Below are 709,880 nucleotides of genomic sequence, written 5' to 3'. Positions count from 1 at the left end.
CCCGCGCCATCGACGCCCGCCCCGGCGACGACTTCCACGCCGAATTCACCGGACTCGGTTCGGTCCGTTTGCGTTTCGCCTAGGCCCGCGCTACCTCTCCGCCGCTGAGTCGACGCGGTAATCCAGTACTTCGCCGGTTCGCCGGCCCAAATATCGAGGAGGCTTACCGTGGCCAACGGGAACGTCACCGCCGCGATCGTCGGATCCGGCAATATCAGCACCGATCTGCTCTACAAACTGTTGAGGTCGGAATCCATCGAACCCCGGTGGATGATCGGGATCGACCCGGCCAGTGAAGGGCTGAAGCGGGCTCGTGGGCTCGGCTTGGAGACCTCGGCCGAGGGTGTCGACTGGTTGCTCGCTCAACCGGAGAAGCCCGACCTTGTTTTCGAAGCGACCTCGGCCTATGTGCACCGTGCCGCCGCACCGCGATACGCCGAATTGGGTATTCGGGCAGTCGATTTGACCCCGGCAGCGGTCGGCCCGGCGGTTGTTCCACCGGTCAATCTCGCATCGTTGGTCGACGCGCCGAACGTCAATATGATCACCTGTGGTGGACAGGCCACGATTCCGATCGTGGCCGCTGTCTCGCGAGTCGTTCCGGTGCCCTACGCCGAAATCGTGGCCTCGGTGTCGTCGGTGTCGGCCGGACCCGGTACCCGCGCCAATATCGACGAATTCACCAAGACCACCAGCCGGGGTGTGGAAACCATCGGCGGGGCCGAACGCGGCAAGGCGATCATCATCCTCAATCCGGCCGAACCGCCGATGATCATGCGCGACACCATCTTCTGCGCCATCCCCGAAGACGCCGACCACACCGCGATCACCGACTCGATCCACCGCATGGTCGCCGACATCCAGCAATACGTGCCCGGCTACCGGCTTCTGAACGACCCCCAATTCGACGAACCCTCCGTGGTTTCCGGCGGCCTGGCGAAGGTTTCGGTGTTCGTGGAAGTCGAAGGCGCGGGCGACTTCCTGCCGCCGTATGCGGGCAATCTCGACATCATGACCGCCGCCGCCACCAAGGTCGGCGAAGTCATGGCCGATCAGATCCACGCCGCCCGCGTGTGAGCGCGCATCCCTCCGCCCCGGTCTCGTTAGGACTCCCCATGCCGTACTCCGCTGATCTCGACATCCGTATCACCGACACTTGCCTGCGCGACGGGTCGCACCACAAACGTCACCAATTCACCACCACCGAGGTCCGCGATATCGTCGCCGCCCTCGACGGCGCCGGTGTTCCCGTCATCGAAGTCACCCATGGCGACGGACTCGGCGGTTCCTCGTTCAACTACGGATTCTCCAAAACCCCTGAACAGGAACTGGTGCGAATCGCCGCCGACACCGCCGAGCAGGCCAAGATCGCGGTCCTGATGCTGCCCGGGGTGGGGGTCAAAGAAGACATCAAGGTCTCCCAGGACAACGGCGCCTCCATCTGCCGCATCGCCACGCACTGCACCGAAGCCGACGTCTCCATCCAGCATTTCGGCTACGCCCGCGACCTCGGTCTGGAAACCGTCGGGTTCCTCATGATGTCGCATACCCAGACCCCTGAGGCGCTGGCGAAGCAAGCCCGCATCATGGCCGATGCCGGCTGCGAATGCGTCTACATCGTCGACTCCGCGGGCGCTCTGGTCCTCGATCAGGTCTCCGACCGCGTGGCCGCCCTGGTCGCCGAACTCGGCAACGACGCCCGGGTCGGCTTCCACGGTCACGAAAACCTCGACCTCGCCGTCGCCAACAGCATCTACGCCATTCGCGCCGGTGCCACTCAAATCGACGGCAGCGCACGCCGCTTCGGTGCGGGCGCGGGCAACACACCCGTCGAAGCCCTGGTCGGCGTCTGCGACAAACTCGGGATCGAAACCGGCATCGACTTCTTCGCCATCGCCGACGCCGCCGAAGATGTCGTGCGCCCGGCCATGCCGCAGGAATGCCTCCTGGACCGCCAATCGCTCATGATGGGCTACGCGGGCGTCTACTCCAGCTTCCTCAAACACGCCGAACGCCAAGCCGAACGCTACAACGTCTCCGCCGCCGAAATGCTCGTCCGCGCAGGCGAACGCAAACTCGTCGGCGGCCAGGAAGACCAGCTCATCGACATCGCCCTCGAACTGCAACGCCGAGCCACGGTCTAGCCGCGGTCACTACCCGACGGCACTCGAGGTGAGATAGTCCGCGCCGCCGACATAGACCGTCCGCCCGTCGGCGTCGCGGGACTCGGCCGCGGTCACGATCGCCGCGGCGAAATCCTCGACAGTCGGCAACGGGCCCGCCGCACGGCGTGACGCGACACTGCTCGCGTCACGCCGTTCCAGCAGCCGGACGATGATCGTGCCGTCGATCATGTCGCCGGACACCACGGTGAAACCAACTCCCCGCGAACGGAATTCGGGCATCAGCGCGCGCAGAGCATCCTCACCCGCGCGCTTGCTCCGCGCGATCGGTGCGTAACCCGCAGGCACATCGGACTTCTCGTGAATGAAGTGCGCCTGATGGCTGGTGACGAACACGATGCGTCCACCCGACGGCATCAAGGGCAGCATCGCCTTCGCGAGATCCACCTGCGCGTCCCGATTGAGGCGCAGCGCGTAGCCGGGGTGCTCGGCCAGGCGATTCGACCTATGCGGCGACGGTGATCACGATCTTCGCCCTGGCGTGTTCGGATTCCATGTAGCTGATGGCCGCGGGCGTCTCGGCCAGTGGGTAGGTCCGGTCGATGGCCGGGCGGACCTGACCCGACTCGATCAGCTCGCGGAGTTCTGTCAGCGACTCCGGACTCTGCTGAGCCAGCGGGCCGCGGATCGACGGTTTCACGAACGGCCGAGCCAGCTGGCCGAGCGCGAGCAAGCCGACCGGACCGAACACGCTGCCACCGTCGAAGTTGCCGCCGCCGGACAGGACCAGGGTGCCGGTGGGTTCGACCAGGCGGAGGAGTTCGCGTAGGCCCCGTGTGCCCGCCAGGTCGAGAACGGTGTCGTAGCGGCCGGTTAGGGTCTCGCGGGTGTAGTCGAACACATGCGCGGCGCCGAGTGACCGTGCCGCCTCGACATTGCGGGTACTGCACACCCCGGTGACCTCGGCACCCCTGGCCCGGGCGATCTGGACCGCGAAGGTGCCGACCCCTCCGGAGGCACCGATGATCAACACGCGGTTTCCGGCGTCGACGTGACGCAGGCAGGTCAGGGCGGTGTTGGCGGCCAGCGGTACGGCCGCGGCCTCCTCGAAGCTCAGGTTCTTCGGCTTCCGGTCGAGGAGAGCGCGCGGTACCGCGAGGTACTCCGCGAACGCTCCGCTGACCGCCTCTCCGAACACCTCGTCGCCCACCGCCACATCGGTGACCCCGTCGCCCACCGCCTCGACCGTCCCCGCGAAGTCCCCGCCCTGCACCGGATTCGCCGGGCCCTTGCGACGGAACACCGACCGATCCATCCACCGCGCGATCTTCGGATCTCCGCGCATCACATGCCAATCCCGCGCGTTCACCGACGCCGCACGAACCCGAACCAGCACCTCCCCCGCCCCCGCTTCCGGGCGCCCGACATCGGCCACCGCCAACATCGCCGACGACCCGTAAACCTGCTGCACGATTGCCTTCACCTCGACAACGCTAGGCGTCGCGACCACCCGCACACATCGGGGAACTCCCCGAGGTATTCCGGATTCAGGACCCCGTCCGATCGCCCGAATGCTTCTGATACAGAACCAGCTATCGTGCTTCTGAATGAGAAGCGCAACCGGCGGTGACGAGACCGCAGAACCCTCCGCGAAGATCGTGGCCGCGATCGACCTGCTCGGCCAGCGGTGGATGCTGCGCGTGATCTGGGAACTCGAGCCCGGTCCCCTCGGCTTCCTCGACCTGCGCCGCCGGATGGGCAATTGCTCGTCGAGCATGCTGTCCGACCGCCTCCAGCAATTGCAGTCCGCGGGCCTGACCCGCAAGAACGGACCGCGCGGCGCCTACGAGCTGACCACCGAGGGCGCCCTCCTGGCCGAGTCCCTCCAGCAGGTCTGGGACTGGGCCGAACAATGGACACCCACCGGCGACGGCAACGGCCGAATCCCCTGGCGTCCCACCCGCTAGTTCATGGACGCCGCGACGCCCTGGGACGGATCAGCGCCGTCAGGGGCGCTTTCTTGGCGGCTCGGTGAGTGAGCACTTACCATCGGGGGCATGGTTCGTCTTCCGCTCAGTCCCGCCCAGGTCGAAGCCGGGCGCCGGCTGGGTCGGCGACTGCGGACGGCTCGGGGCGATCGCGAACTGAACGAGGTGGCCGGGCGGGCGGGGATCTCTCCCGAGACCCTGCGCAAGATCGAATCCGGGCGCATGCCCTCCCCCGCGTTCGGCACCATCGTCGGGCTCGCCGAAGCACTCACGATCCCGCTCGCCGAGCTGGCCGAGGTCTACCGCGCCGAACAGGTCGCCGAATCCGCCTGAGCCGTTCCGGTTCGTGCTCGTCGATGGCGAGGCTGGAACGACCTACCGGCGATGCATCGATTCTTCGTTGTCGTATCCCAGGGTGACGTCGTGGGTGATCTCGCCACGAGTGACCGCCACCTGACTCGCGACCGGTGGGTATCCGCGCGCGACGACCGTGTACTCCCCCTCGGGCAGGTCGGGCACGAGGTAGCGGCCTTTCTCGTCGGTGCGGGTGGTGGCGGCGGGGTCGCCGCTGGAATCGAGGACGGTGATCTCGACATCCGCGACCGGGCGGTCGCCGTCGACCCAGGCCGAGCCGGTCAGGATGGCCATCGGTTCCAGATCGATATCGCGGTGCAGTGAGCCGGTTTCCGGGACGGTCAGGGCGAGTGCTGTCGGGCGCATGTGGTCGGCCACCGCGACCAGGGTGTACGTGCCGCTGACGACATCACGGCAGACGTAGGTACCGTCCTCGCCGGTGATCGCCGCCCCGACCACCTCCCCTTCGGGATCGGTCAGGGTCACGGTCGCACCCCACAGTGGTTCGCCGCGCCGCGCCGAGCGCACCACCCCGGTGAGCTCACCCGCCCCGGTGAGCATCAGATCGACGTGCTGGGCCCGCTCCCCGATCGACACGCTCACCGCCTCGGGCTGATGACCGGCGGCGGCCGCGATGAGGACATAGTTGCCCGGTCGTGGCGCCTCGATCATGTAGGCGCCGTCGGCGTCGCCGTTGCCGCGCGCCACCTGGTGACCGTGCTGATCGATCAGGGTGAGCGTCGCCGACGGGACCGGGCGGGCATCGTCGCGGCGCAGCAGACCCGCGATCACCCGGCCCGTCGCGCCCGGCCGCAGTTTGCCCGCCATCTCGTGCGCGTCGTAGAGGCTCACATCCCGCAACTGGGCACCTTCGTCGGCCTCGTCGGGCACGGGATCCTCTTGCAGCGGAATCTCTTTCATGAACACCAGGACCAGGCAGGCCACGATCGCCAGATCGGCGGCCAGCAGGAACACGGTGTGCATCGAGTCGGTGAAACCCTCGAGGATCGGGATCCGCAGGTGGTCGGGCAGGGCCGCGATGCCACTGGTGTCGCTCTGCAGGGCCTCGAGCCGGGCGGCGTCGAAACCGGGCGGAAGGGTGCCGCCGAACGCGCTCAGGATGGAACCGGGCAGGCGATCGAACAGCACGGTGAGGAACACCGCGACGCCGAGGGTGCCGCCGAGTTGCCGGAAGAACGTGGCCGCCGCCGTCGACACACCCATCTCGGTGCGCCCGACCGCGTTCTGTGCGGCGATCACCAGCGTCTGCATGCAACCACCGAGCCCGAAACCCATGATCGCGCTGTAGGCCAGCGGCTGCCACAGCGGACCGTCGTAGGTGATGCGGGCGAACAATCCGCAGCCGATGGCCAGGATCAGCGCCCCGAGCACCGGCAGCACCTTGTAGCGCCCGCTGGCCTTGGTGATCAGGCCCGACAGCTGGGCGCCGACCATGATGCCGAGCACCAGTGGCAGCATCAGCAGGCCCGCCTCGGTGGGCGAGAACCCCCGCACCACCTGCAGGTATTGCGGAACCATCGTGATGGCCCCGAACATGGCGACACCGATGAGGAATCCGCCGAGAATGGCGACGCTGAAGGTGGAACTGCGGAACAACCGCAGCGGGATCAGCGCCGCGTCCTTCATCAGGAACTCGACGATCACGAACACCAGCAGCCCGCCAACGCAGATGCCGTAGCAGAGCAGCGATTTCGGGGACGTCCAGCCCCACAGCCTGCCCTGCTCGGCGACGATCAGCAGCGGCACCACCCCGACGACCAGCGCCAGCGCACCGAACCAGTCGATCCGGCTGCGCTGCCGGGTGTGGCCGACATCGAGCACCCGCCACACCACCAGGAACGCGAGCAGACCCACCGGCACGTTGACCAGGAACACCCAGCGCCAGCCTTCGATACCGCCGAGGCTCTCGTAGTCGGACAGGAACCCGCCGACCACCGGCCCGAGCACCGTCGCGATGCCGAAGACCATGAGGAAATAGCCCTGGTAGCGGACCCGTTCCCGGGCGGGCACGATGTCACCGACGATGGTGAACGCCAACGACATCAGCCCGCCTGCCCCGAGGCCCTGGAAGGCGCGGCACCCGGCCAGCTGATACATGGTCTGGGCGAAGCAGCAGGCCGCCGAACCGAAGACGAACAGTGCGATCGCCAGCAGATAGAACGGTTTGCGCCCGTAGATGTCGGCGAGTTTGCCGTAGAGGGGCGTGGTGACGGTCGCGGTGATGAGGTATGCCGTTGTCGCCCAGGCCTGTTCGTCGAAGCCGTCGAGACTGTTCGCGATCCGCACGATCGCGACGCTGACGATGTTCTGATCGAGTGCGGCCAGGAACACCCCGAGTAGCAGGCCGGACAGAATGGTGAGTGTCTGGCGGTGCGTGAGGCGTGGTTCGGCGACGACGCTATCGGTCATGGAAAAGCCCTGGTTCTGATCGGCTGGCTGGTGGGTGTCGATCATTCGGCCCACACAAGGGCCGACAACCCCGCTGCGAGGAAAACTTTGCGCCGCGGGTGGAACTCTTCATGCGCTGGTGGCCAGAGCTTACCCACGTCGGATTCGCGGCCGTCACCGAGGGATCAAGTTACCGTTCATTTCGCGCCGAAACGGTAGGCGGCGGCTATCAGCTCCGCCAGTCGTGGATCGTGAGCTTCGTCGAGAGAATGCACCACTACCAGGTGATTCCAGCGCGCACGGCCCACCTGTGTCACCCGGTAGACCGGTGCGTGCGCCATTTCCCGGTCGAGCGCGAGCATGATCTGCACGGTGCCTTCCGGATTCTTTCCGGTGACGTTGTAGAGCCACACCCACGCGAACTTCCGCGCGACGGCGAAAACGATCTGCGAGGCCACCGACACCTCGACCGGACCATTGCTCGCGATCAATTCGCGCAGTACTGCGAAGATCTCACGCGAGTGCGGTTTGCCCGAAAAGTACGCCTCGACGGCGGGGTCGACGGAATCGCTCATCGCGGTACGGCCGGGGTCGCGGTGGTGAGACGGTCGGCCAGGGTGGACAGGGTCTGCGAACAGCCGGCCGGAATGCGCACGGCGGCCAGGTCGTCGGCGCGGGTTGCGCCGCGATTCACGATCACCACCGGCACACCGTTCTTCGCGGCGCGGCGGACGAATCGCAGCCCGGACATCACGGTGAGTGACGATCCAGCTACCAGCAGCGCCTCGGCGTCGTCGACCAGGGCGAAGGCCGCCGCCACCCGCTCGGCGGGGACGGTTTCGCCGAAGTAGACGATGTCGGGCTTGAGCATGCCGCCGCACCGGGCGCAGTCGAGCATCCGGAAGCGGTCGGTGTCGGTGACCACCGCGTCCGCGTCGGGCGCGACCTCGATACCGCCGCCGTGCGAAACCTGGTCGGCGAAATCGGGATTGGCCGCCTCCAGCTGTTCGGCCAGCGACATGCGGGAGATCACCGCCGCGCAGCGCAGGCAGCACACGCGGGCATACGTGCCGTGCAGGTCGATGACCCGGCGAGCACCTGCTTTCGTGTGCAGCAGGTCGACGTTTTGCGTGATCACAGCCGACACCACGCCCGCGTGTTCCAGCCGGGCCAGCGCGCGGTGGCCCGGGTTCGGGCGGGCGGCGTCCATCCGCCGCCAGCCGATGTGGTTGCGGGCCCAGTACCGCTGCCGGAAGGCGGCGTCGCCGACGAACTGCTGGTAGGTCATCGGATTGCGGGGTGGTGAATCGGGGCCGCGGTAGTCGGGGATGCCGCTGTCGGTGCTCAAACCCGCCCCGGACACCACCACGACGCGGCGTCCGGCCAGCAGCTCGGCCGCACGCTCCACCAGGTCCCGGGTGGGCTCGCCCATGAGGTCATGGTACGAGTGGGCGGGCGCGGGGCGGCACGCCGGTGGAGTTGCGTGGCGAGCGGGTGCGGCGACATGATGACTCATCTGCCCGGCGATGTCAGAGGAAACTGGTGTCCGACAACGACGAACACGGCCGAAGCGCGCTCAACGGCGCGGTCGACGGGACCATTGTCGCCGTCCGCCGCATGTTCTATGTCCTCGGTGACGAGGTCGACCGCTCCGAGGGCCCGATCGAGTTCACCTTCCACAACGGTGCCACCCTGCTGCTCGATTCCGGGGTGGACGGCTCGGAACTGCGGATCCGGTCGGCGCCGTGGCGTGACCCGTTCGAACCGCTCGTCGACCCGGTCAATATCGAATACGTCGCCGAATCGGGCAAATACACCGCCTTCGATGTCACCGACGAGGAACCCTACAGCGCCTTCACCGGCCGCCGCGTCGACGCCGTCTCGGTCGTACCCCTGCCCGACGGCCGACCGCGCGCCGCGACCCTGTACCTCGGCGAGGCCGTGGTGAAAGCGGAAACGGTGGCCGACGAAGTGATCGTCACCCTGGTGCCCGCATGACGGGCTTCGCCCACCGCGTGCGCCGATTGTTCGGCACCGGAACGGATTCCGCACCGACCGTGTTCGAGACGACTCCGTTGCGACCGGAGTTCGCCGGTGAGCACCTGCCGGGGAACCGGGTATGGGACGGCACTCACGTCACCTATCTCGACGAGCAAGCGCGCCTGCGGTTCCGGCTCCACGCCCGCGACGGCCTGCTCCACACCGCCGACGGCGCCCTGTTCGACACCACGACGGCCAGCACCCTGTGGTCACCGGACGGCGGCCGGGCGATCTTCGTCATGGACGCCGCGGGCACGCTGTACTCCTCGCCCCAGCACCTGCTCGGCAGGTTCCACCATTCGAGTTTCCTGGCCGGTGGCCCGGTGGCCGCCGCCGGGGAGATCGCGGCGCGGCAGGGCCGGGTGCTGCTGGTGTCGGATCACAGCACCCACTACCGGCCCCCGCGACGCTTCACCCGGCAGGTTCCGCTCGCCTTGCGTGCCCAGGGCATCGAAGCCGGCGACCTGCCCCTCGAAATGCGTTCGCAGGAACCGTGATCGGCGGGCTCAGTGCCCCGACGCCAGCTCCGCCATCACCCTGTCGGTGAGCTTGTCGATGACGGCGCCGCGAATCTGGTGGCTCTCGTTGGCCAGTGCCGTGGTGGTGCACATCCCGAACGCGCCGTCGGCGTCGTAGAGCACGGCCGCGCCCGCCGCGATCCCGTCGTCGCTGAGGTGACCTTCCGCCTCGATGCCCATCTCGACACCGATCGGCATGCGCGAGAACGTGATCGACACATCGGTATTGATGAAACCGATGCCGTCGGTGCCCCAGTTGGTGACCAGACTCGTCTGCTCACCCGTCATCGCGGCGTAGCAGAACGGGGAGGACTCCTCACCGGCGACGACCGGGATGTTGCGCACCCATTTGCGTTTACGGGTGTCGTTCTGGTGCTCGGTCATCCGGATCGACCAGCCGTCGGCATGGCCGTCGCTGCCGAACAGGTGCAACCCCTCCTCGATCGCCGCGCGCGCGTCCGGCGGCGGCAGCGGCCGCTCCCGGTCGGGCCGCCACACCGCACCGGGCGGCTGCGCCGAGCGTTTCAGCAGCAACGCGCTGCCCCTGGCCACCACCGCGTCGTCCGAGCGCAGGCTGACGGCGACCGCGCGCACGCGCTTGCCGTCACGCACCAGCTCGCTCTCGACGGTCACGGGCACGGCGGGCACCGCGCGGTGCAGGTCGACGGTGAACCGGGCGGGCACGAACTCCTCGGTGCAGTACCGCGCCTCCACCTCCCGCGCCATCAACCCGCACACCGGCGGCCCCGACAGCGTCTTGGGGCCCCACAGGCTCAGCGAGAACCTGGTCGGCTCGAACACCGCGCCCGTGCGGGTGAAGTACGCCGGTGAGGTGGTCATGGCGACCCTTTCCGGCCAGGGTGTTTCCCGGGCTCACCCGCCAAGATTAGAACGCGTTGCAGTTTTACGGCAACCCACTCGCGTTCGCCGTCGATCACGAGACCTGGGTGAGTTCCCCGACCCGAGTTCAGGGTCGGCACCGGATGTCTCCGATACGACGTCGGCCTAGCGTCGACAGCACACCCACGAGGAGAACACCATGCGAAAACTCACTGTCGCGCTCACGGCCGCGACCGTCTACGCCGTGCTGGCGACCCTGGTGGTGTGCACCACGATCGCCGAAACGATCTTCCTGTACCCGAACTACTTCCACGACATTCCGGCATCGCTGGAGGTGGGCGAGGCATTCACCGCCGTGGTCTCGGTCGGCGATGTGATGCGCCCGCTGGGGATGTTCCTGACCCTGAGCGCTGTGCTCGCCGTGGCTGCCGGTGTGTGGTCGGGGCGCGCCCGCGGCTGGCTGCTCGCGTCGCTGGTGCCGTTCGTCTCGGGGATGTTCCTGCTGTCGATGCTGTACCTGTGGCCGCGTTGGCCGATCCTGTTCGAGGATCGCGCCATGTACACAGTCGACGAATTGCACCGCACGGTCGCCGAGATCGAGGTCGCACATGCGGTGCGCATCGCCTGCGGCCTGCTCACCGCGGTCTTGGCCGTCGTCGCGGCACTGCGGATCTACCGCGACCGGGTTCTGCTGCAGGCCGCGCAGGCGGACTACTCCAGTTCGCCCTCGGTCTCGAGGTAGACCTGGCGCAGCTTGTCCAGGGTTTCCGGTTCGGGGTGCTCCCAGAGCTTGCGCTCGGCCGCCTCCAGCAGTCGTTCGGCGATGCCGTGCAGCGCCCACGGGTTGGACTGCTCCATGAACTTGCGGTTCACATCGTCGAAAACGTAGCTCTCGGAAAGCTTTTCGTACATCCAGTCGGCGACGACATTGGTGGTGGCGTCGTAACCGAACAGGTAGTCGACGGTCGCGGCCATCTCGAAGGCACCCTTGTAGCCGTGGCGGCGCATCGCCTCGAGCCAGCGCGGGTTCACCACGCGCGCACGGAACACGCGGGTGGTTTCCTCGGACAGGGTGCGGGTGCGCACCGCGTCGGGGCGGGTGGAGTCGCCGATGTAGGCCTCGGGGTTCTTCCCGGTGAGCGCGCGCACCGTGGCGACCATGCCGCCGTGGTACTGGAAGTAGTCGTCGGAGTCGGCGATGTCGTGCTCGCGGGTGTCGGTGTTCTTGGCCGCCACCGCGATTCGCTTGTACGCGGTGCGCATGTCGTCGGCGGCGGGAGCGCCGTCGAGATCGCGGCCGTAGGCGTAGCCACCCCAGGTGGTGTACACCTGCGCGAGGTCGTCGTCGGTGCGCCAGCTCTTGGAGTCGATGAGCTGCAGAAGGCCCGCGCCGTAGGTGCCCGGCTTGGAACCGAAGATGCGGGTGGTGGCGCGCCGGGCGTCGCCGTGCTCGGCCAGGTCCGCATCGGCGTGGGCGCGAACGTAATTCGCCTCCGCCGGTTCGTCGAGGGCGGCGACGAGGCGGACGGCGTCGTCGAGCAGGGCGAGCACGTGCGGGAAGGCGTCGCGGAAGAAACCGGAGATACGCACGGTGACGTCGATGCGCGGGCGGGCGAGTTCGTCCAGGGAGATCACCTCGAGGGAGGTGACGCGGCGGCTCGCCTCGTCCCACACCGGGCGCACGCCGAGCAGGGCGAAGACTTCGGCGATATCGTCGCCGGAGGTGCGCATGGCCGAGGTCCCCCACACCGACAGACCGACCGACTTCGGGTATTCGCCGTGATCGGACAGGTAGCGGGCGAGCAGCGATTCGGCCATGGCCTGGCCGGTTTCCCACGCCAGGCGCGACGGGACGGCCTTCGGATCGACGGAGTAGAAGTTGCGGCCGGTCGGGAGCACATTGATGAGGCCGCGCAGGGGTGAACCGCTGGGGCCGGCGGGGATGAAACCGCCGTCGAGGGCGTGCAGGACCCGTTCGATCTCGATGTTGGTCTGGCGCAGACGTGGCACCACCTCGGTTGCGGCGAATCGCAGCACAGTCTTCACGGCATCCAGGCGGTGGCTGACTGCGATGCCACCGGACGTGGTACCGCCGATCGAAGGGGCCGTCCCACCAGTCGCGGAGGTGGTGCCGCGCACGGCGTCCGCGCGATCCGTAGCCCCACCGACGGTGTCGATCGCAGCACCGGACTCAGCGGAATCTTCCACTCCCCCAGCGAGAATCGCGGTGGCGTAATCGTCGACCAGGGCGTCGACCGCGTCCACCGACCAGTTCTCGGCCTGCAACGCGCCGAGCAGTTCGCGCGCGCGGGCCTCCACCACGTCGACGCGGGTGCGCGCCTCGTCACCGGCTTCGCTGAGCCCCAACGCTTCTCGCAGGCCCGGCACGTTCTGTTCGCCGCCCCACAGCTGGCGGGCGCGCAGCATGGCCAGCACCAGGTCGAGTTCCATCTCGCCCTCGGGGGCCTGACCCAGGATGTGCAGGCCGTCGCGGATCTGCACGTCTTTGATCTCGCAGAGCCAGCCGTCGACGTGCAGGAGCATGTCGTCGAAGACGTCCTCGTCGGGGCGTTCGGCCAGGCCGAGGTCGTGGTCCATCTTGGCCGCGCGCATCAGGGTCCAGATCTGCTGGCGGATGGCGGGCAGTTTGGCCGGGTCGAGAGCGGAGATGTTGGCGTGCTCGTCGAGCAGTTGTTCCAGGCGCGAGATGTCGCCGTAGGTTTCGGCGCGCGCCATCGGCGGGATCAGGTGGTCGACGAGGGTGGCGTGGGCGCGGCGCTTGGCCTGGGTGCCCTCACCGGGGTCGTTCACCAGGAACGGGTAGATCAGCGGCAGATCGCCGAGGGCGGCGTCGGTGCCACAGGACGCGGACATGCCGAGGGTCTTGCCCGGCAGCCATTCCAGGTTGCCGTGCTTGCCGAGGTGCACCATCGCGTCGGCACCGAAACCGTCGGCCGACGACAGCCACCGGTAGGCCGCCAGGTAGTGGTGGCTGGGCGGCAGATCGGGATCGTGGTAGATGGCGACCGGGTTCTCCCCGAAACCGCGCGGCGGCTGCACCATCAGCACCACATTGCCGAAACGCAGTGCGGCGATGACGATCTCGCCCTTCGGGTCGGCCGACCGGTCCACGTACAGTTCGCCCGGCGGCGGCCCCCACGCCTCCACCACGGCTTCGCGCAGGTCGTCGGGCAGCGACTCGAACCAGCGGGTGTAGACGGTGGCGCCGATGCGGATCGGATTGCCCTCGAGCTGTTCGGCGCTGAGCCAGTCGGGATCCTGGCCGCCCGCCGCGATCAGGGCGTGGATCAGGGCGTCACCGTCGCCCTCGGCGAGGCCGGGGATCTCGTCGATATCACCGAGGTCGTAACCGGCGGAACGCATTTCGGTGAGCAGCCGGATGGCGCTCGCCGGGGTGTCCAGGCCGACAGCGTTGCCGATGCGGGCGTGCTTGGTCGGGTAGGCCGACAGCATGAGCGCGATCCGCTTGTCGCCGTTGGGAATATGACGCAGGCGGGCGTGGCGTACCGCGATCCCGGCGACGCGGGCGGCGCGTTCGGGATCGGGGACATAGGTGGACAGACCGTCCTCGTCGAACTCCTTGAACGAGAACGGGACCGTGATGATGCGCCCGTCGAACTCCGGCACCGCGACCTGGGTGGCGACATCGAGCGGGGACAGGCCGTCGTCGTTGGCCTCCCACTGCGCGCGCGGGCTGGTCAGGCACAGCCCCTGCAGGATCGGCACGTCGAGGGCGGCCAGCGCGGCCACGTCCCAGGCCTCGTCGTCGCCACCGGCCGACGCGGTGGCGGGCTTGCTGCCGCCCGCGGCGAGCACGGTGACCACCAGGGCGTCGGCCCGGCCGAGGAGGGTGAGCAGTTCCGGCTCGGCGGTCCGCAGCGACGCCGCGTACACGGGCAGGGCGCGGGCGCCCTTGGCTTCGATGGCCGTGCACAGGGCATCCACGTAGCCGGTGTTGCCCGCCAGGTGCTGGGCGCGGTAGTAGACGACGGCGACCGTGGGGGCGTGCGGTTCGAGGATGCGCGCCGAGCGTTCGAGTTCACCCCACGTGGGCAACTGGACCGGCGGCTCGAATCCGTGACCGGTGAGCAACACCGTGTCGGACAGGAAGTTGTAGAGCTGACGCAGGTTGCCGGCACCACCCGCGGCGAGATAGTTGTGGGCGTCGGCGGCGACACCGACCGGCACGGTGGAGCATTCCATCAGTTCCGCGTCGGGTGCGATCTCGCCGCCGAGGGCGACCATCGGAATACCACTGGCCCGCACCGCGTCCAGGCCCTCTTCCCAGGCACGTTTGCCGCCGAGGATGCGCACGATCACCAGGTCGACGCCGTCGAGCAGCTGCCCGAGATCCTCGACCAGCAGCCGGGCGGGGTTGCCCCACCGGTACTCGGCGCCGCTCGCGCGGGCGCTCAGCAGGTCGGTGTCGGAGGTGGACAGCAGCAGGATCACAGGGTGAGACCTTCCTCGGGTTGACGCGCCCATCGGGTTGCGGTGCTCGCCGGAGAGGGTCTGGCTGTTCACAGTGGCGCGACCGCACCGGATTTCCACCGGTTTCCTCGACGCCCGCCGAGCAAGTCGATGGTACTGGCCCGGACGCGCCCGCAACTTTCCAGCCCGCGTCCGGGGTCGCTCAGGCGGCTTCGGCGCGGTCCGCGAGTTTGAGCCAGACCACTCCCGCGATCACCACGGCGAGCCAGAACGCTTTGAGCGGGGTGAGCGTTTCCTCGAAGAACACCGGGCCGAGGAGTGCGGCGCCGACCGCGCCGATACCCGCCCAGACGGCATAGCCGATTCCTACGTCGATCGTTTTCAGCGCGACGCTGAGGGCGAAGAGGGTGAGGAGGAAGAAGACGATCGCCACCAGCGACCAGGTGAGCACGGTGAAACCGTGGCTGCCGCCGACGGCGAGGGCATATCCGACTTCGAAGGCGCCGGCGAGCAGCAGGACGAGCCAGGCGGTGGCGGGAGTGCGGTTGTCGGTGATCATTGTTCGGCCTTTCGGTGAGAAGTGGTTGAGAACGAGGTTGCTCAGGCGCCGCTGCTGAGCTGCAGGCCGACGACACCGCCGATGACGATCACGATGCCGACCGCCTTTCGCCAGTCGACTCGTTGGCCGAACAGCACCGCTCCGAGAGCGACGATTCCGACACCGGCCAGGGAGGTCCAGATCGCGTAGCCGGCGCCGACGTCGAAGGTGAGCAGCGCCAGGCTCAGGAAGTAGGTCGCGATCGCGCCGCTGACCAAGGTGGCGACAGTCCATCGAATATCGGTGAAGCCCTTCGCTTTTCCGGCAGCCAGAGCGACGGTGACCTCGAAGACGACGGCGATGGCGAGGTAGAGCCAGTTCACGGTTGTGCCCTTCTATGGTTGTACATACATATATATGCCGAGCGGAAGACCCTTACGGCATGTCAGGTCAGTTCAGGAGTCCTGGCGCCCCGTTCGACGCGCGAGCAGCGCATCGAACATCGGCGACAGCTCTTCGGCGTCGTCGAGCAGACGTTCCAGCTGGAGTTGGAAGGGTTCGCGCGCGTCCCTGACGAGCGCCTCCCCCTCCTCGGTGATCACGGCGTACACACCGCGCCCGTCCTCCGAACACAAGTCCCGCCGCGTGAACCCTCGCGCCTCGAGCCGCCCCAGCAATCGGGTCACCGAACTCTGATTCAACCCGATCCGATGGGCCAGCTCGCTGACCCGGATCTCCTTGTCCGGTGCGGCGGCAAGCTGCCGGAGCGCGTGGTACTCGGTGAGCCCGATGCCGTGGTGCAGCGTCAGCCATTTACCGAGGCCCGAGTCGACGGTCGCGACGAGAGCGGAAGCACGAAACCAGTCGTCGACCGGGTCGCCGACCGAGGGTGTTCCCCGTTCCGTAAGTCCATGCTTGTGCATGCACTTAACTTAGCAGTGAACCTGCCGGGCCACAACCCGGCAGGTCGAGCGATCAGGGGGCCGGTTCGCACGGCATGGCGAGGGTGCGGAGGTCACCGTCATCGGCGGAGCGGATGTGGGCAGGGAGGTCGGGGGCGGACAGGTCGAACATGATGTCGGGACCGATGGCACCCGCGATCGCCGGGTAGAGGGTGGTTACGGCGAAGTGGATGGTGATCGGTGGGCCGGAGACCGTCGCACGCAGCTCGGTGGGCGGGTTCGGCATGCCGTCCTGGGTCGACGCGTCCGGGCTCGGCACCGAGATCGTGGCCGTGTCCGGGGAATCGAAGCGCAGAGTCACGATCGGTGAGTCCGCGCGTTCCAGCGTTTCCAGCAGGTGCGCGCGGTCGAGGACGGCTCTGGTCGGGGTCGAGGGCAGGGCTGCCAGCATGCGGCGGTAGTCGGGGAACTCCTCGGGCGAGCGGCGGCAGCGCTGACTCGCCGCTGAATCCTCGGTGGCCGTGCGGAATTCGATGGAATCGGAGGTGGGACGCAGGATCACCGTGTGCTGGCGGCGCAGCCAGGAGGCGGCGGCACGCAGTTCGGCGGCATCGATGGTCGCGGACCACTCCGCCGTCGCCGAGGACATCGGGCGCAGCGTTCGCGAGGCCAGCCGGTAGCGGTCGGTGGCGGTAAGGGTCAGTTCGTCGGGGCGGGCTTCGAACAGGATGGTGTCGAGCACGGGCAGGGCCGGATCGGTGAGGGTTGCCGTGCAGACCTGGTCGATGGCTGCCGCGAGCGCCGGTCCGCCGACCCGCACGGCCCGGTCGGGTTCGGTGCCGGGCACCGCGCCGAGATCACGTCGGTCCGGCAACGGTCGGGGGTCCACGCCGAGCGCCCGGTGCGCGGCGGCAGCCGCGGCGTCGAACTCCCTTCGGCGGCAGTGCATTTCGGCGAGGTGGGCGTCGAGGAGGGCGGCGGCCCTGGCTGCGTCGGGTTCGGCGAGCACCGCCGCGACAGTCGGCAACGGCATGTCGACGGCGCGCAGATGGCGGATCAGGCAGGCGGGACCGGCCTGATCGGAGGTGTAGTAGCGGTAGCCGGTGTCCTCGTCCACCAGGGCGGGAACGAGGACTCCGGCGTCGGCGTAGAAGCGCAGGGCGCTGGCGTTCAGTCCGCAGACGCGGGCGAACGCTCCGATGGTGATCAGTTCGGTGTCAGGCACCGGCTCATGATCGGGGTTGCAGCGACTCGAAGGTCAAGACGAACCATCACGGGTGCCCGCGGCGACCATCTCGGGCGAACCGGTGCCCAGGTGGCGGTAGACGTTGGCGATGACCAGCTGACCGAGGGCGTTGTTGCCGTAGCCGCCGATCACCGCGCCGATCCCGGCAGGGATGAGGGTGCCGAAGAGCAGCAGTCCGCGTTTGACCAGGTAGTTGACGATGAACCGTTTGGCAGGCCCGTCGGGCATGCTCGACAGACCCGGGATGTGGTCGGTGACGACGCCGAGCCACTGCCCCTTCGTATGACCTGCTGTCTGTTCGAGGACCTTCGTGCCCGACTCGCCGAGCACCACCTTCGACACCAATCGCTGCTGGCGCGGATCTTCGGGCGCGATGCCGTACGCCGCGGCGGCGCCCACCGAGAACACCGAGGACGCCTCCACGAAGACGGCGGTGTCCACACCGGTGGCGGCCAGGCCGATCAGCGTGCCGATACCGGGTACGGCGGCGGTGAGCCCCACCGTCACGCCGCTGGCGGTGACGACGACGAGGTACTGGCGCGACAGCCGCTGCACGAGTTCCACCGGTGAATCGTCGGGGTGCCTGCTGCCCAACCAGTCGACATAACGCTGCACCACGGGTGCTTGCGCGTGGGCGACCTTGTCGAGCGCGGGAACTACACGCTTGTCCACGAATTCACGCAGCATGCGGTTGACCTCTCCTGTCGGCACTGCTCCGGCGGCGATCCGCCACTCACACTAGGCGGATACCGTTTCCTTCCGGTGCGCAAACACGAGCACGGCGCGGATCACCGATGAGTTCGGCCACGTTGTGGCGTCTGTTCCTCTGAACGAGCAACCGAACGAGAACGGATGTCGCCCATGTCGAATACCCCGCAGAGCACCGGCCGCCGAGTCGTCGCCGAAGTCACCGTGTCCATGGACGGATACAGCGGCACCGGTCCCGACGACGATATGAGCTGGTGCATGGACTACATCACCAGCCCGCAGACCGAGATCACCTACGAGGGCATCTGGCGCGGCGCCGACACCGTCGTCCTCGGACGCACCAACTGGGAAGGGTTCACCGCGGTCTGGCCGGGCATCACCGCCGACCCCGCCAGCTCCGCCCGCACCCGTGAGCTGGGCGAATGGCTCGCGAAGGTCGAGAAGGTCGTCTTCACCACCACCCTCGACCAGTCCGACCTGGACAAGGCCGCGTGGTCCAACGCCAGAATCGGTCGCGACCCGGAAGCCGACGTGCGCGCGCTCAAAGCGGCCCCCGGACGCGACATCCTGATCACCAACAGCGCCAGCATCATTCAGTGTCTACTGCGCGCCGACCTGGTCGACGACCTCTACCTCACCATCGTCCCCACCACCCTCGGCGGCGGCCTGCGCCTGCTCCCCGACAACTACGCGTCGACCTGGCGCCTCGCCGCCGCGACCACCCTCCCCGACTCGGGCGCCGTGTCGGTGCACTACACCCGGCCCTGACGCCGGATCGCTCCCGGCGGTGGTCGTAGGCTGGGGAATCATGACCAGGAGCGCTCCCGATTCTTGCCCAGGGGTTCTGCGGCTGCACGATGCCGCGGACGGGCCGTTGGCGCGGATCCGGGTGCCCGGCGGCCGACTGGAATCCGGGCAGGTGCAGGTACTCGCGGAGGCCGCGCACGACCTGGGCAACGGGAGCCTCGAGCTGACCTCCCGCGGCAATGTGCAGTTGCGCCGGGTACGGGACGCGAACGAACTGGCCGCCCGGCTGGCCACAGCGGGCCTGCTGCCGAGCCGCACGCACGAGCGAGTCCGCAATATCGTCGCCTCACCGCTGTCCGGGCGGGTGGGTGGATTTGCCGATGTACACGGGCTGGCCACCGACCTGGATGTGGGCTTGCAGTCCGATGCCGCGCTGGCGGACCTGCCCGGCCGGGTTCTGTTCACCCTTGACGACGGTCGCGGTGACGTGAGCACTCTGCGCGGCGATATCGGGATCCAGGCCGTCGGCGACGAGTTCGCGTTGCTGCTCGCCGGGACCGACACCGGCATCCGCGTCACTCCCGACGAGGCCGTCACAGCCATGCTCGACGCCGCCCGCGGATTCCTCGACCTGCGTGCGGAATCGGGGCAGTGGCGGTTGCACGAGATCCCCGGCGGTGTCGAGAAGGTCACCGAGACCCTGGACCGCTCCCCCGCCGGTGCGCGCTTGGAACTCGGTGCAACACATGACATTCCGATCGGCTGGCTCGAACAGGACAACGGCCTGATCGCCCTCGGCGCGGGTGTTCCGCTCGGCACACTGCCCGCGCGGGTCGCCGAATTCCTGGCCGCCGTCGAACGCCCCGTGTTCCTCACGCCGTGGCGCAGTGTGGTGCTACCCGACCTGGAGGAGGGCCCCGCGGAAACGGTGGTGCGGGTGCTGGCGCCGATGGGCTTGATCTTCGACGCCGGCTCCCCGTGGTTACAGGTGAGCGCCTGCGCGGGCCGCCCCGGCTGCGCCAAGTCCCACAGCGACGTCCGCACCGACCTCACCGAAGCCATCGAAACCGGGCGCGTGCTCGGCGACGAACCACCCGACCCGACCGAGGGGCGTCCCGCGACAGTCGAGCCTGGCCGCGATGCCGAGCGCACCCTTCCCGCCGACGCGGCGGACCGTGCCGAGTCCGGCCTCGATGCCGCCGACGTGGTGGCGACCGGCCGTCAACACTGGTCCGGCTGCGAACGCCGCTGTGGCCGCCCGACCGGGCCTGTCACCGATGTCGTCGCCACCGAAGGCGGGTACCGGATCAACAGACCGGACTAGGTGAGGTCGGCGTTGCCCTCGATCACTTTCAGCAGGTAGTGGAACTTGCTGATCCGCCAGCCCGCGGGGGTGCGGCGGGCGGCGAGGGCGTAGCTGCCGATGAAGGTGCGGGTCTTGCCGTTGACGGCGGCGTTGTTCACGTGGACGGCGATGGAGTCGGCGTGGGCGGTGGCCTCGTCGCCGTCGAGGTCGATCAGGTAGTTGCCTGCCTGGTGGTGGATGGCGTCGAGGGTGTCCAGGTTCGCCGAGCTTGGAACGCCACTCGCGGGCGTGCATCCCACGCGAAAACCGCTCGACTCCGCGATCGGGCCAGCCCTACGCTGACCCCTCTGAACGAGGGGGTTCTCATGTCCACATTGCAGGTGACAGCCGAGCGGCTGGTCGTCCATCCACACCCGAACGCCGACCGGCTGGAGCTGGCCCAGGTCGGGCTGTATCGGGCCGTCGTTGCCAAGGGGCAGTTCGTCACCGGCGACCATGCCGTCTACATCCCGGAGCAAGCGATCGTGCCGGACCTGCTGATCGCCGAGCTGGGTCTCACCGGCAAACTGGCCGGGGCACAGCGCAATCGGGTGAAGGCGGTGCGGTTGCGTGGGGAGGTGTCCCAGGGCATCGTCTGCACGCCGAGCGCTCTGTCCGGCACGGATCTCGCGGCGGCGGCCGAGGCGCGCACCGACTTCGCGGCCGAGCTCGGTGTGACGAAATGGGTGCCGCCGGTTCCGGTTTCGATGTCGGGACAAGTGGAACCCGCTCCCGATCTGCTGCGCTGGGTCGATGTGGAGAACATCAAGCGGTTCCCCGACATCTTCACCGAAGGCGAGCCGGTGGTGGCGACGGAGAAGATCCACGGCACCGCCTTTCTGCTCACCCATCTGCGCGCCGAGGACCGGATCTTTGTGTCGTCCAAGGGAATCGGTGGCCGGTCGCAGGCACTGATCCGCACCGAGGGCAACCTGTACTGGCGGGCGGTGCACAGCCATCGGCTCGACGAGGCGGCCCGCGTGCTCGCCGACGCCCTCGACGCCGACCGGGTCGGGCTCTTCGGTGAGGTGTTCGGGGCGGGCGTGCAGGACCTGCACTACGGTGCGTCGGCCGCGCACGACGACACGCTCGGTTTCGCCCTGTTCGACGTCGCGGTCGCGGAGGCGGGTGCGCCGGTGCGCTGGCTCGACCACCACGAGATCGGCTCCCTACTGGGCGAACTCGGTCTCGGCGTCCCGCGCGTACCGGTCCTCTACGAAGGCCCCTACGACGCGGAGTTGTTGCTGAAGCTGGCCGAGGGCACCGAGACCGTCAGCGGGTCGGGCGGCAATATCCGCGAGGGGCTCGTGGTGCGTGCCGCGCGCGAGCGGCACTCGCCCGTGCTCGGCAGCCGTGCCATCGGCAAGATCGTCTCCGACGCGTACCTGCTGCGCGACGGCGGCACCGAGTTCGAATGATCGGGTCGGCCGGGGAGACCAGCGCTCCCCGGCCGGTTCAGGGCCGGAGTGTGTGCAGTTCGAGGACGCAGCACTTCACGCCGCCACCACCTTTGCGCAGCTCGGACATGTCGACCGGAACCGGTTCGAAACCCCGCTCGCGCAGAGCCGCGATCAGCCCGGTCGCGCCCGGGTCGAGGAAGACGTGGCGACCGTCGCTCACCCCGTTGAGGCCGAAGGACAGGGCATCGGCCTCGGTCGCCAGGATCGCATCCGGGTAATGGACGGCCAGCTCCTCGCGGGCCTGCGGGCTGAAGGCCCCTGGGTAGTAGGCGATGGTGGTCTCGTCGAGGCACATCAGCGCGGTGTCGAGGTGATAGAAGCGAGGGTCGATCAGCTCGAGCGAGAGCACGGGCAGACCGAAGAACCGTTGCACCTCGGCGTGGGCCGCCGCGGTGCAGCGGAATCCCACTCCGGCCAGGATCCGCTCGCCCGCGAACGTGAAATCGCCCTCCCCCTCGTTGGTTTCGGCCGCCACCGCCAACTCGCGCAACTCCCGCGCCGCGAACCAGCGGTGGAACGCCGGGCCCTCCGGCTGCCGCTCGGGATGGGCGAAGCGGGCCGACAACGCACGACCACCGATCACGATCGCACTGTTGGCCGCGAACACCATGTCGGGCAGGCCCGGCTCACCCGGCACGGTCTCCACCGAATGCCCGTGCTGTTCGAGCAGCGCGCGCAGGATCTCCCACTGCGACAGCGCCCGCGCCCGGTCCACCGGCGCCGCCGGATCCATCCACGGATTGATCGCGTAGGTGACCTCGAAGTGGTCCGGCCGGCACATCACGAAGCGGCGCGGGGTGGCCACCCGCGCCGGAGTCGAGGAGGGAAGGGGAAGGACGGCGGTCATCAGGACTCCCGGTGGCTGCGCGGCGCGAATCGACGTCTCGACGGTAAATGTCGTCACGTTGCGTGGGGAACACCGATTCATTGCGTGTATCGATGGGAAAATGGTGATCCATTGCGTGAGAGGATCCCCATGGACGACATCGACCGCCGTATTCTCGCCGCCCTGCTGAAGAACGCGCGCGCTACCTTCGGCGAGATCGGCTCGACCGTCGGATTGTCGGCGCCCGCGGTGAAGCGGCGGGTGGACAAGATGGTGGCGGGTGGGCAGATCACCGGGTTCACCGCGCTGGTCAATCCGGTCGCCCTCGGCTGGACCACCGAGGCGTACGTGGAGGTGTACTACCGCGACAACATCTCCCCCGCCGAACTGCGCCGGACATTGGAACCGATCCCGCAGGTCGTCGGAGTGTGCACCATCGCGGGCGAGGCCGACGCCCTGGTGCACGTGATGGCCACCGACATGGCCGAGATCGAGGTGACCGTGGAGCGGATCAGGGAGAACGCGCGTGTCGGGCGCACCAGGAGTTCGCTGGTGATGTCGCGCATCCTCGAGCGCCCACGCACCTGAGCCGACCGCGCCGAACACCACGTCGCGGCCAGGTTCTAGGGTTGTGCGCATGTCCGACGTGCGCACCAGCTACCTCACCGACGGGGCCGAGATCTATCGGCGCTCGTTCGCGACCATCCGCGCCGAAGCCGACCTCGCCGGTTTCCCCGCCGATGTCGAGCGCGTGGTGGTGCGGATGATCCACGGGTGCGGACAGGTCGACCTCGCGGGCGACATCGCCTACACCCCCGGTGTGGTCGCGGCCGCGCGCGCCGCGTTGCGGGCGGGTAAACCGATCATCTGCGACGCCAACATGGTCGCCTCGGGCGTCACCCGCAAGCGGCTGCCCGCCGACAACCCGGTGCTGTGCAACCTCACCGATCCGCGCGTGCCCGAGCTGGCCGCGAGCATGGGCAACACCCGTTCGGTCGCCGCGCTCGACCTGCTGCGCGCCGAACTCGACGGCGCGGTGGTCGCCATCGGCAACGCCCCGACCGCGCTGTTCCACCTGCTCGACATGCTCGACGCAGGCGCACCGCGACCCGCCGCGATCATCGGCATCCCCGTCGGTTTCATCGGCGCGGCCGAATCCAAGCAGGCGCTGATCGACTTCGGTGGCGTCGAATATCTGACCGTGCGCGGCAGGCGGGGCGGCAGCGCCATCACCGCGTCGGCGCTGAACGCGATTGCGAGCGAACAGGAATGAGCGGCACACTCTGGGGCATCGGCCTCGGCCCCGGCGATCCCGAACTGGTGACGGTGAAAGCGGCCCGGCTCATCGGCGCCGCCGACGTGGTGGCCTTCCACAGCGCCAGGCACGGTCGAAGCATCTCCCGAGGTATCGCCGAGCCGTACATGCGGCCCGGCCAGATCGAGGAGCACCTCGTCTACCCGGTGACCACCGAGACCACCGACCACCCCGGCGGGTACCAGGGCGCGATCGACGAGTTCTACGAGCAGGCCGCCGCCCGGCTGGCCGCCCACCTCGCCGCCGGACGCGATGTCGCCCTGCTCGCGGCCGGTGACCCGCTGTTCTACAGCTCGTACATGCACATGCACCGCCGCCTCGCCGACCGGTTCCACGCCGAGATCGTCCCCGGTATCACCTCGGTGAGTGCGGCCTCGGCGGCGCTCGGCACCCCCCTGGTGGAAGGCGAGCAGGTGCTCACGGTGCTGCCCGGCACCATGCCCGTCGACGAACTCACCGAGCGGCTGCGCGAGACCGACGCCGCGGCGATCATGAAGCTGGGACGCACCTTTCCCGGTGTGCGCCGGGCGCTCGCCGACGCCGGTCGCCTCGACGACGCCTACTACGTCGAGCGCGCGAGCAGCACCCGTCAGCGGGTGCTCGCGGCCGCCGATGTCGACGAGGCCGAGGTGCCGTACTTCTCGATCACGCTGGTTCCCGGGCCCACCCCGACCACCGGGGTCGCGTCCCTCCTCGGCGGACAGCACCGCGGCGCGCCGACAGCCGGGTCGGAGCGGACCGAAACGAGTTCGCACGACGAATCTGCGAGCGCCACAGGCGAAGTCGTGGTCGTCGGCCTCGGGCCCGGTGCGACCGACTGGACCACGCCGGAGGTCACCGCCGCTCTGGACGAGGCGACCGATCTCGTCGGCTACACGACCTACATCAACCGTGTCCCCGAGCGGGCCGGCCAGCGCAGGCACGCCAGCGACAACAAGGTCGAGTCGGAGCGCGCCGCGATGGCACTCGATCTGGCCAAGCGGGGTGCGCGGGTCGCCGTGGTGTCCTCCGGTGATCCGGGGGTGTTCGCGATGGCCTCGGCGGTGCTCGAGGTGTCGGCCGAACCGCAGTTCAAGGATGTGCCGGTGCGGGTGCTGCCGGGGCTCACGGCGGCCAACGCGGTGGCGAGCCGGGTCGGGGCACCGCTGGGCCACGACTACGCGATGATCTCGCTCTCCGATCGGCTCAAGCCGTGGGAGGTCGTGGCGCAACGGCTTTCGGCTGTCGCGGCGGCGGATATGGCGATCGCGATCTACAACCCGGCCTCCACGCAGCGACGTTGGCAGGTGGGCGCGATGCGCGAGATCCTGCTGACCCATCGTGATCCGGAGACGCCGGTGGTGCTCGGTCGCGATGTCGGCGGGCCGACGGAATCGGTGCGGGTGGTGACCCTCGCCGACCTGAACCCCGACGAGGTCGACATGCGCACCCTGCTCATCATCGGCGCCTCCACCACGACGGCCTTCGACACGCCTGAGGGGACCCGCGTCTTCACGGCGCGCCGCTACGAGAACGCCTAGACCCACGACACGCCGCGACACGGGCAACCTTGGCGCGACCCCCACACTGGCCTAACATTCCACATAGGAATGTAGTTCGAAGGGAGTTGACCGTTGACCGACACCGCGACCCGCCGCCGCCCGCTGAACTCCACCGCGGCTTCACTGCTGGGGTTCCTGCACGAGGGTCCGATGTCGGGCTGGGACCTGGCGACTCTCGCCCAGCAACGCATCGGCGACTTCTGGACCATCACCCAGAGCCAGGTCTACCGCGAACTCGCCACGATGGACACCGCGGGCCTGGTGACCAAGGGCGAACGAGGTGCGCGAGAGCGCATTCCCTACCGGATCACCGAGGCCGGACGGGAGGCATTCGCCGAGTGGATCGCCCGCGACCCCGGTGCCGAGACGATCCGGGTGCCGTTGTTGCTCACACTGTCGTTCGGCGAGCACCTCGATCCCACGCACCGCGACCGGATCATCACCGCCAACCGCAACATCCACCAGGACCGGCTCGACCGCTATCTCGACGAGGACGCGACCGCTCTGGCGCCCTACCAGCGCGCCACTCTCGAATTCGGGATCTGCTACGAGCGCGCGGTCCTGCAGTGGTTCGACCAGCTGCCCGCCGTCTTTGCCGGGCAACCGCCGCGCTGAACTCAGGAAACGCTGTGCGCGGTCGCGAGCCGCAACCAGTCGAGGGCGGCGCCGACCTCGTCGACGGCGTTCGCGCCCGCGGGCAGGGGTGGGCGTTCGATCATGACGACCGGCACGCCGGCCGTGCGCGCCGCGGCGATCTTCGCCTCGGTCTGCGCGCCGCCACTGTTCTTGGTGACCAGGACGTCGATGCGATGACGCGACATCAGCACCAGTTCCTCGTCGAAGGTGAACGGCCCACGCGCGAGCAGCAATTCGTAGCGCGGGGGCAGTGGGCCGGTCGGCGCGTCGATCGCTCGGATGACGAAACGCTGCCTGCGACAGCCCGCGAAGGCGCCGACACCTTGGCGGCCGATGGTGAGCAGCACGTTCTCGCCCCGGTCGGCCAGGGCGGAGGCGGCCCCGGCGAGATCGGGTACCCGCGTCCACAGGTCGCCCCGGCGCGGCACCCATTCGGGGCGGCGCAGGTGCAGCGCGGGCAGGCCGAGGTCGGCGGCCGCGGTCGCCGCATGGGTACTGACCTGGGCCGCGAAGGGGTGGGTGGCATCCACGACGGCATCGATACGGTTCTCGCGTAGCCAGGTTCGGAGGCCCTCGACACCACCGAATCCGCCGATGCGCACCGGACCGACCGGCAATCGCGGGTTGGCGACACGTCCCGCCAGCGAGGAGACGATATCGACTCCACGCTCACCGGACGCCAGGTTCGCCAGCTCACGAGCCTCGCCCGTACCGCCGAGGATCAGAACTCTCAGGACTGCCCGCTGACGTCGTCCCGGTCAGGGGTGGTCGACCTGGTGCACCGCATACAACTCCGTCCATCGAAATCGAGGCTCCGGGTTTTGCCCGGGCCGCGCCCGACCATACCCCCGTTGAGGAAGTGTTACACCTTCGGTGCATAACTTTCTGGGTGAGCTTGCAGATGCACTCACCGTTCGGCCGTGATCTGGTCGTGATCTGACCGTGATCGGCACGGTGGCGACATGGACGGTTGACCAGCATGTTCGCCGTCCGCGCCTGGGTCGACGGTGCGGGCGCACCGGCGGGCACGGCAACGGTTTCGAGTCCGACAGCGGCACTGGGCGATTGCCCAGCATCTCGATGCCATCGGACACATAAGCCGTGTGTGAGCGATGTTCGGCCGGTGGTGCGCGAGACCACGTGAGGACTGAACAGTCACATCGGGTGGTCCGGCGAAAAAGAGCAAATTCGGGGCGCACACCCCGTCACATCGTTATGCGAGAGACGGGTGACCCGTCAGGAATTTGCGCGCGGTTTGACGACGATCCACTGCGCGACGGGAAGCTGCGGCCGCCACGTGGTGAATCCGCCGAGCGGTTCGCCTCGGTAGATCTGGAATTTGCGCAGGGTGCCACCGTGGCGCGCGTACCAGGCCAGCAGCAGCGTTTCCGATTCGGCGGTCACCGCATTGGCCACCAGACGGCCGCCGGGCCGCAGGCGTTGCCAGCAGGCGTCGAAAACACCGTCCTGGGTGAGTCCGCCACCGAGGAATATCGCGTCGGGCGCCGGGGAGTCGGTGCGGGTGTCGGGGAACGCGCCGCGCACCGCGATGCCGGGCACACCGAGCGCGTGCGCGTTGGTGGTGATCTGATCGCGACGGGCGGGCAGGCGTTCATAGGTGACCGCGCGGCACGCCGGGTGGGTACGGCACCATTCGATCGCGATGGTGCCCGAACCGCCGCCGACATCCCACAGCAGTTCGCCGGGGGCCGGGGCGAGGGCGCTGACGGTGAGTGCGCGGACCTCGGCCTTGGTGAGCTGGCCGTCGCCGGTGAACAAATCGTCGCGCAGGCCGGGCATTCTCGTGCGGCGCGGGTGATGCGGGTCGGCCACGCAGTCGACGGCACAGAGGTTGAGCGGGTCACCCGGGGGGTGCTGCCAGTCGTCGGCCGTGCCGGTACGCAGGCATTCGTTCTCGCCGCCGAGCTGTTCGAGCACGGTGAGCGTGGAGGCACCGAAACCGTTGTCGCGCAGCAGTTTCGCCAGCGCGGCCGGGCTCGATTCGTTCTCGCTCAGGACGAGAATCCGACGGCGGTCGGCCAGTTCCGGCAGCACCGTGGTGAGCGGTCGGGCGACCACACTCACCACCGAGGTCTCGGCCAGCGGCCAGCCGAGCCGGGCGCACGCCAGTGACGCCGACGACGGTTGCGGGTACACGTCGAGCGCGCCGGGTCCGACGATGCGGGCCAGGGTGGCACCGATGCCGTAGAACATGGGATCGCCGCTGGCGAGCACGGTGAGCCGCCGACCGCTGTGGTGCGCGAGCAGTTCCGGGAGAACGGGCAGCAGGGGTGTCGGCCACGGGATTCGCTCGAACTTCCCGTCCGGTACCAGCGCCAGCTGTCGCGGCGACCCGAACACCACTTCGCTGTCCTCGACTGCCGCTTTGGCCCGCTCCCCCAGGCCACCCCACCCGTCCGCGCCGATACCCACCACGCGGATCGGGACACCCGACCACGCCGCACTAGTCATCGGGGTACCCCACCCGTCTGCGAGCGGACTGTCGTTGTCGCACGCAGAGCAGTGTCGATGCGCTCACGCCGGGCCGTCGGGACGGCAGCCACCGCGACATACGGCGCCGAACCGGGGCGCGCACGCCGCCGCATCGAAGCCGAGGTCATCGCAGCATCCGGCGCCGAAGCGACACGCGCGCAGCGGACCATCGGGGCGGCAATCACCGTGGCATCCGGCGCCAGATGGACTGCGGCAGAAGGCGCATGACGAAGAAGGCCAGCGCTAGGCGGCCGGGGACGGCGACCCGGGTGGCGCCCTTGTTCAAGGCGCGGACGACGGCATCGGCGACCTGGTCGGGGGTGCTGGCCATGGGCGCGGGGTCCATGCCCTCGGTCATGCGGCCGATGACGAAACCCGATCGCACCAAGAGCAACTGGACGCCCGTGCCGTGCAGGGCGTCACCGAGGCCGCTGGCGAACCCGTCCAGGCCCGCTTTCGCCGAACCGTAGACGTAGTTCGCCCGCCGGACCCGTACGCCCGCGATGGAGCTGAAGACGACGATCTGGCCACTGCCCTGTGCGCGCAGCAGATTCGCGAGGGTGGTGAGAACGCTGACCTGGGCGACGTAGTCGGTGTGCACGACGGCGACGGCGTGGTCGGGGTCGTGTTCGGCGCGGGCCTGGTCGCCGAGAACGCCGAATGCCAGGACGGCAGTGCCGATGCCACCGTGTTCGGCGGCGATCTTCTCGAGCAGCGTGGCGTGCGTCGCGGTGTCGTCGGCATCGAATTCGACCGTGTGCACCGCGGTCGCCCCGGCCGCGCGCACCTGCTCGACCTCGGCGGCCAGCGCGTCGGAGCGGCGGGCGGCGAGGATCACCACCCGGCCCGGCGCCAGCCTGCGCGCGACTTCCAGCCCGATCTCACTGCGCCCACCCAAGACCAGAACCGGCCCCTGGTTCGCCTGCTGCTTACCCATACGCCCAGTCTGTCATCCCGGATCACCGCCGCCACCGGGCCGCCCCGCGATCATGAAGCGCGAGCGGCCAAGCCACACCGGGACGCCGGCGTTCGAACACGCGGTGTGACACCGGCAGTTGCCGAACAGCCAGGTGTCGCACGACAGCCACGCGGCCGCGACACCCGACAACTGACCGAACAACAGGGTCCCGCGTGACAGCCACGCGGCGGCGACACCGACAGCCGACCCGAACAGCCGGGTCCCGCGTGACACTCCGCTCGAGCGGCATGCCCGCGAACGCCCCTGCAACCCGCTCGGCACTGCCTGAGCTCGGCCGGTCGGCTGCCGCTGTGGGTGTAGCGCCCGCCGATCGGGCGCGCGTGGTGACGGACTAGCGTCGAACACATGCCCACCGCGACCACACAGCTCTCCCCCGCCGCCCTCGCGTTCGTCGCCGAGCGGCACCTGGCCACCCTCACCACCCTGCGGGCGGACGGCACACCGCACGTCGTCGCCGTCGGGTTCACCTGGGACGCGGACAGCGGCATCGCGCGGGTGATCACCGATGGCGCGTCGGTGAAGGCCCGTAATGCCGCGCGGGGTGGGTACGCGGCCGTCAGCCAGGTCGACGGGGCGCGGTGGCTCACCCTCGAAGGGCCGGCCACCGTGCTGACCGACGCCGACGACGTCGCCGAGGCCGTTCGCCGCTACACCGAGCGCTACCGCGTGCCGCGCGAGAACCCGACGCGCGTGGTCGTCGCGATCCAGGTGCACCGGGTGCTGTCGTCGAGCACGCTCAAATAGCTTGTGGCCGTTTACAACACGGTCAGGCCGTGCGGGCGCTGGTTCATGGACGCCACGCCGTCCTCGGTGACGACCACGATGTCCTCGATGCGCGCACCCCACTGCCCGGGGAAGTAGATGCCCGGCTCGATACTGAACGCCATGCCCGGCTCGAGCACCAGGTCGTTGCCCCCCACGATGTAGGGCTCTTCGTGCACCGAGAGACCGATGCCGTGTCCGGTGCGGTGCACGAACGCATCGCCCAGACCCGCGTCGGCCAGCACGGTGCGGGCGGCGGCGTCGATGGATTCGGCCGTGACACCGGGGCGCACGGCGGCCACCGCCGCCGCCTGCGCCGCCTCGAGCAACGCCATCCGCTCGGCGATCTGCTTCCTCGGCTCGCCGAGCACATAGGTGCGGGTGGAATCGGAGTAGTAGCCGGGCGTCACCGGTCCGCCGATATCGATCACCACCACGTCGCCCTGCTCGATGACACGGTCGGAGAAGAGGTGGTGCGGGATGGCCCCGTTCGGGCCGCTGCCGACGATGACGAACTCCGCCTCCGTGTGCCCCTCCTCGACGATCGCCGCCTCGATGTCGGCATACACCTCGGCCTCGGTGCGGCCCGCCCGCAGGAACTCGCCCATCCGGGCGTGCACGCGGTCGATCGCGGCGCCCGCACGGCGTAAGGCGTCGATCTCGGCCTCGTCCTTGATCATCCGCGACTGGCGCAGCACGGGAGTGGCCGAGGAGGGCAGCCCCGTGGTCTGCTCGGCCAGCGGAATCAGGTGCAGGGCGGGCATGGCGTCGGCGACGGCGATGCGCGAACCGGCGTGCAGAGTGGAACGGACCAGCTGGTACGGGTCGACGCCGTCGACCCAGTCGAGAATCCGCAGACCCAGCTCCCCGGCCGCCGAGCCGTCGAGCGCGGCGAGTTCGAGCTTCGGCACGATGATCGACGGTGTCGCGCCGTCGGCGGTGATCACCAGGCAGGTGAGCCGTTCGAACGATTCGGCATCGGAACCGACGAGGTATCGCAGGTCGGGGCCGGGGGTGATGAGCAGGGCGTCCAGATGCGCCGCCCGCATCAATTCCACCGCCCGCTCGAGCCGCTGACCGTAGACATCCGCCGCGAACCTGGCATTCGTGTGCGCGCTCATAGTCTCCGACGTTACCCGCCGCGCCGCGTGACGCGCAGATTCGCCCGCACGACGTGCGATCTCGGGCGAACCCACCACAACGGCCGCCGAGCGCGACGGCCGACGCGGCACCGATCTCGCTCACCTGTCGGAGCCACGAGGCACAATCACCGGGTGACCGTTGCCGAGAGCACCCGTGGACCCCTGTTGATCCTCGACGGCGCCAGCCTCTGGTTCCGCGCCTACTACGCGATCCCCGACAAGCTGCGCGGCGCCGACGGCCGCTCGGTGAACGCGGTGCGCGGCTTCACCGACATGGTCGCCTCGCTGATCACCAAACACCGGCCGAGCAGGCTCGTCGTCGGGCTGGATCTGGACTGGCGCCCGCCGTTCCGAGTGGCGCTCGTGCCGTCGTACAAGGCGCACCGCCTCGACACCAGCAGCACAGCGGCGCCCGGCGCCGAGGAGGTTCCCGACACCCTCACCCCGCAGGTGCCGATGATCCTGGACGTGCTCGCGGCGGCCGGGATCGCCACCGGCGGCGCCGAGGGGCTCGAAGCCGACGACGTCCTCGGCACCCTCGCCCACCGCGAGCGCACCGATTCCGTGGTGGTGGTCAGCGGCGACCGCGACCTGCTGCAACTGGTCCGCGACGACCCGGCACCGCCGGTGCGGGTGCTCTACGCGGGCCGCGGCCTGGCCAAGGCCGAGCTGTACGGGCCCGCCGAGGTGTCCGCCAAATACGGTGTGCCCGTGGTCAACGCGGGGCCCGCCTACGCCGATATGGCCACCTTGCGTGGCGACGCCTCCGACGGGTTGCCGGGGGTGGCGGGCATCGGCGACAAATCCGCCGCCCAGCTCATCTCCCGGTTCGGCTCCCTCGACGCCCTGATGGCCGCCGTCGACGATCCCGCTTCCGATCTCGCCAAGGGCGTGCGGGCCAAACTCGTTGCCGCACAGGACTACCTGAAGGCGGCCGCACCGGTGGTCCGGGTGGTCTGCGATGCCGATGTCGAGCTGTCGGGGCCCGACACCCTGCCCGCGGTTCCCGCCGACCCGGAGCGACTGCGCGAACTCGCCGCCGCCTACAACGCCGAGAGCCCGATCACCCGGCTGATCACGGCGCTGGCCGCCGCGCACACCGCGTGAACGACGCCGGGCCGCCCGCACGCAGTGCGGGCGGCCCGGAAACCACCTGGCGGTAGGCTGAAAACCGCGGTACGACAGCCTAGTTGGGGCGGCCGACCTCGTAGGTACCGTCTTCCTTCGTGATCTTCACGGTGACCTTCTTGTCCTCACCGCTGACCTTCAGGTCACAGGTGAAGGTCGCGTCGACCTCGACCTTCTGACCCGACGGGCACGACACATCGGAGACATCCGCGATGCCGTAGGAGCCGGTGAGCACCGAGGAGACACCGTCCTGCACCGCCGACTGGTCGAGCTCGTCGGCCGAGAACACGACGAGCAGCAGGCCGACCACGGCGGCGATCACCAGCACGCCGGCCACGACGAGGCCGATGATCAGGCCCTTGCCCTTACCCTTGCCCCCGGGACCCTGCTGCGGCTGCTGACCCCATTGCTGCTGCGGCTGCTGGCCCCACTGCTGGGCGCCTGCGGGCTGCTGCGCGTTCCAGTCCTGCGGCGGCGGCTGGGTCTGTCCCCACTGCTGCTGCGGACCCGTCGGCTGCTGCGGCTGCGGCTGACCCCACTGCTGCGGCTGCTGGGGTTGCTGCGGCTGACCCCACTGCTGCTGCGGTTGCTGCGGCTGCTGGGGCTGGCCCCACTGCTGCTGCGGTTGCTGTCCGGCGTTGGGGTCACCCCACTGCTGGGTCGGCTGGGCGCCCTGGGGCGGCTGCTGCGGCGGCTGTGCCGCACCACCCCAGTGCTGGGTGGGACCGGCGCCACCGGCCCCCTGCTGACCCCCCCAGTGCTGGGTGGGATCGTTGCTCCCCTCCCCTGGGCCGTTCGGTCCGTACGGGCCGCTCATCCACTCGCCTCCACTCGCATAGTTGTACACACGGTAGCCCCCCGCGCCAGGCCGGCTACGCCAGGAAATCAAATCACAGACGAAACATCTACGCGGCGTCCACCGCGACGACACCCCGTCGGACGGCACGCACGGCTTTGGCCGCGGTGCTCGCGATCTCGGTGTCGTCGGCGGTGTTGTGGATCTGGTCGAGCAGGTCGATCACCTGCCTGCACCAGCGCACGAAGTCGCCCGCCGACATCACGCTGCTCTGATCACCGCTGGCCAGCAACGCCTCGGCCAACGCGTCACCGCGCGCCCACTTGTACACCCCGTTCACGAATCCCAGGTCGGGTTCGCGGGTGGGCGGCAGCTTGTGTCTGGCCTCGTCGGCACGCAACTGCCCCCACACCTCGATGGTCGCGGCGACCGCGCGCCGGATGGGGTCGGTCGGGCCGTGCGCGGTGAGCAAGCCGGATTCCTGCCGCGATTCGTACACCAGCGCGGACACCACTCCGGCGAGCTCGGCCGGACCGAGTCCGCGCCACAGCCCCTGCCGCAGGCATTCCGCGACGACCAGGTCGCTTTCGGCGTAGATGCGGGCCAGCCGCCTGCCGTCGGGCGTCACTTCACCGTGCTCGACGAAACCGCGTTCCTCGAGCAGGCCGACGATGCGGTCGAAGGTGCGCGCGAGAGAATTCGTCGTCGCGGCAACCTTCTGGCGCATCGACTCGGTCTCGCGGGCCAGCCGCGCGTAGCGCTCGCCGATGCGGCTGAGCTGTTCGCGGTCGGGCCTGCTGTGCGCGGGGTGGGCGCGCAGGCTGCGGCGCAGAGTGGCCAGCTGACGGTCCTCGCCCGCGCGGGCGTGATCGTTGCGCCTGCGCCTGCCACGGCCGGGCGCCGAGATGCCGGTTCCGCGCAGCGCCGAGGCGAGGTCGCGGCGGATACGGGCGGTGCGGTGGTCGACCCGGCGCGGCAACCGCATGTGCCCGAGGGGTTCGGCGGGGACGGGGAAGTCGGCGGCGGAAACCCTTCCGGCCCAATGGTCTTCGGTCAACACCAGGGGTCGTGGGTCGCCTGGGGTCTGATCGGGTTCGAGGATCACCGCGAGCCCCGCACGCTTGCCCGACGGGATCGCGACCACATCGCCGCGCCGCAGTTCGATCAGCGCGCGCACGGCGGCGCCGCGCCGGTCGGCCCGGCCCTGCTGCTGGATGTCACGCTCGCGCTGCTTGATCCGGTCCCGCAGCGACAGGTACTCCATGAAGTCACCGTCGACGCCACCGAGCTGGCTCTCCAGCTTGCGCAACGCGCCCTGGTTCTTCTCGATACCGCGCACCAGCCCGACCACCGAACGGTCGGCCTGGAACTGGGCGAAGGACCGTTCCAGCAGGTTGCGGGCGTCTTCGGCGCCCATCCGGTCGATCAGGTTGATCGACATGTTGTAGCCGGGCCGGAAGGAACTGCGCAGCGGGTAGGTGCGGGTGGAGGCCAGACCGGCGACCGCGCTGGTGTCGACCTCGGGCTGCCACAGCACCACCGCGTGGCCTTCGACATCGATACCGCGCCTGCCCGCGCGACCGGTGAGCTGGGTGTATTCGCCGGGGGTGAGTTCGGCGTGCGTCTCGCCGTTGAACTTCACCAGGCGCTCGAGCACCACCGTGCGGGCGGGCATGTTGATGCCGAGGGCAAGGGTCTCGGTGGCGAACACGGCCCGCACGAGGCCCTTGACGAACAGTTCCTCCACCGTGTGCCGGAAGGCGGGCAGCATGCCCGCGTGGTGGGCGGCGAGCCCGCGCTGCAGTGCCTCGCGCCATTCCCAGTACCCGAGCACCTCGAGATCGGCCTTGGGCAGGTCGCCGGTGTGTTTCTCGATGATCTCGTCGACGACCTCGGCGTCGCCCGGCCTGCTCAGATCGAGCCGGGCACGCAGGCATTGGGCCAGCGCGCCGTCGCAGCCTGCCCGGCTGAAGATGAAGGTGATGGCGGGCAGCAGCCCTTCCTCGTCGAGGCGGGCCAGCACCTCCGGGCGCGGCAACGGCCGGAAATTGCCCCGGGCGCCGCGGCCGCGCGGACCGCCGTACCCGTGCATGCGGTCACTGGCCTCGCGCTGGCGGATGAACCGGACCAGGTCCTCGTCGACGACGACCTTCTGATCGCTGGATTTCGTGTCGAACAGGTCGAACATCCGCTTGCCGACCATCACGTGCTGCCACAGTGGCACCGGGCGCGTCTCGTCGACGACCACCGCGGTGTCGCCGCGCACGGTCTCCATCCACGCGCCGAACTCCTCGGCGTTCGACACCGTCGCCGACAGGCTGACCAGCCGCACATCGGGCGACAGATGCAGGATCACTTCCTCCCACACCGCGCCGCGGAACCGGTCGGCCAGGTAGTGCACCTCGTCCATGACGACGTACGACAGTCCGCGCAACGCGTCGGAGGAGGCGTAGAGCATGTTGCGCAGCACCTCGGTGGTCATCACGACCACGGGCGCGTCGGGGTTGATGGACTGGTCGCCGGTGAGCAGGCCGACGCTGTCGCGACCGTAGCGGGCGGTGAGGTCGGCGAACTTCTGGTTCGACAGCGCCTTGATCGGCGTGGTGTAGAAGCACTTGCCGCCGGAGGCGAGAGCCAGATGCACGGCGAACTCGCCGACGATGGTCTTACCCGCACCGGTGGGTGCGCAGACCAGCACGCTGTGCCCCTCTTCCAAAGCCTCGCACGCGGTGCGCTGGAAGGGGTCGAGGTCGAACGAGATTTCGCTGGCGAACTGCGCCAACTCGCTGGTCCGCGCGGGAGAATCGGTCACATCTCAGAGCGTATCGGAGTAGTCCGACACCGGTCGCTCTGTTTTCCGTGCGTCCTCGACGGGTCCGCTCGGTGCGACCGGATCGGGCGTGCCGAGCGGCGACGCCTCGTCGTCGGACAGCCCGGCCAGGCCGTCGGCGGCCGCACGCCTGGCCCGGCGCGCGTCGTTGAACCGGGCGAACTGCACCGCCAGCTCGAACAGCACGGTCAGTGCCAGCGCGAGCGCGAGCATCGAGAACGGGTCCTGCGGGGTGACGATCGCGGCGAAGACGAACAGGCCGAACACGATGCCGCGTCGCCATGCCTTGAGCTTCACGTACGGCAGCACGCCGACGAGGTTGAGCCCGATGACGATCAGCGGCGTCTCGAAGCTGACACCGAAGATGATGAGCAGCTGGATGATGAACCCGAAGTACTGCGTACCGCTGAGCGCGGTGATCTGCACGTTGTCACCGATGGTGAGCAGGAACGACAGGGCGTGCGACACGACGACGTAGGCGAGCACGGCGCCGGTGACGAACAGCACCGATCCGGCCCCGACGAACCCGAAGGCGTACCGGCGTTCCTTGGCGTAGAGGCCGGGGGTGATGAACGCCCACAGCTGATACAGCCAGAACGGCGCGGCAAGCACCACACCGGCGGTGAAACCGACCTTCAGGCGGAGCATGAACTGTTCGAACGGCCCGGTCGCGAGCAGTCGGCAGGCACCGTCGGGCGTCAGGGTGGCGCGGGCGGAGGCGGGCAGCTCACAGTAGGGGCCGCGCAGGATCTCGCCGAGGCTGTCGAGCCCGAACAGCGGGGTGGCGTACCAGAAGAAACCGAGCAGGGTGGTGACCGCGATGGCGGCGAGGGCGAGCAGCAACCGGGTGCGCAGCTCCTGCAGGTGCTCGACCAACGACATGGTGCCGTCGGGATTCGTCCTGCGCTTGCTGCGCCGTGGATCGAACGGGATGCGCATGGTTGGTGTGGCCTCTAACCCTCGGTTCGGCGGATGCTCGGCAAACAGCACGGCGCCCCGGAGCGGCCGCTACCGCCCCGGGGTGAATGCGTGGGTCAGAGCGTCTTGTGCTGCGGCTGCGGCTGCGCGACCGGGGTGGCCTGGACCTGCGGAGCCGAGGCGGGCAGCTGCTGCTGCGGCGCCGCGTCGGTGGGCGCGGTGGTCGTGGCCGAGGACTCGGCCTGCATCTGCCCGACCTCGCTCTTGAAGATCCGCAGCGACCGGCCGAGACCGCGCGCCGCGTCCGGCAGCCGCTTCGCACCGAAGAGCAGGACGAACAGCAGCGCGATGATCAGCAGGTGCGACCAGCTGAACGTTCCCATTATGAGTTACCTCCAAAGACTGTGGTGATTACCGATGCTACCTGTGCGCGGAGTTTCGTGGACCCGCGCCCGTGGAGGTGTTCGCCACCCGTTCAACGGGCGACGGCGCGTGCGGCGGCGGTCAGTTCGGCGAACAGGCGGCTGCCGCTGAAGCGTCGTTCGTCGCCGGATTCGGCGGCCCGGATCAGTTCCACGAGCCTGCGGTTGACCGGTGTCGGCCGTCCGACCATCTCCCCGAGGCGCACGATTTCCCCACACAGCCAAGCGATTTCGGTGCGTTTGCCACGGGCCAGGTCGTCGGCCATCGATGACCGCGCTACCGGGTCGATGGCGAGGACCCGGCCGAACACCCGCCGGAACAGGGAGTCGGGAACGCGCAGCAGATGCACCATCAGTTCCGGTGGCACCGGGGTGAGCTGAGCGGGCCGAATTCGCGCAGTGTTCATCACCGCGAGGGCTTCGGACTGGGTGAGGGCGAGGCACCGCCGGTAGTCGCGGTCGGCCAGTTCCTCGCGCAGCGGCCTGCCCGACAGCGCGTTGATCGGGTTGTTGAGGTTGAGCAGGAGTTTGGCCCACTGGACGGGCCGCAGGTCGCGGTGGCGGCGCAGCGGCAGGCCCGCCTCGCGGAAACGGTCGGCGAACCGGTCGACGACCGGGTCGTCCTGGACGGCGACGACACCGTCGCTGGCCCGGTGGAACCGACCCTCGCCCCGGTGCACCACGTTGAACATCACCATGCCCGCCAGGACCACACTGGTCGGCAGGATCTCGCGGATGACGGTGTCGTTGCCGATGCCGTTCTGCAGGCTCACCACCGGGGTGCCCGGGCGTAATCGCCCCGCGACGGCGCGCGCGGCGGCGGCCGTGTCGGCGGATTTCACGGTGACCAGGACGAGGTCGGCGCGTTCGGGTTCGTCGGGGGCGAGCGCCAGCCCGAACCGGTCGGGGCCGACTTCGGTGGCGCCGCCGTCGAGGTCGGTCAGGCGCAGACCGTGTTCGGCGATGTCGTCGAGGACCCGCTGACGTCCGACGAAGATGACTTCCATACCCGCCGCGGCCAGCTGACCACCGACGAAAACCCCGACGCTACCCGCGCCGAGGACGAGGACTCGCTGACTCACGCGGGTTCGGTCTCCCCCAGCAGTCCGGCCGCCGCGTAGGCGGCCAGGGCGGCATCGGCGCGCTCACGCACCGCCGAGACCAGTTCGGGCGGTCCGAGCACACTCACGCCGGTGCCGAATCCGAGCAGCAGCCGTGCCATCCAGTCGGCCGAGGCGAACCGCATGCCCGCTTCGATGCTGCCGTCGGGGCGCGACCGGATGCGGTGCATCGGGTACTGGTCGAGCACCCAGGCGTAGTCCGCGCGGATGCGTAAGCGGGCGAGCGGAACGTCGGGGTCGTCCTGGAACAGGTCGAGCGCGGCGGCGTCGGCGGCGGCGTGGCTCGGTGGGCGGGCCGGTTCGTCGAGTTCGGTGGCGTCCTCGATGCGGTCGAACCGGAACAGCCGGACGCCTTCGGCCTGACGGCACCAAGCCTGCAGGTAGCTGTTGTTGTCGACGAGCACGACCCTGATCGGGTCGACGACGCGTTCGGAGACCTCGTCGCGGCTGGCCGAGTAGTAGACCAGGCGCAGCGCGTGCGCGTCGGCGAGGGCGGCGCGCACGGTGGCCACCACCGGGCGTTCGACGGGCACCTGCGCGGGCGGGCGACTGACATCGCCGCCCGCGATGGCGGATTCGATCTTGGCGATCGCGGCGTGCGCGGCGGTCGGGTCGACCATGCCCGGCATCTCGACGATCGAGCGCAGTGCCACCAGCAGTGCGGTGGCCTCGGTGGAGGTCAGGCGCAGCGGGCGTTCGATGCCGGCCGAGAAGGTGACCTCGATGCTCTCCTCGGAGAACGACAGGTCGATGAGGTCGCCGGGGCCGTAGCCGGGCAGCCCGCACATCCACAGCTGGTTGAGGTCGCTCATCAGCTGCTTGGTGGTGACGCCCAGTTCGGCCGCGGCCTCGGCGGCGCTGATGCCGGGGTGCGCGAGCAGGTAGGGCACCATGTTCAGCAGGCGTGAAAGTCGTAGGGACAGGCGCGAACTCACGATGTCACCTCCGTGTGGTCCAGTACCGACCGTAGCCGGTTCATCACATCGGCGCGCAATTCCGGTGGATCGAGCACCAGTACATCGGGCCCGAGGCCGGTGATGAGCCGGGCCACCCAGTCGCGTGAGCGCACCGGAACCTCGAGCACCGAGCCCGGGCGGCCGCCGAGGTCACGGGTGTCGACCTCGGTGCCGATGCGGCGCAGTTCGCGGCCGCGACCCTTGGCGACCCACACGGTGGCCGTCCCGGTGACAGGCGCGTCGCCGGTGACCCGGTCGACGATGGCGCGCAGGTCGGCGTCGGCCGGTTTGTGTACCGCGTTGACCGGCCCGTACGCCTTCACCTCGCCCCCGATCCGCGAGAGCCGGAACGTGCGCACGGCGTCGCGTTCCCGGTCGTGGCCGACCAGGTACCAGCGACCGTGGCGGGTGACGACACCCCACGGTTCGACATCGCGGGTGACGAACGGGTCGGTGACGGCGCTGTGGTGCCCGAACCGCACCGCCTGTCCCGCGTCGATGGCGGCGAGCAGTTCGCGCAGCACCGGTTCGGAGCCTCGGGTGCGGGCGGGCACCGCGGGCACCGAGACACCCACGTTGTCGGTCTCCACGGTGACGCCGGCCGCCCGCAACTTCAGCAATGCGCCTTCGGCGGCACCGGCCAGTTCCGGCGACGCCCACATCTGCACGGCGACCGCGACGGCGGCGGCTTCCTCGCTGGACAGGTCGATATCGGGCAGTTCGTAGGCGTCGCGATTGATCCGGTAGCCCTCCAGCGTCGAGAAGCGACCCACCGGACCTACTTCCAGCGGGATGCCGAGGTCGCGGAGTTCGTTCTTGTCGCGCTCGAACATCCGGCTGAACGCCTCGTCGGTCGCGGACTCCTCGTAACCTGCCACGCTGTCACGGATACGTTCCGCGCTCAGGAACTGCCGGGTCGACAACAGCGCGATGACCAGATTCATCAGCCGCTCGACCTTGGATATCGCCACCCGTTAGAGGGTAATGGTCGAGGGCGTCGGCTCGCGCGTCGGCGCACGATTGCCGTCGACCGGCCTCAGGCGCCGTCGATCACCAAGCAGAACGGGTGCCCCGCCGGATCGATGAGGACACGCCAGCGATCCGGTTCCGGTTGCACCTCGGCTTTGGTGGCGCCGAGCGTCAGCAGCCGGGCTTCACCTTCGTCGAGGTCAGGGACCGCGAAATCGAGGTGGCATTGCTGGGGTGTCTGCTGTCCCGGCCACTGCGGTGGGCGGTAGTCGGCGACGCGCTCGAAGCCGAGTGACACTCCGTCCGGGCCGGTCAGCTCGATGTACTCGGGATCGGAGTCGGGGCTGCGCTCGAAGCCGGTGGCCCGCGCGTAGAACTCGGCGAGCGCATCCGGGTCGGGACAGTCGATCGTGACGGCGGCCAGCTTCATCCCTACCTCCTGCATCGATGGCGAGAAGTACCTGTCCTCCGAGCGTGGCACGACAAACAGCTTCTCGCCACCGGCCCGGATCTCACCCGGAAACGCAAGGGCCGCCGGGCGATCACGCCGAATCTACGTGGCGTCGCTCATTCTCCGGAGCCGAAGCGCTGCCGCAGCTCCCGCTTGAGCACTTTGTGCGTGGGCCCCAGCGGGAGTTCGGTGACGAACTCGACGCGACGTGGGTACTTGTACTTGGCGACCCGGGATCTGGCGAAGTCGATCACCTCCTGCTCGCTCACCTCGCCGTCGGGCACGACCACGGCGACGATCTCCTCGCCGTAGTGCTCGTCGGGCACCCCGATGACCGCCACCTGAGCGATGCGTGGATGCCGCATCAGTGCTGCCTCGACCTCCGTCGGGTACACATTGAAACCGCCGCGCAGGATCATCTCCTTGATGCGGTCGACGATGCGGATCCGGCCGGTCTCGTCGCGGGTGCCGAGGTCGCCGGTGCGGAACCAGCCGTCGATCACGGCGGCGGCGGTCGCCTCGGGCTTGCCGGTGTAGCCGCTGAACACATTGTGTCCGCGGACCACCACTTCCCCGACCTCGCCGGCCGGCAGCAGCTCGATGCGGTCGGCGATGTCCGGGTCGGCGATCTCCACGTCGACACCCCATACCGGGTGCCCGACGGTGCCTGCCTCGGTGCCGTACACCGGCTGGTTCACCGCAGCCGTGGGCGAGGTCTCCGACAGGCCGTACCCTTCGAGCACGGGTGCCTGGAAGACCCGTTCGAACTCTTCGAGCACGGACACCGGCAGTGCGGCACCACCGCTGACACAGAGCTTCAGCGCCGGCAGCCCGGTCGCAGTCGCGGCGGCCTCGATCAGCGACAGGTACATGGTCGGCACCCCGTGGAAGAGGTTGACCCGTTCGGCCGTCATCAATGCGATCGCCTGCGCGGCGTCGAATCTCGGCATCAGCACCAGGGTTCCGCCGACGCGCCAGTGCGAGTTCATCGACACGGTCTGCCCGAACACATGGAACAGCGGCAAGGCGCCGAGGGCGATGTCGTCGCGGTGGATCTCGTTGGCGTCGAAGGTGTTCACCGTCGCGCACATCACCATGTTGAGATGGCTCAGCTCGGCGCCCTTGGGGGTGCCGGTGGTGCCGCTGGTGTAGAACACCACGGCCGTGTCGAGTGGCCCACGCGCGACGAAGTTCGGGATCGGCTCGCCGACAAGGTCTTCCGGTACCACCACCTCGATTCCGGCGGCCCGCGCGGCCTCGCCACCGGTCTGCGCGACCATCGGGTGGCAGATCAGCAGGCGGGCGCCGCTGTCGCGCAGGACGTATTCCATCTCCGGTGCGGTGAGCAGCAGATGTACCGGCACCACCGTCGCACCCGCGGCCAACACGGCGAAGTACGCACGCGGGAAGTCGGCGGTGTTCGGGCACAGCAGCGCCACCCGGTCACCGGGTTTCACACCACGCGCGATCAGCGCGGCGGCCTGCGCGCGGGCTTGTCGCCACAGCTCGGCGAAGGTGATGCGGTGTTCGCCCTCGATCAGGGCGAGGTGCTCGGGGCGGCGGCGGGCGGGTTCGGCGAGGATGCTCGCCAGGGAGAGGGTGGCGTTCACGGGTGCTCCTGGGTTCGACGGCGTCGGCGAGGTGTTGTCCGAACCCGCTCGTGCGGGCGGACGTTGTTGCGGTGACGGGCGAGAAGTAATTCCGACCGGGTCGGGATCGTCATGGATTGCGGGTGGGGCTGGGTTGGACCGTCGGGTTACACGGCGGTGTCCGATATCGAGACCGCTCAGGCCGGTGCCACGCGGGGTCGGGCAGCTGTGCGTGGCGGCCGGGACGTTTCGCCCGGGTGCGGGCGTGTCGCGGGCGCGATCGGATGGCGACACGCTCGGCGGTTGTGCGGGCCGGTCACCGGTGCAGGTGGACGGCCAGACCTTGGCCCACGCCGACGCACAGGGTGGCGATCGCGTGGTGCGCGTCGCGTTCGGCCAGTTCGATCGCCGCGGTGAGCGCCAGCCGGGTGCCGCTTGCCCCGAGCGGATGGCCGAGGGCGATCGCCCCGCCGTTCGGGTTGATGTGCTCGGCGTCGTCGGGCAGACCGAGCGCCCGCACCACCGCGAGCGCCTGGGCGGCGAAGGCCTCGTTGAGCTCGATCACGTCGACGTCACCGATGCCGAGACCCGTTCGGGCGAGTAGCTTGCCGACCGCCGGAACCGGACCGATGCCCATCGTGCGCGGCGGCACGCCCGCCGCCGCGACCGCACCTACGCGGGCGAGCGGGGTGAGACCGTAGCGGTGTACGGCGGCTTCGGAGGCGAGCAGGACCGCCGCGGCACCGTCGTTGATGCCCGAGGAGTTGCCCGCGGTGATGGAGCCGCCCGCCACCACGGGCGGCAGGGCAGCGAGCTTCTCGGCGCTGGTCTCGCGCGGATGCTCGTCACGCTCGACGACGACCGGTTCCCCCCGCCGCTGCGCTACCGCGACCGGCGCGATCTCGCGTGCGAGGCGCCCGCGCGCGCTCGCCGTCGCCGCCCGCTGCTGCGAGCGCAGGGCGAAGGCGTCCTGATCGGCGCGGGAAACACCGTGCTCGTCGGCGACGTGCTGGGCCGTCTCGGGCATGGTGTCGGTGCCGTACTGCTCGTGCAGACGCGGATTCACCAGCCGCCAGCCGAGGGTGGTATCGGCCAGCTGGGTCGAGCGATCCCACGCGGCGGCGCTTTTGGGCAGCACATAGGGTGCCCGCGTCATGGACTCGACCCCGCCGGCGATCACGAGGTCGGCATCTCCGGCCCGGATCGCGCGTGCCGCGTACCCCACCGCGTCCAGCCCCGAGGCGCACAAACGGTTCACGGTGACGCCCGGCACGCGGACCGGCAGACCGGCCAGCAGCGCCGCCATCCGCGCGACGTTGCGGTTGTCCTCACCCGCCTGATTGGCGCAGCCGAACACCACATCGTCGACGGCTGCCCAGTCCACAGCCGGTAACCGTCGCACCAGAGCAGAAATCACGTGGGCGGCCAGGTCGTCGGGCCGCACCTCGGCCAGTGCGCCGCCGTAGCGGCCGAAGGGAGTTCGCACACCGTCGACCAGGTACGCGGTGGCCATCACAGACCCATGTTCTTGGCGATGATCATCTTCATCACCTCGCTGGTGCCGCCGTAGATCCGGTTCACCCGGTTGTCGGCGTACAAGCGCGCCACCGGGTATTCGGTGATGTAGCCGTAGCCGCCGTGCAGTTGCAGGCAGCGGTCGATCACGCGCGAGGCTACCTCGGTGCAGAACAGTTTGGCCGACGCGGCGTCGGCGGGGGTGAGCTCGCCGCTGTCGAGCGCGTCGAGGGCCCGGTCCACCACCGCTTCGGCCGCGTCGACCTCGGCCTGGCAGGCGGCCAGCTCGAACTTGGTGTTCTGGAACTGCGCCACCGGCTGACCGAAAACCTTGCGGTCCCTGGTGTATTCGAGGGCGAACCGGATCGCCGCCTTCGCCTGCGCGTAGGCACCGAGCGCGATCGACAGCCGTTCCTGGGGTAGGTTCTGCCCCAGATAATCGAAACCCTGGTGCGGCTCACCCAGCAGATCCGACACCGGCACCCGCACATCGGTGAAGGACAGTTCCGCCGTGTCGGACACTTTCAACCCGAGCTTGTCCAGTTTGCGCCCGACCGCGTACCCCGGCGAGGCCGTGTCCACCGCGAACAGCGAGATCCCGTGTCTGCGATCGGTATCCGAGGGCGGCGCGGTGCGCGCGCAGACGATCACGCGGTCGGCGTGTACCCCGCCGGTAATGAACGTCTTCGCGCCGTTGAGCACGTAATACGTACCGTCCTCGGACAACTGGGCGGTCGTGCGCATTCCGGCGAGGTCGGAGCCGGTGCCCGGTTCGGTCATGGCGATGGCGAACATGATCTCGCCCGACACGAAACCCGGCAACCAGCGTTGCTTCTGTTCCTCGGTGGCAAGGTTCTTCAGGTAGGGCAGGCACAGCCCCACGTGCACACCCGAGCCACCGAAAGACACACCCGCACGGGCCGTTTCCTCGAGCAGAACGGCCTGGAACTTGAACGATTCGATACCGGCGCCACCGTATTCCTCGGGCACTTCGATCCCGAACACACCCAGCTCGGCCAGCTCGCGGTAGAACTCGCGCGGCACGATGCCGGCCTCGTACCACTGGTCGTACACGGGCACGACCCGCGATTCGACGAACGCGCGCACCGTTTTACGGAACGCTTCGTGCTCGTCGGTGAAAACTGTTCGCTGCATGATGATCTCCGCGATTCAGAGACGGCGTCCGCCGTCGACGTACAGGGTTTGCCCGGTGACGAATCCGGCGTCGTCGGAGGCCAGGAACGCGACCACGTTCGCGATGTCGGCGGGGGTGCCGACGCGCCGCAACGGGGTGATCTCGGCGGTCTTCGCCTGCAAGTCCGCGGCGCTCACACCCATCCGTTCGGCGGTGGCCGCGGTCATCTCGGTGGCGATGAAGCCCGGCGCCACCGCGTTGACCCGGATGCCGAACGGGCCGAGTTCCATCGCCAGCGTCCGGGTGAGTCCCTGGATACCCGCCTTGGCGGCGGCGTAGTTGGACTGGCCGCGGTTGCCGAGCGCCGACACACTCGAGGTGTTGACGATGGCCCCACCTCCGTTGTCCACCATGTGTTTCTGCGCGGACCGGCTGCACAGGAACGCGCCGCGCAGGTGCACGGCCATGACGGTGTCCCAGTCGTCGACCGACATCTTGAACAGCAGGTTGTCGCGCAGCACGCCGGCGTTGTTCACCAGCACATCGAGGGACCCGAGGTCGGCGACGGTGCGGGCCACCGCGTCGGCGACCTGGGTCTCGTCGGACACATCGCAGCCGATGCCGATCGCGGTGCCACCCGCGGCGTTGATCTTTCCGGCGGCCAGGATCGCGGCGTCGGGGTCGAGGTCGACCACGGCCACCGCGCAGCCGTCCTCGGCCAGGCGCGCCGCGGTCGCCGCGCCGATACCGCGCGCGGCCCCCGTCACGAAGGCAGTTCTCGAGCGCATGAGTCGTACTCCTGTGTCAGACAATGGCGTTCACGCCGGTGAGGGCGCGGCCGATGAGCAGTTTCTGGATCTGGGTCGTGCCCTCGTAGAGGGTGAGCACGCGGGCGTCGCGCAGATACTTGGCGACGGGGTATTCGTCGATGTAGCCGTACCCGCCGAACACCTGGATGGCGTTGTTCGCGGCTTTCACCGCGGCTTCGGAGGCGAACAGCTTCGCCATCGAGGCGGCGGTACCGAACGGCTCACGCCGGTCGACGAGGTCGGCCGCGCGCCAGGCGAGCAAACGCGCGGCCTCGGTTTCCACCGCGATGTCGGCCAGCAGCTCCTGCACGAGCTGGTAGCCCGCGATCGGTTTGCCGAACTGCTCGCGTTCACCGGCGTATCGCACCGACGCCTCCAGGCAGGCCCGCGCCACACCCACGCACCCGGCGGCGACGCCGATGCGGCCCTTGTCCAGCGCGCCCATCGCGATACGGAAACCCTGGCCGAGTTCTCCCAACCGATTCGCGTCGGAGACACGCACGCCGTCGAGGACGAGTTCGGCGGTGGCCTGGCCACGCAGCCCGAGTTTGCCCTTGATCTCGGTCCGGCCGAAACCCGGCGCGTCGGTGGGCACGAGGAACGCGGTGATCCCCTTCGGCCCCGGACCGCCGGTGCGGGCGAACACCAGGGCGATGTCGGCCCAGGTGCCGTTGGTGATGAAGATCTTGGTACCGGAAATGACCCAGTCGTCGCCCTCACGGGTCGCACGGGTGACCAGGCCCGCCGCGTCGGAGCCGGTGCCCGGCTCGGTCAGCGCGAAACAGCCGAGACGCTCGCCCTCGCACAGCGACGGCAGGAACCGGCGCTTCTGCTCCTCGGTGCCGTAGGCCGCGATCGACTTGCCGACCAGGCCGAGCGAGACCGATACGATGCCGCGCACCGCGCTGTCACCGCGACCCAGCTCCTCGAGCAGCACGCAGTAGGCGAGCATGTCACCGGCGGACCCACCGAATTCCTCGTCGATCCCGATACCGAGGAACCCCATCGCGCCGAGTTTGCCCACGATCGCCGGGTCCACCGATTCCTCCCGGTCCCACCGCGTCGCATGCGGCACGACCTCCTTGTCCACCCAGCTGCGGGCGAGATCGCGCAGATCACTGTGCGCCGACGAGAGTTGGAAATCCACGGGACACTCCTGAACCAAACAGCGTTAGGTTTACTCGGGCACCGTATCCTAACGGCGTTCGGTTAATCAAGAGGTGTTCTCCGCCCGCGGTGATACGGTTCGAGTCCCGAGGAGTTCCCGCAGGAGAGGAAGGCGCATTGGCCAGGCCGCGCGTACCGCTGTTGAGCCGCGAGCGCATCCGCGAGGCCGCGCTGGCCCTGATCGACCGCGACGGCTTGGCCGAGGTCTCCATGCGCAAGCTGGCCGCCGAACTCGGTGTGCAGGCCGCCTCGCTCTACGGCCACTACCCCAACAAGGACGAGTTGCTCGACGACATCGCCGCCCGCATCATGAGCCGCGTCGACACCTCGGCCTTCGACAGCGCGACCTGGGACGAGGCGCTCGCCGCCTGGGCCCGCAGCTACCGAGCCGCCCTGGCGACCCACCCCAACTTCGTGCCGTACCTCGCCGCGGGCCCTGGCCGCCGCACCGAGAATTTGCGCGCCGCCGACGCCGTCCACGGCGGTCTCGTCGGGGCAGGCTGGCCACCCCGCTACGCCACCATGATCGGCGCCGCGACCCGCTACCTGGTGATGGGCTCGACGGTCGGCTCGTTCGCCGGCGGTTTCGCCGACGATGTCCAGGTCTACCGCGACCGCTACCCCCACCTGAACCAGGCGCACCTGCTTCGCGCGATCGCCGACGAAATCGACGACGACAGCTTCGAATTGGCACTGACAGCGTTCATCGCGGGGCTACAGACCACCTATGCGGCGGTTGTCGCCGACTGATCCACGGCACTGCCCGACAGCGGCATAGCGGCGCCGACAACCTCAGCTCCTCCGCACAGCACAAAACCGGTGGCGCCTACGCGTTCGCTCCCATGCGCCACCGGTTTTGTCGGTCCCCCCGTCTGTGGGGGTTCGCCTACATCGAGGCGATCAGGCGATCGACTCGCTCGTCGACCGACCGGAACGGGTCCTTGCACAGCACGGTGCGCTGCGCCTGATCGTTGAGCTTCAGGTGCACCCAGTCGACAGTGAAGTCGCGACCGGCCTCCTGAGCCGCGGTGATGAAGTCACCCCGCAACTTGGCGCGGGTGGTCTGCGGCGGCGTCTCGACCGCGGCGTCCACCGCCTCGTCCTCGGTGATCCGCTTCGCCAGCCCCTTACGCTGCAGCAGGTCGAACACCCCGCGTCCACGCTTGATGTCGTGGTAGGCGAGGTCCAGCTGGGCGATCTTGGGATCGGACAGCTCCATGCTGTACCGGTCCTGGTAGCGCTGGAACAACTTGCGCTTGATCACCCAGTCGATCTCGGTGTCGACTTTGGCGAAGTCCTGCGCCTCGACCGCGTCGAGAGTGCGGCCCCACAGGTCGACGACCGCATCGATCTGCGGGTCGCGGTCCCGGTTGCGCAGGTGGTCGACGGCCCGCGCGTAGTACTCACGCTGGATCTCGAGCGCACTGGCCTGCCGTCCGCCCGCCAGCCGCACGGGTCGGCGGCCGGTGAGGTCGTGGCTCACCTCGCGAATGGCGCGGATCGGGTTGTCGAGGGCGAAGTCGCGGAACGACACCCCGGCCTCGATCATCTCCAGCACCAGCGAGGCGGTGCCCACCTTGAGCATCGTCGTCGGTTCGGCCATGTTCGAGTCACCGACGATCACGTGCAGGCGCCGGTACTTCTCGGCGTCGGCGTGCGGTTCGTCGCGGGTGTTGATGATCGGGCGCGACCGGGTGGTCGCCGAGGACACACCCTCCCAGATGTGCTCGGCGCGCTGCGACAGGCAGAAGGTGGCCGCCTTCGGCGTCTGCAGCACCTTGCCGGCACCGCAGATGAGCTGACGCGTCACCAGGAACGGCAACAGCACATCCGATATCCGGGAGAACTCGCCGGCACGCACCACGAGGAAGTTCTCATGGCAACCGTAGGAGTTGCCCGCGGAGTCGGTGTTGTTCTTGAACAGGTAGATGTCGCCGCCGATGCCTTCTTCGGCCAACCGCTGTTCGGCGTCGATGAGCAGCTCTTCGAGCACCCGCTCACCGGCCCGGTCGTGGGTGACCAGCTGCACCAGGCTGTCGCATTCGGCCGTGGCGTACTCGGGATGCGATCCGACGTCGAGGTACAACCTGGCACCGTTGCGAAGGAAGACATTAGAGCTACGGCCCCAGGACACCACCCGGCGGAACAGGTACCGGGCCACCTCGTCGGGGGACAGCCGACGGTGACCGTGGAAGGTGCACGTCACACCGAACTCGGTCTCGATCCCCATGATTCGTCGCTGCACACTATCGACACTACAGCCATGACCAGTACCCGCGCGGCGCTCTGAGATCCCATTCGCATACGTGTTCACAACGATTCGGACAGCGAACGACCGTGTGCCCACGACGAGGTCGGGCCCGTGAACCGAGGTGGTTCACGGGCCCGATCACGATCTTCACCCAGGCGTCAGCCGTCCGAACCGTCCTCGGGTTCGGGCAGCTTCGCCTCGGTCACCTTCTTGCCGGTGGTCCCGGCCAGTGCCTGCTCGAGCGGGGCGCCCTGCAGGCGCCGGAACGCCCGGCGCGGACGTGCCTGTTCGAGGGTGGCAACTTCGAGGGACGACACGCTGAGCGCACGCTTGTCCTTGTCGGCCTCGGGCTGGCCCGCCTGCAGTGCACCGATGGCCACCTTCAGTGCCTCGTCAAGGGTGAGGCCCGGCTTGTAGGCGGCTTTGAGCGCGGTGACGATCGGCTCGGTGGTGCCACCCATGACGACGAACTCACGCTCGTCGACGATGGAACCGTCGAAGGTGATCCGGTAGAGCACCGAGGTCGGCGCCTGCTCCGGATAGCCGACCTCGGCCACACACAGCTCTACCTCGTACGGCTTGAGCTGATCGGTGAAGATCGATCCGAGGCTCTGGGCATACAGGTTGGCCAGCGAACGACCGCTCACATCGCGCCGGTCGTACTGGTAGCCCTTCAGATCGGCCTGGAGGATGCCGCCCCGGCGCAGCGCCTCGAACTCGTTGTACTTGCCGACCGCGGCGAAACCGATGCGGTCGTAGAGCTCGCTGATCTTGTGCAGGGTCGCCGACGGATTCTCGGCGACGAATAGCACTCCCTTGTCGTACACCAGCACGACCACGCTGCGTCCGCGACCGATGCCCTTGCGGGCGAGCTCGGTCTTGTCCCGCATGATCTGCTCGGCGGACGCGTAGTAAGGCAGCGTCATGCGCTGGCACCCCCGTTCACTGCGGCCTGCCGGTCGGCGGCGATCGCCGCAGCGACCTCACCGAGCCGTTCCTCGCTGACATCCACCGCACCCTCGGCGTCGATGGTCACCACCGTCGGGTAGATCCCGCGCAGGGCGTCGGGTCCCCCGGTGGCGGTGTCATCGTCGGCGGCGTCGACCAGCGACTCCACCGCGATCCGCAGGGCCTGATCCGCGTCGAGACCGCGCCGGTAGAGCTTCTTGAGCGAGGACTTGGCGAAATTCGAGCCGGAGCCGACGGCGGTGTAGCCGAACCGTTCCTCACTGCGCGAACCGACCACGTCGTAGGACACAATCCGCCCGGCCTTGTCGGGGTCGGTGACCTGGTCGTCGTAGCCGACCAGCAGCGGGATCACCGCCAGTCCCTGCATGGCCGCGGGCAGGTTCTCGCGCACCATCCTCGACAACTTGTTGGCCTTGCCGTCGAAGGTGAGCGAGACGCCTTCGATCTTCTCGTAGTGCTCGAGTTCCACCGCGAACAGGCGGACCATCTCTACCGCGAGCCCGGCCGTACCGGCGATGCCTGCGGCCGAGAACGTGTCGGTGATGTACACCTTCTCCATGTCGCGCGAGGCCACCAGGTTGCCCTGGGTGGCCCGGCGATCGCCCGCGATCAGCACACCACCGCGGTAGTTCACCGCGACGATGGTGGTGCCGTGCGGCGCGAAATCCGCGCCGCTGGCCTCGCCGCCACCGAACCTGTTGGCGGGCAACAGGTCCGGCGCGTGCAGACGAAGATGTTCGGTGAACGAGGACAGCGTCCGACCTGCGTGCAGACGCAACGGGTCACCCTGGGTCACTGGCCGCCCTTCTGCACATATGCCCGCACGAAGTCCTCGGCGTTCTCCTCGAGCACATCATCGATCTCGTCGAGCAGGTCGTCGGTTTCCTCCGCGAGCTTCTCGCGCCGCTCCTGTCCTGCCGCACCGTCGCCCTCGGGGCCCTCGTCCTCGTCGCCACCCCCGGCGCGCTTGGTCTGCTCTTGTGCCATGGCAGCCGACCTCCTCTTCCACTCAATGATCGTGCTCGTTCCTCAACCCTACCGAGCAGATCCGACAACATGGTCGATTAGCGATCGTATTGTCGCCCGGTCGTGCTGCGGATCGCCTCAGTGGGTGAGCTGTTCGACGAGATCTGCCGCCGACTCCGCCGCCTCGAGCAGCTTGCCTACGTGGGCTTTCGTACCGCGCCGCGGCTCCAGCGTCGGGATGCGGACCAGCGAATCGCCACCGAGATCGAAGATCACCGAATCCCAACTGGCGGCGGCGATATCGGCACCGAACCGGCGCAGGCACTCGCCGCGGAAGTAGGCGCGGGTGTTGGTCGGCGGGTTGGTCATGGCGTCGAGCACGTCCTGCTCGCTGACCAGGCGCTTCATCGATCCGCGCGCCACCAGGCGGTTGTAGAGGCCCTTGTCCAGGCGCACATCGGAGTACTGCAGGTCCATCAGGTGCAGTTTCGGGGCGGCCCAGCCAAGGCCCTCACGGCTGCGCATGCCTTCGAGCAGGCGCAGTTTGGCCGGCCAGTCGAGCAGATTGGCGCATTCCATCGGGTCGCGCTCGAGCAGGTCGAGCACCATGGCCCAGTTCTCGACGATGTCGCGCACGCGCGGGTCGTCGTTGCCTTCGCGGTCGATGAACTTGGCGACCCGCTCGTGGTAGAGGCGTTGCAGCGCAAGGCCGGTCAGCTCGCGGCCGTCGGCGAGGGCCACGGTGGCGCGCAGCGTGGGATCGTGGCTGATCTGGTGCACGGCGGTGACGGGACGGGCCAGCTGGAATTCCGAGAGGTCCTCGCCCGCCTCGATCAGGTCGAGCACCAGCGCGGTGGTGCCGACCTTGAGGTAGGTAGACATCTCGGCGAGGTTGGCGTCACCGATGATGACGTGCAGCCGCCGGTACTTGTCCGCGTCGGCGTGCGGTTCGTCGCGGGTGTTGATGATGCCGCGCTTGAGGGTGGTCTCGAGACCGACCTCGACCTCGATGTAGTCGGCGCGCTGGGACAGCTGGAAGCCCGCGTGGTCACCGGACTGGCCGATGCCGACCCGGCCGGACCCGCAGATCACCTGGCGCGAGACGAAGAACGGGGTGAGACCGGCGATGATGTGGCTGAACGGCGTATCGCGGTTCATCAGGTAGTTCTCGTGGGTGCCGTAGGAGGCGCCCTTGCCGTCGACGTTGTTCTTGTACAGCTGCAGGCGCGGTGCGCCCGGCACGCTCGAGGCGTGGCGCGCGGCGGCCTCCATCACCCGTTCGCCCGCTTTGTCCCAGATGACGGCGTCGAGCGGGTCGACGACCTCGGGCGCGGAGTACTCCGGGTGGGCGTGGTCGACGTAGAGCCGGGCCCCGTTGGTGAGGATCATGTTGGCCGCGCCGACCTCGTCGGCGTCGATGACCGGGGCGGGCCCGCTCATCCGGCTGAGGTCGAAACCGCGTGCGTCACGCAGCGGGGATTCCACCTCGTAGTCCCAGCGGGTGCGCTTGGCGCGCGGCACCCCTTCGGCGGCCGCGTAGGCGAGGACGGCCTGGGTGGAGGTGAGGATCGGGTTGGCCGTCGGCTCCGTGGGGGTCGAGATGCCGTACTCGACCTCGATTCCGATGATGCGCTGCATGCTGTCGAGCCTAGGCGACGTGCCACCCCCGCACCGTCATCTCGGCCCCACGGGGTCGCCTCGGGCACCGGCGCGGCTCGTCGATCAGGGTCGAGGTCCCCCGGACGGGGGACCTCCGGTGGTCCTCGCGGGCGATCCGAGCCGAGCCGTCGCTCGCGATACTCGGATCATGAGCGAGATCGTGACACGGACCGAGACCGCGGTGCAGGCCGCGCCACGGCGGTTGCCCGCGCTGGATGTGTTGCGTGGCATCGCGATTCTGGGCACGCTGGGCACCAATGTCTGGATCTTCACCGATCCCGAGGGCCTCGTCGGTTATCTCGACGGGCTCGGTGCGGCCGCCGAGGGTGGGTGGATGTGGACCGAGCGGGTGCTGCAGCAACTAGCGCAGGGCAAGTTCCTCGGTCTGCTCACGGTGATGTTCGGGATCGGGCTGGCGATCCAGCAGGATTCCGCGCGGCGGGCGGGCAGGCGCTGGCCGGGGAAGTATCCGATCCGGGCGGCGTTGCTGTTCCTGGACGGTTTGCTGAACTTCCTGCTCGTCGCCGAATTCGACGTGCTGATGGGGTACGCGGTCACCGGTCTCGTCGTGGCCTACCTCCTGGCGACAAGTGAACGCGCGCAACGCCGCTGGGTGATCGTGGCGAGCGCCGTGCACGTGAGCATACTCACGCTGCTCGCGGCCGCACTTGCCGTCGAACCGGACGACACGCGCGCCACCCCCTCGACGCTCGACCCGAACCCCTACGCGGACGGCTCGTTCGGAGAGCTGGTCGCCTTCCGGATCGACAACGCCCTCACCTTCCGCATCGAAACGATCTTCGTCTTCCCGATGTCGATCGCGCTGTTCCTGCTCGGCGCCCACCTGTACCGGGCGGGCGTGTTCCGGGCCGAGGGCGCGCGAATTCGCCGATGGCTCATGGTGATCGGTTTCGGCGTCGCCGCGCCGGTGGACTTCGCGGTCGGCGTGTTCGGCGGTGGTGACCTGGTCCTGTTCACCCGGTACGGCACCGCGCCGTTCGTCGCGCTCGGCATCCTCGCCGCCGTCGCCACCTACTACCTGCGCGATCCGCGCGTGGGTTTCACCGGGGCACGCCTGAGCGAGGTCGGCCGCACCGCGCTGAGCTGCTACATCCTGCAGAATCTGATCGCCGGAGTCCTGTGCTACGGATGGGGCTTCGGGCTGGCGGCCCGGGTGTCCGACGGTGCGCGCGTACCGTTCACGATCGGGATCTATCTGCTGGTGGTCGCACTCATCGCCTGTTTCGCCCACCTGTGGTTGCGGCGGTTCGAGCGCGGGCCGGTGGAATGGCTGTGGCAGCGCACCTACACCACGCTGGCCCGCGGCTGACGCTCAGCGCAGCCGGTCCTCGGGCGGCGGGGCCGCCTCGGGGGCGACGAGCAGGTCCGCGACGAGCGAATCCCGTTGCAGCGGAACACCGAGGCTGCGCGCGTTGCCCTCCAGCAGCGACAGCACCGATTCGGTGAGGATGCCCTGAATCTGCTCGGCGCCGAGCACCGGTTCCGGTTCGGCCCGCCAGCCGGCGATCACCGCGTCGACCAGGCCGACCACGGCCAGCGCCATCGGCCGGGCACGTGCCGGATCGATGCCGAAGCGGGCCAGGGTCGCGGAGAACATGTCGGCCAGCTGACCGCCCATCTCCCGGCCCGCGGGCGACAGCGTGGGGGCGCCCTCCACCTGCGGTGCGGCGTCGCTGAGGAAGCGGTGCAGGTTCGGATGGCGTTCGATCCAGCCGAGGTAGGTGCGGATCACCGCGCGCACCACCTCTTTGAGGGTGCCGTCGGGGCGCAGGGTCGGCAGCAGTTCGGCGAGCAGCAGATCGAGGATGCGCCTGCGGGCCAGGGCGTCGAGTTCGGAGCGTCCGCCGACGTGGCGGTAGACCACCGGTCTCGGCAGTCCGAGATGTTCGGCGATCAGCTGCACCGAGATCTCGTTGCCGTGTTCCTCGATGACCTCGATGGCGGCATCGATCATCTCCGTGCGGCGCCGGGCCTTGTGGCCCTGCCAGCGGGTGGCGCGCCCGTCGCCTGCGGTCTGCTCGGCCTGCGCGGATGATGCGATCACAGTGCCAACGATACGCGGCACAAAACTGACCGTGACATCGCGTTCCAGCAACTGGTGACCACGGTCCGGTTCCTCGCCAGCGTAGCGCGATCACGTGCCGCTCGGAGCACGGGCCTCGATCCATCGGCACAGTGTGGGCGCGCCGGTATGCTCGGCGGCGTGCAGGCACGGGCGATGATTCTGGCGTACGCGGTTCTCGCGTGCGTGTTGCCCGCCTTCGTGCTCATGACGGCCCCCGGCGGCGAGACCGCGCGCATGCTCGCCTTCGGCGCGCTGGCGGCCGCCATGGTGTGCGCGCTGGTCGCCGTCACCAGCGGCAGGCACGTGCCCGTCCGAGTCGCGTGTGCCGGTCCGCCCCGTTCGGCGCAGCGCAGGCTGCGTGGTGCGTTCCTGCCGCAGAGCAATCCGGACGGCGCCGGTCGCCCACGTCCTCGAGCACCGGGGATCGATCACCGCTGACAGGCCGCGCGCCTGTCGGATTCCGTGATCCCACTCCCCTGCCGTGCCGTCGCGCACGCCCTTCGGACAGGTCGTTCCGCCATGCTCGATTTCGTGTACTTCCCCGTGTCCGCACTCCTGTGGTGCTGGCATCAGCTCTCGGCCCTCGCCTTCGGCCCGGCCACCGGCATCACCTGGCTGATCGCCGTCTTCGCACTCGTTGTCACCGTGCGCGCGCTGCTGGTCAGGACAGCGCTGCGCCAAGCCAGGTCGCAGGCGGTTCTGCGCACACTGCAACCACGCATCGACAGCATCCGCCGCACCCACAAGGACGATCCGCTCGCTCAGACGACCGAGATCCGCCGGCTGCACCGCGAGCACGGCGTGCGCCTGTTCGCGGGTTTCGGGCCGATGATCGGGCAGGCCTTCGTCTTCCTCGGCCTGTTCCATGTGCTTCGCTCGTTCGACCGGACCGGGGCGTTCGCCGTCGGCCCGTTCACCGCGACGAGCACACCGTTGTCGCCGGAGGTCAACGCGGCCACCGCGAACTACTTCTTCGGTGCCGACGAGGTCCGGGCCTTTCTCGATGCCCGCCTGTTCGGTGCGCCGTTGTCGGCGACACTGTTCGGGACCGGCGCGTCGGCGGCTGTGTTCGTGGTGGCACTGGTGGTGATCGCCGCGCTCGCCACCCACTGCACCGCTCGCCTCACGCCCCTGGCAGCCGACAACCCGACGGCCTCGGTGATGCGGACGTTGTCGCTGTGGGTGTTCCCGGCGGGTGCGCTGGTGAGCGGGGCGATCCTGCCGATCGTGGTCCTGGTGTACTTCGCGACGAATGCCCTGTGGACCCTCTGCCAGCAATATCTCCTCCGCCGGGCCTTCATACCCGAGGTTGCAGCGCCCGACGCGGCACCGCGACAGCGAAAGGCCGGTTAGTCTCGGGCCGTGTCGCCGCATCCGGAGTCCGAACTGCTCGCCGTGTACGACGCCGACGGCCGCGTGACGGGTACGGCCGAGCGGGGCGTCGTCTATCGCGACGGGCTCTGGCATGCCAGTGCGGGCGTCCTCGTCCGATCCGTGGACGGGACGCGCGTCTATGTGCATCGGCGCACCGACAGCAAACTCGTCTTCGCGGGGATGCACGACTGTCTGGCGGGCGGTGTGGTCGACGCGGGTGAGGACCCGGCCGACACGGCGGTCCGCGAATTGCGCGAGGAACTCGGCATCACCGTCACGCCGGGCACGCGCCTACCGCTGCGCGCCACGGCGTCCTGGGACGGTGTGTGGGCGGGCAGGCACCTGCGTTGTCATCTGTTCGGTTTCGAGTACCGCCACGACGGTCCGATCCACCACCAGCCGTCCGAGATCGCCGACGGCTGGTGGTGGACCGAGGCCGAACTGCGGGCCGCGCTGAGCGACCCGACGTGGCCCTTCGTCCCCGATACGCGGGCCGTCCTCGACGACCTGCTCACCGGGGACGAAGGCTTCCGAGACTGAGGGTCAGGGGTGGACGACGACCGACCAGGTCTGCATGCTGAAGGGCAGGTCACAGGCGGTCTGCGAGTGGAATCCGTGGAACGCGGGCTGGCCGTAGCGTTCGTAGCTGCTGAACCAGTTCCACCACGCCCAGCACGTGACACGTACCTGGTGCCAGACCGGGTCCCCGCACTGCGAGAAGGCGCCGGTGGCCGCCACGGGATTCGCCGAACAGCGCCCCGGTGGGGTGGCTTGCGCCGGCGCGGCGAGCATGGTCGACGCGCCGATGAGCCCGGCGGCGGTGGTCGCGACAGCGATCTTGCGAAGCGATTTCATGTCAACCTCCACGCGCGTGGTCGGGCTGCTCGGTGATCCGCAGGCTTGGCCACGCTCGGTCCGAATAGATGTGCAGCGGACACGGTGTCGCGCTGATGTGAGCTACATCATCGGATCCGGTCGACACGTTACGCCCGTGCCCGAATAGTTATCGCCAGGCAATCGCGGGTGTTCAGTCGAGCGCGCGCAGGGATTCCTCGTCGCGGGCGACGACAGCGCCGCCGTCGGCGGTGAGCACGATCGGGCGCTGGATGAGTTTCGGGTGCTCGGCCAGCGCGCTGAGCCACCGATCCCGGTCGGCGGCGGTGCGGCCCCAGCTCGCCATGTCGAGGTCCTTGGCGATCTGCTCGCCGGTGCGGGTGATGTCCCACGGCTCCTTGCCGAGGCGGGCGAGCACGGCGCGCAGCTCCTCGACGGTCGGCGGGTCGTCGAGGTAACGCCGCACGGTGTACTCCACGCCGTTCGCGTCGAGGTGCGCGGTGGCGTTCCGGCTCTTGGTGCACCGCGGGTTGTGCCAGATCTCGGTCTGTCCAGATGTCATGACCGCAGCCTAATCGCGGCCGGTGGGCGGCCCACCCGGCCTGTACGGCAGAATGGAACCTTCCTCCCCTCGAAAGGCAGCAGTGGTGACGCTCGGCATGGTCCTCGGCGACGCCGACCCGCGCATTTCGACGCGGTAGCGACCGCGGTTTCCCCTGTCGTCTCCCGTCGAAGTGCTCGTCGCGTCTCACAGCACATCGATCACCGGGAGATCCCCGTGTCCACCATCGCCTGGACCGAAGACAACAACCGCTTCCACGCCGACTGGCATTCGGAGAACGGCACGCCCGCCCCGAACACCGTCACCGTCGCCGACGACACCCTCTCGGCCGATCACGCCTTCCGCCGCATCCGCGCGGGTGAGTCGCTGCTGTGGCGCGGCGACTACCACAACGGACGCCAGCTGCTGCAGGCGCTCGGTCGCCGTGCCGACCGCAGGCCGGCCAAGCAGGCGCCGACCGATCTCGGCGCCCTCTACCAGCGCGAGCGAGCTCGCAAGCGCACGCGCGCAGGCATTCTCGGCAAGGTACTCATCTGCCTCGACGCGGCCAACGAACTGGATCTGCGCCGCGCGCCCGACGTTCGGGCCGCCTGCACCGCTGCCTACGGTCGCGCCGACGGCGCCCGAATCGTCACCTTCGCCGAGCTGCTCGGCGTTCTGGGCGCGCAGCGCTGGCACGAACAGGGCATCGAGGTGCCCGCGCTCGGTGCCCGCATCCACCCGGGGTACGGGGTTTTCGCGCCGACCCGCAGCGAATACGTCGACCTGGTCGCCGACGCCCCCCTCGACCCCGAAGTCCGCACCGCCTTCGATCTCGGCACCGGCACCGGCGTGCTCGCGGTCCTGCTGGCCCAGCGCGGTGTCTCCGAGATCGTCGCCACCGACATCAATCCCCGCGCGCTGCGGTGCGCGGCCGACAATGCCCAGCGCCTCGGCTGGTCGGATCGGATCGCCGTCACCGGCCCCGCCCTGTACCCGCCCGGGCGCGCCGACCTGGTGGTGTCCAATCCGCCCTGGCTGCCCGGCGACCCCACCTCCGACCTGGAACGTGGTGTCTACGACCAGGATCAGTCGATGCTGCGGGAATTCGCGCACGGACTGCGCGCCCATCTCACCCCGCACGGCGAGGGCTGGCTGGTGCTGTCCGACCTCGCCGAATTGCTCGGCCTGCGCCCGCCCGAGGAGATCGCCCGCCTGCTCGACGACGCGGGCCTGCACGTGATGGGCAAACTCACCACCCGCCCACGCCACCCCCGTGCGAGCGATCGAGAAGACCCGCTGGCCGCCGCCCGCACCGCCGAGACGACCACGCTGTGGCGCCTGCGGGCGCGCTGATCGGCGCATGCGGCGATACTGGGAGCCATGAGCGTCCCCTCCGAAAACCCTTACGGAACACCGACAACCACCGGCCCGGAGCCACTGCGGCCGTACCAGAACCGGGTCAACACCTTCGTGCGCGGACTGCTGAAGGTGCCGGTGCTGTCGCGCATCGTCGGTAAGCGCCTGGCGACCCTGCACGTCACCGGACGCAAATCCGGCAAGGTCTACGACATTCCCGTGGCCTACACGGTCCACGAGGGCACCCTGCTCATCGGGACCGCGCTGCGCCCCTGGGTGAAGAACCTGCGCGGCGGCGCCGAGGTGCGGCTCACTCGCGGCGGGGCGCCCGAGACCTTCACCGCCACCGTGCGTTCCGACGAAGCCGCCGTGCTCGACCTGTACACCGTGATCGCCAGGGACAACAAGCAGAACGCGAAGTTCAACGGGATCGGCTACACCGCCGACGGCGAGCCGTCCAAAGCCGACATCTATCAGACGTGGCAGCAGGGTGGTGTGGTCGTGCAGCTGACTCCGCGCTGATTCGTACCCCAAAGCCTGGCCCCCGGCGGGCGCGGCTGGCAGGATGCGCGGTACATCGTCCGGCAGCACCCCATTTCGAGGAGACACCGCCCAGGTGAGCAGTCATTCGCAGGTTCGATCCATCGGCACTCTCCGGCGCGCGATGCTCGGCGTCGGCGTTGCCGCGGCCGCACTCGTCGCCCTCGCGCCCGCCGCGCAGACCGCGCCGCAGCAGCAGGTACTGCCCGGTTGCAGCCCGGCCGCACCGGGCCAGCCCAACGGCAAGCAGTGGCCTGCCGAGCCCGCGCTCACCATCGACCCGGCCGCCGCCTACACGGCGACTCTCGAAACCACCTGCGGCACGGTCGAACTGGAACTCGACGCCGCCGCGGCGCCGCGCACGGTGAACTCGTTCGCCTTCCTCGCCGGCGAGGGCTACTTCGACCACACCCGGTGTCATCGGCTCACCACCGAGGGCATCTTCGTCCTGCAGTGCGGCGACCCGACGGCCACCGGCCTCGGCGGACCCGGTTACAAGTTCGGCGACGAGAACCTCGCGGGCGCGGTGTACCCGGCAGGCACCGTCGCCATGGCCAACGCGGGACCGGGCACCAACGGCAGCCAGTTCTTCCTGGTCTACCGCGACAGCACGCTGCCACCCAACTACACCCCGTTCGGACGGGTGGTCTCCGGCATGGACGCGCTGACCACGATCGCGAACGGCGGCGTGGCGGGCGGCGGCTCGGACGGCACCCCGCTGGCCGAGGTCGTCCTCGACCAGGTGAGCACCGCCGCGAACTGAGCCACAACGCACGAGGGCCGCGTCTCCGACAACGGAGACGCGGCCCTTCGGCGCAACCGGGCTGGATCAGCCCGCGCTGATCGAGCTGAACAGGTTGGCGATCGTCTGCAGGATCACTTCGGTCAGGAAATCGGCGGCCGAACCGGTCATGGCAACACTCCCTCGTAACTGGTCTCCCTCACTGGGAGAGACAAGTGAAGCGTGCCCTATTCACTTATCCGCGCGCAGCGTTTCGGTGAAAAAAATCCGAACAAAACACTGAGGAGGCCGTGCTCCCGCAGCGGGAACACGGCCCGACCTCAGCCGATGGTCACAGGTACTGACCGGTGTTGGACTCGGTGTCGATCGCCCGGCTGGCCGAGGCGTTCTTGCCCGTGACGAGCGTGCGGATGTAGACGATCCGCTCGCCCTTCTTGCCCGAGATCCGCGCCCAGTCGTCGGGGTTGGTGGTGTTGGGCAGGTCCTCGTTCTCGGCGAATTCGTCGACGATCGAGTCGAACAGGTGCTGGATACGCAGACCGGGGTTGCCGGTGTCGAGCACCGACTTGATCGCGTACTTCTTGGCCCGGTCGACGATGTTCTGGATCATCGCGCCGGAGTTGAAGTCCTTGAAGTACAGGACCTCCTTGTCACCGTTGGCGTAGGTGACCTCCAGGAACCGGTTGTCGTCGCTCTCGGCGTACATCCGGTCGACGACCTTCTCGATCATCGCCTCGACGCAGGCCTGCTTGTCGCCGTCGAACTCGCGCAGATCGTCCTCGTGCAGCGGCAGCGTCTCGGTGAGGTACTTGGAGAAGATGTCCTGCGCCGATTCCGCGTCGGGCCGCTCGATCTTGATCTTCACGTCCAGGCGGCCGGGCCGCAGGATCGCGGGGTCGATCATGTCCTCGCGGTTGGACGCGCCGATCACGATGACGTTCTCGAGGCCCTCCACACCGTCGATCTCCGAAAGCAGCTGCGGCACAACGGTGGTCTCCACATCGGAGGACACACCCGAACCACGGGTCCGGAAGATCGAGTCCATCTCGTCGAAGAACACGATCACCGGGGTGCCCTCGGAGGCCTTCTCGCGCGCCCGCTGGAAGATGATGCGGATGTGGCGCTCGGTCTCACCGACGAACTTGTTGAGCAGCTCGGGGCCCTTGATGTTGAGGAAGAAGGACTTGGCCTCCTTGGCGTCCTCACCTCGGGCTTCGGCGATCTTCTTGGCCAGCGAGTTGGCGACGGCCTTGGCGATCAGCGTCTTACCGCAGCCGGGCGGACCGTAGAGCAGCACGCCCTTGGGCGGGCGCAGCGCGTACTCGCGGAACAGGTCCTTGTGCAGGAACGGCAGTTCCACCGCGTCGCGGATCTGCTCGATCTGCCGGCCGAGCCCACCGATGTCGGTGTAGTCGACGTCGGGAACCTCTTCCAGCACAAGGTCTTCCACCTCGGCCTTGGGCACCCGCTCGAAGGCGAAGCCCGCCTTGGTGTCCACGAGCAGCGAATCACCCGGGCGCAGTTTGCGAATGGGCGAATCGGGGTCGTCGATGTCGTCGTACTCGGCGATCTTCGACAGCGGGCCCGACAGCCAGACCACGCGCTCCTCGTCGGCGTGGCCCACCACGAGGGCGCGGCGGCCGTCGTCGAGAATCTCACGCAGGGTGCCGATTTCGCCGATCGCGTCGAACTTGCCCGCCTCGACGACGGTGAGTGCCTCGTTCAGGCGGACCGTCTGGCCGTACTCGAGGGTCTCGGCCTCGATATTGGGTGAGCAGGTGAGGCGCATCTTGCGACCGGAAGTGAACACGTCGACCGTTTGATCGTCGTAGGTGTGGATGACGATGCCGTAGCCGCTCGGCGGCTGACCGAGGCGATCGACTTCCTCACGCAGGGCGATCAACTGCTGGCGCGCTTCCTTGAGCGTGTCCATCAGTTTGCCGTTGCGGATGGTCAACGAATCGATTCGTGCTTCCAATTCGCGTGCGCGATCCGGCGAGTCGGCGAGTTGCCTGCGGAGAGCAGCCGCCTCGGCGCGTACCGCCTCGAGCTCTCGCCAGGCCGCCGAATCCGAATTCTCGTTGGGGCTCATGATGCTGCTCCTCCCAGTCCCGGTCTATCAACGCTACCGGGCGCGGTCCGTTCTCGCTTTCCGACATGGTTTCGTCGTGATCACATCTTGTACGGTCGGTACGACATCAAACCACCGAATACCTCCTGTTAGGCTCCCCTAAGCCCGTACGGGGCACAGGGCGGGCTACTCGCCCATCGAGCCGAAAGGTTGTTGCCGAACATGCTCCTTCCTACCCGCACGATCCGTGTCACCGTCGCCGCCGCCGCAGTCCTCGCCGTCGGCCTCACCGCTTGCGGTTCCGACGATTCCTCGACGAACGCCACCAGCAGCAGTACCAGCATCTCGGCCGCTCCGTCCAGCGTTTCGGCAACTCCGGCACCCACCGGAGACAACGCGGGAGCACCGTCCGCCGATTCCCTGAAGGCCACTCTCGTCCAGTTCGCCGACCCGGGATTGTCCAGCGACGAGAAGGCGAAGCTGATCGTCAACGGTGAGGCGCGCAAGGCCAACATCGACCAGATGAACGGCATGCTGGCCGGCTACACCCTGACCTTCGCGGTCGACAACGTCGCGACCAGCGGTGACAAGGCCACCGCCGACGTCACCATCACCTCGCCGCACGGCACCGCGCCCGCGTTCCCGGTGACCTGGGAGCGCGTCGACGGCACCTGGAAGCTCTCCGACGCCAGCGGCTGCCTGCTCCTCGGCTTCGCGCAGGCGCCCTGCACGCCCGCCTGACGTTTCGCTCCGGCCCGGGGACCCGATGTACCGCCCCGGGCCGATAGGCCACGTAGCAGCCCGCTCAGTCCCGTAGGCGGCGCACGTAGAGCGTCTGCCCGGCGCGCGCGACGAGCGTCCCGTCCCGGTCGAAGATCTGCGCGGTGTGCTGGGTGAGCGACTTCGCCCCGTCGGCGGTGGTCTCCCTGATCGCCGCCACCTCCTCGGTCGACAGGGTGATGTCGGTGGCGACCGTGCCGCGGCCCGGTGTGAGGAATTCGATCGACCCGGTGGTGTTCCAGATCCGGTACCCGCGCCCGAGCTGGCCATAGGCGAGGATCGCGAAGAACGGGTCGGTCATCGAGTACAGCGTGCCGCCGAAGGCCGCCCGGTTGGGGCTGTTGCGGTTCCACCACCGGACCGTGTAGGTGATGTGCGCCGAAGTCCAGTCGGGGGCAATGCTTTTCACGCGCACGCCGCCGAACAGGTACGGCGGGAACACGTTGAACGCGGCGCGGTAGAACCGGGTCGAGGTGCCCGGGTACAAGGTTCCCGCCGACGGGTCACGCACCGGCTTTTCGGACTGATCGGTCATACGTTGTCCCCCTCGTGTGCCGCCGGGCGGCGATCCGCCTCCGGCGCGCGGAAATCGGTTCGGCGGATCGTATCCGAGTAATTCCACGCACGGGGTGGGTAGTTCCGCGCTGTGGTCGCGGGCCGGTTTCTGCCATGGTTGCGGCATGAGTGTTGTGCCGAGTGTGGCTGTGGTGGCGGCGAATACGCCCGCCGATCGCGATCGGTTCCTCGATCTGCTGCGGATCTCGTCGCTGGTGGTCGTGGTGGTCGGTCACTGCCTGATGCTGACGGTGTCGGCGTCGGGCGGCGACGTCCGCTTCGGCAATGTGCTCGCCGATCTGCCTGCCCTCCAGCCGCTGACCTGGCTGCTGCAGGTGCTCCCACTGTTCTTCTTCGCGGGCGTCGCGGCGGGCGCGCGCGGCATTGCCCCCGGAACTTCCTGGGGCGCTTGGCTTTTCCGGCGCACGCAGCGGCTGATCCGGCCGGTCGGCTACTTCCTGGCCGCCTCCACGGCGCTGGTATTCGTGGCCGGGCTGGTACTGGCGCCGGGTTGGCAGCGGCCACTGGCGATCACCAGTGTGCAGCTGCTGTGGTTCCTCGGCATGTATCTGGCGGTGCTGGCCTGTACACCGCTGCTGGCCACCTGGGTGACCGGCACCGGCAGGATGTTCGCGACGATCGCGGCGATCGTGCTGGCCACCGCGCTCGTCGACGCGGTGCGGCTCGGCGGTGGACCCGCCGAAGCCGGCTTCCTGAATTTCGTCGTGTGGCTGATCCCGGCGGTGCTGGGCATCGGCTATCTGCGCGGCCTGCTGTCCCGTCGGGTCGCCGCGTTGCTGGCCGGTGTGGTCCTGCTCGTCGACGTGGCGCTGGTCGTCGCCGGGCCGTACGACACCAGCATGGTGACGGTTCCCGGGCAGCGGTTGTCGAACCTGGCGCCGCCGTCGCTGCTGCTCGCGGGGCACGCGATGGTGCTGTGCTGCGCGGCGATCGCCGTGGCACCGTGGCTGCGGCGGGTGGCGGCGCGACCGCGCGTGTGGTGGCTGACGGTGATCGGCAATACCGGGGCGATGACGCTGTACCTGTGGCACATGCCCGCCCTGCTCACCGTGCTGGTGCTCAGCCACCTGCTGGGATTCGACCGCGGCGGCCCATCGGAGGCCGGGTTCTGGCTGCTCACCGTCGGTCAGCTCACCGCGACAGCCACTCTCACCGCAGTGCTGTTCGTCGCGCTGCGTGGGCTCGAGAACACACCGCTGCGCTGGTGGGACGGTCCGGTCGCGCCGGTGCGCGGCCTGCGCTCCGCCGCGGTCGTGCTCACCGTCGGTGCGGCCGGCCTCGCCATCCTGCAGGCGACTCGCGGAGGCCTCACCCCGGTGGGTCTGCCCTGGTTCGCGGTCGCCGCCACAGCACTGTTCGGTACGCGGCTGCTCACCAGGGCATGAACGGCCCACGGCTCCGGGGCGGCAACGGCGGTGTGCCCCCGCTCGGCGCGCCGACCCGCGATGCCGTGCCGATCTTCCGTCAGCTGTTCATCGGCTCGCCGTAGCACCCGGTGCGGGGGCAGACCGTGATCGAACTCAGCCCTTCGACGGACGACGCTGGGGTTTCGGCGTCACCGTGCCTTCGGCGAGGCGGCGCGCACTCACCAGGAACGCGGTGTGCCCCTGCATCCGGTGTTCGGGACGCACCGCGAGCCCGACCACATGCCACCCGCGAACCATCGACTCCCAGGAGCGCGGCTCGGTCCAGCACTCCTGCTCACGCATCGCCTCGACGACCTTGGACAGCTGGGTGACGGTGGCGACATAGACGATGAGTACGCCACCGGGCACCAGCGCCTTCGACACCGCGGGCAGCGCTTCCCAGGGCGCGAGCATGTCGAGCACCACCCGGTCGACCTGCTCGCCGTCGTAGTTCGCCACGTCGGCGACGGTCAGCGACCAGTTCGGCGGCCGCTCACCGAAGAACGTCTCCACATTGCGCACGGCGTGCTCGGCGTGGTCGTCGCGGATCTCATAGGAGATCACCTGCCCCTCGGAGCCGACCGCGCGCAGCAGCGAGCAGGTCAGCGCACCGGAACCGGCGCCCGCCTCGAGCACCCGCGCACCGGGGAACACGTCGCCCTCGTGCACGATCTGGGCGGCGTCCTTGGGGTAGATGACGGTGGCGCCGCGCGGCATCGACAGCACATAGTCGGTGAGCAGCGGGCGCAGGGCCAGGTACGGGGTGCCGTTGATCGACTTCACCACGGAGCCCTCGTCGGCGCCGATGAGGTCGTCGTGCTTGATGCCGCCGCGGTGGGTGTGGAACTCCTTGCCCTCCTCGAGCACCACCGTGTAGAGGCGCCCCTTGGCATCGGTCAGCTGCACCCGGTCCCCGATCGCGAATGGACCGGTCCGTCTGGCCGTCATGTATCTCCCGTTCTTCGAATGGAAGTCTCAAGCCTGCCAGGTGCGACGTCGCGCGCGACCGACGGGTCAGCTATTTCGCGGCAGTGAGCACGCGGTGCTGTTCGGCGGTGAGGGCGTGCGCTTCGGCTTGCGACTTCGCGGGCACCTGGGCGGCATAGCGACCGGCCGTCACCAGACACAGCCAGCTGCGGTCGTCCGTCTCTGCCCAACACGCCGACCCTGGTGCATCCGGCGCGGCGGGCGCCGCCTTCCACCCGGGGTCCGACCCGTACTCCGCGGTCTGGTCGGCGAGCAGGCTTGCGGCACCGGCGGCGTCGACGGTGCGGTAGACGATGGTTCCCTCGACGCCGACCTCGCTCACCCCGGCCTTGTCGAATGCGGCGCGCGCAGCCTGCTGGTCATCGGCGTAGTGCGCCGCGCCCAGCCTGCCGAACGCGCCTCTGCTCGCGCCTCCTTCGCCGACGGCGAGGTCGTGGATGCCCGTCGCGTCGTAGGGTACGGCCGCCAGCTCGTCGACCCGGGTCGCCTTGAACGAATCCAGCTGGGGTAGTTGATGTTCCAGTGCCGTGCGGACGATATTCTCGACCTCGGCCAAGCCGCCCTTGCGCACCTTGGTGAACACCACGTACTCGCGATGGGGGGTGAAAGCCATGGCTTCGAGCCGGTCCCGATTCTCCATGGTGACCACCCGACTGTCCGGCGCGGTAGGCAAGTCGGTGGCCACCCAGTCGTCCGTTTGCAGCATGCCGCGCTGGGTGGTCGCCGCGGTGGCGAGGTCGTCGGCCGCCGCCGTCGCCGACGCGGCGTCGGGGAAACGCATCACGCCGTGGGTGAGCCACTCGGTGTCGGCGATCGCCGCCGCGTCGGTGAAACGCGACGCGACGAAGCCGGTGATCAGTCCGTTGGCGGTCGCCGCCGCGCTCACGGCGGTGTTGTGCCCGGTCATGATGGTGAGCATGGCGTCGGTGAGGATGCCGAGCTGGCCGCTGCGCACGAACACCGGGTCGATCTCGGAGCCGGGAGTCAAGGCGTCGGCCATCCGGGCGCCCTCGGCGAGCTTGCCTGTGCGCAGATCCTGCCCGGTGGTGGTGCTGGTCACCGGTGCACTGGTCGACGCCGGTGTGGCGGTGGCCACGGGTGGCAGTTCTTCCTGGCACGCGCTGAGCATGATCATCGCGGCCACGGCCGCCCCCACCCGGATCGTTCGCATTCGGCGATCTTGACAGACGCCGCCCCGATGGACGAATCGTGAACCTGTCGGTAGGTGCCGTTACCGTGGCGAACATGTCAGTGCCCCTGTCCGCGTCGATCGCCGACGAGACTTCCGCCGAACCGGTCACCCGGTCACGTCCGGCGTTGTCTCCTTCGCGCGCAGCCGATTTCAAGCAGTGCCCGTTGAAGTACCGGTTGCGGGCGATCGATCGGGTGCCGGAACCGCCCACGCGCGCGGCCGTACGCGGCACGGTGGTGCACGCGGTGCTCGAGGACCTGTTCGGGTTACCCGCGGCCGAGCGTGGGCCCGACCGGGCGGCCGAGCTGGTTCCCGGCGCGTGGGAGCGGGTGCGGGCGGGTCGGGAGGGGCTCGACGAGCTGGTGGCGGCGGGTGGTCCGGAGGCGCTGTTCGAGGAGGTGCGCCGCCTGGTCGCCGGGTACTACGAGCTCGAGGACCCCACCCGTTTCGATCCGGACGGTCTGGAGGAGCGGGTCGAGGTGGACCTCGACGGTGAGATCCCGTTGCGTGGCTTCGTCGACCGCATAGACGTGGCGCCCAACGGTCTGCTGCGCGTGGTCGACTACAAGACCGGCCGCGCGCCCGGCCCCCAGCACGAGGCCCGCGCCCTGTTCCAGCTCAAGTTCTACGCCCTGGTCATCCTGCGTACCCGCGGCATCCTCCCCGCACAGCTGCGCCTGATCTACCTAGCAGACAAGGTGCTGCTCACCTACACCCCCGACCGCGAAGAACTCGACCGCTTCGCCCGCATCCTCACCGCCCTGTGGCAAGCCATCCTCGACGCGGGCCGCACAGGCGACTTCCCACCCCAACGCAATTCGATGTGCCGCTACTGCGACTTCCACGCCCTGTGCCCCGAATTCGGCGGCACCCCACCCCCCTACCCCGGCTGGCCCACCCGAGACGCCACCACCACCGACATCGACCTCGGCCTTCCCCTGGTCCGCACCCTCGAAGACGTCTGAGCCTGCTCGTCGCCTTCCCGATCGTCATCGCGCCACCGGAATCCTCGGTCCCGCCTTCATTTCATGGCCGACCGCCCAGTAGGTTGGGTTATGTTGCGGTTCGGTTGATTTCAGGGGTGAGGATGGGTTTCCCGAAGGGTGTGCGTCCGGCCGCGCTGGTGCTGACCGGAGTGCTCGCGGCGCTCTTGGTCAACACATTCCTCGTCGACCGCGACTCCCACGGCGCCACACCGTTCGCAGGTGGTCGCGTTTTGGCACTGCCGGGCCCCGACCTCAATGTGCGCGAGTACGGTCCGATGTCGGGCGAGCGTGCTGTTGTCCTGCTGCACGGCTACCTGTCGTCGATCGAATGGTGGGAGCAGGTGGCGCCCGCTCTCGCGGCGTCGGGCCACCGTGTCGTCGCCATCGATCTGGTCGGCCACGGCGGGTCCGAAGCGACCACCGAAGACGACGACTACAGCGCCACCGGGCAGGCGGCAGCCGTCGAGAACGCACTGGACGTACTCGGAATCCGGCGCGCCGCACTGGTCGCGCACTCCATGGGCGGCCACATCGCCACGCTCGTCGCCGAACAGAAGCCGGAACTGATCGAACGGGTCGCCGTGATCGACACCCAGGGCGGCGCGGGCCTCAAAGACATGCCTGCGATGAAGACCCTGGGTTGCCAGCCGGTCCTCGGCGCACTCATAGATCGCTTCCGCGGCATCGACGCGATAGCGAAAAGTTCGCTGCAGGCCGGGTTCGCCAAGGATTTTCCGCCACCGGCTCTCGCGCATCGGTCACTCGAGCGGGCCACTCACCGGACGGTGTGCCGATCGACCGCGGCGACCACGATGAACGACGAGCGCGCCGTGGCGGAGCGGCTCGCCGCACTCGGTAAGCCGGTGCTGGTGATCTGGGGTGAGCACGACACTCTGGCCCCCTCGGCCGCGAACATCGCGAAATTCACCGAGGCCGGGCTGACACCGCGGGTCGTCGCAGGATCCGGACACAGTCCGCAGGTGGAACGACCCGAGGCCGTTGTGGAACTGGTCGGACCGTTCGTCGCCTAGCGCAGGCGACGTTCCTCTTCTTCTTCCAGCCGACGGCGTTCTTCCTCGCGCTCGACCTGTTCCTTTTCGATCTTCTCTTCGTGTTCGTTCTTGTTCGACATGTGTTCGCCCCGATCCGCTGTTGTCCGGACAAAACCCCAGGTTCAGCCTACGCGCCAGGATGTTGCCGGCACCGAAGCCGCTGGTCGACTGTCGAAGTCCTGTTCAGTGCTCACCTGCGGATTCGGTTGCAGCTGAACGGGACTGGCGATCATCGGCGTGTCTCGTACTCGTCTTCAGCACGGGGTTGCGGGATGGCCGATTCAGCGTTGGCCGAGCGTAGTGTCCTGACCGCCGACGAACTGCGGTCGCAGGAAAGCCGCGCGGCGGCGGCCGCCTGATCATGGCGCATCCATGCCGTTGACGGTCGGCTGGGTGATGCGCGACCCGGGCACGGGCAACCGAGCCCAGCAGATGCTGGATCAACCTGGATCCCGCTCCCTGTCACGACCTGGTGACCTCGATCTCGCCCTGATCGCTGACGATCTCAACGCGCGCTACGGAATGCAGGTCATCCCATATTTCGCAATCGAACTGGTTACCGACGACGACCTGAACAGAACCGGGACAGGTCACCCTACCCACTGGCTGATCCCTCACACCCTGCAACCGGTTTGCCACCTGCTGCTCCAGCGCTGCCTGGTCCAGCACCCGCGGTGGTTCGGCAGGGTCGAGATCAGCACCCGCCACCTTTACCGTCACCACCACCGCACACACGGCGACCACGACCGACGAGACGGCCGTAACGATCCGGGCAACACTCTGTTGATCAGCCACCCGATATTCCTATCCGCCGCCCATCCCGCTGACAAGGGCTGAGACGCTGCACGTGGATCCCCGGGGTCGCAGCACTCGACCTGCGTCACATCACTCGAGAAACGACACCAGTCCTAGGCGGTCTCACTGAACAGCGCTTCGAGCGCTACTGAAAACGACTTCGAACAACGACACCGCTCAGTTCCAGCGCACGCGCAGGGCACCTGGGCCTCGCAGTGCGGTGCCCACCTGGCTGGTCACGGTGGCGTCCTCGGCCGCCGTCGCGTCGGCCAGCCGCAAGCCGGGCAGGCGGGTGAGCAGAGCGGTGAGGGCGGTGCGGAGCTCGGCCAGCGCCAGCCAACTGCCCAGGCAACTGTGTGGGCCCTGCCCGAAGGAGAGCATGGTGGTGGCGCGGCGGGTGATGTCGAACTCGTGTGGCGCCGGGTATTTCGCCGGGTCGCGGTGAGCCGCGTTGACGGCGAACAACATCGGGGTCAGCGCGGGAATGTCGAGACCCTGCCAGTGGGTGTCCCTCGGGCAAGCTCGCGGCAGCAGCCCGACCGGTGGTTCCCAGCGCAATCCCTCCCAGATCGCCCACTCGGCCTGTTCCTCCGGGTCGGCTGTCACCAGGGCGAGCTGGTCCGGGTGAGTCAGCAAGGCGGACAACGTATTTCCCAGCGCCAGCATGGTGGTGTCGGCGCCCGCCGGGAACAGCAGCCGCAGGAACGCGAGTATCTGATCGTCGGACAGGGTGGTTCCCTCGACGCTCTCGGTGACCAGCTTCGAGATCAGGTCCTCACCGGGCTGCTCGCGCCGTGCGGCGATGATCGGCAGCACATGGTCGGCGAACTCGCGCGAAGCCTGGTGTGCGGCAGCGGGATCCAGTGGGAAGTAGAACAGGTCGTGCGCCCAGCGCAACACCGTCGCCTCGTCGCCGACGGGCAGGCCGAGCAATCTGCTGATCACGAGAACCGGGTAGCGCGTGGTGAATTCGGCCACCAGGTCGGCGGCGCCGAGATGAGCGAAGCGGTCGATCACCTCGTGCGCGATCGGCGCGAGGAGCGGTTCGATCCAGCCGCTCACCAGACTGCGGCGGAACGGTGGGGCGACGATGGCCCGGTTCACCCGGTGTTCGTCGCCGGTCATGCACTGCAAGGTGCGGCCGAGCACCGGCTCGGTGGTGAGCGAGTACACCGCCTGGGCCGGGAAGGTCTCCTCGTCCTTGAAGGCCGCCGACACCAGGTCATGGGTGAGCAGCAGCACCGCACGCGTCCCCGCGAAAGGGACGATCGCGTACGGTCGGCGGGCGCGCAGGTCGGCCAGCACACGGTGCAGGTCGGGCGTGTCCTGGAAGGCGAAGTCGATATCGGTGATGTCGAGGTGGTCCAGGAGCGACGAGTTCGGCATAACATTCCTCCGGACACGAATATTCGTGTCGTCGAGTCGGATTTTCGGCACGCGGACGGTAGACGACCGCGTCGGGAAGAACAAGAGGGAATGCGTGAGCACATCACCACCGACCGATCGGGTCGTCTCCGTCGTCGAACTGCTCGCCACCGAGGCGCCGCTCACCGCCGCGAGCGTCGCCGACCGGCTCGCACTGAGCCGGTCGACGGTCGCCGCCATCCTCACCACATTGGAGTCGCGTGGCTGGGCGCGGCGTTCTCGCGACCTGACCTACCGACTCGGGCCCACGTTCCCCACCGCACACCGGGCAGCCGCACCCGCGGGCGCGGACGCCGCGTTGCGGGAGCTGGCCCGCCGGGTCGGGTGTGGCGCCGCGCTGGCGGTGGTCTCGTCGACCTCGATGACTTTCGTCGGCCTGGCCGCCCATCACGGCCGGGTGCCCGCCGGGATCGAGGTCGGTGCCCGCGTGCCGCTGCGCGCTCCCGCGGGCGCGAGTGTCATCGCGTTCTGCGCGCCGGAACGGCAGCGCGCGTGGCTGGCCACCGCCGACCCCGGCCGACGCGACGAACTGACCACCGCACTGGCCGAGATCCGCTCCGCCGGCCTCGCGGTCTGGGGCATCGACCCCGCCGACCTCGCCACCCTCGATGTCCTCGCCGAAGTAGCGGGCCACCTGGCACATTCACCGGCTTCCGGACCACTACGCCGTCGTGTCCTCGGCCTGCTCGGCGACCTCAGCGGCTACCCCCACACCGCCGCCGACCTCGCCGCGGCGGCGCCGTTACCCATCGCCTACCTCGCGGCTCCGGTGTTCGACCGCGACGAGGTTCCGCGCTGGGAGCTGCAGATCGGGCCACTGCATCCGGCCGTCTCCCCTGGCGACCGCGAGTTGTACCGCACAGAACTCCTCGCCTGCGCCCAGAAGCTCGGCGCCGCGACCTGACCGCTCAGAGCACCTGGGCGCCCCTCCTCAGCCGCAGACGGGCTCGGCGCTGCCGGTGGGTGCAGCCCCTCCGGTACCCGCCGGGCGAGCGTTCGACCACGTCACGCCGCGAAGTCACGGAACAGCAGCACCGAAAGGCCGAGTCCGGCAGCGAGGTTCACCAGCACCGCCGAACCGAAGACGGCGATCGGCCGCCACCCCGCCTCGCGCAATCCGCGCAGTGAGAATTCCAGGCCGATGGACACGAAGGCCAGGATCAGGAACCAGGTCCGCAGGTCGTTCACGATCGCGATGTGCGCGGCACCGGTCTTCTTGTCGACCGATTGCAGGTACAGGGTGCCGATGATCGACGCGGCGACGAATCCGAGCACGAATTTCGGGAACCTGGCCCAGAATTCACCGAGGCTCGGGCGCGCGGCACCCGGCGTGCGGTCGACCCGGAACGCGAACCACGCGGTGAGCGCGATCGCGACGAGTCCGATCAGCGCGTTCTGCGTCGTCTTCACGATCGTCGCGATCTGCAACGATTCCTCGCCCGCGAGCGCACCGGCGGCGGCCACTGCGGCTGTGGTGTCGATATTGCCACCGATCCACGCACCCGCGACCGCATCCGAAAGCCCGAGAAGGTCGGCGAGCCAGGGCAGCAGGAAGATCGACGGCAGCGCGAAGATGATCACCAGCGAGGCCGCGTACGCGATCTGTTCACGCCGCGCCTGCACCGCTCCGGCCGCCGCGATGGCCGCGCTCACCCCGCAGATCGACACCGCCGACGACAGCAGGGCGCGCAGTTTGTCGTCGAGCCCGAGCACCCCACCGAACCACCAGGTGAATCCGAAAACAATGGTGATCAAGGCCAGTGCCTGCACGATCGCGGGCGCCGCCGCCGTCACCAGAATCTTCAGATTGACGGAGGCACCGAGCAGCACCACGCCCGTCTTGATGAAGAACTCCGTCCGGAATCCGGCCGAAAGCCGATCCCGCAGACCGAGTTTGCCGAGCACCAGGTTGCCGATCAGGCCGATCGCAATCGCGTACACCGGGTACTCGATGCTCTTCGCGACCCGCTTCAACGGCGTATCGGCCGCCCACTGCGGCACCTGCGTGTCGAAGAATCGCGTCAGCGCGCCGAGCACGAGTACCAGGAGTACCCCGGCGGCGATATCCGCACCCGTCGTTCGCGTATTGCCTTGCACCGCAGCCGTTTCGGATGTCGTCCTCACCTCGGCCATCACGGCACCAGCCAATCGGGAACAGCCCCCACCAGCACGAGACCGATCAGCACGAGACCGACAACGGTCGCCGCCCAATCCTCGTTCCACCTGAAAGCACTACCCGGCCTCGGCTCGGTCTCTGCTTGCGACACTGTGACTCCTTGCGTTCCTCATCGAGAACCGGAAACTAACCGCGCCACCCGCCCGCACACACCGATTACACTCACCCTGAACCGATCTCGACCGATCGACCGCCGGGCTCACGACCTCGGCATTCACCCCCGTCGCACACGGAATCGCGCGAATTGTCCGACAAACCCCTGGATTACGGGACTCCCTACGACGGCCGCCATTCGCGTACACTGCCGTTCGAGAGTGAAGGACGGGGCACGGGGGAGGTTGCGTCGGATGACCGATGGCGACGGCAGGGAACGCCTCCACGCCGAAATAGCCGCCTTCTACGCGGGATTCGGGCAGCCGGAAGAGTTGCACGCCGCGTTTCGACAGGCGGCCCTGCTGGTTCCGCTCACCGCCGAGAACCGGGTCTTCTTCCTTCCGTTCGGTGGTGTCGACTGGTTGTGCACGTTCACCAGCGTCGAGGAATACGCCCGGTTCATCGCCGCGCGCGATCGCCTCGGCGACGCCACCGACCTCGACCAGGACTACCGCTACCACTGGATTTTCGGGCGACGCCTGCGCGACTACCTGGACACGCGCGACGAACCAGCCGGAATCGCGATCGACATCCTCGGATCCGCGCCGATGGCGTTTCCACCTGATCTCACCGAACACGCGACAGACGGGCAGGGCATGCGATGACCACGGTGAAAGTCGACCCGGCGGTGCTGCAGCAGGCCGCGACGGGCATCGAAGGCACCATCGGCGAGCTGTCGGCGATGGGGATCGGCGAAACCGGCAATATGGGCCGGGGATTCGCGCTGCTCACGATGTCGACGCTCGAGGCAGGCAAACACACCGTGCAGAAGACCTTCGAGGAGTTCACCGAGCGATGGTCGTGGGGCGTGCGCGCCCTGGTGCAAGCAGGCAACTCGATCGCCCGCACGCTCGGATTGGCGGCGGGCCGCTACGACGAAATGGAAACCAAGTCCGAGGACACATTGAAGACGATGTGGACGCATATGGCGGGCAATCCACATCTGTCGGGCGAGGAGATCACCAAGCGTTCCTGGGGTGAGACGTTCGCCGACAATTCGTTCAATCACATTCGCAACGCCGATTACAGCGTGAAGTCCTTTCAGGATGCCGGCCAGCACATTCAGGCCAATATGAAGGTCATCGAGGCGGTCGGACCGCAGGCGTACGCGAATATCAGTCCGGTGACCGGCAGCCTACTCACCGGTGAAACTCCCGGTTGGAATACCGGTGCGGCCGAGCGAGCCGCGGAGATCATGAAGAAGGAGCAGGGGGGCCAGTAACCCGTGGGGATCGGCGAAATCTTCGACAAAGTCGGCAGCGCGATCGAAGACGGCGTCGAGAATGTCGTCGAGGGTGCCGGCCAGATCATCGACGACGGCCTGGACGTGGTCGGTGACGCCGCCAAACATGTCGGGCTGGAGAAGATCGGCAATGCGCTCGACGACCTCGGCGACAACATCGCCTCCGCGACCGGCGGCGACGTCGAAGAGGAAGAGCTCGGGCAGACCGAGGACCCTAAAGAGCTGATCCTTGGTGAGCCGTCCGAAATCGGTTCCGCCGCCGAGACATTGACAAAGATGGCCGAGGCGATCGAGTCGACCGGTCAGGCGCTGCAGAAGATCGATGCCGCCGAATGGACCGGTAAGGGCGCCGACGCGTTCAACGCCGTCTACGACAAACAGCCGAAACTGTGGTTCGACGGCGCCGACGCGATGGCAGCCGCGGCGGAGGCGCTGAAAGCCTGGCAGAACGAGGTGAAAGCCGCCCAGGACAAGGCCCAGACCGCCATCGATCGCTGGAAAGCGGCCGATGCCGAAGAACGTCGCCAGAAGACCTGGTGGAACGGCCTGACCGGCGAGCAGCAGCAGGCCAATCCGCTCATCGACACCTGGACGGCCATTCGCAACGAGGCGCGCGAGATCCTGCGCGGCGCACGGGTACAGCGCGACAACGGCGCGTCGATCGCGGTCGGCGCGATCGAGACAGCTACCGAGCGGGCGCCGAAGGAACCGCCGTTCAGTGAGCGGTGGATCGCCAATATCTCCGATCTCAAAGGGGTGTTCGACCACGCCGCCCTCAATTTCACCGCCGGATTCCTCACCGCCGTCACCGGAATGGTGCAATTCGTCCGCCAGGTGAATCCAACCGATATCTACAACATCACCCATCCCGCCGAATACGCCAAAGGGTTGTCCGATCTGGGGACGGGACTCGTTGTCGCCGCCGCCGATCCGGGTGCGGCGGTCGACGCCATCCTGAAGGAGGCAAGGGCCAACCCGTTCGAATTCGCCGGTTCGCTCGCCCCCGACCTGATCCTCACCGCCGCGACCGGTGGTGGTGGCGGTGCGAAGGTGGCGGTTTCGGCGGCCAAGCGGGCCGCCGACGCGGCCAGGCGGGTGTCCGGCCGGGACACCGGTTCGCCCGACCCGACTCCGGCGCGCCAGACGGACCCGAATCCGGCGCGGCAGACCGACCCGCAGGGGCAGCAGGATCCGCGGCGGAGCGCAGGCCTGCCGAATTCCACGGACAATCAGCCGCCGGGCAACGCTCGCCCGGTGGAGGCGGCACCACAGCGCGAAGCACCGGCGCCGCGGACCGAGGACACCGGCGCCGGGAACACGACGCCCGAGCGCACCGAGCCACGTCAGGCCGCGCCCGCCACGCGCACCGAACCGGACAACGACCCGAATCCGGCCGCGGCCGAGCCCGCACCCACCCGTGAGCCCGAGCCCACCCGCCAAGAGCCCGCGCCCACCCCGGAACGCAGCCCCGATCCCGACCCGCCACCGACGCGCACCGAACCACGTCCGGAAGCTGCAGGCACCGACCCGCACACACCCCAGCGCACGGACCCGGGCGAGTCACCGACACAGCGCACCGACGACACACCCGTCCAACGCACAGACCCCGCGCCGACGCACCAGAACGACACACCCACACAACGCACCGAGCCCGCGTCGACCAACCACACCGACACACCCACACAACGCACCGAGCCCGCGTCGACGCACCAGAACGACGCACCGACCCAGCGCACCGATCCCGCCGACGCGCCGACGCAACGAACAGACCCGGCGCCGATCCACCGGACCGACGACCCGCCCCAGCGCAGCGACTCGTCGCCGAATCAGCAGGCGAACGATGTACCGCAGCAGCGAGGTGACTCGACGCCGGGACAGTCGGGTCCTTCTGATTCCCCGCACACCCGCACCGACGGCGGTCCGGATTCGCCCACCACGCGCACGGATTCGGGCAACTACGGCGATTCGTCGCCCGAGACCCGGCCGACCAGCGACACGTCACCGTCCTCGACGAGCCCGGACACCCGACCGACCGCTGCTACCGGCGACACCCCGTCCACGTCGAATCCCGCGACACCGTCCGCGATGTGGCAACCGGGCCACACTGCCCACCCCGACAGCGGCACAGCACCCCGATCGACTCCCGATGGCGCGACGCCTCGCACCCAGCCCGGAACCTCCCCGGCGGCGGGACCACACACCCCGCAATCACCGGCTCGCCCTGATCCGACATCGCCCCGGCCGCACCGTGATTCCACACCCGAATCACGTCCCACCCCGGAGATATCGCGTGCGGGTGCGGCACCCGACTCACCCGGTCGCCCACTCGGCGCGGCCCGCTCCGGCGAGCACTCACCCCGGACAACCGACTCCCCCACCCGGGCCACACCTCACCACGCAACGCCGCGCACCGACGCAGACCCCACTCCACGTCCGGACCACGACCGAAGCCCCGTCGCCGAAACACCTCAGCGGGTCTCCAACCCCCAGCCCTGACACACACGCGCCGCGCACTCCTGACCCCGATGCGCCGACAGACCGCACACCAGATCGCGACAACGAATCCCCCACCGACCACACCCACGAGCGCGACCCCGACACCGAGCGCTCCACCGATCGCGACCCCGACAACACCACGAACCGCCGCGACCCCGATGCGCCCGCGGACCGCACACCAGAACGCGACAACAACTCCCCAACAGACCGCGATCCGAACGCTCCCACCGGCCGCACTCCCGACCGAGACCCCGACACCGATCGCGCAAAGGAACGCGACCCCGACAACACCGACAACACCCCAGATCGGGACCCCGACAACCACACCGACCGCGACGCGGACAACCCCACCCCCACAGACCGTGCCGACGCCGACCGCGATGCCCACGACCACGCACGCACGTCCGGCGCGGAACACGACCGGACCCCGGATCAGAAGACCTGCTCCAAAGACCCGGTCGATATCAGCACCGGCGAATTCCTGCTGCCCGAAATCGATCTGGAGCTGCCGGGTGTCCTGCCGCTCGTGCTGCGCCGTTCGCATCATTCGAATTTTCGTTTCGGCCGCTGGTTCGGGCCGTCGTGGTCGGGAACGTTGGACGCGCGGGTCATCGTCTCCGACGGCGGTGTCACTTTCGTGGGTGAGGACGGCATCATGCTCGCCTTCCCGCATGCCGCGGTGGACGAGCCGGTGCACCCGCTCACCGGTGGTCGCGCCTGGTCGCTGACCCGCACCGACACCGGCGGCTACCGGGCGTGGGACCGTCAGCGCGAGCTGATCTGGCATTTCGCGCCGGAGCCGGGGCTCGACGGTCTCGATGCCGAGCTCGGGAACTATGCCGTCTCGGCGATCACCGACCGGCATCACAACCGGGTGCGGTTCCACTACGACACCGAGGGTGTTCCGGTCGAGGTGTCGCACTCCGGTGGGTACCGGGTTCGGGTCGACACGGCGGGCGGACGGGTCACCGGTCTAACTCTCGTCGCCGAGGATCACCACGAGCCCATCCGCGAATTCGGTTATATATCAGGCGACTTGACAGCTGTCACCAACGCGGTCGGCGCGACCACGCACTACACTTACGACGCGAACCACCGGATGACGTCATGGACCGATTCCAACGGCAATCGGATGGTCAACACCTTCGACGAGTCCGGTCGGGTCGTCCATCAGCGCGGCACTGCGGGCATGCTGAACTGCGATTACGAGTACATCGACTTCCCCGGTGGCACAGGCCGATTGACCGCCGTCACCGATTCGCTCGGCGCGGTGACGTCGCACGGTTTCGACCGTGAGCTGCAACTGCGTGATCTCGTGACCCCCGACGGCGCCCACTTCCACACCGACTACAACGCCGACCGCAAGCCCCTGACCGTCACCGGTCCCGACCCTGCGACCACCACCACCTACCGCTACAACGGCGCGGGTGATCCGGTGGAAATCATTCGCCCGGACGGTGTTTCGCTCGAATACGACTACGCCTGGCGTGACAGGCCGTCCACGATCACCACGGCCGACGGTGCGGTCCATCGCCGTGAATGGTCCGACAACGGTGACCTGCTCGCCGCGACCGACCCCACCGGTTCCCGCACCGAGTTCACCTATCATCCCTCGGGTGCACCGGCCGACGTGGTGGTCGACGGGGTGCGCACGACGGTGCGGGTCGATGCCGCCGGGTTGCCGGTCGCCCTGGTCGACGCCTTCGGCGCGACCACCCGTATCGAACGCGGCGCCGCGGGACGCGTGGTGCGCACGGTCGATCCGGCCGGTGCGGTCACCCGCTACGAATGGTCACCGGCCGGAAACCTGATCGGCAGAACCGATCCCGACGGTCGCCGCGAATCGTGGGACTACGACGGCGAAGGCAATATCGTCGCCCGCACCGATCCCGCCGGTGGTGTCACCGCCTATACCTACGGCGCGTTCGATCTGCTGGCTTCACGCACCGATGCCGACGGGTCGGTCACGCGGTACGAGTGGGACACCGAACGTCGCCTGATCGCCGTCCACAATCCCCTCGGCCAGTCCTGGACCTACGAATACGACACCGCGGGTCGGCTCATCGCCGAAACTGATTACACCGCAACGACTACCACGTACACGTGGGACGCGGCCGGTCGTCTCGCCACCGTCACCGCCGCCACCGGGATCACCCGGCGCCACCGCTACGACATCCTCGGCAGGCGCACCGAGATCGTCACCGACGACGGCGACTGGATCCGCCACACCTACGACGCGGCGGGTCGCATCCTCACCGCAGCCACGGGCAACGGTGAGACACCTTGCCACACCATCGAATACACGTACAGCCCGGCCGGTCTGCTCGAATCCGAGCAGGTCGATGCCCGGCCGCCGCTGCGTTTCACCTACGACCGGCACGGCCGCCGCGTCGCCCGCACCAGCCCCACCGGGGCGGAAACCACCTGGCATCACGACCTGGCCGGGCGCGTCGACCGCATCGGAATCGGCGCGCACGACATCACCCTCGAGTACAACGTGGCCGGGCATCTCACCGGTTGGCGCCTCGGCGAGGTGGCTGTCACCCGTGAGGTCACGGGGCTCGGCCGTCTCGTCGGCCAGGAGGTGACGGCATTCCCCGCCCGCCTGGTCTCCCTCGACCTCGGTGGGTCGACGCGACCCGCTCCACAGAGTGTTCGTCGTGACGAATTCCGTTACCGCGCAGACGGATACGTCACCGCCCAGCGCACGACCCGATCACGGGCTGCTGCTCTGCGCCGCGACTACACGCTCGACGCGGGCGGCCGGGTCACCGCGGTCGCCCACAACGACCACCTGACCGAGCACTACAGCTACGACCCGCTCGGCAACATCACTACCGGCCCCCGCGAGTACCGCGGCAACCTGCTGATCCACGACGGACACAGCTCCTACGACTACGACCGTGCGGGCCGCCTGATCCGCAAGACCTCCGGCGAACGAACCTGGCACTACCGCTACAACAGCTTCGACCAGCTCACCGACGTCTACACCCCCGACCTGCAGTGGTGGCGCTACACCTACGACGCCCTCGGTCGCCGCACCACCAAACAACACCTCGCCGTCGACGGCACCGTCCTCGCCCGCACCGACTTCACCTGGGACGACACCCGGCTGATCGAAAGCTACACGGGCACAACAACAACCCGCTGGGAATACCGTCCGGGCACCCCAGTCCCGCTCACCCAAACCATCGACCACCCGACCTCACCCGAGTGCTGCGCCGTCATCACCGACCTCACCGGAACCCCCACCGAACTCGTCGACCCCACCACCGGCCGCCCCACCGCCACCGCGACCACCTCCCTCTGGGGCCACACCACCTGGCACGGCACCACCAGCACCCCCCTCCGCTTCCCCGGCCAATTCCACGACTCCGAATCCGACCTCCACTACAACCACCACCGCGTCTACGACCCCCACACCGCCCGCTACCTCACCCGAGACCCCCTGGGCCTCACCCCCGCCCCCAACCCCCACACCTACCCCCACAACCCCCTCACCTGGCGCGACCCCCTCGGCCTCATCCCGACAGAGTGCAAGGACGATGACGATGAGCCCGACGAGGGAACTCTCCGTGATCCCCATACCGTTGCACCACCACGCAATCCGACTCCGACTCAGCCGACCGTGGAGGCAGGTCGACCCCCTGCCAGCCCGGAAGATCTCGCCGATCCCAACACGTCCCAAAACACCGGACCGGCGGGTAAAGCCGAACCGGACAATCGCCCCGACACCACCGAACCCGACACGACTGCCTCCGACTCCACCGTGGCAGCCGACCGGCAACAGGCTCTCCAGGACGTTCTCGCGGACATCGCACGCGACGGGATCGAGGTGCGTTCCGACCAGGAAGCGGACGAATATCTCAACTTCTGCGCGAGGATGCAGGGAATCGCACCGGAAGACATGCACGCGGTTACGCTCGGCGATCTCATCATGATCCGGCCGGAACACGCGACCGACGTCAGGATTTTGCGCGAGGAATGGATACACACCCGCCAGAACGCCGCAGGCGAGGTGTCTGCCGGGGCAGACGGTGGGGGCTCCATCGTCGACAATGAAATCGAAGCACGAGAGATGATCATCGCGAACCGGGACAAGTGGGCGATCACCGATGAAGAGGTAGAAGAGATGAAGCGGGAGATAGCGCAGATGCGAGAGACAGGCAGGTACTGATCGATGTCCAGCGATGCTGACCGATATGAGGTCCCCGAGTTCATCCGCAACAAACATCCCGAAATGCCCTCTGTCCTGCTCGCCTTGAAACAGCACAGTCGAAATGAGGAGATCACCGCGACCTGCTTCAAGTGCGGAGAACCGCTCACCGTGACCGACTTGGCCGACGTAGGCGTTCTTGTGGTTCAGTGCGCCACCGGTTGCACGGTGTACCGGCAACGCACCTCGCCACACGTGACTCGGGATGTCACACCGCGACATCCCGAAACAAAACGACCGACTTACGGAACCGGAAAGCCCGAGTAGGTCGGAGAGTCAGGACAGCAGGAAGATCCGGCCCTCACCTGTGCGGACAGATGAGGGCCGCCAACGAGCGACTCAGAATGCTCTGCAGGAGCGGATGTCGGTGGCGAGGATGGCCTTGGCACCCAGTTCGGCCAGACGGTCCATCAGCTCGTTGCCCTGCTTACGGGGGACCAACGCGCGGACGGCGACCCAGTCGGGATCGCGCATGGGCGAGACGGTCGGTGATTCCAGACCGGGGGTGATGGCGGCGGCTTGGTCGAGCAGCGACTTGGGGCAGTCGTAGTCGAGCATCAGGTACTGCTGGGCGAACACCACGCCCTGGATGCGGTTGATGAGCTGGTTGCGGGCGCGGTCGTCGCGGTCGGCACCCGTGCGCTCGATGAGCACGCCCTCCGAGTCGCACAGGGACTCGCCGAAAGCGACGAGGTTGTGCTGACGCAGGGTGCGCCCGGAACCGACCACGTCGGCGATGGCGTCGGCCACGCCGAGCTGGATGGAGATCTCGACGGCGCCGTCGAGGCGGATCACCTCGGCCTCGATGCCGAAGCGGGCCAGGTCGGCGCGCACCAGGTTCGGGTAGGAGGTGGCGATGCGCTTGCCGGCGAGGTCTTCGACCTTCCAGTCCTCCCCGGCGGGGGCGGCGTAGCGGAAGGTGGAGCGGCCGAAGCCGAGGGAGAGGCGTTCGGTGACCGGGGAACCGGAGTCCATGGCCAGGTCGCGGCCGGTGATGCCGAGGTCGAGCTCGCCGGAGCCGACGTAGATGGCGATGTCCTTGGGCCGGAGGAAGAAGAATTCGACCTGGTTGGCGAGGTCGAGGACGGTGAGGTCACGGGAGTCGGTGCGTTTGCGGTAGCCGGCCTCGCTGAGGATGGAGACGGCGGATTCCGACAGCGAGCCCTTGTTGGGAACTGCGACGCGCAACATGGAAGGTGGTCCTTTCGGGGATGACGGGAGGAGTGTCGAACCGGACGGATCAGCCGTCACAGATGTCGGTACACGTCCTCGAGCGTCAGCCCGCGACCAACCATCATCACCTGCACCCAGTACAGCAACTGGGAGATCTCCTCGGCGAGGGCTTCGTCGCTCTCGTGCTCGGCGGCCAGCCAGATCTCACCGGCCTCCTCGAGCACCTTCTTCCCCTGGAAATGCACGCCCGCGTCCAGCGCGGCCACGGTGCCCGACCCCTCGGGACGGGTCTTGGCACGCTCGGTCAGCTCGGCGAACAGGGACTCGAAGTTCTTCACGGTGACCGATTGTTTCACACCGTGCACAGCGGTTTTCCCGCGCACCACGGCCGGGGTGGGCCGGGGTGCGCGGGACACCGATCATGCCGCGAGCAACTCCCGCAGCTCACCAACCGCCGTACGCAGGTGGTCGGCGAAGGCATACATCTGATCGGCCACCGACTTCGGCGTGGCCAGGTAGATGTTCCAGCGGTCCGGCAGCAGCACATAGGCGATGCCGATACAGCGCGGGCTGGTCGACCCGAAACCGAAGTAGCGGATGTACTGCGAGGGCGCCGAGCTGGTCGACAGGTAGTCGTCGCGCATGACCGTCCAGCCGGGGCTGTCGAACAACGCGATCCGCTCACCGTCCACACCGAGCTCGGCACCGCGGCGGCGCTGGATCCACTCGAGCTCCCACAGGTGCTGCTCGGGCGCCTGGCCGGCCTGGCATTCCTTGGCGCGGTTCACGTGCGCGGCCGCGGCGGCCCGCGCGGCGGCGAGCTTCGTCTCCTGGTCGGCCTCGGGATCGACCATGGCGTCGACGAAGGCCACCATCTCCGGTGTCACCACCCGCATGGCCTCGGTGCGGCCGTTGCGGAACTGGCGGGTCGCGATGGACTCGTAGGTCGCCCCGGTGATGCCCTTGCTGCGCCGGTGCGCGAGCTGATAACTCAACTGCGCGAACGCGTCCGGCGAGATCCCCAGCTTCTTGGCGTCGGCGGTGCCGAAGTCGTCGAACGACACCAGCGAGGTGGCGGTGTCGGCGGCGAACTTCGCGAAATCCGCTCCGGCGGCGGCGATATCGGCCCGTGCCGCCGAATCGAGCTCGAACTCGACCGGCTCCACGGCGGGCAGTCCCTGTGCCTTGGCACCGCTGGTGGCGGCGTGGTCGTCGGCGCCGCGCTCGAGCAGCGCGTCGACGAACGACAGCACCGTTGTGCCGTCGAGCCCGCAGTGCTCGATATTGATGCCTGCCTGGCCGTCGGCGAAGACGATGAACGACACCGACTTGTCGAAGTAGCGGTTGCCGCTGTCGCCGTGCAGGAGCTGATCGCAGGCGTGCAGTTCGTCGCGGGGCGCGAAGTCCTCGAGGCACACCGAGAACAGTGCGGTCTCGATGGCGTCGAACGCCTCCACATTGGCGGGCACGGTGCGCAGGGCGGCCCGGCTGCGGGCCCATTCGGCGCGTGCCTTGGTGGTGAGATGACCGACCGAGGTGTCGGTGGCGGCCGGCTTGGTGCCCGCCTTGATCACCGCGCGCAGCCCGTCGACGAGGTCGGAGAACGCGTACGGCGCACCGTCGGCCCCGACCACGTCCATCCGGAAGATGTTGCCGCGGTAGAAGACCGCGATGTGGCGGGCATCCGATGGCCCGGGCCATTCGTCGCTGTAGGGCTTGCGAACGGAGTCCTGCACCTCGCCCGGAATCCGGGTCTCGGAGAACAGGTACTTGTTCTGCCACATCGACAACTGCTGTCCACGCTGGGTGACCGGCGGGATCTTCTCCGCGTCCAGGGCCAGCTTGTAGTCGACAGCGGCGCCGATGAGCGCGGCGGCCCGCTCGGCCTGCCCCGCCACCGTCGACGACGCCAGCGGCGTGTCGTCGCGGAACAGGAACACGAAGTTGGCGTTGAGCGCGATCCGGTCGCGGCGGCCGAGGTAACGCGAGGGCCAGAACTCGTCGAGCCAGCTGCCGACACCGGGTGTGGCGTCGTATTCGGCCAGCGCGGCGTGCAGGGTGCGCCCGGCCCCACCGGGGCGCAGCAGCTCGGCTACCGCGCCCTCGGTGGTGGCGTATTCCTCGGCGCCGAGCAGCGGAGCGCACCACTGCAGGAACCGCGCGCAACTGTCTTCCAGTGTCGGCAGCGGAACCCGGGGCAGGGTGTCTTCGGCGGCGAACGTGGGTTGGTTCAATCCAGATCCTCAGGTCTCGATGGGATGCGGGCGGGACAGGAACAGGTTGGCGTAGAGCCAGCCTTCGGCTTCGTGATCGGTGGTGTCGATTCCCTTGGCCGCCAACGCATCGAGTACCTGCTGACGTTCCTGCGCCGAGGCGAAGCGACGCTGCTGGAACATACCGGGCCGCTGCTCACTGCGATAGCCGAGCGCGGCGAGTTCGGCGGCGATGGGATCGAAGTCGAACATCCGCAACACGAAGTGCGCCATCCACGGTCGCTTGTGTGGATCGGCTTGCGCGACCCTGGACAGGGTTTTCTCGGTGATGTAGCCGACGCATCCGGTGGAGATCACCAGATCGGCGGAGGCGAGCACACGTCGCTGTGCCTCGGTGGGCTCGGTGGCCTCGAGGTCGGCGTGCACGTAGTCGTGCAGGAGTCCGGCGGCGTGGGCGTAGGTCAGCGCCGGGCGTGCGGCGTCCATCCCGATGAAGCGTACGTCGGGCATCAGGTCGGTGCGTAACCGCTCCCGGTCCGCGGCGATGAGGCCGACGCGGTCGGTGTCGGCGTGGTCGCGGTAGTGCGTGGCCAGCTCGTCGACGGTGGTGTCGGTCCGCAGCAGCGCCGCGTTCACTCCGTAGGAGCAGCCCAGGTCGAGCACCGTCGGGATGCGGTCCGGACGCGCGGCGCGCAGCTGGCGCAACTGCTCGGCGAAATGCGGCTTCGCCAGTTCCGGGATCCGGTAGTCCAGCTCGTTCATGCGCGCGAAATACGCACGCGGGTCCGGACTCTCGTAGATGTCGTCGAAGGATGCTTTACCGGTGGTGTGCAACGGAACGGACATGGGTTCCTCTCAGTCGAGCAGTCGGTCACCTCGGACGGCGGCGGCCGCGGCGGCCACGTGATCGGGTAGCACACGGCCGAACAGCTGCCTGGTGCGTTCGACAGTGCCGATCACCCCTGGCCGGTCCGTGTAGGCGAAGATCGCCGAATGTCGTTGTCCGGCACCGGTCACCTCGGTGACGCGGTGCAGGGAGAAGCGGCCCTTGAACAGTTGCAGGTCGCCCGGGCGCAGTTCGAGCGCCCGGATGAAGCGCCTGCCCTCGCCGGTGAGCACGGCCCGCACGTCGTCGAGATTCTCGGCGTGCGGGTCGCGGATGTTGGGGCAGTACTCGAAGACACCGCCGGAGTCGGGGCGGCGGGTGAGCATGCTGACGGTGAATTCGTTGGTGTCGAAATGCCAGGGGTGTGACATGCCCGGCTCGACCACGTTCAGGCACAGGCCGGCCAGCGGGTCGGCGAATTCGTGCAGCTCGTCGAGTTCGAAGCAGTCGGCGACGAAGCGCTGGAACACCGGGTCGGTGTAGAGGCGCTGGATCAGCGCGTCGGTGGGGATGTGGTCGCGGGCGACGAAGGCGTTGCCCCGGTCGAGCACGATGCGCGCCGGGTGATCGGCGGGCAGGTCGGCGTCGAGCGGGATGTTGTAGGCGTTGACCCGCTCCACCTTGTAGTGGGCGTGCGGGGCGATGGCCTCGCCCTCGGCGCGCAGGGTGTCGAGCAGCTGCGGGCGGATGAATTCCCGCAGCACGGTACAGCCGTCCTCGGCGAGTTCGGCACGGGCCGCGTCGATCGCGGCCTGTCTACCCGGATCACCCGGATCGGTGAGTGGATACCGTGCGATGTCGACGATTTCGTCAAGCCCCCGCGTGCCTGTCATGGAAACAGTTTGCGCGAAAATTCTGTGACACGCCCGGGATTCGGTCGAATCGGCCAATCCCGAACAGATCACAGGGAGGTGAATTCATCTGTGCCACAACAGTTTTCGCAAATTCCATCCCGATGACGGAATTATCACGGTAGGCTATTACGCCCTATCACGCGGTGGCAGTGGCCCGTTCGTCCCGTGCGGCGAAGGCGGCACGCAGGTCTGCCACCGACAATCCGTTCAGTGATTCCCTGAATACCCGCCCGGCGACCTCGGGAACCTCGATTTCGCAGGGAATCACGATCACCGCGCAGCCGGCCCCCTGCGCGGCCAGCGCACCGGTCGGCGAGTCCTCCAGCGCCACACAGTCGGCCGGATCGACACCGAGCAGTTCGGCGGCGCGCAGGTAGACGTCGGGCGCGGGCTTGCCGTGGGCCACCTCGTCACCGCAGACCGACAGGTCGAAGAAGTGCCTGCCGAGGGTGTCGAGACCGTACTCGGTGAGCGAGCGTTTGGTGTTGGTCACCAGCGCGCAGCGCAGACCCGCGGCGCGCACCATGTTCAGCGCGTCGAGCGCGCCGGGGCGCCACGGGATGGGGCCGAGCATCAGTTCGGTGACGCGCTGTTCGAGGAACTCCCCCGCCGCCGCGATCACCCGCGGGGTCGCCGTGACGCCGATGCCGTCGAAGAGCATGCGCAGCGCATTGGGTCCGGAGGCGCCGATGAGGGAGTGACGCAACTCGTCGCTCATCTCGTGGCCGTGTTCGCGGGCCAGCTCGCGCACCGCGATGTCCCACAGCTTCTCCGAATCGAGCAGCGTGCCATCCATGTCCCACAGCACCGCGGCCGGTCGCGCGCTCACGTGTTCACTCGCCTCGTTCTCGTCGTCTCGCCGGCACCAGCGCTCGCGGGGCCCGGTCAAGCCTAACGGGTTCGGTTCATACCCCTGATCCGGCGATCTGGAGGTTGCCCGCGTCGCCGGTGACCTGGATCCAGCGGTTCTCCGAGCTCACCGACCCGTTGGTGAGGTGATAGGTGAGCGAGACGACCGCACGATCGGGGCCGCTGGGGGTGATCGATCCGACAGTCACCGAGCGCACCGTCGACCAGAACGACGAGTACTGGCCGAAGCCGCCGGTCTGGGCCTGGTAGCCGGGGGCAAGGCGCGACCAGGCACCGCTGGTGTTGCCGGGCAGCATCCCGTAGTAGCTCGCGATGAACTGGTTGACGCGTTCGGGCGTCGGTGGGCCGAACGGTGTCGTGGTGATGGTGGTCGTGGTGGGGCGCGGGGTGGAGGTCGCGCTGCTCGTGGCCGGGCTTGAGGTGGGTGCGGTGGTGGCCCCGGACGGCGGCGGCGCCGAGACGGTGATCGTCTCCTGCTCGGGCACGATCACCACGGTGCTCACCTTGCCGTCGACCATGGTGGTCACCGTGACGGGCGAGGGCGGGTCCTGCGCCTGCTGCCCGGCGTCTCCGCCACGGTCACGGGTGACGACAAGGACGACCAGCATCACCGTGAATGCGGCGACGGCGGCGGCGAGCAACAGCACGGCGCGGTTGTTCGACGAATCGGTCCGCGGCGGCGCGGCGGGAAAGGCGGGTGGCCTGCCCGACGAATGCCCGCCGGTATCACCGACACCACCGATGAATTCGGTCGCGGCGGCGGAGTCGATGTCGTTCGCCGAGGCCGCGGCGTCCTGGACCCGCGGTTCGGCCGGGGGCGGTGGTCCGACCACGCCCGCGGCGGGGCCCGACGAGCCGCCGGTGATCGCGGAGCGGGCCGCCTTCGCGAGAGCCAAACCGCTGCCGAGCAATCCGGCGGCCTTCACTCCCCCGTTCTCGGGTGCGGGCGATACGGTAGGCGTCTCACCGAGCGCGAGCACCTTGGTCGCGGTCGCGGGCAGGGCCGGAACACGGCCTGCCGCAACGTCTTCCAGCGCACGCCTGGCCTGTGCCATGGTCGGGCGTTCGGCGTCGTCGGCGGTGAGCAACCACATCAGCACCGGTCCGAGTGGGCCCGCCTTCTTCGGCTCGGGCACCACCCCGCGCGCGACGGCGTGCAGGACAGCGAGGGGATTGTCGCCCTCGCCGAACGGCGGCGCGCCCTCGACGGCGGCGTAGAGCGTGGACCCGAGGGCGAACACGTCGGCGGCCGGTTTCGGGTTGTCGCCACGGGCGATCTCGGGCGCGAGATAGGCGGGGGTGCCCGCGAGGAAGCCCGTCGCGGTGACGGTGACATCGCCGGTGGCGTGCGAGATGCCGAAGTCGGTGAGCTTGACGGTGCCGTCGTCACCGACGAGCAGGTTGGCCGGTTTCACATCGCGGTGCATGATCCCGGCGTCGTGCGCGGCGGACAACGCCGCCGCGGCCTGCGCACCGATCCCGGCCACCTCGATCGGCGACAGCGTCGCCCCGCCGGAGATCTTCACCGCGAGGCTCGGCGCGTTCATGTATTCCATGACCAGCCAGGGCTGGCCGTCCTCTTCGGCGACATCGAAGACGGTGATGGCGTTGGGGTGGTGCAGGCGGGCGGCGATGCGACCCTCACGCATGGCCCGCAATTTCGCTTCCAGCGCTTGGGTTCCGGTGAGGCCCGGCGCGAGCAGCACCTGCTTGACCGCGACGGTGCGCCGCAACCGGACGTCGGTGGCGCGCCACACCACACCCATCGCACCCGTGCCGATCGGGTCGGTGAGTCGATAGCGTCCCGCGATCAACCGATCCGATGTCATAACGTGTGCCCCTCCTGCTTACCGCCGAGTCGTCCAGCCCTCCGCGCCACAGCGGGATGAAACTTCCGAAAATCCTACGTGCCTCAGTGCTTCGATTCCGTTGCCGACCATCGACCACCATGGTCGACCCGCCGGGTTCGTGATCAGATTCACAACGGGCACAGTACGAATCGGGCCGGTCCGAGGTGGACCGGCCCGATCACCGAACACCGATGTCAGGCGTTGAAGTACTTCGCCTCGGGATGCAGCAGGACGAAGGCGTCGGTGGACTGCTCGGGATGCAGCTGCAGTTCTTCCGACAGCGTCACCCCGACCCGGCCCGCGTCGAGCAGGTCGACGAGCTTGGCGCGGTCCTCGAGGTCCGGGCAGGCGCCGTAGCCGAAGGAGTACCGCGCGCCCCGGTAGCCGAGCTTGAAGTAGTCCTGCACATCGGCCGGGTCGCTGTCGGCGACCGACTGCCCGTCGATGCTCAGTTCCTCGCGCACCCGGCGGTGCCAGTACTCGGCCAGCGCCTCGGTGAGCTGCACGCCGATGCCGTGCACCTCGAGGTAGTCGCGGTAGCTGTCGCCCGCGAACAGGGCGTTGGCGAAGTCGGCGATGGGCTGACCCATGGTGACCAGCTGGAAGGGCAGCACGTCGACCTGACCGGCCTCGCGAGCCTTGTCCCGCGAGCGGATGAAGTCGGCGATGCACAGGAACCGGTCGCGCTGCTGACGCGGGAAGGTGAACCGATACCGTTCGGGCGCATCGGGTTCCGGCTCGGTCAGCACGATGACCTCGTCGCCCTCCGACACCGCCGGGAAGTACCCGTACACCAGGGCGGCGTGCTGCAACACGCCCTCGGTGGCCAGCCGGTCGAGCCAGTACCGCAGCCGGGGACGGCCCTCGGTCTCGACCAGTTCCTCGTAGCTCGGCCCGTCACCAGCACGCTGCCCGCGCAGACCCCACTGCCCGAGGAACAGCGCCCGCTCGTCGAGCAGACCCGAATACTCCGCCAGCGGAAGGCCTTTCACCACACGCGTGCCCCAGAACGGCGGGGTCGGCACCGGCTGATCGGCGGCCACGTCGGAACGCTCGGGCACCACGATGGGCGCCTCGGCGGCCTTGCGCTCGGCGGCGATCCGCTTGGACCGCTCGTGGCGGGCCTTGCGCTCGGCGGCCTTCTTCTTCGCCTCGATCGCCTCCGGGCTGTCGGGGTCGAGTCCACCGCCGCGCTTGACGGTCATGATCTCGTCCATCAACCGCAGACCTTCGAAAGCGTCACGCGCGTAGTGCACCTCACCGTCGTAGACCTCGGTGAGGTCGTTCTCGACGTAGGAGCGGGTGAGCGCGGCACCACCGAGGAGTACCGGGAACTGCTCGGCCACGCCCTTGGCGTTGAGCTCGGCCAGGTTCTCCTTCATCACCACGGTGGACTTCACCAGCAGGCCGGACATGCCGATCACATCGGCCTTCTTGTCCTGGGCGGCGTCGAGAATGGTGGCGATGGGCTGCTTGATGCCCAGGTTCACCACCTCGTAGCCGTTGTTGGACAGGATGATGTCGACCAGGTTCTTGCCGATGTCGTGCACATCGCCCTTCACCGTGGCCAGCACGATGCGGCCCTTGCCCGAGTCGTCGGTGGCCTCCATGTGCGGTTCCAGGTGCGCCACCGCGGTTTTCATCACCTCGGCCGACTGCAGCACGAAGGGCAGCTGCATCTGACCCGAACCGAACAGCTCACCGACGGTCTTCATGCCCGACAGCAGCGTCTCGTTGATGATCTGCAACGGCGGCACCGACTTCATCGCCTCGTCCAGATCCTCGCCGAGACCGTTGCGTTCACCGTCGACGATGCGGCGTTCCAGGCGCTCGAACAGCGGCAGCGCGGCCAGCTCCTCGGCGCGCGAGGCCTTCGAGGACGCGGTCGAGACGCCTTCGAACATGGCCATGAGCTTCTGCAGCGGGTCGTAGTCCTCGCCGCGGCGGTCGTAGATCAGGTCGAGGGCGGTCTCGCGCTGCTCGTCGGGGATCCGGCTCATCGGCAGGATCTTCGAGGCGTGCACGATGGCCGAGTCGAGCCCCGCCTCCACGCACTCGTGCATGAACACCGAGTTCAGCACCTGCCGGGCGGCCGGGTTCAGGCCGAAGGAGATGTTGGACAGACCGAGGGTGGTCTGCACCTGTGGGTGGCGGCGCTTGAGTTCGCGGATCGCGTTGATGGTCTCGAGACCGTCCTTGCGCGATTCCTCCTGACCGGTGCCGAGGGTGAAGGTCAGCGTGTCGATGATGATGTCGGACTCGGCCAGCCCCCAGTTGCCGGTGATGTCCTCGATCAGCCGCTCGGCGATGGCGACCTTGTGCTCGGCGGTGCGGGCCTGGCCCTCCTCGTCGATGGTCAGCGCGACCACGGCGGCACCGTGCTCGGCGACCAGCGCCATGATCTGCTGGAACCGCGACTCGGGACCGGCACCGTCCTCGTAGTTCACCGAGTTCACCGCGCACCGGCCGCCCAGGTGCTCGAGCCCGGCCTGCAGGACCGCGACCTCGGTGGAGTCGAGCATGATCGGCAGGGTGGACGAGGTGGCCAGGCGCGAAGCCAGCTCGTTCATGTCGGCGGCGCCGTCGCGGCCCACGTAGTCGACGCACAGGTCGAGCATGTGGGCGCCGTCGCGGGTCTGGTCCTTGGCGATCTCGAGGCAGCGCTGCCAGTCGGCGGCCAGCATCGCGTCGCGGAAAGCCTTGGAGCCGTTGGCATTCGTACGCTCACCGATCATCAGGATCGAGGCGTCCTGCTCGAACGGCACGGCGGTGTACATGCTCGACACGGCGGGCTCGTGCTCGGGGTGACGGCGATCGTCGATCGGCGGCAGCGTCTTTTCGACCTCGCGCACCGCCTCGGCGACCTGACGGATGTGCTCGGGCGTGGTGCCACAGCAACCGCCAACCATCGACAGCCCGAACTCGGAGACGAAACCGCTCATCGCGACGGCCAGCTCCTCGGCGGTGAGCGGGTACTCCGCGCCCTTGGCACCGAGCACCGGCAGACCCGCGTTCGGCATCACCGACACCGGAATGGTGGCGTGGCGCGACAGGTGCCGCAGGTGCTCGCTCATCTCGTCGGGCCCGGTGGCGCAGTTCAGGCCGATCATGTCGATACCGAGCGGTTCCAGCGCGGTGAGCGCCGCACCGATCTCGCTGCCGACGAGCATGGTGCCGGTGGTCTCCACGGTGACGTGGGTGATGATCGGGATCCGGCGACCGGCGGCGAGCATCGCCCGGCGGCTGCCGGTGATCGCGGCCTTGACCTGCAGCAGGTCCTGGCAGGTTTCGATGAGGATGGCGTCGGCGCCGCCGTCGAGCATGCCGAGCGCGGCCTCGGTGTAGGCGTCGCGCAGCGCGGCGAACGGGGCGTGGCCCAGCGTCGGCAGCTTGGTACCCGGGCCCATCGACCCGAGGACGTAGCGCGGGGTGCCGTCGGCCGAGGGGCCCATCTCGTCGGCGACCTCGCGGGCGATACGGGTGCCGCGCTCGGACAGGTCGCGGATCCGGTCGGCGATGTCGTAGTCGGCGAGGTTGGGCAGGTTGCACCCGAAGGTGTTGGTCTCCACCGCGTCCGCGCCCGCCGCGAAGTACGCGCGGTGGATGTCGGCGAGGACATCCGGGCGGGTGTCGTTGAGGATCTCGTTGCATCCCTCGAGGCCGCGGAAGTCGTCGAGTGTGAGGTCCGCGGCCTGCAACATCGTGCCCATCGCACCGTCGCCGATGACGACACGGCGTCGCAGCGTGTCGAGGAGCGTGGTATCGAAAGTGGTGGGCAAGGACGCAGGCATGGTTCAAGACTAGTGGGCGCCTCCGACACACGAGACCACTGTCGGTGATCCAGTGGCCCGGACCACACAACACGCAACCCTGCCGGTCGCCACAAAACAATTGGCACAAGACACTAGGCTGACCTGGTGGATGCCAGTGAGACCCCCGAGACGGAACTGCCGACGTTGCGCAATCCCGTGCTGGTCGCGGCCTTCGAGGGCTGGAACGACGCCGGAGATGCCGCCAGTGGCGCGGTCGAACATCTGGAGTTGCTCTGGGACTCCGAGCCGCTGGCCGAACTCGACTCCGAGGACTATTACGACTACCAGGTGAACCGGCCGACCGTGCGTCAGGTCGACGGGGTGACCAGGGAGATCCAGTGGCCCTCGACCATGCTGTCGGTGTGCTCGCCGCCCGGCAGCGATCGCGACGTGGTGCTGCTGCGCGGGATCGAACCCAATATGCGCTGGCGCAGCTTCTGCAACGACCTGCTCGAGTTCATCGAACAGCTGGGTGTGGAGACGGTGGTGATCCTCGGCGCGTTGCTGGCCGACACGCCGCACACCCGGCCGGTGCCGGTCACCGGTTCGGCCTACAGCCCGGAGGCCGCCGAGCGATTCAATCTGGAACAGACGCGCTACGAGGGTCCGACCGGAATCACCGGTGTGCTGCAGGACCAGTGTGTGAAGGCGGGCGTGCCCGCCGTGTCGTTCTGGGCCGCCGTGCCGCACTACGTGTCGCAACCGCCGAATCCGAAGGCGACGATCGCGCTGCTGCACCGGGTGGAGGAGGTCCTCGACATCGAGGTGCCGCTCGGCGAGCTGCCTGCTCAAGCCGAGGAGTGGGAGGCCGCGGTGAACGAGATGACCGTCGGCGACGAGGAGATCAGCGAATACGTGCGCTCGCTCGAGGAACGGGGCGATGCGGCACTCGATCTCAACGAGACGATGTCGAAGATCGATGGTGACGCGATCGCCGCGGAGTTCGAGAAGTACCTGCGCAGGCGCGGGCCGGGAAGCTTCGGGCTGTAGACCCGATGCACCGGCCCGCTCGGGCCGCCGCCGTCAGGATGGTGGTTCGGTGTCGGAGGCCGTCATCTCAGCGCTCCAGGGTGAGGACTTGGGCGGCGGCTTCGTGCGCCAGTTTGGCGATCAGCATGTCGCGCGGAATCGTCTGCCCGGCAAGATGATCGAGCGACGGGACCACCACGTGGTGCGCGTCGGCCCGCTTCAATTCCTGGGTGAGCTCGGCGAAGGCCGCACCGTCACCCGCGGTCGATTCATGGAACGTCGCGGCGAAACACATCCCCGCCGTAGCCGCGAGGCTGCGTAGCGCATCCTCCAATTGATCGCCCTGGCCCTCGGCCAGATCGTCACGCAAGTATCCATAGATCAACGCTTCCACCCGAACCTCCGTTGGATTGGGATCGCTGTTCTGTTGTCGGATCCCCCCGCGCGGCGCCAGCCGCCGCGCGGGGGTACTGCGTTGCCTCGCAAGCTCTCCTGCGGGGCGGGTGATCGGTCCGGCCGAGCACCTACTTACAGCATGCGCATTCGTGCTCCGTTGTAGCAGATGTCAAACCGATGACATCTACGTGCCCTATCCGGGACGCCGAACGTTAACTGGTGGAATACTACGGCCGTGACCGCAACTGATGATCGACCCGTCTGGGCTGTCCGGATGCGCTCGGAACGTGACGCGAGGGGATGGTCGCAAGCCGACGCCGTCCGCGCGATGCGTGCCAAGTCCTCACACAACCTGCCGACGGACAGTACTCTGCTGCGCAATTGGCGCCGCTGGGAGTCCGGTGAATCACGACCCGACGAGTTCTACGCGCCGATCATCGCGGCCGCGTTCGACACCGTCCCCGCCGCGTTCTTCCCCAAAGCCCGTCCGAACCGCGATGACGAGCTGTTATCCGCAACCGGTATGGACACACTCGAATTCATCGGCAGGCTACGCATGTCCGATGTCAACAGCGCCACCCTCGACGCGGTGCGGATCACCGCCGAACGGTTGTGCTGCGAGTACGCCTATGCCGACCCGCACGAGCTGCACGCCGAGGGAACCGCGTGGTTGCGCCGGATCACCTCGCTGCTCGACGGCCGACTCACCCTGAGCCAGCATCGGGAAATCCTCGTACTGGCCGGCTGGGTGGCGTTGCTGGTGGGTTGCGTCGACTACGACCTCGGCCACCGGGCGGGCGCGGAAGCCACTCGGCGGGCGGCGGATTCGCTCGGCCGCGAGGCGGGCAACCCCGAGATCGTCGGCTGGGCGGCGGAGATGTCGGCGTGGTTCGCGTTGACCCAGGGCAACTTTCGTGGCGCCATCGACGTCTCCGAGAAGGCGATGGCGGGGACCACGTCGATGGGTGTCGGGGTGCAGCTGGCCGCGCAACGCGCCAAGGGCTGGGCGCGCCTGGGCGATCGCCGGGCGGTGCAGACCGCGCTCGACGAGGGCCGGGCGATTCTGGCGCGGATGGGTCATCCGGCCGATCTGGACAACCACTTCGTCGTCGACGCAACGAAATTCGACTTCTACGCCATGGACTGCTGCCGGGTGGCCGGGCAGGACCGGCTGGCCGAACGTTATGCCCAGCAGGTGATCAAGGATTCGACGCGGCCCGACGGCAGTGTGCGCAATCCGATGCGCGTGTCCGAAGCCCGGCTCACGCTCGCGGTGGTCGCGGTGCGCGACCGCGATCTGGAGCGCGCGGTGGAGGAAGGTGTCGCGGCGTTCACGGCGGGCCGCAAGTCGCTGCCGTCACTGGCCTGGATCGCGGGCGAGGCGGCGCGCGAGATCATCGAACGCTTCCCCGGTGATCCGCGTACCCAGTCGTTCCTCGAGCAGTTGCGCTCGCTCAACGTCGGGTGAGCGCGGCGGCGATGCCACGCCGATCCGGGGCGGGTCGGTCGGAGCAGTGCTCGGTCACCACTAATCTGTCTACGGTGACCGACCACCGCGCCGACGGCCTGCCCAGCGCCGTCCCTGCCCTGTGGGACGAGCGGCTGCGGTTGTTCTCGTTCGCCACCGCCGAGAAACGCGCCGACTACCTGCGGGTTCTGCGCGCCTTCGACAGTGCGCGCGCGGCGTACGTGGTGTTGCTGCACGCCGACGATGTCGCCGAGTGGATCGCCAAGGCCGAGGCGGGCACGCAGGGGCCCGCTCCGGCGGGGGTGCCGCTGTCGGCGGCCGAGATCGGTCCGCTGCTCGAGCAGCTGCACCGCTGGGGTGTGCTCGAGCGCAGCTACGACGGCACCCGGGCGGCCACCTTGGCCGAGTACCGCAACCGGCACTACGTGTACCAGTTCGCACAGGCCGGTTTCCAGGCGTATCAGGCGGTGGCCGGGGTGCTGTCCGCGCGGATGGAGGACGCGTCGCTGTCGCGGTTGGTGCTTCCCGAGCTCCTCGCGGACCTGCGCACTCTGGCGACCGCCAATCGCGAGGGCGACGCCGAGCGGGTCTACACCACCCTGCGCAGGCTGGACGCCGCACTCACCGACATGGCGGCGCGCGCCGCGCACTTCTATCTGTCGCTGGGCGACCTGGTGCGGACCACCGAGATCACCCCCGAGTCGTTTCTGGCGCACAAGGACGCGCTGCTCGCGCACATGCGGGAGTTCAGCATGGATCTGGCTCGGTTCGCGCCGCGCCTGGCCGCCGCGATCGGCGAGGTGGAGGACACCGGCGTCGAGGCGTTGATCGGTCGGGCGGCCGGGTGTGACGAGCGGGTGCTGCTGAGTTCGGTCGAGCGGGAGGCGGATTGGCGGGCCCGCTGGGACGGGTTGCGCACCTGGTTCGTCGCGGGCACCGAGCCGGGTGAATCGTGTGAGGCCGACCGGCTGCGAGAGGCGACGATGAGCGCCATCGCGGCCGTGCTGTCGCTGTTGCGCCGGGTCACCGAGACCCGCCGGGGCGGGATCAGCCGGGAATCGGCGCTGCGCCACCTGGCGGCGTGGTTCGTCGCCACCCCCACCTCGGACAGTGCGCACGCCCTGTACGACGCGGTGTTCGGCCTCGGCAAACCACGGCACCTGTCGCTGGAACACCCCGACGCCGACCTGGTGCCGGCCGACCGATCCTGGTGGGACGCACCACCTTTGGAGATCTCCCGCACCCTCGCCGAAACCGGCCGAGCCCCCGCCGCCGGCGCGCCCGCCCGGATCTCACGCAACGACGCCGGGGTACGCCGCCTGCGTGAGGCACAACTGGCCGCCCAACGCGAACGAGCGGCGGCCGCCGCCTCCCTGGCCACCGGCAACGTGCACGAACGAGTACTCGACCAGCGCGAGACCGAGGTGCTGCTGCGCCTGCTCGACGCGGCCTCCACAGCCTGGGTGCCGGTGAGTGGACGGGTCGAGGGCACAACGGGTTCCGACAACGGCGTCACCCTGACGGTTCGCCCGTGCGACGGGTCGACGGTGATCCGCACGGCGGCGGGATTGCTCCACTTGAACAACCGCCGCCTCGAAGTACAGGGTTCGACACGGCGGGGTGGGAAGCGATGACCGCGAGCATCGGCGCCCGGCCTGGTTCACCCGGTGGGGCGGACCGCGGGATGCCCTGGAAGCCTCGGCGGCTACCGGCGCCGTGCTGCGGCGTTGTTCCGGTGTCGCGGCACACCGCGCTGAGCGACGGCGGCATGACGACGGCGCACATCGGTGTGCTGAGCCTAGGCCGATACTCGATCGCGCATCCGGAGATCGACGGCTCGTGCTGTGGTGCGGTGCGGCAGGGGGTGGCTGCGTGAAGCGGCAGCGGATCGATGCGCTCGCGCTCGACAGCTACCAGCGGGCGGTCCGGGTGATGCTGGCGAATCACCTTGTCACGCGGGTGTATCCGGACCGGATCGCGTTGCCGCTGATCCGGCGGTGGGCGACCGAGCTGCGCGAGGACATGGCCGAGTTGTTCGGGTATCGGGTGGAGATCACCGAGACGACGGCGCGGCTGTATCCGGTGCACGATCGGCTCGAGGATGCCCGGCCCGCGCGCAGTGTGAACGATCGGGTGTTCGACCGGCGGCGCTACGCCTATCTGTCGCTGGCACTCGCCGCGCTGGGGCGGGCCGGGGATCAGATCACCCTGTCGGAACTGGCAGAGCATGTCGCCGATTACGCGAGCCGCATCGATGGGCTCGAATTGTCCACCGAGCGGGCGGCCGATCGTGACGCCTTCGTCGACGCCGTCGGCTGGCTCGGTGCGCGCGGCGCGTTGACCCTGGCCGACGGTGACGCGAGCGGGTGGGCCAGCGACCCCGACGCGGGTGAAGCGCTCTACGACATCGACCGCCCGGTGGTTTTCGCGCTGTTCCGGCCACCGCGGGCATTGCAGCACCTGCACAGCGTGCGCGGTCTGCTGGCCGAGGACACCGAGGTGGCGGCCGACATCGCTCGCCGGGTGCGGCGCGCGCTGGTGGAGCGACCGGTCGTGTACCTCGCGGATCTGACGCCCGCCGAACGGGCACTGCTCGGTCAGCAGCGCCTGATCGGTGAGGTGGAGTACTGCACCGGGCTGCGGGCCGAACGGCGGGCCGAGGGTGTAGCGCTCATCGACACGTCGGGTCGCCTGTCGGACACGCGGTTCCCGGGTACCGGCACGCTCGCGCAGGTGGGGCTGCTGATGATCGGTGAGATCGCCGACGCGGTGCTGGATCTGGACAACCCGCTGCCGCACCGGCCACTGCCCGACCTCGATCCGGCCGAGGAACTCCTCGCCCAGCTCGACACCGCGATCCCCGAGGCGGGGGTGTTCGTCCCGCTGGCCGACGAAACACCCGACCCGGCAACAGATTCCGACGACGAGGTCGCCGAGGAACCCGACACCTATCCGTTCCTCGACGATGCGTGGGTGCGCACCACCGTCACCGCGCTCACCGATCGCTACGGTGCCACCTTCGCCGCGCAATGGCAGGCCGACGCCGCCGGCCTCACCGCCGAGGTACTTGCCTTGCTCACCAGGTTGCGGCTGATCCGGCCCGTCGAAGACGGTCTGCTCGTGCTGCCCGCGCTGGCCAGATACCGGGGTGCGGTCGTCACGGTACGGGTGCGCAAGACCGAGGAATTGTTCGTCACCGCCGCTGATGTCGGCACCGGAGTGGGAGGGAGCTGAGCAGATGACGCTCATTCACGGCGGAGTGCGATTCGTCCCGACCCGCGCGGGCATCGTCAACCTGTGGGACTACCGCGACCAGGAATTCTGTTTCGCCGACGGACGCCTCGTACTGCGCGGACCCAACGGTTCCGGCAAGACCAAGGCTCTCGAGGTGCTGTTCCCGTTCGTGCTCGACGGGCGGATCGAGCCGCGCAGGCTCAATCCGTTCGCCGGTGAGGAACGGACCATGAAGTCGAACCTGCTCTACCGCAAGCAGGAATCGGCGTACTCGTATGTGTGGATGGAATTCGCGCGCGGCAGCTGGGAGGATCCCGAGGTCGTCACGGTCGGTATCGGGATGCGCGCCACCCGGTCCTCGGACAAGGTGACGCGCTGGTATTTCGTCGCCGACGGCCGCGTGGGTGTCGATTTCTCGCTCATCGGTCCCGACGACCGCCCGCTCACCCGCAAACAGCTCGCCGAACAGATCGGCAGCGACGCCATCGTCGACCGGCCGGTCGAATACCGGGCCGCGATCGATGCCCGCATGTTCGGGCTCGGTATGCAGCGCTACGACCAGCTCATCAACCTGATCCTCACGCTGCGTCGCCCGCAGCTCGCCAAGAACCTCGACCCGCGGGGGTTGTCCCAGGCCCTCACCGACGGTCTGCGTCCCCTCGACGAACAGCTCATCCTCGACGCGGCGCGTTCGTTCAGCGACATGGAGGAAGTGGGCCGCACTCTCGACGGGCTCGTCCAGGCCGACACCGCCACCCGACGGTTCGTCGATGTGTATCGCAAATACCTTGCGGTGCAAGCGAAGTCGGACGTCGATCAGGTGCGCACCCGGCTCGACGCCGTCACCAATGCCTCGACCGCCCTGTTCGCCGCGACCGCCTTACGCACCCGCCGCGACGCCGACCGTGCCGCCGCCGAGGCCCGTGCCGAGGAGGCCGACCGCGCCTACGAACAGGCCATCGCCGACCGCGAGAACCTGCAGCGCTCCAGCGCCTACGAGGGCAAACAGCAACTCGACGACCTCGCCGACGCCGTACGCCGACTCGAAACCTCCGCTGCCGCCCACCGCGACAAGGCCGCCGAAGCAGCGCAGACGTTGCAGCGGCGCGCCGAGGAAGCCGAGAAGGCGGCCGAAGCGGTACGCACGGCCGCCGCCGCGCTGGTGCGCGGCGAAGAGGCCCTCCGCTCGGCCGCCGAGGAAGCGGGCATCGAGTGGACCACGCCCGGCACCGACGGCCGGGGCGACCAGTTCACCGCCGCCGTCCGCGGCCACGCCGAGGAACGCGACGCCGACGTGCGCGCGGTCCGCAAGGCGGTGAGCAAGTGGGAATCCGCCGCCGCCGACCGAACCCGCGCCGAACGCCTCACCGAACGCGCGACAGAACTGCGCGACGCGGCAGCCGCCGAAGTCGCGCATGCAGAAGCCGCGGTTGCGTTGGCGCGCAAAGATTCTGCGGCGAACCTGCGCGCCTGGTGGAAGACCAACTCAGCCCTCCTTGCGGGCATCGCGGAATCCTCGGTGAACGCCCAAGCCGCCGAAGCAGTCATCGACGGGGGCGACCCTGCCCACGGCGTCATCGGGGCGCGATCCGATCGGACGGGGGCTGATGACGGTGGACTGTTCGAGGCGCTGGAGACCGCCTTCGCTGGTGCCGGAGTGGAGGACATCCCCTCTGCCGCAGAGGTTTTGGCGGAGCGGATCGAGCCGCTACGCGAGCGGATCCGCACCCGTCGGCAGGAGTCGCGGGCGCGGGCTGATGCTGCGGCCGCGCGCCGCGACGCACTGACGGCCGAACGCAAGCAGATCGCTGCCGAACACGATGACGCCCCTCCGTCGTCGTCGGCCAGAACCGGTATGCGCGAGGGACTTCCGGGCGCTCCGCTGTGGAAGCTGGTGCGGTTCGGGGATGGGGTGTCCGCGCAGGAGGCGGCGGGGATCGAGGCCGCGCTTCAGGCCGGAGGTCTGCTCGACAGCTGGATCTGTGGGCCGACCCTGCCCGCCGAGGTCGAGTCGGACCACTTCCTGCTCCCACTGCCCGTCGACCAGCGCCCGACCGGTCGCACCCTCGCCGATGTTCTTGTGGTGGAGGAGAATACGGCGGAGGTCGAGGTTCCGAGGGACACGGTCGCTGCCGTGCTCGCCTCCATCGCCCTCGACGAACTCCGCCCTGGCTCGGACAGCTCCGCCCCTACGGCAGCCGACGACCACTCAGGGTACGAAGCCGCCGAGACGCACCCGGCGCCGACCACGTCGGCCCGAGCAGACTCCGCACCAGGCGCGGGAGGCGGAGCGATATCGACGACAGTCGCGGCGACGGGTGCGGATCGCGCCGGTGTTGCGGACGGCGAAGGCATGGGACGGACCATCCCAGGCGCCACGCTGAGTGCGCTGACCGCCGAGGCTGGCCCCGTGGTGATCGGAACAGCGGGCCACTTTCGGCTGGGTGTCCTGGTCGGCAGGCATCACAAGACCGAGGCCGAGTTCATCGGTGCGACCGCGCGGGCGCGCAGGCGAGCGTTGCGGCTCGCCGAGATCGAGGCGGCGATCGAGGCGGCCGGCGCGGAATACGAGGCGGCTCGGGCCGAAGAGTCTTCGGCGGCAGCGCAATTGGCTGAGCTCACCGCTGCGGCGAAGTCGTTGCCACGACCTTCGGCGGTGACCGCCGCACTTCGGGCGGTCGCGGAGACCGCCGGACTGATGCGGTCACGGGTGGAGGCGGCGGCGCAGGCCGAGCGGGAGCTCGATCAGGCGGTGGCCGAGGTGGCCGCCCAGGACAAGAAGGTGCGGGCGGCGGCGCAGGCGCATCGCACGCCGCGTGAGGCACGGGAACTCGACGCACTGGCCGCCGCGATCCGGCATTTCGAGAACACCGGCACCGGGCTGTTGCGGTTACGTGCCGAGCACGAGCGGGAACGGGAGCGCGAACGGGAGGGCGCCGATCGGCACGACGAGGCCCGTGCCCTTGCCGAGGCGTTCGCCGAGGAGGCCGAGGCGGCCCGCGCCGGATATACCGAGCAGCAGCGCAAGCTCGAAACGCTGCGAGAAGCGTTGGGCGCCAGTGCTGCCGACATCGACCGTGAGCTGGATGCGGCGCGCGCGGCCATCGAAGCCGCGAAAGCCGAGCAGCGGGCCGCGCGCAAGGCGGCCAATGCGGCGATCGAGGCGGTGGGTGATGCGGAAGCGGCATATCGCACGGCGCACGAGGCACTCGCCACGGCGCTCACCGAGGTGCTCGCCGAAGTGCGGTCGCTGGCTCCGTACGCGCGGCCCGACCTGCTGAGCCTGCTCGGCGCGTCGGTCGAACACCGGTGGCCGGGCAGTGAGGCCGCCTGGTCGACACCCGAGCAGCTGCAGTACCGCATCGTCGCCGCGGGCCCGGAAACCGATCCGGTGGTCTTGCCGGACGAGGTCGCGGCCCTGTTCGCCGACCTGGATGCCGCCACCGCACAGGTTCGCGCCACCGAGGCCGGGCGCAAGTCCACCCGATCAGCGGTGACCAGCGCACTACAGGAGTTCGACGCCGCGCTCACCGCCTCCGGCCGCGACTATCGTCTGCACTGGGATGCCGCCGACGGGCTCACCGTGGTGGCCGTGCACGACGAGAACGGCCAGACCGCGCTCGCCGATTTCGCGGCGCGCATCGACGCCGCACGCCGCGACCAGGAACTGTTGCTCACCGACGCCGAACGCCGCATCCTCGAGGACGCGCTACTCACCGGCTTGGCCCAGCAGATCCACGAACGGACAACGGACGCACGCGAACTGATCTCCCGGATGGGCGCGGAGATGAAGCAGCGGCGGATGTCGTCGGGCAACACCATCGGCGTGCACTGGGTGCTGGCCGACGGCCTGTCGGAGGCCGCGCGCGCCATGTGCAAGCTGCTCGACCGCGACACCTCGGCGCTGAGCCCCGACGATCTGGGTGCGGTGCGCGCGCATTTCGCCGCCGAGATCCGGGCCGCCCGCGCCGCCCACCCGGAACGCTCCTACCCCGAAATCCTCGCCGCCACCCTCGATTACCGGTCCTGGCGGGTGTTCTCGTTCACGCTGATATCCGGCGACGGGTCCGAGGACAAGCTCACCGTCGCCCGCCACAGCGCGCTCTCCGGTGGTGAGCAGTCGGTGTCGCTGCACCTGCCGTTGTTCGCCGCCGCCCACGTGATGCTCGATTCCGCCGACCCACAGGCACCACGCCTGCTGGCGCTGGACGAAGCCTTCGCCGGCGTCGACGACAACGGCCGCAGCGAATTGCTCGGCCTCAGCGTGCAATTCGACCTCGACCTGTTCATGACCGGCTACGACCTGTGGATCACCTACCCACACGTCCCCGGCTGCGCCCACTACGACCTGGCCCACTCCACGGCCGAGAACACCGTGAGCGCAACCCTGCTGGTGTGGGACAGCGGCGAACTCCTCGCCGAACACGACGGCGGCGACCTCACCACCGCCCTCGGCTCCCCCAACCGCCGCCGCCTCCCCAACACCATCGAAGGCGGCCTCACGTTGGAAGGGATGCCAGGAGAACCGGCGTCGGTCGGCTGAGGGCACATCGGAAGGCAGCTGAACACCTGAGCTGACTGGGCGGCGTCGTGCCCGTCCGGCGGGAACCGAGCGCAACGGGCGCGTGCGCAATCGCGATCCGGCTGATTACGATTGGCTGATTCGTGAGGAGATTCGAACGCATGACCGCCACAACGACCACGCTGGATGAGCTCATCGTACGGCGCACACTTCGAGTCCCCGCCCTGGAAAACAGCCGAGGAGACGGTGCACCCGCGACACGTCAGTTCGACGCGGCCCTGATGTCGGTGGGTTTCACACTGTCGCCGGAACTGTTCGACCGCCTGTGCGGCCACCGAGCAGGCGCTGTCATCGACACCGCGGTGATGGTCCTCGGCGCCGTCAGGCACCTCGTCGGTGACCACGTCGAGCACAACGTGTACTTCCGGGACTTCCCGAACAACGTGCCGGACACGACGGAGTTCTGGGCCGAATGCCTCGCGGAAGCGCTCGCTGATCCCGATGCGGCAGGCGAGGTGCTAGACGGGCTGTTTTTCAACACCCTGAACCTCCCGAGCCTCCCCGCGTACGGGAGCTACCAGCACGACTACGCCGATATGCGGGCAGCGCACAGAAGATTCGTCGAGCGCGCCACCGACCGCATGACCGTGCTGCACGCCGGCGATCCGCTCGACGACGAAATCCGGGCACTGTATCGGCGGCTCGCCGAGTCGGCCATCCCCCTCGGCGAGGACGATCGCGACGCCTTGCGGTTGCTCGCCGAAAGGTGCGCCGACGACACCGATCCGCCGAGTCCGATCCCGATCAGGGAGAACCGGGCGCTCGTCAACGAGGCACTGCTGAAGGTCGGCCGCGACATCCTCGTGGACACCCCGACGGACGTGCTGCGTCTGGCGTGCGCCCTGTCCGGTGGCGACGTCACGTTGCAGGAACCGACCCGGTTCCAGTCGCTCCCTCGCCGGTACCGGCGTGCACTGCTCGCCGCACTCGACCGGGTGATCGACGCCGACCCGGCCGCACTGGGCAACATCCGACCGCGTCGGGAAGCGTGGAAACGTCTCGCCGAGCGGCTCCACCCGAACGAACACCCCGAATGGTCCTCAGCAGCCACGGTTTTCGCGATAGCGCGCGGCGACCGGCACGCACCGTCGATCGCCGGGCGGGTCGACGCCGCAATCGAGGCGGGGAACGTGGTTCTCGCGACGTCGATCCTGGCGAACACACCCGGCCTGTTGTTCCGCTCCTTGGATCGCCTGCTGCGGCTGGCGACGTCTCGTGCGGAAACCGACGCGATCGTCGATACCGTGTCCGCCACCGTCGACGACGTCTCCGGGCGAGTGATCCTGTCGACACGGGAGCACCTGCGGAATCGTCGGCGTACGGCCACCGGGCCGCGCACCTTCACCAACCGAAAGGGACGTGCGTGGGTCACTGCGGACGACCGCGTACCGCTCGACGCGAGATCGGTCGATGAGGTGCTCGCGGTACTCGACGCGGAGATCTCGCGTCGGCTGCCCCACATCGAACACCTCGCCGTCGACGCGGACCTGCTCGATGTTGCTCTGCCGCTCTCCGACAAGATGATGCCGCCGGGTTTCGGGCTGTTGCCCCGTGGTTCGTCGACCCCGGTGGAGGGAACCTCGCTGCGGTTTTTCACGTACTGGAAGCAAGCCGAGCGGCGAACCGACTACGACTTGTCCGCGCTGATGATCGACGACGCCAGCCAGGTGGACTGGTTGTCGTACACGTCGTTGCGGGCCGTGGGTGGGGTGCATTCCGGTGACATCACCTCGGCACCGGACGGCGCGTCGGAATTCATCGACCTCGACTTGTCGAAGGTGCGGGCGCGATACATCGTCCCGCAGGTCAACATCTACTCCGGGGAAGGGTTCGATGACGTCGAGGAATCGTTCTTCGGGTATATGCTGCGTGACCGCGACCAGGACGGTAGCCCGTTCGAACCTCGGACGGTGCGGATGAAGTCCGACCTCCGTGGCCCGAACCGGGTAGCACTGCCGCTGGTGTTCGTGCGTGGCGACACCGGCTGGTCGGTGCACTGGCTGCACCTGTTCCTCCGTGGGTGGCCGTCGTTCAACCGGGTGGAGAGCAACCAGGTTTCGACGATGCAGATGGTCGAAGGGATCCTCGGGCGCGACTGGGTGACGGTGCGGGACCTGGTGCGTTGGATGGCGCCCGACCAGGTGTCGATCATCGGGCGAGGGGCGACCGTCCCCGAGGGTGTGACAGTGCGGTTGAGTATCGAAGATCTGGCGGGTGTGAAGGATCTGATTCCCGCCTGACGCGCTGTGTATATTGTGCTCGAGGCTATGTCGTGGCTTCCTTCCCAACCTTCCCTCTTAGTCGCGACGCTTTCCTCGTGCACGCATCCGAGGCCGCCACCCACCCGGTGGCGGCCTCCTGCGTCATGGCGCGGCGTGGTGGGTGGCGAGGGCCGCGGCACGGTCGTGCAGTGTGGTGCGCAGCCATGGGGGCGTGAGGATTTCGGCGTGGGTGCCGAGTTGCCAGAGCGCCCATTCGGCGTGCCGGGGATCCTGGAAGGTGAGCTCTAGGTGCAGCCATCCGTCGGGATCGACCGATTCGGAGCGGACGGTCACCGCAGTGTCGACCAGTTCCGCCCGCCGAGTACCGTTCACCCTGACCTCGACCGCGATCTGGTCACTCCCGGCACGGAACCGGGTGCTGCGTTCCTTCCAAGCCTGATCCAGGTCGATGTGCTCCGGCCGCTGCGCGGGTTCGGGCAGTTCCTCCGCGTCGAGAATGCGCGACAGGCGGTAGGTGCGGTCCTCCCCCGACCTGGTGGCAAGCAGATAGCTCTGGTCGGCGACGGTGACCAGGCCGATCGGGTCCACGGTTCGCCACTGCGCGGACTGGTCGACGGCGGCGTAGTTGATGCGCAACCGGTGACCGGTCAGCACCGCGCGGCGGACCTCGGCCACTACGGCGTCGGGCAGGTCCTCGGGCACGACGCGACGCGACAGGAGGTCGGTCTCGGGGTCGACGAGCAGTCGACGGGCGGCGCCGGTCGCGGTGTCGCGATAGCTCTCGGGCAGTGCGTCGACGACCTTGCGCATGGCCGACGCCAGCGCGCCACCGAGGCCGAAAGCTTGTGCCCCACGCCGTGATCCGGCGACCAGTAGCGCCAGCGCCTCGTCGTGATTCAACCCGGTGAGCTCGGTCTGGAAACCGGGAAGCAGAGCGAAACCGCCGTGCCTGCCGCGTTCGGCGTACACCGGCACACCTGCCGAGGAGAGCGCCTCGATATCGCGCAGCACGGTGCGAGTGGAGACCTCCAGCTCGCGGGCCAGCACGTCCGCGGTCAGCCTGCCGTGTCTGCGCAGCAGCAGCACGAGGGAGACAAGCCGGTCGGCGCGCACTCGCGAAAGATTACCCGGAATACACGACAGAGGATGTCGTGTATTGCTGACAGGCTCATCTGCGTCACAACGACCCATCACACGAGAGGTGCCTCGCATGGCGCACACCATCGTCAACCCCGACGGCCTGCACAACCCGGTTCCGTTCGGCTACAGCCACACCGCCGCCGTCCCGGCGGGTTCCGGGCTGGTCTTCGTCTCCGGCCAGTACGGTTCCGACGCCGACGGCGCGGTCGTCTCCGGCGACTTCGCCGACCAGGTGAAGCGGACCTTCGACAATATCGCCACCGCTCTGGCGGCCCACGACCTGGATCTCAGCCACGTCGTCGCGCTGCGCACCTACGTGGTGAACCACGATGTCACGAAACTCGGTCCGATCGCCGGAGCCGTCGCCGAGCACTGGGGCACCACCCCACCCACCCAGACACTCCTCGGTGTCGCGGCGCTGGCCACCCCCGATGTGCTGTTCGAGGTGGAAGCGGTCGCGGCCCGGCCCTGACACGGTCCTCAACCCAGCGCGTGCCCGATGCGCTCCGTCATCGCCCGCAGTCGCGCGGACAGTTCGGGCGAGTCGCGTACCCGGAACGCGACCCCGAGCGAAACCAACTGCCGGGCAAGCCAATCGGGGTCGTCATCGCGGACACCGGTGAGGCGGCAGGTGGTGGCACCGGTGGAGTGCAGTGTGGCGGGGTCCTCGCCGAGTCGGCCGGTGACCCGGGCGAGCGGGGCGTCGATGGTGACGTCGGCCCGGTACGGGGCGGTGGCCCAATCGGTTCGGCGGCCTGCCACATAGTCGGCGGCGTCGGCCGCGGGTAGCTCGCGCGCGGTGATCCGGGCACCGGTCGGGTGCGGGTGGGCGATCCGGTCGGCGCGGTAGGTGCGCCAGGCGTCTCGGTCGAGGTCGTAGGCGACCAGGTACCAGCGCCGACCGGACGCGACGACGCCGACCGGTTCAGCATGGCGGCGTGACTCGGCGCCGTCGGCGTCGAAATAGCCGAAACGCAGTCGTTCCCGGTTGGTGACGGCCGCGGCGAGGGTGGTGAGGACCTCCGGCTCCACGGCGGGCCCCTCACCTACCCGGACCGCGACCGCTGTACCGACCACCCGCACCCGGCGGCGGAGCTTCGCGGGCAGGACCTGCTCGAGTTTCGTCAACGCCCGCACCGACGCCTCCTCGATCCCACCGACCGCCTGCCCGGTGGCGACTCGCAGCCCGACGGCGACCGCGACCGCTTCGTCCTCGTCGAGCACCAGCGGCGGCAGCGCCGACCCGGCGGTGAGGCGGTAGCCACCGCTCGCACCCAGCGCGGCGAGCACCGGGTAGCCGAGCTCTCGCAACCGGTCGATATCGCGGCGCACGGTCCGGTCGGTGACGCCGAGGCGGTCGGCGAGTTCGCTGCCCGGCCATTCGCGTGGCATCTGCAGCAGCGAGAGCAATCGGAGCAGTCGGGCGGCGGTGTCGGTCATGCTGTCGATTCTCGCGCATATCTAGGACCGAACCTGTCCTAGATGCCTCGTAGCGTCGGGTTCACACCGATCACGAGGAGTTCCGAATGACTGTCCGCCCCTTCCACATCGACATCCCGCAGGCCGATCTCGACGACCTGCGCGACCGGCTGGCCCGAGCCCGATGGACCCCCGAACTGCCGGGCGACGGCTGGGAACGTGGCGTGCCTGCCGCGTACCTGCGCGAGCTCGCCACCTACTGGGCCGACGAATTCGATTGGCGGGCACAGGAAACCGCACTCAACGCCTTCCCTCAGTTCCAGACGGCCATCGACGACCTCGACGTGCACTTCGTCCACGTCCGCTCCCCCGAGCCCGATGCGGTGCCACTGCTGCTCACCCACGGGTGGCCGAACACCTTCGCCGAATTCACCCGGGTCATCGGCCCGCTGACCGATCCCCGCGCCCATGGTCTCGATCCCGCCCTGGCCTTCGACGTCGTCGTCCCGTCGGTCCCCGGCTTCGCCTTCTCCCAGGCTCCCCGCGAGGCCGGGATGACCACCGCACGAGTGGCGAGGATGTGGACGCAGCTCATGGACCGGCTCGGCTACCAGCGCTACGGCACGCAGGGCGGTGACCTGGGCGCCTACATCGCACCGGAGATGGCGCTCGCGGCCCCCGAGCACGTGATCGGGGTCCATCTCGACGGTGGAATCGGCATGCCGACCGAAGCCGACGTCCCCGCGATGTCGGACGAGGACCGCGCCGAGTGGGATCAGATGCAGCTGTGGATGACCGGCGGCGTCGACCACCACACCCTGCTGCGCGCCGCACCGCAGACCTTCGCGCTGGGCTGGAACGATTCACCCGTCGCGCTGCTGGCGTGGATGACGCAGAAGTTCCAGGAGTTCACGCCGATGGCCGACCTCGCCGAGGACGTGATAGACCGCGACCATCTGCTCACCACGGTGTCGCTGTACTGGTTCACCCAGACCACCGGCACGTCCTCGTGGCCCATGTACAACGGGTTGCGTGACGGCGGTTTCGGCTGGCCGACCGGCCAGAACCTGGTGCCGACGGGCGTCTACGGTGGCGGCTCACCGCTCATGCGCAAGCTCGCCGAACGTGACAACAAGATCACCCACTGGCCGTCGGGCAACCCCGGCAACCACTTCGTGGCGATGGAGGAACCGGCGGCGCATGTCGCCGACATCCGGACGTTCTTCGCCGCCCTGCACTGACAGACAAGACCGCGCCGGTCGACCTACCGCATGCTCGCGTCGGGCACGGTCGGCGGGCACGGCGCCCCCGGTACCGTCACCAACTCGAAGTGCCACCACTCGTTGTCGAAAGTCCGGCACAACCCCCAGCGGTTGCCGTTGGCCTCGAGCCACTGGGCGCCGATCTGCGGGCCGACGTCGACGGCGTGGCCGGAGACGTGGGTCGATTCGGCGGGCGGGAGGACCCAGCGGCGGGCCTCCTCCGGGGTGCCGTGGGTGGCCAGGCCGTCCTGCCACAGCGCTTCCTGCTGTTCGGGGGTGCGGTAGCCGGAGGTGACCGACAGCGGCACGCCCTCGGCGTGGGCCTGCTGTTCGGCCAGGGTGTAGGCCAGGGCGAGCGGTGGGTCGAGGCCCTCGGTGCCCGCGGCGGACTGGACCTGTTCGCGCTGATCGGGGTCGGCCGTTGCGGTGCCGGTGGCCGTCATCGCGGCGACCGCGCACACGCCGACCAGGATGCGGAGAACAGAGTGCATGCCGGAATCCTATCGGCCCCGGTTCGGCGCGGTTCGCCTCACCCGGATCGGCGCCACCGGTCGATCTCGCGGCCGACCTCGGTGACGGGCGGCTCGTGGTAGAGCCATTCGCGGGCCAGCAGGTGCCAGTTCGCGGTGGCCCGCAACTGGCCGAGGGTGGCGAAGGTGAACAGGTCGGCCCGGCGGGAGAACACGTGCTCGGGCGGCAGCAGTTGCCGGTGCATGCCGTGGAATTGCGACGAACGCGGGTCGACCGCGAGCAGCAGTGCGCCGGTGGCCAATTCGGGAGTGATGGTGACGTCCTCGTCCAGCAGGTGCCAGCCCGTGGCGGCCCACACGTAGGCCAGGCTCTCCTCGACCGACACCCCGGCGCTCGGGTCGATGATCCCCCGGTCGACCCACGCTGTGTACAGGTCCTCACCGCGCCCCTCGGCGGCCGCACGCAGCACGTCGCGCTCGAAATCGACATGCGCCGGGTCCATCTGCTTGTACAGGCCGAAGTCGACGAAGGCGAGCTTCCCGTCGGCGGCCAGCAGCATGTTGCCGGGATGCGGGTCGCCGCAGAACTCGTTGTCGACGAACAGGCTGGAGATGTAGAACCGGTAGATCAGTTCGCCCAGGTGGTCGCGGTCGGCGTCGGGCAACGTGCGCATGTGCGAAAAGGGTTGTGACTCGACATATTCGGTGACGAGCACATTGTGCGAGCAGTGTTCGACGATCGCGTCGGGCACGGTGATGAACGGGTGTCCGCGATACCGCCGCGCCACCCGGTGCTGGGTACTGGCCTCGCGTTCGTAGTCCAATTCGCTGCGCAGATTGTCGGCGATCTCTTCGAGCACACCCGTGTCGGCCATGCTCGGCAGCACGGATCTGCCCATCTTGCTGAGGAATTCGAGGTTGCCGATATCGGCGTGGACGGCGCGCTCCACCCCGGGGTACTTCACCTTCACCGCGACCACGCGCCCGTCGCGCAGGGTGGCCCGGTGCACCTGACCGATCGACGCGGCCGCGATGGCGGTCTCGTCGAAGTCGGCGAAGACGCCGCCGAGCGGTCCGAGATCGTCCTCGATCACCGCACGCATGGTGGGGAACGCGACCGCGGGCGCCTTGTCCTGCAGCGCGGCCAACTGGGCGCGGAAATGTTCGCGATGTGATTCGGGAACGAAGTCGAGGTCGAGCACCGAGGCCATCTGCCCCAGCTTCATCGCCGACCCCTTCATGCTGCCGAGGACCGTGACGATCTGCTGCGCGGTCGTCATCGCCGAGCGCTCGGCCAGCACCTGCCTGGCCTCCTCGGTGCGACCGATCATCGACAGTCGTCTGCCGACCCCGCGCACCGCTTGGCCCGCGGCGAACTGTCCGAGCTTGGCGCCGCGCGCCACCCGGCCCCCAGGAATTCCAGCGGGCATAGCCACCCCGTTCACCGTATGTCGCCGGTCACGTTACACCGCGACGGCTGGACGCACGACCAGAAGACCCCGGCGCCCGCGAAGACGCAGCCGCCGGGGTCCTCGGGAGCGGGTCTCTACACGCGTTCCTTGGAGCGGGTACGCACGCGCAGGGCGATCGGCTTGGAGGTCTCGGCGAAGAAGTCGTTGCCCTTGTCGTCGACGACGATGAAGGCCGGGAAGTCCTCGACGTCGATCTTCCAGACCGCCTCCATGCCGAGCTCGGGGTACTCGAGCACCTCGACGTTCTTGATGCAGTCGAGGGCCAGGCGCGCGGCCGGGCCGCCGATGGAACCGAGGTAGAAACCGCCGTGTTCCTTGCACGCCTTGGTGACCTGGGCGGACCGGTTGCCCTTGGCCAGCATGATCATCGAACCGCCCGCGGCCTGGAACTGGTCGACGTAGGAGTCCATGCGCCCGGCGGTGGTCGGACCGAACGAGCCGGAGGCGTAACCCTCGGGGGTCTTGGCCGGGCCCGCGTAGTAGACGGCCATGTCGCGCAGGTACTGCGGCATCGGCTCGCCCGCGTCGAGGCGTTCCTTGATCTTGGCGTGCGCGATATCGCGGGCAACGACCAGCGGGCCGGTGAGCGAAAGCCGGGTCTTCACCGGGTATTTCGACAGCTCGGCGCGGATCTCGTCCATCGGGCGGTTCAGGTCGATCTGCACCACGTCGCCGCCGAGGATGTCCTCGGTCTGCTCCGGGAGGTACTGCGCCGGTTCGGTTTCCAGCTGCTCGAGGAAGATGCCGTCCTTGGTGATCTTGGCGAGGGCCTGGCGGTCGGCCGAGCAGGACACCGCGATGGCGACCGGGCAGGAGGCGCCGTGGCGGGGCAGGCGCACCACGCGCACGTCGTGGCAGAAGTACTTGCCACCGAACTGGGCGCCGATACCGAACTCACGGGTGAGCTGGAAGACCTCTTCCTCCAGCTCGAGATCGCGGAAGGCGTGACCGGTGATGGAACCCTCGGTCGGCAGGTTGTCCAGGTAGTGCGCCGAGGCGTATTTCGCTGTCTTCAAAGCGAATTCGGCGCTGGTGCCGCCGATGACCACGGCCAGGTGGTACGGCGGGCAGGCCGCGGTGCCGAGGGAGCGGATCTTCTCGTCGAGGAACTCGAGCATGCGCTCGGGGTTCAGGACGGCCTTGGTCTCCTGGTACAGGAACGACTTGTTGGCCGAACCGCCACCCTTGGCCATGAACAGGAACTTGTAGACCGGGTTGTCGGCGTCACCCTCGGTGGAGTACAGCTCGATCTGGGCGGGCAGGTTGGAACCGGTGTTCTTCTCCTCCCACATGGTGATCGGCGCGAGCTGGGAGTAGCGCAGGTTGAGCCGGGAGTAGGCATCGAACACGCCGCGGCTGATCCACTCGGCATCGTCGACACCGGTGAGCACACCCTCACTCTTCTTGCCCATCACGATCGCGGTGCCGGTGTCCTGGCACATCGGCAGCACGCCGCCCGCGGAGATGTTGAGGTTCTTGAGCAGGTCGAGCGCCACGAAACGGTCGTTACCCGAAGACTCCGGGTCGTCGATGATCTTGCGCAGCTGCCGCAGGTGCGCGGGGCGCAGGTAGTGGCTGATGTCGTGGATCGCCGTCTCGGTGAGCAGGCGCAGGGCTTCGGGCTCTACCTGCAGGAAGGTGCGGCCGTTGTGCTCGAAGGTGCTGACCCCCTCGGTGGTCAGCAGACGGTACGGCGTGTCGTCCGCGCCGATCGGCAGCAGATCGGAATAGCGGAACTCCGGCGCGGTCACGGATCGCACTCCTTCAGGCAGGTGGGCAGAGCATCGCAGAGCCTATCCACCACCGGCCGCCGACCTGCGGATTAGGCAACCCTTACTCAACATAAAGCATTGTCGAGGTTGCACGTTCAACACAAACGGTGCTACCCATTCTCCCGGGCGGTGGTGGGCGTGCGCCGTTCAATCCGAAGCTTGCACCGGCGAATCTGGAGCTCGATCGTGACCGATCCACAGTGGCTCGATGATGTCGAAATGCGCGCCTGGCTGGGCTATGTCCGTACCCGCGACCTGATCGCCGCGGCGATCGGGCGTGACGCCGGCCGGGCGGCCAATCTCAGTTATGTCGAATATTCCGTGCTGGTGTACCTAGCGGACGCACCGGGCCAGCGTTTGACCTTCGCTGACCTGGCGGGTGCGCTCGAGTGGTCGCAGAGCCGACTCTCACACCAGATCACCCGCATGCAGAAGCGCGGACTGGTGGTGCGCGAGACGATGCCGCACGATCAGCGCCGCACCGTCGCGCGGCTGACGAGCGCGGGCGGTCAGTTGCTCACCACGGCGGCTCCCGCCCATGTGCGCAGCGTGCGACGGCACATGATCGATGTGCTCGACCGCTCGCAACTGGCCGCACTCGCCGAGATCTACGACGTGCTGATCGACCACCACCGCAGCGCGGCAAGGGAACTCGGCACACGCGTAGCGGCGAAGGAGGCGACACCGGCCGCGGACATGGCGTGAGTCAGGACCCCGAACTTCCGCCGCCACCGCTCGAGTCGGGGCGCTGCCCGAGCCCGCCGCGCAGGACCGTTCCGCCCGCGACCGGTGCCCCACGGTCGTAGACGTCGCCGGTGCTCGGCCGCAGGAAACTGCCCGCCGCCAGGGCGATCGTGGCGCCGACCGCCGGGTAGACCAGCGTGTCGGTGTGCTTGTACCAGAACCGTTTGTAGCTCGCGTCGGAGGTGTCGCACCGGTCGTCGGCCACCCGCTTGTTCGTCGCCGTCTCCACGCAGACCCCCACCGAGGCCGGGCGGGCGGCGGTGCTGGTGGTGGGCCGCGCCGACGAGGTGGTGGCGGGCGCGGAGGTGGTGGTGCGCGGGGTGGTCACCGGCGGGCGGGTGGTGGTCGTCGGGCGCTGGGCCGAACCCGGCGCACTGCACCCGGCCGACACCAGCGCCACCGCGACCAAGGCGGGCAGGGTGAAAGTCACACTGCGCGACCGCATTACCCGAACGTCCATGATCTCCCCCTCCGGCGACCGACAGGTCAACGCTCGACCATAGCGACCGGTCCCCGCCCGGACAACCCGTCCGACCCTCGGCGAAATACCGCTTACCGCAATACTTTCTCGGCGGTGTTCGCGGTGCGGGCCGTGTCGGGGATGCCGAGGGCGCGTTCGAAACCTTCCGGGACCACGATGTCGTCGCGGGTCAGGTCGGTGACCGACGTCTTGCGCAGGCCGAGCAGGGCGGAGTCGATGCCGCCGCGCAGGATGTCGAGGACGTTCTCCACACCGGCCTGGCCGTTGGCGGCCAGACCCCACAGGTAGGCGCGGCCGATGAGGACCGCGCGGGCACCGAGGGCGACGGCCTTGACGACATCGCTGCCGCGCCGGATACCGCCGTCGAGCAGGACCTCGATCTGGTCGCCCACGGCATCGGCCAGCACCGGCAGGGCGCGGATGGCGGCGGGGGTGCCGTCGAGGTTGTTGCCGCCGTGGTTGGACACCGAGATGCCCGCGACGCCGGCGTCGACCGCGCGCAGCGCGTCGTCTACTCGCATCACGCCCTTGAGCAGCACCGGGCCGTCCCACTGCGCGCAGATCCAGGCCACGTCGTCCCAGTCGGGGGCTGGTGTCTGCATCCATTCGCCGTAGGCGCCGAAGAAGCCGGGCGCGGCGCCGCCGCCGACGGACATATTGGGTGCGGTGAGGTCGGGGATGGAACCCGAGCGCAGGTAGGTGGCCAGCCAGCGCGGACGGGCGAGGGTCTGCGGGGCGAATTTCATCATGGTGCGCAGGTTCAGCGATTCGGGGATCTGCGGGCTGCCCCAGTCGCGACCGTGCGAGAAGGACCAGTCGAGGGTGAGGATCAGCCCGACCGCACCGGCGGTCTTCGCGCGTTCCATCCGTTCGAGGATCTGGTCCTTGCTGCCGCACCAGTACAGCTGGAAGAAGGTGGCGGGGTTGGCCGCGATCACCTCTTCGACCGGCTTGCTCGCGAACGAGCTCAGGCCCATCGCGATGCCGCGGGCGGCCGCGGCCCGTGCCACGGCGACCTCACCGTCGGGGTGCACCGCCTGCACACCGGTCGGCGAGATCAGCACCGGCATCGAAACCTGTTGCCCCAGCACGGTTGTCGACTGGTCGCGGTCGCCGATGGGGCCCGCGCAGTGCGGTGCGAAACCGAGTTCGGTGAACGCGGTCTGGTTGTCCTCGATGGTCTGGCCCCGTTCGGAACCGGCGATCAGCGCGCCGTACACCGACTTCGGCAGCCGCTTGCGGGCGCGACGCTGCGCCTCGGCGACGGTCTCGAACCAGGGGTTCATCGACGTGGTCCTTCCTCGTTGTCACCCGGCCACCAGCGGCCCAGGTCGTGCAGGAGCGCGGCGGTCGCCGCACTCAGCAGTTCGGTGCCCGCCGCGGCATTCGCCCCGGTCGGGTCGCCGAGAATTCCGTTGTGGCTCACCGCGGCCACCCCGCCCGTGCGCAGCAGCGGCAGCACCTCGACGAGCGGGCGGGTGTCGCCCGGTTCGGCCAGCTCGGTGCGCACCCGGTCGGGCGCGAGGGCGAGCTGGAGGGAGGTTTCGGCGTGGCCCGCGTGCGCGTCGCCGCCGTAGCCGGGGCAGAACAGGCGCACGTCGCGCGATTCCGAGCGCAGCAGGGTGACGGCCCGGCGCAGCGCATCGACATTGCCGCCGTGGGCGTTGACCAGCACGATCCGCTCGAAAGTCGCGGTGGCCGAACGACACAGCTCCACCACGAGCAGCTCCAGCGCGGCCTGCCCGATCGACAGCGTGCCGGCGAATCCGGCGTGCTCGCCGCTGGCGCCGTAGGGCACGGCGGGCGCGACGAGCACGTCGTCGCGAGCGGCCGCTGCCCGCGCGCACAGCGCCGAGGCGATGTCGAGATCGGTCGACAGCGGCAGGTGCGGTCCGTGCTGCTCGATGGCGCCGAGCGGAACCAGCAGGATCGACGCGCGACAGGCGTCGACCTCCGGCGATGTGAGCTGGGCCACGAACATGACCGAACATTAACGTCAGTCACTGACATAATCAAGACCTGGCTCCCCCCGGCGGCCCACTCCCTACGCTGTATCCATGTCAGCCCCGACCCAGCGCGGCCGCCCACCGCGCACCACCCGCCGCGCCCTGGAACTCATCGCGATGCGCCTGTTCACCGAGCACGGCTTCGAGGAGGTGACCGTCGGGCAGATCGCGGCCGAGGCGGGCGTCAGCGAACGCACCTTCTTCCGCTACTTCCCGAGCAAGGGCGAGGTGCTGTGGCACCAGTTCGACGACGAGGTGGCCGACCTGCGCGCGGCCTTCGCCGCCGTCGCCGACGACGAGCCGATGATGACGGCGGTGCGGCGGATCGTGGTGGCGGCCAACAGGTATCGCGCCGAGGACATCCCCGAACTGCGCACCAGGATGCGCCTGATCTCGGGGATCCCCGCACTGTCGGCGGGCGCGGGCGCGCACTACGACGCCTGGGAGCGCGCGGTCGGCGAATTCGCCGCGCGCAGGCTCGGTACCAGCGCCGACGACCTGATCCCCCTGGCCGTCGGCCGCACCACCCTGGCGGCCGCCCGCGCGGCCTTCGACGCCTGGCTCGAACGCGGTGACGCCGATCTCACCGTGTACCTGGATCGGGCCCTGGCGGCGCTGGCTCGCGGCTTCACCCCGGATAGCCGGTTACCGGCAGGTTTGGGCAGCACCATGGATGGGGTATGAGTAGGCTTCGGTCAACGTGTGCTGCGCGCACCTGGTGAAAACGTCGAAAGGGGCAGGAGCTTCCATGTCCGAGGTGTCAACGAGTCTTTCCGCGGATGCGCCACCGGCGCGCCCGGTGGACAACAACCTGCTCCCCCAGTTGGTCGAGCACCTCCGGCAGAACCGCACCGGCCTGCGTGAGGAATGGGCGCGGCGCATCACCGAGGCCGAACTGCTCACCGCGATGACCCCGGAGGAGATCTTCTCCGAGGCCACCTCCATGTACGACAACTACGTCGAGGTGCTGGTCACCGGTAGCGTCGAGGCCCTGCAGGCCTACGCCCGCGACCTGTCCGAGCGCATCATTCCCCGAGGCGTCGAGACCGACGAGGTCCTCGGAATCGTGCTGCTGCTGCGCGACGTGCTCGCCCGCTCGCTGTTCTCGAAGTACCAGTCCAACTTCGAGATGCTCAACCAGGTGCTCGACGCCTACGAGCCCGCCGCCAACCGCATCGCCAACACCGTGGGTGTGTCGTTCGTGCAGGAGCGCGAGCGCGTCATCAGCCGCCAGCAGGAAGCCATCCGCGAGCTGTCCACCCCGGTGCTGCAGGTGCGCGAGCAGTTGCTCATCCTGCCCATCATCGGCGTGCTCGACTCCCAGCGCGCCCGTCAGCTCACCGAGCAGTTGCTGCGCGCCATCCGGGCCAATCGCGCCAAGGTGGTCGTCATCGACATCACCGGTGTGCCCGCCATCGACTCCGTGGTCGCCAACCACCTCGTGCAGACCGTCGACGCCTCGGGCCTGATGGGCGCCAGCGTCATCATCACCGGTCTGTCCTCCGAGATCGCGCTCACCCTGGTGACCATCGGCCTCGACCTGTCCAAGATGAACGCGGTCGGCGACCTGCAGGGTGGTATCGAAGAGGCCGAGCGGCTGCTCGGGTACGAGGTCACCCGGGTCACCGAGCGGCTGAGCGAGCGGGACGGGCGCTAGCAGTCCGCCATGCCGGTACCCATCCTGAAACAGGGCACATTCCTGATCGCCTCGGTCCAGTCGGCACTGACCGACGCCGACACCGAGCGGCTGCAGGACGATCTCATGACGCAGGTCAGCCGCTATCGCGCGACCGGCATCATCGTCGATGTCACGGCCATCGACGTGATGGATTCCTTCGCCGCCCGGTCGCTGCGCACCATCGCCCACATGACCCAGTTGCGCGGCGCGGAAACGGTGATCGTCGGTTTACAGCCCGAGGTCGCGTTCGCGATGGTGCAGCTCGGGCTCACCTTCGAGGACATGCAGACGGCCCTCGACCTCGAAGAAGGTCTCGCCTGGCTGAACCGTCACCCGCGCAGCCGACGAGATGGTCGTGACAGTGGCCGCTGAGCAGGTCGCGATCGCAGTCAAGGTGTCCGAGGACATCGTGACCGCACGCCAGGCCGGGCACGAGCTGGCGGCTCACCTCGGCTTCACCCTCACCGACCGCACCATGATCTCCACCGCCATCTCCGAAATCGCCCGCAACATCACCAGTTACGCGGGCAGTGGCGAGATCCGCCTGCTCGTCGACATCCGCGACGGCCGCCAGAGCCTCGTGGTCCAAGCCGAGGACCAGGGTCCCGGCATCCGTGACATTCCGCGCGCGCTCGAGGACGGGTACTCCACCGGTCGCGGCCTCGGCCTCGGCCTGCCGGGCGCTCGCAGGCTGATGGACGGCATCACCATCGATTCCGCCCCCGGCCGGGGGACGTTGATCGAAATGTGGAAGTGGGTACCCGACGGTGCATGAAGACGGGATCACCGGCCGCGCGGAATGGTCGACGGCCGGCCGGGCACTACCCGGCCAGGACGTCTCCGGTGACCGTGGCGTCGTCCTCGACACCGGCGACGGCGGTGTGCTGTTCGGCGTGCTCGACGGTCTCGGCCACGGCGCCGCGGCAGCGGACGCGGCCGATCGCGCGACCCTCGTGCTGTCGGAGAACCGCGGCGAACCACTGGATGTGCTGATGGTGCTGTGTCATCGGGCGATGGCCGAAACCCGCGGCGCCGCAATGTCGTTGGCGCTGATCGGGCCGGGCGACACCCTGCAATGGATCGGCGTGGGCAACGTGGAGTCGCGGCTGCTCACGCTCGGTCCGGCGGGCCCGGAGCTGCGGGCGACCATGCTGCTCACCGGCGGCATCGTCGGCTACCGCCTGCCCGCGCATCTCCAGCCGCAGACCCTGCCGATCAAACAGGGCGACCTGCTGCTGATGGCCACCGACGGTCTCGTCACCGCCGACGCCGACAAGATCGACCTGGCCAGGCCCGCGGCCGCCATCGCGGGCGACCTGCTCGCCCGCGACGCCAAGGACACCGACGACGCGCTGGTCCTGGCGGCCCGATTCCGGGGAGCAGGATCATGAGAGGGTGCCGATGAGTGCTGTCCTGGCCGCGTTCCTCGACGACTATTCGGCTGCCCTGCGCCGCCATGTCGCCGCGCCGGGCCAGACAGGCCTGAGCGAGGGCTACGACCTCGGCAGGCGCGCCCTCGTCGAGGGCATCAGTTTGCTCGATCTCACCGAACACCACTTCCGCACCGTCGCCGAACTCGCCGGCAGCGAGGCGTATTCGCGCGGGGCGGAGGTGGCGCTGGAATTCCTGCTGCAGACGATGGCCGCGCTCGACATCGCCACCCGCGGCTACCTCGACGGCACCAAGCGCTACGAGCAACAGCGTTCGCGCGCCGAGGATCTCGCGGGTCGCGACGCGTTCCGCACCGCGCTGGTCGAGTCGCTGCAGGACGGGTTCTTCGTCGCCGACGAGCACGGGACCATCGTCGAGGTGAACTCCGCGTTCGGGGTGCTCACCGGGTACGGGCCCGAGGAGGTGCCGTTCGCGCTGCCGCATCCGTGGGCCCTCACCGATCGCAAGGGCTATCCCCAGATCGGTACGGAGGCTTCCCGTTTCGTGATGCCGGTGTGTCACCGCGACGGCCGCGAACGCTGGCTGGCGGTGAGCGCGAGTTCGCTGGTGAAGCAGGAGAACAACGAGCGGATCTTCGTCGGCACGGTGCGCGACGTCACCGCCGAGCACGACGCGCAGGCCCGCGACCAGGCGGCCTCGCGACTGGCGACCGCGGTCGGCGCGGCCACCAGCATGGTGGAGGTCCTCGCCGTCGGGCTCGACGAATTGCGGCGGACGATGGGCGCGCGCACGGCACTCGTGGCGGTGTGGCCGAGCCGCACCGGTCGACCGGACCTCTACTCCTGCGGCGAGTCCCCCACCGCGGCACAGGCCCCGCCGGAACCCGAATTCGTCTCCGCCAACGCCAGATTCGTCGCGACGCCGGTGCAGCAGCCGAGTTCGCGCGGTGAGGCCCCGGTGGTGCTCGACGAGCAGACCAACGAACTGCTCGACCGGGCGCGCAGGCAGTCCCCGCGCGGTCTGTCGGCCATCACCGGCGACGAGGGCGGCGTGGACGCCGTCGTGGCGCCGCTCGGTGAGACCGGCGACGCGGCGCTGTGGGTGCGCTTCGGCGCCCCGCGCGCCGTGAGTGCCGCCGATTGGGCGCTGTATTCGCTGCTGGTCGGCCATCTCAGTGTCGCGTTGCAGCGTGCACGCAACTTCGATCAGGCCCGTGCCACCTCGCTCACCCTGCAGCGTGCCATGCTCGGACCGATCGAACTGCCGCCGCGATTCTCAGTGCACTACGAACCCGCCCTGCCGCCGCTCGAGATCGGTGGCGACTGGTACGACGTGGTCCCGCTGCGCGACGGCACCATCGGCGTGGTCGTCGGCGACTGCGTCGGCCGAGGACTGTCCGCGGCGGTGGTGATGGGCCAATTGCGCACTGCCGCACGGGCGCTGCTGCTGCGCGGTGCCGGACCCGCCCAGCTGCTAGCCGAGCTCGACGCGGTCGCCGCGCGGATTCCCGGCGCCATGTGCACCACCGTGTGCGCCGCCGTGCTCGACCCCGAGCGCGGCGTGGTTCGCTACTCCAACGCCGGCCACATGCCGCCGATCCTGGCCGCACCCGGTGGGCCGGGCCGGATCCTGGAAGGCGGGCGGGCAGTGCCACTGGCCACCTTCGACACTCCGCGCCGCCCCGAGGCGACCACCGCCTTGCCCGCGGGCTCCTCGCTGGTGCTGTTCACCGACGGACTGGTGGAACAGCGCGGCTACGACATCGAGGAGGGCTTCGTGAAGATCGCGGACGTCCTCAGCGAGACCGGCGGCGCGCTCCCCCGCGATGTGGCCGACGCCGTGCTGTCGCGGCTGTGCCCGCCCGCGGGCTACGACGACGACGTGGCGATGGTCGTCTACCGTCAGCCGCCGGAACCGCTGCACGTCGACATACCCGCCGCCGCAGTCGAATTGACCGGGCTGCGGCGCACCCTCTACCGCTGGTTCGCCACGGCCGCCGTGCCGCACGACCTGGCCGCCGACCTCGTCGCCGCCGCCAACGAGGCGTGTAGCAACAGCGTCGAACACGCCTACCGCGACACCGAACCCGGCCGGGTGGTGCTCACCGCCACCTGTGAGGGCGACCGGGTGGTCATCGAGGTCACCGACACCGGCCGCTGGGTGCCCACCCCCACCGACCCCGGCTATCGAGGCCGTGGGGTGGAGATGATGCGGGTACTCACCGAGGATCTCGAATTCACCCACGACGAAAAGGGCACCCGGGTGCGTATGTGGGTGACGCTGCCGTCGATCACCTTCCCGACCGCGAATCCACTGCGCGCCTCGACGCGCCCGCCGGGAATGTCGTCGCTGAGCTCGTCCTGACAACTGTCAGCAAATGCGGAAGGGCACAGAGAAATTCCGTGCTGACACGTCTACCCGTTGCTTGTCGGAGCCAAACTCCATTGCTACGGTGATACCGCAGTCCCACACCGAGCCAGGTGTGCATCCGGATATCCAGCGATCATCTCGCGAATTCGTTGAGCTGCACAACCCTGATGACACCGACGCTGTCGGTGCCATCGCCGTGCAATTTTGCGAGACGATCCCCATCTCGAAGGAGAAACTGATGTCTGCAGCAGTCGGCGACCTGATCGACAGTATTTTGAAGATCATCGGGTCGATCCTCTGAACAACGATCCGTGAGTAAACCGTCGATTCCGGAGCCGACGACAGCTCCGGAATCGACGGGTTCAGTTCGTGGTCGTCTGATACGCCTCGAGGTCGAAAACGCGCATCTGCCTGCGGTAACGGAAACTGTAGTCCGGCCACAGCACCGCGTTGTTGCCCGTGCTGTCGAGGAACCAGCTGCGGCACCCACCGGTGGCCCACACCGTTTTCGCCATCTTGCGCTGGATTCCCCGGTTGTATTCTTCCTCGGCGTCCTTGCGCACTTCGACGGTGCGCAGACCGCGCTGCTCCATGGTTTCCAGTGCCGAGATCAGGTACCGGAACTGGGATTCCATGATGTAGATCAGCGAGGTGTAATTCAAGCCGGAATTGGCACCGAGCATGAAGAACAGGTTGGGAAAGTTCGCGACCGTTGTGCCCTTGTAGTTGCGATACCCTTCCGCCTCACCGATTTCCGACAGCGTGCGCCCGTCGCGGCCGACGTACAGGTTGTAGGTCGGGGAATCCGATACCCGGAAACCCGTGCACAACACGATCGCATCGACTTCGCGTTCGGTGCCGTCTTCGGTGACGATCGAATTCGCCCGGACCTCCGCGATCGAATCCGTTACCAGATCCACATTGTCGCGGTCGAGCGCCGGATAGAAACGGTTGGACACCAGCATCCGTTTACAGCCGAGACGATGCGTCGGCACTACCTTCCGGCGCACCTGCGGATCCCGGATCTCGAGGAACATCTTGACCCGGCCGACCAACTCCAGCAGCACCGCCGCACGCGGATACTTGGCCTGGAAGACGACGAAGATCTCGCGCAGCAGGTAGATCATCGCCCGGACCAGCCGCTGGAAGCCGGGAATCCGCCGGAACGCGAACCGCTCGACCGCCGTATAGCGACGGCCCAGATGCGGCATCACCCAGGTGGCGGTGCGCTGATACACATCCAGGCTCGCCACCTCCGGCGCGATCGACGGAATGATCTGCACCGCGGACGATCCCGTGCCGATCACCGCCACCCGCTTGCCCACGAGGGTGGACTCGTGATTCCACCGCGCCGAATGGAAGATCTCCCCCTCGAAGCTCGACATCCCTTTGATATCGGGAAGATTCGGCTCCGCGAGCACACCGGCCGCCGACACGACCACGTCGGCGGTGAATTGCCCACGGCTGGTGTGGATCTCCCATCGGCCATCGGTGTCGTTCCAGCGCGCCGCCGTCATCTCGCAATCGAAGAGGTGCTTGTCGCGCACCCCGAAACGCTCCGACACGTCCCGGATGTAGCGTTCGATCTCGGCCTGCGGGGAGAACGACCTCGTCCAATTCGGGTTCAGCGCGAACGAATACGAATACAACTGCGAGGGCACATCACACCCGGCACCCGGGTAGGTGTTCACCCGCCACGTGCCACCGACATCGGGTCCACGTTCGAGCACGAGGAAATCGGTGTGCCCCTGCTGACTCAACCGGACCGCCGCGCCGACACCCGACAGCCCGCTTCCGACGATGATGATCCTGACGTGCCGTATATCCGGATCGGCCACGGTCACCGAGCTTCGTAGATGCGTTTGTGGCCCGACATCGCGGCCAGCCGGAACGGGCGCCGGGTTTCCTCGGCCATGGCGTGGTAGGCGCCGTCGGTGGGCAGCACCGCTTCGTGCAGGGCACGGTAGTGGTCGTAGTCGAGCATCTCGCGCGAGCTGATCGCGGCCTGGTTGGCCTCGGTGCGCAGGTGCGCGCGGTAGCCGGGTTGTACTGTGCCGCTGAAGAACTCGGCCACACTGCCGGAGCCGTAGCTGATCATGGCAAGGGCCTTGCCGGTGAGGTCGTCCGCGTGGTCGAGCAGCGAGGCCAGGCCGAGGTACAGCGAGGCGGTGTAGCTGTTGCCGACGGTGCGGTTGTAGGTGGTGGTGGCGCCGATGGCGGCCTCGAGGTCGGCTGCCTCGGCGGTGTGGCCCTGGCTCTCGAGCAGGTGCCGGTGCGCCTTGTAGGCCATCTTGGTGAAGGGCTGGTGGTAGCAGAACGCGGCGAACTCGCCGAGTTCGCGACCGCCCTGGCGGCGGTAGTCGCTCCACGCCTCCTGGGCGGCCTTCTGGTAGGCGTTCACCGAGGTCTTGCCGTCGACGATGGCTTCGGAGCGGTAGTTCGGGCGCCAGAAGTCCATGATGTCGGCGCTGTAGAGCCCCGAGATCGGGTCGAGCGCGAGGATGGCCGGGTTCGCGGTGACCAGCATCGCGACCGCCGCGGCGCCCTGGGTCGGCTCGCCCGGGGTGTCGAGTTCGTACTTGGCGATGTCGGCGGCGATCACCAGCACCCGCTGCGACGGGTCACGCGCGATCAGGCCCGCGGCGAACGCCAGCCCGGCGGTGCCGCCGTAGCAGGCCTGCTTGAGCTCGACCACCCGCGCCGCGTTGGGCAGCCCGATCAGCGAATGCAGGTACAGGGCAGCGGCTTTGGACTGGTCGACACCGGTCTCGGTGGCCAGCAGCACGGTGCGGATGTTGTCGGTGCCGTGCCGTTCCAGGATCGGCTGGGCGGCCGCGGCGGCGATGGTGACGATGTCCTCGTCGGCGGCGGCCACGCTCATGCGTTCCTGGCCGATGCCGAGGTAGAACTTGTCGCGATCCACCCCGAGTCGCTCGGCGAGGACGGCGTGATCGAGGGCGTAGTGGGTGGTGGCGAACGAAAGGTCGTGGATACCGACCGGCGTTGTGGTCATCGTTGTGTCCCGTTGCTCGTGGTTGACCGCTCGAATTGGGTATGGGCACGCATCAATTCACCGCGATTGGTCTGCGCGGCCATCAGCGACAGCTCACCGCACAGCACGGTGGCCGCACCGATCACGGCGAGGCGGCGCGCGTTCTCGCCGGGCTCGCGTTCGGCCCGGCAGCCGAGGCGCACCAGGTTGTCCTCGACGAAACTGGCGTGCTTGCCGTTACCGACCGTACCGACGATCAGGTTGGGCAGGGTGCACGAGAAATACAGATCACCGTCGCGGTCCTCGGCGTGGGTGACGCCCTGGGAGCCCTCGACGATATTGGCGGCGTCCTGACCGGTGGCCAGGTAGTAGGCCAGCAGCATGTTCGCGTAATGCGCGTTGGCGGAACGGATTCCGCCCGCGAGCAGGGTGCCGATCAGGTTCTTGCGGATATTGAGCTCGACGACCTTGGCGGCGGTGGTGTGCAGCCGCGCCTCGACCACCTCGCGCGGGATCAGCAGCTCGGTGACGACGTTCTTGCCGCGACCGAGGATGCCGTTGACGGCGGTGGCCTTCTTGTCGGTGCAGTAGTTGCCCGAGATGGAGCCGTAGCGCACACCGGGCATGGTCGACAGGATGTGGTCCATCAGGTGGTCGCTGGCCAGGGTGGCCATGTTGTGGCCGGAGGCGTCGCCGGTGGTGAACTCGAACCGCAGGAACAGCAGGTTGCCTGCGATCTGGTGGTTCAGGTCGATGAGCCGGGCGAAGCGGCTGCTGCCCGAGACGACCTCCTGCAGCTCGGGCATGCGGGCCTCGAGCTGCTGCACGGTGGTGTAGGCGGTGTAGGCGTCGTCGGCTTCGAGCAGGATCGACCGGGTCATCCGCTCGTCGATGAGGGTGGCGACGATGCCCTTCTCGGTGAGGGTGCTGATCCGCGCACCGCGCCCGACCGAGGGCCACAGCGGGGTCTCGTAGGTGGCCAGTGGCACATCGACGGAGTCGTCGACGACATTGCCGGTGATCCGCAGCGGACCGACCCACTGCATCGGGACAGCCGCGTACGACATGTCATTCATGGATGACTCCTTCTCGGAGGTTCGATTCGCGCCACCAGGGACTCCGGTGGGCGAGACAGGCCACATCGATGCCGCGCAGCGCGCAGAAGCCGGCCAGGTCGCCGGTGACGAGCACATCGCGACCGGTGAGCTCGGCGGGCGTGGTCGCGCCGAGGACGGTCATGATGTTGCGCAGCTGATCGAGCCAGGTGGTGATCTTGGCGACGAGGGCCTCGGTGCCGTGGTCGACGAGCGTTTCCAGGAACGCTCCCGCCACGCCGGTCGCCTTGGCGCCCAGTGCCAGGGCGCGGGCCATGTCGAGAGGTGAGCGGATGCCACCGGAGGCGGAGATGTCGATGCCGGTGATGCCGGTGCAGTCGAGCAGGCACGCGGCCGTCGACTGACCCCACTGTTCGATGAAGGCGAAGTCGGCGCCCGCCCGCCGGTCGTTCTCGATGCGCGCGAAATTGGTTCCGCCGCGTCCGCCGACGTCGGCCACGGCCACCCCGGCCTCGCGCAGCCACGTGACGGTCTGCCTGCTGAGGCCGAACCCGACCTCCTTGACGATCACCGGCACCGGCACGCCCGCGACGATCTCCTCGATGCGGCGCGGCCACCCGGCGAAGGCGCGGTCGCCCTCGGGCATCACGACTTCCTGCACCGAGTTCACATGGATCTGCAGCGCGTCGGCCTCGAGCAGGTCGATCGCGCTGTGCACCTGGTCGAGAGTGGCGTTGGCGTTCACATTGGCCAGGACGAACCCGTGCGGGTTCTCCTCGCGCAGCACCCGGAAGGTGCCCGCGACGGCGGGGTCACGGAAGTAGGCGCTCATCGACCCCGAGGCGATGGGGACTCCGGTCTCGCGGGCCGCGACGGCAAGCTGCCGGTTGATCTCGCCGGTATTGGTGCTGCCACCGGTCATCGCGTTCACGTACAGCGGTGAGTTCCAGTGCTTTCCGGCGAAATCGACGCCGAGCCGCACGTCGGCCGAGTCGATGCCGGCCAGGGCGTGGTGCACGAAGGCGACGGAGTCGAAATCGTTGCCACCGCTGTGGTTGCGGCGATGGTTCACCGCGTGGCGAACGTGGTCGTCCTTGCGGTCGGCGATCATGCGCGAACTCCTTCGGACGGGTGGATCCGCAAGGGCAGCTTGCGGATTCCGGCGGCTTCCCAGCCGTCGGTCAGTGCGGCGACAGCGGCGGCGCGGCCGTGCTCGAGCAGGGCGATACCGCAGTCGCCGCCACCGGCACCCGAGGGTTTCGCGGCGGCGCCGACCTCGGCCGCCACGTGACACAACGCGGCGAGGCGTTCGGTCATGACGCCGAGCCGCTCGGCCGCGTCGAGACCGAGGAGAAGCTCACGCGCGCAGTCGATTTCGGTGCGGATGGCGGTGGGGTCGTCGGCGTCGACGGCGGCGGCGAGGCGTTCGACGCAGGCATTGCTGTGGACCAGGAAATCGGCGCGTTCCAGGGGTGCGCCGAGCCCGGCGACCAGCGCGGGAGTGGAGGCGGGGGTACCGGTCCAGCCGACGTGCAGGTCGAGGGTGGTCGGAGTGGGCAAGGGGCGCACCGAAAGACCCGGCCACGGCAGGCGAAGGGCCGCGTCGACGCCCTCGGTCTCGGCGGACCGGGCGACCCGCGCGCGATCCGGTGAGCTGTAGGCGATCCAACCGCCCCAGGTGCTCGCGGCGACGTCACCGCCGGAGGCGCGGGGGTTGACCTCGACGGTGGCGAGCATGGCGAGCCGGTAGCGGTCCATCAGGCTCAGGCCGAGGTCGTAGAACTCGCCGAGCGCGGCCACCGCCGCGACGGTCACGGCGGCACTGGAACCGAGCCCGAACTTGCGGCCGTCGGCGTCGCCCAGATCGGCGGTGACATCCAAACGATAAGGGCGCGGGGTGATTCCGCGTTCGAGCACCAGTCGGTCGAGCACCGATGCGGCGGCGAACAGATAGGAGAAGGTGGCCGGAACCGACCCGGTCGCCGACACGAAGGAACCGGGGTGGCCTGCCGACGCGGGCGCCCGGGTCACGACCGCTTCCGCCGCGAGGGCGGCCGTCGCCGAGTTCGTGGGGGCCGATTCCGCCGAGGCGGCGACACCAGCCTGGTCGCCCGTCACGCGGCTACACCGGAGGGAGCTCCCGCCCTCCAGGTCCGTGGCGAGGACGGTGTCGCCGTCGGTCGCCGTGACCGTTGCGGTGGCGTAGCGGTCGACCGCGACCAGCACGGCCCGGTGACCCGGTTCGACGACGGCGTACTCCCCCGCGACGAACAGTTTGCCCGGGGCACGACAGGCGATCATGAGACCCCGACCTGCGCGGTGTCCGGGAGCAGCGTGGCTCCGGGACCGATGTGCGCGGTGCGGGTGGTGACGAAATCGCCGAGGCTCTCCACGGTCGCCGCCACTCGGGCGGCGTCGGCGCGGGTGCACAGCACCTTCACATTGGGGCCCGCGTCGATGGTCGCGTAGGCGAGCACACCGTCGGCGCGCAGGGCCTGCACGGCGTCGAGCACCGCGAGCGAGTGCGGCGAGAGGTAGCGGATGCCGGGGCGGGCGGTGAGCATGGTGGCGTGCATGCCGAGCGCGTTGCGTTCGGCGATCTCACCGATGGCGGCCAGGTCACCGCGGGCGACGGCGCGGCGCATCTCGTCGAAGTCGAGCATCGACGACTCGGCCCACGGCCGGTAGAACGGGGAGGTCTGGGTGGTGGCGCGCATGGCGTCGCGGCTCGACACCGTTTTGGCGGTCTGGTTCACGACCGCGACGACCAGGGCGGGGTCGAGTTCGTCGCCGCCGATCGGCTCGGCATAGGAACTCAGATCGCCCGCCTCGCCGTCGCCCTCGCCCGCGTGCCACACCACGAAACCGCCGAAGATCGAGCGCGACGCCGACCCGGACCCGCGCCGGGCCAGCCGCGACAGGGCACGCCCGTCCAGGTCCAGACCGTAGGCGGTGGCCGCGGCTGTGGCCAGCGCGGCGAAACCACTCGCCGAGGAGGCCAGCCCGGCCCCGGTCGGGCCGTCGTTGACCGTGACCACGGTGGCGCGTTCGGCACGGCCCGCCTTGGCCCGCACGAGGTCGAGGAAGCGTTCGATGCGGGTGTGCGCGGACCCGGTGGCGGCGGTGCCGTTGAACTCGATCTCGTCGGCCGGGCCGTCGGTGACGCGCACGGTGGTGGTGGTCGCGAAGATGTCGAGCGTCATCGACAGGCTGCTCGTGACGGGCAGGAACATCGTTTCGTCGCGCTTGCCCCAGTACTTCACGAGGGCGATGTTCGGGTAGGCGAGCGCGGTGGCCTCGCCGGTGGCGGAGGTCGAAGTCATTGGTGGGTACCGGGTTCCGAAGTCGTGGCGGACAGGGGCGTGGCGCCGGCGTGCATGGCGCGAGTCGGCACCGTCCAGGTTCGCACGGCACCCGCATGGCGCAGCGCGGCACTCACCCCGGGCGCCGAGGCGGGCTCGGTGAGGGCGAGCACACAGCCGCCGAGACCGGCGCCGGTGAGCTTGGCGCCGTGGGCGCCCGCACCGAGCGCGGCGGTGACGAGGGCGTCGATGTGCGGCGTGCTCACCCCCAGCTCGGCGAGCAGTTCCTGGAAATCGAGCATGGTCTTGCCGAGCGATTCGGCGGCACCGGCCGACAGCTCGTCGCCCGCGGCCGCGATCAGGCCCGAGGCGCGCTCGAGCAACGACCTGGCCCGCACGGGGTCTTCGTCGAGCCTGCGCCGCACGCCTGCCACCGCGTGCTGGGTGGAGCCGGGCACGCCGGTGTCGGCGATGACGAGCGCGGCGTCGAGCCCGATCGGCATCGGCTCGGCCCGGCCCTGGTGGAACCGGATCGGACCGTTCGCCAGGACGGCACTGGCGTCGATGCCGCTGGCCCGCCCGTGCGCGACCTGCTCGCCACATTGCACGAGGTCGTACAGTTCGCCGGGTTCGACGACGAGCCCGTGCAGATCGGCGACCGCGCGCACCGCGGCCCCCGCGCACGCGGCGCTGGAACCGAGCCCACGAGCCAGCGGAATCCCGCACTCCACAACGACTTCGACGGTAGTATCGGTGATTCCCCACCGCCGCAACGCTTCCTCGGCCGCGACCCGTGGACCCGACAGGGCGGTGTCGGTTCCACCGACGGTGAAGCGGAAGTGCCCGTCGGCCGGAACCTGCGACCCGGTGCCGGGTTCGGCCGGGCGCGCCAGGGCGCGGACCGGCAGGGCGGGCAGGGGGAACGCGATCGCGGGCGTGCCGTGCACGACCGTGTGTTCGCCCAGCAGGATCGCTTTGGCGTGGGCGCGCCCGATCCCTACGACCATGCCCGTTTTCGTGGTCACATCGATTCCTCTCCCAACTCGGGCAGGTTCACCGCCCGACATCCTTCCTACCGGAACGACGCCGGGCGGTCGGCCTCGCGCTTACCGAGTCGATCGGCCGAGAATACTGCGCACGGACGGGAAGAACGCGGGCACCTGTGCGGCATAGGCGCGATACGACGCACCGAAGCGGGCGATCAGGTCACGCTCCTCCAGGTAGGTGCCGAGCAGGATGTACCCGGTCAGACCCAGCGCCCACACCAGGTGGCCGACCGTGAACTCCCTGGCGAACCAGAACGACACGAGCAGCCCGGTCATCAGCGGATGCCGCACCAGCCGGTACACACCGTTGACCTGCAACCGGTCGACGGTGGCATCCGGCACCTGGATCACGTACTGCCGGTAGGCCTGGCTGATACCGAGTAGATGGAAATGGTTCAGCAGCAGAGTCGCCGCGTAGACCAGCACGAACCCGATCCAGAACCCGATATCGAGCGCGATACCCACCGCACCTTCAGCAGACCAGAGTACGTGTGGTATGGGCTGCCAGGCCAGCATGATGACCCACATCACCAGGCACACGCCGATGATGTAGACCGTCCGCTCGAGCGCTTCGGGCACCCAGCGGGTGATGAAGGCCTTGAACGCCGGCCGGGCCATGCCCGAGTGCTGCAGGGCGAACAAGGCCAGCAGCACCAGATCGATCGCGACGGCGGGCACCGCGGACAGGTGCGGTCCCTTGTCGACGGTCTTGGGCAGGAACCAGCCGCCCGCGAACAACAGCATCAGCGGCACCGTGATGCCCGCGAAGGCGTACACGGCGAAGGAGAACAGGAACGGGACGAGCCGACCGGGCGTGCTCAGCACGCCCCGCGCCTGCTGGGGAGTCATCAGATCCATGCGAACCACGGCAGGTAGCGGTTGCGGACGGTGCCCGATTCCAGGCGCTGCTCGAGGCGCGCCTTCCACTTGGTGCCGTAGCGCTCGTTGAGGAAGCCACCGGGCACGACCAGGCGCCAGCCCGACTGCGCGACCATCCAGTACGGCACGATGACGCCGGGGTTGACATCACGCATGTAGTCGAGCTTGTCGGGGATCTGGCTCCAGTGGATACCGGGGTAGCGGTGGTGGACGCTGTGGTAACCCTGGTTGAAGATGAGGAAGTTGAGGATGTTGCCCGCGTTGTTGAGCGAGGTGCTCGGTTCGTCCTCGAACCGGCGCGCCGGCGCGTGGCTCAGCCAGGCGAAGTAGCCGGCGTTGACCTGGGTGATGAGGAACGGCACCCAGTAGAACAGCACGAACCGCTCGGTACCCGCGGCGTACCAGACCGCGGCCATGACCACGAAGTACACCGCCAGGTCGAAGATGAACTGGTGGCGGGTGCGACGACGGCGCGGGGCCGGGTTCGCGGCGAACACCGTGCGCACGGTGTGGATCTTGACGATGGTTCCGTAGCGGATCCAGTACCAGATGGCACCGAGACCCTTTTCCATGCCGGTGGTGGCGGTGACGTCACCCGGGCCGTCGTTGAACCGGTGATGGTTGAGGACGTGCACCTCGCGCATCTCGGCGGCGGTCAGGTTGCCCGGCAGGCAGCACAGGATGTCGACCACCCGGTTGGGCAGCTTCGACACGAACAGCGGGCGATGGGTGTGCATGTGCATCACGCCGATGGTGAGCGAGAGGTTGAGCAGCGACAGCACGATGACGAGCGGGATCGCGATGTACCAGTTGCCCGCGGCGGGGACGAACAGGGCGGCCGCGGTCATCCCCATCCACAGTGCGATGTGCACGAGCGGACCGACATTGGAGGCGTGCTCGAGTTTGAGGACCCGCCGGCTGAACGGCGGTTTCTCGGTGGGCGCGACGGGCGTTGGGGTGCTCATGGGCGAGCTCCTTCGCTAGTAGTGACGATGCTCATGAACGAATTGCGTCGGTGGCGAGCGCTGCCTGTTGCAGGCGCTCGGCGAGGTCGCGCAGGGCGTCGGGCCGGTTGCCCGGCACCCGCTCCATGGCCCCGAAGGCCAGGTGGTCGGCGATCATCATGGTGCGCACCGTCGAGCCGGCCGGTTCGCCGGTCATCGGTTCCTCGGGCAGGGCCCGCACGAGGGCGAAGGTGGTGTCGACGATCAGCGGGACCAGCGAGGTCGCGGCCGAGTTCTCACCACCGGCGCGCAGCACATCGGTCTTGGGGACGTGGCGCTCGGCCGCGAAGTCCGGCGCGGCGTCGAGCATGGTGTGGATGGCGCCGTCGGCCCCCGCGCGCACCCGCTCGAGCATGCGGGTCCAGTACTTCGACGAACCCGCGGCCAGCACGGACGCCGTGAGCGGACGCCGGTACGGCTTGGGCGCACCGACCGCACCGCACAGGAACGCCGAGGTGGTGATGGTCATGTAGGCCATGGCCGCGCGGGCACCGAATCCCGGCGTGCCGGGGCCGAGCCGGGCGAGCAGCGCGAATCCGCCGAGGGTCGGGGCGAGCTGACGCAGCATCACCATGCGGGTGAGTTCCTCGCGGTCGGCGGCGCCGTAGAGCTCGAGTTCGCCGTCGCGCAGGTCGTTGGCCGACTGGGCGATCACCGCGATACAGCCGGTGAGCTCGCGCAGGTCGTCCTCGGGCAGTACGCCGTCGGCGACCAGGGTGCACGCGTAGTGGGTGACGCGGCCGAGCACGCCCTCGCTGTAGGTGACGCGCGGCAGCGGCTTGTCGAGGTTGCGGGCCATCACCGCGGCCATGTCGGTGAGCACGCTCGCCACCCGTTCGCGCGCCTGCGGCGACAATCCGGTCACCAGCGCGCGGATGTCGGCGATGCGCTCGGCGAGCAACAGGTCCAGCGCCTCGCTGTCGCGCACGACGCCGGTAGTCGGCGGCAGCGCCGGTGGGGCGGAATCGCTTGTGCCGTTGAGGTATTCGGCTGCGGCCAGCACAGCCGAACCCGCGTGGTCGCGGTCTGCGAGATCTTCGTAGGCGTCGAGCACCCGGCACGCGAGCAGGGCCGCGGCGGCTTCGGCACGCTGGTGGGCGGGCAGGAAACTCACCGCGATACCGAGGTTGCGTCCGGCCGGAACGAGGGCGAGCCGGGCCAGTTCCTCGGGCGTGCGCGCGGCGCGCATGGCGGCCAGGTCGGGGGCGCGGCGCAGCACTCGCAGGCCGCGGGCCAGCTGGAGGAGTCGGACATCGCTCATCGGGAGATCACCTGCCGCAGAAGTTCGCGCAGGTCGTCCCGCGCCGGAGAGGGGCCGAACACGTCGAGCGCGTCGGCCGCGGTTTCGGTGGCGGTCACCGCGACCACGCGGGCGGCCTTGGTCGCGCCGCTGTCGACGAGGTCGGTGCGCAGGGTCTCGCTCGGTGTGGCCGGGTCGAGCCACAGGTCGCGGGCGCCCTCGCGCAGGTCGAGCCACTCGATGACCGGCCAGGTCGGCACGCGACGTTCGAGATCGCCGCCTGCGTCCTTGCCGAGGCCGGGGCCGCCCTCGATATCGCGGACGTCGTCCATGATCTGGAAGGCCATGGCGAGCTGGTCGGCGTACACCATCAGCGCGTGCAGCCGGTCCAGGTCGACGCCGCCCGCGGTGCCGCCGTAGGCGCACGACAGCCGGAACAGGGTGCCGGTCTTGGCGATGGCGACCAGTTCGTAGTGCCTGCGCAGCGCGGGCACGTCGACGGCGGGTGGCAAGGTCTCGATGAGCTGGCCGAACGACAGCTCCGAGAGCCGGTCGGCGAAGGTGATACCGGGTGCGTCGGTGATGCGTTCGGCCATCGCCGGGTTGTCGGCGAGCACGCGGGCCACGACCTTCATCGCGGCGCCCGCCATGTGGAAACCGGCGCGGGCGGCTTGGCGGACACCGAAGGCCGCGGGGACCGACGGCGCGTCGCGGCGCAGCAGGGAGCCGTCGCAGATGTCGTCGTGGATCAGCGAGGATTCGTGCAGCATCTCCATCGCGCAGGCCAGGTCGACCGCGTCGGCGGGCGACACCGCGTCGCCCGGCGCCTCGGGGAGCAGGGTGGCGCAGGCCAGCACGAGCCTGGCCCGCACCCGCTTGCCGGGCGCGGCGAGCACATGGCGGTAGATGTCGTCGAAATCGTCACCGGTGAGCAGGATTTCGGACAGGCGCGCGGTGACGAGCGGGAGCTGCTCGACCGGCCCGGCCGGTCGCGGCAGGACCCTCACCTGGTCACCGGGGTGCTCCACGTGCACCGCCTGGGGAACCTCGGGGCGATGGGCTGAGGCTAGCGCGGAGTTGTCCATAGCGCTGAACTCCTTTGGTGTGGTCACGATGGCGGCAGGGCTCATTGCGCCTGGTGGACAGGGGTTTTCGAGGAATCGCCGCGGAGGAGTCGGAGGGGTGTCGCCACCGGCGGGCGTCGGGGCCGTGTTGTCCCGATCACTGGCTACCGACGGGTAGTTTTGTAGACGGTTGTCCCAATTGTCAAGCACTAGTGAAGGTTTCGCCCTGACGTGCACGAATAGCACTGGAGCACAATGTTTTTGAGCAGAACTAACTGATGACAGCGTTACAGCCGACGTCTTGATGTCATCACCGTAGTGACATGAAACACGCTGCGGCACAAGCGTTTACGCACGTGCGGCAAGCAGGCCGGAGGGGTGCGGTCAGCGCGCGACTGTTCGTCGCGGGTACGGTTTCACGGAGGGGTGCCACGACACTGTGGGCTTGCGCATCTGCGCTGAGAGGTCAGCGGGAGACATCCAGAGGCCGGCGACTTCGACGGCCGAGAAGTGTTACGTTCGCGACTCTACAATCGGTGACGCGGTCGCGCGAATCGAAAACCACAGCCGCACGGCCCCGAAATGGGCTGTGCGGCAGCGAAACACCGGTTCAGGGGGATTCCGTGCGATGACACGCCACGGGCGAGGACGCCGTGGCGTGGCGTGGCGGTTGTCAGCGGGGGCGTGTCAGCGGGGGCGCGAACCGAAGGGACGGTGACCGCGCTGCCAAGCCAGCCGGAACGACCATGCGGCGGCCAGGATCGACCCGACGACCACCACCGCGATCGCGGACAGGACGAGTCCCCCGGACCAGCCGACACCGGCGTAGTGCGCGATCATCGCCGAGGCGGCGATCGGGCCCGCGGTGAGCAGTACCGGGATCAAGAGGATCAAACCGAGAGTTACCAGAGTCGAGGGCGCCATCGTCGCCCCGGAGCGTCGCGTGATCGTAGCCATTTCCGCCCTCTCCATGGATGGAACTCAGCGAACGTCGAACTCAGCGATCCATAAACAAAGCTACAGCCCGGTGAACGCCATTCGCCCGATTGTCACGAAATGGTGATAACTCGGTTTGCGAAATATTTGCTCATGGGTCATGTTAATTCAGCGACTCCGATGAATGCCGTCACCGAGGCGCGCGAGTCGCGCTCAGCCCGGCTCGGTACCGAAAGTGCCTTCGAGACGATTGCGTGACCCGGGATGAATCAGCCGGGCCGCACTCACCAAGCCGCCGGAGGACCAGGTGCGCCGCCGGATCAGCAGACACGGCTCGTCACCGGCGATGCCGAGCAGCGCGCACTCGTCCTTGCTCGCCCGCACGGCTTCGACGATGTGTTCGCCACGCAGCAGCGGGGCGACCTCGCTCAGATAGGTGTTGGGGGTGACGGTGGTGAAATCCTGGGCGAGGTAGTCGGGCGCCTGGGCCGGGTTGACGTAGCGATCCTCGAGCTGGATCGGCACCTCGTCCTCGCGGTGCACCAGCAGCGAGTGGAACACCGTGCCGCTCAGGTCGTTTCCGAGGATCGGATGGCCTTCGTCGATCTGCTCGGCGCGCACGAAGACGACCTCGGTGCGGTGCCGGTGCCCACGCCGCGCGATCTCGTCGGCGATGTTCCTGACCTCGAACAGCGGCGAGGTGGCCTTGCCCGCGGCGACGAACGTGCCGACGCCCATCACCCGGGTGAGGGCACCGTCGGCGGTGAGATCGCGCAGGGCGCGGTTGATCGTCATTCTCGACAGCCCGAGCGCGGCGACCAGCTGATTCTCCGAGGGGATCTGCTCCCCCGCACTCCATCGGCCACCCTTGATCTGCGCCATGATCAGCTGCTTGACCCGCTCGTACGCCGCGAACTCCGTACCGAGCTCGCCGTAGAGCGCGGCCAGCTCCGCATCGGCCACTTCGATCGCCACCACCGGTATTTCCCTCCGCTCGACCAAGAGAATACGTCGCGGCCGATTTCGGCAGCTACTTGTATAGACAGGACTATACCACTAATCTGGTGTTCAGTGACCCCGGACACACCCGTCTTTCGAGGAGTGAACACATGACCGACGACACCGCGCCCGCCGCAGGTCCGCGCCCCGTCCGCGCCCCGCGCGGTCCCCAGCTGCACACCAAGGGGTGGCAGCAGGAGGGCGCCCTGCGGATGCTGATGAACAATCTCGACCCCGAGGTCGCCGAACGCCCCGACGATCTGGTCGTCTACGGCGGTACCGGGCGCGCGGCCCGCAGCTGGGCGGCCTACGACGCCATCGTGCGGACCCTGGAAACCCTCGAGTCCGACGAAACACTGCTCGTGCAATCGGGGAAACCGGTCGGCGTATTCCGCACCAACGAATGGTCGCCGCGGGTGTTGCTGGCCAATTCCAATCTGGTCGGCGACTGGGCCAACTGGGAGAAGTTCCGCGAACTCGAACAGGCGGGCCTGATGATGTACGGGCAGATGACCGCCGGTTCGTGGATCTATATCGGCAGCCAGGGCATTCTGCAGGGCACCTACGAGACTTTCGGTGCGGTGGCGCGTAAACGTTTCGGCGGGTCGCTGGCCGGCACGATCACGCTCACCGCGGGCGTCGGCGGAATGGGCGGGGCCCAGCCACTCGCGGTGACGATGAACGACGGTGTGGCCCTGTGTGTCGATGTCGACCCGGCCCGCATCGATCGCCGCATCGCGCACGGCTACCTCGACACCAAGGCCGACTCGCTCCAGCAAGCGCTGGATCTGGCCGTCGCCGCGCGCGACGAGCGCAGGCCGCTGTCGATCGGTCTGGTCGGCAATGCCGCCGAGGTGTTCCCGGCGCTGCTGGCCATGGACGCGCCGATCGATGTGGTGACCGACCAGACCTCCGCGCACGACCCGCTGTCCTACCTGCCGATCGGGGTCGCGCTCGAGGACTGGCACACCATGGCCGAGAAGGATCCCGTGTGGTTCACCACCGAGGCGCAGGCATCGATGGCCAAGCATGTCGAGGCCATGGTCGGGTTCATGGACAAGGGTGCCGAGGTGTTCGACTACGGCAACTCGATCCGTGACGAGGCCCGCAAGGGCGGCTACGACCGGGCCTTCGCGTTCCCCGGTTTCGTGCCCGCCTATATCCGGCCGCTGTTCGAGGAGGGCCTCGGCCCGTTCCGCTGGGCGGCACTCTCGGGTGACCCGGCCGATATCGCCGCCACCGACCGCGCGATTCTCGAGCTGTTCCCCGACAACGAGCATCTGAAGCGCTGGATCACCATGGCCGGTGAGAAGGTGAAATTCGAGGGTCTGCCCGCGCGTATCTGCTGGCTCGGCTACGGCGAACGGCACCGCGCCGGACTGCGTTTCAACGAGATGGTGGCCTCGGGCGAGCTGTCGGCGCCGCTGGCCATCGGACGCGATCACCTCGATTCCGGTTCGGTCGCCTCGCCCTACCGCGAGACCGAATCCATGGCCGACGGCTCGGACGCCGTCGCCGACTGGCCGCTGCTCAACGCCCTGCTCAATACGGCATCGGGCGCCTCGTGGGTGTCGATCCACCACGGCGGCGGTGTCGGCATGGGCCGGTCCATCCACGCGGGCCAGGTGTGTATCGCCGACGGCACGCCCCTGGCGGCGCAGAAGCTGGAGCGGGTGCTCACCAACGATCCCGGTATGGGCGTGATCCGTCACGTGGACGCGGGCTACGAGCACGCGGCCGAGGTCGCCCGGGAACGCGGTGTGCGAATCCCGATGCAGGAGAGCTGATATCGCATAGTTCGGCGCCGGGTGTGAAACGCACCCGGCGCCGAATCGTGTCACGGGTATCTACGCGGCGGATGCCCGGGATCACCTGCGTGAGTCGCGGCCCCTACAGCCCCCATGGCGCGCCGGCGGCTGTCACCACGCGGAGCCCGGAAATCCACGACGAAACGGCCCCAGGTGGCGGGAACCACCTGGGGCCGAGTCGGTTACAGCGGCGCGGTCGGCGCCGCCGGGTCAACCCAGCGGGCCGACAACGGATTCCGCGGCCTCCAGCAGTGCGCCGGACGCGGCCAGATTCACCGCCGCCTCGATTTCGGGCGCGAGGTGACGGTCGGGGCCGGGACCTGGGACGAGGGTCCGCAGGGCGTCGCGCACCGCTGCCGTGGCGGGCGACGGTGTGAGCGGCGCACGCAGGTCGAGGGCGCGGGCCGCGGTGAGCGCCTCGATGGCCAGCACACGGGTGAGGCCGTCGATGGCGCGGCGCAGTTTGCGGGCGGCCGACCAGCCCATGGACACATGGTCCTCCTGCATGGCCGAGGACGGGATCGAGTCCACCGATGCGGGCGCGGCGAGGCGCTTGAGCTCGGAGACGAGCGCCGCCTGGGTGTACTGGGCGATCATGTGGCCGCTGTCGACACCGGGGTCGTCGGCGAGGAACGGCGGCAGCCCGTGGTTGCGCGCCTTGTCGAGGAAACGATCGGTGCGGCGCTCGCTGATGCTGGCCACGTCGGCGACGACGATGGCGAGGAAGTCCAGCACGTACGCCACCGGGGCGCCGTGGAAGTTGCCGTTGGACTCCACGCGGCCGTCCAGGGTGACCACCGGATTGTCGACGGCGCTTGCCAGCTCGTACCCCGCTACCCGCTCGGCGTGGGCCAGGGTGTCGCGGGCGCCACCGGCCACCTGCGGTGCGCAGCGCAGCGAGTAGGCGTCCTGCACCACGGTGCAGTCGGGGGTGGCATGACTGGCCACGATCGCCGAGTCGGCCAGCAGCCGGGTCATGTTCGCGGCGGCGACCGCCTGGCCCGGCTGCGGGCGCAGCGCCTGCAGGTCGGCGGCGAACACCTTGTCGGTACCGAGCAGGCCTTCGACGCTCATGGCGGCGGTGACATCGGCCAGCCGCAGCAGCGCGCGCAGATCGTGACAGGCGAGCAGCAGTATCCCGAGCATGCCGTCGGTGCCGTTGATGAGGGCGAGCCCCTCCTTCTCCGCCAGCTCCACCGGCGCGATCCCGGCGGCGGCGAGCGCCTGGGCGGCGGGCATCGCGGTGCCGCTCGCGTCGCGGACCGTGCCCTCCCCGATGACGGCGAGGGCCACGTGAGCCAGCGGTGCGAGATCGCCGGAGCAGCCGAGACTGCCGTATTCGTGGACCACCGGGGTGATGCCCGCCGACAGGAGCGCGGCGTAGGTCTCGGCGACCACCGGTCGCACGCCGGTGCGGCCGGTAGCCAGCGTCGAGAGGCGGAGCAGCATGAGGGAGCGCACCACCTCCCGCTCCACCTCGGCCCCCGATCCGGCGGCATGCGAGCGGATGAGGCTGCGCTGCAATTGCTTACGCGACTCCTGCGGGATGTGGCGCACGGCGAGCGCGCCGAACCCGGTCGACACTCCGTACACCGGTCGCGGGTCGGCGGCCAGCGCCTCGATGCGCTCCCGGCTTTCTCCCATGGCGGCCAGCGCCTCTTCGGCCAGCCGCACCGCGGCACCCTCCCGTGCCACCCGCACCACGTCGGCGGGTGACACCGGACCGGTGCCGACGACGACCGGTTCCAGCGTGACCGACCGGTTCGAGTCGATACCCACGATATTTCTCCATTCCGAATAAGCGTGCAGGACAAGCAACTTCAGGCGACGTCGGCCGACACGGCGACCGGTTCGGGTTCGGCGGTCGCGGGCCGGACCCACAGGCGATAGGCGATACCGAGCAGCGCCAGCCACACCACACCCACCGCCAGGGCCACCCGGCTGTCGGCGTCGAAGGCGATGACCCCGATCACGAACACCAGGAACGCGATGGTGATCAGCTGGCCGTAGGGCCACAGCGGCACCGGGAACTTCAGTGCGGCGACCTGTTCGGGGCTCATGCCGCGCCGCGAGCGCAGGTGTGCGAGCAGGATCATCAGCCAGACGAAGATGGTGGCGAAGGTGGCGATCGAGGCGATCACCAGGAACACCTTGTCGGGGATCAGGTAGTTCAGCAGTACGCCCACCAGCAGGGTGACGGTCATGATGACCACCGTCATCCACGGCACCCCGTTGCGCGAGACCCGCTTCATCGCCGCGGGCGCCTGGCCGCGCTGGGCCATGCCGTACATCATCCGGCCCGCACCGAAGATGTCGCTGTTGACCGCCGACAGCGCGGCCGTTATCACCACGACATTGAGCACCGCCGCGGCGGGCCCGAGACCCAGGCTCTGGAAGATCTGCACGAACGGGCTGCCCTCGTCGCCGATGGTGCGCCAGGAGTCGATCGCCATGATCACCGCGAGGGTGAGCACGTAGAAGACGATGATGCGCACGGGCACGGTGTTGATCGCGCGCGGGATGGTGCGCTGCGGGTTCTCGGCCTCGCCCGCGGTGATTCCGATGATCTCGGTACCGCCGAAGGCGAACATCACGATGGCGAAGCAGGCGATGAAACCGCCGATTCCGGTGGCGAAGAAGCCGCCGTCGGCCCACAGGTTCTGCACGCCCGCGCTGGTGTCGTGGAGGCCGAAGCCGAAGATCAGCACGGCGATACCGCCGGCGATCATCGCCACGATGGCCACGATCTTGACCAGGCTGAACCAGAACTCCACCTCACCGAAGACCTTCACGCTGAGCAGGTTGATCGCGCCGATGAAGAAGATGACCGAGAGCACCCAGATCCAGCGTGGCACGTCCGGATACCAGAACCCCATGTACACACCGAACGCGGTGACGTCGGCCAGGCAGACGATGAGCATTTCGAAGGTGTAGGTCCAGCCGGTGAAGAAGCCCGCGAGCGGGCCGAGGTGCTGGCTGGCGTATTCACCGAACGAGCCCGCGACCGGGTTGCTCACCGCCATCTCCCCCAGCGCCCGCAGCACGAGGAACACGGCGGCGCCGCCGATCAGGTACGCCAGCAGCACCGAGGGGCCTGCCCGGTGGATCGCCTCGGCGGACCCGTAGAACAGGCCGGTGCCGATGGCCGAACCGAGCGCGATGAAACGGATATGGCGGGCGGTGAGGCCGCGGGTGAGCGCGGCGGCGGGCTTGTTCAAACCATTCTCCCGGGATCGGAAAGGGCGCAGGGTCGCCGGTGATGCCCGGTCTCTTCGCCTGTGGGGCCGGTCACAACGACCCCTACATGTATATGCCTGTCTATACAGCCGTGTCAATGGCCAGTTACCGTCTGGCACCGTAGCGCTTGACTATCCTGTATATACAGGCATATACATAGCGGGCGTGATCCATCGCACAGCCCGCCGCCAGGAGGACAACCCGTGCCAACCACCGTGCTGCGCGATATCGGCACCCTCGTCACCAACGACCCGGCTCTCGGCGACGGCCCGCTCGGGTTGCGCCGCGACGCGGCCGTCGTCTTCGACGACGCGCAGGTGGTGTGGGTGGGTGACAGCGCCGACGCACCCGCCGCCGATCAGGCGGTCGACCTCGACGGTCGCGCGGTGCTGCCCGGTTTCGTCGAGTCGCATTCGCATCTGGTCTTCGCCGGTGACCGTGCCGAGGAGTTCGCGGCGCGCATGTCCGGCCGTCCCTACGGCGCGGGCGGCATCCGCACGACGATCGCGGCGACGCGCGCGGCGACCGACGAGCAACTCGACGCGACCGTGCGGCGGCTGCTCGCCGAGTCGCTGCGGGCAGGCAGCACCACGGTCGAGATCAAGAGCGGTTACGGCCAGACCGTGGACGACGAATGGCGCAGCGTGCGCATCGCGGGCCGCCACACCGACGAGGTGACCTTGCTTGCCGCGCACGTTCCGCCGCCCGAATACGCCGGGCGCGCGGACGATTACGTGGCCATGGTGTGTACGGAGATGATTCCGCGCTGCGCGCCCGAGGCCCGGTGGATCGACGTGTTCTGCGAGCAGGGCGCCTTCGACCGGGACCAGTCGCATGCCGTCCTCAGTGCGGGCATCGCGCACGGGCTGGTGCCGCGCGTGCACGGCAATCAGCTGCACCAGGGGCCGGGCGTGCAGCTCGCCGTCGAACTGGGGGCCGCGTCGGTCGATCACGTCGCCCATGTCGGCGACGCCGATATCGACGCGCTCGCGAACAGCGACACCGTGGCGACGCTGCTGCCCAGCGCCGACTTCTGCACGCGCAACAGCTATCCCGATGCGCGGGCGCTGCTCGACGCCGGGGTCACCGTTGCCCTCGGCGCCGACTGCAACCCGGGCACGAGCTACACCACCAGCCTGCCGTTCTGTATCGCCCTGGCCGTGCGTGAGCTGCACATGACACCGGACGAGGCGGTCTGGGCGGCAACCGCGGGTGGGGCGAAAGCGTTGCGGCGCGGCGATATCGGCGCCCTCTCCCCCGGCATGCGGGCCGACGCCGTCGCGTTGGACGCGCCGTCACATCTGCATCTGGCCTACCGTCCCGGCGTTCCGCTCGTGCGCCAGGTGTGGCGCGGCGGCGTGCTCGCATCGAATTGAGGTGTCCCCCATGACTTCCTGGACCGGCCGCGTCGACGGCACGTCACCCGAGCATCTGCGCTGGCATCAGGCCGTCGCACCCTATGAACCCGGCGTCGACCCCGGCGACTGCGTGTTCGTCGGCTTCGCCAGTGACGAAGGCGTGCGCCGCAACAAGGGTCGGCCGGGCGCCGTCGACGGGCCCGATGCCCTGCGCCGCGCGCTCTCGCCGATGGCGCTGCCTGCCCCGCTGCGCGCGTTCGACGCGGGCACGATCGCGGTCACCGATCAGCGGCTCGAGGACGGCCAGCGCAGGCTCGGCGACACCGTGACCGCGCTGCTGGACGCGGGTGCCTTCCCGATCGTCCTCGGGGGCGGCCACGAGGTCGCGTTCGGCACCTACCTCGGCCTCGCGGGCGCCGAACGCGCCAGAGGCGCCACCATCGGAATCCTGAACCTCGACGCACATTTCGATCTGCGCCCCGATCCGGTACCGAGCTCGGGAACCCCGTTCCGGCAGATCCTCGAATCCGGCGCCGACGTGCGGTACGCGGTGCTCGGGATCAGCCAGCCGGCCAACACGACGATCCTGTTCGACACCGCCGATCGGTTCGGCGTGCGCTATCTGCTCGACGACGACTGCACCGCCGAGCGTGCGCGAGCCTTCGTCGCGGACTTCCTCGCCGGCATCGACCTGCTGTACCTCACCATCGACCTCGACGTCCTGCCCGCCGCGGTCGCGCCGGGTGTCAGTGCGCCCGCCGCGTTCGGTGTCGCGCTGCCCATCGTGCAGGCCGTCTGCGACCAGACCGCCGCGAGCGGCAAACTCGTGGTCGCCGACGTCGCCGAACTCAACCCGGCGCTCGATATCGACAACCGCACCGCCCGCACCGCCGCCCGGCTCCTGCACCGCCTCGTCACCCGGCGCGTCCCTCAGAAGTAGCGCACACCGACATAGAACCAGGCGATGACGCAGCTGAACACAGTGACGACCGCACCGTATTTCGTGAACTGCCAGAAGCTGATTCGCTGGCCTGCCCGGGCGGCGATACCGAGCGCGACGACATTCGCGCTCGCCGCGACCGCCGTGCCGTTGCCACCGAAGTCGGCGCCGAGCGCGAACGCCCACCACAGCGAGCGCGCGGTCTCGGGGTCGGGGGCATCCGCCACGATGCCCTCCACGACCGGTGCCATGGTCGCGGTATACGGGATGTTGTCCACGAACGCACCGAGCAGCGCGGACCCGAAGACGAGTGCGGTGGCGGCGAGGAAATAGTCGTCACCCACCCAGGTGCTCGCCGCAGCGCCGACCGCGGCGATCACCCCGGTGTGCACCAGGCCGGCGACCATCACGAACAGGCCCATGAAGAACACCAGCGTCGGCCATTCCACCTCGTGCAGGATGTCCCCGATGTCGAGCCCGGACACCAGCACCATCACGCCCGCACCCACGAGTGCGATCACCGACGGCGCCACGTGCACCACGCTGTGCAGGCAGAACCCCGCCACCACCGCGGCCAGCACGATCAGCGATCGCACGAGCAGTCTCGGGTCACGGATCGCGCGCCGCTCCCGCAGGGCGAGCACGGCCTCGACCGAGTCCGGGTCGGTACGCAGCGCCGAACGGAACAACACCCGCGTGAACAGCACGAACAGCGCGAAGACCAGCACCACGATCGGGGCCATGTGCACCAGGAAGTCGTTGAAGCTCAGCCCCGCCCGGCTGGCGATGATGATGTTGGGTGGGTCGCCGATCAGCGTCGCCGCGCCACCGATGTTCGCGGCGAGCACCTCCGCGATCAGGAACGGCTGGGCGCTGATACCGAGCCTGCGGCACACCACGAGCGTCACCGGGGCGACCAGCATGATGATGGTGACATTGTCGAGGAACGGTGAGGCCACGGCGGTGATCAGCATGAGCATCACCATCAGCCGGTAGGGATTGCCGCGCGAGCGCTTGGCCGACCAGATCGCCAGGTAGTCGAACAGGCCCGTCTGCTTGACGACGCCGACGATGATCATCATGCCGAGCAGCAGGAAGATGACGTTCCAGTCGATGCCCGCGTGCGGCGAGAAGAACACCTGCTCGCCGGGGATCAGCCCGAGCACCGCCATCAGGCCGGCGGCGATCAGCACGGTCTTCACCTTGTCGACACGCTCCGTGGCGATGAAGAAGAACGCCACCACGAAGATGGTGGTCACGGCGAGGACGGCGGCCATCGTCGGCGCCGATCAGTCGCCGGGGCCGGCGAGGGCGAGACTGGTCAGCAACCGTTCGAGGGTGATCGCCCCGCACAGGGTGCGAGCCCGGTCGACGACCGCGATGAGCGGACTGTGCTTGCGCGCCATCAGGATCGCGATCTCGAGCAGAGTGGCGTCCGGGGTCACGGTGGCCGGTCGTGGGGCGCCGTCGGCCAGGCAGTCGCCGACGGTGAGGCTGCCTGGTTCCTGCCAGAACAGGTCGGCGTGCACCTCGTCGATCGTGCGGACCAGGGTCGTGTCGTCCTGATACGACGCCGGGATCGCCAGGCGCAGCACCTGGGTGCCGGGCAGCACGGCCACCGGTCGGTCCTCGGCGTCGACCACGACCAGGCCGGGCAAACGGTTGACGACCATCACCCGCACCGCGCGGGCCACCGGGTCGGTGATGCGGACGGTCGGCAGGTTCATCGCGATATCGCGTGCGCGCATGACTCGGCTCCGGGGTGATTCGACGGTGCTCACGGCTCGGCCCGCTGTCCGGCGAGCCGATCGACCCGCTGCTCGAGCCTGGTCAACCGATCGGCGAGGGGACTGGTGTGCATCAGCTCGGCCACGTGGTCGGCTTCCTCGGGTTCGAGCGCGAGATCGACGCACGGCTCGTCACTGCCGGGGGCGTACACGAGCAGCCTGCGCCCGCCGGACGACTCGGTGAGCAGCGCGAAGTCGATGCCGCGACCGGTGCGGAAATGGTGCAGCACCCCGGTTCCGGGGATCGTCGTCCTGTCGGTATCCATCCCGGGCGGTCCTTCCCCTGACACGGTCGAGTACGTGCGGATTCGAGTCTGGTGCGCCCGCGGGCAGGCGACCATCGGCGCGGGCACCCATTTCCGGTCCCGATCCGGCGGTCGTGCGCAGGCACGGATGGGTGTCGCACCCGATGGACAGCGGCCGGGCGCGTCAGCATGCTGGAAGCTATGAAGCGTCTCGCGAGGGTGCGAGCAGGACGGGAGCAGCGCACGCCGGTGACGGCGCTGTTCTGGCGGATCTGCCTGCTCAACGGTGTGGTGTTCACGCTCGGCACGCTGATCCTCGCGCTCTCCCCCGCCACCGTGTCGGCCCGGCTGCGCTTGACCGAGGTGCCGGTGCTGGTGATCGGCCTCGCGGTGATCCTCACCGCCAACGCGCTGGCGTTGCGCACCAGCCTGGCGCCCCTCGACGAACTGGTCACGGCCATGCGCCGCGTCGACCCGCCACGACGCGCGGTGCGTTTCGACCGGCGCGCCAGTGGGGACTTCCACCGGCTGATCGAGACCTTCAACGCGATGCTCGACCGGCTCGAGGCCGAGCGATCGGCGGCCGGAGCCACGGCACTCGCCGCACAGGAAGGTGAACGTCAGCGGATCGCGCGCGAACTGCACGACGAGATCGGCCAGAGCCTGACCGTGGCGTTGTTGCGGCTGAAACGGGTCGTGGACCGCGCGCCGGAGGAATTGCGGGACGAGGTGACCGACGCGCAGGAAACGGTGCGCGGATGTCTCGACGAGGTGCGCGGTATCGCGTCACGATTGCGGCCCGACGTGCTCGACGACCTCGGGCTGCACAGTGCCGTCACCGCGCTGTGCCACGAATTCACCCGCAGCGCGGGCATTTCCGTGCACCGCGAGGTCGACCCGTCGATCAGCAGGCTCGACCCCGCGGTCGAACTCGTCTGCTACCGCATCGCCCAGGAAAGCCTGACCAACGTGCTGCGCCACTCGGGTGCCGACCAGGTGAGCCTGCGACTCGCCGGCCACGACGACTCGGTGGTGCTCCGCGTGCACGACAACGGGTGTGGTGGGGTGCTCACCGAGGGCGCCGGAATCCGGGGGATGCGCGAACGCGCCATGCTCGTCGACGCGACGCTCACCATCACCACATCCGAGGACACCGGCACCACCGTGGAACTGGTCGTCCCGGTTCACCGCGAGGCACACATCGGAGAACCGGTATGAGCGCCCCCACCCGGATCCTGCTCGCCGACGACCACGCCCTGGTACGCAGCGGACTACGGCTGATCCTCGACAACGAACCCGACCTCACCGTGGTCGCCGAGGCGGCCAACGGCTACGACGCGGTGACCGCCCTCGCCGGTGAAACCGTCGACCTGGTGATCCTCGATATCGCGATGCCGAGGATGACCGGCATCCAGGCGGCGCGCGAGATCACCCGCGCGCATCCGGGTGTCCGCATGCTGATGCTGTCGATGTACGACAACGAGCAGTACTTCTTCGAGTCGCTCAAGGCGGGCGCCTCCGGGTACGTGCTCAAATCGGTCGCCGATCGCGACCTCATCGAGGCCTGCCGGGCGACGATGCGTGGCGAGTCGTTCCTGTACCCGGGTGCGGTCACCGCCCTGGTCCGCGACTATCTGCACCTGGCCCGCCAGGGCGGACGGCTGCCCGAGACCATTCTGACCGCCCGCGAAGAGGAGGTGCTCAAGCTGATCGCGGAAGGGTATTCGGCGCGGGAGGTGGCGGCCGAACTGGTCATCAGTGTGAAGACCGTCGACCGCCACCGCGCCAATATCCTGCAGAAACTCGGCCTGCGTGACCGGCTCGACCTGACCCGCTACGCGATCCGCTCAGGTCTGATCGAGCCGTGAGTCATTCCGCGTTCGGGTCGATGCGCACCTTCGACTTGCGCCCGACGGTCGCCCGGACCACCGGTTCGACCACGCGCGCCGCGATCGGTCCCATCACGGCCATCAGCAGCACGTACGTGGTGGCCAGGGCGGCGAAGCTGTCGGGTACCGCGCCCGCGGCGACGGCGAGGCCCGCGATGACGATGGAGAACTCACCGCGCGCGACCAGGGCAGCGCCCGCGCGAGCCCGGCCCAGTTGGGAGGCGCCCGCGCGCTTGGCCGCCCACCAACCGGTGTACAGCTTCGTCACGGTGGTGACCACGACCAGCAGGACCGCCCAGCCGAGGACCGGTGGGATGGTCGCCGGGTCGGTGCTCAAGCCGAACAGGACGAAGAACATGGCGGCGAACAGGTCGCGCAGGGGTTCGAGGATCTTGGTCGCCTCGTGCGCGGTCGCCCCCGAGATCGCGATGCCGAGCAGGAACGCGCCGACCGCGGCCGACACCTGCACCGCCGAGGCGACACCGGCCACCAGCAGCGCCGAACCGAGCAGTTTGAGCAGGAAGATCTCGCGGTCCTCGCTGGCCACGATCGCCGACACGTACCGGCCGTACTTCAGCGCGACGATGAGCACCAGCGTCACCGCGACCAGCGCGATACCGACGGTGGTGAGCCCGGCCAGGAAGCCGACACCCGCCAGTACGGCGGTGAGCACCGGCAGGTAGATCGCCATCGCCAGGTCCTCGAACACCAGGATCGACAGCACCACCGGCGTCTCGCGGTTACCGAGCCTGCCCAGATCGTTGAGCACCTTGGCGACGATGCCCGAGGAGGAGATGTAGGTGACGCCCGCCATCGCGATGGCACCGGTCGGTCCGAGCCCGAGCCACAGCGCGACGATCACGCCCGGCGTGGCATTGAGGACCAGGTCGAGCAGACCGGCGATCCACGACTTGCGCATGCCGGTGACCAGTTCACCCGCGGTGTACTCCAGACCGAGCAGCAACAGCAGCAGCACCACACCGATCTCACTGGCGATGTGGATGAACTCCTCCACCTCGTGTAGCTCGATCAGGCCGCCGGTGCCGAAGAGCAGGCCCCCGAGCAGATAGAGCGGAATGGGTGACAGGCCGATGCGGCCCGCGATGCGCCCGAGCACACCCAATCCGAAGAACACAGCCCCCAGCTGGATCAGCGCCAGCGTTGTTCCACTGATCTGCACGGGCTCAGCCGTCGGACAGGATCGAAGCGGCAGCGTCGAGCCCGGCGGTCGTACCGACGATGACGACCATGTCGCCCCCGAGGAAACCGAACTCCGGTCCGGGCGAGGGGTGGACCTGACCGGCGCGCAGCACCGCGACGATGGAGGCCAGTGTCCGGGTCCGCATCTCCGTCTCGCCGAGGCGGCGGCCCGCGTAGGGCGAATCGGGCAGCACCGGCAGCGACCGGGTGCTCACACCGTCGAGATCGCGGTGTTCCTCCTGCAGTTGCGCGACGAGTCGCGGGGCACCGAGCAGGCTGGCGAGCGTGCGCGCTTCGCCGTCGGAGAGCGGGACCTGCACGGTGGTGTCGGGGTCGTCGATCTTGGTGAAGATCAGATCGGTGCCACCGTCGCGGTGGTCGACGACGCCGATGCGCCGAGCCACCTTGGTCAGCGAGAACTCTTTCCTGACACCGATTCCGGGCAGGGATGTGACTTCAACATTCATGGGATCACCTAACCTCAGCTAGGCGATACCTTACCTTCTCTTTACTATCGTCACGGCTCGTCAGCCCGCGTCGAGCAATTTTCCGGCAGCCTCGAGGCCCTTGCCGGTGCCGACGACCACCACCAGGTCCCCGGCGACGAAGACGAAATCGGTTCCCGGCGAAGGGGTCACCTCCCCCGCGCGGACCACCGCGACCACCGAGGCCTTGGTGCGGGTGCGCATGGCGGTGTCGCGCAGCGGGCGCCCGTCGAACGGGCTGCCGCGATCGATGGCGAACTGCCTGGTCGACAGATCGTCGACACCGAGCGAGTCGGCCTTCTTCTGCACCACCTGCGGCGCACCGAGCAACCCCGCCAGGACACCGATCTCGGTGCCGGACAACGGGATCGAGGTCTTGGTCTCGGCGTCACCGGCCCGGGACACGACCAGATCGACAGTGCCGTCACGGTGTTCGATCACGCCGATCCGGCGGCGGGCCTCCGCCAGCGGAAAGTCCTTGCACACGCCGATTCCCGGTAACGGCGTCACATCGATGTTCACGCCCACACAGTACGACGACCGCGCCCGTCGGTGCGGCCACCCCCGCGCGGTGGCCGCACCGATGCCCATCCGCCGTCGATCGTGACGCACCGCACGCCGCCGTTTCCGCCGGATCGATGGCAGTCACGACCGGGGCGCGGGCACCCGGTGGCGCACCGGTGCGGCGACCACGATCGGGGCAACGGCTTGCGTATTCGGGCGAAGTTGTGTGTTGTTGATCGGTGACCAACACACCCGGAGACGCTTATCCACTCACGGACACGATGACCACCACGACGGCGGTACACGACGGCGTCACGGTCCTGACGGTGACCGGTGAGGTCGACCTGGCGACCGCACCCGCCCTCGACGCCGCCATCGAGGCCATCCTCGCCGACAAGCCCGCGACCCTGGTGATCGACCTGACCGCGGTCGGGTTCCTCGCCTCGGCGGGCATGGCCACGCTGGTCGCCGCGCATCAACGCGCGGGCGACGACACCGCCATCGCGGTGGTCGCCGACGGGCCGGCAACCAGCCGTCAGCTGAAGATGACCAGCCTCGACCAGGTGTTCGCCATGCACACCACCCTCGCCGACGCCCTGGCGTCGCTGCGGTCGTGACCGCGTAGTCCACCGACGCCGACGCGCCGCATCCCGGAGTCATCCGTGATGCGGCGCGTCGCGTTGTGATGGGTCAGCAGAGGCCGCGCAGCTGCTCGATCAGCTTGATCCGGCCCGCCGCGTTCTCGGCGATCGGGGTGACGTTGAGCGTGGTGACACCGGCCTCGGCGAACGCGGCGACGCGGTCCTTGACGAAACCCTCGGGCCCGATCAGCGACACATCGCGCACCAGGTCGTCGGGCACCGCGGCCGCGGCGGCCTGCTTGTCGCCGGCCAGGTACAGCTCCTGGATGCGGTCGGCGGCCTCGCCGTAGCCGTACTTGGTGGCCAGGGTGTGGTAGAAGTTCTTGCCCTTGGCGCCCATGCCGCCGATGTAGAGCGCCAGGTGCGGCTTCACGAACTCCAGCAGCGGCGTGACGTTCTCGCCGATCGCCAGCGCGGGACCGGCGTACACCTCGAGGTCGCCCAGCGACGGATCGCGCTTGGCCTTGCCCGCGGCCAGCGCGTCACCCCAGACATCGTTCGCCTTCTCCGGCAGGAAGAAGATCGGCTGCCAGCCCTCGGCGAGTTCGGCGGCCAGCTCCACGTTCTTGGGGCCGAGTGCGGCCAGCAGCACCGGAATGTTCTCGCGCACCGGGTGATTGATGAGCTTGAGCTCTTTGCCCAGGCCGGTGCCCCGGTCGGCGGGCAGCGGGATCTGGTAGTACTTGCCCTGGTAGTTGAGCTTCTCGCGGCGCCACACCTTGCGGCAGATCTCGATCAGCTCGCGGGTGCGCCCGATCGGGGCGTCGTAGGGCACACCGTGGAAGCCCTCGATCACCTGCGGGCCGGACGCGCCGATGCCGAGGATGAACCGGCCGTCGGAGACGAAGTCCAGGCCCGCCGCCGTCATCGCGGTGAGGCTGGGGGTACGGGTGTAGAGCTGCAGGATGCCCGAGGCCAGCTGCACCCGCTCGGTGCGCGCGGCCAGGAAGCCCAGCGCGCTCACCGCGTCGAACGAGTACGCCTCCGGCACGAAGACGACGTCGAGGCCTGCCCGTTCCAGGTCGGCGACCTCGGCCGCCACCTCCTTGAAACCGCCCGAGTAGTTGATGCTCAATCCGATCCGCATGACACCCAACATAGACCCGGCCCACCCGGGCACCCCGACCGGTCGGTCCGTGCCTACATTCGCTGGTCGGGCAGGGTGCGCGGTAGCGTTGAGAGTGAAGCACTCCCCGTCGAAAGGCCACTACGTCGTGTCGCAGCCCACCGTGTCACCGCAGCAGACCGCACCCTCCTTCGGTGACGTGACCCTGGAGCACTATCTGTCGGAGCTGGCCGCCAAGGTGCCCGCCCCCGGCGGCGGCGCGGTGGCCGCACTGCACGTCGCCCAGGCCGCGGCACTGGTCGCGATGGTCGCGCGCTACACCACCCGGGCCAAGGACGCCGAGAACCGGCCGGTGATCGACCGGATCATCGAGGCCGCCGACGCCGCCCGCGCCCGCTCGCTGGCGCTGGCCGATGCCGACGCGGCCGCGTTCACCGCCGTCGGCGCCGCCTACAAGCTGCCCAAGGACACCGACGACCAGGTCGCCGAGCGCACCGCCGCGATCAACGCCGCCCTCGTCGAGGCCGCCCGGGTGCCCGCCGCCGTGGTCGACGAGGCCGACGAAATCCTTTCTCTCGCAGGGGAACTACTGCCGATCGGCAACCCGAACGTGGTCACCGACATCGGTGCCGCCGCCGACGCCGCCCGCGCCGCCGCGCAGAGTTCGCAGCTCAATATCGAGATCAATGTGGCCTCGCTGCCCGCCGCACTCGGTGACGATTTCGCAGCGGCACTGGTGCGGGTGGAGACCATCGCCGCACGCGCCGACGCGCTGCACGCCCAGGTCCTGCACGTCGTGCGCGGCTGAGCACAAGCCGACACTCCGATCGACCCGTAGGCCGTTACCACTTCGAGAGGTCCAGTTGATCATGGACGCCTAGACTCGGGAGACGCCTACGAGTGACCGAAGGGGTGGCGTTTATGAGAAACGCACTTCGTTTTCTGTTCGTCGCGATCATGGCGGCACTACTGGCCGCGTCCTGGTCGGGAGCCGCGTCCGCGGATCTGATCGGGGACCAGCGCACCCAGTACGGTGGCGGAACCTATGCCGAAGCGGACCTGTCGAACCACACGTTCACGGTGACCGCCAACGGCGAGACACGCGTGATGCCCGCGTCCATGGGCAAACCCGGTTTCGAGACGCCCACCGGCACCTTCAGTGTGCTGGAGAAGGACCGGGCGGTGGTGTTCGATTCACGCACCATCGGTATCCCGCTCGACGACCCGGAGGGCTACATCATCGACGGTGAGTACGCCGTGCGCCTGACCTGGGGTGGCGTGATGGTGCACTCGGCGCCGTGGTCGGTGGACTCGCAGGGTAACGCCAACGTGAGCCACGGCTGCATCAATCTCTCGCCCGAGAACGCCGCCTGGTACTACGAGAACGTCGGCATCGGCGACCAGGTCTATATCCACTGGTGACGCGCTCATCGCCCGCGCATTCGGCGAACACGGCGTCAGGGCAGTATCGTGCCCGTAATGAAATCGTTGCGGGACATTCCCTGACGGCGGATGCCTGATGAAGGTGGGGCGATGGATCGACCGGAAGCGCGCAGACCGATCGGGGCTCGACAGCAGGACCCGGGATCGGCTGGTGTTCCGCTCCGAGGTGCCTTGCCACGGCGCCGCAGCCGCGAGGCAGGCACCTCGGGAACCGGTGCCCGGCACCGGATAGAGGGCGGGCCGACCACGCCCGCGGGTATTCCGGTCGTCTCGCTGTCGGCTCCGGCACCCGTGCGCGACGCCTTCGCCACCGATAGGCTCCCGATCGTGGGTGGGCCGATGGATCCCGGTGCGGGCCAAGTCGATACGCCGTTCATCTTGCCGAACAACGGGCCCGATACCGACAAGCTGCCCATCGTCGGCGCCGACTTCCCCGCGCCCGAACCGGCTGACGCGCAGGGCGAATGGGAGTCGTCCACCTCGGCACGATCGGCATCGACGTGGCCCGCGTCGTCGTGGTTCGACTCGGCTCGACCGGAAACCGCTCGGCCGGAAGCAACCCGGCCGGAATCAACGTGGTCTGAATCGGCGGCGCCCGTGCCGGCCCGGCAGGAAGCGGCGGCGACACCGACCGAATCGCCCGCTGCCCCAGCTGGTGCTGGTGACGGCTGGTCGGATCGGTATACGGCGGAGTGGGAGCCGCGTCCGGCACCCGACTACAACGGTGACGACGAGGTTTTCGCGCGGATGATCGACCGGTCCAAGCGGCGGCGCACACCTCGGTGGGTGGCTCCGCTCGCCGCGTCGGTGGCCGGGGCGGTCCTGATCGGCGTCGGATACTTCCAATTCGGTGGTCCCGCACCGGCTTCCACGTCGGCGAGCACCACGCTGTCCACCGTCGCCGCCCCCGCGCCCGGCGTCGGCAACTGCCCGTCCGAACAGGTAGGCAGCCTCGTGCGTGGCAACGGTCCCGGCGGAACCGACAGCGGAGTCTCGGCCATCATGGCCTTCCAGCACGCCTACTACGTGGCACGGTCCGGCGATCAGGCGCGCACGCTGGTGGCCGGTGACGCCGCGCTGCCCACGGGCGCGCAGATCCAGTCGGGCATCGACACCATTCCGGTCGGTACCACCCACTGCCTCGACATCACGCCGGGCGCGTTCGCCGGACAGTACTTCGTGACGATCACCGAGTACCGGCCCGACGAGGTGCCGATCGTCTACAACCCGCAGCTGGTCGGCACGACCAAGGTGGGCGCCAAAACGCTGATCACCTCGATCGGGCCGGTCCGCTGACTCCGGAAAATGTTCAGGCCCTTGCCTTCTCGGCAGCGACCACCACGTGCCGCATGAGCAGCGCGGTGGTCACCGGGCCGACGCCACCGGGCACGGGGCTCAGGGCGGCGGCCTTGCCGTCGACTGAGGCGGCGTCGACGTCACCGACGATGCCACCGTCGGCGGCCTCGTTGGTGCCCACGTCGATCACCACGGCGCCCTCACGGATGTGCTTGCCGGTGACCAGACCGATCCGTCCCGCGGCCGCGACCACGATGTCGGCGGCCGTGGTGACGGCGGCCAGGTCGGTGGTGCGCGAGTGCGCGACCGTGACGGTGGCGTTCTCGGCGAGCAGCAGCTGCGCCAGCGGCTTGCCGACGATATTGGAGCGGCCGACCACGGTGACGAGCTTGCCCTGCAACGCGATCGAGTGATGCTTCAGCAGCTCCACGACCGCCTCGGAGGTGGCGGGGACGAACCCGTCGAGGCCGGAGGCGAGCAGGCCGAGTGACAGCGGGCTCACACCGTCGACGTCCTTGCTCGCGGCGATCGCGGAGCTCACGTCGTCGAGGCTGACGCCCGCGGGCAGCGGGGTCTGCAGCATGATCGCGTCGGTGGCCGGGTCGGCGCTGCGGGCATCGAGTTCCGCGCGGATCTGCTCGGCGGTCGCGTCGGCGCCCAGATCGATCTTCTCGCAGGCGATGCCGAGCCGTTCGGCGGCCTTGCGCAGGGAGTTCACGTACCAGGCACTGGCCGGGTCGTCGTTGGCGACGACCAGCGCCAACGTGGGCGCGGTGCCCGCGTCGGTGAGCGCGGCGGCGCGCTGTTTCGAGTCGGCGTTGATGGCGGCGGCGAGTTCCTTGCCGGTCAGCGAAGCGGTATCCACGGTTGCTCAGCCTATCGGCCACCGGGTGCACCCCGAAGCGCCGGGCCGCGACGCGCCTGCCGACGGCGGGTTACCCGGACCGGACCGTCACGGGTCGTAGGGTGTCCGGCAGCTCTGCCATCAGCTCTGCCCGCATGTACGCCACCCGGAAGGTCGCGACTGTCGTGAAGATCTCGAGGCAATGGAAACAGCTCGCCGCGGCGTTCGCCGCGGTCGCGGCGGTCACGAGTGCCACGGTCGGCCCCGCCGCCGCCGAAGCGGACGTGACCGCCCTCTACAACTCGGCGCAGCGGCATTTCACCGACGGCGATCTCGATGCCGGGCGCGCCGATCTGCGCGCCCTCATCAGCGCCGACCCCGGTGATGCCGAAGCTCTTGCCCTGCATGCCATCTGGTCGCATCACGCCGGTGACGCGGCGGCGGTGAACGAGGCGATGCAGCGGTTGGGCAGTCTCGATCCGGCGATGGCGGCGGGGACGCAGCGGGTGCTGCACGCGGTGACCGCCGCGGTGTCGACGCTGCCCAATCCGCTCCCCTCCCTCATCGGACCACAGACCGGCATCGTGGTACTCGGGTACGGTCTGCTGCCCGACGGTGCGCTGCGCCCGGAACTGGAGAACCGGCTCACGGCCGCCTGGTTGCAGGCCGTCGCGGCGCCGTTCTCGCCGGTCGTCGTCACCGGCGGCAACCCGCAGAACGGGATCTCCGAGGCCGAGGCGATGCGGCGGTGGTTGATCGGGCGCGGGTTGCCCGCCGATCGGATCCATGTCGAGGACCGGGCCGGGTCGACGGTGCAGAACGCGCTGTTCAGCACGAAGCTGCTGCGCGATCTCGGCGCGAACAGTGCGGTGGTGGTGACCTCTCCCAACCATATCCGGCGTGCCGTTGCGGATTTCATTGTCGCGGGGACGAATGTGGTGGGGGCTATGACGTCGTTGGAGCAGTTGGTCTCGCAGCTGCCGCCGCCTGATCGTGGTGCTCAGCGGGGGATCTATCTCGACGCGACGCGGACGTTCGAGCTCGACAGTTCGCGCTGACAGGCTGATTTGGGCGTACGGAACCACCTCGGGGTTTTGTGGTAGGTGGCGGACTCGAGCAGTGCCGTGTGACCGGGAATGCTGACATGGCGGATTGGGGGGATTCGCAGCTGGTTGTTGGGGCGGGCACAATCGGCGGATGGGTATTGCCGGGTCTGCCGATGTGGTTGCTGCTTTGCGGCGGGCGGGATGTGTGTTCGCCGAGGACGAGGGCGCGTTGCTGATCGAGGCGGCGGGTGCGGATTCAGCGCGGCTCGATGAGCTTGTGGCGCAGCGGGTTTCGGGGGTGCCGCTCGAATATCTGTTGGGGTGGGTGGAGTTTCGTGGGGTGCGGGTCGGGGTGCGGGCGGGGGTGTTCGTGCCGCGTCAGCGGACGGCGTTTCTGGTCGAGCAGGCGCTACGGGATGTAACGGCGGAGTCGGTTCGTATCGTCGATTTGTGTTGTGGCTGTGGGGCACTCGGGCTCACGGCCGCCACGGAACTGACCGGGCGCGGATGTTCGGTCGAGTTGGTCGCCGCGGATATCGATCCGGCGGCGGTGGCGTGTGCGCGCGAGAATCTGGCTGCGCTGGACGCACCCGTCTACGAGGGTGACCTCTTCGACGCGCTCCCCACCGAATTGCGCGGACACGTCGACGTACTCCTCGCGAACACCCCGTACGTGCCGAGCGCCCACATCGCCGATCTGCCGCCCGAAGCGCGCGAGCACGAACCACTCGTCGCCCTGGACGGTGGCGACGACGGCCTCGCCGTATTCCGCCGGGTCGCCGAGGGAGCGGCGGAGTGGCTGGCGCCCGGCGGCTCCGTCTACGTGGAAACCGGGACGGGGCAGGTGGATTCGGCGCTGACCGTGCTACGCGAGCACGGACTGGCACCCCGGGTCGAGCATTCCGAGGAGTACTACGCCACCGTGGTGATCGGCACCCGTCGGGACTGAGCAGACACAACGATGCCCCCGCCGGCCATCAGGCCGACGAGGGCATCGCGACGGCTACTTACGCCCGGTGAACTGATCCATCGAGTGGTACACACCGACCGCGTTGAGGTACAGGTCGCGGATCTTGATCGGCAGCAGGCCGGTGAGCGCGCGATTCATCCGCGAGGTCCACGGCAGCACCACCAGCGCGCCGCCGTTCTTCATCTCCCGCCACGAGGTGTCGACGACGTCGTTCTGCTCGAGCATGGGGGTGAACAGGATGCCCTTGGCGCCGTCGAACATGCCGGTGTTGATGTAGGTGGGACAGACCGTGGTCACCTTCACGTGGTCGTGGCCGGCCTGCTCGAGCTCGAGCCGCACCGAATCCGACCAGCCGAGCGCCGCCCACTTCGACGCCGCGTACACCGCCATGCGCGGGTTGGCGACCAGACCGGCCGAGGACGCGATGTTGAGGATGCGCGCCTGACCGGCACCGGCCACCATGCCGGGCAGGAACTCGAGGGTGACGTACATCGGGGCCAGCGAGTTGATCGCCATGGTCTTGTCGATGTCGGCGCGGTTCTCGGTTTCCCAGAAGTAGGTGTTGCCGCGCACGATCCCGGCATTGTTGACCAGGATGTCGATGCCGCCGATCTCCTTGCGCACCGCCTCGGCGTTCTCGCGGATGGAGTCCTGCGACGACACGTCGACCACGTACTGATGCACCTTGCCGCCCTGAGCGGACAGCTGTGCGGCGGTCTCGCGCAAGGCGATCTCGTTGATGTCCCACAGCACCACCGCGTCGGCGCCCTCACGCACCGCGTGCTCGGCGAACAGCTTGCCGAGACCCATGGCGGCGCCGGTGACCAGCACCCGCTTGCCCGCGACCGATTCCATCTTCATCTGCTACCTACCCCTGCTCGTTCGTGCGCGCTACTTCTGGCGCAGCGTCTTCATGGCACCGAGAACCAGCGTCATCGTCTTGGCCCACAGCTGCTCGGACATACCGGGCAGCGGCCCGATCGGCAGCACACGCTGCACCGCGACGGTCTGGGTGTCGACGTACTTCAGCAGGCCCTCGGGGCCGTGACGACGGCCCTGACCCGAGATCCCGAGACCACCCGAGGGTGCGTCGATGCTGCCCCACGCGGCGGCGAAGCCGTCGTTGACGTTCACCGATCCGGCGTTGATCCGTGCCGCGACCTCGCGTGCCCGGTCCACGTCGCGGCTCCACACGCTGGCGTTGAGGCCGTAGGCGGTGTCGTTGGCCGCCTCGATGGCGTCTTCGTCGGAGTTCACCTTGTAGACCGAGACGACCGGGCCGAAGGTCTCCTCGCGGTAGACCGTCATGCCGGGAGCCACGTCCACCAGCACGGTCGGCTCGTAGAAGTAGGGGCCGAGGTCGGGGCGGGGACGGCCACCGGCGAGCACCTTGGCGCCCTTGGCGACCGCGTCGTCCACGTGGGCGGTGACGGTGTCGAGCTGGCGCTGGAAGGTCAGCGAACCCATGTCGCGGCTGTAGTCGAGTTCACCGCCGAGCGACATGTTCTTGACGTTGCCGACGAATTCGGCGACGAACTGGTCGTAGACCGAGGCGTCGACGTAGATGCGTTCCATCGATTCACACAGCTGGCCGGCCGAGGAGAAGCACGCGCGCACAGCCACTTTCGCGGCCTTGGACACGTCGGCGTCGGCGAGCACGAGCAGCGGGTTCTTGCCGCCGAGCTCGAGCGAGTAGCCGATCAGGCGTTCACCCGCCTGCTGGGCGATGGTGCGGCCGGTGGCGCTGGACCCGGTGTAGTCGACGTAGTCGGCGCGGGCGATCACGTCGCCGCCGATCTCGCGGCCGCGACCGAGCACCGCCTGCCACAGCCCACGGGGCAGGCCCGCGCGCTCGGCGGCGTCGATGGCCCACAGGGCCGACAGCGCGGTCTGGTTGTCGGGGCGCGCGATCACCGCGTTGCCGGCGATCAGGGCGGGCAGGGCGTCGGAGGCCGACAAGGCGAGGGGGTAGTTCCACGGCGAGATCACCGCGACGACGCCCTTGGGGCGGTTGTGCACATCGACGGCGGTGAGCACCGGGAGCACACCGCGCGGCTTGCGGTCGGCCAGCAGTTTGGGGGCGACGGCGGCGTAGTAGCGAGAGTTCAGCGCGACATCGGCGACCTCGTCGAAGGCGTGCGGGCGCGACTTGCCTGTCTCGGTCTGCACGATGTCGAGCACCGTCTCCTGCTCGGCGAGCACGATGTCGTGGAAGCGGCGGACGATCTCGACGCGCTGCTTGACCGGCACCTTGGCCCAGTCGCGCTGCGCGTGCCGGGCGACGGCGAACGCACGGTCGATATCGGCGATCGAGGACTGGGGCAGGTCACCGATCTTGTGGCCGGTAGCGGGAGCGAAGACCTCGACCGACGGTGCGCCACCGGCGACGGCCCGGTCGAACAGAGGCTTGACCAGCGTTTTCGGCAGCGCGGTCGGTTCGGCGGTCAATTCAGGGGCGGTCGTCATTGTCGGCCCTTCTCCTCACCAGGTGGTCGCGCGGTGCAGGCGCGGATATTCGGCTATTTGCTGAACACTGGTGTTAGATTAATGCGTGGGCCCGGGTTCGTGTCAAGCTTTCGGCAGCGAGTTCGCCGACGGAGTGGAGGTGCGATGACCGAGGAGGCGACGTCGGTGCGTCGCGGTAGGCCACCGCAGACCCAGGAGCAGGCCGAGGAAGTGCGTGCCCGGATCGTCGAGGCGACCGCGGCGGTGTTCGCGCGCAACGGTTCGCGCGGGTTGAGCGTCGCTCAGATCATCGAGCAGGCGGGTCTGGCGCGGCCGACCTTCTACCGGTACTTCAGCAATGCCGCCGAGCCGCTGCGCGCGGTGCTCGACGCGAGCAACGACGGGCTGGTCGGTGGGATCAGCGCGGCGCTGGCCGGGACCGACGAGCCGGTGCAGTTGGGCATCCGGCTCATCGACGCCTATGTGGACTGGGCGCGCGGGCACGGTGCGATGCTGCGACCGTTGTTCGCCGAGTTGCACGATCCGGGTTCGCCGGTGTCGGCCTATCGCGAACGCGCGCTCGACGACATCCGGGATCTGGTGCGCAAGACGTTCGGCGAGCTCGGCCGTACGGTGCCCGCCCCGCTCGATCTGGACGCGGCGCTGCACGTGTGCGAGTACGTGGTCTACCGGCTCACGGCCGATGCCGAGCCGGGCAGCGATCCTGACCCGATCCTGGTGTCGGAGGCGAGGGTGACCATGATCCGCATCCTGCTGGTCACCCTCGGCACCCGCGACGACCTCGCCTACGCGATGGAACTGCCCGGCCTGTTCCCGGATTCCTGAGTACGCTGCGGGCGGCTCGCCGCGACGAGCGCGACCGACAGCAAAGCCGCACCGAGCCAGCCCATCGGCGACAGGCGTTCGGCGAGCACCAGCACCGCCAGCAGAGTGCCGGTGAGTGGCTCGAGCAGGGCGAGCAGTGCACCTGTTCCCGCGCCGACACCGGTGAGACCGCGGAAGTACAGCGTGTACGCGATCGCGGTGGGGAACAGTCCGAGCGCGAGAATCGTCACCACCGAGCCGGGGGCGAGTTCGACGGCTCGGGTGGTGAGAACGGCCGGGACGGCGAGCACAATCGCGCCGATGGTGAATCCGACTCCGGTGGCGGTCACCGGGTCCAGGCCCGGCACCTCGGCCGCCGAGACCAGTGTGAGCAGCGCGAATGCCGACGCCGCGGCGACGGCGAGCGCCGCACCGATCAGCACCCCGGAACCGCCCGCACCCGGAGTTCCGACGAGCAGGACGAGGCCGAGGAGTGCGAGGGCGATGCCTGCCGCGCGGCCTGTATCGAGGCGTTGCCGGCCGGTGAGGTATTCGAGCCCGGCGACGATCACCGGGGACATGCCGATGGTGAGCAGCGTCGCCAGGCTCACCGACGACAGCGCCACGGCACCGAAATAGCAGCCCTGGAAAATCGGTGCGAGCAGGGCGATCGCGGCGATGCGGCGCCAGGCTGGTCCACCGCGCGGTATCGCGCGCCGAGTGAGCACGCACAGCCCGAGCAGCAGCAGGCCGCCGACCGCCAGCCGCACAGTGGCGACCGCAACCGGCGACAGTCCCGTCCCGCGCTGGACCACAGTGCCGAGCAGTCCGCCGGTCCCCCACAGGACGCCCGCGAGAACGAGTTCGGTGATCCCTGCCCGGCGGGGTGCGATGGGCCGGGACGCTCGCCCGGCAAGAAGAGAAGACATGAAAGCTCCTGCGACAGAAGGAATGAGTGGTCGCGAGAAGCGAGGTGCGGACATGCGGAACCGCTGTGCCGTCGACCCGACGGCGGGGGCCTGCCGACCCGCGCGGCGGCGCGCGGGGGCACCTCGCTCAGGAGGTGGGCGGCGGGGTGCAGCGGAAACGCGGGTTCACCCGGCCGAGGGTACTCCACACACAATCTCCACATTTGGCGACGGAACCCTCCACACCCGGTCGCTAGGGTCGCAGCATGGAACTCAGTGGGGGTACGGCGCGGCGGGTCCTCGTCGTCGACGACGAGGTGACGATCGCCGAGTCGGTGGCGGCGCGTTTGCGCGCCGAGGGATTCACCGTGGATCTGGCGCACGACGGTCCGGCGGCCGTGGCCGCCGCGGCGGCGGGGGAACCGGATCTGGTGGTGCTCGATGTGATGCTGCCCGGCTTCGACGGACTCGAGGTGTGCCGACGGATCCAGGCCGAGCGTTCGGTTCCGGTGCTGATGCTCACCGCCCGCACCGACGAGACCGACCAGCTGATCGGGCTCGGCGTCGGCGCCGACGACTATCTGACCAAGCCGTTCTCCATGCGGGTGCTTGCCGCCCGGGTGCACGCGCTGCTGCGGCGGGTGGAGCGGGCCGCCGACCGCGGTGACAGCAGCATCGTCGTCGGTGATCTGCGGATCGACCTCGCCGAGCGCCGGGTGTGGCGGGGCGAGACCGAAGCACGGCTCACCCCGCTGGAATTCGATCTGCTCACCCGGTTGGCGCAGCGGCCGCGTGCGGTGCTGGCCAGGGAGCGGTTGCTGGAGGACATCTGGGACTGGTCGGACGCGGCGGGCACCCGGGCGGTGGATTCACACGTGAAAGCCTTGCGGCGCAAGCTCGGTGCCGACCTCATCCGCACCGTGCACGGTGTCGGCTACGCCCTGGACGCACGATGAGCGTGCCGACCGCGCTGGACCGGATCGCCGACCGGTTGCCCCGCCCGCTCGACCCGCTGCGCTCGATCAAGCTGAAACTCGCTGTGCTGATGGTGTGTTCGGGTGCGGTGGCGTTCGCCTACTTCTGGTTCCGGATCGGCTGGTTGCCGACATTCACCACCCTCACCGCCATGTTCATCGCGTTGGTCACCTCGCAGATCCTCGCGCACGGCATCACCCGGCCGCTGCGCGAGATGACGGCGGCGGCCCGGCGAATGGCGCAGGGCGACTACAGTTTCCGGGTGCGGGCGTCGTCGCGGGACGAGGTGGGCCAGCTGGCGACCGCGTTCAATCAGATGGCCGCCGATCTGGCCGCCGCCGATCGGCAGCGCCGCGATCTCATCGCGAATGTGTCGCACGAATTGCGCACACCGGTCACCGCGCTGCACGCCGTCCTGGAGAACATCGTCGACGGGGTGAGCGACCCCGACCCGGCCACCCTGCGCACCGCGCTGGCACAGACCGAACGGCTCGGGTTGCTCGTCGCCGAACTACTCGACCTGTCGAGCATCGAGGCAGGGGCCAGTCCCCTGGATCGCGAAACCCTTCCGCTGACAACACTTCTGACGGAGGCCATTGCCGAGGCCGAGGTGATGACGGCCGCGCTCGGTCGCGGGGTGCGGTTCACCACGACGGTCGAGCCGGCCGACGCGGTGGTCCTCGGCGATCGCGCCCGGCTGCACCAGGTGCTGTTCAACCTCCTCGACAACGCCGCCCGGCACGGGCCCGCCGGCGGTGAGGTACACGTGACGGCCCGCGCAGGTGTCGACACGGTGGTCCTCGAGATCCAGGACGACGGCCCCGGCATCCCGGAAGCCGACCGCGCCACCGTCTTCGACCGCTTCACCCGGGGCGGGCGCACCGACGGCGGCGGTACCGGGCTCGGCCTCGCCATCGCCCGCTGGGTCGTCGACCTACACGGCGGCACGATCGCGGTGGCCGACCCCGGCTCGAGCATCCGGGTAGTCCTGCCCACTTCCTGACACCCGCACATCACCCCCCGACCACTGGTCCCGGGGGTGGACGAGCACACCTATTTTCGAGGGGAAACATGACGAAATCGACCACGGAACCTTCCGGCGAGGACAACGAACTTTCGACTCCCACACCGAATCCGGCAGACGCTGCCGGGTCAGGTGCGGATCGCGGAGACTCTCCCGCGCCCGCCACACCCGAGGGCCGAGCCCAGCCCAGCCCAGAGGCCGGCCCCGTCACTATCGCCGTGCCAGACACCGCCCGATCCGAGGCGAAACCCGATGCCGCCCCACCCGGCGCGAAGGAGCAGAGCGGGCTCGGAGCGACGCACCATGGCGCCGATTCCGGCGATTCGACCGCGGATTCTGTTGTCCCCGCGATCATCGCACAGGCCGCCGCCACCACGGCGCTGCTCTCTCAGAAGGGCAATAAGCCGTCCGATACCGCGCAGTCCCGTGATTCGGACACTGCAACTGCCGATTTCGGCGCTGACACCACCGCCCAGGCGCGCGAACCTGTCCAGTCCGATTCGACCGCCGCACCCGATAGGGCCGCGCCCAACGGACCACCAGGCACCGTGGTCGAGCAGACGACATCCCCCGCAGGCCGGTCGGCATCGGGCAGTTCCACTCCCCCGTCCTGGACATCCGGCTGGCAGGCAGCCGCCGTGGAACCGATGTCACCCATTCGGCATACGGCAGCGCCACCACGTCCCCCGACCCCACCGCGCTGGCGCCGCGTCGCCCGCCCCTCCGGCGTCCTTCCGGCCGCAGCGCTCGTCGGCGTCATCGGCGCCACGGTGATCCCCACCGACCGCCCCGGCATCGGCTGGCTCCTCACCGGCACCGCCATCACCGCCACCCTCTGCGCCGTCGACCAGCGGGCGCGCAGAAGTTCGACGCAAACGCCGGAGCGAATTCCTGGTGCGTCCGAGGGCGATTCAGCGAGCCTTCGCGAGAGGCCGATGGCAGCCGCCGACACGACGGCGGCACCGAGTGTGCCCGGCACCCGAGTCGCCCACGATTCCCCGACCGAGCAGACGAAGGCCATCACGCCCTCGATGCCGGCCGCAGCGACGCCCGGCGCACGCTCGGATACCGCTACGAGCGCAGCCGCGAAATCAGATGCCGACACCAACACCGCCGCGAGCGCGAGCACCGAGACTCCTGCGGGTGCCGGTGCGAATGCGGGCACGAGCCCGGGTGACGGCGGCCCAATTGCGAGTGCGGAATTCGGTGCGAGTCCGCGCGAAAGTGTCAGTCCGAGCGTGAAGCCCACACCGGAACCGGCAGCCGCTACGAGTCGGGCAGCTGGTGGGAGTTCGGTTGTGGGGGTGGTGCAGCGGGTGGCGTTGCGGTGGGGGCGTGGTTGGTGGGTCGGGGTGGCGTTGGTTCTGTTGGGGGTCGGGGCTGTTCGGGCGGCGGGGTGGTTGTTCGCGTGGTGTGTGATCGGGGCCTGTGTGGCTGGGTCGTTCGCGGTGTTGGGGCGGCGGAGTACGCGGGGTGTGTGGTTCGACATGATCGCGGTGCCGGTCGAGTCGTTCGTCGCTGTGCCGTGGGCGTTTTCGGGGGTGCGGCAGGCCGGGACGAGCGAGTTGTCGCGGGTACGGCGGTACGGGGCTTCGGTGGCCGCGACGGCAGCGCTGCTCGTGGTGTTCGTGCCGCTGCTCGGTGGGGCCGACGCGACGTTCGCGACGCTGTTGAGCGGGCTGGTGCCCGAGGTGGACTCGGCCGCCGCCTGGGAGTGGCTGTTCATGTTCGCCGTGCTGGGGATGGGCGCGTTGGGTGCGCTGTATCTGCTGGCCGGACCACTGCCCGCCGCGGGCGATGCCGGACGGCCGAGCCGGCTGTGGACGCGCAGTGAGTGGGCGTTGCCGGTCGCGGTGCTTGCGGTGTTGTTCGGGGTGTTCCTCGGCGGCCAGTTCGTCGCCCTCTTCGGCGGCGACGATTACGTGCAGCGCACCGCGGGACTCACCTACGCCGAATACGCGCGCAGCGGGTTCTGGCAGCTGTCGGCGGTGAGCATCCTCGCCCTGGCCGTGATCGCCGCTGTCCTGCACTTCTCGGCCAAGGACACCGCCGCCGACCGACTGTGGGTGCGCGTACTGCTCGGTGTGGTGAGCCTGCTGACGCTGATCATCGTCGTCTCCGCGCTCGGCCGCATGTGGACCTATCAGCAGGCCTACGGGTTCACGGTGCTGCGTCTGCTGGTGTCGATGTGCGAGCTGTGGGTCGGGTTGCTGTACGTGCTGATGCTGGTCGCGATCGCGCGGTTGCGCTGGAGCTGGGTGCCGCGCGCGGCCGTCGGCACCGCCCTCGCCACGCTCCTCGCGCTCGCGGCGATCAACCCCGAATATCTTGTCGCCGAACGTAATATCGCCCGCTGGGAACAGAACGGGCGGCTCGACGCCGACTACCTGACGTCCCTGTCCCCCGATATCCTCCCGGCACTGGAGGGTCTGCCCGACCCCCTGCGCGCCCAGATCGAGCCGAGCATCCGCAGAGGCCTCGACGACGACCCCTGGTGGGCCTGGAACCTGTCCCGCAGCTCCGCCCGCTGACCTGGACACTCGATCACCACGCTCTGACGGCGGGTTTCGGCCCGAAATCCCGGCATCAGAGCGTGGTGATCTGGATCGGACGTCAGGTGGCGAGGGTGGTGCGGGTAAGACCGCTGGCGCGCAGGACGCGGCGGGCGATGGCGGCGCGGATAGCGTCCTCGGTACCGATGATGCGCACGTGGGTGCGAGCGCGGGTGATCGCGGTGTAGAGGAGTTCCCTGGTGAGGAGCGTGGATTCGGGTTCGGGCAGGACCACCGAGACGGTGCCGTACTGGCTGCCCTGGCTGCGGTGGATGGTCATCGCGAAAACCGTGACGACCGAGGGGAATTGGGTGGGATGCACGAGGTAGGGCTCGCTGCCGCGTTGCAGGGCGGCCCGCAGGGAACCGTCGGGTCGGCGGATGATGACACCGGTGTCGCCGTTGTAGATGCGCGCCTCGTGGTCGTTGGCGGTGACGAGCAGCGGTTGACCCGGATACCACACCGCTTGCGGCCCTTCGGGTCCCGCGCCACCGGCAGCCGCCCATTCGGCCGCCATCCGGTCCCACCGCTCCACACCGAACGGGCCCTGCCGATGCGCGCAGAGCAGACGATGTGATTCCAGCGCGCCGAGCGCACCGACCGCGTCACCGGCTTCCGCCGCCTCCGTGACAGCGAGCGCGGCGGTGGTCACATCGGCGCGCACCGCACGGATATCGTCAGGGCCACACAGTGATACGTCGTCGCCCCCGGCGCGCAGAATCGCCAACGCCGCATCGGCGTCGCCCGCTCGAACGGCGACAGCCAGATCCGCGATCCGCCCACCGAAGCGCCGCCCACGGGTCAGCCGGACGATGCCGCCCTGCAGACGCCGCATCTCCAGCGCACTGAGCGAATCGACATCCTGCCCAGCCGGATTCGCAGAAACGCTTCCCCCATCACCGGCAGGGGTTCTTGCCACCGCATCGGTCACAACGGCAGAGTCATCGGCGGAGGCGGTCTCCTCCCCCGCGCGAGCGGCAGCGGATGCTGACCCGGTGTCGGACGTGAGGAGTTCGCGCAGGGCCGGGTTCGGGACGCCGACGACCGGGCCCGCGACGAGGTCGGCCAGGACGGCACCCGCGTCGACGGAGGCGAGCTGGTCGGGGTCACCGACGAGGATGAGGCGGGTGTCGGGGCGCAGGGCCGAGAACAGGTGGCTCATCATCGTGAGCGAGACCATGGAGGTTTCGTCGACGACCACCACGTCGTAGGGCAGGCGGTTGTGGGCGTGGTGACGGAAACGGGTGGTGCGGCCGCGTTGCCAGCCGAGCAGGCGGTGCAGGGTGGACGCGGTGAGCTCGGGGAGGCCGAGTTCGGCGGCTTGGTCACGCACGGCTTCCTGCAGGCGGGCGGCCGCTTTCCCGGTGGGGGCGGCCAGGGCGATACGCAGGGCGGGCAGTTTGGGAGTGGCCCGGCGGTGTGCCGAGAGCAGGGCGAGGATACGGGCGATCGTGTGGGTCTTGCCGGTCCCGGGACCGCCGGCGACGACGGTGGTCCAGTGGGTGGCGGCCAGCGCGGCGGCGAGGCGTTGCCGATCGGGGCCTTCGCCGAGAGGGTCGGCGAACAGGCGGTCGAGTTCGGTACGCACGAGGGCGGTGTCGACGACGGGGTGGTCGGCGCTGCGTTCGACGAGTGCCCGGCGCAGCGTCTGTTCCTGCTGGTAGTAGCGGTCGAGGTAGAGCAGCGCCCCACCGTCGGCATCGGCCTCGACCACCCGCAGCGGACGCAACGGTCCGGCCTGACCACCCTGCACGAGCGGACTGGCCCGCAGCGCCGTGAGCACCCGGTCCGTCTCCGGCCACGGCAGCGTCGCGGGGTCGATTCCGGTCACGCCATCACGACTTTCGTCGGCGTCGACACCGATCTCACGCATCCGCGCCAGCTCGAGACACACCGATCCCGACCGCACCGCGCGCACGGCGAGCGCCGCCGCGAACAACACGTCCTCACTGTCCTCACGCCCGAGCCGCCCCAACCGCACAGCCACATGCACGTCGGCAGCCGACAGCACACCTGCCTCGTTGAAGACCCGCAGCAGCCCGGTCCCCCGCTGCGCCACCTGAATCGATGTCACCTTCTCGCCCTCCCACCGATCCGCTGCCCATCGGCAGGACGCTCGTCTTCGTCGCAGGTGCAGTCATCCCCCGACGGCCGCACAACCGGGTCGGGCCGAAGGTGCGGGTGCACTCCCCGATACGCGCCCGGGTCCGTCGGTGCGGATCCTCGGGCGCCGGTCGACCGGGTGCACACGGCGGAGATAACTGCGCCGATCATCGACGGCCCTCCCCGGCGAGCAGGTCCGACAGTGCCACAACGAGTTCGGCGGGTGGGTACCAGTCGAAGACGCCGTGGCCGGGTGGGGTGTCGGCGCCGATCATGCCTCGGACGAACAGGTAGCGGGCGCCGCCGAGGTGGCGGGTCGGGTCGTAGTTCGGGAGGCGCCAGCGCAGATAGCGGTGCAGCGCGACGGCATACAGCAACGCCTGCAACGGGTAGTGGGAGCGGATCATTTCCGCGAGCATGTGTTCGCGACGGTAGTGCTCGACAGTGAGGTCGCCGGTGCCGAGCCGGTTGGTTTTGTAGTCGACGATCACGTACTGGAATTCACCGTCGCCGGGGACCCGCAGCACGGCGTCGATACTGCCGGTCAAATAACCGCGCAGCACCGTCTCGGGCAAGGCTGCGAGGTGATCGGCATAGCCTGCCAGGTCGTCGTCCGGCGGAAGGTGGGTGCGCAGCAGGGCGGCGATATCGCGCAGGGTGGCGGCCCGGCCGCGCGGGTCGTCACCGCCGCCGAGCGGTAGTTCGAATTCGAGCTCGTTGAGCCGGTCCCCGGTCGGGATCCGGGCCAGCGAGCCGAAATCGGTCGGCGTGCGCAGGACTTGGAACAACGCCTCCGACAGCAGTTCGACATCGAGTTCGGCCATGGTGTGCTCGACCGCTTCGGCACACCGCATGCGCACCTCGGCGGCGAGGTCGGTGACGGAGGTGTCGACCGTTTCGAGCACGCCGTGCACGAGGGTGCCGAATTCGGCACCGTAGGGCAGGGCGTTCATCAGCGAGGGCGCCGCCGCGACCACCGTCGGCACGTCGAGCGGCGGGGTGTCCGGTTCGTCGTCGGGACCGGGCCCGTCCTCGGGTTCGCTGTCGTTGACCGAGGCCAGATCGTGCGCGCCCGCGGTGAGGGCCGAGTAGGAGGTGCGTCGCCACAGCTGGTCGAGGGGCCGGTCGAATTCGGCGGCTGCCAACTCACCGGTGGGTAGTTCGGTGCGTACCCGTCGCGGGGCCACGTTCTCGGGGCGGTCGACCGCCGTCACCGAGATCACGTCGGCGGCCGGGGCTGCCCATTCCGAAAGGCGTTGCAGGGCAGCCGCGTCGGCGGGGATCTCGGCACGTCGGGGTACCTGCGACGCGCCGGGACGGCGGCCGAGGATCATCCGGTGCAGCGGCGCGGCACCCGTGGTGACGGCGGGCGCCCACCAGGTGACCACCTGGCACATCGCCCTGGTCGCCGCCACGTACAGCAGCCGCAGCTCCTCGCCGGATTCCTCGGCCTCACAGCGCAATTGGCGTTCGCCGTAACCGGGGGCGTCCTTGCCGCCGATGTCGAGCACCCGGGTGCCGTTGTCGTCGTGGAACAGCAAGGTCGCCGGGTAGGGGTTCTTGGCACTGTCCCACGCGAAAGGCAGGTACACGATGGGGAATTCGAGTCCCTTGCTGGCGTGCACCGTGGCGATCTGCACGGCGGCGGCGTCGCGGTCGAGGCGGCGGCTGCGCCCGCTCACCGAACCCGCCTCCGGGTCGCGGACCCGGTCGGCCAGCCAGCGGGTGAGGGCGGTCAGACCGAGCCCTTCGGTGTGGGCCACTTCGTCGAGGAGACCGGCCAGGTGGCGCAGGTCGGTGAGTTCGCGCTCGCCGTTGTCGACGGCGAGCAGTCGGGGCGCGAGTTCGGTTTCGGTCGCCAGTTTGTCGAAGACGGCGGCGAATCCGGCGCGGGCGAAGAGCCGGGCCGCCTCACGCAGCTGTGTGGAGATCCGGCCGACGAGATCGGCCCCACCGGCATCGATCTCGGCGAGCGTGACGCCGAGGATCGGTGTGCAGGCCGCCAACCGCACCCGGTCACCGCGATGGGGTTGCTCGAGTGCGCGCAGCACCCACAACCAGTCGGTGGCGGCAGGGGTCGCGAAAACACTTGTGCCACCGGCGAGTACCGAGGCCACACCGACCCGGTCCAGCGCGGTGCGCACCACGTCGATCTGGGTGCGGGTGCGCACCAGGACCGCGATGTCGCCGGGCCCGATCGGTCTGCGCACCCGGCCGTCGCCGACCTCGGTGAGCGAATAATCCGCGCCGCGTTCGGGTTTGGCCTCGATGCTTGTGCCGGATTCGAGCAGCGTGACGATGTCGGCGGCGAGATCCTCGGCTACCTTCGCGCGCTGCCTGCCGACCGACGGGAATCCCGACTTGTTCCGCGGCCCAGCACCGGTGCGCGGCAGTACCCGCAGCCGCAACGGGGTGACGACTTCCGGGTCACCGTGCAGCCGGGTGTCGGCGCGGGTCGCGGCGACCGGGTACACGCTGATCTCCGGATGACCGAGTTCCGCGCCGCCACAGAGGTGATCGATCGCGCGCAGCAGTCCGGCGTCGCTGCGCCAGTTGCGGGTGAGTTCGCTGCGCTGGCGGGCGTGCGCCACCGCGTCGAGGTAGCTGAGCACCTCCGCGCCGCGGAAGGCGTAGATGGCCTGTTTCGGGTCGCCGACCAGCACCATGGTGGCGTGTTCGTGGAAGGCTCGGCGCAGGATGTCCCACTGCAGCGGGTCGGTGTCCTGGAATTCGTCGACGAGCGCGACCCGGTAGCGCTCGCGGATGCGGGCACAGGCCGCGGGACCGTGCACCGGGTCGGCGAGCACGTCGTGCAGCAGCACGAGCAGATCGTCGAAGTCACGCAGTCCCGCACGGCGTTTGCGGCGGTCGGTTTCGGCGCGCACCGCGGTCGCGAACGCCACCCGTTCGCCCGCGGCGCCCTCGGTGCGTGGCGCGAGTTCGGCGTGCCGGTCGTGGACGGCGGCCAGCGCGAGGATGTGCGCGTCGCGCAGGGTGAAGGGGGCGCGGTCGCGGGCGTAGCGGGCCAGGTACAGGTCGTCGGTGACGGTGGCGACGAGGTCGTCGACCGATTCGACCAGCCGCGCGCCGGGGTCGTGTTCGCCCGCCAGGCCGAGTTCGTCGAGCATGCGCTGACAGAACGAGTGGGTGGTGGCGATGGTGCCCGCGTCGAAATCGGCGAGAGCGGAGAGCAGCCGACGGCGGCGCAGCCGCACCGTCGCCGGATCGGCGGCGGCGAGGGCGCGCACGAGTTCGTCAGGATGCGCCTGTGCGGCAGCGGGTTCGGCCAGTGCGGTGGCCACGGTGACGAACCGGTCCCTGGTGCGTTCGCGCAGTTCCTGGGTGGCGGCGCGACTGAACGTCACCAGCAGCAGTTCGGTGATCGAGATCCCCTGCTCGGCCACGTACCGCACCGCCAGCCCGACGATCGCATGGGTTTTGCCGGTGCCCGCGCTCGCCTCGAGCACGGTGGTGCCCTGCGGCAACGGACCAGCCGCATCGAATGCCTCGGTCGGCGGGGCCGACATCATCCCGGTCACCGCTTCGGCCCCTCGTACCAACCGGCTCGTGCCCAGCCCGCCTCGGTCGCCCACAGCGCCCCCACGGGCAGCGATGTCTTCATGGTTGCCCCTGACTTTCGGCGGCGAGCAACGGGCCCCACCAGCGGCGGGCGATGGCACCGAAGCGGGTGCTCTCCGGCTCGCCGGGGCGGGCGGGTTCCGCGATCAGCTGCTCGAAACGTGGTGCACGGCCCCAGATGTAGCGCAGGTAGCGGTCGGTGTGGTCACCGAATTTGTCCGGGCCGTTGGGGCCGCCGTCGAAGGCGTGTTCGGCGGCGAACAGGGCGTCGGCCACGCTGTCGCCACGGAAGCGACGCTCGGCGTAGGCGGCGGTAGCGGTGGGTGCGACGGGCAGCGGTTCGCACAGGCCCTCGTCACGCAGACGGACCAGATCGCGCAGGATCGACAGTGCCGCAGGTGGTTCGGGTGCGGTGATGATCGACCGGGCGACCGGGCGGCTGCGGAACTGGCCGCGGCCGGTACTGATCGCCCGCCACGACCGGTCCTCGGTAGCGGCCAGCGCGAGCAGCGAAACCCACGCTGCCAGACGATGTTTGGGGGCCAGGCGGGAATACGTGGTGCGGACGAGGGTTTCGCCACGAACTTCGGGGACGGTACCGGCGAGGGTTCGGCCGTTGCCCAGGTCGACGGCGATGTCCACCGCTCGCGGGCTCGCCTCGTAGTCCGGCAGCGCGGTGCGCACGATGGTGTCGACCGTGCCCTCCACCTCGTCGAGCACGCGGGTGCCGAAACCGAAGGGCGGCAACGTCCCCCGTCGCCATTCGGCCGCGCGCAGGCCCGCCGGGTCGGCGCCGGTGAGGCGGGCGGTGAGCATCCGCTCCCCCAGGTCCCATTTGGCCAGGCCGTCGAGTTCGATGGGCAATTGGTCGGCGATGTCCTCGGATTCCTCGGGGACCCGCAACCCGAGCCGCTGCCACAGGAACGCGCGCACCGGGTGTTCGGCGAACGCGATCAGTTCGGCCAGTGCCACGTCCGCGGGCGGGGCGGGCGGGAGTGGTTCGGCGAGCAGCGGTGGGCGCGGGCGGGACGGACGCGCGGCAGCCCGGGCGCCCGCGAGGGCGACGGTGTCGAAGCTGCGTGGGCGCTCCGGTGCGAAATTGCGCCGGTCGAAGGCCTGGAGCGGATGCCGGATGTGCACGTCGGACATCGCGGCCGAGCCCACGTGGGTGGCGAGCACGTCGAGCAGTTCGGCCACCGGGACAGCGGGCGGGCGGGGTGCGCCGGTGACCGGGTCGGCGCCGGTGTGCAGCACCAGCAGCTGTTCGGTGGCGGCCATGATCGCGTCGAGCAGCAGTTGCCGGTCCTCGCTGCGGGCGTCGCGTTCACCGATCAGCGGGTCGCGGGCCAGCAGGTCGTCGCCGTCGGCGCTGCCGGTACGCGGGAAGATGTCGTCGTCGAGGCCGAGCAGCACCACCACCCGGTGCGGTACCGATCGCATGGGGACCAGCGAGCACACCGTGAGCTCACCGGTGCGGAAGTTGGCGCGCCCGGGTGCGCCCGCGAGCCGGGAGGTCAGCAGCACCGCGACATCGGCCAGCCGCAGCGGCGCGTCACCCGCGTGCTCGGTGGCGGCGACGATCTCGCGGCGCGCTTCGGCCCGGATCCAGGCGTAGGAGTCCGGCACATCGGTGAGCAGCTCGAGCGCGCGCAGCAGCACCGCCGTCCACTGCGCGGCGGGCCGGGGACCGCGCAGGTCGCGCAGGCAGACCGCGACCCGGTCGACGAACTCGGCGAAGCGCCCCGCGAGGTCGACGTCGTTGGAGTCGACATCGTCGAGGGGCAGGGCAAGGTCGAGCCAGTCGTCACCGGACTCGTCGGCGGTGACGCCGAGCAGGATGCGGTCCACGGCGGCGTTGAGGGTGTTCTGGGCGAAATCGGCCAGGCCGAACGCCTCCCGCTGGCGCTGCCCGATACCCCAGCGCGCACCGGACTCGGCGGCCCAGCCACGCAGCCGTTCGATGTCGTCGTCGTCGAAACCGCAACGGCGGCGCACGCTTTCGGCGGCGGCCAGGTCGAGGACCTGCGTCACGGTGACGCGCCCGTCGGCCAGTTCGAGCAGATCGATCACCACCGCCAACATCGGGTTGGTCACCGCCCGGCCCCGGTCCGCCAACCGCACCCGCAACTGATGGGCCGGATGCTCACCAGCGACCGGCTGATCCCCGGTGCCCGACCCGCGCTGCCCGAAGGCCGCCCGCACCAGCGGGGCATAGGCCTCCACGTCGGGGCACATGATGAGCACATCGCGCGGTTCCAGCGTCGGATCGGCGGTGAACGTGCGCAGCAACAGATCCCGCAGCACCTCCACCTGCCGGGCCGCACCGTGACAGGCGTGCACCTCGATACTGCCGTCCGGCACCACCCCCGCCTCCGGGGCACGGTCGTCGCGGATCGCGCACTGCACCCGGCCGAGCAGCGTCGTCGAATCGAGTCGCGCCGGGAGATGACTATCGCTGTCCAGCAACGGTTTCAGACGCTGCTCCAGCTCCCGGACGTCACGGCCGAGACCGGCGAGCAAGGGGTGCGAAACGTGATCCGCGGTCCGATCGGCAGACCGAGGCGACGATGCGTCGCCGGTGCCACCGTGCCCGGCAGCATCGGCGAGTGCCATCCACAGCACCGGACTCGGATGTGCCAGCCACAGGTGCACATCGCGATGGGCGGCGAGGGCGGTGAAGACGGCGAGCTGGTCGGCGGGCAACCGGGTGAGGCCGAACAGCGACAGGCGCTCGGGCAGGTCGACGGACGCGGGGTCGGTGCGCAGCCGGGCGCAGGCGTCGGCGAGGCGTTCGGCGGGGCTCGGGGAGCCGATGGCCGTGCGCAGCGCGCGCCACAGCTTCGGCTGCCACGCCAGGTCGTCGGGCACCGGGCCGCCCGCACCGTCGCCGTCGACGCCAGCGACCCAGTCGAGCAGCACGCGCGGGCGCTGGGCGGCGTAGGAGTCGAACAGGGCGGCCAGGTGGGCGGCGGTCGAATAGCGCCTGCCGAGCCGGTGATCGCCGCCGGGCAACCCGAGATGGCGGGCCAGCACCGCCGCCCACGGTTCGGCGGCCACCTCGTCGATCACCCGCAGCACCGACCACACCACCCGCTGCCCGGACCACGGGTCGTCCTCGGCGGTGATCCCGTTCGCGGCGGCCAGCACGTCGGCGACCAGCGCGGCAGGTGACGGGAAGGAGATATTGGCGGCTACCCCGTCGCCTGCGCCACCCACACCGAGCACACCGGACAACCGTTGCGCCAGCCAGCGCTCGACACCTTTCGCGGGAACGGCGACCACCTCGGTGGCGAAAGGATCACCGGGCGCAACCGCGAGCACCTGCCCGAGACCGTCGGCCAGCGCGTCGGCGCGTTCGGCGCGATGGAGGTGCAACGGCATCCGTCGTTTATACGCCCAGCGACCGACCCGCAATCATGCGACCCCGCCCGCACCCCCGGCAAGAGCTAGTGAAATAGACCACACTGCAACGCGTTACCGGCCACGCCTGCGCCGGGACGAAACCGGGGCGTGGGACTCTGCTGGCTCGGGTGGGACGGTTCGGCCGCAGTACGAAAGGCGGGTTCGGTTCATGATCGCGCAGGTGATTGCCCTGGTTCCCGACGGCGGATTCGTCGTCCGCCGCGCAGGCGCCCGCTGGGAACTCATCAATTCCCGGCGATACGGCCCCGACCAGGTGCTGCACACCTGGCCCCTCGATCGCCACTGCGAGGCGTTCGAGCACTGCCACCGGCTCAACGGCTGCCCCATCGCCACCCCGCACGCCGCGCATCACTGATCGCAATCCCGCTGTGCCACAAGGCCGATTTGTGACGATTCGGCAGCGAAGGGTGCGCCCGGGCCGCCGATGTGCCAGTGTGGTGCCTCGTGCGTGACCGTTCCCCCGCCACCCGCGTCGTTTCCCGGGTCGCAGCAACAGCTTGTCTCCTCGCCGTCGCGGCCGCCCTCACCCCGGGCGTCCCCGTACTCACCGCCACCGCGCAGGCCGCGCCGGTCCTCACCCAGGCGTGCCTGTCCGGGTTCGACTGCGACATGAGTTCGCGGATCGCGCGCGTGAACAGCTACCTGGCCGGCCGTCCCGGCGTCGTCGGCTACGTGCTGCGCGACCGCGTCACCGGCGGCATCTACGCCAACGAACACGCCGAGAACCAGGTGTGGACCGCCTCGACGATCAAGCTGGCCATCGCCGCCGACCTGCTCAACCGGGCCCGCGTCGGCGCCATCGCGCTGTCGCCGGAGGACCGGGGCAATATCGAGGCGATGCTCGCCACGTCCAACGACCAGGCGACGGATGTGCTGTGGCACAAGTACATCGGCTTCGACCGGATGGCCTACAACAACGCCTTCCGCGCGTACGGCATGGTCAGCCTGATCCCGCAGCCGACCAACACCGCGCTGTTCCCGGACTGGTCGTTCCAGAAGTGCACCGCCGCCGACCTGGACCGGCTGATGAACACCATCCTCGACACCATGCACCCCGACGATCTGGCCTACCTGCTCGACCGGATGCGCTCGGTCGACTCCAACCAGCACTGGGGTGTGTGGGGCGCCGGTGCGGCGATGCGTCCCGGCCTGAAGAACGGCTGGTCGGCCGAGGCCGACGGCTGGGTGGTCAACTCGGTCGGCGTCGCGGGTGAGGGCGAGCGCTATACCCTGGCCATCATGAACGCGCTCGGCGCCGACGGCGGCTACACCGAGGGCGCCGAGACCGACACCAAGGTCGCCCAGCTGCTCCTTGCGGGTCGCTGAGGCGGCACGTCCCGTAAGGTCGGTTCTGTAATCACCCCAGTCAGCCGAGGAGTCAGGACGATGAGCACTCAGTCTGTCGGGAACCAGCGGCACCGCGTGGTGGTGATCGGATCCGGGTTCGGCGGGTTGTTCGGCACCCGGCACCTGCGCAGGGCCGATGTCGATGTCACGCTGATCTCCAAGACCTCGACCCACCTGTTCCAGCCGCTGCTGTACCAGGTGGCGACGGGCATCCTGTCCACGGGCGAGATCGCCCCGGCCACCCGGCTCGTGCTGCGCAAACAGAAGAACGCGCAGGTGCTGATGGGCGACGTGATCGACGTCGACCTGAAGAACCAGACGGTCACCTCGCGCCTGCTCAACCGCGACACGGTGACCCCCTACGACAGCCTCATCGTCGCCACCGGCGCGCAGCAGTCCTACTTCGGTAACGACCACTTCGCCACCTACGCGCCCGGCATGAAGACCATCGACGACGCCCTGGAATTGCGTGCCCGCATCCTCGGCGCCTTCGAGCAGGCCGAGCTGGCCGAAACCCAGGAGGAACGCGACCGGCTGCTGACCTTCATCGTCGTCGGCGCGGGCCCCACGGGTGTCGAGCTGGCCGGGCAGATCGCCGAACTCGCCGACCGCACCCTCGACGGCACCTTCCGCACCATCGACCCGCGCGACGCGCGCGTCATCCTGCTCGAGGGCGCGGGCGCGGTGCTCGGCCCGATGGGTCCGAAGCTGGGTGCCAAGGCCGCCAAGCGGCTCGAGAAGATGGGCGTGGAGATCCAGCTCAACGCCATGGTGACCGATGTCGACGCGCACGGCGTTGTCGTCAAGGACAAGGACGGCAGCACCCGCCGCATCGAGGCGATGTGCAAGGTGTGGTCGGCGGGCGTGCAGGCCAGCCCGCTGGGCAAGATGATCGCCGAGCGTTCCGACGGCACCGAGGTGGACCGGGCCGGTCGCGTCATCGTCGAGCCCGACCTGACGGTCAAGGGTCATCCGAACGTCTTCGTGGTCGGCGACCTGATGTCGGTGCCGGGTGTGCCGGGTCAGGCCCAGGGCGCGATCCAGGGTTCCACCTATGCGGCCAAGGCCATCAAGGCCGGGCTGAAGGGGCAGACCCCGGCCGAACGCAAACCGTTCAAGTACTTCAACAAGGGCTCGATGGCGACCATCTCGCGTTTCGACGCGGTCTGCCAGATCGGCAAGCTCGAGTTCAGCGGGTTCCTCGCCTGGCTCGCGTGGCTGGCCCTGCACCTGTACTACCTGGTCGGCTACCGCAGCCGGATCGTCACCGTGATCGGCTGGTTCGTGTCCTTCCTCGGCCGCAACCGCGGTCAGATGGCGGCGACCGAGCAGTGGGTGTTCGCGCGCCTGGCGATCGAGGAGGTCAACTCCGACGTCTCCGAGGCCGACGAACTCGCCGCCCACCTCGGCGCCCCGCCGTCGGGGCGCAAACAGATCGACGAGCGCAAGTCCGGGTAGTACACCTGCCCGAAAAGCCGGATGGTTCACTCGGACCATCCGGCTTTTGTCGTCTCCGGTTACCTTCCGGCACACCGATATTGCGGGCTGCCGACGTTTCGGACCCATCCGCCCACGGCACCGGTCCGAATGTCGGAGGTCATATGTGTGACCAAATCCCCCGGATGAAAGGTGATCTATGGCGACGGGGAAACACAGGGCGCCGAGCCCACAGCGACAGAAGGTCGGTTCGGTCGTCGCGGCGGGAGCGGTACCCCTGGTCATGGCCCTGATCGGCACGGGCACCGCGAATGCCGATCCCGCGCAAGCGGCGGTGACGCAGCCCGAACAGCAGCCGATCGCACCGGAGTACGACGCGGTCGCGCCCAATGCCGCCCCATACGTGACCGCGCCGAAACCCGCGAACACGCGCAGCTCGCTGCCGTGGGCACGCACGGGCCCGGAGACCGATTACCTGTCTCCGGTGGGCCCGCTGCATCTGCCGACCGCGGTGGCGCCGGTTCCGCCGATCCTGCCGCCGCCGGGCCAGTTCCGCTTCGGTGACCAGCAGGTTCCGGTGCCCGACTTCGTTCCGGTCGAGACGTCGATCCAGATCAACGACGCCTCGGCCAACACCGAGGCGAATCTGGCGACTTTCCTCGACTCGGTCGGGCTCGAGCGCAGCCGCTCGGACCGGATCGCCGAGTCGACCATCGGTACGGCGGCACGGGGCGCGGCGGTCGGTTCCACCGTGGCGATCCCGGCCGCGATGATGGCGAGCACGGTGGGTGCCGTGGCCGGGTTGGTCGCGGGCGTGGTGTTCCTGCCGGTGGGTTTGGTCGCGGGCCCGATCCTTGGCGGGATGGCCGGGTACATGGCCGTGTCGGTGCCCGCCACGATCGTCGGGGCCGGAGTCGGCGCCGCGGTGGGTGCCGCCAACGGGTTCCTCGCGCCGCCGCGCGGCATGACACCCGACACGGTCGACGCGCAAGGCGCCGACGCCACGGAGGAAGCGGAGCTGTCCATCGCTTGATCGTCGGACGCACCGGGTGGTGGGAGTCGGGAAGGCCCGGCTCCTACCACCTTTCGGCTATCCGACAGCTACCGGAGCGCGCAGGCGCGCGCCCGTACTCGTCGCGAGCGAGCCACCAGCGGCCAAGGGCAGCCGGACGGTGTCGAGTCCGTCGGACCAGGCGGGACGTTCGTCCGGGTAGATCAGTTCGCTGTCGAGTGCTCGCGGTCCGCGCAGCCGATCGTCGGTCGACGCGCCTGCCCCGAGTTCGAGCCGGTGGCGCACCAGCGGCACCTCCCCGACATCGGCGATCAGGTCACCACGCCAGCCGCCACCGTCCTCGCCGCTGCGACCCAGCTGCACCCGTTCCCGCAATCGCACGCGCGCCCCGGCGCCGAGCGCGACCGTGGTGACCGCGTGATGATGTGCCCCGCCCGCCACGATCGTCGGCTCCGGATCGAAATCCAGTTCCGCCTCCGCTCCGACCTCGAAGTGCCAGCGCGCCGACGACCGTGGGTTCGCGACGCTTGGCAGGGCGATCGTCGCCGCGACCGAGCGGACCACCAGCCGCGCGCCGGGCAGCACGACCACCCGGATGTCGAGTTCGTCCCCGCCGAGCGGGGTGGCGGCGGTGCCGATCAGGTGCACGGTGTCGGCGCCGGTGTGGCGCCCGGCCAGGCCGCCGATCGCCTCGATCCGCGGCAGGCGGCCCGGTGCGGCGACGATGCTCAGTTCAGTGCGCAACGCCCGCGGCCGCGTCCTGCTCGGCGACCACGCGCAACTGTTCACGCACCCAGGCGAGCACGGGGGTGGCGGCGGGGTCCTCGGTGAGCGAGATCAGGGCGGTCGGCCTGCCCTCGCGCACCTTGGCGGCGTCACGCTCCATCACGCCGAGGTCGGCGCCGACCAGCGGGGCGAGGTCGGTCTTGTTCACCACGAGCAGGTCGGAGAAGGTGACACCGGGGCCACCCTTGCGCGGCACCTTGTCGCCGCCAGCCACGTCGATCACGAAGATCTGCACGTCGATCAGGCCGGAAGAGAAGGTGGCGGTGAGGTTGTCGCCACCGGACTCGACGAGGATCAGGTCCAGCGGCGGGTTGGCCGCGACCAGGTCGTCGATGGCGTCGAGGTTGGCGGTGATGTCGTCGCGGATGGCGGTGTGCGGGCAGCCGCCGGTCTGCACGGCGGTGATCCGCTCGTCGGGCAGCACCGCGTGGCGACGCAGGAAGTCGGCGTCCTCGGTGGTGTAGATGTCGTTGGTCAGCACCGCGAGCGAGAGCTCGTCGCGCAGCTGCCTGCACAGCGCCGCGACCAGCGCGGTCTTGCCCGAGCCGACCGGGCCGCCGATGCCGACGCGCAGCGCCTCACCGGGAACCCGATCGCGCTTGGGCCGGTCGTGGCTGTGATCGTGCGGTTCACCATCGATCAGGTGCGGCGGCATGGGAACTCCTTCATCTCGGGATCAGGACGCGAACAGTGGCATGTCGCGGTGGAGGTGACGTTCGGCCAGCGCGTCCTGCAACGGGTCCGACAGTGCGGCCAACCCCGTGGCGGCCTCGGCGGCGACCCGGTCGCACAGGGGTGCCAGGCGCAGTGTGCTCGCCGCGATGGCGGCGGGGTCGAGGGCGAGGAGGCGCTGGGCGGCGGTCGCGGCACCGGTGAGGGTGGTGTAGACGACGACGCCCGCCAGTTCCTGGGGGTCGGCACCGCAGGCCAGCCCGACCATGCCGAACACTGTCGACAGGTGCGGGCGGGGGCCGACCGCCGCCCAATTCGAATAGGCGCTCTCGCCGGGCCGCCCCCCGAAGCTGTCTCCGCTCCCCAGCGTGCCGGTATCGAGCAGATCGGTCGGATCGCTGTGGTGCGCCGACCGCGAGTCGTCGCCGACCATCGCCGTGCGGCCGGACGAGCGTGCTTCGACCGGATTCGGCCAGAGCTGTTTGGCGAGTCTGAGAAGGCCGCGCCCCTGGGCGCGAGACGCGGCGCGCGCGGCGGGAGATGGCGTGCGAGCATCGGTTTCGAGGTCGGCACGGTCGGGGGCGAGCGTGCCCGCGCACACCGCGGCGGCCAGTGACGCCGTCACCAGTCCGGTGGTGGCGATGCGCCGGCGCAGGTAGAGCTCGACACTCGCGGCGTCGCGCAACAGCCCCGAGGCCACAGCCTCTTCCACACCACCGGAATGCACGTGACCGCCGATGGGCAGGCGCGAATCGGCGAGGGCGAGCAATGTCGCCAGGCCCGTCGCACCCTCGTTTCGCATCCGACGATCCTATGCAAAGCCGTCTCCAGGACGCGCGGCGAGCCGACTCCGACCGAGCGCCGGGTGGTAATCCTCACAGCGAGCGCGGTGGATTCCGGTGGCAGCGCTCCCATGGTGCGCCGCCACCGCACGCGTCAGCCAGACGATCGCGCCGACCGCCAGGCGAGCGCGGCCATCGCCAGCAGCAGCAACGCGCCGCACGTGGTGGCGACATGCATGCCGCTGACGAACGATTCGCGAGCGGCGTGGGCCAGGCCCGCATTGCCATCGGAGTGCGCGAGGGTCTCCCCCAGCGTTTCGTCGAAGTCGCCACCGGAGCGGAACACCAGCGCCGCCAGCGAACCGAGCAGCGCGAGCCCGAGCGCGTTGCCGAGTTCGAAGCTGGTCTCCGAGATTCCGACCGCCGAACCCGCACGCTCGGCAGGCACCGCCGACACCGCCACATCCGACACCAGGGTGAAGGAGATGCCGTATCCGACACCGGCGATCACCGAACCGGCCACATACCAGGCCAACCCGCCGTCGACACCGACGCCGAGCAGCATCAGATTGCCCACCGCCGACGCGACGAGCGCCAGGGTGAACGCGGCCCGCACCCCGATCCGCAACCCGAGATTCGCCCCGCTCATCGAGCAGACGAACACGGCCACCGCCATCGGAATGCCGAGCAGCGCGGCCTGCAACGGGTCACGCCCGGTGACCGACTGCAGATACACGCTGGTCAGGTAGCTCATCGCGGCCAGCGACATCATGCCCGCCATGCTGGCGCCGATGGCGACCCGGAACAGCGGCCGGGTGAACAGCGACAGATCGAGCAGCGGTTCGCTGAGATGACGTTGCCTGTGCACGAACAGCACGAGCATCACCGCACCGATGGCCGCGATCACCAGCGAGACGAGATCGAACCCGTCGGCGGCGATGTGCTTGATGCCGTAGACCACCGGCAGGATGCCGCCGATCGACAGCGCCACGCTCGGCAGATCGATCGGGCCGAGGGTCGTGGAGCGGTGCTCGGGCAGCAGGAACGGCCCGAACAGCAGCAGGATCGCGAGCACCGGGATATTGATGAGGAACACCGAACCCCACCAGAAGTGGTGCAGCAGCAGACCGCCGATGATCGGGCCGACGGCCGAACCGCCCGCGAAGAACGCCGTCCAGATGCCGATGGCGGTGGCGCGCCTACGGGCGTCGGGGAAGAGCGTGGAGATCAGCGCCAGGCTCGACGGCAGCAGGGTCGCACCGCCGATACCCATCAGCACGCGCGCGGCGATGAGGATCGGGGCGCTCGGCGCGAACGCCGCGAGCACCGATGCCACACCGAACACGGCCGCGCCGGCGAGCAGGATATTGCGCCTGCCGATCCGGTCACCGAGATTGCCCATCGTGATGAGCAGGCCGGCCAGCATGAACCCGTAGATGTCGAGAATCCACAGCTGCTGGGAGGCGGTGGGGTCGAGGTCGCTCGTCAGGGTCGGCATGGCGAGGAACAGCACCGAGATGTCCATCGACACCAGCAGCACCGGCAGCAGCAGCACGCCCAATCCGAGCCATGCGCGGCGTCCACCGGCGACTGCGGTGGGCACCGCCGGTTCCAGCTTCGTCATTCCGAGTTCCTTCCCAGGGTATGCGTACGGCGTACGCGAGGCACCGGTACAGTGTACGCATTAAGACCGGATGACGAAAGTGAGTCATGGGATGACTGAGGCCAAGCTCACCAGGGCGGCGATCGTCGACGCCGCGATCGCACTCGCCGACGCCGACGGCCTCGACGCGGTGTCGATGCGGCGCATCGCCGATCGGCTCACGGTGGGGACCATGTCGCTGTATCGGCACGTGGACAGCAAGGACGAACTGATCGCGGCCATGACCGACGAGATCGCCGCCCGGCACCCCTATCCCGACCCCACCGGGCAGAACTGGACCTGGCGCGATCGGGTGCGCATCGCCGCGGAGATCGATTGGCAGCTCTACCAGCAGCATCCGTGGGTGCTGCTGACCTTCGCGGTCCCCCGCTACAGCTTCGGCCCCCAGGGGCTGGCGAGCCTGGCGTGGCTGGTGGCGGGCCTGCGCGAGCTGGAGGTGTCGGCGCGCGAGGCCACGACCATGGCGTTCACGGTGTGGAACTACATCTCGGGCGCGAGCCTGCCCGTGGTCGGTGGCGCCCTGCTCGCCGACAAGCGCACCGCGACCGACGACCCCAACGGTCTGCGCGATCTGCTGGAAGGCACACCACAGTTCCCGGTGCCGCCCGCCTTGGCGGACCTGGAGGGCGCGGGCGTGAGCGAGCTGACCTCGCAGGATCTGCTCTACCTCGGCCTCGACGCACTCTGCGACGGTTTCGCCGCGCGCGCCGACCGGTCCGGCTAGGTCATCGAACAGCCTGCGCCGCAGCCGCTTTCGGTTTACTCCAGGCGGGCACTGTCAGATAGGTGGCGGCGCGCAACACCCATTCCACCGGACCGTAGGGATGGTGACGCAACCACCAGGCACTGAGCGCGAGCTGGGCGGCGAAGGTGACCAGCGCGACGAGCACGACCACCGGCGGCGCGACGGTATCGGCGAGGGCGAAACCGTATCCGGTGTAGACCACCATCAGCACCACCGACTGACCGATGTAGTTGGTGGCCGCCATCCGCCCGGCGGGCCCGAGCGCGGCGAGATACCGGCCGGTGCGCGGCGAGCCCGCCAGCCGCAGGACCAGCGCGACATAGGCGAAGGTCATGGCGGGCGCGATGAGGTACTGGAGTCCGTGGACCAGGACCGGCGGATGCCACCAGTCCATCAGCTGGGCGAAGGTCATGGCCGAGATCGGGAGCCCGAGCCCGAAGCCGATCCACAGCACCCGGGGCGACCAGCGCGCGATGGTCGCGGCGTCCTCGAACAGATTGCGTTTACCCGCCACCATGCCGAGCAGGAACATCGCCAGGCTCGGCACACCCTGGGCTATCCAGATGAGGATCGCGAACACCGGGGCGACGGAGGTTTGGGCGGCGAAGGTGTCGGCGAAGCTGCCGGTGTAGTCCGCCGACATCTTCGGCAGGTCGAAGAACAGGCCGAGGCCGAGCGTGCCCGTGTCGCTTCCGGGTAGGAAGGCGAAGACCGACCACAGCGAATACAGCACGATCGCGGTGATGACGGCGGTGCGGGCGGAGAGTTTGCGCAGGGCGATCAGCAGCAGGCACAGCGCCGCGTACAGGGTGAGGATGTCGCCGACCCACAGGAAGTACACGTGCAGCAGGCCGATTCCCATCAGTGCCGCACACCGCCGCAGCAGCCGCCGCACCGGTGGTGCCCCGGCCCGCTGGGCCGCCGCGATCTGCAGGGTGAACGAGTATCCGAACAGGAACGCGAACAGCAGGTAGAAACGCCCGGTGAACAGCGCGTCGACGCCCGCGCGGACCAGCTGATCGGCGGTGCCGTCGAACAGTGAACGCGGGTCCTCGCGGGTGCCGACGGCCGACCACAGCGTGGTCGCGATGATCACATTGGTGATCAGAATGCCGAACAGGGCGAATCCGCGCAGGATGTCGACCTCGCCGATGCGGCGGCCGGAAGATGCCGCGGGGGAAGGGGTTCCGGCTGTCATGGACCGAGAGTAGGCCGGAGTGTCTCGCCGGTCGTCCCCCGAAAGACCGATTCGGTGGGGCTACCGCGGGGGGCATCGGTCACCCTTGCGGCGTATTGACACGGGCCAATTGTGCGCGGACGCGATGGCGAGAATGTCTCATCCGGGCTGATCGAGGCGTCCTGAGCTGAGGTGGTCCGAGGTGGGCTGCCGTCGGCCTCTGCGCCGAGTGCGCGAGACGCGCGACCGGGCCGTGCGGAGCCGGGGGAAGTGCGGCGCGGTGGAAGAATGGGCGCATCGTGCACGACTCGCAACCAGCTTCGGAGGCGGACATGCAGGCAGTGGTGATCGAACGATTCGGGGAGCCGAAGGACGTACTCGCGGCACAGACCGTGCCCGTGCCCGAACCGGGACCAGGTGAGGTGCGGCTGTCGATGACGCTCTCACCCATCCACAACCACGACCTCGCCATCGTGCGCGGGGTATACGGCTACAAACCACCGCTGCCCGCGATTCCGGGCACCGAGGCCGTCGGCGTCGTCGACGCGGTGGGCCCGGGTGCCGATCGGGTGCAGGTCGGGCAGCGGGTCGCGGTGGCCGGGGCGCGGGCCGCGTGGGCCGATTACTTCGTCGCGCGCGCCGACCAGGTGGTTCCCATGCCGCCGACGGTGCCCGACGAGACCGCCTGTCAGTTGCTGGCCATGCCGTTGAGCGCGCTGATGCTGCTCGACGACCTCGCCGTGCAGCCGGGTCAGTGGATCGTGGTGAACGCCGCCAACGGCGCCGTCGGCCGGCAGGTCAACCTGTTCGCGAAGCAGCGCGGAGTGCGGGTGCTGAGCCTGGTGCGCGGACCCGGTTCGGTGCGGGCACTCGAGGACCTCGGCTACGGCCCGGTCCTCGACACCGAGAGCGACGGGTGGACCGACCGGGTGACCGAGGTGACCGGCGGCGAACCGATCGTGCGGGCCGTCGACCAGGTCAGCGGTCCGGCCGCGGCCACGTTGATGTCGCTGCTCGCCCCGCGCGGTGAGCTCATCTCCTTCGGCGCGCTGTCGGGCAAGCCGATGGTCATCGACACCGGTGCGTTGATCTTCAAACAGGCTGTGGTGAAGGGTTTCTGGGGTCAGCAGCGCAGCGCCGAGATCGACCGCGCCGATTACGTGCGGCTCATCACCGAACTGGTCGGACTCGCCGCCGACGGCACGCTGCGCCTGGAACTCGACGGTGAGTTCCCTCTCGACAAGGCCGCAGACGCGGCCGTCGCCTCGGAAACGCCGGGACGCAACGGCAAGATCGCGGTACACGGCTCGGCTCGCTGACACGGATCGGCGAAACCGCGTTCCCCAGGCGCGGTTTTCGCCCATCCGAACATCACCTGCCACAAGGGAATTCGGTCATTCCGGTGCTCACTTTCGGCGCGTCGCCGCGGCCGCCCCGGTACCGTGACGAAATGGCCGACACCACTACCGCCGCCGCCCCTGTCGAGACCATCGGCGCCGACTTCTTCGACGACCCGCACGCCCACTACCGCCGCTGGCGCACCACCGGACCGGTGCACCGGGTGCTGTTCCCCGACAATGTGATCCGCTGGATCGTCATCGGTTATCCCGAGGCGCGCGCCGCCCTGGCTGATCCCCGCCTCCGCAAGGACACGGTACGTGCCGACGAGATCCTGCGCGCCAAACGTGACAGCACCCCCACCGACGCCAACACCATGGTGCTGCTGCAACACATGCTCAGCACCGACCCGCCCGAGCACACCCGGTTGCGCAAACTGGTGAACAAGGCGTTCACCACCCGGCAGGTGGCGGCTCTGCGTCCCCGCATCGAGGAGATCACCGAGAATCTCCTGGAAGCGATGGCCGGACACGACGAGGTCGACCTCATGCAGGCCTTCGCCAATCCCCTTCCGGTGACGGTGATCTGCGAACTGCTCGGTGTTCCCTTCGACGACCGGGACGACTTCCAGGCGTGGACCCGGTCGCTGGTCGGCGTGGTCGGCGAGGAGGAGGGGCGGCCCGCCGCCGCGGCCGCGATGGCGGCTTACCTGTCGAGTCTGGTGCGCGCCAAGCAGTCCCGGCCCGCCGAGGATCTGCTGTCACAGCTGGTGCTCGCCGACGAGGACGGCGACCGGCTCACCGACCGCGAACTGGTGTCGATGGCGTTCCTGCTGTTGGTCGCCGGCCACGAGACCACCGTGAACCTGATCGGCAACGGCGTGCACGCCCTGCTGCGCGAGCCCACCCAGTGGGCGGCACTGTGCGCCGACCCGGCGGGTGTGCCCGAGGCCATCGAGGAGTTCCTGCGTTTCGACGGGCCGGTCGACATGGCGACGCTGCGGTTCACCGCCGAGCCCGTCACCCTCGGCGGAGTCGAGATTCCGGCGGGTGAGATCGTGAACGTCGCCCTGGCGGCCGCCAACCGCGACCCCGCCCGGTTCGCCGACCCCGATTCGCTCACCGTCGACGGGCCTACCTCGAGCCATCTCGCCTTCGGACACGGCATCCACTTCTGCGTCGGCGCACCGCTCGCCCGTCTCGAAGCCGAGATAGCCTTCACCGCCTTGCTCCGGCGCTTTCCCGACCTGCGCCTGGCAGACCCCGCCGCCACCATGCACTGGCAGACGAGCACGCTCATCCGCGGCCTCCTCGACCTCCCCGTCCGGCTGCGCTGAGTCCTTCTCGCTGCGCGAGTCCCTCGTCGCTGCGCTGAGCCCTCGTAGCTGCGCCGAAGCCTCAACCATGTCCCCGGCGTAGCATCGGGCCCAGACGTCATCCGGGAGACGGGGCCGATCATGCCGAAGAAATTCGCCGCCACGGCGCTGATCCTCTGCGCCGCGGCAGCACCGCTGTTCGCTGCACCGGCCGCCTCGGCCGAGATCACCGGGCCGAACCGCCCGACGATCGAGACAGGGTCGGGCGAGCTGGCCGACGCGACGGCCGGGCTCGTCCTGTGCCTCATCCAGCTGCCGCCCTCGGCGTCCGGCGACTCCGGGCAGGGCTGCCCGACCTGACCTACTGCCGGTAGGTGGCCAGGAACCGGCCGATGCGTTCGATAATGGCCTCGAGTTCGTCGGCGTGCGGCAGGGTGACGATGCGGAAATGGTCGGGACGCGGCCAGTTGAAGCCGGTGCCCTGCACGATGTGCAGCTTCTCCTGCAGCAGCAGGTCGAGGACGAACTTCTCGTCGTCGTGGATGGGGTACATGTCCAGGTCGATGCGCGGGAAGGCGTAGAGCGCGCCTTTGGGTTTCACGCACGAGACACCCGGGATGGAGTTGAGCGCTTCCCACGCCCGGTCGCGCTGTTCGCGCAGCCGGCCACCGGGCAGAACCAGATCGTTGATGCTCTGATACCCGCCGAGCGCGGCCTGGATCGCTTGCTGCGCAGGGACATTCGCGCACAAGCGCAGACCGGCCAGCATCGTCAGACCCTCGAGGTAGCTCGCCGCGTGCTGAACGGGGCCCGACACCACGAGCCAGCCGGAACGCAGACCGGCGGCGCGGTAGTTCTTCGACAGGCCGGAGAAGGTCAGGCACAGCAGATCGGGGGCGAGCGAGGCGACCGCAGTGTGCTCGAGGTCGTCGTAGTAGATCTTGTCGTAGATCTCGTCGGCGAACACGACGAGGTTGTGCCTGCGGGCGATCTCGAGGATCTCGCGCAACACCTCCGGCGGGTACACCGCCCCGGTCGGATTGTTGGGGTTGATGAGGACGATGGCGCGGGTGCGGTCGGTGATCTTGGCGGTGATGTCGGCCAGGTCGGGATACCAGTCGGCGCCCTCGTCGCACAGATAGTGCACCGGGGTGCCGCCGTTGAGCGCGGTCGCGGCCGTCCACAGCGGGAAGTCGGGGGCGGGCACGAGGACCTCGTCGCCGTTCTCGAGCAGCGCCGTCATCGCCATCATGATCAGTTCGGAGACACCGTTGCCGAGGAACACCTGTTCCACGTCGACATCGGGCACGCCGAGCGTCTGGTAGTACTGCACCACCGCGCGCCGGGCCGAGAGCAGCCCCTTCGACGAGGTGTAGCCGGTGGAGGCGGGCAGGGTTCGCACCATGTCCTGCAAGAGGTCCGGCGGCGCGTCGAACCCGAAGATCAGCGGATTGCCGGTGTTGAGCTTCACGACGTGATGCCCCTCGGCCTCGAGCCGGGCGGCTTCCTCGGCCACCGGACCGCGAATCTCGTACGACACTCCCGACAGCTTGCTCGACTGCTTGAACTGCATGGACTTCCCTCCGCGATGTGGTTGCCGCACACACTACTTGGTTTTTCCAAGATCTCACTTGGATTTTCCAAGTATCAGGTTAGAGTGGGAGCCGTGTCACGCCGAAGCTACGACCACTACTGCGCCGTGAGCCGCGCGCTCGACCTCGTCGGGGACCGGTGGAGCCTGCTCGTTGTCCGCGAATTGTGTTCCGGCCCACGCCGTTACAGCGATCTGTTCGCCGACCTGCCCGGGATCAGCACCGATATGCTCGCGACCCGGCTCAAAGGGCTGGAACGCGACGGGGTGCTCACCCACCACCGCAACGGGATGCGCTCGAGCTATGAGCTCACCGAGCTGGGCCGGGGGTTGCGGCCGGTGCTCGACGCACTGGCCGGGTGGGGTGCGCCGCTACTCGGCGAGCGCAACCCCACCGACGCGGTGCGCGCGCATTGGCTGGCGCTGCCGCTGGGTCGTGCGCTCGCCGAGGTGGTGGGCGAGGGCACGGTCACCGTGCATATCGGCGACACCGTGCTGCACTACGTGCGCACCGCCGAGGGCATCACCCACCACGACGGACCCGCGCCCGCGTCGGACCACGAACTGCGGCTCGACCTGGCCGAAGCCATCGACATCGCGACCGGTGCGCAGCCGCTGACGTCCGGGGCGCTGTCCCCCGCGCGCTGACCTGCGCGACCGTCGCGGTATCAGCGGACAGTTGCCTCCGGATCGGCGCCGTCTCGAGGCGGTACCGCTAGGCCTCCGGGCCGTTGACCACCGCGTAGGCGAAACCGTCCCATCCTTTGGCGCCGACGGTCTGGATCACCGTGGCATCGAGGCTGGGTTCGGCAGCGAGCAGGTCGATCAGGTCGCGGCTGGCGCGCACGTTCGGGTCGTCGGAGTGTTCGTCGGCGACGGCGCCGCCGCGCACCACATTGTCGACGATGATCACCGAGCCGGGTCGGGTCAGCCGCAGCGCCCACTGCACGTAGTTCGAGTTGTTCACCTTGTCGGCGTCGATGAACACCAGGTCGAACGGTTCACCGCTGTCCTCGGCGACCCCGGGCAGGGTGTCCAGCGCCGCGCCGACCCGGATGTCGACCCGGTCCCCCACCCCGGCGCGGTCCAGGTTCTCGCGCGCCACCTTGGCGTGGCGCGGCTCGAATTCCAGGGTCACCACGGTGCCGCCCTCGCCGACGGCCCGCGCGAGCCATTCGGTGCTGTACCCACCGAGGGTGCCGATCTCGAGCACCCGGCGTGCCCGCGCGGTCCGGGCCACCAGGTTCAGCAGCTTCCCCTGCGGCGGCGACACATCGATCGCGGGCAGGCCCGCGCTCGCGTTCGCCTCGAGTGCGGGCACCCCTTCCTCCCCGACGAGGGTGCTGACGAGATAACTGTCGACATCGGCCCACTCAGTGCTTGTCATATGCGCAGTCTGCCACCAACTCCCGTCGCACATCGGCAGCTATTTCGCCGATTCCACCCCGGCGACGCCGCGCACCAACTGCACCGCGCTCTGCGCCATGGTCTTCGTCGACACCAGTGCCTGGGCGAGTTCGATCAGCATCTGGGACACCGACATGGTGGCCAGCGAGATGTCGGCCAGTGCGCGGGCGATGAGCGCCGGAGTCGCGGTGCCCGCCGAAGCGATGAGGATCGCGGTCGCCTCGAGCAGCATGCCCGCCAGGCTGCTGAGGATCTCCACGACAATGCTTCGCACCGTTTCGACAATCGACTTCATCGCCTTGTTGCAGTCGGCGAGAATCTGGGACACCGCGGCCTTCTCGGCGATCGTGCTTGCCATCTCGGTCGCCTTGGCGCGGTAGGCCTCGGCGGCGCAACCGGTCCACTCCCCGATGCCGGTGTCGACGGCGGCGGCCAGCTGCCCGGCTGTGGTGGTGAGGTGGTCGGCGATCTTCTTCCACGAGTCCGAATACGCCTGGACCATATCGGGATTGCCGGTGATGGAGTCGAGCGATTTGCGCATCGGTTCCACGTGTTCGAGCATCCAGCTCATCAGTTGCGAACCGAGGAAATTGAACGGGTCGAACTTCGCCAGGGCGGACGTGCCCTTGACGGCCTTGCCGATGGTCTGTGCGGCGGAGGACCAGTCACCGGCGGTCGACCCGGCCTTGGTGATGGCGTCGATCTTGTCGGTGGTGGACCCGCCGTTGGCGAACGCGTTGTAGAGACCGTATCCGGCCTCGAAGCTGTCGCCCTGCAGGGTGCCCTTCAGGATGCCCGGGTTGGCCTCCGGCCCGCCGCTCTTGTCCTCGATCCCCGGCACACCCATGTTGGTGAACAGGAAATTGGTTTCCTGGTAGTAGGTATCGCGGTAGTTGGTTCCGTCGGCCAGCAGGTCGTTGTCGGGTGCTGGCGCGTCGTCGAAGGTGTCGACGGTGCCCGGCAGCACCGAGTTCTCGTTGAGGAAGGTGCCGAGGGCGGTCGGTTGGTCGGCCATGCTCAGACGGTCCCCTCGATCTCGGCGGTGGTGGCTTTCAGCTGTCCGGCCCGGGTGGTGTCACACGTTTCGAAGGTGTCGGCGGCGGTGCGCAACTTGCCCGGCATCGCCGCCACCAGGGCATCGAGTTCGGTGAGCCCGTCGACGATCTCGTCGTGCAGCGTGTTGAGGGTGGTCACCGCGTACGGCTTCACCAGCAGGCCGTAGCCGTCGTCGGCGTGGGCCAGGTAGCTCGCCGCCTCCAGGGCGGAGGCCACCCCGCTCGCGACGCCGTCCACCGATCCGGCGTGCGTTCTGATCGCATTCGGGTCGACATTCACCACACCGGTCACGCTGACTCCCTCCTGAAGGCGAACCCGATCGAGTCCGCGCACCTTGTCTCGAACTGTTTGGACGCGGCACCACCCCGTTCGGTTCCCCGAATATTCGCCGCAGCCGAGATCGCGCTACTGCAGCCAGGATTTGCGCTGGTAGAAGAGATCTTCCTCGTCGGGTTCCACGGGCGCGACGACTCGGTCGCGGTCCGGTTTGCGGGCGGCGGGCACCTCGGGTTCGACGGGCGGCCACGCGGCGACCGGCGGCGGAGGCGGCGTGGTGGCGACGGGCGCCTGCTCGGAATCGAGCGGATCGGGGAACCGTTCGGTGTACTGGCCGACGATCGCGGCCCCGACCTCGTCGGCGCCCACCACGTCGTGCACCAGCCCGGAGACGCGGTCACGCAGCCGGGCCTGGGCGCGCCGTGTGCAGGCCATCAGTTCGGCGGCGACGGCCGAGGGGTCCATGCCACGCACGCCGGCCGTCAGGGTGACCGCAGTGGTGCACCCGTTCGCATCGACGGTCACGGCGATGCGCCCGTCGGCCGAGGTGTCGGTGACACTCACTTCGGCCATCTTGGTGTGCAGTTCCTGATACCGCTGCGACTTGCGCTCGAGATCCTGCGCCCAGCGCGCCAGATCGTCGGCGGCATCGGTCAGATCGTCCACGACAACGGCCCCCTCCCGCCGGTTCGCCCGGCACGTGACGCGAGGCGACCGATACCCGCCCCGCTCGGATCGCGCCGAGACTACCCCAGGCCGCCGACAGCCGGCGGCGGGCCCTCAGAACAGGAAATAGCGCTGGGCCATGGGGAGTTCGGTGGCGGGGGCCTCGGTCCAGACCTCGCCGTCGACGCGGACGGTGAAGGTGTCGGGGTCGACTTCGATGCGTGGCATGGCGTCGTTGTGGGGCATGTCGGTCTTGGTGACGCGGCGGACGTTCTTGACGGGCACCAGTTTTCGGCGGACGTCGAGGCGGTCGGCGAGACGGTCGTCGATGGCCTGCTCGGAGACGAAGTGCAGGGAGGTGGCGGCCGCGGCGGGGGCGGCGGCACCGAACATCGGGCGCGGCAGGACCGGTTGGGGGGTGGGGATGGAGGCGTTGGCGTCACCCATCGCGGCCCAGGCGATCATGCCGCCCTTGAGGACCGCGTGCGGTCGGACGCCGAAGAACGCCGGTTCCCACAGCACCAGATCGGCCAGTTTGCCGACTTCCACCGAACCGATCTCGTCGTCGAGTCCGTGCGAAACAGCCGGGCAGATGGTGTATTTCGCGATGTAGCGCTGGACGCGGGCATTGTCGGCGGCGCCGTCGCCCGGCAGCGCACCGCGACGGCCTTTCATCACGTGCGCCGTCTGCCAGGTGCGCAGCACCACCTCACCGATGCGGCCCATGGCCTGGGAATCCGAGCCGATCATGGAGATGGCACCCAGGTCGTGCAGCAGGTCTTCGGCGGCGATCGTCGAAGGCCGGATGCGGGATTCGGCGAAAGCCAGGTCCTCGGGGATCGACGGGCTCAGGTGGTGGCACACCATCAGCATGTCGAGGTGTTCGTCGAGGGTGTTGACGGTGTGCGGGCGGGTGGGGTTGGTCGAACTGGGCAGCACGTTGAGATGCGAAGCGACCGTGATGATGTCGGGTGCGTGACCGCCGCCCGCACCTTCGGTGTGATAGGCGTGGATGCCACGGCCTGCGATGGCGGCGAGGGTGTCCTCGACGAAGCCGGCCTCGTTCAGGGTGTCGGAGTGCAGCGCCACCTGCACGCCCGCCGCGTCGGCGACGGTGAGGCAGGCGTCGATGGCGGCCGGGGTGGAACCCCAGTCCTCGTGCAGCTTGAAACCCGATGCGCCGCCACGCAATTGCTCCCACATGGACTCCTGGCTCACCGTGTTGCCCTTGCCGAGCAGCACGATGTTCATCGGCCAGTGGTCGAGCGATTCCAGCATCCGGGCCAGGTGCCAGGAACCGGGTGTGACGGTGGTGGCCTTGGAACCCTCGGCCGGGCCGGTGCCGCCGCCGATGAGGGTGGTGATGCCGCCGCCGAGGGCCTCCTCCATCAGCTGCGGGCAGATGAAGTGCACGTGGCAGTCGATGGCGCCCGCGGTGAGGATGCGACCGTTGCCCGCGATGATCTCCGTCGCCGGGCCGACGACGAGGTCGGGGTGCACGCCCGACATGGTGTCGGGGTTGCCCGCCTTGCCGATTCCGCAGATCCGGCCGTCGCGGATACCGACGTCGGCCTTGACGATGCCCCAGTGGTCGATGATCACCACCCCGGTGATGACGGTGTCGGGCGCGCCGTCGGCGCGGGTGGCGCGCGACTGCCCCATCGACTCGCGCAGCACCTTGCCGCCGCCGAAGACCGCTTCCTCGCCCGCCAGTCCCGGTCCGCCGCAACGGTCTTCGGTGATCTCGACGATCAGGTCGGTGTCGGCCAGGCGGATCCGGTCGCCGGTGGTCGGGCCGAACAGTTCGGCGTAGCGGGCGCGGCTGAGTTCGGTCATCGGCTCTCTCCCGGAAGCTGCGGCGAAACGGCGTGCGGTGTTCGGTCGCGCTCAGCCATCGAGACGACCGGGTGCGTCGGCGTTGATGCCGTAGACCTCGCGGGTGCCACCGAGCGGAACGAGCGAAACACGTTGCGGCAGGCCGGGTTCGAAGCGAACAGCCGTGCCCGCCGGAATATCGAGGCGGTGCCCGCGGGCGGCGGATCGGTCGAAGTCGAGCGCGGCGTTGGCTTGCGGGAAGTGGACGTGACTGCCCACCTGCACGGGACGGTCACCGGTATTGACCACGTCCAGTTCCACGCGCGTCGCGCCCGCGTTCAGTTCGATCGCGCCCTCGGCACACAGGTATTCACCGGGAATCATGGTCTCATCCGATCGGGTGGTGCACGGTGACGAGTTTGGTCCCGTCCGGGAAGGTCGCCTCGACCTGAACGTCGTGGATCATCTCCGGCACGCCGACCATCACGTCGTCCCTGGTGAGCACCTGGCGCCCCGAGGACATCAGTTCCGCGACGGTTCGCCCGTCCCGCGCGCCCTCGAGCACATGGTCGGTGATGAGCGCGACCGCCTCGGGATGGTTGAGCTTGAGCCCCCTGGCCTGCCTGCGCCGCGCCAGCTCGGCCGCGTAACTCAGCAGCAGCCGTTCCTGCTCGTGCGGCGACAAACGCATCGGGGTTCTCCTCGGCGGGTCGTGGTCGGTGAGCGACATTCTGGCACGTGCGTGTCCCCACGGGTCGCCCGCCGATGCCGTGACCTGGGACGAATCCGGCTCGATTAACGAGAAGTTAACGAACCGGCACCTGGACCGGCGATACCTAGTCGGACTGGTCCATCGAATTGAACCCGCCAGTCAACTTTTCGCCCGAATTCGGCTTAGACTTCCGGGGGCGACCTCAGCGACAACCCTTTCCGCGGCGCCCTGACCGCCGGCCGCCCTGGACACGCACAAAGGACCCGATGTGACCGGATCACGCGACCCCCTGCTCGTCACCATCGAAGCCGAGCGCGCGATTTTCAAGACCTTCTACAAGTTCTTCCGGATCGCCGACACCCAGGAGAGCGAACGCTTCTCCGAATGCTTCACCCCCGACGCCCTGATCGAGTACCGGATCATGCCCGGCCCGCCCGTGCTCTTCCACGGCCGCGACTCGTTCACCGACTACATGAGCCGGGTGCCGAAGTCCCACCGCGCTCCGGTGGCCCACGTGATCGGGCAGGCCACCATCGAATGGACCGACGACCGCCCCCTGCTCACCGCGTATGCCACCGTCTGGCATTGGTTTTCGAACCCGGACGCAGGCAGGCCCGCGGACTGGACCGTCATCGGCCTCGTCCGTGACGAGTTCGAGCAGCACGAGGGCGAATGGCTGATCTCGCACCGCGACGTGCGCCATGTGGCGGGAAAGGTCGCCGCGGGCCGGACGCCCGGCTCGCCCGCGGCGGCCGGCGACTCCCCGCGGAACTGAGGTCAGGCCGCCAGATTCTGCAGACGGACCTGGCCGCGCGCGACCATGCGGCCCTCGGCGTCGGTGATCACCACGACCCACAGCTGCTGGCTGCGGCCGCGGTGGATCGGGGTGGCCTCGCCGGTGAGGGTGCCCTCGCGCACGGCGCGCAGGAAGTCGGTGTTGTTGTTGACGCCGACCACCTGACCGCGCTCACCGAACCAGACACTGCCGCCGACGCTGGCGAGGGTTTCGATCACCGTGCAATAGACGCCGCCGTTCTGGATGCCCGCGGGCTGGTGCAACTGGGGGCGCACCTCCCATTCGCCGCGCACGCGGTCGGCGGAGACCTCGGTGAAGCGCATGCCGATGAGGTCGGTGAAGGTGCCTTCGCTCATCTTGGTCATCAGCTCGGGCGTGATATCAGCCCACGACAGGGGGTTTTCGCTCATACCGTCCGGTTTACACCATCAGAAATCCGGCGGCGCCACCGGGAAAACGAAGCGGCGGACCCCGTTACGAGAACGGAGCCCGCCGCGGCAGGAACGAGGGGGTCGACCGCAGCCCTCGGGACCACCGGCTCATCCATACGCCACGATGAGCATAGGTCAGGCTTACCTAAGTGGTCAAGTGACTGCCGGAATGCGACGCGCCGGTAGCGATATCCAGGGCTTGCTCAACACAATCGCAATACTCCATGATCGTTCACACCTCTATGTTCCGAGGCTTGTGTCGATGGTGAAAGCTCATGTTCTGGGCGTACGACGACCAGGGGTGGGCGCGGCGAGAGAGGCAAGATTTCGTGAGTAGTAGTCGTATTCCCCGGTGGGCCGCGTGCGCGGCGATGTGTGCGGCGGTGGTCGGTACCGCGCTCGCCGCACCCGTGCAGGCCGAACCACTGTGGCCAGGTGGGCCCGATATCCCCGGCGTGCCCGCCATCGTTCCCGCGCCCGAACCGGAACCGGTGGTGGCGCCGTGCAGCGAGAAGGCCCGCGCGTGCCTGCAGCTGTCCACCAACAACGCGTGGCTGATGGACAACGGCACGGTGACCTACGGTCCCACCCCGATGTCGCACGGCCGCCCCGGCTACGAAACCCCGCCGGGCACGTTCAAGGTGGCGTTCAAGAAGCCGTTCCACTGGAGCACCCTGCACAACGCCCCCATGGAATACGCGATCTTCTTCAACGGCGACATCGCCTACCACATCGGACCCACCGAGGAGCAGTCCCACGGCTGCATCCGCCTGACCCCCGACGGCGCCAAGGCGCACTACGAATGGCTCGAGCCCGGCGACATCGTCGAAGTGGTTCCCTGATCGTCCCCCGAGGGGAGGCCACCCTGGTGGCCTCCCCTCGTTCGTCCCTGCCGGTTCAGCCTCCCGATTGCGTGACCGAGACGGTCAGCGCATCGAAGAGCCACAGGTGCGCGGCGCCGGAGGTGACCGGCTCACCCGTCAGGGCCGTGGTGAGATGCCAGTAGCGCCGGACGCGCTGGTCGGCGGCGCCGAGGGCCAATCGCTTACGGAATTCCGGGGTGTCTCGCTCGGCGCGAGCGGTGGCATGGGCGTGAACGTAGTGATCGAGTTCGGCACCGGGCCGAGGTTGTTCGCCGATCGCGACAAGCGGGGCCGCCGAGAGACACGCCTGGGCGACGGACAGCAGCAGGCCTTTTTCGTCGTGCACTCCAGGAACGGCGCTGTGCCGGACGATGTCGAACATCGCCGCGTCGAGCCGTGGATCACGCACCGCCGCCACGAGTTCGGCGTAGGTCAGTAGAAACTCCGGGTCGGCATCGACCGGCGGGCCCGGCAGATTCATATCGATGAAGTCGTGCAGCACGGGTGCGGGCAGCGGGGCGAGCTGGTGCCGCCAGAAGCCGACGAGCACGTCGTGCGCGGCAGCCGGATCGGCAACGGCCGCAACCAGGTTCACCCCGTCCCCGACCTCACCGGCAGTCACCGCGGTCAGCAACGCCTCGCGTCGCCGCAGTGCGGCGAGTTCACCGGCAACAGCTTCTCGTTCGGCGGCGATCACCTCCGCCAGGGCGCGGGTACCCGCGAGGACGTCGGCGATGGCGGTTAAGCCGATTCCCAGCGCACGCAGGCGGCGCAGCAGGCTCAGGCGGTCGATCGCGTCCGGGCCGAATGTCCGATGGCCGGTCGACGTGCGCTCGGCAGCCAGCAACCCTTCGTCGCAGTAGTAGCGGATGGTGCGCACGGCGACACCCGTTCTCGCGGCGAGTTCACCGATCGTCAGACGTGTGTTGTGGGTCACAGTCGCTGGCACCTCCACCTCGGTGGAGCTCCTACGGTACCGACGACATCGACCGAAGGAGACATGATGACAATCGAACAACCGAGCGCGGATACCGTCTGGCGGCGCGTGGCCGAGGAGCGCACCACACTGGTCGAGCTGCTGGCCGGGCTCGACGAATCCGACTGGGACACAGCGTCGTTGTGCGCGGGATGGCGCATTCGCGACGTGGTTGCCCATCTGGTGCTCGCGACCCGGTTCACGCTCGGGACGATCGTGGTGGAGCTGGTGCGGGCGCGAGGAAACATCGATCGGCTCATCCATGACGGTGCCGTTCGGTACGCCGACCGCACGACCACTGCGGGACTGCTCGCCCAGTTGCGGGAAACGATCGGGTCGCGCGCGACGCCGATCGGCACGACGCCGCTCGACCGGTTGATGGACCTGCTCGTACACGGGCAGGACATCGCCGCGCCGCTCGGCATCGAGCGGGTCGCGCCGACGGAGCCCGCACAGTGGTCGCTGGAGCGGGCATGGGCGATGGGCGCGCCGTTCCACGCGCCCGAGCGGCTCGCCGGGTACCAGCTGTGCGCGACCGACACGGGGTGGACGGTGGGATCGGGGACGGCAGTCACGGGCACTGCTGTGGAGTTGCTGATGCTCGTCACCGGCCGCGCCGAATGCCCGGCCACCGGCGGACAGGTGCTGCTACCCACCCCCGGTGCCGGACAGGGGGATTGACGCGGCTCGCCGACGGAAGGGCGACGCGTGACAAGCCTTGTGCGTCGCCACAGGTCACGGCATCAGCGGTAGTGACGTTCGCCAATCCGGCGAGATACTTTCCGTCGGAAAGAATTCGGGACGAATTGTCCGGATCCGCCAAAAATCGGATGACGGGAAATGGGCAGCGGCTACGTTACCGGCATCACGACGGGCGACCGCCGCTGATGCAGATCCGAAATGCCGCAAGGAGAACTGATATGGGTTCACTCACCGAATTGATGATGGCAGGAATTGCGGGACTGGGTTCCGCCGCCGAAGGGGACGGCTTGCTCGCCGTGTTCCTCGGCTCCGTCGAAGCCTTCTTCCCGTAATCGATCACCTATTCCTGAAAGGAGAACACCATGGGATCTCTCTACGAACTGCTGCAGACCGGCGCGGCCAGCCTCAGCGAAGGCGCGCTGCCCTTCGTCCAGGCACTGATCACGGCCAGCGGCGGCACGCCGTCACCGGGTAAGTAGCGATCAGGCGAGCGGGTCGGGAGCGGGCCGACGAGCCCCCTCCGGCCCGTTCACAACACCAGCGCGAGTTACCTTGCAATAGCTGAACGGTATAATTACTCAACGGCCGGAGAACGCCGCCGGGAACGATCGCGCCGAGGCACAACCCTGAAATCAGGGGCTTGCGCGTCCACCTGGCAACACCCGTTCGACGCACCCGCACCGCAGTGCACCCGGGTCCGACACGGCATCCAGCACCACACACCCCGCCCGGCGACGCTCACAGACGCCACACCGAAGCTCAGCGCACCACCGCAGTTCACAGCAGAAAAAAGCCCCCTTGACACCCTTTCCGCGTACATCAGTGTTCACCGCCAAACGGCCGATAACTGTGCCAGACAGTGGCAGTAACCACAGGTCACACCTAGTGCTGGCGCACCCCGTCGGCAATCCCCAAGTTGATTCCGCACGGAAGAAAAATATGAACAGTTCGAGCGGAGTGAAACATCGGGTTGCCACACCTGGAGTAGCGGGTTACGTTACCGGCGTCACATCGAAGCCTGGTGTGGCCACAACGCAAGGAGAGATACATGGGCTCGTTGAGTGAGCTTCTGACCGCGGCCATCGCGGGACTCGGTTCGGCTGCCGAAGGCGACGGTCTGCTGGCCGTCTTCCTCGGTTCGGTGGAAGCCTTCTTCCCGTAATCCGGCCGTCCGGTCACCCGGCTCGCCCGTGACGCGAGCCTGATTCACCCATCACCACCAGGAGAAACACATGGGATCCCTCTACGAACTGCTGGAGACCGGCGCCGGCAGCCTCAGCAATGCGGCGTTGCCCTTCGTGCAGGCGCTCATCTCGGCCAGCGGCGGCACGCCGTCGCCCGGCAAGTAGCCCTCAGCTTTGTCACGGGGGCCGGCCCACCGGCCGGCCCCCGGTCGCTCTTCGAGAAGTCAGCAGGCTCGTACCACCGATGAACACACCCGCATTCCGCACCCTCCTCGCCGCGGCCTGTGCCGCCGCCCTGGCCACCGCTCCCGTGCTCGCCGACGGCCCGCGGGCGACCGCCGCGCCCGGCGCCCACCTGGTGAGCCGCGGTCAGACCGGCCAGACCGCCGAGATCAGCGTCTATTCGCCGTCGATGGATCGCACCATCGCGCTGCGCGTGCTCCGCCCCGCCGACACCGCGACTCCCGCCCCGACGTTGTACCTGCTCAACGGTGCGGGCGGCGGCGAGGATTCGGCCAACTGGGCAGGTCAGACGAATGCGGCCGAGTTCTTCGCCGGTAAGCACGTCAATGTCGTGATGCCGATGGAAGGCGCGTTCAGCTACTACACCGACTGGCAGCAGCCCGATCCAGGACTGGCGAAGAACCTGAAGAACAACGGCGTCAACAAGTGGACGACCTTCCTCACCCAGGAGTTGCCGCCCGTGATCGACGCGGCCTTCGGCACCACGGGCGTGAACTCGCTCGCGGGCATCTCGATGGCGGGCAGTTCGGTGCTCGACCTGGCCATCCAGGCCCCGCAGCTCTACCGGAGCGTCGCCTCCTACAGCGGCTGCGCGATGACGAGCGACCCGGTCGGCCGTGAGTTCGTCTCGCTGGTGGTCCGCCTCGGTGGCGGCAAGGTGGAGAACATGTGGGGGCAGGCAGGCGATGCCGCCTGGCGCGAGCACGACCCGTATGTGCAAGCGCATCGGCTGCCCGATATCCCGATCTATATCGCCGCCGGAAGTGGATTGCCGGGCGTGCACGACACCCTCGCGAATCCGCGGGTACATGTCGAAGGAAAAAACCCCGCGTCCATTCTGCAGAATCAAATGCTCGTCGGTGGCGGAATCGAAGCGGCGACCATGTATTGCACCGCGCAAATGGCCCAGCGGACACGCGAACTCGGTCGTACGAATATCACCTACAATATGCGCGCGACCGGAACTCATTCATGGGGTTATTGGGAAGACGATCTGCACGCTTCCTGGCCGATGATGGCGACGGCGCTCGGCGTGTGAACATCCTGCGGGTACGCCCCGGGCGGTTGGCACCGTGCGACGCGGTCTTCGTCTACGACGAGACCGACCGGCACCTCTCCCACATCGTCGCGGTCTACTTCTTCGCCGACGACGGCACCGCGCCCCTGACCACGCGTGAGGTTCGCGAGTGGGCGCGGGCTCGCCTCGGCCACTCCCCCTTGTTCCACCGCCGCCTGCGCCGCACCCCCTTCGATCTCGATCTGCCGTACTGGGTGCCCGCTCCGGTGGCGAATACGGCCGATCACGTCTTCCTCGACGCGCCGGGTACCTGGCCTGCCGCACAGACGCGAATCGCCGAACTCGCCGCGGCGAGAATGGATCTCGTCAAGCCGCCATGGGAGTTCCATGTCCTGGACCGGGTACGTGAGGTGCCGGGGATCGGGACGGCGACGGTGGTGGTGCTCAAACTCCACCACAGCGTCTGCGACGGGGTCGCGACCCGCGAGCTCGAGGCGAAACTGTTCGGCGACGCGCCCGCCCCCGAGGTCGAACTCGGGGGCGACGACCTGATCGGCGCGGCCGTGCGGACCGCCGCCACTGTGCTCACCGCTCCCGCACGATTCGCCCTCGGCATGGTCCGAACCCGGGCGCCCGGCGACGCCGGCGCGGTGACCCAGCAACCCGTGACCCGCTTCAACCGCGATATCCACGCACCGCTGACCATGCATGTCGTCACCCTGCCGATGGCCGAGGTCCGCGCCGTACAGGCCGCGTGCCCGGTCCGGGTCACCGTCAACGACCTGATGCTGACCACCGTGTCGGGCGCGCTCGCGGCGTATCTGGCCGAGCACGACGAGACACCCGAGGCCTCCCTCGCGGCCATGGTCCCGATGTCGATGCGCGGTGTGGCGCAGTGGGATTCGGTGAATCAGCTCACCCAGATGTTCGTCGATCTGCACACCGACATCGACGACCCGGTGCGGCGACTGCTCGCGATCGGGGAATCGGCGAAGCGGGCCAAGGCCACCGCCGCCGACCCGGCCACCCTGCGCACCGAGTCGCGTGTGGAGACCGCGCCCGCACTGCTGCTGCGAGCCGCGGGCTGGGCGCGCGCCCTGCGCCGGTTCGACGAGGCGACCTCGGTCCCGTTGAGCAACACCACGATCAGCAATGTGCCGCCGGTCCGCGACGACCTGCGGTTCGCCGGACGGCCACTGGTGCGCGTGCTCGGTGCGCTGCCGATCCACGACGGCGACGGCCTGCGCCATCTCATCACCTCGCAGGGCGCGGAACTGGCCATCACCGTCACCACCAACGCGGCGATGATGCCGGATCCCGACCACTACGGCGACTTGCTGCTGAGCTCGTTCCGCGGGCTCGCCGACGCCGTGACCGCCCGGGGTGCCGTCGGCTAGTCCGGCGGTTCCTGCGCGCCCTCGTCGGTCTCGGCGACATCGGGGGCGACTTCGCGGGTGGCCATGCCACCGTCCTTGCCCTCGTCCCTGGGGCCAGGTCGTCCACCTTTCGGTTCGACGGTGTCGTCGTCGCGGTCGCGTGGTGTGGTCATGAACTTCCTCCTCTGCGGGTCCTCGGCTGGCTCTACCCGTTTTTCCGCATCCACACCACCGCGGGCACGAACGGCGTTCACCACGGCCAGCACCGCGCCGAGACCGACGAGAATCAGCCCGCGCGCCCACACCTCACCGTCGATGCGGGTGAACAGGAACAGGCACGACGCCAGGCCGAGCAGGGGCACGACGGTCGGAATACGGAAGTGTCCCGGTTCGCCCGGTTCGCGGCGCAACACCAGCACCGCCGCGTCGACGGAACCGAAGACGAACAGCAGCAACAGCACCAATGTCGCTGCCAGCGAATCGACTTCGCCGGTCAGTGCCAGCAGCAACGACACCGACGATGTCGCCAGGATCGCCACCCAGGGTGTGCGCCTGCCGGGCAGGATCCGGGCGAGCGTGGACGGCAGGAGACCGTCGCGGGCCATGCCGTACGCCAGCCGCGAGGACATGATGCCGGTGAGCAGGGCCCCGTTGGCGACCGCGACCAGCGCGATCACGCTGAACAACCAGTCGGGCACCTCCCCGGCCACCCGCACCACCTCCAGCAGGGGTCCGCTCGACTCCGCCAGCTTCTCGGTGGGCACCGCGGCACTGGCGACCACACCGATCAGCGCGTACACCACCCCGGCGGTGAGCAGCGCGCCGAACAGCGCCGTGGGGTAGGACCGGCGTGGATCCTTGACCTCCTCGGCCAGATTCACCGAGGTCTCGAAGCCGACGAACGAGTAGAACGCCAGCACCGACCCCGCGAGCACCGCCCCGACCGCACCCTGTTCGGCGGTACCGACCTGGGTGAGGCGGCTCAGGTCGGCGTCACCGCGCAGCATCACCCACAGACCGAGCCCGATGATGAGCAGCAACCCGCCGACCTCGACCAACGTGGCGGCCACGTTGGCGCCCAACGACTCCCGGATGCCGCGAATGTTGAGTGCCGCGAGCAGCGCGAGAAACACCACGACCACCACGACCACCGGCACCGAGACCAGCGCCTGCAGATAGTCCCCCGCGAACGCCCTGGCCAGCGCACCCACCGACACCACACCGGCGGCGAGCATGCAGAAACCGACGAACGACCCGGCCGCGGGCCCGAACGCCCGGGTGACATAGTGCGCCGACCCACCCGCCCTCGGGAACTTCGTCGCGAGTTCCGCATACGAACCCGCGGTGAGCGTGGCCAGCACCAGCGCGATGACGAGCGGCAACCACACGGCGCCACCGGACTCGCGGGCCACCGAACCGACCAGCACGTACACGCCGGCGCCCAGAATGTCGCCGAGGATGAAGAAGTACAGCAGCGGCGTGGTGACAGCCCGCTTCAGGACAACGGTCATGCGGAACCTATACCCGCGACCGCGCCGGTGAAGCGCGCGACGCGCTCAGCGTTGCAGCACGCTGCTGCGCCGCACGGGCAAACCACGCTCCTCGAAGGCGGTGAGCAGCAACTGGCCACGACGCGCCGCGGCGGCGGGATCGGTGCGTGCCAGATCGGGCACGTAGGTGGCCGCACCGACGACGGATTCACCGACCAGCGGCCAGAACCGGCGTGCGGGCAGACCCGAGCAGCGGGTGAGCACCGACTGCAACGGGATCAGCGACGACGCGCTGCGCTGCACCAGCCACACCGCCATCGCCGCCTCGCAGGGCAGTGCGACGGTGCCGGGTTCGGCGGCCTGCGGGTCACCGTCGACGACGCGAATCGTGGTGTCGGACAGGCCCGCCCAGTCGATACCGCCGTCGTTGTCGTGGTGGATCCACAGGTTGTCGCGCCCCGGATCCCAGGCCTGCGCCGACATGACGAACAGCGCGGTGACCCGGCCGACGACGGCGTGGATGAGCGCGGTCGCCACCACCTCGGCGGCGATCTCGTCGTTGATCATCTCCGCGGCGTGCCTGCGGTACATCAGTTCGACGCGGCCCTCGGACAACCCGTTCGGGACATGCCACCATCGCCGTTTCCCCTGTCCGGCCATCGCCGCCACGGCATAGACCCGCGGATGCTCCGGTTGCAGGGCTTGCAACCGCGCACAGGCGCGATCGAACGCGAGGGTGGTGCGGGTCGTGGTGGTGGTGACGGGCTCGGGCATCGAACCTCCTCGAACGGTTGGTTCCCGTGACGATGATGTCTCGGAACATAGGTTAGGCTTACCAGACTTCACAAGTCGTGTCCGGTTTCGAGGCAGGAGAAGTTCGTCGCCGTGATCCACCCTGGCACCGTCAGACGCCGTCGTCTGACCGGGCTTGCCCTGCTCGCTGTACTGCTCACCGTGGCAGTGGTCGCCAGCATCGCCGTCGGCACCCGCTCGCTCGCACCGTCCACGGTGTTCGACGCCGTCACACACGCTCTCGGCTGCGACGGCGGCCCGTTCCGATGCCCGGCCCGCTCCACCGCCGAGGAAATCGTGCGTGAGCTGCGTCTCCCGCGCACCGCGTTGGCCCTCATCGCCGGAATGGCGCTGGGGGTCGCGGGCGCGCTCATCCAGGGGTATACCCGGAATCCGCTAGCTGATGCCGGATTGTTAGGACTGAATGCGGGCGCCGGCTTCCTGGCGGCGCTCAGCATCTATCTGTTCGGGCTCACCGCGCCGGGTCAGTACATCTGGTTCGCCTTCGCCGGGTCGGCGATCGCGGGACTGATCGTGTTCGGCGTCTCCTCGATCGGCGGTGGCAAGGCCAGTCCGTTGAGCCTGGTGCTCGCCGGTGCGGCGGTCACCGCGTTCCTGCAGGCGATGACCAACGCCGTCGTCGTACTCGACAACGCGGCGCTCGACACCTACCGGTTCTGGGTGGTCGGCACGGTCAACGGCCGCGAGGCCGACGTGTTCTGGCAAGTCCTGCCATTCCTCGTGATCGGACTGGGCATGGCGCTGGCCGCCGCCCCCGCCCTGAACCTGCTCGGTCTCGGCGACGATGTCGCCCGCGGGCTCGGCGTCGACATCGGCCGGGCGCGCGCGTTCGGACTGGTCGCGGTGGTGCTGCTCAGCGGTGCGGCCACCGCGGCGGTCGGGCCGATCGCGTTCCTCGGGCTGGTGGTCCCGCATATCGCTCGCATCGTCACCGGACCCGACAACCGGTGGCTGATTCCCTACTCGGCCCTGATGGGTGGACTGTTGCTGCTGGCGGCCGACATCACCGGCCGCGTCGTCGCCCGGCCGGGTGAACTGCAGGTCGGCGTGATGCTGGCGGCGCTGGGCGCACCGTTCTTCATCGCCCTCGTGCGCCGCAAGAAGCTGGTGACGCTGTGAGCGCCGGCATCGACGCGACCGCCGATCTGCGCAAGGTGCGTCCGGCCTTGCGGGTGGGTCCGCTGTCGCTGGTGCTGCGCCCGGTGATGTTCGGTTTCGTCGTCGCGTTGGCCGTGACCGTGTTCGTGCTGTTCTGCGTCGATATCGCCGTCGGCGACACCTATGTCCCGCTGAGCCGGGTGCTCGATGTCCTCGGCGGGGGTGGCTCCCGATCGCAGCGGTTTATCGTGCTCGAATCGCGACTCCCCCGGGCACTCACCGCCGTGGTGGTCGGTGCCGCCCTCGGTCTTGCGGGTGCGCTGATGCAGTCGATCCTGCACAACCCGCTGGCGGGGCCGGACGTGCTCGGTATCACCACCGGTGCGAGTGTGGGCGCGGTCGCCGTACTGGTCGGAAGTGGCGGGGCGACAACGGGACTCGTCGCGACGGTCGGTGCTCCCCTGGCGGCGCTGGCCGGCGGTCTGCTCACCGCCGTCGTCATCTACCTGCTCGCGTGGGGCCGCGGTGGTGGCGGCGAACGCGGTGTCACCGGTTTCCGGCTCGTGCTCATCGGTATCGGCGTGAACGCGGTACTCATGTCGGCGATCAGCTGGCTGCTCACCCGCGCCAGCCTCACCGACGCCGCCCGCGCCCAGGTCTGGCTCAACGGCTCACTCGACGCGGCCGACATGTCCAGTGTCGTGCCCGCCGCGATCGCGCTCACCGTGGTCACCGTCGTGGCGCTCGTCTCGGCGCGCACCCTGGCCGCGCTGCGCCTCGGCGAGGAGTCGACCCGGGTGCTCGGTGTGCGGATCCAGTCCCAGCAGGCGCTGCTGATCGGTGCGTCCGTGGTCGCCGCCTCGGTGGCGACCGCGGCCGTCGGGCCCGTCGGGTTCGTCGCGCTGGCCGCACCGCAGATCGCCCGCATGGCGTTGCGCACGCCCGGCGAACCGCTGATCGCCTCGGCGCTCACCGGCGCCGCGCTGGTGGCGGGGGCCGATATCATCTCGCGCGCACTGCTGCCCGTCGACCTGCCGGTCGGTATCGTCACCGCCGCGCTCGGCGGGCCGTTCCTGCTCTACCTGCTCGTCCGCATGAACCGGAAGGCCACGCTCTCATGACCAGCCCCGCCCATCGCCTCGCCGCCGACACCGTTTCCCTCGGCTACGGCGAGCGGGTGATCGTCGACGGGCTCAGTCTCGACATCGCCCCCGGCGTGGTCACCACGGTGATCGGGCCGAACGGATGTGGCAAGTCGACGCTGCTCAAGTCGCTCGGCCGGTTGCTTCGTCCGCGCGAAGGTCAGGTGGTGCTCGACGGCAAGGCGATCTCGACGATGAAGACCAAGGACGTCGCGCGGGTGATCGGCATGTTGCCGCAGACCCCCGTCGCGCCGGAAGGGCTCACCGTCGCCGATCTCGTCGCGCGCGGCCGTCACCCGCATCAGTCCTGGCTGCGGCAGTGGTCGGCCGACGACGAGACCGAGGTCGCCGCCGCCCTGGCCCAGACCGGCATCGCCGACCTGGCCGACCGCACGCTCGACGAACTGTCCGGCGGACAGCGGCAACGCGCCTGGATCTCGATGGCGCTGGCCCAGGGCACCGACATCCTGCTGCTCGACGAACCGACCACCTACCTCGACCTCGCGCACTCGCTGGAAGTGCTCGACCTGGTCGACCGCTTGCACGCCGAATTCGGGCGCACCGTGGTGATGGTGCTGCACGATCTCAACCTCGCCATCCGCTACAGCGACGAACTGGTGGTGATGGCGGCGGGCCGCATCGTCGCCCAGGGAAAACCGGCCGACATCATCACAGCGGAACTGCTCGCCGAGGTGTTCGGACTCGACGCGAAGGTGCTCACCGATCCGGTCTCGGGGCGGCCGATGGTCGTGCCGATCGGCACGCGTCACGTGCACGGCGCGGCCGGGTATGACGAATGACACACCAGCAAACACCCCGTTACGACAATCTGTAGTACGCATCTTTGTCGTTGAGTCCGTAAAATCGGAGGGATGGCAGGTCTCGGCGAACTCGAAAAAGCGGTGATGGACCAGTTGTGGTCCGCCGACGAACCGCTCACGGTGCGGCAGGTACACGAAGCACTGGCGGCTCGTCGCGAGCTCGCGTACACCACGGTGATGACCGTGCTGCAGCGGCTGGCGAAAAAGGATTTGGTTGTGCAGCGTCGCGACGATCGCGCGCATCGGTACGCCCCGGTTCACAGCCGCGACGAACTGGTCGCGAGCCTGATGGTCGACGCGTTGCAGCAGGCCGACGCGGCGGGCAGCCGCGCCGCGGCGCTGGTGCACTTCGTGGAACAGGTCGGCAAGGACGAGGCCGATGCCCTGCGCGAGGCACTGGCCAAGCTCGAATCCGACGAAAACAGCGGCTAGACTCCCTGGCGGCTCTCACAACGACGTGAGTGCCCCTGGCCCCACAACGCAGTGAGCAGAGTCGATGAACGCAACCGCGGCAGTCTTCGCAGGTCTCGCCTTGCTACTCGCAGGGCCAGTTCCCGCGCTGCTCAGCCGTGCTACCTGGCCGCACCGCAGTCCGCGGGCAGCGGTCGTGTTGTGGCAGGCCATCGCGCTGGCCGCCGTGCTCAGCGCCTTCGGTTCCGGGCTGGCCATCGCCAGCATGCTGCTCGTTCCCGGCCCCGACGGTAGGCCCACCACCTCCCCCACCAAGGAGATCGACGCGCTCGGGCTGCCGCTGTGGCTCGTGTACGTCAACGTGTTCGCGCTGACGCTGATGATCGGCGCGCGCCTGATGTTCTCCATCGTGCGCGTCGGCGTGCACACCCGGCGCCGCCGGTCCCGGCACCGCATGCTGGTCGATCTGCTCGATCAGAGCGGTCCCGTGCGCCGCGCCGCCGACATCCGGGTGCTCGCCGCGACCGAACCCATCGCCTACTGCCTGCCGGGGCTCCGCCAGCGCGTTGTGCTCAGCGAAGGCACTCTGACCAGCCTCGACGACGCCGAGGTCACCGCGATCGTGAGCCATGAGCGCTCGCATCTGCGAGCCCGCCACGACCTGGTGCTCGAGGCGTTCACCGCCGTCCACGAGGCGTTCCCCCGGGTGGTCCGCAGCAAGGCGGCGCTCGGTTCGGTGAAACTGCTCATCGAACTGCTCGCCGACGACTCCGCGGTGAAGGTCACCGGCCCCAAACCGCTCGCCCGCGCCCTGGTGGCGTGCGCGAAATCGACCGCACCGCAGGGTGCGCTCGCCGCAGGCGGTCCGAGCACCCTCATCCGCATCCAGCGCCTCGCGGGCGCCAACGGCGACGTGAGAATCGCCACCGCCGCCTACCTCGGATCCGCCGCGATTCTGGTGGTTCCCACCCTCGCCGTCGCGGTGCCGTGGCTGCAGGAACTGAGCCGGTTGTTCCACGGCTGACCTGGCGATCACCCACCCCGAACCGGGCGCGACGCACGCACCCCGGACCCTGCTGATCACTCCTGGCCGGACCGGCGCTCGCCGTTACCGCTGACCAGGTTGTTTACCCACGCGAACGCAATCACGCCTATCCTGGGAGATCGGTCCTTCCTGCTGGGCCGCACCCCGTACGCCGTTCGCGTGTTTCGGGTAATCGGCGCCGGTGATCTTCCAGCGCGATTCGCAGCCCAACGAAAGGCCATTTTGTCCACCTCTGCTGTCTCCGACGCGACCGAACCGACCTTCGCCGAACTAGGCCTGCCCGTGGCGCTGGTTCAGGCACTGCGCAACTCCGGCATCGACAAGCCCTTCCCCATCCAGGCCGCCACCATCGGCGACGCGCTCGCCGGGCGTGACGTGCTGGGTCGCGGCCCCACCGGCTCGGGCAAGACCCTCGCCTTCGGCCTGCCGATCCTCACCCGCCTGGCCGAGGGCCCGCCGTCCAAGCCGGGCCGCCCGCGTGGTCTGGTGCTCGTGCCGACCCGTGAGCTGGCCACCCAGATCGAGAAGGCGCTCGAAGAGGCCGCCCGCTCGCTGGGTCTGCGCGTCGCCTCCGTCGTCGGTGGTGCCCCGATCAAGCGTCAGGCCGACCGGCTCGCGCGCGGTGTCGACCTGCTGATCGCCACCCCCGGCCGTCTCGACGACCTCATCAAGCAGCGCAACGCCGACCTGTCCGACGTGGCGATCACCGCCCTCGACGAGGCCGACCACATGGCCGACATGGGCTTTTTGCCCCAGGTCACCCGCCTGCTCGACCGCACCCCGAAGCAGGGTCAGCGCCTGCTGTTCTCGGCCACCCTCGACGGTGACGTGGACAAGCTCGTGAAGCGCTACCTGAGCAACCCGGTCACCCACTCCACCGCGCCCGCCGAGGCGTCGGTGAGCACCATGACCCACCACCTGTTCTTCGTGCGCGACAAGAACATCAAGCGCACCGTCGCCACCGAGATCGCCGCCCGCGACGGCCTCACCATCATGTTCGTGCGCACCAAGCACGGCGCCGACCGCCTGGCCAAGCAGCTGCGCGGCGCCGGTGTCGACGCAGGCTCGCTGCACGGCGGCAAGGCACAGAACAACCGTGTGCGCACGCTGGCGGCCTTCGCCGACGGGTCGGTACCGGTGCTGGTCACCACCGACGTGGCCGCGCGCGGCATCCACATCGACGGTGTGTCGCTGGTCGTGCACTTCGACCCGCCCGCCGAGCACAAGGCCTACCTGCACCGCGCCGGTCGCACCGCGCGCGCCGGGGAGGACGGCGTGGTCGTCACCCTCGTCACCGACGAGGAGCGCAAGGACGTGGCCGCGATGACCCGCAAGGCGGGCGTGCGGACCGACGGCATCGAGGTCCGCCCCGGCGACCGGAAGCTGGTGGACATCACCGGTGCCCGCAAGCCGAGCGGCATCGCGCTCGCCACCCCCGCCGCACCCGCACAGCCGACGCGGACCTCGAACGGTGCGGGTCGTCCGCGCCGCGCAAGGCCCGGTGGCGCAACGGCTTCCGAGGGCGGGCACAGCCGGGGTTCGGGCGCGCCGCGCCGGGACCGTCCCACCGGCGAGTCCCGTTCCCGCAAGCCCGCGGGCGCCGGCGGACACGCCCGGAGCGGCGACACGCCGACGAATTCGCGGCGGCGCGCCGGTCGTCCGGCGGCTCCGGCGGGCAACCGCAACCGTTCCGCAAACTGATCAACCCTGAATCGCCGCGTGGCCGAACCGATTACGGTTCGGCCACGCGCCGTTTCCGGCCCCACCTTCCGAGCGCGCCACGCGCATCCGCCCGCCGGACCGCTCACACGGCTATCATCGGCACAGTGCGATTTCTTCCTGGCCCACCGCCGCCGTACGACCTGACCTACGACGATCTGTTCCTCGTCCCGAACCGGACGGATGTCGCGTCCCGCTTCGATGTGGACCTGGCCAGCGTCGACGGCTCGGGTACCACCATCCCCCTCGTCGTCGCGAACATGACCGCGGTGGCCGGTAAGCGGATGGCCGAGACCGTCGCCCGGCGCGGCGGACTGGTCGTCCTGCCGCAAGATCTCCCGATCCCGGCGGCCGCCGAGACCATCGCGTTCGTCAAGAGCCGCTCGCTCACCGCCGACACCCCGGTCACCCTCGACCCCGACGCTGCGGTGTCCGACGCGCTGGCGCTGATGCACAAGCGCGCGCACGGCGCCGTGGTCGTCGTCGAGGACGGCAAACCCGTCGGCGTGGTCACCGAGGCCGCCTGCGCCGACGTCGACCGGTTCGCGCGGCTGCGCGAGATCGCCCAGACCGATTTCGTGCAGGCCCCCGTCGACGCCTCGCCCCGCGACATCTTCGACCGGCTCGCCGGATCACACACCCAGCTCGCCGTGCTCACCCACCCCGACGGCACCCTGGCGGGCGTGATGACCCGCACCGGCGCCATCCGCGCGGGCATCTACACCCCGGCCGTCGACGCCGAGGGCAAACTGCGCGTCGCCGCCGCCGTCGGCATCAACGGTGACGTGGCCGCCAAGGCGAAGGCACTGGCCGACGCGGGCGCCGACGTCCTCGTCCTCGACACCGCCCACGGTCACCAGACCAAGATGCTCGAATCCCTGCGCACCGTCGCCGATCTCGGCCTCGGGCTGCCGCTGGTCGCGGGCAACGTGGTCTCCGCCGAGGGCACCCGCGACCTGGCCGAGGCCGGCGCGACCATCATCAAGGTCGGTGTCGGGCCCGGCGCGATGTGCACCACCCGCATGATGACCGGCGTCGGCCGCCCCCAGTTCTCCGCGGTGGCCGAATGTGCCGCCGCCGCACAGGAACTCGGCGTGCACGTGTGGGCCGACGGCGGGGTCCGGCACCCCCGCGACGTGGCTCTCGCGCTGGCCGCCGGCGCGTCGAACGTGATGATCGGCTCCTGGTTCGCCGGCACCTACGAATCCCCCGGCGACCTGCGCGTCGACCGCGACGGCAACGCCTACAAGGAAAGCTTCGGCATGGCGTCCAAGCGTGCCGTCGCCGCCCGCACCGCCGCCGACAGCGGGTTCGACCGAGCCCGCAAGGCACTGTTCGAGGAGGGCATCTCCAGTTCGCGGATGCGCCTGGACCCCGAACGGCCGGGCGTGGAGGACCTGATCGACCACATCTGCTCGGGTGTGCGCAGCTCCTGCACCTACGCGGGCGCCCGCACCCTGCCCGAGTTCCACGAGCGCGCGGTGCTCGGTGTGCAGTCCGCCGCCGGGTTCGCCGAGGGCAGGCCGCTGCCGAGCGGCTGGTGACCGACCGGCCGACCGGACGCCCAGGAGCGCCGGTCGGCCGCGCCGCTGACACATCAACCGAGGCGACGGATTACTATGGAGTTGCCGATCTCGGCACAGCTTCTTTTCCCACCTCGAAAGGATCCAGTTGTCACCCGCGTCCAAGGGCGCCACACAGGAGGGCTCCTCTACGGAGCCGGGTGACAAACCCGGCGTCCTCCTTTCCGCAGCGTCCGTCCGATCCACTGGTCTCGTCCCCGCACCGCATGGGTGGTGCTGAGGATGTCCACCGTGCTGACAGTGCTCAGCCTGCTCGGTTTCGCCGCATTGACCCTCGGTACCGCCCTGTTCGTGGCCGCCGAGTTCTCCCTCACCGCTCTGGAACGCAGCGCCGTCGAATCGGCCGCGCGCTCCGGTGACACCCGGTCACGACTGGTCAAACAGGCGCACAACACCCTGTCGTTCCAGCTCTCGGGCGCCCAGCTCGGCATCACCATCACCACCCTGATCACCGGCTTCATCGCCGAGCCCGTGCTGGCACGGCTGCTGGCGCCGCTGCTCGACGGCATCGGCCTGAGCGAGGCCGCCGCGACCGGTGTCGCGCTCGCGCTGGCACTGATCCTGGCGACCTCGCTGTCGATGATCTACGGCGAGCTGGTACCCAAGAACATCGCCATCGCCAAGCCGATGGCGACGGCCCGGCTCACCGCGGGCCCGATGATCGGGTTCTCCGTGTTCTTCAAATGGCTGATCCGATTCCTGAACAACGCGGCCAACTGGCTGGTCCGCAGGCTCGGCATCGAACCGGCCGAGGAACTGCGTTCGGCCAGGTCACCGCAGGAACTCGGGTCGCTGGTCCGCACCTCGGCCCAGCGCGGCGCGATGGATCAGCGCACCGCGCAGCTGATGGACCGCTCGCTGGAGTTCGGTGAACGCAGCGCCGAGGACCTGATGACCCCCCGGGTGAAGGTGGAGTCGCTCGACCGCGACGACACCATCGCCGACCTCATCGCCGCCTCGGCGCGCACCGGATACTCCCGGTTCCCGGTGATCGACGGCGACCTCGACAACACCCTCGGCGTCGTCCACGTCAAACACGCCTTCACCCATCCGGCGCACCTGCGCAAGCAGATCCCGCTCGGGAAACTCGCCGTCGCGGTACCGATCGTGCCCGCCAGTCTCGACGGCGACGAGGTGCTCGAACGGGTCCGCGCCGACGGCATGCAGGTGGCGCTCGTCGTCGACGAGTACGGCGGCACCGCGGGCATGGTCACCATGGAGGACCTGATCGAGGAGATCCTCGGCGACGTGCGCGACGAGCACGACGAGGAGGAACGCGACGTGCGCCGGGTGAGCGACGGCTGGGACTGCTCCGGTCTGCTGCGCATCGACGAGGTGTCCCGCGCGACCGGTTACGACGCGCCCGAGGGCGAATACGAAACCCTCGGCGGACTCGTCCTCACCCAGCTGGGCCGCATTCCGATGGGCGGCGACGAGGTCGTCCTGCCCGAATCGCGTGGCGGTGCGGGCGGCTGGGTGGCCAGAGTGGAACGGATGGACGGACGACGGATCGACCGGGTGCGCCTGGTGCCCGTCGACGACGCGAACCTCGCGGCACGGGAGCACAACCATGGGTGATCTGTTCGGAATCGTCCTCACCGTGGTGCTGCTCGCGGGCAACGCCTTCTTCGTCGCGGCCGAGTTCGCGCTCATCTCGGCCCGTCGCGATCGCCTGGAAGCCCTTGTCGCACAGGGGAAGAAGAAGGCCGCGACGGTGATCGAGGCAGGCGAGAACCTGTCGATGATGCTGGCCGCCGCCCAGCTCGGCATCACCATCTGCTCGATCCTGCTCGGCCGGGTCGGCGAACCGGCCATCGCGCACCTGATCGAGCGGCCGTTCGAACTGCTCGGGTTGCCCGAGCAGCTGCTGCACCCGGTCGGGTTCGCGCTGGCGCTGACCCTGGTGGTGATCCTGCACATTCTGCTCGGCGAGATGGTCCCGAAGAACATCGCGCTGGCCGGCCCGGAACGCTCGGCGCTGCTGCTGGTACCGATCCACCTGATGTGGTTGCGAATCGCGCGCCCCCTCATCGCGCTCTACAACTACGCCGCGAACCTCACCCTGCGGATGCTGCGCATCGAACCCAAGGACGAACTCGACGCGACGGTGTCCACGGTGGAGCTGGCCGAGATGATCGGCGAGTCGCGCTCGGAGGGTCTGCTCGACGAGGAGGAACACCGCAGGCTCACCCAGGCCCTCGGCACCTCCGAGCGGATCGTGGGCGATGTGATGGTGCCGCTGGCCGAGGCGCGTTCGGTGCCGTTGCGCGGCGACGGAACCACCCTCGGTGATGTGGAAGCCGCCGTGGCCGAGACCGGGTTCTCCCGGTACCCGGTGCGCGCGGCCGACGGTTCGCTCGTCGGCTACCTGCACATCAAGGACGTGCTCGACGAGGTCGCCGACGACAACGCGGGCCCCGACACCAAGATCCCCCGCACCGACATCCGCCCGCTGCCGACGGTCACCACGACCACCGCGCTCTACGAGGCGCTGGCCCGGTTGCGCCGCACCAGCAGTCATCTGGGCCGGGTGGTGGATGCCCGCGGAAACACCGTCGGCGTGGTCGCGCTCGAGGATCTCGTGGAGGAGTTCGTCGGTACCGTGCGCGACGGGACTCATCGCAAACCCGAGTGAGTTCGCTGCGCGGGGTGGTTCCCGCCACCCCGCGCAGCCGGCCCCGCCATGCGGCTCGAACCACGAGCCCGCGCCCGAGTCGTTAGGGTCGGGCAGTATGCGACCCCTCAGGCATCTGACCCTCATCGTCGCTGGGGCCGTGTTGCTTTCGGTCCTCGCAGCCCTGGCCTTCGCCGCCGACGCGCACCCGGAATGCGCCGCCATCCCGGGCGACGTCGGCCCCTGCGACTATTGGGGCCGCGTCGCCGAATACGGGCCGTTCATCATCCTGTGGGGCACACTGATCCTCGCGGGACTCGGATCGGCGATATGGCTGGTGCTCATGGCCGTTCTCGGCTTCGCCGCACTGCTGCGTCCGAATTCCGGTGACCGCTGAACCCGCGTGCCGATCAGGCGAATCATCGGGCGCCGGATGTCTTCGGCGAGGAATGACTACGGCCGGATACAGCAGGAAACGATGCGCCAGAACGCCGCACCGGACATCGCGCGGATATCCCAATCGCCGATTTGATCGTGTGCGGTGGAAACAATGCGGTCGATGTCGAAATCGTTCCTGGTCGCCGCACCGGTCGATTCGACCTGGTCGATCACGAATTGTCTTGCCGCTCCGCGCATATCGAACGGCTCGGGGCGAAAGCTCCGATCCAGAATCGATGACAAATCGAGTGTTGGACGGGTTGGCGCCAGGTCTGCCCGGTCGGGGTCGGCGAGCCCGCGAGGTCGCCCTTGGTCAGGCGGGATCGCCGGGTGGTTGGACCGGGGGTGGGACGGCGGCCTTCGCCGCGGTGTCGCATTCCGCCGAATCCGGCGTGGTCGTGGCGTCGATCTGTTCGCCGAGATAGCGCAGGACCACCGCGATCATCGCGACCACCGGGACCGCGAGGAAGGCGCCGGTGATGCCGTAGAGGGAGCCGCCCGCGGTCACCGCGAGCAGCACGATCACGGGGTGCAACTCCATGCTGCGGCTCTGCAGGACCGGTTGCAGCACATTGCCTTCCAGCTGCTGCACCGCGATCACCACACCGAGCACGATCAGCGCGGTGGTGAAACCGTTGCCGACCAACGCGACCAGGACGGCGAGCGCGCCCGCCACGAACGCGCCGACCATCGGGATGAAACCGCCGACGAAGGTGATCACCGACAGCACCAGCGCCAACGGCACGTCGAGGATGAACAGGGCCGCGCCGATGAGGACGGCATCGACGAAGCTGACGATCGCCTGCGTGCGGATGAACCCGCCGAGGGTTCCCCAGACCCGTTCGAGCACCGCCTCGAGGTGACGGCCGCTGCGGTTGCCGCACACGACATGCATCCAGGGCAGCAGGCGCGGACCGTCCTTCAGGAAGAAGAACACCAGAACCAGCACCAGGAAGATCGTGATCAGGACCGACGTCGCGGTGGATACGCCGGTGAAGACACCGTTGGCGATCTGGGTGCCGCTGGACTGCAGTCGCGACACGATCGCGTCGACGGCCGAGTCGAGCTGCTCGTCGCGAATGTTCAGCGGCGGACCTTGAACCCAGTCACGCACCTTGTTCACACCGGCGGTCGCCTTGTCCGCCAGTTGCGGTGCCTGATCGGCGACCGACGGCACGATCAGTGCGATCACTCCCGCCACCAGCGCGAGGAAACCCACCAGGGTGATCGTGGCGGCCAGCGCGGGCCGCATCCGGTGGGCGGTGAGCCATCGCGTCGCGGGCCACAGGATCGTGGTCACCACGACCGCGAGCGCGACCGGCAACAGCACCACCCACAGTCGTCCCGCGATCGTGCCGAGCACCCACGCGCCCGCCGCGATCGCGACGACACACAGTGCCCATTTGGCCAGCCACAGCAGTCCGCCACCGATCACCTCGCCTCGGTCGCGGCCCTGCTGTCCATCCGTTCGCGCCTCAGCGCTCGCATTCCCCATCGCGCCCACGCCGCTAGTCTGGCATGCGCCCCGGCGCCGCCGCATGATGAACATTCCTCGTCGGCGCGCCTCGACGGTGGTGAGATCCGTTTTCGCGCGGTGCGCATTCGCGGAGTTCGGCGAGGATAATCGAAGTGGGACGAAGTTGCGGCACCACCACCAGGAGCGAGCAATGATCCACAGTCATCGGGCGTTTTCCCATTTGGTCCGCGCCACGGGCGAAGAGAATTTCGGCGACGATCAGTTACGGCACGCGGCCTGGGTCGCGCGGTGCGTGGGCCGCCTGCGCACCTGCCCGCTGCGTCCCGAGGACTACGACGAATTCGCCGACCGTTTCGAGGCGAAACCCCTGGCCGCCGGGTCGTCGCTGTTCGCCGCCGGCGCGGCGTCGGAGGGGGTGTGGTTCGTCCGGCAGGGCCTGGTCGAGCTGTCGGTCGGCTCGGCGCAGGAGCGAACGGTCATCGATGTCCTGCGCCCCGGCGACCTCGACGGCGACCTCTCCCTGCTACTCGAAACCCCACCGCCCTACACCGCCCGTGCCCACACCGATGCGCACTGCCTGTTCCTGCCTGCCGCCGCTTTCGACGCGCTCCTTGCCGAGCACCCCGCCATCTCCCGACGCTGGCTCACGAGCGTGGCGAAGCGCCTCGCCGCCGGTCAGGGCCGCCTCATCAACATGCTCGGCCGCCCGCTGCCGACCCAACTGGCCCAGCTCCTGCTCGACGAGGCCGTCGACAACACCGTCGAGCTGCCCCACCGCACCCTCGCCGCCATGCTCGGCACCTCTGTCTCCACCTTGAACAAAGCCCTCAAAGAATTCGACCGGGACAACCTGATCACCCTCCACGACCCGACGATAGCCCTAGCCTCCCCCGAGCGTCTCCACCATCTCGAGTCGTCACACTGACCCGGGGCGGTCCGGCCGCCTACCGCCGAACGACCCGGCGGGCGACACTCGCGCCCGCCGGGGCCGGAATTCGGCTCAGATCTCCGCCAACTGGTGGTCGGTGACGTGAGCGGTCAGGTAACGCAGGTGATCACTGGAGTCGCCGAGGGTGTGTTCGATGGCGGTGAGACGGGCGGTGTAGTGGCCGACCGGGTACTCGGCGGTCATGCCGATGCCACCGTGCATCTGGATGGCTTCCTGGCCGATGTGCCTGCCGGAGCGGCCGATTCGCAGTTTCGCGCGGGCGGCGACCAGCGGGTCGGCGATGCCGTCGGCCAGTGACATCGAGGCGTACAGGCTCATGCTCCTGGCCAGTTCCAGCGAGACGTACATGTCGGCGGCGCGGTGGGTGAGCGTCTGGAAGGTGCGCAGTGCGACCCCGAACTGTTTGCGGGTGCCCAGATACTCGGTGGTCAGGCGCAGGGCTTCGGACATGGCGCCCACCGCTTCGGCGCCGAGCGCGGCCTGGGCGGTGACGATCATTTCGCCGATCACATCGGCGGCGTCGACCGGGTTGCCGAGGGGTTCGGCGGCGGCGCGGTCGAAGGTGAGGTCGGCACCGCGGCGGCCGTCGTGGGTGCGGAAGGCGGTGACCGTGACGCCCGGATCGGTCGGTTCGACCAGGAACAGACCGGTGCCACCGTCGGGTAGCGCCGCGCTGACGATGAACTGATCGGCCGAATCCGCGGCGGCGACCGGATGCTTGCGCCCGGTCACCCGCCAGCCGTCACCCTCCCGGGTCGCCCGGGTGGTCACCGCGGCGGACGGTGGCCGCATGCCCGGCTCGACATGGGCGAAGACCGGCCTGCGCTCGCCTGCCGCGATCTCGGGCAGCAGCTGTTTGCGCTGTTGCGCGGAGCCTGCCCGGGTGATGACGGCGCCGGGGATCAGCGCGCAGTCGAGCACCGGTTCCGGCGCGAGCGCACGCCCGAGTTCTTCCAGCACGAGCATGGTCTCGATCGGGCCCGCGTCGAGTCCGCCGTCGTCGGCGGGGATGGTGAGGCCGAGCAGACCGATCTCGGCGAAGGTCGACCACACCTGCGGATCCCAGCCGGGTTCGGTGGCGACGACCGTGGCGCGTCGTTCGTGGGTGTAGTGCCGGGTGAGGACGCTACGGACGGTGTCGCGCAGCATGTCCTGTTCGGTGGTGAATTCGAAATCCATTGCGCTGTCTCACAGTCCGAGGATCGTCGAGGCGATGATGCTGCGCTGCACCTCGCTGGATCCTCCGTAGATCGAAGTCTTGCGGTAGTTGAGGTAGGTGGCGGTGCTGCGCCGCGCCCAGTCGGGTTCATCGGTCTCGCGGGCGAGCGAGTCCGGGCCCGCGATGTCGACGAGCAGTTCGGTGACCGCCTGCTGGAGTTCGGTGCCGCGCAGTTTGAGAATCGAGGACACCGGGTTCGGTGCGCCGTCGGCGGAACCGGCGACGACCCGCGCCTGCACGAGTTCGAGTGCGATGAGCTCGTTTTCGAGTTCGGCGATGCGGGCGGCGAACATCGGGTCGTCGAGCAGGGTGCCGGATCCGAGCCGGGTCTGCTTGGCGTGTTCCTTGGCCAGCCACAGCCGCACCTTGGTCTGCCCGACGGCGGCGATGCCGGTGCGTTCGTTGCCGAGCAGGAACTTGGCGTAGGTCCAGCCCTGGTTCTCCTGGCCGACGAGCTGGTCGGCGGGCACCCGCACGTCCTCGAGGAATACTTCGTTCACCTCGAAGCCGCCGTCGATCAGTTCGATCGGGCGGACGGTGACGCCCGGTGTGTCCAGCGGGAACAGCAGCATCGAGATGCCTGCTTGCTTCTTGGGCGCGTTCGGATCGGTGCGGGCCAGGCAGAACATCCAGTCCGCGCTCTGTGCGGCGGTGGTCCAGGTCTTCTGGCCGTTGATCACGTAGTCGTCGCCGTCGCGGACGGCGATCGTGCGCAGCGAGGCGAGGTCGGATCCGGCCTCGGGTTCGGAGAAGCCCTGGCACCACCAGATGTCCAGATTCGCGGTCGCGGGCAGGAAGCGCTGCTTCATCTCCTGGGCGCCGAACTGGGCGATGACCGGCCCGATCATGTTGGTGTTGAAGGTGAGCGGTTCGGGGACCGAGGCGAGCTGCATCTCGTCGTGCCAGATATGACGCTGGACGGGGGTCCAGTCGCGGCCGCCCCATTCGACCGGCCAGTGCGGCACCGCGAGCCCGTGCGCGTTGAGGATGCGCTGGGTGGTGACGATGTCGTCCTTGCTGACCTCGGCCATGTGCCGGGTGCGATTGCGGATGTCTTCGGGAATTTCGTGCCGGAAGAAGGCACGCAGCTCGTCGCGGAAGGCGAGCTCGTCCTCGGTGAGTGCCAATTGCATGGTCGAGAATGTTACACAGAGAGCGATATGTTTCAAATACCCTCGGCGGCCTATGCTGTCCCCTGTGACGCGAACCGAAGGGACACGGGCGCCGGGCCGACCGGCTGCGGCCACCCGCGACGATGTGCTGCGAGTCGCGGTCGACACCTTCCTCGCGGGCAAACGCGTCGACGTCAATGCCGTCGCCGCCCAGCTCGGCCTCGGGCGCACCAGCATCTACCGCTGGTTCGGCTCCCGCGACGGCCTGCTCGGAGCCGCGATCGCCCACCAGCTCGAGCGCATGGTCGCCCACACCGCCCGCACGTGCCGGGCGACCGGCGGAGAACGCCTCAACGAGGTCCTGGACCGCTGCATCCACTGGCTGGTCGAGGACGATTCGCTGCGCACCTATTTCGACAACGAGTCGACCAGTGCCCTGCGTCTGATCACCCGCAGCGACGGCATCGTCCACCAGACCGCGGTGGCGGTCGTGGCGGGCCTGATCGAACGCGCCGAGGCCGAGGGCTACCAGCCGCCCATCGTCCGCGACACCTTGGCCTACGCCCTGGTGCGGCTGTGGGAAGCGTTCCTGTACAACGACGCCGTCGCCGGTTTCCGCGGCGATGTCGATCGGCTCCAACAGGTGCAGGTAGCGCTCCTACGAGCCTGACCCGCGCCGGGTCGTCGGCGCCTCCGGCTGATGCGGGACAATGACAAAGGTGAGCACGCACAACGACCTGGACTCCGCTCTCGACCTGCGGGTACTGCCCGAGGTCGAGTGGCGGGCCGCCGCGTCCGCACACCGGGAGCGACTCGATCGGCTTGTCGGCCCGTATCTGGAGCGGCGGGCGGCGGGGACCACGCATCCGGTCATCGATTTCTTGTTCACCTACTACGGGAACAAGCCCGCGCAGCTGCGGCGGTGGCATCCAGGGTTCGGGATCGGTTTGCGGGGAGCGCGGGACTACGTGGGTGCCCGCGGCTATCACCGGGTGGGCGACAACGTCTTCACGGCCGACCCGACGTATCTGGTGAAGCGGCGGGAAACGGTGGAGTTCGTCGGGCGCTTGCTGACCGCTACCGCGACGCGTCCCGCGCAGCTGTCGTGCTTCGGGTTGCACGAGTGGGCGATGGTGTACCGCACCGACGAGGTGCGCCATCAGCAGGTGCCGTTGCGGTTGGGGCATGCGGGGACCGATGCGGTGGTGGAGTCGATGTCGTTGCGGTGCACGCACTTCGACGCGTTCCGGTTCTTCACCCCGGACGCGGTGGGGCGCAATGCCGAGCCGCTGACCCGCGCCGACCAGGTGCGACGGGAACAACCCGGCTGCCTCCACGCGAATATGGACCTCTACAAATGGGGTTTCAAACTGGCCCCGCTGATCCCCTCGGACCTGCTGCTGGATTGTTTCGAACTCGCCTGCACCGCACGGGAACTCGACATGCGCGCCAGCCCATACGATCTGCGCGAATTCGGCTACGAACCGGTGCGTGTCGAAACACCCAACGGCCGTGCGGAATACGTGCGCGCCCAAGCCGCCGTCGCCGAATCCGCCGACGCGCTCCGCACACGATTACGCGATGCCTGCACCGAATTGTCGGCGACCCTCGAGCTGCTCGCCGCCTAACCGCCGCGCCGCAGCACGACAGCGCTCGCGCACAGCGCGACCGCCACCGCGACCCACGGCGCACTGCCCCCGGGCACCAGATCGATCAGCACACCGGTGGCCACGGAGCCGATCAGCACACCCACCCCGCCGATGGACGCGAGCAACCCGTAGTACGACCCGAGCCGCCGCTCACCGGCGATGCGCCCCACCATGTCCCGCGACACCGGCAGCACGATCATCTGCCCGAGCGCCAGCAGCAGCACGAACACCGCCGCCGGAATCAGCCCCGCCACGCCGTGCCAGCGGGCGGGCGCGCACACCGCCATCACCAGGAACGCGGTCGCCATCACCAGCAGCCCGGCCGGCAGGGCGGCGGCCGAACGCGCCCGCCGGGTCACCGGCAACTGCGCGACCACCACGAACAGCGACGAGAGCGCGAAGAACCAGCCGAGCGGCGCCTGCGAACCCCACACCCGTTCCACCTCGAGCGGCAGCAGCAGATACAGCTGGTTGTAGGCGACCAACTGCGTGCTCATCGCCACCGCGAACACGAGAAACCGCTTGTTGGCGAGCACTTCCCGCCAGCCCTCGCGCCAAGTGCTGTGCGCACCGGGTGTGCGGGGCAACCACCGCAGATGCGCGAGCAGGATCACCACGAAGACCCCGGCCGCGACCAGGCACGCCACCGCGAAGTCGGCGGCGAGCAGCAAGGCGCCGAGCAGCGGGCCGGTGAACGCCCCCACCTGCCCGAATGCGGAGAACAACGCGAACGCCTCGGTGCGTGCCCGCCCCGCGCTCCCGGCCGCGGTGGCGAGCGCGCTTTCGACGGCGGGCGAGAACAACGCGCCCGCGAACCCGATCAGCACGGTCGCCACCACGATGCCCGGCACCGAGGTGACCGCCGCCAGGCCGACGAACCCTGTTATGCGGCAAAGGCAGCCGGCGACGACCACGGGTCGCACACCCCACCGGTCGGCCAGCGAACCACCGACGAAAAACATCCCCTGCTGCGAGAAGGTGCGCAAGCCGAGCACCGCCCCGACGAACGCCGCGCGCAGCCCGAGATCCTCGGTCAGGTACACCGACAGGTACGGCAGCACCATGAAGAAGCCGACGTTGAACGCCAGCTGGGTGAGGACGAGCAACCGCACCGCCGGAGTCGCGGCGACCAGATCACGCGACAGCGACCACCGGTCGAGCAGTGGCCGACCCGAACCCGGCACCGCGGATCAGGGTGCGGGAACCGGGACCGGCCCCGGTTCGAACAGGATGGACAACCGGCCCTTCGCCGCGTCGGTGATCACCTCGGCGCGCACGTTGTACACCTCGGCGATCAGATCGGCGGTCAGGACGTCGACCGGCGGACCACCCGCCACGACCCGGCCCTCCTTCAACACGACCACCGCATCGCAGAACATGGCGGCCAGGTTCAGATCGTGCAGGGCGATCACGCTGGTCACCGGCAGCCGGGTGACCAGGGCGAGCAATTCGAGCTGATGGTGGATGTCGAGGTGATTGGTCGGCTCGTCGAGCAGCAGTTCACGCGGTTCCTGCGCCAGCGCCCGCGCGATCTGCACACGCTGCTTCTCACCACCGGAGAGCCGGTGCCACAAGCGGTCCGCCTTCGCCGTGAGCCCGGTGTGTTCGAGCGCGGCGGCCACCGCGGCTTCGTCAGCGGCGGTGTTGCCGCCGAAGGTGCCGCGATGCGGGATGCGGCCGAGGCGAACCACGTCGGCGACGGTGATGTCGACGTCGGTGTCGGCGTGCTGACTCACCACGGCGACCGCCCGCGCGATCTGCCTGCGTTTGACGGTGGTGAGGTCGTCACCGTCGAGGCTCACCACGCCCGAGGTCGGCCGCACCACCCCGTTGAGAAGCCGCAACAGCGAGGACTTTCCCGACCCGTTGGGCCCGAGCAGGCCGACGGTCTCCCCCGGCGACGGCGTGAGACTCACCCCGTCGACGACGAGCGACCCGCCCCGATCCCACGTGACGTTCCGCGCGTGCAGCGTCATCGCACACTCCTTCGCCGCGACAGAATGACGATGAACGCGGGCACACCGATCAGGGCCGTCCCCACCCCGACGGGCAGCGGGGTCGGCGCGAACGCCACCCGTGAGATCGCGTCCACCCACACCATGAACACCGCCCCGAGCAGCGCGGTCGCCGGAACCAACCGGCTGTGGCGGGGACCGACGAGGAACCGCGCCGCGTGCGGAAGGACCAGCCCGACGAAGCCGATCGCGCCCGCGACGCTGACCAGGGTCGCGGTGATGAGCGCGGTCACGATGAGCAACAGCATGCGCACCTTGGCGACGGCGATGCCGAGCGAGGCGGCCACATCGTCACCGAAGGAGAAGGCGTCGAGCACGTAGGCGAAATACAGGCACACCGCCGCACCCGCCAGCACGACGATCGCGCACAGTGTCACATCGTCCCAGCGCACCCCTTCCAGCGAGCCGAGCAGCCAGAACATCACGCCGCGTGTCTCGTCGGAGTCGGCGAAGGCGAAGATGACGAACGAGGTGAGCGCCGAGAACAATTGGGTGCTCGCGACGCCCGCCAGGATCACCCGGTCGTTGCTGCCGCCGGACATGCGGGCCAGCAGCAGCACCAGCCCGAACGCGACGAGCGAACCGAGGAACGCCCCGCCCGACAACCCGAGCGCCGCCCCGCCCACCCCGAGCACACCGACGATCACCGCGCCGGTCGACGCACCGGAGGAGATACCGAGGACGAACGGGTCGGCCAGCGGGTTGCGCAGCAGCGACTGCATGATCACACCGCAGATGCCGAGCCCGGCACCGCACGCGGCGGCGACCAGGGCACGCGGCAGGCGTTCCTCCCACACGATCGCGTTCTTCGACACCCGCACGGGGACATCGGTGAGCCCGAGGTGGTTCAGCAGCACGTCGCGCACGTTCACCGGCGAGATGTCGGCCGGGCCGAGGGTGACGGCGATCAGGATCGACACCGCGAGCGCGGCGAACCCACCGACAACGATCAGCGTCCAGAGCACCAGGGGACGCTCGCGAACCGGACCGAGGGTGGTGCGTGCCTGCTCGCGCACGGTACTCAGTTGGGCACCTTCAGTTCGCGCAGGCCCGCGGCCACCTTCTCCAGGCCGTCGACGGCGCGGATGGACGGATTCATCTCGGCGCCGTGCAGCGTGATGTAGCGCTCGGCGCGGACGGCCTCGAGGTCGCGGGTGACGGGATCGGATTCGAGGAAGGCGGTCTTGTCGGCCAGTCGGTCACCGGGGAAACGGTTGCGGAGCAGGTCACCGAGGACGAGTACATCGGGGTTGCGGTCGACCAGGGTCTCCCAGCCGACGGCGGGCCAGTCGTCGGTGAGGTCGGCGAACACATTGGTCGCGCCGACCGTGGTGGCGAGCAGGTTCGCCGAGCCGAGACCGCCCGCGACATAGGGGCTCTTGGTGTCGGCGAACCAGAACGCCATCGACACGTTCGTCTTCGTGATCCCCGATACGGCCGCGTCCGCCCGGCTGCGCAGCTCGGCGATGAGCCGGTCGCCGCGGTCCGTCACGTCGAAGACCGTCGCCAGCTCACGAATCTCCTGGTACAGCGAGTCCATGGTCAGCGGGTTGGTTCGCTTGCCGCCGCCGTTGATGCTCACCCCGTTGTCGCAATCGGTGGGCGACAGGTAGGTGTCGATGCCGGTTTCGGCGAACCGGGCGCGATCGGCGACGCCGCCCTGCTTGAAGTGCCGACCGAACGACGCGGTGACGAAGTCCGGGTCGGTGTCGAGGACGACCTCGTAGGTGGGGGCGTTGTCGGCCAGGCGCGGCACCGACTTGTTCGCCTCGGCCAGATTGTCGCGCACCGGATCGGTCCAGGACGCGGTGCCGACGACCCGGTCGCCGAGTCCGAGCGACAGCAGGATCTCGGTGGATCCCTGATCCAGCGACACCACCCGCTGCGGCGGCGCGTCGAGGGTGACGCTGGTCCCGCAGTTGTCCAGCGTGAGCGGATAGCTGGTGCGGCCTTCGCCGCCTGCCGGCGCGCCGGGACCCGCGACCTGCTCGGATTCGCCGCAGGCGACGAGCACGCTCGCCACCGCGGCGGTGACACAAACCAGACCGATCCGACCCACAGACAATTTCACGAAAGGCAGCCTAACCTAAAGTAACTGGTCAGTCGCTGGCGTCCTTCTTTTTCAGATCGATGACGATCTCGTCGGTGGCGGGCTCGGTGACCAGAGCGAAGTCGCCCTCGTGCAACTCGGTTCCCTTGTCGACGGCGATCTCGATGAGCTCCGCGCCCCGGTCGGCCCGCACGATCAGCGGGTCGTCGCGCAGGTCCTTGTAGAGCGAGAAACACATCGCGATCATCACCACGAGGAACGGCAGCGAGACGACCGTCGTCAGCGCCTGCAGGCCGGTCAGCGCGCCACCGAGATTGTCGGAATCGGCGATGACCAGCATGATCGCCGCGACCGCACCCGTCGCCGCACCCCAGAAGATGACGATCCACCGCGACGGTTCGATGCTGCCGCGTTCGGACAGCGTGCCCATCACGATGGAGGCGGCGTCGGCACCGGAGACGAAGAAGATCGCCACCAGGATCATCACCACCACGGTGGTGATCGAGGTGAGCGGGTACTGGTCGAGCAGGTGGAACAGGGCGAAGTTCGAGTCCACCGAACCGTCGGCTTCGGTGAGCGCGCGGTCCTTGGTCTGCTCGGCGATGCCCGCGCCACCGAAGACGGCGAACCACAGCAGGCTCACCACGCTCGGCACCAGCAACACACCGGTGACGAACTGGCGGATGGTCCGGCCGCGGCTGATGCGGGCGATGAACATGCCGACGAACGGGGTCCACGAGATCCACCACGCCCAGTAGAAGATGGTCCAACTCGACAGCCAGGCCTTCATCGCCTCGTCACCGGCGCCCGTGCGTGAGGCCATGGTCGGCAGCATCTCGATGTAGTCGCCGAGGGCGATCGGCAGCAGGTTCAGCACGAACAGCGTCGGCCCGGCGATGAACACGAACGCCGCGATGGCAAGGGCCAGCACCATATTGATGTTGGACAGCCACTGGATACCGCGTTCGATACCCGAGACGGCCGAGAACACGAACGCCACGGTCAGGCCCGAGATGACGGCGACGAGACCGATCTTTCCGACACCGTCGACCCAGCCGTTGAACTCCATGCCCGCACCGATCTGCAGGGCACCGAGGCCGAGGGACGCGGCCGAGCCGAACAGCGTCGCGAAGATCGCCATCATGTCGATCGCGCGGCCACCGAGACCGTCGGCATGGCGGCCGAGCAGCGGCCGGAACACCGAGGAGATCAACTGCGAGCGGCCTTTCCGGAACGTGCCGTAGGCGATCGCGAGGCCGGCGACGGCGTAGATCGCCCACGGGTGCAACGTCCAGTGGAACAGCGTGGTCGCCATCGCGACCTCGGCGGCGGCCGGTGAGCCCGGCTCGGCGGTGTGCGGCGGCGGATTCACGAAGTGCGACAACGGTTCGGCCACGCCCCAGAACATCAACCCGATGCCCATGCCCGCGCTGAACATCATGGCGATCCAGGAGACCGTGCGGAACTCGGGTTTCTCGTCGTCGGCGCCGAGCGGGATACGACCGTAGCGGCTCGCCGCCAGCCAGATCACGAACACCACGAACGCGGTGGCGACCAGCACGAACAACCAGCCGGTGTTGGTGATGACCCACTTCTGGGCGGAACTCGCCGCGGCGGCGAGGCTTTCGTCGTCGAGTGCACCCCAGGCGACGAAGGCCAGCGCACCGATCGCGGTGGCGGCGAAGACGAATCGATCGAGTCCCGGTTTGCGCGATGCTCCCGGGGGTACCGCTCCCGGTGTCGCGTCGGCGTCACCGGATCTGTCGACAGCGTTGTAAGACATGAAGTCCGTAATCCTTTCCGGCCGCACGCACCCGGCCCGCCCAGACGAACCGGCCGGTTGCAGCAACCGTACAGCGCATCGATGCGGACCTCGGGTAAGGCACGACCCAGCCTTGACTTGGTTCCCCGAAACCACCTCCGGCAATCTTTCGGTTGCTTTACGATTCGCACAGACGACTGTCTGAGTCAGTAGTCGTCGGGGCGGATCGAGGAGGCAACGATGCACCTGTGGACTCGGGTCGTGCGCGCGACGGCACCGGCGGCGGTGGCCGCGCTCATCGCGATCGGACTGCCGTCGGGCGCGGCCGCCGATCAGCCCTTCGATCAGCTGGTGCACGAATTCTTCGACATCGGGCGGACATCGGTGCCACGCGCGGAGTGCGGGCCGGGGTCCGCGCCGGAGACGGGGCTGCAGGGCGACGTGCCCGCCGCCGACCGGGACAGTGGTCGCAGCGCGCGGGGCTACCACTGCAATATGTCGATGGCAGGCGGATACACCGGGCGCGGAGCCGGAATCACCTCCACCAGTTTCGAACACTGCGTCTATGTCGGGTCGTTCTTTCCCGGCACCCTGCTCGGTGAGCACCCGGGTGTGCAGGTGCTCGACGTGTCCGATCCGGCGAATCCACGGCACACCGCGACTCTGGCCGAGCCCGCGATGCTGGCCGGTACCTGGGAGACATTGAAGGTCAACACGACTCGTAAACTGCTCGTCGGCACCGGGGTTCCGCTCGCCATCGGCGCGGGCTTCCTGTCGGTGTACGACATCTCCGATTGCGCGCATCCCCGGCTGCTGAATCCGGGACCGGCGACGAATCCCGCGATGCCGCTGCCGATCACGACGCACGAGGGCGGCTTCTCCCCCGACGGCCGCACCTACTGGGCCTCGGGTATCGCGCCCGGCTTGCTCAGCGCGATAGACCTGACCGATCCGGCGAATCCGCACGTGATCTGGCAGGGCCTCACCGGGATCGAGGCGCACGGCTTCGGGGTGAGTCCTGACGGGAACCGGCTCTACATCTCCGCGCTCGGCGGGTTCACCGTGCTCGACGTGAGCGCGGTGCAACGTCGCGATCCGAACCCGCAGGTCCCCCACCTCGGGCGCACCTTCTGGACCGACGGCTGGGCCACCCAGCACAGCGTGCCGGTGACCTATGACGGTGTGCCGCACCTGTTCACCGTCGACGAAGGGGGTTCCGGCGGGGTGAAACTCATCGATGTCTCCGACGACACCGCGCCGCGCATCGTGAACAAGATCAAACTCGAGATCAATCTCGGCGAGCACGTCGACGCCCAGATCGGTTCGGCCATGGGCAATTCGCTGTTCTCCTACGATCCGCACTACTGCACGGCGGATCGACCGGCGAATCCGACCGCGCTCGCCTGTGGCTGGGCGTCCTCGGGCATCCGGGTGTTCGACGTGCGCGACCCCGCCGCGATCCGTGAGATCGCCTACTTCAACCCGCCCGCCCGCACCGGACGCAACCTCGAGATCTGGAACTCCCCGCACGCGCTGGCCTCGATCATCGGTATCCCCGCGATGAGTGCGCCCGCCGCACTGCGGGCCATGGCGGACGGATTGTTCGACCCGGCGCAGGTGTTGTCGGCGCGGGCGGGGCGGGTCGCGTTCGGTGATCTGTCGGCGGACTGGTGCATGTCACCGCCCGAGTGGCGGGGGAATCAGCTGTACGTCACCTGTTCCGACAACGGATTCATGGTGCTGAATCTGGACGAGTCGGTGTATCGGGCGCCCGCCGACCAGGTTTCGACGCTCGGGTCATGAGCATGCCCGCTGCTCGCCCGAGGGCTCTCGGGGTGGCGGCCGCACTGGCGGCGGCCGTGTTCTTCTTCGTCCTCGGTGCGGCGTCGCGCCCGCTGCTCGCGCCTGAAAGAACCACGCCCGCACCGGTGCTGAACACGACCGAGCTGGGTTTCGTGCAGGACATGACGGCTCATCACCAGCAGGCCGTGATCCTCGTGCAACGGCTCGACCCCGCCGCCGACGCGGGGGTTCGCGCGCTCGCCGAGCAGATCGCCGACACCCAGCGGGTCGAGATCGGCACCCTGCTCGGCTGGACACAGCTCGCCGGAGCCGCGCCGACCGCGACCACACCGATGAGCTGGCTGACGGCGCACCACCATTCGACCGGTGCCGCGACCATGCCGGGGCTGGCGACACAGGCCGACCTCGACGCCCTCACCACGGCACGGGGTACCGAGGCCGAGATCATGTTCCTTCGGCTGATGTATCACCACCACGCGGGCGGAATCACGATGGCCCGCGCCGCCGATGCCCTGCTCACCGACGGACCGGTCAAGCAAGCGGCCAGGTCCATGGCGCAATCGCAGAGCCGCGAAATGGGCTCGCTCGGTGTGCTTCTCGAGTTGCGCGGTGCGCGGCCGTGACCTATCGGCCCGGGAGGTCGCGGCGGGTGAACATGTCGTTCAGCGCGTCCTGACCGAGCTGGTTCTCGGCGTAGGTGAAGGTGCCGTGGTCGGCCAGCTCGCGGGCGGCGTCGAACAGGTGGCGGTAGAGCATGCGGGCGATGCTGCCGCCGACGGTGACCCGTCGGACACCGAGATCGGCGAGTTCGGCCATGGTGAGGCTGGCGGTAAGTCCCATGACGACATTGAGGGGGCCGTCGAGCTCGCGGACGAGGGTGGCGATGGTTTCGGTGTCGGCGGCACCGGGAACGAAGACGCAGTCGGCGCCCGCCGCGAGATAGGCGTTGCCCCGGCGGATCGCCTCGTCCAGCCCGCCACCGACGAGCAGCACGTCGGTGCGGCCGACGAGCACGAACGGCGCACCGCTGGCCGCGACCGCCGCGCGGGCGGCACGCACCCGGTCGACGGCGTGCACCTCCTCGAACAGCGGGGCCGCGCGCTCACCGGTGAAGTCCTCGATATTGCCGCCCGCCGCGCCGGCCGCGATGGCCTCCGCGATGGTGGTGGCCACGGCCTGCGCGTCCGGCCCGTACCCCTCCTCGAGATCGGCGCTCACGGGTATCCCCACCGCACCGGTGATCTCCCCGATCCGGCGCATCATCGTGCCCTTGTCGACCCGCCCGTCCTCTTCGGAGGCGTGGAAGTCGTGGTCGGGCCTGCCGTAGGAGAACGCGATCCCCGCACTTGTCGTGGCGATCGCCGGAAACCCGGCGGCTTCCAATACCCGCGCACTCCCCGCATCCCACGCATTGGGTAACAGAAAACACCCCGACCGATGCAGCTCGACAAACGCCTGTGCCCGCTTTCGCTGTGCCGTATCCACCCCTCCATTCAGCCACGCGAATCCGGTCCGCGCACCGAGACCACGCCGAACCGCATCGCACCGGCGGGGACCGGCGGGGGTGAGGACAACGTTATCGGGCGGCAACTGGGGAGAAAATCGCAGGCAATGGGGGGTGCGGACGATGGGCGGAGTATCGGCGGGCGGAAGGTTGGACGTGGTGGTGAGCGCGCGGGCGGAGATCGTCGCGGTGACGCGGTGCGGGCTGGAACAGGTGCGTGCGCGGATCGCGGCGGGTCTGGAGCCGGTGGGGGTGCGTGAGCTACCGGTGACCGAGGCGCTCGGCGGAACGCTGGCGGTGGCATTGCGTGCGGCCACGCCGCTGCCGCTGGTGGATACGGCGGCCATGGACGGTTACGCGGTCGCGGGGCCGGGTCCGTGGTGGCGGGTGCACGAGCACGTCGGGTACGCCGGGCGTCCCTGTTCGGTGGTGCTCGCACCCGGTGAGGCGGTGCGGATCGCGACCGGCGCCGCCACCCCGTTGGGCACCACGGCCACTCTGCGCGACGAACACATCGTCACCACCGTGGTGTCGGGCAAACCGGTGGTATTGCGCGCGCCCGATGCCCCGGTACGCGACGACACCCGGCGACAAGGCGAGAACTGGTCAACCGGAACCCAATTGGCGCCCGCGGGCACACGGGTGTCGGCCGCGCTGGTCTCGGCCGCGCTCAGTGCCGAGGCCGAAACCGTCACGGTACGTGGGCCGTTGCGCGCGGATGTGGTGATGACCGGTGACGAGATCCGTGCGGTCGGCCCGCTCGGTCCCGGCGAGACCCGCGATTCGCTCGGCCCGGTGCTGCCGGAGTTCCTGCGCTGCTGCGATATCGCGAGCACCGGGCTGTGGCATCTGGCCGACGAACGCGACCTGCTGCGTTCCTGGCTCGCCCTGAAATCGCACGCCGACCTGGTGGTGATGGTCGGGGCGACCGGCCGGGGCGCCGCCGACCACCTGCGCACCCTGCTCGCCGACCTCGGTGCCCGCATCGTCGTGGACCGGGTCGCGATCCGCCCCGGCGGCTCGACCCTCGTCGCCCAGCTTCCCGACGGCCGTGTCCTACTCGGCCTGCCCGGCAACCCGCTCGCCGCCGTCGCCGCCCTGCTGGCCGTCGGCCCCGCTGTCATCGACGCGCTCACCCTGCGGACCCCCGGCCCGACCATGTGGGGCAGGCTCTCCGACGCGGGCGTGATGGCGGGCGACGCCACCCGCATCGTCCCCGTCCAGCAACAGACCGGCGGCGTCTGGCGCAGCACCGGCCCCGCCCACACCCCCCACCTGGCCGGCCTCATCGGCTGCCAAGCCCTGGCAGTCCTCCCGCCCGGCACCGGCCGAGGCACCCTTGTCGAACTGCTTCCTCTCCCCCGCTGACACAGCGGGATTCACTGTGTGTGGTGCACCTCGGCGGTATTGGCGATCGCCGCCGACGGCACCTCGATCACCGGAACCGGTTTGTTGCTCGGATTACCACTGTTCTCCCCGCGATAACTGAAGCTGAGCTGCCCACCGGCACCCGGCACCTCGTCGAGGCTGTTGAGATTGAGCATCTGGTTGAGCACATCGAGGTGGGTCGGCATCGCGTAGTCCGACTGCGCGCGAGCCGACAGTCGTGCCGCCTTGGCCGCGATGAGTACGGCGTCGTGGGTGCCGATGGCGCTGCCGTCGTTCAGGTTCGCCGAGGCGAAGCCCAACTGCTGGAACTGCTCGTGGAATTCGCGGAAGAACGGTGGGGTGGACGGCGAATTCTGCAGCCAGCCCTGCGGATCGGTCTCCGTGGCATAGACGACACGCACATTCTTGGCCCGCAGTTGTGACTCCTGCGCGCGCAGGTCGAGCACCCCGAAATCGGCACCGGCCGCGACAATGGTCACCGCCGACGCCGGGCACACGCGATTGAACATCGACTCGAGAAAACCACCGAAATCGACGACGCGACCGGCGAAGGCCACCACTTTCGGCCGCACCGCGCACACGTTCTGCACGATGTTGGAGAACAGATTCGGGCTCGCCTCCGTCTGCCCGGACTGCCCGACGAAGCCCTGCGGCGGGAAAGCGAGCCGGTCGGCGAACGCGGTGGTGAAATCGTCGCGCAGCGACCGGGTGAACAGATCGGTGCCCGTGGTGGCCGACGGGTCGGGATTGAGCTCGGAGTTCAGGTCGTACACCAACATCGCCGAATCCAGGTCGGGATGGTGACCGAGGTATTTCTTCAGCGCCATGGCGTATTCGAGGTTCGGCGGTGCGGCGCGCACGAATCCCCGGATGGTGCCGTAGTTGAGTTGATCAGCCGTGGCGATCGAGCTCACGATCGGAATACTGTGCTCGGCAAGGCGTTCGGCCGCCTTCTCGGTCTGCACCGTCGACACGCGCAGGCCGGTCACCGCGACCAGCGGCTCCGCGCCACCGACCATCGTCGCGAGCTGTTCGACGACCGGCTCCCACTGCAACTGGTGGCTGCCCCAGTTGGCCAGCACCAGCTTCACCAGCGGCCGCTGATCGCCGACGGCCTTCGTGTGATTGATCCGGTACTGCGCGGTGTAGGCACCCTCGAGTGCGTTGCGCACCATGTCCGGTGTGACCGCCGAGGTCTTGTCGACGGTCAGCGAATCGAGCAGGGCGACGGTGACGGTGTGCCCCGACCCGCTCACCCGGCGGTTCTCCTCGGCGATCTTGTGCTGAATCCCCGACAACGATTCGTCGAAGACGTAACTGCCTTCGGTGACACCGACACATTCGCCGTCGACCTTCTCGACGCCGGAACTCTCTGCGCCGCAACTGTTGTCGGGCCACAGCTGCGGCACGGCGTACCCCAGTGCGAGGACTGCGACCAGTGCGGCACTCACCAGGAGCAGGTGCTCGCGCACCCACAGCCATATTCTCGTCGGCCACGGAGGCGGGGGTGGTGGCTGGTCCATTCGGGCCTCAACTCCAGAACTCGGCGTGTTTGCGATGCTGTTCGGCCTGGCTCAACAAGGGTTCGGGATCCCCGCGCACGGTGCCGACCACGGTGTCGCAATGCACCGCGATCTGCCGGTGCAGGGTGGCCCGGATGTCGGACAGCAGCGGATCACGCGACACCCACAGCTCGACCACCAGCTTGGTCAGGGCATCAGGATCCGAACAGCCGACCAGCGCGGCGTCGACCTGGGCCATCGCGGAGAAAACCGGATCGCAGGGACGCCGCGGCGCGGCCGCCACCTTGTGCAACAACGCGAGACCGGTCGCCGTATCACCGGATTCGACCAGCCCGGCCCGCACCCCGGCGCACACCGCATCGATGTCGCCTACGGCCATCGCGTAGGGCAGCACCTCTTCGGCACCGTCCTGGCAGTGATCACGCAACCACGCGAAGACCGTCGGCCAGTCCGTCGCGCCTGCCGGGCGGGCGGCGAGTTCGCGCAGCAGGAGCCGCCGCAGGACAACAGGTCCCGCACCGCCCGCTTCCGGCCACAGCAGAGCGGTGACAGTGGGCAGGTAGGCGAGTCCGCTGGTGAGCATGCCGCTACCGGTGGCGAGGAAGGCGGCGTGCCGGTAGGTGCGGGCGGCCGCGCAGGTCACCAGATCCGCGTAGGCCTCTTCGGGGAAGTCGCCAAGCAGGCTCGCGCGCACGGTGTCCTCCAAGCGGCCACGGGCACCCCCGTAGCCCGGCTCGGGACCTGCCAGCACGAGGGCCAGGGATTGTCCTGACAGCAGCGGGCGCTCTTGTAGCGCCGCCACGACAGTCGCGGACGCCCCGCGGTGGCCCGCGCACAGTTCGTACACCATGGTCGAGAGTTGGCGGTTGCCGATCGGCGCGATGCCACGGGCCCGCGGGGGCTGTAGGCCGGAGACCATCCGATGCGTGCCGTCGGCGCCCAGGTCGGGCAGTAGATAGCGACACCACAGGTACGCGACGTCGAATTCGTCATAGTCGAGCGCGTGGTCGCTCAGACCACCGGAGAACTCGAGCAGCCGCTCGGTGTGGGCGTCGATCAGACCACCCCTGCTGGTGACGACCACGGTCACCGGGTCAGCCACCCGATCGACGTCCGGTACGCGATCCGCGTCGCCACCGATGTAGGCAGGTCGTTCGCGGCGCGCTTCGACGAGCCCGTGCACGAACTCCCGACCCAACGCGGTGTCGGCGTTATCCACCAGCACAACGCAATTCAGCGTCATCGCACCCGCACGCGGTGACTGCCGGAACTCGTGGCGCAGGTCGGCGAGGAACACCTCCCACACCAGCGCGTTCACCGACTGCGTATCACCGCGCTCGGCCGACCGGTTCAGCTCGACGAGCACGTCGTAGGGGTCGACGGCCATCGCGCGATCGCGATGGCCGTACCAGGCCGGTGAGAGGGTCCGCCAACGCCGCATCGCCGCCAGCAGGATTTCCGTCAGTATCGGGATCGAAGAATTCAGCGGGAAAGGAAGTGGCGCCCCCGCGAGGCTGTCGGCGATGCCATGCAACAGGTCTTCCGTCGACCGGATATCCACCTTCTCCCGCAGCATCGCGCGGATCACGTCGCGTGCCTCGGGTTGGGTCGCCGGAAGATCCGCGGCCAGGGCCAGACCCGCGATCGTGAGCAGCGGAAATCCGAAGCCACCGTAGGTCCGGCTGATCCGGGCCAGTTGCGCGGCGACCGCGAGCAGGACAGCAGGCACCGTTTCGTGCTCGCAGTGCTGGAAATCCACTCGTGCACACGGAATCTGGTGCACGGCGACGGCCTTTTCGAGCTCTCTGAGAGCGCTCGTCTTACCGGCGCCGTGCGCACCTTCGACAACCAGCACCGGGTGCGCCAGATTGCCGGGCGGTTTGCGGCTCAGGTCGCGGCGCATCAGGCGACGCACGATGTCGTTCAGCATGGCGATCGCCTGCATCCGGCACTCCACAGGCAGCACACCCGGGAACCACCCCCACTCGAGATGCGATTCACCCTGGCAAACGGCGCATCAACTGTCAACCGTGTCAACACTTTTGAGCGAAGATGCCAGGCCCGCGTGTGGGCTACCCGTGCTGCGGCGGCTGCCACGGACGACCGTACGGGTCCTCCGGCTGCGTCGGGGCCGGGCCGACGGGCGGCGGTTCGGGGAGGTTGCGTTCCGGCTTGGGCGCAAGGTTTTTCGGCAGTGTCGGTTCGAAACCCTCGACCGGCTGACGGGCGGTGGCCTCGGCGGCGCGGACCGCTTGCTCGATCTTCGGGTCCGAGGCGGTCTCGAACCAGTCGGCCACGTCGGAGTCGTCCTCGATCTTCACCGGCGGTGTGTCCTCGGTGTTCGGTTCGTACCGGAACACCCCGTCCTCGCCCTTGGTGGCGAAGTTCTGGGCGAACCCCTCGAGTGCCTTGCCGAAATCGCTGGGGACCAGCCACACCTTGTTGGCGTCGCCCTTCGCGACCATCGGCAGCGTCTGCATGTACTGGTAGGCAAGCAGTTCCGGTGTCGGCTTGCCGTTCTTGATGGCGGCGAACACCTTCTCGATGGCCTTGGCCTGACCTTGCGCCTGCAGGTAGGACGCGGCCCGCTCACCCTGGGCGCGCAGGATGCGGCTCTGCCGCTCACCCTCGGCCGACAGGATCGCCGACTGCTTGGCGCCCTCGGCGGACAGGATCTGGGCCTGCTTGGCGCCCTCGGCGGTCTTGATCTGCGACTCGCGGGTGCCCTCGGCGGTGAGGATCATGGCCCGCTTCTCGCGGTCGGCCTTCATCTGCTTTTCCATCGACTCCTGGATCGACGGCGGCGGATCGATGGACTTGAGTTCCACCCGGGCCACCCGAAGGCCCCAGCGGCCGGTGGCTTCGTCGAGCACACCGCGCAGCTGGTTGTTGATCTGGTCGCGCGAGGTCAGCGTCTCCTCGAGCGTCATGCCACCGACCACGTTGCGCAAGGTGGTGACGGTGAGCTGCTCGACGGCGGCGATGTAGTTGCTGATCTCGTACACCGCGGCCTGCGGGCTGGTGACCTGGAAATACACCACCGAGTCGATCTGCAGGGTGAGGTTGTCCTGGGTGATCACCGGCTGCGGCGGGAACGACACGACCCGTTCACGCAGGTCGACTTTGGCGCGCACCCGGTCGGCGAAGGGGACGAGGAACGTGAGCTGACCCGACACCGTGCGCGAGTACCGGCCGAGCCGTTCGATCACCGCCGCCTCGGCCTGCGGAACGAGCGCAATAGATTTGAAAACCACCACCACGACCAGCAGGACGAGGACGGCGGCCACGATCAAGGCAACCATGGACTCTAAGGACCCTTCCAGACGACGGCAGTGGCGCCGTCGATCTTCATCACATAGACGGTCACACCGGCTTCGTAGACTTCGCTCGGATCGAGCGGACGCGCCGTCCACACTTCGCCACCGAGTTTGACCCGGCCCGAATACTCGGCGACGTCCTCGAGAACGAGCGCCGACTTCCCGGTCAGCGCATCGACATTCGTCGGTGTGGGCGGCGGAGTACCGAACCTGCGGCGCAGCACCGGCCGGACCCCGAGGAACAGCACACCGGCCATCGCGCCGAAGACGAGCGCGTCACCCCACAGCGGTAGGCCCGCGGCGGCGCTGACGCCCGCGGTGGCCAACGCCGCCACGCCGAGCATGAGCAGCGTGAGATCCCCGGTGAGCATTTCGGCCGCCGCCAGCACGAGGCCCGCGATCAGCCAGACTATTGCGGCCACCACCCAAGCCTAGCCCCGATCAGGCCGTCGCGGGCGGGGTCGCCCGCCCCCAGAGCCGATCTTGTGGTCCAACGGTTTTCGCGCGCCGCTCCCGCGGACCGCCCCCTGGCGGCTCTAAGCTCGGGCGGGTGAGTGCGCGTGACATGTACGGCGGCGATATCTACGCAGGCCACAACCGGACGAAGAAGACGCCGGTACCGCAGGTGGCGGCCGAACGGGATCTGGTGGTCGAGGACGCGGCGAGTGGATTCTGCGGTGCCGTAGTCGGTTTCGACCGCAGCTACGACGGCGAGTTCGTGAAACTCGAGGACGGTCGCGGGGCGGTGCGTCTGTTCGCGCTGCGCGAGGCGGCGTTCCTGATCGACGGCAAACCGGTGACGCTGGTCCGCCCGAAGGCCACCGCACCCAAGCCGCCGACCCGCTCCGCGTCCGGCTCGACGCGGGTAGAGGGGTTGCGCGCGCGGGTGGCTCGTGGCAGCCGCATCTGGGTGGAGGGCGTGCACGACGCCGCGCTCGTCGAGCGGGTGTGGGGCCACGACCTGCGGGTCGAGGGCGTGGTCGTCGAACATCTCGAGGGGCTCGACAATCTCGGCGCCCGGCTCACCGAGTTCGGGCCCGGTCCAGGCGCGCGAGTGGGGGTGCTCGTCGACCACCTGGTGACCGGTTCCAAGGAGTCCCAGCTCACCACCGGGCTCGGCCCACACGTCCTGGTCACCGGGCACCCCTTCATCGATGTGTGGCAGGCGGTGCGCCCGGCCGCCGTCGGGATCGAGGCCTGGCCGACGGTGCCGCGCGGTGAGGACTGGAAGACCGGCATCTGCCGCAGGCTCGGCTGGGGGACCCCGCAGGAGGGGTGGCGCCGGGTGTACAACGCGGTCGACTCGTTCCGCGATCTCGAGGCACCGCTGATCGGCGCGGTGGAACGGCTCATCGACTTCGTCACCGAGCCCGAGTAGCTCGACCGCAGGTCAGACCCGGCACACGGATCCGGGCGAACCTTTATGCTCGATGATTATGTGCTCTCCCAGTGCCACGCTGACGGTCTGGGCCGGCTCCTGGCTGGCCGGTACCAGCGCGCCCGACGACGTGCTGGAGTCGCTGCACGCCTGGGCGCCACGCCACACCATCGCCGCAGGCGACCCGGCCACCGGTGGCCGCACCGACCTACCGTGGACCTCCCGCGGCGACCTTCCCGGCACCGGCGCCATGCCGCTGCTCAAGGTGATCCGTGAGGCGATGGCCCCTGCGGGCGCACACCTGCGCCTGGTCCTGCCCGCACCCGGCGACGTGCGCGGCCTACCGGTGGGCAGCGCCTTCGCGGCGGACGCGATCGATGCGGAGGAAGGCATCCTGATCGGCGTCCCCGGCCAGGAAGGCACCGGCCTGATCCCGCACTGGGACGACGACGACACCCTGCAGTGGACCGTCTACAGCGTGATCGTCCCGCCCGTCGGCGACCCGGACATGACTCTCGGCGCCGCCGAGTACACGATGCGTGAAGCCGTCCGCGACGCCGCCGACGCGCTCATGCAGCTGCACACCACCTCGATCGGCCCGTCCGACGCCGACCCGCGCGAGCAGATCGAAGCCCAGCTCGCGGCCTACGCCAAGCACGCGTACCCCGACTCGATTCCGTTGCGCGCCAAGCGCATTCTCGACACGGCCGACCACGTCGCGGCGATTCTCACTGTCGCCGAACATGAACCGGCATCGTCACCGACCTCGGCCACCGCCATCGGCGCCCACGAATCACTGCTGCGTCCGCTGTGGAACACGATTCGCCAGGCGCGATTGGTCGCCATCCACGCCGCAGCTCGCCCACCGGCCTGATGCGGTGGGCGGCACCCGATGCGTGCCCGATCACGGGGTCGTCGACGAGCAGAATCCTGTTGTCGGTGCCGAAAGCACTGTGCTGTAGGCGATTCCCGGCGGTGTCAGGTCAGCGGTACGGCTGCTGATACTGGGGCTGATTCGGGTACGTAGCCTGCTGGGGCGGGTAGGGCATCGGCTGCTGGGGCGGGTACTGACCCTGCGGATACTGCGGCGGGTACGGCGCCTGCGGTGGCGCGTATCCGCCCTGCGGATGACCGTAGTTCGGCGTCTGCTGCGGGTAGGGCTGCTGGTGCCCGGGTGGGAGCTGTTGCGGCGGCGGCTGTTGCGGCGGGAAGAATGGCGCGGTGCGGTTCTGGCTACTCCGGTAGGCACGGAATATCAGGAGCGCCACGATGAGCACGATCACGAGTAGGACCAGCCACAACCAGCCGGGAATGAGCGCGCCGCCGCCCCTGCTGCCGCCACCACGACCACCCCGGCCCGGCTTGGCAAGGATTATCTCGGCGATATCGGCACTGATCATCGGATCTCCCCGTCACGAATGTTCGACCCTCCCGGCCGATGAACACCGGCGATGCTAACGCACCTGCCGCGCGAACGGGGAACCGCCGCTTCAGAATCCGTTGAGCGCGGTCTTCAGATCCGGGTAGTCGATGACGGCCAGGGTTTCGCGACGGACTTCGGGGCAGCTGCGCTGAGTGACGGTATCGACGATGTAGCGGTCGTAGGCGATGGCGGCGTTGGCGGTGGTGTCGCGCTGCGTCCACAGCGTCATCGCGCCGCTGAAGGCCACGTGCGCGACCTCGGGGCCCAACGCTTTCCAGGTGCCCTGCTGGGCGTCGAGGATGCTGCACAGGCTGTCGACGGTCGGCTGGGAAATGGTGGGTTCGATCGGTTCGGGGCCGGTCTCGTACCCGGAGTCACCGCCGCAGCCGGCGAGCGTGATTCCGGCGACGGGCAGCAGAAGCAGTGTGGCCGCGTGACGGCGTCTTGTCGAGCGCATCGGATGCCTCCGATCTGTCGATCACAACAACCGCCCAGCCTACCCGCGTTCGACGGGCAGACGGTGAATGGTTATGCGGTTGTGCTCACGGCCGCGCGGGCCGCTTCGGCATCTCGCAGCAGCCGACCGCGCACAGCGCACCGTTGACGGTGCAGCCGTAACCGGGGACTTCGCCCAGCTCACGGACGTCGCCCGCGCTCAGCCGTTCCTGAATCAGCTCGACGATCATCCGGGCGAAACGCGGGTCGGTGCCCGGCGTGGCCGCCCTGGCGTAAGCCATCCCGAGTTCGCCGGCGCGGGTCGCGGCCTCGTTGTCGAGGTCCCAGATCACCTCGAGATGATCGGAGACGAAACCGACCGGGCACACGACGGCGGCGTCGATTCCCTTGCCGTGCAACACATCCAGGTGATCGACGATGTCGGGTTCGAGCCACGGCACCTGTGGCGGGCCGGACCGCGACTGCCACACCACGTCGTACTCGGCGAAACCGGCTGCGGCGGCACACAATCGGGCGGCTTCGGCCACCTGCCTGCTGTAGAGGCGGCCACCGTCGGCGGGCGGTCCCGCGACATTGTCGGCGGCGACCGGGATGGAGTGCGCGGTGAACACCAGCCGCGCGTCCTCGCGGTGGTCGGCCGGAAGCTGTTGTACCGCAGCGGTGATCGCGTCGGCGAAAGCGGCGATCAGCAGCGGATGATCGAAATACTGGCGCAGCTTCACCAGTTCGGGCGCGCCCGCACCCACGGCGGCGCGGGCTCGGGCGATGTCCTCGTCGTACTGGCGGCAGCCCGAGTACCCACCCCACGCGGACGTGGGGAACACCAGGGCCGAGCGCACACCGTCGGCCGTCATCGTGGCGACGGTGTCCTCGACCATCGGATGCCAGTTCCGGTTGCCGAAATACACCGGCAGGTCGAGTCCGGCATCGGCCAGGTCGGCTTCCAGCGCGGTGATGATCTGCCGGTTGAGGGCGTTGATCGGCGAGACCCCGCCGAAATGCAGGTAGTGCTCGGCGACCTCGGCCAGCCGTTCCGGCGGCACCCCGCGGCCCCGGGTGACGTTCTCCAGGAACGGGAGCACGTCCTCGGGACCCTCGGGGCCGCCGAACGACAGCAGCAGCAGCGCGTCGGCCATCAGTTGGAGGTGAAGTTCTCCGGGAACCACATGTTGTGGCTCGCGCCGCCGTCGACGTAGATGATCGAGCCGGTGGTGGCGGGCAGCCAATCCGAGAGCAGCGCCACGATCGACTTGCCGACGGCGCGCGCGTCGGCGCCGTCCCAGCCGATCGGCGACGCGCCGTCCCAGTACTCGTCGAGCTGACGCAGTTGCTTGGCGTCGTCGGTGGCGGTACCGGCGATGGCCTTGGCGGCCAGGGTCTTCACCGGACCGGCGGCGATCAGGTTGGAGCGAATCTTCTTGGCGTAACCCACTTCCCGGGCCACGTACCGGTTCACCGACTCGAGCGCGGCCTTGGACACGCCCATCCAGTTGTAGTACGGCATCGCCACGCGCGGATCGAAGTCCATGCCGACGATCGAGCCGCCCTCGTTCATCACCGGCAGCACGGCGCGGGCCAGCGAGGCGTAGCTCCAGGCGGAGATCTCGAAGGACTTGGCCACATCTGGGCCGGGGCCCTCGAGGAACGGCACCGCGTCGGGACCCATCAGGGTCTTGGGCGCGAACGCGATCGAATGCAGCACACCGTCGACGCCCTCGGGCGCCAGTTCACGGATGGCATCGGCCAGCGCGCCGAGGTTCTCCTCGTTGGTGACGTCCAGCGGAATGGCCGGGGGCACCTCCTGCGGGAGCCGCTTGGCGATGCGGTCGATGAGACGCAGCCGCTCGGGGATGCCGGTGATGATCACCTTCGCGCCCTGCTCCTGCGCGACCGCCGCCGCGCTGAACGCGATCGAGGAATCGGTGATGATGCCGGTGATCAGGATGGTCTTGCCTTCGAGCAGTCCGCCCATGGGTTTTCGGTTCTCCTGCGATTCGGGGATGCGGCGGGCTGATCGCCCGCCACGGGGAGTCGGTCAGCGGGTCAGTGGCCCATGCCCATGCCGCCGTCGACCGGGATGACGGCGCCGGAGACGTAGCGGGAGTCCTCGGAGGCGAGGAAGCTGACGACAGCGGCGATGTCTTCGGGCTGACCGAGGCGCTGCAGCGGGATGAACTTCTTCGCCATCTCCTTCATGTCCTCGGGAAGATCCGCGGTCATGTCGGTCTCGATGAAACCGGGGGCGACGACATTGGCGGTGATGGAACGCGAACCCAGCTCGCGGGTCACCGAACGCGCGAGGCCGATGACACCGGCCTTCGAGGACGCGTAGTTGATCTGACCGGCCTGACCGCTCATACCCACAACCGAACCGAGGAAGATCATCCGGCCCCAGCGGCCACGCAGCATGGCACGGTTGGCACGCTTGGCACAGCGGAACGCACCGGTGAGGTTCGCGTCGATGACCTTGGTGAACTGCTCCTCGGTCATGCGCATGAGCAGCGTGTCGTCGGTGATGCCCGCATTGGCGACCAGCACCTCCACCGGACCCTGGTGCTCCTCGACCTCGGTGAACGCCCGGTCGACCGACTCGCTGTCGGTGACATCGCATTTCACCCCGAACAGTCCCTCCGGCACGCCCGACCCGCGATGGGTGACGGCGACCTTGTGCCCGTCGGCGAGCAGGCGCTGGGCCACCGCGAGACCGATTCCGCGATTACCGCCGGTGACCAGCACCGACCGGGATGTGACGTTCGACATAGGGTCCAACCTATCTGTTCTGGTTCGTGGGCCCGGCGTCAGGGTCGCACCGTTGCGACTGCTCACAACGCCGAGTACGGCAAGCTAGGGCAGGCGTTGACGATAGAGCAAGCTGACGAGCACGCCCGCCGCGACGAACAACATGCCGCCGAGCAGCCACGGCCTGCTGGCATCGCCCCGGGTGGTCTCGTAGCCGATCTGCTCTTCGAGAGTGTCGTAGACGGCGGTGAGCTCGGCGAGTGAGGAGGCGGTGTAGAAGTCGCCGCCGGACAGCTCGGCGATCTCGCGCAGCGAGTCGTTGTCCACGGGAACCTTCACCCGCTGCGAGCCGCCGCCGTCGGAATCGGGGATCTCGACGGTGCCCCACTCGGTGCCGAAGGAGATGGTCGACACCGGGATGCCCTTGTTCTTGGCTAGGCGGGCGGCGGTGAAACCGTGGCGCGGGTTGTCGATGTCCTTGTCGTCGGGCACCGTCTGCTTGCCGTCCGACATGAGCACCACGCGCGCGGGCGGCGGCGTTTCCGCACCACCGAGCACCGCGGCGAGGGTGTCGATGGACTGCAGGGCCGTCAGGATGCCCTCACCGGTGGCGGTGCGCTCGGCCAGCTTGATGTTGTCGATCGAGTGCTTGACCGCCTCACGATTGGTCGTGGGCGACACCATCACCGACGCGGTACCGGCGAACGTGACGAAACCGAGGTTGATACCCGGGGTCAGCCCCTCGACGAAGTCCTTACCCGCTTCCTGAGCCACCTGCAGCCGGTTGGGCGGCACATCGGTGGCCTCCATCGACAGCGACACGTCCATCACCAGCACCACCGTCGCGCGGTTGCGCGGCACCTTCTGCACGGCGGTCGGCCCGGCGGCGGCGATGGTGAGCAGGATCAGCCCGACCAGGATCAGCGCGATCGGCACGTGCCGCATCGGGCTCGGCCGCGACGGCGCGACCCGCTCGAGCACGGTCATATTGCCGAACTGCAGCATCCGCTTGTGGCGGGCGCGCTGCACGAGCACGTAACCGAGGACGAGCAGCGCGACGACGAGGAGGAAACCGAGCCAGGCGGCGGCGGTGAAATGCGAAATACTCACTGGCGAGGCACCCGCCCGCTCGGGGCGCCGAGGTTATGGCGCCGGGTGGACACGAACCGGACCACGTCGGCGATCCAGTCCCGGTCGGTCTGCAGAGTCAGCACCGGCGCACCACAACTGCGCAGCGCCTGATGCACCTGTTCGCGCTGCGCGTTGGCCGCGGCGGCGAAATCGGCGCGCAGCGTGGGGGTGACGCTGAATTCGCGGGTGTGCCCGGTCTCGGGGTCGTGCAGCACGACATCGCCGCCGTCGGGCAGGGCGATGTCGAGCGGGTCGAGCACCTCCACCGCGAGCAGGTCGTGGCGGGCCGAGATGGCGCGCAGCGAACGCTGCCAGTCCACGTCGCCGAGGAAGTCGCTGATCACCACGGCGAGACCACGTTTGCGCTGCGGGCGGCGCAACGATTCGATGCCCGCCTTCAGGTCACCGCGCACACCGTCGCGGGCGTGCGGGGTGGTCGCGATGCCGCGCAGCATGGTCTGGGCGTGCAGGCGCCCGGCGCGCGCGGGAATCCGGACCAGATCCTGACCGGTCGCCACGACGGCGCCGATGCGGTTGCCGCCGCCGGAGGTGAGGTGGGTGATGGCCGCGGCCGCCGCGATCGCCAGGTCGCGTTTCTGCACGCGCCCGGTGCCGAAGTCCAGACTCGACGACAGGTCGACCACGAGCCAGGTCTCGAGCTCGCGGTCGGCGATCATCTGGCGCACGTGCGGATGGGTGGTGCGGGCGGTGACCGACCAATCCATCTGGCGCACATCGTCGCCCGGCTGGTACAGCCGCGCCTCCCCCGGCTCCGAACCCGGGCCGGGGATGAGGCCCTGGTGGTCGCCGTGCAGCACACCGTCGAGGCGGCGGCGCACCGTCAGCTCGAGCGTTTTCAGCGCGGCCGACAGTTTCGGATCGGTCAGCTCCCCCGCCCGGAACGACGGCGGTACGTGAGACGGCTCGGGCACGCGGGCAACGGGTTCCGGCGCACTCACTGGGGCGCGACGTGGCCGGCGGGCTGGGACTGCTGCCCGTTCACCGGCTGCGGCGCAGGCTGGGACTGGGGAGCGGGCGGCTGGGGCACCGGCGGCTGCGAGTTCTGCGGGCCGCCGACGGCCTGCGGCGCGACCTGCGGCAGACCGACGGTCTGCAGTACCCGCTTGATGACGTCCTCGGGCGAAACCTCGTCGGCCAGTGCGTCGTAGGACAGCACCAGGCGGTGGCGCAGCACGTCCGGGATCACCTCGACCACGTCCTGGGGCACCACGTAGTCGCGGCCACGGATCAGCGCGACCGAGCGGGCGGCGGCGATGATGCCGAGGCTGGCACGCGGGGAGGCGCCGTAGGAGATCCAGCTCGCCACGTCGGGCATGCCGAACTCGGCCGGGGTGCGGGTGGCGCTGATGACGCGGACCACGTAGTCGACGAGCGCGTGGTGCACGAAGACGTTGGCGGCCACCTTCTGCAGGCGGATGATGTCCTCGGGCTCGAGGATCTGCTTGGGTTCCGGCGCGCTCACACCCATCCGGTAGATGATCTCGCGCTCCTCCTCCACGGAGGGGTAGTCCACGACGACCTTGAACAGGAAGCGGTCGCGCTGCGCCTCGGGCAGCGGGTACACGCCTTCGCTCTCGATCGGGTTCTGGGTCGCCATGACCAGGAACGGATCGGGCATCGGGTAGGTCTTGCCGCCGATCGACAGCTTGCGCTCGGCCATCACCTCGAGCAGGGCCGACTGCACCTTGGCGGGCGCCCGGTTGATCTCGTCGGCGAGCACGAAGTTGGCGACCACCGGGCCGAGCTCGGTGTCGAACTCCTCGCGGCCCTGCCGGTAGATACGGGTACCGATGAGGTCGGTCGGCACGAGGTCGGGGGTGAACTGCACCCGCGAGAACGAACCACCGACGACCTTGGCGAACGTTTCCACGGCAAGGGTCTTCGCGACGCCGGGCACACCCTCGAGCAGGACGTGGCCACGAGCGAGCACACCGACGAGCAACCGCTCGACGAGCCGATCCTGGCCGACGATGACCCGCTTGACCTCGTAGATCGCCTTCTCGAGAGTCTGGACGTCACGCTCCAGGGTGCTCGGCGTTGCCGTACCGGCGTCCTTCGCCAGCTTCGGCCCGCTCACACCTTCCGTCGAAGTCACCAACATCCCCGCTTTCGCTTTGGTCCTGTGCGTGCGGCCCCAACTATTCCATTGAATCGCCCGGTGCGCCGCAACCGGCCATGACTCGGCGGCAATTCGGCCCTCTCGGTGCGACAGCCCGAACGGGCGTGAGCGCGGAGTGCGGGGACACTACCTGCATCATTGCCGAAAACCGCCGGCTGCGCGACGGGTCCGGCGACATCGCCGAATTCGTCGACCGATGTCGTTGTTGCCGCACGACAAGTGTGTGCGTGTGCTTCCTCGCTGCACGGACAGTGGCGCCACGCCTGCTCGAACCACAGCCGGGCAACGGTGTGGACAGCCTGGCCGTTCGGACGATTTCGCCGACGACTCGCCCGAACCCGGGCAGCTTGTTACCCTCCCCCGCGAAACACATTGCGCCCGAATAATTCTCGGGCCGGGGGGAACGATTGGTGATGTATCCGGGGAATCAGCAGTTCGATCAGGGGCAGTTCGATCGGGGGCAGCCATATGGTGGCCCGCCGATCCATTACCCGCCGCAGCCGGTCTTCGATTTCGCGAAGCCACGCCCGCGCGGACGGGTGATCGGGCTGGTCGTCGGTTCGGTGGTGACGGTGTTCGCCTTGGTCGTCGGCGCGGCGGTATGGCTGGCGTGGCCGGAGCCGGCGGGCAGCAGCGCGCCGTTCTACCAGGCGTTGTCGTCGCTGTCGGGCAAACCGGCACTGCGGTACCGGACAACCGTGCCGAGCAGTGCCCACACCTGGGACGTCACCGTCACCGCGACCGGTGACACCACCGGAACGGTTTCGGTCGACGGGCAGTCCTCCGAGATCGTGCGCGCGGGCGGGCAGCTCTACCTCGGACCGGCCTCGGGCAAGGGCAATGATCTCGGGCGGGCACCGATCAGCGCCGCGAATCAGGACAAGTGGCAGACCGCGCCCGATGCCATCACGACCGAGGCCGCCGCGTTCTCCACCCCCGCGCTGCTGGCAGGCTGGCTGGCGGTCCAGCTGGACAACGCGGACGTCCGCGGCGGCGTCGAGGTCGACGGCGAGCCCGCGCTGCGCGCGGAAACCGAGGCGGGCATCCTCGACATCTCGGCGTCGGAACCGTATCGGGTGCTGCGGTGGACCCCGGCGAACGATTCGTTCGAGTCCGACGCGGCCGAATTGGTCCTCACCGAAGTCGCGGACTCGCTCGATCAGGTGCGGGCCGCGTTGCGCAACGCCATCGGCCGGCTCGGGGGCGCGGTGAACAGCGACTTCACCTTCCGTCCCGGTCAGGGCGCGTTGACCTGCAACACCGCGGGATGCACCGTGCGGCAACCGTTCACCGGCCGGATCACCCGCTCGGACCGGGCCCGGGTCACCGGAACCGCCACCGTCACCCTCACCGCGACGGTCTCGGTCGAGGGCCGCCACGGGGGCCGCTGTAGTGCGAGTGGCTCGTTCCCCTTCGACACCACCGGATTCGACGGCGAACTGACGTGCTCGGCACCCGAGGCCGGTGCGGTATTCGCCGCGGTCAACGCCGAGAAGCAGGCCGCCGCGGAGCGTCAGGCCCAGGCCGAACGCCGGAACGTGAGCTACGAGACACGCTTCGAGGCCGACACCGAGGTGATTGCCGAGGCCGTCGGTCAGGCGCAGGTGCAGGGCCTGCTCGACGCGATCGAGGAAGGCCTGCGCGAGCCCGACTGCGGCGCCGCGGGGTCACCGTGTTCGGCGGCCGAGGGGCAGCGGCCGGTACCCGAGGCGGTGCGGCAGGCGGTGGAGCAGCTGCGCAACGGCGGACTGCCGCAGCGGCTCGACGCCGACGGCACGCCGATCGTGTACGAAGGCAACCCGGACACGTCCTTCGCGGACCTGCTGGAATGGGAGAACTCGACGATCCACGAGGTACCGGGAATGGCCACCACCTACCGGCTCCTGCGCAACCCCGACGGCGACATCGGCTGGACCGACACCCACAACGGCCGGATCATGCCGTACCGGTGACCACCGGGGTCATTCGGTGACGATGCGCACCGCGTACGGCATGATGCCGCCTTCGCGCACGGGCGAAATCTTCACCACGTCACCGGATTCGGGGGCTTCGATCATCGTCCCGTCGCCGAGGTAGAGCGCGACGTGCTGGCTGCCGCCGGGGCCCCAGAACAGCATGTCGCCGCGTTCGCGTTCCGCGACGGGGACCCGGGTGCCCGCGTTGTACTGGTAGCCGCTGTAGTGCGGCAGCGAGACACCGATGCCCGCGAAGGCGTAGAGCATCAGGCCCGAGCAGTCGAAGCCGACCTTGTTGTAGTCGCCGTGCGAGTCGCCGACGCCGCCGTCGCGGATGCCGAGGGTCGGTCCTTCCTCGTCGCCACCGCCCCAGGCGTAGCTCACGCCGAGTTGGGACATGGCGCGGTCGATCACGGTCTCGATCGCGGCCGAGCCGGTGACCTGCGGTGTCGTCGATCGTGGTTTGGATTTTCGCGGTGCGGTCGGTGTCGATTCCAGGTCGGTGTGCGCGCGCTGGTCCTCGCCGAGGCGGGCGGCGCGGTCGCGGGCGGCCTGGTCGGCGGCGGCACGGGCGGCGGCCGCGTTGGCGGCGGCGAGCAGGGCGGAGAGCTGTGCCTTCTGCTGATCGTTCCAGTCGAGGAAGATCTCGCGCTGACTCTGCAGGCCCGCCACCGTCGAGCGGGCGGTGTCGAGGGCGATCTGGGCGGCGGCGCGGTCGCGCTGGAGGGTGTCGCGGGCGGCGGCCTGGTTGTCGAACTCGGCCTTGGCGACGTCGACGGCGGCCTGGGCGGCGTGCTTCTTCTGTTCGGCCGCACTCGCGGCGGCGTCGGCGTCGGCCTTGGCCTGGCGGGCGGCGGCGTTCTGGTTGGCCTGGGCGATCTGGGCGCGGCGCAGGTCGTCGAGCACCTGGCGCTGATTCTTCGACACCATGCTCAGCACCTGCGCGCGGTCCATCGCCGCGTCCGGCGTGGCGGACGCGAAATAGGTGACCACGGAACTGGAGGACGGACGCACATAGGCCTGGGTGGCGAGCTGATCGAAATCGCCTCGCGCGGCAACAACTTTCGCGCCGACGTCGGCGAGCTGGGTCTGGCTGTCGGCCACGGCGGCAGCGGCCGAGTCGGCGGCGTCACGCGCAGTCTGCAGATCGACGAGCGCCTGGTTGACGGCCTCGCGTTTGCCCGCGAGGGCGTCGTCGAGAGCACGCAATTGCTGATCGGCGGCGGCGACCCGGTTGATGAGGGCGCCGATCTCGCCGACGCGCGCGTCGACCTCGGCGCCCGCGCCCGCGATCTCGCTGTCGGACGGGTTCGGCGGTGGCGGCGGCACGGCCGTCGTCGGCCCCGCGGTCACGACGACAGCGAGCACGGCCAGCAATCCGATCGCTACCCGTAACCGCCCTGGTTGATCCTGCCCGCTCGCACCGCGCACGGCACCTCCGAGTGACTCGACTCGACATACGCCACTGGCGCATCAGCCGACTCAGTGACCCCAAGGGTCGACCAATGCCCCCTGTACCACTGCTTTCCCGATCGCGATCATCGCTACCGTACGACACATATTTCACAAAGGAAACAACTGCCACGGCATGACGGGACATCAATTCGGCGATTGCCCGGCATTAGCCTGAGGTGCGCCATGTTTCGGCGCGCAGAAACAGACCGAAGGTCTGGAAATGTGACTGGAGAGAAACCAGTTAACGGAGAGAACCCGCATCGTCGCCCGCGACGACGACCGCGTCGTCCTCCGGGCCACGCCGGGCCTTCACGAAGTAGAGCCCCGCGATCACCAGGACGGTCAGCGCGAGCATCACGCCGGTGATGGCGCCCCACGACACGCCCTCGGGCTGCTCGAGGCGGCCGACGAACGCCGACACGGCCTCCTCGGGGTGGTTGCCCCGGTACTTGGCCACGTCCTCGGCCCACTCGAGCCGGACGCGGCTGATGTCGTCGCTGTAGGTGCCGATCCAGTCGTCACTGAGCACCGCGACCGTGCCCTCGGTGTTCTTGCCCAGCTCGGTGGCCAGGTCACGTAGGCTCGAATCGTGGCCGGGATTACCGGGAACGACGACAACACTGAGCGGAATGCCGTCCGCGCGCGCCTCGGCGACGATCGCGGCCAGTTCCTGCTGATCCTTGCCCTTGGGCGCGGCCACGTGATTGTCGGCGAGGTCGGCGCGGAGACCGCCCAGATCCGTGTTCGGCGGCAGTTCGACGGCCATCGGCGCAAAGGTGTGCAAGACGGTCATTTTCCATCCGGTCTGTCGAGCCCCGGTCGCGATGCGACGGGCATCCAACACTGCCAAGGTGAGCGTCACTGCGTCTGTCCCCGACTCGCTCGACAGGCACAGTACGCGACGGCGCACGGGAACCGGTCGCCACGGCACGCCGTGTGCTGACGCGGCGCCCCGATTATTTCATAGGACAAGCGTACTGTTAGGCTCGTACGGCGAGGAAACCGGCATCTCACGGCGCCGGATCCCCCTCCGAAGACGCGAGCCGCCGGCACAGCCCCGCCGGCGGCACACCCTCACCAATGAGTGGAGCTGACGTGACGAAGAGTATCGATACCTTCGGCGCCAAAGGCACGCTCGAGGTCGGAAGCAACTCCTACGAGATCTTCCGTCTCTCGGCTGTTCCCGGCACCGAGAAGCTGCCCTACGCCCTGAAGGTGCTGGCGGAGAACCTGCTGCGCACCGAAGACGGCGCCAACATCACCGCCGATCACATCCGCGCGATCGCGAACTGGGACCCCTCGGCGCAGCCGAGCGTGGAGATCCAGTTCACCCCCGCGCGCGTGATCATGCAGGACTTCACCGGCGTGCCCTGCATCGTCGACCTGGCCACCATGCGTGAGGCCGTCACCACCCTCGGTGGCGACCCGAGCAAGGTCAACCCGCTCTCCCCCGCCGACATGGTCATCGACCACTCGGTGATCCTCGACGTCTTCGGCCGCGCCGACGCCCTCGAGCGCAACGTGGAACTCGAGTACGAGCGCAACGGCGAGCGTTACCAGTTCCTGCGCTGGGGCCAGGGCGCCTTCGACGACTTCAAGGTCGTCCCCCCGGGCATGGGCATCGTGCACCAGGTCAACATCGAGTACCTGGCGCCCACCGTCATGGTCCGCAACGGCCAGGCCTACCCCGACACCTGTGTGGGCACCGACTCGCACACCACCATGGTCAACGGCCTGGGTGTGCTCGGCTGGGGCGTCGGCGGCATCGAGGCCGAGGCCGCGATGCTCGGCCAGCCGGTCTCCATGCTCATCCCGCGCGTCGTCGGCTTCAAGCTCAGCGGTGAGATCAAGCCGGGCGTCACCGCCACCGACGTGGTGCTCACCGTCACCGACATGCTGCGCAAGCACGGTGTGGTCGGCAAGTTCGTCGAGTTCTACGGTGCGGGCGTGTCCGAGGTGCCCCTGGCCAACCGCGCCACCCTCGGCAACATGAGCCCCGAGTTCGGTTCCACCGCGGCGATCTTCCCGATCGACGAGGAGACCATCAACTACCTGCGCCTGACCGGCCGCACCGACGAGCAGCTCGCGCTCGTCGAGGCCTACGCCAAGGAACAGGGCATGTGGCACGACGCCGACAAGGAGCCGGCGTACTCGGAGTACCTGGAGCTGGACCTGAGCACCGTCGTGCCGTCCATCGCCGGTCCGAAGCGTCCGCAGGACCGCATCCTGCTCAGCGAGTCGAAGTCGGCGTTCCGCTCCGACATCGTCGACTACGTCGGCGACTACACCGCGCTCGACGAGGGTGTCGACGAGACCTTCCCGGCCTCCGATCCGGTCTCGGTCTCGGCCGACCACGCCGGTGACGCCTACACCCCCGCGCACTCGGCCGCCAACGGCGCCAAGGGCCGTCCGTCCAAGCCGGTGACGGTGCGCTCGGCCGAGCGTGGCGACTTCGTGCTCGACCACGGCGCCGTCGTCGTCGCGGGCATCACCTCCTGCACCAACACCTCCAACCCGTCGGTCATGCTCGGTGCCGCGCTGCTCGCCCGCAACGCGGTCGAGAAGGGCCTGTCGACCAAGCCGTGGGTGAAGACCAACATGGCGCCGGGTTCGCAGGTCGTCTCCGACTACTACGAGAAGGCCGGCCTGTGGCCCTACCTCGAGAAGCTCGGCTTCTACGTGGGTGGCTACGGCTGCACCACCTGCATCGGTAACACCGGCCCGCTGCCCGAGGAGATCTCGGCCGCGATCAACGACAACGACCTCTCGGTCACCGCCGTGCTGTCGGGTAACCGCAACTTCGAGGGTCGCATCTCCCCCGACGTGAAGATGAACTACCTGGCCTCCCCGCCGCTGGTCATCGCCTACGCGCTCGCGGGCACCATGGACTTCGACTTCGAGATCGACTCCCTCGGCAAGGATTCCGACGGCAACGACGTCTTCCTGCGCGACATCTGGCCCTCGGCCCAGGAGATCGACGACACCATCAAGTCCTCGATCAACCAGGACATGTTCCGCAACTCCTACGCCACCGTCTTCGACGGCGACGAGCGCTGGCAGAACCTGGCCACCCCGGAGGGCGACACCTTCGCGTGGGACGAGAACTCGACCTACGTCCGCAAGGCGCCGTACTTCGACGGCATGAAGATGGATCCCGACCCGGTCACCGACATCAAGGGCGCCCGCGTCCTCGCGCTGCTGGGCGACTCGGTCACCACCGACCACATCTCCCCGGCCGGTCCGATCAAGCCGGGCACCCCGGCCGCGCAGTACCTGGACTCGCACGGTGTGGCCCGCAAGGACTACAACTCGCTCGGCTCGCGGCGCGGTAACCACGAGGTCATGATCCGTGGCACCTTCGCCAACATCCGGCTGCGCAACCAGCTGCTCGACGACGTCTCGGGTGGTTACACCCGCGACTTCACCCAGGAAGGTGGCCCGCAGGCGTTCATCTACGACGCCTCGCAGAACTACCAGGCCGCGGGCATCCCGCTGGTCGTGCTCGGTGGCAAGGAATACGGTTCGGGCTCCTCGCGTGACTGGGCCGCCAAGGGCACCAGCCTGCTTGGCGTGAAGGCCGTCATCACCGAGTCATTCGAGCGCATCCACCGCTCGAACCTCATCGGTATGGGCGTTGTGCCGCTGCAGTTCCCGCAGGGCGAGTCGGCTCAGTCGCTCGGCCTGACCGGCACCGAGACCTTCGACATCGAGGGCATCACCGCCCTCAACGAGGGTGTCACCCCCAAGACCGTCAAGGTCACCGCCACCGCCGAAGACGGCAAGGTCACCACCTTCGACGCGGTCGTCCGCATCGACACCCCCGGTGAGGCCGACTACTACCGCAACGGCGGCATCCTGCAGTACGTGCTGCGCAACATGATCCGCGGCTAGTTGCCCGATCGGTGGCGCGGTGTCGAACGATGCCGCGCCACAAGGGCATCCGCTCGGATGCTCTTCGTGCTGTGAGTCCCCCGCCTCGGTGTTCCGGGGCGGGGGTCCGCATATGGCGTCACTGGAGGAATCATGCCCAAGGTCAGCGACGACCACCTCGCCGCCCGCCGCAGCCAGATCCTCGACGGTGCCCGGCGCTGCTTCGCCGAATTCGGCTACGAAGGCGCCACGGTGCGCCGTCTGGAAGAGGCCATCGGCATGTCCCGCGGCGCCATCTTCCACCATTTCCGGGACAAGGACGCCCTGTTCTTCGCCCTGGCCAAGGACGATGCCGAACGCATGGCCGAGGTCGCGGCCAACCAGGGCATCGTGCAGGTGATGCGCGATATGCTCGCCCGCCCCGAAGAATTCAACTGGCTGGGCACCCGCCTCGAGATCGCCCGCCGCGTGCGCACCGATCCCGATTTCCGCGCGGGCTGGACCCAGCGCTCGGCCGAACTCACCGCCGCCACCCTCGCCCGCTTGGAGCGCCGCAAGGCCGCGGGCGCGCTGCGCGACGACGTCCCCACCGACGTCCTGCTCGGCTATCTCGACCTGGTCCTCGACGGCCTGATCGCGCGCATCGCCTCCGGCCACACCGACGAAAACCTTTCCGCTGTACTGGATCTCGTCGAAGCATCCGTGCGGCGCAAGGAGGCCTGAGCTAGGCTCGACCCGGCCATGGAGTAGCTCAGTAGGTAGAGCGCCGACTTCCGCAGGACGGATGCCGCGGGTTCGATTCCCGCCTCCATGGCCACCCGAGCGCTCAGCGGGAAGACCGCGTACCTCCATCCCCCGGAGCGGGATCGGGTCCGCTCTCCCACTCTCCCAACAACTTTCGCGCGATCCTGTCGAGCGCAACCCGATCGTCGCGGTCCAGCACCGACAGCATGGCCGTCTCGTTCTCGGTGTGCGCGACGACGACCCGGTCGACCAGTTCTCGACCCTCCTCGGTGAGCGCCACCCGCACGGCCCGCCGATCCACCCGATCCGCGATGCGCCGCACCAGCCCCGCCGCCTCCAGCCGGTCGATCCGCCCGGTCATGCCCGCACGCGACAGCATCAGGGTGTCCGCGAGCACCGAGGGGTTGAGTTCGAACGGCGCACCCGAACGGCGAAGTGCGGCAAGCACATCGAACTCCCCGCGCTGCAACCCGTGCGCGGTGAACACGGATTCGATACGGGCCGTGGCGACGTTCAGCAGTCGGCCGAGCCTGCCGAACACCGCCATCGCCGCCAGGTCGAGGTCGGGGCGTTCGCGGTGCCACTGTGCGGCGATCACGTCTACGGCGTCGGCGGTCGATTCATCCATGGACAGGATTCTATTCGACGGGATATAGTTCGGTAGCGAATTATCAATCGACGAACGGAACCGTCATGAACACACGCGACATCGCCCTCTGCCTGCCCGAGGACGCCGAGACGCTGGGCACCGACCGCGTCCGCGTGCGGCTGCTCACCGATTCCGAGGCAAGCGACGGCACGGTGAGCACCGTGGAAGTGACCCTCGACCAGGGCGCCGACGGGGCCGCGCCGCACTATCACACCCGCTCCGACGAGCTGTTCTATGTCGCCGACGGCGAACTGCAGGCGATGGCGGGCGACCGCATCCTCACCGTCGGTGCGGGCGGATCGCTCGTCGTCCCCCGCCGGATGCCGCACGCCTTCGGCGCCACACCCGACAGCGGGGCCCGCATCCTCATCGCGCTGATGCCGGGCGTGCAGCGATTCGAGTACTTCCGCCTGCTCGACCGGCTCGCGAAGGGCACGGCGGATCACACCGAATTCCTCGCCGCCCAAGCGGAATTCGACAACTACTTCATCGACGCGCCCGCGTGGACAGCCGAACGAAACGCCCAGCGCCGCTGACCTATACGTGGGTGACGCGAATGTGGCCGAGGTTGCACCGGAATCGGGAACATTCCGCGCGAAAGCGCCGGTTGTACGCTGTATGACGTTCTCGGTACCGGTCCTCGTCCGCGGCTACGAGCTCGACACCCAAGGCCACCTGAACCACGCCGTCTACCACCAGTACGGCGAGCACGCGCGCTGGGAACTGCTGCGCGCGGCGGGCATCCCGCAGGACAAGTTCATCGCCAGCGGCATCGGCGCGGTGGTGCTCGAGTCGACGATCAAGTACAAGCGCGAACTGCGCGGCGGCGACGAGGTCACCGTGACCTGCGCCTTCGACTGGCGCGACGGCGAGAAGGTGTTCCGCTTCCACCACCAGATCATCAAACTCGACGGCACGGTCGCCGCCGAGATCACCGTCACCGCGGGCGCGATGGACCTGACCACCCGCCGACTCGTCCCCGACCCCGCGGGCCACTTCCGCTCCCTCGCCGAGAACCCCGAAATCCTCGGGCTGTGACATAGCGGCTGGCGCCGCGGGTTCTCGGCCCGGGGGCCTCGATCTTCCCTCCCGGCGGGCACTCCTTCGTCGCACCCTCTGGTCGATCCAGATCGAGGCGGCCGAGAACCAGACTGCGTGATCGACTGCGGACGGCGCGGTAGGCATCGACCGGCAACTTCGCCGGGGTGCCTGTCGCGCCGTTGCTGTTTTCGTTTGCTGATCGATTGCCCGCGTCGGGGACCTGCGCGCACTACGGTTGCCCGAAATTCTCGTCCTGCTAGGCGATCACGCGCCGCTCGGCGGTTTGCCCGGCGCTCCGTAAATCTCGCGAACACCCTCGGTGAAAGGTTCGCTCACGTTATGATCCGAAGCGCCTAGAGGGGTTCTGGCAAATCGCGAGCAGACGAGAAGATCGGAGTGAGTGCCCATGACCGACGCCATCCACCTCCCCGCTACCGCGTCGTCCCGAAGCCGGGGCCCCGCCTTGCGCGGACAGCTGGTGGCCGAGTCCGAGCGCGATGTCTCGGTCCGCGTCGACGGCGGGACCTGGACCTTCGATCGCCGCGATATCCTGCGGCTCACCGAGGAACGCGCGGCGGAGGGGCGGCAGGTGCAGGTCGACATCCGGCCCGGCGCCACCGCGGATTTCACCCGCCGGATGCGCGTGGAACTCGTCGAACGACCCATCACGCTGGCCCCGGCACCGTCGGAGGCTCTCGGCGACGAGCAACTCGCCGAAGCCACCCGCAGCTGGGCGGCGAAACTGCGGATCGCCGAGCGTGGCGGTACCTCCGGGGCGACGTTCACCTTCCACGACGGCATCAACTGCGACAGTCTCGACTGAAACGGCCGATACAGTCATGGAACGCGCGACCGACGCGGTGCTCATCGTCTCCGAAACCGACGACCTGCACGCCGACGCACTGGCCGTCACGTTGCGCGAGCACCACCGTCTCGATCCCATCCGGCTCGACCTGCGCGACTTCCCTTCCGAGACCGGCAGTTTCCGTCTCGACAAGGCCGGAACGAATCGGGCGTTGTCGCATGTGCACGGCCTGGACGACGTGCGCGCGGTGTGGTGGCGCAGGCCGCACCCGTGCCGCGTCCCGCACGGCGTGCGCGCCGCCGACGACGAATTCCGTCAGGCCGAATGCGACGGTTTCCTGCAGGGGATGCTGTGGTCGATCCCGGCCTACTGGGTGAACGACCCGGCCGCCGAACGCACCGCGAGCCGCAAGATCGTGCAGCTCGAAACGGCACACCGGGCCGGTTTCGCCGTCCCGGAAACACTCGTCACCAACGACCCGGACGAAGCCCGCAGTTTCGTCGAATCCCGTTCGGTGCCCGTGGTTTACAAACGCACCGGCACGGGCCGTGGCGAGTTCTCCGAGACACGCATCATCACCCGGCCCGAGCTGGGCCGGCTCACCTCGATCCGTTCGACGCCGACGACCTTCCAGGACTACGTGGACGCCACCTGCGATCTGCGGGTGGTGTGGGTCGACGGCGTCGAATGGGCGGTGCGCATCGATTCACAGGCGGGTGTCGGCCGGGTCGATTCGCGGCTCGACACCTCGGTGGCGTTCGCCCCCGACCGGCTGCCCGCCTCGGTGAGCAAGTCGCTGGCCACCCTGATGGGCGCGCTCGGCCTGAGTTTCGGCGTGGTCGACCTGCGCTTGGGCGTCGACGGCGAGTACTACTTCCTCGAGGTGAATCCGCAGGGCCAGTTCGCCTACCTGGAGATCAAGACGGGGCTACCCCTGTTCACCAGCCTGGCGAATCTGCTGGTGCAGGGTGACGGGGCGGTACCCGGCTGGTGATCAATCGGCCGGATTCTTCCTACGGTTGGCGCCGCCGCGGCCGCGCAGCTCGACATGCGATTCGACCAGCACATTGTGAATGAAGCCGTACGAGCGGCCGGTCGCCCTGGCCAGGGAGCGGATGCTGGCACCCGCCTCGTACTGCTTCTTCAGCTGGGACTGCAACCTGTCACGGGACTTGCCCGTGACCCGGGTGCCCTTCCCCAGCGCGGTCTTGCCTGTCGATGTTGCCTTGGCCGATCGAGCGGCCTGTCTCGCACTGTCGCTCATGGCTTCCTCCGAGTCGCCGAGCAGCTCATTCCAGGCTAGACACTCCGCACCCGGTGATCAACGAAAAACAGTGACGAACCTCACGAAAACCCCGCGAGTTCTCTCGCGACACACCGATCTCTGTGCCGAAGGCCGGTTCTGCTCAGGCGAGATCGATGAGTTCGGCGTACTCGGCCGACCAGTGGTCCTCGGTGCCGTCGGGCAGCAGGATCACCCGCTCCGGGTTCAGCGCCTCGGCCGCGCCCGGGTCGTGGGTCACCAGCACCACCGCGCCCGCGTAGGTGCGCAGCGCGTCGAGGACCTGTTCACGCGAGACCGGGTCGAGGTTGTTGGTCGGCTCGTCGAGCAGCAGCACATTGGCCGCCGAGGAGACGAGACCGGCCAGCGCAAGACGGGTCTTCTCACCACCGGACAGGGTGCCCGCCGGCTGCTCGAGCTGCGGGCCGCTGAACATGAAGGCGCCGAGCAGACTTCGCAGTTCCTGTTCGCCCGCGTCCGGGGAGGCGTGGCGGATGTTCTCCCACACCGTCGCCTGGTCGTCGAGGGTGTCGTGTTCCTGGGCGAAGTAGCCGACCTTGAGACCACGGCCCTGTTCGACACCTCCGGCGGTCGGCGTCTCCACCCCGGCGAGCAGTTTCAGCATGGTCGTCTTACCGGCACCGTTGAGGCCCAGCACCACGACGCGAGATCCCTTGTCCACGGCGAAGTTCACGCCGGTGAAGATCTCGAGCGAACCGTAGAGCTTGGTCAGGTCCTTGACCATGAGCGGAGTCTTGCTGCACGGCGCGGGTTCGGGGAACCGGATGCGGGCCACCTTGTCGGCCACGCGCACGTCGTCGAGTTCGGAGATCAACCGCTCGGCGCGACGCACCATCTGGTGTGCCGCAGCGGCTTTGGTGGCCTTGGCGCCGAGCTTGGCGGCCTGCTGACGCAGCGCGCTCGCCTTCTTCTCCGCGTTGGCGCGCTCGCGGACGCGGCGCTGCTCGTCGGTGGCGCGGGCGTCGAGGTACTTCTTCCAGCCCATGTTGTACACGTCGGGCTCACCGCGCACGGCGTCGAGGAACCACACCTTGTTCACCACGGCGTCGAGCAGGTCCACGTCGTGGCTGATGACGATCAGGCCGCCGTCGTGGTTCTGCAGGAATCCGCGCAGCCAGGTGATGGAGTCGGCGTCGAGGTGGTTGGTCGGCTCGTCGAGCAGCAGGATGCGGTCGGAGCGGCCGCCGCTGCCGTCGGAGGCGGAGAACAGGATGCGGGCCAGCTCGATGCGGCGGCGCTGACCACCGGAGAGGGTGCGCAGCTGCTGGTCGAGGATCCGGTCGGGCAGGCCGAGGCTGTTGCAGATGCGCGCGGCCTCGCTCTCGGCGACGTAGCCGCCGAGGGAGGAGAACTGGTCTTCCAGGCGCCCGTACTTGCGGATGGCCTTCTCGCGTTCGGCGTCGTCGGCGACCTCGGCCATCCGCAGCTGCTGCTTTTCCATGTCGCGGATCAGCGCGTCGAGACCGCGGGCCGACAGCACCCGGTCGCGGGCGATCACGTCGAGATCGCCCTCCTTGGGATCCTGCGGCAGGTAACCGATCTCGCTGGAGCGCGTGATCTTCCCGGCGTAGGGCTCGCCCTCACCCGCGAGGATGCGCAGGGTGGTGGTCTTGCCCGCGCCGTTGCGCCCGACCAGTCCGATCCGGTCGCCGGACTGCACCCGCAGCGCCGGCCCGGGGGCCGAGAGCAGGGTGCGGACTCCGGCCCGGACCTCCAGGTCGGTCGCCGTGATCACAGAGCTTCTCCTCGATGTCGAAAGCAGATGGTCGCCGAACCGTCTCCATGGTGCACCGACGGTTCCGGCAAGAACCACTTATTTTACCGCCCCGCCGTCGGCACCTCGAACCTGGCGCCGACGGATGTGAGCGTGGTTACTCTCGTCGCATGACTACCGATCTAGTTGGCCGTACCGCTCTCGTCACCGGCGCCAGCCGGGGCATCGGCTTGGCGACGGCCGCCGAACTGCTGCGCGCGGGCGCGAATGTGCTGATCACCGCCCGCAAACCCGAACCGCTGGAAGTCGCCGCGCAGGAGTTGCGCGCCCTCGGGCACAAGGGTCAGGTGAGCACCGTCGCGGGCAACTCCGGTGACGCCGACGCGCGAGCCGAGGCCGTGTCCCGGGCGGTCACCGAGTTCGGTTCGCTCGACATCCTGATCAACAACACCGGGATCAACCCGGTGTTCGGTCCGCTGATGGACGCCGATCTCGGTGCGGTGAGCAAGATCTTCGACGTGAACGTCGTGGCCGCGCTCGGCTATGTCCAGCAGGCCTACAAGGCGTGGATGGCTGAGCACGGCGGTGCGGTGGTGAACGTGGCGAGCGTGGCCGGTATCCGCTCCTCGGGGGTGATCTCGGCCTACGGCGCCTCCAAGGCGGCGCTGATCCGGCTCACCGAGGAGCTGGCGTGGCAGCTCGGCCCGAACATCCGGGTGAACGCGGTCGCGCCCGGTGTGGTGAAGACCAAGTTCGCCGACGCCCTGTTCTCCGCCGACGAGGAACGGGCGGCGAGCGTGTATCCGATGAAGCGCCTGGGCTCCCCCGAGGACGTGGCGCGCCTGATCACCTTCCTGGTGTCGGACGAGGCGTCCTGGATCACCGGCGACTGTGTCCGCGTCGACGGCGGGTTGCTGGCCACCGGCGGCATCTGAACCGAGGGCGGGGCGCACGGGCCCCGCCCTGCTCAGTCCTCGCGGGCGCCCGCCAGCGCCTCGTCGCCCTTGGTCGCGACGCGCCTGCTCTGCTCGGTATGCGCCGACGACTCCTCCCCCTTCGCGGCGGCACGTTCGGCCTCGACGCGGGCGAGCGGGTCGTCGACTTTGGCGGCAGCGCGTTCGGCCTCGGCCCGGGCGAGCGGGTCGATCACCTCGACGGTCGGCTTTCCGGTGACGCCCAGCGGATCACGCACCGGCAGATTCGCGCGTGCGCCACCCTCGTCGAGACCCCACCGGTCGTGCAGCCTGCGCAGGAAATCCGGTGCGTACCAGTTGGCCTCGCCGAGCACCTTCATCGCCGCCGGCAGCAGGAATCCGCGGACCAGGGTGGCGTCCACGATCACCGCCAGCGGCAAACCGATGCCGAACGCCTTCATGAACGTGATGTCGGAGGCCAGGAAGCCGAGGAAGACCAGCGAGATCAGGATGGCGGCCGCGGTGACGATGCGCCCGATCCGTTCCAGGCCGAGCGCGACGGCCGCCTCGTTCTTGCCGGTGCGGTCGTACTCCTCACGGATGCGCGAGAGCAGGAACACCTGGTAGTCCATCGCCAGGCCGAACGCGGCGGCGAACAGCATCACCGGAACGGTGGCCGAGAGGTCACCGGTGACGGTGAAGCCGAGCACCCCCGACAGATGCCCGTCCTGGAAGATCCAGACCAGCGCACCGAAGGTGGCGGTGAGACTGAGCGCGCTGAGGACCACCGCGAGCACCGGGAGCACCACACTGCCGGTGAGCAGGAACAGCACGATCAGCATCAGGATCACCACGAAAGCGAGCGCCCACGGCAGGGCGTCTTCGATGGCGTTCACCGAGTCGACATTGGCCGCCGCGACCCCGCCGATCAGGATCTCGCTCGGAACCTCCTGGGCGCGAAGCTGTTCCACCAGAGTGCCGAGTTCGTGGCTGTCACCGGTGGACGGGACGATCGACAGGTAGGCGGCCCGCTCGGCCCGGAAGCGGGCATTGAGCGCGGTCGGTTCGGCCAGCCGCCCGCCCTGGGCATAGCTGCCGGTCGCGGTGTCGACGCGGCGCACATTGTCCAGATCCGACATCGTGCGGGCGATGGCGTCCAATCCCTCGGCGCTGTAGGCACTATCGGGCAGGACCGCGACCAGGGTGTCCTGGTCGCTGTCGCCGAAGTCGCGCTGCACGGTCTCGGCGACCTGCCGCGAATTCATCGACGGGGGCAGCACCCGTTCGTCCGGGAAGCCGAGTTTCACCCCGAGGAACGGGGTGCCCAGCAGCAACAGCACCGCGGCGACGGCGAGCCCGATCGGGATCGGTTTGCCCATGACGGCGGTGGCCAGTTTGTGCCAGGCGCCCTCACCCGGTGCGGGCCGTGGCGCACGCAGGAACCACCAGCCGAGCTGACCGCGGTCGATATTGGTGCCGAGCAGCAGCAGGATCGCGGGCAGCACGGTCAGCGAGACCAGGGCGGCCAGGCCCGCGACGATCACGCCCGCGTACCCCATCGACCGGATGGCCAGCAGCGGGAAGAACACCAGACCGGCCAGCGCCACCGCGACGGTGAGCGCCGAGAACGCGACGGTGCGGCCCGCCGTGCGCAGGGTGGCGCGCACGGCGTCGGCCGGGGCGCGGCCCTCGGTGAGTTCGTCGCGGTAGCGGTTGACGATCAGCAGGCTGTAGTCGATGGCCAGGCCGAGCCCGAGCAGGGTCGCCACATTGGTCGCGGTCACCGCGAGCGGGGTGAACACCGCGAGCAACCACAGCGTGCCCATCGTCATCAGCACGGTGACCACGGCGACCAGCAGCGGCAGGCTCGCCGCGACCAGCCCACCGAACACGAACAGCAGCGCCAGCAGCGTGAGCGGGAACGCGATGGCCTCGCCCTTGACGATGTCGGTCTTGCTCTGTTCGACGGTCTCGTGCATGAGCATCGCGAAACCGCCCACGCGGACCCGCAGTTCGCCCTGGGTGCCCGCGAGGTCGTCGGCGACGGCGGCGACCCGTTCGTCGATCTCACGTTCGCTGCCGAGGACCGTGGCCACGATCAGGCCCTGTTTGTTGTCGAGGCTGCGCAGCGCGGGCTGGTGGGTCGTCCAGTAGGACAACACGTCGGTGATACCGGCGCGTTCCTGCAGGTTGGCGACGAGCGCTGTCGCGGCGGCGGTGGACTCGGGGTCGTCGACCGAGTCCTCGGTTTCCACCAGCAGGACCAGATTCGGTGGGCCCTGGCCGAATTCGTCACGTAGCACGTCGAGCGCCCGGCTGGACTCGCTGCCGCTGTCGGTGTAACCGCCGCCCTCCACCCGGTCGAACAGCGTCGCGCCGAGTGCTCCGAGCACCAGCGCGAGCACCGCGAAAACACCGAGCACCCAGCGGCCACGCCGCTTGGTGAATTCGAACACCGGTATACCCCTGTCTCGTCGAGCAACACTGCGGCACGCATCTCGACGTGCGGTATTCGGTGTCACCCGGTCGGCCCGCCTCGTCGGCCCGATCCTGCTGGCGGGTCGGCGCGTTCGCCCGGCGATGTTAGCAACCCCGCGACGTTCGCGCCGTCGCTCCGATATCCCCGTTACCGCTGTCGCTCAGCCGAGTCCGAGCGAGGAGGTCGCCAGGGTGCGCCGGACCCGAGGCGGAAGGCCTGCGAACAGGGTGGCCATCGCGGCGAGGGTGCCGGTCAGGTCGTCGTGGCCGGAGAGGTACGAGCGCTGCCTGGCCGCTGGGAGATCGAAGAACGCCTCGAAGAAGACCGGTACGTCGCGGGGCGGGAGGGCCAGCAGCGACCGTAGTCCGGCCCGGCGCAGGGCCGCGACAGCGCGTGCGCGTGCGGGCCACAACCGGTTGCCCTCGACGACGGTGTCGGCGGCGGCGAGCGAGGCGGCGACGCTGTATCCGGTGGCGGGGTGGATCAGACCGCCCGCGGCTCCGAACCGGCCGCCGCCGGGCTTGCCGCCTTCCACCGGGAACCGGACCCGCTCAACCGGTTCCGTGCCGTCGAGTTCGATGCCGCGTTGCCGGAGCCGGTGTTCCAGTCGGGTGCGCAGCAGTTCGGGTGTCAGTGCCGGGCGCCCGGCAAGGCATGTCTCCTCGAACAGCATCCGGCCCTTGGCCACCGGCACCGTGTAGAGAAACGACCGGGGTTCGTCGGGTCCGGCGCCGTTGTCGAGCCGCCAGTCCATGAACACGCAGGGCTCGTCCGCTTCGACGACCACCCCGTAGGCGGTCTGTTCGGCCCGCTCCGGTGCGCGCCCGACTCCCCGCGCGTCGATCACCCGGCCGTGGAAGACTTGCCCACCCGCCGTCCGTACCGAGCCCACTCGCGCGTCCACCTGGGTGACCCGGTCCGCGATCACCCGGACCCCGTCCACCGCCAAGGCGTTCTGCAACCGCGGCGTATCGAACACCCGGTACTCCCGCTCGATCCGGTGCTCCCCCATCGCCCACACCGTCGGTTCCACTCCGTCCCCGGCGAAAACCTCGTCCCCCACCCACTCCGGAAGCTCGTCCGCCCACGCCGCGTACGTCGCCGTCCACGTCCGCTCCGGACGAGGATCGATCGCCACCACCGACAAACCCCGCACGGCCGCCCGGTGGGCCACGGCCCTGCCCGCGGGCCCCAACCCACAAACGATCAACTCAGCGCGCACGCCCACAATTTGACCAGACCCGTCATGGAATCAAGCGCTCGCGCATTACGAGGGGGCACCGGTTGTGCATCGCCCGCTCGCCCCGGGAGCACGAATCGATCATGATGGGGTCTATGAGGTCGATCTGGAAGGGCTCGATCGCTTTCGGGCTGGTCAACGTCCCGGTCAAGGTCTATACCGCGACCGAGGACCATGACATCCGGTTTCATCAGGTCCACGCCAAGGACGGGGGCCGGATCAAATACGACCGGGTCTGCCAGGTGTGCGGCAAATCGGTGCAGTATTCCGATATCGACAAGGCGTATGTGTCACCCGACGGCGAGCAGGTCGTGCTCACCGACGAGGACTTCGCCAAATTGCCCGCCGCGGAGAAACACGAGATCCCGGTGCTGGAATTCGTGCCGTCGGATCAGATCGACCCCGTGCTGTTCGACAAGAGTTATTACCTGGAACCCGATTCGGCGACGCCGAAGGCGTATCAGCTGCTTGCCGCGACACTCGAACGGATCGACAAAACGGCACTCGTGCATTTCACGTTGCGGCAGAAGACCCGGTTGGCGGCGCTGCGCGTGCGTGAGGGCGTGCTGGTGCTGCAGACATTGCTGTGGCCCGACGAGGTACGCGCGGTCGACTTCCCTTCGCTCGAGGACGCGCCGACTCCGCGCCCGCAGGAATTGAAGATGGCCGAAACGCTGGTCGAGTCGATGTCGGGTGATTTCGATCCGGGCGAATACACCGACGAATACCAGATCGAATTGCAGAAATTGCTGGACGAGGCGATCGCCAGCGGCACCGGCAAGGTCGAATCCACTGCCGCCGAACCGGCCGAGCAGCCCGATGCCGAGGTGGTCGATCTGGTGGCCGCCTTGCAGCGCAGCCTCGAGGCGAGCGGGCGGCGGGAAGGCGAGTCGGCCGCCCCGAAGAAGAAGCCGGCGAAGAAGGCCGCGGCCAAGAAAGCGGCACCGCGCAAGGCTGCGAGCAAATCCACGGCGAGCAAGTCCACGGCCCGCAAGGGGGCCTAGGGCACACTGGCCCCATGGACCGAGCGATCGCCGTCGTACCGATGGGTCTGGGGCACCTGCGTCAGGTCCTCGACCTCGGGCATCAGGTTTTCGACACGACGACCAAGCCGTATACGTCCTGGTCGCTGACGGCCGTCGCCGAGCATCTGGACAGCCCCGACAACGCCTGCTGGGTGGCCCTGGACTCCGATCGGGTGGTCGGGTTCGTGCTCGGCTCGATGGAGTTCGAGCACCGTGACGACTGGGCCTACCTCGAGTGGATCGCGGTGGCGCCGGATATGCAGGGGCACGGCATCGCCCGGCGATTGGTCGACGTGTGTTCGGAGGCGTTGTTCGCGCGCGGTGCCCAGCACATCGTCACCGACGTGGAGGAGCGCAACGGTGCCTCGGCGGCGCTGATGCGGCGCAGCGGTTTCGTGCCCGCCGCGACGGTCACTCTGCTGGTTCGCACCAATCCCGAGACGCCGGGCGACGACCCGTTGCCGCCGATCGCCAAACACGACCTCGTCCGGCGCGGCCGTCTGTCGCTCGACCACCCGCGACGATGAGAAGGGGCGCGAACCCTTCGGTTCGCGCCCCTTGTCGAGGAATGCGTCAGACGTTCGCCGTGCAGGCGGACAGGATGACCCGCGCCGGACGCGGCGACGCAGAGCCCAGGTCGGGGAACGGCGGGGCGCTCAGACCGAGCACATCCACCGCCGAACGCTCGGCGGCGGCCAGCGAGTGGTCCCATGACCAGCCGAACCGGTAATCGGCGCCCTGGGCCACCGCACCGCAGGCATTGCGGAACGAGACGACCACCTGGCAGTCCCACACACCGCATTCGGCGAGCGCGGCGTGCTGGGCGTCGGCCCAGCTGCCGTAGTTCACCGCGGACGCGACCACGGCCTCGTCCGACGACAGCGCGAGCGCGCCGTAGAGGTCACCGGCGGCGGCCTGGAAACCGCCATCACGTGACACGGCGGTGTAACCGGGCGCTTCGGCGATCGCCACACCGCTGGCACCGGCGGCGGCCGGACCCGCGGCGACCACCGTGAACGCGGCCACCGCGGATACGGCGGCCACACCGAGGGCGTACTTGCCCACAACAGACATCAGAATTCTCCCCATCGAAAGTTCGGTCCCACACCGGGACCACCCCCAATCATGAACGCCCACAGCCCCACCGAGAAATACCTTTCCCGAATAGCTCTACCCAGCGAGTTCCTCGCGCGCCCGCATCAACGCGAACCCCAGCAGATTCAGCCCCCGCCATCGCGCCGGATCACCCGCCCGCTCGTCCGTCGCCGACAGCCCGATCCCCCACACCCGGTCCATCGGACTCGCCTCCACGAGCACCCGCCCCGCCGTGCCCGCCAAATACGACCGCAACCCCGCATCCGATCCGAACTTGGCCACACTGCCCGCCACGACAATGTCGAATCGCGCTTCCTCCCAGATACTTTGGTCGAACCCGCGGACGAGCCTGCCCATCTTCTTCGCCTCTGCGGGATGGGCCACCTCGAGTACTCGCCCGGCCGCCTCGAAATCGCCGAACAGCAGCGCTTTTCGCCACATCATGTAGTGCTCGGCGGTGGCGAACCGCTCCCCGTCGACCGAGAAGGGCGCGGGCCACCACTGACTCAGGCAGCCCGAACCGAGCGTCCCGTCCACACGCGGCCGATGCCCCCAGAACAGCAGGTATTTCGGCACAGCTCCCCGCTCGACAGCCGCACACAATTCCTCGACAGATCGCACGGTCGACCCTGTCTCTAGTTTTGGTCATATGAACTATATAGGCGCCCGAGCTACGTGCCAAGGGCTTTTCGTGGTGACACCGAGCGCACCGAGCAGGAGGCCCACGCCTCGCAAGGCCCGCAAATTAGACGGGCGTCCAACTATTGGTGAGGGTTTGGCTCGAGGCAATTCGAACCGTTGTCGGGCAGGGGTGGGCGCGGCTTGGATGACCGAGTTCATCAATGGCGAGCAATTCGGGAGTACAAGTGAAATTCCGTCGGGTACTGGCGATCCCGGTCCTCATGGCAACCGCTGCTCTGACCCTCACGGCGTGCGGCTCGGGCGACGCGGAATCGGGCACCGTTGTCCGGATCGGCACCACCGACAAGGACAAGGCCTGGGATGTGTTCGAAGAGAAGGCCAAGGAGCAGGGCATCACGCTGAAGATCACCAACTTCTCCGACTACCAGCAGCCCAACGCGGCGCTGTCGCAGAAGCAGATCGACGTCAATCTCTTTCAGCACCTGCAGTTCCTCGGCCAGTACAACGTGGCGAGCTCGGACACGCTGACCCCGATCGGTTCGACCTACATCGTGCCGCTCGGCCTGTACTCCAAGAAGCACAAGGCGGTGGCCGACATCCCGCAGGGCGGGGAGATCGCGATCCCCAACGATCCGACCAACCAGGCCCGTGCCCTGTTCGTACTGCAGGCCGCCGGGTTGCTGAAACTCAGCGGCACCTCGGCCCAGCCCACACCGGCCGACATCGACAAGGGCGCGTCCAAGGTGAAGGTGACCCCGGTCGATGCCGCGCAGACCGCGCTCTCGCTGGCCTCGGTGGACGGTTCGGTGATCAACAACACCTTCCTCGAGCGTTCCGGCATCGACCCGCATTCGGCGCTGTACAAGGACGATCCGAAGAATCCGGCCGCCGAGCCCTACATCAACGTGATCGTCACCCGCGCCGAGGACAAGACCAACCCGACCTATCTGAAGCTGGTGGAGATCTGGAAGGACCCGGCAGTGGCCGCCGCGCATGCCGAGGTCACCAAGAACACCGCGGTCGCCGTGACGCGCCCGGGCGCCGAGCTCGAACAGATCCTCGACCGGGTGCAGCAGGGCATCCGGGCGAACAGGTGAGTTCCGCCGCTGCTGTCGAATTCCGTTCGGTCACCAAGGTGTTCGGCAGCGGCGCGGACGAGCACGTCGCGCTCGACGGTATCGATCTGCGCATCGAGCACGGTGAGATCTTCGGGGTGATCGGTTATTCCGGGGCGGGCAAGTCCACCCTGGTGCGCTTGATCAATGCCCTGGAGAAGCCCACGTCGGGCACCGTCACGATCTCGGGCACCCCCATCACCGGGGTGCCGGAGTCGGCCGTGCGCACGCTGCGCCGCGATATCGGCATGGTGTTCCAGCAGTTCAACCTCTTCCGATCCCGCACGGCGGCGGGCAATGTGGAGTACCCGCTGAAGGTGGCGGGCTGGAAGCGCGCCGAACGCAAGGCGCGGGTGGCCGAACTGCTCGAATTCGTCGGTCTCACCGACAAGGCCCGTGCCTATCCCGATCAGCTCTCGGGTGGGCAGAAGCAGCGCGTGGGAATCGCCAGGGCACTGGCCACCTCCCCGTCGCTGCTGCTCGCCGACGAGGCGACCTCCGCGCTCGACCCGGAAACCACCGGTGAGGTGCTGCGGCTGCTGAAGAAGGTCAATGCCGAACTCGGGGTGACCATCGTGGTGATCACCCACGAGATGGATGTGATCCGCGCGGTCGCCGACCGGGTCGCGGTGCTCGCCGAGGGCCGGATCGTCGAATTGGCGCCCACCTTCGACGTTTTCGCGGCACCGCGGGCCGAGTCGACCCGATCGTTCGTCGGCACCGTGCTGCACAACCGGCCCGATGCCCGCGAACTGGACCGGCTGCGGGAGCTGCACGGCGGCAGGCTGGTCACCGTCGACGTCGACGACCACAGCGGCATCGGTGCGGCGCTGGCCGCCGCGGCCGCCGCCGACGTGCGCTTCGAGATCGTCTACGGCGGTGTGAGCACGCTGCAGGACAAGACCTTCGGCAGCATCACCCTGGCCTTGCACGGACCCGACGACGCGGTGGACCGCGTCGTCGCCGATCTGGAACGGAAGGGCTGAGATGGACACCGACTGGGAGAAACTGCGCCCCACCCTGTTCGAGTCCATCGGGACGACCGTCTACCTGGTCGGCGTGACGTTCGTCGTCGCGGGCCTGATCGGCCTGGTACTCGGCACCGCCCTCTACACCACCCGCAAGGGCGGCCTGCTCGCCAGCACACCGATCTATCTCGTGCTCAATGTGATCGTGAACGTGGTGCGCCCGATTCCGTTCATCATCCTGCTGGCCGCGCTCGGCCCGGTCACCCTCGAGGTGGTCGGCACGACCATCGGCTCCGAAGCGGCGCTGTTCGTGATGATCGTCGCCGCCTCGTTCGGCATCGCCCGGATCGTCGAACAGAACCTGGTCACCGTCGACCCCGGGGTGATCGAAGCGGCCCGCGCGGCGGGTGCGGGTCCGCTGCGCATCATCCTCACGCTGCTGATCCCGGAGGCGCTCGGCCCGCTGATCCTGGGCTACACCTTCGTGGTGATCTCGATCGTCGACATCTCCGCCATGGCGGGCACCGTCGGTGGCGGCGGTCTGGGCGACTTCGCCATCGTCTACGGCTACCAGCAGTTCCGATGGGAGGTCACCCTCGTCGCCGTCCTGATCATCATCGCCGGCGTCCAGGCCGTCCAGTTCCTCGGCAACTGGCTGGCCCGGAAGGTGTTGCGCCGCTGAATCACCCGGTGCCCGGAGCTAGGCCGAGCGCACGCCGCCGAGTCCCGGTGCGGGACAGACCTCGACATCCGCCCGGGCCCGGCGCGGGCCGCTGGTACCCACCGGGCCACCCAGGCCGGTCGAGGCCACCTGCTCGGCGGGCACTCGCGGACCGGTGTGGAAACTGCGGGCGATCATCGCCGACCGCAACTGCCACAGCCCCGAGGCCTGCGCCGGGTCGAGCCCGGTGAGCTGGGCGACGCGCCGCAGCCGGTAGTCGACGGTGTTGGTGTGGATATGCAGCAGGCGGGCCGTACGCTGCCGGTTCATGTTGTTGGCGATGTGCACGCGCAGCGTTTCGTACAGCTCGGGGTGCTTGTCCAGCGGAGCGAGCAGTTCACCGAGCCGGGCGCGGCCGGGACCGGGCCGGGTGAGCTGGTATTCCAGCGCCAGATCGCCGAAGCGGTACAGGCCGGGTTCGCAATCGAGCCGCTCCACCATGTCGAGCAGTTCGTGAGCGCGCTGCGCCGCGTCGGGGATCTCGGCCGCGGGCGAAGTCACCAGCGCCGCCGTCACATCCACGCGGGCGGCCCGCGACAGGGCCTCGACGAGGCCGTCGAGCTGATCGTCGGCGAGCAGGTCGGCCGGAATGAGCAGCGTGCCACCGTCGACCGACAGCAGCGACAGCGCCTGCTCCCCGCACCGATGCGCCAGCGCGGCCTGCACCCGGCGCAGCTTGCGCCGCGCGACCACCGAGGAGTTCAGCCGGGCATCGTGCTCGTCGGGATGCTCCCCGATCGAAAGGGCGAGTACCGCATACGATTCGGCCACCGAGATCCCGCACTCGCGGGCCATCGTGATGGTCGGCTGCCCGGCGAGCAGGGCGGAGGTGAGCGTGTGCACGGCGGTGTGGTGCTCACCGGCGATCTCGCGGTGCTCGCGGATGTAGGCGCGAGTCACGGTGGTGCACAGGACATCCGAGATGGCGATCAGCCGGCGGAACTCGTCGGGCAGGCTCATCCCGGCGCAGGCCGCGTCGAAACCGATCCGGAAACCCTCGTGCAGCGCGTGCAGGATCGTGTCGATGGGCACGCCCTCGCGCGCCCACCCCGACGCCGCGACCGCGAGCCGGTGCAGCTTGGCCTCCTCGTCGCGCCCGTCGAGCAACCCGGCGCAGATCTCGAGGCACATCCTCGTCACCGAGGTCACCTCGCCGGAGATCGCGTCACCGGGCAACGTCCGGCAGGTCGCCACGTTGTTCACGAAATGGGTGACCAGCGTGGATGTCAGCCCCCTGTCCACTGGGATCGTCATCGTCGACTCCTCCTCGTTCACACCGTTCGGTGCTGCTTCCCCGGTACCTGTCCCAACGTGATGGCCGACACCGAGGTCTTCTTCGTGACATGACTGTAGGGTGAGTAACCGCTCACCTTCTACTCCTCTTTCCCGCGAGGTGCACCGATGCCCCCACAAGCCGATAAGCAGCGCAAACGTCCGAAACAGGATCGGGCACGGGAGACGCGGGCACGCATTCTGGAGGTATCCGCTCACCTTTTCGGCACCCGGGGCATCGGTAACACCTCGACCAACCGGATCGCCAGCGAGGCGGGCATCAGCATCGGCACGCTCTACCGGTATTTCAACGACCGCGACGAGATCGTGAAAGAGCTGACCGACAGCCTGTTTCTGCAGGTGGAGGACCGATACAGCAAGTTCCTCACCGTTGCCGCGGACAAAACACCGCGCGATTCGGTGGCCGAGGTGATCCGCACCGCCGTGCAGATTCTCGTCGCCAACGGGCCCCTGGTCCGGGCACTGGTCGCCGATCTGCACTTCTACGGCAGCGGTATCCCCGAGTTCGAGCCGCGGCTGCGCATGATCATCAAGCTGTATCTGATCCACCTGCTCGGCCCGACCAAGACCATCGATATCGACACGATGGCGTTCGTAGTGCTCAACGCCGGTTTCGCCACGGCGCTGCGGTCGGTGGAAATGGAAGACGAGGGTCTGGACCGCGATGTGGTGATCGACCAGACCGCCGACATGATCGGCGCCTGGATCGCCTCGGCGCTCGAGGCCGAACCGGCCCGATAACGCGACGGGCCCGGATCCCACGAGAGGATCCGGGCCCGGTGTTCGGTATCGATCAGCGCGCGTTGGTGGTGCAGATCGCGTCGACGACGTGAGCGCCGCTCAGGTTGGCCGAACCGGTGTTGGCCAGCATGGCGGTCGGGGTCAGCTCGGTCAGGCTCTCGTAGGCCGTGCGCTCGGCATCGGCCCGGGTCGGGCCGGACGCCCACGCGAGGCCGTCGTTGCTCTGGACCAGAACGCCGCAGCCGTTGGCCCAGGTCATGACCTCGTTGCAGTCGGCCAGGTGGCAGTCGGCGATCGCCGCGGCGATGGCGGCCTCGGCGCTGCCCTCGTTCACGCTGATGCCGTAGATGGCCTCGTTGTCGCTCAACGCGACCGACGCCCACTGGTCACCCGCCGCGCTCGCCGAACCGGCACCCAGCACCGACCCGGCCGCAAGGCCGAGTGCCACAACGGCGAAGCCGGCCTTACTCATGAAACTCATTCGAATGTTCTCCTCTGGAAACTGTTCCGGAAGTCCGGAACCTTCCAGATCATCATCGAAAGTTCGGCAATAGCCAACTCCACGGGTAAAGCTACCGACGCGAAAGAGCCCGGATCCACTCGGAGATCCGGGCTCGATTGCTACGGCGTTCAGCTCGCGTTGGTGGTGCAGACTGTTTCGATCACGGTGCCGCCCGCCATCTGCGACGAGCCGAGGTTGACGAGCAGGTTCTGCGGGGTGCCCTCGGTGAGCGCGAGGTAGGCCTCCCGCTCGGCCTCGGCGCGGTTCGAGCCCTTGCCCCAGGCGATGTACTGCTCGTTCTCCACCAGGGCCAGGCAGCCGTTCACCCAGGACACCTCGATGGCGCAGCCGTCCGCGCCGCACTGATCCAGTGCGGCGGCCTCGGCCTCGGCGCGGGTGGGGTAGTCGACCGAACGGCCGTAGTTCGACCAGTCGGCGTCCACAGCCATGGCGCCCCACTGGTCACCCGCCGCACTCGCCGAACCGGCACCGAACACCGACCCGGCCGCAAGGCCGAGTGCCACAACGGCGAAGCCGGCCTTACTCGTGAAACTCATTCGAATGTTCTCCTCTGGAAACTGTTCCGGAAGTCCGGAACTTTCCAGATCATCATGCAATTCGCGCGAAAGGCCAACCGAAACGCGAAATCTCACATCACCGACGTCGGCACATCACCGACGGAATCACGGCAGGCCCGGATCCTGCGAGAGGATCCGGGCCCGCGTCGTGCTGTCGATCAGCGCGCGTTCGCGGTGCAGACCACGCGGGCGACCTTGGCGCCACTCAGGTCCGAGGACCCGAAGTTCGCGAGCTGGGCGGTCGGGGTGAGCTCGGAGAGCCGTTCGAACGCAGCGCGCGTGGCCTCGGCCGCGGTGCGCCCCGAGGCCGCCGCGACGCCGTCGTCGCTGACGACCAGTGTGCCGCAGCCGTTCGCCCACGAGATCATGACCTTGCAGTCGGCGGCGCCGTTGGTGCCGCAGCTCGCGATCGCCTGCTCGCGCGCCTCTTGCTCGCTCGGCCAGCTGCTGCTGGACCCGTAGGTCCAATCGGTCGTGCTGAAAGCGATCGCGCCGAACATGCTCTGCGCGTTCGCGGCACCGGCGCCGAACACCGAACCGGCCGCAAGACCGAGCGCCGCGACGGCGAAGCCGGCCTTACCCATGAAACTCATTCGAAAGTTCTCCTCTGACAAACAGTTCCGCGATCGCGGAACCGACAAGTGGACCATCCTCGGACCACCGCCCGCCAACCGGAGTGACGCACTTCACGTTTCGACACGGACACGGAAACGCCGCAGGCCCGGCACCCACGCGGGGTCCGGGCCTGCGGCGAAACGTGTTGTCTAGACCGTGAATCCGAGGGCGCGCAGCTGTTCGCGACCGTCGTCGGTGATCTTGTCGGGACCCCACGGGGGCATCCAGACCCAGTTGATCTTCAGGTCCTCGACCAGGCCGCTGCGCACCAGGGCGTTGCGGGACTGGTCCTCGATGACGTCGGTCAGCGGGCAGGCCGCCGAGGTGAGCGTCATGTCGAGGGTGCAGATGTTGGCGTCGTCGACGGACATGCCGTACACGAGGCCGAGGTCGACGACATTGATCCCGAGTTCGGGGTCGACCACATCGCGCATGGCCTCTTCCAGATCGGCGATGTGCTGGATCTGCTCGGGCGTCAACTCCGCTTCGGGAGTGGGCGCGGCAGTTTCGGTCGTGGCTTCGTCAGCCTTGGTCTCACTCATCACGCATCCCCATTTCCCATGGCAGGCTTGGCATCTTCGGCCGAGGCGATCTGCACGACAGCGTCCTTGAACGCCATCCACCCCAGCAGTGCGCACTTCACGCGCGCGGGGTACTTGGCGACACCGGCGAGGGCGATACCGTCGCCGATCATGTCCTCGTCACCCTCGACGGTGCCCCGGCTCGAGATCATCTCGCTGTAGGAGTCGACCACCTTCAGCGCCTGCTGCACCGGCAGTCCGATCACCTGATCGGTGAGGATCGAGGTGGCGGCCTGGCTGATCGAGCAGCCCTGACCGTCGTAGGAGACATCGGCGACCTCGCCCGCGTCGTCGATGTGCACGCGCAAGGTCACCTCGTCACCGCAGGTCGGGTTCACGTGGTGCACCTGGGCACCGAACGGTTCCCGCAGCCCGCGGTGGTGCGGGTGCTTGTAGTGGTCCAGGATCACTTCCTGGTACATCTGCTCCATGCGCATGTTCTATGCAACTCCGAAGAAGGTCTGAGCCTTCCGCACGGCCGTGACCAGTGCGTCGACCTCGTCGAGCGTGTTGTAGGCGGCGAAGGACGCCCGCGCGGTCGCGGCCACACCGAAGCGTCGGTGCAGCGGCCACGCGCAGTGGTGCCCGACCCGGATGGCGACACCCTGGTCGTCGAGGATCTGCCCCACGTCGTGGGCGTGTACCCCGTCGACGACGAACGACACCGCGCCACCGCGATCCACGTTCTCGGTGGGCCCGATGATGCGCACACCCTCGATGGCGCCCAGACCCTCGAGCGCGGCACCGGTGAGCGCGTGTTCGTGCGCGGCGATCGCGTCCATGCCGAGATCCTCGAGATACCGCACCGCGGCGGCCAGACCGACGACCTGCGAAGTCATCGGGGTGCCCGCCTCGAAGCGCTGCGGCGGCGGCGCGTAGGTGGTCTTCTCCATGGTGACGGTCTCGATCATCGACCCGCCAGTGATGTACGGCGGGGTCTCCTCGAGCAGCGCCCGACGGCCGTACAGGCCGCCCACACCCATCGGGCCGAACATCTTGTGACCGGAGAACGCGGCGAAATCGACGCCGAGCTCACGGAAGTCGACCCCGAGGTGCGGCACCGACTGGCAGGCGTCGAGCACGACCAGCGCGCCGACTTCCTTTGCCCGCCGGACCAATTCGGCAACCGGAGCCACCGCACCGGTGACGTTGGACTGGTGGGTGAACGCGAGAACCTTTGTCGCGGGCGACAGTTCGAGCGAATCCAGGTCGATGCGTCCGTCGTCGGTGACCCCGTACCACTTGAGCGTGGCACCGGTGCGACGCGCGAGTTCCTGCCACGGCACGAGATTCGCGTGGTGTTCGAGCTCGGTGATCACGATCTCGTCGCCGGGTCCGACCTTGTACGGGAACCGGTCGTCACCGAAGGCATTGGCCACCAGGTTCAGCGACTCGGTCGCGTTCTTGGTGAACACGATCTCGCCCGCGTCGGCACCGACGAAGCGCGCGATGACCTCCCGCGCGTCCTCATAGGAGTCGGTGGCCTCCTCGGCGAGCTGGTGCGCACCGCGGTGCACCGCCGAGTTGCGGGTGAGCAGGAAGTCGCGCTCGGCGTCGAGCACCTGCAGCGGGCGCTGCGAGGTGGCACCGGAATCCAGGTACACCAACGGTTTCCCGTCCCGCACCGTGCGGTGCAGGATGGGGAAGTCGGCCCGGATGCGGGCCACGTCGAGGGCCGACCCCGGGACGGACACAGCGGTCATGGTTGTCAGGCTCCAGTGGTCGCGGAGGTGAAGCGCACGTACCCGTTCGCGTCGAGTTCCTCGGCCAGCTCGGAGCCACCCTCGGCCACGATGCGGCCGTTGACGAACACGTGCACGAAGTCGGGCTTGATGTAGCGCAGGATGCGGGTGTAGTGCGTGATCAGCAGGACGCCACCGTCCTCGCGCTCCTTGTAGCGGTTCACGCCGTCGGAGACGATGCGCAGCGCGTCGACGTCGAGGCCGGAGTCGGTCTCGTCGAGGATCGCGATCTTCGGCTTGAGCAGGCCGAGCTGCAGAACCTCGTGGCGCTTCTTCTCGCCACCGGAGAAGCCCTCGTTCACCGAGCGGTCGGCGAAGGCCGAGTCGATGTCGAGCTCCTTCATCGACTCCTTCACCTCCTTGACCCAGGTGCGCAGCTTCGGCGCCTCACCGCGCACGGCGGTGGCGGCGGTGCGCAGGAAGTTCGACATCGAGACACCGGGGACCTCGACCGGGTACTGCATGGCCAGGAACAGGCCGGCGCGGGCGCGCTCGTCGACCGACATGTCCAGGACGTTCTCGCCGTCGAGGGTGATGGTGCCCTGGGTGACGGTGTACTTGGGGTGTCCGGCGATCACGTAGGACAGCGTGGACTTGCCCGAGCCGTTGGGGCCCATGATGGCGTGCGTCTCGCCCGACTTCACGGTCAGGTTCACGCCGTTGAGGATCTGCTTGGACTCACCCTCCGGCGTGGTGATCTCCGCGTGCAGGTCCTTGATTTCCAAGGTGGTCATCGAATTCGAATCCTTCGTTGCAGTAAGTGGGTGTCAGATACCGACAGTGGCGAGTTCGGCCTCGATGGCCGCCTCGAGCCGCTCCCGGACCTCGGGGACCGTGACCTTCTGGATGATCTCGAAGAAGAAACCACGCACGACCAGGCGGCGGGCGACGTCCTCGGGAATGCCACGAGCGCGCAGGTAGAACAGCTGCTCGTCGTCGAAGCGGCCGGTTGCGCTGGCGTGTCCGGCACCGGCGATCTCACCGGTCTCGATCTCCAGGTTCGGCACGGAATCGGCGCGGGCGCCGTCGGTGAGCACCAGGTTGCGGTTCGCCTCGTAGGTGTCGGTGCCCTCGGCCGCGGCACGGATCAGCACATCGCCGATCCAGACCGTGCGGGCGTCGCCCTTCGGCGAGGACGGGTCACCCTGCAGCGCACCCTTGTACAGCACGTTGGACTTGCAGTTGGGCTCGGCGTGATCGACCAGCAGCCGCTGCTCGAAGTGCTGGCCCGCGTCGGCGAAGTACAGGCCGAACAGTTCGGCCTCGCCGCCGGGACCGGCGTAGCGCACGGTGCCCGACAGGCGGACCAGGTCGCCGCCGAGGGTCGCCGACACGTGCCGCAGGTTCGCGTCGCGACCCAGCTTCAGGTGATGCGCGGTGACGTGCACGGCGTCGTCGGCCCATTCCTGGACGGCGACGACGGTGAGCTTGGCGCTGTCACCAAGCACGAATTCGACGTTCTCGGCGTAGGTTCCGCTGCCGCGCTGATCGAGCACGATCGTGGCGACGGCGAAGTTGTCCAGTCGGATCTGCAGGTGACCGTAGGCGGTCTTGCCCTCACCCGGACCGGTGACGGTCACGGTGACGGGGTCGGAAACCTCGGTCTCCTTGCCGACGGTGATGACCGTGGCCGTCTCGAAGCCCGAATAGGCCTGGGCGGCAACACGATCGGCGGGGGTACCGGCCTGGCCGAGCCGGGCGTCGGTGCGGTCGACCGTTTCCACGGTGACACCGGCGACTTCGCTCACCTCGACGGTGGCCTGACCGTCACGCACGGCCGTGCCGTCGTGCAGGCCGCGCAGCCGGCGCAGCGGGGTGAACCGCCACGCCTCGTCACGACCCGACGGGATCTCGAACTGGTCGACATCGAACGAGGTGAACACCTCGCCCTTGTTGACCGCGGCGCCCGCGCCCGGGTTCTGGGTCGGCGTCTCGAGCGTCGACATCAGCCCACGGCCCCTTCCATCTGCAGCTCGATGAGCCGGTTCAGTTCCAGTGCGTATTCCATCGGCAGTTCCTTGGCGATGGGCTCCACGAAGCCGCGCACCACCATGGCCATCGCCTCGTCCTCGGTCAGACCGCGGCTCATCAGGTAGAACAGCTGATCCTCGGACACCTTGGAGACCGTGGCCTCATGGCCCATGGTCACGTCGTCCTCGCGGATGTCGACGTAGGGGTAGGTGTCGGAGCGGCTGATCGTGTCGACCAGCAGCGCGTCACACTTCACCGTCGACTTGGAGCCGTTGGCACCCTTGTTGACCTGGACCAGACCGCGGTACGACGCGCGACCGCCGCCACGCGCCACCGACTTCGACACGATGGTCGAGGAGGTGTGCGGGGCCAGGTGCAGCATCTTGGCGCCGGTGTCCTGGTGCTGGCCGGGGCCGGCGAACGCGACGGAGAGGACCTCGCCGTGCGCGTGCTCGCCGGTCATCCAGACCGCCGGGTACTTCATGGTGACCTTGGAGCCGATGTTGCCGTCGACCCACTCCATGGTGGCGCCCGCCTCGGCCTTGGCCCGCTTGGTGACCAGGTTGTAGACGTTGTTGGACCAGTTCTGGATGGTCGTGTAGCGGCAGCGGCCGCCCTTCTTCACGATGATCTCGACGACCGCGGAGTGCAGCGAGTCGGACTTGTAGATCGGCGCGGTGCAGCCCTCGACGTAGTGGACGTAGGCGTCCTCGTCGACGATGATCAGCGTCCGCTCGAACTGGCCCATGTTCTCGGTGTTGATCCGGAAGTAGGCCTGCAGCGGGATGTCGACGTGCACGCCCGGCGGCACGTAGATGAACGAGCCACCCGACCACACGGCGGTGTTGAGCGCGGAGAACTTGTTGTCACCGGCGGGGATCACCGAGCCGAAGTACTCCTGGAAGATCTCCGGGTGCTCCTTGAGCGCGGTGTCGGTGTCGAGGAAGATGACGCCCTGCTTCTCCAGGTCCTCGCGGATGGAGTGGTAGACGACCTCGGACTCGTACTGCGCGGCGACACCGGAGACCAGACGCTGCTTCTCCGCCTCGGGGATGCCGAGCTTGTCGTAGGTGTTCTTGATGTCCTCGGGCAGGTCTTCCCAGCTCTCGGCCTGCTTCTCCGAGGAGCGAACGAAGTACTTGATGTTGTCGAAGTCGATGCCGTCGAGGTTGGAACCCCAGTTCGGCATGGGCTTGCGATCGAAGATGCGCAGGGCCTTGAGACGGATGTCGAGCATCCACTCCGGCTCGCTCTTCTTGGCCGAGATGTCGCGAACGACAGCCTCCGACAGGCCGCGTTGCGCACTGGCACCGGCCACATCCGAATCGGCCCAGCCGTAACCGTAGTTACCCAGCGAGGCGATGGTCTCGTCCTGGGTCAGCGGTTGCACCTGGTCGGTGGTCGTCGTCATTCGGCACTCCTTCCGGAGTCGTTCGTTCGTCCCGCCGCGGGCTGTGCGGCGGATGGGATTTTCGGCACCGCGACCAGCGGCACGTGGGTGGTGCAGGCGCAATCGCCGTTGGCGATCGTCGCAAGTCGCTGCACGTGGGTGCCGAGCAGGTCGCGGAAAGCGTCCAGTTCGGCGGCGCACAGCTGCGGGAACTCCTCGGCCACGTGGGCCACCGGGCAATGATGCTGGCAGATCTGCACACCGGCACCCACCTGGCGGGTGGTCGCGGCGAAACCGGCGTCGGCGAACGCCTCGGCGATCTCCTCGACCTTGGCCTCGATCACGGGGGCGCTGTGCTCGGCGACCGGCTCGATGCCGTCGACGATCGTGCGTACCCGTTTGCGGGCGAACTCGCTGATCGCCTCGTCGCCACCGATCTCACCGAGCTGACGAATCGCGGCGCCTGCCAGGTCGTCGTAGGCGTGGCCGAGGTTGCCACGTCCGGCCGCGGTGAGCTGGTATTGCTTGGCGGGCCTGCCGCGCCCCTTCTGCTGCCACGGCGCCGACCGGCTCGCACGCGCCTGACCTGCGTCGATCAGCGCGTCGAGGTGCCTGCGCACCCCCGCGGGCGCGAGCCCGAGTTCGGCACTGATGGCGGTGGCGGTGATCGGACCCTGCTCGAGCAGCAACTGGACGATGGCCGCCCGGGTCTGCCCCTCGTGCGCGGGCACAGCAGACGACCGGGTGCCGGTCGTCTTACGACCGGTCCCTTCCACGCCTGTCCGCAAACCCACGGTTTTCACAACACCAGTGTGGCGGAATTACTTCCCTAAATCTAATAAGGGTCACCTTTCCAAGGGCACCCTGACCTGCGACGAAGACGTCACACCACCGCACGGCCTTCGCAAAACCCCAGGTGCGACCCCTACCCGCCGACCCGTTCACCGACCGCGAGGTGACTCATCGCACACCCGGCAGATCTCCGCACGCCCCGGCGAGCAATCCCGAGACCAGCGCATACCCGACCTGGGCCCTCGAACACCACGCCCTGGTGGCGGGAGGCTCTCGCGAGACGTCACCACCAGAGCGTGGTGATCGGTTGTCCAGCTCAGCGGGGAGAGAGGGGGTGGGTGGCCGGGCCTTCGATGACGGCGCCGTCGGGTTCGAAGCGGGAGCCGTGCAGGGGGCAGTCCCAGGTGCGTTCGGCGTCGTTCCAGTGGAGGATGCCGCCCAGGTGGGGGCAGATCGCGGAGATCTCGGTGGTGACGCCGTCGACGGTGGAGACGGCGGTGGGGTGGAGCCCGTGGCGTTCGACGCGGCCGCAGCCTTCCGGGGGGATGCTGTGCTCGTCGGCGCCGAGCAGGTGCAGCCAGCCGGTGGACAGGTAGCGGGCGACGGTCGCGTTGGCGCGGGCACCCGCCGGGAGGGAGGCGACTTCGCCGAGCCGCCAGGCGGAGAGGGTGTCGGCCCATTTCGGAGCGTCGCCGGTGATGCGGCCCGCGAGGGCGAGCGCGGCGGCGGCGCCGTTGGTGAAACCCCACTTGGCGAACCCGGTGGCGACGAGGACTTCCTCGCGACCGGGAACGAGCGGGCCGACGTAGGGAAGTTCGCCCACGGGGTGGTAATCCTGCGCCGACCAGCGGTGCAGCAGTTCCGCGCCCGGGAACCACCGGCCGGTCCAGTCGAGCAGGTCTTGCACGTGGGCCTCCGCGGAATCCTCGCGGCCCACCTCGTGACCGCTGCCGCCGACCAGGAGCACGTCGTCGGCCGGGTAGCGGCGCAGCGACCGGATCGGTTGTCCCGCACTGATATACATCTCCTCCGGCACCGGACCTGGCACCTTGAACGCGGCCAGATAGGAGCGCTGGGCGGTGACGCGGGCGAAGTAGCCGCCCCGGTCGAAGATCGGTGTTCCGGTCGCGACGACGACGTTGTTCGCATCCACCTCGCCGTGTTCGGTACCGATCACCACCCGGCCGTCGTGGTGGCGAAGCCGTTGTGCGCGTGTCGATTCGAAGATCGACCCGCCCTGGGTTTCGACTTCGGCGGCGAGGGCGGCCAGGAAGGCCATCGGGTTGAGCTGGGCCTGCTCGCGTAGCCGCACGGCACCGTGGAGCGGGAACTGAACGTCGACGTCGTCGACCAGGTCGGTGGGCAGTCCGGCCGACCGCGTCGCCTCGAATTCCGCCCGGACAGCGGACATCTCGGATTCGTTCTGGGCATAGGTGTAGGCGGCCACGCGCTCGACGGCGAGGTCGCGTCCGGCGCAGAAATCCAGCAGCCAGTCGAACCCGTCGAGATTGGCGGCGACGTAGCGCGAGAGGGTCGCGATGCCGTGCCTGCGGGCGATGGTCTGGGCCCGGGTGCCCTGCAGGAGCGAGACTTTCGCCGTCGACGCGGCCGTGGTGCCCGCGCCGACCCGTTTCGCCTCGATCACCGCCACCTCGCGGCCACGCTGGGCCAGTAGCAGCGCGGTCGTCAACCCGACGATGCCCGCGCCGAGGACGACGGTGTCGAAGTGCGAACCGGGGGTCAGCCGTAACCGAGCGGGGACTTCGGCGTTGTTCAACCACAGAGACGTCATGGGGAGCGCATAGCCCGGCCGGGCCGGTCGAAACCGGACACGCCCACCGCGACCGCCGCACCCCTCGGCCGACCCGTGCGCCTCGCCGAGGTACAGATCGTCTGCCGTCGCCGGGGACCGTGGGCGAGCCGCCGACCGACGACGTTCTCGCAGCCCGCTCGTGTCGGTGACTCATGGCACGATGACCATGTGTCCCACCCGCCCGCACAGACGTGCGTCCGCCACCCCGACCGGCCGACCGGCCTCGCGTGTACTCGCTGCGGCCGCCCCGCTTGCCCCGAATGCCTACAGCCGGCCGCCGTCGGCCAGCACTGTGTTGACTGCGTTCGGCAGGGTCAGCGCGACGTGCGGCAGGTGCGCACCGTCGCGGGCGCCCGGGCAGGCGCGTCGCCGGTACCGATGGTGACCTACGGGCTGATCGCGATCAATGTCCTGGTCTACCTGGTGACCGCCGCGCAGGCGGGCAACCCGATGCAGAACCATCGGGGTTCGTCGGTGTTCGGCGAGTTCGTGCTGGTCCCGCTGCTGGTCGCCGACGGTGAGTGGTGGCGGGTACTCGGTTCGGGGTTCCTGCACTACGGCGCGATCCATCTGCTGGTCAACATGTTCGCGCTCTACGTCGTCGGCCGCGACCTCGAGCAGGTGCTCGGCCGGGTCACCTACGGCTGCCTGTATCTGGTCTCACTGCTCGGCGGTTCGGCGGCGGTGATGGCGCTGTCGGATCCGTACACCATGACCGCGGGCGCGTCGGGCGCGGTGTACGGCCTGTTCGGCGCCGTGACGGTGACGCTGATCCGCTTGCGGCAGAGCCCGACTCCGATGCTGGTGGTGATCGGCGTCAACGTGCTCATCAGCTTCTCGCTGCCGGGGATCTCGCTGTGGGGTCACCTCGGCGGGCTGGCGGCGGGCACGCTCAGCGCGCTGGGCATCCTGTTCGTTCCCGGCTGGCTGTCGGCGCGGGACCTTCGGTCGGCGCAGCGCATCGGCTGGGTGGCGATGGGCCTGGTCGCGGTGATCTGTCTGGCCGTCGTTGTCGCGGCCGCGCTCTGGGTACGCACCGACCCGGTGTTCGTCGGTCCCGCCTGATTCGCGCAGGTCGGGGCGGCGACGCCGACCGGTGCCACAACGATCACGGCCGGGCGCACTAGGCTTCGACCCCGTGGCGGTACTGGAGGGCGCGGCGCGCAAGACACTGGCGTTCGGGCGGCGAGCCCTCGGGTTCGACGTGCCCGCGCCCGATCACACCGTCGCGGCCCTGCACCGCGACGAGACCGAGGTCCCCGGCCTCGACAAACGCGAACGCGCCCAGCTGGACCGCATCCGGTTGATGGGCGCCACCGGTGCCGTGCTGATGGCCATCGCCGCGCTCGGCATCGGCGCGCAGCCCGTGCACCAGAATCCGGTCTCCGGTGTACGGGTGCTCGGCATCTTCGCCCGCGCGCACACCGGGTCGCTGGCGATGTGCATGTTCGGCACCGTGCTGGTGATCGGGGCCTGGTTGCTGTTGGGCCGCTTCGCGATCGGCGGCCTGGCCGGATCGCCGCTGCACCGGCTCACCCGATCCCAGCTCGACCGGACACTGCTGCTGTGGATCATCCCGCTGTCGGTGGCACCGCCGATGTTCAGCAACGACGTCTACTCCTACCTGGCCCAGAGCGAGATCGCCGCGCGCGGCATCGACCCGTACGCCGAAGGGCCCGTCGCCGGGCTCGGGATCGACAACGTCCTCACCAACAATGTGCCGACCATCTGGCGTGACACACCGGCGCCCTACGGCCCGCTCTTCCTGTGGATCGGGCGCGGTATCGCCGAGCTGACCGGCGACAACATCATCGCGGGCGTGTGGGTGCACCGGTTGCTCGCGCTCGCGGGCGTCGCCTTGATCGTGTGGGCGCTGCCCCGGCTCTCGGTGCGCTGCGGGGTGGCGCCGGTGAGCGCGCTGTGGCTCGGCGCGGCCAACCCGCTCGTGCTGTTCCATCTGGTCGGCGGCGTGCACAACGACGCGCTGATGATCGGTCTGATGCTGGCGGGCATGGAGCTCACGCTGCGCGCCATCTACGGCGACGGCGGACGGCGCGACAGCCTCAACGGCGCCATGCCACCACTGGACGCCCGCGGCTACGCCCTGCTGATCGGCGGCGCGGTGGTGATCACGCTGTCGTCGTCGATCAAATTCACCTCCATCATCGCGCTCGGCTTCGTCGGGATGGCGCTGGCCCGGCGCTGGGGCGGCAGTCTGCTCGCCGTCGTCAAGGCCGCCGCCCTGCTGGGTGTGATCGCCGGGGCGACAACGCTTTTCGTGAGCTGGGCCAGTGGGCTCGGCTTCGGGTGGGTGTTCACCCTCAGCGTCGCCAACGCGGTGCGCAGCTGGATGTCGCTGCCGACGGTGATCGGTGTCATCACCGGTTTCGGCGGGGTGCTGCTCGGGCTCGGCGACCACACCACGGCACTGCTGTCGATCACCCGGCCCATCGCGGGGCTCGTCGCGGGCTATGTGACGGTGCGGATGCTGGTGGCGACCGGCACCGGCCGCCTGCACCCGGTGGGCGCGCTCGGTGTGTCGCTCGGTGCGATCGTGCTGCTGTTCCCGGTGGTCCAGCCCTGGTACCTGCTGTGGGCGATCGTCCCGCTCGCCGCCTGGGCCACGCAACCGGTGTTCCGCGTGCCCGCCGTGGCGTTCTCGGCGGTGGTGTCGATGCTCGTCATGCCGCGTGGTGCCGAATTCCAGGTGTTCCAGATCATCGGCGCCGCCCTGGCGGCCGCGGTGTGCTTCGCGCTGTTCTACGTCCTCACCCGGCACACCCTGCCGTGGCGGGCCCAGGCGGGGGTGTCGGCTCCGTCACAGGAGGCCACGGCTTACCGTGTCACATCGTGACGAGAAGCCCGGGACCCGCCGTTAGCGTCGACGGCGTGGTCAAGCGCTACGGCGACACCACCGCGGTCGACGGCCTGCGTTTCGACGTGGAGCAGGCGCAGGTTTTCGCGCTGCTCGGCCCCAACGGCGCCGGTAAGACCACCACCGTCGAGATGTGCGAGGGCTTCGTGCGCCCCGACGCTGGCACGGTCCGCGTGCTCGGTCTCGACCCGATCGCCGACTCCGAACAGCTGCGGCCACGCATCGGGGTGATGTTGCAGGGCGGCGGCGCCTACCCCGGCGCCCGCGCGGGCGAGATGCTCGACCTGGTCGCCGCCTATTCCGCCGACCCCATCGACCCCGACTGGCTGCTGCGCACCCTCGGCCTGCAGGACAACCGCCGCACCCCGTACCGGCGCCTCTCGGGCGGTCAGCAGCAGCGCCTCGCCCTCGCCTGCGCCCTGGTCGGCAGGCCGGAGATCGTGTTCCTCGACGAACCGACGGCCGGTCTGGACGCCCAGGCCCGGCTGATCGTGTGGGAACTGATCGATGCCCTGCGCCGCGACGGGGTGAGCGTCGTGCTCACCACGCACATGATGGACGAGGCCGAACAGCTCGCCGACCAGCTCGTCATCATCGACCACGGTGAGATCGTCGCCCAGGGCACCCCCGCCGAGGTCACCGCGCACGGCGCCGCCGGTCAGCTGCGGTTCTGCGCCCCACCGAAACTCGATATCGAGCTACTGAAATCGGCTCTGCCCGAAGGGTTCTCGCCGCACGAGACCACGCCGGGCACCTATCTGGTCGAGGGTGAGATCACCCCGCAGGTACTGGCGACGGTGACCGCCTGGTGCGCGCGGATGGACGTGCTCGCCACCGACATCCGCATCGATCAGCGACGCCTCGAGGACGTCTTCCTCGAACTCACCGGACGGGACCTGCGCGGATGACCGAGACCGTGAGCCGGTTCCAGCCCGGCACCTTCACCCCCGACCCGCGCCCCGCCTCGCGCGCCGCGATGCTCGTCGCGCAGACCACGCTCGAGCTGAAACTGTTGCTGCGCAACGGCGAACAGCTGCTGCTCACCATGTTCATCCCGATCACCCTGCTGATCGGGCTCACCCTGCTGCCGTTCGGCGATCTGGGTACCGACCGCGTGAACCGGGTCGTGCCGATGGTGATGATGACGGCGGTGATGTCGACCGCGTTCACCGGTCAGGCCATCGCGGTGGGCTTCGACCGCCGCTACGGCGCCCTCAAACGGCTCGGCGCCACCCCGCTCCCGCGCTGGGGTGTGATCGCGGGCAAGTGTGCCGCCGTGCTGATCGTGGTGGTGCTGCAGGCGGTGCTGCTCGGGGCGATCGGGATGGCGCTCGGGTGGCGTCCTGGTGCGGGCGGGTTGGCCCTCGGCGCGCTGGTGATCGCGCTCGGCACGGCGACCTTCGCGGCGATGGGGTTGCTGCTCGGCGGCACGCTCAAGGCCGAGATCGTGCTCGCTCTGGCCAATATCCTGTGGTTCGTCATGCTCGGTATCGCCAGTCTCGTCCTGGTCGACACGGTGCCCGCCGCGCTGACGGTGATCGCGCGCCTGGTTCCCTCCGGCGCGCTGGCCTACGCCCTGGAAGCGGCTCTGGCCGGGTCGATCGACTGGTTCGGCGTCGCGGTACTCGCGGTGTGGGGCGTGGTGTGCGGGTCACTGGCCACCCGGTTGTTCCGCTTCAGCTGACGTGACCAACGACGCACTGTAGTAGCCCGGGTATCGAGCGGGAATCGCCTGCCAGTACCATCGTGACGTGCTGTATCGCGCCTTCCTCGGCCTCGTCGACCGGCTGCCACTCCCCTCGCTGCGGACCCAGCGGCTCATCGCCCTCGCGGTGATTCTGAGCCAGGCCGGGATCTCGGTGACCGGCGCGATCGTGCGCGTCACCGCGTCCGGTCTTGGCTGCCCCACCTGGCCGCAGTGCTTCCCCGGCAGCTTCACCCCCGTCGGGGTGTCGGAGGTGCCGGTGCTGCACCAGACCGTCGAATTCGGCAACCGGCTGCTCACCTTCGTGGTGACACTGTGCGCGGCGCTGATCGTGCTGGCCGTCGTCCGGGCCCGCCGTCGCAAGGAAGTCCTCGTCTACGCCTGGCTGATGCCCGGCGGCACCGTCGTGCAGGCGATCATCGGCGGCATCACCGTGCGCACCGGCCTGCTGTGGTGGACCGTGGCCGTGCACCTGCTCGCCTCGATGGTGATGGTGTGGCTGGCGGTGGTGCTGTACGCGAAGATCGGGCAGCCCGACGACGGTATCGACACCGTGCAGGTGCCCGCTCCCCTGCGCTGGCTCACCGCGCTGAGCGGCGTGGCGCTGGCGGGCGTGCTGATCGCGGGCACGCTGGTCACCGCCGCCGGACCGCACGCCGGCGACAAGAGCATCGACCGGCCGGTGGCCCGCCTCGAGGTCGAGATCGTCACCCTGGTGCACCTGCACTCGCAGTTGCTCATCGGGTATCTGGCTCTGCTCATCGGCCTGGCCTTCGGCCTCTACGCCGTCGGCATCACCCCCGCGATCCGCAAGCGGCTGTTCGTGCTGCTCGGGATCGTCCTGTCCCAGGCGCTGGTCGGTGTCGTCCAGTACTTCACCGACGTCCCCGCCGCCCTGGTCGCCATCCACGTCGGTGGCGCCGCGGCCTGCACCGCCGCCACCGCTGCCCTGTGGGCATCCCTGCGCACCAGAGAGACTGTCGAGGCCCCCGCTGTGTCCGCCGCGGCGGCGCACTGACCACCGACTTCCGGGTACGGAAAGCACGCGGTCGCCGCAGCCTCACATCGTGAGTGCTGCGGCGACCGGCTGAAAGCTCGGATCGCGGCGGTCCGGGATCAGGCTCCGGGGAAGACGTTCGCGTTGCGGGCCTTGGGGAACTTGGTCGAGCGAGCGACCCAGCCCGCCATCTTCGCCCAGTGCCCCTTGGCCGGGGTGACCTTGGAGACCAGCTCGCGGTCCCACTCTTCGGTCTCGGTGAGCCCGTCGACGCGCTCGACGACGGCCTTGGCGGTCGCCAGATCGGCCACCACACGGTCGCCGAGGACGCCGTCCTCGCCGACGAGGGTGATGCGCACCCCCTGCTCGCCCAGGTACTGCAGCACGGCCGTGCCCGAACCGCCGTGCTCGGCGACGAACTTCGCGATGGACTTCTCGACCTCGGCGGGCACCTTCACGGCCTCGGGCGCGGCGGTTGTACTCATGGGCGAGAGTTTACCGGTCGGTAGTTTCGCGTCCACCCCCGAGTGACACCGAACACGGGGTGTACAAAGGGGACTCATGCGCGCGATTCAGGTTTCCGAGCACGGTGGTCCCGAGGTTCTGCGGTCGGTGGAGGTGGACGACCCGCGGATCGGCCCCAAACAACTGCTGGTCGACATCGAGGGTGTGGGTGTCAACTACATCGACATCTACTTCCGCACCGGGTTGTATCCGCAGGCCACCCCCTATATCCCAGGCTCGGAGGGCACCGGTGTGGTCGCCGAGGTCGGCGCCGAGGTCACCGAGTTCGCCGTCGGCGACCGGGTGGCGTGGGCGGCCGCACCGGGCAGTTACGCCGAGAAGGTGGCCGTCGACGAGGCGGTGGCCGTGAAGGTGCCCGAGGGCGTGGAACCGGCCGTCGCGGCGGCGGCCCTGCTGCAGGGCATGACCGCGCACTACCTGGTCGAATCGGTCTTCACCCCCGAACCCGGTGACCCGGTCCTCGTCCACGCGGGCGCGGGCGGGGTCGGGCTGCTGCTCACTCAGCTGGCCGCCGCCAAGGGCGCGCGCGTCATCACCACGGTCTCGACGGATGCCAAGGAGAAGCTCTCCCGCGAAGCGGGTGCCGCCGAGGTCCTGCGCTACGACGACGACCTCGCCGCCCGGGTCCGCGAACTCACCGACGGCCAGGGCGTGGCGGCCGTCTACGACGGCGTCGGCGCGAGCACCTTCGAAGCGAGCCTCGCCTCGCTCCGGGTGCGCGGCACCCTCGCCCTGTTCGGCGCTGCCAGCGGTCCGGTACCGCCGTTCGATCCGCAGCGCCTCAATCCGGCCGGTTCGCTGTGGCTGACGCGCCCGTCGCTGGGTGCCTACACCCGCGATCGTGCGGAATTCCTCTGGCGCGCAACCGATATCTTCGACGCCATCGCGGCGGGCACACTGAAACTGCGCATCGGCGCCACCTACCCGCTCGCCGACGCCGCCGACGCCCACCGCGACCTCGCGGCGCGCAAGACCACCGGTTCGAGTGCGCGCGAGAGCTACAGACCGACGATGCTGCCCAGCGTGGTCCAGCCGAGCACCGAGTCCACGGCCAGACCGCAGAACACCACGGCCAGATAGTTGTTGGACTGCAGGAACAGTCGCAGCGGCTTCACCGATTCACCCCGGCGCACACCCGCGTACAGCTGGTGCGCCATGAGCAGGAACCAGGCACCCGCGACCAGCGCGACGGCCGCGTAGATGACACCGGTCGCCGGGACGAGGGCGAGGGTGGCCAGCACGGTCAGCCAGGTGTAGATGACGATCTGCTTGGTGACGACCTGCTCGGTGGCGACCACCGGCAGCATCGGCACGCCCGCCGCCCGGTAGTCCTCCTTGTAGCGCATGGCCAGCGCCCAGGTGTGCGGCGGCGTCCAGAAGAAGATGACCGCGAACAGCACGATCGCCGGCCAGCCGATGTTCCCGGTGACCGCCGACCAGCCGACCAAGGCGGGCATACAGCCGGCCGCGCCGCCCCACACCACGTTCTGCGAGGTCCGGCGCTTGAGGCCCTTGGTGTAGACGAAAACGTAGAACAGGATGGTCGCGACCACGAGCACGCCGCTGAGCAGGTTGGCCTGCCACCACAGCCAGGCGAAGGAGATCGCGCCGAGCGCCAGGCCGAAGACCAGCGCGTGCGAGGTGGGCACCGCGTCGCGGGCCAATGGGCGGCGCGCGGTCCGCTTCATCACCTTGTCGATGTCGGCGTCGGCGACACAGTTGAGGGTGTTGGCGCTGGCCGCGCCCATCCAGCCACCGAACAGGGTGACCAGGATCAGCCGGATGTCGACATTGCCCCGGTCGGCCAGGAGCATGGTCGGGATGGTCGCGACGAGCAGGAGCTCGATGACTCGCGGTTTGGTGAGCGCGATGTAGGCCAGCGGCTTACGCACGACCCGGGCGAACACGCTGTCGCCCGCCAGACGATCGGCGAGAGCCGTCGAGGAATCGTGCGCACCGCTACTACCCGGCTGGTTACCGATCCGCACTGTTTCTCCTCGCACGCTGTGCTTCGCATCCGGCATTGGAACGAGCAGCGCGCGGCTGCGGCGCGGCCACTACTACAGACGATGGTAGACGGTCACATAGGCGGCTGGCGCCGCGGGTCGCGGCGCTTGACTCCGCCTCTTCCCTCCCTGCGGGCACTCCTTCGTCGCACCCTCCGGTCAGTCCAGAGGCGGAGGCGCGCCGCGACCGTGCGCAGTTGCGGCCGGTGTCTGCGGGTGAACCGGTACCGACACGCAGGTGAACGACGTGCCGCGCGCCGCGCCGATTCCCGGGGACGACCCCCGGCGTGATCGCGGGATGGGCAACTAGACTCACACTCAGGGTTCGCGCCGATCAGGTGGAACAGCACCTCTAGGGTATTCCTGTACATCGGTACGCACCCCCGGCCGCGTGCGGTCCAGTACGACACCATCGCCGCTGCCATCTACTCGCCGTCGACGAAACCTAGGTCAGGAGAACCACGGTCGTGTCAGTCACAGACGACATTCGCGCCCTCACTCAGCGGAACTATCCCAGCGACTGGACGGACCTGGACACCAAGGCCGTCGATACCGCCCGTGTTCTCGCCGCCGATGCGGTGCAGAAGGCGGGCAACGGTCACCCGGGCACCGCGATGAGCCTCGCCCCCGTCGCCTACAGCCTTTTCCAGCGCGTCATGCGCCACAACCCGGCCGACCCGAGCTGGTCCGGCCGCGACCGCTTCGTGCTCTCGTGTGGGCATTCCAGCCTCACCCTCTACATCCAGCTGTACCTGGCCGGTTTCGGCCTCGAGCTGTCCGACCTCGAGCAGCTGCGCCAGTGGGATTCGCTGACCCCGGGTCACCCCGAGTTCCGGCACACCGACGGTGTCGAGATCACCACCGGCCCGCTCGGCCAGGGTCTGGCCTCGGCGGTCGGCATGGCGATGGCGGCCCGGCGCGAGCGCGGCCTGTTCGACCCCGACGCCCCGGAAGGCGCCAGCCCGTTCGATCACCACATCTTCGTCATCGCCTCCGACGGTGACATGCAGGAAGGTGTCACGGCCGAGGCGTCCTCGATCGCGGGTACCCAGCAGCTGGGCAACCTCGTGCTGATCTACGACGACAACGAGATCTCCATCGAGGACAACACCGACATCGCCTTCACCGAGGACGTGGCCGCGCGCTACGAGGCCTACGGCTGGCACGTGCAGACCGTCATGGGCGGCGAGGACGTGGTGGCGATCGAGGCGGCCATCGAGGCGGCCAAGGCGGTGACCGACAAGCCGTCGATCATCATCCTGCGCACCATCATCGGCTTCCCGGCCCCCTCCAAGATGAACACCGGTGGCGTGCACGGCGCGGCGCTCGGCCCCGACGAGGTCGCCGCGGTGAAGAAGGCGCTCGGCTTCGACCCGGACAAGTCCTTCGACGTCGACCCGGCCGTCATCGAGCACACCCGCAAGGCGCTCGAGCGCGGCGCGGCGGCTCAGCAGGCCTGGCAGGCCGACTACGACGCCTGGGCCGCGGCGAACCCGTCGAACAAGGAACTGTTCGACCGCCTGCTCACCCGCTCGCTGCCCAAGGGCTGGACCGAGCACCTGCCCACCTTCGAGCCCGACCCGAAGGGCATGGCCACCCGTAAGGCCTCCGGCAAGGTGCTGGCCTCGCTCGCCGACGTGCTGCCCGAGCTGTGGGGCGGTTCGGCCGACCTGGCCGAGTCCAACAACACCACCATGCCCGGTCAGCCCAGCTTCGGTCCCGAAGCCATCTCCACGGGCATGTGGAAGGCGCAGCCCTACGGCCGCACCCTGCACTTCGGTATCCGTGAGCACGCCATGGGCTCGATCCTCAACGGCATCGCCCTGCACGGCCCGACCCGTCCCTACGGCGGCACCTTCCTGGTGTTCTCCGACTACATGCGCCCGGCGGTCCGCCTGGCCGCGCTGATGCGGGTGCCCGCGATCTACGTGTGGACCCACGACTCCATCGGCCTCGGCGAGGACGGCCCGACGCATCAGCCGATCGAGCACCTGGCCGCGCTGCGCGCCATCCCCGGCCTCAACGTGGTCCGCCCCGGCGACGCGAACGAGACCGCCTACGCCTGGCGGACCATCCTCGAGCGCGACTCCGACGAGCACGCCTCGCACTTCCACACCTACGACGCTCCCCACCAGGACGGCCCGTCCGCGCTGGCGCTCACCCGCCAGGACGTGCCGACCCTCGAGGGCACCAGCTACGAGGGCGTGCGCCGGGGCGGCTACGTGCTGGCCGAGGCGTCGACCGGCACTCCGGAGCTGATCCTCGTCGGCACCGGTTCGGAGCTGCAGCTGGCCGTCGAGGCACGCACTACCCTGGAGGCACAGGGCATTCCGACCCGCGTGGTCTCGATGCCGTGTGTGGAATGGTTCGACGCACAGGACCAGGCCTACCGCGACGAGGTGTTCCCGCCTGCGGTCCGCGCCAGGGTCGTCGTCGAGGCCGGGATCGCGATGCCGTGGTACCGGTTCGTCGGTGACGCCGGTGAGATCGTGTCGATCGAGCACTTCGGCGCGTCCGCGAACTTCAAGAAGCTCTACAGCGAATTCGGTATCACCGCCGATGCCGTCGTCGCCGCCGCGCAGCGCACGCTCGACAAGGTGAAGGGGTAAAACCATGGCACAGAACGAGAATCTCGCCGCACTCGCGGCAGCGGGGGTCTCGGTGTGGCTCGACGATCTGTCCCGTGACCGCATCAAGTCCGGCAACCTCGCCGACCTGATCGCGACCAGGGGCGTCGTCGGTGTCACCACGAACCCGTCCATCTTCCAGGCCGCGCTGAGCGTCGGTCACGCCTACGACGCGCAGGTGAAAGATCTTGCGGCCCAAGGCGCCGACGCCGACGCGGCGATCCGCACCATCACCACCGACGATGTGCGCGCCGCCTGCGACGTGCTCGCCCCGGTGTTCGAGTCGACGGGCGGTGTCGACGGCCGGGTCTCGATCGAGGTCGACCCGCGCTTCGCCTTCGACGCCGACAAGACGGTCGCCCAGGCGATCGAGCTGTGGAAGATCGTCGACCGCAAGAATCTGTTCATCAAGATCCCGGCCACCGAGGCGGGCCTGCCCGCCATCACCTCGGTGATCGCCGAGGGCATCAGCGTGAACGTGACGCTGATCTTCTCCGTGCCGCGCTACCGCGCGGTGATGGGCGCCTACCTCGACGGTCTGCGGCAGGCCAAGGTCGCGGGCCACGATCTGGCCAAGATCCACTCGGTCGCGTCGTTCTTCGTCTCCCGCGTGGACACCGAGATCGACAAGCGGCTCGAGGCGATCGGCACCCCCGAAGCGCTCGCGCTGCGCGGCAAGGCGGGCGTGGCCAACGCCCGGCTGGCCTACGCCGAGTACCAGGACGTGTTCGACGGTGGGGCGCACACCTCCACCTACAACCACCTGGCCTCCCAGGGAGCCAACCGGCAGCGGCCGCTGTGGGCCTCCACCGGTGTGAAGAACCCGGACTACCCCGACACCCTGTACGTCACCGAGCTGGTCGGCCCGAACACGGTCAACACGCTGCCGGAGAAGACGCTGCAGGCTTTCGCCGACCACGGCGAGGTGCGGGGCGACACGCTCAGCGGCAAGGCCGTCGAAGCCGCGCAGGTGTTCAGCGACCTCGAGGCCGCGGGCATCGACCTGGCCGACGTGTTCGAGGTGCTCGAGCGCGAGGGTGTCGACAAGTTCGAGGCCTCCTGGGGTGAGCTGATCGACGCCACCACCGAGGAACTGCGCACCGCGGCGGCAGGGGGCAACTGATCTGATGGCCGGCACAGCAACGACGGACAAGGCGGGGCTGTGGCACAACCCGCTGCGCGACGAACGCGACAAACGGGTGCCTTTCATCGCGGGGCCCTGCTGCATGGTGATCTTCGGTGTCACCGGAGATCTGTCCCGTAAGAAGCTGATGCCGGCCATCTACGACCTGGCGAACCAGGGGCTGTTGCCCCCTGGTTTCGCCCTGGTCGGTTTCGCCCGGCGCAATTACGCCGACGAGGATTTCGCCGCGGTGGTGCTCAGCGCGGTGAAACAGCACGCGCGCACCCCGTTCCGCCAGGAGGTCTGGGACCACCTGGCCGAAGGGTTGCGTTTCGTGCAGGGCAGTTTCGACGACGACACCGCCTTCGCCACCCTCGCCACCACCCTGAAAGACCTCGACGCCACCCGTGGCACCGGCGGCAATTACGCCTTCTACCTGTCGATTCCACCGAATATGTTCCCGGTGGTCCTCGACCAGCTCTCCGAACACGAACTGGCCAAGGCCGCCCCGCGTCCCGAGGGCTACACCCCGTGGCGGCGGGTGGTGATCGAGAAGCCCTTCGGGCACGACCTGGCCAGCGCCCAGGAGCTGAACGCCCTGGTCAACCGGGTGTTCCCGGAGGAGCAGGTGTTCCGCATCGACCACTATCTCGGTAAGGAGACGGTGCAGAACATCCTGGCGTTGCGCTTCGCCAACGAACTCTACGAGCCGATCTGGAACGCCAATTTCGTCGACAGCGTGCAGATCACCATGGCCGAGGACATCGGATTGGGCGGGCGCGCGGGCTATTACGACGGCATCGGCGCCGCGCGCGACGTCATCCAGAACCACCTGCTGCAACTGCTGGCGCTGACCGCCATGGAGGAACCGACCTCCTTCGAACCGATGCAGCTCACCACCGAGAAGATCAAGGCCCTCTCCGCGACCAAACTCGTGGAACCACTGGACGAGACCACCGCGCGCGGCCAGTACACCGAGGGCTGGCAGGGCAGCGAACACGTGGTCGGCCTGCACCAGGAGGAGGGGTTCGACCCGCAGTCGCGCACCGAGACCTACGCCGCGATCACCCTGCACGTGGAGAACCGGCGCTGGGCCGGGGTGCCGTTCTACCTGCGCACCGGAAAACGCCTGGGCCGCAGGGTGACCGAGATCGCGGTGGTGTTCAAACGCGCGCCGCACCTGCCCTTCGACCAGACCATGACCGAGGAGCTCGGCCAGAACGCCCTGGTCATCCGGGTGCAGCCGGACGAGGGCATCACCCTGCGTTTCGGTTCCAAGGTGCCCGGCTCGGGAATGGAGGTGCGCGATGTGAACATGGACTTCAGCTACGGCGAGGCGTTCACCGAGTCCTCCCCCGAGGCCTACGAACGCCTGATCCTGGACGTGCTGCTCGGCGTGCCGTCCCTGTTCCCCGTCAACGCGGAGGTCGAATTGTCCTGGCGCATCCTCGATCCGGTGATCGCGCACTGGGCCGCCGAGGGCAAACCCGAACCCTACGAAGCCGGCACCTGGGGCCCCACCTCGGCCGATGAGATGCTCGCGCGCAGCGGGCGCGAATGGCGGCGCCCGTGATCGTCGACATGCCCGACACCAACACCGTCGAGGTCGCCAAGCGGATGGTGCAGCTGCGCGAGTCCAACGGTGTCATCACCCAGGGCCGGGTGCTCACCCTCGTCGTGTGCACCCTGGATTCGTCCGAGGCCGAGGACGCCATCGACGCCGCCAACGATGCCAGCCGCGAACACCCCTGTCGCGTGATCGTGCTCGCCCGTGGCGACCGCGACGCCGAGACCCGGCTCGACGCCCAGATCCGGGTGGGCGGTGACGCCGGGGCGGCCGAGGTGATCGTGCTGCGGTTGCAGGGTCCGCTGGTGAACCACGAGAGCAGTGTGGTGACGCCGTTCCTGCTGCCCGACACCCCGGTGGTGGCGTGGTGGCCGCGTGGGGCTCCGGACTTTCCGTCCCAGGACTCGGTGGGCAAGCTGGCCAAGCGGCGCATCACCGACGCCACGTTCGCGCCCGACCCGCAGGCCGCGCTCGGCAAACGCTGCGCCTCCTACGCGCCCGGCGACACCGACCTGTCGTGGAGCCGCATCACCTACTGGCGGGCGCTGCTCGCCGCCGCGCTGGACGAGCCGCCGTTCGAACCGGTGCTGTCGGTGAGCGTGTCCGGGCTGGCCAGTGAGCCCGCGCTGGATACGCTGGCGGGGTGGTTGGCCGCGCGGCTGGACTGCCCGGTCGTCCGCCGGACCGGTGAGCTGCGGGTGGAGATCCGCCGGGCCACCGATTCGATCGCCATCGCTCGACCGCAATTGGGCAGGACGGCAACGCTGACCCGCACCGGTGCCCCCGACCAGCGAATCGCGCTGGCGCGCCGGGAAACTCGCGATTGTCTCGCCGAGGAACTGCGCCGGCTCGACGCCGACGAGATCTACGCCGAGGCGCTCGCCGGAATCGAAAAGGTGACCTATGAGTGACCGTATCGAACTGCACGACGAGCTCGGCGAGGAATTCCCCGCCAACACCGTCGAGGTGCACGACGACAAGGAACTGCTCGCCGACGCCGCCGCCGAACGTTTCGTCGCCGTGATCGTCGCCGCCCAGGCCGAACGCGGCAACGCCTCGGTGTCGCTCACCGGTGGCAGCGACGGCATCCGCCTGCTCGAGAAGGTGCGCCAGGCGCCCGGCGACATCGACTGGTCGAACCTGTACGTGTACTGGGGCGACGAGCGTTTCGTCCCGTCGGGCGACCCGGACCGCAACGAACTGCAGGCGCGCGAGGCGCTGCTCGACTTCGTCCCGCTCGATCCGGCGAAGGTGTTCCCGATCGCCGCCTCCGACGGCCCGTACGGTTCGCCCGAGGAAGCCGCGGCCGCCTACGCCCAGCTGCTGCACACCGAACTCGACGAGCGCGGCGACATCGACCTGACGGTGCTCGGCATGGGCCCCGAAGGACACATCGACTCGATCTTCCCGCACTCCCCCGCCGTCCGCGAGCAGACGGATTACGTTGTGGCGGTCCATGATTGCCCCAAGCCCCCACCCACCCGCGTCTCCCTCACCCTGCCCGCCGTGCACCGCTCCCGCCACGTGATGCTGGTGGTCAGCGGTGAAGGCAAGGCCGCCGCGGTAGCCGCCGCCGTCAACGGTGCCTCCCCCGACGACGTCCCCTCCGCGGGCGCGGTCGGCATCGAATCCACCACCTGGGTCATCGACGAAGCCGCCGCGACGGACCTGCTGGTCGATATCGACGACGAAGAAGAGTGACGTGCGGCTGACGGTGCCGACCGGTCCGACATGATCGGCGCCGTCAGCCTTGTTCGACGGCTCGGACCTCCACCGCGTACGAGCTGTCCATCAGGTCGGTCATCGCGTGCTGGAAGTCGCGGCGCTTCTGCTCACTCCAGCCTGTCGTCAGCTGAGCGAAGACGGCCTCCTGCCAGCGATGTGCCTGCTCCAGCAGGGACCAGCCCGCAGGAGTGAGCGATGCTTCGCGTCGTCGACCATCGCCGGCGGACGTAGTCATATCCAGATAGCCGGCTGATGCGGCGCTCTTGATCAACCGGGAAGCGCCGCTCTGATCGATCCCGATCTCGTCCCCGATCGCCGTGACCGTCGCCCGGGTTCCCCGCTGCCCGAGCGCATGGACCGCCTCGCACACGACCACGATGCGCCCCTGATCACCCTCGATGTCCGCCGAAACCGGCCGACGTGCCCAGTGCCGGACGAAGTGGAACAGAACCTGCCCCGGTCCCTGTCCGCTCACTCGGATGCCGCCATCTCACGGCAGATGTGCGCCAGTTCGAGGGCGGCGTCGAGGTCCGGCATAACTTCATACGGCCCGGTCGCGATTCAGCGGTAGCCGAGTCGGCCGTGGACCGGTGGTCGCGGCGTTAGCATCGGGGCTCTCGGCATGGCGATCGGCGTCGGCTCGGCTGCGGGCGAGGAGTGGGCAATGGGCGAGGTGGGCAGAGGGTCCGTGGATCTGGATGCGGCGTTCCGGGCTGCTGTAGTGGGTCTCGAGGCAGGGTCGATCGATGGCAGGGCGGGGATCGATGCGGCGTTCGGGTTGGAGTTGTTCGAATCCCAAGTGGCGAGTAGGCATCTCGACCTGGCTGCCAGGCGGCTGGGGGCCGCCAAGCAGGGGTTCTACAGCATCGGGTCGTCGGGGCACGAGGGGAATGCGGCGGTGGCGGCGGCCTTGCGGGTAGATGATCCCGCCTTGCTGCACTATCGGTCCGGGGCGTTCTTCGTACAGCGGTGCAAGCGGGTGCCCGGCCTGGATCCGATCCGGGACGTGCTGCTCGGGGTGGTCGCGGCGGCGAGCGATCCGATCTCCGGCGGGCGGCACAAGGTGTTCGGTAGTACTGCCGCGTCGATCATTCCCCAGACCTCGACCATCGCCTCGCATCTACCCCGCGCCGTCGGCCTCGCGTTCGCGATCGAAAGGGCTGCCCGCCAAGGCATTCCGTGCCCGTGGCCCCGAGATTCGGTGGTGGTGTGCAGTTTCGGTGACGCCTCGGCCAACCACTCCACCGCGGCCGGTGCCATCAATGCCGCCGTCCACGCCTCTCACCAGGGCGTGCCGATGCCCATCGTGTTCGTCTGCGAGGACAACGGGATCGGGATCAGCGTGCCGACACCGGCCGACTGGATCGAGCGCGCCTACGGTCCACGCCCCGGCCTGACCTATCTCGCCGCCGACGGATGCGACCTGCCCGATGTCCTCGGTGCCGCCGAGGACGCGGTGTATCTGGCCCGCACCTGGCGGGTCCCGGTCTTCCTGCACATGCGCACGGTCCGCCTCGGCGGCCATGCGGGTTCGGATGTGGAATCGGGCTACCGTGGCCCGGCCGATATCGCCGCCGACCTGGCCCGCGACCCCCTCCTCGGCACCGCCCGCCACCTGCTCGCCACCGGCGTCACCGACACGTCCGACCTGCTCGCCCGCTACGAACGCATCGCCGACCGGGTGCGCGAGGTCAGCGCCGAGGTGGTGCGCGAGGCGAGGCTGGATTCCGCGTCGGCCGTCATCGCTCCCCTCGCCCCCTCCCACCCGTCGGCGGTCCGCGCAGACGTTCTCCGCTCCGCGACCACCACCGACTCCCCCAGCAAGGACCTGTCTGTCAGCCCCAGGACGACCCTCGCCCAGGCGATCAACCACACCCTCGGCGAACTCCTCACCCGCGACCCCGACGTGCTGGTCTTCGGTGAGGACGTGGGCCGCAAGGGCGGGGTGTACGGGGTGACGAAGGGCCTGCGGAAGCGATTCGGGCCGCGGCGGGTGTTCGACACCTTGCTCGACGAGCAGGCCGTGCTCGGTACCGCGCTCGGCACCGCATCGGCCGGGTTCGTGCCGATTCCGGAGATCCAGTACCTGGCGTATGTGCACAATGCCGGCGACCAGATCCGGGGCGAAGCGGCGACGCTGCAGTTCTTCTCCGCCGGGCGGTACCGCAACCCGATGGTGGTCCGCATCGCGGGCCTGGCCTACCAGAAGGGTTTCGGCGGACACTTCCACAACGACAATTCCCTTGCGGCACTTCGGGACATCCCCGGTGTGGTGGTGGCCGTCCCGGCCCGCGCCGACGATGCCGCCGCCCTGTTGCGCACGTGTGTTTCGGCGGCGCGGGTGGACGGCCGGGTCTGCGTGTTCGTCGAACCGATCGCCCTGTATCACACCCGCGACCTGTATCCCGGCGACGACGGATGGCTCGCGTCGCCCACCACCGAACACGTCCCGATCGGCAGCGCCCGCGTCTACGGCGACGGCACCGATCTCACCATCGTCACCTTCGGCAACGGTGTTCCGATGAGTCTGCGCGTCGCCGATCGCCTCGCCGACAGAGGCGTGCGTGCCCGCGTCCTCGATCTACGGTGGCTGAACCCGTTGCCGCGCGCGGATCTGCTCGAGCAGGCCGTCGCGACGGGCCGGGTGCTGGTGGCCGACGAGACCCGCCACAGCGGCGGTGTGTCCGAATCGGTCTTCGCCGCGCTCCTCGACGCCGGATATCGTGGCGCCCTCGCCCGCGTCACCAGCAGCGACAGTTTCGTGCCGCTCGGCCCCGCCGCGGACACCGTGCTGCTGAGCGAAACGGACATCGAGAAGGCGGCGCTGGCCCTCCTGCCCTGAATTCGGTCCGCTTTGCGAGGAATTCGCCGAATCCTGTCGAGAAGTACGCGATCGGCGCGGTTTGGTGACCGCGCGCCGGGTACACGCCGCACACACTCGTCTACTCGGAGGATTTCGTCATGAGGACAGGGCTTACACGTTTCGGCATCGCGACGGTGGCGGCAGCGGCGGTCGCCGCGGGTGCGGGGCAGGCCGCGGCGGCACCGGCGACGGTGTCGATCGACGGCAGTATGCAGGTACTCGGGTTGAACATCCTGCACGTCGACGCGCAAGGGCAGGGTGACGGTCCCGCCACCGGTACCTACGTCGCCACCGGGCAGTTCGGGAACATGCCGTTGCCGGTGAAGGTCACCGGGCCGGTCACCTGCCTGCGGGTTCAGGGCAACAAGGTGTCGCTGGTGTATCCGATCACCACCGCCGAACCGGTGATGGTGTTCGCCCCGGATTCGATGGCCATCCAGATCACGGTGGCCAAGGGCGAGAACGGTGGGCCCAACATGATCGGCTACGGCGTGCCGATGCCGACCAGTTCCTTCACCGATTGTCTGCCCGGGCCGACGCCGCTGATGTTCAACGGAACGATCGACATCAGCTGAGCCGACCCCTCTCGCCGGGGCGTGCGTCCGCCGCCTCGGCTCTGCGCCGGGGACACACCCGCCGCCGAAAACGGGCCGCGGGCACGCGATGTGCCGTAGGTTTGCCGGGAACATTTCAGCGGTGCGGTGTCAACCCATGGAGGCGTGTTCACGGTGCGGTCGGATGTCGGGGTCACCTGCCCACTGTCCCAAGCGCAATGGAGCTGGTGGCTCGCCCAGCAATTGCACCCCGATGTCCCCGCCACCGTGGCGATGTATCTGGATCTGGCGGGCGATGCCGACCTCGATCTGCTCGCCCGCTGCACCCGGCAGGCCGCCGCCGAATTCGAATCCCCCCGGGTGCGGCTCACTCTGGTGGACGGCATCCCGCACCAATTCGTCGACTCCGCGACCCCACTGGCCTTCGACATCGTCGATCTGAGCACCGCTCCCGGCGCCGTCGCGGTGGCCCTCGACCACATGGAACGCGACCACAGCGCCCCGCTCGACCCGCTCGCCCCCGATCTGACTGTCGCCTCGATCTTCATCATCACCCCGACCCGCCACCTGCTGTACCTGCGCAGCCACCACATCGTCCTCGACGGTATGGGCGCCGCCGCCCTCCTCGCCCGAACGGGCGACCTCTACCGCACCGCCCTCCGCGAGACGAGCGCCCTCGACGAATCGCAGCACGCCGCCCCACAGCCGAGCAGGGCAGCCAAGGCGGACCAAAGACCGTTGACAGTCGCGCAATTGCTGGAAGAGGACCGCGTCTACAAAGCATCTTCCCGCGCCGACGCCGACCGCAGCTACTGGCGTCAGCAGTTGACCCAGGTCGGTGAGCCGGTGAGCTTGGCACGCCGGGCGGCGGCACCCGCGCCCCGTCCGCATCAGGTGAACACCACCCTCGATGCCGGAACCGTGCGGCAGCTCGCGGACGCCAAGGCCCGGCACGGCGCGACGTTCCCGGAACTGGTCATCGCCGCTTTCGCCGGCTATCTGGCGCGGATGACCGGGAGCGCGGAGGTGACCCTGACCATCCCGGTCACCGCGCGACCGACCGCCGCGCTGCGTCGTTCGGCGGGTTCGATGTCGAATGTGGTTCCGCTGCGGCTGTCCGGATTGGACGACATCACCGTCGGCGCTGTCATCGCACAGGTGCGGGCGGCGGTGATCGGGGCGTTGCGTCATCAACGGCACCGGCACGAGGACATCCGCGGCGACCACCCCACCCTGCGGGAGGGGTTCGGTCCGGTGGTCAACACCCTCGCCTTCACCGAGCCCTTACACCTGGGCCCGCTGTCGGGTCAGGTGCGTTTGCTCGCCCTGGGTCCGGTCACGGATCTACATGTCAACGGTTACCAGATCGGCCCGGACGAGGTCTCCATCGACTTCCAGGCCAACCCCGCCCGCTACTCCCACGACGCCGTCCTCACCCACCACCGCACGTTCCTCACCTACTTCACCCACTTCCTCACCGCCCACCCCCACGACCCCATCACCATGCACGCCCAGACCGCCGATTCTAGGCGGTCACCGAACCAGTTGTCTCCCAGCTCAATACGCTCGAACGCGTCTACGCGAGCTCTGTCCGAGCTCCTGTGCTCAGCCCTCTCGACACCCGACTGCCTGCCACCACAGGTCACACCGCCACCGCAGGCCGTCGCTTCGCCACCGACTCAGCCGACCCGGCAGGACACGGCGGGCGACAACGCGACCTCCGAGGCGGCGTATTCCTCAGTGGCACTGCAAGACCGGGACCGTACCCTCACCTACTCGGAGCTGGACGAGATCTCGTCGCGGTGGGCTCGGGCACTCCTCGCACGCGGCGCCGGGCCCGGGACATTCGTCGTCGTCGCGATTCCGCGTTCGCTGGAATCGGTGGTGGCGTTGTGGGCGGTGGCGAAGACGGGGGCCTGCTTCGTCCCCGTCGATCCGGATGAACCCGCGAACCGGTTGTCCACCATCATCGCGCGCTGTGGGGCGCCGCTCGGAGTGACGGTTTCGTGGGTGAGCGTCAGCTGCGATGCGATCACCTGGCTCGCCATCGACGATCCGGCCGAGGCGAACCGCTATCCGGGTACCCCGGTCGATGACCACGATCGCCCTCGCCCGCTGCTGCCGGGCGATCCGGCGTACGTGATCCACACCTCGGGCACCACCGGCACGCCCAAGGGTGTCGTCGTCGCCCACCACGCACTGGGCGACCTCACCGACTACTTGCTGAAACACTATGGGCTGCATCGTGATTCGGTTCTTCTGCACTCCCACAGCGCGACCTACGACGCACACCTGCTCGAACTGCTCGCCGGTTTCGCGGCGGGCGCCCGGGTGGTGGTCGCCCCACCGACGGTCGTGGCCGGTCAGGAAATGGCCGAGCTGATCCGCAGTACCGGCTGCACCGTTTTCCAGACCGCGCCCGCCGTGCTCGCCACACTGTCACCCCAGCAGCTTCCGACCGTCGAGGTCGTCGCGATCGGCGGCGAAGCGTGCCCGTCGGCGCTGATGGCCGAGTGGGCACCCCAGGTGCGGTTGTTCAACGGGTACGGGCCGACCGAGACCACCATCATGGTGACCGAGACGGATGCCATGCGCCCCGACGGGGCGGTGACGGTCGGCCATCCCCTGCCGGGCGTGTCCGCGTGGGTCCTCGATACGCGCCTGCGTCAGGCCCCGGTCACCGCGCGGGGTGAGCTCTACGTGGGCGGCGCGTGCGTCGCCGACGGATATCTGAACGACCCGGCCGCCACCGCCTCACGTTTCGTCGCCGACCCGTTCGGTGACGGCTCCCGCCTGTACCGAACCGGCGATCTGGTCGGCGCCCGCCCCGACGGGGAGTTCGAATTCTTCGGCAGGCTCGACGCCCAGCTCGAGGTCAACGGCAGGCGTATCGAACCCGCGGAGATCGAGGCGGCGCTGCTCACCGAACCAGAGATCGCCTACGCCGTGGTCACCGTCGCCGATGCGGGCACACCGGGCGCGCGTCTGATCGGCTACGTGGTTCCCCTACCGGGAAGGCACATCGACACCGCCGCCGTCCTGGCCCGGTTGCGTGCCGCACTGCCGCAAGCCCTCGTCCCGACCACCCTGATCGAACTCGACCGACTTCCCTTGGGCGGCAACGGGAAAGTCGTCCGATCCGCCCTCCCCGCACCGACGATCACCGCGAACCCCACCCGCCCACCGGCCACCGAGCTCCAACGCCTGATCGCCGACCGCATCACCGCGACGCTCGGCACCCCCGCCGGCCTCGACGACGACTTCTTCGAACTCGGCGGCAATTCCCTTCTCGGCGTGCTGGTTTCGTCCGACATCGCCGCCGCGACCGGTGTCCCCGTCACCGTGCGCTGGCTCTACACCAGCCCGACCGTGCAGGCGCTGGCCGAACGCATCGCCGGCTTCGACGGCCACAGCGGCGACGACGACGCACTCGGCACAGTTCTCGTCCTGCGCCGCAAGGGTTCTCGCCCACCCCTGTTCTGCGTGCACTCGGCGGTTCCGCTGGCCTGGTGCTATGCGGGCCTGACCGGTTACCTCCCCGACCGCCCCGTCTACGGCCTGCAAGCCACCGAACTCACGGGCACCCCGACAATCGACGACCTCGTCGAGCACTACCTCGCGACCGTCCTCGCACTACAACCCCACGGCCCGTACCACCTGCTCGGGTGGTCGCTCGGCGGCCAGATCGCCCACGCCCTCGCCGTCCGCCTACGCGACACCGGCGCCCGGGTCGGCGTGCTGACCATGCTCGACAGCGTCGTCTACACCCCGGAGGAACCACCCACGCCGCGCATGCGCGACCTGCTGACCCACCTGCTCGGCGACGAACCCGAAGACGCCGACGCCGCCCCGGATGTCACCGCCGCCGAGGCGGCCGCGACCCTGGCGAGCACGAAAACCTCGTTCGGCACCGGGCTTTCGGCCAGCCAGCTCGAACGCCTGCACCGGGGTTACATCGCGGGCGTGCGGTTGTCGCACACCTACCGACCCGCCCGCTTCGACGGTGATCTGCTGTATTTCTCGGCGACGCGCGGCATCACGGCGATGTTCGACGGCGACATGTGGCAACCGTTCGTCACCGGCGAGGTGATCGAGCATCCGGTCGAGGCCACCCACGCCCAGCTCACCAACACCTCGGTCTTCGCCCACATCGGTCCATTGCTCGCTCGTCACCTCGACCGGGTGGAAGAACCTTCCGAACCGGCGCTCGCGACTACCGCAGCCGAGGAACCGTGGTGATCACCACCCCGAAAACCGGTACCACACACCGTCATACGGCCGGTAGGTCTCGTCGTACTCCCCCGTCGGCTCGGGTGCCCCGCCGGGCAGATAGGCATAGCCGACACTGCCGATGAAGCCGCCCGGTGTTCGGAAGAGGCATCCGCCGTCTTCCTGGTGCACCTCGGTGACGGTGAACAATCCGATGCGCTGGTCGGTGGTGGACGGCTCACATGTCTGCGCGGCTCGTTCGAAGTCGGGTTTGGACAGCGACCAACCGAATCGCTGCGCGGTGCCTGTCCCGCCCAGCACCGCGGTGAGCACCACGATCAACGGTGCGACCACGGTGAGCCAGGTCCCACGGAACGCCACCAGCCCGACGATCCCGAAGGATAGCCACAGCACACCGACCGCACCGAGTACCACGAAGGCGACCAGCAGGCGTTCGATCGGCCCATCGACCGTGTTCTGCCAGAGCAGGGCACCACAGCTCAGTGCGGTCGCGACCGCGATGCAGCACATGACAACGGTCCACCAGGTCGGCACCGACCGACGTGACCGCACGACTCCCCCAGAGTTCATGTCCGTCACCGTACGTGACGGATCACCCCTGCGGAATCAGGAGAACTTGATCTCCAGGCCGATACCGAGAATGGCGATCAGCCAGACGATGCCGACGAAGATGGTGACACGGTCGAGGTTCTTCTCGACGACGGTGGAACCCGACAGGCTCGACTGCACGCCGCCACCGAAGAGGCTGGACAGGCCGCCGCCCTTGGCGCGGTGCAACAGCACCAGCAGCACCAACAGCACGCTGGTGATCACAAGGAGGATATCGAGGAACAGCGACATGGCGACCATCCTAGGTGCTGGGCGGGCGCCCGGTCTAACCAGGCTCGACCGCGACCAGATGCGACACGGTCTCGGGCCCCGCCGCGTAGTGCGCCACGGCCTGTTCGATCTCCCGATCACGCGCGGTGAGCCGCACCTGATGCTGATGCATGTGCTCGGCCCACGAGCGGACGACGAACGCCTCGACGAACCGGTCGACGGTCCCGACATCGCGATACAGCCGCCACTCCATCGCACCCGTGCGTTGCCGTGACCGTCCGACCAGCGCCATCGCGTCGGTGAAGGCCGCTACGTCCTCCGGCGGCACGTCGTAACCGCGCAGCACGAGTACGGGCCCGTCGGCCGGGTCGGGTTCGACGACGAGTTGCGGTTCGGGCCAGTACGCGGCCGGTGAGAGGTCGATCTCCTCGACGTTGTGCCGGATCGGCCACCACACCGTGCTCACCGCGCACCCCCCGAGCAGCACCGCCGCGATGAGCAACGCGGTGACGGCGCCGTAGGCCCCGGCGACCAGACCCCACAGCAGCGAGCCGATGGCCTGCCCGCCCATGAACACCAGCATGTACACCGACAGCCCGCGCGCCCGCACCCAGGCGGGCAGCAGCAGCTGCATGGTCGAGTTCAGTGTCGACATGGCGAGCAGCCAGGCCAGCCCGGCGCCGACGAGCAGCACGAGCACCAGCACGACACTGTGCACCAGCGCGGTCGCCACCGCACCGATCCCGAACAGCACCGCGGCCAGCGCCAACCGCTGGGTCGGCGTGAACAGCACCCGCAACCGCGACAACCCGAGCGCGCCGCACACCGCACCGAGCCCTAGCGCACCGAGCAGCAGGCCGTACCCGTCGGAGGCCAGCCCGAGCCGGTCGTGCGCGATCACCGGAAGCAGCGACCACACCGCGCTGGCGGGCGCGATGAACAGAATGGAGCGGAACAACACCCGCCGGATGGCGGGCGCGGCCCGGATGAACCGGGTGCCCGCCTGCAACGCGGCCAGCGGGCGTTCGCTCGGCAGCGAGCGAACCCGGACCGGCCATTTCGACACCAGCAACACCGCCACGATGCCGACGAACGAGAGCGTGTTGAACCCGAACACCACCGTCGGCCCGGCCACCGAAACCAGCACACCCGCCACGGCGGGCCCGACCGCGCGACCGATGTTCACGCTCATACTGCCCAGCGCCGCCACCGAGGTGATCTGGTCGCGTGGCACGAGTTCGGGCTGGATCGCCTGCCACGCGGGTGCGGTGAGCGCCTGCCCGCAGCCGAGCAGGAACAACAGCGTGAGCAGCACCGCGGGCGTGGTGTGGCCGGTCGCGGTGAAGACGGTCAGCGTCAGCGAGGCCACCGCCATGCCTGCCTGCGCACCGATCAGCAACCGGCGCCGATCGAGTAGATCGGCCAGCACCCCGGACGGAATGGACAGCAACATCACCGGCAGCGTGATCGCGGTCTGCACGAACGACACGAGCACCGCGGCATTGGGTTGATCGACGAGAATCCACTGTGCGCCGACGGTCTGCATCCAGGTGCCCAGATTCGACACGAGCTGCGCGATCCACAACGCCCGGAACACCGGCGACCGCAGCGGAGCCCAGGTCGACACCCGCTCACCCGCCACACCCGTCACATTCCCGAGCATATCCCCGGTCCCCCAGCGGGACGCACGCTCACCACGCTGTGGTGGCGGCATCGGCCGACAGCCGAACGCCACCAGCGCGCGGTGATCTTGATCGGCTGTCGCCGGGCGGACGTACGATGGGCCGATGCCGGGATTCCCGCTCCGCCTCGCCGCTCTGTGTGTGCTCGCCGTCGCGGCAGGCGCCTGCTCGTCCGGTGACTCGGGTGACGCGCCACCGAAGCCGACGCCGATGGGACACACCTACCTGTCGACGCGGGTGGAGGGCGGGGCGATCCCCGGCGGCGGTCCGATGACGCTCACCTTCGACAACGGGCGGATCACCGCGAACTCCGGGTGCAATACCAGCAGCGGCACCGTCGATTTGAGCGACAACGTGCTGCGCACCTCCCGGCTCGCCGGCACCCTGATGGGCTGTCCCGGCGAACGCGGCCAGGCCGACGCCTGGCAGAACTCGTTCCTCGAGGCGAGCCCCACCTGGCGGCTCGACGGCGACGATCTGACCCTCACCGGCAAGGACGTCACCGTCCACCTCACCGACAAGAAGATCGTCACCCCGGACAAACCGCTGACCGGCACCAACTGGATCGCGACCACCCTGCTCACCCCGGACGCCAAGGTCCGCTCGGCCGCGCTCGACGAGGCCCGACCCACCCTCGTGATCACCGCCGACGGCCAGGTCAGCGGCACCACCGGATGCAATCGCCTGACCGGCACCGCGCAGCTCGGCCCCGGCGACGAGGTGAACTTCGAGGTGGCCACCACGAAGATGATGTGCCCACCGGAGGTGATGGAGGTCGAACGGCACGTCCTCGACGTCCTCGACGGTCACACCGAGGCCACCATCGACGCCGACACTCTCACCCTGCGCAACGCCGACGGCACGGGCCTGGAACTGCGCGCCCAGCAGTAGACGAAAGGGCCGGAACCCGTTTCCACGGATTCCGGCCCTTCGGCACAGCAGAACAGGTCAGGGCAGCGGACCACCGGCGGCGATCGCGGACAGGGTGGCGAACTCGTCACCCTTGAGCGAGGCACCGCCGACGAGCGCGCCGTCGATATCCGGCTGACCGATCAGTTCGCCGATGTTCTTGGCGTTCACCGATCCGCCGTAGAGCACACGGACACCGGCGGCGACCTCCGGGGAGGCCAGCTTCTCCAGCTCGCCGCGGATCGCACCGCACACTTCCTGGGCGTCGGCCGCCGAGGCCACCTTGCCGGTGCCGATGGCCCACACCGGTTCGTAGGCGATGACGACCTTCGAGATCTCCTCGGCCGTCAGGCCTTTCAGCGAACCACGCAGCTGCTCGAGGTTGAACTCGACGTGTGTGCCCGCCTCGCGAACACCGAGCCCCTCGCCGATGCAGACGATCGGGGTGAGGTCGTTCTTCAGCGCCTGCTTGGCCTTGGCCAGCACCGTGGCGTCGTCCTCGGTGTGGTACTGGCGCCGCTCCGAATGCCCGACCACCACGAAGGTGCAGCCCAGCTTGGCCAGCATGGACCCGCTGATCTCACCGGTGTAGGCACCCGAATCGTGCACCGACACGTCCTGCGCACCATAGGTGAGCAGCAGCTTGTCGCCGTCGACGATCGACTGCACGCTGCGGATGTCGGTGAACGGCGGGATGACCGCCACGTCGACCTTCGCGAAGTACTTCTCCGGCAGCGCGAACGCCACCTTCTGCACCAGCGCGATGGCCTCGAGGTGGTTGAGGTTCATCTTCCAGTTGCCCGCGATGAGCGGCTTACGTGCTGCCATCGCTCAGCCCTCCAGCACCGAAATACCGGGCAGCTCTTTGCCTTCCAGGTATTCCAGGGACGCGCCACCACCGGTGGAGATGTGCGAGAAGCCGTCGTCGGGCAGGCCGAGGGTGCGCACGGCCGCGGCCGAGTCACCGCCGCCGACGACCGTGAACGCACCCTTGCCGGTGGCGGTCACGATGGCCTCGGCGACACCACGGGTGCCCGCGGCGAACTTCTCGAACTCGAACACGCCCATCGGGCCGTTCCAGAACACCGTCTTCGCCTCGGTGAGCAGCGCGGCGAACCGCGACACCGACTCCGGGCCGATGTCAAGGCCCATCCAGCCGTCGGGGATCTCGGTCGACGCGACGGTCTTGCTGTCGGCGTCGGCGGCGAACTTGTCGGCCGCCACGATGTCGACCGGCAGGTGCAGCACGTCGCCGAAGCGCTCGAGCAGGCTCTTGCAGGTGTCGATCATCTCTTCCTGCAGCAGCGAGCTGCCGACCGAAACACCCTGTGCGGCAAGGAAGGTGAAGCACATGCCGCCGCCGATCACCAGGGTGTCGACCTTGGGGGCCAGCGCCTCGATCACCGCGAGCTTGTCGGAGACCTTGGAACCACCGAGCACCACCGCGTACGGGCGGGCAGGGTCCTGGGTGAGCTTCTGCAGCACCTCGACCTCGGCGGCGACCAGCGTGCCCGCGTAGTGCGGGAGCACCTGGGCCACGTCGTAGACCGAGGCCTGCTTGCGGTGCACCACACCGAAACCGTCGGACACGAACGCGCCGTCGTCGCCGACGAGTTCCACGTAGGCGGCGGCCAGCTTGGCCCGCTCGGCGTCGTCCTTGCTGGTCTCGCGCGCGTCGAAACGCACGTTCTCGAGCAGCAGCACGTCACCGTCGGTGAGGCCCTCCGAGCGCGAGAGTGCGTCGTAGCCGACCACGTCACCGGCCAGCTGGACATTGCGGCCCAGCAGCTCGGCCAGCTTCGCGGCCACCGGGGCCAGCGAGAACTTCGGGTCCGGCTCACCCTTCGGGCGGCCCAGGTGCGCCATGACGACGACCTTGGCGCCCGCTTCGACCAGCGCCTGGATCGTCGGCACCGAGGCGATGATGCGACCCGGGTCGGTGATCGCGCCGTTGTCGTCGAGGGGGACGTTCAGGTCGGAGCGCACGAGCACGCCCCGACCCTCGACACCCTCGGCCAGGAGATCCTGGAGTGTCTTGACCGTCATCGCGTTCAGAGCGACTTGCCGACGAGACCGATGAGGTCGGCGAGGCGGTTGGAGTAGCCCCACTCGTTGTCGTACCAGGACACGACCTTGACCTCGTTGCCGATGACCTTGGTCAGCGGAGCGTCGTAGATCGAGGAGTGCGGGTCGGTAACGATGTCGCTCGACACGATCGGGTCCACGTTGTACTTGAGGATGCCCTTCAGCGGGCCCTCGGCGGCGGCCTTCATCGCGGCGTTGATCTCGTCGATGGTGGCGGACTTGGCCAGCGTGGCGGTCAGGTCGGTGACCGAGCCGGTCGGGACCGGAACGCGCAGCGCGTAACCGTCGAGCTTGCCCTGCAGCTCGGGCAGCACCAGGCCGATGGCCTTGGCCGCACCCGTGCCGGTGGGCACGATGTTCAGGGCCGCGGCGCGGGCGCGACGCAGGTCCTTGTGCGGCGCGTCCTGCAGGTTCTGGTCCTGGGTGTACGCGTGGATGGTGGTCATCAGGCCCTGGACGATGCCGAACTCGTCGTTGAGCACCTTGGCGATGGGGCCGAGGCAGTTCGTGGTGCACGAGGCGTTGGAGATGATGTTCTGGCTGCCGTCGTACTTGTCGTCGTTGACGCCCATCACGATGGTGATGTCCTCGCCGGAGGCCGGCGCGGAGATGATGACCTTCTTCGCACCCGCGGACAGGTGACCCTTGGCCTTGGCGGCGTCGGTGAAGATACCGGTCGACTCGACGACGATGTCCACGCCCAGGTCGCCCCACGGCAGCGCCGACGGGCCTTCCTTGATGGCGAGCGCCTTGATGCGCTGCTCGCCGACGACGATGGTGTCACCGTCGACGGACACGTCCTGCGGCAGGCGACCCAGGATCGAGTCGTACTTCAGGAGCGTCGCAAGAGTGTTGATGTCGGTGAGGTCGTTGACCGCGACGATCTCGATATCGGTCTTGCCGACAGCCTTCAGCGCCTCCACCGCACGGAAGAAGTTACGTCCGATACGACCGAAGCCGTTGATACCTACCCGGACAGTCACGTTATCGCTCCTCAGCTTTCAAGCGGATTCATTCCGACGATGACCACAGTAGTAGCCGACCCAACCCCACCGACAGCCACCTGCGGTTTGTGAGTCGCGCGCCCCTGAGCACCTGGAATGCACAGAGTAAAGGGCATAGCGATCGCACATGACCGCTATGCCCTAAACGTCGGATACGCCACAACCGGGTGGCGCGAATCCTCAGGCGTCGTCGAGAAGTTCGGCCGTCACCGCCGACTCGGTATCGGGGATGCCGAGGTCCTTGGCGCGCCGGTCGGCCATCGACAGCAGGCGCCGGATGCGGCCCGCGACAGCGTCTTTCGTCATCGGCGGCTCGGCGAGCTGACCCAGTTCCTCGAGCGAGGCCTGCCGGTGCTGCACGCGCAGCTTGCCCGCGGCGGCCAAGTGGTCGGGCACGTCGTCGGCGAGGATCTCGAGCGCGCGCTCCACCCGGGCCGCCGCCGCGACGGCCGCGCGGGCCGAACGGCGCAGGTTGGCGTCGTCGAAGTTGGCCAGCCGGTTGGCCGTCGCACGCACCTCACGGCGCATGCGGCGCTCCTCCCAGGTGAGCCTCGTGTCCTGGGCGCCCATGCGGGTGAGCAGCGCGCCGATCGCCTCGCCGTCACGCACCACCACCCGGTCGGTGCCGCGCACCTCACGGGCCTTGGCGGTGATCCCGAGCCGACGGGCCGCGCCGACCAGCGCGAGCGCCGCCTCCGGGCCAGGGCAGCTCACCTCGAGCGCGGAGGAGCGCCCCGGCTCGGTGAGCGAGCCGTGGGCGAGAAAAGCACCGCGCCACGCGGCTTCGGCGTCACCGATGCTGCCGCCGACCACCTGGGCGGGCAATCCGCGCACCGGCCTGCCGCGCACGTCGAGCAGCCCGGTCTGGCGGGCCAGCGCCTCGCCCTCCTTGGACACCCGGACCACATAGCGGGAGGTCTTGCGTAAGCCACCCGCGCCGAGCACGTGCACATCGGAGCCGTAGCCGTACAACTCGAAGATCTCGCGGCGCAGCCTGCGGGCGATGGACCCCATGTCCACCTCGGCTTCCACGATCACCCGGCCCCCGACGATGTGCAGACCGCCCGCGAATCGCAGCAATGCCGACAATTCCGCCTTGCGTGAGCTGACCTGCGACACCACGAGCCTGCTCAGCTCGTCCTTCACCTCGGCTGTCATCGCCACGAGACGCGCTCCTTTCCCACCGACCCCGAACGCTCATCTGCAACACTGTGCACATCCGCGGCACTGTGCTGTCTCTCGACTCGAAGCCCAGCCAGTTGCGACCGCGGCGACCGAATCAGCTGATCCAGTGCGGCGGCTAGTTTTCCGGGATGATGCCGATCCGTTCCCGGCTCGGCCACATCGCAGAACGTTACCCGTGCGCGCAACTGTTCGGCGGCTCTTGACACATGTTCCCGCTGCCGCCCCTCGGGCACCGACGCCGAGTCGACGAGCACATCGTCGACCGCGAAACCCGGTGCGTGCTGGGACAATACATGGAGATGGCGCTCGGCGGAAAAGCCGGCCGTCTCCCCCGGCTCCGCGGCCAGATTCAGCACGAGTACCTTACGCGCCCTGGTGCGGACCAGCGCGTCGCGCAGACCGGGGACGAGCACGTGCGGGATCACACTGGTGAACCACGAACCCGGCCCGAGCACAACGACATCCGCGTGTTCGATCGCCGACACGGCCGCCGGGCCGGCGGGTGGATCCGAGGGAATCAGCCGCACCCGGCGGACCTTACCCGGTGTGGTCGCCACCGCGACCTGACCGCGTACACACCGGCCGACTCGCGGATCCGCTTCCAGCCCCGATACTTCCGCCTCGATGTCGAGCGGGATCGGCGACATCGGCAGCACCCGGCCCGTGATGCGCAGCAGCCTGCCCACCTCGTCGAGCGCCGCGACCGGGTCGCCGAGGATGTCGGTGAGCCCGGCGAGCAGCAGGTTGCCGAGCGAGTGCCCGGCGAGCGCGCCGGATCCGCCGAAGCGGTGCTGCACGGTGGTCGTCCAGATGCCGTCGGCGTCCTCGGCCAGCGCGGCGAGCGCCATCCGCAGGTCACCGGGCGGGAGCATGCCGAGTTCGGCACGCAGGCGTCCGGATGACCCGCCGTCGTCGGCGACCGTGACCACGGCGGTGATCCGCCTGGTCAGCCTGCGCACCGCGGTGAGTGTCGCGTACAAGCCGTGACCACCGCCCAGCGCGACGACGGCTGGGTCGGCTTCCCATCCACTCATTCGCGCCCCAGGTCCCGATGCACCACGCGCACGACGTCGACCGCCGCGGGGCCGGTGTCGGCACCGATGCGTTCGCCGAGCGCCTCGGCGATCGCGACGCTGCGGTGTTTCCCGCCGGTGCACCCCACTGCCACCGTCATGTATCGCTTCCCCTCTTGCCGGTATCCGGTCGTGGTCAGGTCGACCAGGTGGTGGCAGGTGCGCAGGTAGTCCTGCGCGCCCGGCTGCGACAACACATAGTCGCTGACCACCGACTCCTGGCCCGTGTGTTCCCGCAACTCGGGAATCCAATGCGGATTCGGCAGGAAACGCACATCCAACACCGTGTCGGCGTCGAGTGGAACACCGTACTTGAAACCGAAGGACTGCACAGTGAGCTGCAGCGCGGCGGGCACGCCCGCGCCGTACACCTCTTCCAGCTTGCGGTGCAGCTGGTGGATCGACAGCTCGGTGGTGTCGATGACGACATCGGCGGCGGCCTTCACCGCCGACAGGCGCACCCGTTCGGCGGTGATGCCCGCCGAGAGGGTGCCGTCGGGGCTGTCGCTCTGCAGCGGATGCCTGCGCCTGGCGAAGCCGAAACGCCGGATCAGCACGTCGTCGGAGGCCTCGAGGAACAGCACCCGCGTGCGGATGCCCGCCGCGCGCAACTGTTCGGTCACCCCGGAGAGGTCACCGGTGAAGAACCGGCTCCGCACGTCCATGACCAGCGCGAGCCGCCGGATCGGCGGGTCGGCGGCGGCACCGAGTTCGACCATGCGGCCGATCAGTTCCGGTGGCAGATTGTCGGTGACGTACCAGCCGAGATCCTCCAGGACGCGCGCGGCAGTGCCGCGGCCCGCGCCGGACAAGCCGGTAACGATGACCACTTCTACTGGCTGCTGTGTGTCGGTGACTGTCCCGGCGTTGTCCGGTGCCGCCCCCGCCTTGTTGTTCGATTCGACGCTTGTCATGTCCTACCGGATCCGTTTCTGGGTGCCTTTCGATCATCCCGCACCGGTTCGGGTATCGGGCGCAGACACAACGTACGGCACTCGCAATGTTGCGTCTCGCTGATCGCTACGTGCTGTTGAGTGCCTCGAGTACCGCTTTGGCCGTGGAAACGCCGATACCGGGCACCGCGGTGATCTCGTCGACCGTCGCGTCCTTGATCCGCGCGACCGAACCGAAATGGGTGACCAGCGCGGCGCGGCGTGTCTCGCCGAGCCCGCGCACCGAGTCGAGCGCCGATGCCGTCATCCGGCGGGAGCGCTTGCTGCGGTGGAAGTTGATGGCGAAGCGGTGCGCCTCGTCGCGCACACGCTGCAGCAGGAAGAGCGCCTCGCTCGTCCTCGGCATGATGACCGGATCCGGTTCGCCGGGAACCCACACCTCTTCCAGGCGTTTGGCCAGGCCGATCACCGCCACATCGGTGATGCCGAGTTCGTCGAGCACCTCCGCGGCGGCGGCGACCTGCGGTGCGCCGCCGTCGACGACGTAGAGGTTGGGTGGGTAGGCGAAGCGGCGCGGTTTGCCGGTCGTCGGGTCGATGCCGGGGCGTGAGCCGGGCTCGTCGGTGTCGTCGGCGGCGAGTTCCGCCGGCAGGTCGACGGGCTGCTGGCGTTCGCGCGCCAGCCGGGCGAAGCGGCGACGGGTGACCTCGGCGATGCTGGCGACGTCGTCGGAGCGGCCGCCGCCCGCGGCCTCCTTGATCGCGAAGTGGCGGTACTCGGATTTGCGGGCCAGGCCGTCCTCGAACACCACCAGCGAGGCGACCACGTCGGTGCCCTGCACATGGCTGATATCGACGCATTCGATGCGCAGCGGGGCACTGTCGAGTTCGAGTGCGTCCTGAATATCTTGCAGCGCTTGCGATCTCGACGTGAGGTCGCCCGCACGCTTGAGCTTGTGCTGGGCCAGCGCCTCACCCGCGTTGCGCTGCACGGTTTCGGCGAGGGCCTTCTTGTCACCGCGCTGCGGGATGCGCAGCGACACCGCCGAACCGCGCAGTTTGCTCAACCACGCCTGGATCTCGGGGGCGTCGGCGGGCAGTACGGGCACGAGCACCTCGCGCGGGACGACGTTCGCCGCCTCGGGTTCCACGCTCTGGTCGGCCATGGCGGCCTGCTCGCCGTAGAACTGGGTGAGGAACTGTTCGACGAGGGCGGCCAGTTCGGTGCCGGATTCGGCGATGTCGAGCGCGTCGCCGGATTTGTCGACCACCCAGCCGCGTTGACCGCGTACGCGCCCGTCGCGCACGTGGAAGATCTGAACGGCGGCCTCGAGTTCGTCGGTGGCGAAGGCGATCACATCGGCGTCGGTGCCGGTGCCGAGCACCACCGCCTGCTTCTCGAGTGCCCGGCGCAGGGCCTGCACGTCGTCGCGCAGGCGGGCGGCGGTCTCGAAGTCGAGGTCGTCGGCGGCCTCGTGCATGCGGCGTTCGATGGCGCGGACCATCTTGTCGGTCTTGCCGGACAGGAAGTCGCAGAAGTCGTCGACGATGTGGCGGTGCTCGTCGGCGCTGACCCGGCCGACGCACGGCGCCGAGCACTTGTCGATGTAGCCGAGCAGGCAGGGGCGCCCGATCTGATTGTGCCGCTTGAAGACTCCGTTGGAACAGGTGCGCGCGGGAAACACCCGCAGCAGCAGGTCGAGGGTTTCGCGGATGGCCCAGGCGTGGGCGTAGGGGCCGAAGTAGCGCACGCCCTTCTTGCGGGCACCCCGGTAGACGAAAAGCCGCGGATATTCCTCGTTGAGGGTCACCGCGAGCACCGGGTAGGACTTGTCGTCGCGGTAGCGCACATTGAAGCGCGGATCGAATTCCTTGATCCAGTTGTATTCGAGCTGTAGCGCCTCGACCTCGGTGGACACCACGGTCCACTCCACGCTCGCGGCCGTTGTCACCATCTGCCTGGTGCGCGGATGCAGTGACGCCACGTCGGCGAAGTAGGAGTTCAACCGGCTGCGCAGGCTCTTGGCCTTACCGACATAGATCACCCGCCCGTAGGCGTCCCGGAATTTGTACACACCGGGTTCGACGGGGATCGTGCCCGGCGCCGGCCGGTATGTCGCGGGATCTGCCACGTATCCAGGGTAGCGAGGCCTACCGACATTCCCGCCGCCCGTGCTGGGTGGGACGGCGGCGGGCGAACCGTCGGGTCCGGCGCCGGTGGCCGGTGTGTAGCGTTGATGTTCGGCTTGCCGCCGGAAAGGACCCCCGATGACCGACGCCCCCGCCCTGCACCCCTACGACGACCTGGACGACGAGGCGACCCCGTCGTGGCTGATGCCCGCCACGGTGCGCGGCGCGCGCTTGATCGCCCTGGTCTCCGCGGCGGTCGGCGTGGTGCTGATCGTGATCGGCGCCGCACTGGGCAAGCAGAGCCCACTCGGCGTGGTGGTCGGCTACCTTCCGACCTTCGCTCTAGTTCCGTTGGTCGTGCTCTTCGGCCGGGCGGGCGACCGCGTGCGCGTCGCCGCGGTGACCCTGGCGGCCGTCGGCGCACTCACCTCCTGCACCGGCATCCTCACCGGCCTCCCGCCGGGCGCGGTGGGCATCGTCGCCTCGGGCGCCGTCGCCGCCCTGCTGATGCGCCCGTCGGCCAAGACCTGGTTCACCCGCCAACGCTGACAGCAGGCCGCTGACCGGCAGCGCCGTAACGAACCTGCTCGGTCGGGAACCCGCCGAGGGGTGGTTCGCACGACCGCGATGAACCTCTACTGGGTGGCAATCCCGTGGAATGCCAGCGCATCGATGAGCGCGCGTGGACGATCTGCGATCGGGAGCGGGTCGACGAGGGCGAACCGGGCGCCGAGGGCGGTGGCCCCGCCGTCGGCCTCGGCGCTGTCACCGACCATCAGGACACGGTTCGGGTCGACACCGAGGCGGTCGATCGCGTCCTGGAAGATCCGTGCGTCGGGTTTGATGGCGCCGACCTCGTAGGACAGGGTCATCGCGCCGACCAGCGCGTCCCAGCCCCGGGTCGCGAACGCGGGCCGGATGTCGAAGGCGATATTGCTCACCACACCCACGGGGATGCCCTGGGCGGCAAGGGCTTTCAGCACGGTTCCGGTGTCGGGGTACGGCGTCCAGGCCAGCGGGTCGATGAGCCGCCCGTACAGGTCGGCGGCCTGCGCCTCGGGCACGCCCGAACCGCGCAGCACCTCGAGATAGGCCTGGCGGTGCAGGGCGGGATCGAGGTCGCGGTTGTCCCAGGCGTGCTGGCCGGGCGGGTCGAAGGTCATGAACTGTTCGACCGGTGCCGTCATGCGCCGCAGGACCTCGGCCTTGGCCGCCACGTCGAACGGGGTGCCGTCGTCGCCGACGAGGACATCGGCCCAGCTCGGGTCGTCCTCCAACCGGAACACCGTGCCGGAGAAATCGAACAGCACCGCATCGATCGCCATGTCAGCCAGGGTAACGCTGCCGCGCCCGGCCGGAAATCCCTGTGCGCGACGACGGTTCGGGGTTACGCTGCCACGATGACGCCAAGGCGACGGACGTGGATCGGGGCCACGACGGCCGCAGTGCTCACGGTGGGGCTGCTGGCCGGTTGTTCGACAGACGACACCGAGGCGGCGGAGTGCACCAGCCCGCCCAACGGCACCCCGATCACGGCGGCGCCCGCGACCGCGACGGGCCCGACCACCCAGAATCTGAGCACCAACCCCGAGATCGCCTCGGGGTACCGCAGCGACATGTCACCGGTCCGCACCAGCACCTACGCGGTGTCCACGGCGAACCCCATCGCCACCGAGGCCGCCTGCCGGGTGCTGCGTGCGGGCGGCACCGCCACCGATGCCCTGGTCACCGCCCAGGCGGTGCTCGGCCTGGTGGAACCGCAGGCCTCCGGCATCGGCGGCGGCGCGTTCCTCGTGCACTACGACGCGAAGTCCCGCACGGTGGAGGCCTACGACGGCCGCGAGACCGCACCCGCCGCCGCCACCGAGAACTACCTGCGCTGGGTGAGCGACACCGACCGCACCGAACCGGCGCCGAACACCCGCGCCAGTGGCCGTTCGATCGGGGTGCCCGGTGTGGTGCGGATGCTCGAGCTCGCGCACCGCGAGCACGGCATGACCGCCTGGAAGGAACTGTTCGATCCCGCGATCGACCTGGCCGACAGCGGTTTCGAGATCAGCCCGCGGCTGGCGGGCCAGATCGCCGAATCGGCCAAGGATCTCGCGACCGACGAGGGCGCGCGCGCCTACTTCCTTGAACCGGACGGCTCGCCGAAACGCACCGGCACCGTGCTCACCAACCCGGCCTACTCGAAAACCCTGTCGGCCCTGGCCACCGACGGTGCCGAGGCACTCTACAGCGGCCCCATCGCCCAGGACATCGTCGAGGCGGCCGGCAGCACGGCGGGCGGGCGCACACCGAGCCTGCTCACCACCACCGACCTGGCGAACTACGAACCGAAGAAGCGCACCGCGCTGTGCACCGGGTACCGCAAGTACGAACTGTGCGGCATGCCCGCGCCGTCCTCGGGCGGCAGCACCGTGGCGGCAACGATGGGCATCCTCGCCAATTTCGATCTGGCCGCGCTCGGCCCGCAGGACGTGAACCGCAACGGCGGCAAGCCCGATGCCCGCGCCGTGCACCTGATCTCGGAGGCCGAACGCCTCGCCTACGCCGACCGCAACAAGTACGTCGCCGACCCGGATTTCATTCCGCTGCCGGGTAATTCGGCGCTGTCGCTGGTCCACCCGCAGTACCTGAAGGAACGCTCCACGCTCATCAATCCGGACCGCAGCATGGGTACTGCCCAGCCGGGCAATCTCGGCCCGGTGCCGCTGGGCAACGGCCCGCAGCCGCCCGAGCACGGCACCAGTCACATCTCGGTGGTCGACAAGTACGGCAACGCGGCCGCGATGACGACCACGGTCGAATCGGCCTTCGGTTCGTTCCATTTCGTCGACGGGTTCCTGCTGAACAACCAGCTCACCGACTTCGCCGCCGACCCGCTCGACCCCGACGGCACCCCCGTCGCCAACCGCCTGCAGCCGGGTAAGCGGCCGCGCAGTTCGATGAGCCCGACCCTGGTGTTCGATCGCGACGACCAGGGCAACCGTGGCGAGCTCGCCCTGGTCACCGGCTCCCCCGGCGGCTCGGTGATCATCCAGTTCGTGGTCAAAACCCTTGTCGGAGCGCTCGATTGGGGCCTGGATCCGCAGCAGGCGGTGTCCGGGGTGTCCTTCGGGGCGGGCAATTCGCCGAGCACGGGTATCGGCGGCGAGCATCCGGCGATCGACGCCACGGCCAACGGTGACAACGACCCTCTCGTGCGCAAGCTGCGCGAGATGGGTCACCAGGTGACGGTGGCACCGCAGTCGAGCGGCCTCAGCGCATTGCAGCGCGACGGGAAGGACGGCTGGATCGGTGGGGCCGACCCCCGCCGCGAAGGTGCGGTACTCGGCGACACCCGCTGACCACCGCGACCGCGCTGTGGTGGCGGCATCGGGCGAGAGCCGAACGCCGCCGCAGCGTGGTGATCAGGTGTGCAGCTCAGCCCCCGCGAGCTCCGGTGGTGCGAACTCAGGCGGTGTAGCGGGCGCCGAGTTCGCGCAGCCGCTCGATGGCGTCGGCGGCGTAGGTCTTGTCGTTGGACCGGATGGCCAGCATCGGCACGTAGTCGTCGTCGACGAGTTCGAGCCGCGCCCACGCCTTGCGGTCGGGGAAGGCGGCGCCGCGGATGACGTCCCACGGGTATTCGCGGTAGCCGAGGATATTGCGCACGGCCACCCCGCGCGCGCCGGCACGCACCCGTGGCCGGGTGAGCAGCAGTACCGCTCCCGCGCCGAGGACGCCGATCAAGATCATCGCGACCTGGTCGGCGACCCGGAAGTTCACCCCGGTCGACCCGGTGCGCAGCAGCAACCCGCCCGCGGTGAAGAACGCGAGCACGAGCACCGCGGCCACGACGGCGGTGCGGGTCGCGCGCCGAGGACGCACCTCGAGCTCCCACTCCGCGTGCTGTTCCACCGGCACGGTCACGCCGATCGCAGCGCGCGCAGGGTGAGCGCGGCGTCCAGCGCGGCGGCGCAGGCCTGCTCGCCCTTGTCCTCGGCCGAACCGGGCAGGCCCGCACGGTCGCGCGCCTGCTCCTCGGTGTTGGTGGTGAGTACGCCGTTGGTGACCGGGGTCGACTCGTCCAGCGACACCCGGGTGAGCCCGGCGGTCACCGCATCACACACGTACTCGAAATGCGGTGTGCCACCACGGATCACGACACCGAGCGCGACAACAGCGTCATGACTGCGCGCCAATTCCTGCGCGACGACGGGCAATTCCATCGCCCCGGCGCAGCGCACGACGGTGACGTGCTCGACCCCGGCCTCCTTCGCGACGCGCTCCGCGTTCGCGACCAGGGTGTCGCAGATCTCGGTGTGCCAGCGCGACGCCACAATGGCGAGCTTGAGGTCGGTGGCCTTGGCCAGCGCGAATTCCGGTACGCCGGTGCCGCTCATCGTCTGATGCTGCCTTTCGGGAGAGTTACTGCGCGGTTTCGCCGAGATCCAGGTCGTCGAGACCGACCAGGTCGTGGCCCATGCGATCGCGTTTGGTCCGCAGATAGTGCAGGTTCTCGGCGTTGGCGCGCAACGGCATCGGCACCCGCTCGGTGATCCGCAGCCCGTACCCGTCGAGACCCACCCGCTTGGCCGGGTTGTTCGTGAGCAGCCGCATCGACCGGATCCCGAGATCCACCAGGATCTGCGCGCCCGTGCCGTAGTCGCGGGCATCGGCGGGCAGGCCGAGGTCGAGGTTGGCGTCGACGGTGTCGCGCCCGGTGTCCTGCAACTGGTAGGCCTGCAGCTTGTGCATCAGGCCGATGCCACGACCCTCGTGCCCACGCATGTACAGCACCACGCCGCGACCCTCTTTGTCGACCATTTCCAGCGCCGCGTCGAGCTGCGGGCCGCAATCGCAGCGCAGCGAACCGAACACGTCACCGGTCAGGCACTCCGAGTGCACCCGGACCAGCACGTCCTCGCCGTCGCCGATGTCACCGCGCACCAGCGCCACGTGCTCGGCCTCGTCGAAGATGCTCTGGTAGCCGACGGCCTTGAAATCGCCGTGCGCCGTCGGGATGCGCGCCTCGGCGACCCGGACGACATGCTTCTCGTGCTTGCGCCGCCAGGCGATCATGTCGGCGATCGAGATCATCGCCAGGTCGTGCTCGTCGGCGAACACCCGCAGCTCGTCGGTGCGGGCCATGTGCCCGTCGTCCTTCTGGCTGACGATCTCGCAGATCACGCCCGCCGGCCGCAACCCGGCCATCCGGGCCAGATCCACCGCGGCCTCGGTATGACCGGGCCTGCGCAGCACCCCGCCGTCCTTGGCGCGCAACGGCACCACATGACCCGGACGGGTGAAATCGTCGGCCTTGGCCTCGGCGCTGGCCAGCAGCCGCATGGTGACGGCCCGGTCGGCGCCGGAGATACCGGTGGTGATGCCCTCGCGCGCGTCGACCGACACGGTGTAGGCGGTGCCGTGCTTGTCCTGATTCATCGCGTACGCGGGCGGCAGACCGAGGCGGTCGCAGTCGTCGGCGGTCAACGGCACACAGATGTAGCCGGAGGTGTAGCGGATCATGAACGCGACCAGCTCCGGGGTGGCCTTCTCGGCCGCGAAGATGAGATCGCCCTCGTTCTCACGGTCCTCGTCGTCGATGACGACAACAGCCTTGCCGGCCGCGATATCGGCGATCGCGCGCTCGATGCTGTCCAACCTGGTCACGTCTGCTTGCTCCGTAATATTGGCGGCTGGCGCCGCGGGTTTCTCGGCCCTGGGGGCCTCGATCTTCCCTCCCGGCGGGCACTCCTTCGTCGCACCCTCTGGTCAGTCCAGATCGAGGCGGCCGAGAAACGGCTCCGGGATGGCAATCACTACTACAGTACGGCGTGCGTGGGGGTCTCTCCGAGCCGCCCGACGCGGGTGTGTCAGCCTCGCTGTGCCAGGCGCTCCACGTACTTCGCGATGACGTCGACCTCGAGGTTCACGGTCGTGCCGACCGGCGCGGTGCCGAGTACGGTCAGTGCGAGGGTGGTGGGGATCAGCGAGACCTCGAACCAGTCGCGGTTGCCGTCGGCGGCGGGTTCGTCGTCGATGCCGAGGTTCGACACGGTGAGCGAGACGCCGTCGACGGTGATCGAGCCCTTCTGGACGACATAGCGGGCGATGGCGTCGGGCAGGGAGATGCGGACCACCTCCCAGTTCTCGGACGGGGTGCGGGCCAGCACGGTGCCGGTGCCGTCGACGTGGCCCTGGACGAGATGTCCGCCGAGGCGGCTGTTGATCGCGGCGGCGCGTTCGAGGTTCACCCGGGAGCCGGGCACGAGGGCGCCGATGCTCGACCGGTCGAGAGTCTCGGCCATCACGTCGACGGTGAAGCTGTCGCCGTCGAGCACATCGACGACGGTGAGACACACGCCGTTCACCGCGATCGAATCGCCGTGTCCGGCATCGGAAGTCACCAGCTTGCCGCGGATCGTCAACCGGGCGGCGTCGGCCAGCTGCTCGGTGGCCACGACCTCGCCGAGTTCCTCGACGATCCCTGTGAACATGTCTGACTCCCTTGTCGCGTCATCCGTACCCGTTGGGCCCAACAGCGGGTAGACGACCGCTATTCCCGCTCGACGCACAGCCTAGTGGCGGCACAGGTGAGGGTGGAATCCGACCGCGCGCTGAGCGGGAGGCCGCAAAACCCGCACGGCGCCGGAAAATCGTAGGAAAAAAATCCGGACATATAGAATTCCCGCCGAAATAGAATGCGACGGCAATCCTTCGTTTGATTTTCTCCGTGTGCCGGTGCAATAAATTTTCCGGCCACGACCACGCCGCTTTGTACCCCGGGCCACGAAAGAAGAAACACGGAGATCCACGGACTTGCCACGCCCTCGCCACTGACGCAATATTGTTACGTCAACGATTCCCGACGTTCAACGATGCGATACCGGGAGACAACACTGTGAGCTACCCACTGCTCGATTCCACGCTGGAAAGTCGCTGCGTCCATTACCGGCGGGAGCTACACCTGCCCGCAACGGTCGACCCCGACTCCCGGCGCATCCTCCTGCAGATCGGCACCCACTACGGTGCCGTGACCATGCCGGGTGACCTGGGTGAGCGGGTACAGGCGCAGTTGCGTGCCGACGGTATCGCCGGACCGGTCGTCGACCATCCGCGCGCCCATTGCTGGACCTTCCTCACCGGCCCCTGCCACCTCGACACCCTCACGCCGACAGCCGAAGCCGAACTGTTCCGCCTCTACGCGAGCGTCGCGTGCGCGGGCAGCCACATCGTGCTGCCCTCCCCCGACGACGAACGCACCGGCTACCGCACCTGGGTGCGCGCACCGGAGGCGGCCGACAACCGGCCACCGCTCGAGGCCGTGATCGAGACAGCGCGGGCGCTGGGCAGCCACGCCCTGCACCCGCACTGACCGAACCGGGTCACGGCAACCAGGCGGCGGTTGCCAGACTGCGCAGATTCTGGACGGCCGCACCGGGGTCGGCGGTGTTGTAGACCGCCGACCCGGCCACGAAACAATCGATGCCCGCCGCGGCGGCCTGCTCGATGGTGTCGGTATTGATGCCACCGTCGATTTCGACGAGCAGCTGCAATTCGCCCGCGTCCACGAGATTGCGCACGATCCGCGCCTTCTCCAGCACCTCGGGAATGAACGACTGACCGCCGAAACCCGGTTCCACGCTCATCACGAGCAGGGTGTCGAATTCGCGCAGAATCTCGAGATACGGCTCGATCGGGGTGTTCGGCTTCACCGACAGACCAGCTTTGGCACCCGCGGCGCGGATATCGCGAGCCACGGCGATCGGGTCGTCGGTGGCCTCGGCGTGGAAGGTGACGTTGTAGGCGCCCGCCTCGGCGTAGCCGGGCGCCCAGCGGCCCGGGTCCTCGATCATCAGGTGGCAGTCGAACGGGATGTCGGTGGCCTTGAGCAGGCTCTGCACCACCGGCAGGCCGAGTGTGAGGTTCGGCACGAAGTGGGCGTCCATCACGTCCACATGCAGCCAGTCGGAACCTTCGACAGCGGCGGCCTCGGCGGCCAGGTTCGCGAAGTCCGCGGACAGGATGGACGGGGCGATCATCGGCTCGGCCGGGCGGTGGAACGTCGGTGTGGACACAGCGCGCAAGTGTAGCGACCGCGTGGTGATCGGCGCCCGGTTGTGGGTAGCCTACAGAGCGTGACCAACATTTCGGCGGAACAAGAGCTGTTCAGCGATCCGGTGCAGATTCGCGTGGCAGCGTCGGTGACCCAGCTGCCGATCCTGCGTGGATTGGCCGAAACACTGGTCCTGCTCAGCGATTTCACCCTCGACGAGGTGGCCGACGTGCGCCTGGCGGTCGACGAGGTGTGCTCCACACTCATCGCGATCGCCGCGCCCGGCTCGCAGCTCACCTGCGAGTTCGTCGTCGGTGACACCGAACTGGTCGTGCGGGTGGAGGGTGTCGCGGCCGCGGAGGGTTTGCCCGACCAGCGCAGCTTCGGCTGGCATGTGCTGCGCACGCTGAGCGACGAGGTGAACGCCGACCAGCAAGGATTCGACGCCGCCAGGTCCGGGTATCCGACGAGTGTCCGTATCCGTCGGGTCCGGGGGAAGGCGTAGTGCACGGCGAAACCAACGAAGAGCACAAGCCCGATCCGGAAATTCTCGAACAGCCCGCCGAAGCCGTGCTCGACGAGCCGGTCATCGAGGAGCAGGTCGTCGAGGAGCAGTTGACCGAGCCCGCGCCCGCGGCCCCCTCCGGGTACGACGACGTGAGCGCGCTGTTCGAACGGCTCGCGGCGACCGAACCCGGCAGTGCCGCGCACGCCGTGGCCCGCGACGCGCTGATCAACCGCTGCATCCCGCTGGCCGACCACATCGCCCGCAAGTTCAGCGGCCGCGGTGAGCCGTTCGACGATCTGTCGCAGGTGGCGCGGGTCGGCCTGGTGCACGCGGTCGACCGGTTCGATCTGAGCCGTGGCTCGAACTTCCTGTCGTTCGCGGTGCCGACGATCATGGGTGAGGTGCGGCGGTACTTCCGCGACAACACCTGGGCCATGCGGGTGCCGCGGCGGGTGAAGGAAACCCATCTGCGTATCGGTGCGGCCGTGGACCAACTGTCGCAGCGGCTGGGTCGCTCGCCGACGGCCAAGGAGATCGCGGCCGAACTCGATGTCGACCCCGACGAGGTGACCCAGGCGGTCATCGCGGGCAACGCCTACCAGCCCACCTCGATCGATGCCGCCTCGGTCGGTCGTGACAGCGACGCCTCGCTGCTCGACACCCTCGGCGAGGAGGAGTCGCAGTTCGACCGGGTCGAGGAGTACATCGCGGTTCGCCCGCTGCTGGCGGGTTTGCCCGAGCGGGAGCGGCGGATCCTCACGATGCGCTTCTTCGAGTCGATGACCCAGACCCAGATCGCGAACCAGCTCGGCATCTCGCAGATGCACGTCTCGCGCATCCTCGCGAAAACCCTTGCGCGCCTGCGTGATCTGTCCGAACGGGACTGAATCCGCCACGGGGACAACGGTGTCCCCTACGCGCGTTCGCGCCGCAGTTTCGCGGGCGCGCGCAACCACCACGCGCTGTCGATCAGCTCGGCGAGCTGTTGCCGGTCGACCACTTCCAGATCGATGAGCACATACGGGTGCCCGTCGTAGTGCGGCGTCGTATAGAACGCCGGATCCCCCGAGGCGAGTAGCGCCTCCTTCTCCGACGGCTCACACAAGAGCACCAGCCCGCCCTCGGCCTCCGACCGCAGCCGCGCGAAACTCTTCCCGCCGACCGACAGCCCCGGACTTCGCCACCACGTCCCCTCCGCCACCCCCGGCAGCGCGGTCGCGATCTCCACCACCTGTTCCCACGTCATCGCCATAGGAGAATTCTCCCCCGCGAGACACGCCACGCCTTGGACGAATGTCACCGCTCGCTGCCGAGACGCGGTGGGTCCGAATCGGGCATACGCCACCCGTCACACAGCCACGGCCTGCCGCGATCTCCTTCGGCGACACATCTGAGACGTAAGGTTGCGAAACGCGGTGGGCGCGTCCACTCCTTCGCGCCGTCACCCGAGCGAGCATCAACGCCCAAATTGTGCGACCTGGACTCGAACAGCGGCGGCGCCGGCACGTGGGCGAGCCACCCGGCCGATGCTGTGGCGGTGCGGTGGACTCGGATCGCACCGCCTCAGCGCGTGATCGGGCCTACTTCTTGCGCAGGGCCGACAGGAACATCGCGTCGGTGCCGTGGCGGTGGGGCCAGAGTTGGGCCGAGGGGCCTTCGCCGAGGTCGGTGACGCCGGGGAGCAGCTCGCGGGTGTCGAGTTGTTCGGCGCCGGTGCGGCGGACGAAATCGGCGACCACCGCGACGGTTTCGGACAGGTGCGGGGAGCAGGTGGAGTACACGACCACGCCGCCGGGGCGCAGGAGATCCCATGCGGCGGTGAGGAGTTCGCGCTGCAGGGTGACCAGTTCCGGGACGTCGGCGGGGGTGCGGCGCCAGCGTGCCTCGGGGCGGCGGCGCAGTGCGCCGAGGCCCGTGCAGGGGGCGTCGACCAGGATGCGGTCGTAGCCGGGTTCCAAACCTGTATCACGCCCGTCCTTCACGTGCACCGTGACGGGCAGGTCGCGGGTGGACTTGCGGACCAGTTCGGCGCGGTGCTCCGACGGCTCCACCGCGTCGACGGTGAACAGGTCGATCGCGGCGAGCGCACCGAGCAGCGCCGCCTTACCGCCGGGACCAGCGCACAGGTCGAGCCAGCGACCCTGGTCGGGGCCCTCGAGCGGTGCCCGGCTCAGGACCAGCGCGACGAGCTGAGAACCTTCGTCCTGCACCGCGGCGATTCCCTCGCGCACCGGTTCGAGCTGACCGGGATCGCCGCCGTCGAGGTACACCGCGTACGGCGACCAGCGACCTTCCTCGCCGCCGGTGACCAGCGCCAATTCCTCGGACGTGATCTCACCGGGACGCGCGACCAGGTGCACCACCGGACGTTCGTCGTCGGCGGCCAGCAGGTCGGACAGTTCGCCCGCCTGCGCACCGAGCGCGTCGGCGAAGGACTGGGCGATCCAGGTGGGGTGGGCGAATTCGAAGGCGAGCTTGCCGACCGGATCGGCCGGGGCCAGCTCCGCGATCCACTGCTCGGCGGTCTTCTCCCCCGCCCGGCGCAGCACCGCGTTCACGAAACCGGCACGGCCCTGGCCGAATTCGGCACGGGCCAGATCCACGGAGGTGTCGACGGCGGCATGCGCGCTGGTCCGCGTGCGCAGCAGCTGGTAGACGCCGAGGCGGAGGATGTCGAGGATCGGCCCGTCGATCTCACCGACCGGACGACCCGCGCACGCCGCGATCACAGCATCGAGCTGCCCCTGCGACCGGCACGCACCATAGGTGAGTTCGGTCGCGAACGCGGCATCACGCCCGCTGATCTTGCGCTCCCGCAACAACTTCGGCAGTACGAGGTTGGCGTAGGCGTCACGTTCGCGCACCGCCCGCAACACGTCGAGGGCCACCTCCCGCGCCACGTCCACCGGCTCACCCCGCCGCTTGCGTGGACTCGGCACACTCGGATCCGGCCGATCGGCCCGCTGCCGCTCACTCCGCTGCCCGACCGGCTTACCGCCGCCCTGCCCCTGCCGTGCGCCACCGGTACGGTCGCTTCGCTTCCCACCCTGCGGTGCCCGCGAATCCCCTTCGCGCCCACTATCGGAACGGCTCGCATCGGCGAAACGCCCTGCTCCTGCGACTCCGCGTGAAATGCCCTGGCGGTCGGATCTTCCCACCGAACCACGCCGTTCCGCACCGCCGTCTCCCCGCCGCCCGGATCGGTCGGCGGCGTCGGGGTCCCGGCCGCGATCGGCGGTCGAGCGACGGGTGTCGTCGGCGCGAGCCGGGCCGCGGCGGTCGTAGTCCCACCCTCGGGTGTCGCTGTCGCCACGACGCGGGCGACGGTCGTCCTCGGCGCGCGGGGCCTTGTTGTCACGGCCCTTGGCGGCGCGGGCGGCCCAGCCGCCGTCGACGTTCTTGCCGGTGATCTTGCGATCGTCGCGGGGTGCGGCGCCGCTGCGCTGGTCGGCCTCGCGCCGACGCCTGCGGTCGGAGGCGCTCATGCCTGCACCTCGCTGACGTTCGGCTCCGGCATGATCGCCTGGGCGGCTGTGCTCATCGTTCGCTCGCTGCGCTCGCTCATCCGATCACCGTGCCCGGTGCGAGACGGGCGCCGCGCGCCCAGTCGAGGGCGTTCATCATCTTCTTGCCGGGTGGTTGGACCTGGCCGAGGCGGACCGCGGTGGTCGACGTGCCGACGAAGACGCCGGATTTGCGCACCTCGATCTCGCTTTCGGGCAAGGTTTCCTCCACCAGCTCCACCGGGCCGAGTTTGAGGCGCAGCCCGTTCACCTCGGTCCACGCGCCGGGCGCCGGGGTGACGGCACGAATGTGGCGGTGGATCGCCAGGGCGGGCTCGTCGAACCGGATGCGGCTCGCTTCCACGGTCACCTTCGGCGCGTAGGACACGCCGTCGTTGGATTGCGGAATCGCTTGCAGCGTCCCGTCTTCGACACCGTCCATGGTCTTCTCGAGCAGCACCGCGCCTGCCTCGGCGAGCCGCGCGAGCAGTTCACCCGAGGTGTCGGTGTGGCCGATCTTCTCGGTCATCACGCCGTAGACGGGCCCGGTGTCGAGCCCCGCCTCGATCTGGAAGGTGCTGGCACCGGTGATCTCGTCACCGGCGAGGATGGCGGCCTGCACGGGCGCCGCGCCGCGCCACGCGGGCAGCAGCGAGAAGTGCAGGTTGATCCAGCCGTGCGCGGGAATGTCGAGGATCTGCTGGGGCAACAGGGCACCGTAGGCCACCACCGGACAGCAGTCCGGGGCGAGCGCGGTGAGCGCCTCGACGAACTCCGGTTCCGACGGCTTGCCCGGGGTGAGCACCGGGATGCCGTGTTCGTCGGCCAGCCGACCGACCGGTGAGCGCATGATCTTGCGCCCGCGACCGGCGACCGCGTCGGGCCGGGTGACCACCGCGACCACCTCGTGGCGTTCGCTGTCGAGCAGCCGCCGCAGCGAGGGAACGGCCGGTTCGGGGGTGCCCGCGAAGACGAGACGCATCAGCGGCCACCGCCGACACCGCTGGATTCGCGCACGGTGACACCGGCACGGAACCAGTCGGATTCGCGGATGGTCCGCATCGCTTCCTTGCGGTCGGCCGGCTCGAGCCGGTTCACGAACAGCACACCGTCGAGGTGGTCGTGCTCGTGCTGCACGCACCGCGCGAGCAGCCCGTCGGCGTCGAATTCGACCGGCGCACCGGTCTTGTCGACGCCGGTCACGCGCACCCGCAGCGCCCGGCGCACGTCGTAGCGCACGCCGGGGATCGACAGGCAGCCCTCCGGCCCGACCTGCTCGTCCTCGCCGATCGCGGTCCACTCCGGGTTCACCACGTGCCCGGCGGCGTCGCCGGTGTCGTAGACGAACACCCGCAGCCCCACACCGATCTGCGGCGCCGCCATCCCGACGCCGCCGTCGTCGTGCATGGTCTCGGTGAGATCGGTGACGAGCTGCGCGAGCTCGGCGCCGAACTCGGTGACCTCGTCGGCACGCGAGCGCAGGATGGGATCGCCGAACAGGCGAACGGGCTGAATGGTCACGGCGGCTCCCGGCTGGACGATGTGCGGTCGTCCCATTCTAGAGACCCGCCGGGGTGGTTCCGACCGGCGCGGCCGTCAGGAGTTGCCCGCGATGATGACCTGCGGGATGCCCGTCCCCAGCGGCACCGGCGTGCAGACCGGCGCGGGCCGGGCCGGGTCGAGCACCCGCAGCAGCAGTTGCTGCACGAACGGGTCGTAGACGAGGTTGAAATGCCCGGTCAGGTCGTCGGGGCACAGGTCCTGGAGGACGAGGTTCTCCGCGCCCGGCCCGCGCAGCGCGATGTTCTCGAACGGCTGGATCATCTCGTCGACCCGGCTGCCGACAGTGACGTAACGGACACCGGGCACAGTGTCGCCGCCTGCGTTCAGTTCTACCATGATCGGCTCGCCCTGCGCCTGCTGGACGGCGGCGGTCGAGGTCACCTTCGCGTACACATCCATCATGCCGGGCACCGCCTGCCCTACCGGTACGAGGCCGTACATGACGCCCCCGTAGCTCGGGGAGGCGAGCCCGACCCAGGTGTTCACCACGTCGGCGCCGCCGAGCTTGTTGACGTAGTACCGGCTGACATTGGCCCCCTGCGAGAAACCGACGAGGTCGACCTCGGCCGCCCCGGTCGCGGCGCGCACCTGCTCGACGAAGGCGGCGAGCTGGGCGAAGCTGACGCGCATGTCCTCGGTGCCGTAGGTGTCGGCGCCGGGCGCACCACCGTAGTTCAGCGCGAACACGCAGAAGCCGGCCGCCACGAGTTGCGGGCCGATACCCGACCAGTCGGAGTAGGCACTCGAGTCGGTACCGTGGACGAGCACGACCGGGCGCGGGTGCTCGGCACTCGGCTCACAGCCGAAGTTGTTGACGCCCAGGGGAACCGCGTCGGGATGGTCACTGATGTAGCGGGCGGCGGCCAGGTGGTCGGACTGTGCCGGACCCGGCTGGCTCGGGACGATTGCCGGGCGGTAGCCCGGCGGTTCAGCGGTGGCGACCGGGGCGAGTGCCACCCCGATCACCGCCGCGCAGGCGAGCGCCGTCCGCGACGCCGCCCTTCCCCATTGTGATGATCCCCAACCCCACAGACCTCGCGGTTGTTCCATACCCCAATGATTTACTCCATTGCCTGGGCAAAAGCACCTCGAAAAGGGGGTTCACACCGCCCTCATTTATCGGGGGTTGCGTCACCGGTGGCGGGGACATCGTCCTCGGCGAGGATCCGGTACAGCGCCCGGCGGGTCTCGGTGAGCACCTCGGCCGCTCGCGCGGCTTGTTCCGGGGTACCGACCTGGGCGACCTGACCGACCGCACCCATCACCTGGCCGACGAGGCCACGCAGATCGAGCGCTTGGGCGCCGACGTCCTGCCGGACCTCCGCCCAGGGATCGCCGAGCTCGTCGCGCTCGGTCTCGACATAGGCCTTGCCCGCCTCGGTGAGTTGCGCGGTCTTGCGCCCGGCCACCTTCTCGATGAGGACCAGTCCCTCGTCCTCGAGCTGGGCCAATGCCGGGTAGATGGAACCCGGGCTCGGACGCCAGATGTCGTCGCTGCGCTCGCGGATCTGCTGGATGAGTTCGTAGCCGTGCATGGGTCGTTCGGCGAGCAGCAACAGGACGGCGGCACGGACGTCACCGCGCCTGCCCCGGCCGCCGCGACCGCGTCCCCGGCCGAAGCCCGGGCCGAAACCGGGACCGAATCCCGGGCCGAAGCCGGGTCCGAATTCCGGGCCGTGACCGTGGCGACCACCGCGCCGGAAGTGCCTGCGGTCGGGCCCGAATTCCGGATGCCCCTGACCGCGTCCTCGCTCGAAGTGTCCGAATTCTCTTTGTCGATCGTCGTGCATAACAGCCTCCTCGGCGTGTTCTCTTCTAGTTGACGTTATCGACGATATATCGGCAATGCATCTAGCGCAAGGGTGTTCTTGCTGTGCGCCGCCTCACGGCAGCACCGGATCACCCCTCCCCGCGAGTGCGGTGGGGTTGCGGAAAGGTGAGCGGACTACTCGGCGGCCACCGCGACCGGCTTGCTCTCCGTGGTCGAAGGCGAGCGCCGGCGGTCGTTGCTGATGGCGGTGATCGTGGCGGTGCCGAGTTTGCCCCGGCGGTCGTAGAGGACGGCACTGCTCACCGCGACGCCTGCCTGCGAGGTGTGATCGAGGGCTTGCAGACCGAGCTCCACCCCCTCGGGCAGGCGCGAGAGACTGAGGGTCATGTCGGCGTTGATGTAGCCGACACCGTGCGAACCCCAGTGGCAGACGAGATTGGTGAGGTCACCGCTGGCGGCGGCGCGCTGGAAGGGCGAGAAGGGCTGGCCCGCGACGAGGGTCGGCAGGTTGTTCCAGGTGACCTTGCGTTCCGCGTCGCGGGCGGTGCGGAAATCGGTGAGCCAGTCGCCCGCACCGGATTTGAACAGCGGTGCGGCGCCGCCCGGCTCGTCGATGCGCTGCTCGGGGACGGGTAGTTCCAGATCGGGCTGCCAGACGGTGCCGGGCGGGTCGTCGGTGGCCGCGAGGAAGGTGACGGTGGCGCGCGAGCGCGTCTGCCCCTGCTGCACGAGCCGGACATCGGCGACCTTGATGCGGTTGCCGTCGCGCACCACTTCGCTGTGCAGCGAGATCGGGTCGGTCGTCACCTGCTGGAACAGGTCGACAGTGAACCTGGCCGGCACGAAACCTTCGCCAGGACTGTGCTTCTCGGCCTCCACGGCGAGCAGGCCGCACACCGCGACGCCGTGCAGCTGATTGGGCGACCAACGGCTGATCGCCACTTCCGTCGGCACGAACTCACCGTCGGACATCCTGAAGAACTCCACCACGGTCCTCTCCGCAGGCCCGCCGCACGTCATCGGGCAGGGTCATCCGGTCATACCACAGCGCCGTCGCCGCCCCCGACCTCGGTGGCCACGAACCGGACAGAAACGACCGGTCCGCGCCCGGGTCTGATCAGTCCCGACCGGCGACCTCATCGATCCACCGCTTGAGCCGGTCGCCCTCGGTAGCCATCAGGTCAGGATCGCGAAATGTGTTGGTGATCAAGGAGATTCCTTGATAGGCCGCGACGAAGGCCACCGCGAGTTCCGCCGCGTCGGGCCTGCCGAGTTCGGTGAATTGATCGCGCGCCCAGTCGATCAGGAGGCTCATGAGCCGCGCCGGTTCACCCCCGAAACCGTCGGGTCGCTTGTCGAGTTCGGCGGCGAGCGAGCCGGTCGGGCAGCCGAAACGGGCGGCGAGGTCACGCTGGTCCACCCACGAGTCGACCATCGCCTTCAACCGCTCGGCCGGTCCGGGCAACGGCGCGAGCTTCGCGACCACCTCGGCCAGCGTGCTCGCATGAGTCTCGATGACGGCGTGGACGAACTGGTCCTTGGTCTTGAAGTAGTAGTAGACGTTGCCGACCGGGACGTCGGCCGCGGTGGCGATATCGGCGATGGTGGTCTTCTCGATGCCCTGCTCGTAGAACACTCGCGCGGCCGCCTCGACGAGACGTTCTCGCTTCCCCGCTCTCGGGGCAACTCGCGTTTGTGAGTCAGTCATGCAACTAACTATAGACACGGTGGCGATCCCGGTGCTACGTTCGTTTTAGTCAGCTAACTAACTCAGGAGTGAGAATGATCGTTGTCACCGGTGCGACCGGCAATATCGGACGTCAGCTTGTCGAGGTACTGCACTCGGCGGGAGAAGCGGTTCGTGCCGTGTCGCGCGGAACCACGCCCGTCGACCTGCCCGCAGGCGTCGAGCATGTCGTCGCCGATCTCGGCGACCTCGACAGCCTCTCCCCCGCTCTCGCCGGTGCGGACGCGCTGTTCCTGCTCATCACGGGCGCGCAGCTGATGGGGGGACCCGAGCCGGAACAGGCGCTGAAAACGGCGTCGGCGGCCGGTGTGCGCCGGGTGGTTTTCGTGTCCTCCCAAGGCGCGGTCACCCGCCCCGATTCCGCCGGGTACGCGCGAACGATCGCCTTCGAGCAGGCCCTCGCGGCCTCGGACCTCGAATGGACCGCGCTGCGACCGGGCGCGTTCAACTCCAACACCTTCGCCTGGCGCGAATCCGTCCGCACCGCCCGCACGGTCGCGGCTCCCTTCGGCGATGTCGGCCTGCCCTCGGTCGATCCCGCCGATATCGCCGCCGTCGCCGCCGCGGCCCTGCGCGAGGACGGCCACCACGGCCGCGCCTACACGCTCACCGGCCCGGCCGTGGCGACTCCGCGCGAACAGGCAATCGCCCTCGCCGAGGCGATCGAAGAACCGATCACCTTCGTCGAACTCACACCCGCCCAGGCGAAGCAGAACATGCTGCACTTCATGCCGGAACCGGTCGCCGACCACACCCTGACCATCCTCGGCACACCGACTCCCGAGGAGCAGCAGGTCAGCAATGATATCGAGCGGGTACTCGGGCGCCCGGCCACGTCGTACGCACAGTGGGCGCGGCGCCACAGCGCGATGTTCCGCTGAACCCGCCGCGGCTCATACCGGGCACGCGCAAGGTTCGGGCCCGATCAGCGCCTCGGCCCTCGCCGCGATGGCACGCGCCCGTGGCGCCCAGGGGCGACGCGTCGACTCATTGCGCTTCCGCCAGTCCGGCGACGCACCCGACTTCTCGGCACAGATCGCGGTCGAGTGCAGGGCCAACCATTGTCGGGCGATCCCCACGGGGTGACTGCGGGTCTGATTCAGTTGATGTCCTCGGGTCCGACGTGGAAGGGCCCGGAATCGGCCCGCCCGCATCAGTCGACATCCACCAGGCCGACGCGGATGGCGCTCGAATCGGTCCGGGCGAGGTCAGCCGATGTCGACCGGGTCGATCTGGACACGGAGTGGGGCGTCGGAGCGGTGGGAGCTGCGGACGCCCTGGGCGGCGGTGAGCGCGCGCGACAGGGGGGTTCCGGCGGAGCGGGGCACGCGCAGGAGCATGCGTTCCACGTCGGCGGGTTCGTCGGCGCCGGAGAACGGTTTGCGGGCCGTGGGTGGGAGGGGGACGGGGCCGAGGATCTCCACCTGGTCGGGTAGTTGGGCGGCCTCGAGTAGTTCGGCGATCGACTCGGTGGTTCCGTCGACGGCGGCCATGCGGACGGCCGGGGGGAAGCCCACCTCGGCGCGGGCCTCGAGTTCGGCGGCGGCGTGGTTGACCGGGTCCCAGCGGACCAGGGCCTGCACGGTGGGCAGGGACGGTTCGGCCATCACGATCACCTGGCCTCGGGGGCGGACCATGGCGGCGGCGCCCATCCAGCGGCGCAGGGTGTCCTCGGCGGCACGCAGGTCGGCGCGACCGAGCAGGGCCCAGCCGTCGAGGAGCAGGGCCACGCCGTATCCGCCGCGGACCACGGGCTCGGCGCCGACGGTCGCGACCACGACCTGGGCGCCCGGCTCCACCGTGTCGAGCATGTCGCCGCCCCCGGATGTCCGGATCGGCACACCGGGGAAGGCCCGGCCCAGCTCCTCCGCGGTGCGGGCCGCGCCGATCACCATCGCCCGCAGCGCGCGCGCTCCGCAGGCCTGGCAGCGGAACGCCGCCTCCGTGATGCCGCACCATTTGCAGTGCGGACTGGCTGCTTCACCATTGCTCGAATGCGGTAATGCCAAGGGGCCGTTGCAATGCCGGCACCGGGCGGGGGTTCGGCATTTGGCACACGCCAACGACGGCACATATCCGCGTCGGGGCACCTGAACCAGTACCGCCGCGTTCTCCTTGATCGCGGCACGGGCGGCGGTGAAGGCCACGCCGGGGATACGCACGGCCCGGGCCAGCGCGTCACGTTCCAGCGCGAAATCGCTGTCGCCGGGGGCGCTGATGCGTGGCATCACTGCGCGCAGGGTCGCGCGCTCGGCGAGAAGGTCGTGGGCCCAACCGGTTTCGACAACCGCCTGGATCTCGGCGGTGCGTGCGAAACCGGCGGCCACGAAGGCGGCGCCGGTCTCGTGGGCGCGCAGCATCGCGACCTCACGGGCGTGCGGATACGGTGCGCGCGGTTCGGCGTAGGTGTCGTCACCGTCGTCCCAGATGGCGATCAGGCCGAGGTCACGCACCGGCGCGAACACCGCCGCTCGCGTGCCGACCACGATCCGTGCCTGCCCCCGCAACACCGACAGCCATCGCCGGTACCGCGCCGCAGGGCCCAACCCTGCGGACAACCCGACAGCCGAATCGCCTACCAGCCGAACACATTCCGCGAGCAGCCGATCCAGATCCCGCTGATCCGGCACCATCAACACCACCCCGCGCCCAGCCGCGACCACCGTCGCCGCCAACTCGGCCAACCGAGCCGCCCAGTCCTCCCCCGGCATCGCCTGCCACGCCGCCCGCGGCCCCTTCCCCTGCCGCAACGCCGCCACGAACGCCCCACCGTGCAGATACCGCGCCCAGGCCGACACATCGACATCCACTGCCGATTCCGCTGTGGCTGAATCGGATTCGGCCACGTTCGCCGTAGCTCCAGTCGTCCCGCCGCCGAAACCTGCCTCTACACCGGTGAAACCGGCCCCACCAGCGGGGCCCCCAGCCACCACAGAACCAGCTTCGATGCCGGCGGAAGCCTCTGTGTCAGCAGTAGAAGAGTCCGCGTCCTCAGTGCGCGTCTTTCCCACGCGGGCGGCGGACTTCTTCGGGGTGGTGGTCGAACCGCTCGCTTCGGTGCGGGCGTGGCGGGGTGGGATGGCCAGGCGAAGGACGTCGGCGCGGGTGCCCGCGTAGCGGGCGGCGACGGTGGTGGCCAGGCGCAGGATTTCCGGGGTGAGGACGCGTTCCGGGGAGACCACGCGCTCGAGCTTCACCATTTTGCCGGTGTGCTCGGTGGACGAAAGGCGTTGCAGGAGATAGCCGTCGACGAGGCGGCCGGCGAAGCGGACGCGCACGCGGACGCCGGGCTGGGCGATCTCGTCCAATTCGGGCGGGACGAGATAGTCGAAGTCGCGGTCCAGGTGCGCGGGCGACAGCAGCGGGAGCACCCGGGCGATCGGGTGTCCCGCTGCTGTCGATGGTTCGTCCGCGGTCACGCGGGCCGTGGGTACTACAGGCCGACGGCCGCGCGCAGCTTGTCGGCGCGGTCCGTGTGCTCCCAGGGCAGGTCGACATCGGTGCGGCCGAAGTGACCGTAGGCCGCGGTCGGCGCGTAGATCGGGCGCAGCAGGTCGAGATCGCGGATGATCGCGCCCGGACGCAGGTCGAACACCTCGGAGATGGCGGTGGAGATGCGGGTGGGGTCGACCTTCTCGGTGCCGAAGGTCTCGACGAACAGACCGACCGGCGCCGCCTTGCCGATGGCGTAGGCGACCTGCACCTCGACCCGCTCGGCCAGACCGGCGGCCACCACGTTCTTGGCCACCCAGCGCATGGCGTAGGCGGCCGAACGGTCGACCTTCGACGGGTCCTTGCCGGAGAACGCGCCACCACCGTGGCGGGCCATGCCGCCGTAGGTGTCGACGATGATCTTGCGACCGGTCAGACCGGCGTCGCCCATCGGGCCACCGAGCACGAACTTGCCGGTCGGGTTGACCAGCAGGCGGATGTCGGAGGTGTCGAGCGACGGGATCTCCAGATCGGCGATGACCGCCTCGACGACCTTCTCGCGGATATCGGGGGCCAGCAGGTTGTCCAGGTCGATATCGGCGGCGTGCTGGGTGGAGATGACGACCGTGTCGAGGCGGACCGGTCGGTCACCGTCGTATTCGATGGTGACCTGGGTCTTGCCGTCGGGACGCAGGTAGGGCAGCACGCCGGACTTGCGGACCTCGGTGAGCTTGCGCGAGAGCCGGTGCGCGAGCGCGATCGGCAGCGGCATCAGCTCGGGGGTGTCGGTGGTGGCGTAGCCGAACATCAGGCCCTGGTCGCCCGCGCCCTGGCGTTCGATCTCGTCGTCGGACCCGCCGACGCGCGCCTCGTGCGAGGTGTCGACACCCTGGGCGATATCGGGCGACTGGGCGCCGATCGCGATGTTGACACCGCAGGAGTTGCCGTCGAAACCCTTTGCGGAGGAGTCGTATCCGATCTCGAGGACCTTCTCGCGCACGATCCGCGGGATATCGGCGTAGGCCGACGTGGTCACCTCGCCCGCGACATGGACCTGGCCGGTGGTGACCAGGGTTTCCACCGCGACGCGGCTGCCCGGATCCTCGGCGAGCAATGCGTCGAGGATGGAATCGCTGATCGCGTCACAGATCTTGTCCGGATGGCCCTCGGTCACAGACTCACTGGTGAATAGCCGACTACCTGTCGTACGCACAGTTATTCCCTCTCCCTCAACGGGTTACTTCTCTTCAGACTATTCCAAACCACCGACAAGGTGGCGGGTTAGGACAAGCCACACCACGAACACACCCGTGCGCGGTACACTGCGCGAGATCGTTGCGGCGCAACGGTTTTCGCGCACGAAACGGCGGTTTTACCCGGTCAGCGCAGCAGCGGGACGAGCGCGTCGAGCACCCTGCTCGCCAGCAGCGCCTTGGAACCGTGATCGAGTGCCACCTCGGTGCCGTCGGCCCCGAGCAGCCATCCGTCGTTGGTGTCGACCTCGAACGCCTTGCCCTCACCCACCGCGTTGACCACGAGCAGGTCGCAGCCCTTGCGGGCCAGTTTCGCGCGGGCGTGGGTGAGCACGTCGCCGTTGTCGTCCCCGGTCTCGGCGGCGAAACCGACGATCGCGGTGCCGTCGAGCCTGCCCTCGGTGCGGGCGTCGACCAGACCGGCGAGGATGTCGGCGTTCTTGGTCAACGGGATCACGTCGGGTTCGTCGGCGCCCTTCTTGATCTTCGCTGCCGCCACGTGGGTCGGACGGAAATCGGCGACCGCGGCGGCCATGACGACCGCATCGGCGCCGACGGCATGCTTGTCGACGGCCGTCTTGAGCTGTTCGGCGGTGGTGATGTGGACCAGCTCGACCGCGGCGGGCGGGGCGAGCTCGATGGTGTTGCCCGCGATCAGCGTCACCTGGGCGCCACGCTGGGCGGCGACCCTGGCTAGGGCGTAACCCTGCTTACCGGAGCTGCGGTTGCCGAGGAAACGCACCGGGTCGAGAGGTTCCCTCGTCCCACCTGCGGTGATCACCACGCGGCGACCGGTCAGGTCGCGGGGCAGTGCGTCGGCGCGCTCGAGCAGCAGCGAGGCCAGACCGAAGATCTCCTCCGGTTCCGGCAACCGTCCCGGCCCCGTGTCGGTACCGGTGAGCCGGCCCGACGCGGGTTCCATGACGTTGGCGCCGTGCGCGCGCAGCGTCGCGACATTGGCCACCGTCGCCGGATGCTCCCACATCTCGGTGTGCATCGCGGGCGCGAACAACACCGGACATCGGGCCGTCAGCAAGGTGGCGGTGAGCAGATCGTCGGCGCGCCCCTGGGCGGCGCGGGCCATCAGATCCGCGGTGGCGGGGGCGATGACGACGAGATCGGCCTCCTGGCCGATCCGCACATGCGGCACCTCGGGCACGTCGGTGAACACGTCCGTGTGCACCGGCTGACCGGACAGCGCCTCGAAGGTCGCCTTGCCGACGAACTGCAGCGCGGCCTCGGTGGGGATGACCCGCACCTGGTGCCCGGTCTCGGTGAAACGGCGAACGAGGGCACACGCCTTGTAAGCGGCGATGCCCCCGCCGACCCCGACGACGATCCGCATGGTCTTTACGCCTCCCGGCTGGGGATTGTCACTCGCCCTCGGTGTGTTCGAGCAGGTCGGAGTGGATTTCGCGCATGGCGACCGACAGCGGCTTCTCCTGCAGACCCGGCTCGACGAGCGGGCCGACGTACTCGAGGATGCCGTCACCGAGCTGGTTGTAGTAGTCGTTGATCTGCCGGGCACGCTTGGCCGCGTAGATCACGAGGGCGTACTTGGACGAGGTGCGCTCGAGCAGCTCATCGATCGGCGGGTTGGTCAGGCCGATGGGAGTGTCGTACGCGGGTGCAGCGGTGATGTCCGTGCTCACTAGGGGAGGCTCCTGCGGTTTAGTGGGTCAAGAACTCGAATTTGTGCTAACGAACAAGGATACCAACTGCTCGCAGGCGGTCGTCACCTCGGCGTTCACAATGACCGTGTCGAACTCGTCACGTGCGGCCAATTCGACCCGGGCGGTCTCGAGCCTGCGCTCGATCACCTCGGGGGTCTCGGTACCGCGTGAACGCAGCCGCGAGACCAGTTCTTCCCAGCTCGGCGGGGCGAGAAACACCAGCAGTGCTTCCGGCATCGCCTGCCGGACCGACCGCGCACCGGCCAGGTCGACTTCGAGCAGTACCGATCGTCCGGCGTCCAGTGCCGCACGCACCGGCGCCGCGGGGGTGCCCGATCGCTGCAACCCCCCATGGATGTCCGCCCATTCGAGCAGTTCGTCCGCCTCGATCATGGCGTCGAAATCGGCTCGGGAAACGAAGCGGTAGTCGCGTCCGTCGACCTCGCCGGGGCGCGGGGCCCTGGTGGTGGCCGAGACGCTGAAAACCAGCTCGGGCAGACGTTCCCGCACGCACCGCACGACCGTGGACTTGCCGACGGCCGAGGGGCCGACCAGTACAACCAGTCGGCCCTTCCGCGTGTGTTGTTCGACCACCTGGATCAGGAGTCGAAGTCGAAGCGAGCCAGCAGCGCCTTGCGCTGACGGTCGCCCAGGCCACGGAGACGCCGGGTGGGGGCGATCTCCAGCTCGGTCATGATCTCGGCGGCCTTGACCTTGCCCACCTTCGGCAGAGCCTCGAGCAGCGCCGACACCTTCATCTTGCCGAGGATCTCGTCGGATTCGGCGTCGGTGAGGACCTGCTTCAGGTTGGTGCCGCCTCGCTTCAGGCGCTCCTTGAGCTCTGCCCGAGCGCGGCGAGCGGCAGCCGCCTTCTCCAGAGCAGCGGCGCGCTGCTCGTCAGTCAGCTGGGGAAGGGCCACGGGTTCCTCCGTCTCATCGTTCATTGCTAGATCTACCGCCGGTTACCCGGACGGTCTGTGCGACCGTACCCACGGTGCCCGCCGATTGCGAACCCGACCCCCAGGTCAGGGGCGGATTACGGATGCCGTATGGCGCGCGCGGGCATGATGCGGCGAGGTCGGATTCCCGCCATCCGATCGTACCGCCGAATTTCGGAAACACGTCTGGACCTGCGGTTATACCGTTTTGGGCGATGTTAGCCACCGGGTAGCGTGAGCACGGTCGGCCGGCCCGGCAAACCCGGTGCGGCGCGACCAGCGACTTTCCCGAATTTATGCGCGTGTCGCACGTTTTCGTACCGCGTGTCGTCACTTGCGGGCGCGAAACCGGTCCAGTACGGCCCCCACGGCGGTCGCGGTCACGTCGTCGATCCAGCCCGGAATCGGGGCGGCTCGGGCGATGTAATCGCGAACCAATCCGTACGGAATCGCCTTCACCGCCGCCTCGGCGATCGCCCGGGACTCGTCGTCGACGACCCCGAATTCGGTCGATACGGCGGCCAGCAGCGCGGCCTGCATCTCGTCGTTGACGCCCGCGATCGCGGTCCGCAGCTCCTCGGGCCCCACATCGAGCAATTCTTCCCGATGGAACATCTTCATCGCCCTGGCCTCGGTGGGGTGCTCACGGCAGTAGCGAGGCAGGAAGACGGCCGCCGACAGCAGCGGCTGCGGCCCGCGCAGCGCGGCGACGAAACCCTCGTGGAAGCGCCGGATCGAACGCAGCCACAACCGGGCGAGGAGTTCGTCACGTGAGGCGAAACGCACGTAGATGGAGCCGGAGTGCACGCTCGCGGCCTGGCCGATGGCGGCGATCGACGGCCGGGCGACCGCCGGGTCGGCGAGCAGGTCACGGGCGGCGTCGAGCACCTGATCGTCGGTGAAGAGACGGGGTCTTGCCACCGCGTCAGCCTAGTGGCACAGTTTATGAATATGAATTCAAAAACTCGTTTTCCGCTCGCCGGAGCGTCGTTGATCTTCATCGCGGGGGTGCACACGGTCATGGGCATCGCACTGCTGGCGGCGGGCGATCAGGACACGGAGCTGTCGTTCTGGTTCACCCTGTTCGGCGTGGTCGGCGTCGGCCTCGGTTTGGCCATGATCGACCTGGAACGGGCGCGTGGGTTCGTGCCCGCACCGGTGCTCGGCACGCTGGCGCTGGTGACGGCGTGCGGGCTGATCTACCAACCGCTGTCGGGGTTCGTCACCTTGCTCGTCCCGGTCGGGGTCGGCGCGTTCGGTTGGTGGCGGGCCAGGAACGCCCTCGTCGCCGCCTGAACGCGTCGATCCACCCGGACCATCGGGAACTCGAAAACAATTGCGCCAGAGGCCATTTCGGCACCCTTACGGGGGTACGACGACGGAGCCGGAGCGGCTCGCACGCCACTCCGGCTCCGTCACAGCAGATATCAGGCCTGCAGGAAGGCGAACTCCTCCTGCAGCTGAGCGGTCTTGTCGCACAGCGCCGTCACCGACGGGCCCGCGTTGAGCACCTCACGCGACACATTCGGGACCACCGCCGACAGGTTCGCCTCGGCGACGAGCGCGCGGATCGAGTCCGCTCCCCCGCCCTGGGCGCCCACTCCCGGCATGAGGATGGGCCCGTTGAGCTTCGACAGGTCGGGCGCCTCGGTGAGCGTGGCGCCGACGACCACCCCGACGGAGCCGAATCCGTCGCCCGTGTTGCGTGCGGCGGCCTCGTCGACCATCGTCTGCGCGATCGTCCGCCCGTCGGCCGCGGTGATCCGCTGCAGTTGCGCCCCTTCGGGATTGGATGTCGCCGCCAGGACGAACACGCCACGGCTGTTGGCCTCGGCCAGGCTCAGTGCCGGGTCGAGCGACCCGAAACCGAGGTACGGCGAGACCGTCACGGCGTCGGAACCGAGCGGCCCGTCACCGAGCCAGGCGTGCGCGTAGGCGTCCATGGTGGAGCCGATGTCGCCGCGCTTGGCGTCGGCGAGCACCAGGGTGCCCGAGGCACGCAGCACCGAGATGGTGCGTTCCAGGACCGCGATGCCGCCGGAGCCGTAGGTCTCGAAGAACGCGACCTGCGGCTTCACCAGGGCGACGCGACCGTCGAAGGCCTCGACACAGATCTCGGCGAACGCCTCCAGCCCGTCGACGTCTTCGGTGAGCCCCCACGCCCGTAGCAGGGCGGGGTGGGGGTCGATGCCGACGCACACCGGACCGAACTGCCGCATGGCGTGCTGCAACCGGTGACCGAATGTCATGTCAGCCACGCAGTTTCGAGTGCAGTTCCTGCAGCGAACGCACCCCGAGACCACCGTTGATGCCGGCCTCGATGCCCTGCACCGCGGCCGCCGCGCCCTGCACGGTGGTGATGCAGGGGATGTTCGCGCCCACCGCGGCGGTGCGGATCTCGTAGCCGTCCACGCGGGGGCCCGAGTTGCCGTAGGGAGTGTTGAACACGATGTCGATCTCGCCGTCGCGGATCTGCTCCACGATGGAGGCCTCCGGCATTCCGGTGGCCGGATCGGTGGTCGCCGGGTCGGAGTGCTTGCGCACCTGTTCGCACGGAATGCCGTTGCGGCGCAGGGTTTCCGCGGTGCCCGCCGTGGCGAGGATACGGAAGCCGAAGTCGTGCAGGCGCTTGATCGGGAACACCATGGCGCGCTTGTCGCGGTTGGCGACCGATACGAACACCGTGCCCTCGGTGGGCAGCGAGCCGTAGGCGGCGGCCTGGCTCTTGGCGAAGGCGGTGCCGAAGTCGGCGTCGATGCCCATGACCTCGCCGGTGGACTTCATCTCCGGGGAGAGCAGCGAGTCCACGCCGGAGCCGTCGGCGCGACGGAACCGGTGGAAGGGCAGCACGGCTTCCTTCACCGCGACCGGCGCGTCGAGCGGCACGTGGCCACCGTCGCCCTCGGGCGGCAGCATGCCTTCCTTGCGCAGCTCGGCGATCGTGGCGCCGAGCATCACCCGGGCGCACGCCTTGGCCAGCGGCACCGCGGTGGCCTTGGACACGAACGGGACCGTCCGGCTGGCGCGCGGGTTGGCCTCGAGGACGTAGAGCACGTCGTCCTTGAGGGCGTACTGCACGTTGAGCAGGCCCTTCACGCCGATGCCCTTGGCCAGCGCGATGGTGGAGCGGCGCACGGCCTCGATGTCGCTGCGGCCCAAGGTGATCGGGGGCAGCGCGCAGGCGGAGTCACCGGAGTGGATGCCCGCTTCCTCGATGTGTTCCATCACGCCGCCGAGGTAGACCTCCTCGCCGTCGCACAGGGCGTCGACGTCGATCTCGATGGCGTCTTCCAGGAACCGGTCGACGAGCACCGGATGGTCCGGGTTGAGTTCGGTGGCGCGGGAGATGTAACCCTCGAGCGACTTCTCGTCGTAGACGATCTCCATGCCGCGCCCGCCGAGCACATAGGACGGGCGCACCAGCACCGGGTAGCCGATCTCGGCGGCGATCTTCTTGGCCTGCTCGACCGTGGTGGCGGTGCCGTACTTGGGGGCGGGCAGGCCGGCCGCGACGAGCACGTCACCGAACTCGCCGCGGTCCTCGGCCAGGTCGATCGCGGCCGCGGACGTGCCGACCACCGGGACACCGGCGTCGGTGAGCCGCTGCGCCAGACCGAGGGGGGTCTGGCCGCCGAGCTGCACGATGACACCGGCGACGGTGCCCGATTCCGACTCCGCGTGGTACACCTCGAGCACGTCTTCGAAGGTCAGCGGCTCGAAGTAGAGGCGGTCGGCGGTGTCGTAGTCGGTGGAGACGGTCTCGGGGTTGCAGTTGACCATCACGGTCTCGTAGCCCGCGGCCGAGAGTGTCTGCGCCGCATGGACACACGAGTAGTCGAACTCGATGCCCTGGCCGATGCGGTTCGGGCCGGAGCCGAGGATGATGACCTTGTCGCGCTCACGCTGCGGCGCGACCTCGGACTCCGCGCCGGGATCCAGCTCGTAGGAGCTGTAGTGGTACGGGGTCTTGGCCTCGAACTCGGCGGCGCAGGTGTCGACGGTCTTGTACACCGGGCGCACGCCGAGGCGGTGACGCAGCGAGCGCACGCCCGCCTCACCGGCGAGCTCGGGCCGCAGGGCGGCGAGCTGGCGGTCCGACAGGCCGTAGTGCTTGGCCTGACGCAGCAGGTCCTCGTCGAGAACGGGCGCGTCGAGCACCTCCTGGCGCAGCTCGACCAGGGCGGCGACCTCGGCGACGAACCAGGGGTCCACACCGGAGGCGGCGGCGACTTCCTCGATCGAGGCGCCGTAGCGCAGGGCCCGTTCCACCTGGTAGATGCGACCTTCGGTCGGCACACGCAGGTCGGCGAGGATGGCGTCGATCGCCTCGCGCACCGAGGCCGGATCGCTGGGATCCTTGGGCGCCCACTGCCCGTCCTCGGCGGTCCAGAAGCTGGCCGCCTTGGTCTCGAGCGAGCGCAGCACCTTGCCGAGCGCCTCGGAGAAGTTGCGGCCCATCGACATCGCCTCGCCCACCGACTTCATGGTGGTGGTCAGCGTGGCGTCGGCGCCGGGGAACTTCTCGAACGCGAACCTCGGCGCCTTCACGACGACGTAGTCCAGGGTCGGCTCGAAGCAGGCCGGGGTCTCGCCGGTGATGTCGTTGACGATCTCGTCGAGGGTGTAGCCGATGGCCAGCTTGGCGGCGATCTTGGCGATCGGGAAGCCGGTGGCCTTCGATGCCAGCGCCGAGGACCGCGAGACGCGCGGGTTCATCTCGATGACGATCAGGCGACCGTCCTTCGGGTCGACCGCGAACTGGATGTTGCAGCCGCCGGTGTCGACGCCGACCTCGCGCAGGATGGCGATGCCCAGATCGCGCATCTTCTGGTACTCGCGGTCGGTGAGCGTCATCGCGGGGGCGACGGTCATCGAGTCGCCCGTGTGCACGCCCATCGGGTCGACGTTCTCGATGGAGCAGACGATGACCACGTTGTCGCGGCCGTCGCGCATGAGCTCGAGCTCGAATTCCTTCCAGCCGAGGATGGACTCCTCGATCAGGACGTTCGCGGTGGGCGAGGCCGACAGGCCGCCGCCGGCGATGCGGTCGAGGTCTTCCTCGTTGTAGGCCATGCCCGAGCCGAGGCCACCCATGGTGAAGGAGGGGCGAACGACCACCGGGTAGCCGAGTTCGGCGACGGTGGCGCGCACCTCGTCCATCGTGTAACAGACGGCGCTGCGGGCACTCTCACCGCCGACCTTGGCGACGATGTCCTTGAACTTCTGCCGGTCCTCGCCGCGCTGGATGGCGTCGAAGTCGGCGCCGATCAGCTCGACGTTGTACTTGGCCAGCACCCCGTTCTCGTGCAGCGCGACCGCGGTGTTGAGCGCGGTCTGCCCGCCGAGGGTGGCCAGGATCGCGTCGGGGCGTTCCTTCTCGATGACCTTCTCGACGAACTCCGGGGTGATCGGCTCCACGTAGGTGGAGTCGGCGAACTCGGGGTCGGTCATGATGGTCGCCGGGTTGGAGTTCACCAGCGACACGCGCAGTCCCTCGGACCGCAGCACCCGGCACGCCTGCGTACCGGAGTAGTCGAATTCGCACGCCTGGCCGATCACGATCGGGCCAGAGCCGATCACCAGGATGTGCTTCAGATCCTCGCGGCGAGGCATCAGGCTCCTTCCATGAGACCGGCGAAACGGTCGAACAGATATGCGGCGTCGTGCGGGCCTGCGGCGGCCTCGGGGTGGTACTGCACCGAGAAGGCGCGACCGTCGATCAGTCGCACGCCCTCGACGGTGCCGTCGTTGGCGCAGACGTGGGAGACCTCGGCCTTGCCGAAGGGCGTGTCGAACTGCTCGCCCTTCTCGCCCTCGAGGGCGAAGCCGTGGTTCTGCGCGGTGATGGAGATGCGGCCGGTGCCCTCTTCTACGACCGGGATGTTGATGCCCCGGTGGCCGAACTTCATCTTGTAGGTCTCGCGGCCCAGTGCCCGGCCCAGGATCTGGTTGCCGAAGCAGATACCGAACAGCGGGATCCCGCGCTCGAGCACACCCTGGGTGAGCGCGATCGCGCCGGTCTGGGTGGCCGGGTCGCCGGGGCCGTTGGAGAGGAACACACCGTTGGGGTTCAGCGCGAGGATGTCGTCGAGGGAGGTGTTCGACGGCACCACGTGGGTGCGCACACCGCGTTCGGCGAACATGCGCGGGGTGTTGGTCTTGATGCCGAGGTCGACCGCGACGACGGTGAAGCGGTGATCGCCCACCGGCTCGATGGTGTACATGCCGTCGGTGCTGACCTCTTCGGCCAGGTCCGCGCCGAGCATGGACGGCTGACCGTTCACGCGGGCGAGCAGTTCCTCGTCACCGGCGAGGGCGGCACCGGAGAAGATGCCCGCCTTCATCGACCCGCGGGTGCGCAGGTGGCGCACGACCGCGCGGGTGTCGATGCCCGCGATGCCGACCACGTTCTGCTTGTCGAGCTGATCCTGCAGCGTGCCGGTGGCGCGCCAGTTCGACGAGATGGTCGAGGGGTCGCGCACGGCGTAGCCGGCGACCCAGATCTTGCCGGACTCGTCGTCCTCGTCGTTCCAGCCGGTGTTGCCGATCTGCGGGGCGGTGGCCACCACGATCTGGCGGTCGTAGCTGGGGTCGGTGAGGGTCTCCTGGTACCCGGTCATCGCGGTGCAGAACACCGCTTCACCCAGGGTCTGCCCCTCGGCGCCGAAGGCCGTACCGCGGAACACGCGGCCGTCCTCCAGCACAAGGGCTGCTTTAACTTTCGTCATTCGTCTCGTCTCCCGTCGTCACCCTGGTCGCATCCGCGGTCCATGCCGGGTACACCGTCTTGTCGTCGCCCCGGAATCCGGTATCGATCTCGGTTCCGGTCGGCAGTGTCCAGCGAATTACCAGCACACCATTGTCCGTCATCACTTTGCCCGCGTGTCCGCGCTCGGTGCGCACGGCCGTCACGGATTCCTGCGGAATCCAGATCGGCGTCGCCCCGTCACGTTCGAGCAGGATCCCGCGTTCGAACCGCGTCAGTTCGGCGGTCGCGCGGAACCCCAGGTCACCGACCGCGATCCGGTTCTGCCAGCTGGGTGCGAAGGTGCTGCCCAGGTACAGACCGGTGGTCGGCTCCAGCAGTTGCGCACCCAGTTCGGCGGGCACGGTCGGCAGGTCACCGATCCGCGACTGCTGGCTCGCGGCTTTCTTCTGCCAGGCCCGGTACATCAGCCACAGGCACAGTACGAATACCGCCAGCAGCCCGACTACCCACAGCGTTCTCTCCACGTCCTGGCCTCCCTAGATCCCGACCGCCTTGCCCTCGCGGGCAGTTACCCGGCCGCGCAGCACGGTGGCTGTGACCTCGGCCGGGAACGTCATGTCCTCGAACGGCGTGTTGTTCGAGATGCTCGCCAGTTCGGCGCCGCGCACCGTCCACTCGGCGTCGGGGTCGACGAGGGTGAGGTTGGCGGGTTCGCCGACGGCGATCGGGCGGCCGTGGTCGTCGAGTCCGACGATCGCGGCGGGCTTCTCGCTCATCACCTTCGCGACACCGCGCCAGTCGAGCAGACCCGGCTGCACCATCGTCTGCACGATGATCGACAGGGCCGTCTCGAGGCCGAGCATGCCGGGGCGCGCCACCGCGAACTCGCAGCACTTGTCCTGTTCGGCGTGCGGGGCGTGGTCGGTGGCGACGCAGTCGATGATTCCGTCGGCCAGGGCCTGACGCAGCGCGGCGGCGTCGGAGGCCTCGCGCAGCGGCGGGTTCACCTTGTTGACCGCGTCGTAGGTCTCGAGGCGCGAGTCGTCGAGCAGCAGGTGGTGCGGGGTGACCTCGGCGGTGATCGAAATCCCCTGGGACTTGGCCCATTTCACCAGCTCGACGGTGCCCGCGGTGGAGGCGTGGCAGATGTGCACGCGGGCACCGGCGTCGCGGGCGAGCAGGGCGTCACGCGCGACGATCGACTCCTCGGCGGCCCGCGGCCAGCCGGCCAGACCGAGCCGGGCGGCGTTCGGACCCTCGTGCGCGACGGCGCCCTTGGTCAGGCGCGGCTCCTCGGCGTGCTGGGCGATCAGGACTCCGAGCGAATTCGCGTACTCGAGCGCGCGCCGCATGATGAGCGGGTCGTAGACGCAGTGCCCGTCGTCGGAGAACATCCGCACCTGGCCGACACCGGCGGCCATGGTGCCCATCTCCGCGAGCTGCTTGCCTTCCAGGCCGACCGTCACCGCGCCGACGGGGAACACGTCGACCAGGCCGACCTCCTGGCCGCGCCGCCACACGTGATCGGTGATCACGTGCGAATCCGCGACCGGACTGGTGTTGGCCATGGCGAACACGGCGGTGTACCCGCCGAGAGCGGCCGCGGCGGAACCGGTTTCGATGGTCTCGGTGTCTTCGCGGCCGGGTTCGCGCAGGTGGGTGTGCAGGTCGACGAAGCCGGGCAGCAGGATCTGGCCGTTGCCCTCGATGATCTCGGCGTCGTCGGCGGCCGTGAGACCGGAACCGATCTCGGCGATGACGGTGCCGCGCACGAGCACGTCGACCGGCTCGCCCTCACCGTAAGGCTTCACGTTCTTGATGAGCAGCTCAGTCATACCGTTTCCTCCTGACCGACGAGCAGCCGGAACAGCACGGCCATCCGCATGTGCACACCGTTGGAAACCTGCTGCAGCACAGCGGCTTTCGGTGAGTCCGCGACGGCCGAGGCGATTTCCATGCCGCGCAGCATCGGACCGGGGTGCAGCACCACCGCGTCGTCGTCGAGCAGCGCGAGCCTGCGCTCGGACAATCCGTAGTTGATCGAGTATTCGCGGGCCGACGGGAAGAACCCGCCGTTCATCCGCTCCGCCTGCACGCGCAGCATCATCACCGCGTCGGCGCCGGGCAGTTCGGCGTCGACGGAGGTCGCGACCCGGCAGGGCCAGGCGTCGACCCCGACCGGCAGCAGCGTGCGCGGCGCGACCAGCACCACTTCGGCGCCGAGAGTGTCGAGCAGCACGACGTTGGACCGGGCGACCCGGCTGTGCAGGATGTCGCCGACCAGCACCACCCGCTTGCCCTCGACGTCGCCGAGGCGCTGACGCAGAGTCAGCGCGTCGAGCAGCGCCTGGGTGGGGTGCTGGTGGGTGCCGTCGCCGGCGTTGATGATCGACGGCGCCTGGCGGTTCTCCTCCTTGGCCCACTGCTCCATCCAGCGCGCGATCTGATGCGCCGCGCCCGAGGCGGGGTGGCGCACGATCAGCGCGTCGGCGCCCGCCGCGTGCAGGGTGAGCGCGGTGTCGCGCAGCGATTCGCCCTTGGAGACCGACGAACTCGACGCGCTCACATTGATCACGTCGGCGCTCATCCACTTACCGGCGACCTCGAAGGAGACGCGGGTGCGGGTGGAGTTCTCGTAGAACACCGTCATCACGGTGCGCCCGCGCAGGGTCGGCAGCTTCTTCACTTCGCGGCCGAGCAGGGCCTGTTCGAAGCGTTCGGCTTCGTCGAGCAGTTCGGTGGCGGCGGCGCGATCCAGGTCGGCGACGGTCAGCAGGTGCTTCATTTCGCCTCCTGATGCAGGTAGACGCCGTCGTGGCCGTCGTGTTCGGTGAGCAGGACCGAGATGTCCTCGGCACGCGAGGTCGGCACGTTCTTGCCCACGTAGTCGGCGCGGATCGGCAGTTCGCGGTGGCCTCGGTCGATGAGGACCGCCAGCTGCACGGCGCGGGGACGGCCGAGGTCGCGCAGGCCGTCGAGGGCGCTGCGGACGGTGCGCCCGGAGAACAGCACGTCGTCGACGAGGACGACGAGGGCGTTCTCGATGCCGCCGTCGGGCACCGAGGTGCGTTCCAGCGGACGGTGCGGACGGCTGCGCAGGTCGTCGCGGTAGAGGGTGATGTCGAGCGAGCCGAGCGCGGGCCGGACGCCGGAGAACTCCTCGATCTTGTCCGCCAGCCGGTTGGCCAGGGTGGTGCCGCGCGTGGGGATTCCCATGAGAACCACCCGCGGTGCGTCGGCGTCGCCGGAATCCAGGGCGGTCTTCTCGATGATCTGGTGCGCGATGCGCGCTACGGTGCGTTGCACATCCGACGGCGACAACAGCTCCCGCCCAGCCGCCACCCATTCCGGGGTGTGCCGCTGCGATGTTTCGCCCGCGCCGGTTTTGGCCGCCCGTTCGGGCACAGCCATGCCGACCTCCTTCCCCGCCTCACCGGACGGTCCGTTAAAGGATGTCTAACTCGCGCTCCACCCTATCAGCGCCGGAACCCGCCTTTGACCAGGTCGTCCCACCTGTGAGCACGGCCATGGGGCGCGACTGGCGACAGTGGGTGCGGTGACGATCACAGCCCGATCGAAAGCCCTGCGAGCGCGGTGATTTCCAGCCGCAGGGCGACAGGGCGCTGTCTTGTCGGTCACCGGAGCGCCGACTACACTGTGATGCGCACCACATGCGGTAGCGCGGAGGTGGTGTCGCCGTTCAGCGCAAGCGTGGTCCGATCGGAGTGCCGGGCCACGGTGATCTTTGCGACCCCCTCTCGACGAGCCGGGCCTGTAGTCGCTCCCTCCTGCTCGACCGCTGGACTTTGTGCCGTGGGCGGGCGATTTCGCGGGATCTTCCGCACCTTTGACAAGGAGATGACGTTATGGCTGTTGCCGTCGAACTCGATTTCCCCGGCGCGACGATGGAGCAGTACGACCAGGTCATAAAGAAGATGGGGTTCGAGCACGGAGGGCCCGGCGGGCCCGGGATGATCTTTCATCTGGTCAGGAAGACCGATGACGGCTTTCACGTCACCGATGTGTGGGAGTCCGCAGGGCAGTTCCAGGAGTTCGCCCAGACCACCATCGGGCCGCTGAGCCAAGAGGCCGGCATCACCACCCAGCCCACCATCACCATCCACGAGATCTACAACCATCTGACCCAGGGAAGCTGAGCCACCCGCCGACCGTGGGGAACTCTCACGGTCGGCGGCCCAGGTCAGGTCGTTGCCGCACGCAGCGCCTGCGCGAAACAACGTGACGACTCAGGGGCGGACGGCCTCGGTGAGGTCGATGATCGCCGCCACCGATATCGCCCTCGGAATTCTCGACCGCCTCTCCTGACCGCTCGGTGAAAACGCTTTGACGCGGCGTTCCCGGTCCGGCGACCATCGACTATGGAAATCGACATCGCGGCGACGCCGCCGGCGCGTATCGACCTGGGTGATCTGGTCGTGCGCCGGTGGCGACTGGAGGACGTGGACAGCTGTACGGAATCTTCACTGCGCCAGGCGAAGTCGCCGGTGGCATCGGGCTGCACGACCGTGTGGCGGCCGGAGCACTGGAAATCGGGTATTGGTGTCACGTCGCCCATACCGGTCGCGGCGTGATCACGCGGGCGGCGCGCGCGCTCACCGCCGCCGCCCTCGCGCTCCCCCACATCGGGCGCGTCGAAATCCGTTGCGATGCGGCCGATGTCCGCAGCGCGGCAGTGCCTCGCAGGCTCGGTTATCGCCTGGTCGAGACCGGTCTGCGCGCAGCCGGGGCTCCGGGGGATTCCGGTCGCTATCAGGTCTGGGCGACCACCGCATAGGGCTCGTGACGCGCGTTCTCGACGAAACTGCGCGCCACGGCCGAAGCCGTCCGCTCGGATACGACACGTTTACGGAAGTGGTCGTCCGCCAGTACCGGACATGCTTGCACGACTTCAGGTAGGCAAAACGGAGGAGCGCAAGGTGGGAGCAGGCATCGTCGCGACGCTGCTGGTCGGCGTCGGAATTCTGCACATCGTGCCGGGTGTGGTCGCGTTGTCGCCGCGACGGGCGAGCACCGCCTATGGCACCGAGGTCACAGACAAGGATCTGGAGCTTCTCCTGCGTCATCGCGCGGTGTTGCTCGCGACGGTGGGGTTCGGGTTGGTTCTCGGCGCGGTGGTTCCTGCCGCCAGGACTGTCACGCTCACGGCCGGAATCGTCAGCACCGCTTCGTTTCTCGTGCTCACCGCGGTGATCGGGCCGGGCAAACTCAACGCGCGAACCCTTCGGGTGGCCCGTGCCGACGTGATCGCACTCGTGGCGCTGGTCGGCGCCGGTCTGGTCGTCCTCGCGAATTGAACGCCCCACCCGGTGAAGACGGCAGTCAACTCCAGGTCGCGGCGGCGGGGTCGATGCCATTGGCTCGGGCGTTGGCGTCGATGACGGCGCACAGCCAGCGGGTCAGGCCAGGTGCGAGGGAGTCGTAGAAGTCGGTGTAGCCGGGCTCGGTGCGGTAGGTGCGGGCCAGACAGACGTGCATGGCGTGGGTGCAGTCGAAATAGACCGCGAGGGAGGCGCGGTGGCGTTCGGCGAGGGTGTCGGCTTCCGGGCTGCCTGGTGTGACACCGTCGCGCAGCGCCGCGGCGAGGTCGGTGTGCAGGGCGGACAGGTCGTCGGAGATCTTGCGCCAGTCCTCGGGCGTGCGGTCGGCCACGCGTTCGGCGTACTGCGCCCACTGCGGAGTCTCGCCCCAGCGTTCGCGGGCCTGCTCGACCCACGTCGGTTCCCATCCCTCGCCGAAGATCGCGACCTGGTCCTCGGCGGGAAGCAGGATGCCCGACTCGCGTGCCTCGATCAGCCGATCCACCGCATCGGCCATCCCGCGTAGCCGATGGATGCGGGCCTCGAGTTCGGCGCGCTGCTCGCGCAGGGTGCTGAGAGCGTCGGCGGTCGGTGCGTCCAGCAGGCCCGCGATGTCGTCGAGGGGTACGCCGAGTTCGCGGTAGACCAGCACACGGTGGGCACGCGCCACCTCGGCCGCGCTGTAGAGCCGGTACCCGCCGGGGCTGCGCTCCGACGGGCAGACCAACCCGATCGCATCCCAGTGATGCAGGGTGCGGGTGGTGACACCGAGCAGCCGCGCCGTGGCGCCGACGGTGCGTGGCGAGGTGGTCACGACCACCATTGTGCCGTCATGGCCCCTCGATCCCCATCGACCGCAGGTGCTCGGCCGCCGGGCTGTCCGGGTCGTACGGGCGGGCAGCGGTCATCACCACCCGCGTCTGCTCCGGTGTCACCACCTCGAGTTCCATCGAATTCCACGGCATCACCCGCGGGCCGACCGTGCACCCCGGCACCGCGCGCTCGCACGCTTCGGCGATGCCGTCGATCTCATCGAGCACGCAGGAGAAACTCACCGTGAGCCCACCCGGTCCTTCCGCCTGCGCCCCCGGCACGAGAAGCACATCCTGAAACGCCCACCGCCGCAGGTGCGTCACCTGCCCCGGCGCGGTGAAGAAGTCGAAGAACCCGAGCCCCTCCACCCAGAATTCCACCGACTTCGCGATATCGGCACACGGCACGATCACGAACATCGGCATCCCATAGATACCGCGGAACGGTTGCAGCGCAACAGCATCTGGACCGGGAACGGGCACCGGGCTCATCTCGAAAGCTGGAAAGTTCATACGAGCGATCGTCGAGCCTGACGTTACGTGAGGGTCAAGTCTGCCGCGTCGAGCGCACCGAAGTTCCCGGTCGGGCAGTCGCACGAGCGAGTCGGCGATGAATTTCGGGCGGGGTCGTCGTCGGAACATGCGTCAGATGTCGACAGAGAGGTGTTCGCCGATGGTCAGGAAGTTTCGGTTCGGGGTCGTCGCTCCGCTCAGGAGTGAGGCGCAGGTGTGGCGGGAGCGAGTTCGGCGGATCGCCGGGCTCGGGTATTCGACCCTGTTGGTGGCCGATTTCCCGCTCACGCAACCGGCGCCGGCGCCCATGCTCGCCACCGCTGCCGCACTGACAGACCTGCGCGTGGGGACCTGGGTGTATGCCTCTCCCCTGCGCCCGCCGTGGATGACGGCCTGGGAAGCGCATTCGCTGTCGCTCCTGACGGACGGCCGGTTCGAGATGGGAATCGGCACCGGCCGCAGTGGCATCGAGGACGAGTTGCGGGACAAGGGCCTGCCGATCGTTCCGCCGGGTGAACGGCTGGCCCACATCCGGGAAACCGTCGACCGGCTGCGCGAACTCGACGGCCCGGACCGGCGCACCCCGGTGGCGATGGCGGTGTACGGCCCGAAGGCGCGGGCCCTGGCGGCCGAGATCGCCGACACGGTCACCTTCCCGCTAGACGATCGACCCCGGAACCAGGTCGAGCGGCTGACCCGCGAATTCCGCACCGGCAACGGCCCCGAGCTGGCCCTGGCCGTCCCGGTGATCGGCGACACCGTCGCCCCGCACATGGCCCACCCCGCGACCGATCCCGCCGCGCTCCGCGCCGCCGACGCCCTGACCGTCCTCCCCGACGACCCCGCCGCCGCCATCGACGAAATCCGGCGCCGCCGCGAGGAAGCAGGCTTCTCCTACATCGTCGTCGGCGCCGACTTCGCCGAACGGTTCGCCCCGGTGGTCGCCGCGCTCGCCGGGACATAGGACCTCGCGGGAGTGCCGATCACCCGCACTGGCGTACGGAATCCCGGTCGGCAGGTATGCGAACATACGTTCGAATACGCGCTAGAATGGCGGTCATGTCGATGCCCCTGCAAGGTTCACTGTTCGACGGTGAGGCGATTGCGCTGGGTTCGCTGGACGCTCTCCGGCGGACCCAGCTCGACGCCACCGCCTGGGTCGATGTCGCGCCCGGATGGTTGAGCGGGGCGAGCGAGGTGTTCGATCGACTCGCCGAGCGGGTGCCGTGGCACGCCGAACGCAGGCCGATGTACGACCGGGTGGTCGACGTGCCGCGCCTGATCTCCTTCTTCGGCGAACACGATCCCCTGCCGGATCGGGTGCTGGTCGAGGCCCGCGACGCCCTCACCGAGCACTATCTGCCCGAACTGGGCGAACCCTTCCGGACCGCGGGGCTGTGCTTCTACCGCGACGGTCGCGACAGCGTCGCCTGGCACGGCGACACCATCGGCCGTGGCGCCACCCACGACACCATGGTGGCGATCGTCTCCGTCGGCGCCCCGCGCGCCCTGCTCCTACGGCCCCGAGGAGGCGGCGCCAGCGTCCGCTTCACCGCAGGTCATGGCGACCTGCTCGTGATGGGCGGCGCGTGTCAGCGCACCTGGGAACACGCCGTTCCCAAGACCGCACGTCCGGTCGGTCCACGCATCAGCATCCAGTTCCGCCCCCGCGGCGTCCGCTGAACCGCCGCCGACGGCTCCTCACCGGGGCGTGTTCAGCACCGAGCGAACCATGTCCTGAACGGCCGCCCGTAACCGCGCGACCTCCCCGGCCCTGGCCATCTGCTGGCCGAGGTCGCCACCGATCGACGAAAGCAGCAGCGCACCAACGGTTTCGGCGTCGAGATCAGGCCTGACCTCCCGGAGGAGCGTGCTGATGTGCTCGGCCCAGAACGCGTGGAACTCCTCGGTGCGCGGATGCGGCGGCATCGCGCGGTACGCGGCGATCAGTTCGACATGATCGGTCACCAGGCAGGTCATCGCATCGAAGAACGCGAGCAACCGGTCACCGGCGGGCGCGCCGGGGCCCAGCGGCGGCGGGCCGTCGAGAACCCGCGTCATGAGCTCGGTCGCCCCCTCCGCGATGAGTTCGTAGAGCAGGCCCGAGCGGCTACCGAAGCGATGGAAGATGGTGCCCTTCCCGACCCCCGCCGCCGCCGCGACCCGGTCCATGGTCACGCCGGCGGCGCCGTGCTCGTCGAGCAGCGCCATGGTCGCCTCGAGAATTGCCCGCCGGTTGCGCGCGGCATCGGCTCGTTCGACCCGACGACCCTCGCCCATCGCACTCATTTCCTCGGCACATGCCGATCCGTTGACAAAGTTGACCGACGGTCCATATCGTCTCTCACCGAGAGAACTGGACCGTCAGTCAACTTATGGAGTTCCGTTGCAAGCAATCGTAATGACCACCACCGGCGCGCCCGAAGTCCTGGTCGTCGAGGAAGTCGACACCCCACGACCAGCGGCGGGTGAGGTACTCGTCCGGATCGAAGCCGTCCCGGTGCTCTACCCGGAGACCCTGCTGCGGTCGGGAGCCTTCCCGTTTCCCGCGCAACTCCCCGCGGTGTTCGGGTTCCAGGCAGCCGGCACCGTGGTCGAAGTCGGTGCCGACGCGGATCCAGGGCTCGTCGACGCGCGCGTGGTGGTGTCCACACCCGGATACGGGTCGTATGCCGAATATGTCGCGGTGTCGGCGGATTCGGTCACTGTCGTCCCGGCCGGTCTCGAACTGGACGCCGCCGCGGCGATCCTGATGGCCGGGTCGGTGGCGACCGCGCTGTTCGACACCGCGGCGCCGAGCGCAGGGGAGACCGTGCTCGTCGAGGCAGCGGCGACCGGAGTGGGTGCGAGCCTCACCCGATTGTGCGCCGCGGCGGGACTGCGGGTGATCGCCACCGCGGGCGGCCCCGCGAAAGCCGAACTGGCCCGCGCCAACGGTGCGCACGAGGTCGTCGACCACAACGCACCGGACTGGGTGCGGCAACTACCGGCACTACTCGGTGACGACACCCTTGGCGTCGTCTTCGATTCGATCGGCGGCGACTCGCTGACACCCGTGCTCGACTTCGTCACCCCGCTGCGCGGCCGAATCCTCAGCTACGGGTGGCTCGCCGGAGCCCCGGCGCAGGTCACGGCCGCGGAGCTGATCCTGCGTGGGCTCACGCTCACCGGGTGCGCGGGTCCGGCGTGGTCGGGCACGGTGGCCGCACACGGCGCGGCGGCGCTGGACGCCGCGGCGCAGGGGCGGCTGGTTCCGGTGGTGGACGCGGTACTCCCGATGGCCGACGCCGCGAAGGCGCATCGGATGCTCGAGGATCGTGTCGCGATGGGCAGTGTGTTGTTGCGTCCGTGAATCAGCGGTCGGCAATCCGACCGGTCGGGTGTGGGCCCACGGTCACCTGTTGATCCGAAATGCGTTCTGTTGCTTGGGTATCGGACGATACTGGAGGGGCGTTGGAGTGCGCGGAACAGTGGGGTGGCGTGATGGTTTCCAGTAATGATCATGAGGTTCTGCGGGTGCGGGCCGAGGAGGCGCTCGCCGAGACCGTCGAGGAAATGCCGGGGCGGTCGCGTGGCGTTTACACGTCGGTACTGCTGGCCGGACGGCACAGGTGGCGGCTGCTGCTGCATCGTCGGCAGCCCGCGCCCGCGGGGCGGTGTGATGCGGTGATCGTCGGGCCCGGTGGGGTTTTCGCGGTCAACGTGGTGGACGAGCTGCCCGGTGAGGCGCAGATCCGGCGGTTGCGCGCACAAGCCGAACAGATGTTCACCGGCGTGAAGATCGGGCCGAACGGCAACGAATTCGTGCGCGAGACCGTCGAATTGGTGTTCGTGCTGCCACCGGGCAGGCACACCGGCGCGGACGGACGGTTCGTGGTGTGCACCGATGCCACGGTTCGGTCGTTGCTGAGTCGCAAGCCCGTGATGCCCGCCCGGCTGGCCGGTGCGCTCGCCGAACACACCGCGCGACGCAACTCCGACTACCGGGCGGTGCCCCGCGTGGAACCGGAGCAGGCACCCGCCGAGTCCGACGGCCTGCTCGACGTGGAGTCGCTGCGCACCGACCATCTGACCGGTGCGCTGCGTAAACCGTTCCCGACCTGGCTGTCGTTCCTCGATCCCGATCAGCTCGCCCTGGTGACCCGCAACCACAACGGGCCTGCCCGCATCGTCGGCCCGGCCGGATCCGGCAAGACAGTGCTTGCGCTGCACCGGATGGCGCACCGGGCGCGCCGCAGCACGGGACCGCTGCTGTTCACCACACTGGTGAAGAACCTGCCGCCGTGCCAGGAATCCGCGTTCGCCCGCCTGCTGCCGACGGTGGGTCGCGCGGAATTCACCAACCTGCACTCCTGGGCGCAGGACTTCCTCGCCGAACGCGGTATCCACCGCAAGATGGAACTGCGCCGCACCGAGACCGCGTTCAATCGCGCGTGGGCCAAGGTCGGCCGCTCGAGCCCGCTCACGAACGCCGCCCCCGATCCCCGTTACTGGCGCGAGGAGATCGATCGGGTGATCAAAGGCCGTGGCCTACCGCCCACCGAGGCGGGCTTCGACGCCTACGACGGGCTGGACCGCCGGGGCAGGCGCGTCGCGTTGCGCACCAGCCAGCGCGTACACGTGTGGAATCTGTACGTGGAATACGAGCGGATCCGCACCGAACGCCAGTGCTACGACGGCAACGACGTCATCACCGCCGCACTCGACGAACTGCGCACCAACCCGCTGCCGCGACCGTACGCGATGGTCGTTGTCGACGAAATGCAGGACATGACCCTGCAGGGAGTGCGCCTGGTGCACGCGCTCACCGGCGACGAACCGAATTCGCTGCTGTTCGTCGGCGACCGCCAGCAGCAGATCTACGCGGGCGGTTGGCGTTTCATCGATGCCGACATCAATATCGTCGGTCGCAGCGAGAAGCTCACCAGGAACTACCGCAACCGGCACGCGATCCTGAAACTGGCCGCGAGCCTGGACGGCGCCTGCCCGGTCGACGATATCGACACCCCGGACCGGCACAGCCTCGACCTCACCGATGCCGCCCTGCCCGACGGATACGCCGAACAGATCACCTGCACCAGCGCCGAACTGCCCGACCACCTTCGGCGCCAGCTCGATCGCATTGTCGCCGAGGGGATCTCGCTGTCGGACACCGCCGTCATCACGATCACCAACGCCGAGGCCGACGCCGTCCTGCGCACGCTGCGCGAATGGGGCATCGCGGCACAGGAGCTCGTCGACTACCGCTGCGCCGATACCGACAGCGGCGTCAAGGTGGGCACCGTGTACCGGGCGAAGGGCCTGGACTTCCGCGCGGTGATCCACCCGTTCACCCAACCCACCCCACCACCGCGCACCGATGCCGAGCAGGAACGCTACGACCTGCTGATGCGTCAGCAGTTCGTCGCGGTGACCCGGGCCAGGGACTATGTCTGGCTGGGGATCGTGCGCGACTGATCGGCTGTGCCGCCGTGGGAAGACGGCGAGATGTCGGTGGTTGGTCGTAAGATCGGCGCCCATGGGGAGTTTGCTGATGCCACACGTCCGCTCGGCCAACGAGCTCACGGCGCGGTGGTGCACCACCTTCGGGGGCGCGAACACGGCGGTGTCGGCGGCCGGGCTGTGGCCGTTGCTCGCCGTACTCGCGGGTGCGGCGCAGGGGCCGGCCAGGACCGAATTGGCCGCTGCCCTGGGGATTCCGGCCGATGAGGCGCATGCGGCCGGGCTGGCGATGCTGAAATCACTGGACGATTCCCGGGAGGTGTCGACGGCGATCGGCGCATGGGCGAAGGCGGGTCTGCCTGTGCGCCCGGAGTGGATCGCGAGTATGCCGGCCGGAACCGTGGGCGAGCTGGGTGATCCTGCGGCACTGGATGCTTGGGCGCGGGAGCAGACCGGCGGGTTGATCGGGAAATTCCCGGTGCCGATCTCGCCTTCGACCGTATTCGCGCTGGCCACAGCCCTGTTGGCGCGGACCAAATGGGTCACGCCGTTCGACGAGATTCTGTGGACGCCCGCAACCGGTCCCTGGCAGGGGCATCGCGGCACCGGGCTGTACCGGAGCAGCTGTCCCGACGGCAGTGTGTCCGTTCTCGGTTCGGACGTCACCAGGGTGATCGTCGCCGGTCGTGGCGAGCTGGACGTTCACCTCCTGATCGGTACCGACCCTCACCATGCCGTGGAGGCCGGTATCGCGGCACTCGACGGATCCCTGCCCGCGACGTCGGACCTCCCGGTGGGAACGACTGCGCCCTGTCTGACCGTCGAGCGGCGTGAGACCGTCGACGGCGACTCCGTCGTCCTCACGCTCCCGCCCTTCGACATCGCCGCACACCACGATCTTCTCGACCACGCCACGCTGTTCGGCCTCTCCGCCGCCCGTGACTCGTCGCGAGGGCATTTCCCGGGCATCAGCTCGTTCCCGCTCGCCGTCGAAGCCGCGGCGCAGAATGTGATCGCACGGTTCGACGCCGCGGGTTTCGAGGCCGCCGCGGTGACCGCGGTCGCCGTGAGCCTCGGCGGCCTTCCGCAACTGAACTGGGCGACGGTCACCTCGGTGAACATCGATCGGCCCTTCGGATTCCTCGCCGTCGACCGGCCGACCGGGTTGGTGCTCGTCGCGGGCCAGGTCACCACACCCCCACTCACCTGGGCACGTCCGGCGGGCGACGACCCACGGCCACCCGGAAGCGCGCCGTGGTGAAATGGGTAATCATTCTTACCGAACACGTTGCTCGGCAACAGGATTCGGAACGGCACGGGGAGGCCGTATTCTGGTAGGGGTCCGCAGTCGGGTGCTCAGGGGGTCGTGGTGATCGTCGTTGTCGCGGACGAGACCGAACTCGAAGGCGCGGAACAGATCGTCGGTGCGGCGATCCGCGACGAGGCATTCCGGGCCGGTGGCGTCGCGGTCTTCCGTTGCCATGTGCCGGAGAACCGGGGCGGGTCGGTCGAGGTCGACGCGCTGGTATGCACCCCGCAGACCGTGACCATCCTGGAGGTCAAGGGTTTCACCACCCGCCAGGAAGGCACCCTCGCCACCCCACCGAACGGGCCGTGGACCATCGACGGCGCCCCCGCGGCGCTGTATCACGCCGCGCGCGTGCCGAACCCGTTCGTGCAGGTGCGCAGGCAGGTGTTCGCGGCGAAAAGCCTGCTGCAGCAGTCCGGGATCTTCGGCTGGGTGAACGCGGTCATCGCACTGGTCCCCCAGCCGGGCGCCCAGATCACCATCGAAGAGACACGCATCGCCGACGGGTACCGCGCGGTGATCGTCGACCGCGACGACTTCACCGCGTTGCACGACTATTTCGAAGCCGAGATCGGGCGAACCGTTCGGCTCAGCGTCGAGGACGTCGCGCGGGTGTTCACGGCCCTCAATCTCGGCCACCTGCTGCCCTCGACCGACGACCTGACCGCGCAGGGGTTCCCGGACGAACTCGAAGCGGCAGCCACCAGCAAGCCCGCGGCGCCTGCGTCCCCGGCGGAGCTCGGCTCACTGTCCGGTTCGGCCGCAACGCATTCCGAGGACGAGAAGGTCGAGGCGACTCGTCACGATCCGGTGGTGGCGGGTCAGTCGCCTACGCCCGCGTTCTTGGCGGCGATCGACCGGCTGGCGAACCGGCCGCATCGGTCGGCGCCCGCATCGACCTCCGCCGCGACCGGGACCGCCCCTGTCGAACAGGAATCGGCACCGGTTGGCGCGGGGCCACCCGATGACGTGGCGACGAGCGCTCAGGTGCCGAATTCGGCTGAAGTATCGGCTGATCCGGTGTCCCAGGACCACACCACGGCACGCTCCAGCGCACCGCAACTCCGCGACGACACCGAGGATCCGGCTGACGGGCGGTGGGATGACGATGTCGACGATCGCGATTCCGGCCACGTCATCTCGCTGAGCAAGAGCGACAGCGGTGAACCGGAGCGCCTTCCTCCCGCGCCCGAGCCGATGCGCGATTCGAGCACGGCCGCGGAACCCGATGAGCGACACGATGATTCCCGCACGGCCGATTCCCGGACGCCGCGCGGCGAAAGCTGGTCGTCCGGTGCGGCCGCCGCTTCCTGGAGCGCCCCGTCGAGCACCGATACGCACTCGTCGAATTCGGGCAACTGGACCGATTGGGTCGGCCACGAGCAACACGCGCGGCGTCCGTCGCTGCGCCGTCGCTGGCGCGACTTCCGGCGTACCGGATCGCTCCAGCGCACCGGGCCGAGCGGACCGTCACTGCGTGAGCGCTGGCAGAACCGCCCTGTCCGCGAGCGTGCGGAGCGCGGCAGGAGTCTGCCGAAGATCGGTGCGGGGCTCGGCTTGATCCTGTTCATCTTCTTGTTCGGTGCCGGGTTCTTCGCCATCACGGCGGTGCAGGCGAGTCGGTTCGAGATGTCGGACTACGACCGCATGTGCGGGCCGGACAAGAAACCGTTCCCGAACGCCGCCCCCTACCAGCGCGGCGATGTGGCGCCGATCTATCTCTCCGGTCATCTCACGAGCATGGTCCGACCGGAGGATTCGAGCGCGTGGCGCCCGAGCGACCCGTCATCGGTGCAGCTCATCGCCTGCATGAAGCAGCTGGAACTGCGCGACCTCGTCCAGACCTGCCAGTACGCGCCCTCGCCCGGCGCACCGGTGGGCCGCACGGTCAACCTGTTCCGCGCCACCTACGAGGTGACCGTCTACGAGCTGCGCACCGGACGCGAAGTCGCCAAGGCGACCATGCTCGGCGAGCGCTACTCCAACGACCCGGCCAACACCGACCCCGACCGCTGCCGCGCGGCGGGCGACGCACCCGACTACCTGGGCAGGCGTCTCGGTCAACCGTCGGGCGCACAGATCGAAAGCTTCCTGGCACCCCTCGTCCACGCCCGACGCTGACCCGCTTGACCTCGAGCCCACTCGAGGTTGCAGGATCATCGGGTGCCCACGCACACCCGACACCGCGCTACCCGGCGCGGCCGCGCCTCCGCCGGTTTCCTCGTACACCCACCGGCGGAGGCCGTCGGACCACGGCCCGAACGGCGAACAGCCGCACGCTCGTTCGAGCGCGCGGCTGTGGGCGGAACGGGATCACGCGGAGACGGTGATCGTCCATTCGTGAATGGTCAGTTCCGAAGCACCCATGGTGTGCAGCGGATCGGAGTGCACGATTGCGGTTGCGGCGTCGAGGTTTTCGGCCAGCACCACATAGGCGCCGCCGGTGCCGTCGCTGAATCCGCCGCTCTCCTGCAGCTGCCCCTTCGCGAGCAGATCACGCAGGAATTCGCGGTGCGGCTCGATGACCGAGGCGTCGAACCCGGGCGCGCGCCGGGCCATCACCAGGTACTTGGCCACGCTCAGGACTCCGGTTCCTGCCGAGGTGCCCGTGTCGCCGCCGCAGCGGCCCGCACCTGCGGCGCCACCTGCACGACCTGGCCGAGCACACCGTTCACGAACGACGGGGAATCGTCGGTGGACAGCTCCTTGGCCAGCTCCACGGCCTCGTCGACCGCGACGACCGGGGGCACGTCGGTGGCGTGGAACAGCTCCCACACCGCGATCCGCAAGATGGCCCGGTCCACGGCGGGCAGCCGCGTCAGGGTCCAGTCCTGCAGGTAGGACTCGATGGTGCCGTCCACCCGGTCGAGGTCGTCGGCGACGCCCTCGACGAGGGTGTTGGTGTACGGGTGCACAGGGGCCACGCTCTGATCGCGGGTCGCGAGCTCGGCCCGCTCGGCCAGCAGATCGGAGACGTCGACGTCACGCGCCTCCGCCTCGAACAGCATGTCCACAGCACGGCGACGCGCCTTGTGGCGCGCACCGAGCTTCTTGTACGAGCCCTTCTTGTCTGCCGGGGAGTCCGCCACGATCAGGCGTTGACGCGGCCGAGGTAGCTGCCGTCGCGCGAGTCGATTTTCAGCTTGTCACCGGTGTTGATGAACAGCGGGACCTGCACCTCGGCGCCGGTTTCCAGGGTGGCGGGCTTGGTGCCGCCGGTGGAGCGGTCGCCCTGCAGACCGATGTCGGTGTGCTGCACCAGCAGCTCGATGGTCACCGGGAGCTCCACGAACAGCGGCGCGTCCTCGTGCACGGCGACCTGCACGCCCATGTTCTCCAGCAGGAAGCGCGCACCCTGACCGATGGTGGCCTCCGGGATGGAGATCTGGTCGTAGGTCTCGCCGTCCATGAAGATGTAGTCGGAGCCGTCGTGGTACAGGTAGGTCATGTCGCGACGGTCGACGGTGGCGGTCTCGACCTTGACACCCGCGTTGAAGGTCTTGTCGACGACCTTGCCGGACACGACGTTCTTCAGCTTGGTCCGCACGAAGGCGGGGCCCTTACCCGGCTTCACGTGCTGGAATTCGACGATCTGCTGAAGCTGACCGTCGATCTTCAGCACAAGGCCGTTCTTGAAGTCGCTGGTGTCCGCCACTGTCTTCGGATCTCCTCGTTCGTTACTGCGTGTCTCTGGGGGCGCCGTCGTCACTCGACGACGGTCAGGTTCTTGCTGGTGAGGGTGAGCAGTTCCGGGCCCCCTTCGCGCACCACGAGCGTGTCCTCGATCCGGACCCCGCCGCGGCCGGGAAGGTACACACCTGGTTCGACGGTCACCGCCACGCCTGCCAGAAGTGTACCGGTACTCGTTTTGGCCACTCCGGGCGCTTCGTGGATCTGCAGCCCGACGCCGTGTCCGAGGCCGTGTACGAACTGCGCGCCGTAGCCCGCGTCCTCGATCACCACGCGGGCGGCGGCATCGACCTCCGCGGTCTTGGCACCGGGTTTGAGCGCTTCCCGTCCCGCCTGCTGGGAGCGGGCGACCAGCTCGTAGATCTCGCGCTGCCAGCCGGCCGGTTCACCGAGGACGAGCGTGCGCGTCATGTCGGAGTGGTAGCCGTCGACGACCGCGCCGAAGTCGAGTTTCACGAAGTCACCCGCGGCCAGGACCGCACCCGTGGGCCGGTGGTGCGGCACGGCCGAATTGACGCCCGCGGCCACGATGGTCTCGAACGAGACGGCCTCGGCGCCGTGCTCGAACATCGCCCATTCGAGGTCGCGCGCCACCTGGCGCTCGGTGCGCCCGGGCCGCAGCAGGCCACGCTCGAGCAGGGACGCCAGCCCGGCGTCGGCGGCGGCGCACGCGGCCCGCAACTGCTCGACCTCGTAGTCGTCCTTGACCATGCGCAGCTGCTCGACCAGGCCGGAGGTCGGCACGAGCTGTAGCCCGGTGCGCAGCTCCCCGTAGGACTCGTGCTCAGCCACGGTCACCACGTGGCTTTCGAAGCCGACGCGGCCGAGTTGCCACTCGCCTGCCAGCTCGAGGATGCGCCGGGCGGTGGCGCGCGAGATCTCGGCACGGAGATCCGGGGTCTGCTCGGCCACCTGGGCGGCGTAACGGCCGTCGGTGCCGATGACGGTGCGGTCCTCGGCGCCACGCATGTCCCACGAGTGCACGAGCAGGACGGCGTTGGAGCCGGTGAAGCCGGTGAGATAGCGGATATTGACCAGATCGGTCACGAGCAGCGCGTCGACGCCGTTCTCCACCAGCAGGCTCCGCAGGGCGCCGCGCCGTGCCGCGTGGTCGGGACCCGTGTAGTCAGCACACATGAGTCAACGCTACCGCCGAACCACGGACACGTGGGCATCGAGTGCGCCATGTTCGGTTCCGGGCGTGGCACCGGCTTTTCCCGCGCCGACCTCGGCGGAGTCCGTGTGCGACAGGAGTTCTGGAGATCGGGCTGTCCACATGTGCGAAAGTTGTCCACATTCGGCGGAGAGGTCTCGATCGCCGCGGCTCGGGCCAGCACGATCGACACATGACTACTGCCGCGTTCTGCCTGCTCATCGCCTGGTGTCTGCTCCTCGGCGTGATCGATGTCCATGCCCGCCGCCTGCCCAACGCGCTCACCGGCGCTGGTGCGGTCGCCGTCTTCGGGTTCGCCTGGTACACCGGGCAATTGACCACGGCACTGATCGGTGCCGCCCTGCTGACCATGCCCTACCTGGTGACCCATCTGATCGCGCCCGCCGCGCTCGGCGCCGGTGATGTGAAGCTGGCGATCGCGCTGGGCGCCGCGGCCGCGCTGGCAGGCCCACCCGCGTGGACGTGGGCGGCCGTCGCGGCGCCACTGCTCACCGCGGTGGCGGCGGCTGTTGTGCTGGGTAGGCACTGGTTGCGGTCGGTATCGGGACGCGCCGTCGAGAGCGCGCGGCAGGTGACTACACGCAGGGTGGTACCCCACGGTCCGGCGATGTGCCTGGCCACGGTGACGGCGATGGCGCTGGCATGACAGCGACCCCGACGCGCCGAATCGCGACACCGTCCGCACCCCGCCGGCACGACGGTCCGGTGGGCGTGCGAGCAGGCACACCGCCGACGTGCCGCTCGTCACTGCGGACCACGTGCCCGACCACGGGCGCCGACATGGGAAGATGGTCGGCGTGTTGCGCTGGATAACTGCCGGAGAATCCCATGGTCCCGCTCTCGTCGCCCTCCTGGAAGGGATGGTCGCCGGAGTCGAGGTGACATCGGACGATGTCTCCGCACAGCTCGCGCGCCGTCGGCTCGGCTACGGGCGCGGCGCCCGGATGAAGTTCGAGGCCGACAAGGTCACCCTGGTCGGTGGCGTGCGCCACGGGCGGACCATGGGTGGTCCGGTCGCGATCGAGGTCGCCAATTCCGAGTGGCCCAAGTGGACCGAGGTGATGTCGGCCGATCCCGTCGACGCGGCGGCGCTGGAAGGCATGGCGCGCAACGCCCCCCTCACCCGACCGCGCCCCGGACACGCCGACTACTCCGGCATGCTCAAGTACGGCTTCGACGACGCGCGCCCGGTACTCGAGCGGGCCAGCGCCCGGGAAACCGCCGCTCGCGTGGCGGCGGGCACCGTTGCCCGTAACTTCCTGCGCCAGGCCTTCGGCGTCGAGGTGATCTCGCACGTCGTGTCGATCGGTGCCGCCGCGAACACCACCGGCGTCGTGCCCGGCCCCCAGGATCTCGATGCCGTCGACGCCAGCCCGGTGCGCGCGTTCGACGCCGAGGCCGAGGCGGCGATGATCGCCGAGATCGAGGCGGCCAAGAAGGACGGCGACACCCTCGGTGGGGTCGTCGAGGTGATCATCGACGGGCTGCCCATCGGACTCGGCTCGTTCACCAGTGGTGAGCAGCGGCTCGACTCGCGACTCGCCGCCGCGCTCATGGGTATTCAGGCGATCAAGGGTGTCGAGGTCGGCGACGGTTTCGAGACCGCGCGCCGGCGCGGCAGCCAGGCCCACGACGAGATGCGTCCCGGTCCCGACGGTGTGCTGCGCTCGACCAACCGCGCGGGCGGTCTGGAAGGCGGCATGACCAACGGTGAGGCGCTGCGCGTGCGTGCGGCGATGAAGCCGATCTCGACGGTGCCGCGGGCGCTCTCGACCGTCGACATGTCCACCGGCGAGGAAGCTGTCGCCATCCACCAGCGCTCCGATGTGTGCGCGGTGCCCGCCGCCGCCGTGGTCGCGGAATCGATGGTGGCGCTGGTCGTGGCGCAGGCCGCGCTGGAGAAGTTCGGTGGCGATTCGCTGGCCGAGACCGTCGACAACATCACCAGCTACATCAAGCGGATCAGCAGCCGTCCCCACGTGCCCGCGGACAGCCGCACGTCGTGACCACGCCGGGCCAGGAGGGGACCGCGCGCCACACCGACGCGGGCCCCTCATCGACGACCGCCGCACCCGGCACGGAGACCAGCGACGACAACCCGATCACGACCCCCACCGCAGCAGGCGGGGACGACCCGACCACGGCAGACGCCGGGGACGCGACCCTGTCTACACCTGCCACTGCGGACACCGAGGCCGACCACGCCACGGCTTTCGCCGCAGCGGCAGAGGCAGAGCCAGAGGCAGAGGCAGAGGCAGAGGCAGAGGACGACAATCCGGCCACGGCATTCGGCCACGGTGCAGGGACGGGGGACGCCGACTCGACCACGGCACCCGGTCCGGAGGCCGGGGACGACGCCTCAGTCACGGCCCCCAGGGCGGAGGTCGGGGGGAACATTGCGCACACTGCTCCGAGTACAGACTCCGGTGGCGAGAACGCGCACGCAGCAGGTGCGGACATGGCTGACGACAACGTGCCCGCGCAACCGGGTGCGGACACAGATGGCGACAACGCGCCCACGCAACCGGGTCCGGACACAGATGGCGACAACGCGCCCGCGTCACCGGACGCCGATTCCGGCGGCGAGAACGGGATCGTCGCGCGTGCTCGGGTGGTGTTGGTCGGGCCGCCCGGTTCCGGGAAGTCGACGATCGGGCGCAAGCTGGCCAGGGAACTGGGTGTCGAGCTGTTCGATACCGATGCGGGGATCGAGGCCGAGACCAGGCGGAGCATTCCCGAGATCTTCGCCGAAGACGGTGAGTCGGAGTTTCGCCGTATCGAGGAGCAGGTGGTGCGGCGGGCCGTGCTCGAGCACGAGGGCGTGGTGTCGCTCGGCGGCGGGTCGGTGCTGTCGGCGCGCACGCGCGAGGTGCTGCGCGGCGCGACCGTGGTGTACCTGGAAATCAGTGTGGGCGAAGGACTTCGGCGCACCGGGTCGAGCAATGCCCGTCCCCTGCTGAACGGTGCCGACCCCGCCGCGAAGTACCGCGAGCTGATGAAGCAGCGCCGCCCTCTCTACCGAGAAGTGGCCACGGTGCGCGTGCGCACCGACGGTCGCAGTCCGGGCCGGGTGGTGCGGATGATCCTGGCACGGTTGGGACTCGAATCGGTGCGCACCGACATCGTGCGTACCGCCGACACCACCAAGCCCACTCCCCCTTCACCTTCCACACCGGGCTCCGGCAGCAACCGTTCCAAAGCGCGCAGACGGTCCCGTGCGAGGGCGGCAGCCGCCCGGCGCGGCGAGATCCTTCCCGCACCCACGGCCCAGGCCGACAACGACGGAACCACTTCCGCCGCAGCACGACCCGCGCCGGGACGATCCGCCGCCGGTGAAACACCGCCCGGTGAGGGCAGGCGCTCGCGCCGCAACCGCTTGCGCCGTCGCGGCAGCCGGTCCCGTGCCGGCAGCGCGACCGACTCCACCCGGACCGGCGAGCCGACCGCCGACGCGGTCTCACCTGCCGACGAAGCACGCGCCGAAACTTCGGCCGGCCCCACCGAGAACGCCAGGACCACGCGCCCGAACCGACGCGGCCGCAAGTCCCAGCCGAGCACCCGTTCCGGCACCGCCCAAGGCTCCCCTGCCGCCAGCGCCGACGACTCCCCGACCGCCACCGGTCGCCGATCCGGCGGCACGGAATCGACCGGCAACCGCAGCAGACGTGGCAGCCGCGGTAGGCGTGGCGGCGCGAAACAAGCAGCGGGTGGACGCCGGAGTTCGGCGACCGATCCCGGTGCCGAAACACCCGCAGGCCCGACCGACCAGCGTGGGGCTCAGCAACCCGCTGATCGGGGGCCAGGGGAACCGGCGCCGGGTTCCTGGCGGGCGCGGCCGCGACGGCGCGCGACAAGACGTATGACCAACGACCCGAGAGAATCGGAGCAGCGCACGTGACAGAGCCGACCACCATCCAGGTCCGTACCGCCGATCCCTACCCGGTGATCATCGGTCGCGGGTTGCTCGGCGACCTCGTCGAGGCGGTGACCGCGGGCAATGCGGTGCGGACCGTGGCGATCTTCCACCAGCCGCCGCTGGCCGAGACCGCCGAGGCGGTGCGAAAGGCGCTGGCCGACACCGGGATCGACGCGCACCGCATCGAGATCCCCGACGCCGAGGACGGCAAGGACCTGGCCGTGGCCGGGTTCTGCTGGGAGGTGCTCGGCCGCATCGGGCTCACCCGCAACGACGCCGTGGTGAGCCTCGGTGGCGGCGCGGCCACCGACCTCGCGGGCTTCGTGGCGGCCACCTGGATGCGCGGGGTGCGCATCGTGCACGTGCCGACCACACTGCTGGCCATGGTCGACGCCGCGGTCGGCGGCAAGACCGGCATCAACACCGAGGCGGGCAAGAACCTGGTCGGCAGCTTCCACGAGCCGAGCGCCGTCCTCGTCGACCTGGTGACCCTGGAAACGGTGCCGCGCAACGAGATCGTCGCGGGCATGGCCGAGATCATCAAGGCCGGTTTCATCGCCGACCCGGTGATCCTGGACCTCATCGAGGCCGATCCGGAGGCCGCGCTCGACCCCACCGGTGAAGTGCTGCCGGAACTGGTCCGCCGCGCCATCCAGGTGAAGGCCGACGTGGTCGCCGCCGACCTCAAGGAATCGAGCCTGCGCGAGATCCTCAACTACGGCCACACCCTCGGCCACGCCGTCGAGCGGCGCGAGCGCTACCGCTGGCGTCACGGCGCGGCGGTGTCGGTCGGCCTGGTGTTCGCCGCCGAACTGGGCCGCCTCGCCGGCCGCCTGGACGACGCCACCGCCGACCGTCACCGCACCATCCTGGAAAGCGTCGGCCTGCCGGTGAGCTACGACGCCGACGCGCTGCCGCAGTTGATGGACGCGATGCAGACCGACAAGAAGACCCGCTCCGGTGTGCTCCGCTTCGTGGTGCTCGACGGCCTGGCCAAGCCCGGCCGCCTCGAAGGCCCGGACCCGAGTCTGCTCGCGGCGGCCTACTCGGCCATCGCCCGCGAGACACCGACGAGCGGCGCGATCCTGCTCTGAGCACGGGCCGCACCTCCATCACGCGTGGACGAGCGACGCGCTCGAAGACGCCGCCTGCCTACCCCGCGTAGGCAGGCGGCACGCCCTGCGGCGAGTTCGACGCAGCCGCCCACAGCGCACAAGCGGCGTCGACCGCAGGACCACACCTCCAGCGGTACGCCGTCCGCCTATCCCGCGTAAGCGGGGACCGGCTCCGGGGCGGCTTGGGGCTTCGCGGCTGATCTGCGCGCCCGGGCACGGCCGAAGCCCACGCCGATCATCGCGGGCAGGAACACCAGCAGCATGATGAACGACGCCGCGGAGGTGAGTTCGAACAGCGCACCCGCATCGCCGAGTTCGATACCGGGCACCTGGTCGAGGATCCAGCACACCGCGCCGCTGCCGAGCCCGGCGACCATGCCTGCCAGCAGCCAGCGGACGGTGAGGTCGGTGCCGTCGGCGGAGCGGGCGTCGCGCGCGCCCCAGGCGATGGCGGCGCCGACGATCACGATCAGGCAGGCAGCCCGCCAGAGGATGCCGTAGGTCGGCAGGGCCGCCATGGCGAATCCGAGCAGAACCCGCAGGGCGACCACTGTCGCCCCGAGTGCGATGGCACGCAACAGCCAAGTGGTCATGGGCATCACCCTAATCGGACAAAACTAGAACCGGTACCAATTCGCGGATCAGCGCGGCAACGTATCGATCAGAGGTCGAGCGCCGCCGCCATCGCGGCGCGGGGCGCGGGCTGCCCGGTGAACAGCTCGACCTGACCGTAGGCCTGGTTCAGCAGCATCCGCAGCCCGCTGACCACCGTGTGCCCGGCCTCCCCGACGGCCGTCGCCAGCGGTGTCGGCCACGGGTTGTAGATCGCGTCGAGCACCACCGGCGCCGTCGCCACCGATCCCGCGACCGCGGCCGCCGCCTCCGCGGGCACCGTGCTCACCACCGCGGCGGCGCGCGCACAGATCGTGGCCAGGGATTCGGCATCGAACGACGCGGTGGCAGCCGACATCCCGAGCCGCTCGGCCAGGTCGAGCGCACCACGCGCCCGGCCCGCGTCGCGGACGACGATCGTCACCGATCGAGCACCGAGCCGCGACAGCGCGAGCAGAGCGGGCCGCGCGGTACCACCCGCGCCGAGCACCACCGCCTCCTCGACCCGGTCGACACCGCCGTCGCGCAGCGCGCCGAACACGCCGTCGACATCGGTGCAGTCGGCCAACCAGCCGTCGTCGGTGCGGAGCAGGGTGTTGGCCGAGCCGACCAGTTCCGCCCGGTCGGTGCGCCGGTCCGCGTACGCGAGCGCCGCTTCCTTGCCCGGCATCGTCACCGACAGCCCCACCCACTCGGGGCCGAGTCCGTCGACCAGACCAGGGAGTTGCTCAGCGGAGCATTCGATGCGTTCGTAGGTCCAGGGCAGACCGAGCGCGCGGTAGGCGGCCGTGTGCAGTTGCGGCGATCGTGAATGCCCGATCGGCTGCCCGAGCACCGCCGCCTTGCGCGGCTCAGCCACCGGTCCGCGAGCTGTCGAGAATGCCGCTGCGCTGTGCCTGGGTGACCAGCCGCAGGTGCTCCTGGTAGGAGTCGGTGAACTTCGTCGTGCCCTGCTTGTCGACGGTGACGAAGTACAGCCACGGTCCCGGCTCGGGCTTCTCGACGGCCCGCAACGCGGCCACCGATGGTGCGGCGATCGGCGTCTTGGGCAGGCCCTCCATCGCGTAGGTGTTCCAGGCGGTCACGGCGGCGCGGTCGGCGTCGGTCGTGGCGACCTCGGTGGTGTCGAGGGTGTAGTTCACCGTGGAGTCGAACTGCAGCATCTGGCCGACCTCGAGCCGGTTCACGATCACCCGTGCCACCTTGCCCATGTCCTCCGGCTTGGCCTCGCGTTCCACCAGCGACGCGGCGATCAACATCTCGTAGGGCGACAGTTTCGTGTCAGCGCCCGACTGCAGCAGTCCGGTGGCCTCGTAGGCCTGCACGCTCGCGGTGATCAGTTGCTTCAGGATCTGCTGCGGTGTGCCGCTGGGATCGAAGTCCCAGGTGCCTGCCGCGATGAGTCCTTCGAGTTGCCTGGCCCGGTCGGGGCAGTCCTTGACCGCCTGCATCGCCCACTGCGGGACGCCGAGGGCGGCCAGGTCGAGGCTCGCACCCGCCGCGTCGAGCTGCTCGTAGGTCACGCACTTGCGTTCGGGGCCCACGCAGCTGGCGTCGGCGATCTTGCGGTAGATGCCGTCGTAGCGGCCACCGGTGCTCACGTCGTGCTTGTCGTGCAGCAACCTGCCCTCGGACACGACCACATTGCCCACGCGGGACTTACCACCGACCAGCGCGGCGACGGCGTCGGCGGCGGGGCTGCGCTCACCGATCGCGTAGAAGCCGGGCTGCACGCTGTTCATTCCGGCGTTTTGCACGGCCGCCTCGTAGAAGGCCTCGGAACTGGCGACGATGCCACGCTCGTGCATCGCTTCGGCGATCTGGGTGGCGGTGTCGCCCGGATGCACCTGGACGACTACGGGTTTGCCTGCCGGGCCCGCGAAATCCTCGGCGGGAGCGAGGCTTCCCATCAGTTTGTAGCCCGCGAAGCCCGCCGCCGAGACGAACAGCAGCGCGAAGACGGCGGCCACCACCCACATGTTGCGGCGGCGGCGCTTGCGTTCGGCCGCCTTGCGGGAGGCGATCCGCGACCGTTTACCGCGTCCCGCACCGGATCTGGTGCGGCCGCGTCCGGCGGGTGTGGCGCGCGGTGGGCGCTGACCCACCCGGCGCGGCGGTTCGGGTTCCGGTTCGGCCTCCGGCTCGGGGAACTCGTCCTCGTAGCGTGGGATGACGTTCGTGTCGTCGTCGAAGTCGTCCCATTCGGGGACCTCGGGCTCCTCGCGCGACGCACGGGGGTCGAGGCCCCAGTCGTCGCGGCGCGGGTAACGCCGGTCCGCCTCACGCGCCCGGTACCGCTCCTCTGCCCTGGCCCATCGGTCGGTCATGCATCATCTCCGACCGCTGTGTCTGCTGCGTCCTTCACCATCGAACTCCGCTCGTCCAACCATCCTTGCAGAATCGACACCGCTGCCGCCTGGTCGATCATCTGCCGCTGGCCACGTGCGCGAACTCCACTCTCGCGCAACGCACGTGCAGCAGACACCGTAGTCAAACGTTCGTCGGAAAGGCGCACCGGAATCGGGTCGATCACCCGGCGCAACTGCTTGGCAAACTTGCGGGCGATGCCCGCGGCGGTGCCGTTTTCGCCGCGCAGTGTCCGGGGCAGGCCGACGATCACCTCGACGGCTTCGTACTCCCGCACAATCTCGGCAATTCTTGCGATGTCGGCGGGTGGACCGCCCTGACGGCTGGATTTGGCGCGCGCGACGGTCTCCACCGGCGTGGCGAGCACCCCGTCGGGGTCACAGGACGCCACGCCGATGCGGACACTGCCGACATCGACCGCGATCCGGCGGCCGCGACCGGGGTCGGTCGCCGGATCGGGTCGATCGGCCGGGGCCTCGTCCGAGGCGGGGGTGCTCATCAGCCGGCGAGTTCGGCCACCCGGGCGCGGACCGAGGTCAAACCGTTCGGGATACCCGACGGGTCCGAGCCGGAGCCCTGCGCCATCTCCGGCTTGCCGCCGCCGCGTCCGGCGATGCTCGGACCGAAGCTGGCGACGAGATCGCCCGCCTTGAAGCCGAGGTCCTGGGCGGCCTTGTTGACGGTCACCACGAACGGCGCCTTGCCGTCGACATTGCCGAGCAGCACGACGATCGCCGGATCGCTGCCGAGGCGGCCACGGATATCGGTGGCCAGGGTGCGCAGGTCACCGGCCGAGGCGCCCTCGGGCGCGGCGGCGGCGACCAGGCGCACGGAACCGACGCGCTCGGCCTGCTCGGCGAACGTGCCGGCCGAGGCGAGCATGGCGGCGATCTTGGTGCGCTCGAGTTCCTTCTCGGCCACCTTGAGCCGCTCCACGAGCTGCTCGACGCGACCGGGCACCTCTTCCGACGGCACCTTCAGCGACGACGCGACACCGGCGAGCAGGGCACGTTCCTTGGCCAGGTACTTGTAGGAGTCCAGACCGACGAACGCCTCCACGCGCCGCACACCCGAACCGACCGACGACTCACCGAGGACGGTGATCGGGCCGATCTGCGAGGAGTGCTCCACATGGGTGCCACCGCACAGCTCCATCGAGAACGGGCCGCCGATCTCGACGACACGCACCTCGTCGCCGTAGTTCTCGCCGAACAGCGCCATCGCGCCCATGGCCTTGGCCTTGGGCAGATCGGTGACGAAGGTGTTCACCGGGAAGTCGGCGCCGACCGCGTCGTTGGACACGGCCTCGATATCGGCCTTCTGCTGCTCGGACAGCGCGCCCTGCCAGTTGAAGTCGAAACGCAGGTAGCCGGGCTTGTTCAGCGAACCGGCCTGCACGGCGTTGGGGCCGAGCACCTGGCGCAGCGCGGCGTGCACCATGTGCGTGCCGGAGTGGCCCTGGGTGGCGCCGCGACGCCAGGACGGATCCGCCTGGGCGAGAACCACATCGCCCTCGGTGATCTGGCCCTGCTCCACGGTGGCCTTGTGCACCCACAGTTTCTTGGCGATCTTCTGCACGTCGTTGACACGCAGCTTCAGCCCCGAGGCGGTGATCGCGCCGCGGTCGGCGATCTGACCACCCGACTCGGCGTACATCGGGCTGCGATCGAGGATCACCTCGACGTCCGCACCGGCCTGGGCGGCGGGCACCCGTACACCACCGGAGATCAGGGCGAGCACATTGGCCTCGGAGGTGAGTTCGTCGAAACCGGTGAACTCGGTGGCGCCGCGGTCGACCAGTTCCTTGTAGACGGTCAGGTCGGCGTGGGCGTGCTTGCGGGCCTGGGCGTCGTCCTTGGCGCGCTGACGCTGCTCGGCCATCAGCGAACGGAAACCCGCCTCGTCCACGGAAAGGCCCGCCTCGGCGGCCATTTCGAGGGTGAGGTCGATCGGGAAACCGTAGGTGTCGTGCAGGGCGAAGGCGTCCGAACCGGCGATCTGCTTGCCGCCGGAGGACTTCACCGCCGACGCGGCATTCTCGAAGAGGGTCTCGCCGGTGTTCAGGGTCTTCAGGAAGGCCGTTTCCTCGCCGACCGCGACGGTCTCGATGCGGGAGAAGTCGGTGGCCAGTTCCGGGTAGGACGGCGACATCAGGTCGGAGACGACCTTCATCAGCTCGGCCATCACCGGCTTCTCGGCGCCCAGCAGGCGCGCCGAGCGCACGATGCGGCGCAGCAGGCGGCGCAGCACGTAGCCGCGGCCGTCGTTGCCGGGGTTCACGCCGTCGGCGATGAGCATGGCCGAGCTGCGCACATGATCGGCGATCACGCGGAAGCGCACGTCGTCGGCGTGCTCGACACCGTAGGAGCGGCCGGTGAGCTGCTCGGCCTTGTCGATGATGGGGCGCAGTAGGTCGGTCTCGTAGACGTTCTCCACGCCTTGGAGCAGCATGGCGACGCGCTCGACGCCCATGCCGGTGTCGATGTTCTTGCGCGGCAGCGACCCGACCGGCGGGAAGCCCAGCTTCGGGCTGTCCTCACCGCGGATGTCCTGCATGAACACCAGGTTCCAGATCTCGAGGTAGCGGTCCTCGTCGGCGACCGGGCCGCCTTCCTTGCCGTAGGCGGGGCCGCGGTCGTAGTAGATCTCCGAGCAGGGACCGCCGGGACCAGGCACGCCCATGTCCCAGTAGTTGTCCTTGCCGTCGCGGAACTGGATGCGCTCCTTCGGGATTCCGGCGACGCGCTCCCAGATCTCGGCGGCTTCCGGGTCGGACTCGTAGGCGGTGACCCAGATCCGTTCGGGGTCGAAACCGAAACCGCCGTCCTCCTGGGACTTGGAGATCAGCTCCCAGGCCAGGGTGATGGCGCCTTCCTTGAAGTAGTCGCCGAAGGAGAAGTTGCCGGCCATCTGAAAGAAGGTGTTGTGCCGGGTGGTGACGCCGACCTCGTCGATATCACCGGTGCGCACGCACTTCTGCACGCTGGTAGCTCGCGCGTACGGCGCCGCTTCCTGACCCAGGAAATACGGCTTGAACTGGACCATGCCCGCATTGACGAACAGCAGGTTGGGGTCGGCCAGGATCAGCGAGGCACTGGGTACCTCGGTGTGTCCGGCACGGACGAAATGGTCCAGGAAACGCCGTCTAATCTCGTGGGTCTGCACAGCTGACCAGCCTACCGTCTGCGATCCACCGCTTTTCCGCCGGAGTCGGTGGTCTCGGCGACAATCCGGACGTGACGTGCTCAGCTGCCCCGGATGATGCGGCGCAGCTTGCTCACGCGGGAACCGACCTCGCGTTCGAAGCCGTGATCGGTGGGTTCGTAGTAGTCGGTGCCGACGATCTCGTCGGGCGGGTACTGCTGGGCGACCACACCGCCGCGGTGGTTGTGCGGGAATTTGTAGCCCTTGGCATTGCCCAGGGCCTTGGCGCCCGCGTAGTGCCCATCGCGTAGGTGCGGCGGCACCGCGCCCGCCTTGCCCGCGGTGATGTCGGACATGGCCGCGGCCAGCGCCGAGGTGACCGCACCGGATTTCGGCGCGGTGGCCAGGTGGATGGTCGCCTGCGCCAGCGCCAGTTTCGCTTCGGGCAGACCGACGAGCTGCACGACCTGGGCGGCTGCGGTCGCGGTCTGCAATGCCATCGGATCGGCCATGCCGACGTCCTCGCTGGCGTGGATCATCAGGCGCCGGGCGATGAAGCGCGGGTCCTCGCCCGCGGTGAGCATGCGGGCCAGATAGTGCAGGGCCGCGTCCACATCGGAGCCGCGGATGGATTTGATGAAGGCGCTGATGACGTCGTAGTGCTGGTCGCCCGCGCGGTCGTAGCGCACGGCGGCCTTGTCGACGCTCGCCTCGACGAGTTCGAGGTCGACGGTGCCGTCGAGCGACGACTCCGCCGAGGCCTCGAGCGCGGTGAGTGCCCGGCGCGCATCCCCGCCGGCGACCCGCACGATGTGGTCGAGCGCCTGTTCGGTGACGGTGTACTCCCCCGCCAGCCCCCGCTCGTCGGCGATCGCGCGTTCCAGCACCACCCGGATGTCGTCGGTGGTGAGCGACTGCAACTGCAGCACCAGCGAGCGCGACAGCAAGGGCGACACCACGGAGAACGACGGGTTCTCGGTGGTCGCGCCGACGAGCAGCACGATCCGGTTCTCCACCGCCGCGAGCAGCGCGTCCTGCTGGGTCTTGGAGAACCGGTGCACCTCGTCGATGAACAGCACGGTCTGTTCGCCAACGGCCAGCCGTTTGCGCGCGAGGTCGATGACCGCGCGCACCTCTTTGACACCCGCCGACAGTGCCGACAACGCCTCGAACCGGCGCCCGGTGGCCTGCGACAACAACGAGGCGAGGGTGGTCTTGCCGGTGCCGGGCGGGCCGTAGAGCAGCACCGAGGCGGCGCCGGACCCCTCGACGAGCCTGCGCAGCGGCGAACCGGGACCGAGCAGATGCTGCTGACCGATCACCTCGTCCAGCGAGCGCGGCCGCATCCGGACCGCCAGCGGCGCCCCGGGATCGCGCCGCACCACCGCGTCGAGTCCGCGCTCGGGCTCGACGGGTTCGCCCGGCACGTCGAACAGCTGATCACTCACGTCGTGCAGGGTACCGAGACCCTCGGACACATCCGGTCGATCGCCCGGTACGGGCAGCGAACCTGAACAGATGACCAAATTCTGTGTGTCCGACTTGCGCGCCGGGCCGCACTGGGATGAGATCGCTGATCGTGGTCGAAAACACCGAGGTCGTGCCCGCGGGGCTGTTCGCCCGCCGCACCCTGTTCAAAGGCAGCACAGCGGCCGCGGCGGCGGTGCTGATCGGTTCGGCGCAGGCACACGCGACCGGAGCGGTGTTCCGGCACGGCGTGGCCTCGGGCGATCCGCTGCCCGACGCGGTGATTTTGTGGACGCGCGTGAGCGTCGACGACGACGCGACGCCCGGCTCGGGCCTCGGCGACACGGTCCCGGTGCGCTGGGAGATCGCCACCGACGAGGCCTTCACACAGGTGGCCGCCTCCGGCACCGTGACAGCGACCGCCGACACCGACCACACCGTCAAGATCGACGCGAAGGGTCTGTCGGCGGGCACCGGTTACTGCTACCGCTTCCACGCGCTCGGCCAGACCTCCCCGATCGGGCGCACCAGCACCGCACCCGCCGCCGACAGCTCCCTCGACCGGCTGCGCCTGGGCCTGGTGTCGTGCTCGAACTGGGAAGCGGGCTGGTTCGGCGCCTACCGGCACCTGGCCGCGCGCGGCGACCTCGACGCCATCGTCCACCTCGGCGACTACATCTACGAATACGGTCGCGGGGAGTACGTCGGCCGCGCCGGAGCGGTGCGCGCGCACGATCCGGCGCACGAGATCGTCACCCTCGCCGACTACCGGATCCGCCACGGCCAGTACAAGACCGATCCGGATCTGCTGGCGTTGCACGCCGTGCTGCCCTTCATCTGCACCTGGGACGACCACGAGTCGGCCGACAATTCCTGGCGCGAGGGCTCCGAGGACCACGACCCCGCCACCCAGGGCGCCTGGGCCGACCGTCGGGCGGCCTCGGCCAAGGCCTACCTCGAGTGGATGCCGGTGCGCGCCACCAGGTCCGACGGGGCGGTACAGATCTACCGGCGGCTGCGGTTCGGCACCCTGGCCGAGCTGTCGATGCTCGACCTGCGCAGCTACCGCGACGAGGAGGCGGGGCCGGGCGCGGGCTGGCGGCACGCCGACGACCCGGCGCGCACCATCACCGGCCGGGCCCAGATGGATTGGCTCACAGCGGGATTGGTCTCGTCGCCGACCCAGTGGAAGCTCGTCGGCAATTCGGTGATGATCGCGCCGGTGGTGTTCCCGCCGCTGGAACCGGCGACCACCGAGGCCATCACCGCCGCCCTCGGCATCCCGCAGGGCGGCATCACCGTCAACGGCGACCAGTGGGACGGCTACACCGCCGACCGCCGCACCCTGTTCGAGACCATCGCGGGCGATCAGGTCGGCGATGTCGTGTTCCTGACCGGCGACATCCACACCTCCTGGGCCGCCGACCTGCCGCTGAACGCCGCGAACTACCCGGGCGGACCGACGGTCGGCGCGGAATTCGTCATCCCGTCGGTCACCTCGGCCAGCGTCACCGACATGACGAAGACTCCGCCGCGCACCACCTCGATCGCGGCCGAGGAGGCCATCAAGGCGGCCAACCATCACCTGCGGTACGTGGAACTGGACTCCCACGGTTTCGGCGTCCTCGACGTGACCCCCGAGGCAACCCAGATGGACTGGTTCTACGCCTTCGACGTCACCGACCCCGCCACCGGAATCCGCCACGGCACCTCGTTCGCCGTGCGCTCCGGCGGCCGCCTCGAACCACGAACCACACCCGTGCACTGATCGGGCGCGGCTTCTCGGGAATCGGCGCAGAATTCTCACCAGCGGCTGTCGATCACCACCGCGGTCGTTCGTCGGATGAGTACGGCCCCCCGACGAACGGGCGACCACGATCCGAAGGAGCCCCCCATGAGCCAGTACCTGGTCCTGATCTACGGCGACGAGGCGACCTATGCCGCCATGTCCCCCGCCGAACTCGACGACATGCTCACCGCGCATCGCACCTTCCAACAGCTCACCGGCGCGGCAAACCTCGGCGGTCACGCGTTGCAGCCCACCGCGACCGCCACATCGATCCGCCACGACGCGTCGGGTGAGGTGGTGGTGACGGACGGCCCGTTCGCCGAGGCGAAGGAGGCGCTCGGCGGCTACTACCTGATCGAGGCGCCCGATCTCGACGCCGCGATCGCGATCGCCGCGCAGGTCCCCGCCCCGACGGGTGGGGTGGAAGTGCGCCCGATCAAGGTCTTCCCGCAGCCGTGACGACGGCGGCCGCGGCCGTCGAGCAGGCGCACCGCCGCGAATGGGCCTTCGTGCTCGCCGCGACGGTGCGGCTGGTCCGGGATTTCGATCTGGCCGAAGAATGCGTGCAGGACGCCTACGCGACCGCGCTGACCGCGTGGGCGGCCGATGGTGTCCCGGCCCGGCCGGGTGCCTGGCTGACGACCGTCGCCAGGCGGCGCGGTCTCGACCTGATGCGCCGCGACACCATCTTCCGCCGGTCGCTGCCCGAGTTGGTCGTCGACGAACCTGTGCCCGACACCGCCGACCTGGCCCTGGCCGAGTGCGACGATCCGGTGATCCCGGACGACCGGCTCCGGCTGATCAGCACCTGCTGCCATCCGGCGCTGTCCCCGCAGGCGCAGGTCGCCCTGACCCTGCGGTTGGTCTGCGGGGTCACCACCGCCGAGGTGGCGCGGGCGTTCCTGGTGAGCGAGTCGACCATGGCGGCGCGCATCACGCGGGCGAAGAAGAAGATCGCCGTGGCGGGTATTCCGTATCGGGTTCCGTCGATCCGTGAGCTGCCGCAACGGCTCGACGCGATCTGCGCGGTGATCCACCTGCTGTTCACCACAGGTCACACCGCGCCGGCCGGTGACGATCTCGTCCGCGCGGATCTGGTCGACCGCGCGCTCCAGCTCGCCAGGATGATGCACGCGCTGGTGCCCGACGATCCGTCGGTGACCGGACTGCTGGCCCTGATCGTGCTCACCGACGCACGGCGAGCCGCCCGCGTGGACGCGGCGGGCGAGCTGTGCACGCTCGAACATCAGGACCGCACCCGCTGGGATCACGCGGCGATCACCGAGGGCATCGGCTTGGTGAAACAGGCTCTGCCACACACCGATCGGTACACCCTGCAGGCGGCGATCGCCGCCGTCCACGACGAGGCGCCCAGCTGGGCCGACACCGATTGGCCCGAGATCATCGGCCTGTACCGGTTGTTGCTGCGGGTCTGGCCGTCACCGGTCGCCCAGCTCAATCACGCCGTCGCGGTCGGTTTGGCGGGTGATCCGGCAAGGGCGCTGGAATTGCTGCGTCCGCTCGGCGCGGAACCGGCCCTGGCCACATACGGCTATCTGCACGCCGCCCGGGCGGCCTTCCTCGCCGAGTTGGGTCGGGTCGAGGAGGCGGTCGCCGCCTACGAGGACGCGCTGTTGCTCACCGACAACGCGGTGGAACGAGCGCATCTTCGAGGCAAGCTGACCGCCCTGTCCGGATAACGGACCGGCCGGTCAGGCGACGACTGCCGTCTGGATCGCGACGGATTCGGTCGCGCTCAGGCGTTCTCGGCGGCGAGCTCGCGCTTCCATTCGCGGAAGCCCTCCTCGGTGCGGCCGCGACGCCAGTAGCCCGAGACGGACAGCCACTTCGGTGCGACGTCGCGTTCCTTGCGCAGGTAGGGGCGGAGGTTGCGCATGACGGCCTCCGCTTCTCCGTGCACGAATGCCTGGACCTGGCCGGGGAGCCAGTCGGCCGCGCGCACCGCGGCGACCAGCGGCGCGTTCGCGCCGGCGAGTTCGTCGGGCACAGCGTCCGAGGACACGCCGCGATGCACCCAGTGCACCTGGACGTCGGCGGCCGAGGCCAGCGAGATCTCGTCCTCGGCGCCGCCGACCTCGACGAACACCTGGGCCGGTGCGCCCGCGGGCAAGGCCTCGACGGCGGCGGCGATGGCGGGCAGCGCCGATTCGTCGCCGACCAGGAGGTACCAGTCGGCGGCGGGGTCGGGGGCGAAGGCACCGCCGGGGCCGAACAGGCGGAACTCTTCGCCCGGTTCGACCGCGGCCGCCCACGGGCCCGCGATGCCCTCGTCGCCGTGGACGACGAAGTCGATGCTGATCTCGCGGCGTGACGCGTCGTAGGCGCGCACGGTGTAGGTGCGCAGTACGGGCTGACTGGCGGCATCCATCGTCTCGCGCACCGTGTCCAGATCGAACGGCTCGGGGTAGTCGACGCCGGGCACGGGGAAGATCAATTTCACGTAGGCGTCGGTGAAGGCGTTCGGGGTGAACGCACCGTCGGCGACAGTGCCGACGACGCGCACCAGGTGCGGTGTCAGCCACTGCTTGCCGACGACGGTGACGGTGATCGACTGCGGCACGTCTGCTCCCAACTCTCGGATCCCCGCCGACGCTACTCCGCGTCGGGGACCATGTGGGGAGCTACGTTCTCACTCCGACCAGCGTTCCTCGAGCATCGCCGACACCTGTTCGGCGAAGTCGCCGACCGCGTCGTCGCCGGTGACCCGCGCGTCCTCGGCCAGCGCCGACCAGCGGTTGATCAGTGCTTCCGATCGCGGCACGGACAGACCGTGCTCGCGGGCCGTGGCGATGCGGGTGTGGTCGGCGGGCAGGAACCAGTAGGTCGACAGCCACACCCAGATCAGGCGGGCCTCGAGGATCCGTTCGGCCAGCACCCTGTCGTCGGCCAGCGAGGGCCACACGCCGACCACGGCCGAACGCCACGCCTCGACCATCTCCCTGGCCCGGCCGCGCGACAGTTCGAAGTCACACAGGCACCCGGGGAACGAGACAAGCGCGTACGCGATGTCGAGGGTCGCGTCGCGGAAACCGCCCCACTCGTAGTCGAGGAACCGGGCGCCCTCGTCGTTCATGATGACGTTGTCCGGGCACAGATCCGAGGGGCTGAACGCGCGGTAGCGGCCCGCGGTGAACAACCGGTTGCCGTGCACGATGCGTTCGGCGATCTCACCGGGCACCTCGATGCCGAGTTCCGCCTCGAGCAGACCCGGCACCTCGGCGATCGCGGCCTGCGCCTGCTGGGCGATGCCGTCCACGCGGTGTGCCGAGTCGACCCGGCGCATCAGCGCGATGAAGTCCGGTTCGCGGCCGACGGTCGCGGCGTGCATGCGGCCGAGGGCCTGAGCGAACGCCATCAGCGCGTTGCGGGTGCCCGGTTCGGCGCGCGCGGCGAGCACCGAGGTGAGCAGCGCGTTGTCGCCGAGGTCGGACAGCACGAGGATGCGGTCGGGCACGCTGTGCGCGATGAGGTAGGCGCCGGGGCGATGTTCGCGGCTCAGGGCGGTGGTGAACTGGTAGGACACCGCCTCGCGCAGGAATGCCGCGTCGATGCTGGCGACACCCGGTGCCATGCCACCGGTGACGCGGTCCTGCGCGGAGCCACGCACCTGCTTCACGATCAGCGTGCGCGGGAGCGAGAAAGCGTTCTCCGCGACACGCACCCGCAGGACAGTGGTCCTGCCACTACCACTGAGCTCCACTGGATCACTCAGCTTCACCGCAGCACCCATTCGCTTTGTGAGCAACTGTTGTGCTGCGGACACGACGTCGGCGGCGCGTTCGGCCAATAGTGCGGTCATCGCCTCTCAAGCTACTCGTACCTGGTCACTTCTAGCGAGCGGTTACGCAACCTTTCCGCGTCGCCCGGCGTGTTGGCACCGCGGTTGCGCGAGTGTGCCTGTTCGCTTGACACATCTGTCGCTCGTCGGGTTTTCTCGACGTCAACTGCAGTGCGCCACACCGCAAACCGGTTGAGTCGAAAGGTCTACCACAGTGACCGACACACCGTCCGCCGCATCGAGCGATTCACCGGGTGGGTCGCCTGCGCCCGGCGGTAGCGGGCAATTCGCCCACGGCACCGGACGCCACGAAGGACCCGATCGGCCACCCGCCCCGAGCTCCGGGACGGGCAGGCACGGAATGGCCGGTGGCGCAGGCTATCCGCAGTTCGAAGGACCGGGTGCCGCCCAGTACGGCAGCGAACCGGTCGAACCCCCGCCCTCGGTTGCCGGATCGGGAATGGGCGCACCGCACTACGGTCAGCCGGGCACCGGCCCGGGTTATGCGGTGCCACAGGAGAAACCGGAAAGCTCGGGTTTCGCCACGGCCCCCGCCGGTGGCGTGTCGCCGGGGCAGCCCGGGCAGCCGTCGGGTTACCTCCATTCGGGAGCACAGGCGCTCGATATCGGGCAGTCACTGAGCTACGGCGTGGAACGCTTCCGCACCAACCCCGGACCGTGGCTCGGCATCATCGGCGTGGGTGTGCTCATCTACCTCGGTGCGCTCGCGATCGTCCAGATCGTGAACCCCACCTCGCCGTTGAGCGTGCTGTTCCTGTTCCTGGTCGTGCTGGTTGCGCTGTGGTTGCTGCAGGCGGCGATGGTGCGTGGCGCGCTGTACGAAACAGACGGATACCCACCGGCTTTCGGGTCTTTCTTCCGTTTCGTGAACGCGGGCAACGTGTTGCTCACCGCACTGCTGGCGTTCAGCGCGACCCTGCTCGCGTCCGCGCTGTGCCTGGCGCCGGGGGTGATCGTCGGGTTCCTGTGCATGTTCTCGTTGCACTTCGTGATCGACCAGGACTACGGACCGGTCGAGGCGATCAAGGCGAGCGGGATGCTGGTGCTGGCCAACCTGTGGGCCTCGGTGCTGCTGTTCCTCACCATCATGCTCGTCACCTTCGTCGGTGTACTCGCCTGCGGGATCGGCCTGTTCGTCGCGGGGCCGGTGTGTGCCATCGCGGTCACCTACGCCTACCGGATGCTCACCGCCGGGCCGGTCGCCCGCGTCTAGTGTTCGAGCGGGGTGCGCATGCCGATCGCCCGTTTGAACCGGCCGATCGGGCCTGATTCGTCGCCGGCGCGCGGTCGCAGTTCCAGCACGAGTACACCGGCAACCACGATGCCGATCAGGTTCACCGCGAGCTGACCCGCCGACTCGAACGCCCGGTGCCACTGACCGAGCGTCGCGGCCACCACCGCATAGCCTGCCGCGGGCACGGTGGTCACCGAGATGAACACCCCGATCAGGGCCGCCGATTTCGCGGTGACCAGTGACAGCATGCCTGCCGCCCCGGCCAGCAGGGCCACGACCAGGGAGAACGGCCCGACCTGGTAGATGAAGTCGACATTGTGCGCGTCCATCACGCCCTCGACGGTGATCCAGCCCATCCGCTCCCACAGCATGGTGGCGAACAACGTGATCGTCATCGCGACGGGGAACGCCACGGCCAGCGCGATCATCGACCGCCGGGCCAACCGCCAATTGCGGCGAACGAGCGCGACCGACAGCGCGGCCAGCGGCCCGAACTCCGGGCCGACCACCATCGCGCCGACGATGGTGACGGGCGAATTCGTCGCCACCCCGATCGAGGCGAGCAGGCAGGCGATGGTCAAGAACGCGAGGAAGGTGGAGTTGAGCGAGGACTCCTCGTGGGTGTCCACGAGCAGCTGCTCCCAGACCACGGCGTCGCTCGGGTCGCCGGGGGCCGCCCGCACCGCACGATCGGCGGCATCGGAGAGCACCGCTTCCACCGGCCCCAGCGTGATGCCACCGGTGTGGACCAGTCCGAGCGACTTCACGTCGTCGAGGATCTTGTTGGCCGCCTCGCGGGCGATGTCGGCCTGGACGAGGTCGCCGCCGGGGTCGACCGCGATGCCGGGCGCCACCGTCAGATGGGTGACGCCCGCGTCGGCTTCGAGGAGGCGGACCAGCTCAGCGGTCTGCTCGGGTGGACTGATTATGCGCAGATGCAGCACCGATAGCCTCCTGGTCACCGGTCCCCCACGGGACCATCCCAGAAGCTACCGGTGCTGCTTTCCGGCCGCTACTTCTGCGCGGCAACAGCTTTCGGCGCGTCGCCGCCCTTGACCTCGGGCTTGGCGTCGATGCCCGCTTCCTTGCGCTGCTGGGCGGTGATCGGCGCGGGCGCGTCGGTGAGCGGGTCGACGCCGCCACCGGTCTTCGGGAACGCGATCACCTCACGGATCGAGTCCTCCCCGGCCAGCAGGGCGGTGATGCGGTCCCAGCCGAAGGCGATACCACCCATGGGCGGGGCGCCGTAGGAGAAGGCGTCGAGCAGGAAGCCGAACTTCTCCTGGGCTTCGGAGTTGTCGATGCCCATCACCGCGAACACCCGTTCCTGCACGTCACGGCGGTGGATACGGATGGAACCGCCACCGATCTCGTTGCCGTTGCAGACGATGTCGTAGGCGTAGGCCAGCGCCGAACCCGGGTCGGTGTCGAAGGTGTCCATCGACTCCGGCTTGGGCGAGGTGAAGGCGTGGTGCACCGCGGTCCAGGACGAATGGCCCAGGGCCACGTCGCCGCTCGCGGTGGCCTCGGCGGCCGGTTCGAACATCGGTGCGTCGACGATCCACACGAAAGCCCAGGCGTTCGGGTCGATGAGGTCGCACTTGCGGGCGATCTCGCCACGCGCGGCACCGAGCAGGGCACGGCTGGACTTGGTCGCGCCCGCCGCGAAGAACACGCAGTCACCCGGCTCGGCGCCGACCTGCTTGGCCAGCCCCTCGCGCTCGGCGTCGGACAGGTTCTTGGCGACCGGGCCGCCGAGGGTGCCGTCCTCGTTGATCAGGATGTACGCGAGACCCTTGGCGCCGCGCTGCTTGGCCCACTCCTGCCAGGCGTCGAGCTGGCGACGCGGCTGGCTCGCGCCACCGGGCATCACGACCGCACCGACGTACTCGGACTGGAACACCCGGAACGGGGTGTCCTTGAAGTAGTCGGTGAGCTCGGTGATCTCCAGGCCGAAGCGCAGGTCGGGCTTGTCGGAACCGAAGCGGCGCATCGCCTCCGCGTAGGTCATGTGCGGGATCGGGGTGACGATGTCGTGGCCGACCAGCTTCCACAGCGCGGTGAGGATGTCCTCGGCCAGCAGGATCACGTCCTCCTGGCGCACGAAGCTCATCTCGATGTCGAGCTGGGTGAACTCCGGCTGACGGTCGGCGCGGAAGTCCTCGTCGCGGTAGCAGCGCGCGATCTGGTAGTAGCGCTCGATACCGCCGACCATCAGCAGCTGCTTGAACAGCTGCGGGCTCTGCGGCAGCGCGTAGAAGCTGCCCGGCTGCAGGCGGGCGGGGACCAGGAAGTCGCGGGCGCCTTCCGGGGTGGACCGGGTGAGCGTCGGGGTCTCGACCTCGATGAACTCGTGGGCGCCGAGCACCTCGCGGGCGGCGGCGTTGACCTTGGACCGCAGGCGGATGGCGTGGCCGGGCCCCTCGCGGCGCAGGTCGAGGTAGCGGTACTTGAGGCGGGCCTCGTCGCCGGGGGTCTCGTCGAGCTGGAACGGCAGCGGCGCGCTCTCGTTGAGCACGACCAGTTCGCGCACGTCGACCTCGATCTGGCCGGTCGGCAGCTCGGGGTTCTCGTTGCCGTCGGGACGCTGCTCCACCACACCGGTGATCTGCACGCAGTACTCCGCGCGCAGCTTGTGGGCCTGCTCGGCCGCCTCGCCTTCGCGGAACACCGCCTGCGCGACTCCCGAGGCGTCACGCAGATCGATGAAGATCACGCCACCGTGGTCACGCCGCCGGGCCACCCAGCCGGTGAGGGTGACGGTCTGACCGGCGTGCTCGCTTCGCAGCGAACCAGCCAAGTGGGTGCGCAGCACGGTATTCCTTTCGACGATTTTTCGCACCGTGGAGAACACCCGGCGCACGACCATCGTAGTGAGACACGATGGGCGAGGGAAAACCGATATCTTCCGCGCCGTGTCAAGCTTGTCGCGCGCCCTGCGCGACGGCTGCGCGCGCGGTGGCCAATGGTGCTGCAGGGCAGTGGACAACCGAGCGAAGGCGAGTACCGCGATGACCTTCAACGAGGGTATGCAGATCGATCCGGGCCGGGCATCCTCGGGCGGCGGACCCGGGATGGGCGGCAAGCTGGCCGTCGGTGGCGGCGCGGGTGGGCTGATCCTGCTGGTGGTCGGCCTGCTGTTCGGCGTCGACCTGACCGGTACCGGAACCGGCACGGGCGTCTCCGGCGGCCAGTACCAGGGTGGGGACGCGACCGCCGGAACACCGGAACACTGCAAAACCGGCGCCGATGCGAACAAGTACGTCGACTGCCGGGTGGTGCTCACCGCGCAGAGCCTGGACGCGGTGTGGGGTGCGGAGCTGCCGAAGCAGACCGGTCAGCGTTATGTGCGGCCCGAGCTCGTGCTGTTCACGGGGGCGGTGAACACCGGGTGCGGTAACGCGACCAGCGATGTGGGCCCGTTCTACTGCCCCGCCGATCGCACCGCCTACTTCGACACCAGCTTCTTCCAGGAACTCGTCGACCGGTTCGGCGCGAGCGCCGGTCCACTGGCCCAGGAGTACGTGGTCGCCCACGAGGTCGGCCATCACATCCAGAACCAGCTCGGCGATATCGGCCGCGCGCAGCAGGATCCGCGCGGACCCGAATCCGGTGCGGTGCGCACCGAACTGCAGGCCGACTGCTATGCGGGCATGTGGGCACATTTCGCCGACAAGCAGAACGCGCCGGGCAGCACGCAGCCGTTCCTGAAGCCGTTGTCGGACAATGACATCCGCGACGCGCTGTCGGCCGCCAACGCCGTGGGTGACGACCGCATCCAGCGTGCGGCGGGCCGTGGCGTGAATCCGGAATCGTGGACACACGGGTCCTCGGATCAGCGCCAGAAGTGGTTCCTCGCCGGCTACCGCAGCGGTTCGGTGCAGTCCTGCGATACCTATTCCGCCACCGACCTGAACAATCCCCCCGGGTTACGCTGACCCTCGAACCCGATCCGACACAGCGTTTTTCATCGAGGGGAAACCATGCGCCTGCCCATCATCGGTCTGCTCGTCTGCGCGCTCGCACTGCCCGGTGCGGGCGCGCTCGCCCATGCCGAACCGGCGCCGCTACCCCTGATCAGCGTCACCACCATCCCCGCCGGATGGTCGACACGCACGGACCTGCGGCCGGTGCTGCAGGTGTTCGACGACGGCACGGCCGTGTACCGGCCCGACGCGGTGAGCAAGGACCGCAAGGCCGAGACCGCGCCGAAGGAGGAGCGGGGAAAGGTTGCCGCCGACGTGATCTCGGCCGCGCGCGAGGAGATCGAGGCGCTGCAGGAGGTCGACTTCGGCATCCCCGCCGGTGAGGGCAAGGGCGCCCAGATCGTCGACCTGCTCACCGAGGATCCGGCCGAGGACGCCCACCTGGTGGTCTACTCCCCCGACGCGGCCGACGGCCTCAACCCTGAGCAGCAGGCCGCGCGCAAGCGTTTCACCGATCTCACCGAGAAGCTGGTCGACGCCTTCGAGAAGTGAGTCGACGGTCGCCCGCGGCACCAGGCCGCGGGCGAACCTCGCTCAGAACCGGTCTTCGTCGGCGGTGCGTTCGTCCTCGTGGACGGCGCCGATGACCTCGGGCGTGGCTTCGCCGAGGAGACCGGTGAGGTCTTCGTTGCCGGTGCGGCTCTGGTAGGGCTGCACCGTGCGGCCGTGTTCCTCGTCGTTGGCGCGCTGGCCCGCGCCTGCCGCACCCGGGCTGCCGCCCATGAATCCGGAACCCGCGCTCGCGGGCGTGGTGCTCGCACCACCCATGCCGGTGCCGAGTCCCGTCGCCATCACGCGACCGGCGGCGGGCATCGCGGAGCCGGGCAGTGCCGTCGACTTCGGCGAGCCGGTGCTCGGAGTGCCGCTCGAGCTGCCGCCACCGCCTCCGCCACCGCCGCCACCGCGCGCGGTACCGAGGGCGCCGAGCGCGGCACTCGAGCCACCGCCGCCGCCCGTGCCACCGGTGCCCGCCGGGCTGGTGCCCGCCGGGGAGGTGGTGGTTCCACCGGTGCCGCCGGTGCTGGCCGCACTGGTCTCGGTGGCGCCGCTCAGCGCGTCCTCGGCCTGGGTGAGCAGCGGTTCGCCGATGTTCTCGGACGCGGCCGAGAGCACCTCTTCCGGCGAGGGCAGTCCGCTCTGGCTCGCGAGTTGACCGACCACACCGCTGAGTTCGCCGGTGTACCCGGCCAATTGGCCGCGGGTGGCGTTGACGACCGTGACCGCCTCGCCGAGGTGGGTCGTCGCCAGGCCGATCAGCGTCGCCTGGGTGGGCGGCAGCATGATGGTCGGGGCGAGCGCCGTCGCCTGCGCGGCGAAGGTGGTGGCGATGGAGGTGAGCTGGGCGTTGCCCGTCTGCACGACCGCGGCCGCCTGCTGGGTGAGCGCGGAGATGTCGATGCCGCGCTGACTGGTCTCCTGCCCCTGGGCCTGCGCCTGCTGGCTGGCGGTGGTCGCGGCGTCGGCGGCCTGGCCCTCCCACAGTTGCTGCACGGTTTTCACGCCGCCCTGGGCCAGGGTCATGGCCTGTTCGATGACGGCCGAGGAGTTGCTCAGGATGGAGGTGGGGTCGAGCGAGCCGAACACGCCGGTGCCGAAGCTGCTGAGCAGGTCGAGGAACGGCTGGAACAGCGTCTCGATGCCGGGCAGCGCGGGCAGCGACAGGCCGTTCATCAGGGCCGCGACCGGGTCTTCGGTGAGGGTGGTCGCGGCGGCCGAGTTGCCACCGGCCCCCGTGTTCGACGCACCGCCCGCGACGCCCGTCGCACCGGTGACGGCGCTCCTGGCCTGGTTCATCAGGGTCTCGGCGGTGCCGAACGGGTCGATCGTGGCCTGGCTCAGCGCGCCCTGCACGTCGGTGAGCGCCGAGGACGCATCGTCCGAGATGCCGGTCAGGATGTCCTGGGCGTCCGTCCCGGTGCCGAGCCCGGAGAGGCCGGGCAGCCCGGTGGGCATGCCGACCTGCTGGGTTTCCTCGGTGATCTTCTGGGCGAGGGTGAAGACCGGTTCCTCGACGTCCTCGGGCAGCTGCACCAGCGGCACGTCGAGAATGGCCTGACCCGCCAGCTCCTGCGGCACGGCGCCGAGCGCGGACTGTGTCTCGGTCTCGGCGGTGGCCAGCGACGCTTCCGGGCTGATCACGCCGGTGTCCGCGCTCAGCGGCTTCATGCCGCGCCCCCGATCCCGGCGGCCTGGCGCGCGATCTGCGCCGCGTTGTCGATGTCGGTGGCGTCGAAGGTCACCGACGATCGGAACGCCGCGTCCGACAGCGACCCGAACTTGGCGGACAGCTCATTGATGTCCTTGGCCTGCAACACCTGCGCGGCCGCGAACATCGCCAGGTAGTCGGCGCCGATGAGCCCGAACACGGGTGTCATCGCGGAGACATTGGCGACCAGGTCGAAATTGCCCGCCGCCGCGATCTGCCCCGCCACCCCGGCATTGGTCGTCGCGAACGCGTTGACACCTTCGGTTTGCACCGAGAGATCGGTCATGCGAATCCCCCACTCGTCGTGAAAAGTCGGTCTGGAGACCACGATCGGGTAGCCGCGCAACTCCCGACGCGACCGCCCGATTGCGCAGTGCGCCAAATATAGCCGAATACCCCGCGCGGTTTCGACTCGCGACGGACCCGATCTGCGGCATTCGATGGCAAAACTAGAACATGTTCTATATCCTCGGCCCCATGAAGGTCGCAGTGACCGGCGCAGCCGGCTACCTCGGTTCCAACCTGATCCCTCAGCTCGTGGAGCGCGGACACGAGGTGGTTGCCATCGACCGCGTCGCCCCCGCCACCACCGACCCGGCCGTCACCTGGGTCGAGGGTGACGTGCTCGACGCGGCGTCGATGCGCACGGCGCTGGACGGCGCCGAGGTGGTGTACCACCTGGTCGCCCTCATCACGCTGGCCAAGAACAACGATCTGGCCTGGCGGGTGAACACCGAGGGCGTGCGGGTCACGGCCGAGGCCGCGCTCGAGGTGGGCGCGCGCCGGTTCGTGCACACCAGTTCCATCCACGCCTTCGACCAGTACCGCGCCGGTGGGCACATCGACGAGACCTCACAGCGATCCGACAATCCCGAACTGCCCGTGTACGACCGTTCCAAATGGACCGGCGAGCTCTCGCTGCGGCCCGCCATCGAACGGGGTCTCGACGCGGTGATCGTCAACCCGACCGGCGTCTTCGGCCCGATCGACAACCTGCGCCAGCTCTCCCGCGTCAACCGCACCACGGTGGACTGCGCGCGCGGTCGCGTCCCCGTGATGATCGGCGGCGGCTTCGACATGGTCGATGTCCGCGATGTGGCGCACGGCCTGATCCTGGCAGGCGAGAAGGGCCGCACCGGCGAGAACTACCTGCTGGGCGGGCACATGATCACCCTGCTCGAGTTGTGCCGGATCGCCGCCCGGCACGCGGGTGCCGCCGGACCGCGTTTCGCCATCCCGGCGGGTCTCATCGGCGCGCTCATGCCGGTACTCGAACCGATCGGCAAGCGCCTCGGTTCGGACGTGCTCTCCAAAGCCGCTCTCGGCGCGATCATCTCGGCCCCCGTCGTCGACCACGGCAAAGCCGAACGCGAACTGGGCTACCACCCGCGCCCGATCCAGGAGAGCATCCACGACCTCGTCGACTTCGCGCTCGCACCGCAGCACGCTTGACACCTGATCGAACGCATGTTCGACTCGAGGGGTGCGGTGGCAGACCCAGACCCTCGATGCCGATGACGGCGCCCTGCCCGGTTTGAGCCGGGCGGGACTCGTTCGCACCGTCCGCACGCCCGAGTTCGACGGCATCACCTTTCACGAGGTGTTGTGCAAGAGCGCGCTGAACAAGATGCCCGAGAGCAGCGCGTTGCCGTTTCGGTGGACCATCAATCCGATGCGCGGGTGTTCGCATGCGTGCCGGTACTGTTTCGCGCGCGGCAGTCACGAATATCTCGGGTTGGACGCCGGGCGTGATTTCGATTCCGAGATCGTGGTGAAAACCAATGTGGCGGCGGTGCTGCGGCGGGAATTGGGGCGCCGGTCGTGGCAGCGCGAGGCGGTGGCGCTCGGTACCAATACCGATCCGTATCAGCGGGCCGAGGGGCGATACCGGTTGATGCCGGGGATCATTCGCGCGCTCACCGATTCCGGGACGCCGTTTTCGATTCTCACCAAGGGTCCGCTGCTGCGCCGGGATCTGCCGCTGCTCACCGAGGCGGCGCGGCGGGTGGAGGTGAGTGTGGCGGTGTCGATCGCGATTCTCGATCCCGACCTGCATCACAGTCTCGAACCGGGCACCCCGGAGCCCCGTGCCCGCCTGGACCTGGTGCGCGCGCTGGCCGACGCGGGCTTCTCCGTGCATGTGATGGCGGCCCCGATCATTCCGTGCCTCACCGACAGCCGCGCCCATCTCGACGCCCTGTTCGCCGCGATCGCCGACGCGGGCGCCGCCAGCGCCATGGCCTTCCCCATGCACCTGCGTGGCCCCACCCGCGACTGGTTCCTGGCCTGGCTCGATACCGAACGCCCCGCCCTGATGCGTCGCTACCGCCAGCTCTACAACCGGGGCGCCAATGTCACCCCCACCTACCGCGACTGGTTGCGCGACCGGGTGAACCCCCTGCTCACCGCTCACGGTCTCCGCCGCGAACAGGGCCCGACGACTCCGCCGACCGCCGCGCCCGCACCGACGAACCCGCAACTCACCTTGTTCGGCTGAGGGTGCGGCGTGAGTTCAGGCGCCGTCGAGCATCTCCTCGCGAGAAACACTGGCAGCGGCTGCCTCGCGCTGCTCTCGCCCCGGCATCGCCAGGGTCAGCGCGGCGAGAAGCAAGGCGACACCGCAGATGGCACCCATCATCATGACGGCGCCGCCGAGGCTGTGCGAGCTGAAGAACACCGTGGTCAACACCGCCAGTCCGACCGCGTTGCCGACCTGTTCGATGGTCGGCAGTACCCCGGACGCCTCGGCCATCCGGTCGGCGTCCAGCCCCGACAGCATCATCGGTTGCAGCTGCACGCCGAACACCCCCACACCGAAGCCGGCCGCGAACACCGGTCCCGCGCACAGCAGCGCACTGGCCACGCCGTCGACCAGGTACAGGTAGACCCCGCCCGCGCCGATGCACCCGCCGAACAGCGCTATCCCACCCGCCAACGCCCAGATGTCGAAGCGCGGCACCAGGATCAGCGACCCGATGGCGCCCGCACCGGCACCGAGGGCGAACAGGGTCATCACCATGCCGGTGAGCAGCGGCGAGTAACCGAGCACGTCCTGCATCGTGATCGATGCGGCGAACACGAACGCCGTGAACAGCCCGAAGAAGGCACCGACCAACACCGAGCCGACCCGGAAACCGTGGTTGCCGAACAGTTCCAGGTGCACGAGTGGTGACGCACCGCGTGCGATCCGTCGACGTTGCTGGGCGAGGAACACGGCCGTAAGGGCCAGGCCGGCACCGACGACCGCGACCAGGTCGAGGCGCCAACCGTGCTGCTGGATCTGCGCCATGCCCGCGATCAGGGCGAACAGCCCGAGCCCGGACAATCCGGCACCGACCAGGTCGAGGCGGTGGCGCCCTTCAGGTCTGTTGCGGTCCAGGAATTTCCAGGCCAGCGCGAACGCGAACAGCCCGATCGGCAGGTTGATCAGGAACACCGACCGCCAGCCCCAGCCACCGATGTCGAGGGTGAGCAACACTCCCCCGACGATCGGTCCGAGCATCCCGGCGAATCCCGCGACGCCCCCGTACAGCGCGAACACCAGCGGGTGGCGTTCGCGCGGGAATCCGGCGGTGAGAATCGCGATGGTCTGCGCGGCCATCCCCGCCCCGGCAGCGCCCTGCACCACTCGTGCGATCACCAATTCCATTGCACCGTCGGCCGACCCGCACCAGACCGATGCCGCGGTGAAGGCCGCGACCGACACCAGGAACATCGTGCGCCGCCCGACCATCGCCCCGATCCGGGCGGCGGTGAGCAGGGTGCAGGCGAAGGCCAGGGCGTATCCGGAGATCACCAGCAGCTGCGCCGAGCGCGACGCACCGAGGTCGGCGGTCAGGTTCGGCAGCGCGGTGTTCACGATCGTCACGTCGATCATCTGCATGAACACCGCGATCAGGCAGGCACCGAACGCCAGCCAGGCACCGAGTTCGGGCGTTCGCGACTGTTCGGTGACGGTCACGACACCAACTCCATCGTCGCGCGCGGCGCCGACATCGACATCTGCGTCGGGAAACTCAGCTGCACCAGCCGGTGTGGCGCCGCCACCTCGAAGTGGGCGAGGAACGGCGGCACCACGGACCCGACCATCTTGTCGAGCATCCCGTTCACGTGCTCGAAGCCGGGCCGCAACCGGACCTGCCAGCAGGAGAACACCCCGGCCGGCCCGGTGAGCACGACCTGTTTCTCCACCCGCACGAGCAGGGGCCAGTGCACCGAGAACGCCAGCCACACATCGACGGTCTCCATCAGCCCCTCGGCGAATTCCAGGCCGCGCAGCAGGGTGAGCCCGGCGGCGACCGGCATCACGTTCGCCGGGTAGGGCGCGGGCAGGCCACCGGGTTGCACATGCACGGTGTCGACGAAGTTCGCCTCCTCCCGCGACACCAGCGTCGAACCCGAGAAGGTCTGCGCGCGATAGGTTTCCGCGTGCAGGCGCCCGTCGATGCGGCCGATGCGCTGTTCGATCGTCATCACCGGCTCGCGCCCGTCACGATGCCGCTGAGCGGGGCCGACCTCCAGCGTCGTGTGGTAGCCGCCCCGGTTGTGCACGACCACCTGGGACACCTCCATCCCGCCGGGCTGTCCGGTGATGCCGACGTGATAGGTCGACTTCTCGCCGTCGGGGATGAACGGGTCACGGAAGATGGAGGGGACGAATTCTTCTCGGATCACGGGATCTCCGCGGCGCTGTCGATGATGGCTCCGAACACGGACTTCATGGTGTCGAGGTAGCGGCTCACGTTCTGCTGGGCAATCGCGGTGTCGGGGAAGATGACGCTCAGCGAGGTCTGTCCGGGCAACCGGTTGATCCAGATCAGCGCTTCCTCGGACGCGGCGCGGTTGGCGAACACCCCGGCGTGCAGGCTGTCGAACAGCTCGTTGCCGAGGAAGTCCCTGGCGTCGATGAAGGAGATCATCGGGGTCACCCAGCCGGGTTCGGCCTTGATCTCCGAATCGGCGGGCAGCAGTTCGAGGACGCGATGAAACGACGTGGGCGCCAACAGGAGTCCGCTGTCGTAGGCGCGCTGGGCGGTCCTGATCGCGCGTCCGATCGTCAGCCGTTCCGGGAGCGGGAACGCGACCGGAACCAGCGTCACATACCAGCCGACCGAATTGTTCTCCGCCGCCGAGGTTCTGGTGCTCACCGGGGTCATGCCGAAGTAGTAGTCCGACCCGACCAGTTCGCGTTCGGCCAGCGCGGCCGCGGCGAACACCCCGCCGGCGAAATCGGCGCTGTTGGCCCGGCAGACCTCCTCGAAACGCTCACCCTGTTCCTCGTCGAGCAGCACGATGCTGCGGTGGGCGCTGCGGTGGTATCCGTCGGTCTTCTCGCCCAGGTCGAGCGGGAAGCTCGGCAGCCGGTTGTCGTTGCCGCGCAACAACGCCAGCCACTTCTTCACCCCGGCCGAGGCCAGTGTCTGCTGATCGCTGAGGAACCGTTCGTTGCGGCAGTAGTCCAGATAGCTCGCCGCGGGGGCGAGCGGTTCGGCGTCGGGCCACAGTTCGGCGGCGTAGAGCTGGGCGAAGTCGGCGGCCGAGAGGTACTGGCCGAGACCGTCGGTGTGCAGGTGGTCCACGGCCAGGTAGACGGTGGTCGAGTCCTCGTGCTCGATGGCGCCGAAGGTGAAGCAATCCCATTGGAACGGACCGGGTGTGGTCTTCTCGACGTGCCGGCAGATCGCCTCGGGGTCGTCGATGTAGCCGTAGTCGACCGGGAGGAACTCCACATCGGGCTCGGGAACGAGGTGACGGCGCACCGCGCCACCCGGTTCGACGGTGAACCAGGTGCGGAACGTGTCGTGGCGCAGCAGGAACTTGTGGATCGCCCTGGTGATGGCGTCCCGATCCAGTTCGGTGGTGGGAATGCGCGCGGTCACCAGGCACAGACCCGAGAAGCGGAAGTCCGCGCCCGCGTGCCGGGCGGCCAGGCGCAGATACTGTTCCTGTTGCAGCGACGGCGGCGCCGGATGGGCCGGTGCCCGCGCCGCGCGCGCGACCGAGTCCGCCGAGGCGAACCAGGTCACGAGCCGTCCCGGCGCGGGCCGCCACTCGTCGATCAGACCGAACTCGACCATCAGTGCGATCCCGCCATCGAGACCTCGGACGCGCGGTCGACGGCCCACTGCTCCGGCACCTCGGTCGGTGCGGCCCCCTCCCCTGGTACCGGCACGACCTCCGGAAGTGGTGGTGTGGCAGCGGGTTCCGAGGCCAGGATCAACTCGGCGACCTTAGGTCCGGCCTGTTCCAGGCTGAACGAGCGACCCATCTGCATCGACATCAGGTCGATACCGAGCGTCTTGGTGACGCGCGCGCCCAACTCGACCGCCATCAGCGAATCCAGCCCGAGTTCGGGCACCGGCACGGTCATGTCGATCGACTCCACGGGCACGCCCATGACGACCGCGAGTTCCTCGGCCATCTTCCTGGCGATCGCGGGCCCACGCTTGCCTTCCTCCATCGCGGCCAATTCGGCTCGGAGCCTGGCCAATTCGGAGGTGTCCTTGGCGGAGGACTTCGCGAGTCCGGCGGTGCGGCCGGTGCGGATCAGCTGGGGGAAGGTGCCGGTCAGCTTCACCCAGTCGGTGGGGATGATCGCGGCGTTGGTCGCGCCGAGACGCAAGGTCTGTTCGAGGTAGGCGGTGGCGTCGGCCATGTCGATCGGGCCGAAACCGACCAGGTCCAGGTACTTTTCGGCGGTTTCGTCCGACGCCATGCCGCCCGAGGCACCGGACAGGTGACCCCAGCCGATGCACAGGGCCCGCTCCCCCGCCGCCGCCCAGCGCCGAGCCAGGGTTTCCACCGCCACATTGGCGGCACAGTAGTTGTACTGGCCGTAGATCCCGTACATGGAACCGCCCGAGGAGCACAGCACGAACATGTCCAGGGTGATGCCCGCGTCCGCGACCGCCTGGTGGATCACCTGCGCGCCATGGACTTTGGGCCGGTAGACGCGGTCGAGTTCGGCCAGTTCCATCTTGGCCAGCCGGTTGTCGGCCACCGCACCCGCCGCGTGGAACACCCCGCGCAACGGGTGCTCGTCGCTGTGCGCGCGGGCGATGATCGACGCGACGGCGCCCACGTCGGTGACGTCGGCGAGTTCCTCCACCACCTCGATACCGATCGAGCGCCACACCTCGAGCTGACGCTTGGCGGTGTCGGTGCTCGCACCGCTGCGCCCGACCAGCACGAGGCGGCGCGCACCGCGCATGGCCAGCCACCGGCCGATCGCCATCCCGAACCCACCGAACCCGCCGGTGATGAGATAGCTCGCGTCCCCGTCGATTTCGAGGGGCGGCAGGTACGGGCGCACGGGTGGGCGCGGGTCGTCCATGCGCAGCGCGACGCGACCGACTCGCGAGGATCGCAGCGTCTCCTCGAAGGCCTGGCTCACTTCGTGTGTCTCGAACAGCTGATACGGCAGCGGGGTGTACACGCCCTCGGTGACCTTCTCGAACACCCGCTGCAGCAGCCGCGACAGGCGTTGCGGGCGCACCGCGACCAGGCGGTCCAGGTCCATCGAGTAGTAGGCGAGGTTCTTGTCGAAGTTGGCCAGTTCCAGCAGTCCACCGGTGTAGATGTCGGCCTTGCCGACCTCGACGATGCGGCCGAATTCGGCGGCGGCATTGAAGTTCTGGCGCAGGATCTCGCCGGGAGCACTGCTGATGATCACGTCGGCGCCCGCGCCGCCGGTCAAGGCGAGCACGTCGTCGACGAAGTTGAGCGAGCGCGAGTTCACCGCGAAGTCGGCACCCATCGCCAGCACGTGCGCACGGCGCTCGGGCGAGCTCGCCGTGCCGATGATGCGAGCGCCGATCGACTTGGCCACCTGGATGGCCGCGGTGCCGACACCGCCCGCGGCGCCGTGGATGAGCACTGTCTCCCCCGGCTCCAGCCTGGCCAGGTCGTGCAGGGCGTATTCGGCCGTGCCGAAGGCGATGGTGCTGGTGCAGTAGGCGGGATCGGTGTCGGGGGGAACGACCACCGCCAGTTCCCGGTCGACCGTGGCGAACCGGCGCATCATGCCCTTGGAGGCCACCGCGACCTTGTCGCCCACCGCCACATCGGTGACGCCCGCGCCGACGCGCACGACGGTGCCCATGCCCTCCATACCGGGGACGGTGCCGAAATAGGTCGGGGCGAGCTCACGCTCACCGAGCAGACCGATGATCTTGAGCGGGTCCTTGTAGTTCAACCCGATCACCGCCATCGCGACCTCGATCTCCCCGGCACCCGGCGCCACGCGTGGGCACTGCCGCCAGGCCACCTGCGACAGCAGGCGGGTACGCGGCATGTCCAGTTCGAAGTTGGCCTCCGGGTCGGTGAGCGGGTGCGCAGTCTCGAGTTCCTCGATGCGCTCGGGCAGCGGTTTGGTCACCACCGGTGCGAGACGGACCCCGCCACGCAGCAGCACCTCGTCGCTGTTGTCGAGCGAGAACGCCCCCGGCACACCGAGTTCGGTGACCAGATCGGCGATCGGCGTGCCCGGCTCGGTGTCGATCAGGCGCCAGCGCAGCGGGGTCTGCTCGTTGAGCAACACGCGTCGCGCACCGGCCAACGCGGCCTGTCTCGGGTCGGGCGCGAGGTCGCTGTCGGGCGTGGCGAAGGCGGATTCGGTGATCAGGGTGGCGTGCACGGTGCCGTCGCCGAAGTGGATCTGCGGTGCGGCGCCTTCGACGGTGGGGGTGACGTATTCCGAGATCGCGACCGCGATGCGCTTGAGCGTCCACAGGTCGGCGACATCGTCGGTGCCCGCACCCGCCACCACACAGACGTGCACGCGGTCGGTTCCCTCGGCCTTGGCCGCGGTGAGGTTCGCGACCAAGTCCGCTTCGAGTTGCTCGCTCGCCGGGTCGACGACATACACACGGGATCCGGGGACGGCGGCGGCGAGCCGGGCCGTGCGTGGGCTCTCACCGAACGCGACGATCACCGTGGACACCGTCCCGGCCTCGGCCAGCGCCGCCGGATCGAGCGGCTCGCGTTCCTCCAGCGTCTCGGTGTAGTAGAAGTCGGCCATCCGGTGCAGTGGGTCGTCGCCGGGTTTGAGCGCGCCGATCTGCAGTCCGGTCAAGCGCGCCACCAGCTTCCGGTTCTGATCGAGCAAATCGACGTCGGCCCGCAGCCGGGCCTTCGGGTCGCGGCGGGCGATGACGGTGATCCGCGCGGGCAGGTCGGCGAGCAGGCGTACCGCCGTCACCCCGACGGGCACCATGACGCCCTCGTTGATCCGTTCGTCGGTGAACAGCATGGCCGCACATTGCATGGCGGCATCGACCACGGCCGGATGCGCCAGGTGCCCGGAGTCGGCGGCGATGCCGCCGTCGACGGTGGCAAGCACGACATCGCGGCCGACACGCACCGAGGTCACCCGCTGGAAGGACGGACCGTACTGCAGACCCGCCGAGGCGAGTCCCGCGTAGAACATGGCCGGGTCCACATCGACGCCGACGTCGATCGTGGGCAGTTCGACCTCGGTCTGTTCGTGCGCGCCGGTCAGGGTGCGCCCGGTCGAGTGCACCGTCCAGGCCGTTCCGGTGGCACTGCGGGAGCGGATCAGGAACCGGCCGCTGGCCTCCTCCACACTCATCGCGACCAACGGCACATCGGGGGCGCCCATGACGAGCGGCGCGACGAACCGGACGCCTTCCAGCGCGACCTGCTTGCTGCCGATGCGCTGCGCGGTGGCACTGAGCGCGGCATCGAGGTAGGCCGCACCCGGCATGATCTTGACGCCGTTGACCACGTGGTCGGCCAGCCAGGGCAGCAACTGGGTGCCGACCTGGAGCAGCCATTCGGGGCGGCCCTCGACGTCGGGGTCGCCGAGCATGGCGTACGTGCCGGGCGTGCCGAGGCGGGCCTGTTCGAACAGCGGCAGCGCCGAGTGCAGGCGGGTGCGCTGCCAGGGGTAGCGCGGCAGCGGCACATGCGCGGTGGGCACAGCAGGGAACAGCCGTTCGCGGTCGAGGACACCGGCCGCGTGCAGGCCGATGAGGGTGCGCCGGAGGCTGTGCGAGTCGGACTGTTCGCGGTCGAGGGTCGGCACCGTGGTGCCGTTGACGTCCGCGTCGACCATGGCCTCGCGGATATTGCCCGACAGCACCGGGTGCGGGCCCACCTCGAGGAACACCCGGTTGCCCGCGGCGAGCAGCGTGCCGATCGCGGCGTGGAACCGCACGGGCTCACGGACATTGGACCACCAGTACTCGGCGTTCCAGGCGCCCTCGGTGACGAGTTCGCCGGTCACCGACGAGTACAGCGGCACGGTGGGCGCCTGCGGGGCCAGGTCGGCGAGCACCTCGCACAGTTCGTCGTGGATCGGCTCCATCAGGCGGCTGTGGTAGGGCACCTCCACCCGCAGCCTGCGGGCGAAGATCCCGTCCTCGGTGAGCTTCTCGGCGATCTCGTCGAGCCGGTCGACATCGCCGGACAGGGTGAGCGAGGTGGGGCTGTTGATCGCGGCGATGTCGACGCTCGGGTCGTCGCCGATCAGCGCGGTCACCTGGTCGGTGCTCATCCCGACCGCCAGCATGCCGCCGGTGCCCGCCGTGGTGGCCTGCAGGCGGGCGCGGTGATAGGCCACGCGCACCGCGTCTTTCAGCGAGAGCATGCCGCTGACGTAGGCCGCCGACACCTCGCCCACACTGTGGCCGACGATGGCGGCCGGGGCGATGCCGTATCCGGCCAGCTCACGCACCAGACCGACCTGGACGAGGAAGTTGGCCGGCTGCGCGACCTCCGTGCGGGTCACGCGCGACTCGTCCTCGGGCCGGTTCAGCTCCTCGATGATCGACCAGCCCGCCAGCGCACGGAACTCGGCGTCGATCTCGCGGGCGGTCTCGGCGAACACACCACCGGCGGCCAGCAGTTCGCGGGCCATCTTCCAGTGCTGCGGTCCCATACCGGAGAACACGAACACCGGTTCGGCGGCGGCCGAGGACACCGTGCGGGTCGCGTCGCGGCCACCGCCCGAGGCGTATTCGTGCAGTTCGCGAACCACATCGCCGGTGTCGCCGTCGAGCAGCACACCGGTGCGGAAGGGGTGGTGCGCCATGCGGGTCCAGGCCGCCTCGGCCAGCCGCTGCGGGTCGGCACCCGAGGTGATGAGGTCGGCGAACCGGCCGGCCAAGGCCCGCGCCGCGCCGGTGCTGCGCGCCGAGATGGGCAGAATGCCGAGGTGCCGTGGCGGTTCGGCCTGCGCCTGCGCCGGGGCGCGGAACTCCTGCAGGATGGCGTGCGCGTTGGTACCGCCGTAACCGAAACCGTTGACCGCCACAGACATCGGTTCTCCGTCGGCGGGCAGGGGCTGCGCCTCGGTCTGTACGTGCAAGCCGAGTTCGTCGAAGGGGATGTCGGGGTTGGGGTTCTCGAGCCAGCCCTGCGGCGGCAGCGTGCGATGGCGAAGGGCCAGCGCCGCTTTGATCACGCTGGCCACGCCCGCGGCGGCCTCGGTGTGGCCGATCGTCGCCTTCACCGAACCGACACCGATGGTGCCCGAGCGGCCCGACGGCGCGCCGAACACCCGGCCGAGCGCACGCAATTCGACCGGGTCGCCGACGAGGGTTCCGGTGCCGTGCGCCTCCAGGTAGGTGATCCGGTCGGGGGCGATGCCCGAGCGCTCGCACACGGTGCGCGCCAGCGCCTCCTGGGAGTCGACATTGGGCACGGTGATCGCGGTGGTCCGCCCGTCCTGGTTCGAGCCCGTCGCCTTGATGACCGCGTACACGCGGTCACCGTCGCGCACGGCGTCGTCGAGTTTCTTGAGTACCACCATGCCCGCGCCCTCACCTCGGCCGTAGCCGTCGGCGGTGGCGTCGAAGGATTTGCACCGGCCGTCGGCGGCCAGGAAGCCGCCCTTGCACATCAGGACGAAGGTCTCGGGCTGCAACATCACGTTGACCCCGCCCGCCACGGCGACCCGGCAGTCGTCGTTGTCGAGCGCCTGGCAGGCCAGGTGCAGCGCGACCAGCGACGACGAGCACGCGGTGTCCACCGTGATCGCCGGGCCCACCAGGTTCAGCGCGTAGGCGATGCGGTTGGACAGCATCGTGTAGGAGGCGCTGGCCGGGGTGTGCATGTCGGTGTGGAACAGCGCCGGCCCGACCACACCGATCACCGACTGGTCGACCACGAAGCCGCCCACGTACACGCCGACCCGCTCGCCCGCGACCTGCCCGGCGATGCCCGCGTCGTCGAGGGCCTCCCAGGTCACCTCCAGCATCAACCGCTGCTGCGGGTCGAGCACGGTGGCCTCGCGCGGGGAGATCCCGAAGAAGTCGGGGTCGAACTGCCAGGGATCGATGGTCATGAAGGCGCCGTGCTTGGTGTAGCTGCGACCCGGCGTGCGTGGCTCGGGGTCGTAGTAGCGGCGCCAGTCCCAGCGATCGGCAGGCACCTCGACGACACCGTCGCGCTTGTCGACGACGAAGTCCCAGAACGATTCCGGCGAATCGATTCCGCCCGCGAACCGGCAACCGATTCCGACAATGGCAATATCCGACACGCAATTTCCTCCGGTTTCGACCGGTCTGTGGCAACTGACCGTTTGATGTCAACGTAGAAGCCCGGCACCGCGCCGATCGTTCGATAACCGACGTCTGACATTTCTGACTGACACTCGCGCGTACTCCTGTGATCTGCCCCAGCAGGCGAGGTCACGGCTCACAGCGAAATTCCGGGATCGATTGTGACCGACCGCAATATCGATGTTTCACGACCGAAAAGTCGCTCGACAATGACAAGTTCGACCCCATCGCGAAATGTCGTTGGGAGCCGGATGTGTACGCCGAATTGAGGCAGTGGGGCGATACCGTCGTGCGGCGCAGGTACGCCGTCATCGTGACGGTGGTCGCGGGGTTGCTGGCGCTGGGAGCCTATGGTCTCGGCCTCGGCGCCGACCTGAGCTCGAGCGGGTTCGACGATCCTTCGTCGGAGGGGGTGCGCGCGGCGCACGTGCGCGACAACGCCTTCGGGCGCGATCACAGCTCGGATCTGCTGCTGGTGTTCCGCGCACCGGACGGCACGACCATCGACGACCCCGCCTTCGCGGCCACCGTCGTGGCGGGGCTCAACGACCTGCCGCACCGGTTCCCCGACCGGATCGACCGGGTCAACGGCGCGTACTGGCCGACCGATACCGGGATGGCGTTGCCCGAGGTGTTCGGCTCGCCGGCGCGCGACAAGGCGTTCGCCTCGATCGCGATCAAGGGCCTGAACCCCACCGAGCAGGGCCGCAACTATCGGGAGATCGCCGATGAACTCACGATTCCCGGGGTGCGGATGGAGGTGGCGGGCGGGCAGCCGGTCGCCGCCGCGTTGAACGACACGATGGTCGAAGACCAGCGGCGGGTGGAGCTGTTCGCCGTCCCGGTCGTCGCGGTGCTGCTGTTCTTCGTGTTCGGTGGTGTCGTCGCCGCCGCGCTGCCGCTGATCGTCGGCGGGCTGACCATGCTCGGCGCCTGGGGCCTGCTGCGCCTGCTCACCACCGTGACCGAGGTGAATTCCTTTGTGTCGCCGGTGGTCTCGATGATCGGGCTCGGCCTGGCCATCGACTACGGGCTGTTCGTGCTCAGCCGGTTCCGGGAAGAACTGGCCGAGGGCCGGTCGGTGGAGGACGCCGTGCGCAACAGCGTGTCCACCGCGGGGCGCACGGTGCTGTTCTCGGCGCTGATCGTGGTGGTCGCGGCGGCGGGCATTCTGGTGTTCCCCCAGGGTCTGCTCCGCTCGTTCGCCTACGGCGCGATGATCACCATCACGCTGGCCGCGCTCACCTCCATCTCGCTGCTGCCCGCGATGCTCGCCGTGCTCGGCAGACGGGTCGACCGGTTCGGTGTCGACTGGTTCCGCAAGCCGGTCGCCCGCGACCCCGGCAACGCCTGGGGCAGGCTGGCCGCCGCGGTGATGAGACGCCCGCTCGCGGTGGCGGTTCCGGTCTGTCTCGGTCTGCTGGTACTGATCTTCCCGATCCAGCACCTGGCCTTCGGATCCATCAACGAGAAGTTCCTGCCGCCGACCCACCCCACCCGGCTGGCCCAGCAGCATTTCGACGAATCGTTCCCCCTGCGCCAGATCGACCCGATCGACCTGGTCATCGTCACCTTCGATCCCGGAACCGCCGATGTCGTGCGCGCCGACGCGAACCGAGCCCCCGGCCTGGCCGCGCCGTTCGCCGAACCGATGCGGTCACCGTTCCAGCCCCAGGTGCTCACCACCGGTACCGTGCTGGCCGACGCCGCCGACGCCGAGGCGACGATCGAGTACCTGCGATCGATGCCGCTGCCGCCGGGCACCACACTCCTGGTGGGTGGTCAGCCCGCCGTCGAGAAGGACAGCATCGACGCGCTGGTGACCCGGATGCCGCTGATGATCGCGTTCGTCTTCCTGGCCAGCACGCTGCTGCTGGCGTTGACTTTCGGCTCGGTGGTGTTGCCGTTGAAGGCCGCGGCGCTGAATCTGCTCGGGCTCGGTGCCACCCTCGGTGTCCTCACCTGGGTGTTCATCGAGGGCCACGGTGCGGGCGTGTTCGGTTTCACGCCACAGCCCGTGATGGCGCTGGTTCTGGTGATCATCGTGTCGGTGATCTACGGCCTGTCCACCGATTACGAGGTGTTCCTGCTCTCGCGCATCGTCGAGGCGAGGGCGGCGGGCGCGTCCACCACCGAGGCGGTGCGGGCGGGGGTCGCCGCAACCGGGCGGATCATCACCGCCGCCGCGCTGATCCTGCTGGTGGTGACCGGCGCGTTCGCGCTGTCGGAACTGCTGATGATGCAGTACATCGCCTTCGGGATGGTCACGGCGCTGCTGATCGACGCGACCGTGCTGCGGTTGGTGCTGGTGCCCGCGTCCATGCGGTTGCTCGGTGACGCCTGCTGGTGGGCGCCGCGCTGGTTGACCCGGCACCGACCCCGGCCCGAATCCGATTCCGCCACATCCGTTCCCGCACCGGTTGCCGTCCGCGAACGGGACTGACATGAACCTCCGCAGCCTCGACGCACCCGCGCCGACCGTCGGCGCACTGCCTGCCTTCGCCTGGCGGGAGGTGTCGGTGATCGCGGCCATGGCGGGGACACTGTTGCTGATCCGTCTCGACCGCTACCGCATCGGCGGTGACGAACTGTATTTCCTTGCGGCCGGGCGGCATCCGTCGGTGAGTTATGCCGATCAGGGGCCGCTGGTTCCGTTGCTGGCCGCACTGTCGGACCAGCTGGCGCCGGGGTCGGTCGTGGCATTGCGCTTGCCCGCGTTGCTGTTCACGGTGGCGGCCGTCGTCCTCAGCGCGGTGATGGTCCGGGAGTTCGGCGGCGGACGCCTCCCCCAGACCGTCGCCGCGCTGGCCTACGCGACCACCCCGATGGCGGTGATGCAGTCGGCGATGCTGAGCACCTTCGCCCTCGACATCACTCTCACGGCGGTGCTCGCGTGGCTGCTGATCCGATGGGTGCGCACCCGCGCGGACGGGCTGTTGATCGCCGCGGGTGCCGTGGCCGCGCTCGACTTCCAGGTGAAGTGGCTGATTCCGATCATCTGGGCGGTGCTCGCGTTCGGTGTCGCGGTGTTCGGTCCGCGCGAGATGCTGCGGCGGCCCGCGTACTGGGTCGGCTCGGCGCTGTTGGTCGGCTCGGCGGTGCCGATTCTGTGGTGGCAGCACAGCAACGGCTGGCCGCAGCTGTCCATGGGCGCGGTCGTGCGCGACGAACAGCTCGCCACGGCCGGGATGCTCGCGGCGCCCTGGACGATGATCCAGGTCACCGGGGCGGGTGGGTTGCTGCTGCTCGCGGGGATGTGGGCGGGGCTGCGCTCGCCACGATTCCGGCCGTATCGGTTTCTGATCCCGATGATCGCGATCGGGCTGAGCGGGGTGGTGCTCGCGGGCCTTCGGCCCTACTTCGTGGCCGGGGCCTTTCCCGGCCTGTTCGCCGCCGGCGCGGTATATCTGGCGGACCGGGGGCTGTCTCGCCGGGAACTGGTGTTCGGCGGTGCGGTCGCCGGGCTGTCCACGACGATCTGTGTCGCCCTCGTGCTCGCCCTGCCCCGACCGGAATCGGCGCTGCGGACGGCCACCGAGGACTACGCCCAGATCCATTCGCGCAGTGTGCTGTTCGGGCCGAGCGGCTGGGACGACCTGGTCGGCTCGGTGCGGCGAACCTACGAGCAACTGACCCCGCAGCAGCGCGACGGACTGGTGATCGTGACCCAGAACTATTGGCAGGCAGCGGCACTCGAGCAGTACGGACCCGCGACGGGTCTGCCCGAGGTGTACAGCCCCAACCGGGGCTACGGCTACTTCGGCGCACCACCGGACAGCGCGACCACGGTGCTGTACGTCGGGGTGGACAGCCCGGAGACGGGTCTGCGCACCGGTTTCGCGAGCACCGTCCCGCTCACCCGACTCGACGAACCGCTGGGCTTCCCCGGTGTGAACCGAGGTGTGGCGGTGTGGCTGTGCACCGGACCGAGCCGGGCCTGGTCGGCGCTGTGGCCCGACGCCAGGGAACTGCGCCTGGTCGACGGAACGACAAGACACGCGCGATGAACGGAGCGATGACAGTGCCGCATTCGATGCTGCGACGGCTCGTCCTGTCGGTGGTGCTGGCCGCCGCCGGCCTCCCCGTCGCCGTGGCCGCGCAAGCGGCGCCGGACCTGGTAGCCGCCCGGGCCATGGACGCGGCCCGCCCAGCCCCGAACGGGTCGTTCGCGGTGGCCGCCGCGGCGAACGGGCCGGGCCGGGTGATCGACCTGACGGTGCACTCGGCGGCCATGAACCGCCCGGTCACCGTCGCGGTGATTCCGGCGGCCGATCCCGAAGCGCCCGCCGGTGCGCTGTATCTGATCAACGGTGTCGACGGCGGCACCGACACCCCGGACTGGCGCGAGGGCAGCAACTGGTTCACCAAAACCGATGCCCTGGACTTCTTCGTGGGCAAGCAGGCCACCGTCGTGATGCCGATCGGCGGCGCGGGCACCTTCTACACCGACTGGCAGTCCGACGACCCCGGCACCGGCCGCAACCGGTGGCTCACCTTCCTCACCACCGAACTGCCGCCGATCATCGACTCCGCCTTCCACGGCACCGGCCGCGACGCCGTCGCGGGGCTGTCGATGGCCAGTTCGGCGGTGTTCCGGATGGCACAGGAGGCGCCGCAGCGGTTCCGGATGGTCGGCTCCTTCAGCGGCTGCGTGCAGACCAGCAATCCGGCCGGGCAAGCGATGGTCTCCTCGATCGTCACCGCCCGACGCGGCAACCCGCTCAACATGTGGGGACCGCCGACCGACCCGGCCTGGGTCGCCAACGACGTGGCGCTCCACGCAGAACGGCTGCGCGGCATCGGGGTGTACGTCAGCACCGGCAACGGCATGCCGGGTCCGCTGGACACACTCGACGGGCCGGGCATCGAGCAGCGTCCGATCAAGCTGGCCGATCAGCTGGTGATCGGCGGTGTGCTCGACGGAATCACCGTGGTGTGCACCAAACTGCTGCGCGATCGGCTCGCCGCCCTCGACATCCCGGCCGAATTCGATTTCCGCCCGGCAGGCACGCACTCCTGGGGGTACTGGGAACAGGACATGCACACCTACTGGGAGCGCGTCGCCCCACTCCTCGCGCCCTGATGCCTCAGGTCGATTCGGCCACTTGCTGATTCGTCAGCACCCTCGGTGGCTCGAACCGATCGGCACTTGCGAATCAGTCAGCACCACCACGGACCCGAATCAGGTCGGCTGCTTGCGAATCCGCGGGCGCCACCGCCGACTCAAACCAGTTCGGCTACTTGCGAATCCGTGAGGACCACCGGCGACACAGCGTCCTGTGCGCGTACCAGGCGGACACCGCGGTACAGCGGTCGTTCGTCGAGGCCGGCGTCGCGGGCTTCTGCCCGCAGCTGGGCGACCAGGACCTCGGAGATCGCGACGGCGGCGGCCAACGGCGCCGAGGCCAGCGCGTCCGCCAGTTTGCGCAGGCCGAGCAGGTGCAGCTCGCGGCCGCTGCCCGCATCGGTGTACATGGCCAGCGGCACCAGCTGGGTTTCCTGGCCCGCCGTCACGCGCAGCACGATGCGGCTGAGCCGGCCGGGGAACACCAGCAGTTGCGCACCCGAGGTGCCGGCGAGGTCGATCCGGCGCTCACCGACGAGGCGATGAGCGTGGATCACGGTGCCGTCCAACCACATCCGCCTGCGCTGGAACGCCATCGCGTACGCGAGCGTGGGGACCGCGACGATCAGGCCGAGCAGGACGGCGTAGGCCCAGCTCAACCAGATCGAGGTCACCAGCATCACCACGACGCCGACGGCGAACGCGCCGAGCGAGAGCTTGCGCAGCATCGGGGCGAAAACCTCGGGCGCGACCAGGTCGATGCCGATCGGTTCCGTCGCCGGTCGCCCGGAATCCCCGCTCACCACAATCCCTCTCACCGCCGCCGGCCCGCCCGGCGTGGGGCGCGGTCAGATTACCGCGCCCCGTGCGCGCCGTCTGCTAGCGGCCGAGGCCCGCTCGCAGAACCCCGACGACCTCGCCGAGCGGCACCTGGCGTTGGTCGCCGGTGGCCATCTCCTTGACGCCGATCTCGTTGGTTTCGAGATCGCGGTCGCCCAGGACCAGCGTGAACTTCGCGCCGGACCGATCGGCACCCTTCATGGCGCCCTTCATGCCGCGCCCACCGTAGGCCAGGTCGACGCTGATGCCCGCGCCACGCAGCTCACCGGCCAGCGTGACCATCCGCGCCTTGGCCGCGTCACCGAGTGCGACGCCGTAGACCTGACAGCGCGCTGGATCGGCGGCCGACTTGCCCTCGGCCGCCAGCGCGAGCACGGTCCGGTCGACACCGATACCGAAGCCGATACCCGAGAGCGGCTGCCCGCCGAGCTCGGCCATCAGCCCGTCGTAGCGCCCGCCACCACCGATGCCCGACTGGGCGCCGAGCTGGTCGTGCACGAACTCGAAGGTGGTCTTGGTGTAGTAGTCCAGGCCGCGAACCATGCGCGGGTTCACCACGTACGGCACGCCGAGAGCGTCGAGGTGGGCGAGCACCTGCTCGAAGTGGGCCTTGGCCGACTCCGACAGGTGGTCGATCATCAGCGGCGCGTCGGCGGTGAGTTCGCGGACCTCCGGACGCTTGTCGTCGAGCACGCGCAGCGGGTTGATCTCGGCGCGGCGGCGGGTCTCCTCATCCAACGGCAGGTCGAACAGGAACTGCTGCAACAACTCTCGGTACTGCGGGCGGCAGGTCTCGTCGCCGAGCGAGGTGATCTCCAGGCGGAAACCGTCCAGGCCGAGCGCCCGGAAACCGGCGTCGGCGACGGCGATCACCTCGGCGTCGAGCGCCGGATCGTCCACCCCGATCGCCTCGATACCCACCTGCTGCAGCTGCCGGTACCGACCGGCCTGGGGCCGCTCGTACCGGAAGAACGGTCCCGCGTAGCACAGCTTGATCGGCAGCTGACCGCTCTTGTCGAGCCCGTGCTCGATCACCGCCCGCATCACGCCCGCGGTGCCCTCGGGCCGCAGGGTGAAGCTCTCCCCCTTGCGGTCGGCGAAGGTCCACATCTCCTTGCTGACCACGTCGGTCGACTCGCCGACGCCCCTGGCGAACAGGGCGGTCAGCTCGAATATCGGCAGCTCGATGTGCCCGTACCCGGCCAGTCGGGCGGCATGAACCAACCCGTCGCGCACGGCGACGAACTCGGCCGAACCGGGCGGCACGTAATCCGGAACCCCCTTCGGGGCACTGAAGCTGCTGGTCTTGGTCACGATCACCCAGTTTTCCCCACGGGCGCCCTCCGCGTCCAACCGGTTACCCTCTAGGCGAACCTGACGACACGGGAGGAACGCGGTAGTGCCGAGTAACGAACAGCGACGGGCGGCGGCCAAGCGCAAGCTGGAGCGCCAGCTGGCACGACGGGCCGAGCAGGAGAAGAAGCGTAAGCGCCTGACGATCGCCGGGTCGGTGCTCGGCGTGATCGTGGTCGCGGCCGCGGGCGTCGGGGTGTACTTCCTCACCAAGGGCGACGACTCGCCGTCGGCGAACGCCGAGTCGTCGTCGGCGGTGCCGACGACCACGTTCGTCAACACGCCGCTCGACCTACCCGCACCGCCACCGCCTGCCCCCAAGCCGGCGACGGTCGACTGCTCGTACCCGGCCGACGCCGAGCCGCCCGCCAAGCCGGTGACGGCGCCCGCGGTGACCTCGGTGGCCACCGGCGGTCCCGAGGTGAAACTGTCGATCGACTCCACCCAGGGCCCGATCGGCCTGTCACTGAACAGCGCGCAGGCGCCGTGCTCGGTGAACTCGCTCGTGAGCCTGGCCCAGCAGGGCTACTTCGACAAGACCAGCTGCCATCGCATCGTGGCCAGCCCCGGTTTCGGCATCCTGCAGTGCGGTGACCCGACGGCCACCGGCTCGGGCGGCCCCGGCTACAGCTTCGACAACGAGTACCCCACCGATCTGTACCCGAACGGTGACCCGGCGCTGAGTCAGCCGGTGAACTACAAGCGCGGCGTGATCGCCATGGCCAACGCGGGTATCTCCCCCGAGGGCAAGGGCACCAACGGCAGCCAGTTCTTCCTCGTCTTCGGCGACACCGAACTGCCGCCGAAGTACACCATTCTCGGCACCATCGACGAGGCGGGCCTGGCCACCTTGGACAAGGTCGCGGGCGCGGGCGTCGAGGGTGGCGCCCAGGACGGCGGCCCGGCGATGCCGATCTCGTTCAACACCGTCAAGGTGGGCTGACACCCCGCTACCACGACACGGGCCGGACGCCTCGGGTGTCCGGCCCGTTCGTCGTTTTCAGGGTAGGCTCAGATGTCCACTTCCACAGCGGCATCGGGGAGCAGTCATGGCGGAACTCGACGACATCGGCAGCGAAACGGCGGCGATGATGCGCACCATGCTGCAGATGGCCACCCTGGTCGCCCTCAAGTCGCGCGAACACGGTCAGAAGGAGGCCGAGTCCCGCGCCAAGGCGATCGAGGCGAAGATGAAGGAAGCGCGCGAGCTGCAGATTCGCGAGGCGCGCGATCTCAAGGCCAAGGACCCACGCAATATCGAGCTCAAGCAGATGATGACGGTCGGCGCGCGCTCGGTGGAGACCCGCGGTCTCGAGTCGCGCGGACTCGAATCACGGACCACGGAGTCACGCGGCGTCAGTCTCGTCAAGGACGCCGCCTCACCATTCGCGGGCGCCACCCCGAACTACGACTCGACGGAACGGCGAGCGGCGATCGCCGCGCATCTGCAACGTGCCGGTGTCGCACCGGAATTGAGTCAGGTGCGCATGCTGGTCGAAATGGGGCACGGTATCTCCCCGGACGAGGCGATCCGGCTGCGCGACGCGGCGGCACGGACACCGCAGGTGCGCGCACGCGGCCTGGAACGCGGGCTCGAGCTGGGCATCGAACGCGGGATCGAGCGCGGACGCTGAGCCGGACGGTGCCACGGTGCCATCGAGCACCATGGCACCGCGACACGCTCAGGCCGGGTAGTTGCTGCCCTTGTTCCAGAGCCCGTTGTCGGGCTCGGACCACTGATCGTCTTCCGGCTTCTTCAGCGGCAACGAGGAGAGCATTTCCTTGTGACCGTTGCGAACGCTGCAGTATTTGAACGGACCACGCGGGTCGAACAGCTTGGTCATGTGTGGGTCGGCGTGCTCGAGGAACCACACGCTGATGCCGGGGCCGCCCTTCATCCGGAAGTGCTCCCATGCCTGCCATACCGCGTCCAGGCGCACCGCGGCCTCCGGGTGGCGCCACCATTCCGGGCACCACACCGTGTCGCTGATATCGGTGACCTGACGTTGATAGAGCTTGCTCAGGTACTCGCCGACGAATTCCGTCACCCCGGCGTAGACCTTTCCCTGCGCCTGCGTGTTCGACGTATCCTCGCTCACAGCGGCTTGACCTCCTCGACTTCACCGATCTCATCCGGCGGAACTGACTTCGCCAGCGCAGGCGATCCGAACAGATCGTCGATGCGCGTCTTGCGGGTCGGGTCGTTGTTCTCGATCGAACTCTTCACCGCGTCGGCGTATTTGGACTCCCACCACGGCACCGTGCGCACGAGCACGGCGGGCTGGCCCGAGGTGAACACCACGGCGCGACCGCGCGGCAAGGTCGCCAACCCCTGCGGGGTGAACGTCACCGACGAACTGAGCGAACGGGAATAGCTCTTGCTGTTTCCCGACTGCGACACCGACGCCGAGATCGAGTCGTACTCACCGATCGCCTCGGAACGGTCGCGCAGGAAGGCCATGTCGTCGACGCCGCTGCCGAGCACCTTGATGTTGGCCGCCGACCACAGGGCGTTCATCCCGTCCTCGCCCCAGCAGCGCGCGCCCTGGGCCCACGACTGCAGTACCGTCATCACGACGATCCCGCGCGAACCGAAGTGGCTGTACTGCTTGGGCAGATCCTTCCAGCGCACCACGTTGGCGGCCTCGTCGAGCACCGCGAGCAGCGGGATCGGCAATCGGCCGCCCGACGACATCGACGCCTTGCGCATCGCCACATCGATGACCGCCTCGGTCAGAGCGCTGACCAGCGGGGCCGCCGAGCCACGTCCCTCCAGCGACAGGCAGTACAGCGTGCCGTTGCGTTCGATGAACTCGAGCTCGTCGAATTGCGGCCGCGCCTCGCTGCCCGGCGTGACCCACGCGTGCACGTTGGACAGCTGCAGGCAGCGGATCATCTTCTTGGCGTACCCGAAAATGCCCGCCTTGGTTCGCTGTTCGGCGTTGTACTGCATCGCCAGGCCGGAGGCGATGAAGTGCTGGCCGACATCGCGCAGATGCTGGATCGGCTCGGGGTCCTGGGGATTGGTCACCCATTCCCACACCTGCGTGATCGGCTTCCCGGCGATCGCGGCGGCGAGGAACAAAGCCGCGAGCAGATCCTCGGCCTCCGGGCCGAAGTAGCTGTCCCCGTCGTCGGAGCTGGAGCTGGTCTCGGCGTCGGCGAAATGGCCCGCCAGGCGCGCGGCGCGCATCTCGCAGCCTTCGGTGCGTGGGTTGACCCACGAGAGCGGGTCCCAGTACCAGGTCGCCCGTTCGCCCGCGACACCCTGCGGGTCGAAGACGAAGGTCTTGCTGCCCTTGGCTTCCTGCACATCGCGGGTGGCGTCGACCACGTCTCGTTTGTTCGAGGTGGCGAGCACCGGCCCGATGGCGGACAGGATCGCCGGAATCACCCGGGAGGTGGACTTGCCCTGCCGCGGTCCCCAGATGTCGAGGTGCAGATCCTCATAGGAGCCGTACAGCGGAGTGCCGTCGGCGACGGCGATCCCGATCGGAACACCGGGCGCGTCTTCGGTGCCGAGTCGCATACCGAGGTCTTTGGCCTTCTGCCGCACCCCTTCCTCGGTGATCGACGCGATCGCACTCCCACTACCCATGTAGTCGGCCTTGTCGTCGATCGCCAGCCGCCCCGCACCCGCCCGCTTCTTCATCTGCTTGCGGATGTAGAAGTACGCGAAGATCGCCGCGATCACCAGCAGCACGATCACCGTCGACGCGCGCGGCCAGTGCAGTTTGCCCCGGGCGAGGTCGGCCACCACCGCGATCGGGTTGGCAGGCACGTTCTGCGGCTGCACCGACAGGGCATTGCCCAGGTGCAGGGCGGCGGCGAGGACGCCGAGCGTCGCGAAGCCGACCACGATCAGGATGAGCGTCGTGTCGGGCCCGACCGCGGCCGGGTCCTTCACCTTTTTCTTCGCCACGTGTGCCTCCTCGAGGACCTTGTCGGATATGGATCTCAGCGGAATCCGTCGAGGCGCCAGCCTTGCGGCGTCTGCACCACGGTCGCGATGACCGTGCTCGGCGGTAGGTCTTCGGTGCGCCCGTCCGGGTAGACGACGGTCTGCTCGATGCCGATCTTGAACTGCGACACGGCCGGGTCGGCGCTCGGCGGTGCCTTCTCCCCCGAGGCGAAGGTGAAAGCCGTCACCTCCGCCTTCGCCTTCGCCCAATCGGCCCATTGCAGCGACGGTTTCGGTGCCGCCGTGCCGGTAGGTGCGTCAAGCATACGTAACATGCTCGGCCCCAGCCATTTTCGCGCACGCGCCAGCGAATCACCGGGTTCCTCGGTGACCGGGTGCCAGGTGTACACCTCGCGCAACGCCACCACCGCTACCCCGTCGGGAGTGGTCGGGTCGACGGTGGCCGCGGCCTCGAGCAGCCGGGTGGTCGAACTCGCCTGGGGGCGCGCGGGATCGGCGTCGCCACCGCAGGCGACGAGCACCGTACTCAGAAACGCCACGAGCATCACCGCCGGGGTCGTGCGGATTCGTGTTGCCTTCCACCAGGTTATCCCTGGTCGGGCCGCCCGTGTGGTCACACAACCCTCCTCGCCCGCGCGTCACCGGGCATCGCCACCTCGACGACGCCGCCGCCACTGCGTCCGCTCGGCGCGACCGCCTGGATCACCTGGCCGTTGCCGGCGTAGATCCCCACCTGCGCCGGTCCCTGCGGACCGAAATCACTGAATACCAGGTCGCCCACCGAGATTCGGCCGAGCGGCACCTCGGTGCCCGCCTCCCACTGCTGTTCGGCGGTGCGCGGCAGGTCCACCTCACCCGCCGTCGCCGCGAACACCGCCGCGGCCGTCAGACCGGGACCGTCGAATCCGCCGCCGCTCGGCCCCTGCGGACCGCCACCGCCCCACACGTACGGCACGCCGAGCCAGTCGTGGGCGGCCTCGGCGATCTGTGGTCCCTCGGCGCCGGGTTCGCGGGTGAACCGGCCCTGCGCGCCCGGTGCGCGGTACTGCGGTTCCATCGCCAGGATGTTCGTGACATAGGGGCGGGTCTCGGAGTAGTGCGCCGCGTACCTGTTCGGCATGCCGCCCGAGGCCAGCACCGCGCCCTCACCGGCGTTGTAACCGGCGAGGGTGAGCGCGGCCAGGTCGCCGGATACCTTGCCCTGTGCGATCCAGCCCGCGATCTTGTGGGCGATGGCGCACATGTAGCGGGCCTGGCCGATGATGGCGTCACCGTCGTCCCAAACGCTGGCGGTGCCGTTGCCGTCGGCGTCGATGATGTAGGGCTGACCGTCGTCGGGATTGATACTCACCGCTGTGCCGGGCAGGAACTGGGCCAGGCCCTGAGCGCCTGCCGGTGAGGTGAGGCCGCGCCGGAAACCCGACTCCTGCTTGGCCTGCGCGGCCAGCAGCGAGGAGGAGATCTCCGGGCAGACGGTGCCCGCGCGCCGGTACCAGATCTCCAGCTCGGCGGGCACTTTCCCGTCGGCGAGCAGGCCGCCCGCGCTGCCGAATCCGCGCACGCAGCTCGGGTCGTTCGAGAAGGCGCGTGCCCCACCGACATCGGGGGTCGGCGCGCCGTCGAGCCACGGCATCGGGTCGATCTGGCGACCACCGGTGAAGCGACCACCCGGCACGATCTCGAAATGCAGGTGGGGACCGCTCGATTCACCCGCCGAACCGACCATGCCGATGGGCTGACCGGCGGTGACGGTGTCACCGGTGCGCACCTTCACGCCGTGATCCCACATGTGCCCGTAGACCGCGGAGTAGGCGCGGCCGTTGTAGTCGACCGAGTCGACGACGATCCAGTTCCCGAACCCCGAGGCGGGCCCGGCGGCGACGACCCGGCCGTCGGACACCGAATAGATCGTGGTCCCGTCGGCGGCGGCCATGTCGATGCCCTTGTGCCCGCCGCCGCGGGAACCGAACACATCGGAGATGGTGAAGGTGCCGACTTCCATCGGCAGCGTGCGCCGCAGCGGCCCTACCCCGGCCGCCAGCGACGGTGTGCCGGTGACGGTCGCGTTCGTGGTCGTCGCCGCGGTGGTGGCGCCCGCGCGGGTGTCGGCGCCGAGTTCGGGCAGCGTCGGCGCCGAGGAGCCGACCAGCACGTCACCGGTCTCGCAGGTCTCGTCCGAGGACGGCAACACGATCACCAGCACCATGGCCACCAATCCGATGACCGAGCCGAAGACGCCGATGATCATCGAGCGGGCGTTCATCGGCCACCGCCCCGGGTTGCGCGCCGGGCGGCGAGGACAGGCTCGTCCGCCGCGGCGGTGTTCACGTGCGGCGCCGGGTTTCGTTGAGCGTGTCGGCGAGGGTGCGGTTCATCTCGGCGGCCGCGGCCAGCTGTTGTTGCAGCAGCACCACTTTGCGGCGCAACGCGGTGGCGTCCATCCGGTCCAGGCTCGGCCCCTCGGCCGCGCGCACCCAGTTGCGCACCGAATTCGCGTGCACGCCGATCTGTTCGGCGACCACCCGGCACGCCTCGGACTCGCTGCGCAACTTGTCGGTGAGCGCGATGACCTGTTCGACGGCGGCGTTGCGCACCTCGGGCGAGACGCGGCGGTAGGACCGGTGCGGCATCATGGCTGGTCCTCCTCCGGTGCCTGGCCTCTCGGGTGGTCGCCGAACTCGCTGAACCGCTGGTTCGTGTCGTGGATTCCGCTTTCTTTCTCCGACACCGTGAACTCCATGTGGAAGGGGATGCCGGGACGGCGATCCTCACCGATCTTCAGCAGAAACTTGCCGGTACCCGGCGGCGACGGCCGCTGCTGGCCCGGTTTGAGCGCCTCACCGGTGAGCGCCTGCGGCGCCGACCATCCGGTGACCATCTCCTGTTCGGCGGCCGTGAACGGCACCGTCGAATCCAGTCGCGAGATCTCTTCGGCGGGCAGGGCGCCGAAGATCTTGGCGCGGGCGCGTTCCAGGAAGCCGATGGCCTTGGCGATGGCGGCATCCGAACCCAGCGCCTGCAGGTCCTTGATGGTGTGGCTGATCATGATCAGCGCGGTGGCCAGGCCACGTTGCAGACGGGTCAGCTCGTCGACGCGGTCGACCATGAAGTCGCCGAGCCCGAGCACCTGCCACAACTCGTCCATCACCACCTGGAAGTAGCGCTGCGGGCCGAGTTTCGCGTCGGCGAGCACGTGCGCCGCCTCCACCGAGGCGAAGCCGTCGGCCCAGCAGGCCAGCATCACGGCGGCTTTGAGCTTCTTGTCGCCGGTCGGGATGTGGGACACGTCGATGCACACGGCGACGGCGCCGGTGTCGATGGGCACGCTGGTCTGGCCGTTGAAGATGGCGCCGAACGGGCCCTGGGTGAGCGCGCGCAGCGAGCGGCGCAGATGCTTGATGGCGTGGGCGTATTCGTCCTCGTCGTCGGCGCCCGCGTCGAGCATGAGTTCCGGTCCGCCCGCGACGATCACCTCGAGGAGGTTCTCCATGATCGGCGGTTTGTCCGGGGCGTAGCCGCTGCCCGGCTGGTACAGGATGCGCAGGGCGGTGGCGATGAGCGTTTCTTCGAAGTCCGCCACCCGGGCGCCGCGGACCAGTTCCACGAGACCCGCGATCAGGGTGACCTGCCGGGCGCGCAGATCCTGGAGCACCTGCAGTTGCAGCGCCGGGAACTCCTCGAGCCGTGGCACCACCGAGCCGAGCACACCGGCGGCGAGCGGGTTGAGCTTGCCGTGCCCGTAGCCGAGGTCGATGACCTGACCGCCGACGAGTTCGACCATCTTGCGGTAGTCGGGTTTCACGTCGGCCAGGATCAGCGGGGTGATGCCCTGGGCGATGCCGCCGAGCACGATCCGGCGCACCAGCGAGGACTTACCGAAACCGTTGAGTCCCAAGACGAAAAGGCTCGGCGCGGTGATGAAACTGCCGCGCATGAACCAGTTCATCGGGTCGAAGCACACCGGGGCGCCGGTGTGCAGATGCGAACCGAGCGGGGTGCCGATCAATGGTGCGCCCGCGCCGACGGACCACGGCCACAGACCCGCGACCTGCGCGGTGGTCGCCCGGTACTCCACGGGGCGGCCGACCACGTTCATCTTGCCGCCGCCCGCGCCCGAGTAGCCCCGGTCGGTCAATTCGGCGGTTGTACGGTCGAATCCGTCCTTGACGACGGCCTCGGTGCGAGCCTGGGCGTTGTTGCGGCGCAGGTCGTCGGTGTGGATGCGGAAGGTGGCCCAGGCCGCGCGCAGACCGGACTGTTCGCGCGCGATCATCTCGTAGCGGGCGCGGGTGGCGTCGTCGAGCAGCGGGGGGCCCTGGCGACGTTCGGGTTTGGCCTTCGACCGCGCCGAACGCCCCGCACCCATGGCCCGGTCGGCGGCGTCGTCGGGGCGGATCGGACGCGCGGCCTTGGCGGGGCGCGCGACCTTGGCCGGCCGCTGCTTCTTCAGCTTCGGGGGCTGCTTCGCCTTTCGCGGCGAATCTGGTTGTGGACGTTCGTGTTGCAGTCTAGGCCCGTGGTCCTCGTCGCGCAGACCGCTGATCCGACGCCGCTCGGCGTCGCGACGCGGGTCACGGCCCCGCCGCTCCCCCGCTCCGCGCCGCCCGCGCCCATCGTCGGGGCGCGGTCGGCGTTGATCCGCGCCACGGGCTCGTTCGCGGTCCGACCGTGTCGGTTCCTCGCGCGACCTGCGCTCCCCCGCCGAACGTTCCTCACCCGCGCGGGAGCCCCGCGACGGGTCGTCGCGGTCGGTGCGCTCGTCGAGGCCGAGCACGTCGTCGCTCACGCGCGACGTGCTCCCCGCGGGACGTGGCTCGCGTTCGCCGCGGATGCGTGGTGGCCGGTGGACCGGGCGCAACGCGATGTCGTCGCGGTCGCGCACCGGGGGTTCGTAGTCGCGTCCCATGATCGCCTCACCCCGCCAATGCCTTCGGAATGGTCGCGTGTTCGGGCAGGATCACACCGCAACCGAGAGAGGCCGCGAACGCCGCGGACTGGTACCGGTAGCACCGGCGGATCTTGAGGCGAGCCTGCGTCGACAGGTCACGCGTGATGGCCTCGATGCGCGGCAGGTCACCGCGCAGCGGTTCGGTGATGGTCACCAGGGCGCCGAAGCGGGTGACACCGTGACCGCGCGCCTGTTCCTCGCGCGCTTGCTGGGTCGCGCCGACGCGCAGCGTGGCCGCCGCCGACACCACACCGCGTTCGCTCTGCTGGGCGACGAGCGCGTTCTTGAAGTCGTCGTCGACGATCTCGGCGGCGTCGGCGGCCGAATGCGGCCGGTAGACGATCGCGATGCGTTTGCGTGGCACTTCGGGATTCGGCGCGAGCAACCGCTGCAACACCCGTTCGTCCACGGCGCCTTCCGGGGCGGCGTCCATCTCCCAGGTCACCGAGCGGCCGCCGTCGTGGATGAAGTGGTCCCACTTCTCGTCGTAGGACACCGGGCCCGCGTCGTCCCAGCCGAGGCCGTGCCCGCCGGGGTCGGCGGCGGCCACCTCGAGGTCGGCCTGGGACGCCGGGTCGTAGCTGCGCCGGATGAAGGAGATGACCTCCTCGGCCGACATCGGCTGCGCCCGCACGCCCGCCTCGGCCAGCGCCGCGCAGATACCGGGCAGCCGTCGCCCGATCTCCACGGCCTCCTCGGCCGGGTTCTTGCGGCGTTCGGCGGTGGTCGCCTTGAACGTGATCGCCACGCGCGGCAGCAGTTGCACACGCTCCTGCGGCAATTCGGTGGCCAGCTCGTACATCACCTGCTGGGCCAGGTCGGGGGCTTCCGGACGGGTGATCGTGGAGACCTCGTTGAGCAGGCGGTTGCCGGTCTCGGGCACGGTGTCGATCACCGGGACCACCGCGACGATGTCGCTGGTCTGGCCCACCGACGCCAGGAACGTGCCCCAGGCGGCGACCCAGCGGTCGATCACCGGCTGGTCGACCGCCTCGTGACCCTGCGGCCAGGCGCGCAGCACCACCGTGTACTGCGCGAAGGCGGGCAGGTGGATCATCCCGAAGTGGTAGCCGCCCGCGTCGATGCCCTCGTAGAGCTTCGACGGGGCGAGCAGCCCCGGCAGTTTCGTGACGCCGCCGGGGATCCGGGAGAACCGGCCACCGCGGTACACGTGCTCGCCGTTGCGGCGCGAGCGCATCCAGTTGAACATCATCAGTCCCGTCTCATAGCCCGAACGGCCCCCCGTCCGCCACACCAGCGGCACCATCACCAGCGCGCCGAGGCCGCCGACGATGAAACCCCATTTGAATCCGCCGACCATCGCACAGACCAGTGCCGTGATCACCACGACGAAACCGATGACGGTCTCTTCCCAGCGCAGGCCGAAAAGGCCTGCGCTGCGCGGTTTCTGCCACAGGCCGTAGGAGCGGCGCTCGTAGGTGTCGGTCGCGGAGGTGCTCATCGCGGAATCGTGCTCCTGCCGAGGTCGGGTGAACGGTTGGCCCAGCGGTCACCGGCCACGTCGCCGGCCCGTTCGTCGGCGCGGGCGGTGGAGGCCGCCGCGGCCCGAGCGGCGGCCATGTTGCGGGCCGCGCCCGAGGGCACCGATCCCGAACTGGCCGGTGGCGGCGCGGATCCGCCACCGCGGGGCGGCGGCGTGGGTCGTGGAGCGCCGCCGCGCTGGGCGGCCGCGCCACCGGCCCCGCCTGCCTGGTTGCCGAAATAGCCTGCCGTGCCGGGTGCCGCGACGGGTCGCGCGGCCACGGCCTTGGTGCCGACCGCGCCGAGCGCCATCGCACCGAGCGCCACACCGCCCGTGGCGATCAGACCCGAGCCGCCGGTACCGACGGTGGCCACGGCGGGCGCGACCAGACGCATCAGCGCGGGCAGCACGAACGCCACGCTGCACAGCAGCACCAGCGCGACCAGCATCCGCTGGGCGTCCTCACCGCTGGGCAGCCCACCCGAGGCGGTGGTCTCGTCGGTATGCCCCGCCGTGGTGAACGCGATCATGTACACGATCGCCGCCACCGGTTTGAACAGCATGAACGCGATGATCCAGCCGACCAGTTTCTGATACGACTGCTTGCCCGTACTGGTCGCCGACGCCGCCGCGGCCAGCGGCAGCACACCCGCCGCGACCACGAGCAGACCTTGGCGCACGATGGCGAGCACGATCTGGGCGAGCGCGCCGAGCAGGCCGACGATCGCGATGATCAGCACCAGGCCCGGCGAAAATGCTTGCAGCTTCGAGGTTTTCACCATCAGCTCGGCCATGTTCTTGGCGTTGCCGCCGGTGGCGTCGGCGATGATCCACTCGGAGAACTTGTCCGAGGCGCGCGTACCGGCCACGATCACCGCGCCGAGCATCCACGAACTGAACACCACGCGGGCGAACAGCCGGAACGACTCGGCGGCCTCGCTCACGGCCGCCCCGCGTCTGGCCTCGGCCAATCTGCCACCGGTGATGATGACCGAGGCGATCAACAGCAATATCTGGATCTGATACGTGTAGTCGTTGATCTTGGTGAACAACGCGCCCGAGTCGCTCACCGCCTCGTTGGGCACCTTCATCCAGAAGGTCAGGGCCAGGATCAGCGCCTCACCGAGACCCTTCATCAGCGAGTCGACCACCTTGCCGAAGGTGGAGTCCCACGCCTTGTCCTTGACCGCCGTCGCGGCATCGCCCGGGTGCGTGGCGGCATTGCCCGCCTTGCAGACCGCCGACGCGGCATCACCCAGCGAGACACCGGGAATGGCGACGCTGTCGAGCGTGTCGTGCAGTTCGTTGCACGCCTCGTCGAAGCCGTAGGTCTGACCGTAGGCCACGGTCGGGGTCGCGATCATCACGGTGAAGATCACCGCGAATATTGTGACGATCCGCCTCAGCATTGTCGGCACCCCTCGATGGTTGGTCACCATGTCGTCCACCCCGCCAGCGATTCCACGTATTCGGTCCGGTTGTTGGTGGTGGTCGACGGTTTCAGCCGCCAATCACCGTCGTCCCACACCACGATCAGCCGCATGGCCGCGTACAGCTGTTTACCGTCGACCACCGGACCGCGCGAGGCAAGTCGCACGATCGCCATGTCGTCGGCGTAGTCATCGATGCGGAAGGCGTCGGAGGCGACGAAGTAGCGCGTCACCTTCTCCGGCTGCTGCTCGGGCAGTTTGTCGGCGGCCAGCGCCGAGTCGTAGGCGGCCAGCTGGGTGGAGCTCACCCGCAGCTGCGTCACGTACAGGTCGCGATCGGCGGGCCTGGCGTTGAGCCGGTAGGTGATCTGCGCGGCGGCCAGCGCGGCGCCCTGCGGGGTGTGCGCGTAGCCGACGGCCAGTCCGGCCTCGATCCGCGACGGTCCGTCGGAGGTGGAGAACGGCACCGACGCGCCGTAGACCCGTTGCCACCCGTGCGGTTTCGTGGTGCCCGCCGGGGCGGCGGTGAGCCAATCCGGATCGGCGGGTGTGCGCCGCGTGCTCGGGTACTGGGCCAGCGGTTGCCCGGCCGGGTTGTTGGGGATGTCGACGCGCCTGCCGAACAGGTCGACCTCCGGTTCGGCGAAGCCCGTACCGCCCGCCGCCTGCGGTGGTGGCGGACCGGCGTCGATCTCCCCCTCACCACTGCTGGTGAAGTACACGACCGCGCCGACGACCAGGATGAGGGCGAGCAGGGCACCGGAGGCGATCATGCCGAACGACGCGCGGTCGCGCGTCGACGCCTCCTTCTCGCTCACTGCGGTGCCTCCAATGTCACGATGTCGGGTGGTAATTCGTCGATCGCGTCGACGGGTCGGGTGGTGGACTCCGGGTCGGGTAAGCGCAGTCGCCAGTCTTGTCCGTACCAGCTCACCGCGGTGTGGTTCACCGCGCGGGAACTGTCCGAGTACTCGGTGTAGACGTCCACACGGGCTTGCTCGTCACGGTATTCGGTGATTTTGTAACCCAACAATTTCGGCGCGTACTCGGGCGCGGCGGGCCCGGTGATCGACAGCTGCACCCGGTTGATCGCCCACTCGTCGCGTGCCGGCCCGGGGACGAGGCCCCGGTTGACGACGGTGGCCCAGTCGTCGTCGGGTGCCACCGACAGCCGGATGGTGTGGGTGAGTGCGGCCAGCCCCGCCCCGCGCGGCGAGTGCTCGAATCCGGTTGCGGCGCCCTGCTGTAGCTGGGCGGGCCCCTGATCGGCGTGCGGCAGGGCGATGCCCTGGTAGTGCTGCCAGCGCACGCCGGTCGGTGCCGAGGACAGGTCGGGGCCCGCGTCCTGCTCACCGCAACCCGCTGCGGCGGTGAGCAGGGCGATACCGACCAGCACCGGTCGTGTCACTGTGGAATTCATGGTCGTGCCTTCGTCGTCCGCTGCCTCACGCCGGCAGGAATGCCAGCGCGATCGCCGACGCGGTGCTGGCGACCGCGGCGCCGATCAGGCTCATGAGCACACCGTGTGAGGCATCGTTGACGGCGAGGTCGCTGCGGAACGCGATCCACAGCCGACCCGCCGACAGGATCATCCAGGCCAGGCACGACAGCAGCACGAACCACAGCAGCCAGTTGAGCAACTGCATCAGCGGCGCGAGCACGTCGGCCGGGATCTGTTTGTAGGCGAGCACGGCGATCACTAACCGATGACCGCATTCATGATCGTGCCCGCGCTGGTGGCGACGACACCGCCGATCATCGCGCCCGCGACCATCTTCGGCGACTCGAGGCCGCCGCCGGTCCAGCGCTCCCACGCGAACTTGCCGCCCGCGTAGGTGATGCCGCAGATACCCGACAGCAGCACGAACCAGGTGAGGTATCGCACCAGCTGCAGGATTTTCTCCGAGCCGGGAGGAGCTTCCGGGGTCGGGTTACCGACCTGGGCAAGCACGGTGCCGTACGTGTCCTGCACGGCGAGGAGGAGCATGCTCATCGGGTGCCTTTCTCCCACTGTAAAGGTGTTGTGCCACAAACACTTCGACGCCGACACACGTTTGTACACCACAGACGGCCGACGCGCCCGGCCGTCATGATCGACCCCGCTGCGCCGCCGAGGAGATCGGCGAACCGAGGCTCGTCCTGATGGCGGCGACCAGATCGGTTCCCAGCTCACCGATCTCGATCGGGACCTCTTCGAGCGGGTCCGGCCTGCGCTTGCGGGCCACCACCTCGTCGCCCGGGGACCACACCGGCAGTGCCTCGGATTCGACGAGAGTCCATTCCTCGAACCACGGCACCTGCCAGACGTGCCCGGCCAGCGAACCGACCACATCGCGGTAGCGGCGGATCTCGGCGGGCATCCGCCCGGGCCGCGCGGCGACGGTGATCAGGCCGAGCACCAGCGACGGTCCGGCAAGGCCCGCGTGATGCTGGCGCAGCAGATCGTGGGCACGGGTGAGTCCCGAGATGGTCTCGCGCGCAACGAGCACCACGTAGGGCGATTCCCGGTCGAAGACACCCGGCCAGCGGCCACGGGCGTCCGCGGCGGGCGCGAGGACATGCGCGAGCGTGGTGGCGCCTGCCCCGCCGTGCACGCCGAGCAACCAGACCAGCGGCGCCCGTCCCACCCCGGGGACCGGGCGCTCCCAGATCTTGGCGCGCAACGATTCAGGCGGCGCGACGACACCGGCGGGCGCGTCCGGTTCACGACGACGACGTAGATTCATAGCTGCCGTCATGATGCCACTCCCGCGAGCAAGCTCCCATATGCCGCACGCGTCGCCTCGGCGAGCTCACTGTGGCGAACCAGTTCGCCGCGCGCCAGATGCGGGTCGTAGGGGATCTCGACGACCTCACGCACCCACCCCGACAGGTGTTCGCGCAAATGCTCCGCAACGCGCGAATCGTCCTGCGAATACTGGTGGGAGACAACGATGGTGGTGTCGGCCACGACGCCCGCGCCGTCGTCGCCGTAGTGGTCGTCGAGCCATTCCAGGGTCACCCGCAGCCGATTGGCGGCGTCGACCCGGGCCGGAATCGTCAGGACGAGCGCGATATCGGCGTCGTCGAGCAGGGGGCGCAGTTGCCGTCCGGCAATCGGGTTGCCGCCGTCGTAGACGGCGGTGTATCCACCGGCGTCCAATGCCCTGGCGACAGTGAGATATGTCGCGCGCCGCCGCAGCGGGGTCGCGTCGCGCCAGAGCAGCCCGAATCCGGAGGTGGACCGCGACAGGCAGTCCTCGATCGGGGCCGGTTCGTCGTCGCCGCGCCCGTAGACCCACGACTGCAGGTTCACCGGGTGCAGGTGTTTGTCGGCGCCGCGCAGGGCGAGGTCGCTGCCCGCGGCGGTGGCGTCGACCGCGACGGTCACCGCACCGTCGATCGCCGAGGCGGCGGCCAGGCCGAGAGTGGTTGTCGTGGTACCCGCGCCACCGCAGCCGCCGACGACGAGGATCGGCCTGCGTGCCCCGCCGGAACGGGCGCCGCCCCTGCGCCGCAACCGCACCACCGGAGCCGGATCACGCGCGAGGTCGTCCGACGGGTCCCCCTCGGGGGCCTCGTCGAGCCATCGGCTCCAGTCGTCTGTCATCGCCTTGCTCCTTACCCTGCCGCGATGCCCGCGATGAGCGTGCGATCGCCGACGCGCGTCGTTCGCACCAACTGCTTGGTGTAGGTGGCCGGTGCCCCCGCGGGCCGGAATTCGGTGACCTCAACGGTGTACCGCTCGGGGGCGACGGTGGTGATCCGCACGCAGTGCGTCGTGCCGACCGGAATGGAATCGATGCCGCGCTGGATCACCGCGGCCGAGGACACCTCGGCGTCGGGGGTGACCACCGCGCGCGCCTCTGCACCCGATCGGGTCACGTAGTAGGCGTGCTGGAAGGCGAGCACCGCGTCGGGGCCGGAACCCGTGCCGCCGGGTTCGGCGCTGCGGACCACGAGTTCGGTGCGCTCGGTCGGGCAGGCGCCGCCGGCGTCGGCGGTGAGGTTGCCCGCCGTGAAGTGCAGCGGGGTGGCCGGTTGCGCGGCGTGGGTGCTGCCGCGTCCGAACAGCAGGAACATCACACCGGTCGCGGCGACCACCAGCACCAGCACGGCGATCGCGAGCACGACCCACGAGCGGTTGCGCTGCCGGGCCCGCCGTTCACGCAGGGCGCCGGAGGGTTCGAGCACATGCGCTTCGTCGTAGTCGTCGGCGGCATCGGCCCACGGGAACTGGACGAGTTCGGCGTCGTAGTCGTCGTCGGGACCCGGCGCGTGTTCCACCCAGTCCGACCAGCCGCCGGTGAATTCGCTGCGCCGCGCGGCGTGTTCGGCCAGCGGCACGGGTTCGGGCACGTAGGGCCGCGTTTCCATGATCGGCGCCGGCTCGCGCTCCTGCGCGTAGTAGTCGACGGCCGGTTCATCGCGGGGAGTCGTGTGGTCCGCGAGCGATTCGGAATCGTCCTCGGCGAAGCACGCCTGGTCCCGATCGGCGGCGACGAACGAGTCGCGCTCGCGCGTCCGGAATTCGGCGATCGGGGCGGGATGGTGCTCAGCGTGCCGATCCGCAGCGGGATCCTGCCCCTGCCGCCGGTCATCGGTACGGGGCGTGGTGTCGAACCCGGCTCGGCGGTCCTCGGCACGCACCGGCGTCTCCTGCTCCGCCGAGCGCGGTGCCGGGTCGGCACCCGGGTCCGATTTGGTGAAGTCGCGGGCGGTGAAGTCCTCGGCGGAGGCTTCGTCGGCTTCGGGGGCCGGCTTGGTCCAGGGCTGTCCGGAGCGCTCGACGGGCGTGGCCGGGTGGTCGGCCGTCGGGATGCGCTCGGGGCGCTGCGAATATCGGGCGGGGGCCTCGTCGTCGCCCGCCACCTGCTCGGTGGTGTCCTGGCGCGCAGGGTCGGCCGTGTCGGTTTCCGGCTCCAGCGCCGAGTACCAGCGCGACAGTTCGTTGTACGACTTCAACATTCCCCCCTTTCCGCTACGCCGGGCACATGGATTCGCATCGATACCTCTCGGTACTCAGTTCACTGAGAACAGTCTGGTAGGTGATGGTTCGGGTGTCGCGGCAGGCGGAGTCGTCGCGCCGCCGGATGAGGCGCCATCGGCTCCTGTCCCGAACGGAAATTGTCCCCCATGACCGGGTTTCGATGGCGTAGGCTCGCCGGTTCGGCTGGTGAACAGGCCGGGGTCGGGCGTGTCGGGCCCACCGAGCGGTGTCGCGCCGCGCCCGGAGGTTGCCGCGGCGTCGCGGGCGATCGCGGCGAACCAGTCGGCCACGTACTGGGTTGGCGTCGCGCCCTGGGCGCCGACCCCGATCTGGGAGTAGGCGACGTGACGCTGCATGGAGTCCCAGTAGCGCACCCAGGTGGTCACGTCCAGCAGTTCCCGGTTGTCGGTGACGTTCTGCGCCACCGCCGTGAAGGCCTCGTTCACCAGGCGTACACCGGTGGTCGGCGGGATCAGTTGCGCGACGGCGCCGACGAGCTTCGTCCCGAGCAGCGTGAGCCCCGCGAGCGGGTTCGACAGTGCCGCCGTGGCCAGTTCGGCGATGCTCGCCGGCGTGAGCACGGTCTTCACCACGGTCGCGACGGAGTTGAGGCCGATCATGCCCACCTTCAGCAGCGCCTGGAACGCGGCGTTCACGTCGAGGGTGGCGCGCGGGTCGGCGGCGTCGGCGAGACGCTGGGAGATCGACTTCTTCGGCGAGAGCGAGACATCGGCCAGCGTGCTGCCCGCGATGTCCTCGTTCACCACGGTCGAGGCGGTCTTGATCGAGGTGAAGGCCAGAGCCTGCGCGATCGAGACCAGCGAACCGATGGGGTCGCCGCCGGACAGCTTCACCTGACTCACCAGGCTGGTCACCGCCCGCATGAGTGGCGCGTTCTGCGGTGCGTCGCACGCGAGATCGCCTGTGGCACAGAAGCTTGCGACGCGACCCGTGAGTTTGCCGTAGTCGCCCGCCCGGTCGTAGCGGGAACCGAGGCCGCCGCCGGGGGCCGGGGCCTGACGAACCTCGCCGAGGTCGGCGACGGCGGTGCCCTCGGTGCCGGGTGCGGCGAGCGGGGTGGCGCGGTCGGGTGCGCCCGGGAACAGCGGCGCGTTCACGCCCCGGGTCGGATCGGCGAACAGCGCGACCGCGGCGACCTTGTCGGCGGGCAGCACACCGGTGCCGGAACCGACCTCCTGCGCGAACAGCGAAGCCACATGGGCGCCTTGCGAATACCCCACCACGGCGATGCGCGAGTCCGGGCACCGCTGAGCTACCTGCGTGGCCATCGACCGCAACCGCTCGAGGCCGCCGTCGACCGATTCGGTGTAGGGCACGGCTCCGCCGGGAACGGCACCGCCGAAGCCCGCCTCGTAGGGGACGTAGGCGCGGTCGACGAGTCCCGGTTCGGCGGCCGCGGCGAACAACGGCCGGAAGACGGTGCTCAACATGCCGGTGTCGGTGCTCGGCGCGGCATCGGGCGAGGACTCCCCCGTGCCCTGAATTCCCAAGGCGTACAACGCAGGACAGGCATCGATGGCCACGCGTGTCGACGGTGCGACGGGGGTGACCTCTTCCGCGGCGGCCACCCCCGCCGACACCGACGCCGAGGCAACGGTGATCGCGATCATCGTCACCGTGAGTCGTGTCGTGCACCGAGCCATATCGATCCGCATCACAGTCCGTTTCGGCTGACCAGTGGAACGTTGAAACGCAGTAAACCGTAACAGATTCCGGGTATCCGAACCCCTGCCCTAACCGGCCCTTCCGCTGCCCTCCCCCGCCTCCCCGCGAATTTTGGCCAGACTCAGGTGCGGGGAGACTTGGGGACGCGGCAAGCTAGTCGGGGGTGGCTGGGTGAGCCCGTACCCCGCGAGTTACCCATGTGCTCGCGAGATCACGGGATACGGACATGACCTGACCAGCTCATTTGCGGTGGGGCTCGCTGGCCGTGGGGGCGGGAGTCAGGCGGCTGAGGTTACCCTGTAGACGTCGTACACCCCTTCGACATTGCGCACCACGTTGAGCAGGTGACCCAGGTGCTTCGGGTCGCCCATCTCGAAGGTGAATTTGCTGATCGCCACCCGGTCGCCGTGGGTGGCCACCGACGCCGACAGGATGTTGACCTTCTCGTCGGCGAGCACCTTGGTGACGTCGGAGAGCAGCCGGGTGCGATCCAGCGCCTCGATCTGGATCGCCACGAGGAACACCGACGACGGCGACGGCGCCCACTCCACGTCGATGATCCGTTCGGACTGCGACTGCAGCGAGCCCGCGTTGGTGCAGTCGGTGCGGTGCACGCTCACCGCACCACCCCGGGTCACGAAGCCCATGATCTCGTCACCTGGTACGGGCGTGCAGCATTTCGCGAGCTTGGCGACGGTGCCGGGGGCGCCGGGGATGAGCACGCCCGCGTCGCCGGTGACCCGCTGTCTGCTCGGCGTGGTCGACGGCGTGGAGCGTTCGGCCAGCTCGTTCTCCACATCGCCGATGCCACCGAGCTGGGCCATGAGCCGCTGCACCACGTGGTGCGCCGACACCTGGTGTTCGCCGACGGCGGTGTAGAGGGTGGAGATGTCGGTGTAGTGCAGTTCGTGCGCCACCGCGGTCATCGCGTCGACGCTCATCAGCCGTTGCAGCGGCAGCCCGACGCGGCGGACCTCCTTGGAGATCTGTTCCTTGCCGCTCTCGAGTGCCTCCTCGCGCCGTTCCTTGGCAAACCACTGGCGAATCTTGGCCTTCGCGCGGGGCGAGACCACGAAGTTCTGCCAGTCGCGGCTGGGTCCGGCGTTCTGCGCCTTGGAGGTGAAGACCTCCACGACCTCGCCGTTCTCGAGCTGACGTTCCAGCGCGACGAGCCTGCCGTTGACGCGGGCGCCGATGCACTTGTGGCCCACCTCGGTGTGCACCGCGTAGGCGAAGTCGACCGGCGTCGACTTCTGCGGCAGCGTGATCACGTCACCCTTGGGGGTGAACACGAAGATCTCCGGCGATTTCAGGTCGAAGCGCAGCGACTCGAGGAACTCGGCCGGGTCGGCGGCCTCACGCTGCCAATCGAGCAGCTGACGCATCCACGCCATGTCGTCGACCTCGGCGGCGTCACCGGAGTGCTTGCCCTTGGTCTCCTTGTAGCGCCAGTGCGCGGCGATGCCGAACTCGGCGGTCCGGTGCATGTCGTGGGTACGGATCTGCACCTCGAGTGGCTTGCCGTCGGGGCCGACGACGGTGGTGTGCAGCGACTGGTAGACGCCGTAGCGCGGCTGGGCGATGTAGTCCTTGAACCGGCCCGCCATCGGCTGCCACAGCGAGTGCACCACGCCGACGGCGGCGTAGCAGTCGCGGACCTCCTCGCACAGGATGCGCATGCCGACCAGGTCGTGGATGTCGTCGAAGTCTTTGCCCTTGACGATCATCTTCTGATAGATCGACCAGTAGTGCTTGGGCCGTCCCTCGACGACGGCGTTGATCCGCGACGCGGCGAGAGTGTTGACGATCTCGGCGCGCACCTTCGCCAGGTAGGTGTCGCGCGACGGGGCCCGGTCGGCGACCAGGCGCACGATCTCGTCGTACTTCTTGGGGTGCAGGATCGCGAAAGCGAGGTCCTCGAGCTCCCACTTGACCGTGGCCATCCCGAGCCGATGTGCCAGCGGCGCGATGACTTCGAGGGTTTCCTTGGCCTTCTTGGCCTGCTTCTCCGGCGGCAGGAAACGCATGGTCCGCATGTTGTGCAGCCGGTCGGCCACCTTGATCACCAGCACGCGCGGGTCGCGGGCCATCGCGATGATCATCTTGCGGATGGTCTCGGCCTCGGCCGCCGCGCCGAGGTTGACCTTGTCGAGTTTGGTCACGCCGTCGACGAGGTGGGCGACTTCCTGGCCGAATTCCTCTTTGAGCTGGTCCAGCGAGTAGCCGGTGTCCTCGACGGTGTCGTGCAGCAGGGCCGCGACCAGGGTCGTGGTGTCCATGCCGAGTTCGGCGAGGATGTTGGCGACCGCGAGCGGATGGGTGATGTACGGGTCACCCGACTTGCGGAACTGCTTGGCGTGGCGTTCGTCGGCCACGTCGAAGGCGCGCTGCAACAGCGCGAGGTTGGCCTTCGGGTACAGCTCCCGGTGCACCGTCGCGAGGGGTTCGAGCACGGGCTTGACCGCCGCGATCCCGCGCTGACCGGTCATCCGCCTGGCGAGCCGGGCACGCACGCGCCGCGATGCCGAACTGGGCACCGAGGCGGTGGGCGACTGCTTCGCGGGTTCGGGCTTGCCCTGGGCACCACCGGTTGGCGCGGCGTCGGTGGACCCCTGCCCAACCTTCGCCTCGCCGAGTTGTCGAGTCATGCCACCACCTCTCACGCCGCATTCGACCTTGTCAGCCGACTGCTGCAACCGCCCGGACCACCAACTTTAGTCCCCACACCGACCTGGTGTTCGATTCCCCGGGGTCACAGACACGCGACGGTAGTACGACGCTCCGACACGAACCGATCCGACCGCCCACCACGCGCCCTTTCGCGATGATCTACCGCGCTGTTGACACCGGCGATCCACTGTGGCCATCTCGGTGGGTGGGGAACAGAGCACCAGTCCGTATCGCCGCCACCGCCGATCTGCACATGCGTCCGGCCGTCGCGGGAAAGTTCCGATCCGACCTCCTCGAGCTGGGGAACAAGGCCGATCTGCTGTTGCTGGCCGGTGACCTCACCGACGGCGGCACCGTGGCCGAGGCCGAGCTGCTCTGCGCCGAGCTCGCGGGACTGGCGATGCCGATCGTGGCGGTGCTGGGCAATCACGACCACGACGCAGGCGCGGGCGACGTGATCGCGGGCATGCTCACGGGCATCGGGGTGCGGGTGCTCGACGGCGAGGCGACGGTCTGCACTGTGCGCGGGCACCGGCTCGGTATCGCCGGGGTGATGGGCGGCTCCGGCGGCTTCCCGGCGTACCCCGGCGACCCGGACTCCGGAAGCGAGGAGCACCGGATGCTGATGCGTCGTGGGGCCGTCGACGCGCGGCGGCTCCGGGCGGCGCTCGAAGCGCTGGACACACCGACGCGGATCGCCCTCACCCACTTCTCCCCGACCGTCGACACCCTGGCGGGCGAACCGATCTCGATCTATCCCGGTCTCGGCTGTCAGGCGCTGGGCGACGCGATCGACGCCGCGGGCGCCACGCTCGCGCTGCACGGACACGCACACGCGGGCACCGAAGACGGCCGGACCACGGGAAACATTGCGGTGCACAATGTTTCGTATCCGGTGCTGCGCCGCACGTACGCGCTCTACGACTTGGCGACCAGTGCCGCTTCCGGCTGAACACACGCATGCGTCGGCGGCGACGGCCGTTTCCGACCGAACGTCAAGTGTGGGCTCTGCGACCAGGCTGCCATTGCCCTCCGAGACTGAACGCAGGTATGCGCCCGGCGGCAAGCGATCTTCCGGCTGAATGCGCGCGTGCTCGGCGCCGTGGCGCGGATCAGTCGTCGAAGGCCCAGACAACAGCCGGGCGCCCGGTGGCCCGGACCCGGCGGCGTTCGCCGGTGCGGTGCAGGCCGGGGATGGTGGCGAGGGTGCGGTTGAGGTTGGCGGGGTCGGGGCGGGTGCCGTGCAGGGCGGTGGTGAGGTCGACCGCGCGGGTGGCGGGGAACTCGGCGCCTGCCAGGGCCCGGGTGAAGGTGGGGTCTTTCCAGAGCAGGCCGGCCAGCGCGGGCCGGGTGGTCTCGATGATGTGGTTGTGGTCGAAGGCCAGCGGGGGCACCTCGTCGAAACCGACCCATTCGGCGGGGCCCTCGTGTTCGGCGACGACCGCCCACATGGCGATCGCGAGGGTGGGGCCACGGGGGTCGCGGTGTGGTTCGTCGAAGGTGAGCAGCTGGCCGACCGCGACGATCGCGGTGTCGGGCACGCCGAGTTTGCCCAGGACCGCGCGACGGGCGGCCTCGACCAGCCGCTCGCCCCGCCCCAGCAGGACGCCCGGCAGGGCCAGCTGCCCGGTGAAGGGTTCGAATTCGCGGGCCGCGATGCCCACGCGCACGCCGGTGTCGCCCTCCCAGCATCGCAACGTCACCACGTCGATCGACACAACGGACTGCTCCACGTCACCCCATCTGTTCGTCGTCCCCGGGCGAACGCCGCGGGTATCGGTCGTCCCCGATCATGCCCCTGCCTACTCGACCAGCCCTTCGGGGGTGAGTTCGAGGGTCCGGGTGACGCCGATGTCGTCCAGGAACCGCTGATCGTGGCTCACCACGAGCAACGCACCTTCGAAGCTTGCCAGGGCCTGGGTGAGATGCGCCAGGCTCGGCAGGTCCAGATTGTTGGTCGGTTCGTCGAGCATCAGCAGCTTGGGCGCGGGTTCGGCGAGCAGCAGCGTCGCCAGCGCGGCCCGCAGTCGTTCCCCGCCCGACAGCGCCGAGGCCGGGATGTCGGCGTCGGCACCGCGGAACAGGAAGCGCGCCAGTTGTCCCCGGATCTGCTCGGCCGAAGCGTGCGGTGCGGCATCGGCCACGTTCTCGAAAACCGTTCGCGCGTCGTCGAACACGTCGAGCCGCTGGGGCAGCAACCGCCACGCCACATTCGGGCCCGCCGCGACGATCCGCCGCAGCAGGGTGGTCTTGCCCGCACCGTTGCGTCCGGTGAGCGCGATCCGTTCCGGCCCGCTCACCCGCAGGTCGACGACGGGGCCGTTGGCCAGGCGCACCTGGTCGAGCGCGATCACGTCCTGCCCCGGGTACAGCCGGGTGCCGGGCAGTTCGATCCGGATCTCCCGGTCGGCGCGCACCGACTCCTCGGCCTGGTCGAGGGTTTCGCGAGCGGTGTCGAGTTTGTCGATGTGGGAGTTGCGCAGCTTGCCCGCCGACACCTCGGCACTGCGTTTGCGGTTGCCCATCACGATCTTCGGCTCACGCTTGGTGTCGGACATCTTCTGTCCGTAGCGCTTTCGGCGGTCGAGTTTGATCCTGGCCGCTTCCAGTTCACGTGCCTGTTTGCGGACGTCGCTGCGCGCGTCGCGCACGGCGGCGAGCGCGGCCTGCTGTTCGGCCTCGACGACGCGTTCGTAGTCGGTGAAATTGCCGCCGAACGACCGGATTTCACCCGCCCGGAGTTCAGCGATACCGTCCATCCGGTCGAGCAGTTCGCGGTCGTGGCTGACCACGATCACCGTGCCGGTGAACTGGCGGATCACCGTGTAGAGCCGTGCCCGCGCGACCGAGTCGAGGTTGTTGGTCGGTTCGTCGAGCAGCAGCACATCCGGTTCGCGCAGCAGTTCGGCGACCAGTCCGAGCAGCACCGTCTCCCCGCCGGAGAGGGTGTCGAGGGTGCGGTCGAGGTCGGCGACGGATCCGGCCACGTAGTCGAGGCCGAGTTTGCCGAGCAGCGCGATCGCCTCGTCCTCCACCTGCCACTGGTTGCCGACGGTGTCGAAGTCGGCGGCGTCGGCCGTGCCGTGCTCGATGCGGTGCAGTGCCGCCCGCAGCGCGTCGATCCCGAGCACGGCATCGACGCGCTGACCGGTGCGCATGCCGAGATCCTGACGCAGATACCCGAGATCACCCGGCACGGTGATCGATCCGCGGATCGGTCGCAGTTCACCGGCGATCAGCCGCAGCAGCGTGGACTTCCCGGCGCCGTTGGCACCGACCAGACCGATCTGGCCGGGTCCCATGGTGGCATCGAGGCCGTCGAAGACGACGGTGCCGTCGGGCCAGTGGAAAGTGAGATCGGAAAAAGACAGCGTAGACATGCGGACCACCTCGAGGTGCGACGGATACGCGGTGCGCACAGTGCGGACCGCCCGAAAGCGCTACCTCAAGAAATCAACGCATGACTCCGATCGTCGGGAACAAGACCCTTCATTGATAACACCGGTCCCCCGGACCACGCCACCCTATTTTTTCCGCGCGTGAGCCCGCTCACCTGCATACCCTCGCTGCGCGGCAGGTCACTATCGTGAAAGACGAACGCGGACAGAGGGGGTCGTAGATGAAGGCCGACGTGGTTGTCCTCGGCGGCGGGTACGCCGGGATCAGCGCCGCCAAGCGCCTGGCCCGTCAGCCGGGCGTCCAGGTGACGCTGCTGAATCCGGGCACCGACTTCGTGGAACGCATCCGGTTGCACCAGTACATCGCGGGCACACACCGAGCCCATCGACCGCTGCGCAGCGTCCTGCCCGACGCCGTACGCATCGTCACCGCCACCGCGCAGGTCATCGACGCCCGGCACCACCACGTGCGGACCGATTCCGGCGACGAGATCGGTTACGACCATCTCGTCTACGCCCCGGGCAGCCACACCGACGACACCGGTATCGCGGGTGCGGCCGAGCATGCCGTCTCGCTCGGCACCCGCGCCGAAGCCGACCGCGCCCGCCTGCGCCTGGCCGACCTGCCCGCCTGCGCCACGGTGACGGTGATCGGTGGCGGCCTCACCGGCATCGAAACCGCCGCCGAACTCGCCGAAACCGGCGCTGTGCGGGTGCGATTGGTGACCGGCGAACTGGGCCACAGCCTGTCCGCACGAGGGCGTGTCCGCGCGCGTACCGCCTTGACGGCACTCGGAGTGACGGTGGTCGACCAGGTGGCCGTCACGGCGATCGCCCAGGACAAGATCACTCTCACCGACGGCACGGTCCTCGACACCGACCTCGCGATCACCACCACCGCCTTCGCGCCCTCGGACCTGGCCCGGTCGAGCGGGCTGGAAGTGGACGCGGCCGGGGCCATGCTCGTCGACGACACCCTGGTCAGCACAACGAGTCCGAACATCGTCGGCGCCGGTGACGCGGTCGCCCTCGGCACGAACCCGCTGCGGATGAGCTGTCAGGCCGCGGTGCCCTGCGGCGTGCACGCCGCCGAGACCGTTCTGCGAGCCCTCGCAGGACGTGAGCCGAAGCCCTTGCGCCGCAAGTACATCGGCCAGTCCGTGAGCCTGGGGCGTCGTGACGCGCTCATCCAGTTCTCCGACCTCACCGACCGCCCGCTGCCCGCGGTCCTCACCGGCCGCACGGCCGCTCTGTTGAAGGAACAGGTCTGCCGTGCGACGTTGCGCGGTGGGCAGCTCGGGCCGCTGCGGACGAGCTGGACATGGTGACCACCGGACGGGCGATCGACAACCGGCGGGCGAGCAGCGCCCACCGTCAGTGGAAGGTGACAGATGTGTTGACCACAGTGCGCGCGGCCAAACAGGCCGACGTGGGGGCGCTGGCCGAAACCTTGGCCTCGGCGTTCCAGCACGACCCGGTGATGAGCTGGATCCTGCCGGACCCGCAGCGCCGGGCGGCCGGCCTGCCCTGGTTCTTCGGTGCGATGGCCAGGCACTACTTCGTTCCGCTCGGCGCCTGCGAACTCGCGACCCGACCCGACGGCACCATCGGCGGTGCGACCCTGTGGGCACCGCCGGGACCATACGGTTCCTTCGGCGCCGACCTGCGGGCCATGCCCGGGCTGTGGCGGGCGTTCGGCCGCCGGATCCTGGCGGGCAAGACGGTCGGCGACCTGCTGAAGAAGCACCATCCGAGCCGACCACACTGGTACCTGTCGGTGATCGGCACCGCCCCCGACGTGCGTGGCGGCGGCTACGGCGGGGCGCTGCTGCGCTCACGCCTGGACCGCTGCGACGCCGAGGGCACCGCCGCCTACCTCGAATCGAGCAACGCCGACAACATCGCCTACTACGAACGTTTCGGCTTCGTCGTCACCGGCGAACTGCACCTGCCCGACGGGCCGTCGGTGTGGCCGATGTGGCGCGAACCTAGAGCTTGACGATCGAGGTCAGCGGATAGTCACCCTGGTGCTCGCGGCCCTTCAGGAACTCCAGTTCCAGCACGACCGCCGCCGCGACCACCTCGGCACCGACCTCGGTGAACAGGCCCGCCGCCGCGGCGAGGGTGCCGCCGGTGGCGAGGACGTCGTCGAGCAGCAGGATGCGCTTGCCCGCGAGCTCCACCCCGTCGGCGGGGATCTCCAGTGCGGCGCTGCCGTATTCGAGCTGGTACTCGCGCGAGACGACCGGCGGGGGCAGCTTGCCGCCCTTGCGGATGGCCAGCACACCGGTGCCGAGGGTGGCGGCCACCCCGGCGCCGAGCAGGAAGCCGCGCGCGTCCACCCCGGCGACCAGGTCCACGTCGGTGGCGACGGCGGCGAAGCAGTCGATGACCGCGCGGAAGCCCTCGGCATCGGCGAAGACGGGGGTGAGATCGGCGAAACGCACGCCGGGGGTGGGGAAGTCGTCGTGCCAGCGGGTGAGCCGGGCGACCGCGTCGGCGGCCTTGCCGGTCCGCATCCCGACCTGATCGGCGGATTCGACCACCGCGTGCTTACTCATCGCCACCTCTGTCTCACGTCCACGACTCACCGCTGCAACACCCAGCGGTCCATATTCCACCCGGTGCCCGCCTGCGTCGGCCCGGGGATCCCGTTCTGCATGCCGTTACCGAACGCGATGGTGCGCGGAGTGGCGAACAACGGGATGCTCGGCAGCTGCGCCCACAGCAGGTTCTCGGCCTCGGTCAGCAGATTCAGCGTCGCGGTCGAATCGGTCTCGCCCGCAAGCTGATCGGTGATGGCATCGTAGCGAGCGTTCCCGAAACCTCCCGCATCGAGCCCGTTACCCGCCCGCAAAGCGGCGAACGCGGCGACACCGGTCGCCGATCCGGCCGGTCCCGGCACCGCCGCCGTGCTGCCGAGCACCGCGTCCACCGCGCCCTCGCCGAGCTTGGCCGGCGTGAAATCCGGTGCGCCCGCGTCGACGACGGTGATGCCGGCCCCACGGCAGGATTCCGCGATCATCGCCACGGTCTTCGCCCGGCGGGCATCGGGGGTCAGGTAGCCGATCCGGATGGTCGGCTGGGCGGTACCCGCCGAGGCGAGTGTCGCTGTGGCACCGGGGATATCGGTGCCGCGATAGCGGTCGCCGGACCCGGACACGGCACCGTAGTACAGCGAATCCTGTTGCACCACCCGCGAATTCAAGGTTCCCGAGCCGAGGCCGCGCGGCGGCACCTCACCGGCCTTGCCGAGGGTGTCGAACAGGGCCTGGCGCGGGACGCACTGGGCGAAGGCACGCCGCGTCTCCACCCGGGCGAACACCTCGCCCGTGCTCAGCACGAGCTGTTCGGCGCCGCGGCCGGGGACGGTCTGCTCGTCGAATCCCTCGAGGGTCAGGTCGGTCACCGAGCCCGCGCCGAGGTCGACCACGCCGAGCGCGTTCTCCTTGGCCTTGGCCGCGTAGTCGGTGCCCTTGGGCCAGACCACGATGCGGCTGGTCTCGGGTGCCGTTCCCCACCACTTCTCGTTGGCGACGAGCACCAAACCGTCGCTCGCGGTGAAGGATTCGACGCGGTACGGACCCGACGACGGGAACCTGGTGAGATCCAGTTCGCCCGGCGCCATGGTCCAGCCCGAGTTCCAGAAGTCGGCGATCCGGCCGATCACCGCGCCGTCACCGGACTGCAGCGCGTCGACCACGTTCGGTACACCGACCGCCTGGGCCACCACGTGGGCCGGCATCAGCTCGGCGGCGGTGAACAGGGTGCGCCACGGCAGGTAGTGCCTGCCGGGACGGAACACCACGGTGGCGTCCTTGGACCCCGGCTGGCAGTCCACCCGCTCGATGTCGTCGTAGCCGTCGGTGCTCGCGGCGTCGAACATCGGTGCCTGGCCGCGGTCAGCCGGCCGGGTGAACCGGCCCGACCGGGCCGACCAGGCGAGCACCAGATCGTCACAGGACGTCGCGACCCCGTCGGAGTACACCCCGTCGGGATTGAGCCGGTACTGCACGGTCTGGGTCTCGCCCGGCACCTCCTTGGCGGTGCCCGCGTCGGTGTCGGCCACCTGCTGACCGTCGGGTCCGGTGTAGAAGAACCCGGTGAGTACGCGCCCGAACACCGCCGCCGCACCGCTGCTCGCGCCGAGGGTGCTGCCGCCGTTGTAGCTGGCGACCGCCGCGTCGACGGCGTAACCGATCGAGGGCACCTGGTTCTTGGTAGAACACCCGGTCACCAGACCGGCGCCGACGCCTGCCGCGGCGAGGACGGTGATCAGCCGAATCGTGCTGCGTCGCATGATGAGACCCCTGCTCGTGCCGTCAGTGCCTGCCCTTGTGCCGCTTTCCGCTCGGTCGCGCGCCGGGCCTGGGCGCACCGGCGTCGGTGGGCCGGGGACCGCGCGCCGCGCGGGCTCCCGCCGTCACCGGCACACGCGCGGTGCCGCCACCGGCGCGCTTGTCGAGCACCTTCTTGGTGTGCGCGGCAACCGGACCCCAGCGTTCCTTGATCGACACCAGCACCGGAACGGCGAGGAAGATCGAGGAGTAGGCGCCGACGATCATGCCGACCAGCTGTACCAGCGCGAGGTCCTTCAGCGTGCCGACACCGAGCATCCACACCGCGATCACCAGCATGCCGATGATCGGCAGGATGCCGATAATGGTGGTGCTGATCGAGCGCATCAGGGTCTGGTTGGCGGCCAGGTTGGCCTGTTCGGCGTAGGTCCGCTTGTGCAGGTGCAGCACGCCGCGGGTGTTCTCCTCGACCTTGTCGAAGACGACCACGTTGTCGTAGAGCACGTAACCGAGGATCGTGAGCAGACCGATCACCGCGGCCGGGGTCACCTCGAACCCGACCAGCGAATAGATGCCCGCCGTGACGATGAGGTTGAAGAACAGCGACACGATCGCCGCGATCGACATGTCGCGTTCGAAGCGGATGGCGATGTAGATCATCGTCAGCGCCACGAACACCGCGAGCGCGATCAGCGCCTTCTGGGTGATCTGGCCACCCCAGGTCTCGCTGATCTCGGCGATGCTGATGGCTTCCAGGCCGACCGAGGTGCCCGACTCCTGCTCGAGCATCGCGCGCAACGCGCCCTGCAACTGGTCGGTCTGGTCCTTGTCGAGGGTCTCCGAGCGCACCTGGATGGTCGCGGCGGAACCGGAACCGACCTCCTGCACGGTCACCGGGCCGTGGCCGAGGGTCTCGGCGTAGACGTCCTCCACCTCCTGGGTGGTGACATTCGCGAGCGCCGGCACCTGGATGCGCGAGCCGCCCTCGAAGTCGATACCGAGGGTGAACCCGCGCACCGCGATGCTCAGCAGCGAGATCAGCAGCAGCACCGCCGACATCGTGTAGAAGAACTTGCGCCTGCTGACGATCGGGAAGCCGCCGGTGCCGGTGTAGAGCCGTTCGAAGAACCCGTGCTGCGGGGACGCGGTGGGCTCGGCCTTGTCCAGGTTCAGCGATTCAGTCGTCGGATCGGCATTTCTCATCGTGACATCTCCTTCGGCCGGACCTGGCCCGCGCCACGTTCCCTGGCGATCTGCTGCACCGAACCCAAGCCGTTCACCGACGGTTTCGCCCAGAACGGCGAGCGCGCGGCGAGCATCAGCAGCGGGGCGGTGACCAGGTAGAGCACGATCACGTCGAGCACGGTGGTGACACCGAGGGTGAACGCGAAGCCCTTCACCTGACCGGCGGCGAGCAGGTACAGCACGACCGAGGCGATCAGGCTGACCGTCTTACCCGAGAGGTTGGTCCGCTGCGCGCGAGCCCAACCGCGCGGCACGGCCGAACGGAAGCTGCGGCCCTCGCGCATCTCGTCCTTGATGCGTTCGAAGAACACGACGAACGAGTCGGCGGTCAGACCGATACCGATGATCAGACCGGCGATACCGGCCAGGTCGAGGGTGAACCCGATCCAGCGCCCGAGCAGCACGATGATGCCGTACACGGCGAAACCGGCGGCGATCAGCGAGAACCCGGCGAGGAAGCCGAGCATCCGGTACACGAACAGGCAGTACAGCAGCACCGCGAGCAGACCGACCGCACCGGCGAGCAGACCCGCCTTGAGCGCGGCCAGGCCCAGCGTGGCCGACACCGTCTCCGCCTCGGAGGTGGTGAACGACAGGGGCAGCGAGCCGTACTTGAGGGTGTTGGCCAGCTCGCTCGCGCTGTCGGCGGTGAAGCTGCCCGAGATGGAGGTGCTGCCGCCGAGCTGCGGACCCTGCTGCACCTGCGGGGCGCTCACGACCTTCGAGTCGAGCACGAACGCGACCCGCTTGTTGACGTACTCGCCGGTGAGCGCGGCCCAGGCGTCCGTGCCGGTGGAACGGAACTCGAGGTTCACCTCGTGGCGGGCCTGCTGGGCGTTGAAGCCCGAGGTGGCGTCGGCGATCTCCTGGCCGTCGATGCGGCTCGGGCCGAGCAGGAACACCTCGGTGCCGTCCTGCGAGCAGGTGACCAGCGGCAGGGCCGGGTCGTCGTTACCGGCCAGCGGGTCGGGCTTGGTGCAGTCCATGCTCATGACCGCGACCTGCTGCATGTTCTGGTCGGTGCTCTGCCGCAGCGCCTTGGCGTCGGCGATCTCCTTGGCCTGCTGCTGGGCGGGCGTGAGATCGGCGGGCGGCGGGGTCGGCGTCGGCGGGGCCTGAGCCGGGAACACACGCGACTGCGGCGCCGGTGTGGTGGCCTCGGGCGCGGGGGTCGCGGGATCGCCGGTCGCCGGGGCGTTCGGGTCGCCGGTCGCCGGGGCGTTCGGGTCGCCGGTGGCGGGCGCTTGACCGGGTGCGTTCGGGTCGGCGGACGGCGCACCGGGCACCGGTTGCTGCGGTGCGGCGCCACCGGTCTGCGGCTGGGTCGCGCCGAGCACCGGACGGATGTAGAGCTTGGCGGTGGTGGCCAGGGCGCGTGCCTGCTGGCTTTCCTCACCCGGCACCGTGATCACGAGGTTGGTGCCGTCGATGACCACCTCGGAGCCCGAGACGCCGAGACCGTTCACACGGTTCTCGATGATCTCCTGCGCCTTCTGCAGGCTCTCGCGGCTCGGCTCGTTGCCGTCGGGGGTACGCGCGGTCAGCGTGACGCGGGTGCCGCCCTGCAGGTCGATACCGAGCTTGGGCTTGGGCGAATGGTCACCGGTGAAGAACACCAGCGCGTAGATCACGGCCAGCAGCGCGGCGTAGACGCCGAGCAACCGGAACGGATGCGCCGATCCTTGGGAAGGTGGCACAGCAGGTCATCTCCTAGGCGGAAGTCGAGGCCGAATCGGTGGGCACAACAGTGCCCGGCCGGGCGCGCTCGTACGTCGCCCGGCGGGGGAAGGGAACTGCTCAGGAGTCCTTGGTCAGCCGGGTCTCGGTCTGATCGACGGCCTCTTCGACGGGGGCGTCGGTCGCGTCGGCGGTCTCGGCGGCCACCGGCTCCTCGATGCGCACCTCACGGATGGCCTGACGCAGCCAGGTGGTGACGACGTCCTCGGCGATCTCCAGGTCGACGGTCGAATCATCGATATCGACGACGGTGCCGTACAGGCCCGAGGTGGTGACAACCTGGTCACCGACCTTCAGGCTCTCCTGCATGCTCGCGACCTTCTCGGCCTCCCGCTTCTGTTTACGGATACCGAAGAACATCGGCACGAGCAGGGCCAGGATCAGCAGCGGAAACAGGAAGTCCATCGTCGAAGTCAGTCCCTAGTCAGTGGTGGACGGTGCAGGTACGCCTGACAGTCTGCCAGTTCCCCGCCGCGCCGACACACCGGACACCGCCGCGCGCGGCGAAACCCCGGTCACGCACCGCGCCCGTAGGTGTAGTCGTCGAGCGGGAAACCGACCGCCTCGCGGTGCGCCGACAGCGTGCTGGTGGGGCGCAGCAGCGCGGCCTCACCGTGCTGGTTGAAGTAGTAGCTGCGCGCACCGGAGCAGTCGCCACCGTAGAACACCGACGAATCGAGGTCGGCGGTCACCCGGTCGAGGAAGCGGGCGTTGGCCTCCTCGGTGACCTCGAAGGTGTGTTCCCCGCGCCGGAACAGCTCGGTGAACAGCCTGCCCATGTGCTTCATCTGGGTCTCGATGGTGGTGAAGTACGACAGCCCGCTGTAGGAATAGGGGCTGTTCAGCGAAAGGAAGTTCGGGAACTTCGGCACCGTGATGCCCTCGTAGGCCTGAAAGCGATTGTCGCGCCAGAACTTTCCGAGATTTCGCCCGTCGCGCCCGATCACCTCGATGGCGGGGAAGTTCGCGTCCCACAGGTTGAAGCCGGTCGCCAGGACCAGCGTGTCGACAGCCGTCTTGTGCCCGTCGGCGGTGACGATGCCGTCGGGTTCGACGTGGTCGATCGATTCGGTTTCCAGGCGCACGTGCGGCTGGTTGAAGGTCGCGAAGTAGGCGTTGGAGAACGTCGGCCGTTTGCAGCCGAAGTCGTAGTGCGGGGTGAGCTTGGCCCGGGTGTCCGCGTCGCGTACCTGGGCGAACAGGTGCGCCTTGGCCAGCAGGGCGGCGGCGGTGTTGAGCGGTTTGGCCTGCTTGTAGTGCAGCACCCCCACCAGCATGATCGCCTCGAGCAGGGCGGTGTTGGCCAGCCGCGCGGCCTTCTGGGTGAGCGGGACCGCCGCGAACGCACGCTGGACCACGGCGGGAATCGGGCCGTCGATCTTGGGAACCACCCAGATGGGAGTGCGCTGGAAAACCGTCAGTGACGCCACCTTCGCCGCCAGCTCGGGGACCAGTTGCACCGCCGTGGCACCGGTGCCGATCACGGCGGCGCGGCGGTCGGTGAGGTCGTAGCCGTCGTCCCAGTCGGTGGAGTGGATGATCTTGCCCGCGAAGGACTCGATGCCCGGGAACGGTGGCGTGTAGGGCTGGGACAGGAAGCCGGTGGCGGTGATCAGATAGCGCGCGGTGAGGGGTTCGCCGCCCGCGATGTTCACCACCCAGTGCTCGTTGTCGTCGTCCCAGCGCGCGCTCCGCACCTCGGTGCCGAACCGCATCCGCCCGCGCAGCCCGTACTTGTCAGCGACGTGCTCGGCGTACTTCTTCAGCTCGGCGCCGGGCGCGAACAACCTGCTCCAGTACGGATTGGGTTCGAACGAATAGGAGTAGGTGACCGAGGCGATGTCCACCGCGAGGCCCGGATACCGATTCACATGCCAGGTACCGCCGAGGTCGTCCTCGCGTTCGAGAACCACGAAATCGCGCAGCCCGAGCCGGTCGAGTTCGATGGCGGCACCCATGCCGCCGAAACCCGCCCCGATGATGACCGCATCCCGCTGAGGCGCCACGTCGAACCTCCACACACCGATGTATGTGTTACAGCATGACACATAATTCTGTGGACCGCGACCGGCCGCTTCGCCGGTGTACAGTCGCGATGCGCTGCCGTCGAAAACCTCTGGGACAGAAGGGCAATCCTGACACAATGACCGCTGTGACGCCCGACGATGTGAGCCGCACCCACTTCGCCATGCCCACCCTCGGCCATCGTGGCTACCATGCCGACGAGGTCGACGCTTTCCTGGAGAAGGTGTCGGCGACCCTGCACGGACACGGTGGTCTCACCGCCGACGACGTCCGCCATGTCCATTTCGGCGCGCCCCGTTTCGGTGGTCGCGGTTACCAGGCCGACCAGGTCGACGATTTTCTCGACCGGGTCAGGACCGAGCTGGAACACCGCCAGAAGGGCGCCTCCCCCGTGCCCGCGCCCCGCCCCGGGGAGGAGATCGCCGCGATGCTCACCCCCGACGACGTGCACCGCATGCGGTTCAGCCAGTCCGCGGTCGGCCGCCGCGGCTATCACGAGGAGGAGGTCGACGCCTTCCTCGACCTGGTCGCGGCCACCCTGGCCCACAACGGCCCCGGCAGCCTCACCGCCGCCGACGTGCGCGGTGTCCGCTTCACCGACAGCCGTCTCGGCACGCGTGGTTACTCCCGCGAAGAGGTCGACGCCTTCGTCGACCTGGTCATCGCCGCCCTGGAAAACCTCGAACGGTCACATTAACCCTGGATACTGTGCAGTTCCGCTTCGCGTAGATCGTCCGGGAAGACGTAGCGGCGGAAGGCCCAGAAGCGGAACGCCATGGCCAGCAGCACGCCGAGGATCTGGCCGGAGATGAAGTTCGCGACCATCTGCACCATCGGATCCACGTGCGGCACACGCAGATTCAACACGTACAGCGACAGCGCCTGCGGGATCATGGTGACCACGATGCCCAGGGCGCTGACCGTGAAGAACAGGGCCGCCTCGTGGCTGCGCTGCCTGCCGCCACGGGTGCGGAAGGACCATTCGCGGTTGAGGATGTAGGAGGCGATGGTCGCGATCAGCGCGCCGAGCAGACGCGCGGTGAGCGGCTTGTCGCCGAGCACGGTGAGTTTCACCGCGTAGACCACTCCGGTGTCGATGAACCAGGTGACGGCGCCGACCATGGCGAACTTCAGCAGCTCCCGGTGCTGGAGCAACAGGGAGCGTAACGGTTCGGGGACGCGTTGGACCACCGCATGGACTGCCACCCAGCCGACATTAGACGACGTATCGGCGACGCGCCCGTCCGGTAGCCGCCGCTACCGGTCGAACAGGTCGAGGCTCGGTTGTGGTTCGCGCCCACGCACTTCGATGGCGCCGAACACCAGATCCGGTGGCGGCACCAGGCCCAGATGCTCCCAGGCGGCGGCCGTGGCGACCCGTCCGCGCGGGGTGCGGGCGACGAGTCCGGCGCGCACCAGGAACGGTTCGCACACCTCTTCCACCGTCGCGGCTTCCTCGCCGACGGCAACGGCCAGCGTCGACACCCCGACCGGTCCGCCGCCGAAACCCCGGACCAGCGCGCCGAGCACGGCCCGGTCGAGCCGGTCGAGGCCGAGTACGTCGACGTCGTAGACCTCGAGCGCGGACTGGGCGATCTCGCGGGTGATGAGACCGTCGGCGCGGACCTCGGCGAAGTCGCGCACCCGGCGCAGCAGCCGGTTGGCGATGCGCGGCGTGCCTCGGGAGCGGCCCGCGACCTCGGCGGCGGCGTCGTGTTCGATGTGGACACCGAGGATGCGGGCCGAGCGCAGCAGGATCTGCAGCAGTTCGTCGGTGTCGTAGAAGTCCATGTGGCCGGTGAAGCCGAACCGGTCGCGCAGCGGGCCGGTGAGCGCGCCCGACCGGGTGGTCGCCCCGACCAGGGTGAACGGTGCGATGTCGAGCGGGATGGAGGTGGCGCCGGGCCCTTTGCCGACCACCACGTCGACCCGGAAGTCCTCCATGGCCAGGTACAGCATTTCCTCGGCGGGCCGCGCCATGCGGTGGATCTCGTCGATGAACAGCACATCGCCTTCGACCAGGTTCGACAGCATGGCCGCCAGGTCGCCCGCGCGTTCCAGGGCGGGCCCGGAGGTGATGCGCAGGGCGGTGCCGAGTTCGCCTGCGATGATCATCGCCATGCTGGTCTTGCCGAGCCCGGGCGGGCCGGACAGCAGGACGTGGTCGGGGGTGGCGCCGCGTTGCCGGGCACCGCGCAGGACGAGGGCGAGTTGTTCGCGCACGCGTGGCTGGCCGATGAAGTCGTCGAGCGAGGTGGGGCGCAGGCCGGTCTCGGTATCGCCGTCGGTGCTGAGATACCGGGCGGCGAGGGCGGATTCGTCGGTGTCGAACTCGTCGTCCATGGGTTACCTGTTCTTGCCGAGCAGACCGAGGGCGGCACGCAGGGCCACGGAGGTGGTGGCGGCCGGCTGGTCGGCCAGGACGGTGTCGACGGCCTGTTCTGCCTGCTTGGCCGGGAAGCCGAGGCCGATGAGCGCTTCGACGACCTGCTCGCGGACCGGGGTGACCGGGGTTTCGGCGCCGGGCGGTCCGGCCGGGACAGGCACCAGGTTCACCTTGTCGCGCAGCTCGACGACCATGCGTTCGGCGCCGCGCTTACCGATGCCGGGCACCCGGGTGAGGGCGGCGACATTGCTCTCCGCCAAGGCTTTTCGCAGCGCCTCGGGTTCGAGGACGGCCAGGACCGCCATGGCCAGGCGTGGGCCGACACCGGACACGGTCTGCAGGAGGCCGAACAGGTCGCGGGCTTCGGTGTCGGCGAACCCGAACAGCGTCATCGAGTCCTCGCGCACGATCATGGCCGTGTAGAGGCGGGTTTCCTCGCCTCGGGTGAGGCTGCCGAGGGTGGCGGGGGTGGCGTTGAGGCGGTAGCCGACGCCCGCGGCTTCGATCACCACATGGTCGAGCGCGATCTCGAGGACCTCACCGCGTACCGACGCGATCACCCGCGTACCACCTTCCGTTGTTCGGCGAGCCGTTGTTCGTAGCGGCGACGCACCTCGTCGGCCTTCGCCTGTGCGGCCGCCATCCGGTCGAGCAGCGGCGCCCGCCAACAATGACAGATCGCCAGGGCGAGCGCATCGGCGGCATCGGCCGGTTTCGGTGCGACCTGCAGGCCGAGGATTCTGGTCACCATGGCGGTGACCTGCGCCTTGTCGGCCGAACCATTGCCCGTGACAGCCGCTTTCACCTCGCTGGGGGTATGGAACGCCACCCGGATGCCTCGCCGCGCCGCCGCCAGCGCGATCACCCCGCCGGCCTGCGCGGTTCCCATCGCGGTGCGCACGTTGTGCTGTGCGAATACCCGCTCGATCGCCACCGCCTCGGGTCGATGGGTGTCCATCCACTCCTCGGCGGCGTCGGCCACCGCCATCAACCGCAGAGCCAGCTCGGCCTCCGGCGGTGTCCGCACCACGCCCACATCGAGGGCGACGACCTTGCGGCCGGGACCGCTGTCCACCATGCTGAGCCCGCACCGGGTGAGCCCGGGATCGACGCCCATCACCCGCACCGGCAGCCCCTTCGAAGACACGAACAGTTGTTCGAAAGTCTAAAGCATTGCGGCACACCGTCCGACCAGCGACACGAGGGCCGGTCGCCGCGTTCAGGGGAGGCCGAGTAATGCGGGCTCGCTCGCCCGTTCGGCCCAGATGCGCTTCGGTTCGTGCAGGAGTTTGCGTTCGGTCAGGTCGAGCATGCCGCTCAGGTACGACACGGTGGCGGCGAGTTCGCCGTCGTCGCGGCGCAGTTCGTGTTCGACCCGGTAGGTCTTGCCGGTCCCCCACTCCCAGCGACAGTCCACCTCGACGGTGTCGCCGGCGCGCAACTCGCGCAGGTAGCGCACGGTGAGTTCGAGGTTCACCGGCCCGATGCCGTCGGCCAGCATGTCCGGTACCGACACACCGGCCGCGCCTACACACGCGAACCGTGCGTGGTCGGCGAACTGCTGAAAGGCCGCACCCGTCACGTGTTGTTGCAGATCCAGATCGGAGACTCGCACCGGGATCCGAACCCGAAACGGCAGAGCATTTTCCGTCATGCGCGCCAGTGTGGCAGCGGGGTCCGACACGTTCCGGTCGTCAGCCCGCCCGGTCCATCCGCAGGAATTCGGTGATGCGCAGGACAGCGGGTGGTCGGGTGACATCGGTCGGCAGGATCCGGGCGGCTTCCTCGCGACCGATCACGCGCGGGGCGGTGAGCTCCACTTCGGTGCCGTCGACGCGCAGGCGAGCGCTGCCCGCGGCGAGGACATTACGGACCCAGTCCGAACGGGAGCCGTAGACCAGGACGAACAGGTATCCGCCCTCGATCGGATGGGCGTCGAGCGGGGTGCGGTGGGTGACTCCGGAGACGCGACCGGTGTGGCTGAGCACCGGCCACTTGCCGCTCGCGAGTGCTCGCGGGTTGAACACCCGCTTGTTCACCCGACCCCACCATCTCGGCATCGGCATCAGCGGCCTCCTTCACTCGTTCTTACACATGTAAGGCTGACTTACGACTGTAAGATTGTCAATATGCCGACTTCCTCCACACGTCGACCGCTGAGCCGCGAACGGATACTGGAAGGCGCGATCCGGGTGGCCGACCGCGGCGGCGTCGAGGCGATCACCATGCGCCGGATCGCACAGGAACTCGGGGTGGAGGCGATGTCGCTGTATCACCACCTGCCGAACAAGGACGCGGTTCTCGACGGCGTGGTCGACGCCGTCTTCGCCGCGATCGACCTACCGAGCGGGGACTTCGAGGATTGGCGAGCGGCGATCCGTTCGCGCGCGCATTCCGCCCGCGCGGTGCTGTCCCGGCACAGCTGGGCACTCGGACTCATGGATTCGCGGCGCAACCCGGGCCCGGCGACCCTGCGGCACCACGACGCCGTCCTCGGCATCCTGCGGCGAGCGGGCTTCTCGCTCCCGATGGCGGCCCACGCGATCTCGCTTCTCGACAGCTACGTCAACGGGTACGCGCTGCAGGAGGCGAACCTGCCGATCACCACCCCCGACGACCTGGAGGAGGTGGCGGGCGGCATCCTCAACCAGTTGCCCACCGCGGAACTGCCCTACCTCACCGAGATGATCGTCGACCACGCCCTGCGACCCGGTTACGACCACACCGCCGAGTTCGATTTCGGCCTCGACCTGATCCTCGACGGCCTCGAATCACGTCGAGTCACGCAGTAACCACCAGTTCGACTACAGCACAACGGCTTTCACAGACATGCGCGGATACAGCCCGGCTGTACCCACGGATGCCATCGACAACAGCCCCGCATGCTCGGCCGAGGCACACACTCAGCTCGTCGACATCGCCGCGGTGAATTCGGTGAGGGCGCGGTCGTCGAACAGCACGAAGCGCACCTCGTCGACGGCCGTGTCGGCGGCACGCACTGTTTCCACGGCAATGCGGGCGCCGTCGTCCATCGGCCAGCCGTAGATGCCGGTGGAGATCGCCGGGAACGCCACCGTGCGAGCGCCCAATTCGTCGGCTACCCGCAGGGATTCGCGGTAGCAGGAAGCCAGCAGGGCCGAGCGGCCCTCGGTCGCCGACCAGACCGGGCCGACGGTGTGGATCACCCAGTGGGCGGGCAGCCGTCCGGCTGTCGTGGCCACCGCCTGCCCCGTCGGCAGGCCCATGCCGTACCGGGAGGCACGCAGGTCGCGGCACGCCGACAGGATTTCGGGCCCACCCTTGCGGTGGATCGCGCCGTCGACTCCCCCGCCGCCGAGCAGTGAGGAGTTCGCGGCGTTCACGACCGCGTCCACGTGCTGTTCGGTGATGTCTCCGCGTACCGCCTCGATCCGGGTCATACCGACATTGTGCTGGTCACGCGGATATCCCCGCTAGCTCATCGGGGGCGGCGTACCGTCGATGTCGACCTGTTGTCCGAGGCGTTCGAGCGAGGGAGAACCGCGTCATGCCGATGCCGACCGGCGAGATCGTACCGACCGAAAACGGGCGCGACCTGGTGATCACCCGGTCACTGGCCCTACCGATCGAACAGGTGTGGGGACGGTTGACCGATCCCGACCTGACCGCGGGCTGGTACGGCACCTGGGAGGGGGAACCCGGCGCCGGGAACATGATCCAGGTGCAGTTGCGGTTCGAGGACGGGCAGCCCTGGACCGAGATGCGCATCGACGACTGCACCCCGCCGGTGCGGCTGGCCGTGTCCTCGGCCGACCAGATCGGGCTGTGGCGCATGGAGGTGACCCTGCTCGACACCGGCACCGCCACCCAGGTGCGGCTGGTCCACCACCTCACCTCGGAGTACCAGCTCGCGGAGACCTCGCAGATCGGCCCGGGCTGGGAGTACTACGCGGACATGTTCGTCGCCGCCTGCACCAACACCGAACGACCCGACTTCGCCGACTACTACCCGGCGCTGGCCGACCACTACCGGGAGTAGAGACACGAACCGCCCCAGCCGAATTCACGGCCGGGGCGGTACACGGGTGAAGATCTACTCGTCGTCGAGCTCGGCGGCGACCTCGTCGGAGATGTCGACGTTGGTGTACACGTTCTGTACGTCGTCGCTGTCTTCGAGGGCGTCGATCAGCTTGAGCACCTTGCGGGCGCCCTCGGCGTCGACCGCCACCGACACCGACGCCTGGAAACCGGACTCGGCCGAGTCGTAGTCGATGCCCTTGTCCTGCAGCGCGGTTCGCACAGCGATCAGATCGCCGGGCTCGCTGATGATCTCGAAGGCGTCACCGTGGTCGTTGACCTCTTCGGCGCCGGCGTCGAGGACCGCGTCGAGGACGTCGTCCTCGGTGAGGCCGTTCTTCTCGAGGGTCACCACACCCTTGCGGGCGAACAGGTAGGACACCGAACCCGGGTCGGCCATGTTGCCACCGTTGCGGGTCATCGCGACGCGCACCTCACCGGCGGCGCGGTTGCGGTTGTCGGTGAGGCACTCGATCAGCACGGCGACACCGTTGGGCCCGTAGCCCTCGTACATGATGGTCTGCCAGTCGGCGCCGCCGGCTTCCTCGCCGCCGCCACGCTTGCGGGCGCGCTCGATGTTGTCGTTGGGGACCGACGACTTCTTGGCCTTCTGGATGGCGTCGTACAGCGTCGGGTTGCCCGCCGGGTCACTGCCACCCGTGCGAGCCGCCACCTCGATGTTCTTGATCAGCTTGGCGAAGAGTTTGCCGCGCTTGGCGTCGATTCCCGCCTTCTTGTGCTTGGTGGTGGCCCATTTGGAGTGGCCGCTCATGCCCTACTTCCTTCAGGTCGGTTGCGCGTCTGCCCGGGCGGACAAGCTCGAACCAGCCTACTCGTGCCCGCCACGCCGGTGGACGCGGAGGTTCACCCCGCCTTACGCACGAGGTCGACGAACAGCTCGTGCACCCGAAGATCACCCGTGACCTCGGGATGGAACGAGGTCGCCACGACATTGCCCTGCCTGGCGGCCACGATCCGGCCCTGCGCCGGACCGTTGGGCACCCGCGCCAGCACCTCGACGCCGTCACCGACTCGCTCCACCCACGGCGCGCGGATGAACACCGCGCGCACGGGCGTGTCGAGGCCGCTGAAGTCGAGGTCGGTCTCGAACGAGTCGACCTGGCGACCGAAAGCGTTGCGGCGCACCGTCATATCGATGCCGGACAGATGCTGTGCGTCGGGCCGGGTGTCGAGCACCTCGGAGGCGAGCAGGATCATGCCCGCGCACGACCCGAACGCGGGCAGCCCGTCGCGCAACCGCGCGCGCAACGGTTCGAGCAGGTCGAAGGCCTGCAGCAGCTTGGAGATGGCGGTCGACTCGCCGCCGGGCAGCACCAGCCCGTCGACGGCGGCCAGCTCGGACTCGCGGCGCACCAGCACCGGTGCGGCGCCGCAGTGGCGCAGCGCGGCAACGTGTTCGCGCACGTCACCCTGGAGTGCGAGGACACCGATCGTCGGCGTGGATGTTGCGTTCACAGCCGCTGAGCTTACGAGCCCGGCCGGTGTGGGCGCGCTCACGCCTCACGCGGCGTGCGGATGAGGCCTTCCTGCACGACGGCGGCGACCAGGTTGCCCTCGCGATCCCAGATCCGGCCGCCGGTGAGAGCGCGGCCGAAGCCCGCCGAGGGTGAGGACTGGTCGTAGAGCAGCCATTCGTCGGCGCGGAACGGGCGCAGGAACCACATGGCGTGGTCGAGGGACGCGTCCTGGGTCGGCACACCGGGGTGGGTCACCTTCGACGAGCCGAGCAGCGTCATATCGCTCATGTAGGCGAGGGTGCAGACGTGGAACATCGGGTCGTCGGGCAACGGGTGCCGGTAGCGGAACCACACCTGCTGCGGGGAGACGGTGCCTTCCCGGCGGGCGACCTGGTCCTGCGGGACCGTGCGGATGTCCCAGTGCTCCCATTCGCGCATGGCCCACAACCGTTCCGGGCTCAGCGTGGTCTTGGCGTCGGGCAGGTTCTCCGGGCCCTCGATGACCGGCATCACGTCCTGGTGCTCCGGGCCGACGTCGCCGCGGTGGAAGGAGGCGGCCATGGTGAAGATCGCCTCGCCGTCCTGCACACCGGTGACCCGGCGGGTGCAGAACGAGCGCCCGTCGCGGATGCGTTCCACCTGGTAGATGGTGGGAGCTTCCGGGTTGCCCGGGCGCAGGAAGTAGCCGTGTAGCGAATGCACCTGATAGGCGGAGTCGACGGTGCGCACCGCCGAGACCAGCGCCCGGCCCGCGACCTGACCGCCGAAGGTCCGCGTCAGCTGGGATTCCGTGGCCGCCCCACGGAAGATGTCGCGTTCCAGCCGCTCGACCTCGAGCGCCTCTTCGATTGTCGCCATGCGGACGAGATTATCGCTAGGCGGACCGCACGGTTTGTCCGGCTCGGCGGCGCGCGGCGGGAATTTGCTGAAATGGGGTGGTGCCGTCGTTCACCCCCGTCTCCCCCACCACCCTGGCCCGCCTGGTCGCCGAGCGGGTATCCGAGCTGCCCGGTCGCCGGGTGGTTGCCGTCGACGCCGCCGATGCCGCCGAACCGGTCACCTTCGCCCAGTTGGTCGCCGACACACTGAACGGGCAGGGCCGGTCGGCCGAGGTGGTGTCACTGCACGCCTTCGTCCGGCCCGCATCGCTGCGGATGGAGTACGGCCGAACCGACGAATGGTCTTATCGCACAGCATGGTTCGACTACGACGCGATACGCCGGGAGATTCTGGTCCCGCTACGGACCGCAGGGCGCTGGTTGCCCGCGCTCTGGGACGAGGCGGGCGACCGGTCGGCGCGGGCGGGCATCCGGACAGCTCCCGCCGATCTGGTGCTGATCGTGGCGGGCCCGATGCTGCTCGGCCGCGGACTCGACGTCGACCTGTCCGTACGGCTCGAGCTCAGCGCGCAGGCGGCACTGCGCCGCACCCCACCCGAGCACCGGTGGACCCTGCCCGCGCTGCGCGACCACGACGCCGAACATCCCGAGACCGCTACCTGGACGGTGCGCTGGGATCATCCGGACCGCGCGGCCCTGCGCACCGGCTGAAAACAGGCGAAAGCCCCGGCCGCACCGCGACCGGGGCTGCACGCCGCGCTATCAGGCGCAGGCGACCGACTGCTGGCCCAGGTTGGTGAGCATGGTGCACGCCCACGACTTCTGGACCTTCCACTTGCCGTCCTCGGCGACGAACGGCACGTCGACCACGTTGGTCTGGCCGTTGACGGTGAAGTTCGCCTTGGCGTTCACGCTGTCACCGAAGGAGGTCACCTCGGTGACCTGCACCTGGGCACCGGCGTCGCGGGCGGCGACGGCCAGGCGGTTCGGCAGCTCGGGGTCGGCCTCGCCACCCTGCACGAAGTCCAGCTTCTGCTCGTTGGGCACCGAGGGGTCCAGCGCGGTGTTGAGCTGGGCGTTGAGCTCCTCCACCGTCGGCACGGGGGGCAGGTCCGCGGCAGCGGCCGTGGTCGTGGCCGGAGCACTGGTCGTGGACTTGGCGGCGGGCTTGTCGCCCTTGTCGTCACTGCACGCACTCATTCCCAATGCGGCGACCACGGCCAGGCCTGCGATCGCCACACGTCCGGTCCTACGAAGCTTCATCCACTCGTCCTTTGCGTCGGGTCAACGGTTTTCGCCCTGTGGGCGCCAACGGCACGGTACCGGCGCCACACGACGCAGGCCACGGTGCCTCGGCCAGGACGCTACCCAGCGTTTTTGAGGAAAGTCTGAGACGTACCGGTACCGCGCTTGTGAAGGCCCCTTTCAGCGTAGGGCGAGCATCGCGTCGACGAGGCGGGCGTGGGTGTCGGCATCGGCGGCGGCGATGAGCCCGTGCGGGGCGGAATGGAGTGGTTGACCTGCTATTCCGGTGACGACGCAGCCCGCCGCGCGGCAGATTTCCACCGCGCTGGTGAAGTGGACGTTGTCGCGCAGGTCGCCGCCGGTGACATAGGCGGCGCGTCTGCCCGCCGCGACCCAGACCAGGGCGAGCGAGGTGGACAGCACGCGCGGGTGGAAGTCGGCGGCGACGCTGTCGAGCAGGCGGGTGGGTCTGGACCACGGCAGCGGGTTGTCGAGGTCGATGTCGATCAGGCGGCTGCTCGCGTCGGGGCGCAGGACGGTGTCGGAGCCGTCGTGGCGGCGGTACGCGTTCTCGCCCGAGGTCCAGAACACCTCGCCGGTGAACGGGGCGCCGACGGCCGCGGCGCGAACGGTGTCCCCGATGCGCAAGGCGACGTTCACCGCGACGAGCTGTGTGCCGACCGCGAAATTCCTTGTGCCGCAGAGCGGGTCGACGAACCAGGTGCGGTCGCTGCCCGGCGATCCCGTGGTGCCGGACTCCTCGGCGACGAACCGGTCGTGCGGTCGGGCCGCGGTGAGGACCTCGAGGATCGCGCGTTCGGCGGCCAGGTCGGTCTGGGTGGCGAAGTCGTCGCCCTCTTTGGCGTAGCGGGTGACCGGTGCGTGGAACGACGACCGGATCACCTGTGACGCGAGTTCTGTTGCGTGGATTGCGATTTCGACATCGGAGTGGTGCACCGTTCTCAGGCTACGGAGTCCGGTGACGCCCGGGGCCGGATCAGCGCGCCAGGTACACCGCGAGCCCGAGTCCGAGCACGCCGACGGTCACCCGCAGCAGGTTCGGCGGGATCACCTTCACTACCGGCGGCCCGCACCACCCACCGACGAGCGCCCCCATCGCCAGCCCGAGCGCCGCGAACCAGTGCACCGGCCCGAACATCGCGAAGCCGAGAGCCGCGACCAGATTCGCGATGCCGAGCAGGAAGCTCTTGAGCACCGATGCGCTCCACACGGATTCGGAGGTGCACAGCAGCATCATCGACAGATAGATCACGCCCGCACCGGCCCCGAAGTACCCGCCGTACACCGAGATCAGCAGGATCCCCAACGGCACGATCCACGGCGCGCTGAGCTCCCCCACATGCTTGCGGACCACCGGCTGCACCAGCAACGCGATCGACGCCGCCGCCACCAGGAACGGCACCACCACCTCGAAGGTCCCCTCGGGCGCCACCAACAACGCCAGCGCACCGAGCAACCCACCCAGCGCCGACAACCCCGCCCACCACACGAGCGTGCGCCCCCGCCCCGTGAGTTCGCGCCCCGAATTGGCGGTGGCCCCCACCCCAACGGCCACCATCGCCACGGTATTGGTCACATTCGCCGTCACCGGCGGCAACCCCACAGCCAGCAACGCCGGATAGGAAACGATCGACGCCATCCCGGTGACGAACCCGATCAACCCGGTGAAGAATCCCGCGACGACCAGCAAGAAGAAGTCGAGCACGGTCACAGACCGACTGTACGGTACGCCCATTCGGCAGTGCCTCAGGGGCGATCGCTGGCCCCTTCCGCTCACACCTGGACTTCCGAACACGTTCCGAATACGATGGATCCATGCGCACGTCAGGCCTACCCGCCCGGACCCGACGCTCCTCGGACCTGAGCAAACACTCCGCTGAGGTCTTCGCCGAGGCCGAGAACCATCCCGTCACGGTGACCCGCCGCGACGGCGAGGCGCTGGTGCTGATGTCGCAGCGCGAGGCAGAGGGGCGCGCGCGCCTGCTCGAGTTCGCCGCGCAGCTCATCACCGTCACCCTCGATGACAACGGCTCGCTCGCCGAGCGCATGTCCAAGGCATTCCCATGGATGCTCGCGCTGTCACCCGCCGACCGAGACACTTGCGCACAGAACCTCGTGGACGCCGCCCGCGCATCGTTCTCCACCGACCAGCCGCACCTCGCGATCGCCGAACTGACCTCCTGGAAGGAGACGGCAACCGCGATCGCCGCTGGATTGGGCAGTACGGACCTGGAGTGGCTGGACGGCGACGACACTGTCGAGCGTCCATAGTGGCGGCCGCCAAGAAGGGCGAGCTGGTCCCACGCCCCGCGCGAAAGACCGAGTACGAGATCCGATTCGCCACCGCAGACGCTCAGAAGGGCTGGCGGGATCTGGTCGCGACCATCCGCAACCCGATGGCGGAAGCGTGGGACTTCCTCACGCGCACACCGCTGTCCACGACACCGACCAACTACCCCCTCCGCGGTGAGCTGGGCACGATCTCACGCGGTGGAGCGCGGCACGAACGCTGGCAGCACAAGCCGACAGCGAAAGGCACCGCGCGCATCTGGTTCTACGTCCATGAGCACACCGTCTTCCTGGAACAGGTGCACACCAGCCACCCGAACGAAACGAAGTAGGCGTCGTTCTACGCAAATGGTGGGCGGCGCGTGATGCGCCGCCCACCGGGTTTGCTTGTGCCCGAAGGGATTACCAGCCGCGCTCGGCGAGGCGGTGGGGCTGGGGGATTTCTTCGACGTTGATGCCGACCATGGCTTCGCCGAGGCCGCGGGAGACCTTGGCCAGGACGTCGGGGTCGTCGTAGAAGGTGGTGGCCTTGACGATGGCGGCGGCGCGCTGTTCGGGGTTGCCGGACTTGAAGATGCCGGAGCCGACGAAGACGCCTTCGGCGCCGAGCTGCATCATCATGGCGGCGTCGGCGGGGGTGGCGATGCCGCCCGCGGTGAACATGACGACGGGCAGCTTGCCGGTCTGGGCGACCTCGCGGACCAGCTCGTAGGGGGCCTGGAGTTCCTTGGCGGCGACGAAGAGCTCGTCTTCGGACAGGGACGTGAGGCGGCGGATCTCGGCGCGGATGGTGCGCATGTGGGTGGTGGCGTTGGAGACGTCACCGGTGCCCGCCTCGCCCTTGGAACGGATCATGGCCGCACCCTCGGTGATGCGGCGCAGGGCCTCACCGAGGTTGGTGGCGCCACAGACGAAGGGGACGGTGAAGTTCCACTTGTCGATGTGGTTGGCGTAGTCGGCGGGGGTGAGGACCTCGGACTCGTCGATGTAGTCCACGCCGAGGCTCTGCAGGATCTGCGCCTCGACGAAGTGGCCGATGCGGGCCTTGGCCATCACGGGGATGGAGACCGCGGAGATGATGCCGTCGATCATGTCCGGGTCGCTCATCCGGGACACGCCACCCTGGGCGCGGATGTCGGCGGGCACCCGCTCGAGCGCCATGACCGCGACGGCGCCCGCGTCCTCGGCGATCTTGGCCTGCTCCGGGGTGACCACATCCATGATCACACCGCCCTTGAGCATCTCGGCCATGCCGCGCTTCACGCGGGCGGTGCCGACGGTTGATGTGGTCTCGGGCGTAGTCACGGCATTCTCCTGGGTCATGTGCACCTAACGGGCAGACTGTGTGGTCTCCTGCGATTCTAGGTGGCCGCCGAATCAGGGTTCATAGCCAGTCGGAGCCCACTGGACTGGTCGCGACCTGGGCCGATACCGCAGACCGCCGCATCTGGACCGGCTGCGGACCGCGCGGCGTGAGGCGACACACACGGTCCGTATCAGCGAATGGACCGGACCACCGGTTCGGTGTCGTCGGCGGCGGCGCCGATCGCTTCGGCGAGCAACTCGTCGAGGTGGTACGGGTATACCGCCTCGCCGGTGGCGTCGAGGGCACGGATGTCGGCGGGCGTGCACCAGCGGTGGTCGGTGATGGTGCGCCGTTCCAGCGCGGTGAGGTCGGCGGGCCGCCAGGCGAAATTGGGTGCGCGCAGGACGAAGAACAGTTCTTCGGAGCGGATGAGTTCACCGTTGAACGGGAACACCGCGACCCGCCGCCACAGCGGACCACGCAACGCGGCCGGGTCGATCCGCTGCCCGGTCTCCTCGTACACCTCGCGCACCGCCGTTTCGCGCAGGGTCTCCCCCGGTTCCACGCCGCCGCCGACGGTGAACCAGAACGCCACCTCGGGAACCATCGGGTCGTGCCCGCGCAGCAGCAGCACCCGGTCCTGTTCGTCGAGCAGCACCACGCGCGCCGAGGTGCGGGTGGTGTGCACCTCGAGCCCGGTGGACGCGGCCGGTGTCGCGCGTTCGGTGATCTCGAAATAGGTCGGCAGCGGCGCGGTACCGCCCAGGTGCAGCCAGCGCACGGGCCGACGGGTGCGCAGGGCGAGGGTGTCGCGCACGGCGTCGTTGTGGAACCGGCGCGCGATGAGCACCCTGGCCTCGGCGTCGGCCAGTTCGGCGACGAGCTGGGGTCGCAGCTGACCGATGTCGATCGTCGACAGCGCGGCCGAGAGCTGGTTCTCGATGGTCTCGCGGTCACCCCGGTCAGCGCGTTCGGCCCAGTCGGCCAAGGCGGCGAGCTGTCCCGCCCTTTCAGACCGCACCGGATCGGTGCTCGCCGGTCCCGCGATGGCCATGGCGACCGCGCGCGCGACCACCGCGCGCCGGGCCAGTGCCGCGTCGAGGGCCTGCCAGGACCGGTCCGAGCGCACGTGCAGCCGGTCGAGCCGGTTGGCGGTGGACGCCGCCCACACACCGAGCGCGAGCACGAACAGGGCGACCAGGCCGAGAACGAGAATCGCGGTCGCGGAGAAGGTGATCATCCGGCGGCCCGCACCCCGTTGTCACCGACGGTGACCGTCTCGTACACGCGCAGGATCTGTTCGGCGACCACCGGCCAGTCGTAGGCGGCGACCACCTGGGTGGCGGTGCGCACCAACCGGTCGCGGGTGTCGTCGTCGGTGAGCAGCGTGTCGATGGCCTCGGCCAGCGCTTCCGCGTCGCCCACGGGGGTGAGCAGACCGGCGCTGCCGTCGCGCAGTACGCGGCGGAAGGCGTCGAGTTCGCTGGCCACGACCGGCGTGCCCGCCGCCATGGCCTCGATGAGGATGATGCCGAAGCTCTCCCCGCCCAGGTTCGGCGCCACGTACACATCGGCGCTGCGCAGCGCGGCGGCCTTCTCGGCGTCGGAGACCTGACCGAGGAAGCGCAGGTGCCCGGCGTGAGGGCCCGCCTCGCGGCGCAGCCTGTCCTCGTCGCCGCGCCCGACGATCAGGATCTCCACGTCGGGATGTCGTTCGACGAGCGCCGGCAGGGCGGCGAGCAGCACGTCCATGCCCTTGCGCGGTTCGTCGTAGCGGCCGAGGAACAGCACCGTCTTGCCCGCGCGCGGGTAGCCGTCGAGCAGCGGGCCGCGCGCGAACGCCGACACATCGACCCCGTTGGGGATCTCCACCGCATCCGACCCGAGCGCCTCCACCTGCCAGCGCCTGGCCAGCTCCGACACGGCGATCCGCCCGCTGATCTTCTCGTGGTACGGGCGGAGCACACCCTGAAAAGTGCTGAGCACCAACGACTTCGTGGTCGAGGTGTGGAAGGTCGCCACGATGGGGCCCTCGGCGATCTTGAGCGCCAGCATCGACAGGCTCGGTGCGTTGGGTTCGTGGATGTGCAGCACGTCGAAGTCGTTGCTGTCGATCCAGCGGCGGATGCGCGTGTAGGCCATCGGCCCGAACGACAGTCGCGCCACCGACCCGTTATAGGGAATGGCGACCGCACGACCGGCCGAGACGACGAAGTCGGGCAACGGCGTGTCGTCGGATGCGGGCGCGAGCACGCTCACCCGGTGTCCACGCTCGATGAACACCCGTGCCAGCTCGACCACGTGTGCCTGCACGCCGCCGGGCACGTCGAAGGAGTACGGGCAGACCATGCCGATCTTCACCGCACGTCACCTGCCTTGGCCGCGGCGATCCGGGCCAGTCGTTCCGGCGACAGGTCTGCTTCCCACAGGGGCTGCAGCATGTGCCAGTCGGCCGGGTGCCGGGCGATGTTCGCCGCGAACTCGTCGGCGAGCAGCTGTGTCGTCGCGGCCACTCCGCCCGAGACGTCCAGCGGCGCACCGGCTTTCAGACCCCAGCCTTCGGTGCCGTCGGCCTCGGTGGTGAACCAGGCGTGCACCGGCATCAGCGCGGCGCCGGTCTCGATGGCGAGTTTGGCCGCACCGGCGGGCATCCAGGTGCGTTCGCCGAAGAAGTTCACCGGCACACCGCGGCCGGTGAGGTCACGTTCACCCATCAGGCACACGATCCGGTTCTGCCGCAACCGTTCCGTCAGTGGCACGAACGGTGGCTGTTCTCCGCCGGTCAGCGGGAACACTTCGAAGCCGAGGCTCTCGCGGTAGGCCACGAACCGTTCGAACAGCGATTCGGGCTTCAGCCGTTCGGCGACGGTGGTGAAGGTGTCGTAGTGCTGGACCAGCCACACCCCGGCCATGTCCCAGTTGCCGGAATGCGGCAGGACGAAGATGACGCCGCGCCCGGCTTCGAGGCCGGCGTCGACGTTTTCCAGGCCGTGGACGTAGTAGTCGATGGTGCTGTGGTCCATGCTGGGCAGCCGGAACGCCTCACGCCAGTACCGGGCGTAGGAACGCATGCTCGCCCGCATCAGGTCGTCGGGAACCTCGGCCGGTGCTACGCCGAGCACCCGGGCCAGGTTGCGGCGCAGCTGCCGCGGTCCGCCGTCCTTGGTCGCACGGTCGGCGCCGAAGTCGAAAGCCTTGCGCGCCAAGGATTCCGGGGCCGAACGGACCAACCGCCATCCCGCCGCGTAGCCCCAGTCGCTGAGCCGTTCGCTGATGGTCACGACGCCGTCTCCCCTGCCTGTTGTTGCGGCGCGGGCGGGATCACCGTGCGCGCGCCCGGCGAGTTGCGCACCGCGAGCACCCGCTGGAACACGGTGACGGTGCTGAGCACCGCCAGCACCCACATGGCCACGTACACCGCCCAGGTGAGCCAGCCGATGCCCCAGTGCCCGCCGATTCCGGTGAGCCCGGCGCCGACGAGCACGATCACCAGCCGGTCGGGCCGTTCGATGATCCCGCCGTCGGCCGACAGTCCGCTGGCCTCGGCCCGCGCCTTGGCGTACGAGATCACCTGCGAGGTGACCAGCACGATCAGCGTGGCGACGAACAGCTGCTTGCTGTGCTCGTGGTAGACCGCCCACCAGGCCAGACCGGCGAAGATCGCGCCGTCGGCCACCCGGTCACAGGTGGCGTCGAGGACCGCGCCGTACTTCGTGCCGCCGCCGCGGGCGCGCGCCATCGCACCGTCGAGCATGTCGAACATGACGAACAGCCAGATGACCATCGTCCCCCAGAACAGGTGACCGCTGGGAAACAGCGTCACCGCCGCGACGATCGTCGCGGCGGTGCCGATGAGGGTCATCGTGTCGGGGGTGAGCCCGGTCTTGACGAGCGCTTTGCCCAGCGGCGCAGTCGCTTTGGCAAACGTCTGCCGCCCGAAGAAGCTGAGCACGGTGTCCTATTCCTCCCACGCCTCCGCCAGCAATTGCCGCGTCTCACGCAACAACTGAGGCATCACCTTCACCCCGCCGACCACGGTGATGAAGTTCGCATCCCCGCCCCAGCGCGGAACGATGTGCTGGTGCAGGTGGTCGGCGAGCGAACCACCGGCCACCCCGCCCAGGTTGAGTCCCACGTTGAATCCGGCGGGCCGGGAGACCCGTTTCATCACGCGGATGGCCTGCTGGGTGAACGACATCAGTTCCGCGCTCTCGGCGGGCGTGAGATCTTCCAGGTCGGCTACCCGGCGGTACGGCACCACCATCATGTGCCCTGGGTTGTACGGGTACAAGTTGAGCACCGCGTACACCTGCTCGCCGCGGGCGATGATGAGCCCGTCCTCGTCCGACATCTTGGGGATGTCGGTGAACGGGTGCCCGGTGGCGTCCTTGGGCTTCACCTCGCCGGTGATGTAGGACATCCGGTAGGGCGTCCAGATCCGCTGTAACCGGTCGGGCCTGCCCGCCCCGGCGTCGACAATGGAGCCCGCCGACGCCTCGGCCTGCTCGCTCATGAGCTCGCCTTGACGATCTCGAAGCCCTCCGCGGTCGGCGAGGCGTTCTCCCGGTTGCCGACCCAGGCCACGATGGTGGCCACCGCGTCGTCGACGGGCACGCCGTTGACCTGGGTGCCGTCGCGGAACCGGAAGCTCACCGCGCCGGACTCCACGTCGCGGGCGCCGGCCAGCAGCATGAACGGCACCTTCTGCGCGGTCTGGTTGAAGATCTTCTTCTGCATGCGGTCGTCGCTGCGGTCCACCTGGGCGCGCACACCGGCGTCGGTCAGCTGCTCGATCACCGAATCGAGGTGCGGCACAAAGTTTTCCGCCACCGGAATGCCGACGACCTGCACCGGGGAGAGCCAAGCGGGGAACGCACCGGCGTAGTGCTCGGTGAGCACACCGAAGAACCGCTCGATGGAACCGAAGAGGGCACGGTGGATCATCACCGGGCGCTGCTTGGTGCCGTCGGAGGCGGTGTATTCGAGGTTGAACCGTTCGGGCAGGTTGAAGTCGAGCTGGATGGTCGACATCTGCCAGGTGCGGCCCAGCGCGTCCTTGGCCTGCACCGAGATCTTCGGGCCGTAGAACGCGGCGCCGCCCGGATCGGGGACCAGCTCGAGACCCGAGGCCGACGCCACCTTCGACAGGGTTTCGGTGGCCTCTTCCCACAGCTCGTCGGAGCCGACGAACTTCTTCGGGTCCTTGGTCGACAGCTCGAGGTAGAAGTCGTCGAGGCCGTAGTCCTTGAGCAGCGACAGCACGAAATTCAAGGTGGTGGTGAGCTCGCCGTGCATCTGCTCTTTGGTGCAGTAGATGTGGGCGTCGTCCTGGGTCATGCCACGCACGCGGGTCAGGCCGTGGATCACGCCGGACTTCTCGTAGCGGTACACCGAGCCGAACTCGAACATCCGCAGCGGCAGCTCACGGTAGGAACGGCCACGCGCCCGGAAGATCAGGTTGTGCATCGGGCAGTTCATCGGCTTGACGTAGTAGTCCTGGCCGGGCTTGCGCACGGTGCCGTCGTCGTTGAGTTCGGCATCCAGGTGCATGGCCGGGAACATGCCGTCGCGGTACCAGTCCAGGTGGCCGGAGGTCTCGAACAGCGCGCCCTTGGTGATGTGCGGGGTGTTGACGAACTCGTAGCCCGCATCGATGTGGCGCTGACGCGAGTACTCCTCCATCTCCTTGCGGATGATGCCGCCCTTGGGGTGGAACACCGGCAGGCCCGAGCCGAGCTCATCGGGGAAGGAGAACAGGTCGAGCTCGAGGCCCAGCTTTCGGTGGTCGCGGCGCTCGGCCTCGGCCAGCAGGTGCAGGTACTCGTCCATCGCCTCGGTCGATTCCCAGGCGGTGCCGTAGATGCGCTGCAGGTCCTCCCGGTCCTGATCGCCACGCCAGTACGCGGCCGAGGAGCGGGTGAGCTTGAAGGCGGGGATGAACTTGGTGGTGGGGATGTGCGGGCCGCGGCACAGGTCGCCCCACAGCTTCTCACCGGTGCGCGGGTCGAGGTTGTCGTAGATGGTCAGCTCGTTGCCGCCGACCTCCATGATCTCCGGGTCGTCGATGCCGGACTTGTCGCTGATGAGTTCGAGCTTGAACGGCTCACCGGCCAGCTCGACGCGCGCGTCCTCCACCTCGACCACGCGGCGCGAAAAGCGTTGTGCCCCTTTGATGATCTTCTTCATCCGGGATTCCAGCTTGGCCAGATCCTCGGGGGTGAACGGCCGCTCGACGCGGAAGTCGTAGTAGAAGCCGTCCTTGATCGGCGGACCGATGCCCAGCTTGGCCTCGGGGAACTCCTGCTGCACCGCCTGGGCGAGCACATGCGCGGCCGAGTGCCGGATCACGCTGCGCCCGTCCTCGGTGTTCGCGGCGACGGGCTCGACCTCGGCGTCTTCGGTGGGAACCCAGGACAGGTCCTTGAGGGCGCCCTCGGCGTCGCGCACGACGACGACGGTGTCGGGGCCCTTGGTCGGCAGACCCGCTTCCCGCACCGCCGCGCCCGCGGTAGTCCCGGCCGGCACGGTGACGAGCGCGACTGGGCTGATCGGTGCAGAGGTGGTCACGGGAATGCTCTCCTTGACGTCGCGTTCTGTGGGGCGGACCCCACAGCGGTGCGGGCCATCCCCGCACCGCGCCCAACTCTACTGGGGGTGGGATGGATCCCGGGGATCAGGCTTGCGACAGCAAGGCCGTGCGCTCGGCGGGTGGACGTTTGGGGCAACTGGTGCACATGGTGCAGGTGGGGACCTCGTAGACCAGGCAGCACGAGATCCGCTTGACGAACGTGCGGTCGGCGAGGGTGACGAAGCGTGGGGCGGGTAGCCGGGAACCGACCTCGGCGGCGAGTTGTTCGCCCGCTGCCCGAGCGCCCGCGTCGAGGGCCCGGTTGCCGATGGCGTCGGTGACGATCGCCCACAGGGCGGGCACCGCCGCCCCGGAAACCGCGGCTACCTGCGGGATCATGACTGCCAGCGTCTCGCGCAAGGCGGCACCGACAGCGGCGTCACCGGCGGATGTACGTTGCACGGCTTCACAGGCGGCACCGGACGCGGCGGGAGCGAAGGCGCGGAACCGCACTCGCTCCACTCCCCCGTCCGGGCGGATCTCGCACTCGAAGTCGTCGAGGGCGGCCAGCGGGGCCGGATAGCCCTTCGCGTAGGCGGAGGTGATGGGCTCGACCAGCGCCGAGGCGACCATGCACCACCACAGGGTGCCGCCGACGCGCCGGGTCTCGGTGCCCCACGAGCGGCTCATCTCGGTGATCCTGGCCGATATCCAGGCGGGATCGGTGAGCGCGCGGCCGGGGGCCGTGCTCACGACATCAGGGGACTGCGCAACCATGGCCAATCGACTCCGATCCACCCGCCGACCATCGAATATGTGCCGAGCAGCCACAACGTCACGACGACGAGGGCGAAGGTGGCGACCGCGCCGAGTGTCTTGATCACCCAGCCGCGTGAGGTGTACCAGTCCATGACGATCCGGTATTTGCCACGCACCCAGGTGAGGGTGTGGTGTGCCCACATGAACTCGGTGGCCAGGATGCCGAAGCCCGCGAACACGAGCGCCCAGCCAGGTCCCGGGTACGGGATCGTGATGATCCCGACGATCAGCACCAACCCACCGATCACGCCGACGGCGACGCGGTAGCCGGCGTTCAGGATAGGGCGGGCGGCAATGCCTTCCCGGAAGGCGCGCCCGCGATCCTTGATCGCGTCCCACCGTCCGGGCGAGCCGGAGGCGGTGGCCACGGTGTCGGATTCGGCGCGGTCGGCGGTCGGCTCGCTGGTCATCGTCTCAGCCTAACGAGCCGACCGCCGGCCGGTCACAGTCCGACGCCGAGGTCACCGTCGATGGTCCGGACGCCGTCGGCGGTCACCTCGAGCACCCGGGCACCGGCGATGTCGAAGAACAGCCCCGACACGACCAGCCCACGCTCCTCGACGGCACGCCGCACCGCGGGATGACGACGCAGCGTTTCCACCTGTACGGCCACGTTCACCATGCTGAGCTGGTCGACCTCGTCGAAGCCCGCCGCCCTGGCCGCCCGGACCACCGGATGACCCGCGCGGAACCGCTCCAGGCTGGCCTCGGCGTGCGCGAGCCAGGAACTGAGCCCGCCCTCGGCGTCGGCGCCGGTGTAGACCGCCTTCATCGCCCCGCAGGCGGAGTGCCCGCACACCACCACCGAGCGCACCGCGAGTTCGTCCAGCGCGAACGCCAGTGCCGCCTCGACGGAGTGGTCGCCGGTGATCGGCACCAGATTGCCCACGTTGCGCACGGTGAACAGGTCACCGGGACCGCTGGAGGTGATCACGTTGGGCACGATCCGAGAGTCGGCGCAGGTGAGGAAGAACGAGTCGGGGTCCTGCCGGTCGCGCAATCCGTCCAGGTGCGGCCGCACCACGTGGGCGTGGCTGCGATGGAAGGCCGACACACCGGCCCGCAGCGCGTCGCCGCCGGAGGCGCGGTGGCGCCACGGTCCGAGGAACTCGTCCCACACCTGCCGCCCGAAGCCGCGGGCGGGCGGCGCCGCGTCGGCACCGGCCATCCGCGCACTGCCGATCTCCACGAAATCGACACGGCCGCCGGAACTTTCCAGCTGACGCTGCCAGTCTTCGATGGCCTCGAAGGCGGCGTGGTCGAGGAAGTCGACGGTCATCTCCACCGTCACCTCGGCACCGGCGGGCACCTTGGCCAGTTCCGAGGACAGCTTGGGCAGTGCGAGGAAGGTGCACGATCCGTCGATGCGGACCAGCCAGCGCGCTCCCATCGGCACCGCGCTCACCTGCACCCGCACCACGCGCCACAGCAGCAGCGCGAAGGCGAGCCCGAGCCCGAGCAGCACGCCCTCCAGCAGGTTCAGGAATACGACGCCGAGCACCGTGACGAGGTAGATCAGCAGGTCACCGGTACGTTTGGCGGACCGGATGTGGGCGATCTTCACCAGCTGGATGCCGATCACGATGAGCAGACCGGCCAGCGCGGCCATCGGGATCTGCTCGACCAGCCCGACCAGCGCCACGGAGAACACCAGCACCCAGACACCGTGCATGATCGCCGAGGCACGTGAGCGCGCGCCCGCGGCCACATTGGCCGAACTGCGCACGATCACACCGGTGATCGGCAGGCCGCCGACCAGGCCCGAGAGCACGTTCGCCGAGCCCTGGCCGACGAGTTCACGGTCGAAATCGGTGCGCGGACCGGTGTGCATCTTGTCGACGGCGACCGCCGAGAGCAGGCTCTCCACGCTGGCGATGAGCGCGATGGTGAGCACCATCATGGCCACGCCCGCCCAGTTACCCGAGGGCAGCTGCGGCAGTTGCAGGGCGTCGAAGATCGAGCCGTCGAGGACGATGCGGTCGATGTCGGTGAACAGGAACGAGATCAGTGTGCCGACGACCACCGCGACGAGCGGGCCGGGCACCGCGCGCAAGGCCGGTGGGACGTACTTCCAGCCGAGCATCACCGCGATCACCACGGCACCGACGAGGGCGCCGCCGCCGTGCACGGACAGCAGCTGACCGGGCAGTTCGACGAGATTGCGCCATGCGCTGCTGTGCGAGGAACCACCGAGCAGCACGTGGATCTGCTGCAGCGCGATGGTGATTCCGATACCCGCGAGCATCGCGTGTACCACGACGGGCGCCACGGCGAGGGCGGCGCGCGCGATCCGGCTCAGCCCGAACAGGATCTGCAGCACCCCGGCGGCGGCGACGATGAAACAGGTTGTCCGCCAGCCGAACTGGGTAATAGATTCGGCAACGACGACGGTGAGTCCGGCGGCGGGACCACTGACCTGCAGGACCGAACCGCCGAGCGAACCGGCGACGATACCGCCGATCACGGCGGCAACGAGTCCGGCGGCGACCGGTGCGCCGGAGGCGACCGCGATGCCGAGCGACAGCGGCAACGCGACCAGGAAGACGACAATGGAGGCGGGCAGATCATGACGCACTATGTTCTGCAACCGCGGTGGGCGGGACGGCTTTTCGGGTAGCGGCGCGACCTCGGGCTCGGGCGGAGCGAGATCTTGATCTACGGACATGTCTCTCCTTCGCGCAGGGAACCCCGGTGCGACGGCGAACCGGGAAGGAATGGCATCGGTGATCAATCTATTGGTAAAGATTTGGCAAAACCAGTGTGCCGCAACAACAGTGGGAGTGGCCATAATCTTGCCGCCATCGTGTTGTGGCCCACAGCAATTCGCTATCGGTGAGCCGGGACACACCGCTCCGCCGCCGTGACGCGCCGAATGGCCGTAACAGTGTGCGGCAGCGCAGAATTCACAACATCCGAAGCATTGACGGTAGCCATCATTCTCCTTCGCCGGAGCGGTGAGGCGTCCGGTTCATCGGTCGAACATGCACTGGCAACAGACACTGAGCTGCGAGAAGAGCCCTCGGAAACGGGCCGGGATCAATAGTAAAGACTTACCCAAGCTCGCGAAAAGGTTCTGACCCGAATTGCTACGCAACTGTGATGTGTGCCACAGCTGGCACTAGGGACCGAAGCGATCAGGAATCGAGAAGCTCCGGTGATCCAGGCGTGGAAATGTCGTCCCCATGAACACAACCGCCAGGGTTCGCCGGGCGCACCGGCTGATCGCCGTCACCTTTGTCGCCACACTGGTCGTCACCGTGCTCGTGCTTGCCTTGCGCGGTCCGCAGTGGGTGTCCTACCTGCCGCTGGCCCCGCTCGCCGGGCTCTTCGTTTCCGGTGCGTGGATGTACGTGCGCGGGCGGCGGCGCCCGGTCATCGGGCGGGCGCGGCAGGTGCATCGCTGGTCGGGGGTGGTGTTCACGCTCGCCGTGCTCGCCACGATCGTGGCGCTGTCACTGCCCGATCCGATCGTGTGGGTCTCCTACCTCCCGCTGATACCGCTGGCGGCCCTGTTGTTCACCGGGCTGTTCATGCTGGTCTCGCCGGTCCGGGCACGCCGCACCGCCTGATCGAGGACTCGTCACGGGCAGGCGGGCGGCGATACCGAGCGATGACCTCAACCGATCCGGACCACTCTGGCCCACGCGGGCGGTCGGTCGGGCACGTAGTACGGATCGTTCTCCGACACAGCATGTTCGCGGCGGAACAGGCCGACGACGGTTCGACAGGACGGGCGCGCCGACGGCCACGGTGTCTGGCCGTCGGTCAGCGCGACGAGGACGTCCGGTCGGGTGCGCAGGGCGCGGGTGAATCCGGTCCGCAGGTCGGTGCCGCCGCCTCCGATGAGGGTGATTCCCTCGGCGCGGCACACCGGGTCGGCGATGCGGGCGGCCGCGTCGCACGACCACACGGTGAGCAGGTCGTGGCGGCCACCGAGGGTGCGGGTGATCGCGGCGACTTCCAGTAGGGCACTACCCAATTCGTCGTCACTGACCGACCCCGACGTATCGATGACGACCCCCACCCGTGGCGGTGTCCGGCGCAGACTCGGCAGCACCACCCCCGGCAGGCTCGCCGCGCGCCTGGCGGGTCGCCCGTACCGGTAGTCGGCACCCGCGCCCGCCGCGGTCGCCGCCGAGCGCAGGGCCGCGCCGAGCAGATCACGCCACGGCTGCGGTGGGTGCAGCGCCTCCTTCGCCCAGCGCCGCCAGCCCGCGGGTGCGTCGCCTGGTCGGCCGATGATGGCCTGGGCGACGCGGAAGCGCACCGCGTCGCGTTCCTGGGTGTCGAGCCCGTCGGCGCCGTCGGGACCGAGATCCCAGGGGCGCTCCGCCCCGTCGGCACCGCTGCCGCAGTCGAGCCAGGCCATGTCCTCGGTAAGGCGACCGAGGCGGAACTGCCGCAGATATTCCTCCATCAGTTCACCCTCGGCCAACCCCAGCCGTGCGGGCGTGACCGCGCCCTCGGGGACGACGAGGCCGTCGCCGAAGGCGTCGTCGTTGATCTCGGCGTCGGCGGCGATATTGCGGCGCAGTTGCTCGGCGGGTCCGTCCAGATTGTGTGCTCGGGCGAAACGTTCGCCGCGCTCGTGGTGTTCGCGCAACAGGTGCGAGACCTCGTGAACCAGCACCGAGGCCAGTTCCTCGACCGGTGTGCGGTCGACGAAACCCGGTGCGACATAACACCGCCAGTACCGGTCGACGCCCATCGTCGGCACCTGCCGTGATTCGACGAGGTGCAGGGCGAACAGCGCGGTCGCCAGGTAGGGGCGGGCCCGGACCGCGTGCAGGCGGGCGGCGTAGAGCTTGTCGATGTCGAAGCTCATCGGCTCACCTTCGCCGCGACGCGGGCGGCCGCCCGGTCCGCGCGTTGCGAGATCGACACCACGCCCGCGAGTTCCTCGATCGCGGCGGGCACCACCCAGTCGTCGCGGCGCAGGGTGGCCAGGGTGGTGGCGGGCACGACCACCAGGTCCGGGGCACCCGTCCGGACGGCCCGCACCAGCAGTGCCCAGGCCGCGTCCCATCGCGCCCGGTTCGGCTGGTTGCGGACGGCGGCGACGACGCCGTCCAGGACCACCTGGCGCAGATCGCCTCGCTCGGGCAGGTCGGCGACGGCCGGGTCGGCGAGCAGGATTTCCGGGTCGGGCAGGTCCATCCGGTCCATGCTGGTGAGCAGTTCGAATCCGGGTCCGTCACCGACGGTGCCGCGGATCAGCTGTGCGAGGACCTCGCGGTCGGCGCCCGCTGCGGTGGCGAACGCGATCAGCCGCATCGTCATCTCCCAGCTGCGCGGTGAGGCCCACGCCCCGCCCCGCCGTGTTTCGGTCGTCGGCAGCTGGTGTGCGAGGGCGGGGCGTGCGGTGAGGAGCGCACACACCGATCTGCGCGCGAAAGCGACTGCCTCCGGCAGCTTTTCGGAGTCCAGTCGCGGCAGCTCCGCGTTCGGCCAGGTGCCGCCCAGACCACGTACGACCACCTCCGGGTCGTGGGTCCAGTGCAGATGTACGAAACGGTTGGCCAGTGGCGGGCTGAGTTCCCAGCCGTCGGCGGCGGACGACCTAGGGTTCGCCGCCGCGACGATGCGCACCCCCGGAGGTAGCCGCAACGCACCGACCCGACGTTCGAGCACCAGCCGCAGCAGCGCCGCCTGCACGGCCGGTGGGGCGGTGGACAATTCGTCCAGGAACAGCAGCCCGCGACCGGCCTGGGCGAGTTGCACCGCCCAGTCCGGCGGCGCCATGGGGACACCGTCGACGGCCGGGTCGGCGCCGGGGATCGGCAGACCCGAGAAGTCCGAGGGCTCGTGCACGCTCGCGATGACGGTGGTGAGTGGCAGGTCGAGGGATTCGGCGAGCTGGGTGAGCGCGGCGGTCTTGCCGATCCCGGGTTCACCCCACAGCAGCACCGGCAGATCGGCGGCGACGGCCAAAGTGAGTGCCTCGAGTTGTGGATTGCGGCGTGGTTCGGTGGTGGTGCGGCCGAGCAGGTTCAGGAGTTCGTCGGCGACATCGAGTTGGGCAGCGTGCGGTCGGGGTGCGGTCGATTCACCTCGGATATCGGCTGATGCCGGATCGGGCCCCGGGGCCGAGACAGTCGCGACGTACTGCGTGGACAGATCGGAAAAGTGCACGGTCATGAATCACCTTGGGGGTGTGAGAGTTCGGGTGCCTGATGGGTTCGCTGCGCGCCGGTGAGCCCGGCGGCAGGGTCAGGAAAGGACGTGGCGGTTGTCGTGGCGGGCCAGGCGCTGGAGGAGCTTGCGGTCACGTCCGTGGCGCAGCCCTGCCCGTTGCAGGCGGTCGGCGAGGGTACGCGGGGCGTCCTTGCCGAGACCCGCGAAGATCTCGGACCGATACAGGCCGTAGGTGATCCGGCGGCGTGCCGCCCGGTCGAGGGCGTCGCGCAACGGTCCGTCCCGCAGCACGGCACCCGCGCCGAGCAGTTCCTCGACGACGGCCAGGGCTCCGGCAGTGTCGCCGTGGTCGAGACGTTCACGGACACCGTCGATCCAGTCGGGTCGGCGATGCGCCGCATCGATCACGCGCAGGCACGGCAGGGCGACACCGGTCAGAGCCACCAGGAGTTCCTCCCGCTCGACCTCGGCCGGGTCGTGGTCGAGCGCGCTGAGTGTCCCGTTCACCAAGCCGATCCGATGCGTCTCACCTCGGCATTCGACGAGGTGTGTTCGTGGGGGCGGGGTTCGCGTTCGGGTAGGCGACCGTTCCGCCATCGGGACGAGCGCCTCGGCGACCAGCGGGTGGAGCCGGTCGGCTGTGATGGCACCGGCGCGCAGGAGGTCCAGGTCCGGAAGCGTCCAGGTGGCGGCATCGGGCAGGATCGGCAAGGCGGTCAGGCGACCGCGCGGGTGGTCCGTCACGATTCGCACGATCGGACCCCACCCCGGCGCCGGTTCTCCCGATGCTTTCGGTGCGGGTTCCACCTCCAGCACCACCTGCCGTCGAGCACCGAATCGGACCAGTACCCGCTGGGACGACGCTCGTGCCGCGCCCGCGGAAACCGGCTGCGCCGAACCCTTCTCGGCGTGTGACGTCATCGGCCGCTGCTCGGCGCGAAGCAGCCGGACTGCCTCGGCGGCCCACTGCTCGACCGCACAATTCGTCGGCACTTCGATCAGCCCACGGTCGGCGGGCGAGGTCGAGCCGGAGACGAATCTCGCCGCGACACCCGGATCACCGGTCTCGCCCGATGATGCCCCGCACCGCATCCCCAGTTCCCCGGCTCGGCGGGCGTCCCAGAGGTGGCGGTGCAGGTCGAGTCGGTAGCGCCGGTTCGGTCGCGGGTGCGGGTGCAGGCTCGACCCGGTGTCGGAGCCGTCCCATATGGCGAGGCTGATGCGCTGACCGGCATCGGCCCATGCCGGTGCCGTCCGCACCACCAGATGCACGAATCCGTCTCGGCCATAGGATGTTTCGCTCGCGTATCGAGCCAATGCCAGCGTCAGGCCCGGCCGGAGCAATCCGTCGGGTGCGACTCTCGGCAGGTGCCAGCGCAGCAGATCCGGGGCAAGATACCGCAAGTCGGTACGGACCCGAGCGGCGAGTTCGCGGCCGTGTTTCCGGGCCAGCGCGCGGAGATCGATATCGGTATCGACGTGCGCCGCAGCGCAGGCCCCCGCCCAATCACCGACACCGCGCCGAGCGGTGGCCGCATCGATCATCGTCGGTGGCACGGCGAACTCGCGCACACGTGACCAGAGGGCGAGGCGGGAATCGAGCGAACAGGAAGCCGGTTCCAGGACCGGCGAGGGGCTCAACGGCCCGGGCGGAGGATGCCCTTTCCACTTGTCGTCATCAGCCGAGTATGCACAATCGGCCGCCAGGCGACAAGCGGCAGCGGCGATCCCATCTCTCGGCGACCGCGGTGATCGGCCGGGGCGGCACCACCCTCGCCGACATGCTCGACGTCGCGCTTCCCCGGACGTCGGAGCGGCCGGACTACTCTCGAAAAATGGCCTCTACCTCGCACGACGAGCACGGATCCACGGCGCTCACCGTAGTCGGCGACTTGTGGTCACCAGCGTGTGCGGCGGTCCGGACATTCCTCAGCCGCAACGAAATTGCTTGCCGCTGGATACAACCCGCCGATCCGGAGGCGCGGCGGCTGCTGGCCGATCACGGGTTCGGCGCCGAGGACACGCCCGTCTTGATCGACTCCGCGGCGGGCCCTGCGACCGACGGACGAGGCACAGCTGGCGCGGTGGGTCGGGTTACACACCGAACCCAGCTGCGGCAACTACGACCTGATGATCGTCGGCGGCGGCCCGGCAGGCATGGCGGCCGCCGTCTACAGCGCGTCGGAGGGGTTGCACACCGTCGCGCTCGAGCGGTGGGCGATCGGCGGGCAGGCCGGGCTGAGCTCCCGGATCGAGAACTATCTCGGTTTCCCGGACGGCATTTCCGGCGCCCAGCTCACCGATCGGGCACGGCGTCAGGCGGGCAAGTTCGGCGCCGAGCTGGTGATCAGTTCCCGCGCCGAGCAACTCGACGTCACTCCGAACGGCTTCACCGTGCGATGCACGGACAACCTCGAGGTGTCGGCGAAATCGGTGATCATCGCGACCGGCGCCACCTTACGCACCCTCGACGCACCCGGCATCGACCGGTTCGCCGGGCGCGGCGTGTACTACTTCTCGGCGCTCACCGAGGCACCGCTGTGCGCGGGCTCCGTGGTGTACATCGTCGGGGGCGCGAACTCGGCCGGGCAGGCGGCGATCTACTTCGCCGAGGGTGCGGCCAGGGTGATCATGCTGATCCGCGGCTCGTCGCCGGCCGCCGAGATGTCGGCCTATCTCATCGAGCAGATCGAGGCGAACCCGCGCATCGAGGTCCGCCTCGACACCGAGATCGCGGCCGCCGCGGGCAACACCCATCTCGAACGCCTCACCCTGCGCACCCGCAGCACCGGCGCACTGGAAGAAGTCCCTGCCACCTGGCTGTTCGCTTTCATCGGCGCCGACCCCGCCACCACGTGGCTCGGCCCCGCGTTCGCCCGCGACGCCAAGGGCTACCTCCTCACCGGCCCCGACATCGCCACCGTCGTCGGCGATTCCTCCCCGTGGCCCCTCTCCCGCGCACCTCTCCACCTGGAAACCACCGTCCCTGGCGTCTTCGCCGCAGGCGATGTCCGCGCCTTCACCGGACATCGGGTAGCCGCCGCTGTCGGCGAGGGTTCCATGGCCGTGATGCTCGTTCACAAATACCTGCACGACTGACACCCTTGACCGACCGGTCGGTCATTCCTATGCTGTGTCGAGCGATCGGAGGGGATCATGCGGGTATCCGTCGAGACCAGGTATGGCACAGTGGCCGTGCATCTGAGTGGGCGCGATCCGGTTGGGCGGACGGGATTGCTTCTCCTCCATGCCAATCCGGGTGATCACCGCGATTTCTCCGCCGTCTTGCCTGCCTTGGGTGAGCAGTGGCCGGTGGCCGCGCTCGATTGGCCCGGATTCGGTGATTCGACGGTGTCCGACCCTGCGGCTCTGCGAACGCCGGTGCTGCCGATGATCGCGAGCCGCGTTCTCGAAGTACTGCGGGCCGAGCACGGTTTCGGACCCGTCGTCGTGCTCGGTAACAGTGTCGGCGGGTATGCCGCCGCACGCCTGGCCGAACGCGAACCCGAGCATGTGCGTGCCGCTGTGCTCGTGCAACCGGCCGGGTTCGTGCCCCATGGCCTTGTCGTGCGGGCGATGTCGCGGATCATGTCGGCGCACGCTGTCGCCGCGCGCACGGTAGGGCCCGCCGCGCGCCTCTACCTCGGGCCGCCCGGTCGCGGCGCCATACGCCCGATCCTCGAACGCGCACGCCGGGTGCGCGACGACCCGCAGCGGCTGACGGTGTACCGCAGGCTCTGGGCGACCATCGCCGACCCCGATCTCGACCTGGCCGCGAACGGCCCGTTGCCGATCCAGGCCCCGGTTCAGGTGGTGTGGGGCCGCAACGATCCGATCAATCCGTGGGTGCTCAACCGGCGCGGTCTCGCGGCAGCCCTGCCGCACGCCGAGGTGACGGTCCTTCCCACCCGGCACGAACCCTTCTGCGAGGCGCCACAGCTGTTCCTCGATACGGTGACACCGTTTCTGCGTGCGCACAGCGAGGTGAACCGATGAGATCTCCGGAGCCCGGGCGCCGCGCGCTACTCGACGCGGGCCGCGCTCTGCTCGGCAGCGAGAACCTGAGCAAGGTGTCGGTCAACGCCATCACGGCCGGGGCGGGCATGGCCAAAGGCAGCTTCTACCAGCACTGGCCCAGCCGCGAGGAGTACCTCCTCGCCCTGCACCGCGAGTTCCACGACACCCTCTTCGCCCGTGTCCGGGCCGCCATCGCCGACCTCCCACCCGGCGCCGAACGCCTGCGCACCGGCATCGATGTCTACCTGGACGGCTGCCTGGCCGACCCGGCCACCAAGGCCCTGCTGGTCCAGGCGCGTACCGATGCGGGCCTGGGCGGCGAAGTCGCCCACCGCAACGCCCTGGCCGCCGACATCGCCACCGAGGACCTGACCGCGATCGGCTGGCCCGACCCCCACCCCGTCGCAGTCCTCCTCATCGCCGCGATCGCCGAAACCGCCCTCCTGGAACTCGACGCCACCGCCCCCCGCCCCGATCTGCGCGCGGCGCTGCTCGGATTGGCCGAGCGCTGACCGTGCCGCGTGAACGGTTCACACGGCACAGTCAGCAGTCGAGTGGTCAGTTGCCCGCGGTCGCGGCCTCGACGATGACCTTCGCTACCGCAGCGGGCTGAGAGACGGCGAGGGCGTGCGAGGCGCCCTGGATCTCGACTACCGCACGGGCGTTCGCGCGCTCGGCCATGAATCGGTGCGCCGCGACCGGGATGTTGTAGTCGGCGTCCGGGAAGACGAACCAGGACGGCACGGACTTCCAACTCGGCGCACCGGACTTTCCGTTGAGCGCTCGGTCGTTGAGCGGCCGCTGGGTGGCGGCGTCACGGGCGGCCTGGGCCGCGGGCACATCGGCGGCGAACTGGTGATGGAACTTGCCGGGCTGAATGTAGAGGTCCGTGCTGCCGTCGGGCAGCGCCACCTTGTTCAGCGTTTCCCCGAGCGTGCTGCCGGGAAACCTGCCCGACAACTCCGCGATGGTCTCTCCTTCCTCGGGAGCGAAAGCCGCGACGTAGACCAGACTTTTGATCTTGGGATCGTGGACCTGGGAGATGACCTGGCCGCCGTAGGAGTGCCCGACCAGCACGACCGGCCCATCGATCGAGGCCACCACACTACGAACGGTGTCGGCGTCACCGGAAACGCTGCGTAACGGGTTACCGGCGGCGACGCTGGTGAGCCCCTGCTGATCGAGCGTGTCGATCACGCCGTTCCAACTGCTGGACTCGGCGAAGGCTCCATGGACGAGGACGACGGTCGGCTTGACGGGGGCAGGCTCCGCGGCGGCGCAACCGGCGCCTGCGACGGTGAGGCCCAAGGCGACCGCGGTGAGTTTGAAGACGGTGGTGATACGCATAACGATTCCTCGAGGAGAGCAGTGCGGGACGAGCGGATGTTGTCTGCGAGCGGTCGGTCGATGACGAACCCTCGGATGGTTCAGTGCGCGAGGAAAGCGAGCAGGTCGGCTTCGAACGCGGTGCGGAATTCGCCGTAGAGCCCATGCGGCGCACCCGGATACACGCGCAGCGTCGCGTTCTTGATCAGTTCGGCCGATCGCATCGCCGAGGCGTGCAGCGGGACGATCTGGTCGTCGTCCCCGTGCGCCACCAGCACCGGCACGTCGATTCCCCGCAGATCGTCGGTGAAGTCGGTCTCGGAGAACTGGGCGACGCACTCGTAGGCGGCGCGAACCCCCACTTGCATGCCGAGCCGCCAGAACGCATGGCGGGCACCGTCGGAACCGATCGCCTCGGGCCGGTCGAACCCGTAGAAGGTTTCGCTCAGATCCCAGTAGAACTGCGAACGATCGGCGGCGACGCCCGCACGGATACCGTCGAAGACTCCCCGGTCGATACCGTCGGGATTGGTTTGGGACTTGATCATCACCGGGGGCACGGCGCCGAGCAGCACCGCCTTGGCAACCCGGCCGCTACCGTGACGGCCCAGATAGCGCACGACTTCGCCGCCACCGGTGGAGTGGCCGACCAGCACCGCGTCGCGCAGGTCCAGGTGCTCCATCAGCTCGCCCAGATCGTCGGCGTAGCGGTCCATGGTGTTGCCGTCCCAGGTCTGACTCGATCGACCGTGGCCGCGGCGGTCGTGGGCGATGGCACGGTAGCCGTGCTCGGCCACCAATCGGGCCTGGTCGTCCCAGGCGTCGGCGCTCAGTGGCCAACCGTGGCTGAAGACGACCGGGCGGCCGGTCCCCCAGTCCTTGAAGAAGATCTCGGCGCCGTCGGAAGTGGTGAAAGTGTTCGTCATGCGAGAAAAATTACGAGCAGACCCACCCTGGGCGAATCAGTCGAACGACTGCACCGACGACTGAGGCTCGAGCCTCGTCGACTACTCAGTCGACCTCCGCATTACTGCATCTGCCTGCGACGTCGCATTGTGAAACCGTACGGTTTCTGTCAGAATCTCGCAGTGATCGGTGAGATGTCCCAGTCGGTATTGATCGGCCGCGACCGGTACTCGGCAGTATTGGGAGATCTGCTGGAGCGGGCTGTCGCCGGAAAAGGCTCGGCGCTGATCCTTCGCGGGCCCGCCGGTATCGGAAAGTCGGCGCTGCTGAACGGGATCCGGGAGGTGGCTACCGACCAGCACCTGACTGTCGTCGCCGCGGTCGGTGTCGAGAACGAAGCGGGACTGCCGTTCGCGGCGTTGCACCAGCTGCTGCGTCCCCTCCACGCGCAGATGGCCAAGCTTCCCGTGTCTCATCAACGCTCGCTGCGCGCGGCGTTCGGCCTGGAAGACGGATCCCCCGACCTGTATGCCGTGGCACTGGCCGCGCTGCAACTGGTCGGTGAGGCCGCCGCGGTTCATCCGACGGTCCTGATCCTCGACGACCTGCAGTGGCTCGACAGCTGCAGCGCCGATGTACTCAGCTTCCTCGCGCGCCGCATCGGCAGCGACGCGGTCCTCGTACTCGGCGCCGCCCGCACCGGCTCGGAGGATTCCGTCCGCCTGGCAGGGGTACCGGAGATCACGGTCGAACCGCTCGACGCACCGGCCGCCGCCGCTCTGCTCGAGGCGCAAGCGCCCACGCTGTCGAGCACCGTGCGCCACCGGCTGCTCAGCCAAGCCGCCGGAAATCCGTTGGCGCTCATCGAATTACCCCGCGCGATGCGTCAGACCACCGATCGGCTGACCGAGGACTTCCCGTTGACCGCCCGCCTCGAAGCCGCCTTCGCCACGCGGTCGGCCGAACTCAGCGAGCCTGCCCGGGTCCTGCTCGTCGTCCTGGCCGCCGATGTCGGCTGCGACGCGGGCAGGCTGTTGCGGGCGGCCGCCGCTCTCCTCGGTGCCCCGGTCGGTCCAGGACACCTGCAAGAAACCATCGACGCCGGCCTGGTCGAGCTGGCGGGTCCGTTCCTGCGCTTCCGGCATCCGCTGATGCGTTCGGCGACCTATGTCCGGGCACCGCTGACGCAGCGGCTCGGCGCACACTCGGTCCTGGCGGAGGTGCTCTCGGACTTCCCCGACAGACAGCTCTGGCATCGTGCCGCCGCCACCCTCGGTACCGACGACGTGATCGCCGCGCAGCTCGAAGACTATGCGCAGCGTTCCCGAGCTCGCGGCGCGATCATGGCCGCGGTCGCCGCCCTGGACCGTGCGGCGGAGATGGCCGAGCGCCCCGGACGCACCACCGCCCTGCTCCTGCAGGCCGCGGAACTCGCGAGCGAGACCGGCGCCCGGCGCGAGGCCGTGGACCTGCTGGATCGGGCCGACCTCAGCGCACTCGGGCCGATCGAAAAGGGGCGCTTGGCGGCGGTCGAGGAAGTCGTCAGGTTCCAGCGCTACGACGACTCCGACCGCCGCATCCGGGAGCTCGTCGGCATCGCCGCCGACGTGCACGCGGCGGGAAACACCGATCTGGCAGCGGGGATCCTGTGGTGTGCCGCCGCGCGCTGCTCGTCCCAGGACGCCGACGAGGTGTCGCGCAAAAGTATTGCCGACCGATTGGATTCCCTCGGCTTGCCCGCACACGATCCCCGCGTCCTCGCGGTAGGCGCGCTCAGCATGCCGTGGGAGCGCGGCTCGGGGATCCTTGCGCACCTCGATAAGCTCGACCCCGATCGCACCGATGCGGACGCTCTGCGTTTGCTCGGCTTCACCGCACTGTTCCTCGGCGATTTCCGCCGCGGCATGGCCTACATCGATGACGCGGCTACGGTCAGCCGCAACCAGGGCCGACTCGGGCTGCTCTCGGGCATTCTCGGCGCGGGGAATTGGACTCGTATCTGGCTGGGCGAATGGGACAGGGTCCGTGCCGAATCCGAGGAGGCATGCACGTTCGCCGAGGAAAACGGCCAGGAGTTCTATGCCGCCACCGGTCGCGCCAATCTGGCCATGGTCGCCGCGTTGCGCGGTGAAACCGAACTGGCCACCGAGCATCTGCGCGCGGTCGGCGCCAGCCCGTTGTCCACCGGAATGCGGTGTATCCAGATCGTCGCGCAGCAGACCCGCGCGGTGCTGCTGCTGTTGTCCGGGCGAGCCGAGGACGCGTTCGTGGCGCTGATCCGGGTCTTCGATCCGAGCGACCCGGTGAGTCACCCCATGCAATGTTGGTGGGTGGCCCCAGAACTCGCCGACGCCGCCGTATCCTCCGGGAACATCAGTCTCGCGAGAGAGGTGCTGGCCGATCTGCCGCGGCTCGCGCAGCGGGTGCCCGCCTCGATGCTGCTTGTCGTCGACGAGTACTGCCGCGCCGTACTCGCCGACGACGCCGATGCCGACACCGCCTACACCGCCGCTGTCCACGGTCATGCGGGCACGTGGCCGCTGTACCGCGCCCGGCTGCAACTCCATCACGGCCGCCGATTGCGCCGGCTACGCCGCACCGCCGAAGCCCGTGAACCGCTGCGCGAGGCCCGCGACACCTTCGACGCTCTCGGCGCCGACCCGTGGGCGCAAGCAGCTCGCACCGAACTCCGCGCCGCGGGCGAGGCCAGCGCCCGCCGCTCCCCTTCCGCCCGCGATCAACTCACCGCCCAGGAACTTCAGATCGCCACCTTGGCGGCCGAGGGACTCACCAACCGTCAGATCGCGGAACGGCTCTACCTGTCGCACCGCACGGTGGGCTCGCATCTCTACCGCATCTATCCGCGGCTGGGGATCACCAGCCGGGTCGAACTCGTCGCCGCACTCTCCACTCTCGGCTGAGCCACACAGCGAGATCCGTACGCGCACGCTGTGCCGACGGTGCACGACTCGACCTCTGATGGACACCAGTCGCACCGTGCCCGGTGTCGGCATCAAATCTGAAATGAAACTGTGCCTGAAAGTGCCGACGTAACCGGCGGCGGGTGGCGAGAATTGGTCACGACGGGTCGGCACGGTTCGGCAACGTCGCGAATACCCTTCGGCAACAGAGGAATTGGTCGATGAACAGGTTGTCGAGATTCAGTGTGATGGTGTCGGCCGTCGCGGTTGTGGCGGTCGGGTCCGCGGCGGTCGGTGTCGCGCGGGCGGAAACGCCTGGCGCGCAACCCTGTACCCCGTATACGGCGATTCTGGCGCCGGGGACCTGGGAGACGACGCCGGACGCCGATCCCGAGGTGCCCGTCGGGATGCTGCGGCCGGTCGGAGAGGGCCTGCGACAGCGGTTCGGCCGCGACATCACGGTGCTCTACGTGCCTTATGCCGCAAGTGCTTTCGATCTGGGGTTGAGCTACGCGGAGTCGCTGAGCACCCTGGAGTCACGTTTGGACCGTATGCTGCGCGGCCTGTGCGACTCGACGAGGGTGGTCTTGGCCGGTTACAGCCAGGGCGCGGACGGTGTCGGTGATCTCGCGACCGCGATCGGCCATGGTGACGGTCCCATCGAGGCCGATCGAGTGGCCGGTGTCGGGCTGCTCGCCGATCCGCATCGCGATCCGGATACCACGCTCTCCCTGGGTGATCCGCAGCCCGGCTACGGTATCGCCGGGGCGCGGGACCGGGATTTCGGGGCGTTGACCGACCGGGTTCGTACTCTGTGCGCCGACGGCGATCTGTACTGTGCCCTCGATTCGGCCACTTCCCCGTTCCTCGCCGTGGTCGGCCGCGTACTCAGTGGTGATCCCGGGCCGATCGCGAACCTCGTTCCCCCTACGGTCGATCCGAACAATCTGATCGCGCAAGCCGTCACGATGGGGGCCGGCTGGACTGCCACCGCGGCGAACCTGCCGACCATCACCGACAACCTGACCCGACTCCCGGAGTTCATCGCGGCGGGCGATATCCGCAGTGCGCGCCGGGCCGCGGATGCCCTGAACGCCGCCCTGTCACCCCTGGTCCAGGCCGCCGCGGGTGTGGATCGTGTGCTGGTCGCCGAGGTCGTCCGCGCGGCTGCCGCCGTCGACCCCACCGGACGGACGGCGGCGGTCGGTGTCATCGCCGACGCCTTCGCGCACATCGACCTGCTCGGCATCGCCGACAGAGCAAGCCGCACTCAAGAAACACTGTGGCGTGCGGTCGAATCCCTCGACCGCGACGACCACCTCGGGGCCGCTGCCGAACTGGCGTCCTTGGTCGCCAACGGCGCCGACCTCACCGGCTCCGTGTTCGGCCCGGTCGCCGCGAGCATCCGCGCGGACCTGCACGCGACCACCCGAACCCTGCTGAGCCTCACCGACCCTGCCACCACCGACGAACTCGTCCAACTGGCTCGCCAAGGTGTCGACATGGCCAACTTCTACGCCTCCCGCGCCCACATCGACTACGACGACGACGTCCCCATCCTCCTGAGCTACCTGAGCTCACAGGTCGTTTCGTAGCCTGGGGCGAACACCGACCGTTGCGCCGACCCGACCTGCCTCGAGCCGGCGCAACGGCATTCAGATCAGCACGACACCGCGTCTCCGACAGACTTGTCGAGACGCACCCCGAGCACCCTCGACAACTCGCAGACATTGTCGGCACTGGGTGTCACCACACCGCGTTCCCAGCGGCTGATCTGGTTTCCGTCCGCAATTCCGATCCAGTCGGCCAACTCCGCCTGGGTGAATCCGGAGGCCATCCTTGCCGCCCGAATCGCTTTGCCGATCGCCGACATGGTCTCCCCTCTCTCTCGATGCCCTCGGCACGGACCGCATCGGCACGGGTGTCCATCGGCGAACACTCGAACTCCTAATGCGGTCTCGCGCAGCCACATTCGAAAGGTATCGGGGAATCGGTCCGGGAAGGAGGCTGTGACTGCACGGCCACTGACTGTGCACGCACAAACGTACGTGCATTCGGGCGCCGATTCCGGCTATTTCGGAGGGTTGTCCGGATCGGTGGCGCTGCGGCGCCAGTCCCGTGGTGTCATGCCGAACGCTTCGCGGAATCGCCGGGCGAAATGCGCGGCGTCGCGGAAGCCGACAGCACCGGCCACCGCACCGATGGACCGGTGCGCGTAGCCCCTGTCGACCAGCATGTCACGGGCCCGGACCAGGCGCTGCTCGATGATCCACTGCTCGAGGCTGATCCCGGACTGGGCGCACACCTTGTACAGGTGCCGCACGGAGATGTTGTTGGCGGCGGCGATCGCGGGGATCTTCAAGGTCGAATCGGACAGGTGTGTCCGCACATACCCGAGGATCTGCTCGATCAGCAGTTGCTCCGGGATGGCGGCACCGTCACCCGGCCCGCGACCGGCCGCCGAGATCAGCAGCGCCCGAACCATTTCCAGGCACGACTCGCCCACCGAGGCGGCGGCCGGATCGGTTTCGAGCTGGTCGGCGATCCGGACGAGATGCTGGATCTGTGCCGTGACCATGGGATACAGCGGCGATGCCGCCAGCCGCCCGTGCGCCGCGACGACCGTTTCCGGTGAGATGCCGAGGCGTTCTCTCGACAGCTGCAGGCACAGCGTTCCGCCGAGGCCGTGCCAGCCGGAGGCGAATGTGGTGGCCAGGTCGATCACTTCGCACGCGCCGGGTTCGATCAGCGTTTGCGCGCCGAATTGTTCGTGCCTGCGGACCTGCCCGTTCTGGACGGTGACCGTCAACGTGTCGCTCGGCGTTGTCCGCTCATGCCGCCTGGTGCGCCAGACCTGGTGACCGGATACCTCCGAGCGGGTGAGCGCGATCGGGCCGAGCATCCAGGCCTGGTGCCTGCTGACCACTTCGGCGGGCGAATCCCACATCTGCAGGTTCGCCCCGATATCGGCTTCCTGCAGGATGGCGGTGACCGCCTCCCGCCGGTCCGCCGGCGTGAAGTAGTCGGAATCGATCAGCACTGCCATCGGTGATCTCCACTTCGGATCCTCGCCGGCGGTGGAGACCCTCCCGTCGCCGGCCGCTGCGCGCATCGGGTGGTGGCAATTCGGGCAAAGGTGATTGCACGGGGGCCTGTAGTCGGCGATGCTATCGCGCCGAGGCGAGTCCGGAGCCCGATTCGGCAGGGTCGCGCAACGGATTTCAGCGCCCGGCGGCGGCGTGTTCCCTTGCCTCGGCGGGCCGCGATGCGAGGATTCGACGTTCGGCGGCGGTCGCCGTCGCAGCCCATTCCGGTCGCAACGCCGCATAGGTGCAGACGTCGCGCCACTGCCCCTGGGTGCGATACAGCTGCCGCAGCCGCGCCTCCGGTGTCAAGCCCACTCCCGCCATCACGGTGTCCATCACGGGATGATCGTGCCGATGGCCCGCCCAGACCCGGTGGATGCCGAGCGGCCCGAAGGCGAATGCCGCCATGAGCCGTCCCGCCTCGATACCGCCCGCGCGCAGCGAGCCTTCCGGAACGACGACCAGACCGCCGATCATCGCGTTGCTGCCGAAATCCTCCACCAGCAGGCCGATGGTGCCGACCATGGTGTCGTCGTCCGGCGCGGTGATCGCCAATGTGTACTTGCGCCGCGGCGTTTCGCCCCGGGAGCGCAGGGCGGCGTCGAACGACGCGGCGGCCGCCTGGACGCTCAGGCTGTCGGTGCCCATGTATCGGGTCAGCTGTGGGTCGGTGAAGATCCGCTGGTAGACGTCGAGGTCGTCGGCACGCAGATCGCGCAGTCGCAGCCGCGCGCCGATCAGTTCCACGTTGCGCAGGTCGATGGTCATCGGACTTCCTCCATCGCCCGCACGAATACCGGCGAGATTCCCTGTCCTAGCGCGGGTATGAGTTCGTCGAGGTCGATATAGGTTCGCCCCGACGGGATCAGCTCGCCGAGCAGGATGCGTCGAGCCGTGTCCGCGACCAGGGCGCCGCCGAGCATCACCCCGGAGGCGAGTTGGGGCCAGCTGGACAGGCTGCGGCCGATCTCACCGATGGCGTCGCGCATCGCCGGGCTCAGCCGGGGTTCGTCGACCACCGTGAGCAGGAACGACAGCAGTTCGCCGCGGTCCATCCGCGCGACATCGGACGAGGTCGACGTACCGATCCGGCCGTGGAACAGCGGGCGGTGGGGTTCGAGATCGAACCGTTCCACGTCGAGTAGTCCGCGGTCGTTGGCGTCCATCAGGACCGGAATCCCTCGGCGCCGCGCGTATTCGCGAGCGGCGACTTTCGCCCACACCGTGTCGCATTCCTCGACCAGCAGATCCAGCGCAGCGGTGCCGTCGACGCCGTCGAAGAATGGTCCGATCGATTCCTCGGTCAGCCCGGTGGTGAACAGCTCGATGTCGAGGTAGGGGTCGATCTCGAACATCTGGCGCGCCGCCAGTACGGCTTTGGAAACACCGAGATCACTCACCCCGGCCCGCAGCCGGTTCAGGTTCGACAGCCCGAGGCTGTCGAAGTCGGCCAGCCGGAAGGACCCGCCGACTCCTTCCATGGCCAGCGTGACGGCCGCGCTGTTGCCCACCGACAGGCCGACCACGCCGATCCGCCGCCCGCGCAGGTCGTGCTGCTGGGCCCGGTCGATCTTGTCGCGGTTGCGATCGGTGCGCAGCCGCTGGAAATGCTCGCGTGGCAGCACATGCACCAGGCGGCCGTTCCATGGATAGAACACCCATGTCCCCCACTGCCACAGCGGCATCCCGCCGCTGATCCGGTGACGCGCCGCCGCCAGGGAGTCCGCCGAGTGCGCGACAGCGGGGTCCTCGCTGCGAATCAGTTCGTCGAGCTGATCTTCCATCGTGTCGTGCACCGCGCCGACAGCACCCGATGCCGCCAGCGCTTCCAGGTCACGCAGCCCTTCCCGGCTCGACGCGTCGAGCAGCACGGGACGGAATTGCGATGTCGCAGCGCCGGGCGTGAGTACCGCCGGACGCGGGACCGAGCGTTGCGGAACCATGTGCGCGCAGACCTCCGATTCTCATGAGGCCGAACGGATATCCGATCGGCCCTGGCTATCAGGACGCGCAAAGGATACCTACAGCACACTTTCAGCAAACGCATCTCGGATCCCTCGGCATGGCGCGATCACGCCTCGGCTGAATTCGGGCATTCCGTACCGAACTCGCATAGGGTCCGCGTGACCGCCGCGACGCCTGGTGAGGCGGGTGATCCGGCGCCCACCGGCCCCATTGATCGCACCGCGCCGGGCTTCCCGCCGGTCCACGCGGTCACCCGGCCCCCATCGCGCACCCATCGGAAAACATAGCGGTCCAGAATGCGGAACGGCCGAATCCGGCTAACGCACGTTCACGGCCCAGGAGACAGCATCGATATGGCTACCCGCGAGTTCACTACCGAGCCGATGCGGTGGCCGATGCCAGTTGGGCGGCCACCCCGACAGCACGTCCCGCCTGATGGCGGGCGGCGGCCAGTGCGAACTCCGTTGGCGGGTTGCGGAAGCCGGCGACGTGTCCGGCGCCGTGGGGGTTGCCGGACCGCATCTGTTCGGCGACAGGCACCGGCGCGGTGAAGCCGGGCGACACGATGATCCCGCCCCAGTGGGTGAAGATCGTCGTGAAGGAAGCAAGAGTGGTCTCCTGGCCGCCGTGCGTGCTCGCGCTGGAGACGAAGGCTCCGTACACCTTGTCGGCCAGTCGGCCGGTCCGCCAGAGGTCGCCGGTGCCGTCGACGAAAGTCTTGAGTCCCGCAGCGATCGTGCCGTAGTGACTGGGCGTCCCGAACAGGACGACATCGGCCCATTCCAGGTCGGCGTTGCCTGCCTCGTCCGCGGGGAGCAAGCGCACCTGGGCGCCTGCACCGGCGGCGCCCTCGGCCGCGGCTTCTGCCAGCCCCTTGATGCTCCCGGTGCGGCTGTAGTAGATCACTGCGACGTTGATCATCGGTACTCCTGTGTTCGGGCGATGGCCGTCATGGGTAGTGACGGCCTCTCGATGCTGCGGCGCGGCCGGGCGGCGTGACCAATACCAACTGGGTCGGCAGCGATACCGCAGCGGTATCGACGGTGGTGGCGGCTGGTTACGATGCGCTGGTGGAGACCCGGGAGTTGCGCTACTTCGTCGCCGTCGCGGAGGAGTTGCACTTCGGGCGGGCGGCGCGGCGGCTCGCGATCGCGCAACCACCGCTGTCGCGGGCGATTCAGCAGCTCGAACGGCGGCTCGGAACGGTTCTGCTGCGGCGCTCCGCCCGCGCGGTCGCGTTGACCGAGGCCGGGTCGGTGCTGCTGCGGGAGGCGAGAGTCGCGCTCGAGGCGGTCGAAGCCGCCGAGCGCCGTACTCGCCGCGCCGCTGCCGATCGCCCGGGTGTGGTGCTGGCCGCCAAGGCGGGTGCGTCGAGCGAACTGTTGTCGAGGCTGTTGGACGTTTACGCCGCCGAGGTCGGTGCTGTGCCTGTCGAGGTGATGCTGTGCGGGCCCGGTGAACCGGAAGCCCTGTTGCGCAACGGGTCTGCCGATGTCGCTCTGCTGCATCGGCCGTACGACTCGACGGCTGGGTTCGACACCGAGGATCTGTATACCGAGCCGCAGGTCGCTGTGCTGCCCGCGGGACACTCCGTCGCCGGCCGATCCCACCTGTCGATGGCTGAGATCGGTGCCCTGTCGGATCTGCCCCTGCCGCGCTGGCTTCGGCGTGATGGAAGTTTCCCGGACGGCCCCGGCCCTGAGGTTCGCAATTACAGCCAGCTGATGCAGCTGATCGGGCTCGGGCGGGCTTGCGCGGTCGTACCCGAGTCGCTTCGGGCTCAGCTGAGCGACGCGTTCGCGGTCGTGCCGGTGTCGGATGCCCCGCCCGTGACGACGGTCATCTGCTGGCCGCCGCACAGCAGATCGAAGGCTGTCGCCGACCTCGTCCGTATCGCGACAGAGCGGCGATCGTAAGCGGCCAACCTCGGGATACGAAAAAGGCAGGCCCGCACCGAAACGGTGCTGACCTGCTTCTTCTGTGGTCCTAGCTGGTTTCGAACCAGCAGACGCCATAGCGTCAAAACCGGCCACTACCTGGAGAAATCGGCACCTGACCGGCACTTTTCCCACCACAGCCACCAAGCAGAAGTGCGCACCGATGGGCAATTTTGGGCTGCGCTATTGCACGTATGTTGCACGCCCGCGGGCATCAACAGGTTTCACGTTCAGATCCCACCGATCAAATGCATTCATAGCTATTTTGAATATATGCCCCCTTGGGACCAACTCTTAAGTCAGTTCAACCTTCGGATTCCTCAACAGCCGCACGCGAGTCATGAGGCGCACGACTGTGGTCGACGATTGTCAGCGTTTCCCGCGGCCGCGATTCCAGGGCCTTGCTCCGCGCGCGCCGCCCACCGGAATCCGACCTCACCTGACCGAAAGCATCCTCACGCACCTCCTCGGAGAGACGTCTGCACAGAGCGATCGACCATCCGGTCGACGGCCACGCGAACTCTTCGCATCCGACCGCCGATCGCGGCTTCCTCGCGCGAAGTCCGGGTCTGCTGGTTCACTGCTCAGCGTAGTAACGGCCAACGAGTACACTGCGGGTTGGGGACGGGTCGTCTGTCGACCCCAACAGCGGTGTGGTGTGGTGTTCGAGCTCGGTCGCTTCGAAGATCACGGCGTCACCCGGGGCGAGAAAGAGTTCTGTCCCCGCCAGCACCAGCGACCCGCCTAGTTCAATGGAGTTTGTGGTCTTCAAGCAGACCAGCAATTGAACTCGTCCGTACCGATCGCGATGCGGGCCGATGTACTCACCGACGCCGTAATGAGACATCCAGCACATCACGCTACCGATCGTAATACGACCGACCAGCACTTGAATCACGTTGGCGAGCGCCGGATGTCGACAGAACTCGTAGCCGGGGTCACCGGCTACGAGGTCGTGTTCATCCCAAGAAGCTGTCCCCAACTTGTTTCGCACACGTCTACGAGCGGCTCCTTCCGCTACCTCCAACAGGAACCGAGCGTCCTCCGGATGAATCAAGCCTGGCAGGTGGACGAATCTCTGGGTCGCAAACGCAGCGATCAGTTCGGGAGCGTCCGCAAGTGTCACGCGGTGTCGTAGGTCGGATTGCTGGGCTCGTCTGCCCATCTCGTCACCTCAGTTCTCAGTACTGCCCTCCGCGCGGCTTGCATACAAACTGGCCAGGAAAACAGATCGGATGACAGCCTGGGTGGCAGCCAGGATTGCACGTCGGATTGCAACTCCCGTCGCGGTGTTTGTGTCCAGTTGCCGCGCCGATCGCAGTCCTGGCAGTAGCGAGTTCCGGACTGTTGATCACGTGTCGCAGACCGGTTTCCAGCACATCGCCGACGTCGAACGACCGAGTGAAGACGCATGGACGTACGGAACCGTCCGGATATACGGCCAGGACATCCCCCGCGCATTGACCGCACAGTTCCTTCAGCTCGACCTCCGCGTTCGCATTGGCGCGGCCGGCACGGCGAACATGATCGACCCCGATATCCTCGACGCCCAGCTCGGCCAGGAGCTGCGTCGCCTCGTCGATACGCTGATCATCGATCACGGACACGATCCCGACCCGAATCGGAATGCCCAGGCTGACCGCTTTGCGTATGTTGTTCGTCGTACGCGCGTGCGCGCCAGCGTTTCCGGTGATGAGCTTGTGCTGCTCGGGTTGGTCGGAGTAGTAGCTGGTCGCGAGCCGAACGTTGTGCTCGATCAGCAAGTCCCAGATATCGGCTCGAACGCTGACCAGGTTCGAGTAGATTTCGGTAGCGATCCCGCGAGCGGACGCATGACGAATCAGTTTAGGCAAAGCGGGATGCAGGGTCGGCTCACCTCCGATGAACTGAACCTCGCGGACACCGATCTCGGCGGCATCGTCGATGACTGAAATCCAATCGTCTACCGACATCGACCCGTGGGATTTCGTGGGACCGCTATCCGCGTAGCAATGCGTGCAATTGAGCTGGCAGCGTTCGGTGAGTTCGAGCCAGAGAAAAGAAGCTCCGCTTTGCGATGAAGGCTCCCCGGAGTTGCCCCGATGAGAATCGAAACCAGTGTGAGCTGTCATTGTGTATCCCTACGACGTCGATTGGGCGGGGCAGCATTCCTAGTGCCCTCGTCTATACAGATGCGCCCCCTGCGGTTCTCGGTTCACCTCTACCGCCAAATCGCGCCGCATTCGTCAGCGCCGAGAACTCGCATCGCGCGTCAACGAACTGTGGCAGTGGACTTCAAACTGCGAGGTTACTTGAATTCGAGCAGCAGCAGCCCCCCTTCACCTGCGACGATCAAGCGAGTGGCTGACATTGACGTGGGAGCGATGACTGCCAGTGCCGTGACTGGTGTGCCGAGAACACCGACACGAACCACTCGGTAGGTCATCAGGTCCCACAACCGGACCGAGCCATCATTGCCGCCGGTGGCGAGGAGGGTCCGCCCATCCGGCAAGTTGACCACTGCGATCGCGTACACCCAGCCGTTGTGCCCGATTAGCGGTTGTCCGACTTGGTGTCCGGTCACCGGATCCCACAACCGAACGGCGCCGTCACTGCCGCCACCGGTGGCAAGTAGCGTCCGCCCATCCGGCAAGTTGACCACTGCGATCGCGTACACCCAGCCGTTGAGCCCGATCAGCGGTTGTCCGACTTGGTGTCCGGTCACCGGATCCCACAACCGAACGGCGCCAAAGTCACCACCCCCAGTGGCTAGGAGGGTCCGCTCATCCGGCAACGTAACTACAGCGATCGCGTACACCGGACTGGCGTGCCCTGTCAGAGGTTCTCCGACTTGGTGTCCGGTCACCGGATCCCACAACCGAACGGTGCCGTCACTGCCACCGGTGGCGAGGAGAGTCCGCTCATCCGGCAACGTAACTATCGCGATCGCACGCACCGAACCGGTGTGCCCTGTCAGAGGTTCTCCGACTTGGTGTCCGGTCACCGGATCCCACAACCGAACGGTGCCGTCACCGGCGCCGGTGGCAAGAAGGGAAACTTCGTTCGCGACGGTGAGCACTGCGATCGCACGCACCCAGTGCGTGTGTCCGGTCAGGGGATGCCCGACTTGGTGGCCGGTGTCGGAGTGCCACAACCGAACGGCGCCGCCACTTTCACCGCCGCTGGCGAGAAGGGTCCGCCCATCCGGTAGCGCAACCACCGCGACCGCCGACACCCCGCCGATGTGGCCGACCGGCGGCGGTTCGACAACGAGTCCGCTCATCGGGTCCCACAAACGAATGGTGCCGTCACTGCCGCCGGCACTCGCGAGCAGCGTCCGCCCATCCGTCGACGTAACCACCGCCACCGCGGACACCCAGCCGGAGTGACCGGTCATTGGCTGTCCGACTTGATGTCCGGTCACGGGATCCCATAGCCGCACAGTGCGGCCGTCACCGCCTGTGGCGAGGAGGGTACCCTGCTCGCTGCCTGTCGCGAGCAGGGTCCGGTCATCGGGAAGGATGACCACCGCTATCGCGTACACCCCGTTTGCGTGGCCGGTGAGGGGTTGTCCAACTTGCTGTCCGCTCATCGGATCCCACAACCGGACAGTGCCGTCACTTCCGCCGGTGCTCGCGAGCAGCGTCCGCCCATCCGGCAAGGTGACCGCAGCGATCGCGGACACCCAGCCGGAGTGACCGGTCATTGGCTGTCCGACTTGGTCTCCGATCACAGGGTCCCACAATCTGAGGTCGCCATCGCTGTTTCCGCCGTCGGCGAGGTCGCCCCCGTCGCCACCGGTGACCAGGAGGGTCCTCCCACCCGGCAACGTGACCACCGCGATGGCACGCACACCGCCCGCATGACCGGTCATGGGTTGTCCGACTTCGTATCCGGTCATCGGATTCCACAACCGGACAGAGCGATCGTCTCCGCCTGTGGCGAGAAGCGTCTGATCGTTTGGCAAGGTGACCACCGCGATCGCGGATACCCAGCCGGTGTGACCGGCGAGGGGTTGTCCGACTTGACGTCCGGATATGGGATCCCACAACCGGACGTCGCCATCACTTCCTCCGCTGGCGAGTAGGGTTTGCTCGTTCGGCAACGCGACTACTGCGACAGTGCGCACACCGCCGGTATGGCCGGTCAGGGATCGTCCAACTTGAAGGCCGGTCAGCGGATCCCACAACCGGACGGCACCGTCACCGCCACCAGTAGCGAGCAGAGTCCGCCCATCTGGTAGCGGCACCACTGCCAACGCGTGGATTGCGCTCCCCGCGTGCGCGAGGATGTTCTTACGGACATGCCACCGTGACCATAGAGGCTGAACCAACGAATCTGACGTACTGGCTGCAGGTCGGGGTTCCGCAGAAGTGACCGCAATATCCAGACTCAATCCCCGCGACTGCGGATCGAATTCGGCAACGAGCGGCTCGAGGCCAGCCCACGCCGCAAGCACCGTGGCGGCGTGTTCGGGCCTGGCGGGGATCCCGATATGACTGCGTACCAATCCGCTCGACTCCCAGGGCAGGAATGAGGCTGGGATATGGATGTCATCCAGCACGTCACCTTGGGCCGCGTGAGTGATGAGCTCACGCCGAATGTAGGGGTGAGGTGGGACTCCAGGTGAGGGCAGCTGATCGCGGAGCGCTTTGCTGATACTGGCCTGCACTGTTACCTCGTCGCCCACGCGGTGGCCCCCAATTGCGGTCGCGGCGTTCCCTTTGAAGTACTCGGCGAATGTGCGGTGCGCGAGCCGGTACACAGTCTGGCCGTACTCGCGGTCAGCGAGGAGGTATGGCGCCGCATCGCGGACGAGTCGCTGAACGTCTTCGCTGCCGATGTGCTGCCCCGGTGCAAGTGCCCGCGCGAGGACGACCCACAGGCCACCTTGGTCTGGGATGCCGCGGCCCCGGGCGAACGCCAAGGCGCGCAGCAATGGTCGGTGATTGGGATGCAGTGCGGCCAGTCGTTCGACCGCGATTTCGAACAGGTGCTGATGACCCTGACCAAGCAGGTTCTCCCATTCCGACGGGAACTGCCAGCGTCGGTCGGCCAGCACTTCGTGCACCGCGAGGCGAGCAAACAGGAATTGACGTCGCTGCGCTCGCACCGTCCGCGCGAATGCGGTGACATCGAATGACGGGACGAGCGAATTATCTACACGATGAAGCCGCCGCACGACGTAGCGTTCAATAGCTGTGTCGTCACGGTCGATGTGCAGGCGGGTTGCGGTAGGGCCGAGCGCGTCGAACAGGTTCGTATCCGATGCTGGGAGGTCCGGACCTTCGTGCGTGCTCAGCCGCGTACCGATCAGCAATCGAACCGTCGGAACCCCAGCAAGCTCGCGGAGCACCATTTGCGCCGCGGTCAGAGGGTCGACTGCCTCGTCTAGTGCGTCCACGAGGATAGTCGTCGTCCGATCACTGAGCTGATCGCAAAGCCACCGAGTAGCCTCAGACACCGACCCCAATGGTGGTCCGCCGGCCCCGATCCCCTCCGCAATCCGCGAGACGATCACCTCCGGTGACGCGCCGGTCAGGTGGAGAACGAGGTCGAAAACCGCGTCCGGCGGGCGTTCGTCCTCCGGAACTTCCTCGAGCACACCGGCGGTCACGAGCGCGGTGCGCAGCGTCGGATTGCTGTGCACGACCAAATGCCCGAGTAGTGCCGACTTCCCCGATCCGGCCGGGCCGGTGACGACGAGCATCCCTTGTCCTACGGTGGCAAGCCAGTCGACAATCTGGTGGATCTCGGACTGGCGGCCTTCGAAGTACCAGGATTGTTCACCGAGAACTGTTTCCTTGAACGGCAGTTCACCACCGTGCGCCTTTGGCAGGAAGTGGCGCAGTTCGTCGTCGCTGAGCTCGGACAGCGCGGCTTCGAGTTCGGCGGTGACGTCAAGGGGGCTGTTGACGATGACAGCGTGGCGGCGGCGAAGGACAAGGTCGACGAGACGCTTGCGTTCGACAGTCGCGGATAGCCTTTCGAATTCGTCTGCCAGCTTGCCGAGTTCGATCTCGAATTCGCCACGGAAGGTGACGTTGAGTAGGTGGTCCAAGTCTCGGCTGAACCGGCCGAGACTGGTCGCGCCTTCGCCGGATAGCCCACCCACCAGCAGATATCTGCCCACCACCCTTTTGTCCAGCAGAGCGGTCTTCAATAGCTCGATGAAGCGCTTCGATCCGCAGGCATCGACCACGACGATCGCCCACCTATCGTCGGCGTGCAGTCGTCCCGCGATCGCCTTCGCCAAATCCGTGGGTGTCACACCGACATCGCCACTGTCCTGCTCACTGTTCGCGTGGTACAAGACGGCAGTCTCAGCATTGTTCGTCCAACCGTGGCCGACCCAGTAAAGAATTGTCGCGGGGTGCTGGGCTCTGCGCCACCTGCTGATTCGGGTCTCGACATTGCCCGCGCCGCGTTCGGTCATGGCGACGTTCCAGTCCTGTACGCGAACGTTGAAGGGCTCGAGCACTGCGGTCACCGCACCGAGTTCGGTGTCGACGTCGAGGTCGTCATGGTCGATGTACGAGCCGATCGCTATCGGGAAGAACTCGGGGCCGTCGCTCATCGGTCGGTGTCCACCGCCATGATGATCTGTTCCACTGCGGAATTCGCGCTACCAGCGACCTCCACTCTGTACAGACCGGGCTTGTAGACGGTGGCAGATACGACAAGCTCACCGTCGCGACGGTGAGCTTCGGCTCGTCGGGGCAGGCGGGTACCGATTTCGGTGACCGTGCACCGGATATCGTTGGGCTTGGCTGCCCCTTCGACTCCGATGTCGAATTCCGAACCGACGGTGACGATGTCGGGTGTGTCTATGCCGAGATGGCCGTCACCCATCTGCGGACCGAGGTCCGCGTAGAGGTTTAACAGGACGTCTTTCACGAAGGTGATCACCTCCGAGCTCTTCGCGAGCGGGCCATGCTGCTGAGGCAGCACATGCATCTGGTTCCGGTCTTCCCTCGTCAGGATCAGTTTCCCTGGTGGCAGTGCAGAGTTCCGCGGCACAGTCCCGTCACCGAACATCATCTCGCGAAGAGGGGCACCGGCGGCGCCTCGCTTCACCCCTGCCCAATCGAATTCGAACGCGTGGCGGTGCCCTTCGACTCGCCCTGAACCAATCCTGAGGCTGCACAAGGTCGGCTGTTCGACCCCGACCGCCAGCCGATGATCCGGCATAACAACCGTGGCGCGCTCGGCGCGGTGGGCCAGCGCGGCTTCGGCGAGGTCACCGCGACCACCGATGGCAGTGATGTCGCTGGGGGTCAGTAGCCGCACATCGGTCCCGGTGTCCACGCAGCGGAAGCTCGGCAGCAGGTCGTAGAGACCGGGCATTGTCACCGCGATCCGCTGCAGCTGCCGGGCTGGCAGTGGCGCGCCCTCCCCAGTACCGAGCATGACCGCAGCCTTCGGGGCTCCCTTGAAAGGTGTACCGAGGGTGATGATTTCACCGACCTGGTCGGCGGCTCCGGGGTTCGCGGACAGTTCGTGGCACAACAGTCCGCCCATTGAGTGAGCGACCAGATGTACCCGCGCCTCCGGACGGTTGGACTGACGCCGCCACCACTGCAGGTGTGCGTCGATGGTCTCGGCCAGCAGGCGTGCGTTGTGACGCACGGGCAGTCGCCAATCGTAGCCGAATTCGTAGACCGCGGCCGGGTGCCTGACGATGCGCTCGAGGCCACGCACCAGCTCGGTGTAGGGCTCGATTCCGCGCAGGAAAGGCGCGAAAGTCGGTGCCCGCAAAAGCCGTCCGGGCCGCACCGTTGTGTGCTCCGGGTCTACTGCCAGCGGGGTCAGCCGCTTGGTAGGCGCGGTCCACATCCGGGCGATCAGGCCCGGATCCAGCCCCCACAGTCTCTTCTCGGTCTCGATATCGATCAGCTCGGTGCCCATGATCCCCGGCACGACGATCACCGCGTCATCGATGACTCGGTTCGAACCATGCACTGGGTCAAGGAATGTCAGCGTCTCACCCCATGGTTGCGTCGGCAGGTCGTCGGATTTCGCTGCCGGAAAGGTCCATTCGTGCGACACAGTCGATATCATCGCCCACAAGCCGACTAGATGGGGGAATTCGCGTGACCGACAGGCCTTTCGGCGCGCGTTCACTGTTCGTCATCGCCGCCCGCGACTACCCAGACGACGATTGGGGGCAGTTCGCGGACGGCATCGACGAGCAGATCCGGGTGATTCAGGACTGGTGGTGCGACGACTAGTTGAAGGAGCGAAGTAGGTTCGGGGAGTCCGATGTCCTGAGACATCGCACTCACGGGTAGCCAGGATTTGAACCTGCGACCACCTGACGACAGTTCACCCCTGCCCGATGCTACCCGGAAAGTGCTCAAACCTGCTGGTAGCTAATACCTTTGGCGAAAGGCCGTGTGTGCCGGTCGGTTCCATCATTTCCCGTTGATTCCAGTCATTCTGTGTGCGGCGAGCAGTCCTTCCTCGTAGTCTTCGATCAAGGCACCGCGCATGAGCTAACAGAGCCCATCTGCGATGACACATGCGCGGCCGCGCGCCGCCTGGCGCACCCTGTACCTGATGTGTCTCACGAGTTCGCCTTCACCGAATCCCGTTGTTGCCTTGTCGATTCCACGCTAGTCGCTATGCTGGCCGAATTCGTGTTGTCATGCTGATCGGAGGAGCCCCGATGATCTCGGTCGCGGTCGTCGACGATCATCCACTGGTGCGGGACGGGATACGCGGCTGGTGCGCGACGGCGGACCCTCCCATCGAAGTGATCGGCGAGTTCGCGACGCCCCGCGCTTTCCTCGACGCCGACCGCGCGCGGCCCGACGCGATCGTGTTGGATCTTCAATTTCCCGGACAGGCCGTCGATCTCGGATTCGTGGCACAACTCAGTGCAGACCATCACCGCGTCGTGGTGTATTCGCACCGCACCGACCCCGATACGGTCCTCGACTGCCTCGAACGTGGCGCCTCGGCCTACCTGTCCAAGGAGGAAGGGGGCGATCGGTTGGTTGAGGCACTACACGCCGCAGTCGCCGACAAGCCTTTCCACAGCCCGACCATGGCGAAGGCGATGCATTCGGGACGAGCTGCGGTCCGGCCCAAGCTTTCCGATCGCGAACGCGAAGTGTTATTGATCTGGTTCCAGACCGAGTCCAAGGTGATGGTCGCCCAACAGCTGTTCATCTCGGTGAAAACCGTCGACACTCATCTGGCGAGGATTCGCACAAAGTACGCCGCAGTCGGGCGACCCGCCCCGACCAAGGCAGCCTTGGTCGCGCGCGCGATCAAAGACGGACTGATCACCGCGGACGAATTGTGACCGGGGTGATCGGACGGGCTGTTGTCGCGGCGGTCGTGTCGGTTTTCTGGTTGCCCGGTGTCGGTGTGGCCGAAGCCGCTCCCTCTGGGGGCAACGCTGTGCCGGTACCCGCCGACTACGAGTACGATCCGGCGCGCGGACCGGTACACGACTACTGCACGATTGTCGGGAACGACCTGCCCCGAGTCGACTTCCGTGGGGCGTGCGCACGCCACGATCAGTGCATGGAAGTCAACGGCGACGTCGGTTACGACCTGTGCCACGACGCTTTCGGAAAGGACCTGATCGCCGAGTGTGACTGGTCGTTTCCCGCAGGCCCCGACCGGTTTGTCTGTTACGCGCTGGCGGCAGCGATGGAAGAATCGGTGCGAGTGGTGAACTGATCCGAACTCACCTCGCACCGCAGACGCAGCCACACGGTGCCGGCTTCCTCGTCGACAATCGTCAGGGCCATGTCGGTCGTGCTCCACAGGTCGGAAAGCCGCTCGAGCACAGTCGATCCGATATCGCAGATCACGCTGACGTCGATCGCATCCTGTTCGGCCATGACGGTCAGCCGGGCACGTAACCGGCTGCCGTCGAGCATGATCCGGATGGACGCCGCCACGAGGTCACGATCCCCGGCGGACAGCTCAGGAAGGTCGGGCGGCGCGTCGATGACGACCTGCACGCCGCGGGCCTCCGCATCGTCGACCGCGTCGCGGATGTCGGCGAAAAGCGGGTAGTCCATGCTGTCCACGCGCGCCAACAGCCTCCGCAATCGCGAGTACTCGGCCTGTGCTCGCGAACGCACCTCCGGCGACTTCGGCGACACAGTGCCGTCGGCAATGCCTCGCAGTATCGGCAACAAGGACGCCAATTGCCGACGATAACGCTGTTCGCATTCCTGATTCAACGCGGTTTCCACCGCATGCGACGCAACGACTTCGCGTCGCTGCCGTTCCCTCGAGGCGACCAACTCGACCACGCGATGCAGCGACGACGCGAACATGACGATGGCGATCTGGAGGTACAGGATGCCGACTGTCAGGTAGACCATGTGCGCCACCATCCCCAGAGTCGGCGCGTCGATGACGACGACCACGCAGACGACAATCCACCAGACCAGGAGAGCCGCCACTGTCGTCTCGCGCGACCCTCGTATTCCCAGTGCCACCACCGCCCAGCCAGCAGCACCGATCGTCCAGTTCAGCCCGCTGTGGCTTTCCGGAATCCACGCGGTCAGCACGACCGAGATCGCGATCACGGTCGTCATCAGAGCGACCGTTGTCATGGCACGGCGATTGGTCGCCACGATCGCGGTAGTCGCGCACCCCACAGTGACTATCGCGAGCAGCAGATGCACCCACGGTGCGGGTATCGGGTCGGGATGCTCGGCCAACCGGGTCAACTGCCACCCGATGTCGGCGATCGAAACGCCCGCGATCGCGATAGTCAGACCAGTCTCGAGGTGAGGTACTCCACCGGTGTCGTTTTCGGGTTCCTCGGGAGTATGCACCGGCCCGTCCGGTGGCCAGCGTAACTCGACGCTGGTGCCGCTGCCCGCCACTCCGGTAACCAGCGCCGAGCCACCGATCGAGCTCATGCGTTCCACGATCGAGCGCCGTATCCCATGCCTGACATTGACGCCATCCGAACGGCCGGTGAGCCCGACACCGTTGTCGAACACGACGATCCGGGACTCCTCCAATGCGATTCTCACCCGGCTCGCACTGGCGTGTCGCTCCACGTTCGTCAGGGCCTCCCGCACGGCCGCGACGACCACCCACGCCGACACCGGATGGAGCCACACCTGTGCCGGTCCGTCCATAACGACCGGAACGCGGCACTGCCGGACCAGCTCGGCGAGCACAGCGACGAGATCCACCGGCGACCCGTCGCCGCCTTCGAACACCGGAACCCCTGATTCGAGCACCACAACATCGCGGCCCGCCTGCGCGGCGATTTGCTCGGCGGAGACGGGGGCGTCCGCGCCGATGAGCATGAGTGTCGAGGCGGCTGTGTCGTGCAGAATCGCCCACTGCTCACGTTCATGTCGTCGCCGGGCGGCGGCCACGGCCGCATCGACCCAGGCACGAGAAAGAGCCACACGCGACCGGTCGACCCCGATAGCCGCGCGCAGGACGACCCACCGCGCGCCGACCGCCATTGCCCACGCGAGCACCAGGAACCGGAACTTGAAGTCCTGGAGGGCGATTTCCACATCGAGCCCCGGTGTGCAGCGGCGCCCGATCAGCATCGCGGCTATCAGCGTGACCGCGAAACCGCCCGATACCGTCCACGGCAGCGACACACCGAAGGAAATGATGGTGGCCGCGGCGATCCGATAGGTGATCCCACCCACGACTTCGGCCGTGTACGCACCGTGCGCTGGAACGGCCAGAAACAGTGCGATCACAAGGAGATCTGCTGCCTCCCAGCAAGTTCCACCACGCCTGCTCCACAACCGCGCCGAAGACCAGATGAGCAGGGCAATGACCGCGACCTTGATCGGTAGCGGATTCGGCGGTGTCCCGAACCACGCCACACAGGAGCCGATGCACACCACGTGACGGAACCCGACGGCGAGCCCGACACCCTCGCGAACAACGCCGTCGTAGGTGAGTTTGGTGCCAAATTCCACACCGCCGAACCTAGCCAGTCCGACCACGATCGGCCGATAAACGATATTTCTGCGAGGTCGCTTCACGCCGCGGCGCGCAGTTCTTCACGCGCGATATCGCGCAGCAAGGGCATCCCTTCGGAGCTGATCCTGCGGACGGTGCCGTCCGGGATGGACAGGATTCGCGCGACCTCCATGATCGTGCGACGGTCGTAGCCGTCAGTTGATACGACGAAGATTTCCTGGAACACCGGTCGATACCTGTCCGGCATCCGGGCCAGCATCGACGTGATCAGATCCGCAGCCTCGATCAACCAGACCCCGTCGCACGGTTCCTCCGAACGCAGCCCGGCCAGCGCGTCGGGACTATCGACGCGTCGGCCCGCGTCGCGCTTCTGTGCGCCCTCACGCCGAACCAGTTCCTTCACCTTCCAGCGCTCGACATTGTGCTCGACGTAGGCGCGCCAGTTCTGCACCGGCCGGGACGGCAACGGCTTCAAGACGAGGTCGTGCGCCACCCTCGACGCGACGTCGTCACACTGCGCGCGGAGTCGTGGACTCAGGGCCCGACGTGCACAACTTTCGGCGAACCGCGTGATCTCCACCAGATTCGCCCCGAACACCCACTCGAACACCCGCGACTGCACGTTGCGCGGCACGGTGTCCAGAGGACGCCCGAGCCATTCAGTGTAGGGGTGATCCATTTCGCAACCGTCCGCCTGCATCGACATCCGTCCTCTTATCCCACGGCGGTTTCGCCGCCCAGCCTCGTCCGATCCGGGTGCGCGGCACCCTGAATCGAGGGTCGCAACTGGTCGACGAACGCGGTATCGGGTGTTTGCCCGACACAAAGCCAGCCTGGGAGCCGAATCTCACGGGGCGGCAAGCGTTCTGCGAACCGATGTCTCCGTCGATCGCATCTTCAGGATCAACGCCACCTGTTGGCGGCGGCACGGCAGGCACACCGGTACTGGATCAGGAAGGGTCACGATGGATCACGGCACCGAGCTCAGAAACCCGCAGCTACCGCCGTCCGATCCGAAACAGTCGGTCTACGTGATGCTTTCGAGGGCCGACCGCGTCTACCTCGTTCACGGCCGTGGGTCGGTACGGGAGTGCTGGGCCGATATCGTCGACAACGCACCGGTTTTCGAGACGGCGGTCGCCCTCTCACGCACGGTGGGGACTATCCCCGGTCGCAGTGACATCGTCTGGGTAGCCGTCGATGGAACAGCTGGTTCGGCTATCGCGATACTCCTCCGCGAACATGCCGAATCAACGGACCTCGCCCAAGCCGACTTCGTCCGAGGCGAGATCGCCGAACGGCTCGAACACCTTCCAACACCGTGGTCATTCGGACTCATGACACCGCCCGACCGCGAAGCACTGACGTCGGGCCCGACAGTCCCGGTCGAGTTCGCCGACATCTTTGACGCAGCCGAGGTCGTTGATACCGGCGCCCTCCTCGCGAGAACTGCAGGTGCCCCGAAGGTCCCGTTCGAACAACCGCCGCGTAAGGCATCGACACGCAACGCCGCAGGCCTCGCGGCGGTAGGAGCCGCCGCTGCCATGGCCGTCATCGTCGCGGTCGCGCTGGCAAACACGCGGTCCGAAACTCCCGACTCGGACTACACCTCTTCCGCCGACGTGACCTACGAAGAAGAAACGACGACGACCACGACCACCGAGACACAGACCTTCGAGCTGCCGGTCGGCGCGAAAGTGTGCACCGTCTTTCCCGGCGAGATGTACCCGAACGTGGCCGTCAACGAGGTGACAACCTGCCCGTACGCCGAGAACGCCCGCCGGGAGGCGATCGGCGCCCACACCCTGCCCAGCGAGATCAACCCCTTCAGCCCACAGCTGCGAGAGCACGTCCCACTGCACTGCGACGGTGAGATCGGGCTGACGGTGATCTGCACAGGGGGAGTCAACGCCTGGGTGGCGCTGTACTGAGAACTCCTCCGCACGACGACATTCGATCCTTTCATCGCGAGCACTTGGCCTCGCGACAACGAACAGTGGTGGGAATCAATCGATGAACTGCAATACATGTGCGAATCACCTCGCACCGAACGACAATGCGTGCGGCTTCTGCGGTGCCCCTGTCGCATCCTCGCCCGGCCAGATGGGCGGGCACACCCAGCCCTCATCCCAGGGCGTTTCTGCGACCGCGCATTACTCCGCTCCCGGCCACGTTCCGCCGTCGGCGCAACCCGTTGCTCCGCCGCCCCCGCGCCACAGTGCGGGATCGGCGAGCAACGGCGGTCCGTCGACAGGCTCGACGGTCGATGTCCACGGTAACTATCGCGCGGGGCGAATCACGCACGAAGCCCCGGACGCGCTGGTCAGTGATGTCGTCACCATGAAGGTGCTCTTGCCGCATTTGTTGCGCTTGATTCCGATCATGATCCTGACGGTCCTGCTGTTTTTCGCGGCAATCCTGGTCACCATCGCGATAGCACTAGAAGGCGCGTCGAACGGCAGCAGTAGCGACGGCGGCTTCGGCGTCTTCTTGTTCATCCTCTTCGCGATCTTCATCATGTGGATCGTGGTGCTGTGTATGCCACTGCGGGAGTCGATTTCGGAATACGGACTGCTCATCGAAGGCCGTGCACCCGCGCTAGCGCTGTCGTATGCCTGGATCACGCGAACTCACCGTGACCGGCAGGCCCCATTCGGAGTGAAGTTCGGCCGGGTCACCGGTGTCCCGGTGCTGTTGATGTTCGGCGAGCGGCGGGTGCAAGCGATGATCGTAGTTCGGGCGGTGGGCACCGACCTCTATGTTGGGTGGAGCATGTGGCGTTCACGCTCGACGGCTGTCGTGCTCGGTCACCTGATCCGTGACATCTTCCAGAGCAGTACCCACCTGATCCTCGCGAGTGAGATGCGGACGGCGTCGACACGGTCATTGCGCGAATTGGTGCACAGCCTCACCCGCGAGGGCGTGCAAGCCGCCATCATCGCCCCACCGGTGTCGATCGACGAAGCGGCCTACGAGGTCGCGCAACTGCCCGACCTGTCCAGTGGTCAGCAGAACTTCCTCGCACCACCGACCACGTCGATGCGAGGGTGACAGTTCGATGGCCGCACACCTCGTCATAGCGTCCGAGCACGGTGTCTGGGCGTGGACGGCGGTGCGGATCGCCGCCGCCTACGACCTCACCCGCCGCGCCGACTTCGAACGGCTGGACCCCGAACAGCGCCTGGCCGCCGCGATCAAGGACCAAGCACCGTTCATCGACAGATTGCTCGCCGAAACCGATCGAACTGTCGTCGCGCTGCGCTGGATCCGGTCCGAACGCGGGCGTCTGAACCTGTGGTTGATCGGGCGGGTGCACGGTGTCGACCGCGCCGAGGCGACAGACCGTGCCGACCAACTCCATGCGCGCCTGTCCAACCTGCCGACGATGATCGCGGGCGACCCGGTAACAACGGTCGAAGAGACCGAACGGGTACTCAACCCCTTCTCGATACCGCCCGGCGGCATCGCGCAACTATCCAAGGGGGTTCGCGCACACAAAAGCCAAAGATCCGATGCCGGAGTGGCCACTTATGTTGCAGTAGAACCGTTCTCGCGGGGGCAGATCGATTGGGCCTCGCTGATGTCGGTGCTGCGCGACGCTCCGCATGAGCTCGCTCTCACTATCGCGTTGTCGCCATCCGCAGTTCCTCTCGAGCTGCGGACGACCATCGAGTCCGAAGCCTCGCGGTACCGAAGGCTGCGTGAACCGGTCGACCTCCCCGGCGATCTCGGCGGCACCGTGCGCCACCCCGCGGACTCGGCCGCGACGGCTCTTACGCCGATCTTCGATGACGCCCTGCGCCGATACACCAATCGCGTGTTCCGCTACTCCGTGACGATCGCCTCGCCGACCCGTCTCGATGACACCGTGGCCGAAGCGGTCGGCCGAACCATCTCCCCGCAACAGCATCCCGGCGCCGACACCAGCCGGCACGACGACACGACGATCGCCGTCGGATACTCCGTCGTACGGCCGACTACGGATTCCGAATTCACCCTGCTCATACGAGCCCACTCCGCCGTCGAGGTCACCGCACCACGGTTGCCCGCCCTCCACGGGATATTGGAACGAGATCGCACACCGGAACGCCGTGCCCTCGCACGCCTGCACGGCTTGGTCGATACAGCCGAGGCGGCGTCGCTGTTCCGGTTCCCGACCGCCATCGACGGCACCCTTCCCGGATTCGAGGTCCGCGCCGCCCCGGACTCGGAACGGGTCATAGCCCGCCAGGAAGGGCCGAGCTTACTCCTCGGATACCAAGGCGAATCCCGGGATCCGAGCTCTGCGGTCCACCTGAGAGTGGCGGACTTGGCTCGCCACGGCTTCATCGTCGGAACCCCCGGGTCCGGCAAAACCAACACCGCCCTGCACCTATGTCGGCAGATGTGGCAGGACCACCGCACGCCGTTCCTGGTGATCGAGCCCGTCAACTCCGCCATGAACGACTACCGATGGCTGATGACCCTGCCAGGCTTCGAAGAACTCGTCGTCTTCACAGTCGGCGACGAAACTCTCGCTCCGTTGCGTCTCAACCCTTTCCAGGTTCCACACGGCGTCACCGTCGCCGCGCATACATCGAATCTGCTCGCCTGCTTCGAAGCCGCACTGGGACTCTGGGACCCCCTACCCTTCATCTACCGACGCGCCATCACCATGACCTACCGGCGCAACAACTTCCACCCAGGAGTCCGTTCAACCGCCGAACTCGACGGAACATGGCCGGTACTCAGCGAATTCGTCGCCGCACTATCCGACGTCACCAAAGAACTCGGCTACAGCGGCGAGATCGGCCACAACATCGACGCCGCAAGCCGACTCCGCGCCGAATCACTCGCCGAAGGCGCGTGCGGATCAACACTGGACTGCCGCAGCTCGTTTCCGATGGCACCACTGCTCGAACGGCCGGTCGTTGTCGAGCTCGCCGCAGTCGGCGACAACGCCAAAGAACAGGCCTTGGTCACCCTACTGCTTCTCAACGCCGTCCGTAGCCACCGCCGCAACGCACCCGGCGCAGCCACGAACCCGCACGTGATGCTCATCGAGGAAGCACACAGAATCTTTCCCCGCGCCACCCCGTCCAGCGGCGGTGACCTGAAGGAAGCCAACGCCCAAGCACTCGCGGCGGAGCGAATTGCTCAGGGCTTGGCGGAGGACCGCAAGTACAAGCAGTCCTACATCCTGATCGACCAGCAAGTCGGCAAGGTCTCCGAAGACGCCTACAAGATCACCAACCTGAAGATGATGCACCGCACCGCCGCGGACGAAGACCGCAAACTCCTCGGTTCCACCATGTCGATGGACCCCAACCAGATCGACCTCGCCGCAGCCCTAAAGCCGTTCGTCGCCATGGCCTCCCACAATCTGCTGGATCGCGCCGTGACGGTAACGGTTCCCGACGTGCGCGGCGAACATGCCGCAGCCCACGGCATCGCCGAGGCTCAGCTGGCCCAAGACTCCGACGTCCGAGCCTCCCACCGATCGTTGCTCGCCAACGACACCGAGTTCGCGACCGCGATGGCCCCCTATGCCGAATGTTTCGGATGCCGCACCAGATGTCTGTTCCGGCAGCACGCGGCCTCGCTGACCGCCCACGAGAACACCGCTGCGGACCTTCTCAACTCTGTAAAAACGACGAAGTGGGAAGGACTGGTCAGCAGACTGATCGCCCTCGCCGGTCCGACACCGCCCGGAACCGACAGCGCATCGGCGGAGCAGGATTTCCGAATCTGTGTCCTGATCCACGCGATCCGCCGAGTCCACTCCGGCAATCGAGCCACTGCAACAACACGTCGACGCGCCATTGAATGGGTCGACATCGTCCGCGCGAAACTACCCGCCACACAATGAACGAACGAACTCCCGAGGCTCTCGTTTCGGCCGAACAGACACAGAAGCCCCCCGCCGAGCTTCCAGACCCGGCAGCGATCGAGAACAGCCAGCCACGCGAAACGCCGGAATCCGCATCAACATCAGGTACCGACGACACCGCATCCGAGCTTCCGGATCCCGCACTTATCGACAACGATCCATCGTCGCCGCCCCCGGCCGAAGCCTCGATGGAGAACGATCAGGGTACCGAGCAGAGCTCAGACGATACTGCGGGCGAACTCGCCGATCCCGCAACGATAACGAACGCCGAAGCGCACGAACCAACTAGTGCCGAAACGAGTTCCGAGGCCGAAGCCGCTGCGGTCGATGATCTCGACAACGAAGACGATCTTCCTGACCCTTCGACGATAACGAGCACATCGGACTCCCCGCCACCGCAGGAGCGCGAGAACATCGAACCAGATGGCCTGGACGGTGCCGACGACGAGCTCGATCTTCCTGACCCCAACACGATCGAGGACTCCACCGCCACCGATTCGGGGGCTCCCGAGTACCTCGAAAACCACGAGCTCGAATCGGACACCTCTGAAGAGATCGGTGGGTCCGAAGACCTAGCAGATCCGACGACGATAGATGATGCGTCAATATCGGATCAACAACCCGATGATCCCGAGAACGACACCGGGTCAGATCAGGTCGAAACTGCTGCTGAAGCCGGTGCAGAGGCAGGTGAGCCACCGTTCGAGCCAGTGACGTCGGCACGCCAGGACGACACTCTGTCGCCGACTGAATCCGACGATCGCTCGAACTTGGCCCGCCAGGCTGCGGCGGACAGCGGTCTGCCCGATCAGACCGACAATCCGGATGTCGACCTGAACCGGTCGGACGCGCAAACGATCTACCGTGGAGATCCCGTAGATGTCGCGACGGGCGAGTTCGTTCTAATGGAGACGGACATTTCGCTCCCCGGGGTGTTGACGCTCGCACTGACTCGGCGCCATCGGTCCAACTACAGATTCGGACGCTGGTTCGGACCGTCCTGGGCCGCTACGCTCGACAGCCGAGTTGTCGTCGAAGATATCGGTGTCAAATTCGTCGGTCCTGACGGAGAAGTCTGGCAATTTCCGCACGCGATCACTGATTTCCCTGTGACACCTGTACACACAGGCACTCGTGCCACGTTGTCTCGCACCGATTCCGGTGGTTACCTCGTTCACGACCTCGACCGTGAAATTACGTTCGCGTTCCACCCCAACCCGAACGCCGCCGGGGCTGACGTTGCGCTGGGAAATCTTGCGATCACAGCTATTGCCGACGTTCACGGGAACCGAGTCACCTTCCACTACAACGTTGTCGGTCAACCGGTCGAGGTCGTTCACTCCGGTGGATACCGGGTTCGGGTCGAGACCACGGGCGACCGGGTGACCGGCCTGACCGTCCTCGGTACCGCTCCCACCGGCGAATCCATCGAGACCGTTGTCCGCGAATTCGGTTACAACGCAGGGAATCTCACCACTGTTACTAACGGTGTCGGCGCGAGCACGACCTACCGATACGACGATGAGCACCGCATGGTGTCGTGGCGCGACTCGCGCGGCACCGAAATGCACAACATCTACGACCGATCCGGTCGCGTGGTGAAACAGGTCGGCACCGACGGCATCATGTCGGCCACCTTCGCCTACGAAGACCTCCCCGAGTTCCGCCGCACCCGCACCCTGCACACGAACTCCCTCGGCCACACCACGATCTACGAGTTCGACGAAGACCTCTGCCTGCGCAACATGATCGACCCGCGCGGCGCGACCTCGATCACCGACTTCAACGAATTCCGTCAACCGGTCCGCCACGTCGACCCGTACGCAAACATCACCACCTACGTCTACAACCCCGACGGCGACCTGATCCTGCTGCGGCGTCCCGACCAGCGAGCCATCACCATCGACTACGCGGCCCCGCGCCGCCCCGCCACGATCACCGACGTCGACGGGACCACGCTCACCCGCACCTACGACGCCCACGGCAACCCGGCAACCGTCACCGACGCCGACGGCGTCACCACCATCTACACCCACCATCCGTGCGGCGCGCCCGCCTCGATCACCCTCTCGACCGGCGCCACCACCCGCATCGACGTCGACCCGTTCGGGCTACCGATCCGAGTCACCGAGCCGGGCAACGTGGTCACCAGCGTCGAGCGCGACACCTTCGGCCGCCCCGTGGTCGTCACGGACCCGCTCAGTAACAGCAGCACCTACACGTATTCGGCGGAGGGCAAAACGCTTTCCCACACCGACCCAGAGGGCGCCACCCAGTCCTGGACCTACGACGGTGAAGGCAACCTGCTCACCCACACCAACGAGATCGGCGCCGTCACCCGCTACACCTACGGCACCTTCGACGTGGTCCGCACGCGCGAATCCCCGGACGGCAGCGTCACCTCCTACACCCACGACACCGAGCGCCGCCTCACCTCGGTCACCAACCCCCTGGGCGATACCTGGACCTATGAGTACGACGCCTCCGGCAACGTCTGCACCGAAACCGACTACAACGGCTCGGTCACCACCACCGAATACGACCTGCTCAACCGCGCGACCATCGTCACCACGCCGACCGGTGTCCAGCAGCGTCACAGCTACGACATTCTCGGTCGGTTCACCGGCGTCAGCACCGACACCGGCGAGTGGATCAGCCGCACCTACACGCCCACCGGGCAATTGTCCTCAGCTCGAAATGGGCTGCATGGCAAAGTAATCCATTCGATCACCTTCGAGCACACCCCGGCCGGTCGCCTACTGACCCAACGCGTCGACGACCATGCCAGCACTTACGCCTACGACAGCCACGGCTTCCGCATCGGCTACCGGACCCCGAGCGGTGCATCGGTGGACTACGAGCGCACCCCGACCGGAAGAGTCGCCGCCCTCACCACCCGCGGCCACCGATTCACCTTCACCCACGACGCGGTGGGGCGCCAAAACAGCTGGCACAGCGCGGGAATCGGCCAACACAACGCCTACAGCCCCACCGGCTACACCCTCAGCCGCGAACTCGTGCAGCTCGACCCCCGCACCAGCACCCCCGCCCAGCTCCTCGAACGCGACGAATACGCCTGGCGCGCAGACGGTTACATCACCAGTCACACCACCAGAACCGCAACCGGCAACCACCGCCGCGACTACACCCTCGACGTCCTCGGCCGCATCACCCACATCACCACCCCCGTCGCCGGTGTCACCGAGCACTACGCCTACGACGCCCTCTCGAACCTGACCACCGTCGACCTACCCACCGCTCCGGAACTCGGTCCAACCACAGCCAGACCAACGCCGAGTCCCGTACCCCGCGAGTCCGCACCCGACCCCCGCTTCGAATACCGCAACAACCTGCTGATCCGCGCCAGCAGAACCCGCTACCACTACGACGCCGCCGGCCGCCTGATCCGTAAGGAAAAGAGCCGCCTCTCCCGCAAACCCTCAATCTGGCACTACCGCTACAACGCCTTCGACCAGCTCGTGGAAGTCACCACCCCCGACGCCACAACCTGGACCTACACCTACGACCCCTTCGGCCGCCGCACCACCAAACACCACCAAGCCACCAACACCCACACGGCCTTCACCTGGGACGGCCCCCACCTCACCGAACAAACCACCACTACCCCCGCCAACACCCGAACCCACACCTGGACCAACCACCCCACCACCCACGTCCCCCTCACCCAAACCGTCGACGACCAGTTCTGGGCAATCGTCACAAACCTCCAAGGCCAACCCACCCACCTGGCCGACCCCACCACCGGCGAAATCACCTCCACCGCCACGACCACCCTCTGGGGCCGAACCACCTGGACCGGCCCCGACACCCCCCACCGATTCCAAGGCCAACAACACGACCCCGAAACCGGCCTCCACTACAACTTTCACCGCTACTACGACCCCGAAACTGCCCGCTACCTCACCCAGGACCCCCTCGGTCTTGCTCCCGCGCCGAACCCAGGCACTTTTCCAAGAAATCCGCTCAGATGGTCGGATCCTCTCGGGCTTGCGCCCGACTGTGGCGGAATCGCGCTCGGCTTCAGCGAATTGGATGGTGACCCGATGGCGCTACTCGACTTTGCCAGTTCTGTTGGAGCTCATTCCTATCATGATTGGCCTTCTCAGGGTGATGACTGGGTAAACGAATTTCAGAATTATGTCCGTGACGGGGAAACGTCTATACATTTCAATCTGGACGGCCTCGACGACCAGGAATGGCTGACCTCGGCGGCGAACGCTAGAGGTAATGACCCGCGTTTCGATGGTCATGCAACACCGTGGGAACTGTCGTATATCATGGAGAACAGAACGTCGATGAATAATGTGTTCTTTTATCGAAACGGAGCACGCTATGACAACCCCTTCACCTGACCGCGGCTATACTAGGCTCGACTCTAGCCTTCCACATGAATTCAATATGAAGTTTCGGCCATGGAGGTATTCCTTATCGCACTCTGAGCTGGAAATACGTAGCTTCGGGCGGTCATCAGACGTTGCACAGATTTCCATCGTCTTCCATGGAGTGGTTGCAATGAAGATGAAAACAGTATTCGAACCATTGACTATTGCCGAAGCGGACGCGAGCCAAGCGTCGGAGCTGAGGCGAATAGCGGACCTCGCCGAGAAGTCGTGGGAGCGCATCCGTTGTATAGCAATGCAATCAACAGGGGATGACAGTCTAGTGGCATGTGTCGGATATACCATTCGTTATTATCCTGGCGGCTGTTGATTCACGCGGGCTGATGGGATAGCTGGATGAAAGTCGTCGACAGCGGTTGCGGGAAGCGGTTTCCGTCGGCGCAACGGCCGTTGTTCGGAGATCGTTGTTGCAACTAGAGCTGGTAGAGACCGTGCGCCTGCCCTGACTGGCCGGAGGCCAAAAGAGACGGCGGCCGCGCTAGCCCTCCGCCCATCGTTACCGAGATCGCCGTAGCAGGCGAGGTCGTCGACTCCGTCCATTTTCGCGATTCGCGCAACGGATGCTGCGAAGCCCTGACCGCTACCGAACGCGGTGCAGCCCGAAAACGGGTACCGCCACCGAGACTTCGATACTCGGGTCGGAACCATGGACGTCGCAATCCCCGAACGTGGACCACGTCGACCAGCAGTCAGCACGAATTGCGAATTCCGTTGCAGCTCAGTGCATACTCCACGTGACATCTCGTGGGCGGAGCGGAACAGCAAGGTCTCCTCAACCTGGTTGTGCCACGTCGCCGATTCTCGTCGCCCAGCAATCGTGGACCGCGAACAACCCACATGAAGGAACACAGCCATGCCTGAGTGGTCACTGCCAGACCTTGCTGAAGCTGCAGGGAACGAACTCGCCCTTCGCCTACGCATGCCGTGCGACATCATCGACGTCCACCGAGTGAACGGCTCAAGCGCGAAGATCTATACGAGCCTTCGCTATGGCGCGTTCCTCTTGGCGTATGCACCGATCGAAAACTTCTTCACCCAACTCACCAGATATTCGACGCGCACGAAAGGCCGAGCGCTGCCGCTCAATCTCGACAAGATCCAGCGAGAGCTCGACGTGCAATGGCCGGCACAACGGTTCCGGAGCAACCTGTGGGAAGGCCGTGCTCGCCAGCAATCGACCGGGCCCGGGAACCGGTCGGAATGGGCCTTTCTTCACGGCAAATGCCTCAAGGACTACCTATCCGACATGAAGAGTCTCCGCGATCTCCTCAGCCACGGAAGCGATCCGCGCGGGGCCACGAACACCAGCAAAACACTGTGGAAAGTCGAGGACGGTTGGTCTATGCGGCTGATGGGGGTCGAGGGTTTCCTCCAGTTCGCAGAGGACCTGGCAGAGCAAGCAATGTTGGAGTCAGGTGTGCATCCGACGAATGTCCCTAGCTGGCCACAGCCACAGCGCACCGGAATCTCGCGGAGCGACCTACCTCCGCTGCCGCACCGTGACCGGCTGGTCGCTTGGCACGACGCAGGCCCCGGCGAGTAGCCGACAGGAAGGGCAACCGCAGCTAGAAATCCAGCTGGTCCGAATCGGGAGGGTAACTTGCGCAAGGTCATCGACTCACTTGTCCGCACGCGTTGCGAGGAGAAAGCCCTGCACGCAAGGTCTGTTCCCTGCCTCGTTCGTCGTCCAGCCCTGTACACGAAATCCCGCGACCACCCGCAGCGCCTCCTGCATCTGAATATCTTCGCGTTTTCGGTGCATGACCTGATCTACCTGAGGTAAGCGCCCAATCTGCGGAATTCGGGCGCCTCCGATCGAACGGCTACGCCTTCGCATTGTGGCTCTGGTCCCTACAGGATCTAGGCCCTATCCGAGTTGCCCGTTGCCGCGGCGGTATGGCGGTCCAGCGCCGATCGAGGTGGTGGTCAACCGCTCGATCCCCCTGAACGGCTGGATGATTCGCTCCGCGACCGATGTCGTTCTCGCCGTGCTGACGGCGGACACGCATTACACTGAACTTGGAAGAGCTTCTGACCAGGGGAAAACACCCGCAGGTCGGTCATGCCTTCATACACAGATCCCTTCACTCGCCCAGCTGGCTCGGTTGTCAGTGTGAGACATCAGCTGTCAGGGCTGCTGCTGACCGGAACGCCCATAACTTCGCGCTTCGACGCGCCCCGTCGGCCCAGATTCGTTCTCGCGGGACCCGACCGATCCGGGCCAAGGCATCGGCAACCCCAACCACGGGCAACGCGGCCAACCCGTATGCCGGGCAACATAACTCATCGGTATCCGCCCCAAGATCGCGTCAGTTGCTCCCCAGCAGAGACCGCTCATGGCAATCCGGGCCGCACAGTGCCGACACCGCAGCGGACACACCTGCGCCTGGCGAGGTCCGTCCGCAACGCGTTGAAGAATCTTGCCCCGGTACGCCCACAACCGCGTCTCTACACGCCCAGGCCGTCGCCATGAATACAGGCGGCCAGGCAAGTCGTAGGTGCTTACCGCCGAGGGGAAAATTGCCTATTCCTCACGCACGGCCGCCGGTTGCGACCGTGCCGATGCAAGCGCAGGCCACGAGAACACCTGTCTGGTTGTTGGCAGTGCCTGACAGCCCCCACTTCAGGCAGGCGCACCCCATTCCTCCGGCCCTACGCGCGTATCCGAATGCACGCTCGAAATCCCTGCCATACCGCACATCTTCGAACTAGAGGAGGTTCAATGCCACCGAAGACGCGCCGTTCGCAACCAAGCCGTCGCAGCTTCGGCAGAATCCGAAAGCTGCCCTCGGGTCGCTGGCAGGCAAGCTACATCGGCCCCGACACTGCCCTGCACAAGGCGGCCCACACCTTCGACACCAAAACGCGTGCAGAAGGCTGGCTCGCAGCAGAACGCACCCTGATAGACCTCGAAACGTGGGAGCCTCCCGCACACCGACACGTGCCAACCACAACCTCGGAGCAGGAGCCGGAGCCGGAGCCGACATCACCAATCCTCTTCGGGCCCTATGCCGAACGCGTCATCGCCACACGAGTGCTGAGCGGGCTCTCCGACCAGTCGGAGGTATAGAAGACGGCGCGACAGAGTCAGCTCTACTCCAACTGGAGGAACTCGCACGACGGAATGGTGGCACTGCCACCGTAATTCGCAAGGGCCACAGCAGCAGCGTGGCGGTAAAGTACACCGACCAGCACGCGACCGAAGCGCGGCAAGTCCTCTTCGCATGGCAGTTGTGCTCCGGATTCGCGCACGGTCGAGGCTGGGCGATCCATGGAATGGCCAACGCGGAGACAATCCGCATTGTCGGACAGGACGAAGAGATTGTTCGGTTGTCGCCAAACGACACAGCCATCCTCTGGGTGGCTATTACCTCGCTCAGTCTGGCCACAGAGGCATTCCGCATTCTTGACCAGAAGTGTGGCGACAGTTCCGAGCAAAATTCGGCCGCCAAGTGACGCTGGCTGACCGTAGCGGGCGATAGCGCAGCAGGATCGCTCTACCACCCCTGGATCGGGGACTGCGCACCGCTTACGTGGTCACATCCAAAGGCAGGGATTCTACGGATCCCTGACAGACCGGCGGTCGAGCACCAGTCGCCACCGAGATTATTGCCGCCTACGAGAAGGCTCATGGTAAAGAACAGGGCTTTCACCATGGGAACGCCTTCTGAGCTGCCACGAATGCCTCTGCCGCAGGTCGAGGCGGAGCAGGTTGACACGCCCGCTATTGGCGCCGTGCAATCCGGAGAACATCCCCGCGGGTGCGGGGCCGACGCCTCCGACAACGCGACCTTGGCCTCGGGGGTCGGAACATCCCCCGCGGGTGCGGGCCGACTTCCAGATCTCGCGCAGCACCTTCACCACGCGCGGAACATCCCCGCGGGTGCGGGGCCGACATCCCGTGGTGGTTTCCAGTCCCGGTAATACTCGGACCATCCCCGCGGGTGCGGGGCCGACTCTCGGTCATGCCGCACCCCCGGGTCATACCGCTGGACCATCCCCGCGGGTGCGGGGCCGACAGACCCTGCCGAGATCGGGCCCGCCCGAGCGGCGGACCATCCCCGCGGGTGCGGGGCCGACCCTGCTTCAACCCGCTGGGCGAAACGCAGTGGCGGACCATCCCCGCGGGTGCGGGGCCGACTTCTTCACCTGCACGTTCTTGAGAAACCTGCCCTGTTTTCGTTCAGCACTCTCTGCCTATCACCCGCCGAACAAGTGACTTGTCGAGTCGCGCTCGACACGACGATCAACACAACCCACCGCGACAGTACCGCCATCGACAACAACCGGACTTACCAGGACTCGCACCCAGGATCACGGTAACCAAGTAGCGGTAGGACAGGCTCGACGAACGAGTCGTGCTCCGGTTGCGGAACATCCCTGTGGTAACGGCCGAGTCGAGCCGTTCGATTGCTCGCACGGCGGAGTCCGAAACCTTGCGACTCACGAAGATCGACTGGACCATTCGAGAAGCACCCCCTTCTAGAACACGGCCAAGGTTCAGACAGTCGAGGGTCAGCACCTGACAACGGTGGTGGCACCGGCAGCTGTTATCAAACGGTCGAGTCGCCGCCCAGCTCCCGTCACGCCGACACGCGACATCCTTGGCACTCCTTCGCCGGTCTATACTGATGTGGGAAGAGTCGCTGACCACACACGAAATTGGTGCGTCATGCCCTCTTCCAATTCCTCACCGTCGCATCGACGTGTCGGTTCGAGTAGCACTTGCCCTCATCTGACTTCGAGCGATGAAACATGGCTCAGCACTGCTGAACTCGCCGCGCGCTTGAATGTGCCGGTCAAAACCTTGGCGGTGTGGGCGACCCGAGGTCGAAGGCTGCGGCATGCCGGGATGGGGCGCTATCGACTCGGGGACGCCCCCGCTTGGGAGAACCAACCTTTCGTTGATGGCGGCGGGAGTCTTATTCCTGACGAGACTCACAGCCACATTGGGGTGGTGCACTATGCCTCGGCGTAGTCCGAAGAGGACTCCGACTCCAAGCCGCTACGTATCCATCAAGTTCGCCGCCGAGCGAGCTGGCGTCAGCACAGACACCATCCGAAGGATGATCGCTGACGGGACGCTTGCCGCCTCCAGGTTCCGCGGTCAGATCCGGATCGCAATAGAAGATATCGACGCAGCGATGTGGCCGATCAACTGACGTTGCCAGCGCGGGCCCGCCGCCAACCGTACCGGGCGGCGAGTACTACGTGGTGATGCAAATCACAAGCCAGCGGCGCTGACGAACGTCTTCGAGGCCAGGTTCAGCGGCATTCGCGCGCTCACAAAGCAGCGCTATTGCACGTATGTTGCACGAAAAATGCAGGCCATCACCAATAAGGCGCTGACCTGCACTTTTGCGGTGGTCCTAGCTGGTTTCGAACCAGCGACCTTCCGCGTGTGAGGCGGACGCTCTCCCGCTGAGCTATAGGACCGGGATGGTTGCGAGGGGCTGTTTGTGCGGCCTCTCGAACGAGACGAAACATTAGCACGGGGTACCCGGGGGACACCAAATCGCCTTGTGAACGGGAAGTTCGGGGCGACGGGCCCGGTAGACGGGAGGGACCGGAACGTGCGGGCGCGGCGCAGTACCCGAAGTTCGGCCACCCGTCATCGCCGCGCCAACGGACAACACGCGTGTAATTCACATTTATGCCGTTTAACCAGGCGATTTGTAGTCTTCGCCGCGCGTCGGCTAATGTTCTCATCGCACCACGGAGAGCAGCAAGGCCCCCGGGACGAGCTCCTCTGGAAGTGTGAATGCGGATGTAGCGCAGTGGTAGCGCATCACCTTGCCAAGGTGAGGGTCGCGGGTTCGAATCCCGTCATCCGCTCGAGAGGTAGGTTAGGCACTAGTAATATGCCATCCTCCTTTGCGCGGTGGAGTGGCCGAGTGGTGAGGCAACGGCCTGCAAAGCCGTGCACACGGGTTCGATTCCCGTCTCCACCTCGCGCGATTAGCTCAGCGGGAGAGCGCTTCCCTGACACGGAAGAGGTCACTGGTTCAATCCCAGTATCGCGCACCACAAGTCAGGCCCCCTTTCGAGGGGGCCTGACTTGTTTGCGTTGCAGGCCGGTCAGCCCAGCTCGAGGACGGCTTTGCCGTGTAGTCGGCGATCGCGCAACGCCGTGACCGCCTCGTCCGCGGCGGACCAGTCGCCTCGCCAGACGACCTGCGGATCGAGAACACCCGCGGCGACCCGGTCGGCGAGCCAGGTGAGATCACGGCCCAGATCACGGCAGCCGAGCAGGAAGAATGTGACGATCGAGCGGTCGTGCCTGCCCGCATCGCCGGAGAAGGTGCCGAACGGGAACCGCTCCGGTGCGCCGGTGGTGTGCCCGACCGACACGAGCGTCCCACCTTCCGCGAGCGACTCGAAGGCCGCGACCATCTGCGGTCCCCCGACGAGGTCGAGCACGCCGTCGACGCGACCATCGAGTTCCGCGGGGTCCGCTATCACCTGCCCGGCACCGAGCTCCCGCATGCTGTCGCCATACACATCCGGGTTCGAGGTCATCGCGACGACCTCCGCACCACCCAGACGCGCCAGCTGCACCGCGTAACGGCCGACGGCACCGGACGCACCGGTGACGAGAACCCTGCGCCCCAGCAATGGACCGAGCCGGTGCAGTGCGCGCAATGCCGACGCGCCCGCCACCGGCACGGTACTGAGGGCGGCGAGGTCGGCACCTACCGGTGCGACGCCCACGAGTTCGGTATCCACAGCACGCAATTCGGCCCAGGCACCGGCCAGTCCGAGGGTGACCACCGGTGTGCCCACCGCCGGGCCCGACCCATCGGCGGCGGCACGCTCGACCACCCCGGAAGCATCCCAACCCAGAACCGTGCCCGCATCGGCACCGGGAACCAGATGCGTCACCTCGCCGTGGTTCAACGACGTCGCGGCAACCCGCACCAACACCTGATTCGGGGCAGGCTCGGGGTCCGGGGCCAACCCGAGGCGGAGTCCGGCAGGGGCGGAACGGTCGACCAGCAGTGCTCGCATATTCAGGACCTCAATCTTGTGGCAACACGGCAGATCAGCCGCGAAGCAAAAGTGCCACTGAGTGGCAATTGCTGTCAAGTGGCGTTTAGCGGAGGTCGCCGCTAAGCTGACAGGATGGACGTAGCGATCGACGAGTTGCCGCTGCGCGAACGGAAAAAGCTGCGAACCAGGCACGCCTTGATCGACTCGGCTCTCCGGCTGTTCACCGAGCGCGGGTTCGATGCCGTCACCCTGGACGAGCTGTGCGATAGCGTCGAAATCTCCAAGCGCACGTTCTTCCGCACCTTCGCAGGTAAGGAAGACGTGGCGATGGCGCCGATGCAAGACGTCTGGCTCGTCTTCCTGGAAGAGCTGGAACGCGGGGAACCACGGGAAACCGAGCTCCTGCTCATGCTCCGGGACGCGTTGCTGTCAGCCATCGACCGTGTCGCCGTCGGCGAGTGGCCACGGCGCGCGGCGCTGAGCAATCGCCTCGCCGACGTCACCCCATCGATGGCGGGGCACAACCTGCAATTCTGCGATCGGACAAGCCACGCGGCGGTCACCCTGTTGCGCCGCGAACTGGACGTGAACGAGGACCGCACCCTGCATCTGCGCCTCGGTATCGACATCATGGTCGCCGCGTTCCACTGCGCGCTCGGCGTGTGGACCGCCGACGACGACCGCACCGCCCGGGGATTGGCCACCGAAGTACGTCGCGCCTTCGATGCGGTCCCGGACGTGCTGACAATGACCGTGCGACCCAAGAGCCTGTAACCCCGATCACTCCCGCGCCGCAACCCGGTGGCCTCCCCTAGGATCGGCACGGCGCCGCCGGGGCCGCAGCGGATGGCGGGACAGGCGGGACGGAGGGGCAATGTGAGACAGATCCTGTTGTCGGCGGGCATCGCCCTGTTCATCACCATCACGCTCACCCCGGTGCTCATCCGGGTGTTCGCGCGGCGCGGTTTCGGGCAGGAGATCCGGATCGACGGGCCCGCCAGCCACCACACCAAACGCGGCACACCGACGATGGGTGGTCTCGCCATCGGTGCGGGCGTGTGGGGCGGCTACCTGGGCTCGCACCTGATCGGAACACTGTGGGACGCACCGGGTCCCAGCGCGTCGGGCGTTCTGGTGCTGCTGCTCGCCTCGGCGCTCGGCGTGGTCGGCTTCCTCGACGACTCGATCAAACTGCGCAAACACCGCAATCTCGGGCTCACCGCGGCGGGCAAATATCTGGGGCAGATCTCGGCGGCGGTCGTGTTCGCGGTGCTGGTGCTGCGATTCCCCGGCGCCACCGGACTCACTCCGGCGGGCCGCAACCTGTCGTATGTGCGTGACATCCCTACGATCACCTTCGCGTCACTGTTCTTCGTGCTGTTCGTGGTGCTGCTGGTGGTCGCCTGGTCGAACGCGGTGAACATCACCGACGGGCTCGACGGGCTGGCCGCCGGGTCGATGACCCTGACCCTCGGCGCCTACGTGGTGATCACGCTGTGGCAGTACGACCACTCCTGCGAGATCACCCCCGGCCGCGCCTGCTACACCGTCCGCGACCCGCTCGACCTGGCGATGGTGAGCGCGGCCGGAGCGGCGGCCTGTGTCGGATTCCTGTGGTGGAACGCCGCGCCCGCCAAGATCTTCATGGGCGACACCGGATCCCTCGGCCTCGGCGGTCTGCTGGCCGGGCTGTCGATCACCAGCCACACCGAACTGCTCGCGGTGGTGCTCGGTGGACTGTTCGTCGCCGAGATCATGTCGGTGGTGCTGCAGATCGTCGTCTTCCGCACCACCCACACCAGACTGTTCCGGATGGCGCCGTTCCACCACCATTTCGAACTCGACAACTGGCCGGAGACGACGGTCATCATCCGGTTCTGGGTGCTGGCGGGCATCGCCTCGGCGACGGGGCTGTGCCTGTTCTACAGCGAGTACCTGACGTCGCTGTGACACAACATTGTCGGTGTTCGCCGCTACGCTGACGCGATCATGAGAGAACCGGGCCACGACATCGCCGCCGACGTCTCGTTCGAGCTCGAGGAGCTCGACGAGCTGGTCGGCGAACTGCTCGTCGACCACGCCGAACGCGCGGCACGCGAGGCGCGGGTGGTCGGGCTGCGCCTGGGCATCGGCGGGCAGCGCCCGGAAACCCTCACCCGCGTCGGTGCCCGCTACGACCTCGCCCGCGACCGTGCCCGTCAGCTCTACACCAAGGCGATCGGGCGCATCCTGCGCGAGGCCACCCGATCCGGACACCGCTCCGCCGAGGTGTTCGCACACCGATACCCGCGTGAGGCGGGCGATCTGCGCCTGGTGCGCACCCTGCTCACCGAGACCTACGCGACCGACACCGACCTGGTCGCCATGGAATGGTCGTATCTGAAGTTGCGCCTGGCCGGACACGACCAGACCGACGCCCGGCGGGTCGCCGGCTATGTCATGCAGCGAATCCTGGGCTGGCAGAAGAAGACCGCGAGCATCCTCGCCAAACTGCACGCCCCGGACGACGACATCGACGACCTGGACGCCGTGCTCGCGGGGACCGACTGGCCGGACGGCTCCCCCGCCCCGTTACCCACCGTCTCGGCGCGGGTGGCCGACGCCGACGACGACGGGCGCGGCCGGTTCTACCTGGCCAAGGCCGGGCGCGACGTCGCCTACGACTCGGCGCTGGTCGCCCGCCTGCTGCGCACGCTCGACGCCAGCCCGGCCGTCGCGGCATTCCAGGAGGAACCCGCCGCCCTCACCTACACGTTCGCGGGTGAGAACCACGTGCACTATCCCTCGGTCGCCGCCCGGCTCACCGACGGCCGGACGGTGCTGATCGATGTGGTACCGCTGGGCCGGACCATGTTCCACCACAACAGGCTTCAGGCCGATCTGGTGCGCGCCCACGCCCACGAACGCGGCTGGGGTGCGCTCACCTGGACCGGCAGCGCGATCGGCACCGCACAACTGCGCACCCGTGCCGTCGACGCGGCCGCCGAACAGCGCATCGCCACCGACCTGGCCACCGGCCCCTACGACCGGGTCGGCCTCGCCGCCGTGCTCACCGAGACCGGCCTCGACCTACTCGACCTGGCCGCCCTCGTGCTGCGCAACGACTGGCAGTTCGACCGGTTGCCGATGCGGCTCAGCGCATCACCATCGCCCCGGCGAGCACCGCGACAACCAGCAGCATCGCGCAGCAGGTGAGCCACTGCCACTGATCGAGGGTGCGATCCATCCGGGTGATGGTGGCGCGCAGGCCCGCCGCGGTCCGCTGCTGGGCGAGAAGCTCGCTGCGCAAGCCGGCCAGGGTGATGGCATGGGCGTCGGCGGCCGCGGCCGCGCGTTCGATGCGGTGATGCAGCCTGGTCACCAACCGCTGCTTGTCGCGCACGGCCTGTCGCGAGACCGCCAGTTCCACTCGCTGGTCGCGCAACTGATTGCGCTGACGTTCGATCATCGCGGCCTGCGCCGCCGTGTGCTTTTCCCAGGTGCCCACCTCGGCCCACCCTCCGTTCATCACATCCACATGACCCCAGGCGATGTCGTCCGCCACCCAGCCCTCGAGGAACTCCCGCAGCGCCCAGCCCGCCCGCACCGGTGCGGCGAAACCGGACTCACCGGCGGTGAGCATGCCCTGATCGATGCGGTATTCGGCACCGGCGGGCGCGAAGTCGGCGATACCGACCGCGGGCACCAGCGGCACCCAGTACCCGCGCGGGACCACCCACAGCACGTCGTCGATGCCCGCTTCGCGCAGGCGTTCGCGGTGCGCGCGGGCGGCGGTGATGTCGAGGGGGCCGCTGCGCACCTCGACCACGCCGCGCCGCTCGCCACGGCGCCAGTAGATGTCGACGGGGATATCGCCCACCCGGGCGTCCACCTGTGCCTCGTCGGCGCCCGCCGCCGTCAGCCTGCCACAGATCCAATGTTCGAGCCGCTGGGTATTCCATTGCTTCGCAACACAATCGGGGCAACCACAGCCGTAACCGGTGCGTTCGGGCGCCGCGCGACGACCGCCCTCGGAGATCCCGAGTTCGTCGAGCAGCGCCCGCCGTCCGCACACCACCTGGGTGTCGCTTCGCCGCTTCGTCCTCACACCATCACTCCCTCACCGGGGCCTGCCGTACGCCCCGCGCCCACGACCTGCACTCAGGTTCCCGCAGCCGCCGACACGCCGCCAGCCCCCTTGACCCGCACTCGGGTGCGTCGCCGTGTGGTGATCGAGATCACAACGACGACATTGCTTGTATATCAAGCCCTTTCATTGTGCCAACGTCGCACGGACCGGCGAAGATCTTGATCATTTCGATACACAGACCGGCCGGGTTGCCGGTCCTTTTCGTCCCGATTACGAAAAGGTTCGGCGCGTCGCCTGGCGCACCGGCCGAGGATCACTACAACGCGTCGGCGGGCACCGGTGGATATGATCGCAGGCGGCCGAGGCGGGCACGCTCGCCGTCCACCGGAAGTAGGGTGTGCATGAACCACGCTGAGCACGACGAAACCATCGGGTCGATGCTGGCGAATATCGCCGCGGCGCTGCGTGAGGTCAGCGAGAAGCTCGATGTCGTCGCCGCGCGCGTCGCCCAGGAGGTCCCCGGCTTCCCCGGTGACGACGAGGACGTGCCCGACCAGCTCCGCATCCGCCGCCTCGAAGCCTGGGCTTTCCATGCGTCACAGGACATTTCCCGGCTCAGCGCCCGCCTCGACGCGCTCGACGGCGGCGACGATCCGGCCCCACCACCCGCCCGTGGGCGCAGCAGACGAGAAGTCCGTGAGGCCGCCGAGCGGGCCGCCGCCTACGAGGAAGCCAGCAAGCCGCCGCTGGAGCGCCGTCAGTCGAGCCGCTCGGTCCCCGACCACCTCGGGGATCCCACCTGGCCCATCACCGCTCCCCCGGTCCCGCGCGCGACGACCGAACCGCAGAGCGGTGCGGTTGCGGGCGAACGTGGTCGGGCCGCGTCGCACGAGGAGGGCGAGCCTCGTACCGCCGCGTTCGCGGTCCAGTCGTCGGGGCTCGGCGATCCTGAACCCCAGGCCGTCCGCGCGTCGAACGTGGCGCGCGGTGACACCGCACAGCGGCCGAAGGTGAACGGCGCGCACGCACCGGAAGCGACTGTGCGGGAAGCCGTCCCGAATGCGCAGCGTGTGAACGGCCGGCTGCCCGCGCAGCCGGAGCGAGAGACTCCGGCGCGTGGGGTGGCCGACGACATCGCGGCGCAAGGAGTCGGTCTCGCCGCGAATCGTGCTGTTCCGCTCCCGGATTCGACCGATGAACTCGGCCGCCACGATGAGGAGGCCGCGACCGTTTCGGGCGGGTCCGCGAGCGTCGAACGCGCCCGGCCGGTCGGCAAGGTCCCCACCGAGACCCGTGGCACCGAACGCCACACCACTTCCGGCAATGTGACCTGGTCGCCCAACGGAGTCGATCCGCAGGCTCAGCGCAACGGATCCGGCCCCCACCGGGCAACCGACCAACGCGCCCCCGTCGCACACGCCAGCGGATCGGAAGACTTGCGGCACAGCTCATTCGACGCCGGCACGGCGGGCGAGCGGGTCGGCGATTCCGGCGATGCGCGCCGCGCCGCACATGCGTCGGGTCACGTCGACGACCAGCAGGCGAGCTCGGCGCGCGCACCGATGGCCGGCACGGGTGGGCACTCGGGTCCGGGTGAGCAAGAACGTGCCGGAATCATCCCGGACGAAGATGCTCACGCGGCCGAAGCCCGGATCGTGACGAACGGGACGACCTTCAACGGGTTCGCCGATCGGTCGGGTTCCGGGCCGAAGAACGGCAGTGCCAACGGGATCCAGTGGTCCTTCGACGACGACGTGGAGACGACCCTTCCCACCCCGCCGCGAAACGGTCACGCCCGCAACGGCTTCACCACGGACTCCCGCGGTGAGTCCGTCTTCGCCGACTTCACGCCTCGCAACTCGACCACCACCGACAAACCGGCAGCCCCCGCCCGTTTGGTCGCCCCGCCACCCGTCGATTCGGCCCAGGTCGACGCCGGACACGTGCCTGGCCGCGCCACCGCGCCGTCGGAGCACCTCGACCAGGCACCTCGGTCCGAGCCGTCGGTCGGCGGAACCGCCTACCGGACCAGCCCGGCGACGGAATCCGTCGACCGGTCCGGCGGAACAGCCCTGCCTGCGGACCACCCGCATCAGGCGGGCCACTCCGCCCAGGCGGCGGGCGATCCCGGGCGGACACACCAGCAGGCGGACCGCATCACCCAGGGCGTTCAACCCGGCCCGTCCGACGAAGCGGCGAGCGGCCGAGGCGAGCAATCCAGCCGACCGCACGGTCACAGCACCGAGGAGACCGACCGGACGTTCGGACAGGACGCGAACACAGGTCCGCTCGCGGCCCAGGCGGCTCACAGCACCGCGCGATTCACCAACTCCGACAACGAGACCGGGACCCGGCACGGCCGACCCGCCGCCCCGGCGGTCGACCTGCCCGCCGTCCACACCTCGTCGAGCGCCGACGACAACCTCGGCCCTGCCCCCATCCCCACGGCCACCGACCCGGCAGGCATCACGGTGACCGGCACCTACCGTGCCTTCGACCTCGAATCCGCCGCCCACGTGGACAAATTGCAGGCCATGCTCGACGAGCTCAAGCGCTCCGCCGGCCTGCCACCCGGCCGCCGCGACGTCTTCGGTCCGCCGACGCAGGACCTCGGCTAGACGGCGACTCCCACCGAGCGCACATCGGGCACCTCCGGTGCGTCGCGCAGTACCGTCGCGACGAGTTCGCGCACGGCGCGATGGCCCGCGTCGGCGGTATTGCGCGGATGCCAGGCCATGGCGACGACGGGGGCGGGCAACGGCAGTGGGATCTCGAAGGTGGCCAGGCCGAGCGCCTGGCAGGCCGGGCGGGACAACGCCGCGGGGGCGGGGCAGATCAGCTCGGTGGTCGCCACGGTGAACAACGCGGTCGCCAGATCGGCGACGGTCGCGACCACGCGGCGGGTGCGGCCGTGCAGGGCGAGGCGGTCGTCGATGGGACTGTGGGTGCGGCCGGTGGGTGACACCTCGAGGTGGCGCGCGGAGGCGTAGGCGGCGACGGTGGGACGGTCGGCGGCGAAGGGATGGTCGGCGGCCGCGACACCGACCCAGCGGTCGCTGAACAGCCGCTGCACAACGGTTTCGGGGTCGGTGCGGCCGAGCACGCCCACCTCGATGTCGACCTGCCCGTCGCGCAGGGCAACGGCACTGTCGGCGGGGTCCGCGGCCAGCAGCCGAACCGTCACGCCGGGCAGTTGCGCCCCGACCGCGCCCAGCAGCGGTCCCGCGAGCCGCGCCGCCACCGCATCACCCACGCGGACCACGAAATCCCGCTGCCTGCGAACACCGCCGCCCTCGTGCGAGGTGAGCAGCACCCGGCTCGCCTCGACCAGCGCCGCCACGTCCTGGCGCAGTTCCAGCGCGCGCGGGGTGGGCACCAGATGCCTGCCGGAACGCACGAGCAGCGGGTCACCGAACACCTCACGCAACCGGGTCAGGGTTCGGCTCATCGCCGAGGTGGAGGTGTGCAGTCGCCGGGCCGCCTCGGTGACGCTGTTGGTGTCGAGCAGCGCGTCCAAGGCGGGCAGCAGGTTCAGATCCAGCGCTTCCACGCGAGGATTATCACCAACGCCCGGTTCGCCACCAAGCGGCCGCACCGCGTGTCGGTTATCCCTCGACCACCGCGACCGGTGTCGGCGCCGGGGCGGCGTTGCGGTTGCGCAGCACGCCGCGGTAGGTCGCGGGCCGCACCGGGCGCACCCACTGCCCGAGCCGGGCCGACAGCGGCAGCGGGGTGCCGAGGTCGTCGAGCATCTCGTCGATATTGCCCAGCGAGAAGGGGATCACCGACGCACCGTGCGCGTGCGCACCGTTGCTGCGGGCCCGCGACCAGGCGAGGCGTTCGTCGATGTCGTTGTTCATCAGTTCGGCGACCGGCGGCACGAAGGCGCCGGTGAGCAGCCCCGCGATCCAGTGCGCGCCGACCTCGGCGCTCAGGGCGCTCACATTGGAGCTGTTGTAGCCGGCGAAACTGAGGTTGGGCACCTCGACGGGCAGGATGTGGCGGTAGAGCCGGAAGTCGCCCGCCTCGTCGGTGAGCGAGCGGCGCACGAACGGGGTGAGGAACGGTACCTCCTGACGATATCCGGTGGCGCACACCACGATCTCGGCCAGTTTCAGCGTCCCGTCGGACAACCGGACCGCGGGCCCGTGCTGCCCGCCGATGAGTTCGACGATCTCGGCGTCGCGGTGCACGGCGATGCGGCCCGCCTCGACCTGATCGAAGAACCCCTCGGTGGCCAGCGCGGCGCTGCTGGTCGCCATCTCGGCCAGCGGACTGTCGGGGACCAGGCCGAGCTCGCGCAGCCGCAGCTTGCGCGTCACCCGTTCCTGCAGCAGGTCGAGGTTCGCCTCGCGCAGGGCGAGCCGGTCGAGCAGGCGTTCGGCGCGGTGGCCGAACCGGGACGGGAAATGCGCCTCGCCCGCGCGGGTGAGCAGCAATCGTTCGTAGTCGGTGCCGAATCCGAACTTGCGCGGCATCTTCCAGGTGAGCCTGCGGGCGACCACGCTGGTCTCGTCGGCGAGATGACTCACCGCCTCGGCCACATCGCAGGCCGACTTGCCGTACCCGACGACGACCACCGAACGGTCGCGCGCCAGTTCGGCGTCGTGGAACTGCGAGACGTGACACAGCTGCCCGCCCGCGGCACGGAAGGCGGCCGCACCGGGCAGGTCCGGCAGCACCGGGTCGCTGTACACACCGTTGGCGACGATCAGGTGATCGCAGGTGCTGCGGTGCACACCCATCCCGTCGCGGATCTCGAGCAACCAGCCACTGTCGACCGGGTCGGCCGCGACCACCTCGGTGCCCAGCCGCAGATTCCCGGTGAGACCGAACTTCTGCGCGTACCCGGCGAGGTAGGCCTGCATCTGCTGACCGTCGGGCCAGCGCGGGTAGTCCTCCGGCATCGGGTGGTCGCTGAAGTGGTTGGTGTGCTTGCTGTTCTGTGAACGCAGGCCCGGGTAGCGGCGGGTGACGCTCCACACACCGCCCACGTCAGGGGCTCGGTCGAAGACTTCGACCGGGAACCCGGCCTGACTCAACACCTTCGCGCAAGCCAATCCCGCAACTCCCGCACCGACGATCCCGATGCGGCTACCGCTAGTCATGGGCAGGAGAGTACTCGGGACCGCCGTCACGGTGCCACCGCCGCGATGCCCACAGTGCTGTCTACCACCGCCACGCCCGTGCTGTACTGGAACGATGACCAACAGCTCCGTCGTCGTCGACCGGGCCGGACTCTGGGACGCCGAAGCCCTCAGCGATGTGGCGACCGCGACGTTCCCGCTGGCCTGTCCCCCGCAGGCCGACCCGGCCGACATCGAGATCTTCCTGACCCAGATGCTCTCGGGCGACCGTTTCGGCGAGTACCTGTCCGACCCGGATCGCACGGTCCTCAAGGCCGTCGACGGTGACGAGATCGTCGGCTACGCCATGTTGATCGCGGGCAGGCCGACCGATCCGGCCATCGACGCACAGGTCAGCCCGGGGTCGGTGGTCGAACTCAGCAAGATGTACGTGCTGCCCGGCCACCACGGCACCGGCGTGTCCGGTGCGCTCATGGACGCCGCCGTCGATTCCGCGCGCGAGGCGGGCGCCGACGCGGTGTGGCTCGGGGTCAACCAGGACAACGAACGCGCGCAACGCTTCTACGGCAAGCACGGGTTCGTGCGGGTGGGCACCAAGACGATGACCGTCGGCAACCAGGTGCACGACGATTTCGTCTTCGAACGGACGCTGTGATCCCTAGGCGGTAGCGGCCTCGAACCGCGACAGCGCGAGCAGACGCGAGATGGCGCGCAGGTACTTCTTGCGGTACCCGCCGTCGAGCATCTCCTGGGAGAAGATCTCGTCGAGCTTGGCGCCGGACACGGTGACCGGGATACTCGCGTCGTAGAGGCGGTCGGCGAGCACGACGATGCGCAGCGCGACGGCCTGGTCGGTCACCGGGTGCACCCCGGCGACGAATACCGAGGTGACGCCGTTGATGAGCGCGCCGTACTTCGACGGGTGCAGGGTACTCAGGTGCGTCAGCAGGGCGTCGTAGTCGTCGAGGGTGGAACCCGGTGTGGCGGCGGCCCGTTCGGCCAGCACCTCGGGCGAGGTGGGCTCGGGAGCCGGCGGCAGGTCGCGGTGGCGGTAGTCGGGACCGTCGACGCGCACCGGCTCGAAGATGGCGCCCAGCTTCTTGATCTCGCGCAGGAAGTCCTGTGCGGCGAAACGGCCTTCGCCGAGCTGGCTCGGCAGGGTGTTGGACGTGGCCGCGATCGAGACGCCCGCGGCGGACAGCTCGGTGAGCAGGCGCGAGACCATCGTGGTGTCGCCCGGGTCGTCGAGTTCGAACTCGTCGATGCACAGCAGGCTGTTGGCGGAGAGCCGTTCCACGGCGTTGACGAAACCGAGGGCACCGACCAGGTTGGTCAGTTCGCCGAAGGTGCCGAACGACTTCGGCGCGGGCGCGCTGTGGAAGATCGAGGCGAGCAGGTGGGTCTTGCCCACACCGAAACCACCGTCGAGGTACAGGCCCGCACCGGTGACGGCCTTCTTCTTGCCGAAGAGGCTCTTCTTCGACGCGGCCTTGTGGATCTTGGCGACCTGACCGGCGAATTCCTCCGCCTTGCGGACCGCGGCCGCCTGGCTGGGTTCCTTGGGGTCGGGAATGTAGGAGGCGAAGCTGACCTCGTCGAACATGGGCGGGGGCACCATCTGGGCGACGAGCTGGTCGGCCGGGACCTCCGGGTGGCGATCGACGAGGCGTTCTTGCATGTGCGAATCGTACGGACGTGGTTGCATCGGTACCTATGCAGCGTATCCCTAATGTGACCCAGCTCGCAGATCTCGACGCCGACGCACTGGCCAGGAGCTATGCGTACCCGAGGCACCTGGAGCGGCCGTGGGTGCGGGCCAACTTCGTCAGCAGCATCGACGGCGCGCTCGCCGTCGACGGGGTGACGAAGGGACTGGCCACCCCGGCCGACAAGCTGGTGTTCAAGCTGCTACGCGAGCTCGCCGACGTGATCCTGGTCGGTGCGGGCACCGTGCGCACCGAGAACTACGGCGGCGCCCGCACCGACGACGAACACCGGCGTGCGCATTTCCGGCACGGGGTCGGCGGCAGCGAGGACGGCAGCCCACCACCGATCGCCGTGGTGTCGGGCAGCGCGAATCTCGATCCGGCGGCGCGGCTGTTCACCGACGCGCAGACCCCGCCGCTGATCCTCACCACCGCCCAGGCCGACAAGGACCGCGTCGCCGCGCTCGAGGACGCGGGCGCGCAGGTGGTGGTCGCGGCGGAGTTCGCGATCACGCCCGCTGCGCTGCTGCGGGTGCTCACCGAGCGCGGATTGCCGCGGGTGCTGTGCGAGGGCGGACCACATCTGTTCGGTCAGCTGGCCGAGGCCGACCTGGTCGACGAACTGTGCCTCACCACGGCGCCGCTGCTGGTCGGCGGGGCGGGCGGGCGAATCTCGCTGTCGGCGAAGCAATTCGGTACCTCGATGGCACGCAAGCAGTTGGTGCTCGACGACGACGGCACCGTACTGGCCCGCTGGGCCCGTCGATGAAACCCGGCGCCGAACCTGGCAGGGTGTAGCCATGCGCTTGACTCGGGCCGCGGTAACGGCCGCGACACTGTCGATCATGCTCGCGGGCTGCGGGGCGGGACCGTCGGATCGGCCCGTCGTCGCGGTGGAACGGCCGGGCGCCGGTGGAGTGGCGACCCAGGAGCCCGCCACCGAGGATCTCGGCACGGCCGAGGTCCCCAAATCCGATCTCACCTGGCGCGACTGCACCGAGTCGACCATCAGCTCGCTGGCCTTCGGCGACGTGCCCGCCGGACTCGTGCTCGAATGCGCCGATTTCTCGACGCCCATCGACACCGCTGGCACCGTGCTCGGCACCTTCCGCGCGGGCGCCCTGCGTGCCCGGCTTCCCGAGACCCCCACCGATGTGGCCCCGCTGGTGCTGACCTCCGGCGCCGACCGGTCCTCGGCCTCCACCCTCGCCGGTCTGGCCATCGGCCCCAACCGGGCGCTGCTCACCGCGCAGCCGGTCGTGGCGGTGGATCGGCGCGGCATCGGCGCCTCCCAGCCCATCGACTGCATCCCGGCCCAATTGCGCGCGGTGCTGACCGATCTGGGGCAGACCGGGGTGGGCAACGCCGACCAGGTCGGTGCCGTCGCCGGTTTCAGTCAGGACGCGACCATCGCCTGCCGCGACTTCCTGCAGCCCTACGAGGGCACCTTCGACGCACCGCACGCCGCCGACGACATCGAACAGCTGCGCAAACAGTGGCAGGTCGAGAAGATCAACCTGCTCGGCGCGGGCAACGGCGGCAAGGTCGCGCTCAGCTACGCGCGCCGCTACGGCGACCACCTGGCCCGGCTCGTCCTCGACGCACCGGAACCGGTGGGCGCCGACGCGGCGACCATGGCCGAGGCGCGCGTCACCGGCGCCGAGGCCGCGCTCACCGCGTTCGCCCAGCGCTGCAAGGCGGCCAATTGCGCCCTCGGACCCGATCCGCGCGCGACGGTCGTCGGGTTGATGAACAAGGCGACGGCCGGCGGACTGGGCGAGGTGACGGCCGCCGACCTGGCGACCGCGCTCACCGGTTTCCTGTCGAGCCCGCGCGGAGATCAGAACACCCGGGTCACCGCGCTTGCCGACATCCTCGCCGCGGCCGACCGCGGCGATCGGGGGCCGCTGATCGCACTGGTCGGGCGTGAGGCGGCGGCGATCTCGTCCGACGGCGAGTTCGTGAACCGGTGCACCGACAGCCAGCAACCGCCCACTCCCGATCGGGCCCGCGAACTGGCCGACACCTGGGCGGGCAAATATCCGGTTTTCGGTCGCACCGCCGCGATCGGGCTGATGGTGTGCTCGGCGTGGCCCGTCTCCACCGCCCCGCCGCTGCCCGATGACCTGTCGCTGCCCGTGCTGGTGTTCGCCGGTGCCGCCGACCCCGTCGTCGGCGGGGCCGCGGCCTCGGTCACCGGCGCGCTCGGCGCCGCGGGCGCCCGGCACGCCACCATGACCTGGCAGGGCTGGGGGCATCCCGTGGTCGCGCATTCCGGGTGCGCGCAGCAGGCCGTCAACGCCTACCTCGCGGACGGGAAACTGCCCGCCGACGGCGGCGCCTGCCCCGCCTGATCCCCATCCGACCGGCGCGTCACGGCGCGTCGGACGGGTCCGGCGACACCATCGCAACCCGATCCGGTGTACCGTGCCCCAGTGTTGTTCCGACAGCTCGAGCCCCGCACCGCTCGCACCGCCGCCGAGGTGATGAAGTTCGCATTGTGGCCGTTCGCGGTCATGACGGTGCTGAACCGTGTCTTCATCAAGGCGATCAACGGTTTCGTCACCGACGACTATCGCCCGGTGTACAACGCCTCGTTCGAGTTCTTGAACGGCAGGCCCGTGTACACGGCCAACTTCGACTCGGTCGACCCTCATTACCTGTACCCGCCCAGCGGAACCCTGGTGATCGCGCCCGTCGCGATCATCGAGTACGAGCTGTCACGGTGGCTGTTCATCGCCTTGAACGCCGCGGCGATCCTGCTTGCCTGGTACCTGCTGCTGCGGTTGTTCAAGTTCGGCATCGGTTCGGTGGCCGCGCCCGCGCTGCTGCTGGCGATGTTCGCCTCCGAGACGGTCATCAACACGTTGGTGTTCACCAATGTCAACGGGTGTCTGCTGCTGGCCGAGCTGGCGTTCATTCATCTGTTGCTGCGGCGGCGTGATCTGTGGGCGGGCGCCGCGCTAGGCCTGAGCATCGCCGTGAAACCGACATTGGCTCCGTTGCTGCTCGTCGCGGCGGTGCGCGGGCAGTGGAAGGTGTTCATCACCGGTATCGGTGTGCCTGTCGCGCTCACCGCGGCGGCCTGGCCGCTGTCGAAGGACCCCGAACGGTTCTTCACCCACGTGCTCCCCTACCTGGCACAGACCCGCGACTACTTCAACAGCTCGGTCGGCGGCAACGGCGCCTACTATGGCTTGCCGCACTGGCTGATCCTGCTGGTGCAAGTGGTGATGGCCGGTGTCGTCGCGGTGTCACTGTGGCTGCTGTGGCGCTACTACCGCGATGACGAACTGTTCTTCGTCACCACGTTCTCCGGTGTGCTGCTCACGGCCTCGTTCCTGCTGCCCTCGCTGGGCCAGATGTACTACTCGATGATGCTGTTCCCGTTCCTGATGACGGTGGTGCTGCGCAACTCCGTGCTGCGCAACTGGCCGGCCTGGCTGGCGATCTTCGGGTTCATGACCTACGACAAGTGGTTGTCGGACCGCTGGCAGGACATCGGGCGCACGCTCGAATACCTGCGCGTCACCTTCGGGTGGGGACTGCTGCTCATCGTGGTGTTCTGTGTGCTGGGCGATCGCTACCTGGCCGCCCGCCGCGAAGGCAGGCTGGAGTTCGGCATCGACCCGGCCTGGATGGCGAAGGCGCCCGACTCGCGCGACGGCGTCGAGAAGAAGCCGGCCCCCGCACCGGCGCCTGACCGCGACGATCCGGTGGCACCGGTCGAGGAACGCGAACCCGCCCTGAAGTAGCGTTTCGGCGCGCGCGGCGCGAAACCATTAGCGTGGAGTGATGAGTTCCGATACCTCGTTGCCCGCGCCGCGCATCCAGCTGACGCCGCAGGAGTGGCGGGCCAAACTGAACCCCGAGGAATACGCCGTGCTGCGTGAGGCCGCCACCGAGCGACCTTTCGTCGGCGAATACACCGACACCAAGACCGAGGGCGTCTACACCTGCCGGGCGTGCGGTGCCGAATTGTTCCGCAGCACAGAGAAATTCGACTCGCACTGTGGGTGGCCGTCGTTCTTCGACCCCGCTGATTCCGACGCGGTGATCCTGCGCCCCGACGACTCGCTCGGCATGCGCCGGGTCGAGGTGCTGTGCGCGAACTGCCACAGCCACCTCGGCCACGTCTTCGAGGGCGAGGGTTACCCCACCCCCACCGACCAGCGTTACTGCATCAACTCGATCGCGCTCAAGCTCGAGCCGAAAGAGTAGGGCCTACGGCAGCGCGTTGATCAGTTGCTCGACCTCCACGCGCGGGCCCGTGAAGAACGGGATCTCCTCGCGGACGTGGAGGCGGGCCTCGGTAGCACGCAGGTCGCGCATGAGGTCGACGATGCGGTGCAGTTCGGGGGCCTCGAACGCCAGGATCCACTCGTAGTCGCCGAGCGCCATCGAGCTCACCGTGTTGGCCCGCACGTCCGGGTAGCCACGGGCGGCCTTGCCGTGGTCGGCGAGCATCTTGCGGCGTTCCTCGTCGGGCAGCAGGTACCACTCGTAGGACCGCACGAACGGGTACACGCAGATGTAGTTGCCCGGGTCCTCACCGGCGAGGAACGCCGGGATGTGGCTCTTGTTGAACTCCGCCGGGCGGTGCACGGCCACATTGCTCCACACCGGGGCGCTGGCCTTGCCCAGCTCGGTGGTGCGCCGGAAATCGGCGTAGGCGGCCTGCAGGTCCTCGACCCGTTCGGCGTGGGTCCACAGCATGAAATCGGCGTCGGCACGCAATCCGGCCACGTCGTAGATGCCGCGCAACACCACGCCCTTGTCGGCCAGCCCGTCGAAGAAGGTCTGCGCCTCCTTGATCGCCGCCGCCCGGTCGTCGCCGAGCACGCCCGGCTGTACCTGGAACACCGAGAACATCAGGTACCGGATGGTGGAATTGAGGGCCTGGTAGTCGAGTCGCGCCATGAATCCATGGTGCCACTGCGCGGATTTCGCGCGGCGGCCGGGATCAGTCCAGGTGGTGCTCGACCGCACGCCACGGCGAGGATTCGTCGGCGCGGAAGACGGCCGTCACGGTGGTCGCCTCCCCCGCGTGTAGTTCGACGGGACCGAGATCGGGGTCGAGGATCAGGGTCGGTCGCTCAGCGGGACTGGTCACAGCGGGCGATCATGCACGAGCGCTATCGCCGATGGTGGTAGCCACGCCGCGATCGGGTATGTGCATTGCGACCCGGATCGGCTTCGGCCTGCGTTCGTGTCGTGCCGGTGGAGCGCGGGCCCGGACGCAGCGGACGCGGTTCGCGGTTCGCGTCGACCGGAGTCTTCGGGCCGCGTACGGTCGCGCTGACACCGACAACTCTGCACAGGAGGATCTCATGCGCGTCATCAGTGTGGTCGCCGATCTTGCCGTCGGCGATATCGACGCCGCCAGAAGCTTCTACGCGGACTACCTCGGTCTCAGCGACGAGGAGTTCAACCTCGGTTGGGTGGCGCGGTTCACCTCGCCCGAGACGGGCGCGCACCTGCAGGTCGTCACGCAGGACGCGAGCGCTCCGGAGAATCCGGTCGTGACGATCAAAGTCGACGATGTCGAGGCCGCGCTGGCCGAGGCGCAGCGGCGCGGCTTCGAGATCGTCCACCCCCTCACCACCGAACCCTGGGGAATCACGCGATTCTTCGTCCGCGCACCCGACGGGAACGTCATCAACATCGCCCAACACCACTAGCCGCAGGCGTCGTGGACCTGGACGATTGATCACCACGCTCTCAAGTAGGTAGCGCGCGAGAGGCGAACGCCACTACAGCATGATGATCTGGATTCGCTGAAGCTGGTGCGGTCGTGGTGGATTCGTGAACAAATATCCCGAGGCGACCGCCGCGTGCCGACCGCAATGCGCAGCCGTGTCAATGGTGAAGGCTGTGTGCGACCCGTTCCGCGGCGGCGGTCCCTGCGGCAACACACGCCGGAACCCCGACTCCGTGCAGGTAGGCGCCCGCGACGGCAAGTCCTTCGAGCGGGGCGATCGCGGCTTCGATGGCGTCGATCCGTTCGGTGTGGCCGGGGGCGTACTGGGGTAGACCGCCGGGCCAGCGCTGCACGACGGCGGCATGCGGGCTGATGTCGGCGCCGGTGACGGTGCTCAGGTCCTCGACGGCCGCGGCGACGAGTTCGTCGTCGGTCCAGGTGAGGGGTTTCTCGTCGCCGAAGCGGCCGAACGAGGCGCGCACGAGGGCGACATCACGGGCGGCCAGGTGCGGCCATTTGCGGCTCGACAGGGTGAAAGCCTTGGCGCGCAAGGGTTCTCCGGTGGCGACGAGGATGCCTGAATTGTCCGGCAGGGCGGTGTCTTTCGGCAGTGCCATCGCGACGAGCGCCGACGACGACAGTTCGATTCCATCCGCTAGAGCAGCCGCCTCGGGCGCGACGTAGTGCAACAGCCGGGCGGTGACCGGCGCGGGTGTCGCGAGGACGACCGCGTCGACAGCGCCCAGCGGGTCGACTACCCAACCCTGGGGTGACCGGGCCAGCCGTGTCGCGGGGAGATCGGTCACCAAGCGGGCCCGCGCCGCCTCGGTCAGCGCGGCGAGCAGGGCGCCGTATCCGTCGCGGAGTCCGCCGAAGACCGGCGCGGAGCTGGGGGCGGGCATCGCTTTCCGAACGGCGTCGGTGAGACTCGGCGCGCCTTGATCGAGGGCAGCGGCCAGCGTCGGCAGGGCCGCACGGATGCCGATCGACGCGCTGATCCCCGCGTACACCCCGCCGAGCAGCGGATCGACACTGCGTTCCACGACCTGCCGACCGAACCGTTCGGCGACCAGCGACTGCACGTCCATGTCCGAGCCGGGTTCCCAGCGCAGCGGCCGCTCCGGCTCGGTCGCCACCCGGTGCAGGGTTTCGTCGTCGACGAGCCCGCGCAGCGATTCGGCATCGGACGGAATACCCATCAAGGTCCGCCCCGGCAGCGAGTGCGCACTCCCCCCTGCCCACACCAGTGGGCGTTTCCCGGCGGGTCGCACCAGCTGATCGTCGAGGCCGAGTTCGCCCATCAACTCGATCACCTCGGGCCTGCGCCCGACGAACGCCTCAGCACCGAGATCCAATGGCTCCCCGGCCAATTCACCGGTGTGCAGCACCCCGCCGACCCGCCCGCGCTGCTCGAGCACGACGATATCGGCGCTCTCACCGAGGCGCTGACGCAGCCGGTACGCCGCGACGAGCCCGCTGATTCCGCCCCCGACAACCGCGATCCGCATCCTCCGACCGTAGCCGTGCGGCCGACGCACCGATAAGACGCACCCACGCTGTGTCAGCAGTGTCACGTCGAGCTCCGGAGCGCGGCTCGTGACCGGCGGCGAACGCCCACCACCCACCCGCGCGATCGACGACCATCGAGCGCGGCGGCGAGGGGATTGTCAGACGGCCGCCTCGGCCTGGTGCCTCAGAGCGAATGCACGAGTTCGACCAGCGCCGTCAGCACACCGGGATCGGTGTCCGGCAGCACCCCGTGTCCCAGGTTGAAGATGTGACCGGTCGCGCCGAGCGTGATCGCCTCGTCGGCCTCCGCGACGATGCGCCGCGCTTCCGCCTCGACCGCGTCGAATCCGGCGAACAGGATGGCCGGGTCGAGGTTGCCCTGCAGACCCTTCCCGGCACCGACCCGGCGCACGGCGTCGGTGAGCGGCACCCGCCAGTCGACGCCGACCACGTCGGCACCGGCCTCGCCCATCGCGCCGAGCAGCTCACCGGTGCCCACACCGAAGTGGATGCGCGGCACGCCCGCATCGGCGATCTCGGCGAACACGCGCTCAGAGTGCGGCAGCACGAACTCGCGGTAGTCGGCCAGCGACAGCGCGCCCGCCCAGGAATCGAACAGCTGCACCGCGTCGACACCGGCGGCGAGCTGGGCCTGCAGGAAGGCGATGGTGATGTCGGTGAGGGTGCCGAGCAGCGCGTGCCAGGTCTTCGGGTCGGCGTGCATCATCGCCTTGGTGCGCTCGTGCTGCTTGCTCGGCCCGCCCTCCACCAGGTAGGAGGCCAGCGTGAACGGTGCACCGGCGAAACCGATGAGCGGGGTGTCACCGAGCGCGTCGGTGAGCAGCCGCACGCCCGCGGTGACCGCGCCGACCTCTTCCGGACGCAACCTCGGCAGGGCGCGCACATCGGCCTCGGTGCGCACCGGCGAGGCGATCACCGGGCCGACACCGGGCACGATGTCGAGGTCGATGCCCGCCGCCTTGAGCGGAACGACGATGTCGGAGAACAGGATTGCCGCGTCCACACCGTGACGACGGATCGGCTGCATGGTGATCTCGCACACCAGCTCCGGGTCGAAGCACGACTCGAGCATGCCGATGCCCTTGCGCAGCTCCCGGTACTCGGGCAGCGAACGGCCTGCCTGACGCATGAACCAAACCGGTCGCCTGCTCGGCGTCGCGCCGGTGGCGGCGGCCAAGAAAGGGGCATCGGTCAACCGGCGGCGGGTGTAGGTGCTCACCACGATGATCCTAGGCGGCGAGGTGGGCGACTCCGCCCCCACATGGGGGTAGAGTCGCGCGGCCTCTGGCTCACCCGTCCCCGGCTGCGAGCCGGCGACGCTCCCCCACCACGTCGACCGGATTTCGACCTGCTCCTACGCGGCAACGTGTCGGACGGCCTCGCGCCGATGAAGGGGGTGAGGTGTCATTCCGACGAGGAACGTTCGATCGGAGGAGCGCGACACGACCGACCGCCCGTCTGATCGCACATCGCGCATCACGAAGCGCTCGAGAATGCACCCTCCGCAACGCACCCCTGACCGGCCCGCCGTAGGCGGCGCGCCTCCGCACGCCCCGCACACCCACCGTCTACGGTTGCCCTCGTGACACCGCTCGACATCCGCGACGGCGCCGCACCGACCGGGGGAACGCCCCGCGAGCCTGCTTCTTTCCGGGCGGCGGTCGATGCGATGGGCACCGCAACCGTGCACCCCCGAATCGAGCTGGCGCCTATCCGCCCCCCACAGCGGTTGGCGCCGTTCTCCTATGCGCTCGGAGCGGAGGTCGTGCACCCCGACACCCCGGTCGTGCCGACCGACTCCGAGGGCGACGCCTTCGGCAGGCTGATCCTGCTCCACGACCCCGACGGGGACGAGGCCTGGCACGGCGTGTTCCGGCTGGTCGCCTACATCCAGGCCGACATCGACGCCGCCCTCGCCGCCGACCCGCTGCTCCCGGAGGTCGCGTGGAGCTGGCTGGTCGACTCCCTCGAGTCACGTGGCGAACCGTTCACCGCCCTCGGCGGCACCGTCACCGCCACCAGTTCGGTGCGGTACGGCGACATCGCCGGCCCACCACGCGCCCACCAGCTGGAGCTACGTGCCTCGTGGACGGCGATGAACACCGAGATGCGGCGTCACGTGGAGGCGTTCTGCGAGGTGCTCGCCTTCGCCGCCGGATTACCCCCCGCCGGAATCACGCATTTACGGCCGGACTCCTATACCCACACCGACAGACCGTGATCGCCACGTAGAGTTCACGTTTATGTCGGTCGCCGAGGAACCAACCGCAGCAGAGCCCCTGCTCGCCCCCGCCGAGGGGGTTCCACCCGTGCTGGCCTCCCCCGACGAGGTCGCCGCGGCCGCCAAATCCATCGCCGCGGGCACCGGCCCACTCGCCGTCGACGCCGAACGCGCGTCCGGTTTCCGCTACTCCGCGCGCGCCTACCTGATCCAGCTGCGCCGCGAAGGCGCGGGCACCTTCCTGATCGACCCGATCCCCGTCACCGACGCGCTCACCCCGCTGGCCGAGGCGATCAACGACCTCGAATGGGTGCTGCACTCCGCCGACCAGGACCTCCCCGGCCTCGCCGAACTCGGCCTGCGCCCCGCCCGCCTCTTCGACACCGAACTCGGCGGCCGCCTCGCCGGCTACGAGCGCGTCGGCCTGGCCGCCATGGTGGAGAACCTGCTCGGACGTTCCCTGCGCAAAGGCCACGGCGCCGCCGACTGGTCCACCCGCCCGCTGCCCGACGAGTGGCTCAACTACGCCGCCCTCGACGTCGAGCTCCTCCTGGAACTGCGTGACACCGTCGCCGAAGATCTCTCAGCCCAGGGCAAAATGGACTGGGCCGCAGAGGAATTCGAACACGTCCGCACCATGGACCCGCCCGCCCCCAAGGCCGACCGCTGGCGCCGCACCTCCGGCATCCACACCCTGCGCCGCCCCCGCCAACTCGCCGTCGTCCGCGAACTGTGGACCACCCGCGACGAACTGGCCCGCGCCCGCGATGTCGCCCCCTCCCGCATCCTCCCCGACTCCGCCATCGTCGCCGCCGCGACCAACGACCCACGCACCATCGCCCAACTGCGCACCCTCCCCGTCTTCGGCGGCCCCCGCCAACGCCGCTACTCCCGTGACTGGCTCGCCGCCGTAGACCGCGCCCGCGCCCTCCCCGACAAACAACTCCCACCCCTCACCCTCCCCTTCGACGGCCCACCCCCCGTCAACCGCTGGGAACGCCGCGACCCCATCGCCGCCGCCCGCCTGACCACCGCCCGCAACGCCATGGGCGAACTCTCCACCGCACACTCCATCCCCGTGGAAAACCTGCTGTCCCCCGATCTCGTGCGTCGGCTGTGCTGGGACGGGCTCCCCGACTACAAGAACGTCGGCACCCCCGAAGAACTCTCCGCCGCGATCGAGGACTTCTTGCGTGCAGGTGGGGCACGACCGTGGCAACGAACCCTCGCCGTCCCGGCGCTGACCAAAGCGCTGACGCCGAAGGTCGAGTAGCTCAATTCGTCAGACGCGGCCGTGAAACGCCCCGAGCCTCAGGTGACGGGATTAGTCCACCAAGCTGCGCTCGCGTCCGATCCACCAAATCTCGTCTTTCGACCGCGATTCACTCATAGTTCAGTCCGGCATACAAGAGTAGCGCGAGGAAGTTCCAATCGAGTCCGACAGGAATACTTCGACGATCTTCCACGAACGCCGCGAGAGCTTCCAGAAATCGCGGCATCGTTACATTCTCGAAAGCATCGGGGTCGCTGATCACCTGCGTACGCAGATTCAGCGCAAATTCCACAAACCGTTCCCGATTCTCGACTCCGGGACATTCCAATTCTTCCACGTCCCTCGGCCCCTAGATTCTTACTGCTCATGACGCATCCTCGTCGGACATCCGACATTGTGAACGAAGTTTCGCTAAATATTCCATAGGCGTGCTCTGCTCATTTCTCGATAAGACGTAAAGCACTGTGCGAAAAATGGCTCGACGGGCCGCTTGATCGTGGTTAGTGTCGGGTGTCGACTATCGAGAGGAATCGTTGTGTTCGAAGAGGCGATCGCCACCAATCGGGCGAATTGGGATGAGCGGGCCGAGGTGCATGTGCGGTCGCGGATGTATGACGTGGAGGCTTATCTGGCGGATTCGGGGCGGATCTCTTCGGTGGTGCGCAACGACCTGGGGGTGCTGGCGCCGCACTTGCCGGAGTCCGGGATCGTGGGGCGGTCGTTGTTGCATCTGCAGTGTCATATCGGGATCGATACCTTGTCGTGGGTGCGGCTCGGTGCGGTGGATGTGCACGGGCTCGATCTGTCGCCGAATTCGTTGCGGCACGCGGAGCGGATCGCGCGGGAGGCGGGGTGTGCCGTCACCTGGGTCGAAGGGGATGCGCGGCGGGCTTCGGAGCTGGTCGGGCGGCGGTTCGACACCGTGGTGACGAGTGCGGGAACCATTGTGTGGTTGCCGGAGCTCTCGGCTTGGGCTCGGTCGATCCTCGATCTGCTGGAGCCGGGTGGGGTGTTCTCGATCCGGGACGATCATCCGATTCTCGGCGCGATGGGGTTCGAGCCGTGGGAGATCTCCGACGACTACCTCGGTGGGGGCGGGACGAGGACGTACACGGATTCGGGCACTTACACCGAGGATTCCGCCGGGCAGATCACCCACACCACCAATCATGAATGGCGACACGATCTCGGTGAGGTCGTGGGAGCACTGCTAGATGCGGGACTGGCGATCGAGGCGGTGCGGGAACTGCCCTATATGGACTGGCCCGCCTTCCCGGAACTCGTTGCCTGCGAACAGGGTTGGACATTGCCACCCGGACGGCCACGAATTCCGTTGAACTTCGCGGTCGTCGCCAGGCGGAGAGGTTAGTGGGCGCCGAGCCAGGCGGTGATGCGCTGGGTGATGGCTTCGGGGGTGAGGCCTAGGTCCTCGAGGATTTCGGGGCGGGAGGCGTGGTCGAGGAACTGCTGGGGGACGCCGAGATCGCGGGTGGGGACGTCGAGGCCGGCGGCGCGCAGGCGGGCGGAGAGGGTGGAGCCGATGCCGCCGTGCAGGCCGCCGTCTTCGAGAGTGACGACCAGGCGGTAGTTCTCGGCGAGTTTGACCAGGGTGTCGGAGATCGGCAGGACCCAGCGGGGGTCGACCACTGTCACCGAGATGCCCTGGGGGGCAAGGTGTTCGGCGACGTGCATGGCGGTGTCGGCGAAGGGGCCGACGGCGACGAGCAGGACGTCACCGTGCTGGGACTGCACCGTGCCCGCGCCGGGCACGGCCAGGCGGAGGATGTCGAGGCCGTCGAGGCGTTCGACGGCGGTGATGTCTTCGGCGACAGTGCCTTTCGGGAAGCGCAGCACGGTGGGGCCGTCGTTGACGGAGAGCGCCTCGGCGAGTTCCTCACGCAGGGTGGCGCCGTCGCGGGGGGCGGCCACGCGGATGCCGGGGATGATGCCGAGCAGCGAGAAGTCCCACATGCCGTTGTGGCTGGCGCCGTCGGGGCCGGTGATACCCGCCCGGTCGAGGACGACGGTGACGGGCTGTTTCAGCAGCGCCACATCCATCAGCAGTTGGTCGAAGGCACGGTTGAGGAACGTGGCGTAGATGGCGACCACGGGGTGCATGCCGCCGAGTGCCAGGCCGGCGGCGGAGGTCATCGCGTGCTGTTCGGCGATGCCGACGTCGAACATGCGCTCGGGGAAGCGTTCACCGAACGCGGCAAGACCGGTGGGGCCGGGCATGGCGGCGGTGATGGCGACGATGTCGTCGCGGCGCGCGGCGTGCTCGATGAGTTCCTCGGAGAACACGGCCGTCCAGCCTTTGGCCTTCTTGCCCGCCAGGGGGCGGCCGGTGAGCGGGTCGATGGGGTCACAGGCATGCATCTGATCGGCGACATGGTTTTCGGCGTGCTCGTAGCCGTTGCCCTTGCGGGTCACCACGTGCACCACGACGGGGCCGCCGAAGTCCTTGGCGCGGCGCATGGCCGCCTCGAGCGCGACCAGGTCGTGGCCGTCGACGGGGCCCACGTACTTCATGCCCAGATCGCCGAACAGTTCCTGCGGGCTCACGGCGTCTTTGATCCCGGCCTTGAGCGCGTGCACCATCGAGTAGGCCGAATCCCCCACGGCCGGAATGCTTTTCAGCAGACGTTTCCCGGTGTCGAGGGCGTGCTCGTAGGCCGGCTGGGTACGCAGGGCGGTGAGCCGGTCGGCGAGGCCACCGATGGTCGGTGCGTAGGAACGGCCGTTGTCGTTGACGACGACCACCACCGGGCGGTCGGCACCGGCGATGTTGTTGAGCGCCTCCCAGCACATGCCGCCGGTGAGCGCGCCGTCACCGACGACGGCGACCACGGTGCGGTTCTGGTCGGTGAGCGAGAACGCCTTGGCCAGGCCGTCGGCGTAGGACAGGGCGGCCGAGGCGTGCGAGGACTCCACCCAGTCGTGTTCGCTCTCGGCGCGGCTCGGGTAGCCGGACAGGCCGTCGCGCATGCGCAGCGTGTCGAAGCGGTCCTTGCGGCCGGTGAGGATCTTGTGCACGTAGGCCTGGTGGCCGGTGTCGAAGATCAACGGGTCGGCCGGGGAATCGAAGATCCGGTGCAGGGCGATGGTCAGCTCGACCACACCGAGGTTGGGACCGAGATGACCACCGGTGGCGGCGACCTTCGCCACCAGGAACTCGCGGATCTCGTCCGCCAGTTCCCGCAGCTGCGGCACGCTCAGCCGGCGCAGATCTTCGGGTGAATCCACCCGCGACAGCACTCCCACCTGAACTCGCTCCCTCCGGACTTCCGATTGATCCGCCCAGTGTATTTGGCCGGGCCGCGGGCGAAAGCCCCCGACCGGTGTCGCGCACTGTCCGACGGTAGCCGGGACGGCCCGCCGACCAGCGGGCGCACCCCCGGCTGACGGGCGCGACGTGTGAGCACAATCTCCCCGCGCGTCCGCCCGGGAACCGTTGTCAATGCCCCCTACAGTGACGCTGTGGCCGAACCGAACAGGATCGATCCCGGGGTGGTCGCGGGCATTCTCGACGAGGTGTACGCGGCCTGCCGAGACGACACCTCCGGCGCGCCCGCCGACTACATCCCCGAACTCGCCGCCGTCGCACCGGACTCGTTCGGGCTGTGTCTCGCCACCGCCGACGGGCTGGTCTACCGGGTCGGCGACACCGATGTCGGGTTCACCATCCAGTCGATCTCCAAGCCGTTCACCTACGCGCTCGCCCTGGCCGACCGGGGGCTCGACGAAGTCGCCCGCCACATCGATGTGGAGCCCTCGGGCGAACCGTTCAACGAGATCGCGCTCGAACCCGACACCCAGCGCCCGAGCAACCCGATGATCAACTCCGGGGCGATCACCGCCGCCTCGCTGATCAAGGGGCCCGACGAGTTCGAACGGGTGCGGGACTGCTACTCGCGCTTCGCCGGACGCGAGCTGCGCGTGAACGATGCTGTGTACCAGTCGGAATCGCGCACCGGGTACCGCAATCGGGCGATCGGGTACATGCTGCGTTCGGTGGGGATCATCGACGTGGACCCCGACGCCGTCGTCGACCGCTACTTCCGCCAGTGCTCGATCGAGGTGACGTGTGCCGACCTGGCGGTGATGGCGGCGACGCTGGCCGACAACGGCGTGAACCCGGCGACGCACGAGCGGGCGTTGTCGACGGCACTGACCGAACGGGTGCTGAGTGTGATGACCACCTGCGGCATGTACAACGCGGCGGGCGACTGGGTGACCACGGTGGGCCTGCCCGCCAAGAGCGGGGTGGGCGGCGGGATCATCGCGGTGCTGCCCGGGCAGCTCGGCATCTCGGTGTACTCGCCGCGCCTGGACGGTCAGGGCAACAGTGTGCGCGGGGTGGCGGCATGCCGGGAACTGTCACGGCGGCTCGAACTGCACTTCTGTCACGTGACCAGGTCCGCGCGCACCGCCATCCGCGCCGAGCACTCGGTGTCGGAGCTGCCCTCCCGGATGCGCCGCTCCCCCGACGACGCCGCCGTGCTCGCCGCGCACGGTGACCGCGCCCGCGTCTACGAGCTGCACGGCGACCTGCTGTTCTCCGGCGCCGAACGGGCGGTCCGGGCCATCGAGGCCGCCTCGGGCGAGCTCGACGCGCTGGCGATCGACCTGCGCCGGGTAGGTGAGGTGAGCGTGGTGGCACGCGGGATGATCGACGCGTTGCAGGCCGAGCTCGTACCGGCCGGGGTGCGGGTGGCGCTGGTCGATCCCGATGCCAAGCTCGGCCACGACGTGTCGAGCCTGCGGCCCGACGACCCGCGCGGGCGGGTGTTCATCGATCGCGATACCGCCACCGAATGGTGCGAGGACATCGTGCTCGCACGGCACCGTCCAGCGGGAACGCACCCGACCACCTCGATCGCCCTCGACGAGCACCCGCTGCTGGCCGAGCTCGATCCCGACGACCGCGCCCGGCTGGCCGCCGATTTCGGCGAGCGAACCTTCGCCAGGGGGGAGACGATCGCCGAACGCGGTGATCAGCGCTCGGGCCTGTATCTGATCCTGGACGGGCGGGTGCGGCTCACCTTCCCCGGCACCGACGGGCGGACGCACCGGCTGGTGACCTTGTCGGCGGGAATGTCGTTCGGCGAGATACCGATGCTGGTCGGCAAACCGTTCGTCAACGCGGTGATCGCCGAAACCCAGGTGCGGGTGGCGGTACTGAGCCCGGCGGTGTTCGACTCGCTCTCCGAGGTGCATCCGAAGCTCAAACTCGCCCTGCTGCAACGACTCGCGGCAGGCGCGTACGCGCAGATGGAAGCCACGGTCCGCACCATCTCCGGCAGTCACTGACCGGACAAGGAACCCTCCGGCGATGCGAGACGTTGGGCTGCACAACAGCCCTCGACCGACAGGAGCAGCGGTGAGCGAACGATCCCCTCAGCCGAGCACCACCACCTTCGGACGCGGCACGGTGCGCGCGATCCCCGATCTCATCCGCGTCACCCTGACGGTGGAATCGCGGGCCGCCACGGTGGCGGGCGCCTACGACCGGGCTGGTCAGCGCGTGAACGCGGTGGTCGCGGCGTTGCGCACGGCCGGGGTGCGCGACAGCGACCTGGCGACCAGCGGTCTCAGTGTGCGCACCGAGACCGTCTACACCGACAACGGGCGCAACGAGATCGTCGGCTACCTCGCGTCCACGGGACTCAGCATCGCGCTGTGCGAGGGCAGCGGCACCGAACCCGCCGAGACCGTGGCCGCCGCGGTGAACGCGGGCGGCGACGACGTGCGCCTCGGCGGGCTCACCCGTGGTATCGCCGACCCCGCGCCACTGCTGGTCCAGGCCCGCGACGCCGCCTACGACGACGCGCTCGCCAAGGCCGAGCAGTACGCGGCGCGCGCGGGTGTGCGCCTGGGTGCGGTGCTACAGATCACCGAGGACACCTCACCCACGCCCCGCGCTTACGACGTGAGCGCCGAGATGGATTCACCGATCATGTTCGCGCGCAGCAGTTCCCCGGTGCCGGTCGTTCCCGGCGAGACCGAGGTCGGTGCGAATGTGCGGGTGACCTGGGCGCTGGAATAGCCGCGGTGGAACCCGGGGTGCGATCTCTCAGCGGTCGAGCAGCGCGACGCATTCCACGTGGTGGGTGACCGGGAAGGCATCGAAGGCACGCAACTCGGCCAGGTGGTAGCCCGCGTCGAGGTACAAACCGAGGTCGCGTGCGAAAGAGGCCGGGTCGCAACCGATGTGGATGATCCGGCGTGGGTCGGCGTCGGTGACGGCGGCTACGACCTCCTTGCCCGCACCCGCGCGAGGCGGGTCGAGGACGACCACATCGGGGGTGGTCGTGGCCTCGCGAGCCCAGCGTTCGACCCGGCCCGCGTGCAACTGCACCCACGGCAGGTCGCGCAGTGCGGCCGTCCCGTCGGCGACGGCGGATCTGGCCGATTCCACGGCCGACACCGCGCCCGTCTGCCCGGTCTGCTCCCCCAGCCGCGCGGCGAAGACACCGACACCGCTGTAGAGATCCCAGCCCGAACCGCCCGGTTCCAGCCCCGACCATTCGGCGACCAGATCCGAATAGCGTTGCGCCGCACCGTGATGCGCCTGCCAGAAACCGGTGGCCGACAGTTCCCAGCGGCGGCCCGCGACATACTCGACGGCCCGGCCGCTGCCCGCCATCACCCATTCCTCGCGCGGCGCGTTGGTCGCCGACTTGCGGGCGGCGGCCCGGTCGCGCACCGCACCGCGTTCGTCGGCGGCGGGGCGACCCGATTCGCGGTGCCGCGCGGGTCGCTGCCCACGCCCCCGGGTGCCGCCGCGCGGGGTGGCAGGCCGGGTGCCCGCACGGTCCGCCTCGGCGGCCGGAGCCAGTTCGACGATGTGACGCACACCGTCACCGTCCACGGCGACCACCAGATCGGCACCCGGTGTCCAGGACCGCTCGGCCACACCGTCGAGTGCGCCCGCCACCGGCTGTGGGCAGCGCAGATCCGGGATCACCTCGGTGCTGCGGTACCGGTGCACGCCCGCGCGACCGGCCGCGTCGACGACCAGGCGCACCCGGGTGCGCCAGCCGCCGACGACCTCGTCACCGATCGTTTCGACCTCGATCTCACGCTCCACCCCGGCCAGCCTGCGCACCTGCTCGGCCACCACGGTCGCCTTGAGCGCGCGCTGCGCGGCGGGGGTGGCGAAGGAGAAATCGCAGCACCCGGCCCCGCCCGGCCCCGAGACCGGACAGGTCGCGGGCACCCGGTCCGCGGAGGCCTCGATGATCTCCACCGCGTCGGCACGGCAGAACGAGCCACCACGATCCTCGGTGACCCGGGCGCGCACCAGCTCACCGGGCAGTCCGTGCCGCACGAAGACCACCCGGCCCTCGTGCCGGCCCACGCAGAACCCGCCGTGCCCGGGCGCACCGAGGCGCACCTCGAATTCCTGTCCGCGCCAATCACTCACAGCCACACCCACTTCCGTTGTCGGCCGGGCACGCTCACTCGCGCCGCTCCGGCCGGTCGAACCCGCGACGCACCGAGCCCGGTGCGTTCACCTCGGCCGCCTGTTTGGCCCGCGTCGAAGACGACAACTGCCACGGCACACTGGTCACCATCACACCCGGTTCGAACAGCAACCGGCCCTTCAACCGCAACGCCGACTGGTTGTGCAGCACCTGCTCCCACCAGTGACCGACCACGTACTCGGGGATGAACACGGTGACCACGTCGCGCGGCGCGTCCTTGCGGACCCGCTTCACATACTCGAGCACCGGCTTGGTGACCTCGCGATACGGCGACTCGACCACCTTGAGCGGCACGTTGATCTCGCTGTTCTCCCATTCGCGCACGAGCTTGCGGGTGTCGGCGTCGTCGACGTTCACCGTCACCGCCTCGAGCGTGTCGGGGCGCGTGGCCCGCGCGTAGGCCAGTGCCCGGCGCGTGGGCAGATGCAGTTTCGACACCAGCACGATGGAGTGGGTGCGGCTGGGCAGCACCCCGTCCCAATCGGATTCGTCTAGTTCGCGGGCCACCGAGTCGTAGTGCTTGTGGATCAGCTTCATCACGATGAAGATCGCGACCATCGTGATGATGGCGATGTAGGCGCCTGCGAAGAACTTGGTGATGAGCACGATCACCAGCACGGTGCCGGTGAGGGTGAGACCGATGGCGTTGATGACGCGCGAGCGCTTCATCCTCGACCGCTCCTGCGGGTCGGTCTCCTTGCGCAGCAGGCGGGTCCAGTGCCGCAGCATGCCGGTCTGGCTGAGCACGAAGGACACGAACACACCGACGATGTAGAGCTGGATCAGCTTGGTGACCTCGGCGTCGAACAGCACCACGAACGCGATGGCGGCACCGGAGAGGAACAGGATGCCGTTGGAGAACGCCAGCCGGTCGCCCCGGGTGTGCAGCTGCCGCGGCAGGTAGCGGTCCTGGGCCAGGATCGAACCGAGCACGGGGAAACCGTTGAACGCGGTGTTGGCGGCCAGCACCAGGATCAGGGCGGTGACGATGGTGATGAAGAAGAAGCCGATGGGGAAGCCGTGGAAGACGGTTTCGGCGATCTGGGCGATCAGCGTCTTCTGGTGGTAATCGGCGGGCGCGCCGACCAGGTTCGAGGTGTCGTGCGCGTAGACGACCCCGATCTTCTGCGCCAGGATGATGATGCCCATCAGCAGCACGACGGCGATGGTTCCCAGCATCAGCAGTGTCGTCGCGGCATTGCGCGACTTGGGTTTACGGAAGGCGGGCACACCGTTGCTGATCGCCTCGACACCGGTCAGCGCCGCGCAGCCGGAGGAGAACGCGCGCGCGATCAGGAAGGCGAAGGCCAGGCCGTAGAGGTGTTCGTCCTCGGCCTGGAGCCCGAATCCGGCGGAGACCGCCTGGATGTCGTCACCGAGCACGTAGGTCCGGAACAGGCCCCAGCCGAGCATCACGAACATGCCGAAGATGAAAGCGTAGGTGGGAATCGCGAAGGCCGTGCCCGATTCGCGCACACCACGCAGGTTGATGGCCGTGAGCACCGCGATCGCGACGACCGCGAACAGCACCTTGTGCGTGTTGACGAACGGTATGGCCGAGCCGATGTTCGAGGCCGCCGACGAGATCGACACCGCCACCGTGAGCACGTAGTCGACGAGCAGGGCGCTACCGACCGTGAGTCCGGCGGTCGGGCCGAGATTCACCGTGGCGACCTCGTAGTCGCCGCCGCCGGACGGGTAGGCGCGCACGTTCTGCCGGTAACTGGCGACGACCACCGCCATCACCACCGCCACGGCGAGACCGACCCACGGTGCGTACATGTACGCGGAGATGCCCGCCGCCGCCAGCACCAGGAAGATCTCCTCCGGCGCGTAGGCGACCGAGGACATCGCGTCGGAGGCGAACACCGGAAGCGCGATCCGTTTGGGCAACAAGGTATGGCCGAGCGAGTCGCTGCGGAAGGGCCTGCCCAGCAGCACGCGTTTGGCCGCCGTCGTCAACTTGGACACCGGGCTGAGCATAGACGGGATCATCGATGTGTTCGCGCTCACGTGACCTGGCCGCCGACCGGGATGTCGAGGTTGTTTGCACCGCCTCGCCAGGGGGAAACTGGGCGGGGGAAGCTCCGGCGGGTACGGTCCAAGCCGGACGCCACGGGTTCGGCAAGGAACGAGGGTGCACGGTGTACGTAGTGATCATGGGGTGTGGGCGCGTCGGGTCGTCGCTGGCCCGCGCCTTGACCCGGGTGGGTCACGAGGTCACGGTGATCGACCGTGATCCCAGCGCCTTCCGCCGGCTCGGTGAGGGCTTCACCGGGCAGGAAGTGATCGGCGTCGGCTTCGACCGTGATGTGCTGACCCGCGCGGGAATCGAACGTGCCGACGCCTTCGCGGCCGTGTCCTCGGGCGACAACTCCAACATCATCTCCGCGCGGGTGGCCCGGGAGATGTTCGGCGTGGAACGCGTCGTCGCCCGGATCTACGACGCCAAACGCGCCGAGGTCTACGAACGGCTCGGCATCCCGACCATCGCCACCGTGCCGTGGACGACCGACCGTTTCCTGCGCACGCTGATCGGTGACAACTCCACGACCACCTGGCGCGAACCCACCGGCGCGGTGGCCGTCACCCAGCTCACGCTGCACGAGGACTGGTTCGGTCGCACCGTGCGCGACCTCGAACGCGACCTCGGCGTGCGGGTGGCGTTCATCCTGCGCTTCGGCCGGGGCCTGCTGCCCGAATCCAAGACGGTGGTCCAGGCCGACGACGTGGTGTACGTCGCGGCGACCTCCGGCAGTGTCGGTGAGGTGGTCGCGCTGGCGGCCAAGGCCCCCGTGAGCGAGGACTGAACATGAAGGTGGCCATTGCCGGGGCGGGTGCCGTCGGGCGCTCGATCGCCAGGGAACTGCTGCGCGGCGGGCATCGGGTGATGCTGCTGGAACGCCAGCTCGACCACATCGACCCGCCCGCCATCCCCGACGCGGTGTGGGTGCACGCCGACGCCTGCGAGCTGTCGCTGCTCGAGAACGCCGGGCTGGAAACCTACGAGGTGGTGATCGCGGCCACCGGCGACGACAAGACCAACCTGGTCCACAGCCTGCTCGCCAAGACCGAGTTCGGGGTGCGCCGGGTGGTGGCGCGGGTGAACGATCCGCGCAACGAATGGCTCTTCGACGAGTCGTGGGGTGTGGACGTGGCGGTGTCGACACCGCGCCTGCTCGCCTCGCTGGTCGAGGAGGCGGTGTCGGTGGGTGATCTGGTTCGGCTCATGACATTGCGCCAGGGACAGGCCAACCTGGTCGAGATCACCCTGCCCACCGACACTCAGCTGGCCGGTAAACCGGTGCGCAGCCTGGTCCTGCCGCGCGACACCGCGCTGGTGACTATTTTGCGCGGCGGCCGGGTGATCGTGCCCCAGGCCGACGACCCCTTCGAAGGCGACGACGAGCTGCTGTTCGTCACCTCGGTGGAGGCCGAGGAGGATCTGCGGCTCACCCTGGCCGGGCACGGCATCCGGCCCTGAGCCGCTCTCAAGCGGCGGCGAGCTGAGCGCGCAGCTTGTTGAGCGCACGATGCTGCATCACCCGGACCACGCCGGGGCTGGTGCCGATGGCCTCGGCGGTCTGCGCGGCGCTCCAGCCGAGCACGATCCGCATCATCAGCACCTCACGGTGATTCGGGGCCAGCACCTGCATCAGTTCGCGGGTCGCGGCACGCCGTTCGAAGGCGAGCGCCCAGTCCTCCGGGCCCGCTTCGGCGCTGGCGGTGTCGGGCATCTCGGCCATCGGGTACGCGGTGTGCTTGCCCCGGCGGAAGGCGTCGGACACCTTGTTGGCGGCGATACCGTACACGAAGGCCAGGAAGGATTTGCCCTGGTCACGGTAGCGCGGGATGGCGGCGACGGTGGCGATCAGGACTTCCTGGGTGACATCGTCGGCGGTGACCGTGAGGTGGCCGGTGGCACCCATCCGCGCCGAGCAGTAGCGGCGCACGAGGGGGTGGACCAGGCGCAGGATCTCGGCGATCGCGTCGCGGTCGTTGCGGGCGGCGGGACCGATCAGGGCGTCGAGTTCGGCGCCGATGCGCCTGCTCTCCGACTGGGCTGAGCCGGGCTTGGAAGCTGCGCTTGCACGGTGCTCGGTTGCCATCATGGTCGCCGGTCCTCTCACGATCACTGCGTAATTCGGTATGCATTGATCGTGCGACGAACAGGCGGCGGCAACCAGGCACCCCAGGGTGGGTAGTTCCCCACCTCCGGCGGTACCCCTGCCCACCCTCAGGCGGAAGCGGAATCCCTTCCGACAGCGGACTTGTCGGCGGGCAGGTGACCCGCGCGACGCACCGCCCACACGGTGACCACCAGGGCGACCGCGGTCAGCGGCCAGCCCATCGCGATGCGGGCGATCGCGAGCCAGGTGGTGTGGTCGGTGTCGTAGAGCTGGGACTGCACCAGGTAGCGGGCGCCGAAGACGACGACCCACACGACGGTGGCCAGGTCGTAGAGCTTGCGCACCCGTGGATCGCTGCGCCATGCGGTGCCGTGGCCGTTGAGCGCGCCCCAGATCACCCCGACCAGCGGCCACCGGAACAGGATCGACAGCGCGAACACGCCCGCGTACACGAGGCTGGTGTAGATGCCGAACAGGAAGAAGCCCTTGGCCTCTCCCACCCGGTGGGCGATGAACGCGCACAGTCCGACGCCGAGGAAACCGGAGATGGCAGGCTGGACGGGGCTGCGTTGCACGAGCCGCCAGATCAGCACGCCCGCGGCCACGCCGAGGGCGGCCCAGATGGCGGCGGTGAGCCCGGCGAAGGTGTTCACCGGAACGAACACGAGCACGGGCAGGGTGGAGTAGATCAGACCGCTGATGCCGCCGAGTTGCTCGAGCAGGGTCTGCTCGGCCTCGGCCGTCTCCTTGTCGACGTCGGGGTCGACGGGGTGGTCGGTGACCACCGGCAGGGCAACGGTGGCTTCAGGGTCCGCGGTGTGGCGGTACTCGTCGCTGGAGGGCATACGTCAGCTGTTCCCGCGCAATTCGTAGTAGGGGTTGAAGATCACTTTGCGGCCGTCGCGGTCGCCGACGCGGCCGCGCACCAGGATGCGCCTGCCCGGTTCGATGCCGGGGATGCGCCTGCGCCCGATCCACACCAGGGTGATGGCGTCGGTGCCGTCGAAGAACTCGGCCTGCACCGTGGCACCGGCCGCCTTCGGACAGGCCTCCACGCTGCGCAGCCTGCCGACGATGGTGGCTTCCTCGCCGCGGCAACAGTCCTTGGCTCGCCGGGCGCCCGAGGCGTCGGCGGTCTCGGCCAGTTCCTCGGCGTCGAGCTGATCGATATCGGCCGTCAGGCGGCGTCCGAGTCGACGAAAATATCCCGAGTCCGGGCCCGATCCCGACTTGTGTGAGCCCGTGGATGACGACATGGCACGCTTCTCCCGCTAGTTGGCCTTCAACGCCACTGTAGATGGGCAAACGCCGGGCCGCTACGCTCGGTCCGTGTTGCGCACCCCACCCCAGGTCACCGTGGTCGCCCTGCCCGGAACCGGCTCCGACGCCGATTTCGCAGCCCGTGCATTCGGACCGGCCGCGGCCGCTCACGGCCTGGAATTCCTTGCCGTCGAACCCGACCCGAAGGCCGTGATCGCGAGCTGTACCGCGGCTTTGCACACCGCCGCCGCGCGCGGACCGGTCCTGGCGGCCGGGATCTCGCTGGGTGCCGCGATCGCCTTACGGTGGGCCACCGGACATCGCGACGCGGTTGTCGGTGTCATCACAGCATTACCCGCCTGGACGGGCCCGGAAACCACCTCGTGCCCCGCCGCTCTGAGCGCCTCGGCAACCGCCGGGCAACTTCGCGCCGACGGTCTCGACGCCGTGATCGCCCGCATGCGCGCCTCGAGCCCGGCCTGGCTGGCCGAGGCGCTCACCCAGTCCTGGCGCGGCCAGTGGCCCGATTTGCCGCAGGCTCTGGACGAGGCGGCCGCCTACTCCTGGCCGACCGTCGAGGAACTGGCCGCCTGCCCCGTCCCGGTCGCGGTGATCGGCGCGGGCGACGACCCGGTGCATCCGATCGCCGTCGCCGAAGAATGGGCCGCGACGCTGCCGACGGCAGGATTGCGCCGGATCACCCTCGCCGAACTCGGTGCGAACCCGGCGGTCCTCGGACACACCGGGTTCACCGAGCTCGACCGTCTGTCGACCGAAAAGATCTCGGCCGCAACCTAGTTCAGGCCGAGTTGCTGCATCGCCGAGCCATCGGCGCCGCGCCGCGGTTCGTCGGGCAGCTTCGGCGGCACCGCCGACGGCGGGGTCTGCGCGGCGGCCGCCTGCGCGGCCATGGCCTGCTGCTGGGCGAGCACCTGCTGCTGATGGGCGGCGGCGAGCTGTTCGGCCAGCTCCTGGGGCAGCACCACGGGCAGCGGGTCACGCACCGGTAGCGGCTCGGAGCCGCGCCGCACCACCGCGTCGGCCAGGACGGCCCGCGCGGCGGTGATGAGCGGGCTGCGATCGTCGACCGCGCCCGAGGGGCCCGCCGCGACCAGCCGGATCATCCAGCGCGGTCCGTCGACACCGATGAAACGCAGATCGGCGCCCTCGGTGACCGCCTTCACCTCACGACCCCACGGGCCCTTCTCGATGGCGACGCTCGCACCGTCACCGCGCAGCGACTCGGCCAGGTCGGCCGCGACGAGGCGCCACTGCCCGGCCGACTTCGGCGCGGCGTACGCGGCCACGGTGAGCCTGCCGTGCTGGGTGGCCAGGTGCACCGCCTGCGGGGTGCCGTCGGGGCTCATCTCCACCTGCAGCTGCCCACCCTCGGGCACCGGGATGACCACCGACCCCAGATCGAGCCTGCGCGCGATCATGTCGTCGGTCACTTCGGTGATGTCGTACGGGCCGGCGGCGGCGTCGGGGGCGTGGTCGAAGTTGCCGTAGATGCGCTCGTCGGTGGGAGCGTCGTCGAAATCGAGGTGGGCGAAGTCGGGGCGGCGGAACTCGTCGGTGTCGTAGTCGTCGGTGTCGGCGAAATCGTCGTAGTCGTCCGCGGCGTAGTCGTCGCCGTAGACCGCGTCGTCCTCGCGCGGTGCGCGCTTCTTCTTGCCGAACAGACCCATTACGCCTCCTTGCCGGTCAGGCTCGCGTGCCCGCCGCTCGACCCGTAACCACCCGCGCCACGCACGGTTTCGTCCAGGTCGTCGACCTCGGCGAACTCGACCAGCTCCACCCGCTGCACGAGCAGCTGGGCGATGCGGTCGCCGCGGCGCAGCTCGATGGCGGTGCGCGGGTCGTGATTGATCAGGCACACTTTGATCTCGCCCCGATAGCCCGCATCGATCGTGCCCGGTGTGTTCACCACCGACAGCCCCGCCTTCGCGGCCAGACCCGAGCGGGGGTGGATCAGGCCGACCGTGCCGACCGGCAGCGCGAGCGCGATCCCGGTGCCGACCAGCACCCGCTCACCCGGTTCGATGATCACATCCTCGGTGGTACAGAGGTCGACGCCCGCGTCACCCGGATGGGCACGCTTCGGCACAGGGATGCCGGGATCGAGCCGCCGCAGCGGAATCGGTGCAAGTGCGTTCACATCGGTCGAGACTACGCGCTCGGAGCCGGACCAGCGCGTCACGACCCTGCCACGATCGCCTAGTCTTGAACCGTGCCCGACCAGTCCCATTCTCCGACCACCGACGCCGCAGACACCGACGCCCGCGCGGCCGCCGCGCCCACCGCGTCGCCCTACCGGGAGCGCCTGTGGGTGCCACTGTGGTGGTGGCCGGTGGGCTTCGCGATCGCCGGGCTGATCGCCGCCGAGTTCCACATGGGCGCGCCCGGGCTGCGGGCCTGGTTGCCGTACGTGCTGATGGCACCGGTACCCGTGTGGATTCTGTTGTGGATGAGCCGTCACCGGCTGGAAGTGGCCGTCACCCCCGAGGGAACGGCGGAATTGCGCGTCGACCGCGCCCACCTGCCGGTGAGCTTCGTCGCGCGGGCCGCGGCCGTCGCACCGACGGCCAAGAGCGCGGCGCTGGGTCGTCAGCTCGACCCCGCCGCCTATGTCCAGCACCGGCCCTGGATCGGGCCGATGGCATTGCTCGTCCTCGACGACCCGGACGACCCGACGCCGTACTGGTTGATCAGCACGCGCAGGCCCGACCGGGTCTTGGCCGCGCTCGGACTCCCGAGCGCGGGCTGACCCGTCTACCTCGCCGTGGAACGCGTCAGAGGGCGCAGTCCATGCAGATCATCTCGCCACCCTTCTCGCTGGCCAGCCTGCTTCGGTGGTGCACGAGGAAACAGCTCGAGCAGGTGAACTCGTCTGCCTGCTTCGGGACCACCCGAACGCTGAGCACCTCGTCGGACAGGTCCGCGCCGGGAAGCTCGAACGATTCCGCTGTGTCGGTCTCGTCGATGTCCACGACGGCGGACTGCGCCTCGTTGCGGCGGGCCTTCAGCTCCTCGAGCGAATCCTCCGACACTTCGTCGGATTCGGTGCGCCGCGGTGCGTCATAGTCGGTTGCCATGTCGTCTTCCCCTCAGTCCTTACTCCGTAAATACCGGATCAGTTCGATTGCCACGTCCCCGCAGGGAGACGGCGCTCGACCGCCCCGCCGGTGGTGCACCTCACACGTACACCGCTCGACTATCAGGTGGATCGTTGCTCGATCTACTCCGACAGCGTTCGGTTAACGCAGGACATGCCCTTGTTGTTCCCGCGACCGACCACCGTTTCACGGGTGATTATTCGATCTGGGCGGGCAGACAATAGCGGACCTACCGACAAATGTCGCAATCAAAACCCCGCCGCGACGAAACCGACGACGAATCTTCACCTGCCGGGAAACTCGCCGAGACCTCCCGCACTCGCGCATCGGCGGCGGACTCGTAGAGTGAGCGCGTGGTTTCACTGATCACCGAAGGCAGCGCGACCGATCGCGACGGCAAACCCTTTCCGCGACGGCGCCCCGAGCTGTGGCTCGCGATGGTCCTCGTGCTGGCTCTTGTGGCCCTGTTCGTGTGGGTGGCGGCGTTCCGCACCCGCGAGGACAACAACGAGCCGATGGCGTGCAACGCGCCGAGCACACCGACCGCGACCAACGCACCCAAGCCGGCTCCGCTCGGCACCCGAGTCGGGCCCTCGCGCCTGGACGAGGTGGATCCGGCGGCGCTGTCGGAGTCCAAGGTGCGGGTGTTCAACGCCAACGGCAAGAGCGGACAGGCGGGCAACATCGCCTCCGCGCTCGGTGACCTCGGCTTCGCGAGCGCACCGGGGACACAGGTCGGTAACGATCCGGTCTATGTCAGCGGTGACCTCAACTGCACCGGCCAGATCCGCTACGGCGTGAACGGCAGGCCCGCCGCCGCCTCGGTGCAGCTGGTCGCGCCCTGTGCCGAACTGATCGAGGACCCGCGCACCGACGACTCGGTCGACCTGGTGCTCGGCCTGGCCTTCGGCGAGTCGCTCCGCCCCAGCGCCGACGCCGAAGCGGTCCTGCGCGCACTGAAGAACCTGGCCCCCGGCGCCAGCTCGTCCTCCATCGACCCCGACCTCCTCGACGCCGCCCGCACCGTCAAGTGCTGAGGTATCGGCGGCTGGCGCCGCGGGTTTCTCGGCCCGGGGGGCCTCGATCTTCCCTCCCTGCGGGCACTCCTTCGTCGCACCCTCCGGTCAGTCCAGATCGAGGCGGCCGAGAAACCGGGCCGGGATTCTCGGTCGCGTAGGGCCGAGAAACCGACTCCGGCTTCTCAGTCGGGTAGGGGTGTTGTCGCGCCGGTCTCGGTGAGGAGGGCGGCGAAGTCCTCGGCGATGCCGGGGGCGGCGACGAAGGTCAGTTCGCCCGCTGCACCGCCGACGGTGACCGGCGGGACGTGCACCACCGCGCCCGCTTCGGCGGCAATGAGGGCGCCGGCCGCCCAGTCCCAGGCGTTGAGCCCGTGCTCGTAGTAGGCGTCGAGGTGACCCGAGGCGACGTGGCACAGGTCCATGGCGGCGGCGCCGAGGCGGCGGATGTCGCGGACCTGGGGCAGGATCTCGGTGAGCAGCCTCGCCTGGTCGGCGCGACGCTGGGTGCCGTAGGCGAAACCGGTGGCGACCAGTGCCACCGACAGCGAATCCTCTTGGGTGCAGGACAGTTTCGTGCGGGTGCCGTCGGCGGTGACGGCGAACGCCCCGCCACCGCGCACGGCGCTGTAGGTGGTCGCGGTCGCCACGTCGGCCACCGCGCCCGCCACCGGGGCGCCGTCGATCACCGCCGCCACCGAGACCGCGTACCCGGGCAGGCCGTAGAGGAAGTTGACAGTTCCGTCGATCGGGTCGACCACCCAGGTGACGGCGCCCGGCGCGGTGGCACCGACATCGCCGCCGCCCTCCTCGCCCAGGATCGCGTCGTCGGGGCGGCGCCGGGCGAGCAGGTCGCGGATCAACTGTTCGGATTCGGTGTCGACCACGGTGACCGGGTCGGTGACGTGGCCCTTGGTCGCCACGGCACCGTCGACGGGTCCCCCGTCGGCGAACACCTCGGGTCGGCGGGCACGCACATGCGCGGCGGCGGTCTCGGCGAGCTCGACGGCGAGCTCGCGCAGTCGTTCGTCGGCGGCGGTCGTGGCGGGGGCAACGGAACTGTGTTGAGGCACCACGCCATCGGATCATATGCGGGAGCCCGAGCGAGCGGTGACTACCGCTACTCTTTGTCCGGCACATCGACCGCGTCAGGCAAGGGGTTCATCCATGTCCGCTCGGGGGCACGCATTCGGCATCGACATCGGGGGAAGTGGCGTGAAGGGGGCCGTGGTCGATCTCGACACCGGTCTGCTCACCCATGAGCGGCTCAAGATCGCCACTCCGCGACCCGCCACGCCCGAGGCGGTGGCGGCGGCGGTGGCCGAACTCGTCGCGCTGGCCGGCTGGACGGGACCGGTGGGGATCACGCTGCCGTGCGTGGTGCTCGACGGACACGCCCGCACGGCCGCCAATATCGACCCCGCCTGGATCGGTACCGACGCGCGCGCCCTGTTCTCGGCCGCGCTCGGCGGGCGGACGGTGACGGTGCTCAACGATGCCGACGCGGCGGGGCTCGCCGAGGACAGCTACGGCACCGCCCGCGACCTGAACGGCCTCACCCTGCTGCTCACCTTCGGCACCGGGATCGGCTCGGCGCTGCTCTACAACGGCACCCTCGTGCCCAACTCCGAGCTCGGCCACCTCGACATCGAGGGGGTGGAAGCCGAGCACATGGCCGCCGCCTCGATCAAGGACCGCGACGGCCTCACCTACCCGGAGTGGGCGCAGCGGGTGAGCAAGGCCCTGATCCACATCGAGAACCTCTTCTGGCCGAAGGTGATCGTGGCGGGTGGCGGTATCAGCCGCGATCACGAGCAGTGGATACCCTTGCTCACCAACCGAACTCCGGTGATTCCGGCCGTGTTGAAGAACACCGCGGGTATCGTCGGCGCGGCGATGGCCATCGCCGGGGGCATCGCGCCGTAACGCACGAGGACGACGCCGCAACGCCTGGAGGGCATCGTGGCACTGAGTACCCTGGTTGGATCGTTACAATGGAACACGTCCGGCGGTGAGCCGGTGAAACCTTCCGGCCTCAGCCGGTCGCGAGCAAGCCGGTGAACGAACCGGAGAGCACCCGACCGACGCACCGCCGGTGCAACCCGACCGACCGCTCCGCCGGAAACCACTCTGGCGTGACGCCGCACGAGACCGTCACGAAAGGGCGTACGTGGTAGCCACGAATACCCGTCAGACCGCCGACTCGGCCGACGCCGATGCCGACGACGCCGTAACTCCCGCCAAGAAGGCCCCGGCGAAGAAGGCCGCTGCCAAGAAGGCCCCGGCGAAGAAGGCCGCTGCCAAGAAGGCCCCGGCGAAGAAGGCTGCCGCCAAGAAGGCCCCGGCGAAGAAAACCGCGGCCAAGAAGGCGACCGCGGCCGAGGGGGGCGAGGAGCAACTCGACGACGAGTCGATCGAACTCGACGATCTCGGTGATCTCGAGGTCGCCGAGGACGAACTCACCGACGGTGATGTCATCGTCGAGGAGGTCGCCGACGACACCGCCGATGCCGCCGACACCACCGAGCCGACCGAGAAGGACAAGGCCTCCGGCGATTTCGTCTGGGACGAGGAGGAATCCGAGGCGCTGCGTCAGGCGCGCAAGGATGCCGAACTCACCGCCTCCGCCGACTCGGTCCGCGCCTACCTCAAGCAGATCGGCAAGGTCGCGCTGCTCAACGCCGAGGAGGAGGTCGAACTCGCCAAGCGGATCGAGGCCGGCCTGTTCGCGGCGGAGAAGATGCGCGAGTTCGCCGAGGCGGGCGAGAAGCTGTCGGTGACCACCCGCCGCGATTTCAACTGGATCGTGCGCGACGGCAACCGGGCCAAGAACCACCTGCTCGAGGCCAACCTGCGTCTGGTGGTGTCGCTGGCCAAGCGCTACACCGGTCGCGGCATGGCGTTCCTGGACCTGATCCAGGAGGGCAACCTGGGTCTGATCCGCGCGGTCGAGAAGTTCGACTACACCAAGGGTTACAAGTTCTCGACCTACGCCACGTGGTGGATCCGTCAGGCCATCACCCGCGCCATGGCCGACCAGGCACGCACCATCCGTATTCCGGTGCACATGGTGGAGGTCATCAACAAGCTCGGGCGCATCCAGCGCGAGCTGCTCCAGGATCTGGGCCGTGAGCCCACCCCGGAGGAGCTGGCCAAGGAAATGGACATCACGCCGGAGAAGGTCCTCGAGATCCAGCAGTACGCGCGTGAACCCATCTCGCTCGACCAGACCATCGGCGACGAAGGCGACAGCCAGCTCGGCGATTTCATCGAGGACTCCGAGGCGGTCGTCGCGGTCGACGCGGTGAGCTTCACCCTGCTGCAGGATCAGCTGCAGTCGGTGCTCGAGACGCTGTCCGAGCGTGAGGCGGGCGTGGTGCGGTTGCGCTTCGGCCTCACCGACGGTCAGCCGCGCACCCTCGACGAGATCGGTCAGGTCTACGGTGTCACGCGTGAGCGTATCCGGCAGATCGAGTCCAAGACGATGAGCAAGCTGCGTCACCCGAGCCGTTCGCAGGTACTGCGCGACTACCTCGACTAGGTATTCGCGAGACGAGGCCCGGACCCTATGACAAGGGGTCCGGGCCTTTTCTTGTGTCCCTCGCCGAATTCCGAACGGTCTGTTTACCACAGAAAACGCGCGGTAATCGTTTCGTGATCAAACCCACACTCCCCGATTGCGCTGTGATGGCACCGAATTCGGGTTTTCGCCGTATCGTCACGTCCAGCTTTTCGTTCTACCGCCGACCGGTCAGCGGTACCGGCATTGAGGGTTTGCGCGGCGTGCTCGACATCTATCACTTCAGCTACGGCTGGATCACCCCTGTTCTCGCCTATTTCATGTCCGTCACCGGTTGCCTGCTCGGACTGCAGTGCGCCGCGCGTGGACGCAACGCCACCGAGGGACGGGTGAGCTGGCTCGTCGGCGCCGCCATCGCGATCGGTGGAACCGGCATCTGGGTCATGCATTTCATCGCCATGCTCGGGTTCAGCATCCGGGGCGCGGAGATCCGCTACGACGTCCCCCTGACGCTGCTCAGCGCGATCACGGCGATGGTCGTCGTCGGGATCGGGCTGTTCATGGTGAACAAACCGCAACCGACGCTGCGCTCGCTCGTGGGCGGTGGCACCATCGCCGGACTCGGGGTGGGCACCATGCACTACGCGGGCATGTATGCGATGAAATCGACGGCAACGGTGTCCTACGACGCGTTGATCGTCACGCTGTCGCTGGTGATCGCGGTGGTCGCCTCGATCGTCGCGCTGTGGTTCACGTTGCGCGTCAAGGGATTTCTGGCCACCATCGGTGCCTCGCTGATCATGGGTGTGGCCGTCACCGGCATGCACTACACCGGCATGGCGGCCATGAAGGCCCACCCCGGCCACCATGGCGGGCCGCCCTCGGGGTCGGGGGCGATGGAACTGCTCGCGCCGCTGATCGGCGTGAGCAGCATCGTCACCATGCTGGTGCTGATCAGTGTGAGCCTCACCGAGATCGAGAACGAGGAGGCGCTGCCGCGCATGTGGCTCACCTCCCGACACCAGCCGCGCAAGCGTGCCGTCCCGCCGCCCGCGATGCCCGCGCCGCTGCCGGTGCGAATGCAGGAGCCGATCGAATACCGCACGGAGGAACTGGCCTACGACGTGGCGGGTGCCTGGCCGCGCCGGGTCATCGATTAGTCACGTCGTCGAAAGGCTTCGGCGCCCACCGAGGGTGACGACCGGTTCGATCACGCGCGCGATGACGGGGCCAAGCACCGCCATCAGCAGCACATAGGCCGACGCGAGAGCGGCGAGGCGGGGGTCGGCGGTGCCGTAGCTCACCGCCAGACCGGCGATGACGATGGAGAATTCGCCGCGCGCCACCAGCGCCGCGCCCGCGCGCGCCCGGCCCGCTCGCGCGATGCCCTGCCTGCTCGCCGCCCACCAGCCGACGACCATCTTGGTGCCCGTGGTGACCACCGCGAGCCCCGCGGCCCAGGCGAGCACCGGCGGAATAGCCGCCGGGTCGATCGACAGGCCGAAGGCCACGAAGAAGATGGCCGCGAACAGATCGCGCAACGGTTCGAGCAGCTTGGCCGCCTCCTGCGCGGTCGACCCCGAGATCGCGATGCCGAGCAGGAACGCGCCGACCGCGGCCGACACGTTCAGCGCCGAGGCCGCACCGGCGACCAGCAGCGCCGCGCCGATCAGCTGCAGCAGGAACACCTCGCGATCGGTACTGTCGAGCACCGCCGAGACCACCCGTCCGAACCGCAACGCCACCACGAGCACCACGGTGATCGTCGCCAGCGCGACGGCCAGCGACACCAGCCCGCTGAGCAGGCTCAGACCCGCCAGCATCATGGTGAGGATGGGCAGATACACCGCCATCGCGAGGTCCTCGAACACGAGGATCGAGAGCACCACGGGGGTTTCGCGGTTACCGAGGCGGCCGAGGTCGTCGAGGAGTTTGGCCACGATCCCCGAGGACGAGATGTAGGTGACGCCGCCGAGCACCACGGCGCCGAGAATTCCCCAGCCCAGGATCAGGGCCACGGCGGCGCCGGGCAGCGCGTTGGCGAGCAGGTCGAGCACACCGGCGGTCCAGGAGCGGCGCAGCCCGGTCATCAGTTCGGGCGCGGTGTATTCGAGCCCGAGCAGCAACAGCAGCAGTACCACGCCGATCTCGCTGGCGACGTGACCGAATTCGATCGCGCCTTCCAGTTCCACGAAACCGCCACGCCCGAACGCCAGCCCGCCGAGTAGGTACAGCGGGATCGGTGACATTCCGAACCGGCCCGCGATCCGGCCGCAGATCCCTAGCGCGAACAAGATCATGCCTAGTTCGAGCAGCGCCAGGGCCTGCGCGGTCACGGCCGTCAGCCGTGCGTGAGAATTTTCGCGGCTGCGTCCAGGCCTTCCGGCGTGCCGACGACCACGAGCTGGTCGCCCTCGGTGAAGGTGAAGTCCGGACCTGGTGAGGGGTGGAGCTGGCCGGCACGCATCACGGCCACGATCGAGGTCTTGGTGCGGGTCCGCATCCCGGTTTCGCCGAGTGTGCGTCCCGCGTACGGTGACTCGGCGAGCAGCACGAGCTGACGGGTGGTGATGCCGGGCAGGTCGCGGTGGTCGTCGTTGAGCTTGGCCACCAGTTGTGGGGCGCCGAGCAGGTTGGCCAGCACCGAGGCCTCGTCCACCGACAGCGGCACCTGCGCGGCGATGGCGTCGGGGTCGTCGGGCTTGGACACGATCAGATCGATGTCACCGTCGCGATGGGCGACCACCCCGACGCGGCGCCCCGACCTGACCTCGAAATCCTTGCGCACTCCGATCCCCGGTAGCGCTGTGACATCGACATTCACATATCCACGATAGCCCCGTCAGAGCCCGGTTGTGTCCGGCGCCACTCCCGGTCGGCGTGGGGTATGGAACACGCCGTCCGGGCCCGGTCGATAGGGCGAGACGTCGAGCACCGCGGCGACCGGCAGCGGCCCGTACAGGTGCGGGAACAGCATCGACTCCGGGTCGCCCGGCACGCCCGGTTCCCACTTCAGCGGCGACGCGAGCCGGGCCGGGTCGAGCCACAGCAGCACCAGATCCGTGCGGCCGGCGAAGAGACGATTCGCGGGCAGCCGCACCTGTTCGGGGGTGGACAGGTGCACGAAGCCGCTCTCGGTCAGCGACGGCGGGCGGCGTTGCCCGTCGTGCGCAAATTGTTGCCACTCTTGGGAAGAACACAGGTGAACAAGCGTGTGAGTGTCGGATATCACGGGTAATCTCCGGGTAGACAACAGGTTCGGACGGTGAAGACCCTGTCACACGGTGGGCGGTGGGGCCGCACGGTGGTGATCGAGCTCGTGGCGTAACGAGCAACACCACAGCGAGCGACACAGTCGATGAGTGTCAGGATCGAACAGGAGGTGGGAAACGGCGCCACGGGTGATCGGCGGGTGCTCGAGACCGACGACCAGCGCATGTTCGCTTTCAGCGAAACCGCAGGTCGTGTTATCGAAAACACAAAGATTCACTTCCGGGAACAAAGCCTGAACCCCGAACGTCTGACAGAGTAGTCGTACCACTGCTGGGAAGTAGCGGACGCGAGCCACGTGGAGTGACCACGGGGCCCACACCTAGGCGAACGGCCACGCAGCGCCGGGAGCCGGGACGGAGGAGTCATGCCAGGAACCCTGACCAGCACCCCACTGACCGCGGTCGATCGTTGCGATCGTTGCGGGGCGGCTGCCCGAGTGCGTGCCGTTCTTCCCGCGGGTGGCGAGTTGCTCTTCTGCCAGCACCACGCGAATGAACACATGGACCGTTTGCGCGAGCTCGAAGCCGTGATCGACACGGAATCGGCTCCAGCTCTCTGACCACTCCTCTCGCGTCCGAACACAACAACATCCGACAATAGAAAACCCCCGACAGCGGGCGACCGGATTCCGGCGCCCGCTGTTGTGGTGTCCGGGGTCAGGCGGTGTCGGCGAGGATGCCGTCGACCAGGGTCGCGACACCGTAGGCGTAGGCACCGTCCGGATCGGCGGGGGCCTGATAGTGCTCGCCCACCGTGGTGCCCACACGTGCGGCGAGGGGGAACTGGTCGGCGGGCATCACTTCGGCCAGCAGCGGACCGTGTACCCGCCACCAATCGGCATCGCTGAGCTGGTCGGCCGCGCCCGCCGCCGCGACGGCGAGGCGGGCATTGCCGGTGGCGAAATCGGTGAGCACCGCGATGGCGCGGTCCATCGCCAGATCCGACAGGCCCGCGCCGTCGATGGCGCGCAGCTGGTTCTCGTAGCGGCGCATCCTCGCCGGGCCGAGGACCTGGCGCCACGGCGACACCTCGAGCAGCCACGGGTGGGCGAGGAGCTCGGTGCGGACCCGGTCCGCGACGGCGATCATGCGCTCGCGCAGCGGCAGCTCGGCGGGGATCGGCTCGTCCTCGGCGGCCACGGCGTCGACCATCAGCACCAGCAGCGCCTCCTTGCTCGGCACATAGGTGTAGAGACTCATGGCACGCACGTCGAGGGCGGCGGCCACCGCGCGGATGGTCAGCTTGCCGATGCCGTCGCGATCGGCCAGGGCGATGCCCGCCGCCACGACCGCGTCGACCGTGAGGCCGGGTTTGGGGCCGCGCGCGCCGGGCTTGGCCGGCAGGGCATGACGCCACAGCAGCTGCACGAGCTGGGCGGCCTGGTCGGTGGATCTGCCGTCGGTCGGCATGCGCGGAACCTTTTCCGGTCGGTCGGGAACAAATTCAGTACAGTGTACGTTATTAGCCTGTTCGCGCTGCCCGATCAGAGGAGAATGTTCTGCCCGCCATCCAGGCCACCTATCTTCCCGATCGTCACCTGTTCGCCCTGTGGACCTGGAGCGGACTCGGTGCCGGGCGCCCACCACGCGACGTCGGAGACCCCGAGACGTTGACGCTGGCGCTGCCGGTCGGTGAGCGCAGGGCGCTCGAGCCGGTCGAGGTACCCGCTGCCGTCGTGACCGGTTCGGAGTTGCTCGAGTTGCCCGTCGCCGAGCTGGGCCCGTCGGCCCTGGCCTGGCGCACGCTCCTCGAGGACGCCCGCACGGACGGCGACCGTCGGCATCGGGAGGCGCCCACCGCCGATGAAGCTCGTGCGGACGCGGGCGACGGGCGGCCCTCGACCGGCCTCGGCGCGGGCGAGCGGCCCGCCGCGAATGCACGGCCCACCCCGAATGCAGGGGCGGCCGCCAATGCGCTCGAGCTGCCGATCGCGGCGCATGCGGTGCCCAACGCTGTGGGGACGGCGGTCGTGTCGGCCGAGCGGGCGGTGCGGGTGGTGCGGGAGACCGAAGCCGCGGCGGCGGAGCTCGCCGGGGCGCTCGAGGCGACCCTTCGCCCGTATCAGGTGCGTGGGGTCGGGTGGTTGCGGGAGACCGTCGCCGCGTACGGCGGGGCGGTGCTCGCCGACGAGATGGGCCTCGGCAAGACCGTGCAGACGATCGGGTTCCTCCAGGGGCGGGCCGCTGGGCCGCAGCTGGTGGTGTGTCCGACCTCGCTGGTCGGGAACTGGGTGCACGAGATCGCACGGTTCGCACCCGGGCTGACGGTGGTGTCGTGGCGTGGCGGTGCGGTGTCCGCAGACCCGGGGACCGTTGTGGTCACCGGGTATCCGACGCTACGTCTGCACGGGTCGGCGCTGACCGAGAAGCAGTGGGCCACCGTCGTCTTCGATGAAGCGCAGGCGTTGAAGAATCCCCGCACCCAGGTGTCGCGGGCCGCGCGTGCGGTGCCCGCCGACGCCAAGGTCGCGCTCACCGGCACCCCGGTGGAGAACCATCTCGACGAGCTGTTCGCCCTGCTGAACCTCACCGTGCCCCGGTTGTTCGCGCACCGCACCCAGTTCCGGCGCCGATTCGTGCGGCCGATCGAGGAGGGTTCGGCCGATGCGGCCGCCCGGTTGCGTGACGCGGTGGAACCGGTGCTGCTCGGCCGCAAGAAGATCCAGGTGGCGGCGTCGCTGCCGGCCAAGATCCACAGCGATCTGCTGTGCGACCTCACCCCGGAGCAGGAGAAGGCCTACGACACGGTGCTCGCCGCGGCCCTGGACGAGGGTTTCGGATCGGGTCTGCAACGACAGGGCCGGGTGCTCGCGGCGCTCACGCACCTCAAACAGGTGTGCAACCACCCCGGCTTGGTCACCGGCGACCTCGGCGAATTGTCCGGGCGCTCGGGCAAACTCGAGCTGTGTACCGACATCGTGGCGACCAATCTCGACACCGGTGATCCCACGCTGATCTTCACCCAGTACCGGCAGACCGGCGAGTTGCTCGTGCGCCACCTGGCCGAACAGTTCGGGGTGCGGGCGCCGTTCTTCCACGGTGGACTCGACGCCGATCAGCGTGCGGCGATCGTTCACGAGTTCCAATCACCCGACGGCCCACCGGTTCTCATCCTGAGCCTGCGCGCCGCGGGTACCGGTCTCACCCTCACCCGCGCCGCCGACGTGATCCACTTCGACCGATGGTGGAATCCGGCGGTGGAGGCCCAGGCCTCGGACCGGGCGCACCGCATCGGGCAGACGCGCACGGTCACCGTCACCACGCTCACCAGCGCCACCACGGTGGAGGAACACATCGCCGGCATGCACACCCGCAAGTCGGCCCTCACCGACCTGTCCGATGCCGCGGGCATCGCCGAACTGGCCCGTCTCGACGACGACGCCCTGGTCGACATCCTGCGACGGAAGCGAGAGAACTGATGGCAGACAACGAGTTCGGGTACACGCCGTGGGGTAAGGACTGGGTGCGACTGGCCGAACCGCTGCGCCAGACCCGCCCCGAACCGCTGCTGCCGCGCGCCCGCAGCGTCGCCCGCAACAACGGGGTGCGCACCGAGATCGAGGGCCGCACGGTGCGCGCGCACCTGCACCGGGGCGGGCAGGCCTCGATCGCGCACGTGGAGGTGGCGCCGCTCTCCCGCGCGGCGGTGACCGCGATCGAGCAGGTGATTCCCGACGCCACCGTCGTCACCGACGACATGCACCGAGCCCTGCTCGACGCGGGCCACTCCCCCGCCCCGACCCTGGTGAGCACGGACTGCTCCTGCTCCGCCCGCACACCCCGCTGCCTCCATGTGCTCGCGGTGCTCTACACGATCGCCCGTCAGGTGGACGAAAACCCCCGTCTCGCACTGGAATTGCAGGGCTACTTCGACACCGCCCACGACCCGGAAGCGCCCGTCGCCGAGTCACCCTGGACCCCCATCCACACCCTCGACCCTGCCTGCTTCTTCTCCGTCACCGGCTGAACCCGCCCGAGTCGACTCCACGTCGGCCGTGCCGCGTGGCGTCGGCCGCGTGTCAGGCAGCTGCGCGTGGTGTGTGCCGAATGGGCGCCTGATAGTCGGCGGCATTTCGAACCGGCCGGGTCAGGCGTTGGTGCCGCCGTCGACGGTGATGACTGCGCCGGTGATCGTGCGGGCTGAGGGGCCTGCGAGGAAGGCGACCAGGTCGGCGATGTCGTCGGGGGTGCCGAAACGGCCGAGCGCGTTGAACTCTCGTTGCGTGGGTGCGTGCTCGCCCGCCGCCGGGTTCATGTCCGTGTCGGTGGGGCCGGGCTGGACGAGGTTGACGGTGATGCCGCGCGGGCCGAGTTCCCTGGCGAGCGCCTTGGTGTAGCCGTTGAGGGCCGACTTGCTCAGGTTGTAGAGGGCCAGGCCGCCGAACAGGGCGCGGTCGGTGAGGTTCGATCCGATGGAGATGATGCGCCCACCTTCGCCGAGGTGGGCCAGCGCGGCCTGGCCCGCGACGAACGGTGCCCTGGCGTGGATGTCGAGCGCCCGATCGATCTCGGCGAGGGTGAATTCCTCGTAGGGCTTGGCCGGGAAGATGCCCGCGTTGTTCACCAGCACGTGGAGGCCGCCGAGTTGGTGAGCGGTCCGGTCGACGGCCGCGACCACGGCGGCGGCATCGGCGCTGTCGGCCTGGATCGGCAGCGCGCGCCTGCCGAGCGCCTCGATGTCGGCGGCGACGGACTTCGCGGCGACCTCGTCGCGCTGGTAGGTGAACGCCACATCGGTGCCGGTGGATGCCAGTTTCCGGGCGATGGCGGCGCCGATTCCCCGGCTGGCGCCGGTCACCAGGGCGACGGTGGTGCTGTGCGACATGAAGGCTGCTCCAATTCTGTAGTGGTCGATACATAAAGAGAGAAGCGCATCCGACCGGCTCACGTCAAGGTTTTTCTTATCAACCGATACAGAAATCTTGGACTACGGCGATCGCGGTATATTTACCGATCGGCACAGAAAGGTTTCCCATGGCAGAACGTGGTCGCCCCCGCGCCTTCGACCGGGATGTCGCCCTGCGGCGGGCGATGGAGGTGTTCTGGGAACGCGGCTACGAGGGCGCGTCGATGAGCGACCTCACCACCGCCATGGGCATCAACTCACCCAGCCTCTACGCGGCCTTCGGCGACAAGGAATCCCTGTTCCGGGAAGCCGTGGCGCTCTACGGCCGCGCCGAAGGATCACGCACCGCCCGGGCGCTGAGCGAGCAACCGACCGCCTATGCCGCGATCGCGGCCATGTTGCACGACAACATCGCCATGTACACCGACCCCGGCCTGCCCCAGGGCTGCATGGTGGTCCTCGCGGGCGCCACGTACACCACCCGCAACGCCTCGGTGCGCGAGTTCCTCACCGAGGCACGCCGCCGCACCACGGCCGACATCCAGGCACGGCTGGAGCGCGGCGTCATCGAGGGCGATCTGAAACCGGGCACCGACACCGCCGCGCTCGCCGCCTTCTTCAGCACTGTCCTCTACGGGCTGTCCGTCCAGGCACGAGACGGCGTGGGGCACACCGAACTCACCGCCGCCGCCGACTCCGCGCTGGGGATTCTCGCGGCCGCCCGAACCGCTTAGCTCAACCGAGCGCGAACCCAGCCGCGACAACTACCCGCTCACATCCGCACGACTATCGCCGGCGCAGCGCCGCGATTCGTTCGGTGAGTTGATCGGCGGTCGCCAAAGCGGTTGGCGGACCACCGCATTCGCGGCGGAGTTCGCCGTGGATGACGCCGTGTGGTTTCCCGGTGCGGTGGTGGTGCATGGCGACGAGGCTGTTGAGTTCGCGACGCAGCTCGCCCAGCTTGTCCGAGGTCGCGACCCGTTCGGCCACGGCGGCGGGCTGGGGTGCGGCGACGGCGGCGCTGCGCTCCGACAGCTGACGCGACTGTCGGTCGCGCAGCAGCGCCCGCATCTGATCGGCGTCGAGCAGACCGGGGATGCCGAGGTAGTCGGCTTCCTCGTCGCTGCCCGCGAAGGTGGCGGTACCGAAGGAGGATCCGTCGTAGATCACCTGATCGAGTTCGGCATCGGCGGCCAGGGCGACGAAGGATTTCTCCTCCTCGCCCGGCTCGTCCTTGGTCTTGTTCGCCTCGGTGAGCAGTTCGTCGTCGAGGGCGTTCTTCTCGCGGTGCGGTTTGCCGATCACGTGGTCGCGTTGCAACTCGAGCTGCGCGGCCAGATCCAGCAGCACCGGCACCGACGGCAGGAAAACGCTCGCGGTCTCCCCCGGCTTGCGGGCACGCACGAAACGCCCGATGGCCTGGGCGAAGTACAGCGGTGTCGACGCGCTGGTGGCGTACACGCCGACCGCGAGGCGCGGCACGTCGACACCTTCGGACACCATGCGCACCGCGACCATCCACGGCTGGGTGCTGCTCGCGAACTCGCCGATGCGCTGCGAGGACTGCGGGTCGTCGGAGAGCACCAGCGCGGGCCGCTCCCCCGAGATGTGTTCCAGCAGTTCGGCGTAGTCGCGGGCGCGTTCCTGATCGGTGGCGATGACCAGCCCACCGGCATCCGGGATGCCGGAGGACCGCAACTGCCGCAGCCGGGTGTCGGCCGCGCGCAGCACCGCCGAGATCCAGTCGCCGGCGGGGTCGAGCGCGGTGCGCCAGGCGCGGGCGGTCTGTTCGGCGCTGAGGGGTTCGCCGAGGCGGGCGGTGTGTTCCTCGCCCGCGCTGTCGCGCCAGTGCGCGTCGCCGGAGTAGGCGAGGAACACCACGGGCCGGACGACGCCGTCGGCGAGGGCGTCGGCGTACCCGTAGGAGTGGTCGGCGCGCGAACGCGGGAAACCGGACTCGTCGGGTTCGTAGGTGACGAACGGGATCTTGGAATCGTCACTGCGGAACGGCGTACCGGTCAGGGCCAGGCGGCGGGTGGCGTCGCCGAAGGCCTCCTCGGTGGCCTCACCCCAGGATTTCGCGTCGCCCGCGTGGTGGATCTCGTCGAGGATCACCAGGGTGCGGCGGTTCTCGGTGCGCACCCGGTGCCGGGTGGGATGCGCGGCGACCTGGGCGTAGGTGACGACCACACCGTGGTAGTCGCCGGAGGTGCCGCCGGTGGAGTTGGAGAAGCGGGAGTCGAGCTGGATACCCGAACGCGCCGCGGAGGCGGCCCACTGGTGCTTGAGGTGCTCGGTCGGCGCGACGACGGTGATCTGATCCACCGTCCGATCCGCCAGCAACTCGGCGGCAACCCGCAGCGCGAAGGTGGTCTTACCGGCGCCGGGCGTGGCGACCGCGAGGAAGTCGCGTGGCTTGGTGGCCAGGTATTTCGTCAGGGCGCGGCGCTGCCAGGCGCGCAGGGAACCGCCCGACGCACCACCCGCCGTCGAATCGCCCGGTGTACCCGCTTCTCTCGCCGCAGCGACGCCACCCGACCCAGTCACGCAGACGACCCTAGCCGCCCGATACGGCGTGTCGCCAACACCGACGCGGCGTGCGCGACGGGCGTCACATCCCGGCCGAGGTCACCGGCCATTTACCTGTTACCCACCGACACGATGCTCGTCCCGCACCCCATGGTCGACATCGGTGCGGGATGCTGGACAACGACATGAGCAACAACGAGGCCCACGCGACCGACGCCGCGTATCCGCCGCCCACCCCTGGGCCCGGCGGTGCGGTGGCCGTACCCGTGCCCGCCGGGCAACATCCGCGCGAACACGCGCGGTGGCTGTCGTGGTCGCGGACGGCGTGGCGGCTGATCGTGCGGGTCGCGCACAAGTGCTGGGACAACTCGATTTTCGCCAAGTCGGCGGCGGCGGCGTTCTGGCAGACGCTGTCGCTGGCACCGCTGCTGCTCGGCCTGCTCGGCAGCCTCGGCTACGTGGGTGGGCTGTTCGGCCCCGACACCGTGCAGATCGTGGAAGCCAAGATCATCGCGTTCAGCCGGGACTTCTTCAGCCCGTCGGTGGTGTCGGACCTGATCGAACCCACCGTCGACGATGTGCTCGGCCGTGGCCGTGGCGCGGTGGTGTCGTTCGGTTTCGTGCTGTCGCTGTGGGCCGGGTCCTCGGCCATGGCGACCTTCGTCGACGCGATCGTCGAGGCGCACGGTCAGCAGGACGCCCGCCACCCGGTGTGGCAACGCATCTTCGCGTTGCTGCTGTACGTGCAGTTCCTGGTGGCGGCGGTGTTGTTGCTGCCGATTATCGCGCTGGGGCCCACCCGCATCGGGCGGGTGCTGCCCGATGCCTGGCGCGAACCGGGGCTGCGGGTGATCGACACGTTCTACTACCCGATCGTCGGGTTGCTGCTCATCGTCGGACTCACCACGCTCTACAAACTCGCGCTGCACAAATCGCTGCCGTGGCACCGGTTGTTCGCCGGGGCACTGGTCGCGGGGGTGTTCTTCATGGCCGCCAGCGACCTGCTGCGCCGCTACCTGTCCTGGATCACCGAGACCGGGGTGAGTTACGGCGCGCTGGCCACCCCGATCGCATTCCTGCTGTTCACCTATTTCCTCGGCTTCGCGGTGATCCTCGGCGCCGAGTTCAACGCGGCGGTACAGGAGTTCTGGCCCGCACGCGCCACCCGCATCGAGCAGGTGAAGGAATGGATCACCAGTCAGGTGCTGGGTGACGACGAAACCGACAGCGAACACGACGAAAGCGCCGACGCCTCGACGGAGGCGCCGGCGTCGTCACCGACGGCGGAACCGGCTCAGTCGCCGCCCTTGCGCAAGCGCTCGTAGACCTTCTTGCAGTCCGGGCAGACCGGTGAGCCGGGCTTGGGCGACCGGGTCACCGGGAACACCTCACCGCACAGCGCGACGACCATGGTGCCCATCACGGCACTCTCGGCGATCCGGTCCTTCTTCACGTAGTGGAAGAACTTGGGGACGTCGTCACCGGTTGTCTCGTCGGTCGTGGTTTCCGGGCGTACCAGAGTGTCCGTACTCATGCCTTCCATGATGCCGCATCCGGGCGGTGGCTCGCTGACCAGCCGCGTGTGCGCCTGGCGACGGCAAGTGGAAGACTCGGGAGCATGCAGTCCAACGGCGAGTCCCCCGGCGCCGGCGATCCGACCCCGGAACCCGAAGTGCACCTGCCGGGCAAAGGTGCCTCGCGGGGGTTCTTCCGCGACTCCGGTGAGCATCCGGTGCTCATCACCGAGGCCGCGACCTCGCTCGACGAGCAGCACCGCGCCCGGGTACGCCGCTACATGATCATCATGGGTTTCCGGATCCCGTGCCTGATCCTCGCGGCCATCGCCTACAGCGTGTTCGAGAACCCGCTCATCTCCATCCTCATCATCGCCGCGTCGGTGCCGCTGCCGTGGATCGCGGTACTGATCGCCAACGACCGGCCGCCGCGCACCAAGGACGAACCGAGCCGCTGGGACGGCCGCCGCGAGGAGATCGCCCTCGAGGCGCGCTCACGCAAAGCCCTCGAGTGAACGCCGCGGCCGCCTGATCAGGATCGACATCAGCGCCGCCGCGCCGCACAACCCGCCCGCCAGGTACCAGGCCAGGTCGTAGGAACCGTTGAGGTCGCGGATGAAGCCCGCGCCGGTGGCCGCGATCGCCGCACCGACCTGGTGGGCGGCGAACACCCAGCCGAACGCGATCGGTCCGTCGGCACCGAATAGTTCCCGGCACAGCAGCACCGTCGGCGGGACCGTCGCGATCCAGTCCAGGCCGTAGAAGATGATGAACACCCACATGCTCGGCTGGGTGTGCGGGCCGAGCAGCGACGGCAGGATCAACAGCGACAGTCCGCGCAGCGAGTAGTAGCCGAGCAGCAGATAGCGCGGGTCCACCCGGTCCGACAGCCACCCCGAGGCGATGGTGCCCACCACATCGAAGACTCCGACCAGTGCCAGCAACCCGGCCGCCGTGGTCGGTGGCATGCCGTGGTCGTGCGCAGCGGTGACGAAATGGGTGCCGACCAGTCCGTTCGTCGACGCGCCGCACACCGCGAAACCGCCTGCGAGCAACCAGAATCCGGGCCTGCGGGCGGCTGTGGCGAGCACCCGCAGCGCCCGGCCCGCTCCCCCGGCGACCGGCTGCCGCACACCGACGTCCGAACCCGGTTCGGCACCGTAGGCGCGCACGCCCGCATCGCTGGGATAGTCGCGCACGAACAACCACACCAGCGGCACCACCGCCAGGGCAACGGCCGCGACGATCACCGACGGCAGGCGCCACCCGTGATCGTGGGCGAGCATCGAGACCAGCGGCAGGAACACCAGTTGCCCCGTCGCGCCCGCCGCCGTCAGGATGCCCGTCACCAAGCCCCGGCTGCGGACGAACCAGCGGCCGGTGATGGTGGCGACGAACGGCATCGACATCGAACCGACGCCGATACCGACCAGCAGACCCCACGTCATCAGGAGCTGCCAGGACTGGGTCATGAACACTGTGAGCCCGGCACCCGCGGCGATCAGCACCAGCGCCGCGCACACCACCCGGCGGATACCGAACCGGTCCATCAGCGCCGCGGCGAACGGCGAGATCAGGCCGTAGAGCAGCATGTTCAGGGAGACGGCGGCCGAGATCGTCGCGTGCGACCACCCGAACTCGTCGTGCAACGGTTCGATCAGGACGCTGGGGACCGACCGGAACGCCGCCGCGCCGAGGAGCGCGACGAAGCCGACGCCCGCGACGATCCAGGCGGGGTGCAGGGTGCGACGGGGTTCGTCGACGAGCCGGCCGACTACCGCTGGTTCGGGTTCGATCGGGACTTCACCGGCGGGCGGTGTGAGTGGGCGCAGGTCGGTCACCCTGGTGATCATGAAGGATATTGCCGTTTCGAACGAGTGGCCGGAGTGACACGTTTCGTCGATATCCGGCCAATTCGATCGGCCGGCCGGGTAGCGGCCACCGGAGCCACGCTCCGGGCGCAGCATTTCGGTCGACAGCGCGGCCTGCGCGGCATACCGTGCGAGAGGAGCCGCCGATGCCCGTGCCGCACGGCCTCTGCCGGGTTCGCGACGGTCGGGCCTCGCTTTCGTGGCGGTGTCTCGAACCTCCGATCTACCAGGGAGACACTATGATTCGTTGGACCTGGGCGTTCATCGACCGGCCCGCAGCCGCTTTCGACGAGTGCGTACGGTTCTGGGCAGAGGCGACCGGGTCGACGGTGTCGCCGCCGCGTGGAGCGCACGGTGAGTTCGTCACGCTGCTGCCGTCGACCGGACCCGCGTGGCTGAAGATGCAGCGGGTGGGCGGCGCAGGCGGGACACACCTCGACCTGGATGTCGACGACATCCCCGCCGCGGTAGCCGAGGCGACGGCACTCGGGGCCCAGGTCGTCCTGGTCGATCCCGACTACACAGTGATGGAATCACCTGCGGGACAGACCTTCTGCTTCACTCTCGCGGGTCCGTCCCCCGCTACCGGTGCGATGGCACGGGTCACGGCGCCCGATGGAAATATCGCGGCACTCGACCAGATCTGCCTCGACCTCGCACCGACCGACCTCGACTCCGACACCTCGTTCTGGCAGGCGCTCACCGGGTGGTCCCCCGAATCGACCCGGCGCCCCGAGTTCGAACGCCTGCGCGATCCCGCACAACCACTGCAGTTCCTGCTGCAACGCCTCGACGAGCCTCGACACCCCGGCGCCCACATCGATTTCGCGGCCACCGACATGTCCGCCGTCGCCACCTGGCACGAATCCCTCGGCGCCACCCGTCTCGTGGACGAGGAGTTCTGGATCGTCCTCGCCGATCCCAGTGGCACCCCCTACTGCGTGACCTCCCGCAAGCCGTCCTGAGCTGGCCGAGGCGCGGTTCGCCGAGACTGGCAGAGTGGTCGGGTGCCTACGAACCCCACCACCACCGGTTCCCTGCTCACCGCACTGTGCCCGGATCTGCGCGCGGCGCTGACCAGGGTGGACTACACCGCCGACGGGCTGGTCGACGCGCTCGGCCCGGATGTGCATGCGGCACTCGGTCGTTCGGAGCCGGTGCCGGTGCGTCGTGCCGCACGCGACGCCGGTGAGCTCGGCACACTGATCCGGTTGCTGCTGCTCGGCGACGCACTGCCCGAAACCGACGTGGCCGCGGCGCTGGCGCCGGTGCGCGTCGACGACGCCGTGGCCGCCGGGCTGCTCACCAGAGACGGCGACGAGGTGAGTGCCGCACTCGACCTGCGCCCGCTCGACGCCGGCCACGGGAACCGCTGGATCCTGTCCGATCTCGACGACTCGATGCGCAGGCGAACCCTCACCGAGGAGCACGTTCTCGGGGTCGGCCACGCCTCGCTCTCGCTGCTGCGGGCCACCCCGACAGAACCGGTGGGCACCCTGCTCGACCTGGGCACCGGCTGCGGTGTGCAGGCCGTGCACGCGGCCGCCTACGCGGACAAGATCACCGCAACCGATGTGAATCCGCGCGCGCTCTGGCTGGCACAGGCCACCGCCGCGCTCAACGAACTCGAGATCGAGCTGCTCGAAGGGTCGTGGTTCGAGCCGGTGGCGGGCAGGCGGTTCGATCAGATCGTCGCCAATCCGCCCTTCGTCGTGGGGCCCGCCCGCATCGAACACACCTACCGGGACTCCGGGCTCGCACTCGACGGGGCGAGCGAACTGGTGATCGGGCAGGCCGCCGGACTGCTCGCACCCGGCGGTACCGCGGCCATGCTCGCCGCCTGGGTGCATGTCGAGGGGCAGGACTGGCGGCAGCGGGTGTCGTCGTGGCTGCCGGAACACGGCGTCGACGCGTGGGTGGTGCAGCGCGATGTCGCCGATCCCGGACTGTATGTGGGCACCTGGTTGCGCGACGCGGGCCTGGACCCGCGCGACGCGGAAGCGCAGGAACGCGCGGCACACTGGCTCGATGCCTTCGAGGCCGCCGACGTGGCGGGTATCGGCTTCGGCTTCGTCTACCTGCGGGCCATCGACGGGCCGACCGAACTGCTTGCCGAGGACCTCACCCACGGCTTCGACGACCCGCTCGGGGCCGAAGTGGGCGACTATTTCGCCCGTTCGGCCTGGTTGCGAGCGGTGGCCGCCGACGAAAACCTCGCGTGGCGTTCACGTTTCGCGCCGAGCCCGGCCACTGCCCTGGAACGGGTGTACCTGCCGGGTGAGGACGGCTGGGCCGAGCAGGTGGCGCGGTTGCACCGCGGCGACGGTCCGCGCTGGCAGCACGAGGTCGACGAGACGACCGTCGCGCTCGTCGCGGGAATGCGGGCTGACGGTCTGCCGTTGTACGAACTGATCGAACTGCTCGCGCTCGCCGACGGAGCCGAGCAGGTGGCCCCCGAGTTCGCGGCCCAGGCCCTGGGCGTGGTCGCCGGCCTCGTCCGCCACGGGTTGATTCGGCCGGTGTAGACCGGGCCGGACGGGGCACGCGTTCCACGACGGCGTCCTTCTCAGGAACTTCTCAGCCGTGCACCGATAAATCCGCAGCTCAGAGCGGTTTATCACGCACGGGATCGGGAACTTTCTCTAAGTCGGGTCCGTTGATCGGAGTGAGACACCACCGACAGGAGGCAAGTCATGACAAGCCCCGCCACTACTCGAGTGCGCCCCAGCGAGTCCGATATCGACGCCCAGAGCCCCGCCGCCGACCTGGTACGCGTGTACCTGAACGGGATCGGCCGCACGGCGCTGCTCACGGCGGCCGACGAGGTCGAGCTGGCCAAGCGTATCGAGGCGGGCCTGTATGCCCAGCACCTGCTCGAGACCGGCAAGCGGTTATCGGCGGCCCGCAAGCGTGACCTGGCCGTTCTGGTCCGCGAGGGGCAAGCCGCCCGCTCGCACCTGCTCGAGGCCAACCTGCGTCTGGTGGTTTCGCTGGCCAAGCGATACACCGGCCGCGGCATGCCGTTGCTCGATCTCATCCAGGAGGGCAACCTCGGCCTCATCCGCGCGATGGAGAAGTTCGACTACGCCAAGGGCTTCAAGTTCTCCACCTACGCCACCTGGTGGATCCGCCAGGCCATCACCAGGGGTATGGCCGATCAGAGCCGCACCATCCGGCTGCCCGTGCACCTGGTCGAACAGGTGAACAAGCTCGCCAGGATCAAGCGTGAACTGCATCAGCAGCTCGGTCGCGAGGCCACCGATGCCGAACTGGCCAACGAGTCAGGCATCCCGGTGGAGAAGATCGCCGACCTGCTCGACCACAGCCGCGACCCGGTGAGCCTCGACATGCCCGTCGGTAACGACGAGGAAGCGCCCCTCGGCGACTTCATCGAGGACTCCGAGGCCACCTCGGCCGAGAGCGCCGTGATCGCGGGCCTGCTCCACCACGACGTCCGTAGCGTCCTGGCCACCCTCGACGAACGCGAACAGCAGGTGATCCGCCTGCGCTTCGGCCTCGACGACGGGCAACCCCGTACCCTCGACCAGATCGGCAAGCTGTTCGGCCTGTCCCGCGAGCGGGTGCGTCAGATCGAGCGCGAGGTCATGTCGAAGCTGCGCAAGGGTGAGCGCGCCGACCGCCTGCGTGCCTACGCGAGCTGATCCCCTGTCAGCGCCGTGCTGATCCGCCGCCATCGTGCCGACGGTGACCTGCGTGCGCTGACCCAGACCTGACGGCCCTCAGGGGTCGTCTTCCGAAACGCCGACCGGTGTCCGTGACTCCATCCCCCTCCGGGGTCGCGAACCGGTCGGCGTTGTCCGTTCACCACCGCCCCGCCTGTGGCATGTACGGCCACTGAGCGGGCGCCAGGTGCGCCGACGCGGGCGTGTGGTCGTTCATGCCAGGCGTCGGGGGCCGGTGTCGAAGCGGGTGGGTTGGGGGCCGATGCGGGCGCGGGCGTAGATGATCTCGGCCGAGCCGGGGGAAGCCAGGACGGGGTCGCAGGACAGTTCGCGCATCTGGGGAATGTCGTCGAAGAGGGCCGAAATGCGTTGGGCCAGTTCGATGAGCGCCGCCTTGTCGACACCCGGTCCCGCCGGGCCGGGCGAGAGCAGTGGTGCGGCGCGAGGTGCGTCGATCAGGGCGGCGGCCTCGTCGGCGGTCAGCGGTAGCGCGCGGTAGGCGCGGTCGCCGAGCAGGTCCATGATCATGCCGGACAGGCCGAACTCGATGACCGAGCCGAACGACGGGTCGTCGGTGACGCTCAGCACGCATCCGACGCCCTTGGTGGCCATCTTCTGCACGTGCAGCAGGGGATCGCCGCAGATCGCGACGAGATCGGTGTACGCCTGACGGACCGCATCGGGCCCCCACAGATCCAAACGCACCCCGATCAGATCTGGCCTGCGCCGCCACAGCTCACCGGTGGCCTTCGCGGCGACCGGGTAGCCCAGTTCCTCGGCTGCGGCCACCGCCTGCTCCGCGTCACGCACCGCCCGGAAGTCGACGATGTCGATGCCGTAGCACTCGAGCAACCGCACCGCCTCGTCATCGGTGAGCCACCGTCCCGACGACCCGGCCGACCATTGCTCCACCAGCGCCGTCGCCGCGGCGGTGTCGATGCAGGGAGGACGAACCACCGGTGAGACGGGCCGATCCCGCCAGCGCGCGTAGCGATCGACCCTGGCCAGCGCACGGGCGGCACGTTCCGGATCGGGATACGACGGGATGGACCCGCGTCCGGGCGCACCTCCGGTCGACCGCACGGCGAGCAGATCGGGAATTCCGGATTCCGCCACGAAGGTGGTGAGCACCGGTTTGTCCCGGTCGGGTGCGGCGGCCGCAGCCGCACGCAACGCATCCGCGAACCCACCCATATGCACCGGCACCGGCGGCGCGACAACCACGATCACCGCATCGACTTCCTCACTGCGCAGAGCCGCCAGGACGGCCTCCCGGTAGTCGGCAGGAGTTGCCTCGGGCCCGAGATCCACCGGCCCGTCAGCCGCAACACCTCCGACGTCGCCATCTGGACCGCCCAGTCCGCGTTCGGTCGGCCGGGCTCCGGGGCCGCGGTCGACGGCTGTGGGCGGGCGGTGGATACGCAGGCCCTCGCTGGTGGCCGCGTCGATGGCCAGCCAGTTCAGGGCAGCGCTGTTGCCGACCACCGCGACCCGTGGTCCGCGCGGCAACGGCTGACACGCCAGCAGTGCGGCGCAGTCGAACAGTTCGGAGATGGAGTCCACCTGAATGATCCCGGCCTGGGCGAACAGGTCACGCACCACTGTGCGATCCATATCGGCGCCGGCGGCCAGTCTGCCGCTGCTCACGGCCACGATCGGTTTGCCGCGCGCCACCCGCCGCGCGAGCCGGGAGAACTTGCGCGGATTACCGAAACTCTCCAGGTAGAGCAGGATCACCTCGGTATCGGCGGCGGTGTCCCAGTACTGCAGCAGGTCGTTGCCCGACACATCGGCGCGGTTGCCCGCCGACACGAACGTCGACACCCCGAGATTGCGGGTGGCGGCCTCGGCGAGAATGGCGGCGCCGAGCGGGCCGGACTGGCAGAAGAACCCGATCCGCCCACGCTGCGGCAGGACCGGGGCGAGGGTGGCATTGAGCCCTACGGCCGGGTCGGTATTGGCGATGCCGAGCGCGCTCGGTCCGACCACCCGCATCCCGTGCCCCCGGGCGGCGGCGACCAGGTCCTGTTCGGCGGCCAACCCGGCGGGCCCGGTCTCCCCGAAACCGGCGGTGAGCACGATCAAGCCTTTGACGCCCTTGGCCATGCAGTCGTCGAGCACCGATCCGATCGCGGCGGGCGGCACCGCGACGACGGCGAGGTCGACCTCGTCGGGAATCTCGCGGACGGTGGCGTAGGCGCGCACCCCGCGGACCGACCGGCGGTGCGGATTCACCGGGAACACCGGGCCGGCGAATCCCCCGGCGAGCAGGTTGGCCAGTACGGCACCGCCGACCCGTGTGCTCTCCGGCGACGCGCCGATCACCGCCACCGAACCGGGTGCGAGCAGATTGCCCACGCTGCGCGCCTCCGACGCCGCCTCCCTGGCGTCCCGGACGGTGCGCAGGGCCTCGGTGGGGTCGATCGCGAACTCCAGGTGCACCTCGGAGCCGTCGCGGCTGCGCTGCAACTGGTAGCCGGCGTCACGGAACACCGTGATCATGGCCTCGTTCTCGGCCAGCACCTCGGCGGTGAAGGTCTCCACCTCGTTCTCGGCGGCGGCACCCGCGAGGTGCTCGAGCAGGATCGACCCGAGTCCGCGCCCCTGGTGTTCGTCGGCGACGACGAACGCCACCTCGGCCGCGCGCGGCCCCGGCCGGTCGAGCAGTTCGTAGCGGGCCACCGCGATGATCGCGGTACCGAGCACCGCGACCAGCCCCACTCGATCGTGATAGTCGACATGGGTGGTGCGGTACATGTCCTTCGGCGAGATTCTCGGATAGGGACCGAAATAGCGCAGGTAGCGGGTGCGATCCGAGAGCCGGGCGTGGAAATCCGCGAGCGCGTCGGCATCGGCGGGCACGATCGGGCGGATCCGCACCACCCCGCCGTCGGCCGCCAGCACATCACCGAACAGCTGCGGCGGCGGCTCGGGCGGGTTCGCGGGCGTATCGGGGGTATCGGGCAGCAGTGGTTCAGTCACGGGGATCCTCCGGGTCGAGACCGAGCAGCGAGAAACTGGCCCGTCGGGTGGCCGAGATGGCGGTGTCGACCGCGCGCTGGGCTCGGACCTCGTCGGCGTCACCGATCTCGGGGGTGCCGCCCGGCCCGTCCCACGGGCGGTAGGTCGGGTCGCCACCGTCGCTCATCGTCGTCGGCGGGGTGATCCGCGGCGCCGACGCGCGTACCTGCTCGCGCCAGCTCTCGGGAATCGGGGTGTCCGGCGCCAAGGGGCGATCCAGCGCGGCCGCGAGCAGGTGCGTCCACGCCCGTGGCACCACCCGCACCACCCCGTAGCCACCGCCACCGAGCGCGAGCCATCTGCCCTCGGCGTGGCGGTCGGCCAGCTCGCGCATGGCGAGGAAGGCCGCGCGCTGACCGTCGACGGTCAGTTCCAGATCGGCGAGCGGGTCCTCGCGGTGGGTGTCCACCCCGCACTGGCTCACGATGATCTGCGGCCGGAACGCGGCGATCGCACCGGGCACCACCGCGTGAAAACCGCGCAGCCACTGCGCGTCCCGGGTGCCGGGCAGCAACGGCAGGTTGATCGAGGTGCCCTCGGCGCTGCCGAGCCCGGTCTCCTCCGGCCACCCCGTATTGGGCCACAGCGTGGCCGGATGCTGGTGCAGCGACACCGTGAGCACCCGTGGATCGGCGTAGAAGGCGCGCTGCACACCGTCGCCGTGATGGACATCGACATCCACATACGCGATCCGGTCGAATCCGTTGTCCAGCAACCAGGAGATCGCGATCGCGGCGTCGTTGTAGATGCAGAACCCCGCCGCCGAATCCGGCATGGCGTGGTGCATGCCGCCGCCGATGCTCACCGCGCGCCGGGTACGCCCGGCCGCGATCTCCCGCGCCGCGGCCAGCGTGCCGCCGACGATCACCGAAGCCGCCTCGTGCATGTGCGGGAAGACCGGATTGTCGGCGGTGCCCAGGCCGTAGAGGGTGTCCTCCGGGGTGGCGGGTCCCGCACCGGCTCGGCGGACCGCCTGGATATAGGCATTGCTGTGCACCCGCATCAGCTCGCCCTGGGTAGCCTCGGCAGGCGCGAGTGGTTCGATACCGTCGAGCAGGCCGAGACTTTCGGCCAGCGACATGGTGAACCGCAGGCGCGCCGGTTTCATCGGATGTTCGGGGCTCCAGGTGTAGCCGAGGAATCGCTCGGTCCAAACGAGGGTTCCCGGCGCTCGGCTCGGTGGCACAGTGACCATGCTCGCCACGCTAGCCGGAAGCAGCGGGCCCCGTGAGACGTTGACATGCAGTAGAAATAGGGCCGCCGGTCCAGCGCACGGACCGGCGTTCGCCCGTGGGTAGAATCGTGCCGACGAAGGGGTTATCAGGTGAAAGATCTGGTCGACACCACGGAGATGTACCTCCGTACCATCTACGACCTCGAGGAAGAGGGCGTGGTGCCCTTGCGGGCACGAATCGCCGAGCGGCTCGAGCAGAGTGGTCCGACGGTGAGCCAGACTGTCGCGCGGATGGAACGCGACGGCCTGCTGCTCGTCGCGGGTGACCGCCATCTCGAGCTGACCGACAAGGGGCGCTCGATGGCGGTCGCGGTGATGCGCAAGCACCGGCTCGCCGAGCGGTTGCTGGTCGACATCATCGGGCTGGACTGGCAGAACGTGCACGCCGAGGCGTGTCGCTGGGAGCACGTGATGAGCGAGGAGGTGGAGCGGCGCCTGATCGAGGTGCTCAACCACCCGACCACCTCGCCCTACGGCAACCCCATCCCCGGCCTCGACGAACTCGGCCTCGCCGACCCGCCGCCGGTGGAGGAGAAGCTCATCCGCCTCTCGGACCTGCCCAACGGCGCGCTGCACGCGGTGGTCGTGCGCAGGCTGGCCGAGCACATCCAGACCGACCCCGAGGTCATCGGCCGGTTGCGGGAGGCCGGTGTCGTTCCCGACGCGCGCGTCACCGTGGAGACCAAGCCGGGTGCGGTGCTGATCACGGTGCCGGGGCACCACGGTTTCGAATTGTCCGAGGAGATGGCGCACGCCGTCCAGGTGAGGCTGGTCTGATTCGTGAAACTTCTGGTCACCGGCGGCGCCGGCTATGTGGGCGGCGTGTGCGCCGCGGTGTTGCTCGAGCAGGGCAACGAGGTGGTCGTCGTCGACGACCTGTCGACCGGTAACGCCGACGGTGTCCCGGCGGGCGCGCGATTCGTCGAAGGCGATATCGCCGAGGCCGCCCCGGCCCTGCTGCGCGCCGAATCCTTCGACGGTGTCCTGCATTTCGCCGCCCAGTCGCTGGTCGGCGAGTCGGTGGAGCAGCCGGCCAAGTACTGGCACGGCAACGTGGCAAAGACGCTGACCCTGCTCGACGCGATGCGCGAGACCGGCACCGGGCGCCTGGTGTTCTCCTCGACGGCGGCGGTCTACGGCGAGCCCGAACAGGTGCCGATCACCGAGGACTCGCCCACCCGCCCGACCAACCCCTACGGCGCGAGCAAACTGGCGATCGACCACGCCATCACCTCCTACGCGGTGGCCTACGGGCTGGCCGCGACGAGCCTGCGCTACTTCAATGTGGCGGGCGCCTACGCCGGGCTCGGCGAAAACCGTGTGGTGGAAACCCATCTGATCCCCCTCGTGCTGCAGGTGGCGCTCGGTCACCGCAAGGCGATCTCGGTGTACGGCACCGATTGGCCCACCCCCGACGGCACTTGTGTGCGCGACTACATCCACATCCGTGATCTGGCCCAGGCGCATCTGCTCGCCCTGTCGTCCTCGCAGCCGGGCAGTCACCGCGTTCTCAACCTCGGTTCCGGCACCGGTTTCTCGGTGCGCGAGGTGATCTCGGCGTGCGAGCGGGTGACCGGTCTGCCCATCGAGGCCATCGACGCGCCCCGCCGCGCGGGCGACCCGGCCGTCCTGATCGCCTCGAGCGAGAAGGCGATCGCCGAACTGGGCTGGACGCCCGAGCACAACGACATCGACGAGATCGTCACCGACGCCTGGGAATTCCTGCGTTCGCTCGGCGACAAGGCGCACAGCGCCCGCTGACCCGGTCGACCGGTGCGGCCCGCTCACGGCCGCACCGGCCCCAGGTCGACCCCGAGATCGGCGGCGATCTGGCGCCCGCAGTCGGCCAGAGTGCGCAACCGTTCGGGCCGAAGACCCGACTGCAGCGACGTTTCCAGCAGTACCGCCATCGGATGGTCACCGTCGGCATCCACGGCGGCGGCCAGCGCGATGCCCGCGAACGGCCCGTCGCCGCGCACGTAGGCACTGAAGCCGAGCAGTGCGGCGGCCTCGGCGCGGTCGCCCGCCGGGGTGGCCCTGGCCAGCTGTGCCCACAACCCTTCCGCCGCTTCGGCGTGGTCGGTGACAGCCAGCCCGTAGAGCGCGTCCCGTACCGCCCGATCACGCAAAGTGGCGGCCAGCCTGGCGAATTCGCGATCGGCGCGTGGCAGTCCCGAGGCGGCGTCGGCGATCTGCCACAGCACCCACTCCAGCGCGCGACGCTGAAACACCGCGCCCTCCCCCACCCGTTCGGCCGTCGCGAGCCCGCCACGGTAGCGGGCGACGGCCGGTCCGAGCTTGCGCCGAACCCGCGCGCACAACTGTTCGTCGGGTTCGACCAGCGCCGTGAGTTCGCCGCGGGAGCGCCGTATCTGCCTGCCGTCGAGCACATGTGACAGCGAGACCATCGAGGAGTCCGGGTCGGCGACCAACCCGCCGCCGGCCCCGAGCAGACTGCGGTATCGCGCGCCCGCGGCGACGGCCCGCACCGCCCAGGCCCCACGCACCTCGATCCCCTGCGCCCCGATCGCGGCGAGCAGCGCGTGGCCGCGCGCGGCGGTGGCCGAGAAAGATCGCTGCCGGTCGTCGACGAAGACGGCGAACACCCCGCTCGCCTGTTCACGCACGCAGATCGACCCGAGGCACCCGAGGAAATGCTCGTAGTGGTCGGGATCGGTGACGGCGTCGAGGTCGAAGCGCACCACCGCGTCGATCGCGGCGGCGGCCGTGGGGTGCGGATGCAGGACGGCGACGACGAGGGAGCGTTCGGGTACGAAACCGAGCATCGCCGGGAGCGCGGCGATGAGATCGCCGGGCTCGTCGACGTGGACGGCGGGGGTAGGCAGATCCCGGTAACCGGGGCCTGTCTCGGCACAGGTGAGCGCCCGGGGAAAAGGGCCGGTGCGCTTGGCCCGCCGGGTCGGGTTGGTCGAAGATGTCATGGTTCGAGCGTCCTCGCCCGCCGTCCCGGCACCGTCGGCGCGACCAGGGCTTATCGCCGCCCTGTGCACAGCGGAGAACCTGTGCACAACCACCGCGGGCGCGGGTTCGGGCGCACCGGGAATGTCGGTGCCGCGTGGTAACGGCCGATCAGCGCGTGCGTACGGAGTGCACGGCCGTGGCGAACAGCTCGTCGACAGCGGCTTTGTCCGGTTCGCCCGCGCCGAAGGTCATCGAGGTCACGGTGATCCGGATGTCGCCGACGCGCCCGACCGAGGTGTACATGGTCTGTGTCAGCCCGGCCCCACCGACATCCGGAATCACGCTGCGCCGCAAGGTCATCGCCTCGTCGGCGCCGGCCGGTACGTGCGCGGAGACCTCGGTGGTGACGGTCGACCCCGCTCCCGCCCGGCTCACCCGGATCTGTTCGCAGGCCCGCAACCGGTCACGCACCCGCGCGAGCAGTTCGGTGGTCCGCGACAGTTCGACGGTGAGACTGGCCCGGCTCGCCTCGTCGGTCCCCACCGCCACCGCGGGCGGCTCCGTACCGGGCTCGGACTCCGGCGGCGTGCATTCGACCGGGCTCACGGTCGCACCCATCCCGACGCCGTCCAGATCCCCCGCCGCGGCCGAGGCGGCCTGCGGCGTGAGCACGACCGCCGGATAGGCGGACGGGAACTCGTGTGGGCCGGGCAGCAGATCGGCGGGAGCGGCCTCGACATGGTGCATCGAGGTGGCGCTCTCGGCGACCGGGATGCCGCTCACCGCCTCGGCACACCCGGTCAGCGCCCCCGCCATCAGCACGGCACAGGCCATGACTCGCCGACGACCAGCCGTCGTCGGAACGGCCCTGCTGAGCGAGGTGCGCGCCACGTTCACACCTTTCACTGTGCCCCACCGGACCGAGCGGTCGCCGCGCGCCACGCCGGAGGGAATGCCGGGGCGCGTGCGGCTGTTGGAAGCAGGACGAGCCGTCCTCCGGCCGTGTGCGTGGGTCGTGCTCGCATGGGGGACAATGGACGAGCCTCCCCCGCCGCGAGCGTTGGTGGACCGCGCAGGAAGGAGAAACGCGATGGATGACCAGTCGCATATGTACGAACTGGAGTTTCCGGCACCGCAGTTGTCCGCGGACGACGGCGCCGGTCCCGTGCTGGTGCACGGGCTGGAAGGTTTCACCGACGCCGGCCACGCGGTGCGCCTGGCAACGACGCACCTGCGCGAGAGCCTGGAATCGGAACTGGTCGCGTCGTTCGACGTGGACGAGCTGCTCGACTACCGGTCGCGCCGTCCCCTGATGACGTTCAAGACCGATCATTTCGCCGATTACGCCGAGCCCGAACTGAACCTGTGGGCGTTGCGCGACACTGCGGGTACCCCGTTCCTGCTGCTGGCCGGTCTCGAACCGGATCTGCGCTGGGAGAAGTTCACCACCGCCGTGCGGCTGCTGGCCGAACAGCTCGGTGTGCGCCGCACGATCGGCCTGTCGGCGATCCCGATGGCGATCCCGCACACCCGCCCGCTCGGTGTCACCGCGCATTCCTCGGACCGGTCGCTGCTCGGAGAGCATCAGCGCTGGCCGGGTGAGCTGCAGGTGCCCGGCAGCGCGTCGTCGCTGCTCGAGTTCCGGATGGCCCAGCACGGCCACGAATCGCTCGGGTTCTCCGTGCACGTGCCGCACTACCTGGCCCAGACCGACTACCCCGAGGCCGCCCAGACCCTGCTCGAGAGCGTCGCCGACAACACCGGTCTCGAGCTGCCGCTCGCCGCACTCGGCGAGGCGGCCGCGCGGGTGCGCGAACAGGTCGCCGAGCACATCGCGGGCAACGAAGAAGTCGAGACGGTCGTCGCGGCGCTGGAACGCCAGTACGACAGCTTCGTCACGGCCCAGGAACGCCAGTCCAGCCTGCTGGCCGGCGACGGCGAGCTGCCGAGCGGCGAGGAGCTCGGCGCGGAGTTCGAGCGTTTCCTGGCCGAGCAGGGCGGCTACGACGACACCGGACGGGACTGACGCACGGTCGCACCGCACCCGACCACTAGGGTGGTCGGAGTGGATCTGACCGACCTGCTCGAAATTCCCGGTACCGACGCCGACGCGCTCTACGAGTCGTTCGCGCTGTGGGCCGCCGAGCAGGGCACCACCCTGTATCCGGCGCAAGACGAGGCGCTGATGGAGCTGGCGTCGGGGTCCAATGTCATTCTGGCGACCCCGACCGGCTCCGGTAAGTCCCTGGTCGCGGTCGGCGCGCACCTGTTCGCCATGGCCAACGGCCGGCGCAGCTACTACACCGCACCCATCAAGGCGCTGGTGAGCGAGAAGTTCTTCGCGCTGTGCGAGGTGTTCGGCGCCGAGAACGTCGGCATGGTCACCGGTGACGCGGCCGTGAACGCCGACGCGCCGATCATCTGCGCCACCGCCGAGATCCTGGCGAATCTGGCGCTGCGCGAGGGCGCCGACGCCGAGGTGGGTCAGGTAGTGATGGACGAGTTCCATTTCTACGCCGATCCGGACCGTGGCTGGGCCTGGCAGGTGCCGATCATCGAACTGCCCCGCGCCCAATTCCTCTTGATGTCGGCCACGTTGGGTGAGGTGGATTTCTTCGCCACCGACCTCGAGCAGCGCACCGGCAGGCCAACCGCCGTGGTGGCGGGCACCGAACGCCCGGTGCCGCTGACGTTCTCCTACGTGCGCACCCCCATCACCGAAACCCTCGAGGAACTGGTCACCACCCACCAGGCCCCGGTGTACGTCGTCCACTTCACCCAGGCCGCCGCCCTGGAACGCGCCCAGGCGCTGACCAGCGTGAACTTCGCCTCCCGCGCGGAGAAGGACGCCATCGCCGCCGCGATCGGCGACTTCCGGTTCGCCTCCGGTTTCGGCAAGACCCTCTCGCGGCTGATCCGCCACGGTATCGGCGTGCACCACGCGGGCATGCTGCCCAAATACCGCAGGCTGGTGGAGAAACTCGCCCAGGAGGGCCTGCTGAAGGTGGTGTGCGGCACCGACACCCTCGGCGTCGGGATCAACGTGCCGATCCGCACCGTGCTGCTGACCGGACTGACCAAATACGACGGTGTGCGCACCCGCAGGCTCAAGGCCCGCGAGTTCCATCAGATCGCCGGACGCGCCGGACGCGCCGGATTCGACACCATGGGCACCGTCGTCGTGCAGGCCCCCGAGCACGAGGTGGAGAACGCCCGCCTGATCGCCAAGGCGGGCGACGACCCGAAGAAGCAGCGAAAGGTGCAGCGCCGCAAGCCCCCCGAGGGGTTCGTGTCCTGGAGCGAGGAGACCTTCGACCGGTTGGTCGCCGCGCAACCCGAACCGATGGTGTCGCGTTTCGCGGTCACCAACTCGATGCTGCTCAATGTCATCGCCCGGCCGGGCAACTGCTTCTACGCCATGCGGCATCTGCTCGAGGACAATCACGAGCCGCGCCCGGCCCAGCGCAAACACATCCTGCGCGCCATCCGCCTCTACCGTTCGCTGCGCGATGCCGGTGTGGTGCAACAGCTCTCCGAGCCCGACGCCAAGGGCCGGATGGCCCGGCTCACCGTCGACCTGCAACGCGATTTCGCGCTCGATCAGCCGCTGTCGCCGTTCGCCCTCGCCGCGTTCGAGCTCCTCGACCGTGAAAGCCCCACCTACACACTCGATGTCGTGTCCCTGATCGAGGCGACGCTCGAGGATCCGCGCCAGCTGCTGATGGCCCAGCAGCACAAGGCGCGCGGCGCCGCCGTGGCCGAGATGAAGGCCGAGGGCATCGAATACGAGGAGCGCATGGAGCTGCTCGAGGAAGTGACGTGGCCCAAGCCGCTCGCGGAGCTGATCGAGCCCGCGTTCGAGACCTACCGGGCCGGGCACCCGTGGGTGTCGGAGTTCGCGCCGTCACCGAAGTCGGTGGTGCGCGACATGATCGAGCGTGCGATGACCTTCGCCGAACTGATCTCCTTCTACGAGCTGACGCGCTCCGAAGGTGTGGTGCTGCGCTACCTGGCCGACGCCTATCGCGCGCTGCGCCGCACCGTGCCCGACGCGGCGCGCACCGAGGAACTCGACGACCTCACCGAATGGTTAGGCGAGCTGATCCGCCAGGTCGATTCGAGCCTGCTCGACGAATGGGAACAGCTCACCAACCCCGGCGCCGAGATCGACACCGATCAGGTGGCCTTCGGGGCCGAACAGGTGCGCCCGATCTCGGCCAACGAACGCGCCTTCCGGGTCATAGTGCGCAACGCCATGTTCCGCCGGGTGGAACTGGCCTCGCGGCAGCGCTGGTACGAGCTGGATCAGCTCGGGACGGGCCCCGACTGGGCCGAGGAGTTCGCACCCTATTTCGAGGAGTACGAGTCCATCGGCACGGGCCCCGACGCACGCGGCCCGCAGCTGTTCCGGGTGGAGCAGCGGCCCGGTTTCTGGCACGTGCGCCAGGTGATCGACGACCCGGCGGGCGACCACGGGTGGGCGCTGACGGCGATCGTGGATCTCGAGGAGTCCGACGCCGCGGGCGAGGTGGTGTTCGACGAGGTCACGGTAGCGCCGGGCTGAGTCATACCCGATCGATATGACCAATATGACGAATGTTTGACGGATTCGTTGTTGGGTAGGCGCCGCTGATAGTCTCTCCCGGCCGCCGACCGAAAGTTCAACTATGCCCGAATCCCCGTACCTTGTCATCTACCCCGAGCGGGTACGTGCCAACTACCGAACCCTCGCCGCCGCCGTCTCGGCGCAGCGCGAGCAGGGCACCCGGATCAGGTACGCGGTGAAAGCGGCTCCCGTCGACGAGTTGCTGAGCCTGCTCGACGCCGAGGGCGCCGAATTCGACGTCGCCAGTGTCGGTGAGATCGATCAGTGCGTGCGCCTCGGTATCGCGGCGGACAAGCTCTGCTACGGCAATCCGATCAAGAAGGCCGCCCACATCGCCTACGCCCACGCCGCCGGTGTGCGCCGGTTCGCCTTCGACACCGAGGACGATCTCGAGCGCATCGCCGAGCACGCGCCCGGCGCGGAGGTGGAGTGCCGGTTCCTGTCCTCGGCACCGGAGTCGCGCACCCCGTTCGGCACCAAGTTCGGGTGCGCACCCGGCGAGGCCCTGCGGTTGCTCGTACGGGCGCGCGATCTGGGTCTGCGGGTCGGTGGCCCGTACTTCCATGTGGGCTCCCAGCAGCTCGATCCGGCCGCCTGGCGGATCGGTATCGAGCAGGCCGGTGAGATCGTGAAAGCCTTGGCGGACAAGGACATTCACGTCGCCGCGGTGAACATCGGCGGCGGCCTGCCCATCTCCTATGCCGAATCGGCGCCCGAACCGGGTGCGATCGCGGCCGCCGCGGCGCAGGCCGCGGCCGAATTCCTGCCCGCGTCGGTCGAGCTGATCGTGGAACCGGGGCGTGCCCTGGTCGGCAACGCGGGCACCATCCACGCCGAGGTCGTCGGCGTGCGTTTCGCGCCGGACGGGCGGCGCTGGGTGTATCTCGACATCGGCCGATACAACGGTATGGCCGAGACGGAGAACGAGTACATCGCCTACCGTTTCGTCACCGATCGCGACGGCGATCCGGTGGGCGAGGCGGTGGTCGCGGGTCCGACCTGCGACGGCGACGATGTACTGTATCAACGCACGAAGGTCCTTCTGCCGACCACGTTGCGAGCCGGTGATCAGATCCAGATTCTCGACACCGGCGCCTATACCGCGAGTTATTCGTCGGTGTCCTTCAATGGTTTTCCGCCCTTGACCGTTCATGTCTCGGGCGCTGAGCGAGAGTGAGTTTGCCCATGACGGCGGAATTCACCGGCTGGCATGTGCTGGCCGAGTTCGGTGGTGTCGACACAGACCTGTGCGACGATCTCGAACGACTCGAATCGGCGTTGCGTGAGTCTCTGATCGCGGCGGGCGTCACCATCTGCGATGTCGTTCACAAAAAGTTCGAACCGCAGGGGGTGACCGTCCTCGCGCTGTTGTCGGAGTCCCACGCCTCGATTCACACCTATCCGGAGTCCGGCGAGATCTTCGTCGACGTCTTCACCTGCGGCAGCATCGGTGCGGGCGCGACGAAGGCCGTGGAACTTCTGCGAGACAAGTTGTCTCCCAAGGAAGTTCGCATGAAGGTCGTCCAGCGCGGCCACGGCGCCGAGAAGATCTACGAACCGGTGGGCGACGGCCTGACCCGGATCTGGGATCTGCACGAGGTGATCGTCGACACCAACACCCCGTACCAGCACATGGTGATCGCGCGGACCGATCAGGGCATCTCCCTGTTCTCCGACGACGACCGCCAGTCCACCGAGTTCTCCCAGGTCACCTACCACGAGGCCATGATGGTCCCGGCGTTCGTGCTGGCCGAGAAGCTGGACCGGGTGCTCATCATCGGTTCCGGTGAGGGTGTGGCCTCGCAGATGTCGGTGGCGGCCGGGGCGACCCACGTCGACCACGTCGACATCGACCAGCGTGAGGTCGAGCTGTGCGCCCGCCACCTGCCTTACGGGTACACCCCCGAAGAGCTGGCCGCCGCCGTGCGCGGCGAGGGTGCGGTGCACGTGCACTACGCCGACGGCTGGGATTTCCTGGCCAAGGCGCAGGAAGCGGGCACCCGTTACGACGTGATCGTGATCGACCTGCCCGACGAGCGCGTCGAGGACGCCCAGCACAACCGCCTCTACGAGTCGGAGTTCCTGTCGCGATGTAAGGCACTGCTCGCGCCCGGCGGTGTGCTGTCGGCCCAGGCCGGCTGCGCGACCATGTGGCGCAACGAGACCCTCAAGCGGTCGTGGGGACGGTTCCACGAGCAGTTCGCCACCGTGGTGCCCTACGGCAGCGACGAGCACGAGTGGACCTTCCTGTTCGGCCTGAACGAGAAGATCGAGGACCCGGTGCGCGGCATGACCGATCGCCTGGCCCTGCTCCCCTACAAGGCCGAGACCATCGATGCCCGCGCCCTCGAGCGCGGTGCGATCGAGCCGTACGCCTTGCGTCGCTGAGCTGGGCCCGAGACACCGAAGGCGGTGATCCGGTTCGTCCGGGTCACCGCCTTCGTCGTTGTCCACCGCGGCGAATACCGCGATTCCGGTGCGGGTGGACGCCCGTTGTCGGCACTATGCGAAGAGCGAAGCGCCGAGGGAGAAGCGAGTCCGCCCATGACACCGACACCACTGTCCGCCCATGGTCTGATGCCGGTGGGTAGGCCCGCCGACCACCGGCCCCGACTGGACCGGTTGTCCGCGGCGGGGCTCGCGACGTTCGGCGCGCGGTTCGCCGCGGCGCCGGAGCCGACGGCCGCGGATTTCGCACGGCTCGACGGTGATGTGTCGATGCGGTCGTTTCCCGGGTCCGGCGAGCGGGTGCTCGCTCCACTGATGGCCCGGCCGTCGTACTTCTGGGTGGGCAAGTCGTTGCGGCACGTCGGTGACGGGGTTGCCGTGGGACACAATGTCTTTCGCCTGCTCGGTGGGTTACGGGCCCTGAATTTCGTGGCGACGGTCGGCGATTCCGTGCTCGATGGCCGGTCGGCGGTGCTGTTCGACTACGACGACCCGCGCGTGGGTTCGCGCAGGCCCGCCCGGCGGATCTACGACGAACTGCGCGAGATCGAACCGGATCTGTGGCTCGGCCCCAGCTACTTCTCGACTCGGTCGCGGCGAATCCCGATGGGGTGGTTCGCACTCGACGCCTCGGTGCCGTTCGCCGGTCCGGCCTGACCGTGCGCGAACCCGTTGCCCGAGAGCCGATCCCGCGAGAATCAGGCCGACCGGCCGGCCACGAAGCCGCCGTCGACCGGCAGGATATGACCGGTGACGAACTCGGCGTCGGCCAGATACAGCACCGCCGCGGTGGTGTCGGCGACCTCACCGATGCGGTCGAGCAGCGCCAGCGAGGCCGCGGCCCGCTCGTCGCCGTCGCCGAAGAGCGGCGTGCGGATGATGCCGGGAGCCACCGCGTTCACCCGGATGCCCGCGGGCGCGAGTTCGGCGGCCAGGCTGGTGGTCAGCGCGTGCACGCCACCCTTGCTGACCAGTGCGGCCGAGGCCGGTAGTCCGGTCATCGCGTGGTCGATGAGCACCGTGCCGATATTGACGATGCTGCCGCCTGCCCCTTGAGCGAGCAGTTGGCGCACAACGGCTTGCGTGGTGAGGTAGGTGCCTTTGAGGTTGCCGTCGAGATAGCGGTCGAGCTCGGCCTCGGTGACGTCGACGAACGGTGTCGCCCCGAAGACGCCCGCGCTGTTGATCAGCGTATCGACGCGGCCGAAGCGGTCCAGCGCGGTCCGCACATACGCCGCACCCGTTGCGGGCGAACCGATATCGCCGACCACGGTGGCCACCCGGTCCGGGGCGGCCAGGGCGGCGGCGACGTCGGCGAGCTTGGCCGCGTCGCGTCCGCCGAGCACGACCGCGTCCCCGCGGTCGACGAAGGCGCGGGCGACATCGCGCCCGATTCCACTGGATGCGCCGGTGACGATGACCGTCTTGGCTGTCATCTACTGATCCTTTCGATATACGACCGGTCGTCTTGAAATGGGCGACCGGAAGAAGCCTTGCGGAGATGGGGCCGACTCAGGAGGTCACGGCCGGAAATAGTCGTCGAGCAGCCGCCGCAGGCACTTGTCGAGCGGGTCGATCGTGCGGTCGATCTTCATCCGGATCACCGCACCCTCCCAGGATTCCAGCAGGAGGTCGGCGAGGTCGACGGCGTCGATATCGGTCCGGACCGTGCCCTCGGCCTGCGCCGTCCGCAATGCGTCGGCCACCCCGTCCCGCCAGGACCCCCACGCGGCCGACAGTGCCGTGCGCAGCACCTCACTGCCTTCCAGCTCGCCGCCGAGATTGCCGATGAGGCAGCCACCGGTGTACTCGGCGGCGACGAAATCGTCGATCAGGGTGGCGAAGAACCGGCGTAGACCGGAGAGGGCATCGGGCGCGCCCGCGAACGCGGTTGCCAGGTTGCGCTGTACGCACAGCGAGTGATGTTCGATCACCGCCCGGGCGAACGTTTCCTTGCTGTCGAAGTAGTTGTAGAACGATCCCTTGGGCACGCCGACCTTGTCGAGCACCTGTTTGATGCCGGTGCCGTGGTAGCCGTGGGACAGCAGATCGGCGGCGCCCTCTTCGATGAGGAGGGCTCGCGTGTCGTCGCTACGCCGTGGTCGTGCCATGCGACGAATATACGACCGGTCGTCTACTAACGCAACTCCGGCATTCGCCTCATCCGCAGGCGCTCGAATCCCGCACCGGCACAACCGATCTCAGTCGTCGACCCCGCGGGCGGCGAGGGCGTCCCCCATCGCGTCGGCAGTGCGCAAGGCACGGACCACGACCGGGGTGACGAGGGCGGTGGCGGACCAGGAGACGCCGCGGGCGCGGCGGGCTTCGGCGACGTCCTGGACGATGCTCGCCAGGAGTGGGACGCACCGGATCGCCAGGGCCAGCAGCAAACTCACTCGTTCCGGATCGACACCGACACGACGCAGCGGGGCGAGAGCGCGGGTGAGGGCGTCGAGCATGGCGGTGACGCGCGTGGTGACAGTGACCAGGGCGGCGAGGGCCACCGAGACGAGCAGGACACCGCAGACGGCGATCGCGCGGGCTGGGGTGGTGGTGAGCAGTTGGAAGACGCCGATGATCACCGTCATCCAGAGCACCGGGCGGATCTGGGCCACGGCCACTCGCCAGGAGATGCGCGCCACGGCGAACAACGAAGCGACCGTCGCCGCGGCGACCGCCACGGCGAGTGGCGTGCGGGCGAAGATCGTCATCGCGACGATGGCGAGAACCAGCAGGAGGAGTTTGAGACCCGCCGGCAGGCGGTGCACCAGCGAGTCACCGGGGCAGTACAGGCCGATCATTCGACCAGGCGCCGGTATGCGCCGACGGCGTCGCCCGGGGCACCGTCGAAGGCGACAGCACCGTTGTCCAGCACCACGACTCGATCGAACCCGTCGAGCAGGGCGAGCTGGTGGGTCACCACGATCACCTGCTGGTCGAGGGAATTCAGGGCTTGGGACACGAGGCGGGCGTTGCGCAGGTCGAGCAGCGTGGTCGGTTCGTCGGCGACGATCACTTCGGGCTCGCGGATCAGCGCGGAGCCCAGCGCCAGCAACTGCTTCTGCCCACCGGAAAGCAGGTGCGCGGGATGATCGGCGTGCCCGGCGAGCCCGAACCGGTCGAGCATGCGCCGCACCCGTTCGGAGATCTCGGCTCTGCTCAGCCCGCTGCGCCGCAATGAGAAGGCCAGATCCTCACCGACCGTCGGCATCACGATCTGGGTGTCGGGATCGGTGAAGACGAACCCGACCTTGCGCCGCACCTGGGCGCCTTTGCGGGCGGCGTCGATCCCGTCGACGGTGACGGTGCCGCTGGTCGGCTTCAACAGGCCGTTGAGCATGCGGGCCAGCGTCGATTTCCCGGAACCGTTGGCGCCGATGAACCCGACCCGGCGTTCGGTGATGGTCAGGTCGATATCGCGCAGCACCACCCGGTCACCGAACCGGTGGCCGACCGAATCGACGACGATCTCACTCATCGGCTCACGCGCGGATCAGCCCCGGATACGCCCGGTGCACACCCTTGGCGACCACCGTCGCGATGACGACCTTGGCCAGGTCGCCGGGCAGGAACGCGAAGTTGCTCGAGACCGCGGCCCACAGACCCAGTTCGGTGCGGACCAGCAGTCCCGCGGTGCCGAAGAGGTAGATGACCACGATGCCGCCGAGTGCGTTGATCAGCAGACCGAGCGCGAGCGGGTATCTCGGCAGGATTCGCGCGGTGAGCCAGCCGATCAGCAGGGTCGCCGGGATCCACCCGATCAGGTAACCCGCGGTCGGCGAGGCCAGCGCGGTCAGGCCGGTGCGTCCGCCCGAGAGCAGCGGCAGACCGATCAGGGTGAGCGCGATGAACACCGCAACCGCCGTGACCCCCTTGCGCGCGCCGAGGACGGCACCGGTCAGGATCACCCCGAGCGTCTGCAGGGTGATCGGGACGCCGCTGAAGCCGACCGTGATCGCGCCGGGCAATCCGAGGGCGGCGATCAGCGCGGCGAACACCGCGATCTGCGCCAGGTCGCGGGCGGCGAAGCGGCCGGTGCGCGTGGGGGCGTTCTGAGGGTCGGGCACTGTTCGGACTTCCTTTGCACAAGCAATTGAACGACGTTCAAAATAGCAGCCGAGCTGGGCGGCTCAGAAGGGCCGCTTCGAGCGGATCACCGCCGCCAGGTACTCGTAGTCGTCGGCCCGGGCCGAGGACGCGCGGTAGGCCAGGCCGATCGTGCGGCCCGGCGCGGGATCGGCGAACCGTGCGGTCTCGAGGGTGCCGCGCGCGGTTTCGGCCGCTACCGCCATCTCCGGGATGAGCGTCACCCCGAGCCCGCCCGCCACGCACTGCACCACGGTGGTCAGCGAGGCGGCCCGGGTGTCACCGACCGAACCCGGATGCACCTCGGCGGTTCGGCACAGTTCGAGTGTCTGATCGCGAAGGCAGTGCCCCTCGTCGAGCAACAACAGGGGCAGGTCGGCGAGCACCGGTGCGGCCAGATCGGTGCGCCCGGCCAGCTCGTGCCCGCGCGGCGTCACGAGCACGAATTCCTCGGAGTAGAGCGGGATTTCGACCAGGCCGGGCGCCTCACTCGGCAAGGCGAGCACCGCCACGTCGAGCACACCGGTGCGCAGGCCGTCGAGCAGGCGGGCGGTCTGGTCCTCCACGACCTGGGGCACCAGGTTGGGCAGTTTGCGGCGCAGCTCGGGCAGCAGACCCGGCAGCACATACGGGGCGACGGTCGGGATGATGCCCAACCGCAGCACGCCACCGAGGCTGTCGCCGGTCGCCGAGGCGACGAAACGGTCGGCCGCCTCGAGCGTGGCCATCGCCTGCGGCAGCAGCCGCATCCCGGCGGCGGTGACCAGCACCCGGCGCGTGCTGCGCTCGATCAGCTGCAGGCCGAGGCCGTTTTCCAGTGATGCCAGTGCCTGCGATAACGTGGGTTGGCTCACAGCCAAACGCGCTGCGGCAGTGCCGAAATGCCGGTATTCGGCGACGGCGACGAACGCACGCAGCTGCGAGAGGGTTGGCTGATAAGTCTGATCAGTCACGCCTATCAGTGTAGAACGAGCGATCGGCTTTACCTTTCAGTAGGCTTTGGGCAAGATCTTTGCGGGCTCACACGACGAGCACGACCACACCATCAACGAGGAGATGAGCATGGCTCTGCTGACCATTGGCGACCAGTTCCCGGCGTACAACCTCAAGGCCGTCATCGGAGGTGACCTGTCGAAGGTCGACGCGCAGCAGCCCGACGATTACTTCACCCAGATCACCAGCGACGACCACGCGGGCAAGTGGCGGGTCGTGTTCTTCTGGCCCAAGGACTTCACCTTCGTCTGCCCCACCGAGATCGCGGCGTTCGGCAAGCTGAACGACGAGTTCGCCGACCGCGACACCCAGGTCCTCGGCGCCTCGGTGGACAACGAGTTCGTGCACTTCCAGTGGCGTGCGCAGCACGAGGATCTCAAGACCCTCCCCTTCCCGATGCTGTCGGACCTCAAGCGTGAACTGGCCACCGCCACCGGCGTGCTCAACGCCGACGGTGTCGCCGACCGCGCCACCTTCATCGTCGACCCGAACAACGAGATCCAGTTCGTCTCGGTGACCGCCGGTTCCGTCGGCCGCAACGTCGACGAGGTGCTGCGCGTGCTCGACGCGCTGCAGTCCGACGAGCTGTGCGCCTGCAACTGGAAGAAGGGCGACCCGACCATCAACGCGGGCGAGTTGCTCTCCGCCAGCGTCTGATCCACCCTTCTCCACCCGATCCCCCTGACAGGAGCGCCTTTTCCATGAGCATCGAGAACCTGAAGAACTCTCTTCCCGAGTACGCCAAGGACCTCAAGCTCAACTTGTCCTCGATCTCGCGCACCACCGTGCTGAACGAACAGCAGCTGTGGGGCACTCTGCTCGCCTCCGCGGCCGCCACCCGTTCGGCCACCACGCTGCGCGAGATCGCCGAGGAAGCCGCCGACGTGCTGTCCGCCGAAGCCTACGAGGCCGCGCTGGGTGCCGCGTCGATCATGGGCATGAACAATGTGTTCTACCGGGGCAAGGCGTTCCTGGACGGCAAGTACGACGATCTGCGCGCGGGTCTGCGGATGAACATCATCGGCAACCCGGGCGTGGAGAAGGCCGATTTCGAACTGTGGTCGTTCGCGGTCTCCTCCATCAACGGCTGCGCGCACTGCCTCGATTCGCACGAGAAGACGCTGCGTGAGGCCGGTGTCTCGCGTGAGGTGATCTTCGAGTCGCTGCGTGCGGCGGCGATCGTGGCCGGTGTCGGCCAGGCCGTCGCCGCCACCGAGGCGCTGGCCGCGGCCGCCGTCTGATCCGCTCGTCGAACGGCCCCGATCCGCGTGCCGGATCGGGGTCGTTCGCGTTCGCGCGCGTGACGCGGCGCGAGAACCGCCCGGACGGCGGTGTTGATCTTGCGCGGTAGGCTCGCGAGCATGAACGCACACGATGTGCCGGAAGCCCCTGACATCCAGGTCGAGGTCGTCCGCGTGTTCACCGATCCGACGGGCAGGCTCGGCAATGCGCTCGGCATCGCTCGCGCGGGCGACGTCGTCGCGCTCGACAAACAGGAACTCGCCGCGCGGTTGGGATTCAGCGAGACCACGGTGGTCGGGGAACCTGTCGACGGTGTCGCCGACGTCCGGATCTACACCCCGGCCGTCGAACTGCCCTTCGCCGGGCACCCCACCGTGGGCACCGGATGGTGGATGGCCGCGCGCGGCACCCCCGTGCACACACTGAACGTGCCGGCGGGCCCGGTTCGGGTGACGGAGACCGACGGGCTCACCTGGATCACCGCCCGCGCCGAATGGGCACCGGATTTCACCTTCCACCAGGCCGGTTCACTCGACGAACTGGCCATGCTCCGCCCCTCCGACTACACCGAGGGCCAGCACTACGTGTGGACGTGGACCGACGAATCGCGCGGTGCCGTTCGCTCCCGGATGTTCGCACCCGCCATGGGCATCGCCGAGGACGAGGCGACCGGCGCGGCCGCCGTCGCCCTCACCGCCAAGCTGCGGCGCGGGCTGGTCATCACCCAGGGGCAGGGGTCCCAGCTCTACACCGAGTGGGATTCCGACGGCTGGGTGCGCCTGGGCGGACGGGTCGTCGAAGACCACGTGGTGGTGCTCTGATTCCGGTTCGCCGCTAACTCCCGAAGCGGGGCAACCACGGCGGCCTGCCGGTCCGGGCACCGCGTCTGCCCGGGCTGTCGATCGCGGCCAGGATGCGCTGTTCCAGATTGCGGGGCGGGGGCTGCCGATCGTCGGCGGCCAGTTGGGCAAGCAGCTCGTGCACTCCGCCGACTCTGGCGTCGAACTGGGCGAGGCCGGTAGTGGTCGTGGTGGCCAGCTTGTTCTCGATGTGGTGATGCTCGAGTTCGGCGACGGCGTCGAGGGCGTAGGCGTCGGCGAGGGCGAGGACCGAACCGGGCGGGGTCCAGGGGCGACGCGCGGCGACCCGGACGAGACGCTGGTGGGCGAGGCGTTCGATGCCCTCGGCCAGCAGGCGGGTGACCGCCGGGACGCGCATGCCCAGTTCCCGGGCGATCGAACGGTAGGTGCGGCCACCGTAGTAGGCGAGGACGAAGACTTCGCAGCGGCTGTCGAGCGGGTCGAAACCGAGCCGGGCCGAGGCGGCCAGCCAGGGGATGTCGATGCGGTCGTTGCGGTCCAGGCGCAGGCGCTGGATGGCGAGGCGGTGGACCTGGGCCAGGAGTCTGGTGTGCAGGGTCGGCGTGTACCGGGTGCCGGTCGCGTCGGGTGTGTCGAAGTGGGATGGGTCGGCGAGGGGGTCGGTGACATCGAAGTGCGCACCGTCCGGGTGACCGGCGAAATCGAGACGCCCGGCGAGTGGACCCGCACCGTCCATCGAATCCACGCCGTCGAACATGATCGCGTCACCCGACCGACCTGAGTCGTCCCGTCCGCCCGCGTGGTCCCCGCGACCCGTGTGTGCCGTTCGGCCCGCTCGGCTGTGGGGGTCCATCTCACTGTCTCGGCGTGCGAAACCGAGCCGTGGGTCGTGCAGCGCCGCGTAGTCGAGGCGACCGGAGTCATCGAGGCGACCCCTGTGGTCGTATCCCTCCGAGTGGTCGCCTGCGTGGCCGCGTCGGCCCGCTCGATCCAGTCGGCCTTCGTCGTCGAGCCGCCCCACCCGCTCGTGCGGCCCCTCGAATCTCGGCTCATGGCCGAGGCCGCCGATGTCCCCGAGTTGACCTGAACAACCGTCGCGGCCCTCGTGGTCACGTCGGCCCGAACGAGGTGTCCCATCCGAGTGCCCGAGAAGATCCGAACGGTCGAACCCGTTCGAATTGCCGAATCCGCCCGAATGGTCCAAGCCTCCCGCATGATCTCGTCCGGACGAGTGATCCCACCGGCCGGCATCGTCGCGGTGGTCAGCGTGACCCGGGCGGTCCTCGTGGTCGAAGCCGCCGGCGCGGTCGGGATGGCCCCCGAGGTCGGTGCGTGGTTCGTTCGCGACGAATGCCGAACGGCCCCACGGTGTGGCGCGGTCATGGCGCGCAGCACCGGCCGGGGCATGACCGTTGCCCTCGGTGATCCACGGACTCGCGGCGATGCGCTGGAACCCTTCGCGGACAACCTCTTCCGCCGATCCCCGTCTGCGCAGGATCCGCAGGGCGAGTCCGTAGGCGGCGGGGCCCGCGTCGCGGTAGAGCGCACGCACCACCTCTCGGTCGGCGGCGGCCGGCCGGATTTCCGGTGGGGGCGTACCGAATCCCCGACGCCCGGGTGACATGCCTGAAACGCGTTGTCCACTCATAGTCGAATTCCTGTCCGCACAAAGGCGATTCGCAGCCCGGACGGTTGTGGATCGGTATTCACCCGCCGACAGCGGCGATCACCATGAATGCCGTCCCGATATCCATCACCACATGAGGTACCAAGGCCGAGGTCAGGGGGTGTGTGCCTGCCGGATGGGCGAAGCGGTGCCAGCGCGGCCGGTGACCGACGGTGCCGAGCGCGACGAGCGCGTCGAGCACGAACAGCGCCGCCAGCACCAGCGCGGGCCCCGGCGGGATCCCGGTGTGACCGGATCCGTGCCCGGCCATGGCGTAGAGCATCACCGCCGCCGCCACCGTGTGATATCCCAGCGCGAGCACCCCGTCGGCCGTCGGCACCGCCCCGTTGCGCCACTGCACCACCCGCTCGGCGAGCAGCAGCACGAAGGCCACCGTGAGCGCGGTCAGCAAACCGCGCATCGCGTGCGGGTCGGTGGCGGCCGGGAACACCAACATGGCCAGCATCACCAGGCACATCAGCAGGTGCGCACCGTCGGCCGCCGCGTCCGCCCGGACCGCGCGCCTGCTCAACCGCACGACAACGATCCCGGCCGCCAGTACGAACGCCGACACCACGGCCCACCGCAAAACCGCATAGTCCTCCACGAATTCGGCCACGCCCCACCACCTTCGGCTCGCCCCTCGTCCTCATAGTCGCATCGCCCACCCCGGCCGTGTGCCGTTTTCCCGCGTCATTTCCGCCCCGGGCACAATGGACCGATGCACGACACCACCCGGGCGGAGCAGCTCACCCTCGCCGTCGACGACCTCACCGGCGAGCAGATCACCACCCTGCTCACCGAGCACCACACCGAAATGGCGGGCAACTCTCCCGCGTGCAGCATGCACGCCCTCGACCTGACCGGGTTGCGCGATCCGGCGGTCACCGTGTGGAGCGCGTGGTCGGGGCCGGTGCTTGTCGGCTGCGGTGCCCTGAAGGAACTGGATCCCGAGCACGGCGAGATCAAGTCCATGCGGACCGCTGCCGGATTCACCGGTCGCGGTGTCGCCGCCGCGGTGCTCGCCCACCTGATCGAGGAGGCCGAGCGGCGCGGATACCGGCGCCTGAGCTTGGAAACCGGGACGAGCGAGTTCTTCGCCGCGGCCCGGCGCCTGTATCTGCGGCACGGCTTCGTCGAATGCGAGCCGTTCGCCGACTACACCCTCGACCCGTACAGCCAGTTCTTCACCCTCGACCTGGCCGTCACCGGATCCTGAACACCGGGCCTTTCGGGGTGAAGGGCAGGGACGCGCCCGCGGGGATCAGGAAGGCGTGTTCGCCGCGGATGCGTAACGGGTCGCAGTCGCCGTCGGTGATGACGAGAATCGGGCCGTCGACCGGGAAGTCCTCGGCACGTTCGAGGAGCCGGACGGCAGGTTGCAGCACCGTGCCACCCCGGCCGCGCACGCGCATTCCGGCGGCGATGTCCTCCACCGCGACGTACCCCGCGTCGTAGGGTGCCGCGTCGCAGTAGACGACACGGGCGCGTGGCACGTCCCTGGCCAGCGCGTACGAGGCGATGGCGCCGAGACCCTTGCCGAGCAGGGTGACGTTCATCGACAGCGAGGTATCGAGCACCACACCGAAGGTCGGCAGGCGCACGTTCTCCTCGGGCCGCACCCACGCCGGGCGCGGGATGTCGGGGGTGGCCGCCTGTCTGCGAGAGGCGCGGGCGTAGCTGCGGCGTTTGTCGGCGGTGGGTATGTGCTCGTCGAACCATTGGGCCAGCCGCGCGTCCCATGGCAGCGGTGGCTGATCGAGGGCGCGAATCGCCTGCTCCAACGCGGCTGGAACATGTCCGCGACCGCTGTTCGTGTGATAAGCCAGTCCGGTGACCAGCGCGTTGCGGTAGTACTCGTCGAGGTCGACGTAGCGGCCCGCGCTGCCGGGATGCGGCAGGGGTTCGCCGAGCACGTCGCCGCGTCCGCGACCGCGCAGGGTGGCGAGCTTGCGTAACCGGCGCAGATCGCCGGCGATGCGGTCGTAGATCTCCTCGGCTGAACACCCTTTCAGTTCCGGGTCGTAGAGCAGTCCTTCGGGCATCTGCCCGACATTCATCTCCACCAGCCAGCCGTTGACGACGTAATCGCAGGCGACATTGAACAGGTAGTGGTCGCGCCAGTCCGCCCGTTCGCCGTGGCGCAGGGCCGCGTGCAGCATCTCGTGCGCGAGCACGAACCGCCATTCCTCCTCACTCAGCCCGGCATAGGGATTCACATAGATCTCGGCGGCGTCGGCGTTCACCGCGGCGATCGAGATATCCGCGGCCCGAACGACTTCCACATCGGCGACCACGGTCATTCCGGCGGCGAGCGCACCGAGCAACGGGAACGACGAGACGAACCAGCCGAGGGCCGCGTCCCACTGTGTACGCGGCCGCTTGCCGTCGGGTGTGTGGTCGCCACCGGCCGTGGCCAGGGCGGCACGGGCGGCGTCGGACACCCCCGCCGCGAACCGGGCAGGCGCGTCGACACGGGCCGCCGTCTCGGCGTCGGTGAGCAGGAAGTCGGGAGGTCCGGTGCGCGCGAACGCGTCCGGCACCGCGGTGTCGTGCCAGCGCACCGCGGCGGCGTGCTCGTCGGCCAAGGCGGGCGGCACGGGATCGGGCGGGGTGCCGATCTTCATCGTCGCCAGATAGGTGTCGACGGCGGCGCAGCACGCGGCGCGGTACACCGGATGCGGTGCGCGCACCCGCGAGGAGAACCACGCGTCGTCGCTGGGCAGCTCGATGATGTTGGTGGGCAGGGTATTACGCGGATCGAGGTGCCCGAATCCGGCGTGCAGCAGGCAATGCGCGAAGGTCCACGCCCATTCCTGCGCCGTGGCACGCCGATTCGGGTGGTACTCGAGACGGCCGCCCGCCAGCCGTGCCCACATCTCGTGTGGTGCGCGCTTGTCCAACTGGTAGAGCTGACCGGCCAGCGGGCGCAACGCCGGGTGGGCGCGCACGATCGCCCACCCGTCCTGAACAGCCTGGTACCACGGGTCGATCCGGCGAGTCTTTCGCGCACCCATGCTCAGCGCCGCGCGGCCAGTCGCGGCAGGTCACGCGACACCTCGATGAGGAACCACGACGGCAGCACCGGCACGCCCTCGGCATCGGCGGCGATCACCAACTGGGCGCATTCCACCGAGATCTCGGCCAGCTCCACCAGCAGCGACTTGGCGCGCAACACGAACCGGCGCACCGCGGCGGAGGTGTGCTCGCGGTCGCCGGGCAGATCCTTCACGAGGCGGGCCCGCATCGTCTCGGCCAGGAAGTACAGCAGGTCGCGGTCGGCTGGATCGCGCGGCCAGGCGGCATCGCCCTTGAAGACGGCGTCGAGGTCGAAGGCGTGGCGCACGGTCTTGACGAAGGCGCGGAAGCCGGAGGCGTGGCCGAGCGTGAGAGTGCCGGTGGCCAGCACATTCAGCGTGGTGTCGTCGATGTCGTCGCCGCAGGAGTACAGCGCGTCGGAGAGCATGTGCCACCCACGCGGGGTGGAGAAGGGCGCCTCGGTTTTGGGCGGTGCCGACCACAGGTGGTCGGGGCGCTGGGTGAGGTAGCGGATCACCCACGGATGGATGTCGTTGACGGCAGCCCATTTCAGCCAGTCGTCCACGTCGGCGCGCAGATGCAGGTGCACCATGCGGTTGACCAGCGCCGAGGCCATCGGGCGGGCCAGCGCGTTGTCGGTGGCCCGGTTGCCCGCCCCGATCACCACCGACCCCTCGGGCAGTTCGTAGGTGCCGATGCGCCGATCCAGGATCAGGGAGTAGAACGACTTCTGCACCTCGGGTGAGGCGGCGTTGAGTTCGTCGAGGAACAGGCAGTAGGGCTGGGCGCGGGCGATCAGTTCCGGCGGCGCGAACCGGCTGCGGCCGTCCACGATCTGGGGCACCCCGATGAGATCCTCGGGTGCGAGCTGGGTGCCGAGCAGGGTCACACAGTCGAGGCCGAGTGAGTCGGCGAAGGTGCGCACCAGCGAGCTCTTCCCGATTCCCGGTGCGCCCCAGAGGAATACGGGCCGTACCACGGCGACATGCAGCAGTAGCTCCGGTAGCTGGTCCGGTGTCACCGTGACGGATGCCTGCAACGTGGTTCCCTCCCCTGTCTGCGTCGGAGCAGGAGAGTATCGGGCGGATCGCCCGGCCCGCCAGCGAGTTTCGCCGACGGGCCGGTGCGGCGCATCAGCCCAGGGCGCGCGAAAAACCTTCGGCGAGTTCGGCCACCTGGGCGTCTGTCATCACGAAGGACGGGGAGATCTGCATGGCACCCGCTCCGGCAGCACGACCCGAGATCCCTTGGACACGAAGGGCTTTCACCAATCCTGGGCCTTCGGAGGGGTCGGCCAGCTGGACGGCCGCCACCGCACCGAGACCGCTGCGGACCTCCGCCACGCGCGGGTGATCGGCCAACGGGGCCAGGGCGGTGTGCAGAGTGGTCTCGAGCCGGGCCGCTTCCTCGAGCAGACCCTCACGTTCGACGATGGCGAGGTTGGCCAGCGCCGCCGCGGCCGCACCGGCGTGCCCGCCGTAGGTGTACCCGTGCCGGAACCACACACCGCCTGCGTAGAACGGCTCGGCCAGGTGCGGGGCGATGAACACCGCACCCATCGGCAGATAGCCGGAGGTGAGGCCCTTGGCGGTGGTCATCAGATCGGGTTCCAGGTCGAAGCGGGTGGAGGCGAACCAGGAGCCGCCGATCCGCCCGAAGCCGGTGACCACCTCGTCGGCAACGAACAGGATGTCGTGGTCGCGGCAGATCTGGCGCACCTCGGCCAGGTATCCCTCGGGCGGCAGGTACACCCCACCGGCACCGATGATCGGCTCGCAGAAGAACGCCGCGATCCGTTCCGCGCCGACGTCCTCGATCAGCGCGAGCAACGCCTTGGCGTCGTTCCATTCGACGGTGCGGGTGTCCTCGACCAGGACGCCGTAGCCCTCCTTGTTCGGAGTCAGACCGCCGAGCGAGGTGGAGGCATAGTGCATGCCGTGGTAGGCCAGGCGTCGCCCGACCAGGATCTTCTTGTCGCCGCGGCCCTGTTCGTGCCAGTAGCGCCGCGCCAGCTTCGCGGCAGTCTCCACCGAGTCCGAACCACCGGAGGTGAAGAAGATCTTGCTACCGGGCACGGGCGCGATGGCCGCCAGCTTCTCGGCGAGCTCCTGGGTGGCGGGCTCGGTGAGGTCACCGAAGTTCGAGTAGTGGGCGATGGTGCGCAACTGATCGGCGACCGCGTCGGCGATCTCCCCGCGACCGTGTCCCACATTGGCGAACCACAGACCCGCGGTGGCGTCGAGGTACCGGTTGCCCTCGGTGTCGTAGACGTAGGCACCGTCGCCTCGAGCGACAACGAACGCACCGTCACGAGTGACGGCACCCATATCGGCGAATCCATGCCAGAGCGCATTCATGGCTCCACACTTACACCGGCTCGCCCTCGCGCGCTCGTCGGGCCCTCCACCACGCGGGCATGTCACCCAGCGACGCCATGGCAACCGCGAGCACCGCGAACACGATGCTCAACACGATCAGGCCGAGCGTCATCGACAGGTAGCCCTGGTGGCGCGGGTCGATGAACGGGTACGGGTACCAGTCGACGATCGGGCCGCGGATCAGCGTGTAGGCACCGTAGAGCAGCGGGAAGATCAGCCACTTCCCCACCAGCTCCGGTGTCGCCGCCGGCCGACGCGCCATGGCCACCAGCAGCCAGTCCGCGACGAGGACGAGCGGCAGGTACCGGTGCATGATGTCGTTGATCCACTTGTCGGTGAGCATCACGTCGATATTGGCCAGCAGCACCGCGTACACCACCATCGTGATGAGCATGTACAGCGTCACCGCGCCGCGCACCACCTGCCAGCCGGGTCCCTGCGGCGCGAGCAGGCCACCGACGAGCAGCACGATCACGGCCAGGATGTTGGACTCGATGGTGAAGTAACTGAAGTAGTTCGCGATCGAGAATGTCGGCGAGTCCAGGTTGCGCAGGGGAATCCACAGCAGGGCGACGAGACCGAGCACTCCGAAACCGATCCGGTATGCCCTGATCCACCACGCCGTGCGCACCGAGCCCCTCAGCTGAATCTTTTGGCGGCTGGCGCCGCGGGTCTCGGCGCTGAACCCCACCTCTTCCCTCCCTCCGGGCACTCCTTCGTCGCACCCTCCGGTCAGTCCAGAGGCGGGGACGCGCCGAGACCGGTGCTTGGTCATGCCCGCATCTTCGCATGAGATGTCGGTGATCCGGGTGTAGCACGCCGACGACGACGGGCGCGCCGGGAAAACCGGTGGCGTGCTTCGCTAGGCTGGTAGACGCAATGACCAGGACAGCTAGCACCGGAACCCGCGCGCTGCGCACCCGCCTGGCGGAGGTCTCGCTGCGCGACGAACATCGGCTCCGGCGCAAACTGGACCGGGCGCGCCCCGACGACCTGCCCGCGCTGGACGCCGAGATCGCCACCGCCGAGACCCGCGTGGCGAATCGCCGCGCGGCGGTTCCGTCGATCACCTACCCCGAACAGCTGCCGGTCTCGGCGCGCCGCGACGACATCGCCGCCGCCGTCGCCGCCAACCAGGTCGTCATCGTCGCCGGTGAGACCGGCTCGGGCAAGACCACCCAGATCCCCAAGATCTGCCTGGAACTCGGTCGCGGCATCCGCGGCACCATCGGGCACACCCAGCCACGCAGGCTGGCCGCGCGCACGGTCGCCGAACGCATCGCCGAGGAGCTGGGCACCGAACTCGGCGACGTGGTCGGGTACACGGTCCGCTTCACCGATCAGGCCTCGGATCGCACGCTCGTCAAGCTCATGACCGACGGCATCCTGCTCGCCGAGATCCAGCGCGACCGGTTGCTGCGCCGCTACGACACGATCATCATCGACGAGGCGCACGAACGCAGCCTCAATATCGACTTCCTGCTCGGCTACCTGAAACAGCTGCTGCCGAAGCGGCCCGATCTCAAGGTGATCATCACCTCGGCGACCATCGATCCCGAACTGTTCGCCCGCCACTTCGCCGCCGACGACGGCACCCCGGCCCCCATCGTCGAGGTGTCGGGCCGGTCCTATCCGGTCGAACTCCGTTATCGCCCCCTGTCTTTGGAGCTGCCGGGCACCGACGACGAGGACGACACCCGCGTAGTCGACCGCGACCCGACCGATGCCATCGGCGACGCGGTCACCGAACTGTTCGCCGAGGGCGACGGTGACGTGCTGGTGTTCCTGTCCGGCGAACGCGAGATCCGCGACACCGCCGATTCGCTGCGCGACCTCAAACTGCCGCGGACCGAGATCGTCCCCCTCTACGCGCGTCTGTCGGCGGCCGAACAGCACAAGGTGTTCGCCCCGCACACGGGTCGCCGGGTGGTGCTCGCCACGAACGTGGCCGAGACGTCGCTGACCGTGCCGGGCATCCGGTACGTCATCGACCCGGGTACGGCACGCATCTCGCGCTATTCGATGCGGACCAAGGTGCAGCGGCTGCCGATCGAACCGGTGTCGCAGGCTTCGGCGCGGCAGCGTTCGGGTCGATGTGGTCGTGTCGCCGACGGCATCTGCATCCGCCTGTACTCCGAGGACGATTTCGAGTCGCGGCCCGCGTTCACCGAACCGGAGATCCTGCGCACCAATCTGGCGGCGGTCATCCTGCAGATGACCGCGCTCGGCCTCGGCGATATCGAGAGCTTCCCGTTCGTGGAGGCCCCCGACCGGCGCGCCATCCGTGACGGCATCGCGCTGCTCGAGGAACTCGGCGCACTCGCCCACGGCAGCTCCAAAGCTGTCGGCAGCGAAGAAGAATCGGGTGGGCATCTCACGCTGACCCCGGTCGGCCGGGAGATGGCACAGTTGCCGGTCGACCCGCGCATGGCCCGCATGCTGGTGGAGGCCAACCGCAACGGCTGTCTCGACGAGGTGCTCGTGATCGTCGCGGCACTGTCGATCCAAGACGTGCGGGAACGGCCCGTGGAGCATCAGCAGGCGGCCGACACCCAGCATGCCCGCTTCACCGTCGACGGTTCGGACTTCCTGGCCTACCTGCGCCTGTGGGACTACCTGACCGAGCAGCGCAAGTCGTTGTCGTCCAACCAGTTCCGCCGCATGTGCCGCGACGAGTTCCTGCACTACCTGCGGATCCGCGAATGGCAGGACCTGCACGGCCAGCTGCGCACCATCACCCGTGGTCTCGGGTGGGACAGCACGGGCCACCTGCCGTCGGGAGACGGTGCGGAGGTGCCGGACGGTGGACGACGTCGCGGGCGGGGCAGACCCCAACGCGCCCAGGTGGATTCGACGGCTGCCGGTAGCGCTTTGACGACTTCCCTCGGAGCCGGGACAGCCGAGAACAGCGCCTCGGACGCCGCAGCCTCGCCGGCCGGATCACGTCCCCGAACAACGGGTTCCGCGCGAACCGAATCCGGCGTCCGAGGCACGGGCGCCGCCACAGCTGGGGGCAACCGCAGCGGAGCGGGTTCCGGTAGCGACGAGCCGGGGCGGGGCGGCCGCAAGTCACGTGGCCGTGGGGCCGGGCAGCCACCAGCCGATGGTCGTCGCTCCGGCGCGAAAGATGCTGCGGGGTCCACTGATTCGGCGATCGGTGAGGCCGAGGCGGCGATGCCGTGGCCGAGCGCGCAGATCCATCAGTCCTTGCTGGCGGGCATGCTCTCGCATCTCGGTGTGCGGGAAGCGGAGTCGCGGGAGTTCCTCGGGGCACGCAATGCCAAGTTCATGATCTTCCCCGGCTCGTCGCTGGCCAAGAAGCCGCCGCGCTGGGTGATGGCGGCCGAACTGGTGGAGACCTCGCGGCTGTGGGGGCGCATCGCGGCGCGGATCGAACCGGAGTGGGCCGAGCGGCTCGCCGGTGACCTCGTGAAACGCACCTATTCGGAACCGCATTGGTCGGCCAAGCGTGGCGCGGCTCGCGCCTACGAGCGGGCCACGCTCTACGGTGTGCCGCTGGTGACCGGCCGCCCCGTCGACTACGGGCGCATCGATCCGGAACTGTCGCGTGAACTGTTCATCCGCCATGCCCTCGTGCAGGGTGAATGGCAGACGCGGCACGGGTTCTTCGCCCGCAACCGAGCGCTCGTCGACGATGTCGCCGACCTCGAGCACCGGGCGCGCCGACGCGACATCCTCGTCGACGACGAGGTGCTGTTCGAGTTCTACGACCAGCGCATCCCCGCCGACATCGTGTCGGTGCGTCACTTCGACTCCTGGTGGCGCAAGGCCGAACGCAACGACCCAGGGCTGCTGGACTTCTCGACCGACACCGTGGTCAACGCCGGTGCCGCCGCCCTCGACCCCACCGATTTCCCCGATGCCTGGCGTCAGGGGGAACTCTCCTTCCCGCTGACCTATCAATTCGAGCCGGGCAAGGACGACGACGGTGTCACCGTCCGCATCCCCGTCGAGCAGCTCGCGCACGTGCGCGCGGTGGGCTTCGATTGGCTGGTTCCCGGCATGCGGGAGGAACTCGCGTCCGCCTATATCAAGACGCTGCCGAAGGCGTTGCGCCGCGCGGTGGTTCCCGCGCCCGACTTCGCCTCAGCGGCCCTGCGTGGGCTCACACCGCGCGCGGAACCGCTGCGGATCGGGTTGGCGCGGGAGCTGTCGCGGCTCGGGTCGGTGACCATCAGCGCCGACGACCTGTCGCCCGCGGCCCTGCCGGACCACCTGCGAATGACCTTCGCCGCCGTCGATCAGAGCGGGCAGGTGCTCGCCAAGAGCAAGAACCTAGCACAGCTGAAAACCCAGCTGGCCGAACAGGTTTCGGCGTCCGTCGCGCGTGCCACCGCCGGTGCCGAACGCGCGCCCGCCACCGTGTGGACCTCCGAGTCGCTCGGTGCCGTCGCGCCGACGGTGCGACGTGAGGTGGCCGGGCAGACCGTCACCGGCTACCCCGCCCTGGTCCCCGAGGGTGAAGGCGTCGCCGTGCGCGTGCTGAGTTCACCCGCCGAACAGGCCGCCGCCATGCGCGCGGGGGTGCGTACCCTGCTGCTCGCCGCCGTCCCGACATCCACCCGTGCCGTCACCGCCGGGCTGTCGGCCGCCGACCGGCTGGCTTTGAGCCAGAACCCCGACGGGTCCCTGGACAAGCTCGTGGAGGACTGCCGGGTCGCCGCGGCCGACGAACTCATCGCGCGCGCCGGTGGTCCGGTGCGTACACCGGAGGAATTCGACAAGCTCGTCGCCGCCGTTCGCCCGAAGCTGGCGGGCGCGGTCAGCGAACTGATCCGCCTCGTCGCGCCGGTGCTGTCGGCCGCGCACCAGGCTCGCGCCGCTCTGGCCGACACCGCCGAGACCGACATCGCCGACGACGTCCGCCACCAACTCGACGACCTGCTGTTCCCCGGCTTCGTCGCCGAATGGGGACGCACCCGCCTGCGCGAACTGCCCCGCTACCTGCTTGCCGCTGCCCAGCGTCTGGAATCGCTGCCCGGTTCGGCGGTGCGCGACCGCCAGGGAATGGTGGAGGTCGACCGGATGCTCGCCGCCTACGACAAACTCGTCCGCAGCCTTCCCGACAACCGCCGCAACGCCCGCGATGTCACCGAGATCTGGTGGATGATCGAGGAATTGCGCGTCAGCTTGTTCGCCCAGAAGTTGGGGACCCCGTACCCGGTGTCGACCAAACGCATCGAAAAGGCGATCGCCTCCATCCGGCGTTGACGGGAGAGGTTCGGCGAAGAAGTGGGCGAACCGACCCACGGGGGCGGCACGGGCGCGGCGACGCGGCTCAGTCGGTGGCTGCGGTAGCGGCGCGGGCGGCGCGCATCTCGGTGATCTCGCGTTCGAAATCTTCTGCGCTGGTGAAGGATCGGTAGACCGAGGCGAAGCGCAGGTAGGCCACTTCGTCGAGATCGCGCAGGGGGCCGAGGATGGCGAGGCCCACCTCGTGACTGGGGACTTCCGGAGATCCCTTGGCGCGCACCGCGTCCTCGACCTGCTGGGCCAGCAGGTTCAGGGCGTCGTCGTCGACCTCGCGGCCCTGGCAGGCGCGTCGCACACCGACGATCACCTTCTCGCGGCTGAACGGTTCGGTGACACCGCTGCGCTTGACCACCGACAGCACCGCGGTCTCGACAGTGGTGAACCGGCGCCCGCACGACGGGCAGGAACGTCGGCGGCGAATCGCCGTGCCCTCCTCGACTTCCCGCGAGTCGACGACACGCGAGTCGGGGTGACGGCAATACGGGCAATGCATCCGAGGGGTTCCTTCGTCGGTGCGCAGTTCACTTCGCTACTCCATGACTCTTGACAGGATACCGCTCAGGTATGGGTCACCTGCCACTGCGTGGTCAGGTCCGCGATCACGTCGGGCAGCCGGGCGACCAACCGGCCCCGGTCGAGCTTGCCCGGAAACGGCTCGCGGTACACGGCCACGGCCCGCGCGGGGTCGGTGGCCAGGTCGAGGTGGCGGGGCACCAGGTCGGCGGCGAGGTAGGCCCAGCGGTCGTCGCGGTCGGCCCAGTTGAACGCGGGCAGCGGTATCCGCAGGCCGAGCTTGCTGCCGGGAATCGGCGAGCGCACGGTGGCGGGCGCGTACACACCGGGTGCCCGGGCGCCCGTCAGGGCGGGTTTGCCCGCGACCGTGGTGACGTAGGTGAGCACCCGGCCCAGGCCGCCCCGTCCGGCGGCGGTGGCGTCCCATTGTTCGGGGACGATGTGGTTCTGTTCGCGGTCGGCCATGGTCACCAGCGCCGCGGCGAGGCCGGTGCCGTCGTCGATTCCGGTCCAGGCCGCGCGCATGGCGTCGTCGAGCAGGCCCGCCGCGTGCATCTCGTCGATCGCCGCCATCCCGTCGGCGAGGTAGGCCTCGTGCATGGGCACCAGATCTGTGAAGATGTGGCGCTGCATGATGATGAGCCTGGTCTGGTACCACGCCAGATCGTCGGCGGTCAGGCGCGGGCCGAGCAGGGCGAGCGCGGCGATATCGGGCGGTACGGCGGCGACAAGTTCCGGTGGGGTGGCGCGCAGCAGGTCGGCGACGGCCGTGCCGAGTTCGTGGATTCCGGGCACCGACAGCAGGGCGCCGATATCGCCCACGTCGAAGAATCCCGATGCGAACGAGCCGCCCGCGATGCCCGCCAATCCGGCCCAGTAGAAGTCCGGGCGGGCCGCGGCGATGCGGAAGTAGTTCACGTACACACGGGTGAAGGTGTCCGTGTTGGCTGCCACGCCACGCTCCGGCGCCCAGCCGGCGAGGTCGATGCCCGCGTTGTCGGTGGCGACGACGAGCCAATACTGATGCAGCAGTGTGGAATACCGGCTCGGCGCGATCCCGTCGGCTCTGGCCTGGTCGAGCGCCGTACGCAGGGGCTCGGCATTCAGGGGCAGCGCCGGATGGATGCCGCCGGCGAATTCACCGTCGTCGTTGACGGCGGGCAGGTCCAGATAGGCGGTGTAGGTGGGTTCGGCTCGGACGAGGGGCGCGGGCGCCACGGCCGGCAGCACACCCAGGAGCAGAACGATCCAAAAGCTGCGCACGTGACCTCGCATCCGTGCCCCGACCGGCCAGCCCGGCAGGGACAATCGTCACGGTAGCAACGTGTTCTAGTTTTGGGGTCGCGTTTCGAACAAGCCGACCTGCGGGTGGTCACCCGGCTGGGAGATTCCGGGCGTGGACTCGGTCCACTCGCCGAAGCTGCCCGCCCGCAGATGCGCCAATCCCAAGAACGTCACCACGATCAACGCGGTCACCAGTGCCGTGAGGGCCAGCGCCGCCAAGCCCGCCTGCGCCTGACGCACCCGCACCATCGGATGTGCACCGCGCGCACGGGAACCGACCACTCGCGCGTAGAGCGCCTGCTCCGAGCGCGGCCCACGTAATTCCGGCCCACGATCGGACGCCCGCACACCCGCATGCACCCGCCGGGTCGGCGCTTCGATCGGCGACGGGTCTCCGACGAGCGCCCGGGTGGCGGAGCGCGACCGCGTCGACTCCCAGCGGGGCACGGTCGCGAACGCGAGATCCACCTCGGCCTCGGTGATGTCGAAGGTGCGCGCACCCCTGGCCCGGAGCTCGGCACCACGAACCACCTCGGCCTCGCGCGAGCGCCGGACCGGCGCGGCCGGGGGTTGCGGCGGATGCGGGATGAAACGTGCGGCGACTTCCCGCCGCGCCGCACCGTTCCTGCCCTGTCCGCGCACGAGCGCGAAAGGACGTGGAGCGCGGGCGGTTCGGCGGCGACGCAGCACCGGTTCGGGGACTTCGGCGGGATCGTAGGAACGCAAGGCGCTGATCGCTGTGCTCATCGGAAGAACCTCCGGGGTGGTGTGCTCCGCTGGATGAAAGGGCAGGTGAGGCGACGATGACCGAACCTGTTCGAACACCTGTGCGACGAACTGATGTTCGATTTCTACCACGCGGCGACGCACATGTCAGCACGAAACGCCCGACATGCTCGAACAGATGTTTGATACTTCGGCGTGGCCCGACTAGCGTGAGAGAGGCGAATTCGACAAGCGGAAGGGCGGGACAGGTGACCCACACAGACGACACGGGTGACGAAAGCGCTACCGGCACCGTCACATCGGGATCCGGCGCGGATCTCACCGTGCGTCAGCGCACGGTCCTCGAGGTCATCCGCTCCTCGGTGACCGAACGCGGCTACCCGCCGAGCATCCGCGAGATCGGCGACGCGGTCGGGCTCACCTCCACCTCCTCGGTGGCCCATCAGCTGCGCGCCCTGGAACGCAAGGGCTATCTGCGCCGCGACCCGAACCGGCCGCGCGCGGTGAATGTGCGCGGACTCGACGAAGCGGTGCGCGCGGTCACCACCCTGCCCGCCGAACCCGTGGACGACGTGGCCGATCCGAGCCGCCCCACTCCCACCTTCGTTCCGGTCCTCGGCCGGATCGCCGCCGGTGGGCCGATCCTGGCCGAGCAGGCGGTGGAGGAAGTGTTCCCGCTGCCGCGCGAACTCGTCGGCGACGGGTCGCTGTTCCTGCTCAAGGTGGTCGGCCAGTCGATGGTCGATGCCGCGATCTGCGATGGCGACTGGGTGGTCGTGCGTCAGCAGAACGTCGCCGAGGGGGGCGACATCGTCGCGGCCATGATCGACGGCGAGGCGACCGTGAAGACCTTCAAGCGCACCGGCAAAGACGTGTGGCTGATGCCACACAACCCACATTTCGAACCGATCCCAGGAAACGACGCGCAAATCCTGGGGAAAGTCGTCACCGTCATCCGCAAGGTGTGAGGTCAGCGGCTCGCCGCCGCGTCCATCTCCCAGACCAGCACCTCGGCGGGGGTCGTCGCAGTCACGCGGTGGCCGCCCGTCGCGGTGAGCCGCACGGCGTCGCCCTGCCCGAGCGCGCCGTGGTTCTCGTAGTCGACACTGCCCCGGGCGATGAACACGTGACCGTACGGTGCGTCGGGAACGGTGATGCTGTGGCCCGGGTCCAGCCGCGCCACATGGAAAGTGGCGTGGCGGTTGCCGATTCCGATCGCGGCGTCGCCTCGATACCTCGGCATGCCGGAGGCCACCGGCACCAGCGAGTTGCGGCGCAACGCACCGTCGACATCGAGTTCCTGATAGCTCGGCGTCGCACCGAGCGCGTCCGGCGGGATCCACATCTGCACCACGTGCAGCCGTTCCCGCTCCGTCCAGCCTGCGCCGTTGCGTTCGGAATGCAGGATGCCGGTACCCGCACTCATCCGTTGCGCGAGGCCGGGCCGGATCAGTCCCGAGTTGCCCGCCGAATCCTGGTGCACCACTGTGCCTTCCAGCACCCACGTCAGGATCTCGGTGTCACGATGCTGATGCGTGTCGAAGCCCTCGCCGGGGTCGACGATGTCCTCGTTGTGCACCAGCAGCAGCCCGTGCGCGTAGTCCTCGAGCACGAAATTGCCGGTCACGGGGAACGATTGGCGCGAGTCGAGCCACTCGGTGCGCCAGTACCTGCGGTCCGCGCCCGGAATCACCTGCACCTGTGCCACCATCGACCTCGCCTCTCACTATTCGGACCTTGGTCCGTATAGCGCGTAACGCGAGGTGAGCGGTGGGTATTCCGCGAACACCCACCGCTCGGCCGGGTCAGAAGGGCAGCGCGCTCCGCAATCGGCCGATGAGGCCGCGGCCGGTATCGCGCTCACGTTCGGAGAACAGGAACTGCAGCTCCTCCTCCAGGCTTTTCTGCACCACGTCACGCAGGTCGGCGGCTGCGCTGTCGATGTCGTCGGTGCCGATCCACGGGGTGGGATCGATCGGTGCGCCCGCCGAGTAGTAGAACCGTTCCGGGCGCGGAATCGGGGTCGGCCCGATGCCCTTCACCAGCGGCGGGTTCAGCTCGGGGTTGATGCCGAGCAGTTGGCACGTCCACCGCAGTGGCGACATCACCGGATGCTGGCCGTCGAAGACGATGTCGAAGGCATCGTCGATACCGATCATCGCCAACGGCACGATGGGAACGCCGGCCTGGATCGCCATCCGCGCGAACCCGGTGCGGCCCTCCCACTTGAGCACATACTTCTCCCCCTTGCGGCGGATCGCCTCACGACCGCCACCGGGGAACACCACCACCGCCTCGCCGCGCTCGAGCAGCGCGAGGCAGTTCGACCTGGTACCGCGCACGGCACCGAAACGGTGCAGGATCTCCCGCACACCCGGCACCATCAGCACATGCTCGGCCAGACCACGCACCAACCGCCCCCGTTCCCGCAGGATCGCGGGCATCAACAGCGGCGCATCGATCCCGCCGAGCAGGTTGTGGTTGGCCACGATCAGCACCGGGCCCTCGGCCGGAATGTTCTCCAAACCGTAGAAGCGCGGGCTGGCCCAGGCACGCACCGGTGCGAACACCGCCTCGAAGGCCCGGATCTCCCACTCGCTCGGCGCCGGATTCAACGGCGCACCATCACTGAGAACGTGGTCGCCCTGCTCGACTTCGTTCTTCTGGTCGTTCGACATAACACCCTCCTGCTGTCGACAATCGACCATAGCGCGGCGAATATGGCTGTGTCGCATCGGTGTCGGCCGCAAACGCGCGGCAACCCGGCTATCGACCAGCCGACTCCGCAGGTCCGGAATGGGCGAATTCCGACAGGGCCGCCGCCAGCGCGTGTGGCACCCGAGCGCGCACGCGGGTGCCGCCCTCCTCGTGATCGGAGGAGATGATCCGGCCGTCGGCGTGGATGCGGGCGAGCAGGTCACCCCGGCTGTAGGGCAGCAGCACACTGATGTCGACATCGAGCCCGCCGAGTACCTCGGAGAGGCGTTCGCGCAGCTCCTCGATGCCCGCGCCGGTGCGGGCCGACACGAACGCGGCGCCCGGCAGCAGCCCGCGCAGGCGGGTGAGCTCGTCGGGGTCGGCGGCGTCGATCTTGTTGACCACCAGCAGTTCCGGCGGAGCCGCCGTACCCTGCTCCTTGATCACGTCGGTGATGACCTCGCGCACCGCGCGGATCTGCTCGAGCGGCAACGGGTCGGACCCGTCGACCACGTGCAGCAGCAGGTCGGCGCCGGTGACCTCTTCCAGGGTGGACCGGAACGCCTCGACCAGCTGGGTGGGCAGATGACGCACGAAGCCGACGGTGTCGGTGAACACCATCTCGCGACCGTCGTCGAGCGCGGCCCGGCGGGTGGTCGGATCGAGGGTGGCGAACAGCGCGTCCTGCACCAGCAGGCCCGCGCCGGTCAGGGAGTTCATCAGGCTGGACTTGCCCGCGTTGGTGTAGCCGACGATGGCCACCGACGGCACCCCGCTGGCGCTGCGGCGCGCGCGCATGGTGTCGCGTGCGGTCTTCATCTCGCGAATCTCGCGGCGCAACTTGGCCATTCGCTCACGGATGCGGCGGCGGTCGGTTTCGATCTTGGTCTCACCGGGACCACGCAGACCGACACCACCGTTGGAACCGGCACGACCACCGGCCTGCCGCGACATCGACTCGCCCCAACCGCGCAGCCGCGGCAGCATGTATTCCATCTGGGCGAGCGCGACCTGGGCCTTACCCTCGCGGGAGGTGGCGTGCTGGGCGAAGATGTCGAGGATCAGCGCGGTGCGGTCGATGACCTTCACCTTCACGACCTTCTCCAGCGCGGTGAGCTGGGCGGGGGTGAGTTCACCGTCGCAGATCACGGTGTCGGCGCCGGTGTCGAGGACGACGGTGCGCAGTTCCTCGGCCTTGCCGGAGCCGATGTAGGTGGCCGGGTCGGGCTTGTCGCGGCGCTGGATGAGGCCTTCGAGGACCTCCGAGCCCGCGGTCTCGGCCAGTGCGGCCAGCTCGAGCATGCTCGCCTCGGCCTGCGCGGCGCTGCCGGTGGTCCACACGCCGACGAGCACGACCCGTTCCAGGCGCAGCTGGCGGTATTCGACCTCGGTGATGTCGGTGAGCTCGGTGGACAGCCCCGCGACGCGACGCAACGAGGTGCGTTCGTCGAGCTGCATCTCACCGACGGTCGGTTCGGGTGACCAGCCCGGGCGCTGCATCCGCGCCGCGTGGCGGGCCAGCGCGTCGTCGACGTCGCCGCGGTCGGCGGCCACGTCGGCATCGGCCGCGGTGGTGTCGCGGTCCGATGTGGTGTCTGAGGGTACTTCTGGTTTCGTCATACGCCTTCCATGCTGCCACGTCACAGTGACACGGCGCATCCGGTTATCCCTGGGCTTGCGCGTTCCACCAGTCGCGCGACAGTGTGCCCGCGGCGAGCAGGACCGAGGGGCCACGCATCCAGGCGCGGCCGTTGTCGATGGTGACTCGCACCTGCCCGCCCGGTACGCGCACGGTGACCTCGCCCCGACCCGACCCGACCGGCACTCCGGCGGCGGTCAGCGCGGCGGCCGCGGCGGCGACGGTTCCGGTTCCGCAGGAACGGGTCTCGCCGACACCGCGCTCGTAGACGCGCATGTCGACGGCGTTGTCGGGACCCAGCGCGGTGAGGATCTCGACATTGACGCCGTGCGGGAACAGGTCGGGGTCGAAGCCGGGCGACACGCTGAGATCGAGCTTGGCAAGCGCGTCGGCGGTCAGGCTCTCGTCGACGCAGGCCAGGTGCGGATTGCCCACATCGATGCCGATTCCGGACAGTGCCCAGCCGGCCAGGGTGGCGGTGGAGCTGCCGAGCTCACGCACGGCGCCCATGTCGACGGTGACCTCGCCGTCGACCGGGCCCGCGCTGTGCACCTCGACGGGTCGTCCACCCGCGCGGCTGCCGACCACGTACTCGGTGCGGGTTTCCAGGCCGGTGGCGTTGAGGTAGTGGGCGAACACGCGGGTGCCGTTGCCGCACATCTCGGCGATCGACCCGTCGGCGTTGCGGTAGTCCATGAACCAGTCGTCGTCGGCGACACCGTCGGGCAGGGTGTCGAGCACGCCGGCCTCGCGCAGGGCGCCCGCCTTGGCCACGCGCAGCACACCGTCGGCGCCGAGGCCGCGACGGCGGTCGCACAGGGCGGCGACGCGGTCGGCGTTCAGGTCGAGACGCACCTCGAGGTCGGGCAGCACCACGAAGTCGTTCTGGGTGCCGTGGCCCTTGCTGAATTCGATGTCGGACACGTCCGCCATTGTCCCCTGTGCGGGCGCCGAGCCCGTCATCGGGCGAAGGTGCGGCGCTGCCGGGCGATCTCGTACAGGCCGATCGCGCCTGCCGACGGGGCGCCGAGCGAGCTGGCGGTGCCGCCCATCGGGATGGTCACCAGGTCGTCGCAGGCCTGCGACCAGGCCGAACTCATGCCGGTGGTCTCGTTGCCGACCACCAGGATGGTGGCCTCGGTGAAGTCGTAGTCGTAGATGGTCGACGGCGCGTGTTCGTCGGTGCCCACGATGCGGGTGGGGATACCGCGCGCCACCTGCCGGTCGCGGAACTCCACGACCTGGGCGGGGCCCGACGCGCGCAGGACGGGCACGGCGAACAGCGAACCGGTGGAGGCGCGCACCGCCTGCGGGTCGAACTGGTCGGCGCCGTGACCGGTGACGATCACGCCCGAGGCCCCGAAGGCGTCGGCCGAGCGGATGAGGGTGCCGAGGTTGCCGGGCGAGTTCGGCCGGTCGAAGACCACGACGACCGGGAAGTCCTCGCCCGGTTCGCCGGGCGTGTACGTGTCCAGGTCGGGCTGACGCGAATGGGCGACGGCCACGATCTCGGGAATCGTGCCCGACTTCTCCCCCAGCTCGGCCATCAGCTCGGGAACCAGACCCACCTGCGGTATGTCGGTGGTGTCGAGCAGTTCGCGCGCCCAGCTGGACAGATCGGGGGTGCCGAGCCGGTACAGCAGGGTTTCCAGCGGCCAGTCGTTGGCCAGGGCCTGGGTGATCGGGCGGACGCCCTGCACGAGGAAGCGGCCGTCGCGATGACGCTTGGTCCGGTTGTTGAGGTAGGCCTGCCACACCTGCACCGAGGCGTTGCGGGTACTCACTCGTCGGGTCACTGCGCGGTCCGTCCTGTCTGTTCGTCGAGCAGGGTGAGCGTGGTGGCGGCGAGGTCGGGGTCCGCGCCGTCGACCCAGGTCACCCTCGGGTCGCGGCGGAACCACGAGCGCTGCCGTCGCACATAGCGGCGGGTGCCGATGAGGGTGCGTTCGCGGGCGTGCGCGAGATCGTATTCGCCGTCGAGGTAGGCCAGCACCTGGGCGTACCCGATCGCGCGGCGCGCGGTCTGGCCTTCGCGCAGTCCGGCGTCGAGCAGGGTGCGGACCTCCTCGACCAGGCCCGAGTCGAACATGTGCGCGGTGCGGGCCTCGATGCGGGCGTCGAGGGCGGCGGTCTCCCGGTCGACGCCGACGATGACGGTGTCCCAGCGCGGTGCGCCGATGGTCGGGGCCGAGGCGGCGAACGGTTTGCCGGTGAGTTCGACGACTTCCAGTGCGCGGACCATCCGTCGCCCGTCGGTGGGCAGGATGGTGTCGGCCGCGACCGGGTCGGCCGCCCGCAGCGCCGCGTGCACGGCCGCGGCACCGCCGTCGGCCAGCACCGCTTCCCACCGGGCCCGCACCTCGGGGTCGGTGGCCGGGAAGTCCCACTGGTCGAGCAGCGCCTGCACGTACATCATCGAGCCGCCGACGACCACCGGGATACGGCCGCGCGCCATGATGTCCTCGACGATGTCGCTGGCCGCGCTCTGGTAGGCGGCGACCGTGGCGGTCTCGGTGACGTCGAGAACGTCGAGGAGGTGGTGTGGGATGCCGCGCCGCTGCGCGGGCGGCAGTTTCGCGGTACCGACGTCCATGCCGCGGTACAGCTGCATCGCGTCGATGTTGACGATCTCGCCGTCGAGCCGTTCGGCCAGGTCGAGGGCCAGATCGGACTTCCCGGTCGCGGTGGGTCCGACGACCGCGACGGGACGCTTCGTCATCGGCCGGCCTCCCACACGCTCACGTCGTAGCCCACGCCGTACGGTGCGCCCTGGTAGAGGGTGCGGACCCGCGGGTCGGCCGGATCGGGGGCGAACAGGCCGCCGAACGCTTGGTAAGCGGCGCGACCCTCGACCCGCAGTTGCGCACACAGGTCGGGGTCGAGTGCGGCGAGCCCGGCACGGGAGCCGTCGCGCAGGGCCGCATCCAGATCCGATTGGAACGGGGCGGCGCGCTCGTCGAGGTAGCCCGGGGATTTGAGGGTGAGGGTGGCGGCTCCGTCGGCGACGACGAGCACCGCCCACGGCGCCGGATCGGCGTCGAGTTCGGCGCGCAGGTCGGCACCGAAGCGGGCGCACTCCCCCGGTGTTGTGTCGGCGGCGATCACTCGCGCCCGCACGGAGACGCCGGGCGCGGCCTGCTCCCGCAACCACGCGGCGATCAGGACGGGCAGCGGAAGCTGGGGGTCTGCCGGTGCGTCGGCGTTCGCGCCCGGGCCGAGACCGACGACGACATCGGCGCCGAAGCCACGGAAAGTCCCCCGCACACCGGGGTCGAACGTTTCGGCACGCGCGCCTGCGCCGACGACGACCCAGCGATCGGCACGGTCGGCGAGGGTGGCGGCGGCCTCGAGCGCAGCCGCGCGCAACACCACCACCGGCTCGTCGGGAGCATCGCCGGAGGCCACCTGGTGTCCGCACAGTTGTGGCACCAGCATCGGCGGCGACGGGACCAGGGCCGCTATCGAGAACACGAGGTAACCGTAGCCGCACCGGTGGCCCGCACCAGCATCCGGCGCAGGAGGAGCGCACCGGGGTCAGCGAGTGTCCGGCGCCGTGACGCCCCGCGAGATTGCTAGTGTTTTCTGATGCGCCCACCCCCGTCGTCCGGGACGAAATCCCAGGAAACGCGGCATCCGATCCCCGGGATCGATGGTTTCCTCGGCTCGAAGCGGGTTCAATGGGATGTGCTAGAGCGTAACCAGGCAGCCGTGACGCGCGGCAGGGACGGAGAGCAATGACCGACAGCAACGGAACCGCGAAGCCCACCCCCGGTCCGGGTCCGCGACCCTCCGGCACCCCCAAGCCCGGCGGCAAGGCTGCGCGTCCGCCCAAACCACACGCCGTGAAACCCGCTCCCGGCCCCGACCAGGCCCACCCGCACGCGGTGGTGGTGCCCGCGTCCACCGACCCGAGCAAATGGGGTCGCGTCGACGAGGACGGCACCGCCTGGGTGAAGACCGCCGACGGCGAACGTGTCGTCGGCTCCTGGCAGGCCGGTGACGCCGCCGAGGGCCTTGCCCACTTCGGCCGCCGCTTCGACGACCTGGCCACGGAGGTGGCGTTGCTCGAGGCGCGCCTGGCCGCCGGCGCCGATGCGCGCAAGACCAAGGCCGCCGCGCTCGCGCTGGCCGAGACGTTGCCGACCGCCGCCGTCATCGGTGACATCGACGGCCTGGCCGCCCGCCTGCAGGCCATCACCGAGCACTCCGAGGAAGCCGCCGCGCACGCCAAGGAGGAGAAGGAACGCGCCCGCCACGAGCACACCGAGCGCAAGGAAGCCCTGGCCGCCGAGGCCGAGCAGATCGCCGCCGAGTCCACCCAGTGGAAGGCCGCGGGCGACCGGTTGCGCGAGATCCTCGACGAGTGGAAGTCGATCCGCGGTGTCGATCGCAAGGTCGACGACGCGCTGTGGAAGCGTTACTCCAAGGCGCGTGAGGCGTTCAACCGCCGTCGCGGCGCCCATTTCGCCGAGCTCGATCGCGAACGCGCCACCGCCAAGACGCGCAAGGAAGAGCTGTGCGTGCGCGCCGAGGAGCTGTCCGGCTCCACCGACTGGACCGGCACCGCCGCGGTGTTCCGCGACCTGCTCACCGAGTGGAAGGCGGCAGGCCGGGCGCCCCGCGAGGCGGACGAGGCGCTGTGGCGGCGGTTCAAGAGCGCGCAGGACGTGTTCTTCGCCGCCCGCAACGCGGCGGTCTCCGAACGCGACGCGGAGTTCGAGCACAACGCCGTCGCCAAGCAGGAACTGCTCGACGCCTACGAGCACATCGACCCGGCCAACGGCCTCGAGGCCGCCCGCGCCGCCCTGCGCGAACTGCAGGACAAGTGGGATGCCATCGGCAAGGTCCCCCGCGAGCGGATGCAGGAGCTGGAAGGCAGGCTGCGCGCGATCGAGAAGCGGGTGCGCGACGCGGCCGACCAGCAGTGGCGCCGCACCGACCCGGAGGCCGTCGCCCGGGCCGCGCAGTTCCGCGAGCGCGTCGCCCAGTTCGAGGAGCAGGCCGCCAAGGCCGAGGCCGCGGGCAAGAAGCGGGACGCGGAGAAGGCACTCGAGCAGGCCAAGCAGTGGCGTGAATGGGCGGAAGCGGCCGAAGGCGCCGTCAGCAATCTCTGACGAGAACGAGAAACCCCGACCGCCTTCGGTCGGGGTTTTCTTCGTTTCGGGGGCTATTCCTCGCCCAGCAGGCGCTTGCGGTCGCGTTCCTCGGCTTCGCGGGCGGCATTGCGGCGCTGTTCCTCCGCGGCCAGCTGCACGGCGGTGCGGCTCCAGACCACCCGGATCCAGTGGAAGGTGAGCACCATGACGGCCAGGGTGCCAAGGATCAGGCCGATGCCGGGCCCGGCGCCCTCGTAGTTGCCGAGGCCGGGGGTCTGGCGATGCCAGATCGACAGCACGCCGAACACACTCGCCACGGCCGAGCCCGCACAGGCCAGCCAGGCCAGCACCCAGCGCCGGGTGGTCAGGGCCAGCAGCGAGAAGCCGACACCGAACACGATGACCAGCCACACGAAGACGCGGGAGGGCAGCCCGATGTGTTCGAGGCGGGCCGCATCGGTGCTCAGCAGCACATCGAAGCCGCGCGCGGCGCCTGCGTGCGGCAGGATCAGCGAGACGAGCAGGGCGAATACCGCGCCCGCCACCACCATGGCCCGTGCGCCGGGATCGATCTCACCGGCGATCCGCCGTTCGACGGCGTCGATCTCGCCGCGGAACTGCTCGAATTCCTGATCGTTGCCCACCCGGTTCACGTCGCTCCTGTCCGCAGGGTTACTCGGCTCGTGTGCGCCGGGCTCCACTCTGCCATCCCCCGCGCCGTCCTCGGCACCCGACCCACTACGACCGGTAGTAGAGTCCGGGTCCTCGGCGTTCACGCCGGACACCCGGTCGAACAACCGCTGTCCACCGGCTCGACCGCGGGCGCGCCGATGCGCGGCAAGCCGAGACCGACACCGATCGGCGCGGTCTTGGGCGTGACCCCTCGTTCGTGCGCGTCACCCGCTCGCGTGCGGCGATGCGATTTCACGACACCGTCGGCGATCAGGTGGTGCGGTGCGGCGGCGGTGATGTCGACGACGACGAGGTCACCGGGCCGGATCCCCGCGTCGGTGCCGGGCCGGAAGTGCACCAGTCTGCCGTCGCGGGAGCGTCCGCTCATCCGCGCGGTCGCCGCGTTCTTCTTGCCCGCTTCGGCCACGAGCAATTCCACCTCGGTGCCGATCAGCGCCTGGTTCTCCTCGAGCGACACCTGCTCCTGCAGGGCGATGAGCCGGTCGTAGCGTTCCTGCACCACCGCCTTGGGCACCTGATCGGCCAGTTCGGCGGCCGGGGTGCCGGGGCGCTTGGAGTACTGGAAGGTGTAGGCGCTGGTGAAGCGGGCCCGGCGCACCACGTCCAGGGTCTCCTGGAAGTCCTCCTCGGTCTCGCCGGGGAAGCCGACGATGATGTCGGTGGTGATCGAGGCGTGCGGCATCGCGGCGCGCACCTTGTCGATGATGCCGAGGAAGCGTTCCTTGCGGTAGGAGCGGCGCATCGCCTTGAGCACCCGGTCCGAGCCCGACTGCAACGGCATGTGCAGCTGCGGGCAGACATTGGGTGTCTCGGCCATCGCCTCGATGACGTCGTCGGTGAATTCCGCCGGATGCGGCGAGGTGAACCGCACCCGCTCGAGCCCCTCGATCTGCCCGGTCGCGCGCAGCAACTGGGCGAAGGCGCCGCGGTCGCGCGGCTGTTCGGGGTCGACGAAGTTCACGCCGTAGGAGTTCACGTTCTGGCCGAGCAGGGTCACCTCGAGCACACCCTGGTCGACCAGGGCCTGCACCTCGGCGAGCACGTCACCGGGGCGGCGGTCCACCTCCTTGCCGCGCAGCGCGGGCACGATGCAGAAGGTGCAGGTGTTGTTGCACCCCACCGAGATCGACACCCAGCCCGCGTAGGCCGATTCACGCTTGGCGGGCAGGGTGGACGGGAAGGCCTCGAGCGATTCGAGGATCTCCACCTGGGCCTGCTCGTTGTGCCGTGCCCGTTCCAGCAGCACCGGCAGCGAACCGATGTTGTGCGTGCCGAACACCACGTCCACCCACGGCGCCTTGCGTACCACGGTGTCGCGGTCCTTCTGCGCCAGGCAGCCGCCGACGGCGATCTGCATGCCCGGCCTGCCCTGCTTCACCGGCGCGAGGTGCCCGAGGGTGCCGTAGAGCTTGTTGTCGGCGTTCTCCCGCACCGCGCAGGTGTTGAACACCACCAGGTCCGGGGTGTCGCTCGGCGCGACCTTCACATAACCCGCGTCTTCGAGCAGGCCGGACAAGCGTTCGGAATCATGGACGTTCATCTGGCAACCGAAGGTGCGGACCTCGTAGGTGCGCACCTCGGTGACCGAGCCGTGCGTCGCATTCTGTCCGTTCGAATCCACCCGTCCAGGGTACGGCCACCGCCCCGGTGACCTGCGTCGCGGTCGGGCAGGCCGACCGCGACGAGGAGGCTGCCGCCCGGTTACCGGCAGGTGTCTTCTCGGCGAGCCGAGACGGCGAGTCACGGAAAGCAGGGCAAATCTCCGAAGAACGCCTAAGGTTTCTGAGCATGACCGACGACGCCGCACCCGCGACCGGGAAAGCCGACGCCGCTGCCACTGCAGGCGCGCCGCCGATGATCTCGATGCACAACGTGGACAAACACTTCGGTGAGCTCCACGTTCTGCGCAATATCAACCTGGAAGTGCCCCGCGGGCAGGTCGTGATCGTCCTCGGCCCCTCGGGCTCGGGGAAGTCCACCCTGTGCCGCACCATCAACCGGCTCGAACCGATCGACTCGGGCCGCATCGCCATCGACGGGGTGGATCTGCCCGCCGAAGGCAAGGCCCTCGCCGCGCTGCGCGCCGAGGTGGGCATGGTCTTCCAATCGTTCAATTTGTTCGCGCACAAGACAATTCTCGAGAACGTGATGCTCGCGCCGATGAAGGTGCGCGGCATCAAGAAGGACGAAGCGCGCAAGCACGCGCTCGCCCTGCTCGACCGGGTCGGCATCGCCAACCAGGCCGACAAGTACCCCGCCCAGCTGTCGGGCGGCCAGCAGCAGCGCGTGGCGATCGCGCGGTCGCTGGCGATGGACCCGAAGGTGATGCTGTTCGACGAGCCCACCTCCGCGCTGGACCCGGAGATGGTCAACGAGGTGCTCGAGGTGATGGTCTCCCTCGCCAAGGAGGGCATGACGATGCTCGTGGTCACCCACGAGATGGGCTTCGCCCGCCGTGCCGGCGACCGGGTGCTGTTCATGGCCGACGGCGAGGTCGTCGAGGACGCGGAGCCCGAAACGTTCTTCACCGCACCGCGATCCGACCGCGCCAAGGACTTCCTCGGCAAAATTCTCAGCCACTGACTTGTAGCGACACCACAAGAGGGAGAAGGAAACTCGATGAGGATCAATCGTGCGGTGCGCGTCGGCGTCGGCGCTGTGGCTCTGGCTCTGGCCGCCACCGTGACGGCGGCCTGCGGCGGCGGTGACGAGGGCAGCGCGCTCGACCACGCCAAGGAAGGCAAGCTGACCGTCGGCATCAAGTTCGACCAGCCGGGTCTCGGCCTGCGCAACACCGACGGCACCTACAGCGGCTTCGATGTCGAGGTCGCCAAGTACGTCGCCGACAAGCTCGGGGTGAAGCCCGAGGCCATCACGTTCAAGGAAACCCCGTCGGCGCAGCGCGAGACGATGATCGAGAACGGTCAGGTCGACTTCATCGTCGCCACCTACTCGATCAACGACAAGCGCAAGGAGAAGGTCGATTTCGCCGGCCCGTACTACGTGGCGGGCCAGGACCTGCTGGTGCGTGCCGACAACACCGACATCACCGGCCCCGATTCGCTCGCGGGCAAGAAGGTCTGCTCGGTGAAGGGCTCCACCCCGGCCCAGAACATCGAGAAGAACTACCCGCAAGCCCAGCTGCAGACCTACGACACGTACTCGCTGTGCCTCGAGGGCCTGCGTGGCGGTGCCATCGACGCGATGACCACCGACGACGTGATCCTGGCCGGTTACGCCGCGCAGGCGCCCGGCACCTACAAGCTGGTGGGCAAGACCTTCACCACCGAGAACTACGGCATCGGCGTGAAGAAGGACGACACCGAGGCCCGCACCAAGATCAACGACGCGATCGAGGCGATGATCGCGGACGGTTCGTGGAAGGCCGCGCTGGAGAAGTCCTTCCCCGGCACCGGTTTCAAGGTCCCGGAGCCGCCGAAGGTCGACCGCTACTGATCCCGAACACCGTCGCGGTGGCCGTGCGCCACCGCGACGGTCTTTGTCCTGCTGGCCTTTCTCATCGATCGGAGGACGCGCGTCCGTGTTCGACCTGATCTCGGAGTATGACTCCCGAATCCTCGCTGCCTTCTGGGTGACCATCAAGCTGACGTTCTTCTCGGCGATCGGCGCCCTGATTCTCGGCACCATCGTCGCCGGAATGCGTGTGTCTCCCATCCCCGTCGCGCGCTGGGTCGGCACCGCCTACGTGTCGATCTTCCGCAACACCCCCCTCACGCTGATCATCGTGTTCTGCTCGCTCGGCCTCTACAGCACGCTGCGGTGGGAGCTGGCCGGTGATTCGATCAAGGACAACAACTACTGGTGGGCGATCATCGGATTGAGCGTCTACACCGCGGCTTTCGTGTGCGAATCGCTGCGGTCGGGCATCAACACCGTCCACATCGGGCAGTCCGAGGCGGGCCGCTCGCTGGGCTTCGGGTTCGCCCAGAACCTGCGCCTGATCGTGCTGCCACAGGCTTTCCGGGCTGTCATCGCCCCGCTGGGCAGCGTGCTGATCGCGCTGACCAAGAACTCGACGATCGCCTCGGTGATCGGCGTCGGTGAGGCCGCGTTCCTGATGAGCGAGATGAACGAGAACGAGGCCGCGGTGCTCGCCATCGGTGCGATCTTCGCGCTCGGCTTCGTCGTGCTCACCCTGCCGACCGGCTTGTTCTTCGGCTGGCTGGCCAAGCGATTCGAGGTTGTCCGGTGAGTTCAGGCGCTTCGGTTCTGTTCGACGCTCCCGGCCCCAAGGCCCGGGTGCGGCACTGGATCTACTCGGTCCTGGTAGCGGCGGTACTCGTCGCGATCGCGGTGTGGATGTTCCTGGCCTTCCAGCGCGAAGGTCAGTTCACCGCCGAGAAGTGGAAGCCGTTCCTCGAGGCCGAGGTCTGGGAGACCTATCTGCTGCCCGGTCTCGAGGGCACGCTCACGGCCGCGGTGCTCTCGATCATCGGTGCGCTGATCTTCGGCATGATCTTCGGCATCCTGCGCCTCTCGGATCACACCTGGGTGCGCTGGGTGGCGGGCGCGATCGTCGAGCTGGCCCGGGCCATCCCGGTGCTGATCCTGATGATCTTCCTGTTCGCCGTGTTCGGCGACTACAAGGTGTTCCCGTCCGATCAGCTCGCGCTGGCCGCGGTGGTCATCGCCCTGATCGTCTACAACGCCTCCGTCATCGCCGAGATCGTGCGGGCCGGTATCCGGTCGCTGCCCAAGGGCCAGAGCGAGGCCGCCGTCGCGCTCGGCATGCGCAAGACCCAGCTCATGCGGCTGGTGCTGTTGCCGCAGGCGATCACCGCGATGCTGCCCGCGCTGGTCTCGCAGATGGTGGTGGTGCTCAAGGACACCGCGCTGGGCTACCAGATCACCTATGTGGAGCTGGTGCGCTCGGGTCAGCAGGTCGGTGCGGCGGAGCAGAACACGATCCCCGCCCTGATGGTGATCGCGGTCATCATGATCTCGCTCAATATCGCGCTGTCGTTCCTGGCGACCCGGTTGGAGAAGCGGCTGCGGTCGCGGCGCAAGAAGGGTGGCGGTGCGGTGCTGGCCGCCGACTCGATCGTCACCGACGCCGCACCCGGCGTGGACATCACCAAGAAGTAGGCCCGGAACCGACGGGGCCCGGTCCATCTCCTGGACCGGGCCCCGTTCGCGTCATTCGGTGTAGCGGTAGAAGCCCTCACCGGTCGACAGGCCGAGCTTGCCCTTGTCGATGTAGTTCTGTTTCAGCCAGTCGGCGAGCTTCTGCTCCTCCGGACCGCCGTTGGTCAGGATGTTGTAGGGCGTGGTGAGCCCGACGATGTCGAGGATCTGCATCGGTCCCATCGGTGCGCCGGTCCCGATGCGCCAGGTCTCGTCGACGGCCTTCGGTTCGGCATAGCCGCCCGCGACCAGCCCCATGCCGGCGTTGAGGAACGGGACGAGCAGCGAGTTGAGCACGTAACCCGCCTTCTCCTTGTGCAATTCGATGGGCACCATGCCGATGTCGGCGGCGAACTTCACGACCGAGGCGAACACCTCCGGGTCGGTCTCCGGTGTGCCCATCACCTCGGCGGTGTTGAACTTCCACACGTGGTTGGCGAAATGCAGGGCGAGGAAGCGGTCGGCGCGCCCGGTGAATCCGGCCATGTCGCTGGGCAGCAGGGTCGAGGAGTTCGTCGCGAAGACCGTGCGTTCCGGGGCGAGGCCGCCCAGCTTCGTGTACAGGTCACGTTTGATGGACAGCAACTCCGGCACCGCCTCGACGACGAGGTCGGCGTCGGCGACCGCGGCAGCCAGGTCGGTGGTCAGCGTGATGCCCGCGGCCGTCGTCTCGGTCTTGGCGGTGTCGGCTCCGGCCACTTCGGCCTGGTAGGTCTTCGCCAGTTCGTCGAACCGGGTGCGGGCGGCGGCGATCGCCTTGTCGTCGATGTCGTAGGACGTCACGTCGAAGCCGTGGAAAGCGGTCTGGAACGCGATCTGGGAACCGAGGACGCCGGTCCCGAGAACTGTCACCTTGCGGAATGCGATGGTCATGCGTGTTCCTCCCAGCGATGTCGGTGTGCCGGTGTGTAGCCACCGTCCATCATGGCCCGGCCGGTCGGCATCGTGGGGAGGTGGTCCGGCTCGGGCGCCGGGGCGGGTCAGCCGGCGGTGACGAGGCCCTCGGCGATCATCCAGTCGCGGGCGACGTCGGCGGGTTCGCGGCCGTCGATGTCGACCTGGCGGTTGAGTTCGGTGATGACCTCGTTGGTGAGCCGGGCCGAGATCGGCGCCATGATGTCGACCACGCGGGGGTTGGCGTCGGCGAACGGGCCGTGCATCACCAGGGCCGCGTTGTACTTGGGGAAGAAGCCCTTGTCGTCTTCGAGTAGCACCAGGTCCAGGGCGGGGATGCGACCGTCGGTGGCGGCGACGGAGCCGAAGCGGCACTGCTTCGCGTCGGCGGTGGCCTGGTAGACCAGGGCGTCCTGCACGATCTGTTTCTGCGCTCTGCCCGCGTCGATGCCGTATTTCTGGGCCAAGCCCGGGTAGCCGTCGGGGCGGACGTTGAACTCGGTGCCCACGCAGGTGGCGGCCGCGGCCGGGTCGGCGGCGAGCAGTTTCGCGTAGTCCGACAGGGTGCGCACGCCGGTCTCCTCGGCGGTGCGCCTGCTGGTGACCAGGGCGTAGGTGTTGTTCATCGGTGCCATGGCCGCCCACACCATGTCGTGCTGTGCGCGGTCGGCGTCGCGGACGAGGTCGAATTGTTTGCGTTCGTCGGGTTCGGGGGTCTCGTTGCCGAGGTAGTTGATCCAGCCGGTGCCGGTGTAGTCGTAGGCGATATCGATCTGGCCGTTGAGTTGCGCGTCGCGCAGGCTGTTGGAGCCCTGGATATTGGTCAGGTCGCGCACATTCGCGCCTGCGGCGGTGAGGGCGAATTCGATGAGGTAGCCGAGGATATTGGCCTCGGTGAAGTCCTTGGACCCCACCGTCACCGCGACACCGTCGAGTTCCGGAACCGGGGTGATACTGCCCGGCCCCACCGGCAGCGGCACCGAACCGCCCGATTGCAGACCGCATCCGGCGAGCACCACCGCGAGGACCGGGATCAGCCCGCGCAACCATCTGCTCTTTCTCACCGCAGCCCCCTCGGCCCGAGAAACTGTTCGGCCAGCGCGCCGAGCCAGTCGACGAACAGGGCCAGTGCCACCGCGAGCACCGCACCGACCGTGAGGGTGACGGTGTCGCGCAGTTTGTAGCCGGTGTCGATGAGGATGCCGAGGCCGCCCGCGCTCACCATGAACGACAGCGTCGCGGTACCGACGGCAAGTACAAGCGACGTACGCAACCCGGCGAGGATGTAGGGAATGGCGAGCGGGAACTCGATGCGCCGCAACACCTGTACGGCCGACATACCCTGACCGCGACCGGCATCGATGACAGCCGGGTCCACCTGCTGATAGCCGAGGATCGTGTTGCGCAACACCGGCAGCAACGAGCAGAACGCGATCGGCGCGACACCCACCCAGAACCCGGTGGTCCGGGTGAGCAGGTAGCACAGCACGATCAACCCGATCGCGGGCGCCGCCGCCCCGATATTGGCGATCCCGACGAAAAACGGTGCGAGACGGCGGAACCGGCGACGGGTGAGCAGCGTGCCCAGCGGCACCGCGATCACGACGACGATCGCGACCACGGCCGCGGTGATGAGCACGTGCTGCCAGGTGACCTCGGCGATATTGCCCGCACTGATACTGGCCTGCTGAATGGTGGTGAGTTCACGCCGGAACGCCCACAGCAGCACACCGACGGTGAGGATCAGCACGATCACCGGTTGGGCGAGCAGCCGCAGGAGTTCTGCGCGCCGCTGGGTGGCAAGTGCGGAGGCGGCGGCGGGAAGGTCGACGACCGGACGAGTGGAGGAGGTAGCGGTCACCATGAGCCCACCCGTTCCGCGACGAGAGTTCGAGTCGATCGGTGGTCGGGTCGGGAATTCTGCTGGTCGGGCATCATGACGACGCCTTCGCGGACGTGGCCAGATGGTCGATGAGGGTGTCTACGGTGACGACACCGGCGTAACCGCCGCTCGCGTCGAGGACGATCGCCGAGGCGGTGCGTTCGGTGAGCAGGGCGGCGAGGGCGTCTTGGAGAGTGGCGTCGGCAGGCAGGGTCGTGCCGATGGGCGTGCCTGCGGCGGTCAGGGAATCCGCTTGTGCTGATTCGTCTCTGGATACCCGGCGCAGTGGGCGACGCTGAGGGTCGAGGACGATTCCCCAGGTGCGATCCGCGTCGTGCAGCGCGGTGGTCAGTGCCGCGGGGTCGGTGTCCTCGGTGACGGCGACGCCTTGGTCGAGGTCCAGGTCGGCGAGGACCGCGAGCCCCAGGCGGTCGATGGTCGCGGTGGCGCCGACGAAGCCCGCGACGGTGTCGTCGGCGGGGGCGGCCAGGATCGCGGCGGGGGTGTCGTACTGCAGGATGCGGGAGCGGTCGCCGAGCACCGCGATGCGGTCGCCCAGTTTCACCGCCTCACCGAAATCGTGGGTGACGAACACGATGGTCTTGCCGAGTTCGCCCTGCAGGCGCAGCAATTCGTCCTGCAGCAGGGCGCGGGTGATGGGGTCGACGGCACCGAACGGTTCGTCCATCAGCAGTACCGGTGGGTCGGCTGCCAGCGCCCGTGCGACTCCGACGCGCTGCTGCTGGCCGCCGGAGAGCTGGCGCGGGTAGCGGTCGCGATAGGTGTCGGGATCGAGGCCCACGAGCTCGAGCATTTCGTCGGTGCGGGCGGCGACGCGGCGCCGGTCCCAGCCGAGCAGGCCCGGCACCGTCGCGATGTTCTTGGCGACCGTCATGTGCGGGAACAGCCCGGCCTGCTGGATGGAATAGCCGATGCCACGGCGCAATTCGTCGGCGTCGATGGCGAGCGCGTCGCGGCCACCGATGGTGATGGTGCCCGAGGTCGGTTCGATGAGGCGGTTGATCATCCGCATGGTTGTGGTCTTGCCACAACCGGACGGTCCGACGAGGACGACGATCTCCCCGGCGGGGATCGTCATGCTCACCTCTTCGACCGCGGGGTCCGGCTGCTCCGGATACCGTTTGGTCACCCGGTCCAGGACGATCTCCACCCCGGAAACGGCGGTGCCGGCGCCGGTTTCGGCGGTGCTGGTGTCAGTCACGAATACCCCTCGAGATGGTGAACCGTCCGAGCAGAACCAGGACGCCGTCGAGCGCGAGTGCGAGCACGACGATGAGGATGGTGCCGGTGAGCGCCTGCGGCACCGCGTTGGGACTGCCGAGGCGCGCGAGCCCGGAGAAGATCAGGTTGCCGAGCCCCGGGCCTTTCGCGTAGGCCGCGAGCGCGAGGATGCCCATGATCATCTGGGCGCTCACCCGCATCCCGGTGAGGATCGACGGCCACGCCAGCGGCAGTTCGATCCTGGTGAGCAACTGCCACCGGCCCATCCCGACGCCACGTGCGGCATCGACGGCGGCCGGGTCGACGGTGGACAACCCGAGCACGGTGTTGCGCAGAATCGGCAGCAACGCGTAGAGGACCAGCGCGACGATGGTCGGTGCCACGCCGAGCCCGAGGAACGGGATCAGCAGCCCGAGCAGCGCGAACGACGGCACGGTGAGAATCGCGCCCGCCGTCGCGGTCGCCGCCGCCGATCCGAGCGGACTCCGGTAGACCAGGATCCCCACGAGCACCGCGATCACCGTCGCCAGCAGCAGGGACTGCACCACCGCCGACACATGCAGATACGAATCGACCAGCAACTGCTCACGCCGGTTCACCACGAACGACCACAGTGCGTCCAGGATCCCCACCTCCCCATCGTCCGGCGGCCCAACGGGCCCTGCCCCAAGATGCCCACCCACAACACGGGCGAAACAACCCGTCTCACACCCTCGGCCCACCGAGCACCCGAATCCACCTGCGCGGACCCGCGTTTCACTTCCGCCTCATGCTAACGCCCCACCCCGACACCCGCGGCCGTTCCGGCTCTCCGACCCCGGATCACGAGGACAACCGAATCATCGACCCGCTTCGGCCAGTTCCGCTTTCACCACGGCGTAGGCGGTGGCGGGGTTGTAGCCGCGGCGGGCGAGCATGTCGACGAGGCGGCGAGTGAGTTTGGTTCGGTCGAGGTCGGAGGGCGTGGTGCGGAGTTTGCGGCGGACCAGGTCGGCGGCGGCTTCGTCGTCGCCGGGCTCCGGACGGGGGCGGCGTGCGGGGGCTGCGGTGCCACGGGAAGGTTCTCGGGCAGTGCCGGCCCGGGCCTGCCGGGCGCGGCCGTCGTCGGTGCCTGGCTGCTCGGCGCCGTCGTGGTTCGCGCTGTAATCGGTGCCGGTGGCCGAGGTTCGGGCGAAACCTGCGGCATCGAGTTCCGTGGTGACGACAGCGAAGGCGGTGGACTGGTCGTAGCCCCGACGGGCCAGCATGCCGACCAGGCGGCGAACCGCCTTGTCACGGTCCAAGTCTCGGGGCAGGGTGCGCAGCTTACGGCGAACCAGATCGGTGGCGCGGTCGCGTTCGGCGTCGTCGGAGACCATCGACAAAGCCTGTTCGGCGTCGGTGGGGGCTACCCCTTTGTCGCGCAGTTCGCGCTGGAGCGCTTTCTTCCCTTTGCCGGAGTAGGTGTGGCGGGCGTGTACCCACTGTTCGGCGAAGGAGCTGTCGTCGATGAGGCCCACTTCGGTGAGCCGCTCGAGTGCCGCTGCGGTGACCTCGAGCCGGAAACCCTTCTCGCCGAGCCGTTTCTCCAGTTCGGCGCGGCTGCGGGCCCGCACGGCCAGCAACCGCAGGCAGGCGTCCTTGGCTTGTTCCACGGTGGCTCCGGGCCGGTCACCCGGGGCGAGCCGGCGTGTGCCGGCTCGCCTCTCGGGCTCTCCCGGTGGGGATCCGGCCGCCACCGGATCCACCTGCCGCCCGTCGTCACCACCGACGACGGTCGACAGGGAGTCTGTGTCGCGCCGCGTGGATCGGCGAGAACGCCGGGCGCGGCGGGGCGTCGCCGCCCCGCTCCCCCACTCTTCATGATCAACACCGGTTCGCGGGGCGGAATCGGCGGGATTGTGTGCATCGGTGAATCCGGTCGGGTGCGCGCGCTGCGGATCGCCCGCACCCGACCGAATTCCCTTCGCGCCCGGGGCGGCTCGTTCGGCACGAGCCGCCGGGGCGAGTTCGGTGGCCGACCCCGGTTCGCGCGTCACCTCGGACGTCAGCGACTGCGGTTGCACCTCGATACCGAGGCGAGCCAGCTGACGTCGCATGTCCTCGACCGGATCGGCCGAGTCGCGGCGCGCGCGGCCGGGGTTCGGCGTGCGCATCGGCTCAGAAGTCGGCGGGTGCGTCGGCCTCGGCGGTCAGATCCGCGCCGATGCCGAGCTTTTCCTTGATCTTCTTCTCGATCTCGTCGCGCACATCGGTGTTCTCCAGCAGGAACTTGCGGGCGTTCTCCTTGCCCTGGCCCAGCTGGTCGCCCTCGTAGGTGTACCAGGAGCCGGACTTGCGGATGAAGCCGTGCTCGACACCCATGTCGATGAGCGAGCCCTCCTTGGAGATGCCCTGCCCGTAGAGGATGTCGAACTCGGCCTGCTTGAACGGCGGGCTCACCTTGTTCTTGACGACCTTCACGCGGGTGCGGTTACCGACCGCGTCGCTGCCGTCCTTGAGGGTTTCGATGCGGCGCACGTCCAGGCGCACCGAGGCGTAGAACTTGAGCGCCTTACCACCGGTGGTGGTCTCGGGCGAACCGAACATCACGCCGATCTTCTCGCGCAGCTGGTTGATGAAGATGGCGGTGGTGCCCGACGTGCTCAGCGCGCCGGTCATCTTGCGCAGCGCCTGGCTCATCAGGCGGGCCTGCAGGCCGACGTGGCTGTCGCCCATCTCGCCCTCGATCTCGGCGCGCGGTACCAGGGCCGCGACCGAGTCGATGACGATGATGTCGATGGCACCCGAGCGCACGAGCATGTCGGCGATCTCGAGGGCCTGCTCACCGGTGTCGGGCTGGGAGACGAGCAGTGCGTCGGTATCGACCCCCAGCTTGCGGGCGTAGTCGGGATCGAGCGCGTGCTCGGCGTCGATGAAGGCGGCGACACCGCCCGCGGCCTGGGCGTTGGCCACCGCGTGCAGCGCGACGGTGGTCTTACCCGAGGATTCCGGGCCGTAGATCTCGACGACGCGACCGCGCGGCAACCCGCCGATCCCGAGCGCGACGTCGAGGGCGATGGAGCCGGTCGGGATGACGGAGATGGGCTGGCGGGCCTCTTCGCCCAGGCGCATGACCGCGCCCTTGCCGAAGCTCTTCTCCACCTGAGCCAGCGCCAGTTCCAGCGCTTTGTCGCGATCGTAGGCCTGCGGTGCCATGATGTGGTCCCCTTCTCGAGGTGAGTGTCTCTCTGGTTGGCGCCCACAGTAGAGGGCGGCACCGACAAGTTCTGTCGCCAAGATTAGTCGAACACTCTTTCGAGTCAAGCGACGCGCCCGCAAACACGCCACGACCGTCGTCAGTGCTGCGGCAGCACCGATTCGTCGCCCTCGGCACGCGGCCCGAGGATCCGTCGTCGCGACTGTTCGATGCGCACATCGTTGATGCTCGCCTCACGCCGGGCCATCCGCCCGTCGGGCGCGAACTCCCACTGTTCGTTGCCGTAGCTGCGCCACCACTGCCCGGTGTCGTCGTGCCATTCGTATTGGAAGCGCACGGCGATGCGGTTGTCGTGGAAGGCCCACAGATCCTTGCGCAGTGCGTAGCCGTTCTCGGTGGCCCATTTGCGGGTGAGGAACTCGACGATCGCGGCGTGGCCGGTGAAGAACTCGTCGCGGTTGCGCCACACCGAATCCTCGGTGTACGCGGCGGCGACCCGCTCGGGATCACGGGTGTTCCAGGCGTTTTCGGCGGCCCGCACCTTGGCACGGGCGGAGTCGAGGTCGAAGGGAGGCAGCGGTGGTCGCACGGTGTCGCCTTTCAAGGGTTGTGCGGTGACAGTTCGGGTGCGCCGAAGCGCAGTGGGAGCGCGCCGGGGCGTTCGATCACCCGCTCGACGGTGTAGTCGACGGCGCATTGCGCACCGGTGGTGAGATCGGCGGTGTCCCAGATGATTTCGGCCCGGCCGGTGAGCTGCAGCAGCGTACCGGTCGACCAGTCGGCGATCAGCAATCCGCACCGCGGGTGCACGGCGAGGTTGCCGAGGGTCATGAACATCGAGTTGCCGCGATAGTCCGGCCAGCGCAGCCGGGTCGGCGACAGCAGCTCGAGGAAGCCGGGGTTGCCGCCGCGATGGGAGGCATCGGCGTGCCCGTCGGCGTCGGCGGTGGCGACGAAGAAGGTGTCGGCGGCGGCGATCATCGTCCCCTGCTCGGCGGTGAGTTCCGTGCCGTGCCGCGCCGGACCGGCCTGCCCGGCCGACACAGCGCGGATCTCTCGGCGTGAGATGTACTTCGGGCAGTTCGCGTACACCTGTTCGGTGCTGATCCGCACCCCACCGGGCCGCGGCCGCGCGGTCCCATTGACGCGCATCCGGCGCCGCCGCTGCGCCTGCACGGCGATCATCCCGACCGCGATATCGCCGGTCAACGCGTCGGACAAGGGGTCGTCGTCACTGGGTAGCGCGGTGATGTCGATGGTGGTGTCGTCGATCGCGTGGACGAATCCGGCGGGTCCGGTGAGCGGGCTCGCCCACAGCCGCCCGGCCGCGTCGGCCGCCGCGAGGACGACCATCGGCTGCTCGGCGAGGAAGCCCGCGGCGACGGCCGGGATCCCGGTGCGGATCGAACGCCCGACGCGATCGGCGATCCCGGCCTGGCCGAGGCGTTGCTGCACGGCCAGCTCACCCGGATGGAACATGACGACTCCTCAGAAGAATCCACAGGTCGGCGCGCTACCCGCGGGAGCGGGCGCGGATTCGGCGCCGGCCGGGGCGTACACCTCGAGCCGGATGCCGTCGGGATCGGCGAAGAAGATCCCGCCCGAGGACGCGCCCTCGCCGTGGGCGACCACTCCTTCGTGGAAGAACTCGGTGGCCAGTTCCCGCAGCGCCGACTCGACGGCGCGCACCGAGTCGAGGTCGGCGACCTGGAAGGCGAGGTGGTGCAGTCCCGGTGCGCCGGTGGCGAATTCGCCGGTGCTCTGCTGCCACAGCGTGAGCATCAGCACACCGTCGATACCGAGAAAGGCCCAGCGGCGCGCACCGTCGGCGCCGCTGCCGAGTTCCTCGAAGCCGAGACCACGGCGATAGAACTCCGCGGAGCGGTCGAGGTCGGTGACATTGAGCCCGATGTGGCCGGTGGTGAGCACGGGAGCGGTGACGGCGGTCATGAGTCCTCCAGGAATGGGAAACTATCTATGAACGTTTTGATGGTTAGAACATAAGACGACGAAGCACTGCCGTCAACCCTTGAAATACTTTTTGATGGTTAGGAACGTGAGTTGATAGCCTCAGACATGCGCGATCCCCGTCCGCACACCGGCGAACCACCTGCTCTCGACCTGCTCAACACCCGATGGGCAGGCGCCGAACCCGGCGATCTGCTGGCCGATCTCGACGGGTTGCGCACCTGGCTGGCGCTGCTCGACCTGACCGACCGGGTGCCCGCCGACGAGCACACCCTCACCGCGCTGCACACCGCACGTGACGCCGTATACGACACGGTCACCCGCGCCGACCACACCGCACTCAACCGAGTGCTCGACCAGGGACGCATCCGCCGCGAACTCACCGACGACGGCCCACGCGACATCCCGGAGGTGGCCGACCCCGCCTGGCTACCCGGCTGGCTCGCCGCCGACAACCTGCTGCGGCTGATCGCCGAAGCGCCGCACCGCATCCGCCAGTGCGCCCACCCCGACTGTGTGCTCTTCTTCTACGACACGTCCAAGAACGGCACCCGCCGCTGGCATTCCATGGCGACCTGCGGCAACCGTGCCAAGGCCGCCCGCCACTACGCCAAGAGCGGGTGAGCGTTCAGAACAATTCGTCGAGCAGGCGGTAGTAGTCGAGTTTGTCCGCATCGGGTGCGGTCAGGCCGTAGGCCGCACGGAACGCCGTCACCGCTTCGGCGCCGAAATCCTCCCCGAGGTCGCGTTCGGCCAGGGCGAGGTCGCGGTAGCGGTCGGCGCGGCCGAGCTCGGCGACGTCGATCAGCACGCCACCGGCCAGCACATTGCCCGGGGTGAAATCGCCGTGCGCGACGACGAGATCTTCGCTCGCCGGACGACGGCGGACCAGTTCCGCGAGCAGCTCGGCCGGTGTCCGATCGCGGTGATCGGGGTCGAAATCGTCGGCGTCGACGAAGCCCTCGACGACATTGCGGTGCGCCCGTGCGAGGGTGATGTCGAGCCCGGCGTCGAACGGGCAGTCCGCTACCGGCAGGTCGTGCAGGGCACGCAGCCGCGAACCGAGCAGCGTACCGGCGGCGGCCGGGTCGGGGGCCTGCGACGACACCGAACCGCCGCCCACGTCCGCGAGAACCAGCACGTCCTCGGCGAACGCCGCCACTTCGGGAACGGCGATGCCCTTGTCGCGCAACCAGATCAGGCGCTCGTGTTCGGCGACGGCGCGTGGGCCGCGTTTGATCCAGTACTCCCCCGCCCGCAGCACATTGCCGCCGCGGCCCTCGTGCTCGTCGGACCAATCGGCCAGCGGTCCGACCAAGGCGATCACCTCGGGCGGCAAGGGCAGAGCCAGCTCGTCGAGGTGGTCGAGCGCCGCCCTGGTCGACTCGATCAGCTCGGAGTCACCGTCGGCCACCCGCAACCGCATCGCCTCGTTGAGCAGCTCGCGCGCCTCGGCGGGCCGATGCTGTTCGGCCAGCGATTTGCCCAGGTGGTGGGCGGCGAAGGAGACGAGTTCGGGGTCGAGGGCGCGGCTGGCGTCCAGCGCGCGGCGGTACAGGATCTCGGCGCGACCGGGTTCGCCCTGATAGCGGTACACATCGGCCAGATTGATCCACACGGTGATGCGGCGGCGCTCGGTATCGGCCAGTTCGAGGGCCTGGTCCAGGCGGTCGAGCGCCTCGTCATGGCGCCCGAGCAGCATCAGCGCGATGCCGAGCCTGCGCAGACCACCGAAGTCGTGCGGATCGGCGGCGGCGACACGGGCGGCGAGGGATTCGGCGTCGACCGGGATCATCCGCAATCGTTCGTCGAACCGGTAGGGACGTGCCGACGAGTTCTGCGCTGTCACGGACATGGTCTGGTCACCACCGGTTTCTGGGGACGTCGAAGTCGGCACACAGCGCCCGCCATACCTCGCGCGGGTCGATTCCCGCCTCGATCGCGGCCGCACCGGTCATTCCGAAGGCCGGAATGACGTGATCGGCCAGCATGGCGTCGGCGCGCGCAACGCCGAACTCGGTGTGCATCAGCTCCTGGAATTCGGTCAACCGCACCTTGCCCAAGATACTCGCGCTGTCGTGCACCCGTCAGGACGCCGGTCCAGTCCCGCCTGCTTTCGACGGCCAACCGAAGATGCGGCTGTTGCGAGCCCGACCGGCTACCTCAGACCGTGGCCCCGACGCGATGACAGATCTCGACCGGGTCGGCGACCTCGTCGAGGCCGTCCGCGGCCCGGCGCGCGGCGGCGGCGAACGCCTTGTCGTCGAGGACCTGCCGCACGGCCGCGGCGACGGCGTCCGGGGTGAGCGGCCGGATCAGCAGCGAACTGCCCTGGCGCACCGCACGATTGGCCAGTTCCCACTGGTCGCCGCCGCCGGGCACGGTCACCACCGGCACCCCGGCGGAGAGGGATTTCGCGAGCAACCCGTGCCCGCCCCCACCGACGACCACCGCGGCATGGGTGAGCAGTTCGTCCTGGCGGCCCAGGCCCGCCGTCGCCCAGGCGGGCAGGTCTGCCGGTGGGGTGTCGAGCATCGAAACCGCCGCGCGCACACCGAGTCCGGACAGACCCTCGAGCACGGTCTCGGCCATGCCGGCCACCCCGGTGTGGGCGGTGGACGGGGCAACCATCACCAGTGGTTCGTCGCCGGGTGGCAGTTCGAGCACGGCGTCGGTGGGTTCCCAGAGCAGCGGGCCGACGACGTAGGTGTCGGCGGGCCAATCGGGTCGTGGGAGCTCGAGCGCGGGCAGGGTGGCGATGAGGCGAGCGGCGGGGCCGGGGTCCTCGGCGGGCAGCCCGATGCCCACCCGTGCCGCCGAACGCTGCCGCTCACCGGCCCGCACCGCGCGGTCGGTCATGGTGCGCAGCACGGTGTCGCGCAACCGGCCGCGTACTCCCTCGCCCGGTGCCAGGCCGCTCCCGATCGGCGGCAGACCTTTCGACGGCAGGTACAGCGGGTGCGGTGAGAGCTCCACCCATGGCACGCCGAGGCGTTCGGCCGCGAGACCGCCGCCGGCGGTGAGCACATCGGAGACGACCAGGTCGGGCAGCATGGCGCCGAGTTCGGGCAGGTTCTCCGTGGCGATGTAGGCGGCGCGTTCGTGGATCCGGGCGCCCGCGTCGGTGTCGTCGTCGACCGAGCGCGGCGCGAGCCCTTTGAGTTTGCGCACGCCGATGCCCGCGGCCCGTGCCGCGTCGAGCCACCGGGGACCGGTGAACAACACCGGCTCGTCTCCGGCGTCCAGCAACCGCAGACACAACGCGATCGCGGGAAACGCATGCCCTGGGTCGGGCCCGGCTACCACAGCTACTCGCATGCGCCTCACCATGCCATATCCGCAGGACGCACGGTCGCGACCCCGTCGACACGGCCCAGATCGGCCGATGTCTGGCCGACCCGCCCACGCGCCCAAGACAATCGGGCCGCGTCACCGATTCCGGCGCGCGCTCAGCCCGCGAAGGTGAACAGCTCGAAACCGACCGCGTGCGCGGCGGGGAATCCGTCCTTGGGGCCCGTTGCCATCGCCACGATCTCGTCCACCTGTTCTTCCACCGGGACCGTGCTCAGCACCTGCAGATAGCGCCGATGCGCGGCCAGGCTGGCCCGTGCCCTGTCCAGCTGATCACTCACGTCCACCGCGTGGGTGGCGACCGGGCCGACGACGGCGGCCCAGCGCGCGGACCACGGTGCCAGATCGGCGATCTCGGGGAAGATCCATTCGTTGCCCGCGTCGGAGACCGCGTCCATCGCCGAGCGGCCGACGGCCCGGTGATCGGCGCTGTTCACGAAGCCGGGCGCCCAGGTGTCGCCGAAATTGAACAGCACGACCATCTCGGGGCGGTGCCTGCGGATCGCGGCGGCCAGGTCGCGGCGCAGCGGCAGGCCCTCCTCGATGCGTCCGTCGGGGTAGTCGAGGAATTCGACGGTGTGCACGCCCACTTCGCGTGCGCCCGCGATCTCCTCGGCCTCCCGCAACGGCGCGGCCTGCGCGGGGGGAACGCCCGCGATCCCGGCTTCCCCTCGGGTGACGAGCAGATAGCGAATGTCCTTGCCCTGCTTCGTCCATCGCGCGACGGCCGCCGCCGCACCGTATTCGATGTCGTCCGGATGCGCGACGATCACGAGTCCGCGCTGCCAATCCTCGGGTAGCTGTTCCACCCCGCCCATGCTAGGGCTAGATCTTGCTGACCGGCGTCTTGTCTCCCGACCCCGTCACCGCCTTGTACAGCAGGTACAGCCCGGTGCCGATCGCGGCGAGCACCAGAATCGGCAGCACCGCCTCGAGGATCGCCCCGATGATCCAGAACGCGATGACCGCTACGACGACGATGCCGATGACCTTGAAAACCATGATGTGACTCCTCGGTGTCCGCGACCGCACAGCCGCGATCGACACCTTCGATGCTGCCACCGCGGCCGTGGTAAATCACCAGGTCAGCGCTGATATCCGGGTAGAGATCAGGGTTCACCCCGAGACTGCCGCCGTCGCCATCTACCGTGAATCCATGAACTACCTGGCTCTGCTGCGTGCCGAACTCACCATGTTCGGCGAGCTGATCACCGACGACGTCGATCTCGCCGCACCCGTCACCACCTGCGGCGACTGGACCTTCTACGATCTGGTCGATCACCTGGGCCGGGGTAATCAGTGGGTGGTCACCGCCGTCACCGAGCTCCGTGGCGACGACGACGGTCTGCCCGCGCCGAAAGATCCCGCGGCCCTGCGCAAGTGGTACGACGAGTCCGCCGACGCCCTCGCCGCCACCTTGTCGGCCGATCCCGAACAGGAAGCGTGGACCTTCACCCGTGCCATGCCGCGCACGGTCGGCTTCTGGCGCCGTCGCCGCGCCCACGAGACGCTGATGCACCGGTGGGACGGCCAACACGCACTCGGGAAGGCCGAGCCGTTCGACCGCGCGATCGCCGAGGACGGCATCGATGAGGTCTTCGAGCTGTTCGCACCCCGAATGATCCACCGCGGCCTGGCGACCGAACCGGAGGTGGCGCTGCGCGTTCGCACCACCGACACCGATCGCCGCTGGACCTACGGTCCCGGCGAACCGGTGGCCGAGCTGGCGGGTACGGCATCGGATCTGCTGCTCGCGTTGTGGGCCCGCATCCCGCCCGAGGACCAGGGTCTGCGCTGGGACGGTGACCGCGCCGCCGGGCTGCGCGTCCTGGCCGGGCCCTTGGTTCCATAAGCGCCCCACCGAACCGGACATGCGTCCATAATCGGGTTCGACTGCGAGGAGGACCGATGGAACCGATCGTCACGATCACCGGCGGCGCGATTCGGGGCACGACCGAAGGCGGCGTCACCCGGTTTCTCGGTGTGCCGTACGCGGCGGCGCCGGTGGGCGCGCGACGGTTCCGGTTGCCCGAACCGGTGGAGCGCTGGGAGGGGGTGCGCGAGGCGACGAGTATGGGGCCGACGTGCGCGCAGTCACCGTATCCCGCGCCGATCCACGCCCTGATCGGCAGCGACGGCATCCCCGGCGACGACTACCTCAATGTGAACGTCTGGACACCCGAGGTGGGCGGGGCGGGCCTGCCGGTGCTGGTGTGGATTCATGGCGGCGCGTTCGTGCGCGGGTCCAACGCACGCCGGATCTACGACGGCACCGCGTTCGCGCGCGACGGTGTGGTCCTGGTGTCGATCAACTACCGCCTGGGGATCTCCGGGTTCGCGGTGCTCGACGGCGCACCGTCGAATCGTGGTCTGCACGACCAGCTCTGCGCGCTGCGCTGGGTGCGGGACAACATCTCCGCGTTCGGTGGCGACCCGGACAATGTGACGATCTTCGGGGAGTCCGCAGGCGGTATGAGCGTGGCCGCGCTGATGGCGGCGCCGCAGTCGGCGGGACTGTTCCGCCGGGCGATCGTGCAGAGCGGCAACGGCTCCGTCGCCGCCGAGGCCGACGACGCGCGCCTGGTTTCGGCCGCGCTGGCCGAACACCTCGGAATCACACCCACCGCGGCGGATTTCGGTGCACTCGGTCCGGCCGACTTGTGCTCGGCGCAGAACGCCGTCGCGCTCGCGCTGATGACCGACCCCGACCCCCAGCGGTGGGGCACCTCGGTGGTCGAGCGCGGCCTCGGCATCATGAGCCTGTTCCCGGTGGTCGACGGGGATGTCGTCGAGGGCACCCCCACCGAGGTACTCGCGGCCAACCCGCAGCGCCGGGTTCCGCTCGTCGCGGGCACCACCGCCGACGAATTCCGCTTCTTCACGGTGCCCACCGGGATCACCGCGGGCGTCGATGCCGACAGCTTGCCGTTCGTGCTGGCCCGCTACGGCATCGATCCGTCGGTGGCACACACCTATTCGCGGCAACGTCCCGATGCCGCACCGGCCGAGATCTTCAACGCGATCCTCACCGACTGGTGTTTCCGCGCGGGCACCATGGACCTCGCCGAAACCAATGCCGCCACCGCGGCGACCTACGTCTACGAGTTCGCTTGGCCCACCGCACTGCCCGGCCTCGGCGCCTGCCATGTGCTGGAAGTCCCGTTCGTCTTCGACGCCGTGGACAACGCCCACACCCTCACCGGGCCGACCCCGCCGCAGCCGCTGGCCGACGAAATCCACGCAGCCTGGGTCTCTTTCGCCACACATGGCAGCACGGGCTGGTCGGCGTTCACTCCGGCAGAGAAGAACGTCCGCATCTTCGACCACCCCGCGTCGTCCACGGTCGACAATCCGCGCGCCGAGGAGCTAGCCGCCCTCCGTCAGGCGATTCGCTCCTGAGAACCGGACTGCTCGGCAGGTCTGTCGAGCCGGGCCGCCCGACCCGCGGTACCCGCTGCACGAGTAGGGGATCCGTGCGGGCGAGATTTTCAGCGGGGAAGATCGGGCGACGACAAGCCGGGTCCGTCGGCCATCTCGGTGAGGGCCTGGGCCCAGCCGTCGAGGCGGTCGGCGGCTTCGCGCAGATCGGCGACGATGCCGTTGAACTGGTAGGCCACCACGGTGTCCTCCGGGACGGCCAGGATGCGAGCAGCCGCCGCGACGAGCTGTTCGTATTCGACGACACCGGTTTCCAGGCGCGCGAGCACGGCGGCGACCGTGGTCTTCAATGCCGACACCGTCTCCGGGTTCGCCCGGCCTACCGTGTCGACGGCCTGTTCCATCGCGACCACGTCGGCGGCCAGGGCGTGTAGCGCGGCCGCCCCGGAGCTCGCGGTGGCGAGCAGGTCGCGCAATTCGTCCTCGGGTAACCGCCGGGTGCGCGCGATCTGGGCGCCCAGCCCGTGCAACGCGCGTTCAGCCCGGATCAATCGCTGAATCGGCGCGCGGGCCGCCGAGCGCAGTCCCGGCGACTTGCGCGGTACGAACGTCGCCTGCGGCAACGGCTGATGGCGGGTCTGCAGATAGCGGCGCGCGTTCACCGCGGCGCCGGTCACGAAAGCCACTGCGCCGCCGCCGATGACGACCACCGCCCACGCCGGCGCCGACACCACGGCCAGGCCGACAGCCCCGACGGTGGTGATCCCCGACGCTGTGCCCAGCTGAAAACTGCGCCTGCGCATGCGGCGCCGGCGCCGCAACTCACGCTCGCGCGGATCGGCCCAGCGGCGCACCGCGACCAGCGCCTGCTCCCCCACGCCGCGCAGAGTCGCGGGCATGCCACCGCTCATCGTCGACTGCACAACTGCCATCGGATCGGCGACCTCGATCCGGTCGCGCCGCGTTCTCCCGCTCATCGTGATCCTTCCACCTACCCAGAGTGCCACGCGGGTACGACAACCTCACCCTGAACAGGGCCGGGCCGCCGGTCGGCGTTCGATGCCCGCGACGGGCGCGAGTATCGAGCGTCGGCCGACGGCCCGAGGTGGCGTGACTACTGCTGAGCCGCCTGGCCACCCTTGTTGATCTGCGGCGCCGCGGGCTGCTGCGTGGCCGGGTCGATGGCCGCACTGTTCCCGGTGGGCAGGGCATCGCCGCGCATGGAGGCGCGAATCTGCTCGAGCTTGCTGTGCCCGGCCATCTGGATGCTGGCCTGCTGCACCTCCATCATCCGGCCCTGCACCGAGTTCTGGGCCAGCTCAGCCGAACCGAGGGCGTTGGCGTAGCGGCGTTCGATCTTGTCGCGCACGGCGTCGAGGCTGGGGGTGGAACCGGGCGCGGACAGGGTGGAGTCCATCTGCTGCAGCGAGGCCGAGACCTGCTCCTGCATCTTGGCCTGCTCGAGCTGGCTGAGCAGCTTGGTGCGCTCGGCGACCTTCTGCTGCAGCATCATCGCGTTCTGCTCGACCGCCTTCTTGGCCTGTGCGGCGGCCTGCAGGGACTGGTCGTGCAGCACCTTGAGGTCTTCCACCGACTGCTCGGCGGTGACCAGCTGGGCGGCGAACGCCTCGGCGGCGTTGGTGTACTGGATCGCCTTCTCGGTGTCGCCCGCGGCCTGTGCCTGGTCGGCGAGGGTGACGGCCTGCCGGGCGTTGGCGTTGAGCTTTTCGACCTCGTCGAGCTGGCGGTTCAGCTTCATCTCCAGCTGACGCTGGTTGCCGATCACCGACGCCGCCTGCTGCGACAGCGCCTGATGCTGACGCTGCGCCTCCTCGATCGCCTGCTGGATCTGGACCTTCGGATCCGCATGCTCTTCGATCTTGGAGTCGAAAAGGGCCATCATGTACTTCCAGGCCTTCACGAACGGATTAGCCATCGATTGATCCCGCCTCCATCTGTGCGTCGCTCGTGCGACTGGTGGTGCGCGACCGTCACGCACCAGATATGTGCTTATCCTTCACCATGCGGCACCCGGACCGATATGACCGGCCCACTCGACGCCTGATGAGAATCTATCCGCTCTCACCAGTAGTGCGCAGCGTCACGCGGGTTCGCCGCGTCACATCCCTTTCACCAATACCAGCATCTCGGCCCGCGGGGCCGGGATGACGATGCGGGTGTCCTCGGCGATCCCGATGCGCGCGTCCACGTCGGCCTGCGCGCTGGCGGTGGCCGACGGCTCGGCGGGCACCGGTTCGGCGACGGGTTCGGCCACGGGCTCGGTGAGCGCGGGTTCGCGGGGCGCGGAGCCGTCGGCTCCGGCCATGATGGTGCTCACGTCCCACAGCACCCGCGACAACGGCACATCGAGTGCCTCGCAGATGGCGGCGAGCAGTTCACTGGAGGCTTCCTTGCGGCCGCGCTCCACTTCCGACAGATAGCCGAGGCTCACGCGCGCCGAGGTCGACACCTCGCGCAGCGTCCGATGCTGGGCCAGACGCGCACGCCGCAGACTGTCCCCGATTGCCTCCCGCAGCAGCGTCATCTCGTTCTCCTCCACCTCGGGTCACCGCCTCGGGCGGTGCTCACCTCTTTCTGGCACAACGTCGAGCAGCGGCCGGGGGTTCCCGGACGCGGCTAGTCCGTCGTCACATCGCCGTACCCACCGACACAGCGCAATAACTCCCCGATCGCGTTGTGCACCGCACCGATCCTGATGTTCCACCGGTCACCGTGCAGTTTCAACCGGCTCACCGCGCTGTGATCGGGTCCGGCTACTCCGAGGTATACCGTGCCGACCGGATGCCCGTCCTGGGAATCGGGTCCAGCGACCCCGGTGAGGCCGATCCCCCAGTCCGCCGCGCAGCGTTCGCGCGCGCCCACGGCGAGCTGTTCGGCGGTGGACGCCGCGACCGCGCCCTCGACGCGCAGTACCTCTTCGTCCACCCCCGCCAGCCGGTGCTTGAGGTCGGTGGCGTAGACGACGAGCCCGCCGCGCAGCACCGCACTCGCGCCGGGCACCCCGGCGATCGTCGCGGCGAGCAGCCCCGCGGTGAGCGATTCGGCGGTGGCGACGGTCTGGCCCGCGGCCGTGAGTGCCGCGACCAGCTGGGCGGTCGGCGCACCGGCGACCAGGGGGTCGCTCACCCGCGCGACTCGTTGCGCGCGCGACCACCCGCCACCCACACCCGCACGGCCTGGCCGACGTAGTCGAGGCCGGTGATCACGGTGAGCGCCACGGCCAGGTACATCAGCACCATGCCCGCGGTGGCGAACGCACCGGACAGCGGCAGCACCAGCAGGGCGATGGCCACCGATTGCACGAGTGTCTTGAGTTTGCCGCCGCGCCCGGCCGGGATCACCCCGCGCCGCACCACGACCAGCCGCAGCAGGGTGATGCCGAGTTCGCGGCCGCAGATGACCAGGGTGATCCACCAGGGCAGATCGCCGAGGATCGAGAGCCCGATCAGGGCGGCGCCGATCAGGGCCTTGTCGGCGATGGGGTCGGCGAGCTTGCCGAAATCGGTGACAAGACCGTATTTGCGGGCGAGTTGCCCGTCGAACCGGTCGGTGATGGCGGCGAGGCCGAAGACGGCCGCCGCGATCACGCGCCAGCGGGTGTCGTGCCCACCGTCGGCGAACAGCGCGAGCACGAACAGCGGCACCAGGACGATGCGCGCCACCGTCAGCACATTCGCGATATTGACCACCGGGACCTGATGTTCGGCCATCCCCGGCAGCCGAGCCGCCCCGCGTTCGATCTCCTCGGGTCGCACGCTCATGCTGCGTCTTCTCGGCATGATCGGGCGCCCTCCGTGGTCACGCACGCTTCCGCCGCCAGGCGCTGACCTCTCATGCCCCCGCCCTCTCGGCACTCACCGGCACTGCGCCGAATATCGGGTGTGTCGCGCGATGTTTGCTCACGCGTGCAGTGCCGTATTCCCCGGTCGCCGGGCCCGGCGCGATGCGATGAGCGGAACGACAGGATGTGCGGCACATGTTCAGACTATCGGTAACCGGGCCGACTACTGTGCACCCCATGACTTCACGGGGACCAGCAGGTGGTCCGACCAGCGACGCGCACCCGTCCGCGCCTACCGTGGCGCCAGTTCGAGACGTCACCGTGCGACGAGCGCGAACCTCGGATGTCCCCGAGATCAAACGTCTGGTCGACGAGTACGCCGGCCGGATCCTGCTGGAGAAGAACCTGGTCACCCTGTACGAGTCGGTGCAGGAGTTCTGGGTTGCCGAGGTCGAGGGCCGGGTCGTGGGATGCGGCGCGCTGCACGTGCTGTGGGCCGATCTGGGCGAGGTGCGCACAGTCGCGGTCGATCCGGTGGTCAAGGGTCGCGGGGTGGGCGGCGCGGTGGTGCGTCAGCTGGTCGAGGTGGCACGGGAGCTGCAGTTGCAGCGGGTGTTCGTGCTCACCTTCGAGGTCGACTTCTTCGGCAGGCACGGTTTCGTCGAGATCGACGGCACGCCGGTGACGGCCGAGGTGTACGCGGAGATGTGCCGTTCCTACGACACCGGTGTGGCCGAGTTCCTCGACCTGAGTTTCGTGAAGCCGAACACCCTCGGCAACACCCGCATGCTGCTCACCCTGTAGAAACCCACCGCGAGAAAGTTGATCGACGTGCCGATCTTCGCCGTCCACTACACCTACACCGAGGCCACCGCGGCCGAGCGGACCACCAATCGACCCGAGCACCGGGGCTGGCTCAACGCCCTGGTCGACGCGGGCACCGTGCTCACCAGCGGCCCGTACGCGGACGGTTCGGGCGCCCTGCTGCTGTTCCGGGCCGAGGACAAGTCCTCGCTCGAGCAACTGCTCACCGAGGACCCGTTCGCGAAGCTCGGCCTGATCGAGGACGTGCGCGTGGTCGAGTGGCTGCCCGTGATGGGCGCCTTCTCCGAATAGCCCGTATACGCGAACGGCCCGGAACCCCAGGGGTTCCGGGCCGTTCCTCGTCGGTCAGACAGACGCGCGGCGGGTCTTCAGCAAGCTCGCCACCGTCGCGATCACGAGGATCCCGAGGATCACGCTCAGCGACACCGGCGTGGAGATCTCCGGCACGCTCACGTGCTCGCCGCCGTTGATGAAGCCGAGGGTGTTCTCGTGCAGCGCGTGCAGCACCAGCTTCACACCGATGAACGCCAGGATGGCGGCCAGCCCGTAGGACAGGTACACCAGCCGGTCCAGCAGCCCACCGATGAGGAAGTACAGCTGACGCAGACCCATCAGGGCGAAGGCGTTGGCGGTGAACACCAGGTACGGCTCCTCGGTGAGGCCGTAGATGGCCGGAATCGAGTCGAGGGCGAAGAGCAGGTCGGCGAAACCGATGGCGAGCAGCGCCATCAGCAGCGGGGTGACCACTCGTTTGCCGTCGATCTTGGTGATCAGCTTGTCGCCGTCGTACTGGTCGGTGGTCGGCAGGACCCGTTTGGCCAGCGCGACGATGCGGCTGTCGCGTTGCTCCTCGTGCTCGGCCTCGTGCCCGCTCTCGCGCAGCAGCTTGATCGCGGTGTAGATCAGGAACGCGCCGAACAGGTAGAACACCCAGCTCCACGCGCTGATCGCGGCCGCGCCGACGGCGATGAACACACCGCGCATCACCAGGGCGAGCACGATGCCGATGAGCAGCACCTTCTGCTGGTACATCCGCGGCACCGCGAAGGTGGTCATGATGATGAGGAAGATGAACAGGTTGTCCACCGAGAGCGCCTTCTCGGTGACGAAACCGGCGTAGTACTCCCCGGCGAAGGTGCCGCCCCATTTCCAGGCGACGTACCCGCCGAACAGCAGGGCGAGGCCGATGTAGACGGCCGACCAGATGCCCGATTCCTTGAACGTCGGTTCGTGCGGCGTGCGCACGTGGGCGAAGAAGTCGAAGACGAACAGTCCGAGGATCACCAAGCCGGTGATCACCCATTCGAGCGTGGTCACATCCATGAAGTGGTCCGATCGATGAGGTTCATGCCGTCCATCATGTCCAATATGTCCGTTTCAGCCAACTTTGCGGAGCGATTGCCCGCCATGATTCCACACACAGCCGTGCGAACCCGTCCGCGCCGGTAGCCGAGCCGAAAACCCGTTTCGCCTCGTCACGGCCGCTGCTACCGTCGACACATCGACCACCCACCGGCACCGCGAGAGGAGTCAGCCGTGACCGCCGAGTACGACCATTTCGCCGCGATGTCACGGCTGTCCGAGGATGCCGCGCGACCGCAGCGCGTGTCGCGCGCGGGCATCGGCAGCTGACCCGAGCCCGCCTCCGGCCGCTCCCCGCGATCGGCACCCCGCGCCCCGGTCCCTCCTCGTTCGTCGCCGCTCGCTGACGGCACGGTCAGAGCAAACCAGCAGTGCGCTATTCGCCGTCCCCGGAATCCGCCGGATCACCGCCACGGATCGACCACAGCAGACCATCGAGCTCGTCGGGTTTCACCAGCACGTCGCGTGCCTTGGAGCCCTCGCTCGGACCGACGACACCTCGGGTCTCCATGAGGTCCATCAGCCTGCCCGCCTTGGCGAAACCGACACGCAGTTTGCGCTGCAGCATGGAGGTGGAGCCGAACTGTGAGGTGACGACCAGTTCCACCGCCTGTAGCAACACGTCCATGTCGTCGCCGATATCGGGGTCGACATCCTTGGTCTCGCCCGCCTTGGCGGCGGTGACGCCCTCCTGGTACTCCGGTTCGGCCTGGGTCTTGCTGAACTCGACGACCGCCTGGATCTCCTCGTCGGAGATGAAGGCACCCTGCAGACGGGTCGGCTTACCGGCGCCCATCGGCAGGAACAGGCCGTCGCCCATGCCGATCAGCTTCTCCGCGCCCGGCTGATCGAGGATGACGCGCGAGTCGGTGAGCGAGGAGGTGGCGAAGGCCAGCCGTGAGGGCACGTTGGTCTTGATCAGGCCGGTCACCACGTCGACCGAGGGCCGCTGGGTGGCCAGCACCAGGTGGATGCCCGCCGCACGCGCCTTCTGGGTGATCCGCACGATCGCGTCCTCGACGTCCCGCGGGGCGGTCATCATCAGGTCGGCCAGCTCGTCGACGATCGCGAGGATGTACGGGTAGGGCCGGTAGACCCGTTCGCTGCCGAGCGGAGCGGTGATCTTGCCCGAGCGCACGTTCTTGTTGAAGTCGTCGATGTGGCGGACCTTGTTGGCCTGCATGTCCTGGTAGCGCTGTTCCATCTCCTCCACCAGCCAGGCCAGCGCGGCGGCGGCCTTCTTGGGCTGGGTGATGATGGGCGTGATCAGGTGCGGAATGCCCTCGTAGGGCGTGAGTTCCACCATCTTCGGGTCGATCAGGATCATCCTGACCTCTTCGGGGGTGGCCCGGTGCAGCAACGAGATCAGCATCGAGTTGACGAAGCTGGACTTACCCGAACCGGTGGAACCCGCCACCAGTAGGTGCGGCATCTTGGCCAGGTTCGCCGAGACGAACTCGCCCTCGATGTTCTTGCCGAGGCCGATCACCAGCGGATGGTGGTCGTTGCGGGTGTGCGGCGATTTGAGCACGTCGGCCAGACGGACCAGTTCGCGGTCGGCGTTGGGCACCTCGATACCCACCGCAGACTTGCCCGGGATGGGTGCGAGCAGGCGCACGTTCTCCGTGGCCACGGCGTAGGCGAGGTTGCGGGCCAGGGCGGTGATCTTCTCGACCTTCACGCCGGGGCCGAGCTCCACCTCGTACCGGGTGACGGTCGGCCCGCGCACGAATCCGGTGACCGCGGCGTCGATCTTGAACTGCACCAGGACCTCGGTGATCGCCTCGATCATCGATTCGTTGGCGGCCGAACGCTTCTTGGGCGGGTCGCCGTCGAGCAGCAGGCTCAGCGGCGGCAGCGAGTAGTCGCCGTCGACCACGCGGTCGGTGACGAACTCCGGTTCCGGTGGTGGCGGCGGCGTCTGGTCGACGGGTGCGGGAGCCGGGCGCTTGCGGGCCGGTTTCGGCGCGGGGGCGGGCGGCTCGTCGACGATGGGTTTGGCATCGCGCAGCGGCGGCTCGCCCAGCGACTCGGTGACCGCGTCGGATCCGGCGAAATCGTCGGCCGCCGACGCCGCGCCGCGTCGGGACCGGTTGCGGTGCACCGGGAATCCGTCGGCGTCGTAGTTGGCCGGGTCGTAAGGGTCGCTGTCGTCGGCGTATTCGCCGAGACCGAAGTATTCGCGCAACCGCGACGGCACCTCGCGCACCGTGGTCCCCGTGAGCAACAGCACACCGAATACCATGGCCAGCAACAGGATCGGCATCGCCAGCCACGGGGTGAGGCCCTGGCCGAGCGGGCCGCCGATGGCGTAGCCGAGCGCGCCCGCGGCACGCGAACGTCCGTGCGCGTCGGTGGGTGACCCGGCCGCCAGATGCCAGATGCCGAGCGCGGGCAGGATCACCAGCAGCCCGCCGAGGACCAGCCGTGGCCGGATCTCCGGATGCGGTTCGGTGCGCATCAGCACCACGGCGATCGCCACGAACAGCAGCGGCGCCACCGCGGCCGCCGACCCGGCGATCGCGCGCACGACGTCCTCGAGGAAACGCCCCACCGGGCCGCCGGCCGACAACCACACCGCGGCGGCGATGATCACGCTCAACGCGATCAGCGCCAAGCCGATCCCGTCGCGACGATGCCCGTGTTCGAGTTCGCCCGCACGGCTCAGCGTGCGGGTGGTGGCACCGAGACCGCGCGCCAGCATCGTCCAGCCGCTGGTGACGCCCCGGCCGATGACGGCAAGCGGTGCGGTGTTCGAGGCGCGTTTGACGGGTCTGCGGGCGGGGGTGGTTCGCCCACGCGCGGCCGACGACGCTCGCGGTGTCGTCGAACGAGACCGCGCCGACGGCGTCTGCCCCCTGCTCGATCCCGCCCGCGCACGAGAGGTCGTGGTGCTGCGGGACTTACCTGCCATGACGATCAGGCTAGCCGCTCGCACACCATCGAGACCATCCGCAACACTGGTCCCACCGGTGATGTGACCGCCGATACGCGCCGGACCCGCAGGTCGCGGGCCCGCCGGTCAACGCGCGGAAATCCCGGATCGAGGGCGTTTCGCGGCCCGTCGCTTACCGAATCCTTACCGATTTCCAGCATTTCGGCCGATCTGGGCGGCCAGCGGTGGCGCGGGCAGCACACCGCTCGGTACTTTGACTGCGCTCCATCGGGTCGTCGACCCATGCGTATGAAGGGGAACAAGTGAAGAGAATGCTCACCAGCGCGGCCGTGCTGGGTGCCACCGTCGCGACCATGTTCGCGGGGCACATCGCACCGGCGCAGGCGCAGTCGGGCTACTACGGCGCCATCGCGGCGTCGGTCAATTCGGGGGTGTACGGGTACGCGACCGATTACGGCAGCTACGCCGATGCCGAGGCGGGCGCCATGGCCGCCTGCCGGCGCGGCGGTGGCGGCGGTGGTTGCGACGTGAAGGTCTCCTACCGCAACGGCTGCGGAGCCATCGCGATCTCGCGTGGCTGGTGGAGCTACGGCTCGGCCTCGACCATCGGTGGCGCCAAACGCGAAGCGCTGAACCGCAATCCGGGCAATGCCTCGATCAAGCACTGGAACTGCACCAGCGGTTACCAGCTCTAGCCCGACCGTTTCGACCACCATCATGGGAGTTGTAGTGAACAACCGACCGATCAAGACCGCCGCCGTCCTCGTCGCGCTCGTCGCGTCGCTGGGCCTGAGCGCGTGCGGTTCTTCGGACACCGAGTCGAGCAGCGCGGGCGCCACCACCACCGCGGCCGCCTTCGAGTCCGGTACGGCCAAGCAGGACAAGGAAGAAGGCGGCGACGTTGCCGAGACCACCCCGCCGAACCTGCCCAAGCCGACCGTCGAGGAACTCAACGCGCGGCTCACCAAGGCGATGAGCGGCCAGCTCACCGCCGACGAGAAGAAGACCTACATCGAGGACGCCGATCAGGACCCGATGCTGGTCGACAAGTTCGTCGACGCCGCGAAGAAGAACAATGTGAAGGTCTCCATCACCAACGTGGGTGAGCCCGCCGACGGCAAGCTCAAGGCCGACGCCGATGTCACCATCGACGGCCAGCCCGTGCAGGACGCCTTCATCGACTTCGTCGCCGAGGACGAGTCGTGGAAGGTGTCGCACACCTTCGCCTGCAACATCGTGAAGTCGGCCAAGCTCGACTCCGCGGCCTGCCAGGCCTGAGAAACGACGAAAACCGCCGGGCGACAACGTCACCCGGCGGTTTTCGCATCTCGTGGGTCAGACGCCGATGACCGTCGGCACGATCATCGGGCGGCGACGGTAGGTGTCGGCGACCCAGCGGCCGACCACCCGGCGCACGCCCTGGGCGATGCGGTGGGTGTCGGTGATGCCCTCGCCCGCCAGGCGGAGCAGCTCCGCCTCGACCAGCTCGTTCGCACCGTCGAGGGCGGTGGGGTCGTCGGAGAAACCACGCCCGTTGATCTCGGGGGTGCTCACCGCCTTGCCGGTGGTGGCGTCGATGACGATGGCGATCGAGATGAAGCCACCCTCACCGAGGACCAGGCGGTCCGACAGCGTCGACTCGCCGACGTCACCGACGGAGAGGCCGTCGACGTAGACGTGCCCGACCGGGACCCGGCCGACGATGGAGGCGATGCCGTCGACCAGGTCGACCACGACCCCGTCCTCGGCGAGCACGACCCGCTCCTCCGGCACACCGGTGGCCACCGCGAGCGCGGCGTTGGCGCGCAGGTGACGCCATTCGCCGTGCACCGGCATGGCGTTGGTCGGGCGCACCGCGTTGTACAGGTACAGCAGCTCACCGGCCGAGGCGTGCCCGGAGACGTGCACCTTGGCGCTCTGCTGGGTGATGACGGTGGCGCCGAGCCGGGCCAGGCCGTTGACCACGGCGAACACCGAGTTCTCGTTGCCGGGGATCAGCGAGGACGCGAGCACGATCAGGTCGTCGGCGCGGATGTTGATCTGGCGGTGGTCGCCGCGGGCCATCCGCGCCAGCGCCGAGAGCGGTTCACCCTGGGAACCGGTCGAGATCAGCACCAGGCGGTTGCCGGGCAGGTTCGCCGCCTGATCCATCTCGACCACGACGTTGTCGGGCACCGACAGGTAGCCGAGATCCTGGGCGATCTGCATGTTGCGCACCATCGAGCGGCCGACGAAACACACCTTGCGGTTGTGCTTCTGGGCCACGTCGACCACCTGCTGGATGCGGTGCACGTGGCTGGCGAACGACGCGACGATCACCCGGTTGCGGGCCTTGCCGATCACATTGTCGAGCACTCCGCCGATCTCGCGTTCGGGGGTGACGAAGCCGGGGACCTCGGCGTTGGTCGAGTCGACCAGGAACAGGTCGACGCCCTCGTCGCCCAGGCGCGAGAAACCGGCCAGGTCGGTGAGGCGGCCGTCCAGCGGCAGCTGGTCGAGCTTGATGTCGCCGGTGTGCAGCACCACGCCCGCCGGGGTGCGGATGGCCACGGCCAGCGCGTCGGGGATGGAGTGGTTGACCGCGAAGTACTCGAGCTCGAACGGCCCGTGCACGGTGGTCTCACCCTCGGCGACCTCGCGCAGCCGCGGCTGCAGGCGGTGCTCACGAGCCTTGGCCGCGACCAGGGCGAGGGTGAACTTGGCGCCGATCACCGGGATGTCGGGGCGCATGCGCAGCAGGAACGGCACCGCGCCGATGTGGTCCTCGTGACCGTGCGTGAGCACGATCGCCTCGATGTCGTCCATCCGGTCCTCGATGGGCCGGAAGTCGGGCAGGATCAGGTCGACGCCGGGCTGCTGGTCCTCGGGGAACAGCACACCGCAGTCGACGATCAGCAACTTGCCGTTGTATTCGAAAACGGTCATGTTGCGGCCGATTTCGCCGATGCCGCCGAGCGCGAACACGCGCAGCCCGTTCTTTGGCAGCTTGGGCGGCAGACCCAGTTTGTCCTGAGCCGCCTTCTCGCGCGGCTCGGCCTGCGCGTCACCGCGACCCCGGCCACCCTGCCTGCCCCGGCCACCGCCGCCACCGCGACGGTTCGGCTGCTGGGTTGCGGCCTGCTCGGCGGGCTTGGCCTTGGCGCGACGCGACGCCGCCTTCTTCGCTGGGGCGCGGTCCTGCGCGATCTCGAGCGCCTCGGGTACCGACTCGGCCTCGGCCGTCAGTTCCGCCTCGGCGACGATCTCGGCGACCGGCTCGACCGCGGCGGGTGCGGCAACAGGCTGCTCGGCCACGGGCGGCGCGGCGACCGGCTGGGTCTCGCGCACGGTTTCGGCCGGGGTGGGTTCCGGCGCGCCCGCGGGACGCGACGCGGCCCGACGGCGGGGCTTACGACCAGTGGGTTCGGTCACGCGGTCACCCCCGCGGCTTGCAGATCCAGCGCCAGCTCGTCGAGCTGAGCCGGCGTCGGCATCAGTTGGGGCAACCGTGGTTCACCCACGTCGATCCCGAGCAATTGAAGTCCTCCCTTACACATCGCCACACCTCCCAGGCGGGTCATGGCCGCGTACAGCGGCAGCAGTGTCGCGTTGAGCTCCCTGGCCCGAGCCACCTCACCGGCCGTGTAGGCCTGGTGGATCTCGCGCAGGCGTTCGGGCACCAGATGCCCGATCACACTGATGAATCCGACAGCACCCACCGAGAGCCAGGGCAGATTGAGCCCGTCGTCACCGGAGTAGAACGCCAGTCCGGTGCTCGAGATGAGATCGGCACCGGAGACGAGGTCGCCCTTGGCGTCCTTCACGGCGACGATGTTCGGATGCTCGGACAGATATCGGATCGTGTCGATGGCGATCGGCACCACCGACCGCGGTGGAATGTCGTAGAGCGTCACCGGCAGCGACGTGGCGTCGGCGACCGCGGTGAAGTGCGCGATCAGCCCCTCCTGTGTCGGCCGGGAGTAATAGGGGGTCACCACGAGCAGGCCGTGCGCGCCCGCGTTCTCGGCGGCGCGCGAGAGCTCGATGGAGTGCGCGGTGTCGTAGGTTCCGGCACCGGCCACGATGGTGGCCCGGTCGCCGACGGCGTCGACGACGGCACGCAGCAGGTCGACCTTCTCCGATTCGGTGGTGGTCGGCGACTCGCCGGTGGTGCCCGAGACGACGAGCAGATCGACGCCGCGATCGACCAGGCGAGCGGCGAGTGCCACCCCGGCGTCCACGTCGAGCTTGCCCGCAGCGCTGAAGGGGGTCACCATCGCGACACCTACCGTGCCGGATGCGTGCAGCTCCGTGGGCGTCGATTCACCGTTCGTCATGGTCAGAAAGGCTACCCGGTCGGCTCGAGAGCCTCGACACCCTAGCGGCCGAAGTCGCGGCCGGTAGGGGTCGCCTTCCTTGCGTGATGTCATATGTGACGTCATGCTGATGTCATGGATCTGAACGCTCACACCGCGCGGCTGCGCGAGGAACTGCTCGCCGCCGCGGCTCTCGGCGACGAGAAAACGCAGGCCACCGCCGCCGCACTGGCCGCAGCGGTGGAGAGCTCGCACCGGCTGGTGCTGCTGTCAGCGCTGTCGGAACTGGCCGCCGAGATCAGTACCGTGCTCGGTGACCGCACCGTGCACGTGCGTCTCGACGGCACCGACGTCGTGGCCGACGTGCGCAAGAACACGTCCGGCGACGACGCCGAACCCCCGACCTTCGAGGAGATGACCGGTGACATCAGCCGTGTCACCCTGCGTCTGGTCGAACAGCTCAAGTCCCGCGCCGAGGAAGCCGCCCAGCAGAACGGACAGTCACTGAACTCGTGGCTCTCGGGTGCGGTCACCGGCGCGTTGCGCGATCAGATGCGCGGGCAGAAGTGGTGACACGCACCCGGTCATAACAGCGGGGCCAGGTCGCCGCGTTCGCCGATCACCACCTCGTCGAGTTCGAGCCAGTCCGCCATCTCCCGCAGCGCGCCGCGCAGGGCGTGCGCGGTCTCCGCGGTGGCGTGGCCGGGCTCGGCGAACGCGGCGGGCGCGAGCAGCCGCCCGGTCGCGCGTTCGGCGCGCAGGTCTACCCGGCCGACGAGCTTGCCGTCGAGCAGGAACGGGAAGACGTAATACCCGTGCACCCGTTGGGGTTCGGGTGTGTAGATCTCGATGCGGTAGTGGAAGTCGAAGATCCGCTGCGTGCGCGGGCGGAAGAAGATGAGCGGGTCGAACGGGCACAGCAGAGCCGCACCGGTGATCCGGCGCGGGATACTCGCCTCCGGGTGCAGGTAGGCCGGTGCGTCCCAGCCGTCGACATCGACGGGCACGAGTTCGCCGGCGTCGACGAGTTCGGCGATGGCCGGGGCGCTCTGGCGGCGGTGCAGCCGGTAGTAGTCGCGCAGGTCGGGCTCGGTGGCGATGCCGAGCGCCCGGCTCGCGCGGCGCACCAGTTCCCGCACCGCATCGGCTTCGGCGATCTCGCGCTCACGGATGTCGGCGGGGACGACGCGCTCGGTGAGGTCGTAGTGGCGGGTGAACCCGACCCGGCGCGCGGTGGACAACTCGCCCGCGGCGAACAGCTGCTCGCAGATCAGTTTGGTGTCGCTGAGGTTCCACCAGGTGCCCTTGGGGCGCGGCTTGTCGAGTTCGAGGTGTCGTTCGATCTCACGGGCGCTGGCCGCACCGACCTCGGTGACCACGTCGAGGATGTCCTTGCCGAGCGTCGGGTTGCGTTCGGCTGCCTTGCGCATGCCCGCCCACCGGCCGTGTTCGTATTCGGCCATGCGCCACCGCATCAGCGGCCAGTCGGCGACCGGGATGAGCGCGGCCTCGTGTGCCCAGTACTCGACGAGCCCGCGCCTGGCACGTGGGCTGTCGCTCCAGGCGGCGCCGTCGAGCAGGGTGCGATCGTAGGGGCCGATCCGGCTGAACACCGGCGCGTAGTGGGCGCGCACCACCGCCGAGACCGAATCCAGTTGCAGCAGGCGGGTTCTGGCCACCACATCGAGAATCGCCCGCCGTTTGGGGTTGGCCGGGCGGCGTTTGCCGAAACCCTGGGCGGCCAGCGCGATCCGCCGGGCCGCCGCCGCATTCATCCGCTGCATGCCACCACCCTGGCACAGGGGTACGACAGGTTCGGGTCAGGTGGAAACCCGCACGTCACCGGCGGTATCGATCTCGGTGCGCCGGTCACCGTCGGGTCCGGTGGCCAGCACCGTCGCCACCCAGCGCCTACCGATGGGCAGTACCCGCACGGTCACGGTGCCCGCCCGGGCCGCGTCGAGTGCCTCGACGGCGGCGTCGATCACATTGCGCCGCACCCATTCCGGGACACCACGGAAGCCACCGTCGTCGAGCAGTGTCACCTCCACGCCGCGCGCCCGCGCCCCTCGGGCGGCGGCGCTGAGGCGTTCGGTGACCAGTTCGGGGGCGCGCAACCCGTCGCGCAGTTCGGCTTCCAGCAGCCTGCACTGTTCGCGTTCGTCGTCGGTGAGTTCGCGGCCCTCGGCGATGCGGGTCAGGATGGGGCCCGCCACCTGGTCCAGCCGGACCAGCTGACGGTCCCGCTCGGCGGTCGCCGCGTGCAGGGCCGCCTCGGTGGCGGCGCGCAGATTCGCCTGCGATCCCAGCTCGCGCAGCGAGCGCTGAGTGGGCCGCACGATGGCCATGAACACCGTCACCGCGCCGACGGTCGCGATCGGGGTCAGCGCGCGCACCACGGTTTCCGCGTGCCAGTCGGTGAACACCCCGAGTGTCATGAGCACCGAGGCGGCCGCGGCCACGCCGAGCCAGGCCGCACCGACCCGCCCGCGCAGGACGAGCATGGCCAGCAGGTACGAAGTGGGATAGGCCGTCCACAGCTGATTGGAGAAGCCCGAGGGGTTCTGCACCCACGGCACGGTCAGCGCCATCGCCATCGGTCCGGCGGCCGCGACGAACACCGTGGGCGGCCAGGGCAGCGGATCCATCGGGAACACCAGCACCACCAGCGCGGCCGCCGCCATCAACAGCAGCGCGGCCGTGGCGGGCAGTAGTGGGGCGATGCCGAAGTTCACCCGCAGGTGCATCACGATGGTCGCTTCGAAGATGACGACGAACAGCCAGGCGGTTCCATCGCTGAGGCCGAACAGGTCGCGCATCCCGAAGGGCAGGTCGCGCTCAGCCATCGCTGGCCCACACCAGGGTGACCACGGTGCCCGCGCCGGGCGAGGACTCGACGAACGCCGCGCCGCCCGCGAGGGTGCGCATGCGGCCGAGGATGCTGCCGGTGATGCCCATCCGGTCGGCCGGGACGCGAGCCGGGTCGAAGCCGACACCGTCGTCGGTGAGCACCACCCGGATGCCGCCGGTCGCGATGGTCACCGACAAGCCACGCCGGACGGTGCGACCGGGTGTGCCCGCATGGCGCAAGCTGTTGCGCACTGCCTCCATGAGTGCCGCGCCGAGCACCCGCGCCGATTCCACCGGCAGCCGCAGGTCGGCACCGCGTGAGGAAACCTGAACGGGCAGTTCGGGATCCACTTCGCGCACCGCGTCGCGCAGGAACTCGACCGTGGCGGCGGCGTCGAAGTGGTCGATCTCGGGGGCGTTGCGCGACTGTTCGAGCTGTTCGAGGGTGCGCGCGGCCTGGCGGCGCAGCACCGGCGTCGACCCGGCACTGCGTGAGGCCTCCAGCAGGGTCGACAGCACCGCGTCGTGGATGAGAGCGGCGAAGCGGGCGCCTTCGCGTTCGCGGGCGGTGGTCGCCGCGACCGTCGCGGCGCGCACCCGCTGCCGGATGGCCTCCCGGTCGACTCGTTCGGCGGCGGCCCGCGCGTACACCACGCACCACAGGAACAGCGCGGCCACACCGAGCGCCCGGGTGATGTCCCCGACCAGCGTCCACATCGAACTGCCCGGGATCACCAGCACATTCGATATCGCGGCCACCGTCGCCAGCAGCGCGACGAAGACCGCAGCCACCCGCCGTGGCCATGCCAGACCGGCCGCCAGCGCACCGACGGCCAGCCCCCGGTAGGGCCAGGACGCGAACGAGCCGATGTAGGTCACCGAGTACAGCAGCGGTGTCACCGCCGCCGCCGCGAGATAGACCACCGCGGCGGCTCCGGCCGCACGCCGGATGGCGCGCACCGGACCGCGCGCCGACACGATCGCCAGCACCGCGAACAGCACATAGGCCGACACGAGGTGGATCTCGGGCCAGCGGGCGAGGTAGACCGGTTGCACCAGCACCGCGGGCAATTCGAGCATCATCACGATCAGCGCACCGATCCCGATGACCACTCCGAGCCTGCGCAGGATCTGATCGGTCGCCGCGTGTGACAGGTCGATCTCGGCGACAGGTGCGGGCGCGGCGGCGACCGCGGTGCTCACGTGCGCTGCTGCCTCTCCGGCACGGGCAGCCACCCGTCCTCGACGGCCCGTTTGTACAGGTCGGTCTTGGTGGGCGCGGGCCTGCCCGCGTCGGCGTATTTCTGCCGGATGCGGCCGAGGTAGTCGTTGACGGTCTGTTCCGACAGCCCCGTCAGGCGGGCCACGCGCGAGGCCTTCTCGCCCGAGGCGTAGAGCATGAGCACTTCCTCCTGGCGCGGGCTCAGACCCACGTCGGACAGTTGCGGGTCGCCGTCGATGGCGGCGGCCCAGTCGGTGGTGACCACCTGTTCGCCGGAGGCGGCGCGGCGCACGGCATCGACCACGGTGGCCGCGCCCTCGGACTTGCGCAGCACGCCGAGCACGCCCGCCTTGGCGGCCGAGCGGACGAGGAAGGCGTTGTCGGCGCCGGTGAACACCAGCACCTCGATGCCGCGCTCACGCAGCGCGGTGACGTTGTCCTCGGGGCTCGATCCGTCGGGCAGGCGCAGGTCGAGCACCACCAGGTCCAGGTCGTCGGCGTCGGCGAGCAAGCCCGCGACGGTCTCGGCGGTGGCGACCAGTTCCAGGTCGGGTTCGGGGCCGAGCATGGCGGCCAACCCGATCGCCACCGATTCGTGGTCCTCGACCAACCCGATCCGTCGCACCCTATGCACCTCGGTCACCGACCACTCCCCATCTCGAACACCCATCCGCGGCCAGCCCGCAACACGTCGGAGTCGAGTTCTACCGTATCGGGAGCCGTGATGTCAGCCACCAGAATTCGGGGCGACGCGCATTTACCCCATCAGACCTGCGGCGATGGTGGCACCGAGCTCCCAGCAGCGTTCCAGTTCGGCCTTGCCCGGCGGACCCGACACCACCACGGGCGCGGCCGCACGCGTCCACCCGAGCCCGGTGGTGATCCGCTCGACGCTCGCCTCGGCGCCCTCGGTGCCCTCGTTGCCGTGCAGGTACAGCCCGTAGGGCCGACCGCGGGTGGAGTCCAGGCACGGGTAGTAGATGGTGTCGAAGGCGTGTTTGAGGGCGCCGCTCATGTAGCCGAGGTTGGCCGGGGTGCCGAGCAGGTAGCCGTCGGCCTCCAGCACATCCACGGCGGTGACGGCCAGCGCGGCTCGGCGCACCACTTCCACGCCCTCGATCTCCGGGTCGGTGGCACCGGCCAGGACCGCTTCGAACATCGCCTGCGTGTGCGGCGAGGGGGTGTGGTGGACGATCAGCAACCGGGCCATGAGCTACTTTCCGTCGCGTTCCAGTTTCTCCAGTGCCACCGCGCGGCGCATGGTTTCGCGGGCGCGGGTGCGGTCACCGGCGTAGTCGTAGGCGCGAGCCAGGCGGTAGGAGCTGCGCCAGTTGTCCGGATCGGCCTCCCATTCGGCCTTGATCTCGGCGAACAGGGCATCGGCCGCGTCGCGTTCGATGCGGCCGGACGGGCGGCGCGGCAGCTGCGAGGTGTCGACCTCGCGGCCCTCCTCGTGGATGCGCCGGGCCAGGCGCTGATGATCGAGGGCCGCCTGCAAGGTGGTCCACACGATCCACACGCCGACGATCGGCAGCAAGAGCATGCCGATGCCGATGGCGATGCCCGCCGGCTTGCCGTCGGCGATGTAGGCGATGGCAAGGCCACCGAGGCGGACGAAGTAGAACACCAGCGCCAGCACCAGGAAGGCAACGAGCGCAACGGTTTTCACGACCTGACGGTTCGGCTCGGCCTGGGTCACCGGATCGGCGCTCACAAGTCGAGGAACGGGTCGAGCCCGACGGTCAGGCCCGGCCGTCCGGCGATCTCCCGAACCCCGAGCAGCACGCCGGGGGCGAAGGAGCTGCGGTCGATGGAGTCGTGACGGATGGTCAGCGTCTCGCCCTGGGTGCCGAAGAGCACTTCCTGGTGGGCGACGAGCCCGGCCAGGCGCACCGAGTGCACACGCACCCCGTCGACATCGGCGCCGCGCGCACCCTCGAGTTCGGCCGTCGTCGCGTCGGGACTGCGCCCGACCCCCGCCTCGTCGCGGGCGGCGGCGATGAGCGCGGCGGTGCGGTAGGCGGTGCCCGAGGGCGCGTCGGCCTTGTTCGGGTGGTGCAGTTCGATGACCTCGACCGACTCGAAGAACCGCGCCGCCTGCTCGGCGAACCGCATCGACAGCACCGCGCCGATGGCGAAGTTCGGCGCGATCAGCACCCCTACCTCGGGACGCTGCGCCAACCACCCGCGCACCTCGGCCAGCCGCGACTCGTCGAAGCCGGTGGTGCCGACCACGGCGTGGATGCCGTTCTCGATCAGGAACTTCAGGTTGCCCATCACCACATCGGGGTGGGTGAAGTCGACGACGACCTGGGTGCCGGTCTCGGTGAACGCCTCCAGCGCGTCACCCTTGTCGACCTGAGCCACCAGCTCCAGATCGGCCGCCGCCTCCGCCGCCGCGCAGATGGCCTGCCCGACCTTGCCGCGTGCTCCGAGCACTCCGACCCGAATGGTCACCGCATCTCCTCGTCGTCGTTTCCGCTTGTCCGCAAGCCTATCGAGCAGGCACCGGCCGGGGACGCCGAGGTCAACCGAAAACGATCACCTGCCGCAGCGCCGCGCCCGCGGCGAGTTCGTCCATGGCCTCGTTCACCGAGTCGAGTCCGATGCGCGCCGACACGAGTCGTTCCAGCGGCAGTTTCCCGGCCCGCCACATCCGCACGTACTCGGGGATGTCGCGGGCGGGCACGGCCGAGCCGAGATAGCTGCCGATGATGGTTCGGCCCTGGGCGACCAGTGCGAGCGGGGAGATCGTGGCGGTGGCATCGGGTGCGGGCAGCCCGACCGTCACGGTGACACCACCGGGAGCCGTCGCGGCGACGGCGGTTTCGAACGCACGCACGTTGCCCGCCGCCTCGATCACCACGTCGGCATTCACCCCCTTGTCGACGATCTCGGCGGGCGTGAAGGCGGCGGTGGCGCCGAATTCTCTTGCCAGCGCCAGCTTTTCGGGCACGGTGTCGACGGCGATCACCTCGCCCAGCCCGAGCGACACCGCGACCAGCACCGCCGCCATCCCGACACCACCGAGACCGACCACCATGATCCGGTCTCCCGCACCGGGTTTCGCGGCGTTGAGCAGCGCGCCGCCGCCGGTGAGTACCGCGCAGCCCAGGACCGCGGCCACCTCCGGTGGCACGTCGGCGTCGACCGGGACCACCGACCGCCGATCCACCACGGCGTGCGTGGCGAACCCGGAAACCCCCAGGTGATGGTGCACGTCCTCGCCGTCGCGGCGCAGCCGCCGCCCACCACCGAGCAGCTCACCCGCGTTGTTGGCCACACTGCCGGGCCCACAGGGTGTGCGGCCGTTGCTGGCACAGCCCGCGCAGTCGCCGCAGCGGGGCAGGAACGTCATCACCACGCGCTGCCCCACCGTCACATCCTCGACACCGGCGCCGATCGCTTCGACGATGCCCGCCGCCTCGTGGCCGAGCAGCATCGGCACGGGGCGCACCCGGTTGCCGTCGACCACCGACAGGTCCGAATGGCACAGCCCGGCGGCCTCGATCCGCACCAGCAACTCGCCGTCACCCGGCTCGGCCAACTCCAGTTCGCACACGGTGATCGGCCGCGACTGCGCGAACGGCGCCGGATCGGCGACACGTTCGAGAACGGCTCCACGAATCCTCATGGCGCGAACCTACCGCGCCATCGGCATTGCCGGACCCGGGATTCGGCGTTAATCTCGTTTCCGGTGACGGTGCTCCTGTCGGCCGCCTTGTACCGAGCCCAGGGTCGGCGCCGTCACGAACCAAGGAGAAATCCCCTGTCAGTACAGTTCAATCACACCATTGTCGGATGTCGGGACAATAGGGAAACCGCCGAATTCTGGGCGGACATCCTCGGGTTGGACATAGGAAAAGAGTGGGGTCCGTTCATTCCCATCCCGCTCGACAACGGTGTCACGTTCGATTTCGCGAAGGTGCCGCCGTTCGTTTCCGAGATCCAGCCGCAGCACTACGCGTTCCTGGTCTCCGAAGCCGAGTTCGACGCGGCCTATGCCAAGATCCAGCGCTACAAGCTGGACCATTGGGCCGATCCGCAGCAGCACGGCGTCAACGAGATCAATCACAACGACGGGGGCCGAGGCGTGTACTTCCTCGACCCCAACGGCCATTTCCTGGAACTGATCACCGTGCCCTACGGCGGTTGGCCCACATAAATGCCCGACCCCGTCCGGCCGCTTCACACCGGCCGGACGGGGTTCGTCCTCAAACCCTCGCTCGGCTACCGCGCAAACCGAGCAGTGCGGCCAGCACACAGGCCACGGCGACGATCGCGATGAACCACGGGAATACCGTCGCGATTCCCCAGGTGGTCGCCGCCCAGCCCGCCGCGAGAGTCGGCAAAGCCATTGCCGAATAGGCGAGCAGGTAATAGGCCGACATCGTTTCTCCGCGCCGATGCGGCGGCACCACATCCGAGAGATGGCGCAGCGAACCACCGAAGCCGAGCCCGAACGTCGCGCCGAGCACCAGCCCCGCGATCAGCACGGCAGCCGGTTGCCTGGTGGCCAGCGCCGGAATCGTGGCAAGCAACGCGGCGGCCATCCCGAGGTCACCGATGATCGCGGCCTTGCGCGCCGGAATGCGGGTGGCGAACAGTTGCGCGAGCGCACCGGCCAGGGCGGTCGAGGCCACCACCGCCCCACCGAACACCAGGTTGTGCACGCCGGTTTTCGCGGCAGCCAGCGACGGATACAGCGACAGCAGTACACCGAGCACCGACCAGGCGGCCATCACACCGATCGCGGAGAACCAGAAATCCGCCCTGATCTCCTGGGGCACAGCGGGTTTGGCGATCGTGATGCGACCCTTCACGCGCGCGACGTGCGGTTCGCGCAACGCGAGGATCCCGGCCGCGGCGGCCAGGCAGATCACCGCGATCACCACGTACGGCGTGCGCAGCGGCGACGGCGCGTACTGGGCGAGCACAGCGGTACCGAGCACCGCGATCGCGATGCCCACATTGAACGCCACCCCGCTGAGCTGACCGGACCGCGCGCCCCGCTCGGGTCGCAGATCCAGCAGCGCGGCGGCACCCGCCACCACGGTTGCCCCGACCGCCGCGCCGTGCAGGGCCCGCGCCAGCAGCAGCATCGGCACCGAGTCGGCGAGCAGGAAGGCCAGCAGCCCGAGGATCATGGTGGCGAACGCGCCGACGATCACCGGCTTGCGCCCGACCACGTCGGACACGCGACCCGACACCAGCACCGCGCCGAGCGCGGCCACGGCGTACACGGCGAAGACCATCGTCGTGGTGAACGGCGACAGGTGCCATTCGGTTTCGTAGATTCCGTACAGCGGGGCGGGCGCCCCGGAGACACCGAGTGCCACGCCGGTGGCGGCGAGGACCAGCCCGTAGGCCCACCGCTGACCGGTTTCGGTCGGCACCATCGTTGTCGCTGCCATCGCAGCCCCCATCAGGTGAGTTTGATAACCATCGAACGAACCCGACCCTACGCCGGGTATGATGACTATCAAACCCGGGAGTGAGGTAGATCATGACTCAGGCTAAAGATCTCCCCGCGGCGCCCACCCTGCCCGTGGCGGAGCTGCCCGCCGTACTCGGCGCGCTGCACGATCCCGTGCGCCTGGAAATGGTGCGCCGCCTGAGCAACGCGGGCGGCCCGCTGCGCTGCTCGGCGCTCTACGACGCGATCAACAAGTCCACCGCGACGCACCACTTCAAGATCCTGCGCGAAGCGGGTCTCATCGAGCGCCTCACCCTCGACGGCCAGACTTATCAGCGCCTGCGCACCGAAGACGTCGAATCGGCGGTCCCTGGATTGCTCCCCGCGGTCGTCGCCGCCGCCAACAGCGCTGCCGACGACTGACGAGCGGCGACCCTGCCCTCGCGGCCTACGGTCGCCAGGCACCGGAACCGATAGTTCCTAGCGCGACCACGTGGCCCTGCGGACCGGTTGCCGCTGTCATCGGGTCGGGGCCACGGCCGGTACCCCCGTGGCGGTCGGTGGTTCGACCAGCGTCGGAACCCGCAGGGTCGGGATCGTCGGGAACTCGCGCGGTGAGATCGTCGGTGGTGCGGGCACATTCATGAACTCACGGCCGCGCATCTCACCGTCGACGATCTCGCCGCCACCCCACCACACGGCCGCACCCGCCCCGGCCAACAGGGCGCACACGATCGCCGCGATCACGGGCAGCCTGCGGTATCCCGCCCGATCGCGCCAGATCCCGATTCCGGCTTCCAGGACGAGGGTGAACAACACCGCACCGACCACGGCGAGAAACGCACCGAATACAGCAGGCTGACGCGCGAATCCGCGTGCGAGTCCGGCGACGACGACCAGCGGCACCACGCAGATGCCCAGCACCATGATCTGCATGGCCGCGAAGTCGAAGCCGTCTTCCGGATCGGGGTCGTCGCGGCCCGGCCGCAACCACGCCGTGTACAGCAGCAGATGCGCGAGCGCGGCCCCGAGCGCGCCGAGCACCAGCAGCCAGCTCCCGATCCGGATGAACGCCACGTACTCCGAGCGCATCGCCACCGCGCCGAGTACGACACCGAACGCCGAACCGACCACCACGAGCAGCGCGAACACCACGCGCGGGCGCAATACGCGAGCCCGCAGATACCCGTCGGGCAGTTGCTTGCGCAGCTTGTGGAACACACCGAACCAGGCGAGCGGAATCGCCGCCAGCAGCACCGGCGACACGATTCGGAGCAGTACCGTCGGCGCCCACATCGCCACGGCCGCATAGCAACCCGCGAAGAACCACACCCACGCGGCGAGTCGCATCAGCGCTCGCCAGTGCACTTCGGCGAGCAATCGTTTGGCTTTGCTGTCGGTCGGCGACTGCGCGAGGACACCGCGCAGCGTCGCCACCGCCGACTGCCTGCCGCCTTCGACGCCGCCGAACTCCAGCTGCGCCTGCATGCGGAGCAGGTCTGTGTGTGTCGGGTCGAGCTGGAGTCCCGCGCCGACATGGCGCCGGATCCCGTCGAAGTCGCCGAGACGCTGGTAGATCTCGGCGGCGGAGCAGTGCACCCCGGCGTCGTCGGGCGCGAGTGCGACGGCCTTGCCGACGAGCACGGCGGCCCGGTCGTTGTCGCCGGCCGGCCCGAAGGCGATCATCCACGCCGCGAGCAACAGCGACGCGGGTTCGTGGGGCAACAACCGCAGAACGGTCTCGCTGTGCTCGCGCGCCCGCCCCCACTCCCCCAGCATCGCCGCGCACATGGCGGCCAGCATCTGCGCTTCGGGCAGTTCCGGGTCGGCACCGATGGCGCGACCCGCCCACCGCAACGCCTCTTGTGGATCGTCGAGCGCGAAGGCCGTGTTGCCCAGCGCCACAAGCAATTCCGGGTCGTCCGGCGCCTGCGCCAGCACAGCCCCCAGAATCCCCCGAGCCTCCTCGGCCCGCCCGATCTCCAAAGCCACCCGCGCCCGCTCGAGCGCCGCCTGCACCGGCACGGCTCTTCCCCTCCCCTGGATTCCTCCGGCGCACACTACCGCCGTCGCGGTATCCAAGACGACCTGCCTGCCGATCAAAGCTCAGGTCAGGACGCCGAGAACACCCGACGCTTTCGCAGTACGGGTGTTCCGGGAGGCCCGAAAGCACACAACCAGGCGAGCAGCGGCAACGAGGACGCCTCGTCGGGGACAAGCCGCACAACACCGGGATTACAACGGACTGACCAACCGAGTCTCGTAGGCGTAGATCGCCGCCTGTGTCCGGTCGCGCAATTGCAGTTTGTCCAAGATCCGGCCGACATGGGTTTTCACCGTCTGCTCGGAAATCACCATCTCCCCGGCGATCTCGGCATTCGACAACCCCCGCGCGATGAGTACCAGCACCTCGGTCTCCCGCGCGGTGAGCCCCGCCGCCTTCTCCGCCGACCGCACCGACTGCCCCTGCCTGGCGAACTCGGACAGCAGGCGCCTGGTGACCGAGGGGGCGAGCAGTGCCTCACCGGTAGCGACCACGCGCACCGCCTCACCGAGCGAACGGGCCGAGGACTCCTTCAGCAGGAACCCCGAGGCGCCCGCGCGCAGCGCCGAGTACACGTAGGCGTCGAGGTCGAAGGTGGTCAGCACGATCACTTTGGCCGGCCCGGCGGCGGTGATACGGCGGGTGGCCTCGATTCCGTCGCACACCGGCATCCGCACATCCATCAGCACCACATCGGGCGCCAGCCGCTCGGTCTCGCGCACCGCCTGCTCACCGTCGGCGACCTGGCCGACGACGTCGATATCCGGCTGGGAGTCCAGCAGCACGCTCAATCCCTCACGCACCAGCTCCTGGTCGTCGGCGATCAGCACCCGGATGCTCGCCTTCGTCGCATCATTCGCCTCATAGTGACTGTCCGACAACGGTATTCGCCCCTCTGTGCGGACGGCGCGGTAGGCGCCGAACCGATCCGAACCACCCTGCGACATCAGCGTAATCGCCACCGCGCGAACGCACCGGGCAGCGCCGCATCCCTCTCGAGGACTACCCGCGCAGTTGGCTCCCGGGATGGATGTGGCCGAAATGCCTGCTCAATAGGCTCGAAAGCATGATCCAAGCACGTAACTTGACCAAGTTCTACGGCAGGACTCGCGCCATCGACAACCTGAGCTTCACCGTCGAACCAGGTCGGGTCACGGGGTTCCTCGGCCCGAACGGTTCGGGCAAGTCGACCGCGATGCGCTGCATACTCGGACTCGACACCCCAACCTCCGGTACGGCGACGGTGCTCGGCCAGGACTATCGCGACCTACGATTCCCGCTGCACACCGTCGGCGCCCTGCTCGATGCGAGCGATGTGCTCGGATCACGCACCGCCGCTTATCATCTGGCCTTCCTCGCGGCGAGCAACGGCATCCCACGCACGCGGGTCGACGAGGTACTCGAGCGAGTCGGGCTCGCCGACGTGGCCGGGATGCGGGTGAAAGGTTTCTCGCTCGGCATGCGCCAGCGCCTCGGCGTGGCCGCCGCCCTGCTCGGCGACCCCGCCGTACTGATCCTCGACGAACCCGTCAACGGTTTGGACACCGAGGGCATCCGCTGGATCCGCCAGACCCTGCGGGCCATGGCCGACGAGGGCCGCACGGTGCTGCTGTCGAGCCACATGATGAGCGAGACCGAGCTGGTCGCCGATCACCTGCTGGTGATCAGCCGGGGCAAGATCGTCGCCGACGAGCCGACCGCCGACTTCGTCGCCAATGCCGAACCACGGGTGCGGGTGCGCGGGGACGAGCTGACCCGGCTGGCCGCCGTGCTCGGCGACCGCATCGAGATCCGGGGCGACACCGGCACCGTGCGCGGGGTGACCGCACGCGAGATCTGGCGCCTCGCGGCCACCCACGACATCGCCCTCGACGAGCTCACGCCGGTCACAGCGACGGTCGAAGAGGTCTTCACCCGGCTGGTCTCCGGTCGGCACACCTTCCAGGACAGCGAAACACTGCAGGAGTCGGCATGAGTACCACCATCGTGACCAGCACCACCGCCACCCCGAACCGCTCGGCGCCGCCCTGGGAGGTGATGCGGTACCAGGTGATCTCGGAGTTGATCAAGATCCGGTCGTCGAGGGCGCTGCTCCTGCTGCCCATCCTGGCACTGCTGATCGGCCCGGTGTCGGCGGCACTGGTCGGCCTGTCCGACAGCCTCGAGACCACCGACACCGTCATCGGCGGCGCCTTCACCGCCATGACCCTGCCCATCGCACTCATCGGCGCCTGGGGTGCGTTGGTCACCTCCACCGAGTACACCTCGGGGACCATCCGCTCGGTCCTGGCGGCGACACCGCAACGCGATGTCGTGTTCGGGGTGAAGATGCTCACCGCCACCGCGGTGAGCACGACCCTGGGCATCGCGGCCACCACGCTCACCTACCTGGTCGGCATCTTCGCTATCGACAGCTCGAAATACGCCGCGGGTGACGCGTTTCCGGGCTTGCTCGGCATCGTCTGTGTCTTTCCGGCGGTGGCCCTGTTCGGTGCGGCGCTCGGCATCCTGATGCGCAGCTCGGCTGGGGCGGTGGCCGCGGCGGCCGCGCACGTGGTGCTGCCCGAGGCGGCGTCGGCGACGGCGTTCGGCGAGCTGCACAAGCTGGCGACCCTGCAGGCACCCAGTGCCGTGGTCGGCAAGCTCTCCCAAAGTGCCGATGCCTCAGCCGAACTCATCGGCGCGCTCGGCGGCTGGCCCCGGCTGGCGATCGTGATAACCGTGACACTCGGGGTGTCGGCCCTCGCCCGCCGCGCCCTGCTCCGAAGGGATGTCTGACATGTCCGCACCCGCCGGCCGGGGCATTGTCCGCCTCGGTTTCCAGATGCCCGACTTCAATTTCGGCGCTCCGGTCGACGAACTGTTCCCCGCCATCGTCGCGCAGGCGCAGGCGGCGGAGAAGGCCGGATTCGACACCCTGTTCCTGACCGACCACTTCTATCAGCGCTTCGGCCCGCCGAACGGCCCCACGCTCGAGGCCTACACCACGCTCGGCGCGATCGCCGCCGTCACCGAGACCATCCGACTCTCCACCATGGTCACCGGCAACACCTACCGCAATCCGGCGCTGCTCGCCAAGATCGTCACCACCCTCGACGTGATCAGCCGGGGCCGGGCGATGCTCGGTATCGGCGCGGGCTGGTTCGAGCTCGAACACCTCGCCTACGGTTACGAATTCGGCACCTTCACCGACCGGTTCACCAAGCTGGACGAGGCACTGCAGATCATCGCACCGATGTTCCGCGGACAACGCCCGAGCTTCGAGGGCACCTGGTATCGCGTCGCGAACGTCATCAACGAACCACGCATGCGCGACGACGTGCCGATCATGCTCGGCGGTGCGGGCGAGAAGAAGACCTTCGCCCTGGCGGCGCGGCACGCCGACCATCTCAGCATCGGCTGCGAGACCGACGAGCTGCCGCGCAAGATGGCCGCCCTCGACCAGCGCTGCGCCGAGGCCGGGCGCGACCGGTCGACCCTCGACGTCAGCTACCTCGCCTTCGTCGTGATGGACGAAAACGCCGACCGCGCCGAACAGCTCATCGACGACATGTTCGCCGCGCGCGTGGGCGAACGGGCGAAGGTCGAGCGGGTGCGTGCCTCGATGGCGGGCAAGTTGTTCGTCGGAACGCCGAAGCAGGTCGCCGAGCAGATCTCCGACCGCGTCCTCGTCCACGGCGTCGACGGCCTCATCATCAATATGGTCGCCAACGGCCACCATCCCGGCGTTCTCGAGATGGCAGGCGAGGCACTGAAACCGCTGGTCGCCTGAGCCTTCGTCCGCCGTGTGACGCTGTCGTCGCACGGCGGACGACTGCGAGCAGCCTTTGACAGCCCATAGTCCGAAACGTATAGTGCGGATCGCGATATCCGGCTCCAATAATGAAACATTCCTGTTTCTCACCCAGGATGTTGTCACCCGATACCAGAGGAGTGAGCTGCTTGGCCGACCGGAAGCTCAGCCCGACGTCCTATCTGGTCCTCAGCTTGGTCGCCCGCACCGGACCCTGCACGCCGTTCGACATCAAGAAGCAGGTCGATCGCTCGATCGGATTCTTCTGGTCGTTCCCCCATTCCCAGATCTACGCAGAACCGGAACGCCTCGTCGAAGAGGGGCTGCTGTCCGGCTATCAGGAGACCACCGGTCGCCGCCGCCGGATCTACACCATCACCGACGCGGGCCGAGCCGAACTCGAGGACTGGCTCACCACCGGACAGGACAAGCGCACGCACGAACTGCGCGACAGCGGATTGCTCAAGCTGTACTTCGGCAGCCTGTCCTCCCCCGACGACGTGGTCGAGGTCGCCGCCGGGGAGAAGCAGGCGCATCAGAAACGACTCGATCGCTATCTGGCCGCCCATGATTCGCTCTCCGGCGATCCGGCCAGCGATTCCCACGAGCTGCTCGTGCTCGAGTTCGGCATCCGCTACGAAGCCCTGTCCGTCGAGTTCTGGGGCGAGATCGAACAGCGCAGGGCGGCGGTTCAGCCCACCGCTTCGACCGGGAACACACCGCCCACCTCGTCGGCCACCGCGCGGATGCGCCGCCGGTCCCCCGCGGAATAGCTCGCCACCTCGGGGTACGCGCGTTTGCACAATCCCGTGAGCACCCGTCCCGGGCCGACCTCGACGAACGCCTCGACACCGAATTCCCGCACAGCGCGCAGACTCTGACTCCAGCGCACCGATCCGGCGAGCTGTGCCCGTAGCCCCGCACGCGCCTGCTCCCCCGTACGCACCCGCGCCGCAGTGACATTCGCGACGAGCGGGATCACCGGATCGGCGAACCGAACGCCTGCGAGATCGGCCGCGAACTCCGCCTCGACCGGGGCCATCATCGAGCTGTGGAAGGGCGCGCCGACCGCGAGCCGCTTCACCTTCGCCCCCTCGACGCCGAGTCGTGTTGCCCTGGTGGTGAACTCGGTCACACCAGCCTCGCTGCCCGACACCACGGTCTGGTCCTCGGCGTTGTAGTTCGCGACCTCGACGACAGTCCCGGTCTGCTCGCGTACTTCGGCGCAGAGGCGCTCGACCGTGTCACTCGACAGCCCGAGCGCGGCCGCCATCGCACCGGGATTCGATTCGTTGACCCGTGCCATGAGTTCGCCACGCCGCCGGACCAGGCGCAACGCGTCGGTCCACTCGAGTACGCCCGCCGCGACCAGGGCGGTGTACTCGCCGAGGCTGTGGCCGGCGACGACCGCCGGTGCGGGAACGAGTTCGGCCAGCACCCGGTAGGCGGCCAGGCTGGCGACGAAGATCGCGGGCTGGGTGATGTCGGTGCGTGCGAGCCGGTCCTCCGGCCCGTTCCAGCACAGCTGCGACAGCTCGAAGCCGAGCACCTCGTCGGCGGTCCGGAACAGCGGTGCGACCAGGTCGGGGTAGGTCTGGGCGAGGTCGTGCCCCATCCCGACTCGTTGCGAACCCTGGCCGGGAAACAGGAAAGCGGTGGATGTCATGCGTTTCTTCCCCTGAATATAGAACGGGTATCATCCTGGACAGGTGTCAAAAACAATCTGCCGGTACGGATACACGGAATTCCGCTCGACGACGAGCGTCGTTGCTCGATTCTGCTCGCGAGCGGTCCGGAGTTCAAGACTTGCGTGTTTGGTATACCGCGAAGCATATCTCGGCCAAATCTCCGACCGGTCGGTTTTCGCAGTCGACTCACGCCATGATGAATTCAACGTTAACGCCACATCTATTCCGTTCTTCCCGCGCGAAGATCAGCCAATCGCGGCCCATGGAATTACTAGCTAGCGCACTGCAACAGTACGTGCTAAGAGCCCTTCCACGAAGTAATAGCCAATAGCTATTATGGCGCAAATCACATCTATGCCGGTTGCACCTGGGGTTTAACTGCCGGATCATCGGTTTCGGAAAGTGTGGATGAGATCGTCCGAACCGGACCATCGCACGCTTTTCATGCTGACCCCTGGGGAGGTACTTGATGTCAGCAATTCACACCGGCCGGGTCGCACTGGTGACCGGCGGATCAGGTGGAATAGGGCGGGCGGTTTGTCATCGCCTCGCTGCGGAAGGCGCCATTGTCGCCGTGAACTACTTTCGCGGGGAGCAGGCCGCCAAGGAAGTGGTCACCGAAATCGAGAACAACGGCGGAAAGGCCGTTGCCCTTCAGGGAGATATCTCCTCCTACAGCGCTGCCGAGTCGGTTGTCGAGCAGGTGCTGGAATACGCCGGGAAACTCGATATCCTCGTCAACAATTCGGGTATCACGCGCAACGAATTGATCATGAAAATGTCGGAGACCGATTGGCTCGAGGTCATGCGGGTCAACTTCGGCGGCGTGTTCAACGGCACGCGGGCAGCCTGCGGCGCGCTCGCCCAGAGCGACGGCGCGGCCATCGTCAACATCTCCTCGGTGATGGGCGAACGCGCCTGGTTCGGTGCGTCCAGCTACGCGGCGTCCAAGGCGGCGATCAACTCCTTCACCCGGGCATCGGCGCTCGAGTTCGCCCGCTTCGGCATCCGGGTCAACGCGGTGCTGCCCGGCTTCGTGGAGACCGAGATGATCGCCGACGTTCTCAGTGGTGACGGTGGCGACTCCGTCATCGGGCAAGTACCCATTTCGGGTGCGACCACCGTCGACGAGGTGGCCGACCTGGTCTCCTACCTCGCCGCGCCCGGCAACCGGCATCTGTCCGGCGCGCTCGTCCCGGTCGACGGCATGGTCGCCGGGACGCTACTGACCGGCAAACCGCTCAAGAAGACCGCGCGCCGCTAGCCGGCATTCCCGCTCCACCCCGATCCGACCACTTCCAGATGGAGGAAACCAGCATGTCCGAAATCAGCGTTATCGATACCGTCCGCGAAATCGTCGCCGAGGCAGTCGCTTTGGACATCGACGAGGTCGAAGCCGATGCCACCCTGTTCGGTGAGGTCGGCGCCGAGTCGATCGATCTGCTCGACATTCTTTTCCGAATCGAACGCCGCCTCGGCGTCAAGATCACGACCACCCAGCTGAGCGAGCGAATCCAGGGCGGCATCCCGGACGAGCAATTCGGCACCGACGACGGAATGGTCTCCGACCTCGGCCTCGAGCAGTTGCACAAGGTGATGCCCCAGATCGACCCGGCCGAACTCAGCGGCAAGCTCGGCGCCGAGGACGTGATGGGTCTGTTCACCGTGCGCAATCTCGCGGACATGGTGTCCAAACACACCGTCGCGGCGAGTTGACCCGTGCGGTTCCATCTCGTCGACCGCATCGACACCATCGAACCCTGGGCGCGGGTCGAGGCGGTCAAGCGGACGAGTTCGAGTGAGAGTTACTGGTCGACAACGGCTTTCGGCTCGTTGATGCCGCTGTCGATCCAGCTGGAAGTGCTCGCCCAGAGTCTGGCCTGGCTGATCTATCTCAGCACCGAGCGGCGGCAGCGGGCGGTGCTGCTGTCGGTCGGCGCCATGACGACCCGATCCGCCATCGTGCCCGGCGACGACGTCGTCGCCTCGGTCGAAATCCTGTCCAAGGGCGACACCATCGTGGCCGGGGGCCGGCTCCTGGTCGGCGAGAGCGTCGTCTTCGAGGTCGACGACCTCATGTGCGGCCTGGTGGACGCCGACATGCTCGAGGACGCGGCGTCGGTGCGGATGCGCGAAGAACTACTGCGAAGCGGGGTCCGATCATGAACAACGAGGTCGTCATCACCGGTATCGGGGCCGTCACTCCCGTGGGAAACACCGCACCGGACACGTGGTCGGCGCTGGCCGCCGGGCGCAGCGGAGTGGGCCGGATCGAAACGTTCGATCCCAGCACCTTCGAAGTCCGGATCGCCGGGATGGTGCGTGGATTCAGCCCCGCGCCCGAGCTCTTGACCACCCAGCGCTGGGATCTGCTCAGTCGGTCCGGCGGTTTCGGTGTCGTCGCCGCGGCACAGGCGCTGGCCCAGGCGGGCAATATCGGCTCGCACGACGAGGCCGCCCGTGGCGTTTTCGTCGGCGGCCACGTCGGCAGGCCCGAGCCGCAGGAGTTCGCCGAGATCGGGCTCACCCGGCGCACCAGCGACGGCGCGGTGATCCATCGCCGCAGCACCGACAGCACGTGGCGCTGTGATCAGGGTGTCGACCTGATGGCCATCGCCGAGGTGGGCCGGTGCCGTGGGCCGATCAGCGGAATCAGCACCGCGTGCACGTCGGCGACCCATGCCGTGGGTGAGGCGATGCGCCGGATCCAGGCGGGCGAGATCACCATGGCCGTCGCCGGCGGCCAGGACTCGCTCACCACCTGGCTCGACGTCGCCGGATTCTCGCTGCTCGGTGCGCTCACCACCCGCTACAACGACAATCCGACCAAGGCCTCGAAACCGTTCGACGCCGAACGCGACGGTTTCGTGCTCGGTGAGGGTTCGGTACTGCTCGTGCTGGAGGAGCGGCGCATCGCCGAGGCGCGCGGCGCCCGGATCCTGGCGCGGCTCACCGGTTACGCCTCGACGATGAACGCGTACCGGATCACCGATTCCCCGCCCGACGGTGGCGGGTCGATCACCGCCATGGCCGACGCGCTGGCCGACGCGGGGGTGGCGGGCACCGAGGTCGATTGTGTGTACGCGCACGGGACGAGCACACCGGGCAACGACGTCTCCGAAACCGCCGCCATCAAACAGGTTTTCGGTAGGCACGCCTACGAATTGCTCGTCACCTCGCCGAAGTCGATGACCGGGCACCTCACCGCCGGAGCGGGCGCGCTCAATGTGCTCGCGGCGCTCGGGGGAATCACCGAGGGGCTGGTCTCGCCGACCATCAACTACACGCACCCGGACCCCAAACTCGACCTGGACTATGTCCCGAACCAGGCCAGAAAGGCCGATGTCTCGGTGGCGCTGATCAATTCGTTCGCATTCGGCGGCACGAACGCCTCACTCGTGGTGCAGGCGCCATGAGTACCCCAGCGGTGACCGTGCCGAGCACGGATGTCGGCGCCGGGTCGCCGGTGCCGCCCGACGCCCTGGCCGTGGCCGGCGGCCTGCGCCTGGACCGCGTTCTCGAGTTGCGACCCGGTGCGCGTGCCAGTGCCCTCGCGAACGTGCCCAACACCCTGCCCGTGTTCGACACCCATTTCCAGCGGTTCCCGGTACTGCCCGGGGTGCTCATGCTGCACGGCATGGCGAACCTGGCCGACCTGTTGCTCGCCCGCGACGGCGGCCGGTGGCGGCTCACCGGCGCGCGGCGGGTGCAGTTCCGCCACTATGTGCGCCCCGGCGACCAGCTGCACGTGGCGGTCGACATCCGCGAACTCGACGGCACGGTGGCGCGCCTCACCGGGCGCATCACCCGGGCCGGCGCGGTGGTCGTCCTCGCGCGGGAGCTCACCATGACCCGTGACGCGGGTCCAGAGAGGGAAGTCTCATGAATCGCGTTGTCATCAGCGGCATCGGTGTGGTGTCGCCCCTGGGTACCGGATTCACCCAGACCTGGAAGGAACTGGTGGCCGGGCGCAGCGCGGTGCGCCCGATCACCGCCTACGACCCCGCCTCGCTGCGCACCCGGTTCGGCGCCGAGATCACCGACTTCGACGCGAAACCCTTTGTGCGTAACCGCAAGTCACTGCGGCTGATGACCCGCGCCAACCAGCTGGCGCACGCCGCGGTCCGGCTGGCCACCGAGGAGGCGCGCATCGACCCGGCCACCTCGGGCAACGACTCGGTCGGTGTCTTCCTCGCCAGCGAGAACCAGATCTCCGATCCCCTGCACATTCTCGACGCGACCGTCGAGGCGTGCGGGCCCGACGGCCGGATCGACCCGAGCCGGTTGGGGCACGAGGCGGCCCGGATGTACCCGCTGTTCTTCGTCGAAGGGCTGCCCTCGGCCGAATTGTTCTTCCTCTCCGAGGAATTCGGCTTCGCCGGACCGAGCGCCTTTCTCTCCGGGGCGGGTGACGCGGGCATCAGCGCGATCGGCAATGCCTACCGGGCCATCGCACGCGGGGAGACCACGGTCGCCGTCGCGGGTGGTTTCGACGACGGCGTCTCCTGGTGGTGCATGTCGAAACTGGACCGGCTCGACCTGCTCACCGACCGCAACGAGGCGGGTGCGGTGCGCCCGTACGACCGCGACGCCACCGGAACCGTCCTCGGCGAAGGCGCGTGCATGCTCGTGTTGGAGGACTACGACACCGCAGTGGCCCGCGGGATCGAACCGTACGCGGAGGTCGTCGGTTTCGGCGGTGGTTCCGATCCGGTGACGCCCGGCGAGATCTGGGGCGACGGCACCGGTCTGCGCAACGCCATGGCCTCGGCCATGCGCGAGGCGGGTGTCGCGGGCACCGATATCGGCTATGTGGCCGCCGACGGCGCGGCGGTGATCCGGGCCGATCTGGCCGAGGCGCGGGCATTACGGGCCGCGCTCGGTGCCGGGGCCGACACCGTCGCGGCGAGCAGCGTGCAGCCTGCCCTCGGCCAATTGCTCTCCGCCGCAGGTCCTTTGAATGTGGCGCTGGCGGCGATGGCGCTGCGCGAGGCCACCGTGACGCCGACCTTGAATCTGTCCGCCGCGGCGCCGCGGTGCGACCTGGACTGGGTGCCCGGTTCGGCACGCGAACTGCGCGCGGACTACAGCCTCGCGTTGGGCCGGGGACTGTCGGGCCAGGCCGCGGCGCTGGCTCTGCGGCGCCTGTAGAGCCCGCTGGAACCATGAACAGGAGTGCACGGTGAAGACGAGAGAAACCCAGCACATGTCCCTGCGAACGGTGGTGGTCGTCGCTGTCGGCGCCGTCACCTCGCAGGGCGATACGGCCAAGGCGCTGTGGGACGGCGTGCGCGCCGGTCATGTCGCGATCGACCCGGTCGAACACCTGCCCATGTCGGACTACAACACCCGGATCGGCGGTGAGGTCCGCTCCCCCGTCGCACCCTCACCGATCGCCGACGAAGTAGGCGGATTCCGGGACCGCGCTTTCGATTTCGCGTTCGCCGCCGCCACCGAGGCGATGGAGGCGGCGGGCGCCCTGGTCGCCGAGGTGGCGCCGCACGACCGGGCCATCGTGCTCGGCACCTGCAACGCGGGTCTGCTCAGCACCCTCGAGTGGCTCGGTGACGACGGTGTCGGCGCCGGCACCCCCGAACTCGCCATGTTCGGTCCGCCGCAGGCCATCGCCGAATCGCTGGCGGCGCACTTCCAGTGCGCCGGTCCGGTGTTCTCGGTGAACACCGCCTGCGCCGCGGGGGCGAACGCGATCGGCTACGCCGCCGATCTGATCGCGCTCGGGCGGGCCGACATGGTGCTGGCCGGCGGTACCGACGCCCTGTCCGACGTGGCCTACGCGGGATTCAACTCGCTCGGTTCGCTGTCGCCGACACCGGCGGCGCCGTACCAGGACAAGCGAACCGGGCTCTCGCTCGGTGAGGGTAGCGGCATGCTCGTCCTGACCAGCGCCGAGCTGGCGGCCGCGGCCGCGGTGGAGCCGCTGTGCGTGATCCGCGGCTACGGGCTGTCCGCCGACGGCTACCACCCGACTGCCCCACGCCCCGACGGCACCGGCGCCGCGCGGGCCATCCGTTCGGCGATCGAATGGGCCGGGTTGCGCGACAGCGACATCGGCTACGTCAACAGCCACGGCACCGGCACCCCACGCAACGACAGCGCCGAGGCCAAGGCCACCCGGCTCGCGCTCGGCGACGCCGCCGATTCCGTGCCGGTGAGCAGTTCCAAGTCGATGATCGGGCACCTGCTCGGCGCGGCGGGTGCGGTCGAGGCGATCATCACCGTCGGCGCGTTGCGCAACGGCGTGCTGCCGCCGACCGCGAATCTCGTTCGGGCCGACCCGGAATGCGTGCTCGACCACATCCCGGTGACCCCGCGGGTCAGCCAGATCGACCACGCGATCTCGAACAACTTCGCCTTCGCGGGTGCGAACGCGAGCGTGGTGTTCTCCGAACGCGCCGCCGAGCCGACCCGCGTCGAGCGTTCGCGCGTGGTGGTGACGGGGACGGGCGCCGTAGGCGCCGCCGGCCTCGATGTGCGGGCGGCCTTGCGCGCGGTCACCGAAGGCCGTGACTGCACCCAGGTCGACGACGGTGTGCGGCTGGGTCTCATCGACACCGATCCCAGCGACCATCTGACCAGGCGGGAGGCCAGGCGGATGGACCGGCTCGGCCTGCTGTCGACCTTCGCGGCGAGCCGGGCACTGGCCGAGGCCGGTGCCGACCTGATCGCCGACGACCCCGACCGGGTCGGCGTGGTCTTCGGCACCGGGCTCGGTCCGATGGAGGCGATGGAACAGTTCGTGCGTCCGCTGCGCGCGGAGGGGGTGGCGGCGGCGAACCCGGCCGTGTTCCCCAACACCGTGTACAACGCGGCCGCGGGCAGTGTCGCCACGCTGCTCGGGGCGCTCGGGCCCACCTCGACGGTGACCTCCGGGCACGCGGCGGGCGCGAACGCGCTCTGCTATGGCTACGACATGGTCTCGCTCGGCCGCGCGACCGCGATCCTGGCCACCGCCGCCGACACCCTCACCCCGCTCGTGGTGCGTGGCTACCGCAGGCTCGGCCTGCCCATGGGCCCGCACGACACGTTCGCCCTCGCCGAGGGCGGCGCCGCGGTGATGCTCGAGCGGTACGACAACGCCGTTCGCCGGGGCGCCACCGTGTACGCCGAGGTACTCGGGCATGCCACCGCATCGGACGCGCGCGGTGTGGGGCGCACCGATCCGACCGGCGCCGCCGTCGAACGCGCCATGCGCGCCGCACTCGACGCCGCAGGTCTGGCGCCGGGTGATATCGCCGAGGTGTGGACCAACGAGGTCGGGCTGCCCGCCTTCGACGAGCCCGAGAACCAGGCCCTGCACCGGCTTTTCGGCGACAACGCCCCGCAGCGCATCGCCGCCAAACGCGCGCTCGGCGAACAACTCGGCACAGGCGGACTGCTCGCCGCCGCACTGGCCGCCTGTGTCCGGCCCGATCGAGGCGTGGCCCTGGTGAACAGCTCGTCACTGGGCGGTACCCACATCAGCATCGTGCTCGCGCCGCTGACCGACTGAGCATCCGAACACAAAGGACGGCAAGCGTTATGGCAACACCGGAATTCACGGCCCAGGTCGTCGGCACGGGCAGCTACCTGCACGGCGACCCGATCGACAACAAGCAGATCGAAGCACTGCTCGGTCCCGTACCCGAGGACATTCTCGAGGGCATCCAGGTCAAGGAGCGCCACTGGATGATCGACCCCGACACCGGCGAACACCTGGTGACCAACTCCCAGATGGCCGCGGGCGCCGCCACCGCGGCGCTCGAGCAGGCCGGCATCGAGGCGGGTGAGGTGGACCTGATCGTCATGTCGACGGCCAGCCCCGAATACCTGCTGCCGCCCGCGGTGACGTTCGTGCAGGAGCACCTCGGGATCGCCGAGTGCACCACCATCGAAGTGCGGTCCGGCTGTGCGGGTTTCGTCGAAGCCGCCGACGTGGCACGCGGCTACCTCGAGCGCGGCACCCACCGCACCGCCGTGGTGATCGGCAGCGAGGCCATCTCGCCCCTGCTCGTCCCGATGTATCGCGGCATCGACCCGGAGCGGATCCGCATGCGGGATCGGCTGGTGGCCTACACCTTCGGCGACGGTGCGGGTGCACTCGTGCTGCGCGCCGAACCGGCCGACCCGCAGACCCGGGCCGGGGTGCTCGGTTCCTCGATCGTCACGATGGGCGGCACCAAGAAGCCGGGCATGCAGGTGATCGGCGGGTCGACGCACGCACCGCTACACAAGCAGGTGCTGGCCAAGCGCCTGATGGAGCTGAAGGTCGACGTCGTGGAGTCGGGAAAGTTCATCCCGCACATGATCACCCGCTCGCTGCGCGAGATGCTCGAGATCAGCGGGGTGAAGGCCGAGGACATCGCCCTGTGGGTCGTCCCCGAGGGCAACGCCGGCTACATGACCAGTGAGCTGGAGGCGGCCGGTCTGCTCACCGACGAGTGGCTGGCCCTGCGCGACAAGATCTACGAGAACATCGAACGGGTCGGCGCCACCGGTTCGGCCGCTGTTCCCCTCGCCCTGGACGAGGCAGCGCGCGCGGGCCGGTTGCGGACGGGCGACAACGTCTTGCTGCTGGCCATCGAGACGAGCAAGTGGAAGTACGCCGGGATGACCCTGGTCTGGGCGGGCTGAGGGATGCGCCCTGCCGTGGGCCCGATCGAGACGGGCCGGTTTCGCACGAGTGCGGCGACGCTCGAATACGCCCACGTCAGTGGTGACATCAGGCCGTCGCTGTGCATGCTGCACGGGTTGGGCGCGCGGTGGCAGACCTTCCGGCCGCTCGTCCGCTCGCTCGGCCCCGGTTGGGACGTCTACGCACCGGATCTGCGCGGGCACGGCCGATCCGACTGGGTGGCAGGCCATTACGCGCTGGCCGACTTCGCCGCCGATGTCGAACAGTTCGTCTCCGAGCGCATCGGCGCGCCGGTGGTGCTGTTCGGGCATTCGATGGGCGGCTGGATCGCCGCCCTGGTCGCCGCCGCCCGCCCCGATCTGGTGCGCGCGGTGGTGATCGTCGACTCGGCGCTGTACCGGCTCAACGATTCCCAGCGCGCGGCGATGCTCGGTTACGCGGTCCCCAACCAGGCGATGCGTTCGATCGCGGTGTCGCTGCGCATGGCCGATCCGGAACTGAATCAACGCTGGGTGGAAGGTCGCAACCAGCGCGAACAAGACCCCGACGAGCTGATGTCGCGACTGCGGTGTCCGGTGTTGCTCGTCCAGGGCGACGAGCGCACCGGCGCGCTCATGACCGACGAACACGTGCGGCGCGCGCTCGGGCTGCTCGCCGACGGCTCGCACGTGTTCGTGCCCGGTACCGGCCATGCCGTGCACGCGGAAGCGCCCGGCCCCGTCGCCGACGCGCTGCGGGCGTTCCTGGCCGAACAGATCGACAAGTCAGAGCCGAACGGAGAGTTCCGATGACCGAAGTGATCGACACCATCGGCAGGCAGGGCACCGACCAGGACACCACCTGGACCAAATGCCCGTCCTGCGCCGAATACCAGTACAAACCCCAGCTGGAACGCAACCTGCGGGTCTGCACCCGCTGCGGCCACCATCTGCGCATCGGCGCGCACCGGCGGCTGGCCCTGCTGCTCGACGAGAACTCCTGGGCCCCGGGCAGTTACGACGACATCGAAACCCGCGACGTGCTCGATTTCCGGGACCACAAGTCCTACCGGCAACGGCTCGCCCACGCCCGCGCCAAGACCGGCGAATACGACGCCGCCGTGTTCGGTATCGGCACTCTCGACGGCAGGCGGCTGGTCGTCGCGGCGATGGAATTCGGGTTCATGGGCGGTTCGATGGGTTCGGCCGTCGGCGAGGTCATCACCCGCGCCGCCGAACTCGCACTCGCCCAACGGCTTCCGCTACTGCTGTGCTGCGCATCGGGTGGCGCGCGGATGCAGGAGGGCAGCCTGTCGCTGATGCAGATGGCCAAGACGAGCCAGGCGATCGGCCGTCTGCACGAGGCCGGACTGCTCGTGGTGTGCCTGCTCACCGACCCCACCTTCGGCGGTGTCACCGCCTCGTTCGCCATGCTCGGCGATGTGCTCGTCGCCGAGCCCGGCGCGCTGATCGGGTTCGCCGGGCCGGGCGTGATCAGCCAGACCATCGGCGAGGACCTGCCGCCCGGCTTCCAGACGGCCGAATTCCTGCTGGCACACGGGCTGATCGACGCGGTGGTACCGCGCGCACAGCTGCGCGCGTATCTGGCGAAAGTCCTCACCGCGCACGCACCCGACACTCCGCTTGGCCCGCTGCTCCCACCGGTCACCGTCACCGACCCCGCGCAGGTGTCCCCGCGCCCGGCGGCGACGGTGGTGAAGGTCGCGCGGGATCAGGCCCGCCCGACCACGCTGAGTTTCGCGGCGGTCGCCTTCGACACCTTCGTCGAATTGCGCGGTGATCGCATGTTCGCCGACAGCTCGGCCCTCGTCGGCGGGCTCGCCACCCTCGGTGGCCGCGCGGTCATGCTGATCGGCCACGAAAAGGGCAGCGACACCAGGGAATCCATCGCCAGGAACTTCGGCATGCCCGAGCCCGAGGGATATCGCAAGGCACTGCGGCTGATGCGTCACGCGGCGAAATTCGGGATGCCGATCGTCACCCTGATCGATACGCCGGGCGCCTATCCCGGCGTCGGTGCGGAGGAACGCGGGCAGGCGGGCGCCATCGCGCGCGCCATCATGGAATCGAGCAGGCTCCCGGTGCCGATCGTCACCGTGGTGACCGGCGAGGGCGGCAGCGGTGGCGCGCTGGCGCTCGGCGTCGCCGACACCGTGCTGATGTTCGAGAACTCCTACTACTCCGTCATCAGCCCGGAGGGGTGCGCCGCGATCCTGTGGGGCAACCGCGCGGCGGCCAACACGGCCGCCGAAGCGCTGAAACTCACCGCGGCGGACCTGCTGTCGCTCGGCGTGGTCGACGGGGTCATCCCCGAGGACGCCGAGGGCGGACCCGACATCGTGCGGATGGCGGGCGATCTGCGCGCGGCCCTGTCGAACGCGCTCACCGCGCTGTCCACCGTGCCCGGCCCCGACCTGATCGAGGCCAGGTACCGCAAGTTCCGGAAGTTCGGCTCGTGACACACCTGGGAGACAAACCGATGACCACAGACAAATCGTTGAGCCACATGATCGATGAGGTACGGGGCCTGGTCGCCGACCTGAACCCCCGGCCGCGCCGGCTGCGCGTGCGGGCGGGCGAATTCGACCTGGAGATGGAATGGCCGGACGGTCCGGCGAGCGTGACCGCGGCGCCCGTCCCGGTCGTCACCGTCGAAGCGGTGAGCCCGGCGCCGGAATCCAGCGCCGTCGCGATCGAGTCGCCCCTGGTCGGGCACTTCTTCCGCAGCCCCGAGCCCGGAGCCGACCCGTTCGTCTCCCCCGGCGACTTCGTGGCGGAGGGTCAGGTGGTCGCGATCGTCGAGGCGATGAAGCTGATGAACCGCATCACCGCGCCCGGTCCGGGACGGGTGGTGCGGATCCTGCCCGACGACGGTGATGTCGTCGAGTACGGCCAGCAGCTGATCCTGCTCGAGCCCGACGAATCCGCGCCGATGGAGATCGCGTCATGAACCCGGTGACCGATCCCGAACGGCCGATCAAGACCGTTCTGGTCGCCAACCGGGGTGAGATCGCGCTGCGCGTGGTGCGGGCCTGCCGGGAACTCGGGTTGCGCAGCGTGGTGGTGTATTCGACCGCCGACACCGATTCGATCGCCATGCAACTGGCCGACGACGCGGTCTGCATCGGGCCGCCTGAGCCGGGTCGCAGCTACCTCAATATCCCGAATGTCATCGGCGCGGCCCTGCGCACCGGTGCCGACGCGGTCCACCCCGGCTACGGATTCCTCTCGGAGAACGCCGATTTCGCGTCGGTGTGCGCCGAGGAGGGCCTGATCTTCGTCGGGCCGTCGCCGGAGACGATGACCGCGCTGGCCGACAAGGCGGTGACCCGTGCGCTGATGAGCGCGGCGGGGCTGCCCCTGCTGCCGGGGACGACGTCGGTACTGACCGGATCCGAGGAGGCCGAGCGGGTCGCCGAGGAGATCGGCTACCCGGTGATCCTCAAGGCGGCTGCCGGTGGTGGTGGCCGCGGTATGCGGGTGGTCCGCGAGCGCGCCGAGATCGAGGACGCCTTCCGCCGCACCCAGACCGAGGCCGCCCTCGCCTTCGGTGACGGCAGCCTCTACATCGAGCGCTACCTCGAGGGCGCCCGCCATATCGAGGTGCAGATCCTCGGCGACCGCCACGGCAATATCGTGCATCTCGGCGAACGGGACTGCTCGGTGCAGCGCCGTCATCAGAAGCTGCTCGAGGAATCACCGTCGCCCGCGCTCGACGACGCCACCCGGGCGGCGATCGGCGCCGCCGCCGTCGCGGGCGCCCGCTCGGTCGGGTACGAAGGGGCCGGGACGATGGAGTTCCTGCTCGACCGTGACGGTGGCTTCTGGTTCATGGAAATGAACGCGCGCCTGCAGGTGGAGCATCCGGTCACCGAAATGGTGTGCGGAATCGACCTGGTGGCCGAGCAACTGCGGATCGCCCAGGGGCAGCCTCTGAGCTTCGGGCAATCCGACGTCGTCGTGCGTGGGCACGCGATCGAATGCCGGATCAACGCCGAGGATCCGGCGCGCGATTTCGCACCGACGACCGGGCAGGTCACCCGCTATCGCCCGCCTGCCGGGCCCTGGGTGCGGGTCGACAGCCACCTCGAGCCGGGTGTGACGGTGTCGCCGTACTACGACGCGCTACTGGCGAAGGTCATCGTCTGGGCCGCGGATCGATCCGCCGCGATCGAACGCATGATCCGCGCTCTCGACGAGCTCGTACTGGAGGGCCACGGCCTCACCACCAGCGCGAGCTTCCACACCGACATCCTGTCGCGACCCGAATTCCGTTCCGGCGATTTCGATCTCGATCTCGTCGCCACCACCCAGCGCACCCGGTTGGAGCACCCATGAGTACAGCGAACGGTCGTGTGATCATTCTCGGCGGCGGGATCGGTGGTCTCAGCACAAGCATCGCGTTACGCCGGGTGGGGATCGACGCACCCCTGTTCGAGCAGGCGCCCGCGTTCGGCACCGTCGGCGCGTCGTTGCAGATCTGGGTGAAGGGCATGAAGGCCTTCGCCGAACTCGGTCTGGTCGAACAGATCCGGGCGCGCGGGGCCGATGTGCACCGCCAGCAGTTCTTCAACCAGGACGGCACCCCGCTCTATCACGCGCCGCTGGCCGCGATGGCGCAGCGCTACGACGCGCCGATGCCGGTGATGATCCGGCGCGCGGAGGTGATCGATACGCTCGCCGGCTCACCGGATCTCGGCCCGATCAACTTCGACCACAGGGCGATCGACATCACGCAGGACGATTCGGGTGTCACCGTGACATTCGACAACGGTCATCGGGAGCGGGCCGATCTGCTCGTCGCCGCCGACGGCATCAACTCGGCGACCCGGCAGCAGATCTTCCCCGAAGTCGAACTGCGCACCGCCAGTTACCGTTTGGTACACGCGGTGGCCGATCACGTACCGCCGTTCGGGCGCAATATGTTCACGCTGCTCTTCGGGCGGGGCAACCGCATCGCCATCAAGGACTGCGGCAACAACAATGTCTTCTGGGTGGCGGGGCTGGCCAGGCCGACCCTGGAACTCGACGCACCGGCGGGCACGGTCAAAGACGACCTGCTGCGCCGGTTCGAGGTGTTCCCCGCCGCGGTGCGCGACCTGATCGCGGCCACGCCGCCGGAGGTGATGCTGCACCACAATGTGCGCGCGCTGGGCCCGATGCCCGCGTGGAGTTCGGGCCGCATCGTCTTCCTCGGCGACGCGGCGCATGCGGTGACCCCCAATCTCGGCCGCGGCGCCAGCGAGGGCATCGTCGACGCGATCACCCTGGCGAATCATCTCGGCTCCATCGATGTCGGTGACAGCGCGGCGGTGGCGCGGGCGCTGTCGTCGTACGAAAAGGCGCGCAGACCGGAAGCGGAGGCATTGCAGAAGGCATCCTGGAAAATCGGCACGATTTCGTCCTGGGACGGGTTCGCGGCGACCAAGGTGCGCGATCTGATGATGAAGACGGTGGTCGGCAAAACGCAGGTGTCGAAAATGCACGCCGAATTCGAGGTCGCCGTGCCACGGCTCGGCCACCTGGTGGAATGACCGTCACTCCTGAGAGCTACCACCGGTGATCACTCTGCGGCGGGATGTGCCGGGACCAGCTGAAATCTAGGGTTGGATCATGATTGTGGTCACGGAGAATTTGACCAAGAGATACGACGACAAAGTCGCTGTCGACAAGGTCGGCCTCACCGTTCGGGCCGGGGAAATCTATGGTTTTCTCGGCCCGAACGGCGCGGGCAAAACTACGACACTGCGAATGCTGGTCGGCCTCATTGAACCGACCAGCGGAACCGCACGGATCCTCGGAAAAGCACCCGGTGATCCGGAGGCGCTGGCGCACATCGGGGTCCTGATCGAAAGTCCCGGCTTCTATCCGTATCTGTCCGGACGCGACAATCTGCGCGTCATGGCACGCTATCGGCGCATCCCGGATTCGGCCGTCGACGACGCACTGGCCCGCGTCGGCCTCGCCGGCCGGGGCGACGACCGATTCCGCACCTACTCGCAGGGCATGAAACAACGGCTCGGCGTCGGCTGCGCCCTGCTCGGCAACCCCGAACTGCTGATTCTCGACGAGCCGACCAACGGTTTCGACCCCGGTGGCATGGCCGAGATGCGTACCCTCATCACCGATCTCGCCTCCGACGGGCACACGATTCTGCTGTCGAGCCATCTGCTGGCCGAGGTGCAGGAAATCTGTGACCGGGTCGGGGTGATCAACGGCGGGAAACTGATCGCCGAATCGACCGTCGCCGAAATGCGTGGACGCAGCACCCTTTTCGTGCGGGCCCAACCGGTGCAGACCGCCGTCGACGCGATCCGGGTCGCCGTCGGCGATGCCACCCGGACCCAGACCGGCATCCGGGTCGAAGCGGGCCCCGACGCGGCACCGCTCATCGCCCGCGCGGTGCTCGACGCGGGCGCCGAACTACACGAATTGCGTTCGACGGAACGTTCCCTGGAAGAAGCGTACTTCGAGATGACCGCACCGGATGTGGAGAACGTCGCATGATCGACAGCATTCGCGCGGAAGTGCTTCGGCTGCGCCGCTGGCCCGTGTTGTGGAGCCTGCTCGCGGTCTGGCTGACGTTGAACCTCACTTTCATGTACCTGCTCAACTACCTCAGTTACAGCTCGGGCAGTGCCGCCGATGCCACCGAGGGGCAGCCGCGCGAGTACGTGCTCGCGCAGATGATGCCCACGGCCGTGCCGGAGGAATTCGTCGGCGGCACCGTCCTTTTCGGTGGCGCGCTGATGTTGATCCTCGGTGCCCTCGCTACCGGCAGCGGGTACGGCTGGGGCACCTGGAAGACGGTGTTCACCCAGGGACCGGGGCGCGTCACGGCCCTGCTGGGCACGGTGTTCGCGCTGCTCGCGGTGGCGGTCGTGGCCGTACTGGGGGCGTTCGTGCTCGATCTGGGTGTCGCGTGCGTCATCGCCTCGGCCGAATCCCAGCCGCTCGTGCTCCCCTCGGTGGGCCGGCTGCTGGCCGGAATCAGCAGTGGCATCGCGATTCTGACCATGTGGACGTTGCTCGGCGCGCTGATCGGTCTGCTGGCGCGCGGGCCGTCCCTCGCGGTCGGGCTCGGCCTGGTGTGGGTACTGGTGCTGGAGAACGTACTTCGCTTCTTCGGTGACATGCTCGGCAGTGCCGGTGCGGTGACGGACTACCTGCCCGGATCGGTGGCGGGTTCGCTCGCCGGTGATCTACGGACGCTGCAAGGCGAAGCGACGCCGGGCGTGCTCGACCTCCTCGACTGGCCACAAGCCGTTGTCGCGCTGGCGGTGTACCCGGTGATCTTTCTCGCCTGCGCGGTTGTCGTCGTCCGGCGCCGCGACCTGGTCTGACGGTATCCGCACCCGCGATCGACAAGGATGTGCGCATGGAGACAATCGCCGCCCGCGTGCTGGAGTCCTGGCCTCCGCGACTGGGCCGGTGGCAGCAGGTGTCGTTGAGCGTCGCGGCGGGCGTGGTGGGGTTCCTCGCCGTGCTTGCCACCATGGTGGCCGATACCGAGCTGGCGGTGGTTCAGGTCGTCGCGCTCGCGCTCGGCATCGGTACCGCTGTCTCGCTGGCCATGTGGGTTCCGGTGGCGGGGTGGGCGCTGGGCCTCGCGGCGCTGGCCGCCGCGTCCGTGCTCACCGGACCGCAGGCGGAGTTGTGGGTCGATCCGATGCTGACCAGCTATTTCATCGTTCTGGGTGTAGGGGCGGTGCGGGCGGGCGCCCGCGCCGCGGCGGTGGCCTGGGCGGCGACGGTGGTGACCGGGATCGGTCTGGCGCTGTGGTTGCGGCCCGCCGAATGGCTGGTCGGGATTCTCGGGGCGAGCGCGGTGTCGGGGCTGGTGCTCTCGACTGTGATCGCGGTGCGCACGGTCGGCGTCACCAGCACCAGCCTGCGCCGCGAACGCGACAGCACCGAGCGGCAACGCCAGCTCACCTCGCTATGGGAGGAACGCGCCCGCATCGCCCGTGAGCTGCACGATGTGGTCGCCCACCACATGACGGTGATCGCGATCCAGGCCGAGGCCGCCCAGCACAGCGACCGGAATCTCGCGCCCGCCACCAGCGCCCGGCTCGACACCATCCGCAACAGCGCGACGGTCGCTTTGTCCGAGATGCGCCACATCCTCGGAGTGCTGCGCAGCGGTGACGCCACCCTCCTGCCGCAGCCCACCCTGGGAGACCTCACCGAACTGGTGGAGACGGTGCGAGGGGGCGGTACGCACATCACGATGACGCTGACCGGTGATACGACGAAAGCGCCTGACGCCGTCGGCCTTTCGTCCTATCGGATCGTGCAGGAAGCACTGAGCAATGCGATCCGCCACGCACCGGGCGCACCGGTCGAGGTCACCGTTGTGGTGACCGAGAAGGAGATAGACATCCGTGTCGCCAATCCGTGTGCGACGGTGCCTGCCGCCGGTGCGGGCCACGGACTGCTCGGCATGCGCGAACGCGCGACGATGCTCGGCGGAACCTTCAGCGCAGGCGCGAGCGACGCGAAGTACGTTGTCGCCGCGTCACTTCCCTTGCACAACGGGCGTATCGACGCCGCGCACAATTAAGCCCGCCGACAACCGTCACCTCGACAGAAGCGACGCAGGCAAGAGACACCGATGCTGCCGGGCGCGCTCGCAGGCAGCCGGCCGGATCGCTCTGCGGGTGCGAGGTCATGCCGCGGCCGTAGTCGGACGCCAGCACACCCGAGGCGCGAGCCAGGATCAGTTCTCGACGAGTCTGCGAACCGAAGCGGGTAGATCGCGAGTCCGCTGGTAGGGGCCCGCGACGGCGGCGCCGTAGGGTCGGGCGAGCAGGGTGCGGGCGATGGCATTGACCTCGTCGGTGGTGACGGCGTCGATGCGGGCCAAGGTCGCGGAGACACTGCGGTGGTTGCCGTAGCTGAGTTCGCTGCGGCCGATGCGGTTCATCCGCGATGCGGAGTCCTCTAGTCCGAGCACCAGGCCACCGCGCAACGAGCCCTTGGCGCGGGCGCATTCGGCGTCGGTGATGCCCTCGGCGGCGACTTCGTCGAGCACCGAACGCGCCAAAGTGGCCACCTGGGCGAGGTTTTCGGGTTGGCAGCCGAGTGACACGGAGAACGCGCCGGTGTCGGCGAAGGTGTCGACGCTCGAGTACACCGAGTACGCCAGGCCGCGTTCCTCCCGGATGCGCTGGAACAGGCGCGAACTCAGTCCGCCGCCGATCACGGTGTTGAGCACCGACAGCGGCCAGCGCTGCTGCCCCTCGTGCCTGCCGAACGCGCGCACACCGAAGGTGAGGTGGGTCTGTTCGCTGTCACGGTTGATGCGCACGAGTCCCGGTGCGCCCTGGGCACGGAACTTGCCCTCACGACGGGGTGCCGGTTCGGCGGCGGGGTCGAGGTGCCGGCCGAAGGCGTGGCGGACCAGTTCGACGACCCGCTCGTGTTCGACATTGCCCGCCACCGCGACGACCATGCGTTCGGGGCGGTAACGGCGCTGGTGGAAGCCGCGCAACTGGGCGGCCTGCATGCCTTCGATGGATTCGACGGTGCCGATCACCGGACGCCCGATGGGGTGGTCACCGAACAGGGCGGTGAGGAAGCAGTCGGCGACGAGGTCCTCGGGATCGTCGTCGCGCATGGCGATCTCCTCGAGCACCACTTGACGTTCCACATCGACGTCGACGGCCCGGCACAGCCCGTTGAGCACCACATCGGAGACGAGTTCGACCGCCAGCGGCAGGTCCTCGTCGATGACGTGGGCGTAGTAGCAGGTCTGTTCCTTGGCGGTGAAGGCGTTGAGTTCGCCGCCGACGGCGTCCATGGTCTGGGCGATGTCGAGCGCGGTGCGGGTGGGGGTCGCCTTGAACAGCAGGTGTTCGAGGAAGTGCGCCGCACCGGCCACGGTCGGACCTTCGTCGCGCGAGCCGACACCGACCCACACGCCGACCGAGGCCGAGCGCACGCCGGGCACGTGTTCGGTGACTACGCGCAGCCCGCCGGGCAGCACGGTCCGCCGCACTCCACCATCGGTGGTCACGTCCTGGGCGGTGCCGGTTCCGGGTTCACTCAACTGTCGCTCGGTCACCCGATCCCACCGGACGGCTGTACTGGCATGCTTTTCTCGACCTCTCGAAAACGGGGGCTGGCGACGTGCGCGGATGCCTGCCGCGGGAGCAGGCTGCAGGCACGACGGCCGGCTCAGCGATTCTATGCGCCGCCTGCCCCCGCCCGCGCATCGACCCTCGTCGTCGCCCGTGGCCGCGGCGCCGGTTCACCACGGCCGGGTGCGTCGAGGACCTGCGCGATGCGGGCGAGCGCGTGCTCGTTCGCCATCGCCCAGTGGGTGGCCTCGATGCGGTGACAGATCACGGCGCCGTCGACCACCGGCGCCCAGGTAGCGGCTCCGTGTGTGCCGGTCGGGTCGTCGACGGTGGCCGCGAAGTAGACGAGGTCACCGTCGAAGCGGCGTGGACGGTAGTCGTCGACCATGCTCATCGAGGCCTGTGCGGCGTCGATGATGCGGGCGATGCGGGCGCGGTCGAGTCCGGCGAGCGGCCCGCCGAGGTTCGCGGCGGCCGCGGTGAGTCCGTCGATGCCGAAGTCGAGGTCCTCGCCCGCCAGGCCGCCGAGCAGGTCGCCGACCGTCGGTGCCGGGGTCTGCTCGGGTCCGTCGCCGAGCCAGCTGTCCATCATGGCCAGTCGCGCGACCTGTTCGCCCTCGGCCCGCAGGCCGGTGGCCACCGCGTGCGCGAGCAAGCCGCCGAGCGACCAGCCGAGCAGGTGGTACGGCCCTTCGGGCTGCACCGACCGGATGGCGTCGATGTAGCGCCGCGCCCAGGCGTCGATGCTGCCGGGCAGCGGTTCGTCGGCGGTCAGCGCGGGTGATTGCAGACCGTAGATGGGGCGTTGGGAATCGAGGTGGCGGGTCAGGCCGGCGAACGACCAGGACAGGCCGCCGACGGGGTGGATGCAGAACAGCGGTACCCCGGTGCCGCCGGTGCGCAGCGGCAGCAGGACGGCGAAGGCGTCGCCCTGCGCGTCGTCGCCGCGCAAGCGTTCGACGACGACGGCCGGGGTCGGGTCGGTGAAGAACCAGGCCACCGGCACCGGGGTGCCCAGGGTTTCGCTCAGTCGCGAGGCCAGCTGGACCGCGGTGAGGGAGTTGCCGCCGAGGTCGAAGAAGTTGTCGTCCATGCCGATTCGGTCCAGGTCGAGGACCCTGGCGAATTCGGCGGCGACCCGCTGTTCGGTCTCGGTGACGGGTGCCCGATAGGTGGCCTGGCGCAGGCTCGGGACAGGGAGGGCGCCGCGATCGAGCTTGCCCGAGGTGTTCACCGGGAACTCGTCGAGTTCGACGATCACCGACGGCACGAGGTAACCGGGCAGTTCGTCGGCCAGCACCGATCGGAGCGCCGCTGTGTCGAGCACCGAGACGCTCTGGGCGACAACAGCTCCGGGAGTGGTGACATCCGCGGACGAGCCGACGGAGCTTCGCCCCCGTGCGGGAACGACGTACCCGACGAGCCGGTCGGCGCCCGTACCCGGCACCACGGCGGCCGCGGCCTGCGCGACACCCGGTTGCCGTGCCAACACGGCTTCGACCTCGCCGAGTTCGATGCGCTGACCGTTGAGCTTCACCTGTAGGTCGGAGCGGCCGACGTATTCCAGTGCGGCCCTTTCGCCGCGCAAGCGAACGAGGTCACCGGTGCGGTACATGCGGGAGCCCGCCGCTGCGAACGGATCGGGGACGAACCGTTCGGCCGTCAGCGCGCCTGCCCCCACGTAGCCATGGGCAAGTTGGGCGCCGCCGACGTACAGCTCGCCGACCACCCCCGGCGGCACGGGACGCAGTCGGGCGTCGAGCACGTACAGTCCGGTGTTCCACACCGGTGTGCCGATCGGCACCGTGACGGTGTCGTCGTCGGTGACGACGTGGGTGCTCACCTGCACGGCGGTCTCGGTGGGTCCGTAGAGGTTCACGACCTCGGCCCCGGTCACCACCCGCACCTGCTGGGCGAGCGCGGCGGGCAGCGCTTCACCACCGGCGAAGATCCGCCGCAGCGAGACCACCTCTGCCCCGCCGTCGATGTGTGCGAGGTAGGCCGCCAACAGGGTCGGCGCGAATTGCGCTGTGTCGATGCGGTGTTCGGTGATGAGGGCGGCCAGGTAGGCCGGGTCGCCGTGGCCGCCGGGGCGGGCGATGACGGTGCGGGCGCCGACGCGGGGACCGAGGAACAGTTCCCAGATCGAGGCGTCGAAGGTGGTCGGCGTCTTGTGCAGCACCGTGTCCTCGGCGGTGAAGCCGAATTCCTGTGCCATCCAGTCGAGTTGGTTGACGATCGCCCGGTGCGGCACGCCGACGCCCTTGGGCAGACCGGTGGATCCTGAGGTGAAGATCACGTACGCGGTGTGTTCGGGGCGCAGCGGGTGGGTGCGTTCGGCGTCGTCGACGGGGAGCCCGGAGAGTTCTGCCGTCTCGATCTCGTCGAGCACGACCACGTCGATTCCCCGGCCCACCGAGGTCGGCAGGTCGGCCAGGTCGCCCGAGGTGGTGAGAATGCAGGCGGGACGGGCGATGTCGAGGACGCGGGCGATGCGTTCGGCCGGATGGTCGGGGTCGATCGGCACATAGGTGCCACCGGCGACGATCACCGCGTACAGCCCGACCAGCAGTTCCGTCGAGCGGCGGGCCGCCACCGCCACGGCGGTGTCGGGGCCGACGCCGAGCGTGAGCAGGTACCGGGCGAGCCGGTTCACCCGGTCCGCGAATTCGCCATAGGTGAGGGTGGTCGTGTCGTCGACGAGCGCGATGGCCGCGGGGGTCGCGGCGACCTGCCGGTAGAAGCCGTCGACCAATGTCTCCGGTGCGAGCGGATGGTCGGTGTCGCACCAGTTTTCGAGCATTCGGTGGTCGGCGTCGGTGAGCAGGTCGACATCACCGACGGCGATGTCCGGGTCGGCGGTGACAGCGTCGAGTATCCGCACGTACGCCTCGGCCATCCGGTGTGCGGTGGTGGCGTCGAACAGGTCGGTGGCGTAGGTGAGTTGCACCGCGCAGTGGCTGTCGTCGGTGCCCGACAGGACGAGATCGAGGTCGAACTTGGCGACCGCGGCGTCGGCGTCGAGGGTGGTGACGGTGAGATCCGGCAGCACTACCTCGGTGGGTGTGGCGCCCAGGTTCTGGAAGGCGAGCATCACCTGGAACAGCGGGCTGTGTCCGGCCGAACGAACCGGGTCGAGTACGTCGACCAGGCGTTCGAAGGGCACATCGGCATTGTCGAACGCGTCGAGGTCGACCCGCCTGGCGTCCTTGAGCAGCGCGGTGAAGGAGGCGGCCGGGTCGACACCGGTGCGCAGGACGAGGGTGTTGACGAACATGCCGACCAGGTCGTCGAGCGCGGCGGCACCGCGTCCGGCGACGGGGGTGCCGATGGCGATGTCGGCCGACCCGCTGAGCCGGGCCAGCAGTACGGCCAGTGCCGCGTGCGCGACCATGAACTCACTCGCGTCCGCCCGCCGCGCCACTGTTGCGACACGCTGCCAGACTTCTTCCGGCACAACCATTTCCAGGCTGGCGCCGCGCTGGGAGGCGACAGCGGGGCGGGGCCGGTCGGTGGGCAGTTCGAGCAGCGGTGCGAGCCCGTCGAGTTCGGTGCGCCAGAACCGCACCTGACGGGCGGCCAGGGATTCGGGGTCGTGCTCGTCGCCGAGCACGGAGCGCTGCCACAGGGTGTAGTCGGCGTATTGGATCGCCAGCGGTGCCCAGTCCGGCGCGGCGCCCGCACGACGTGCCAGGTAGGCGGCGGTGGTGTCGCGCAGCAGCGGTCCGGCGGAGAAGCCGTCGGCGCTGATGTGGTGGATCACCACGACCAGCACCACTTCGTCGGCGGCGCACCGCAGTACGCGCACCCGCACGGGCGGGGCGACGGTGACGTCGAATCCCCTGCCGATCTCGGCGGCCACGATCGAGGGCACCGCGATCGGATCGACGGTTTCGACCACCGGGGCTGGGACGAACTCCCACACCGCCTGGTGGCCGATGCCGTCGACGGCCGGGTAGGCGGTGCGCAGCACTTCGTGCCGCTCGAGCACATCGGTGACGGCGGCGGCCAGGGCGTCGGCGTCGACATTGCCGGTGAGCCGCACCGCGATCGGGATGTTGTAGGCGGCCGATTCCGGGTCGAGGCGGTTGAGCAGCCACATGCGCTGCTGTGCTGCCGACAGCGGAATCCGTTGCGGGCGTGGGCCCGCAACCAGTGCGGTGCCCGCGCCGCTGCCCGCGTGGCCGGCGAGCAGCTCGGCCAGTGCGGCGACGGTGGTCGCCTCGAACAGGGTGCGCACCGGCACCCTGGTGGACAGTGCCGCGCCGAGGCGCGCGGCGACGCGGGTGGCGATGAGCGAGTTGCCGCCGAGTTCGAAGAAGTCGTCGTCCAGACCCACCTGCTCGCGGCCGAGCACTTCGGCGAACACCTGGGCCACGGCCCGCTGCGCCGGGGTGATCGGAGCACGGAACGGGCGGGCCACGAACTCCGGTGTCGGCAGGGCGGTCCGGTCGAGCTTGCCGGAAGTATTGAGCGGGAAGGTATCCAGCACCACGACGACCGACGGAACCATGTACGACGGCAGGGCACCGCCGACGGCTGTGCGCAGGGACGCCGGGTCCAGCTCGGCGCCCGGCTGCGGCACCGCGTAACCGACGAGGCGGTCGCCCGTCGGGCTCGGCGACACGACAGCCGCGGCCTGACGCACGCCGGGCACGGCCCGCAGCGCCGCTTCGATGTCACCGAGTTCGATGCGCTGACCGCGGAACTTCACCTGGAAGTCGCGCCGGTCGAGGTAGACGAGCACACCGTCGCGGGTCCAGCGCACGAGGTCGCCGGTGCGGTACATGCGCTCGCCGGGCGCGGTGAACGGGTCGGCGACGAACCGGTCGGCGGTCAGGTCCGGGCGGCCGAGGTAGCCGCGGGCGAGCTGGTCGCCCGCGAGGTACAGCTCGCCCGCCACACCCGGCGCGACGGGGCGCAGCCGGTCGTCGAGCACGTAGACGCGGGTGTTCCATTCGGGCACCCCGATCGGCACGGTCGGGCCGGTCGCGTCGTCGGCGGGCCAGGCGGTCACCGAAACGGCCGCTTCGGTCGGTCCGTACAGGTTGTGCAGTGCCGCATCGGATTTCGCCCGGAAGGCGGCGACCGTATCCGGGGTGAGCGCCTCGCCGATGGCGAGCACCAGGCGCAAGCTGCTGAGCTGCTCGGCTTCCGCGTGCGCGGCGAACATACTCAGCATCGACGGCACGAAGTCCGCCACCGTGATGCGCTGCCGCGCGACCAGTTCCGCGAGATACAGCGGGTCACGCTGCCCGTCGGGCGCGGCCAGCACGAGCGTTGCCCCCGCCGCGAGCGGCGCGAAGTACCCCCACACCGACAGATCGAAGGTCGCGGCCGACTTCTGCAGGTACACATCCCTTGCCCCGAGCCGGTACTGCTCGATCATCCACGCCACCTGATTGCGCACGCCGGCATGACTCATCGCCACACCCTTGGGCCGTCCGGTCGAGCCGGAGGTGAACAGGACATAAGCCAGGTTCGAATCCCGCAGCGGTGCACGTAGTTCCGCGTCACCGACGGTGTGTGCCGGGTAACGATCCAGGTCGAGTCGGTCGATGCGAACGACGGGAATCCCCGCCGCACCTGCCGACGATGCGGCGTGGCCGTCGATCGAGGAACCACCTTTCGCTTCCCCCGAGGGACTGGAGGGACCCGGCACTACGTCCGAGCGGTCGGCACCGGGCATGGCGCCGATGTCGAAGCGGTCGCGGCTGGTCGTGAGGACCATCTGGGGGCGGGCGGTGGTGAGGATCTGGGTGATGCGGTCCGCGGGGTGGTCGGGGTCGATCGGGACGTAGGCGGCGCCTGCGGTGAGGACCGCGTACATGGCGACGACCAGGTCGACCGAGCGGCGCATGGCCAGGGCGACCAAGGTGTCGGGGCCGACGCCGTCGATGACGAGGTGGCGGGCCAGGCGGTTGACCCGGGCGTCGAGCTCGCCGTAGGTGAGGTGTTCGCCCTCGAAGATCAGGGCCGTCGCGTCGGGGCGCGCGGCGACCTGGCGACGGTAGCGGGCGAGAAGGGTTGCCGTGCGGTCGATCTCGTGGTCGGTGTCGTTCCAGTGGTCGAGGATGCGGGTGCGCTCCTCGGCATCGAGCACGTCGATGGCGTCCACGGGAGTCTGCGGTGCCGCGGCGACGGCGGTGAGCAGCCGTTCCAGGTGGGTGACGACTGTGGCGGCGGTCTCGGCATCGAACACGTCGGTGGCGTAGGTGAGTACGCCCGAAACGCCGGCTGCGGCACCGTCGTTCGTGTAGTCGTCGCTGACGATCAGGTGCAGATCGAACTGCGACAACTCCCCGTCGGTGTCCAGACCCGACACGGTGATGCCGGGCAGTTCGAGTTCGGCGCGTTCGAAGTTCTGGAAGGAGAAGCCCACCTGGAACAGGGGGTGCCGGGCGGTGGAGCGCGCCGGGTCGAGCACCTCCACGAGCCGTTCGAACGGCACATCGGCATTGGCGAACACCGCGAGGTCGGTGGCGCGCTGCCGGATCAGCAACTGGCGGAACGATTCTCCCGACCGCAGCCGGGTGCGGAACACCAGTGTGTTCACGAACATGCCGACGAGATCTTCGAGCGCGGCCTCACCGCGTCCGGCGACCGGGGTACCGACGGTCACGTCGGTGCTGTTCGACAGCCGTCCGAGCAGGGCGGCGAAGGCGGTGTGCACCACCATGAACAGCGTGGCACCGCACTCGCGAGCCAGCTCGGTGAGCCCGGCGTGGGTGGCGGCGTCGAGAGTGACCGGCACGGTGCCGCCGGCCAGTGTTCGCACGGCCGGGCGTGGCCGGTCGAGGGGCAGCGCGAGTTCGTCGGGCACACCGGCGAGTTCGGTGCGCCAGAAGTCGAGCTGGCGGGCGGCCACCGAGGCGGGGTCGGTCTCGTCGCCGAGCACCGCCCGCTGCCACAGCGCGTAGTCCGCGTACTGCACCGGCAGTGGCGCCCACGCGGGGGCGGTGCCGTCGCGGCGGGCGAGGTAGGCGGTCATCAGGTCGCGCACCAGCGGTGGCACCGACGACCCGTCGGCGCTGATGTGGTGCACGACCAGGGCCAGCACGGCGTCGTCGGCGTCGAGGCGGTACAGCACGACCCGCCACGGGACCCCGGCGGTCACGTCGAAGGTGGTCGCGGCCAGCTTCGTCACCGCACCGGCCACCTCGTCCGGGGTGATGTCGCGGATCTCCAGCGCGACACCGGCCTCGGCTGCCGACACGATGCGCTGCACCGGACCGTCGGCGGTCTCCGGGTAGTAGGTGCGCAGCACTTCGTGCCGGTCGACCAGGTCGTCGACGGCGGCCGCGAGCGCGTCGGTGTCGAGTACGCCGCGCAGCCGGACAGCGATGGGCACGTTGTAGCCCACCGAGTCCGGGTCGAACCGGTTGAGGAACCACATGCGCTGCTGAGCAGGCGAGAGCGGAACCACGGGGGGCCGCTCCCTCGCCGTCAGCGCGAGCCGGGCCGGGCCCGCCTCGGTATCGAGCGCGGTGGCCAGCGCGGCCACGACCGGCGCCTCGAAAATGCGGGCCACCGGCACCTGCCGGTCCAGCGCTGCCCCGAGCCGGGCCGCGACCCGGGTGGCGATCAGTGAGTTGCCACCGAGATCGAAGAAGTCGTCGTCGGCACCGACCTCGTCGATCCCGAGTACCTCCCCGACGATCCCGGCCACCAACACCTCCGTCGCCGTCGCGGGAGCACGGAACTCGCGCGCGGTCAGCTCGGGGGCGGGCAGCGCCCGGCGATCGAGCTTGCCCGAGGCGTTCACCGGCAGTGACTCGAGGATCACGAACGCGCTCGGCACCATATAGGCCGGAAGCGACTCCCGCAGCCCGGCTTTCACGCCCGCGAGGTCGATATCGGGAGCGAGGTCGCCGCCGGCCGACTCGTTCCCGGACGAACCGGCAGGGCGCGAACCAACCTGCGCACCCACCCCTGCCGGCGAAGTTCCGGCACGGGTCGCAGCGCTCTCACCACTCGCGTCCCCCGACATATCCGCACCGGCGTAGGCGAGGCCGGCCCGAGGCGTCCGTCCGGGCGGCTCCTGGCCGCGCGCTGCAGCCGAGGCCGTCGAGTGCTGTCCGCGCGACGGGACCAGGTAGGCGGTGAGGTAGGGGCCGGTGCCGTCGTCGCGGACGGTCACCACGGCGCGGTCGACCGTGTCGATGGCGCCGAGCACGGACTCGATCTCGCCGAGTTCGATGCGCAGGCCGCGCAGCTTGACCTGGAAGTCGGTGCGGCCCAGGTATTCCAGTTCACCGTTGCGGGTGCGTACGACGAGGTCGCCGGTGCGGTACATGCGTTCGCCGGGCGCGCCGTAGGGGTTGGCGACGAAGCGGTCGGCCGACAGGTCCGGGCGGCCGAGGTAGCCACGGGCCAGCTGCACACCGGCGAGGTAGAGCTCGCCCGGTGTGCCGACGGGCACGGGGCGCAGGCGGGCGTCGAGGACGTGCAGGGCGGTGTTGGCGACAGGCGCCCCGATCGGCACGGTCACGGTGTCGGCGTCGGTGACCTCGTGGAAGGTGACGTCGACGGCGGCCTCGGTCGGGCCGTACAGATTGTGCACGGCCACACCGGGAATCAGCGCGCGCAGGCGCTGCGCATCGGCGGCGGGCAGTGCCTCACCGGAGGCGAAGACCTGACGCAGCGACGCACAGTCGGCGGAGTGGGGTTCGGCGAGGAACGCGGCGAGCATGGACGGAACGAAGTGCGCCACACCCACTCCGGTGCGGGTGATGACCTCGGCCAGGTAGGCGGGGTCACGGTGCCCGTCGGGGCGGGCGATCACCAGGGTGGCGCCGATCTGCAAGGGCCAGAACAGTTCCCACACCGACACGTCGAAGGTGATCGGCGTCTTCTGCAACACGGTGTCGGCCGGTGTGAGCCCGTAGGTGTCCTGCATCCAGACCAGGCGGTTGACGATGGCGGTGTGGCTCACCGCCACACCCTTCGGCTTCCCGGTCGATCCGGACGTGAACAGCACGTATGCCAGGTCGGCGCCGCGCAACGGACGGAGACGCTCGGCATCGGTCACCGGGTGGGCGTCGAAACCGCCGAGGTCGAGTTCGCCGGGATCGATGGTGCGCGTACCGGTTTCGGGGAAGCCGGATGCGGCGAGGACGCAGACCGGTGCCGCGGTGGCGAGCACATCGGTGATCCGGTCGGCGGGGTGGTCGGGGTCGAGCGGCAGGTACGCCGCACCCGCCGCCTGCACCGCGTAGAGCGCGACGAGCAGATCGATTCCGCGCCGCAGCCCGACACCCACGATGGCGCCGGGTCCCACCCGCTCCGCGATCAGCCGGCGCGCGAGACGAGCCACACGAGCAGCGAACTCGCCGTAGGTGATTCGCTGCCCCTCGAATTCGAGGGCGATGGCATCCGGGGTGCGAAGGGCCTGTTCGGCGAACAGCGATACGAGCGTGGCGTCGGTGTCCAGAGGTGCGTGGGTGAAGTTCCAGGCCGCGAGCTGGGCCCGGTCGGTGTCGTCGAGCAGGTCGATCTCACCGATGATCGCCGTGTCGTCCGCGACCACGGCGCGCAGCACCCGGACGAACCGCGCGCCGAAGGCGGCGACGGTCTCGGCGTCGAAAAGGTCGGTGGCGTACCGCAGCCATCCACGCATCCCCGGTTCACCACTCGCACCGGCGATTTCGTTGACGGCGAGCGACAGGTCGAACTGTGTGGTCGCCGCGGGCAGCGCGAATTCGTCGATCCGCAAACCGGGCAGTTCGACGGTGGTGTCGTCGCGGTGCTCGAACGCGAGCATCACCTGCACGATCGGCGCGTACGAGGTGGAGCGCACCGGGTTCAGTTCGTCGACGAGCCGTTCGAACGGCAGGTCCGCGTGCGCGAAAGCGCGCAGATCTGCCTCGCGCACGGTGGCGAGCAGGTCGGCGAACGCCGCCCCCGCGTCCACCGGGGTACGCAGGACCAGGGTGTTGACGAACATGCCGACGAGATCGTCGAGCGCCGCATCGGCTCGTCCCGCGACCGGAGTGCCGATGGCGATATCGCCGCCCGCACCGTGCCGGGCCAGCAGCACCGCGAACGCCGCGTGCACCACCATGAACGTAGACGTCCCGTGCCTGCGGGCCAGCGCATCGATCCCGGCGACGACCTCGGTGGGCACATCGAACCCGACGGCGGCACCCTCCCCCGCGCGCACAGCGGGACGCGGCCGATCCGTCGCCAACTCCAGAGCCGGTGCCAGCCCGGCCAATTCATCACGCCAGTGCGCCAGCTGCCGTGCCAGGCGCGACTGCGGATCCTCGGCTTCACCGAGGACTTCACGCTGCCACAGCGTGAAGTCCGGGTACTGCACCGGCAACGGCTCCCACTGCGGCGCGACCCCCGCCGTCCGCGCGGCATACGCGGCGATGAGATCCCGCGCCAACGGCGTGATGGACACACCGTCAGCGGCGATGTGGTGCACGGCCAGCACGAAGACATGCTCACGGTCCCGCGCGGAACCGTCTGTCGAAAGCGGCGACGCCGCGATCGGGCGCAGGAGCGCCGCGCGCAGGGGCGGCTGGGTGGTGAGGTCGAAGCCTGCGCCGACGACGGCGCGGACCGCGGTAGTCAGGGCCGACTCGGGGACCTCTTCGAGTACCGCGTCGGGTAGGGCCTGGTCGACCGGAAGGACAACCTGGGTGGGGCCGTCCGCGTCTTCGGGGAAGACGGTGCGCAGGGCCTCGTGGCGGGCGAGGACATCGGCGAGGGCGGCCCACAGGGCGGCGATGTCGAGGTCACCGGTGAGGCGTAGGGCGATGGGCAGGATGTAGACGGCCGAGTCGGGGTCGATGCGGTTCAGGAGCCAGAGGCGAGTTTGAGCCAGCGACAACGGGATACGGTCGGGGCGCGGGTGTACCGCGGCCAGCGGCGGCAGCTGTTCGCCGGCAGTGGCGCGTTCGGCCAGCCGGGCTACGGTCGGTGCTTCGAACACGTCGCGCACGTCGAGGGCGCTGCCGAGCGCCGCGTTGGCGCGGGCGACCAGCCGCATGGCCAGCAGCGAGTTGCCGCCGACGGCGAAGAAGTCGTCGTCGGCACCGATGCGGGCCACGCCGAGCAGGTCGGCGATCACCTCGGCGAGCGTGGTCTGGGCGCCGGGACGTGGCGCCACGTAGGCGGTGGTGACCGACAGATCGGCAGCGGGCAGCGCGGCACGGTCGAGCTTGCCCGCCGAGTTCAGCGGCACCGCGTCCAGCACGACGAAATGCGTGGGAACCATGTAGGCGGGCACCCGGCTCGCCACATGACCGCGCACATTCGCGGCGTCGACCGCACCGGCCACATAACCGACCAGGCACTGGCGGCCCGCGTCGTCGGTGGCGGGCAGGACCGTCGCGTGGGTGACGCCGGGTGCGTCGCCGAGAGCGGCCTCGATCTCACCCAGCTCGATCCGCAGGCCTCGGATCTTCACCTGGAAGTCGTTGCGACCCAAATAGATCAGGGCACCGTTGCGATCGCGGCGGACCAGGTCGCCGGTGCGGTACATGCGGGTACCGTTCGCGCCGAACGGGTCGGCGACGAAACGGTCGGCGGTCAGGTCCGGCCGCCCCAGATAGCCACGGGCCAGCTGGGCACCCGCCAGGTACAGCTCACCCGTCACACCGGTGGGCACCGGGTGCAGCCGCTCGTCGAGGACGTAGGCGCGCACATTCCAGGTGGGCCTGCCGATGGGCATTTCGGTCTGTTCGACCGGTGCCGTGATCTGCTGGAAGGTACTCGTGATCGCCACCTCGGTCGGCCCGTAGGTGTTGTGCAGCTCGACCGGGAGCGTGGCCAGCACCGTCGCCGCGAGCGGGGCGGGCAGTTCCTCACCACCCACATGCAGCATCCGCAGGCCGCGCAGGGCATCGCCCAGCCCTTCGGCGAGCATCGCCGACAGCACCGACGGCACCAGTTCGACCACGGTGACACGCTGTTCGCGCAGTACCCGCGCCTGATAGGCGAGGTCGAGGTGACCGCCGGGGCGCAGCAGCACCAGGGTGGCGCCGAGCAACGCCGGGGCCAGCAGCTCCCACAGCGACACATCGAAGGTCAGCGGGGCGCGCTGCAGCAGGCGATCCTCGGCGGTCAAGGCGTATTCCCCTCGCAGCCAGCACAATTCGTTCACCACCGCCCGGTGGGTGATAAGCACGCCCTTGGGCAGGCCGGTGGAACCGGAGGTGAACAGGGCATACGCCGGATGGTCCGGCAGCAGCGGTGCGAGGCGTTCGGCATCGGTGACCGGGGTGCCCGGCACCGGGACCTTCGCGGGATCCTCGAGCTGGGCGACGGTGAGCACCGGGAAACCGGACCGCGAGGCGGCCGCGAAATGCACCGAGGCGGTGGCGGACCGGATGCCCGCGTCCACGTGATCGAGGTCGCTCGCCTCGACCACGACGACCAATCGTGGTGCCGCCGTGGCAAGTACATGCCCGATGCGGTCGGCGGGCTGGGCCGGATCGATCGGCACGTACACGCCACCCGCGGCGAGCACACCGTGCAGCACGACCAGCAGCTCGATCCCGCGCGGAACAGCGACGGCGACCGGGGTTTCCGGCCCGACACCGCACCCGATCAGTCTGCGCGCCAACCGATTGGCTCTGGCCGCGAGCACACCGTAGGTGATCTCGGTGCCCTCGAAAACGGCCGCGACCGCCTGCGGATCGCGCGCGGCCGCCGCATCGAGCAGGTGCGCGGCCAGCGGTGCGCCGATGCCGAGCTCGGTCAGCTCCTCGTCGAGCGGAACCACCTCGCCGTGCGGTCCCGCCACCAGTTCGGTGCGGGCGGGTTCGGCGAGCAGTTCCAGATCTCCGACAGGTGTCGCCGGAGCCCGCACGGCCGCGCGGAGCACGAGCTCGAGCATGGTGGCCATCGCCGCGACGGTCTCGGCGTCGAAAAGGTCCGTCGCATAGCGCAGTTCGAGATCGAGGCCGTCGGGCTCGCCGTAGGCGCCGAACCGGTCGACGAAGGTGAAGTCCAGGTCGACTTCGATCGGCGCGTCCGGCAGCTCGAGACCGGAGAGGGTGAGCCCGGGCAGTTCGAACGCGGCGCGCCGCTGATTCTGCAGGGCGAGCGACACCTGATACAGCGGCGAATAGCCCTGCGAGCGTGCGGGGTTCACCGCGTCGACGAGGGTTTCGAACGGGACGTCGGCGTTGTCGAAGGCATCGAGGTCACCGGTGCGGACCTGGTCGAGCAGGTCGGCGAATCCGGTTTCGCCGCGCACCTCGGCGCGCAGGACGAGCGTGTTGACGAACATGCCGACGATGTCGTCGAGTTCGCGATGACCACGCCCGGCCACCGGGGTGCCGACCACGATGTCGGACCCCGCCGACAGCCTGGCCAACAGCACCGCGAGGCCCGCGTGCAGCACCATGAACGTGGTCGCCCGGCGCGCCCGAGCCAATTGTTCGATCCCCCGGTGCAGGTGCGCGTCGAAGGCGGTGATGAAGGTGGCCCCGCGATTCGAGGCGATCAGCGGCCTGCGACGGTCCGTCGGCAGGGTGAGGACATCGGGCAGCGCGGCCAGGCGGTGCCGCCAGTAGCCGAGCTGGCGGGCCAGCGGTGCGTCCGGGTCGTCGACGCTGCCGAGCCCCTCGGTCTGCCACAGCGCGTAATCGGCGTAGTGCACGGTGAGCGGCGGCAGTTGCGGTGCGCTGCCAGTGGCGCGGGCGGCATAGGCGGCCACCAGGTCACGGGTGAGCGGACCCATCGACCAGCCGTCGGCGGCGATGTGGTGCACGACGAGCACCAGCACGTGCTCGGTCGGCGTCACCCGAAGCAGGGCGACGCGCACCGGCACCTCGGTGGTGATGTCGAAACCGCCCGACAGCACCTGCGCGACGGCGCCGGACACGTCGGTGGGCGCAACGTCGGTGACCGTGAGCTCGGGAACGAACGGTTCGCCCACGAGTTGCGTTGCCTGCCCGTCGAATTCGGGGTAGGTGGTGCGCAGGGTCTCGTGCCGGGCGACCAGGTCGCCCAGTGCGCCGCGTAGGGCGGCGACGTCGAGTTCGCCGCTGAGGTGGATGGCCACGGGGATGTGATAAGCGGCGGACCGCGGGTCGAAGCGGTGCAGGAACCACATCCGCTGCTGCGCGGGCGACAACGGAATCCGTTGCGGGCGTGTACCACCCACCGGTCCGCGCCTGCTCCCGGTGCCACGCAGAGTGTCCAGACGCTGCGCCAAGCCACTGACGGTGCTCGCCTCGAACAGTTCACGGACCGCGACACGCGCGTCGAGTGCGGCTCCGAGGCGTGCCGCCACCTGCGTGGCCAGCAGGGAGTTGCCGCCGAGCGCGAAGAAGTCGTCGTCGGCGCCGACCCGGTCCAGTTCGAGCACGCCGGCGAAAGTGGCGGCGACGACGCGTTCGGTCGTGGTCGCGGGCTCCCGGTAATCGGTGCGGCGCGCCTGTGGGGCAGGCAGTGCGCGGCGGTCCAGCTTGCCGGAGGTGGTGAGCGGCAGTTCGTCGAGGAACACGTAGGCGCCGGGCACCATGTAGGCGGGCAGGGTGGCGGTGACAGCGGCGTCGAGATCCGCCGGAGTGCAGGCGTCACGGTTGGGTGCGCCCGAGACTGTGCCACCGACACCGACATCGACACCGGCCTCGGTCGAGGCTGGTTGCGCACCGCCCGTCGGTACGGCGCCGCCCGCGGCCGAAGCCGATTGCGCACCACCTGCCGGTACGACACCGCCCGCGGCCGAAGCCGATTGCGCACCACCCAACGGGATGACACCGCCTGCGGCCGAAACCGATTGCGCACCACCCAACGGGATGACACCG

At 68.8% G+C, this 709,880-nt stretch carries 643 protein-coding genes, 5 tRNA genes, 6 pseudogenes and 1 CRISPR repeat array; of the genes and pseudogenes, 273 read left to right on the top strand and 381 right to left on the bottom strand.

The annotated features are described in order from the left end of the window. Positions 1 to 188 (bottom strand): hypothetical protein (locus tag ACSVDM_RS03270; protein ID WP_439262627.1); only part of this gene is annotated, 188 nt, incomplete at its 3' end. Between ACSVDM_RS03270 and ACSVDM_RS03265 the strand changes: the two genes are divergently transcribed. After that, positions 169 to 1,077, top strand: a complete 909-nt coding sequence (locus tag ACSVDM_RS03265; RefSeq protein WP_439262625.1) for an acetaldehyde dehydrogenase (acetylating) — start codon at positions 169 to 171, stop codon at positions 1,075 to 1,077. The two genes, ACSVDM_RS03270 and ACSVDM_RS03265, sit on opposite strands and share 20 nt — an antisense overlap. Before the next feature lie 38 nt (positions 1,078 to 1,115). Continuing rightward, positions 1,116 to 2,144 carry a 4-hydroxy-2-oxovalerate aldolase gene (gene dmpG / locus ACSVDM_RS03260; protein ID WP_067492135.1) on the top strand — a complete coding sequence of 343 codons (1,029 nt, stop codon included), beginning with the start codon at positions 1,116 to 1,118 and terminating at the stop codon, positions 2,142 to 2,144. Between the two features lie 9 nt (positions 2,145 to 2,153). Here dmpG and ACSVDM_RS03255 read toward each other — a convergent pair whose 3' ends face one another. Continuing rightward, the gene (locus ACSVDM_RS03255) at positions 2,154 to 2,618 is read right to left on the bottom strand and encodes an SDR family oxidoreductase (RefSeq protein WP_439262688.1); all 465 of its coding nucleotides are present in this window, start codon (positions 2,616 to 2,618) and stop codon (positions 2,154 to 2,156) included. A 10-nt stretch (positions 2,619 to 2,628) separates the two neighbouring features. Beyond that, positions 2,629 to 3,606: an NAD(P)-dependent alcohol dehydrogenase gene (locus ACSVDM_RS03250; RefSeq protein ID WP_439262623.1), complete on the bottom strand. Its 978-nt coding sequence runs from the start codon at positions 3,604 to 3,606 to the stop codon at positions 2,629 to 2,631. Positions 3,607 to 3,730: 124 nt separating this feature from the next. On the opposite strand from ACSVDM_RS03250, the gene ACSVDM_RS03245 reads away from it, so the two are divergent. Next, positions 3,731 to 4,090 (top strand): winged helix-turn-helix transcriptional regulator, encoded by a 360-nt coding sequence (locus tag ACSVDM_RS03245; protein WP_067635646.1) that lies wholly within the window; start codon positions 3,731 to 3,733, stop codon positions 4,088 to 4,090. Between the two features lie 90 nt (positions 4,091 to 4,180). Further along, positions 4,181 to 4,444: a helix-turn-helix domain-containing protein gene (locus ACSVDM_RS03240; protein ID WP_067492131.1), complete on the top strand. Its 264-nt coding sequence runs from the start codon at positions 4,181 to 4,183 to the stop codon at positions 4,442 to 4,444. Positions 4,445 to 4,486: 42 nt separating this feature from the next. Here ACSVDM_RS03240 and ACSVDM_RS03235 read toward each other — a convergent pair whose 3' ends face one another. The 3 genes from ACSVDM_RS03235 to ACSVDM_RS03225 form a co-directional block, all read right to left on the bottom strand. Continuing rightward, positions 4,487 to 6,895 carry an MFS transporter gene (locus tag ACSVDM_RS03235; protein ID WP_439262620.1) on the bottom strand — a complete coding sequence of 803 codons (2,409 nt, stop codon included), beginning with the start codon at positions 6,893 to 6,895 and terminating at the stop codon, positions 4,487 to 4,489. A 176-nt stretch (positions 6,896 to 7,071) separates the two neighbouring features. Then, positions 7,072 to 7,449: a DUF5655 domain-containing protein gene (locus ACSVDM_RS03230; RefSeq protein WP_439262618.1), complete on the bottom strand. Its 378-nt coding sequence runs from the start codon at positions 7,447 to 7,449 to the stop codon at positions 7,072 to 7,074. After that, on the bottom strand, positions 7,446 to 8,306 hold the full coding sequence (locus ACSVDM_RS03225; RefSeq protein ID WP_439262616.1) for an NAD-dependent protein deacetylase: 861 nt from the start codon (positions 8,304 to 8,306) through the stop codon (positions 7,446 to 7,448). Before ACSVDM_RS03225 ends, ACSVDM_RS03230 begins: the two co-directional genes overlap by 4 nt. 110 nt (positions 8,307 to 8,416) lie before the next feature. Between ACSVDM_RS03225 and ACSVDM_RS03220 the strand changes: the two genes are divergently transcribed. Both ACSVDM_RS03220 and ACSVDM_RS03215 read left to right on the top strand, forming a co-directional pair. Further along, positions 8,417 to 8,872, top strand: coding sequence for a hypothetical protein (locus ACSVDM_RS03220; RefSeq protein ID WP_067492129.1), 456 nt, complete (start codon positions 8,417 to 8,419; stop codon positions 8,870 to 8,872). Continuing rightward, positions 8,869 to 9,411, top strand: a complete 543-nt coding sequence (locus tag ACSVDM_RS03215; RefSeq protein WP_439262614.1) for a hypothetical protein — start codon at positions 8,869 to 8,871, stop codon at positions 9,409 to 9,411. Before ACSVDM_RS03220 ends, ACSVDM_RS03215 begins: the two co-directional genes overlap by 4 nt. Positions 9,412 to 9,420: 9 nt before the next feature. Here the strand turns inward: ACSVDM_RS03215 and ACSVDM_RS03210 are convergent, their stop codons facing one another. Then, positions 9,421 to 10,272, bottom strand: a complete 852-nt coding sequence (locus ACSVDM_RS03210) for an acyl-CoA thioesterase domain-containing protein (RefSeq protein WP_067635654.1) — start codon at positions 10,270 to 10,272, stop codon at positions 9,421 to 9,423. A 199-nt stretch (positions 10,273 to 10,471) separates the two neighbouring features. Between ACSVDM_RS03210 and ACSVDM_RS03205 the strand changes: the two genes are divergently transcribed. Further along, positions 10,472 to 11,014, top strand: coding sequence for a hypothetical protein (locus ACSVDM_RS03205; protein ID WP_439262612.1), 543 nt, complete (start codon positions 10,472 to 10,474; stop codon positions 11,012 to 11,014). On the opposite strand, the gene cobN is transcribed toward ACSVDM_RS03205, so the two are convergent. From cobN to ACSVDM_RS03175, 6 genes are all read right to left on the bottom strand, one after another. Beyond that, positions 10,984 to 14,745 carry a cobaltochelatase subunit CobN gene (gene cobN, locus ACSVDM_RS03200; protein ID WP_439262610.1) on the bottom strand — a complete coding sequence of 1,254 codons (3,762 nt, stop codon included), beginning with the start codon at positions 14,743 to 14,745 and terminating at the stop codon, positions 10,984 to 10,986. The genes ACSVDM_RS03205 and cobN overlap by 31 nt on opposite strands. Before the next feature lie 181 nt (positions 14,746 to 14,926). Next, a complete protein-coding gene (locus ACSVDM_RS03195; RefSeq protein WP_067492124.1) occupies positions 14,927 to 15,283 on the bottom strand; it encodes a DMT family transporter in 357 nt (118 codons plus the stop codon). Positions 15,284 to 15,324: 41 nt separating this feature from the next. Continuing rightward, positions 15,325 to 15,645 carry a DMT family transporter gene (locus ACSVDM_RS03190; RefSeq protein ID WP_357146603.1) on the bottom strand — a complete coding sequence of 107 codons (321 nt, stop codon included), beginning with the start codon at positions 15,643 to 15,645 and terminating at the stop codon, positions 15,325 to 15,327. A 72-nt stretch (positions 15,646 to 15,717) separates the two neighbouring features. Continuing rightward, positions 15,718 to 16,185 (bottom strand): MarR family transcriptional regulator, encoded by a 468-nt coding sequence (locus ACSVDM_RS03185; RefSeq protein ID WP_439262607.1) that lies wholly within the window; start codon positions 16,183 to 16,185, stop codon positions 15,718 to 15,720. A 52-nt stretch (positions 16,186 to 16,237) separates the two neighbouring features. Next, positions 16,238 to 17,389 carry a MerR family transcriptional regulator gene (locus ACSVDM_RS03180; protein WP_439262605.1) on the bottom strand — a complete coding sequence of 384 codons (1,152 nt, stop codon included), beginning with the start codon at positions 17,387 to 17,389 and terminating at the stop codon, positions 16,238 to 16,240. A 33-nt stretch (positions 17,390 to 17,422) separates the two neighbouring features. Next, a complete protein-coding gene (locus tag ACSVDM_RS03175) occupies positions 17,423 to 18,097 on the bottom strand; it encodes a hypothetical protein (RefSeq protein WP_439262603.1) in 675 nt (224 codons plus the stop codon). Positions 18,098 to 18,271: 174 nt separating this feature from the next. Here ACSVDM_RS03175 and ACSVDM_RS03170 point away from each other — a divergent pair, with 174 nt between their 5' ends. Beyond that, positions 18,272 to 18,886 carry a dihydrofolate reductase family protein gene (locus tag ACSVDM_RS03170; RefSeq protein ID WP_439262601.1) on the top strand — a complete coding sequence of 205 codons (615 nt, stop codon included), beginning with the start codon at positions 18,272 to 18,274 and terminating at the stop codon, positions 18,884 to 18,886. A gap of 40 nt (positions 18,887 to 18,926) precedes the next feature. Further along, the gene (cobG, locus tag ACSVDM_RS03165; RefSeq protein WP_439262599.1) at positions 18,927 to 20,189 is read left to right on the top strand and encodes a precorrin-3B synthase; all 1,263 of its coding nucleotides are present in this window, start codon (positions 18,927 to 18,929) and stop codon (positions 20,187 to 20,189) included. Here cobG and ACSVDM_RS03160 read toward each other — a convergent pair. Continuing rightward, on the bottom strand, positions 20,186 to 20,470 hold the full coding sequence (locus tag ACSVDM_RS03160; RefSeq protein WP_439262597.1) for a nuclear transport factor 2 family protein: 285 nt from the start codon (positions 20,468 to 20,470) through the stop codon (positions 20,186 to 20,188). The genes cobG and ACSVDM_RS03160 overlap by 4 nt on opposite strands. 66 nt (positions 20,471 to 20,536) lie before the next feature. On the opposite strand from ACSVDM_RS03160, the gene ACSVDM_RS03155 reads away from it, so the two are divergent. Beyond that, complete coding sequence (locus tag ACSVDM_RS03155; RefSeq protein ID WP_439262595.1) at positions 20,537 to 21,628, top strand: RNA ligase (ATP); 1,092 nt, start codon at positions 20,537 to 20,539, stop codon at positions 21,626 to 21,628. 37 nt (positions 21,629 to 21,665) lie between these two features. On the opposite strand, the gene ddaH is transcribed toward ACSVDM_RS03155, so the two are convergent. Then, entirely contained in the window at positions 21,666 to 22,517 is an 852-nt protein-coding gene (ddaH, locus tag ACSVDM_RS03150; protein WP_439262593.1) for a dimethylargininase, read from the bottom strand. 129 nt (positions 22,518 to 22,646) lie between these two features. Here ddaH and ACSVDM_RS03145 point away from each other — a divergent pair, with 129 nt between their 5' ends. The 4 genes from ACSVDM_RS03145 (at position 22,647) to ACSVDM_RS03130 (ending at position 25,967) form a co-directional block, all read left to right on the top strand. Further along, the gene (locus tag ACSVDM_RS03145) at positions 22,647 to 23,084 is read left to right on the top strand and encodes an Lrp/AsnC family transcriptional regulator (protein ID WP_439262591.1); all 438 of its coding nucleotides are present in this window, start codon (positions 22,647 to 22,649) and stop codon (positions 23,082 to 23,084) included. Positions 23,085 to 23,133: 49 nt separating this feature from the next. Beyond that, complete coding sequence (locus ACSVDM_RS03140; protein ID WP_225282398.1) at positions 23,134 to 23,769, top strand: precorrin-8X methylmutase; 636 nt, start codon at positions 23,134 to 23,136, stop codon at positions 23,767 to 23,769. After that, entirely contained in the window at positions 23,766 to 25,331 is a 1,566-nt protein-coding gene (gene cobJ / locus ACSVDM_RS03135) for a precorrin-3B C(17)-methyltransferase (RefSeq protein WP_439262589.1), read from the top strand. The genes ACSVDM_RS03140 and cobJ overlap by 4 nt, the downstream gene beginning before the upstream one ends. Positions 25,332 to 25,424: 93 nt before the next feature. Beyond that, entirely contained in the window at positions 25,425 to 25,967 is a 543-nt protein-coding gene (locus ACSVDM_RS03130) for a PadR family transcriptional regulator (RefSeq protein ID WP_067635686.1), read from the top strand. Positions 25,968 to 25,969: 2 nt separating this feature from the next. Here the strand turns inward: ACSVDM_RS03130 and ACSVDM_RS03125 are convergent, their stop codons facing one another. From ACSVDM_RS03125 to ACSVDM_RS03115, 3 genes are all read right to left on the bottom strand, one after another. Further along, positions 25,970 to 26,722, bottom strand: a complete 753-nt coding sequence (locus tag ACSVDM_RS03125) for a cobalt-precorrin-6A reductase (protein ID WP_439262686.1) — start codon at positions 26,720 to 26,722, stop codon at positions 25,970 to 25,972. 502 nt (positions 26,723 to 27,224) lie between these two features. Next, positions 27,225 to 28,460, bottom strand: a complete 1,236-nt coding sequence (cbiE, locus tag ACSVDM_RS03120) for a precorrin-6y C5,15-methyltransferase (decarboxylating) subunit CbiE (RefSeq protein ID WP_439262587.1) — start codon at positions 28,458 to 28,460, stop codon at positions 27,225 to 27,227. A 202-nt stretch (positions 28,461 to 28,662) separates the two neighbouring features. Next, positions 28,663 to 29,418, bottom strand: coding sequence for an SDR family NAD(P)-dependent oxidoreductase (locus ACSVDM_RS03115; protein WP_439262585.1), 756 nt, complete (start codon positions 29,416 to 29,418; stop codon positions 28,663 to 28,665). A 387-nt stretch (positions 29,419 to 29,805) separates the two neighbouring features. Here ACSVDM_RS03115 and ACSVDM_RS03110 point away from each other — a divergent pair, with 387 nt between their 5' ends. Further along, positions 29,806 to 30,204 (top strand): PPOX class F420-dependent oxidoreductase, encoded by a 399-nt coding sequence (locus tag ACSVDM_RS03110; protein WP_439262583.1) that lies wholly within the window; start codon positions 29,806 to 29,808, stop codon positions 30,202 to 30,204. 11 nt (positions 30,205 to 30,215) lie between these two features. On the opposite strand, the gene ACSVDM_RS03105 is transcribed toward ACSVDM_RS03110, so the two are convergent. Further along, the gene (locus ACSVDM_RS03105; RefSeq protein WP_439262581.1) at positions 30,216 to 31,343 is read right to left on the bottom strand and encodes a M24 family metallopeptidase; all 1,128 of its coding nucleotides are present in this window, start codon (positions 31,341 to 31,343) and stop codon (positions 30,216 to 30,218) included. A gap of 153 nt (positions 31,344 to 31,496) precedes the next feature. Between ACSVDM_RS03105 and ACSVDM_RS03100 the strand changes: the two genes are divergently transcribed. Further along, positions 31,497 to 32,471: a 5'-3' exonuclease gene (locus tag ACSVDM_RS03100; protein ID WP_439262579.1), complete on the top strand. Its 975-nt coding sequence runs from the start codon at positions 31,497 to 31,499 to the stop codon at positions 32,469 to 32,471. Positions 32,472 to 32,550: 79 nt separating this feature from the next. Here the strand turns inward: ACSVDM_RS03100 and ACSVDM_RS03095 are convergent, their stop codons facing one another. The 13 genes from ACSVDM_RS03095 to ACSVDM_RS03035 all read right to left on the bottom strand — a co-directional run bounded on the left by ACSVDM_RS03095 (position 32,551) and on the right by ACSVDM_RS03035 (position 47,150). Beyond that, a complete protein-coding gene (locus ACSVDM_RS03095) occupies positions 32,551 to 33,309 on the bottom strand; it encodes a DUF4333 domain-containing protein (RefSeq protein WP_067635699.1) in 759 nt (252 codons plus the stop codon). Between the two features lie 88 nt (positions 33,310 to 33,397). After that, positions 33,398 to 36,100: a DEAD/DEAH box helicase gene (locus ACSVDM_RS03090; RefSeq protein ID WP_439262576.1), complete on the bottom strand. Its 2,703-nt coding sequence runs from the start codon at positions 36,098 to 36,100 to the stop codon at positions 33,398 to 33,400. A 3-nt stretch (positions 36,101 to 36,103) separates the two neighbouring features. Beyond that, positions 36,104 to 37,057, bottom strand: coding sequence for a twin-arginine translocase subunit TatC (tatC, locus tag ACSVDM_RS03085; protein ID WP_181696416.1), 954 nt, complete (start codon positions 37,055 to 37,057; stop codon positions 36,104 to 36,106). A gap of 95 nt (positions 37,058 to 37,152) precedes the next feature. After that, positions 37,153 to 37,419 carry a Sec-independent protein translocase subunit TatA gene (gene tatA / locus ACSVDM_RS03080; RefSeq protein ID WP_067492102.1) on the bottom strand — a complete coding sequence of 89 codons (267 nt, stop codon included), beginning with the start codon at positions 37,417 to 37,419 and terminating at the stop codon, positions 37,153 to 37,155. Between the two features lie 92 nt (positions 37,420 to 37,511). Beyond that, a complete protein-coding gene (locus ACSVDM_RS03075; RefSeq protein WP_067492101.1) occupies positions 37,512 to 38,540 on the bottom strand; it encodes a 2-dehydropantoate 2-reductase in 1,029 nt (342 codons plus the stop codon). Then, entirely contained in the window at positions 38,537 to 39,514 is a 978-nt protein-coding gene (locus tag ACSVDM_RS03070) for a helix-turn-helix transcriptional regulator (RefSeq protein ID WP_067492100.1), read from the bottom strand. Before ACSVDM_RS03070 ends, ACSVDM_RS03075 begins: the two co-directional genes overlap by 4 nt. Continuing rightward, complete coding sequence (locus ACSVDM_RS03065) at positions 39,511 to 40,506, bottom strand: helix-turn-helix transcriptional regulator (RefSeq protein WP_084456314.1); 996 nt, start codon at positions 40,504 to 40,506, stop codon at positions 39,511 to 39,513. Before ACSVDM_RS03065 ends, ACSVDM_RS03070 begins: the two co-directional genes overlap by 4 nt. A gap of 65 nt (positions 40,507 to 40,571) precedes the next feature. Then, complete coding sequence (locus tag ACSVDM_RS03060; RefSeq protein ID WP_439262572.1) at positions 40,572 to 40,934, bottom strand: VOC family protein; 363 nt, start codon at positions 40,932 to 40,934, stop codon at positions 40,572 to 40,574. Between the two features lie 137 nt (positions 40,935 to 41,071). After that, positions 41,072 to 42,565, bottom strand: a complete 1,494-nt coding sequence (locus ACSVDM_RS03055) for a long-chain-fatty-acid--CoA ligase (protein WP_439262570.1) — start codon at positions 42,563 to 42,565, stop codon at positions 41,072 to 41,074. 295 nt (positions 42,566 to 42,860) lie between these two features. Continuing rightward, complete coding sequence (gene pcaF / locus ACSVDM_RS03050; RefSeq protein ID WP_439262568.1) at positions 42,861 to 44,057, bottom strand: 3-oxoadipyl-CoA thiolase; 1,197 nt, start codon at positions 44,055 to 44,057, stop codon at positions 42,861 to 42,863. Further along, complete coding sequence (locus ACSVDM_RS03045; protein WP_439262566.1) at positions 44,057 to 45,214, bottom strand: acyl-CoA dehydrogenase family protein; 1,158 nt, start codon at positions 45,212 to 45,214, stop codon at positions 44,057 to 44,059. Before ACSVDM_RS03045 ends, pcaF begins: the two co-directional genes overlap by 1 nt. 15 nt (positions 45,215 to 45,229) lie before the next feature. After that, on the bottom strand, positions 45,230 to 45,982 hold the full coding sequence (gene fabG, locus ACSVDM_RS03040) for a 3-oxoacyl-ACP reductase FabG (protein WP_439262564.1): 753 nt from the start codon (positions 45,980 to 45,982) through the stop codon (positions 45,230 to 45,232). Between the two features lie 16 nt (positions 45,983 to 45,998). Then, positions 45,999 to 47,150: an acyl-CoA dehydrogenase family protein gene (locus tag ACSVDM_RS03035; RefSeq protein ID WP_439262562.1), complete on the bottom strand. Its 1,152-nt coding sequence runs from the start codon at positions 47,148 to 47,150 to the stop codon at positions 45,999 to 46,001. 137 nt (positions 47,151 to 47,287) lie between these two features. Between ACSVDM_RS03035 and ACSVDM_RS03030 the strand changes: the two genes are divergently transcribed. Further along, positions 47,288 to 47,920, top strand: a complete 633-nt coding sequence (locus tag ACSVDM_RS03030; protein WP_439262560.1) for a TetR/AcrR family transcriptional regulator — start codon at positions 47,288 to 47,290, stop codon at positions 47,918 to 47,920. 136 nt (positions 47,921 to 48,056) lie between these two features. On the opposite strand, the gene pafA is transcribed toward ACSVDM_RS03030, so the two are convergent. From pafA to dop, 5 genes are all read right to left on the bottom strand, one after another. Continuing rightward, complete coding sequence (gene pafA, locus ACSVDM_RS03025; RefSeq protein ID WP_181696425.1) at positions 48,057 to 49,415, bottom strand: Pup--protein ligase; 1,359 nt, start codon at positions 49,413 to 49,415, stop codon at positions 48,057 to 48,059. A 164-nt stretch (positions 49,416 to 49,579) separates the two neighbouring features. Further along, positions 49,580 to 50,347: a proteasome subunit alpha gene (gene prcA, locus ACSVDM_RS03020; RefSeq protein ID WP_439262558.1), complete on the bottom strand. Its 768-nt coding sequence runs from the start codon at positions 50,345 to 50,347 to the stop codon at positions 49,580 to 49,582. Next, complete coding sequence (gene prcB / locus ACSVDM_RS03015) at positions 50,344 to 51,186, bottom strand: proteasome subunit beta (protein WP_439262556.1); 843 nt, start codon at positions 51,184 to 51,186, stop codon at positions 50,344 to 50,346. The genes prcA and prcB overlap by 4 nt, the downstream gene beginning before the upstream one ends. Continuing rightward, positions 51,183 to 51,377, bottom strand: a complete 195-nt coding sequence (locus ACSVDM_RS03010; RefSeq protein ID WP_067492090.1) for a ubiquitin-like protein Pup — start codon at positions 51,375 to 51,377, stop codon at positions 51,183 to 51,185. The genes prcB and ACSVDM_RS03010 overlap by 4 nt, the downstream gene beginning before the upstream one ends. Before the next feature lie 117 nt (positions 51,378 to 51,494). Further along, entirely contained in the window at positions 51,495 to 52,994 is a 1,500-nt protein-coding gene (gene dop, locus ACSVDM_RS03005) for a depupylase/deamidase Dop (protein ID WP_067635717.1), read from the bottom strand. A gap of 169 nt (positions 52,995 to 53,163) precedes the next feature. Between dop and ACSVDM_RS03000 the strand changes: the two genes are divergently transcribed. Beyond that, positions 53,164 to 54,345, top strand: a complete 1,182-nt coding sequence (locus tag ACSVDM_RS03000) for a DUF418 domain-containing protein (protein ID WP_439262553.1) — start codon at positions 53,164 to 53,166, stop codon at positions 54,343 to 54,345. A gap of 3 nt (positions 54,346 to 54,348) precedes the next feature. On the opposite strand, the gene ACSVDM_RS02995 is transcribed toward ACSVDM_RS03000, so the two are convergent. Further along, positions 54,349 to 55,080 carry a TetR/AcrR family transcriptional regulator gene (locus ACSVDM_RS02995; RefSeq protein ID WP_225282381.1) on the bottom strand — a complete coding sequence of 244 codons (732 nt, stop codon included), beginning with the start codon at positions 55,078 to 55,080 and terminating at the stop codon, positions 54,349 to 54,351. A 159-nt stretch (positions 55,081 to 55,239) separates the two neighbouring features. Between ACSVDM_RS02995 and ACSVDM_RS02990 the strand changes: the two genes are divergently transcribed. The 3 genes from ACSVDM_RS02990 to ACSVDM_RS02980 all read left to right on the top strand — a co-directional run bounded on the left by ACSVDM_RS02990 (position 55,240) and on the right by ACSVDM_RS02980 (position 57,015). Beyond that, a complete protein-coding gene (locus ACSVDM_RS02990) occupies positions 55,240 to 55,539 on the top strand; it encodes a DUF6412 domain-containing protein (protein ID WP_439262551.1) in 300 nt (99 codons plus the stop codon). Between the two features lie 81 nt (positions 55,540 to 55,620). Beyond that, entirely contained in the window at positions 55,621 to 56,454 is an 834-nt protein-coding gene (yidC, locus tag ACSVDM_RS02985) for a membrane protein insertase YidC (RefSeq protein ID WP_439262549.1), read from the top strand. Positions 56,455 to 56,463: 9 nt separating this feature from the next. Then, a complete protein-coding gene (locus ACSVDM_RS02980) occupies positions 56,464 to 57,015 on the top strand; it encodes an NUDIX hydrolase (RefSeq protein WP_439262547.1) in 552 nt (183 codons plus the stop codon). A gap of 3 nt (positions 57,016 to 57,018) precedes the next feature. On the opposite strand, the gene ACSVDM_RS02975 is transcribed toward ACSVDM_RS02980, so the two are convergent. Together ACSVDM_RS02975 and ACSVDM_RS02970 are read right to left on the bottom strand one after the other, a co-directional pair. Next, positions 57,019 to 57,330, bottom strand: a complete 312-nt coding sequence (locus ACSVDM_RS02975; protein WP_067492085.1) for a hypothetical protein — start codon at positions 57,328 to 57,330, stop codon at positions 57,019 to 57,021. A gap of 172 nt (positions 57,331 to 57,502) precedes the next feature. Beyond that, positions 57,503 to 57,871, bottom strand: a complete 369-nt coding sequence (locus ACSVDM_RS02970) for an arsenate reductase family protein (protein ID WP_378665522.1) — start codon at positions 57,869 to 57,871, stop codon at positions 57,503 to 57,505. 216 nt (positions 57,872 to 58,087) lie between these two features. On the opposite strand from ACSVDM_RS02970, the gene ACSVDM_RS02965 reads away from it, so the two are divergent. The 3 genes from ACSVDM_RS02965 to ACSVDM_RS02955 all read left to right on the top strand — a co-directional run bounded on the left by ACSVDM_RS02965 (position 58,088) and on the right by ACSVDM_RS02955 (position 60,512). Then, positions 58,088 to 59,206 carry a methyltransferase gene (locus tag ACSVDM_RS02965; protein WP_439262545.1) on the top strand — a complete coding sequence of 373 codons (1,119 nt, stop codon included), beginning with the start codon at positions 58,088 to 58,090 and terminating at the stop codon, positions 59,204 to 59,206. Positions 59,207 to 59,233: 27 nt separating this feature from the next. Further along, positions 59,234 to 59,731: a nitroreductase/quinone reductase family protein gene (locus tag ACSVDM_RS02960; protein WP_439262543.1), complete on the top strand. Its 498-nt coding sequence runs from the start codon at positions 59,234 to 59,236 to the stop codon at positions 59,729 to 59,731. Between the two features lie 94 nt (positions 59,732 to 59,825). After that, entirely contained in the window at positions 59,826 to 60,512 is a 687-nt protein-coding gene (locus ACSVDM_RS02955; protein WP_439262541.1) for a peptidylprolyl isomerase, read from the top strand. A gap of 310 nt (positions 60,513 to 60,822) precedes the next feature. Here ACSVDM_RS02955 and arc read toward each other — a convergent pair whose 3' ends face one another. Next, the gene (gene arc / locus ACSVDM_RS02950; protein WP_067492080.1) at positions 60,823 to 62,583 is read right to left on the bottom strand and encodes a proteasome ATPase; all 1,761 of its coding nucleotides are present in this window, start codon (positions 62,581 to 62,583) and stop codon (positions 60,823 to 60,825) included. 201 nt (positions 62,584 to 62,784) lie between these two features. On the opposite strand from arc, the gene ACSVDM_RS02945 reads away from it, so the two are divergent. After that, positions 62,785 to 63,303 carry a hypothetical protein gene (locus ACSVDM_RS02945; protein ID WP_439262538.1) on the top strand — a complete coding sequence of 173 codons (519 nt, stop codon included), beginning with the start codon at positions 62,785 to 62,787 and terminating at the stop codon, positions 63,301 to 63,303. A gap of 64 nt (positions 63,304 to 63,367) precedes the next feature. Here the strand turns inward: ACSVDM_RS02945 and ACSVDM_RS02940 are convergent, their stop codons facing one another. Beyond that, complete coding sequence (locus ACSVDM_RS02940; RefSeq protein WP_439262536.1) at positions 63,368 to 63,877, bottom strand: DUF4442 domain-containing protein; 510 nt, start codon at positions 63,875 to 63,877, stop codon at positions 63,368 to 63,370. Positions 63,878 to 64,022: 145 nt separating this feature from the next. Here ACSVDM_RS02940 and ACSVDM_RS02935 point away from each other — a divergent pair, with 145 nt between their 5' ends. Beyond that, complete coding sequence (locus ACSVDM_RS02935; protein WP_439262534.1) at positions 64,023 to 65,303, top strand: acyltransferase family protein; 1,281 nt, start codon at positions 64,023 to 64,025, stop codon at positions 65,301 to 65,303. Between the two features lie 135 nt (positions 65,304 to 65,438). Here ACSVDM_RS02935 and ACSVDM_RS02930 read toward each other — a convergent pair whose 3' ends face one another. Both ACSVDM_RS02930 and ACSVDM_RS02925 read right to left on the bottom strand, forming a co-directional pair. Continuing rightward, positions 65,439 to 66,272 (bottom strand): tRNA (adenine-N1)-methyltransferase, encoded by an 834-nt coding sequence (locus tag ACSVDM_RS02930; RefSeq protein ID WP_439262532.1) that lies wholly within the window; start codon positions 66,270 to 66,272, stop codon positions 65,439 to 65,441. Positions 66,273 to 66,342: 70 nt separating this feature from the next. After that, entirely contained in the window at positions 66,343 to 67,482 is a 1,140-nt protein-coding gene (locus ACSVDM_RS02925) for a DUF7373 family lipoprotein (protein ID WP_439262530.1), read from the bottom strand. 74 nt (positions 67,483 to 67,556) lie between these two features. On the opposite strand from ACSVDM_RS02925, the gene ACSVDM_RS02920 reads away from it, so the two are divergent. Both ACSVDM_RS02920 and ACSVDM_RS02915 read left to right on the top strand, forming a co-directional pair. Further along, a complete protein-coding gene (locus tag ACSVDM_RS02920) occupies positions 67,557 to 68,468 on the top strand; it encodes a RecB family exonuclease (protein ID WP_439262528.1) in 912 nt (303 codons plus the stop codon). Positions 68,469 to 68,590: 122 nt separating this feature from the next. After that, positions 68,591 to 69,520: an alpha/beta fold hydrolase gene (locus tag ACSVDM_RS02915; RefSeq protein ID WP_439262526.1), complete on the top strand. Its 930-nt coding sequence runs from the start codon at positions 68,591 to 68,593 to the stop codon at positions 69,518 to 69,520. 483 nt (positions 69,521 to 70,003) lie between these two features. Here ACSVDM_RS02915 and ACSVDM_RS02910 read toward each other — a convergent pair whose 3' ends face one another. Together ACSVDM_RS02910 and ACSVDM_RS02905 are read right to left on the bottom strand one after the other, a co-directional pair. Beyond that, the gene (locus ACSVDM_RS02910) at positions 70,004 to 70,336 is read right to left on the bottom strand and encodes a DUF4333 domain-containing protein (protein WP_439262524.1); all 333 of its coding nucleotides are present in this window, start codon (positions 70,334 to 70,336) and stop codon (positions 70,004 to 70,006) included. Between the two features lie 177 nt (positions 70,337 to 70,513). Beyond that, positions 70,514 to 71,722 carry a cytochrome P450 gene (locus ACSVDM_RS02905; protein ID WP_439262522.1) on the bottom strand — a complete coding sequence of 403 codons (1,209 nt, stop codon included), beginning with the start codon at positions 71,720 to 71,722 and terminating at the stop codon, positions 70,514 to 70,516. 94 nt (positions 71,723 to 71,816) lie between these two features. On the opposite strand from ACSVDM_RS02905, the gene ACSVDM_RS02900 reads away from it, so the two are divergent. Beyond that, on the top strand, positions 71,817 to 72,665 hold the full coding sequence (locus ACSVDM_RS02900) for a helix-turn-helix domain-containing protein (RefSeq protein ID WP_439262520.1): 849 nt from the start codon (positions 71,817 to 71,819) through the stop codon (positions 72,663 to 72,665). Between the two features lie 101 nt (positions 72,666 to 72,766). Here the strand turns inward: ACSVDM_RS02900 and ACSVDM_RS02895 are convergent, their stop codons facing one another. Next, the gene (locus tag ACSVDM_RS02895) at positions 72,767 to 73,894 is read right to left on the bottom strand and encodes a YeiH family protein (protein ID WP_439262518.1); all 1,128 of its coding nucleotides are present in this window, start codon (positions 73,892 to 73,894) and stop codon (positions 72,767 to 72,769) included. Continuing rightward, complete coding sequence (locus tag ACSVDM_RS02890; protein ID WP_357146481.1) at positions 73,894 to 74,028, bottom strand: hypothetical protein; 135 nt, start codon at positions 74,026 to 74,028, stop codon at positions 73,894 to 73,896. The genes ACSVDM_RS02895 and ACSVDM_RS02890 overlap by 1 nt, the downstream gene beginning before the upstream one ends. A gap of 256 nt (positions 74,029 to 74,284) precedes the next feature. Between ACSVDM_RS02890 and ACSVDM_RS02885 the strand changes: the two genes are divergently transcribed. From ACSVDM_RS02885 to ACSVDM_RS02870, 4 genes and pseudogenes are all read left to right on the top strand, one after another. Further along, a complete protein-coding gene (locus tag ACSVDM_RS02885) occupies positions 74,285 to 74,695 on the top strand; it encodes a hypothetical protein (protein WP_439262516.1) in 411 nt (136 codons plus the stop codon). Further along, positions 74,692 to 75,312: a hypothetical protein gene (locus ACSVDM_RS02880; RefSeq protein ID WP_439262514.1), complete on the top strand. Its 621-nt coding sequence runs from the start codon at positions 74,692 to 74,694 to the stop codon at positions 75,310 to 75,312. Before ACSVDM_RS02885 ends, ACSVDM_RS02880 begins: the two co-directional genes overlap by 4 nt. A gap of 3 nt (positions 75,313 to 75,315) precedes the next feature. Next, positions 75,316 to 76,032 (top strand): annotated as a pseudogene (locus tag ACSVDM_RS02875) (putative T7SS-secreted protein); the annotation flags it as partial. A 1,597-nt stretch (positions 76,033 to 77,629) separates the two neighbouring features. After that, positions 77,630 to 82,006 (top strand): DUF6531 domain-containing protein, encoded by a 4,377-nt coding sequence (locus tag ACSVDM_RS02870; protein WP_439262512.1) that lies wholly within the window; start codon positions 77,630 to 77,632, stop codon positions 82,004 to 82,006. A gap of 378 nt (positions 82,007 to 82,384) precedes the next feature. Here ACSVDM_RS02870 and hisG read toward each other — a convergent pair whose 3' ends face one another. From hisG to metH, 8 genes are all read right to left on the bottom strand, one after another. After that, positions 82,385 to 83,236, bottom strand: coding sequence for an ATP phosphoribosyltransferase (hisG, locus tag ACSVDM_RS02865; protein ID WP_439262510.1), 852 nt, complete (start codon positions 83,234 to 83,236; stop codon positions 82,385 to 82,387). Between the two features lie 56 nt (positions 83,237 to 83,292). Continuing rightward, positions 83,293 to 83,574 (bottom strand): phosphoribosyl-ATP diphosphatase, encoded by a 282-nt coding sequence (locus ACSVDM_RS02860; RefSeq protein ID WP_308017178.1) that lies wholly within the window; start codon positions 83,572 to 83,574, stop codon positions 83,293 to 83,295. A gap of 63 nt (positions 83,575 to 83,637) precedes the next feature. Beyond that, complete coding sequence (locus tag ACSVDM_RS02855) at positions 83,638 to 85,452, bottom strand: choline/carnitine O-acyltransferase (RefSeq protein WP_439262508.1); 1,815 nt, start codon at positions 85,450 to 85,452, stop codon at positions 83,638 to 83,640. A gap of 9 nt (positions 85,453 to 85,461) precedes the next feature. Beyond that, the gene (locus tag ACSVDM_RS02850; RefSeq protein ID WP_357146472.1) at positions 85,462 to 86,277 is read right to left on the bottom strand and encodes a class I SAM-dependent methyltransferase; all 816 of its coding nucleotides are present in this window, start codon (positions 86,275 to 86,277) and stop codon (positions 85,462 to 85,464) included. A gap of 9 nt (positions 86,278 to 86,286) precedes the next feature. Next, positions 86,287 to 87,150 carry a HalD/BesD family halogenase gene (locus ACSVDM_RS02845; RefSeq protein WP_439262507.1) on the bottom strand — a complete coding sequence of 288 codons (864 nt, stop codon included), beginning with the start codon at positions 87,148 to 87,150 and terminating at the stop codon, positions 86,287 to 86,289. Between the two features lie 157 nt (positions 87,151 to 87,307). Further along, entirely contained in the window at positions 87,308 to 88,000 is a 693-nt protein-coding gene (locus ACSVDM_RS02840; RefSeq protein ID WP_439262505.1) for an HAD family hydrolase, read from the bottom strand. Positions 88,001 to 88,076: 76 nt separating this feature from the next. Next, entirely contained in the window at positions 88,077 to 89,870 is a 1,794-nt protein-coding gene (locus tag ACSVDM_RS02835) for a serine/threonine-protein kinase (protein ID WP_439262503.1), read from the bottom strand. Positions 89,871 to 90,085: 215 nt separating this feature from the next. Next, on the bottom strand, positions 90,086 to 93,682 hold the full coding sequence (gene metH, locus ACSVDM_RS02830) for a methionine synthase (RefSeq protein WP_439262501.1): 3,597 nt from the start codon (positions 93,680 to 93,682) through the stop codon (positions 90,086 to 90,088). A 126-nt stretch (positions 93,683 to 93,808) separates the two neighbouring features. Between metH and ACSVDM_RS02825 the strand changes: the two genes are divergently transcribed. After that, positions 93,809 to 94,693, top strand: coding sequence for a PAC2 family protein (locus ACSVDM_RS02825; RefSeq protein WP_067492062.1), 885 nt, complete (start codon positions 93,809 to 93,811; stop codon positions 94,691 to 94,693). A 67-nt stretch (positions 94,694 to 94,760) separates the two neighbouring features. Here ACSVDM_RS02825 and ACSVDM_RS02820 read toward each other — a convergent pair whose 3' ends face one another. Further along, entirely contained in the window at positions 94,761 to 95,066 is a 306-nt protein-coding gene (locus ACSVDM_RS02820; RefSeq protein ID WP_067492061.1) for a hypothetical protein, read from the bottom strand. A gap of 237 nt (positions 95,067 to 95,303) precedes the next feature. On the opposite strand from ACSVDM_RS02820, the gene ACSVDM_RS02815 reads away from it, so the two are divergent. The 5 genes from ACSVDM_RS02815 to ACSVDM_RS02795 all read left to right on the top strand — a co-directional run bounded on the left by ACSVDM_RS02815 (position 95,304) and on the right by ACSVDM_RS02795 (position 106,592). Next, on the top strand, positions 95,304 to 96,536 hold the full coding sequence (locus tag ACSVDM_RS02815; protein ID WP_243749666.1) for an XRE family transcriptional regulator: 1,233 nt from the start codon (positions 95,304 to 95,306) through the stop codon (positions 96,534 to 96,536). Between the two features lie 134 nt (positions 96,537 to 96,670). After that, positions 96,671 to 98,170, top strand: coding sequence for a TIGR02677 family protein (locus ACSVDM_RS02810; protein ID WP_439262684.1), 1,500 nt, complete (start codon positions 96,671 to 96,673; stop codon positions 98,168 to 98,170). Positions 98,171 to 98,408: 238 nt separating this feature from the next. Next, positions 98,409 to 99,770: a DUF2398 family protein gene (locus ACSVDM_RS02805; RefSeq protein WP_439262498.1), complete on the top strand. Its 1,362-nt coding sequence runs from the start codon at positions 98,409 to 98,411 to the stop codon at positions 99,768 to 99,770. 4 nt (positions 99,771 to 99,774) lie between these two features. Further along, positions 99,775 to 104,313 (top strand): SbcC/MukB-like Walker B domain-containing protein, encoded by a 4,539-nt coding sequence (locus tag ACSVDM_RS02800; protein ID WP_439262496.1) that lies wholly within the window; start codon positions 99,775 to 99,777, stop codon positions 104,311 to 104,313. Positions 104,314 to 104,453: 140 nt separating this feature from the next. Further along, positions 104,454 to 106,592 carry a TerD family protein gene (locus ACSVDM_RS02795; RefSeq protein ID WP_439262494.1) on the top strand — a complete coding sequence of 713 codons (2,139 nt, stop codon included), beginning with the start codon at positions 104,454 to 104,456 and terminating at the stop codon, positions 106,590 to 106,592. A gap of 123 nt (positions 106,593 to 106,715) precedes the next feature. Here ACSVDM_RS02795 and ACSVDM_RS02790 read toward each other — a convergent pair whose 3' ends face one another. Beyond that, positions 106,716 to 107,687 carry a helix-turn-helix transcriptional regulator gene (locus ACSVDM_RS02790; RefSeq protein WP_439262492.1) on the bottom strand — a complete coding sequence of 324 codons (972 nt, stop codon included), beginning with the start codon at positions 107,685 to 107,687 and terminating at the stop codon, positions 106,716 to 106,718. 97 nt (positions 107,688 to 107,784) lie between these two features. Between ACSVDM_RS02790 and ACSVDM_RS02785 the strand changes: the two genes are divergently transcribed. After that, the gene (locus ACSVDM_RS02785; RefSeq protein WP_439262490.1) at positions 107,785 to 108,186 is read left to right on the top strand and encodes a RidA family protein; all 402 of its coding nucleotides are present in this window, start codon (positions 107,785 to 107,787) and stop codon (positions 108,184 to 108,186) included. Between the two features lie 8 nt (positions 108,187 to 108,194). Here ACSVDM_RS02785 and ACSVDM_RS02780 read toward each other — a convergent pair whose 3' ends face one another. Further along, positions 108,195 to 109,154, bottom strand: a complete 960-nt coding sequence (locus tag ACSVDM_RS02780) for a helix-turn-helix transcriptional regulator (protein WP_439262488.1) — start codon at positions 109,152 to 109,154, stop codon at positions 108,195 to 108,197. Positions 109,155 to 109,240: 86 nt separating this feature from the next. Here ACSVDM_RS02780 and ACSVDM_RS02775 point away from each other — a divergent pair, with 86 nt between their 5' ends. Then, positions 109,241 to 110,374: an epoxide hydrolase family protein gene (locus tag ACSVDM_RS02775; protein ID WP_439262486.1), complete on the top strand. Its 1,134-nt coding sequence runs from the start codon at positions 109,241 to 109,243 to the stop codon at positions 110,372 to 110,374. A 23-nt stretch (positions 110,375 to 110,397) separates the two neighbouring features. Here ACSVDM_RS02775 and ACSVDM_RS02770 read toward each other — a convergent pair whose 3' ends face one another. From ACSVDM_RS02770 to ACSVDM_RS02760, 3 genes are all read right to left on the bottom strand, one after another. After that, a complete protein-coding gene (locus ACSVDM_RS02770; protein WP_439262484.1) occupies positions 110,398 to 110,886 on the bottom strand; it encodes a M15 family metallopeptidase in 489 nt (162 codons plus the stop codon). 38 nt (positions 110,887 to 110,924) lie between these two features. After that, positions 110,925 to 112,295 (bottom strand): ABC1 kinase family protein, encoded by a 1,371-nt coding sequence (locus ACSVDM_RS02765; protein WP_439262682.1) that lies wholly within the window; start codon positions 112,293 to 112,295, stop codon positions 110,925 to 110,927. A gap of 116 nt (positions 112,296 to 112,411) precedes the next feature. Next, the gene (locus ACSVDM_RS02760) at positions 112,412 to 114,088 is read right to left on the bottom strand and encodes a fumarate hydratase (protein ID WP_439262482.1); all 1,677 of its coding nucleotides are present in this window, start codon (positions 114,086 to 114,088) and stop codon (positions 112,412 to 112,414) included. Between the two features lie 207 nt (positions 114,089 to 114,295). Between ACSVDM_RS02760 and ACSVDM_RS02755 the strand changes: the two genes are divergently transcribed. Next, a complete protein-coding gene (locus ACSVDM_RS02755; protein ID WP_439262480.1) occupies positions 114,296 to 114,814 on the top strand; it encodes a MarR family winged helix-turn-helix transcriptional regulator in 519 nt (172 codons plus the stop codon). A gap of 1 nt (position 114,815) precedes the next feature. On the opposite strand, the gene ACSVDM_RS02750 is transcribed toward ACSVDM_RS02755, so the two are convergent. From ACSVDM_RS02750 to mftE, 3 genes are all read right to left on the bottom strand, one after another. Beyond that, a complete protein-coding gene (locus ACSVDM_RS02750; RefSeq protein WP_439262478.1) occupies positions 114,816 to 115,313 on the bottom strand; it encodes a hypothetical protein in 498 nt (165 codons plus the stop codon). Between the two features lie 92 nt (positions 115,314 to 115,405). After that, entirely contained in the window at positions 115,406 to 116,620 is a 1,215-nt protein-coding gene (gene mftD, locus ACSVDM_RS02745) for a pre-mycofactocin synthase MftD (RefSeq protein ID WP_439262476.1), read from the bottom strand. Continuing rightward, positions 116,617 to 117,315 carry a mycofactocin biosynthesis peptidyl-dipeptidase MftE gene (gene mftE / locus ACSVDM_RS02740; protein WP_439262474.1) on the bottom strand — a complete coding sequence of 233 codons (699 nt, stop codon included), beginning with the start codon at positions 117,313 to 117,315 and terminating at the stop codon, positions 116,617 to 116,619. Before mftE ends, mftD begins: the two co-directional genes overlap by 4 nt. Positions 117,316 to 117,391: 76 nt before the next feature. Between mftE and mftR the strand changes: the two genes are divergently transcribed. The 7 genes from mftR to ACSVDM_RS02705 all read left to right on the top strand — a co-directional run bounded on the left by mftR (position 117,392) and on the right by ACSVDM_RS02705 (position 123,081). After that, entirely contained in the window at positions 117,392 to 118,024 is a 633-nt protein-coding gene (gene mftR / locus ACSVDM_RS02735) for a mycofactocin system transcriptional regulator (RefSeq protein ID WP_439262472.1), read from the top strand. 64 nt (positions 118,025 to 118,088) lie between these two features. Then, positions 118,089 to 118,997: an STAS domain-containing protein gene (locus ACSVDM_RS02730; protein ID WP_067492043.1), complete on the top strand. Its 909-nt coding sequence runs from the start codon at positions 118,089 to 118,091 to the stop codon at positions 118,995 to 118,997. Between the two features lie 9 nt (positions 118,998 to 119,006). After that, positions 119,007 to 119,390, top strand: a complete 384-nt coding sequence (locus tag ACSVDM_RS02725; protein ID WP_067492042.1) for an STAS domain-containing protein — start codon at positions 119,007 to 119,009, stop codon at positions 119,388 to 119,390. Further along, entirely contained in the window at positions 119,368 to 119,793 is a 426-nt protein-coding gene (locus ACSVDM_RS02720) for an ATP-binding protein (RefSeq protein WP_067492040.1), read from the top strand. The genes ACSVDM_RS02725 and ACSVDM_RS02720 overlap by 23 nt, the downstream gene beginning before the upstream one ends. Then, on the top strand, positions 119,786 to 120,409 hold the full coding sequence (locus tag ACSVDM_RS02715; protein ID WP_439262468.1) for a SpoIIE family protein phosphatase: 624 nt from the start codon (positions 119,786 to 119,788) through the stop codon (positions 120,407 to 120,409). The genes ACSVDM_RS02720 and ACSVDM_RS02715 overlap by 8 nt, the downstream gene beginning before the upstream one ends. A 10-nt stretch (positions 120,410 to 120,419) precedes the next feature. Then, positions 120,420 to 122,774, top strand: coding sequence for a SpoIIE family protein phosphatase (locus ACSVDM_RS02710; RefSeq protein WP_439262466.1), 2,355 nt, complete (start codon positions 120,420 to 120,422; stop codon positions 122,772 to 122,774). 13 nt (positions 122,775 to 122,787) lie between these two features. After that, entirely contained in the window at positions 122,788 to 123,081 is a 294-nt protein-coding gene (locus ACSVDM_RS02705) for a hypothetical protein (protein ID WP_439262465.1), read from the top strand. Positions 123,082 to 123,142: 61 nt separating this feature from the next. Here ACSVDM_RS02705 and ACSVDM_RS02700 read toward each other — a convergent pair whose 3' ends face one another. The 13 genes from ACSVDM_RS02700 to hutC form a co-directional block, all read right to left on the bottom strand. Beyond that, positions 123,143 to 124,618, bottom strand: a complete 1,476-nt coding sequence (locus ACSVDM_RS02700) for a flavin-containing monooxygenase (RefSeq protein ID WP_439262463.1) — start codon at positions 124,616 to 124,618, stop codon at positions 123,143 to 123,145. 2 nt (positions 124,619 to 124,620) lie between these two features. Beyond that, positions 124,621 to 125,793 (bottom strand): hydroxymethylglutaryl-CoA synthase, encoded by a 1,173-nt coding sequence (locus ACSVDM_RS02695; RefSeq protein ID WP_067492033.1) that lies wholly within the window; start codon positions 125,791 to 125,793, stop codon positions 124,621 to 124,623. Further along, on the bottom strand, positions 125,790 to 126,848 hold the full coding sequence (locus tag ACSVDM_RS02690; RefSeq protein WP_439262461.1) for a hydroxymethylglutaryl-CoA reductase: 1,059 nt from the start codon (positions 126,846 to 126,848) through the stop codon (positions 125,790 to 125,792). Before ACSVDM_RS02690 ends, ACSVDM_RS02695 begins: the two co-directional genes overlap by 4 nt. Then, on the bottom strand, positions 126,841 to 127,938 hold the full coding sequence (gene fni, locus ACSVDM_RS02685) for a type 2 isopentenyl-diphosphate Delta-isomerase (protein ID WP_067635811.1): 1,098 nt from the start codon (positions 127,936 to 127,938) through the stop codon (positions 126,841 to 126,843). Before fni ends, ACSVDM_RS02690 begins: the two co-directional genes overlap by 8 nt. Further along, the gene (locus ACSVDM_RS02680) at positions 127,935 to 129,128 is read right to left on the bottom strand and encodes a phosphomevalonate kinase (protein ID WP_439262459.1); all 1,194 of its coding nucleotides are present in this window, start codon (positions 129,126 to 129,128) and stop codon (positions 127,935 to 127,937) included. The genes fni and ACSVDM_RS02680 overlap by 4 nt, the downstream gene beginning before the upstream one ends. Further along, a complete protein-coding gene (gene mvaD, locus ACSVDM_RS02675) occupies positions 129,125 to 130,150 on the bottom strand; it encodes a diphosphomevalonate decarboxylase (protein ID WP_439262457.1) in 1,026 nt (341 codons plus the stop codon). Before mvaD ends, ACSVDM_RS02680 begins: the two co-directional genes overlap by 4 nt. Then, positions 130,147 to 131,154 carry a mevalonate kinase gene (gene mvk, locus ACSVDM_RS02670; RefSeq protein WP_439262455.1) on the bottom strand — a complete coding sequence of 336 codons (1,008 nt, stop codon included), beginning with the start codon at positions 131,152 to 131,154 and terminating at the stop codon, positions 130,147 to 130,149. The genes mvaD and mvk overlap by 4 nt, the downstream gene beginning before the upstream one ends. Positions 131,155 to 131,235: 81 nt before the next feature. Further along, on the bottom strand, positions 131,236 to 132,033 hold the full coding sequence (locus ACSVDM_RS02665; protein ID WP_181699111.1) for a methyltransferase family protein: 798 nt from the start codon (positions 132,031 to 132,033) through the stop codon (positions 131,236 to 131,238). Beyond that, positions 132,024 to 133,019 carry a fatty acid desaturase gene (locus ACSVDM_RS02660; RefSeq protein ID WP_439262452.1) on the bottom strand — a complete coding sequence of 332 codons (996 nt, stop codon included), beginning with the start codon at positions 133,017 to 133,019 and terminating at the stop codon, positions 132,024 to 132,026. The genes ACSVDM_RS02665 and ACSVDM_RS02660 overlap by 10 nt, the downstream gene beginning before the upstream one ends. Before the next feature lie 31 nt (positions 133,020 to 133,050). Next, positions 133,051 to 134,319, bottom strand: coding sequence for a hypothetical protein (locus ACSVDM_RS02655; RefSeq protein WP_439262450.1), 1,269 nt, complete (start codon positions 134,317 to 134,319; stop codon positions 133,051 to 133,053). Beyond that, positions 134,316 to 135,383: a polyprenyl synthetase family protein gene (locus ACSVDM_RS02650; RefSeq protein WP_439262448.1), complete on the bottom strand. Its 1,068-nt coding sequence runs from the start codon at positions 135,381 to 135,383 to the stop codon at positions 134,316 to 134,318. Before ACSVDM_RS02650 ends, ACSVDM_RS02655 begins: the two co-directional genes overlap by 4 nt. Before the next feature lie 666 nt (positions 135,384 to 136,049). Next, a complete protein-coding gene (locus ACSVDM_RS02645) occupies positions 136,050 to 136,319 on the bottom strand; it encodes a hypothetical protein (protein WP_157104742.1) in 270 nt (89 codons plus the stop codon). Positions 136,320 to 136,511: 192 nt separating this feature from the next. Then, the gene (gene hutC, locus ACSVDM_RS02640) at positions 136,512 to 137,282 is read right to left on the bottom strand and encodes a histidine utilization repressor (RefSeq protein ID WP_439262680.1); all 771 of its coding nucleotides are present in this window, start codon (positions 137,280 to 137,282) and stop codon (positions 136,512 to 136,514) included. A gap of 125 nt (positions 137,283 to 137,407) precedes the next feature. Between hutC and hutU the strand changes: the two genes are divergently transcribed. After that, positions 137,408 to 139,084: a urocanate hydratase gene (gene hutU / locus ACSVDM_RS02635; RefSeq protein ID WP_439262446.1), complete on the top strand. Its 1,677-nt coding sequence runs from the start codon at positions 137,408 to 137,410 to the stop codon at positions 139,082 to 139,084. 231 nt (positions 139,085 to 139,315) lie between these two features. Here hutU and hutH read toward each other — a convergent pair whose 3' ends face one another. Continuing rightward, positions 139,316 to 140,884, bottom strand: a complete 1,569-nt coding sequence (hutH, locus tag ACSVDM_RS02630) for a histidine ammonia-lyase (protein ID WP_439262444.1) — start codon at positions 140,882 to 140,884, stop codon at positions 139,316 to 139,318. A 41-nt stretch (positions 140,885 to 140,925) separates the two neighbouring features. Further along, positions 140,926 to 142,323 (bottom strand): amino acid permease, encoded by a 1,398-nt coding sequence (locus ACSVDM_RS02625; protein ID WP_439262442.1) that lies wholly within the window; start codon positions 142,321 to 142,323, stop codon positions 140,926 to 140,928. 222 nt (positions 142,324 to 142,545) lie between these two features. Between ACSVDM_RS02625 and hutI the strand changes: the two genes are divergently transcribed. Both hutI and hutG read left to right on the top strand, forming a co-directional pair. After that, positions 142,546 to 143,718 carry an imidazolonepropionase gene (gene hutI / locus ACSVDM_RS02620; RefSeq protein WP_439262440.1) on the top strand — a complete coding sequence of 391 codons (1,173 nt, stop codon included), beginning with the start codon at positions 142,546 to 142,548 and terminating at the stop codon, positions 143,716 to 143,718. A gap of 10 nt (positions 143,719 to 143,728) precedes the next feature. Further along, positions 143,729 to 144,640 carry a formimidoylglutamase gene (gene hutG / locus ACSVDM_RS02615; protein ID WP_439262438.1) on the top strand — a complete coding sequence of 304 codons (912 nt, stop codon included), beginning with the start codon at positions 143,729 to 143,731 and terminating at the stop codon, positions 144,638 to 144,640. Here hutG and ACSVDM_RS02610 read toward each other — a convergent pair. The 3 genes from ACSVDM_RS02610 to ACSVDM_RS02600 are packed head-to-tail and all read right to left on the bottom strand — an operon-like array spanning position 144,631 to position 146,693. Further along, entirely contained in the window at positions 144,631 to 145,917 is a 1,287-nt protein-coding gene (locus tag ACSVDM_RS02610; protein WP_439262436.1) for an SLC13 family permease, read from the bottom strand. The two genes, hutG and ACSVDM_RS02610, sit on opposite strands and share 10 nt — an antisense overlap. Before the next feature lie 12 nt (positions 145,918 to 145,929). After that, entirely contained in the window at positions 145,930 to 146,388 is a 459-nt protein-coding gene (locus ACSVDM_RS02605; RefSeq protein WP_067492004.1) for a CBS domain-containing protein, read from the bottom strand. Positions 146,389 to 146,417: 29 nt separating this feature from the next. After that, positions 146,418 to 146,693: a hypothetical protein gene (locus ACSVDM_RS02600; protein ID WP_439262434.1), complete on the bottom strand. Its 276-nt coding sequence runs from the start codon at positions 146,691 to 146,693 to the stop codon at positions 146,418 to 146,420. Positions 146,694 to 146,873: 180 nt separating this feature from the next. Between ACSVDM_RS02600 and ACSVDM_RS02595 the strand changes: the two genes are divergently transcribed. Together ACSVDM_RS02595 and ACSVDM_RS02590 are read left to right on the top strand one after the other, a co-directional pair. After that, positions 146,874 to 147,890 carry a histidine kinase gene (locus ACSVDM_RS02595; RefSeq protein WP_439262432.1) on the top strand — a complete coding sequence of 339 codons (1,017 nt, stop codon included), beginning with the start codon at positions 146,874 to 146,876 and terminating at the stop codon, positions 147,888 to 147,890. Next, positions 147,887 to 148,540: a response regulator gene (locus ACSVDM_RS02590; RefSeq protein ID WP_067635841.1), complete on the top strand. Its 654-nt coding sequence runs from the start codon at positions 147,887 to 147,889 to the stop codon at positions 148,538 to 148,540. Before ACSVDM_RS02595 ends, ACSVDM_RS02590 begins: the two co-directional genes overlap by 4 nt. Before the next feature lies 1 nt (position 148,541). On the opposite strand, the gene ACSVDM_RS02585 is transcribed toward ACSVDM_RS02590, so the two are convergent. Genes ACSVDM_RS02585 through ACSVDM_RS02575 form a run of 3 tightly spaced genes read right to left on the bottom strand, consistent with a single transcriptional unit; the run spans position 148,542 to position 150,768 of the window. Beyond that, positions 148,542 to 149,735, bottom strand: a complete 1,194-nt coding sequence (locus tag ACSVDM_RS02585; protein ID WP_357394980.1) for a cation:proton antiporter — start codon at positions 149,733 to 149,735, stop codon at positions 148,542 to 148,544. A gap of 10 nt (positions 149,736 to 149,745) precedes the next feature. Further along, positions 149,746 to 150,228, bottom strand: a complete 483-nt coding sequence (locus ACSVDM_RS02580; RefSeq protein WP_067491996.1) for a cation:proton antiporter regulatory subunit — start codon at positions 150,226 to 150,228, stop codon at positions 149,746 to 149,748. A 60-nt stretch (positions 150,229 to 150,288) separates the two neighbouring features. Next, a complete protein-coding gene (locus ACSVDM_RS02575; RefSeq protein ID WP_067635861.1) occupies positions 150,289 to 150,768 on the bottom strand; it encodes a cation:proton antiporter regulatory subunit in 480 nt (159 codons plus the stop codon). A gap of 263 nt (positions 150,769 to 151,031) precedes the next feature. Here ACSVDM_RS02575 and ACSVDM_RS02570 point away from each other — a divergent pair, with 263 nt between their 5' ends. Then, the gene (locus ACSVDM_RS02570; RefSeq protein WP_067492179.1) at positions 151,032 to 151,367 is read left to right on the top strand and encodes an STAS domain-containing protein; all 336 of its coding nucleotides are present in this window, start codon (positions 151,032 to 151,034) and stop codon (positions 151,365 to 151,367) included. 73 nt (positions 151,368 to 151,440) lie between these two features. Here the strand turns inward: ACSVDM_RS02570 and ACSVDM_RS02565 are convergent, their stop codons facing one another. After that, positions 151,441 to 152,478: an LLM class F420-dependent oxidoreductase gene (locus tag ACSVDM_RS02565; protein ID WP_439262429.1), complete on the bottom strand. Its 1,038-nt coding sequence runs from the start codon at positions 152,476 to 152,478 to the stop codon at positions 151,441 to 151,443. Between the two features lie 127 nt (positions 152,479 to 152,605). Here ACSVDM_RS02565 and ACSVDM_RS02560 point away from each other — a divergent pair, with 127 nt between their 5' ends. The 3 genes and pseudogenes from ACSVDM_RS02560 (at position 152,606) to ACSVDM_RS02550 (ending at position 155,196) form a co-directional block, all read left to right on the top strand. Further along, positions 152,606 to 153,265, top strand: coding sequence for a cyclodeaminase/cyclohydrolase family protein (locus tag ACSVDM_RS02560; protein WP_181699139.1), 660 nt, complete (start codon positions 152,606 to 152,608; stop codon positions 153,263 to 153,265). 203 nt (positions 153,266 to 153,468) lie between these two features. Continuing rightward, positions 153,469 to 153,879, top strand: a pseudogene (locus ACSVDM_RS02555) (L,D-transpeptidase); the annotation flags it as partial. Between the two features lie 111 nt (positions 153,880 to 153,990). After that, positions 153,991 to 155,196: a hypothetical protein gene (locus ACSVDM_RS02550; protein WP_439262426.1), complete on the top strand. Its 1,206-nt coding sequence runs from the start codon at positions 153,991 to 153,993 to the stop codon at positions 155,194 to 155,196. A gap of 13 nt (positions 155,197 to 155,209) precedes the next feature. On the opposite strand, the gene ACSVDM_RS02545 is transcribed toward ACSVDM_RS02550, so the two are convergent. Continuing rightward, positions 155,210 to 156,061 (bottom strand): bifunctional 5,10-methylenetetrahydrofolate dehydrogenase/5,10-methenyltetrahydrofolate cyclohydrolase, encoded by an 852-nt coding sequence (locus ACSVDM_RS02545; protein ID WP_356981868.1) that lies wholly within the window; start codon positions 156,059 to 156,061, stop codon positions 155,210 to 155,212. A gap of 164 nt (positions 156,062 to 156,225) precedes the next feature. Between ACSVDM_RS02545 and ACSVDM_RS02540 the strand changes: the two genes are divergently transcribed. Continuing rightward, positions 156,226 to 157,098: a YdcF family protein gene (locus tag ACSVDM_RS02540; protein ID WP_439262424.1), complete on the top strand. Its 873-nt coding sequence runs from the start codon at positions 156,226 to 156,228 to the stop codon at positions 157,096 to 157,098. Positions 157,099 to 157,237: 139 nt separating this feature from the next. Further along, complete coding sequence (locus ACSVDM_RS02535) at positions 157,238 to 158,035, top strand: putative protein N(5)-glutamine methyltransferase (protein WP_439262422.1); 798 nt, start codon at positions 157,238 to 157,240, stop codon at positions 158,033 to 158,035. Positions 158,036 to 158,089: 54 nt separating this feature from the next. Here ACSVDM_RS02535 and ACSVDM_RS02530 read toward each other — a convergent pair whose 3' ends face one another. Together ACSVDM_RS02530 and ACSVDM_RS02525 are read right to left on the bottom strand one after the other, a co-directional pair. Continuing rightward, positions 158,090 to 158,917 (bottom strand): SDR family NAD(P)-dependent oxidoreductase, encoded by an 828-nt coding sequence (locus ACSVDM_RS02530; RefSeq protein ID WP_067491971.1) that lies wholly within the window; start codon positions 158,915 to 158,917, stop codon positions 158,090 to 158,092. A gap of 30 nt (positions 158,918 to 158,947) precedes the next feature. Next, positions 158,948 to 160,522, bottom strand: coding sequence for a succinic semialdehyde dehydrogenase (locus ACSVDM_RS02525; RefSeq protein WP_225280795.1), 1,575 nt, complete (start codon positions 160,520 to 160,522; stop codon positions 158,948 to 158,950). A 144-nt stretch (positions 160,523 to 160,666) separates the two neighbouring features. Between ACSVDM_RS02525 and ACSVDM_RS02520 the strand changes: the two genes are divergently transcribed. Next, the gene (locus ACSVDM_RS02520) at positions 160,667 to 161,347 is read left to right on the top strand and encodes a TetR/AcrR family transcriptional regulator (protein ID WP_067491967.1); all 681 of its coding nucleotides are present in this window, start codon (positions 160,667 to 160,669) and stop codon (positions 161,345 to 161,347) included. Here the strand turns inward: ACSVDM_RS02520 and ACSVDM_RS02515 are convergent. After that, complete coding sequence (locus ACSVDM_RS02515; RefSeq protein ID WP_439262419.1) at positions 161,308 to 162,255, bottom strand: DMT family transporter; 948 nt, start codon at positions 162,253 to 162,255, stop codon at positions 161,308 to 161,310. The two genes, ACSVDM_RS02520 and ACSVDM_RS02515, sit on opposite strands and share 40 nt — an antisense overlap. A gap of 245 nt (positions 162,256 to 162,500) precedes the next feature. On the opposite strand from ACSVDM_RS02515, the gene ACSVDM_RS02510 reads away from it, so the two are divergent. Together ACSVDM_RS02510 and ACSVDM_RS02505 are read left to right on the top strand one after the other, a co-directional pair. Then, positions 162,501 to 163,190 carry a response regulator transcription factor gene (locus ACSVDM_RS02510; RefSeq protein WP_067635873.1) on the top strand — a complete coding sequence of 230 codons (690 nt, stop codon included), beginning with the start codon at positions 162,501 to 162,503 and terminating at the stop codon, positions 163,188 to 163,190. A gap of 14 nt (positions 163,191 to 163,204) precedes the next feature. Then, the gene (locus tag ACSVDM_RS02505) at positions 163,205 to 164,212 is read left to right on the top strand and encodes a HAMP domain-containing sensor histidine kinase (protein WP_439262677.1); all 1,008 of its coding nucleotides are present in this window, start codon (positions 163,205 to 163,207) and stop codon (positions 164,210 to 164,212) included. Between the two features lie 409 nt (positions 164,213 to 164,621). Here ACSVDM_RS02505 and ACSVDM_RS02500 read toward each other — a convergent pair whose 3' ends face one another. Next, on the bottom strand, positions 164,622 to 165,362 hold the full coding sequence (locus ACSVDM_RS02500) for a hypothetical protein (protein WP_439262692.1): 741 nt from the start codon (positions 165,360 to 165,362) through the stop codon (positions 164,622 to 164,624). Between ACSVDM_RS02500 and ACSVDM_RS02495 the strand changes: the two genes are divergently transcribed. Next, positions 165,265 to 166,764 carry a DUF4153 domain-containing protein gene (locus ACSVDM_RS02495; RefSeq protein WP_439262675.1) on the top strand — a complete coding sequence of 500 codons (1,500 nt, stop codon included), beginning with the start codon at positions 165,265 to 165,267 and terminating at the stop codon, positions 166,762 to 166,764. The two genes, ACSVDM_RS02500 and ACSVDM_RS02495, sit on opposite strands and share 98 nt — an antisense overlap. Positions 166,765 to 166,846: 82 nt before the next feature. Here the strand turns inward: ACSVDM_RS02495 and recD are convergent, their stop codons facing one another. The 3 genes from recD to recC all read right to left on the bottom strand — a co-directional run bounded on the left by recD (position 166,847) and on the right by recC (position 175,848). After that, a complete protein-coding gene (gene recD / locus ACSVDM_RS02490; protein ID WP_439262417.1) occupies positions 166,847 to 168,859 on the bottom strand; it encodes an exodeoxyribonuclease V subunit alpha in 2,013 nt (670 codons plus the stop codon). Positions 168,860 to 169,055: 196 nt separating this feature from the next. Then, a complete protein-coding gene (locus ACSVDM_RS02485) occupies positions 169,056 to 172,418 on the bottom strand; it encodes a UvrD-helicase domain-containing protein (RefSeq protein WP_439262673.1) in 3,363 nt (1,120 codons plus the stop codon). An 88-nt stretch (positions 172,419 to 172,506) separates the two neighbouring features. Continuing rightward, on the bottom strand, positions 172,507 to 175,848 hold the full coding sequence (gene recC, locus ACSVDM_RS02480; protein ID WP_439262415.1) for an exodeoxyribonuclease V subunit gamma: 3,342 nt from the start codon (positions 175,846 to 175,848) through the stop codon (positions 172,507 to 172,509). A 190-nt stretch (positions 175,849 to 176,038) separates the two neighbouring features. Between recC and ACSVDM_RS02475 the strand changes: the two genes are divergently transcribed. The 4 genes from ACSVDM_RS02475 to ACSVDM_RS02460 all read left to right on the top strand — a co-directional run bounded on the left by ACSVDM_RS02475 (position 176,039) and on the right by ACSVDM_RS02460 (position 179,707). After that, entirely contained in the window at positions 176,039 to 176,245 is a 207-nt protein-coding gene (locus ACSVDM_RS02475; protein WP_439262413.1) for a hypothetical protein, read from the top strand. A 77-nt stretch (positions 176,246 to 176,322) separates the two neighbouring features. Then, positions 176,323 to 177,216: a tat pathway signal sequence gene (locus ACSVDM_RS02470; protein WP_439262671.1), complete on the top strand. Its 894-nt coding sequence runs from the start codon at positions 176,323 to 176,325 to the stop codon at positions 177,214 to 177,216. A gap of 60 nt (positions 177,217 to 177,276) precedes the next feature. Then, on the top strand, positions 177,277 to 178,695 hold the full coding sequence (locus ACSVDM_RS02465; RefSeq protein WP_067491953.1) for an NAD(P)/FAD-dependent oxidoreductase: 1,419 nt from the start codon (positions 177,277 to 177,279) through the stop codon (positions 178,693 to 178,695). A 178-nt stretch (positions 178,696 to 178,873) separates the two neighbouring features. Then, positions 178,874 to 179,707 (top strand): hypothetical protein, encoded by an 834-nt coding sequence (locus tag ACSVDM_RS02460; RefSeq protein WP_439262411.1) that lies wholly within the window; start codon positions 178,874 to 178,876, stop codon positions 179,705 to 179,707. Between the two features lie 57 nt (positions 179,708 to 179,764). Here ACSVDM_RS02460 and ACSVDM_RS02455 read toward each other — a convergent pair whose 3' ends face one another. The 4 genes from ACSVDM_RS02455 to ACSVDM_RS02440 all read right to left on the bottom strand — a co-directional run bounded on the left by ACSVDM_RS02455 (position 179,765) and on the right by ACSVDM_RS02440 (position 183,550). Further along, entirely contained in the window at positions 179,765 to 180,430 is a 666-nt protein-coding gene (locus tag ACSVDM_RS02455) for an urease accessory protein UreD (RefSeq protein WP_067491949.1), read from the bottom strand. After that, on the bottom strand, positions 180,420 to 181,127 hold the full coding sequence (ureG, locus tag ACSVDM_RS02450) for an urease accessory protein UreG (RefSeq protein WP_067635885.1): 708 nt from the start codon (positions 181,125 to 181,127) through the stop codon (positions 180,420 to 180,422). Before ureG ends, ACSVDM_RS02455 begins: the two co-directional genes overlap by 11 nt. 21 nt (positions 181,128 to 181,148) lie before the next feature. Continuing rightward, the gene (locus tag ACSVDM_RS02445) at positions 181,149 to 181,946 is read right to left on the bottom strand and encodes an urease accessory protein UreF (protein ID WP_439262408.1); all 798 of its coding nucleotides are present in this window, start codon (positions 181,944 to 181,946) and stop codon (positions 181,149 to 181,151) included. A 134-nt stretch (positions 181,947 to 182,080) separates the two neighbouring features. Beyond that, positions 182,081 to 183,550: an MFS transporter gene (locus ACSVDM_RS02440; protein ID WP_439262406.1), complete on the bottom strand. Its 1,470-nt coding sequence runs from the start codon at positions 183,548 to 183,550 to the stop codon at positions 182,081 to 182,083. 91 nt (positions 183,551 to 183,641) lie between these two features. Here ACSVDM_RS02440 and ACSVDM_RS02435 point away from each other — a divergent pair, with 91 nt between their 5' ends. Beyond that, positions 183,642 to 184,313 carry a TetR/AcrR family transcriptional regulator gene (locus ACSVDM_RS02435; RefSeq protein WP_439262404.1) on the top strand — a complete coding sequence of 224 codons (672 nt, stop codon included), beginning with the start codon at positions 183,642 to 183,644 and terminating at the stop codon, positions 184,311 to 184,313. Position 184,314: 1 nt separating this feature from the next. Here the strand turns inward: ACSVDM_RS02435 and ACSVDM_RS02430 are convergent, their stop codons facing one another. After that, on the bottom strand, positions 184,315 to 185,532 hold the full coding sequence (locus ACSVDM_RS02430) for a DUF418 domain-containing protein (protein ID WP_439262402.1): 1,218 nt from the start codon (positions 185,530 to 185,532) through the stop codon (positions 184,315 to 184,317). Between the two features lie 311 nt (positions 185,533 to 185,843). Here ACSVDM_RS02430 and ACSVDM_RS02425 point away from each other — a divergent pair, with 311 nt between their 5' ends. From ACSVDM_RS02425 to ACSVDM_RS02415, 3 genes and pseudogenes are all read left to right on the top strand, one after another. After that, positions 185,844 to 186,830, top strand: coding sequence for a zinc-binding dehydrogenase (locus tag ACSVDM_RS02425; protein ID WP_439262400.1), 987 nt, complete (start codon positions 185,844 to 185,846; stop codon positions 186,828 to 186,830). Positions 186,831 to 186,961: 131 nt separating this feature from the next. Next, a pseudogene (locus ACSVDM_RS02420) lies at positions 186,962 to 188,029 on the top strand (cytochrome P450 family protein); the annotation flags it as partial. A gap of 276 nt (positions 188,030 to 188,305) precedes the next feature. Continuing rightward, on the top strand, positions 188,306 to 188,524 hold the full coding sequence (locus ACSVDM_RS02415) for a hypothetical protein (protein ID WP_439262398.1): 219 nt from the start codon (positions 188,306 to 188,308) through the stop codon (positions 188,522 to 188,524). Position 188,525: 1 nt separating this feature from the next. Here ACSVDM_RS02415 and ACSVDM_RS02410 read toward each other — a convergent pair whose 3' ends face one another. Further along, positions 188,526 to 189,737 carry a pyridoxal phosphate-dependent aminotransferase gene (locus ACSVDM_RS02410; RefSeq protein ID WP_067491930.1) on the bottom strand — a complete coding sequence of 404 codons (1,212 nt, stop codon included), beginning with the start codon at positions 189,735 to 189,737 and terminating at the stop codon, positions 188,526 to 188,528. A gap of 93 nt (positions 189,738 to 189,830) precedes the next feature. On the opposite strand from ACSVDM_RS02410, the gene ACSVDM_RS02405 reads away from it, so the two are divergent. After that, positions 189,831 to 190,403, top strand: a complete 573-nt coding sequence (locus ACSVDM_RS02405; RefSeq protein WP_439262396.1) for a winged helix-turn-helix transcriptional regulator — start codon at positions 189,831 to 189,833, stop codon at positions 190,401 to 190,403. A 67-nt stretch (positions 190,404 to 190,470) separates the two neighbouring features. On the opposite strand, the gene ACSVDM_RS02400 is transcribed toward ACSVDM_RS02405, so the two are convergent. From ACSVDM_RS02400 to ACSVDM_RS02370, 7 genes are all read right to left on the bottom strand, one after another. Continuing rightward, positions 190,471 to 191,142 (bottom strand): O-methyltransferase, encoded by a 672-nt coding sequence (locus tag ACSVDM_RS02400; RefSeq protein WP_439262394.1) that lies wholly within the window; start codon positions 191,140 to 191,142, stop codon positions 190,471 to 190,473. Positions 191,143 to 191,181: 39 nt separating this feature from the next. Beyond that, the gene (locus ACSVDM_RS02395; protein WP_067635900.1) at positions 191,182 to 192,177 is read right to left on the bottom strand and encodes a WXG100 family type VII secretion target; all 996 of its coding nucleotides are present in this window, start codon (positions 192,175 to 192,177) and stop codon (positions 191,182 to 191,184) included. Between the two features lie 2 nt (positions 192,178 to 192,179). Beyond that, on the bottom strand, positions 192,180 to 192,509 hold the full coding sequence (locus ACSVDM_RS02390) for a type VII secretion target (protein WP_439262391.1): 330 nt from the start codon (positions 192,507 to 192,509) through the stop codon (positions 192,180 to 192,182). Positions 192,510 to 192,623: 114 nt separating this feature from the next. Continuing rightward, a complete protein-coding gene (locus tag ACSVDM_RS02385; RefSeq protein ID WP_439262389.1) occupies positions 192,624 to 193,160 on the bottom strand; it encodes a YbaB/EbfC family nucleoid-associated protein in 537 nt (178 codons plus the stop codon). 114 nt (positions 193,161 to 193,274) lie between these two features. Beyond that, a complete protein-coding gene (locus ACSVDM_RS02380) occupies positions 193,275 to 194,996 on the bottom strand; it encodes an urease subunit alpha (protein ID WP_439262387.1) in 1,722 nt (573 codons plus the stop codon). Between the two features lie 51 nt (positions 194,997 to 195,047). Beyond that, a complete protein-coding gene (locus ACSVDM_RS02375) occupies positions 195,048 to 195,359 on the bottom strand; it encodes an urease subunit beta (RefSeq protein ID WP_439262385.1) in 312 nt (103 codons plus the stop codon). A 4-nt stretch (positions 195,360 to 195,363) separates the two neighbouring features. Further along, positions 195,364 to 195,666, bottom strand: coding sequence for an urease subunit gamma (locus ACSVDM_RS02370; protein WP_067491980.1), 303 nt, complete (start codon positions 195,664 to 195,666; stop codon positions 195,364 to 195,366). A gap of 289 nt (positions 195,667 to 195,955) precedes the next feature. Here ACSVDM_RS02370 and ACSVDM_RS02365 point away from each other — a divergent pair, with 289 nt between their 5' ends. Then, positions 195,956 to 196,462 carry a nuclear transport factor 2 family protein gene (locus ACSVDM_RS02365; RefSeq protein ID WP_439262383.1) on the top strand — a complete coding sequence of 169 codons (507 nt, stop codon included), beginning with the start codon at positions 195,956 to 195,958 and terminating at the stop codon, positions 196,460 to 196,462. A gap of 2 nt (positions 196,463 to 196,464) precedes the next feature. Here ACSVDM_RS02365 and ACSVDM_RS02360 read toward each other — a convergent pair whose 3' ends face one another. Then, entirely contained in the window at positions 196,465 to 196,848 is a 384-nt protein-coding gene (locus tag ACSVDM_RS02360; RefSeq protein WP_439262669.1) for a PaaI family thioesterase, read from the bottom strand. A 395-nt stretch (positions 196,849 to 197,243) separates the two neighbouring features. Between ACSVDM_RS02360 and ACSVDM_RS02355 the strand changes: the two genes are divergently transcribed. After that, positions 197,244 to 197,756 (top strand): L,D-transpeptidase, encoded by a 513-nt coding sequence (locus ACSVDM_RS02355; protein WP_439262381.1) that lies wholly within the window; start codon positions 197,244 to 197,246, stop codon positions 197,754 to 197,756. A 55-nt stretch (positions 197,757 to 197,811) separates the two neighbouring features. Here the strand turns inward: ACSVDM_RS02355 and ACSVDM_RS02350 are convergent, their stop codons facing one another. After that, the gene (locus ACSVDM_RS02350) at positions 197,812 to 198,714 is read right to left on the bottom strand and encodes a MerR family transcriptional regulator (protein WP_439262379.1); all 903 of its coding nucleotides are present in this window, start codon (positions 198,712 to 198,714) and stop codon (positions 197,812 to 197,814) included. Positions 198,715 to 198,780: 66 nt separating this feature from the next. Here ACSVDM_RS02350 and ACSVDM_RS02345 point away from each other — a divergent pair, with 66 nt between their 5' ends. The 3 genes from ACSVDM_RS02345 (at position 198,781) to ACSVDM_RS02335 (ending at position 203,297) form a co-directional block, all read left to right on the top strand. Then, complete coding sequence (locus ACSVDM_RS02345) at positions 198,781 to 199,434, top strand: maleylpyruvate isomerase family mycothiol-dependent enzyme (protein ID WP_439262377.1); 654 nt, start codon at positions 198,781 to 198,783, stop codon at positions 199,432 to 199,434. Between the two features lie 1,449 nt (positions 199,435 to 200,883). Next, positions 200,884 to 201,921, top strand: coding sequence for an alpha/beta hydrolase (locus ACSVDM_RS02340; RefSeq protein WP_439262376.1), 1,038 nt, complete (start codon positions 200,884 to 200,886; stop codon positions 201,919 to 201,921). Then, on the top strand, positions 201,918 to 203,297 hold the full coding sequence (locus ACSVDM_RS02335; RefSeq protein WP_439262374.1) for a wax ester/triacylglycerol synthase family O-acyltransferase: 1,380 nt from the start codon (positions 201,918 to 201,920) through the stop codon (positions 203,295 to 203,297). Before ACSVDM_RS02340 ends, ACSVDM_RS02335 begins: the two co-directional genes overlap by 4 nt. Here the strand turns inward: ACSVDM_RS02335 and ACSVDM_RS02330 are convergent. Together ACSVDM_RS02330 and ACSVDM_RS02325 are read right to left on the bottom strand one after the other, a co-directional pair. Further along, positions 203,294 to 204,787: an APC family permease gene (locus ACSVDM_RS02330; protein WP_439262372.1), complete on the bottom strand. Its 1,494-nt coding sequence runs from the start codon at positions 204,785 to 204,787 to the stop codon at positions 203,294 to 203,296. The two genes, ACSVDM_RS02335 and ACSVDM_RS02330, sit on opposite strands and share 4 nt — an antisense overlap. A gap of 45 nt (positions 204,788 to 204,832) precedes the next feature. After that, positions 204,833 to 205,540 (bottom strand): hypothetical protein, encoded by a 708-nt coding sequence (locus ACSVDM_RS02325; protein ID WP_439262370.1) that lies wholly within the window; start codon positions 205,538 to 205,540, stop codon positions 204,833 to 204,835. A 111-nt stretch (positions 205,541 to 205,651) separates the two neighbouring features. Between ACSVDM_RS02325 and ACSVDM_RS02320 the strand changes: the two genes are divergently transcribed. From ACSVDM_RS02320 to ACSVDM_RS02275, 10 genes are all read left to right on the top strand, one after another. Continuing rightward, positions 205,652 to 206,698, top strand: coding sequence for a FecCD family ABC transporter permease (locus ACSVDM_RS02320; RefSeq protein WP_439262368.1), 1,047 nt, complete (start codon positions 205,652 to 205,654; stop codon positions 206,696 to 206,698). An 86-nt stretch (positions 206,699 to 206,784) separates the two neighbouring features. Next, positions 206,785 to 207,798, top strand: coding sequence for a FecCD family ABC transporter permease (locus tag ACSVDM_RS02315; RefSeq protein WP_245655234.1), 1,014 nt, complete (start codon positions 206,785 to 206,787; stop codon positions 207,796 to 207,798). Continuing rightward, the gene (locus ACSVDM_RS02310) at positions 207,795 to 208,619 is read left to right on the top strand and encodes an ABC transporter ATP-binding protein (protein WP_439262366.1); all 825 of its coding nucleotides are present in this window, start codon (positions 207,795 to 207,797) and stop codon (positions 208,617 to 208,619) included. The genes ACSVDM_RS02315 and ACSVDM_RS02310 overlap by 4 nt, the downstream gene beginning before the upstream one ends. A 63-nt stretch (positions 208,620 to 208,682) precedes the next feature. After that, positions 208,683 to 209,072, top strand: coding sequence for a BlaI/MecI/CopY family transcriptional regulator (locus ACSVDM_RS02305; RefSeq protein WP_279537543.1), 390 nt, complete (start codon positions 208,683 to 208,685; stop codon positions 209,070 to 209,072). A gap of 64 nt (positions 209,073 to 209,136) precedes the next feature. Further along, positions 209,137 to 210,075 carry a M56 family metallopeptidase gene (locus ACSVDM_RS02300; protein WP_439262364.1) on the top strand — a complete coding sequence of 313 codons (939 nt, stop codon included), beginning with the start codon at positions 209,137 to 209,139 and terminating at the stop codon, positions 210,073 to 210,075. A gap of 243 nt (positions 210,076 to 210,318) precedes the next feature. Beyond that, the gene (locus ACSVDM_RS02295) at positions 210,319 to 211,797 is read left to right on the top strand and encodes a DEAD/DEAH box helicase (RefSeq protein WP_439262362.1); all 1,479 of its coding nucleotides are present in this window, start codon (positions 210,319 to 210,321) and stop codon (positions 211,795 to 211,797) included. 125 nt (positions 211,798 to 211,922) lie between these two features. After that, positions 211,923 to 213,359, top strand: coding sequence for a GuaB1 family IMP dehydrogenase-related protein (locus tag ACSVDM_RS02290; RefSeq protein ID WP_181698111.1), 1,437 nt, complete (start codon positions 211,923 to 211,925; stop codon positions 213,357 to 213,359). Between the two features lie 261 nt (positions 213,360 to 213,620). Beyond that, entirely contained in the window at positions 213,621 to 214,976 is a 1,356-nt protein-coding gene (locus ACSVDM_RS02285; RefSeq protein ID WP_067493915.1) for a hemolysin family protein, read from the top strand. Then, positions 214,969 to 216,033, top strand: coding sequence for a hemolysin family protein (locus ACSVDM_RS02280; protein WP_439262359.1), 1,065 nt, complete (start codon positions 214,969 to 214,971; stop codon positions 216,031 to 216,033). The genes ACSVDM_RS02285 and ACSVDM_RS02280 overlap by 8 nt, the downstream gene beginning before the upstream one ends. 97 nt (positions 216,034 to 216,130) lie before the next feature. After that, the gene (locus ACSVDM_RS02275) at positions 216,131 to 216,409 is read left to right on the top strand and encodes a hypothetical protein (RefSeq protein WP_439262357.1); all 279 of its coding nucleotides are present in this window, start codon (positions 216,131 to 216,133) and stop codon (positions 216,407 to 216,409) included. A gap of 56 nt (positions 216,410 to 216,465) precedes the next feature. Here ACSVDM_RS02275 and ACSVDM_RS02270 read toward each other — a convergent pair whose 3' ends face one another. Further along, on the bottom strand, positions 216,466 to 216,624 hold the full coding sequence (locus ACSVDM_RS02270; RefSeq protein ID WP_439262355.1) for a hypothetical protein: 159 nt from the start codon (positions 216,622 to 216,624) through the stop codon (positions 216,466 to 216,468). A gap of 139 nt (positions 216,625 to 216,763) precedes the next feature. After that, a complete protein-coding gene (locus ACSVDM_RS02265) occupies positions 216,764 to 217,945 on the bottom strand; it encodes an AI-2E family transporter (protein WP_439262666.1) in 1,182 nt (393 codons plus the stop codon). Positions 217,946 to 218,117: 172 nt separating this feature from the next. On the opposite strand from ACSVDM_RS02265, the gene ACSVDM_RS02260 reads away from it, so the two are divergent. After that, positions 218,118 to 218,852: a Crp/Fnr family transcriptional regulator gene (locus ACSVDM_RS02260; protein ID WP_439262352.1), complete on the top strand. Its 735-nt coding sequence runs from the start codon at positions 218,118 to 218,120 to the stop codon at positions 218,850 to 218,852. A gap of 75 nt (positions 218,853 to 218,927) precedes the next feature. Here ACSVDM_RS02260 and ACSVDM_RS02255 read toward each other — a convergent pair whose 3' ends face one another. Together ACSVDM_RS02255 and ACSVDM_RS02250 are read right to left on the bottom strand one after the other, a co-directional pair. Then, the gene (locus tag ACSVDM_RS02255; RefSeq protein WP_439262349.1) at positions 218,928 to 220,055 is read right to left on the bottom strand and encodes an acyl-CoA dehydrogenase family protein; all 1,128 of its coding nucleotides are present in this window, start codon (positions 220,053 to 220,055) and stop codon (positions 218,928 to 218,930) included. A gap of 9 nt (positions 220,056 to 220,064) precedes the next feature. Continuing rightward, positions 220,065 to 221,228: an acyl-CoA dehydrogenase family protein gene (locus tag ACSVDM_RS02250; RefSeq protein ID WP_439262347.1), complete on the bottom strand. Its 1,164-nt coding sequence runs from the start codon at positions 221,226 to 221,228 to the stop codon at positions 220,065 to 220,067. 64 nt (positions 221,229 to 221,292) lie between these two features. Here ACSVDM_RS02250 and ACSVDM_RS02245 point away from each other — a divergent pair, with 64 nt between their 5' ends. Both ACSVDM_RS02245 and ACSVDM_RS02240 read left to right on the top strand, forming a co-directional pair. Beyond that, a complete protein-coding gene (locus ACSVDM_RS02245) occupies positions 221,293 to 221,877 on the top strand; it encodes a QsdR family transcriptional regulator (RefSeq protein WP_439262344.1) in 585 nt (194 codons plus the stop codon). A 49-nt stretch (positions 221,878 to 221,926) separates the two neighbouring features. Beyond that, positions 221,927 to 222,835, top strand: a complete 909-nt coding sequence (locus tag ACSVDM_RS02240) for a 3-methyladenine DNA glycosylase (RefSeq protein WP_439262342.1) — start codon at positions 221,927 to 221,929, stop codon at positions 222,833 to 222,835. On the opposite strand, the gene ACSVDM_RS02235 is transcribed toward ACSVDM_RS02240, so the two are convergent. Genes ACSVDM_RS02235 through ACSVDM_RS02215 form a run of 5 tightly spaced genes read right to left on the bottom strand, consistent with a single transcriptional unit; the run spans position 222,832 to position 228,704 of the window. Further along, the gene (locus ACSVDM_RS02235) at positions 222,832 to 224,040 is read right to left on the bottom strand and encodes an MFS transporter (protein ID WP_439262339.1); all 1,209 of its coding nucleotides are present in this window, start codon (positions 224,038 to 224,040) and stop codon (positions 222,832 to 222,834) included. The genes ACSVDM_RS02240 and ACSVDM_RS02235 overlap by 4 nt on opposite strands. Before the next feature lie 6 nt (positions 224,041 to 224,046). Continuing rightward, entirely contained in the window at positions 224,047 to 224,832 is a 786-nt protein-coding gene (locus ACSVDM_RS02230) for an ABC transporter ATP-binding protein (RefSeq protein ID WP_439262337.1), read from the bottom strand. After that, positions 224,829 to 225,836, bottom strand: a complete 1,008-nt coding sequence (locus tag ACSVDM_RS02225; RefSeq protein WP_133733892.1) for a FecCD family ABC transporter permease — start codon at positions 225,834 to 225,836, stop codon at positions 224,829 to 224,831. The genes ACSVDM_RS02230 and ACSVDM_RS02225 overlap by 4 nt, the downstream gene beginning before the upstream one ends. Before the next feature lie 56 nt (positions 225,837 to 225,892). Further along, complete coding sequence (locus ACSVDM_RS02220; RefSeq protein ID WP_439262335.1) at positions 225,893 to 226,942, bottom strand: ABC transporter substrate-binding protein; 1,050 nt, start codon at positions 226,940 to 226,942, stop codon at positions 225,893 to 225,895. A gap of 28 nt (positions 226,943 to 226,970) precedes the next feature. Then, a complete protein-coding gene (locus tag ACSVDM_RS02215; RefSeq protein ID WP_439262333.1) occupies positions 226,971 to 228,704 on the bottom strand; it encodes a BCCT family transporter in 1,734 nt (577 codons plus the stop codon). A gap of 219 nt (positions 228,705 to 228,923) precedes the next feature. Here ACSVDM_RS02215 and ACSVDM_RS02210 point away from each other — a divergent pair, with 219 nt between their 5' ends. Together ACSVDM_RS02210 and ACSVDM_RS02205 are read left to right on the top strand one after the other, a co-directional pair. Beyond that, positions 228,924 to 230,486 carry an LVIVD repeat-containing protein gene (locus ACSVDM_RS02210; RefSeq protein ID WP_439262331.1) on the top strand — a complete coding sequence of 521 codons (1,563 nt, stop codon included), beginning with the start codon at positions 228,924 to 228,926 and terminating at the stop codon, positions 230,484 to 230,486. Next, positions 230,483 to 231,109 (top strand): DUF305 domain-containing protein, encoded by a 627-nt coding sequence (locus ACSVDM_RS02205; RefSeq protein WP_439262329.1) that lies wholly within the window; start codon positions 230,483 to 230,485, stop codon positions 231,107 to 231,109. The genes ACSVDM_RS02210 and ACSVDM_RS02205 overlap by 4 nt, the downstream gene beginning before the upstream one ends. A 1-nt stretch (position 231,110) precedes the next feature. On the opposite strand, the gene ACSVDM_RS02200 is transcribed toward ACSVDM_RS02205, so the two are convergent. Next, positions 231,111 to 231,971: an isocitrate lyase/PEP mutase family protein gene (locus ACSVDM_RS02200; RefSeq protein WP_439262327.1), complete on the bottom strand. Its 861-nt coding sequence runs from the start codon at positions 231,969 to 231,971 to the stop codon at positions 231,111 to 231,113. 142 nt (positions 231,972 to 232,113) lie between these two features. Here ACSVDM_RS02200 and ACSVDM_RS02195 point away from each other — a divergent pair, with 142 nt between their 5' ends. Next, positions 232,114 to 233,358 (top strand): molybdopterin-binding protein, encoded by a 1,245-nt coding sequence (locus tag ACSVDM_RS02195; RefSeq protein ID WP_439262325.1) that lies wholly within the window; start codon positions 232,114 to 232,116, stop codon positions 233,356 to 233,358. Positions 233,359 to 233,369: 11 nt separating this feature from the next. Here ACSVDM_RS02195 and ACSVDM_RS02190 read toward each other — a convergent pair whose 3' ends face one another. The 4 genes from ACSVDM_RS02190 to ACSVDM_RS02175 all read right to left on the bottom strand — a co-directional run bounded on the left by ACSVDM_RS02190 (position 233,370) and on the right by ACSVDM_RS02175 (position 238,641). After that, positions 233,370 to 234,851: an ABC transporter substrate-binding protein gene (locus ACSVDM_RS02190; protein WP_439262323.1), complete on the bottom strand. Its 1,482-nt coding sequence runs from the start codon at positions 234,849 to 234,851 to the stop codon at positions 233,370 to 233,372. 58 nt (positions 234,852 to 234,909) lie between these two features. Next, on the bottom strand, positions 234,910 to 236,847 hold the full coding sequence (locus ACSVDM_RS02185) for a hypothetical protein (protein WP_439262321.1): 1,938 nt from the start codon (positions 236,845 to 236,847) through the stop codon (positions 234,910 to 234,912). 127 nt (positions 236,848 to 236,974) lie between these two features. Continuing rightward, on the bottom strand, positions 236,975 to 238,204 hold the full coding sequence (locus ACSVDM_RS02180; RefSeq protein WP_439262319.1) for an SPFH domain-containing protein: 1,230 nt from the start codon (positions 238,202 to 238,204) through the stop codon (positions 236,975 to 236,977). 5 nt (positions 238,205 to 238,209) lie between these two features. Continuing rightward, positions 238,210 to 238,641, bottom strand: a complete 432-nt coding sequence (locus ACSVDM_RS02175; protein WP_439262317.1) for an NfeD family protein — start codon at positions 238,639 to 238,641, stop codon at positions 238,210 to 238,212. Between the two features lie 143 nt (positions 238,642 to 238,784). On the opposite strand from ACSVDM_RS02175, the gene ACSVDM_RS02170 reads away from it, so the two are divergent. Together ACSVDM_RS02170 and ACSVDM_RS02165 are read left to right on the top strand one after the other, a co-directional pair. Beyond that, the gene (locus ACSVDM_RS02170; RefSeq protein ID WP_439262664.1) at positions 238,785 to 239,597 is read left to right on the top strand and encodes a DUF3097 domain-containing protein; all 813 of its coding nucleotides are present in this window, start codon (positions 238,785 to 238,787) and stop codon (positions 239,595 to 239,597) included. Positions 239,598 to 239,655: 58 nt separating this feature from the next. Then, positions 239,656 to 240,471 carry a hypothetical protein gene (locus ACSVDM_RS02165; protein WP_357146194.1) on the top strand — a complete coding sequence of 272 codons (816 nt, stop codon included), beginning with the start codon at positions 239,656 to 239,658 and terminating at the stop codon, positions 240,469 to 240,471. Positions 240,472 to 240,580: 109 nt separating this feature from the next. Here the strand turns inward: ACSVDM_RS02165 and ACSVDM_RS02160 are convergent, their stop codons facing one another. The 8 genes from ACSVDM_RS02160 to moxR1 all read right to left on the bottom strand — a co-directional run bounded on the left by ACSVDM_RS02160 (position 240,581) and on the right by moxR1 (position 247,468). Next, the gene (locus tag ACSVDM_RS02160; protein WP_439262315.1) at positions 240,581 to 240,997 is read right to left on the bottom strand and encodes a hypothetical protein; all 417 of its coding nucleotides are present in this window, start codon (positions 240,995 to 240,997) and stop codon (positions 240,581 to 240,583) included. A gap of 90 nt (positions 240,998 to 241,087) precedes the next feature. Continuing rightward, positions 241,088 to 241,477 (bottom strand): hypothetical protein, encoded by a 390-nt coding sequence (locus tag ACSVDM_RS02155; RefSeq protein ID WP_439262313.1) that lies wholly within the window; start codon positions 241,475 to 241,477, stop codon positions 241,088 to 241,090. 85 nt (positions 241,478 to 241,562) lie between these two features. Continuing rightward, on the bottom strand, positions 241,563 to 242,612 hold the full coding sequence (locus tag ACSVDM_RS02150) for a ferrochelatase (RefSeq protein ID WP_439262311.1): 1,050 nt from the start codon (positions 242,610 to 242,612) through the stop codon (positions 241,563 to 241,565). Beyond that, on the bottom strand, positions 242,612 to 243,448 hold the full coding sequence (inhA, locus tag ACSVDM_RS02145; RefSeq protein ID WP_067493763.1) for an NADH-dependent enoyl-ACP reductase InhA: 837 nt from the start codon (positions 243,446 to 243,448) through the stop codon (positions 242,612 to 242,614). Before inhA ends, ACSVDM_RS02150 begins: the two co-directional genes overlap by 1 nt. Positions 243,449 to 243,519: 71 nt before the next feature. Beyond that, a complete protein-coding gene (gene fabG1 / locus ACSVDM_RS02140; protein ID WP_067493761.1) occupies positions 243,520 to 244,236 on the bottom strand; it encodes a 3-oxoacyl-ACP reductase FabG1 in 717 nt (238 codons plus the stop codon). A gap of 84 nt (positions 244,237 to 244,320) precedes the next feature. Further along, positions 244,321 to 245,325, bottom strand: coding sequence for a VWA domain-containing protein (locus ACSVDM_RS02135; protein WP_067635960.1), 1,005 nt, complete (start codon positions 245,323 to 245,325; stop codon positions 244,321 to 244,323). Next, on the bottom strand, positions 245,322 to 246,278 hold the full coding sequence (locus ACSVDM_RS02130; RefSeq protein WP_067493757.1) for a DUF58 domain-containing protein: 957 nt from the start codon (positions 246,276 to 246,278) through the stop codon (positions 245,322 to 245,324). Before ACSVDM_RS02130 ends, ACSVDM_RS02135 begins: the two co-directional genes overlap by 4 nt. A 23-nt stretch (positions 246,279 to 246,301) precedes the next feature. Further along, positions 246,302 to 247,468, bottom strand: coding sequence for a chaperone MoxR1 (gene moxR1 / locus ACSVDM_RS02125; RefSeq protein ID WP_067635964.1), 1,167 nt, complete (start codon positions 247,466 to 247,468; stop codon positions 246,302 to 246,304). A gap of 431 nt (positions 247,469 to 247,899) precedes the next feature. On the opposite strand from moxR1, the gene ACSVDM_RS02120 reads away from it, so the two are divergent. Next, positions 247,900 to 249,438, top strand: a complete 1,539-nt coding sequence (locus ACSVDM_RS02120) for a hypothetical protein (protein WP_439262307.1) — start codon at positions 247,900 to 247,902, stop codon at positions 249,436 to 249,438. 9 nt (positions 249,439 to 249,447) lie between these two features. On the opposite strand, the gene ACSVDM_RS02115 is transcribed toward ACSVDM_RS02120, so the two are convergent. Beyond that, complete coding sequence (locus tag ACSVDM_RS02115) at positions 249,448 to 250,872, bottom strand: NlpC/P60 family protein (protein ID WP_439262305.1); 1,425 nt, start codon at positions 250,870 to 250,872, stop codon at positions 249,448 to 249,450. A 265-nt stretch (positions 250,873 to 251,137) separates the two neighbouring features. Then, positions 251,138 to 251,689, bottom strand: coding sequence for an Rv1476 family membrane protein (locus tag ACSVDM_RS02110; protein ID WP_439262303.1), 552 nt, complete (start codon positions 251,687 to 251,689; stop codon positions 251,138 to 251,140). Between the two features lie 302 nt (positions 251,690 to 251,991). Here ACSVDM_RS02110 and acnA point away from each other — a divergent pair, with 302 nt between their 5' ends. The 3 genes from acnA (at position 251,992) to ACSVDM_RS02095 (ending at position 255,583) form a co-directional block, all read left to right on the top strand. Next, positions 251,992 to 254,787 carry an aconitate hydratase AcnA gene (acnA, locus tag ACSVDM_RS02105; protein WP_439262301.1) on the top strand — a complete coding sequence of 932 codons (2,796 nt, stop codon included), beginning with the start codon at positions 251,992 to 251,994 and terminating at the stop codon, positions 254,785 to 254,787. A 132-nt stretch (positions 254,788 to 254,919) separates the two neighbouring features. Then, positions 254,920 to 255,489 carry a helix-turn-helix domain-containing protein gene (locus ACSVDM_RS02100; protein ID WP_439262299.1) on the top strand — a complete coding sequence of 190 codons (570 nt, stop codon included), beginning with the start codon at positions 254,920 to 254,922 and terminating at the stop codon, positions 255,487 to 255,489. Between the two features lie 17 nt (positions 255,490 to 255,506). Beyond that, positions 255,507 to 255,583: transfer RNA gene (locus ACSVDM_RS02095), tRNA-OTHER, on the top strand. 9 nt (positions 255,584 to 255,592) lie between these two features. Here ACSVDM_RS02095 and ACSVDM_RS02090 read toward each other — a convergent pair. Then, complete coding sequence (locus ACSVDM_RS02090) at positions 255,593 to 256,138, bottom strand: MarR family winged helix-turn-helix transcriptional regulator (protein ID WP_439262298.1); 546 nt, start codon at positions 256,136 to 256,138, stop codon at positions 255,593 to 255,595. A 65-nt stretch (positions 256,139 to 256,203) separates the two neighbouring features. Between ACSVDM_RS02090 and ACSVDM_RS02085 the strand changes: the two genes are divergently transcribed. The 4 genes from ACSVDM_RS02085 to ACSVDM_RS02070 all read left to right on the top strand — a co-directional run bounded on the left by ACSVDM_RS02085 (position 256,204) and on the right by ACSVDM_RS02070 (position 258,999). Beyond that, positions 256,204 to 256,695, top strand: a complete 492-nt coding sequence (locus ACSVDM_RS02085) for a cupin domain-containing protein (RefSeq protein ID WP_439262297.1) — start codon at positions 256,204 to 256,206, stop codon at positions 256,693 to 256,695. A gap of 82 nt (positions 256,696 to 256,777) precedes the next feature. Next, positions 256,778 to 257,197: an acyl-CoA thioesterase gene (locus tag ACSVDM_RS02080; protein WP_439262295.1), complete on the top strand. Its 420-nt coding sequence runs from the start codon at positions 256,778 to 256,780 to the stop codon at positions 257,195 to 257,197. Between the two features lie 409 nt (positions 257,198 to 257,606). Further along, positions 257,607 to 258,023, top strand: a complete 417-nt coding sequence (locus ACSVDM_RS02075) for a hypothetical protein (RefSeq protein ID WP_067635980.1) — start codon at positions 257,607 to 257,609, stop codon at positions 258,021 to 258,023. Positions 258,024 to 258,039: 16 nt separating this feature from the next. Next, on the top strand, positions 258,040 to 258,999 hold the full coding sequence (locus ACSVDM_RS02070) for a hypothetical protein (RefSeq protein WP_357146153.1): 960 nt from the start codon (positions 258,040 to 258,042) through the stop codon (positions 258,997 to 258,999). On the opposite strand, the gene ACSVDM_RS02065 is transcribed toward ACSVDM_RS02070, so the two are convergent. After that, positions 259,000 to 259,269, bottom strand: coding sequence for a helix-turn-helix domain-containing protein (locus tag ACSVDM_RS02065; RefSeq protein WP_084456389.1), 270 nt, complete (start codon positions 259,267 to 259,269; stop codon positions 259,000 to 259,002). A 142-nt stretch (positions 259,270 to 259,411) separates the two neighbouring features. Then, positions 259,412 to 261,043 carry an ABC-F family ATP-binding cassette domain-containing protein gene (locus tag ACSVDM_RS02060; protein ID WP_067493732.1) on the bottom strand — a complete coding sequence of 544 codons (1,632 nt, stop codon included), beginning with the start codon at positions 261,041 to 261,043 and terminating at the stop codon, positions 259,412 to 259,414. 149 nt (positions 261,044 to 261,192) lie between these two features. Between ACSVDM_RS02060 and ACSVDM_RS02055 the strand changes: the two genes are divergently transcribed. After that, a complete protein-coding gene (locus tag ACSVDM_RS02055; protein ID WP_439262292.1) occupies positions 261,193 to 261,957 on the top strand; it encodes an SDR family oxidoreductase in 765 nt (254 codons plus the stop codon). A gap of 32 nt (positions 261,958 to 261,989) precedes the next feature. Here ACSVDM_RS02055 and ACSVDM_RS02050 read toward each other — a convergent pair whose 3' ends face one another. Together ACSVDM_RS02050 and ACSVDM_RS02045 are read right to left on the bottom strand one after the other, a co-directional pair. Further along, positions 261,990 to 264,392: an MMPL family transporter gene (locus ACSVDM_RS02050; protein ID WP_439262290.1), complete on the bottom strand. Its 2,403-nt coding sequence runs from the start codon at positions 264,390 to 264,392 to the stop codon at positions 261,990 to 261,992. Positions 264,393 to 264,575: 183 nt separating this feature from the next. Continuing rightward, positions 264,576 to 265,646, bottom strand: a complete 1,071-nt coding sequence (locus ACSVDM_RS02045; protein WP_439262662.1) for a lycopene cyclase family protein — start codon at positions 265,644 to 265,646, stop codon at positions 264,576 to 264,578. Between the two features lie 104 nt (positions 265,647 to 265,750). Between ACSVDM_RS02045 and ACSVDM_RS02040 the strand changes: the two genes are divergently transcribed. Next, positions 265,751 to 266,659 (top strand): non-homologous end joining protein Ku, encoded by a 909-nt coding sequence (locus ACSVDM_RS02040; protein WP_067635986.1) that lies wholly within the window; start codon positions 265,751 to 265,753, stop codon positions 266,657 to 266,659. 14 nt (positions 266,660 to 266,673) lie between these two features. Beyond that, positions 266,674 to 267,207: a GNAT family N-acetyltransferase gene (locus ACSVDM_RS02035; protein WP_067493724.1), complete on the top strand. Its 534-nt coding sequence runs from the start codon at positions 266,674 to 266,676 to the stop codon at positions 267,205 to 267,207. A gap of 46 nt (positions 267,208 to 267,253) precedes the next feature. Here the strand turns inward: ACSVDM_RS02035 and ACSVDM_RS02030 are convergent, their stop codons facing one another. Together ACSVDM_RS02030 and ACSVDM_RS02025 are read right to left on the bottom strand one after the other, a co-directional pair. Continuing rightward, a complete protein-coding gene (locus ACSVDM_RS02030; protein ID WP_084456394.1) occupies positions 267,254 to 267,754 on the bottom strand; it encodes a DUF4189 domain-containing protein in 501 nt (166 codons plus the stop codon). A 96-nt stretch (positions 267,755 to 267,850) separates the two neighbouring features. After that, the gene (locus ACSVDM_RS02025) at positions 267,851 to 268,396 is read right to left on the bottom strand and encodes an NADAR family protein (RefSeq protein ID WP_439262286.1); all 546 of its coding nucleotides are present in this window, start codon (positions 268,394 to 268,396) and stop codon (positions 267,851 to 267,853) included. 221 nt (positions 268,397 to 268,617) lie between these two features. On the opposite strand from ACSVDM_RS02025, the gene ACSVDM_RS02020 reads away from it, so the two are divergent. From ACSVDM_RS02020 to ACSVDM_RS02010, 3 genes are read left to right on the top strand one after another with little or no spacing between them, the layout of a single operon-like run. Continuing rightward, positions 268,618 to 269,514, top strand: a complete 897-nt coding sequence (locus ACSVDM_RS02020; RefSeq protein WP_439262284.1) for a MetQ/NlpA family ABC transporter substrate-binding protein — start codon at positions 268,618 to 268,620, stop codon at positions 269,512 to 269,514. Then, positions 269,511 to 270,518 (top strand): methionine ABC transporter ATP-binding protein, encoded by a 1,008-nt coding sequence (locus tag ACSVDM_RS02015; protein WP_439262282.1) that lies wholly within the window; start codon positions 269,511 to 269,513, stop codon positions 270,516 to 270,518. The genes ACSVDM_RS02020 and ACSVDM_RS02015 overlap by 4 nt, the downstream gene beginning before the upstream one ends. 1 nt (position 270,519) lies before the next feature. Next, positions 270,520 to 271,182 carry a methionine ABC transporter permease gene (locus ACSVDM_RS02010; RefSeq protein WP_356984278.1) on the top strand — a complete coding sequence of 221 codons (663 nt, stop codon included), beginning with the start codon at positions 270,520 to 270,522 and terminating at the stop codon, positions 271,180 to 271,182. Positions 271,183 to 271,200: 18 nt separating this feature from the next. On the opposite strand, the gene ACSVDM_RS02005 is transcribed toward ACSVDM_RS02010, so the two are convergent. Next, positions 271,201 to 272,475 (bottom strand): PucR family transcriptional regulator, encoded by a 1,275-nt coding sequence (locus ACSVDM_RS02005; protein WP_439262280.1) that lies wholly within the window; start codon positions 272,473 to 272,475, stop codon positions 271,201 to 271,203. A 147-nt stretch (positions 272,476 to 272,622) separates the two neighbouring features. On the opposite strand from ACSVDM_RS02005, the gene ACSVDM_RS02000 reads away from it, so the two are divergent. Continuing rightward, complete coding sequence (locus ACSVDM_RS02000) at positions 272,623 to 273,255, top strand: TetR/AcrR family transcriptional regulator (protein ID WP_067493714.1); 633 nt, start codon at positions 272,623 to 272,625, stop codon at positions 273,253 to 273,255. 52 nt (positions 273,256 to 273,307) lie between these two features. Here the strand turns inward: ACSVDM_RS02000 and ACSVDM_RS01995 are convergent, their stop codons facing one another. The 11 genes from ACSVDM_RS01995 to ACSVDM_RS01945 form a co-directional block, all read right to left on the bottom strand. Then, positions 273,308 to 273,736, bottom strand: a complete 429-nt coding sequence (locus ACSVDM_RS01995) for a DUF4189 domain-containing protein (protein ID WP_439262278.1) — start codon at positions 273,734 to 273,736, stop codon at positions 273,308 to 273,310. 149 nt (positions 273,737 to 273,885) lie between these two features. Further along, on the bottom strand, positions 273,886 to 274,314 hold the full coding sequence (locus ACSVDM_RS01990) for a DUF4189 domain-containing protein (protein WP_439262276.1): 429 nt from the start codon (positions 274,312 to 274,314) through the stop codon (positions 273,886 to 273,888). Between the two features lie 179 nt (positions 274,315 to 274,493). Next, entirely contained in the window at positions 274,494 to 274,928 is a 435-nt protein-coding gene (locus tag ACSVDM_RS01985; RefSeq protein ID WP_181698061.1) for a DUF4189 domain-containing protein, read from the bottom strand. A 171-nt stretch (positions 274,929 to 275,099) separates the two neighbouring features. Then, complete coding sequence (locus tag ACSVDM_RS01980; protein ID WP_067493905.1) at positions 275,100 to 275,492, bottom strand: metal-sulfur cluster assembly factor; 393 nt, start codon at positions 275,490 to 275,492, stop codon at positions 275,100 to 275,102. Continuing rightward, complete coding sequence (gene sufU, locus ACSVDM_RS01975) at positions 275,492 to 275,968, bottom strand: Fe-S cluster assembly sulfur transfer protein SufU (protein WP_067636000.1); 477 nt, start codon at positions 275,966 to 275,968, stop codon at positions 275,492 to 275,494. The genes ACSVDM_RS01980 and sufU overlap by 1 nt, the downstream gene beginning before the upstream one ends. A 3-nt stretch (positions 275,969 to 275,971) precedes the next feature. Continuing rightward, on the bottom strand, positions 275,972 to 277,234 hold the full coding sequence (locus tag ACSVDM_RS01970; RefSeq protein WP_439262273.1) for a cysteine desulfurase: 1,263 nt from the start codon (positions 277,232 to 277,234) through the stop codon (positions 275,972 to 275,974). A 5-nt stretch (positions 277,235 to 277,239) separates the two neighbouring features. After that, entirely contained in the window at positions 277,240 to 278,007 is a 768-nt protein-coding gene (sufC, locus tag ACSVDM_RS01965; protein ID WP_067636002.1) for a Fe-S cluster assembly ATPase SufC, read from the bottom strand. A 33-nt stretch (positions 278,008 to 278,040) separates the two neighbouring features. Beyond that, positions 278,041 to 279,219 (bottom strand): Fe-S cluster assembly protein SufD, encoded by a 1,179-nt coding sequence (gene sufD / locus ACSVDM_RS01960; protein WP_439262270.1) that lies wholly within the window; start codon positions 279,217 to 279,219, stop codon positions 278,041 to 278,043. After that, positions 279,219 to 280,655: a Fe-S cluster assembly protein SufB gene (gene sufB, locus ACSVDM_RS01955; RefSeq protein WP_067493700.1), complete on the bottom strand. Its 1,437-nt coding sequence runs from the start codon at positions 280,653 to 280,655 to the stop codon at positions 279,219 to 279,221. Before sufB ends, sufD begins: the two co-directional genes overlap by 1 nt. Continuing rightward, complete coding sequence (locus tag ACSVDM_RS01950) at positions 280,652 to 281,428, bottom strand: helix-turn-helix transcriptional regulator (RefSeq protein ID WP_371851999.1); 777 nt, start codon at positions 281,426 to 281,428, stop codon at positions 280,652 to 280,654. Before ACSVDM_RS01950 ends, sufB begins: the two co-directional genes overlap by 4 nt. A 314-nt stretch (positions 281,429 to 281,742) precedes the next feature. Then, a complete protein-coding gene (locus ACSVDM_RS01945; RefSeq protein WP_439262268.1) occupies positions 281,743 to 283,218 on the bottom strand; it encodes an FAD-dependent oxidoreductase in 1,476 nt (491 codons plus the stop codon). A gap of 345 nt (positions 283,219 to 283,563) precedes the next feature. On the opposite strand from ACSVDM_RS01945, the gene ACSVDM_RS01940 reads away from it, so the two are divergent. From ACSVDM_RS01940 to ACSVDM_RS01920, 5 genes are all read left to right on the top strand, one after another. Continuing rightward, positions 283,564 to 284,304 carry a rhomboid family intramembrane serine protease gene (locus tag ACSVDM_RS01940; protein WP_439262266.1) on the top strand — a complete coding sequence of 247 codons (741 nt, stop codon included), beginning with the start codon at positions 283,564 to 283,566 and terminating at the stop codon, positions 284,302 to 284,304. A 31-nt stretch (positions 284,305 to 284,335) separates the two neighbouring features. Continuing rightward, complete coding sequence (gene mptB / locus ACSVDM_RS01935; RefSeq protein ID WP_439262264.1) at positions 284,336 to 286,093, top strand: polyprenol phosphomannose-dependent alpha 1,6 mannosyltransferase MptB; 1,758 nt, start codon at positions 284,336 to 284,338, stop codon at positions 286,091 to 286,093. Then, positions 286,087 to 287,022 carry an ABC transporter ATP-binding protein gene (locus tag ACSVDM_RS01930; RefSeq protein ID WP_174550292.1) on the top strand — a complete coding sequence of 312 codons (936 nt, stop codon included), beginning with the start codon at positions 286,087 to 286,089 and terminating at the stop codon, positions 287,020 to 287,022. The genes mptB and ACSVDM_RS01930 overlap by 7 nt, the downstream gene beginning before the upstream one ends. Next, positions 287,019 to 287,798, top strand: coding sequence for an ABC transporter permease (locus ACSVDM_RS01925; protein WP_439262262.1), 780 nt, complete (start codon positions 287,019 to 287,021; stop codon positions 287,796 to 287,798). Before ACSVDM_RS01930 ends, ACSVDM_RS01925 begins: the two co-directional genes overlap by 4 nt. 67 nt (positions 287,799 to 287,865) lie before the next feature. Then, complete coding sequence (locus tag ACSVDM_RS01920) at positions 287,866 to 288,837, top strand: COX15/CtaA family protein (protein ID WP_439262260.1); 972 nt, start codon at positions 287,866 to 287,868, stop codon at positions 288,835 to 288,837. Between the two features lie 98 nt (positions 288,838 to 288,935). On the opposite strand, the gene ACSVDM_RS01915 is transcribed toward ACSVDM_RS01920, so the two are convergent. After that, complete coding sequence (locus tag ACSVDM_RS01915) at positions 288,936 to 289,301, bottom strand: hypothetical protein (RefSeq protein ID WP_067636574.1); 366 nt, start codon at positions 289,299 to 289,301, stop codon at positions 288,936 to 288,938. Between the two features lie 76 nt (positions 289,302 to 289,377). Between ACSVDM_RS01915 and ACSVDM_RS01910 the strand changes: the two genes are divergently transcribed. Next, positions 289,378 to 290,421 (top strand): quinone oxidoreductase family protein, encoded by a 1,044-nt coding sequence (locus ACSVDM_RS01910; RefSeq protein ID WP_439262257.1) that lies wholly within the window; start codon positions 289,378 to 289,380, stop codon positions 290,419 to 290,421. On the opposite strand, the gene ACSVDM_RS01905 is transcribed toward ACSVDM_RS01910, so the two are convergent. Further along, the gene (locus ACSVDM_RS01905; RefSeq protein ID WP_067493681.1) at positions 290,340 to 291,329 is read right to left on the bottom strand and encodes a heme o synthase; all 990 of its coding nucleotides are present in this window, start codon (positions 291,327 to 291,329) and stop codon (positions 290,340 to 290,342) included. The two genes, ACSVDM_RS01910 and ACSVDM_RS01905, sit on opposite strands and share 82 nt — an antisense overlap. A 485-nt stretch (positions 291,330 to 291,814) precedes the next feature. On the opposite strand from ACSVDM_RS01905, the gene tkt reads away from it, so the two are divergent. Genes tkt through pgl form a run of 5 tightly spaced genes read left to right on the top strand, consistent with a single transcriptional unit; the run spans position 291,815 to position 298,365 of the window. Continuing rightward, positions 291,815 to 293,956 carry a transketolase gene (tkt, locus tag ACSVDM_RS01900; RefSeq protein WP_439262255.1) on the top strand — a complete coding sequence of 714 codons (2,142 nt, stop codon included), beginning with the start codon at positions 291,815 to 291,817 and terminating at the stop codon, positions 293,954 to 293,956. A 4-nt stretch (positions 293,957 to 293,960) separates the two neighbouring features. Further along, on the top strand, positions 293,961 to 295,097 hold the full coding sequence (tal, locus tag ACSVDM_RS01895; RefSeq protein ID WP_067493676.1) for a transaldolase: 1,137 nt from the start codon (positions 293,961 to 293,963) through the stop codon (positions 295,095 to 295,097). Positions 295,098 to 295,101: 4 nt separating this feature from the next. Then, positions 295,102 to 296,670: a glucose-6-phosphate dehydrogenase gene (gene zwf / locus ACSVDM_RS01890; RefSeq protein WP_181698048.1), complete on the top strand. Its 1,569-nt coding sequence runs from the start codon at positions 295,102 to 295,104 to the stop codon at positions 296,668 to 296,670. Then, entirely contained in the window at positions 296,667 to 297,575 is a 909-nt protein-coding gene (gene opcA, locus ACSVDM_RS01885) for a glucose-6-phosphate dehydrogenase assembly protein OpcA (protein WP_067636576.1), read from the top strand. Before zwf ends, opcA begins: the two co-directional genes overlap by 4 nt. Continuing rightward, entirely contained in the window at positions 297,568 to 298,365 is a 798-nt protein-coding gene (gene pgl / locus ACSVDM_RS01880) for a 6-phosphogluconolactonase (RefSeq protein WP_084456401.1), read from the top strand. The genes opcA and pgl overlap by 8 nt, the downstream gene beginning before the upstream one ends. 43 nt (positions 298,366 to 298,408) lie before the next feature. Here pgl and ACSVDM_RS01875 read toward each other — a convergent pair whose 3' ends face one another. After that, positions 298,409 to 298,864 carry a MarR family winged helix-turn-helix transcriptional regulator gene (locus ACSVDM_RS01875; protein WP_439262252.1) on the bottom strand — a complete coding sequence of 152 codons (456 nt, stop codon included), beginning with the start codon at positions 298,862 to 298,864 and terminating at the stop codon, positions 298,409 to 298,411. Between the two features lie 189 nt (positions 298,865 to 299,053). Here ACSVDM_RS01875 and ACSVDM_RS01870 point away from each other — a divergent pair, with 189 nt between their 5' ends. The 3 genes from ACSVDM_RS01870 to ACSVDM_RS01860 all read left to right on the top strand — a co-directional run bounded on the left by ACSVDM_RS01870 (position 299,054) and on the right by ACSVDM_RS01860 (position 306,045). Continuing rightward, the gene (locus tag ACSVDM_RS01870; protein WP_439262659.1) at positions 299,054 to 301,231 is read left to right on the top strand and encodes a thiamine pyrophosphate-dependent enzyme; all 2,178 of its coding nucleotides are present in this window, start codon (positions 299,054 to 299,056) and stop codon (positions 301,229 to 301,231) included. 119 nt (positions 301,232 to 301,350) lie between these two features. Continuing rightward, on the top strand, positions 301,351 to 301,827 hold the full coding sequence (locus ACSVDM_RS01865; RefSeq protein WP_439262251.1) for a hypothetical protein: 477 nt from the start codon (positions 301,351 to 301,353) through the stop codon (positions 301,825 to 301,827). Positions 301,828 to 301,971: 144 nt separating this feature from the next. Then, positions 301,972 to 306,045: an amino acid adenylation domain-containing protein gene (locus tag ACSVDM_RS01860; RefSeq protein ID WP_439262249.1), complete on the top strand. Its 4,074-nt coding sequence runs from the start codon at positions 301,972 to 301,974 to the stop codon at positions 306,043 to 306,045. Here the strand turns inward: ACSVDM_RS01860 and ACSVDM_RS01855 are convergent, their stop codons facing one another. The 3 genes from ACSVDM_RS01855 to ACSVDM_RS01845 are packed head-to-tail and all read right to left on the bottom strand — an operon-like array spanning position 306,046 to position 308,518. After that, positions 306,046 to 306,606: a hypothetical protein gene (locus ACSVDM_RS01855; RefSeq protein WP_439262247.1), complete on the bottom strand. Its 561-nt coding sequence runs from the start codon at positions 306,604 to 306,606 to the stop codon at positions 306,046 to 306,048. It lies immediately after the preceding gene. A 36-nt stretch (positions 306,607 to 306,642) separates the two neighbouring features. Then, positions 306,643 to 306,876: a preprotein translocase subunit SecG gene (secG, locus tag ACSVDM_RS01850; RefSeq protein ID WP_067493884.1), complete on the bottom strand. Its 234-nt coding sequence runs from the start codon at positions 306,874 to 306,876 to the stop codon at positions 306,643 to 306,645. Between the two features lie 34 nt (positions 306,877 to 306,910). Continuing rightward, a complete protein-coding gene (locus ACSVDM_RS01845; protein ID WP_439262245.1) occupies positions 306,911 to 308,518 on the bottom strand; it encodes an MFS transporter in 1,608 nt (535 codons plus the stop codon). Between the two features lie 124 nt (positions 308,519 to 308,642). Between ACSVDM_RS01845 and ACSVDM_RS01840 the strand changes: the two genes are divergently transcribed. Beyond that, positions 308,643 to 309,428, top strand: a complete 786-nt coding sequence (locus tag ACSVDM_RS01840) for an META domain-containing protein (RefSeq protein WP_439262243.1) — start codon at positions 308,643 to 308,645, stop codon at positions 309,426 to 309,428. Between the two features lie 57 nt (positions 309,429 to 309,485). On the opposite strand, the gene tpiA is transcribed toward ACSVDM_RS01840, so the two are convergent. The 7 genes from tpiA to uvrC form a co-directional block, all read right to left on the bottom strand. Further along, positions 309,486 to 310,274, bottom strand: a complete 789-nt coding sequence (gene tpiA / locus ACSVDM_RS01835; protein ID WP_067493662.1) for a triose-phosphate isomerase — start codon at positions 310,272 to 310,274, stop codon at positions 309,486 to 309,488. Between the two features lie 3 nt (positions 310,275 to 310,277). After that, positions 310,278 to 311,492, bottom strand: a complete 1,215-nt coding sequence (locus ACSVDM_RS01830; protein WP_439262240.1) for a phosphoglycerate kinase — start codon at positions 311,490 to 311,492, stop codon at positions 310,278 to 310,280. 5 nt (positions 311,493 to 311,497) lie between these two features. Then, on the bottom strand, positions 311,498 to 312,514 hold the full coding sequence (gene gap, locus ACSVDM_RS01825) for a type I glyceraldehyde-3-phosphate dehydrogenase (RefSeq protein WP_357146064.1): 1,017 nt from the start codon (positions 312,512 to 312,514) through the stop codon (positions 311,498 to 311,500). 201 nt (positions 312,515 to 312,715) lie between these two features. Continuing rightward, positions 312,716 to 313,699 (bottom strand): DNA-binding protein WhiA, encoded by a 984-nt coding sequence (gene whiA, locus ACSVDM_RS01820; RefSeq protein ID WP_067493655.1) that lies wholly within the window; start codon positions 313,697 to 313,699, stop codon positions 312,716 to 312,718. Next, positions 313,690 to 314,754: a gluconeogenesis factor YvcK family protein gene (locus ACSVDM_RS01815; protein WP_439262238.1), complete on the bottom strand. Its 1,065-nt coding sequence runs from the start codon at positions 314,752 to 314,754 to the stop codon at positions 313,690 to 313,692. Before ACSVDM_RS01815 ends, whiA begins: the two co-directional genes overlap by 10 nt. Beyond that, on the bottom strand, positions 314,751 to 315,707 hold the full coding sequence (gene rapZ / locus ACSVDM_RS01810; protein WP_084456406.1) for an RNase adapter RapZ: 957 nt from the start codon (positions 315,705 to 315,707) through the stop codon (positions 314,751 to 314,753). The genes ACSVDM_RS01815 and rapZ overlap by 4 nt, the downstream gene beginning before the upstream one ends. A gap of 106 nt (positions 315,708 to 315,813) precedes the next feature. Further along, positions 315,814 to 317,817, bottom strand: a complete 2,004-nt coding sequence (uvrC, locus tag ACSVDM_RS01805) for an excinuclease ABC subunit UvrC (RefSeq protein WP_067636040.1) — start codon at positions 317,815 to 317,817, stop codon at positions 315,814 to 315,816. 136 nt (positions 317,818 to 317,953) lie between these two features. Here uvrC and ACSVDM_RS01800 point away from each other — a divergent pair, with 136 nt between their 5' ends. Then, positions 317,954 to 318,364, top strand: a complete 411-nt coding sequence (locus tag ACSVDM_RS01800; protein WP_357394481.1) for a hypothetical protein — start codon at positions 317,954 to 317,956, stop codon at positions 318,362 to 318,364. A gap of 86 nt (positions 318,365 to 318,450) precedes the next feature. On the opposite strand, the gene ACSVDM_RS01795 is transcribed toward ACSVDM_RS01800, so the two are convergent. Then, on the bottom strand, positions 318,451 to 319,140 hold the full coding sequence (locus tag ACSVDM_RS01795; protein WP_439262235.1) for an HAD family hydrolase: 690 nt from the start codon (positions 319,138 to 319,140) through the stop codon (positions 318,451 to 318,453). Positions 319,141 to 319,215: 75 nt separating this feature from the next. Here ACSVDM_RS01795 and ACSVDM_RS01790 point away from each other — a divergent pair, with 75 nt between their 5' ends. Further along, positions 319,216 to 321,165: a gamma-glutamyltransferase family protein gene (locus ACSVDM_RS01790; protein ID WP_439262233.1), complete on the top strand. Its 1,950-nt coding sequence runs from the start codon at positions 319,216 to 319,218 to the stop codon at positions 321,163 to 321,165. A gap of 106 nt (positions 321,166 to 321,271) precedes the next feature. On the opposite strand, the gene ACSVDM_RS01785 is transcribed toward ACSVDM_RS01790, so the two are convergent. The 4 genes from ACSVDM_RS01785 to ACSVDM_RS01770 all read right to left on the bottom strand — a co-directional run bounded on the left by ACSVDM_RS01785 (position 321,272) and on the right by ACSVDM_RS01770 (position 324,300). Continuing rightward, a complete protein-coding gene (locus tag ACSVDM_RS01785) occupies positions 321,272 to 321,730 on the bottom strand; it encodes a PH domain-containing protein (RefSeq protein WP_357146048.1) in 459 nt (152 codons plus the stop codon). Continuing rightward, positions 321,727 to 322,203: a 6,7-dimethyl-8-ribityllumazine synthase gene (gene ribH, locus ACSVDM_RS01780; protein WP_225280669.1), complete on the bottom strand. Its 477-nt coding sequence runs from the start codon at positions 322,201 to 322,203 to the stop codon at positions 321,727 to 321,729. Before ribH ends, ACSVDM_RS01785 begins: the two co-directional genes overlap by 4 nt. Before the next feature lie 25 nt (positions 322,204 to 322,228). Then, positions 322,229 to 323,473, bottom strand: coding sequence for a bifunctional 3,4-dihydroxy-2-butanone-4-phosphate synthase/GTP cyclohydrolase II (locus ACSVDM_RS01775; protein ID WP_357394487.1), 1,245 nt, complete (start codon positions 323,471 to 323,473; stop codon positions 322,229 to 322,231). A 203-nt stretch (positions 323,474 to 323,676) separates the two neighbouring features. Beyond that, positions 323,677 to 324,300: a riboflavin synthase gene (locus ACSVDM_RS01770; RefSeq protein WP_067493640.1), complete on the bottom strand. Its 624-nt coding sequence runs from the start codon at positions 324,298 to 324,300 to the stop codon at positions 323,677 to 323,679. Between the two features lie 404 nt (positions 324,301 to 324,704). On the opposite strand from ACSVDM_RS01770, the gene ACSVDM_RS01765 reads away from it, so the two are divergent. After that, a complete protein-coding gene (locus tag ACSVDM_RS01765; protein ID WP_225280667.1) occupies positions 324,705 to 325,178 on the top strand; it encodes a hypothetical protein in 474 nt (157 codons plus the stop codon). A gap of 10 nt (positions 325,179 to 325,188) precedes the next feature. Here the strand turns inward: ACSVDM_RS01765 and rpe are convergent, their stop codons facing one another. Further along, positions 325,189 to 325,845, bottom strand: coding sequence for a ribulose-phosphate 3-epimerase (rpe, locus tag ACSVDM_RS01760; RefSeq protein ID WP_357146710.1), 657 nt, complete (start codon positions 325,843 to 325,845; stop codon positions 325,189 to 325,191). 96 nt (positions 325,846 to 325,941) lie between these two features. Between rpe and ACSVDM_RS01755 the strand changes: the two genes are divergently transcribed. Both ACSVDM_RS01755 and ACSVDM_RS01750 read left to right on the top strand, forming a co-directional pair. After that, positions 325,942 to 326,364, top strand: coding sequence for an anti-sigma factor (locus ACSVDM_RS01755; RefSeq protein ID WP_067493638.1), 423 nt, complete (start codon positions 325,942 to 325,944; stop codon positions 326,362 to 326,364). A gap of 83 nt (positions 326,365 to 326,447) precedes the next feature. Further along, positions 326,448 to 327,254, top strand: coding sequence for an RNA polymerase sigma factor SigF (locus ACSVDM_RS01750; RefSeq protein ID WP_371851998.1), 807 nt, complete (start codon positions 326,448 to 326,450; stop codon positions 327,252 to 327,254). A 26-nt stretch (positions 327,255 to 327,280) separates the two neighbouring features. Here ACSVDM_RS01750 and ACSVDM_RS01745 read toward each other — a convergent pair whose 3' ends face one another. From ACSVDM_RS01745 to ACSVDM_RS01710, 8 genes are all read right to left on the bottom strand, one after another. Further along, positions 327,281 to 327,619, bottom strand: a complete 339-nt coding sequence (locus tag ACSVDM_RS01745) for an MmcQ/YjbR family DNA-binding protein (protein ID WP_067636589.1) — start codon at positions 327,617 to 327,619, stop codon at positions 327,281 to 327,283. Positions 327,620 to 327,947: 328 nt separating this feature from the next. Beyond that, positions 327,948 to 329,306, bottom strand: a complete 1,359-nt coding sequence (locus ACSVDM_RS01740) for an RsmB/NOP family class I SAM-dependent RNA methyltransferase (protein ID WP_439262656.1) — start codon at positions 329,304 to 329,306, stop codon at positions 327,948 to 327,950. A gap of 622 nt (positions 329,307 to 329,928) precedes the next feature. Beyond that, positions 329,929 to 330,852, bottom strand: a complete 924-nt coding sequence (fmt, locus tag ACSVDM_RS01735) for a methionyl-tRNA formyltransferase (RefSeq protein ID WP_067636047.1) — start codon at positions 330,850 to 330,852, stop codon at positions 329,929 to 329,931. After that, the gene (def, locus tag ACSVDM_RS01730; protein WP_067493859.1) at positions 330,852 to 331,391 is read right to left on the bottom strand and encodes a peptide deformylase; all 540 of its coding nucleotides are present in this window, start codon (positions 331,389 to 331,391) and stop codon (positions 330,852 to 330,854) included. The genes fmt and def overlap by 1 nt, the downstream gene beginning before the upstream one ends. A gap of 75 nt (positions 331,392 to 331,466) precedes the next feature. Further along, on the bottom strand, positions 331,467 to 332,483 hold the full coding sequence (locus ACSVDM_RS01725) for an esterase/lipase family protein (protein WP_439262228.1): 1,017 nt from the start codon (positions 332,481 to 332,483) through the stop codon (positions 331,467 to 331,469). Positions 332,484 to 332,545: 62 nt separating this feature from the next. After that, on the bottom strand, positions 332,546 to 333,223 hold the full coding sequence (locus ACSVDM_RS01720; protein ID WP_067636049.1) for a PadR family transcriptional regulator: 678 nt from the start codon (positions 333,221 to 333,223) through the stop codon (positions 332,546 to 332,548). A 155-nt stretch (positions 333,224 to 333,378) separates the two neighbouring features. Beyond that, entirely contained in the window at positions 333,379 to 334,176 is a 798-nt protein-coding gene (locus ACSVDM_RS01715) for a thioesterase family protein (protein ID WP_439262225.1), read from the bottom strand. Between the two features lie 145 nt (positions 334,177 to 334,321). Next, entirely contained in the window at positions 334,322 to 334,912 is a 591-nt protein-coding gene (locus tag ACSVDM_RS01710; protein WP_439262223.1) for a TetR/AcrR family transcriptional regulator, read from the bottom strand. 74 nt (positions 334,913 to 334,986) lie between these two features. Between ACSVDM_RS01710 and ACSVDM_RS01705 the strand changes: the two genes are divergently transcribed. Further along, entirely contained in the window at positions 334,987 to 335,832 is an 846-nt protein-coding gene (locus ACSVDM_RS01705; RefSeq protein ID WP_439262221.1) for an SDR family oxidoreductase, read from the top strand. Between the two features lie 327 nt (positions 335,833 to 336,159). Here the strand turns inward: ACSVDM_RS01705 and ACSVDM_RS01700 are convergent, their stop codons facing one another. From ACSVDM_RS01700 to ACSVDM_RS01670, 7 genes are all read right to left on the bottom strand, one after another. Continuing rightward, on the bottom strand, positions 336,160 to 338,370 hold the full coding sequence (locus tag ACSVDM_RS01700; protein ID WP_439262220.1) for a primosomal protein N': 2,211 nt from the start codon (positions 338,368 to 338,370) through the stop codon (positions 336,160 to 336,162). Positions 338,371 to 338,384: 14 nt separating this feature from the next. Continuing rightward, positions 338,385 to 339,596 carry a methionine adenosyltransferase gene (gene metK / locus ACSVDM_RS01695; RefSeq protein WP_084456412.1) on the bottom strand — a complete coding sequence of 404 codons (1,212 nt, stop codon included), beginning with the start codon at positions 339,594 to 339,596 and terminating at the stop codon, positions 338,385 to 338,387. Positions 339,597 to 339,763: 167 nt separating this feature from the next. Continuing rightward, complete coding sequence (gene coaBC / locus ACSVDM_RS01690; RefSeq protein WP_357394498.1) at positions 339,764 to 340,981, bottom strand: bifunctional phosphopantothenoylcysteine decarboxylase/phosphopantothenate--cysteine ligase CoaBC; 1,218 nt, start codon at positions 340,979 to 340,981, stop codon at positions 339,764 to 339,766. A gap of 28 nt (positions 340,982 to 341,009) precedes the next feature. Continuing rightward, the gene (gene rpoZ, locus ACSVDM_RS01685) at positions 341,010 to 341,288 is read right to left on the bottom strand and encodes a DNA-directed RNA polymerase subunit omega (RefSeq protein WP_067493623.1); all 279 of its coding nucleotides are present in this window, start codon (positions 341,286 to 341,288) and stop codon (positions 341,010 to 341,012) included. Between the two features lie 27 nt (positions 341,289 to 341,315). After that, entirely contained in the window at positions 341,316 to 341,903 is a 588-nt protein-coding gene (gene gmk, locus ACSVDM_RS01680) for a guanylate kinase (protein ID WP_357146025.1), read from the bottom strand. Positions 341,904 to 341,908: 5 nt separating this feature from the next. Beyond that, the gene (gene mihF / locus ACSVDM_RS01675; RefSeq protein ID WP_030203531.1) at positions 341,909 to 342,229 is read right to left on the bottom strand and encodes an integration host factor, actinobacterial type; all 321 of its coding nucleotides are present in this window, start codon (positions 342,227 to 342,229) and stop codon (positions 341,909 to 341,911) included. A gap of 348 nt (positions 342,230 to 342,577) precedes the next feature. After that, positions 342,578 to 343,168, bottom strand: a complete 591-nt coding sequence (locus tag ACSVDM_RS01670; protein WP_439262216.1) for a TetR/AcrR family transcriptional regulator — start codon at positions 343,166 to 343,168, stop codon at positions 342,578 to 342,580. Between the two features lie 30 nt (positions 343,169 to 343,198). Between ACSVDM_RS01670 and ACSVDM_RS01665 the strand changes: the two genes are divergently transcribed. Continuing rightward, positions 343,199 to 343,543, top strand: a complete 345-nt coding sequence (locus ACSVDM_RS01665; RefSeq protein ID WP_439262215.1) for a DUF6463 family protein — start codon at positions 343,199 to 343,201, stop codon at positions 343,541 to 343,543. 131 nt (positions 343,544 to 343,674) lie between these two features. On the opposite strand, the gene pyrF is transcribed toward ACSVDM_RS01665, so the two are convergent. From pyrF to pyrR, 7 genes are read right to left on the bottom strand one after another with little or no spacing between them, the layout of a single operon-like run. Further along, on the bottom strand, positions 343,675 to 344,496 hold the full coding sequence (pyrF, locus tag ACSVDM_RS01660) for an orotidine-5'-phosphate decarboxylase (RefSeq protein ID WP_439262654.1): 822 nt from the start codon (positions 344,494 to 344,496) through the stop codon (positions 343,675 to 343,677). A gap of 1 nt (position 344,497) precedes the next feature. After that, on the bottom strand, positions 344,498 to 347,860 hold the full coding sequence (gene carB / locus ACSVDM_RS01655; RefSeq protein WP_439262213.1) for a carbamoyl-phosphate synthase large subunit: 3,363 nt from the start codon (positions 347,858 to 347,860) through the stop codon (positions 344,498 to 344,500). Next, positions 347,860 to 348,975 carry a glutamine-hydrolyzing carbamoyl-phosphate synthase small subunit gene (gene carA, locus ACSVDM_RS01650; protein WP_439262211.1) on the bottom strand — a complete coding sequence of 372 codons (1,116 nt, stop codon included), beginning with the start codon at positions 348,973 to 348,975 and terminating at the stop codon, positions 347,860 to 347,862. The genes carB and carA overlap by 1 nt, the downstream gene beginning before the upstream one ends. After that, positions 348,962 to 349,480, bottom strand: coding sequence for a PH-like domain-containing protein (locus ACSVDM_RS01645; protein ID WP_067636064.1), 519 nt, complete (start codon positions 349,478 to 349,480; stop codon positions 348,962 to 348,964). Before ACSVDM_RS01645 ends, carA begins: the two co-directional genes overlap by 14 nt. A 12-nt stretch (positions 349,481 to 349,492) precedes the next feature. Then, positions 349,493 to 350,791, bottom strand: coding sequence for a dihydroorotase (locus tag ACSVDM_RS01640; protein ID WP_357146012.1), 1,299 nt, complete (start codon positions 350,789 to 350,791; stop codon positions 349,493 to 349,495). Continuing rightward, positions 350,788 to 351,741 (bottom strand): aspartate carbamoyltransferase catalytic subunit, encoded by a 954-nt coding sequence (locus tag ACSVDM_RS01635; protein ID WP_439262208.1) that lies wholly within the window; start codon positions 351,739 to 351,741, stop codon positions 350,788 to 350,790. Before ACSVDM_RS01635 ends, ACSVDM_RS01640 begins: the two co-directional genes overlap by 4 nt. Further along, on the bottom strand, positions 351,738 to 352,367 hold the full coding sequence (pyrR, locus tag ACSVDM_RS01630; RefSeq protein WP_067636070.1) for a bifunctional pyr operon transcriptional regulator/uracil phosphoribosyltransferase PyrR: 630 nt from the start codon (positions 352,365 to 352,367) through the stop codon (positions 351,738 to 351,740). The genes ACSVDM_RS01635 and pyrR overlap by 4 nt, the downstream gene beginning before the upstream one ends. Before the next feature lie 455 nt (positions 352,368 to 352,822). On the opposite strand from pyrR, the gene ACSVDM_RS01625 reads away from it, so the two are divergent. The 4 genes from ACSVDM_RS01625 (at position 352,823) to ACSVDM_RS01610 (ending at position 354,271) form a co-directional block, all read left to right on the top strand. Continuing rightward, the gene (locus tag ACSVDM_RS01625; protein ID WP_439262206.1) at positions 352,823 to 353,113 is read left to right on the top strand and encodes a hypothetical protein; all 291 of its coding nucleotides are present in this window, start codon (positions 352,823 to 352,825) and stop codon (positions 353,111 to 353,113) included. Positions 353,114 to 353,335: 222 nt separating this feature from the next. After that, a complete protein-coding gene (locus tag ACSVDM_RS01620) occupies positions 353,336 to 353,548 on the top strand; it encodes a hypothetical protein (protein WP_439262690.1) in 213 nt (70 codons plus the stop codon). After that, a complete protein-coding gene (locus ACSVDM_RS01615) occupies positions 353,485 to 353,751 on the top strand; it encodes a GNAT family N-acetyltransferase (protein WP_439262652.1) in 267 nt (88 codons plus the stop codon). Before ACSVDM_RS01620 ends, ACSVDM_RS01615 begins: the two co-directional genes overlap by 64 nt. A gap of 142 nt (positions 353,752 to 353,893) precedes the next feature. Then, positions 353,894 to 354,271, top strand: coding sequence for a hypothetical protein (locus ACSVDM_RS01610; RefSeq protein WP_439262204.1), 378 nt, complete (start codon positions 353,894 to 353,896; stop codon positions 354,269 to 354,271). A 25-nt stretch (positions 354,272 to 354,296) separates the two neighbouring features. Here ACSVDM_RS01610 and ACSVDM_RS01605 read toward each other — a convergent pair whose 3' ends face one another. Next, a complete protein-coding gene (locus ACSVDM_RS01605) occupies positions 354,297 to 355,097 on the bottom strand; it encodes a MerR family transcriptional regulator (RefSeq protein WP_439262202.1) in 801 nt (266 codons plus the stop codon). 7 nt (positions 355,098 to 355,104) lie between these two features. Next, positions 355,105 to 355,599 (bottom strand): VOC family protein, encoded by a 495-nt coding sequence (locus ACSVDM_RS01600; RefSeq protein WP_439262200.1) that lies wholly within the window; start codon positions 355,597 to 355,599, stop codon positions 355,105 to 355,107. A 160-nt stretch (positions 355,600 to 355,759) separates the two neighbouring features. Here ACSVDM_RS01600 and ACSVDM_RS01595 point away from each other — a divergent pair, with 160 nt between their 5' ends. Together ACSVDM_RS01595 and ACSVDM_RS01590 are read left to right on the top strand one after the other, a co-directional pair. After that, entirely contained in the window at positions 355,760 to 356,563 is an 804-nt protein-coding gene (locus tag ACSVDM_RS01595) for an LLM class flavin-dependent oxidoreductase (protein ID WP_439262198.1), read from the top strand. Positions 356,564 to 356,658: 95 nt separating this feature from the next. After that, positions 356,659 to 357,282 carry an alpha-ketoglutarate-dependent dioxygenase AlkB gene (locus ACSVDM_RS01590; RefSeq protein ID WP_067636602.1) on the top strand — a complete coding sequence of 208 codons (624 nt, stop codon included), beginning with the start codon at positions 356,659 to 356,661 and terminating at the stop codon, positions 357,280 to 357,282. Between the two features lie 18 nt (positions 357,283 to 357,300). Here the strand turns inward: ACSVDM_RS01590 and ACSVDM_RS01585 are convergent, their stop codons facing one another. Beyond that, the gene (locus ACSVDM_RS01585; protein WP_439262196.1) at positions 357,301 to 357,879 is read right to left on the bottom strand and encodes a TetR/AcrR family transcriptional regulator; all 579 of its coding nucleotides are present in this window, start codon (positions 357,877 to 357,879) and stop codon (positions 357,301 to 357,303) included. A 121-nt stretch (positions 357,880 to 358,000) separates the two neighbouring features. Between ACSVDM_RS01585 and ACSVDM_RS01580 the strand changes: the two genes are divergently transcribed. The 4 genes from ACSVDM_RS01580 to ACSVDM_RS01565 all read left to right on the top strand — a co-directional run bounded on the left by ACSVDM_RS01580 (position 358,001) and on the right by ACSVDM_RS01565 (position 364,471). Further along, positions 358,001 to 358,951: a quinone oxidoreductase family protein gene (locus ACSVDM_RS01580; protein ID WP_439262194.1), complete on the top strand. Its 951-nt coding sequence runs from the start codon at positions 358,001 to 358,003 to the stop codon at positions 358,949 to 358,951. A 131-nt stretch (positions 358,952 to 359,082) separates the two neighbouring features. Beyond that, complete coding sequence (locus ACSVDM_RS01575; RefSeq protein WP_439262192.1) at positions 359,083 to 361,056, top strand: UvrD-helicase domain-containing protein; 1,974 nt, start codon at positions 359,083 to 359,085, stop codon at positions 361,054 to 361,056. Positions 361,057 to 361,117: 61 nt separating this feature from the next. After that, a complete protein-coding gene (locus tag ACSVDM_RS01570; protein WP_439262190.1) occupies positions 361,118 to 362,302 on the top strand; it encodes a serpin family protein in 1,185 nt (394 codons plus the stop codon). Between the two features lie 108 nt (positions 362,303 to 362,410). Continuing rightward, the gene (locus tag ACSVDM_RS01565; protein WP_439262188.1) at positions 362,411 to 364,471 is read left to right on the top strand and encodes an NERD domain-containing protein; all 2,061 of its coding nucleotides are present in this window, start codon (positions 362,411 to 362,413) and stop codon (positions 364,469 to 364,471) included. 192 nt (positions 364,472 to 364,663) lie between these two features. Here ACSVDM_RS01565 and ACSVDM_RS01560 read toward each other — a convergent pair whose 3' ends face one another. The 4 genes from ACSVDM_RS01560 to ACSVDM_RS01545 are packed head-to-tail and all read right to left on the bottom strand — an operon-like array spanning position 364,664 to position 367,177. After that, the gene (locus ACSVDM_RS01560) at positions 364,664 to 364,927 is read right to left on the bottom strand and encodes a YciI family protein (protein WP_439262186.1); all 264 of its coding nucleotides are present in this window, start codon (positions 364,925 to 364,927) and stop codon (positions 364,664 to 364,666) included. A gap of 2 nt (positions 364,928 to 364,929) precedes the next feature. Beyond that, a complete protein-coding gene (nusB, locus tag ACSVDM_RS01555) occupies positions 364,930 to 365,439 on the bottom strand; it encodes a transcription antitermination factor NusB (RefSeq protein WP_439262184.1) in 510 nt (169 codons plus the stop codon). Positions 365,440 to 365,441: 2 nt separating this feature from the next. Beyond that, entirely contained in the window at positions 365,442 to 366,005 is a 564-nt protein-coding gene (efp, locus tag ACSVDM_RS01550) for an elongation factor P (protein ID WP_067493585.1), read from the bottom strand. Positions 366,006 to 366,055: 50 nt separating this feature from the next. Next, positions 366,056 to 367,177, bottom strand: coding sequence for a M24 family metallopeptidase (locus ACSVDM_RS01545; RefSeq protein WP_439262181.1), 1,122 nt, complete (start codon positions 367,175 to 367,177; stop codon positions 366,056 to 366,058). A 209-nt stretch (positions 367,178 to 367,386) separates the two neighbouring features. Here ACSVDM_RS01545 and ACSVDM_RS01540 point away from each other — a divergent pair, with 209 nt between their 5' ends. The 4 genes and pseudogenes from ACSVDM_RS01540 to aroB all read left to right on the top strand — a co-directional run bounded on the left by ACSVDM_RS01540 (position 367,387) and on the right by aroB (position 372,224). After that, positions 367,387 to 367,860, top strand: coding sequence for a prepilin peptidase (locus tag ACSVDM_RS01540; protein ID WP_439262179.1), 474 nt, complete (start codon positions 367,387 to 367,389; stop codon positions 367,858 to 367,860). A 151-nt stretch (positions 367,861 to 368,011) separates the two neighbouring features. Continuing rightward, positions 368,012 to 369,220: a chorismate synthase gene (gene aroC / locus ACSVDM_RS01535; RefSeq protein ID WP_067636606.1), complete on the top strand. Its 1,209-nt coding sequence runs from the start codon at positions 368,012 to 368,014 to the stop codon at positions 369,218 to 369,220. A gap of 587 nt (positions 369,221 to 369,807) precedes the next feature. After that, positions 369,808 to 370,497, top strand: a pseudogene (locus tag ACSVDM_RS01530) (shikimate kinase); the annotation flags it as partial. Positions 370,498 to 371,108: 611 nt separating this feature from the next. Continuing rightward, positions 371,109 to 372,224 (top strand): 3-dehydroquinate synthase, encoded by a 1,116-nt coding sequence (gene aroB / locus ACSVDM_RS01525; protein ID WP_067493579.1) that lies wholly within the window; start codon positions 371,109 to 371,111, stop codon positions 372,222 to 372,224. Between the two features lie 167 nt (positions 372,225 to 372,391). Here the strand turns inward: aroB and ACSVDM_RS01520 are convergent, their stop codons facing one another. The 6 genes from ACSVDM_RS01520 to ACSVDM_RS01495 all read right to left on the bottom strand — a co-directional run bounded on the left by ACSVDM_RS01520 (position 372,392) and on the right by ACSVDM_RS01495 (position 379,816). Next, positions 372,392 to 372,838 (bottom strand): B-4DMT family transporter, encoded by a 447-nt coding sequence (locus tag ACSVDM_RS01520; protein WP_439262176.1) that lies wholly within the window; start codon positions 372,836 to 372,838, stop codon positions 372,392 to 372,394. 68 nt (positions 372,839 to 372,906) lie between these two features. Further along, positions 372,907 to 373,716 carry a shikimate dehydrogenase gene (locus tag ACSVDM_RS01515; protein ID WP_439262174.1) on the bottom strand — a complete coding sequence of 270 codons (810 nt, stop codon included), beginning with the start codon at positions 373,714 to 373,716 and terminating at the stop codon, positions 372,907 to 372,909. Then, a complete protein-coding gene (gene mltG, locus ACSVDM_RS01510; protein WP_439262172.1) occupies positions 373,709 to 375,184 on the bottom strand; it encodes an endolytic transglycosylase MltG in 1,476 nt (491 codons plus the stop codon). Before mltG ends, ACSVDM_RS01515 begins: the two co-directional genes overlap by 8 nt. Continuing rightward, positions 375,181 to 375,723 (bottom strand): Holliday junction resolvase RuvX, encoded by a 543-nt coding sequence (gene ruvX, locus ACSVDM_RS01505; protein WP_225280628.1) that lies wholly within the window; start codon positions 375,721 to 375,723, stop codon positions 375,181 to 375,183. Before ruvX ends, mltG begins: the two co-directional genes overlap by 4 nt. Then, positions 375,723 to 378,389: an alanine--tRNA ligase gene (gene alaS / locus ACSVDM_RS01500; RefSeq protein ID WP_439262170.1), complete on the bottom strand. Its 2,667-nt coding sequence runs from the start codon at positions 378,387 to 378,389 to the stop codon at positions 375,723 to 375,725. The genes ruvX and alaS overlap by 1 nt, the downstream gene beginning before the upstream one ends. 80 nt (positions 378,390 to 378,469) lie before the next feature. Next, positions 378,470 to 379,816 carry a replication-associated recombination protein A gene (locus tag ACSVDM_RS01495; RefSeq protein ID WP_439262168.1) on the bottom strand — a complete coding sequence of 449 codons (1,347 nt, stop codon included), beginning with the start codon at positions 379,814 to 379,816 and terminating at the stop codon, positions 378,470 to 378,472. Between the two features lie 116 nt (positions 379,817 to 379,932). On the opposite strand from ACSVDM_RS01495, the gene ACSVDM_RS01490 reads away from it, so the two are divergent. The 3 genes from ACSVDM_RS01490 to ACSVDM_RS01480 all read left to right on the top strand — a co-directional run bounded on the left by ACSVDM_RS01490 (position 379,933) and on the right by ACSVDM_RS01480 (position 383,324). Then, positions 379,933 to 381,603 (top strand): alkaline phosphatase D family protein, encoded by a 1,671-nt coding sequence (locus ACSVDM_RS01490; RefSeq protein ID WP_439262166.1) that lies wholly within the window; start codon positions 379,933 to 379,935, stop codon positions 381,601 to 381,603. Between the two features lie 126 nt (positions 381,604 to 381,729). Further along, a complete protein-coding gene (locus ACSVDM_RS01485; protein WP_067493566.1) occupies positions 381,730 to 382,083 on the top strand; it encodes a YciI family protein in 354 nt (117 codons plus the stop codon). Further along, positions 382,080 to 383,324: an RNA polymerase sigma factor gene (locus tag ACSVDM_RS01480; protein ID WP_439262164.1), complete on the top strand. Its 1,245-nt coding sequence runs from the start codon at positions 382,080 to 382,082 to the stop codon at positions 383,322 to 383,324. Before ACSVDM_RS01485 ends, ACSVDM_RS01480 begins: the two co-directional genes overlap by 4 nt. 56 nt (positions 383,325 to 383,380) lie before the next feature. On the opposite strand, the gene ACSVDM_RS01475 is transcribed toward ACSVDM_RS01480, so the two are convergent. Both ACSVDM_RS01475 and ACSVDM_RS01470 read right to left on the bottom strand, forming a co-directional pair. Next, positions 383,381 to 384,205 carry a siderophore-interacting protein gene (locus tag ACSVDM_RS01475; RefSeq protein ID WP_378665625.1) on the bottom strand — a complete coding sequence of 275 codons (825 nt, stop codon included), beginning with the start codon at positions 384,203 to 384,205 and terminating at the stop codon, positions 383,381 to 383,383. 69 nt (positions 384,206 to 384,274) lie between these two features. Continuing rightward, positions 384,275 to 385,444 (bottom strand): phosphotransferase family protein, encoded by a 1,170-nt coding sequence (locus ACSVDM_RS01470; RefSeq protein WP_067636114.1) that lies wholly within the window; start codon positions 385,442 to 385,444, stop codon positions 384,275 to 384,277. 193 nt (positions 385,445 to 385,637) lie between these two features. On the opposite strand from ACSVDM_RS01470, the gene ACSVDM_RS01465 reads away from it, so the two are divergent. Further along, complete coding sequence (locus tag ACSVDM_RS01465) at positions 385,638 to 386,657, top strand: hypothetical protein (RefSeq protein ID WP_439262162.1); 1,020 nt, start codon at positions 385,638 to 385,640, stop codon at positions 386,655 to 386,657. Here the strand turns inward: ACSVDM_RS01465 and ACSVDM_RS01460 are convergent. Continuing rightward, positions 386,654 to 387,622 (bottom strand): DUF389 domain-containing protein, encoded by a 969-nt coding sequence (locus ACSVDM_RS01460; protein ID WP_439262160.1) that lies wholly within the window; start codon positions 387,620 to 387,622, stop codon positions 386,654 to 386,656. The genes ACSVDM_RS01465 and ACSVDM_RS01460 overlap by 4 nt on opposite strands. A 68-nt stretch (positions 387,623 to 387,690) precedes the next feature. Continuing rightward, complete coding sequence (gene aspS, locus ACSVDM_RS01455) at positions 387,691 to 389,493, bottom strand: aspartate--tRNA ligase (protein ID WP_439262158.1); 1,803 nt, start codon at positions 389,491 to 389,493, stop codon at positions 387,691 to 387,693. 196 nt (positions 389,494 to 389,689) lie between these two features. Here aspS and ypfJ point away from each other — a divergent pair, with 196 nt between their 5' ends. Beyond that, entirely contained in the window at positions 389,690 to 390,616 is a 927-nt protein-coding gene (gene ypfJ / locus ACSVDM_RS01450; RefSeq protein ID WP_439262156.1) for a KPN_02809 family neutral zinc metallopeptidase, read from the top strand. A 45-nt stretch (positions 390,617 to 390,661) separates the two neighbouring features. Then, positions 390,662 to 391,156, top strand: a complete 495-nt coding sequence (locus tag ACSVDM_RS01445; RefSeq protein WP_439262154.1) for a hypothetical protein — start codon at positions 390,662 to 390,664, stop codon at positions 391,154 to 391,156. Between the two features lie 42 nt (positions 391,157 to 391,198). On the opposite strand, the gene ACSVDM_RS01440 is transcribed toward ACSVDM_RS01445, so the two are convergent. After that, positions 391,199 to 392,830 carry a hypothetical protein gene (locus ACSVDM_RS01440; protein ID WP_439262152.1) on the bottom strand — a complete coding sequence of 544 codons (1,632 nt, stop codon included), beginning with the start codon at positions 392,828 to 392,830 and terminating at the stop codon, positions 391,199 to 391,201. Continuing rightward, positions 392,827 to 393,156, bottom strand: coding sequence for a type VII secretion target (locus ACSVDM_RS01435; RefSeq protein WP_067493548.1), 330 nt, complete (start codon positions 393,154 to 393,156; stop codon positions 392,827 to 392,829). Before ACSVDM_RS01435 ends, ACSVDM_RS01440 begins: the two co-directional genes overlap by 4 nt. Before the next feature lie 191 nt (positions 393,157 to 393,347). Here ACSVDM_RS01435 and ACSVDM_RS01430 point away from each other — a divergent pair, with 191 nt between their 5' ends. Next, positions 393,348 to 394,322: an NAD-dependent epimerase/dehydratase family protein gene (locus tag ACSVDM_RS01430; protein ID WP_439262149.1), complete on the top strand. Its 975-nt coding sequence runs from the start codon at positions 393,348 to 393,350 to the stop codon at positions 394,320 to 394,322. Positions 394,323 to 394,353: 31 nt separating this feature from the next. After that, a complete protein-coding gene (locus tag ACSVDM_RS01425; RefSeq protein WP_439262148.1) occupies positions 394,354 to 395,367 on the top strand; it encodes an Rv2578c family radical SAM protein in 1,014 nt (337 codons plus the stop codon). A gap of 15 nt (positions 395,368 to 395,382) precedes the next feature. On the opposite strand, the gene ACSVDM_RS01420 is transcribed toward ACSVDM_RS01425, so the two are convergent. From ACSVDM_RS01420 to ACSVDM_RS01405, 4 genes are read right to left on the bottom strand one after another with little or no spacing between them, the layout of a single operon-like run. Further along, positions 395,383 to 396,831, bottom strand: coding sequence for an MFS transporter (locus ACSVDM_RS01420; RefSeq protein WP_439262147.1), 1,449 nt, complete (start codon positions 396,829 to 396,831; stop codon positions 395,383 to 395,385). Next, positions 396,828 to 397,544: a hypothetical protein gene (locus ACSVDM_RS01415; RefSeq protein WP_439262145.1), complete on the bottom strand. Its 717-nt coding sequence runs from the start codon at positions 397,542 to 397,544 to the stop codon at positions 396,828 to 396,830. The genes ACSVDM_RS01420 and ACSVDM_RS01415 overlap by 4 nt, the downstream gene beginning before the upstream one ends. Beyond that, positions 397,541 to 398,947: a condensation domain-containing protein gene (locus ACSVDM_RS01410; protein WP_439262143.1), complete on the bottom strand. Its 1,407-nt coding sequence runs from the start codon at positions 398,945 to 398,947 to the stop codon at positions 397,541 to 397,543. Before ACSVDM_RS01410 ends, ACSVDM_RS01415 begins: the two co-directional genes overlap by 4 nt. Further along, positions 398,947 to 405,372: a type I polyketide synthase gene (locus tag ACSVDM_RS01405; protein ID WP_439262141.1), complete on the bottom strand. Its 6,426-nt coding sequence runs from the start codon at positions 405,370 to 405,372 to the stop codon at positions 398,947 to 398,949. The genes ACSVDM_RS01410 and ACSVDM_RS01405 overlap by 1 nt, the downstream gene beginning before the upstream one ends. A gap of 275 nt (positions 405,373 to 405,647) precedes the next feature. Between ACSVDM_RS01405 and ACSVDM_RS01400 the strand changes: the two genes are divergently transcribed. The 3 genes from ACSVDM_RS01400 to ACSVDM_RS01390 are packed head-to-tail and all read left to right on the top strand — an operon-like array spanning position 405,648 to position 410,477. Beyond that, entirely contained in the window at positions 405,648 to 407,837 is a 2,190-nt protein-coding gene (locus tag ACSVDM_RS01400) for an MMPL family transporter (RefSeq protein ID WP_439262139.1), read from the top strand. A 1-nt stretch (position 407,838) separates the two neighbouring features. Beyond that, entirely contained in the window at positions 407,839 to 409,401 is a 1,563-nt protein-coding gene (locus ACSVDM_RS01395; protein ID WP_439262137.1) for an ArnT family glycosyltransferase, read from the top strand. A gap of 8 nt (positions 409,402 to 409,409) precedes the next feature. Next, entirely contained in the window at positions 409,410 to 410,477 is a 1,068-nt protein-coding gene (locus ACSVDM_RS01390) for an alpha/beta hydrolase (RefSeq protein ID WP_439262135.1), read from the top strand. A gap of 140 nt (positions 410,478 to 410,617) precedes the next feature. Here ACSVDM_RS01390 and ACSVDM_RS01385 read toward each other — a convergent pair whose 3' ends face one another. Continuing rightward, positions 410,618 to 411,262, bottom strand: a complete 645-nt coding sequence (locus ACSVDM_RS01385) for a hypothetical protein (RefSeq protein WP_439262133.1) — start codon at positions 411,260 to 411,262, stop codon at positions 410,618 to 410,620. A gap of 76 nt (positions 411,263 to 411,338) precedes the next feature. After that, complete coding sequence (hisS, locus tag ACSVDM_RS01380; protein WP_067636626.1) at positions 411,339 to 412,613, bottom strand: histidine--tRNA ligase; 1,275 nt, start codon at positions 412,611 to 412,613, stop codon at positions 411,339 to 411,341. Positions 412,614 to 412,698: 85 nt separating this feature from the next. Between hisS and ACSVDM_RS01375 the strand changes: the two genes are divergently transcribed. Further along, complete coding sequence (locus ACSVDM_RS01375) at positions 412,699 to 413,595, top strand: peptidylprolyl isomerase (protein WP_225280603.1); 897 nt, start codon at positions 412,699 to 412,701, stop codon at positions 413,593 to 413,595. Between the two features lie 106 nt (positions 413,596 to 413,701). Continuing rightward, complete coding sequence (locus ACSVDM_RS01370) at positions 413,702 to 414,286, top strand: hypothetical protein (protein WP_439262130.1); 585 nt, start codon at positions 413,702 to 413,704, stop codon at positions 414,284 to 414,286. Between the two features lie 48 nt (positions 414,287 to 414,334). Here the strand turns inward: ACSVDM_RS01370 and ACSVDM_RS01365 are convergent, their stop codons facing one another. The 17 genes from ACSVDM_RS01365 to ACSVDM_RS01285 form a co-directional block, all read right to left on the bottom strand. After that, the gene (locus ACSVDM_RS01365; protein ID WP_439262128.1) at positions 414,335 to 414,751 is read right to left on the bottom strand and encodes a DUF4913 domain-containing protein; all 417 of its coding nucleotides are present in this window, start codon (positions 414,749 to 414,751) and stop codon (positions 414,335 to 414,337) included. Beyond that, entirely contained in the window at positions 414,748 to 416,574 is a 1,827-nt protein-coding gene (locus ACSVDM_RS01360) for a type IV secretory system conjugative DNA transfer family protein (RefSeq protein WP_439262126.1), read from the bottom strand. The genes ACSVDM_RS01365 and ACSVDM_RS01360 overlap by 4 nt, the downstream gene beginning before the upstream one ends. A gap of 35 nt (positions 416,575 to 416,609) precedes the next feature. Next, on the bottom strand, positions 416,610 to 417,119 hold the full coding sequence (locus tag ACSVDM_RS01355) for a hypothetical protein (protein ID WP_439262650.1): 510 nt from the start codon (positions 417,117 to 417,119) through the stop codon (positions 416,610 to 416,612). Positions 417,120 to 417,187: 68 nt separating this feature from the next. Continuing rightward, positions 417,188 to 418,837 carry a peptidoglycan DD-metalloendopeptidase family protein gene (locus ACSVDM_RS01350; RefSeq protein ID WP_439262124.1) on the bottom strand — a complete coding sequence of 550 codons (1,650 nt, stop codon included), beginning with the start codon at positions 418,835 to 418,837 and terminating at the stop codon, positions 417,188 to 417,190. Between the two features lie 61 nt (positions 418,838 to 418,898). Beyond that, complete coding sequence (locus ACSVDM_RS01345) at positions 418,899 to 419,207, bottom strand: transposase (protein ID WP_067493524.1); 309 nt, start codon at positions 419,205 to 419,207, stop codon at positions 418,899 to 418,901. Then, a complete protein-coding gene (locus ACSVDM_RS01340; RefSeq protein WP_439262122.1) occupies positions 419,204 to 421,480 on the bottom strand; it encodes a hypothetical protein in 2,277 nt (758 codons plus the stop codon). Before ACSVDM_RS01340 ends, ACSVDM_RS01345 begins: the two co-directional genes overlap by 4 nt. Before the next feature lie 7 nt (positions 421,481 to 421,487). Next, positions 421,488 to 422,984 (bottom strand): SCO6880 family protein, encoded by a 1,497-nt coding sequence (locus tag ACSVDM_RS01335; RefSeq protein ID WP_067493522.1) that lies wholly within the window; start codon positions 422,982 to 422,984, stop codon positions 421,488 to 421,490. Then, complete coding sequence (locus ACSVDM_RS01330) at positions 422,981 to 424,384, bottom strand: hypothetical protein (protein WP_255284032.1); 1,404 nt, start codon at positions 424,382 to 424,384, stop codon at positions 422,981 to 422,983. The genes ACSVDM_RS01335 and ACSVDM_RS01330 overlap by 4 nt, the downstream gene beginning before the upstream one ends. A gap of 53 nt (positions 424,385 to 424,437) precedes the next feature. Next, positions 424,438 to 425,253 (bottom strand): hypothetical protein, encoded by an 816-nt coding sequence (locus ACSVDM_RS01325; protein ID WP_439262119.1) that lies wholly within the window; start codon positions 425,251 to 425,253, stop codon positions 424,438 to 424,440. Next, a complete protein-coding gene (locus ACSVDM_RS01320) occupies positions 425,250 to 425,855 on the bottom strand; it encodes a hypothetical protein (protein ID WP_067636140.1) in 606 nt (201 codons plus the stop codon). The genes ACSVDM_RS01325 and ACSVDM_RS01320 overlap by 4 nt, the downstream gene beginning before the upstream one ends. A gap of 25 nt (positions 425,856 to 425,880) precedes the next feature. Next, on the bottom strand, positions 425,881 to 426,135 hold the full coding sequence (locus ACSVDM_RS01315; RefSeq protein WP_067493516.1) for a hypothetical protein: 255 nt from the start codon (positions 426,133 to 426,135) through the stop codon (positions 425,881 to 425,883). Continuing rightward, positions 426,135 to 426,428 carry a hypothetical protein gene (locus ACSVDM_RS01310; protein ID WP_067493819.1) on the bottom strand — a complete coding sequence of 98 codons (294 nt, stop codon included), beginning with the start codon at positions 426,426 to 426,428 and terminating at the stop codon, positions 426,135 to 426,137. The genes ACSVDM_RS01315 and ACSVDM_RS01310 overlap by 1 nt, the downstream gene beginning before the upstream one ends. Before the next feature lie 94 nt (positions 426,429 to 426,522). Further along, on the bottom strand, positions 426,523 to 427,173 hold the full coding sequence (locus ACSVDM_RS01305) for a hypothetical protein (RefSeq protein ID WP_067493514.1): 651 nt from the start codon (positions 427,171 to 427,173) through the stop codon (positions 426,523 to 426,525). After that, positions 427,170 to 428,024, bottom strand: coding sequence for a MinD/ParA family ATP-binding protein (locus tag ACSVDM_RS01300; RefSeq protein ID WP_356984133.1), 855 nt, complete (start codon positions 428,022 to 428,024; stop codon positions 427,170 to 427,172). Before ACSVDM_RS01300 ends, ACSVDM_RS01305 begins: the two co-directional genes overlap by 4 nt. An 11-nt stretch (positions 428,025 to 428,035) precedes the next feature. Further along, the gene (locus ACSVDM_RS01295; protein WP_439262116.1) at positions 428,036 to 429,382 is read right to left on the bottom strand and encodes a hypothetical protein; all 1,347 of its coding nucleotides are present in this window, start codon (positions 429,380 to 429,382) and stop codon (positions 428,036 to 428,038) included. Positions 429,383 to 429,436: 54 nt separating this feature from the next. Then, complete coding sequence (locus ACSVDM_RS01290; RefSeq protein WP_439262648.1) at positions 429,437 to 431,035, bottom strand: cutinase family protein; 1,599 nt, start codon at positions 431,033 to 431,035, stop codon at positions 429,437 to 429,439. Positions 431,036 to 431,368: 333 nt separating this feature from the next. Continuing rightward, positions 431,369 to 433,738 (bottom strand): RelA/SpoT family protein, encoded by a 2,370-nt coding sequence (locus tag ACSVDM_RS01285; protein WP_067636147.1) that lies wholly within the window; start codon positions 433,736 to 433,738, stop codon positions 431,369 to 431,371. Positions 433,739 to 433,965: 227 nt separating this feature from the next. On the opposite strand from ACSVDM_RS01285, the gene ACSVDM_RS01280 reads away from it, so the two are divergent. Next, complete coding sequence (locus ACSVDM_RS01280; protein WP_439262113.1) at positions 433,966 to 434,712, top strand: metallophosphoesterase family protein; 747 nt, start codon at positions 433,966 to 433,968, stop codon at positions 434,710 to 434,712. A gap of 160 nt (positions 434,713 to 434,872) precedes the next feature. Here ACSVDM_RS01280 and ACSVDM_RS01275 read toward each other — a convergent pair whose 3' ends face one another. Together ACSVDM_RS01275 and ACSVDM_RS01270 are read right to left on the bottom strand one after the other, a co-directional pair. Next, the gene (locus tag ACSVDM_RS01275) at positions 434,873 to 435,493 is read right to left on the bottom strand and encodes an NUDIX hydrolase (protein ID WP_439262111.1); all 621 of its coding nucleotides are present in this window, start codon (positions 435,491 to 435,493) and stop codon (positions 434,873 to 434,875) included. Positions 435,494 to 435,562: 69 nt separating this feature from the next. Then, the gene (locus tag ACSVDM_RS01270; RefSeq protein WP_439262109.1) at positions 435,563 to 437,140 is read right to left on the bottom strand and encodes an ABC-F family ATP-binding cassette domain-containing protein; all 1,578 of its coding nucleotides are present in this window, start codon (positions 437,138 to 437,140) and stop codon (positions 435,563 to 435,565) included. 239 nt (positions 437,141 to 437,379) lie between these two features. Here ACSVDM_RS01270 and ACSVDM_RS01265 point away from each other — a divergent pair, with 239 nt between their 5' ends. Together ACSVDM_RS01265 and ACSVDM_RS01260 are read left to right on the top strand one after the other, a co-directional pair. Then, the gene (locus tag ACSVDM_RS01265) at positions 437,380 to 438,486 is read left to right on the top strand and encodes an NAD(P)/FAD-dependent oxidoreductase (protein WP_439262107.1); all 1,107 of its coding nucleotides are present in this window, start codon (positions 437,380 to 437,382) and stop codon (positions 438,484 to 438,486) included. Next, positions 438,480 to 439,157 carry a GNAT family N-acetyltransferase gene (locus ACSVDM_RS01260; RefSeq protein ID WP_439262105.1) on the top strand — a complete coding sequence of 226 codons (678 nt, stop codon included), beginning with the start codon at positions 438,480 to 438,482 and terminating at the stop codon, positions 439,155 to 439,157. Before ACSVDM_RS01265 ends, ACSVDM_RS01260 begins: the two co-directional genes overlap by 7 nt. Here ACSVDM_RS01260 and ACSVDM_RS01255 read toward each other — a convergent pair. From ACSVDM_RS01255 to ACSVDM_RS01230, 6 genes are all read right to left on the bottom strand, one after another. Continuing rightward, positions 439,147 to 439,719 (bottom strand): adenine phosphoribosyltransferase, encoded by a 573-nt coding sequence (locus tag ACSVDM_RS01255; RefSeq protein ID WP_439262103.1) that lies wholly within the window; start codon positions 439,717 to 439,719, stop codon positions 439,147 to 439,149. The two genes, ACSVDM_RS01260 and ACSVDM_RS01255, sit on opposite strands and share 11 nt — an antisense overlap. A gap of 26 nt (positions 439,720 to 439,745) precedes the next feature. Beyond that, positions 439,746 to 441,458, bottom strand: a complete 1,713-nt coding sequence (locus ACSVDM_RS01250; RefSeq protein WP_439262101.1) for an ABC transporter substrate-binding protein — start codon at positions 441,456 to 441,458, stop codon at positions 439,746 to 439,748. Between the two features lie 22 nt (positions 441,459 to 441,480). Continuing rightward, the gene (gene secF / locus ACSVDM_RS01245) at positions 441,481 to 442,659 is read right to left on the bottom strand and encodes a protein translocase subunit SecF (protein ID WP_439262100.1); all 1,179 of its coding nucleotides are present in this window, start codon (positions 442,657 to 442,659) and stop codon (positions 441,481 to 441,483) included. Next, a complete protein-coding gene (gene secD / locus ACSVDM_RS01240) occupies positions 442,656 to 444,398 on the bottom strand; it encodes a protein translocase subunit SecD (protein ID WP_439262098.1) in 1,743 nt (580 codons plus the stop codon). The genes secF and secD overlap by 4 nt, the downstream gene beginning before the upstream one ends. 100 nt (positions 444,399 to 444,498) lie before the next feature. Then, on the bottom strand, positions 444,499 to 444,843 hold the full coding sequence (gene yajC, locus ACSVDM_RS01235; RefSeq protein ID WP_067492961.1) for a preprotein translocase subunit YajC: 345 nt from the start codon (positions 444,841 to 444,843) through the stop codon (positions 444,499 to 444,501). Positions 444,844 to 444,953: 110 nt separating this feature from the next. Next, entirely contained in the window at positions 444,954 to 446,444 is a 1,491-nt protein-coding gene (locus ACSVDM_RS01230) for a flavin-containing monooxygenase (RefSeq protein WP_439262096.1), read from the bottom strand. Positions 446,445 to 446,581: 137 nt separating this feature from the next. On the opposite strand from ACSVDM_RS01230, the gene ACSVDM_RS01225 reads away from it, so the two are divergent. Continuing rightward, on the top strand, positions 446,582 to 447,160 hold the full coding sequence (locus tag ACSVDM_RS01225; RefSeq protein ID WP_067492959.1) for a DivIVA domain-containing protein: 579 nt from the start codon (positions 446,582 to 446,584) through the stop codon (positions 447,158 to 447,160). On the opposite strand, the gene ACSVDM_RS01220 is transcribed toward ACSVDM_RS01225, so the two are convergent. The 6 genes from ACSVDM_RS01220 to ACSVDM_RS01195 all read right to left on the bottom strand — a co-directional run bounded on the left by ACSVDM_RS01220 (position 447,157) and on the right by ACSVDM_RS01195 (position 450,915). Then, positions 447,157 to 447,669 (bottom strand): GtrA family protein, encoded by a 513-nt coding sequence (locus ACSVDM_RS01220; protein ID WP_166655711.1) that lies wholly within the window; start codon positions 447,667 to 447,669, stop codon positions 447,157 to 447,159. The two genes, ACSVDM_RS01225 and ACSVDM_RS01220, sit on opposite strands and share 4 nt — an antisense overlap. A 51-nt stretch (positions 447,670 to 447,720) precedes the next feature. Continuing rightward, positions 447,721 to 448,806, bottom strand: a complete 1,086-nt coding sequence (gene ruvB / locus ACSVDM_RS01215) for a Holliday junction branch migration DNA helicase RuvB (protein ID WP_067636163.1) — start codon at positions 448,804 to 448,806, stop codon at positions 447,721 to 447,723. A 3-nt stretch (positions 448,807 to 448,809) separates the two neighbouring features. Then, complete coding sequence (gene ruvA / locus ACSVDM_RS01210; RefSeq protein ID WP_067636165.1) at positions 448,810 to 449,409, bottom strand: Holliday junction branch migration protein RuvA; 600 nt, start codon at positions 449,407 to 449,409, stop codon at positions 448,810 to 448,812. After that, positions 449,406 to 449,975, bottom strand: coding sequence for a crossover junction endodeoxyribonuclease RuvC (gene ruvC, locus ACSVDM_RS01205; RefSeq protein ID WP_067636642.1), 570 nt, complete (start codon positions 449,973 to 449,975; stop codon positions 449,406 to 449,408). The genes ruvA and ruvC overlap by 4 nt, the downstream gene beginning before the upstream one ends. Before the next feature lie 93 nt (positions 449,976 to 450,068). Further along, positions 450,069 to 450,503, bottom strand: coding sequence for an acyl-CoA thioesterase (locus ACSVDM_RS01200; RefSeq protein WP_439262093.1), 435 nt, complete (start codon positions 450,501 to 450,503; stop codon positions 450,069 to 450,071). 40 nt (positions 450,504 to 450,543) lie between these two features. Then, on the bottom strand, positions 450,544 to 450,915 hold the full coding sequence (locus tag ACSVDM_RS01195; protein WP_439262091.1) for a nitroreductase family deazaflavin-dependent oxidoreductase: 372 nt from the start codon (positions 450,913 to 450,915) through the stop codon (positions 450,544 to 450,546). 63 nt (positions 450,916 to 450,978) lie between these two features. Between ACSVDM_RS01195 and ACSVDM_RS01190 the strand changes: the two genes are divergently transcribed. Then, positions 450,979 to 451,641, top strand: coding sequence for a TetR/AcrR family transcriptional regulator (locus ACSVDM_RS01190; protein ID WP_439262089.1), 663 nt, complete (start codon positions 450,979 to 450,981; stop codon positions 451,639 to 451,641). A 111-nt stretch (positions 451,642 to 451,752) separates the two neighbouring features. Here ACSVDM_RS01190 and ACSVDM_RS01185 read toward each other — a convergent pair whose 3' ends face one another. Further along, on the bottom strand, positions 451,753 to 452,268 hold the full coding sequence (locus tag ACSVDM_RS01185; RefSeq protein WP_439262087.1) for an O-acetyl-ADP-ribose deacetylase: 516 nt from the start codon (positions 452,266 to 452,268) through the stop codon (positions 451,753 to 451,755). A gap of 107 nt (positions 452,269 to 452,375) precedes the next feature. Between ACSVDM_RS01185 and ACSVDM_RS01180 the strand changes: the two genes are divergently transcribed. Beyond that, on the top strand, positions 452,376 to 452,867 hold the full coding sequence (locus ACSVDM_RS01180) for an SRPBCC domain-containing protein (RefSeq protein ID WP_067492943.1): 492 nt from the start codon (positions 452,376 to 452,378) through the stop codon (positions 452,865 to 452,867). A gap of 54 nt (positions 452,868 to 452,921) precedes the next feature. Here ACSVDM_RS01180 and ACSVDM_RS01175 read toward each other — a convergent pair whose 3' ends face one another. The 3 genes from ACSVDM_RS01175 to ACSVDM_RS01165 form a co-directional block, all read right to left on the bottom strand. Beyond that, positions 452,922 to 453,677, bottom strand: a complete 756-nt coding sequence (locus tag ACSVDM_RS01175; protein ID WP_067492941.1) for a YebC/PmpR family DNA-binding transcriptional regulator — start codon at positions 453,675 to 453,677, stop codon at positions 452,922 to 452,924. Positions 453,678 to 453,769: 92 nt separating this feature from the next. After that, a complete protein-coding gene (pdxT, locus tag ACSVDM_RS01170; protein ID WP_439262084.1) occupies positions 453,770 to 454,381 on the bottom strand; it encodes a pyridoxal 5'-phosphate synthase glutaminase subunit PdxT in 612 nt (203 codons plus the stop codon). 38 nt (positions 454,382 to 454,419) lie between these two features. Next, positions 454,420 to 455,241 carry an acyl-CoA thioesterase gene (locus ACSVDM_RS01165; protein ID WP_067636175.1) on the bottom strand — a complete coding sequence of 274 codons (822 nt, stop codon included), beginning with the start codon at positions 455,239 to 455,241 and terminating at the stop codon, positions 454,420 to 454,422. Between the two features lie 80 nt (positions 455,242 to 455,321). On the opposite strand from ACSVDM_RS01165, the gene ACSVDM_RS01160 reads away from it, so the two are divergent. After that, the gene (locus ACSVDM_RS01160; protein WP_439262082.1) at positions 455,322 to 455,933 is read left to right on the top strand and encodes a hypothetical protein; all 612 of its coding nucleotides are present in this window, start codon (positions 455,322 to 455,324) and stop codon (positions 455,931 to 455,933) included. A gap of 51 nt (positions 455,934 to 455,984) precedes the next feature. Here the strand turns inward: ACSVDM_RS01160 and ACSVDM_RS01155 are convergent, their stop codons facing one another. From ACSVDM_RS01155 to ACSVDM_RS01145, 3 genes are all read right to left on the bottom strand, one after another. Next, entirely contained in the window at positions 455,985 to 456,485 is a 501-nt protein-coding gene (locus ACSVDM_RS01155) for a hypothetical protein (RefSeq protein WP_067636177.1), read from the bottom strand. A 162-nt stretch (positions 456,486 to 456,647) separates the two neighbouring features. Next, the gene (locus tag ACSVDM_RS01150) at positions 456,648 to 457,424 is read right to left on the bottom strand and encodes an inositol monophosphatase family protein (RefSeq protein WP_439262080.1); all 777 of its coding nucleotides are present in this window, start codon (positions 457,422 to 457,424) and stop codon (positions 456,648 to 456,650) included. A gap of 40 nt (positions 457,425 to 457,464) precedes the next feature. Next, positions 457,465 to 458,199, bottom strand: coding sequence for a sulfite exporter TauE/SafE family protein (locus ACSVDM_RS01145; protein WP_067492931.1), 735 nt, complete (start codon positions 458,197 to 458,199; stop codon positions 457,465 to 457,467). 104 nt (positions 458,200 to 458,303) lie between these two features. Between ACSVDM_RS01145 and ACSVDM_RS01140 the strand changes: the two genes are divergently transcribed. Beyond that, positions 458,304 to 458,759 (top strand): prevent-host-death protein, encoded by a 456-nt coding sequence (locus tag ACSVDM_RS01140; RefSeq protein ID WP_439262078.1) that lies wholly within the window; start codon positions 458,304 to 458,306, stop codon positions 458,757 to 458,759. Beyond that, the gene (locus ACSVDM_RS01135) at positions 458,759 to 459,109 is read left to right on the top strand and encodes a hypothetical protein (RefSeq protein WP_439262076.1); all 351 of its coding nucleotides are present in this window, start codon (positions 458,759 to 458,761) and stop codon (positions 459,107 to 459,109) included. Before ACSVDM_RS01140 ends, ACSVDM_RS01135 begins: the two co-directional genes overlap by 1 nt. 70 nt (positions 459,110 to 459,179) lie before the next feature. Here the strand turns inward: ACSVDM_RS01135 and pdxS are convergent, their stop codons facing one another. The 10 genes from pdxS to ACSVDM_RS01085 all read right to left on the bottom strand — a co-directional run bounded on the left by pdxS (position 459,180) and on the right by ACSVDM_RS01085 (position 470,135). After that, positions 459,180 to 460,100, bottom strand: coding sequence for a pyridoxal 5'-phosphate synthase lyase subunit PdxS (pdxS, locus tag ACSVDM_RS01130; RefSeq protein WP_174550208.1), 921 nt, complete (start codon positions 460,098 to 460,100; stop codon positions 459,180 to 459,182). Between the two features lie 173 nt (positions 460,101 to 460,273). Next, complete coding sequence (locus ACSVDM_RS01125; protein WP_439262646.1) at positions 460,274 to 461,320, bottom strand: NUDIX hydrolase; 1,047 nt, start codon at positions 461,318 to 461,320, stop codon at positions 460,274 to 460,276. Continuing rightward, positions 461,320 to 462,444: a glycosyltransferase family 4 protein gene (locus ACSVDM_RS01120; RefSeq protein WP_225280565.1), complete on the bottom strand. Its 1,125-nt coding sequence runs from the start codon at positions 462,442 to 462,444 to the stop codon at positions 461,320 to 461,322. The genes ACSVDM_RS01125 and ACSVDM_RS01120 overlap by 1 nt, the downstream gene beginning before the upstream one ends. Continuing rightward, on the bottom strand, positions 462,441 to 463,364 hold the full coding sequence (locus tag ACSVDM_RS01115) for a phosphatidylinositol mannoside acyltransferase (RefSeq protein WP_067636185.1): 924 nt from the start codon (positions 463,362 to 463,364) through the stop codon (positions 462,441 to 462,443). Before ACSVDM_RS01115 ends, ACSVDM_RS01120 begins: the two co-directional genes overlap by 4 nt. After that, entirely contained in the window at positions 463,361 to 464,035 is a 675-nt protein-coding gene (pgsA, locus tag ACSVDM_RS01110; protein ID WP_067636187.1) for a phosphatidylinositol phosphate synthase, read from the bottom strand. Before pgsA (ACSVDM_RS01110) ends, ACSVDM_RS01115 begins: the two co-directional genes overlap by 4 nt. A 6-nt stretch (positions 464,036 to 464,041) precedes the next feature. Then, positions 464,042 to 464,596, bottom strand: coding sequence for an HIT family protein (locus tag ACSVDM_RS01105; protein WP_225280563.1), 555 nt, complete (start codon positions 464,594 to 464,596; stop codon positions 464,042 to 464,044). Further along, a complete protein-coding gene (gene thrS, locus ACSVDM_RS01100; RefSeq protein WP_439262073.1) occupies positions 464,593 to 466,650 on the bottom strand; it encodes a threonine--tRNA ligase in 2,058 nt (685 codons plus the stop codon). The genes ACSVDM_RS01105 and thrS overlap by 4 nt, the downstream gene beginning before the upstream one ends. A gap of 106 nt (positions 466,651 to 466,756) precedes the next feature. Further along, positions 466,757 to 467,404 carry a (2Fe-2S)-binding protein gene (locus tag ACSVDM_RS01095; RefSeq protein WP_439262071.1) on the bottom strand — a complete coding sequence of 216 codons (648 nt, stop codon included), beginning with the start codon at positions 467,402 to 467,404 and terminating at the stop codon, positions 466,757 to 466,759. Further along, a complete protein-coding gene (locus tag ACSVDM_RS01090; protein WP_084456439.1) occupies positions 467,401 to 467,880 on the bottom strand; it encodes a TIGR02611 family protein in 480 nt (159 codons plus the stop codon). The genes ACSVDM_RS01095 and ACSVDM_RS01090 overlap by 4 nt, the downstream gene beginning before the upstream one ends. 32 nt (positions 467,881 to 467,912) lie before the next feature. Then, positions 467,913 to 470,135, bottom strand: a complete 2,223-nt coding sequence (locus ACSVDM_RS01085) for a SulP family inorganic anion transporter (RefSeq protein ID WP_439262069.1) — start codon at positions 470,133 to 470,135, stop codon at positions 467,913 to 467,915. Between the two features lie 517 nt (positions 470,136 to 470,652). On the opposite strand from ACSVDM_RS01085, the gene ACSVDM_RS01080 reads away from it, so the two are divergent. Beyond that, entirely contained in the window at positions 470,653 to 471,039 is a 387-nt protein-coding gene (locus ACSVDM_RS01080) for a hypothetical protein (protein WP_439262067.1), read from the top strand. A gap of 47 nt (positions 471,040 to 471,086) precedes the next feature. On the opposite strand, the gene ACSVDM_RS01075 is transcribed toward ACSVDM_RS01080, so the two are convergent. The 3 genes from ACSVDM_RS01075 to ACSVDM_RS01065 all read right to left on the bottom strand — a co-directional run bounded on the left by ACSVDM_RS01075 (position 471,087) and on the right by ACSVDM_RS01065 (position 475,177). Beyond that, the gene (locus ACSVDM_RS01075; RefSeq protein ID WP_439262065.1) at positions 471,087 to 472,295 is read right to left on the bottom strand and encodes a vWA domain-containing protein; all 1,209 of its coding nucleotides are present in this window, start codon (positions 472,293 to 472,295) and stop codon (positions 471,087 to 471,089) included. After that, on the bottom strand, positions 472,292 to 473,608 hold the full coding sequence (locus ACSVDM_RS01070; RefSeq protein ID WP_439262063.1) for an AAA family ATPase: 1,317 nt from the start codon (positions 473,606 to 473,608) through the stop codon (positions 472,292 to 472,294). The genes ACSVDM_RS01075 and ACSVDM_RS01070 overlap by 4 nt, the downstream gene beginning before the upstream one ends. 72 nt (positions 473,609 to 473,680) lie before the next feature. Further along, complete coding sequence (locus ACSVDM_RS01065) at positions 473,681 to 475,177, bottom strand: hypothetical protein (protein WP_439262062.1); 1,497 nt, start codon at positions 475,175 to 475,177, stop codon at positions 473,681 to 473,683. Positions 475,178 to 475,735: 558 nt separating this feature from the next. On the opposite strand from ACSVDM_RS01065, the gene ACSVDM_RS01060 reads away from it, so the two are divergent. From ACSVDM_RS01060 to ACSVDM_RS01050, 3 genes are read left to right on the top strand one after another with little or no spacing between them, the layout of a single operon-like run. Further along, positions 475,736 to 476,704, top strand: a complete 969-nt coding sequence (locus tag ACSVDM_RS01060) for an NAD(P)/FAD-dependent oxidoreductase (RefSeq protein ID WP_439262060.1) — start codon at positions 475,736 to 475,738, stop codon at positions 476,702 to 476,704. Between the two features lie 57 nt (positions 476,705 to 476,761). Then, positions 476,762 to 477,601 carry an alpha/beta fold hydrolase gene (locus ACSVDM_RS01055; RefSeq protein WP_439262058.1) on the top strand — a complete coding sequence of 280 codons (840 nt, stop codon included), beginning with the start codon at positions 476,762 to 476,764 and terminating at the stop codon, positions 477,599 to 477,601. Continuing rightward, complete coding sequence (locus ACSVDM_RS01050; protein WP_439262056.1) at positions 477,598 to 478,134, top strand: TetR/AcrR family transcriptional regulator; 537 nt, start codon at positions 477,598 to 477,600, stop codon at positions 478,132 to 478,134. The genes ACSVDM_RS01055 and ACSVDM_RS01050 overlap by 4 nt, the downstream gene beginning before the upstream one ends. Before the next feature lie 46 nt (positions 478,135 to 478,180). Here ACSVDM_RS01050 and ACSVDM_RS01045 read toward each other — a convergent pair whose 3' ends face one another. Next, positions 478,181 to 478,969 carry an alpha/beta fold hydrolase gene (locus tag ACSVDM_RS01045; protein ID WP_439262054.1) on the bottom strand — a complete coding sequence of 263 codons (789 nt, stop codon included), beginning with the start codon at positions 478,967 to 478,969 and terminating at the stop codon, positions 478,181 to 478,183. 80 nt (positions 478,970 to 479,049) lie between these two features. Continuing rightward, positions 479,050 to 479,874 carry an alpha/beta fold hydrolase gene (locus tag ACSVDM_RS01040; RefSeq protein WP_439262052.1) on the bottom strand — a complete coding sequence of 275 codons (825 nt, stop codon included), beginning with the start codon at positions 479,872 to 479,874 and terminating at the stop codon, positions 479,050 to 479,052. 162 nt (positions 479,875 to 480,036) lie between these two features. On the opposite strand from ACSVDM_RS01040, the gene ACSVDM_RS01035 reads away from it, so the two are divergent. Together ACSVDM_RS01035 and ACSVDM_RS01030 are read left to right on the top strand one after the other, a co-directional pair. Then, positions 480,037 to 482,775 carry an AAA family ATPase gene (locus ACSVDM_RS01035; protein WP_439262050.1) on the top strand — a complete coding sequence of 913 codons (2,739 nt, stop codon included), beginning with the start codon at positions 480,037 to 480,039 and terminating at the stop codon, positions 482,773 to 482,775. A gap of 221 nt (positions 482,776 to 482,996) precedes the next feature. Next, on the top strand, positions 482,997 to 484,370 hold the full coding sequence (locus ACSVDM_RS01030; RefSeq protein WP_439262048.1) for a cutinase family protein: 1,374 nt from the start codon (positions 482,997 to 482,999) through the stop codon (positions 484,368 to 484,370). Between the two features lie 65 nt (positions 484,371 to 484,435). On the opposite strand, the gene ACSVDM_RS01025 is transcribed toward ACSVDM_RS01030, so the two are convergent. The 5 genes from ACSVDM_RS01025 to ACSVDM_RS01005 all read right to left on the bottom strand — a co-directional run bounded on the left by ACSVDM_RS01025 (position 484,436) and on the right by ACSVDM_RS01005 (position 488,747). Then, entirely contained in the window at positions 484,436 to 484,648 is a 213-nt protein-coding gene (locus ACSVDM_RS01025; RefSeq protein ID WP_067492902.1) for a helix-turn-helix domain-containing protein, read from the bottom strand. A gap of 198 nt (positions 484,649 to 484,846) precedes the next feature. Then, the gene (locus tag ACSVDM_RS01020; protein WP_439262045.1) at positions 484,847 to 485,821 is read right to left on the bottom strand and encodes a helix-turn-helix domain-containing protein; all 975 of its coding nucleotides are present in this window, start codon (positions 485,819 to 485,821) and stop codon (positions 484,847 to 484,849) included. A gap of 175 nt (positions 485,822 to 485,996) precedes the next feature. Then, a complete protein-coding gene (locus ACSVDM_RS01015; protein WP_067636208.1) occupies positions 485,997 to 486,629 on the bottom strand; it encodes a GNAT family N-acetyltransferase in 633 nt (210 codons plus the stop codon). After that, positions 486,626 to 487,804: a ThiF family adenylyltransferase gene (locus tag ACSVDM_RS01010; protein WP_439262043.1), complete on the bottom strand. Its 1,179-nt coding sequence runs from the start codon at positions 487,802 to 487,804 to the stop codon at positions 486,626 to 486,628. The genes ACSVDM_RS01015 and ACSVDM_RS01010 overlap by 4 nt, the downstream gene beginning before the upstream one ends. A 394-nt stretch (positions 487,805 to 488,198) precedes the next feature. Continuing rightward, positions 488,199 to 488,747: an NAD(P)H-dependent oxidoreductase gene (locus tag ACSVDM_RS01005; protein WP_439262041.1), complete on the bottom strand. Its 549-nt coding sequence runs from the start codon at positions 488,745 to 488,747 to the stop codon at positions 488,199 to 488,201. Positions 488,748 to 488,821: 74 nt separating this feature from the next. Between ACSVDM_RS01005 and ACSVDM_RS01000 the strand changes: the two genes are divergently transcribed. Next, positions 488,822 to 489,742 (top strand): LysR family transcriptional regulator, encoded by a 921-nt coding sequence (locus ACSVDM_RS01000; RefSeq protein WP_439262039.1) that lies wholly within the window; start codon positions 488,822 to 488,824, stop codon positions 489,740 to 489,742. A gap of 598 nt (positions 489,743 to 490,340) precedes the next feature. On the opposite strand, the gene ACSVDM_RS00995 is transcribed toward ACSVDM_RS01000, so the two are convergent. The 4 genes from ACSVDM_RS00995 to ACSVDM_RS00980 form a co-directional block, all read right to left on the bottom strand. After that, complete coding sequence (locus ACSVDM_RS00995; protein WP_439262037.1) at positions 490,341 to 490,757, bottom strand: hypothetical protein; 417 nt, start codon at positions 490,755 to 490,757, stop codon at positions 490,341 to 490,343. A gap of 187 nt (positions 490,758 to 490,944) precedes the next feature. Then, positions 490,945 to 491,874: a radical SAM protein gene (locus ACSVDM_RS00990; protein ID WP_439262035.1), complete on the bottom strand. Its 930-nt coding sequence runs from the start codon at positions 491,872 to 491,874 to the stop codon at positions 490,945 to 490,947. A gap of 176 nt (positions 491,875 to 492,050) precedes the next feature. Then, the gene (locus tag ACSVDM_RS00985) at positions 492,051 to 496,319 is read right to left on the bottom strand and encodes a hypothetical protein (RefSeq protein WP_439262033.1); all 4,269 of its coding nucleotides are present in this window, start codon (positions 496,317 to 496,319) and stop codon (positions 492,051 to 492,053) included. Next, complete coding sequence (locus ACSVDM_RS00980) at positions 496,316 to 497,791, bottom strand: lipase/acyltransferase domain-containing protein (protein ID WP_439262031.1); 1,476 nt, start codon at positions 497,789 to 497,791, stop codon at positions 496,316 to 496,318. Before ACSVDM_RS00980 ends, ACSVDM_RS00985 begins: the two co-directional genes overlap by 4 nt. Before the next feature lie 44 nt (positions 497,792 to 497,835). On the opposite strand from ACSVDM_RS00980, the gene ACSVDM_RS00975 reads away from it, so the two are divergent. From ACSVDM_RS00975 to ACSVDM_RS00965, 3 genes are all read left to right on the top strand, one after another. Then, a complete protein-coding gene (locus tag ACSVDM_RS00975) occupies positions 497,836 to 497,973 on the top strand; it encodes a hypothetical protein (protein ID WP_439262030.1) in 138 nt (45 codons plus the stop codon). 437 nt (positions 497,974 to 498,410) lie between these two features. After that, positions 498,411 to 499,052, top strand: a complete 642-nt coding sequence (locus ACSVDM_RS00970; protein WP_439262028.1) for a response regulator transcription factor — start codon at positions 498,411 to 498,413, stop codon at positions 499,050 to 499,052. Between the two features lie 5 nt (positions 499,053 to 499,057). Further along, entirely contained in the window at positions 499,058 to 499,435 is a 378-nt protein-coding gene (locus tag ACSVDM_RS00965) for a hypothetical protein (protein WP_439262026.1), read from the top strand. On the opposite strand, the gene ACSVDM_RS00960 is transcribed toward ACSVDM_RS00965, so the two are convergent. Then, entirely contained in the window at positions 499,387 to 500,904 is a 1,518-nt protein-coding gene (locus tag ACSVDM_RS00960; RefSeq protein ID WP_439262025.1) for a hypothetical protein, read from the bottom strand. The two genes, ACSVDM_RS00965 and ACSVDM_RS00960, sit on opposite strands and share 49 nt — an antisense overlap. Before the next feature lie 153 nt (positions 500,905 to 501,057). On the opposite strand from ACSVDM_RS00960, the gene ACSVDM_RS00955 reads away from it, so the two are divergent. After that, positions 501,058 to 501,549: a hypothetical protein gene (locus tag ACSVDM_RS00955; RefSeq protein ID WP_439262023.1), complete on the top strand. Its 492-nt coding sequence runs from the start codon at positions 501,058 to 501,060 to the stop codon at positions 501,547 to 501,549. 188 nt (positions 501,550 to 501,737) lie between these two features. Here the strand turns inward: ACSVDM_RS00955 and ACSVDM_RS00950 are convergent, their stop codons facing one another. Further along, entirely contained in the window at positions 501,738 to 502,385 is a 648-nt protein-coding gene (locus ACSVDM_RS00950; protein ID WP_439262021.1) for a sigma factor-like helix-turn-helix DNA-binding protein, read from the bottom strand. 259 nt (positions 502,386 to 502,644) lie between these two features. On the opposite strand from ACSVDM_RS00950, the gene ACSVDM_RS00945 reads away from it, so the two are divergent. From ACSVDM_RS00945 to ACSVDM_RS00915, 7 genes are all read left to right on the top strand, one after another. Beyond that, positions 502,645 to 503,610: a hypothetical protein gene (locus tag ACSVDM_RS00945; RefSeq protein WP_439262019.1), complete on the top strand. Its 966-nt coding sequence runs from the start codon at positions 502,645 to 502,647 to the stop codon at positions 503,608 to 503,610. A gap of 172 nt (positions 503,611 to 503,782) precedes the next feature. Beyond that, on the top strand, positions 503,783 to 504,730 hold the full coding sequence (locus ACSVDM_RS00940; RefSeq protein ID WP_439262017.1) for a hypothetical protein: 948 nt from the start codon (positions 503,783 to 503,785) through the stop codon (positions 504,728 to 504,730). 7 nt (positions 504,731 to 504,737) lie between these two features. Next, positions 504,738 to 507,527, top strand: coding sequence for an ATP-binding protein (locus tag ACSVDM_RS00935; protein ID WP_439262015.1), 2,790 nt, complete (start codon positions 504,738 to 504,740; stop codon positions 507,525 to 507,527). Next, a complete protein-coding gene (locus ACSVDM_RS00930) occupies positions 507,524 to 511,921 on the top strand; it encodes a DUF6531 domain-containing protein (protein WP_439262013.1) in 4,398 nt (1,465 codons plus the stop codon). The genes ACSVDM_RS00935 and ACSVDM_RS00930 overlap by 4 nt, the downstream gene beginning before the upstream one ends. Before the next feature lie 901 nt (positions 511,922 to 512,822). Then, the gene (locus tag ACSVDM_RS00925) at positions 512,823 to 513,512 is read left to right on the top strand and encodes a hypothetical protein (RefSeq protein WP_439262011.1); all 690 of its coding nucleotides are present in this window, start codon (positions 512,823 to 512,825) and stop codon (positions 513,510 to 513,512) included. A 1,625-nt stretch (positions 513,513 to 515,137) separates the two neighbouring features. Then, the gene (locus ACSVDM_RS00920) at positions 515,138 to 515,425 is read left to right on the top strand and encodes a hypothetical protein (RefSeq protein WP_439262010.1); all 288 of its coding nucleotides are present in this window, start codon (positions 515,138 to 515,140) and stop codon (positions 515,423 to 515,425) included. A gap of 412 nt (positions 515,426 to 515,837) precedes the next feature. Then, positions 515,838 to 516,110: direct repeats of the CRISPR family, unit length 28 nt; unit sequence GGACCATCCCCGCGGGTGCGGGGCCGAC. Positions 516,111 to 516,759: 649 nt separating this feature from the next. Further along, complete coding sequence (locus ACSVDM_RS00915) at positions 516,760 to 517,131, top strand: excisionase family DNA-binding protein (RefSeq protein ID WP_439262008.1); 372 nt, start codon at positions 516,760 to 516,762, stop codon at positions 517,129 to 517,131. 202 nt (positions 517,132 to 517,333) lie between these two features. On the opposite strand, the gene ACSVDM_RS00910 is transcribed toward ACSVDM_RS00915, so the two are convergent. Continuing rightward, positions 517,334 to 517,405 (bottom strand) — tRNA-Val (locus ACSVDM_RS00910). Positions 517,406 to 517,732: 327 nt separating this feature from the next. On the opposite strand from ACSVDM_RS00910, the gene ACSVDM_RS00905 reads away from it, so the two are divergent. The 3 genes from ACSVDM_RS00905 to ACSVDM_RS00895 all read left to right on the top strand — a co-directional run bounded on the left by ACSVDM_RS00905 (position 517,733) and on the right by ACSVDM_RS00895 (position 517,996). After that, positions 517,733 to 517,804, top strand: a tRNA-Gly gene (locus ACSVDM_RS00905). A 45-nt stretch (positions 517,805 to 517,849) separates the two neighbouring features. Continuing rightward, a tRNA-Cys gene (locus ACSVDM_RS00900) sits at positions 517,850 to 517,920 on the top strand. Between the two features lies 1 nt (position 517,921). Next, positions 517,922 to 517,996 (top strand) — tRNA-Val (locus tag ACSVDM_RS00895). A gap of 51 nt (positions 517,997 to 518,047) precedes the next feature. Here ACSVDM_RS00895 and ACSVDM_RS00890 read toward each other — a convergent pair. Continuing rightward, the gene (locus ACSVDM_RS00890) at positions 518,048 to 518,977 is read right to left on the bottom strand and encodes a zinc-binding dehydrogenase (protein ID WP_439262006.1); all 930 of its coding nucleotides are present in this window, start codon (positions 518,975 to 518,977) and stop codon (positions 518,048 to 518,050) included. Between the two features lie 114 nt (positions 518,978 to 519,091). Here ACSVDM_RS00890 and ACSVDM_RS00885 point away from each other — a divergent pair, with 114 nt between their 5' ends. The 3 genes from ACSVDM_RS00885 (at position 519,092) to ACSVDM_RS00875 (ending at position 522,154) form a co-directional block, all read left to right on the top strand. Then, positions 519,092 to 519,733 carry a TetR family transcriptional regulator gene (locus ACSVDM_RS00885; protein ID WP_439262004.1) on the top strand — a complete coding sequence of 214 codons (642 nt, stop codon included), beginning with the start codon at positions 519,092 to 519,094 and terminating at the stop codon, positions 519,731 to 519,733. A gap of 102 nt (positions 519,734 to 519,835) precedes the next feature. Next, positions 519,836 to 520,909, top strand: a complete 1,074-nt coding sequence (mraY, locus tag ACSVDM_RS00880; protein ID WP_067493047.1) for a phospho-N-acetylmuramoyl-pentapeptide-transferase — start codon at positions 519,836 to 519,838, stop codon at positions 520,907 to 520,909. A gap of 39 nt (positions 520,910 to 520,948) precedes the next feature. Beyond that, positions 520,949 to 522,154 (top strand): hypothetical protein, encoded by a 1,206-nt coding sequence (locus ACSVDM_RS00875; RefSeq protein WP_439262002.1) that lies wholly within the window; start codon positions 520,949 to 520,951, stop codon positions 522,152 to 522,154. Here the strand turns inward: ACSVDM_RS00875 and ACSVDM_RS00870 are convergent. Continuing rightward, complete coding sequence (locus tag ACSVDM_RS00870) at positions 522,093 to 523,046, bottom strand: hypothetical protein (RefSeq protein WP_439262000.1); 954 nt, start codon at positions 523,044 to 523,046, stop codon at positions 522,093 to 522,095. The two genes, ACSVDM_RS00875 and ACSVDM_RS00870, sit on opposite strands and share 62 nt — an antisense overlap. A gap of 383 nt (positions 523,047 to 523,429) precedes the next feature. On the opposite strand from ACSVDM_RS00870, the gene ACSVDM_RS00865 reads away from it, so the two are divergent. Next, positions 523,430 to 525,646, top strand: coding sequence for a hypothetical protein (locus ACSVDM_RS00865; protein ID WP_439261998.1), 2,217 nt, complete (start codon positions 523,430 to 523,432; stop codon positions 525,644 to 525,646). On the opposite strand, the gene ACSVDM_RS00860 is transcribed toward ACSVDM_RS00865, so the two are convergent. Then, complete coding sequence (locus ACSVDM_RS00860; RefSeq protein WP_225280536.1) at positions 525,643 to 526,578, bottom strand: LysR family transcriptional regulator; 936 nt, start codon at positions 526,576 to 526,578, stop codon at positions 525,643 to 525,645. The genes ACSVDM_RS00865 and ACSVDM_RS00860 overlap by 4 nt on opposite strands. A 55-nt stretch (positions 526,579 to 526,633) precedes the next feature. Beyond that, complete coding sequence (locus ACSVDM_RS00855; RefSeq protein ID WP_439261996.1) at positions 526,634 to 528,136, bottom strand: flavin-containing monooxygenase; 1,503 nt, start codon at positions 528,134 to 528,136, stop codon at positions 526,634 to 526,636. Positions 528,137 to 528,230: 94 nt separating this feature from the next. Here ACSVDM_RS00855 and ACSVDM_RS00850 point away from each other — a divergent pair, with 94 nt between their 5' ends. After that, the gene (locus tag ACSVDM_RS00850; RefSeq protein ID WP_439261994.1) at positions 528,231 to 528,770 is read left to right on the top strand and encodes a GNAT family N-acetyltransferase; all 540 of its coding nucleotides are present in this window, start codon (positions 528,231 to 528,233) and stop codon (positions 528,768 to 528,770) included. A gap of 3 nt (positions 528,771 to 528,773) precedes the next feature. Here the strand turns inward: ACSVDM_RS00850 and zapE are convergent, their stop codons facing one another. Continuing rightward, on the bottom strand, positions 528,774 to 529,793 hold the full coding sequence (gene zapE / locus ACSVDM_RS00845) for a cell division protein ZapE (RefSeq protein WP_067492879.1): 1,020 nt from the start codon (positions 529,791 to 529,793) through the stop codon (positions 528,774 to 528,776). Positions 529,794 to 529,828: 35 nt separating this feature from the next. Here zapE and ACSVDM_RS00840 point away from each other — a divergent pair, with 35 nt between their 5' ends. From ACSVDM_RS00840 to msrB, 4 genes are all read left to right on the top strand, one after another. Next, complete coding sequence (locus ACSVDM_RS00840) at positions 529,829 to 530,590, top strand: pyrimidine reductase family protein (RefSeq protein WP_439261991.1); 762 nt, start codon at positions 529,829 to 529,831, stop codon at positions 530,588 to 530,590. A gap of 31 nt (positions 530,591 to 530,621) precedes the next feature. Continuing rightward, positions 530,622 to 532,175 (top strand): alpha/beta hydrolase, encoded by a 1,554-nt coding sequence (locus ACSVDM_RS00835; RefSeq protein ID WP_439261990.1) that lies wholly within the window; start codon positions 530,622 to 530,624, stop codon positions 532,173 to 532,175. An 81-nt stretch (positions 532,176 to 532,256) separates the two neighbouring features. Then, positions 532,257 to 533,576 carry a glycosyltransferase family 87 protein gene (locus ACSVDM_RS00830; RefSeq protein WP_439261988.1) on the top strand — a complete coding sequence of 440 codons (1,320 nt, stop codon included), beginning with the start codon at positions 532,257 to 532,259 and terminating at the stop codon, positions 533,574 to 533,576. Between the two features lie 40 nt (positions 533,577 to 533,616). Then, positions 533,617 to 534,042, top strand: a complete 426-nt coding sequence (msrB, locus tag ACSVDM_RS00825; RefSeq protein WP_378665668.1) for a peptide-methionine (R)-S-oxide reductase MsrB — start codon at positions 533,617 to 533,619, stop codon at positions 534,040 to 534,042. Positions 534,043 to 534,045: 3 nt separating this feature from the next. Here msrB and hemQ read toward each other — a convergent pair whose 3' ends face one another. Continuing rightward, positions 534,046 to 534,741 carry a hydrogen peroxide-dependent heme synthase gene (hemQ, locus tag ACSVDM_RS00820; RefSeq protein ID WP_357145720.1) on the bottom strand — a complete coding sequence of 232 codons (696 nt, stop codon included), beginning with the start codon at positions 534,739 to 534,741 and terminating at the stop codon, positions 534,046 to 534,048. 43 nt (positions 534,742 to 534,784) lie between these two features. Further along, positions 534,785 to 534,934 carry a hypothetical protein gene (locus tag ACSVDM_RS00815; protein ID WP_439261985.1) on the bottom strand — a complete coding sequence of 50 codons (150 nt, stop codon included), beginning with the start codon at positions 534,932 to 534,934 and terminating at the stop codon, positions 534,785 to 534,787. Positions 534,935 to 535,151: 217 nt separating this feature from the next. Between ACSVDM_RS00815 and ACSVDM_RS00810 the strand changes: the two genes are divergently transcribed. Continuing rightward, positions 535,152 to 535,502, top strand: coding sequence for a VOC family protein (locus tag ACSVDM_RS00810; RefSeq protein WP_439261983.1), 351 nt, complete (start codon positions 535,152 to 535,154; stop codon positions 535,500 to 535,502). A 178-nt stretch (positions 535,503 to 535,680) separates the two neighbouring features. Here the strand turns inward: ACSVDM_RS00810 and ACSVDM_RS00805 are convergent, their stop codons facing one another. Together ACSVDM_RS00805 and hemE are read right to left on the bottom strand one after the other, a co-directional pair. Continuing rightward, the gene (locus tag ACSVDM_RS00805; RefSeq protein ID WP_439261981.1) at positions 535,681 to 537,030 is read right to left on the bottom strand and encodes a protoporphyrinogen oxidase; all 1,350 of its coding nucleotides are present in this window, start codon (positions 537,028 to 537,030) and stop codon (positions 535,681 to 535,683) included. A 185-nt stretch (positions 537,031 to 537,215) separates the two neighbouring features. After that, complete coding sequence (gene hemE, locus ACSVDM_RS00800) at positions 537,216 to 538,271, bottom strand: uroporphyrinogen decarboxylase (RefSeq protein ID WP_371851993.1); 1,056 nt, start codon at positions 538,269 to 538,271, stop codon at positions 537,216 to 537,218. Between the two features lie 450 nt (positions 538,272 to 538,721). Here hemE and ACSVDM_RS00795 point away from each other — a divergent pair, with 450 nt between their 5' ends. Beyond that, positions 538,722 to 539,273 carry a DUF3000 domain-containing protein gene (locus tag ACSVDM_RS00795; protein WP_439262644.1) on the top strand — a complete coding sequence of 184 codons (552 nt, stop codon included), beginning with the start codon at positions 538,722 to 538,724 and terminating at the stop codon, positions 539,271 to 539,273. Between the two features lie 22 nt (positions 539,274 to 539,295). Continuing rightward, positions 539,296 to 540,546, top strand: a complete 1,251-nt coding sequence (locus ACSVDM_RS00790) for an HRDC domain-containing protein (RefSeq protein ID WP_439261979.1) — start codon at positions 539,296 to 539,298, stop codon at positions 540,544 to 540,546. Between the two features lie 109 nt (positions 540,547 to 540,655). Here ACSVDM_RS00790 and ACSVDM_RS00785 read toward each other — a convergent pair whose 3' ends face one another. Then, on the bottom strand, positions 540,656 to 540,883 hold the full coding sequence (locus ACSVDM_RS00785; protein WP_439261977.1) for a DUF7660 family protein: 228 nt from the start codon (positions 540,881 to 540,883) through the stop codon (positions 540,656 to 540,658). 198 nt (positions 540,884 to 541,081) lie between these two features. On the opposite strand from ACSVDM_RS00785, the gene ACSVDM_RS00780 reads away from it, so the two are divergent. After that, positions 541,082 to 541,915 carry a class I SAM-dependent methyltransferase gene (locus ACSVDM_RS00780; protein ID WP_439261975.1) on the top strand — a complete coding sequence of 278 codons (834 nt, stop codon included), beginning with the start codon at positions 541,082 to 541,084 and terminating at the stop codon, positions 541,913 to 541,915. On the opposite strand, the gene dxs is transcribed toward ACSVDM_RS00780, so the two are convergent. Further along, a complete protein-coding gene (dxs, locus tag ACSVDM_RS00775; RefSeq protein ID WP_439261973.1) occupies positions 541,912 to 543,807 on the bottom strand; it encodes a 1-deoxy-D-xylulose-5-phosphate synthase in 1,896 nt (631 codons plus the stop codon). The two genes, ACSVDM_RS00780 and dxs, sit on opposite strands and share 4 nt — an antisense overlap. 216 nt (positions 543,808 to 544,023) lie before the next feature. On the opposite strand from dxs, the gene glsA reads away from it, so the two are divergent. Then, complete coding sequence (gene glsA / locus ACSVDM_RS00770; RefSeq protein WP_439261971.1) at positions 544,024 to 545,856, top strand: glutaminase A; 1,833 nt, start codon at positions 544,024 to 544,026, stop codon at positions 545,854 to 545,856. Between the two features lie 70 nt (positions 545,857 to 545,926). Continuing rightward, entirely contained in the window at positions 545,927 to 546,592 is a 666-nt protein-coding gene (locus ACSVDM_RS00765) for an SIMPL domain-containing protein (RefSeq protein ID WP_439261969.1), read from the top strand. A gap of 27 nt (positions 546,593 to 546,619) precedes the next feature. Here ACSVDM_RS00765 and ACSVDM_RS00760 read toward each other — a convergent pair whose 3' ends face one another. Beyond that, entirely contained in the window at positions 546,620 to 547,972 is a 1,353-nt protein-coding gene (locus tag ACSVDM_RS00760; RefSeq protein WP_439262642.1) for a class I SAM-dependent RNA methyltransferase, read from the bottom strand. Positions 547,973 to 548,006: 34 nt separating this feature from the next. Then, positions 548,007 to 550,004, bottom strand: coding sequence for an APC family permease (locus ACSVDM_RS00755; RefSeq protein WP_067493039.1), 1,998 nt, complete (start codon positions 550,002 to 550,004; stop codon positions 548,007 to 548,009). A 173-nt stretch (positions 550,005 to 550,177) separates the two neighbouring features. On the opposite strand from ACSVDM_RS00755, the gene ACSVDM_RS00750 reads away from it, so the two are divergent. Together ACSVDM_RS00750 and ACSVDM_RS00745 are read left to right on the top strand one after the other, a co-directional pair. Then, complete coding sequence (locus ACSVDM_RS00750; RefSeq protein ID WP_067492859.1) at positions 550,178 to 550,843, top strand: potassium channel family protein; 666 nt, start codon at positions 550,178 to 550,180, stop codon at positions 550,841 to 550,843. A 2-nt stretch (positions 550,844 to 550,845) separates the two neighbouring features. After that, on the top strand, positions 550,846 to 551,517 hold the full coding sequence (locus ACSVDM_RS00745) for a potassium channel family protein (protein WP_439261966.1): 672 nt from the start codon (positions 550,846 to 550,848) through the stop codon (positions 551,515 to 551,517). 7 nt (positions 551,518 to 551,524) lie between these two features. Here the strand turns inward: ACSVDM_RS00745 and ACSVDM_RS00740 are convergent, their stop codons facing one another. From ACSVDM_RS00740 to ACSVDM_RS00730, 3 genes are all read right to left on the bottom strand, one after another. Further along, a complete protein-coding gene (locus ACSVDM_RS00740) occupies positions 551,525 to 552,163 on the bottom strand; it encodes a sigma-70 family RNA polymerase sigma factor (RefSeq protein ID WP_376739950.1) in 639 nt (212 codons plus the stop codon). 107 nt (positions 552,164 to 552,270) lie between these two features. Then, positions 552,271 to 553,008 (bottom strand): DUF3159 domain-containing protein, encoded by a 738-nt coding sequence (locus ACSVDM_RS00735; RefSeq protein WP_439261963.1) that lies wholly within the window; start codon positions 553,006 to 553,008, stop codon positions 552,271 to 552,273. 3 nt (positions 553,009 to 553,011) lie between these two features. Continuing rightward, positions 553,012 to 553,419, bottom strand: a complete 408-nt coding sequence (locus ACSVDM_RS00730; RefSeq protein ID WP_067492853.1) for an OB-fold nucleic acid binding domain-containing protein — start codon at positions 553,417 to 553,419, stop codon at positions 553,012 to 553,014. Between the two features lie 73 nt (positions 553,420 to 553,492). Between ACSVDM_RS00730 and ACSVDM_RS00725 the strand changes: the two genes are divergently transcribed. Next, positions 553,493 to 554,221, top strand: a complete 729-nt coding sequence (locus tag ACSVDM_RS00725; RefSeq protein ID WP_439261961.1) for an alpha/beta fold hydrolase — start codon at positions 553,493 to 553,495, stop codon at positions 554,219 to 554,221. Here the strand turns inward: ACSVDM_RS00725 and ACSVDM_RS00720 are convergent. After that, positions 554,218 to 555,111, bottom strand: a complete 894-nt coding sequence (locus tag ACSVDM_RS00720) for a DUF3710 domain-containing protein (protein WP_439261959.1) — start codon at positions 555,109 to 555,111, stop codon at positions 554,218 to 554,220. The two genes, ACSVDM_RS00725 and ACSVDM_RS00720, sit on opposite strands and share 4 nt — an antisense overlap. Continuing rightward, the gene (gene dut, locus ACSVDM_RS00715) at positions 555,111 to 555,581 is read right to left on the bottom strand and encodes a dUTP diphosphatase (RefSeq protein ID WP_067492849.1); all 471 of its coding nucleotides are present in this window, start codon (positions 555,579 to 555,581) and stop codon (positions 555,111 to 555,113) included. The genes ACSVDM_RS00720 and dut overlap by 1 nt, the downstream gene beginning before the upstream one ends. Before the next feature lie 72 nt (positions 555,582 to 555,653). Between dut and ACSVDM_RS00710 the strand changes: the two genes are divergently transcribed. Continuing rightward, positions 555,654 to 556,190 (top strand): DUF3093 domain-containing protein, encoded by a 537-nt coding sequence (locus ACSVDM_RS00710; RefSeq protein WP_084456461.1) that lies wholly within the window; start codon positions 555,654 to 555,656, stop codon positions 556,188 to 556,190. Positions 556,191 to 556,215: 25 nt separating this feature from the next. Here ACSVDM_RS00710 and ACSVDM_RS00705 read toward each other — a convergent pair whose 3' ends face one another. Beyond that, positions 556,216 to 556,518, bottom strand: a complete 303-nt coding sequence (locus tag ACSVDM_RS00705) for a DUF4193 domain-containing protein (RefSeq protein WP_067492847.1) — start codon at positions 556,516 to 556,518, stop codon at positions 556,216 to 556,218. 374 nt (positions 556,519 to 556,892) lie between these two features. Between ACSVDM_RS00705 and cei the strand changes: the two genes are divergently transcribed. Then, on the top strand, positions 556,893 to 557,576 hold the full coding sequence (gene cei, locus ACSVDM_RS00700; RefSeq protein WP_067492845.1) for an envelope integrity protein Cei: 684 nt from the start codon (positions 556,893 to 556,895) through the stop codon (positions 557,574 to 557,576). A gap of 164 nt (positions 557,577 to 557,740) precedes the next feature. Here cei and ACSVDM_RS00695 read toward each other — a convergent pair whose 3' ends face one another. After that, positions 557,741 to 558,631: an inositol monophosphatase family protein gene (locus tag ACSVDM_RS00695; RefSeq protein WP_439261956.1), complete on the bottom strand. Its 891-nt coding sequence runs from the start codon at positions 558,629 to 558,631 to the stop codon at positions 557,741 to 557,743. A 91-nt stretch (positions 558,632 to 558,722) separates the two neighbouring features. Between ACSVDM_RS00695 and ppgK the strand changes: the two genes are divergently transcribed. From ppgK to ACSVDM_RS00680, 3 genes are all read left to right on the top strand, one after another. Continuing rightward, positions 558,723 to 559,481 (top strand): polyphosphate--glucose phosphotransferase, encoded by a 759-nt coding sequence (ppgK, locus tag ACSVDM_RS00690; RefSeq protein WP_439261954.1) that lies wholly within the window; start codon positions 558,723 to 558,725, stop codon positions 559,479 to 559,481. A 244-nt stretch (positions 559,482 to 559,725) separates the two neighbouring features. After that, positions 559,726 to 561,096: an RNA polymerase sigma factor gene (locus ACSVDM_RS00685; protein WP_067492841.1), complete on the top strand. Its 1,371-nt coding sequence runs from the start codon at positions 559,726 to 559,728 to the stop codon at positions 561,094 to 561,096. 242 nt (positions 561,097 to 561,338) lie between these two features. Further along, complete coding sequence (locus ACSVDM_RS00680; protein ID WP_439261952.1) at positions 561,339 to 562,235, top strand: MHYT domain-containing protein; 897 nt, start codon at positions 561,339 to 561,341, stop codon at positions 562,233 to 562,235. On the opposite strand, the gene ACSVDM_RS00675 is transcribed toward ACSVDM_RS00680, so the two are convergent. From ACSVDM_RS00675 to ACSVDM_RS00665, 3 genes are read right to left on the bottom strand one after another with little or no spacing between them, the layout of a single operon-like run. Beyond that, a complete protein-coding gene (locus tag ACSVDM_RS00675) occupies positions 562,236 to 563,375 on the bottom strand; it encodes a cation:proton antiporter (protein WP_439262640.1) in 1,140 nt (379 codons plus the stop codon). It abuts the gene before it with no gap. Between the two features lie 41 nt (positions 563,376 to 563,416). After that, positions 563,417 to 563,899 (bottom strand): TrkA C-terminal domain-containing protein, encoded by a 483-nt coding sequence (locus ACSVDM_RS00670; protein ID WP_067492837.1) that lies wholly within the window; start codon positions 563,897 to 563,899, stop codon positions 563,417 to 563,419. 18 nt (positions 563,900 to 563,917) lie between these two features. After that, entirely contained in the window at positions 563,918 to 564,307 is a 390-nt protein-coding gene (locus ACSVDM_RS00665) for a DUF952 domain-containing protein (protein WP_439261950.1), read from the bottom strand. Positions 564,308 to 564,433: 126 nt separating this feature from the next. Here ACSVDM_RS00665 and ACSVDM_RS00660 point away from each other — a divergent pair, with 126 nt between their 5' ends. Together ACSVDM_RS00660 and ACSVDM_RS00655 are read left to right on the top strand one after the other, a co-directional pair. After that, on the top strand, positions 564,434 to 564,607 hold the full coding sequence (locus ACSVDM_RS00660) for a hypothetical protein (protein WP_157104669.1): 174 nt from the start codon (positions 564,434 to 564,436) through the stop codon (positions 564,605 to 564,607). A 105-nt stretch (positions 564,608 to 564,712) separates the two neighbouring features. Continuing rightward, positions 564,713 to 564,907, top strand: coding sequence for a DUF7455 domain-containing protein (locus ACSVDM_RS00655; RefSeq protein ID WP_029903635.1), 195 nt, complete (start codon positions 564,713 to 564,715; stop codon positions 564,905 to 564,907). Positions 564,908 to 565,004: 97 nt separating this feature from the next. Here the strand turns inward: ACSVDM_RS00655 and ACSVDM_RS00650 are convergent, their stop codons facing one another. Continuing rightward, positions 565,005 to 565,757 (bottom strand): TetR/AcrR family transcriptional regulator, encoded by a 753-nt coding sequence (locus tag ACSVDM_RS00650; RefSeq protein ID WP_181696994.1) that lies wholly within the window; start codon positions 565,755 to 565,757, stop codon positions 565,005 to 565,007. 128 nt (positions 565,758 to 565,885) lie between these two features. On the opposite strand from ACSVDM_RS00650, the gene ACSVDM_RS00645 reads away from it, so the two are divergent. Together ACSVDM_RS00645 and ACSVDM_RS00640 are read left to right on the top strand one after the other, a co-directional pair. Continuing rightward, on the top strand, positions 565,886 to 567,766 hold the full coding sequence (locus tag ACSVDM_RS00645) for a DEAD/DEAH box helicase (protein ID WP_439262638.1): 1,881 nt from the start codon (positions 565,886 to 565,888) through the stop codon (positions 567,764 to 567,766). Continuing rightward, complete coding sequence (locus ACSVDM_RS00640) at positions 567,766 to 568,314, top strand: hypothetical protein (protein WP_439261947.1); 549 nt, start codon at positions 567,766 to 567,768, stop codon at positions 568,312 to 568,314. Before ACSVDM_RS00645 ends, ACSVDM_RS00640 begins: the two co-directional genes overlap by 1 nt. A 120-nt stretch (positions 568,315 to 568,434) precedes the next feature. On the opposite strand, the gene ACSVDM_RS00635 is transcribed toward ACSVDM_RS00640, so the two are convergent. Beyond that, positions 568,435 to 569,172 (bottom strand): SDR family NAD(P)-dependent oxidoreductase, encoded by a 738-nt coding sequence (locus tag ACSVDM_RS00635; protein ID WP_439261945.1) that lies wholly within the window; start codon positions 569,170 to 569,172, stop codon positions 568,435 to 568,437. A gap of 149 nt (positions 569,173 to 569,321) precedes the next feature. Here ACSVDM_RS00635 and ACSVDM_RS00630 point away from each other — a divergent pair, with 149 nt between their 5' ends. Further along, complete coding sequence (locus tag ACSVDM_RS00630; RefSeq protein ID WP_439261943.1) at positions 569,322 to 569,927, top strand: TetR/AcrR family transcriptional regulator; 606 nt, start codon at positions 569,322 to 569,324, stop codon at positions 569,925 to 569,927. A gap of 52 nt (positions 569,928 to 569,979) precedes the next feature. On the opposite strand, the gene ACSVDM_RS00625 is transcribed toward ACSVDM_RS00630, so the two are convergent. Further along, positions 569,980 to 571,656: a DEAD/DEAH box helicase gene (locus ACSVDM_RS00625; RefSeq protein WP_067493026.1), complete on the bottom strand. Its 1,677-nt coding sequence runs from the start codon at positions 571,654 to 571,656 to the stop codon at positions 569,980 to 569,982. A 251-nt stretch (positions 571,657 to 571,907) separates the two neighbouring features. On the opposite strand from ACSVDM_RS00625, the gene ACSVDM_RS00620 reads away from it, so the two are divergent. After that, positions 571,908 to 573,047, top strand: coding sequence for a YihY/virulence factor BrkB family protein (locus tag ACSVDM_RS00620; protein ID WP_439261941.1), 1,140 nt, complete (start codon positions 571,908 to 571,910; stop codon positions 573,045 to 573,047). Here ACSVDM_RS00620 and ACSVDM_RS00615 read toward each other — a convergent pair. Continuing rightward, the gene (locus tag ACSVDM_RS00615; RefSeq protein ID WP_067493022.1) at positions 573,017 to 573,256 is read right to left on the bottom strand and encodes a DUF3039 domain-containing protein; all 240 of its coding nucleotides are present in this window, start codon (positions 573,254 to 573,256) and stop codon (positions 573,017 to 573,019) included. The genes ACSVDM_RS00620 and ACSVDM_RS00615 overlap by 31 nt on opposite strands. 84 nt (positions 573,257 to 573,340) lie before the next feature. Between ACSVDM_RS00615 and ACSVDM_RS00610 the strand changes: the two genes are divergently transcribed. Beyond that, positions 573,341 to 573,751 (top strand): DUF3099 domain-containing protein, encoded by a 411-nt coding sequence (locus tag ACSVDM_RS00610; protein ID WP_084456468.1) that lies wholly within the window; start codon positions 573,341 to 573,343, stop codon positions 573,749 to 573,751. On the opposite strand, the gene ACSVDM_RS00605 is transcribed toward ACSVDM_RS00610, so the two are convergent. Beyond that, positions 573,731 to 575,089 (bottom strand): MFS transporter, encoded by a 1,359-nt coding sequence (locus ACSVDM_RS00605; protein ID WP_439261938.1) that lies wholly within the window; start codon positions 575,087 to 575,089, stop codon positions 573,731 to 573,733. The two genes, ACSVDM_RS00610 and ACSVDM_RS00605, sit on opposite strands and share 21 nt — an antisense overlap. A 257-nt stretch (positions 575,090 to 575,346) precedes the next feature. Here ACSVDM_RS00605 and ACSVDM_RS00600 point away from each other — a divergent pair, with 257 nt between their 5' ends. The 3 genes from ACSVDM_RS00600 (at position 575,347) to ACSVDM_RS00590 (ending at position 578,769) form a co-directional block, all read left to right on the top strand. Beyond that, positions 575,347 to 576,072: a VOC family protein gene (locus ACSVDM_RS00600; RefSeq protein WP_439261936.1), complete on the top strand. Its 726-nt coding sequence runs from the start codon at positions 575,347 to 575,349 to the stop codon at positions 576,070 to 576,072. A 42-nt stretch (positions 576,073 to 576,114) separates the two neighbouring features. After that, positions 576,115 to 577,632: a DUF7782 domain-containing protein gene (locus tag ACSVDM_RS00595; protein ID WP_439261934.1), complete on the top strand. Its 1,518-nt coding sequence runs from the start codon at positions 576,115 to 576,117 to the stop codon at positions 577,630 to 577,632. A 168-nt stretch (positions 577,633 to 577,800) separates the two neighbouring features. Beyond that, positions 577,801 to 578,769 carry a sigma-70 family RNA polymerase sigma factor gene (locus tag ACSVDM_RS00590; RefSeq protein ID WP_067492821.1) on the top strand — a complete coding sequence of 323 codons (969 nt, stop codon included), beginning with the start codon at positions 577,801 to 577,803 and terminating at the stop codon, positions 578,767 to 578,769. Between the two features lie 234 nt (positions 578,770 to 579,003). Here ACSVDM_RS00590 and ACSVDM_RS00585 read toward each other — a convergent pair whose 3' ends face one another. Next, positions 579,004 to 581,772, bottom strand: coding sequence for a bifunctional acetate--CoA ligase family protein/GNAT family N-acetyltransferase (locus tag ACSVDM_RS00585; RefSeq protein ID WP_439261931.1), 2,769 nt, complete (start codon positions 581,770 to 581,772; stop codon positions 579,004 to 579,006). Continuing rightward, on the bottom strand, positions 581,765 to 583,006 hold the full coding sequence (locus ACSVDM_RS00580; protein WP_067492817.1) for an acetoin utilization protein AcuC: 1,242 nt from the start codon (positions 583,004 to 583,006) through the stop codon (positions 581,765 to 581,767). Before ACSVDM_RS00580 ends, ACSVDM_RS00585 begins: the two co-directional genes overlap by 8 nt. 129 nt (positions 583,007 to 583,135) lie before the next feature. Here ACSVDM_RS00580 and ACSVDM_RS00575 point away from each other — a divergent pair, with 129 nt between their 5' ends. Then, positions 583,136 to 583,822 carry a metal-dependent transcriptional regulator gene (locus ACSVDM_RS00575; protein ID WP_067636271.1) on the top strand — a complete coding sequence of 229 codons (687 nt, stop codon included), beginning with the start codon at positions 583,136 to 583,138 and terminating at the stop codon, positions 583,820 to 583,822. Positions 583,823 to 583,825: 3 nt separating this feature from the next. After that, entirely contained in the window at positions 583,826 to 584,806 is a 981-nt protein-coding gene (gene galE / locus ACSVDM_RS00570; RefSeq protein ID WP_067492813.1) for a UDP-glucose 4-epimerase GalE, read from the top strand. A gap of 23 nt (positions 584,807 to 584,829) precedes the next feature. On the opposite strand, the gene ACSVDM_RS00565 is transcribed toward galE, so the two are convergent. After that, positions 584,830 to 585,987: a DUF4192 domain-containing protein gene (locus ACSVDM_RS00565; protein WP_439261928.1), complete on the bottom strand. Its 1,158-nt coding sequence runs from the start codon at positions 585,985 to 585,987 to the stop codon at positions 584,830 to 584,832. A 148-nt stretch (positions 585,988 to 586,135) separates the two neighbouring features. After that, the gene (locus ACSVDM_RS00560; protein ID WP_439261926.1) at positions 586,136 to 586,858 is read right to left on the bottom strand and encodes a sensor domain-containing protein; all 723 of its coding nucleotides are present in this window, start codon (positions 586,856 to 586,858) and stop codon (positions 586,136 to 586,138) included. A gap of 199 nt (positions 586,859 to 587,057) precedes the next feature. Between ACSVDM_RS00560 and ACSVDM_RS00555 the strand changes: the two genes are divergently transcribed. The 5 genes from ACSVDM_RS00555 (at position 587,058) to ACSVDM_RS00535 (ending at position 593,678) form a co-directional block, all read left to right on the top strand. Beyond that, the gene (locus ACSVDM_RS00555) at positions 587,058 to 587,993 is read left to right on the top strand and encodes a PAC2 family protein (protein ID WP_067492811.1); all 936 of its coding nucleotides are present in this window, start codon (positions 587,058 to 587,060) and stop codon (positions 587,991 to 587,993) included. A 39-nt stretch (positions 587,994 to 588,032) separates the two neighbouring features. Continuing rightward, entirely contained in the window at positions 588,033 to 590,531 is a 2,499-nt protein-coding gene (locus tag ACSVDM_RS00550) for a DEAD/DEAH box helicase (RefSeq protein ID WP_439261924.1), read from the top strand. A 103-nt stretch (positions 590,532 to 590,634) separates the two neighbouring features. Continuing rightward, a complete protein-coding gene (locus ACSVDM_RS00545; protein WP_067492807.1) occupies positions 590,635 to 591,750 on the top strand; it encodes a type III PLP-dependent enzyme in 1,116 nt (371 codons plus the stop codon). Positions 591,751 to 591,758: 8 nt separating this feature from the next. Further along, positions 591,759 to 592,961, top strand: coding sequence for an adenosylmethionine decarboxylase (speD, locus tag ACSVDM_RS00540; protein WP_439261922.1), 1,203 nt, complete (start codon positions 591,759 to 591,761; stop codon positions 592,959 to 592,961). A gap of 156 nt (positions 592,962 to 593,117) precedes the next feature. Then, a complete protein-coding gene (locus ACSVDM_RS00535; RefSeq protein WP_157104756.1) occupies positions 593,118 to 593,678 on the top strand; it encodes a hypothetical protein in 561 nt (186 codons plus the stop codon). A gap of 41 nt (positions 593,679 to 593,719) precedes the next feature. On the opposite strand, the gene ACSVDM_RS00530 is transcribed toward ACSVDM_RS00535, so the two are convergent. From ACSVDM_RS00530 to ACSVDM_RS00505, 6 genes are all read right to left on the bottom strand, one after another. Beyond that, positions 593,720 to 594,457: an SDR family NAD(P)-dependent oxidoreductase gene (locus ACSVDM_RS00530; RefSeq protein WP_439261920.1), complete on the bottom strand. Its 738-nt coding sequence runs from the start codon at positions 594,455 to 594,457 to the stop codon at positions 593,720 to 593,722. An 84-nt stretch (positions 594,458 to 594,541) separates the two neighbouring features. Beyond that, complete coding sequence (locus tag ACSVDM_RS00525; RefSeq protein ID WP_439261918.1) at positions 594,542 to 595,132, bottom strand: TetR family transcriptional regulator C-terminal domain-containing protein; 591 nt, start codon at positions 595,130 to 595,132, stop codon at positions 594,542 to 594,544. Positions 595,133 to 595,222: 90 nt separating this feature from the next. After that, on the bottom strand, positions 595,223 to 595,822 hold the full coding sequence (locus ACSVDM_RS00520; RefSeq protein WP_439261916.1) for an energy-coupling factor transporter transmembrane component T family protein: 600 nt from the start codon (positions 595,820 to 595,822) through the stop codon (positions 595,223 to 595,225). Then, entirely contained in the window at positions 595,819 to 596,499 is a 681-nt protein-coding gene (locus tag ACSVDM_RS00515; RefSeq protein WP_439261914.1) for an energy-coupling factor ABC transporter ATP-binding protein, read from the bottom strand. Before ACSVDM_RS00515 ends, ACSVDM_RS00520 begins: the two co-directional genes overlap by 4 nt. A 4-nt stretch (positions 596,500 to 596,503) precedes the next feature. Next, complete coding sequence (locus ACSVDM_RS00510) at positions 596,504 to 597,088, bottom strand: biotin transporter BioY (protein WP_439261912.1); 585 nt, start codon at positions 597,086 to 597,088, stop codon at positions 596,504 to 596,506. 63 nt (positions 597,089 to 597,151) lie between these two features. After that, the gene (locus ACSVDM_RS00505; RefSeq protein ID WP_439261910.1) at positions 597,152 to 598,060 is read right to left on the bottom strand and encodes a hydrogen peroxide-inducible genes activator; all 909 of its coding nucleotides are present in this window, start codon (positions 598,058 to 598,060) and stop codon (positions 597,152 to 597,154) included. 109 nt (positions 598,061 to 598,169) lie between these two features. Here ACSVDM_RS00505 and ACSVDM_RS00500 point away from each other — a divergent pair, with 109 nt between their 5' ends. The 3 genes from ACSVDM_RS00500 (at position 598,170) to ACSVDM_RS00490 (ending at position 600,163) form a co-directional block, all read left to right on the top strand. Next, a complete protein-coding gene (locus tag ACSVDM_RS00500; protein WP_067493007.1) occupies positions 598,170 to 598,757 on the top strand; it encodes a peroxiredoxin in 588 nt (195 codons plus the stop codon). A 44-nt stretch (positions 598,758 to 598,801) separates the two neighbouring features. Next, positions 598,802 to 599,341: a carboxymuconolactone decarboxylase family protein gene (locus ACSVDM_RS00495; protein ID WP_181696972.1), complete on the top strand. Its 540-nt coding sequence runs from the start codon at positions 598,802 to 598,804 to the stop codon at positions 599,339 to 599,341. Between the two features lie 120 nt (positions 599,342 to 599,461). Continuing rightward, positions 599,462 to 600,163: a PhzF family phenazine biosynthesis protein gene (locus ACSVDM_RS00490; RefSeq protein ID WP_439261907.1), complete on the top strand. Its 702-nt coding sequence runs from the start codon at positions 599,462 to 599,464 to the stop codon at positions 600,161 to 600,163. Between the two features lie 13 nt (positions 600,164 to 600,176). On the opposite strand, the gene ACSVDM_RS00485 is transcribed toward ACSVDM_RS00490, so the two are convergent. Further along, positions 600,177 to 600,920 (bottom strand): RskA family anti-sigma factor, encoded by a 744-nt coding sequence (locus ACSVDM_RS00485; protein ID WP_439261905.1) that lies wholly within the window; start codon positions 600,918 to 600,920, stop codon positions 600,177 to 600,179. 180 nt (positions 600,921 to 601,100) lie between these two features. On the opposite strand from ACSVDM_RS00485, the gene ACSVDM_RS00480 reads away from it, so the two are divergent. Together ACSVDM_RS00480 and ACSVDM_RS00475 are read left to right on the top strand one after the other, a co-directional pair. Further along, a complete protein-coding gene (locus tag ACSVDM_RS00480; protein ID WP_439261903.1) occupies positions 601,101 to 601,250 on the top strand; it encodes a hypothetical protein in 150 nt (49 codons plus the stop codon). Between the two features lie 54 nt (positions 601,251 to 601,304). Next, positions 601,305 to 601,784 carry a hypothetical protein gene (locus tag ACSVDM_RS00475; RefSeq protein ID WP_439261901.1) on the top strand — a complete coding sequence of 160 codons (480 nt, stop codon included), beginning with the start codon at positions 601,305 to 601,307 and terminating at the stop codon, positions 601,782 to 601,784. 85 nt (positions 601,785 to 601,869) lie between these two features. Here the strand turns inward: ACSVDM_RS00475 and ACSVDM_RS00470 are convergent, their stop codons facing one another. After that, the gene (locus ACSVDM_RS00470) at positions 601,870 to 602,448 is read right to left on the bottom strand and encodes a DUF5134 domain-containing protein (RefSeq protein WP_439261899.1); all 579 of its coding nucleotides are present in this window, start codon (positions 602,446 to 602,448) and stop codon (positions 601,870 to 601,872) included. A 102-nt stretch (positions 602,449 to 602,550) separates the two neighbouring features. Between ACSVDM_RS00470 and ACSVDM_RS00465 the strand changes: the two genes are divergently transcribed. After that, entirely contained in the window at positions 602,551 to 603,048 is a 498-nt protein-coding gene (locus ACSVDM_RS00465; protein WP_439261897.1) for a GNAT family N-acetyltransferase, read from the top strand. Here the strand turns inward: ACSVDM_RS00465 and ACSVDM_RS00460 are convergent. The 4 genes from ACSVDM_RS00460 to ACSVDM_RS00445 form a co-directional block, all read right to left on the bottom strand. Beyond that, positions 603,035 to 604,846, bottom strand: coding sequence for a vWA domain-containing protein (locus ACSVDM_RS00460; RefSeq protein ID WP_439261895.1), 1,812 nt, complete (start codon positions 604,844 to 604,846; stop codon positions 603,035 to 603,037). The genes ACSVDM_RS00465 and ACSVDM_RS00460 overlap by 14 nt on opposite strands. A gap of 2 nt (positions 604,847 to 604,848) precedes the next feature. After that, the gene (locus ACSVDM_RS00455; protein ID WP_439261893.1) at positions 604,849 to 605,907 is read right to left on the bottom strand and encodes an AAA family ATPase; all 1,059 of its coding nucleotides are present in this window, start codon (positions 605,905 to 605,907) and stop codon (positions 604,849 to 604,851) included. Positions 605,908 to 606,001: 94 nt separating this feature from the next. Further along, a complete protein-coding gene (locus ACSVDM_RS00450; RefSeq protein ID WP_439261891.1) occupies positions 606,002 to 607,225 on the bottom strand; it encodes an aminotransferase family protein in 1,224 nt (407 codons plus the stop codon). Positions 607,226 to 607,235: 10 nt separating this feature from the next. Next, the gene (locus ACSVDM_RS00445) at positions 607,236 to 607,877 is read right to left on the bottom strand and encodes a Pr6Pr family membrane protein (RefSeq protein ID WP_439261889.1); all 642 of its coding nucleotides are present in this window, start codon (positions 607,875 to 607,877) and stop codon (positions 607,236 to 607,238) included. 248 nt (positions 607,878 to 608,125) lie between these two features. Between ACSVDM_RS00445 and hrpA the strand changes: the two genes are divergently transcribed. After that, entirely contained in the window at positions 608,126 to 612,478 is a 4,353-nt protein-coding gene (hrpA, locus tag ACSVDM_RS00440) for an ATP-dependent RNA helicase HrpA (RefSeq protein WP_439261887.1), read from the top strand. 67 nt (positions 612,479 to 612,545) lie between these two features. On the opposite strand, the gene nrdR is transcribed toward hrpA, so the two are convergent. From nrdR to ACSVDM_RS00425, 3 genes are all read right to left on the bottom strand, one after another. Then, the gene (nrdR, locus tag ACSVDM_RS00435) at positions 612,546 to 613,013 is read right to left on the bottom strand and encodes a transcriptional regulator NrdR (RefSeq protein WP_357145568.1); all 468 of its coding nucleotides are present in this window, start codon (positions 613,011 to 613,013) and stop codon (positions 612,546 to 612,548) included. 65 nt (positions 613,014 to 613,078) lie between these two features. After that, entirely contained in the window at positions 613,079 to 614,296 is a 1,218-nt protein-coding gene (locus ACSVDM_RS00430) for a hypothetical protein (protein WP_439261885.1), read from the bottom strand. Between the two features lie 66 nt (positions 614,297 to 614,362). Next, positions 614,363 to 615,064: a hypothetical protein gene (locus tag ACSVDM_RS00425; RefSeq protein WP_439261883.1), complete on the bottom strand. Its 702-nt coding sequence runs from the start codon at positions 615,062 to 615,064 to the stop codon at positions 614,363 to 614,365. Between the two features lie 227 nt (positions 615,065 to 615,291). Between ACSVDM_RS00425 and lexA the strand changes: the two genes are divergently transcribed. Continuing rightward, complete coding sequence (gene lexA, locus ACSVDM_RS00420; RefSeq protein ID WP_181696961.1) at positions 615,292 to 616,011, top strand: transcriptional repressor LexA; 720 nt, start codon at positions 615,292 to 615,294, stop codon at positions 616,009 to 616,011. A gap of 2 nt (positions 616,012 to 616,013) precedes the next feature. Here the strand turns inward: lexA and ACSVDM_RS00415 are convergent, their stop codons facing one another. From ACSVDM_RS00415 to ACSVDM_RS00385, 7 genes are all read right to left on the bottom strand, one after another. Then, a complete protein-coding gene (locus ACSVDM_RS00415; RefSeq protein ID WP_439261881.1) occupies positions 616,014 to 616,754 on the bottom strand; it encodes a pirin family protein in 741 nt (246 codons plus the stop codon). A 94-nt stretch (positions 616,755 to 616,848) separates the two neighbouring features. Continuing rightward, complete coding sequence (locus ACSVDM_RS00410) at positions 616,849 to 617,721, bottom strand: lysophospholipid acyltransferase family protein (protein ID WP_067492761.1); 873 nt, start codon at positions 617,719 to 617,721, stop codon at positions 616,849 to 616,851. Positions 617,722 to 617,809: 88 nt separating this feature from the next. Next, positions 617,810 to 619,240 carry a GTPase HflX gene (gene hflX / locus ACSVDM_RS00405; RefSeq protein ID WP_439262635.1) on the bottom strand — a complete coding sequence of 477 codons (1,431 nt, stop codon included), beginning with the start codon at positions 619,238 to 619,240 and terminating at the stop codon, positions 617,810 to 617,812. A 163-nt stretch (positions 619,241 to 619,403) separates the two neighbouring features. Further along, entirely contained in the window at positions 619,404 to 620,294 is an 891-nt protein-coding gene (gene dapF, locus ACSVDM_RS00400) for a diaminopimelate epimerase (RefSeq protein WP_439262633.1), read from the bottom strand. Between the two features lie 44 nt (positions 620,295 to 620,338). Next, the gene (locus tag ACSVDM_RS00395) at positions 620,339 to 621,175 is read right to left on the bottom strand and encodes a TrmH family RNA methyltransferase (RefSeq protein WP_439261878.1); all 837 of its coding nucleotides are present in this window, start codon (positions 621,173 to 621,175) and stop codon (positions 620,339 to 620,341) included. Next, a complete protein-coding gene (gene miaA, locus ACSVDM_RS00390; protein WP_439261876.1) occupies positions 621,172 to 622,098 on the bottom strand; it encodes a tRNA (adenosine(37)-N6)-dimethylallyltransferase MiaA in 927 nt (308 codons plus the stop codon). Before miaA ends, ACSVDM_RS00395 begins: the two co-directional genes overlap by 4 nt. After that, positions 622,095 to 622,850, bottom strand: coding sequence for a hypothetical protein (locus tag ACSVDM_RS00385; RefSeq protein ID WP_439261874.1), 756 nt, complete (start codon positions 622,848 to 622,850; stop codon positions 622,095 to 622,097). The genes miaA and ACSVDM_RS00385 overlap by 4 nt, the downstream gene beginning before the upstream one ends. 263 nt (positions 622,851 to 623,113) lie before the next feature. Here ACSVDM_RS00385 and ACSVDM_RS00380 point away from each other — a divergent pair, with 263 nt between their 5' ends. Continuing rightward, the gene (locus ACSVDM_RS00380; protein ID WP_067492753.1) at positions 623,114 to 624,493 is read left to right on the top strand and encodes a DUF349 domain-containing protein; all 1,380 of its coding nucleotides are present in this window, start codon (positions 623,114 to 623,116) and stop codon (positions 624,491 to 624,493) included. A 53-nt stretch (positions 624,494 to 624,546) separates the two neighbouring features. On the opposite strand, the gene ACSVDM_RS00375 is transcribed toward ACSVDM_RS00380, so the two are convergent. Together ACSVDM_RS00375 and miaB are read right to left on the bottom strand one after the other, a co-directional pair. Then, positions 624,547 to 625,128 carry an Rv2732c family membrane protein gene (locus tag ACSVDM_RS00375; RefSeq protein WP_439261871.1) on the bottom strand — a complete coding sequence of 194 codons (582 nt, stop codon included), beginning with the start codon at positions 625,126 to 625,128 and terminating at the stop codon, positions 624,547 to 624,549. 119 nt (positions 625,129 to 625,247) lie between these two features. Then, the gene (miaB, locus tag ACSVDM_RS00370) at positions 625,248 to 626,789 is read right to left on the bottom strand and encodes a tRNA (N6-isopentenyl adenosine(37)-C2)-methylthiotransferase MiaB (RefSeq protein WP_439261869.1); all 1,542 of its coding nucleotides are present in this window, start codon (positions 626,787 to 626,789) and stop codon (positions 625,248 to 625,250) included. 233 nt (positions 626,790 to 627,022) lie between these two features. On the opposite strand from miaB, the gene ACSVDM_RS00365 reads away from it, so the two are divergent. The 4 genes from ACSVDM_RS00365 (at position 627,023) to ACSVDM_RS00350 (ending at position 630,274) form a co-directional block, all read left to right on the top strand. Next, the gene (locus tag ACSVDM_RS00365; protein WP_166655747.1) at positions 627,023 to 627,751 is read left to right on the top strand and encodes an amino acid ABC transporter ATP-binding protein; all 729 of its coding nucleotides are present in this window, start codon (positions 627,023 to 627,025) and stop codon (positions 627,749 to 627,751) included. A gap of 36 nt (positions 627,752 to 627,787) precedes the next feature. Then, on the top strand, positions 627,788 to 628,624 hold the full coding sequence (locus ACSVDM_RS00360; protein WP_067492748.1) for a glutamate ABC transporter substrate-binding protein: 837 nt from the start codon (positions 627,788 to 627,790) through the stop codon (positions 628,622 to 628,624). An 85-nt stretch (positions 628,625 to 628,709) separates the two neighbouring features. Then, positions 628,710 to 629,381, top strand: coding sequence for an amino acid ABC transporter permease (locus ACSVDM_RS00355; protein WP_067636325.1), 672 nt, complete (start codon positions 628,710 to 628,712; stop codon positions 629,379 to 629,381). Then, positions 629,378 to 630,274 carry an amino acid ABC transporter permease gene (locus ACSVDM_RS00350; RefSeq protein ID WP_067636327.1) on the top strand — a complete coding sequence of 299 codons (897 nt, stop codon included), beginning with the start codon at positions 629,378 to 629,380 and terminating at the stop codon, positions 630,272 to 630,274. The genes ACSVDM_RS00355 and ACSVDM_RS00350 overlap by 4 nt, the downstream gene beginning before the upstream one ends. A gap of 51 nt (positions 630,275 to 630,325) precedes the next feature. Here the strand turns inward: ACSVDM_RS00350 and ACSVDM_RS00345 are convergent, their stop codons facing one another. The 11 genes and pseudogenes from ACSVDM_RS00345 to ACSVDM_RS00295 form a co-directional block, all read right to left on the bottom strand. After that, positions 630,326 to 631,186 (bottom strand): 3-hydroxyacyl-CoA dehydrogenase, encoded by an 861-nt coding sequence (locus ACSVDM_RS00345; protein ID WP_439261866.1) that lies wholly within the window; start codon positions 631,184 to 631,186, stop codon positions 630,326 to 630,328. Positions 631,187 to 631,293: 107 nt separating this feature from the next. Further along, entirely contained in the window at positions 631,294 to 632,271 is a 978-nt protein-coding gene (locus ACSVDM_RS00340; RefSeq protein ID WP_439261864.1) for a glycine betaine ABC transporter substrate-binding protein, read from the bottom strand. Further along, the gene (locus ACSVDM_RS00335) at positions 632,268 to 633,068 is read right to left on the bottom strand and encodes an ABC transporter permease (RefSeq protein ID WP_439262629.1); all 801 of its coding nucleotides are present in this window, start codon (positions 633,066 to 633,068) and stop codon (positions 632,268 to 632,270) included. Before ACSVDM_RS00335 ends, ACSVDM_RS00340 begins: the two co-directional genes overlap by 4 nt. 73 nt (positions 633,069 to 633,141) lie before the next feature. Beyond that, positions 633,142 to 634,311: an ABC transporter ATP-binding protein gene (locus ACSVDM_RS00330; protein WP_439261862.1), complete on the bottom strand. Its 1,170-nt coding sequence runs from the start codon at positions 634,309 to 634,311 to the stop codon at positions 633,142 to 633,144. Continuing rightward, positions 634,304 to 634,954 (bottom strand): ABC transporter permease, encoded by a 651-nt coding sequence (locus tag ACSVDM_RS00325; RefSeq protein ID WP_067636695.1) that lies wholly within the window; start codon positions 634,952 to 634,954, stop codon positions 634,304 to 634,306. The genes ACSVDM_RS00330 and ACSVDM_RS00325 overlap by 8 nt, the downstream gene beginning before the upstream one ends. A 216-nt stretch (positions 634,955 to 635,170) precedes the next feature. Beyond that, positions 635,171 to 635,329 (bottom strand): annotated as a pseudogene (locus tag ACSVDM_RS00320) (recombination regulator RecX); the annotation flags it as partial. 177 nt (positions 635,330 to 635,506) lie between these two features. Next, positions 635,507 to 636,049: pseudogene (gene recX, locus ACSVDM_RS00315) on the bottom strand (recombination regulator RecX); the annotation flags it as partial. A 421-nt stretch (positions 636,050 to 636,470) separates the two neighbouring features. Next, positions 636,471 to 637,508, bottom strand: coding sequence for a recombinase RecA (gene recA / locus ACSVDM_RS00310; protein ID WP_067492737.1), 1,038 nt, complete (start codon positions 637,506 to 637,508; stop codon positions 636,471 to 636,473). Between the two features lie 140 nt (positions 637,509 to 637,648). After that, positions 637,649 to 638,098 carry a nuclear transport factor 2 family protein gene (locus ACSVDM_RS00305; protein ID WP_439261860.1) on the bottom strand — a complete coding sequence of 150 codons (450 nt, stop codon included), beginning with the start codon at positions 638,096 to 638,098 and terminating at the stop codon, positions 637,649 to 637,651. Between the two features lie 11 nt (positions 638,099 to 638,109). Then, entirely contained in the window at positions 638,110 to 638,988 is an 879-nt protein-coding gene (locus ACSVDM_RS00300) for a pyridoxamine 5'-phosphate oxidase family protein (RefSeq protein ID WP_439261858.1), read from the bottom strand. Positions 638,989 to 638,997: 9 nt separating this feature from the next. Then, entirely contained in the window at positions 638,998 to 639,459 is a 462-nt protein-coding gene (locus ACSVDM_RS00295) for a VOC family protein (RefSeq protein ID WP_439261856.1), read from the bottom strand. A 126-nt stretch (positions 639,460 to 639,585) separates the two neighbouring features. On the opposite strand from ACSVDM_RS00295, the gene ACSVDM_RS00290 reads away from it, so the two are divergent. Then, positions 639,586 to 640,101 (top strand): CGNR zinc finger domain-containing protein, encoded by a 516-nt coding sequence (locus ACSVDM_RS00290; RefSeq protein WP_067492733.1) that lies wholly within the window; start codon positions 639,586 to 639,588, stop codon positions 640,099 to 640,101. Between the two features lie 4 nt (positions 640,102 to 640,105). Here ACSVDM_RS00290 and ACSVDM_RS00285 read toward each other — a convergent pair whose 3' ends face one another. The 5 genes from ACSVDM_RS00285 to ACSVDM_RS00265 all read right to left on the bottom strand — a co-directional run bounded on the left by ACSVDM_RS00285 (position 640,106) and on the right by ACSVDM_RS00265 (position 643,830). After that, a complete protein-coding gene (locus ACSVDM_RS00285; protein WP_439261853.1) occupies positions 640,106 to 641,332 on the bottom strand; it encodes a tetratricopeptide repeat protein in 1,227 nt (408 codons plus the stop codon). A 7-nt stretch (positions 641,333 to 641,339) separates the two neighbouring features. Continuing rightward, entirely contained in the window at positions 641,340 to 641,531 is a 192-nt protein-coding gene (locus ACSVDM_RS00280) for a DUF3046 domain-containing protein (RefSeq protein WP_067492988.1), read from the bottom strand. 109 nt (positions 641,532 to 641,640) lie between these two features. Continuing rightward, on the bottom strand, positions 641,641 to 642,795 hold the full coding sequence (locus ACSVDM_RS00275; RefSeq protein ID WP_439261851.1) for a glycosyltransferase: 1,155 nt from the start codon (positions 642,793 to 642,795) through the stop codon (positions 641,641 to 641,643). Positions 642,796 to 642,926: 131 nt separating this feature from the next. Then, positions 642,927 to 643,637 (bottom strand): PIG-L deacetylase family protein, encoded by a 711-nt coding sequence (locus tag ACSVDM_RS00270; protein WP_439261849.1) that lies wholly within the window; start codon positions 643,635 to 643,637, stop codon positions 642,927 to 642,929. Between the two features lie 16 nt (positions 643,638 to 643,653). After that, positions 643,654 to 643,830, bottom strand: a complete 177-nt coding sequence (locus ACSVDM_RS00265; RefSeq protein WP_166655713.1) for a hypothetical protein — start codon at positions 643,828 to 643,830, stop codon at positions 643,654 to 643,656. Positions 643,831 to 643,984: 154 nt separating this feature from the next. Here ACSVDM_RS00265 and ACSVDM_RS00260 point away from each other — a divergent pair, with 154 nt between their 5' ends. Together ACSVDM_RS00260 and ACSVDM_RS00255 are read left to right on the top strand one after the other, a co-directional pair. Further along, complete coding sequence (locus tag ACSVDM_RS00260; RefSeq protein WP_439261847.1) at positions 643,985 to 644,680, top strand: maleylpyruvate isomerase family mycothiol-dependent enzyme; 696 nt, start codon at positions 643,985 to 643,987, stop codon at positions 644,678 to 644,680. A gap of 56 nt (positions 644,681 to 644,736) precedes the next feature. Beyond that, on the top strand, positions 644,737 to 646,227 hold the full coding sequence (locus ACSVDM_RS00255) for a carboxylesterase/lipase family protein (protein WP_439261845.1): 1,491 nt from the start codon (positions 644,737 to 644,739) through the stop codon (positions 646,225 to 646,227). Positions 646,228 to 646,316: 89 nt separating this feature from the next. Here ACSVDM_RS00255 and pspM read toward each other — a convergent pair whose 3' ends face one another. The 5 genes from pspM to pgsA (ACSVDM_RS00230) form a co-directional block, all read right to left on the bottom strand. After that, on the bottom strand, positions 646,317 to 647,183 hold the full coding sequence (gene pspM, locus ACSVDM_RS00250) for a phage shock envelope stress response protein PspM (RefSeq protein ID WP_439261843.1): 867 nt from the start codon (positions 647,181 to 647,183) through the stop codon (positions 646,317 to 646,319). Positions 647,184 to 647,320: 137 nt separating this feature from the next. Next, positions 647,321 to 648,142 (bottom strand): PspA/IM30 family protein, encoded by an 822-nt coding sequence (locus ACSVDM_RS00245; protein WP_067636342.1) that lies wholly within the window; start codon positions 648,140 to 648,142, stop codon positions 647,321 to 647,323. A 183-nt stretch (positions 648,143 to 648,325) separates the two neighbouring features. Then, a complete protein-coding gene (locus tag ACSVDM_RS00240; RefSeq protein WP_067492978.1) occupies positions 648,326 to 648,751 on the bottom strand; it encodes a helix-turn-helix domain-containing protein in 426 nt (141 codons plus the stop codon). A gap of 92 nt (positions 648,752 to 648,843) precedes the next feature. Further along, positions 648,844 to 649,353: a CinA family protein gene (locus ACSVDM_RS00235; protein ID WP_439261840.1), complete on the bottom strand. Its 510-nt coding sequence runs from the start codon at positions 649,351 to 649,353 to the stop codon at positions 648,844 to 648,846. After that, entirely contained in the window at positions 649,350 to 649,988 is a 639-nt protein-coding gene (pgsA, locus tag ACSVDM_RS00230; RefSeq protein ID WP_439261838.1) for a CDP-diacylglycerol--glycerol-3-phosphate 3-phosphatidyltransferase, read from the bottom strand. The genes ACSVDM_RS00235 and pgsA (ACSVDM_RS00230) overlap by 4 nt, the downstream gene beginning before the upstream one ends. A 257-nt stretch (positions 649,989 to 650,245) precedes the next feature. Between pgsA (ACSVDM_RS00230) and ACSVDM_RS00225 the strand changes: the two genes are divergently transcribed. Continuing rightward, the gene (locus ACSVDM_RS00225; protein ID WP_084456481.1) at positions 650,246 to 650,812 is read left to right on the top strand and encodes an amino-acid N-acetyltransferase; all 567 of its coding nucleotides are present in this window, start codon (positions 650,246 to 650,248) and stop codon (positions 650,810 to 650,812) included. A gap of 27 nt (positions 650,813 to 650,839) precedes the next feature. Next, complete coding sequence (locus tag ACSVDM_RS00220) at positions 650,840 to 651,124, top strand: YciI family protein (RefSeq protein WP_067492717.1); 285 nt, start codon at positions 650,840 to 650,842, stop codon at positions 651,122 to 651,124. Positions 651,125 to 651,178: 54 nt separating this feature from the next. Here the strand turns inward: ACSVDM_RS00220 and ACSVDM_RS00215 are convergent, their stop codons facing one another. Next, positions 651,179 to 652,156: a TerC family protein gene (locus ACSVDM_RS00215; protein WP_439261835.1), complete on the bottom strand. Its 978-nt coding sequence runs from the start codon at positions 652,154 to 652,156 to the stop codon at positions 651,179 to 651,181. A gap of 415 nt (positions 652,157 to 652,571) precedes the next feature. Then, a complete protein-coding gene (locus ACSVDM_RS00210) occupies positions 652,572 to 655,109 on the bottom strand; it encodes a DNA translocase FtsK (protein ID WP_439261833.1) in 2,538 nt (845 codons plus the stop codon). 293 nt (positions 655,110 to 655,402) lie between these two features. Here ACSVDM_RS00210 and ACSVDM_RS00205 point away from each other — a divergent pair, with 293 nt between their 5' ends. Together ACSVDM_RS00205 and ACSVDM_RS00200 are read left to right on the top strand one after the other, a co-directional pair. After that, positions 655,403 to 655,786 (top strand): DUF4189 domain-containing protein, encoded by a 384-nt coding sequence (locus ACSVDM_RS00205; protein WP_357146661.1) that lies wholly within the window; start codon positions 655,403 to 655,405, stop codon positions 655,784 to 655,786. A 34-nt stretch (positions 655,787 to 655,820) separates the two neighbouring features. Continuing rightward, positions 655,821 to 656,369 (top strand): hypothetical protein, encoded by a 549-nt coding sequence (locus ACSVDM_RS00200; RefSeq protein WP_067636350.1) that lies wholly within the window; start codon positions 655,821 to 655,823, stop codon positions 656,367 to 656,369. Positions 656,370 to 656,426: 57 nt separating this feature from the next. Here ACSVDM_RS00200 and ACSVDM_RS00195 read toward each other — a convergent pair whose 3' ends face one another. Further along, positions 656,427 to 658,502 (bottom strand): ribonuclease J, encoded by a 2,076-nt coding sequence (locus ACSVDM_RS00195; protein ID WP_439261831.1) that lies wholly within the window; start codon positions 658,500 to 658,502, stop codon positions 656,427 to 656,429. Next, positions 658,499 to 659,407, bottom strand: coding sequence for a 4-hydroxy-tetrahydrodipicolinate synthase (gene dapA / locus ACSVDM_RS00190; RefSeq protein WP_067636353.1), 909 nt, complete (start codon positions 659,405 to 659,407; stop codon positions 658,499 to 658,501). The genes ACSVDM_RS00195 and dapA overlap by 4 nt, the downstream gene beginning before the upstream one ends. A gap of 114 nt (positions 659,408 to 659,521) precedes the next feature. Between dapA and ACSVDM_RS00185 the strand changes: the two genes are divergently transcribed. Beyond that, a complete protein-coding gene (locus tag ACSVDM_RS00185; RefSeq protein WP_439261829.1) occupies positions 659,522 to 659,959 on the top strand; it encodes a hypothetical protein in 438 nt (145 codons plus the stop codon). 11 nt (positions 659,960 to 659,970) lie between these two features. Here ACSVDM_RS00185 and ACSVDM_RS00180 read toward each other — a convergent pair whose 3' ends face one another. The 8 genes from ACSVDM_RS00180 to ACSVDM_RS00145 form a co-directional block, all read right to left on the bottom strand. After that, the gene (locus ACSVDM_RS00180) at positions 659,971 to 661,170 is read right to left on the bottom strand and encodes a winged helix-turn-helix domain-containing protein (RefSeq protein WP_439261827.1); all 1,200 of its coding nucleotides are present in this window, start codon (positions 661,168 to 661,170) and stop codon (positions 659,971 to 659,973) included. Between the two features lie 36 nt (positions 661,171 to 661,206). Continuing rightward, positions 661,207 to 662,232: a hypothetical protein gene (locus ACSVDM_RS00175; RefSeq protein WP_439261825.1), complete on the bottom strand. Its 1,026-nt coding sequence runs from the start codon at positions 662,230 to 662,232 to the stop codon at positions 661,207 to 661,209. After that, on the bottom strand, positions 662,225 to 663,439 hold the full coding sequence (locus ACSVDM_RS00170; protein WP_357145477.1) for a sensor histidine kinase: 1,215 nt from the start codon (positions 663,437 to 663,439) through the stop codon (positions 662,225 to 662,227). The genes ACSVDM_RS00175 and ACSVDM_RS00170 overlap by 8 nt, the downstream gene beginning before the upstream one ends. After that, positions 663,436 to 664,128, bottom strand: coding sequence for a DNA-binding response regulator (locus tag ACSVDM_RS00165; protein WP_439261822.1), 693 nt, complete (start codon positions 664,126 to 664,128; stop codon positions 663,436 to 663,438). The genes ACSVDM_RS00170 and ACSVDM_RS00165 overlap by 4 nt, the downstream gene beginning before the upstream one ends. 87 nt (positions 664,129 to 664,215) lie before the next feature. After that, positions 664,216 to 664,668 (bottom strand): flavodoxin family protein, encoded by a 453-nt coding sequence (locus tag ACSVDM_RS00160; RefSeq protein ID WP_357145474.1) that lies wholly within the window; start codon positions 664,666 to 664,668, stop codon positions 664,216 to 664,218. A 3-nt stretch (positions 664,669 to 664,671) separates the two neighbouring features. After that, a complete protein-coding gene (locus ACSVDM_RS00155; protein ID WP_439261820.1) occupies positions 664,672 to 665,172 on the bottom strand; it encodes a hypothetical protein in 501 nt (166 codons plus the stop codon). Beyond that, a complete protein-coding gene (gene dapB, locus ACSVDM_RS00150; protein ID WP_067492687.1) occupies positions 665,169 to 665,915 on the bottom strand; it encodes a 4-hydroxy-tetrahydrodipicolinate reductase in 747 nt (248 codons plus the stop codon). Before dapB ends, ACSVDM_RS00155 begins: the two co-directional genes overlap by 4 nt. 70 nt (positions 665,916 to 665,985) lie before the next feature. Next, positions 665,986 to 667,092 carry a zinc-binding dehydrogenase gene (locus ACSVDM_RS00145; protein ID WP_439261818.1) on the bottom strand — a complete coding sequence of 369 codons (1,107 nt, stop codon included), beginning with the start codon at positions 667,090 to 667,092 and terminating at the stop codon, positions 665,986 to 665,988. Positions 667,093 to 667,227: 135 nt separating this feature from the next. On the opposite strand from ACSVDM_RS00145, the gene ACSVDM_RS00140 reads away from it, so the two are divergent. Next, positions 667,228 to 667,623 (top strand): VOC family protein, encoded by a 396-nt coding sequence (locus ACSVDM_RS00140; protein ID WP_067492972.1) that lies wholly within the window; start codon positions 667,228 to 667,230, stop codon positions 667,621 to 667,623. Positions 667,624 to 667,672: 49 nt separating this feature from the next. On the opposite strand, the gene ACSVDM_RS00135 is transcribed toward ACSVDM_RS00140, so the two are convergent. After that, entirely contained in the window at positions 667,673 to 668,872 is a 1,200-nt protein-coding gene (locus ACSVDM_RS00135; RefSeq protein WP_439261816.1) for an MFS transporter, read from the bottom strand. A 92-nt stretch (positions 668,873 to 668,964) separates the two neighbouring features. Here ACSVDM_RS00135 and ACSVDM_RS00130 point away from each other — a divergent pair, with 92 nt between their 5' ends. Beyond that, on the top strand, positions 668,965 to 669,297 hold the full coding sequence (locus ACSVDM_RS00130) for an ArsR/SmtB family transcription factor (protein ID WP_067492681.1): 333 nt from the start codon (positions 668,965 to 668,967) through the stop codon (positions 669,295 to 669,297). A gap of 96 nt (positions 669,298 to 669,393) precedes the next feature. Here ACSVDM_RS00130 and ACSVDM_RS00125 read toward each other — a convergent pair whose 3' ends face one another. Further along, positions 669,394 to 670,899, bottom strand: coding sequence for a tetratricopeptide repeat protein (locus ACSVDM_RS00125; protein ID WP_439261814.1), 1,506 nt, complete (start codon positions 670,897 to 670,899; stop codon positions 669,394 to 669,396). Positions 670,900 to 671,109: 210 nt separating this feature from the next. Next, positions 671,110 to 671,880: a response regulator gene (locus ACSVDM_RS00120; RefSeq protein ID WP_439261812.1), complete on the bottom strand. Its 771-nt coding sequence runs from the start codon at positions 671,878 to 671,880 to the stop codon at positions 671,110 to 671,112. Positions 671,881 to 671,984: 104 nt separating this feature from the next. Between ACSVDM_RS00120 and ACSVDM_RS00115 the strand changes: the two genes are divergently transcribed. From ACSVDM_RS00115 to ACSVDM_RS00100, 4 genes are all read left to right on the top strand, one after another. Continuing rightward, positions 671,985 to 672,893, top strand: coding sequence for an ATP-binding cassette domain-containing protein (locus ACSVDM_RS00115; protein WP_067636711.1), 909 nt, complete (start codon positions 671,985 to 671,987; stop codon positions 672,891 to 672,893). Beyond that, positions 672,890 to 673,696: a hypothetical protein gene (locus tag ACSVDM_RS00110; RefSeq protein ID WP_439261809.1), complete on the top strand. Its 807-nt coding sequence runs from the start codon at positions 672,890 to 672,892 to the stop codon at positions 673,694 to 673,696. Before ACSVDM_RS00115 ends, ACSVDM_RS00110 begins: the two co-directional genes overlap by 4 nt. 1 nt (position 673,697) lies before the next feature. Beyond that, the gene (locus ACSVDM_RS00105; protein ID WP_439261807.1) at positions 673,698 to 674,690 is read left to right on the top strand and encodes an LLM class F420-dependent oxidoreductase; all 993 of its coding nucleotides are present in this window, start codon (positions 673,698 to 673,700) and stop codon (positions 674,688 to 674,690) included. Positions 674,691 to 674,860: 170 nt separating this feature from the next. After that, positions 674,861 to 675,484: a PadR family transcriptional regulator gene (locus ACSVDM_RS00100; RefSeq protein ID WP_067492672.1), complete on the top strand. Its 624-nt coding sequence runs from the start codon at positions 674,861 to 674,863 to the stop codon at positions 675,482 to 675,484. Here ACSVDM_RS00100 and fabD read toward each other — a convergent pair. Beyond that, positions 675,403 to 676,377 (bottom strand): ACP S-malonyltransferase, encoded by a 975-nt coding sequence (gene fabD / locus ACSVDM_RS00095; RefSeq protein WP_439261805.1) that lies wholly within the window; start codon positions 676,375 to 676,377, stop codon positions 675,403 to 675,405. The genes ACSVDM_RS00100 and fabD overlap by 82 nt on opposite strands. 491 nt (positions 676,378 to 676,868) lie before the next feature. Here fabD and ACSVDM_RS00090 point away from each other — a divergent pair, with 491 nt between their 5' ends. The 16 genes from ACSVDM_RS00090 to ACSVDM_RS00015 all read left to right on the top strand — a co-directional run bounded on the left by ACSVDM_RS00090 (position 676,869) and on the right by ACSVDM_RS00015 (position 693,593). Continuing rightward, entirely contained in the window at positions 676,869 to 677,663 is a 795-nt protein-coding gene (locus ACSVDM_RS00090) for an SDR family NAD(P)-dependent oxidoreductase (protein ID WP_439261804.1), read from the top strand. 53 nt (positions 677,664 to 677,716) lie between these two features. Then, the gene (locus ACSVDM_RS00085; RefSeq protein ID WP_157104761.1) at positions 677,717 to 678,115 is read left to right on the top strand and encodes an acyl carrier protein; all 399 of its coding nucleotides are present in this window, start codon (positions 677,717 to 677,719) and stop codon (positions 678,113 to 678,115) included. 3 nt (positions 678,116 to 678,118) lie between these two features. Continuing rightward, positions 678,119 to 678,565 (top strand): hypothetical protein, encoded by a 447-nt coding sequence (locus tag ACSVDM_RS00080; protein ID WP_439261801.1) that lies wholly within the window; start codon positions 678,119 to 678,121, stop codon positions 678,563 to 678,565. Further along, positions 678,562 to 679,815, top strand: coding sequence for a beta-ketoacyl-[acyl-carrier-protein] synthase family protein (locus ACSVDM_RS00075; RefSeq protein WP_439261799.1), 1,254 nt, complete (start codon positions 678,562 to 678,564; stop codon positions 679,813 to 679,815). The genes ACSVDM_RS00080 and ACSVDM_RS00075 overlap by 4 nt, the downstream gene beginning before the upstream one ends. Next, positions 679,812 to 680,285, top strand: coding sequence for a 3-hydroxyacyl-ACP dehydratase FabZ family protein (locus ACSVDM_RS00070; RefSeq protein ID WP_439261797.1), 474 nt, complete (start codon positions 679,812 to 679,814; stop codon positions 680,283 to 680,285). The genes ACSVDM_RS00075 and ACSVDM_RS00070 overlap by 4 nt, the downstream gene beginning before the upstream one ends. Then, positions 680,282 to 681,550 (top strand): beta-ketoacyl-[acyl-carrier-protein] synthase family protein, encoded by a 1,269-nt coding sequence (locus ACSVDM_RS00065; RefSeq protein ID WP_439261795.1) that lies wholly within the window; start codon positions 680,282 to 680,284, stop codon positions 681,548 to 681,550. Before ACSVDM_RS00070 ends, ACSVDM_RS00065 begins: the two co-directional genes overlap by 4 nt. 31 nt (positions 681,551 to 681,581) lie before the next feature. Further along, complete coding sequence (locus ACSVDM_RS00060; protein ID WP_439261794.1) at positions 681,582 to 683,909, top strand: beta-ketoacyl synthase N-terminal-like domain-containing protein; 2,328 nt, start codon at positions 681,582 to 681,584, stop codon at positions 683,907 to 683,909. 29 nt (positions 683,910 to 683,938) lie between these two features. Further along, entirely contained in the window at positions 683,939 to 685,030 is a 1,092-nt protein-coding gene (locus tag ACSVDM_RS00055; protein ID WP_439261792.1) for a 3-oxoacyl-ACP synthase III family protein, read from the top strand. Positions 685,031 to 685,045: 15 nt separating this feature from the next. Then, positions 685,046 to 685,822, top strand: coding sequence for an alpha/beta fold hydrolase (locus ACSVDM_RS00050; RefSeq protein WP_439261790.1), 777 nt, complete (start codon positions 685,046 to 685,048; stop codon positions 685,820 to 685,822). Continuing rightward, positions 685,819 to 687,489: an acetyl-CoA carboxylase carboxyltransferase subunit alpha gene (locus tag ACSVDM_RS00045; RefSeq protein WP_439261788.1), complete on the top strand. Its 1,671-nt coding sequence runs from the start codon at positions 685,819 to 685,821 to the stop codon at positions 687,487 to 687,489. The genes ACSVDM_RS00050 and ACSVDM_RS00045 overlap by 4 nt, the downstream gene beginning before the upstream one ends. Positions 687,490 to 687,509: 20 nt before the next feature. Further along, a complete protein-coding gene (locus tag ACSVDM_RS00040; RefSeq protein WP_439261786.1) occupies positions 687,510 to 687,980 on the top strand; it encodes an acetyl-CoA carboxylase biotin carboxyl carrier protein in 471 nt (156 codons plus the stop codon). Beyond that, positions 687,977 to 689,368, top strand: coding sequence for an acetyl-CoA carboxylase biotin carboxylase subunit (gene accC, locus ACSVDM_RS00035; RefSeq protein ID WP_439261784.1), 1,392 nt, complete (start codon positions 687,977 to 687,979; stop codon positions 689,366 to 689,368). Before ACSVDM_RS00040 ends, accC begins: the two co-directional genes overlap by 4 nt. Then, positions 689,365 to 690,564 carry an FAD-dependent monooxygenase gene (locus ACSVDM_RS00030; protein ID WP_439261782.1) on the top strand — a complete coding sequence of 400 codons (1,200 nt, stop codon included), beginning with the start codon at positions 689,365 to 689,367 and terminating at the stop codon, positions 690,562 to 690,564. Before accC ends, ACSVDM_RS00030 begins: the two co-directional genes overlap by 4 nt. A 79-nt stretch (positions 690,565 to 690,643) precedes the next feature. Further along, positions 690,644 to 691,537 (top strand): ABC transporter ATP-binding protein, encoded by an 894-nt coding sequence (locus tag ACSVDM_RS00025; RefSeq protein WP_439261780.1) that lies wholly within the window; start codon positions 690,644 to 690,646, stop codon positions 691,535 to 691,537. Continuing rightward, complete coding sequence (locus tag ACSVDM_RS00020) at positions 691,534 to 692,373, top strand: ABC transporter permease (RefSeq protein WP_439261778.1); 840 nt, start codon at positions 691,534 to 691,536, stop codon at positions 692,371 to 692,373. The genes ACSVDM_RS00025 and ACSVDM_RS00020 overlap by 4 nt, the downstream gene beginning before the upstream one ends. A 35-nt stretch (positions 692,374 to 692,408) precedes the next feature. Then, on the top strand, positions 692,409 to 693,593 hold the full coding sequence (locus tag ACSVDM_RS00015; RefSeq protein ID WP_439261776.1) for a sensor histidine kinase: 1,185 nt from the start codon (positions 692,409 to 692,411) through the stop codon (positions 693,591 to 693,593). A gap of 156 nt (positions 693,594 to 693,749) precedes the next feature. Here the strand turns inward: ACSVDM_RS00015 and ACSVDM_RS00010 are convergent, their stop codons facing one another. Both ACSVDM_RS00010 and ACSVDM_RS00005 read right to left on the bottom strand, forming a co-directional pair. Next, positions 693,750 to 695,096 (bottom strand): M16 family metallopeptidase, encoded by a 1,347-nt coding sequence (locus ACSVDM_RS00010; protein WP_439261774.1) that lies wholly within the window; start codon positions 695,094 to 695,096, stop codon positions 693,750 to 693,752. 122 nt (positions 695,097 to 695,218) lie between these two features. Further along, positions 695,219 to 709,822: an amino acid adenylation domain-containing protein gene (locus ACSVDM_RS00005; RefSeq protein WP_439261772.1), complete on the bottom strand. Its 14,604-nt coding sequence runs from the start codon at positions 709,820 to 709,822 to the stop codon at positions 695,219 to 695,221. Between the last annotated feature and the right edge of the window lie 58 nt (positions 709,823 to 709,880).

This window comes from Nocardia sp. JW2 (assembly GCF_051843015.1).
Lineage (GTDB): Bacteria > Actinomycetota > Actinomycetes > Mycobacteriales > Mycobacteriaceae > Nocardia > Nocardia coubleae.
Note: the sequence above shows the minus strand (reverse complement) of the source record. Positions and strands in the feature narration are given on the sequence as shown.

What these genes read in the sequence shown, in the direction of transcription:
- dmpG (WP_067492135.1), top strand. Translation starts at nt 1,116, where the DNA reads ATGCCGTACTCCGCTGATCTCGACATCCGTATCACCGACACTTGCCTG.
- ACSVDM_RS03245 (WP_067635646.1), top strand. Translation starts at nt 3,731, where the DNA reads ATGAGAAGCGCAACCGGCGGTGACGAGACCGCAGAACCCTCCGCGAAG.
- ACSVDM_RS03240 (WP_067492131.1), top strand. Translation starts at nt 4,181, where the DNA reads ATGGTTCGTCTTCCGCTCAGTCCCGCCCAGGTCGAAGCCGGGCGCCGG.
- ACSVDM_RS03235 (WP_439262620.1), bottom strand. Translation starts at nt 6,895, where the DNA reads ATGACCGATAGCGTCGTCGCCGAACCACGCCTCACGCACCGCCAGACA.
- ACSVDM_RS03230 (WP_439262618.1), bottom strand. Translation starts at nt 7,449, where the DNA reads ATGAGCGATTCCGTCGACCCCGCCGTCGAGGCGTACTTTTCGGGCAAA.
- ACSVDM_RS03225 (WP_439262616.1), bottom strand. Translation starts at nt 8,306, where the DNA reads ATGGGCGAGCCCACCCGGGACCTGGTGGAGCGTGCGGCCGAGCTGCTG.
- ACSVDM_RS03215 (WP_439262614.1), top strand. Translation starts at nt 8,869, where the DNA reads ATGACGGGCTTCGCCCACCGCGTGCGCCGATTGTTCGGCACCGGAACG.
- ACSVDM_RS03210 (WP_067635654.1), bottom strand. Translation starts at nt 10,272, where the DNA reads ATGACCACCTCACCGGCGTACTTCACCCGCACGGGCGCGGTGTTCGAG.
- ACSVDM_RS03205 (WP_439262612.1), top strand. Translation starts at nt 10,472, where the DNA reads ATGCGAAAACTCACTGTCGCGCTCACGGCCGCGACCGTCTACGCCGTG.
- ACSVDM_RS03195 (WP_067492124.1), bottom strand. Translation starts at nt 15,283, where the DNA reads ATGATCACCGACAACCGCACTCCCGCCACCGCCTGGCTCGTCCTGCTG.
- ACSVDM_RS03185 (WP_439262607.1), bottom strand. Translation starts at nt 16,185, where the DNA reads ATGCACAAGCATGGACTTACGGAACGGGGAACACCCTCGGTCGGCGAC.
- ACSVDM_RS03175 (WP_439262603.1), bottom strand. Translation starts at nt 18,097, where the DNA reads ATGCTGCGTGAATTCGTGGACAAGCGTGTAGTTCCCGCGCTCGACAAG.
- ACSVDM_RS03170 (WP_439262601.1), top strand. Translation starts at nt 18,272, where the DNA reads ATGTCGAATACCCCGCAGAGCACCGGCCGCCGAGTCGTCGCCGAAGTC.
- cobG (WP_439262599.1), top strand. Translation starts at nt 18,927, where the DNA reads ATGACCAGGAGCGCTCCCGATTCTTGCCCAGGGGTTCTGCGGCTGCAC.
- ACSVDM_RS03155 (WP_439262595.1), top strand. Translation starts at nt 20,537, where the DNA reads ATGTCCACATTGCAGGTGACAGCCGAGCGGCTGGTCGTCCATCCACAC.
- ddaH (WP_439262593.1), bottom strand. Translation starts at nt 22,517, where the DNA reads ATGACCGCCGTCCTTCCCCTTCCCTCCTCGACTCCGGCGCGGGTGGCC.
- ACSVDM_RS03145 (WP_439262591.1), top strand. Translation starts at nt 22,647, where the DNA reads ATGGACGACATCGACCGCCGTATTCTCGCCGCCCTGCTGAAGAACGCG.
- ACSVDM_RS03140 (WP_225282398.1), top strand. Translation starts at nt 23,134, where the DNA reads ATGTCCGACGTGCGCACCAGCTACCTCACCGACGGGGCCGAGATCTAT.
- cobJ (WP_439262589.1), top strand. Translation starts at nt 23,766, where the DNA reads ATGAGCGGCACACTCTGGGGCATCGGCCTCGGCCCCGGCGATCCCGAA.
- cbiE (WP_439262587.1), bottom strand. Translation starts at nt 28,460, where the DNA reads ATGACTAGTGCGGCGTGGTCGGGTGTCCCGATCCGCGTGGTGGGTATC.
- ACSVDM_RS03115 (WP_439262585.1), bottom strand. Translation starts at nt 29,418, where the DNA reads ATGGGTAAGCAGCAGGCGAACCAGGGGCCGGTTCTGGTCTTGGGTGGG.
- ACSVDM_RS03110 (WP_439262583.1), top strand. Translation starts at nt 29,806, where the DNA reads ATGCCCACCGCGACCACACAGCTCTCCCCCGCCGCCCTCGCGTTCGTC.
- ACSVDM_RS03105 (WP_439262581.1), bottom strand. Translation starts at nt 31,343, where the DNA reads ATGAGCGCGCACACGAATGCCAGGTTCGCGGCGGATGTCTACGGTCAG.
- ACSVDM_RS03095 (WP_067635699.1), bottom strand. Translation starts at nt 33,309, where the DNA reads ATGAGCGGCCCGTACGGACCGAACGGCCCAGGGGAGGGGAGCAACGAT.
- tatC (WP_181696416.1), bottom strand. Translation starts at nt 37,057, where the DNA reads ATGCGCATCCCGTTCGATCCACGGCGCAGCAAGCGCAGGACGAATCCC.
- tatA (WP_067492102.1), bottom strand. Translation starts at nt 37,419, where the DNA reads ATGGGAACGTTCAGCTGGTCGCACCTGCTGATCATCGCGCTGCTGTTC.
- ACSVDM_RS03060 (WP_439262572.1), bottom strand. Translation starts at nt 40,934, where the DNA reads ATGAAGCTGGCCGCCGTCACGATCGACTGTCCCGACCCGGATGCGCTC.
- pcaF (WP_439262568.1), bottom strand. Translation starts at nt 44,057, where the DNA reads ATGGCCACCGCGTACCTGGTCGACGGTGTGCGAACTCCCTTCGGCCGC.
- ACSVDM_RS03045 (WP_439262566.1), bottom strand. Translation starts at nt 45,214, where the DNA reads ATGCAGCGAACAGTTTTCACCGACGAGCACGAAGCGTTCCGTAAAACG.
- fabG (WP_439262564.1), bottom strand. Translation starts at nt 45,982, where the DNA reads ATGCGCTCGAGAACTGCCTTCGTGACGGGGGCCGCGCGCGGTATCGGC.
- prcA (WP_439262558.1), bottom strand. Translation starts at nt 50,347, where the DNA reads ATGACGCTGCCTTACTACGCGTCCGCCGAGCAGATCATGCGGGACAAG.
- ACSVDM_RS03010 (WP_067492090.1), bottom strand. Translation starts at nt 51,377, where the DNA reads ATGGCACAAGAGCAGACCAAGCGCGCCGGGGGTGGCGACGAGGACGAG.
- dop (WP_067635717.1), bottom strand. Translation starts at nt 52,994, where the DNA reads ATGCAGCGCATCATCGGAATCGAGGTCGAGTACGGCATCTCGACCCCC.
- ACSVDM_RS03000 (WP_439262553.1), top strand. Translation starts at nt 53,164, where the DNA reads ATGAGCGAGATCGTGACACGGACCGAGACCGCGGTGCAGGCCGCGCCA.
- yidC (WP_439262549.1), top strand. Translation starts at nt 55,621, where the DNA reads ATGCTCGATTTCGTGTACTTCCCCGTGTCCGCACTCCTGTGGTGCTGG.
- ACSVDM_RS02975 (WP_067492085.1), bottom strand. Translation starts at nt 57,330, where the DNA reads ATGAAATCGCTTCGCAAGATCGCTGTCGCGACCACCGCCGCCGGGCTC.
- ACSVDM_RS02970 (WP_378665522.1), bottom strand. Translation starts at nt 57,871, where the DNA reads ATGACATCTGGACAGACCGAGATCTGGCACAACCCGCGGTGCACCAAG.
- ACSVDM_RS02960 (WP_439262543.1), top strand. Translation starts at nt 59,234, where the DNA reads ATGAGCGTCCCCTCCGAAAACCCTTACGGAACACCGACAACCACCGGC.
- arc (WP_067492080.1), bottom strand. Translation starts at nt 62,583, where the DNA reads ATGAGCCCCAACGAGAATTCGGATTCGGCGGCCTGGCGAGAGCTCGAG.
- ACSVDM_RS02945 (WP_439262538.1), top strand. Translation starts at nt 62,785, where the DNA reads ATGCTCCTTCCTACCCGCACGATCCGTGTCACCGTCGCCGCCGCCGCA.
- ACSVDM_RS02940 (WP_439262536.1), bottom strand. Translation starts at nt 63,877, where the DNA reads ATGACCGATCAGTCCGAAAAGCCGGTGCGTGACCCGTCGGCGGGAACC.
- ACSVDM_RS02935 (WP_439262534.1), top strand. Translation starts at nt 64,023, where the DNA reads ATGAGTGTTGTGCCGAGTGTGGCTGTGGTGGCGGCGAATACGCCCGCC.
- ACSVDM_RS02930 (WP_439262532.1), bottom strand. Translation starts at nt 66,272, where the DNA reads ATGACGGCCAGACGGACCGGTCCATTCGCGATCGGGGACCGGGTGCAG.
- ACSVDM_RS02925 (WP_439262530.1), bottom strand. Translation starts at nt 67,482, where the DNA reads ATGCGAACGATCCGGGTGGGGGCGGCCGTGGCCGCGATGATCATGCTC.
- ACSVDM_RS02920 (WP_439262528.1), top strand. Translation starts at nt 67,557, where the DNA reads ATGTCAGTGCCCCTGTCCGCGTCGATCGCCGACGAGACTTCCGCCGAA.
- ACSVDM_RS02915 (WP_439262526.1), top strand. Translation starts at nt 68,591, where the DNA reads ATGGGTTTCCCGAAGGGTGTGCGTCCGGCCGCGCTGGTGCTGACCGGA.
- ACSVDM_RS02905 (WP_439262522.1), bottom strand. Translation starts at nt 71,722, where the DNA reads ATGCCGAACTCGTCGCTCCTGGACCACCTCGACATCACCGATATCGAC.
- ACSVDM_RS02895 (WP_439262518.1), bottom strand. Translation starts at nt 73,894, where the DNA reads ATGGCCGAGGTGAGGACGACATCCGAAACGGCTGCGGTGCAAGGCAAT.
- ACSVDM_RS02885 (WP_439262516.1), top strand. Translation starts at nt 74,285, where the DNA reads ATGACCGATGGCGACGGCAGGGAACGCCTCCACGCCGAAATAGCCGCC.
- ACSVDM_RS02880 (WP_439262514.1), top strand. Translation starts at nt 74,692, where the DNA reads ATGACCACGGTGAAAGTCGACCCGGCGGTGCTGCAGCAGGCCGCGACG.
- hisG (WP_439262510.1), bottom strand. Translation starts at nt 83,236, where the DNA reads ATGTTGCGCGTCGCAGTTCCCAACAAGGGCTCGCTGTCGGAATCCGCC.
- ACSVDM_RS02850 (WP_357146472.1), bottom strand. Translation starts at nt 86,277, where the DNA reads ATGTCCGTTCCGTTGCACACCACCGGTAAAGCATCCTTCGACGACATC.
- ACSVDM_RS02845 (WP_439262507.1), bottom strand. Translation starts at nt 87,150, where the DNA reads ATGACAGGCACGCGGGGGCTTGACGAAATCGTCGACATCGCACGGTAT.
- ACSVDM_RS02835 (WP_439262503.1), bottom strand. Translation starts at nt 89,870, where the DNA reads ATGACATCGGATCGGTTGATCGCGGGACGCTATCGACTCACCGACCCG.
- metH (WP_439262501.1), bottom strand. Translation starts at nt 93,682, where the DNA reads ATGCCTGCGTCCTTGCCCACCACTTTCGATACCACGCTCCTCGACACG.
- ACSVDM_RS02800 (WP_439262496.1), top strand. Translation starts at nt 99,775, where the DNA reads ATGACGCTCATTCACGGCGGAGTGCGATTCGTCCCGACCCGCGCGGGC.
- ACSVDM_RS02795 (WP_439262494.1), top strand. Translation starts at nt 104,454, where the DNA reads ATGACCGCCACAACGACCACGCTGGATGAGCTCATCGTACGGCGCACA.
- ACSVDM_RS02785 (WP_439262490.1), top strand. Translation starts at nt 107,785, where the DNA reads ATGGCGCACACCATCGTCAACCCCGACGGCCTGCACAACCCGGTTCCG.
- ACSVDM_RS02780 (WP_439262488.1), bottom strand. Translation starts at nt 109,154, where the DNA reads ATGACCGACACCGCCGCCCGACTGCTCCGATTGCTCTCGCTGCTGCAG.
- ACSVDM_RS02775 (WP_439262486.1), top strand. Translation starts at nt 109,241, where the DNA reads ATGACTGTCCGCCCCTTCCACATCGACATCCCGCAGGCCGATCTCGAC.
- ACSVDM_RS02770 (WP_439262484.1), bottom strand. Translation starts at nt 110,886, where the DNA reads ATGCACTCTGTTCTCCGCATCCTGGTCGGCGTGTGCGCGGTCGCCGCG.
- ACSVDM_RS02765 (WP_439262682.1), bottom strand. Translation starts at nt 112,295, where the DNA reads ATGCCCGCTGGAATTCCTGGGGGCCGGGTGGCGCGCGGCGCCAAGCTC.
- ACSVDM_RS02750 (WP_439262478.1), bottom strand. Translation starts at nt 115,313, where the DNA reads ATGGACGTTCGGGTAATGCGGTCGCGCAGTGTGACTTTCACCCTGCCC.
- mftD (WP_439262476.1), bottom strand. Translation starts at nt 116,620, where the DNA reads ATGAACCCCTGGTTCGAGACCGTCGCCGAGGCGCAGCGTCGCGCCCGC.
- mftE (WP_439262474.1), bottom strand. Translation starts at nt 117,315, where the DNA reads ATGTTCGTGGCCCAGCTCACATCGCCGGAGGTCGACGCCTGTCGCGCG.
- mftR (WP_439262472.1), top strand. Translation starts at nt 117,392, where the DNA reads ATGTCAGCCCCGACCCAGCGCGGCCGCCCACCGCGCACCACCCGCCGC.
- ACSVDM_RS02730 (WP_067492043.1), top strand. Translation starts at nt 118,089, where the DNA reads ATGTCCGAGGTGTCAACGAGTCTTTCCGCGGATGCGCCACCGGCGCGC.
- ACSVDM_RS02725 (WP_067492042.1), top strand. Translation starts at nt 119,007, where the DNA reads ATGCCGGTACCCATCCTGAAACAGGGCACATTCCTGATCGCCTCGGTC.
- ACSVDM_RS02720 (WP_067492040.1), top strand. Translation starts at nt 119,368, where the DNA reads ATGGTCGTGACAGTGGCCGCTGAGCAGGTCGCGATCGCAGTCAAGGTG.
- ACSVDM_RS02710 (WP_439262466.1), top strand. Translation starts at nt 120,420, where the DNA reads ATGAGTGCTGTCCTGGCCGCGTTCCTCGACGACTATTCGGCTGCCCTG.
- ACSVDM_RS02705 (WP_439262465.1), top strand. Translation starts at nt 122,788, where the DNA reads ATGCGGAAGGGCACAGAGAAATTCCGTGCTGACACGTCTACCCGTTGC.
- ACSVDM_RS02695 (WP_067492033.1), bottom strand. Translation starts at nt 125,793, where the DNA reads ATGACCACAACGCCGGTCGGTATCCACGACCTTTCGTTCGCCACCACC.
- ACSVDM_RS02690 (WP_439262461.1), bottom strand. Translation starts at nt 126,848, where the DNA reads ATGAATGACATGTCGTACGCGGCTGTCCCGATGCAGTGGGTCGGTCCG.
- fni (WP_067635811.1), bottom strand. Translation starts at nt 127,938, where the DNA reads ATGATCGCCGACCGCAAGGACGACCACGTTCGCCACGCGGTGAACCAT.
- ACSVDM_RS02680 (WP_439262459.1), bottom strand. Translation starts at nt 129,128, where the DNA reads ATGATCGCCTGTCGTGCCCCGGGCAAACTGTTCGTCGCGGGGGAGTAC.
- mvaD (WP_439262457.1), bottom strand. Translation starts at nt 130,150, where the DNA reads ATGACTTCGACCTCCGCCACCGGCGAGGCCACCGCGCTCGCCTACCCG.
- ACSVDM_RS02665 (WP_181699111.1), bottom strand. Translation starts at nt 132,033, where the DNA reads ATGGATCTGATGACTCCCCAGCAGGCGCGGGGCGTGCTGAGCACGCCC.
- ACSVDM_RS02660 (WP_439262452.1), bottom strand. Translation starts at nt 133,019, where the DNA reads ATGAGCACCCCAACGCCCGTCGCGCCCACCGAGAAACCGCCGTTCAGC.
- ACSVDM_RS02655 (WP_439262450.1), bottom strand. Translation starts at nt 134,319, where the DNA reads ATGAGCGATGTCCGACTCCTCCAGCTGGCCCGCGGCCTGCGAGTGCTG.
- ACSVDM_RS02650 (WP_439262448.1), bottom strand. Translation starts at nt 135,383, where the DNA reads ATGGACAACTCCGCGCTAGCCTCAGCCCATCGCCCCGAGGTTCCCCAG.
- ACSVDM_RS02645 (WP_157104742.1), bottom strand. Translation starts at nt 136,319, where the DNA reads ATGGCTACGATCACGCGACGCTCCGGGGCGACGATGGCGCCCTCGACT.
- hutU (WP_439262446.1), top strand. Translation starts at nt 137,408, where the DNA reads ATGACCGACGACACCGCGCCCGCCGCAGGTCCGCGCCCCGTCCGCGCC.
- hutG (WP_439262438.1), top strand. Translation starts at nt 143,729, where the DNA reads ATGACTTCCTGGACCGGCCGCGTCGACGGCACGTCACCCGAGCATCTG.
- ACSVDM_RS02610 (WP_439262436.1), bottom strand. Translation starts at nt 145,917, where the DNA reads ATGGCCGCCGTCCTCGCCGTGACCACCATCTTCGTGGTGGCGTTCTTC.
- ACSVDM_RS02605 (WP_067492004.1), bottom strand. Translation starts at nt 146,388, where the DNA reads ATGCGCGCACGCGATATCGCGATGAACCTGCCGACCGTCCGCATCACC.
- ACSVDM_RS02600 (WP_439262434.1), bottom strand. Translation starts at nt 146,693, where the DNA reads ATGGATACCGACAGGACGACGATCCCCGGAACCGGGGTGCTGCACCAT.
- ACSVDM_RS02595 (WP_439262432.1), top strand. Translation starts at nt 146,874, where the DNA reads ATGAAGCGTCTCGCGAGGGTGCGAGCAGGACGGGAGCAGCGCACGCCG.
- ACSVDM_RS02590 (WP_067635841.1), top strand. Translation starts at nt 147,887, where the DNA reads ATGAGCGCCCCCACCCGGATCCTGCTCGCCGACGACCACGCCCTGGTA.
- ACSVDM_RS02580 (WP_067491996.1), bottom strand. Translation starts at nt 150,228, where the DNA reads ATGAATGTTGAAGTCACATCCCTGCCCGGAATCGGTGTCAGGAAAGAG.
- ACSVDM_RS02570 (WP_067492179.1), top strand. Translation starts at nt 151,032, where the DNA reads ATGACCACCACGACGGCGGTACACGACGGCGTCACGGTCCTGACGGTG.
- ACSVDM_RS02565 (WP_439262429.1), bottom strand. Translation starts at nt 152,478, where the DNA reads ATGCGGATCGGATTGAGCATCAACTACTCGGGCGGTTTCAAGGAGGTG.
- ACSVDM_RS02550 (WP_439262426.1), top strand. Translation starts at nt 153,991, where the DNA reads ATGGATCGACCGGAAGCGCGCAGACCGATCGGGGCTCGACAGCAGGAC.
- ACSVDM_RS02535 (WP_439262422.1), top strand. Translation starts at nt 157,238, where the DNA reads ATGGGTATTGCCGGGTCTGCCGATGTGGTTGCTGCTTTGCGGCGGGCG.
- ACSVDM_RS02530 (WP_067491971.1), bottom strand. Translation starts at nt 158,917, where the DNA reads ATGAAGATGGAATCGGTCGCGGGCAAGCGGGTGCTGGTCACCGGCGCC.
- ACSVDM_RS02525 (WP_225280795.1), bottom strand. Translation starts at nt 160,522, where the DNA reads ATGACGACCGCCCCTGAATTGACCGCCGAACCGACCGCGCTGCCGAAA.
- ACSVDM_RS02520 (WP_067491967.1), top strand. Translation starts at nt 160,667, where the DNA reads ATGACCGAGGAGGCGACGTCGGTGCGTCGCGGTAGGCCACCGCAGACC.
- ACSVDM_RS02515 (WP_439262419.1), bottom strand. Translation starts at nt 162,255, where the DNA reads ATGTCTTCTCTTCTTGCCGGGCGAGCGTCCCGGCCCATCGCACCCCGC.
- ACSVDM_RS02510 (WP_067635873.1), top strand. Translation starts at nt 162,501, where the DNA reads ATGGAACTCAGTGGGGGTACGGCGCGGCGGGTCCTCGTCGTCGACGAC.
- ACSVDM_RS02495 (WP_439262675.1), top strand. Translation starts at nt 165,265, where the DNA reads ATGCCGGCCGCAGCGACGCCCGGCGCACGCTCGGATACCGCTACGAGC.
- ACSVDM_RS02485 (WP_439262673.1), bottom strand. Translation starts at nt 172,418, where the DNA reads ATGATGTCGGCCCCGCCGACCGAGGCATTCGATGCGGCTGGTCCGTTG.
- recC (WP_439262415.1), bottom strand. Translation starts at nt 175,848, where the DNA reads ATGCCGTTGCACCTCCATCGCGCCGAACGCGCCGACGCGCTGGCCGAC.
- ACSVDM_RS02475 (WP_439262413.1), top strand. Translation starts at nt 176,039, where the DNA reads ATGATCGCGCAGGTGATTGCCCTGGTTCCCGACGGCGGATTCGTCGTC.
- ACSVDM_RS02465 (WP_067491953.1), top strand. Translation starts at nt 177,277, where the DNA reads ATGAGCACTCAGTCTGTCGGGAACCAGCGGCACCGCGTGGTGGTGATC.
- ACSVDM_RS02460 (WP_439262411.1), top strand. Translation starts at nt 178,874, where the DNA reads ATGGCGACGGGGAAACACAGGGCGCCGAGCCCACAGCGACAGAAGGTC.
- ureG (WP_067635885.1), bottom strand. Translation starts at nt 181,127, where the DNA reads ATGCCGCCGCACCTGATCGATGGTGAACCGCACGATCACAGCCACGAC.
- ACSVDM_RS02445 (WP_439262408.1), bottom strand. Translation starts at nt 181,946, where the DNA reads ATGCGAAACGAGGGTGCGACGGGCCTGGCGACATTGCTCGCCCTCGCC.
- ACSVDM_RS02440 (WP_439262406.1), bottom strand. Translation starts at nt 183,550, where the DNA reads ATGACGAAGCTGGAACCGGCGGTGCCCACCGCAGTCGCCGGTGGACGC.
- ACSVDM_RS02435 (WP_439262404.1), top strand. Translation starts at nt 183,642, where the DNA reads ATGACTGAGGCCAAGCTCACCAGGGCGGCGATCGTCGACGCCGCGATC.
- ACSVDM_RS02430 (WP_439262402.1), bottom strand. Translation starts at nt 185,532, where the DNA reads ATGACAGCCGGAACCCCTTCCCCCGCGGCATCTTCCGGCCGCCGCATC.
- ACSVDM_RS02425 (WP_439262400.1), top strand. Translation starts at nt 185,844, where the DNA reads ATGCAGGCAGTGGTGATCGAACGATTCGGGGAGCCGAAGGACGTACTC.
- ACSVDM_RS02415 (WP_439262398.1), top strand. Translation starts at nt 188,306, where the DNA reads ATGCCGAAGAAATTCGCCGCCACGGCGCTGATCCTCTGCGCCGCGGCA.
- ACSVDM_RS02410 (WP_067491930.1), bottom strand. Translation starts at nt 189,737, where the DNA reads ATGCAGTTCAAGCAGTCGAGCAAGCTGTCGGGAGTGTCGTACGAGATT.
- ACSVDM_RS02400 (WP_439262394.1), bottom strand. Translation starts at nt 191,142, where the DNA reads ATGACAAGCACTGAGTGGGCCGATGTCGACAGTTATCTCGTCAGCACC.
- ACSVDM_RS02395 (WP_067635900.1), bottom strand. Translation starts at nt 192,177, where the DNA reads ATGGCCGACCAACCGACCGCCCTCGGCACCTTCCTCAACGAGAACTCG.
- ACSVDM_RS02380 (WP_439262387.1), bottom strand. Translation starts at nt 194,996, where the DNA reads ATGACCGAACTCAGCCGCGCCCGCTACGCCGAACTGTTCGGCCCGACC.
- ACSVDM_RS02375 (WP_439262385.1), bottom strand. Translation starts at nt 195,359, where the DNA reads ATGATTCCCGGTGAATACCTGTGTGCCGAGGGCGCGATCGAACTGAAC.
- ACSVDM_RS02370 (WP_067491980.1), bottom strand. Translation starts at nt 195,666, where the DNA reads ATGCGTTTGTCGCCGCACGAGCAGGAACGGCTGCTGCTGAGTTACGCG.
- ACSVDM_RS02360 (WP_439262669.1), bottom strand. Translation starts at nt 196,848, where the DNA reads ATGACCAAGATGAGCGAAGGCACCTTCACCGACCTCATCGGCATGCGC.
- ACSVDM_RS02345 (WP_439262377.1), top strand. Translation starts at nt 198,781, where the DNA reads ATGACAATCGAACAACCGAGCGCGGATACCGTCTGGCGGCGCGTGGCC.
- ACSVDM_RS02340 (WP_439262376.1), top strand. Translation starts at nt 200,884, where the DNA reads ATGAACACACCCGCATTCCGCACCCTCCTCGCCGCGGCCTGTGCCGCC.
- ACSVDM_RS02330 (WP_439262372.1), bottom strand. Translation starts at nt 204,787, where the DNA reads ATGACCGTTGTCCTGAAGCGGGCTGTCACCACGCCGCTGCTGTACTTC.
- ACSVDM_RS02325 (WP_439262370.1), bottom strand. Translation starts at nt 205,540, where the DNA reads ATGCCCGAGCCCGTCACCACCACCACGACCCGCACCACCCTCGCGTTC.
- ACSVDM_RS02315 (WP_245655234.1), top strand. Translation starts at nt 206,785, where the DNA reads ATGTTCGGTTTCGTCGTCGCGTTGGCCGTGACCGTGTTCGTGCTGTTC.
- ACSVDM_RS02310 (WP_439262366.1), top strand. Translation starts at nt 207,795, where the DNA reads ATGACCAGCCCCGCCCATCGCCTCGCCGCCGACACCGTTTCCCTCGGC.
- ACSVDM_RS02300 (WP_439262364.1), top strand. Translation starts at nt 209,137, where the DNA reads ATGAACGCAACCGCGGCAGTCTTCGCAGGTCTCGCCTTGCTACTCGCA.
- ACSVDM_RS02285 (WP_067493915.1), top strand. Translation starts at nt 213,621, where the DNA reads ATGTCCACCGTGCTGACAGTGCTCAGCCTGCTCGGTTTCGCCGCATTG.
- ACSVDM_RS02280 (WP_439262359.1), top strand. Translation starts at nt 214,969, where the DNA reads ATGGGTGATCTGTTCGGAATCGTCCTCACCGTGGTGCTGCTCGCGGGC.
- ACSVDM_RS02275 (WP_439262357.1), top strand. Translation starts at nt 216,131, where the DNA reads ATGCGACCCCTCAGGCATCTGACCCTCATCGTCGCTGGGGCCGTGTTG.
- ACSVDM_RS02265 (WP_439262666.1), bottom strand. Translation starts at nt 217,945, where the DNA reads ATGGGGAATGCGAGCGCTGAGGCGCGAACGGATGGACAGCAGGGCCGC.
- ACSVDM_RS02260 (WP_439262352.1), top strand. Translation starts at nt 218,118, where the DNA reads ATGATCCACAGTCATCGGGCGTTTTCCCATTTGGTCCGCGCCACGGGC.
- ACSVDM_RS02255 (WP_439262349.1), bottom strand. Translation starts at nt 220,055, where the DNA reads ATGGATTTCGAATTCACCACCGAACAGGACATGCTGCGCGACACCGTC.
- ACSVDM_RS02250 (WP_439262347.1), bottom strand. Translation starts at nt 221,228, where the DNA reads ATGCAATTGGCACTCACCGAGGACGAGCTCGCCTTCCGCGACGAGCTG.
- ACSVDM_RS02230 (WP_439262337.1), bottom strand. Translation starts at nt 224,832, where the DNA reads ATGACGCTGCACGCGCGGAACGTCACGTGGGATCGGGGCGGGTCGCTC.
- ACSVDM_RS02215 (WP_439262333.1), bottom strand. Translation starts at nt 228,704, where the DNA reads ATGTCTTACAACGCTGTCGACAGATCCGGTGACGCCGACGCGACACCG.
- ACSVDM_RS02210 (WP_439262331.1), top strand. Translation starts at nt 228,924, where the DNA reads ATGCACCTGTGGACTCGGGTCGTGCGCGCGACGGCACCGGCGGCGGTG.
- ACSVDM_RS02205 (WP_439262329.1), top strand. Translation starts at nt 230,483, where the DNA reads ATGAGCATGCCCGCTGCTCGCCCGAGGGCTCTCGGGGTGGCGGCCGCA.
- ACSVDM_RS02195 (WP_439262325.1), top strand. Translation starts at nt 232,114, where the DNA reads ATGGGCGGAGTATCGGCGGGCGGAAGGTTGGACGTGGTGGTGAGCGCG.
- ACSVDM_RS02185 (WP_439262321.1), bottom strand. Translation starts at nt 236,847, where the DNA reads ATGCAGGCGATCGCCATGCTGAACGACATCGTGCGTCGCCTGATGCGC.
- ACSVDM_RS02180 (WP_439262319.1), bottom strand. Translation starts at nt 238,204, where the DNA reads ATGGTTGCCTTGATCGTGGCCGCCGTCCTCGTCCTGCTGGTCGTGGTG.
- ACSVDM_RS02170 (WP_439262664.1), top strand. Translation starts at nt 238,785, where the DNA reads ATGTACGGCGGCGATATCTACGCAGGCCACAACCGGACGAAGAAGACG.
- ACSVDM_RS02165 (WP_357146194.1), top strand. Translation starts at nt 239,656, where the DNA reads ATGTGCTCTCCCAGTGCCACGCTGACGGTCTGGGCCGGCTCCTGGCTG.
- ACSVDM_RS02160 (WP_439262315.1), bottom strand. Translation starts at nt 240,997, where the DNA reads ATGATCAGTGCCGATATCGCCGAGATAATCCTTGCCAAGCCGGGCCGG.
- ACSVDM_RS02155 (WP_439262313.1), bottom strand. Translation starts at nt 241,477, where the DNA reads ATGCGCTCGACAAGACGCCGTCACGCGGCCACACTGCTTCTGCTGCCC.
- ACSVDM_RS02150 (WP_439262311.1), bottom strand. Translation starts at nt 242,612, where the DNA reads ATGGCCGACGCGCTGCTGCTGCTGTCGTTCGGCGGCCCCGAGGGTCCC.
- inhA (WP_067493763.1), bottom strand. Translation starts at nt 243,448, where the DNA reads ATGGGCGGACTGCTCGAAGGCAAGACCATCCTGATCACCGGCATCATC.
- fabG1 (WP_067493761.1), bottom strand. Translation starts at nt 244,236, where the DNA reads ATGTCGAACGTCACATCCCGGTCGGTGCTGGTCACCGGCGGTAATCGC.
- moxR1 (WP_067635964.1), bottom strand. Translation starts at nt 247,468, where the DNA reads ATGTTGGTGACTTCGACGGAAGGTGTGAGCGGGCCGAAGCTGGCGAAG.
- ACSVDM_RS02120 (WP_439262307.1), top strand. Translation starts at nt 247,900, where the DNA reads ATGTATCCGGGGAATCAGCAGTTCGATCAGGGGCAGTTCGATCGGGGG.
- ACSVDM_RS02110 (WP_439262303.1), bottom strand. Translation starts at nt 251,689, where the DNA reads ATGACCGTCTTGCACACCTTTGCGCCGATGGCCGTCGAACTGCCGCCG.
- ACSVDM_RS02100 (WP_439262299.1), top strand. Translation starts at nt 254,920, where the DNA reads ATGCCCAAGGTCAGCGACGACCACCTCGCCGCCCGCCGCAGCCAGATC.
- ACSVDM_RS02090 (WP_439262298.1), bottom strand. Translation starts at nt 256,138, where the DNA reads ATGGATGAATCGACCGCCGACGCCGTAGACGTGATCGCCGCACAGTGG.
- ACSVDM_RS02085 (WP_439262297.1), top strand. Translation starts at nt 256,204, where the DNA reads ATGAACACACGCGACATCGCCCTCTGCCTGCCCGAGGACGCCGAGACG.
- ACSVDM_RS02080 (WP_439262295.1), top strand. Translation starts at nt 256,778, where the DNA reads ATGACGTTCTCGGTACCGGTCCTCGTCCGCGGCTACGAGCTCGACACC.
- ACSVDM_RS02075 (WP_067635980.1), top strand. Translation starts at nt 257,607, where the DNA reads ATGACCGACGCCATCCACCTCCCCGCTACCGCGTCGTCCCGAAGCCGG.
- ACSVDM_RS02070 (WP_357146153.1), top strand. Translation starts at nt 258,040, where the DNA reads ATGGAACGCGCGACCGACGCGGTGCTCATCGTCTCCGAAACCGACGAC.
- ACSVDM_RS02065 (WP_084456389.1), bottom strand. Translation starts at nt 259,269, where the DNA reads ATGAGCGACAGTGCGAGACAGGCCGCTCGATCGGCCAAGGCAACATCG.
- ACSVDM_RS02055 (WP_439262292.1), top strand. Translation starts at nt 261,193, where the DNA reads ATGACTACCGATCTAGTTGGCCGTACCGCTCTCGTCACCGGCGCCAGC.
- ACSVDM_RS02040 (WP_067635986.1), top strand. Translation starts at nt 265,751, where the DNA reads ATGAGGTCGATCTGGAAGGGCTCGATCGCTTTCGGGCTGGTCAACGTC.
- ACSVDM_RS02035 (WP_067493724.1), top strand. Translation starts at nt 266,674, where the DNA reads ATGGACCGAGCGATCGCCGTCGTACCGATGGGTCTGGGGCACCTGCGT.
- ACSVDM_RS02030 (WP_084456394.1), bottom strand. Translation starts at nt 267,754, where the DNA reads ATGTCTGTTGTGGGCAAGTACGCCCTCGGTGTGGCCGCCGTATCCGCG.
- ACSVDM_RS02020 (WP_439262284.1), top strand. Translation starts at nt 268,618, where the DNA reads ATGGCGAGCAATTCGGGAGTACAAGTGAAATTCCGTCGGGTACTGGCG.
- ACSVDM_RS02010 (WP_356984278.1), top strand. Translation starts at nt 270,520, where the DNA reads ATGGACACCGACTGGGAGAAACTGCGCCCCACCCTGTTCGAGTCCATC.
- ACSVDM_RS02005 (WP_439262280.1), bottom strand. Translation starts at nt 272,475, where the DNA reads ATGACGATCCCAGTGGACAGGGGGCTGACATCCACGCTGGTCACCCAT.
- ACSVDM_RS02000 (WP_067493714.1), top strand. Translation starts at nt 272,623, where the DNA reads ATGCCCCCACAAGCCGATAAGCAGCGCAAACGTCCGAAACAGGATCGG.
- ACSVDM_RS01995 (WP_439262278.1), bottom strand. Translation starts at nt 273,736, where the DNA reads ATGAGTTTCATGAGTAAGGCCGGCTTCGCCGTTGTGGCACTCGGCCTT.
- ACSVDM_RS01990 (WP_439262276.1), bottom strand. Translation starts at nt 274,314, where the DNA reads ATGAGTTTCACGAGTAAGGCCGGCTTCGCCGTTGTGGCACTCGGCCTT.
- ACSVDM_RS01985 (WP_181698061.1), bottom strand. Translation starts at nt 274,928, where the DNA reads ATGAGTTTCATGGGTAAGGCCGGCTTCGCCGTCGCGGCGCTCGGTCTT.
- ACSVDM_RS01980 (WP_067493905.1), bottom strand. Translation starts at nt 275,492, where the DNA reads ATGAGTGAGACCAAGGCTGACGAAGCCACGACCGAAACTGCCGCGCCC.
- sufU (WP_067636000.1), bottom strand. Translation starts at nt 275,968, where the DNA reads ATGCGCATGGAGCAGATGTACCAGGAAGTGATCCTGGACCACTACAAG.
- ACSVDM_RS01970 (WP_439262273.1), bottom strand. Translation starts at nt 277,234, where the DNA reads ATGACCGCTGTGTCCGTCCCGGGGTCGGCCCTCGACGTGGCCCGCATC.
- sufC (WP_067636002.1), bottom strand. Translation starts at nt 278,007, where the DNA reads ATGACCACCTTGGAAATCAAGGACCTGCACGCGGAGATCACCACGCCG.
- sufD (WP_439262270.1), bottom strand. Translation starts at nt 279,219, where the DNA reads ATGTCGACGCTCGAGACGCCGACCCAGAACCCGGGCGCGGGCGCCGCG.
- sufB (WP_067493700.1), bottom strand. Translation starts at nt 280,655, where the DNA reads ATGACGACGACCACCGACCAGGTGCAACCGCTGACCCAGGACGAGACC.
- ACSVDM_RS01945 (WP_439262268.1), bottom strand. Translation starts at nt 283,218, where the DNA reads ATGACGTCTCTGTGGTTGAACAACGCCGAAGTCCCCGCTCGGTTACGG.
- ACSVDM_RS01925 (WP_439262262.1), top strand. Translation starts at nt 287,019, where the DNA reads ATGACCGAGACCGTGAGCCGGTTCCAGCCCGGCACCTTCACCCCCGAC.
- ACSVDM_RS01915 (WP_067636574.1), bottom strand. Translation starts at nt 289,301, where the DNA reads ATGAGTACAACCGCCGCGCCCGAGGCCGTGAAGGTGCCCGCCGAGGTC.
- ACSVDM_RS01910 (WP_439262257.1), top strand. Translation starts at nt 289,378, where the DNA reads ATGCGCGCGATTCAGGTTTCCGAGCACGGTGGTCCCGAGGTTCTGCGG.
- tal (WP_067493676.1), top strand. Translation starts at nt 293,961, where the DNA reads ATGGCACAGAACGAGAATCTCGCCGCACTCGCGGCAGCGGGGGTCTCG.
- zwf (WP_181698048.1), top strand. Translation starts at nt 295,102, where the DNA reads ATGGCCGGCACAGCAACGACGGACAAGGCGGGGCTGTGGCACAACCCG.
- pgl (WP_084456401.1), top strand. Translation starts at nt 297,568, where the DNA reads ATGAGTGACCGTATCGAACTGCACGACGAGCTCGGCGAGGAATTCCCC.
- ACSVDM_RS01870 (WP_439262659.1), top strand. Translation starts at nt 299,054, where the DNA reads ATGGGCGAGGTGGGCAGAGGGTCCGTGGATCTGGATGCGGCGTTCCGG.
- ACSVDM_RS01865 (WP_439262251.1), top strand. Translation starts at nt 301,351, where the DNA reads ATGAGGACAGGGCTTACACGTTTCGGCATCGCGACGGTGGCGGCAGCG.
- ACSVDM_RS01855 (WP_439262247.1), bottom strand. Translation starts at nt 306,606, where the DNA reads ATGAACTCTGGGGGAGTCGTGCGGTCACGTCGGTCGGTGCCGACCTGG.
- secG (WP_067493884.1), bottom strand. Translation starts at nt 306,876, where the DNA reads ATGTCGCTGTTCCTCGATATCCTCCTTGTGATCACCAGCGTGCTGTTG.
- ACSVDM_RS01845 (WP_439262245.1), bottom strand. Translation starts at nt 308,518, where the DNA reads ATGCTCGGGAATGTGACGGGTGTGGCGGGTGAGCGGGTGTCGACCTGG.
- ACSVDM_RS01840 (WP_439262243.1), top strand. Translation starts at nt 308,643, where the DNA reads ATGCCGGGATTCCCGCTCCGCCTCGCCGCTCTGTGTGTGCTCGCCGTC.
- tpiA (WP_067493662.1), bottom strand. Translation starts at nt 310,274, where the DNA reads ATGGCAGCACGTAAGCCGCTCATCGCGGGCAACTGGAAGATGAACCTC.
- ACSVDM_RS01830 (WP_439262240.1), bottom strand. Translation starts at nt 311,492, where the DNA reads ATGACGGTCAAGACACTCCAGGATCTCCTGGCCGAGGGTGTCGAGGGT.
- ACSVDM_RS01815 (WP_439262238.1), bottom strand. Translation starts at nt 314,754, where the DNA reads ATGAGTGGATGGGAAGCCGACCCAGCCGTCGTCGCGCTGGGCGGTGGT.
- rapZ (WP_084456406.1), bottom strand. Translation starts at nt 315,707, where the DNA reads ATGACAAGCGTCGAATCGAACAACAAGGCGGGGGCGGCACCGGACAAC.
- ACSVDM_RS01800 (WP_357394481.1), top strand. Translation starts at nt 317,954, where the DNA reads ATGACCGACGCCCCCGCCCTGCACCCCTACGACGACCTGGACGACGAG.
- ACSVDM_RS01795 (WP_439262235.1), bottom strand. Translation starts at nt 319,140, where the DNA reads ATGGCGATCGATGCGGTGCTGTTCGATTTCTCCGGCACGGTGTTCCGG.
- ACSVDM_RS01790 (WP_439262233.1), top strand. Translation starts at nt 319,216, where the DNA reads ATGACGCCAAGGCGACGGACGTGGATCGGGGCCACGACGGCCGCAGTG.
- ribH (WP_225280669.1), bottom strand. Translation starts at nt 322,203, where the DNA reads ATGAGCGGCACCGGCGTACCGGAATTCGCGCTGGCCAAGGCCACCGAC.
- ACSVDM_RS01770 (WP_067493640.1), bottom strand. Translation starts at nt 324,300, where the DNA reads ATGTTCACAGGGATCGTCGAGGAACTCGGCGAGGTCGTGGCCACCGAG.
- rpe (WP_357146710.1), bottom strand. Translation starts at nt 325,845, where the DNA reads ATGATCGCCCCGTCCATCCTGTCCGCGGACTTCGCGAACCTGGCCGCC.
- ACSVDM_RS01745 (WP_067636589.1), bottom strand. Translation starts at nt 327,619, where the DNA reads ATGGCGATGACGTGGGAACAGGTGGTGGAGATCGCGACCGCGCTGCCG.
- fmt (WP_067636047.1), bottom strand. Translation starts at nt 330,852, where the DNA reads ATGCGTCTCGTCTTCGCGGGCACCCCCGAACCGGCCGTTCCCTCGCTG.
- ACSVDM_RS01725 (WP_439262228.1), bottom strand. Translation starts at nt 332,483, where the DNA reads ATGGAACAACCGCGAGGTCTGTGGGGTTGGGGATCATCACAATGGGGA.
- ACSVDM_RS01720 (WP_067636049.1), bottom strand. Translation starts at nt 333,223, where the DNA reads ATGCACGACGATCGACAAAGAGAATTCGGACACTTCGAGCGAGGACGC.
- ACSVDM_RS01715 (WP_439262225.1), bottom strand. Translation starts at nt 334,176, where the DNA reads ATGTCCGACGGTGAGTTCGTGCCGACGGAAGTGGCGATCAGCCGTTGG.
- ACSVDM_RS01710 (WP_439262223.1), bottom strand. Translation starts at nt 334,912, where the DNA reads ATGACTGACTCACAAACGCGAGTTGCCCCGAGAGCGGGGAAGCGAGAA.
- ACSVDM_RS01705 (WP_439262221.1), top strand. Translation starts at nt 334,987, where the DNA reads ATGATCGTTGTCACCGGTGCGACCGGCAATATCGGACGTCAGCTTGTC.
- coaBC (WP_357394498.1), bottom strand. Translation starts at nt 340,981, where the DNA reads ATGCGGATCGTCGTCGGGGTCGGCGGGGGCATCGCCGCTTACAAGGCG.
- ACSVDM_RS01665 (WP_439262215.1), top strand. Translation starts at nt 343,199, where the DNA reads ATGAATTCAAAAACTCGTTTTCCGCTCGCCGGAGCGTCGTTGATCTTC.
- pyrF (WP_439262654.1), bottom strand. Translation starts at nt 344,496, where the DNA reads ATGACATTCGGTCACCGGTTGCAGCACGCCATGCGGCAGTTCGGTCCG.
- carB (WP_439262213.1), bottom strand. Translation starts at nt 347,860, where the DNA reads ATGCCTCGCCGCGAGGATCTGAAGCACATCCTGGTGATCGGCTCTGGC.
- carA (WP_439262211.1), bottom strand. Translation starts at nt 348,975, where the DNA reads ATGACGAAAGTTAAAGCAGCCCTTGTGCTGGAGGACGGCCGCGTGTTC.
- ACSVDM_RS01640 (WP_357146012.1), bottom strand. Translation starts at nt 350,791, where the DNA reads ATGACTGAGCTGCTCATCAAGAACGTGAAGCCTTACGGTGAGGGCGAG.
- ACSVDM_RS01635 (WP_439262208.1), bottom strand. Translation starts at nt 351,741, where the DNA reads ATGAAGCACCTGCTGACCGTCGCCGACCTGGATCGCGCCGCCGCCACC.
- pyrR (WP_067636070.1), bottom strand. Translation starts at nt 352,367, where the DNA reads ATGGCTGTGCCCGAACGGGCGGCCAAAACCGGCGCGGGCGAAACATCG.
- ACSVDM_RS01625 (WP_439262206.1), top strand. Translation starts at nt 352,823, where the DNA reads ATGGCTGTTGCCGTCGAACTCGATTTCCCCGGCGCGACGATGGAGCAG.
- ACSVDM_RS01620 (WP_439262690.1), top strand. Translation starts at nt 353,336, where the DNA reads ATGGAAATCGACATCGCGGCGACGCCGCCGGCGCGTATCGACCTGGGT.
- ACSVDM_RS01605 (WP_439262202.1), bottom strand. Translation starts at nt 355,097, where the DNA reads ATGGTGGTCGTGACCACCTCGCCACGCACCGTCGGCGCCACGGCGCGG.
- ACSVDM_RS01600 (WP_439262200.1), bottom strand. Translation starts at nt 355,599, where the DNA reads ATGAACTTTCCAGCTTTCGAGATGAGCCCGGTGCCCGTTCCCGGTCCA.
- ACSVDM_RS01595 (WP_439262198.1), top strand. Translation starts at nt 355,760, where the DNA reads ATGGTCAGGAAGTTTCGGTTCGGGGTCGTCGCTCCGCTCAGGAGTGAG.
- ACSVDM_RS01590 (WP_067636602.1), top strand. Translation starts at nt 356,659, where the DNA reads ATGTCGATGCCCCTGCAAGGTTCACTGTTCGACGGTGAGGCGATTGCG.
- ACSVDM_RS01585 (WP_439262196.1), bottom strand. Translation starts at nt 357,879, where the DNA reads ATGGGCGAGGGTCGTCGGGTCGAACGAGCCGATGCCGCGCGCAACCGG.
- ACSVDM_RS01580 (WP_439262194.1), top strand. Translation starts at nt 358,001, where the DNA reads ATGACCACCACCGGCGCGCCCGAAGTCCTGGTCGTCGAGGAAGTCGAC.
- ACSVDM_RS01575 (WP_439262192.1), top strand. Translation starts at nt 359,083, where the DNA reads ATGGTTTCCAGTAATGATCATGAGGTTCTGCGGGTGCGGGCCGAGGAG.
- ACSVDM_RS01570 (WP_439262190.1), top strand. Translation starts at nt 361,118, where the DNA reads ATGGGGAGTTTGCTGATGCCACACGTCCGCTCGGCCAACGAGCTCACG.
- ACSVDM_RS01545 (WP_439262181.1), bottom strand. Translation starts at nt 367,177, where the DNA reads ATGTGTGCTGACTACACGGGTCCCGACCACGCGGCACGGCGCGGCGCC.
- ACSVDM_RS01540 (WP_439262179.1), top strand. Translation starts at nt 367,387, where the DNA reads ATGACTACTGCCGCGTTCTGCCTGCTCATCGCCTGGTGTCTGCTCCTC.
- ACSVDM_RS01520 (WP_439262176.1), bottom strand. Translation starts at nt 372,838, where the DNA reads ATGACCACTTGGCTGTTGCGTGCCATCGCACTCGGGGCGACAGTGGTC.
- mltG (WP_439262172.1), bottom strand. Translation starts at nt 375,184, where the DNA reads ATGACCGACCGATGGGCCAGGGCAGAGGAGCGGTACCGGGCGCGTGAG.
- ruvX (WP_225280628.1), bottom strand. Translation starts at nt 375,723, where the DNA reads ATGAGCACCCCCGCCTCGGACGAGGCCCCGGCCGATCGACCCGATCCG.
- ACSVDM_RS01490 (WP_439262166.1), top strand. Translation starts at nt 379,933, where the DNA reads ATGAGATCGCTGATCGTGGTCGAAAACACCGAGGTCGTGCCCGCGGGG.
- ACSVDM_RS01485 (WP_067493566.1), top strand. Translation starts at nt 381,730, where the DNA reads ATGAGCCAGTACCTGGTCCTGATCTACGGCGACGAGGCGACCTATGCC.
- ACSVDM_RS01470 (WP_067636114.1), bottom strand. Translation starts at nt 385,444, where the DNA reads ATGACCGCACTATTGGCCGAACGCGCCGCCGACGTCGTGTCCGCAGCA.
- ypfJ (WP_439262156.1), top strand. Translation starts at nt 389,690, where the DNA reads ATGACCTTCAACGAGGGTATGCAGATCGATCCGGGCCGGGCATCCTCG.
- ACSVDM_RS01445 (WP_439262154.1), top strand. Translation starts at nt 390,662, where the DNA reads ATGCGCCTGCCCATCATCGGTCTGCTCGTCTGCGCGCTCGCACTGCCC.
- ACSVDM_RS01440 (WP_439262152.1), bottom strand. Translation starts at nt 392,830, where the DNA reads ATGAAGCCGCTGAGCGCGGACACCGGCGTGATCAGCCCGGAAGCGTCG.
- ACSVDM_RS01435 (WP_067493548.1), bottom strand. Translation starts at nt 393,156, where the DNA reads ATGACCGATCTCTCGGTGCAAACCGAAGGTGTCAACGCGTTCGCGACG.
- ACSVDM_RS01430 (WP_439262149.1), top strand. Translation starts at nt 393,348, where the DNA reads ATGAAGGTCGCAGTGACCGGCGCAGCCGGCTACCTCGGTTCCAACCTG.
- ACSVDM_RS01410 (WP_439262143.1), bottom strand. Translation starts at nt 398,947, where the DNA reads ATGGTCGAGTTCGGTCTGATCGACGAGTGGCGGCCCGCGCCGGGACGG.
- ACSVDM_RS01395 (WP_439262137.1), top strand. Translation starts at nt 407,839, where the DNA reads ATGAACCTCCGCAGCCTCGACGCACCCGCGCCGACCGTCGGCGCACTG.
- ACSVDM_RS01390 (WP_439262135.1), top strand. Translation starts at nt 409,410, where the DNA reads ATGACAGTGCCGCATTCGATGCTGCGACGGCTCGTCCTGTCGGTGGTG.
- ACSVDM_RS01370 (WP_439262130.1), top strand. Translation starts at nt 413,702, where the DNA reads ATGGCGGAACTCGACGACATCGGCAGCGAAACGGCGGCGATGATGCGC.
- ACSVDM_RS01355 (WP_439262650.1), bottom strand. Translation starts at nt 417,119, where the DNA reads ATGCTCGTGGCGTTTCTGAGTACGGTGCTCGTCGCCTGCGGTGGCGAC.
- ACSVDM_RS01350 (WP_439262124.1), bottom strand. Translation starts at nt 418,837, where the DNA reads ATGAACGCCCGCTCGATGATCATCGGCGTCTTCGGCTCGGTCATCGGA.
- ACSVDM_RS01345 (WP_067493524.1), bottom strand. Translation starts at nt 419,207, where the DNA reads ATGATGCCGCACCGGTCCTACCGCCGCGTCTCGCCCGAGGTGCGCAAC.
- ACSVDM_RS01340 (WP_439262122.1), bottom strand. Translation starts at nt 421,480, where the DNA reads ATGGGACGCGACTACGAACCCCCGGTGCGCGACCGCGACGACATCGCG.
- ACSVDM_RS01335 (WP_067493522.1), bottom strand. Translation starts at nt 422,984, where the DNA reads ATGAGCACCTCCGCGACCGACACCTACGAGCGCCGCTCCTACGGCCTG.
- ACSVDM_RS01320 (WP_067636140.1), bottom strand. Translation starts at nt 425,855, where the DNA reads ATGAATTCCACAGTGACACGACCGGTGCTGGTCGGTATCGCCCTGCTC.
- ACSVDM_RS01310 (WP_067493819.1), bottom strand. Translation starts at nt 426,428, where the DNA reads ATGAGCATGCTCCTCCTCGCCGTGCAGGACACGTACGGCACCGTGCTT.
- ACSVDM_RS01305 (WP_067493514.1), bottom strand. Translation starts at nt 427,173, where the DNA reads ATGACGGCAGCTATGAATCTACGTCGTCGTCGTGAACCGGACGCGCCC.
- ACSVDM_RS01300 (WP_356984133.1), bottom strand. Translation starts at nt 428,024, where the DNA reads ATGACAGACGACTGGAGCCGATGGCTCGACGAGGCCCCCGAGGGGGAC.
- ACSVDM_RS01295 (WP_439262116.1), bottom strand. Translation starts at nt 429,382, where the DNA reads ATGTTGAAGTCGTACAACGAACTGTCGCGCTGGTACTCGGCGCTGGAG.
- ACSVDM_RS01290 (WP_439262648.1), bottom strand. Translation starts at nt 431,035, where the DNA reads ATGATCGCGATCACCGTTGCCTCGGCGTCGGTGTCGGCGGGGGTGGCC.
- ACSVDM_RS01285 (WP_067636147.1), bottom strand. Translation starts at nt 433,738, where the DNA reads ATGACTCGACAACTCGGCGAGGCGAAGGTTGGGCAGGGGTCCACCGAC.
- ACSVDM_RS01270 (WP_439262109.1), bottom strand. Translation starts at nt 437,140, where the DNA reads ATGTCTACGCTGTCTTTTTCCGATCTCACTTTCCACTGGCCCGACGGC.
- ACSVDM_RS01265 (WP_439262107.1), top strand. Translation starts at nt 437,380, where the DNA reads ATGAAGGCCGACGTGGTTGTCCTCGGCGGCGGGTACGCCGGGATCAGC.
- ACSVDM_RS01260 (WP_439262105.1), top strand. Translation starts at nt 438,480, where the DNA reads ATGGTGACCACCGGACGGGCGATCGACAACCGGCGGGCGAGCAGCGCC.
- ACSVDM_RS01255 (WP_439262103.1), bottom strand. Translation starts at nt 439,719, where the DNA reads ATGAGTAAGCACGCGGTGGTCGAATCCGCCGATCAGGTCGGGATGCGG.
- ACSVDM_RS01250 (WP_439262101.1), bottom strand. Translation starts at nt 441,458, where the DNA reads ATGCGACGCAGCACGATTCGGCTGATCACCGTCCTCGCCGCGGCAGGC.
- secF (WP_439262100.1), bottom strand. Translation starts at nt 442,659, where the DNA reads ATGAGAAATGCCGATCCGACGACTGAATCGCTGAACCTGGACAAGGCC.
- yajC (WP_067492961.1), bottom strand. Translation starts at nt 444,843, where the DNA reads ATGGACTTCCTGTTTCCGCTGCTGATCCTGGCCCTGCTCGTGCCGATG.
- ACSVDM_RS01225 (WP_067492959.1), top strand. Translation starts at nt 446,582, where the DNA reads ATGACCGCTGTGACGCCCGACGATGTGAGCCGCACCCACTTCGCCATG.
- ruvB (WP_067636163.1), bottom strand. Translation starts at nt 448,806, where the DNA reads ATGGACGACGAGTTCGACACCGACGAATCCGCCCTCGCCGCCCGGTAT.
- ACSVDM_RS01200 (WP_439262093.1), bottom strand. Translation starts at nt 450,503, where the DNA reads ATGACGGAAAATGCTCTGCCGTTTCGGGTTCGGATCCCGGTGCGAGTC.
- ACSVDM_RS01195 (WP_439262091.1), bottom strand. Translation starts at nt 450,915, where the DNA reads ATGCCGATGCCGAGATGGTGGGGTCGGGTGAACAAGCGGGTGTTCAAC.
- ACSVDM_RS01190 (WP_439262089.1), top strand. Translation starts at nt 450,979, where the DNA reads ATGCCGACTTCCTCCACACGTCGACCGCTGAGCCGCGAACGGATACTG.
- ACSVDM_RS01185 (WP_439262087.1), bottom strand. Translation starts at nt 452,268, where the DNA reads ATGACCCGGATCGAGGCGGTACGCGGAGACATCACCGAACAGCACGTG.
- ACSVDM_RS01180 (WP_067492943.1), top strand. Translation starts at nt 452,376, where the DNA reads ATGCCGATGCCGACCGGCGAGATCGTACCGACCGAAAACGGGCGCGAC.
- ACSVDM_RS01175 (WP_067492941.1), bottom strand. Translation starts at nt 453,677, where the DNA reads ATGAGCGGCCACTCCAAATGGGCCACCACCAAGCACAAGAAGGCGGGA.
- ACSVDM_RS01165 (WP_067636175.1), bottom strand. Translation starts at nt 455,241, where the DNA reads ATGGCGACAATCGAAGAGGCGCTCGAGGTCGAGCGGCTGGAACGCGAC.
- ACSVDM_RS01155 (WP_067636177.1), bottom strand. Translation starts at nt 456,485, where the DNA reads ATGAAGCTTCGTAGGACCGGACGTGTGGCGATCGCAGGCCTGGCCGTG.
- ACSVDM_RS01140 (WP_439262078.1), top strand. Translation starts at nt 458,304, where the DNA reads ATGCGCACGTCAGGCCTACCCGCCCGGACCCGACGCTCCTCGGACCTG.
- pdxS (WP_174550208.1), bottom strand. Translation starts at nt 460,100, where the DNA reads ATGACCCAGGAGAATGCCGTGACTACGCCCGAGACCACATCAACCGTC.
- ACSVDM_RS01105 (WP_225280563.1), bottom strand. Translation starts at nt 464,596, where the DNA reads ATGAGCGAGCAGGCCGAGGCGTCGGCGGGCTCCATTGTCGACGCCGGG.
- ACSVDM_RS01090 (WP_084456439.1), bottom strand. Translation starts at nt 467,880, where the DNA reads ATGACCAGCGAGCCGACCGCCGACCGCGCCGAATCCGACACCGTGGCC.
- ACSVDM_RS01085 (WP_439262069.1), bottom strand. Translation starts at nt 470,135, where the DNA reads ATGTCCGTAGATCAAGATCTCGCTCCGCCCGAGCCCGAGGTCGCGCCG.
- ACSVDM_RS01080 (WP_439262067.1), top strand. Translation starts at nt 470,653, where the DNA reads ATGAACACAACCGCCAGGGTTCGCCGGGCGCACCGGCTGATCGCCGTC.
- ACSVDM_RS01075 (WP_439262065.1), bottom strand. Translation starts at nt 472,295, where the DNA reads ATGAGCTTCGACATCGACAAGCTCTACGCCGCCCGCCTGCACGCGGTC.
- ACSVDM_RS01070 (WP_439262063.1), bottom strand. Translation starts at nt 473,608, where the DNA reads ATGACCGTGCACTTTTCCGATCTGTCCACGCAGTACGTCGCGACTGTC.
- ACSVDM_RS01060 (WP_439262060.1), top strand. Translation starts at nt 475,736, where the DNA reads ATGATCGTCGGCGGCGGCCCGGCAGGCATGGCGGCCGCCGTCTACAGC.
- ACSVDM_RS01055 (WP_439262058.1), top strand. Translation starts at nt 476,762, where the DNA reads ATGCGGGTATCCGTCGAGACCAGGTATGGCACAGTGGCCGTGCATCTG.
- ACSVDM_RS01050 (WP_439262056.1), top strand. Translation starts at nt 477,598, where the DNA reads ATGAGATCTCCGGAGCCCGGGCGCCGCGCGCTACTCGACGCGGGCCGC.
- ACSVDM_RS01045 (WP_439262054.1), bottom strand. Translation starts at nt 478,969, where the DNA reads ATGCGTATCACCACCGTCTTCAAACTCACCGCGGTCGCCTTGGGCCTC.
- ACSVDM_RS01040 (WP_439262052.1), bottom strand. Translation starts at nt 479,874, where the DNA reads ATGACGAACACTTTCACCACTTCCGACGGCGCCGAGATCTTCTTCAAG.
- ACSVDM_RS01030 (WP_439262048.1), top strand. Translation starts at nt 482,997, where the DNA reads ATGAACAGGTTGTCGAGATTCAGTGTGATGGTGTCGGCCGTCGCGGTT.
- ACSVDM_RS01025 (WP_067492902.1), bottom strand. Translation starts at nt 484,648, where the DNA reads ATGTCGGCGATCGGCAAAGCGATTCGGGCGGCAAGGATGGCCTCCGGA.
- ACSVDM_RS01020 (WP_439262045.1), bottom strand. Translation starts at nt 485,821, where the DNA reads ATGGCAGTGCTGATCGATTCCGACTACTTCACGCCGGCGGACCGGCGG.
- ACSVDM_RS01015 (WP_067636208.1), bottom strand. Translation starts at nt 486,629, where the DNA reads ATGACCATCGACCTGCGCAACGTGGAACTGATCGGCGCGCGGCTGCGA.
- ACSVDM_RS01010 (WP_439262043.1), bottom strand. Translation starts at nt 487,804, where the DNA reads ATGGTTCCGCAACGCTCGGTCCCGCGTCCGGCGGTACTCACGCCCGGC.
- ACSVDM_RS01005 (WP_439262041.1), bottom strand. Translation starts at nt 488,747, where the DNA reads ATGATCAACGTCGCAGTGATCTACTACAGCCGCACCGGGAGCATCAAG.
- ACSVDM_RS00990 (WP_439262035.1), bottom strand. Translation starts at nt 491,874, where the DNA reads ATGACAGCTCACACTGGTTTCGATTCTCATCGGGGCAACTCCGGGGAG.
- ACSVDM_RS00985 (WP_439262033.1), bottom strand. Translation starts at nt 496,319, where the DNA reads ATGAGCGACGGCCCCGAGTTCTTCCCGATAGCGATCGGCTCGTACATC.
- ACSVDM_RS00970 (WP_439262028.1), top strand. Translation starts at nt 498,411, where the DNA reads ATGATCTCGGTCGCGGTCGTCGACGATCATCCACTGGTGCGGGACGGG.
- ACSVDM_RS00950 (WP_439262021.1), bottom strand. Translation starts at nt 502,385, where the DNA reads ATGTCGATGCAGGCGGACGGTTGCGAAATGGATCACCCCTACACTGAA.
- ACSVDM_RS00945 (WP_439262019.1), top strand. Translation starts at nt 502,645, where the DNA reads ATGGATCACGGCACCGAGCTCAGAAACCCGCAGCTACCGCCGTCCGAT.
- ACSVDM_RS00940 (WP_439262017.1), top strand. Translation starts at nt 503,783, where the DNA reads ATGGGCGGGCACACCCAGCCCTCATCCCAGGGCGTTTCTGCGACCGCG.
- ACSVDM_RS00935 (WP_439262015.1), top strand. Translation starts at nt 504,738, where the DNA reads ATGGCCGCACACCTCGTCATAGCGTCCGAGCACGGTGTCTGGGCGTGG.
- ACSVDM_RS00930 (WP_439262013.1), top strand. Translation starts at nt 507,524, where the DNA reads ATGAACGAACGAACTCCCGAGGCTCTCGTTTCGGCCGAACAGACACAG.
- ACSVDM_RS00925 (WP_439262011.1), top strand. Translation starts at nt 512,823, where the DNA reads ATGCCTGAGTGGTCACTGCCAGACCTTGCTGAAGCTGCAGGGAACGAA.
- ACSVDM_RS00915 (WP_439262008.1), top strand. Translation starts at nt 516,760, where the DNA reads ATGTGCCGGTCAAAACCTTGGCGGTGTGGGCGACCCGAGGTCGAAGGC.
- ACSVDM_RS00890 (WP_439262006.1), bottom strand. Translation starts at nt 518,977, where the DNA reads ATGCGAGCACTGCTGGTCGACCGTTCCGCCCCTGCCGGACTCCGCCTC.
- ACSVDM_RS00885 (WP_439262004.1), top strand. Translation starts at nt 519,092, where the DNA reads ATGGACGTAGCGATCGACGAGTTGCCGCTGCGCGAACGGAAAAAGCTG.
- ACSVDM_RS00875 (WP_439262002.1), top strand. Translation starts at nt 520,949, where the DNA reads ATGAGAGAACCGGGCCACGACATCGCCGCCGACGTCTCGTTCGAGCTC.
- ACSVDM_RS00865 (WP_439261998.1), top strand. Translation starts at nt 523,430, where the DNA reads ATGAACCACGCTGAGCACGACGAAACCATCGGGTCGATGCTGGCGAAT.
- ACSVDM_RS00855 (WP_439261996.1), bottom strand. Translation starts at nt 528,136, where the DNA reads ATGACTAGCGGTAGCCGCATCGGGATCGTCGGTGCGGGAGTTGCGGGA.
- ACSVDM_RS00850 (WP_439261994.1), top strand. Translation starts at nt 528,231, where the DNA reads ATGACCAACAGCTCCGTCGTCGTCGACCGGGCCGGACTCTGGGACGCC.
- zapE (WP_067492879.1), bottom strand. Translation starts at nt 529,793, where the DNA reads ATGCAAGAACGCCTCGTCGATCGCCACCCGGAGGTCCCGGCCGACCAG.
- ACSVDM_RS00840 (WP_439261991.1), top strand. Translation starts at nt 529,829, where the DNA reads ATGCAGCGTATCCCTAATGTGACCCAGCTCGCAGATCTCGACGCCGAC.
- ACSVDM_RS00835 (WP_439261990.1), top strand. Translation starts at nt 530,622, where the DNA reads ATGCGCTTGACTCGGGCCGCGGTAACGGCCGCGACACTGTCGATCATG.
- msrB (WP_378665668.1), top strand. Translation starts at nt 533,617, where the DNA reads ATGAGTTCCGATACCTCGTTGCCCGCGCCGCGCATCCAGCTGACGCCG.
- hemQ (WP_357145720.1), bottom strand. Translation starts at nt 534,741, where the DNA reads ATGGCGCGACTCGACTACCAGGCCCTCAATTCCACCATCCGGTACCTG.
- ACSVDM_RS00810 (WP_439261983.1), top strand. Translation starts at nt 535,152, where the DNA reads ATGCGCGTCATCAGTGTGGTCGCCGATCTTGCCGTCGGCGATATCGAC.
- ACSVDM_RS00805 (WP_439261981.1), bottom strand. Translation starts at nt 537,030, where the DNA reads ATGCGGATCGCGGTTGTCGGGGGCGGAATCAGCGGGCTCGTCGCGGCG.
- ACSVDM_RS00795 (WP_439262644.1), top strand. Translation starts at nt 538,722, where the DNA reads ATGGGCACCGCAACCGTGCACCCCCGAATCGAGCTGGCGCCTATCCGC.
- ACSVDM_RS00790 (WP_439261979.1), top strand. Translation starts at nt 539,296, where the DNA reads ATGTCGGTCGCCGAGGAACCAACCGCAGCAGAGCCCCTGCTCGCCCCC.
- ACSVDM_RS00745 (WP_439261966.1), top strand. Translation starts at nt 550,846, where the DNA reads ATGAAGGTGGCCATTGCCGGGGCGGGTGCCGTCGGGCGCTCGATCGCC.
- ACSVDM_RS00735 (WP_439261963.1), bottom strand. Translation starts at nt 553,008, where the DNA reads ATGCCCTCCAGCGACGAGTACCGCCACACCGCGGACCCTGAAGCCACC.
- ACSVDM_RS00730 (WP_067492853.1), bottom strand. Translation starts at nt 553,419, where the DNA reads ATGTCGTCATCCACGGGCTCACACAAGTCGGGATCGGGCCCGGACTCG.
- ACSVDM_RS00720 (WP_439261959.1), bottom strand. Translation starts at nt 555,111, where the DNA reads ATGGGTCTGTTCGGCAAGAAGAAGCGCGCACCGCGCGAGGACGACGCG.
- ACSVDM_RS00705 (WP_067492847.1), bottom strand. Translation starts at nt 556,518, where the DNA reads ATGGCAACCGACTATGACGCACCGCGGCGCACCGAATCCGACGAAGTG.
- ppgK (WP_439261954.1), top strand. Translation starts at nt 558,723, where the DNA reads ATGTCCGCTCGGGGGCACGCATTCGGCATCGACATCGGGGGAAGTGGC.
- ACSVDM_RS00675 (WP_439262640.1), bottom strand. Translation starts at nt 563,375, where the DNA reads ATGATCTTGTTCGCGCTAGGGATCTGCGGCCGGATCGCGGGCCGGTTC.
- ACSVDM_RS00660 (WP_157104669.1), top strand. Translation starts at nt 564,434, where the DNA reads ATGAGTGTCAGGATCGAACAGGAGGTGGGAAACGGCGCCACGGGTGAT.
- ACSVDM_RS00655 (WP_029903635.1), top strand. Translation starts at nt 564,713, where the DNA reads ATGCCAGGAACCCTGACCAGCACCCCACTGACCGCGGTCGATCGTTGC.
- ACSVDM_RS00650 (WP_181696994.1), bottom strand. Translation starts at nt 565,757, where the DNA reads ATGCCGACCGACGGCAGATCCACCGACCAGGCCGCCCAGCTCGTGCAG.
- ACSVDM_RS00640 (WP_439261947.1), top strand. Translation starts at nt 567,766, where the DNA reads ATGGCAGACAACGAGTTCGGGTACACGCCGTGGGGTAAGGACTGGGTG.
- ACSVDM_RS00635 (WP_439261945.1), bottom strand. Translation starts at nt 569,172, where the DNA reads ATGTCGCACAGCACCACCGTCGCCCTGGTGACCGGCGCCAGCCGGGGA.
- ACSVDM_RS00630 (WP_439261943.1), top strand. Translation starts at nt 569,322, where the DNA reads ATGGCAGAACGTGGTCGCCCCCGCGCCTTCGACCGGGATGTCGCCCTG.
- ACSVDM_RS00620 (WP_439261941.1), top strand. Translation starts at nt 571,908, where the DNA reads ATGAGCAACAACGAGGCCCACGCGACCGACGCCGCGTATCCGCCGCCC.
- ACSVDM_RS00615 (WP_067493022.1), bottom strand. Translation starts at nt 573,256, where the DNA reads ATGAGTACGGACACTCTGGTACGCCCGGAAACCACGACCGACGAGACA.
- ACSVDM_RS00610 (WP_084456468.1), top strand. Translation starts at nt 573,341, where the DNA reads ATGCAGTCCAACGGCGAGTCCCCCGGCGCCGGCGATCCGACCCCGGAA.
- ACSVDM_RS00605 (WP_439261938.1), bottom strand. Translation starts at nt 575,089, where the DNA reads ATGATCACCAGGGTGACCGACCTGCGCCCACTCACACCGCCCGCCGGT.
- ACSVDM_RS00600 (WP_439261936.1), top strand. Translation starts at nt 575,347, where the DNA reads ATGATTCGTTGGACCTGGGCGTTCATCGACCGGCCCGCAGCCGCTTTC.
- ACSVDM_RS00590 (WP_067492821.1), top strand. Translation starts at nt 577,801, where the DNA reads ATGACAAGCCCCGCCACTACTCGAGTGCGCCCCAGCGAGTCCGATATC.
- ACSVDM_RS00580 (WP_067492817.1), bottom strand. Translation starts at nt 583,006, where the DNA reads ATGGTCACTGTGCCACCGAGCCGAGCGCCGGGAACCCTCGTTTGGACC.
- ACSVDM_RS00565 (WP_439261928.1), bottom strand. Translation starts at nt 585,987, where the DNA reads ATGACATCTTCGACCAACCCGACCCGGCGGGCCAAGCGCACCGGCCCT.
- ACSVDM_RS00555 (WP_067492811.1), top strand. Translation starts at nt 587,058, where the DNA reads ATGGATGACCAGTCGCATATGTACGAACTGGAGTTTCCGGCACCGCAG.
- ACSVDM_RS00545 (WP_067492807.1), top strand. Translation starts at nt 590,635, where the DNA reads ATGCCCGAATCCCCGTACCTTGTCATCTACCCCGAGCGGGTACGTGCC.
- speD (WP_439261922.1), top strand. Translation starts at nt 591,759, where the DNA reads ATGACGGCGGAATTCACCGGCTGGCATGTGCTGGCCGAGTTCGGTGGT.
- ACSVDM_RS00535 (WP_157104756.1), top strand. Translation starts at nt 593,118, where the DNA reads ATGACACCGACACCACTGTCCGCCCATGGTCTGATGCCGGTGGGTAGG.
- ACSVDM_RS00530 (WP_439261920.1), bottom strand. Translation starts at nt 594,457, where the DNA reads ATGACAGCCAAGACGGTCATCGTCACCGGCGCATCCAGTGGAATCGGG.
- ACSVDM_RS00525 (WP_439261918.1), bottom strand. Translation starts at nt 595,132, where the DNA reads ATGGCACGACCACGGCGTAGCGACGACACGCGAGCCCTCCTCATCGAA.
- ACSVDM_RS00520 (WP_439261916.1), bottom strand. Translation starts at nt 595,822, where the DNA reads ATGATCGGCCTGTACTGCCCCGGTGACTCGCTGGTGCACCGCCTGCCG.
- ACSVDM_RS00515 (WP_439261914.1), bottom strand. Translation starts at nt 596,499, where the DNA reads ATGAGTGAGATCGTCGTCGATTCGGTCGGCCACCGGTTCGGTGACCGG.
- ACSVDM_RS00500 (WP_067493007.1), top strand. Translation starts at nt 598,170, where the DNA reads ATGGCTCTGCTGACCATTGGCGACCAGTTCCCGGCGTACAACCTCAAG.
- ACSVDM_RS00495 (WP_181696972.1), top strand. Translation starts at nt 598,802, where the DNA reads ATGAGCATCGAGAACCTGAAGAACTCTCTTCCCGAGTACGCCAAGGAC.
- ACSVDM_RS00490 (WP_439261907.1), top strand. Translation starts at nt 599,462, where the DNA reads ATGAACGCACACGATGTGCCGGAAGCCCCTGACATCCAGGTCGAGGTC.
- ACSVDM_RS00485 (WP_439261905.1), bottom strand. Translation starts at nt 600,920, where the DNA reads ATGTTCGACGGCGTGGATTCGATGGACGGTGCGGGTCCACTCGCCGGG.
- ACSVDM_RS00465 (WP_439261897.1), top strand. Translation starts at nt 602,551, where the DNA reads ATGCACGACACCACCCGGGCGGAGCAGCTCACCCTCGCCGTCGACGAC.
- ACSVDM_RS00460 (WP_439261895.1), bottom strand. Translation starts at nt 604,846, where the DNA reads ATGGGTGCGCGAAAGACTCGCCGGATCGACCCGTGGTACCAGGCTGTT.
- ACSVDM_RS00450 (WP_439261891.1), bottom strand. Translation starts at nt 607,225, where the DNA reads ATGAATGCGCTCTGGCATGGATTCGCCGATATGGGTGCCGTCACTCGT.
- hrpA (WP_439261887.1), top strand. Translation starts at nt 608,126, where the DNA reads ATGACCAGGACAGCTAGCACCGGAACCCGCGCGCTGCGCACCCGCCTG.
- nrdR (WP_357145568.1), bottom strand. Translation starts at nt 613,013, where the DNA reads ATGCATTGCCCGTATTGCCGTCACCCCGACTCGCGTGTCGTCGACTCG.
- ACSVDM_RS00425 (WP_439261883.1), bottom strand. Translation starts at nt 615,064, where the DNA reads ATGAGCACAGCGATCAGCGCCTTGCGTTCCTACGATCCCGCCGAAGTC.
- ACSVDM_RS00415 (WP_439261881.1), bottom strand. Translation starts at nt 616,754, where the DNA reads ATGGTGGCACAGGTGCAGGTGATTCCGGGCGCGGACCGCAGGTACTGG.
- ACSVDM_RS00410 (WP_067492761.1), bottom strand. Translation starts at nt 617,721, where the DNA reads ATGTCGAACGACCAGAAGAACGAAGTCGAGCAGGGCGACCACGTTCTC.
- hflX (WP_439262635.1), bottom strand. Translation starts at nt 619,240, where the DNA reads ATGCAGCGCCCGGGCTGGTCACCCGAACCGACCGTCGGTGAGATGCAG.
- miaA (WP_439261876.1), bottom strand. Translation starts at nt 622,098, where the DNA reads ATGACGAAGCGTCCCGTCGCGGTCGTCGGACCCACCGCGACCGGGAAG.
- ACSVDM_RS00380 (WP_067492753.1), top strand. Translation starts at nt 623,114, where the DNA reads ATGACCGACAGCAACGGAACCGCGAAGCCCACCCCCGGTCCGGGTCCG.
- ACSVDM_RS00365 (WP_166655747.1), top strand. Translation starts at nt 627,023, where the DNA reads ATGATCTCGATGCACAACGTGGACAAACACTTCGGTGAGCTCCACGTT.
- ACSVDM_RS00360 (WP_067492748.1), top strand. Translation starts at nt 627,788, where the DNA reads ATGAGGATCAATCGTGCGGTGCGCGTCGGCGTCGGCGCTGTGGCTCTG.
- ACSVDM_RS00345 (WP_439261866.1), bottom strand. Translation starts at nt 631,186, where the DNA reads ATGACCATCGCATTCCGCAAGGTGACAGTTCTCGGGACCGGCGTCCTC.
- recA (WP_067492737.1), bottom strand. Translation starts at nt 637,508, where the DNA reads ATGGCACCGCAGGCCTACGATCGCGACAAAGCGCTGGAACTGGCGCTG.
- ACSVDM_RS00300 (WP_439261858.1), bottom strand. Translation starts at nt 638,988, where the DNA reads ATGTTCCATCCGGGTGAGCTGGCCGTGCAGCAACGCCTCGGCCAGGCC.
- ACSVDM_RS00295 (WP_439261856.1), bottom strand. Translation starts at nt 639,459, where the DNA reads ATGACCGCCGTCACCGCTCCCGTGCTCACCACCGGCCACATCGGGCTC.
- ACSVDM_RS00290 (WP_067492733.1), top strand. Translation starts at nt 639,586, where the DNA reads ATGCGCGATCCCCGTCCGCACACCGGCGAACCACCTGCTCTCGACCTG.
- ACSVDM_RS00285 (WP_439261853.1), bottom strand. Translation starts at nt 641,332, where the DNA reads ATGTCCGTGACAGCGCAGAACTCGTCGGCACGTCCCTACCGGTTCGAC.
- ACSVDM_RS00275 (WP_439261851.1), bottom strand. Translation starts at nt 642,795, where the DNA reads ATGCGAGTAGCTGTGGTAGCCGGGCCCGACCCAGGGCATGCGTTTCCC.
- ACSVDM_RS00265 (WP_166655713.1), bottom strand. Translation starts at nt 643,830, where the DNA reads ATGGTTTTCAAGGTCATCGGCATCGTCGTCGTAGCGGTCATCGCGTTC.
- ACSVDM_RS00260 (WP_439261847.1), top strand. Translation starts at nt 643,985, where the DNA reads ATGAACTACCTGGCTCTGCTGCGTGCCGAACTCACCATGTTCGGCGAG.
- ACSVDM_RS00255 (WP_439261845.1), top strand. Translation starts at nt 644,737, where the DNA reads ATGGAACCGATCGTCACGATCACCGGCGGCGCGATTCGGGGCACGACC.
- pspM (WP_439261843.1), bottom strand. Translation starts at nt 647,183, where the DNA reads ATGAGCGGGAGAACGCGGCGCGACCGGATCGAGGTCGCCGATCCGATG.
- ACSVDM_RS00245 (WP_067636342.1), bottom strand. Translation starts at nt 648,142, where the DNA reads ATGGCTAATCCGTTCGTGAAGGCCTGGAAGTACATGATGGCCCTTTTC.
- ACSVDM_RS00240 (WP_067492978.1), bottom strand. Translation starts at nt 648,751, where the DNA reads ATGACGCTGCTGCGGGAGGCAATCGGGGACAGTCTGCGGCGTGCGCGT.
- pgsA (WP_439261838.1), bottom strand. Translation starts at nt 649,988, where the DNA reads ATGAGCGTGCGACCCGAGGAGATCGAACGCGGGGCGGCTCGGCTGCCG.
- ACSVDM_RS00225 (WP_084456481.1), top strand. Translation starts at nt 650,246, where the DNA reads ATGACTTCACGGGGACCAGCAGGTGGTCCGACCAGCGACGCGCACCCG.
- ACSVDM_RS00215 (WP_439261835.1), bottom strand. Translation starts at nt 652,156, where the DNA reads ATGGATGTGACCACGCTCGAATGGGTGATCACCGGCTTGGTGATCCTC.
- ACSVDM_RS00210 (WP_439261833.1), bottom strand. Translation starts at nt 655,109, where the DNA reads ATGGCAGGTAAGTCCCGCAGCACCACGACCTCTCGTGCGCGGGCGGGA.
- ACSVDM_RS00205 (WP_357146661.1), top strand. Translation starts at nt 655,403, where the DNA reads ATGCTCACCAGCGCGGCCGTGCTGGGTGCCACCGTCGCGACCATGTTC.
- dapA (WP_067636353.1), bottom strand. Translation starts at nt 659,407, where the DNA reads ATGACGAACGGTGAATCGACGCCCACGGAGCTGCACGCATCCGGCACG.
- ACSVDM_RS00185 (WP_439261829.1), top strand. Translation starts at nt 659,522, where the DNA reads ATGGATCTGAACGCTCACACCGCGCGGCTGCGCGAGGAACTGCTCGCC.
- ACSVDM_RS00180 (WP_439261827.1), bottom strand. Translation starts at nt 661,170, where the DNA reads ATGCAGCGGATGAATGCGGCGGCGGCCCGGCGGATCGCGCTGGCCGCC.
- ACSVDM_RS00175 (WP_439261825.1), bottom strand. Translation starts at nt 662,232, where the DNA reads ATGGCTGAGCGCGACCTGCCCTTCGGGATGCGCGACCTGTTCGGCCTC.
- ACSVDM_RS00165 (WP_439261822.1), bottom strand. Translation starts at nt 664,128, where the DNA reads ATGGGTGTTCGAGATGGGGAGTGGTCGGTGACCGAGGTGCATAGGGTG.
- ACSVDM_RS00160 (WP_357145474.1), bottom strand. Translation starts at nt 664,668, where the DNA reads ATGGCCCGGTTGCTGATCGTCCACCACACCCCCTCGCCGCACACGCAG.
- ACSVDM_RS00145 (WP_439261818.1), bottom strand. Translation starts at nt 667,092, where the DNA reads ATGAGGATTCGTGGAGCCGTTCTCGAACGTGTCGCCGATCCGGCGCCG.
- ACSVDM_RS00135 (WP_439261816.1), bottom strand. Translation starts at nt 668,872, where the DNA reads ATGGCAGCGACAACGATGGTGCCGACCGAAACCGGTCAGCGGTGGGCC.
- ACSVDM_RS00130 (WP_067492681.1), top strand. Translation starts at nt 668,965, where the DNA reads ATGACTCAGGCTAAAGATCTCCCCGCGGCGCCCACCCTGCCCGTGGCG.
- ACSVDM_RS00115 (WP_067636711.1), top strand. Translation starts at nt 671,985, where the DNA reads ATGATCCAAGCACGTAACTTGACCAAGTTCTACGGCAGGACTCGCGCC.
- ACSVDM_RS00110 (WP_439261809.1), top strand. Translation starts at nt 672,890, where the DNA reads ATGAGTACCACCATCGTGACCAGCACCACCGCCACCCCGAACCGCTCG.
- ACSVDM_RS00105 (WP_439261807.1), top strand. Translation starts at nt 673,698, where the DNA reads ATGTCCGCACCCGCCGGCCGGGGCATTGTCCGCCTCGGTTTCCAGATG.
- fabD (WP_439261805.1), bottom strand. Translation starts at nt 676,377, where the DNA reads ATGACATCCACCGCTTTCCTGTTTCCCGGCCAGGGTTCGCAACGAGTC.
- ACSVDM_RS00090 (WP_439261804.1), top strand. Translation starts at nt 676,869, where the DNA reads ATGTCAGCAATTCACACCGGCCGGGTCGCACTGGTGACCGGCGGATCA.
- ACSVDM_RS00085 (WP_157104761.1), top strand. Translation starts at nt 677,717, where the DNA reads ATGTCCGAAATCAGCGTTATCGATACCGTCCGCGAAATCGTCGCCGAG.
- ACSVDM_RS00075 (WP_439261799.1), top strand. Translation starts at nt 678,562, where the DNA reads ATGAACAACGAGGTCGTCATCACCGGTATCGGGGCCGTCACTCCCGTG.
- ACSVDM_RS00070 (WP_439261797.1), top strand. Translation starts at nt 679,812, where the DNA reads ATGAGTACCCCAGCGGTGACCGTGCCGAGCACGGATGTCGGCGCCGGG.
- ACSVDM_RS00065 (WP_439261795.1), top strand. Translation starts at nt 680,282, where the DNA reads ATGAATCGCGTTGTCATCAGCGGCATCGGTGTGGTGTCGCCCCTGGGT.
- ACSVDM_RS00055 (WP_439261792.1), top strand. Translation starts at nt 683,939, where the DNA reads ATGGCAACACCGGAATTCACGGCCCAGGTCGTCGGCACGGGCAGCTAC.
- ACSVDM_RS00045 (WP_439261788.1), top strand. Translation starts at nt 685,819, where the DNA reads ATGACCGAAGTGATCGACACCATCGGCAGGCAGGGCACCGACCAGGAC.
- ACSVDM_RS00040 (WP_439261786.1), top strand. Translation starts at nt 687,510, where the DNA reads ATGACCACAGACAAATCGTTGAGCCACATGATCGATGAGGTACGGGGC.
- accC (WP_439261784.1), top strand. Translation starts at nt 687,977, where the DNA reads ATGAACCCGGTGACCGATCCCGAACGGCCGATCAAGACCGTTCTGGTC.
- ACSVDM_RS00030 (WP_439261782.1), top strand. Translation starts at nt 689,365, where the DNA reads ATGAGTACAGCGAACGGTCGTGTGATCATTCTCGGCGGCGGGATCGGT.
- ACSVDM_RS00025 (WP_439261780.1), top strand. Translation starts at nt 690,644, where the DNA reads ATGATTGTGGTCACGGAGAATTTGACCAAGAGATACGACGACAAAGTC.
- ACSVDM_RS00020 (WP_439261778.1), top strand. Translation starts at nt 691,534, where the DNA reads ATGATCGACAGCATTCGCGCGGAAGTGCTTCGGCTGCGCCGCTGGCCC.
- ACSVDM_RS00015 (WP_439261776.1), top strand. Translation starts at nt 692,409, where the DNA reads ATGGAGACAATCGCCGCCCGCGTGCTGGAGTCCTGGCCTCCGCGACTG.